General features: G+C 42.8%; 899 protein-coding genes, 1 tRNA gene, 2 other RNA genes, 8 pseudogenes, 6 riboswitches and 1 other annotated feature (2 of these 917 running past the window's edge). Of the genes and pseudogenes, 480 read left to right on the plus strand and 430 right to left on the minus strand.

Features of this window, described 5'->3' with window-relative positions; genetic code table 11:
• Positions 1 to 261, plus strand: partial view of an adenine deaminase gene (ade, locus tag NST22_RS07865; protein ID WP_003245362.1) — the final stretch only. The gene continues 1,473 nt to the left of window position 1, outside the view; the window shows 261 of its 1,734 coding nt (coding positions 1,474–1,734); the start codon falls outside the window, past its left edge; it ends in the stop codon at positions 259 to 261.
• A gap of 33 nt (positions 262 to 294) precedes the next feature.
• Here the strand turns inward: ade and rnjA are convergent, their stop codons facing one another.
• Both rnjA and rnpZA read right to left on the minus strand, forming a co-directional pair.
• Positions 295 to 1,962, minus strand: coding sequence for a ribonuclease J1 (gene rnjA / locus NST22_RS07870; RefSeq protein WP_003245660.1), 1,668 nt, complete (start codon positions 1,960 to 1,962; stop codon positions 295 to 297).
• A gap of 5 nt (positions 1,963 to 1,967) precedes the next feature.
• A complete protein-coding gene (gene rnpZA, locus NST22_RS07875) occupies positions 1,968 to 2,177 on the minus strand; it encodes an RNA polymerase subunit omega 1 (RefSeq protein WP_003222303.1) in 210 nt (69 codons plus the stop codon).
• Between the two features lie 385 nt (positions 2,178 to 2,562).
• Here rnpZA and NST22_RS07880 point away from each other — a divergent pair, with 385 nt between their 5' ends.
• A complete protein-coding gene (locus NST22_RS07880) occupies positions 2,563 to 3,336 on the plus strand; it encodes a Cof-type HAD-IIB family hydrolase (RefSeq protein ID WP_003245153.1) in 774 nt (257 codons plus the stop codon).
• Between the two features lie 35 nt (positions 3,337 to 3,371).
• On the opposite strand, the gene def (NST22_RS07885) is transcribed toward NST22_RS07880, so the two are convergent.
• A complete protein-coding gene (gene def, locus NST22_RS07885; RefSeq protein WP_003245474.1) occupies positions 3,372 to 3,926 on the minus strand; it encodes a peptide deformylase in 555 nt (184 codons plus the stop codon).
• A gap of 109 nt (positions 3,927 to 4,035) precedes the next feature.
• Positions 4,036 to 4,194, minus strand: a complete 159-nt coding sequence (locus NST22_RS07890; protein ID WP_003232317.1) for a YjcZ family sporulation protein — start codon at positions 4,192 to 4,194, stop codon at positions 4,036 to 4,038.
• 213 nt (positions 4,195 to 4,407) lie between these two features.
• On the opposite strand from NST22_RS07890, the gene NST22_RS07895 reads away from it, so the two are divergent.
• The 5 genes from NST22_RS07895 to lpdA (NST22_RS07915) all read left to right on the plus strand — a co-directional run bounded on the left by NST22_RS07895 (position 4,408) and on the right by lpdA (NST22_RS07915) (position 10,459).
• The gene (locus NST22_RS07895; RefSeq protein ID WP_009967146.1) at positions 4,408 to 5,079 is read left to right on the plus strand and encodes a YkyA family protein; all 672 of its coding nucleotides are present in this window, start codon (positions 4,408 to 4,410) and stop codon (positions 5,077 to 5,079) included.
• 423 nt (positions 5,080 to 5,502) lie between these two features.
• Positions 5,503 to 6,618: a pyruvate dehydrogenase (acetyl-transferring) E1 component subunit alpha gene (gene pdhA, locus NST22_RS07900; protein WP_003222294.1), complete on the plus strand. Its 1,116-nt coding sequence runs from the start codon at positions 5,503 to 5,505 to the stop codon at positions 6,616 to 6,618.
• A 3-nt stretch (positions 6,619 to 6,621) separates the two neighbouring features.
• A complete protein-coding gene (gene pdhB / locus NST22_RS07905) occupies positions 6,622 to 7,599 on the plus strand; it encodes a pyruvate dehydrogenase complex E1 component subunit beta (RefSeq protein WP_003232313.1) in 978 nt (325 codons plus the stop codon).
• Between the two features lie 114 nt (positions 7,600 to 7,713).
• The gene (pdhC, locus tag NST22_RS07910) at positions 7,714 to 9,042 is read left to right on the plus strand and encodes a pyruvate dehydrogenase complex dihydrolipoyllysine-residue acetyltransferase (RefSeq protein WP_003232311.1); all 1,329 of its coding nucleotides are present in this window, start codon (positions 7,714 to 7,716) and stop codon (positions 9,040 to 9,042) included.
• Positions 9,043 to 9,046: 4 nt separating this feature from the next.
• Positions 9,047 to 10,459 carry a dihydrolipoyl dehydrogenase gene (lpdA, locus tag NST22_RS07915; RefSeq protein ID WP_003232309.1) on the plus strand — a complete coding sequence of 471 codons (1,413 nt, stop codon included), beginning with the start codon at positions 9,047 to 9,049 and terminating at the stop codon, positions 10,457 to 10,459.
• A 44-nt stretch (positions 10,460 to 10,503) separates the two neighbouring features.
• Here the strand turns inward: lpdA (NST22_RS07915) and slp are convergent, their stop codons facing one another.
• Entirely contained in the window at positions 10,504 to 10,878 is a 375-nt protein-coding gene (gene slp, locus NST22_RS07920; RefSeq protein WP_003245672.1) for a peptidoglycan-associated lipoprotein Slp, read from the minus strand.
• A 418-nt stretch (positions 10,879 to 11,296) separates the two neighbouring features.
• Between slp and NST22_RS07925 the strand changes: the two genes are divergently transcribed.
• Positions 11,297 to 11,416 (plus strand): GapA-binding peptide SR1P, encoded by a 120-nt coding sequence (locus NST22_RS07925; RefSeq protein WP_003232305.1) that lies wholly within the window; start codon positions 11,297 to 11,299, stop codon positions 11,414 to 11,416.
• Positions 11,417 to 11,455: 39 nt separating this feature from the next.
• Here NST22_RS07925 and speA read toward each other — a convergent pair whose 3' ends face one another.
• The gene (gene speA, locus NST22_RS07930; protein ID WP_003244780.1) at positions 11,456 to 12,928 is read right to left on the minus strand and encodes an arginine decarboxylase; all 1,473 of its coding nucleotides are present in this window, start codon (positions 12,926 to 12,928) and stop codon (positions 11,456 to 11,458) included.
• A 184-nt stretch (positions 12,929 to 13,112) separates the two neighbouring features.
• Between speA and NST22_RS07935 the strand changes: the two genes are divergently transcribed.
• On the plus strand, positions 13,113 to 13,379 hold the full coding sequence (locus NST22_RS07935) for a UPF0223 family protein (RefSeq protein ID WP_003245382.1): 267 nt from the start codon (positions 13,113 to 13,115) through the stop codon (positions 13,377 to 13,379).
• 32 nt (positions 13,380 to 13,411) lie between these two features.
• Here the strand turns inward: NST22_RS07935 and NST22_RS07940 are convergent, their stop codons facing one another.
• Positions 13,412 to 14,050: a YktB family protein gene (locus NST22_RS07940; protein WP_003232300.1), complete on the minus strand. Its 639-nt coding sequence runs from the start codon at positions 14,048 to 14,050 to the stop codon at positions 13,412 to 13,414.
• A 239-nt stretch (positions 14,051 to 14,289) separates the two neighbouring features.
• On the opposite strand from NST22_RS07940, the gene NST22_RS07945 reads away from it, so the two are divergent.
• The 3 genes from NST22_RS07945 (at position 14,290) to NST22_RS07955 (ending at position 15,869) form a co-directional block, all read left to right on the plus strand.
• Complete coding sequence (locus tag NST22_RS07945) at positions 14,290 to 14,478, plus strand: hypothetical protein (RefSeq protein WP_009967148.1); 189 nt, start codon at positions 14,290 to 14,292, stop codon at positions 14,476 to 14,478.
• Positions 14,479 to 14,617: 139 nt separating this feature from the next.
• Positions 14,618 to 15,415, plus strand: a complete 798-nt coding sequence (gene suhB / locus NST22_RS07950) for an inositol-1-monophosphatase (protein WP_003232297.1) — start codon at positions 14,618 to 14,620, stop codon at positions 15,413 to 15,415.
• A gap of 25 nt (positions 15,416 to 15,440) precedes the next feature.
• Complete coding sequence (locus NST22_RS07955; RefSeq protein ID WP_003232296.1) at positions 15,441 to 15,869, plus strand: GNAT family N-acetyltransferase; 429 nt, start codon at positions 15,441 to 15,443, stop codon at positions 15,867 to 15,869.
• A 77-nt stretch (positions 15,870 to 15,946) separates the two neighbouring features.
• Here the strand turns inward: NST22_RS07955 and NST22_RS07960 are convergent, their stop codons facing one another.
• Positions 15,947 to 16,861: a class I SAM-dependent methyltransferase gene (locus NST22_RS07960; protein ID WP_003245561.1), complete on the minus strand. Its 915-nt coding sequence runs from the start codon at positions 16,859 to 16,861 to the stop codon at positions 15,947 to 15,949.
• Between the two features lie 351 nt (positions 16,862 to 17,212).
• Entirely contained in the window at positions 17,213 to 18,778 is a 1,566-nt protein-coding gene (gene nprE, locus NST22_RS07965) for a neutral metalloprotease NprE (RefSeq protein WP_003245026.1), read from the minus strand.
• Positions 18,779 to 19,062: 284 nt separating this feature from the next.
• On the opposite strand from nprE, the gene NST22_RS07970 reads away from it, so the two are divergent.
• The 4 genes from NST22_RS07970 to sigQ are packed head-to-tail and all read left to right on the plus strand — an operon-like array spanning position 19,063 to position 22,073.
• Positions 19,063 to 21,003 carry a hypothetical protein gene (locus tag NST22_RS07970; protein WP_010886503.1) on the plus strand — a complete coding sequence of 647 codons (1,941 nt, stop codon included), beginning with the start codon at positions 19,063 to 19,065 and terminating at the stop codon, positions 21,001 to 21,003.
• Positions 20,993 to 21,262, plus strand: a complete 270-nt coding sequence (locus NST22_RS07975) for a hypothetical protein (RefSeq protein ID WP_003232287.1) — start codon at positions 20,993 to 20,995, stop codon at positions 21,260 to 21,262. Before NST22_RS07970 ends, NST22_RS07975 begins: the two co-directional genes overlap by 11 nt.
• On the plus strand, positions 21,262 to 21,783 hold the full coding sequence (gene ylaC / locus NST22_RS07980) for an RNA polymerase sigma factor YlaC (RefSeq protein ID WP_003245485.1): 522 nt from the start codon (positions 21,262 to 21,264) through the stop codon (positions 21,781 to 21,783). Before NST22_RS07975 ends, ylaC begins: the two co-directional genes overlap by 1 nt.
• Positions 21,780 to 22,073: an anti-SigP sigma factor SigQ gene (gene sigQ / locus NST22_RS07985; protein WP_003232283.1), complete on the plus strand. Its 294-nt coding sequence runs from the start codon at positions 21,780 to 21,782 to the stop codon at positions 22,071 to 22,073. Before ylaC ends, sigQ begins: the two co-directional genes overlap by 4 nt.
• Positions 22,074 to 22,112: 39 nt before the next feature.
• On the opposite strand, the gene NST22_RS07990 is transcribed toward sigQ, so the two are convergent.
• Together NST22_RS07990 and NST22_RS07995 are read right to left on the minus strand one after the other, a co-directional pair.
• Complete coding sequence (locus NST22_RS07990) at positions 22,113 to 22,724, minus strand: hypothetical protein (protein WP_003232282.1); 612 nt, start codon at positions 22,722 to 22,724, stop codon at positions 22,113 to 22,115.
• A gap of 272 nt (positions 22,725 to 22,996) precedes the next feature.
• Positions 22,997 to 23,185, minus strand: coding sequence for a YlaF family protein (locus NST22_RS07995; protein WP_003245500.1), 189 nt, complete (start codon positions 23,183 to 23,185; stop codon positions 22,997 to 22,999).
• Positions 23,186 to 23,297: 112 nt separating this feature from the next.
• Between NST22_RS07995 and typA the strand changes: the two genes are divergently transcribed.
• Together typA and NST22_RS08005 are read left to right on the plus strand one after the other, a co-directional pair.
• Positions 23,298 to 25,136: a translational GTPase TypA gene (typA, locus tag NST22_RS08000; protein WP_003232278.1), complete on the plus strand. Its 1,839-nt coding sequence runs from the start codon at positions 23,298 to 23,300 to the stop codon at positions 25,134 to 25,136.
• A gap of 56 nt (positions 25,137 to 25,192) precedes the next feature.
• Positions 25,193 to 25,510, plus strand: coding sequence for a YlaH-like family protein (locus tag NST22_RS08005; protein ID WP_003232274.1), 318 nt, complete (start codon positions 25,193 to 25,195; stop codon positions 25,508 to 25,510).
• A 55-nt stretch (positions 25,511 to 25,565) separates the two neighbouring features.
• Here NST22_RS08005 and NST22_RS08010 read toward each other — a convergent pair whose 3' ends face one another.
• Positions 25,566 to 25,775 (minus strand): YlaI family protein, encoded by a 210-nt coding sequence (locus NST22_RS08010; protein ID WP_003232271.1) that lies wholly within the window; start codon positions 25,773 to 25,775, stop codon positions 25,566 to 25,568.
• An 82-nt stretch (positions 25,776 to 25,857) separates the two neighbouring features.
• Complete coding sequence (locus NST22_RS08015; RefSeq protein ID WP_003232269.1) at positions 25,858 to 26,487, minus strand: YhcN/YlaJ family sporulation lipoprotein; 630 nt, start codon at positions 26,485 to 26,487, stop codon at positions 25,858 to 25,860.
• 154 nt (positions 26,488 to 26,641) lie between these two features.
• Between NST22_RS08015 and NST22_RS08020 the strand changes: the two genes are divergently transcribed.
• A complete protein-coding gene (locus NST22_RS08020) occupies positions 26,642 to 27,970 on the plus strand; it encodes a PhoH family protein (protein WP_003245272.1) in 1,329 nt (442 codons plus the stop codon).
• A 3-nt stretch (positions 27,971 to 27,973) separates the two neighbouring features.
• Here NST22_RS08020 and NST22_RS08025 read toward each other — a convergent pair whose 3' ends face one another.
• Entirely contained in the window at positions 27,974 to 28,459 is a 486-nt protein-coding gene (locus NST22_RS08025) for a hypothetical protein (protein WP_003245279.1), read from the minus strand.
• 102 nt (positions 28,460 to 28,561) lie between these two features.
• Between NST22_RS08025 and glsA the strand changes: the two genes are divergently transcribed.
• The 4 genes from glsA (at position 28,562) to pyc (ending at position 34,808) form a co-directional block, all read left to right on the plus strand.
• Positions 28,562 to 29,491 (plus strand): glutaminase A, encoded by a 930-nt coding sequence (gene glsA, locus NST22_RS08030; RefSeq protein ID WP_003245206.1) that lies wholly within the window; start codon positions 28,562 to 28,564, stop codon positions 29,489 to 29,491.
• 97 nt (positions 29,492 to 29,588) lie between these two features.
• The gene (locus NST22_RS08035; RefSeq protein WP_003245286.1) at positions 29,589 to 29,870 is read left to right on the plus strand and encodes a YlaN family protein; all 282 of its coding nucleotides are present in this window, start codon (positions 29,589 to 29,591) and stop codon (positions 29,868 to 29,870) included.
• Between the two features lie 205 nt (positions 29,871 to 30,075).
• A complete protein-coding gene (gene ftsW / locus NST22_RS08040) occupies positions 30,076 to 31,287 on the plus strand; it encodes a cell division protein FtsW (protein WP_009967159.1) in 1,212 nt (403 codons plus the stop codon).
• Between the two features lie 74 nt (positions 31,288 to 31,361).
• Positions 31,362 to 34,808, plus strand: coding sequence for a pyruvate carboxylase (gene pyc / locus NST22_RS08045; RefSeq protein ID WP_003244778.1), 3,447 nt, complete (start codon positions 31,362 to 31,364; stop codon positions 34,806 to 34,808).
• Between the two features lie 402 nt (positions 34,809 to 35,210).
• On the opposite strand, the gene ctaA is transcribed toward pyc, so the two are convergent.
• Entirely contained in the window at positions 35,211 to 36,131 is a 921-nt protein-coding gene (ctaA, locus tag NST22_RS08050) for a heme A synthase CtaA (RefSeq protein WP_003245869.1), read from the minus strand.
• A 354-nt stretch (positions 36,132 to 36,485) separates the two neighbouring features.
• Here ctaA and cyoE point away from each other — a divergent pair, with 354 nt between their 5' ends.
• The 6 genes from cyoE (at position 36,486) to ctaG (ending at position 42,492) form a co-directional block, all read left to right on the plus strand.
• A complete protein-coding gene (gene cyoE / locus NST22_RS08055; protein ID WP_003232250.1) occupies positions 36,486 to 37,403 on the plus strand; it encodes a heme o synthase in 918 nt (305 codons plus the stop codon).
• A 239-nt stretch (positions 37,404 to 37,642) separates the two neighbouring features.
• Positions 37,643 to 38,713 carry a cytochrome c oxidase subunit II gene (gene coxB / locus NST22_RS08060; RefSeq protein WP_003232248.1) on the plus strand — a complete coding sequence of 357 codons (1,071 nt, stop codon included), beginning with the start codon at positions 37,643 to 37,645 and terminating at the stop codon, positions 38,711 to 38,713.
• Between the two features lie 32 nt (positions 38,714 to 38,745).
• Positions 38,746 to 40,614, plus strand: coding sequence for a cytochrome c oxidase subunit I (ctaD, locus tag NST22_RS08065; RefSeq protein ID WP_003232245.1), 1,869 nt, complete (start codon positions 38,746 to 38,748; stop codon positions 40,612 to 40,614).
• On the plus strand, positions 40,614 to 41,237 hold the full coding sequence (gene ctaE / locus NST22_RS08070) for a cytochrome c oxidase subunit III (RefSeq protein WP_003232244.1): 624 nt from the start codon (positions 40,614 to 40,616) through the stop codon (positions 41,235 to 41,237). Before ctaD ends, ctaE begins: the two co-directional genes overlap by 1 nt.
• 2 nt (positions 41,238 to 41,239) lie before the next feature.
• Positions 41,240 to 41,572 (plus strand): cytochrome c oxidase subunit IVB, encoded by a 333-nt coding sequence (gene ctaF, locus NST22_RS08075; RefSeq protein ID WP_003232242.1) that lies wholly within the window; start codon positions 41,240 to 41,242, stop codon positions 41,570 to 41,572.
• 26 nt (positions 41,573 to 41,598) lie between these two features.
• Positions 41,599 to 42,492 (plus strand): cytochrome c oxidase assembly factor CtaG, encoded by an 894-nt coding sequence (gene ctaG / locus NST22_RS08080; protein WP_003244967.1) that lies wholly within the window; start codon positions 41,599 to 41,601, stop codon positions 42,490 to 42,492.
• A 31-nt stretch (positions 42,493 to 42,523) separates the two neighbouring features.
• Here the strand turns inward: ctaG and NST22_RS08085 are convergent, their stop codons facing one another.
• Positions 42,524 to 42,886, minus strand: coding sequence for a YugN family protein (locus NST22_RS08085; RefSeq protein WP_003232238.1), 363 nt, complete (start codon positions 42,884 to 42,886; stop codon positions 42,524 to 42,526).
• A 139-nt stretch (positions 42,887 to 43,025) separates the two neighbouring features.
• Here NST22_RS08085 and NST22_RS08090 point away from each other — a divergent pair, with 139 nt between their 5' ends.
• The 8 genes from NST22_RS08090 to coaD all read left to right on the plus strand — a co-directional run bounded on the left by NST22_RS08090 (position 43,026) and on the right by coaD (position 47,740).
• Positions 43,026 to 43,472, plus strand: a complete 447-nt coding sequence (locus NST22_RS08090) for a CBS domain-containing protein (RefSeq protein ID WP_003221362.1) — start codon at positions 43,026 to 43,028, stop codon at positions 43,470 to 43,472.
• Between the two features lie 83 nt (positions 43,473 to 43,555).
• The gene (locus NST22_RS08095; protein ID WP_003245434.1) at positions 43,556 to 44,596 is read left to right on the plus strand and encodes a CAP domain-containing protein; all 1,041 of its coding nucleotides are present in this window, start codon (positions 43,556 to 43,558) and stop codon (positions 44,594 to 44,596) included.
• Positions 44,597 to 44,827: 231 nt separating this feature from the next.
• Positions 44,828 to 45,226 carry a YlbD family protein gene (locus NST22_RS08100; RefSeq protein WP_003232233.1) on the plus strand — a complete coding sequence of 133 codons (399 nt, stop codon included), beginning with the start codon at positions 44,828 to 44,830 and terminating at the stop codon, positions 45,224 to 45,226.
• A gap of 15 nt (positions 45,227 to 45,241) precedes the next feature.
• The gene (locus tag NST22_RS08105; RefSeq protein ID WP_003232231.1) at positions 45,242 to 45,481 is read left to right on the plus strand and encodes a YlbE-like family protein; all 240 of its coding nucleotides are present in this window, start codon (positions 45,242 to 45,244) and stop codon (positions 45,479 to 45,481) included.
• Positions 45,482 to 45,596: 115 nt separating this feature from the next.
• Positions 45,597 to 46,046: a regulatory iron-sulfur-containing complex subunit RicF gene (gene ricF / locus NST22_RS08110; protein ID WP_003221370.1), complete on the plus strand. Its 450-nt coding sequence runs from the start codon at positions 45,597 to 45,599 to the stop codon at positions 46,044 to 46,046.
• Positions 46,047 to 46,100: 54 nt separating this feature from the next.
• Positions 46,101 to 46,373, plus strand: a complete 273-nt coding sequence (locus NST22_RS08115; RefSeq protein ID WP_009967171.1) for a YlbG family protein — start codon at positions 46,101 to 46,103, stop codon at positions 46,371 to 46,373.
• 322 nt (positions 46,374 to 46,695) lie between these two features.
• Positions 46,696 to 47,250: a 16S rRNA (guanine(966)-N(2))-methyltransferase RsmD gene (gene rsmD, locus NST22_RS08120; RefSeq protein WP_003232227.1), complete on the plus strand. Its 555-nt coding sequence runs from the start codon at positions 46,696 to 46,698 to the stop codon at positions 47,248 to 47,250.
• Positions 47,251 to 47,254: 4 nt separating this feature from the next.
• Positions 47,255 to 47,740: a pantetheine-phosphate adenylyltransferase gene (coaD, locus tag NST22_RS08125; protein WP_003245283.1), complete on the plus strand. Its 486-nt coding sequence runs from the start codon at positions 47,255 to 47,257 to the stop codon at positions 47,738 to 47,740.
• A 10-nt stretch (positions 47,741 to 47,750) separates the two neighbouring features.
• Here the strand turns inward: coaD and spoVV are convergent, their stop codons facing one another.
• Complete coding sequence (gene spoVV, locus NST22_RS08130; RefSeq protein WP_003245492.1) at positions 47,751 to 48,977, minus strand: dipicolinic acid transporter SpoVV; 1,227 nt, start codon at positions 48,975 to 48,977, stop codon at positions 47,751 to 47,753.
• A gap of 180 nt (positions 48,978 to 49,157) precedes the next feature.
• Between spoVV and NST22_RS08135 the strand changes: the two genes are divergently transcribed.
• Together NST22_RS08135 and ddcP are read left to right on the plus strand one after the other, a co-directional pair.
• Positions 49,158 to 49,940 carry a patatin family protein gene (locus tag NST22_RS08135; RefSeq protein ID WP_003232221.1) on the plus strand — a complete coding sequence of 261 codons (783 nt, stop codon included), beginning with the start codon at positions 49,158 to 49,160 and terminating at the stop codon, positions 49,938 to 49,940.
• 1 nt (position 49,941) lies between these two features.
• Entirely contained in the window at positions 49,942 to 50,967 is a 1,026-nt protein-coding gene (ddcP, locus tag NST22_RS08140; protein ID WP_003245451.1) for a protease DdcP, read from the plus strand.
• Between the two features lie 16 nt (positions 50,968 to 50,983).
• On the opposite strand, the gene NST22_RS08145 is transcribed toward ddcP, so the two are convergent.
• Positions 50,984 to 52,231 carry a nucleotidyltransferase gene (locus NST22_RS08145; RefSeq protein ID WP_003244707.1) on the minus strand — a complete coding sequence of 416 codons (1,248 nt, stop codon included), beginning with the start codon at positions 52,229 to 52,231 and terminating at the stop codon, positions 50,984 to 50,986.
• Positions 52,228 to 52,413: a hypothetical protein gene (locus NST22_RS08150; protein ID WP_003232215.1), complete on the minus strand. Its 186-nt coding sequence runs from the start codon at positions 52,411 to 52,413 to the stop codon at positions 52,228 to 52,230. The genes NST22_RS08145 and NST22_RS08150 overlap by 4 nt, the downstream gene beginning before the upstream one ends.
• A 27-nt stretch (positions 52,414 to 52,440) precedes the next feature.
• Here NST22_RS08150 and NST22_RS08155 point away from each other — a divergent pair, with 27 nt between their 5' ends.
• The 3 genes from NST22_RS08155 (at position 52,441) to gerR (ending at position 53,887) form a co-directional block, all read left to right on the plus strand.
• Positions 52,441 to 52,959 carry a DUF177 domain-containing protein gene (locus NST22_RS08155; protein WP_003232214.1) on the plus strand — a complete coding sequence of 173 codons (519 nt, stop codon included), beginning with the start codon at positions 52,441 to 52,443 and terminating at the stop codon, positions 52,957 to 52,959.
• A 21-nt stretch (positions 52,960 to 52,980) separates the two neighbouring features.
• Positions 52,981 to 53,160 carry a 50S ribosomal protein L32 gene (gene rpmF / locus NST22_RS08160; RefSeq protein ID WP_003154457.1) on the plus strand — a complete coding sequence of 60 codons (180 nt, stop codon included), beginning with the start codon at positions 52,981 to 52,983 and terminating at the stop codon, positions 53,158 to 53,160.
• A 145-nt stretch (positions 53,161 to 53,305) separates the two neighbouring features.
• The gene (gene gerR / locus NST22_RS08165; RefSeq protein WP_003232210.1) at positions 53,306 to 53,887 is read left to right on the plus strand and encodes a sporulation specific transcriptional regulator GerR; all 582 of its coding nucleotides are present in this window, start codon (positions 53,306 to 53,308) and stop codon (positions 53,885 to 53,887) included.
• Between the two features lie 56 nt (positions 53,888 to 53,943).
• Here gerR and NST22_RS08170 read toward each other — a convergent pair whose 3' ends face one another.
• Positions 53,944 to 54,426, minus strand: a complete 483-nt coding sequence (locus tag NST22_RS08170; protein WP_003244940.1) for an N-acetyltransferase — start codon at positions 54,424 to 54,426, stop codon at positions 53,944 to 53,946.
• 159 nt (positions 54,427 to 54,585) lie between these two features.
• Here NST22_RS08170 and NST22_RS08175 point away from each other — a divergent pair, with 159 nt between their 5' ends.
• From NST22_RS08175 to sirC, 53 genes are all read left to right on the plus strand, one after another.
• Positions 54,586 to 55,482 (plus strand): 2-dehydropantoate 2-reductase, encoded by an 897-nt coding sequence (locus NST22_RS08175; protein WP_003232206.1) that lies wholly within the window; start codon positions 54,586 to 54,588, stop codon positions 55,480 to 55,482.
• Between the two features lie 70 nt (positions 55,483 to 55,552).
• On the plus strand, positions 55,553 to 57,172 hold the full coding sequence (bshC, locus tag NST22_RS08180; RefSeq protein WP_003245571.1) for a bacillithiol biosynthesis cysteine-adding enzyme BshC: 1,620 nt from the start codon (positions 55,553 to 55,555) through the stop codon (positions 57,170 to 57,172).
• Positions 57,173 to 57,297: 125 nt separating this feature from the next.
• Positions 57,298 to 57,729, plus strand: a complete 432-nt coding sequence (gene mraZ / locus NST22_RS08185; protein WP_003221402.1) for a division/cell wall cluster transcriptional repressor MraZ — start codon at positions 57,298 to 57,300, stop codon at positions 57,727 to 57,729.
• A 69-nt stretch (positions 57,730 to 57,798) separates the two neighbouring features.
• The gene (gene rsmH, locus NST22_RS08190; RefSeq protein WP_003245724.1) at positions 57,799 to 58,734 is read left to right on the plus strand and encodes a 16S rRNA (cytosine(1402)-N(4))-methyltransferase RsmH; all 936 of its coding nucleotides are present in this window, start codon (positions 57,799 to 57,801) and stop codon (positions 58,732 to 58,734) included.
• A gap of 39 nt (positions 58,735 to 58,773) precedes the next feature.
• Entirely contained in the window at positions 58,774 to 59,127 is a 354-nt protein-coding gene (gene ftsL / locus NST22_RS08195; protein ID WP_003232200.1) for a cell division protein FtsL, read from the plus strand.
• Positions 59,124 to 61,274, plus strand: coding sequence for a penicillin-binding protein 2B (pbpB, locus tag NST22_RS08200; RefSeq protein WP_009968930.1), 2,151 nt, complete (start codon positions 59,124 to 59,126; stop codon positions 61,272 to 61,274). Before ftsL ends, pbpB begins: the two co-directional genes overlap by 4 nt.
• Positions 61,275 to 61,390: 116 nt before the next feature.
• Positions 61,391 to 63,331, plus strand: a complete 1,941-nt coding sequence (locus tag NST22_RS08205; RefSeq protein WP_003245048.1) for a stage V sporulation protein D — start codon at positions 61,391 to 61,393, stop codon at positions 63,329 to 63,331.
• A 175-nt stretch (positions 63,332 to 63,506) separates the two neighbouring features.
• Positions 63,507 to 64,991, plus strand: coding sequence for a UDP-N-acetylmuramoyl-L-alanyl-D-glutamate--2,6-diaminopimelate ligase (locus NST22_RS08210; RefSeq protein WP_003245326.1), 1,485 nt, complete (start codon positions 63,507 to 63,509; stop codon positions 64,989 to 64,991).
• A 111-nt stretch (positions 64,992 to 65,102) separates the two neighbouring features.
• Positions 65,103 to 66,077, plus strand: a complete 975-nt coding sequence (mraY, locus tag NST22_RS08215; RefSeq protein ID WP_003232192.1) for a phospho-N-acetylmuramoyl-pentapeptide-transferase — start codon at positions 65,103 to 65,105, stop codon at positions 66,075 to 66,077.
• On the plus strand, positions 66,078 to 67,433 hold the full coding sequence (gene murD, locus NST22_RS08220; protein WP_003232189.1) for a UDP-N-acetylmuramoyl-L-alanine--D-glutamate ligase: 1,356 nt from the start codon (positions 66,078 to 66,080) through the stop codon (positions 67,431 to 67,433).
• A 60-nt stretch (positions 67,434 to 67,493) separates the two neighbouring features.
• Complete coding sequence (gene spoVE, locus NST22_RS08225; protein ID WP_003244810.1) at positions 67,494 to 68,594, plus strand: stage V sporulation protein E; 1,101 nt, start codon at positions 67,494 to 67,496, stop codon at positions 68,592 to 68,594.
• 122 nt (positions 68,595 to 68,716) lie between these two features.
• Positions 68,717 to 69,808 carry an undecaprenyldiphospho-muramoylpentapeptide beta-N-acetylglucosaminyltransferase gene (gene murG / locus NST22_RS08230; protein WP_003232184.1) on the plus strand — a complete coding sequence of 364 codons (1,092 nt, stop codon included), beginning with the start codon at positions 68,717 to 68,719 and terminating at the stop codon, positions 69,806 to 69,808.
• Between the two features lie 31 nt (positions 69,809 to 69,839).
• Entirely contained in the window at positions 69,840 to 70,751 is a 912-nt protein-coding gene (gene murB / locus NST22_RS08235) for a UDP-N-acetylmuramate dehydrogenase (protein ID WP_003232182.1), read from the plus strand.
• A gap of 129 nt (positions 70,752 to 70,880) precedes the next feature.
• Positions 70,881 to 71,672: a cell division protein DivIB gene (gene divIB / locus NST22_RS08240; RefSeq protein ID WP_003232178.1), complete on the plus strand. Its 792-nt coding sequence runs from the start codon at positions 70,881 to 70,883 to the stop codon at positions 71,670 to 71,672.
• Complete coding sequence (locus NST22_RS08245) at positions 71,669 to 72,364, plus strand: DUF881 domain-containing protein (RefSeq protein ID WP_003245024.1); 696 nt, start codon at positions 71,669 to 71,671, stop codon at positions 72,362 to 72,364. Before divIB ends, NST22_RS08245 begins: the two co-directional genes overlap by 4 nt.
• Positions 72,365 to 72,386: 22 nt before the next feature.
• Positions 72,387 to 73,094, plus strand: a complete 708-nt coding sequence (locus tag NST22_RS08250) for a DUF881 domain-containing protein (protein WP_009967184.1) — start codon at positions 72,387 to 72,389, stop codon at positions 73,092 to 73,094.
• Between the two features lie 17 nt (positions 73,095 to 73,111).
• On the plus strand, positions 73,112 to 73,477 hold the full coding sequence (locus NST22_RS08255) for a small basic family protein (protein ID WP_003238683.1): 366 nt from the start codon (positions 73,112 to 73,114) through the stop codon (positions 73,475 to 73,477).
• 173 nt (positions 73,478 to 73,650) lie between these two features.
• Positions 73,651 to 74,973: a cell division protein FtsA gene (gene ftsA, locus NST22_RS08260; RefSeq protein WP_003232169.1), complete on the plus strand. Its 1,323-nt coding sequence runs from the start codon at positions 73,651 to 73,653 to the stop codon at positions 74,971 to 74,973.
• A gap of 35 nt (positions 74,974 to 75,008) precedes the next feature.
• Entirely contained in the window at positions 75,009 to 76,157 is a 1,149-nt protein-coding gene (gene ftsZ, locus NST22_RS08265; RefSeq protein ID WP_003232167.1) for a cell division protein FtsZ, read from the plus strand.
• 302 nt (positions 76,158 to 76,459) lie between these two features.
• On the plus strand, positions 76,460 to 80,761 hold the full coding sequence (locus tag NST22_RS08270) for a bacillopeptidase F (protein ID WP_003245629.1): 4,302 nt from the start codon (positions 76,460 to 76,462) through the stop codon (positions 80,759 to 80,761).
• A gap of 194 nt (positions 80,762 to 80,955) precedes the next feature.
• Positions 80,956 to 81,885 carry a sigma-E processing peptidase SpoIIGA gene (gene spoIIGA / locus NST22_RS08275; RefSeq protein WP_003232163.1) on the plus strand — a complete coding sequence of 310 codons (930 nt, stop codon included), beginning with the start codon at positions 80,956 to 80,958 and terminating at the stop codon, positions 81,883 to 81,885.
• A gap of 62 nt (positions 81,886 to 81,947) precedes the next feature.
• Entirely contained in the window at positions 81,948 to 82,667 is a 720-nt protein-coding gene (gene sigE / locus NST22_RS08280) for an RNA polymerase sporulation sigma factor SigE (protein WP_003221446.1), read from the plus strand.
• 139 nt (positions 82,668 to 82,806) lie between these two features.
• Positions 82,807 to 83,589, plus strand: a complete 783-nt coding sequence (gene sigG / locus NST22_RS08285; protein WP_009967190.1) for an RNA polymerase sporulation sigma factor SigG — start codon at positions 82,807 to 82,809, stop codon at positions 83,587 to 83,589.
• 147 nt (positions 83,590 to 83,736) lie between these two features.
• A complete protein-coding gene (locus tag NST22_RS08290; RefSeq protein WP_003232156.1) occupies positions 83,737 to 84,531 on the plus strand; it encodes an ABC transporter ATP-binding protein in 795 nt (264 codons plus the stop codon).
• A 12-nt stretch (positions 84,532 to 84,543) separates the two neighbouring features.
• Positions 84,544 to 84,645, plus strand: a riboswitch (TPP riboswitch).
• An 87-nt stretch (positions 84,646 to 84,732) separates the two neighbouring features.
• A complete protein-coding gene (ylmB, locus tag NST22_RS08295; protein ID WP_003244730.1) occupies positions 84,733 to 86,013 on the plus strand; it encodes an N-formyl-4-amino-5-aminomethyl-2-methylpyrimidine deformylase in 1,281 nt (426 codons plus the stop codon).
• A gap of 82 nt (positions 86,014 to 86,095) precedes the next feature.
• A complete protein-coding gene (locus tag NST22_RS08300) occupies positions 86,096 to 86,341 on the plus strand; it encodes a YlmC/YmxH family sporulation protein (RefSeq protein ID WP_003232153.1) in 246 nt (81 codons plus the stop codon).
• 162 nt (positions 86,342 to 86,503) lie between these two features.
• On the plus strand, positions 86,504 to 87,340 hold the full coding sequence (gene pgeF, locus NST22_RS08305; protein ID WP_009967191.1) for a peptidoglycan editing factor PgeF: 837 nt from the start codon (positions 86,504 to 86,506) through the stop codon (positions 87,338 to 87,340).
• A gap of 6 nt (positions 87,341 to 87,346) precedes the next feature.
• Positions 87,347 to 88,039, plus strand: coding sequence for a YggS family pyridoxal phosphate-dependent enzyme (locus tag NST22_RS08310; RefSeq protein ID WP_003245324.1), 693 nt, complete (start codon positions 87,347 to 87,349; stop codon positions 88,037 to 88,039).
• A complete protein-coding gene (sepF, locus tag NST22_RS08315; protein ID WP_003244791.1) occupies positions 88,036 to 88,491 on the plus strand; it encodes a cell division protein SepF in 456 nt (151 codons plus the stop codon). Before NST22_RS08310 ends, sepF begins: the two co-directional genes overlap by 4 nt.
• Before the next feature lie 6 nt (positions 88,492 to 88,497).
• A complete protein-coding gene (locus NST22_RS08320) occupies positions 88,498 to 88,770 on the plus strand; it encodes a YggT family protein (protein ID WP_003221463.1) in 273 nt (90 codons plus the stop codon).
• Positions 88,771 to 88,830: 60 nt separating this feature from the next.
• Positions 88,831 to 89,604, plus strand: a complete 774-nt coding sequence (locus tag NST22_RS08325; protein WP_003232140.1) for an RNA-binding protein — start codon at positions 88,831 to 88,833, stop codon at positions 89,602 to 89,604.
• A gap of 93 nt (positions 89,605 to 89,697) precedes the next feature.
• Positions 89,698 to 90,192 carry a septum site-determining protein DivIVA gene (gene divIVA, locus NST22_RS08330; protein ID WP_003221468.1) on the plus strand — a complete coding sequence of 165 codons (495 nt, stop codon included), beginning with the start codon at positions 89,698 to 89,700 and terminating at the stop codon, positions 90,190 to 90,192.
• Between the two features lie 62 nt (positions 90,193 to 90,254).
• Positions 90,255 to 90,481: a binding site (T-box leader), on the plus strand.
• 52 nt (positions 90,482 to 90,533) lie between these two features.
• Positions 90,534 to 93,299 carry an isoleucine--tRNA ligase gene (gene ileS, locus NST22_RS08335; protein ID WP_003245512.1) on the plus strand — a complete coding sequence of 922 codons (2,766 nt, stop codon included), beginning with the start codon at positions 90,534 to 90,536 and terminating at the stop codon, positions 93,297 to 93,299.
• A 144-nt stretch (positions 93,300 to 93,443) separates the two neighbouring features.
• Positions 93,444 to 93,818, plus strand: coding sequence for a sporulation-related RNA polymerase-binding protein YlyA (ylyA, locus tag NST22_RS08340; protein WP_003245479.1), 375 nt, complete (start codon positions 93,444 to 93,446; stop codon positions 93,816 to 93,818).
• Positions 93,819 to 93,920: 102 nt separating this feature from the next.
• The gene (lspA, locus tag NST22_RS08345; protein ID WP_003245047.1) at positions 93,921 to 94,385 is read left to right on the plus strand and encodes a signal peptidase II; all 465 of its coding nucleotides are present in this window, start codon (positions 93,921 to 93,923) and stop codon (positions 94,383 to 94,385) included.
• Position 94,386: 1 nt separating this feature from the next.
• A complete protein-coding gene (locus NST22_RS08350; RefSeq protein WP_003245307.1) occupies positions 94,387 to 95,298 on the plus strand; it encodes an RluA family pseudouridine synthase in 912 nt (303 codons plus the stop codon).
• A 182-nt stretch (positions 95,299 to 95,480) separates the two neighbouring features.
• Entirely contained in the window at positions 95,481 to 96,026 is a 546-nt protein-coding gene (gene pyrR / locus NST22_RS08355) for a bifunctional pyrimidine operon transcriptional regulator/uracil phosphoribosyltransferase (protein ID WP_003232127.1), read from the plus strand.
• Positions 96,027 to 96,199: 173 nt separating this feature from the next.
• Positions 96,200 to 97,507, plus strand: a complete 1,308-nt coding sequence (gene pyrP, locus NST22_RS08360) for a uracil permease PyrP (RefSeq protein ID WP_003221479.1) — start codon at positions 96,200 to 96,202, stop codon at positions 97,505 to 97,507.
• A 145-nt stretch (positions 97,508 to 97,652) separates the two neighbouring features.
• Positions 97,653 to 98,567: an aspartate carbamoyltransferase catalytic subunit gene (locus tag NST22_RS08365; RefSeq protein ID WP_003245123.1), complete on the plus strand. Its 915-nt coding sequence runs from the start codon at positions 97,653 to 97,655 to the stop codon at positions 98,565 to 98,567.
• Positions 98,551 to 99,837 (plus strand): dihydroorotase, encoded by a 1,287-nt coding sequence (locus tag NST22_RS08370; protein WP_003245035.1) that lies wholly within the window; start codon positions 98,551 to 98,553, stop codon positions 99,835 to 99,837. Before NST22_RS08365 ends, NST22_RS08370 begins: the two co-directional genes overlap by 17 nt.
• Positions 99,834 to 100,928, plus strand: a complete 1,095-nt coding sequence (locus NST22_RS08375) for a carbamoyl phosphate synthase small subunit (protein ID WP_003232115.1) — start codon at positions 99,834 to 99,836, stop codon at positions 100,926 to 100,928. The genes NST22_RS08370 and NST22_RS08375 overlap by 4 nt, the downstream gene beginning before the upstream one ends.
• Complete coding sequence (gene carB / locus NST22_RS08380) at positions 100,913 to 104,128, plus strand: carbamoyl-phosphate synthase (glutamine-hydrolyzing) large subunit (RefSeq protein ID WP_003232113.1); 3,216 nt, start codon at positions 100,913 to 100,915, stop codon at positions 104,126 to 104,128. The genes NST22_RS08375 and carB overlap by 16 nt, the downstream gene beginning before the upstream one ends.
• The gene (gene pyrK / locus NST22_RS08385; RefSeq protein ID WP_003232111.1) at positions 104,125 to 104,895 is read left to right on the plus strand and encodes a dihydroorotate oxidase B electron transfer subunit; all 771 of its coding nucleotides are present in this window, start codon (positions 104,125 to 104,127) and stop codon (positions 104,893 to 104,895) included. Before carB ends, pyrK begins: the two co-directional genes overlap by 4 nt.
• Positions 104,895 to 105,830, plus strand: a complete 936-nt coding sequence (locus tag NST22_RS08390; RefSeq protein WP_003245610.1) for a dihydroorotate dehydrogenase — start codon at positions 104,895 to 104,897, stop codon at positions 105,828 to 105,830. The genes pyrK and NST22_RS08390 overlap by 1 nt, the downstream gene beginning before the upstream one ends.
• Complete coding sequence (gene pyrF / locus NST22_RS08395) at positions 105,799 to 106,518, plus strand: orotidine-5'-phosphate decarboxylase (protein WP_187002220.1); 720 nt, start codon at positions 105,799 to 105,801, stop codon at positions 106,516 to 106,518. Before NST22_RS08390 ends, pyrF begins: the two co-directional genes overlap by 32 nt.
• Positions 106,515 to 107,147 (plus strand): orotate phosphoribosyltransferase, encoded by a 633-nt coding sequence (pyrE, locus tag NST22_RS08400; RefSeq protein ID WP_003245090.1) that lies wholly within the window; start codon positions 106,515 to 106,517, stop codon positions 107,145 to 107,147. Before pyrF ends, pyrE begins: the two co-directional genes overlap by 4 nt.
• A gap of 144 nt (positions 107,148 to 107,291) precedes the next feature.
• A riboswitch (SAM riboswitch) is annotated at positions 107,292 to 107,397 on the plus strand.
• Positions 107,398 to 107,558: 161 nt separating this feature from the next.
• A complete protein-coding gene (locus tag NST22_RS08405) occupies positions 107,559 to 108,260 on the plus strand; it encodes a phosphoadenylyl-sulfate reductase (RefSeq protein WP_003232103.1) in 702 nt (233 codons plus the stop codon).
• A gap of 11 nt (positions 108,261 to 108,271) precedes the next feature.
• Positions 108,272 to 109,336: a sulfate permease gene (cysP, locus tag NST22_RS08410; RefSeq protein WP_003232101.1), complete on the plus strand. Its 1,065-nt coding sequence runs from the start codon at positions 108,272 to 108,274 to the stop codon at positions 109,334 to 109,336.
• A gap of 48 nt (positions 109,337 to 109,384) precedes the next feature.
• Positions 109,385 to 110,533 carry a sulfate adenylyltransferase gene (sat, locus tag NST22_RS08415; RefSeq protein ID WP_003245745.1) on the plus strand — a complete coding sequence of 383 codons (1,149 nt, stop codon included), beginning with the start codon at positions 109,385 to 109,387 and terminating at the stop codon, positions 110,531 to 110,533.
• A gap of 12 nt (positions 110,534 to 110,545) precedes the next feature.
• A complete protein-coding gene (gene cysC / locus NST22_RS08420; protein ID WP_003232097.1) occupies positions 110,546 to 111,139 on the plus strand; it encodes an adenylyl-sulfate kinase in 594 nt (197 codons plus the stop codon).
• Positions 111,140 to 111,237: 98 nt separating this feature from the next.
• Positions 111,238 to 112,011, plus strand: a complete 774-nt coding sequence (cobA, locus tag NST22_RS08425; protein ID WP_003232095.1) for a uroporphyrinogen-III C-methyltransferase — start codon at positions 111,238 to 111,240, stop codon at positions 112,009 to 112,011.
• 2 nt (positions 112,012 to 112,013) lie between these two features.
• On the plus strand, positions 112,014 to 112,799 hold the full coding sequence (gene sirB, locus NST22_RS08430; protein ID WP_003232093.1) for a sirohydrochlorin chelatase: 786 nt from the start codon (positions 112,014 to 112,016) through the stop codon (positions 112,797 to 112,799).
• Entirely contained in the window at positions 112,780 to 113,268 is a 489-nt protein-coding gene (gene sirC / locus NST22_RS08435; protein WP_003232091.1) for a precorrin-2 dehydrogenase, read from the plus strand. Before sirB ends, sirC begins: the two co-directional genes overlap by 20 nt.
• Positions 113,269 to 113,307: 39 nt before the next feature.
• On the opposite strand, the gene rqcH is transcribed toward sirC, so the two are convergent.
• Positions 113,308 to 115,020 carry a tRNA modification protein RqcH gene (gene rqcH / locus NST22_RS08440; RefSeq protein WP_003232089.1) on the minus strand — a complete coding sequence of 571 codons (1,713 nt, stop codon included), beginning with the start codon at positions 115,018 to 115,020 and terminating at the stop codon, positions 113,308 to 113,310.
• Between the two features lie 121 nt (positions 115,021 to 115,141).
• Between rqcH and NST22_RS08445 the strand changes: the two genes are divergently transcribed.
• The 17 genes from NST22_RS08445 (at position 115,142) to spoVM (ending at position 132,703) form a co-directional block, all read left to right on the plus strand.
• Positions 115,142 to 117,814 carry a calcium-translocating P-type ATPase, SERCA-type gene (locus tag NST22_RS08445; RefSeq protein ID WP_003232087.1) on the plus strand — a complete coding sequence of 891 codons (2,673 nt, stop codon included), beginning with the start codon at positions 115,142 to 115,144 and terminating at the stop codon, positions 117,812 to 117,814.
• A gap of 82 nt (positions 117,815 to 117,896) precedes the next feature.
• Positions 117,897 to 118,772 carry a YicC/YloC family endoribonuclease gene (locus tag NST22_RS08450; RefSeq protein ID WP_009967215.1) on the plus strand — a complete coding sequence of 292 codons (876 nt, stop codon included), beginning with the start codon at positions 117,897 to 117,899 and terminating at the stop codon, positions 118,770 to 118,772.
• A gap of 76 nt (positions 118,773 to 118,848) precedes the next feature.
• Complete coding sequence (gene remA, locus NST22_RS08455) at positions 118,849 to 119,118, plus strand: extracellular matrix/biofilm regulator RemA (protein WP_003154355.1); 270 nt, start codon at positions 118,849 to 118,851, stop codon at positions 119,116 to 119,118.
• Positions 119,119 to 119,125: 7 nt separating this feature from the next.
• Entirely contained in the window at positions 119,126 to 119,740 is a 615-nt protein-coding gene (gmk, locus tag NST22_RS08460) for a guanylate kinase (protein WP_003232083.1), read from the plus strand.
• Between the two features lie 3 nt (positions 119,741 to 119,743).
• The gene (gene rpoZ / locus NST22_RS08465; RefSeq protein ID WP_003221520.1) at positions 119,744 to 119,947 is read left to right on the plus strand and encodes a DNA-directed RNA polymerase subunit omega; all 204 of its coding nucleotides are present in this window, start codon (positions 119,744 to 119,746) and stop codon (positions 119,945 to 119,947) included.
• Between the two features lie 80 nt (positions 119,948 to 120,027).
• Positions 120,028 to 121,248 carry a bifunctional phosphopantothenoylcysteine decarboxylase/phosphopantothenate--cysteine ligase CoaBC gene (gene coaBC / locus NST22_RS08470; protein WP_009967219.1) on the plus strand — a complete coding sequence of 407 codons (1,221 nt, stop codon included), beginning with the start codon at positions 120,028 to 120,030 and terminating at the stop codon, positions 121,246 to 121,248.
• Positions 121,245 to 123,662, plus strand: coding sequence for a primosomal protein N' (gene priA / locus NST22_RS08475; RefSeq protein ID WP_003232079.1), 2,418 nt, complete (start codon positions 121,245 to 121,247; stop codon positions 123,660 to 123,662). Before coaBC ends, priA begins: the two co-directional genes overlap by 4 nt.
• Positions 123,663 to 123,688: 26 nt before the next feature.
• Positions 123,689 to 124,171, plus strand: coding sequence for a peptide deformylase (def, locus tag NST22_RS08480; RefSeq protein WP_003232077.1), 483 nt, complete (start codon positions 123,689 to 123,691; stop codon positions 124,169 to 124,171).
• 4 nt (positions 124,172 to 124,175) lie between these two features.
• Positions 124,176 to 125,129 (plus strand): methionyl-tRNA formyltransferase, encoded by a 954-nt coding sequence (fmt, locus tag NST22_RS08485; protein ID WP_003232070.1) that lies wholly within the window; start codon positions 124,176 to 124,178, stop codon positions 125,127 to 125,129.
• Positions 125,116 to 126,459 (plus strand): 16S rRNA (cytosine(967)-C(5))-methyltransferase RsmB, encoded by a 1,344-nt coding sequence (gene rsmB / locus NST22_RS08490; RefSeq protein WP_003232068.1) that lies wholly within the window; start codon positions 125,116 to 125,118, stop codon positions 126,457 to 126,459. The genes fmt and rsmB overlap by 14 nt, the downstream gene beginning before the upstream one ends.
• A gap of 3 nt (positions 126,460 to 126,462) precedes the next feature.
• Complete coding sequence (gene rlmN, locus NST22_RS08495; RefSeq protein ID WP_003232066.1) at positions 126,463 to 127,554, plus strand: 23S rRNA (adenine(2503)-C(2))-methyltransferase RlmN; 1,092 nt, start codon at positions 126,463 to 126,465, stop codon at positions 127,552 to 127,554.
• 6 nt (positions 127,555 to 127,560) lie between these two features.
• Entirely contained in the window at positions 127,561 to 128,325 is a 765-nt protein-coding gene (gene prpC / locus NST22_RS08500) for a protein-serine/threonine phosphatase PrpC (RefSeq protein ID WP_003232064.1), read from the plus strand.
• Positions 128,319 to 130,265 carry a serine/threonine protein kinase PrkC gene (gene prkC, locus NST22_RS08505; RefSeq protein ID WP_003232062.1) on the plus strand — a complete coding sequence of 649 codons (1,947 nt, stop codon included), beginning with the start codon at positions 128,319 to 128,321 and terminating at the stop codon, positions 130,263 to 130,265. The genes prpC and prkC overlap by 7 nt, the downstream gene beginning before the upstream one ends.
• Before the next feature lie 14 nt (positions 130,266 to 130,279).
• A complete protein-coding gene (gene rsgA / locus NST22_RS08510) occupies positions 130,280 to 131,176 on the plus strand; it encodes a ribosome small subunit-dependent GTPase A (RefSeq protein ID WP_003232060.1) in 897 nt (298 codons plus the stop codon).
• Positions 131,177 to 131,180: 4 nt separating this feature from the next.
• Positions 131,181 to 131,834 carry a ribulose-phosphate 3-epimerase gene (gene rpe, locus NST22_RS08515; protein WP_003232058.1) on the plus strand — a complete coding sequence of 218 codons (654 nt, stop codon included), beginning with the start codon at positions 131,181 to 131,183 and terminating at the stop codon, positions 131,832 to 131,834.
• Between the two features lie 72 nt (positions 131,835 to 131,906).
• Positions 131,907 to 132,551, plus strand: a complete 645-nt coding sequence (locus NST22_RS08520) for a thiamine diphosphokinase (RefSeq protein WP_003245470.1) — start codon at positions 131,907 to 131,909, stop codon at positions 132,549 to 132,551.
• A gap of 71 nt (positions 132,552 to 132,622) precedes the next feature.
• On the plus strand, positions 132,623 to 132,703 hold the full coding sequence (spoVM, locus tag NST22_RS08525) for a stage V sporulation protein SpoVM (RefSeq protein WP_003221545.1): 81 nt from the start codon (positions 132,623 to 132,625) through the stop codon (positions 132,701 to 132,703).
• Positions 132,704 to 132,775: 72 nt separating this feature from the next.
• On the opposite strand, the gene rpmB is transcribed toward spoVM, so the two are convergent.
• Positions 132,776 to 132,964, minus strand: coding sequence for a 50S ribosomal protein L28 (rpmB, locus tag NST22_RS08530; RefSeq protein ID WP_003221548.1), 189 nt, complete (start codon positions 132,962 to 132,964; stop codon positions 132,776 to 132,778).
• Between the two features lie 276 nt (positions 132,965 to 133,240).
• Here rpmB and NST22_RS08535 point away from each other — a divergent pair, with 276 nt between their 5' ends.
• From NST22_RS08535 to ftsY, 13 genes are all read left to right on the plus strand, one after another.
• Positions 133,241 to 133,603, plus strand: coding sequence for an Asp23/Gls24 family envelope stress response protein (locus tag NST22_RS08535; RefSeq protein ID WP_003232054.1), 363 nt, complete (start codon positions 133,241 to 133,243; stop codon positions 133,601 to 133,603).
• Positions 133,604 to 133,618: 15 nt separating this feature from the next.
• A complete protein-coding gene (locus NST22_RS08540) occupies positions 133,619 to 135,280 on the plus strand; it encodes a DAK2 domain-containing protein (protein WP_003245033.1) in 1,662 nt (553 codons plus the stop codon).
• 138 nt (positions 135,281 to 135,418) lie between these two features.
• Positions 135,419 to 136,081, plus strand: coding sequence for an L-serine ammonia-lyase, iron-sulfur-dependent subunit beta (sdaAB, locus tag NST22_RS08545; RefSeq protein ID WP_003232050.1), 663 nt, complete (start codon positions 135,419 to 135,421; stop codon positions 136,079 to 136,081).
• Positions 136,082 to 136,106: 25 nt separating this feature from the next.
• Positions 136,107 to 137,009: an L-serine ammonia-lyase, iron-sulfur-dependent, subunit alpha gene (gene sdaAA / locus NST22_RS08550; protein WP_003232049.1), complete on the plus strand. Its 903-nt coding sequence runs from the start codon at positions 136,107 to 136,109 to the stop codon at positions 137,007 to 137,009.
• Positions 136,987 to 139,035 carry an ATP-dependent DNA helicase RecG gene (gene recG, locus NST22_RS08555; RefSeq protein WP_003244692.1) on the plus strand — a complete coding sequence of 683 codons (2,049 nt, stop codon included), beginning with the start codon at positions 136,987 to 136,989 and terminating at the stop codon, positions 139,033 to 139,035. Before sdaAA ends, recG begins: the two co-directional genes overlap by 23 nt.
• A gap of 108 nt (positions 139,036 to 139,143) precedes the next feature.
• A complete protein-coding gene (fapR, locus tag NST22_RS08560; protein WP_003232044.1) occupies positions 139,144 to 139,710 on the plus strand; it encodes a transcription factor FapR in 567 nt (188 codons plus the stop codon).
• A 13-nt stretch (positions 139,711 to 139,723) separates the two neighbouring features.
• Complete coding sequence (gene plsX, locus NST22_RS08565; protein ID WP_003232041.1) at positions 139,724 to 140,725, plus strand: phosphate acyltransferase PlsX; 1,002 nt, start codon at positions 139,724 to 139,726, stop codon at positions 140,723 to 140,725.
• Positions 140,726 to 140,743: 18 nt separating this feature from the next.
• Positions 140,744 to 141,697 carry an ACP S-malonyltransferase gene (gene fabD, locus NST22_RS08570; protein WP_003245314.1) on the plus strand — a complete coding sequence of 318 codons (954 nt, stop codon included), beginning with the start codon at positions 140,744 to 140,746 and terminating at the stop codon, positions 141,695 to 141,697.
• The gene (gene fabG, locus NST22_RS08575) at positions 141,690 to 142,430 is read left to right on the plus strand and encodes a 3-oxoacyl-[acyl-carrier-protein] reductase (RefSeq protein ID WP_003232035.1); all 741 of its coding nucleotides are present in this window, start codon (positions 141,690 to 141,692) and stop codon (positions 142,428 to 142,430) included. Before fabD (NST22_RS08570) ends, fabG begins: the two co-directional genes overlap by 8 nt.
• Positions 142,431 to 142,513: 83 nt before the next feature.
• Entirely contained in the window at positions 142,514 to 142,747 is a 234-nt protein-coding gene (gene acpP / locus NST22_RS08580) for an acyl carrier protein (protein WP_003154310.1), read from the plus strand.
• A gap of 139 nt (positions 142,748 to 142,886) precedes the next feature.
• Positions 142,887 to 143,636, plus strand: a complete 750-nt coding sequence (gene rncS / locus NST22_RS08585; RefSeq protein ID WP_003232030.1) for a ribonuclease III — start codon at positions 142,887 to 142,889, stop codon at positions 143,634 to 143,636.
• 100 nt (positions 143,637 to 143,736) lie between these two features.
• Positions 143,737 to 147,297 carry a chromosome segregation protein SMC gene (gene smc, locus NST22_RS08590; protein WP_003232028.1) on the plus strand — a complete coding sequence of 1,187 codons (3,561 nt, stop codon included), beginning with the start codon at positions 143,737 to 143,739 and terminating at the stop codon, positions 147,295 to 147,297.
• Between the two features lie 19 nt (positions 147,298 to 147,316).
• Entirely contained in the window at positions 147,317 to 148,306 is a 990-nt protein-coding gene (ftsY, locus tag NST22_RS08595) for a signal recognition particle-docking protein FtsY (protein ID WP_003232026.1), read from the plus strand.
• Between the two features lie 36 nt (positions 148,307 to 148,342).
• Here ftsY and NST22_RS08600 read toward each other — a convergent pair whose 3' ends face one another.
• The gene (locus NST22_RS08600; protein ID WP_003245834.1) at positions 148,343 to 148,828 is read right to left on the minus strand and encodes an Ig-like domain-containing protein; all 486 of its coding nucleotides are present in this window, start codon (positions 148,826 to 148,828) and stop codon (positions 148,343 to 148,345) included.
• A 176-nt stretch (positions 148,829 to 149,004) separates the two neighbouring features.
• Here NST22_RS08600 and NST22_RS08605 point away from each other — a divergent pair, with 176 nt between their 5' ends.
• From NST22_RS08605 to mutL, 108 genes are all read left to right on the plus strand, one after another.
• Positions 149,005 to 149,337, plus strand: a complete 333-nt coding sequence (locus tag NST22_RS08605; protein ID WP_003238590.1) for a putative DNA-binding protein — start codon at positions 149,005 to 149,007, stop codon at positions 149,335 to 149,337.
• Between the two features lie 13 nt (positions 149,338 to 149,350).
• Entirely contained in the window at positions 149,351 to 150,691 is a 1,341-nt protein-coding gene (gene ffh / locus NST22_RS08610; RefSeq protein ID WP_003232020.1) for a signal recognition particle protein, read from the plus strand.
• 105 nt (positions 150,692 to 150,796) lie between these two features.
• Entirely contained in the window at positions 150,797 to 151,069 is a 273-nt protein-coding gene (gene rpsP / locus NST22_RS08615; RefSeq protein WP_003220815.1) for a 30S ribosomal protein S16, read from the plus strand.
• Entirely contained in the window at positions 151,069 to 151,314 is a 246-nt protein-coding gene (locus tag NST22_RS08620; protein WP_003232017.1) for a KH domain-containing protein, read from the plus strand. The genes rpsP and NST22_RS08620 overlap by 1 nt, the downstream gene beginning before the upstream one ends.
• A gap of 121 nt (positions 151,315 to 151,435) precedes the next feature.
• Positions 151,436 to 151,822, plus strand: coding sequence for a YlqD family protein (locus NST22_RS08625; RefSeq protein WP_003232015.1), 387 nt, complete (start codon positions 151,436 to 151,438; stop codon positions 151,820 to 151,822).
• A 4-nt stretch (positions 151,823 to 151,826) separates the two neighbouring features.
• The gene (gene rimM, locus NST22_RS08630; protein ID WP_003232013.1) at positions 151,827 to 152,351 is read left to right on the plus strand and encodes a ribosome maturation factor RimM; all 525 of its coding nucleotides are present in this window, start codon (positions 151,827 to 151,829) and stop codon (positions 152,349 to 152,351) included.
• Entirely contained in the window at positions 152,348 to 153,079 is a 732-nt protein-coding gene (trmD, locus tag NST22_RS08635) for a tRNA (guanosine(37)-N1)-methyltransferase TrmD (protein ID WP_003232011.1), read from the plus strand. Before rimM ends, trmD begins: the two co-directional genes overlap by 4 nt.
• Before the next feature lie 139 nt (positions 153,080 to 153,218).
• Complete coding sequence (gene rplS, locus NST22_RS08640; RefSeq protein WP_003220825.1) at positions 153,219 to 153,566, plus strand: 50S ribosomal protein L19; 348 nt, start codon at positions 153,219 to 153,221, stop codon at positions 153,564 to 153,566.
• A 142-nt stretch (positions 153,567 to 153,708) separates the two neighbouring features.
• The gene (ylqF, locus tag NST22_RS08645; RefSeq protein WP_009967235.1) at positions 153,709 to 154,557 is read left to right on the plus strand and encodes a ribosome biogenesis GTPase YlqF; all 849 of its coding nucleotides are present in this window, start codon (positions 153,709 to 153,711) and stop codon (positions 154,555 to 154,557) included.
• Between the two features lie 70 nt (positions 154,558 to 154,627).
• Positions 154,628 to 155,395, plus strand: a complete 768-nt coding sequence (rnhB, locus tag NST22_RS08650) for a ribonuclease HII (protein ID WP_003245658.1) — start codon at positions 154,628 to 154,630, stop codon at positions 155,393 to 155,395.
• A gap of 31 nt (positions 155,396 to 155,426) precedes the next feature.
• Positions 155,427 to 157,157 (plus strand): hypothetical protein, encoded by a 1,731-nt coding sequence (locus NST22_RS08655; protein ID WP_003245096.1) that lies wholly within the window; start codon positions 155,427 to 155,429, stop codon positions 157,155 to 157,157.
• On the plus strand, positions 157,154 to 157,435 hold the full coding sequence (locus NST22_RS08660; RefSeq protein WP_003232001.1) for a FlhB-like flagellar biosynthesis protein: 282 nt from the start codon (positions 157,154 to 157,156) through the stop codon (positions 157,433 to 157,435). The genes NST22_RS08655 and NST22_RS08660 overlap by 4 nt, the downstream gene beginning before the upstream one ends.
• Before the next feature lie 172 nt (positions 157,436 to 157,607).
• Entirely contained in the window at positions 157,608 to 158,765 is a 1,158-nt protein-coding gene (gene sucC, locus NST22_RS08665) for an ADP-forming succinate--CoA ligase subunit beta (RefSeq protein WP_003244732.1), read from the plus strand.
• A 28-nt stretch (positions 158,766 to 158,793) separates the two neighbouring features.
• Positions 158,794 to 159,696 (plus strand): succinate--CoA ligase subunit alpha, encoded by a 903-nt coding sequence (gene sucD, locus NST22_RS08670; protein WP_003238566.1) that lies wholly within the window; start codon positions 158,794 to 158,796, stop codon positions 159,694 to 159,696.
• Between the two features lie 60 nt (positions 159,697 to 159,756).
• Complete coding sequence (gene dprA / locus NST22_RS08675) at positions 159,757 to 160,650, plus strand: DNA-processing protein DprA (RefSeq protein ID WP_003245871.1); 894 nt, start codon at positions 159,757 to 159,759, stop codon at positions 160,648 to 160,650.
• 187 nt (positions 160,651 to 160,837) lie between these two features.
• Positions 160,838 to 162,913 (plus strand): type I DNA topoisomerase, encoded by a 2,076-nt coding sequence (topA, locus tag NST22_RS08680; protein WP_003245599.1) that lies wholly within the window; start codon positions 160,838 to 160,840, stop codon positions 162,911 to 162,913.
• Between the two features lie 75 nt (positions 162,914 to 162,988).
• Positions 162,989 to 164,296, plus strand: a complete 1,308-nt coding sequence (gene trmFO / locus NST22_RS08685; protein WP_003244725.1) for an FADH(2)-oxidizing methylenetetrahydrofolate--tRNA-(uracil(54)-C(5))-methyltransferase TrmFO — start codon at positions 162,989 to 162,991, stop codon at positions 164,294 to 164,296.
• Positions 164,297 to 164,363: 67 nt separating this feature from the next.
• Entirely contained in the window at positions 164,364 to 165,278 is a 915-nt protein-coding gene (gene xerC / locus NST22_RS08690; protein ID WP_003231988.1) for a tyrosine recombinase XerC, read from the plus strand.
• A 12-nt stretch (positions 165,279 to 165,290) separates the two neighbouring features.
• Positions 165,291 to 165,836, plus strand: a complete 546-nt coding sequence (clpQ, locus tag NST22_RS08695; RefSeq protein ID WP_003238555.1) for an ATP-dependent protease subunit ClpQ — start codon at positions 165,291 to 165,293, stop codon at positions 165,834 to 165,836.
• 7 nt (positions 165,837 to 165,843) lie between these two features.
• Positions 165,844 to 167,256, plus strand: a complete 1,413-nt coding sequence (gene hslU, locus NST22_RS08700; protein ID WP_256683486.1) for an HslU--HslV peptidase ATPase subunit — start codon at positions 165,844 to 165,846, stop codon at positions 167,254 to 167,256.
• Between the two features lie 39 nt (positions 167,257 to 167,295).
• A complete protein-coding gene (gene codY / locus NST22_RS08705; protein WP_003220850.1) occupies positions 167,296 to 168,075 on the plus strand; it encodes a GTP-sensing pleiotropic transcriptional regulator CodY in 780 nt (259 codons plus the stop codon).
• A gap of 379 nt (positions 168,076 to 168,454) precedes the next feature.
• Positions 168,455 to 168,844 (plus strand): flagellar basal body rod protein FlgB, encoded by a 390-nt coding sequence (gene flgB / locus NST22_RS08710; protein ID WP_003245656.1) that lies wholly within the window; start codon positions 168,455 to 168,457, stop codon positions 168,842 to 168,844.
• On the plus strand, positions 168,844 to 169,296 hold the full coding sequence (gene flgC, locus NST22_RS08715; RefSeq protein WP_003245521.1) for a flagellar basal body rod protein FlgC: 453 nt from the start codon (positions 168,844 to 168,846) through the stop codon (positions 169,294 to 169,296). The genes flgB and flgC overlap by 1 nt, the downstream gene beginning before the upstream one ends.
• A 10-nt stretch (positions 169,297 to 169,306) precedes the next feature.
• Positions 169,307 to 169,627, plus strand: coding sequence for a flagellar hook-basal body complex protein FliE (gene fliE / locus NST22_RS08720; protein ID WP_003238544.1), 321 nt, complete (start codon positions 169,307 to 169,309; stop codon positions 169,625 to 169,627).
• A gap of 45 nt (positions 169,628 to 169,672) precedes the next feature.
• Positions 169,673 to 171,283 carry a flagellar basal-body MS-ring/collar protein FliF gene (gene fliF, locus NST22_RS08725; RefSeq protein WP_010886506.1) on the plus strand — a complete coding sequence of 537 codons (1,611 nt, stop codon included), beginning with the start codon at positions 169,673 to 169,675 and terminating at the stop codon, positions 171,281 to 171,283.
• Between the two features lie 12 nt (positions 171,284 to 171,295).
• Positions 171,296 to 172,312 (plus strand): flagellar motor switch protein FliG, encoded by a 1,017-nt coding sequence (fliG, locus tag NST22_RS08730; protein ID WP_003231981.1) that lies wholly within the window; start codon positions 171,296 to 171,298, stop codon positions 172,310 to 172,312.
• A complete protein-coding gene (gene fliH, locus NST22_RS08735) occupies positions 172,305 to 173,057 on the plus strand; it encodes a flagellar assembly protein FliH (protein ID WP_003244804.1) in 753 nt (250 codons plus the stop codon). Before fliG ends, fliH begins: the two co-directional genes overlap by 8 nt.
• Positions 173,054 to 174,370, plus strand: a complete 1,317-nt coding sequence (gene fliI, locus NST22_RS08740) for a flagellar protein export ATPase FliI (protein ID WP_003244825.1) — start codon at positions 173,054 to 173,056, stop codon at positions 174,368 to 174,370. Before fliH ends, fliI begins: the two co-directional genes overlap by 4 nt.
• 2 nt (positions 174,371 to 174,372) lie before the next feature.
• The gene (gene fliJ / locus NST22_RS08745) at positions 174,373 to 174,816 is read left to right on the plus strand and encodes a flagellar export protein FliJ (protein WP_003231977.1); all 444 of its coding nucleotides are present in this window, start codon (positions 174,373 to 174,375) and stop codon (positions 174,814 to 174,816) included.
• An 11-nt stretch (positions 174,817 to 174,827) separates the two neighbouring features.
• The gene (locus tag NST22_RS08750) at positions 174,828 to 175,442 is read left to right on the plus strand and encodes a MotE family protein (RefSeq protein ID WP_003231975.1); all 615 of its coding nucleotides are present in this window, start codon (positions 174,828 to 174,830) and stop codon (positions 175,440 to 175,442) included.
• Positions 175,443 to 175,454: 12 nt separating this feature from the next.
• Positions 175,455 to 176,918, plus strand: coding sequence for a flagellar hook-length control protein FliK (locus NST22_RS08755; RefSeq protein WP_003231973.1), 1,464 nt, complete (start codon positions 175,455 to 175,457; stop codon positions 176,916 to 176,918).
• Positions 176,915 to 177,337, plus strand: a complete 423-nt coding sequence (flgD, locus tag NST22_RS08760; RefSeq protein ID WP_003231970.1) for a flagellar hook assembly protein FlgD — start codon at positions 176,915 to 176,917, stop codon at positions 177,335 to 177,337. The genes NST22_RS08755 and flgD overlap by 4 nt, the downstream gene beginning before the upstream one ends.
• Positions 177,338 to 177,358: 21 nt before the next feature.
• The gene (flgG, locus tag NST22_RS08765) at positions 177,359 to 178,153 is read left to right on the plus strand and encodes a flagellar basal body rod protein FlgG (protein WP_003231968.1); all 795 of its coding nucleotides are present in this window, start codon (positions 177,359 to 177,361) and stop codon (positions 178,151 to 178,153) included.
• A gap of 39 nt (positions 178,154 to 178,192) precedes the next feature.
• Positions 178,193 to 178,408, plus strand: coding sequence for a swarming motility protein SwrD (gene swrD / locus NST22_RS08770; RefSeq protein ID WP_003231966.1), 216 nt, complete (start codon positions 178,193 to 178,195; stop codon positions 178,406 to 178,408).
• The gene (gene fliL, locus NST22_RS08775) at positions 178,405 to 178,827 is read left to right on the plus strand and encodes a flagellar basal body-associated protein FliL (RefSeq protein WP_003231964.1); all 423 of its coding nucleotides are present in this window, start codon (positions 178,405 to 178,407) and stop codon (positions 178,825 to 178,827) included. The genes swrD and fliL overlap by 4 nt, the downstream gene beginning before the upstream one ends.
• Positions 178,828 to 178,860: 33 nt before the next feature.
• A complete protein-coding gene (gene fliM / locus NST22_RS08780; RefSeq protein ID WP_003220879.1) occupies positions 178,861 to 179,859 on the plus strand; it encodes a flagellar motor switch protein FliM in 999 nt (332 codons plus the stop codon).
• The gene (gene fliY, locus NST22_RS08785) at positions 179,849 to 180,985 is read left to right on the plus strand and encodes a flagellar motor switch phosphatase FliY (RefSeq protein ID WP_003231962.1); all 1,137 of its coding nucleotides are present in this window, start codon (positions 179,849 to 179,851) and stop codon (positions 180,983 to 180,985) included. Before fliM ends, fliY begins: the two co-directional genes overlap by 11 nt.
• Before the next feature lie 25 nt (positions 180,986 to 181,010).
• Entirely contained in the window at positions 181,011 to 181,373 is a 363-nt protein-coding gene (gene cheY, locus NST22_RS08790) for a chemotaxis protein CheY (RefSeq protein WP_003244957.1), read from the plus strand.
• A gap of 14 nt (positions 181,374 to 181,387) precedes the next feature.
• The gene (gene fliZ, locus NST22_RS08795; protein ID WP_003231958.1) at positions 181,388 to 182,047 is read left to right on the plus strand and encodes a flagella biosynthesis regulatory protein FliZ; all 660 of its coding nucleotides are present in this window, start codon (positions 181,388 to 181,390) and stop codon (positions 182,045 to 182,047) included.
• A complete protein-coding gene (gene fliP, locus NST22_RS08800) occupies positions 182,040 to 182,705 on the plus strand; it encodes a flagellar type III secretion system pore protein FliP (RefSeq protein WP_003245692.1) in 666 nt (221 codons plus the stop codon). Before fliZ ends, fliP begins: the two co-directional genes overlap by 8 nt.
• Positions 182,706 to 182,719: 14 nt before the next feature.
• Entirely contained in the window at positions 182,720 to 182,989 is a 270-nt protein-coding gene (gene fliQ / locus NST22_RS08805; protein ID WP_003220888.1) for a flagellar biosynthesis protein FliQ, read from the plus strand.
• 7 nt (positions 182,990 to 182,996) lie between these two features.
• A complete protein-coding gene (gene fliR, locus NST22_RS08810) occupies positions 182,997 to 183,776 on the plus strand; it encodes a flagellar biosynthetic protein FliR (RefSeq protein ID WP_003245510.1) in 780 nt (259 codons plus the stop codon).
• The gene (gene flhB / locus NST22_RS08815; protein ID WP_003231949.1) at positions 183,776 to 184,858 is read left to right on the plus strand and encodes a flagellar biosynthesis protein FlhB; all 1,083 of its coding nucleotides are present in this window, start codon (positions 183,776 to 183,778) and stop codon (positions 184,856 to 184,858) included. The genes fliR and flhB overlap by 1 nt, the downstream gene beginning before the upstream one ends.
• Positions 184,859 to 184,890: 32 nt before the next feature.
• A complete protein-coding gene (gene flhA / locus NST22_RS08820; RefSeq protein ID WP_003231947.1) occupies positions 184,891 to 186,924 on the plus strand; it encodes a flagellar biosynthesis protein FlhA in 2,034 nt (677 codons plus the stop codon).
• Positions 186,924 to 188,024 carry a flagellar biosynthesis protein FlhF gene (gene flhF / locus NST22_RS08825; protein ID WP_003231945.1) on the plus strand — a complete coding sequence of 367 codons (1,101 nt, stop codon included), beginning with the start codon at positions 186,924 to 186,926 and terminating at the stop codon, positions 188,022 to 188,024. The genes flhA and flhF overlap by 1 nt, the downstream gene beginning before the upstream one ends.
• Complete coding sequence (gene flhG, locus NST22_RS08830; protein ID WP_010886507.1) at positions 188,015 to 188,911, plus strand: flagellum location/number ATPase FlhG; 897 nt, start codon at positions 188,015 to 188,017, stop codon at positions 188,909 to 188,911. The genes flhF and flhG overlap by 10 nt, the downstream gene beginning before the upstream one ends.
• A 1-nt stretch (position 188,912) precedes the next feature.
• Positions 188,913 to 189,986 (plus strand): protein-glutamate O-methylesterase CheB, encoded by a 1,074-nt coding sequence (gene cheB, locus NST22_RS08835; RefSeq protein WP_003245823.1) that lies wholly within the window; start codon positions 188,913 to 188,915, stop codon positions 189,984 to 189,986.
• 5 nt (positions 189,987 to 189,991) lie between these two features.
• Positions 189,992 to 192,010 carry a chemotaxis protein CheA gene (cheA, locus tag NST22_RS08840; protein ID WP_003245734.1) on the plus strand — a complete coding sequence of 673 codons (2,019 nt, stop codon included), beginning with the start codon at positions 189,992 to 189,994 and terminating at the stop codon, positions 192,008 to 192,010.
• A 21-nt stretch (positions 192,011 to 192,031) separates the two neighbouring features.
• Positions 192,032 to 192,502, plus strand: a complete 471-nt coding sequence (cheW, locus tag NST22_RS08845; protein WP_003231938.1) for a chemotaxis protein CheW — start codon at positions 192,032 to 192,034, stop codon at positions 192,500 to 192,502.
• 18 nt (positions 192,503 to 192,520) lie between these two features.
• Positions 192,521 to 193,150, plus strand: coding sequence for a CheY-P phosphatase CheC (cheC, locus tag NST22_RS08850; protein ID WP_003231935.1), 630 nt, complete (start codon positions 192,521 to 192,523; stop codon positions 193,148 to 193,150).
• Positions 193,147 to 193,647 (plus strand): chemoreceptor glutamine deamidase CheD, encoded by a 501-nt coding sequence (gene cheD / locus NST22_RS08855; RefSeq protein ID WP_003244852.1) that lies wholly within the window; start codon positions 193,147 to 193,149, stop codon positions 193,645 to 193,647. The genes cheC and cheD overlap by 4 nt, the downstream gene beginning before the upstream one ends.
• Before the next feature lie 22 nt (positions 193,648 to 193,669).
• Positions 193,670 to 194,434, plus strand: a complete 765-nt coding sequence (gene sigD, locus NST22_RS08860; protein WP_003220911.1) for an RNA polymerase sigma-28 factor SigD — start codon at positions 193,670 to 193,672, stop codon at positions 194,432 to 194,434.
• Between the two features lie 28 nt (positions 194,435 to 194,462).
• A complete protein-coding gene (swrB, locus tag NST22_RS08865) occupies positions 194,463 to 194,966 on the plus strand; it encodes a swarming motility protein SwrB (protein WP_009967248.1) in 504 nt (167 codons plus the stop codon).
• A 143-nt stretch (positions 194,967 to 195,109) separates the two neighbouring features.
• Complete coding sequence (gene rpsB / locus NST22_RS08870; protein WP_003220918.1) at positions 195,110 to 195,850, plus strand: 30S ribosomal protein S2; 741 nt, start codon at positions 195,110 to 195,112, stop codon at positions 195,848 to 195,850.
• 101 nt (positions 195,851 to 195,951) lie between these two features.
• Positions 195,952 to 196,833, plus strand: a complete 882-nt coding sequence (gene tsf / locus NST22_RS08875) for a translation elongation factor Ts (protein ID WP_003231929.1) — start codon at positions 195,952 to 195,954, stop codon at positions 196,831 to 196,833.
• Between the two features lie 145 nt (positions 196,834 to 196,978).
• Positions 196,979 to 197,701, plus strand: a complete 723-nt coding sequence (gene pyrH, locus NST22_RS08880; RefSeq protein ID WP_003220923.1) for a UMP kinase — start codon at positions 196,979 to 196,981, stop codon at positions 197,699 to 197,701.
• Position 197,702: 1 nt separating this feature from the next.
• Positions 197,703 to 198,260, plus strand: a complete 558-nt coding sequence (gene frr, locus NST22_RS08885; RefSeq protein WP_003231927.1) for a ribosome recycling factor — start codon at positions 197,703 to 197,705, stop codon at positions 198,258 to 198,260.
• Positions 198,261 to 198,390: 130 nt separating this feature from the next.
• On the plus strand, positions 198,391 to 199,173 hold the full coding sequence (locus tag NST22_RS08890) for an isoprenyl transferase (protein ID WP_003231925.1): 783 nt from the start codon (positions 198,391 to 198,393) through the stop codon (positions 199,171 to 199,173).
• 3 nt (positions 199,174 to 199,176) lie between these two features.
• On the plus strand, positions 199,177 to 199,986 hold the full coding sequence (gene cdsA / locus NST22_RS08895; RefSeq protein WP_003231924.1) for a phosphatidate cytidylyltransferase: 810 nt from the start codon (positions 199,177 to 199,179) through the stop codon (positions 199,984 to 199,986).
• A gap of 61 nt (positions 199,987 to 200,047) precedes the next feature.
• A complete protein-coding gene (dxr, locus tag NST22_RS08900; protein WP_003245155.1) occupies positions 200,048 to 201,199 on the plus strand; it encodes a 1-deoxy-D-xylulose-5-phosphate reductoisomerase in 1,152 nt (383 codons plus the stop codon).
• Between the two features lie 6 nt (positions 201,200 to 201,205).
• On the plus strand, positions 201,206 to 202,474 hold the full coding sequence (rseP, locus tag NST22_RS08905) for an RIP metalloprotease RseP (protein ID WP_010886508.1): 1,269 nt from the start codon (positions 201,206 to 201,208) through the stop codon (positions 202,472 to 202,474).
• Positions 202,475 to 202,506: 32 nt separating this feature from the next.
• Positions 202,507 to 204,201: a proline--tRNA ligase gene (proS, locus tag NST22_RS08910; RefSeq protein WP_003231918.1), complete on the plus strand. Its 1,695-nt coding sequence runs from the start codon at positions 202,507 to 202,509 to the stop codon at positions 204,199 to 204,201.
• A gap of 108 nt (positions 204,202 to 204,309) precedes the next feature.
• Entirely contained in the window at positions 204,310 to 208,623 is a 4,314-nt protein-coding gene (locus NST22_RS08915; protein WP_003245843.1) for a PolC-type DNA polymerase III, read from the plus strand.
• Positions 208,624 to 208,952: 329 nt separating this feature from the next.
• Entirely contained in the window at positions 208,953 to 209,423 is a 471-nt protein-coding gene (gene rimP / locus NST22_RS08920) for a ribosome maturation factor RimP (RefSeq protein WP_003231915.1), read from the plus strand.
• Between the two features lie 34 nt (positions 209,424 to 209,457).
• Entirely contained in the window at positions 209,458 to 210,573 is a 1,116-nt protein-coding gene (gene nusA, locus NST22_RS08925; protein ID WP_003231912.1) for a transcription termination factor NusA, read from the plus strand.
• A 13-nt stretch (positions 210,574 to 210,586) separates the two neighbouring features.
• Positions 210,587 to 210,862 (plus strand): glucose-induced regulator RulR, encoded by a 276-nt coding sequence (gene rulR / locus NST22_RS08930; RefSeq protein ID WP_009967250.1) that lies wholly within the window; start codon positions 210,587 to 210,589, stop codon positions 210,860 to 210,862.
• A 1-nt stretch (position 210,863) separates the two neighbouring features.
• Positions 210,864 to 211,166: a YlxQ family RNA-binding protein gene (locus NST22_RS08935; protein ID WP_003220946.1), complete on the plus strand. Its 303-nt coding sequence runs from the start codon at positions 210,864 to 210,866 to the stop codon at positions 211,164 to 211,166.
• Positions 211,167 to 211,185: 19 nt separating this feature from the next.
• A complete protein-coding gene (gene infB, locus NST22_RS08940; protein ID WP_003231906.1) occupies positions 211,186 to 213,336 on the plus strand; it encodes a translation initiation factor IF-2 in 2,151 nt (716 codons plus the stop codon).
• Positions 213,333 to 213,611, plus strand: a complete 279-nt coding sequence (locus tag NST22_RS08945; RefSeq protein ID WP_003220950.1) for a DUF503 domain-containing protein — start codon at positions 213,333 to 213,335, stop codon at positions 213,609 to 213,611. Before infB ends, NST22_RS08945 begins: the two co-directional genes overlap by 4 nt.
• A 16-nt stretch (positions 213,612 to 213,627) precedes the next feature.
• A complete protein-coding gene (gene rbfA, locus NST22_RS08950) occupies positions 213,628 to 213,981 on the plus strand; it encodes a 30S ribosome-binding factor RbfA (RefSeq protein ID WP_009967251.1) in 354 nt (117 codons plus the stop codon).
• An 81-nt stretch (positions 213,982 to 214,062) separates the two neighbouring features.
• The gene (gene truB / locus NST22_RS08955; RefSeq protein ID WP_003244678.1) at positions 214,063 to 214,992 is read left to right on the plus strand and encodes a tRNA pseudouridine(55) synthase TruB; all 930 of its coding nucleotides are present in this window, start codon (positions 214,063 to 214,065) and stop codon (positions 214,990 to 214,992) included.
• Positions 214,993 to 215,010: 18 nt separating this feature from the next.
• Positions 215,011 to 215,961, plus strand: a complete 951-nt coding sequence (gene ribF, locus NST22_RS08960; protein ID WP_003245551.1) for a bifunctional riboflavin kinase/FAD synthetase — start codon at positions 215,011 to 215,013, stop codon at positions 215,959 to 215,961.
• A 156-nt stretch (positions 215,962 to 216,117) separates the two neighbouring features.
• Entirely contained in the window at positions 216,118 to 216,387 is a 270-nt protein-coding gene (gene rpsO / locus NST22_RS08965) for a 30S ribosomal protein S15 (protein WP_003220957.1), read from the plus strand.
• A gap of 172 nt (positions 216,388 to 216,559) precedes the next feature.
• Positions 216,560 to 218,677, plus strand: a complete 2,118-nt coding sequence (gene pnp / locus NST22_RS08970; RefSeq protein ID WP_003231897.1) for a polyribonucleotide nucleotidyltransferase — start codon at positions 216,560 to 216,562, stop codon at positions 218,675 to 218,677.
• Positions 218,678 to 218,793: 116 nt separating this feature from the next.
• On the plus strand, positions 218,794 to 219,753 hold the full coding sequence (locus NST22_RS08975; protein WP_003244721.1) for a polysaccharide deacetylase family protein: 960 nt from the start codon (positions 218,794 to 218,796) through the stop codon (positions 219,751 to 219,753).
• Positions 219,754 to 219,792: 39 nt separating this feature from the next.
• Entirely contained in the window at positions 219,793 to 221,022 is a 1,230-nt protein-coding gene (locus NST22_RS08980; RefSeq protein ID WP_003245717.1) for a pitrilysin family protein, read from the plus strand.
• A 77-nt stretch (positions 221,023 to 221,099) separates the two neighbouring features.
• Positions 221,100 to 221,357 carry a YlmC/YmxH family sporulation protein gene (locus tag NST22_RS08985; protein ID WP_003231890.1) on the plus strand — a complete coding sequence of 86 codons (258 nt, stop codon included), beginning with the start codon at positions 221,100 to 221,102 and terminating at the stop codon, positions 221,355 to 221,357.
• A gap of 185 nt (positions 221,358 to 221,542) precedes the next feature.
• The gene (dpaA, locus tag NST22_RS08990) at positions 221,543 to 222,436 is read left to right on the plus strand and encodes a dipicolinic acid synthetase subunit A (protein WP_003231888.1); all 894 of its coding nucleotides are present in this window, start codon (positions 221,543 to 221,545) and stop codon (positions 222,434 to 222,436) included.
• Positions 222,437 to 222,438: 2 nt separating this feature from the next.
• Positions 222,439 to 223,041 carry a dipicolinate synthase subunit B gene (gene dpaB, locus NST22_RS08995; RefSeq protein ID WP_003244650.1) on the plus strand — a complete coding sequence of 201 codons (603 nt, stop codon included), beginning with the start codon at positions 222,439 to 222,441 and terminating at the stop codon, positions 223,039 to 223,041.
• 125 nt (positions 223,042 to 223,166) lie between these two features.
• Positions 223,167 to 224,207, plus strand: a complete 1,041-nt coding sequence (gene asd, locus NST22_RS09000) for an aspartate-semialdehyde dehydrogenase (RefSeq protein ID WP_003244674.1) — start codon at positions 223,167 to 223,169, stop codon at positions 224,205 to 224,207.
• 91 nt (positions 224,208 to 224,298) lie between these two features.
• Positions 224,299 to 225,513 carry an aspartate kinase gene (gene dapG, locus NST22_RS09005; protein ID WP_003245524.1) on the plus strand — a complete coding sequence of 405 codons (1,215 nt, stop codon included), beginning with the start codon at positions 224,299 to 224,301 and terminating at the stop codon, positions 225,511 to 225,513.
• 30 nt (positions 225,514 to 225,543) lie between these two features.
• Complete coding sequence (gene dapA, locus NST22_RS09010) at positions 225,544 to 226,416, plus strand: 4-hydroxy-tetrahydrodipicolinate synthase (protein WP_003245816.1); 873 nt, start codon at positions 225,544 to 225,546, stop codon at positions 226,414 to 226,416.
• Between the two features lie 177 nt (positions 226,417 to 226,593).
• Positions 226,594 to 228,261: a ribonuclease J2 gene (gene rnjB, locus NST22_RS09015; protein WP_003231875.1), complete on the plus strand. Its 1,668-nt coding sequence runs from the start codon at positions 226,594 to 226,596 to the stop codon at positions 228,259 to 228,261.
• Positions 228,262 to 228,376: 115 nt separating this feature from the next.
• Positions 228,377 to 229,114, plus strand: a complete 738-nt coding sequence (gene tepA / locus NST22_RS09020) for a translocation-enhancing protein TepA (protein ID WP_003245712.1) — start codon at positions 228,377 to 228,379, stop codon at positions 229,112 to 229,114.
• The gene (gene tepJ / locus NST22_RS09025) at positions 229,111 to 229,323 is read left to right on the plus strand and encodes a TepA modulator TepJ (RefSeq protein WP_003231871.1); all 213 of its coding nucleotides are present in this window, start codon (positions 229,111 to 229,113) and stop codon (positions 229,321 to 229,323) included. Before tepA ends, tepJ begins: the two co-directional genes overlap by 4 nt.
• Positions 229,324 to 229,453: 130 nt before the next feature.
• A complete protein-coding gene (gene spoIIIE / locus NST22_RS09030) occupies positions 229,454 to 231,817 on the plus strand; it encodes a DNA translocase SpoIIIE (RefSeq protein WP_003245350.1) in 2,364 nt (787 codons plus the stop codon).
• 143 nt (positions 231,818 to 231,960) lie between these two features.
• Positions 231,961 to 232,686, plus strand: a complete 726-nt coding sequence (locus NST22_RS09035; protein ID WP_003245732.1) for a GntR family transcriptional regulator — start codon at positions 231,961 to 231,963, stop codon at positions 232,684 to 232,686.
• Positions 232,687 to 232,824: 138 nt separating this feature from the next.
• Positions 232,825 to 234,033, plus strand: a complete 1,209-nt coding sequence (bcbE, locus tag NST22_RS09040) for a bacillibactin exporter BcbE (RefSeq protein WP_010886509.1) — start codon at positions 232,825 to 232,827, stop codon at positions 234,031 to 234,033.
• A gap of 179 nt (positions 234,034 to 234,212) precedes the next feature.
• Positions 234,213 to 235,493, plus strand: a complete 1,281-nt coding sequence (locus NST22_RS09045) for a pitrilysin family protein (protein ID WP_003245064.1) — start codon at positions 234,213 to 234,215, stop codon at positions 235,491 to 235,493.
• Positions 235,490 to 236,776: a pitrilysin family protein gene (locus tag NST22_RS09050; RefSeq protein WP_003244823.1), complete on the plus strand. Its 1,287-nt coding sequence runs from the start codon at positions 235,490 to 235,492 to the stop codon at positions 236,774 to 236,776. Before NST22_RS09045 ends, NST22_RS09050 begins: the two co-directional genes overlap by 4 nt.
• Positions 236,777 to 236,830: 54 nt before the next feature.
• Positions 236,831 to 237,559, plus strand: a complete 729-nt coding sequence (gene efpI, locus NST22_RS09055; RefSeq protein ID WP_003244676.1) for an EF-P-5 aminopentanone reductase — start codon at positions 236,831 to 236,833, stop codon at positions 237,557 to 237,559.
• An 80-nt stretch (positions 237,560 to 237,639) separates the two neighbouring features.
• Positions 237,640 to 237,897, plus strand: a complete 258-nt coding sequence (locus NST22_RS09060; protein ID WP_003245199.1) for a DUF3243 domain-containing protein — start codon at positions 237,640 to 237,642, stop codon at positions 237,895 to 237,897.
• A gap of 129 nt (positions 237,898 to 238,026) precedes the next feature.
• Positions 238,027 to 238,818, plus strand: coding sequence for a YmfK family protein (locus NST22_RS09065; RefSeq protein ID WP_003220998.1), 792 nt, complete (start codon positions 238,027 to 238,029; stop codon positions 238,816 to 238,818).
• Between the two features lie 66 nt (positions 238,819 to 238,884).
• A complete protein-coding gene (gene rodZ, locus NST22_RS09070; RefSeq protein WP_010886511.1) occupies positions 238,885 to 239,751 on the plus strand; it encodes a cell shape determination protein RodZ in 867 nt (288 codons plus the stop codon).
• Positions 239,752 to 239,800: 49 nt separating this feature from the next.
• Entirely contained in the window at positions 239,801 to 240,382 is a 582-nt protein-coding gene (gene pgsA / locus NST22_RS09075) for a CDP-diacylglycerol--glycerol-3-phosphate 3-phosphatidyltransferase (RefSeq protein ID WP_003244753.1), read from the plus strand.
• Positions 240,383 to 240,399: 17 nt separating this feature from the next.
• A complete protein-coding gene (locus tag NST22_RS09080) occupies positions 240,400 to 241,650 on the plus strand; it encodes a competence/damage-inducible protein A (protein WP_003231847.1) in 1,251 nt (416 codons plus the stop codon).
• A gap of 172 nt (positions 241,651 to 241,822) precedes the next feature.
• Positions 241,823 to 242,869 (plus strand): recombinase RecA, encoded by a 1,047-nt coding sequence (gene recA, locus NST22_RS09085; protein ID WP_003245789.1) that lies wholly within the window; start codon positions 241,823 to 241,825, stop codon positions 242,867 to 242,869.
• Positions 242,870 to 243,036: 167 nt separating this feature from the next.
• Positions 243,037 to 244,212, plus strand: coding sequence for a serine hydrolase domain-containing protein (locus NST22_RS09090; RefSeq protein WP_003245877.1), 1,176 nt, complete (start codon positions 243,037 to 243,039; stop codon positions 244,210 to 244,212).
• Positions 244,213 to 244,487: 275 nt separating this feature from the next.
• Positions 244,488 to 246,050, plus strand: a complete 1,563-nt coding sequence (gene rny / locus NST22_RS09095; protein ID WP_003221010.1) for a ribonuclease Y — start codon at positions 244,488 to 244,490, stop codon at positions 246,048 to 246,050.
• 68 nt (positions 246,051 to 246,118) lie between these two features.
• The gene (gene ymdB / locus NST22_RS09100) at positions 246,119 to 246,913 is read left to right on the plus strand and encodes a 2',3'-cyclic-nucleotide 2'-phosphodiesterase (protein ID WP_003245138.1); all 795 of its coding nucleotides are present in this window, start codon (positions 246,119 to 246,121) and stop codon (positions 246,911 to 246,913) included.
• A gap of 199 nt (positions 246,914 to 247,112) precedes the next feature.
• Positions 247,113 to 247,373 carry a stage V sporulation protein SpoVS gene (gene spoVS, locus NST22_RS09105; RefSeq protein ID WP_003154135.1) on the plus strand — a complete coding sequence of 87 codons (261 nt, stop codon included), beginning with the start codon at positions 247,113 to 247,115 and terminating at the stop codon, positions 247,371 to 247,373.
• 265 nt (positions 247,374 to 247,638) lie between these two features.
• Complete coding sequence (tdh, locus tag NST22_RS09110; protein WP_003244880.1) at positions 247,639 to 248,682, plus strand: L-threonine 3-dehydrogenase; 1,044 nt, start codon at positions 247,639 to 247,641, stop codon at positions 248,680 to 248,682.
• Between the two features lie 12 nt (positions 248,683 to 248,694).
• On the plus strand, positions 248,695 to 249,873 hold the full coding sequence (locus NST22_RS09115) for a glycine C-acetyltransferase (protein WP_003231837.1): 1,179 nt from the start codon (positions 248,695 to 248,697) through the stop codon (positions 249,871 to 249,873).
• 147 nt (positions 249,874 to 250,020) lie between these two features.
• Positions 250,021 to 251,550, plus strand: a complete 1,530-nt coding sequence (miaB, locus tag NST22_RS09120) for a tRNA (N6-isopentenyl adenosine(37)-C2)-methylthiotransferase MiaB (RefSeq protein WP_003244831.1) — start codon at positions 250,021 to 250,023, stop codon at positions 251,548 to 251,550.
• Between the two features lies 1 nt (position 251,551).
• On the plus strand, positions 251,552 to 251,983 hold the full coding sequence (ricA, locus tag NST22_RS09125) for a regulatory iron-sulfur-containing complex subunit RicA (RefSeq protein WP_003231834.1): 432 nt from the start codon (positions 251,552 to 251,554) through the stop codon (positions 251,981 to 251,983).
• Positions 251,984 to 252,244: 261 nt separating this feature from the next.
• Positions 252,245 to 252,790 carry an outer spore coat protein CotE gene (gene cotE / locus NST22_RS09130; protein WP_003231833.1) on the plus strand — a complete coding sequence of 182 codons (546 nt, stop codon included), beginning with the start codon at positions 252,245 to 252,247 and terminating at the stop codon, positions 252,788 to 252,790.
• 132 nt (positions 252,791 to 252,922) lie between these two features.
• Positions 252,923 to 255,499: a DNA mismatch repair protein MutS gene (gene mutS, locus NST22_RS09135; protein WP_003244841.1), complete on the plus strand. Its 2,577-nt coding sequence runs from the start codon at positions 252,923 to 252,925 to the stop codon at positions 255,497 to 255,499.
• Between the two features lie 15 nt (positions 255,500 to 255,514).
• Entirely contained in the window at positions 255,515 to 257,398 is a 1,884-nt protein-coding gene (gene mutL, locus NST22_RS09140; RefSeq protein ID WP_003245099.1) for a DNA mismatch repair endonuclease MutL, read from the plus strand.
• A gap of 397 nt (positions 257,399 to 257,795) precedes the next feature.
• On the opposite strand, the gene NST22_RS09145 is transcribed toward mutL, so the two are convergent.
• Entirely contained in the window at positions 257,796 to 258,251 is a 456-nt protein-coding gene (locus NST22_RS09145) for a regulatory YrvL family protein (RefSeq protein ID WP_003231830.1), read from the minus strand.
• A 154-nt stretch (positions 258,252 to 258,405) separates the two neighbouring features.
• The gene (locus NST22_RS09150; RefSeq protein ID WP_003245720.1) at positions 258,406 to 258,963 is read right to left on the minus strand and encodes a hypothetical protein; all 558 of its coding nucleotides are present in this window, start codon (positions 258,961 to 258,963) and stop codon (positions 258,406 to 258,408) included.
• 120 nt (positions 258,964 to 259,083) lie between these two features.
• On the opposite strand from NST22_RS09150, the gene NST22_RS09155 reads away from it, so the two are divergent.
• From NST22_RS09155 to NST22_RS09230, 16 genes are all read left to right on the plus strand, one after another.
• Positions 259,084 to 259,701, plus strand: coding sequence for a TetR/AcrR family transcriptional regulator (locus tag NST22_RS09155; RefSeq protein ID WP_003231827.1), 618 nt, complete (start codon positions 259,084 to 259,086; stop codon positions 259,699 to 259,701).
• A gap of 189 nt (positions 259,702 to 259,890) precedes the next feature.
• Positions 259,891 to 260,568 carry an MBL fold metallo-hydrolase gene (locus NST22_RS09160; RefSeq protein ID WP_003231824.1) on the plus strand — a complete coding sequence of 226 codons (678 nt, stop codon included), beginning with the start codon at positions 259,891 to 259,893 and terminating at the stop codon, positions 260,566 to 260,568.
• A gap of 109 nt (positions 260,569 to 260,677) precedes the next feature.
• Positions 260,678 to 260,944, plus strand: a complete 267-nt coding sequence (locus tag NST22_RS09165; protein WP_019712693.1) for a hypothetical protein — start codon at positions 260,678 to 260,680, stop codon at positions 260,942 to 260,944.
• Positions 260,941 to 261,807, plus strand: coding sequence for an ACP S-malonyltransferase (fabD, locus tag NST22_RS09170; RefSeq protein ID WP_003231821.1), 867 nt, complete (start codon positions 260,941 to 260,943; stop codon positions 261,805 to 261,807). The genes NST22_RS09165 and fabD (NST22_RS09170) overlap by 4 nt, the downstream gene beginning before the upstream one ends.
• A 503-nt stretch (positions 261,808 to 262,310) precedes the next feature.
• A complete protein-coding gene (locus NST22_RS09175) occupies positions 262,311 to 263,285 on the plus strand; it encodes an acyltransferase domain-containing protein (RefSeq protein ID WP_003231814.1) in 975 nt (324 codons plus the stop codon).
• On the plus strand, positions 263,282 to 265,585 hold the full coding sequence (fabD, locus tag NST22_RS09180; protein ID WP_003231811.1) for an ACP S-malonyltransferase: 2,304 nt from the start codon (positions 263,282 to 263,284) through the stop codon (positions 265,583 to 265,585). The genes NST22_RS09175 and fabD (NST22_RS09180) overlap by 4 nt, the downstream gene beginning before the upstream one ends.
• A gap of 61 nt (positions 265,586 to 265,646) precedes the next feature.
• Positions 265,647 to 265,895, plus strand: coding sequence for an acyl carrier protein (locus NST22_RS09185; RefSeq protein ID WP_003231809.1), 249 nt, complete (start codon positions 265,647 to 265,649; stop codon positions 265,893 to 265,895).
• A complete protein-coding gene (gene pksF, locus NST22_RS09190; RefSeq protein ID WP_003245287.1) occupies positions 265,873 to 267,120 on the plus strand; it encodes a polyketide biosynthesis malonyl-ACP decarboxylase PksF in 1,248 nt (415 codons plus the stop codon). Before NST22_RS09185 ends, pksF begins: the two co-directional genes overlap by 23 nt.
• A complete protein-coding gene (gene pksG, locus NST22_RS09195; protein ID WP_003231805.1) occupies positions 267,121 to 268,383 on the plus strand; it encodes a polyketide biosynthesis 3-hydroxy-3-methylglutaryl-ACP synthase PksG in 1,263 nt (420 codons plus the stop codon).
• Positions 268,371 to 269,150: an enoyl-CoA hydratase/isomerase gene (locus NST22_RS09200; protein WP_010886512.1), complete on the plus strand. Its 780-nt coding sequence runs from the start codon at positions 268,371 to 268,373 to the stop codon at positions 269,148 to 269,150. The genes pksG and NST22_RS09200 overlap by 13 nt, the downstream gene beginning before the upstream one ends.
• A 39-nt stretch (positions 269,151 to 269,189) precedes the next feature.
• A complete protein-coding gene (locus tag NST22_RS09205) occupies positions 269,190 to 269,939 on the plus strand; it encodes a polyketide synthase (protein WP_003231800.1) in 750 nt (249 codons plus the stop codon).
• Between the two features lie 44 nt (positions 269,940 to 269,983).
• Complete coding sequence (pksJ, locus tag NST22_RS09210; RefSeq protein WP_003245563.1) at positions 269,984 to 285,115, plus strand: polyketide synthase PksJ; 15,132 nt, start codon at positions 269,984 to 269,986, stop codon at positions 285,113 to 285,115.
• Complete coding sequence (pksL, locus tag NST22_RS09215; RefSeq protein WP_080015524.1) at positions 285,099 to 298,715, plus strand: polyketide synthase PksL; 13,617 nt, start codon at positions 285,099 to 285,101, stop codon at positions 298,713 to 298,715. Before pksJ ends, pksL begins: the two co-directional genes overlap by 17 nt.
• Positions 298,716 to 298,730: 15 nt before the next feature.
• Positions 298,731 to 311,519, plus strand: a complete 12,789-nt coding sequence (gene pksM / locus NST22_RS09220; RefSeq protein WP_003245093.1) for a polyketide synthase PksM — start codon at positions 298,731 to 298,733, stop codon at positions 311,517 to 311,519.
• Between the two features lie 67 nt (positions 311,520 to 311,586).
• The gene (locus NST22_RS09225; RefSeq protein WP_010886514.1) at positions 311,587 to 328,053 is read left to right on the plus strand and encodes a non-ribosomal peptide synthetase; all 16,467 of its coding nucleotides are present in this window, start codon (positions 311,587 to 311,589) and stop codon (positions 328,051 to 328,053) included.
• A gap of 14 nt (positions 328,054 to 328,067) precedes the next feature.
• Complete coding sequence (locus NST22_RS09230) at positions 328,068 to 335,699, plus strand: beta-ketoacyl synthase N-terminal-like domain-containing protein (RefSeq protein WP_003245624.1); 7,632 nt, start codon at positions 328,068 to 328,070, stop codon at positions 335,697 to 335,699.
• A 44-nt stretch (positions 335,700 to 335,743) separates the two neighbouring features.
• On the opposite strand, the gene NST22_RS09235 is transcribed toward NST22_RS09230, so the two are convergent.
• The 4 genes from NST22_RS09235 to aprX all read right to left on the minus strand — a co-directional run bounded on the left by NST22_RS09235 (position 335,744) and on the right by aprX (position 339,890).
• Positions 335,744 to 336,961: a cytochrome P450 gene (locus tag NST22_RS09235; RefSeq protein ID WP_003244857.1), complete on the minus strand. Its 1,218-nt coding sequence runs from the start codon at positions 336,959 to 336,961 to the stop codon at positions 335,744 to 335,746.
• 230 nt (positions 336,962 to 337,191) lie between these two features.
• Positions 337,192 to 337,548, minus strand: a complete 357-nt coding sequence (locus NST22_RS09240) for a hypothetical protein (RefSeq protein WP_003245436.1) — start codon at positions 337,546 to 337,548, stop codon at positions 337,192 to 337,194.
• 78 nt (positions 337,549 to 337,626) lie between these two features.
• The gene (locus NST22_RS09245; RefSeq protein ID WP_003244800.1) at positions 337,627 to 338,451 is read right to left on the minus strand and encodes a hypothetical protein; all 825 of its coding nucleotides are present in this window, start codon (positions 338,449 to 338,451) and stop codon (positions 337,627 to 337,629) included.
• 110 nt (positions 338,452 to 338,561) lie between these two features.
• Positions 338,562 to 339,890 (minus strand): serine protease AprX, encoded by a 1,329-nt coding sequence (gene aprX, locus NST22_RS09250; RefSeq protein ID WP_009967303.1) that lies wholly within the window; start codon positions 339,888 to 339,890, stop codon positions 338,562 to 338,564.
• A gap of 224 nt (positions 339,891 to 340,114) precedes the next feature.
• Here aprX and NST22_RS09255 point away from each other — a divergent pair.
• The 3 genes and pseudogenes from NST22_RS09255 to NST22_RS09265 all read left to right on the plus strand — a co-directional run bounded on the left by NST22_RS09255 (position 340,115) and on the right by NST22_RS09265 (position 341,855).
• A pseudogene (locus NST22_RS09255) lies at positions 340,115 to 340,346 on the plus strand (hypothetical protein).
• 279 nt (positions 340,347 to 340,625) lie between these two features.
• Entirely contained in the window at positions 340,626 to 341,333 is a 708-nt protein-coding gene (locus tag NST22_RS09260) for a poly-gamma-glutamate hydrolase family protein (RefSeq protein ID WP_003245758.1), read from the plus strand.
• Between the two features lie 69 nt (positions 341,334 to 341,402).
• Entirely contained in the window at positions 341,403 to 341,855 is a 453-nt protein-coding gene (locus NST22_RS09265; protein WP_003245175.1) for an OsmC family protein, read from the plus strand.
• A 13-nt stretch (positions 341,856 to 341,868) separates the two neighbouring features.
• On the opposite strand, the gene ebrB is transcribed toward NST22_RS09265, so the two are convergent.
• The 3 genes from ebrB to NST22_RS09280 all read right to left on the minus strand — a co-directional run bounded on the left by ebrB (position 341,869) and on the right by NST22_RS09280 (position 342,965).
• Positions 341,869 to 342,222, minus strand: a complete 354-nt coding sequence (gene ebrB / locus NST22_RS09270) for a multidrug efflux SMR transporter subunit EbrB (protein ID WP_003245163.1) — start codon at positions 342,220 to 342,222, stop codon at positions 341,869 to 341,871.
• Positions 342,223 to 342,235: 13 nt separating this feature from the next.
• Entirely contained in the window at positions 342,236 to 342,553 is a 318-nt protein-coding gene (ebrA, locus tag NST22_RS09275) for a multidrug efflux SMR transporter subunit EbrA (RefSeq protein WP_009967307.1), read from the minus strand.
• Positions 342,554 to 342,689: 136 nt separating this feature from the next.
• On the minus strand, positions 342,690 to 342,965 hold the full coding sequence (locus NST22_RS09280) for a hypothetical protein (protein WP_003245252.1): 276 nt from the start codon (positions 342,963 to 342,965) through the stop codon (positions 342,690 to 342,692).
• 88 nt (positions 342,966 to 343,053) lie between these two features.
• On the opposite strand from NST22_RS09280, the gene NST22_RS09285 reads away from it, so the two are divergent.
• The 9 genes from NST22_RS09285 to NST22_RS09325 all read left to right on the plus strand — a co-directional run bounded on the left by NST22_RS09285 (position 343,054) and on the right by NST22_RS09325 (position 349,926).
• A complete protein-coding gene (locus NST22_RS09285) occupies positions 343,054 to 343,467 on the plus strand; it encodes a YmaF family protein (RefSeq protein ID WP_003231769.1) in 414 nt (137 codons plus the stop codon).
• A gap of 99 nt (positions 343,468 to 343,566) precedes the next feature.
• Positions 343,567 to 344,511, plus strand: a complete 945-nt coding sequence (gene miaA, locus NST22_RS09290; RefSeq protein ID WP_003245569.1) for a tRNA (adenosine(37)-N6)-dimethylallyltransferase MiaA — start codon at positions 343,567 to 343,569, stop codon at positions 344,509 to 344,511.
• A gap of 39 nt (positions 344,512 to 344,550) precedes the next feature.
• Complete coding sequence (hfq, locus tag NST22_RS09295; RefSeq protein WP_003221097.1) at positions 344,551 to 344,772, plus strand: RNA chaperone Hfq; 222 nt, start codon at positions 344,551 to 344,553, stop codon at positions 344,770 to 344,772.
• Between the two features lie 195 nt (positions 344,773 to 344,967).
• Entirely contained in the window at positions 344,968 to 345,240 is a 273-nt protein-coding gene (locus NST22_RS09300; protein WP_003245879.1) for a YmzC family protein, read from the plus strand.
• 81 nt (positions 345,241 to 345,321) lie between these two features.
• The gene (locus tag NST22_RS09305) at positions 345,322 to 345,552 is read left to right on the plus strand and encodes a hypothetical protein (protein ID WP_003245262.1); all 231 of its coding nucleotides are present in this window, start codon (positions 345,322 to 345,324) and stop codon (positions 345,550 to 345,552) included.
• Between the two features lie 242 nt (positions 345,553 to 345,794).
• Entirely contained in the window at positions 345,795 to 346,187 is a 393-nt protein-coding gene (gene nrdI, locus NST22_RS09310) for a class Ib ribonucleoside-diphosphate reductase assembly flavoprotein NrdI (RefSeq protein ID WP_003231758.1), read from the plus strand.
• The gene (nrdE, locus tag NST22_RS09315) at positions 346,147 to 348,249 is read left to right on the plus strand and encodes a class 1b ribonucleoside-diphosphate reductase subunit alpha (protein WP_003245700.1); all 2,103 of its coding nucleotides are present in this window, start codon (positions 346,147 to 346,149) and stop codon (positions 348,247 to 348,249) included. Before nrdI ends, nrdE begins: the two co-directional genes overlap by 41 nt.
• A 17-nt stretch (positions 348,250 to 348,266) precedes the next feature.
• A complete protein-coding gene (gene nrdF, locus NST22_RS09320; RefSeq protein ID WP_003231754.1) occupies positions 348,267 to 349,256 on the plus strand; it encodes a class 1b ribonucleoside-diphosphate reductase subunit beta in 990 nt (329 codons plus the stop codon).
• Between the two features lie 49 nt (positions 349,257 to 349,305).
• Complete coding sequence (locus NST22_RS09325) at positions 349,306 to 349,926, plus strand: hypothetical protein (RefSeq protein WP_003245105.1); 621 nt, start codon at positions 349,306 to 349,308, stop codon at positions 349,924 to 349,926.
• Between the two features lie 63 nt (positions 349,927 to 349,989).
• On the opposite strand, the gene cwlC is transcribed toward NST22_RS09325, so the two are convergent.
• Positions 349,990 to 350,757, minus strand: coding sequence for a sporulation-specific N-acetylmuramoyl-L-alanine amidase (cwlC, locus tag NST22_RS09330; RefSeq protein ID WP_003244862.1), 768 nt, complete (start codon positions 350,755 to 350,757; stop codon positions 349,990 to 349,992).
• Between the two features lie 623 nt (positions 350,758 to 351,380).
• Here cwlC and spoVK point away from each other — a divergent pair.
• The 5 genes from spoVK to glnA all read left to right on the plus strand — a co-directional run bounded on the left by spoVK (position 351,381) and on the right by glnA (position 356,937).
• Complete coding sequence (spoVK, locus tag NST22_RS09335) at positions 351,381 to 352,349, plus strand: stage V sporulation protein K (RefSeq protein WP_003231746.1); 969 nt, start codon at positions 351,381 to 351,383, stop codon at positions 352,347 to 352,349.
• Between the two features lie 132 nt (positions 352,350 to 352,481).
• Positions 352,482 to 353,744 carry a GTPase HflX gene (hflX, locus tag NST22_RS09340; RefSeq protein WP_003245432.1) on the plus strand — a complete coding sequence of 421 codons (1,263 nt, stop codon included), beginning with the start codon at positions 352,482 to 352,484 and terminating at the stop codon, positions 353,742 to 353,744.
• 17 nt (positions 353,745 to 353,761) lie between these two features.
• Positions 353,762 to 355,027 carry an aminotransferase class I/II-fold pyridoxal phosphate-dependent enzyme gene (locus NST22_RS09345; protein WP_003245218.1) on the plus strand — a complete coding sequence of 422 codons (1,266 nt, stop codon included), beginning with the start codon at positions 353,762 to 353,764 and terminating at the stop codon, positions 355,025 to 355,027.
• A 109-nt stretch (positions 355,028 to 355,136) separates the two neighbouring features.
• Positions 355,137 to 355,544, plus strand: a complete 408-nt coding sequence (gene glnR / locus NST22_RS09350; RefSeq protein WP_003238341.1) for a transcriptional repressor GlnR — start codon at positions 355,137 to 355,139, stop codon at positions 355,542 to 355,544.
• A gap of 58 nt (positions 355,545 to 355,602) precedes the next feature.
• Positions 355,603 to 356,937, plus strand: coding sequence for a type I glutamate--ammonia ligase (gene glnA, locus NST22_RS09355; protein WP_003231737.1), 1,335 nt, complete (start codon positions 355,603 to 355,605; stop codon positions 356,935 to 356,937).
• A 108-nt stretch (positions 356,938 to 357,045) separates the two neighbouring features.
• Here glnA and NST22_RS09360 read toward each other — a convergent pair whose 3' ends face one another.
• Genes NST22_RS09360 through NST22_RS09370 form a run of 3 tightly spaced genes read right to left on the minus strand, consistent with a single transcriptional unit; the run spans position 357,046 to position 359,090 of the window.
• A complete protein-coding gene (locus tag NST22_RS09360; protein WP_019712257.1) occupies positions 357,046 to 358,191 on the minus strand; it encodes a site-specific integrase in 1,146 nt (381 codons plus the stop codon).
• 52 nt (positions 358,192 to 358,243) lie between these two features.
• Complete coding sequence (locus NST22_RS09365; protein WP_019712256.1) at positions 358,244 to 358,711, minus strand: ImmA/IrrE family metallo-endopeptidase; 468 nt, start codon at positions 358,709 to 358,711, stop codon at positions 358,244 to 358,246.
• Between the two features lie 7 nt (positions 358,712 to 358,718).
• Positions 358,719 to 359,090 (minus strand): helix-turn-helix transcriptional regulator, encoded by a 372-nt coding sequence (locus NST22_RS09370; protein WP_019712255.1) that lies wholly within the window; start codon positions 359,088 to 359,090, stop codon positions 358,719 to 358,721.
• A 177-nt stretch (positions 359,091 to 359,267) separates the two neighbouring features.
• On the opposite strand from NST22_RS09370, the gene NST22_RS09375 reads away from it, so the two are divergent.
• The 11 genes from NST22_RS09375 (at position 359,268) to NST22_RS09425 (ending at position 365,084) form a co-directional block, all read left to right on the plus strand.
• Complete coding sequence (locus NST22_RS09375; protein WP_019712254.1) at positions 359,268 to 359,513, plus strand: helix-turn-helix transcriptional regulator; 246 nt, start codon at positions 359,268 to 359,270, stop codon at positions 359,511 to 359,513.
• A gap of 12 nt (positions 359,514 to 359,525) precedes the next feature.
• Entirely contained in the window at positions 359,526 to 359,795 is a 270-nt protein-coding gene (locus NST22_RS09380) for a hypothetical protein (protein WP_019712253.1), read from the plus strand.
• Between the two features lie 70 nt (positions 359,796 to 359,865).
• Positions 359,866 to 360,177, plus strand: coding sequence for a hypothetical protein (locus tag NST22_RS09385; RefSeq protein WP_019712252.1), 312 nt, complete (start codon positions 359,866 to 359,868; stop codon positions 360,175 to 360,177).
• Entirely contained in the window at positions 360,174 to 360,827 is a 654-nt protein-coding gene (locus NST22_RS09390; RefSeq protein WP_019712251.1) for a Rha family transcriptional regulator, read from the plus strand. Before NST22_RS09385 ends, NST22_RS09390 begins: the two co-directional genes overlap by 4 nt.
• Before the next feature lie 12 nt (positions 360,828 to 360,839).
• Positions 360,840 to 361,688 (plus strand): hypothetical protein, encoded by an 849-nt coding sequence (locus tag NST22_RS09395; protein WP_019712250.1) that lies wholly within the window; start codon positions 360,840 to 360,842, stop codon positions 361,686 to 361,688.
• A 128-nt stretch (positions 361,689 to 361,816) separates the two neighbouring features.
• A complete protein-coding gene (locus NST22_RS09400) occupies positions 361,817 to 362,221 on the plus strand; it encodes a DUF6809 family protein (protein ID WP_019712249.1) in 405 nt (134 codons plus the stop codon).
• Positions 362,222 to 362,233: 12 nt separating this feature from the next.
• Positions 362,234 to 363,007 carry a hypothetical protein gene (locus NST22_RS09405; RefSeq protein ID WP_019846960.1) on the plus strand — a complete coding sequence of 258 codons (774 nt, stop codon included), beginning with the start codon at positions 362,234 to 362,236 and terminating at the stop codon, positions 363,005 to 363,007.
• Positions 363,000 to 363,356, plus strand: a complete 357-nt coding sequence (locus NST22_RS09410; RefSeq protein ID WP_019846961.1) for a replicative helicase loader/inhibitor — start codon at positions 363,000 to 363,002, stop codon at positions 363,354 to 363,356. Before NST22_RS09405 ends, NST22_RS09410 begins: the two co-directional genes overlap by 8 nt.
• Positions 363,357 to 364,685: a replicative DNA helicase gene (dnaB, locus tag NST22_RS09415; protein ID WP_212033921.1), complete on the plus strand. Its 1,329-nt coding sequence runs from the start codon at positions 363,357 to 363,359 to the stop codon at positions 364,683 to 364,685.
• Positions 364,675 to 364,887 (plus strand): hypothetical protein, encoded by a 213-nt coding sequence (locus NST22_RS09420; protein ID WP_019712245.1) that lies wholly within the window; start codon positions 364,675 to 364,677, stop codon positions 364,885 to 364,887. The genes dnaB and NST22_RS09420 overlap by 11 nt, the downstream gene beginning before the upstream one ends.
• Entirely contained in the window at positions 364,884 to 365,084 is a 201-nt protein-coding gene (locus NST22_RS09425; protein WP_019712244.1) for an XtrA/YqaO family protein, read from the plus strand. Before NST22_RS09420 ends, NST22_RS09425 begins: the two co-directional genes overlap by 4 nt.
• A gap of 91 nt (positions 365,085 to 365,175) precedes the next feature.
• Here NST22_RS09425 and NST22_RS09430 read toward each other — a convergent pair whose 3' ends face one another.
• Entirely contained in the window at positions 365,176 to 365,445 is a 270-nt protein-coding gene (locus tag NST22_RS09430) for a hypothetical protein (RefSeq protein WP_019712243.1), read from the minus strand.
• Between the two features lie 193 nt (positions 365,446 to 365,638).
• Between NST22_RS09430 and NST22_RS09435 the strand changes: the two genes are divergently transcribed.
• The 30 genes from NST22_RS09435 (at position 365,639) to NST22_RS09580 (ending at position 393,414) form a co-directional block, all read left to right on the plus strand.
• Positions 365,639 to 366,094 carry an ArpU family phage packaging/lysis transcriptional regulator gene (locus NST22_RS09435; protein ID WP_020425113.1) on the plus strand — a complete coding sequence of 152 codons (456 nt, stop codon included), beginning with the start codon at positions 365,639 to 365,641 and terminating at the stop codon, positions 366,092 to 366,094.
• Between the two features lie 473 nt (positions 366,095 to 366,567).
• The gene (locus NST22_RS09440; RefSeq protein WP_019846963.1) at positions 366,568 to 366,897 is read left to right on the plus strand and encodes a hypothetical protein; all 330 of its coding nucleotides are present in this window, start codon (positions 366,568 to 366,570) and stop codon (positions 366,895 to 366,897) included.
• Between the two features lie 33 nt (positions 366,898 to 366,930).
• Positions 366,931 to 367,287, plus strand: coding sequence for a hypothetical protein (locus NST22_RS09445; RefSeq protein WP_019846843.1), 357 nt, complete (start codon positions 366,931 to 366,933; stop codon positions 367,285 to 367,287).
• Between the two features lie 31 nt (positions 367,288 to 367,318).
• Positions 367,319 to 368,323: a hypothetical protein gene (locus NST22_RS09450; protein WP_339232968.1), complete on the plus strand. Its 1,005-nt coding sequence runs from the start codon at positions 367,319 to 367,321 to the stop codon at positions 368,321 to 368,323.
• A 440-nt stretch (positions 368,324 to 368,763) separates the two neighbouring features.
• Positions 368,764 to 369,330 carry a cysteine hydrolase family protein gene (locus NST22_RS09455; RefSeq protein WP_019846965.1) on the plus strand — a complete coding sequence of 189 codons (567 nt, stop codon included), beginning with the start codon at positions 368,764 to 368,766 and terminating at the stop codon, positions 369,328 to 369,330.
• A gap of 259 nt (positions 369,331 to 369,589) precedes the next feature.
• On the plus strand, positions 369,590 to 370,660 hold the full coding sequence (locus NST22_RS09460; protein ID WP_019846966.1) for a hypothetical protein: 1,071 nt from the start codon (positions 369,590 to 369,592) through the stop codon (positions 370,658 to 370,660).
• Between the two features lie 130 nt (positions 370,661 to 370,790).
• Positions 370,791 to 370,976 carry a hypothetical protein gene (locus NST22_RS09465; RefSeq protein WP_019846967.1) on the plus strand — a complete coding sequence of 62 codons (186 nt, stop codon included), beginning with the start codon at positions 370,791 to 370,793 and terminating at the stop codon, positions 370,974 to 370,976.
• Positions 370,966 to 371,331 (plus strand): HNH endonuclease, encoded by a 366-nt coding sequence (locus NST22_RS09470; protein ID WP_019846968.1) that lies wholly within the window; start codon positions 370,966 to 370,968, stop codon positions 371,329 to 371,331. Before NST22_RS09465 ends, NST22_RS09470 begins: the two co-directional genes overlap by 11 nt.
• 228 nt (positions 371,332 to 371,559) lie before the next feature.
• Complete coding sequence (locus NST22_RS09475) at positions 371,560 to 372,075, plus strand: phage terminase small subunit P27 family (protein WP_019846969.1); 516 nt, start codon at positions 371,560 to 371,562, stop codon at positions 372,073 to 372,075.
• Complete coding sequence (locus tag NST22_RS09480; protein WP_212033851.1) at positions 372,072 to 373,781, plus strand: terminase TerL endonuclease subunit; 1,710 nt, start codon at positions 372,072 to 372,074, stop codon at positions 373,779 to 373,781. The genes NST22_RS09475 and NST22_RS09480 overlap by 4 nt, the downstream gene beginning before the upstream one ends.
• A 13-nt stretch (positions 373,782 to 373,794) precedes the next feature.
• A complete protein-coding gene (locus tag NST22_RS09485) occupies positions 373,795 to 373,968 on the plus strand; it encodes a hypothetical protein (RefSeq protein WP_019712670.1) in 174 nt (57 codons plus the stop codon).
• The gene (locus tag NST22_RS09490) at positions 373,969 to 375,249 is read left to right on the plus strand and encodes a phage portal protein (RefSeq protein ID WP_169037525.1); all 1,281 of its coding nucleotides are present in this window, start codon (positions 373,969 to 373,971) and stop codon (positions 375,247 to 375,249) included. It begins immediately after the preceding gene.
• A complete protein-coding gene (locus NST22_RS09495; protein ID WP_019260075.1) occupies positions 375,212 to 375,838 on the plus strand; it encodes an HK97 family phage prohead protease in 627 nt (208 codons plus the stop codon). The genes NST22_RS09490 and NST22_RS09495 overlap by 38 nt, the downstream gene beginning before the upstream one ends.
• A gap of 38 nt (positions 375,839 to 375,876) precedes the next feature.
• Positions 375,877 to 377,172 carry a phage major capsid protein gene (locus NST22_RS09500; protein WP_019846972.1) on the plus strand — a complete coding sequence of 432 codons (1,296 nt, stop codon included), beginning with the start codon at positions 375,877 to 375,879 and terminating at the stop codon, positions 377,170 to 377,172.
• Between the two features lie 22 nt (positions 377,173 to 377,194).
• Positions 377,195 to 377,647 (plus strand): collagen-like protein, encoded by a 453-nt coding sequence (locus tag NST22_RS09505; protein WP_019712666.1) that lies wholly within the window; start codon positions 377,195 to 377,197, stop codon positions 377,645 to 377,647.
• 17 nt (positions 377,648 to 377,664) lie between these two features.
• On the plus strand, positions 377,665 to 377,967 hold the full coding sequence (locus NST22_RS09510; protein WP_019846973.1) for a head-tail connector protein: 303 nt from the start codon (positions 377,665 to 377,667) through the stop codon (positions 377,965 to 377,967).
• A complete protein-coding gene (locus NST22_RS09515; RefSeq protein WP_019712664.1) occupies positions 377,957 to 378,271 on the plus strand; it encodes a phage head closure protein in 315 nt (104 codons plus the stop codon). The genes NST22_RS09510 and NST22_RS09515 overlap by 11 nt, the downstream gene beginning before the upstream one ends.
• A complete protein-coding gene (locus NST22_RS09520; protein WP_019846974.1) occupies positions 378,271 to 378,669 on the plus strand; it encodes an HK97-gp10 family putative phage morphogenesis protein in 399 nt (132 codons plus the stop codon). The genes NST22_RS09515 and NST22_RS09520 overlap by 1 nt, the downstream gene beginning before the upstream one ends.
• The gene (locus NST22_RS09525; protein ID WP_019712662.1) at positions 378,666 to 379,058 is read left to right on the plus strand and encodes a hypothetical protein; all 393 of its coding nucleotides are present in this window, start codon (positions 378,666 to 378,668) and stop codon (positions 379,056 to 379,058) included. The genes NST22_RS09520 and NST22_RS09525 overlap by 4 nt, the downstream gene beginning before the upstream one ends.
• Before the next feature lie 14 nt (positions 379,059 to 379,072).
• On the plus strand, positions 379,073 to 379,684 hold the full coding sequence (locus NST22_RS09530; RefSeq protein ID WP_019712661.1) for a major tail protein: 612 nt from the start codon (positions 379,073 to 379,075) through the stop codon (positions 379,682 to 379,684).
• A 64-nt stretch (positions 379,685 to 379,748) separates the two neighbouring features.
• Positions 379,749 to 380,126, plus strand: coding sequence for a hypothetical protein (locus NST22_RS09535; protein ID WP_019712660.1), 378 nt, complete (start codon positions 379,749 to 379,751; stop codon positions 380,124 to 380,126).
• Positions 380,127 to 380,326: 200 nt separating this feature from the next.
• Positions 380,327 to 384,814: a phage tail tape measure protein gene (locus tag NST22_RS09540; RefSeq protein ID WP_212033849.1), complete on the plus strand. Its 4,488-nt coding sequence runs from the start codon at positions 380,327 to 380,329 to the stop codon at positions 384,812 to 384,814.
• On the plus strand, positions 384,808 to 385,647 hold the full coding sequence (locus NST22_RS09545; protein ID WP_019712658.1) for a phage tail family protein: 840 nt from the start codon (positions 384,808 to 384,810) through the stop codon (positions 385,645 to 385,647). Before NST22_RS09540 ends, NST22_RS09545 begins: the two co-directional genes overlap by 7 nt.
• Positions 385,648 to 385,661: 14 nt before the next feature.
• Positions 385,662 to 387,365 (plus strand): phage tail spike protein, encoded by a 1,704-nt coding sequence (locus NST22_RS09550; RefSeq protein WP_212033847.1) that lies wholly within the window; start codon positions 385,662 to 385,664, stop codon positions 387,363 to 387,365.
• A gap of 51 nt (positions 387,366 to 387,416) precedes the next feature.
• Complete coding sequence (locus NST22_RS09555) at positions 387,417 to 389,984, plus strand: peptidase G2 autoproteolytic cleavage domain-containing protein (RefSeq protein ID WP_019712656.1); 2,568 nt, start codon at positions 387,417 to 387,419, stop codon at positions 389,982 to 389,984.
• A 12-nt stretch (positions 389,985 to 389,996) separates the two neighbouring features.
• Positions 389,997 to 391,385: a BppU family phage baseplate upper protein gene (locus tag NST22_RS09560; protein ID WP_019712655.1), complete on the plus strand. Its 1,389-nt coding sequence runs from the start codon at positions 389,997 to 389,999 to the stop codon at positions 391,383 to 391,385.
• Positions 391,382 to 391,744 carry a hypothetical protein gene (locus NST22_RS09565; RefSeq protein WP_019712654.1) on the plus strand — a complete coding sequence of 121 codons (363 nt, stop codon included), beginning with the start codon at positions 391,382 to 391,384 and terminating at the stop codon, positions 391,742 to 391,744. Before NST22_RS09560 ends, NST22_RS09565 begins: the two co-directional genes overlap by 4 nt.
• Complete coding sequence (locus NST22_RS09570) at positions 391,744 to 391,917, plus strand: XkdX family protein (protein ID WP_019712653.1); 174 nt, start codon at positions 391,744 to 391,746, stop codon at positions 391,915 to 391,917. The genes NST22_RS09565 and NST22_RS09570 overlap by 1 nt, the downstream gene beginning before the upstream one ends.
• Positions 391,918 to 391,970: 53 nt before the next feature.
• Positions 391,971 to 392,393, plus strand: a complete 423-nt coding sequence (locus tag NST22_RS09575; protein ID WP_019712652.1) for a holin family protein — start codon at positions 391,971 to 391,973, stop codon at positions 392,391 to 392,393.
• A gap of 43 nt (positions 392,394 to 392,436) precedes the next feature.
• On the plus strand, positions 392,437 to 393,414 hold the full coding sequence (locus NST22_RS09580; RefSeq protein WP_019712651.1) for an N-acetylmuramoyl-L-alanine amidase: 978 nt from the start codon (positions 392,437 to 392,439) through the stop codon (positions 393,412 to 393,414).
• A gap of 28 nt (positions 393,415 to 393,442) precedes the next feature.
• Here NST22_RS09580 and NST22_RS09585 read toward each other — a convergent pair whose 3' ends face one another.
• Together NST22_RS09585 and NST22_RS09590 are read right to left on the minus strand one after the other, a co-directional pair.
• Positions 393,443 to 393,859: an immunity 70 family protein gene (locus tag NST22_RS09585; RefSeq protein WP_019712650.1), complete on the minus strand. Its 417-nt coding sequence runs from the start codon at positions 393,857 to 393,859 to the stop codon at positions 393,443 to 393,445.
• An 11-nt stretch (positions 393,860 to 393,870) separates the two neighbouring features.
• Positions 393,871 to 395,490 carry a T7SS effector LXG polymorphic toxin gene (locus NST22_RS09590; protein WP_212033844.1) on the minus strand — a complete coding sequence of 540 codons (1,620 nt, stop codon included), beginning with the start codon at positions 395,488 to 395,490 and terminating at the stop codon, positions 393,871 to 393,873.
• Positions 395,491 to 395,827: 337 nt separating this feature from the next.
• Here NST22_RS09590 and NST22_RS09595 point away from each other — a divergent pair, with 337 nt between their 5' ends.
• The 3 genes from NST22_RS09595 (at position 395,828) to NST22_RS09605 (ending at position 397,389) form a co-directional block, all read left to right on the plus strand.
• Complete coding sequence (locus tag NST22_RS09595) at positions 395,828 to 396,943, plus strand: Rap family tetratricopeptide repeat protein (protein ID WP_019712648.1); 1,116 nt, start codon at positions 395,828 to 395,830, stop codon at positions 396,941 to 396,943.
• Positions 396,940 to 397,092, plus strand: a complete 153-nt coding sequence (locus NST22_RS09600; protein WP_019712647.1) for a PhrK family phosphatase-inhibitory pheromone — start codon at positions 396,940 to 396,942, stop codon at positions 397,090 to 397,092. Before NST22_RS09595 ends, NST22_RS09600 begins: the two co-directional genes overlap by 4 nt.
• A gap of 75 nt (positions 397,093 to 397,167) precedes the next feature.
• Positions 397,168 to 397,389, plus strand: coding sequence for a hypothetical protein (locus NST22_RS09605; RefSeq protein WP_019712646.1), 222 nt, complete (start codon positions 397,168 to 397,170; stop codon positions 397,387 to 397,389).
• 180 nt (positions 397,390 to 397,569) lie between these two features.
• On the opposite strand, the gene NST22_RS09610 is transcribed toward NST22_RS09605, so the two are convergent.
• Positions 397,570 to 397,722 carry a hypothetical protein gene (locus tag NST22_RS09610; RefSeq protein ID WP_019712644.1) on the minus strand — a complete coding sequence of 51 codons (153 nt, stop codon included), beginning with the start codon at positions 397,720 to 397,722 and terminating at the stop codon, positions 397,570 to 397,572.
• Between the two features lie 582 nt (positions 397,723 to 398,304).
• Here NST22_RS09610 and NST22_RS09615 point away from each other — a divergent pair.
• From NST22_RS09615 to NST22_RS09640, 6 genes are all read left to right on the plus strand, one after another.
• Complete coding sequence (locus tag NST22_RS09615; protein ID WP_009967315.1) at positions 398,305 to 398,595, plus strand: membrane protein; 291 nt, start codon at positions 398,305 to 398,307, stop codon at positions 398,593 to 398,595.
• Between the two features lie 245 nt (positions 398,596 to 398,840).
• Positions 398,841 to 399,185, plus strand: a complete 345-nt coding sequence (locus tag NST22_RS09620) for a hypothetical protein (protein WP_003244759.1) — start codon at positions 398,841 to 398,843, stop codon at positions 399,183 to 399,185.
• A gap of 130 nt (positions 399,186 to 399,315) precedes the next feature.
• A complete protein-coding gene (locus tag NST22_RS09625; RefSeq protein ID WP_003245594.1) occupies positions 399,316 to 399,567 on the plus strand; it encodes a hypothetical protein in 252 nt (83 codons plus the stop codon).
• 186 nt (positions 399,568 to 399,753) lie between these two features.
• Complete coding sequence (locus NST22_RS09630) at positions 399,754 to 400,188, plus strand: SMI1/KNR4 family protein (protein ID WP_003245860.1); 435 nt, start codon at positions 399,754 to 399,756, stop codon at positions 400,186 to 400,188.
• 69 nt (positions 400,189 to 400,257) lie between these two features.
• Positions 400,258 to 401,049 carry a hypothetical protein gene (locus tag NST22_RS09635; RefSeq protein ID WP_003245212.1) on the plus strand — a complete coding sequence of 264 codons (792 nt, stop codon included), beginning with the start codon at positions 400,258 to 400,260 and terminating at the stop codon, positions 401,047 to 401,049.
• Between the two features lie 334 nt (positions 401,050 to 401,383).
• On the plus strand, positions 401,384 to 401,896 hold the full coding sequence (locus tag NST22_RS09640; RefSeq protein WP_003245754.1) for a GNAT family protein: 513 nt from the start codon (positions 401,384 to 401,386) through the stop codon (positions 401,894 to 401,896).
• A gap of 175 nt (positions 401,897 to 402,071) precedes the next feature.
• Here the strand turns inward: NST22_RS09640 and NST22_RS09645 are convergent.
• Positions 402,072 to 402,302 (minus strand): annotated as a pseudogene (locus tag NST22_RS09645) (SOS response-associated peptidase family protein); the annotation flags it as partial.
• 153 nt (positions 402,303 to 402,455) lie between these two features.
• On the opposite strand from NST22_RS09645, the gene NST22_RS09650 reads away from it, so the two are divergent.
• From NST22_RS09650 to xynB, 7 genes are all read left to right on the plus strand, one after another.
• On the plus strand, positions 402,456 to 403,097 hold the full coding sequence (locus NST22_RS09650) for a DUF3885 domain-containing protein (protein ID WP_003245299.1): 642 nt from the start codon (positions 402,456 to 402,458) through the stop codon (positions 403,095 to 403,097).
• 88 nt (positions 403,098 to 403,185) lie between these two features.
• Positions 403,186 to 403,539: a hypothetical protein gene (locus NST22_RS09655; protein ID WP_003245740.1), complete on the plus strand. Its 354-nt coding sequence runs from the start codon at positions 403,186 to 403,188 to the stop codon at positions 403,537 to 403,539.
• Positions 403,540 to 403,582: 43 nt separating this feature from the next.
• Complete coding sequence (locus tag NST22_RS09660; protein WP_003245005.1) at positions 403,583 to 403,858, plus strand: hypothetical protein; 276 nt, start codon at positions 403,583 to 403,585, stop codon at positions 403,856 to 403,858.
• Between the two features lie 112 nt (positions 403,859 to 403,970).
• Positions 403,971 to 404,135, plus strand: coding sequence for a hypothetical protein (locus NST22_RS09665; protein WP_003245467.1), 165 nt, complete (start codon positions 403,971 to 403,973; stop codon positions 404,133 to 404,135).
• Positions 404,136 to 404,274: 139 nt separating this feature from the next.
• Positions 404,275 to 404,745: a hypothetical protein gene (locus NST22_RS09670; protein WP_003245403.1), complete on the plus strand. Its 471-nt coding sequence runs from the start codon at positions 404,275 to 404,277 to the stop codon at positions 404,743 to 404,745.
• 824 nt (positions 404,746 to 405,569) lie between these two features.
• Positions 405,570 to 406,961, plus strand: coding sequence for an MFS transporter (locus NST22_RS09675; protein WP_003245259.1), 1,392 nt, complete (start codon positions 405,570 to 405,572; stop codon positions 406,959 to 406,961).
• Positions 406,962 to 406,991: 30 nt separating this feature from the next.
• Entirely contained in the window at positions 406,992 to 408,593 is a 1,602-nt protein-coding gene (gene xynB / locus NST22_RS09680) for a xylan 1,4-beta-xylosidase (RefSeq protein ID WP_003245202.1), read from the plus strand.
• A 136-nt stretch (positions 408,594 to 408,729) separates the two neighbouring features.
• Here xynB and NST22_RS09685 read toward each other — a convergent pair whose 3' ends face one another.
• Entirely contained in the window at positions 408,730 to 409,884 is a 1,155-nt protein-coding gene (locus NST22_RS09685; protein WP_003244935.1) for a xylose repressor, read from the minus strand.
• Between the two features lie 241 nt (positions 409,885 to 410,125).
• Here NST22_RS09685 and xylA point away from each other — a divergent pair, with 241 nt between their 5' ends.
• The 3 genes and pseudogenes from xylA to NST22_RS09700 all read left to right on the plus strand — a co-directional run.
• A complete protein-coding gene (gene xylA / locus NST22_RS09690) occupies positions 410,126 to 411,463 on the plus strand; it encodes a xylose isomerase (protein WP_003245235.1) in 1,338 nt (445 codons plus the stop codon).
• Positions 411,464 to 411,613: 150 nt separating this feature from the next.
• Positions 411,614 to 413,113: a xylulokinase gene (gene xylB / locus NST22_RS09695; RefSeq protein ID WP_003245233.1), complete on the plus strand. Its 1,500-nt coding sequence runs from the start codon at positions 411,614 to 411,616 to the stop codon at positions 413,111 to 413,113.
• A 104-nt stretch (positions 413,114 to 413,217) separates the two neighbouring features.
• A pseudogene (locus NST22_RS09700) lies at positions 413,218 to 413,383 on the plus strand (glycoside hydrolase family 11 protein); the annotation flags it as partial.
• A gap of 212 nt (positions 413,384 to 413,595) precedes the next feature.
• Here NST22_RS09700 and yncB read toward each other — a convergent pair.
• On the minus strand, positions 413,596 to 414,231 hold the full coding sequence (gene yncB / locus NST22_RS09705) for an endonuclease YncB (protein ID WP_003245469.1): 636 nt from the start codon (positions 414,229 to 414,231) through the stop codon (positions 413,596 to 413,598).
• Positions 414,232 to 414,641: 410 nt separating this feature from the next.
• On the opposite strand from yncB, the gene NST22_RS09710 reads away from it, so the two are divergent.
• A complete protein-coding gene (locus tag NST22_RS09710) occupies positions 414,642 to 416,057 on the plus strand; it encodes a sugar porter family MFS transporter (RefSeq protein WP_010886516.1) in 1,416 nt (471 codons plus the stop codon).
• 101 nt (positions 416,058 to 416,158) lie between these two features.
• Here NST22_RS09710 and alr read toward each other — a convergent pair whose 3' ends face one another.
• Positions 416,159 to 417,343 (minus strand): alanine racemase, encoded by a 1,185-nt coding sequence (gene alr, locus NST22_RS09715; RefSeq protein ID WP_003244881.1) that lies wholly within the window; start codon positions 417,341 to 417,343, stop codon positions 416,159 to 416,161.
• Between the two features lie 463 nt (positions 417,344 to 417,806).
• Between alr and NST22_RS09720 the strand changes: the two genes are divergently transcribed.
• Together NST22_RS09720 and dutA are read left to right on the plus strand one after the other, a co-directional pair.
• The gene (locus NST22_RS09720; RefSeq protein ID WP_003245293.1) at positions 417,807 to 418,268 is read left to right on the plus strand and encodes a DUF2691 family protein; all 462 of its coding nucleotides are present in this window, start codon (positions 417,807 to 417,809) and stop codon (positions 418,266 to 418,268) included.
• Between the two features lie 29 nt (positions 418,269 to 418,297).
• The gene (gene dutA, locus NST22_RS09725) at positions 418,298 to 418,732 is read left to right on the plus strand and encodes a dUTP diphosphatase DutA (protein WP_003245820.1); all 435 of its coding nucleotides are present in this window, start codon (positions 418,298 to 418,300) and stop codon (positions 418,730 to 418,732) included.
• A 602-nt stretch (positions 418,733 to 419,334) separates the two neighbouring features.
• Here dutA and cotU read toward each other — a convergent pair.
• Positions 419,335 to 419,595, minus strand: coding sequence for a spore coat protein CotU (gene cotU / locus NST22_RS09730; RefSeq protein WP_003231648.1), 261 nt, complete (start codon positions 419,593 to 419,595; stop codon positions 419,335 to 419,337).
• Positions 419,596 to 419,998: 403 nt separating this feature from the next.
• On the opposite strand from cotU, the gene NST22_RS09735 reads away from it, so the two are divergent.
• Both NST22_RS09735 and NST22_RS09740 read left to right on the plus strand, forming a co-directional pair.
• A complete protein-coding gene (locus NST22_RS09735; protein ID WP_003231643.1) occupies positions 419,999 to 420,163 on the plus strand; it encodes a hypothetical protein in 165 nt (54 codons plus the stop codon).
• 273 nt (positions 420,164 to 420,436) lie between these two features.
• Positions 420,437 to 421,276 (plus strand): thymidylate synthase, encoded by an 840-nt coding sequence (locus tag NST22_RS09740; protein WP_003244896.1) that lies wholly within the window; start codon positions 420,437 to 420,439, stop codon positions 421,274 to 421,276.
• A gap of 122 nt (positions 421,277 to 421,398) precedes the next feature.
• Here the strand turns inward: NST22_RS09740 and NST22_RS09745 are convergent, their stop codons facing one another.
• From NST22_RS09745 to tatAC, 5 genes are all read right to left on the minus strand, one after another.
• Positions 421,399 to 421,686, minus strand: coding sequence for a hypothetical protein (locus NST22_RS09745; protein WP_119123060.1), 288 nt, complete (start codon positions 421,684 to 421,686; stop codon positions 421,399 to 421,401).
• A 42-nt stretch (positions 421,687 to 421,728) separates the two neighbouring features.
• A complete protein-coding gene (locus NST22_RS09750) occupies positions 421,729 to 422,451 on the minus strand; it encodes a YrpD family protein (protein ID WP_023592782.1) in 723 nt (240 codons plus the stop codon).
• 159 nt (positions 422,452 to 422,610) lie between these two features.
• Positions 422,611 to 422,967 carry a YoqO family protein gene (locus NST22_RS09755; RefSeq protein WP_003245181.1) on the minus strand — a complete coding sequence of 119 codons (357 nt, stop codon included), beginning with the start codon at positions 422,965 to 422,967 and terminating at the stop codon, positions 422,611 to 422,613.
• A gap of 245 nt (positions 422,968 to 423,212) precedes the next feature.
• Positions 423,213 to 423,413 carry a spore coat protein CotC gene (locus tag NST22_RS09760; protein ID WP_003231636.1) on the minus strand — a complete coding sequence of 67 codons (201 nt, stop codon included), beginning with the start codon at positions 423,411 to 423,413 and terminating at the stop codon, positions 423,213 to 423,215.
• Between the two features lie 174 nt (positions 423,414 to 423,587).
• The gene (gene tatAC / locus NST22_RS09765) at positions 423,588 to 423,776 is read right to left on the minus strand and encodes a twin-arginine translocase TatAC (RefSeq protein WP_003231634.1); all 189 of its coding nucleotides are present in this window, start codon (positions 423,774 to 423,776) and stop codon (positions 423,588 to 423,590) included.
• 78 nt (positions 423,777 to 423,854) lie between these two features.
• Here tatAC and NST22_RS09770 point away from each other — a divergent pair, with 78 nt between their 5' ends.
• Both NST22_RS09770 and NST22_RS09775 read left to right on the plus strand, forming a co-directional pair.
• Positions 423,855 to 423,992 (plus strand): hypothetical protein, encoded by a 138-nt coding sequence (locus NST22_RS09770; RefSeq protein WP_003231629.1) that lies wholly within the window; start codon positions 423,855 to 423,857, stop codon positions 423,990 to 423,992.
• 34 nt (positions 423,993 to 424,026) lie between these two features.
• On the plus strand, positions 424,027 to 424,425 hold the full coding sequence (locus tag NST22_RS09775; RefSeq protein WP_009967329.1) for a hypothetical protein: 399 nt from the start codon (positions 424,027 to 424,029) through the stop codon (positions 424,423 to 424,425).
• Between the two features lie 64 nt (positions 424,426 to 424,489).
• Here the strand turns inward: NST22_RS09775 and NST22_RS09780 are convergent, their stop codons facing one another.
• Positions 424,490 to 424,924, minus strand: coding sequence for an SRPBCC domain-containing protein (locus tag NST22_RS09780; RefSeq protein WP_003231627.1), 435 nt, complete (start codon positions 424,922 to 424,924; stop codon positions 424,490 to 424,492).
• 306 nt (positions 424,925 to 425,230) lie between these two features.
• Here NST22_RS09780 and NST22_RS09785 point away from each other — a divergent pair, with 306 nt between their 5' ends.
• The 9 genes from NST22_RS09785 (at position 425,231) to pghL (ending at position 434,197) form a co-directional block, all read left to right on the plus strand.
• Positions 425,231 to 425,419 carry a hypothetical protein gene (locus NST22_RS09785; RefSeq protein WP_003231626.1) on the plus strand — a complete coding sequence of 63 codons (189 nt, stop codon included), beginning with the start codon at positions 425,231 to 425,233 and terminating at the stop codon, positions 425,417 to 425,419.
• A gap of 292 nt (positions 425,420 to 425,711) precedes the next feature.
• Positions 425,712 to 427,274 (plus strand): spore germination protein, encoded by a 1,563-nt coding sequence (locus NST22_RS09790; RefSeq protein ID WP_003244930.1) that lies wholly within the window; start codon positions 425,712 to 425,714, stop codon positions 427,272 to 427,274.
• A 29-nt stretch (positions 427,275 to 427,303) separates the two neighbouring features.
• Positions 427,304 to 428,395, plus strand: a complete 1,092-nt coding sequence (locus NST22_RS09795) for a spore germination protein (RefSeq protein WP_003231622.1) — start codon at positions 427,304 to 427,306, stop codon at positions 428,393 to 428,395.
• Positions 428,385 to 429,599 carry a Ger(x)C family spore germination protein gene (locus tag NST22_RS09800; RefSeq protein WP_003245832.1) on the plus strand — a complete coding sequence of 405 codons (1,215 nt, stop codon included), beginning with the start codon at positions 428,385 to 428,387 and terminating at the stop codon, positions 429,597 to 429,599. The genes NST22_RS09795 and NST22_RS09800 overlap by 11 nt, the downstream gene beginning before the upstream one ends.
• A gap of 146 nt (positions 429,600 to 429,745) precedes the next feature.
• Positions 429,746 to 430,552, plus strand: a complete 807-nt coding sequence (locus tag NST22_RS09805; protein WP_003231618.1) for a hypothetical protein — start codon at positions 429,746 to 429,748, stop codon at positions 430,550 to 430,552.
• A 4-nt stretch (positions 430,553 to 430,556) separates the two neighbouring features.
• A complete protein-coding gene (locus NST22_RS09810) occupies positions 430,557 to 431,174 on the plus strand; it encodes a DUF4166 domain-containing protein (protein WP_003244960.1) in 618 nt (205 codons plus the stop codon).
• The gene (locus tag NST22_RS09815; RefSeq protein WP_003231612.1) at positions 431,171 to 432,811 is read left to right on the plus strand and encodes a YndJ family protein; all 1,641 of its coding nucleotides are present in this window, start codon (positions 431,171 to 431,173) and stop codon (positions 432,809 to 432,811) included. Before NST22_RS09810 ends, NST22_RS09815 begins: the two co-directional genes overlap by 4 nt.
• Positions 432,812 to 432,898: 87 nt before the next feature.
• Entirely contained in the window at positions 432,899 to 433,213 is a 315-nt protein-coding gene (locus NST22_RS09820; RefSeq protein ID WP_003245621.1) for a hypothetical protein, read from the plus strand.
• A gap of 225 nt (positions 433,214 to 433,438) precedes the next feature.
• The gene (pghL, locus tag NST22_RS09825) at positions 433,439 to 434,197 is read left to right on the plus strand and encodes a gamma-polyglutamate hydrolase PghL (protein WP_003245793.1); all 759 of its coding nucleotides are present in this window, start codon (positions 433,439 to 433,441) and stop codon (positions 434,195 to 434,197) included.
• A 26-nt stretch (positions 434,198 to 434,223) separates the two neighbouring features.
• Here pghL and NST22_RS09830 read toward each other — a convergent pair whose 3' ends face one another.
• The gene (locus NST22_RS09830) at positions 434,224 to 434,673 is read right to left on the minus strand and encodes a YndM family protein (RefSeq protein ID WP_003245454.1); all 450 of its coding nucleotides are present in this window, start codon (positions 434,671 to 434,673) and stop codon (positions 434,224 to 434,226) included.
• A gap of 207 nt (positions 434,674 to 434,880) precedes the next feature.
• On the opposite strand from NST22_RS09830, the gene fosM reads away from it, so the two are divergent.
• Together fosM and NST22_RS09840 are read left to right on the plus strand one after the other, a co-directional pair.
• A complete protein-coding gene (gene fosM, locus NST22_RS09835; RefSeq protein WP_003231604.1) occupies positions 434,881 to 435,315 on the plus strand; it encodes a FosM family fosfomycin resistance protein in 435 nt (144 codons plus the stop codon).
• Positions 435,224 to 435,520 carry a hypothetical protein gene (locus NST22_RS09840; protein ID WP_223257629.1) on the plus strand — a complete coding sequence of 99 codons (297 nt, stop codon included), beginning with the start codon at positions 435,224 to 435,226 and terminating at the stop codon, positions 435,518 to 435,520. Before fosM ends, NST22_RS09840 begins: the two co-directional genes overlap by 92 nt.
• Positions 435,521 to 435,856: 336 nt before the next feature.
• Here NST22_RS09840 and lexA read toward each other — a convergent pair whose 3' ends face one another.
• Positions 435,857 to 436,474 carry a transcriptional repressor LexA gene (gene lexA / locus NST22_RS09845; protein ID WP_003238209.1) on the minus strand — a complete coding sequence of 206 codons (618 nt, stop codon included), beginning with the start codon at positions 436,472 to 436,474 and terminating at the stop codon, positions 435,857 to 435,859.
• Positions 436,475 to 436,623: 149 nt separating this feature from the next.
• On the opposite strand from lexA, the gene yneA reads away from it, so the two are divergent.
• From yneA to NST22_RS09875, 6 genes are all read left to right on the plus strand, one after another.
• On the plus strand, positions 436,624 to 436,941 hold the full coding sequence (gene yneA / locus NST22_RS09850) for a cell division suppressor protein YneA (protein ID WP_003231598.1): 318 nt from the start codon (positions 436,624 to 436,626) through the stop codon (positions 436,939 to 436,941).
• An 18-nt stretch (positions 436,942 to 436,959) separates the two neighbouring features.
• Positions 436,960 to 437,613: a recombinase family protein gene (locus NST22_RS09855; RefSeq protein WP_003231596.1), complete on the plus strand. Its 654-nt coding sequence runs from the start codon at positions 436,960 to 436,962 to the stop codon at positions 437,611 to 437,613.
• Positions 437,614 to 437,676: 63 nt separating this feature from the next.
• On the plus strand, positions 437,677 to 437,910 hold the full coding sequence (locus NST22_RS09860) for a DUF896 domain-containing protein (RefSeq protein ID WP_003231595.1): 234 nt from the start codon (positions 437,677 to 437,679) through the stop codon (positions 437,908 to 437,910).
• A gap of 168 nt (positions 437,911 to 438,078) precedes the next feature.
• On the plus strand, positions 438,079 to 440,082 hold the full coding sequence (gene tkt / locus NST22_RS09865; protein ID WP_003245397.1) for a transketolase: 2,004 nt from the start codon (positions 438,079 to 438,081) through the stop codon (positions 440,080 to 440,082).
• A 152-nt stretch (positions 440,083 to 440,234) separates the two neighbouring features.
• Entirely contained in the window at positions 440,235 to 440,681 is a 447-nt protein-coding gene (gene sirA, locus NST22_RS09870; RefSeq protein ID WP_003231591.1) for a sporulation inhibitor of replication protein SirA, read from the plus strand.
• An 85-nt stretch (positions 440,682 to 440,766) separates the two neighbouring features.
• Positions 440,767 to 440,985 (plus strand): YneF family protein, encoded by a 219-nt coding sequence (locus NST22_RS09875; RefSeq protein ID WP_003221221.1) that lies wholly within the window; start codon positions 440,767 to 440,769, stop codon positions 440,983 to 440,985.
• Between the two features lie 73 nt (positions 440,986 to 441,058).
• Here the strand turns inward: NST22_RS09875 and ynzD are convergent, their stop codons facing one another.
• Entirely contained in the window at positions 441,059 to 441,232 is a 174-nt protein-coding gene (gene ynzD / locus NST22_RS09880; protein ID WP_010886518.1) for an aspartyl-phosphate phosphatase YnzD, read from the minus strand.
• Between the two features lie 219 nt (positions 441,233 to 441,451).
• Between ynzD and ccdA the strand changes: the two genes are divergently transcribed.
• From ccdA to NST22_RS09895, 3 genes are all read left to right on the plus strand, one after another.
• On the plus strand, positions 441,452 to 442,159 hold the full coding sequence (gene ccdA, locus NST22_RS09885) for a cytochrome c-type biogenesis protein CcdA (RefSeq protein ID WP_003231585.1): 708 nt from the start codon (positions 441,452 to 441,454) through the stop codon (positions 442,157 to 442,159).
• Between the two features lie 88 nt (positions 442,160 to 442,247).
• Positions 442,248 to 442,610 carry a response regulator gene (locus NST22_RS09890; RefSeq protein WP_003245707.1) on the plus strand — a complete coding sequence of 121 codons (363 nt, stop codon included), beginning with the start codon at positions 442,248 to 442,250 and terminating at the stop codon, positions 442,608 to 442,610.
• Positions 442,611 to 442,688: 78 nt separating this feature from the next.
• Positions 442,689 to 443,180, plus strand: coding sequence for a CcdC family protein (locus NST22_RS09895; RefSeq protein WP_010886519.1), 492 nt, complete (start codon positions 442,689 to 442,691; stop codon positions 443,178 to 443,180).
• Between the two features lie 30 nt (positions 443,181 to 443,210).
• On the opposite strand, the gene yneK is transcribed toward NST22_RS09895, so the two are convergent.
• The 4 genes from yneK to sspO form a co-directional block, all read right to left on the minus strand.
• Positions 443,211 to 443,639: a DynA interaction protein YneK gene (gene yneK, locus NST22_RS09900; protein WP_003231580.1), complete on the minus strand. Its 429-nt coding sequence runs from the start codon at positions 443,637 to 443,639 to the stop codon at positions 443,211 to 443,213.
• Between the two features lie 233 nt (positions 443,640 to 443,872).
• On the minus strand, positions 443,873 to 444,265 hold the full coding sequence (cotM, locus tag NST22_RS09905) for an outer spore coat protein CotM (RefSeq protein WP_010886520.1): 393 nt from the start codon (positions 444,263 to 444,265) through the stop codon (positions 443,873 to 443,875).
• Between the two features lie 80 nt (positions 444,266 to 444,345).
• Complete coding sequence (locus NST22_RS09910; protein ID WP_003221237.1) at positions 444,346 to 444,492, minus strand: small acid-soluble spore protein P; 147 nt, start codon at positions 444,490 to 444,492, stop codon at positions 444,346 to 444,348.
• Between the two features lie 31 nt (positions 444,493 to 444,523).
• A complete protein-coding gene (gene sspO / locus NST22_RS09915) occupies positions 444,524 to 444,670 on the minus strand; it encodes an acid-soluble spore protein SspO (RefSeq protein WP_003244839.1) in 147 nt (48 codons plus the stop codon).
• 227 nt (positions 444,671 to 444,897) lie between these two features.
• Here sspO and acnA point away from each other — a divergent pair, with 227 nt between their 5' ends.
• The 7 genes from acnA to NST22_RS09950 all read left to right on the plus strand — a co-directional run bounded on the left by acnA (position 444,898) and on the right by NST22_RS09950 (position 449,732).
• Entirely contained in the window at positions 444,898 to 447,627 is a 2,730-nt protein-coding gene (acnA, locus tag NST22_RS09920) for an aconitate hydratase AcnA (protein WP_003245728.1), read from the plus strand.
• A 71-nt stretch (positions 447,628 to 447,698) separates the two neighbouring features.
• Positions 447,699 to 448,211: a redoxin domain-containing protein gene (locus NST22_RS09925; protein ID WP_003244797.1), complete on the plus strand. Its 513-nt coding sequence runs from the start codon at positions 447,699 to 447,701 to the stop codon at positions 448,209 to 448,211.
• 80 nt (positions 448,212 to 448,291) lie between these two features.
• Positions 448,292 to 448,417, plus strand: a complete 126-nt coding sequence (locus NST22_RS09930; protein ID WP_003244964.1) for an FbpB family small basic protein — start codon at positions 448,292 to 448,294, stop codon at positions 448,415 to 448,417.
• Between the two features lie 64 nt (positions 448,418 to 448,481).
• Complete coding sequence (gene sspN, locus NST22_RS09935; RefSeq protein WP_003231569.1) at positions 448,482 to 448,628, plus strand: acid-soluble spore protein SspN; 147 nt, start codon at positions 448,482 to 448,484, stop codon at positions 448,626 to 448,628.
• Between the two features lie 36 nt (positions 448,629 to 448,664).
• A complete protein-coding gene (gene tlp, locus NST22_RS09940) occupies positions 448,665 to 448,916 on the plus strand; it encodes a small acid-soluble spore protein Tlp (RefSeq protein ID WP_003231568.1) in 252 nt (83 codons plus the stop codon).
• Positions 448,917 to 449,000: 84 nt separating this feature from the next.
• On the plus strand, positions 449,001 to 449,417 hold the full coding sequence (locus NST22_RS09945) for a YbgC/FadM family acyl-CoA thioesterase (RefSeq protein ID WP_003231566.1): 417 nt from the start codon (positions 449,001 to 449,003) through the stop codon (positions 449,415 to 449,417).
• A 15-nt stretch (positions 449,418 to 449,432) separates the two neighbouring features.
• Complete coding sequence (locus NST22_RS09950; RefSeq protein WP_003231564.1) at positions 449,433 to 449,732, plus strand: hypothetical protein; 300 nt, start codon at positions 449,433 to 449,435, stop codon at positions 449,730 to 449,732.
• A gap of 30 nt (positions 449,733 to 449,762) precedes the next feature.
• Here NST22_RS09950 and NST22_RS09955 read toward each other — a convergent pair whose 3' ends face one another.
• Both NST22_RS09955 and plsY read right to left on the minus strand, forming a co-directional pair.
• On the minus strand, positions 449,763 to 450,050 hold the full coding sequence (locus tag NST22_RS09955; protein ID WP_003231562.1) for a HesB/YadR/YfhF family protein: 288 nt from the start codon (positions 450,048 to 450,050) through the stop codon (positions 449,763 to 449,765).
• A gap of 87 nt (positions 450,051 to 450,137) precedes the next feature.
• Positions 450,138 to 450,719 (minus strand): glycerol-3-phosphate 1-O-acyltransferase PlsY, encoded by a 582-nt coding sequence (plsY, locus tag NST22_RS09960; protein ID WP_003231560.1) that lies wholly within the window; start codon positions 450,717 to 450,719, stop codon positions 450,138 to 450,140.
• A gap of 169 nt (positions 450,720 to 450,888) precedes the next feature.
• On the opposite strand from plsY, the gene NST22_RS09965 reads away from it, so the two are divergent.
• The 3 genes from NST22_RS09965 (at position 450,889) to parC (ending at position 456,086) form a co-directional block, all read left to right on the plus strand.
• A complete protein-coding gene (locus tag NST22_RS09965; RefSeq protein WP_003245606.1) occupies positions 450,889 to 451,296 on the plus strand; it encodes a CoA-binding protein in 408 nt (135 codons plus the stop codon).
• A gap of 398 nt (positions 451,297 to 451,694) precedes the next feature.
• The gene (gene parE, locus NST22_RS09970; protein ID WP_003231552.1) at positions 451,695 to 453,662 is read left to right on the plus strand and encodes a DNA topoisomerase IV subunit B; all 1,968 of its coding nucleotides are present in this window, start codon (positions 451,695 to 451,697) and stop codon (positions 453,660 to 453,662) included.
• Between the two features lie 3 nt (positions 453,663 to 453,665).
• Positions 453,666 to 456,086, plus strand: coding sequence for a DNA topoisomerase IV subunit A (gene parC / locus NST22_RS09975; protein ID WP_003231550.1), 2,421 nt, complete (start codon positions 453,666 to 453,668; stop codon positions 456,084 to 456,086).
• 46 nt (positions 456,087 to 456,132) lie between these two features.
• On the opposite strand, the gene NST22_RS09980 is transcribed toward parC, so the two are convergent.
• The gene (locus tag NST22_RS09980) at positions 456,133 to 456,258 is read right to left on the minus strand and encodes a hypothetical protein (RefSeq protein ID WP_003231548.1); all 126 of its coding nucleotides are present in this window, start codon (positions 456,256 to 456,258) and stop codon (positions 456,133 to 456,135) included.
• Positions 456,259 to 456,283: 25 nt separating this feature from the next.
• On the minus strand, positions 456,284 to 456,637 hold the full coding sequence (locus NST22_RS09985; RefSeq protein ID WP_003245190.1) for a hypothetical protein: 354 nt from the start codon (positions 456,635 to 456,637) through the stop codon (positions 456,284 to 456,286).
• Positions 456,638 to 457,142: 505 nt separating this feature from the next.
• Between NST22_RS09985 and NST22_RS09990 the strand changes: the two genes are divergently transcribed.
• The 3 genes from NST22_RS09990 to NST22_RS10000 all read left to right on the plus strand — a co-directional run bounded on the left by NST22_RS09990 (position 457,143) and on the right by NST22_RS10000 (position 460,673).
• Complete coding sequence (locus NST22_RS09990) at positions 457,143 to 458,540, plus strand: alanine/glycine:cation symporter family protein (RefSeq protein ID WP_003231542.1); 1,398 nt, start codon at positions 457,143 to 457,145, stop codon at positions 458,538 to 458,540.
• Positions 458,541 to 458,842: 302 nt separating this feature from the next.
• On the plus strand, positions 458,843 to 460,342 hold the full coding sequence (eglS, locus tag NST22_RS09995) for an endo-1,4-beta-glucanase EglS (protein WP_003231540.1): 1,500 nt from the start codon (positions 458,843 to 458,845) through the stop codon (positions 460,340 to 460,342).
• 67 nt (positions 460,343 to 460,409) lie between these two features.
• On the plus strand, positions 460,410 to 460,673 hold the full coding sequence (locus tag NST22_RS10000; protein ID WP_003231535.1) for a YnfE family protein: 264 nt from the start codon (positions 460,410 to 460,412) through the stop codon (positions 460,671 to 460,673).
• 258 nt (positions 460,674 to 460,931) lie between these two features.
• Here the strand turns inward: NST22_RS10000 and xynC are convergent, their stop codons facing one another.
• Both xynC and xynD read right to left on the minus strand, forming a co-directional pair.
• Positions 460,932 to 462,200 (minus strand): glucuronoarabinoxylan endo-1,4-beta-xylanase XynC, encoded by a 1,269-nt coding sequence (xynC, locus tag NST22_RS10005; protein ID WP_003231534.1) that lies wholly within the window; start codon positions 462,198 to 462,200, stop codon positions 460,932 to 460,934.
• 130 nt (positions 462,201 to 462,330) lie between these two features.
• The gene (xynD, locus tag NST22_RS10010; RefSeq protein ID WP_003245027.1) at positions 462,331 to 463,872 is read right to left on the minus strand and encodes an alpha-L-arabinofuranosidase; all 1,542 of its coding nucleotides are present in this window, start codon (positions 463,870 to 463,872) and stop codon (positions 462,331 to 462,333) included.
• Between the two features lie 594 nt (positions 463,873 to 464,466).
• Between xynD and NST22_RS10015 the strand changes: the two genes are divergently transcribed.
• From NST22_RS10015 to NST22_RS10025, 3 genes are all read left to right on the plus strand, one after another.
• Positions 464,467 to 464,913, plus strand: a complete 447-nt coding sequence (locus NST22_RS10015) for a GtrA family protein (RefSeq protein ID WP_003231531.1) — start codon at positions 464,467 to 464,469, stop codon at positions 464,911 to 464,913.
• A 6-nt stretch (positions 464,914 to 464,919) separates the two neighbouring features.
• Positions 464,920 to 465,813 carry a UTP--glucose-1-phosphate uridylyltransferase GalU gene (gene galU, locus NST22_RS10020; RefSeq protein WP_003245127.1) on the plus strand — a complete coding sequence of 298 codons (894 nt, stop codon included), beginning with the start codon at positions 464,920 to 464,922 and terminating at the stop codon, positions 465,811 to 465,813.
• Positions 465,814 to 465,885: 72 nt separating this feature from the next.
• Entirely contained in the window at positions 465,886 to 466,482 is a 597-nt protein-coding gene (locus tag NST22_RS10025) for a DedA family protein (protein ID WP_003231529.1), read from the plus strand.
• A gap of 48 nt (positions 466,483 to 466,530) precedes the next feature.
• Here the strand turns inward: NST22_RS10025 and nrnB are convergent, their stop codons facing one another.
• The 20 genes from nrnB to NST22_RS10125 all read right to left on the minus strand — a co-directional run bounded on the left by nrnB (position 466,531) and on the right by NST22_RS10125 (position 520,569).
• The gene (gene nrnB, locus NST22_RS10030; protein WP_003245472.1) at positions 466,531 to 467,730 is read right to left on the minus strand and encodes an oligoribonuclease NrnB; all 1,200 of its coding nucleotides are present in this window, start codon (positions 467,728 to 467,730) and stop codon (positions 466,531 to 466,533) included.
• Between the two features lie 169 nt (positions 467,731 to 467,899).
• Positions 467,900 to 469,435, minus strand: a complete 1,536-nt coding sequence (locus NST22_RS10035) for an acyl-CoA carboxylase subunit beta (RefSeq protein ID WP_003231527.1) — start codon at positions 469,433 to 469,435, stop codon at positions 467,900 to 467,902.
• 10 nt (positions 469,436 to 469,445) lie between these two features.
• A complete protein-coding gene (locus NST22_RS10040; RefSeq protein ID WP_003231526.1) occupies positions 469,446 to 470,228 on the minus strand; it encodes an enoyl-CoA hydratase in 783 nt (260 codons plus the stop codon).
• Between the two features lie 20 nt (positions 470,229 to 470,248).
• Entirely contained in the window at positions 470,249 to 471,148 is a 900-nt protein-coding gene (gene ldeG / locus NST22_RS10045; protein WP_003231525.1) for a hydroxymethylglutaryl-CoA lyase, read from the minus strand.
• 14 nt (positions 471,149 to 471,162) lie between these two features.
• A complete protein-coding gene (locus tag NST22_RS10050; RefSeq protein WP_003245519.1) occupies positions 471,163 to 471,384 on the minus strand; it encodes an acetyl-CoA carboxylase biotin carboxyl carrier protein subunit in 222 nt (73 codons plus the stop codon).
• 14 nt (positions 471,385 to 471,398) lie between these two features.
• A complete protein-coding gene (locus NST22_RS10055; protein WP_003231523.1) occupies positions 471,399 to 472,733 on the minus strand; it encodes an acetyl-CoA carboxylase biotin carboxylase subunit in 1,335 nt (444 codons plus the stop codon).
• 9 nt (positions 472,734 to 472,742) lie between these two features.
• Positions 472,743 to 474,392, minus strand: coding sequence for an AMP-binding protein (locus NST22_RS10060; RefSeq protein WP_003244755.1), 1,650 nt, complete (start codon positions 474,390 to 474,392; stop codon positions 472,743 to 472,745).
• A gap of 43 nt (positions 474,393 to 474,435) precedes the next feature.
• Positions 474,436 to 475,578 (minus strand): acyl-CoA dehydrogenase, encoded by a 1,143-nt coding sequence (locus NST22_RS10065; RefSeq protein WP_003245114.1) that lies wholly within the window; start codon positions 475,576 to 475,578, stop codon positions 474,436 to 474,438.
• A gap of 90 nt (positions 475,579 to 475,668) precedes the next feature.
• Entirely contained in the window at positions 475,669 to 475,974 is a 306-nt protein-coding gene (locus tag NST22_RS10070) for a DUF5367 family protein (protein ID WP_003245257.1), read from the minus strand.
• Complete coding sequence (locus tag NST22_RS10075) at positions 475,964 to 476,137, minus strand: hypothetical protein (RefSeq protein WP_009967352.1); 174 nt, start codon at positions 476,135 to 476,137, stop codon at positions 475,964 to 475,966. The genes NST22_RS10070 and NST22_RS10075 overlap by 11 nt, the downstream gene beginning before the upstream one ends.
• 107 nt (positions 476,138 to 476,244) lie before the next feature.
• On the minus strand, positions 476,245 to 477,777 hold the full coding sequence (locus NST22_RS10080; RefSeq protein WP_003231519.1) for a glycoside hydrolase family 10 protein: 1,533 nt from the start codon (positions 477,775 to 477,777) through the stop codon (positions 476,245 to 476,247).
• 135 nt (positions 477,778 to 477,912) lie between these two features.
• On the minus strand, positions 477,913 to 478,305 hold the full coding sequence (locus NST22_RS10085; RefSeq protein ID WP_003231518.1) for a DUF1360 domain-containing protein: 393 nt from the start codon (positions 478,303 to 478,305) through the stop codon (positions 477,913 to 477,915).
• A gap of 110 nt (positions 478,306 to 478,415) precedes the next feature.
• Positions 478,416 to 482,255: a plipastatin non-ribosomal peptide synthetase PpsE gene (gene ppsE / locus NST22_RS10090; protein ID WP_080015512.1), complete on the minus strand. Its 3,840-nt coding sequence runs from the start codon at positions 482,253 to 482,255 to the stop codon at positions 478,416 to 478,418.
• A gap of 7 nt (positions 482,256 to 482,262) precedes the next feature.
• Entirely contained in the window at positions 482,263 to 493,074 is a 10,812-nt protein-coding gene (gene ppsD / locus NST22_RS10095; protein WP_110109396.1) for a plipastatin non-ribosomal peptide synthetase PpsD, read from the minus strand.
• Between the two features lie 24 nt (positions 493,075 to 493,098).
• Entirely contained in the window at positions 493,099 to 500,766 is a 7,668-nt protein-coding gene (ppsC, locus tag NST22_RS10100) for a plipastatin non-ribosomal peptide synthetase PpsC (RefSeq protein WP_048217643.1), read from the minus strand.
• A 16-nt stretch (positions 500,767 to 500,782) separates the two neighbouring features.
• On the minus strand, positions 500,783 to 508,465 hold the full coding sequence (ppsB, locus tag NST22_RS10105; protein ID WP_019712401.1) for a plipastatin non-ribosomal peptide synthetase PpsB: 7,683 nt from the start codon (positions 508,463 to 508,465) through the stop codon (positions 500,783 to 500,785).
• A 24-nt stretch (positions 508,466 to 508,489) separates the two neighbouring features.
• The gene (gene ppsA / locus NST22_RS10110) at positions 508,490 to 516,175 is read right to left on the minus strand and encodes a plipastatin non-ribosomal peptide synthetase PpsA (protein WP_010886523.1); all 7,686 of its coding nucleotides are present in this window, start codon (positions 516,173 to 516,175) and stop codon (positions 508,490 to 508,492) included.
• Positions 516,176 to 516,557: 382 nt separating this feature from the next.
• Positions 516,558 to 518,033 carry a D-alanyl-D-alanine carboxypeptidase/D-alanyl-D-alanine-endopeptidase gene (dacB, locus tag NST22_RS10115; protein ID WP_004399303.1) on the minus strand — a complete coding sequence of 492 codons (1,476 nt, stop codon included), beginning with the start codon at positions 518,031 to 518,033 and terminating at the stop codon, positions 516,558 to 516,560.
• Positions 518,034 to 518,066: 33 nt separating this feature from the next.
• Positions 518,067 to 519,044 (minus strand): aldose 1-epimerase, encoded by a 978-nt coding sequence (gene galM / locus NST22_RS10120; protein WP_003231479.1) that lies wholly within the window; start codon positions 519,042 to 519,044, stop codon positions 518,067 to 518,069.
• Positions 519,045 to 519,177: 133 nt separating this feature from the next.
• The gene (locus tag NST22_RS10125; RefSeq protein ID WP_004399508.1) at positions 519,178 to 520,569 is read right to left on the minus strand and encodes an MATE family efflux transporter; all 1,392 of its coding nucleotides are present in this window, start codon (positions 520,567 to 520,569) and stop codon (positions 519,178 to 519,180) included.
• A gap of 284 nt (positions 520,570 to 520,853) precedes the next feature.
• Here NST22_RS10125 and iseA point away from each other — a divergent pair, with 284 nt between their 5' ends.
• Positions 520,854 to 521,399 carry a DL-endopeptidase inhibitor IseA gene (gene iseA, locus NST22_RS10130; RefSeq protein WP_004399558.1) on the plus strand — a complete coding sequence of 182 codons (546 nt, stop codon included), beginning with the start codon at positions 520,854 to 520,856 and terminating at the stop codon, positions 521,397 to 521,399.
• Positions 521,400 to 521,492: 93 nt separating this feature from the next.
• On the opposite strand, the gene NST22_RS10135 is transcribed toward iseA, so the two are convergent.
• The 3 genes from NST22_RS10135 to NST22_RS10145 form a co-directional block, all read right to left on the minus strand.
• A tRNA-Arg gene (locus NST22_RS10135) sits at positions 521,493 to 521,565 on the minus strand.
• Between the two features lie 52 nt (positions 521,566 to 521,617).
• Complete coding sequence (locus tag NST22_RS10140; protein ID WP_003231473.1) at positions 521,618 to 522,163, minus strand: site-specific integrase; 546 nt, start codon at positions 522,161 to 522,163, stop codon at positions 521,618 to 521,620.
• Between the two features lie 316 nt (positions 522,164 to 522,479).
• Positions 522,480 to 522,710 (minus strand): excisionase family DNA-binding protein, encoded by a 231-nt coding sequence (locus NST22_RS10145; RefSeq protein WP_003231472.1) that lies wholly within the window; start codon positions 522,708 to 522,710, stop codon positions 522,480 to 522,482.
• Between the two features lie 184 nt (positions 522,711 to 522,894).
• Here NST22_RS10145 and ggt point away from each other — a divergent pair, with 184 nt between their 5' ends.
• The gene (gene ggt / locus NST22_RS10150) at positions 522,895 to 524,658 is read left to right on the plus strand and encodes a gamma-glutamyltransferase (RefSeq protein WP_003231470.1); all 1,764 of its coding nucleotides are present in this window, start codon (positions 522,895 to 522,897) and stop codon (positions 524,656 to 524,658) included.
• A 100-nt stretch (positions 524,659 to 524,758) separates the two neighbouring features.
• On the opposite strand, the gene yofA is transcribed toward ggt, so the two are convergent.
• Positions 524,759 to 525,616, minus strand: coding sequence for a LysR family transcriptional regulator YofA (yofA, locus tag NST22_RS10155; RefSeq protein ID WP_003231468.1), 858 nt, complete (start codon positions 525,614 to 525,616; stop codon positions 524,759 to 524,761).
• Between the two features lie 127 nt (positions 525,617 to 525,743).
• Here yofA and NST22_RS10160 point away from each other — a divergent pair, with 127 nt between their 5' ends.
• Positions 525,744 to 526,733, plus strand: a complete 990-nt coding sequence (locus NST22_RS10160) for a zinc-binding dehydrogenase (protein WP_004399251.1) — start codon at positions 525,744 to 525,746, stop codon at positions 526,731 to 526,733.
• A 56-nt stretch (positions 526,734 to 526,789) separates the two neighbouring features.
• Here NST22_RS10160 and gltD read toward each other — a convergent pair whose 3' ends face one another.
• A complete protein-coding gene (gene gltD / locus NST22_RS10165) occupies positions 526,790 to 528,271 on the minus strand; it encodes a glutamate synthase small subunit (RefSeq protein WP_003231462.1) in 1,482 nt (493 codons plus the stop codon).
• Positions 528,272 to 528,287: 16 nt separating this feature from the next.
• A complete protein-coding gene (gene gltB, locus NST22_RS10170; protein WP_003231460.1) occupies positions 528,288 to 532,850 on the minus strand; it encodes a glutamate synthase large subunit in 4,563 nt (1,520 codons plus the stop codon).
• A gap of 146 nt (positions 532,851 to 532,996) precedes the next feature.
• Between gltB and gltC the strand changes: the two genes are divergently transcribed.
• Positions 532,997 to 533,899, plus strand: a complete 903-nt coding sequence (gene gltC / locus NST22_RS10175; protein ID WP_004399246.1) for a glutamate biosynthesis transcriptional regulator GltC — start codon at positions 532,997 to 532,999, stop codon at positions 533,897 to 533,899.
• Positions 533,900 to 533,950: 51 nt separating this feature from the next.
• Here the strand turns inward: gltC and proB are convergent, their stop codons facing one another.
• From proB to NST22_RS10195, 4 genes are all read right to left on the minus strand, one after another.
• Positions 533,951 to 535,066: a glutamate 5-kinase gene (gene proB / locus NST22_RS10180; RefSeq protein WP_003231456.1), complete on the minus strand. Its 1,116-nt coding sequence runs from the start codon at positions 535,064 to 535,066 to the stop codon at positions 533,951 to 533,953.
• Entirely contained in the window at positions 535,063 to 535,956 is an 894-nt protein-coding gene (proC, locus tag NST22_RS10185) for a pyrroline-5-carboxylate reductase (RefSeq protein ID WP_010886524.1), read from the minus strand. The genes proB and proC (NST22_RS10185) overlap by 4 nt, the downstream gene beginning before the upstream one ends.
• A 147-nt stretch (positions 535,957 to 536,103) precedes the next feature.
• A complete protein-coding gene (gene rtp, locus NST22_RS10190) occupies positions 536,104 to 536,472 on the minus strand; it encodes a replication termination protein (protein ID WP_003220337.1) in 369 nt (122 codons plus the stop codon).
• A gap of 299 nt (positions 536,473 to 536,771) precedes the next feature.
• On the minus strand, positions 536,772 to 537,488 hold the full coding sequence (locus tag NST22_RS10195) for a 3-ketoacyl-ACP reductase (RefSeq protein WP_004399223.1): 717 nt from the start codon (positions 537,486 to 537,488) through the stop codon (positions 536,772 to 536,774).
• Between the two features lie 150 nt (positions 537,489 to 537,638).
• Between NST22_RS10195 and NST22_RS10200 the strand changes: the two genes are divergently transcribed.
• The 3 genes from NST22_RS10200 (at position 537,639) to NST22_RS10210 (ending at position 539,362) form a co-directional block, all read left to right on the plus strand.
• The gene (locus tag NST22_RS10200) at positions 537,639 to 537,944 is read left to right on the plus strand and encodes a DUF948 domain-containing protein (RefSeq protein ID WP_009967371.1); all 306 of its coding nucleotides are present in this window, start codon (positions 537,639 to 537,641) and stop codon (positions 537,942 to 537,944) included.
• Positions 537,945 to 538,014: 70 nt separating this feature from the next.
• Complete coding sequence (locus tag NST22_RS10205; protein ID WP_003231443.1) at positions 538,015 to 538,785, plus strand: hypothetical protein; 771 nt, start codon at positions 538,015 to 538,017, stop codon at positions 538,783 to 538,785.
• A gap of 43 nt (positions 538,786 to 538,828) precedes the next feature.
• Positions 538,829 to 539,362: a GNAT family protein gene (locus NST22_RS10210; protein WP_003231441.1), complete on the plus strand. Its 534-nt coding sequence runs from the start codon at positions 538,829 to 538,831 to the stop codon at positions 539,360 to 539,362.
• Between the two features lie 78 nt (positions 539,363 to 539,440).
• On the opposite strand, the gene NST22_RS10215 is transcribed toward NST22_RS10210, so the two are convergent.
• The 3 genes from NST22_RS10215 to NST22_RS10225 all read right to left on the minus strand — a co-directional run bounded on the left by NST22_RS10215 (position 539,441) and on the right by NST22_RS10225 (position 543,294).
• Positions 539,441 to 540,685, minus strand: coding sequence for an MFS transporter (locus NST22_RS10215; RefSeq protein WP_003231439.1), 1,245 nt, complete (start codon positions 540,683 to 540,685; stop codon positions 539,441 to 539,443).
• Positions 540,686 to 540,778: 93 nt separating this feature from the next.
• Positions 540,779 to 542,242: an FGGY-family carbohydrate kinase gene (locus NST22_RS10220; RefSeq protein ID WP_004399436.1), complete on the minus strand. Its 1,464-nt coding sequence runs from the start codon at positions 542,240 to 542,242 to the stop codon at positions 540,779 to 540,781.
• Between the two features lie 17 nt (positions 542,243 to 542,259).
• The gene (locus NST22_RS10225; RefSeq protein ID WP_009967372.1) at positions 542,260 to 543,294 is read right to left on the minus strand and encodes a 2-hydroxyacid dehydrogenase; all 1,035 of its coding nucleotides are present in this window, start codon (positions 543,292 to 543,294) and stop codon (positions 542,260 to 542,262) included.
• Positions 543,295 to 543,377: 83 nt separating this feature from the next.
• Positions 543,378 to 543,469: riboswitch (SAM riboswitch) on the minus strand.
• Positions 543,470 to 543,617: 148 nt separating this feature from the next.
• On the opposite strand from NST22_RS10225, the gene NST22_RS10230 reads away from it, so the two are divergent.
• Complete coding sequence (locus NST22_RS10230) at positions 543,618 to 545,660, plus strand: molybdopterin oxidoreductase family protein (RefSeq protein WP_004399552.1); 2,043 nt, start codon at positions 543,618 to 543,620, stop codon at positions 545,658 to 545,660.
• Between the two features lie 66 nt (positions 545,661 to 545,726).
• Positions 545,727 to 546,020: a hypothetical protein gene (locus tag NST22_RS10235; protein ID WP_003231432.1), complete on the plus strand. Its 294-nt coding sequence runs from the start codon at positions 545,727 to 545,729 to the stop codon at positions 546,018 to 546,020.
• A gap of 372 nt (positions 546,021 to 546,392) precedes the next feature.
• Here NST22_RS10235 and NST22_RS10240 read toward each other — a convergent pair whose 3' ends face one another.
• Together NST22_RS10240 and NST22_RS10245 are read right to left on the minus strand one after the other, a co-directional pair.
• Positions 546,393 to 546,797 carry a UPF0715 family protein gene (locus NST22_RS10240; RefSeq protein ID WP_004399396.1) on the minus strand — a complete coding sequence of 135 codons (405 nt, stop codon included), beginning with the start codon at positions 546,795 to 546,797 and terminating at the stop codon, positions 546,393 to 546,395.
• An 85-nt stretch (positions 546,798 to 546,882) separates the two neighbouring features.
• On the minus strand, positions 546,883 to 547,002 hold the full coding sequence (locus NST22_RS10245; RefSeq protein WP_119123062.1) for a hypothetical protein: 120 nt from the start codon (positions 547,000 to 547,002) through the stop codon (positions 546,883 to 546,885).
• 69 nt (positions 547,003 to 547,071) lie between these two features.
• On the opposite strand from NST22_RS10245, the gene NST22_RS10250 reads away from it, so the two are divergent.
• Entirely contained in the window at positions 547,072 to 547,194 is a 123-nt protein-coding gene (locus NST22_RS10250; RefSeq protein WP_003241887.1) for a hypothetical protein, read from the plus strand.
• Between the two features lie 43 nt (positions 547,195 to 547,237).
• Entirely contained in the window at positions 547,238 to 547,531 is a 294-nt protein-coding gene (locus tag NST22_RS10255) for a YozQ family protein (RefSeq protein ID WP_003231427.1), read from the plus strand.
• Between the two features lie 115 nt (positions 547,532 to 547,646).
• Here the strand turns inward: NST22_RS10255 and NST22_RS10260 are convergent, their stop codons facing one another.
• The gene (locus NST22_RS10260; RefSeq protein WP_003231425.1) at positions 547,647 to 549,332 is read right to left on the minus strand and encodes a HAMP domain-containing methyl-accepting chemotaxis protein; all 1,686 of its coding nucleotides are present in this window, start codon (positions 549,330 to 549,332) and stop codon (positions 547,647 to 547,649) included.
• 324 nt (positions 549,333 to 549,656) lie between these two features.
• On the opposite strand from NST22_RS10260, the gene hpaB reads away from it, so the two are divergent.
• Positions 549,657 to 551,108 (plus strand): 4-hydroxyphenylacetate 3-monooxygenase, oxygenase component, encoded by a 1,452-nt coding sequence (gene hpaB / locus NST22_RS10265; RefSeq protein WP_003231423.1) that lies wholly within the window; start codon positions 549,657 to 549,659, stop codon positions 551,106 to 551,108.
• Positions 551,109 to 551,144: 36 nt separating this feature from the next.
• Here hpaB and exlX read toward each other — a convergent pair whose 3' ends face one another.
• Together exlX and NST22_RS10275 are read right to left on the minus strand one after the other, a co-directional pair.
• Positions 551,145 to 551,843 (minus strand): expansin ExlX, encoded by a 699-nt coding sequence (gene exlX, locus NST22_RS10270; protein WP_003231419.1) that lies wholly within the window; start codon positions 551,841 to 551,843, stop codon positions 551,145 to 551,147.
• 269 nt (positions 551,844 to 552,112) lie between these two features.
• Entirely contained in the window at positions 552,113 to 552,790 is a 678-nt protein-coding gene (locus tag NST22_RS10275; protein WP_004399503.1) for a YoaK family protein, read from the minus strand.
• Between the two features lie 172 nt (positions 552,791 to 552,962).
• On the opposite strand from NST22_RS10275, the gene NST22_RS10280 reads away from it, so the two are divergent.
• Together NST22_RS10280 and NST22_RS10285 are read left to right on the plus strand one after the other, a co-directional pair.
• Positions 552,963 to 554,000: a polysaccharide lyase family 1 protein gene (locus tag NST22_RS10280; protein ID WP_004399365.1), complete on the plus strand. Its 1,038-nt coding sequence runs from the start codon at positions 552,963 to 552,965 to the stop codon at positions 553,998 to 554,000.
• A 256-nt stretch (positions 554,001 to 554,256) separates the two neighbouring features.
• Positions 554,257 to 554,940, plus strand: a complete 684-nt coding sequence (locus NST22_RS10285) for an SOS response-associated peptidase (protein WP_004399422.1) — start codon at positions 554,257 to 554,259, stop codon at positions 554,938 to 554,940.
• A gap of 340 nt (positions 554,941 to 555,280) precedes the next feature.
• On the opposite strand, the gene NST22_RS10290 is transcribed toward NST22_RS10285, so the two are convergent.
• The 5 genes from NST22_RS10290 to NST22_RS10310 all read right to left on the minus strand — a co-directional run bounded on the left by NST22_RS10290 (position 555,281) and on the right by NST22_RS10310 (position 558,583).
• The gene (locus NST22_RS10290; RefSeq protein ID WP_004399414.1) at positions 555,281 to 555,586 is read right to left on the minus strand and encodes a membrane protein; all 306 of its coding nucleotides are present in this window, start codon (positions 555,584 to 555,586) and stop codon (positions 555,281 to 555,283) included.
• Between the two features lie 232 nt (positions 555,587 to 555,818).
• Positions 555,819 to 556,997 carry an oxalate decarboxylase gene (gene oxdD / locus NST22_RS10295; RefSeq protein WP_003231409.1) on the minus strand — a complete coding sequence of 393 codons (1,179 nt, stop codon included), beginning with the start codon at positions 556,995 to 556,997 and terminating at the stop codon, positions 555,819 to 555,821.
• A 122-nt stretch (positions 556,998 to 557,119) separates the two neighbouring features.
• Entirely contained in the window at positions 557,120 to 557,608 is a 489-nt protein-coding gene (locus tag NST22_RS10300) for a YdhH/YoaO family protein (protein WP_004399262.1), read from the minus strand.
• 24 nt (positions 557,609 to 557,632) lie between these two features.
• A complete protein-coding gene (locus NST22_RS10305) occupies positions 557,633 to 557,788 on the minus strand; it encodes a hypothetical protein (RefSeq protein ID WP_119123063.1) in 156 nt (51 codons plus the stop codon).
• 39 nt (positions 557,789 to 557,827) lie between these two features.
• Complete coding sequence (locus tag NST22_RS10310) at positions 557,828 to 558,583, minus strand: N-acetyltransferase (protein ID WP_003231406.1); 756 nt, start codon at positions 558,581 to 558,583, stop codon at positions 557,828 to 557,830.
• A gap of 307 nt (positions 558,584 to 558,890) precedes the next feature.
• On the opposite strand from NST22_RS10310, the gene NST22_RS10315 reads away from it, so the two are divergent.
• A complete protein-coding gene (locus tag NST22_RS10315; protein ID WP_009967392.1) occupies positions 558,891 to 559,247 on the plus strand; it encodes a hypothetical protein in 357 nt (118 codons plus the stop codon).
• Here the strand turns inward: NST22_RS10315 and NST22_RS10320 are convergent.
• From NST22_RS10320 to NST22_RS10330, 3 genes are all read right to left on the minus strand, one after another.
• A complete protein-coding gene (locus tag NST22_RS10320; protein WP_010886525.1) occupies positions 559,206 to 559,445 on the minus strand; it encodes a hypothetical protein in 240 nt (79 codons plus the stop codon). The genes NST22_RS10315 and NST22_RS10320 overlap by 42 nt on opposite strands.
• 102 nt (positions 559,446 to 559,547) lie before the next feature.
• Positions 559,548 to 560,045: a hypothetical protein gene (locus NST22_RS10325; protein ID WP_003231402.1), complete on the minus strand. Its 498-nt coding sequence runs from the start codon at positions 560,043 to 560,045 to the stop codon at positions 559,548 to 559,550.
• A gap of 100 nt (positions 560,046 to 560,145) precedes the next feature.
• A complete protein-coding gene (locus NST22_RS10330; protein WP_003231400.1) occupies positions 560,146 to 561,057 on the minus strand; it encodes a VanW family protein in 912 nt (303 codons plus the stop codon).
• 346 nt (positions 561,058 to 561,403) lie between these two features.
• On the opposite strand from NST22_RS10330, the gene NST22_RS10335 reads away from it, so the two are divergent.
• The 3 genes from NST22_RS10335 to NST22_RS10345 all read left to right on the plus strand — a co-directional run bounded on the left by NST22_RS10335 (position 561,404) and on the right by NST22_RS10345 (position 563,050).
• Entirely contained in the window at positions 561,404 to 561,886 is a 483-nt protein-coding gene (locus NST22_RS10335) for a DUF2975 domain-containing protein (RefSeq protein ID WP_004399412.1), read from the plus strand.
• 9 nt (positions 561,887 to 561,895) lie between these two features.
• Positions 561,896 to 562,150: a helix-turn-helix transcriptional regulator gene (locus NST22_RS10340; RefSeq protein ID WP_003231396.1), complete on the plus strand. Its 255-nt coding sequence runs from the start codon at positions 561,896 to 561,898 to the stop codon at positions 562,148 to 562,150.
• Positions 562,151 to 562,255: 105 nt separating this feature from the next.
• Positions 562,256 to 563,050, plus strand: coding sequence for a DUF817 domain-containing protein (locus NST22_RS10345; RefSeq protein ID WP_004399435.1), 795 nt, complete (start codon positions 562,256 to 562,258; stop codon positions 563,048 to 563,050).
• Positions 563,051 to 563,173: 123 nt separating this feature from the next.
• Here the strand turns inward: NST22_RS10345 and NST22_RS10350 are convergent, their stop codons facing one another.
• Positions 563,174 to 564,046, minus strand: a complete 873-nt coding sequence (locus tag NST22_RS10350; protein WP_004399248.1) for a LysR family transcriptional regulator — start codon at positions 564,044 to 564,046, stop codon at positions 563,174 to 563,176.
• Between the two features lie 100 nt (positions 564,047 to 564,146).
• Between NST22_RS10350 and NST22_RS10355 the strand changes: the two genes are divergently transcribed.
• The gene (locus NST22_RS10355; protein ID WP_004399570.1) at positions 564,147 to 565,025 is read left to right on the plus strand and encodes a DMT family transporter; all 879 of its coding nucleotides are present in this window, start codon (positions 564,147 to 564,149) and stop codon (positions 565,023 to 565,025) included.
• Positions 565,026 to 565,197: 172 nt separating this feature from the next.
• Here the strand turns inward: NST22_RS10355 and NST22_RS10360 are convergent, their stop codons facing one another.
• Positions 565,198 to 565,629 (minus strand): hypothetical protein, encoded by a 432-nt coding sequence (locus tag NST22_RS10360; RefSeq protein ID WP_004399438.1) that lies wholly within the window; start codon positions 565,627 to 565,629, stop codon positions 565,198 to 565,200.
• A 263-nt stretch (positions 565,630 to 565,892) separates the two neighbouring features.
• The gene (locus NST22_RS10365; RefSeq protein ID WP_003231388.1) at positions 565,893 to 566,525 is read right to left on the minus strand and encodes a type 1 glutamine amidotransferase family protein; all 633 of its coding nucleotides are present in this window, start codon (positions 566,523 to 566,525) and stop codon (positions 565,893 to 565,895) included.
• Between the two features lie 225 nt (positions 566,526 to 566,750).
• Between NST22_RS10365 and bla the strand changes: the two genes are divergently transcribed.
• Entirely contained in the window at positions 566,751 to 567,671 is a 921-nt protein-coding gene (gene bla / locus NST22_RS10370) for a class A beta-lactamase (RefSeq protein WP_003231385.1), read from the plus strand.
• A gap of 496 nt (positions 567,672 to 568,167) precedes the next feature.
• Here bla and NST22_RS10375 read toward each other — a convergent pair whose 3' ends face one another.
• Positions 568,168 to 568,530 (minus strand): DUF3221 domain-containing protein, encoded by a 363-nt coding sequence (locus NST22_RS10375; RefSeq protein WP_003231383.1) that lies wholly within the window; start codon positions 568,528 to 568,530, stop codon positions 568,168 to 568,170.
• Between the two features lie 376 nt (positions 568,531 to 568,906).
• On the opposite strand from NST22_RS10375, the gene NST22_RS10380 reads away from it, so the two are divergent.
• On the plus strand, positions 568,907 to 569,170 hold the full coding sequence (locus NST22_RS10380; protein WP_009967400.1) for a hypothetical protein: 264 nt from the start codon (positions 568,907 to 568,909) through the stop codon (positions 569,168 to 569,170).
• 376 nt (positions 569,171 to 569,546) lie between these two features.
• Here the strand turns inward: NST22_RS10380 and ppsA (NST22_RS10385) are convergent, their stop codons facing one another.
• From ppsA (NST22_RS10385) to NST22_RS10395, 3 genes are all read right to left on the minus strand, one after another.
• On the minus strand, positions 569,547 to 572,147 hold the full coding sequence (ppsA, locus tag NST22_RS10385) for a phosphoenolpyruvate synthase (RefSeq protein WP_003231379.1): 2,601 nt from the start codon (positions 572,145 to 572,147) through the stop codon (positions 569,547 to 569,549).
• Between the two features lie 669 nt (positions 572,148 to 572,816).
• Complete coding sequence (gene xynA / locus NST22_RS10390) at positions 572,817 to 573,458, minus strand: endo-1,4-beta-xylanase XynA (protein WP_003231377.1); 642 nt, start codon at positions 573,456 to 573,458, stop codon at positions 572,817 to 572,819.
• A gap of 627 nt (positions 573,459 to 574,085) precedes the next feature.
• Positions 574,086 to 574,325: a TM2 domain-containing protein gene (locus tag NST22_RS10395; RefSeq protein WP_003231362.1), complete on the minus strand. Its 240-nt coding sequence runs from the start codon at positions 574,323 to 574,325 to the stop codon at positions 574,086 to 574,088.
• Between the two features lie 170 nt (positions 574,326 to 574,495).
• Here NST22_RS10395 and NST22_RS10400 point away from each other — a divergent pair, with 170 nt between their 5' ends.
• Positions 574,496 to 574,834, plus strand: a complete 339-nt coding sequence (locus tag NST22_RS10400; RefSeq protein ID WP_009967401.1) for a helix-turn-helix transcriptional regulator — start codon at positions 574,496 to 574,498, stop codon at positions 574,832 to 574,834.
• 33 nt (positions 574,835 to 574,867) lie between these two features.
• Here NST22_RS10400 and NST22_RS10405 read toward each other — a convergent pair whose 3' ends face one another.
• On the minus strand, positions 574,868 to 575,224 hold the full coding sequence (locus NST22_RS10405) for a hypothetical protein (protein WP_004399488.1): 357 nt from the start codon (positions 575,222 to 575,224) through the stop codon (positions 574,868 to 574,870).
• A 46-nt stretch (positions 575,225 to 575,270) separates the two neighbouring features.
• Here NST22_RS10405 and NST22_RS10410 point away from each other — a divergent pair.
• The 4 genes and pseudogenes from NST22_RS10410 to NST22_RS10425 all read left to right on the plus strand — a co-directional run.
• A pseudogene (locus NST22_RS10410) lies at positions 575,271 to 575,402 on the plus strand (SAR2788 family putative toxin); the annotation flags it as partial.
• Positions 575,403 to 575,431: 29 nt separating this feature from the next.
• Positions 575,432 to 575,797, plus strand: a complete 366-nt coding sequence (locus tag NST22_RS10415) for a hypothetical protein (RefSeq protein ID WP_003231354.1) — start codon at positions 575,432 to 575,434, stop codon at positions 575,795 to 575,797.
• A 221-nt stretch (positions 575,798 to 576,018) separates the two neighbouring features.
• A complete protein-coding gene (locus tag NST22_RS10420; RefSeq protein ID WP_004399318.1) occupies positions 576,019 to 576,678 on the plus strand; it encodes an SOS response-associated peptidase in 660 nt (219 codons plus the stop codon).
• A gap of 69 nt (positions 576,679 to 576,747) precedes the next feature.
• Positions 576,748 to 576,840, plus strand: a pseudogene (locus tag NST22_RS10425) (ATP-dependent DNA ligase); the annotation flags it as partial.
• A 92-nt stretch (positions 576,841 to 576,932) separates the two neighbouring features.
• On the opposite strand, the gene NST22_RS10430 reads toward NST22_RS10425, so the two are convergent.
• Together NST22_RS10430 and NST22_RS10435 are read right to left on the minus strand one after the other, a co-directional pair.
• A complete protein-coding gene (locus tag NST22_RS10430) occupies positions 576,933 to 577,856 on the minus strand; it encodes a hypothetical protein (RefSeq protein ID WP_003231350.1) in 924 nt (307 codons plus the stop codon).
• Between the two features lie 52 nt (positions 577,857 to 577,908).
• On the minus strand, positions 577,909 to 578,082 hold the full coding sequence (locus tag NST22_RS10435; RefSeq protein WP_003231348.1) for a hypothetical protein: 174 nt from the start codon (positions 578,080 to 578,082) through the stop codon (positions 577,909 to 577,911).
• A 144-nt stretch (positions 578,083 to 578,226) separates the two neighbouring features.
• Between NST22_RS10435 and NST22_RS10440 the strand changes: the two genes are divergently transcribed.
• On the plus strand, positions 578,227 to 578,451 hold the full coding sequence (locus NST22_RS10440; RefSeq protein ID WP_009967407.1) for a hypothetical protein: 225 nt from the start codon (positions 578,227 to 578,229) through the stop codon (positions 578,449 to 578,451).
• A 3-nt stretch (positions 578,452 to 578,454) separates the two neighbouring features.
• Here NST22_RS10440 and NST22_RS10445 read toward each other — a convergent pair whose 3' ends face one another.
• Positions 578,455 to 578,910, minus strand: a complete 456-nt coding sequence (locus NST22_RS10445) for a hypothetical protein (RefSeq protein WP_003231345.1) — start codon at positions 578,908 to 578,910, stop codon at positions 578,455 to 578,457.
• Between the two features lie 124 nt (positions 578,911 to 579,034).
• Here NST22_RS10445 and NST22_RS10450 point away from each other — a divergent pair, with 124 nt between their 5' ends.
• The 4 genes and pseudogenes from NST22_RS10450 (at position 579,035) to phrK (ending at position 581,602) form a co-directional block, all read left to right on the plus strand.
• A complete protein-coding gene (locus tag NST22_RS10450; protein ID WP_010886526.1) occupies positions 579,035 to 579,295 on the plus strand; it encodes a hypothetical protein in 261 nt (86 codons plus the stop codon).
• A gap of 708 nt (positions 579,296 to 580,003) precedes the next feature.
• Positions 580,004 to 580,213, plus strand: a pseudogene (locus NST22_RS10455) (phage holin).
• Between the two features lie 154 nt (positions 580,214 to 580,367).
• Positions 580,368 to 581,483, plus strand: coding sequence for a response regulator aspartate phosphatase RapK (rapK, locus tag NST22_RS10460; protein WP_003231340.1), 1,116 nt, complete (start codon positions 580,368 to 580,370; stop codon positions 581,481 to 581,483).
• Positions 581,480 to 581,602 (plus strand): phosphatase RapK inhibitor PhrK, encoded by a 123-nt coding sequence (gene phrK, locus NST22_RS10465; protein ID WP_004399440.1) that lies wholly within the window; start codon positions 581,480 to 581,482, stop codon positions 581,600 to 581,602. The genes rapK and phrK overlap by 4 nt, the downstream gene beginning before the upstream one ends.
• Before the next feature lie 54 nt (positions 581,603 to 581,656).
• Here phrK and NST22_RS10470 read toward each other — a convergent pair.
• Together NST22_RS10470 and NST22_RS10475 are read right to left on the minus strand one after the other, a co-directional pair.
• Positions 581,657 to 582,765, minus strand: a pseudogene (locus NST22_RS10470) (Y-family DNA polymerase).
• On the minus strand, positions 582,758 to 583,051 hold the full coding sequence (locus NST22_RS10475) for a YolD-like family protein (RefSeq protein ID WP_003231333.1): 294 nt from the start codon (positions 583,049 to 583,051) through the stop codon (positions 582,758 to 582,760). The pseudogene NST22_RS10470 and the gene NST22_RS10475 overlap by 8 nt, the downstream one beginning before the upstream one ends.
• Positions 583,052 to 583,259: 208 nt before the next feature.
• On the opposite strand from NST22_RS10475, the gene NST22_RS10480 reads away from it, so the two are divergent.
• A complete protein-coding gene (locus NST22_RS10480) occupies positions 583,260 to 583,595 on the plus strand; it encodes a hypothetical protein (protein ID WP_009967409.1) in 336 nt (111 codons plus the stop codon).
• Between the two features lie 46 nt (positions 583,596 to 583,641).
• On the opposite strand, the gene NST22_RS10485 is transcribed toward NST22_RS10480, so the two are convergent.
• Positions 583,642 to 587,247, minus strand: coding sequence for a P-loop NTPase fold protein (locus NST22_RS10485; RefSeq protein ID WP_004399367.1), 3,606 nt, complete (start codon positions 587,245 to 587,247; stop codon positions 583,642 to 583,644).
• A gap of 232 nt (positions 587,248 to 587,479) precedes the next feature.
• Positions 587,480 to 587,812 carry a hypothetical protein gene (locus tag NST22_RS10490; RefSeq protein WP_026009814.1) on the minus strand — a complete coding sequence of 111 codons (333 nt, stop codon included), beginning with the start codon at positions 587,810 to 587,812 and terminating at the stop codon, positions 587,480 to 587,482.
• A 288-nt stretch (positions 587,813 to 588,100) separates the two neighbouring features.
• Here NST22_RS10490 and bsrE point away from each other — a divergent pair, with 288 nt between their 5' ends.
• Positions 588,101 to 588,193 carry a type I toxin-antitoxin system toxin BsrE gene (gene bsrE / locus NST22_RS10495; RefSeq protein ID WP_109789044.1) on the plus strand — a complete coding sequence of 31 codons (93 nt, stop codon included), beginning with the start codon at positions 588,101 to 588,103 and terminating at the stop codon, positions 588,191 to 588,193.
• 268 nt (positions 588,194 to 588,461) lie between these two features.
• On the opposite strand, the gene NST22_RS10500 is transcribed toward bsrE, so the two are convergent.
• The 4 genes from NST22_RS10500 to NST22_RS10515 all read right to left on the minus strand — a co-directional run bounded on the left by NST22_RS10500 (position 588,462) and on the right by NST22_RS10515 (position 592,433).
• A complete protein-coding gene (locus tag NST22_RS10500) occupies positions 588,462 to 589,304 on the minus strand; it encodes a hypothetical protein (protein WP_003231327.1) in 843 nt (280 codons plus the stop codon).
• A 199-nt stretch (positions 589,305 to 589,503) separates the two neighbouring features.
• The gene (yobK, locus tag NST22_RS10505) at positions 589,504 to 589,962 is read right to left on the minus strand and encodes a type VII secretion system immunity protein YobK (RefSeq protein WP_003231326.1); all 459 of its coding nucleotides are present in this window, start codon (positions 589,960 to 589,962) and stop codon (positions 589,504 to 589,506) included.
• A gap of 9 nt (positions 589,963 to 589,971) precedes the next feature.
• Positions 589,972 to 591,774 (minus strand): LXG family T7SS effector ribonuclease toxin YobL, encoded by a 1,803-nt coding sequence (gene yobL / locus NST22_RS10510; RefSeq protein ID WP_004399481.1) that lies wholly within the window; start codon positions 591,772 to 591,774, stop codon positions 589,972 to 589,974.
• A gap of 101 nt (positions 591,775 to 591,875) precedes the next feature.
• On the minus strand, positions 591,876 to 592,433 hold the full coding sequence (locus tag NST22_RS10515; RefSeq protein ID WP_004399321.1) for an SMI1/KNR4 family protein: 558 nt from the start codon (positions 592,431 to 592,433) through the stop codon (positions 591,876 to 591,878).
• A gap of 127 nt (positions 592,434 to 592,560) precedes the next feature.
• Between NST22_RS10515 and NST22_RS10520 the strand changes: the two genes are divergently transcribed.
• The gene (locus NST22_RS10520; RefSeq protein ID WP_004399325.1) at positions 592,561 to 593,997 is read left to right on the plus strand and encodes a flavin monoamine oxidase family protein; all 1,437 of its coding nucleotides are present in this window, start codon (positions 592,561 to 592,563) and stop codon (positions 593,995 to 593,997) included.
• A 426-nt stretch (positions 593,998 to 594,423) separates the two neighbouring features.
• The gene (locus tag NST22_RS10525; RefSeq protein ID WP_004399426.1) at positions 594,424 to 596,844 is read left to right on the plus strand and encodes a peptidase G2 autoproteolytic cleavage domain-containing protein; all 2,421 of its coding nucleotides are present in this window, start codon (positions 594,424 to 594,426) and stop codon (positions 596,842 to 596,844) included.
• Between the two features lie 587 nt (positions 596,845 to 597,431).
• Here the strand turns inward: NST22_RS10525 and csaA are convergent.
• The 7 genes from csaA to NST22_RS10560 all read right to left on the minus strand — a co-directional run bounded on the left by csaA (position 597,432) and on the right by NST22_RS10560 (position 602,226).
• Positions 597,432 to 597,764 (minus strand): chaperone CsaA, encoded by a 333-nt coding sequence (csaA, locus tag NST22_RS10530; protein WP_004399582.1) that lies wholly within the window; start codon positions 597,762 to 597,764, stop codon positions 597,432 to 597,434.
• Between the two features lie 64 nt (positions 597,765 to 597,828).
• Positions 597,829 to 598,554 (minus strand): helix-turn-helix domain-containing protein, encoded by a 726-nt coding sequence (locus NST22_RS10535; protein WP_010886529.1) that lies wholly within the window; start codon positions 598,552 to 598,554, stop codon positions 597,829 to 597,831.
• Positions 598,555 to 598,568: 14 nt separating this feature from the next.
• Positions 598,569 to 599,312 carry a GNAT family N-acetyltransferase gene (locus NST22_RS10540; RefSeq protein ID WP_003231298.1) on the minus strand — a complete coding sequence of 248 codons (744 nt, stop codon included), beginning with the start codon at positions 599,310 to 599,312 and terminating at the stop codon, positions 598,569 to 598,571.
• Between the two features lie 77 nt (positions 599,313 to 599,389).
• Positions 599,390 to 599,965, minus strand: a complete 576-nt coding sequence (locus tag NST22_RS10545; protein ID WP_004399277.1) for a TetR-like C-terminal domain-containing protein — start codon at positions 599,963 to 599,965, stop codon at positions 599,390 to 599,392.
• A 5-nt stretch (positions 599,966 to 599,970) separates the two neighbouring features.
• Positions 599,971 to 600,672 (minus strand): MBL fold metallo-hydrolase, encoded by a 702-nt coding sequence (locus NST22_RS10550; protein WP_003231294.1) that lies wholly within the window; start codon positions 600,670 to 600,672, stop codon positions 599,971 to 599,973.
• 76 nt (positions 600,673 to 600,748) lie between these two features.
• Complete coding sequence (locus NST22_RS10555) at positions 600,749 to 601,231, minus strand: GyrI-like domain-containing protein (RefSeq protein WP_003231292.1); 483 nt, start codon at positions 601,229 to 601,231, stop codon at positions 600,749 to 600,751.
• A gap of 53 nt (positions 601,232 to 601,284) precedes the next feature.
• Positions 601,285 to 602,226 (minus strand): YafY family protein, encoded by a 942-nt coding sequence (locus NST22_RS10560; RefSeq protein WP_003231290.1) that lies wholly within the window; start codon positions 602,224 to 602,226, stop codon positions 601,285 to 601,287.
• Positions 602,227 to 602,431: 205 nt separating this feature from the next.
• Here NST22_RS10560 and csk22 point away from each other — a divergent pair, with 205 nt between their 5' ends.
• Positions 602,432 to 602,977, plus strand: a complete 546-nt coding sequence (csk22, locus tag NST22_RS10565) for a mother cell-specific sporulation protein Csk22 (protein ID WP_004399253.1) — start codon at positions 602,432 to 602,434, stop codon at positions 602,975 to 602,977.
• A 26-nt stretch (positions 602,978 to 603,003) separates the two neighbouring features.
• On the opposite strand, the gene czrA is transcribed toward csk22, so the two are convergent.
• Positions 603,004 to 603,327: a Zn(II)-responsive metalloregulatory transcriptional repressor CzrA gene (gene czrA / locus NST22_RS10570; RefSeq protein WP_003231284.1), complete on the minus strand. Its 324-nt coding sequence runs from the start codon at positions 603,325 to 603,327 to the stop codon at positions 603,004 to 603,006.
• A 193-nt stretch (positions 603,328 to 603,520) separates the two neighbouring features.
• Here czrA and NST22_RS10575 point away from each other — a divergent pair, with 193 nt between their 5' ends.
• Complete coding sequence (locus NST22_RS10575) at positions 603,521 to 604,198, plus strand: lysozyme family protein (RefSeq protein ID WP_003231283.1); 678 nt, start codon at positions 603,521 to 603,523, stop codon at positions 604,196 to 604,198.
• 89 nt (positions 604,199 to 604,287) lie between these two features.
• Here the strand turns inward: NST22_RS10575 and NST22_RS10580 are convergent, their stop codons facing one another.
• Entirely contained in the window at positions 604,288 to 604,824 is a 537-nt protein-coding gene (locus NST22_RS10580) for a DUF420 domain-containing protein (protein WP_003231280.1), read from the minus strand.
• 136 nt (positions 604,825 to 604,960) lie between these two features.
• Positions 604,961 to 605,743, minus strand: coding sequence for a VLRF1 family aeRF1-type release factor (locus NST22_RS10585; protein WP_004399450.1), 783 nt, complete (start codon positions 605,741 to 605,743; stop codon positions 604,961 to 604,963).
• 170 nt (positions 605,744 to 605,913) lie between these two features.
• Here NST22_RS10585 and NST22_RS10590 point away from each other — a divergent pair, with 170 nt between their 5' ends.
• From NST22_RS10590 to desR, 5 genes are all read left to right on the plus strand, one after another.
• Positions 605,914 to 606,411: a GNAT family N-acetyltransferase gene (locus tag NST22_RS10590; RefSeq protein WP_004399390.1), complete on the plus strand. Its 498-nt coding sequence runs from the start codon at positions 605,914 to 605,916 to the stop codon at positions 606,409 to 606,411.
• A 63-nt stretch (positions 606,412 to 606,474) separates the two neighbouring features.
• Complete coding sequence (locus tag NST22_RS10595) at positions 606,475 to 607,452, plus strand: LD-carboxypeptidase (protein WP_004399250.1); 978 nt, start codon at positions 606,475 to 606,477, stop codon at positions 607,450 to 607,452.
• A gap of 161 nt (positions 607,453 to 607,613) precedes the next feature.
• Positions 607,614 to 608,672, plus strand: coding sequence for a fatty acid desaturase DesE (desE, locus tag NST22_RS10600; protein WP_004399588.1), 1,059 nt, complete (start codon positions 607,614 to 607,616; stop codon positions 608,670 to 608,672).
• A 119-nt stretch (positions 608,673 to 608,791) separates the two neighbouring features.
• On the plus strand, positions 608,792 to 609,904 hold the full coding sequence (desK, locus tag NST22_RS10605) for a two-component sensor histidine kinase DesK (RefSeq protein WP_003231271.1): 1,113 nt from the start codon (positions 608,792 to 608,794) through the stop codon (positions 609,902 to 609,904).
• An 18-nt stretch (positions 609,905 to 609,922) separates the two neighbouring features.
• On the plus strand, positions 609,923 to 610,522 hold the full coding sequence (gene desR, locus NST22_RS10610) for a two-component system response regulator DesR (protein WP_004399356.1): 600 nt from the start codon (positions 609,923 to 609,925) through the stop codon (positions 610,520 to 610,522).
• 594 nt (positions 610,523 to 611,116) lie between these two features.
• Here desR and NST22_RS10615 read toward each other — a convergent pair.
• From NST22_RS10615 to NST22_RS10640, 6 genes are all read right to left on the minus strand, one after another.
• On the minus strand, positions 611,117 to 611,980 hold the full coding sequence (locus NST22_RS10615) for a 3D domain-containing protein (RefSeq protein WP_003231267.1): 864 nt from the start codon (positions 611,978 to 611,980) through the stop codon (positions 611,117 to 611,119).
• Positions 611,981 to 612,227: 247 nt separating this feature from the next.
• Positions 612,228 to 614,003: a DNA helicase RecQ gene (gene recQ / locus NST22_RS10620; RefSeq protein ID WP_004399229.1), complete on the minus strand. Its 1,776-nt coding sequence runs from the start codon at positions 614,001 to 614,003 to the stop codon at positions 612,228 to 612,230.
• A gap of 141 nt (positions 614,004 to 614,144) precedes the next feature.
• A non-coding RNA gene (gene ssrS, locus NST22_RS10625) (6S RNA) lies at positions 614,145 to 614,331 on the minus strand.
• A 236-nt stretch (positions 614,332 to 614,567) separates the two neighbouring features.
• A complete protein-coding gene (azoJ, locus tag NST22_RS10630) occupies positions 614,568 to 615,194 on the minus strand; it encodes an FMN-dependent NADH-azoreductase AzoJ (RefSeq protein ID WP_003231260.1) in 627 nt (208 codons plus the stop codon).
• Between the two features lie 150 nt (positions 615,195 to 615,344).
• The gene (locus tag NST22_RS10635; RefSeq protein WP_003231259.1) at positions 615,345 to 615,836 is read right to left on the minus strand and encodes a TraR/DksA family transcriptional regulator; all 492 of its coding nucleotides are present in this window, start codon (positions 615,834 to 615,836) and stop codon (positions 615,345 to 615,347) included.
• 74 nt (positions 615,837 to 615,910) lie between these two features.
• Positions 615,911 to 616,243: a hypothetical protein gene (locus NST22_RS10640; RefSeq protein ID WP_003231257.1), complete on the minus strand. Its 333-nt coding sequence runs from the start codon at positions 616,241 to 616,243 to the stop codon at positions 615,911 to 615,913.
• A gap of 77 nt (positions 616,244 to 616,320) precedes the next feature.
• Between NST22_RS10640 and NST22_RS10645 the strand changes: the two genes are divergently transcribed.
• A complete protein-coding gene (locus NST22_RS10645) occupies positions 616,321 to 616,548 on the plus strand; it encodes a hypothetical protein (protein WP_004399329.1) in 228 nt (75 codons plus the stop codon).
• Here the strand turns inward: NST22_RS10645 and yocM are convergent.
• On the minus strand, positions 616,535 to 617,011 hold the full coding sequence (gene yocM / locus NST22_RS10650) for a salt stress-responsive protein YocM (RefSeq protein WP_003231255.1): 477 nt from the start codon (positions 617,009 to 617,011) through the stop codon (positions 616,535 to 616,537). The two genes, NST22_RS10645 and yocM, sit on opposite strands and share 14 nt — an antisense overlap.
• Before the next feature lie 66 nt (positions 617,012 to 617,077).
• Here yocM and NST22_RS10655 point away from each other — a divergent pair, with 66 nt between their 5' ends.
• On the plus strand, positions 617,078 to 617,341 hold the full coding sequence (locus NST22_RS10655; RefSeq protein WP_004399338.1) for a hypothetical protein: 264 nt from the start codon (positions 617,078 to 617,080) through the stop codon (positions 617,339 to 617,341).
• Between the two features lie 4 nt (positions 617,342 to 617,345).
• Positions 617,346 to 617,579, plus strand: coding sequence for a hypothetical protein (locus NST22_RS10660; protein ID WP_003231251.1), 234 nt, complete (start codon positions 617,346 to 617,348; stop codon positions 617,577 to 617,579).
• Between the two features lie 85 nt (positions 617,580 to 617,664).
• Here the strand turns inward: NST22_RS10660 and NST22_RS10665 are convergent, their stop codons facing one another.
• A complete protein-coding gene (locus tag NST22_RS10665) occupies positions 617,665 to 618,009 on the minus strand; it encodes a PH domain-containing protein (protein WP_003220141.1) in 345 nt (114 codons plus the stop codon).
• Between the two features lie 356 nt (positions 618,010 to 618,365).
• Positions 618,366 to 618,569 carry a DUF6501 family protein gene (locus NST22_RS10670; protein ID WP_003231245.1) on the minus strand — a complete coding sequence of 68 codons (204 nt, stop codon included), beginning with the start codon at positions 618,567 to 618,569 and terminating at the stop codon, positions 618,366 to 618,368.
• Positions 618,570 to 618,798: 229 nt separating this feature from the next.
• On the opposite strand from NST22_RS10670, the gene dhaS reads away from it, so the two are divergent.
• The 3 genes from dhaS to NST22_RS10685 all read left to right on the plus strand — a co-directional run bounded on the left by dhaS (position 618,799) and on the right by NST22_RS10685 (position 623,120).
• Positions 618,799 to 620,286 (plus strand): aldehyde dehydrogenase DhaS, encoded by a 1,488-nt coding sequence (gene dhaS / locus NST22_RS10675; protein ID WP_004399332.1) that lies wholly within the window; start codon positions 618,799 to 618,801, stop codon positions 620,284 to 620,286.
• A 100-nt stretch (positions 620,287 to 620,386) separates the two neighbouring features.
• On the plus strand, positions 620,387 to 622,285 hold the full coding sequence (gene sqhC / locus NST22_RS10680) for a sporulenol synthase (RefSeq protein ID WP_004399534.1): 1,899 nt from the start codon (positions 620,387 to 620,389) through the stop codon (positions 622,283 to 622,285).
• Positions 622,275 to 623,120 (plus strand): superoxide dismutase, encoded by an 846-nt coding sequence (locus NST22_RS10685; protein ID WP_004399227.1) that lies wholly within the window; start codon positions 622,275 to 622,277, stop codon positions 623,118 to 623,120. The genes sqhC and NST22_RS10685 overlap by 11 nt, the downstream gene beginning before the upstream one ends.
• A 32-nt stretch (positions 623,121 to 623,152) precedes the next feature.
• Here the strand turns inward: NST22_RS10685 and NST22_RS10690 are convergent, their stop codons facing one another.
• Positions 623,153 to 624,490, minus strand: a complete 1,338-nt coding sequence (locus NST22_RS10690; RefSeq protein WP_004399312.1) for a sodium-dependent transporter — start codon at positions 624,488 to 624,490, stop codon at positions 623,153 to 623,155.
• A 218-nt stretch (positions 624,491 to 624,708) separates the two neighbouring features.
• On the opposite strand from NST22_RS10690, the gene NST22_RS10695 reads away from it, so the two are divergent.
• The gene (locus tag NST22_RS10695) at positions 624,709 to 625,674 is read left to right on the plus strand and encodes a bile acid:sodium symporter family protein (protein ID WP_004399225.1); all 966 of its coding nucleotides are present in this window, start codon (positions 624,709 to 624,711) and stop codon (positions 625,672 to 625,674) included.
• A gap of 49 nt (positions 625,675 to 625,723) precedes the next feature.
• On the opposite strand, the gene odhB is transcribed toward NST22_RS10695, so the two are convergent.
• The 8 genes from odhB to cdaS all read right to left on the minus strand — a co-directional run bounded on the left by odhB (position 625,724) and on the right by cdaS (position 637,346).
• Positions 625,724 to 626,977, minus strand: a complete 1,254-nt coding sequence (gene odhB, locus NST22_RS10700) for a 2-oxoglutarate dehydrogenase complex dihydrolipoyllysine-residue succinyltransferase (protein WP_004399364.1) — start codon at positions 626,975 to 626,977, stop codon at positions 625,724 to 625,726.
• A 15-nt stretch (positions 626,978 to 626,992) separates the two neighbouring features.
• Positions 626,993 to 629,827 carry a 2-oxoglutarate dehydrogenase E1 component gene (gene sucA, locus NST22_RS10705; protein ID WP_004399330.1) on the minus strand — a complete coding sequence of 945 codons (2,835 nt, stop codon included), beginning with the start codon at positions 629,825 to 629,827 and terminating at the stop codon, positions 626,993 to 626,995.
• A 228-nt stretch (positions 629,828 to 630,055) separates the two neighbouring features.
• Positions 630,056 to 631,972 (minus strand): nitric oxide reductase activation protein NorD, encoded by a 1,917-nt coding sequence (locus NST22_RS10710; protein ID WP_004399326.1) that lies wholly within the window; start codon positions 631,970 to 631,972, stop codon positions 630,056 to 630,058.
• A 10-nt stretch (positions 631,973 to 631,982) separates the two neighbouring features.
• Positions 631,983 to 632,897 (minus strand): MoxR family ATPase, encoded by a 915-nt coding sequence (locus tag NST22_RS10715; protein ID WP_010886530.1) that lies wholly within the window; start codon positions 632,895 to 632,897, stop codon positions 631,983 to 631,985.
• A gap of 63 nt (positions 632,898 to 632,960) precedes the next feature.
• Positions 632,961 to 633,551, minus strand: coding sequence for a superoxide dismutase family protein (locus NST22_RS10720; protein ID WP_004399243.1), 591 nt, complete (start codon positions 633,549 to 633,551; stop codon positions 632,961 to 632,963).
• Positions 633,552 to 633,643: 92 nt separating this feature from the next.
• The gene (cwlS, locus tag NST22_RS10725) at positions 633,644 to 634,888 is read right to left on the minus strand and encodes a D-gamma-glutamyl-meso-diaminopimelic acid endopeptidase CwlS (protein WP_004399265.1); all 1,245 of its coding nucleotides are present in this window, start codon (positions 634,886 to 634,888) and stop codon (positions 633,644 to 633,646) included.
• Positions 634,889 to 635,269: 381 nt separating this feature from the next.
• Positions 635,270 to 636,487 carry a macrolide family glycosyltransferase gene (locus tag NST22_RS10730; protein WP_004399256.1) on the minus strand — a complete coding sequence of 406 codons (1,218 nt, stop codon included), beginning with the start codon at positions 636,485 to 636,487 and terminating at the stop codon, positions 635,270 to 635,272.
• A 235-nt stretch (positions 636,488 to 636,722) separates the two neighbouring features.
• Positions 636,723 to 637,346, minus strand: a complete 624-nt coding sequence (gene cdaS, locus NST22_RS10735) for a cyclic di-AMP synthase CdaS (protein ID WP_010886531.1) — start codon at positions 637,344 to 637,346, stop codon at positions 636,723 to 636,725.
• A 265-nt stretch (positions 637,347 to 637,611) separates the two neighbouring features.
• Here cdaS and NST22_RS10740 point away from each other — a divergent pair, with 265 nt between their 5' ends.
• Together NST22_RS10740 and rsbRC are read left to right on the plus strand one after the other, a co-directional pair.
• A complete protein-coding gene (locus tag NST22_RS10740) occupies positions 637,612 to 638,970 on the plus strand; it encodes an MATE family efflux transporter (RefSeq protein WP_003231218.1) in 1,359 nt (452 codons plus the stop codon).
• A gap of 15 nt (positions 638,971 to 638,985) precedes the next feature.
• A complete protein-coding gene (gene rsbRC / locus NST22_RS10745; RefSeq protein ID WP_003231216.1) occupies positions 638,986 to 639,834 on the plus strand; it encodes an RsbT co-antagonist RsbRC in 849 nt (282 codons plus the stop codon).
• 25 nt (positions 639,835 to 639,859) lie between these two features.
• Here the strand turns inward: rsbRC and bshB2 are convergent, their stop codons facing one another.
• The 4 genes from bshB2 to rarD all read right to left on the minus strand — a co-directional run bounded on the left by bshB2 (position 639,860) and on the right by rarD (position 642,141).
• Positions 639,860 to 640,525, minus strand: coding sequence for a bacillithiol biosynthesis deacetylase BshB2 (bshB2, locus tag NST22_RS10750; RefSeq protein ID WP_003231215.1), 666 nt, complete (start codon positions 640,523 to 640,525; stop codon positions 639,860 to 639,862).
• Between the two features lie 18 nt (positions 640,526 to 640,543).
• Positions 640,544 to 640,894 carry a YojF family protein gene (locus NST22_RS10755; RefSeq protein ID WP_003231213.1) on the minus strand — a complete coding sequence of 117 codons (351 nt, stop codon included), beginning with the start codon at positions 640,892 to 640,894 and terminating at the stop codon, positions 640,544 to 640,546.
• Entirely contained in the window at positions 640,891 to 641,169 is a 279-nt protein-coding gene (locus NST22_RS10760; RefSeq protein ID WP_003231211.1) for a hypothetical protein, read from the minus strand. The genes NST22_RS10755 and NST22_RS10760 overlap by 4 nt, the downstream gene beginning before the upstream one ends.
• Positions 641,170 to 641,244: 75 nt before the next feature.
• A complete protein-coding gene (rarD, locus tag NST22_RS10765) occupies positions 641,245 to 642,141 on the minus strand; it encodes an EamA family transporter RarD (protein ID WP_003231209.1) in 897 nt (298 codons plus the stop codon).
• Positions 642,142 to 642,239: 98 nt separating this feature from the next.
• On the opposite strand from rarD, the gene gerT reads away from it, so the two are divergent.
• Positions 642,240 to 642,713 (plus strand): spore germination protein GerT, encoded by a 474-nt coding sequence (gene gerT, locus NST22_RS10770; protein WP_003231207.1) that lies wholly within the window; start codon positions 642,240 to 642,242, stop codon positions 642,711 to 642,713.
• Between the two features lie 34 nt (positions 642,714 to 642,747).
• Here the strand turns inward: gerT and NST22_RS10775 are convergent, their stop codons facing one another.
• Both NST22_RS10775 and NST22_RS10780 read right to left on the minus strand, forming a co-directional pair.
• A complete protein-coding gene (locus tag NST22_RS10775; RefSeq protein ID WP_004399366.1) occupies positions 642,748 to 642,984 on the minus strand; it encodes a hypothetical protein in 237 nt (78 codons plus the stop codon).
• Between the two features lie 84 nt (positions 642,985 to 643,068).
• Complete coding sequence (locus NST22_RS10780) at positions 643,069 to 644,403, minus strand: gluconate:H+ symporter (protein ID WP_003231203.1); 1,335 nt, start codon at positions 644,401 to 644,403, stop codon at positions 643,069 to 643,071.
• Positions 644,404 to 644,767: 364 nt separating this feature from the next.
• On the opposite strand from NST22_RS10780, the gene NST22_RS10785 reads away from it, so the two are divergent.
• Positions 644,768 to 645,157, plus strand: coding sequence for a tautomerase family protein (locus NST22_RS10785; protein WP_003231200.1), 390 nt, complete (start codon positions 644,768 to 644,770; stop codon positions 645,155 to 645,157).
• 406 nt (positions 645,158 to 645,563) lie between these two features.
• Here the strand turns inward: NST22_RS10785 and yodB are convergent, their stop codons facing one another.
• Positions 645,564 to 645,902, minus strand: coding sequence for a transcriptional regulator YodB (yodB, locus tag NST22_RS10790; RefSeq protein ID WP_004399427.1), 339 nt, complete (start codon positions 645,900 to 645,902; stop codon positions 645,564 to 645,566).
• 129 nt (positions 645,903 to 646,031) lie between these two features.
• Here yodB and NST22_RS10795 point away from each other — a divergent pair, with 129 nt between their 5' ends.
• Entirely contained in the window at positions 646,032 to 646,640 is a 609-nt protein-coding gene (locus tag NST22_RS10795; protein ID WP_003231196.1) for a nitroreductase family protein, read from the plus strand.
• 42 nt (positions 646,641 to 646,682) lie between these two features.
• On the opposite strand, the gene NST22_RS10800 is transcribed toward NST22_RS10795, so the two are convergent.
• The gene (locus NST22_RS10800) at positions 646,683 to 647,285 is read right to left on the minus strand and encodes an alpha/beta hydrolase (protein ID WP_003231194.1); all 603 of its coding nucleotides are present in this window, start codon (positions 647,283 to 647,285) and stop codon (positions 646,683 to 646,685) included.
• A 15-nt stretch (positions 647,286 to 647,300) separates the two neighbouring features.
• Positions 647,301 to 648,212: a ring-cleaving dioxygenase gene (locus NST22_RS10805; protein ID WP_003231191.1), complete on the minus strand. Its 912-nt coding sequence runs from the start codon at positions 648,210 to 648,212 to the stop codon at positions 647,301 to 647,303.
• Between the two features lie 183 nt (positions 648,213 to 648,395).
• Between NST22_RS10805 and NST22_RS10810 the strand changes: the two genes are divergently transcribed.
• On the plus strand, positions 648,396 to 648,596 hold the full coding sequence (locus NST22_RS10810; RefSeq protein WP_003231189.1) for a DUF3311 domain-containing protein: 201 nt from the start codon (positions 648,396 to 648,398) through the stop codon (positions 648,594 to 648,596).
• Positions 648,596 to 650,086 carry a sodium:solute symporter gene (locus tag NST22_RS10815; RefSeq protein WP_004399269.1) on the plus strand — a complete coding sequence of 497 codons (1,491 nt, stop codon included), beginning with the start codon at positions 648,596 to 648,598 and terminating at the stop codon, positions 650,084 to 650,086. Before NST22_RS10810 ends, NST22_RS10815 begins: the two co-directional genes overlap by 1 nt.
• 34 nt (positions 650,087 to 650,120) lie before the next feature.
• Here the strand turns inward: NST22_RS10815 and ctpA are convergent, their stop codons facing one another.
• The gene (ctpA, locus tag NST22_RS10820) at positions 650,121 to 651,521 is read right to left on the minus strand and encodes a carboxy-terminal processing protease CtpA (protein WP_003231186.1); all 1,401 of its coding nucleotides are present in this window, start codon (positions 651,519 to 651,521) and stop codon (positions 650,121 to 650,123) included.
• Positions 651,522 to 651,673: 152 nt separating this feature from the next.
• On the opposite strand from ctpA, the gene NST22_RS10825 reads away from it, so the two are divergent.
• Positions 651,674 to 652,375, plus strand: a complete 702-nt coding sequence (locus NST22_RS10825) for a class I SAM-dependent methyltransferase (RefSeq protein WP_004399589.1) — start codon at positions 651,674 to 651,676, stop codon at positions 652,373 to 652,375.
• An 87-nt stretch (positions 652,376 to 652,462) separates the two neighbouring features.
• Positions 652,463 to 652,714, plus strand: a complete 252-nt coding sequence (locus NST22_RS10830) for a hypothetical protein (RefSeq protein ID WP_003231182.1) — start codon at positions 652,463 to 652,465, stop codon at positions 652,712 to 652,714.
• Positions 652,715 to 652,784: 70 nt separating this feature from the next.
• On the opposite strand, the gene ldcB is transcribed toward NST22_RS10830, so the two are convergent.
• Complete coding sequence (gene ldcB, locus NST22_RS10835) at positions 652,785 to 653,606, minus strand: LD-carboxypeptidase LdcB (protein ID WP_004399387.1); 822 nt, start codon at positions 653,604 to 653,606, stop codon at positions 652,785 to 652,787.
• Positions 653,607 to 653,688: 82 nt separating this feature from the next.
• The gene (gene deoD, locus NST22_RS10840; RefSeq protein WP_003231176.1) at positions 653,689 to 654,390 is read right to left on the minus strand and encodes a purine-nucleoside phosphorylase; all 702 of its coding nucleotides are present in this window, start codon (positions 654,388 to 654,390) and stop codon (positions 653,689 to 653,691) included.
• A gap of 201 nt (positions 654,391 to 654,591) precedes the next feature.
• On the opposite strand from deoD, the gene NST22_RS10845 reads away from it, so the two are divergent.
• On the plus strand, positions 654,592 to 654,717 hold the full coding sequence (locus NST22_RS10845) for a hypothetical protein (RefSeq protein ID WP_003231174.1): 126 nt from the start codon (positions 654,592 to 654,594) through the stop codon (positions 654,715 to 654,717).
• A 39-nt stretch (positions 654,718 to 654,756) separates the two neighbouring features.
• Here NST22_RS10845 and yodL read toward each other — a convergent pair whose 3' ends face one another.
• From yodL to NST22_RS10860, 3 genes are all read right to left on the minus strand, one after another.
• Positions 654,757 to 655,071 carry a shape determination protein YodL gene (gene yodL / locus NST22_RS10850; RefSeq protein ID WP_004399431.1) on the minus strand — a complete coding sequence of 105 codons (315 nt, stop codon included), beginning with the start codon at positions 655,069 to 655,071 and terminating at the stop codon, positions 654,757 to 654,759.
• 60 nt (positions 655,072 to 655,131) lie between these two features.
• Positions 655,132 to 655,743, minus strand: coding sequence for a phosphatidylglycerophosphatase PgpB (gene pgpB, locus NST22_RS10855; RefSeq protein WP_004399336.1), 612 nt, complete (start codon positions 655,741 to 655,743; stop codon positions 655,132 to 655,134).
• Positions 655,744 to 655,820: 77 nt separating this feature from the next.
• Positions 655,821 to 655,997 (minus strand): YozD family protein, encoded by a 177-nt coding sequence (locus NST22_RS10860; RefSeq protein WP_003231166.1) that lies wholly within the window; start codon positions 655,995 to 655,997, stop codon positions 655,821 to 655,823.
• A 118-nt stretch (positions 655,998 to 656,115) separates the two neighbouring features.
• On the opposite strand from NST22_RS10860, the gene NST22_RS10865 reads away from it, so the two are divergent.
• The gene (locus NST22_RS10865; RefSeq protein WP_003231164.1) at positions 656,116 to 656,259 is read left to right on the plus strand and encodes a hypothetical protein; all 144 of its coding nucleotides are present in this window, start codon (positions 656,116 to 656,118) and stop codon (positions 656,257 to 656,259) included.
• Here NST22_RS10865 and NST22_RS10870 read toward each other — a convergent pair.
• The 14 genes from NST22_RS10870 to cgeC all read right to left on the minus strand — a co-directional run bounded on the left by NST22_RS10870 (position 656,256) and on the right by cgeC (position 666,690).
• A complete protein-coding gene (locus NST22_RS10870) occupies positions 656,256 to 656,936 on the minus strand; it encodes a hypothetical protein (RefSeq protein WP_003231162.1) in 681 nt (226 codons plus the stop codon). The genes NST22_RS10865 and NST22_RS10870 overlap by 4 nt on opposite strands.
• Positions 656,937 to 657,086: 150 nt before the next feature.
• Complete coding sequence (locus NST22_RS10875) at positions 657,087 to 657,311, minus strand: YozE family protein (protein WP_003231160.1); 225 nt, start codon at positions 657,309 to 657,311, stop codon at positions 657,087 to 657,089.
• A gap of 86 nt (positions 657,312 to 657,397) precedes the next feature.
• Positions 657,398 to 657,676, minus strand: a complete 279-nt coding sequence (locus tag NST22_RS10880) for a YokU family protein (protein ID WP_004399539.1) — start codon at positions 657,674 to 657,676, stop codon at positions 657,398 to 657,400.
• Complete coding sequence (gene ablA, locus NST22_RS10885; RefSeq protein ID WP_004399420.1) at positions 657,673 to 659,088, minus strand: lysine 2,3-aminomutase; 1,416 nt, start codon at positions 659,086 to 659,088, stop codon at positions 657,673 to 657,675. Before ablA ends, NST22_RS10880 begins: the two co-directional genes overlap by 4 nt.
• Positions 659,089 to 659,116: 28 nt before the next feature.
• The gene (ablB, locus tag NST22_RS10890) at positions 659,117 to 659,944 is read right to left on the minus strand and encodes a putative beta-lysine N-acetyltransferase (protein WP_004399564.1); all 828 of its coding nucleotides are present in this window, start codon (positions 659,942 to 659,944) and stop codon (positions 659,117 to 659,119) included.
• The gene (locus NST22_RS10895; protein ID WP_010886532.1) at positions 659,922 to 661,232 is read right to left on the minus strand and encodes a peptidase; all 1,311 of its coding nucleotides are present in this window, start codon (positions 661,230 to 661,232) and stop codon (positions 659,922 to 659,924) included. Before NST22_RS10895 ends, ablB begins: the two co-directional genes overlap by 23 nt.
• An 8-nt stretch (positions 661,233 to 661,240) precedes the next feature.
• On the minus strand, positions 661,241 to 661,894 hold the full coding sequence (locus tag NST22_RS10900; RefSeq protein ID WP_004399417.1) for a 3-oxoacid CoA-transferase subunit B: 654 nt from the start codon (positions 661,892 to 661,894) through the stop codon (positions 661,241 to 661,243).
• Positions 661,879 to 662,568, minus strand: a complete 690-nt coding sequence (locus NST22_RS10905) for a CoA transferase subunit A (RefSeq protein WP_003230839.1) — start codon at positions 662,566 to 662,568, stop codon at positions 661,879 to 661,881. The genes NST22_RS10900 and NST22_RS10905 overlap by 16 nt, the downstream gene beginning before the upstream one ends.
• Before the next feature lie 6 nt (positions 662,569 to 662,574).
• Complete coding sequence (locus NST22_RS10910; RefSeq protein ID WP_003230836.1) at positions 662,575 to 663,909, minus strand: aspartate aminotransferase family protein; 1,335 nt, start codon at positions 663,907 to 663,909, stop codon at positions 662,575 to 662,577.
• A complete protein-coding gene (locus tag NST22_RS10915; protein ID WP_003230835.1) occupies positions 663,890 to 664,045 on the minus strand; it encodes a hypothetical protein in 156 nt (51 codons plus the stop codon). The genes NST22_RS10910 and NST22_RS10915 overlap by 20 nt, the downstream gene beginning before the upstream one ends.
• A complete protein-coding gene (gene yoyG / locus NST22_RS10920) occupies positions 664,039 to 664,152 on the minus strand; it encodes a YhzE/YjcZ family sporulation protein YoyG (RefSeq protein WP_003218179.1) in 114 nt (37 codons plus the stop codon). Before yoyG ends, NST22_RS10915 begins: the two co-directional genes overlap by 7 nt.
• A gap of 79 nt (positions 664,153 to 664,231) precedes the next feature.
• On the minus strand, positions 664,232 to 665,011 hold the full coding sequence (gene cgeE, locus NST22_RS10925; RefSeq protein WP_003230830.1) for a spore maturation N-acetyltransferase CgeE: 780 nt from the start codon (positions 665,009 to 665,011) through the stop codon (positions 664,232 to 664,234).
• A gap of 28 nt (positions 665,012 to 665,039) precedes the next feature.
• On the minus strand, positions 665,040 to 666,320 hold the full coding sequence (gene cgeD, locus NST22_RS10930) for a spore maturation glycosyltransferase CgeD (protein WP_003230828.1): 1,281 nt from the start codon (positions 666,318 to 666,320) through the stop codon (positions 665,040 to 665,042).
• 64 nt (positions 666,321 to 666,384) lie between these two features.
• Complete coding sequence (gene cgeC / locus NST22_RS10935; protein ID WP_003230826.1) at positions 666,385 to 666,690, minus strand: spore maturation protein CgeC; 306 nt, start codon at positions 666,688 to 666,690, stop codon at positions 666,385 to 666,387.
• Between the two features lie 204 nt (positions 666,691 to 666,894).
• Here cgeC and cgeA point away from each other — a divergent pair, with 204 nt between their 5' ends.
• Positions 666,895 to 667,296, plus strand: a complete 402-nt coding sequence (gene cgeA / locus NST22_RS10940) for a spore crust protein CgeA (RefSeq protein ID WP_003230824.1) — start codon at positions 666,895 to 666,897, stop codon at positions 667,294 to 667,296.
• Positions 667,297 to 667,302: 6 nt separating this feature from the next.
• Positions 667,303 to 668,256, plus strand: coding sequence for a spore maturation protein CgeB (gene cgeB, locus NST22_RS10945; RefSeq protein WP_004399421.1), 954 nt, complete (start codon positions 667,303 to 667,305; stop codon positions 668,254 to 668,256).
• A gap of 70 nt (positions 668,257 to 668,326) precedes the next feature.
• Here cgeB and NST22_RS10950 read toward each other — a convergent pair whose 3' ends face one another.
• Positions 668,327 to 669,475 (minus strand): phytase, encoded by a 1,149-nt coding sequence (locus tag NST22_RS10950; protein ID WP_003230820.1) that lies wholly within the window; start codon positions 669,473 to 669,475, stop codon positions 668,327 to 668,329.
• A 369-nt stretch (positions 669,476 to 669,844) separates the two neighbouring features.
• On the opposite strand from NST22_RS10950, the gene NST22_RS10955 reads away from it, so the two are divergent.
• A complete protein-coding gene (locus tag NST22_RS10955; RefSeq protein ID WP_003230816.1) occupies positions 669,845 to 670,870 on the plus strand; it encodes a nucleoside-diphosphate sugar epimerase/dehydratase in 1,026 nt (341 codons plus the stop codon).
• Positions 670,871 to 670,913: 43 nt separating this feature from the next.
• On the opposite strand, the gene msrB is transcribed toward NST22_RS10955, so the two are convergent.
• Together msrB and msrA are read right to left on the minus strand one after the other, a co-directional pair.
• Positions 670,914 to 671,345 carry a peptide-methionine (R)-S-oxide reductase MsrB gene (gene msrB, locus NST22_RS10960; RefSeq protein ID WP_003230813.1) on the minus strand — a complete coding sequence of 144 codons (432 nt, stop codon included), beginning with the start codon at positions 671,343 to 671,345 and terminating at the stop codon, positions 670,914 to 670,916.
• Positions 671,346 to 671,879: a peptide-methionine (S)-S-oxide reductase MsrA gene (msrA, locus tag NST22_RS10965; protein ID WP_003230812.1), complete on the minus strand. Its 534-nt coding sequence runs from the start codon at positions 671,877 to 671,879 to the stop codon at positions 671,346 to 671,348.
• 131 nt (positions 671,880 to 672,010) lie between these two features.
• Between msrA and NST22_RS10970 the strand changes: the two genes are divergently transcribed.
• Positions 672,011 to 672,436, plus strand: a complete 426-nt coding sequence (locus tag NST22_RS10970; RefSeq protein ID WP_004398634.1) for a MarR family transcriptional regulator — start codon at positions 672,011 to 672,013, stop codon at positions 672,434 to 672,436.
• 49 nt (positions 672,437 to 672,485) lie between these two features.
• On the opposite strand, the gene NST22_RS10975 is transcribed toward NST22_RS10970, so the two are convergent.
• The 7 genes from NST22_RS10975 to ilvA all read right to left on the minus strand — a co-directional run bounded on the left by NST22_RS10975 (position 672,486) and on the right by ilvA (position 677,854).
• Entirely contained in the window at positions 672,486 to 673,823 is a 1,338-nt protein-coding gene (locus NST22_RS10975; protein ID WP_004398532.1) for an MATE family efflux transporter, read from the minus strand.
• A gap of 71 nt (positions 673,824 to 673,894) precedes the next feature.
• The gene (ypmT, locus tag NST22_RS10980) at positions 673,895 to 674,089 is read right to left on the minus strand and encodes a protein YpmT (RefSeq protein WP_003230808.1); all 195 of its coding nucleotides are present in this window, start codon (positions 674,087 to 674,089) and stop codon (positions 673,895 to 673,897) included.
• A gap of 12 nt (positions 674,090 to 674,101) precedes the next feature.
• Positions 674,102 to 674,665, minus strand: a complete 564-nt coding sequence (locus tag NST22_RS10985) for a YpmS family protein (RefSeq protein WP_003230807.1) — start codon at positions 674,663 to 674,665, stop codon at positions 674,102 to 674,104.
• A gap of 9 nt (positions 674,666 to 674,674) precedes the next feature.
• Positions 674,675 to 675,442 (minus strand): SGNH/GDSL hydrolase family protein, encoded by a 768-nt coding sequence (locus tag NST22_RS10990; protein ID WP_003245956.1) that lies wholly within the window; start codon positions 675,440 to 675,442, stop codon positions 674,675 to 674,677.
• Positions 675,443 to 675,519: 77 nt separating this feature from the next.
• Positions 675,520 to 676,101: a cytochrome c oxidase assembly accessory protein ScuA gene (scuA, locus tag NST22_RS10995; RefSeq protein WP_003245947.1), complete on the minus strand. Its 582-nt coding sequence runs from the start codon at positions 676,099 to 676,101 to the stop codon at positions 675,520 to 675,522.
• Positions 676,102 to 676,248: 147 nt separating this feature from the next.
• Complete coding sequence (locus NST22_RS11000) at positions 676,249 to 676,500, minus strand: DUF2535 family protein (protein ID WP_004399020.1); 252 nt, start codon at positions 676,498 to 676,500, stop codon at positions 676,249 to 676,251.
• Between the two features lie 85 nt (positions 676,501 to 676,585).
• A complete protein-coding gene (ilvA, locus tag NST22_RS11005; RefSeq protein WP_003230803.1) occupies positions 676,586 to 677,854 on the minus strand; it encodes a threonine ammonia-lyase IlvA in 1,269 nt (422 codons plus the stop codon).
• A gap of 248 nt (positions 677,855 to 678,102) precedes the next feature.
• Between ilvA and NST22_RS11010 the strand changes: the two genes are divergently transcribed.
• Together NST22_RS11010 and NST22_RS11015 are read left to right on the plus strand one after the other, a co-directional pair.
• Positions 678,103 to 679,098 (plus strand): sigma-54-dependent transcriptional regulator, encoded by a 996-nt coding sequence (locus NST22_RS11010; RefSeq protein WP_004399025.1) that lies wholly within the window; start codon positions 678,103 to 678,105, stop codon positions 679,096 to 679,098.
• 20 nt (positions 679,099 to 679,118) lie between these two features.
• Positions 679,119 to 679,760: a hemolysin III family protein gene (locus NST22_RS11015; protein ID WP_004398522.1), complete on the plus strand. Its 642-nt coding sequence runs from the start codon at positions 679,119 to 679,121 to the stop codon at positions 679,758 to 679,760.
• Positions 679,761 to 679,798: 38 nt separating this feature from the next.
• Here NST22_RS11015 and NST22_RS11020 read toward each other — a convergent pair whose 3' ends face one another.
• The 11 genes from NST22_RS11020 to NST22_RS11070 all read right to left on the minus strand — a co-directional run bounded on the left by NST22_RS11020 (position 679,799) and on the right by NST22_RS11070 (position 688,852).
• The gene (locus NST22_RS11020) at positions 679,799 to 680,419 is read right to left on the minus strand and encodes a hypothetical protein (protein ID WP_004398497.1); all 621 of its coding nucleotides are present in this window, start codon (positions 680,417 to 680,419) and stop codon (positions 679,799 to 679,801) included.
• On the minus strand, positions 680,420 to 680,926 hold the full coding sequence (gene dfrA, locus NST22_RS11025) for a dihydrofolate reductase DfrA (RefSeq protein WP_003230799.1): 507 nt from the start codon (positions 680,924 to 680,926) through the stop codon (positions 680,420 to 680,422). It lies immediately after the preceding gene.
• On the minus strand, positions 680,923 to 681,717 hold the full coding sequence (locus NST22_RS11030) for a thymidylate synthase (RefSeq protein ID WP_004398587.1): 795 nt from the start codon (positions 681,715 to 681,717) through the stop codon (positions 680,923 to 680,925). The genes dfrA and NST22_RS11030 overlap by 4 nt, the downstream gene beginning before the upstream one ends.
• An 83-nt stretch (positions 681,718 to 681,800) precedes the next feature.
• The gene (locus tag NST22_RS11035) at positions 681,801 to 682,334 is read right to left on the minus strand and encodes a phosphatidylglycerophosphatase A (RefSeq protein ID WP_003230797.1); all 534 of its coding nucleotides are present in this window, start codon (positions 682,332 to 682,334) and stop codon (positions 681,801 to 681,803) included.
• Between the two features lie 17 nt (positions 682,335 to 682,351).
• Positions 682,352 to 682,963, minus strand: coding sequence for a YpjP family protein (locus NST22_RS11040; RefSeq protein WP_009967559.1), 612 nt, complete (start codon positions 682,961 to 682,963; stop codon positions 682,352 to 682,354).
• A 259-nt stretch (positions 682,964 to 683,222) separates the two neighbouring features.
• The gene (locus tag NST22_RS11045; RefSeq protein ID WP_003230795.1) at positions 683,223 to 683,996 is read right to left on the minus strand and encodes a class I SAM-dependent methyltransferase; all 774 of its coding nucleotides are present in this window, start codon (positions 683,994 to 683,996) and stop codon (positions 683,223 to 683,225) included.
• A gap of 41 nt (positions 683,997 to 684,037) precedes the next feature.
• On the minus strand, positions 684,038 to 684,472 hold the full coding sequence (gene brxA, locus NST22_RS11050) for a bacilliredoxin BrxA (RefSeq protein ID WP_003230794.1): 435 nt from the start codon (positions 684,470 to 684,472) through the stop codon (positions 684,038 to 684,040).
• Positions 684,473 to 684,578: 106 nt separating this feature from the next.
• Positions 684,579 to 686,255, minus strand: coding sequence for a dihydroxy-acid dehydratase (gene ilvD / locus NST22_RS11055; protein ID WP_009967560.1), 1,677 nt, complete (start codon positions 686,253 to 686,255; stop codon positions 684,579 to 684,581).
• Positions 686,256 to 686,543: 288 nt separating this feature from the next.
• The gene (locus tag NST22_RS11060) at positions 686,544 to 687,677 is read right to left on the minus strand and encodes a conserved virulence factor C family protein (protein ID WP_004398677.1); all 1,134 of its coding nucleotides are present in this window, start codon (positions 687,675 to 687,677) and stop codon (positions 686,544 to 686,546) included.
• 59 nt (positions 687,678 to 687,736) lie between these two features.
• A complete protein-coding gene (hdhQ, locus tag NST22_RS11065) occupies positions 687,737 to 688,354 on the minus strand; it encodes an Mn(2+)-dependent (deoxy)ribonucleoside pyrophosphohydrolase (protein ID WP_003230787.1) in 618 nt (205 codons plus the stop codon).
• Positions 688,355 to 688,369: 15 nt separating this feature from the next.
• The gene (locus tag NST22_RS11070; RefSeq protein ID WP_003230784.1) at positions 688,370 to 688,852 is read right to left on the minus strand and encodes a glutathione peroxidase; all 483 of its coding nucleotides are present in this window, start codon (positions 688,850 to 688,852) and stop codon (positions 688,370 to 688,372) included.
• A 342-nt stretch (positions 688,853 to 689,194) separates the two neighbouring features.
• On the opposite strand from NST22_RS11070, the gene metA reads away from it, so the two are divergent.
• From metA to cspD, 4 genes are all read left to right on the plus strand, one after another.
• Positions 689,195 to 690,100, plus strand: coding sequence for a homoserine O-succinyltransferase (metA, locus tag NST22_RS11075; protein ID WP_004398721.1), 906 nt, complete (start codon positions 689,195 to 689,197; stop codon positions 690,098 to 690,100).
• Positions 690,101 to 690,330: 230 nt separating this feature from the next.
• Complete coding sequence (locus NST22_RS11080) at positions 690,331 to 691,479, plus strand: diglucosyl diacylglycerol synthase (protein ID WP_003246153.1); 1,149 nt, start codon at positions 690,331 to 690,333, stop codon at positions 691,477 to 691,479.
• Positions 691,480 to 691,559: 80 nt separating this feature from the next.
• Complete coding sequence (locus tag NST22_RS11085) at positions 691,560 to 691,706, plus strand: hypothetical protein (RefSeq protein ID WP_119123067.1); 147 nt, start codon at positions 691,560 to 691,562, stop codon at positions 691,704 to 691,706.
• A 15-nt stretch (positions 691,707 to 691,721) separates the two neighbouring features.
• A complete protein-coding gene (cspD, locus tag NST22_RS11090; RefSeq protein WP_003230776.1) occupies positions 691,722 to 691,922 on the plus strand; it encodes a cold-shock protein CspD in 201 nt (66 codons plus the stop codon).
• Positions 691,923 to 691,973: 51 nt separating this feature from the next.
• Here the strand turns inward: cspD and degR are convergent, their stop codons facing one another.
• Positions 691,974 to 692,156 (minus strand): transcriptional regulator DegR, encoded by a 183-nt coding sequence (gene degR / locus NST22_RS11095; protein ID WP_003230774.1) that lies wholly within the window; start codon positions 692,154 to 692,156, stop codon positions 691,974 to 691,976.
• Between the two features lie 155 nt (positions 692,157 to 692,311).
• Between degR and NST22_RS11100 the strand changes: the two genes are divergently transcribed.
• Positions 692,312 to 692,581, plus strand: a complete 270-nt coding sequence (locus NST22_RS11100; protein WP_004398863.1) for a DUF2564 family protein — start codon at positions 692,312 to 692,314, stop codon at positions 692,579 to 692,581.
• Between the two features lie 27 nt (positions 692,582 to 692,608).
• Here the strand turns inward: NST22_RS11100 and NST22_RS11105 are convergent, their stop codons facing one another.
• Complete coding sequence (locus NST22_RS11105) at positions 692,609 to 692,791, minus strand: zinc-finger domain-containing protein (RefSeq protein ID WP_004399003.1); 183 nt, start codon at positions 692,789 to 692,791, stop codon at positions 692,609 to 692,611.
• The gene (locus NST22_RS11110; RefSeq protein WP_003230769.1) at positions 692,784 to 693,464 is read right to left on the minus strand and encodes a ribonuclease H family protein; all 681 of its coding nucleotides are present in this window, start codon (positions 693,462 to 693,464) and stop codon (positions 692,784 to 692,786) included. The genes NST22_RS11105 and NST22_RS11110 overlap by 8 nt, the downstream gene beginning before the upstream one ends.
• Positions 693,465 to 693,546: 82 nt before the next feature.
• Between NST22_RS11110 and NST22_RS11115 the strand changes: the two genes are divergently transcribed.
• Genes NST22_RS11115 through sspL form a run of 3 tightly spaced genes read left to right on the plus strand, consistent with a single transcriptional unit; the run spans position 693,547 to position 694,804 of the window.
• Positions 693,547 to 694,236, plus strand: a complete 690-nt coding sequence (locus NST22_RS11115) for a queuosine precursor transporter (RefSeq protein ID WP_003230767.1) — start codon at positions 693,547 to 693,549, stop codon at positions 694,234 to 694,236.
• Positions 694,236 to 694,634 (plus strand): reverse transcriptase-like protein, encoded by a 399-nt coding sequence (locus NST22_RS11120; protein ID WP_003230765.1) that lies wholly within the window; start codon positions 694,236 to 694,238, stop codon positions 694,632 to 694,634. Before NST22_RS11115 ends, NST22_RS11120 begins: the two co-directional genes overlap by 1 nt.
• Positions 694,635 to 694,675: 41 nt before the next feature.
• Positions 694,676 to 694,804, plus strand: coding sequence for a small, acid-soluble spore protein L (gene sspL, locus NST22_RS11125; protein ID WP_003218255.1), 129 nt, complete (start codon positions 694,676 to 694,678; stop codon positions 694,802 to 694,804).
• Positions 694,805 to 694,811: 7 nt separating this feature from the next.
• Here the strand turns inward: sspL and exnP are convergent, their stop codons facing one another.
• From exnP to kdgR, 14 genes are all read right to left on the minus strand, one after another.
• A complete protein-coding gene (gene exnP / locus NST22_RS11130) occupies positions 694,812 to 695,702 on the minus strand; it encodes a 5'-3' exonuclease ExnP (protein WP_003230763.1) in 891 nt (296 codons plus the stop codon).
• A 100-nt stretch (positions 695,703 to 695,802) separates the two neighbouring features.
• The gene (locus tag NST22_RS11135) at positions 695,803 to 695,949 is read right to left on the minus strand and encodes a hypothetical protein (RefSeq protein ID WP_003230761.1); all 147 of its coding nucleotides are present in this window, start codon (positions 695,947 to 695,949) and stop codon (positions 695,803 to 695,805) included.
• 74 nt (positions 695,950 to 696,023) lie between these two features.
• On the minus strand, positions 696,024 to 696,281 hold the full coding sequence (locus tag NST22_RS11140; protein ID WP_003230757.1) for a YpbS family protein: 258 nt from the start codon (positions 696,279 to 696,281) through the stop codon (positions 696,024 to 696,026).
• 64 nt (positions 696,282 to 696,345) lie between these two features.
• Positions 696,346 to 699,927: a dynamin GTPase gene (gene dynA / locus NST22_RS11145; protein WP_003230755.1), complete on the minus strand. Its 3,582-nt coding sequence runs from the start codon at positions 699,925 to 699,927 to the stop codon at positions 696,346 to 696,348.
• A gap of 175 nt (positions 699,928 to 700,102) precedes the next feature.
• Complete coding sequence (gene fbpC, locus NST22_RS11150) at positions 700,103 to 700,192, minus strand: Fur-regulated basic protein FbpC (protein WP_100069434.1); 90 nt, start codon at positions 700,190 to 700,192, stop codon at positions 700,103 to 700,105.
• 70 nt (positions 700,193 to 700,262) lie between these two features.
• Positions 700,263 to 700,769, minus strand: coding sequence for an alkylpyrone methyltransferase (bpsB, locus tag NST22_RS11155; RefSeq protein ID WP_004398552.1), 507 nt, complete (start codon positions 700,767 to 700,769; stop codon positions 700,263 to 700,265).
• Positions 700,770 to 700,772: 3 nt separating this feature from the next.
• Positions 700,773 to 701,870 carry a type III polyketide synthase BpsA gene (gene bpsA / locus NST22_RS11160; protein WP_003230750.1) on the minus strand — a complete coding sequence of 366 codons (1,098 nt, stop codon included), beginning with the start codon at positions 701,868 to 701,870 and terminating at the stop codon, positions 700,773 to 700,775.
• 73 nt (positions 701,871 to 701,943) lie between these two features.
• Entirely contained in the window at positions 701,944 to 703,260 is a 1,317-nt protein-coding gene (gene pbuX / locus NST22_RS11165) for a xanthine permease PbuX (protein ID WP_003230748.1), read from the minus strand.
• The gene (gene xpt / locus NST22_RS11170; protein WP_003230744.1) at positions 703,257 to 703,841 is read right to left on the minus strand and encodes a xanthine phosphoribosyltransferase; all 585 of its coding nucleotides are present in this window, start codon (positions 703,839 to 703,841) and stop codon (positions 703,257 to 703,259) included. The genes pbuX and xpt overlap by 4 nt, the downstream gene beginning before the upstream one ends.
• A gap of 89 nt (positions 703,842 to 703,930) precedes the next feature.
• A riboswitch (purine riboswitch) is annotated at positions 703,931 to 704,030 on the minus strand.
• A gap of 141 nt (positions 704,031 to 704,171) precedes the next feature.
• Positions 704,172 to 705,677 carry a carboxypeptidase gene (ypwA, locus tag NST22_RS11175; RefSeq protein WP_004398513.1) on the minus strand — a complete coding sequence of 502 codons (1,506 nt, stop codon included), beginning with the start codon at positions 705,675 to 705,677 and terminating at the stop codon, positions 704,172 to 704,174.
• 111 nt (positions 705,678 to 705,788) lie between these two features.
• Complete coding sequence (kdgT, locus tag NST22_RS11180; RefSeq protein WP_003230734.1) at positions 705,789 to 706,781, minus strand: 2-keto-3-deoxygluconate transporter; 993 nt, start codon at positions 706,779 to 706,781, stop codon at positions 705,789 to 705,791.
• Between the two features lie 44 nt (positions 706,782 to 706,825).
• Complete coding sequence (gene eda, locus NST22_RS11185) at positions 706,826 to 707,416, minus strand: bifunctional 4-hydroxy-2-oxoglutarate aldolase/2-dehydro-3-deoxy-phosphogluconate aldolase (protein ID WP_003230732.1); 591 nt, start codon at positions 707,414 to 707,416, stop codon at positions 706,826 to 706,828.
• A 1-nt stretch (position 707,417) separates the two neighbouring features.
• A complete protein-coding gene (gene kdgK / locus NST22_RS11190) occupies positions 707,418 to 708,392 on the minus strand; it encodes a 2-dehydro-3-deoxygluconokinase (protein WP_003230727.1) in 975 nt (324 codons plus the stop codon).
• A gap of 37 nt (positions 708,393 to 708,429) precedes the next feature.
• Positions 708,430 to 709,449, minus strand: a complete 1,020-nt coding sequence (kdgR, locus tag NST22_RS11195; protein WP_003230725.1) for a pectin utilization transcriptional regulator KdgR — start codon at positions 709,447 to 709,449, stop codon at positions 708,430 to 708,432.
• Positions 709,450 to 709,670: 221 nt separating this feature from the next.
• On the opposite strand from kdgR, the gene kduI reads away from it, so the two are divergent.
• Both kduI and kduD read left to right on the plus strand, forming a co-directional pair.
• Positions 709,671 to 710,498, plus strand: coding sequence for a 5-dehydro-4-deoxy-D-glucuronate isomerase (gene kduI, locus NST22_RS11200; protein ID WP_003230722.1), 828 nt, complete (start codon positions 709,671 to 709,673; stop codon positions 710,496 to 710,498).
• A 1-nt stretch (position 710,499) separates the two neighbouring features.
• Complete coding sequence (kduD, locus tag NST22_RS11205; protein ID WP_003230720.1) at positions 710,500 to 711,264, plus strand: 2-dehydro-3-deoxy-D-gluconate 5-dehydrogenase KduD; 765 nt, start codon at positions 710,500 to 710,502, stop codon at positions 711,262 to 711,264.
• A gap of 40 nt (positions 711,265 to 711,304) precedes the next feature.
• On the opposite strand, the gene NST22_RS11210 is transcribed toward kduD, so the two are convergent.
• Together NST22_RS11210 and NST22_RS11215 are read right to left on the minus strand one after the other, a co-directional pair.
• Positions 711,305 to 713,230: an ATP-dependent DNA helicase gene (locus tag NST22_RS11210; protein WP_003230718.1), complete on the minus strand. Its 1,926-nt coding sequence runs from the start codon at positions 713,228 to 713,230 to the stop codon at positions 711,305 to 711,307.
• A gap of 101 nt (positions 713,231 to 713,331) precedes the next feature.
• On the minus strand, positions 713,332 to 713,523 hold the full coding sequence (locus NST22_RS11215; RefSeq protein WP_003246090.1) for a hypothetical protein: 192 nt from the start codon (positions 713,521 to 713,523) through the stop codon (positions 713,332 to 713,334).
• Between the two features lie 163 nt (positions 713,524 to 713,686).
• Here NST22_RS11215 and NST22_RS11220 point away from each other — a divergent pair, with 163 nt between their 5' ends.
• Positions 713,687 to 713,839 carry a YpzG family protein gene (locus NST22_RS11220; RefSeq protein WP_010327933.1) on the plus strand — a complete coding sequence of 51 codons (153 nt, stop codon included), beginning with the start codon at positions 713,687 to 713,689 and terminating at the stop codon, positions 713,837 to 713,839.
• A 52-nt stretch (positions 713,840 to 713,891) separates the two neighbouring features.
• Here NST22_RS11220 and NST22_RS11225 read toward each other — a convergent pair whose 3' ends face one another.
• The 9 genes from NST22_RS11225 to NST22_RS11265 all read right to left on the minus strand — a co-directional run bounded on the left by NST22_RS11225 (position 713,892) and on the right by NST22_RS11265 (position 721,257).
• Positions 713,892 to 715,049 (minus strand): class I SAM-dependent RNA methyltransferase, encoded by a 1,158-nt coding sequence (locus NST22_RS11225; protein WP_009967571.1) that lies wholly within the window; start codon positions 715,047 to 715,049, stop codon positions 713,892 to 713,894.
• 101 nt (positions 715,050 to 715,150) lie between these two features.
• Positions 715,151 to 715,531, minus strand: an RNA gene (rnpB, locus tag NST22_RS11230) — RNase P RNA component class B.
• A gap of 65 nt (positions 715,532 to 715,596) precedes the next feature.
• Entirely contained in the window at positions 715,597 to 715,893 is a 297-nt protein-coding gene (gene gpsB / locus NST22_RS11235; RefSeq protein WP_003225629.1) for a cell division regulator GpsB, read from the minus strand.
• Positions 715,894 to 715,970: 77 nt separating this feature from the next.
• Complete coding sequence (locus tag NST22_RS11240) at positions 715,971 to 716,513, minus strand: DUF1273 domain-containing protein (protein WP_004398656.1); 543 nt, start codon at positions 716,511 to 716,513, stop codon at positions 715,971 to 715,973.
• An 88-nt stretch (positions 716,514 to 716,601) separates the two neighbouring features.
• The gene (gene cotD / locus NST22_RS11245; protein WP_010886551.1) at positions 716,602 to 716,829 is read right to left on the minus strand and encodes a spore coat protein CotD; all 228 of its coding nucleotides are present in this window, start codon (positions 716,827 to 716,829) and stop codon (positions 716,602 to 716,604) included.
• A gap of 83 nt (positions 716,830 to 716,912) precedes the next feature.
• On the minus strand, positions 716,913 to 717,041 hold the full coding sequence (locus tag NST22_RS11250) for a hypothetical protein (protein ID WP_003230707.1): 129 nt from the start codon (positions 717,039 to 717,041) through the stop codon (positions 716,913 to 716,915).
• A 100-nt stretch (positions 717,042 to 717,141) separates the two neighbouring features.
• Positions 717,142 to 718,383, minus strand: coding sequence for a metal-dependent exonucleaseMrfB (gene mrfB, locus NST22_RS11255; protein ID WP_004398813.1), 1,242 nt, complete (start codon positions 718,381 to 718,383; stop codon positions 717,142 to 717,144).
• A gap of 15 nt (positions 718,384 to 718,398) precedes the next feature.
• A complete protein-coding gene (mrfA, locus tag NST22_RS11260; RefSeq protein WP_003246149.1) occupies positions 718,399 to 720,648 on the minus strand; it encodes an ATP-dependent helicase MrfA in 2,250 nt (749 codons plus the stop codon).
• A 102-nt stretch (positions 720,649 to 720,750) separates the two neighbouring features.
• Positions 720,751 to 721,257, minus strand: coding sequence for a glucose PTS transporter subunit IIA (locus NST22_RS11265; RefSeq protein WP_009967573.1), 507 nt, complete (start codon positions 721,255 to 721,257; stop codon positions 720,751 to 720,753).
• Between the two features lie 137 nt (positions 721,258 to 721,394).
• Between NST22_RS11265 and NST22_RS11270 the strand changes: the two genes are divergently transcribed.
• Positions 721,395 to 721,814 (plus strand): Hsp20/alpha crystallin family protein, encoded by a 420-nt coding sequence (locus NST22_RS11270; RefSeq protein WP_004398640.1) that lies wholly within the window; start codon positions 721,395 to 721,397, stop codon positions 721,812 to 721,814.
• A gap of 20 nt (positions 721,815 to 721,834) precedes the next feature.
• Here NST22_RS11270 and NST22_RS11275 read toward each other — a convergent pair whose 3' ends face one another.
• On the minus strand, positions 721,835 to 722,212 hold the full coding sequence (locus tag NST22_RS11275; RefSeq protein ID WP_004398696.1) for a YppG family protein: 378 nt from the start codon (positions 722,210 to 722,212) through the stop codon (positions 721,835 to 721,837).
• Between the two features lie 187 nt (positions 722,213 to 722,399).
• On the opposite strand from NST22_RS11275, the gene NST22_RS11280 reads away from it, so the two are divergent.
• Entirely contained in the window at positions 722,400 to 722,588 is a 189-nt protein-coding gene (locus NST22_RS11280) for a YppF family protein (RefSeq protein ID WP_003230690.1), read from the plus strand.
• 38 nt (positions 722,589 to 722,626) lie between these two features.
• Here the strand turns inward: NST22_RS11280 and NST22_RS11285 are convergent, their stop codons facing one another.
• Both NST22_RS11285 and NST22_RS11290 read right to left on the minus strand, forming a co-directional pair.
• On the minus strand, positions 722,627 to 722,998 hold the full coding sequence (locus NST22_RS11285) for a YppE family protein (protein ID WP_003246080.1): 372 nt from the start codon (positions 722,996 to 722,998) through the stop codon (positions 722,627 to 722,629).
• Positions 722,999 to 723,043: 45 nt separating this feature from the next.
• A complete protein-coding gene (locus NST22_RS11290; RefSeq protein WP_004398488.1) occupies positions 723,044 to 723,289 on the minus strand; it encodes a YppD family protein in 246 nt (81 codons plus the stop codon).
• A 198-nt stretch (positions 723,290 to 723,487) separates the two neighbouring features.
• Here NST22_RS11290 and sspM point away from each other — a divergent pair, with 198 nt between their 5' ends.
• Entirely contained in the window at positions 723,488 to 723,592 is a 105-nt protein-coding gene (gene sspM / locus NST22_RS11295; protein ID WP_003225606.1) for an acid-soluble spore protein SspM, read from the plus strand.
• Between the two features lie 24 nt (positions 723,593 to 723,616).
• Here the strand turns inward: sspM and NST22_RS11300 are convergent, their stop codons facing one another.
• Entirely contained in the window at positions 723,617 to 724,579 is a 963-nt protein-coding gene (locus NST22_RS11300; RefSeq protein ID WP_004398707.1) for a DUF2515 domain-containing protein, read from the minus strand.
• Between the two features lie 40 nt (positions 724,580 to 724,619).
• On the opposite strand from NST22_RS11300, the gene recU reads away from it, so the two are divergent.
• Both recU and NST22_RS11310 read left to right on the plus strand, forming a co-directional pair.
• Positions 724,620 to 725,240, plus strand: a complete 621-nt coding sequence (gene recU, locus NST22_RS11305; RefSeq protein WP_004399067.1) for a Holliday junction resolvase RecU — start codon at positions 724,620 to 724,622, stop codon at positions 725,238 to 725,240.
• A gap of 21 nt (positions 725,241 to 725,261) precedes the next feature.
• Positions 725,262 to 728,006, plus strand: coding sequence for a PBP1A family penicillin-binding protein (locus NST22_RS11310; RefSeq protein ID WP_004398589.1), 2,745 nt, complete (start codon positions 725,262 to 725,264; stop codon positions 728,004 to 728,006).
• A 75-nt stretch (positions 728,007 to 728,081) separates the two neighbouring features.
• Here the strand turns inward: NST22_RS11310 and NST22_RS11315 are convergent, their stop codons facing one another.
• From NST22_RS11315 to NST22_RS11400, 18 genes are all read right to left on the minus strand, one after another.
• Positions 728,082 to 728,576, minus strand: a complete 495-nt coding sequence (locus NST22_RS11315) for a YpoC family protein (protein ID WP_009967579.1) — start codon at positions 728,574 to 728,576, stop codon at positions 728,082 to 728,084.
• A complete protein-coding gene (gene nth, locus NST22_RS11320) occupies positions 728,573 to 729,232 on the minus strand; it encodes an endonuclease III (RefSeq protein ID WP_009967580.1) in 660 nt (219 codons plus the stop codon). Before nth ends, NST22_RS11315 begins: the two co-directional genes overlap by 4 nt.
• Before the next feature lie 18 nt (positions 729,233 to 729,250).
• The gene (gene dnaD / locus NST22_RS11325) at positions 729,251 to 729,949 is read right to left on the minus strand and encodes a DNA replication protein DnaD (protein WP_004398499.1); all 699 of its coding nucleotides are present in this window, start codon (positions 729,947 to 729,949) and stop codon (positions 729,251 to 729,253) included.
• A 92-nt stretch (positions 729,950 to 730,041) separates the two neighbouring features.
• Complete coding sequence (gene asnS, locus NST22_RS11330) at positions 730,042 to 731,334, minus strand: asparagine--tRNA ligase (protein ID WP_004398777.1); 1,293 nt, start codon at positions 731,332 to 731,334, stop codon at positions 730,042 to 730,044.
• A gap of 143 nt (positions 731,335 to 731,477) precedes the next feature.
• On the minus strand, positions 731,478 to 732,659 hold the full coding sequence (gene aspB / locus NST22_RS11335; RefSeq protein ID WP_004398489.1) for an aspartate transaminase AspB: 1,182 nt from the start codon (positions 732,657 to 732,659) through the stop codon (positions 731,478 to 731,480).
• Positions 732,660 to 732,681: 22 nt separating this feature from the next.
• Positions 732,682 to 733,167: a cell wall elongation/penicillin-binding protein regulator TseB gene (tseB, locus tag NST22_RS11340; protein WP_003230665.1), complete on the minus strand. Its 486-nt coding sequence runs from the start codon at positions 733,165 to 733,167 to the stop codon at positions 732,682 to 732,684.
• Between the two features lie 8 nt (positions 733,168 to 733,175).
• Positions 733,176 to 733,346 (minus strand): YpmA family protein, encoded by a 171-nt coding sequence (locus NST22_RS11345; RefSeq protein WP_003225588.1) that lies wholly within the window; start codon positions 733,344 to 733,346, stop codon positions 733,176 to 733,178.
• 142 nt (positions 733,347 to 733,488) lie between these two features.
• Complete coding sequence (gene dinG, locus NST22_RS11350; protein WP_004398920.1) at positions 733,489 to 736,284, minus strand: ATP-dependent DNA helicase DinG; 2,796 nt, start codon at positions 736,282 to 736,284, stop codon at positions 733,489 to 733,491.
• Between the two features lie 125 nt (positions 736,285 to 736,409).
• Entirely contained in the window at positions 736,410 to 736,793 is a 384-nt protein-coding gene (gene panD, locus NST22_RS11355; RefSeq protein WP_003225586.1) for an aspartate 1-decarboxylase, read from the minus strand.
• A gap of 1 nt (position 736,794) precedes the next feature.
• On the minus strand, positions 736,795 to 737,655 hold the full coding sequence (gene panC, locus NST22_RS11360; protein ID WP_003230656.1) for a pantoate--beta-alanine ligase: 861 nt from the start codon (positions 737,653 to 737,655) through the stop codon (positions 736,795 to 736,797).
• Position 737,656: 1 nt separating this feature from the next.
• The gene (gene panB, locus NST22_RS11365; protein ID WP_003230652.1) at positions 737,657 to 738,490 is read right to left on the minus strand and encodes a 3-methyl-2-oxobutanoate hydroxymethyltransferase; all 834 of its coding nucleotides are present in this window, start codon (positions 738,488 to 738,490) and stop codon (positions 737,657 to 737,659) included.
• A gap of 245 nt (positions 738,491 to 738,735) precedes the next feature.
• Complete coding sequence (locus tag NST22_RS11370; RefSeq protein ID WP_003230650.1) at positions 738,736 to 739,713, minus strand: bifunctional biotin--[acetyl-CoA-carboxylase] synthetase/biotin operon repressor; 978 nt, start codon at positions 739,711 to 739,713, stop codon at positions 738,736 to 738,738.
• Positions 739,698 to 740,891, minus strand: coding sequence for a CCA tRNA nucleotidyltransferase (locus NST22_RS11375; protein WP_339232908.1), 1,194 nt, complete (start codon positions 740,889 to 740,891; stop codon positions 739,698 to 739,700). Before NST22_RS11375 ends, NST22_RS11370 begins: the two co-directional genes overlap by 16 nt.
• Before the next feature lie 4 nt (positions 740,892 to 740,895).
• Complete coding sequence (gene bshA, locus NST22_RS11380; RefSeq protein WP_003230645.1) at positions 740,896 to 742,029, minus strand: N-acetyl-alpha-D-glucosaminyl L-malate synthase BshA; 1,134 nt, start codon at positions 742,027 to 742,029, stop codon at positions 740,896 to 740,898.
• On the minus strand, positions 742,026 to 742,736 hold the full coding sequence (gene bshB1 / locus NST22_RS11385; protein WP_003230642.1) for a bacillithiol biosynthesis deacetylase BshB1: 711 nt from the start codon (positions 742,734 to 742,736) through the stop codon (positions 742,026 to 742,028). Before bshB1 ends, bshA begins: the two co-directional genes overlap by 4 nt.
• The gene (gene mgsA, locus NST22_RS11390; RefSeq protein ID WP_003230640.1) at positions 742,729 to 743,142 is read right to left on the minus strand and encodes a methylglyoxal synthase; all 414 of its coding nucleotides are present in this window, start codon (positions 743,140 to 743,142) and stop codon (positions 742,729 to 742,731) included. Before mgsA ends, bshB1 begins: the two co-directional genes overlap by 8 nt.
• A 15-nt stretch (positions 743,143 to 743,157) precedes the next feature.
• Positions 743,158 to 743,961, minus strand: a complete 804-nt coding sequence (gene dapB / locus NST22_RS11395) for a 4-hydroxy-tetrahydrodipicolinate reductase (RefSeq protein ID WP_003230638.1) — start codon at positions 743,959 to 743,961, stop codon at positions 743,158 to 743,160.
• Positions 743,962 to 743,972: 11 nt separating this feature from the next.
• On the minus strand, positions 743,973 to 744,308 hold the full coding sequence (locus tag NST22_RS11400; RefSeq protein ID WP_003230637.1) for a nucleotide pyrophosphohydrolase: 336 nt from the start codon (positions 744,306 to 744,308) through the stop codon (positions 743,973 to 743,975).
• A gap of 139 nt (positions 744,309 to 744,447) precedes the next feature.
• On the opposite strand from NST22_RS11400, the gene NST22_RS11405 reads away from it, so the two are divergent.
• Complete coding sequence (locus tag NST22_RS11405) at positions 744,448 to 745,320, plus strand: YitT family protein (protein WP_003230635.1); 873 nt, start codon at positions 744,448 to 744,450, stop codon at positions 745,318 to 745,320.
• 41 nt (positions 745,321 to 745,361) lie between these two features.
• Here NST22_RS11405 and ypjB read toward each other — a convergent pair whose 3' ends face one another.
• The 36 genes from ypjB to NST22_RS11585 form a co-directional block, all read right to left on the minus strand.
• Positions 745,362 to 746,156, minus strand: a complete 795-nt coding sequence (gene ypjB, locus NST22_RS11410) for a sporulation protein YpjB (protein ID WP_003230633.1) — start codon at positions 746,154 to 746,156, stop codon at positions 745,362 to 745,364.
• A 68-nt stretch (positions 746,157 to 746,224) separates the two neighbouring features.
• Positions 746,225 to 746,818, minus strand: a complete 594-nt coding sequence (locus NST22_RS11415) for a DUF1405 domain-containing protein (RefSeq protein ID WP_003230630.1) — start codon at positions 746,816 to 746,818, stop codon at positions 746,225 to 746,227.
• Between the two features lie 110 nt (positions 746,819 to 746,928).
• Positions 746,929 to 747,696, minus strand: coding sequence for a menaquinol-cytochrome c reductase cytochrome b/c subunit (locus tag NST22_RS11420; protein ID WP_003225562.1), 768 nt, complete (start codon positions 747,694 to 747,696; stop codon positions 746,929 to 746,931).
• 34 nt (positions 747,697 to 747,730) lie between these two features.
• Positions 747,731 to 748,405, minus strand: a complete 675-nt coding sequence (gene qcrB, locus NST22_RS11425; RefSeq protein ID WP_003225560.1) for a menaquinol-cytochrome c reductase cytochrome b subunit — start codon at positions 748,403 to 748,405, stop codon at positions 747,731 to 747,733.
• 1 nt (position 748,406) lies between these two features.
• Entirely contained in the window at positions 748,407 to 748,910 is a 504-nt protein-coding gene (locus tag NST22_RS11430; RefSeq protein WP_003230627.1) for a ubiquinol-cytochrome c reductase iron-sulfur subunit, read from the minus strand.
• A 142-nt stretch (positions 748,911 to 749,052) separates the two neighbouring features.
• Positions 749,053 to 749,499: a YpiF family protein gene (locus tag NST22_RS11435; protein ID WP_003246201.1), complete on the minus strand. Its 447-nt coding sequence runs from the start codon at positions 749,497 to 749,499 to the stop codon at positions 749,053 to 749,055.
• Positions 749,500 to 749,553: 54 nt separating this feature from the next.
• Positions 749,554 to 750,093, minus strand: a complete 540-nt coding sequence (locus NST22_RS11440) for a ReoY family proteolytic degradation factor (RefSeq protein WP_004399171.1) — start codon at positions 750,091 to 750,093, stop codon at positions 749,554 to 749,556.
• A 71-nt stretch (positions 750,094 to 750,164) separates the two neighbouring features.
• Positions 750,165 to 751,436: a tetratricopeptide repeat protein gene (locus NST22_RS11445; RefSeq protein ID WP_003230620.1), complete on the minus strand. Its 1,272-nt coding sequence runs from the start codon at positions 751,434 to 751,436 to the stop codon at positions 750,165 to 750,167.
• A 335-nt stretch (positions 751,437 to 751,771) separates the two neighbouring features.
• Positions 751,772 to 753,058 carry a 3-phosphoshikimate 1-carboxyvinyltransferase gene (gene aroA, locus NST22_RS11450; RefSeq protein ID WP_003246068.1) on the minus strand — a complete coding sequence of 429 codons (1,287 nt, stop codon included), beginning with the start codon at positions 753,056 to 753,058 and terminating at the stop codon, positions 751,772 to 751,774.
• A 10-nt stretch (positions 753,059 to 753,068) separates the two neighbouring features.
• Positions 753,069 to 754,184, minus strand: coding sequence for a prephenate dehydrogenase (locus NST22_RS11455; RefSeq protein WP_003230615.1), 1,116 nt, complete (start codon positions 754,182 to 754,184; stop codon positions 753,069 to 753,071).
• A 48-nt stretch (positions 754,185 to 754,232) separates the two neighbouring features.
• Positions 754,233 to 755,315, minus strand: a complete 1,083-nt coding sequence (hisC, locus tag NST22_RS11460; RefSeq protein ID WP_004399129.1) for a histidinol-phosphate transaminase — start codon at positions 755,313 to 755,315, stop codon at positions 754,233 to 754,235.
• A 10-nt stretch (positions 755,316 to 755,325) separates the two neighbouring features.
• Positions 755,326 to 756,129, minus strand: a complete 804-nt coding sequence (trpA, locus tag NST22_RS11465; protein WP_003230608.1) for a tryptophan synthase subunit alpha — start codon at positions 756,127 to 756,129, stop codon at positions 755,326 to 755,328.
• The gene (gene trpB, locus NST22_RS11470; protein ID WP_003230605.1) at positions 756,122 to 757,324 is read right to left on the minus strand and encodes a tryptophan synthase subunit beta; all 1,203 of its coding nucleotides are present in this window, start codon (positions 757,322 to 757,324) and stop codon (positions 756,122 to 756,124) included. Before trpB ends, trpA begins: the two co-directional genes overlap by 8 nt.
• Positions 757,305 to 757,952, minus strand: a complete 648-nt coding sequence (locus NST22_RS11475) for a phosphoribosylanthranilate isomerase (RefSeq protein ID WP_004398742.1) — start codon at positions 757,950 to 757,952, stop codon at positions 757,305 to 757,307. The genes trpB and NST22_RS11475 overlap by 20 nt, the downstream gene beginning before the upstream one ends.
• Before the next feature lie 4 nt (positions 757,953 to 757,956).
• Complete coding sequence (gene trpC, locus NST22_RS11480; protein ID WP_003230601.1) at positions 757,957 to 758,709, minus strand: indole-3-glycerol phosphate synthase TrpC; 753 nt, start codon at positions 758,707 to 758,709, stop codon at positions 757,957 to 757,959.
• A complete protein-coding gene (trpD, locus tag NST22_RS11485) occupies positions 758,702 to 759,718 on the minus strand; it encodes an anthranilate phosphoribosyltransferase (RefSeq protein ID WP_003245959.1) in 1,017 nt (338 codons plus the stop codon). Before trpD ends, trpC begins: the two co-directional genes overlap by 8 nt.
• Positions 759,690 to 761,237 carry an anthranilate synthase component I gene (gene trpE, locus NST22_RS11490; RefSeq protein ID WP_003246124.1) on the minus strand — a complete coding sequence of 516 codons (1,548 nt, stop codon included), beginning with the start codon at positions 761,235 to 761,237 and terminating at the stop codon, positions 759,690 to 759,692. The genes trpD and trpE overlap by 29 nt, the downstream gene beginning before the upstream one ends.
• Before the next feature lie 215 nt (positions 761,238 to 761,452).
• Complete coding sequence (aroH, locus tag NST22_RS11495) at positions 761,453 to 761,836, minus strand: chorismate mutase (RefSeq protein ID WP_004398675.1); 384 nt, start codon at positions 761,834 to 761,836, stop codon at positions 761,453 to 761,455.
• Positions 761,833 to 762,921: a 3-dehydroquinate synthase gene (gene aroB / locus NST22_RS11500; RefSeq protein ID WP_003230592.1), complete on the minus strand. Its 1,089-nt coding sequence runs from the start codon at positions 762,919 to 762,921 to the stop codon at positions 761,833 to 761,835. The genes aroH and aroB overlap by 4 nt, the downstream gene beginning before the upstream one ends.
• A complete protein-coding gene (gene aroC / locus NST22_RS11505) occupies positions 762,921 to 764,093 on the minus strand; it encodes a chorismate synthase (RefSeq protein WP_004398727.1) in 1,173 nt (390 codons plus the stop codon). The genes aroB and aroC overlap by 1 nt, the downstream gene beginning before the upstream one ends.
• A gap of 74 nt (positions 764,094 to 764,167) precedes the next feature.
• A complete protein-coding gene (gene cheR, locus NST22_RS11510; protein ID WP_003230589.1) occupies positions 764,168 to 764,938 on the minus strand; it encodes a protein-glutamate O-methyltransferase CheR in 771 nt (256 codons plus the stop codon).
• A 236-nt stretch (positions 764,939 to 765,174) separates the two neighbouring features.
• Entirely contained in the window at positions 765,175 to 765,624 is a 450-nt protein-coding gene (gene ndk, locus NST22_RS11515; protein ID WP_010886554.1) for a nucleoside-diphosphate kinase, read from the minus strand.
• 115 nt (positions 765,625 to 765,739) lie between these two features.
• Positions 765,740 to 766,702, minus strand: coding sequence for a heptaprenyl diphosphate synthase component II (gene hepT, locus NST22_RS11520; protein WP_003246013.1), 963 nt, complete (start codon positions 766,700 to 766,702; stop codon positions 765,740 to 765,742).
• Positions 766,703 to 766,727: 25 nt separating this feature from the next.
• A complete protein-coding gene (menG, locus tag NST22_RS11525; protein ID WP_003230580.1) occupies positions 766,728 to 767,429 on the minus strand; it encodes a demethylmenaquinone methyltransferase in 702 nt (233 codons plus the stop codon).
• Between the two features lie 6 nt (positions 767,430 to 767,435).
• Positions 767,436 to 768,191, minus strand: a complete 756-nt coding sequence (gene hepS / locus NST22_RS11530) for a heptaprenyl diphosphate synthase component 1 (RefSeq protein WP_004398550.1) — start codon at positions 768,189 to 768,191, stop codon at positions 767,436 to 767,438.
• Between the two features lie 163 nt (positions 768,192 to 768,354).
• Entirely contained in the window at positions 768,355 to 768,582 is a 228-nt protein-coding gene (gene mtrB, locus NST22_RS11535; RefSeq protein WP_003230576.1) for a trp RNA-binding attenuation protein MtrB, read from the minus strand.
• A gap of 21 nt (positions 768,583 to 768,603) precedes the next feature.
• Entirely contained in the window at positions 768,604 to 769,176 is a 573-nt protein-coding gene (gene folE, locus NST22_RS11540) for a GTP cyclohydrolase I FolE (RefSeq protein ID WP_003225516.1), read from the minus strand.
• A 187-nt stretch (positions 769,177 to 769,363) separates the two neighbouring features.
• Entirely contained in the window at positions 769,364 to 769,642 is a 279-nt protein-coding gene (gene hbs / locus NST22_RS11545; RefSeq protein WP_003153447.1) for a non-specific DNA-binding protein Hbs, read from the minus strand.
• A gap of 373 nt (positions 769,643 to 770,015) precedes the next feature.
• Positions 770,016 to 771,494: a stage IV sporulation protein A gene (gene spoIVA, locus NST22_RS11550; RefSeq protein ID WP_003230572.1), complete on the minus strand. Its 1,479-nt coding sequence runs from the start codon at positions 771,492 to 771,494 to the stop codon at positions 770,016 to 770,018.
• 180 nt (positions 771,495 to 771,674) lie between these two features.
• The gene (locus NST22_RS11555) at positions 771,675 to 772,409 is read right to left on the minus strand and encodes a hypothetical protein (protein WP_003230571.1); all 735 of its coding nucleotides are present in this window, start codon (positions 772,407 to 772,409) and stop codon (positions 771,675 to 771,677) included.
• A gap of 21 nt (positions 772,410 to 772,430) precedes the next feature.
• Positions 772,431 to 772,634, minus strand: coding sequence for a DUF2768 domain-containing protein (locus NST22_RS11560; protein ID WP_004399143.1), 204 nt, complete (start codon positions 772,632 to 772,634; stop codon positions 772,431 to 772,433).
• A gap of 337 nt (positions 772,635 to 772,971) precedes the next feature.
• Positions 772,972 to 774,009 (minus strand): NAD(P)H-dependent glycerol-3-phosphate dehydrogenase, encoded by a 1,038-nt coding sequence (locus NST22_RS11565; RefSeq protein ID WP_003230566.1) that lies wholly within the window; start codon positions 774,007 to 774,009, stop codon positions 772,972 to 772,974.
• 17 nt (positions 774,010 to 774,026) lie between these two features.
• On the minus strand, positions 774,027 to 775,337 hold the full coding sequence (gene engA, locus NST22_RS11570) for a ribosome-associated GTPase EngA (RefSeq protein ID WP_003230565.1): 1,311 nt from the start codon (positions 775,335 to 775,337) through the stop codon (positions 774,027 to 774,029).
• Between the two features lie 153 nt (positions 775,338 to 775,490).
• Complete coding sequence (locus tag NST22_RS11575; RefSeq protein ID WP_003230563.1) at positions 775,491 to 775,685, minus strand: hypothetical protein; 195 nt, start codon at positions 775,683 to 775,685, stop codon at positions 775,491 to 775,493.
• On the minus strand, positions 775,682 to 776,575 hold the full coding sequence (locus NST22_RS11580) for a YIEGIA family protein (RefSeq protein ID WP_003230562.1): 894 nt from the start codon (positions 776,573 to 776,575) through the stop codon (positions 775,682 to 775,684). Before NST22_RS11580 ends, NST22_RS11575 begins: the two co-directional genes overlap by 4 nt.
• Positions 776,572 to 777,171 (minus strand): hypothetical protein, encoded by a 600-nt coding sequence (locus tag NST22_RS11585; protein WP_003230560.1) that lies wholly within the window; start codon positions 777,169 to 777,171, stop codon positions 776,572 to 776,574. Before NST22_RS11585 ends, NST22_RS11580 begins: the two co-directional genes overlap by 4 nt.
• Positions 777,172 to 777,248: 77 nt before the next feature.
• Here NST22_RS11585 and NST22_RS11590 point away from each other — a divergent pair, with 77 nt between their 5' ends.
• A complete protein-coding gene (locus NST22_RS11590) occupies positions 777,249 to 777,380 on the plus strand; it encodes a YpzI family protein (protein ID WP_003225499.1) in 132 nt (43 codons plus the stop codon).
• A 42-nt stretch (positions 777,381 to 777,422) separates the two neighbouring features.
• On the opposite strand, the gene fni is transcribed toward NST22_RS11590, so the two are convergent.
• The 17 genes from fni to NST22_RS11675 form a co-directional block, all read right to left on the minus strand.
• Positions 777,423 to 778,472 (minus strand): type 2 isopentenyl-diphosphate Delta-isomerase, encoded by a 1,050-nt coding sequence (gene fni / locus NST22_RS11595; RefSeq protein ID WP_004399098.1) that lies wholly within the window; start codon positions 778,470 to 778,472, stop codon positions 777,423 to 777,425.
• Positions 778,473 to 778,484: 12 nt separating this feature from the next.
• Positions 778,485 to 779,633, minus strand: coding sequence for a 30S ribosomal protein S1 (gene rpsA, locus NST22_RS11600; RefSeq protein WP_003230556.1), 1,149 nt, complete (start codon positions 779,631 to 779,633; stop codon positions 778,485 to 778,487).
• A gap of 232 nt (positions 779,634 to 779,865) precedes the next feature.
• Positions 779,866 to 780,540, minus strand: a complete 675-nt coding sequence (gene cmk, locus NST22_RS11605; protein ID WP_003230555.1) for a (d)CMP kinase — start codon at positions 780,538 to 780,540, stop codon at positions 779,866 to 779,868.
• A gap of 78 nt (positions 780,541 to 780,618) precedes the next feature.
• Positions 780,619 to 780,795: a YpfB family protein gene (locus tag NST22_RS11610; RefSeq protein ID WP_003230553.1), complete on the minus strand. Its 177-nt coding sequence runs from the start codon at positions 780,793 to 780,795 to the stop codon at positions 780,619 to 780,621.
• 44 nt (positions 780,796 to 780,839) lie between these two features.
• Positions 780,840 to 781,493 (minus strand): cyclic di-GMP receptor DgrA, encoded by a 654-nt coding sequence (dgrA, locus tag NST22_RS11615; protein WP_003230551.1) that lies wholly within the window; start codon positions 781,491 to 781,493, stop codon positions 780,840 to 780,842.
• 92 nt (positions 781,494 to 781,585) lie between these two features.
• Positions 781,586 to 782,938, minus strand: a complete 1,353-nt coding sequence (gene ypeB / locus NST22_RS11620) for a germination protein YpeB (protein WP_003230547.1) — start codon at positions 782,936 to 782,938, stop codon at positions 781,586 to 781,588.
• Between the two features lie 34 nt (positions 782,939 to 782,972).
• Positions 782,973 to 783,890: a spore cortex-lytic enzyme gene (sleB, locus tag NST22_RS11625; protein WP_004398523.1), complete on the minus strand. Its 918-nt coding sequence runs from the start codon at positions 783,888 to 783,890 to the stop codon at positions 782,973 to 782,975.
• Positions 783,891 to 784,028: 138 nt separating this feature from the next.
• Positions 784,029 to 784,685: a glutamic-type intramembrane protease PrsW gene (prsW, locus tag NST22_RS11630; protein WP_003230542.1), complete on the minus strand. Its 657-nt coding sequence runs from the start codon at positions 784,683 to 784,685 to the stop codon at positions 784,029 to 784,031.
• Positions 784,686 to 784,804: 119 nt separating this feature from the next.
• Positions 784,805 to 785,779: a YpdA family putative bacillithiol disulfide reductase gene (locus NST22_RS11635; RefSeq protein WP_004399008.1), complete on the minus strand. Its 975-nt coding sequence runs from the start codon at positions 785,777 to 785,779 to the stop codon at positions 784,805 to 784,807.
• A 108-nt stretch (positions 785,780 to 785,887) separates the two neighbouring features.
• The gene (gene gudB, locus NST22_RS11640; protein WP_003230536.1) at positions 785,888 to 787,162 is read right to left on the minus strand and encodes an NAD-specific glutamate dehydrogenase; all 1,275 of its coding nucleotides are present in this window, start codon (positions 787,160 to 787,162) and stop codon (positions 785,888 to 785,890) included.
• A gap of 155 nt (positions 787,163 to 787,317) precedes the next feature.
• A complete protein-coding gene (locus NST22_RS11645; RefSeq protein ID WP_003230533.1) occupies positions 787,318 to 787,902 on the minus strand; it encodes a genetic competence negative regulator in 585 nt (194 codons plus the stop codon).
• A gap of 158 nt (positions 787,903 to 788,060) precedes the next feature.
• Entirely contained in the window at positions 788,061 to 788,840 is a 780-nt protein-coding gene (locus tag NST22_RS11650) for a metallophosphoesterase (RefSeq protein ID WP_003230532.1), read from the minus strand.
• An 85-nt stretch (positions 788,841 to 788,925) separates the two neighbouring features.
• A complete protein-coding gene (locus NST22_RS11655) occupies positions 788,926 to 789,369 on the minus strand; it encodes a YpbF family protein (RefSeq protein WP_003230531.1) in 444 nt (147 codons plus the stop codon).
• Positions 789,370 to 789,431: 62 nt separating this feature from the next.
• A complete protein-coding gene (locus tag NST22_RS11660) occupies positions 789,432 to 790,154 on the minus strand; it encodes a LysM peptidoglycan-binding domain-containing protein (RefSeq protein WP_004398603.1) in 723 nt (240 codons plus the stop codon).
• The gene (locus NST22_RS11665) at positions 790,105 to 790,707 is read right to left on the minus strand and encodes a CPBP family intramembrane glutamic endopeptidase (protein WP_003230529.1); all 603 of its coding nucleotides are present in this window, start codon (positions 790,705 to 790,707) and stop codon (positions 790,105 to 790,107) included. The genes NST22_RS11660 and NST22_RS11665 overlap by 50 nt, the downstream gene beginning before the upstream one ends.
• 26 nt (positions 790,708 to 790,733) lie before the next feature.
• A complete protein-coding gene (locus tag NST22_RS11670; RefSeq protein ID WP_003230528.1) occupies positions 790,734 to 792,224 on the minus strand; it encodes an ATP-dependent DNA helicase RecQ in 1,491 nt (496 codons plus the stop codon).
• Entirely contained in the window at positions 792,217 to 793,275 is a 1,059-nt protein-coding gene (locus tag NST22_RS11675; RefSeq protein ID WP_004398594.1) for a helix-turn-helix domain-containing protein, read from the minus strand. The genes NST22_RS11670 and NST22_RS11675 overlap by 8 nt, the downstream gene beginning before the upstream one ends.
• Positions 793,276 to 793,540: 265 nt before the next feature.
• Here NST22_RS11675 and NST22_RS11680 point away from each other — a divergent pair, with 265 nt between their 5' ends.
• Positions 793,541 to 793,789, plus strand: a complete 249-nt coding sequence (locus tag NST22_RS11680; RefSeq protein WP_003225461.1) for a ferredoxin — start codon at positions 793,541 to 793,543, stop codon at positions 793,787 to 793,789.
• Between the two features lie 39 nt (positions 793,790 to 793,828).
• Here the strand turns inward: NST22_RS11680 and fmnP are convergent, their stop codons facing one another.
• Positions 793,829 to 794,401, minus strand: a complete 573-nt coding sequence (gene fmnP / locus NST22_RS11685) for a riboflavin transporter FmnP (protein ID WP_004399159.1) — start codon at positions 794,399 to 794,401, stop codon at positions 793,829 to 793,831.
• A 153-nt stretch (positions 794,402 to 794,554) separates the two neighbouring features.
• Positions 794,555 to 794,689: riboswitch (FMN riboswitch) on the minus strand.
• Positions 794,690 to 794,897: 208 nt separating this feature from the next.
• Between fmnP and serA the strand changes: the two genes are divergently transcribed.
• Positions 794,898 to 796,475, plus strand: a complete 1,578-nt coding sequence (serA, locus tag NST22_RS11690) for a phosphoglycerate dehydrogenase (RefSeq protein ID WP_004398713.1) — start codon at positions 794,898 to 794,900, stop codon at positions 796,473 to 796,475.
• Positions 796,476 to 796,517: 42 nt separating this feature from the next.
• On the opposite strand, the gene aroD is transcribed toward serA, so the two are convergent.
• The 15 genes from aroD to scpA form a co-directional block, all read right to left on the minus strand.
• Complete coding sequence (aroD, locus tag NST22_RS11695; protein WP_003230523.1) at positions 796,518 to 797,285, minus strand: type I 3-dehydroquinate dehydratase; 768 nt, start codon at positions 797,283 to 797,285, stop codon at positions 796,518 to 796,520.
• Positions 797,286 to 797,396: 111 nt separating this feature from the next.
• Positions 797,397 to 798,503 carry an anti-sigma-X factor RsiX gene (gene rsiX, locus NST22_RS11700; protein ID WP_009967642.1) on the minus strand — a complete coding sequence of 369 codons (1,107 nt, stop codon included), beginning with the start codon at positions 798,501 to 798,503 and terminating at the stop codon, positions 797,397 to 797,399.
• Positions 798,439 to 799,023, minus strand: coding sequence for an RNA polymerase sigma factor SigX (gene sigX / locus NST22_RS11705; protein ID WP_003230521.1), 585 nt, complete (start codon positions 799,021 to 799,023; stop codon positions 798,439 to 798,441). Before sigX ends, rsiX begins: the two co-directional genes overlap by 65 nt.
• A 203-nt stretch (positions 799,024 to 799,226) precedes the next feature.
• On the minus strand, positions 799,227 to 800,996 hold the full coding sequence (resE, locus tag NST22_RS11710; RefSeq protein WP_003230520.1) for a sensor histidine kinase ResE: 1,770 nt from the start codon (positions 800,994 to 800,996) through the stop codon (positions 799,227 to 799,229).
• Complete coding sequence (gene resD / locus NST22_RS11715) at positions 800,993 to 801,715, minus strand: DNA-binding response regulator ResD (protein WP_003246107.1); 723 nt, start codon at positions 801,713 to 801,715, stop codon at positions 800,993 to 800,995. Before resD ends, resE begins: the two co-directional genes overlap by 4 nt.
• An 80-nt stretch (positions 801,716 to 801,795) precedes the next feature.
• Complete coding sequence (gene resC, locus NST22_RS11720) at positions 801,796 to 802,971, minus strand: cytochrome c biogenesis protein ResC (protein WP_004398799.1); 1,176 nt, start codon at positions 802,969 to 802,971, stop codon at positions 801,796 to 801,798.
• Between the two features lie 19 nt (positions 802,972 to 802,990).
• Positions 802,991 to 804,619 carry a cytochrome c biogenesis protein ResB gene (resB, locus tag NST22_RS11725; protein ID WP_003230515.1) on the minus strand — a complete coding sequence of 543 codons (1,629 nt, stop codon included), beginning with the start codon at positions 804,617 to 804,619 and terminating at the stop codon, positions 802,991 to 802,993.
• Positions 804,616 to 805,155, minus strand: a complete 540-nt coding sequence (resA, locus tag NST22_RS11730; protein ID WP_003230513.1) for a thiol-disulfide oxidoreductase ResA — start codon at positions 805,153 to 805,155, stop codon at positions 804,616 to 804,618. The genes resB and resA overlap by 4 nt, the downstream gene beginning before the upstream one ends.
• A gap of 94 nt (positions 805,156 to 805,249) precedes the next feature.
• Positions 805,250 to 805,984, minus strand: coding sequence for a 23S rRNA pseudouridine(2605) synthase RluB (rluB, locus tag NST22_RS11735; protein ID WP_004398815.1), 735 nt, complete (start codon positions 805,982 to 805,984; stop codon positions 805,250 to 805,252).
• A 91-nt stretch (positions 805,985 to 806,075) separates the two neighbouring features.
• Positions 806,076 to 806,612 (minus strand): spore maturation protein SpmB, encoded by a 537-nt coding sequence (gene spmB / locus NST22_RS11740; RefSeq protein WP_003230509.1) that lies wholly within the window; start codon positions 806,610 to 806,612, stop codon positions 806,076 to 806,078.
• Between the two features lie 4 nt (positions 806,613 to 806,616).
• Positions 806,617 to 807,207, minus strand: coding sequence for a spore maturation protein SpmA (gene spmA, locus NST22_RS11745; protein WP_004398980.1), 591 nt, complete (start codon positions 807,205 to 807,207; stop codon positions 806,617 to 806,619).
• A complete protein-coding gene (gene dacB, locus NST22_RS11750; protein WP_003230505.1) occupies positions 807,195 to 808,343 on the minus strand; it encodes a D-alanyl-D-alanine carboxypeptidase DacB in 1,149 nt (382 codons plus the stop codon). Before dacB (NST22_RS11750) ends, spmA begins: the two co-directional genes overlap by 13 nt.
• 122 nt (positions 808,344 to 808,465) lie before the next feature.
• Complete coding sequence (locus NST22_RS11755) at positions 808,466 to 809,005, minus strand: YpuI family protein (protein ID WP_004399065.1); 540 nt, start codon at positions 809,003 to 809,005, stop codon at positions 808,466 to 808,468.
• 54 nt (positions 809,006 to 809,059) lie between these two features.
• Positions 809,060 to 809,653 carry an SMC-Scp complex subunit ScpB gene (scpB, locus tag NST22_RS11760; RefSeq protein ID WP_003223904.1) on the minus strand — a complete coding sequence of 198 codons (594 nt, stop codon included), beginning with the start codon at positions 809,651 to 809,653 and terminating at the stop codon, positions 809,060 to 809,062.
• Positions 809,643 to 810,398, minus strand: a complete 756-nt coding sequence (gene scpA / locus NST22_RS11765) for a segregation/condensation protein A (RefSeq protein WP_003246108.1) — start codon at positions 810,396 to 810,398, stop codon at positions 809,643 to 809,645. The genes scpB and scpA overlap by 11 nt, the downstream gene beginning before the upstream one ends.
• A gap of 280 nt (positions 810,399 to 810,678) precedes the next feature.
• Here scpA and NST22_RS11770 point away from each other — a divergent pair, with 280 nt between their 5' ends.
• Positions 810,679 to 811,203 (plus strand): DUF309 domain-containing protein, encoded by a 525-nt coding sequence (locus NST22_RS11770; protein WP_003230498.1) that lies wholly within the window; start codon positions 810,679 to 810,681, stop codon positions 811,201 to 811,203.
• Positions 811,204 to 811,216: 13 nt separating this feature from the next.
• On the opposite strand, the gene ribT is transcribed toward NST22_RS11770, so the two are convergent.
• From ribT to lepB, 7 genes are all read right to left on the minus strand, one after another.
• Positions 811,217 to 811,591, minus strand: a complete 375-nt coding sequence (gene ribT / locus NST22_RS11775) for a GNAT family N-acetyltransferase RibT (protein ID WP_003223910.1) — start codon at positions 811,589 to 811,591, stop codon at positions 811,217 to 811,219.
• A 112-nt stretch (positions 811,592 to 811,703) separates the two neighbouring features.
• Positions 811,704 to 812,168: a 6,7-dimethyl-8-ribityllumazine synthase gene (gene ribH, locus NST22_RS11780; protein WP_003223915.1), complete on the minus strand. Its 465-nt coding sequence runs from the start codon at positions 812,166 to 812,168 to the stop codon at positions 811,704 to 811,706.
• A gap of 32 nt (positions 812,169 to 812,200) precedes the next feature.
• Entirely contained in the window at positions 812,201 to 813,397 is a 1,197-nt protein-coding gene (locus tag NST22_RS11785; RefSeq protein ID WP_004398484.1) for a bifunctional 3,4-dihydroxy-2-butanone-4-phosphate synthase/GTP cyclohydrolase II, read from the minus strand.
• Positions 813,398 to 813,411: 14 nt separating this feature from the next.
• Positions 813,412 to 814,059, minus strand: a complete 648-nt coding sequence (gene ribE / locus NST22_RS11790) for a riboflavin synthase subunit alpha (RefSeq protein ID WP_004398505.1) — start codon at positions 814,057 to 814,059, stop codon at positions 813,412 to 813,414.
• Positions 814,060 to 814,069: 10 nt separating this feature from the next.
• On the minus strand, positions 814,070 to 815,155 hold the full coding sequence (gene ribD / locus NST22_RS11795) for a bifunctional diaminohydroxyphosphoribosylaminopyrimidine deaminase/5-amino-6-(5-phosphoribosylamino)uracil reductase RibD (RefSeq protein ID WP_004398763.1): 1,086 nt from the start codon (positions 815,153 to 815,155) through the stop codon (positions 814,070 to 814,072).
• A 129-nt stretch (positions 815,156 to 815,284) separates the two neighbouring features.
• A riboswitch (FMN riboswitch) is annotated at positions 815,285 to 815,429 on the minus strand.
• Positions 815,430 to 815,548: 119 nt separating this feature from the next.
• A complete protein-coding gene (locus tag NST22_RS11800; protein ID WP_004398735.1) occupies positions 815,549 to 815,893 on the minus strand; it encodes a hypothetical protein in 345 nt (114 codons plus the stop codon).
• Between the two features lie 234 nt (positions 815,894 to 816,127).
• Positions 816,128 to 816,682 (minus strand): signal peptidase I, encoded by a 555-nt coding sequence (gene lepB / locus NST22_RS11805; protein WP_003246166.1) that lies wholly within the window; start codon positions 816,680 to 816,682, stop codon positions 816,128 to 816,130.
• A 266-nt stretch (positions 816,683 to 816,948) separates the two neighbouring features.
• Between lepB and NST22_RS11810 the strand changes: the two genes are divergently transcribed.
• Positions 816,949 to 817,185, plus strand: a complete 237-nt coding sequence (locus NST22_RS11810; protein WP_010886560.1) for a hypothetical protein — start codon at positions 816,949 to 816,951, stop codon at positions 817,183 to 817,185.
• Here the strand turns inward: NST22_RS11810 and NST22_RS11815 are convergent.
• Both NST22_RS11815 and NST22_RS11820 read right to left on the minus strand, forming a co-directional pair.
• On the minus strand, positions 817,128 to 817,334 hold the full coding sequence (locus NST22_RS11815) for a zinc ribbon domain-containing protein (protein WP_003223929.1): 207 nt from the start codon (positions 817,332 to 817,334) through the stop codon (positions 817,128 to 817,130). The genes NST22_RS11810 and NST22_RS11815 overlap by 58 nt on opposite strands.
• Positions 817,335 to 817,954: 620 nt before the next feature.
• Positions 817,955 to 818,158, minus strand: coding sequence for a hypothetical protein (locus NST22_RS11820; protein ID WP_004398590.1), 204 nt, complete (start codon positions 818,156 to 818,158; stop codon positions 817,955 to 817,957).
• A 665-nt stretch (positions 818,159 to 818,823) separates the two neighbouring features.
• On the opposite strand from NST22_RS11820, the gene NST22_RS11825 reads away from it, so the two are divergent.
• A complete protein-coding gene (locus tag NST22_RS11825; RefSeq protein ID WP_003230479.1) occupies positions 818,824 to 819,036 on the plus strand; it encodes a spore germination protein in 213 nt (70 codons plus the stop codon).
• 135 nt (positions 819,037 to 819,171) lie between these two features.
• Here the strand turns inward: NST22_RS11825 and NST22_RS11830 are convergent, their stop codons facing one another.
• Entirely contained in the window at positions 819,172 to 819,603 is a 432-nt protein-coding gene (locus NST22_RS11830) for a peptidylprolyl isomerase (protein WP_003223931.1), read from the minus strand.
• A 253-nt stretch (positions 819,604 to 819,856) separates the two neighbouring features.
• On the opposite strand from NST22_RS11830, the gene NST22_RS11835 reads away from it, so the two are divergent.
• Complete coding sequence (locus NST22_RS11835; protein ID WP_009967658.1) at positions 819,857 to 820,729, plus strand: DUF1002 domain-containing protein; 873 nt, start codon at positions 819,857 to 819,859, stop codon at positions 820,727 to 820,729.
• Positions 820,730 to 820,758: 29 nt separating this feature from the next.
• Here NST22_RS11835 and lysA read toward each other — a convergent pair whose 3' ends face one another.
• The 23 genes from lysA to ansA form a co-directional block, all read right to left on the minus strand.
• Complete coding sequence (gene lysA, locus NST22_RS11840; RefSeq protein WP_004398851.1) at positions 820,759 to 822,078, minus strand: diaminopimelate decarboxylase; 1,320 nt, start codon at positions 822,076 to 822,078, stop codon at positions 820,759 to 820,761.
• Positions 822,079 to 822,183: 105 nt separating this feature from the next.
• The gene (gene spoVAF / locus NST22_RS11845; RefSeq protein WP_003230471.1) at positions 822,184 to 823,665 is read right to left on the minus strand and encodes a spore germination protein SpoVAF; all 1,482 of its coding nucleotides are present in this window, start codon (positions 823,663 to 823,665) and stop codon (positions 822,184 to 822,186) included.
• Positions 823,616 to 824,227: a stage V sporulation protein SpoVABEA gene (gene spoVAEA, locus NST22_RS11850; protein ID WP_003230469.1), complete on the minus strand. Its 612-nt coding sequence runs from the start codon at positions 824,225 to 824,227 to the stop codon at positions 823,616 to 823,618. The genes spoVAF and spoVAEA overlap by 50 nt, the downstream gene beginning before the upstream one ends.
• 7 nt (positions 824,228 to 824,234) lie before the next feature.
• On the minus strand, positions 824,235 to 824,585 hold the full coding sequence (spoVAE, locus tag NST22_RS11855) for a stage V sporulation protein AE (RefSeq protein ID WP_003230467.1): 351 nt from the start codon (positions 824,583 to 824,585) through the stop codon (positions 824,235 to 824,237).
• A gap of 1 nt (position 824,586) precedes the next feature.
• A complete protein-coding gene (gene spoVAD, locus NST22_RS11860) occupies positions 824,587 to 825,603 on the minus strand; it encodes a stage V sporulation protein AD (protein WP_003230465.1) in 1,017 nt (338 codons plus the stop codon).
• Positions 825,604 to 825,615: 12 nt separating this feature from the next.
• Positions 825,616 to 826,068, minus strand: a complete 453-nt coding sequence (spoVAC, locus tag NST22_RS11865; protein WP_003223947.1) for a stage V sporulation protein AC — start codon at positions 826,066 to 826,068, stop codon at positions 825,616 to 825,618.
• Between the two features lie 12 nt (positions 826,069 to 826,080).
• Positions 826,081 to 826,506, minus strand: a complete 426-nt coding sequence (spoVAB, locus tag NST22_RS11870) for a stage V sporulation protein SpoVAB (RefSeq protein WP_003230463.1) — start codon at positions 826,504 to 826,506, stop codon at positions 826,081 to 826,083.
• Positions 826,496 to 827,116 carry a stage V sporulation protein SpoVAA gene (spoVAA, locus tag NST22_RS11875; protein WP_003246053.1) on the minus strand — a complete coding sequence of 207 codons (621 nt, stop codon included), beginning with the start codon at positions 827,114 to 827,116 and terminating at the stop codon, positions 826,496 to 826,498. Before spoVAA ends, spoVAB begins: the two co-directional genes overlap by 11 nt.
• 124 nt (positions 827,117 to 827,240) lie before the next feature.
• Positions 827,241 to 828,008 carry an RNA polymerase sporulation sigma factor SigF gene (gene sigF / locus NST22_RS11880; RefSeq protein ID WP_003230458.1) on the minus strand — a complete coding sequence of 256 codons (768 nt, stop codon included), beginning with the start codon at positions 828,006 to 828,008 and terminating at the stop codon, positions 827,241 to 827,243.
• 11 nt (positions 828,009 to 828,019) lie between these two features.
• Complete coding sequence (gene spoIIAB, locus NST22_RS11885; protein ID WP_003230452.1) at positions 828,020 to 828,460, minus strand: anti-sigma F factor; 441 nt, start codon at positions 828,458 to 828,460, stop codon at positions 828,020 to 828,022.
• The gene (gene spoIIAA / locus NST22_RS11890) at positions 828,457 to 828,810 is read right to left on the minus strand and encodes an anti-sigma F factor antagonist (RefSeq protein WP_004398633.1); all 354 of its coding nucleotides are present in this window, start codon (positions 828,808 to 828,810) and stop codon (positions 828,457 to 828,459) included. The genes spoIIAB and spoIIAA overlap by 4 nt, the downstream gene beginning before the upstream one ends.
• 95 nt (positions 828,811 to 828,905) lie before the next feature.
• Positions 828,906 to 830,075, minus strand: coding sequence for a D-alanyl-D-alanine carboxypeptidase DacF (gene dacF / locus NST22_RS11895; RefSeq protein ID WP_004398637.1), 1,170 nt, complete (start codon positions 830,073 to 830,075; stop codon positions 828,906 to 828,908).
• A gap of 154 nt (positions 830,076 to 830,229) precedes the next feature.
• Positions 830,230 to 831,045 carry a purine nucleoside phosphorylase I, inosine and guanosine-specific gene (locus tag NST22_RS11900; RefSeq protein WP_003230447.1) on the minus strand — a complete coding sequence of 272 codons (816 nt, stop codon included), beginning with the start codon at positions 831,043 to 831,045 and terminating at the stop codon, positions 830,230 to 830,232.
• Between the two features lie 12 nt (positions 831,046 to 831,057).
• Positions 831,058 to 832,242: a phosphopentomutase gene (deoB, locus tag NST22_RS11905; protein ID WP_003230444.1), complete on the minus strand. Its 1,185-nt coding sequence runs from the start codon at positions 832,240 to 832,242 to the stop codon at positions 831,058 to 831,060.
• Positions 832,243 to 832,402: 160 nt separating this feature from the next.
• Positions 832,403 to 833,293: a site-specific tyrosine recombinase XerD gene (gene xerD, locus NST22_RS11910; protein WP_004398985.1), complete on the minus strand. Its 891-nt coding sequence runs from the start codon at positions 833,291 to 833,293 to the stop codon at positions 832,403 to 832,405.
• Between the two features lie 7 nt (positions 833,294 to 833,300).
• The gene (locus NST22_RS11915) at positions 833,301 to 833,528 is read right to left on the minus strand and encodes a YqzK family protein (RefSeq protein WP_003230440.1); all 228 of its coding nucleotides are present in this window, start codon (positions 833,526 to 833,528) and stop codon (positions 833,301 to 833,303) included.
• A 124-nt stretch (positions 833,529 to 833,652) separates the two neighbouring features.
• Positions 833,653 to 834,102, minus strand: a complete 450-nt coding sequence (fur, locus tag NST22_RS11920) for a ferric iron uptake transcriptional regulator (protein WP_003223972.1) — start codon at positions 834,100 to 834,102, stop codon at positions 833,653 to 833,655.
• Between the two features lie 112 nt (positions 834,103 to 834,214).
• A complete protein-coding gene (spoIIM, locus tag NST22_RS11925; RefSeq protein WP_004398593.1) occupies positions 834,215 to 834,859 on the minus strand; it encodes a stage II sporulation protein M in 645 nt (214 codons plus the stop codon).
• Between the two features lie 100 nt (positions 834,860 to 834,959).
• Positions 834,960 to 835,175: a hypothetical protein gene (locus NST22_RS11930; protein ID WP_003246030.1), complete on the minus strand. Its 216-nt coding sequence runs from the start codon at positions 835,173 to 835,175 to the stop codon at positions 834,960 to 834,962.
• A 99-nt stretch (positions 835,176 to 835,274) separates the two neighbouring features.
• Positions 835,275 to 836,594 carry an NAD-dependent malic enzyme gene (locus NST22_RS11935; RefSeq protein WP_004398731.1) on the minus strand — a complete coding sequence of 440 codons (1,320 nt, stop codon included), beginning with the start codon at positions 836,592 to 836,594 and terminating at the stop codon, positions 835,275 to 835,277.
• A 17-nt stretch (positions 836,595 to 836,611) separates the two neighbouring features.
• Complete coding sequence (gene mleN / locus NST22_RS11940) at positions 836,612 to 838,018, minus strand: malate-H+/Na+-lactate antiporter MleN (protein WP_003230432.1); 1,407 nt, start codon at positions 838,016 to 838,018, stop codon at positions 836,612 to 836,614.
• Positions 838,019 to 838,158: 140 nt separating this feature from the next.
• Positions 838,159 to 839,586, minus strand: a complete 1,428-nt coding sequence (aspA, locus tag NST22_RS11945) for an aspartate ammonia-lyase (RefSeq protein ID WP_003230430.1) — start codon at positions 839,584 to 839,586, stop codon at positions 838,159 to 838,161.
• Between the two features lie 44 nt (positions 839,587 to 839,630).
• Positions 839,631 to 840,620, minus strand: a complete 990-nt coding sequence (ansA, locus tag NST22_RS11950; RefSeq protein WP_004399032.1) for an asparaginase — start codon at positions 840,618 to 840,620, stop codon at positions 839,631 to 839,633.
• Positions 840,621 to 840,801: 181 nt separating this feature from the next.
• Here ansA and ansR point away from each other — a divergent pair, with 181 nt between their 5' ends.
• On the plus strand, positions 840,802 to 841,152 hold the full coding sequence (gene ansR / locus NST22_RS11955; RefSeq protein ID WP_004399024.1) for an HTH-type transcriptional regulator AnsR: 351 nt from the start codon (positions 840,802 to 840,804) through the stop codon (positions 841,150 to 841,152).
• 8 nt (positions 841,153 to 841,160) lie between these two features.
• Here the strand turns inward: ansR and NST22_RS11960 are convergent, their stop codons facing one another.
• Both NST22_RS11960 and nudF read right to left on the minus strand, forming a co-directional pair.
• Positions 841,161 to 842,324: a TIGR00375 family protein gene (locus NST22_RS11960; protein WP_003246128.1), complete on the minus strand. Its 1,164-nt coding sequence runs from the start codon at positions 842,322 to 842,324 to the stop codon at positions 841,161 to 841,163.
• On the minus strand, positions 842,321 to 842,878 hold the full coding sequence (gene nudF / locus NST22_RS11965; protein ID WP_004398600.1) for an ADP-ribose pyrophosphatase: 558 nt from the start codon (positions 842,876 to 842,878) through the stop codon (positions 842,321 to 842,323). Before nudF ends, NST22_RS11960 begins: the two co-directional genes overlap by 4 nt.
• 74 nt (positions 842,879 to 842,952) lie before the next feature.
• Between nudF and mciZ the strand changes: the two genes are divergently transcribed.
• Both mciZ and NST22_RS11975 read left to right on the plus strand, forming a co-directional pair.
• Positions 842,953 to 843,075, plus strand: coding sequence for a Z-ring formation inhibitor MciZ (gene mciZ / locus NST22_RS11970; RefSeq protein WP_003230420.1), 123 nt, complete (start codon positions 842,953 to 842,955; stop codon positions 843,073 to 843,075).
• Between the two features lie 62 nt (positions 843,076 to 843,137).
• Entirely contained in the window at positions 843,138 to 844,058 is a 921-nt protein-coding gene (locus NST22_RS11975; protein WP_004398525.1) for an aldo/keto reductase, read from the plus strand.
• A gap of 31 nt (positions 844,059 to 844,089) precedes the next feature.
• On the opposite strand, the gene NST22_RS11980 is transcribed toward NST22_RS11975, so the two are convergent.
• Entirely contained in the window at positions 844,090 to 844,314 is a 225-nt protein-coding gene (locus NST22_RS11980; RefSeq protein ID WP_010886561.1) for a YqkE family protein, read from the minus strand.
• Between the two features lie 161 nt (positions 844,315 to 844,475).
• On the opposite strand from NST22_RS11980, the gene NST22_RS11985 reads away from it, so the two are divergent.
• Positions 844,476 to 845,393: an alpha/beta hydrolase gene (locus NST22_RS11985; protein ID WP_004398519.1), complete on the plus strand. Its 918-nt coding sequence runs from the start codon at positions 844,476 to 844,478 to the stop codon at positions 845,391 to 845,393.
• 39 nt (positions 845,394 to 845,432) lie between these two features.
• Here the strand turns inward: NST22_RS11985 and NST22_RS11990 are convergent, their stop codons facing one another.
• From NST22_RS11990 to NST22_RS12020, 7 genes are all read right to left on the minus strand, one after another.
• A complete protein-coding gene (locus NST22_RS11990; RefSeq protein ID WP_003230411.1) occupies positions 845,433 to 845,672 on the minus strand; it encodes a YqkC family protein in 240 nt (79 codons plus the stop codon).
• A gap of 12 nt (positions 845,673 to 845,684) precedes the next feature.
• The gene (locus NST22_RS11995; RefSeq protein ID WP_003226552.1) at positions 845,685 to 846,008 is read right to left on the minus strand and encodes an iron-sulfur cluster biosynthesis family protein; all 324 of its coding nucleotides are present in this window, start codon (positions 846,006 to 846,008) and stop codon (positions 845,685 to 845,687) included.
• Positions 846,005 to 847,036 carry a bifunctional GNAT family N-acetyltransferase/GrpB family protein gene (locus tag NST22_RS12000; RefSeq protein WP_004398771.1) on the minus strand — a complete coding sequence of 344 codons (1,032 nt, stop codon included), beginning with the start codon at positions 847,034 to 847,036 and terminating at the stop codon, positions 846,005 to 846,007. The genes NST22_RS11995 and NST22_RS12000 overlap by 4 nt, the downstream gene beginning before the upstream one ends.
• Positions 847,029 to 847,373 (minus strand): antibiotic biosynthesis monooxygenase, encoded by a 345-nt coding sequence (locus tag NST22_RS12005; RefSeq protein ID WP_003245961.1) that lies wholly within the window; start codon positions 847,371 to 847,373, stop codon positions 847,029 to 847,031. The genes NST22_RS12000 and NST22_RS12005 overlap by 8 nt, the downstream gene beginning before the upstream one ends.
• 9 nt (positions 847,374 to 847,382) lie before the next feature.
• Positions 847,383 to 847,853 carry a GNAT family N-acetyltransferase gene (locus tag NST22_RS12010; protein WP_004398668.1) on the minus strand — a complete coding sequence of 157 codons (471 nt, stop codon included), beginning with the start codon at positions 847,851 to 847,853 and terminating at the stop codon, positions 847,383 to 847,385.
• A gap of 185 nt (positions 847,854 to 848,038) precedes the next feature.
• Positions 848,039 to 848,377 carry a YolD-like family protein gene (locus NST22_RS12015; protein ID WP_004398477.1) on the minus strand — a complete coding sequence of 113 codons (339 nt, stop codon included), beginning with the start codon at positions 848,375 to 848,377 and terminating at the stop codon, positions 848,039 to 848,041.
• Entirely contained in the window at positions 848,374 to 849,612 is a 1,239-nt protein-coding gene (locus NST22_RS12020; RefSeq protein WP_010886562.1) for a DNA polymerase IV, read from the minus strand. The genes NST22_RS12015 and NST22_RS12020 overlap by 4 nt, the downstream gene beginning before the upstream one ends.
• Positions 849,613 to 849,777: 165 nt before the next feature.
• On the opposite strand from NST22_RS12020, the gene NST22_RS12025 reads away from it, so the two are divergent.
• From NST22_RS12025 to NST22_RS12035, 3 genes are all read left to right on the plus strand, one after another.
• Positions 849,778 to 849,984, plus strand: a complete 207-nt coding sequence (locus tag NST22_RS12025) for a YqzH family protein (protein WP_004398642.1) — start codon at positions 849,778 to 849,780, stop codon at positions 849,982 to 849,984.
• A 548-nt stretch (positions 849,985 to 850,532) separates the two neighbouring features.
• Positions 850,533 to 851,765, plus strand: coding sequence for an MFS transporter (locus tag NST22_RS12030; RefSeq protein ID WP_004398495.1), 1,233 nt, complete (start codon positions 850,533 to 850,535; stop codon positions 851,763 to 851,765).
• A 50-nt stretch (positions 851,766 to 851,815) separates the two neighbouring features.
• Positions 851,816 to 851,974 carry a hypothetical protein gene (locus tag NST22_RS12035; RefSeq protein ID WP_004398585.1) on the plus strand — a complete coding sequence of 53 codons (159 nt, stop codon included), beginning with the start codon at positions 851,816 to 851,818 and terminating at the stop codon, positions 851,972 to 851,974.
• Here NST22_RS12035 and NST22_RS12040 read toward each other — a convergent pair.
• The 5 genes from NST22_RS12040 to NST22_RS12060 all read right to left on the minus strand — a co-directional run bounded on the left by NST22_RS12040 (position 851,971) and on the right by NST22_RS12060 (position 856,558).
• Positions 851,971 to 852,357, minus strand: a complete 387-nt coding sequence (locus NST22_RS12040; protein WP_004398989.1) for a VOC family protein — start codon at positions 852,355 to 852,357, stop codon at positions 851,971 to 851,973. The genes NST22_RS12035 and NST22_RS12040 overlap by 4 nt on opposite strands.
• A gap of 3 nt (positions 852,358 to 852,360) precedes the next feature.
• Entirely contained in the window at positions 852,361 to 853,320 is a 960-nt protein-coding gene (gene coaA / locus NST22_RS12045) for a type I pantothenate kinase (protein WP_003245966.1), read from the minus strand.
• Between the two features lie 71 nt (positions 853,321 to 853,391).
• Positions 853,392 to 854,738, minus strand: a complete 1,347-nt coding sequence (gene dsdA, locus NST22_RS12050) for a D-serine ammonia-lyase (RefSeq protein WP_004399082.1) — start codon at positions 854,736 to 854,738, stop codon at positions 853,392 to 853,394.
• 75 nt (positions 854,739 to 854,813) lie between these two features.
• Positions 854,814 to 855,593 carry an SDR family oxidoreductase gene (locus tag NST22_RS12055; protein ID WP_004398795.1) on the minus strand — a complete coding sequence of 260 codons (780 nt, stop codon included), beginning with the start codon at positions 855,591 to 855,593 and terminating at the stop codon, positions 854,814 to 854,816.
• Between the two features lie 5 nt (positions 855,594 to 855,598).
• Positions 855,599 to 856,558 (minus strand): MBL fold metallo-hydrolase, encoded by a 960-nt coding sequence (locus tag NST22_RS12060; protein ID WP_004398688.1) that lies wholly within the window; start codon positions 856,556 to 856,558, stop codon positions 855,599 to 855,601.
• 404 nt (positions 856,559 to 856,962) lie between these two features.
• On the opposite strand from NST22_RS12060, the gene proC (NST22_RS12065) reads away from it, so the two are divergent.
• The gene (gene proC, locus NST22_RS12065; RefSeq protein ID WP_004398788.1) at positions 856,963 to 857,799 is read left to right on the plus strand and encodes a pyrroline-5-carboxylate reductase; all 837 of its coding nucleotides are present in this window, start codon (positions 856,963 to 856,965) and stop codon (positions 857,797 to 857,799) included.
• 40 nt (positions 857,800 to 857,839) lie between these two features.
• Here the strand turns inward: proC (NST22_RS12065) and NST22_RS12070 are convergent, their stop codons facing one another.
• Positions 857,840 to 859,483, minus strand: coding sequence for a M20/M25/M40 family metallo-hydrolase (locus NST22_RS12070; RefSeq protein ID WP_004398867.1), 1,644 nt, complete (start codon positions 859,481 to 859,483; stop codon positions 857,840 to 857,842).
• Positions 859,484 to 859,654: 171 nt separating this feature from the next.
• Here NST22_RS12070 and namA point away from each other — a divergent pair, with 171 nt between their 5' ends.
• Both namA and NST22_RS12080 read left to right on the plus strand, forming a co-directional pair.
• Positions 859,655 to 860,671 carry an NADPH dehydrogenase NamA gene (namA, locus tag NST22_RS12075; RefSeq protein ID WP_003230377.1) on the plus strand — a complete coding sequence of 339 codons (1,017 nt, stop codon included), beginning with the start codon at positions 859,655 to 859,657 and terminating at the stop codon, positions 860,669 to 860,671.
• A 109-nt stretch (positions 860,672 to 860,780) separates the two neighbouring features.
• A complete protein-coding gene (locus tag NST22_RS12080) occupies positions 860,781 to 861,542 on the plus strand; it encodes an alpha/beta hydrolase (protein WP_003230373.1) in 762 nt (253 codons plus the stop codon).
• A gap of 43 nt (positions 861,543 to 861,585) precedes the next feature.
• Here NST22_RS12080 and rpmG read toward each other — a convergent pair.
• Positions 861,586 to 861,736: pseudogene (rpmG, locus tag NST22_RS12085) on the minus strand (50S ribosomal protein L33).
• 81 nt (positions 861,737 to 861,817) lie between these two features.
• Positions 861,818 to 862,741: a ribonuclease Z gene (gene rnz / locus NST22_RS12090; protein WP_004398681.1), complete on the minus strand. Its 924-nt coding sequence runs from the start codon at positions 862,739 to 862,741 to the stop codon at positions 861,818 to 861,820.
• Between the two features lie 226 nt (positions 862,742 to 862,967).
• On the opposite strand from rnz, the gene zwf reads away from it, so the two are divergent.
• A complete protein-coding gene (gene zwf, locus NST22_RS12095; RefSeq protein ID WP_003246151.1) occupies positions 862,968 to 864,437 on the plus strand; it encodes a glucose-6-phosphate dehydrogenase in 1,470 nt (489 codons plus the stop codon).
• A gap of 122 nt (positions 864,438 to 864,559) precedes the next feature.
• Here zwf and gndA read toward each other — a convergent pair whose 3' ends face one another.
• Positions 864,560 to 865,969: an NADP-dependent phosphogluconate dehydrogenase gene (gndA, locus tag NST22_RS12100; RefSeq protein ID WP_003230365.1), complete on the minus strand. Its 1,410-nt coding sequence runs from the start codon at positions 865,967 to 865,969 to the stop codon at positions 864,560 to 864,562.
• Between the two features lie 109 nt (positions 865,970 to 866,078).
• Positions 866,079 to 867,323, minus strand: coding sequence for a DNA polymerase IV (locus tag NST22_RS12105; protein ID WP_004398755.1), 1,245 nt, complete (start codon positions 867,321 to 867,323; stop codon positions 866,079 to 866,081).
• Between the two features lie 72 nt (positions 867,324 to 867,395).
• Here NST22_RS12105 and mifM point away from each other — a divergent pair, with 72 nt between their 5' ends.
• The 3 genes from mifM (at position 867,396) to NST22_RS12120 (ending at position 869,449) form a co-directional block, all read left to right on the plus strand.
• On the plus strand, positions 867,396 to 867,683 hold the full coding sequence (gene mifM / locus NST22_RS12110) for a membrane protein insertion/folding monitor MifM (protein WP_010886563.1): 288 nt from the start codon (positions 867,396 to 867,398) through the stop codon (positions 867,681 to 867,683).
• Between the two features lie 30 nt (positions 867,684 to 867,713).
• Positions 867,714 to 868,541, plus strand: coding sequence for a membrane protein insertase YidC (locus tag NST22_RS12115; RefSeq protein WP_003230359.1), 828 nt, complete (start codon positions 867,714 to 867,716; stop codon positions 868,539 to 868,541).
• 179 nt (positions 868,542 to 868,720) lie between these two features.
• The gene (locus NST22_RS12120) at positions 868,721 to 869,449 is read left to right on the plus strand and encodes a DUF2071 domain-containing protein (RefSeq protein WP_004399111.1); all 729 of its coding nucleotides are present in this window, start codon (positions 868,721 to 868,723) and stop codon (positions 869,447 to 869,449) included.
• Between the two features lie 40 nt (positions 869,450 to 869,489).
• On the opposite strand, the gene NST22_RS12125 is transcribed toward NST22_RS12120, so the two are convergent.
• Genes NST22_RS12125 through mce form a run of 3 tightly spaced genes read right to left on the minus strand, consistent with a single transcriptional unit; the run spans position 869,490 to position 872,561 of the window.
• Positions 869,490 to 870,605, minus strand: a complete 1,116-nt coding sequence (locus NST22_RS12125) for a tripeptidase T (RefSeq protein ID WP_003230352.1) — start codon at positions 870,603 to 870,605, stop codon at positions 869,490 to 869,492.
• A gap of 17 nt (positions 870,606 to 870,622) precedes the next feature.
• Entirely contained in the window at positions 870,623 to 872,146 is a 1,524-nt protein-coding gene (locus tag NST22_RS12130) for an acyl-CoA carboxylase subunit beta (RefSeq protein ID WP_010886564.1), read from the minus strand.
• Positions 872,139 to 872,561: a methylmalonyl-CoA epimerase gene (gene mce / locus NST22_RS12135; RefSeq protein WP_004399095.1), complete on the minus strand. Its 423-nt coding sequence runs from the start codon at positions 872,559 to 872,561 to the stop codon at positions 872,139 to 872,141. The genes NST22_RS12130 and mce overlap by 8 nt, the downstream gene beginning before the upstream one ends.
• Before the next feature lie 89 nt (positions 872,562 to 872,650).
• Between mce and prli42 the strand changes: the two genes are divergently transcribed.
• Positions 872,651 to 872,743, plus strand: a complete 93-nt coding sequence (gene prli42, locus NST22_RS12140) for a stressosome-associated protein Prli42 (RefSeq protein ID WP_003226489.1) — start codon at positions 872,651 to 872,653, stop codon at positions 872,741 to 872,743.
• Positions 872,744 to 872,762: 19 nt separating this feature from the next.
• Here prli42 and NST22_RS12145 read toward each other — a convergent pair whose 3' ends face one another.
• The 6 genes from NST22_RS12145 to brxB form a co-directional block, all read right to left on the minus strand.
• Positions 872,763 to 873,293 (minus strand): L,D-transpeptidase, encoded by a 531-nt coding sequence (locus NST22_RS12145; protein WP_004398604.1) that lies wholly within the window; start codon positions 873,291 to 873,293, stop codon positions 872,763 to 872,765.
• A gap of 51 nt (positions 873,294 to 873,344) precedes the next feature.
• Positions 873,345 to 874,313, minus strand: coding sequence for an aromatic acid exporter family protein (locus tag NST22_RS12150; RefSeq protein WP_003246146.1), 969 nt, complete (start codon positions 874,311 to 874,313; stop codon positions 873,345 to 873,347).
• Between the two features lie 70 nt (positions 874,314 to 874,383).
• Complete coding sequence (artR, locus tag NST22_RS12155) at positions 874,384 to 875,106, minus strand: arginine ABC transporter ATP-binding protein ArtR (RefSeq protein ID WP_004398740.1); 723 nt, start codon at positions 875,104 to 875,106, stop codon at positions 874,384 to 874,386.
• Positions 875,099 to 875,758 carry an arginine ABC transporter permease ArtQ gene (gene artQ, locus NST22_RS12160; RefSeq protein ID WP_003230340.1) on the minus strand — a complete coding sequence of 220 codons (660 nt, stop codon included), beginning with the start codon at positions 875,756 to 875,758 and terminating at the stop codon, positions 875,099 to 875,101. Before artQ ends, artR begins: the two co-directional genes overlap by 8 nt.
• 80 nt (positions 875,759 to 875,838) lie before the next feature.
• A complete protein-coding gene (artP, locus tag NST22_RS12165; protein WP_004398706.1) occupies positions 875,839 to 876,606 on the minus strand; it encodes an arginine ABC transporter substrate-binding protein ArtP in 768 nt (255 codons plus the stop codon).
• A 267-nt stretch (positions 876,607 to 876,873) separates the two neighbouring features.
• Positions 876,874 to 877,311, minus strand: a complete 438-nt coding sequence (brxB, locus tag NST22_RS12170; protein ID WP_003226477.1) for a bacilliredoxin BrxB — start codon at positions 877,309 to 877,311, stop codon at positions 876,874 to 876,876.
• Between the two features lie 160 nt (positions 877,312 to 877,471).
• Between brxB and NST22_RS12175 the strand changes: the two genes are divergently transcribed.
• From NST22_RS12175 to bmrR, 3 genes are all read left to right on the plus strand, one after another.
• A complete protein-coding gene (locus NST22_RS12175; RefSeq protein WP_003230330.1) occupies positions 877,472 to 878,365 on the plus strand; it encodes a diacylglycerol kinase family lipid kinase in 894 nt (297 codons plus the stop codon).
• 100 nt (positions 878,366 to 878,465) lie between these two features.
• Complete coding sequence (gene bmr / locus NST22_RS12180) at positions 878,466 to 879,635, plus strand: multidrug efflux MFS transporter Bmr (protein WP_003230328.1); 1,170 nt, start codon at positions 878,466 to 878,468, stop codon at positions 879,633 to 879,635.
• Between the two features lie 72 nt (positions 879,636 to 879,707).
• Entirely contained in the window at positions 879,708 to 880,544 is an 837-nt protein-coding gene (gene bmrR, locus NST22_RS12185; protein WP_003230325.1) for a multidrug efflux transcriptional regulator BmrR, read from the plus strand.
• Positions 880,545 to 880,605: 61 nt separating this feature from the next.
• Here bmrR and bfmBB read toward each other — a convergent pair whose 3' ends face one another.
• The 8 genes from bfmBB to NST22_RS12225 all read right to left on the minus strand — a co-directional run bounded on the left by bfmBB (position 880,606) and on the right by NST22_RS12225 (position 890,677).
• Positions 880,606 to 881,880, minus strand: a complete 1,275-nt coding sequence (gene bfmBB, locus NST22_RS12190; RefSeq protein WP_003230323.1) for a branched-chain alpha-keto dehydrogenase complex dihydrolipoyllysine-residue (2-methylpropanoyl)transferase — start codon at positions 881,878 to 881,880, stop codon at positions 880,606 to 880,608.
• Between the two features lie 22 nt (positions 881,881 to 881,902).
• Positions 881,903 to 882,886 (minus strand): 3-methyl-2-oxobutanoate dehydrogenase subunit beta, encoded by a 984-nt coding sequence (bfmBAB, locus tag NST22_RS12195; protein ID WP_004398638.1) that lies wholly within the window; start codon positions 882,884 to 882,886, stop codon positions 881,903 to 881,905.
• 13 nt (positions 882,887 to 882,899) lie between these two features.
• Positions 882,900 to 883,892 carry a 3-methyl-2-oxobutanoate dehydrogenase subunit alpha gene (gene bfmBAA, locus NST22_RS12200; protein WP_004398565.1) on the minus strand — a complete coding sequence of 331 codons (993 nt, stop codon included), beginning with the start codon at positions 883,890 to 883,892 and terminating at the stop codon, positions 882,900 to 882,902.
• A 21-nt stretch (positions 883,893 to 883,913) separates the two neighbouring features.
• The gene (lpdA, locus tag NST22_RS12205; RefSeq protein ID WP_003230317.1) at positions 883,914 to 885,338 is read right to left on the minus strand and encodes a dihydrolipoyl dehydrogenase; all 1,425 of its coding nucleotides are present in this window, start codon (positions 885,336 to 885,338) and stop codon (positions 883,914 to 883,916) included.
• Positions 885,339 to 885,358: 20 nt separating this feature from the next.
• A complete protein-coding gene (buk, locus tag NST22_RS12210) occupies positions 885,359 to 886,450 on the minus strand; it encodes a butyrate kinase (protein WP_003230311.1) in 1,092 nt (363 codons plus the stop codon).
• Positions 886,451 to 886,468: 18 nt separating this feature from the next.
• Complete coding sequence (gene bcd, locus NST22_RS12215; protein ID WP_003230309.1) at positions 886,469 to 887,563, minus strand: branched-chain amino acid dehydrogenase; 1,095 nt, start codon at positions 887,561 to 887,563, stop codon at positions 886,469 to 886,471.
• A gap of 11 nt (positions 887,564 to 887,574) precedes the next feature.
• Positions 887,575 to 888,474: a phosphate butyryltransferase gene (gene yqiS / locus NST22_RS12220; protein WP_004398694.1), complete on the minus strand. Its 900-nt coding sequence runs from the start codon at positions 888,472 to 888,474 to the stop codon at positions 887,575 to 887,577.
• 124 nt (positions 888,475 to 888,598) lie between these two features.
• Complete coding sequence (locus NST22_RS12225) at positions 888,599 to 890,677, minus strand: sigma-54-dependent Fis family transcriptional regulator (RefSeq protein ID WP_004398669.1); 2,079 nt, start codon at positions 890,675 to 890,677, stop codon at positions 888,599 to 888,601.
• A 152-nt stretch (positions 890,678 to 890,829) separates the two neighbouring features.
• Here NST22_RS12225 and NST22_RS12230 point away from each other — a divergent pair, with 152 nt between their 5' ends.
• Positions 890,830 to 891,066 carry a DUF2627 domain-containing protein gene (locus NST22_RS12230; RefSeq protein WP_003230304.1) on the plus strand — a complete coding sequence of 79 codons (237 nt, stop codon included), beginning with the start codon at positions 890,830 to 890,832 and terminating at the stop codon, positions 891,064 to 891,066.
• Between the two features lie 41 nt (positions 891,067 to 891,107).
• Here NST22_RS12230 and prpB read toward each other — a convergent pair whose 3' ends face one another.
• The 9 genes from prpB to NST22_RS12275 all read right to left on the minus strand — a co-directional run bounded on the left by prpB (position 891,108) and on the right by NST22_RS12275 (position 899,717).
• Positions 891,108 to 892,013: a methylisocitrate lyase gene (gene prpB, locus NST22_RS12235; RefSeq protein WP_004398772.1), complete on the minus strand. Its 906-nt coding sequence runs from the start codon at positions 892,011 to 892,013 to the stop codon at positions 891,108 to 891,110.
• A gap of 17 nt (positions 892,014 to 892,030) precedes the next feature.
• Entirely contained in the window at positions 892,031 to 893,449 is a 1,419-nt protein-coding gene (locus tag NST22_RS12240; protein WP_004398686.1) for a bifunctional 2-methylcitrate dehydratase/aconitate hydratase, read from the minus strand.
• Positions 893,450 to 893,463: 14 nt separating this feature from the next.
• Complete coding sequence (gene mmgD, locus NST22_RS12245) at positions 893,464 to 894,582, minus strand: citrate synthase (RefSeq protein WP_003230298.1); 1,119 nt, start codon at positions 894,580 to 894,582, stop codon at positions 893,464 to 893,466.
• Between the two features lie 33 nt (positions 894,583 to 894,615).
• The gene (locus NST22_RS12250; RefSeq protein WP_003245999.1) at positions 894,616 to 895,755 is read right to left on the minus strand and encodes an Acyl-CoA dehydrogenase; all 1,140 of its coding nucleotides are present in this window, start codon (positions 895,753 to 895,755) and stop codon (positions 894,616 to 894,618) included.
• Between the two features lie 27 nt (positions 895,756 to 895,782).
• Positions 895,783 to 896,646 (minus strand): 3-hydroxybutyryl-CoA dehydrogenase, encoded by an 864-nt coding sequence (locus NST22_RS12255; RefSeq protein WP_003230294.1) that lies wholly within the window; start codon positions 896,644 to 896,646, stop codon positions 895,783 to 895,785.
• A gap of 24 nt (positions 896,647 to 896,670) precedes the next feature.
• Complete coding sequence (locus NST22_RS12260; protein WP_003230291.1) at positions 896,671 to 897,852, minus strand: acetyl-CoA C-acetyltransferase; 1,182 nt, start codon at positions 897,850 to 897,852, stop codon at positions 896,671 to 896,673.
• A 126-nt stretch (positions 897,853 to 897,978) separates the two neighbouring features.
• Entirely contained in the window at positions 897,979 to 898,710 is a 732-nt protein-coding gene (locus NST22_RS12265) for a glycerophosphodiester phosphodiesterase (RefSeq protein ID WP_003230288.1), read from the minus strand.
• 78 nt (positions 898,711 to 898,788) lie between these two features.
• Positions 898,789 to 899,409 carry an N-acetylmuramoyl-L-alanine amidase gene (locus NST22_RS12270; RefSeq protein ID WP_010886565.1) on the minus strand — a complete coding sequence of 207 codons (621 nt, stop codon included), beginning with the start codon at positions 899,407 to 899,409 and terminating at the stop codon, positions 898,789 to 898,791.
• Between the two features lie 14 nt (positions 899,410 to 899,423).
• Positions 899,424 to 899,717 carry a lipoprotein gene (locus tag NST22_RS12275; RefSeq protein ID WP_003230284.1) on the minus strand — a complete coding sequence of 98 codons (294 nt, stop codon included), beginning with the start codon at positions 899,715 to 899,717 and terminating at the stop codon, positions 899,424 to 899,426.
• 307 nt (positions 899,718 to 900,024) lie between these two features.
• On the opposite strand from NST22_RS12275, the gene NST22_RS12280 reads away from it, so the two are divergent.
• Together NST22_RS12280 and NST22_RS12285 are read left to right on the plus strand one after the other, a co-directional pair.
• Positions 900,025 to 900,177 carry a hypothetical protein gene (locus NST22_RS12280; RefSeq protein ID WP_003230276.1) on the plus strand — a complete coding sequence of 51 codons (153 nt, stop codon included), beginning with the start codon at positions 900,025 to 900,027 and terminating at the stop codon, positions 900,175 to 900,177.
• A 72-nt stretch (positions 900,178 to 900,249) separates the two neighbouring features.
• Positions 900,250 to 901,368, plus strand: a complete 1,119-nt coding sequence (locus tag NST22_RS12285; RefSeq protein ID WP_004398691.1) for an NADH-dependent flavin oxidoreductase — start codon at positions 900,250 to 900,252, stop codon at positions 901,366 to 901,368.
• A gap of 464 nt (positions 901,369 to 901,832) precedes the next feature.
• Here NST22_RS12285 and spo0A read toward each other — a convergent pair whose 3' ends face one another.
• The 25 genes from spo0A to papA all read right to left on the minus strand — a co-directional run.
• On the minus strand, positions 901,833 to 902,636 hold the full coding sequence (gene spo0A, locus NST22_RS12290; RefSeq protein ID WP_003226427.1) for a sporulation transcription factor Spo0A: 804 nt from the start codon (positions 902,634 to 902,636) through the stop codon (positions 901,833 to 901,835).
• A gap of 275 nt (positions 902,637 to 902,911) precedes the next feature.
• Positions 902,912 to 904,192: a SpoIVB peptidase gene (gene spoIVB / locus NST22_RS12295; RefSeq protein ID WP_004398697.1), complete on the minus strand. Its 1,281-nt coding sequence runs from the start codon at positions 904,190 to 904,192 to the stop codon at positions 902,912 to 902,914.
• Positions 904,193 to 904,366: 174 nt separating this feature from the next.
• On the minus strand, positions 904,367 to 906,097 hold the full coding sequence (gene recN / locus NST22_RS12300; RefSeq protein ID WP_003230267.1) for a DNA repair protein RecN: 1,731 nt from the start codon (positions 906,095 to 906,097) through the stop codon (positions 904,367 to 904,369).
• Positions 906,098 to 906,133: 36 nt separating this feature from the next.
• The gene (argR, locus tag NST22_RS12305) at positions 906,134 to 906,583 is read right to left on the minus strand and encodes an arginine repressor ArgR (protein WP_003230265.1); all 450 of its coding nucleotides are present in this window, start codon (positions 906,581 to 906,583) and stop codon (positions 906,134 to 906,136) included.
• A gap of 97 nt (positions 906,584 to 906,680) precedes the next feature.
• Positions 906,681 to 907,526, minus strand: coding sequence for a TlyA family RNA methyltransferase (locus NST22_RS12310; RefSeq protein ID WP_003230264.1), 846 nt, complete (start codon positions 907,524 to 907,526; stop codon positions 906,681 to 906,683).
• Complete coding sequence (gene dxs / locus NST22_RS12315) at positions 907,523 to 909,424, minus strand: 1-deoxy-D-xylulose-5-phosphate synthase (protein WP_003245985.1); 1,902 nt, start codon at positions 909,422 to 909,424, stop codon at positions 907,523 to 907,525. Before dxs ends, NST22_RS12310 begins: the two co-directional genes overlap by 4 nt.
• 174 nt (positions 909,425 to 909,598) lie before the next feature.
• On the minus strand, positions 909,599 to 910,489 hold the full coding sequence (locus NST22_RS12320) for a polyprenyl synthetase family protein (protein ID WP_003230262.1): 891 nt from the start codon (positions 910,487 to 910,489) through the stop codon (positions 909,599 to 909,601).
• Positions 910,479 to 910,733: an exodeoxyribonuclease VII small subunit gene (locus tag NST22_RS12325; protein ID WP_003226409.1), complete on the minus strand. Its 255-nt coding sequence runs from the start codon at positions 910,731 to 910,733 to the stop codon at positions 910,479 to 910,481. The genes NST22_RS12320 and NST22_RS12325 overlap by 11 nt, the downstream gene beginning before the upstream one ends.
• Entirely contained in the window at positions 910,730 to 912,076 is a 1,347-nt protein-coding gene (xseA, locus tag NST22_RS12330) for an exodeoxyribonuclease VII large subunit (protein WP_003246103.1), read from the minus strand. The genes NST22_RS12325 and xseA overlap by 4 nt, the downstream gene beginning before the upstream one ends.
• 137 nt (positions 912,077 to 912,213) lie before the next feature.
• The gene (folD, locus tag NST22_RS12335; RefSeq protein ID WP_003230259.1) at positions 912,214 to 913,065 is read right to left on the minus strand and encodes a bifunctional methylenetetrahydrofolate dehydrogenase/methenyltetrahydrofolate cyclohydrolase FolD; all 852 of its coding nucleotides are present in this window, start codon (positions 913,063 to 913,065) and stop codon (positions 912,214 to 912,216) included.
• A gap of 11 nt (positions 913,066 to 913,076) precedes the next feature.
• Positions 913,077 to 913,472: a transcription antitermination factor NusB gene (gene nusB, locus NST22_RS12340; RefSeq protein ID WP_003230256.1), complete on the minus strand. Its 396-nt coding sequence runs from the start codon at positions 913,470 to 913,472 to the stop codon at positions 913,077 to 913,079.
• Positions 913,473 to 913,735: 263 nt separating this feature from the next.
• Positions 913,736 to 914,143: a fatty acid biosynthesis protein YqhY gene (gene yqhY / locus NST22_RS12345; RefSeq protein WP_003230254.1), complete on the minus strand. Its 408-nt coding sequence runs from the start codon at positions 914,141 to 914,143 to the stop codon at positions 913,736 to 913,738.
• Positions 914,144 to 914,163: 20 nt separating this feature from the next.
• Positions 914,164 to 915,516 carry an acetyl-CoA carboxylase biotin carboxylase subunit gene (gene accC / locus NST22_RS12350; protein ID WP_003230253.1) on the minus strand — a complete coding sequence of 451 codons (1,353 nt, stop codon included), beginning with the start codon at positions 915,514 to 915,516 and terminating at the stop codon, positions 914,164 to 914,166.
• An 11-nt stretch (positions 915,517 to 915,527) separates the two neighbouring features.
• The gene (gene accB / locus NST22_RS12355) at positions 915,528 to 916,007 is read right to left on the minus strand and encodes an acetyl-CoA carboxylase biotin carboxyl carrier protein (RefSeq protein ID WP_003230252.1); all 480 of its coding nucleotides are present in this window, start codon (positions 916,005 to 916,007) and stop codon (positions 915,528 to 915,530) included.
• A 155-nt stretch (positions 916,008 to 916,162) separates the two neighbouring features.
• A complete protein-coding gene (spoIIIAH, locus tag NST22_RS12360) occupies positions 916,163 to 916,819 on the minus strand; it encodes a stage III sporulation ratchet engulfment protein SpoIIIAH (RefSeq protein ID WP_003230250.1) in 657 nt (218 codons plus the stop codon).
• Positions 916,820 to 917,509, minus strand: a complete 690-nt coding sequence (spoIIIAG, locus tag NST22_RS12365) for a stage III sporulation protein AG (protein ID WP_003230248.1) — start codon at positions 917,507 to 917,509, stop codon at positions 916,820 to 916,822.
• Positions 917,502 to 918,122, minus strand: a complete 621-nt coding sequence (gene spoIIIAF / locus NST22_RS12370) for a stage III sporulation protein AF (protein ID WP_003230233.1) — start codon at positions 918,120 to 918,122, stop codon at positions 917,502 to 917,504. Before spoIIIAF ends, spoIIIAG begins: the two co-directional genes overlap by 8 nt.
• A 13-nt stretch (positions 918,123 to 918,135) precedes the next feature.
• Positions 918,136 to 919,335, minus strand: coding sequence for a stage III sporulation protein AE (spoIIIAE, locus tag NST22_RS12375; RefSeq protein WP_003230230.1), 1,200 nt, complete (start codon positions 919,333 to 919,335; stop codon positions 918,136 to 918,138).
• An 18-nt stretch (positions 919,336 to 919,353) separates the two neighbouring features.
• The gene (spoIIIAD, locus tag NST22_RS12380; protein ID WP_003230228.1) at positions 919,354 to 919,755 is read right to left on the minus strand and encodes a stage III sporulation protein AD; all 402 of its coding nucleotides are present in this window, start codon (positions 919,753 to 919,755) and stop codon (positions 919,354 to 919,356) included.
• 6 nt (positions 919,756 to 919,761) lie between these two features.
• Positions 919,762 to 919,968, minus strand: coding sequence for a stage III sporulation protein AC (spoIIIAC, locus tag NST22_RS12385; RefSeq protein WP_003153142.1), 207 nt, complete (start codon positions 919,966 to 919,968; stop codon positions 919,762 to 919,764).
• A gap of 22 nt (positions 919,969 to 919,990) precedes the next feature.
• Complete coding sequence (gene spoIIIAB, locus NST22_RS12390; protein WP_003230227.1) at positions 919,991 to 920,506, minus strand: stage III sporulation protein SpoIIIAB; 516 nt, start codon at positions 920,504 to 920,506, stop codon at positions 919,991 to 919,993.
• The gene (gene spoIIIAA, locus NST22_RS12395; RefSeq protein WP_003230226.1) at positions 920,500 to 921,423 is read right to left on the minus strand and encodes a stage III sporulation protein AA; all 924 of its coding nucleotides are present in this window, start codon (positions 921,421 to 921,423) and stop codon (positions 920,500 to 920,502) included. The genes spoIIIAB and spoIIIAA overlap by 7 nt, the downstream gene beginning before the upstream one ends.
• Before the next feature lie 75 nt (positions 921,424 to 921,498).
• Positions 921,499 to 921,780 (minus strand): YqhV family protein, encoded by a 282-nt coding sequence (locus tag NST22_RS12400; RefSeq protein ID WP_004398639.1) that lies wholly within the window; start codon positions 921,778 to 921,780, stop codon positions 921,499 to 921,501.
• A gap of 144 nt (positions 921,781 to 921,924) precedes the next feature.
• On the minus strand, positions 921,925 to 922,482 hold the full coding sequence (gene efp, locus NST22_RS12405) for an elongation factor P (RefSeq protein WP_003226377.1): 558 nt from the start codon (positions 922,480 to 922,482) through the stop codon (positions 921,925 to 921,927).
• A gap of 24 nt (positions 922,483 to 922,506) precedes the next feature.
• Positions 922,507 to 922,746 carry the 3' portion of an aminopeptidase PapA gene (gene papA / locus NST22_RS12410; RefSeq protein WP_003230224.1) on the minus strand. It continues 822 nt past the right edge of the window, so 240 of the gene's 1,062 nt are visible here — the last part of the coding sequence; its start codon lies off the right edge, out of view; its stop codon occupies positions 922,507 to 922,509.

The raw sequence follows: 922,746 nt of genomic DNA on the forward strand, positions 1-922,746 counted from the left end.
GGATTAACAATTATAAAAAATGGGGAAGAGCTCCATTCAGTACCGCTGCCGATTGCAGGGTTATTATCCGACCAATCTGCAGAGCAAGTGAATCAAAGCTTGCTGACGCTTCATGATAAATTGTCGTTAATCGGTTTCACAGGCGGATTTAATCCATTTTTGACATTGTCGTTTTTAGCGTTGCCTGTCATTCCTGATATTAAAATGACGACTACGGGATTATTCGATGTAAAATCATTTCAACACATATCACTGCAATAAAAAGAGGCACTCCCTTAGGGAGTGCCTCTTTTTTTAAACCTCCATAATGATCGGCAGGATCATTGGACGGCGCTTTGTTTTTTCGTACAAGAAAGGTGCAAGCGTGTCTGTAATTTCGTTTTTGATTTCAGACCATTGAGTCGTTTTTCGTTCCATTACTTTTTGTAAGTGATTTGAAATGAGCTCTTGAGCGTCGTTGATCAAGTCACCAGATTCTCTCATGTACACAAATCCTCTGGAAATCAAATCAGGACCCGCTGAAATCTTGAAGTCGTCCATGTCAATGCTGACAACAACGATGACAAGTCCTTCTTCAGAGAGAATTCTGCGATCACGAAGTACGATATTGCCAATATCACCGATACCGCTTCCGTCAATGTACACTGAACCGGACGGGATTTTTCCTGCAACTGAAGCCTCATCGCCTTTAAGTGCTAATACTTCACCATTATCCATGATAAAGCAGTTTTCCTCTGGGATGCCACAATCTGTTGCAAGTTTGACATGCATCTTTTGCATTCTGTACTCACCGTGAATCGGCATGAAGAATTTAGGCTTGATTAAACGAAGCATCAGCTTCTGTTCTTCCTGTCCGCCGTGACCGGATGTATGGATATCGTTAAGAGGGCCGTGAATAACCTCAGCACCCGCACGATACAGCTGGTTGATTGTTCGACTCACGCTGATTGTGTTGCCTGGGATAGGGGATGAAGAAAATACGACTGTATCCCCAGGATTGATTGAAATTTGGCGGTGTGTGCCGTTTGCAATTCTTGATAACGCCGCCATTGGTTCCCCTTGGCTTCCTGTACATAAAATTGTTACTTTATTAGCAGGCATACGATTGATTTCGTTATGCTCAATAAACGTATTTTTAGGACAGTTAATATAACCGAGTGTCTGTCCAATTTCGATAGCCGATTCCATACTGCGTCCAAATACGGCAACTTTTCTTCCATTTTGTACAGCAGCTTCAATTACCTGCTGCAAGCGGTGAATATTCGACGCAAATGTGGCGAAGATAATTCGGCCGTCCACCTTGCGGAAAATGTCATGAATGCTTTCTCCTACACGGCGCTCAGACATGGTAAACTCCGGATTTTCACTGTTTGTGCTGTCTGAAAGAAGGCACAAAACGCCTTCTTTACCGATTTCGGCCATTTTCGTTAAGTTTGCCGGCTCGCCGACTGGAGTAAAGTCGAATTTGAAATCCCCAGTATGTACGATGTTTCCGGGCGGCGTTTTTACAACAATGCCGTAGGAATCCGGAATACTGTGTGTTGTTCTGAAGAATGACACAGCCGTTTTGCGGAACTTTACAATATCATCCTCGCCGATAATGTTCAGTTTCGTCTGTCTCAATAATCCATGCTCTTCAAGTTTATTCCGAAGTAAGCCGATCGCGAGTTTTCCGCCGTATACAGGAATATTCACTTGTCTGAGCAGGTATGGAATACCGCCGATGTGGTCTTCGTGCCCGTGGGTGATAAAAAGCCCTTTAATTTTATCTTCGTTTTTGACTAAATACGTATAATCAGGGATGACGTAGTCAATTCCGAGCAGTTCGTCCTCGGGAAACTTGATCCCCGCATCAATCAGTACAATTTCATCCTGGAATTGCACCGCGTACGTATTTTTACCGATTTCGCCCAAACCTCCGAGGGCGAAAACAGCAGTCTGATCATTTTTTACAAATTTCATACCGCTCATAACTCCAATACTTTAAAATTTTCGCTCTGTTGTTCATATTCTAAGAATGCACCATCAACAGGTGTAATAAACTCAATATTAAATTTCTTTTCTTTCAGCTTTGTTCTGACGTCACGCTCAGATACGCCTTCAATATAAAGTGAATCTGTCTTTTCCCGAACAGGTACTTCGTCAGCCTTCTCTTGATAAAATACCTTATAAATCATTCCAAATCTCTCCTTAAATGCCGTATGTTAGACTCGCTCATTCTATTATATTCGAAAACGGAATATAAGGAAAGCCTTGAGCAAAATAAGGATCTCTCAAAAAGTGAAAGATCCCTTGTCAGGCAATTGCTTTCTTACGGAGCATTCCGTTCCATTGTCTTCTGAGTTTCTTTCTTAATTTACGCAGCATTAGCCAGTCCCTCCTTTAATGAAAAATTTGTCCCAGAGTTCTTTTATACAAATAGTATACGGAGATTGAGGAAGACTTTTCGTGGTTATTAATGGAATTTAATATGATTTTTGAACGAAATTGTTTGCTGAATGACAATCTTTTTGTATGATGAGGGTGGGAATTGCAGACCAAGACGATAAAGGGGAAGTTGCGATGGATTCTAAATTAATCTTTTTTGATATTGACGGCACAATATATGATCATGATAAGAATATACCGGAAAGTACGAGAAAAACCGTGGCGGAGCTTCAGCGCCAAGGGCATCATGTGTTTATTGCCAGCGGCCGGTCTCCATTTTTGGTTAAGCCGATTTTGGAGGAGCTGGGCATCCACTCATTTATTTCCTACAATGGACAGTTTGTTGTCTTTGAAAATCAAGTGATTTATAAAAATCCGCTGCCTGAAAATGCAATCAGGCGATTATTAAAGCAGGCGGATGAAGGCAAGCATCCTGTTGTGTTTATGGCTGAGGACACGATGAAAGCGACTGTTGCGGATCACCCCCATGTTCTCGAGGGAATCGGCAGCCTTAAAACAGATTATCCAGAGACCGATGACCTTTTTTATGAAGGAAAAGAAATTTTTCAGCTTCTTTTATTTTGTCAGGATGAAGAAGAAAAAGCTTATGCCGCTTTTCCTGAGTTTGATCTAGTTCGCTGGCATGAGCTATCGACTGATGTTCTGCCGCACGGAGGTTCGAAGGCAGAAGGAATCAAAAAAGTGATTGAGCGTCTTCCGTTTGATATCGGCGATACATATGCTTTCGGCGACGGATTAAATGATTTGCAAATGATTGAATACGTTGGGACAGGCGTTGCTATGGGAAATGCTGTTCCCGAACTGAAAGAAATCGCGGACTTTGTAACAAAACCGGTGGACGAGGATGGAATTGCATACGCTGTCAAAGAATTGGGCCTTTTAAAATAAAGAAACGGCTGGCATTGTGCCAGCCGTTTTCTCTTTTAGCGCTCAATTGCGATTGCATTTTCAGGTTCTTTGAAAGGATTTTCCTTATCAATATGATCATAGAACATAACGCCGTTCAAATGATCGATCTCATGCTGAAACACAATAGCCGGAAATCCTTTTAAACGAATATCAATATTTTCGCCTTCTAGTGTTGTTCCTTTTACTCTGATGCGAGCATAGCGGGGAACATAACCGGGAATCGCTTCATCCACAGAGAGGCAGCCCTCGCCGCTTGTTAAGTAGCTTTTTTCAACTGAATGGCTGACGATCTTAGGATTAAACAGAGCATAGCTGTATAATTTACCGGAAGCATCTTCCGCATGAACGGCGATCATTCGTTTTTTGATATTAATTTGAGGAGCTGCGAGTCCTACGCCAGGGCGCAGCTTGTATTTTTCGGCTAATTCTGGATTTTGGCTGTTTTTAACAAATTCGATCATGTCGGCCAGCTGCTGTTTTTCTGCATCAGTTGGAGGCAGCTCAACAGGTTCGGCAGTCTCTCTGAGGGCTGGATGGCCGTCACGTACGATGTTTTCCATAGTAATCAAGAAACTTCACTCCTAAAGCTTAATATGTAAATTATATCGGATTTCTTCACAAAGGTGCAACGAAACGAATGACCAGCCGTATATGGCTGGTCAATTTCATGCTGTGTGGTTAGCAACAGCCTCCACCTAAATAAGCAGCTCCGACAATGATTAACAGAATGAATAAAACAACGATTAGCGCAAAGGTGCGGCCGTAGCCATATCCGCAGCCACCATATCCGTAACCACCATAACTGCAGCAGCCTCCGCCGTAACCATATCCATACATATTACATAACCTCCTCTTTTAATTACGCCAGAGCCTTTATAAGTAGGCATAGCGTCTAATATAACCTATGTAAAAACAAAAAAGTTGTATGGTCATCTGTCCTGATTTTTCACTTTTTTGATTTAATTTCAGTATTGCATTTATACAGCACGGCTATTGCCAAATGTCCCCATGGATTCTATAGTAGAAATTGTCAAGATTGGGGGATTTAACGTGAAAGACGCTATAAAACGGCGGCCTGGAATCAAGATCGGAGCTTTTTGTGCCATGGCACTGATATTAACAGGATGCATGGGACAGGACCCGGTTGATTCACTTCATCATTCATTAGAAAAAGCCGCGGAATCGGAAAAGCCGTTTCAAGAAGAACAAAACACACTCAAAGAATTAGAGGCCAAAGAAAATCAGCTTTACGATAGTGTTATGAAGCTCAATATGGATGATTATAAAAAAATTGTTGCTTTATCTAATAAGGCGCTTGAAAATGTCAGCAAGCGCGAAGAACACCTAAAGCTTGAAAATGACAGCATGAAAAAATCGGAAACAGAATTTGAGGAAGCAAAAACGTCAGCGGAACATATTAAGGAAAAAGACATAAAAGAAAAGGCCGATGCCGCAGCAAACCATATGGAGAAAAGATATACATCATATGGCACTATGTATAAAGAGTATAAAAAAGCGCTTGAGCTTAATAAAAAACTGTATATGCAGCTGAAAGACAAAGATTTGACAAGAGATGATCTGGATCAGCAGATCGATAAAGTCAATGCTTCTTATGAAAAGATCCTTAAATATAGCGGAGAATTTAATGAACAAACCGAAAAATATAATAAAGCCCGGGAAGATTTATATGATGCTGCAGGCTATCGTGTGAAAAAGAGCTGACTCGATCAGCTCTTTTTTTGAATGAAATGCGATTCGGATTTCGTTCAAAATTTTCATTTCTATTGTAGTACAGCATAGTAAGGTATACTAGTACAGTTTTGGGTGCGGTTGGCATCTGTTTTTTTGATGAAAATGTAAAGCGAATACATTTATTGAAAATCAGCGATGAAAACGATTGACGGTTCTTCTTTATTTGGTGTAAACTAATCCATGTTAAGCGGTGTTGTATTAGTTTTTTACAACTTCGAAATAATACAGTTCAAAGCAGAGTGTAACTATCCTACATAAAAGGTTTTGGCAAACTGGGGATCGGCTAAAATATAATACGACTTACTGCTGATACTTTAGGGTACCCTAAGTTTGTATGTATAAAAGGAATGCACGTCTAATGACTGTTTAAAAGAAAGGAAGAGGTGACTTAGTATGGCTGCAAAAACGAAAAAAGCTATCGTTGACAGTAAGAAGCAATTTGATGCCATTAAAAAGCAGTTCGAAACGTTCCAAATTTTAAATGAAAAGGGAGAAGTCGTGAATGAAGCGGCGATGCCTGATTTAACTGATGATCAATTAAAAGAGCTAATGCGCCGCATGGTATTTACGCGTGTGCTTGACCAACGCTCTATCTCATTAAACCGTCAAGGACGTCTCGGATTTTACGCTCCTACTGCGGGTCAAGAAGCTTCTCAGATTGCAACGCATTTCGCGCTTGAAAAAGAAGACTTTGTTCTTCCTGGATACCGTGATGTGCCTCAGTTAATTTGGCACGGCCTTCCATTATATCAAGCGTTTCTTTTCTCTCGCGGACATTTCAGAGGAAACCAAATGCCTGATGATGTGAATGCCCTTTCTCCACAAATCATTATCGGTGCTCAATACATTCAAACTGCCGGTGTTGCGCTAGGTCTTAAAAAACGCGGTAAGAAAGCTGTCGCAATCACTTACACTGGTGACGGCGGAGCTTCTCAAGGGGACTTCTACGAAGGAATTAACTTTGCCGGAGCTTATAAAGCACCTGCAATCTTCGTGGTGCAAAACAACCGTTACGCGATTTCAACTCCTGTTGAAAAACAATCTGCAGCTGAAACAATTGCACAAAAAGCTGTAGCTGCCGGTATTGTCGGCGTACAAGTAGACGGAATGGATCCGCTTGCTGTATACGCAGCAACTGCTGAAGCACGCGAGCGCGCAATCAACGGCGAAGGTCCAACACTAATTGAAACACTTACATTCCGTTATGGCCCGCACACAATGGCTGGTGACGATCCTACTAAATATCGTACAAAAGAAATCGAAAATGAGTGGGAACAAAAAGATCCGCTTGTACGTTTCCGTGCGTTCCTTGAAAACAAAGGCTTATGGTCTGAAGAAGAAGAAGCAAAAGTGATTGAGGATGCGAAAGAAGAAATTAAGCAAGCGATCAAAAAAGCTGATGCTGAACCGAAGCAAAAAGTAACTGATTTAATGAAAATCATGTACGAAAAAATGCCTCACAACCTTGAGGAGCAATTTGAAATTTATACACAGAAGGAGTCGAAGTAAGCCATGGCGCAAATGACAATGATTCAAGCAATCACGGATGCGTTACGCACAGAACTGAAAAATGACGAAAATGTCTTAGTTTTCGGAGAAGACGTTGGTGTAAACGGCGGCGTATTCCGTGCGACAGAAGGATTGCAAAAAGAATTCGGTGAAGACCGTGTGTTTGACACGCCACTTGCTGAATCTGGTATCGGCGGTCTTGCCCTTGGTTTAGGCTTAAACGGCTTCCGTCCGGTAATGGAAATCCAATTCTTCGGATTTGTTTATGAAGTAATGGATTCAGTTTCTGGCCAAATGGCTCGTATGCGCTACCGTTCTGGCGGACGCTGGACTTCACCTGTAACAATTCGTTCTCCATTCGGCGGCGGTGTTCATACTCCTGAACTTCACGCTGACAGCTTGGAAGGTCTTGTTGCACAACAGCCTGGTATCAAAGTTGTTATTCCATCAACTCCTTACGATGCCAAAGGACTTTTAATTTCTGCGATCAGAGACAATGATCCTGTTGTCTTCTTAGAGCATATGAAGCTTTACCGTTCTTTCCGTCAGGAAGTTCCTGAAGAAGAATACACAATTGAGCTTGGAAAAGCTGACGTGAAACGTGAAGGTACTGATCTTTCAATCATCACTTACGGCGCAATGGTTCATGAATCATTAAAAGCTGCTGATGAGCTTGAAAAAGACGGCATTTCTGCTGAAGTTGTCGACCTTCGTACAGTAAGCCCACTTGATATCGATACAATTATCGCCTCTGTAGAAAAAACAGGACGCGCGATTGTCGTTCAAGAGGCACAAAAACAAGCCGGTATTGCTGCAAACGTAGTAGCAGAAATTAATGACCGTGCGATCCTGAGCTTGGAAGCACCTGTACTTCGCGTTGCAGCGCCAGATACAGTATTTCCTTTCTCTCAAGCGGAGAGCGTATGGCTTCCAAACCATAAAGACGTTCTTGAAACAGCAAGAAAAGTGCTTGAATTTTAATCAAACTGCATAATCGAGAGGGAAGATGAACGTTTTCCCTCTATTATATATCTGTTTTCAATGCTTACGATGTAAACTTTAAAATTGCTTAATCAAACTAGGAGGTCGAGAACTGTGGCATTTGAATTTAAACTTCCAGATATCGGGGAAGGTATCCACGAAGGCGAAATCGTAAAATGGTTTGTCAAGCCTAACGACGAGGTAGACGAAGATGATGTACTGGCTGAAGTCCAAAATGATAAAGCAGTAGTAGAAATTCCTTCACCTGTTAAAGGAAAAGTATTAGAATTAAAAGTTGAAGAGGGAACGGTTGCAACTGTTGGACAAACGATTATTACGTTTGATGCACCTGGTTACGAAGATCTTCAATTTAAAGGCAGCGACGAGTCTGACGATGCGAAAACTGAAGCACAAGTTCAGTCAACTGCAGAAGCTGGACAAGACGTTGCGAAAGAAGAGCAAGCTCAAGAGCCTGCAAAAGCTACTGGCGCAGGACAGCAGGATCAAGCTGAAGTTGACCCGAACAAACGCGTGATCGCTATGCCTTCCGTACGTAAATATGCACGTGAAAAAGGTGTAGACATCCGTAAGGTTACTGGTTCAGGCAACAACGGACGTGTTGTAAAAGAAGATATCGACAGCTTTGTAAACGGAGGAGCGCAAGAAGCTGCACCGCAAGAAACAGCTGCACCACAAGAAACAGCTGCTAAACCGGCTGCTGCACCAGCTCCAGAGGGCGAATTCCCAGAAACACGCGAAAAAATGAGCGGTATCCGTAAAGCAATTGCAAAAGCGATGGTTAACTCTAAACACACTGCTCCTCACGTAACGTTAATGGACGAAGTGGACGTAACAAACCTTGTTGCACATCGTAAACAGTTCAAACAGGTTGCTGCTGATCAAGGAATCAAGCTGACTTACTTGCCTTACGTTGTAAAAGCTCTTACATCTGCACTGAAAAAATTCCCTGTTTTAAACACGTCAATTGACGATAAAACAGATGAAGTCATCCAAAAACATTACTTCAACATCGGTATCGCTGCTGACACTGAAAAAGGCTTGCTTGTACCGGTTGTGAAAAATGCAGATCGTAAATCTGTCTTTGAAATTTCTGATGAAATCAATGGCCTTGCAACAAAAGCTCGTGAAGGCAAGCTTGCTCCAGCTGAAATGAAAGGCGCATCTTGCACAATTACAAACATCGGTTCTGCCGGCGGACAATGGTTCACTCCGGTTATCAACCATCCAGAAGTTGCGATTCTTGGTATCGGACGCATTGCAGAAAAAGCGATTGTTCGTGATGGCGAAATCGTAGCAGCTCCAGTCTTAGCTCTTTCTCTCAGCTTCGACCACCGTATGATCGACGGAGCAACTGCGCAAAATGCATTAAATCACATCAAGCGTTTACTGAACGATCCACAATTAATTTTAATGGAGGCGTAATGTTATGGTAGTAGGAGATTTCCCTATTGAAACAGATACTCTTGTAATTGGTGCGGGACCTGGCGGCTATGTAGCTGCCATCCGCGCTGCACAGCTTGGACAAAAAGTAACAGTCGTTGAAAAAGCAACTCTTGGAGGCGTTTGTCTGAACGTTGGATGTATCCCTTCAAAAGCGCTGATCAATGCAGGTCACCGTTATGAGAATGCAAAACATTCTGATGACATGGGAATCACTGCTGAGAATGTAACAGTTGATTTCACAAAAGTTCAAGAATGGAAAGCTTCTGTTGTCAACAAGCTTACTGGCGGTGTAGCAGGTCTTCTTAAAGGCAACAAAGTAGATGTTGTAAAAGGTGAAGCTTACTTTGTAGACAGCAATTCAGTTCGTGTTATGGATGAGAACTCTGCTCAAACATACACGTTTAAAAACGCAATCATTGCTACTGGTTCTCGTCCTATCGAATTGCCAAACTTCAAATATAGTGAGCGTGTCCTGAATTCAACTGGCGCTTTGGCTCTTAAAGAAATTCCTAAAAAGCTCGTTGTTATCGGCGGCGGATACATCGGAACTGAACTTGGAACTGCGTATGCTAACTTCGGTACTGAACTTGTTATTCTTGAAGGCGGAGATGAAATTCTTCCTGGCTTCGAAAAACAAATGAGTTCTCTCGTTACACGCAGACTGAAGAAAAAAGGCAACGTTGAAATCCATACAAACGCGATGGCTAAAGGCGTTGAAGAAAGACCAGACGGCGTAACAGTTACTTTCGAAGTAAAAGGCGAAGAAAAAACTGTTGATGCTGATTACGTATTGATTACAGTAGGACGCCGTCCAAACACTGATGAGCTTGGTCTTGAGCAAGTCGGTATCGAAATGACGGACCGCGGTATCGTGAAAACTGACAAACAGTGCCGCACAAACGTACCTAACATTTATGCAATCGGTGATATCATCGAAGGACCGCCGCTTGCTCATAAAGCATCTTACGAAGGTAAAATCGCTGCAGAAGCTATCGCTGGAGAGCCTGCAGAAATCGATTACCTTGGTATTCCTGCGGTTGTTTTCTCTGAGCCTGAACTTGCATCAGTTGGTTACACTGAAGCACAGGCGAAAGAAGAAGGTCTTGACATTGTTGCTGCTAAATTCCCATTTGCAGCAAACGGCCGCGCGCTTTCTCTTAACGAAACAGACGGCTTCATGAAGCTGATCACTCGTAAAGAGGACGGTCTTGTGATCGGTGCGCAAATCGCCGGAGCAAGTGCTTCTGATATGATTTCTGAATTAAGCTTAGCGATTGAAGGCGGCATGACTGCTGAAGATATCGCAATGACAATTCACGCTCACCCAACATTGGGCGAAATCACAATGGAAGCTGCTGAAGTGGCAATCGGAAGTCCGATTCACATCGTAAAATAATTTTCATATCAAAAACAGCCCCGCTTTGAGCGAGGGCTGTTTTTTTATTTTGACAGCACATGCTGTAATGGTTTAATGATGTCTTCTTTCTTTTTCACACATCCCTCGATTTTCACCACGACATGGCGCTGATCAACAACCATAAGGGTAGGGACAGTTTCAATCTCATCTTCCCAGCCTTCTTTTTTATCATAGACCTTCATTTTATCTATTTGCTCGGGATAATCTTTTTCTAAATCAAGCAGTGCATCGTAATAAGGCGCTTCCTGGTCTATTTGGTTCTCATCAGAAAAAAACAGGATTTGTGTATGATGAATGTTGTCAATCCGGCTTTTTTTCATCGGATTGATGGTGGAAAGCGTACAGCCCGATAAAGCAAATACTATTATCAGCATGGGGAATACCGCGCGATATCGCATCTATCTTCTCCTCTGTATAAACAGTAGTTAACTAGCTTTAGTTTATCACGAGAGACGGCTTAATCTGCTTCTTGTTACCTAATTGTTATATAATTGAAACCGTTTTTAAAGTGAGATTACATATTATATCAATCGTTTAAAATAGCAACCTGGGGTATATTGAATTTTTTGCTGCATTCTTGGATGAAAGTTCAAGAAAACGTGCAATTACATTATGTGCTGTGGCATATATATCGAGTAAAGCTTCTGTATGAAGAAGATATTGTATGATGGAAAATGGAAAAACAAGGTGAATATGATGATATGAAATAAAATGTGTTATACAGTTTGTTGTTGACATTTTAAATGTGACATATTAATATAATAACAACAAAAGAAATTAAGCGTTTTCAAATTTCAAAGAAATGGGGAATAAGAGATGGGTACGATTGTTTGCCAAGATTGCAACGAAGCCATTCATTACTTTGAAGATGAGAAAGTGACAACATTATATGGAACTTGCTGCGGACAATGTCAATGTCCTGTTGATGAAGAGTAAAAAAAAGCATGCGGCTTAAAGCCGCATGCTTTTTATTTTTTATTGAATTGCTTTTTGTTCTTTGATGACCCGGATCATATGTAAAGTCGAGTCCTCAGGTCCTTGAACAGGGAGGCCTGCGTCAAGGTTTTTAAAAATGTAGCTGATGTTTTCTTCTGTAATAATTTCTCCTGGGATGAAGATTGGAATACCAGGCGGATATACCATGACAAATTCAGCAATAATCCGTCCGGATGCTTCTTTTAATGGGATGACTTCCGTATTTGCATAGAAAGCATCACGCGGAGTCATTGCCAATAAAGGTATTTCTGGAAGCAGAACCTCAGTTTGCTGATGTGTTACATCTTGTTCTGACATTTGCTGTGCGATCTCAGTTAAAGCCTCTACAAGCCGGTCTGCATCATTTTGGCTGTCACCAGGAGTGAAAATACACAAAATATTGTACAGATCAGAAAGCTCCACCTCAATATTAAAGGATTCACGAAGCCATTTTTCCACGTCATGTCCTGTCAGGCCAAGACTTTTCACAGAGATAATCAATTTTGTCGGATCATAGCTGTAAGCTGCTTTCGACCCAAGAATCTCAGAACCGACACAATAAATGCCTTCAATCTGATTGAGGCGATCTCTCGTCTGATTGGCAAGCTTGAGTGTTTCCTCAGCAAGCTGGCGGCCTTCTGTTGCAAGGCGTTTTCTGGCAACATCCAAAGAAGCGAGAAGCAAGTAAGAAGTTGACGTAGTTGTCAGCATGCTCAGGATGGATTGCACTCTGTCTTTAGATACAAGGCCTTCTCTCATGTTTAAAATAGAGCTTTGTGTCAGTGATCCGCCCAGCTTGTGTACACTTGTCGCTGCTATGTCCGCTCCTGCCTGCATAGCCGATAGCGGCAATTCGTCGTGAAAATGAATGTGAACGCCGTGTGCTTCATCCACAAGCACTGGCACATCAAACGAATGAGCGAGTTCTACGATGCTTTTTAAGTCGGCTGCAACACCGAAATATGTCGGGTTGATGACGAGAAGCCCTTTTGCATCCGGATGCTCGGTAAGCGCCCGTTTAGCAGATTCAAGTGTAATTCCGTGGGAGATGCCCAATTCATTGTCAATTTCAGGATGAATAAAAATTGGAACCGCTCCGGAAAATACAATAGCTGTCATAATTGATTTATGAACATTTCTTGGAATAATAATTTTATCACCAGGTCCGCAAACAGCCATTACCATTGTCATAATGGCGCCGCTTGTTCCTTGAACAGAAAAAAATGTATGATCCGCTCCAAATGCTTCAGCAGCCAGATCTTGTGCTTGTTTAATAATGCCTTTTGGCGCGTGCAGATCGTCTAATGGTTCAATATTAATCAAATCTATGCTTAACGCGTTTTCACCGATAAATTGTCTGAATTCTGGGTCCATTCCTGCCCCTTTTTTATGGCCGGGAATGTGGAATTGAACAGGCTGTCTGCTTGCATGCTTTTTCAGTCCTGTGTATAAGGGTGTTTCATGTTGCGACAATTGTTTTCCCACCTTTGTAATCATACCTATGCATAATAGTGTGTATTAAAATCAGTTTCTCAACCGTTTTTTAGACGTAAAACAAATGAATTATATTATGAACTTGAAAGAATGTAAAGAACAATTTATGATCAAATGAAGATGCTTTCTCTTAAGGGAAGTAAATCTACAAGGAGTGAAGAAAATGGAGTATCAATATCCGATGAATGAAGATTGGACAACCGAAGAAGCAGTGGATGTGATTGCATTTTTCCAGCAGGTTGAGCTTGCATATGAAAAAGGGGCGGATCGTGAAGAACTGCTTAAAGCTTACCGCCGTTTCAAGGAAATTGTACCGGGGAAGGCCGAAGAAAAAAAGCTATGCGGCGAGTTTGAGGAACAAAGTACATATTCTCCTTATCGCACGGTCAAACAGGCGAGAGAATCTGATCACGCGAAGATTAAGATGTAAGAAAAAGAGCCGGGGGATATCCCGGCTCTTTTTTATGCTTGTGTTACTTTTTGGGTGAGACGGTACAGAAAAGCAAGCTGTTTAAAGGCATCGTCGATACGCTGAAGGAATTCCTGGTTATTCATATTCAGCACTTCTTCTTTTTGGAGCTGGATGCCGCATAACAGCTCGGCTTTCTTTACAGTCTGCAAACGCTCAAACAGTGTCTTCAGCTGTTCCTTGTCCATTTCAGACTGTTTATGTACTCCCGGTTTTGTGTGATCTGCAGACCAAACGAAGCTGTCAGGGATATTTTTCGTAATGGTTTCTTGGTTCACTTCAAGCAATTTGCCGTATTCTTCTTTGATAGGGGATTCATAAATAATCGCGAACCATACAAAGACGTGGCTTTCCCATAAACCAATTTGGAAATGCGGCAGTTTTTTATAGCCTCTTTTGCTGTTTGCGAACGCCACCCAGCTGTCAGCCGGGGGATTGACGGATCTTCTTGCGTGCTTTGCCACATGCGGAAACATTTCATCTCCGGTTAAAGCTGATAAAGTTGGGGCAAAATGTTCGCCTAGAGCTGTAAGCTTCGGACGGACCGTCTCTTTTAATACTTCCATGCGCGCGTCTAAGCCTTCTATTGTAAATGTGTTAAAGTCTTCTTCAGTGAAACGCATTTGTGTCATGATTTTCCTCCTTCATGCTAAGTATACATATTTTATCACAGTTCATACGAGCTTCAAAAAGATTGAGCGCGTTTGAAGTAAGGAGAAATGTGGTAATAAACGAGTAGGTAAACACACAATTTTCAGAATCATGTTGCGCGTAAATAGAACAATCATACGATATAAGAAGTAATCATTGTTGAATGGCAAAATGGGATGCTTTTTTACAAACAAATGATCTCTGGAAGGGGCGAAAGACAATGAGGCAAGTTGTAAAAGAGGGATTTAAGGAAGAGAAAAACAATCGTGTTGCTGTCTGGAGACTAGAGGTTGATTATGAATTGGCAACCCTATATGAAGCAATGCAGAAAGAAAATGAAGAGCAGATTGAACAAAGCAAAAACAAACTTGAGCGACTTAGAAAAGAATGGATTCGTCTTAACGGGTAAAAAAGCGATAGTGAAAACGAACCGCATGAATGGTTCGTTTTTACGTGAGAAGGGATATTTTTCATTTTCCTTGCTTTTTCATTGCCGTTATCAGTATCCTATAAAATAAAAGGTCTACATAGAAGAGAGGTACGAACGAATGACAAATTGGACGGAAATCGATGAGATTGCAAAGAAATGGATAAGAGAAGCAGGCGCGAGAATTACACAATCCATGCATGAAAGCCTGACAATTGAAACGAAATCAAATCCGAATGATTTAGTCACCAATATTGACAAAGAAACCGAAAAGTTTTTCATTGATCGAATTCAAGAAACATTTCCGGGACATCGGATACTCGGTGAAGAGGGGCAAGGAGACAAAATCCACTCACTTGAGGGAGTCGTATGGATTATTGATCCGATTGATGGGACGATGAATTTTGTGCACCAGCAAAGAAATTTTGCGATTTCCATTGGGATTTTTGAAAACGGTGAAGGTAAAATCGGTTTAATTTATGATGTGGTGCACGATGAGTTGTATCACGCATTTAGCGGCAGAGGAGCTTATATGAATGAAACGAAGCTGGCTCCATTAAAAGAAACCGTCATTGAAGAAGCGATTCTTGCCATTAATGCAACATGGGTAACGGAAAACAGAAGAATTGATCAAAGTGTGTTAGCGCCACTTGTGAAAAGAGTCAGAGGCACACGCTCCTACGGTTCTGCCGCTTTAGAGCTGGCAAATGTCGCGGCAGGAAGAATAGATGCTTACATCACGATGCGGCTTGCGCCATGGGACTACGCAGCCGGCTGTGTGCTGTTAAATGAAGTAGGAGGCACCTATACGACCATTGAAGGAGAGCCGTTTACCTTTTTAGAAAACCACAGTGTGCTAGCCGGAAACCCATCTATACATAAAACGATATTTGAAGAGTATCTTCATGCTCGGAAGTAGGCCATTTGAGCAGGATGATCTCAGCTTGTTAGAAAAGCTCGCGGAGGCTCATCCTGTATGGAAAGAGGAGGAGTTTGGAGATAAAGATGCAGAAGACTATATCATTTCCTACTCCATGTACAACGGTTCATGGCTTGTATGGGAAAAAGACGGTATGCCTGTTGCCGTCAGCTACCATCTCGAGTGGTCTCCTTCAAACGGTAAGCCGTGGCTCGGAACGGTCCTGATTGACCCGGCTGAAGAAAAAAAGGGACATGCGAAGATGATCATTGAACAGATCAGCAAATTGCTTAGAGCGAAACATAAAGCGATGTTTGCGGGAGTTCCCATTGAGCGCAGGGAATGGATACTGTTTTTAAGCCAATGCGGCTTTGAACAGCTGAAAACGGAAAAAGATGAGAAAGGCAAATCATTTATGATCTTGGTGAAGCCTTTAGCAGAAGCTGCCGTATGATAATGGCAGCTTATTTGCTGCATGCGGGTTCAATAAAAAGCCTCTCAAACATTGAGAGGCTTCTGATGATTTGAAAATTATTTTTTTACCGCATGAATATAATGAATCGTTTCAAACGCTGACAAATTGTCTTTTCGATTACTAAAGAAAAGGTCATTGATGTCGTCTGGTGATAGATGTTCATAGATCAGTAAACCAGATGACTCTAACAGATGTTCAATCTCTTGATAAGTGAAACATGATTTCATCGGTTCCCCGCTTGCGGCAGCCATCTTCACCATATGTTCAACTCGATTCGACGTCCCTTTTGCTGTAAAAAGTGTTTCGTCCGCATAATCAAAAACAATAGAGCTTCCAGGCGGGACATGAGAAAATAAATTGCTGATCAAGCTTGCATTTTCTTCCCGTGTTACATAATAAGACACTCCGAGAAGGCTGAAGAATGTTTTTGTGTTTTTAAATCCTTCATCTAAGAGAGGATCATACGAAAACGTTTTGGTGAAATCCATAGGAACAAAATGAAGATGACCCGGAATTGTCAGATTTGCATCCTTCAGCTTATTTTTTTTCAATTGCTGTGTGGCCGGATGATCAACCTCGAAAACCTGTAAGCTGTTTTCTAATTCTGGATGCCGAAAGCAGAAAGTATCCAGTCCCGCTCCAAGAATGACATACTGTTTTGCCCCCAGGATTAATTCGTTGTGCAAGACTTTTTCACAATAAGAAGCACGTGCTAGGGGCGTTGGAGACAGCTGGATTTGTGCAACCCATTTTAATATTTTTTCAGGATCATTTTGAAGACGTTCGGCGATCTCTTTGTTGAAAAACGATATTTCTTGAATCATATTTTTACTGATGTCGATAAACTCTTTTTCGTTAATGAGATCTTTTGCGATAAAATCATCAAAAATAAGAGGTGTGTCATATCGGCTGTGATATGCACGGGCAAAAGCTGAAATTAGAGACGTTAAGCTGGACTCATTTTTCCTCATGAAATGATCCTCCACAAAAAATAAGATTCCCCTGGCCAGGAGAATCTTATTATACATACAAATATATTAATAGTAAATTTTAGCATAAATAAATTTTTTTGTCAATGTTTTTGCTCTTAACTGGACGCGCGATCCTTCACATAGCCACGTGACCTGTAGCAGAATTCGTCTATCAATTATGTGGACTGAATCATTAGCTTTTATAAAATGCGCACTTGCGGCTGCATCCCTCTTTATGCAAATCAGGAGCGGTTTTCTGTCTCATGGCAGCATCTTTTCGTCGTTTCAGCTGAGAGAGAAATCAAGATATGTAACAATAAAAGCCTGAGGGATCTCAGGCTTTTCCTAATATTACAATCCAACAGCATTCCAGGCTGCTTCAACTTTAGCGGCATCAGTTGAGCCGTAGAGGTCACGGGCAGACTGAATGAGAGCTGCCTTGGCATCTTTGAACGTGGAAGAAGGCGTGAGGTACGTTGTTAACGCACGGTAATAGATTTGCTGTGATTTAGATACACCAAGTTTTGTGATGGTGTTGTAAGCGGCTTTGTTTGGAATTCCGCTGTTTGTGTGTACACCGCCATAATCGCCTTCATCTGTGTTTGGAAGGTTTCGGTAATTGGCGTAATTGTCAGGCTGGTTGTATTTTGTAGGGTTGGACAGGCTGCGAAGAGCAGGCTGGCTGACCGTAATGTCTTCACCGATGTCCCAGTCTTCTGTATCGTTAAAATACCCGAATACGTCAGAGAAAGACTCGTTTAATGCACCTGGCTGATTTTCATAAATCAAGTTGGCTGTTTCTTGGGTGACGCCATGTGTCATTTCATGCGCTGTCACATCTAATGAGCCGGAAAGCGGAGAGAAGAATGAACCGTCGCCATCACCGTAAATCATCTGGTCTCCTGTCCATGCAGCGTTATTGTATTGAGTGCCGTAGTGAACGGAAGAAACGATTTTACTGCCTTTGTTATCATAGCTGTTTCGTTTAAAGTTTGAATAAAAATAATCGTACACTTTACCGAGGTTATAGTGTGCGTCAACGGCTGCCCGCTGTGATGAAGATGTAAATGTTTTCGTTGTGCTTGAGACAAGCGTGCCCGGAAGGCGGCTTTGTCTGTTTTGCAAATCATATGTGATGATTTGGGTGCCTGTTGGTTTTGAAAGATCTCTTAGAACATATTTTCCGCCTTCATAAGAGATGTTCAAAGGAACAGTTGCGCCCTTTAGCGTTGTTCCGCTTCCAGTGGCGGCGGCATGTTCTACTTTATTTTGCTGTTTTAAAATGCTGCCTGTTTCGGCGTCAACTAAGACTTCCCAGTTTGCAGGTTCAGGCTCGACATAGCGAATCGTCACGTCGTAAGCAAGACGATAGCTGCCGTCTTTTGTTTCTATCGCTTTTAATTCGGCTTTATTGCTGTTTTTGGCCGCTCCGTTAGAAACAGCGTCTGGTGATTTGCCGATAGCTTTGAAAGCGAGTGCCAGCGCTTTTTCAGAAGAGACTTTTTGGCTGTTATCTGTTTTTGCAGCAGATTGATTGTGTAATTCACCATTGACCGCATAGACATTATCGGATTTATCGACGTGAACGATCACTTGCGAATCTTTAATTGGCACTCCGTTAACGACAGGCGCATATCGAAAGTGCTTGTATCCAAGGGCATCAGTCGTGCTTTCAACAAGCTTCAGCCTTTTGGAAGGGTCACCTTTAAAAATGTTGCTGTTCTTTTTCAAAAACTGCTTGACAGCCTTGTCATTTGGTGCAGAGAGTTCTGATTGCGCAATCGCGTTTTTGGAGAGGAAATTTGTTTGATTCTCTTTAAGCTGATGACCTTCAGCAGCCTGAACACCTGGCAGGCTGATTGATAAACTCATAAACGAAGCAGCGACAGCAACAGACAATTTCTTACCTAAACCCACAATAAATCCCCCTTTTTGAAAATACTGAAAACTTTATATTGTTATATTAAACTAGCATTCTGGAATACTCAACAAAAACTAACATAACTAGACAAAATTGATAGTATTGTCCTGTGTTTGTTTTTGTTGAATAATATCAAGATGAGTCAAGTGTCATGTGGTGGTTCATTCAAGAGTTATGTTTTTTACATATCAAGGGGAAGATGAGATATTTTTGTTTCATCTTGAAACTTTTTGAAAAGTCCGCTGTCTAACCGAATGAGGCCTTAATAAGAAGTAAAGGATTGTTGTTCGTGTTGGAGTTATTCAGTCATTATGTATTGCATTTCGAACGTTATTTTATATTAAGCAGACAAAGCACCCTGCTGATTCAATGGTCAATTGTTGTTCTGGCGGGCTTATATCTTTTGGTGCATCATCCCAAAATAAACCGGCAGCGCACAATGTTCTTGGCGGGTGTTATATTGCGGATTGTGCTGCTGGCGGGAGTGTCTGTTGAACTTATTCACCAGGTGCAATCAACAAACTTCACCAGCGCTTACTTAAGAGAGGACGGAAAAGAACTGCTGCCGCTGCTGCATTTTTTGTTATACGGATATGTGCTGCTGACGGCTTTTCACTATATGCTGATGCCGCGTGATCATGGCGGAAAGGGTAAGTTTTATACGTTCGACCTTGCTGTTGTCAGTTTGCCGATCGTACAAATGATTTTTAGTTTCTTTTCGTATTGGAAGGAATACCCGGATGGGATGGAGCCGATTGCATTCGTGTTTCTGTTTTTCATCATCACTCTTCCCATTGCGTTGAATGTAGTGTTTTTCAAGCTGTATTGGAGAACGGATAAGATCTTACTAGGCTTATTTTATACGCTGATTATCGGACTGCTTGTCTTGCTGCTTGCGCCATATCCCAATCAAATCTCAAAAGATTATGGTGCAGTAATGCCATATACGATTTATTTGGCAATGGCGGGATTTTTGATGAGCTATCATCTGTTCCAAAAGTCAGGAAAGGTTTATGTGCGTGTGAATAAGTGGGTGACGATGGCTGTCATGGTGTTTTTTGTCCTGCTGTTAAATCCGATATATAACATAGGAACGGCTGCTTTCGCTGTATCAAAGCCAGCAAATGTCCATGATTCATTCAATTTTGTCGGGGAGCACATTTCATCAGAAAAAGCGGAACAGATACTAAAGTCATTTTTTCCTACGGATGAAACACTTTATTTGCACGATACAAACATGGATGTGCATTATTTCTACTCATTTGAAAGCAAAGGTTACAAAGCTGAGGTAGATGAAGTATCGCAGCTAATTCGTAATTATGAATACTTACAAAAAGCACATGGGAAAAAGCTAACGAATCAGGAGTACAAGCGAAAGTCCATCGCTTTCCTTGAGCGACACGGACGTGTGTTACATAAGGATCATATCGAAACAAAGGTATCTCAAGAAGACGGCCAGACAGTCGTACGTATTTACCTGAAAAATCAACTTCATAAAAAAGATCATGCTGATGATGGCGCGGTATTTTATTGGGAAAAGGAAACCTTAATGGGGTTTAGTGAAGATCCTTCGATTTATCAGCTTGACTCTCTTCTGCATGTTCATATAACGGAACAAGACATTCACGACAAAGTGGAACAAATGTTTACAGCGCTGAACATATCAAAACAGCCTTATCAGATCACTGATATTGAAAGCGACAGCCTGCTTGGAAGCATGGTGAGAGTTGAAACAAAAGTTGGAATTGTTTTGGAATTTGAGGGCGAATCAGGTTGTTTACATAGTCTTTCGCTTCCGATGAAAAAGAATATCTCAATGGCTAACAGCCGGCTGCAGCATCAGATATTATCGATCTTCGATGCTCGTGGATCAGAAAAGAAGAAAAAAAGCAGTCAGGGTGACATGGTGATGTATACTGATTCTTCTAAAACATATGAGTTTGTTGAAGCTCAAGGTCAGCTAAACGTTTATGTATACAGCGATACACCTGATCAGTCATTCCCCTATACGTATCGTAATGGAACATTGGCTTACGAAAAAGTAGCTTCTCTATATCAGGATGTCATTTACAAAAAGCGTATGCGTCCGATTATCGTTCAAAGAGGGGATGAACGGCATTATGCATGGCTGATCATTATTCAGCCGTTTGGTTCAAATCGCCATGATGCCTATGTAGTGGATGGAGAAACACAAGAGGTGAAAAGTCTTTATGAATCATAAAGAAAAAGAGTCTGTTTTTGTAGACTTATACGACCTGTATAAAGAAGGAGAGCTAGAGGATGAATCAATGGAATGGATGAAACAGCATGAATCCCTATTTCAAAAGAATGCGGAAGACTTAAAGAGTAAAACTTGTTTAAAGAGAAGTCCCGGTGCTGAAGAAGAAAGCCAAATCAGATATATGAAAGTATACCTGTCTTCCATGTATATCTGTTTCATTTTATTGGCCATTTGGATGACGGTGTGGTTTTATTTTTAATGAAGCATAGGGATTCCATTGAGGACTTGTATCGGCAGTATTATCAAGAAATTTTAAATTATTTATTCAGAAGGACTCATCATCTTGAAACAGCCAAGGACTTAGCGCAGGACACGTTTGTAAAAGCTCTTAACGGTCTGGCTTCGTTTAGGGGGCATTCTTCCATCAGAACATGGCTCTACACCATTGCGCATCATACCTTTATCAATTGGTACCGAAGGGATGTCAAATACCAATTTACTGAAATCAGCAAAAATGAAGGGTTAACGCAAACAACTTATGACCAGCCTGAACAGTATCTGTCACGGACGGTGAAAAGCGAAACACTGCGGCAGGAGCTCCTGAAGTTAAAAGATCAGCATCAATCCGTTTTGATTTTAAGAGAATTCCAAGAGCTTTCTTATGAAGAAATCGCTGAGATATTAGGATGGAGTCTTTCTAAGGTGAATACCACATTGCACCGGGCTAGATTAGAGCTAAAGAAAAACATGACGAAAAGTAGAGAGGAGGAGCGGATATGACCTGCTTTCTAGTAAGAGACCTGCTTCCTCTGTATCTTGAAGGTGATTGTAAAAGAGAAACGGAACACGTTATAGAAGAGCATTTAAAAATGTGCAGCAGCTGCAGAGACATGTATGACACGATGGCTGAGCCATTTGAATTGGAAAGCGAACAGGCCGTTGAGGAGGCTTATCTGCCGGAAGAAGAACTGCGTTTTAAACAGAGGTACTATGGATTACTGATCATGAAAGCTGCCTGCTGGTTTGGAGCGGCGGTTGCCATGATGCTGATCATCAAACTGCTGATATAAAAAAAGCGCTTGTCCGATTCCGGCAAGCGCTTTTTTACATTAAGCCTGGGGATGAATCATATCGTAAATAGCGGCAAGCTGTTCTTGTGACAGGGCACTGAAGAGTTTTTCATAAACGTCAGCTTGCAGTGGCGTTGCACCTGCTTGTAGCGCTGCGTCTTTATCATAGCTGTACACATCATCTTGTAGCACAATGGCTGCTTGAAGAATGTGAATCTTGAGAGAAACAGCGGAGAAAAATTGTTCAAGTGCAAGTGCTTCTTTTTCTGTGAAGCCAAGTTCAACTGCTTTTTCTGTATCAAATTTGTAATTTCCATCCTCGAGATACACACATTGTGAAACAATGCTGAAAAATTCTGATGTCGATTCCCAGAGTGTAGCAATTACCTGAGCCTCTTCTTTTGTCATTCCTAACTCGACAGCTTTTTCGCTGTCAAAATAATATACACCGTCTTGTTCGTATATACATTGATTTAATATATCAATGAATGTATTGAGATCTTCGTTAGTGCTCGCCTGATGCTGGAGTTGAACAGCAGTGTTATCAACCGGTGTTTTTGCGCTGGCTGCATCAGGACCGAACGTTAATAGAGCAGCTGAGGTCATTGCGGCAGTCGTTAACATAGCTTTTTTTACAAATGTTTTCTTCATGTTTCTTCTCTCCCTTTTATGAATTGTGCTACAAATTCCATTATAGGGAGTAGTTTCCGGTGGAGGAATAGGCGCTATGGTATTTTATGTGTATCGTTGCCGAACTACTTTTTGAAGGCTGCACGTGTGATCGTTAGAACGATTGTCTATGTATGAAGGCTGTTTTGCATCTTCCTGACTAAGAAACAGGGGAGATAAGGCTTAAAGAAATGAAAAACACCGCTTTCTTTGCGGTGTTTTTTGATTACAATGTCGCCGGCGGGGCAATGCTTTTAATCAAGCAAGCCTTGTTCGCGCATTTTCTTTTTTAATGTAAATCCGCCGCCCATGACAGCGCAAACAAGTACAATGCTGGCGATAATGCCTGCAGGGCTTTTTTCAGCGATAAAGACGCCGATCAGCATAATGCTGAAAACCGCTGCAAATGCAAATAATAGTAAAAGCCAATTCATTTTTTTCATAAATTCCATCCCCTTTTACGTCTTATATTAAGTTTACAGAAAAACGTGACGCTTTTAAAGAGGATGTGTGATATAATATGAAAGTTATCTAATTTTTTTAGGAGATGAAAAAGTGAAACTTCGAAATGATCTTCGCAACATCGCGATTATTGCCCACGTTGACCATGGGAAAACGACTCTAGTCGATCAGCTTTTACATCAGGCTGGTACGTTCCGTGCCAACGAACAGGTTGCTGAACGCGCAATGGACTCTAATGATCTTGAACGCGAACGCGGCATTACAATATTGGCGAAAAATACTGCGATTAACTATAAAGATACACGTATCAATATTTTGGACACCCCTGGACATGCAGACTTTGGGGGAGAAGTAGAACGGATTATGAAAATGGTTGACGGCGTAGTGCTTGTCGTTGACGCATATGAAGGCTGTATGCCTCAAACTCGTTTTGTTCTGAAAAAAGCTCTTGAGCAAAACCTGAACCCTGTTGTTGTTGTAAACAAAATTGACCGTGACTTTGCTCGTCCAGAGGAAGTTATCGATGAAGTTCTGGATCTGTTCATTGAGCTTGATGCCAATGAAGAGCAGCTCGAGTTCCCAGTGGTATATGCTTCCGCGATTAATGGAACAGCGAGTCTTGATCCGAAACAACAGGATGAAAACATGGAAGCTTTATATGAAACCATTATTAAGCATGTTCCGGCACCTGTTGATAATGCAGAGGAGCCGCTTCAATTCCAAGTTGCCCTTCTTGACTACAACGACTATGTAGGCCGTATCGGAATCGGACGCGTATTCCGCGGCACAATGAAAGTCGGACAGCAGGTTTCTCTTATGAAGCTTGACGGAACGGCAAAGTCATTCCGTGTTACAAAGATTTTTGGTTTCCAAGGCTTAAAGCGTGTGGAAATTGAAGAAGCAAAAGCGGGAGACCTCGTTGCGGTTTCCGGGATGGAAGATATCAACGTTGGTGAAACGGTATGTCCTGTAGACCATCAAGATCCGCTTCCGGTCCTTCGCATTGATGAGCCGACACTTCAAATGACATTTGTCGTGAATAACAGTCCGTTTGCAGGCCGTGAAGGCAAATATGTAACGGCCCGCAAAATCGAAGAGCGTCTTCAATCACAGCTTCAGACGGATGTGAGCTTGCGTGTTGAGCCAACAGCTTCTCCTGATGCTTGGGTTGTTTCAGGACGCGGTGAGCTGCACTTGTCAATTTTAATTGAAAATATGCGTCGTGAGGGCTATGAGCTTCAAGTGTCAAAACCTGAAGTTATTATCAAAGAAATCGACGGCGTACGCTGTGAGCCTGTTGAACGTGTGCAAATTGATGTTCCTGAAGAGCATACTGGCTCTGTAATGGAATCAATGGGTGCCCGCAAAGGCGAAATGGTTGATATGATCAACAACGGAAACGGCCAAGTCCGTCTCATCTTTACAGTTCCTTCCCGCGGATTGATCGGTTACTCTACAGAATTCCTATCATTAACACGCGGATTCGGTATTTTGAACCATACGTTTGACAGCTACCAGCCGATGCAGGCAGGCCAAGTCGGCGGACGCCGTCAAGGTGTACTTGTGTCAATGGAAAACGGAAAAGCAACATCATACGGTATTCAAGGAATTGAAGACCGCGGTGTCATCTTCGTTGAGCCGGGTACTGAAGTATACGAAGGAATGATCGTTGGAGAGCATAACCGTGACAACGACCTTGTTGTTAACGTCAGCAAAATGAAACAGCAAACAAACGTCCGTTCTGCGACAAAGGATCAGACAACTACAATTAAAAAAGCGCGCATCATGTCTCTTGAGGAGTCTCTAGAGTACTTAAACGAAGATGAATATTGTGAAGTAACACCTGAATCCATCCGTTTAAGAAAGAAGATCCTCAATAAGAACGAACGTGAAAAAGCAGCTAAAAAGAAAAAAACAGCAGGATTGTCTTAATCTCGTGCAGAATTTGAAAAGATAGAACCCGTACGTTTACAGGGGAGGGAATCTTTTTGAATGACGTAAGCGAACGCCTGTCGTTCTTCGCCGCTCTATATCAAGTAGACCGGCAGCCTGCGGCAGGCATGTGGCTGCTGTACGGCACGATTTTTGTGTTGGCCGTTATTGTATTTAAGCTTGGATTTGCTAAACGGCTTCCTGTATTAAAATCTGCAGTGGTGTATGTATTTTTGGCTTTGGGCTGCACTGTTTTGACTTTTTTAGGGGTGTTTTTGCCCGTGGCAGAAGGATTGGTCGTCGCTGCGCTGATTTTAATCATTTACAAAATCCGGCTGTATCAGTCGAAAAAAGGACAGTCTGCAAAATCATAAAAGACTCAGCTGAAAGCTGAGTCTTTTTTGTGTTCTGTATGGTTAAGCGGCCGCTTTATTTTTTGACTTTTTCTTTTTTCTGCTGTCCCGGGTGAAAAGTAAATTTTCCCGTTTTCAGCCGTTCCTCTGTTTTTTTGGCAATCCGATCGTGGCATTCCTGGCACATATATGTATGGATCGGGCGGTTTCGAAGCCGTTTCGCGATCAGGGTATCATCATCAATTGTTTCAATTTTATCGCAAATAGAACATTTGACCCTCATCATATCACCTCTTTCACTAACATGTATTATACCACGGATCAGAAGCTGTCCAAAATAAGAAAAAGCTAAAGCGCAAGGCTATAGCTTAGTCATTGTTGTTCTTTTTCATATGATGATCAGATTGATCGTTTTGTTCCTTCTCCATTTCCTGTTGCTGTTTTCTATTTAATTGGTCATTTTGCTGCTTTGTTTGCGGTTCATCTTCATTGTCAATCACATCGTTAGGCACTTCGGGAAGCACTCGGCCGACAATTGCAGCTAATTCATCCAGTATACCTGTTACCGGATGGCCCTCGCTGATTTCTCTGCTCATTTCGCGAAGGCGGCTGACCGTATCGGGATCAGCAATGACTACTGCGTTGGCGCCATATCGATCATTCTTTAGCGCCTGAGCTACAGAATATTTAATGGTTTCCACTTTGCTTCTGTCCAAAGTATCATCGACATCAATCCCAACAACAGCATAGCCTCCCAGCACAACGGCTGTTGCATCCTTGACGTCGGGGTTTTTTTCAGCAACGCTGACAAGATGCTTGGCAATATCCGTTCTTGTTCCATTGTCTTTTGTTTCTTGAGTTGTGTCCTTTACGTGAATCGGTTTAGTCTCCTGCTGTCTTGTTGATTCTTTTTCAACATTCTGGCCCTGTTTTCCTTGTTGATAGGCACAAGCGGACAGGATAAGTGTCAGCTGTATGATAATGAAAAGAATTCGCACTTGCGGGTTCCCTCCTTAAAATGCTTTCATTAATTTTATTGTTGAATTAACCTTCTATCTTTATGCACAAAAACATATATTTTAGCAGGCATTCACCTTTTTCATCAAAAGAGAAGCAGGAAGAACTTTGACCCTTATATCAGGAGGCTGAGACTTGAGTAAAATTTATGTGTTAGATACGAATGTGTTATTACAGGATCCTAACGCGATATTTTCTTTTGAAGAAAATGAGGTTGTCATCCCTGCTGTCGTTTTAGAAGAGGTTGATTCAAAAAAACGGTATATGGACGAAGTTGGGAGGAATGCAAGGCACGTATCTAAGCTAATCGATGCGCTAAGACAAAAGGGCAGGCTGCATGAGCATGTACCGCTTGACACCGGCGGCACACTGAGAATTGAACTGAATCATCGTTCGTTTCACCAGCTGCAAGAGATCTTTATTGAAAAGACGAACGATAATCGCATATTAGCCGTTGCGAAAAACTTAAGCCTCGAGGAAGAAACCAAGGAAAATGGCAGGCCGGTTATCCTTGTCAGTAAGGATGTACTGGTCAGGGTTAAAGCCGACGCAATCGGACTGCTTGCTGAAGATTTCTTGAATGACCGGGTTGTGGACAATGATGAAATGTACAGCGGCTATAAAGATTTATATATCAGCCAGCAGCTGTTCAGCTCTTTTTACGGGAAAAATCAAATTTCAGTAAACGATGTGAAACAGCATGCGTTTTATCCGAATCAGTTTGCTTTAATGAAGGATGAGCTAGGAGGGTCCTCCTCGGCAGTCGGAATTGCAGACAAAACCGGAACGGTATTAAAAAGACTCGTATTTGATGATGAACATATATGGGGAATCAGGCCGAAAAATGTACAGCAGACAATGGCATTAGAGCTTTTGCTGCGGGAAGATATTCCGCTTGTCACCCTGATCGGCAAAGCGGGAACCGGCAAAACGCTCTTAGCTTTGGCGGCAGGGCTATTACAGACAGAAGACTTGGGAATATATAAAAAGCTGGTCGTCGCAAGGCCGATTGTTCCTGTTGGCAAGGACATCGGGTATTTGCCAGGCGAAAAAGAGGAAAAGCTAAAGCCTTGGATGCAGCCGATTTTTGACAACTTAGAGTTTCTGTTTAATGCGAAAAAACCAGGGGAGCTTGATGCTATTTTGGCGGGAATTGGCTCAATTCAGGTAGAGGCGCTGACTTATATCAGAGGGAGAAGCATTCCAGATCAATTTATTATCATTGATGAAGCGCAAAATTTGACCAGGCATGAGGTGAAAACGTTGCTGACGAGAGTCGGTGAGGGCAGTAAAATTGTCTTAATGGGCGACCCTGAACAAATTGATCACCCATATTTAGACAGTCTGAACAATGGTTTGGCCTATGTGGTTGAGCGGTTTAAAGGACAACCCATCTCAGGCAGCGTGAAGCTGTTAAAAGGTGAGAGATCAGGTCTCGCCCAGCTTGCAGCTGATTTGCTGTAACACTTAAATGATTTCGATCTCTTTTACATCGGTAATCGGCTGTTTGTGATGAACCGGGTCTTCAAAGTAAATATGCACGGGGCCGCCTTCTTGAATCGGCTTGCCTGCCTCACTGAAATGGACAATACTGTTCAGAGCGGTTTCCAGAGAAACGGCGGCCTTTCCCGAACTTGTGACAAATACACATTGTGTCGCAGAGCTGTTCGGCTCAGCATTTTTCAGGACAGTCCCAAGTCTCATTGCGAAACTGCCGTTCATCAGTTTTTGCTTCTCATATTGCTTTTCCGTCTTTAATGTAGGCGGCGCGATTCGCCCCTCTCTGATGACGCGTTCCGGATCAAGGTCGGATTCATCCCCGGCTGATTGTAAATATGTGTCTTGACTGTCCCCTTTGCGGTCAAACGAAAATTTGCGATCATCAAAAATCCATACGCTTGGATCAATGGTAATTGGATATGTAACATTGCCTTTTACTTGGATAACGCTCATGATATGACCCCCTTCTCTCAAAATTATAAAAGTTTTCGCATGAATTGTCACTTTGTGTACAAATTATGTGTATTGAAATGCTGAGGGAACGAGGGTGTTTGCATGGTATGCCAGCATAATGATGAGCTTGAAGCCTTAGTGAAAAAGGCGAAAAAAGTAACGGACAAGGGGGAGGTAGCCAGCTATATTCCCGCCTTGGCAAAAGCTGATAAACACGACCTGTCAGTGGCGATTTATTATTCCAATAATGTTTGTCTGTCAGCAGGTGACGTAGAAAAAACATTTACGCTTCAAAGTATATCGAAAGTCCTTTCCCTTGCTTTGGTGTTAATGGAATACGGCAAAGATAAGGTCTTCAGTTATGTTGGACAGGAGCCGACCGGTGATCCGTTTAATTCAATTATCAAGCTCGAAACAGTGAATCCGAGCAAGCCGTTAAACCCTATGATTAATGCCGGGGCATTGGTAGTGACAAGTCTGATAAGGGGAAGAACGGTAAAAGAGAGACTTGATTATTTGCTTTCTTTTATCAGAAGGCTGACAAACAACCAAGAGATTACATACTGCCGGGAAGTGGCTGAATCTGAATACAGCACTTCAATGATTAATCGGGCGATGTGTTATTATATGAAGCAGTACGGCATTTTTGAAGATGATGTAGAGGCAGTAATGGATTTATATACGAAGCAATGCGCGATTGAGATGAACAGCTTGGATTTAGCGAAAATCGGATCTGTATTCGCATTGAACGGCAGACATCCAGAGACTGGGGAGCAGGTCATCTCAAAAGATGTCGCTAGAATTTGCAAAACGTTTATGGTGACGTGCGGAATGTACAATGCAAGCGGGGAATTCGCAATTAAGGTCGGAATTCCTGCGAAAAGCGGCGTATCCGGCGGGATAATGGGCATTTCGCCTTACGATTTCGGGATCGGCATATTCGGCCCCGCATTAGACGAAAAAGGGAACAGCATTGCAGGTGTAAAGCTTTTGGAAATAATGTCTGAGATGTACAGGCTGAGTATTTTTTAATTTATGTCATATGCTTAAATCCTCTTGCATTTTCTGTTGATACCCTTTATGATAAATAGAAGAATTAGGTACTCGCCTGGGGAACGGAGGGATACTTTTGGCTTCAGAGATGATAGTTGACCATCGGCAAAAAGCTTTTGAACTCTTAAAAGTGGACGCTGAGAAGATTTTGAAGCTGATCCGAGTACAAATGGATAACTTAACGATGCCTCAATGTCCTCTATATGAAGAGGTTTTAGATACTCAAATGTTCGGGCTTTCGAGGGAAATCGATTTTGCTGTCCGCCTGGGATTGGTTGATGAAAAAGACGGTAAAGACCTTTTATACACATTGGAGCGCGAATTGTCTGCTTTGCATGACGCGTTTACAGCTAAATAAATGATAAAACTCAAACTTATTAACAGTTTGGGTTTTTTTATAACCGCTATTTTTCTCTCATCTCATAAAAGACGGTCTTTTTTTACACATTCCTTCCGAATCGTATAGAGATTCTTCGTCTCGTTTGATAAATTGTAGTAAAATAAAAAAGATAAATACATAAAAACCATAGATAATGGAAGTTAGAAGCAGGGAAGAGGATGTTATGTTAAAAAAAATGCTAAAATCTTATGATTACTCACTGATATTCGCAATCGTTTTATTATGCGGATTCGGTTTAGTGATGGTATACAGCTCAAGCATGATTACGGCTGTCTCCCGGTATGGAGTAAGCAGTAATTTTTTCTTCATGCGGCAGCTGTTTGCTTTAATTGCGGGTGGCGCTCTATTTATTCTCATGGCGTTGTTTCCTTATAAAGCACTGGCCCATCAAAAGTTTCAGAAGGGGATACTGCTTGTATCTGTTCTTGCGCTTATCTCACTGTTTGTTTTCGGGCATGTTGCCGGAAACGCGCAGAGCTGGTTTAAAATCGGCGGAATGAGTATTCAGCCGGGGGAGTTTGTGAAACTGGTCGTGATTTTATACCTTGCAGCCGTATATGCAAAAAAACAAAGTTATATCGACCATCTGTTAACGGGAGTAGCCCCTCCGGTAGTCATGACGCTTATAATTTGTGGGTTAATTGCCATGCAGCCAGATTTCGGTACAGCCATGATTATAGGGTTAATTGCGACGTGCATGATCTTGTGCTCCGGCTTCAGCGGAAAGACGCTGGTGAGGCTTGTGATACTGGGCGGAATTGTTTTCATTTTAGTCAGCCCTATTATCTATTTGAATCAGGACAAAATTTTAACTGAAGGCCGTTTAGCGCGTTTTGAGAGTCTTGAAGACCCATTTAAGTATGCAAATTCATCAGGTTTGCAAGTGATCAATTCTTATTATGCGATCAGCTCAGGCGGCATTTTCGGCCTGGGGCTCGGTGAAAGTATCCAAAAATACGGATATCTGCCTGAATCACACACTGACTTTATTATGGCTGTCATTGCTGAAGAGCTCGGCATTTTTGGGGTATTGTTTGTGATTTTCTTATTGGGTTTTGTCGTCATAAAAGGTTTTTATATTGCCAGAAAATGCGAGGACCCGTTTGGAAGTCTTCTGGCGATCGGCATTTCAAGCATGATTGCCATCCAGTCGTTTATTAACCTTGGCGGTGTCAGCGGATTAATTCCGATTACAGGGGTTACGCTGCCATTTATCAGTTACGGGGGCTCTTCTTTGGTGCTGCTGCTGGGGAGTATGGGGATATTAGCGAATATCAGCATGTTTGTGAAATATTCAGAGAATAAGAAAAAGAAAGAGCCCTTGGCGCCGAAGGGAATGAAAAAGAAACAGCTCAAAAAAACTGTTTATCTGTAAAAAACAAGTGTGTACAGGGGAAGGATATTCCGCTATGATAGATTATATTCCATTCGGGTAAGGGGGAGAAAAGTTTGTCTCAGCAATCGATACAAAAAGTATTAGTAGCAAACAGGGGAGAAATTGCAATCCGAATATTCCGGGCGTGTACCGAGTTGAATATTCGTACAGTTGCGGTCTATTCAAAAGAAGATTCCGGTTCCTACCATCGGTACAAAGCGGATGAAGCATACTTGGTCGGTGAAGGGAAAAAACCGATTGATGCTTACCTGGATATTGAAGGTATCATTGATATTGCGAAAAGAAACAAAGTCGATGCAATTCATCCGGGATACGGTTTCTTATCTGAAAATATTCATTTTGCGAGACGATGTGAAGAAGAAGGCATCGTATTCATAGGGCCAAAATCCGAGCATCTCGATATGTTTGGTGACAAGGTAAAAGCGCGTGAGCAGGCAGAAAAAGCGGGAATCCCCGTGATTCCGGGAAGCGACGGTCCTGCCGAAACGCTTGAAGCCGTCGAACAATTTGGACAAGCTAACGGTTATCCGATCATCATTAAAGCCTCGCTTGGCGGCGGCGGCCGCGGTATGCGGATTGTCAGATCTGAAAGTGAAGTTAAAGAAGCATATGAGCGTGCTAAATCAGAGGCGAAAGCAGCCTTTGGCAATGATGAAGTTTATGTAGAAAAATTAATTGAGAATCCGAAACATATTGAGGTTCAGGTCATTGGAGACAAGCAGGGCAATGTCGTCCATCTTTTTGAGAGGGATTGCTCCGTTCAAAGACGCCATCAAAAAGTCATTGAAGTGGCGCCGAGTGTCTCGCTGTCACCTGAATTAAGGGACCAAATTTGTGAGGCTGCAGTTGCGCTTGCCAAAAATGTAAACTATATAAATGCGGGGACGGTCGAATTCCTTGTTGCAAACAACGAGTTCTACTTTATTGAAGTAAATCCTCGCGTACAAGTTGAACACACGATAACAGAAATGATTACTGGTGTCGATATTGTTCAAACTCAGATCCTTGTTGCCCAAGGGCACAGCCTTCACAGCAAAAAAGTAAATATTCCTGAGCAAAAGGACATTTTTACAATCGGCTATGCCATTCAGTCACGGGTTACGACTGAGGATCCGCAAAATGATTTCATGCCTGATACAGGAAAAATCATGGCTTACCGCTCAGGCGGCGGTTTTGGTGTCCGTCTTGATACCGGAAACAGCTTCCAGGGCGCCGTGATCACACCATACTATGATTCACTTCTCGTTAAGCTTTCAACTTGGGCTTTAACGTTTGAACAGGCAGCTGCCAAAATGGTGCGAAACCTTCAGGAGTTTAGAATCAGAGGCATAAAAACGAACATTCCGTTCCTTGAGAACGTTGCAAAGCATGAGAAGTTCCTGACAGGGCAATATGATACATCTTTCATTGATACAACGCCTGAATTATTTAATTTCCCTAAACAAAAAGACCGCGGAACGAAAATGCTCACTTACATCGGCAATGTGACAGTGAACGGCTTCCCTGGAATCGGGAAAAAAGAAAAACCGGCGTTTGACAAACCGTTAGGCGTAAAGGTAGACGTTGATCAGCAGCCTGCCAGAGGAACAAAGCAAATTCTCGATGAAAAAGGTGCAGAAGGGCTTGCAAATTGGGTTAAGGAGCAGAAATCTGTCCTTTTAACTGATACGACATTCAGGGATGCCCACCAATCGTTATTGGCAACTAGAATCAGATCGCATGATTTGAAAAAAATCGCAAATCCGACGGCTGCGTTATGGCCTGAACTATTCAGTATGGAAATGTGGGGAGGCGCGACCTTCGATGTAGCCTACCGATTCCTGAAAGAAGATCCGTGGAAACGTTTGGAAGATCTTCGCAAAGAAGTGCCGAATACCTTATTCCAGATGTTGCTTCGCTCATCAAATGCGGTCGGCTATACGAATTATCCGGACAATGTGATTAAAGAATTTGTGAAGCAATCAGCTCAATCCGGTATTGATGTGTTTCGTATTTTCGACAGCTTAAACTGGGTAAAAGGGATGACGTTAGCCATTGATGCTGTTAGGGATACCGGCAAAGTGGCAGAAGCTGCGATTTGTTATACGGGAGATATCCTTGACAAGAACCGGACGAAGTACGACCTTGCATATTATACATCGATGGCGAAGGAGCTTGAGGCGGCCGGAGCCCATATTCTCGGGATTAAAGATATGGCAGGGCTGTTAAAACCGCAGGCTGCATATGAGCTCGTTTCTGCGTTGAAAGAAACGATCGACATTCCGGTTCACCTTCATACGCATGATACGAGCGGAAACGGTATTTATATGTATGCGAAAGCTGTTGAAGCCGGCGTTGATATCATAGACGTGGCGGTCAGCTCAATGGCGGGATTAACGTCACAGCCTAGCGCGAGCGGATTTTATCATGCGATGGAAGGCAACGACCGCCGTCCGGAAATGAATGTCCAAGGCGTTGAATTGCTGTCCCAATATTGGGAGTCGGTGCGTAAATATTATAGTGAATTTGAAAGCGGAATGAAGTCTCCGCATACTGAAATTTATGAACACGAAATGCCAGGGGGCCAATACAGCAACCTGCAGCAGCAAGCCAAGGGAGTAGGCCTTGGCGACCGCTGGAACGAAGTCAAGGAAATGTACAGACGCGTGAACGATATGTTCGGTGACATCGTCAAGGTAACGCCTTCCTCAAAAGTAGTCGGAGATATGGCACTCTACATGGTGCAAAACAATCTGACTGAAAAAGACGTTTACGAAAAAGGTGAATCTTTAGATTTCCCTGATTCTGTCGTGGAGCTTTTTAAAGGAAATATCGGCCAGCCTCATGGCGGATTCCCAGAAAAACTGCAAAAGCTGATCTTAAAAGGGCAGGAGCCGATTACAGTCAGACCGGGCGAACTGCTTGAGCCGGTGTCATTTGAAGCGATCAAACAGGAATTTAAAGAGCAGCATAACTTGGAAATTTCAGATCAGGATGCTGTGGCATATGCCCTTTATCCTAAAGTCTTCACTGATTATGTGAAAACGACAGAAAGCTATGGAGACATCTCGGTATTAGATACACCGACATTCTTCTACGGTATGACATTAGGTGAAGAGATAGAAGTTGAAATTGAGCGCGGCAAAACGCTGATCGTTAAGCTGATTTCAATCGGTGAGCCTCAGCCTGATGCCACCCGCGTCGTTTATTTCGAACTCAACGGGCAGCCGCGTGAAGTAGTCATTAAAGATGAAAGCATTAAGTCTTCCGTTCAGGAAAGGCTGAAAGCAGACCGGACAAATCCAAGCCACATCGCAGCTTCCATGCCTGGAACAGTTATTAAGGTATTGGCTGAAGCAGGCACAAAAGTCAATAAAGGTGATCATTTGATGATTAATGAAGCGATGAAAATGGAAACAACGGTTCAGGCGCCTTTCTCAGGAACAATCAAGCAGGTTCATGTGAAAAATGGTGAGCCGATCCAAACGGGAGATCTGCTCCTTGAAATTGAAAAAGCATAAAAAACAAAGAGTGTATATCAATGATATACACTCTTGTTTTTTATATAGAAAATGTGGAGTGAAACAGATGGTTAGAAGAGATATAAGGGGACTTCAGAGATTATAGAGTACTGTCACAAGCCCAAAATAAAAAGAGGCTTATACAGCCAATATTTTAGATGCTTTGTAGTATGCCGTGCATATTTCTTTAAGCACTATCTGATTTAAAAGGCTTTAATACTTATGTTCGCGAGCTATAGATCCATATGAAATTTCTATAATCACGATGAGAAAGGGGACAGACCGAAGTGAGCCGCTCACTGATCATCAAGTTCGGCGAAGGCTGGCGATTGAAACGCATAAAGCGCCAAAAAACAAGACATAAAAAAGACCAAAGCCGCCTAAGGCTTTGGTCTTGAGTCCTTATGATTGCCTGGATTCATAACGGAAACGAGCAATCAATAATAAGAAGTAGCATAGAACGCCAAACAGACAGGCAATAAAGAACGAGTGGGCAAGTGCAAAGCCCAGAGCCAGTTCAGAGTATACGATCATAATACCGGACAGTGCCTGTAATGTAATGAAAATAAGACATGAGATCCATCCCCAAAAGATCTGTTTTTGATCTTTATAGGAAGTAATAGCATGAACAGCGGCAACAATAATCCATACAAATAAAAGTAAGGCTGCTGCTCTGTGGCCCATTTGCACCCATTCATGGAATTGGGTCGGAAGTCCATTGTTCAGCGGGCTGCACAGCGGCACATTAGGACATGCCAGACTTGATTCAGTGTGTCTTACATATGCGCCTGTATACACAACGATATAGGAATATATTAAAATTCCTATCATGTGAAATTGCATCTTTTTGCCGATTTGAAGCGGCTTAACCAGTGTTCTGACTGATTTATCAGCTTCAAATATGAGCAATGTTAAAATAAGCACTGAAGCAAAAGAAATTAATGAGATGCCGAAGTGAAGCGCCATAATCAGCGCGTTCGAACCGAATACGACAGCCAATGCGCCAAGCAATGCCTGAAGAAATAAAAAGATAATTGACATGATCGCGAGAAACGTTGTTTCACGAAAAATCGGCGTGATTTTTCTCCATGACCAAAACGCAAGGCTTAGCACAAGGATAATAGAGATTCCGCTTGCGAATCGGTGGCTCCATTCAATAATTGAAGCCGGATTCAGTTCAGGGAAAAAACGGCCGTGACACAGCGGCCACTGTCTGCCGCATCCTTGGCCGGAACCTGTTTTTGTAACGAGGGCACCCCCGATTAAAACAATTAGCATGACAAATGTCGTCAGAACACCGAGAGCTTTTAATGCTTTATTCATACAATATTCACCTTCTTAACATACTGCTGCAATTTTATATACGTTCCAAGTGTAAGCGAATATGTGTTTTGTGGCAATTCCCAGAGCCTTTTGTTCACAAAAATATAATAGAATGACGGCTTCTGGAAAATGTACACTTGATTATTCATGCCGGGTCTGATAGAAATAAGGTAAACGCAATGCCGATTTGGAGATTGCCTTCATCTTTGGTAAAATTCATAAAAAGTTCACAAATAAATTCCTGTTTGTCGTTTAATATTTAATAGGATGTTTTTTTACAAGATGTTATCTTGTATGATAGAGTTGCAGGTTATTTTATTCTCCTGCGTTAGGTTTGTAAGGGAGGTTTACGTTATGGCTAACTCCAGAATCTTAAATGATACAGCTATAGACGGACAAATTGAAGAAACAACGGCATGGAAAGATTTTCTGTCCCTTATTAAAATAGGGATCGTCAATTCTAACCTCATCACGACTTTCACTGGAATGTGGCTTGCACTGCATATATCCGGTTTAAGTTTTTTAGGCAATATAAACACCGTTCTTCTTACGTTAATCGGGTCTTCACTGATTATTGCGGGCTCCTGCGCGATCAATAACTGGTATGACCGGGACATTGACCATCTTATGGAGCGTACGAAAGTAAGACCGACGGTTACGGGTAAAATTCAGCCGAGTCAGGCGTTATGGTCTGGAATTTTGCTGGTTGCTTTAGGATTGATCATGCTGCTGATGACAACTGTCATGGCTGCTGTTATCGGTTTTATCGGAGTCTTTACGTATGTTGTATTGTACACAATGTGGACGAAACGCCGCTATACGATTAACACAGTAGTAGGAAGCGTTTCCGGTGCAGTGCCGCCGCTTATTGGATGGACGGCAGTGGAAGGGAATATCGGTGTCGTAGCATGGGTGTTATTCATGATTTTATTTATTTGGCAGATTCCTCACTTCTTAGCATTGGCTATTAAGAAAACTGAGGATTACAGAGCTGCAAATATTCCGATGCTTCCTGTCGTATACGGATTTGAAGTGACAAAAAGACAAATTATTGTGTGGGTTGCGTGCCTGATGCCGCTTCCGTTTTTCCTTGGTAGCCTGGGTCTTCCGATTGTCATTCTCGGCTTGCTGTTAAATATCGGCTGGCTGATTCTTGGCTTAATGGGATTCCGCTCCAAGAATATCATGAAGTGGGCAACGCAGATGTTCGTTTACTCGCTTAACTACATGACAATCTATTTCGTTGCCATGGTTGTCTTGACGCTTTTCTAAAAAATAGATATGATGCTTGTTTTATCGCTTCAAAATAAACGATGACAACTAGTAAATGCCGCCTTGACCTCTTGTTTAATCAGGCGGCTTTACTTTTATACATAGATGGCATTTTGAGTAAAAAAACTCATAATTTAAGAGAAGAGGAAATGTAAGTGCTTTATTGGTGATAGGTTGGATGGCGATAGATTTCGATCCGCTTTCCGCCTTTGTATTGACCAGAAAAGGGGTTGGGTGAAATGGTAAAGCATTGGCGTCTTATTTTATTATTAGCCTTAGTGCCGCTTCTATTAAGCGGATGTGGAAAACCTTTTTTATCCACGCTCAAGCCTGCTGGCGAGGTGGCTGATAAACAGTATGACCTGACAGTGCTCAGCACATTGATTATGGTGGTTGTTGTTGCAGTAGTATCTGTTATCTTCTTTTATGTGATTGTGAGATTCAGAAGATCACGGGTCGGTGAGAACACGATACCGAAACAGGTAGAGGGGAATAAATTTTTAGAAATCACATGGACCGTGATCCCGATTTTGCTGCTCATTATTCTTGTGATTCCTGTTGTATTATATACGCTGGAGCTAGCGGACACATCACCAATGGATAAAAAAGGCCGCAAAGCTGAGGATGCTCTTGTAGTCAATGTTAGGGCAAATTTATACTGGTGGGAGTTTGAGTACCCTGATTACGGCATTATCACAAGCCAGGAGCTGATTGTACCGACAGATCAGCGTGTATATTTTAATTTAAAAGCCTCTGATGTAAAACATTCCTTCTGGATTCCTTCAGTTGGAGGAAAACTTGATACGAATACGGATAATGAAAATAAGTTCTTCCTGACATTTGATTCAAAACGAAGCAAAGAGGCAGGAGATATGTTTTTTGGGAAGTGTGCAGAGCTTTGCGGCCCTTCACATGCGCTGATGGATTTTAAGGTGAAGACGATGTCTGCAAAAGAATTTCAGGGCTGGACAAAAGAAATGAAGAACTATAAGTCTACAGCAGAGAGCGATTTGGCTAAGCAGGGTGAAGAACTGTTTAAAGAGAAAAACTGCCTGAGCTGCCATGCGGTAGAGCCGAATGATAAGCGTGCAGAAGCCGCTAGAACGGCACCTAACTTGGCGACCTTCGGTGAAAGGACAAAAGTGGCAGGGGTGAAAGAGGCCAACAAAGAAAATGTGAAGGCTTGGCTGAAGGACCCTGACAGCATAAAGCCGGGGAACAAAATGACAGGCACATATCCAAAGCTCTCAGACAGCGAAACAAATGCGCTTTATGAATACTTAAAAGGCTTAAAAGCGGAAAGCAAGTAGGGAAGAAAGGGAGATATTGGGGGAGGTCACATATGTTGAATGCGCTTACAGAAAAGCGGACGCGCGGATCTATGCTTTGGGATTATTTGACGACGGTGGACCATAAAAAAATCGCAATTCTTTATTTAGTGGCAGGGGGATTCTTCTTTCTTGTCGGGGGAATTGAAGCGATGTTTATCAGAATTCAGCTTGCAAAGCCGGAAAATGCGTTTCTCAGTGCTCAAGCGTACAATGAAGTAATGACTATGCACGGAACGACGATGATCTTTCTGGCTGCGATGCCGCTCTTATTTGCCTTGATGAATGCGGTTGTGCCTTTGCAGATCGGGGCTCGGGACGTTTCGTTTCCATTTTTAAACGCGCTTGGTTTTTGGCTCTTCTTTTTCGGGGGCATTTTCTTAAATCTAAGCTGGTTTTTGGGCGGAGCGCCAGATGCGGGCTGGACATCATATGCCTCACTTTCGCTTCATTCTAAAGGGCACGGCATAGACTTTTTCGTCCTCGGACTCCAAATATCGGGGCTCGGGACGCTGATAGCCGGGATTAACTTTTTGGCCACGATTATCAACATGAGGGCTCCGGGCATGACGTATATGAGGCTGCCTTTGTTTACATGGACGACATTTGTGGCCTCGGCATTGATTTTGTTCGCGTTTCCGCCGCTTACGGTTGGATTGGCTCTCATGATGCTGGATCGGCTGTTCGGAACCAATTTCTTTAATCCGGAGCTTGGCGGAAATACGGTCATTTGGGAACATTTATTTTGGATCTTCGGCCACCCGGAGGTTTATATCCTAATTTTGCCTGCATTCGGTATTTTTTCTGAGGTCATCCCTGTGTTCGCCAGAAAGCGTTTGTTTGGCTATTCTTCAATGGTTTTTGCAATCGTGCTCATTGGCTTTCTGGGCTTTATGGTTTGGGTGCACCACATGTTCACGACTGGTCTCGGCCCGATTGCAAATGCGATTTTTGCGGTTGCAACAATGGCTATCGCGATTCCGACCGGGATTAAGATTTTTAACTGGCTGTTGACGATTTGGGGAGGAAATGTGAAGTATACAACCGCTATGCTGTATGCTGTCTCATTTATTCCATCCTTTGTGCTCGGCGGTGTGACGGGAGTCATGCTGGCAGCTGCTGCGGCTGATTATCAGTTTCATGATACGTATTTTGTGGTTGCGCACTTCCACTACGTCATTATTGGCGGCGTTGTATTCGGCCTTTTAGCCGGTGTTCATTTCTGGTGGCCGAAAATGTTCGGTAAAATTCTGCATGAAACGATGGGGAAAATTTCATTTGTATTGTTTTTTATCGGCTTTCACCTCACGTTTTTCATTCAGCATTTTGTCGGCTTAATGGGGATGCCGCGCCGGGTTTATACGTTTTTGCCAGGACAGGGTCTGGAAACCGGCAACTTGATCAGTACAATCGGGGCGTTTTTTATGGCGGCAGCTGTTATTCTTCTGCTGGTCAATGTCATATGGACATCGGTAAAAGGTGAATATGTAGGTGCTGATCCATGGCATGACGGACGTACGCTGGAATGGACCGTTTCTTCACCGCCGCCGGAGTATAACTTTAAACAGCTTCCTTTTGTCAGAGGACTTGATCCGCTTTGGATCGAGAAGCAGGCAGGGCACAAATCAATGACGCCGGCGGAACCGGTTGATGATATTCATATGCCAAACGGCTCAATCCTGCCGCTCATCATTTCCTTCGGCCTTTTTGTCGCAGCGTTCGGGCTGCTGTACAGAAGTGATTACGCTTGGGGCCTGCCGGTGATCTTTATCGGGCTCGGCATCACATTTATTACGATGCTGCTTCGTTCAGTAATTGATGATCACGGCTATCATATTCATAAAGAGGAACTGCCGAACGATGATAAAGGGGTGAAGGCATAATGCAAGTTCAAGAAAAATTCACCGCAGAAACCTTTCCAGCTTCTCCTGAAAAAGTAACCCTGGAAGGGAAAAATAAATTTTTAGGCTTTTGGCTTTTTCTTGGCGGAGAGACTGTTCTGTTTGCGTCTCTCTTCGCCACGTTTCTTGCGCTTCGGAATTCAAATGCCGGTGATCCGCCTACGACGGAAATGTTCGATGTGACACTTGTATTCATTGCCACAATGCTTCTATTAACGAGCAGTTTAACGAGTGTGTACGCGATGTACCACATGAAGAACTTTTCCTTCGGCAAGATGCAGCTTTGGCTGGGAATTACGATTTTATTGGGGGCGGGCTTTTTAGGACTGGAAATCTATGAGTTCAAGCATTACACCCATGAATTTGGCTTTACCATCACAAGCTCTGCCCTTGGTTCTGCGTTTTACACGCTTGTCGGTACACACGGCGCCCACGTGGCATTTGGGCTTATGTGGATCAGCACGCTTATGATCCGCAATGCCAAGAGAGGGCTGAATCTGTATACGGCGCCTAAGTTTTACGTTGCCAGCCTTTATTGGCACTTTATTGATGTCGTGTGGGTCTTCATCTTTACCGTTGTATATTTAATGGGGATGGTGGGATAAACATGGTCGATAAAAAAAGCAGAGGGCATATCAATAGCGACCTTGAATTTAAGAAAAAAAAGCATGCCCGGGAGATGAAATATCAAGTCCTGTCTTTTGGTTTAATGATCGGTCTTACGATTGTTGCATTTCTGACTGTGGCCACGGACGGTGTCGGCAGCTGGTTTACGATTCCTTTCATTATTTTGCTAGCTGCAATTCAAGTCATTTTTCAGCTGTATTATTTCATGCATATGAATCAGAAAGGGCATGAGGCGCCGGCACTGTTTTTGTATTCAGGGGTGTTTGTCGCGTTTATCACTGTGCTTGCGTTTGTGACAATTATATGGTGGTAATTTGAACAGCCGCCGGAGGTGAAGAAATGAATCAGTTGGAGATATTTGGGTTTCGCGCGATGTGGAGCCCTTATCTTTTTTGTATCCTGTTAGGCATTACGGCGCTTTATCTCTATTTTTACAGGCGAATGTCTTCAAAGCCGAATCGAATAACTGGTAAAGAGATGGTGTGCTTTCTGTCGGCGATGCTGTTTTTATATGCAGCCGAGGGAAGCCCGGTTGATCTGCTCGGACATATTATGTTCAGTGCGCATATGGTGCAGATGGCCGTCCTGTATTTGGTTGTCCCGCCGCTGTTAATCGCGGGGATTCCTGCATGGCTCTGGGAAAAAATCATTTTCAGGCCTTCAATCAAACCGGTTTTTTCCTTTTTTACGACGCCTTTAATTGCTTTGCTTTTGTTTAACGGCATTTTTTCTTTATATCATGTACCGCTTATATTTGATACTGTCAAAACAGATCCGTTTTACCATACATTAATCACTTGGCTTATCTTTGTGCTTGCGTTCTTCATGTGGTGGCCGCTTGTTCATAAGGTTGAGCGTCTACGGCAGCTCAGCGGCTTGATGAAGCTGGGTTATATTATGGCGGACGGTATGCTGCTCACACCTGCTTGCGCCTTGATCATGTTCAGCGGTGCACCGTTATACGCCACCTATACAGATCCGGCTTTATGGGCTGAGGCAATGAGGCTTTGCGTGCCAGCGGATATGATGGGGCAGGTCCCATTAACAGGGCCAGAGATGTTGAATACACTGCCTTTGTTAGAGGATCAGCAGCTCGGAGCAGTCATGATGAAAATCATTCAGGAAATTGTGTACGGTACTTTTTTGGCCGTTATTTTTTTCCAATGGGTGAAGAAAGAAAGGGAAAAGGACGGGCAGGAGGAGCCGCCGTATATTCAGCAGACGATATCATAAAAGGTACAGCGAAATATGCTGTACCTTTTCGTTACATTTGAACTGTTTTTAACATGTTGGCTATGTCCTGAATCAGTGCCTTGCTTTTTGTCACAACCTGTACGGGAAACTCTTCCGTTTCTCCATATTCTACTCCATGAGGGTAGTAATGCTTTCCTAGGAGAGGGGACATTAATTGAATCACGGCGCGCCCGCTTCCGACATCGCCTTCTGCCGCAATACCTTGTATCCGCAGGTAAAACGTACCCTCAATCGTCGAAAACTTCTTGTCATAGGTGACTCTCTCGTAATCCCATTGACCCGCTCTGATAAGACCTTTGCTTTCCATTAAGTCGTCTAGCCAGCTGAGCTCAGCCTTAACCCCTTCAAGTCCGCTTTCAGTAAACTTCAACACTGACCCCTCCTTATAAAAATTACCTTTCCTGACAATCATAGTATGAAAGCGTTAAACTTTCAATGAATCTTCTTCTTTTGAAAGTATGCAAAAATTAAATTTTGACGACAATAGCACTAGACTAAAGGAGGTTAAACGGATGACAAAAATAAAAGATCTGATGACAGCCGACTTGCAATATTGCACGGTATTAGATAATGTATATGAAGCTGCAGTAAAGATGAAGGACGCAAATGTAGGAGCGATACCGGTAGTTGATGAGGACGGGGAAACATTGGTCGGCATCGTAACCGACCGCGATCTCGTATTAAGAGGAATCGCCATCAAAAAACCGAACTCGCAAAAAATCACTGACGCGATGACTGAAAAACCTGTCAGTGTGGAGGAAGATGCTTCAGTCGATGAGGTTCTTCATTTGATGGCATCGCATCAGCTCAGAAGGATACCAGTTACAAAAAATAAAAAACTGACTGGAATTGTCACGCTTGGTGATCTTTCTTTATCTGAGCAAACGAATGAACGTGCCGGCAGCGCCTTATCGGATATTTCCGAAGGGGATAATAGAGAAGAAGGCTTTTTTCATTAACACATAAATCTTTGACATGTTAAATAGGCTGTATTGTAATGGGATGTAAACAAGAGATTGTGAATCGCCACGGGGGTGATAGATTGAAAAATATATTGAGAGCAATGGTTATCCTTTTGATTATCTGCGGAACCTATGTTCTGTTTATTCAATATGGATCTGTTCCTGAAAAGAAATCAAATGACAGCGAGCCTCAGGTGTCGAATGAGGAAGCGCAAAGCGGCAAACGAATACATATGCCGACTTCAGGGTTATTGTCCTTCATGGGCAAGCACGCCGATGAAGTAACGAAAAAGCTTGGGGAACCTGAACGTATTGACCCTTCGGCTTATGATTACGATTGGTGGGTATACAATCAAGGTAAGGATCAATATATCCAAATCGGGGTATTAAACAATAAAGTGGTCACATTATTCGCGTCGGGTAATGATATTAACGCCAAGCCTTTCAAAATTGGAGAATCAACTGGCGAAGTATTCAAGACCACCCAGGTGGCACCATTTGTGAATGTAGAGTATAAAGGAAATTCCTATCGGTTTGAATTTTCTGAAGAAGATATCAATACAAGACCGACTGTAAAGGTAGGAAAGATGTATGTCCAGCTGTATATGGACAAATTTGAGGGGAAGCTATCCAGCATCAGGGCGTTTGATGCGCAGACCTTTGTAAAGCAAAGACCTTATGAGGTAGTGTACCGCGGGGAATTAATTAAACCGAAAGCCGTTTCAGATGAGAAATGGAAAAAGATCCAAACAACGAGCGAAAAGCAAATCCTTGATTTGACGAATGTCATACGCGTTAAACATGGACTTGCGAAGCTTGAGTGGGATCAGCCAACGGCGGAAGTGGCATTTGGGCATAGTGAGGATATGAAGGAAAATAATTATTTCTCCCATGTCTCTAAAAAATACGGCTCGCTGAAAGACCGCTTAGAAGAAGGGCATGTTGATTTTCAGCAAGCGGGAGAAAATATCGCATACAATTATGTGGACGGTCCGGCTGCTGTAGAAGGCTGGCTGAATAGCGAAGGCCATCGAAAAGCGCTTCTGAATTCAGATTATACGCATCTTGGTGTCGGAGTAGACCGGAAATATTACACCCAAAACTTTATTAAGCGATGGTAATGAAAGCCGCGGACGAATGGTTCCCGGCTTTTTCTATTTCCATACAAGCTGGTCTGAATGAATGTGCTGATAGCTTACAGATAAGGCCGTTTCCCATCCCTTCAGTCAGGCTTTTTCACCAGTGTATAGGGATATCGCTAAAAATTCATTTGGGAATGAATATAGGCGAACACAATGCCCGACAAAACGATACATTGTAGTAGGTAACGATTTTCGGAGGGGGTGAGGATTGTGGCGAATCAACATGCCAATCATTCAATCAATGACTTTAAACAATTCGTCAAAAAGCATCCCAAGCTGATAAAAGAAGTGCGCAAAGAACAAAGAAGCTGGCAGGACGTATATGAAAATTGGGTCCTCTTCGGGGAGAGCGACCCGATTTGGGATCCATATCGGGAACCGGAAGAAGCTTCTGAAGCTGTGCCTGAAACACCGCAAAAAAATGATTTTGTCTCGAAAATGGTGACAGCGGTGAAAAAGATGGATGTCAATCAAATGAACGAACAAATCAATAAAATGAGCCAGTCGATCTCATCGTTGCAAAGCCTTCTTAATACATTTTCCGGAAGCGGACAGAAGCATTCTCAGCCAGGCTCTGGACAGCATCCTTTTTCTTTTCGAAAGGATTAAAAAAGGGGAGCTCATATGCGCAAAGAGGTTCAGGAATATATTTTAGCAAACGAAGAACGGAAACGATTCATCAGAGAACAGCCGATATGGTACCGCAGGCTTTCAAGAAAACCGGATGATCTGTCCTCCTTTCAGCTTGAAATGATGAATTTTTATGAAAAAACCATTCCGCATCGGGTGAATCAGTTTACGAACGGGATTCAAATGGCGCAAATGATGATGCAAATGTTTCAAGCGATGCGGACAAAAGATTAAAAGGCCCCGAAGAAGGGTCTTTTTTCATGCGGTCATAAGGTTTTGTTGGCGGCTGCGGTTAAGCATTTTCCAATTGGCTGGTTTCATGGTAAACTAACAACTGGAGGTGCATGTTATGTATGCGACGATGGAATCCGTGCGGCTTCAAAGTGAAGCTCAGCAGCTTGCCGAGATGATTCTGCAGTCGGAGACGGCTGAGAACTACCGCAATTGTTACAAGCGTCTCCAGGAAGATGAAGAGGCAGGTCGGATTATTCGTTCTTTTATCAAAATAAAAGAGCAGTATGAGGATGTACAGCGTTTTGGCAAATATCATCCTGACTATAGAGAAATATCCCGGAAAATGAGGGAGATCAAACGTGAGCTGGACCTGAACGATAAGGTGGCTGACTTCAAGAGAGCTGAAAATGAGCTCCAGTCCATTCTTGATGAGGTCAGCGTTGAGATTGGGACAGCTGTTTCGGAGCATGTGAAAGTTCCGACTGGGAACCCTTATTTTGACGGTTTGTCTTCATGCGGAGGCGGCTGCGGTTCAGGCGGAAGCTGCGGATGTAAAGTGTCCTGACGAGACTGGCCGTCTCGTCTTTTACATATAAGAGAAAACAGGCAGGTGATTGTATTGGAGAATAGGCGCCAGGGCATGGTTGTGTATCTGCACTCCCTAAAGCAGAGCAAAATGCTGAGGAAGTTCGGGAATGTGCACTATGTATCAAAACGATTAAAATATGTCGTACTGTACTGTGATATGGACCAAATTGAAAAAACAATGGACAAGATTGCGTCTTACTCATTTGTGAAAAAAGTGGAGCCTTCTTATAAACCGTTTTTAAAATTGGAATTCGAGTCAAAGCTTGATAAGGCAAAAGAATACGATTATAAAATCGGCATATAGCTATAAAAAAATCCCCGCAGGCATCTGCGGGGTCCTTCTATTCCTTAATATGTTAAGGAGAAGGCAAAGGGAGAGGAGAAACCGGAGGAAGAACTTATGGGGAAACGTAAGTCTTCTCCGCGGTTGGCAACAACATCCTCTAGATGCTGTTGCTTATAGTATGGACAAGGATCATGCTGCCTATACACCTGTTTATCAAGATTAGCGTTCATTGTTTGGAAGAATGCTTTATGTTAAGATAGGATTGATTTTTTTCTATGTACATAGCGGCGTCCGGCCGAATAAAGAAACAAAATAGCTTTTAGAAAAAGTGGTGTGGAACATGAGAGTAATTTCTGGATCAAAAAAAGGCCGTTCACTAAAGGCTGTAGCCGGAACATCAACAAGACCGACAACCGACAAAGTGAAGGAATCCATTTTCAATATGATCGGCCCTTATTTTGACGGGGGCAGGGGACTTGACTTATTCGCAGGGAGCGGAGGTCTTGGAATCGAAGCGCTTTCACGCGGGTTTGAGCATTGTATATTCGTTGACCGTGATTTTAAAGCGATTCAAACGGTAAAATCTAATTTGAAAACGCTGGAGCTTACAAAACATGCACAGGTATACCGCAATGATGCGGAACGTGCTTTGCACGCTGCTGCTAAAAGAGAAACCGGCTTTCGCGGAATTTTTCTCGATCCGCCGTATAAGGAACAAAAGCTGAAAGCACTTTTAACTTTGATTGACGAATATCAAATGCTGGAAGAAGACGGCTTTATCGTCGCTGAGCATGACAGAGAGGTCGAGCTTCCCGAAACCGTAGGAGATCTTGTGATGACAAGAAAAGAAACCTATGGGTTAACAGGTGTAGCGATTTATAAAAAGAGGGGGTAGTGAGGTGGCGAGTATAGCTGTCTGTCCCGGCAGTTTTGATCCTGTGACCTACGGGCATCTGGACATCATCAAACGCGGGGCGCATATTTTTGAACAAGTGTATGTATGTGTGCTGAATAATTCTTCAAAAAAGCCTTTGTTCAGTGTGGAAGAACGGTGTGAGCTTCTGAGAGAAGTCACAAAAGACATTCCGAACATAACAGTTGAAACATCGCAAGGCCTGTTAATTGATTATGCAAAAAGAAAAAATGCGAAAGCGATTTTAAGAGGCTTGAGAGCTGTATCTGATTTTGAATACGAGATGCAGGGGACATCAGTAAACCGGGTGCTTGATGAATCTATTGAGACGTTTTTTATGATGACAAACAATCAATATTCGTTTCTAAGTTCAAGCATCGTAAAAGAAGTGGCAAGATACAACGGCTCGGTATCAGAGTTTGTACCGCCGGAAGTAGAGTTGGCGCTTCAGCAAAAATTCAGACAAGGATGAGGGTTTTGACTCATCCTTTTTTTGTTCCGTTTGTCAGTCTGTAAGAAAAAATGATAATGTACGTAAACAGCGCGCATAGTGTGACAGCAGGTCCGATCTGCACAAGCAGATTCCAGCCGTTTATAAAGGCAGTTGACATGTCACTGCTGTTAAGAGATTTAAATACATACTGATACGGATCATGCCATGCTGTGTAAAGAGGTTTCCATAAAAGCATGACGAAGACAGCGGCATAAACGCCCTGCAGCAAACGTGCGATAAAGAATGGTTTAAATCTAATGTCGGTTTCCGATAAAATACCTGCCACCTGAGCTTGTACGGAAAAGCCGCTAAACCCAAGAATAAAGCTGACGATAATGGCTTTTTGCAGAAGAGAAACATCTGTCTCGCTGACAAGCTTGCTGCCTAATGTAATTTCAAACATCCCTGATAAAAGCGGAATGTCCAATTGAGTCGGAAGCTGAAACAAAGTCAGTGCTCCTTTTGTGAAAACAGACAAAACATCAGTCAGCTGGACCACTGACAACAGCCGATTGAAGACAGAAAATAAAATAATAAAGCCGCCTACCATAAGAAGCGTTTGAACAGAAGACGTCACGGCGTCGCCTAAAATTTTACCTAAGGGCCGTTTTTCTGCAAGTCTGGCGGTATGAAGAGCGTGTAAAGCATCTTTGACTGAAGGGAAAGGTATCGTTTTCTTTCTTCTGAGATGCTGCTCTTCCTTGCGGCCATAGGAGCGCATTGTTAAACCGACGGCAAGATTCCCCAAATAGTGTGCAGAAGCTAATAAAATGCCTAGTGATGCGTTTTGAAAGAAACCGACGGCAACAGCGCCGAAAATAAAGAGCGGGTTTGAAGAATTGGTAAACGACGCGAGCCGTTCTGCCTCTACTCTTGAAATCTGATTTTCCTGCCGCAGACGGGCAGTGAGTTTTGCGCCCGCTGGGTTTCCTGATGCCATTCCCATAGCAAGAACGAAGCCGCCGACACCCGGCACGCGAAAGATCGGCCGCATAAAAGGCTCAAGCAAAACACCGACAAACCGCACAATGCCAAAGCCGATTAAGAGTTCGGACAGAATAAAAAATGGCAGCAATGACGGAAACACAACCTCCCACCACATAGACAGCCCGGTTTTAGAGGCTTCGAATGAGGCCTGTGGATGTGAGATGACAGTCGCTGTTAAAAAAAGAAAAAACGAGGCAATCAAAAGTGTATTAATCTTCGACAAGTTCATTCTTACCTCCCCGATGCTAAAAATGCCCAATGACATGTATATCATGATAAAATAATGTATGATGTAAAACGGCCAAGCAGTACCTGTCCTCTTGATTCTTTGTACTAATATACGAGCATAGGGGTTCAGTTTAGACCATAGAATTCGGTATACAGGGAATTCAGGCAGGAGGTTAACGCTTTGGCCAAACCTAAAATCGGGTTAGCGTTAGGATCGGGAGGGGCCAGAGGGCTTGCTCATCTCGGTGTGCTTTCCAGTTTACATAAGCACCAAATTGAAGTGGATATGATTGCAGGAAGCAGCATGGGCGCTTTGGTGGGCAGTTTTTACGCCGCCGGACATGACGTGGCAACGATGAAAAAAGTAGCCAAAGCCTTTAAACGAAGGCTTTATGCTGATTATACGGTGCCGAAACTCGGTTTTTTAAAAGGTGACCGCGTCAGACAGCTTGTGCATGCTTATACATTCGGAAAACCGATTGAAGAGCTCCAAATCCCGCTGGGCATTGTTGCGTGTGATCTACAGACGGGAGAAAAGATTGTGTTCCGAAAAGGATCAGTGTCAGATGCAGTGAGGGCCAGCATCAGCATCCCGGGTATCTTTATTCCGCAGCGGCTGGACGGACGCCTTCTTGTAGACGGCGCGGTCGTCGATCGAATTCCGGTTTCTGTTGTGAAAGACATGGGAGCTGATATTATCATCGCTTCGGATGTTTCCAGGGTTCGAAAAACTGAAACAGCAGTGCATATTTTTGATGTGATTATGCAAAGTATGGATATACTGCAAAATGAATTAGTGCGGCATCAAACAATTGCCGCAGATATCATGATTCGCCCTTCCCTTGAAACATACAGCTCAAGCTCGTTTGCCAATATTGAAGAAATGATATCGGCAGGCGAAGAGGCGACAAACCGAATGATCAGCAAGATAAGAAAAGAAATAGAGAATTGGGAGGGCTCATAATTTGCTACGTAAAAAACATTTTAGCTGGATGCTCGTCATCCTCATACTGATCGCCGTTTTATCATTTATAAAACTTCCATACTATATTACAAAACCGGGAGAAGCGACAGAGCTTGCTTCATTGATAAAAGTGGAGGGAGGCTACCCGGAAAAAGGAAGTCTGTCCTTAATGACTGTTAAAGTGGGACCGGCTAATCCATTTACATATGTGTGGGCAAAGATGCACCCTTATTATGAAATTGTTCCTGATGAGAGCATTAAGGAGGAAGGCGAATCAGATAAGGAGTATATGAAAAGACAGCTCCAAATGATGAAAAGCTCGCAAGAAAATGCGGTTATAGCCGCCTATCAAAAGGCAGGAAAAAAAGTCAGCTATTCCTTTAACGGCATATACGCAAGCTCAGTTGTAGAAAACATGCCGGCAAAAGGGAAAATAGAAGTCGGTGATAAAATCATCAGCGCAGACGGCAAAAACTATCAGTCTGCTGAAAAGCTGATTGATTATATCAGCAGCAAAAAAGCGGGAGATAAAGTCACGTTAAAGATCGAAAGAGAAGAAAAAGAAAAGCGTGTCACCCTTACGTTAAAACAATTTCCTGATGAGCCGGATCGGGCAGGAATCGGAGTTTCGCTTTATACAGACAGAAACGTGAAGGTAGAGCCTGATATTGATTTTGAAATCGAAAATATTGGCGGCCCGTCAGCAGGGTTAATGATGTCCCTTGAAATCTATAATCAGCTGACAAAACCAGACGAAACAAAAGGCTACGATATTGCGGGAACAGGTACGATTGATGTTGACGGAAAAGTAGGCCCGATCGGCGGCATTGATCAAAAAGTCGTCGCCGCAGACAAAGCCGGAAAAGACATTTTCTTCGCGCCAAATCAAAACGGCGCCAGCAATTCCGATTATAAGAACGCAGTAAAAACAGCAAAAGATATTGATTCAAATATGAAGATTGTGCCTGTTGATACCATGCAGGATGCGATTGATTATTTGAATAAGCTGAAAGCGAAAAGCACCTGATTCTCAGGTGCTTTTTCTATACATTTAAAAAGTGTTGTTCATCTTCGTCATATCGAATCGGTGCATGTCCGTATTCCTGTAGGTCAAACTCAGTTCTCAGCGGCTCTTCTATCGGCAGGCTGTAAATCCTGCTTGCTTTTACGTCCAGATCGAGAGCTGGATGGGAGAAAGAGGACAGTTTGCTGACAAGCGGAACAGACAGTGCTTTTTTCTTTTCGGATAAATAAGCCTGTCCTTTTTTCGTCATGCCGAGAAGCCTGATATACGGCGCCTTATCGTTGTCAAGCAGCTTTTGCATATCCTGTTTTTTTGTTCTGGTTAAAATGTGTGTATTCATCCGCTGGAGCCTTGTCCACGTATAGCGTTTTGTTTTCAGCAGTTCCATAAATTCCTGATAGGAGCTGGATTTTCTGATCGAACGAATAATTCTGTGCTCTAAACCTTCCTCCACCTCGTATACTTGCTGTAATTCCCGTGCCGTTACAGTTGAAAGGCTGTATTTTAAGTAAGAAAAGTAGCTTTCAGGTGTATGCCACAATCCGAAAGATTTGCGGTAAGCTGCTAATTCACGTGCAGATGCAGCAGGGAGAAAACGAAGGCAGGCTTCGAGATTCTGGCCAATCATCGCTTTTCTAATGCTTGTGGCACTTGCTATATGGTTTTCGCCTTCAGGGAGATCGGCATCATGATAGTCCGAAGAGATTCGTGCCGTAGTATAAGGTTTCATAGGATATCCCCCGGTTAGAATCGAGGTCACATACTGGTATCCCAAAATGTTATTTGGTTTTGACAAGTCAAGTGCACTTTCAGTATGCAAAATGGAGCTGAAGGCGATAGCCGCCGCTGCTGGGTAACTGGCCCCCTTTTTAAGTTCTTCTTTAATTCGGTCATTCAATATATGTTTATGCTCATCAATAAGCTGTGCTGTTTCTAAAAAAGGCTTGATATCCCCATTTTCACTCCCGAAAAACAGCGCCTCACATTCAAGTTCGTTCAGGATGGAAACACTGCCGCGTGCAAAAATGTCTGCTTTTTGCACGGCATAAAGATAAGGCAGCTCAATGACAAGATCAACTCCGCTTTGCAGCGCCATTTTTGTTCGGGCCCATTTTGATACAACAGCGGGTTCCCCGCGCTGTAAAAAATGTCCGCTCATGACCGCGACAGCCGTGTCACATCCGGTTTGCAGCTTTGCTGTTTGGGCATGATAAAGGTGACCGTTATGAAAGGGATTATATTCAACCACCAATCCGACAGCTTTCATATTTTTTCCGCCTTTCTTGCTATGTTTAAAAACGTATGGTACATTTGCAAATGAAAACTCTTACGCCTTATTTTTGTTTTAAGTGTATGCATAGCATATTCCGCTGTCAACGATACTTCAATGGCAGCATTATGCTGTAAAGAAAAAATATTGACAAAAACAATCTTAAAAGCTATAATCATGTTTGTTGCTTTCCTGAGGTGATACAAATGAAATGGACGATTTATCAGCTGCATCAAATGCCAAAACAAAGTTTTGAGTTTGATGAAACAGTTGAGTTAAATGAGCTGACAAAGCTGAATTCTGACATTCGCCGCATTTCTCCCGTTCGGGTGAAGGGCAGAGCGGATATCAAATCCAAACAGGTTTCGTTTGATTTTACAATTTCAGGCGAAATGCTTTTGCCATGCTCAAGAACACTCGTTGATGTTCCGTATCCATTTGAAATTTCAACAAAAGAACTGTTTATATTTCATCACACGGATGATATAGAAGATGATGACGTTCACATTGTTGAGGACGATACTATCGACATAACTCCGATCGTGAAAGAAGAAATTCTTTTAGAAATCCCTATGCAAATCTTTTGTGAATCTGAACAAGAAAAAGGAGCTGCTCCTCAAGAAGGAAAGGATTGGCAAGTCATTTCGGAAGAAGACAAGAAGAATCAAGTTGATCCGAGACTTGCAGCCCTTGAAAAGCTCTTAAAACAAGATGATGAATCTTAACTCTTTAAGGAGGTGGGAATAATGGCTGTACCTTTTAGAAGAACTTCTAAAATGAAGAAAAGATTGCGCCGTACACATTTCAAACTTAATGTACCTGGTATGACAGAATGTCCGTCATGCGGAGAGATGAAGTTGTCTCACCGTGTATGCAAAGCATGCGGATCATACAACGGCAAAGACATAAATGTAAAAAGTAACTAATGAGAAAAGCGCAGGGTGAAAGCCCTGCGCTTTTTCTTTTTCTCTTCCTGTCAGCTTGCGGAAAATTTGTGAGTGCAAATAGTCTATCTAATCTATTACCGGCATATGTATGAGATAAATAAGCTGACATGGAGGGAGATTGAATTTGACCATTACAAGACAAGATGCTTGGACTCAGGATGAGGATTTGCTGCTGGCAGAAGTGGTGCTTCGTCATATTCGAGAGGGAGGAACACAGCTTTCAGCCTTTGAGGAGGTTGGAAGGGCGCTGACCAGAACCGCGGCAGCCTGTGGTTTCAGGTGGAACTCGTATGTGAGAAAACAATACCAGTCAGGTATAGAGCTTGCAAAAAAGCAAAGGAAAGAACTGAGAAAGCAAATCGGCGTTCATTCGGTCAATATGCCGAATTCCATGAAGCAGACTGCCTCGGCATCGTCAGAAGGAAAACGAGATTTGTCCATTCAGGATGTCATTCAATTTCTCGAACAATTCAAAGAAACACCGTCTGCACAAGAATTTCAGCTTGAAAGGGAAAAATTGAAGGAGCAAATCCAATCGCTGCAAAAAGAGCTTGAGGATTTGCGGAGTGAAAATCAGACATTGCGGAATCAGCTAGAGATGACAGAAGAGGATTACAAGGCACTGATCGATATCATGGATCGGGCCAGAAAAATGGTTGTTTCGAAGGAAGACGGAAGAATGAAAAAAGCGGCTCAAGAAACGTAAAGAAACGCCTGAAATGAACCGGCCCTATAGTAAGAATAGGCCGGTTGTTTTGATTTCTATGCAGACTCTCCCGGTGTCATTTCGCGATCCATATCAGGATGCCAGATGAGCGGGTTTTCCCCTTTGTCCCGCGCCATATCATACTTAACAGTTTTAAAGTTCATTTTGTTCCAAAATTCCGCTGATTTCATTCTCGGATTTGTCCGGATCGGCATTTTGAATGATTTTGCAAATTCAACCAAGGCTCTCCCGTATCCCCTGTTCTGGTAGCCCGGAAGAACCTCAAGCTTCCACAGCTCCAAATAATCCTGGCGGTTGTCAAAATAGGGATTCGATTTGCCGTTAACTTGATACAGACTCATTCGTGCTACAAGTTTATCGCCAAAATAAATCCCGTAAAAAGGCGAGGTGCTGTCATTTTCAATAATATTATCCTGAAGTTCTTCAAGCATTGAAAGCTCCTGAATGCCGTATTCTTTGAATTTCTTGAATTCTTCCAGCGTTTTATAGTTGATAAGCAGACGTTCTACCTTTGTCAAACAAATCTCCCCCTTTGTTGTTTCTACATATATTGTAAACGCTTTATTTAAAAAATCCAAATATTTAAACTTTAATTTTAAGCACATGGGATCTTTGAGAAGTAATTTCTTCTTACTTCTGCTATGATAATACGTAAATGCTAAATTGGGTGTGACATCATGAAAATTGGAATTATCGGCGGAGGCTCCGTTGGTCTTTTATGCGCCTATTATTTGTCACTTTATCACGACGTGACTGTTGTGACGAGGCGGCAAGAACAGGCTGCGGCCATTCAGTCTGAAGGAATCCGGCTTTATAAAGGCGGGGAGGAATTCAGGGCTGATTGCAGTGCGGACACGAGTATCAATTCGGACTTTGACCTGCTTGTCGTGACAGTGAAGCAGCATCAGCTTCAATCTGTTTTTTCGTCGCTTGAACGAATCGGGAAGACGAATATATTATTTTTGCAAAACGGCATGGGGCATATCCACGACCTAAAAGACTGGCACGTTGGCCATTCCATTTATGTTGGAATCGTTGAGCACGGAGCTGTAAGAAAATCGGATACAGCTGTTGATCATACAGGCCTAGGTGCGATAAAATGGAGCGCGTTCGACGATGCTGAACCAGACCGGCTGAACATCTTGTTTCAGCATAACCATTCGGATTTTCCGATTTATTATGAGACGGATTGGTACCGTCTGCTGACGGGCAAGCTGATTGTAAATGCGTGTATTAATCCTTTAACTGCGTTATTGCAAGTGAAAAATGGAGAACTGCTGACAACGCCAGCTTATCTGGCTTTTATGAAGCTGGTATTTCAGGAGGCATGCCGCATTTTAAAACTTGAAAATGAAGAAAAGGCTTGGGAGCGGGTTCAGGCCGTTTGTGGGCAAACGAAAGAGAATCGTTCATCAATGCTGGTTGACGTCATTGGAGGCCGGCAGACGGAAGCTGACGCCATTATCGGATACTTATTGAAGGAAGCAAGTCTTCAAGGTCTTGATGCCGTCCACCTAGAGTTTTTATATGGCAGCATCAAAGCATTGGAGCGAAATACAAACAAAGTCTTTTGAGCTTTTTCGGTAACATGCTATACTCATTTCGGATCACTAACTATTTATTGGAGAAAGGAAGTTCTAGAAGATGCAGCTAACTGAACTTTCCATCAAAAATCAGAATGTGTTTGTACAGCACTATATAGATGGCAAAGAAGAAATGTCTTCTTTTTTTGATTACAGTATTCATCATAAGGACATGTGGCGCGAAAGACTGGAAGACTTATCTTCCCGGTTTTTCGCAAGAGAGGAATTGGCGGCGTACTTAACCTCTTACCATAATAAATTCGGTTCAAGTGCGATGCAGTCTGCTATTGAGAAGCTGAAGGACCCGTCAAGTGCCGCTGTAGTCGGCGGACAGCAGGCAGGACTTTTAACAGGACCGCTTTACACCATACATAAAATCATTTCAATCATTGTTTTAGCAAAGCAACAAGAAAAGGAACTGCAAGTGCCTGTCATACCAATCTTCTGGGTGGCTGGAGAAGACCACGATTTGGATGAGATTAATTTTGTTCACACATCTGAAGAGAATGGGCCTGTGAAAAAAAAGCTGCCTCAGTCTTATTGGAAGAAATCATCAGCAGCGAGTACATCGCTTGATCAGGAAAAGTGTGCCGCGTGGATAGATGATGTTTTTGCCGCTTTTGAAGAAACAGACCATACGAATACACTTCTCGACAATGTGAAACGATGTTTAAGGGAATCTGTTACGTTTACTGACTTCTTTGAACTGCTGATCGCGGATTTGTTCCAAGAAGAGGGCTTAGTTTTATTAAATTCTGGGGATCCGGGGATTAAAAAGCTGGAAACGGCCATGTTCCAAAAGATTCTTCGAGAAAATGATGAACTCGCCCGGGCTGTATCAGATCAGCAGGCCTTCATGCGTCAAGCAGGCTACAAACCGATTATCGAGTCCGGAAAAGAGCAGGCGAATCTGTTTTATGAATACGAAGATGAGCGTTTTTTAATTGAAAAAGATAACGGCCGATTTGTCATCAAAGAGCTTGATCTAGGATGGACGAGGGATGAACTTCATACACATATGGAAGAACATCCAGAGCGTTTCAGCAACAATGTTGTAACGAGACCGTTAATGCAGGAATTTCTCATTCCGACTTTAGCATTTATTGCAGGGCCTGGGGAAATCAATTATTGGGGCGAGCTCAAACAGGCATTTGCGGTGATGGGCTTCAAAATGCCTCCTGTCATGCCAAGGCTGAACATTACGATACTTGAGCGGCATATTGAGAAAAAACTGGCTGAACGGAATATCTCATTACAAGACGCGATTGAGCGCGGAACGGAGAATCAAAGAGAGACATACTTCGAGCGCCAGATTCCGGAAGAGTTTACGGCGGTGATGGATCAGGCGAAAAGCCAAATTGAAGCGATTCACAAAACGGTCCGGCAGGAGGCGTTAAAGGTTGATCAAAGCTTGGAACCTTTACTTCTGAAAAATGCCGCTTTTATTCAGGATCAGCTTCAATTCTTAGAGCGCACGGTGATGAAGCGAATTGAAGAAAAAGAAGGCTACGTCTTGAAGGATTATGAAAGAATTCAAAATAGCATTAAGCCGCTTCTTGCGCCGCAAGAACGGATTTGGAATATCATGTATTATTTGAACAGGTACGGTCCAAAATTCTTCACGACATTCAAGAATCTGCCATTTTCTTTTCAAAATCAACATCAAGTTGTCAAACTTTGAAATAAAGTTTTAAAGAACCCTGACTAGTTCAGGGTTTTTTTTTATGGGTAAACAGTGTAAAATGAAGTTGTGGAGCGAAGTGGTGAATAGTGGTGAGTTAAGGAGAGAAAGTGGGGCAAGAGATCATGTTTATGGGTGAATATCAGCATACCATCGATGCGAAAGGCCGCATGATCGTACCCGCTAAATTCAGAGAAGGCCTAGGTGAGCAATTTGTGCTGACTAGAGGACTTGACCAATGTCTCTTCGGCTACCCTATGCACGAATGGAAACAAATTGAAGAAAAACTAAAAGCTCTTCCTCTCACAAAGAAAGATGCCCGCGCGTTTACCCGTTTCTTCTTTTCAGGGGCGACTGAATGCGAACTGGATAAGCAAGGCAGGGTAAATATCGCATCATCTCTATTGAATTACGCCAAACTGGAAAAAGAATGTGTTGTTATCGGGGTTTCTAATCGAATTGAATTGTGGAGTAAAGTAATTTGGGAACAATACACAGAAGAGCAAGAAGATTCATTTGCTGAAATTGCTGAAAACATGATTGGGTTTGATATATAATGATTCTTCGTGTATAACACTCTAAAAACAATTTCAATTCATCCTGATAAAAGGTGGGACCAACACAATATGTTTCAACACAAGACAGTACTTCTTCGTGAAACCGTAGACGGACTTAATATTAAACCAGACGGTACATATGTAGACTGCACACTCGGCGGAGCTGGGCATAGTACATACTTATTGCAGCAGTTATCCGAGAAGGGGCGTTTAATCGCTTTTGACCAAGATGATACGGCATTACAGCATGCTAAAGAAGTGTTGTCCGATTATAAAGGACAGCTCATTCTGATTAAAAGCAATTTCAGGTATTTAAAAGAATATTTGAATGAACAAGGCGTTACAGAAGTAGACGGCATTTTATTTGATTTAGGGGTGTCCTCTCCGCAGCTGGATACACCGGAGCGCGGATTCAGTTACCATCATGACGCACCGTTGGACATGAGGATGGACCAGTCGGCTACGCTTTCGGCGAAAGAAGTCGTTAATGAGTGGCGCTATGAGGATCTCGTCCGTATTTTCTTTAAATACGGAGAAGAGAAGTTCAGTAAACAGATCGCCAGAAAAATTGAGGAGGCAAGAATGAAGTCTCCTATTCAAACTACGGGCCAACTGGTCGATCTAATAAAAGACGCGATTCCCGCTCCAGCGAGAAGGAGCGGGGGACATCCCGCTAAACGCGTGTTTCAGGCAATCAGAATTGCCGTAAACGATGAACTTAGGGTGTTTGAAGAAGCTTTGGAGCAGGCAATTGAGGTTCTGAAGCCAGGGGGCAGGGTATCGGTCATTACCTTCCACTCGCTAGAAGACAGAATTTGCAAAACCACTTTTAAAGAAAAGTCGTCGCTTCCGGAACTTCCTCCGGGACTTCCTGTTATACCGGAAGAGTTTGAACCGGAGCTGAAGCTCATCACACGAAAACCGATTACGGCATCTCAAGAAGAGCTTGAAGAGAACAACCGGGCTCGTTCTGCCAAGCTTCGGATTGCTGAAAAAAGAAAATAACGAAACGCGAACGCAAAATTAAAAGGAGGTCATCAGCCTATGAGCAATTTAGCTTACCAACCAGAGAAACAGCAGCGGCATGCGATCAGTCCTGAGAAAAAAGTGATTGTCAAGAAAAGGGCTTCCATTACTCTCGGAGAAAAAGTGCTTCTTGTCCTCTTTGCTGCGGCGGTGCTCAGCGTATCGCTTTTGATCGTATCGAAGGCGTATGCGGCATATCAAACCAATATTGAGGTGCAAAAGCTTGAGGAGCAAATTTCATCCGAAAATAAGCAAATTGGTGACCTCGAAAAAAGCGTTGCTGATTTAAGCAAACCGCAGCGCATTATGGACATTGCGAAAAAGAACGGCTTGAATTTAAAAGATAAAAAAGTGAAAAACATACAGGAATGATTCAAATGCCAAAAAAGAATAAATTTATGAATAGAGGAGCAGCGATTCTAAGTATTTGTTTCGCTCTCTTTTTCTTTGTCATCCTGGGGAGAATGGCATATATTCAAATAACCGGAAAAGCGAACGGCGAAGTGCTTGCGACAAAAGCGACAGAGCAGCATGAAAAGAAACGGACCATCGAAGCGAGCCGCGGCTCGATTTTAGACCGAAAAGGAAAAGTCATTGCAGAGGACACAGCGACGTATAAACTGATTGCGATTCTCGATAAAAAAATGACCACTGATGTCAAGCATCCTCAGCATGTTGTAAACAAAGAAAAAACGGCGGAAGCATTGTCTAAAGTGATAAACTTGGACAAGGCCGACATCCTTGATATCTTAAATAAAGATGCAAAACAAGTCGAGTTTGGCTCAGCTGGCCGGGATATTACGTATTCACAAAAGCAAAAAATCGAAAAAATGAAACTCCCGGGCATTTCATTTTTACGGGATACAAAACGCTACTATCCAAACGGAGTATTTGCATCTAATCTAATCGGCTATGCCGAGGTTGATGAAGAAACAAATGAAATTTCCGGCGCGATGGGATTAGAAAAAGTGCTGGATAAGTATTTGAAGGAGCGGGACGGATATGTGACATATGAAAGCGACAAATCCGGCTGGGAGCTCCCGAACAGCAAAAATAAAATTACAGCGCCAAAAAATGGTGACAATGTATATTTAACCATTGACCAGAAAATTCAAACCTTTTTGGAAGACAGCATGACAAAAGTGGCGCAAAAGTATAATCCGAAAAAAATCATGGCCGCAGTCGTTGATCCGAAAACGGGCAAAGTCCTTGCCATGGGACAGCGCCCAAGCTTTGATCCGAACAAGCGCGATGTGACAAACTACTATAATGATTTGATTTCATATGCGTATGAACCCGGGTCCACGATGAAGATCTTTACACTCGCTGCTGCGATGCAGGAAAACGTGTTTAATGCGAACGAAAAATATAAATCAGGGACATTTGAAGTTGGCGGAGCACCTGTTAAGGATCACAATAACGGTGTAGGCTGGGGTCCGACAACATATCATGACGGCGTCCTAAGGTCGTCGAATGTCGCTTTTGCGAAACTGGCGAAAGAAAAGCTGGGATATGACCGCCTCAATCAATATTTGCACAAATTCAATTTTTACCAGAAAACAGGTATTGATTTGCCAGGAGAAGTCTCCAGCAAAATCAACTTTAAATATGAATTTGATAAGGCGTCAACTGCATATGGCCAAGCGTCTGCGGTCACACCAATTCAGCAGATTCAGGCCGCAACGGCAATTGCAAATGACGGTAAAATGATGAAACCTTATGTCATTGACCATATCGTTGACCCTGATAAAGATAAAACTATTTATCAAAATAAGCCGGAATCAGCCGGAACTCCAATTTCTGCAAGTACTGCGAAAAAGGTGCGGGATATATTAGGAGAAGTCGTTACATCGAAGATCGGAACAGGGCAAGCTTATAAAATCGAAGGTTTTGATGTTGCCGGGAAAACAGGTACTGCGCAAATAGCCGGTAAAGGCGGATATTTAGACGGCACAGATAACTATATCTTTTCGTTTATGGGTATGGCGCCAAAAGATGATCCTGAGCTTTTAATTTATGTTGCTGTACAGCAGCCGCAACTAAAAGCAGGACAAAGCAGTTCAGATCCAGTATCAGAAATCTTCAATCCAACAATGAAAAATAGCCTGCACTACCTAAACATCGAACCAACTGAAAAATCTGACTCAGATAAGGAAGAAACAAAAGCGCAGACAATGCCTGATTTAACAGATCAAACGGTAGCTGCTGCTCAAAAGAAAGCAAAAGAGGAGAATCTCACACCAATTGTCATCGGCAGTGATGTCGCTGTAAAAGAACAGTATCCGAAAGCGGATGAGGAAGTTCTCACCAATCAAAAGGTCTTCCTGAAAACGGGCGGCAAAATCAAAATGCCTGATATGACAGGCTGGTCGAGAAGAGAGGTTCTGCAGTACGGCGAGCTCGCGGGAATTCATATTGAAGTAAGCGGACAAGGCTACGCTGTCAGCCAAAGTGTTAAGAAAGACAAAGAAATCAAAGACAAAACCGTAATCAAGGTTAAGTTTAAAAATCCTGATTAAAAAGAAAGCCGTCGTTATGCAGGCTTTCTTTTTTTATGCCTTCAGAGGAGCATCGTTCTACCTGTCCAAATTCAGGCATAAAATGAAACAAGCCTAAATAAGGAGTGAACGGTCTCTTGCGCGTCTCGAATGTAACGGTTAGAAAACGTTTATTATTTGTTTTGCTTTTTGGCGTGATCGTGTTTCTGATCATTGATACAAGGCTGGGGTATGTTCAGTTTGTGATGGGCGAAAAACTGACTTCGCTAGCGAAAGATTCCTGGAGCCGGAACTTGCCGTTTGAGCCGGAGAGAGGCGAGATTCTGGATCGGAATGGTGTGAAGCTCGCAACAAATAAAAGTGCGCCGACCGTATTCGTCGTGCCGCGCCAAGTTCAGAATCCGATGAAAACGAGCAAGCAGCTTGCGGCGGTGCTCAATATGTCAGAAGAAAAAGTATATAAACATGTGACAAAAAAAGCGTCAATCGAAAAGATCACTCCTGAAGGGAGAAAAATTTCAAATGAGAAGGCGAAAGAAATCAAAGCGCTTGATTTAAAAGGTGTGTATGTTGCGGAGGACAGTATCCGTCATTACCCGTTCGGCAGCTTTTTATCTCATGTGCTTGGATTTGCAGGAATTGACAACCAAGGGCTCCTTGGACTTGAAGCCTATTACGACGATGATTTAAAAGGGGAAAAAGGTTCTGTTAAGTTTTATACAGATGCCAAGGGGAAGAAGATGCCTGATGAAGCGGATGACTATACGCCGCCTAAGGATGGGCTTGATATGAAGCTGACAGTTGATTCAAAGGTTCAGACGATAATGGAAAGAGAGCTTGATAACGCTGAGGCCAAATATCATCCGGACGGCATGATTGCCGTAGCCATGAATCCGAAAAACGGAGAAATTTTGGGGATGTCTAGCAGGCCTGACTTCGACCCTGCTGATTACCAATCTGTTGATCCGTCCGTCTACAATCGAAATCTGCCAGTATGGAGCACGTATGAACCGGGATCTACCTTTAAAATTATTACACTTGCAGCAGCCCTTGAAGAGCAAAAAGTAAATTTGAAACGGGATCAATTTTATGATAAAGGGCATGCTGAAGTGGACGGAGCGAGACTGCGGTGCTGGAAAAGAGGCGGGCACGGGCTGCAGACGTATCTGGAAGTTGTGCAGAACTCCTGCAACCCGGGGTTTGTTGAATTAGGCGAGCGCTTAGGAAAGGAAAAGCTTTTCAAATATATCAAAGACTTTGGTTTTGGACAAAAAACGGGGATTGATCTCCAAGGCGAGGGAACAGGCATCTTATTCCCGCTTGAGAGAGTGGGCCCGGTGGAGCAAGCAACTACGGCTTTCGGACAGGGAGTATCCGTCACGCCGATTCAGCAGGTTGCAGCAGTATCCGCCGCTGTAAACGGAGGAACGCTCTATACACCTTATATTGCAAAGGAATGGATCGATCCTGTTACGAAGAAAACGGTCAAAAAACAATCACCAATCGCAAAGAAACAAGTCATTTCTGAGGAAACATCCAAACAAATCCGCTATGCTCTAGAAAGCGTCGTCGCAGAAGGAACCGGCCGCAATGCATTTGTAGAAGGATATCGTGTCGGAGGAAAAACGGGAACTGCACAAAAGGTTAAAGATGGAAAATATCTTGAAAACAACCATATTGTATCATTTATCGGTTTCGCGCCAGCAGATGATCCGAGTCTAGTCGTCTACGTTGCGGTGGATAACCCGAAAGGCACGATTCAGTTTGGCGGAACGGTGGCAGCGCCTATTGTCGGAAATATTATGAGAGACAGTCTGCCGGAACTTGGTGTGAAGCCCCGGAAAAATCAAATCGAGAAAAAATACCAATGGAACGACACAAAAACAATAGAAGTTCCGAATGTTGTAGGGATGTCTGTCTCAGATCTTGAGTCACTATTGGTGAATCTCAATGTGGATGCTTCCGGGAAAGGGAGCAAAATCGTTAAACAATCGCCAGCTGCCGGAACGAAAGTAAAAGAAGGCTCAAAGATACGCGTGTATTTGACTGAAGAAGATGAAAAGGAGGCAGCCGATTGATTCGGGCTGCCTATTCTTTTATTGCAGAAAAAATGCTGATATCTTTCAAGATTAGCTGGATGTATCCTTTTATTTACGCTAAAATATGAACTGTATGCTTAAAATCATTACCACATCATTTGATGTGACTTCAATGATAAAAAGAACGAATTAGAATGTTGAGAGGTTTGATACGATGAAACTTACAAAGCTGCTTACATACTTAACAACCGAACCTTCTGTAAACGACTCACAAGACCCTGAAATAACTTCAATTGAGATGGACTCCAGGGAAGTAAAGAAAGGGAGTCTTTTTGTATGTGTAAAAGGGTATACGGTGGATGGCCACGATTTTGCGCAAAAAGCAGTAGAAAACGGTGCAGCGGCTATTGTGGCAGAAAGAGAGGTCGATGTGAATGTTCCTGTTATTATTGTCCGGCAGTCACTTCGCGCGCTCAGCGTTTTGTCTGATGCGTTTTACGGACAGCCGACGAAGAAGCTTCAGCTGATTGGGATAACAGGGACAAACGGCAAAACATCAACGACCCACATGGTCGATGAGATTCTGAAAAAAGCGGGAAAACGCACAGGCTTGATCGGTACAATGTACATGAAAATCGGAGACGAAACACTTCCTGTTAAAAACACGACTCCGGAAAGCGTCACGCTGCAGAAAACGTTTAAGAAAATGAATGACAAGCACGTTGACACTGCAATCATGGAGGTTTCTTCCCACGCTTTGTCTTTAGGACGCGTCCATGGCTGTGATTATGATATTGCCGTGTTTACGAATTTAACACAGGACCATCTGGACTATCATAAAACGATGGATGAGTACCGGCATGCAAAAAGCTTGCTCTTTTCCCAACTTGGCGGGGCTTTCAACCATGAACATCCAAAGCGTGCCGTCCTGAATGCTGACGATGAGGCGAGCGCTTATTTTGAAAAGGTAACAGCTGCGCATATCTCTACATACGGAATTAAAAACGATGCTGATGTGATGGCGAAGAACATCAGTATCACTGCACAGGGCACAAGCTTTGATCTCGTGACAAACAAAGGCACGAAGCACATCACGATGTCTCTCGTCGGACAATTTAATGTGTATAACGTGCTGGCCGCTGTTGCGACATGTATTGCAGCAGGCATACCGTTTGAAATCATCACTGAGGCTGTTGAAGAATTGCATGGTGTAAGAGGCCGTTTTGAATTGGTCAATCAGCAGCAGGAGTTTCCTGTCATTGTAGACTACGCGCACACACCGGACAGCCTTGAAAATGTGCTGGAGACATGCAGAGACATGACGGAAGGAAAGCTATTTGTCGTTGTCGGCTGCGGAGGAGACAGAGATAAGACGAAGCGCCCGAAAATGGCTAAAATTGCTGTGGAGCTGGCTGACGAGCCGATTTTCACGTCAGATAACCCGAGAAGCGAAGATCCTCGCGCGATTTTAAGAGATATGGAAGCCGGAGTAGAGAACGCATACTATCACAGTATTGCAAACCGCGAGCAGGCGATCTTTTTCGCAATTGCCAATGCCAAAAAAGGCGACGTTGTCCTCATTGCCGGAAAAGGACATGAAACCTATCAGCAGATCGGAAATGAAACTTTCGATTTTGATGATGCTGAAGTAGCGGCGAGAGCCATTGTTGAACTCAATAAGAATAAGACGAATTCATAGGAAAGAGATGTTACTGAATAATGGAGCTTGAAAAGATTTTTCATATGGAAAAAAATCATGAATATGATAACTACGTATGTCGTTTGAAAGAAACAGGAGGAGAAAAGGACAATGCTTGAGCAAGTCATTCTGTTTACAATTTTAATGGGGTTTTTAATTAGTGTTCTGCTCTCTCCGATTCTTATTCCGTTTTTAAGAAGATTAAAATTCGGCCAGAGTATTAGAGAAGAAGGACCGAAATCACATCAGAAAAAATCAGGGACACCGACAATGGGCGGGGTCATGATCATACTTTCTATCATAGTGACAACAATTGTTATGACACAGAAGTTTTCAGAAATAAGCCCCGAAATGGTGCTGCTTCTGTTTGTTACGCTAGGCTACGGTTTGCTTGGCTTTTTAGATGATTACATCAAGGTTGTCATGAAGCGCAATCTTGGATTGACATCAAAGCAAAAGCTGATCGGACAAATTATTATTGCGGTTGTATTTTACGCCGTGTATCATTACTACAATTTTGCGACGGATATTCGCATTCCTGGAACTGACTTATCATTTGATCTTGGCTGGGCTTACTTTATCCTTGTGCTCTTTATGCTAGTCGGCGGATCAAACGCAGTTAACCTGACTGACGGCCTTGACGGGTTATTATCCGGTACTGCGGCGATTGCCTTTGGCGCCTTTGCCATTCTGGCATGGAATCAGTCTCAATATGACGTAGCGATTTTCTCAGTTGCCGTTGTCGGTGCAGTTCTGGGCTTCCTTGTATTTAATGCTCATCCGGCCAAAGTTTTTATGGGAGATACGGGATCGCTTGCATTGGGAGGAGCCATCGTTACCATTGCCATTTTAACGAAATTAGAGATCCTGCTGGTTATCATCGGCGGTGTATTCGTTATCGAGACATTATCCGTTATTTTGCAGGTCATCAGCTTTAAAACGACAGGTAAACGAATCTTTAAAATGAGTCCGCTTCATCACCATTATGAGCTTGTCGGCTGGTCTGAATGGAGAGTAGTCGTGACGTTTTGGGCTGCGGGACTTTTGCTTGCCGTTTTAGGAATTTACATCGAGGTGTGGTTATAAGTGGAAAATGATCAATTTTTACAGAAACAGCATTTTTTAATCCTTGGGCTTGCGAAAAGCGGATATGCGGCGGCCTCCATTCTTCATGAAAAAGGCATTTATGTTGCAGTCAATGATCAAAAGCCTTTTGAAGAAAATGAACCGGCACAAAAGCTTTCTGAAAAAGGAATCGAAGTTGTTTGCGGAGAGCATCCAGTTTCTCTGTTCGATCAGCATCAAATCACGATTCTGATCAAAAACCCGGGAATTCCTTATGAAAATATCATGGTTCAGGAAGCAGAGAAACGAGGTATTCCGGTTTGGACGGAAATTGAGCTCGCTTACTACCTGACCAGCGCCAAGTTTATCGGGATTACCGGATCGAACGGTAAAACGACCACGACAACGCTAATTTACGAAATGCTCAAGGCTGACTCGCAAAAAGCACTGATTGCCGGAAACATCGGCACAGTCGCAAGTGAGGTTGCCTATCATGCTGATGGAGATGAATGGATCGTTACCGAACTGTCTTCGTTTCAGCTGATGGGAACACACGCTTTCAGACCGGAAATCAGCCTGATTTTAAATGTATTTGACGCCCATCTGGATTATCACCATACGCGCGAAAACTATGAAAAAGCGAAACAGAAAGTGTACCTTCATCAGACTGCTTCAGATAAAGCTATTGTCAACCAGGATGATGAAACCGTCGTGCGTCTTGCTGAAGCCGGAAAAGCCGAAATCGTCCCATTTTCAGTCAGCAAAACGCTTGAACAGGGCGCATATGTAAAAGACAGTATGATTATGTTTAACGGCGAAGCCATTCTTCCTCTGGAAGAGGTTGTACTGCCCGGTGCTCATAACCTGGAGAACATTTTAGCAGCTATTGCAGTTGTGAAAACGGCAGGAGCATCCAATGAGGCGGTTAAAAAGGTGCTGACAAGCTTTACTGGTGTGAAGCACCGCCTCCAATATGTCACAACTGTGAATGGCCGCAAATTTTATAACGACAGTAAAGCAACAAACATTCTGGCGACAAGCAAGGCGCTTTCAGCTTTTGATAAGCCGGTCATTCTGCTTGCGGGCGGACTGGATCGCGGAAATGGTTTTGATGACTTGAAACCTTATATGAAGCATGTCAAAGCAGTGCTTACATTTGGCCAGACGGCGCCAAAACTCGAGAAACTCGGCAATGAACTGGGAATACAACATGTCAAACGTGTCGATAATGTTGAACAAGCAGTATCTGCGGCGTTTGCGCTCTCAAATGAAGGAGATGTCATCCTGCTGTCACCCGCGTGTGCGAGCTGGGATCAATTCAAAACATTTGAAGAACGCGGTGACATGTTTATAGATGCCGTGCATATGCTTAAGTAAGGGCTTGTCTTGAAGTAAATCGGCAGCCCTAATGACTTTAAGCTTGGGGTGTCGATTGCTTTGACTACTAAAAAAACATCGCCTGATTTGTTATTGGTCATCATTACGTTATTATTATTAACAATCGGATTAATTATGGTGTACAGTGCGAGTGCGGTATGGGCGGATTATAAATTTGACGACTCATTCTTTTTCGCGAAACGGCAGCTTTTGTTTGCGGGAATCGGCGTCATTGCTATGTTTTTTATCATGAATGTTGATTATTGGACTTGGAGGACATGGTCCAAATTGCTGATGGTTATCTGCTTTTTCCTTCTGGTGCTTGTTTTGATACCGGGCGTCGGAATGGTGCGGAACGGTTCAAGAAGCTGGATCGGAGTCGGAGCATTCAGCATACAGCCTTCAGAGTTTATGAAGCTTGCGATGATTGCATTCCTTGCTAAATTTCTCTCTGAAAAACAAAAAAACATCACATCGTTCAGACGGGGGTTCGTCCCTGCACTTGGCATCGTGTTTTCAGCATTTTTGATTATCATGTGCCAGCCTGACCTCGGAACGGGGACAGTTATGGTCGGAACTTGTATTGTCATGATTTTTGTAGCCGGCGCACGGATCGCCCATTTCGTCTTTCTCGGGCTGATCGGCCTCAGCGGATTTGTCGGGCTCGTACTATCGGCTCCATATCGGATAAAGCGGATTACCTCATACTTAAATCCATGGGAAGACCCGCTCGGAAGCGGATTTCAGATCATTCAATCGCTTTATGCAGTGGGGCCCGGCGGGTTGTTCGGAATGGGGCTCGGACAAAGCAGACAGAAGTTCTTTTATCTGCCTGAGCCGCAAACAGACTTTATTTTCGCCATCTTGTCAGAGGAGCTGGGCTTTATCGGGGGAACACTTATTTTGCTCCTCTTCAGCGTCCTGCTGTGGAGAGGAATCAGAATTGCGCTTGGTGCGCCTGATCTGTACGGAAGCTTTGTCGCAGTCGGCATTATTTCAATGATTGCCATTCAAGTCATGATAAATATCGGCGTAGTCACGGGCCTGATTCCTGTAACAGGCATCACGCTCCCGTTTCTGAGCTACGGAGGCTCTTCATTGACTCTAATGCTGATGGCAGTTGGTGTGCTGCTGAATGTAAGCCGCTACTCGAGGTATTAACGAATGTATTTCCAAGCCTCCTGTCTAACATGAAGCTTGGAAACAATTGATGCGATAACCCTGTCCAACAAAACAGGGTTATCGTTATGTTATAGAGAAACTTAGACTGGGGGAAAAAAGAAATGCGAATTGCAATAAGCGGAGGCGGTACAGGGGGACATATTTATCCTGCTCTTGCTTTTATTAAAGAAGTGCAAAGACGTCATCCTAATGTGGAATTTTTATATATCGGAACAGAAAACGGGCTGGAGAAAAAAATTGTTGAGCGGGAGAATATACCGTTTCGTTCAATTGAAATTACAGGATTTAAAAGAAAATTGTCATTTGAAAATGTCAAGACTGTGATGCGTTTTCTGAAGGGCGTCAAAAAGAGTAAATCGTATTTAGCGGAATTTAAGCCCGATGCCGTAATTGGAACGGGCGGTTATGTATGTGGGCCGGTTGTCTATGCCGCTGCGAAAATGGGAATTCCGACTATTGTCCACGAACAAAACAGCCTGCCGGGCATCACGAATAAGTTTCTTTCAAAATATGTTAATAAAGTAGCGATTTGTTTTGAAGAAGCGAAATCACATTTTCCTAGCGAGAAAGTTGTATTTACGGGAAACCCGAGAGCCTCTGAAGTCGTCTCAATAAAGACGGGACGATCATTGGCTGAATTTGGGCTTTCTGAAGACAAAAAAACGGTCTTAATTTTCGGCGGAAGCCGAGGCGCTGCACCGATTAACCGCGCTGTCATTGACATGCAGGATGTGCTGAAAACAAGAGACTATCAAGTGCTGTATATCACCGGTGAAGTTCACTATGAAAAAGTAATGAATGAGCTGAAAAGCAAGGGTGCCGCTGATAATATGGTCACAAAGCCGTTTCTTCATCAAATGCCTGAGTATTTAAAGGCCATTGATGTCATTGTGGCCAGAGCCGGTGCGACAACGATTGCCGAAATTACTGCTCTCGGAATCCCAAGTGTTCTGATCCCAAGTCCATATGTGACAGCGAATCACCAGGAGGTCAATGCGAGGTCTCTTGGCCAGCATGATGCGGCGATTGTACTGAAAGAAACAGAGCTCAGCGGGGAGAAGCTGATTGAAGCGCTAGACCGGATTGTACTGAATGAGCAAACGTTAAAGGAAATGAGCGAACGAACAAAGTCACTCGGTGTTCCTGACGCGGCTGCCCGTTTATACAGCGTACTCGAGGAATTAAAAAAATAGTAGAAAAGCAAATGGAATGCGGAGGTTTACGATGGAGAAAGTGATACAGGAATTAAAAGAACGAGAAGTCGGCAAGGTTCTTGCAAATGAACCGCTCGCGAATCATACAACGATGAAAATCGGCGGACCTGCGGATGTATTGGTCATTCCAAGCAGTGTGGATGCTGTTAAAGACATCATGGACGTGATTAAAAAATATGATGTGAAGTGGACAGTCATCGGCCGCGGATCAAATCTTCTTGTTTTAGATGAAGGAATTAGAGGCGTAGTGATCAAGCTGGGGGCGGGTCTTGACCATTTGGAGCTTGAAGGGGAACAAGTAACAGTCGGAGGCGGTTATTCGGTGGTCCGCCTTGCTACATCATTGAGCAAAAAAGGCCTGTCCGGTTTGGAATTTGCTGCCGGCATTCCAGGATCAGTCGGCGGAGCGGTTTATATGAATGCCGGCGCTCACGGTTCTGATATGAGCGAGATCCTCGTCAAAGCGCATATTTTATTTGAAGACGGAACGATTGAGTGGCTGACAAATGAGCAGATGGATTTCAGCTACAGGACATCTGTACTGCAAAAGAAACGCCCGGGCGTTTGCCTTGAAGCTGTTTTGCAGCTTGAGCAGAAGGATAAGGAATCAATCGTTCAGCAAATGCAAAGCAATAAAGACTATAGAAAAAATACACAGCCGTATTCAAGCCCTTGTGCGGGAAGCATATTCAGAAATCCGCTTCCGAATCATGCCGGGAACCTTGTAGAAAAAGCAGGCTTGAAAGGATATCAAATCGGCGGTGCAAAGATATCGGAGATGCACGGAAACTTCATCGTCAATGCGGGGGGAGCATCAGCAAAAGATGTGCTTGATCTCATTGACCATGTGAAAAAGACAATCCGTGAAAAATACGAGATTGATATGCACACAGAGGTTGAAATCATCGGCGGAAATCGCTGATTCAAGTTCTGACTGAAGCTGTTCATATGATATACTGTAAGCAAACGACAAACGGCATCATAGTATGCCGTTTGTTTTGGAATAGACAGACTTTTAACAGCTGTTTCATTTGAATGAGGTGAACAGGCAATGAACCCGGGTCAAGACCGAGAAAAAATCGTTAACATTGAAGAGCGGATCCCTAAAATTAAAGAGCAGAGGAAACAAAAGGCAAACCGCCGTCTCATTTCATTTATTATGCTCTTTTTTATTATGGTGCTGATCATTGTGTACCTGCAAACACCAATCAGTAAAGTATCAACAATCTCTGTTACAGGGAATGAAAATGTATCAAAAAAGGAAATTATCGACCTTTCCGATATTAACAGCGGAGATACTGAGTTTTGGAGTTTGGACAAGCAAAAAACAGAAAAGAAGATTCAGCAAAATAAATTAGTGAAAAAAGCGGAGATCAGCAAATCGCTTCCTAATAAAATCAACATTGCAATCGAAGAATATAAAGCGATTGCTTATTTAGAAAAAGACGATGTGTACTATGAAGTGCTTGAAAACGGCTCAGTTCTGCCAAACGAAGTAACGCCGGATGATGCCGGACCGATTTTAGTGAATTGGACAAACGCGAAGAAGCGGTCTCAAATGGCCAAGCAGCTCGATGCGTTGTCAAATTCGTTAAAACAGTCGATTTCAGAAATTTATTATACGCCTGTAAAAATGGATGAAAACCGTATTAAGTTGTACATGAACGACGGTTATGTTGTTACGGCATCTATTAAAACGTTTGCAGACCGAATGAAGACGTATCCTTCTATCATCTCACAGCTAAGCAGCAATAAAAAAGGAATCATTCATTTAGAAGTTGCCACCTATTTTGAAGAGTTTGGGAAAAACGATAAAGCTGCTAAAAAGGAAGATGAAAATTGAGGGGCAAATCAGCAGTCCTTCTTTCCTTGATTATGCTTATCGCAGGTTTTTTGATTTCATTTTCTTTTCAAATGACAAAAGAAAACAACAAAAGCGCGGCTGAGACGGAAGAGTGGAAAAAAGAATATGCGCTGAGAGATGAACTGCTGAAACAAGAGAAAGAAAATAAGAAGTTTGAAAAAGAATTATATCAAAAGCAAAACAAAGTCCGCCAGGCGGAAAATAAGCTGAAGAAAGAGAAGTCGGAATACTATAATGTCCTCGAAGATACAGAAAAATACAGGATGTATATTGGGGAAGTCGGTGTGCAGGGAGAAGGCGTTGAGGTGACATTGGAAGATGCGTCATACATACCGGAAGGGGAGAATGTGAATAGTTACATCGTTCACGAAAGCCATATCTTCCAAGTAGTAAACGAACTGTATATCTCAGGAGCGGCAGCTGTCGCCGTTAATGGACAGCGTTTGACGCATGATTCGTATATCAAATGCAATGGTCCTGTGGTAACGGTAGACGGGGTGCAGCATCCCGCTCCGTTTACGGTATCCGCTATTGGAGATCCAGATGTCCTGCTGCCCTCGTTAAATATCGCTGGAGGCCTAATTGATCAGCTGTCAATGGATCATATTTCTGTGTCGGCAGAAAAAGAGAAAAACGTACAAATGAAACCGATTCTGAAAACGAAGGAATGACTGAAAAAGCGGGTGAAATAGATTGAAAATAAAGCGTTCCTTCATAAGCATCAGTGTTCTTATGGTCATCTTCGGCCTGATGATATCTGTTCAGTTTAATTCGTTAAAGCACCCCAAAGTCCGGGATACAAGAGATATGTGGGATATTAGGGAAGAGCTGACATCAGAGCAGAAGAAGCAGGAAAAGCTGCTGGCTGAAATAAACAAATATGACAAATTGCTGAATAGCTATTCGCAAACGAAAGAAATGACAAAAGAAACCGCGCTAAATAATACCTTGCAATCCTTAAAAAAAACAGCCGGCATGACCGATATAACAGGTAGCGGAATTGTCATTACGATTTCCCCGCTTTTTTCTGAAAGCTTAACAGGAGAGCCGATCGAAAATCCGCCTCCGGATTTGCTGAAAAAGCTGATAAATGAACTCAACTCCTACGGTGCAGAGCATATCTCGATTAATGAGCGAAGAGTTGTGAATCATACAGTCATCAGAGATATAAACGGCACTACAAAAATAGACGGATACGCCCTTGACGATTATCCTTTAACAGTAAAAGTGCTTGCCAAAGATCCGGACATGTTACACAGCAGAGTGAAGGGGTCAGGCCTTGAGGATCTTTTTGCATCTGAAAATTTAGCATTAAAAGCCGGTAAATCTGAAAGCAAACTAACATTAAAAGCATATGACAGACCACTGGACGTACAACAGCTGAAACTGCTTAAAGACTGAAAAGGAGGAGAATTGTCATGTGGCTGCCCGTGTTGGGACTGGTGCTCGGAATAGCGATTGGACTAATGACAAACTTAACGATACCGAGTGAATACTCAAACTATTTATCGCTTGCGGTGCTTGCCGCACTTGATACATTAATCGGCGGAATCAGGGCGCATTTACAAGGTACATATGATGAAATGGTATTTGTTTCCGGTTTCTTTTTTAATATTATATTGGCAATAAGTTTAGCTTTTCTGGGAGTCCATCTTGGTGTAGACTTGTATTTAGCAGGTATATTCGCATTTGGAGTCAGATTATTTCAGAATATAGCCGTTATCAGAAGAAATCTACTAACAAAGTGGACTCTTTCTAAAAAAAATAAAAAAAATGTGATATAAAAGAGGATATACATAGGATATAACGAATATTTTCAATAAACATAAAATGTGAAAAGCACATAAAAATATTCTGTTGTTATTTTTTGTTACACACTTGTAAAGCCACATTCATTGTATTGTTGTTCCGCAAATAATAGAATAGAAATGATCGAAATGTGAGGAGGTGCCATAGAATGAACAACAATGAACTTTACGTCAGTCTTGACATCGGTACGTCCAATACAAAAGTGATCGTCGGAGAAATGACAGATGATTCCCTTAATATTATCGGTGTGGGAAATGTACCGTCTGAAGGGTTGAAAAAAGGCTCAATCGTTGATATAGATGAGACCGTTCATTCTATAAGAAAAGCGTTTGACCAAGCTGAAAGAATGGTAGGTTTTCCGCTTAGAAAAGCTATTGTCGGCGTTAATGGAAATTATATCAATATTCAAGATACAAACGGTGTTGTAGCAGTTTCCAGTGAAAATAAAGAAATTCAGGTTGAAGATGTACGCCGTGTCATGGAGGCGGCACAGGTTGTTTCCGTACCGCATGAACAGCTGATTGTTGACGTCATTCCTAAACAGTTTATCGTAGATGGAAGAGATGAAATCACCGACCCGAAAAAAATGCTGGGTGTGCGTTTAGAAGTAGAGGGCACCTTGATCACCGGTTCAAAAACAATCTTACATAACTTACTCCGCTGCGTTGAAAGAGCTGGTATTGAAATAACTGATATTTGCCTTCAGCCGCTGGCAGCCGGTTCTGCTGCATTATCAAAGGACGAGAAAAACCTTGGTGTGGCTCTCATTGATATAGGGGGAGGGTCAACAACCATTGCCGTATTCCAGAACGGACATCTCACTTCTACCCGTGTCATTCCTCTCGGAGGCGAAAATATCACCAAAGATATCTCCATCGGATTGAGAACGTCAACAGAAGAAGCAGAACGCGTGAAAAAGCAATTTGGACATGCCTACTATGACGAAGCCTCGGAAGATGAAATATTTGAGGTAACCGTTATAGGCACCAATCAAAAACAAACATTTACACAGCAAGAAGCAGCGAATATCATTGAAGCGAGAGTAGAGGAAATTCTTGAAATTGTTTCAGAAGAGCTTCGCAGTATGGGAATTACCGATCTGCCGGGAGGCTTCGTGCTGACAGGAGGACAAGCAGCTATGCCGGGTGTCATGTCTTTGGCACAGGATGTGCTGCAAAACAATGTCAGAGTGGCAAGCCCGAATTATATCGGTGTAAGAGATCCTCAATATATGACGGGAGTGGGCCTGATCCAATTCGCCTGCCGGAATGCAAGAATCCAAGGCAGAAAAATAGGCTTTAAGATGCCTGAAGAAGCGATACAGGAAATCGCAGTCTCATCATCTGAGGAACAAGAGCAGCATCATCACCAAAATGAGGTGCAGCAGCGGCCAAAAGGAAAACAAAAAACACAAGCCGAACATAATAAACAGAGCAAAATGAAAAAACTATTAAGCATGTTTTGGGAATAGATAGATAGTCATTCGGCAGATTAGGAGGATTTAGCATGTTGGAGTTCGAAACAAACATAGACGGCTTAGCATCAATTAAAGTAATCGGAGTAGGAGGCGGCGGTAACAACGCCGTTAACCGAATGATTGAAAATGAAGTGCAAGGAGTAGAGTATATCGCGGTAAACACGGACGCTCAAGCTCTTAACCTGTCAAAAGCAGAAGTGAAAATGCAAATCGGCGCAAAGCTGACTAGAGGATTGGGAGCAGGTGCGAATCCGGAAGTCGGGAAAAAAGCCGCTGAAGAAAGCAAAGAGCAGATTGAAGAAGCACTTAAAGGTGCTGACATGGTATTCGTGACAGCTGGTATGGGCGGCGGAACAGGAACAGGTGCCGCACCGGTTATCGCACAAATCGCGAAAGACTTAGGCGCATTAACAGTCGGCGTTGTGACAAGACCGTTTACCTTCGAAGGACGCAAAAGACAGCTTCAGGCTGCAGGCGGAATCTCGGCAATGAAAGAAGCGGTGGATACACTGATCGTGATCCCGAACGACCGTATCCTTGAAATTGTTGATAAAAACACACCGATGCTTGAAGCATTCCGCGAAGCGGATAACGTACTTCGCCAAGGGGTTCAAGGTATTTCTGACTTGATTGCTACACCTGGTCTTATCAACCTTGACTTTGCTGATGTGAAAACAATCATGTCAAACAAAGGATCTGCTTTGATGGGTATCGGTATTGCTACTGGGGAAAATCGCGCGGCAGAGGCAGCAAAAAAAGCAATTTCCAGCCCGCTTCTTGAAGCGGCCATTGACGGTGCGCAAGGCGTCCTCATGAACATCACTGGAGGAACAAACCTCAGCCTATATGAGGTTCAGGAAGCAGCAGACATTGTCGCTTCGGCGTCTGATCAAGACGTAAACATGATTTTCGGTTCTGTTATTAATGAAAATCTAAAAGATGAGATTGTGGTGACAGTGATTGCAACCGGCTTTATCGAACAAGAGAAGGACGTGACGAAGCCTCAGCGTCCAAGCTTAAATCAAAGCATCAAAACACACAATCAAAGTGTTCCGAAGCGTGAGCCAAAACGTGAGGAACCTCAGCAGCAGAACACAGTAAGCCGTCATACTTCACAGCCGGCTGATGATACGCTTGACATCCCGACATTCTTAAGAAACCGTAATAAACGCGGCTAATGTAAAGGACAAAATCGTTTTCGATTTTGTCCTTTTTTGTTTTTCTCTTCACACTTTCCTTCTTATAAAGTCTTTTTCCCTATTGCTTCCTTCGCTTAGTAACAAAACAGATAATTAGACCCATTTATTTTTGTGACATTTTTATCATTTTCATATATATGGAAATTGAATGACATGAAACGACAATATCTGTAATTCAGATTGTCTACAGTTAATATACAGCGATGTTCTGACAAACCATTCATTATTAAAAGGAGGGACGACACTTTTTTTAAAAAGCATGTTGAAAAAGGGGGATGAAAATGAGGAAAAAAACGAAAAACAGACTCATCAGCTCTGTTTTAAGTACAGTTGTCATCAGTTCACTGCTGTTTCCGGGAGCAGCCGGGGCAAGCAGTAAAGTCACCTCACCTTCTGTTAAAAAGGAGCTTCAATCTGCGGAATCCATTCAAAACAAGATTTCGAGTTCATTAAAGAAAAGCTTTAAAAAGAAAGAAAAAACGACTTTTCTGATTAAATTTAAAGATCTGGCTAACCCAGAAAAAGCGGCAAAAGCGGCTGTTAAAAAAGCGAAATCGAAGAAGCTGTCTGCCGCTAAGACGGAATATCAAAAGCGTTCTGCTGTTGTGTCATCTTTAAAAGTCACAGCCGATGAATCCCAGCAAGATGTCCTAAAATACTTGAACACCCAGAAAGATAAAGGAAATGCAGACCAAATTCATTCTTATTATGTGGTGAACGGGATTGCTGTTCATGCCTCAAAAGAGGTTATGGAAAAAGTGGTGCAGTTTCCCGAAGTGGAAAAGGTGCTTCCTAATGAGAAACGGCAGCTTTTTAAGTCATCCTCCCCATTTAATATGAAAAAAGCACAGAAAGCTATTAAAGCAACTGACGGTGTGGAATGGAATGTAGACCAAATCGATGCCCCAAAAGCTTGGGCACTTGGATATGATGGAACTGGCACGGTTGTTGCGTCCATTGATACCGGGGTGGAATGGAATCATCCGGCATTAAAAGAGAAATATCGCGGATATAATCCGGAAAATCCTAATGAGCCTGAAAATGAAATGAACTGGTATGATGCCGTAGCAGGCGAGGCAAGCCCTTATGATGATTTGGCTCATGGAACCCACGTGACAGGCACGATGGTGGGCTCTGAACCTGATGGAACAAATCAAATCGGTGTAGCACCTGGCGCAAAATGGATTGCTGTTAAAGCGTTCTCTGAAGATGGCGGCACTGATGCTGACATTTTGGAAGCTGGTGAATGGGTTTTAGCACCAAAGGACGCGGAAGGAAATCCCCACCCGGAAATGGCTCCTGATGTTGTCAATAACTCATGGGGAGGGGGCTCTGGACTTGATGAATGGTACAGAGACATGGTCAATGCCTGGCGTGCGGCCGATATTTTCCCTGAGTTTTCAGCGGGGAATACGGATCTCTTTATTCCCGGCGGGCCTGGTTCTATCGCAAATCCGGCAAACTATCCAGAATCGTTTGCAACTGGAGCGACTGATATCAATAAAAAGCTCGCTGACTTTTCTCTTCAAGGGCCATCTCCATATGATGAAATAAAGCCGGAAATATCTGCACCGGGCGTTAATATTCGTTCATCCGTTCCCGGTCAGACATATGAGGATGGTTGGGACGGCACATCAATGGCAGGGCCGCATGTATCCGCTGTTGCTGCACTGCTGAAACAGGCGAATGCCTCACTTTCTGTTGATGAGATGGAGGATATATTAACCAGCACGGCTGAACCGCTCACGGATTCAACATTTCCTGATTCACCGAATAACGGATATGGCCATGGTCTGGTGAATGCTTTTGATGCTGTATCCGCTGTTACAGATGGATTAGGGAAAGCGGAAGGACAAGTTTCTGTAGAGGGGGATGACCAAGAGCCTCCTGTCTATCAGCATGAGAAAGTAACTGAAGCTTATGAAGGTGGCAGCCTACCACTGACTTTGACAGCTGAAGACAATGTGAGTGTGACATCTGTAAAGCTGTCCTACAAGCTTGATCAAGGTGAATGGACAGAAATAACGGCTAAACGAATCAGCGGTGATCATCTAAAAGGAACGTATCAGGCAGAGATCCCAGATATAAAAGGAACTAAACTAAGCTATAAGTGGATGATTCACGATTTTGGCGGTCATGTCGTTTCGTCTGACGTATACGATGTAACAGTGAAACCAAGCATCACGGCGGGATATAAGCAGGACTTTGAAACTGCACCCGGCGGCTGGGTTGCGAGCGGAACAAATAATAACTGGGAATGGGGAGTTCCGTCAACTGGCCCAAATACAGCAGCATCCGGAGAAAAAGTATATGGAACGAATTTGACAGGAAATTATGCCAACTCAGCAAACATGAACCTTGTTATGCCTCCTATTAAAGCACCTGATTCAGGAAGTCTGTTCCTTCAATTTAAAAGCTGGCACAATTTAGAGGATGATTTTGATTACGGCTACGTTTTTGTTCTTCCGGAAGGTGAAAAGAATTGGGAGCAGGCTGGTGTCTATAACGGAAAGACATCAAGCTGGACGGACGAAGAAATTGATTTATCGGCTTATAAAGGCCAAAACATTCAAGTGATGTTTAACCTTCAATCTGATGAAAGCATTGCAAAAGAGGGCTGGTATATTGATGATGTAGTGCTTTCTGACAAATCAGCCGGAAAAACAGTCAAAAAGAATAAGCTGGGCGTCGAAAAGCCGTCTGGAAAGCAAAAGAAAAAGCCAGTAAATCCGAAAAAGGCTAAGCCATCTGCAAACACAGCGGTAAAACATCAGAACAAGGCTATACAGCCTCAAGTTTTGCCGCTCAAGGCACAAGTCAGTGTAGTGGAAACAGGAAAATCAACATATTCAGATCAATCCACAGGGCAGTACACGCTGAAGCACAAAGCGGGAGACTATACGCTTATGGCAGAAGCATATGGTTATCAGTCGAAAACACAAAAAGTATCTTTAAAGACGGATCAGACGACACAAGCTAATTTTACGTTAGAAGAGATGAAGAAGGGCACATTAAAAGGCACGGTCATCAATAAAACGACAGGAGAGCCGGTAACAGGCGCTTCCGTTTATGTTGTAGAGGATGCTGCGGTGGAACCGGCTATGACAAACGACAAAGGTGAATATATGCTGGAGGCCTATGAAGGCGCTTATACGATTAAAGTCGCTGCACCGGGTTATTACAGTGATGAATTTTCCGTTGAGTTAAAAGGTGATGTTACAAAAGAAACTGCATTGAAGCCTTTCGTCGGTTATCCGGGTGAAATTGCATATGATGACGGAACAGCGGAGAATGCCAATTCCTATTTTGCTGCCGGTAACGGATGGGCGGTAAAAATGACGCTCGCTGACGGCAAGGACAAAGGCATGCTTACAGGAGGGCTGTTCAGATTCTGGGATACAGAGTTCCCTGATCCGGGCGGCACAGAGTTTAAGGTTGAGGTATACGATGCCACAGGAAAAGACGGAGCACCGGGCAAGAAAATTGCAGGGCCATTTAACGCGGAAGCTCTTCGCAATGGCGAGTGGACTAAGGTAGATCTCAGTTCAAAAGGGATTATGGTCGATAAAGATTTTTATCTCGTATATATCCAGTCGAAACCTGATCCGTATTCACCTGGATTGGCAATGGATGAAACCGGCCAGAATTCCGGCCGCAACTGGCAGTATATAGATGGAAAGTGGCAGCCAGGTGACAAAGCGGATGGCAACTATATGATTCGCGCATTAGTTGATTATGAAGCTGCTGTACCTGAGATTACTTCACCGACAGACAAATCATACACAAATAAGGATAGCGTCACTGTAAAAGGAAACGCTTCTCCTGGCACAACGGTACACATTTATAATGGAGAGAAAGAAGCAGGAGAAACGAAAGCTGCTGCGGATGGCACGTTCCATGCAGGCATCATACTCAACAAGGGTGAAAATGAGCTGACGGCAACTGCATCAACTGACAACGGAACAACAGATGCCTCCAGCCCAATCACGGTCACGCTTGATCAAGAAAAGCCTGAATTAACACTGGACAATCCAAAGGATGGCGGGAAAACAAATAAAGAAACGCTGACTGTCAAAGGGGCTGTATCCGATGACAATCTGAAAGACGTCAAGGTGAATGGCAAAAAAGCAACAGTAGCTGATGGTTCATACTCAGCCCGTATTCTTTTGGAAAATGGAAGAAATGAAATCAAGGTAATTGCTACAGACTTGGCAGGCAACAAAACGACGAAAAAGACAGTCATTGATGTGAACTTTGACAAGCCTGTCATTTCCGGCTTAATTCCGGGAGAGGATAAAAACTTAAAAGCCGGTGAATCTGTGAAAATCGCTTTCTCAAGCGCTGAGGATTTAGATGCAACGTTTACCATTCGTATGCCGCTGACCAATGCAAGAGCGAGTGTGCAAAATGCCACCGAACTCCCGTTAAGAGAAATCTCTCCGGGGAGATATGAAGGCTATTGGACTGCCACTTCTTCTATTAAAGCAAAAGGAGCAAAAGTAGAAGTGATCGTCCGAGATGATTATGGAAATGAAACAAGAAAAACTGCGAATGGAAAACTTAATATGAACACAGAAAATTAAGTGGAAAAAAAGCTGCCGTCATTGGCAGCTTTTTTTATATCCTCTCATTATACTTCCTCGACAAATTAAGCAGATTTCCCTGAAAAATTGTATTTTCCTCTCAACATTAATTGACAGACTTTCCCACAGAGCTTGCTTTATACTTATGAAGCAAGAAGGGGAACAGCGTGAGGCAAGAAAGAAAGGAGTCAGATGTGAAAATCTATTTAGATGTCATTTGGCTGTTAAACTTTTGTTTTGATGCACTTTTGCTTTTGCTCACGGCATTTATTTTAAAACGGCATGTAAAAAAAAGAAGACTGGTAGGCGGAGCGTTCATCGGTTCCAGTATTGTCCTTTTGATGTTTACTCCTTTTTCGCCGATTGTTGAACATCCGGCTGGGAAGCTAGCTTTTTCAGTTGTGATTGTGGTGGTGACATTTGGCTTTAAAAGATTTCGGTTTTTCTTTCAAAATTTGTTTTCCTTTTATTTTGCCACTTTTTTAATGGGGGGAGGAATTATCGGAGCCCATTCTTTGCTGCAGTCAAATTCTATTGTTCAAAACGGTGTCATGATTACCAATCAAACAGGGTTTGGAGACCCGATCAGCTGGTTGTTTATTGTTGGTGGCTTTCCAGCATTATGGTTTTTTTCTAAAAGAAGAATTGAAGATATTGAAACAAAAAACATTCAATATGAGGAACGAGTCAGCGTGCAGGCAGATTTGGGCAGCCAAACACTTCATGTCAGAGGCCTGATTGATTCCGGTAACCAGCTGTACGATCCTCTTACAAAAACACCGGTAATGATCATTTACATTGATAAACTGGAGCCGATTTTCGGAACAGCCGAAACGATGATCATTCGAAACACAGACCCATTGGAAGCCATCGAACAGCTCGATGATTCCTTTCGCTTTTTAGATAAAATGAGGTTGATTCCATACAGGGGAGTTGGTCAGCAAAATCAATTTTTATTATGCGTTAAACCGGATCACGTAACGATTATGACAAAAGAAGAAATGATTTCTGCAGATAAATGTTTAATCGGTATCAGCACAACAAAGCTGTCGGCAGATGGAGAGTTTGACGCGATTATTCATCCGAAAATGCTTTCGGGCAAGGCTGTCAAACACGTTTCATAATGTTCGCAAATGTCCGTTACTTATCATACTCAAACGGCGTGACATTTAGAAGGGAGAGGAAGATGAAAAAACTGAAATTACGGTTGACGCACCTCTGGTATAAGCTGCTGATGAAACTTGGGCTGAAAAGTGATGAAGTCTATTACATAGGCGGGAGTGAAGCCCTGCCGCCTCCATTATCTAAAGATGAGGAGCAGGTTTTGTTAATGAAGCTCCCAAACGGCGATCAGGCGGCGCGCGCCATTCTAATTGAACGCAATTTGCGTCTGGTCGTATATATCGCCCGTAAATTTGAAAATACGGGAATTAATATAGAGGATTTAATCAGCATCGGTACCATCGGTCTAATCAAAGCTGTTAATACATTTAATCCAGAAAAGAAAATCAAGCTTGCTACCTATGCCTCCCGGTGTATAGAAAATGAAATCCTGATGTATTTAAGAAGAAATAACAAAATCCGTTCAGAGGTTTCCTTTGATGAACCGCTTAATATTGATTGGGACGGCAATGAGCTTTTGCTTTCTGATGTGCTCGGCACTGACGATGACATCATCACTAAAGACATAGAAGCTAACGTCGATAAAAAGCTTTTGAAAAAAGCGCTTGAACAGCTTAATGAGAGAGAAAAGCAAATCATGGAGCTGCGGTTTGGGCTTGTCGGTGAAGAAGAAAAAACCCAAAAGGATGTAGCGGATATGATGGGGATTTCTCAGTCTTATATTTCGCGGCTTGAGAAAAGAATTATAAAAAGGTTGAGAAAAGAGTTCAACAAAATGGTGTAAAAAATTTTATGGTTAGAACCCCTTGATTTTACAGGGATTTCCTGATTTCGACAGTTTTTCGGTCTGAGTGCAGTGCATATTTTTCCCACCCAAGGAGATACTTAACGTTGTACAGCAGCTCCTGTAGGGAGGGAAAAAAGTGTCGAGAAATAAAGTCGAAATCTGCGGGGTGGATACCTCCAAATTACCAGTACTCAAGAATGAAGAGATGAGAAAGCTGTTTAGGCAGCTGCAGGATGAAGGCGATGATTCAGCAAGAGAAAAGCTTGTAAACGGGAACTTGCGTCTTGTCTTAAGTGTCATTCAACGATTTAATAACAGAGGGGAGTATGTTGATGACTTATTTCAAGTCGGCTGCATCGGACTAATGAAATCCATTGATAATTTTGACCTAAGCCACAATGTTAAGTTTTCAACATACGCTGTACCTATGATTATCGGAGAGATCCGCAGGTATTTACGTGATAATAACCCGATCCGTGTCTCAAGATCACTCCGGGACATCGCTTACAAGGCGCTTCAGGTAAGAGAGCGGTTAATCAGTGAGACAAGCAAGGAGCCGACTGCAGAAGACATCGCAAAAGTTCTTGAAGTACCGCATGAGGAAATTGTATTTGCGCTTGATGCCATTCAGGATCCGGTTTCTCTATTTGAACCGATCTATAACGACGGCGGAGACCCGATCTATGTGATGGACCAAATCAGTGATGAGCGTAATACAGATTCACAATGGATTGAAGAGCTGGCTTTAAAAGAGGGCATGAGAAGGCTGAACGATAGGGAAAAAATGATTTTGAGAAAGCGATTCTTCCAAGGGAAAACCCAAATGGAAGTCGCCGAGGAAATCGGAATTTCTCAAGCGCAGGTGTCCAGACTTGAAAAAGCGGCTATCAAACAAATGAATAAAAATATTCATCAATAATGAAAAGCCTTTAAAACGATGTTGTTTTAAAGGCTTTTCTATTGATTATGGATGGTTTACGTTTTGGAAAAAGTAAGGTATCCTAGTTCGTACAAAGTTTTATGAAAATTAAAACAATTATAAAAGGCAATAAAGAGGAGGACCACGATGATTTTGCAGCTTGACAATGTCTCACTAAAACGGAATGGGAAATGGATACTGAAAGATATTCATTGGAAGGTGGAAGAAAAGGAAAATTGGGTGCTTTACGGCCTAAATGGCGCCGGGAAGACAGCGCTGTTAAATATGCTTTGCTCATATTATTTTCCAACATCAGGCGAGATGCAGGTGCTCGGCCATGAATTTGGCAAAACAGAGCTTGGGGAAAAGCTCAGACGTAAAATTGGCCTCGTCTCAGCAGCTCTTCAGCAAAAATTGTATCCGGCAGATTCAGCTTTTGAAATTGCTTTGAGCGGAGCTTACGCTTCGATTGGGTTATATGAAACGCCAAGTAAGGAAACCAGGGAAAAAGCGATAGGTTTGTTAGAGGACTTGGGAGCAATTGAATATGCCGATCGCCGCTATGAAACCCTTTCTCAAGGGGAAAAACAAAGAGCATTGATTGCTAGAGCACTAATGGCCGATCCGGAGCTGCTGATACTGGATGAACCAGTCACAGGACTGGATTTTATTGCCCGGGAAAAGCTGTTAGATACGATTACATACATTGCAAACAAAGAAAATGCACCATCTATCCTTTATGTGACTCATCATGCTGAAGAAATTTTGCCTGTCTTTGATAAAGCCCTTTTATTAAAACAGGGAGAGGTTTTTGGATCCGGAGAAATAAAGGAAATGCTTACTGATCAAATACTTTCCGCTTTTTTTGATACGCCAATCCATGTATTATGGAATCAGGATCGGCCGTTTTTAACAAGAGCTGAGCCGATAACGAATGCCTGACAAATATATATAGATTCATCCTAGGGGTGCTTTGCGAAGCTGAGAGAGACTTTGTCTCAACCCTTTTGACCTGATCTGGATCATGCCAGCGGAGGGAAGCGGTGAAAAGCGGAGTACATCGGACTCCGTTTGTTTTTATTAAGCCGTTTCATCACATTTGAAACGGCTTTTTTGATTTTAAAGAATAGGAGCGGATTTACATTGGATCAACAAATATACTCTTTGCAAAAAAAAGTGGAAGAACATAAGGAGGAGCTTATTCAGCTTGCGAAAACGCTGATTTCTTATCAAACACCTGCTCCGCCTGCAAGAAATACAGAGGGCATTCAGTCTTGGATTGCGGGATATTTAAATGAATTGGGATTCTCGATCGACAAATGGGATGTGTACCCTGGAGATCCCAATGTTGTAGGGAAGCTAAAAGGAACAGATTCAGCAGATTATTATAGCCTGATTATCAATGGCCATGTAGATGTGGCAGAGGTAAAAGAGGATGAAGAATGGAAGCACGATCCGTTTCATCCCATTGAAAAAAACGGTCTCTTAATCGGGCGAGGCGCTTCCGATATGAAGGGCGGAATGGCTTGTGTGCTGTTTGCTGTCAAATTAATTCGTGAAGCAAGCATTGAACTTCCAGGTGATCTGATTCTGCAATCGGTTATTGGGGAGGAAGTTGGAGAGGCCGGCACACTTGAATGCTGCAAGAGGGGCTACCACGCTGATTTTGCAATTGTCGCGGATACGAGCGATATGCATATTCAAGGCCAAGGCGGTGTCATTACAGGCTGGATCGAAATCAAAAGCAGTCAAACATTTCATGATGGAACGAGACGGAATATGATTCATGCAGGCGGAGGAACATTCGGAGCAAGCGCAATTGAAAAAATGGCAAAAATCATTGCGGGGCTCGGTGAACTTGAGCGCCACTGGTCTATTATGAAAAGTTATCCCGGTTTTAAACCAGGCACAAATACGATTAACCCGGCAGTTATAGAAGGCGGCAGACATGCGGCTTTTATAGCGGACGAATGCCGGCTGTGGATCACAGTCCATTTTTATCCGAATGAAACCCATGACCAAGTGGCAGCGGAAATAGAAGATTACGTCAATCGGCTGAGTGACAGTGATATTTGGCTTAGGGAAAACCGCCCTGTATTCAAGTGGGGAGGCTCATCTATGATAGAAGACAGGGGAGAAATTTTTCCGGCATTGGAAGTTGACCCTGGCCACCCAGGCGTCTTAGCGCTAACTGCCTCTCATCAGAAAGTGAAACGGGAGTGTCCAATTATTGACGTTTCTCAATCAGTTACAGATGGCGGATGGCTGTATGATGCCGGTATTCCATGCGTAATATACGGTCCTGGAGATCTGCACAATGCACACTCTGTGAACGAGAAGGTATCGATTGAGCAGCTAGTAGAGTATACAAAAATTATACTCGATTTTATCATCAGCTGGTGCAGCCGGAAAAAAGAACAATGACATGAAAATTTCTTCTTGCTGACAAGGTTCAGCCTGCCCGTTCATATACTTGAACAAAAGGACGGAAAAAGGACGTGATGGAATGATCAGCATTTCAGAATTTCAGGTAAAGGATGTCGTCAATGTCTCAAACGGAAAAAAGCTGGGGAGTATTGGTGATATTGATATCAATGTGACCACTGGAAAAATTCAGGCGATCATACTCGGAGGAAATGGGAAAGTTCTCGGATTTTTTGGAAAAGAAGAGGAATTGGTCATTCCATGGCGAAATATAGTAAAAATCGGGGAAGATGTAATCTTAGTCCGATTAAGTGAACCACATGCATAAACCTGCTTGTCTGCCGCAGATTGGCAAATGCCGGAAGTCTCGATTCTTCCGGCACATTTCATTTAGAAATATGCAAATCGGCGCTCAACGAATGCAGTAAGATGTGGTAAAATAAGTGGGAAATTCCGCTTTTTTAAATGTTTGTCGAAAGGTTGGATCATCATGAATACATATCACCCATTCAGTCTTACCACACCCTCGACACTCATGATACAAGACTGGGCTCAAACGAATCAAAACAACAAAGAGGTCATTGCCGGATTTACGACAAAAAACGGCGGTGTCAGCCAAAAGCCTTTTGAATCGTTAAATACAGGATTGCACGTTCATGACAAAGATGCAGATGTAGTTAAAAATCGTGAATATATTGCCGATATGTTTAATACTGATTTGCAGTCTTGGGTATTCGCTGATCAGACACATGATAATCGCGTTCAGAAAGTGACGCAGAGGGATAGGGGAAAAGGCGCCCGTGAGTATCACACGGCTCTAAAAGCAACGGACGGGATCTATACAAATGAAAAAAATGTATTTTTAGCATTATGCTTTGCTGATTGTGTGCCTCTTTTCTTTTATGATCCGGTTAAGTCGCTTGTCGGAGTCGCCCATGCCGGGTGGAAAGGCACCGTCAAACAGATTGGCAGAGAAATGGTGAAGCAATGGACTGAGAAGGAAGGTTCAAATCCCTCAGATATTTACGCTGTTATTGGCCCGTCTATCAGCGGAGCATGCTATACGGTAGACGACCGCGTCATGGATGCTGTCCGCGCATTGCCGGTTTCAGCAGACCTTGCCGCCAATCAGACGGCAAAGGCACAATATCAGCTTGATCTGAAAGAGCTGAACCGTCTTATACTGATGGACAGCGGTTTGGCAAGTGAACAAATTTCTGTCAGCGGTTTATGCACGGAAAGCGAGCCGTCTCTTTTCTATTCTCATCGCCGCGATCAGGGGAAAACTGGACGGATGATGTCCTTTATCGGAATGAAGGAGGCATAAAAGATCTTGCGTGTTGTTGATAATTTACGACATATAAACGAACGAATAAACGAAGCATGTAACAGATCGGGCCGCAGCTCCGATGAAGTTACGGTTATTGCAGTCACAAAATATGTATCACCTGAAAGAGCACAGGAGGCAGTAGATGCTGGCATCACCTGCCTCGGAGAGAATCGGGATGCGGAACTGCTCCGCAAACAGGAATTGATGAAAGGGAATCCGGAATGGCATTTTATCGGCAGTCTGCAATCAAGAAAAGCAAAATCTGTCGTCAATTCGGTTTCCTATATCCATTCCCTAGACCGGCTCTCATTAGCGAAAGAAATTGAAAAACGGGCTGAAGGTACTGTACGATGCTTTGTGCAGGTCAATACCTCTCTTGAGCCTTCTAAACATGGCATGAAAAAAGAAGAAGTCATTCCATTCATACAGGAGCTTTCCGGTTTCGAACATATCCTTGTTGCCGGGCTGATGACAATGGCTCCGCTGACTGATGATCAAGATCAGATCAGAAGCTGTTTCAGGTCGCTGAGAGAACTCCGTGACCAGGTTCAGAAGCTGAACCAGCCGAACGCTCCGTGTACTGAACTGTCGATGGGCATGTCAAATGATTTTGAAATTGCAATTGAAGAAGGAGCTACTTATATTAGAATCGGCTCATCGTTAGTCGGAAATGAAACAGGGGGTGTACAGCAATGAGTATGAAAAATAAACTGAAAAACTTTTTCTCAATGGAAGATGAAGAATACGAATATGAATATATTGAGACAGAGCGGGAATCTCATGAGGAGCATGAGCAAAAAGAAAAGCCGGCTTACAACGGGAATAAACCTGCGGGCAAACAGAATGTAGTGAGCTTGCAAAGTGTTCAGAAATCCTCTAAAGTGGTGTTGAGTGAGCCGCGCGTTTATGCGGAGGCGCAGGAAATAGCCGACCATTTGAAGAACCGGCGGGCAGTTGTCGTCAATCTTCAGCGGATACAGCATGACCAGGCGAAGCGGATTGTTGACTTTTTAAGCGGAACCGTTTATGCCATTGGCGGCGATATTCAAAGAATCGGCTCAGATATTTTCCTCTGCACGCCTGACAACGTAGATGTATCAGGCACAATTTCTGAGCTCATATCTGAAGACGAACATCAGAGGTGGTAAAGCGAGATGATCCTTTATCAAGTTTTTTCGGTTTTAAGCTTATTAATCACAATATACTCATTTGCCCTGATCATATATATTTTTATGTCATGGGTGCCGAGTACGAGGGAAACAGCAGTCGGGCGTTTTTTGGCTTCGATTTGTGAACCATATCTCGAACCATTCAGAAAAATCATCCCTCCGATTGCAATGCTGGATATTTCACCAATCGTAGCAATACTTGTGCTTCGGTTTGCGACAACCGGCTTGTGGGGACTTTATCGCATGATTGCGTTTTAATGTGACAGTTTGATAGGGGCTTGGCAGCAGCCAAGCCTCTTTACATAGAAGGGAAAGACGATGAGCGATATATATCAGCACTTCAGAAAAGACGAGCGGGCCTTTATTGATCAAGCGCTCGAATGGAAAAGAATTGTCCAGGAGCAGTACCGGATGAAGCTGACCGACTTTTTAGATCCCCGAGAGCAGGTCATCCTCTCTGCTGTTACGGGACAGGCAGATGTCGGGCTTGCCTTTTCCGGCGGCTATGACAGAGCGGAGCGGAAACGGGCGATTCTGTTTCCAGAGTACATTACTCCGGAAGAATCAGATTTTGAACTGCAGGCGTTTAACGTCCGTTATGCTGACAAGTTTGTCTCAGTAGATCATCGTTCTCTGCTTGGTGCATTAATGGGCATAGGATTAAAGCGGCAAAAATTCGGTGACATCGTGTTTTCTGAGACAGCAGTGCAATTGATTGTCTCAGCCGATACCGCTGATTTTGTGGCTGCACAGCTGACCCAAGCAGGCAAAGCGGCGGTCAGCCTAGAGAAAATCGACTTGTCAGACCTTAACATTCCAGCAGTTGATGTCGAAATAAGAGATGACACGGTTTCTTCTTTAAGGCTTGACGCCGTCTGCGCCTCTATGAGCAGGCAATCCCGCCAGAAATCACAGACGCTTGTGAAAAACGGCCTTGTGAAAGTGAACTGGAAGGTGGTTGAAGATCCTTCATACATAGTCGCGGAAGGGGACATGCTGTCTATCAGAGGTTTTGGCCGGTGCAGCTTAACAAAAATCGAAGGAAAAACCAAAAAAGACAAATGGAGAGTTACGTTTGAACGACAAAAATAGTCGGTTTTTCAGTTTTTTTCTCCATCTGTGCGAAATTTGTTTTATAATGTGAACTAGATAACCGTACTGAAATGTAAAAATGGAGGTGGCATCATGCCATTAACGCCAAATGATATTCACAACAAGACGTTTACAAAAAGTTTTCGCGGATATGATGAAGATGAAGTAAATGAATTCCTAGCCCAAGTCAGAAAAGATTACGAAATTGTTCTCCGCAAGAAAACTGAGCTTGAAGCGAAAGTCAATGAGCTTGATGAAAGAATCGGACACTTTGCCAATATTGAGGAGACATTGAATAAATCAATTTTAGTTGCTCAAGAAGCGGCTGAAGACGTAAAACGCAATTCTCAAAAAGAAGCAAAGCTGATCGTTCGGGAAGCGGAGAAAAACGCTGATCGCATTATCAACGAATCGTTATCAAAATCAAGAAAAATTGCAATGGAAATTGAAGAGCTGAAAAAACAGTCTAAAGTGTTCAGAACACGTTTCCAAATGCTGATTGAAGCTCAGCTTGATCTTCTGAAAAATGACGATTGGGATCATCTCCTTGAGTATGAAGTCGACGCTGTATTTGAGGAAAAGGAATAAATTCTCTGATTATCTTGACATTTTCTTAGCTTGTCGAATATAATACGTTCATAAATTCAGATGAAAAAACGGTTGAAAGGGACAGTCATGTTTCCTTCAGGCCTTCATAGCGACCCGGAGATGGTGAGAGTCCGGGATGGCCGGAATCATGTAGATCAGCCCTTTAGTTTCCTTGCTGAACTCACAGTAGGTTAGGACGTTCATCACGTTACGATGCTCAAGAGGAAAAAGTGTATGCTTGCTTTTTCTAAAAGGGTGGTACCGCGAGATAAGCTTTCTCGTCCCTTATGGGATGAGAGGGCTTTTTTTATTTTCTGAAAAAATGCAGTGGAGGAATGAAAATGGATTTTAAAGACACGCTCTTAATGCCGAAAACAGATTTCCCGATGCGTGGAAATTTGCCAAACCGTGAGCCTGACATTCAAAAAAAATGGGAGGAAGAAGATATCTACCGTCTTGTTCAGGAACGGACGAAAGACCGCCCGAAATTTGTTTTACATGACGGACCTCCGTATGCAAACGGCGACATCCATATGGGCCATGCACTTAACAAGATTTTGAAAGACTTCATTGTCCGCTATAAATCAATGAGCGGCTACAACGCACCGTATGTGCCGGGCTGGGATACACACGGATTGCCAATTGAAACAGCTCTGACAAAAAACAAAAAGGTCAACCGCAAAGAAATGTCAGTAGCGGAATTCCGCAAACTATGCGAAGAGTACGCTTGGAAGCAAATCGAGGGACAGCGTGAGCAATTCAAACGTCTTGGTGTCCGCGGTGACTGGGAAAACCCATATGTGACATTAAAACCGGAATACGAAGCGCAGCAAATCCGCGTATTTGGTGAAATGGCAAAACGAGGCTACATTTACAAAGGCCTTAAACCGGTTAACTGGTCACCTTCAAGTGAGTCTGCTCTGGCTGAAGCCGAGATCGAATATCAAGATAAACGTTCAGCATCTATTTACGTCGCTTTTGGTGTAAAAGACGGAAAAGGCGTTCTTGAAAACGGCGAGCGCATCATCATTTGGACAACAACGCCGTGGACAATTCCGGCGAACCTCGGAATCTCAGTGCACCCTGATCTTGAGTACAGCGTGATTGCAGTAGGTGAAGACCGCTTTGTTGTAGCAAGTGCCTTAGTCGAAAATGTTGCATCGGCATGCGGATTTGATCAGTATGAAGTGACAAGAACGGTCAAAGGGAAAGACCTTGAGAACATTATCGCTGAACACCCGCTATATGGCAGAGACTCTCTCGTTATGCTTGGTGAACACGTAACAACTGATGCCGGAACAGGCTGTGTTCATACAGCGCCTGGACATGGGGAAGATGACTTTATCATCGGCCAAAAATACGGTTTAGATGTGCTTTGCCCGGTCGATGAAAAAGGTGTAATGACAAGCGAAGCTCCTGGCTTTGAAGGCATGTTCTATGATGATGCAAACAAAGCGATCACACAGCAGCTTGATGAAAAAGGCGCACTTGTGAAGCTTGAATTCATTACTCATTCTTATCCGCATGATTGGAGAACAAAAAAACCAACCATTTTCAGAGCAACAGCGCAATGGTTTGCGTCTATTAAAGATTTCAGATCAGACCTGCTGGATGCCATTAAAGAAACCAAATGGGTTCCTGAATGGGGCGAGCAGCGTTTGCACAACATGGTTCGGGACCGCGGAGACTGGTGTATTTCCAGACAGCGTGCGTGGGGTGTGCCGATTCCGGTATTTTACGCTGAAAACGGAGAACCGGTTATTACAGATGAAACCATTGAACATGTTTCTGAATTGTTCAGACAGCATGGATCAAACATTTGGTTTGAAAAAGAAGCAAAGGATCTTCTTCCGGAAGGCTTTACGCATCCTGGCAGCCCGAACGGCACATTTACAAAAGAACAGGATATCATGGATGTTTGGTTTGATTCAGGCTCTTCACATCAAGCAGTGCTTGAAGAACGTGATGACCTCGTTCGCCCGGCTGATCTATACCTAGAGGGATCTGACCAATATCGCGGCTGGTTTAACTCTTCTCTTTCTACAGCAGTAGCCGTAACAGGGAAAGCGCCGTATAAAGGTGTGCTCAGCCATGGGTTCGCACTGGATGGAGAAGGACGTAAGATGAGTAAATCAATCGGTAACGTTGTTGTTCCGGCTAAAGTCATGAAACAGCTTGGTGCCGACATCTTAAGATTATGGGTATCTTCAGTGGATTATCAGGCGGACGTTCGCGTGTCTGACGCCATTCTGAAGCAGGTTGCGGAAGTATATCGTAAAATCCGCAACACGTTCCGTTTCCTTCACGGCAACCTTTTCGATTTTGATCCAAAAACAAATGCGGTGGCTGTCGAAGATCTTCGCGAAGTGGATCAGTATATGCTGATTAAGCTGAACAAGCTGATTGATAAAGTGAAAAAAGCGTATGATGAGTACGAATTTGCGGTTGTGTATCACAGCATTCATAATTTCTGCACAATCGAATTGAGCTCATTCTACCTTGATTTTGCAAAAGATATTGTCTACATCGAGCATGCGGATCATCCGGATAGACGCAGCATGCAGACAGTATTCTACGAAACGCTTCTTGCATTAGTGAAGCTTTCAGCGCCTATCCTTCCACATACGGCAGACGAATTGTGGTCTCATTTAACATTTGTTGAAGAGCAGAGCGTTCAGTTGACCGATATGCCGGAAACAATCACGGTTCCAAACAGTGAAGCGACTGAAGAAAAATTTGACCGCTTTATGGCTCTTCGTGATGACGTGTTAAAAGCATTAGAAACTGCGCGAAATGAAAAAATTATCGGTAAATCTTTGGAAGCAAACCTGAAATTGTATCCAAACAAAGAAAACAAGGAGCTCTTGGCTTCCATAAAAGAAAACCTTTCTCAGCTGTTTATTGTGTCTGAACTGACAATCAGCGAAGAAAATGAAGCGCCGAACGATGCGCAAAGCTTTGCGACGGGTAAAATCGCTGTCGAGAAAGCGGAAGGCGAAATGTGTGAGAGATCTCGTGTGATTTCAAAAGATGTAGGGGCAAATCCGAAATATCCTACACTTTCATTACGCAACGCTGAAATCGTTGAAAAATACTATCAAAAATAATGCAAAAGAGCCCGGCGTAAAAGCCGGGCTTTTTTTGTGCCAAGAGTGACATCCTTTAGAACGAAAGGAAAAATCTTATGGGCTTTAGATCATCATTCACAGGCAACAATAAAGATACTACGTTAAGAGCAGGAGTTGTGAAGAATGAATGATCAACTGACCGCAATTTATACGGAACTTCTTCTGATGAAAGAAGAATTACAGTCGAGATTATTTGAGTATTCTTGCTTTCAGGTTTCTACAAGCCCGCAAGCAGCAATCAATCAAAAACAAAAAGCAACTCTGATCTATCATATTAAAGAAGAACTTCAAGACGTTCTCCTTGCATTGTCCAAAATCGAAAACGGCACATTCGGATACTGTGAAGAAACTGGGGCCCCCATTCCTCTTGCAAAGCTGGCAGTGCTGCCGACGGCCCGAACAGCAAACGATTTTCTTTATTCTGTCCAATTTGAGAAAAAAACGCTTCCGATATGGAAATCAACGGATATCGAATATGGTCAGGCACTGTATGAATAACAGTGTCTGTCCGGTTAATATGCCTGATATTTCTTTACTCCAGTGCTTTTTATTGATAAAATGCATAATGGATTAAAGTAACCGTAAACTGGAGGAACGTTTGTGCTGTATTATATGATTGCACTACTTATTATTGCAGCCGATCAATTGACAAAATGGCTAGTTGTTAAGAACATGGAACTTGGCCAAAGCATTCCGATCATTGATCAGGTATTCTATATCACCTCCCATCGCAATACGGGTGCTGCATGGGGGATATTAGCGGGTCAAATGTGGTTTTTCTACCTCATAACAACCGCTGTTATTATTGGTATTGTTTATTACATACAGCGTTATACAAAGGGACAAAGGCTTCTTGGCGTTGCCCTCGGACTTATGCTTGGCGGTGCCATCGGCAACTTTATCGATCGGGCTGTCAGACAGGAAGTTGTGGATTTTATCCATGTTATTATTGTCAATTACAATTACCCGATATTTAACATCGCGGACTCTTCACTATGTGTCGGCGTAATGCTTTTATTTATACAAATGCTGTTGGACAGCGGGAAAAAGAAAAAGGAGCAATAGCATGAATCAAATTGATATAACCGCTTCAGAAGAACAAAAAAGTGAGCGGATTGATAAATTTTTGGCATCGACTGAGAATGATTGGTCAAGAACCCAGGTTCAGCAATGGGTAAAAGACGGACAGGTTGTCGTGAACGGAAGCGCGGTGAAAGCGAATTATAAAATTCAGCCGGGTGATCAGGTGACCGTCACTGTACCTGAACCGGAAGCGCTCGACGTCCTGGCAGAGCCTATGGATCTGGATATTTATTATGAGGACCAGGATGTGCTGGTCGTCAACAAACCTCGCGGAATGGTTGTTCACCCAGCACCCGGGCATCTTACGGGCACACTTGTAAACGGTCTTATGGCTCATTGCACAGACCTTTCCGGAATAAATGGTGTGATGCGCCCGGGTATTGTTCACAGAATCGATAAGGACACGTCCGGTTTATTAATGGTGGCGAAAAATGATATGGCGCACGAGTCACTCGTAAACCAATTGGTCAACAAAACGGTCACGCGGAAATATACGGCGGTTGTCCACGGGCTTATTTCTCATGATGACGGCACAATTGACGCGCCGATCGGACGGGATAAAAAAGACCGTCAAAGCATGACTGTGACACGTGATGGCAAAAACGCTGTCACTCATTTTCATGTGCTTGAGCGTTTTCAGGATTTTACGTTAGTGGAGTGCCAGCTTGAAACAGGGAGAACCCATCAAATTCGTGTTCATATGAAATATATCGGATTCCCATTAGCAGGCGATCCGAAATACGGCCCAAGAAAAACAATCGACTTTAATGGCCAAGCGCTTCACGCGGGAGTTTTAGGTTTTGACCATCCACGAACAGGAGAATATGTCGAATTTGAAGCGCCGCTTCCCGAGGATATGGCAGAATTAATCGAAAACCTCAGAAAAAACGGTTGACAGAGGGTTTCTTTTCTGAAATAATAAACGAAGCTGAATAGATTCTTTAAAACAGTCCAGAGAGGCTGAGAAGGATAACGGATAGACGGGATGCGTGTATAGGCGCGCACCTTGTCCTAAAACCCCTCTATGCTCTGGCAGGAGGGGTTTTTTCTTCTATATGAACTGTGAGGTGTCACACATTGAATCAAAAAGCTGTCATTCTCGACGAACAGGCAATTAGACGGGCGCTGACCAGGATTGCTCACGAAATGATCGAACGCAATAAAGGAATGAATAACTGCATTCTTGTCGGCATTAAGACAAGAGGGATTTACCTGGCAAAACGCCTTGCGGAACGCATTGAACAGATTGAGGGAAATCCTGTTACAGTCGGTGAAATTGATATTACTCTTTACAGAGATGATCTTTCTAAAAAAACAAGCAACGATGAACCGCTTGTAAAAGGTGCAGATATTCCGGTAGATATTACAGATCAAAAAGTCATTCTCGTTGATGATGTTCTGTATACCGGAAGAACAGTCAGAGCAGGAATGGATGCGCTTGTTGATGTAGGCAGACCTTCCTCCATTCAGCTTGCAGTGCTTGTGGACAGAGGACACCGGGAGCTGCCGATCCGAGCGGATTATATCGGGAAAAACATCCCGACATCAAAGTCTGAAAAGGTTATGGTACAGCTTGATGAGGTAGACCAAAACGATCTCGTCGCCATTTATGAAAACGAATAATAGATCACCTTTTTAAGGGCAATCCAGAGAGGTTGCAAAGAGGTGCACAACAAAGGCCCAAAAAGTATTCGGCAGGTCTTTGTATGCCTCTTTGCGTAAAAAAGCAAAGAGGTTTTTTTATACAGTCATTGAGTCATCCTAAAATGAAAGTCAACAATCAGGGGGAAATCATCATGAGTAAGAAAAAAGTAAATTTAGGGGTCAGGGATGTCCCGACACCTTTCTCTTGGGTTTCATTCAGCCTTCAGCATTTGTTTGCCATGTTTGGCTCAACCATTTTGGTTCCGAAGCTCGTCGGAATGAGTCCTGCTGTGGCGTTGGTGACAAGCGGCATCGGAACACTGGCGTACCTTCTTATTACCAAAGGACAAATTCCGGCGTATCTCGGTTCATCCTTCGCCTTTATTTCTCCGATCATTCTGGTAAAAGCGACCGGCGGGCCGGGAGCGGCAATGGTTGGAGCGTTTCTTGCAGGGCTGGTGTACGGGCTGATTGCCTTATTGATTAGGCAGCTTGGAACAGGATGGCTGATGAAGATTCTCCCGCCTGTAGTCGTAGGGCCTGTTATTATCGTCATCGGGCTGGGACTGGCAAGCACTGCAGTAAACATGGCGATGTATGCTGATCCGAACGCGAGTGAGTTGGTCTACAGCTTAAAGCACTTTAGTGTCGCAGGAGTTACGCTGGCAATTACGATTATTTGTGCGATTTTCTTACGAGGGTTTTTAAGCCTGATTCCGGTTCTGATCGGAATCATCGGCGGATACCTGTTTGCCCTTACTCAAGGGATTGTCAACTTCCAGCCGGTGCTTGACGCGAAATGGTTTGCAGTGCCTGAATTTATCATTCCGTTCAAAGATTATTCACCGTCAGTTACGCTCGGCATCGCAGCCGCAATGGTTCCTGTCGCATTTGTCACAATGTCAGAGCATATCGGCCACCAAATGGTGCTGAGCAAGGTTGTCGGACAAGACTTCATTAAAAAGCCAGGTCTTCATCGCTCTATTATGGGTGACAGTGTGGCGACAATCCTCGCTTCCCTGATCGGCGGCCCTCCGACAACGACTTACGGAGAAAACATTGGCGTGCTGGCCATCACAAGAGTATTCAGCGTCTTTGTCATCGGGGGCGCGGCAGTGATTGCCCTTTGCTTCGGCTTTATCGGCAAAATTTCAGCGCTGATCAGTTCAGTGCCGTCAGCGGTCATGGGAGGCGTCTCCTTCCTGCTGTTCGGAATCATTGCTTCAAGCGGCCTGAGAATGCTGATTGACAACAAAATTGATTATGAAAACAACAGAAACCTCATTATTACATCAGTTATCCTTGTCATCGGTGTAGGAGGCGCTTTTATCCAAGTGTCTCAGGGCGGATTCCAAGTGTCAGGAATGGCGCTTGCCGCAATTGTCGGTGTCATCTTAAACCTGATTCTTCCGCAGGCGAAGGAAGAGCAGGCAGACACATCTGAACAACATCATATTTAAAACCTTTTAATGAAAGTCCAGAGAGGCTTGGAAGGGTTATGAAGAGAAGGAAGCTTCAATGCTGCCCTCTATTTAACCATACCCCGAGTCTATCTTAGACCGGGGTTTTTTTTCAGCCTTAAGTTGAAAAGAGAGGGGAAAGAACATGAAGCATTTAACGACGATGAGTGAACTTAGCACTGAGGAAATCAAAGATTTGCTTCAAACAGCACAAGAGCTCAAAAGCGGAAAAACAGACAATCAGCTTACAGGAAAGTTTGCAGCAAACCTGTTTTTCGAACCGAGCACGAGAACGCGGTTCAGCTTTGAGGTCGCAGAAAAAAAGCTGGGCATGAATGTGCTTAACCTTGATGGAACAAGCACAAGCGTGCAAAAAGGCGAAACCTTATATGACACGATCCGGACGCTTGAATCAATCGGTGTGGACGTCTGCGTCATCAGGCACAGTGAGGATGAGTATTATGAAGAGCTTGTCAGCCAGGTGAACATTCCGATTCTGAATGCGGGAGACGGGTGCGGCCAGCATCCAACACAATCACTGCTTGATTTAATGACGATTTATGAAGAGTTCAATACGTTTAAAGGGCTTACCGTCTCCATTCACGGCGACATCAAGCATAGCAGAGTGGCAAGGTCAAATGCGGAAGTGTTGACAAGATTGGGTGCCCGGGTCCTATTTTCCGGCCCTTCGGAATGGCAGGATGAAGAAAATACATTCGGCACGTATGTCTCAATGGATGAAGCAGTTGAGTCTTCCGATGTTGTCATGCTGCTGCGCATTCAAAATGAACGACATCAGTCCGCTGTCAGTCAGGAAGGCTATTTAAACAAATACGGCTTGACCGTAGAACGGGCTGAGCGTATGAAGCGGCATGCGATCATCATGCATCCTGCTCCGGTAAACAGAGGAGTGGAGATTGATGACAGCTTAGTAGAAAGCGAAAAATCAAGAATCTTCAAGCAAATGAAAAATGGCGTATTTATCAGAATGGCAGTGATACAGCGTGCCTTACAAACCAATGTGAAAAGAGGAGAAGCAGCGTATGTCATATCTCATTAAAAACGGCTGGATACTAAACGAAAATGGTGAAAAAACACAAGCGGATATCCGAGTGACTGGAGAAACCATCACCGCAATCGGCAAGCTTGATGCAACGGATAATGAAACGGTAATTGATGCAAAAGGTTTGCTCGTTTCACCTGGGTTTGTTGATCTCCACGTGCATTTCAGAGAGCCGGGCGGAGAGAAAAAAGAAACTATTGAAACCGGGGCAAAAGCAGCGGCGCGCGGCGGCTATACTACAGTAGCAGCAATGCCGAATACGCGGCCGGTTCCTGATACAAAGGAGCAGATGGAATGGGTGCAAAACAGAATTAAAGAAACATCATGCGTAAGAGTTCTTCCATATGCATCCATTACGATCAGACAAATCGGCGATGAAATGACAAACTTTGAAGCGTTAAAAGAAGCCGGGGCATTTGCTTTTACAGATGACGGCGTTGGTATACAGACAGCAGGAATGATGTATGAAGCGATGAAACGGGCAGCCGCAATTGACAAAGCGATTGTTGCACATTGCGAGGACAACTCCTTAATTTACGGAGGGAGCGTACATGAGGGGACATTCTCCAAAGCGAACGGGCTAAACGGCATTCCTTCTGTGTGTGAATCGGTTCATATTGCTCGCGATGTGCTGCTGGCTGAGGCGGCAAACTGCCATTATCATGTATGCCATATCAGCACAAAAGAATCTGTCAGAGTTGTACGCGATGCGAAAAAAGCGGGAATCAGAGTGACAGCAGAAGTATCGCCGCATCATTTGCTGCTTTGTGATGAGGACATCCCGGGGCTGGACACAAACTATAAAATGAATCCTCCGCTCCGCAGCCCAGAAGACAGAGCTGCTTTAATTGAAGGTCTTTTAGACGGAACAATTGATTTTATCGCAACAGACCATGCACCGCATACGGAAGAAGAGAAGAACACAGAAATGAAGCTGGCGCCATTCGGAATTGTCGGCTTAGAAACAGCATTCCCGCTTCTTTACACACACTTTGTCAAAAATGGCAGCTGGTCACTGAAGCAGCTGATTGACTACATGACAATCAAGCCATGCGAAGCGTTCGGTCTCCCATATGGAACATTACAAACGGGGCAAGCTGCGGACATTACGTTAATCGATTTAGAAAAAGAAGCAGTTATAGACAAAGAGACATTTTTATCAAAAGGAAAAAATACACCATTCAACGGCATCAGTTGCACCGGCTGGCCGGTCGCTACAATTGCGGCAGGGAAGCTTGCTTATGAAGAGGGGAGACTTGTCAAATGAAGAGACGATTAGTACTGGAAAACGGAGCGGTATTCGAGGGAGAAGCTTTCGGAAGCTTAGAACACAACATGGGAGAAGTCGTTTTTAATACTGGGATGACAGGCTATCAGGAAATTTTATCTGATCCTTCTTACTGCGGACAGATCGTAACATTAACATACCCGCTTATCGGAAATTACGGCATTAACCGTGATGATTTTGAATCCATTACCCCTTTTGTCAAAGGGCTGATCATCAAAGAATTATGTGAGCTGCCTTCCAACTGGCGTTCAGCATACACCTTAGACGAGTATTTAAAAATGAAAAACATTCCCGGACTCCAGGGAATTGATACAAGGAAGCTGACAAGAATGATCCGCACGGCAGGCGCGCTAAAAGGAACATTCGCTTCATCTGATGAAGATATCGAAGCAGTGCTGAAAAGACTGAACGAAACGGAATTGCCAAGAAATCAAGTATCCCAAGTATCAGCAAAAACAGCATATCCGAGCCCGGGAAGAGGCAAACGCATTGTCTTGGTTGACTTCGGCATGAAACACGGGATTCTAAGAGAGCTGAACAAACGGAAATGTGACGTCATCGTTGTGCCTTACAACATTACAGCGGAAGAGGTGCTTCAGCTGAAACCGGACGGTATCATGCTTTCTAACGGACCTGGAGACCCGAAGGATGTGCCTGAAGCGATTGAAATGATTAAAGGTGTTCTTGGAAAAGTGCCATTATTCGGAATATGTCTCGGCCACCAATTATTCGCGCTGGCGTGCGGGGCGAATACTGAAAAAATGAAATTCGGCCACAGGGGCTCAAACCACCCGGTAAAAGAGCTGGCTACAGGAAAAGTTGCCTTAACATCTCAAAACCATGGATATACAGTTTCGTCTATCAGTAAAACAGAACTGGAAGTGACGCATATCGCAATTAACGACGATACGATTGAAGGGCTGAAGCATAAAACATTGCCGGCATTTACGGTTCAATATCATCCCGAAGCCTCACCTGGTCCTGAGGATGCCAACCATCTATTTGACAGATTCATCGAAATGATCGAAACAACAGAGAAAGAAGGGGAAGCGGTATGCCAAAACGCGTAGACATTAACAAAATTTTAGTAATCGGATCTGGACCGATCATCATCGGCCAAGCAGCAGAATTTGACTATGCGGGAACACAAGCCTGTCTTGCTTTGAAAGAAGAAGGCTATGAAGTCATCCTTGTCAACTCAAACCCTGCAACGATCATGACAGATACAGAAATGGCTGACCGGGTTTACATCGAACCGCTCACACCTGAATTCCTGACACGAATCATCAGAAAAGAGCGCCCGGATGCCATTCTTCCTACACTCGGAGGCCAAACCGGTTTGAATCTTGCGGTTGAGCTTTCTGAAAGAGGCGTTTTGGCAGAATGCGGCGTCGAAGTGCTTGGCACGAAACTGTCTGCGATTCAGCAAGCTGAAGACCGTGACTTGTTCAGAACATTAATGAATGAACTGAATGAACCGGTGCCTGAAAGTGAGATTATCCACTCCCTTGAAGAAGCAGAAAAATTCGTCAGTCAAATTGGATTCCCTGTCATTGTCCGCCCGGCATATACATTAGGCGGAACAGGCGGAGGCATCTGCTCGAATGAAACAGAGCTAAAAGAAATCGTTGAGAACGGCTTGAAATTAAGCCCGGTACACCAATGTCTGCTTGAAAAAAGCATCGCCGGCTATAAAGAAATCGAGTATGAAGTCATGAGAGACAGCCAGGATCACGCCATTGTCGTTTGTAACATGGAAAACATTGATCCAGTTGGAATCCATACTGGAGACAGTATTGTTGTCGCGCCGAGCCAAACGCTCAGCGATCGCGAATATCAGCTCTTGCGGAATGTATCGTTAAAACTGATTCGCGCGCTTGGGATCGAAGGCGGATGTAATGTCCAGCTCGCCTTAGATCCAGACAGCTTCCAATATTACATTATTGAAGTAAATCCGCGTGTCAGCCGTTCATCTGCCCTTGCATCAAAAGCAACGGGGTACCCGATTGCAAAGCTCGCTGCTAAAATTGCAGTCGGACTTTCATTAGATGAAATGATGAACCCGGTGACAGGAAAAACATATGCAGCATTTGAACCTGCTCTTGACTATGTCGTATCCAAAATTCCGCGCTGGCCGTTTGATAAGTTTGAATCAGCAAACAGAAAGCTTGGCACGCAAATGAAAGCGACAGGTGAGGTCATGGCAATCGGCCGCACGCTTGAAGAGTCATTGCTGAAGGCAGTGCGATCACTGGAAGCGGATGTGTATCATCTTGAATTGAAGGACGCCGCTGACATTTCAGATGAGCTTCTTGAAAAGCGAATTAAAAAGGCCGGTGATGAACGCTTATTCTACTTAGCTGAAGCGTACAGAAGAGGCTACACGGTAGAAGACCTCCATGAATTTTCCGCTATCGATGTCTTCTTCTTGCATAAGCTGTTCGGAATCGTACAGTTTGAAAAAGAATTGAAGGCCAATGCGGGCGATACAGATGTGCTGAGACGGGCAAAAGAACTCGGCTTCTCTGATCAGTACATCAGCCGTGAATGGAAAATGAAAGAATCTGAGCTTTACAGCTTGAGAAAACAAGCGGGGATTGCGCCGGTATTCAAAATGGTAGATACATGCGCGGCGGAATTTGAGTCAGAAACGCCATACTTCTATAGCACATATGAAGAAGAAAATGAATCTGTCGTTACAGATAAGAAAAGTGTGATGGTGCTTGGTTCGGGTCCGATTCGAATCGGTCAGGGTGTCGAGTTCGACTATGCGACGGTTCACTCTGTATGGGCAATTAAACAAGCAGGCTATGAAGCCATTATTGTCAACAACAACCCGGAAACCGTTTCAACAGACTTCAGCATCTCAGACAAGCTGTATTTTGAACCGCTTACGATTGAAGATGTCATGCACATCATTGACCTCGAACAGCCAATGGGCGTTGTCGTACAATTTGGCGGACAAACTGCGATTAACCTTGCTGACGAGCTTTCTGCACGCGGAGTGAAAATCCTTGGAACTTCATTAGAAGATTTAGACCGTGCCGAAGACCGGGATAAATTTGAACAAGCGCTTGGAGAACTTGGTGTTCCTCAGCCGCTTGGCAAAACAGCGACATCAGTTAATCAGGCGGTAAGCATCGCAAGTGATATCGGTTATCCGGTACTGGTACGCCCTTCCTATGTACTTGGCGGCCGGGCGATGGAGATTGTTTACCATGAAGAGGAACTGCTTCATTACATGAAAAATGCAGTCAAAATCAATCCACAGCACCCTGTATTAATTGATAGATACTTGACCGGAAAAGAAATTGAAGTCGATGCAGTATCCGACGGTGAAACAGTCGTCATTCCGGGAATTATGGAGCACATTGAACGTGCGGGCGTTCACTCCGGAGACTCAATCGCTGTTTATCCGCCTCAGTCTCTCACAGAGGACATTAAGAAAAAAATTGAACAATACACGATCGCATTGGCTAAAGGGCTGAATATTGTCGGTTTGCTCAATATTCAATTCGTCTTGTCGCAAGGCGAGGTGTACGTGCTAGAAGTGAATCCGAGATCAAGCAGAACCGTACCGTTTTTAAGCAAAATTACGGGTATCCCAATGGCGAATCTCGCAACAAAAATCATTCTTGGTCAAAAGCTGGCTGCGTTTGGCTATACAGAGGGCCTTCAGCCTGAACAGCAAGGTGTATTTGTAAAAGCGCCGGTCTTCTCCTTTGCCAAGCTGAGAAGAGTGGATATTACGTTAGGGCCTGAAATGAAATCAACAGGTGAAGTCATGGGGAAAGATTCGACACTTGAAAAGGCGCTCTACAAAGCCTTGATCGCTTCAGGTATTCAAATCCCGAACTACGGTTCCGTGCTTTTAACAGTAGCTGATAAGGACAAAGAAGAAGGGCTTGCCATTGCTAAGCGGTTCCACGCGATCGGCTACAACATTTTAGCGACGGAAGGAACGGCAGGCTACCTGAAAGAAGCTTCCATTCCAGCGAAGGTCGTCGGAAAAATCGGTCAGGATGGCCCGAACTTGCTTGATGTCATCAGAAACGGAGAAGCGCAGTTTGTCATCAATACGCTGACAAAAGGAAAGCAGCCGGCAAGAGACGGTTTTAGAATCAGACGTGAATCAGTAGAAAATGGTGTTGCCTGCCTAACATCTTTAGATACGGCAGAGGCGATATTGCGAGTGCTGGAAAGCATGACATTCCGTGCTGATCAAATGCCGGCAGTCAACACAAATCAGGAGGCGGCAGTCACTATATGAAAAAAGCGTATTTGACAGTATGTTCTAACCAGCAAATTGCAGACCGGGTGTTTCAAATGGTTCTGAAAGGGGAGCTTGTCCAAGGGTTTACAACCCCTGGACAGTTCCTTCATCTTAAAGTGAGCGAAGCGGTTACGCCTCTTTTGAGAAGGCCGATCAGCATCGCAGACGTCAACTTTGAAAAAAATGAAGTCACCATCATTTATCGGGTAGATGGGGAAGGGACAAGACTCTTGTCACTGAAGCAGCAGGGAGAACTTGTGGATGTCCTCGGGCCTTTGGGAAATGGCTTTCCTGTTAATGAAGTTCAACCCGGAAAGACGGCTTTGCTGGTAGGAGGCGGAGTAGGTGTGCCGCCTCTCCAAGAGCTGTCGAAACGCTTGATTGAAAAAGGGGTAAATGTCATCCACGTTTTAGGATTCCAATCGGCAAAGGATGTTTTTTACGAGGAAGAATGCCGGCAGTACGGAGACACGTATGTGGCAACAGCTGACGGAAGCTACGGGGAAACCGGATTTGTCACAGATGTGATTAAACGGAAAAAGCTAGAGTTTGATATCCTCCTCAGCTGCGGGCCGACACCGATGCTCAAGGCGTTAAAACAGGAATATGCCCATAAAGAAGTATATCTGTCCATGGAGGAACGAATGGGCTGCGGAATCGGCGCATGCTTCGCGTGTGTGTGCCATACAAACGAAAGTGAGACATCCTATGTAAAAGTATGTCTCGACGGGCCTGTATTTAAAGCTCAGGAGGTGGCGCTGTAATGCTAGAGGTGAAATTGCCGGGACTTGATTTGAAAAACCCAATCATTCCTGCATCAGGCTGCTTCGGTTTTGGAAAAGAATTTTCACGTTTTTATGATTTGTCTTGTCTTGGAGCTATCATGATTAAGGCTACGACAAAGGAGCCGCGCTTTGGGAATCCGACGCCGCGGGTAGCTGAGACTGGTGCTGGAATGCTCAATGCGATCGGTCTCCAAAATCCGGGGCTGGATAGTGTGTTGCATCATGAGCTGCCGTGGCTTGAGCAGTTTGATACACCGATCATTGCCAATGTCGCAGGTTCTCAAGTCGATGATTATGTTGAAGTCGCAGAACATATCAGCAAAGCGCCTAATGTTCATGCTCTTGAATTGAATATTTCCTGCCCGAATGTGAAAACAGGCGGAATCGCTTTTGGCACGAATCCTGAAATGGCTGCCGATTTGACAAAAGCGGTGAAAGAGGTTTCGGATGTACCCGTTTATGTGAAGCTATCCCCGAACGTGGCTAATATCACAGAAATTGCATTAGCGATCGAGGAAGCGGGAGCGGACGGTCTTACGATGATCAACACACTAATCGGCATGAGACTCGATTTAAAAACCGGCAAACCGATATTAGCGAATAAAACAGGGGGACTTTCGGGCCCTGCTGTGAAGCCGGTTGCCATTCGCATGGTGTATGAAGTCAGCCAGATGGTCAACATCCCGATTATCGGAATGGGAGGCGTGCAAACGGCTGAAGATGCCCTGGAATTTCTTCTCGCGGGAGCAAGCGCAGTCGCTGTCGGAACAGCAAACTTTGTGAATCCTTTTGCATGTCCAGAGATTATTGAACAGCTCCCATCTGTTTTGCTCCAATACGGCTATCAATCAATTGAAGAATGCATCGGAAGGAGCTGGAATCATGAAAAACAACCTGCCCATCATCGCGCTTGATTTTGCGTCAGCTGAAGAAACACTTGCGTTCTTAGCGCCTTTTCAGCAAGAACCGTTATTTGTAAAGGTTGGGATGGAGCTTTTTTATCAAGAAGGGCCATCTATCGTGAAACAACTAAAAGAAAGAAACTGCGAGCTATTTTTAGATCTAAAGCTTCATGACATCCCGACTACTGTAAACAAAGCGATGAAGCGCCTTGCCAGTCTTGGAGTAGACCTCGTCAATGTTCATGCTGCCGGGGGCAAAAAAATGATGCAGGCAGCTCTCAAAGGCTTAGAAGAAGGTACGCCGGCTGGAAAAAAACGTCCGTCACTTATCGCGGTAACCCAGCTGACAAGCACATCTGAACAAATCATGAAAGATGAACTGCTGATCGAAAAGTCTCTGATTGATACGGTTGTGCACTACAGCAAACAGGCGGAAGAAAGCGGACTGGATGGAGTGGTCTGCTCTGTTCATGAAGCAAAAGCCATTTACCAAGCGGTGTCGCCTTCATTTCTGACTGTCACTCCGGGGATCAGAATGTCAGAGGACGCTGCGAATGACCAAGTTCGCGTAGCGACGCCTGCCATTGCAAGAGAGAAAGGTTCATCAGCGATTGTAGTAGGACGCTCGATTACAAAAGCGGAAGACCCGGTAAAAGCCTATAAGGCTGTCAGACTTGAATGGGAGGGAATCAAATCTTGAAACAAATCATCGCAAAACATCTATTAGACATCCAAGCTGTATTTTTACGCCCGAACGAGCCGTTCACATGGGCAAGCGGCATTTTATCACCGATCTACTGTGACAACCGCCTTACGCTATCTTTCCCAGAGGTCAGAAACGATGTTGCTTCAGGTATCAGCAAGCTTGTTAAAGAGCATTTTCCTGAAGCTGAAATGATTGCGGGAACAGCAACTGCCGGTATTCCTCATGCTGCTCTTGCGGCGGACCATTTGAATCTTCCGATGTGTTATGTGAGGAGCAAGCCGAAGGCGCACGGAAAAGGCAATCAGATTGAGGGAGCTGTGCAAGAAGGGCAAAAAACAGTCGTCATTGAAGACTTAATTTCCACAGGAGGCAGCGTGCTTGAAGCTTGTGCAGCTTTACAAGCGGCCGGCTGTGAAGTGCTTGGTGTCGTCTCAATCTTTACGTACGGACTTCCTAAAGCGGAGGAAGCCTTCGCAAAGGCAGAACTGCCATACTACTCATTAACCGATTATGATACGCTCACAGAGGTCGCGCTTGAAAACGGAAATATTCATTCAGATGATCTAAAAAAGCTGCAAACATGGAAACGAAATCCCGAGTCAAAAGATTGGTTTAAAAAATAAAAAATAAATTCAAATGATGTAAAGAGGCTTCAAAGCCTTGCTGTACTTGAAAACAGGCTGTGAGGCCTGTTTTTTTATTAATCCTATAAAAAAAGTCGGGTTGACTTATGTTAGAATTGTGCTAAAATTTACTACAAATCTAAAAACTTATCAAGAGCGGCTGAGGGACTGGACCTATGAAGCCCGGCAACCTGCATAGTTTGTAAGGTGCTACTTCCAGCAAAATGAATTCCATTTTGAAAGATAAGGGCTGCATGCTGTTCCTGTCTTTCTTTCCGCCGGATTGAAAGTTTTTTATTTTAAGAGGTAAAAAGGCTATCTGTATATCAGCAGCCGCGAATCACATTACATGGGAAAAGACAACCGGCAGAAAGCTACTGTTTGTTTGTCTCCGAAAGGAGGAAAGAAGAAATGTTAACGTATGATAATTGGGAAGAACCAACGATTACATTTCCGGAAGACGATCCTTATAAAGGAGCGCTGTCAGTTTTAAAATGGGCATACGGCCATTACGGCGATCAGCTTGTTTATGCCTGCAGTTTCGGAATTGAGGGAATCGTTCTGATTGACTTAATTTATAAAGTGAAAAAAGACGCAGAGATTGTGTTTCTTGATACAGGACTTCATTTTAAAGAAACCTATGAAACAATTGAACGAGTGAAAGAGCGTTATCCGGGTCTTAATATCATCCTGAAAAAACCAGATCTCACCCTTGAGGAACAAGCCGAAGAACATGGTGACAAACTATGGGAAAGAGAGCCGAATCAGTGCTGCTATCTTAGAAAGGTCGTTCCTTTAAGAGAGGCGCTTTCAGGACATCCAGCCTGGCTTTCCGGCCTGCGCCGTGATCAAGGGCCAAGCCGTGCCAATACGAATTTCTTAAACAAAGATGAAAAATTCAAGTCAGTAAAAGTTTGCCCGCTTATCCATTGGACTTGGAAAGACATTTGGAGATATACATCCCGGAATGAACTGGACTACAATCCGCTTCATGACCAAGGCTATCCAAGTATTGGCTGTGCGCCTTGCACTTCTCCCGCTTTTACAGCAGAAGATTTGCGCTCAGGCAGATGGAATGGTATGGCGAAAACAGAATGCGGACTGCATGAATAAGGAGCTGCAAAATGGAATTAGCCGCTATTTTATTTAGCTTGTTTTTCGCGATGAATATTGGTGCAAGCGGCGCTGCAGCTTCGATGGGGGTTGCTTACGGCTCCGGAGCCATCAAAAAGAAAACTTACGCTTTGATCCTATGCGCAGTCGGTGTCTTTGCCGGGGCGGTCATTGGCGGAGGCGAGGTTGTAAAAACAATCAGCTCCGGCATTATTCCTGAGCAGACGATTACACTGACGATTGTTTGCATCATTATTGGAGCTGCTGCCCTGTCGCTCTTTACTGCTAATCTGCTCGGCATTCCTTTGTCGACAAGTGAAGTAACAGTCGGCGCGGTTGTCGGCGTGGGAGTGGCTTATAAAGTATTGTTTGTGAACAATCTTCTGATCATTGTGTCATTTTGGGTTTTTGTCCCGCTGTTCGCTTTCGGCTTCACCTATTTCGTATCTAAGCTGTTTCGTTATTTTAAGATTGAAGTAAAATCTTCTAAAAAGCAAAAAATCCTCGGCATTGTTTTGTTAGTTGCCGGATTTTTCGAAGCATTCTCTGCCGGCATGAATAACGTGGCGAATGCTGTTGGCCCGTTAGTAGCTGCCGGTGTGCTTGATGTCGGAAAAGGAACCTTGTATGGAGGAGCTTTTGTTGCTCTTGGCGCACTGTTATTAGGCCGGCGAGTGCTAGAAACAAACGGGAAGAAAATTACGAGGTTCTCCAAAGGGGAAGGCATTCTCTTATCCGGTACAGGAGCGGGACTGGTGATCATCAGTTCTGTATTTGGGATGCCGGTGCCCTTGGCGCAAGTCACGTCATCGTCTATTATCGGAATAGGCATGGCGAAAAACGGTCCGAACGTGTTCCATAAACAAGTTGTTCAAACGATGCTGAAGGTATGGATCGTATCGCCGTTTTTATCTTTATCGATTTCTTATCTGCTTGTATCCTTGTTTTTAAAAGCAGATTATTATTCGATCTTTATCATGGTAAGTGTGCTTTTAGCGGCGGGCGGTGCCATCAGCCTGACAAAGGCCATTCGTAAAGAGAGACGCTCAGTCCACGAACAAGGCGGGGGAATCTGATCATTAATCTGAGTAATTTTATAAGTTAACTAGGAGGAGATGGATATTATGAGCTTAGCACCACACGGAGGAACATTAGTAAACAGAGTAGATGAATCATATGATGTGAGCGGCATTCAAAAAGAAATTGAACTTGATTTAATTTCTTTCGCGGATTTGGAATTGATCGGTATCGGTGCATACAGCCCGATTGAAGGTTTCTTTAATGAAAAAGATTACGTATCAGTGGTCGAAAACATGCGTCTTTCTTCCGGCGTTGTCTGGTCTCTTCCAATCACGCTTCCGGTCGATGCGCAAAAAGCAGCGGAACTGTCACTTGGTGAAACGGTAAAGTTAACGTATGAAGGAGAAACTTACGGCGTTATCCAAATCGAAGACCTGTACGTGCCTGACAAACAAAAAGAAGCTGTCAATGTGTACAAAACAGATGAACAGGAGCATCCTGGTGTTAAAAAGCTGTTCAGCCGCGGCAATACATATGTCGGCGGACCGATTACGTTGATTAAAAAAGCTTCAAAACAGTTCCCTGAATTTACATTTGAACCGTCAGAAACGAGACGCCAGTTTGCGGAAAAAGGCTGGGAAACCATTGTCGGTTTCCAAACAAGAAACCCTGTTCACAGAGCGCATGAATACATTCAAAAAACGGCTCTTGAAACAGTAGACGGCTTGTTCTTGAATCCGTTAGTAGGTGAAACAAAATCTGATGACATTCCAGCTGATGTACGGATGGAAAGCTACCAAGTGCTTCTTGATCATTATTACCCGAAAGATCGTGTTTTCCTTGGTGTCTTTTTAGCGGCGATGCGTTATGCAGGCCCGAGAGAAGCAATTTTCCACGCGCTTGTCAGAAAGAACTACGGCTGCACACATTTCATCGTCGGCCGTGATCATGCAGGTGTAGGCGACTATTACGGAACATACGAAGCACAGGAACTGTTTGACACATTTAAACCTGAAGAACTCGGAATTACACCGCTGAAATTTGAGCACAGCTTCTTCTGTAAAAAATGCGGAAATATGGGAACAGCAAAAACTTGCCCTCATGGCAGAGAGCATCACGTCATTTTATCAGGCACTAAGGTAAGAGGTATGCTGAGAGACGGTGTGCTGCCGCCTGCTGAATTCAGTCGAAAAGAAGTAGTAGAAGTGTTAATCAAAGGGATGAAGAAAAAAGAAGAAGTAGGCGTATCTTAAGGAGGACTGGCAGTGACAAATCGCGATATTGTATGGCATGAAGCCTCTATCACAAAAGAAGAGTATCAGCAAAAAAACAAGCATAAAAGCTCCATTCTCTGGCTGACAGGGTTAAGCGGCTCAGGCAAATCAACCATTGCCAACGCCGCTGCGAGAGAATTGTTTGAGCAAGGCTACCAAGTCATTGTGCTGGACGGGGATAATATCCGTCACGGCCTAAATAGGGATCTTGGTTTTTCTGATGAAGACCGAAAAGAAAACATCCGCCGGATCGGAGAGGTGGCGAAGCTTTTTGTTCAGCAGGGAACCATTGTGATTACTGCTTTTATCTCTCCTTTCCGCGAGGACAGACAACAGGTTCGCGAGCTTGTGGAAGCGGGCGAATTTAATGAAGTCTACATTAAATGCGACCTTGATATTTGTGAACAAAGAGATCCGAAAGGGCTTTACAAAAAAGCAAGAAACGGCGAGATTCCGTTCTTTACAGGAATTGATTCTCCTTATGAAGAACCGGAAGCTCCAGAGCTCGTTCTTGATTCAGGACAGCATGACCGTGAAGCGTGTAAAAATCAGCTGATCGAGTTTGTTAAACAAAAATTGAGCTGAATATGATCTGCTGCGTTCTTCTCAGATGCCGGAATGCAAGCGAGAACATCATCACAGCGAATCTTCTGGAAGAACTCGAATAGATCGGGGGAAATACGATGGGGAAAGTATATATTGTAGGAGCGGGTCCCGGTGACCCTGATCTGCTGACAATTAAAGCGCTGAAAGCCATTGAAAAAGCTGATGTCATCTTATATGACAGATTAGTAAATAAAGAGATTTTACAATATGCCAAAGAGCAAGCAGACCTGATCTACTGCGGGAAGCTTCCGGATTTTCATACGATGAAGCAGGAAACCATCAATCGATTTCTTGTGAAGTATGCGCAAAAAGGGAAAATGGTTGTCAGACTGAAAGGCGGAGACCCTTTTGTGTTCGGGAGAGGAGGGGAAGAAGCGGAATGCCTCTCTGAAAATGGAATTCCGTTTGAAATCATTCCCGGCATTACGTCTGGAATCGCGGCAGCCGCTTATGCCGGGATTCCTGTTACCCATCGGGATGCGGGCTCTAACGTCGCTTTTGTAACGGGTCACTATAAAAAAGAAGAAGATTTTGAGGAAAAGTGGAAAGCGCTGGCTACAGGAATTGATACACTTGTCATCTATATGGGTATCAAAAACGTGCAGCAGATTGAAAGAAAACTCCTTGAAAATGGCCGGGACGGTTCTACGCCAGCAGCCTTTATTCATTGGGGGACAACGGACAAGCAAAAATCTGTTTTTTGTACAGTTGACACCCTTTCAGAAACGGTGATAAAAGAAAACATTACAAATCCGAGTTTAATTGTCATTGGAAATGTTGTAAATTATCACTATAAGCTGGAATGGTTTGAATCTGAACTAAAAAAACAAGATTTAAGCGAGGCGTTGTAAAAATGAAACAAGCAATTTTATATGTCGGCCACGGCAGCCGGGTCAAAAAAGCGCAGCAAGAAGCCGCAGCCTTTTTGGAAGGATGCAAGGCCCACATCTCTGTGCCAGTACAAGAAATCAGCTTTTTAGAGCTTCAGGAGCCGACAATTGAGACAGGATTTGAAGCATGTGTGAAGCAAGGTGCCACTCATATCGCAGTGGTGCCTCTGCTTCTTTTAACAGCTGCGCATGCAAAACATGATATTCCGGAAGAAATTGTCCGTGTTGCATCTCGATATCCATCAGTCCGTATTTCATACGGAAAGCCGATCGGGATTGACGAAGAAGTAGTCAAGGCTGTATATCACCGAATGAAAGACATAGGTGTTCCGTATGAAAATGCCAGAGTGGTGCTCATCGGAAGGGGAAGTTCAGATCCAGACGTCAAAAGAGACGTAACCGGAATTGCTAATCTTCTTCAGGAAATGGTTCCAGTGAAGGAAGTCATTCCGTGCTTTTTGACAGCATGCGGCCCTAATTACAAAGAGGTTTTTTCAGAACTTGAAAAAGATGACGGCATAACAACCTTTATCGTTCCATATTTGCTTTTTACGGGTATGCTGATGAATGAAATCGAACGAGAGGTTCAGAAATTAAAAGCCCATAATCCGAACGTCTACCTCTCTTCCTATATCGGTTTTCATCCTCATGTGAAAAACGCATTTTTGAACCGTGTGAGAGAAACTGCGGCAAATTCTGAGGGACAATTTGATTTTGATGGAGGTTCATATGCTTCCGCTGCACATTAGCCTGGAAAAGAAGAAGGTTGTGATTGCGGGGGGCGGAAGCATCGCTCTCAGAAGGCTGAAAACGGTGATTTCTGAGGGAGCTGATATAACGCTTGTCAGTCCGGATGTGGAACCGGAAATCAAGCAAATGGCAGAAGAGCGGCGTATCAAATGGGAAAAACGGACAATTGAAAAAGAAGATTATCTCAATGCTTTCTTCATTATTGCTGCGACGGATAATGCGGCAGTGAACAAAGAAATTGCCCAATCCGCTTCGCCTTTTCAGCTTGTCAATTGTGTCAGTGACGCTGAGCTTGGCAATGTATATATGCCGAAAATCGTAAAAAGAGGGCATGTCACTGTGTCTGTTTCTACAAGCGGAGCCAGTCCAAAGCACACGAAAGAGCTTGCTGAAAACGTGGATAAGCTGATTGACGGCGATTTTGTTGCTGAAGTGAACAGGCTTTATCAGATGAGAAGAAAGAAATAAGCCAGAGCATACAAATGCTCTGGCTTTTCTTTATGCGGCTCAGCTTTTTTTGAGCTTGATGACAGTATCAGCATCAGGCGTGACAAAGACGGTATGCTGGCTGTCATAAGTGACGAAACCGGGTTTCGCGCCGTTTGGTTTTTTGACATGCCTGATTTTTGTATAATCTACAGGCACTGAACTTGAATCTTTAGCTTTTGAAAAATAAGCTGCAATTGTCGCGGCTTCCATGATTGTTTGCTCATCAGGTTCGCTGCTTCTGATCACAACGTGGGAGCCGGGAATGTCCTTCGTGTGAAGCCAGATATCGTCTCTGGCCGCCACTCTTGTCGTTAAATATTCATTTTGACGATTGTTCTTACCCACTAAAATTGTCAGCCCTGAGGTGGATTCATATGTTTCTAACACCGGATTGTGCGGTTTTTGCTTTTTCTGGCCTTTTTGCTGCTTAGGGCGTAAATATTTGCCCTCAACAAGCTCTTCCCTGATTTCGCTGATATCCCGGGGAGAAGCGGACGAAAGCTGCTGAATCAGCTGATCAAAATATTCGATCTCTTCCTGTGCCAGCCTGATTTGCTCCTCGACAACTGCGACCGAATTTTTCGCTTTCTGATACTTCGTGAAATAGGCCTGTGCGTTTTCAGAAGGCGTTTTGTTCGGGTTTAAAGGAATCGTGATTGTCGGGCTTTCTTCATCATAATAATTGATGACCTCAGCCTGTTTATCACCTTTTTTCAGCATATATAAATTAGCGGTTAAAAGCTCTCCGTAAAGCTGAAATTCCTTCGCGTTTTCCGAATACTCCAGGGTTTTCTCTAATTTTTTGATTTTGTTGGCATTCTTCTTCCGTTCGTTCACAACAAAACGCTCAAGATCCTGAGCCTGTTGCTTAACCCGGTCTCGTTCAGCTTTTCCGAAATAAAAACGGTCGAGCAGTTCGCTTAATGAATCAAAACGGCGCGCTTCGCCCTTTAGATGAGTCAGCTCCAGCAGATAAAAATATTCCTTTCCGTTTACAGTCGTAATGTTGGGAATGAAACGGTGCTCTTTCACTTCGGCAAACAGTGCCAGCAACGCTTTTGGCAGTGTGACTTTGTTGGCAAGGCCTGCTCTGTGAACCGCTTCTTTGGCGAAAAGCGGAGACACGCCTGAAAAGTGGTCGACAATTTGTTTATCAAGCCTTCCTTCTTGAAAGCTGAGGTGACGCAAAATATCATCTTCTGACGCCTCAAGAGGCGATATTTTGTCCTGAGCAGGCGGAAGCTTATAATCTTGGCCGGGCAGTACTGTACGGTAGCTGTTCATTGACGGTGATAAATGCTTAAGTCCGTCGATAATCACATTTTCTGCTGCGTCAGTCAAAATGATATTGCTGTGGCGGCCCATAATTTCTACATAAAGCTTTCGTACGGTTTCATCGCCAATTTCGTTTCGGCTTTTGATATGAAAAATCATAATGCGGTCTAAGCCCGCTTGTTCAATTTTCTCAATGAATCCGCCTTCGATATGCTTTCTCAGCAACATGCAAAACATTGGCGGTTCGCTTGGATTTTCATAAGCTTGTGCCGTGATATGCACCCGTGAATAGCTCGGATGTGCCGATAATAATAGTTTTTGGTTTTTTCCCTTGGCACGGATGTGGAAAATCACATCGTGCTTATATGGCTGATGGATTTTTGTAATTCGTCCGCCCATTATTTTCTCGTTAAGTTCGTGTGTCATTCCGTATGTAAACATGCCATCAAACGACATATGCAATACACCCTCTCATTCTTCCTGCATTCGATAATTATAGCATGAAATGGGACGAGTCAGAATAAGCATGCTTATAGAGTGATATCTCTATAAGAGAGCAGGGGAGTGGACGAGCGGAATGAAGTTTCATGAAATGGGACAAACAGATTTACTAGAGGCAACCAATACGTCCATGAAACAAGGATTAACAGAAAAAGAGGTAAAAAAACGCCTTGACAAGCATGGACCAAACGAGCTGCAAGAAGGGAAAAAAACTTCAGCGCTTCTCTTGTTTTTCGCGCAGTTCAAAGATTTTATGGTGCTTGTGCTTCTGGCGGCAACGTTAATCTCAGGATTTCTTGGTGAATATGTAGATGCGGTTGCGATTATTGCGATTGTGTTTGTGAATGGCATACTCGGTTTCTTTCAAGAAAGGCGTGCTGAGCAATCTCTTCAGGCTTTAAAAGAGCTTTCAACACCGCACGTCATGGCACTCAGGGAAGGAAGCTGGACAAAGATTCCTTCTAAGGAACTGGTGCCGGGTGATATTGTGAAATTTACGAGCGGGGACAGAATTGGCGCAGACGTTCGAATTGTTGAAGCGAGAAGCCTTGAAATAGAAGAATCAGCGCTAACCGGGGAATCAATCCCGGTTGTGAAGCATGCTGATAAATTGAAAAAACCGGATGTTTCACTCGGCGATATTACCAATATGGCATTTATGGGTACGATTGTGACCCGCGGCAGCGGTGTCGGGGTTGTCGTCGGGACAGGAATGAATACGGCTATGGGGAAAATTGCCGACATGCTTGAATCGGCAGGGACATTGTCAACCCCGCTGCAAAGAAGACTGGAGCAGCTCGGGAAGATTTTGATTGTTGTTGCATTGCTTCTGACCGTACTTGTCGTTGCTGTCGGTGTTATTCAGGGTCATGATCTGTACAGTATGTTTTTAGCAGGTGTCTCGTTAGCGGTAGCCGCTATTCCGGAGGGGCTGCCGGCGATTGTGACAGTGGCGCTTTCGCTTGGTGTACAGAGGATGATTAAACAAAAATCCATTGTTAGAAAGCTTCCTGCTGTTGAAACGCTTGGGTGTGCGTCTATCATTTGCTCAGATAAAACAGGGACAATGACCCAAAACAAAATGACAGTGACGCATGTCTGGTCCGGAGGGAAAACATGGAGAGTGGCAGGGGCCGGCTATGAACCGAAAGGAAGCTTCACACTAAACGAAAAAGAGATCAGTGTCAATGAACATAAGCCGCTTCAGCAGATGCTTCTGTTCGGAGCGCTTTGTAACAACTCCAATATTGAGAAAAGAGACGGCGAATATGTGCTTGACGGAGATCCGACAGAGGGAGCGCTGCTCACCGCGGCAAGAAAAGGCGGTTTTTCAAAGGAGTTTGTTGAATCTAATTACAGAGTGATTGAAGAATTTCCGTTTGATTCCGCACGGAAAATGATGACTGTCATCGTAGAGAATCAAGACAGAAAGCGCTATATCATTACAAAAGGTGCGCCGGATGTACTCATGCAGCGATCTTCCCGTATTTATTATGATGGCTCAGCGGCTCTTTTTTCAAATGAAAGAAAAGCAGAAACAGAGGCGGTATTAAGACATTTGGCATCACAGGCGCTCAGAACGATAGCGGTCGCCTACAGGCCGATAAAAGCAGGCGAAACACCGTCAATGGAGCAGGCGGAAAAAGATCTGACCATGCTTGGCCTTTCAGGTATCATTGATCCCCCGCGGCCGGAAGTCAGACAGGCGATTAAAGAATGCCGTGAAGCGGGAATTAAGACCGTCATGATTACAGGTGATCATGTAGAAACCGCTAAAGCGATAGCGAAAGACTTGCGCCTCCTTCCGAAAAGCGGCAAAATCATGGACGGCAAGATGCTGAATGAACTTTCTCAAGAAGAGCTTTCTCATGTGGTGGAGGATGTGTATGTATTTGCCCGCGTTTCCCCTGAACATAAACTAAAAATCGTAAAAGCCTATCAGGAGAACGGGCATATTGTGGCGATGACGGGAGACGGCGTCAATGATGCTCCTGCCATTAAACAGGCTGATATCGGCGTCTCTATGGGCATTACCGGGACAGATGTGGCCAAAGAAGCATCATCTCTTGTTCTCGTGGATGATAATTTTGCGACGATTAAATCAGCGATAAAAGAAGGCAGGAACATCTACGAAAATATCAGGAAGTTTATCAGATACCTGTTGGCGTCTAACGTCGGAGAAATCCTTGTCATGCTGTTTGCGATGCTGCTTGCCCTTCCTTTACCGCTGGTTCCGATTCAGATTTTGTGGGTCAACTTGGTGACGGACGGATTGCCGGCAATGGCGCTCGGCATGGATCAGCCGGAAGGAGACGTCATGAAGCGCAAGCCCCGTCATCCGAAAGAAGGGGTATTTGCCCGCAAGCTAGGATGGAAGGTCGTTTCCAGAGGATTTTTAATCGGAGTTGCCACTATTTTAGCGTTTATCATTGTGTACCACCGCAATCCGGAAAACTTGGCTTATGCCCAGACGATCGCGTTTGCCACATTGGTGCTCGCTCAGCTTATTCACGTGTTTGACTGCCGCAGCGAAACTTCTGTTTTCTCTAGAAATCCGTTTCAAAACCTGTATTTAATCGGCGCGGTATTGTCATCCATTTTGCTGATGCTTGTAGTAATCTACTATCCGCCGCTTCAGCCGATTTTCCATACTGTAGCCATCACGCCGGGGGACTGGATGCTCGTCATCGGTATGTCCGCCATCCCTACTTTTTTGCTGGCGGGGTCACTTTTAACAAGAAAAAAATAAATTCATATGATATAATCTTAGGGGTAATAGCGTGTCTATTGCCCTTTTATTATGAGAACAGGGAAGAATTGGGTGTTTTAAAATGATACGAAGTATGACAGGCTTCGGCAGTGCAAGCAAAACACAAGACGATCTCTCTGTAAGCGTTGAACTTAAATCTGTGAACTACAGATTTAAAGAAGTGAACGCTCGTTTGCCAAGGCCTTTGCTATATTTTGAAGATAAGCTGAAACAGACCATTCTGCAGCATATTCAGCGCGGAAGAATTGAGCTTTTCGTATCCGTTGACAGCGATATGCTTGTTGAGAAAAGGCTTGAAATTGATTGGCCGCTGCTCGATGAGTTTGTCGCAGCCGCGAGAGATATGAAGAAGCGGTATCAATTGTCTGCAGAGCCCGATGTAATGGATTTCTTTAAGCTTGATCATGTCGTCCAGGTTCATGAAGAACAGACGCAAAATGACAAGCTGGAGGCGTTGATCATCGATGCTGCAGAAGAAGCGGTAAAAGGTCTCTGTGAAATGCGTGAAAAAGAGGGGCTGCTCTTAGCGAAAGACTGCCTGATGCATATTGATCAGCTTGAAGAGCTGGTGAGAGAAACTGAATTGCTGGCTGCAGATGTCGTATCTCGTTACCGGGAACGGCTGTATGCCAGAATCAAAGAATGGACTGAAGACGTATTAGACGAGAGCCGGCTTGTAACAGAATGCGCTATTTTTGCAGACCGCTCTGATATCACTGAAGAGATTACAAGGCTGAAGAGCCACTTCGCCCAGTTTCGTGATATATTAGCTAGTGGCGGAGCTGTCGGGCGCAAACTCGACTTTCTTGTTCAGGAGCTCAATCGGGAAGCAAATACGATCGGCTCAAAAGCAAATGATCATCAGATCACAAAGCTTGTCGTTGAAATGAAAAGTTCTATTGAAAAAATAAAAGAACAAGTGCAAAATATAGAATAGTGACTGTGCGTATTGTTTACAGACGGTCTTACTAGGCTAAACTAGAGACGTCTATTTTACAGGGGGAACGTAGAAGATGACGATTAAACTGATTAATATCGGATTTGGCAATATCATCTCCGCCAATCGGATGATTTCGATTGTCAGCCCGGAGTCTGCGCCAATCAAACGGATGATTCAGGATGCAAGAGACCGCGGAATGCTAATTGACGCTACATACGGACGAAGAACCCGTGCAGTTGTCGTCATGGATAGTGATCACATTATCTTATCTGCCGTCCAGCCTGAGACAGTTGCACACAGACTTTCTGTTAAAGAAGAAATTATGGATGAAGGGCAGGGGTAATTGCCGCATGAAAGAAAGAGGGTTATTAATCGTTCTCTCAGGTCCCTCAGGAGTTGGTAAAGGAACGGTTCGACAAGCGATCTTTTCGCAGGAAGACACAAAATTTGAATATTCGATTTCAGTAACCACAAGAAGTCCAAGAGAGGGCGAAGTGAACGGAGTCGATTATTTTTTCAAAACAAGAGACGAATTCGAGCAAATGATTGCGGACAACAAGCTGCTTGAATGGGCAGAGTATGTCGGCAATTATTACGGCACGCCAGTCGATTATGTTGAACAGACGCTTCAAGATGGAAAAGACGTCTTTTTAGAAATTGAAGTTCAAGGGGCTCTTCAAGTGAGAAATGCTTTCCCGGAAGGCCTGTTTATTTTCCTTGCGCCTCCAAGCCTTTCTGAACTGAAAAACAGAATCGTGACACGAGGAACAGAAACAGACGCTCTGATTGAAAATCGAATGAAAGCCGCAAAAGCTGAGATCGAAATGATGGATGCTTATGACTATGTCGTTGAAAACGATAATGTCGAAACGGCTTGCGATAAAATCAAAGCAATCGTTCTTGCTGAACATTTGAAGCGTGAACGCGTTGCACCAAGATATAAGAAAATGCTGGAGGTTGAATAATCAATGTTAGATCCGTCAATTGATTCTTTAATGAATAAATTAGATTCAAAATATACGCTGGTGACTGTTTCTGCGAGACGTGCCCGTGAAATGCAAATCAAAAAAGACCAAATGATTGAACATACGATTTCACACAAATATGTAGGCAAAGCTTTAGAAGAAATTGATGCAGGCCTGCTTTCGTTTGAAAAGGAAGACCGCGAATAGTAGCACAAGTAGCAACCTATATCATGTAGGTTGTTATTTTTTTCCGTGCGGTTTTGTAAAGTGCAGAGGGGGAGAATTCATTGCTTAACAATCGAAATGTGTTACTTTGCGTGAGTGGAGGCATCGCTGTTTATAAAGCCTGTGCGTTAACGAGCAAGCTGGTTCAGGCAGGAGCAAATGTCAAAGTGATTATGACTGAATCCGCTTGCCGATTCGTTTCACCGCTGACATTTCAGGCATTGAGCCGCCACGAAGTCTATACAGATACATTTAAAGAACAAAATCCAAGCGTCATTTCTCATATTGATGCCGCAGACTGGGCCGACTTGATTATCGTAGCGCCGGCTACGGCTAATGTGATTGGAAAACTGGCAAACGGCATCGCTGATGATATGCTGACGACAACATTGTTGGCAGCAACGGCTCCCGTTTGGATCGCGCCGGCAATGAACGTTCATATGTATGACCACCCGGCAGTCAAACGAAACATTTCTGTTCTTTATCAGGACGGTTATTGTTTTATTGAGCCAAGTGAGGGCTATTTAGCATGCGGTTACGTAGGAAAAGGCAGATTGGAAGAGCCGGAAAACATCGTAAAGCTGGCCGAAAAACATTTTGCTGAAGAAACATCCGCTCCTTTAGAAGGCAAGCATGTGGTCATTACAGCCGGCCCAACGCGGGAAGCGATTGATCCTGTCCGGTTTTTTACCAATAAATCGACGGGCAAAATGGGCTACGCACTGGCGGAGGCTGCTGTTCAGCTCGGCGCACGGGTAATCTTAATTTCTGGGCCTGTTTCACTTGATCAGCCTAAAGGCCTTGCTGAGTTTATCCCTGTTCAATCGGCTGCGGATATGCGCGAAGCTGTGCTCTCTGTGTATGACGCAAGCGATATAGTCATTAAAACAGCTGCGGTAGCCGATTTTACGCCGAAAACAGTATTTGACCATAAAATGAAAAAACAAGACGGCGGCATGACCTTAGAACTGAAAAGAACAGTCGATATTTTGAAAGAATTGGGCGAGAAAAAGAAAGAGCAGATTTTGGTCGGATTTGCCGCCGAAACACAAGACATTGAACACTATGCACGTAAAAAGCTCGCCGCTAAAAACCTTGATTTGATTGTGGCAAATGATGTGAAAGCAAATGGGGCCGGTTTTGGTGCTGATACGAATATCGTGACAATCTTTTTCAAAGACGGGCATAAACGCGAACTCCCGATTATGTCTAAGCTCGATGTTTCTTTTGAAATCCTTCAGGAGATCGCAGCCCTCTCAAAACAAACCGGAGAGCGCTCATGAATTTTGCAGAAGTCATCGTTGATGTCAGCACCAAAAATATAGACAGGCCTTTTGATTATAAAATCCCAGACCATCTGAAGGGCATGATCAAAACGGGGATGCGGGTCATTGTTCCGTTTGGCCCCCGTAAGATTCAAGGGTTTGTGACAGCAGTCAAAGAAGCATCTGACCTATCGGGAAAATCTGTCAAGGAAGTAGAGGATTTATTAGATCTTACACCTGTTCTGACAGAGGAGCTTATGATTCTGTCATCATGGCTGTCAGACAAAACGCTGTCTTTTAAAATAACGGCGCTTCAAGCAATGCTGCCTGCCGCCTTAAAGGCGAAATATGAAAAAGAATTAAAAATTGCACACGGAGCCGATCTTCCGCCGCAAGTGGAACGGCTGTTTTCTGAAACAAAGACGCTGCTGTATTCAGATATACCCGATCATGAGACGCTGAAACTGATTCAAAGGCATGTTCAAAAAGGGGACATTGACGTGACGTATAAAGTCGCGCAAAAAACCAATAAAAAAATGGTCAGGCATATTCAGGCAAATGCGAGTAAAGAAGAGCTTGCTAAGCAGGCTGAGGGATTGTCCCGCCAAGCAGCAAAACAGCAGGCGATTCTTCACTTTCTCATCTCTGAGCCGGAAGGTGTGAAAATTCCTGCGGCGGAATTGTGCAAAAAAACGGACACGAGCTCTGCAACCATCAAAACCCTTATCCAAAAAGGGCTTTTGAAGGAAAGCTATGAAGAGGTTTACAGAGATCCCTATCAGGACAAAATGTTCAAAAAAACAGAGCCCCTGCCGCTGACAGACGAACAGAGGGCTGCCTTCGAGCCCATACGCGAGACATTGGACAGCGATGAGCATAAAGTGTTCCTCCTTCACGGCGTGACAGGAAGCGGAAAAACCGAAATTTATCTGCAATCAATTGAAAAAGTACTGGCGAAAGGAAAAGAAGCCATCGTCCTCGTACCGGAAATATCGCTGACGCCGCAAATGGTCAACCGCTTCAAGGGCCGCTTCGGCTCCCAGGTGGCAGTCATGCACAGCGGTTTATCCACAGGAGAAAAATATGACGAGTGGCGTAAAATCCACCGGAAGGAAGTACGGCTTGTCGTCGGTGCCAGATCCGCCATTTTTGCTCCGTTTGAAAATCTCGGAATGATAATCATCGATGAAGAGCACGAGTCTTCCTATAAACAGGAAGAAATGCCGCGCTATCATGCGAAAGAGGTGGCAATCAAGCGGGCTGAGCATCACAGCTGCCCGGTTGTATTAGGGAGTGCTACGCCGACATTAGAATCATATGCTAGAGCGCAAAAGGGCGTATACGAGCTTCTTTCACTGAAGCACCGTGTTAACCATCGGGTGATGCCCGAGGTTTCGCTTGTCGATATGAGAGAGGAGCTTAGAAACGGCAATCGCTCGATGTTTTCAGTTGAATTGATGGAAAAGCTTGAAGAAACGATTGCCAAGGGTGAGCAGGCGGTGCTGTTTTTAAATAAGAGGGGCTACTCTTCCTTTGTGATGTGCAGGGATTGCGGCTATGTCCCGCAATGCCCGCACTGCGACATTTCCATGACGTATCATCGTTACGGCCAAAGGCTGAAATGCCATTATTGCGGACATGAAGAGCCTGTTCCGCACACTTGTCCTGAATGCGCAAGCGAGCATATCCGCTTTTTCGGAACGGGAACACAGCGAGTGGAGGAAGAGCTGACAAAAGTGCTGCCAAGTGCGAGAGTGATTCGGATGGATGTTGACACGACATCACGGAAAGGCGCCCATGAAAAATTACTGTCAGCTTTCGGAGAAGGAAAAGCGGATATTCTTCTCGGAACGCAAATGATCGCGAAAGGGCTTGATTTTCCGAATGTCACGCTTGTCGGAGTGTTAAGTGCTGATACAACACTTCATATTCCTGATTTCAGATCGGCTGAAAAAACATTTCAGCTGTTAACGCAAGTCAGCGGCCGGGCAGGCAGGCATGAAAAGCCCGGCCATGTCATCATTCAAACGTATACACCGTCTCATTACAGTATCCAGCTGACGAAAACACACGATTATGAAACGTTCTATCAGCATGAAATGGCGCACAGGAGAGAGCAATCCTATCCGCCATACTACTATTTGGCTCTTGTGACTGTTTCTCATGAGGAAGTGGCGAAAGCAGCGGTTACAGCTGAAAAAATCGCTCATTTTTTGAAAGCAAACTGCGGAGCTGACACGAAAATTCTCGGACCAAGCGCGTCGCCGATAGCCAGGATCAAAGATAGATATCGCTATCAATGCGTGATAAAATACAAACAGGAAACCCAGTTATCCGCTTTATTGAAGAAGATACTGGAACATTATAAACGCGAAATTGAACAAAAACATGTAATGATTTCAATTGATATGAATCCTTATATGATGATGTAAGATCTCACGTCTTGGAGGGTAACAAATTGGCAGTAAAAAAGGTCGTCACACATCCTGCGGAGGTTTTGGAAACACCTGCGGAAACCGTGACTGTTTTTGATAAAAAGCTAAAAAAACTGCTTGATGATATGTACGACACCATGCTTGAAATGGATGGTGTCGGACTGGCAGCGCCGCAAATCGGCATTTTAAAAAGAGCGGCCGTCGTAGAAATCGGGGATGACAGAGGGAGAATTGATCTCGTTAATCCTGAAATTTTAGAAAAAAGCGGCGAGCAAACCGGAATTGAAGGATGCTTGAGCTTTCCTAACGTCTATGGTGATGTCACACGTGCCGATTATGTCAAAGTGCGTGCGTTTAACCGTCAGGGAAAACCGTTCATTCTGGAAGCGCGAGGCTTTTTAGCAAGAGCCGTGCAGCATGAAATGGACCACTTAGACGGTGTGCTGTTTACATCTAAAATAAGTAAATACTATACAGAAGATGAACTAGCGGATATGGAAGGATGATTTGATGACGAGAATCGTATTTATGGGAACGCCGGATTTTTCAGTTCCTGTTTTAAGAACCCTGATAGAGGACGGATATGAAGTAGTGGGGGTCGTCACACAGCCGGACCGTCCGAAGGGCAGAAAAAAAGTACTGACACCTCCTCCGGTAAAGGAAGAGGCATTGCGCCACGGCATCCCGGTTCTTCAGCCGGAAAAAGTCAGATTGACAGAAGAAATTGAAAAAGTGCTGGCATTAAAGCCTGACCTGATTGTAACGGCGGCATTCGGACAAATTTTGCCTAAAGAGCTTCTCGACAGTCCAAAATACGGCTGCATTAACGTTCACGCATCCCTTTTGCCGGAACTGCGCGGCGGTGCTCCGATCCATTATTCCATTCTGCAGGGAAAGAAGAAAACCGGGATTACCATTATGTATATGGTAGAAAAATTGGATGCGGGCGATATGATCTCAAAAGTGGAAGTGGACATTGAAGAAACCGACAATGTCGGAACACTGCACGATAAATTAAGCGTTGCTGGCGCGAAGCTATTGTCTGAAACGGTTCCAAACGTTATTGCCGGCAGCATATCACCTGAAAAGCAGGATGAAGAGAAAGCGACGTACGCGCCTAACATTAAAAGAGAGCAAGAGCTGCTCGACTGGTCCAGAACGGGCGAAGAGCTTTACAACCAGATCCGCGGCTTAAATCCATGGCCTGTTGCTTATACGACTCTAAACGGACAAAACTTGAAAATATGGGCGTCGAAAAAAATAGCGGCACCAACAACAGCTGAGCCCGGCACAGTCGTTGCAGTTGAAAAGGAAGGAATTATCGTTGCCACAGGTAACGAGACGGCTCTGTTATTAACCGAACTCCAGCCGGCAGGCAAAAAACGAATGAAAGGCGAAGACTTTGTGCGAGGCGCTCATGTTGAAGCCGGTGATGTGTTAGGAGTAAACAATGAAAAAAACTAGTGTTCGTGACATCGCCCTTGAGGCGCTGATCAAATTAGAACAAAACCAGGCATACAGCAACCTGCTGCTGAAATCGGTCATTAAATCAAATGAACTGAGTGATCAGAACAGAGGGCTTTTGACTGAACTTGTCTATGGTACATTACAAAATAAGATCGCGCTTGATTATATGCTTAAACCGTTTATCAATAAGCCTCAAAAGGTAAAGCCGTGGGTGATTCAGCTTCTTCGCCTATCCTTATATCAAATGGAGTATTTGGAGAAGATTCCAGACAGGGCAGCCATTCATGAAGCGGTTGAGATTGCTAAAATCCGCGGACACAAAGGCATTGCTTCATTTGTCAACGGCGTGCTCCGTTCTATTCAGCGCGAAGGTGTTCCATCCTTTGACGCGATCGAAGATCCTGTCCGCCGGCTGGCGACAGAAACAAGCCATCCGGAATGGCTTGTGAAAGAGTGGGCGGATGCGTATGGATTTGAAGCTGCGGAAAAGATTTGCCGCATCCATCTCATTCCGCCGAAACAGACGCTGCGTGTCAATCAAATGAAAGCAGACAGAGCTGAGCTGCTTGACCAAATGGCTGCTGAGGGAATCGAAGTTGAAAAAGGCGACCTCGCTGAAGATGCTGTGAAGCTCTTAAAGGGAACAATTGCCGGAACTCATTTCTTCCAAAACGGCGAAGTTTCTATCCAGGATGAGAGCTCCATGCTCGTCGCCCGCGCCCTTGATCCTAAGTCAGATGAAACAGTGCTTGACGCGTGTGCGGCGCCTGGCGGAAAGTCGGCTCATATCGCAGAATTAATGAAGAACAAGGGGAGCGTTACGTCGCTTGATCTTCACAAACATAAAGTGAAGCTGATCAAAGAAGCGGCAGATCGGCTTGGCCTGACAATCATTCATGCGGAAACAATGGATGCTAGAAAAGCGGGGGAAACGTTTGAAAACGAACAGTTTGACCGAATATTGGTCGATGCCCCGTGCTCAGGTTTCGGTGTTATCAGAAGAAAGCCGGACATGAAATACACGAAAAAACCTGACGACAGCGCCCGTCTAGCTGAAATCCAGCTGTCGATCTTGAGGGAAATCGCACCATTAGTAAAAAAAGGTGGCACTCTTGTCTACAGTACGTGTACAATGGACCGGACAGAAAATGATGAAGTAATACATGCGTTTATACAAGAACATCCTGATTTTGAACCCGATTTGTCTCTTGAAAAGCGGCTGCCTGAAAAGGTGAGACCCTTTGTTCGGGATGGAAGGCTTCAAATCCTTCCTCATTATTTCGGAACAGATGGTTTCTTTATTTGCAGCATGAGAAAGAAGGGATAAGCAATGGCAGAACTTAATAAAACAAAAGTAAGAAAAGAATTGCGGACAGAGCGTCCGTCTATTTATTCTTTTGAATTAGATGAAATCAAACAATGGCTGACAGACAATGGAGAGAAACCGTTCCGTGCAGCCCAGATCTTTGAATGGCTATATGAAAAACGCGTATCTTCTTTTGAAGATATGACAAACCTCTCAAAGGATCTGCGTGAGAAATTAAACACTCGCTTTGTGTTAACAACGCTGAAAACGGCTGTTAAACAAACCTCTCAAGACGGTACGATGAAGTTTTTGTTTGAGCTTCATGACGGTTATACCATCGAAACCGTTTTAATGAGACACGAGTATGGCAATTCTGTATGTGTAACGACACAAGTCGGCTGCCGTATTGGCTGCACATTCTGCGCGTCAACGCTTGGAGGCTTAAAACGAAACCTTGAAGCAGGGGAAATTGTCGCTCAAGTAGTCAAAGTGCAAAAAGCTCTTGATGAAACGGATGAACGCGTCAGCTCTGTCGTGATCATGGGAATCGGCGAACCTTTTGATAACTTTAACGAAATGCTCGCTTTCTTGAAAATCATTAACCATGACAAGGGCCTGAATATCGGTGCTCGCCATATTACGGTCTCTACGAGTGGAATCATCCCGAAAATTTACGAATTTGCTGATCAGCAAATGCAGATTAACTTTGCAATTTCTCTGCACGCGCCGAACACAGAAATCAGAAGCCGTTTGATGCCGATTAACAGAGCATATAAACTGCCTGATCTAATGGAAGCCGTTAAATATTATATTAATAAAACAGGACGCCGTATCAGCTTTGAATACGGGCTGTTCGGAGGCGTAAACGACCAGGTGGAACACGCCGAAGAGCTTGCCGACTTGCTGGAAGGAGTCAAATGCCACGTGAACTTGATTCCGGTAAACTACGTGCCTGAACGGGACTATGTGCGCACACCGCGTGATCAGATTTTTGCTTTTGAAAAAACGCTGAAATCCCGCGGAGTAAATGTCACAATCCGAAGAGAGCAAGGACATGACATTGACGCAGCCTGCGGTCAGCTTCGCGCGAAGGAGCGTCAAGACGAGACGAGGTGATGAGGGTTGTTAACAGCCTTAAAAACAGATACAGGAAAAATCCGCCAGCATAATGAAGATGATGCGGGGATATTCAAGGGGAAAGATGAATTTATATTAGCGGTTGTCGCTGATGGCATGGGCGGCCATCTTGCTGGAGATGTTGCGAGCAAGATGGCTGTGAAAGCCATGGGGGAGAAATGGAATGAAGCAGAGACGATTCCAACTGCGCCCTCGGAATGTGAAAAATGGCTCATTGAACAGATTCTATCGGTAAACAGCAAAATATACGATCACGCTCAAGCCCACGAAGAATGCCAAGGCATGGGGACGACGATTGTATGTGCACTTTTTACGGGGAAAACGGTTTCTGTTGCCCATATCGGAGACAGCAGATGCTATTTGCTTCAGGACGATGATTTCGTTCAAGTGACAGAAGACCATTCGCTTGTAAATGAACTGGTTCGCACTGGAGAGATTTCCAGAGAAGACGCTGAACATCATCCGCGAAAAAATGTGTTGACGAAGGCGCTTGGAACAGACCAGTTAGTCAGTATTGACACCCGTTCCTTTGATATAGAACCCGGAGACAAACTGCTTCTATGTTCTGACGGACTGACAAATAAAGTGGAAGGCACTGAGTTAAAAGACATCCTGCAAAGCGATTCAGCTCCTCAGGAAAAAGTAAACCTGCTTGTGGACAAAGCCAATCAGAATGGCGGAGAAGACAACATTACAGCAGTTTTGCTTGAGCTTGCTTTACAAGTTGAAGAGGGTGAAGATCAGTGCTAATCGGCAAGCGGATCAGCGGGCGTTACCAAATTCTCCGCGTCATAGGCGGCGGGGGAATGGCCAACGTGTATTTAGCTGAGGATATCATTCTAGACCGTGAAGTCGCAATTAAAATCCTGCGGTTTGACTATGCAAATGACAATGAATTTATCAGACGTTTCCGCAGAGAAGCCCAATCCGCATCAAGCCTCGATCACCCGAATATTGTCAGCATTTATGATTTGGGCGAGGAAGATGATATTTATTATATTGTCATGGAATACGTTGAAGGCATGACGCTTAAAGAATACATAACAGCAAATGGGCCGCTTCACCCTAAAGAAGCGCTGAACATCATGGAGCAAATTGTCTCAGCCATCGCTCATGCCCATCAAAACCAGATTGTTCACAGAGACATCAAGCCGCATAACATTTTGATTGATCATATGGGAAATATCAAAGTAACGGATTTTGGAATTGCGACGGCACTAAGTTCGACCACAATCACCCATACCAATTCAGTTCTGGGCTCGGTCCATTACTTATCACCTGAACAGGCCCGGGGCGGCTTAGCCACAAAAAAATCGGATATTTATGCGCTTGGAATCGTTCTATTTGAGCTTTTAACCGGCCGTATTCCGTTTGATGGAGAGTCAGCAGTCAGCATCGCCTTGAAGCATCTTCAAGCGGAAACTCCTTCGGCAAAAAGGTGGAATCCATCGGTCCCCCAAAGCGTTGAAAACATCATACTCAAGGCAACTGCCAAAGATCCTTTTCATCGCTACGAAACGGCTGAAGACATGGAAGCAGACATAAAAACAGCTTTTGATGCCGACAGACTCAATGAAAAGAGATTTACGATTCAAGAAGATGAAGAAATGACAAAAGCGATACCTATCATTAAAGATGAAGAACTTGCTAAAGCTGCTGGCGAAAAAGAAGCTGAAGTGACAACCGCACAAGAAAACAAAACAAAGAAGAACGGCAAAAGAAAAAAGTGGCCGTGGGTTTTGCTCACGATATGCCTCGTTTTTATCACAGCTGGAATTCTTGCTGTCACTGTTTTTCCGTCGCTTTTCATGCCTAAGGATGTCAAAATACCTGATGTCTCCGGAATGGAATACGAAAAAGCCGCAGGGCTCTTGGAAAAAGAAGGTTTACAGGTTGATTCCGAGGTGTTGGAAATCTCAGATGAAAAAATTGAAGAGGGCCTGATGGTAAAAACGGATCCTAAAGCGGATACCACAGTCAAAGAAGGCGCCACGGTCACCCTTTATAAGAGCACCGGAAAAGCAAAAACGGAGATCGGTGATGTGACAGGCCAAACGGTCGACCAAGCAAAAAAAGCGTTGAAGGACCAAGGGTTTAATCATGTAACAGTAAATGAAGTGAATGACGAGAAAAATGCGGGCACTGTCATTGACCAAAATCCTTCAGCAGGGACTGAGCTGGTCCCGAGTGAAGATCAAGTCAAACTTACAGTCAGTATCGGACCCGAAGACATTACGCTTAGAGACTTGAAAACCTACAGTAAAGAAGCAGCGTCTGGATATCTGGAAGACAACGGATTGAAGCTTGTAGAAAAAGAAGCATACTCAGATGATGTTCCAGAAGGACAGGTTGTCAAACAAAAACCAGCAGCAGGTACGGCAGTAAAGCCGGGAAACGAAGTTGAAGTGACATTCTCTCTCGGACCAGAGAAAAAACCTGCGAAAACAGTGAAAGAAAAGGTCAAGATCCCCTACGAACCAGAAAATGAAGGGGACGAGCTTCAAGTGCAAATCGCGGTTGACGATGCGGATCACAGCATCTCTGACACTTACGAAGAATTTAAGATAAAAGAGCCGACTGAACGAACGATCGAACTAAAGATTGAACCAGGCCAAAAAGGGTACTATCAAGTAATGGTAAACAATAAAGTTGTCAGCTACAAAACCATTGAGTATCCGAAAGATGAATAACAAGGAGGGAAAATATGCCTGAGGGCAAAATTATTAAGGCGCTAAGCGGCTTTTACTATGTACTGGATGAATCAGAGGATTCAGATAAAGTAATACAATGCAGAGGAAGAGGCATTTTCAGAAAAAACAAAATTACCCCTCTTGTCGGTGATTACGTTGTGTATCAAGCTGAAAATGACAAAGAAGGATATCTAATGGAAATTAAAGAAAGAACCAACGAGCTTATCAGGCCGCCAATTTGCAACGTTGATCAAGCGGTCCTTGTTTTCTCAGCGGTTCAGCCTTCTTTCAGCACGGCATTGCTCGACCGCTTCCTGGTTCTCGTTGAGGCCAATGATATTCAGCCGATTATATGCATTACTAAAATGGATCTGATTGAAGATCAAGATACAGAAGATACGATACAAGCCTATGCAGAAGACTATCGGAATATTGGTTATGACGTATACCTTACCTCCTCTAAGGACCAAGATAGTTTAGCGGACATCATCCCGCATTTTCAGGATAAAACAACGGTATTTGCCGGTCAGTCCGGTGTTGGGAAATCCTCGCTTCTCAACGCGATCAGTCCGGAGCTCGGATTAAGAACAAACGAGATTTCCGAGCATTTGGGCCGCGGGAAACACACAACCCGCCACGTGGAGCTGATTCACACGTCCGGAGGTTTGGTTGCAGATACACCGGGATTCAGCTCGCTTGAATTTACAGACATTGAGGAAGAAGAGCTGGGCTATACCTTCCCTGATATCAGAGAAAAAAGCTCTTCATGCAAATTTAGAGGCTGTTTACATCTGAAAGAGCCGAAATGTGCGGTGAAACAAGCTGTTGAAGACGGGGAATTAAAGCAGTATCGCTATGACCATTATGTTGAATTTATGACGGAGATTAAAGACAGAAAGCCGAGGTATTAGCATAATGATAAAGGTTGCACCATCTATTCTTTCCGCTGATTTTGCCGCTTTAGGCAATGAGATTAAAGATGTAGAAAAAGGCGGAGCCGATTGTATTCATATTGATGTTATGGACGGCCATTTTGTCCCGAATATCACAATCGGTCCGCTGATTGTAGAAGCGGTCCGGCCGGTAACGGATCTGCCGCTTGATGTCCATTTAATGATAGAAGAGCCGGATCGTTATATCCCGGCTTTTGCGAAAGCAGGCGCAGATATCCTGTCTGTGCATGCTGAGGCATGTCCGCACCTGCACCGTACCATCCAGCTCATTAAAGAGCAAGGAGTGAAGGCCGGAGTAGTTCTAAACCCGCATACCCCTGTACAAGTCATCGAACATGTTTTCGACGATCTTGATCTTGTTCTTTTAATGACGGTGAACCCGGGCTTCGGCGGGCAGAAATTTATTCATTCAGTCCTTCCTAAAATAAAAGAGGTTAAGCGAATGGCGGATGAAAAAGGAAAAAAAGATCTGTTAATTGAAGTAGACGGCGGCGTCAACAAAGAAACCGCTCCGCTCGTCATTGAAGCGGGCGCAAATTTACTCGTTGCCGGTTCAGCTGTTTATGGCCAGTCTGACCGCAAAAAAGCAATTTCTGAAATCAGAGGAAGTAAATAAGCAGCTTTAGAAAAGAGCTGGGCATACAATAGCCTAAGCTCTTTTTCCTGTATGCAGAGAAAGGAATCAGAGATGAAAACAATTAATATCGTTGCGGGAGGCCCGAAAAATCTCATTCCCGATCTAACCGGCTATACGGATGAACACACGCTTTGGATCGGTGTTGACAAAGGCACCGTCACTCTCTTAGATGCCGGGATCATTCCTGTTGAAGCCTTCGGAGATTTTGACAGCATAACGGAGCAAGAACGCCGGCGAATAGAAAAAGCCGCTCCCGCCCTTCATGTGTATCAAGCAGAAAAAGATCAAACAGATTTAGACCTCGCCCTTGATTGGGCGCTGGAAAAGCAGCCGGATATTATTCAGATTTTCGGCATTACAGGCGGCAGAGCTGATCATTTTTTAGGAAACATTCAGCTTCTGTATAAAGGTGTAAAAACGAACATAAAAATTAGGCTGATAGACAAACAAAATCATATTCAAATGTTCCCTCCTGGTGAATATGATATTGAGAAGGATGAAAATAAGCGATATATCTCCTTCATACCGTTTTCCGAAGACATACATGAGCTGACCCTGACCGGTTTTAAATATCCTCTAAATAATTGTCATATTACGCTCGGTTCAACACTATGTATTAGTAACGAACTCATTCATTCACGAGGTACTTTTTCGTTTGCAAAAGGCATATTAATAATGATAAGAAGCACGGATTAAGCATGTGCTTTCATTCAATTGCTGAAAACAATGAACAAGGCGGTTACGGGACGTTATAGGAGGGGACAAAAATGAAATTTTACACCATTAAATTGCCGAAGTTTTTAGGAGGAATTGTCCGGGCGATGCTGGGCTCATTTAGAAAAGATTAATGCCCAGGGGTTCAAAGCCCTCTTTCACCACATAAAAACGCCTGCCACATATCGGGGCAGGCGTTCATTTTGTTATACACGCTCAACTTTACCGGATTTCAAAGCTCGAGCAGATACATATACTTTTTTAGGTTTTCCGTTCACAAGGATACGAACCTTTTGAAGATTCGCGCCCCAAGTGCGCTTAGAAGCGTTCATTGCGTGAGAACGGTTATTCCCAGCTGTTGTTTTTTTACCTGTGATAACGCATTTACGTGCCATTTGTTTCCCTCCTCACTTGCACAAAACATCTACTTTTTAACATTCATATAATCTTAGATGCTTTCGATATGGATACTTTAAATAATTTACCACAGCTAAAAAACGTTTGCAACTATTGTTTCATCATCTTTCAAGAAAATTCACTTGACATCTTGCGGAAACAGCAGCGCTATAGTATATGTAGAGGTACGGCCAGCGATTATTGCCTGGTCTTTTCATAATGGAAACCATATAGTAGAATAGCTGTAACTCTATGCATTCGAAGGAGGAACTAGTGTGTCCATTGAATTAAGAACGAAGTACGGACAGATTGATATATCTAATGAAGTCATCGCGATGGTTGCAGGAGGCGCGGCGGTTGACTGTTACGGCATTGTCGGCATGGCCTCTAAAAACCAGATTAAAGACGGACTGACTGAAATCCTTCGGAAAGAGAATTTCAGCAGGGGTGTCCAAGTTCGCCAAGAAGGAGAACAGATACATATCGACATGTATATCATTGTCAGCTACGGCACGAAAATTTCTGAAGTGGCACATAATGTCCAAACAAAAGTAAAGTACACAGTAAATCAAACCATCGGACTGGCAGTGGATTCTGTCAATATTTATGTCCAAGGCGTACGAGTGACGAACCCGTAGTTAGGAGGAGTAGGATTGTCTATCAGAACATTAGACGGCAGAACCTTTGCCGAGATGATTCTTGCGGGAGCGCAGAATCTGTCTCAAAACGCCAGTGCAGTTGATGCACTGAACGTGTTCCCGGTGCCGGACGGTGATACGGGAACAAATATGAACCTGTCGATGACTTCCGGAGCAAGAGAAGTTGAACAAATGGATACGGATGATATCGGGAAGGTGGGCTCCGCGTTATCTAAAGGGCTGCTCATGGGAGCACGCGGAAATTCAGGAGTTATCCTATCCCAATTGTTCCGCGGATTTAGCAAAAACATTGAAACGAAAAAAGAAATTAATGCACTTGAGTTTGCCGCTGCGCTGCAAGCAGGTGTAGACATGGCGTATAAAGCTGTCATGAAACCTGTAGAGGGCACCATTTTAACAGTTGCAAAAGACGCTGCAAAAAAAGCAATGATCTTAGCAGAAAAAGAAACCGATATCACTGCGCTGATGACTGCAGTGACAGAAGAAGCAGAGGCGTCTTTAAACCGCACCCCTGAATTGCTACCTGTCCTAAAGGAAGTAGGAGTTGTCGATAGCGGGGGCAAAGGCCTGCTCTGTGTGTATGAAGGTTTCCTTGCTTCATTAAAAGGTGAAACTGTACCTCAGAAAGCAGTTCTTCCGTCACTTGACGACATGGTCAGCGCAGAGCATCACAAGAGCGCGCAAAGCATGATGAATACCGAAGATATTGAATTTGGATTCTGTACCGAAGTGATGGTTAGGCTTGATCAGACAAAAAGAGAGTTCGACGAAGGCACGTTCAGGCAAGACCTCAGCCAGTTCGGAGATTCTCTGCTTGTGATTGCGGATGAATCGCTGGCGAAGGTTCATATTCATGCTGAAGAGCCGGGAAACGTGTTAAACTACGCCCAGCATTACGGTGAATTGATCAAAATAAAAATAGAAAATATGAGAGAACAGCATACCTCTATCATCAGTCAAGAAAGCAAACCTGCAGACAACGAAACACCGCCGGCAAAACAGCCGTATGGCATTGTGACTGTAGCGATGGGAGAAGGAATTGCAGACCTATTTAAAAGCATTGGCGCTTCTGTTGTGATTGAAGGCGGCCAGACCATGAACCCAAGCACTGAGGATATTGTTGATGCCGTGAAGTCTGTAAATGCAGATACGGTATTTATCCTGCCTAACAACTCCAACATTATCATGGCTGCTAACCAAGCGGCCAGCGTAGTGGATGAACAGGTTTTTGTCATTCCTGCTAAAACGGTTCCGCAAGGGATGTCAGCTCTGCTGGCTTTTAACCCGGATCAAGAAGCTGAAGCGAACGAGGCCAATATGCTAAGCGCCATTCAGCAAGTAAAAAGCGGACAGGTGACGTTCTCAGTCAGAGATACTCATATTGACGGTAAAGACATTAAAAAAGGCGACTTTATGGGCATTCTGAATGGAACGATTATCGGCACTTCTGAAAATCAGCTGTCAGCCGCGAAAATGCTGCTGTCAGAAATGATCGGAGAAGATGATGAAATCGTGACCATTCTATATGGTGAGGATGCGTCTCAGGAAGAAGCTGAGCAGCTTGAAGCGTTTCTCAGTGAAAAGTACGAGGAGATTGAGGTTGAGATCCACAATGGGAAACAGCCTCTGTATTCGTATATAGTTTCAGCAGAATAGAAGGGCAATTTGCCCTTCTATTCTTATGTCTGCTTTTAAGTGCGGCAGCGCTGTAACGCGCCCGCTTGCCATTTTATATCTGATCAATTAGTCTAGAAGCAAAGCGCTAATAAGCTCTGGTTCATAAGGAGGAATAGCATGAAATACAGAAGCGTTTTTGATATTATCGGCCCGGTTATGATCGGTCCGTCCAGCTCTCATACAGCGGGAGCTGCTAGAATCGGGAGAGTGGCCAGAAGTTTATTTGGCAGAGAGCCTGAGCGCATCATTGTATCTTTTTACGGCTCGTTTGCGGAAACGTATAAGGGCCACGGCACAGATGTCGCGATTATCGGCGGATTGCTTGATTTTGATACATTCGATGAACGGATTAAAACCGCTATACAAATTGCAGAAGCTAAAGGAATTGATATAGAGTTTCGGGTAGAAGACGCAGTCCCGGTCCACCCGAACACAGCAAAAATCACCATTTCTGATGAAAAGGGTGAGCTGGAACTGACGGGTATTTCGATTGGCGGAGGAAAGATTGAAATCACAGAATTGAATGGTTTTGAGCTCCGGCTGTCAGGAAATCATCCGGCCATATTAGTTGTTCATAATGACAAGTTTGGCACAATTGCCGGTGTTGCCAATGTTCTGGCGAAATTTTCAATCAACGTAGGACATATGGAAGTAGCCCGGAAAGATATCGGCCAGCTTGCGCTGATGACAATAGAGGTCGATCAAAATATTGACGACCACATTCTCGACGAGCTGTCGAAGCTGCCGAATATTATTCAAGTGACAAAGATTGCTGACTAGCGAAAAGGGTCAGGAGGAGCCAGTTATGTTTCGTAATGTAAAAGAATTAATTGAGATTACTAAAGAAAAACAAATATTGATCTCTGATGTGATGATAGCTCAAGAGATGGAAGTAACAGAAAAAACAAAAGAGGACATTTTTCAGCAGATGGATCATAACCTGTCTGTTATGGAAGCGGCGGTTCAGAAAGGACTCGAGGGAGTTACGAGCCAAACGGGCTTAACAGGCGGAGATGCCGTTAAATTGCAGGCCTATATTCGATCAGGAAAAAGCCTGTCTGGCCCGCTGATTTTAGATGCTGTATCGAAAGCCGTTGCAACAAATGAAGTAAATGCAGCCATGGGAACCATCTGTGCGACACCGACTGCAGGTTCTGCCGGTGTGGTGCCCGGTACGTTATTTGCTGTAAAAGAAAAGCTGAATCCAACAAGAGAACAAATGATCCGCTTTTTGTTTACAGCCGGGGCTTTCGGATTTGTCGTGGCCAATAACGCAAGCATTTCCGGCGCCGCCGGAGGATGTCAGGCAGAGGTTGGATCAGCTTCAGGCATGGCGGCTGCGGCTATTGTTGAAATGGCAGGAGGAACACCCGAACAAAGCGCGGAAGCCATGGCCATTACATTAAAAAATATGCTAGGCCTCGTGTGCGACCCTGTTGCAGGGCTTGTTGAGGTGCCTTGCGTGAAACGGAATGCGATGGGCGCGTCAAATGCGATGATTGCTGCTGATATGGCATTGGCGGGCATTACAAGCCGTATTCCATGTGATGAGGTTATCGATGCCATGTATAAAATAGGCCAAACGATGCCAACTGCACTTAGAGAAACAGGCCAGGGCGGTTTAGCGGCAACACCGACAGGAAGAGAATTAGAGAAAAAAATTTTCGGAGGAGCGCTAGGTTCACGTGAAACAACATCAGCAAACTAGTATAGCTAACATTAAGGGTATTGGGCCGGAAACAGAAAAAACATTGAATGAACTCGGTATTTATGACATTTCTGATCTTCTGAATTATTTCCCTTATCGCTATGATGACTACGAGCTGAGGGATTTAGAAGAAGTAAAGCATGATGAAAGAGTCACAGTCGAAGGGAAGGTTCATTCAGAGCCTTCTCTTACCTATTACGGAAAAAAACGAAACAGGCTGACATTCAGGCTTCTGGTCGGCCACTATTTAATCACAGCCGTATGTTTTAACCGGCCTTATTTGAAGAAGAAGCTTTCGCTCGGCTCTGTGGTGACGGTTTCAGGTAAATGGGACAAGCACCGCCAAACCATCTCTGTTCAGGAGTTGAAAAACGGGCCGCATCAAGAAGACAAAAGCATTGAACCAGTGTATTCTGTGAAAGAAAATGTTACCGTCAAAATGATGAGGCGCTTTATTCAGCAGGCGCTGACCCAATATGCAGACTCACTTCCTGATCCTCTTCCGGAAAAGCTAAGAAAAAGCTATAAACTGCCTGACTATTATCAAGCGTTAAAAGCAATGCACCAGCCTGAAACAAGGGAAGCATTAAAGCTTGCCAGACGGCGGTTTGTTTATGAAGAATTTTTGTTGTTTCAGTTGAAAATGCAGGCGTTCCGAAAGGCGGAAAGAGAGCAGACACAAGGGATACGGCAGCGTTTTTCAAACGAAGAACTCATGAGATTTATCAAAAGCCTCCCGTTTCCCCTCACAAACGCCCAGTCACGCGTTCTTCGCGAAATAACAGCAGACATGTCTTCTCCATACAGAATGAACCGTCTTCTTCAAGGGGACGTTGGATCAGGAAAAACGGCAGTCGCCGCCATTGCACTGTATGCCGCGATCCTATCCGGATACCAAGGAGCGCTCATGGTGCCGACAGAAATTCTGGCCGAGCAGCATGCTGATTCGCTCGTTTCGCTATTTGAAAAATGGGACGTCAGCGTTGCTCTTTTGACAAGCTCTGTTAAAGGAAAGCGGCGAAAAGAACTGCTTGAGCGTCTTGCGGCGGGTGAGATTGATATTCTTGTAGGAACCCATGCTTTAATCCAAGACGAGGTGGAGTTTAAGGCGTTGAGTCTCGTTATTACTGATGAACAGCACAGATTTGGAGTTGAGCAGCGCAAAAAGCTTCGGAACAAAGGGCAGGATCCCGATGTTCTCTTTATGACAGCCACTCCAATCCCAAGAACATTAGCGATCACAGTATTCGGTGAAATGGATGTATCTGTCATTGATGAGATGCCGGCTGGACGAAAGCGAATTGAAACCTATTGGGTAAAACATGACATGCTTGATCGTATTTTGGCATTTGTCGAAAAAGAATTAAAGCAAGGCAGGCAGGCTTATATCATCTGTCCGCTGATTGAAGAATCAGATAAGCTTGATGTGCAAAACGCCATTGACGTGTACAATATGCTTTCTGATATTTTTCGGGGAAAATGGAATGTCGGCCTTATGCATGGAAAGCTGCATTCCGATGAAAAAGATCAGGTCATGAGAGAATTCAGCGCAAATCACTGTCAAATTCTCGTATCAACCACTGTTGTGGAGGTTGGCGTAAATGTTCCGAATGCAACAATTATGGTGATTTATGACGCCGACCGTTTCGGACTATCACAGCTTCACCAGCTGCGCGGCCGTGTTGGACGGGGTGAGCATCAATCTTTCTGTATTCTGATGGCTGATCCAAAATCAGAAACAGGGAAAGAACGGATGAGGATCATGTCGGAGACCAATGACGGTTTCGAGCTGTCTGAAAAGGATCTGGAACTGAGAGGTCCCGGTGATTTCTTCGGGAAAAAACAAAGCGGAATGCCGGAATTTAAAGTGGCGGACATGGTTCATGATTACAGAGCGCTTGAAACGGCAAGGCAGGATGCTGCGAATCTTGTGGCTTCTGACGCGTTCTGGAAGGAGCCGGAATACGCTGTGTTAAGAGATGAATTGCTGAAGAGCGGAGTAATGGACGGGGAAAAATTAAGCTGAGTATCAGAAGTTTTTGGTGTTCAGCCAGAAACAATCGTTGCATTCCAATCTATGAAATTATATACTACTATTAGTACCTAGTCTTAATTGTCCGGATGGTGTTTAGATATGAGAAGAAATAAGAGAGAACGCCAGGAATTACTTCAGCAGACGATTCAAGCAACCCCCTTTATTACAGATGAAGAACTAGCGGGTAAATTCGGGGTGAGCATCCAGACGATACGTTTGGACCGCTTAGAGCTTTCCATACCTGAACTGAGAGAAAGAATTAAGAACGTGGCAGAGAAAACACTTGAGGACGAAGTGAAGTCCCTGTCACTTGATGAAGTTATCGGAGAAATTATTGACCTTGAGCTGGATGATCAGGCGATATCCATTTTAGAAATAAAACAGGAGCACGTGTTCAGCCGGAATCAGATTGCGAGAGGACACCATTTATTTGCACAGGCGAATTCTTTGGCCGTTGCAGTCATTGATGACGAGCTGGCGCTGACTGCAAGTGCAGACATCCGCTTTACAAGACAGGTAAAGCAGGGTGAACGTGTCGTAGCAAAAGCGAAAGTGACGGCTGTCGAAAAAGAAAAAGGAAGAACGGTTGTCGAAGTGAACAGCTACGTTGGCGAAGAAATTGTTTTTTCTGGACGCTTTGACATGTATCGTTCAAAACATTCATAAAGGTGGAGCATGCATGAGAATAGCTGTAGATGCAATGGGAGGAGACCACGCTCCCAAAGCTGTTATTGACGGAGTTATAAAAGGTATAGAGGCATTTGATGATCTCCATATCACACTTGTCGGTGACAAAACAACGATAGAATCACATTTAACAACTACATCAGATCGCATCACGGTGCTGCACGCAGATGAAGTGATTGAGCCTACGGATGAACCGGTCCGTGCCGTGCGAAGAAAAAAGAACTCATCTATGGTTCTTATGGCGCAGGAGGTTGCGGAAAACAGAGCTGACGCCTGCATTTCAGCGGGAAATACCGGTGCATTAATGACAGCCGGTCTCTTTATTGTCGGGAGAATTAAAGGAATTGACCGTCCGGCGCTTGCTCCGACACTTCCGACTGTTTCGGGAGACGGATTTCTTCTCCTTGATGTCGGCGCCAATGTCGATGCCAAACCGGAGCACCTCGTTCAATATGCCATCATGGGTTCTGTTTATTCTCAGCAAGTGCGCGGTGTCACTTCACCGAGAGTCGGACTTTTAAATGTCGGAACAGAAGATAAAAAAGGAAACGAACTGACGAAGCAGACGTTTCAAATTTTAAAAGAAACAGCAAACATCAATTTTATCGGAAACGTGGAAGCGCGAGACCTTTTAGATGATGTGGCGGATGTTGTAGTAACAGACGGCTTTACCGGGAATGTTACACTCAAAACGCTGGAAGGCTCTGCGTTGTCAATTTTTAAAATGATGAGAGACGTAATGACGTCTACTTTGACATCCAAGCTTGCAGCAGCTGTGCTGAAACCAAAATTGAAAGAAATGAAAATGAAAATGGAGTATTCGAATTATGGCGGAGCAAGTCTTTTTGGCTTAAAAGCGCCTGTGATCAAGGCGCACGGCTCTTCAGATTCAAATGCTGTATTCCATGCGATTCGGCAAGCAAGAGAGATGGTCAGCCAAAATGTGGCTGCGCTCATTCAGGAAGAAGTGAAAGAAGAAAAAACAGATGAGTAGTCTGGAGGTTTTTACATCATGAGTAAGATTGCATTTTTATTCCCGGGTCAGGGATCACAATTTATCGGCATGGGAAAAGAGCTTTATGAGCAGGTGCCTGCTGCAAAGCGTCTGTTTGATGAAGCCGATGAAACGTTGGAAACAAAACTCAGCTCGCTTATTTTTGAGGGGGATGCTGAAGAATTAACACTTACATACAATGCGCAGCCTGCTTTGCTTACGACAAGCATCGCTGTTCTTGAGAAATTTAAAGAATCTGGCATTACACCTGATTTCACAGCAGGACACAGCCTTGGTGAATATTCTGCACTGGTTGCGGCTGGCGCTCTGTCTTTCAAAGATGCTGTTTATACTGTCAGAAAGCGCGGAGAGTTTATGAATGAAGCGGTGCCGGCTGGCGAAGGAGCAATGGCTGCGATTCTCGGCATGGATGCTGAAGCATTAAAGCAAGTAACCGATAAAGTCACAGAGGAAGGCAACCTTGTACAGCTTGCGAATCTCAACTGTCCTGGCCAAATCGTCATTTCCGGAACAGCTAAAGGGGTTGAGCTTGCATCTGAACTGGCAAAAGAGAACGGCGCAAAACGCGCAATTCCGCTTGAAGTAAGCGGTCCGTTCCATTCTGAACTGATGAAACCGGCTGCTGAAAAGCTGAAAGAGGTATTGGACGCCTGTGACATAAAAGACGCTGACGTTCCGGTCATCTCAAATGTTTCTGCTGACGTGATGACTGAAAAAGCAGATATCAAAGAAAAACTTATTGAGCAGCTTTACTCTCCGGTTCGTTTTGAGGAAAGCATTAACAAGCTGATCGCAGAGGGTGTTACGACTTTTATTGAAATCGGTCCCGGAAAAGTGCTTTCAGGCCTTGTGAAAAAAGTGAATAGACGGTTAAAAACAATTGCTGTATCAGATCCGGAAACGATCGAGCTGGCAATTCAAACGCTTAAGGAGGAGAATGATAATGCTTAATGATAAAACGGCTATTGTCACTGGCGCATCCCGCGGAATCGGCCGCTCAATCGCCCTTGATCTGGCAAAAAGCGGAGCAAATGTTGTCGTGAACTACTCCGGCAATGAAGCGAAAGCAAATGAAGTGGTAGATGAAATCAAATCAATGGGCAGAAAAGCAATTGCTGTAAAAGCGGATGTATCAAATCCCGAAGATGTACAAAACATGATAAAAGAAACATTGTCTGTTTTTTCTACGATTGACATTCTGGTTAATAATGCGGGAATTACAAGAGACAATCTCATCATGAGAATGAAAGAAGACGAATGGGATGACGTCATTAACATTAACCTGAAGGGTGTTTTCAACTGCACAAAAGCTGTTACAAGACAAATGATGAAACAGCGTTCAGGCCGCATTATTAACGTATCGTCTATCGTCGGCGTCAGCGGAAACCCTGGACAAGCCAACTACGTGGCTGCAAAAGCCGGCGTCATCGGTTTAACCAAATCTTCTGCTAAAGAGCTCGCCAGCCGAAATATTACGGTAAACGCAATAGCGCCAGGATTTATCTCAACTGATATGACAGATAAACTTGCAAAAGACGTTCAAGACGAAATGCTGAAACAAATTCCGCTCGCGCGCTTTGGTGAACCTAGCGATGTCAGCAGTGTTGTCACGTTCCTAGCTTCAGAGGGAGCTCGTTATATGACAGGCCAAACGCTTCATATTGACGGCGGAATGGTGATGTAAGTTTTTTCTCGAAAATTTCATCGTAGTTTCTCTAGTTTTTTAAAAACGAATCCACTATAATACTTGAGGGGAGGTGAATTGCTATGGCAGACACATTAGAGCGTGTAACGAAAATCATCGTAGATCGCCTTGGCGTTGATGAAGCAGACGTCAAACTTGAAGCTTCTTTCAAGGAAGACTTAGGTGCTGATTCCCTAGATGTAGTTGAGCTTGTTATGGAACTTGAAGACGAGTTTGATATGGAGATTTCTGACGAAGATGCTGAAAAGATTGCAACAGTCGGCGACGCTGTGAACTACATACAAAACCAGCAATAAGCTGATGCTAAAAGTCCCGCCGAAACGCGGGGCTTTAGCCCTTTATTCGTGCAGTTATTACAGCATGCCGCTTTTACGCGCGCTGTATCCGGTTTAGTCAGAGAAGCGCGGTGAACCTGATGTGCCTATGGAGGTTACTATGTCAAAACACTCACATTATAAAGATAAAAAAAAGTTCTATAAAAAAGTAGAACAATTTAAAGAGTTTCAAGAACGGATTTCGGTTCACTTTCAAAATGAAAAGCTTTTGTATCAAGCATTTACACATTCATCTTATGTGAATGAGCATCGGAAAAAGCCGTATGAAGATAATGAAAGGCTTGAATTTTTAGGTGACGCTGTTTTGGAACTGACGATCTCCAGATTCTTATTTGCCAAATACCCGGCTATGAGTGAAGGAGATTTGACGAAATTGAGAGCCGCAATTGTTTGCGAACCGTCTCTCGTTTCATTGGCTCACGAGCTGTCATTCGGCGATCTTGTCCTGTTGGGTAAAGGCGAGGAAATGACAGGCGGAAGAAAGCGTCCTGCTCTATTGGCGGATGTTTTTGAGGCATTTATCGGAGCCTTGTACCTTGACCAAGGATTAGAGCCGGTCGAAAGTTTCTTAAAAGTTTATGTGTTCCCTAAAATTAACGATGGTGCTTTTTCTCATGTGATGGATTTCAAAAGCCAGCTGCAGGAATACGTGCAGCGGGACGGCAAAGGCTCTCTGGAGTATAAAATCTCCAACGAAAAAGGACCTGCGCACAACCGTGAATTTGAAGCCATCGTATCTCTAAAAGGTGAACCACTCGGAGTCGGAAACGGCCGTTCAAAGAAAGAAGCCGAACAGCACGCTGCTCAGGAAGCTTTAGCTAAATTGCAAAAACACCATACGAAACAATAAAATCCCCCTTATGACTCAGGGGGATTTCAGTATGTATGCCGTCTTATTTGACCAATGTTTATGATAGAATTGAAATACTTATTACATAAGGAGGATCGCTATGTTCCTCAAACGTTTAGACGTTATAGGATTTAAATCATTTGCAGAACGGATTTCCGTAGACTTCGTTAAAGGCGTGACAGCAGTTGTCGGGCCGAACGGAAGCGGAAAAAGCAACATCACGGATGCCATTCGCTGGGTTCTCGGCGAACAATCGGCACGCTCTCTTCGCGGCGGAAAAATGGAAGACATCATTTTTGCTGGGAGTGATTCAAGAAAGCGATTAAATCTAGCTGAAGTTACGCTTACTCTTGATAATGATGATCATTTCTTGCCAATTGACTTCCACGAGGTGAGTGTCACAAGACGTGTGTACAGATCAGGTGAGAGTGAGTTTCTGATTAACAATCAGCCATGCCGCTTGAAAGATATTATTGATTTATTTATGGACTCTGGGCTTGGTAAAGAAGCATTTTCTATTATCAGCCAAGGGAAAGTGGAAGAGATCCTGAGCAGCAAAGCGGAGGATCGCCGCAGTATCTTTGAAGAAGCGGCCGGGGTGCTTAAATATAAAACGAGAAAGAAAAAAGCAGAAAATAAACTGTTTGAGACACAGGACAATCTAAATCGGGTAGAAGATATATTACATGAGCTTGAAGGACAGGTTGAACCTCTTAAAATTCAAGCTTCAATAGCGAAAGACTACCTTGAGAAAAAGAAAGAGCTGGAGCATGTTGAAATTGCGCTGACTGCCTATGATATCGAAGAGCTGCATGGTAAATGGTCGACTCTTAAAGAGAAAGTGCAGATGGCAAAAGAAGAAGAGCTTGCTGAATCGTCTGCTATTTCTGCGAAAGAAGCAAAGATTGAGGATACAAGGGACAAAATACAAGCGCTTGATGAGTCAGTAGATGAGCTCCAGCAAGTTTTACTGGTAACTAGTGAAGAGCTGGAAAAGCTTGAAGGCCGTAAAGAAGTCCTGAAAGAACGAAAGAAAAACGCTGTGCAAAACCAAGAACAGCTTGAAGAAGCCATCGTTCAGTTCCAGCAAAAAGAAACGGTTCTGAAAGAAGAGCTTTCGAAGCAGGAAGCTGTCTTCGAAACGCTTCAGGCTGAGGTGAAGCAGTTAAGGGCGCAAGTAAAAGAAAAACAGCAGGCTCTCAGTCTTCACAATGAAAATGTCGAAGAGAAAATCGAGCAGCTGAAAAGTGATTATTTTGAGCTGTTAAACAGCCAGGCTTCGATACGCAACGAACTCCAGCTTCTTGATGACCAGATGTCCCAATCCGCTGTCACATTGCAGAGACTTGCGGACAACAATGAAAAGCACCTGCAGGAACGGCATGATATTTCTGCGCGTAAAGCCGCATGTGAAACGGAATTTGCCCGAATTGAGCAGGAGATTCACAGTCAAGTCGGTGCATATCGTGATATGCAGACAAAATATGAGCAGAAAAAGCGCCAATACGAAAAAAATGAATCCGCTCTGTATCAGGCATACCAATACGTTCAGCAAGCGAGATCAAAAAAGGACATGCTTGAGACGATGCAGGGAGATTTCTCCGGCTTTTATCAAGGTGTTAAAGAAGTGCTGAAAGCGAAAGAGCGCCTTGGCGGAATTCGCGGAGCGGTTCTTGAGCTGATTTCTACAGAACAGAAGTATGAAACGGCCATTGAAATAGCGCTCGGCGCTTCTGCTCAACACGTCGTGACCGACGATGAACAATCTGCCCGCAAAGCGATTCAATATTTAAAGCAGAATTCCTTCGGCCGGGCGACGTTTCTGCCTCTTTCTGTTATTAGAGACCGCCAGCTTCAAAGCCGTGACGCGGAAACAGCCGCCCGGCATTCATCATTTCTCGGGGTTGCCAGTGAACTTGTCACATTTGATCCTGCGTATCGAAGCGTCATCCAGAATCTTCTTGGAACCGTTCTGATCACAGAGGACTTAAAGGGTGCAAACGAGCTTGCGAAGCTTCTCGGGCACCGGTACCGCATCGTAACCCTTGAGGGAGATGTTGTGAACCCCGGTGGTTCAATGACGGGCGGCGCGGTTAAAAAGAAAAATAACTCCCTCCTTGGAAGAAGCCGGGAGCTAGAAGATGTGACGAAACGGCTCGCTGAAATGGAAGAGAAAACGGCACTGCTTGAACAAGAGGTCAAAACCCTTAAGCACTCCATTCAGGATATGGAGAAAAAACTGGCTGACTTAAGAGAAACCGGGGAAGGCTTAAGGTTAAAGCAGCAGGATGTGAAAGGCCAGCTGTACGAACTTCAAGTTGCCGAGAAAAATATCAATACCCATTTAGAGCTCTATGATCAAGAAAAATCTGCTCTGTCAGAAAGCGATGAAGAGAGAAAAGTGCGCAAACGCAAGCTTGAAGAAGAGCTCTCTGCCGTATCTGAAAAGATGAAACAGCTTGAAGAGGACATAGACAGACTGACAAAACAAAAACAAACGCAATCCTCAACGAAAGAGTCTCTCTCCAACGAGCTGACTGAGCTGAAGATCGCAGCGGCCAAAAAAGAGCAGGCTTGCAAGGGGGAAGAGGACAACCTTGCCAGATTAAAGAAAGAGCTCACTGAAACAGAGCTTGCGTTAAAAGAAGCAAAAGAAGACTTAAGCTTCTTAACGTCAGAGATGTCATCTAGCACCAGCGGCGAAGAAAAGCTGGAAGAAGCAGCAAAACATAAATTGAATGACAAAACGAAAACGATCGAACTGATTGCATTAAGGCGCGATCAGCGCATCAAGCTTCAGCATGGGCTTGATACGTATGAGCGTGAGCTGAAAGAAATGAAACGCCTGTATAAACAAAAAACAACGCTCTTAAAAGACGAAGAAGTCAAACTTGGACGAATGGAAGTCGAGCTTGATAATTTACTCCAATACTTACGGGAGGAATACAGCTTGTCCTTTGAGGGGGCAAAAGAGAAATATCAGCTTGAAACTGATCCAGAGGAAGCCAGAAAGCGCGTGAAGCTGATTAAACTCGCAATTGAAGAGCTGGGTACCGTGAACCTCGGAAGCATAGATGAGTTTGAGAGGGTCAACGAACGGTACAAGTTTCTGTCGGAACAAAAAGAAGATTTAACAGAAGCGAAAAATACCTTGTTCCAAGTGATTGAAGAAATGGATGAAGAAATGACGAAGCGCTTTAACGACACATTCGTCCAAATCCGCTCACACTTTGATCAAGTTTTCCGCTCCTTATTCGGAGGAGGGCGAGCTGAACTGAGGCTCACCGATCCTAACGATCTGCTTCATTCAGGAGTCGAGATTATCGCTCAGCCGCCGGGGAAAAAGCTGCAAAACTTAAACCTCCTGTCAGGCGGAGAGCGTGCGCTTACTGCTATAGCGCTCTTATTCTCAATCCTAAAGGTTCGTCCAGTGCCGTTTTGCGTCCTTGACGAAGTAGAGGCTGCGCTCGACGAAGCGAATGTGTTCCGATTTGCGCAGTATTTAAAAAAATACAGCAGCGATACTCAGTTTATTGTGATTACCCACAGAAAAGGAACGATGGAGGAAGCGGATGTGCTTTATGGCGTAACCATGCAGGAATCCGGTGTTTCCAAGGTAATTTCAGTTAAGCTGGAAGAAACAAAAGAATTCGTTCAGTAACGAGGAAAGAGGTTAAAAGATGAGCTTTTTTAAAAAATTAAAAGAGAAAATCACAAAACAGACAGATTCCGTATCTGAAAAGTTTAAGGATGGCCTTGAAAAAACAAGAAACTCCTTTCAAAACAAAGTGAATGATCTTGTATCCCGTTACCGTAAAGTGGATGAGGATTTCTTCGAAGAGCTTGAAGAGGTTCTTATCAGCGCGGATGTCGGTTTTACAACCGTTATGGAATTAATAGATGAGCTGAAAAAAGAAGTCAAACGCAGAAATATTCAAGATCCAAAGGAAGTCCAGTCAGTGATTTCTGAGAAACTGGTCGAGATTTATAACAGCGGAGATGAGCAAATTTCAGAACTGAACATCCAGGATGGGCGTTTAAACGTAATCCTTCTGGTAGGTGTAAACGGCGTCGGGAAAACAACAACGATCGGAAAGCTTGCTCATAAAATGAAACAAGAAGGAAAATCTGTTGTACTTGCCGCCGGAGACACTTTTAGAGCGGGAGCCATTGAACAGCTGGAAGTATGGGGAGAGCGTACAGGAGTGCCTGTCATTAAGCAGACGGCAGGAAGCGATCCGGCGGCTGTCATCTACGATGCTGTTCATGCTGCGAAAGCAAGAAATGCCGATGTATTAATTTGTGATACGGCAGGGCGTCTCCAAAACAAAGTAAATCTCATGAAAGAGCTTGAAAAAGTAAAACGTGTTATCGAAAGAGAAGTTCCTGAAGCTCCGCATGAGGTGCTGCTTGCCCTTGATGCCACGACCGGCCAAAATGCAATGGCTCAGGCAAAAGAATTCTCTAAAGCAACAAATGTTACCGGCATTGCTTTAACGAAGCTTGACGGTACGGCAAAAGGCGGTATCGTCCTTGCGATTCGCAACGAGCTTCACATCCCGGTTAAACTAGTCGGTTTAGGAGAAAAAGTTGATGACCTTCAGGAATTTGATCCAGAATCCTATGTGTACGGACTCTTTTCAGATTTAGTGGAAAAAGCCGACGATTAAGAAAAAGGCCCCAACATCTTGGGGCCTTTTTCTTTTTTATCTTCTTACTTGATAGGCGAAATGATAAAGGCTGTTATCAGTGGATACCAGTCTTGACTCACCAGAAAAAACTCTGAATGGGATGATGTCATAGTAATGAACGGAAACAGATGTGTAATACGTATAGTAACCAGCAGCTGGCCCCAAATACATTGGAACCTCAAATGTTCCGTTTGCATCAGTCGTTCCTGAAGCAGTTTGTGTTGTGTTTCCGACCTTCGTGTCCGCTTCAAATCTTACGGGCGCGTTTGGCACTGGCTGTCCGTTTTGGTCGAGTAATTTGCCGCTTACTGTAATATTGTACTTGACTCGCCAATATTGACCTTGTCCGTAATTGATTTTACCGTATACCCCTCCATCTGTGCTGATATTTGTGATTGAGGCCTTATAAGGTGCCTCAGCAGCGTCTGCTTGCTGTGCCGGGAAACCTATTGTAAACAGGGCTGCCAGACATAACATAAACAATAAACCGATTTTTTTCATAAAAATCCTCCTTAAAATAGGGTTCATATACAATATCGGAATAAATTGGATGATATTTAGCGTATTTTGGAAAAGTTAATCGCCGCTTTGACAAGATAAAAACTTGACAGTGTCATTAAAACCGTGTAAACTAAGTTATCGTAAAGGGATTTGACTTAACAAAGGGGAGAGCTCAAATGTCACTCGAAAAGACAACGAGAATGAATTATCTGTTTGATTTTTATCAGTCGTTGTTGACGTCAAAACAGAAGAGCTATATGTCGCTTTATTATTTGGACGATTTCTCCCTAGGCGAAATAGCCGAAGAATATGAGGTTTCAAGACAAGCTGTTTATGATAACATCAAACGAACAGAAGCAATGCTTGAACAATATGAAGAAAAGCTGCTCCTTTTGAAAAAGTTTCAGGAGCGTAAAGAGATGTTTAATAAGCTGAAGGAGCTTGCTTCCGGTTCAAAAGAAGAGGAAGAAATTACAGCTCTGATTGAAGCGCTTGAGAAATTAGATTAGGAGGCGGCAAACTATGGCATTTGAAGGATTAGCCGACCGACTGCAGCAGACGATTTCTAAAATCCGCGGAAAAGGGAAAGTCAGCGAACAAGATGTAAAAGAGATGATGCGTGAGGTCCGTCTTGCGCTGCTTGAGGCTGACGTTAACTTTAAAGTAGTCAAGGATTTTGTCAAAAAAGTAAGTGAACGCGCTGTAGGCCAAGACGTCATGAAAAGTCTGACGCCCGGCCAGCAGGTCATTAAAGTTGTTCAAGAGGAACTGACTGAGCTGATGGGCGGCGAAGAGAGCAAAATCGCCGTCGCAAAAAGGCCGCCGACTGTTATTATGATGGTCGGTCTCCAAGGTGCCGGTAAAACGACAACAAGCGGTAAGCTTGCGAATCTGCTGCGCAAAAAGCATAATCGCAAACCGATGCTGGTTGCTGCCGATATTTACCGCCCAGCCGCAATTAAGCAGCTGGAAACACTCGGCAAACAGCTTGATATGCCTGTTTTCTCTCTTGGCGATCAGGTCAGTCCTGTAGAAATAGCTAAACAGGCTATTGAGAAAGCCAAGGAAGAACATTATGACTACGTCATTTTGGATACGGCAGGGCGCTTGCATATCGACCATGAACTGATGGATGAACTGACCAACGTCAAAGAAATCGCGAATCCGGAAGAAATTTTCCTGGTTGTCGATTCAATGACCGGTCAGGACGCTGTGAATGTTGCCAAAAGCTTTAATGAACAGCTCGGTTTAACCGGTGTTGTGTTGACTAAGCTGGATGGAGACACACGCGGCGGGGCTGCGCTTTCTATTCGCGCTGTCACAAACACGCCAATTAAGTTTGCAGGTTTGGGCGAAAAGCTTGATGCGTTAGAGCCGTTCCATCCTGAACGCATGGCATCAAGGATTCTCGGCATGGGCGACGTGCTGACATTGATTGAAAAAGCACAGGCCAGCGTTGATGAAGACAAAGCCAAAGAGCTGGAACAAAAAATGAGAACGATGAGCTTCACATTGGACGATTTTCTGGAGCAGCTCGGGCAAGTCAGAAACATGGGGCCGCTTGATGAGCTTCTGCAAATGATGCCGGGTGCAGGTAAAATGAAGGGCCTGAAAAACATCCAAGTTGATGAAAAACAGCTGAATCATGTGGAAGCAATCATCAAATCAATGACTGTTCTTGAAAAAGAACAGCCGGATATTATCAATGCCAGCCGGCGGAAGCGGATTGCAAAAGGAAGCGGGACATCCGTACAGGAAGTCAACCGTCTGCTTAAGCAGTTTGATGAAATGAAAAAAATGATGAAGCAGATGACAAACATGTCAAAAGGCAAGAAAAAAGGGTTTAAGCTACCTTTTATGTAATCGGTTATACATGATAAAACCGTTGTTAAGAAAAAACACTTTACAAACACTTTTATCATTGTTAATATACTATCTTGTTGAAATATTTTCGGAGGTGCTAGTAAAATGGCAGTAAAAATTCGTTTAAAACGTATGGGAGCAAAAAAATCTCCTTTCTATCGTATTGTTGTAGCAGATTCTCGTTCACCACGTGACGGCCGTTTCATCGAAACAGTCGGAACTTACAACCCGGTTGCAAAACCAGCGGAAGTAAAAATTGACGAAGAGCTTGCTCTTAAATGGCTTCAAACTGGAGCGAAACCATCTGATACAGTTCGCAACTTGTTCTCTAGCCAAGGAATCATGGAAAAATTCCACAACGCTAAACAAGGCAAGTAATGACTGATCAACACTTGGAAGATTTGATTGTCCACATTGTGACGCCGCTTGTTGATCATCCAGATGACATTCGCGTCATAAGAGAAGAAACCGATCAAAAGATTGCGCTGCGCTTATCTGTCCATAAGTCAGATACCGGTAAAGTTATCGGAAAGCAAGGCCGGACTGCAAAAGCGATTCGAACAGCTGTATTTGCAGCTGGCGTACAGTCTTCTAAGAAAGTTCAATTTGAAATATTTGACTAAAAGGGAGAGGGCCGGCACCTCCCCTTTTTTTACACGCAAAAAAAGGGTAAACTGATAGAAGCTTAGGCAAAATAGAAAAGCCTGGACGAGTAAAAGTTTTAAAAGCGGGGAGCTTGGTGCGATGCAAATTATTCACCGTGTAGCCGTTATGCAAGTCTTAACCGAGCGCAGTAAAGAAAAGCTTTTAGCTTCTTTTGCTGAGAAGAAACAAATGCTTGAACGAGAATGCAGCCAGCTCTATTTTCAGCTTAGAAAACATGAGAAAGAACAGCAAAACCCTAATATGATTGAACAATTTAAAAAGGCAATAGAAAAGCGAAAAGATGATATAAAAATCATTGATTTTCAAATTGCTCAAGTACATACATTGCCGCTTGGCAGTGAGTTGAAAGAAAAGGAAGTCGATGCGCTGCTGACGATTGAAGCCGGGGATGACTGGCATGAGAAAACAGCAGCGAACACCATCGTCATAAAAGACGGAAAAGTAATTGAAATTCGCCAGAGGTGATCATATGACAAAGCGATGGTTTAATGTAGGCAAAATCGTAAATACCCACGGAATCAAAGGCGAAGTGCGGGTGATTTCAAAAACAGATTTTGCCGAAGAACGATACAAGCCGGGAAACACGCTGTATTTGTTTATGGACGGCCGTAACGAACCAGTGGAGGTAACGGTAAACACACATAGACTGCATAAGCAATTTCATCTCCTGCAGTTTAAAGAAAGACAAAACCTAAATGAAGTAGAAGAGCTGAAAAACGCAATCATTAAAGTTCCTGAAGAAGAATTAGGAGAGCTGAATGAGGGTGAATTTTATTTCCACGAAATTATTGGGTGTGAAGTATTTACTGAAGAAGGCGAACTCATCGGAAAGGTCAAAGAAATTTTGACGCCTGGAGCCAATGACGTTTGGGTCATCGGACGAAAAGGAAAAAAAGACGCACTCATTCCTTACATTGAATCAGTGGTTAAACATATCGATGTCAGGGAAAAGAAAATTGAGATTGAACTCATGGAAGGGTTAATAGACGAATGAAAATCGATTTTTTGACGCTGTTTCCCGAAATGTTTGAAGGCGTGCTCGGCTCATCGATTCTTCAAAAAGCCCAGGAAAAAGATGCGGTGCAGTTTCAAGTCGTAAATTTCCGAGAGTACTCTGATAACAAGCACAATACTGTTGATGATTATCCTTATGGCGGCGGGGCAGGCATGGTTCTCAAGCCCCAGCCTGTTTTTGACGCGGTCGAGGACCTGACATCAAAGGCAGCCGCTGCTCCGCGTATTATCCTCGTATGCCCGCAAGGTGAGCGTTTTACCCAAAAAAAAGCCGAACAATTAGCTAAGGAAGAGCATTTGCTGTTCATTTGCGGCCACTATGAAGGCTATGATGAACGCATTCGCGAGCACTTGGTAACGGATGAAATATCAATTGGCGACTTTGTTCTGACGGGCGGTGAGCTCCCTGCAATGATGATCGCAGACAGTGTGGTCAGACTGCTTCCGGGTGTACTGGGTAAAGAGGCTTCCCATATTGAGGATTCCTTCAGCACCGGACTTTTAGAGCACCCGCATTATACAAGACCGGCAGATTACAAAGGTTTAAAAGTGCCTGAAACACTCTTGTCAGGAAACCATGCAAAAATTGAAGAATGGCGGAATAAAGAATCGATCAGAAGGACCTACCTAAGACGTCCGGATCTGTTGAAAGACTACCCGCTTACAGAGCAGCAAAGAAAGTGGATTTCTGAATGGGAAAAAGAATAGATTTTATTGCATAGGCTATGAAATTGTGATAAGATACTACTTGTGGCTTAAGCGGGCTTATCCGCTGCAAGCTTGAAAACGATGTTCCGCTGTGCCGGTTTTTGTGGCCAAGAGCATCTGTTGGAAGGAGTTGAAAACGATGCAAAAACTAATTGAAGATATCACAAAAGAACAGCTTCGTACTGATCTTCCTGCGTTCCGTCCTGGTGACACTTTACGTGTACACGTTAAAGTTGTTGAGGGTAACCGTGAGCGTATCCAGATCTTTGAAGGTGTTGTGATTAAGCGTCGTGGTGGTGGAATCAGCGAAACGTTCACAGTTCGTAAGATTTCTTACGGTGTTGGCGTTGAACGTACTTTCCCAGTACACACACCAAAAATCGCGAAAATCGAAGTTGTACGTTACGGTAAAGTACGCCGTGCTAAACTTTACTACCTGCGTGAACTTCGCGGAAAAGCGGCTCGTATTAAAGAGATCAGACGATAATGATAACGAACGAAAAGAGCTTGTTACCTGTAACAAGCTCTTTTTTTATACAGAATTTGAAAATGCCGGACAGGCATCGTAAAATACATAAAGGACAACAATGAATCATGCATACTGAAGATAAAGGCGGTGTTCGTGTCACATGACAATTCAATGGTTCCCGGGCCATATGGCAAAAGCAAGAAGGGAAGTAACCGAAAAATTAAAATTAATCGATATCGTATATGAATTGGTAGATGCCAGAATTCCAATGTCATCAAGAAACCCAATGATTGAAGATATTCTAAAAAACAAGCCGCGAATTATGCTGTTAAACAAGGCTGACAAAGCAGATGCGGCAGTTACACAGCAGTGGAAAGAGCACTTTGAGAACCAGGGGATCCGCTCTCTGTCTATTAATTCTGTAAATGGACAAGGGTTAAATCAAATTGTGCCTGCATCAAAAGAGATCCTCCAAGAAAAATTTGACCGGATGCGTGCGAAAGGTGTGAAGCCGAGAGCGATTCGCGCTTTGATTATCGGCATTCCAAACGTCGGAAAATCAACGCTCATCAACCGGCTTGCAAAGAAAAACATAGCAAAAACGGGAGACAGACCTGGTATTACGACTTCTCAACAGTGGGTCAAAGTTGGGAAAGAATTAGAGCTATTAGATACACCGGGAATTTTGTGGCCTAAATTTGAGGATGAGCTTGTCGGTTTGAGACTGGCAGTCACCGGGGCTATTAAAGACTCGATTATCAATTTGCAGGACGTGGCCGTGTTTGGTCTTCGTTTTCTCGAAGAACATTACCCAGAACGGCTTAAAGAGCGTTATGGCCTTGATGAGATCCCAGAGGACATTGCCGAGCTGTTTGATGCAATAGGTGAAAAGCGGGGCTGTCTCATGAGCGGTGGGCTCATCAACTACGATAAGACGACTGAAGTCATCATTCGCGATATTCGCACTGAAAAGTTCGGCAGGCTGTCATTTGAACAGCCGACGATGTAAAGGCGCGCAGAAATGCGGGTCTTTATTTTTTCTTGGCTGAACCGATACATACAGTAAGGGAGAAGAGAAAGTGAATACATTAACCGTAAAGGACATTAAAGACCGTTTGCAGGAAGTGAAGGATGCACAAGACCCATTTATTGCCCAATGCGAAAACGACCCGAGAAAAAGCGTTCAAACGCTTGTAGAGCAATGGCTTAAAAAGCAAGCGAAAGAAAAAGCGCTGAAAGAACAATGGGTGAATATGACTTCCTATGAAAGGCTGGCAAGAAACAAAGGATTTCGCTTGATTGCAGGTGTTGACGAGGTCGGCCGGGGGCCATTGGCAGGACCAGTTGTCGCCAGCGCAGTCATCCTTCCAGAGGAATGTGAAATACTTGGGCTGACAGACTCCAAAAAGCTTTCAGAGAAAAAACGCGAGGAATATTACGAGCTTATTATGAAGGAAGCACTGGCGGTCGGGATAGGAATTGTAGAAGCTACTGTGATTGATGAGATCAATATATATGAAGCTTCAAAAATGGCAATGGTGAAAGCGATACAGGATTTGTCGGATACACCTGATTATTTGCTTGTTGACGCAATGACACTTCCGCTCGACACGGCTCAGGCGTCAATTATAAAAGGCGATGCCAAAAGCGTGTCTATTGCGGCAGGTGCGTGTATCGCAAAAGTGACGAGGGACCGAATGATGAGCGCTTATGCCGAAACGTATCCCATGTACGGCTTTGAAAAAAATAAAGGCTATGGGACAAAAGAACATTTGGAAGCTCTCGCTGCATACGGCCCAACTGAATTGCACCGCAAAACTTTCGCTCCTGTTCAATCTTTCAGATAAATCACCATGGACAAGGAGGCACCTTTTTAAAATGAACATACGAAATGATGTGCAAAAGGCGCTGCAGCACCTTTTCGGGCGTACAGCCGTCCCGCAGGAAACATCAAAAGTAAACGAAGCGCTAAACGGGGAGAAGCGTCTCCTCTTAGGAAAAGTGCTTCGTTTACTAGGAGATCAGCATGCCCTGATCCAAGTCGGCAATCAAACTGTTCAGGGAAAACTTGAAACTCAGCTTCGTCCTCAGGCATACTATTGGTTTTCCTACGAAAAAAAAACGGCAGAGCAAACAGGCCGTCTTCAGGTCGTTCAAAGCTTTGATCAAAATCCTAAAACCATTCAGGATGCAGCTGGCAAACTTTTAAATGCTATTTCAGTGAAGACGTCAAACGCAGCTCTCATGATGACAGGAGCGATGCTGAAAAGCAAAACACCCGTAACAGAAAATGATATCAAAACAGCTGTCCGCTGGATGGACACGCTGCCTTCGCAAGACACAAAAAAAGCAGTTGAAACGGTTCTCTTCGCTTTAAAGCGTGATCTTCCCATTCACTCCGAGATTTTGAATGGTGTTCACGCTGTGAAATCGCCTGTTCCGTTGCATCAGCACGTATCCCAGCTGCTACAGGCAATCGACCAAAACCCTCAGCAGAGCCAAATGATGTCAAAGCTAAAGGAAGCAGTCACGGTGCTTTTAAATAGTGAAATCGATGTCCATGCAGAACGGCTGATTGATAAGCTTATTTCTTTAACCGACAATACGAAAGCACCTTCTCCGACGAATACAGCTGGAAGCAGGGAGCTTAGCACACCAGCTGGCTCCCCCGGAAAAGCCAGCCTGCCGATTGCAAATCACACAGCAGAACAGGGAAGCATACAAGAAGAGCCTGTTAAAACAGCAGCAGACATTCCAATTAAAGAAGCCCGCCAGCTGCTGGTGAAGCTGACGGAATCTGCTGAAAAAAACAGTCTCCAAATTGTGAAAGAAGCAGCAAATTGGATTAAAGCGGCTGCTTCATCGGGTGATAGTAAGTCACTTGCAGCTTCAGCTGTTTTACAGGCGGCACAAGTCACAGATCAGGAAGCCGAAGTCTTTTTAAAGGCTGTTCAGCAGACAGCACCCCATTTGGCGGATAAGGCAGATGTTCTTTCTTTCTTATCCAAAGTGAAAACGGCAATCGGCGCAAGGGACGAGGTTGCGTTCATTAAAGCGTTTGAACAAGGAAGCGCAGTCACATCTGGCGAAATGCAATCCATCAAGCTGGCTCTTTCTGCCTTAAGAGCATCGCATGAGGTAGCCGAACCAGTCAAACAAGAAGCCGATCAGCTTTTTCATAAATTAAATGGCCAGCTTTTCATGCAGCAGGACCATCCATCATACAGCCAAATTGTAATGTCATTTCCGATGTTTTCGAAGTCAGGGGTTCAGGACATGACTGTTCTGTTTAAAGGAAAGAAAGAAGCGGATGGAAAGCTTGATCCTTCCCATTGCCGCCTTTTGTTTTTGCTGCAGCTTGATACACTAAAAGAAACCGTCGTTGATTGCTTGGTACAGCAAAAAGTCATGACCATTACAATAGAGACTGATTTCGAGCTGCAGGCTGCGATCGATCCGATGGTGCCCGCGCTTAAACAGGGGCTAAAGGAAATGGGGTACAGCCTTTCAGGGGTAAACGCTAAAAAAAGGGTTCACACCGAAGAAAAGGCTTCAATCGATCAATATATAACAAGTATCAGTGATCAGGAAGTGGATGTGAAAATATGAAAGAGCAGACACCGATCAGAAAAGCTGTTGCTCTCCATTATGACGAACAAAAAGACAAGGCGCCGAGAGTGATTGCCACAGGGAAGGGCCATGTAGCTGACAACATTATAAAAGAAGCGAAAAAAGCAGGGGTCCCGATTCAAGAAGATCGGACCCTTGTCGAATTAATGCGCCATTTGACGGTAGATGATCAAATTCCTGAAGCTCTTTATGAAACGGTAGCCGAGATTTTTTCATTCATTTACAAATTGGACGAAAGCGTAAAAAACAAAAAATAGCTAAAATATTCCCCATCCTTCTTTGAAATTTATGTTTTTAATAAAGTAAAAGTTTGAATGTTTAGAAGGATTAAAAGATTTTGCATCGAACTGTAGACAATTCTTCCAGTATTATTATAGAATGAAAGCGCAGTCTATTTTAGTTTTGTTACATAAGTTAGGAGGATGGGAAATGAATATCCATGAGTACCAGGGAAAAGAAGTCCTCAGAAAATATGGGGTATCTGTTCCTGAAGGTAAAGTGGCTTTTACAGCAGAAGAAGCAGTTGAGAGTGCAAAGAGCTTATCCAGCTCGGTTTATGTCGTAAAGGCTCAAATTCATGCTGGCGGTCGAGGCAAAGCTGGTGGGGTAAAAATAGCAAAATCATTAGACGAAGTAAAAGCGTATGCCGAAGAACTATTAGGGAAGACCCTAGTTACACATCAGACGGGTCCGGACGGCCAAGTAATAAAACGCTTACTTATTGAAGAAGGCTGCGATATTAAAAAAGAATATTACATCGGTCTAGTGCTTGACCGCGCCACTTCAAGAATCGTTTTAATGGCTTCTGAAGAAGGCGGAACGGAAATTGAAGAGGTTGCGGAGAAAACACCAGAAAAAATCAAAAAAGCTGTCATTGATCCAGCTGTTGGCCTTCAAGGCTATCAAGCCAGAGAAATTGCATTCGCTATTAATATTCCAAAAGAGCTCGTGGGAAAAGCTGCTAAATTTATGCTTGGACTATATAAAGCGTTTGTTGAGAAAGACTGCTCAATCGCCGAAATCAATCCGCTTGTTGTGACTGGCGACGGAAATGTGATGGCGCTTGATGCAAAATTGAATTTTGACAGCAATGCGTTGTACCGACAAAAGGACATTATGGAATACAGAGATTTGGATGAAGAAGATCCGAAAGAAATTGAAGCGTCCAAATATGATCTAAGCTACATTTCCCTTGATGGAAATATCGGCTGTATGGTAAACGGCGCGGGACTTGCAATGTCTACGATGGATATTATCAAGCATTATGGAGGAGAACCGGCCAACTTCCTTGATGTGGGCGGCGGTGCAACCGCGGAAAAAGTCACGGAAGCATTTAAAATCATTCTTTCTGATCAAAACGTTAAAGGGATTTTTGTCAACATTTTCGGCGGCATTATGAAATGTGATGTCATCGCAGAAGGGGTTGTTGAAGCGACTAGACAAGTTGGTTTGACATTGCCGCTTGTCGTCCGTCTTGAAGGCACAAACGTGGATCTAGGGAAGAAAATCCTTAGTGAATCAGGATTAAACATTACATCTGCGGAATCAATGGCTGACGGCGCGCAGAAAATCGTATCCTTAGTTTAAGAAAGAATGAAAGGCAGGGGACCAAATAATGAGTGTTTTCATTAATAAAGATACAAGAGTTATTGTGCAAGGGATTACAGGTTCTACCGCTTTATTTCATACGAAGCAGATGCTTGAATACGGCACAAATATCGTTGGCGGTGTAACACCTGGAAAAGGCGGAACAGAAGCGGAAGGTGTTCCTGTATTTAATACAGTGGCTGAAGCAGTTCAAACAACCGGCGCTAACGCGTCTGTTATATATGTGCCCGCACCGTTTGCAGCTGATGCGATTATGGAAGCGGTAGATGCGGAGCTTGATCTCGTGATTTGTATCACAGAACATATCCCGGTTTTGGATATGGTGAAGGTCAAACGCTTCATGGAAGGCAAGAAAACGAGACTGATAGGGCCGAACTGTCCTGGTGTCATTACGCCTGAAGAATGTAAAATCGGCATTATGCCCGGATACATCCATAAAAAGGGTCATGTAGGCGTTGTATCACGTTCAGGAACATTAACATACGAAGCGGTGCACCAGCTCTCAGAAGCGGGTGTAGGGCAATCTACAGCTGTTGGAATCGGCGGCGACCCTGTAAATGGAACAAACTTTATTGACGTTTTAAAAGCGTTTAACGAAGATCCTGACACACACGCAGTCATCATGATTGGCGAAATCGGCGGTACGGCCGAAGAGGAAGCGGCAGAGTGGGTAAAAGCCAACATGACAAAACCGGTAGTCGGTTTTATTGGCGGTAAAACAGCACCTCCTGGGAAGCGCATGGGGCATGCAGGCGCCATTATTTCCGGCGGGAAAGGGACAGCTGATGAAAAAATCAAAACCCTTAATGCATGCGGAATCGAAGTTGCAGAGACACCTTCTGTCATGGGTGAAACCTTAATCAAGGTGCTGAAAGAGAAGAACTTGTTCGAAACTTGTAAAACGCATTAATAAAAAAGGGACAGCCGTCAAGGCTGTTCCTGCTTTTTCTAACAAAAGGAGGTCAATCTATTGGATCAGGCCGCTGTCTGCCTAACGATTTGCAGAATCAATCAATTATTATCCCCATCCCTTCTATTAAAATGGTGGAAAGCCGATCCGTCTATGTCGCTGACATCACCCGTGTTACAAACGGTTACTCGTGATCAAATAAAAGCAGCTGCATTAAAAAACGAAATAGAACAATTTTATCCAAAGCTCCCGCGTGTACTTGCTGCTTATCGTGAGCAAGGCATTAACACCATCCCTATTTCTTCAAAGCAATATCCTTTCTGGCTTAAAAGCATTTATGATCCCCCTGCCGTACTGTTTGCAAAAGGTGATATGACTCTTCTTTCGAAAGGGAGAAAAATTGGAATTGTAGGCACAAGAAATCCAACAGCTTATGGGAAACAAGTTGTCAATCATCTTACAAAAGAGATCTGTCGTAAAGGTTGGGTGATTGTCAGCGGACTGGCGTCTGGGATAGACGGAATGTCCCATGCTGCAAGTATTAAGGCGAAGGGGCGGACAATTGGCGTCATTGCAGGCGGATTTCAACACATTTATCCCCGAGAAAACCTTCAGTTAGCAGATCACATGGCTAAACACCATATCCTGCTGTCAGAGCACCCACCTGAAACTAAACCCCAAAAATGGCATTTCCCTATGAGAAACCGTATTATCAGCGGACTAAGTGAAGGCGTTATTGTCGTTCAGGGCAAAGAAAAAAGCGGTTCGCTGATTACTGCCTATCAAGCATTGGAACAAGGGAGAGAGGTATTTGCCGTACCCGGTTCATTGTTTGACCCTTACGCCGGAGGTCCTATAAAACTGATCCAGCAGGGGGCTAAAGCCATATGGTCAGCAGAGGATATTTTCGAGGAACTTCCTGAGAGAAACGTTCAATATACGGAACCCTTTTGAATTATCGTTTGACAAACGGTATTGTAATATTTAATAATAGTGAGGATTTAAAGTTGCATATTGTTTTCTATTTAATTAATGACGTTCATGATAAAGAATGAAATGTTGAAAGCCAAATAAAGACAGCTGCAAAAATAAAATTGAAATATCTTGAAAAGAGAGAGAACACCTCTTGAGGGGGATGAAAATGTCTGATTATCTAGTCATCGTGGAATCGCCCGCTAAGGCGAAAACGATTGAACGTTACTTAGGTAAAAAATATAAAGTAAAAGCATCAATGGGACATGTCCGGGATCTTCCAAAAAGTCAAATGGGAGTTGACATAGAACAGAATTTTGAACCGAAATATATTACCATTCGAGGTAAAGGCCCGGTATTAAAAGAGCTGAAAACGGCTGCGAAAAAAGCCAAAAAAGTGTATCTCGCAGCTGACCCCGACAGAGAAGGGGAAGCGATTGCATGGCATTTGGCACACAGTCTTGATTTAGATCTCAACTCAGACTGCCGTGTGGTGTTTAACGAAATTACAAAAGACGCTATTAAGGAATCGTTTAAGCATCCCCGCATGATCAATATGGATTTAGTGGATGCACAGCAAGCGAGACGTATTTTAGACAGGCTTGTCGGATATAAAATCAGTCCAATCTTATGGAAAAAAGTCAAAAAAGGGCTTAGCGCAGGACGCGTGCAATCCGTTGCCCTCCGTTTGATTATTGACCGTGAAAAAGAGATTAACGACTTTAAGCCTGAGGAATATTGGACAATTGACGGTACGTTCTTAAAAGGTCAAGAAACCTTTGAAGCGAGCTTTTTCGGGAAAAACGGCAAAAAACTTCCTTTAAATAGTGAAGCTGATGTAAAAGAGATTCTTTCTCAGCTCAAAGGGAATCAATATACAGTTGAAAAAGTAACCAAAAAGGAACGCAAACGTAATCCTGCTTTGCCTTTTACCACTTCTACCCTGCAGCAGGAAGCGGCTCGCAAGCTCAATTTCAGAGCGAAGAAAACGATGATGATTGCACAGCAATTATATGAAGGAATTGATTTAGGAAGAGAAGGAACGGTTGGTCTGATCACGTATATGAGAACGGATTCAACCCGTATTTCAAATACGGCTGTTGATGAAGCAGCTGCATTTATTGATCAGACATATGGAAAAGAGTTCCTAGGCGGAAAACGGAAGCCTGCGAAAAAGAATGAAAATGCCCAGGATGCCCACGAAGCAATTCGGCCGACATCAGTTCTTAGAAAACCAAGTGAATTAAAAGCAGTCCTCGGCAGAGACCAAATGAGACTGTATAAATTAATTTGGGAGCGTTTTGTTGCCAGCCAAATGGCACCGGCTGTTCTCGATACAATGAGTGTCGACCTGACAAACAACGGTTTGACATTTCGTGCAAATGGAAGTAAAGTCAAGTTTTCCGGGTTTATGAAGGTGTATGTTGAAGGAAAAGACGATCAAATGGAAGAAAAAGACCGGATGCTGCCTGACTTACAAGAAGGCGACACGGTATTATCAAAAGATATAGAACCTGAGCAGCATTTTACCCAGCCGCCTCCGCGATATACTGAGGCCCGGCTTGTTAAAACCCTTGAAGAACGCGGTATCGGCCGTCCATCCACATATGCTCCGACACTTGATACTATTCAGCGGCGCGGCTACGTGGCATTGGATAATAAACGTTTCGTTCCGACTGAATTAGGTCAGATCGTTCTTGACTTGATCATGGAGTTTTTCCCTGAGATCATTAACGTTGAGTTTACAGCTAAAATGGAGAGAGATCTTGATCATGTTGAAGAAGGAAATACCGAATGGGTCAAGATTATCGATAATTTCTACACCGATTTTGAAAAACGCGTCAAAAAAGCCGAATCGGAAATGAAGGAAGTTGAGATTGAACCAGAGTATGCTGGAGAGGATTGTGAATTGTGCAGTTCTCCAATGGTATATAAAATGGGACGGTACGGTAAATTCTTAGCTTGCTCCAACTTCCCTGACTGCCGGAACACGAAACCGATTGTGAAACAAATCGGTGTGAAGTGCCCGAGCTGCGGAGAAGGAAACATTGTTGAGCGAAAATCGAAAAAGAAACGGGTGTTTTACGGCTGTGACCGTTATCCGGACTGTGAATTCGTATCATGGGACAAACCAATTGAACGAAAATGCCCGAAATGCGGAAAAATGCTCGTCGAGAAAAAACTCAAAAAAGGTATACAAGTCCAATGCGTGGAATGCGATTATAAGGAAGAACCACAGAAGTAGCGGTGAGCAGGGTCTTGCTCACCTTCTTTGTGTGTTAAAAGAAGGCCTTGAATAATAAACTAGGAGATGTGAAAGATGAACCAACAAACAGTGAATGTAATCGGAGCCGGACTCGCAGGAAGTGAAGCAGCATGGCAGCTTGCCAAACGTGGGATTCAAGTCAAATTGTATGAAATGCGGCCAGTTAAACAAACGCCTGCGCATCATACAGATAAATTTGCTGAGCTTGTCTGCAGCAACTCTCTTCGCTCTAATACACTTGCTAACGCTGTCGGTGTATTAAAGGAAGAAATGCGTGCGCTTGATTCAGCCATTATCGCTGCGGCTGACGAATGTTCGGTGCCTGCCGGGGGCGCTCTTGCAGTAGACCGTCATGAATTTGCCGCAAGTGTGACAAATCGGGTGAAAAATCATCCAAACGTAACCGTTATTAATGAAGAAGTGACTGAAATTCCTGAAGGCCCTACTATCATCGCAACGGGTCCGTTAACATCTGAATCGCTGTCTGCCCAGCTGAAGGAGCTGACTGGAGAGGACTATTTATATTTTTATGACGCAGCGGCGCCAATTGTAGAAAAAGACAGCCTTGATATGGATAAAGTGTACCTGAAATCCCGTTATGATAAAGGTGAAGCAGCATATTTGAACTGCCCGATGACAGAAGAAGAGTTTGACCGTTTTCATGAAGCATTAACATCAGCAGAAACAGTGCCGTTAAAAGAATTTGAAAAAGAGATTTTCTTTGAAGGCTGCATGCCGATTGAAGTCATGGCAAAACGGGGTAAGAAAACAATGCTTTTCGGTCCGATGAAACCAGTTGGTCTAGAGCATCCTGTTACAGGAAAACGCCCTTATGCCGTCGTTCAGCTCAGACAGGATGATGCTGCGGGAACACTTTATAATATTGTAGGATTCCAGACACATTTAAAATGGGGAGACCAAAAGGAAGTTCTCAAGTTGATTCCAGGACTTGAAAATGTAGAAATCGTCAGATATGGCGTGATGCATAGAAACACATTTATTAACTCTCCAAGCCTGTTAAAGCCGACTTATCAATTTAAAAACCGCAGTGATCTGTTCTTTGCAGGCCAAATGACGGGAGTAGAAGGATATGTGGAATCAGCTGCCTCAGGACTTGTAGCAGGCATTAATGCGGCGAAGCTTGTATTGGGAGAAGAGCTTGTGATCTTCCCTCAGGAAACAGCAATTGGCAGTATGGCACATTATATTACAACAACAAACCAGAAGAACTTCCAGCCGATGAATGCAAACTTTGGGCTTTTGAAAGAATTGCCAGTTAAAATTAAAAATAAAAAAGAACGAAATGAACAATACGCGAACCGTGCGATTGAAACAATTCAAACAATTTCGAAAACAATATAGGTATTGATTGCAACCTGAGCGCGATTTGTGATACCATTTAAAAGCCCTTCCTGGGGAGGTATTAGGCATGGAGAATGTTAAGAATTTCGTAAAGTTATTCGTTGAATATTTACAAATTGAAAAAAATTATTCACAATATACTATTGTGAATTATGTGGATTCAATTGAAGAATTCGAGACTTTCCTGCGCGTTCAAGGTATAAATGGATTTGAAGAAGCTGCATATCAAGATACTAGGATTTTTTTGACAGAAGCCTATGAAAAAGGTTTATCGAGAAGAACAATAAGCAAAAAGATATCTGCATTAAGAAGCTTTTATAAGTTTCTGATGCGGGAAAAGCTTATTGAAGAAAATCCGTTTCAGCTTGTTCATCTGCCAAAACAGGAGAAACGGATACCGAAGTTTCTATATCAAAAAGAGCTTGAGGAGCTGTTTGAAGTTTCAGATATAAGCCAGCCGGCCGGAATGAGGGATCAAGCGCTGTTAGAGCTGCTCTATGCCACTGGAATGAGGGTCAGTGAATGCTGTTCCATAACTATTAACGACGTTGATTTATTTATGGACACTGTGCTTGTTCACGGTAAAGGCAAGAAGCAGCGCTATATCCCCTTTGGGTCTTATGCCCGCGAAGCGTTGAAGGTATACATGAATAGCGGAAGACAGTGCTTGCTGATGAAGGCAAAAGAACCTCATGATCTATTATTCGTAAATCAAAGAGGCGGACCGCTTACAGCCCGTGGCATCAGACATATTTTAAGCGGGCTTGTTCAAAAAGCGTCAAGCACTTTACATATCCATCCGCATATGCTTCGACATACGTTCGCCACGCATCTGTTAAATGAAGGAGCGGATTTGAGAAGCGTTCAAGAACTGCTCGGGCATTCCAATCTGTCTTCTACACAGATATACACGCACGTTTCGAAGGAAATGTTGAGAAACACATATATGTCTCACCATCCAAGAGCATTTAAGAAAAATTAAAGGAGGCCCTTTATGTCATCTTTTCATGCGACCACAATATTTGCCGTACAGCATAAAGGACGAAGCGCTATGTCCGGAGACGGCCAAGTAACATTTGGTCAGGCTGTTGTCATGAAACACACGGCACGGAAAGTGAGAAAACTGTTTAACGGCAAAGTTCTTGCTGGTTTTGCGGGATCTGTTGCAGACGCTTTCACTTTATTCGAAAAGTTTGAAGCTAAGCTTGAAGAATATAACGGCAACTTAAAACGGGCGGCTGTTGAGCTTGCAAAGGAATGGCGCAGTGATAAAGTGCTAAGAAAGCTCGAAGCCATGCTGATTGTTATGAATCAGGATACTTTGCTTCTCGTATCGGGAACAGGCGAGGTGATCGAACCAGATGACGGCATTCTCGCGATTGGATCAGGAGGCAATTACGCTTTGGCAGCGGGAAGAGCACTGAAAAAGCATGCCGGGGAAAGCATGTCTGCAAGTGAGATTGCCAGAGCCGCGTTAGAAACAGCAGGCGAAATTTGTGTTTACACGAACGATCAAATCATACTGGAAGAGCTTGAATAGAAAGGACTTGAGGCGCATGGAAAAAAAACCGTTAACTCCTAGACAGATTGTAGATCGGTTAGACCAATATATTGTCGGTCAGCAAAATGCGAAAAAAGCTGTCGCCGTGGCATTAAGAAACCGCTATAGAAGAAGTCTTCTGGATGAAAAGCTGAAGGACGAGGTCGTTCCGAAAAACATTTTAATGATGGGTCCTACCGGCGTCGGGAAAACTGAAATTGCCAGACGAATCGCTAAGCTTTCAGGTGCGCCATTTATCAAAATTGAAGCTACTAAATTTACCGAAGTCGGCTATGTAGGCAGAGATGTTGAATCAATGGTCAGAGATCTTGTGGAGACTTCTGTTCGGCTTATAAAAGAAGAGAAAATGAATGAAGTAAAGGAACAGGCAGAAGAAAATGCAAACAAACGCATTGTTCGTCTGTTAGTTCCTGGGAAGAAAAAACAATCTGGTGTTAAAAATCCGTTTGAAATGTTTTTTGGAGGCAGCCAGCCGAATGGTGAAGATGAGGCGGAGAGCCAGGAAGAAGCAAACATCGAAGAAAAAAGAAAACGAATGGCGCATCAGCTGGCTTTAGGAGAGCTCGAAGACTACTATGTAACAGTAGAAGTCGAAGAACAGCAGCCTTCTATGTTTGACATGCTGCAGGGCTCGGGTATGGAGCAGATGGGTATGAACATGCAGGATGCGCTGAGCGGATTAATGCCAAAGAAAAAGAAGCGGCGCAAAATGACAGTCAGAGAAGCCAGAAAAGTCCTGACGAATGAAGAAGCAAGCAAACTCATCGATATGGATGAAGTCGGCCAGGAAGCTGTTCAGAGAGCAGAAGAGAGCGGGATTATCTTTATCGATGAGATTGATAAAATCGCAAAGAACGGCGGTGCATCTTCTTCTGCCGATGTTTCAAGAGAAGGTGTTCAGCGGGATATCCTTCCGATTGTTGAAGGTTCTACCGTTGTCACAAAATATGGTTCTGTAAAAACAGACCATGTATTATTTATTGCAGCAGGAGCGTTTCATATGGCCAAACCGTCTGATTTGATTCCTGAGCTGCAGGGGCGTTTCCCGATTCGTGTAGAACTGAACAAACTCACGGTAGACGACTTCGTGAGAATTTTGGTTGAGCCGGATAATGCGCTGCTGAAACAATATCAGGCATTATTGCAGACAGAAGGTATATCTCTTGAATTTTCTGACGAAGCTATTCATAAGATTGCTGAAGTTGCTTATCATGTGAACCAGGACACAGATAATATCGGTGCGAGACGCCTTCATACAATACTTGAACGCCTATTAGAAGATTTGTCGTTTGAAGCTCCAGATGTAACGATGGAGAAAATAACGATTACACCACAGTATGTCGAAGAAAAGCTCGGAACGATAGCCAAAAACAAAGATTTAAGTCAATTTATATTGTGAAAAATTTAATATGAGGAATGTTTAGGAGGATTATTTATCATGGCTTTATTACAAAAAACAAGAATTATTAACTCCATGCTGCAAGCTGCGGCAGGGAAACCGGTAAACTTCAAGGAAATGGCGGAGACGCTGCGGGATGTAATTGATTCCAATATTTTCGTTGTAAGCCGCAGAGGGAAACTCCTTGGGTATTCAATTAACCAGCAAATTGAAAATGATCGTATGAAAAAAATGCTTGAGGATCGTCAATTCCCTGAAGAATATACGAAAAATCTGTTTAATGTCCCTGAAACATCTTCTAACTTGGATATTAATAGTGAATATACTGCTTTCCCTGTTGAGAACAGAGACCTGTTTCAAGCTGGTTTAACAACAATTGTGCCGATCATCGGAGGCGGGGAAAGATTAGGAACACTTATTCTTTCGCGTTTACAAGATCAATTCAATGACGATGACTTAATTCTAGCTGAATACGGCGCAACAGTTGTCGGAATGGAAATCCTAAGAGAAAAAGCAGAAGAAATTGAAGAGGAAGCAAGAAGCAAAGCTGTCGTACAAATGGCTATCAGCTCGCTTTCTTACAGTGAGCTTGAAGCAATTGAGCACATTTTTGAGGAGCTTGACGGAAATGAAGGTCTTCTTGTTGCAAGTAAAATTGCTGACCGTGTCGGCATTACCCGTTCTGTTATTGTGAACGCACTCAGAAAGCTGGAGAGCGCCGGTGTTATCGAGTCTAGATCATTAGGAATGAAAGGTACTTATATCAAGGTACTAAACAACAAATTCCTAATTGAATTAGAAAATCTAAAATCTCATTAATCACAAAAAGAACCCTTTTTGAGGGTTCTTTTTTTATTTCAAATAAAGGAAATCAATAAGCTTTATTTCCTGGGTTGAAAGTCTTTCTATGTAATAATTTTAATAAATTTTGCATTTTTCTTCAAAAAGTTTCAAAAATGCCGAAAAGAAAGGAGAAAAAACAGAAATTCTGCTATTTTCAGGCTTATATCAAGGCGAGAAATGTAGTTCTAACAATCTAGGACTTTATACCTAGTTGCAAAATAGATAATTGTGAGGACATTTTTTTACACGAACTTCATAGACTTTATGCCTGTTATTTCTTACAATAAGCATATAGTTTTACAATTCTCGACAAGGATATTGAGGGTGAAAAAAACTGAAATGGAGGTAAGTGGATTTGAGCTTATTTTCTGGAACGATACAAAATCTTGAAAATGCCTTGAGCAGAGCGGATATTAAGCAAAAAGTCATAACTAATAATATCGCCAATATAGATACACCGAACTATAAGGCAAAAAAAGTCTCTTTCCAAAATTTATTAGATCAAGAATCCTCGCGTCTTGAAGCGATAAAAACAGACTATCGTCATGTTGATTTTTCTGATACTGATTCGAATTATTCAATTGTTGCGAGCGGAGATACATCGTATCAGCAAAACGGAAACAATGTTGATGTTGACAAAGAGATGACAGAATTGGCGCAAAATCAAATCAACTATCAAGCTTTGGTTGAAAGAATGAACGGTAAATTTAATTCGCTGAAGACCGTATTAACAGGAGGAAAATGATGACAGCTTTTCATAGCTTAAATGTTTCAGCATCGGCTTTAACAGCTCAGCGAGTCAGAATGGACGTTGTATCATCTAACTTAGCAAATATGGATACGACAAGAGCTAAGCAGGTGAATGGAGAGTGGGTGCCTTACAGAAGAAAAATGGTTTCCCTTCAGTCAAAAGGTGAATCGTTCTCTTCCATTCTCAATTCTCAAATGAGCGGAAGCGGGAATGCTGGAAACGGTGTGAAGGTTTCAAAAATTACGGAGGATGATTCGGATTTTAATCTTGTCTATGATCCGACAGACCCTGATGCAAACGCTGAAGGATATGTACAAAAGCCTAATGTTGATCCATTAAAGGAAATGGTTGATCTTGTCAGCAGCACTAGATCATACGAGGCGAATGTCACGGCGATGAATGCCACAAAGGGAATGCTGATGAAGGCGTTAGAAATCGGAAAGTAGGTGAATGAATGTGATTAATGCAATTTCTCCTTTTCAGGTTCAAAATACTCAAAACACTCAAAATGCAACAAATCAAGTAAACAATAGCCAAAAAACAGATTCTTCAAATCAAACAAGCTTTTCGGAGCTTTTAAAAAACTCTATTAGTTCGTTAAATGAGTCCCAAGTAGCTTCTGACAACATGACTAATGCCTTGGCTGCAGGAAAAGATGTAAATCTTGATGAGGTCATGATCGCTGCTCAAAAAGCTAGCATCTCTCTAACTGCAGCAACAGAGTTCCGCAATAAAGCTGTGGAAGCTTATCAGGAGATTATGAGAATGCAAATGTAGGGGGTCTGACGATTTAGAGAAAGAGTGGAATGACCGGGGGTTAACATGAATCGTACTCTAATGCAAATGAAAAACAAAACGAGTGAGTTTTGGAAAAATAGATCTAAATTACAAAAGATTTTAATGGTTAGTGCTTTAGCGGCAATTATTATTATTGGAATTATTATTAGTGTTTTTGCTTCAAATTCTAAAATGGCGCCGCTGTACAAAGATTTGTCTGCCGAAGAAGCAGGACAAATCAAAGAAGAATTGGATGCAAAAAAAGTGCCAAACGAACTTTCGAATGGCGGTACAGTGATTAGTGTTCCGGAGGATCAGGTTGATTCTTTGAAAGTGCAGATGGCTGCAGAAGGACTTCCTAAAACGGGATCAATTGATTATTCGTTTTTTGGACAGAATGCCGGCTTTGGTTTGACAGACAATGAGTTTGATATGGTGAAAGTGAAAGCTACACAGACAGAACTGTCAAACTTGATCAATGAAATGGACGGTATTAAAAATTCAAAAGTAATGATTAATCTCCCGAAAGACGCTGTGTTTGTCGGTGAAGAGCAATCTGCAGCATCTGCATCAATCGTTTTGCAGATTCAACCGGGTTATACACTTGATCAAAGCCAAATCAACGGATTATATCATCTGGTATCTAAAAGCGTGCCAAACCTAAAAGAAGATAACATCGTCATCATGGACCAAAATTCTACATACTACGACAAATCAGACAGCGATGCAGGGTCCTACGCGGATAGTTATTCTTCTCAGCAAGGAATTAAGTCTCAAGTTGAAAAAGACATTCAAAAACATGTACAGTCACTGCTGGGTACGATGATGGGCCAAGATAAAGTCGTTGTCTCCGTTACAGCAGACATTGATTTCACAAAAGAAAATCGGACAGAAGACATTGTCGAACCTGTGGATAAAGAAAACATGGAAGGCATTGCAGTCAGCGCTGAAAAGGTATCTGAAACATATCAGGGCGACGGTGCAGCCAACGGCGGAACTGCCGGAACCGGCGAGGAAGATGTTACAAATTATAAGGCTGACGGTGAAAATACCGAAAGCGGGAACTACGAAAAAAACAGCAACAAAATCAATTACGAGGTTAACCGAATTCATAAAGAAATCGCTGAAAGTCCTTATAAGGTCAGAGATTTAGGGATTCAAGTAATGGTAGAGCCGCCTGATGCCAAAAACACTGCGTCGCTATCAACTGAAAGACAGGATGATATACAAAAAATCCTTTCAACTGTAGTCAGAACATCTTTGGATAAAGATGAAACGCAAAATCAGAATTTATCTGATGCTGATATCAATAATAAGATTGTTGTTTCCGTTCAGCCATTCGACGGAAAAGTCAATTTGGATACAAATACGGAAGAATCCTCAGGTATCCCGCTGTGGGCATATATTGTAGGCGGTGTTTTAATCGCAGCGATCATTGTTCTGATCATTATGCTTATCAGAAAGAAACGGGCGCAAGAGGATGAATTTGAGGAATATGAGTATGAGGTTCCTCAAGAACCAATCAATTTGCCTGATATCAACGAAGAGGAAAATGAAACAGCGGAATCAGTCAGACGAAAACAGCTTGAAAAGATGGCGAAAGACAAGCCGGAAGATTTTGCAAAACTGCTGAGAAGCTGGCTGGCCGAGGATTAGGAGGAATTAGAAATGGCGAGACGTGATCAAGATAAGCTTACAGGAAAACAAAAAGCAGCCATTCTCATGATTTCCTTGGGGTTAGATGTGTCAGCTTCTGTCTATAAGCACTTAACCGATGAAGAAATTGAAAGGCTTACTCTGGAAATATCAGGTGTTCGAAGCGTCGATCATCAAAAAAAGGATGAAATCATAGAAGAATTTCATAATATAGCCATTGCGCAAGATTATATTTCTCAAGGCGGTTTAAGCTATGCAAGACAAGTTCTGGAAAAGGCGCTTGGAGAGGATAAGGCGGAGAACATTCTAAACAGGCTGACTTCTTCTTTGCAGGTTAAACCATTTGATTTTGCCAGAAAAGCGGAGCCAGAACAAATTTTGAATTTTATCCAGCAAGAGCATCCGCAGACGATGGCGTTAATCTTGTCTTATTTAGATCCAGTGCAGGCCGGGCAAATTTTATCCGAGCTGAACCCTGAAGTGCAGGCTGAGGTTGCGAGAAGAATCGCGGTCATGGATAGAACGTCTCCAGAAATAATTAACGAGGTAGAACGGATTCTGGAACAAAAATTATCTTCTGCATTTACTCAGGATTATACACAAACAGGCGGAATTGAAGCTGTTGTGGAAGTGTTAAACGGGGTAGACAGAGGGACAGAGAAGACGATCTTGGATTCATTGGAAATTCAGGATCCCGATCTTGCTGAAGAGATTAAAAAGCGGATGTTTGTCTTCGAAGATATTGTCACACTTGATAACCGTGCAATTCAGAGAGTCATTCGCGATGTTGAGAACGACGATTTGCTCCTTTCATTAAAGGTTGCAAGCGAGGAAGTCAAAGAAATTGTGTTCAACAATATGTCACAGCGTATGGTTGAAACCTTCAAAGAAGAAATGGAGTTTATGGGCCCTGTACGTTTGAAAGATGTAGAAGAAGCTCAATCAAGAATTGTAAGCATCGTCAGAAAGCTTGAAGAAGCCGGTGAAATTGTAATAGCAAGAGGCGGAGGGGATGATATTATTGTCTAATATCATTAAACAAGAATCATCTATTTCTCCACAAAAGGAAAAAAGAAAACTTTCTATACAAGAGGTGCGTATTGATCATTCTCACCTTTTGCAGGCTGAAGAGAACCCGGAGGCGCTTATGGCCCGAGTGAAAGAGGAAGCTGACCGGATTTCTGAGCAGGCAAACAGTCATATAGAAAATATTCGCCGTCAAATTGAACAGGAGAAAAACGATTGGGCGGCTGAAAAACAGAAGCTTATTGAAGAAGCAAAAGCCGAGGGCTTTGAACAAGGAGTAGCGCTGGGCAAAGCTGAGGCAATGAAACAGTATGCAGAACTGATCGGCCAAGCAAACAGTATAACTGAAATGTCCAGAAAAGCTGTTGAGGACAAGCTTGAAGACGCTAATGAAGAAATCGTTGAGCTTGCCGTTGCCCTAGCAAAAAAAGTTTGGCAGCAAAAGTCTGATGATAAAGAGGCTTTCCTCCTGCTTGTACAACAGGTTATAAACGAAGTGAAGGAATATGACGATATATCAATTTATGTTGATCCATATTACTATGAGACAATCTTTCAGCAAAAAGATGAAATCCAGCAGCTTCTTTATAAAGAATGTCGGCTTGGCATATATGCTGATGAAAAAGCTCAAAAAGGAACCTGTTATATTGAAACTCCTTTTGGCAGGGTAGATGCGAGTGTTGACACACAATTGATGCAATTGAAAGATAAACTTCTGACAGCGCTGGAAGCAGGTGCAGCTGAATGAAGACACAGAGTCTGATAGATTGTATAGAAATGACAGACTCGTATAAACGGTACGGAAAAGTCAAGCGGGTAATCGGCTTGATGATTGAATCAAAAGGGCCAGCAAGCTCAATTGGTGACCTGTGCCTGATTTATGCAAAAGGACAGTCTGGGAAAGTCATTAAAGCTGAGGTAGTCGGCTTCCAGGAAGAAAATATTTTGCTTATGCCTTATTTAGAGGCTGCGAGCATTGCACCTGGCAGCATTGTAGAAGCTACTGGGGAATCACTTCGGGTTAAAGTTGGGACCGGACTGATCGGACAAGTCATCGATGCTTTTGGAGAACCGCTTGACGGAAAGCTTCTGCCGAAAGGGCTTTCGCCTGTATCAACGGAGCAATCACCGCCTAACCCGATGAAACGGCCGCCTATCCGTGAAAAGATGGGTGTTGGAGTCAGATCAATTGACAGCTTGCTGACAGTCGGTAAAGGCCAGCGGATTGGAATTTTTGCAGGAAGCGGTGTCGGAAAAAGCACCTTAATGGGGATGATCGCCAAGCAGACAGAGGCTGACTTAAACGTCATTGCACTTGTCGGAGAACGCGGACGAGAGGTTCGGGAGTTTATTGAAAAAGATCTGGGGAAAGAGGGGCTGAAACGATCGATTGTAGTCGTTGCCACCTCAGACCAGCCAGCATTAATGAGATTGAAAGCGGCATATACAGCGACTGCAATTGCCGAGTATTTCCGAGATAAAGGCCAAAATGTCATGTTTATGATGGATTCTGTTACAAGGGTGGCAATGGCGCAGCGAGAGATTGGACTGGCTGCAGGAGAGCCTCCGACGACAAAAGGCTATACACCTTCAGTGTTCGCTATTTTACCTCGTTTACTAGAACGAACAGGTGCAAACGAGCATGGAACCATTACGGCATTTTATACAGTGTTGGTAGATGGGGATGACATGAATGAGCCGATTGCCGATACCGTACGCGGAATTTTAGACGGGCATATTGTGTTGGACAGGGCGCTTGCCAATAAAGGCCAGTTTCCTGCAGTTAACGTACTAAAAAGCATCAGCAGGGTGATGTCAAACATTTCAACAAAACAGCATCTGGATGCGGCAAATAAATTCCGTGAACTTTTATCGACATATCAAAATTCGGAAGATCTCATTAATATCGGAGCTTACAAAAGAGGATCATCCAGAGAAATTGATGAAGCGATACAATTTTATCCGCAGCTTATTCAATTTTTAAAGCAGGGAACAGACGAACCGGCTTTATTGGAAGAAAGCATTGCTGCATTAACTAGTTTGACAGGAAATGAGGAATAAACGTGGCTTATCAATTTAGATTCCAAAAGCTGCTGGAACTAAAAGAAAATGAAAAAGACCAATCCTTATCCGAATATCAGCAATCAGTTTCTGAATTTGAAAACGTTGCTGAAAAATTATATGAGAATATGAGCAAAAAGGAATTGCTGGAACAAAATAAGGAAAAGAAATTAAAAAGCGGCATGAGTGTACAAGAAATGAGGCACTACCAACAATTTGTCTCAAATCTTGATAATACGATCTATCACTATCAAAAGCTTGTCATTATGAAAAGAAATCAAATGAATCAAAAACAAGAAATTTTGACAGAGAAAAACATTGAAGTGAAAAAGTTTGAAAAAATGCGTGAAAAACAGTTTAAAATGTTTGCTCTTGAAGATAAAGCTGCAGAAATGAAAGAAATGGACGATATTTCGATTAAGCAGTTTATGATTCAAGGCCATTAGGAGCGAATGTAATGTCCGGCAAAAAGAAAGAATCAGGTAAGTTCCGTTCGGTTTTGCTTATCATTATCCTCCCGCTGATGTTTCTATTAATCGCAGGGGGGATTGTTCTTTGGGCTGCTGGTATCAATGTCTTAAAGCCGATACAGGATGCTGCGGCAAAAACGCCGGTTCTTAAAGAATTGGTCCCTGAAACCGAAAATAAAAAAGGCGCAGCATCAAGTAAGGATAGCAGTAATACGGCAGCTCTGGAAAAGACCATTAAGGATCAAAAAAGTGAAATCAGTATATTGAATAAAGATTTAGAAACAAGTAAATCAGAAATCGACAGGCTCAATCAAAAGATCCGTTCACTTGAAAAGACGGCTGAGGATCAAAAAAAGTCATCAGAAGATCATACTGAAGGATCAGCAGACTCGAAAGCTTCTTCTGAAAATGACAAAGTGATCAGTGTGTACAAAAGCATGGACAGCGGAAAGGCTGCTAAAATTATTGCCCAATTAAAGGAGCAAGAAGCACTGAAAATATTGAATGGCCTAAGCAAAAAGCAGCTTGCTGACATATTGGCGAAAATGACTCCTGAGCAAGCAGCAACCTATACAGAAAAAATTGCTGCCAGCCAAGAATAGGGGGAATGAAAGGTGAAGCTGCTTGAATTAGCCGGACCTTTGCTGCAAACCACAACGGGTTCTGCCGCTAAAAACATGAAAAGTAGCCAGGGAGTTTTTCAAAACTGGCTTATGTCTGAGGCTGGATTGAAGGAACTTTCAGAACAAGGAAAGGGAACTCCTAATTCTGAAGATCAGCTTTTAGCAGATGCGCTTAAAAAGATCGGTGAATGGCTAAATGCAAGTCCTGAAGATCAAGACAAACAAAATGCGGATCTTTTGCAAACATTAAGCAAACTGACAGGGAAGCAATTGGATGCGAATGCTCTGCAAATGTTGCAAAATCTTTTGCAAGCAGTTGAATCAAAAATGTCAGGCGGGACGGATCAATTGCTCACAGAAACGGAGAAAATCTTTTCAGAAGCTAAAACGGCTCTGAGTGCCAATGATTCTGCTTCTGACATTAATGGAGCACTGAAGTCTGATAAAGAGCAATCAAATCAGGAAAATGAAGTATCCGAGCCTGCAAAAGAGCTTATCTATATCCAGATGTTCATTAGCCAGCTCGTAGAAGGGAATAAGCTGACTGATCTCGGGAATGGCAATGAAGCTCATGCCATTTACCAAAATGGAGATCAATTCCTTTCTGCATTAGAAAAGAAGGGTGTATCTCAACAACTAATTCAGGATCTTAAACAGCAAATATTCACTAAAGCTGAGTCAAGTTCAAAACTTTACTCGATGACAGCGTCAGAGCTGAAAAGTTTTCAAAGCTTAATGGATCAAATGTCTATGCTTCCTCAAAAAGGGACCAAAGAATGGAGTTTAGCTGAAAGCCAGCTGAAAGCCTTCTTGTTATCGAAATCATCCGAATCATCACAAGACTTTGGGAAGAGTGTTCTCACACCGCTCTCGCAGAGTTCATCCAGCAAAAATGCATCGGATGTTTCTGGAAGTATTCAGCCTGTAGATAGTAAATCAGGACTCCAAATGCTGTTTTCGGGGTATCGGGGCATAGGAGGAGTTCAAACACTTGATCTGCAGCAGATGTCATCTGATATACCAAATGCCGAAACAAAAACGGTGGCTGATCAAGTGATTAATGCGTGGAAGCAGATGAAATATACGCCTTTCGGCAGATCGACGGGAAGTTTCACTATTCGGCTGAACCCTGAACATTTAGGATTTGTCACAATCAAGCTGACAAATGAAAATGGAATGTTTCAGAGTAAAATCATAGCATCTAGCCAATCAGCAAAAGAATTGCTTGAACAGCATCTTCCTCAGCTGAAGCAATCATTGCCGAATATGGCCGTCCAAATTGACCGTTTTACTCTTCCGGTCCAAAGCGGGGATCAGCCGATATACGGCCAGCTTGCTGATGAACAGAAACAGCAGCAAGAGGGGCAGAGACAGCAAAGACAGAAAAAGCAATCAAATGATTTTGGCGATCTGCTCGATGAAGTGTCGATGGTTGAAATGGAGGAAGAAGAATGACTTCTATAAGTTCAGAATATAAACTGCCTGAAAAAACGAACACTGTGTCGACGAACAACAGCAGCTTGGGGAAAGACGAGTTTTTAAAAATATTAATGACTCAAGTTCAAAACCAAGATCCGCTTAACCCGATTGACGATAAAGAATTTATCAGCCAGATGGCGACTTTTTCAAGCTTGGAGCAAATGATGAATCTGAATACGACAATGACTCAATTCGTTGAAAACCAAGATCCGTTTACAACGTATGTTGATTGGATGGGAAAAGAAGTATCTTGGACTGATGGTAAAAGTGCAACAGATAAAACAGGCACAGTAAGCTCTGTTAAACATTTTAAAGGAAATTATTATCTCGTTCTTGATGATGGGACCGAGATCAGTCCTGCGAATGTCATGTCTGTGGGACAATCATCTAAATAAAAACATCTGGGGGAATATATTATGTTACGTTCACTTTATTCTGGAATCAGCGGTATGAAAAACTTTCAAACAAAGCTTGACGTAATCGGTAACAACATTGCCAACGTAAATACAGTAGGATTCAAAAAGAGCCGTGTGACCTTTAAAGATATGGTAAGCCAAACGATTGCCGGCGGTTCTGCTGCTGGTGCAACAATCGGCGGAACAAACTCTAAGCAAATCGGTTTAGGTTCATCATCTGGCACAATTGATACAATTCATTCAACAAGCGCGACACAAAGCACAGGAAGAACACTTGATTTAGCAATTGACGGCGACGGTTACTTCCGAATTGATACAGGTGACGGGACAGCTTATACAAGAGCAGGGAACTTCTATTTAGATAATACTGGAACACTGGTTACAGGTGATGGCTACCATGTACTAAATATGAATGGCGGAACAATTAAAATTCCTACTGATGCTCAAAGCTTTAGCATTGGTTCTGATGGAAAGGTGTCAATTGTTGATGCTGAGGGGAAAACACAAGACGGGGGACAAATCGGGATTGTTACTTTTGCCAACAGTGATGGATTGGATAAAATCGGAAGCAACCTATACCGTGAATCTTTAAACTCTGGAACGGCCAGTGCAGCGAACCAGCCTGGTGACGGCGGAACTGGTGCTCTTAAATCAGGATTTCTCGAAATGTCTAACGTCGATTTAACTGACGAATTTACTGAAATGATCGTAGCCCAGCGCGGATTCCAATCAAACTCAAAAATTATTACAACATCTGATGAAATCCTTCAAGAACTGGTTAACCTTAAACGTTAAGGAGGGAGGGGAGGCGAGTAATCGCTTCTCCGCTGTTTTATGATTAAAGTAACCCGTTTGAACGGGCAGCCCTTTACACTGAATGCGCTATTTATTGAACAGATTGAATGTTTTCCGGATACTACAATTACTCTGTCAAATGGTAAGAAGTTTGTAGTAAAAGAAGATGAAGAAGCTGTTCTGGAAAAGATCGCAGCTTTCTACCGAAAAATACAAATATTTGCAATGGATCAAGGAATAGAGGAACCGGAATGAAGAAAAAGTTAATGATCATATTACTAATTATTCTTATCGTAATTGGTGCTCTCGGGGCGGCGGCTTATTTTGTTTTAGGCGGAAAGTCCGAAAAAAGTGAAGCGAAAAAAAGTATTGATGAAATCGTTGCGTCTTCTGTTGATGTAGAAGAGATCACAACAAATTTAAAGTCTGATAACATTATCCGTCTTGCTATTAAACTTGAAACTGATTCTGATAAATCAAAAGAAGAACTTGAGAAACGTGATTTCCAAGTGAAAGACGCTGTTATATCACTGCTGGCTGATACGAATGCTGATCAGATTGAGGGAGACAAGGGAAAAGAAACCTTTAAGAAGGAACTAAAAGATAAAATAAATAGCTACCTCCAAGAAGGAAAAGTAGAAAAAGTGTATATTACCTCCTTTAATCTGCAATAAAGCATAATTTGACAGAATACGGAGGTGAGGAAAATGTCAGGAGAAGTTCTCTCCCAAAATGAAATAGATGCACTGCTCTCTGCAATATCAACTGGTGAAATGGACGCTGAAGAGCTGAAAAAAGAAGAAAAAGAGAAGAAAGTCAAGGTTTATGATTTCAAACGTGCGCTGCGGTTTTCTAAGGATCAGATCCGCAGTTTAACGAGAATTCATGACAATTTTGCAAGACTTCTTACCACTCATTTTTCTGCTCAGCTCAGAACCTATATTCACATATCTGTCAGTTCTGTTGATCAGGTTCCGTATGAGGAATTTATCAGATCGATTCCAAACATGACGATTCTGAATCTATTTGATGTTCATCCGATGGAAGGAAGAATTATGATGGAGGTCAACCCCACGATAGCTTATACGATGATGGATCGAGTCATGGGCGGGATTGGAATCAGTCATAACAAGGTTGACAGTTTGACAGAAATTGAAACAAAAATCATTTCTAATTTATTTGAAAATGCACTGGGTAATTATAAAGAAGCTTGGCAGTCAATTGCTGATATTGAACCGGAAATGACTGAGTTTGAAGTGAATCCGCAATTTGTTCAGATGGTATCTCCTAATGAAACAGTCGTGGTGATCTCGCTCAATACTCAAATTGGTGAAATCAGCGGTGTCATTAATCTCTGTATCCCGCATATTGTACTCGAGCCGCTCATACCGAAGCTTTCAGTCCACTATTGGATGCAATCAGACCGAAATGAGCCAAAGCCTGAGGAAACAAAGTCGCTTGAAAAACGTATCATGACAGCACAAATACCTGTCGTGGCCGAGCTCGGCACATCTGAACTGACGATAGAAGAGTTTTTAAGTTTAGAAGTCGGAGACTGCATAACTTTGGACAAATCAGTCACGGATCCTCTTACTGTATTGGTCGGAGATAAGCCGAAATTTTTAGGACAAGCCGGCCGGGTGAATCGAAAACAGGCAGTGCAAATTTTAGATCACGACATAAGAGGTGAACAAGATGGAGAATAATAGATTATCTCAAGATGAGATTGACGCGCTTCTTAACGGTACTGGCAGCACGCTTGATGAGCCAGAGATTCCGGAAGTAGATGACTTATCGGAAATGGAGCGTGATGCGATCGGTGAAATCGGTAATATTTCATTCGGCAGTTCTGCGACAGCACTGTCAACGCTTTTAAATCAAAAGGTCGATATTACGACTCCAAGCGTAACGGTCATTCCAAGAAGTAAAATCAGCGATGCGTTTCCTGAACCGTATGTAGCGATTGAAGTGAATTATACGGAGGGCTTCAGCGGAAGCAACCTGTTAGTCGTGGAACAAAGTGACGCGGCGATCATTGCGGACTTAATGATCGGGGGAGACGGAAAAGGTGCGGACCCTTCACTGGGTGAAATCCATTTAAGTGCGGTTCAAGAAGCAATGAACCAAATGATGGGATCGGCTGCCACATCAATGTCTACTGTATTCAGTAAAAAAATTGATATTTCACCTCCTCGGGTTGAATTGCTGGATGTTACTGAAGAAAAGGGTACAGACCGTATTCCTGATGATGAAATGCTGGTGAAAGTTTCTTTCAACTTAAAGGTGGGAGAATTAATAGACTCCAGCATTATGCAACTTTACCCATTGACATTTGCGAAAGATTTAATTTCAAGCCTTATGAACTCAGAAAGTGCAGAGGAAGAAGAAACGGTGCAGCCTGAAGTTACATACGAACAGCCGAAAGAGCCTGTGACGCCAGAGCCGCGTATTGAACCGAAGCAACAGCAGCAGCCGCCAAAAAGGCAGGGAACAGCAAAAAAAGCAGCGCCAGTTCAGGTTTCACCGGTGGAATTTTCCGCGTTTGATCCAAACGAAGCTGTACAAGCCCCTATTCATAATCTGGATATGCTTTTGGATATCCCGCTTTCGATTACTGTTGAGCTTGGCAGAACGAAGAGAAGCGTAAAAGAGATTTTAGAGCTTTCTGCCGGAAGTATTATCGAGCTTGATAAATTAGCCGGTGAGCCTGTAGATATTTTAGTTAATCAGCGTATCGTTGCCAAAGGCGAGGTCGTTGTCATTGAAGAAAACTTCGGAGTGAGAGTCACTGACATTTTAAGCCAGGCAGAGCGCATTAATAATTTAAAATAACGAAACACAAGGAGAGAGATAGATTATGGCACATAGAATTTTAATTGTAGATGACGCAGCATTTATGCGAATGATGATTAAAGATATTTTGGTTAAAAATGGTTTTGAAGTTGTGGCGGAAGCTGAAAATGGAGCACAAGCGGTAGAGAAATATAAAGAGCATTCACCTGACCTTGTTACTATGGATATCACGATGCCAGAAATGGATGGTATTACAGCATTAAAAGAAATTAAACAAATTGATGCGCAGGCAAGAATCATCATGTGTTCTGCTATGGGACAGCAATCAATGGTTATTGATGCCATTCAGGCCGGCGCTAAGGATTTCATTGTGAAACCTTTCCAGGCTGACCGTGTGCTTGAAGCAATCAACAAAACATTAAATTAAAGGGTGTACGACTGTTGAAAAAGAGTCAATATTTTATTGTTTTTATTTGTTTTTTCGTTTTATTCAGTGTACATCCGATTGCTGCTGCCGCGGCAGACTCTGATAATTCAACTGTAAACGAATGGTTTCAAAAGAAAGATGAAAAAACTGCAGATCAATCAGAGCAAAAGAAAGAAAAAACAACAAAAACTGCTGATGAGACGGAGGGAGCGGCTGCTCCTTCTGTCTCAGCTTTTGATTTTGTAAAGATGATTTTCGCTTTACTGTTTGTTATCGTGCTGATTTACGGGCTGGTTAAGCTCATGAACAAAAGAAATCGGCTCCTAAAGCCTTTTCAATATGTTGAAAATATTGGCGGCACATCGGTCGGTCAGAACAGATCCATACAATTGATCAAGGTCGGGAAAAGTGTGCTCGTCGTCGGTGTAGGAGAGACGATCCAGCTGCTGAAAGAAATTGAGGATGAAAAAGAGATTGAAGTCATTCTCAGTCAGCATGAAGAGGCAATGTCAAGCAAAATAGAGTGGCAAAAGTTTGTGAAGCCGCTTAAGAGTTCTGAACATCAGCCGCAGCAAAAACTGCCTTCATTTTCAAAAGCATTAAAAGAGCAACTTGAAGAGTTAAAACAAAACCGTTCTGAAGGAAAGAAGAAAGGCCCACGTCATCATGAATGAGTTTATAAATATTTTCAGTTCAAGCGATCCGGAAAACGTAAGTTCGACTGTTAAATTACTATTATTGTTAACTGTATTTTCAGTGGCGCCTGGAATATTGATTCTTATGACTTGTTTTACTCGCATCGTCATTGTTCTGTCATTTGTCAGAACTTCACTTGCGACGCAATCTATGCCCCCAAACCAGGTTCTAATCGGGCTTGCGCTGTTTTTAACATTTTTTATTATGGCTCCTACTTTTTCAGAAATTAATAAAGAAGCGCTGACCCCATTAATGGACAACAAAATCAGCTTGGATGAAGCGTATACGAAAGCTGAGGAACCGATTAAAGAATTTATGAGTAAACACACAAGGCAGAAGGATCTGGCGCTGTTTATGAATTACGCGAAAATGGATAAACCTGAATCATTAAAGGATATTCCGTTAACAACAATGGTTCCGGCTTTTGCCATATCGGAGCTTAAAACAGCATTTCAAATAGGTTTTATGATTTTTATCCCTTTTTTAATTATAGATATGGTAGTGGCGAGCGTCTTGATGTCAATGGGAATGATGATGCTGCCTCCAGTTATGATTTCTCTGCCCTTTAAAATATTACTTTTTGTTTTGGTAGACGGCTGGTATTTAATTGTGAAATCTTTGCTTCAGAGCTTTTAGGGTAGGTGCTAAACGTGAGTTCAGAATTTGTAATTTCTATGGCGGAAAAAGCCGTATACGTAACGCTGATGATCAGCGGGCCATTATTGGCTATTGCTTTACTGGTCGGTTTAATTGTCAGCATATTTCAGGCGACAACTCAAATCCAGGAACAGACTTTGGCGTTTATTCCGAAAATCGTGGCGGTTCTCCTGGCTCTCATTTTTTTTGGTCCGTGGATGCTGTCGACGATTCTTTCATTTACAACAGAGCTGTTTTCTAATTTAAATCGTTTTGCAGGGTAATGTAGAGATGAATTCAATTATTGACTTATTTCCTGCTTTTTTATTGGTTTTTATTAGAATCTCTGCTTTTTTTGTAACGATTCCGCTATTTGGACATCGAAATGTGCCAGCTGTTCATCGCATAGGTTTTGCTTTTTTTCTTGCGGTCATTTGTTTCAGCACCATTGATAAACCGCCCTCTTTGGAGATAGATGAGCACTATATGCTTTTGGCGTTTAAAGAAGCTTTGGTCGGCCTATGTCTGGGTTTAATTGCTTATATGATGATTGCCGCAGTGCAGATTGCCGGCTCGTTTATTGATTTTCAAATGGGATTTTCAATAGCAAACGTTATTGATCCGCAAACCGGTGCACAAAGTCCGTTGATTGGCCAGTTTATCTATACGATGGCACTTTTGTTTATGCTGAGTGTCAATGCCCACCATTTGTTGCTGGATGGTATTTACTACAGCTTTCAGTATATTTCAGTTGATCAGGCATTTCCGAATTTCGGCGATGAAAAGTTTGCCTATTTTATTGCGAAAAGCTTTAATGCAATGTTTATTATCGCTTTTCAAATGTCAGCGCCGGTTGTGGCCAGTTTGTTTCTAGTTGATTTAGCATTAGGTATCGTGGCTCGAACTGTTCCGCAGTTAAATGTATTTGTGGTCGGTCTGCCTTTAAAGATCGCTGTCAGTTTCATTATGCTCATTGTATGTATGTCCGTTATCTTCGTCGTTGTCCGGAATGTTTTCAGTTTAACGATTGAAACGATGCGGAATCTTTTAGCATTGGTCGGTGTTTCTTAATGAAGCTTAGAGTTGACCTGCAGTTTTTTGCGGGAGAGAAGACAGAAAAAGCCACTCCGAAAAAACGGAAGGATACGCGAAAAAAAGGGCAGGTAGCCAAAAGCTCGGATGTCAATACCGCCGTTTCTTTACTGGTAATATTCCTTTCGCTTATTGCAATTGGTCCGTATATGAGAGACAGGCTGCTGTCATTCATAGAAACATTTTATACCGAATCGCTCACAATGAAGCTCTCAGAATCAAATGTGCATACATTGTTTGTCAGCTTATTAAAGGATATGGGCATGATACTCGCACCGATCTTGCTTGTTGCTCTTGTTGCAGGAGTCGTAAGCAACTATATGCAGGTTGGGTTCTTGTTTTCTGCTGAAGTGATACAGCCTAAGCTTGAAAAACTGGATCCGATCAAAGGCTTTAAACGAATATACAGTATGAGGGCGATTGTAGAGCTGATTAAATCAATTTTGAAAATCGTAGTCGTCGGTTTTGCGGCTTTTGCTGTGCTTTGGCTGCATTATGGAGAAATTCTCCGGCTTCCTCTCCTGACACCCGAAGAGGCACTTTCTTTCGTTTCAAAACTCACTTTGTGGATGGGACTAAGCGGTGCAGGTGCATTGTTGATTCTTGCTGGTCTCGACTATTTATATCAGAGATTTGACTATGAGAAAAATATCAAAATGTCAAAACAAGATATAAAAGATGAGTACAAAAAATCTGAAGGAGACCCGATTATCAAGTCTAAAATTAAACAAAGACAGCGGGAAATGGCGATGAGGCGGATGATGCAGGAAGTTCCAAAAGCAGATGTCATTATCACAAACCCGACTCACTATGCGATTGCTTTGAAATATGATGAAGAAAAAATGGACGCACCTTATATTGTTGCAAAAGGCGTCGACCACCTTGCGTTAAAAATCAGGAAAATTGCTAAAGAGCATGATGTCATGATGGTAGAAAACAGACCGCTTGCCCGTGCGTTATATGATCAAGTGGAAATTGACCAGGCAGTGCCGGAAGAATTTTTTAAAGTTTTAGCAGAAATTCTGGCTTACGTATATAAAACAAAACAAAAAGTATATTGAATTTTTCGATTTAAAAGGAGAGAAAAAACAGCATGTCAACAAGAGATTTATCCGTTTTAATAAGTGTTGTCCTCATTGTGGCGATGCTGGTGATTCCATTTCCTCCATGGCTGTTAAGTATTTTGATCATTATTAATATTTCTCTTGCGTTGATCGTGCTTCTCACCACAATGAATATGCAGGAAGCGCTTCAGTTTTCGATTTTTCCGTCACTGTTGCTGCTTTTGACCCTATTTCGTTTGGGCTTGAACGTCTCAACTACCCGTTCAATTCTTTCACACGGTGAGGGAGGTAAAGTCGTCGAGACTTTCGGAAATTTCGTTGTCGGCGGAAATGTATTAGTTGGACTCGTTGTATTTATCATCCTTATTATTATTCAGTTTATCGTCATTACAAAAGGTGCTGAACGTGTTTCCGAGGTTGCAGCAAGGTTTACGCTGGACGCAATGCCGGGGAAGCAGATGAGTATTGATGCTGATTTAAACGCAGGGATGATTACCGAACAGGAAGCGAAGCATCGCCGCGAAAAAGTGGCAAGAGAAGCAGACTTTTATGGAGCAATGGACGGTGCCAGTAAATTTGTAAAAGGTGACGCCATTGCCGGAATCATCATTGTGATGATCAATATTATTTTCGGAATCGTGATCGGAATGCTTCAGCAGGGCATGTCCATTCAAGAAGCTGCTTCACACTTTACGATGCTGACTGTAGGGGATGGAATTGTTTCGCAAATCCCGGCACTGTTAATTTCTACGGCTACGGGTATTGTGGTCACAAGAGCTGCATCTGAAGGAAACTTAGGGCATGACATTACAGGCCAGCTGTTTGCGTATCCAAAGCTTTTATACGTCGCAGCAGCTACGATCATGCTTTTAGGTATTTTCACTCCGATCGGCATCCTTCTGACGGGGCCGCTTGCGGGATTGCTTGCTTTTGGCGCATATACACTATCTAAATCAGGTAAGGAAAAAGAAGAAGTGGATGAGATTCTTGAGGAAGAGGCTGAGGTGGACGAGCTTAAAAGCCCTGAAAGTGTTGTTCAGCTTCTGCATATAGATCCGATAGAATTTGAGTTTGGATATGGCCTGATACCGCTTGCTGATGCCAATCAAGGCGGTGATTTATTAGACCGAATTGTTATGATACGCCGTCAGTTGGCTTTGGAACTCGGGCTTGTCATTCCTGTCGTGCGAATCAGAGATAATATAGCGTTGCAGCCTAATGAATACCGATTGAAAATTAAAGGAAACGAAGTAGCAAAAGGCGAGCTGTTGCTTGATCATTATTTAGCGATGTCGCCTACTCCTGAGGACGATCTCATTGAAGGGATTGAAACAGTGGAGCCTTCATTCGGACTGCCGGCTAAATGGATTAGCGAAGCGGTAAAGGATGAAGCCGACATGCTTGGTTATACAGTAGTTGATCCTGCATCAGTCGTTTCAACGCATATTACGGAGAAAATTAAGCAGCATGCCCACGAATTGATCGGAAGGCAGGAGACAAAACAGCTGATCGATCACTTGAAAGAATCGTATCCAGTCCTGGTTGAAGAGGTTACGCCGAATCCATTGTCTGTCGGTGATATTCAGAAAGTGCTTGCTAAGCTTTTAAAAGAAAAAGTTTCAATTCGAAACTTAGTAACGATTTTTGAAACACTTGCTGACTATGGGAAATTAACAACAGATTCTGATCTCTTGACAGAGTATACAAGACAAGCGCTTGCTAAACAAATTACAGCCCAGTTTGCCAAAGAAAATGAAGTGTTGAAGGTTGTTACTTGTTCCGGCCGTGTAGAAAAAGCAATAGCAGACGGTGTGCAGCAGACGGAACACGGGAACTATTTATCACTTGAACCAGATATTTCAGAAAGTATAGTGCGCTCTGTCGCCAAAGAAGCTGAACAGCTCTCATTACGTCAGGAAACCGCGATTCTTCTTTGCTCGCCGCCTGTCAGAATGTATGTGAAGCAGCTTCTGGAACGGTACTTCCCTGATCTTCCGGTACTCTCTTATAACGAACTTGAGGCGAATGTTGAGGTACAAAGCATTGGAGTGGTGGATATTTAATGAAAATAAAAAAATTTACTGCTGCTTCAATGCAAGAAGCGGCACTTCTCATCAGAAAAGAGTTAGGTAATGAAGCGGTCATATTAAATTCGAAAAAAATTAAAAAGCGAAAATGGTTTGGCCTCGTCAACAAGCCTGCTGTTGAAGTAATCGCCGTATTGGATCAGGACTTTCTTGAGAAAAAAACGCCTCAGAAGGCAGCTGAACCGAAACAAACATTAAAAACTCCGGTCAGCAGTCCAAAAATAGAGGAGAGAACATATCCCCCTCAAATTCCGGCGCAACAGGAGCTAGGTGATTTTTCAGCATATCAATCTGTACTTCCTGAGCCGCTGCGAAAAGCAGAAAAGCTTTTGCAAGAAACAGGGATCAAAGAGTCTACGAAAACGAACACTCTGAAAAAATTGCTTCGCTTCTCTGTTGAAGCAGGCGGCTTGACTGAAGAAAATGTTGTCGGCAAACTTCAGGAAATACTATGCGATATGCTGCCCTCAGCAGACAAGTGGCAGGAGCCAATTCATTCAAAATATATCGTTCTCTTTGGTTCAACAGGGGCTGGTAAAACAACTACACTGGCTAAACTCGCAGCCATATCTATGCTTGAAAAACATAAAAAAATCGCTTTTATTACAACAGATACGTATCGTATTGCAGCTGTTGAACAGTTGAAAACATACGCTGAACTGCTGCAGGCTCCTCTGGAAGTTTGCTATACAAAAGAAGAATTTCAGCAGGCGAAGGAGCTATTTTCTGAGTATGATCATGTGTTTGTTGATACAGCTGGAAGAAACTTCAAAGACCCGCAATACATTGATGAACTGAAAGAAACGATTCCTTTTGAGAGCAGCATTCAGTCATTTCTTGTTTTATCCGCGACTGCAAAATATGAAGATATGAAGCATATTGTCAAACGGTTTTCATCCGTCCCTGTCAATCAGTATATTTTTACGAAAATAGATGAAACGACTTCCTTAGGTTCTGTATTTAATATACTGGCAGAATCAAAAATAGGTGTCGGGTTTATGACTAACGGCCAGAATGTGCCTGAGGATATACAGACTGTATCTCCACTTGGTTTTGTGAGGATGCTGTGCAGATGAACAGATATGACCAAGCAGCAACTTTACGGGCGAAAATGGAAAAACGTGAGCGCGTTCTGCCAATGGTTTATTCACAAAAAGCGAAGACACTTGCTGTCATCAGCGGCAAGGGCGGTGTCGGAAAATCCAATATTACCTTAAATATGGCACTTGCGCTGCAGGATAAAGGTAAGAAGGTGCTGCTCATCGACCTTGATATCGGGATGGGGAACATTGATATATTAATAGGAAATTCATCGTCTGCCACGATAATCGATGTTTTAACCGATCGTAAGCCTTTGCTGCAGTCATTATCCGTTGGCCCAAAGGGTTTGCGGTATATATCAGGGGGAACCGGTCTTGATGTGATGTTTCAGCTCGATCAGAGAAAATGGACGTTTTTTGCCAATGAACTTTCTCATGCATTAAGCCAGTTCGATTATGTGCTGTTTGACATGGGAGCAGGCTTATCAAAAGATCAACTGCCTTTTATTTTATCAGCAGAAGATATTTTGATTATTACAACTCCCGAGCCGACGGCCATTATGGACGCATACAGCGCTGTCAAGCACTTGGTTTTGACAGAAAATAAGCTTTCAATGAAGGTGGCTGTCAATCGGTGCCGTGACCAAAAGGAAGGGCTTGACGCTTTTGCCCGCCTCTCCCGTACAATTCATATGTTTTTGGATGTTCAGGTTCAGTTTGCCGGTTCCGTTTCTGACGATGTGATCGTGAGCAAAGCGGTTGTCGAACAGGTTCCTTTTTTCATAAAAAGCCCTCAGGCAAAAGCCAGCCGGTCAGTCCGTATTTTAGCGGACGCCTTGTTTGAAAGAGAAGAAACGAGACACAAAGAAGACAAACAGACATTTATTGAGAAATTATCTTCTTTTTTAATGAGGAGGGCTTAATTTGATTCGTGTGCTTGTAGTTGATGATTCAGCTTTTATGAGAAAAATGATAAGTGATTTTCTGACCGAAGAAAAGCAGATAGAAGTAATCGGAACTGCGAGAAACGGAGAAGAAGCGCTTAAGAAGATTGAATTATTAAAACCGGATGTTATTACTCTTGATGTTGAAATGCCGGTCATGAATGGGACAGATACGCTCCGCAAAATTATTGAGATTTATAACTTGCCGGTCATTATGGTGTCTAGCCAGACCGAGAAAGGTAAAGAATGCACAATTAATTGTTTGGAGATCGGTGCCTTTGACTTTATCACAAAGCCATCAGGCTCAATATCTCTGGATCTATACAAAATTAAAGAACAACTAGTTGAGCGTGTCGTCGCGGCAGGACTTTCCGGCAAGCGGAAACGTCCTGTTTCCCAGACAGTTCGGCCCGAACCTATTGTGCGTGCTGTCGTTAAGCCTGAATTAAGCAAACCGAAACCTGGCACGGGCAGACAAATTGTGTGTATCGGCACATCAACAGGCGGTCCACGGGCGTTACAAAAGGTGATACCGAAGCTCCCTAAGGATTTGAACGCACCAGTGGTTGTCGTTCAGCACATGCCTGAAGGGTTTACTGCTTCTTTGGCTGATCGGCTGAATCATTTATCTGACATTCAGGTAAAAGAAGCAAAAGATGGTGAAGCAGCTCTTAACGGCTGTGTTTACATAGCACCGGGCGGAAAAAACATATCCGTTATTAAAAACAGCGAAGGACTCCAGGTTGTGCTTGATAACCATGACACACCAAGCCGTCATAAACCATCTGCTGATTATTTATTCCGTTCTGTCGGGAAACTGACAGATTATGAAAAAGTAGCGGTTATCATGACCGGAATGGGCAGTGACGGCACTGCTGGACTAAAGGACATGCTAACAGCCGGCAATGTGAAAGCCATTGCGGAGTCTGAAGAATCTTGTGTCGTATACGGGATGCCAAAAGCTGCTGTTAAAGCGGGTCTCATTCATGAGATTAAACATGTGGAAGATATCGCAGCATCCATCACAAGCTGTGTGAAAAAAGAGAGGGTGTGATTCAAATGGATATGAATCAGTATTTAGATGTCTTTATTGATGAGAGTAAAGAACATTTACAAACATGTAATGAAAAGCTTCTTCTTTTAGAGAAAGACCCGACTGATCTTCAGCTCGTACATGATATATTCAGGGCTGCCCATACATTAAAAGGAATGAGCGCAACGATGGGCTACACGGATTTAGCACATCTTACCCATCTGCTTGAAAACGTGCTGGATGCAATCCGAAACGGAGACATGGAAGTCACCTCAGACTGGCTGGATATTTTGTTTGAAGCTCTGGATCACCTGGAAACAATGGTTCAGTCTATTATTGATGGCGGGGATGGTAAAAGAGATATCTCAGAAGTGAGTGCCAAGCTTGATGTGAATGGTGCGCACGCTGAATCCGCTGCCTCCGCTGAACCTGCAGAAGCACAGAGTTCAGCATCTGATTGGGAATATGATGAATTTGAACGCACAGTTATACAAGAAGCGGAGGAGCAAGGCTTCAAACGATATGAAATCAAGATTTCTCTGAACGAAAACTGTATGTTAAAAGCAGTTCGTGTCTATATGGTGTTTGAAAAACTAAATGAAGTCGGAGAAGTAGCCAAAACAATTCCAAGTGCTGAAGTGCTTGAAACAGAAGATTTTGGAACTGACTTTCAAGTTTGTTTCTTAACACATCAATCAGCGGAAGACATTGAACAATTAATCAATGGCGTGTCGGAAATTGAGCATGTTGAAGTCATTCAAGGGGCTCCTTTAACATCAGCTGAAAAGCCTGAAGAATCTAAGCAAGAAGATTCACCAGCAGCAGCTGTACCTGCGAAGCAGGAGAAACAAAAACAGCCTGCTAAAAACGATGAACAGGCGAAGCATTCAGCCGGCGGATCTAAAACAATTCGTGTCAACATTGACAGGCTTGATTCTTTAATGAACTTATTTGAAGAGCTTGTCATTGACCGCGGGCGTCTCGAGCAGATTGCGAAAGAGCTTGAGCATAATGAACTGACTGAAACGGTTGAACGAATGACGAGAATTTCCGGAGATTTGCAATCGATTATTCTGAATATGAGAATGGTCCCGGTTGAAACTGTTTTTAACAGATTCCCGAGAATGATTCGCCAGCTTCAGAAAGAGCTGAATAAAAAAATTGAACTCTCGATCATCGGTGCGGAAACTGAACTGGATCGTACAGTAATTGATGAAATCGGAGATCCACTCGTTCACTTGATCAGAAACAGTATTGACCATGGTATCGAGGCGCCGGAAACACGTTTGCAAAAGGGAAAACCGGAATCAGGAAAAGTTGTGCTTAAAGCTTATCACAGCGGCAACCATGTCTTTATCGAAGTAGAGGATGACGGCGCAGGCCTTAATCGAAAAAAAATTCTGGAAAAAGCGCTTGAGCGCGGGGTCATAACGGAAAAAGAAGCTGAAACCTTAGAAGACAACCAAATTTACGAATTGATTTTTGCTCCGGGGTTCTCAACTGCTGACCAAATTTCTGATATTTCCGGCCGCGGTGTAGGACTTGACGTTGTAAAAAACAAACTGGAGTCTCTTGGCGGTTCAGTCAGTGTGAAATCAGCCGAGGGTCAAGGCTCTCTATTCAGCATCCAGCTGCCGCTTACCTTGTCTATTATTTCAGTTCTGCTGATTAAGTTGGAAGAAGAGACATTTGCCATTCCGATTTCTTCAATCATTGAGACAGCAGTTATTGACAGAAAAGACATTTTGCAAACGCATGACCGTGAAGTGATTGACTTTAGAGGGCATATTGTCCCTGTCGTTTATTTAAAAGAAGAGTTTAAAATAGAAGATACAAGAAAAGATGCGGAACAGCTCCATATCATTGTCGTGAAAAAAGGCGACAAACCTACTGCATTTGTGGTGGACTCCTTTATTGGCCAGCAGGAAGTTGTGCTGAAATCACTCGGAGATTATTTAACAAACGTCTTTGCAATTTCCGGAGCTACTATTTTAGGAGACGGAGAAGTAGCGCTCATTATTGATTGTAATGCACTGATTATTTAACCATTCGAGGAGGTGTCTCACATGACTGCAGAAATTAAAACAGGCGAAAAAATGATAGTCTTTATGGTAAATGGCAAAGAATATGCCATTTCCGTCACTCAGGTGAAATCAATTGAAAAATGGCAAAAGCCAACGAGGGTACCTGGCGTCGAACCATATATTTGCGGGGTAATCAATTTACGCGGGGTGGTGACTCCGGTTATTGATTTAAGAAAACGCCTGAATTTGCCAGAGTATGAAATTACAGATGAAACACGAATTATCATTATTGCTTATCGTGATATTGAAGTCGGCTGGATTGTGGATGAAGCGAATGATGTGATTACCGTACACGAAAGTGAAATAGAATCTGCTCCAGAAGGCGTTCAGAAAGATACGGATGTGTCGATCGAACAGATTGTGAAACAAGAGAACAGACTCTTAAATATTATTGATGCGAACGCGGTTTTGGATAAAGAATCATCTCAGTCCGCTGTGCCCGATCAAGCTTAATCTTAAAGGGGTTATGACATGAGTATTTTTAATGGAATCAAAGAAGAGCAGATGGACATTTTGCGGGAAGTCGGCAATATAGGCGCCGGCCACTCCGCCTCTGCAATGGCCCAGCTGTTAAATAGAAAGATAGATATGGAAGTCCCATTTGCAAAGCTGCTGTCTTTTGATGAGCTTGTTGATTTTTTCGGCGGCGCCGATGTCCCGGTTGCCAGCATCTTTTTAAGAATGGAAGGCGATTTAACGGGTTCAATGTTCTTTATAATGCCTTTTTTTCAGGCGGAGCAGTTTATCAGAGAGCTGATTGGAAACCCCGATTTTGACATAGAGGACTTAGGTGAAGACCACATGAGCTCATCCGCTTTGCATGAACTGGGCAATATTTTAGCGGGGTCATATTTAACAGCTTTGGCGGATTTGACGAAACTCCAGCTCTATCCAAGTGTTCCTGAAGTCTCATTGGACATGTTCGGAGCTGTGATCAGCGAAGGGCTGATGGAGCTCAGTCAGGTTGGAGAACACGCCATTGTTGTCGACACGTCAATTTTTGACCAAAGCCATCAGCAGGAGCTGAAAGCGCATATGTTTATGCTGCCGGACTATGATTCATTTGAAAAGCTCTTTGTCGCCTTAGGTGCATCATTATGAGTACAACTGAGGCTGTTGTTATAAAGGTTGGGATTGCTGACGTGAAGATCGCCCGCTTCCCGGATACCATCCGGACCTCTGGTTTGGGCTCATGTGTGGGGCTGGTGCTTTATGATAAAGAAAAGCAAACGGCGGGTCTTGTTCATGTCATGCTTCCGGATTCGACGTTATCGAAAACTGCCGAGCTCAACCGGGCTAAGTACGCTGACACCGCCGTACAGACCACGATTGATATGCTGATAGAAGCGGGATGCCGGAAATTTGCATTAAAAGCAAAGCTGGCCGGCGGATCAGAGATGTTTAAATTTAAATCGACAAATGATTTGATGAAGATCGGACCGAGAAATGTATTAGCGATAAAAGAACAGCTGTCTTTATTTAATATTCCTATTATTAGTGAAGATACGGGCGGCTCAAGCGGCCGGACGATAGAATTTGAACCGAAGTCCTGCATGCTGCATATTCGAACTGTTAAACAAGGTGAAAAAACGATTTAATTAAGGTATTAGGGGGATAACAATGCAATCCTTGAATTATGAAGATCAGGTGCTTTGGACGCGCTGGAAAGAGTGGAAAGATCCTAAAGCCGGTGACGACTTAATGCGCCGTTACATGCCGCTTGTCACATATCATGTAGGCAGAATTTCTGTCGGACTGCCGAAATCAGTGCATAAAGACGATCTTATGAGCCTTGGTATGCTTGGTTTATATGATGCCCTTGAAAAATTTGACCCCAGCCGGGACTTAAAATTTGATACCTACGCCTCGTTTAGAATTCGCGGCGCAATCATAGACGGGCTTCGTAAAGAAGATTGGCTGCCCAGAACCTCGCGCGAAAAAACAAAAAAGGTTGAAGCAGCAATTGAAAAGCTTGAACAGCGGTATCTTCGGAATGTATCGCCCGCGGAAATTGCAGAGGAACTCGGAATGACGGTACAGGATGTCGTGTCAACAATGAATGAAGGTTTTTTTGCAAATCTGCTGTCAATTGATGAAAAGCTCCATGATCAAGATGACGGGGAAAACATTCAAGTCATGATCAGAGATGACAAAAATGTTCCGCCTGAAGAAAAGATTATGAAGGATGAACTGATTGCACAGCTTGCGGAAAAAATTCACGAACTCTCTGAAAAAGAACAGCTGGTTGTCAGTTTGTTCTACAAAGAGGAGTTGACACTGACAGAAATCGGACAAGTATTAAATCTTTCTACGTCCCGCATATCTCAGATCCATTCAAAGGCATTATTTAAATTAAAGAATCTGCTGGAAAAAGTGATACAATAATGAATTTCATGGTTAGCGAGTGAAAAACATGTCAACACTATTATGGCTTTTAAGCTTTATGCTCCACGGCGTTCTTCTGTACGCTGTCATTATCCTGTATACGAGGCTCGCTGCAGTGAAAGAAACAGAAAAACAGCAAAAACAGATACTTGAAGAGACGGAAAACACCTTGGCGGCATTTCTGCTTGAATTAAAAGAAGAAAATGAGAAACTGATAGAAAATAAAGCTTCATCTGCAAGTCAATCAGATGAAGAATCCCAAAAGTCAGGCCTTCAGACCTCTGAAACATATCAAGAGCGGGATCCAGTCCAAGAGGCAGAGAATCTTCCTGAACATATTGAAGGTCTGATTACAGAGGTTGACCGTCGGGAAGAGCTCGTAAACAGTGAGGTCCAATCATTTGAAGACCAGGTCATAGAATTATATGAACAGGGATATTCGGCAAGTCAAATTGCCCAGAAAATGAAGAGCGGAAAGACAGAAATCGAGCTATTTTTAAAATTTCGCTCCAAAGGTGTAAAGGATTCTTGATTGTCGGATAAAGCTGTGTTATATTATGTCTTGGTGTTAAATACACACGCTTAACGATTTATGCAGAGGGTGCTGCAGGCGGCAGTTCTGTACAAAAATGACCTAAGCGGAGGAAAAAAACCATTATATTAGGAGGAAATAACATGTCAGTCATTTCTATGAAGCAATTGCTTGAAGCTGGTGTTCACTTCGGTCACCAAACACGCCGTTGGAACCCAAAAATGAAGCGTTACATTTTCACGGAGCGTAACGGAATCTACATCATTGACCTTCAAAAAACAGTCAAAAAAGTAGAGGAAGCTTACAACTTCACTAAAAATCTTGCTGCTGAAGGCGGAAAAATCCTTTTCGTCGGAACAAAAAAACAAGCTCAAGATTCTGTTAAAGAAGAAGCTCAACGCTCTGGCATGTACTATGTCAACCAACGCTGGTTGGGCGGTACATTAACAAACTTCGAAACAATCCAAAAACGTATTAAACGTCTTAAAGACATTGAAAAAATGCAAGAAAACGGTACGTTTGATGTACTTCCTAAAAAAGAAGTCGTTCAATTGAAAAAAGAATTAGAGCGTCTTGAAAAATTCCTAGGCGGAATTAAAGATATGAAGGATCTTCCTGATGCATTATTCATCATCGATCCTCGCAAAGAGCGCATCGCTGTTGCGGAAGCTCGCAAATTAAACATCCCTATCATCGGTATCGTAGATACTAACTGTGATCCAGATGAAATCGATGTTGTTATCCCAGCGAACGATGACGCTATCCGCGCTGTTAAACTTCTAACTTCTAAAATGGCAGATGCAATCTTAGAAGCGAAGCAAGGCGAAGAAGAAGCGGAAGTTGCTGAAGAAACTGCACCAGAAACAGAAACAACAACTGCGTAACCTATTCAAAAGGTGATAAGAGGGACTGCCTTTTATCACCTTTTTTCAAGAAAAATGTGTAATATACATACTCTTGTTTAAACATATAAGGAGGAATACAAATGGCAATTACTGCACAGCAAGTAAAAGAACTGCGTGAAAAAACTGGCGCGGGCATGATGGATTGTAAAAAAGCGTTAACTGAAACTGACGGAGATATGGACAAAGCAATTGACCTTTTAAGAGAAAAAGGAATTGCAAAAGCAGCGAAAAAAGCTGACCGTATCGCAGCAGAAGGTTCTACTCTTATTAAAACTGACGGCAACAAAGGCGTTATCCTAGAAGTAAACTCTGAAACTGATTTCGTTGCGAAAAACGAAGGTTTTAAAGAGCTTCTTAACACTTTAGCTGACCACCTTCTTGCAAACACGCCAGCTGATGTTGAAGAAGCAATGGGCCAAAAAATGGAAAATGGCTCAACTGTTGAAGAGTACATCACAAGCGCAGTTGCTAAAATCGGTGAGAAAATCACTCTTCGCCGCTTTACAGTTCTTACAAAAGACGACAGCTCTGCATTCGGTGCGTACCTTCACATGGGCGGCCGCATCGGTGTATTAACTGTTCTCAACGGTACAACTGATGAAGAAACTGCGAAAGATATCGCAATGCACGTTGCTGCAGTTAACCCTCGTTACATTTCTCGTGATCAAGTATCTGAAGAAGAAACAAATCATGAGCGTCAAATCTTAACTCAGCAAGCCCTCCAAGAAGGCAAACCTGAAAACATCGTAGCGAAAATGGTTGAAGGCCGTCTGAACAAATTCTTCGAAGAAATTTGTCTATTAGACCAAGCGTTCGTTAAAAACCCAGATGAAAAAGTGAAACAAGTTATTGCAGCGAAAAACGCTACTGTTCAAACTTTTGTCCGCTATGAAGTTGGAGAAGGCATCGAAAAACGTCAAGAAAACTTTGCTGAAGAAGTAATGAACCAAGTGAAAAAATAATGGTGAAAAGATTTCGCGGCTAAGTCGCGTCTTTTCAGGCAGTATAGGGGACACATTTTGTGTTCCCTATTTTTAAAACTATATTTACAAACCTTTTTTTCTCTTGCATAATAGAAAACGGCAATGTTTACACTTGGAGGTTATCATGGAAAAACCAAAATACAAACGTATCGTATTAAAGCTTAGCGGGGAAGCATTGGCAGGAGAACAGGGAAATGGAATTAACCCGACTGTCATTCAATCCATTGCAAAGCAAGTGAAGGAAATCGCTGAGCTTGAAGTCGAAGTGGCTGTTGTTGTAGGCGGCGGCAACTTATGGCGCGGAAAAACAGGAAGTGACCTGGGCATGGACCGCGCGACTGCTGACTATATGGGAATGCTGGCGACAGTAATGAATTCGCTTGCTCTTCAAGACAGCTTGGAAACACTCGGAATCCAGTCCAGAGTGCAAACATCCATTGAAATGAGACAAGTTGCTGAACCGTACATAAGAAGAAAAGCGATACGCCACTTAGAGAAAAAACGTGTCGTTATTTTCGCTGCGGGCACAGGAAACCCATATTTCTCAACTGATACGACAGCTGCACTGCGGGCTGCTGAAATTGAGGCAGACGTTATTTTAATGGCTAAAAATAACGTTGACGGTGTGTATAATGCTGATCCTAGAAAAGATGAATCAGCTGTTAAGTATGAATCACTTTCTTATCTTGACGTTCTTAAAGACGGCCTGGAAGTCATGGATTCAACAGCTTCCTCTTTATGCATGGACAATGACATTCCGCTTATCGTCTTTTCTATTATGGAAGAAGGAAATATCAAACGTGCCGTTATCGGTGAATCAATCGGAACGATCGTGAGGGGGAAATAACGTGTCAAAAGAAGTATTAACTCAAACAAAAGAAAAAATGGAAAAAGCAATTGCTGCTTATCAGCGCGAATTGGCTACTGTACGCGCAGGCCGTGCAAATCCATCATTATTAGATAAAGTAACGGTTGAATATTACGGAGCGCAGACACCTTTAAATCAGTTGTCTTCTATTAACGTGCCTGAAGCTCGTATGCTCGTTATCACGCCATACGATAAAACAGCAATCGGTGATATCGAAAAAGCGATTTTAAAAGCTGATTTAGGTCTTACACCAACAAGTGACGGCAATATGATTCGAATTGCAATTCCGGCACTAACAGAAGAGAGACGGAAAGAATTAGTGAAAGTTGTAAAAAAATATGCTGAAGAAGCAAAAGTAGCTGTTCGTAACGTTCGCCGTGATGCTAACGATGATCTCAAAAAACTTGAGAAAAACGGAGACATTACTGAGGATGAACTGCGTGCTTCCACTGAAGACGTTCAAAAACTGACAGATGAATATGTGTCAAAAATTGACAGTGTCACAAAAGACAAAGAAAAAGAAATCATGGAAGTTTAATGAAAAACTATGTACAATAGATAATAGTGAAAAGACCCTCTCATGTTTACAGGGGGTTTTTTTGTTAATACTGTTGATTACATTGATTATCAGCAGGGAATGTAACCTTTTTGGGTGACGGAGGAATCTCATGCTCAACATACTCAAAAATTGGAAGAATCAGCAAACTGCGGCTTCCAACTTAGAACGTTATACAAAAGAAGACATACTTAAGGGAGAAATTCCCGAACACATCGCCATTATCATGGATGGAAATGGCCGTTGGGCTAAAAAACGCTCTCTTCCCAGAATTGCAGGCCACCATGAAGGGATGAAGGTGGTAAAAAGGACCACGAAGCTCGCAAACGAATTAGGTGTCAAAGTACTGACATTGTATGCATTTTCAACAGAAAACTGGAAAAGACCGAAAATGGAGGTCGATTTTTTAATGAAGCTTCCGGAAGAATTTTTGAATACGTATCTTCCAGAGCTTGTTGAGGAAAATGTACAGGTTCGGATCATTGGGGATGAAACGGCTTTGCCGGCGCACACATTACGTGCGATTGAAAAAGCTGTACAGGACACGGCGCAAAACGACGGAATGATCCTTAATTTTGCTCTTAACTATGGAGGCCGTACTGAAATTGTCAGTGCTGCAAAATCACTCGCGGAAAAAGTGAAGGAAGGCTCTTTGAATATTGAAGACATTGATGAATCGCTTTTTTCTACTTATTTGATGACTGAATCTTTGCAGGATCCTGAACTTTTAATTCGAACGAGCGGCGAGATAAGGCTGAGTAATTTTATGCTATGGCAGGTTGCCTACAGTGAATTTGTCTTTACTGACGTCTTGTGGCCTGACTTTAAAGAAGATCACTTCTTGCAGGCGTTAGGAGAGTTTCAGCAGAGAGGCCGGAGGTTTGGCGGAATTTAGAGGATGGTGGACATGAAACAAAGAATTTTGACAGGTGTTCTGGCAGCAATTGTATTTTTATTTTTGGTTATTGTCGGGAAATTGCCGTTCACCATATTAATTTATGCTATGGGCAGTGTGGCGCTTTTTGAACTTTTACGGATGAAAAAGCTGAAGCTGGTTTCACTGCCGGGTTTGATCGGTCTTTTATTATTGTGGATGTTCTTATTACCAAGCCAGTATTCGTTTTTTGAAGCGGACGGGATTTCCAAAATGGAAATCGCTTTATTTGCGGTACTGCTATTGCTGACTTACACAGTGTTGGTCAAGAACACCTTTACTTTTGATGAAGTCGGGTTTATTACGCTTGCAGCAATTTACATCGGAATGTGTTTTCATTATTTTATCGAAATCAGAAATCTTGACCAATACGGATTAACATACATTTTTTATGCGTGTGTTGTCATTTGGTCCACCGATTCCGGTGCCTATTTTGTCGGTAAATCGCTTGGGAAGCGGAAACTGTGGCCTGAAATCAGTCCGAATAAAACAGTGGAAGGGTTTGCAGGCGGAATTGTCATCGCACTTGTATTGGCGACGATTTTTCAGCTTGTTGCACAACTTCCGATCCCGTATATCTATCTGCTGTTGATCACGCTGTTTTTGTCTGTTTTTGGACAACTGGGAGATTTAGTGGAATCCGCCTTGAAAAGACATTACGATGTAAAGGATTCTGGGAATATTCTTCCCGGGCATGGCGGTATATTAGACCGTTTTGACAGTTTCTTGTTTGTCATGCCTTTCTTGTACTTTCTGCTTGCCCTTTTTTCATAAAAAAGTCTAATATGAATATGAGACTGATCATGCAGCAATAAGAATAGGAGTAGTGGCAACTTTGAAAAATATTTGTCTTTTAGGAGCAACAGGATCAATCGGCGAACAGACTCTTGATGTACTGCGTGCACATCAAGACCAATTTCAGCTGGTATCTATGTCGTTTGGCAGAAATATTGATAAGGCCGTTCCAATGATTGAGGTCTTTCAGCCGAAGTTTGTCTCTGTCGGTGATCTGGATACATATCATAAATTAAAACAAATGTCTTTTTCTTTTGAATGCCAAATCGGGCTGGGAGAAGAAGGACTGATAGAAGCAGCAGTGATGGAGGAGGTTGACATTGTTGTCAACGCTTTGCTTGGAAGCGTCGGTCTTATCCCGACATTAAAGGCAATTGAACAGAAAAAAACAATTGCGCTTGCAAATAAGGAAACTCTTGTCACTGCAGGGCATATAGTAAAAGAACATGCTAAGAAATATGATGTTCCGCTGCTGCCTGTTGACAGTGAGCATTCAGCCATTTTTCAAGCTCTTCAAGGCGAACAGGCTAAAAACATTGAACGCCTCATCATTACGGCATCCGGCGGAAGTTTTCGGGACAAGACGCGGGAGGAGCTCGAATCAGTAACGGTTGAAGATGCATTAAAACATCCAAACTGGTCAATGGGTGCAAAAATTACAATTGATTCGGCTACAATGATGAATAAGGGATTAGAGGTGATCGAGGCACACTGGCTTTTCGATATACCTTATGAACAAATTGATGTGGTTTTACATAAGGAGAGCATCATCCATTCAATGGTTGAGTTCCATGATAAAAGTGTGATCGCACAGCTCGGAACTCCGGATATGAGAGTCCCCATTCAATATGCGCTCACTTATCCTGACCGATTGCCATTACCAGATGCGAAAAGGCTTGAATTATGGGAAATCGGCAGCCTTCATTTTGAGAAAGCTGATTTTGACAGGTTCCGATGCTTACAATTTGCTTTTGAATCAGGTAAAATAGGAGGAACAATGCCGACAGTGCTAAATGCGGCAAACGAAGTAGCTGTCGCTGCCTTTTTAGCTGGCAAGATACCGTTTTTGGCTATTGAAGACTGTATCGAAAAGGCACTAACCCGCCATCAATTACTGAAAAAACCGAGCCTGGCGGACATTCAAGAAGTGGACAAAGATACCCGGGGATACGTCAATTCAATACTCACATAAGGTGGTATGTTCGTGAATACAGTTATAGCGTTTATCATTATTTTCGGAACGCTCGTTTTCTTCCATGAACTGGGCCATTTATTGCTAGCCCAAAGAGCGGGAATTCTCTGCCGTGAATTTGCGATCGGCTTCGGTCCAAAGATTTTTTCTTTCAAAAAAAATGAAACAGTTTATACGATCAGGCTGCTTCCGGTCGGCGGATTTGTTCGTATGGCCGGCGAAGATCCGGAAATGATTGAGGTGAAACCCGGATACACGGTCGGGCTTCTGTTTAATAAGGAAGATCAAGTTGAGAAAGTCATCATCAATCAAAAGGAAAAATATCCGGATGCTTTAGTCATTGAAGTGGAAACAGCGGATCTAGAGCATGACATGAAGATCACCGGTTATGAACAGGGGAAAGAGGACGAACTTTCCAGCTTTACTGTCAGCGAAACATCCTTTTTTATTGTAGACGGAGAAGAAGTGCAGATTGCGCCGTATAATCGCCAATTTGGTTCCAAACCTGTATGGCAGCGGATTAAAGCAATTGCTGCAGGGCCGATTATGAACTTTATTTTAGCTTACGTCATTTTAGTGATGCTTGGGCTGATTCAAGGCGTACCGTCAAATGAACCTATGCTCGGGCAGCTGACAGACAATGGACGGGCGGCTGAAGCAGGGCTAAAAGAAGGGGATTATATCCAAAGCATTAACGGAGAGAAAATGAGGTCTTGGACTGACATTGTCTCCGCTGTAAAAGAAAACCCGGAGAAAGAAATGGACGTTGCAGTAAAAAGAGATAACAAAACGCTTCATATTTCGGTGACTCCGGAAGCTGTTAAAGATGAGAACAAAAAAACAATCGGACGTTTCGGTTCCTATGCGCCGACTGAAAAAGGCGTACTCTCAGCGGTTGCTTACGGCGCGACATCAACAGTTGATGTCACCAAAGCCATTTTAACCAATCTGAGCAAATTAGTAACAGGCCAATTTAAACTCGATATGCTGTCAGGTCCTGTCGGCATATATGACATGACAGACCAAGTGGCGAAAACAGGGATCGTGAACTTATTTCAGTTTGCGGCGTTTTTAAGCATTAACCTTGGGATTGTCAACCTGCTTCCGATTCCGGCACTTGACGGAGGAAGACTGTTGTTTCTATTTATTGAAGCGATTCGGGGCAAACCGATTAACAGGGAAAAAGAAGCATTTGTTGTGTTTATCGGAGTAGCTTTCTTAATGCTTCTTATGCTGGTTGTCACATGGAACGATATCCAGCGGCTGTTTTTGTAAACGAAAAGTAAATCAATCAGAGGTGCGAAGAAATGAGACAAAGCTTGACGCTTATTCCTACGCTCCGTGAAGTTCCAGCTGATGCCGAAGCAAAAAGTCATCAGCTTCTTCTGAGAGCAGGATTTATCAGACAGAATACGAGCGGGGTATACAGCTATATGCCTCTTGCGTATAAGGTGATTCAAAACATTCAGCAGATTGTTCGAGAGGAAATGGAGAAAATTGATGCCGTAGAAATGCTCATGCCCGCATTGCAGCAGGCAGAGACATGGCAGGAATCAGGCAGATGGTATACGTATGGTCCCGAACTGATGAGACTAAAAGACCGTCATGGCCGTGAATTTGCTTTAGGGGCAACGCATGAAGAGGTTATCACTTCGCTTGTTCGCGATGAGGTTAAATCTTATAAGCGTCTCCCTCTGACTCTTTATCAAATTCAGTCTAAGTTCAGAGATGAAAAACGTCCTCGCTTCGGTTTGTTAAGAGGCCGCGAATTTATTATGAAGGATGCGTACTCTTTCCATGCATCTGCAGAGAGCCTGGATGAAACGTATCAAAAAATGTACGAGGCCTATTCTAATATTTTTGCCCGCTGCGGCATTAATGTAAGACCTGTTATCGCTGATTCAGGCGCAATGGGAGGAAAGGATACGCACGAATTTATGGCACTTTCTGCGATCGGAGAGGATACGATTGCGTATTCTGATGAATCACAGTACGCGGCTAATATCGAGATGGCTGAAGTTCTTCACCAGGAAGTTCCTTCAGATGAAGAGCCTAAAGCTCTAGAGAAGGTTCATACGCCTAACGTGAAAACAATCGAAGAACTGACTGCGTTCTTACAGGTTTCGGCTGAAGCGTGCATTAAGTCAGTATTGTTTAAAGCTGATGACCGTTTTGTCTTAGTGCTTGTAAGAGGGGATCATGAAGTTAACGATATTAAAGTGAAAAACTTGCTTCATGCAGAAGTTGTAGAGCTTGCTACACATGAAGAGGTCATTCAGCAGCTCGGAACAGAGCCAGGCTTTGTAGGCCCTGTCGGTATTCATCAGGATGTGGAAGTATATGCCGATCAAGCTGTGAAAGCAATGGTTAATGCTGTTGCCGGGGCAAATGAAGGAGATCATCATTATAAAAATGTCAATGTGAATCGTGACGCGCAAATTAAAGAATTTGCTGATCTTCGTTTTATTAAAGAAGGTGATCCTTCACCAGACGGCAAGGGAACGATCCGTTTTGCTGAGGGAATCGAAGTCGGACAAGTCTTTAAGCTCGGAACACGCTATTCAGAAGCGATGAATGCGACATATTTAGATGAAAACGGACGCGCGCAGCCAATGCTGATGGGCTGTTACGGAATCGGTGTGTCAAGAACGCTTTCTGCTATTGCTGAACAGCATCACGACGAAAAAGGCTTAATATGGCCAAAAAGCGTTGCGCCGTACGATCTTCATATTCTTGCTTTGAACATGAAAAACGATGGGCAAAGAGAGCTTGCTGAAAAGCTGTATGCCGATTTAAAAGCGGAAGGCTATGAAGTGCTCTATGATGACCGTGCTGAGCGTGCCGGCGTAAAATTCGCTGATTCAGATTTAATCGGCCTTCCAATCCGCATCACTGTCGGAAAACGAGCTGACGAAGGAATCGTCGAAGTGAAAATTCGTCAAACTGGTGAGTCAACTGAGATTTCAGTAGACGAATTATCTGCGTTTATCAGCAAGCAGTAATCACCATAACGATTTATCAAAAAACATGTTAAAATAGAAATAATAGAAGGTACCTCATTGCCTGAGGTACCTTCACTTATGATGTTTTTAGGGAGGGATACTGTCTTAATGGAACAGTTATCAGTAAACAGAAGGCAGTTTCAAATTCTTCTGCAGCAGATTAATATGACAGATGATACCTTCATGACATACTTTGAACATGGCGAGATTAAAAAGCTGACAATTCACAAAGCTTCTAAGTCTTGGCATTTTCATTTTCAATTTAAATCTTTGCTGCCTTTTCAAATATATGACACATTAACAACGAGGCTGACGCAATCGTTTGCCCACATAGCAAAAGTGACATCTTCAATTGAAGTTCAGGATGCCGAGGTCAGTGAAAGTATCGTTCAAGACTACTGGTCACGCTGCATTGAAGAACTGCAGGGCATTTCGCCGCCGATTATCAGTCTTTTAAACCAGCAAAAACCGAAGCTGAAGGGCAATAAACTGATTGTCAAAACCAAAACAGATACAGAAGCGGCTGCGCTAAAGAACAAATACAGTTCCATGATTCAAGCAGAATACCGTCAATTTGGCTTTCCGGATCTTCAGCTTGATGCTGAAATATTTGTATCCGAGCAAGAAGTTCAAAAGTTTCGGGAGCAAAAGCTTGCGGAAGACCAAGAGCGGGCTATGCAGGCCTTGATTGAAATGGAGAAGAAAGATAAAGAAAGTGATGAAGACCAAGCACCATCTGGTCCTCTTGTTATCGGTTATCAAATTAAAGATAACGAGGAAATCCGAACACTTGACAGCATCATGGACGAAGAACGGAGAATTACGGTCCAAGGTTATGTGTTTGATGTGGAGACGCGCGAGCTGAAGAGCGGGCGCACGCTGTGTATCTTCAAAATTACAGACTATACAAATAGTATTTTGATCAAAATGTTTGCACGTGAAAAAGAAGATGCGGCGCTGATGAAGTCTCTGAAAAAAGGAATGTGGGTAAAAGCACGCGGAAGCATTCAAAATGATACATTTGTCAGAGACCTTGTCATGATCGCAAATGACGTAAACGAAATAAAAGCAAAAACCCGTGAAGATTCAGCACCTGAAGGAGAAAAAAGAGTGGAATTGCATCTTCATTCCCCAATGAGCCAAATGGATGCTGTTACGGGTATCGGAAAGCTTGTCGAACAGGCGAAAAAATGGGGGCATGAGGCCATCGCTTTGACCGACCATGCTGTCGTTCAATCCTTCCCTGATGCGTATTCTGCGGCCAAAAAGCATGGAATTAAAATGATTTACGGGATGGAAGCGAATCTCGTGGATGATGGCGTGCCAATTGCTTATAATGCCGCACATCGTCTGCTCGAAGAAGAAACATATGTTGTTTTTGACGTTGAGACGACAGGATTGTCTGCTGTATACGATACCATTATTGAGCTGGCTGCAGTAAAAGTAAAAGGCGGAGAAATTATTGATAAATTTGAGGCGTTTGCGAACCCGCATCGTCCGCTTTCCGCCACAATCATAGAGCTGACAGGGATCACAGATGATATGCTACAAGACGCTCCGGATGTCGTAGATGTAATAAGAGATTTCAGAGAATGGATTGGCGATGATATTCTTGTCGCTCATAATGCAAGCTTTGATATGGGATTCTTAAATGTAGCCTATAAAAAACTTCTTGAAGTCGAAAAAGCTAAAAACCCAGTCATTGATACGCTTGAACTTGGACGTTTTCTCTATCCGGAATTTAAGAACCACCGGTTGAACACACTTTGTAAAAAGTTTGATATCGAGCTCACACAGCATCACCGTGCGATCTATGATACTGAGGCAACCGCTTATTTGCTTCTGAAAATGCTGAAAGACGCAGCTGAAAAAGGTATTCAGTACCATGATGAGTTGAATGAAAATATGGGTCAGTCCAATGCTTATCAAAGATCAAGACCGTATCATGCAACATTACTTGCCGTGAACAGCACGGGACTTAAAAATTTATTTAAGCTTGTGTCACTTTCTCATATTCATTATTTTTACAGAGTGCCGCGTATTCCGAGATCTCAGCTTGAGAAATACAGGGAAGGGCTTCTGATCGGTTCTGCTTGTGACAGGGGAGAGGTTTTTGAGGGAATGATGCAAAAATCGCCTGAAGAGGTGGAAGATATCGCGTCATTCTATGATTACCTTGAGGTTCAGCCGCCTGAAGTGTATCGTCACTTGCTGGAGCTTGAACTGGTCCGTGATGAAAAAGCGCTGAAAGAAATTATTGCGAATATCACGAAGCTGGGGGAAAAGCTTAATAAACCGGTTGTTGCTACGGGAAATGTTCATTACTTGAATGATGAGGATAAAATCTACAGAAAGATTTTAATATCCTCACAAGGCGGGGCAAATCCGCTGAATAGGCATGAACTGCCGAAAGTGCATTTCAGAACGACAGACGAAATGCTTGAAGCTTTTTCTTTCTTAGGTGAAGAAAAAGCGAAGGAGATCGTAGTCACCAATACCCAAAAGGTTGCTTCTTTAGTTGATGACATCAAGCCGATTAAAGATGATTTATATACGCCGAAAATCGAAGGCGCTGATGAAGAGATCAGAGAAATGAGCTATCAGCGTGCAAGAAGCATTTACGGGGAAGAGCTGCCTGAAATTGTCGAAGCGCGGATTGAAAAAGAGTTAAAGAGTATTATTGGCCACGGATTTGCTGTTATTTACTTGATCTCTCACAAACTTGTAAAACGTTCACTAGATGACGGGTATCTCGTTGGTTCCCGTGGTTCCGTAGGATCTTCATTAGTTGCGACACTTACTGAGATTACTGAGGTAAACCCGCTGCCGCCGCACTATGTTTGTCCTGAGTGCCAGCATTCTGAGTTCTTTAATGACGGTTCTGTCGGTTCTGGTTTTGACCTGCCTGACAAGACATGCCCTCATTGCGGAACGCCTTTGAAAAAAGACGGCCATGATATTCCATTTGAAACGTTCTTAGGATTTAAAGGGGACAAAGTACCTGATATCGATTTGAACTTCTCAGGGGAATATCAGCCGCAAGCACACAATTACACAAAAGTATTGTTCGGAGAAGACAATGTATATCGTGCGGGAACAATAGGCACGGTGGCAGAAAAAACAGCCTACGGTTATGTAAAAGGCTATGCCGGAGACAACAATCTTCATATGCGCGGTGCCGAAATAGATCGGCTCGTACAGGGATGCACAGGTGTAAAACGTACAACTGGACAGCACCCTGGCGGTATTATCGTAGTTCCGGATTATATGGATATTTATGATTTTTCACCGATCCAGTTCCCGGCAGATGCCACAGGTTCAGAGTGGAAAACGACTCATTTTGATTTCCACTCCATCCATGACAACCTGTTAAAACTTGATATTCTCGGACACGATGACCCGACTGTTATTCGGATGCTTCAAGACTTAAGCGGAATAGATCCGAAAACAATTCCGACGGATGATCCTGAAGTGATGAAGATCTTCCAGGGAACCGAATCACTCGGTGTGACTGAAGAACAGATTGGCTGTAAAACGGGCACTCTTGGAATTCCTGAATTCGGAACCCGATTTGTCCGGCAGATGCTTGAAGATACAAAGCCGACCACTTTTTCTGAGCTCGTTCAGATTTCAGGCTTGTCTCACGGAACTGATGTATGGCTTGGCAATGCACAGGAGCTCATCCACAATAATATTTGTGAGCTGAGTGAGGTTATCGGCTGCCGTGATGACATTATGGTTTATTTAATCTATCAAGGCCTTGAGCCGTCCCTTGCCTTTAAAATCATGGAATTCGTGCGTAAAGGAAAAGGATTAACGCCTGAATGGGAAGAAGAAATGAAAAATAACAATGTCCCAGACTGGTATATTGATTCCTGTAAAAAGATTAAATACATGTTCCCGAAAGCCCACGCCGCGGCATATGTCTTAATGGCAGTCCGCATTGCTTACTTTAAAGTGCATCATGCTCTTTTGTATTATGCGGCTTATTTTACCGTTCGTGCAGATGACTTTGATATTGATACAATGATCAAGGGCTCTACAGCAATCAGAGCGGTAATGGAGGATATAAACGCTAAAGGACTTGATGCTTCACCGAAGGAAAAGAACCTTCTGACTGTTTTAGAATTAGCGCTTGAGATGTGTGAGAGAGGCTATTCATTCCAAAAAGTCGATTTATATCGCTCCAGCGCCACAGAGTTTATTATTGACGGCAACAGTCTTATTCCGCCGTTTAACTCTATTCCAGGGTTAGGGACGAACGCTGCTTTGAACATTGTAAAAGCTCGCGAAGAAGGCGAATTCCTCTCAAAAGAAGATTTGCAAAAGAGAGGGAAAGTATCAAAAACGATTTTAGAGTACTTAGATCGCCATGGCTGTCTGGAGTCACTGCCTGATCAAAACCAATTGTCACTGTTCTAATATGGAAAGCAGAATTTCTCAGAAATTCTGCTTCTATGCATACATAAGCGCAAAAAGTGCCATCGTAATATTAGAGTTTCTGTCACTTGCTTAGGTATGAAGGTAAGCGTATATCCATTTGCAATAAAAATATGGTTATGGTATAGTTTTATTGGAAATGCTAACGATTACCGAGGCAAAGAGTGGGGAAACCCGCTCTTTTGTATTGAACAGGAGAATTTTGTCTCGACATGTTCATCGTTTACTTTTTAGCCCCTGCTCTTTTGAAGCAGGGTTTTTATGCAGAGTGACGAGACGAATATGAGATCGACAGCACAAGGAGGAAGAACATGAGCAAAAAAGTGACTGACACCGTTCAAGAAATGGCTCAGCCAATCGTAGACAGCCTTCAGCTGGAACTCGTTGACATTGAATTTGTCAAAGAGGGCCAAAGCTGGTTCCTTCGCGTGTTTATTGATTCCGATGACGGTGTGGATATTGAGGAATGTGCCAAAGTAAGCGAAGCTTTAAGCGAAAAGCTTGATGAGGCAGACCCAATCAGCCAAAATTACTTTCTTGAAGTCTCATCTCCAGGAGCTGAGCGTCCGCTAAAGAAAAAAGCCGATTTCGAAAAATCACTAGGAAAAAACGTATACATTAAGACGTATGAGCCTATTGACGGCGTAAAAGTGTTTGAAGGTGAACTGGCTGAATTTGATGGACAAACAGTGACAGTTGAGATCACGATCAAAACAAGAAAGAAACGGATCAATATTCCGTATGAAAAGATAGCTAATGCAAGATTAGCTGTTACATTCTAATGAATACAAATGTTTTAAGGGGGGAGACCGTTAAATGAGCAGTGAATTATTAGATGCTCTCACGATTCTTGAAAAAGAAAAAGGCATCAGTAAAGAAATTATCATCGAAGCAATCGAAGCTGCGTTAATTTCTGCTTATAAGCGGAATTTTAATCAAGCGCAAAATGTACGGGTGGATCTAAACCGTGAAACTGGCTCCATCCGTGTATTTGCAAGAAAAGATGTCGTTGACGAAGTATACGACCAGAGATTAGAAATCTCAATTGAAGAGGCACAGGGCATCCATCCGGAATATATGGTCGGCGATGTCGTCGAAATCGAAGTTACACCTAAGGATTTCGGGCGCATAGCTGCTCAAACAGCGAAGCAGGTCGTCACACAGCGTGTGCGCGAAGCTGAGCGCGGTGTGATTTATTCTGAATTTATCGACCGTGAAGAAGACATCATGACAGGGATCGTCCAGCGTCTGGACAATAAATTTATCTACGTGTCTTTAGGCAAAATAGAAGCCTTGCTGCCGGTTAATGAGCAAATGCCGAATGAAAGCTACAAGCCCCATGACCGCATTAAGGTATATATCACAAAAGTAGAAAAAACAACGAAGGGTCCGCAGATTTATGTGTCAAGAACACATCCAGGCCTGTTAAAGCGTTTGTTTGAAATTGAAGTGCCTGAAATTTATGATGGAACTGTCGAGCTAAAATCTGTTGCCAGAGAAGCCGGCGACCGTTCGAAAATTTCTGTTCGCACAGATGATCCTGACGTTGATCCTGTCGGTTCATGCGTAGGGCCTAAAGGCCAGCGTGTGCAAGCAATCGTCAATGAATTAAAAGGTGAAAAAATTGACATTGTCAACTGGTCCAGTGATCCTGTAGAATTTGTCGCGAATGCGCTCAGCCCTTCCAAAGTGCTTGATGTCATTGTTAATGAAGAAGAAAAAGCGACAACTGTTATTGTTCCTGATTACCAGCTGTCTCTGGCAATTGGAAAAAGAGGACAAAACGCACGCTTAGCTGCTAAACTGACAGGCTGGAAGATTGATATTAAGAGCGAAACGGACGCAAGAGAACTTGGAATCTATCCGAGAGAACTTGAAGAAGATGATGAGCCGCTCTTTACGGAGCCTGAAACTGCTGAATCGGATGAATAAGAGGTGACTTTAGGTGAATAAACACAAAAAGATCCCATTACGCAAATGTGTAGTGACTGGTGAAATGAAGCCTAAAAAGGAACTGATCCGAGTTGTACGGTCGAAAGAAGGCGAAATCTCAGTAGACCCGACCGGAAAAAAGAATGGGCGGGGTGCTTATTTAACGCTGGATAAAGAGTGCATCTTAGCAGCAAAAAAGAAAAACACTTTGCAAAATCAATTTCAATCACAAATCGATGACCAGATTTTCGATGAATTGCTGGAACTGGCGGAAAAGGTGAAAAAATAAAATGTCTGGAATGGAATGGTTTCCCTTGCTGGGTCTGGCCAATCGAGCTCGTAAGGTCGTGTCAGGCGAAGACTTGGTAATAAAAGAAATCAGGAATGCGCGTGCAAAGCTTGTCCTGCTTACAGAGGATGCATCATCTAACACAGCAAAAAAAGTAACTGACAAGTGCAATTATTATAAAGTCCCTTATAAAAAAGTCGAGAGTCGCGCGGTTCTTGGACGCTCTATCGGTAAAGAAGCCCGTGTCGTTGTCGCCGTCACTGACCAAGGTTTTGCGAATAAGCTGATCAGCTTGCTCGATTAATATTTTTGGGGGTGAACGAATGGCTAAAATGAGAGTATACGAATATGCAAAAGCGTTAAATGTTTCAAGTAAGGAAATTTTGACCGCACTGAAGAACATGGATTTAGAAGTGAATAATCACATGGCCATGCTTGAAGAAAAGGCCATTAAAAAGCTAGATGCCAAATATAAAAAAGGCGGCGCAGCTGCTAAATCTCAAAAGCCAGCAGAAACGAACAAAAACAAACAGCCACAAGGGGTTAATCAGCAATCAGCTGGAAATCAACCAAATAAAATTCGAGACGGAAAGAAGAATGACGTGCAGAATAATCAATTTAACAAAAACAAGAAGAATAACAACAACAAAAAAAATAAACGCAACAACAACAATAATAAAAACCAACATCAGCAAAAGCCTGTAAAGCCGAAAAAAGAGCTTCCTGAGAAAATTACATTCTCTGGCACTTTAACAGTTGGCGCACTTGCTGAAGAGCTTGGCAAAGAGCCTTCAGAACTCATTAAAAAGCTGATGCTTCTTGGCGTAATGGCAACCATTAACCAAGAGCTTGATAAAGACACAATCGAACTCATTGCATCAGAATATGGTGTTGAAACAGAAGAGGTCATTGTGCTTGAAGAAACAGAGCTGGAAAAATACGAAGAGCCTGATAATGAAGAGGATCTTGAAATTCGTCCTCCTGTCGTGACAATCATGGGCCACGTTGACCATGGGAAAACAACGCTTCTTGACAGCATCCGTAAAACAAAGGTTGTTGAAGGGGAAGCAGGCGGAATCACTCAGCATATCGGCGCTTATCAAATTGAAGAGAACGGCAAGAAAATCACGTTCTTGGATACACCGGGCCACGCCGCATTTACAACAATGCGCGCACGCGGTGCAGAAGTAACTGATATTACGATTCTTGTCGTAGCTGCCGATGACGGTGTCATGCCGCAAACAGTTGAAGCGATTAACCATGCAAAAGCAGCAGAGGTTCCAATCATCGTTGCTGTGAATAAAATAGATAAAGAATCCGCAAACCCTGACCGTGTAATGCAAGAACTGACGGAATACGGACTTGTCCCTGAAGCTTGGGGCGGAGAAACCATTTTTGTGCCGCTTTCCGCTTTAACTGGAAAAGGCATTGATGAGCTCGTTGAAATGATTTTGCTTGTCAGTGAGGTAGAGGAACTGAAAGCGAATCCGAATCGTCAGGCAAAAGGAACGGTTATTGAAGCTGAACTCGATAAAGGCAGAGGGTCAGTCGCGACGTTGCTCGTACAGACTGGAACACTGCATGTCGGTGATCCGATCGTAGTCGGCAATACATTTGGCCGTGTCCGTGCAATGGTCAACGACATTGGCCGCCGTGTGAAAACTGCCGGCCCGTCAACTCCGGTTGAAATTACCGGTTTGAATGATGTCCCTCAAGCGGGAGACCAATTCCTTGTCTTTAAGGATGAAAAAACAGCTCGTTCTGTCGGTGAAGCCCGTGCTTCGAAACAGCTTGAAGAGCAGCGCAGCGATAAAGCGAAGCTCAGTCTTGATGATTTATTTGAGCAAATTAAGCAAGGTGATGTAAAAGACATCAACCTCATCGTAAAAGCTGACGTTCAAGGATCTGCTGAAGCTTTAACGGCTGCACTTCAAAAAATTGAAGTAGAAGGCGTTAAAGTGAAAATCATCCATACAGGCGTTGGTGCGATTACTGAATCAGACATTATCTTGGCATCTGCTTCCAATGCAATTGTTATCGGGTTTAATGTGAGACCGGACGGAAATGCTAAGAGTACGGCTGAAGCTGAAAATGTAGATATTCGACTTCACCGTATCATTTACAAAGTAATCGACGAGATTGAAGCTGCCATGAAAGGTATGCTTGATCCTGAATATGAAGAAAAAGTAATTGGTCAAGTAGAAGTACGCCAAACATTCAAAGTATCTAAAATCGGTACAATTGCCGGCGGATATGTTACTGAAGGAACCATTACGCGCGACAGCGGCCTCCGTTTAATTCGTGACGGCGTCGTCATCTTTGAAGGCGAAGTAGATGTTCTGAAACGCTTTAAAGACGATGTGAAAGAAGTTTCACAAGGCTATGAATGTGGTATTACAATTAAGAAATACAATGACATTCGTGAAGGTGACATCCTTGAAGCGTTTGTCATGCAAGAAATTGAAAGAACGTGATCGGATTTGCGGAGTGTGAATGCATCATTTATGATGCAGGATCGCTAAAAGAAAAGCGTGCCGTTCTGAAGCGGATTTTAACCAGGGTTCAAAACAAGTTCAATGTTTCGATTTCGGAGATTGGCTATCAGGACACCTGGCAAAGAACCAGCTTCGGAATCGCCGCTGTTTCTTCCTCTCGCGTTCAAACAGAAAAAGAACTGCAGCGCGTCCTAGCGTTTATCGATTCTTTTCCTGAAATTGAACGGACGATCACTAGGACAGAGTGGTTTTAACTTAGAGGTGATTGAATTGAGTATGAGAGCAAACCGTGTCGGCGAGCAAATGAAAAAAGAACTCGGTGATATTATCAGCCGCAAGCTGAAAGACCCGAGAATTGGTTTTCTGACAGTAACGGATGTACGTGTATCAGGTGATTTGCAAATTGCAAAGGTGTATATCTCGGTTCTCGGTGACGAGAAAAAACGGGAAGAAGCGCTGAAAGGGCTGGCAAAAGCGAAAGGATTTATCCGATCCGAAATCGGCAGCCGCATCAGACTTCGAAAAACGCCTGAAATTGAATTTGAGTTCGATGAATCAATCGATTACGGGAATCGGATCGAAACACTGATTCACGAATTACATTCAGAGAAACCATCTGAATAAAAAAAGAGAGGATAGGCGTATATCGTCTGTCCTCTTTCTTCGTTTATAAGAAAAAAACTCAAAAGAAGGAGTGAAAGGCAAATGGTTAACGGAGTTCTCCTTTTACATAAACCTGTTGGCATGACATCGCACGACTGTGTCATGAAGATCCGAAAGCTGTTAAAAACAAAAAAAGTAGGACATACAGGAACGCTCGATCCGGAAGTATCAGGCGTGCTTCCGATTTGTGTAGGAAGAGCGACAAAAATAGTCGAATACTTAACTGAAAAATCTAAAACGTATGATGCAGAAATAACATTGGGCTTTTCAACCACAACAGAGGATCAAACCGGAGAAACGGTGGAAACAAAGCCTGTCAATCACGACATTGATAAAGCGGATGTAGAAAAGGTTTTAAACAGTTTAAAGGGGAAACAAGAACAAATTCCGCCCATGTATTCCGCTGTAAAAGTAAACGGCAAAAAATTATACGAATACGCAAGAGCAGGGATTGAAGTAGAACGTCCGAAACGTATGATAACCATTGAAGACATTGCCCTGACAACAGAGATTAAACATCATGGAGAAACCGCAAGCTTCCGGTTTACAGTGACTTGCTCCAAAGGGACCTATGTAAGGACGCTGGCGGTCATGATCGGAGAAAAGCTCGGATATCCGGCCCATATGTCTCATTTAATCCGTACGGCATCCGGAGATTTTTCTCTCGACGAATGCTTTACTTTTGATGAACTCGAAGCACAGGCCCAATCCGGAACCGTGGAAGAGCATACAGTTCCTATTGAACGTGCGCTCAATCATTTGCCGAAATGGATCATAAGTGATACATTAGCTAAGAAAGTAGAAAATGGGGCTTTGCTTGAGACGCCCGAGCAGTTTTCTGAAATGACAAGTGGAGACCGTATTGCCGTCTTTACTGAATCCGGAACCTGCTTGGCGATCTATTTCCCTCATCCTGCAAAAAAAGGGCTGTTAAAGCCGGCAAAAGTATTGATGCAAAAAAGCGAACAATAGAAAAAAGGTGACCGTTCTGTGAAGACGATACATATTACACATCCTCATCATTTAATAAAAGAGGAGCAGGCAAAATCAGTGATGGCGTTAGGTTATTTTGACGGCGTTCATCTCGGGCATCAAAAGGTAATCGGCACAGCGAAGCAAATAGCCGAAGAAAAAGGTCTGACATTAGCTGTGATGACCTTTCATCCCCATCCTTCTCACGTGTTGGGCAGAGATAAGGAACCAAAGGATCTGATTACGCCTCTTGAAGACAAAATAAACCAAATTGAACAATTAGGCACAGAAGTTCTGTATGTCGTTAAATTTAATGAAGTGTTTGCTTCTCTTTCTCCTAAGCAGTTTATAGACCAGTATATTATCGGCCTTAATGTGCAGCACGCAGTGGCAGGCTTTGACTTTACGTACGGCAAATACGGCAAGGGAACAATGAAGACCATGCCGGATGATTTAGACGGAAAAGCTGGGTGCACAATGGTAGAAAAATTAACGGAGCAGGATAAAAAAATCAGTTCTTCGTATATCCGTACCGCGCTTCAAAACGGAGATGTTGAATTGGCGAATGTCTTGCTTGGACAACCTTATTTTATTAAAGGAATTGTCATTCATGGTGATAAAAGAGGGCGGACCATCGGGTTTCCGACAGCGAATGTCGGTTTAAATAACAGCTATATCGTTCCGCCCACAGGTGTATATGCCGTAAAAGCGGAAGTGAACGGCGAAGTTTACAATGGCGTTTGCAATATTGGCTATAAGCCAACGTTTTATGAAAAGCGCCCTGAACAGCCTTCCATCGAGGTCAATCTGTTTGATTTCAATCAAGAGGTATATGGAGCCGCTATAAAAATCGAATGGTACAAACGGATTCGGAGCGAGCGGAAATTCAATGGCATCAAAGAATTAACTGAGCAAATTGAGAAAGATAAGCAGGAAGCCATCCGTTATTTCAGCAATTTGCGGAAATAACTTGCAACGCACGCAAATTTTATTCTAAAATATTTGCATATAGGCACGATTTTTAGTATGATAGTTTTCGTAGTCTTAAAACCATTGCTTGGCAATCCGAAGTCACCGACGGTTGCTAGGTAACTGGGGCTAAATATGATTTGGAGGTGAAACAGGATGGCAATTACTCAAGAGCGTAAAAACCAACTCATCAATGAGTTCAAAACACACGAATCTGATACTGGATCTCCAGAAGTTCAGATCGCTATCCTAACTGACTCAATTAACAACTTGAACGAGCATTTACGTACTCACAAGAAAGACCACCACTCACGTCGCGGTCTTCTTAAAATGGTAGGTAAGCGTCGTAATCTTCTTACGTATCTGCGTAATAAAGACGTAACTCGTTACCGTGAGTTAATTAACAAACTAGGCTTACGTCGATAATCGTAAAAAGCGGGAGGATTCCCGCTTTTTTATCGTATTAAAGCGAAATTTCTTATAACAAATCATTGAAATCCTTTTACATACTACTTTGACATTGATATGTTCAATTCATTTCGTTCATAATAGGAGTAATTGATTATTTCACACAACGAAGAGAGGAGTTCGTAATTGTATGGGACAAGAAAAACATGTCTTTACCATAGATTGGGCCGGAAGAACGCTTACCGTTGAAACCGGCCAGCTTGCCAAACAGGCAAATGGTGCTGTGATGATCCGCTACGGTGATACAGCAGTACTTAGTACAGCAACCGCTTCAAAAGAACCTAAACCGCTTGATTTCTTCCCTCTTACTGTAAACTATGAAGAAAGATTATATGCGGTAGGGAAAATTCCGGGCGGATTTATTAAAAGAGAAGGACGTCCAAGTGAAAAAGCGGTTCTTGCCAGCCGTTTAATTGACCGTCCGATCCGTCCTTTGTTTGCCGATGGATTCCGTAATGAAGTTCAAGTCATCAGCATTGTCATGAGTGTTGACCAAAACTGCTCTTCAGAAATGGCTGCCATGTTCGGTTCATCTCTTGCACTTTCTGTATCGGATATTCCGTTTGAAGGACCGATTGCAGGGGTTACTGTCGGACGCATTGATGATCAATTTATCATTAACCCGACAGTCGATCAGCTTGAAAAAAGCGATATCAATCTTGTCGTTGCCGGCACGAAAGATGCGATTAACATGGTAGAAGCGGGAGCGGACGAAGTTCCTGAGGAAATCATGCTTGAGGCCATTATGTTCGGCCATGAAGAGATTAAACGCCTGATTGCATTCCAAGAAGAAATTGTTGCAGCAGTCGGCAAAGAGAAATCTGAAATTAAGCTCTTTGAAATTGATGAAGAGCTTAATGAAAAAGTAAAAGCTTTGGCAGAAGAGGATCTGCTGAAAGCCATCCAAGTTCATGAAAAGCATGCCCGTGAAGATGCCATTAACGAAGTGAAGAACGCAGTTGTGGCAAAATTCGAGGATGAAGAACATGATGAAGACACAATCAAGCAAGTGAAGCAGATTTTATCCAAGCTTGTGAAAAATGAAGTTCGCCGCCTGATTACTGAAGAGAAAGTAAGACCGGACGGCCGCGGTGTCGATCAAATCCGTCCGCTCTCTTCAGAGGTTGGCCTCTTGCCAAGAACGCACGGTTCAGGTCTATTTACAAGGGGACAAACTCAGGCCCTCAGCGTATGTACGCTAGGTGCTCTGGGAGATGTGCAAATCCTTGACGGCTTAGGTGTCGAAGAGTCGAAACGGTTTATGCATCATTACAACTTCCCGCAATTCAGCGTTGGGGAAACAGGACCGATGCGCGGACCGGGACGTCGTGAAATCGGACACGGAGCACTGGGTGAGCGTGCGCTTGAGCCAGTTATTCCGTCTGAAAAAGACTTCCCTTATACTGTCCGTCTTGTTTCAGAAGTGCTTGAATCAAACGGTTCTACATCTCAAGCAAGCATTTGCGCAAGCACACTTGCAATGATGGATGCCGGTGTACCGATTAAAGCGCCAGTTGCTGGTATTGCGATGGGTCTTGTCAAATCAGGCGAACATTACACTGTCTTGACTGACATCCAAGGCATGGAAGACGCGCTCGGAGATATGGACTTTAAAGTAGCGGGAACTGAAAAAGGCGTAACGGCCCTGCAAATGGACATTAAAATTGAAGGCCTTTCCAGAGAGATTCTTGAAGAAGCGCTTCAGCAGGCGAAAAAGGGCAGAATGGAAATCCTCAACAGCATGCTTGCAACATTAAGCGAATCAAGAAAAGAGCTTTCTCGATATGCGCCTAAGATCTTAACAATGACCATTAATCCTGATAAAATCCGCGATGTCATCGGACCAAGCGGGAAACAAATCAATAAGATCATCGAAGAAACCGGTGTTAAAATTGATATTGAGCAGGACGGCACAATCTTTATTTCCTCTACAGATGAAAGCGGCAACCAAAAAGCGAAAAAAATCATCGAAGACCTTGTGAGAGAGGTTGAAGTCGGCCAACTTTACCTAGGTAAAGTGAAACGGATTGAAAAATTCGGGGCTTTCGTTGAAATTTTCAGCGGAAAAGACGGTTTGGTGCACATTTCAGAGCTTGCGCTTGAACGCGTAGGGAAAGTTGAAGATGTTGTGAAAATCGGAGACGAGATTCTTGTCAAAGTCACTGAAATTGATAAACAAGGACGAGTGAATTTATCCCGCAAAGCGGTGCTCCGTGAAGAGAAAGAAAAAGAAGAACAACAATCTTAAATGAAAACATAAAAGGAGCCTGGGAGACCCGGCTTCTTTATTTTGAAGCTTTTCAAAAGCAGGCGGGTTCTACCTTGTCCTTCTCCTTCATAATGTGAGGTGAGGGGGGACAGAACATGTACAAAAAATTTGTACCGTTTGCCGTTTTTTTATTTCTTTTTTTTGTCTCATTTGAGATGATGGAAAATCCGCATGCACTTGATTATATAGGGGCAATGAAAAAAGATACGGTGACTGTCACGGCGTCAAAAGACCCGTTATATGAAGAATTGCTTCAAAAAGCGCCGGAGTACGAAGTTAAGCCCCAGAATGCAAGAATTGATAAAGTGTGGAAAAGCATTCCAGGCTACAATGGATTAAAGGTCAATATTGAACAATCATATAAAAAAATGAAACAGCATGGTAAGTTTCGGGAAAAAGATTTGGTGTACAGTCAAGTAAAACCAAGTGTTCATCTTGAGTCACTTCAGCCTGAGCCTATTTATAAAGGAAATCCTGACAAACCGATGGTGGCTTTTTTAATCAATGTGGCATGGGGAAATGAGTATTTGGAAAAAATGCTTCCTATTCTGCAAAAGCACCAGGTTAAAGCTACGTTCTTTTTAGAAGGCAATTGGGTGAGAAACAATGTACAGCTCGCTAAGAAGATTGCAAAAGACGGACATGAAATCGGAAATCATTCATACAATCATCCGGATATGAGCAAACTGACTACAGGAAGAATTTCCGAGCAGCTCGACAAGACTAATGAACAAATAGAACAAACGATCGGCGTTAAGCCAAAGTGGTTCGCTCCGCCAAGCGGAAGTTTCAGAAAAGCGGTTATCGACATTGCAGCAGAGAAACAGATGGGAACAGTCATGTGGACAGTTGATACAATCGATTGGCAAAAGCCGGCTCCGTCTGTACTTCAGACGAGAGTGTTAAGCAAGATACATAATGGTGCCATGATTTTAATGCATCCGACTGACCCTACGGCGGAAAGTCTTGAAGCGCTGATTACACAGATAAAAGACAAAGGATATGCGCTTGGAACAGTCACTGAACTAATGGATGAAACAAGACTATTGAAGTAACAGATGAAGGCAGCTTGTCTTTGAATAGGAGGAACAAATTTGATTAAACGATATACGTGTCAAAATGGTGTAAGAATTGTGCTGGAAAATAACCCGACAGTCCGTTCTGTTGCGATCGGCGTATGGATCGGCACAGGTTCGAGACATGAAACGCCGGAGATAAACGGAATTTCTCACTTTTTAGAGCACATGTTCTTTAAAGGGACGAGCACAAAATCTGCACGCGAGATAGCAGAATCTTTTGATCGTATTGGCGGCCAGGTCAATGCGTTTACTTCAAAGGAATATACCTGCTACTATGCAAAGGTGCTTGACGAGCATGCGAATTACGCGCTGGACGTATTAGCAGATATGTTCTTTCATTCAACGTTTGATGAAAACGAGCTGAAAAAAGAGAAAAATGTAGTATATGAAGAAATTAAAATGTATGAAGATGCGCCGGACGACATTGTACATGATTTATTGAGCAAAGCCACTTACGGCAATCATTCTTTAGGCTACCCAATTTTAGGAACGGAAGAAACGCTTGCTTCCTTTAACGGTGACTCTCTCAGACAATACATGCATGATTATTATACGCCGGACCGAGTGGTGATTTCGGTAGCGGGCAATATATCTGACAGTTTTATCAAAGATGTAGAAAAATGGTTCGGGTCATACGAGGCGAAAGGCAAAGCGACAGGCCTTGAGAAGCCTGAGTTCCACACGGAAAAACTGACGAGAAAAAAAGAAACAGAGCAGGCTCATTTGTGCCTTGGATTTAAAGGCTTAGAGGTTGGCCATGAACGTATTTATGATTTAATCGTCCTCAACAATGTGCTCGGAGGCAGCATGAGCAGCCGGCTGTTCCAAGATGTGCGTGAAGATAAAGGACTTGCTTATTCTGTTTACAGCTATCACAGCTCATATGAGGACAGCGGAATGCTAACGATTTACGGCGGAACGGGTGCAAATCAGCTTCAGCAGCTGTCGGAAACAATTCAAGAAACCCTGGCCACATTAAAACGTGACGGCATTACCTCGAAAGAACTGGAAAACAGCAAAGAGCAAATGAAGGGAAGCTTAATGCTGAGCTTAGAAAGCACAAACAGCAAAATGAGCCGAAACGGAAAAAATGAACTGCTGCTCGGCAAACATAAAACATTAGATGAAATTATCAATGAATTAAACGCCGTGAACTTAGAGCGTGTTAATGGCCTTGCCAGACAATTGTTTACCGAAGACTATGCATTAGCACTTATCAGCCCTTCCGGCAATATGCCGTCTTAAAAAGGAAAGCCTGCCCCATAATGGAGCAGGCATTTTTTAATCCCTTTCATCATACATAGTACAAGGGGGTGACAGACATGCGGCTCAGTGAATTATCGGGAAAGGAAATTGTAGACATCAAAAGAGCTGAACGGCTCGGAGTGCTCGGCCAGACCGATTTGGAAATCAATGAACAGGATGGACAGATTACAGCACTCCTCATTCCCACAGTTAAGTGGTTTGGTTTGAGAAAGCAAGGTCATGACATTCGTGTCCCATGGCACCATATTCAAAAGATCGGTTCAGATATGATTATATTAGATGTACCTGAGGAAATGCCTCCTCGACAAGAGTAAATAGCCCAATTGACTGTGAAGCGGGCTCTAAAGAAAACATCTGAAACATCGGCTGCCGGAGCCGATGTTTTTTTATATGGAAAAAGCGCATCTTTTATATTCACCGGTATTTCCTTTTGATCATAAGATGAAGGGGAGCTTAACAACTAGAGATCCAGTATATACAAAGAAGGTGAACGTTTAGAATGTTAACCGGATTGAAAATTGCAGTTATCGGCGGTGACGCAAGACAGCTCGAAATTATAAGAAAGCTCACTGAACAGCAGGCTGACATCTATCTTGTCGGTTTTGACCAATTGGATCACGGTTTTACCGGGGCAGTAAAATGCAATATTGATGAAATTCCTTTTCAGCAAATAGACAGCATCATTCTTCCAGTATCCGCGACAACAGGAGAAGGTGTCGTATCGACTGTATTTTCGAATGAAGAAGTTGTGTTAAAACAGGACCATCTTGACAGAACGCCTGCACATTGTGTCATTTTCTCAGGAATTTCTAACGCCTATTTAGAAAACATTGCAGCTCAGGCAAAAAGAAAACTTGTTAAGCTGTTTGAGCGGGATGACATTGCGATATACAACTCTATTCCGACAGTAGAAGGAACGATCATGCTGGCTATTCAGCACACGGATTATACGATACACGGATCACAGGTGGCCGTTCTCGGTCTGGGGCGCACCGGGATGACGATTGCCCGTACATTTGCCGCGCTCGGGGCGAATGTAAAAGTGGGGGCAAGAAGTTCAGCGCATCTGGCACGTATCACTGAAATGGGGCTCGTTCCTTTTCATACCGATGAGCTGAAAGAGCATGTAAAAGATATAGATATTTGCATTAATACCATACCGAGTATGATTTTAAATCAAACGGTACTTTCTAGCATGACACCAAAAACCTTAATATTGGATCTGGCCTCACGTCCCGGGGGAACGGATTTTAAATATGCCGAGAAACAAGGGATTAAAGCACTTCTTGCTCCCGGGCTTCCAGGGATTGTCGCTCCTAAAACAGCTGGGCAAATCCTTGCAAACGTCTTGAGCAAGCTTTTGGCTGAAATACAAGCTGAGGAGGGGAAATAAGGATGTCGTCATTAAAAGGAAAAAGAATCGGGTTTGGGCTGACCGGGTCGCATTGCACATATGAAGCGGTTTTCCCGCAAATTGAGGAGTTGGTCAACGAAGGAGCTGAAGTCCGTCCGGTTGTCACATTTAATGTAAAATCTACAAATACCCGATTTGGAGAGGGCGCAGAATGGGTTAAAAAAATTGAAGACCTGACTGGATATGAGGCCATTGATTCGATTGTAAAGGCAGAACCTCTTGGGCCGAAGCTGCCCCTTGACTGCATGGTCATTGCGCCTTTAACAGGCAATTCAATGAGCAAGCTGGCAAATGCCATGACGGACAGCCCGGTGCTGATGGCGGCAAAAGCGACAATCCGGAACAATCGGCCTGTCGTTCTGGGTATCTCGACAAATGATGCTCTTGGTTTAAACGGAACAAATTTAATGAGGCTCATGTCAACAAAAAATATCTTTTTTATTCCATTCGGGCAAGATGATCCATTTAAAAAACCGAATTCAATGGTAGCCAAAATGGATCTGCTTCCGCAAACGATTGAAAAGGCACTCATGCACCAGCAGCTTCAGCCGATTCTAGTTGAGAATTATCAGGGAAATGACTAAATTTACAGAAAATCTTTCCCAAACTAAAAAATTCGGTCATCACCCGCATATTCTATGGTAAAATAAAACGTAAAATCATAGTCAAATCAATTCAATGAAGCTGATTGGCGGAAGGAGTTTTACAGATGGGAAGAGGTTTACACGTAGCTGTTGTCGGAGCGACAGGGGCTGTGGGACAACAAATGCTTAAAACACTTGAAGACAGAAACTTTGAAATGGACACACTTACATTGCTATCTTCAAAACGCTCTGCGGGGACAAAAGTCACGTTTAAAGGCCAAGAGCTGACTGTTCAGGAAGCTTCTCCTGAGAGCTTTGAAGGGGTAAATATTGCTTTGTTCAGCGCCGGCGGAAGCGTATCACAAGCATTGGCACCAGAAGCTGTAAAACGCGGCGCTATTGTTATAGATAATACGAGTGCGTTCCGCATGGATGAAAATACACCGCTTGTTGTGCCAGAAGTGAATGAGGCAGACTTGCATGAACACAACGGCATTATTGCCAATCCAAACTGCTCTACAATCCAAATGGTTGCGGCACTTGAACCGATCCGCAAAGCATATGGCTTAAACAAGGTCATCGTATCAACTTACCAGGCAGTATCAGGAGCGGGTAATGAAGCTGTAAAAGAGCTTTACAGCCAAACACAGGCGATTTTAAATAAAGAAGAAATAGAGCCTGAGATCATGCCTGTAAAAGGTGACAAAAAACACTATCAAATCGCCTTCAACGCGATTCCGCAAATCGATAAATTCCAAGATAACGGCTATACGTTTGAGGAAATGAAAATGATAAATGAAACGAAAAAAATCATGCACATGCCTGACCTTCAAGTAGCGGCTACATGTGTGAGACTGCCAATCCAAACTGGGCACTCAGAGTCCGTCTACATCGAAATAGACCGTGATGACGCTACAGTTGAAGATATTAAAAATCTATTGAAAGAAGCTCCGGGCGTGACACTTCAGGATGATCCAAGCCAGCAGCTTTATCCGATGCCTGCTGATGCTGTCGGCAAAAACGATGTGTTTGTAGGCCGCATCCGCAAAGACTTGGACAGAGCAAACGGTTTTCATTTATGGGTTGTTTCTGATAACCTATTAAAAGGCGCGGCATGGAACTCTGTTCAAATTGCAGAAAGCCTGAAAAAACTAAACCTCGTATAAAAGAGAGAATTTTCTAAAGACGAATAGAAGAGAGTAAGGCGCTATCAGCCTGCTCTCTTCTGTTACGTCCGAATAATTTGGAGTGAAAACAGTGAAGATAATTGTTCAAAAGTTCGGCGGAACATCAGTAAAAGATGATAAAGGCCGCAAACTGGCTTTAGGGCATATTAAAGAAGCAATCAGTGAAGGATATAAGGTTGTCGTTGTCGTTTCAGCGATGGGCCGAAAAGGGGACCCGTATGCAACAGATTCTTTGCTCGGGCTGCTTTACGGCGATCAGTCAGCGATTTCTCCTAGGGAGCAGGATTTGCTTTTATCTTGCGGAGAGACTATTTCCTCTGTCGTCTTTACAAGCATGCTGCTTGATAACGGTGTGAAAGCAGCTGCGCTGACAGGGGCTCAGGCTGGCTTTTTAACGAATGATCAGCATACTAATGCGAAAATCATTGAAATGAAACCGGAGCGTTTATTCAGTGTGCTCGCCAATCATGATGCGGTAGTCGTCGCAGGCTTCCAGGGCGCAACTGAAAAGGGTGATACAACAACAATCGGCAGAGGGGGCAGCGATACGTCTGCAGCCGCACTCGGAGCAGCTGTTGATGCGGAATACATCGATATTTTCACCGATGTAGAAGGCGTGATGACTGCTGACCCAAGAGTGGTAGAAAATGCAAAACCGCTTCCTGTTGTGACGTATACGGAAATCTGCAACCTGGCGTATCAGGGGGCCAAGGTCATTTCTCCGCGTGCTGTGGAAATCGCAATGCAGGCCAAGGTTCCGATCCGCGTCCGTTCGACTTATTCGAATGATAAAGGCACATTGGTGACATCACATCACTCTTCCAAGGTCGGCAGTGATGTTTTTGAAAGGCTGATTACGGGAATCGCCCATGTCAAAGATGTCACGCAGTTCAAAGTGCCTGCGAAAATCGGCCAGTATAACGTTCAGACTGAAGTGTTCAAGGCTATGGCAAACGCTGGAATCAGTGTCGATTTCTTTAACATTACACCTAGTGAAATCGTCTATACGGTAGCCGGAAATAAAACAGAAACAGCTCAGCGTATTTTAATGGATATGGGCTATGATCCAATGGTGACGAGAAACTGCGCGAAGGTATCGGCGGTCGGCGCGGGCATTATGGGTGTTCCCGGTGTTACGTCCAAAATTGTATCGGCTCTTTCAGAAAAAGAAATTCCGATCCTTCAGTCGGCTGACAGCCATACGACGATATGGGTGCTCGTCCATGAAGCGGATATGGTTCCTGCTGTAAACGCTTTGCATGAAGTGTTTGAACTTTCGAAGTAAATGTGATTGAATCATGATGAGGTGAATAAAATGAATTTCGGAAATGTGTCTACAGCGATGATTACACCCTTTGACAATAAAGGGAACGTAGACTTTCAAAAACTGTCTACACTGATTGATTACTTGTTGAAAAACGGAACGGATTCTTTAGTAGTAGCGGGAACAACTGGAGAATCTCCGACCCTTTCAACTGAAGAAAAAATTGCGCTTTTTGAATATACGGTAAAAGAAGTAAACGGACGGGTGCCCGTTATCGCTGGTACTGGGAGCAACAACACGAAAGATTCCATTAAGCTGACAAAAAAAGCTGAGGAAGCGGGCGTGGACGCTGTTATGCTTGTTACCCCGTATTACAATAAACCTTCTCAAGAAGGAATGTACCAGCATTTTAAAGCAATTGCGGCAGAGACATCTCTTCCGGTTATGCTCTATAATGTTCCTGGCCGTACGGTTGCTTCTCTTGCTCCTGAAACGACGATCCGTTTGGCGGCAGACATTCCGAATGTGGTTGCGATTAAAGAAGCGAGCGGAGACCTCGAAGCGATTACAAAAATTATTGCTGAAACACCTGAAGACTTCTATGTCTATTCAGGGGATGATGCTCTAACGCTTCCAATTCTTTCAGTTGGAGGTAGAGGAGTTGTGTCAGTGGCGAGCCATATTGCAGGCACTGATATGCAGCAAATGATCAAAAATTATACGAATGGGCAAACAGCTAATGCGGCACTGATTCATCAGAAACTGCTGCCGATTATGAAGGAACTGTTTAAAGCGCCTAATCCTGCTCCAGTCAAAACAGCGCTTCAGCTGAGAGGTCTTGATGTCGGTTCTGTGCGTCTGCCTCTAGTCCCATTAACTGAGGATGAACGTCTGAGCTTAAGCAGCACGATCAGCGAACTGTAAGAAAATTTCATACAGTGAAACAAACGCGGTCATTCTCACATTCAGCTGAGTTTGACCGTTTCTTTTACATATTGGTTTTCCCTAAACCTTCTGCTTTATCTTGTTTTCTAAATTTACTTTCAGTTATAATAGGAACAAGTGATGATGGACGGGTATGAGACTAGGAGGATATAGATTTTGAAAAAGAAAAATACAGAAAACGTTAGAATTATCGCCCTTGGCGGTGTCGGAGAGATTGGGAAGAACCTTTATGTCATTGAAATTGACTCAGACATATTTGTCGTTGATGCCGGCCTTATGCATCCAGAAAACGAAATGCTCGGTATTGATGTAGTGATTCCTGACATATCATATTTGATTGAACGGGCTGACCGCGTCAAGGCAATCTTTTTAACGCACGGGCACGATGAAAATATCGGCGGCGTTTTTTACTTATTAAACAAGCTGTCCGTTCCAGTGTACGGAACAAAACTGACGCTTGCACTGTTAAGAGAGAAATTAAAACAATACGGACATAACCGAAAAACTGATTTAAGAGAAATTCACTCCAAATCTGTCATTACATTTGAATCAACAAAGGTATCGTTCTTTAGAACGATTCACAGCATTCCTGATTCTGTAGGTGTGAGCTTTAAAACATCACTTGGATCTATTGTATGCACGGGAGACTTCAAATTTGACCAAACACCTGCACTTAATCAGACGTGCGACATTGGCGAGATCGCCAAGATCGGCAATAGCGGCGTGCTCGCTCTGCTTTCTGACAGTGCAAATGCGGAACGGCCGGGTTACACCCCTTCGGAAGCGGCTGTCAGCGGAGAAATTTCGGATGCGCTGTATAATTCACAGAACCGGGTGATTATTGCTGTTTTCGCATCCAATATTAACCGGATTCAGCAAGTCATTCATGCAGCGGCTCAAAATGGCAGAAAGATTGCCGTAGCCGGAAAAAATCTTCAATCTGTCCTGCAGCTGGCGAGAAAGTTAGGATATATTGAAGCAGATGATGAATTGTTTATTTCTGTACAGGATGTCAAAAAATATCCGAAGCGCGAAGTGGCCATTATTACAGCCGGAAGCCAAGGTGAACCATTAGCTGCTTTGACAAGAATGGCAAACAAAGCTCACAAACAGCTGAACATTGAAGAAGGGGATACGGTGGTCATTGCGTCAACTCCGATTCCCGGGCAGGAACTCATTTACTCTAAAACAGTAGATCTTCTTGCGAGAGCCGGTGCACAAGTCATCTTTGCCCAAAAGCGTGTTCATGTATCAGGCCACGGCTCACAAGAAGAGTTAAAGCTGATGATCAACCTGCTTAAACCAAAATATTTGATTCCTGTAAACGGCGAATACAGAATGCAAAAAGCTCATTCAAAAATCGCTGAAGAAACCGGCATGAAGCGCAGTGACATCTTCTTAATTGAAAAAGGCGACGTCGTTGAATTCCGCGGCCAAAACGTAAAAATTGGGGATAAAGTTCCTTACGGCAATATTTTAATTGATGGTTTAGGTGTCGGTGATATCGGCAATATCGTATTGAGAGACCGCCGCTTGCTTTCACAGGACGGAATTTTAATCGTTGTCATTACACTTGATAAACAAAAGAAACATCTTGTATCAGGACCAGAAATTATCACTCGCGGCTTTGTTTATGTAAGAGAGTCTGAAGGTCTTATCGTACAGGCTACTGAGCTTGTACGGTCCATCGTGACAGAAGCGACTGAAACATCAAATGTCGAATGGTCAACGCTGAAGCAGGCAATGCGGGATGCTTTGAACCAATTCCTTTATGAAAAAACGAAACGTAAACCGATGATCATCCCAATTATTATGGAAGTATAATGACTGACTAAAGACCGGAGCTGCTCCGGTCTTTATTTTTTGTCCTTCAAGCCGGGATTGAATGAAGTATCTTTGTTCATAATACAAAGAGAAACTCGGAAAGGATGAAAGCGAGATGGATCATCGTATGGAAAACACAGAAGAAGAGCGTCCTGAAAAAAATGATGCGAAGGACAGCATTATGAATAAAATACAGCAGCTTGGTGAAACGACGCTTCCGCAGCTGCCCCAAGATACAAATATTCATTGTCTGACCATTATCGGACAAATTGAAGGCCATGTTCAGCTTCCTCCGCAAAACAAAACAACAAAATATGAACATGTCATCCCGCAGATTGTGGCAATTGAACAAAATCCCAAAATTGAAGGCTTGCTGATCATATTAAATACTGTCGGAGGAGATGTTGAAGCTGGTCTTGCCATAGCGGAAATGCTTGCATCTTTATCGAAACCGACCGTTTCTATCGTGCTTGGCGGGGGGCATTCAATCGGCGTTCCGATTGCTGTATCCTGTGATTACAGCTATATCGCCGAAACAGCAACGATGACGATTCATCCAGTTAGGCTCACCGGGCTGGTCATCGGGGTGCCGCAAACGTTTGAATACCTGGATAAGATGCAAGAAAGAGTTGTTAAATTTGTGACAAGCCATTCCAATATAACCGAAGAGAAGTTTAAAGAGCTAATGTTTTCAAAAGGAAACTTAACACGCGATATCGGAACAAATGTAGTCGGTAAGGATGCAGTTAAATACGGATTGATCGATCACGCAGGCGGTGTCGGACAGGCAATCAATAAACTGAATGAGCTCATCGATGAAGCAAGGAAAGAAGAAGGACGGATGATTCAATGATTCTTTATACCGTGATGCCTCAGGAAATTGTGTTTGCAGAACAGAACCAAGAGACAAGCGCACATGAGCAAATTGAATATAAAGGTGTACCGCTTCTAGTCGAAATGAAAGGGAATGAAGCGGAAGTCATTCAAATCATGAGCACCAATCCAATGCATTTTCTGCATCCGGACATTTCACCGGGACAAAAGCTGAAATTAAACGTATAAGAATCCAACCCTTTTTTAAGGGCAAAATATGCTATAATAGGGGAATCCTACAGAAAAAACGCAGCCTGTAAACGGCTGCTTTCTTCATTATGTATGAACTTACATTTTTTAACGCAGTAAGGTGATGAGTGTGGCAAAGAAAAAACGAAAATCAAGAAAAAAACAGGCGAAACAGCTCAATATAAAATACGAGCTCAACGGATTGCTGTGTATAGCCATTTCAATTATCGCAATCTTGCAGCTGGGGGTAGTCGGGCAAACGTTTATCTATTTGTTCCGCTTTTTTGCTGGAGAGTGGTTTATTTTATGCTTGTTAGGTTTATTGGTGTTAGGAGTCTCACTGTTTTGGAAGAAAAAAACCCCAAGCCTTTTAACGAGACGAAAGGCCGGGTTGTACTGTATTATCGCAAGCATATTGCTGCTTTCTCACGTGCAGCTATTTAAAAATTTGACGCACAAAGGGTCTATTGAGTCTGCAAGCGTGGTGCGCAATACGTGGGAATTGTTTTTAATGGACATGAATGGCAGCTCTGCTTCACCTGATTTAGGCGGAGGGATGATCGGTGCGCTGCTGTTTGCGGCTTCACACTTTTTGTTTGCGTCGACTGGTTCTCAGATCATGGCAATTGTCATGATTTTGATCGGAATGATTTTAGTAACAGGACGCTCGCTGCAAGAAACGCTAAAAAAGTGGATGAGCCCGATTGGACGTTTTATAAAAGAACAATGGTTAGCATTTATTGATGACATGAAATCCTTCAAATCAAATATGCAGTCATCGAAAAAAACGAAAGCGCCGAGCAAAAAACAAAAACCGGCCCGCAAAAAACAGCAAATGGAACCGGAGCCTCCTGATGAAGAGGGGGATTATGAAACAGTATCGCCTCTTATTCATTCAGAGCCGATTATCTCAAGCTTTTCTGATCGTAATGAAGAGGAAGAGTCTCCAGTTATAGAAAAGCGCGCCGAACCTGTGTCGAAGCCGCTTCAGGACATCCAACCGGAGACAGGTGATCAGGAAACTGTTTCTGCTCCTCCTATGACCTTTACAGAGCTCGAAAATAAGGATTACGAGATGCCGTCACTGGATTTGCTGGCAGATCCGAAGCATACCGGCCAGCAGGCTGATAAAAAGAATATTTATGAAAATGCGAGAAAGCTTGAACGCACATTCCAAAGCTTTGGCGTAAAGGCGAAAGTCACACAGGTTCATCTCGGACCGGCCGTAACAAAATATGAAGTATATCCTGATGTCGGAGTGAAGGTTAGCAAAATTGTCAATTTAAGCGATGATTTAGCGCTTGCGCTTGCTGCGAAGGATATCAGGATCGAAGCGCCTATACCAGGCAAATCAGCAATCGGAATTGAAGTTCCAAACGCAGAAGTGGCAATGGTTTCGCTGAAAGAAGTGCTGGAGTCTAAATTGAATGACAGACCGGATGCGAAGCTGTTAATTGGACTCGGCCGCAATATTTCAGGTGAAGCTGTATTGGCTGAGTTAAACAAGATGCCCCACCTTTTGGTCGCAGGCGCAACCGGTAGCGGGAAAAGTGTCTGTGTCAACGGCATTATTACAAGTATTTTAATGCGGGCGAAACCGCATGAAGTGAAAATGATGATGATCGATCCTAAAATGGTAGAGCTAAATGTCTACAACGGGATTCCGCATTTGCTTGCTCCTGTTGTAACCGATCCGAAAAAAGCGTCGCAGGCTTTGAAAAAGGTTGTCAATGAAATGGAGCGGCGGTACGAATTATTTTCTCATACGGGTACAAGAAATATTGAAGGATACAATGATTATATAAAACGCGCCAACAATGAAGAAGGAGCGAAACAGCCAGAGCTGCCTTATATTGTTGTCATTGTGGACGAGCTAGCCGATCTCATGATGGTCGCTTCATCTGATGTGGAAGATTCGATTACGAGATTGTCCCAAATGGCGCGGGCTGCCGGCATCCATCTTATTATTGCGACACAGCGGCCATCGGTGGATGTTATCACAGGGGTGATCAAAGCGAACATTCCGTCACGAATCGCGTTCAGCGTATCTTCACAGACGGATTCAAGGACCATTCTTGACATGGGTGGCGCTGAGAAGCTTCTTGGCCGCGGCGATATGCTGTTTTTACCTGTAGGGGCTAACAAACCTGTCCGTGTGCAGGGAGCATTTTTGTCGGATGACGAAGTGGAGAAGGTCGTCGACCATGTGATTACACAGCAGAAAGCGCAATATCAAGAAGAAATGATTCCTGAGGAGACGACGGAAACTCATTCCGAGGTTACTGATGAACTTTATGATGAAGCTGTTGAATTAATCGTCGGCATGCAGACGGCATCTGTTTCAATGCTGCAAAGAAGATTCAGAATTGGCTATACGAGAGCGGCGCGCCTGATTGACGCAATGGAGGAACGCGGTGTTGTCGGACCGTATGAAGGCAGCAAACCTAGGGAAGTATTATTATCAAAAGAGAAATATGATGAGCTCTCTTCTTAATGAAGGGAGTTCCGCTTTCTATAGTTGTCAATAATGATATTATGTAAACTGATCACCTTTCTATTTATTTTTTCGACAAAACATGATATAGTTGTCCCAATTGTTCAATAATTTTTATCGAAAGTGGTTTACGGAGGGGAAACATGTCTACAAAAGCTGATAATCGGCACTTGTATTTGAAAGTAATTGAACGAATTAAAGAGGATATAAAAAATGGGATCTACACTGAGAAGGAAAAGCTGCCTTCTGAATTTGAGCTTTCCAAAAAGCTTGGTGTCAGCAGAGCGACGCTAAGAGAAGCCTTGCGGATACTGGAAGAAGAGCATGTGATTATCAGAAGGCATGGTGTAGGCACTTTTGTCCATTCTAAGCCGTTATTTCTTTCGGGTATTGAACAGCTGAACAGTGTAACCAAGATGATAGAACAGGCGAATATGACCCCTGGCACGATTTTTCTATCATCACAAGTGCTTATGCCGTCTGAAGATGATACGAAGAGATTTCACTTGGCAGAAGGGCAAGAACTTTTTTACCTTGAACGAGTCAGGACAGCTGACGGACAGCCGATTGTGTATTGTATAGACAAAATTCCGATGAATATTTTGCCGAATTCTTTTTCTCATCAGCAAGAATCTATGTTTGACCTGCTAGAGAAAAATTCAGGCTCCGTAATCAGCTATGCAGTAACTGATATAGAACCGATCGGCTATCACGATACCATTTCTCCAGTGCTTGAATGCGATCCGGAAACAGCTCTTTTGCTGTTAAAACAAACCCATTACGATCAGCACGATAAACCGGTGCTTTATTCTTTAAATTATTTTAGAGCGGATAAATTCAGATTTCATGTTTTGCGTAAACGATTCTAAAAACGGACGCCTGTATGTGTCTGTTTTTTTATTTGCACTGATTCATGTTTCTTTGTACATACTTTCATTCCGGTTAACGCAATATATAAGGGATGACAAGAAAGTGAATGGGTGAAAATGTTGAGAGAGAAAAATGGAATGAAAAATATTATTGCATTGTCTTCTGTCCCGCTTGTGATGACACTCGGGAACTCCATGCTGATTCCTGTTCTTCCGATGATGGAGAAAAAGCTGTCTGTGACTTCATTTCAAGTATCTTTAATCATTACTGTATATTCAGTAGTAGCAATTATTTGCATTCCGATTGCCGGATATTTGTCGGATCGTTTCGGGAGAAAAAAAATATTGCTTCCATGCCTCCTCATTGCAGGATTGGGGGGAGCCGTAGCTGCTTTTGCCTCGACCTATATGAAAAATCCTTATGCTATGATCTTGGCGGGGCGGGTTCTTCAAGGCATTGGTTCTGCAGGTGCCGCTCCGATTGTCATGCCGTTTATCGGCGACCTGTTTAAAGGAGACGATGAAAAGGTCAGCGCGGGTCTTGGCGATATTGAAACCGCCAACACGTCAGGGAAGGTACTGAGTCCCATACTTGGAGCCTTACTGGCTTCTTGGTATTGGTTTGTACCGTTTTGGTTTATTCCGTTTTTCTGTTTGATCAGCTTTTTGCTCGTATTGTTTTTGGTGGCCAAGCCTGAAGAAGATGAAGATGCGCCTGCTGTTTCTGAGTTTATTAAGAGTGTGAAGAAAATTTTTAAACAGGATGGTCGCTGGCTTTATACGGTCTTCATTATCGGGTGTGTCATTATGTTTTTGTTATTTGGCGTATTATTTTATTTATCAGATACGCTGGAGAACAAGTATGCTATTGACGGAGTAGCTAAAGGCGGATTACTGGCAATCCCACTTTTGTTTTTGTCAACCAGTTCTTTTATAGCTGGCAAAAAGATCGGTAAAGATAAAGGCCGAATGAAATTTTGCGTTGTTACAGGAATGATTCTGTTAACCCTTTCGTTTATTGCCTTGTGGTGGAACCACAGTTTTTATTTTTTATTTGTCTTTTTAAGCTTTGGCGGGATTGGGATTGGAATGGCTCTTCCTGCTTTAGATGCATTGATAACCGAAGGGATTGAAAGTGAACAATGCGGAACCATTTCCTCCTTTTACAATAGCATGCGCTTTATAGGAGTAGCTCTCGGTCCACCTGTTTTTGCTGCATTAATGTCTAATGCAAACTGGATTATTTTCATACTCTCGGCGTTTTGCAGCATCGTTTCTTTATTTTTAGTGCTCTTTACTGTAGATGCTAAAAAAAGTGAAGAAGAAAAAAACTTAGGGACGGTCTAGCCAGCCGTCTTTTTTTGCGCTTTCTTGCACAGTTTACAACTGTACCTATACAGCATGCGGAGGTTATTGTTTCCTTATAAATCCTACAGTTGCTATAATTACATGAAAGAGTGTTTCTGCGGATGCTGAAAATTGGTCATAATACATACTAATTAAGAAATGAACGAAGGAGGTTCCATATGTCATATGTTAATGAACTCAAATCAAAGCACGGCGGTTTAACCGCACACATTGTAAAAACAGAAAAATTCAAAACCGTCTCGCTTATTTTTAAGATGCTTGCGCCGCTGACAAAGGATCAAGTCACCAAAAGAGCGCTTCTCCCGCATGTGCTTCTTCGCGGAACGAAAAGCCATCCGAAAACCGCAGAATTGCGTTCATACTTGGATGAGCTGTACGGCACGTCAGTATCGGCTGATCTTACGAAAAAAGGAGAGCGGCATGTCATTACGTTCAGGCTTGAAATCCCGAATGAAAAATATTTAAAAGACCAAACGCCGCTTCTCGAGAAAGGGCTCCAGCTTCTCGCAGAACTCGTCTTTTCACCTGCTTTGGAGGGAGACGCTTTTCAGTCACAATATGTGGCTCAAGAAAAACGGACGCTTAAGCAAAGAATCCAAGCCGTCTATGATGATAAAATGCGTTATTCGAATTTAAGGCTGATACAGGAAATGTGCAAAAATGATCCTTACGCGCTTCATGTCAATGGTGAAATCGACGATGTCGATGACATTACGGCAGAGCAATTATACGAAACATACCAAAGCGCTATCCAAAAAGACCAGCTTGATCTATATGTTGTTGGCGACGTGGACAGTAACCAGGTACAATCGGCAATTGATAAGTATTTCAAAACAGAAGAGCGCACTCTTGGCATGATTGAAAACAATCACGCTGATGAAAAAGTTCAGCCAAAAGAAGTAATTGATGAAGAGGATGTCAAGCAAGGAAAACTGAATATCGGCTACCGCACCAGCATCACTTATACAGATCAGGATTATCCTGCTTTACAAGTGTTTAACGGATTGTTCGGCGGATTCTCTCATTCTAAACTTTTCATTAATGTTCGGGAAAAAGCCAGTCTTGCTTACTACGCGGCTTCGCGTATAGAAAGTTTTAAAGGCTTGTTAATGGTGATGTCAGGCATTGAAGTGAAAAATTTTGAACAGGCGGTTTCGATTATTGCTGAGCAATTCCAGGCAATGAAAAATGGCGATTTCAGTGAGCAGGATATAGCACAGACAAAGGCCGTTATTCGAAATCAAGTGCTGGAAACGATTGATACAGCATACGGTTTATCTGAGTTTTTATATCAGCAGGCCGCTGCTCAAGTCGAGATTCCTATCGAAGACTTTCTTGCCAATATTGAGAATGTCACAAAAGAGGATATCATTAAAGCCGGCGAAAAGATTCAGCTTGATACGACTTATTTCTTAAAAGGGACGGAGGGTGCATCTTGATCAAACCAATCGAATATGAACAGCTTCAGGAGACGCTGTATCATGAAAAAATGTCCAACGGCCTTGATGTTTACGTTTTGCCGAAAAAAGGCTTCAACAAGACATATGCGGTCTTTACAACAAAGTACGGCTCGATAGATAACCGGTTTGTCCCTTTAGGTAAAAACGAGATGGTTCACGTGCCGGACGGGATTGCTCACTTTCTTGAGCACAAGCTGTTTGAGAAAGCGGACGGAGACGTTTTTCAAGATTTCAGCAAACAGGGGGCTTCTGCCAATGCGTTTACGTCATTTACAAGAACGGCTTACCTTTTCTCAAGCACATCAAATGTTGAACGCAATTTAGAGACGCTTATCGATTTCGTACAGGACCCATATTTTACTGAAAAAACGGTTGAAAAGGAAAAAGGGATTATCGGGCAGGAGATTAATATGTACGACGATAACCCTGATTGGAGGCTTTACTTCGGGGTCATTGAAAACATGTACAAAGAGCATCCTGTCAGAATTGACATAGCGGGAACAGTGGAAAGCATTTCACATATTACAAAAGACCTTCTTTATGAATGCTATGAAACGTTTTATCACCCGAGTAACATGCTCCTTTTCATTGTCGGCCCTGTAGATCCTGAAGCGATTATTTCTCAGGTAAGAGAAAACCAGGGGAAAAAGCCGTATACTGATCAGCCGGAGATCAAACGAGAAGAAGTGAAAGAGCAAGAAGCGGTTTTCCGAAAAGAAAAAGAGATCAAAATGAACGTGCAGGGACCGAAATGCCTTGTTGGGCTGAAATCCAAAAATCCGTTTAAATTAGGCAAAGAGCTCTTAAAGCATGAACTTTCAATGAACTTATTGCTTGAAGCTCTTTTTGGCAAAAGCTCTGCCCAGTATGAATCACTTTATGAAAAAGGATATATTGACGAAACGTTCAGCTTTGATTTTACTGCTGAATATGGGTTCGGTTTTGCGGCGATCGGCGGAGATACGCCTGAGCCTGATCAATTGGCTGAAGACATTTCAAGCATGCTTTTGCGCGCCGGTGAACTGATTACTGCTGAAAAGATTGAACTTGCCAGAAAGAAAAAGATCGGCACATTCTTAAAAGCGCTGAATTCCCCTGAATACATCGCCAATCAATTTACCCGTTATGCGTTCTTGGATATGAGCCTGTTTGATGTTGTAACGGTACTCGAGCAGATTACCCTCGAGGATGTCCAGAACGTAATACAAGAGGAAATCGCTGCAGACAGACTGACTGTCTGCAAGGTTGTTCCTAAATCATAAACAAAACATCCCTCCAGTGTGAGGGGTGTTTTTCTGCGGAAAGAAGGAAAGAGGATGAACAAAACAGCACTAATCACCGGAGCAAGCGGCGGCATTGGCAAAAGCATCAGCGAAACCCTTGCAGCTAGAGGATACAATCTGCTGCTGCATTACAATACAAATCAAAACGCGGCAGCGGAGCTTGCTGAAAAACTAAGTCAGATGTTTGGCGTAAATGCGGAGATATTACAAGCTGACCTGTCCGCGCAAGATGGAGCAGATAAGCTGACAAGTTCAATTGTTCAGCCGATTGATGCGATTGTTTTAAACAGCGGACGAAGCCATTTTGGGCTGATTACGGATGTAGATAACGCAACGGTCCAGGAAATGGTTCAGCTTCATGTGGCGAGTCCGTATATGCTGACGAGAAACCTTCTGCCAGGCATGATTCGGAATAAATCGGGAGCGATTGTGGCTGTCAGCTCGATTTGGGGAGAGACTGGAGCATCCTGTGAAGTGTTGTACAGCATGGCAAAAGGAGCTCAGCATTCATTTGTAAAAGGATTGGCTAAGGAGCTGGCGCCAAGCGGAATCAGAGTAAACGCCGTAGCGCCGGGTGCAGTTGATACAAATATGATGAATCAATTTACCCCGGCTGAAAAAGAAGAGATCGCTGATGAGATTCCGATCGGCCGGCTGGCCCGGCCGCAAGAAATTGCGGATGCAACAGCTTTTCTCCTGTCTGAAAAAGCGTCATATATCACCGGCCAAATTCTGTCGGTGAATGGCGGCTGGCACTGCTGATCCGAAAATATTCGGTGTATAGTTTCTTTTGCGAAGGACACAATAATCTTGTAACTTCACATGAAATGGAGGAAACAAGCATGTCAGTATTAGAAAACTGGGATAGCTGGAAAAACTTCCTTGGCGACCGTCTGAACTATGCGCAAGATAAAGGTATGAGCCAGGATACGATTACAGATCTTGCGACAGAAATCGGCAGCTACTTGGCTAATGAAGTGGAATCTAAGAACGAGCAGGAAAAAGTGCTGGCAGATCTTTGGAGTGTAGCATCAAAAGATGAACAGCACGCCATTGCCAATATGATGGTTAAGCTTGTTGAAAATAACAGCACTCACTAGGAAGAGAGGGGATTTTTCCTCTCTTTTTTATGTTTTCCTCATCACAGCAACATTCTTCTTTCTAATTAGAGAAAAATGCTTTATGATAAAGGAAGGTAAAATTTTGCCACAATGAAGGGGGTATATCATTTGGCAAAGCTCGAATGGTATTTTGAATATGAAATTCAAGTGAACCGCCCCGGACTGCTCGGGGATATTTCATCTCTTCTTGGGATGCTTTCTATCAACATCGTAACGATAAACGGCGTCGATCTTTCCAGAAGGGGAATGCTCCTCAGGTGCCGCCATATAGATCAAATTAAACGATTAGAATCAATCTTAAAAACGATGGAAACAATTAAAGTAACGAAGCTTAGAGAACCGAGGCTTCGCGACCGTCTTGCCGTACGCCACGGCCGTTATATTCAACGGGATGCCGATGACAAGAAAACGTTCCGCTTTGAACGGGACGAGCTTGGCTTATTAGTCGATTTTATGGCCGAATTGTTCAAAAAAGAAGGCCATAAATTAATCGGAATCAGAGGTATGCCGCGTGTCGGGAAAACGGAATCGATTGTAGCCTCTAGTGTGTGTGCGAGCAAAAGGTGGCTGTTTGTGTCATCAACCTTGCTGAAGCAGACGATAAGAAGCCAGCTGATTGCCGATGAATACAGCACTGAAAATGTCTTTATCGTTGACGGAATTGTGTCAACACGAAGAGGGTCAGAACGCCATCTCCAGCTGGTCCGAGAAATCATGCGGCTGCCTGCAACAAAAGTGGTGGAGCATCCGGACATATTCGTTCAAAATACAGAGTATACACTAGATGACTTTGATTATATTATTGAACTGAGAAATGACCCTGATGAGGTTATTACATATGAACATGCCGAGGAACCCCAAATGTTTGATCAATCCGGGTTTTCAAGCTTTGATTTTTAAAATTGGAAGGTGTTTGTTGTGACTGAACTAGGAATCCGGCTCAAAGAAGCCAGAGAGGAAAAAGCAATGTCATTGGATGATCTCCAAGCGGCAACAAAGATTCAAAAAAGGTATTTAACCGCCTTGGAGGAAGGAAACTATGACATTATTCCGGGGAAGTTTTATGTTCGGGCATTCATCAAGCAATATGCAGAAGCCGTTGGGCTTGATGCGGATCAGCTGTTTGAGGAGCATAAAAAAGATATCCCTAATACGTATCATGATGATGTGTCTGAAAAGATCTCCGGCATGAATCTTCAAAAGGAAATGCCAAAGCCAGCATCTAAGGCGCTGGAGCTGCTGCCAACAATACTTGTTATTCTCGGCGTGATTGTCGTGATTGCCATTGTGTACGCGATCATTCAATTTGCCAATCACAAAAACAGTGATGATCACAATGCGGCATCAGAAAAAGCAATTACGCAAAGTGAGAGCAAGTACGAAATCCCTAAAGATTCAACGCTGAAAGAGAATCAAAATAACAGCTCTGAAAAAGAGACAGACACTAAAAAAGAAACGAAAGAAAACGAAGATAAGAAAAAAGAAAATGACAGTGAGAAGCTGGAGATTAAAGCTGCTGGCACTGAAGGATCGTTAACGACTTATGAAGTGTCCGGCGCTGATAAAATCGAGCTGGAACTGAAGGCATCAGACAGCTCCTGGATTAGAGTGCGCGATGAAAACAGCAGCTCTTTAAAAGAAGGAACGCTGAAAAAAGACGAAACCTATAAAAAAGACATAACTGATCAGAAACAAGTTGATATCCGCACCGGATATGCACCTAATCTGAAAATAAAAATCAACGGTAAGGTTCTTTCATATGAACTTGATCCGAAAAAAGTGATGGCACAAACCATAAAGATTGTAAATAAAAAGGAAGAAAAGTCATCTTAATTACCAGATGACTTTTCTTCACGTCCGAGTATGAAATTGGAGGGGCTTTATGTTTAACTTACCAAATAAAATCACACTAGCTAGAATCGCATTAATCCCAATCTTCATGATTATCATGCTGGCGCCGTTTGACTGGGGCAGGCTCGAAGTTGGAGACGAATCCATCCCGGTCGCACATTTGGCGGGGGCCATTCTATTTATTATTGCATCTACAACAGACTGGGTGGACGGGTATTATGCCCGAAAATTAAATCTCGTAACAAACTTCGGGAAATTTCTTGATCCGCTTGCGGACAAACTGCTCGTATCCGCAGCGTTAATTATCCTTGTTCAATTTGATCTCGCTCCAGCTTGGATGGTCATTGTGATTATCAGCAGGGAGTTTGCCGTGACAGGTTTAAGGCTTGTCTTAGCCGGAACAGGAGAAGTCGTAGCTGCTAACATGCTTGGTAAAATCAAAACCTGGGCACAGATTATTGCGGTATCTGCATTGCTTCTTCATAATCTTCCATTTGAACTTGTGTCATTCCCGTTTGCAGACTTGGCGCTGTGGGTAGCCGTCTTCTTTACTGTCGTCTCAGGCTGGGAATATTTCTCTAAAAATTGGGAAGCGTTAAAAACATCTAACTAAGAAAGAAGGACTTCGTCATGGAATTTCCAAAAAAAGCAGAAATAATTGCAGTCGGTTCAGAGTTGCTGCTTGGTCAAATCGCCAATACAAATGCTCAATTTATCAGCAAACAGCTCGCTGAAATCGGGGTCAACGTATTTTATCATACAGCGGTCGGAGATAACCCGGAGCGGCTGAAGCAGGTCATCCGCATTGCTGAAGAACGCTCTGACTTCATTATTTTTTCAGGAGGGCTTGGACCCACAAAAGATGATCTGACGAAAGAAACGATTGCAAATACGCTGGGACGTCCGCTTGTGTTAAATGATGAGGCATTCCAATCCATTGAGGACTATTTCAAACGAACAAAACGCACGATGTCACCTAATAACCGAAAACAGGCGCTTGTGATCGAAGGCTCTGACGTGCTGGCGAATCACTTTGGAATGGCCCCGGGAATGCTCACAGAGCATGAATCGCGCTATTATATGCTTCTTCCTGGACCGCCGAGCGAATTGCGTCCAATGTTTGAAAACGAGGCAAAGCCTCTTCTGCTGAAAAAGATGGGTTCAAATGAAAAAATTGTGTCAACTGTTCTTCGCTTTTTCGGTATCGGTGAATCTCAGCTTGAAGCCGATTTGGAAGATATTATTGATGCACAAACCAATCCGACAATTGCGCCTTTGGCGGCTGATGGAGAGGTGACGCTGCGTCTGACAGCCAAACACGCCGATGAAAAGGAAACAGAGCGTCTGTTAAAAGAAACAGAGGCCGTTATCTTAGAGCGTGTCGGTGAATTTTTCTATGGTTACGATGATACTTCTCTTGTAAAAGAGCTATCTATAGCATGTAAGGAAAAAGGCATAACAATTTCTGCGGCAGAAAGCTTTACCGGAGGGCTGTTTTCTGAATGGCTGACGGATCATAGCGGTGCCTCAAAATTATTTGCCGGGGGCGTTGTTTGCTATACAAACGACGTGAAGCAGAATGTGCTTGGTGTCAAGAAGGAAACATTAGATCGTTTTGGGGCGGTCAGCAAGGAGTGCGCATCCGAACTGGCTAAGGGTGTTCAAAAACTCACTGGCAGCGATATCGGCATTAGCTTTACTGGTGTAGCAGGACCTGATGCTCAAGAAGGGCATGAGCCTGGGCATGTGTTTATCGGCATTTCCGCAAATGGTAAAGAAGAGGTTCACGAGTTTCACTTTGCGGGCTCCAGAACGGGGATCAGAAAACGCGGCGCTAAATACGGCTGCCATTTAATCTTAAAGCTTTTAGAGCAAAAATAATATTTTCAGCACATTATCCTCCTAAGAAAACATGATTTCTCTGATACATTATGATATTTTGATAGGAATCACGCCAAGAAAAAATCCGAATATGCGTTCGCTTTTTTCTTGGCAAATCCCTTCAAACAGGGTATAGTATATGTAGTGGTAACATAAAGGAGGAAAAAATAGAATGAGTGATCGTCAGGCAGCCTTAGATATGGCTCTTAAACAAATAGAAAAACAGTTCGGCAAAGGTTCCATTATGAAACTGGGAGAAAAGACAGATACAAGAATTTCTACTGTACCAAGCGGCTCCCTCGCTCTTGATACAGCACTGGGAATTGGCGGATATCCTCGCGGACGGATTATTGAAGTATACGGTCCTGAAAGCTCAGGTAAAACAACTGTGGCGCTTCATGCGATTGCTGAAGTTCAGCAGCAGGGCGGACAAGCCGCGTTTATCGATGCGGAGCATGCGTTAGATCCGGTATACGCGCAAAAGCTCGGTGTTAACATCGAAGAGCTTTTACTGTCTCAGCCTGACACAGGCGAGCAGGCGCTTGAAATTGCGGAAGCATTGGTTCGAAGCGGGGCAGTTGACATTGTCGTTGTCGACTCTGTAGCCGCTCTCGTTCCGAAAGCGGAAATTGAAGGCGACATGGGAGATTCGCATGTCGGTTTACAAGCACGCTTAATGTCTCAAGCGCTTCGTAAGCTTTCAGGGGCCATTAACAAATCGAAGACAATCGCGATTTTCATTAACCAAATTCGTGAAAAAGTCGGTGTTATGTTCGGGAACCCGGAAACAACACCTGGCGGCCGTGCGTTGAAATTCTATTCTTCCGTGCGTCTTGAAGTGCGCCGTGCTGAACAGCTGAAACAAGGCAACGACGTAATGGGGAACAAAACGAAAATCAAAGTCGTGAAAAACAAGGTGGCTCCGCCGTTCCGTACAGCCGAGGTTGACATTATGTACGGAGAAGGCATTTCAAAAGAAGGCGAAATCATTGATCTAGGAACTGAACTTGATATCGTGCAAAAAAGCGGTTCATGGTACTCTTATGAAGAAGAGCGTCTTGGCCAAGGCCGTGAAAATGCAAAACAATTCCTGAAAGAAAATAAAGATATCATGCTGATGATCCAGGAGCAAATTCGCGAACATTACGGCTTGGATAATAACGGAGTAGTGCAGCAGCAAGCTGAAGAGACACAAGAAGAACTCGAATTTGAAGAATAAAAATAAAATAAGTTTCAAATGATACAAAAGGCTGAGTGAAAAACTCAGCTTTTTTGTATTTTGCAAAAAAATGATAAAAATATTGCTTTTTTTGACAACTTTTTTAGGGCTTTATTCGTCTAACAAAACGTGTGCAAAATGGAATTTATTTTGGGAGGAAAAAATGAATGACAAGCCCAACCCGCAGAAGAACTGCGAAACGCAGACGGAGAAAACTAAATAAAAGAGGAAAACTGTTGTTTGGTCTTTTAGCAGTGATGGTTTGCATTACGATTTGGAATGCTCTTCATCGAAATAGTGAAGAAAACGAACCATCTCAAGAAACTGCAGCGGTTTCAAATACCGATCAGAAAAAAGAGGTCAAAAAGAAAACTGCCAAAAAATCAGAGGAACAAATCAAAACAGTGGATCGAAACCAAAAAATCAGCAATTATTTAAAAGAGATCGGTTTCAGCGGAACAGCCATGATTGTCAGAAATGGAGAAATCGTAACAAATAAAGGTTTTGGCTATGCTGACCGTAAACACTACATTCAAAATAATCCATTGACATCTTTTTATGTCGGTTCATCACAAAAAGCGCTGATTGCAACTGCTATTTTGCAGCTTGAGGAAAAGGGGAAACTTCAGACAAGTGATCCGGTAAGCACGTATTTACCTCATTTTCCCAACGGACAAACGATTACTTTGAAGAATCTGCTTACACATACATCGGGGATAAACGGACATATTGAAGGAAACGGCGCCATTACTCCGGACGATTTAATAAAAGATATAGAACTTCAGGGAATCAAACGTCAGCCGGGCGTATGGGACTACAAGGATTCCAACTATTCTGTTCTTGCTTATATTATTGCTGAAGTAAGCGGTGAGCCCTATGAACAGTACATAAAGAATCATATTTTTAAACCTGCGGGAATGACGCATGCAGGCTTTTACAAAACATATGAAAAAGAACCTTATCCTGCCGTCGGGTATAAGATGGAGGGCAGCAAAACAGTTACACCGTATATACCTGATTTATCCCAGCTGTATGGAGCGGGTGATATTTATATGAGCGCTATAGATATGTACAAATTTGACCAAGCGCTGATAGACGGAAAACTGTATTCGCAAAAAAGCTATGAAAAGATGTTTACGCCAGGGAGCAGCTCCACATACGGCATGGGATTTTATGTTGCTCCCGGAAGCTATTCAAACCATGGTGTTATGCCGGGCTTCAATATCTTGAACAGCTTTAGCAAATCTGGGCAAACCATTGTTATTTTGTTCTCAAACATTCAAAATAATGCTAAATTGGGCCAAGTGAACAATAAAATATACCAGCTTCTAAATCAAGAATGATTGGCGATCTTCTTTTGGATGAATTGCATTCGGCACGTGAAAAGAAGACTGGCCTGCAAACGTTAAGATGGCAAGCTTGACAAGTATTTCCGACACATTTACAATGAAGTTGTAACATTTGTTTTTTTAACATGATTGTTAAACCATTTAAACTTGACAAGGGCGATGAACACACTCATTCCCTGTGAAGGTTCTGTATGTTGAGAAAACTAGACAATGTACATGCCGACACTTTTTAAGCAACAACCAAGTTCATAGCAAGAGGAGGTGAAAGTATGACCCCAATTATGATGGTTCTCATCTCCATTTTGCTGATTCTACTCGGTTTAGTTGTTGGCTACTTTGTTCGTAAAACCATTGCCGAAGCGAAAATTGCGGGCGCACGCGGTGCAGCCGAGCAAATTCTTGAAGATGCGAAGCGTGATGCTGAAGCACTGAAAAAAGAAGCTCTGCTTGAAGCAAAGGATGAAATCCACAAACTTCGAATAGATGCTGAACAGGAAGTTCGTGAAAGACGAAATGAGCTTCAAAAACAAGAAAACCGTTTACTCCAAAAGGAGGAAAACCTTGATCGCAAACATGAGGGAATTGATAAACGGGAAGCGATGTTGGAGAAGAAAGATCATTCTCTGAATGAACGACAACAACATATTGAAGAGATGGAAAGCAAAGTGGATGAGATGATTCGTATGCAGCAGTCTGAGTTGGAACGAATTTCGAGTCTGACTCGTGACGAAGCGAAACAAATCATTCTTGAGCGGGTTGAAAACGAGCTTTCACATGACATCGCCATCATGACAAAAGAAACTGAAAACCGTGCGAAAGAAGAGGCGGATAAGAAAGCGAAAAACATTCTTTCACTCGCCTTACAGCGCTGCGCAGCGGACCACGTTGCCGAAACAACGGTATCAGTTGTCAATCTTCCAAATGATGAGATGAAAGGACGTATCATCGGACGGGAAGGGCGTAACATTCGTACGCTTGAAACGCTGACAGGAATTGACCTGATTATTGATGATACGCCTGAAGCTGTCATTCTTTCCGGATTTGATCCGATCAGACGTGAGACAGCCAGAATTGCTCTTGATAAACTCGTTCAGGATGGCCGTATTCATCCGGCACGGATTGAAGAAATGGTTGAAAAATCTCGCCGCGAGGTCGATGACTATATTCGTGAGATGGGTGAGCAAACGACATTTGAGGTTGGCGTTCATGGCCTCCACCCAGATCTCATCAAGATCCTCGGCCGCTTAAAGTTCCGTACAAGCTACGGTCAAAATGTGCTTAAGCATTCCATGGAAGTCGCATTCTTGGCCGGTCTAATGGCATCGGAGCTTGGTGAAGACGCAAAGCTTGCTAAACGTGCGGGTCTTCTTCACGACATCGGGAAAGCAATTGACCATGAAGTAGAAGGAAGCCACGTTGAGATCGGGGTAGAGCTTGCGACCAAATATAAAGAGCACCCAGTCGTGATTAACAGTATTGCATCACACCACGGGGACGAGGAGCCGACTTCCATTATTGCTGTACTGGTAGCTGCAGCAGATGCGCTTTCCGCTGCAAGACCTGGCGCAAGAAGTGAGACGCTCGAGAATTATATTCGAAGACTTGAAAAACTTGAAGAAATTTCTGAGTCCTACGAAGGTGTTGAAAAATCATTTGCCATTCAGGCTGGACGCGAAGTGCGAATTATGGTGAAGCCGGATTCAATTAATGATCTTGAGGCTCATCGACTGGCGCGAGATATCCGCAAGCGAATTGAGGACGAGCTCGATTATCCAGGTCATATTAAGGTGACAGTAATCAGAGAGACTCGAGCCGTAGAGTATGCAAAATAAAGTGATGCGCTAAGCATCACTTTATTTTTTTGACGGCAAGGAATTTTCAAGAAGAAAGGATTTACAAAATGAGAATTTTATTTATCGGAGATGTTGTCGGTTCACCGGGCCGTGACATGGTCAAAGAATATGTACCAAAGCTAAAAACAAAATATAAGCCTCACTTTACCATTATTAATGGTGAAAACGCCGCACATGGAAAAGGCCTGACGGAAAAAATTTATCACAGCTTAATCCAGTCCGGCGCAGATGCAATCACAATGGGGAACCACACATGGGACAAAAAAGAAATATTTGATTTTATAGATGACGTTCCGAACTTGGTTCGCCCGGCAAACTTTCCTGAAGGAACACCGGGGAAAGGGATCACATATGTGAAAGCAAACGGCAAAGAACTAGCAGTCATTAATTTGCAGGGACGTACGTTTTTGCCGCCGCTTGATGACCCGTTTTTAAAAGCGGATGAATTGATCGCAGAAGCTGCGAAAAGAACACCGTACATTTTTATTGACTTTCATGCCGAAGCGACAAGTGAAAAGCTCGCACTTGGCTGGTACACGGATGGACGGGCATCGGCTGTAGTAGGAACTCATACACACGTGCAAACAGCGGATAACCGCATTTTGCCGAAGGGAACGGCATATATTACTGATGTGGGAATGACTGGCCCGTATGACGGTATACTGGGGATGGACAGAGAGACGATTATTAAGCGATTCAAAACGAACCTTCCAGTCCGGTTTACTGTCGCTGAAGGAAAAACAACGCTCAGCGGAGTTGTCATTGACATTGACGATCAAACGAAAAAAGCCGTGAAAATTGAGCGTATTTTAATCAACGATGATCACATGTTCTTTGAATAGTTGAACATATGGTTATTTTATAAAAATATTAAAAAGAAAAGCAGGAATATAGCAACTCCTTAGTGAATATAGTAAAAATGGAAGGTAGCCCGCTATTTTTGAAAAGCATTGTGGGGATGGCTTTTTGGATAGCAACATCTAATAATGATTGTTCTAATGAACACTCACTTATCCATTGTAAAACTAAGGGGGAGCAGAAATGGAAATCTTAAAAGTTTCAGCAAAATCGAGTCCAAATTCAGTGGCAGGTGCGCTTGCAGGCGTGTTGAGAGAGCGAGGAGCCGCCGAGATTCAAGCGATCGGAGCGGGTGCATTAAACCAGGCTGTAAAAGCTGTGGCGATTGCCAGGGGATTTGTGGCGCCAAGCGGCGTTGATTTGATTTGTATTCCGGCTTTTACAGATATTCAAATCGATGGGGAAGAAAGAACAGCGATTAAATTAATCGTGGAGCCTCGCTAAAAACAAATAAAGCATTCTCAACCTGTTTGCGTAATGCAAACAGGTTGTTTTTCATTTATTGTGATATTTTCTCCCGATAGTATTTTTAGCACATAAATGAGCGAATATACAAAATCAGAAATGAGCTAAAACGTTTCAAAAAAAATTTCCGCCCATTTTTCAAGACAGATACTTTTGTCCTTCTGGAAAAGACAGTTCTGTTTACGCTTATTCCATATCATGGTACAATCCGAATATAACAAGAATTTTTCAAGGAGGATTGTACATGCAGAGTGGAAAGATGAAAGCTCTAATGAAAAAGGACGGGGCGTTCGGTGCTGTGCTGACTGAAGTTCCCATTCCTGAGATTGATAAACATGAAGTCCTCATAAAAGTGAAAGCCGCTTCCATATGCGGCACGGATGTCCACATTTATAATTGGGATCAATGGGCACGTCAGAGAATCAAAACACCCTATGTTTTCGGCCATGAGTTCAGCGGCATCGTAGAGGGCGTGGGAGAGAATGTCAGCAGTGTAAAAGTGGGAGAGTATGTGTCTGCGGAAACACACATTGTCTGTGGTGAATGTGTCCCTTGCCTAACAGGAAAATCTCATGTGTGTACCAATACTGCTATAATCGGAGTGGACACGGCAGGCTGTTTTGCGGAGTATGTAAAAGTTCCAGCTGATAACATTTGGAGAAATCCCGCTGATATGGACCCGTCGATTGCTTCCATTCAAGAGCCTTTAGGAAATGCAGTTCATACCGTACTCGAGAGCCAGCCTGCAGGAGGAACGACTGCAGTCATTGGATGCGGACCGATTGGTCTTATGGCTGTTGCGGTTGCAAAAGCAGCAGGAGCTTCTCAGGTGATAGCGATTGATAAGAATGAATACAGGCTGAGGCTTGCAAAACAAATGGGAGCGACTTGTACTGTTTCTATTGAAAAAGAAGACCCGCTCAAAATTGTAAGCGCTTTAACGAGTGGAGAAGGAGCAGATCTTGTTTGTGAGATGTCGGGCCATCCCTCAGCGATTGCCCAAGGTCTTGCGATGGCTGCGAATGGCGGAAGATTTCATATTCTCAGCTTGCCGGAACATCCGGTGACAATTGATTTGACGAATAAAGTGGTATTTAAAGGGCTTACCATCCAAGGAATCACAGGAAGAAAAATGTTTTCAACATGGCGCCAGGTGTCTCAGTTGATCAGTTCAAACATGATCGATCTTGCACCTGTTATTACCCATCAGTTTCCATTAGAGGAGTTTGAAAAAGGTTTCGAACTGATGAGAAGCGGGCAGTGCGGAAAAGTAATTTTAATTCCATAAAGGGGGATAAACATGACGAAGGAATTTGAGTTTTTAAAAGCAGAGCTTAATAGTATGAAAGAAAACCATACATGGCAAGACATAAAACAGCTTGAATCTATGCAGGGCCCATCTGTCACAGTGAATCACCAAAAAGTCATTCAGCTATCTTCTAATAATTACCTCGGATTCACTTCACATCCTAGACTCATCAACGCCGCACAGGAGGCCGTTCAGCAGTATGGAGCCGGCACCGGATCAGTGAGAACGATTGCGGGTACATTTACAATGCATCAAGAGCTTGAGAAAAAGCTGGCAGCCTTTAAAAAAACGGAGGCGGCACTTGTATTCCAATCAGGCTTCACAACAAACCAAGGCGTACTTTCAAGTATTCTATCAAAAGAGGACATTGTCATCTCAGATGAATTGAACCATGCCTCTATTATTGACGGAATTCGACTGACAAAGGCGGATAAAAAGGTGTATCAGCACGTCAATATGAGTGATTTAGAGCGGGTGCTGAGAAAGTCAATGAATTATCGGATGCGTCTGATTGTGACAGACGGCGTATTTTCCATGGATGGCAACATAGCTCCTCTGCCTGATATTGTAGAGCTCGCTGAGAAATATGACGCATTTGTGATGGTGGATGACGCCCATGCATCCGGAGTACTTGGCGAAAACGGCAGGGGAACGGTGAATCACTTCGGTCTTGACGGCAGAGTGCATATTCAGGTCGGAACATTAAGCAAGGCAATCGGAGTGCTCGGCGGCTACGCTGCAGGTTCAAAGGTGCTGATCGATTATTTGCGCCATAAAGGCCGTCCATTTTTATTCAGCACATCTCATCCGCCGGCAGTCACTGCAGCTTGTATGGAAGCGATTGATGTCTTGCTTGAAGAGCCGGAGCATATGGAGCGCTTGTGGGAGAATACTGCCTATTTTAAAGCAATGCTTGTGAAAATGGGTCTGACTCTCACGAAGAGTGAAACGCCGATTCTTCCTATTTTAATAGGTGATGAAGGTGTGGCAAAGCAATTTTCAGATCAGCTCCTTTCTCGCGGTGTTTTTGCCCAAAGTATCGTTTTCCCGACTGTAGCAAAGGGAAAAGCCAGAATTCGCACGATTATAACAGCAGAGCACACCAAAGATGAACTGGATCAGGCGCTTGATGTCATCGAAAAGACGGCAAAGGAGCTCCAGCTATTGTAACAAGAGGAAGAGTTTACTCTTCCTCTTTTGATTCCTTATTGATTATTATTCTCAATGAGTGTACAATGATAGGTTGCCAGTTGTGCAGAGCTTCAATAACCTTTATACTGAAGGGTGGAAGTTTGGTTTGAAAGGAGAAAATATGACATGAATGAAAAACAAAAATTAGAGAGCGGACAAGTTCATCCATCGGACAAAAAATCCGAGAAGGATTACAGCAAGTACTTTGAAGCTGTTTACATTCCGCCTTCTTTAAAAGACGCGAAAAAACGAGGCAAGGAAGCCGTTACTTATCATAATGACTTTAAAATTTCTGAACAATTTAAAGGATTGGGAGACGGAAGAAAGTTCTATATCCGTACGTACGGCTGCCAAATGAATGAACACGATACAGAGGTTATGGCAGGGATCTTTATGGCGCTCGGTTACGAAGCGACAAACTCTGTTGACGATGCCAATGTCATTTTGTTAAATACATGTGCAATCCGTGAAAATGCTGAAAACAAGGTGTTTGGTGAGCTCGGGCACTTAAAAGCACTGAAAAAAAACAATCCCGATCTGATTTTAGGCGTGTGCGGCTGTATGTCCCAAGAGGAATCAGTCGTGAACCGTATTTTGAAAAAACATCCGTTTGTCGATATGATTTTCGGAACGCATAACATTCATCGCCTGCCGGAGCTTTTGTCAGAAGCATACCTTTCAAAAGAAATGGTTGTAGAAGTTTGGTCTAAGGAAGGGGACGTTATTGAAAACCTTCCAAAAGTCCGAAATGGAAAAATTAAGGGCTGGGTCAATATCATGTACGGCTGTGACAAATTCTGTACGTATTGCATTGTGCCTTACACACGCGGAAAAGAAAGAAGCCGCCGCCCTGAGGATATCATTCAGGAAGTGAGAAGGCTCGCAAGTGAAGGCTATAAGGAAATTACTCTGTTAGGCCAAAACGTAAACGCGTATGGAAAAGACTTTGAAGATATGACGTACGGACTTGGTGATTTGATGGATGAACTGAGAAAAATCGATATCCCGAGAATCCGTTTTACAACGAGTCATCCGCGCGACTTTGACGACCGCCTCATTGAAGTGCTGGCAAAAGGCGGAAATCTGCTTGATCACATTCATCTTCCGGTTCAATCAGGAAGCTCAGAAGTTCTCAAGCTGATGGCCCGCAAATATGACAGAGAGCGTTACATGGAGCTGGTGCGAAAAATTAAAGAAGCAATGCCAAACGCTTCTTTGACAACGGACATTATCGTCGGATTTCCAAATGAAACGGACGAACAGTTTGAAGAAACGCTTTCTCTATACCGTGAAGTGGAGTTTGACAGCGCCTATACGTTCATTTACTCTCCGCGTGAAGGCACTCCGGCTGCTAAGATGAAAGATAATGTACCGATGCGTGTGAAAAAAGAACGCCTGCAGCGTCTAAACGCACTGGTGAATGAAATTTCTGCTAAAAAAATGAAGGAATACGAAGGCAAGGTTGTCGAAGTATTAGTTGAGGGTGAAAGCAAAAATAACCCTGATATTCTTGCTGGCTATACTGAAAAAAGCAAGCTTGTCAATTTCAAAGGGCCGAAGGAAGCCATCGGCAAAATCGTCCGCGTGAAAATCCAGCAAGCGAAAACATGGTCGCTTGACGGAGAAATGGTAGGAGAAGCAATCGAGGTGAAATGAGATGACGCTCTACTCAAAAAAAGACATTGTGCAGCAGGCTCGAAACCTTGCAAAAATGATTTCTGAAACAGAAGAGGTTGATTTTTTCAAACGGGCTGAAGCGCAAATCAATGAGAATGACAAAGTGTCCACAATCGTTAATCAGATTAAAGCCCTGCAAAAGCAGGCTGTCAATCTGAAGCATTATGAAAAGCATGAAGCGCTCAAACAAGTAGAAGCAAAAATTGACGCGCTGCAAGAAGAGCTTGAAGAGATTCCTGTTATCCAGGAATTCAGAGACTCGCAAATGGAAGTAAATGACCTACTGCAGCTCGTTGCACACACCATTTCCAACCAAGTCACAAATGAAATCATCACATCAACCGGAGGCGACCTGCTGAAAGGGGAAACCGGTTCAAAGGTGAAGCATTCAAATAACAGCTGTTCTCTCTAAACACGGTGCCTTTACAGGCCCGTGTTTTTTTATCATTTGTGCGGTTAAAAATGAACTAAATAATCTATGTACCAAATGTTCAATTGGTTTTTCTGTGCTCAGCCGCGTATAAACTTTATCGCACTTATAAGTAAAGTTTCTAGGCACCCCTGCATACAATGGAACAGAAACTTTGTATTTTTATATTTTATTTATAAAAATGCACACTAGACAAATGCCCAGCATAAGATAACACGAAGAAGAACAAGGAGGCATGCCGGAATGTCTGAATACAGGGAAATTATTACGAAGGCAGTAGTAGCGAAAGGCCGAAAATTCACCCAATGCACCAACACCATCTCGCCTGAGAAAAAACCGAGCAGCATTTTGGGTGGTTGGATTATTAACCACAAGTATGACGCTGAAAAAATTGGAAAAACGGTAGAAATTGAAGGGTATTATGATATAAACGTATGGTACTCTTACGCGGACAACACAAAGACAGAGGTTGTCACAGAACGGGTAAAATATGTAGATGTCATTAAACTCAGATACAGAGACAATAATTACTTAGATGATGAGCATGAAGTGATTGCCAAAGTGCTTCAGCAGCCAAACTGCCTTGAAGTGACCATTTCGCCGAATGGAAATAAAATCGTTGTGCAGGCAGAAAGAGAATTTTTGGCGGAAGTGGTAGGGGAAACAAAGGTAGTTGTTGAGGTCAATCCTGACTGGGAAGAGGATGACGAGGAAGATTGGGAAGATGAGCTTGATGAAGAGCTTGAAGACATCAACCCGGAGTTTTTAGTGGGAGATCCTGAAGAATAAAAAAGGGACTAGGGGAGACAGTACCCCCAAGTCTCTTTTTTATATTGATATATCATTCTTTTATCACTTTTTGTTTATGTTATAATGAAGGTTGGAAAATAGAAACGTTGATACATAGTGAGGGATTAAACAATGGCCGGTTATACGCCTATGATACAGCAATATTTAAAAATAAAGGCAGAGCACCAGGATGCCTTTTTATTTTTTCGCCTGGGTGATTTTTATGAAATGTTTTTTGAGGACGCCAAAAAAGCGTCACAAGAGCTGGAAATTACGTTAACGAGCAGAGACGGCGGTGCGGCTGAAAAAATACCGATGTGCGGTGTGCCGTATCATTCTGCTTCCGCGTATATCGAACAGCTTATTAAAAAAGGATACAAAGTGGCGATCTGTGAACAGACGGAAGATCCGAAAGCCGCAAAGGGCGTTGTGAAAAGAGAAGTAGTTCAGCTGATTACGCCCGGAACTGTAATGGACGGCAAAGGCATCCATGAGTCGGAAAATAATTTTATCGCATCTGTTTCAGCCTGCTCGAACGGATACGGACTTGCTCTGTCTGATTTAACAACGGGAGAAAATTTGGCTGTTTTGATTGAACGGCTTGAAGACGTCATATCAGAAATTTATTCAGTCGGCGCACGGGAAATCGTGGTTTCAGGAAGCTTGGATGCCGATACAGTGGCACAGCTGAGAGAGCGGTGCGGTGCAACGATTTCAATTGAAGACGGAGAAACAGACGAACACGTAACGATCATTGAGCACTTAAATAATGAAGATATAACAAAAACATTTCTGCGCTTATATACGTATTTGAAAAGAACCCAAAAGCGCAGCCTTGATCATCTTCAGCCCGTGCAGGTGTATGAGCTTGAGGAAGCGATGAAAATTGACTTGTACTCAAAGCGTAATCTGGAGCTGACCGAAACGATTCGTTCGAAAAATAAAAAAGGCTCCCTTTTGTGGCTGCTGGATGAAACAAAAACGGCAATGGGAGGCCGGCTACTTAAACAGTGGATTGACCGGCCGCTTATCAGAGTCAATCAAATCGAAGAGCGCCAAGAAATGGTGGAAACATTAATGTCCCATTTCTTTGAACGGGAAGATCTGCGTGAACGTTTAAAAGAAGTATATGACTTAGAACGCCTTGCCGGCCGCGTTGCATTCGGAAATGTCAATGCCCGGGATTTGATTCAGCTGAAGGAATCGTTAAAGCAAGTGCCTGGCATCAAACAGCTGGTTGCTTCACTGGCTCATGACAAGGCCAAGGAACGTGCAAAGCGCATTGACCCTTGCGGGGATGTACTTGAACTGCTGGAAGAAGCGCTGTACGAAAACCCTCCTTTATCGGTAAAAGAAGGGAACCTGATTAAAGATGGTTATAATCAAAAGCTTGATGAATATCGTGATGCAAGCAGAAACGGAAAAGACTGGATTGCCCGCCTGGAACAGCAGGAGCGGGAATACACAGGCATTCGCTCTTTAAAGGTCGGCTTTAATAAAGTTTTCGGTTATTACATTGAAGTGACAAAAGCAAACTTGCATTTGCTTGAGGAAGGGCGTTATGAGCGGAAGCAGACGTTAACCAATGCAGAGCGCTACATTACACCTGAATTAAAAGAAAAAGAAGCGCTCATTTTAGAGGCGGAAAATAACATCTGTGAGCTGGAGTACGAGCTGTTTACCGAGCTGCGCGAGAAAGTGAAGCAGTATATTCCGCGGCTGCAGCAGCTTGCAAAACAGATGAGCGAGCTGGACGCACTGCAATGCTTTGCGACAATCAGTGAAAATCGCCACTACACGAAACCAGAGTTCTCTAAAGATGAAGTCGAAGTGATTGAAGGCAGACACCCGGTTGTTGAAAAAGTCATGGACAGCCAGGAATATGTCCCGAACAACTGTATGATGGGCGATAACAGACAAATGCTTCTCATTACAGGTCCAAACATGTCAGGGAAAAGCACGTATATGAGACAAATCGCGCTCATTTCCATTATGGCGCAAATCGGCTGCTTTGTACCCGCGAAAAAAGCGGTGCTCCCGATTTTCGATCAAATTTTTACGCGAATCGGCGCTGCAGATGATTTGATTTCCGGACAAAGTACATTTATGGTAGAAATGCTTGAAGCGAAAAATGCGATTGTCAATGCGACGAAAAACAGCCTCATTCTGTTTGATGAAATCGGGCGGGGAACGTCCACTTATGACGGCATGGCGCTGGCACAGGCGATTATTGAATATGTTCACGATCATATCGGCGCCAAGACGCTGTTCAGCACACACTATCACGAGCTGACCGTTCTTGAGGACAAGCTGCCCCAGCTGAAAAACGTTCATGTTCGCGCTGAAGAATATAACGGAACGGTTGTCTTTCTTCATCAAATTAAAGAAGGTGCGGCTGATAAAAGCTATGGTATCCATGTAGCTCAGCTTGCCGAACTGCCGGGAGATCTGATTGCGCGCGCTCAAGATATTTTAAAAGAGCTTGAGCATTCAGGAAACAAACCGGAAGTGCCGGTGCAGAAACCTCAGGTGAAAGAAGAGCCGGCACAGCTGTCCTTTTTTGACGAAGCGGAAAAGCCGGCTGAAACACCAAAGCTTTCAAAAAAAGAAAAGCAAGTGATCGATGCTTTCAAATCACTTAATATACTGGATATGACACCGCTTGAAGCGATGAATGAAATGTACAAGCTGCAAAAGAAATTACATTAAAACGGGGTGATGAATGTGGCAAAAGTCATCCAACTGTCAGATGAGCTTTCAAATAAAATAGCGGCGGGCGAGGTTGTGGAACGGCCCGCCTCAGTCGTCAAAGAATTGGTGGAAAATGCGATCGACGCTGACAGCACAGTCATTGAAATCGATATTGAGGAAGCAGGCCTTGCATCCATTCGGGTCTTGGATAACGGCGAAGGAATGGAGAATGAAGATTGCAAGCGAGCTTTCCGGCGCCACGCAACGAGTAAAATAAAAGATGAAAATGATTTATTCAGGGTGAGAACGCTCGGTTTCAGGGGAGAAGCCCTGCCGAGTATCGCGTCAGTCTCTCATCTGGAGATTACAACAAGCACTGGTGAAGGAGCTGGGACGAAGCTCGTCCTCCAAGGAGGAAACATCATTTCCGAATCGCGTTCCTCAAGCAGGAAGGGAACTGAAATTGTCGTTTCCAACCTGTTTTTTAACACACCGGCCCGTTTGAAATATATGAAAACCGTTCATACAGAGCTTGGAAACATTACAGATGTGGTTAACCGTATTGCTCTGGCGCATCCAGAGGTATCGATCCGCCTGCGCCATCATGGGAAAAACCTGCTTCAAACGAACGGAAACGGAGATGTGCGCCATGTACTGGCAGCGATTTACGGCACGGCTGTCGCCAAAAAAATGCTTCCGCTGCATGTGAGCTCCTTGGATTTTGAAGTAAAGGGATATATCGCCCTCCCAGAGATTACACGGGCGTCGAGAAACTATATGTCGTCTGTGGTCAATGGCCGTTACATTAAAAATTTCCCGCTCGTCAAAGCGGTTCATGAAGGCTATCATACGCTTCTGCCGATCGGACGCCATCCGATTACTTTTATAGAAATTACGATGGACCCGATTTTAGTCGATGTCAACGTGCATCCATCGAAGCTTGAGGTCCGGCTCAGCAAGGAAACAGAGCTTCATGACTTAATACGTGACGGAATTAAAGATGTGTTTAAACAGCAGCAGCTGATTCCTAGTGCCCAGGTCCCGAAAAAATCAGCACCTGCCATCAAAAATGAGCAGCAGTTTATAACCTTTGATGAAAAGCCTCCGGAAAAAAAAGTTCCGGAAAAATCGACTGCGCCATCTTATTCACCGATGAAGCTCAGCTCAGTCGTAAAAGAGCCGGTTGATGCGGAGGAAAAATTGCCCCCTCTCCAATTTGATGCTCCTCCTATCGTTGATCAGGAACAAACCCTTGAGGTGTCCGATGTTTCAGCAGAACAGCCTGAAACATTTGAGCAGGAATGCCATGAGGAACAGCCGCAGCCAGCGTCTGATCGGGTTCCAATTATGTACCCGATTGGCCAGATGCACGGGACTTATATATTGGCACAAAACGAAAACGGCCTATATATTATCGACCAGCACGCCGCCCAAGAACGTATTAAATATGAGTACTTCCGTGAAAAGGTGGGGGAGGTTGAGCCTGAGGTGCAGGAGATGATTGTACCGCTGACGTTCCACTACTCCACAAATGAGGCTTTGATTATTGAACAGCACAAACAAGAGCTCGAAAGCGTCGGTGTCTTTTTAGAGTCATTCGGCTCTAACAGTTACATCGTCCGCTGCCACCCAGCCTGGTTTCCAAAGGGAGAAGAAGCAGAGCTTATAGAAGAAATCATTCAGCAGGTGCTCGACTCCAAAAATATAGATATTAAAAAACTTCGCGAGGAAGCGGCGATTATGATGAGCTGCAAAGGCTCCATCAAAGCAAATCGCCACCTCAGAAACGACGAAATCAAAGCGCTTCTGGACGACCTCCGAAGCACATCAGACCCATTTACATGCCCGCACGGCCGCCCGATCATCATTCACCACTCGACATATGAGATGGAAAAGATGTTCAAACGCGTGATGTAGCGGGGGTGGTAGGCATTGATCCATTCTCTGAATGGATCAATGCTTTTTTTGTACTCCTTCGAGTGTCAGATTATAAGAAACGGTTGTAAACGTGTGAGCAGTGTTAACGCATTATACTTCATGGTTCCTCCGTATAACAAAATTTCCATTTACAGGCAATTGGGATTAATGTATATTTTGGGTGAGGGGGTGGAAACATATGGCATGTGGTCCGAAGATCATTATCTTTTTGGATGAACTTGATGATCCAAATGTGAGAATCATTTTAGAATGCAGAATTTAAATTACAACATTGTGTTTTGCTCCCTGTTCGTGTGAACAGGGAGATTTTTTCGTTTATATAACTGGTGATGTCCAAATATAGGGTGTTATGAATTTTCCATATCTGCCATCGGCTTTAAGCTGCTTCTCTATTAGGCTGGTTATCAAAAGCAAGTTCAATGATAGCCATGAAAGCTGATATCACAACAAGCAAGACATCTGGAATATAAATAGACTGCATAAAGTAATCTGCAAAACAGATCGTTATAAGATTGCTGATAAAATACAGTATAAAAGCAAAAAGTGCAGTCTTTTTCAATGAAAGTGATTTTGCCAAAATGATAGAGATAATCTTTGTGAGTGGGTCTATGATTAAACCTACAGCAAAGCAGGCTAAAATAAATAAAGCTAATGTTTGATTGGAAGCGTATGTGATGCCAAGTATGGAGAATAAGCCTTTCATCCCGAAGAAAAAGCCGCCGAAGATGACTGCAAGCGCGATGGCCGCGATAAAAGTAATAGATACAATTCCGATTAATTTTGATCTCAGGTTAAAATCTTTAGAGTGCTCGTTCTGTTCTTTTTGGTTCATGTATGACACTCCCTTCACCTGCTTACTCATACAAACAGCACCCTTGAATCAGCCCAAAATATCTATAAGTCTGTTTTCTGACGAAAATAGTATAGCATATTTTAACAAAACCAAAAAAGGCCCTTTCCACTGGGGAAGGGCCTTTTTCATCATGTTAACTCCTGAGATTCGCCGAAGCTTTCTCTTTTTTTGGCCAAATAAAATAGCTGGCTGTAATGAGAAAGTCAATGCCTATAATGACAGTCCACAGTTTAAGAATGCCGCTCAACGCCTCGGTTCGGGAAGAGTCATTGATAAAATAGATCATCCCTGCCAATAGTCCCGCACCAATTAAGTAGGCCAGCACATGTCTTAGCCAGCCTTTCGCACCGTGCTTGGCATGGTCCATTCCAAAACGTTTCAGCGGTTTTGTTCCTTTTTTTGTCACATAATATTGAAACTTTTCATCTGCCCATTGAATCATTTGTTTCCCATAAGCGATCGATATACCGATGTAAACAGCTGCAATCCCATGGGCTGCGGTCGCTGAGGCTCCGCGGTAAAGGTCCACACCAGTTGCCGCTAACAAGATCAAATCGATAACTGGAGTTAAGGCAAGGAATAGCAGTCCTAATGTATGTCGTTTGAATACGTAGCGTACAGCAAGCCCCAAAACAATGACAACCCAAAACGCAATTTCACAGAAAACAATCATCCATGCGATACCGTTCAATCCATTCCCCTCTTTTCAATACAGTTGTATTATTTAAATAATATGTTACCATCTTTGTTTTTGTAACACAACTGTATTATAAAAATTGCCCTCTCATTTTTTTCTTGTTACAATAAAGCTATGCCAAAACAAATTGACCATGAGAAAAGAAGAAAACAAATTGCAGAAGCAACGTGGCGCGTCATTTTAGAACGAGGGATGGAGGGAGCATCAGCCAGAAATATTGCAAAGGAAGCAGGATTGTCATTAGGTGCGCTGCGCCATTATTTCTCTACACAGGATGAATTGCTTGCTTTTGCAATGAAACTTGTCCAAGAAAAGGTAACGGACCGAATTAAGGACATTGCAGTGAGGGATTTGCTCCCTAAGGAAAAAGTGTTGCAAATTTTGCTTGAAATGGTCCCAACGAATGAAGAAACGATTAGAGAGATGGAGGTTTGGTTTGCTTTTACTGCTTACGCCAGACATAAAAAGGATATGTTTGATGCGAGTCATGACGGGATTTTCAGCGGCATGCGGAATCTGATTGCCTATTTAGATGAATCCGATTTACTGAAGCAGAATGCTGATAAAGACATTGAAGCTGAGAGACTTTACGCGCTTGTTGACGGCTTGGCTTTACATGCCATGCTTGACCCTGTGCGCGTGAATAAAGACCGAATCAAGCGGGTCATTATGCAGCATGTAGAGTCAATTTGCGTGGAAGATACACGTGAGACACAAAAACGACATCCTTAAGGCACTAGTGTGAAAAGCGATTCTTGTTGGGCATGCGTCCAAAAGAGTCGCTTTTTTATTTTCAAAGAACAAGGATCTCTGAAAAAAATGGAAAACAATCATGCTGTTTGGTAAAGTGGAATGAAAGACGGACTGAGGGGTGAACACTGGTCCATCGTTTAAGAACTTTACATGATAGGGATGGTATAAATGAATCTTACTTACAAGGTGCATCCAATTAAAACAAGGTATCAGGGCTGGACGAATTATTGCTATATCATTGAAGATATTGTAAGCAGATCTGCAATTGTTGTTGATCCCTCATGGGAATTGAGTAAGATAACCACTACACTTTCCGAACTCGAAGCGGAATTAAAGGCAGTCGCATTGACACACTCTCATTATGATCATGTAAATCTGGTAGACCCGCTGACGAAGATGTTTAACGCTCAAGTTTATATGTCGAAAAAAGAAATTGATTATTATCAATTCCGATGCAGAAATTTAATTAGCCTAGATGATCATCAGACGATCAGCATAGGAAACACAAGAGCACAGTGCCTTCTCACACCGGGGCATACAGCCGGCGGAATGTGTTATTTGTTTTCTGAGAGTATTTTTACCGGAGATACGGTGTTTACAGAAGGGTGCGGCATATGTGAGGATGATGGCAGCTCTGCGGAAGAGATGTTTGATAGCATTCAAAGAATAAAGTCGGAGGTTTCACCCCATGTACGGGTGTATCCTGGTCACTCATTTGGCAAATCGCCCGGCCATTCGATAAAGGATCTTTATCAGCATAATATTTACTTTCAAATTGATAAGAAAGAATATTTTGTGAAATTTCGCACTCGTAAAAACCAAAAAGGTATTTTTGATTTTAAATAATCCTTCTGAATCTATTATCCTATTTTTCTTCGAATATCTAAATGATTTTTATTTTCGAAAATGATTACATAGAAGGTGTTATTTATTTTGAAAACTCATTTGAAAGAAAATGAAGCGCATTATCATGATATGGCGCCCTATATGTAATCCGGGTCTTTTTTCTTATGTTCTGTTATATCTCCTGATCCTTTATTCCTCAATGGAAAAAAGCAGAAAAACAATGGAGCAAACTGTAGGAAAAATTAACTTGACGGATAATATTTACAGAGGTTACCATCAACATGAACATGCTACTATTTATCCGGTCATCACTATTATAAAATCATACAGAAGTGAAACACATCTACTAATCGGAAGGGTGGCTTTGAGAGAATGATCACATATGTTTTTCCAGGTCAGGGTTCACAAAAACAGGGAATGGGCAGCGGCCTATTCGATGAATTTAAAGAACTGACGGATCAGGCAGATGAGATCTTAGGATATTCTATCAAACGTCTTTGCCTGGAAAATCCTTATTCCAATTTAAACAAAACGCAATTTACTCAGCCGGCATTATATGTGGTAAACGCACTAAGCTATCTGAAAAAAATCAGGGATGAAGAAGTTAAACCTGACTTTGTCGCCGGGCACAGCTTGGGTGAATACAATGCGTTATTTGCAGCTGAAGCCTTTGATTTTGAGACAGGTTTACAGCTTGTCAGAAAAAGAGGCGAGCTGATGAGTCTGATAAGCAACGGCGGTATGGCAGCTGTTATGGGACTAAATGAAGAGCAGGTTGCAAAGGCTCTGAAAGAATATCATTTACATGATGTTGATATCGCTAATGTGAATGCCCCATATCAAATTGTAATTTCAGGAAAAAAAGATGAGATTGAAAAAGCCGCATCTCTTTTTGAAACGATGACTGAAGTTACAATGGTACTCCCCTTAAACGTAAGCGGCGCGTTTCATTCCAGATACATGAATAAAGCAAAAGAAGAATTCGAGGAGTTCCTTCATGCCTTTTATTTTTCGCCTCCGTCTATCCCGGTTATTTCTAATGTGTATGCCAAACCGTATACATACGAATTCATGAAACAGACGCTGGCTGATCAAATTAATCATTCAGTGAAATGGACTGACAGCATAAGCTACTTAATGAAAAAAGGCCATATGGAGTTTGAGGAGGTAGGGCCTGGAAATGTTTTAACTGGGTTAATTCATCGCATAAAGAAAGATGCGGAAGCAATGCCCCGCTAAAGCATTTGCCCCTATGGCCATGTATCTCATCAATCAGGTCTAAACACAGATTTCCTTTCATTTAAGGTATAAAGTTTTAAAGATTCAATCGTTCGATTGACACTGTTTCTAATTGAATAACTTTATATACTGTTACATAAAGAGGCTGATAAATTAAGTTAGACATTTGAACTATGTCAGCCGGTCTGTCAAACCATCGCTCCCACATCTAGATGGTCCATTTTTAAACCGCACCCACCAATCATAGAGTCGATGTTCTTTGCTGATCCTGTTATCATGTTACATCAATTTTGAGATATCAACATACATCTACGATCACGTCATAAATGAACCACATCCAGAGCACCAATAGCAATCCTTCCAAGTTGAATCTCCTTTACTTTTTCACATATGTCTTTTCCATTTATTAATTTCATTTCAATCGCTGCTATGTGCTTTAACAACATGCATGGAAATGAGAAATCCAATAGCCGTCATAAATATAAAAAAAGAAGGTTATACACATGAATGAACCGCTTGTTTTTATGTTTTCCGGGCAAGGTTCCCAATACTATCACATGGGGAAAGAACTATTTAAGGAAAATACCGTGTTTCGCCAATCAATGCTTGAAATGGATGCCATTGCAGCACGGCGAATCGGCACATCCATTGTTGAAGAAATCTACCATCCAGGTAAACGTGTGTCAGATCCGTTTGACAGTATTCTTTTTTCCCACCCCGCCATTTTTATGATTGAGTATTCCTTATATAAGGTTTTGGAAGACAGGGGAATTTATCCTGATTACGTATTGGGATCAAGTCTGGGAGAATTCGCAGCAGCGGCAGTTTCTGGTGTGTCAGACGCAGAGGATATGCTGGATTGCATACTTGAACAGGCTATTATCATCCAGAATTCCTGCGATAAAGGAAAAATGCTGGCCATTCTTGACAAACCGCAATTGCTGAATGATCATCCGCAACTGTTTGGAAATAGTGAACTCATTTCTATCAATTATGATTCGCACTTCGTCATTTCTGGTGAAGAAGATCATATAAGGAAGATTATGGAGGATTTAAAGGAGAAGCAGATTCTTTGCCAGCTGCTTCCTGTGTCCTATGCCTTTCATTCTTCGCTTATTGATCCGGCAGAGAGTGCCTATGCAGAATTTTTAAGATCAAAATCTTTTCAAAAACCGTCAATACCGATTGTATCGAGCTTAACGGGAAGCTGCCTTCACGTAATGGACGAGAATTTCTTTTGGAATGCGGTCAGAAAGCCAATGATGTTTCGTGAAGCGATTCGATATTTGGAAAGCCAGCATACATGCAAGTTTATCGATTTAGGGCCATCCGGCACCTTAGCTGCTTTTGTGAAACAGCTGATTCCGGGTGATTCAGCTGACCGTTGCTGCTCAATCATAACACCATTTCATCAGGAGCTGAAAAATCTGAATACGGTTGAGTATTTCCGTACACCAGAAAGGAAGTTTACAAGATGATTACATATGTCTTTCCAGGGCAAGGCTCCCAGCAAAAGGGGATGGGACAAGGGCTATTTGAACAGTATCAGCATTTGACAGATCAAGCAGATCAAATATTGGGCTATTCAATAGAGAAGCTATGTACCGAAAAATCATATCTGGATGTAAATCATACTGAATACACGCAGCCGGCTTTGTATGTTGTTAATGCACTCAGTTACTTGAAGAGAGTGGAGGAGACCGGCAGAAAACCTGATTTTGCGGCAGGACACAGCTTAGGAGAATACAATGCGCTGATGGCAGCCGGTGCATTTGATTTTGAAACCGGATTAAGGCTCGTCAAAAAAAGAGGAGAATTGATGGGACGAATTACAGGGGGCGGAATGGCTGCTGTGATCGGCCTGAGTAAGGAACAAGTTACAGCCGTTTTAGAAGAGCACCGTCTTTATGACATTGATGTGGCAAATGAAAATACGCCCCAGCAAATTGTGATTTCTGGCCCGAAAAAAGAGATTGAAAAAGCTCGGGCTGTTTTTGAAAACACCAAGGATGTAAAGCTGTTTCATCCATTAAATGTGAGCGGAGCTTTTCATTCCAGATATATGAATGAAGCCAAACAGGTATTTAAGCAATATATTGACTCATTCCAGTTTGCACCTTTGGCGATCCCGGTTATCTCCAATGTCTACGCAGAGCCATACCATCAAGACAGATTAAAAGATACATTATCTGAACAAATGGACAACACAGTGAAATGGACGGACAGCATTCGTTTTCTGATGGGAAGAGGAGAAATGGAGTTTGCAGAGATTGGGCCTGGAACTGTTTTAACCGGTCTCATTCATCGGATTAAAAATGAAGCTGAACCATTGACATATATACCGAAAAAGAACCCCGCGATCAGTGCGCATCTAAAGGAGCAACGCAATGTTCAAGCCGGGATTACGGCAGAATCTTTAGGAAGTGCTGAATTTAAACAAGATTATCATCTTACATATGCTTATCTTGCAGGAGGAATGTACCGCGGCATTGCTTCGAAAGAAATGGTAGTAAAGCTGTCAAGAGCGGGAATGATGGGGTTCTTTGGCACAGGAGGTCTGAGCCTGAAAGAGGTTGAAGATGCGATCCATGCTATACAAGGTGAATTAGGAAAAGGACAAGCCTACGGCATCAATCTGGTCCACAATATGAAACATACTGAATCAGAAGAAAAAATGATCGATCTTTTATTGAGGAATCAAGTGAGCATTGTGGAGGCTTCAGCATTTTTAAGTGTCACTCCTGTATTAGTAAGGTATCGCGCAAAAGGAGTGAAACGAAATCAAAATGGTGACGTTATATGCTCAAATCGTCTCATAGCAAAAATATCACGGCCGGAAGTTGCAGAATCATTTCTGAGTCCTGCGCCTGAGAATATGCTGCAAAAGCTTTTAGGAGAAAATAAAATCACTATGAACGAAGCTGAGTTGTTGCGGTGCATTCCGATGGCTGACGATATTTGTGTAGAAGCTGATTCAGGCGGTCATACAGATGGCGGTGTGGCATACAGCCTGATGCCGGCGATGACATCTTTAAGAGATGAAATGATGAAAAAATATCAATACCGGAAAAAAATAAGAGTTGGTGCAGCTGGAGGAATTGGAACACCTGAGGCAGCGATGGCGGCTTTTATGCTAGGGGCTGATTTTATTCTAACAGGCTCAATCAATCAATGTACGGTTGAGGCGGCAACAAGTGATAAAGTAAAGGATTTGCTTCAGCAGATGAATGTACAAGATACAGCCTATGCGCCTGCAGGTGATATGTTTGAATCGGGCAGTAAAGTGCAGGTGCTAAAGAAAGGCGTGTTCTTTCCCGCACGGGCAAACAAGTTATATGAACTGTATCAGCGGTATGGGTCTATACGTGAGCTGGATGCAAAGATGCTGGCCCAGCTTGAGGAGAAATACTTTAAACGCAGTATAGAAGACATATATAAAGATATTGCATTGCATTATCCCGCGGCAGACATTGAGAAGGCTGAACAAAACCCGAAGCATAAAATGGCTTTGATTTTCCGATGGTACTTCAGATACAGTTCAAAATTGGCAATCAGCGGAAGCGAACATTCGAAGGTCGATTATCAAATTCACTGCGGTCCCGCGCTGGGAGCCTTTAATCAATGGGTTAAAGGGTCGCAATTAGAAAATTGGCGAAACCGCCATGTGGATGAAATCGGGAAAAAATTAATGACAGAAACGGCAGTATTGCTTCATGAACGGATGCAATCGATGTATCAGCCGTCGCATGAAACAGACAACATAAAAATAAAAGTTTGAATATTATGAAAATATACCTATAAAAATCATTAAAATAATCCCTTGAAGGAGAGAGCGCATTATGGATAAACAGAGAATCTTTGAAGTATTAATCACCAATATTTGCGAGGTGCTTCCTGAATTAGACGGACACAGATTTGAGCCTGAAGATCAGTTAGTTGAGCTAGGAGCTGACTCTGTAGACAGAGCTGAAATTATCACGATGGTGCTAGAGGATTTATCGTTAAAAATCCCTCGCATTGAGCTATCCGGGGTGAAAAACATCGGTGAATTAGCTGAGGTGCTTTATGACAAAGTGCAATCTGCCTGAGGTGGTGGTGACCGGTGTAGGCGTTACGGCCTCTATCGGTCAAGGGAAAGAGGACTTTGCTTCCTCGCTGCTGTCCGGCAGACATGCCTTTGATGTCATGAAGCGTTCAGGCAGACAAAAAGACAGCCGGTTTATCGGAGCCGAAATTGCGTCATTGTCTTATCCTGACCGACTCTCTAAAAAAATGTTGCGAAAAGCATCATTCTCCAGCCGCGCTGCATTGGTAACTCTCACAGAGGCTTGGGAGGAGGCTGAATTGGACGATGCAGATTCCTCACGTATCGGACTGGTTGTTGGCGGATCAAATTTTCAACAGAGAGAAAACTTTGAAGTTTATGAAAGGTATCAAGACCGCTCCGGTTTTATTTCTCCGGCGTATGGTCTGTCTTTCATGGACAGCGATCTTTGCGGGATATGTACAGATCAGTTTGGCATCACGGGATTAGCATATACGGTGGGAGGAGCTTCGGCCAGCGGCCAGTTAGCAGTCATTCATGCGATTCAGCAAGTCCTGTCAGGCGAAGTTGATACTTGCATAGCACTTGGTGCTTTAATGGATCTTTCTTATATGGAATGCGAGGCGCTAAGGGCTTTAGGCGCTATGGGGACGGACAAATATGCTGATGAACCTGAAAATGCGTGCCGTCCCTTCGATCAAAACAGAGACGGGTTTATCTATGGAGAATCGTGCGGTGCATTGGTAATAGAACGAAAGGAGACGGCTTTACGAAGAGGTCTAAAACCTTATGCAGCATTGTCTGGCTGGTCAATCAAACTGGACGGAAACCGGAATCCTGATCCTTCATTAGAAGGAGAGATTCATGTCATCCAGAAGGCACTGGAGCGTGCCAGGCTTTTACCAGAAGATATTGATTATATTAATCCTCATGGAACAGGCTCTTTTATTGGAGATGAAATAGAATTAAAGGCGCTCCGTGCATGCCGGCTTTCCCATGCTTATATCAATGCAACAAAATCGATAACCGGACACGGGCTTAGTGCGGCGGGCATCGTAGAGATTATTTCTGTTTTGCTGCAAATGAAAAAATCTGCCCTGCATCCGAGCAGGAATTTGGATCATCCAATCGATGATTCCTTTCATTGGGTAAATGAGAAATCGATTTCATACCGCATCAAAAATGCGCTGAGCTTAAGCATGGGGTTTGGCGGAATGAACACCGCGGTTTGTATACAAAACATTGAGAAATGTGGAGGCGAATCATAAATGGTTTCAGCCGGAATAGAAGCGATGAATGTCTTTGGCGGAACGGCATACCTTGATGTCATGGAGCTGGCCAAATACAGACACTTAGATACTGCGAGATTTGAAAATTTATTAATGAAAGAAAAAGCGGTAGCACTGCCTTATGAAGATCCCGTGACCTTCGGAGTCAATGCAGCTAAGCCGATTATTGATGCTTTATCTGAAGCAGAGAAGGACCGGATTGAATTGCTGATCACTTGCTCTGAATCCGGGATCGACTTTGGGAAATCGTTAAGTACATATATCCATGAATATTTAGGTCTCAACCGCAACTGCCGTTTGTTTGAGGTTAAACAGGCGTGTTATTCAGGGACAGCGGGATTTCAGATGGCGGTGAATTTTATATTATCCCAGACTTCTCCGGGTGCCAAAGCACTGGTTATCGCCAGTGATATTTCACGTTTTTTAATCGCTGAGGGCGGAGACGCTTTAAGCGAAGATTGGTCTTATGCGGAACCGAGCGCCGGAGCGGGAGCGGTGGCCGTTTTAGTTGGCGAAAATCCCGAGGTGTTTCAAATAGATCCCGGAGCAAATGGTTATTACGGCTATGAAGTGATGGACACGTGCCGCCCCATTCCCGACAGTGAAGCGGGAGATTCTGATCTGTCTTTAATGTCATATTTGGATTGCTGCGAACAGACTTTTCTGGAATATCAAAAGCGTGTACCGGGTGCCAATTATCAGGACACGTTTCAATATCTTGCTTACCATACGCCCTTTGGCGGGATGGTGAAAGGTGCGCACCGGACAATGATGCGTAAGGTAGCGAAGGTGAAAACATCCGGGATTGAGACGGATTTTTTAACTCGGGTAAAACCAGGTTTAAACTACTGTCAACGGGTTGGAAATATTATGGGGGCAGCCTTGTTTCTGGCATTGGCCAGCACGATAGACCAAGGGAGATTTGATACGCCTAAACGAATTGGCTGTTTTTCCTACGGATCCGGCTGCTGTTCTGAATTTTACAGCGGAATTACAACTCCGCAAGGCCAGGAGCGTCAGCGAACATTTGGTATTGAGAAGCATTTGGATCGCCGGTATCAGCTCTCCATGGAAGAGTATGAGCTATTGTTTAAGGGGAGCGGGATGGTGCGGTTTGGGACGCGCAATGTAAAGCTGGACTTTGAGATGATACCGGGCATCATGCAGTCCACTCAAGAGAAGCCGCGCTTGTTTTTAGAAGAAATTTCTGAGTTTCATCGGAAGTACAGGTGGATCTCGTGACCTATCAAACGATAAAGGTCCGCTTTCAAGCATCGGTTTGCTATATTACCTTTCACCGTCCTGAAGCGAATAATACGATTAATGACACGCTGATAGAAGAATGCTTGCAAGTGTTAAACCAATGTGAAACATCAACGGTGACGGTTGTCGTTTTAGAGGGGCTTCCCGAGGTGTTTTGTTTCGGAGCGGATTTTCAAGAAATCTATCAGGAAATGAAAAGGGGCAGAAAACAGGCAAGCTCCCAAGAGCCTCTCTATGATTTGTGGATGAAATTGCAGACCGGCCCTTATGTCACGATTTCGCATGTCAGGGGAAAAGTGAATGCCGGCGGTCTTGGATTTGTATCTGCCACAGATATTGCCATTGCTGATCAGACGGCGTCATTCAGTCTCTCTGAGCTGCTATTCGGCCTGTACCCTGCTTGTGTTTTACCGTTTCTGATCCGCCGTATCGGCCGGCAGAAAGCGCATTATATGACGCTTATGACAAAGCCGATTTCCGTTCAGGAAGCCAGTGAATGGGGGTTAATAGATGCTTTTGATGCTGAAAGTGACGTGCTGCTGAGAAAGCATTTATTGCGTTTGCGGAGGCTGAATAAAAAAGGAATCGCACATTATAAACAGTTTATGAGCTCACTTGATCATCAAGTCAGTCGTGCGAAAGCCACCGCTTTAACTGCAAATCAAGACATGTTTTCTGATCCTCAAAACCAAATGGGAATCATCAGGTATGTTGAAACAGGACAATTCCCATGGGAGGATCAGTAACCGTTTAAAAATGACAATCAGAACCGTTAGGAGGACATCATGACGCATTCTGTTGTAGAGCTTATCGAAATTGAATCCGCCATTATTCAGGTAAAGATGCAAGATCGCACTCATAAAAACGCGTTTTCACAAGAACTTACAGACGATTTAATTCAAGCGTTTGAATACATACGGCAGAATCCCAAATACAAAGCGGTCATTTTGACAGGATATGATAATTATTTTGCTTCAGGAGGAACGCAAGAAGGACTGCTTCGAATTCAACAGGGATTGACCAAGTTCACTGATGACAATCTTTATTCTCTGGCGCTGGATTGCGAGATTCCAGTTATTGCGGCAATGCAGGGCCATGGAATTGGAGGCGGCTTTGTCATGGGGCTCTTTGCTGACATTGTCATTCTGAGCAGAGAAAGCGTGTATACGGCTAATTTTATGAAATACGGATTTACGCCTGGAATGGGCGCTACCTTTATCGTTCCTAAAAAACTGGGTTTCAGCCTGGCCCAGGAAATATTATTGAATGCGGGCAGCTACCGCGGAGCTGATCTTGAAAAAAGAGGGGTTCCTTTTAAGGTGCTGCCCCGTGCAGAAGTGTTAGATTATGCAGTGGAGCTGGCGCAAGAACTGGCGGAAAAGCCGAGAAACTCACTGGTTACACTGAAAGATCATTTGGTTGCCCCGCTTCGCGATCAGCTGCCGCGCGTCATTGAACAGGAATTGATGATGCATGAGAAAACATTTCATCATGAAGAAGTCAAAAGTAGAATCAAAGGTTTATATGGTAATTAACTGAAAATATATATAAATTTTGCAGGTGAAATGGAGGCAGCGTGATGAGAAATAATGATAATATCCGCATATTAACTAATCCTTCTGTCAGTCATGGGGAGCCTTTACATATATCTGAAAAGCAGCCGGCAACAATACCTGAAGTTTTATACAGAACGGCGACGGAGCTTGGGGATACAAAGGGAATCATTTATTTGCAGCCGGATGGAACTGAAGTTTACCAATCATACAGACGATTATGGGATGATGGATTGCGCATTGCGAAGGGGCTTCGCCAATCAGGCCTGAAAGCAAAACAAAGCGTGATTTTGCAGCTTGGTGACAATTCACAGCTTCTCCCTGCGTTCTGGGGGTGTGTGTTAACAGGGGTTGTTCCGGCTCCATTAGCCGTTCCGCCAACGTATGCTGAATCGAGCAGCGGCACTCAAAAGCTGAAAGACGCATGGACGCTTCTTGATAAGCCAGCGGTGATTACGGACCGGGGGATGCATCAGGAAATGCTCGATTGGGCAAAAGAACAAGGGCTTGAAGGGTTCAGGGCAATTATTGTAGAGGATCTGCTCAGCGCTGAAGCGGACACAGATTGGCATCAATCCAGTCCTGAAGACTTAGCGCTTTTATTGCTGACTTCAGGCAGTACGGGAACGCCCAAAGCAGTTATGCTTAATCATCGTAACATTATGAGCATGGTGAAAGGGATTATTCAAATGCAAGGCTTCACCAGAGAGGATATTACGTTTAACTGGATGCCGTTTGACCATGTCGGAGGGATCGGAATGCTGCATTTGCGGGATGTTTATCTTGGCTGTCAGGAAATTAACGTCTCAAGCGAAACGATCTTAATGGAGCCGTTGAAATGGCTGGATTGGATTGATCATTACCGAGCTTCTGTTACGTGGGCGCCGAATTTTGCGTTTGGTCTGGTTACTGATTTTGCAGAAGAAATAAAAGATAAGAAATGGGATCTGTCTTCAATGCGATACATGCTCAATGGCGGTGAAGCAATGGTAGCCAAGGTAGGGCGTAGAATACTTGAGCTTTTAGAACCACATGGACTGCCTGCTGACGCCATCCGACCTGCCTGGGGAATGTCCGAAACTTCATCGGGCGTTATTTTTTCTCATGAATTTACCCGGGCTGGAACAAGTGATGATGATCATTTTGTTGAAATAGGCTCTCCAATCCCCGGCTTCTCTATGAGAATTGTGAATGACCATAATGAATTGGTTGAAGAGGGTGAGATCGGCCGTTTTCAAGTCTCGGGTCTTTCTGTTACTAGCGGTTATTACCAGCGGCCTGATTTGAATGAGAGTGTGTTTACAGAAGACGGCTGGTTTGAAACCGGAGATCTTGGCTTTTTGCGAAACGGGCGCTTAACCATAACAGGCCGTACGAAAGATGCAATTATCATTAACGGCATTAATTATTACAGTCATGCAATTGAGTCTGCAGTTGAAGAATTACCTGAAATTGAAACTTCTTATACTGCTGCTTGCGCTGTCCGTCTGGGCCAGAATTCAACAGATCAGCTGGCTATCTTCTTTGTTACTTCCGCAAAATTAAATGATGAGCAGATGTCTCAGCTTCTTAGAAACATACAATCCCATGTCTCACAGGTGATCGGAGTCACCCCGGAATATTTGCTGCCTGTACAAAAAGAAGAGATTCCAAAAACGGCTATCGGAAAGATCCAGCGCACCCAGCTAAAAACTTCATTTGAAAATGGAGAGTTCGACCACTTGCTACATAAACCCAATCGGATGAACGATGCAGTCCAGGATGAGGGGATACAGCAAGCAGACCAGGTGAAAAGAGTAAGGGAAGAAATACAGAAGCATCTGCTCACCTGTTTGACTGAGGAGCTGCACGTTTCCCACGATTGGGTGGAGCCAAATGCAAATATCCAAAGTCTTGGTGTGAATTCTATCAAGATGATGAAGCTCATTCGATCGATCGAGAAAAACTATCATATCAAACTAACAGCTAGAGAGATACATCAATATCCTACAATTGAACGCTTAGCCAGCTATCTATCAGAACATGAAGACCTCAGCAGCTTGTCTGCTGACAAAAAGGGCACGGACACATATAAAACCGAACCGGAAAGGAGTCAGGCAACTTTTCAGCCTCTCTCTGAGGTTCAAAAAGGATTATGGACATTGCAAAAAATGTCACCCGAAAAAAGTGCATATCACGTACCTCTCTGTTTTAAATTTTCGTCAGGGCTTCACCATGAAACATTCCAGCAGGCTTTCGGCCTTGTATTGAATCAGCACCCAATCTTAAAGCACGTCATCCAAGAGAAAGACGGAGTGCCATTTCTTAAAAATGAGCCAGCACTTTCAATTGAAATCAAGACAGAAAATATCTCAAGTTTGAAAGAGTCTGATATTCCTGCTTTTCTTAGAAAGAAAGTAAAGGAACCGTATGTAAAGGAAAACAGCCCGTTAGTGCGTGTCATGAGCTTTTCCAGATCTGAACAAGAGCATTTTTTATTAGTTGTCATTCACCATTTGATTTTTGACGGAGTTTCGTCTGTCACATTTATACGCAGTCTGTTTGATACCTATCAGCTTCTTTTAAAAGGACAGCAGCCGGAAAAAGCTGTTTCTCCTGCCATTTATCATGATTTTGCGGCATGGGAGAAAAACATGCTTGCCGGCAAAGACGGTGTGAAGCACCGTACATATTGGCAGAAACAGCTATCGGGAACTTTGCCGAATCTTCAGCTGCCTAATGTCAGCGCAAGTTCAGTCGATTCTCAGTTTAGAGAGGATACATACACCAGGCGGTTGTCCAGCGGCTTCATGAATCAGGTCAGAACGTTTGCGAAAGAGCATTCTGTAAATGTCACGACGGTATTCTTAAGCTGCTATATGATGCTGCTTGGCCGTTACACAGGCCAAAAAGAACAGATCGTCGGCATGCCGGCCATGGTGAGGCCGGAAGAAAGATTTGATGATGCCATTGGACATTTTCTCAATATGCTCCCGATTCGGAGTGAGCTGAACCCGGCAGACACTTTTTCTAGCTTTATATCAAAATTGCAATTAACGATATTGGATGGGCTTGATCATGCAGCATATCCTTTTCCAAAAATGGTGAGGGATCTGAATATTCCTCGCAGTCAAGCAGGTTCACCGGTATTTCAAACCGCTTTTTTCTATCAGAATTTTCTTCAATCCGGAAGCTATCAAAGCTTGCTGAGCCGCTATGCTGACTTCTTTTCTGTCGATTTCGTTGAGTATATTCACCAAGAGGGCGAATACGAATTAGTATTTGAACTGTGGGAAACAGAAGAAAAAATGGAGCTGAACATCAAGTACAATACTGGGCTGTTTGATGCGGCTTCTATATCCGCCATGTTCGACCATTTTGTTTATGTAACAGAGCAGGCGATGTTGAATCCTTCTCAGCCTTTAAAAGAGTATTCTTTATTACCTGAGGCAGAGAAGCAGATGATTCTCAAAACATGGAACGCCACAGGAAAAACGTATCCATATATAACTTTTCATGAGTTGTTTGAGCAGCAGGCGAAAAAGACGCCTGATAGAGCGGCTGTCAGCTATGAAGGTCAAACATTGACGTATCGGGAGCTTGATGAGAAAAGCACACAGCTGGCCATTTATTTGCAGGCGCATGGAGTGGGTCCTGACCGTCTGGCGGGGATCTATGTGGATCGATCGCTGGACATGCTAGTGGGTTTATTAGCGATCCTCAAGGCTGGGGGAGCGTATGTGCCGCTAGACCCGTCCTATCCGGCTGAACGATTAGAATACATGCTTGAGGACAGTGAAGTTTTCATTACACTGACGACATCGGAATTAGTAAATACGTTGAGTTGGAACGGTGTCACAACAGCCCTTTTAGATCAAGATTGGGATGAAATTGCTCAAACAGCCTCTGATCGAAAAGTGCTTACACGCACTGTCACGCCAGAGAACTTGGCATATGTCATTTATACATCCGGCAGCACAGGAAAGCCAAAAGGTGTCATGATACCACATAAAGCTTTGACAAACTTTCTCGTTTCGATGGGGGAAACACCAGGTCTTACGGCAGAGGATAAAATGCTTGCTGTCACAACCTACTGTTTTGATATTGCAGCTCTGGAATTATTTTTGCCTTTAATAAAGGGCGCACACTGCTATATTTGTCAAACGGAGCATACAAAAGACGTTGAAAAACTGAAACGGGACATCCGCGCGATCAAACCGACAGTGATGCAGGCAACCCCCGCTACGTGGAAGATGCTCTTTTATTCAGGCTGGGAAAATGAAGAGAGCGTGAAAATTTTATGCGGTGGCGAAGCATTGCCTGAGACATTAAAACGATATTTCTTAGATACGGGCAGCGAAGCCTGGAATATGTTCGGGCCAACCGAAACAACTATCTGGTCAGCGGTTCAGCGCATTAACGTTGAATGCTCTCATGCCACGATAGGAAGGCCAATCGCCAATACACAAATCTATATTACGGATTCTCAGCTCGCGCCAGTGCCGGCAGGTGTTCCGGGTGAGCTGTGCATTGCAGGAGACGGTGTGGCGAAGGGCTACTACAAAAAGGAAGAATTAACGGATTCGAGATTCATTGACAACCCTTTTGAGCCTGGGTCTAAGCTTTATAGAACGGGAGACATGGCCCGTTGGCTTACGGGAGGGCGAATTGAATATATAGGCCGCATCGATAATCAAGTAAAAATCCGCGGATTCCGTATTGAACTTGGTGATATTGAAAGCAGGCTTAGTGAGCATCCCGGCATTCTGGAATGCGTTGTGGTCGCAGATATGGATAACCTAGCTGCCTATTATACAGCTAAACATGCAAATGCTTCTCTCACAGCGAGAGAGCTGCGTCATTTTGTGAAAAACGCTTTGCCTGCCTATATGGTGCCTTCTTATTTTATTCAGCTTGATCATATGCCGTTAACTCCGAACGGAAAGATAGATAGAAACAGCCTTAAGAATATCGATTTATCAGGGGAGCAGCTAAAGCAAAGGCAGACCTCTCCTAAGAACATTCAGGATACTGTTTTTACCATTTGGCAGGAAGTGCTGAAAACGAGTGACATTGAATGGGATGACGGATTTTTCGATGTGGGCGGGGATTCGCTTCTCGCGGTCACTGTGGCTGATCGTATCAAACATGAACTATCCTGTGAGTTTTCTGTCACAGACCTGTTTGAGTATTCAACGATTAAAAATATCAGCCAGTACATCACTGAACAGCGAATGGGCGATGCAAGTGACCATATACCGACAGACCCGGCAGCTCATATAGAAGATCAGTCTACCGAGATGAGTGATCTCCCGGACTATTATGACGATAGTGTGGCGATTATTGGCATATCGTGTGAATTTCCAGGGGCAAAAAATCATGATGAATTTTGGGAGAACCTCAGAGACGGCAAGGAAAGCATTGCGTTTTTCAATAAAGAAGAGCTTCAGCGCTTTGGCATTTCAAAGGAGATAGCGGAGAATGCCGACTATGTCCCTGCTAAAGCTTCAATTGATGGGAAAGACAGATTTGATCCAAGCTTCTTTCAAATCTCTCCTAAAGACGCTGAATTTATGGACCCTCAGCTTCGGATGCTGCTGACTCATTCATGGAAAGCAATAGAAGATGCCGGTTATGCTGCGAGGCAGATTCCGCAAACCAGTGTTTTTATGTCGGCAAGCAATAATTCTTATCGCGCGCTGCTGCCGTCAGATACAACAGAGAGCCTGGAGACGCCGGACGGCTATGTTTCGTGGGTGCTTGCACAGAGCGGGACGATTCCGACAATGATTTCTCATAAGCTCGGGCTGAGAGGGCCAAGCTATTTTGTCCATGCCAACTGCTCATCCTCTCTGATTGGATTGCATTCTGCCTATAAGAGCCTCCTGTCGGGTGAATCTGATTATGCTTTAGTTGGCGGTGCAACGCTGCATACCGAGTCAAATATCGGATATGTGCATCAGCCTGGGCTGAACTTTTCGAGTGATGGACATATTAAAGCTTTTGACGCTTCAGCTGACGGAATGATAGGCGGTGAGGGCGTTGCTGTTGTATTGCTGAAAAAAGCAGCTGATGCAGTAAAGGACGGGGATCATATCTATGCCTTGCTGAGAGGCATTGGTGTAAATAACGACGGCGCTGACAAAGTCGGCTTTTATGCTCCAAGCGTTAAAGGCCAGGCTGACGTGGTCCAACAGGTCATGAATCAAACGAAGGTACAGCCTGAATCCATCTGCTATGTAGAAGCACACGGGACCGGAACGAAGCTGGGGGACCCGATCGAGCTGGCGGCTTTAACAAACGTTTACAGGCAATATACAAATAAAACGCAATTTTGCGGCATTGGGTCGGTGAAAACCAATATCGGACATTTAGATACAGCCGCCGGTCTTGCGGGCTGCATTAAGGTTGTGATGAGTCTTTATCATCAAGAGCTTGCACCGAGTGTCAATTATAAGGAGCCGAATCCAAATACAGACTTAGCCAGCTCTCCTTTTTACGTCGTCGATCAAAAGAAAACGTTAAGCCGTGAGATCAAAACGCACAGGGCTGCACTTAGCTCGTTCGGGCTTGGCGGGACAAATACCCATGCCATTTTTGAACAATTCAAAAGGGATTCAGATAAGGGAAAGATAGACGGAACCTGCATCGTCCCGATCTCGGCGAAAAATAAAGAGAGGCTGCAAGAGTATGCAGAAGACATTCTGGCCTATTTAGAAAGAAGAGGGTTTGAGAACAGCCAGCTGCCTGATTTTGCGTATACCCTTCAGGTGGGGCGCGAAGCGATGGAGCATCGCGTTGTCTTTATTGCCGATCATGTAAATGAGTTAAAACAGAGGCTCACAGATTTTATCAATGGAAATACAGCGATTGAAGGCTGTTTTCAAGGAAGTAAGCACAATGCCAGAGAGGTTTCATGGCTGACGGAGGATGAGGACAGCGCTGAACTCATACGTAAGTGGATGGCCAAAGGAAAAGTAAACAAGCTTGCAGAAATGTGGAGCAAGGGAGCGCATATAGATTGGATGCAGCTTTACAAGGGAGAGCGCCCAAACAGAATGAGTCTGCCGACTTATCCATTTGCAAAGGAACGATACTGGCCGTCGCAGGATGACCGCAAACCGGTGGCGCAGATATCCGGAAATCAGACAGGGATCGGCTCTATTCATCCATTGCTTCATCAGAATACATCTGATTTTTCTGAACAGAAATTCAGTTCGGTTTTCACTGGTGACGAATTTTTCCTGAGAGACCATGTGGTAAGAGGAAAGCCTGTGCTTCCTGGTGTTGCGTACCTTGAAATGGCGTACGCGGCTATAAACCAGGCGGCAGGAAGTGAAATTGGCCAAGATGTCAGAATCAGATTGAATCATACAGTCTGGGTTCAGCCTGTTGTGGTTGACAGACATTCAGCTCAAGTGGATATCAGTCTCTTTCCTGAAGAAGATGGAAAAATCACCTTTGACATTTACAGTACACAGGAAGACGGGGACGACCCTGTTATTCATAGTCAAGGCAGTGCGGAGCTGGCATCTGCCGCCGAAACGCCAGTCGCAGATCTCACTGAAATGTCACGCCGTTGCGGCAAAGGAAAGATGTCGCCTGATCAATTTTACGAAGAAGGCAGAAGCAGAGGAATGTTCCATGGTCCGGCCTTTCAAGGAATTAAGAATGTGAATATAGGAAACAGAGAGGTTTTGGCGCAGCTGCAGCTTCCAGAAATCGTTTCTGGAACGAATGAACAGTTTGTGCTGCACCCAAGTATCATGGATTCCGCCTTGCAGACAGCAACAATATGCATCATGCAGGAATTGACGGATCAAAAGCTGATTTTGCCATTTGCGCTTGAGGAGCTTGAAGTGATCAAAGGGTGTTCTTCTTCTATGTGGGCTTATGCCCGCTTAAGTGACAGCGATCACTCCGGAGGGGTTGTTCAGAAAGCGGATATCGATGTCATTGACGAGAGTGGAACCGTATGTGTCAGGATCAAAGGATTTTCAACGAGAGTATTAGAAGGGGAGGTTCATACTTCAAAGCCTTCAACACGGCACGAACGCTTAATGCTTGAACCGGTGTGGGAAAAACAGAATGAAGAACGAGAGGACGAAGATCTTTCGTACACGGAGCATATCATTGTTCTCTTCGAAACTGAACGAAGTGTCACAGACAGCATTGCCTCCCACATGAAAGATGCCCGTGTGATTACTCTAAACGAAGCTGTAGGACATATTGCTGAACGTTATCAATGTTACATGCAGAACATTTTTGAACTCCTGCAAAGCAAGGTCCGTAAGCTTTCTGCAGGCCGTATCATCATTCAAGCGATTGTTCCGCTGGAAAAAGAGAAGCAATTGTTTGCCGGCGTTTCCGGTCTGTTTAAAACAGCAGAAATAGAGTTCAGCAAACTGACTGCTCAGGTCATCGAAATTGAGAAACCTGAAGAGATGATAGACCTTCACCTCAAGCTGAAAGACGACAGCCGGAGACCATTTGACAAACAGATTCGATATGAGGCTGGATACCGTTTTGTGAAAGGCTGGAGGGAAATGGTGCTTCCTTCAGCTGATACGCTTCACATGCCGTGGAGAGACGAGGGTGTTTATCTAATCACAGGCGGAGCAGGAAGCTTAGGCCTTCTGTTTGCAAAGGAAATTGCCAATCGAACTGGCCGGTCTACTATTGTGCTGACGGGACGATCTGTTTTAAGTGAGGATAAGGAAAACGAGCTGGAGGCTCTTCGAAGCATCGGAGCGGAGGTTGTCTATCGAGAGGCTGATGTAAGTGATCAGCATGCGGTTCGTCATCTTTTGGAGGAAATCAAAGAAAGATATGGCACTCTCAATGGAATTATTCACGGTGCAGGCAGCAGTAAAGATCGCTTCATCATTCATAAAACGAATGAAGAGTTTCAAGAAGTGTTGCAGCCAAAAGTGAGCGGGTTGTTACATGTAGACGAATGCAGCAAGGATTTCCCATTGGACTTTTTCATTTTCTTCTCTTCTGTTTCGGGATGTTTAGGAAACGCTGGACAAGCCGATTATGCGGCAGCCAATTCGTTTATGGATGCATTTGCTGAATACCGCCGTTCTCTTGCGGCATCAAAAAAGAGATTCGGCTCCACCATTTCCTTCAATTGGCCGTTATGGGAAGAAGGCGGTATGCAAGTCGGCGCTGAAGATGAAAAGAGAATGCTGAAAACGACGGGAATGGTCCCGATGCCGACAGATAGTGGCTTGAAAGCATTTTATCAAGGGATAGTATCTGATAAGCCGCAAGTTTTTGTGATGGAAGGACAGCTTCAGAAAATGAAGCAAAAACTGCTTTCCGCAGGATCGAAAGCCAAGCGGAACGATCAGAGAAAGGCGGATCAGGATCAAGGACAAACTAGAAAATTGGAAGCAGCCTTAATCCAAATGGTTGGCGCAATTTTGAAAGTAAACACTGACGATATCGATGTCAACACAGAGCTGAGTGAGTACGGATTCGACTCAGTTACATTCACTGTCTTTACAAACAAGATCAACGAAAAATTTCAATTGGAGCTAACACCGACCATATTCTTTGAATATGGCAGCGTCCAAAGCCTGGCTGAATATGTAGTTGCTGCGTATCAGGGCGAATGGAATCAAGATGCTACTGCTAAAGGCAAAGATGAAAGAACAAACTTAGTGCACAGTTTAAGCAGCCTGGAGGCATCATTAAGCAACATGGTCAGTGCAATTTTAAAAGTAAATAGTGAAGATATTGATGTCAATACAGAGCTGAGTGAATACGGATTTGATTCAGTTACATTTACGGTCTTTACAAACAAGATCAACGAAGAATTTCAGTTGGAGCTAACGCCGACCATTTTCTTTGAATATGGAAGCCTCCACAGCCTGGCTGAGTATTTGACCGTTGAACATGGTGACACCCTGGTTCAGGAGCGAGAAAAACCAGAGGGGCAGGAAGAGTTACAGACAAAATCTTCTGAAGCGCCGAAAATCACATCACGTAGAAAGCGCCGCTTTACACAGCCTATTATTGCAAAAGCAGAAAGAAACAAAAAGCAGGCTGCCGATTTTGAGCCGGTTGCAATTGTCGGCATCAGCGGCCGGTTCCCTGGCGCTATGGATATAGACGAATTTTGGAAAAACCTAGAAGAAGGAAAAGACAGCATCACAGAAGTTCCAAAAGATCGATGGGATTGGCGGGAGCATTATGGAAACCCAGACACTGACGTCAATAAAACCGACATCAAATGGGGTGGGTTTATTGATGGTGTCGCAGAGTTTGATCCGTTGTTTTTTGGTATTTCGCCGCGAGAAGCTGATTATGTAGACCCTCAGCAGCGCTTGTTAATGACATACGTGTGGAAGGCATTGGAAGATGCGGGTTGCTCGCCGCAAAGCCTTTCGGGTACAGGGACCGGTATCTTTATCGGTACGGGAAACACCGGTTATAAAGATCTATTCCATAGAGCGAATCTTCCAATTGAAGGCCATGCTGCTACAGGTCATATGATTCCTTCGGTAGGCCCGAATAGAATGAGTTATTTTTTAAATATTCATGGTCCGAGCGAGCCAGTAGAGACGGCTTGTTCCAGTTCTCTTGTAGCCATTCACCGTGCTGTGACTGCGATGCAAAACGGTGATTGTGAGATGGCGATCGCTGGAGGCGTGAATACGATCTTAACCGAGGAGGCGCATATTAGCTACAGCAAGGCGGGGATGCTCAGCACAGACGGCAGGTGTAAAACCTTCTCCGCCGATGCGAATGGCTATGTCAGAGGCGAAGGGGTCGGAATGGTCATGTTGAAAAAGCTGGAAGATGCCGAGCGCGACGGAAATCATATTTACGGCGTTATTCGGGGCACGGCGGAAAATCACGGCGGAAGAGCCAATACCCTGACATCGCCTAATCCGAAAGCACAAGCTGATTTGTTGGTGCGTGCATATCGCCAAGCAGACATAGATCCAAGCACTGTCACATATATCGAAGCACATGGAACAGGGACGGAATTGGGCGATCCGATTGAAATAAATGGGCTGAAAGCCGCGTTTAAGGAACTATCCAATATGAGAGGCGAGAGCCAGCCGGATGTTCCGGATCACCGTTGCGGCATCGGCTCAGTTAAAAGCAATATCGGTCATTTAGAGCTAGCAGCCGGTATTTCCGGTTTGATCAAGGTGCTTTTGCAAATGAAGCATAAAACGTTAGTGAAAAGCCTGCATTGCGAGACGCTTAATCCTTATCTTCAGCTGACTGACAGTCCGTTTTACATCGTTCAGGAAAAACAGGAATGGAAGTCTGTCACAGATCGTGACGGAAACGAGCTTCCGCGCCGTGCCGGAATCAGTTCGTTTGGGATTGGCGGAGTAAACGCGCATATTGTGATTGAAGAATATATGCCAAAAGCCAATTCAGAACACACGGCTACAGAACAGCCAAACGTAATTGTGCTGTCGGCTAAAAATAAAAGCAGGCTGATAGATCGTGCTTCGCAATTGCTTGAGGTGATTCGCAATAAAAAATATACTGATCAGGATTTGCACCGCATCGCTTACACCCTGCAGGTCGGGCGCGAAGAAATGGATGAGCGTCTGGCGTGTGTTGCGGGGACAATGCAGGAGCTTGAAGAGAAACTGCAGGCGTTTGTTGACGGTAAGGAAGAAACAGACGAATTTTTCCGGGGACAGTCTCATCGAAATAAAGAGACCCAGACTATTTTTACAGCAGATGAAGATATGGCGTTGGCACTTGATGCTTGGATCAGAAAAAGAAAATACGCCAAACTTGCTGATTTATGGGTCAAAGGGGTCTCAATCCAGTGGAACACATTATACGGAGAGACCAAACCGCGCCTGATCAGCCTCCCTTCATATCCGTTTGCGAAGGATCACTATTGGGTGCCGGCAAAGGAACATTCAGAAAGAGACAAAAAAGAACTGGTTAATGCGATTGAAGATCGCGCCGCATGCTTTTTGACGAAACAATGGAGTTTGAGTCCAATTGGATCAGCAGTGCCGGGGACAAGAACTGTTGCCATCCTGTGCTGTCAAGAGACAGCAGATTTAGCAGCAGAAGTGTCTTCGTATTTTCCGAATCATCTCTTAATAGATGTGAGCCGGATAGAAAATGATCAGTCAGACATTGATTGGAAAGAGTTTGACGGCCTAGTGGATGTCATCGGATGCGGTTGGGATGATGAGGGCCGGCTGGATTGGATTGAATGGGTGCAAAGACTGGTTGAATTCGGGCATAAAGAGGGGCTCAGGCTGCTTTGTGTGACGAAGGGGCTCGAATCGTTTCAAAACACATCTGTCCGGATGGCTGGCGCCTCACGGGCTGGGTTGTATCGAATGCTCCAATGCGAGTACAGCCATCTTATATCAAGGCATATGGATGCTGAGGAGGTTACTGATCATCGCCGTCTCGCGAAGTTGATCGCTGATGAGTTTTATTCCGATTCTTATGATGCGGAGGTTTGCTACAGGGATGGTTTACGGTATCAAGCTTTTCTAAAAGCTCATCCGGAAACAGGTAAGGCCACGGAACAGAGCGCGGTCTTCCCGAAAGATCATGTACTTCTCATTACAGGCGGCACACGAGGCATCGGACTATTATGCGCCCGTCATTTTGCAGAGTGCTATGGAGTGAAAAAACTGGTGCTGACCGGACGAGAACAGCTTCCTCCGCGAGAGGAGTGGGCTCGTTTTAAGACATCAAACACATCATTGGCAGAGAAAATCCAGGCAGTGCGGGAGCTGGAAGCGAAGGGTGTACAGGTGGAGATGCTGTCGCTGACGTTATCTGATGATGCTCAGGTTGAGCAAACGCTGCAACATATCAAGCGAACATTAGGACCGATTGGCGGTGTCATTCATTGTGCAGGTCTGACGGATATGGATACGCTGGCATTTATCCGAAAAACTTCGGATGATATCCAGCGGGTGCTGGAACCTAAGGTGTCAGGTCTTACAACGTTATATCGCCATGTGTGTAACGAGCCTTTACAGTTTTTTGTCTTATTTTCTTCTGTTTCAGCCATTATTCCGGAGCTTTCGGCGGGACAAGCTGACTATGCGATGGCCAATAGCTATATGGATTATTTTGCAGAAGCACATCAGAAACATGCGCCGATCATCAGTGTTCAGTGGCCGAACTGGAAAGAAACCGGTATGGGTGAAGTGACAAATCAAGCGTATCGGGACAGCGGCTTGTTGAGCATTACGAATTCAGAAGGCTTACGTTTTCTAGATCAAATTGTATCGAAAAAGTTCGGACCGGTTGTTCTCCCTGCAATGGCGAATCAAACAAACTGGGAGCCGGAACTGCTGATGAAGAGGAGGAAACCGCATGAGGGCGGTTTGCAGGAAGCTGCTTTACAGAGCCCGCCAGCCAGAGACATTGAAGAGGCCGATGAAGTTTCCAAATGTGATGGATTATTATCTGAAACACAGTCCTGGCTTATTGATCTGTTTACCGAAGAGCTGAGAATAGATCGTGAAGACTTCGAGATTGACGGGTTGTTTCAGGATTATGGCGTGGATTCGATCATTTTGGCACAGGTGCTCCAGCGTATAAACCGCAAATTAGAGGCAGCGCTCGATCCATCGATTCTATATGAATACCCGACAATTCAAAGGTTCGCAGATTGGCTGATCGGTTCTTATTCCGAAAGGCTGTCCGCTTTATTCGGAGGCAGGATATCGGATGCATCAGCACCTTTGGAGAACAAAATAGAGGCGGAGGCATCTGTTCCTGGGAAGGATCGAGCTCTTACACCTCAGATTCAGGCGCCAGCGATTTTGTCACCGGACTCTCATGCAGAAGGTATTGCCGTTGTCGGACTCTCTTGCCGATTCCCTGGGGCAGAGACATTGGAGTCATATTGGTCGTTACTATCCGAGGGGCGTTCGTCAATCGGCCCGATTCCGGCAGAGCGTTGGGGCTGTAAGACGCCATATTATGCCGGCGTGATTGATGGCGTCAGCTATTTTGATCCTGATTTCTTTTTGCTTCACGAAGAAGACGTAAGGGCGATGGATCCGCAAGCACTGCTCGTGTTGGAAGAGTGTCTGAAGCTCTTGTATCACGCCGGTTATACACCTGAGGAAATAAAGGGCAAGCCCGTCGGTGTTTATATCGGAGGCAGAAGCCAGCACAAACCTGATGAAGACAGCCTTGATCATGCCAAGAATCCGATCGTGACAGTCGGCCAAAATTATTTAGCCGCTAATCTTTCACAATTTTTTGATGTCCGCGGTCCAAGTGTTGTAGTTGACACTGCATGCTCGTCAGCTTTGGTCGGCATGAATATGGCCATTCAGGCGCTGCGTGGCGGAGATATTCAATCCGCCATAGTCGGCGGTGTCAGCTTGCTGAGCTCAGATGCGTCTCACAGGCTGTTTGACCGGCGCGGCATTTTAAGCAAGCATTCATCCTTCCATGTGTTTGATGAGCGTGCTGACGGAGTTGTGTTAGGTGAAGGCGTCGGAATGGTCATGCTAAAAACCGTAAAACAGGCACTGGAAGACGGAGATATCATATATGCTGTCGTCAAAGCGGCCTCGGTCAATAACGACGGAAGAACGGCGGGACCTGCAACACCTAATCTTGAGGCACAAAAGGAAGTCATGAAAGATGCGCTTTTCAAAAGCGGAAAAAAACCAGAGGACATCAGCTACCTTGAGGCAAACGGGTCAGGTTCAATCGTAACCGATCTCCTTGAGCTAAAAGCGATCCAATCAGTGTACCGTTCTGGGCACTCATCGCCTCTTTCTCTTGGCTCAATCAAGCCGAACATCGGGCATCCGCTATGTGCTGAAGGGATCGCCAGCTTCATTAAGGTTGTGCTGATGCTGAAAGAGCGCCGCTTTGTCCCATTTTTATCAGGTGAAAAAGAGATGGCGCATTTCGATCAACAGAAAGCGAACATCACGTTCAGCCGAGCCCTGGAAAAATGGACAGATTCGCAGCCTACTGCGGCTATTAACTGCTTTGCCGATGGGGGGACGAATGCCCATGTCATCGTAGAGGCGTGGGAAAAAGATGAAAAACACGCCATCAAGCGCAGTCCAATATCGCCTCCTCAATTAAAGAAACGAATGCTTTCGCCAGGCGAGCCAAAGCTGGAAGCGGAGACTTCAAAAATGACTGCGGCAAACATATGGGATACTTATGAGGTGGAGGTCTAACGTGAAAAAGATAACGAAACAACTCACATTATCGTTAAAAAATCCGTTTATTTATCACCATGTGGTTTACGGACAAAATGTCCTGCCGGGATTGGCTTATATCGATATAATCTACCAGATATTCAGAGAACACGGTTTCTCCTGCTCAGAGCTTCAGCTGCGGAATTTATCCATCTATCAGCCATTGACGGCGGAACAGGATGCAGTAATTGTTTTGAATATCCAATGCGCGGAGAAAAAAGAAGGACAGTGGCAAATCACAGCCAAGGGAATTGAAAAACGTGATGGGAAAGAAGCTTCAGAAGAAAAGCTCTATATGAAGGCTGACATGCACGCAGACTCCCCAGCCATATTTGAAGAAACACTGGATCTCAGTCAAATCAAAGCATCTGCACAGAACGTTGTTCAGCTTGATGATGTATATGAACAATGCAGACGTCAGGAATTGGTGCACAGCGAATATATGAAAGCAAAAGGCTGCATCTATGAAGAGGAAGACGGCGTCCTTCTTGAGCTTTCTCTCGGTTCGGAGGCCATGCTTCACGCAGAAGGCTTTATGTTTCACCCGACTCTCATAGACGGGAGCGGGGTGGGTGCCAATCATTTGCTCACATCTTTGCTTAAAGGAGAACAGAGGCTGTATTTGCCTCTGTTCTATGAATCCTTTTCCGCTTCTGCACTTTTGCAAACGGATTGCATGACAAGAATTAAGCGCTCCTCCGTCCGGCGGGAAAAAGAGCTGATTTATGTAACACTTGAATTTTTTAATGCGTCGGGAGAAAAAGTGGCTGAGTTGAAAAACTTTACAAGCAAATTGGTGCGAGAAGCGGAGCTGATTAGCGGAAAACATCAAGATGCACAGGAGACACAGATGACAAGAGCGGACACTGCTGAGCGTGATAAACCTGCTGACATGGTATCTTCTCCCGTTAATTCCTATAGTGAGGCTGAACAGTTCGTAAGCCAATTAATCGCAGAGAAAATCAATAAGCCGGTAGAACAAGTTGAAAAACAGGTCGGTTATTACCAAATGGGACTGAATTCATCGGGCTTGCTTGAGGTGGTAGAAACGATCAGTGATAAGATCGGTGAGAGCCTTTCGCCGACTCTTCTGTTTGAGCATACCACCATAGCGGAACTGTCAGCGTTTCTTGCCGAGGAATATGCTGAGCATTTTAGTGCCGCTGGTTCTCTTGGCCAGAATGAAAGAGCACGCGTTTCCGACAGCATAAACGACCATAAGACTGTTGAAGGCTCTCGTCCTGCACCTATTGAGGCAGCAGGCGATATTGCGATTATCGGCTTGGCGGGCAGGTATCCGAAGGCAGCCAATATTCATGAATTTTGGAACAATCTGAAAGAGGGTAAGGACTGCGTTAGTGAGATTCCTGAGTCGCGCTGGGATTGGCAGCGACTTGAAGGAATCACATCTCCTTCGGGTAAGGACATTTCCAAATGGGGAGGATTTATTGATGATCCCGACTGCTTCGATCCCCAATTTTTCAGAATCACGCCAAGAGAAGCGGAGACAATGGACCCTCAAGAGCGGCTGTTTTTAGAAACATGCTGGGAAACGATTGAAGATGCGGGCTATACGCCAAAGACGTTGGCCAAGCCTAAAGGACGAAATAAAAGGCAGCATGTAGGAGTTTTTGCAGGCGTCATGCACAAGGATTATACATTAGTCGGAGCTGAAGAAGCATCAGCAGAAAATGTGTTTCCTCTTTCGCTCAACTATGCGCAAATCGCCAACCGTGTTTCTTACTTTTGTAATTTCCACGGTCCGAGTATGGCTGTCGATACGGTATGTTCATCCTCTTTGACCGCAGTGCACTTGGCGTTGGAAAGCATACGTCACGGTGAGTGCGATGTTGCGTTAGCAGGCGGAGTGAACCTGTCTTTGCACCCGAATAAATATATGACATACGGGGTCTGGGATATGTTTTCCACTGACGGACACTGCCGTACGTTTGGAAAGGATGGAGACGGTTATGTGCCTGCAGAGGGTATAGGCGCGGTTTTATTAAAGCCTTTGCGCCAGGCAGAGGAAGACGGAGATCGCATTTATGCAGTTATTAAAGGAAGTGCTGTGAATCATGTGGGCACTGTAAGCGGCATTTCAGTGCCGAGCCCTGTTTCCCAAGCTGATCTGATTGAGACATGCTTGGAGAAAACGGGAATCGATCCGCGGACGATCAGTTATGTGGAAGCCCATGGAACCGGCACGTCCTTAGGAGATCCGATCGAAATACAGGGATTAGTGAAAGCGTTCCGCCAATATACGCAGGATCGGCAGTTCTGTTCAATCGGTTCTGTAAAGTCAAACATTGGGCACGCCGAATCCGCCGCGGGGATCAGCGGTTTAAGCAAGGTTGCTCTTCAGCTTCACCATCAAAAACTTGTGCCTTCTTTGCATTCGGAAGAACTGAATCCGTACGTTGATTTTGAAAAGTCTCCATTTTATGTACAGCATGAAACAGAAACGTGGAAGCAGCCTGTTATCAAGGAGAATGGGGAAGACGTCCCTTATCCGCGACGGGCGGGGATCAGTTCTTTTGGCGCAACAGGTTCAAACGCACATATTATCCTTGAGGAACATATTCCTCAAGCAGCGGAGCAGGACGTTTCTTTGTCCTCAGATTCTGACATATCCGCAGTTATTCCGCTTTCTGCCCGTAATCAAGAACGTCTCCGTGTATATGCAAAACGTCTCTTGGATTTTCTTCATGATGGGATTCAGATTAGAGATTTGGCGTATACATTGCAGGTAGGCCGTGAACCGATGGAAGAACGGGTTACTTTCTTAGCATCCGGAATTCAAGAATTAAGCGACCAATTGAAGGCTTTTATAGAAGGACGAAAAACCATTCAGCATTGCTGGAAGGGCCGCGTGTCAAGAGGAAGCGAACCATCGCGTCCCGCCGAATCGGTACATAAATTGCTGGAGCAAAGAAAACTCGATCAAATTGCGGAGCAGTGGGCGAACGGATCTGGGGTTGACTGGAAGCTGCTTTACGACGGAAACAAACCAAAGCGGATCAGCCTGCCGACTTACCCATTTGAGAGGGTGCGTTATTGGGTGCCGAAAGCGGAGAAAAAGACTGATCGTTTAAAGGAGGAGCGACACATCCTGCATCCTCTTCTGCATCAAAATGTGTCCGACATATCGGGTGTCCGCTTCCGTTCAGCGTTTACAGGACGTGAATTTTTCTTGAAGGATCATGTCATAAAGGGCGAACACGTTTTACCTGGCGCAGCTTTATTGGAGATGGTTCGGGCAGCTGTGGAAAGGGCAGCTGCGGATCAGTTCCCGACAGGATTCCGGCTCCGGAATATCGTCTGGGTCCGGCCGTTCGCCGTCACAGAACAGCAGAAAGATATAGATGTACGTCTATATCCTGAGGAGAATGGTGAGATTACATTTGAAATCTGCCGGGACCCTGAAAGCGCAGAGGAGTCGCCGATTGTATATGGGCAAGGGAGTGCAGTGCTTTGTGAGGCTGGTGAAAATCCGGTTATCAACATTGAAGAACTGAAGGCAAGCTATAATGGCCGGACGCTGTCACCTTTTGATTGCTACGAGGCTTATACAGAAATGGGTATTCATTATGGTGACAGCCACAGAGCGATCGACAGCCTATATGCCGGCGAAAACGGAGTTCTAGTGAAATTGACGATGCCTCCTGTAATCTCTAATACAGAAGACCATTATATTCTGCATCCGAGCATGATAGATTCGGCATTTCAAGCATCTATCGGTTTGAGGCTGGGAGGAGCTGCGAGTTTAGAAGACAGAAAGGCAATGCTGCCTTTTGCCATACAGGATGTCCAAATCTTCAAAGGCTGCGAGGCATCTATGTGGGCGCGGATCACATATAGCGAGGGCAGTACAGCTGGGGATCGTATGCAGAAGCTTGATATCGATTTATGCAATGAAGAGGGGCAGGTTTGCGTGCGATTGACGGGCTATTCTGCAAGAGTGTTAGAAACAGATCAAGAAGGTCCTTCTGAAGCGACTGACACGCTACTGTTCGAACATATTTGGGAAGAACGTGCTGCAGAGAGGCAAGAGCTCATAGAGTACGACACACATAAAGTCGTTGTCTGTGATGTTGGAGAACAAATGGAAAGCCTCCAAAATCATCTTGACTGTACAGTTCTGCAGCATGATACAGAGACAATTGATGAACGGTTTGAAGGTTATGCCATACAGTTATTTGAAGAAATCAAACAGCTAATGCACTCAAAAACAGGAGGACATACATTCATTCAAGTGGCGGTGCCTGCGTTGGACGAGCCTCAGCTATTAAGCGGCTTAACTGGATTGCTCAAAACGGCTGAACTGGAAAATCCAAAACTGACAGGACAGTTGATCGAAATAGAAACCGGGATGTCAGCTGGTGACCTATTCGAAATATTGGAGGAAAACAGACGCTATCCGCGTGACACGCATATCCGCCACTGGCAAGGGAAGCGATTTGTAAGCAAGTGGAAAGAAGTGTCTGGTGAGCACCTAAGTGCTGACATGCCATGGAAGGATAAAGGCGTGTATCTGATCACAGGCGGTGCGGGCGGTCTTGGATTCATCTTTGCAACTGAAATTGCAAACCAAACGAATGATGCGGTTGTGATCCTGACAGGACGCTCTCCGCTTGATGAAAGGAAGAAGAAGAAGCTTAAAGCCTTACAGAAACTTGGCATCCAAGCGATTTACAGACAAGCTGATCTGGCTGACAAACAAACGGTTGATGCCTTATTAAAAGAAACCCAAAACGTTTATGGAGACTTAGATGGCATCATTCACAGCGCCGGTTTAATAAAAGATAATTTCATTATAAAGAAAAAGAAAGAAGAGGTTCAAACCGTTCTTGCTCCAAAGGTAGCAGGACTGATTCACCTTGACGAAGCAACGAAAGATATTCCGCTCGATTTCTTTATCCTTTTTTCCTCAGGTGCCGGAGCAGTAGGAAGCGCGGGACAGGCTGATTACGCAATGGCCAATGCATTTATGAATGCATTCAGCGAATATCGCAATGGCCAAGCAGAGCTGCACAAGCGTTACGGAAAAACTCTTTCAGTGTGCTGGCCGCTGTGGAAAGACGGGGGCATGCAAATTGATGCGGAAACTGCAAGGATGCTGAAAAGAGAAACAGGCATGGTGGCCATGGAAACAGATCGTGGGATTCAGGCGCTATATCATGGCTGGACGTCAGGGAACCCGCAAGTGTTAGTTGCTTCCGGTGTTACTGATCGGATTCGTGCATTTTTACATGAAACGGGACATGGCAAAGGCCAATCTCACAATATCAAAAAAAGCAGTCTCAATCAGGAGGCAGAAAAAGCAGACATGATCGGGGAAATTGATGAAGAGATACTAAGAGAAAAAGCGGAGAACTATTTTAAACAGGTGCTTTCTTCGGTGATTAAGCTGCCAGCTGGCCAGATTGATGCTGAAGCTCCTCTCGAGGATTACGGGATCGATTCTATCATGATCATGCATGTAACGGGTCAATTAGAAAAAGTATTCGGATCTTTGTCCAAGACGCTGTTCTTTGAATACCAGGATATTCGGTCATTAACCCGGTATTTTATTGATTCCCGCAGAGAAAAACTGCTGGACATCTTGGGATTTGAAACGGGAAAACCTTCTGTTGAAAGAAAATCAGAACCTGAAAAACAAGAAATCCCAGTTATCCCAAGAAAGTCTGGATTTCTTCCTTTGCAAGATAAAGAGCAGAAGCAGGTAAGAGAGAAGGAAACGGAAGAAATTGCGATCATCGGTATCTCAGGTCGCTATCCGCAGGCAGACAACATTGATGAATTATGGGAAAAACTGAGGGACGGGCGAGACTGTATTACGGAAATTCCTGCAGACCGCTGGGATCACAGTCTTTATTATGACGAAGATAAAGACAAGCCTGGAAAAACCTACAGCAAGTGGGGCGGCTTCATGAAGGATGTAGACAAGTTTGACCCGCAGTTTTTCCATATTTCGCCGCGTGAGGCAAAATTAATGGACCCGCAAGAGCGTTTATTTTTGCAGTGCGTGTATGAAACGATGGAAGACGCAGGCTATACAAGAGAGCACCTCGGCCGTAAGCGTGATGCTGAGCTTGGCGGAAGCGTCGGTGTTTACGTCGGTGTCATGTACGAAGAATATCAGCTGTACGGGGCACAAGAGCAGGTGCGGGGAAGGTCTCTGGCTTTAACGGGAAATCCATCATCCATCGCGAACCGGGTATCTTATTATTTTGATTTTCACGGACCGAGTATTGCTTTAGACACCATGTGTTCTTCTTCTTTAACGGCTATCCACTTGGCCTGCCAAAGCCTGCAGCGCGGAGAATGTGAGGCGGCATTCGCGGGCGGCGTGAATGTGTCAATCCATCCAAATAAATATTTGATGCTCGGGCAGAACAAATTTATGTCCAGCAAAGGCCGATGTGAAAGCTTCGGACAGGGCGGAGACGGCTATGTGCCGGGGGAAGGCGTTGGAGCAGTGCTTTTGAAGCCATTGTCTAAAGCAGTTGAAGATGGTGATCACATTTATGGAATCATTAAGGGGACAGCCATCAACCACGGGGGAAAAACAAACGGGTACTCAGTGCCCAATCCGAATGCCCAAGCAGATGTCATCAAAAAGGCGTTTGTGGAAGCGAAGGTTGATCCGCGGACAGTCAGTTACATCGAAGCCCACGGCACGGGAACCTCTCTCGGTGATCCTATTGAAATCACAGGGCTGTCCAAAGTGTTTACGCAAGAAACCGATGACAAACAATTTTGTGCAATAGGGTCAGCCAAATCAAATATCGGGCACTGTGAGAGTGCGGCAGGTATTGCAGGAGTAACGAAGGTATTGCTCCAAATGAAATACAGGCAGCTTGCGCCTTCCCTGCATTCAAACGTGCTGAACCCGAATATTGATTTCCTTAACTCGCCGTTTAAAGTACAGCAAGAGCTAGAAGAGTGGAAGAGGCCGATCATCAGTGTCAATGGCAAAGACATCGAATTACCGAGAATCGCAGGAGTCTCTTCATTTGGTGCCGGGGGTGTGAACGCCCATATTTTAATAGAAGAGTATGCTCCGGAACCTGTGGAGGAACGTTTACCAGCGAGGAAACAGCCGGCTGTCATTGTGCTCTCAGCAAAAAATGAGGAAAGACTTCAGAAACGCGCGGAGCGATTGCTGCATGCCATTCGTGAACAAACATATGTTGAAGCAGATTTACACCGAATTGCCTATACGCTGCAAGTCGGCCGGGAAGCGATGAAAGAACGGCTGGCGTTCGTTGCGGAAACGATGCAAGAGCTTGAAGAAAAGCTGTATGAATGTATCTCCGGAACAGAAAATCGTGAATATGTCTATCGCGGACAAGTAAAGAGCAACAAAGAAGCCATTGCTGCTTTTGCTGCTGATGAGGATATGTCAAAAACAATTGAGGCATGGCTGCAAAAAGGAAAATATGCGAAGGTTTTAGACCTGTGGGTAAGAGGTTTGCGAATCGACTGGAGCACGCTATATCAGGATCAAAAACCGCGGCGCATCAGTTTACCTGCCTATCCTTTCGCAAGAGATCGCTATTGGATAGACGTAAATGCAAAGGCTGAGGAAAAAAGAACGGAGGAGCCATTCGCTCCAGTACAGCCCGTTATTCCGAAGCCGTCTGTAGACAGAGAAGCCAGTGGCAAGCCTGCCAATATTACGTTACAGCCTTTAATGACCAATCAGGATCGTTTAGAGCGTGTTCCATCAGATACAGAAACAGAGACGATCACGGCGGAAGCCTTGTGCGATGAACTGACAGCGGGCTTAGCGGAAGTGCTGTACATGGACCAAAACGAGATTGATCCAGACGAAGCATTCATAGATATCGGTATGGACTCGATTACCGGGCTCGAATGGATAAAAGCAATAAATAAACAGTATGGCACATCACTAAATGTCACAAAGGTATATGATTATCCGACAACACGTGATTTCGCTGTTTACTTAGCACACGAGTTAAGCACACAAGCTGGGGAGAAAAAACAAACGGAGACGTACACGCCGATCAGACAAAAAACAGTGGTACCTGCTGCTAAACCGGCTAATATATCTCTGCAGCCGTTAGAACATCATCAGCCAGTGCAAGAGGAAGCTGAAGAAACGATTCAATATGCAGCGGCAGAAATATCTGCATCAAGACAATATACTGTAGCAATTGAAACGCTGCATGAAAACTTGAGGGAAAGCATAGCAGACGTGTTATACATGGAGCCATACGAGGTGGATATTGACGAAGCGTTCATAGATATCGGAATGGACTCGATTACCGGACTCGAATGGATAAAAGCGGTGAACAAGCAATACGGAACGTCTTTTACGGTAACCAGAGTATATGATTATCCAACGATACGTGATTTTGCCGAAATGCTAAAGTCCGAGCTTGGAACTCATCTTGATAGAAAGATAGAGCATACTGACTCTTTCGAAGCAGCCCAGCAAAAGCCAGCAGCATCATCTCATCCAAAGCCGGCAGAACGGCCACTACAGCCTGTTCAACATCCAATAAAGAAAGAACATGAGAAGAAAACGGTTCCTGTTCTTCAAGACCGCCCGGAGGATGCGATAGCGATTGTCGGGATGTCGGGAAGATACCCGGGCGCTCGTAATGTAAGAGAGTACTGGGATAACCTGGTTCATGCGAGAAATGCCATTCGGGACATTCCAACATCACGGTGGGATGTTGACAAATACTATGATCCTGTCCTCAACAAAAAAGGGAAAGTCTATTGCAAATCAATGGGGATGCTTGATGATATTGAACATTTTGATCCGTTGTTTTTTAATATTCCGCCGTCAGAAGCTGAACTGATGGACCCGCAGCATCGAATCTTTTTGCAGGAAGGCTATAAAGCCTTTGAGGACGCTGGGTACAACGCCCGAACTTTAAATGAGAAAAAATGCGGTGTATATCTCGGCATTATGAGCAATGAATACGGGGTCATGCTGAATCGGCAGTCAAGAGCAAATGCCACCGGAAACAGCTTTGCGATCGCAGCGGCGCGTATTCCGTATTTTCTAAATTTAAAAGGGCCAGCGATTCCTATTGATACCGCATGTTCATCTTCATTGGTCGGCACTCATTTAGCGCGCCAGGCACTTATAAACAAAGAAATTGATATGGCGCTGGTCGGCGGGGTCAGCTTATACCTGACGCCGGAATCTTACATGAGTATGTGTGAGGCCGGCATGCTTTCACCTGATGGACAATGTAAAGCATTTGACAATGGCGCGAATGGTTTTGTGCCCGGCGAGGGTGCGGGTGCGCTGGTATTGAAAAGGCTGAAAGATGCGGAAGCGGACCGTGACCATATTTATGGCATCATCATTGGCTCGGGTATTAATCAGGACGGGAAAACAAACGGAATCACGGCACCGAGTGCGAAAAGCCAAATGGATCTGGAAAGAGACATATATGAAACATACGGCATACATCCTGAGAGTATCAGTTATGTCGAGATGCACGGCACAGGAACAAAACAAGGCGATCCAATTGAATTAGAAGCTCTGTCCACCGTATTTCAAGAAAAAACAGACAAAAAGCAGTTTTGCGCAATCGGTTCCGTCAAAAGCAATATTGGCCATACATCCGCGGCGGCAGGAGTAGCCGGGGTTCAAAAAGTGTTATTGTGCATGAATCATAAAACACTTGTGCCGACATTGAACTTCACGACACCGAATGAGCATTTTGAATTTGAGCATTCTCCTTTATACGTAAATACGGAGCTTAAGCCTTGGGAAACGGCTGATGGAAAACCGCGGAGAGCATGTGTGAGCTCCTTCGGATATAGCGGAACGAATGCCCATATTGTGATAGAGGAATATCAGCCTGAAAAGAGGAACGATCGATTAACAAAGCAGCACCGCTCAGCATTATTTGTACTCTCAGCGAAAAAAGAGAAGCAATTGAAGGCCTATGCGGAAGCAATGAAAGATTTCGTAACTTCCAATGAAGATATCGATCTGGAGGATATGGCATACACACTTCAGACGGGCCGGGAAGCAATGGATTATCGCATGGCGTTTTTGGCGGATTCGAGAGAAATGCTGATCAAAGCTTTAGATGATTATTTGGCTGAAATGCCGAACGGCAGCATATTTGCTGCTCACGTGAAAACGAAGAAGAGCGAAATCAAGCTGTTTGAAACGGATCATGATGCCAAAGCATTGCTGCAAACATGGATAGAGAAAAAAAGGCTGGAGAAAGTAGCAGAGCTATGGGTGAAAGGGCTGCAGATAGATTGGAACAAGCTTTATGGGGAATACACGCCTCGCCGAATCAGCCTGCCTGCTTATCCGTTCGCGGAAGAGTATTACTGGCTGCCAACTCAAGAAGGCGAACCCGAAACCATTGCTACAGCAATGCCTCAATTCGAACTGATGCCAAAGCGCTGCTTTCTGCGTAAACAGTGGCAGCCTTGTCCGATTGAACCGGCAGAAATGACGAATCAAACCGTCGCCATTTTGGCAAATGAGGAGACAATGGCATTAGCGGAAGAGCTTTCGGCGTATTTCTCGACATACCGTATATTTGACAGCCAAGAGCTGGATCGGGTATCTGCTGCTGACTATGAACACGTTGCTGGAGCAATCGATCTGATCGGGTGCGGAACGAGCCATGAGCATTCTATGGGCTGGATAAACTGGCTCCAAAAGCTGATCGAGCAAGGACGTGCAAGCAAGCATCATTTGACGGTCTTGGGTGTAACAAAGGGGCTGGAGGCCTACGCAAATGAGGGTGTTCTTTTGTCTGGTGCTTCACGGGCCGGTTTATACCGCATGCTTCAAAGTGAGTACAGCCATCTTACTTCAAGACATGCAGATATGGAATGCGAAGCCTCTCATGAGGAGCTGGCCAGACTGATTGCAGTTGAATATTATGCCAAGAGCACAGAATCAGAAGTCTGTTATCGAAACGGACAGCGATATCGCGCATATTTGACAGAGCAGCCAGCAGAAGCCGCTCTAAGTCATAAGCAAGTATCGTTTTCAACAGACAAAGTCCTGCTTATTACAGGCGGGACAAGAGGTCTCGGCTTGCTGTGTGCGCGGCATTTTGTGAAAACATACGGCGTTAAGCGGCTGGTCCTTATCGGCCGTGAAGAGCTTCCGCCGCGTGACCAGTGGAATTCGGTAAAAATTTCCTCGCTTGCCGAGAAAATAAAAGCCGTTCAAGAGCTAGAAGACATGGGTGCGCAAGTTCAGGTGCTGTCTCTGGATCTCACAGACAGGGTTGCTGTCGAACAGAGCCTGAAGACAATACACGAAACAATGGGGGCGATTGGCGGAGTCATCCATTGTGCCGGGATGGTGAACAAACAAAACCCGGCTTTTATCAGAAAATCACTAGAAGAGATCGGACAGGTGCTTGAACCGAAAGTCGAAGGTCTGCAAACGTTGTTTGACCTGCTTCAAGATGAACCATTGGCGTTTTTCACCTTGTTTTCATCAGTATCAGCGGCCATCCCTGCACTAGCAGCAGGACAAGCTGATTACGCGATGGCAAATGCTTTTATGGATTATTTTGCGGAGGCTCATCAAGATAAATGTCCCATTGTAAGCATTCAGTGGCCTAACTGGAAGGAGACCGGTTTAGGCGAGGTTCGAAGCAAAGCTTTAGAACAAACTGGATTGATCAGTTTGACAAACGACGAGGGATTACAGCTGCTTGACCAGATTCTATCAGACAGACAGTATGCTGTCGTGCTGCCGGCAGTACCAGATACAAACGTTTGGAAGCCGGATAAGCTGATGCAGCCGTCATTGCCTGTCGAAGCTCTCTCGCATCCTGAGACGAAAGAGCAAACCAGCACTCGCAACCTGTTCCCTGAAACAGTCGACTGGCTCGTAACTCTTTTTTCAGATGAACTGAAAATAGCTGCAGAAGACTTTGAAACGGATGAACCTTTCCAAGAATACGGAATCGACTCGATTATATTGGCCCAGCTGGTACAGCAGATGAACCAACAATTAAATGGAGATATTGATCCGTCAATCTTGTTTGAATACCCGACAATAGAATCCTTTGCACACTGGCTCATTTCGAAATATGACATATCAGCTGTTTTACAGCCATCTGTTCCTGAGAAACAGACACCTCTCAAGCCGCAATCAGCAATGAAACAGAAGCTGGTGCCAGAACAGCGGCCGCAACAGATAAGCCATGAAAAAACGGCACTTCTTGCTGAGGACATCGCTATCATCGGTCTTAGTTGCAGGTTCCCGGGAGCAGAAACCCTAGAGGAATACTGGGATTTAATACGTGATGGACGGTCTGCGATTGCGCCTGTTCCGCCTGAACGATTCGGGAACTCCAGCTCGAATTACGCGGGCCTCATTGATGAAATGAACCGATTTGATCATGATTTCTTCATGATGTCCGAAAGCGATGTCAGAGCGATGGACCCTCAAGCTTTGGCTGTATTGGAGGAAAGCTTGAAGCTATGGTATCACGCGGGTTATACAGAGAAAGAAGTGAAAGGCATGAGGGCTGGTGTTTATATAGGAGGCCGCAGCCAGCACAAGCCTGATCCGGCCAGTCTTTCAAAAGCAAAAAATCCGATAGTCGCTGGTGGACAAAACTATTTAGCGGCTAACATCTCACAATTTTTTGACTTGAAGGGACCGAGTATTGTCCTGGATACCGCTTGTTCCTCTGCACTGGTGGGGCTGAATATGGCCATTCAGGCTCTGCGAAGCGGAGATATTGAGGCAGCGGTTGTAGGCGGCGTCAGTTTGCTTGATGCTGATGCGCATCGAATGTTTCATGAGCGCGGACTTTTATGTGACAAACCGTCATTCCATATTTTTGATAAGCGGGCAGACGGTGTCATTTTAGGAGAAGGCGTGGGCATGGTTCTCGTCAAAACCGTCAACCAAGCGGTTGAAGACGGAGATTCCATATATGCAGTCATTAAAGCCGCTGCGATTAATAATGACGGAAGAACGGCAGGCCCATCATCTCCGAATCTCGAGGCACAAAAGGACGTCATGCTGTCAGCGCTTGAAAAAAGCGGCAAAAAGACTGAAGAGATCAGCTATCTCGAAGCGAACGGATCGGGGTCGGCAGTAACAGATTTACTTGAATTAAAGGCAATCCAGTCCATTTACCGTTCTGAATCAAAGGCTCCGTTAGGGCTGGGATCGGTGAAACCTAACATCGGCCATCCATTATGTGCAGAGGGAATTGCGAGCCTGATTAAAGTAGCTTTAATGCTGAAGCATAGACAATTGGTTCCGTTCCTGTCAGGTAATGAAAATATGCCGTATTTTGATATAGAAAAAACAGATTTGTATTTCAGCAGATCGCAAGCCGAGTGGAAGGAGACAACGCCGGCTGCGGCAATTAATTGTTTTGCAGATGGCGGAACGAACGCCCATCTCATTATAGAAGGTTGGAGAGACTCGGCTGAGCGTCCAATTAGAAGAAAACCTCTGCCTTTGCCGGAATTAAATAGGCAGCCCGTTTTAATCAAACCATCAGCTCAAAACGTGCAGAAAAAAGTGCATTCAGACACAGGGGCTTCTAAAGATATGTTTTGGAAAACTTTCAAATAAGAGAGGAGTGGGAAAATGATAACTGAACAACTGCACATTTCATTAAATAATCCAATCATGTCCAACCACAAGGTATATGGACAAGCGTTATTACCCGGCCTTGCTTATATAGATTTAATCTACCAAGTATTCCAGGAACATGGTTATGCATACCAAGAGCTTGAATTAAAAAACCTAACCATTTTTTACCCTTTGATCGCAGATGAGTCATATGACATTGCCCTGACCATTCACGTGTCTGAAAGAAAGGAAGGGACATGGTCCATCATCATCGACGGACAAAAACAGCATGGAGAATCACTATCTGACAAGAGACAATATGTGACTGCTGACATGCATCGTAAAGAGCAAACCGCTTTTGCCGAATCAATAGACCTTAATCAGTGGAAAAGTACAGCTGACAGGATTCTGAATTTAGATGAAATCTATGAACAATGCCGATCTCAAGAGTTAGTGCATACCGGCATGATGAAGGCGGAAGGACAGATTTATGAAGCCAAAGAGGGGGCTGTAATTGATTTAGCAGTCGGACAGGAAGCATTGCGTCATTCTGATGCTTTTCTGTTTCATCCGACGCTTATTGACGGCAGCGGCATAGGTTCAAGCTGCCTGATCTCAGATCAAACGATGTACCTGCCATTGTATTATGAATCGTTTTCTGCTTCAGAACGATTGCAAAAAGGATGTACAGCACGGATCCTCTCCTCATCTGTGCGCCAAAAGAAAGAACTCACTTATATGACGATTGAATATTTTAATTCAGCAGGACAAAAAGTGGCCGAGCTGAAACAATTTGCAGGCAAGTCTGTACGGAATATGTCAGCCTTTCATTCTGCAAAAGAAATTCAAGAAGAAAGAGCTGCTGTCTCTCAGAACATCAGTCGGGACTATCCCGCATTTGAAATGTATTTGCGTCAGCTGCTTGCTAAGCAGCTTGAAAGGCCGGCAGAACAAATGGATATCCACGCTGGGTACTATGAGCTTGGTCTGGATTCTTCGTCATTGCTTACCGTGGTTCAGGAAATTGGAGATAAGGTTGGGGCGGATCTTGCTCCGACACTGCTGTTTGAATTTACAACAATTGCAGAACTAGCTGCTCATCTTGCTGATCACTATTCAATTGGAGAGGCGGACGATGCTGTCCGCCAATCTCCTTCACCAATTGATGGTGTTACCTCTTCACCAGAGATCGGGGAGGACATAGCCATTATCGGAATGGCGGGACGCTATCCTAAGGCGAAAAATATACAGGAATTTTGGGAACAGCTTAAAGCGGGTACCGACTGCATCACAGAGATTCCAAACTCACGCTGGGAATGGAAAGAAAGCGATGGACTGGATTCACCTGCAGGCAAGCCGCTCTCGAAATGGGGCGGCTTTATCGAGGAGGCTGATTGCTTTGATCCTCAATTTTTCAGAATCTCTCCGCGTGAAGCGGAAATGATGGACCCTCAGGAACGCTTATTTTTAGAGACGTGCTGGGAAGCTATTGAAGATGCGGGTTATACACCAGAGACAATTGCTTCACCGCAGGGAGAAAATAAAAGACAGCATGTCGGTGTGTTTGCCGGCGTTATGCATAAGGACTATTCTCTTATAGGAGCTGAAGCTCTATCAGAACACAATCCATTTCCTTTATCGCTGAATTATGCGCAAATCGCCAACAGGGTCTCTTACTATTGTAATTTCCACGGCCCAAGCATGGCGGTGGACACGGTCTGCTCTTCCTCATTAACTGCGGTTCATCTGGCAATAGAGAGCATCCGGAATGGAGAATGCGAGGCCGCGCTTGCCGGAGGCGTCAATTTGTCACTGCATCCGGCTAAATATATCAGCTATGGCAGTGTAGGGATGCACTCAAGTGACGGCTATTGCCATACTTTCGGCAAAGGCGGGGATGGCTACGTATCTGGAGAAGGTGTCGGCACAGTATTGCTAAAACCGCTGCGAAAAGCTGAACAGGACGGTGACCGAATCTATGCTGTCATCAAAGGCAGTGCGATAAATCATGTAGGAAAAGTAAGCGGAATTACAGTACCGAGCCCGGTAGCTCAAGCTGATGTAATCGAAGCATGTCTAGAAAAAACAGGAATTGATCCGCGCACCATCAGCTATGTTGAAGCCCATGGCACTGGCACCTCATTGGGAGATCCGATTGAAGTACAGGGGTTAGTAAAAGCTTTCAGCCGCAATACGCAGGACAAGCAATTCTGTTCAATCGGTTCTGTGAAATCAAATATTGGCCATGCTGAAGCTGCAGCCGGCATTAGCGGCTTAACGAAGACTGTCCTGCAGCTGCATCATAAAACCTTGGTGCCGTCATTACATTCAGAAGAGCTGAATCCTTATTTGAAGCTTGATCAAACCCCATTTTTTGTCCAGCATGAAACAAAGGAATGGGAGCAGCCATCTTTTACAGAAAACGGGGTGGACGTCACATATCCCCGCCGTGCCGGTTTAAGTTCGTTTGGCGCTTCAGGATCAAATGCGCATCTTATTTTGGAAGAATATATTCCGGCAGAGAGCCATTCAGAGACGATTTTAACGAAAAATGAAGAAATAGTGATACCTTTGTCTGCGAGAAACAAAGATCGTCTGCAGGCTTACGCTCTTAAACTTCTTGATTTTCTTAGCGAGGACGTCAATCTTTTAGCGTTAGCTTATACCATGCAGGCAGGACGGGTTGAAATGGAGGAGCGTGCGGCCTTCATTGTAAAAGACATAAAAGATTTAACGGCTAAACTTCGGGCGTTTGCCAATGGCGAAGAAGAGATCGAGGGCTGCTGGACCGGACGAGCCAAGGAGAATCAGGAGGCGGCTGGGCTAGCATCGGTAAATGCGCTGAATAACAATTTGATAAGAGACAGTGAAATGATGGAAATGGCGAAAGCATGGGTTCAAGGAAAGCGGGTCACCTGGGACGACCTATACGGCGATCGCAAGCCGCTTAAGATCAGTGTTCCGACCTATCCGTTTGCAAGGGAGCGCTACTGGATCTCGGTTCCTGAAATGAAAACCAGCACTGTGAATCATATCTTACATCCGCTGGTGCACCGCAATACATCAGACTTTACTGAGCAGCGCTTTAGCTCTGTATTTACAGGCACGGAATTTTTCCTGTCAGATCATGTTGTACAGGGACAGAAAATTTTGCCGGGCGTTGCCTATTTAGAAATGGCAAGGGAAGCAGCGGAAAAAGCTGCAGGCGATCTGGACGGCGAACAAAGAGTGGTGTCGCTTAAAGACATTGTGTGGGTGCGTCCTATCACGATAGAAAGTGAACCAAAAGAAATACATATTGGCCTTTTTCCTGAGGATAACGGGGACATTTCCTTTGATATTTATAGCAGCTCTGAACATAAAGAAGAAGCCCTGACGATACACTGCCAAGGTCGCGCTGTCATTTCAGATGAAGCGGAGACTTCCATTTTAAACCTTTCATCAATACAGACAGAATGCAGCCTGGACACAGTGACGTCAGAACAATGCTATGCAGCGTTTCGAAAGATTGGGCTTGACTATGGCGAGGGCTATCAAGGGATTGAAAAAGTCTATGTCGGCAAAGATCAATTGCTTGCAAAAATCTCGTTACCCGCTTTTCTAAAAAACGACAAGCAGCATTTTGCGCTCCACCCGAGTTTGATGGATTCCGCGTTCCATGCCACAGTCGGTTTTATCGTTAGCTCAGTCAATGCCGCTGGACAAGCTCAGACGCTGTCTCTTCCATTTGCGTTACAGGAGGTTGATATTTTCAGCCCATGTCCAGAGAAGATATGGTCTTATATTCGATACAGTTCAGACAGTAAAGCGGAGAACAAAGTCAGAAAGTATGACATTGATTTATGTGATGAGAACGGACGTGTTTGTGTGCGAATGAAGGGTGCCTCGATGCGGGCACTTGATGGAGAGCAGCATTCAAAGCCGCAACTATTAACTGATTCTCAGCTGACCGGGCATACGGTGATGATCCCCGTCTGGGAACCAGTCTCTCTAGAAGCGGAGGATAATGCTTCGTTTGCTGGTAAAAGAGCTGTTTTATGCGGAGCTGCTGAAGCTGATCGGACTTTCATAAAGCATCATTATCCGCAAATTTCCTTTGTCGATATCCGCCCTGCAGATGACATTGAGGCAATAGCGGACAAACTGCAAGCGTACGGAAGCATTGACCATGTATTGTGGATTGCCCCGTCACACCGGGGAAGTATAGGTAGTGATGGACAAGAAGAAGCTGTTCTTCACTTATTTAAGCTTGTGAAAGCATGCCTGCAATTAGGCTATGGCGAGAAACAACTTGAATGGTCTCTTGTGACCGTCCAAGCGCAGCCGGTTACGCAACATGAGGCAGTACAACCCGCTCATGCAAGCATTCATGGGCTTGCCGGCACAATGGCAAAGGAATATCCACACTGGAAAATCCGTCTTCTCGATCTTGAAAAAGGCTGCACATGGCCGGTAAATCACATGTTTGCGCTCCCAGCTGACCGCCTTGGCCATGCTTGGGCCTATCGTAATCAGCAATGGCATCAGCAGCAATTGATCCCATATCGGTCCTCACTGTCAGGCGACACGCTATATCGGAAAGGCGGAGTCTATGTGGTCATCGGAGGAGCCGGGTATATCGGAGAGGCGTGGAGTGAGTACATGATCCGCCGCTACCAGGCGCAAATCGTTTGGATTGGGCGAAGTCAACTTAATGCTGCCATCCAGTCAAAAATAGACCGACTTTCGGCGCTTGGCCCTGAGCCTTTCTACATTGCAGCCGATGCAGCCGATAAGCATTCACTGCAGCAGGCTTATGAACAAGTGAAAAAACGTCATCCTCATATTCACGGGATTGTTCACTCTGCGATGGTTTTATTTGAGCAAAGCCTGGAAAAAATGAAGCCGGAAGAATTCACCGCTGGACTGGCGGCGAAGATCGATGTCAGTATTCGGATGGCCCAAGTGTTCCGCCAGGAGAATGTAGATTTTGTTTTATTCTTCTCTTCGCTTGTAGCCCATATCAAAAATGTGAAGCAAAGCCATTATGCCTCTGGCTGTACATTTGCAGATGCTTTTGCTCACCAGCTTTCTCAGAGCTGGGCATGCCCTGTAAAAGTCATGAACTGGGGATATTGGGGGAATAGTGAAGCGGCTGAGGATGAACATTATGTACAGCTCATGAATCAAATCGGCTTAGGTTTAATTGAGCCCGCGGAGGCTATGAAGGCGCTGGAAGCACTGCTTTCTGGGCCAGTCAGCCAAACAGCTTTCATTCATACGACAAAGCCTGTAGCAGTCGAAGGCGTGAATCAGAATGAATTCATCACTCTTTATCCAGAGCAACCTTCAGCAGATGCAGAGAGCCTGATGGAGCGTCTGCCGACTACGGGACGATTTCAAAGAGTGACACATGAAGAGCTTGATGATCTTCTTTACAGGCTGTTGTTAGGACAGCTGCAAACAGCCGAGCTGTTTGATGGTTATACATTATCGGTTGAACGTCTTCAACAATATAAGACTCGTGAATTTTATGGAAAATGGATTCGGCAAAGCAGCGAATTTCTCTTGCAGCATGGCTATCTTAAGAAAGTTGGAGATTCATTGGTGAGGAAGGACCAAGCAGAGGATATCGAGCTGCTTTGGCTAGAATGGAACGCGAAAAAAGAAAAGTGGCTTAAAGACAGCGAGACAAAGGCGATGGTTGTATTAGCAGAGGCCATGCTGCAAGCATTACCGGATATTTTGACAGGGAAAGTCCCTGCAACAGATATCATGTTCCCGCATTCCTCGATGGAACTGGTGGAAGGCATTTATAAGCATAACCAAGTGGCAGACTATTTTAATAAAGTGCTTGCCGATACATTATTAGCTTATCTGGATGAACGTCTGAAGCACGACCCTGAGGCATCGATTCGCATTATGGAAATAGGCGCAGGCACAGGCGGCACGAGTGCCGGAATCTTTGAAAAACTGAAACCATATCAAAAGCACATCAATGAATATTGCTATACAGATCTGTCTAAAGCATTTTTGCTGCATGCAGAAAAGGAATATGGGGCGGAAAATCCGTACCTGACATATCAGCTTTTTGATGTGGAAAAACCGATTGATCAGCAGGAATTTGAAGCGGGAGGCTATGATGTCGTCATTGCCGCTAATGTCCTTCACGCAACAAAAAATATCCGTCAAACACTGCGGCATACAAAAGCGGTAATGAAAAACAACGGAATGCTGCTGCTGAATGAAATGGCGGGAAACAGCCTGTTCCCTCACATCACCTTTGGTCTTTTGGAAGGCTGGTGGCTGTATGAAGATCCTGCAGTGCGGATTCCCGGCTGTCCAGGCTTACATCCTGACAGCTGGAAAGCGGCACTTGAAAGCGAAGGCTTTGAATCTGTCTTTTTCCCGGCCGAGGCGGCACATGATCTGAGTCACCAAATCGTCGCAGCCTCAAGCAACGGGCTGGTTCGACGTATGATGAAAAATGTGATCTTGCCGGAGAAGGTTGTTTCACAAGCGTCTAATCAGGAGCCAGCCTACATTCATACCATAGATTCAGAGGAAGCTGGACAATCGAAACATGCTCTCCTAAGAGAAAAAAGCACAGAATATATGAAAAAACTAATCGGGGAAACGTTGAAAATTCCTGCAGGAAAGATTGAGTCATCTGAACCTCTTGAAAAGTACGGTATTGATTCTATCGTTGTTGTCCAGCTGACGAATACATTGCGTAAAGAATTTGACCATGTAAGCAGCACTTTATTTTTCGAGTACCAGACCATTGACGCATTAGTGGAGCATTTCATCAAAACAAAAACAGAAGCTCTGATGAAATTAACAGGTCTTGACCGTCAAGTTCAACAACATACACCGGCCGAAAGCAGAACCCAATCTTCACAGAAACCTGATCAGGCCGCTAAAAGAACACGGCGCTTTCGCAAGCTTGGCTTCAGCGGGGAGAAAGAAACACCGACAAACACTCTTGCAAGCCGTGACGTTGCCGTTATCGGCATTTCTGGACGCTATCCTCAGGCGGAAACAGCAGAAGACTTTTGGAACAACCTAAAAGAAGGAAGAAATTGTATTGAGGAAATTCCGAAAGATCGCTGGGATTGGAAAGCTTATTACGATAAAGAAAAAGGAAAAGAAGGATCAATTTATACGAAATGGGGCGGATTTATCAAGGATATGGACAAGTTTGACCCATTATTCTTTCAGATTTCTCCGCTTGAGGCAGAAAGAATGGACCCTCAGGAGCGATTATTTCTGCAAACCGCTTATGCAAGTATTGAAGACGCGGGATACACGCCTGACTCGCTCTGTTCAAGCAGAAAAATCGGCGTCTTTGCCGGAGTCATGAACAAAAATTATCCGACTGGCTACGGCTATTGGTCTATCGCCAACAGAATATCCTATTTACTGAATTTCCAAGGCCCGAGTCTTGCAGTCGATACAGCCTGCTCATCCTCCCTGACAGCGATTCATTTAGCGCTGGAAAGCATCTATAGCGGATCGAGTGATTGTGCCATTGCCGGCGGTGTCAATTTAGTTGTCGACCCGGTTCACTATCAGAATTTATCTGTCATGAATATGCTCTCTGCTAGTGATACATGTAAATCATTCGGCGATGATGCAGATGGATTTGTCGACGGTGAAGGCGTAGGCGCCATTGTGTTAAAGCCGCTGCAGCAAGCAATAGCGGACGGTGACCATATTTACGGTGTGATAAAGGCAAGTGCCATTAATAGCGGAGGAAAAACAAATGGATACACGGTTCCAAATCCTCATGCACAGGCACAGGTGATTAAAGAAGCAATTGAGCGCGCCGACATTCCTGCCCGAACCATCAGTTATTTAGAGGCGCATGGAACAGGCACTGCATTAGGAGATCCGATTGAGATAGCGGGGTTAACAAAAGCATTCGAGAAAGATACGCAGGAGAAACAGTTTTGTGCGATCGGCTCCAGCAAATCAAATATCGGCCATTGTGAAAGTGCAGCCGGAATTGCAGGGCTGACAAAAATACTTTTTCAGTTTAAATATGGCCAAATTGCGCCATCATTGCATGCTCAGCGGTTGAATCCGAACATCGAGTTCAGCCATACGCCATTTGTCGTTCAGCAGCAACTTGGTGAATGGAAACGCCCGGTGATTGGCGGGCAAGAGGTGCCTAGGCGCGCTGGCTTGAGCAGTTTTGGCGCCGGAGGGTCCAATGCCCATATCATCCTGGAAGAATATATTCCAAGAACGGGGGCGCAAACGCCGAAAGACCATCCTCCAGCGCTGATTGTGCTGTCGGCCAAAAACATGGAACGTTTGCAAGAAAAAGCGGAACAGCTGCTTACAGCCATCAAACAAAAAAGGTACTGCGAAACAGACCTGATCAGGATCGCCTATACCTTGCAAACAGGCCGTGAAGCAATGGAGGAACGGCTGGCCTTTATAGCGGAATCACTAGAGGATCTTGAGAGAAAGCTGAACGATTTTATCGAAAACAAAGCAGACAGCCTGTATCTGGATCGCATCGATGATAACAAAAAAGCGTTAGCAGTCTTATCAGCGGATGAGGATACGGAAAAAATCATAGAAGCATGGATGAGCAAAGGGAAATACACGAAACTGCTGGATCTTTGGGTGAAAGGCTTGTCTTTCGACTGGGGCATGCTGTACGGCACCCAAACGCCTGTCCGGATCAGTCTTCCGGCATATCCATTTGCAAAAGAACGTTACTGGGCACCAGGCGCGGCAAAGGCCCCGGTGTCTATAGAACAGGATCATGATCAGCAAACAGAAGAACCTTTCAAGGTTATGACGTTTCAAGAAGTGTGGAAAGAAGAGCCGGCGACTCTCACATCGAAACGTATCAAAACGCTCATCTGTTTTCTGACTGAAAGAGAAAAGCAAAACGCATTTGCTTCAGCCCTGAAAAACGTTGATCAAGACACCAAGGTCATTTTTATATCACAGGGCGAAGTGTACAGCAAACAGTCTGAATATAGCTACCAGATTGTGCGGCAAGAACCCGTTACTTTTGAAAAGGCCTTCCAGAGCATTAAAGAAGAACTTGGAGAGCCAGATGCAATCCTCTATATGTGGCCTATGGAAGACAAGCGCTGTATAAAGGACCATTCCTGTATTGTTTACCTATTACAAGGTATGTCCGCAGCAAAGCTTCATCCTTCACGGCTGCTGCTGGCAGGATGTTTTGAAGATAGTCTTGACCGAAGTTATCTGGAATCATGGATTGGCTTCGAACGTTCACTCGGGCTTGTCCTTCCGCACACAAAAGTGACTGGAATCTTTCAGCCCGCGGAACAAGGATCGATGGATGATTGGACACGTAAAGTCTGGGCAGAATTACAGGCTTCAACTGAACAAACGGTTTTGTATCAGAATCTGAAACGATATGTAAATCACATTGAACAGACAACGATACAACCGGACAACAGCAAATTGAAGTCTGGCGGTACTTACCTGATTACAGGCGGTGTAGGAGGGCTTGGTTATTTATTTGCCAAGCATTTGGCCAAAAACTATGCCGCAAACCTGATTTTGACAGGGAGGTCGCCTTTTAATGATGAGAAGCAAAAGCAAATAAAAGAATTAAAGGATCTAGGCGGCGAAGCGATGTATGCAGAAGCAGATGTGTCTGATCCTATCGCAATGGGAGACTGCGTAAAAAGAGGGAAAGACCGATTCGGTGCCATCAACGGTGTTATTCATGCAGCCGGAATCGAGAGCGACTCTGCTATTTTTGACAAAAAGATCGAAAGCTTCCAGCGCATCATTGAACCGAAAATCAACGGCACGATAGCGCTTGATGAATGGCTTAAAAATGAAGACCTTGATTTTATGTGTTATTTTTCTTCTTCTTCTGCGGTTTTAGGGGATTTTGGATGTTGTGATTATGCGATTGGCAATAGGTTTCAGATGGCTTACGCACAATACAGAAATGAGCTGCATAACGGTAAAACGTTTGTCATCAACTGGCCTGTGTGGAAGGATGGCGGAATGAAGATCGGTGATGAGGAAACAACGGATATGTACCTGAAATCAAGCGGCCAACGCTTCCTAGAAGCCGAGGAAGGTATCCGTATGTTTGAGCACATCCTAGCTCAGCAGGATGCTCAGCATCTCGTGATAGCCGGTCAGCCCAGCCGTGTCAGCAGATTTTTAGGAATGACTGAACCAGCTATTCCAGAACCGGCCACTCAAGCCCCTCTAGCACAAGAAAACAAGGATGAGGTAAAAACACTAAGCATTGAAAAGCGTTTAGAACACGACTTGAAAGAGCATATTCACACATTGCTTAAGATTTCAAAGGACAAGCTGAATTTGAACAAAAATTGGGCCGACTTCGGATTTGATTCGATCTATTTGGCTAAATTCTCGAACGTGTTATCAAAGCATTTCAACATCGAAGTGACACCGGCTTTATTTTTCGGCTATTCAACTTTACAAGAATTGATCAGCTTTTTCTTAACCGATCATAAAGAGCTGATTGAAGCATTTTACCGGGATGATGCATCAGAGGCGCAAAAGCCCCCTGAAGCTTATGCAGTAATTCCTGTAGCTTTAGAACCAGAAGCCAGTAAAAAAAGCATTCGGCAGGTTCACGATGAGCCTATTGCCATTATCGGCATGAGCGGCAGGTTCCCTCAAGCTGATTCGGTCCATGAGCTGTGGGATAATCTGAAAAACGGTAAATCGTGTATCTCTGACATTCCGGGCGAACGCCGGGACTGGGGGAGAGCTAACAGAGATCCAGAAAAAGCAGTGCCAAGGTGGGGTGCATTTTTGAAGGACATAGACCGGTTTGATCCGCTGTTTTTTCAAATATCGCCTAAAGAAGCCGAAAGCATGGACCCGCGTCAGCGCATTTTTCTAGAGGAAGCATGGCACACGTTTGAAGACGCCGGCTATATGGGAGATCGGATAAAAGGAAAATCCTGCGGTGTTTATGTAGGTGTGGAAGAAGGGGAATATGCGCATCTAACCGGAGATACGGATTACATTAACGGAACACAAAACGCCACATTGTCTGCGAGAATCGCATACGCATTGGATTTAAAAGGGCCTAATATGGCTTTGACAGCAGCATGTTCATCTGGACTGGTGGCGATTCACCAGGCATGTTCAGCTCTGCGTCAGGGGGATTGTGAAATGGCTTTAGCGGGCGGCGTCAGCTTGAATATTTCTCACATGTCTTTTGAGGCGCTGACAAGGGCCGAAATGCTGTCTCCGAACGGACAATGCAAAGTGTTTGACCAGGATGCCAATGGTCTTGTGCCAGGTGAAGCGGTGGCTGCTGTTCTCTTGAAACCATTATCAAAGGCAATTGAAGATAAAGATCATATTTATGGCTGCATCAAGGCCAGCGGCGTGAATTACGATGGCAAAACCAACGGCATTACTGCGCCAAATCCTTTTAGCCAGGCAGAATTGATCGAAAACATTTATGAAAAAAATGAAATCAATCCGCTCGATATTCAATATGTGATGGCGCACAGTACCGGCTCGAATCTTGGTGATCCGCTTGAGGTCCAAGCGTTAACGAGCGTGTTCAGCAAATATACGAAGCAGAAGCAATTCTGTATGATCAGCTCAATTAAACCTTTAATCGGACATACATTTGCAGCGTCAGGAACGGTTGCTTTAATCAGTATGCTGATGGCTATGAAAAACCAGATCATTCCGGCCACTCATCACTGTGAATCGGAAAACCCGTATATTCCGTTTAAAGAAAGCCCATTTGTGCTTTGCAAAGAAAACCGTTCGTGGATCAAGAAAAATCAGAAGCCGAGGATGGGAACGATCAGCACGACTGGAATCAGCGGCACCAATGCACATGCAGTCATTGAAGAATACATTCCGGATGATCAGCCGTCCACACAGCGGCATCAAGGGTCACCGCAGATCTTTGTGATTTCAGCCCAAAATGACGATCGGCTTCAGGATGCTGCCTGCCGCATGATTGCGTATCTGGAGCAGAATCATAACCTTTCTTTACCTGATGTGGCATATACGCTTCAGGTTGGGAGAAAAGCCATGGAAGCAAGGCTCGCGATCGTTGCAAACAATCAGGAGCAATTGGTGCGAAAATTGAAGGAATATGTGGAAGCAATGAAGAATGGTGGGGTATCAGGCCAACAGAGATCCCTTTATACAGGATATACAGAAGGGATTTTAGAAGAACAAGATGAAGCAGTTCTGCAAGCTCTCGCAAAAGAAAGAAATTTGGAAAACATCGCGGAATGCTGGGTGAAAGGATATCAGATTCCTTGGGAACTCCTTCATGATGGCGATGACGTTCGGATGGTTTCTTTACCTGGTTATCCATTTGCAAGGGAACGGTATTGGATTTCGTCAGGCACTCAGCAATCAGAGGCCGTTAAACAGCATTCACAAGATATGAAAACAGAGATTGACGAGCCGAATGGCAAAACCCATATTCAAAAGATCATTGTTCAATTTTTAGCACGAGAATTGGGCATATCTGAGGATCGAATCAATTTCAAAAGAAACTTCCTGGATTATGGGATGGATTCAATTCTTGGCCGAAAATTGATGCGGCATATCGAAAAAACCACGCAGCTGAAGATGGCCGGCCGGGAAATCCTTGAATGTCAGACAGTCCAAGCTCTATCTGACCATTTGGCCTTAAAAGCGGAAAAACAAAATCATAGCGCAGCAGCACATCACATAAAGGGCACGTATACAGACGAGCAAATCATTGGATTGATGCAAGAGGTGGCGCTAGGGAAATTGGATTTTAAGAGTGTGCAAAACATCATAGAAGGGAGTAAATCGTATGAATCATAAAGAAATTCTCGATGCCTTCAGATCAGGAGAATTAACCATTTCTGAGGTGGAAGAACATCTTAAAGGCATGAAGCGGCAGTTGAAAAGCCCGCTTTCAGAAGGGCAAAAAGGGCTGTGGATGCTTCAAAAAATGTCTCCTGGGATGAGTGCATATAACATTCCTTTATGCTTTCGCTTCAGCAAACCAATACATGCAGAGACGTTCAAGAAAGCCCTTCTGTTTGTACAGAGACAATATCCGGTCTTAGCCAGTGTGATTCAAGAAGAAAATGGCATTCCATTTCAATCGGTTCAGTTATCAAAGGATCTTTATTTTGTGGAAGAGGATATATCAGCAATGAAATCAGCAGATATTATGCCTTTTCTAAAAGAAAAAGCAAAAGAACCTTTCCAGTTGGAAGCTGGTCCGTTATGGCGCACACACCTTTTTCATCGGTTAGAAGAATGCATTGTTCTTATAACAATTCACCATATCATATTTGATGGTGTGTCGATGCTGACATTGATATCGGCGCTATTCGAAGCGTATCAACAATTGCTGAATGGGATTGAACCCTTGCAGCAGCCATCAACAGCTGATTATTACGATTTTGTCGATTGGGAAAATCGAATGCTGACTGGCAGAGAAGGGGAAGAGCATCTCGCTTACTGGAAAGAACAGTTGTCTGGGAGTCTGCCAGTTCTTGATTTGCCTGCTGACCGTCCGCGGTCTTCAGCACGAAAATTTAAGGGGCAAGCTTATAAAAGCTTGCTCCCTCATCACCTGAGAAATCAAATTAAATCGTTTGCCCGCACCAATCATGTGAATGAATCGGTTGTGTTTCTCTCCATTTACAAAGTGCTGCTGCATCATTATACAAAACAAAAGGATATCATTGTTGGCGTTCCGACAATGGGTCGGCAAGAAGACAGATTTGAAACCCTAATCGGTTATTTTATCAATATGATGGCTGTTCGGAGCAAGAATATCGGATCTCAGCCATTAACAGCATTTATTCGGGAACTGCAGCTGACAGTGGCTGTCGGCCTGGATCATGCGGCGTTTCCGTTCCCTGCATTGGTAAGAGAGCTGAATGTAGACCGCTCGGCCGCGGATTCTCCGGTTTTTCAAACAGCTTTTCTGTACCAAAACTTTTTTCAGGCAACAGGCTTGCAAAAAGTGCTTGAACCGTATCAAACGCTTGGCATCGAATATATTGAAGACATTCGGCAAGAGGGTGAATTTGAGCTGGCGCTCGAAATATATGAGCAAGAAAATGAAACAGTGCTTCATCTTCTGTACAACCCTGATTTGTACGAACTGTCCTCCATTGAAAGCATGATGGAGAACTATATGAAGCTCGCGCAGCACATGATGGAGGACCCGTCTTTGCCGCTTGAAGCCTACTCTTTGCAATTAAATCAAGAACAAACTAGTTTGCTGGAACAATGGAATGCGACAGGGACAAACATCGCAAATGACAAGTGTATACATGAGGTGTTTGAGGAAAAAGCGAAACAAACCCCCGATGCGGTTGCTGTGATGTTTGAAGACAGATCACTTACATATAAAGAAGTAGATGAAAAAAGCACATCTGTGGCAGTCTACCTTCAACATCAGGGTGTTAGACCTGAACAGCCCGTTGGCATTTGTGCAGAGCGTTCGTTTGATATGATCATCGGAATTTTAGGAATACTGAAAGCTGGCGGAGCGTATGTGCCGTTAGATCCAAGTTTTCCGCAAGAACGATTAAAGTACATGCTCAAAGACAGTCAGGCATCCATTGTCCTCACCCAACCTAACGTTCATGATAGGATCAGCGGATTAACTGGCAGCCATGTAAAAGCGATCAATATCGAGTTAGCTTGCCGAAACGGTTATACAGACCAGCAAAGCAGCGGTTTAAAGCGGGAAGTAAAACCGGAACACCTCGCTTATATTATTTATACATCGGGAAGCACCGGAGAGCCTAAAGGGGTTATGGTAGAGCATCGGAGCATTATGAATACCCTGAATTTTCTTGAATCTCACTATCCTGTAACGGCTGAGGATGCATATTTATTGAAGACGAACTATGTGTTTGATGTATCGATCTCAGAATTATTCGGATGGTTTATTGGAGATGGCCGTCTAGTGATTCTTCCGCCTAATGGGGAGAAATCACCGCAGCTTTGCATGGATTATATTGAAACATATAAAGTGACTCACATTAATTTTGTGCCGGCCATGCTGCATGTTTTTTTAGAAATGGCGAAAGACAACAAGCGATTCACAGAGGACGGTCCGCTGAAGTATATGATGGTTGCAGGTGAAGCCTTCCCTAAAGTATTAGTGAAAAAGGCGGTATCGCTCTTTACAAACTGCCGTGTTGAAAATATATACGGACCGACGGAAGCCTCCATTTACGCTGCGTATTTCGGATGCGGAAAAGGAGATATCGCAAGTCACCATACACCGATTGGAAAGCCTGTTTCCAACACGAAAATTTATATTGTGGACCAGCATTTGAAGCCTGTCCCGATCGGAAAGCCAGGTGAGCTTTGCATCGCTGGAGCCGGCTTAGCAAGAGGCTACTTTAAAAAGCCGGGGCTTACGGCTGAAAAATTTATTGATAATCCCTTTGAATCAGGGACGAAGCTATATAAATCGGGTGATTCAGCAAGGTGGCTTCCTGACGGCAACATAGAATACTTGGGACGGATTGACAGCCAAGTCAAAATACGCGGTTTTCGCGTCGAGCTGGGCGCAATAGAAACAAAGCTGGGTGAATTTCCGGGCATTTTAGATCAGGCGGTAGTGGTGAAGCAGCTTGAGGGCCATCAACAGCTCGCTGCTTATTATACAGAGGAAAGCGGACATGCCTCTGCCAATCCAAAAGATTTGCGCCTTCATCTAAAATCGAGTCTGCCCGAATATATGATACCTTCACACTTTATCCGCTTAGATGAGCTTCCATTATCGCCCAGCGGAAAAGTGAACCGTAAAGAATTAGAAAAACGCGAGATCGTGTTCAACAGAAGGAAACCAAATCACTTGCAATTAACGGAAATAGAGGATCAGGTGCTGCGCATTTGGGAGGAAACGCTCAAGGTCAGCGGATTTGGGCCGGAAGACGGATTTTTCGATGCGGGCGGCGATTCGCTTCTGGCTGTAGCTGTGGCTGAACGAATCAAAAAAGAATTCGATTGTGAGTTTCATGTTACTGAGCTGTTTGAGTATTCCACGATCCGTGCAATCAGTGAATACATTTTGGAGATGAAAAACTCAGATCTAGCCGGGACACAAAATGAAGATGATCATGATGACAAAAAAGATGGAAAATACCCGAAACAGAAGATTCCCCCTTATTTTGACGACAGTGTTGCGATTGTGGGGATATCTTGCCAGTTCCCGGGTGCGAAAAATCATCATGACTTCTGGAACCACATCAAAGAAGGCAAAGAAAGCATACGATTCTTTTCTGAAGAAGAGCTTCGCGCAAATGGAGTTCCCGAAGAATTGATACAGCATCCTGACTATGTGCCTGTGCAATCTGTGATCGAAGGGAAAGACTTATTCGATCCCGGTTTCTTTCAAATCTCGCCAAAAGATGCTGAGTATATGGACCCTCAGCTTCGCCTCTTATTGCTGCACTCCTGGAAAGCGATTGAAGATGCAGGATATGTGGCTAAGGAGATTCCGGCAACAAGTGTATATATGTCTGCAAGCAGCAATTCATATAGAACGTTATTGCCGAAGGAGACAACAGAAGGACATGAATCACCGGATGGCTATGTCTCTTGGGTTTTAGCCCAAAGCGGAACCATTCCCACAATGATCTCACATAAGCTCGGATTAAAAGGGCCAAGCTATTTTGTTCATTCTAACTGTTCTTCATCACTAGTCGGTTTATATCAAGCATACAAAAGCCTGACATCGGGCGAATCACAATATGCGCTTGTCGGAGGCGCAACATTGCACGCACAATCAGCGATCGGCTACGTGCACCAAAACGGGTTGAATTTTTCAAGCGACGGGCATGTGAAGGCGTTCGATGCTTCGGCGGACGGAATGGCCGGAGGTGAAGGCGTAGCAGTCATCCTGCTGAAAAAAGCTGTGGATGCCGTAAAAGACGGAGACCATATTTATGCCATTATGCGCGGAATAGGCATCAATAATGATGGGGCAGAGAAGGCAGGCTTCTATGCGCCAAGTGTAAAAGGCCAAACAGAAGTGATACAGCATGTATTGGATACAACCAAGATCCATCCTGAAACGGTCAGTTATATTGAAGCGCACGGGACGGGAACGAAATTAGGCGATCCTATTGAAATGTCTGCTCTAAATAAAGTGTACAAGCAATACACCGACAAAACACAATTTTGCGGAATTGGTTCAGTGAAAACGAATATCGGCCATTTGGATACAGCTGCGGGGTTAGCCGGATGTATTAAAGTTGCGATGAGTTTATACCATAATGAACTTGCACCGACCATCAACTGTACGGAGCCGAATCCGGATATAAAGTTTGAAAGCTCTCCTTTTTATGTTGTCCGTGAACGAAAATCGTTAGAGAAACACGCAGGTGTCCATCGGGCGGCTCTGAGCTCATTCGGCCTTGGCGGAACTAACGCCCATGCAATATTTGAGCAATATGAAAACATTTCTGATGCAGGTGCCGAAAACGAAGGCAATCAGCCTTACATCATTCCTATATCAGCAAAAAATAGTGAACGGCTCCAAGTATACGCGAAGGAAATGCTGTCCTATATCAGTCAAGACGAGCAAAGGCATTTCTCTTTAAGAGATATTGCATATACCTTCCAAGTCGGCCGTGAAGCAATGGATAACAGGATCGTTTTTATAGTGAACGATCTGGAAGAGTGGAAACATCAGCTGGAAGCTTTTGTGACTGGAAAGCCGCTCGCAGAAGGCTGTATTCAAGGAGAAAAAACGAGAATGACATCCGCTGAACAGCTGCTTGGAAATGCTGAAGCAGATGATATGGCTTCATCGCGGATATCAAAAGAAGAATTGAGAAAGCTTGCCGAGATGTGGGCAAATGGCTTTCACGTTGAATGGCGCAGGCTCTATCCAAATATAAAGCCACGCCGCATCAGCTTGCCGACATACCCTTTTGCCGAAGAACGATACTGGCCTGAAAGCAGCACCGGCGCTATCACAACAATTGAACCATCTCGTTTGCATCCTTTGGTGCACCATAATACATCGGTTCTGTCAGAGCAGCGTTTCAGCTCCATTTTCACAGGACAAGAGTATTTTATTGCCGAGCATATCATTAAAGGCATGGCGATTTTGCCGGCGGCGGTCACGCTTGAAATGGCAAGAGCCGCTATAGAACAAGGAATTGGCGGATTGGAGGATCATGAAACTGGAATCAGGCTGAAAAATGTCGTGTGGGTTCGCCCGGTTGTAGCAGGAAGTGAGCCGGTTCAGGTAAATATCGGACTTTACGATGAAGATGGCGGACATATTGCTTATCGGATGTATGGTGATCCGGAATCCGCTGATGCAGAACCAGTTGTATATAACCAAGGTAAAGCGGAATTGATTCAGTTAAAGCGAGAAAAAGCACTGGATCTTTCTAAGATCAAGAAACAATGTGATCAAAGCAAAATGGATGCTGCCTCGTTTTATGAAGGGATGATCGGCGCCGATTACGGTCCAGGTTACAAGAGTGTAGAGGCCGTATATAAAGGCGACGGCCAGCTGCTTGCCAAATTATCACTGCCAGAATCTGTTGCACATACGTTGGGCGATTATGTTCTTCATCCAAGTGTAATGGACGGGGCGTTACAGGCGGCTGAATATTTGCAAAATGTCGTCAGAGCGGAACTTTCAGACACTGAAGACTTTAAGGCAGCACTGCCATTTGCACTGGAGGAACTTGAGGTTTTTCGTCAGTGCGTTTCTGACATGTGGGTTTATGTTCAATTCAACTCGAAAAACAAACCAGGAGATTTGATACAGAAAGTCGATATTCACCTATGTGATGAGCATGGCATGATCTGTGTGCGGCTGAAAGGATTTTCGACGAGAGTGATGGAGGCAGATATACAAACCGAACCATCAAAAATCAACGCTGAAACTTTATTGCTTCAGCCCGTTTGGCAAGAACAAAAGGCTGCTAACAGCTTAGCTGCAAAAAAATATGCAGAGCATCTCGTATTCCTATGTGAATATGATCATGAGACGAGAAAACAAATTGAAGCAGCCATCGAGGATGTCCATGTATACAGCCTGGAAGCAAGGCCTTCTTCAGTAGATGGGCGTTTCCATTCTTATACAGAACAAGTGTTTAAAAAGGTACAAGAGATCATTCGTACGAAACCGAAAGACGGCATTCTCGTTCAGATCGTGACCTCTGCCGAGGGAGAACAGCAATTGTTTTCAGGGTTGACAGGACTGCTGAAAACAGCTTGTCAGGAAAATGCCAAACTAACCGGCCAAATGATTGAAGTCAGCAGTGAAGAAAGTGGAGAAAGCATTGCTGGCAAACTGTTAGAAAATCAAATGAGCAGCGATTCATATGTCAAATATCAAAACGGGACACGGTATATTGCTGATTGGCGTGAAATCAAACAGGCAAAAGGAGACGGCAGCAAACCGTGGAAAGACAATGGCGTTTATCTCATTTCAGGAGGTGCCGGCGGACTAGGTCATATTTTTGCAAAGGAAATTGCGGAACAAACGAAAAATGCGACAGTCATTCTGGCGGGCCGCTCACCTCTTAGCGAAAGCAAAAGCAAAAAGCTGAAAGAGCTTCATAGCAAGGGGGCTGACATCACCTACCGGCAAACAGATGTTACCAATAAAATTGAAGTCTATCAGCTCATTGACGACATTCAAAAAAGATATGGCCGTCTGAACGGTATTCTTCATAGTGCCGGAATCATCAAGGACAGCTACCTGGTTAATAAACAGGCAAAAGATCTGCACGATGTACTGGCGCCTAAAGTAAAAGGGCTTGTTTATCTAGACGAAGCGAGTAAGGATTTGCCTTTAGACTTCTTTATTCTCTTTTCATCTCTTTCAGGAAGTTTAGGGAGCATTGGTCAGTCTGACTATGCGGCAGCCAATGTATTTATGGATATGTATGCAGGCTATCGAAATAGGCTTGCCGACCTCAGCCAGCGGCATGGGCAGACGCTTTCTGTAAACTGGCCTTTATGGAGAGATGGAGGCATGCAGGTCGATCAAGAAACTGAGAAAAGGCTTGTGCAACTTGCCGGTATTGTTCCTATGAGGGCGGAAAAAGGAATTCAGGCATTATATCAAGCACTTCATTCAGAGGCAAACCAAGTAATGGTGATCGAAGGCGATGTGCAGAAAATAAAACAAAACATGCTGGCCAAAAACGCCTCAGCACCTATGGAAAAGAAGGAAGCAGAACACATGACTGAACAAATAAATAGCATTGATGCAGACAGTTTGCTGGATAAAGTAAAGGCGATGTTAAAGCGAGAGATCGCCAAGCTGTTAAAGGTCAAGCTTGAAACGATTGACGATCATGCAGAGATGACGGTGTATGGTTTTGATTCTATCTCCATGACTGAATTCACCAACCATATCAATCGCGCCTATCAGTTAGAGCTGACGCCAACCGTATTTTTTGACCACCCGACGATTCATGCGTTTGGCAAGCATTTGTCAGAAGAATATCAATCGGTATTTGCGAAGACATTTGCTGTGCGCGCTGTATCGGCTCAGCTTCAGCCTGCTGCGAAACAGGAACAAGCCGTGCGTGCCAAAGCTAAAAGACGCAGAAAGCAGCAAGTCATGCTGCCAAACGCCATACAGAGTGATGCTGGGCCTGAGCCAATTGCCATTGTGGGCATAAGCGGGATTTTCCCTATGGCGAAAGACGTTGAGGCGTACTGGAACATCTTAAAAGAGGGCAAAGACTGCATGACGGAAATCCCGAAAGATCGCTGGGATTGGCGTGAATATGAAGGTGATCCGGCGAAGGAAGTCAATAAAACGAACGTGAAATGGGGCGGTTTTATTGACGGTATTGCAGATTTTGATCCATTATTCTTTGGCATTTCCCCGCGTGAAGCTGAACAAATGGAACCTCAGCAGCGCTTACTGCTGACTTACGCCTGGAAAGCGATCGAAGATGCAGGATATTCGGCGAAAAGGTTGTCAGGCACAAAAACCGGCGTCTTCATCGGAACGGGAAATACAGGATACAGCTCTCTTCTATCTAAAGCGAACTCGGCAATAGAAGGATCAGCGGCAGCCAATACGAGCCCATCGGTCGGTCCGAACCGGGTCAGTTATTTCCTTAATCTGCATGGGCCGAGCGAACCGGTTGATACAGCGTGCTCAAGTTCACTAGTGGCGATCCACCATGCCATCTCTTCAATTGAGGAAGGCACTTGTGACATGGCATTAGCCGGCGGTGTAAATACGATTATCCTTCCTGAGGTGTATATCAGCTTTGATAAGGCGGGAGCACTGAGCAAAGAAGGAAAATGCAAGACGTTTTCAAATCAAGCCGATGGTTTTGCACATGGGGAAGGTGCCGGCATACTGTTCCTGAAAAAATTAAAAGCGGCTGAAGAAGCGGGAGACCATATTTACGGAGTCATAAAAGGCAGTGCAATCAATCACGGCGGCCGTGCAGCCTCTTTAACGACTCCCAATCCGAAGGCGCAGGCAGATGTTATTCAGTCGGCATATCAAAAAGCGGGAATCGACCCGAAAACCGTGACCTACATTGAAGCCCACGGAACCGGAACGGAGCTTGGAGACCCGGTTGAAATTAACGGTTTGAAATCAGCTTTTAAAGCATTGGGTGTAAATGAAGGAGACACATCAGCCAATCCTTACTGCGGATTAGGGTCTGTAAAGACAAACATCGGCCACTTATCGCTGGCAGCCGGTGCAGCAGGAGTTATTAAAATATTATTGCAGCTTAAGCATAAAACCTTAGTGAAAAGTCTGCATTGCGAAAACGTGAATCCATACATTCAGCTGAAAAACAGTCCGTTCTATATCGTACGGGAAACGGAAGAATGGAAAGCGCTGAAAAATGAACAGGGAGAAGAGCTTCCTCGACGGGCAGGTGTCAGTTCATTTGGAATCGGCGGAGTAAACGCCCACGTGATTATCGAGGAATATATTCCGGAAGCATCCGATGAGAATATACCATCCATCGCGCCGGAACATCCGGGTATCTTCGTTTTATCGGCTAAAAATGAAGCGCGGCTAAAAGAACATGCACAGCAGCTGGCAGATGCGCTTGATAAGCAAACATATAGTGACGTAAATCTCGCCCGAATCGCTTATACACTGCAAGCCGGACGGGATGCGATGGAAGAACGTCTCGGGATTATTTCCGGTTCCATTGAGGATTTACAGAAAAAGTTAAAAGACTTTGCAGCGGAGAAAAGCGGTGTGGAGGATGTATTTAAAGGCAGGATTGATAAAGGCACACTCCAAATGCTGACAGAGGACGAAGAGATTCAAGAAGCCGTCGAGAAATGGATGGAACGGGGAAAGTATGCAAAATTGCTTGAATTATGGGTAAAAGGGCTTGATGTAGACTGGACGAAATTGTATGGCGAGAATCTGCCAAAGCGCATCAGCTTGCCGACGTATCCTTTCGCAAAAGACCGTTATTGGATCTCTGATCATATTGAAAAAAGCGGCAGCATTGATGCAAATCAAGCAGCCTCCCGCCTTGGCGGAGCCGTGCTGCATCCATTAATGCATCAAAACACATCCAATCTCTCGGAACAAAGGTTTAGCTCTATTTATACGGGAGAAGAGTTTTTCCTTGCTGATCATGTTGTGAAAGGCCAACGGATTTTGCCGGGAGTGGCTCATCTTGAATTGGCGCGGGCAGCTGTTGAGCAGGCCGCAGAGGTACAAGGTGTACCGCGCATCATGAAGCTAAAGAATGCGGTGTGGGTGCGGCCTATTGTTGTAGAGGATCAGCCGCAGCAAGTACACATTAGGCTTTTACCGGGAGAAAATGGTGAGATCTCTTATGAAATCTATGGTCATTCAGACGTTACTGGCGAACAGTCAATCGTCTACAGTCAAGGCAGCGCGGTATTGAATCCTGCTGAAAATTTGCCGGCGGTTGATTTGCAATCTCTGCGGGAGCAGTGTCAGGAAAGTCATTTCAGCGTAAACGAAGTATACGACACCTATCGAATGATTGGATTTGAATATGGTCCTGCTTATCGCGGAGTGAAAAAAATCTATACAGCTGAACAATTTGTTTTGGCAAAATTGTCATTGCATCCGTCAGCTGCAGATACGCTCAGCCAATACAAAATGCACCCTGGGCTGATGGATTCTGCTTTGCAGGCGTCAAGCATTTTGACAGGAGCCGGGGATAACCAGCTGACACTGCCTTTTGCGGTCCAGGAGCTTGAAGTCTTCGGAGCATGTTCGTCAGAAATGTGGGTATACGCAAGATACAGCCAAGGCAGCAAGGCAACTGATAAGGTGCAAAAGCGCGATATGGATATTTTAGATGAGAGCGGCAATGTTTGCGTACGGATGAAAGGATTATCTTTCAGAGCAGCAGAAGGCGGCTCTGGATCGGCGGAATCTGATCAAACGCTGGCAACCCTGATGTTTGAAGAAAAATGGGTGCCCAAGGATTTTAAAAAAGAAAGTCCTGAGCCTCATTACGAACGGCACATTGTCATGCTTTGCGACATGAATGGCCTCTCAAAAGATCGCATTGAATCAAGAATGACAGGAGCGGAATGCATCGTTTTGGAGTCATTCCGCGAAGGACTTGCAGAGAGGTTCCAAGATTATGCCGAACAAGCGCTTGAGACGGTCCAGGGTCTTCTCAAAAGCAGACCTCAGGGCAATGTTCTGATCCAGCTGCTTACCTCTGCACAAAGAAAGCAGTACTCATTCTCAGGGCTATCGGCGCTCCTTAAAACCGCCGGCCTGGAGAATAAAAAACTAATCGGCCAGACGATTGAAATCGATTCACATGAAAATGTTGAAAGTGTAATAGAAAAACTGAAAGAGAATAAAAGGCACACAGAAGATCAGCACATCAAATATGAAAAAGGCAAACGGTACATCAATGATCTGGATGAAATGCAAATAGATGATCGGGAAATAAGCATGCCGTGGAGAGATAAAGGTGTATACCTCATCACGGGCGGCGCAGGAGGACTTGGGTTTATTTTTGCAAAAGAGATTGCTCGCCAAGCCGAACAGCCTGTGCTCATTCTGACAGGCAGATCCGCGTTGAATGCGGATCAGCAGGCGGAGCTTAACGAACTTCAGCAATTAGGGGCTCGCGCAGAATACAGGCAGGTTGACGTGACACAAACGGAAGCAGCCTCCGAGCTTATCACAAGCATTACGTCTGATTACGAAGACTTGAATGGTGTCATTCACAGCGCTGGGCTGATTAAAGATAACTATCTTATGAGCAAAACCAATGAAGAGCTGACACAAGTTCTCGCTCCTAAGGTGAAAGGGCTTGTGAATGTGGATGAGGCAACCGAGCATCTTGCGTTAGATTTCTTTATCCTCTTTTCTTCAATATCAAGTGTTGCCGGCAGCGCGGGACAGGCCGATTATGCAATGGCTAATGCATTTATGGACAGTTATGCTGCTTATCGGAATGCGCTTGTAACCGCCATGTACAGGCACGGACAAACGTTGTCAATCAATTGGCCGCTCTGGAAAGAAGGCGGCATGCGCGCGAATAAAGAAATTGAAAACATGACGTTGAAAAACACAGGTGTGACTCCAATGCGGACCGAGACCGGCATTCAAGCGCTGTATAAAGGTTTGGCATTTGGCAAAGATCAAGTCATCGTCATGGAAGGATTCAAAGACATGATGAGGGAAAAGCTGACTCAAAAGCCGTCTTCTGATGATGTACCAATGAAAACAGTGCAAGTACGGGTGACATCTGAAGCAAGAATGGATCAAGGGAATATGTTTGACCACATTCAAGAAGTTTTAAAGCAAACAATCTCTCAATTGCTCAAAATCAAACCTGAAGAGATTGACCCGGACATGGAGTTTAATCAATATGGATTTGATTCGATTACGTTAACTGAATTCGCAAATACACTGAATGAGAAGTGCAAGCTGGATCTTACGCCTACGGTCTTCTTTGAGCACGCAACTGTTTATGCATTTGCAGGGTATCTGTCAGAAGAATATCCAAATGCTTTTACAGCTCAAACGCCTGCCAAAGCTGAGGTGCTGATGCAGCCTGTCGAACAGAATATAAAAAATATGACGTTTTCGACTGAAAACCGCTTTGTAAAACCTTCGGTAACACCAATGCAAAAGGAAGCTGATCACAAGCCTGAGCCTATTGCGATTGTGGGGATGAGCGGCGTTTTCCCAAAGGCAAAAGACGTTGAGGAATATTGGAAGAACCTGTCATCGGGCGCAGATTGTATTACAGAGGTTCCAAAAGACCGCTGGGATTGGCAGGAGTATTACGGAGACCCTCTGAAAGAAGCGAATAAAACAAACGTCAAATGGGGCGGTTTTATTGATGAAGTTGCTGACTTTGATCCATTGTTCTTCGGCATATCTCCGCTGGAGGCTGAGCAGATGGAGCCTCAGCAGCGCCTGTTAATGACCTATGCGTGGAAGGCGGTAGAAGAAGCGGGACACTCAGCGAGAAGCCTGGCAGGAACCAAAACGGGCATCTTCATCGGGACAGGAAACACAGGGTACAGTTCACTTCTGTCAAATGTAGACATCGAAGGCTCAGCGGCTGCGAATATGAGTCCTTCTGCAGGACCGAATAGAGTCAGTTATTTCCTGAACATTCATGGGCCGAGTGAACCGATCGACACTGCGTGCTCAAGCTCTTTGGTCGCCATTCATCATGCGGTTTGCGCCATTGAAAATGGAAACTGTGAAATGGCGATTGCGGGAGGGGTCAACACGGTCGTAACTCCGCAAGGCCATATCGCCTATGATAAAGCCGGGGCGCTGAGCAAAGAAGGAAGATGCAAAACATTTTCTGACAAAGCCGATGGATTCGCAGTCAGTGAAGGTGCCGGCATTCTCTTTCTGAAAAAGCTGACAGCGGCTGAACGAGACGGTGATCATATTTACGGTGTCATTAAAGGAAGTGCGGTAAACCACGGTGGCCGCGCAAATTCTCTAACGACTCCTAATCCGAAAGCTCAGGCGGATGTCGTAAAAACAGCATATGAAAAAGCGGGAATTGATCCAAGAACCGTAACTTATATTGAAGCGCATGGGACTGGAACAGAGCTGGGCGATCCAGTAGAAATCAACGGCTTAAAAGCGGCATTTAAAGAGCTGTATGAAAAAACGGGGGACCCGGCTGTTCATGGCAGCCATTGCGGACTTGGGTCAGCGAAAACAAACATCGGTCACTTATCACTGGCGGCCGGTGTGGCTGGTGTCATTAAAGTGTTATTGCAGCTCAAGCATAAAACGCTTGTCAAAAGTCTGTACAGTGAAACTGTTAATCCGTATATCAGACTGGATGACAGCCCGTTTTATATTGTGCAGGAATCGAGAGAGTGGCAGGCGCTTCGGGATGAAGCCGGCCGAGAGCTGCCGCGCCGCGCAGGTATCAGTTCGTTCGGGATAGGCGGCGTCAATGCCCACGTGGTCATTGAGGAATATATTCCGAAAGAAACAACCCATCCTGCAACAGCACCAGCCGTGACAGCACAGCACCCGGGCATCTTTATTTTGTCGGCAAAGGATGAAGATCGTCTGAAAGACCAAGCCCGGCAATTAGCAGACTTTATCAGCAAGCGATCTATCACTGCTCGTGACCTCACTGATATTGCTTATACACTCCAAGAGGGGCGTGATGCAATGGAGGAGAGATTAGGGATCATCGCTGTCTCGACTGGGGACTTGCTGGAAAAACTGAACCTCTTTATAGAAGGGGGCACCAATGCGAAGTACATGTACAGAGGCAGAGCAGAAAAAGGTATCGCACAAACATTGAGATCAGATGACGAAGTACAGAAAACGCTCAACAATAGCTGGGAGCCTCACATATATGAAAGACTGCTTGATTTATGGGTAAAAGGCATGGAAATAGGCTGGAGTAAACTGTATGACGGCAAACAGCCGAAACGCATCAGCCTCCCTACCTATCCATTTGCGAAAGAACGCTACTGGATAACGGATACGAAAGAGGAGGCAGCCGCCCATCAAACAGCTTTAAAAACAGTCGAATCAGCAGCTTTGCATCCATTGATACATGTCAACACATCTGATTTGTCAGAGCAGCGTTTCAGCTCGGCCTTTACAGGTGCTGAGTTCTTTTTCGCCGATCATAAGGTGAAGGGAAAACCGGTTATGCCGGGCGTGGCATATCTTGAGATGGTTCATGCTGCCGTTACAAGAGCAGTGAGAAGAACCGAAGATCAACAATCTGTTATTCACATCAAAAATGTTGTGTGGGTGCAGCCGATTGTGGCGGATGGCCAGCCTGTTCAAGTGGATATCAGTCTAAATCCCCAGCAGGACGGCGAGATTGCTTTTAACGTCTATACAGAGGCTGCACACAATGATCGAAAGATACATTGTCAAGGCAGTGCTTCAATCCGTGGGGCAGGAGACATTCCAGTCCAGGATATCAGCGCGCTTCAAGACCAATGCAGTTTAAGCACACTCTCACACGACCAGTGTTATGAATTGTTTAAGGCGATCGGCATTGACTACGGACCTGGTTTTCAAGGGATAGATCGGCTTTACATCGGCCGCAATCAAGCCTTGGCAGAGCTTTCTCTGCCTGCTGGTGTAACTCACACACTGAATGAATTCGTTCTTCATCCAAGTATGGCCGACTCTGCTTTACAAGCGTCGATCGGGCTAAAGCTGAATTCCGGTGACGAGCAGCTTTCTCTGCCTTTTGCGCTGCAAGAGCTAGAAATATTCAGCCCGTGTACAAATAAAATGTGGGTGTCTGTGACATCTCGTCCTAATGAGGACAAAATACAGAGACTGGATATTGATTTGTGTGATGAACAAGGCCGAGTGTGTGTAAGAATCAAGGGGATTACCTCAAGGCTGCTGGAAGAAGGCATACAACCGCCAGACGGGCCGACATCACTAGGAAACTCCAAAGCAACTCTTAACGGAGCGCTTCTTATGGCGCCGATATGGGATCGAGTGCAGCTGGAGAAGAGGAGCATTTCGCCTGCTGATGAGCGTGTTGTCATCCTCGGAGGGGATGACAACAGCAGAAAAGCTGTTCAAAGGGAGTTTCCGTTTGCCAAGGAGCTGTACATTGAGCCGAACGCATCAATTCATAGAATTACAGGCCAGCTTGAAGCACTCGGATCGTTTGACCACATCGTGTGGATGTCTCCTTCTCGTGTGACAGAGTGCGAAGTCGGCGATGAAATGATTGAAGCCCAAGATCAAGGCGTCATTCAAATGTATAGGCTCATTAAGGCAATGCTTTCTTTAGGCTATGGACAGAAGGAGATAAGCTGGACGATCGTGACGGTGAACACACAATATGTTGATCAGCATGATATTGTCGACCCGGTCGATGCCGGGGTGCACGGCCTGATCGGTTCAATGTCAAAAGAATATCCAAATTGGCAGACAAAGCTGATCGATGTTAAAAAATACGAAGACCTGCCGTTATCTCAACTCCTTTCCTTGCCTGCCGATCAAGAAGGGAATACGTGGGCCTATCGAAACAAGATTTGGCATAAGCTTCGTCTAATTCCAGTACACAACAATCAACCGGTGCACACGAAGTATAAGCACGGAGGTGTTTATGTTGTCATAGGCGGAGCTGGCGGTATTGGTGAGGCGTGGAGTGAATATATGATCAGAACATATCAGGCGCAGATCGTTTGGATTGGCAGAAGGAAAAAGGATGCAGCCATTCAAAGCAAGCTGGACAGATTTGCACGTCTAGGGCGAGCCCCGTATTACATTCAAGCAGATGCGGCTAACCGAGAGGAATTAGAACGCGCGTATGAAACAATGAAACAAACACATCGTGAAATCAACGGCATCATCCATTCTGCAATTGTCTTACAAGACCGAAGCCTGATGAATATGAGTGAGGAATGTTTCAGAAACGTTCTTGCTGCAAAGGTTGATGTAAGCGTGCGAATGGCTCAAGTTTTCCGGCATGAACCACTGGATTTTGTTTTGTTTTTCTCTTCCGTACAATCGTTTGCAAGAGCTTCCGGACAAAGCAATTACGCTGCGGGTTGCAGTTTTAAGGATGCTTTTGCACAGCGGCTTTCTCAAGTATGGCCTTGTACAGTAGCCGTGATGAATTGGAGTTATTGGGGAAGCATTGGTGTTGTTTCATCACCGGATTACCAAAAGAGAATGGCTCAGGCAGGCATAGGCTCAATTGAAGCCCCTGAAGCAATGGAAGCTTTGGAATTGCTGCTCGGGGGACCGCTGAAGCAGCTAGTAATGATGAAAATGGCAAACGAAACGAATGATGAAGCGGAACAGACAGAAGAAACGATTGAAGTGTACCCGGAAACTCACGGCTCCGCCATTCAAAAGCTGCGAAGCTATCACCCGGGTGACAACACAAAGATTCAACAACTGTTATAGGAGGGGAAACGCCAATGCTGAACACAGAAGACATTCTCTGTAAAATGCTTTTCGCACAATTACAGTCCATAGGGTTTTTCACAGAAAGTAAATCCCAGCCGGTATTGGAGAATTTCTATGGCAGATGGTTTGAAGAAAGCCAATCGATTTTAGAACGGCATCAATTTCTCAAGCGAACGGAGAACGGACATGTTCCAACACGCTCAATAGGCACCATGAGCGAGCTGTGGAAAGAATGGAATGAACAAAAATTTGACCTGCTTCAAGACAATAATATGAAAGCCATGGTGACATTGGTGGAGACAGCACTTAAAGCCTTGCCGGAGATTCTGACCGGCAAGGCGTCAGCCACCGATATCCTGTTTCCGAATTCATCTATGGATTTAGTAGAAGGGGTCTATAAAAACAATCAAGTCGCAGACTATTTTAATGATGTTCTTGCAGATACGTTAACAGCCTATCTGCAAGAACGTCTGAAGCAAGAGCCTGAGGCGAAGATTCGAATATTAGAAATCGGAGCCGGGACCGGCGGGACAAGCGCGGCTGTTTTTCAAAAATTGAAAGCATGGCAGACACATATAAAAGAATATTGTTATACAGATCTGTCTAAAGCTTTTTTAATGCATGCAGAAAATAAGTATGGTCCTGACAATCCATATTTGACATATAAACGATTTAATGTCGAGGAGCCGGCGTCTGAACAGCATATTGATGCGGGAGGCTACGACGCGGTCATCGCGGCAAATGTGCTTCATGCCACAAAAAATATCCGGCAGACATTGCGAAATGCAAAAGCAGTTTTGAAAAAAAACGGGCTGCTCCTTTTAAATGAAATAAGTAATCATAATATATATTCGCATTTGACGTTCGGCCTTTTAGAGGGCTGGTGGCTGTATGAGGATCCTGATCTCCGCATACCGGGCTGCCCGGGCCTGTATCCAGACACTTGGAAAATGGTGCTTGAGAGTGAAGGATTTCGCTATGTTTCCTTTATGGCTGAACAATCGCATCAACTCGGCCAGCAGATCATTGCCGCTGAAAGTAACGGAGTCGTCCGTCAAAAGAAGAGAACGGAGGCAGAAGAAGATCCAAGCCATATACAAATGAATGCTGAAATCGATCATTCACAGGAAAGCGATTCTCTCATCGAACAAACGGCACAATTTGTGAAGCATACGCTGGCAAAATCAATCAAACTATCACCAGAACGTATTCACGAAGATACGACATTTGAGAAGTATGGAATTGATTCGATTTTGCAGGTGAATTTCATTCGTGAATTAGAAAAAGTGACGGGAGAGCTTCCAAAAACCATTTTATTTGAACATAACAACACAAAAGAACTCGTCGAATATTTAGTAAAGGGGCATGAAAATAAGCTTCGGACAGCATTGTTAAAGGAAAAAACGAAGCCTGCAAAAAATGAAGCTCCACTTCAAACAGAGCGTACAGATCCTAATAAGCCATTTACTTTTCATACACGCCGCTTTGTTACAGAGCAGGAAGTCACGGAAACTCAGCTAGCAAATACCGAACCACTAAAAATAGAAAAGACAAGTAATTTGCAAGGAACACATTTTAATGATTCTAGTACAGAAGATATCGCAATAATCGGGGTAAGCGGGCGCTATCCGATGTCTAACAGTTTAGAAGAGCTTTGGGGGCATTTAATCGCCGGAGACAATTGTATTACAGAGGCACCGGAATCCAGATGGCGCACATCTTTATTGAAAACATTATCAAAAGATCCAAAAAAGCCGGCAAATAAGAAACGCTATGGCGGATTTTTACAAGATATAGAGGCATTTGACCATCAGCTTTTTGAGGTGGAGCAAAACCGGGTGATGGAAATGACACCGGAACTCCGTTTATGTTTAGAAACCGTCTGGGAAACGTTTGAGGACGGCGGCTATACGCGAACCCGGCTGGATAAATTGCGGGATGATGACGGAGTAGGTGTTTTTATAGGGAATATGTATAACCAGTATTTTTGGAATATCCCATCTTTAGAGCAGGCAGTCCTCAGCTCAAATGGGGGAGACTGGCACATTGCAAATCGCGTTTCCCACTTTTTTAACCTGACCGGACCGAGTATCGCTGTCAGCTCAGCATGCTCTAGTTCATTAAACGCCATACATCTTGCGTGTGAAAGCCTGAAATTGAAAAACTGCTCAATGGCGATTGCTGGAGGTGTCAATTTAACACTCGATCTCTCTAAATATGATTCTTTGGAGCGTGCCAATCTGCTGGGAAGCGGCAATCAAAGCAAAAGTTTTGGCACCGGAAACGGGCTTATTCCCGGGGAAGGCGTCGGAGCTGTCCTGTTAAAACCACTTTCGAAGGCGATGGAAGATCAGGATCATATTTACGCTGTGATCAAAAGCAGTTTTGCTAACCATAGCGGCGGAAGACAGATGTATACAGCTCCGGACCCGAAGCAGCAAGCAAAGTTAATTGTCAAGTCGATTCAGCAGTCGGGCATTGATCCAGAGACTATCGGCTATATTGAATCGGCGGCAAATGGTTCGGCGCTGGGCGATCCTATTGAAGTAATTGCCTTAACAAACGCGTTTCAACAATATACAAACAAGAAACAGTTTTGTGCGATAGGCTCTGTCAAATCCAATCTGGGGCATTTAGAGGCGGCTTCCGGTATTTCTCAGCTGACAAAAGTGCTGCTGCAGATGAAGAAAGGGACGCTGGTGCCGACAATTAACGCGATGCCTGTCAATCCAAATATTAAGCTGGAACACACGGCTTTCTATCTTCAGGAACAAACAGAGCCATGGCATCGCTTGAATGATCCTGAAACTGGAAAACAATTGCCGCGCAGAAGCATGATCAATTCCTTCGGAGCGGGGGGAGCCTATGCCAATCTTATTATAGAAGAATATATGGAGACGGCCCCTGAGAAAGAACATATCGCTCCCCGCCAGCAGGAATTCACTGCCGTTTTTTCAGCCAAAACAAAATGGAGCCTGCTTAGCTATCTAGAAAATATGCAATTGTTTTTAGAGAAGGAAGCTTCTCTGGATATTGAACCCGTTGTACAGGCTTTACACAGGAGAAACCATAATTTAGAGCATAGGACTGCATTTACAGTGGCATCGACTCAAGAGCTGATCGAAAAACTAAAGGTGTTCCGAACATCAAGAGAAAGCTCACTCCAGCAAGGCATCTATACATCATTCGATTTACAGCCATGTGCGGAATCAGCATCTAGGGATAGAGAAATAAACGCAGCAGAGCAATGGGCACAAGGGGCATTGATTGCTTTTAAAGAAGCTGATATAGGGAACCGAACAGGCTGGGTTCATCTGCCTCACTATGCATTTGACCATAATACATCATTTCATTTCGATGTATCGTCTATCAATGAGAAATCGTCAGATGTTGAAGACAATATCAATCAGCCGGTCATTCAAGATCAATTCACTTATGATGAGCCTTACGTTCAAGGACACGTCTTCAACAATGAACGGGTGCTTGTCGGTGCCACATATGGCAGTCTGGCCATTGAAGCATTTTTTAACCTGTTCCCTGAGGAAAACAGCGGCCGTATCAGCAAATTAAGTTATATCAGTCCAATTGTCATCAAACAAGGCGAGACCATTGAACTTCAGGCAAAGCCGCTGCAAAAAGATCAAGTCATAGAACTGCAAATCATGTATCGCGAGCCGTCCTCTGGTTTGTGGAAGCCTGCCGCAATCGGACAATGCGGAATCGGTTCTTTTGAGCCCAAAAAAGTCAATATCGAGAACGTTAAGCATTCATTAACTAAGCTTCATCACATCGATCAGATGTATAAAACCGGAAACGGTCCTGAATGGGGAGAGTTATTTAAGACAATTACTCATCTCTACAGAGATCACAAGTCTATACTGGCAAAAATTCGCCTGCCCCAAAGCGGGCTGGCAAACGGGCACCATTACACTGTAAGCCCATTGATGACAAACAGCGCGTACTTGGCTATCCTCAGTTTCTTAGAGCAGTTTGACATGACAGGCGGCTTCCTGCCGTTTGGAATCAATGATATCCAGTTTACAAAGCAAACGATAAAAGGGGATTGCTGGCTTTTGATTACATTGGTTAAGAATACAGGTGACATGTTGCTGTTTGATGTAGATGTGATCAATGAGTCGTCAGAAACAGTGCTGCACTACTCGGGCTACTCGCTTAAACAGCTTCGTATTTCGAATCAAAGAGGAAATCAAAATAAGGCCATCAAAGCCAGCAATCTGAAAGCTCGTATCAGAAGCTATGTAACAGATAAACTGGCAGTAAACATGGCCGATCCGTCAAAATTGTCAATTGCAAAAGCGCATATCATGGATTTTGGAATTGATTCTTCTCAATTGGTTGCACTGACAAGGGAGATGGAAGCAGAGACAAAGATCGAATTAAATCCGACTCTGTTTTTTGAATATCCGACTATTCAAGAGTTAATCGACTTTTTTGCGGACAAACATGAAGCATCTTTTGCTCAGCTGTTTGGTGAAGCTCATCAGCAGGAAGAACGCCCAGCTCAAATCGAAAACCAAATGAAACAGATTCCGGCATACGAGACGAACACGGATAAAACAATCGAACACGCGGCAGACGGCATAGCCATTATCGGCATGTCGGGACAGTTTCCGAAAGCAAACAGCGTAACGGAATTTTGGGATAACCTTGTCCAAGGAAAGAACTGTGTCTCTGAAGTGCCGAAAGAACGCTGGGACTGGCGCAAATATGCCGCAGCCGATAAGGAAGGGCAATCAAGCCTTCAATGGGGCGGTTTTATAGAAGGAATAGGTGAGTTTGATCCCCTGTTTTTTGGCATATCGCCTAAAGAAGCGGCGAATATGGACCCACAGGAGTTTCTGCTCTTGATACATGCATGGAAGGCGATGGAAGATGCAGGCTTAACAGGGCAGGTTTTATCCAGCCGCCCGACAGGAGTATTTGTCGCAGCCGGCAATACGGATACAGCTGTGGTTCCTTCCCTAATTCCAAACCGTATATCCTATGCACTTGATGTAAAAGGGCCAAGTGAATATTATGAAGCTGCCTGTTCCTCAGCTCTAGTGGCTTTGCACAGAGCTATACAATCCATTCGAAACGGCGAATGTGAGCAAGCCATTGTCGGGGCTGTGAATTTGCTGCTTTCACCAAAAGGCTTTATTGGCTTCGACTCAATGGGCTATTTGAGTGAGAAAGGGCAGGCCAAATCCTTTCAAGCAGATGCAAATGGCTTTGTCAGAAGTGAAGGAGCAGGAGTTCTCATCATTAAACCATTGCAAAAAGCCATTGAAGATTCTGATCATATTTATTCGGTTATTAAAGGTTCAGGTGTATCGCATGGCGGCAGGGGAATGTCACTTCACGCGCCAAATCCGGCCGGCATGAAGGATGCAATGCTGAAGGCTTATCAAGGAGCGCAAATTGATCCCAAAACGGTGACCTATATAGAAGCGCATGGGATCGCCTCTCCATTGGCAGACGCGATAGAAATAGAGGCGTTAAAGTCAGGCTGCAGTCAGCTCGAATTGGAACTTCCACAGGAAGTACGGGAGGAAGCGCCATGTTATATCAGCAGCTTAAAGCCGAGCATCGGACACGGTGAACTCGTCTCAGGCATGGCTGCTCTTATGAAGGTCAGCATGGCGATGAAGCATCAAACAATACCAGGCATATCCGGATTTTCGTCTTTGAATGACCAGGTGTCATTAAAGGGCACCCGTTTCCGAGTGACTGCCGAGAATCAGCAATGGAGGGATTTAAGTGACGATGCAGGCAAAAAAATTCCGCGCAGAGCGAGTATCAACAGCTATAGCTTTGGAGGCGTAAATGCGCACGTCATTTTAGAAGAATATATTCCTTTACCAAAACCACCGGTTAGTATGAGTGAGAATGGTGCCCACATTGTAGTTCTTTCTGCAAAGAATCAAGACAGGCTAAAAGCAATTGCTCAACAGCAGCTTGACTATGTGAATAAACAACAAGAACTGTCATTACAAGATTATGCTTATACACTTCAAACCGGCCGAGAGGAAATGGAAGACCGCCTGGCGCTCGTCGTCCGCAGTAAAGAAGAACTGGTAATCGGCTTGCAAGCCTGCTTAGCAGAAAAAGGCGATAAGCTGAAGAGTTCTGTACCTGTCTTTAGCGGAAATGCAGAAAATGGCTCGTCAGATCTCGAAGCCTTGCTGGATGGTCCATTAAGAGAAATGGTGATCGAGACTTTGTTGTCTGAAAACAACCTTGAAAAGATCGCGTTTTGCTGGACAAAAGGGGTGCAAATCCCATGGGAAAAGCTTTATCAAGGAAAAGGTGCCCGCAGAATACCGTTGCCAACCTATCCATTTGAAAAGAGAAGCTGCTGGAACGGCTTTCAAGCAGTAGAGAATACGCCTTCTGTTTCACAGGATGAGCGTATCAACAACAGCAGCGATCATCACATATTAGCAAATGTACTAGGGATGGCTCCGGATGAACTGCAGTTTCATAAGCCATTGCAGCAGTATGGATTTGATTCAATTTCTTGCATACAGTTATTACAGCAATTGCAATCAAAGGTGGACCCTCTCATTGTCTTGACGGAGCTTCAAGCATGCCATACTGTTCAGGACATGATGGACTTGATCGCAAAGAAACAGGAGGATACATCCTTACAAAATGATCAAGCTCGCACGTTTCCGGAATTAATACCGTTAAATGACGGCAAGCGGGGGCGCCCTGTCTTTTGGTTCCATGGCGGAGTAGGAGGAGTTGAAATCTATCAGCAATTTGCACAAAAGAGCCAGCGCCCTTTTTACGGCATTCAAGCCAGAGGATTCATGACTGATTCTGCTCCTTTGCACGGAATTGAACAAATGGCTTCCTATTATATAGAGATCATTCGATCCATACAGCCTGAAGGTCCTTATGATGTAGGCGGATATTCCTTAGGCGGGATGATTGCATATGAAGTCACTCGCCAGCTGCAAAGCCAAGGCCTTGCTGTCAAAAGCATGGTGATGATTGACTCCCCATATCGTTCTGAGACAAAAGAGAATGAGGCATCTATGAAAACGTCAATGCTGCAAACAATTAATACGATGCTGGCATCGATTGCGAAACGGGAAAAGTTTACGGATGTTCTCATCAGCCGTGAAGAGGTGGACATAAGCTTAGAGGATGAAGAATTCCTGTCTGAGTTGATTGACTTGGCAAAAGAACGAGGGCTAAACAAACCAGATAAACAAATACGTGCGCAGGCTCAGCAAATGATGAAAACACAGCGCGCCTATGATTTGGAGTCGTACACTGTTAAGCCTCTCCCTGATCCTGAGACGGTAAAATGTTATTATTTCCGCAACAAAAGCAGGTCTTTCTTTGGTGATTTAGACACTTATTTCACTTTATCAAATGAAAAAGAACCGTTTGATCAAGCTGCCTATTGGGAGGAATGGGAGCGGCAAATTCCTCATTTCCACCTGGTGGATGTCGATTCAAGCAACCACTTCATGATATTAACCGAACCGAAAGCGTCAACAGCCCTGTTAGAATTTTGCGAAAAGCTCTATTCAAACAGGGGAGTAGTGAATGCGAATTTCCTTAAGGCTTTCCGGAAGAAACATGAAGCGAGGGAAGAAAAAGAAACAGATGAATTGGTGAAGCGCTGAGAAAACACAAACGCCCCCTCTTTTAAAAGGGGGCGTTTTGAATGTTATTTTGAAAGTGAAACAGGGAGACTTTCTAATCCTCTTAAAAAGACATTTTTTCTCCATTGAATGTCATCAGGTGCAACCGCAAGTTCAATATCAGGAAATCTCTTCAAAAGTGCTTTAAATGCAATGTGGCCTTCCAGCCTGGCAAGAGGCGCTCCTAAGCAGAAATGAATGCCAAAACCAAAAGAAATATGTCTATTAGGCGACCGATTTATATTTAATATTTCGGGGTTCTCAAAAAAATTCGGGTCGCGATTGGCAGATCCGATGCCTATAAAAATCATGTCTCCTCTTTTGATCGAATGCCCCTTATATGTAAAGTCTTCGATGGCCCACCGATTTGCCATCATAACGACAGGTGAGGTGTATCGCAGCAATTCTTCAACCGCTGTAGCGATCATTTCAGGCTGCTGCTTGAGCTTCTCACATTCCTTCTTGTGCTGCAGCAATGCGAGGGTGCCTGAGCCGAGTAAGTTAACAGTTGTTTCAAGGCCGGCTACAACGAGCAAGAACAGCATCGAATAGAGCTCTTTTTCGCTTAACTTGCTGCCGTTTTCCTCAGCATGCACAAGTTTGCTGATTAAATCGTCTTTTGGCTTTATTCTTCTGTCATGGATCAGCTTAGCGATATAATCTTTAAATTCACGAAGGGCCTGATTTGTCAGCTCTCTATTACCTTCAGAGGTATCAACCATCGCATTGGTCCAGATTTGAAACTGTGACCGATCTTCTTTTGGGATTCCCATCAATTCAGATATAACAATAAAAGGCAAAGGGGAAGCGAAGGATTTCATGATATCCGCTTTATTTTCTTTTTCCATTTCATCTAAAAGCTGTTCAGCAATTTGTTCAATGCTGCCGCGCAGATTTTCAATGGTTCGGGGAGTAAATGCTTGATGAACAAGTGATCTCAGGCGGGTATGGTCAGGTGTGTCTTTTGCCAGCATATGATCGGATACAAAATCGATATCTTCACTAACGTTGAGCATTTTGATTTGTTCTTGGTTCATCACATTTTTTACGTCTCTTGTAATTCGATTGTCTTTTAAAAAGGCCATACAATCATCGTATCGGGTAATTAACCAGGCCGGATATGTGGCTCCGAACCGTTTTAATTCAAATCGGTGAATGGGCTCTTCCTCTCTAAATCGTCCTAAAACTGAAAAAGGATTGTGATGAAACTCTTTACCATGCGGATGAAACATCAATTTTTCCATTTGCATTCTCCTCGCCTAATAGGGTAAATAGATGAATCAAATTGCTGAATTAGTTTACAAAAAACAGAATGATTTGAAATGTAATCCTGTCTCTAAAACTATATATCTATCTTAGGCGTCATTCAATAGGGAGAAGAACGAAAAAAGTGAAAAAACGGCTCGATATAAAGCAGCGCCTTTGAACGAAAGCTCAAAGGCGCTACGCTGTATTATTTTGATGAAAGTGGCTGTCAGCTGTGCTGGATATCAATTGTATATACTGCACGATCTGTTACGACCTTCAATCCTTCGTTTTCTTGGTGAATATGAAGCTCACCTAATAAAGGAATCTCATAGGCATTTTGCGGAAGCGGTACGTTTCCGTCCTCAGTGAATGTTGTTCCTTCGCCTTCTAAAACAAGCTCTTCTTTCGCAACATAATCATCAGGATGATTCGTACTGCGTATAGCCACTTTTTGAAGGTGGAGAACAATCTGATCCAAGTCTGATATCTCTTCATCATGGGTCAATTCACCTTTTCTAATATCAAGCGTCTGGCCGACTTTTGATTCCAGCCATTGAGAAAGCTGTGTATTCGTGTGTGCCATCAATATTCCTCCTTTTGATCTACACGATACTATTCCCAATTGCTGCATCTTTTACACGGGAAAGAGCCGCCCCACTCTTTATGTATGAAACAGTTCGCTGTTGAGTGCCTTGATATAGCGTACGGCAGAACGCTGGACCGATTCGTCGGCATTTTCTTTGACAACTTTAGAGAAAGCATTGTAAAGCCGGTTGAATTGAAGCGGTTTTACTTTGGCTGCTATTTCTTCAACTTTGGAGGCGGGAAGGGGAATGAGATTTGGGTAGCTGTACATAAAGCTGACCCAGTTTCGATCCGCCGCAACCGTAATGATATCTCCGGTCAATAGACAGCCTTTCCCTTCATTGCCCTTGCTCCAATGCAAAACAGCACCGCCTTTAAAATGTCCGCCCAGTCGGTAAAGGTCCAGTCCCGGCTTCATATTGAGCGTTTCCCCTGACCAGAAGTGAATGTGATTGCTTGGCCTTGTCACCCATTCTTTATCATCCTCATGGATATAGATCGGCGCCTGAAACGCTTCAGCCCACTCAACCTGAGTAGAGTAATAATGTGGATGAGACAAGGCGATGGCTTGAATACCGCCTAATTCGTTGATTTGGTCAATTGTCTTTTGGTCAAGATATGTCATGCAATCCCACAGCACATTGAAGCCCTTATGCTGAATAAGATGGGCTGTTTGTCCAATCGCAAACTCTGGTTCAGTTTTGATGCTGTAAAGATGCTCTTCTTCCTTTTTAAGGATGTTTTGAAGGTTTCCTTTCTCACGCATGTCTTCAAGGGTTGTCCAAGTTTGTCCATCGGGATGAATATACTGTCTTTCATCCTCGCAAATCAGACACGAGTTGGGCGGATCTACAGTCTGTGCATGTTGCACACCGCATGTATTGCAGATATAATATGGCACTTTCTTCACTTCCTTCATCTATTTTCCATTATTTTACCTTATGATTATGAATATTCAAACGAAAAAACCGGCAGTTCTGCTGAGAGAGAATTGCCGGCTTTTGATGATGTTTATTGGCCGGGAACGGAATTTTCTGCGTTGACAGCGCCCGCTCCGTAGATATTCGGATCTTCATCTTTCCATTTGTCCGTGCCGTTTTTCAAAAGCTCTTTTACTTCATCAGGGGTAAGATCCGGGTTTTGCTGAAGAATTAAAGCTGCGATTCCTGCGCAAATCGGTGTTGCCATCGAGGTTCCTGACATTGTAAAGTACTGAGACCCTACACGGCTTGACTTTTGGAGCTTATCAATATAAGAATTCGGAGAGCGAAGGGAAATAATATTAACACCCGGCGCTAAAATATCGGGCTTTTCTTTCCCGTATACTGTCGGGCCGCGGCTTGAGAAGGAAGCGACAGTATCATCATCGCTGCTTGCAGTATTGTTATCGTCAAGCGCACCTACTGTAATCACCTTTTCGCTCACGCCCGGGCTTGCAATGGTCTGCGAATCAGGGCCTGAGTTTCCGGCAGCGACACAGACGACAATCCCTGCGCTCCACGCTTCCTCAACCGCTCTGACTAACGGATCTTCCTGTTCATGATCATATCTAAGGGCATCGCCCCCGAGCGACATGCTCATAATATCAATCGGTTCATCGGGGTTGTCCTCATTGTATTGAATACACCACTCAACACCCTCTATAATATCTGCTAACGTTCCTGAACCCTGCTTGTTTAATACCTTTACGCCGATGAGATTGGCTTCCGGTGCAGGTCCGCGGTATTGACCGGAAGAGGATGCACCGCTGCTTGCGACATCACCTGCACAGTGTGTGCCATGACCATTATCATCGTACGGCTCTGTTTTTTGATTGACCATGTCCGCGAATCCGATAATTCTTCCTTCTAGATCAGGATGCGGGTAGATTCCTGTATCGACAACAGCGACAGTAACACCTTTTCCTGTCAGGGTTTGCCCGTTTCTGACGACTTCCTTCGCATGGCTTGCTTCGGTTGCCGTGTCTAAAAGCGCTTTGACTTCGCGGTTTAAATACACTTTACGGATATTGCTGCATTCAGAGAGAAGGGAATGTAATGCTGAAGGAGTAACCTCGGCGCTGCAGCAGTTGATTTTGTTGAAGCGGCTTTTTAGCTTGCTGCGTTTTTCTTTTTGCAGCACCTCTCCAGCCATTTGAAAGCCGGTCTCGTGACAGCCTTCCTCAAATTCGATAATGACTGACATTTTTTTTCTGTTTTGCAATTTGGTTTCGAAAAATTTATGCAAGAAGCAAGGAGTCCATTTGAAGGGCTTGTAAAGTTGCAATACGGTTTCCCGTAACGGCCAATCTAGCTTGTGAGCATTTGCTCTCACCATTTGTACCATAGAGTACCCAAACATGTATTTTCCTCCTATTATAAGGTTCTCTGTATACTCTATGAACAGATGATAGGTTTGGTAAGTTTGTTTGTCCTCTGTAAGAGACAGACAAGAGTTTGTTTTTCTGAATCTTTCGCATTAGATACGATAGATTCAGAAGCTGAGGAAATCATTGGGGATTGAAAAAGAACGTTTGTTCGTATTATAATGTGATCATATCAAACTGGGAAGGGGAGAGCAACCGTATGAATTTCTACTTGCACCGATCTTTGGAAAGCCAAATGCCAATCAGCATTATATATGAAGAAAGACGGAACGATTAGTAAAAGAACGATTATTGTGAGACAGAAAAGCAAAACGAAAATCAAAGCATTTTGTTTTTCGAAACAACAGATCAGAACATTTTTATTGGACTCTATCCTCTCCTGTGATTTTGTGAGAACAAATAAGCAAAATCTCTATTCTGCAGGCCGGTAACAGCTGTCCGTCTCAGCAACCGGGCAGCCTGTTACTAAAACCCTCCTTAAACCTATATACATTTATTTGCCAAGTGAGGTTGTTCCTACCTTTTTTGTCTTTCCTCTCAACCTTTTTTCACTCTTATTTGAAATGAACCGCTAATAACCGTGACAATCAATTGATTTTTTGAAACCGGGAACTTTTTCACTGATGATATTGTGTATACAATGGTAAGATAAAACCTATTGGCTAAACCTCATATAATGAACCGCGCCATTCTTATGAAAGGAGTTAAACATGAGAAGATTTTTACTAAATGTCATATTAGTCTTAGCCATTGTCTTGTTCTTGAGATATGTTCATTACTCATTGGAACCAGAACCATCAAATCAGCCAGATACATATTCAAATTTCAGCAGCTTGGCAGAGAATGAGAGCCCAGCCGATTACGATATTTCATATAATGAGAAAAAAGGAAGCAAAGTCTTAATTATGTCTCCGCATGGCGGAAGAATTGAAGGCGGAGTAAGTGAGCTTGTGCGTTATTTCAATAATGAATACTCTACATACCTATTTGAAGGGTTGAAGTCCCATGATAACCAAACACTGCACATTACAAGCACCAACTTTGATGAGCCATTGGCAAAAAAGAAAATCAAGGAGCATCAATATGTGGTGGCTTTTCACGGATATAAAGGAGAGAACAAGAATACCCTTGTAGGGGGAACAGACCGAAAGCGGGCGAAAATGATTGTGAGAGCCCTTGAGCGGAGAGGGTTTTCCGCTGAGTTAGCGTCGTCTAAAAGCGGTCTTGCTGGATTGAATGCCGAAAACATTAATAACCAAGGGGAAACGGGGCTAAGTATCCAGCTGGAAATCAGCCGTGAGCAGAGAGAAGCATTTTTTGATGATTTTTATTATAAAAATAGAAAATACACAAAGAACAGTGAATTTTATGCTTATGTCAGTGCGATCAAAGGTGTCCTGGAAAAAGAGTATTCGTAACAAGCAGATCAGAAGACAAAATAAGAGAAGATCAGTAGACTGAAATAGGATAAAAAAGGAGGCAAAACAATGGCAGATCATCATTTTTATTTAAAAGCGAACTGGCCGGGTAACCGTAATGATGTCGGTACGATCGAAAGCGGAAACCTGATCACATCGATTTCCATTCCTAAAGAAATGGATGGCCCGGGAGAAGGGACCAACCCAGATGAAATGCTTCTCGGGGCGGCAGCGACCTGTTACATTATTACACTTGCAGCGATGATGGAGAGAAGCGGGCTGGAAAAAGAAGACTTACAGATGGAGTCAGAAGGCATTGTCAACGTTACAAAAGGAGTCTTTACATACAAAAAGATCATTCACCGTCCCTCTGTCGTGCTTAAACATGATGCTTCACAAGACGACGTCGCATTGGCGCACAAACTTTGTAAAAAAGCGGAGTCGTCATGCATGATTTCGCGTGCAATTCAAGGAAATGTCGAGCTGCAGCTTGAAGCCTCTGTGAAACTGGGTGGAGAATAAAGAAAACAGACGGTCACTCACAGGCCGTCTGTTTTTTATCTTCAGCGTGGGCTTTCGATTGATTTAGCACGACCACGCCTGCAATGACAAGCGTGAGACCGAATACACCTTTTAAACTGATGGTTTCGCCAAAAAGCAAAAACCCGACAATTGCTGTAAGCGCGGTACCAACGCCCGACCATGTTGCATACGCGCTTGATAAGTCAATTGTTTTTAAAGAAAAGCTTAGAAACGTAAAAGCAGAAAGAAATCCGACTATGACTCCGGCAATGGGCCAGGCTTGTGTAAATCCTTCTGAAAGCTTCAACATCGTGCTCCCAAACACTTCAGATACAATGGCGAGAGCCAAATAAAGCAATCCTCTCATCTTCATCACTCCTTTACGGCCAATTAAGTAACACGACCCCTGATAGTAATAAAAGAATCCCGATAAGCCCTTTGGCATTCAGATCTTCCTTGAACCATTTTACTCCGATCACTGTCGTCAGCACCGTGCCTGCCCCGCTCCAAGTCGCATAGGAGAGGCTCAGGGGAATATGGTTTAAAGTCAGGGACAGCATATAAAAGGCGAGGGAATAGCCAATAACGACCAAAGCACTTGGCTTCCACTTTTTGAAGCCATCAGATACTTTCAGCATGGCTGCTCCTATCGATTCCGAACATATGGCAATCGTGAGGAATATATATCCTATCAACATCATGAATTCTCCTCACTATATTTTTAGATTAGAAAAAAAACTTCAGCTAGAAAAATATTAGTGTATGCCTATGTATGAGTCAAGAGATTCATTTTCACACACTTAAAAAGACCCCTTTTTAAGGGGTCTTTTGCGTTTAATAATAAAAAGGGAACGGGGCATACGGATAATAGGGGTATCCGCCATACAAATAAGGATTAAATAAAGCGCTTCCTATAAGCCCGCCTGCAAGGCCGCCGATAAACGGTCCTCCAAAAAATCCGAATGGCCGGCCAAACCCATAACCAAATCCGGGTCTTCCAAACCCGTAACCGAACCCGAACGGTCTTCCAAACCCAAATGGTCTCCCGAATCCGAACGGCCTTCCAAATATTCTTGTATCTTCAGGGCTGAAATGCTCTAACTCGTTCATGTTTTCTTTCCTCCTGTAATAAAGTGTAGATGATGCAGTGTATTCACCCTGCCCGGATTTGATTGGGCGAATCGAGGAAAAGGAGGATGTGAACACATTGGGCCTGTATCAGTCTGACTGGTCAAAAGCACCGCCCCACGCACATGCTTATCATGTCAAAACAACGAGAGAACAGGGCCATTATCATCTCATCGAAGGGTTTACTCAGCCGGCAAACGGATCAAATACCGATCAGCATACACATTACTATACAGGGATCACTTCATTTGAAAACGGCCATTTTCATCGGTATTACGGAATCTCAGGACCGGCGATTCCCTTAGCAGATGGCACACATTATCATGAAATCGAAGAAACGACGTATCTGGCCTATAACGAGCCGATTGAGATCCAGTACGGAGGGGTTGTGTACGATCCCGGAGATGACAGAAGAAAAACGCATCGTCATACCCTGAAAGGAAAGACAAGGGAAATTGTCGGCAATGAGCCGCTCGGCTGGTAGAAGGATGTTTACCGATGCAAAAAAAGGGCAAAATGGATAGGTGGTTGTCCATGTTGAATGCTATAATGGGGGGAGATTTATAAAAGAGAGTGATACATATTGAATAATACGAAGCAGCCCGTTGTCATTTTAGTCGGACCGACGGCAGTGGGGAAAACCAATTTAAGTATTCAGCTAGCCAAATCCTTAAACGCGGAAATTATCAGCGGAGATTCGATGCAGATTTATAAAGGGATGGATATTGGAACAGCTAAAATTACCGAACAGGAGATGGAGGGAGTGCCCCATCATCTGATTGACATTTTAGATCCCCAAGACTCTTTCTCTACTGCCGATTATCAAAGCTTAGTAAGAAATAAAATCAGCGAGATTGCAAATAGAGGAAAGCTTCCGATGATTGTCGGCGGTACAGGGCTTTATATACAATCTGTGCTTTACGATTATACATTTACGGAAGAGGCAAATGATCCCGTGTTTCGAGAGAGCATGCAAATGGCTGCTGAGCGGGAAGGCGCTGACTTTCTTCATGCCAAACTTGCTGCAGCAGATCCCGAGGCAGCAGCTGCGATTCATCCGAATAATACAAGAAGAGTCATTCGCGCACTGGAAATTTTACATACGTCCGGAAAAACGATGTCCCAGCATTTGAAGGAACAAAAACGAGAACTTCTGTACAATGCAGTGTTAATTGGCCTGACAATGGATAGAGACACGCTTTACGAAAGAATTAATCAGCGGGTCGATTTGATGATGCAGTCAGGCCTTCTTCCGGAAGTGAAACGCTTATACGACAAGAACGTGAGAGACTGTCAATCAATACAGGCGATAGGCTATAAAGAGCTGTATGCATATTTTGACGGTTTTGTGACACTTTCCGATGCTGTCGAACAGCTAAAGCAGAACTCGAGGCGGTATGCGAAACGCCAGCTGACGTGGTTTCGCAACAAAATGCAGGTCACATGGTTCGATATGACACCGCCTGTTGATATGGAGCTGAAAAAAAAGGAAATTTTCACACATATAGCAGGAAAACTCGAACTTTAATCGAAACTGTATGATATAGAGAATCAAGGAGGACGAAACATGAAACCGATTAATATTCAGGATCAGTTTTTGAATCAAATCCGGAAAGAAAATACGTATGTCACTGTTTTTTTGCTGAACGGCTTTCAGTTGCGGGGCCAGGTGAAAGGCTTTGATAACTTTACCGTATTGTTGGAATCGGAAGGTAAGCAGCAGCTTATATATAAACATGCGATCTCAACGTTTGCGCCGCAAAAAAACGTCCAGCTTGAACTCGAATAGATCAAAAAATGCCATGTCAAGACATGAGGAAAGGCTGTCGGGGGTTCCCGGCGGCCATTTTTAACATGAATCCACTTTTGCTCCAAGCTTTTTGTGTAAGCTGACCATGCCAAGGCACGGTCTTTTTTTATGAGAACAACATACGGAAGTAAAAATGGTATATTATGTATAAAATGAATTTGGGAGTGATCGATCTTGTTTGAAAGTGAAGCAGAACTGAGACGAATCAGGATTGCACTTGTATGGATAGCTGTCTTTTTACTGTTCGGGGCGTGCGGGAATCAAGATACCATTATTGAAACAGACAACGGCAATTCAGACTATGAAACGCCTCAGCCCACCTCGTTTCCACTTGAACATAACCATTTTGGCGTTATGGAGGACGGCTATATCAAAATTTATGAGTATAATGAGTCCCGCAATGAGGTAAAGCTGAAGAAAGAATACGCGGATGATGAGCTTGAATAAAATTCACAAGCATTCGAATTTACAAAGCGGATGCCAGCCGCTAAACTAAATACAGACACAGATCAAACAGAGGGTGAAAACATGAAGCATAAAGTGATCGTGAATCATTGGGAAGAAATTTGCGAAGATGATTCTTGCTATGAATACGGAACAAGTATCATTGTGAACGGAAAAGAATTAATCAGAGAAGCGTCAATTATCACTGCTTTGAAGGCGGTTTTAGAAGAGATCGGCGCGGATGTTGAAATAGAAGAAACAGTAGAGAGCGAAAAATGCTGTGATAGCTTAAGAAAAAAAAATCTAGACTACTAAGCAGTTTTTTTTCATGTTATGATATACATCGGCTAAAAACGACACCCCGAGTAGGACGAGAGATGATTCTCGTTCTGCTCTCTTTTTTGGGCCCTAATGAGTCTGCCCGTTTGCCTGATTTGATCAAAATATGAATTTTTCATAAAAACGAATCTATATATTGTGTTTTTGCTAGAGGGTAGTATACTATATATAGTGTTAGTGATGAGAGATTCATATTTTTTGATAGGTCGTGATAAAACGTGGTACAAATCATATTTGATTCGAAAACAGGGAATGTTCAGCGGTTTGTGAATAAAACAGGCTTTCAGCAGATACGCAAGGTGGACGAAATGGACCACGTGGACACTCCGTTTGTTTTGGTCACCTACACGACAAACTTCGGCCAGGTACCGGCATCAACACAATCATTTCTCGAAAAATACGCCCATCTCTTATTGGGAGTCGCTGCGAGCGGCAACAAAGTATGGGGCGATAACTTTGCAAAAAGCGCCGATACCATTTCAAGACAATATCAGGTGCCGATCTTGCACAAATTTGAACTCAGCGGCACATCTAAAGACGTTGAATTGTTTACTCAGGAGGTAGAAAGAGTTGTCACAAAATCAAGTGCCAAAATGGATCCAGTTAAATAACGAAATCATGATCCAAAAAGATGGGAAATTCCAGTTTGATAAGGATAAAGAAGCTGTACATAGCTATTTTGTAGATTATATCAATCAAAACACAGTCTTCTTTCACAATTTAAAAGAGAAGCTGGATTATTTGGTTGAAAACCAATACTACGAAGAGGAATTCTTAAGCCTTTATTCTTTTGAAGACATTAAAGAAGTGTTTAAGACAGCTTACGCTAAGAAGTTTCGTTTTCCTTCCTTCATGAGTGCGTTTAAATTCTATAATGACTATGCTTTGAAAACGAATGACAAGAAAAAAATCCTCGAGCGTTATGAGGACCGGATCTCAATTGTTGCGCTGTTCTTCGCTAACGGCGACACTGAGAAAGCAAAAGAATATGTAAACCTGATGATCAATCAAGAATATCAGCCGAGCACACCGACATTTTTGAATGCCGGCAGAAAACGCCGCGGTGAACTTGTGAGCTGCTTCTTGCTCGAAGTTAATGATTCTTTAAATGACATTTCAAGAGCAATCGATATCTCCATGCAGCTTTCTAAGCTTGGTGGCGGGGTTTCTCTTAACCTGTCCAAGCTTCGCGCGAAAGGTGAAGCCATTAAAGATGTTGAGAATGCGACAAAAGGCGTTGTAGGCGTCATGAAGCTTCTTGATAACGCGTTCCGTTACGCTGACCAAATGGGACAAAGACAAGGCTCCGGCGCGGCGTATTTAAACATTTTCCACCGCGATATCAATGATTTTCTTGATACGAAAAAGATTTCTGCGGATGAAGATGTGCGTGTCAAAACGCTTTCGATCGGTGTTGTCATTCCGGATAAGTTCGTTGAGCTTGCACGCGAGGACAAAGCGGCTTATGTATTCTACCCGCACACGATTTATAAAGAGTACGGCCAGCACATGGATGAGATGGACATGAACGAAATGTACGACAAGTTTGTCGACAACCCTCGGGTGAAAAAGGAAAAAATCAACCCGCGGAAACTGCTTGAAAAATTGGCGATGCTTCGTTCTGAATCAGGCTATCCATACATCATGTTCCAAGATAACGTCAATAAAGTGCATGCGAATAACCATATTTCCAAGGTCAAATTTTCTAACCTTTGCTCTGAAGTGCTGCAGGCATCTCAAGTTTCTTCATACACAGACTATGATGAAGAAGATGAAATCGGTCTGGATATTTCCTGCAACCTGGGTTCGCTTAACATTCTCAATGTCATGGAGCATAAATCAATCGAAAAGACAGTCAAGCTTGCGACAGACTCTTTAACACACGTGTCTGAAACAACAGACATCCGTAATGCGCCTGCTGTAAGACGGGCAAACAAAGCGATGAAATCAATCGGCCTCGGTGCTATGAACCTTCACGGCTACCTTGCGCAAAACGGCATTGCGTATGAAAGTCCGGAAGCGCGTGACTTTGCAAACACGTTCTTTATGATGGTGAATTTCTACTCCATCCAGCGTTCTGCGGAAATCGCAAAAGAGAAGGGCGAAACGTTTGATCAATATGAAGGATCAACCTATGCGACAGGTGAATACTTCGACAAATACGTTTCAACTGATTTCTCACCGAAATACGAAAAAATCGCTAATCTGTTTGAAGGTATGCATATCCCGACGACAGAGGACTGGAAAAAGCTAAAAGCATTTGTCGCTGAACACGGTATGTATCACAGCTACAGATTATGCATTGCGCCGACAGGCTCTATCTCATACGTTCAATCAAGCACGGCGTCTGTTATGCCGATTATGGAACGGATTGAAGAACGAACATACGGCAACTCAAAAACGTACTACCCAATGCCTGGGCTTGCATCTAATAACTGGTTCTTCTATAAAGAAGCCTACGATATGGACATGTTCAAGGTTGTGGATATGATCGCCACTATCCAGCAGCACATTGATCAGGGAATCAGCTTTACATTGTTCTTAAAAGACACAATGACGACCCGAGATTTAAACCGAATCGATCTGTATGCACATCATAGAGGAATTAAAACCATTTACTATGCAAGAACGAAAGATACTGGGCAAGACAGCTGCCTTTCTTGTGTTGTTTGATTAAAGGAGAGTTTATAGTGACAAAAATTTATGACGCAGCAAACTGGTCAAAGCATGAAGACGATTTTACCCAAATGTTCTATAACCAAAACGTGAAACAGTTCTGGCTTCCGGAAGAGATTGCTTTAAACGGCGATCTCCTCACATGGAAGTACCTCGGAAAAAATGAGCAGGACACTTATATGAAGGTACTGGCCGGACTTACGCTTCTTGACACAGAGCAGGGGAATACGGGGATGCCGATCGTGGCTGAACACGTAGATGGCCACCAGCGGAAAGCGGTGCTGAACTTTATGGCGATGATGGAGAACGCTGTCCATGCGAAGTCGTACTCTAATATTTTCATGACCCTTGCACCGACTGAAACGATCAATGAAGTATTTGAATGGGTTAAACAAAATAAATATTTGCAGAAAAAAGCGCAAATGATTGTCGGGCTTTACAAAGCCATTCAAAAAGATGATGAAATTTCACTGTTCAAAGCCATGGTTGCTTCCGTCTATCTGGAAAGCTTCCTTTTCTACAGCGGTTTCTATTATCCGTTATATTTCTACGGACAAGGAAAACTGATGCAAAGCGGTGAGATCATTAACCTGATCCTTCGTGACGAAGCGATTCACGGCGTGTATGTCGGTCTCCTTGCTCAGGAAATTTATAATAAACAGACAGAAGAGAAAAAAGCAGAGCTTCGTGAATTTGCGATCGACCTCCTGAATCAGTTATATGAAAATGAGCTTGAGTATACAGAGGACTTGTACGATCAAGTCGGGCTCTCACATGATGTAAAGAAATTCATCCGCTATAATGCGAATAAAGCGCTGATGAACCTTGGATTTGATCCATACTTCGAAGAGGAAGACATTAATCCGATCGTTTTAAACGGATTAAACACAAAAACAAAATCGCATGACTTCTTCTCTATGAAGGGGAATGGCTATAAAAAAGCGACAGTTGAGCCGCTCAAAGATGATGACTTTTATTTTGAAGATGAAAAAGAGCAGATATAATATCTGCTCTTTTCGGCTTGAAGGTTCAAATGAGGAGGACGCAGTACCCATGGGAAAAATGGACGAAATGATTTTAGTTGCCCCGCGCGATGATGTGTTTAAAAAAGAAAGCTTAACCTTCCAGGGCGTGTACAGTGAAGATAGCAGAGTAGCAGAAATCATGGCTCAGATTGAAGCGGCCTATCGTGAAATGAGAAGAGGGGACGCAGAAGAAGATCCGCGTTTCAAGCAGCCGATACCTTATGTCGTCATTAAGCGTGAAGATGAAGTTTTTCTTTACGAGCGGCTGGCTGGCGGCGGTGAATCACGTCTGCACAACAAGCTTTCTCTCGGTTTTGGCGGCCATATGAACGCCATCGAAGGGGCAGCTTCATTTGCTGAAGTCTTAAAGCTGAACACAGACCGTGAGCTTGAGGAAGAACTGCAAATAAATGAAGAAGATAAACAGGCGATTGTCACACTGGGATTGATCAATGATGATGAAAACAGTGTTGGCAAAGTGCATATCGGTATTCTTTCTGCGCTTCAATTAAAGCCTGGCGCACAAGTGGAAGTGAAGGAGAAAGAACAAATTGCGGGTAAATGGATGAAAGTTTCTGAATTAAAACAGGATGATATCTACAACCGTCTGGAAACATGGTCACAGTTTGTTGTTGATATTCTTGAATAAAAAAACCCGGTTTCTCGCGATGAGGAGCCGGGTTTTTTTATGAGACGCTCGTCCCCGTCTCGGCTATGATTCTAGGATCACAATAGCGTCAAAGCCGGCATTTTTCGCTCTGGCAGCGAGGGTGTCTGCATTGTCTTTGGATGAAAATGCGCCAATCTGCACTTTGTATAATCCGTCCTTTAAAAGGACAATCGAGTCAAAACCTTTGGCTTCGGCATTACTTGCGAGCGAGTCGGCATTCGCTTTGACTTTAAATGCGCCGATTTGAACCTTATATAACCCTGAGCTGGAAGTCTTTTTAAGGTTAAAGGCTTGCTCCAGCCCGTTTGCATGTCCTCTCGCTAAGCTTTGAATAAAACTGCTCGTTTTCAGCTTATTTGCATCGGAAACGGTATCAATGAAGCCGTTCTCGGTCAAGAGGGCAGGCATTGCCGACTCCCTTAGGACGTGGAAGTTCGCTGTTTTTTTGCCGCGATCGGCAAAGTCGACAGCTTGTATCACTTCAGAGTGAATTGTCGATTGATAAGTCGTCGTCGGGGCTCCTACATCTGGATAAATATAGCTTTCAAAACCTGTGCCTCCCCCGGAATTAACGTGAATGGACAAAAAGAAATCTGCTCCCCAGTTATTTGCGGCATTTGTCCGGTCGTTTAAGCTGACATATTGGTCGCTTGTCCGGCTCAGCAGCAGAGAAACGCCTTCATATTCATTAGTTAATATCGTACGTAAGGCTAAAGCGATTTGCAGGGTTAACGTTTTCTCCTGAAGGCCATTACCTGTTGCGCCTGGATCAGACCCGCCATGGCCAGGATCAATAAAAATTTTAACCATTTTTCATCACCTCATTACAGGATATGAAAAAACACGGCTTCTGCTTGTACGATTATCATTCAACTGAAAAATGAGGAAATAACCCTTTCACATCCAGAAATTATTTCTCGGGAAAGCGCACAATTCAACATGAAGCGACAACAGATACGGTCCGACATGAAATCTGTGCATACGCCATATGTTTGTATGTACTATGGGTTCGGTTAACCTGCACTGATTCCTGCTGGTTTTAAGCTTTGCGTTCATATTAAATCAAGCATTTAAAACGTAAATTGATGAGGAAAGCTCCTTTCATTAAAGACACCGCTTTATAAATCGAAAAAAAGAAAAACACTTCAGGTATCTTAGGGCGGGTAATACGTTTCGTACAAAAATCAGCCCGTTGTATGAAAAAGAAATAATGAGAAAGAAGCTCACTATAATACTCTGACAAAATGATTAAAAACAAAATCTCATGGTTTGTCCACCCCATGTCCGTGAATACAATAAGAAATAAAGTATTTCTCGGGAAAGCGCAGGATTCCTTATTGTTCCCGAAAAAAGCAATTGTTTCGACACATGATAGGCGTTTGTCACAATCGGCATCCGCTTGAATATCATATAGAGAGAACAGAGAGGTGAAGATGTTGGAGCGCGCTGTGACTTATAAAAACAACGGACAGATCAACATTATTCTGAACGGGCAAAAGCAGGTGCTGACGAATGCTGAGGCAGAGGCGGAATATCAGGCTGCATTGCAAAAAAACGAAGCAAAGCACGGCATTTTGAAGGAAATCGAAAAAGAGATGAGCGCATTAGTTGGGATGGAGGAAATGAAACGCAACATCAAGGAAATATACGCCTGGATTTTTGTGAACCAAAAACGCGCGGAGCAAGGCTTGAAGGTTGGAAAGCAAGCGCTGCACATGATGTTTAAAGGAAATCCGGGAACGGGAAAAACGACGGTTGCACGGCTCATCGGCAAGCTGTTCTTTGAAATGAATGTCCTGTCAAAAGGCCACTTAATAGAAGCGGAGCGGGCTGACCTGGTCGGGGAGTATATCGGACACACCGCCCAAAAGACGAGAGATTTAATCAAAAAGTCATTAGGTGGCATTTTGTTTATAGACGAAGCCTACTCGCTGGCAAGAGGCGGCGAAAAGGACTTTGGGAAAGAAGCGATCGACACACTTGTAAAGCATATGGAAGACAAACAGCATGAGTTTATTTTGATACTCGCCGGATATTCACGGGAAATGGATCATTTTCTCTCGTTAAATCCCGGACTCCAATCAAGATTTCCCATCTCCATTGATTTTCCGGATTACTCTGTGACCCAGCTCATGGAGATTGCGAAACGAATGATCGATGAAAGGGAATACCAGCTCAGTCAAGAAGCGGAATGGAAATTGAAAGATTACTTAATGACAGTGAAAAGCACGACAAGTCCCATTAAATTCAGCAATGGACGTTTTGTCAGAAATGTGATCGAAAAATCGATCAGAGCACAAGCCATGAGGCTTTTAATGGGAGACCAATACTTAAAAAGCGACTTGATGACCATCAAAAGCCAAGATCTTTCCATTAAAGAAGAAGCATCTGGATCTGCATAGACCTCTCAGTTTTTGAGAGGTCTGTTTTTTGCTCGTATTTCCGCTTTTCAAAGCAATCGATTTGTGGTATACACATGCAGGGTTTGGTATGATAATACTACTGCCCAATATGCAAAAGAAAGGAACATCCATTTGAACGAACAAGAAACGATTCAGGAGAAAGCCATTTTAGTCGGATGTCAGCTGCCGCATATCACGGATGAGCATTTTGAAAATTCTATGGAAGAGCTAGCATCTCTGACGAAAACAGCAGACGGAAAAGTACTGACCAGCGTCACACAAAAACGGAACAGGGCTGACGCCGCTACATATATAGGAAAAGGGAAGGTAGAAGAGCTGAAGGCACTCGTGGAAGAGCTTGAAGCTGATCTCCTCATCTTTAATGATGAACTGTCGCCAAGTCAGCTGAAGTCATTGGCAACAGCAATTGAAGTGAAGATGATTGACCGCACGCAATTGATATTAGATATTTTTGCAAAGCGGGCGAGAACGAGAGAAGGCAAACTTCAAATTGAGCTGGCTCAGCTGCAATATGCACTGCCGCGTCTGACGGGACAAGGGATCAACCTTTCCCGGCAAGGCGGAGGAATTGGGGCAAGAGGTCCCGGGGAAACGAAACTGGAAACCGACCGCCGCCATATCAGAAATCGCATTCATGAAATCAACACACAGCTTTCCACTGTCATTCGCCATAGAAGCCGATACCGTGAAAGAAGAAAGAAAAACGGTGTGCTTCAAATTGCGCTTGTCGGCTATACAAACGCAGGGAAATCAACATGGTTCAACCGCCTGACGAGTGCTGACAGCTATGAAGAAGACCTCCTGTTTGCCACGCTGGACCCGATGACCAGAAAAATGGTCCTGCCAAGCGGCTACAGTGTTCTTCTTTCAGATACAGTAGGATTTATTCAGGATCTTCCGACGACATTGATTGCTGCATTCCGCTCAACGCTTGAGGAAGTAAAAGAAGCGGATTTAATTCTGCATTTAATTGATTCTTCAAATGAGGATTATGCGGGACATGAAAAAACAGTGCTTCGGCTGCTTGAGGAGCTTGAAGCAGATGATATCCCGATGCTGACGGCTTACAATAAACGTGATCAAAAACTGCCTGATTTTATACCGACCGCCGGAAGGGATCACATTATGGTCAGTGCGAAATTTGAGGACGACGCTGCAGCCTTTAAAGAAGCGATTCAGCGCTATTTGCGCCAAGAACTGTTAACGTCTTTTGAAGCACATGTGCCGGCAAGTGAAGGGAAGCTCCTTTCCAGAATCAAATCGGAAACGATGGTAGACCGCTTCTATTTTAATGAAGAAAATGAACAGTATGACATATCCGGCTATGTCCAAGAAGAGCAAAGTATCATCGGTGAATTAAAGAAGTATATGTAGGAAGGAAATATAAAGACATGTTTGACACATTAACACACGGAGAATTATTGAAGAAAACGGCAATGGAAGTGGAAGCGGACATTGCCGGCATTCATAAACAAATAGAAGAAATCAGCGAGCGAAATGAGTGGAGAGTGCTTCAAAGCTATAGAAAACACAAAGTAAGCGACACTCATTTCACGCCGTCTACTGGATACGGCTATGATGATATCGGAAGAGACACGCTTGAAAGCATATATGCGGATGTGTTTGGCGGAGAAGCGGGGCTTGTAAGGCCGCAAATCATTTCAGGCACACATGCCATCTCAATTGCTTTGTTCGGTGTCCTCAGACCGGGGGACGAGCTCCTTTATATCACGGGCAAGCCGTATGATACGCTAGAGGAAATTGTGGGCGTCAGGGGTGGAGAAAACGCTGGTTCGTTAAAGGATTTTCAAATCGGCTATAATGCGGTTGATCTGACGAAAGACGGAAAGATAGACTATGATGCAGTCGCCGCTGCGATCAATCCGAAGACAAAAGTAATCGGCATTCAGCGCTCAAAAGGATATGCGAATCGCCCTTCTTTCTTAATTAGTGAAATAAAAGAAATGATCCGTTTTGTAAAAGAAATCAATGAAAATCTGATCGTCTTTGTGGACAACTGTTACGGAGAATTTGTGGAAGAGCTTGAGCCTTGCCATGTCGGAGCCGACCTGATGGCGGGATCTCTCATTAAAAATCCCGGCGGCGGCCTTGCGAAAACAGGCGGCTACCTCGTCGGAAAAGCGAAATGGATTGAAGCTTGCTCATACCGTATGACGTCACCCGGCATCGGCAGAGAAGCGGGGGCATCTCTTTACTCGCTCCAAGAAATGTACCAAGGCTTCTTTTTGGCGCCTCACGTTGTGTCTCAAAGTTTAAAGGGAGCGGTGTTTACAGCGAGATTCCTTGAAAAACTCGGCTTCACTTCAAACCCGAAATGGGATGCGAAAAGAACGGATTTAATACAATCCGTTGAGTTTTCTGACAGAGAAAAGATGATTGCTTTTTGCCAGGCTATTCAATTTGCATCGCCAATCAATGCTCATGTGACGCCTTATCCAGCCTACATGCCTGGATACGAGGATGATGTCATTATGGCAGCAGGGACGTTTATTCAAGGAGCAAGCATCGAATTATCAGCTGATGGCCCTATCCGCCCGCCGTATGTAGCGTATGTTCAGGGAGGATTAACCTATTCGCATGTGAAGAATGCCATATGCAGTGCAGTGGATTCATTGATGCAAAAGCAATTAATTTAAATTTTTTAAAAATTTCTCTGGATTTGATGTTAAGAATCCTTACATCGTATTGACACATAATATAACATCACCTATAATGAAACTAAGTTAAGAAAAGGAGGAAATTGAGATGAGTGATAATATTCGCCGCTCAATGCCTTTATTTCCAATAGGAATTGTCATGCAGTTAACTGAGTTATCAGCAAGACAAATTCGATATTATGAGGAAAATGGACTGATATTTCCAGCCAGAAGTGAAGGAAATAGACGATTATTTTCATTTCATGATGTAGATAAACTGTTAGAAATCAAGCACCTGATAGAACAAGGTGTAAACATGGCAGGAATTAAACAGATTCTGGCGAAAGCCGAAGCCGAGCCAGAACAAAAACAAAACGAGAAGACGAAAAAACCAATGAAACATGATCTGTCCGATGACGAACTGAGACAGCTCCTGAAAAACGAGCTCATGCAAGCCGGCCGTTTTCAAAGAGGGAATACATTCCGTCAAGGCGACATGTCCCGCTTCTTTCATTAATCCGTTAGCAACTGTTTTGCTATATACATTTACCTTTTAAGAGGAGGAATTTTACCAAATGGCAAAGTACACTAGAGAAGATATCGAAAAATTAGTAAAAGAAGAAAACGTGAAGTATATCCGCCTTCAATTTACTGACATTCTTGGAACAATCAAGAATGTTGAGATTCCTGTAAGCCAGCTTGGAAAAGCGCTTGATAATAAAGTCATGTTTGACGGTTCTTCTATTGAGGGATTCGTTCGTATCGAAGAGTCAGACATGTACCTGTATCCAGATCTAAATACATTTGTTATCTTCCCATGGACAGCTGAAAAAGGTAAAGTAGCACGTTTCATCTGTGATATTTACAATCCGGATGGCACACCTTTTGAAGGTGACCCGCGAAACAACTTAAAACGGATTCTGAAAGAAATGGAAGACCTCGGCTTCAGTGATTTTAACCTTGGGCCTGAGCCTGAATTCTTCTTATTCAAATTGGACGAAAAAGGCGAGCCGACGCTTGAACTAAACGACAAAGGCGGATATTTCGACTTAGCTCCAACTGATTTAGGAGAAAACTGCCGCCGCGATATCGTACTTGAGCTTGAAGAGATGGGCTTTGAAATCGAAGCGTCTCACCACGAAGTAGCACCTGGTCAGCACGAAATCGACTTTAAATATGCTGGAGCAGTCCGCTCTTGTGATGACATCCAAACATTTAAACTAGTTGTCAAAACAATTGCCCGTAAACACGGCCTGCATGCGACATTTATGCCAAAACCATTGTTCGGTGTAAACGGTTCAGGTATGCACTGCAATCTATCACTCTTCAAAAATGGTGTTAACGCATTCTTTGACGAAAACGCAGATCTTCAGTTAAGTGAAACAGCGAAGCACTTCATTGCAGGTATCGTGAAGCACGCAACAAGCTTTACAGCAGTAACAAACCCGACAGTAAACTCTTACAAACGTCTTGTTCCTGGCTATGAAGCACCTTGTTATGTAGCATGGAGCGCGCAAAACAGAAGCCCGCTTATCCGTATCCCGGCTTCTCGCGGCATCAGCACACGTGTTGAAGTACGCAGTGTAGACCCAGCTGCAAACCCATACCTTGCACTTAGCGTATTGCTTGCTGCAGGATTAGACGGAATCAAAAACAAACTGGAAGCGCCGGCTCCAATCGACCGCAACATCTATGTGATGAGCAAAGAAGAGCGCATGGAAAACGGAATCGTTGACCTTCCAGCAACACTTGCGGAAGCACTAGAAGAATTCAAATCAAACGAAGTCATGGTCAAAGCGCTGGGCGAGCACCTATTCGAACACTTCATCGAAGCAAAAGAAATCGAATGGGATATGTTCCGTACACAAGTTCATCCTTGGGAGCGCGAACAATATATGTCTCAGTATTAATCTCTCAATCCCTTGGCACTATTGGTGTCAGGGGATTTTTTGATTATTTTACAATTTAATATAAATCACAGATCACCCACAAAACACCCACAAAAAATCAATAAAAAATTACTCCATAATTGTGGAGATATAATCTTCGTACTTATTCATTGAATCCCTATCAATCTTTTTGCTGATGTGTGAGTAAATATCTGACGTAACTTGAATACTTTTATGACCCAGTCGTTCTTGTACATATTTCATTGAAGCACCTGACTCAAGGAGCAAAACAGCATGTGTGTCACGAAGAGCATGAATAGGGAGTTTTTCTAGACCAGCTTTATTTAGTATTCGGACAAAAGCATTAAACAAGGACGATTTAGGTAAATGTGAACCATCTTTGCGAGTGAAGACTAAGTTAAGGTCATGGTTATAGATCTCATTAAGCTGAAGTTTATCTTCGTTTTGTCGTTTTCTAAGTTCGTGAAGTTCATTTATCAACCTTTGATCAATAGTAATAATACGTCTGGATGTATAAGTCTTAGGGTCGCCAAATAATTCATCTTTTGAAGCTGCTTTAAAATCTAGAGTTTTAGAAATTGAGATGGTTTTATTTTTTAAATCAATATCTGACCACTGTAAAGCAGCAGCCTCGCCTTTGCGCATGCCAGTATTTATGAGTGTTTTAAAGAAAATATAGTACATATAACCATATTCATATGCTACACGTAAAAAAAGAGGTATGTCATCGCTATTGATAAACTCCATATTGTATTCTCGTTTTTTATTTGTTTTAATTTCGATACCATAACAAGGATTTTTTTCGAGCTTTCCTAATATTACTGCTTTCTCCATCGCATTTCGCATTGTTCCATGGATAATTTCGATGGTTCGTTTACTATATTTTTGTTCGCAAAGGTGGTTGATAAATTTTTGGTAGAGGATTGGTTTTATGTCTTTAATATCAATGTCTTTGAAGTACGGAATGATATGATTATTTATATTTCGTTTATGTAATTCAAAAGTGTTTTTGCGCACTGATCCTAATTTATATTCTTTTAACCAGTCTTGCAGATAATTTTTAAGATAGTAGGGGTGATTATCCAATTCAAGATCATTAAAAATTCGTTTTTCTGTTTCAGCTGCAGCCAATTGAGCCTCTTTTTTTGTAGAAAAACCACGCTTGGACTTTTCTTTAAACTTTTGATTGATAGGATCTTTGTAACGAATTCTATATTCCCATGTTCCATTTGAATGTTTGCGAAAACTCGCCATAATTATGATCACCTCTAATAAGAATGTGTGTTCGATTTTTGTGTAAATTTTTTTACGCTTGAAAGGTTTCGAACATTTCGATCACCCCTAAGGGTTGAAAGCAAATTGTTAGTCCGTTTACCTCTTTAAAATAACCGTACTCTTCAATATATCTTTTAAGAGCTTCGTCCAAGAATTTTTCTGTTACATTAAGAAACTCAGCGAGTTCATAACGATTTTTTATACCTGCTTTATGGGCTTGAATAATTTTATTTAGTGGCACTAATTTTTTGTAAGCCCAATTTCTAGCTCTCAATTCTTGTTTTCTGTTTTGTACGGTTGACTGATCGAGTATTTGGCCAGCAGTTGTAAAGTGATGTCCTAATTCTTCAGCTAGAACCTCTCTTTTTTCTGTATTCGATAACTTTTTATTTATCCAAACAATTCCATCTGAATATAAACCTTTTATTCTTCGGCTGAGTTTCCTTTCGAATACTGTTACTGTATCTTCTGATTCAATTAAAAGGTTTTCATAACTCATTTATAGACTACTCCTGATTGTTTTTTCTTTTTGATTTTACAAATTCTTTAAAGCGACGAATCTCCTCGAGCTCTTCTTCAGTCCAATCTTCTCCATCGTGATGCGCAGCAATGGTCTCTACGTCTTCATGGATTTTAAATTTAAAAGGTTTGACCTGCATATCAGATATACCTACTAAATAATCGGAGGATACATTAAAGTAATCAGCAAGGATCCGTACAATTTCCATTTTTGGATCTGATTGTCCGTTTTCATACCGAGATATCATGCTTTTACTGATACTTGTCTCATATTTTTTATTTAATTCTAAGACCAATTCATTTATGCTTTGCTTGTTTTTATCACGTAAAGATTTCAACCTTTCACCAAATACATTCATTCTTTTATCTTCTCCTATTCGATATTCCTTGTATGGGAATATTTTATAATATGTGTTCCTTAAATGCAACATTTTATCCAAAAATGATTCCGCATTAGGAACATTTTTTGTTGACACAGAAAATAAAGTGTTTTATATTTGAGTTGTTCCTTAATCGGAACGGAAGGAGGCGGTGATTTGGAAACTAGAAATAGACAACCATACAATAAAATCAAAGCATACTTTGTAGAAAATGAAATTAAGCACAAAGACGTGGCCGCTTTATTAAAAGTGAAGCCTAACACTATTAGTAAAAAGTTAAATGGTTTTGGCGGGGACTTTTCTCTAGAAGATGCAAAAAAGATGCATTTTCATTTTGGCGTACCGATCGCCTATTTTTTTGAACCTGTTGTTCCTAAAAAGGAACGATGGCTTATATCATAAGGGAGTGATTCGGTGTTATCTGTTCAAGTAAATGAAGAACAAATTAAGCAGCTTTGTATTCAAAAAATTGAAGAGAAATTGAATGAGGCCAGAGATTCATACACCTTTTGGGATATGAAAGAGCTATGTAGACAAACAAATATGAGTCTGAATTTTATCAAGGAGACTTTCTTTTATGATGAAAGGTTTCCGAAATATCGTGTTGGAAAGAAATGGCTCTTCCCAGAGAAACAATGCAAAGAGTTTTTACTCAAATGGCTTTCAGAGCAACCAAGAAATTAAATGGAAATATCAACAGAACTATATTCAAACAGGAGTATTAAACTAATTTAAACGAAATGCAGGTGGGAAAATGAATGAAAGTTTGAAGTTGAATGACATTAAAATAATAAATCCGGAACCGGACTTAGATATTGAAGCATCTTACAATTTCATTGATTTTTTGTTCAATAGTGGACCGCTTTTCGCGTTTTCAAAAAATCCAAGTGATAATTCAGGCTTGAAGTTTGAAATAGCAAAAAAGACACAGCCGTTAAAAGGCCGTGTGATGCTTGAGTTTGTAAGCTCAGAAAAAGAATACTGCGTACATATGTGCGAAGCTGAGGAACAAGAAATAATTGAAGTTCGACACAGGGAAATGGAAAGAATGGAGGCTACAACATGAATAGCACTTTGAAATTAATTGAAACAAACGGGCAGTATCTCATTGATAGTCGGGATGTTGCTGAATATATAGACAAACGACACGACCATCTTTTGAGGGATATCAAGAAATATATTGATGTAATTTCAACCAACCCAAATTTGGGGGCGTTAGATTTCTTTGTTCCTTCGACTTATCAGGACAATAAAGGACAGGTAAGACCTCATTATCTTCTAACAAAAAAAGGCTGTGAAATGGTTGCAAATAAAATGACGGGTGAAAAGGGCGTGTTATTCACAGCTGAATACGTTACAAGATTTAATGAAATGGAGCACCACTTACAAACTGGTTATTCACAGTTAAGCCCACAGTTACAACACATGATCCGTCTTGAGCAAAAACAGAACGAGCAGGACAAACGCTTAGGCAGACTTGAAGACAATTTGAGTATCGACTCCTTTCAACAAAATGTTATCCAAAAGCAAATTAAAAAGCGTGTTTATGAAATACGTGATAGATACGATGACAGCCCAGAGGGGACACGTCGCCTATTTTCAAGTATTTACCGCAATTTTAGAGACGCTTTCGCAGTGCCTTCATACAGGGATTTAAGAAAGTTAGATTTTGAGGATGCTAAGGCATGGATTAAAACATGGCGGCCGTTAATTTAGGAGGATGAGAATATGAATAAATTTGAGTTTTATAGTCGTGTAAAAGCTTTAAAAGTAGAAGTGAATCATGTAACGAAGGAATTTCATGCTTTCATCAATGACACATACAAAGCCTTTTGGCGTGGTGTTGATCATATCGCGGAATCTAATTTGATGTATTTGTTTGTTGGCATGACTGCGGCGGATATTCCTGAAAAAGTGAGTCAAGACCTACGTAAATTTTTCAACGTAGATAAAATTATGTCTGTTTCAAAATATAGTCCATATAACGCCTTGGTGTGGATCAAACGATTACAGCGGGAAATGAATCGCAGAGAAATCACCGCTTCTAAATATCGCAAACGCTTGTGGTCTATTTTAGCCGAGCTTGAGGATTTAGAGGCAGCGAATGAATCTACAGGAAAAATGGGTGGAAATTCCATAGCTGAAATTAAGCAAGAAATTGAAAAAGCCGTTAAATTAAGTTCCTCTTATCCAGAAAGCCTTGAAAAGCATTTAGTCTTGTCAATGGGTTTCTGGAAAATGAAAAAGAATGATTTTTTATCTCTTCTCTCTATAGACCATAGCAAAGAAAGAGCGGCTGAAATTAGAAACACAATTGATAATATGCCGGATGTAATAGATTTTGAAAGGTTCATGCTTGAGGTGTTTGTGAAAAATATAGAGTCGCCAGATGATGATGTTTTCTTTGATATTTTCTATAGAGGTGTAATGGATCGAATCATAAGCGGGGAGATAGATACTTCAAAAATATTACACGAGGTTATTAAAGAACCGCTTCCGGTGTATAAAGCCGAAAAAGACGAATATGGCCGCATCACCTCAATAGAGAAGGATCGGCCAAATCTCACATTACTCTAAGATGCAAGAGTCTAAACATACGTCAAGAAAGAGTGTTGCAGCACTTTTTCTTGATTTATTCAGATAGACAATACCATGACTTAACGAAAATATCAATCTAATAAATCAAATGCGAGGAGAGTTCAATTATGAAATTAATGGGTACGCCTACTAAAATAGCTGCTATTGGTGAACAGATCGGGGCGGATATAAATAAAACGACTGTATGCGGTAAGTATTACGACGCTGGCATGGTTACTATGCTCAAATTGATAGCGACGAAGGCTTTACATGATCCATTAGACAGTGACAAAGAGAGTATTGAATGGTCACAAAAAACAACCAGAGCAAATGAACGAATGAATAAGCTTTATGCATTGTTAAGCGAGAAGCTGCCGACGGATTTAAAGCCGCTTTTGCAGGACTTTGACGAGGTTTATTCAACAAAAGCAGCATATGAAAGCGAGGATGCTTTTATATCAGGATTTATTGCCGGTTTCCGTTATCTCATGGGAGAAGTGGCTTATAGCGATGAATTGAATTTTTACAAGTAAAAGGTGATTTTAATGATTGGTTGGATAAAGCTTCATAGAAAAATACAAGATCACTGGATTTATCAGGAGAAAAGAAAGTTCTCAAGATATGAGGCTTGGCTTGATCTCCTGATGTTGGCCAACCATAAAGACAATAAAGTCCTTTTGGGTAATGAGCTGTTGCTTGTTGAAAAAGGCAGTTTCATCACTTCGGAACTCAAATTGATGGAGCGTTGGTCCTGGGGAAAAGGGAAGCTGAGAAGTTTTTTAGAAATGCTAGAATCGGACGGAATGATTATTAGAAAAACGGACCGCAAAAAAACCACCATAACCATATGTAATTACAGCGTTTATCACGATTCCGAAGAAACAAACAGACCACAAGCGGACCACGAACGGACTATGAACGGACTGTCAGCGGACACAAACAAGAATGATAAGAATGTAAAGAATGAAAAGAATATAAATACTTCTCGTCTCAAATATGAAATTTGCGACATGGAGAATGCGGAATTTTTGTTTGAAGAAATTCTCAAAAATAATCCCGATGCTAAAAAGCCAAATCTTGAAAGATGGGCAAATGAATTTAGGTTAATCCGAGAAAGAGATAAACGGACAGACAAACAAATCAAATACTTAATTAAGTGGTCACAACAGGACAGCTTTTGGAAAACCAATATCCTAAGTCCATCTAGCCTTCGAAAACAGTTTGATAGGCTTGTGACCAAGATTAAGAGCGATAAAGAACAGGAGACAGCAAAGAGACCTGTTGTACCTAAAGGAGAGGAGTTTAATTTGGATGATTAAAAAACAAACCTTTGAAATCATGTCTCTTATCAAACAATATTTTGATCACTTTGAGATTACACAAGAAAAGATTGATTCTTGGCATGAGCTTTTACAAGAAGCTGAATACGAGGAAGTACGCCGCAATCTAATCAACTTTTGCCGATTGAATAAGTTTCCGCCGAAGGTTGCAGACTTGTTGAATGCAAAGCCTGCAACAGTTGACCGGATGAATGCTATTCCCTCTGTAGAGGAAACAAAAGAGTATCTTGCGAAAATGGCTGCTCCTAACGAGCTAACAGATCAAGAGCGGGCATCCATAGAGAAATCAAAAGCAGAAATCAGACGAATGCTTGGGATTGGTGATTAAATGGACACGAACCAATTTTTATACAACATAGATGCGGAGCAGTCCTTTTTAGGGGCGCTCCTTTTAGAGCCTGAACTAATAAAAGACAGTCGGATTAAGCCGCTCCATTTATCGCAGTTCAAACATAGAAATCTATTAGCTGCGATGATTGAACTAGATTCTAAAGGCATCCCGATAGATTTGGTTGCAATCGTGGAGCAAGTAGGACGTGACAACTTAGGCAGCGTTGGCGGGCACAAATATTTATCCGACTTAACTGAGTCGGTGCCGACCACCGCCAATATTTCTTTTTACGAAAAGCTTATATTTGAGTATTGGCAAAAAAGAGAAATGAGCAAGATTGCCGAAGAAATTAAGCAAAATGCCGTTCATGAAGATGTGTCCACAACTATTCAAACTAGCATATCCAATTTAATGCGTTTAGAAGACGCCACAGGCGATGAAGAGGACGGGGTAATACAAAATGACCTATTAGACATTTACGAGGAGCTAGCGACCCCAAAAGGGGAAATTACCGGTATGCGAAGCGGCTTTGCAGAGCTTGACCGAATGACGTCAGGTTTTCAAAAGCAAGAATTGGTCATCATTGCCGCTCGGCCATCTGTCGGGAAAACTGCTTTTTGCTTAAACGTTGCGGCTAATTTTATGGGGAGTTCATTAAATCAATATAGCGGCGGCGCAGTAGGTATTTTCTCTCTTGAAATGTCACGTAAGCAGCTCTTAAAAAGAATGGCTTCAATTCTCGGAAATATCAATGCAGATGCGATGCGTACGGGAAATTTGACAGCGAATGACTGGAACAAGCTTTCACAAGCAAATGGCATTCTTGGTTCTGCTGATCTAAGAATATTTGACCGCCCAGGTGTCACAGTAAATGAAATATGGTCAAAGGCAAGGAAAATGAAACGGGAGTATGCTGGCAAAGATATCTTAATCATTATTGATTATTTGCAGCTGATTACAGGATCAGCAAAACATAGGGGGAACAGAACACAGGAAATAGGCGAAATAAGCCGCATGCTCAAGCATATGGCCCGAGAGTTAGACATTTGTGTGATTGCTCTTAGTCAGCTTTCAAGGGGCGTTGAACAGCGGCAGGATAAGCGCCCGATGATGTCTGATATTAGGGAATCAGGGCAAATTGAGCAGGACGCGGATGTCATAGGGTTTCTTTATCGGGACGATTATTATGACAAGGAAAGCGAAAGTAAAAACATCATCGAAATCATTATTGCAAAACAGAGAAACGGTCCTGTTGGTACTGTCTCACTGGCGTTCATTAAAGAATATGGATTGTTCTTAAATTTGGAGCGCAGATTTGACAGTTAGAGATTGGTATCGAGAAGCACTGCAGCATAATTACTATTCTCTTATTCTACTGATAGAGTTTTTGGTTTATGAGAAGAAAACCATAAGGCTGCAGGATCCGGAACAGGCGCTTAATTTTTATTTGCAGGAAAGATTTAAGGATAAAATGAACGCTTATTTGTTGGCATACGAGCAGCGGGTTAAAAGGAGGGAAACAGTTTGAGATTAATCAATTTAGATCATATAATTGAAAGAGATAAACTTGTCATAGACACGAAACAGCACGATTGTTTTGCGGTTATTCTATCCAATGGAGTTGCGAGGATGGTCCCGCTCCCCACATATGGGGAAACAAAAATCATTACAAACCAAGGCAAGGTCACCCGTGTTAAATGGGATGAAGGTGAATTGTTTAATTGAATACAGGTCCAAGACGGAAAACCTGCGGACACTGAACCTACAGCGCTAATGCTTTAGTTAAGTGTCCGTTGGCAGCTTCATTCTGTTAAATTTAAAGAGGGCGTGCATAAAGGGCTGTCCAAGTTCCGTCACTTGCTAGCCATGCATCTTTTAAGTACCATTTATAAGGGGCGAAGGGAAGTATGTTAGGGATAACATCACGGGATTTCCAGCCACCGACTTTCATAGTTTCTATGTCTTGCGCTGTTATTGCGTGATTGTTTGAACTTGAAACTTTAGGACTTTCAGCAAAAGCTGGTGATGCAGAAACTAGTAGAACTAGAGACAAGGCGGAACCAGTTAAAACTTTTTTTAATTTCATTTTGAAATCCTCCCTTTATTTTTTAATACAACTGTATTATCACACTGTTTGGGAACTTTGTCCAAGTAAATTAATGTTAATTTTTTGTGAACTAAATAATAGTCCAAGACGGAAAGCCTGCGGACACTGAACTTACAGCAATAACGCTGTTTGTTTGGTGTCCTTTTTTATTTTGAAATATCAGGAGGTAAATATGAATCAAATGATATTAAACCTGCCTCAGATTGACGAAGAAGCCACTAAAGCAAAAGCAGAGAAGTTGCTAGATCAATACCGGTTATATCTCTTACAGGTGCCAGATGATTTTTTACCAAAGGTTACACCCACTTATAGCATTGTTCCGCCGAGTATTACGAATGAATTTCATTCTTCGACAGAAGATGCAGCGTTAAAGCGTCTTGATTGGGAGATTCAGCGTGATAAATTCCTAAAAAGGATTCAAAGGGCTGTTAACAGGCTTACTCAAAGAGAACGGCAGATCATTGTCATGCTTTATATGCAGCCAGAAGAAATGTATGACTATGAAGTATATGGAGAAATGGACCTGAGCGCGCGTAGCTATTATCGTGCAAAAGCAAAAGCTCTCTATCGGCTGGCATTTGCTCTAAGGGAAGAGGTTTATAAAAGAGTGTTGCCAGTTAAAGAATGAATTCAAGACTTATCTATATGGATAAGTCTTTTTCTTTGAATTATCTCTTGAGCTCCTCAAAATAAACAGGTGTGTAATTCATTTTAGGGGTATGGCTTAAAAATAGAGAGGACAAGGGGTTGGCAGAGTTCGCCGAGTTGCACATAAAATATATGGGTAATTTTTGAATTGCGTGGATATGTATATAAGTGATGGTTAATTAATTCATATTTTTGAGAACTTGGGACGAAAATTCCTTGTGTGGATCACTGCTAGTGTACATATTATCTATTGCCTTTATGATGTAGCGGATATTGAAAAGGATGATATCAAGGAAAGCCCACTGGTTTAGGAGATAGGAAAAATGTATTTAGTGATTTATTAGCGAAAAAGTATAGGTGATTTTTCTCATTTTCTTTATCGAATAGTTAAGGTACACAAACACATAAAGTGTTTTATTAATAACATGTGTATTAATGAAAGGAGGGAGAAAGATGAACTTAGCTCAGGCGAAACTGATGGAAAACTTAAAAACATTAAATATGCAAAATGTAGTTGACCTGATTAATGATGGGGCAGACAAAGAAACTGTACTTGAAGCGTTTCTAGATAAGGTCATTGAAGAAGACGTAAACTTTAGAAGTAAATTTCAAAGTATGATGTTAATTTATAAAAATAAAGAAAATTTAGGGGAAAATTATTACTCAGCCATAAAACAAATCACTACAAGCGCTTTAACTAATTCGAAGTACGGCACAGCTTTCAAATTATTGTTGAAGAATTTGAATGTAGCCGAAAATGTAAAAGACTGTGGTTGTAACTAAGAAAAAATTTAATAAAAAAGGAGTGACAATAATATGGGTTTAAAAGATATAGAGGTAAATTGTGATAATACTCTTGTCCCTTCTACTCGTGATTTCTATGAATATATTTACCAGCCTTGTAATGGTACAGAAAGTATCTACTTTGAAGATTTAACTTGTAAAGAAGCGGAATACTCAGTGCAAATTTCGAGCTTTAGTTACCCACCGTGTGTAATGACAGCTATTATTGAATTTCACGACGGTAAAGTAGTTGAACGCGTTATTCCAGGAAGCACTACGTTTAGTTTTTTTTCAGAAGACTTAAAAAGAATCTCAATAAGAGGTGATGGAAGTTATACCGGTAGGTGTTCTGGATTATTGATATTAGAGGAGATCTTTTGTGTGAACTAATCTATTACTTTGGTGAAGAGGAAGGGTGATAATGATGGGGAAAACAGATATTAATGTGAACTGTAACAACGTTTATCCTTCTGAGCAAGGAGTCAGTTTTAATATTTATCAACCATGCAATGGAGTTAAACGTGTCTATTTCGAAGAATTTTCTTGTCCTGTTGGAGAATACCAGATTCAAATTGAAAGTTATACTTCTCCACCTTGCGTAATGTTTGTTATAGTTGAGTTTAAAAATGGGAAAGTAATTGAAAGACCTGTTAATCAAACGAGTGGTAGTTTTACTCTTGTGGCTAAGGAAGTCAAAAAGGTTTCAATTAAAGGTGAAGGGAATTACAGTGGATTCTGTTATGGAAGCGGTTCTGTTGTAAAGCTATTCCACTTTAAGTGTGATGATAAACCTTGTGACAAACACAAACACCATGATGATTGTGACTGGAAACACCATGACAAACACAAACACCATGATGATTGTGACTGGAAACACCATGACAAACACAAACACCATGATGATTGTGACTGGAAACACCATGACAAACACAAACACCATGATGATTGTGACTGGAAACACCATGACAAACACAAACACCATGATGATTGTGACTGGAAACACCATGATAAACACAAGCACCATGATGATTGTGACTGGAAACACGATGATAAACACAAACACCATGATGATTGTGACTGGAAACATCATGATGACTGTGACAAAGACAAAAAATCTGATAAGGATTTTAAAAGGAAATTACTACTAAATCTTCTAACCAATCTTGACATTAATGTGGACGTTGACTTGTTTAATAAAGGAAAAAAAGACAAAAAAGATCGTAATGATCATAAGCGCCATGATGATTGTGACTGGAAACATCATGATGATTGTGACTGGAAACATCATGATGACTGTGACAAAGACAAAAAATCTGATAAGGATTTTAAAAGGAAGTTACTACTAAATCTTCTAACCAATCTTGACATTAATGTGGACGTTGACTTGTTTAATAAAGGAAAAAAAGACAAAAAAGATCGTAAGTAAAATTTGAATTTGAACTAAGAATGGGAATGGCCGACTAAGTAAAGTTATTAAATATAATATATTATATTTAGATGATTTTAATCAAAGATGGAGACACCTGCTACAGTGAAATTTGTCCTTTGGTTGGTGTCCATTTTTTATTTGAACGGAGAGACACGGGGAAATTGGCAGGGAAATGGCGGCTTTAAAATCTTATATTAGTTGATGACATTATGAGAAGAGGTGCAACATATTTGCGCTTAGATCAAAAAGACATGTATTAAAGTAGGGCGCAACTAGATGGGATAAGGGAGGCTTTGCGGAAGGTAGTAATGGAAAAAACCAAGTTATAGCTCATCTGTTTATCAAAATGGATGAGCTTTTTTGTATAAGTAAATGTACAAAAGTGATATCTATATTTAAAATGTAATAATAAGAATAGCAGATAGGTGGTTTGTCTTGTGGATGAAAAGAAAAATGCTTTAATAATTGTAGATGTGCAAAAAGCCTTTGATGACAAAAAATGGGGAGAGCGAAATAACCCAGAGGCGGAAGAAAACATTAGAAAGATACTAAAATTTTGGAGAGAAAATGGATGGACGGTAATATACATACAGCATACTTCTGAAAATCCTAGTTCTGTATTTTATCCAAAGAATGAGGGGTTTGCTATAAAAGAAATAGTAAAACCTATTGGTGAAGAGGTGATTATAACCAAGAAAGTAAATAGTAGTTTTATTGGTACTAATTTAGAAGATTTCTTAAAATTAAATGGAATAACAACTGTAGTGATAACTGGTTTGACTACGCCTCACTGTGTATCAACAACTACAAGAATGAGTGGCAATTTAGGATTTGATACATACCTGATTTCTGATGCAACAGCAGCCTTTGGTATGAAGGATCAGAATGATACATATTATGATGCGAATACTATTCATAATGTATCTATAGCCACATTGCATGATGAGTTTGCCACAATATTAACAACAGAACAATTAATAAACCATTTTATAAAAATTCTCTAATTAAAATAATTTTGGCACAAATTTGGCACTTTAACGGCACACCATTTTGTTTTAAATAAGGTATTATGGTAATAGGTTATAAACCGACAGACGCTTTCCCAATCGGGAAGGCGTTTTTAATTGAATGTAGACTACAATTAACAATATAGATAGGTTCTTTTAGAACCTTTTCAATATAGCTTGATTTTTTGTCGCATTGAACATAATTTATAATTTACGTATAATGTTCCTTATAATTGACAGAATGGAGAAAATAGAAATGTCTAATTATGAGGATATGTTTTATGAGTACTATGAAAGCCTGGTAGATGATGTTGATTTATTAAATATAGACTTTTCAAAAGCACCATATATAAAGATTTTAGATGAAAGTATAAATATTAATTTAACTGTTAATCTTGAAGAGCTTGGTTTATGTGATGATAGATTAAATTATCATAAAATAAATAGATATGATTTTAAAGTTCTGAATAAGCGCTTAAATATATGGAGAAATAAGGGTTTTCATATTAATGATTATTGTGAGTTTTTCATTAATGATAGTTTTACTGACTTTGCCTTTAATATTAGAGAACATAATGTGAAAGTTGGTAGACCAAGTCGGATTTTTCAGTTTCTTTTCAATGATGTCTTAGGGTATAAAGGAGTTAGTGATGGATGGGATGATATTACAACCATTTCTATCAACAAAATAGATCTCGGCTCAATAGATACAATTATGGAACGAGCAATATTTGAGCTTAGTCATGCGGAAGATAGAACAACACAATTATATTATCCTGAAATTTATCATTTTACAGAACATCCTATAGTTATTGAGCCTTATCATGCAAATGATGAGGTTCTTATAAAAGATTATTCTAAAGGTGAATATGAGGAAGTTATAAGATTTTATAATGAAGGTCGTAGAAAAGAAGAGCCTTTATATTTCTATAGGGTCTTAGAATACTTTTTTTACATTAATTTAAAGAATCAAATATTTGATCATGTCGGAACTTATAATAAAGACGGAAATGAATATTTTTTCATGAAAAATATACAAAGCATTTTTACGAAAAAGGAGGAAACCCTTCTTACTCATTTATTAGAAAATCTAGAAATTGATCAGGATATTGAATTTGCCTATAAAGAAAACTTAATTAAAGAAAACAACAAAGGCATTTTTATTAAAGCTTTATATGAATTTAGAAATAGTATTGTACATTCAAAATTTGACTTTAGAACAACAATTAATTTCCCTGAGTATATCAATCGAAACGGAAGTTCTGATAATAGTTGGTTATATATCTTGGAGTCACTAGCGAAAAAATGTATAGGTAAGTTCTGTTAAAAGCATCCAGTGGGGTGCTTTTTTATATTCTCTGTAAACTGCTTCCGGTAAATCTCGGGGAGAACTATTGGCGGTTAACGACTTGAGTTCGGCGGCAGTTTAGAAAGAATATAAGGAGGGAACATCACGCATGAAACCATTAGGTGAGCTGGTAATCAACACTAATATTGAAATTGAAGGCGGTAAGAAACGTACTATGTCAACACGTGTGAGTGATCGGGATGTAGTGAGAATCAGTGCTGAAGAACTTGAGGAAGAAACTTGCAATGATTCAGTAACGAAAGAATCAATAAAGGATGAGGGTTATGCCCTTTAAGCCCCTAAGAATATGCGCCGCCCCTGGGTGCCCCAGCCTCACCCGTGGCCGGTACTGTGATGCACACCAGACACAGCAACAAGAAGAAACAAAACATTACAACAAACATTCAAGAAACAAAACAATAACAAGTTTTTATAAATCAACAGATTGGAAACGAACAAGACAACTTGCATTGATACGAGACAATTATCTCTGTCAGCATTGTTTGAAAGATCATTGTTTTACTCCGGCTGACATGGTGCATCACATTGTGGAAGTAAAGGAAGATTGGTCGAAAAGATTAGACTTGGACAACCTTGTAAGCCTGTGTAACACCTGTCACAACAAGGTTCACGGGAGTAAGGGCAAGTGACCCTACCCCCCTATCCAAATCTCTGGAAAGGAAACGTTTGGAGAACGGCGCCCCCTCTTCTGCAAACAAACACCGCTTTTCAAAGTTCCGGAAAAACAAAATACCCTCCCGGCGAAATTGCCGAGAGGGCTTGGTACGACTGGTTTTGTTGTTAATTCCATCGTATCACGATTGGTGAAAAAAACAAGCAAAAAATGCAACTTTTTTGATGTGAAATGAGGTGAGAACATGCCGAGACCTGCAAAATCCGCGACGCTTCAATTGATACAGGGCAACCCAAATAAAAAGAATACGGAAGAGCTGGCCGCCAGGGCTGAGCACGAGAAGAAAATGAAAATGCGATCCGATAATATAAAACCGCCAACGTGGTTGGATAAGGTCGGGAAAAAAGAATTCAAACGGGTTGCTGCTCTATTAACAGAAGTTGAAATCATCACGGAAGCGGACATCAGCATGTTGGCTGCCTATTGTAATGCATATTCGCAGTATGTATCAATTTCTAAAATCATTGAAGAAGACGGGATCATGGTCCATACAGAAGGAAAAGACAAAGACGGCAATCCAATAAAGCTTGTTGGTGAAGAACATCCTTTGTTAAAGCGGCAAAAGAATTATTTTGATCAAATGAAATCAGCAGCGAATGACTTTGGCCTTACACCGTCTGCTCGTGCAAAACTTGCTATCACCCGCACGCAAGAGGAGCGGGAAAAGACGGCTGCCGAAAAGGAGTTTAAAAACGTATGAAGACAATCAAACAGTTTCTCATTGATTACTCGCGCGAAGTGATATCGGGTGAGATTGTGGCGTGTGAAAAACACATTTGGGCCTGCGAGCGTTTTTTAAATGATGTGAGTCGGGAAGGCACAAGAGAGTTTCCTTATGTGTTTGATGATGAAAAAGCGCGCCGGTTCCTATACTGGATGACCCAGTTTAAACATACGAAAGGACCTCTGCAGGGGGAAAATATTGTACCTGAGCCTATTCAAATATTCATCTTTGGCAATGTGTACGGCTGGGTGCATAAAGATACCGGCTATCGCCGATTTAAAAAAGTCTATTGGCAGGTAGGTCGTAAAAACACCAAAACGCAGAGCCTGGCTTGTGTCGGTTCTTATGAAGCAATGGCAAACGATGAATATATGTCCGAGGTTTACATTGGCGCCACAAAAACGGAACAAGCAAAAATCTGCTGGAATGAAATTAAGGCGCAGATTATGCAAGCTGACCTTTTGAACAAGCCGGAGAAAAAATATCGAATTGCATATGGGAAAATCGAGCATCCAAAAACTCAATCTAAAATCGAGGCGCTTTCCAAGGATGCTGGCAAAACAGGGGATGGTTTTAACCCGCAATGTGGCATTATCGACGAATACCACGCTCATAAAACCTCAGAGATTTATGATGTCCTGGCTTCCGGTATGGCTGCCCGTGCTCAGCCATTGATGCTGATAATTACTACAGCCGGATTTGAATTGAATAATCCTGCTTATCGTGTTGAATATGATTACGTGTCTCGCATATTGGACCCGAATAAGGTGGAACAAAATGAACAGTACTTTGTGATGATCAATGAGCTTGATAAAGGTGATGACGTCAAAGACGAAAAGAACTGGATTAAAGCTAACCCGATTGTTGCGGCCAATGAGCATGGATTGAATTATTTGCGCGGAGAGTTGGAGGTCGCGCTTGCCGTCCCGGAGAAAATGCGGAATTTCATGACAAAGAACATGAACATCTGGGTTAACATGCGGGAGAACGGCTATATGGATATGCAAGCCTGGACAGATTGCGGTTCTGATAAAATCCCGGATTTGAAAAACCGAGAGTGCTATGTCGGCATTGACTTATCAAAAACAATTGATTTAACGGCAGCATCTTTTATTTTTCCGTTAGATGACGGCAGTTTTGCTGTAGAAAGTCACGGATTTATGCCGGAGGATACATTCCATGAAAGAATGAAGACAGATAACGTCCCTTATGATCTGTGGAAAAAAAGGGGATGGCTAACAACAACAGATGGTGCAGTTGTTGACTATGACTATATCAGGGCTTTCATCAAAAAAATGGAGAAACAAAATGGGTGGAAAATCAAGGAAATAGGTTATGATCCATACAACGCCACGCAGTTTGCTCAGCAAATGGAAGCGGATGGATACACAATGGTTGAAATACGGCAGGGCGTAGCCACGTTGTCCGAACCAACAAAAGATTTTAGAGCTAAAGTGAAGGCGAAAAAAATCATTCATCCTAAAAATGATTTGTTAACATGGGCGATGGGTAATGCGGTAACAAAAGTAGACGCCCAGGAGAATATCATGCTTGATAAATCCAAATCAACTCAGCGTATTGATCCGGCAGCAGCTTTAATTAATGCGTATGTGCGCGCTTCTCAGATTAATAATGAAGTTGATTTAAATGCTTATATTCAGTCAGCTTCTTTCTCTTTCTAAAGGTGGTGTATGAGTGAAGAAAATATTAAAGGGCTTTCTACTCTTTTTGAATGATTTTCTATTTATCATTGGAGCTGCTTTTATTCTGACTGCGGCATATCGCTTGAACGCAAACATCGGTCTTATTCTGACGGGTGTCTTTTTTATGTTTTATGCTGCGCTTTTAAGCAAGAAAAGGGGTGATTAATTGTTTTTAGAAGGATTGTTTTCAAAAAGATCAAACGAATCTGACCCCTGGAACCTTGCTGATCCACCAGAGTGGATAGTTGATATGTTTGGCGGGTCCAAAACAGCAAGCGGTGAGCGTGTAAGCGAAGCTACTGCACTGGTTCATCCTGATGTGTTTTCCTGTGTGAATGTCTTATCCGATGATATTGCTAAACTTTCGATTCATACATTCCAGAAGGTTAATGGAAATATCGAGAGCGGGATGCAGCATCCGATTGCTTCATTACTTTATCTTAAACCGAATCAATACATGACAGCTTTCACTTGGAAAAAGCTCATGATGACCCATGTTTGTACCTGGGGCAATGGATATTCGTATTTAAAGCCTGATAAAAATGGTTTTATTACTGATTTGCTACCGTTAAATCCGGCCAATACTCATCCCTATGTGGACCCGAATACAGGAATTTTGTGGTATGAAACCATCATTAATTCAAAAAGAGTGGAATTGTATGCTGACGAGGTCTTGCATTTTAAAGGTATGACTGAGGACGGGATTAACGGTAAAAGTCCAATAGGCGTTATAAGAGAGCAAGTCGGAGCTCAATCAGCTGCTACAAAATTTAACGCGAAGTTGTATAAGAATGATGCCACTCCCAGGGGTATTCTGAAAGTGCCTACCCTGTTAGAGGAAGGCGCGAAGGACCGAGCAAGGAGAGAATGGGACAGGGTAAATGCAGGGAGAAATATTGCCATTATTGATGCCGGGCTTGATTATCAATCAATTTCAATGCCATTGCAAGAGGCGCAATTTGTAGAATCAATGAAATTTAATAAAGCTCAGATTGCCTCTATTTTTAAAGTCCCTTTGCATAAGATCAATGAGCTCGATCGGGCGACGTTTAGCAATATCGAACACCAATCTATTGAATATGTAAAAAATACACTTCAGCCGTGGTTAGTATCGTTTGAACAAGAGTTCATTACTAAGCTGTTTACCGATGATGATATTAAAATGGGGTACTATACCAAATTTAATGTTAATAGCGAATTACGTGGTGATGCAAAATCAAGGGCTGAGTATTACGAAATTATGGAACGGATCAGCGGTTTGAATATTAATGAGATCCGAGCATTAGAAGAGAGAAATGCCATAGAAAATGGAGACCGTCATCTTGTTTCTCTCAATTACACGTTCTTAGATACGCTTGAGCAATATCAAATGAGTAAAGCAAAATCAGTTAAAGGGGGTGAAAACAAAAGTGAACAAGGAAGTACGTCATCTGACAACGAAAATTGAGTTGCGCTCTGCCGGTGAAGGCGAAGAGAAAAGGCATTTTATTGAGGGATACGCTTTGAAATTCGAAAAATGGTCCGAGCCGTTGGGAGGATGGTTTAAAGAAATCATCAGCCGGAACGCCCTGGATTCTACAGACCTTTCTAACGTAGTCGCGCTTTTTAATCATCGTCAGGATTATCCCTTAGCGAGAAATACCGTTTCTGAGGACGTAGGGAGGCTTGAGCTAGAAACAGATGCAATAGGTCTCAAGTTCCGTTTTATCCCTACAGACACGTCGTATGCGAAGGATTTAATGGTGAATGTTAGAAGCGGAGTCGTTAATCAGTGTTCTTTTGCTTTTTCTTTGGATCACAGAAATGGAGAGCCGGATGAGTGGCAGCATAATGATGAAGAAGGAGTTTATGAACGGCGAATCAATGCTATAGATAGAATCTTTGATATATCGCTAGTCACAACACCTGCATATAGCGATACGGAGGCTGTTGTTAGTGAACGAAGCTTGGCTAAAGTGGAGCAGTTGAAAGAAATGCGTGCTGCCCCAATTGAAAAATTAAAAATGGAGCTTGAACTTTTAGACCTGACAATTTAGGTCTATTTTTTATGTCCAAATTCAAGGAGGAAATACGAATGACAGTTGCTATGACGAAAAAAGAACGTGAATTGAGACAAAAATTCACACAGAAAAAACAAGAGGCATCCAATCTTTTAAATGAAGGGAAGTCCGAAGAAGCCCGCAGCATGCTTGATGAAGCCAAGGCGCTGCAAAAACAAATCGAGCTTATGTCAGAAGAGCGTGGCTTGGAACTGCCGGCATTGGGTGAAGAACGAAAATTTGTACCAGAATTCGAACGAAAGTCCGATGAAGAACCCGAACAGCGCGATATTTTAACTGCTACAAAAGAGTACCGGGATGCTTGGTTTAAAGTGCTGACCGGACGCAGCCATGACCTTGGTGAAGAAGAAAGAAGCATGATGCAGCGTGTCCTAAAAGAAAATCGTTCGTTGTCTTCTGGAAGTGACAAAGACGGGGGATACACAGTACCAGACGATATTTCAAAAGAGATTTTGAAATCAATCCAGGAGTTAAACTCTGTTAGGAACCTGGTTCGCGTTGTACCAAAAACTGCTCCGTCAGGGAGTTACACTGTCAGAAAAGGTGTAGCTGGAAAACTCTATAACACGGCCGAGAAAGAACAAATCAAAGAACTGAAAAACATGGAATTTGATCAAATCTGGTATAACGTGAAGAAATTCGCCGGATTTATGCCTGCGCCTAGCGAGCTCTTAAATGATTCATTTGTAAACTTTGTCCGCGAGATCGTGGACTGGCTTTCTGAGTCTGCTATCGTAACAGAAAATGATGAAATCTTTTACGGAGTAGGCGGCGAGAAGAACGTTGAAGGAATCATTTCTAGCGGGAAATTCAAATCAATCAAGGCACCTTCTCTCATCACTATTAAGTTCTTGCGGAAAGTCAAAAACCAGATTAAACGTGGGTACCGCAAAAACGCAAAATGGGTGATGAACACAGAAGCGTTTGAAACGCTGGCAAACATTGAGGACAAAAACGGCAGAGGTATTTTGGCTGAAGACCCTAGAAATGAAGACAATTTCCTTCTGTTCGGCCGTCCAGTTGAAGTCTATGACGAAATTGTTACTGACGAAAAGACACAAAAAACACACATTCTATTTGGTGATTTCAAACGTGGATACTTTATGTTCGATCGTCAAAAGTTCGAAATTAAGTCAACTGATGTGGGCGGGGATGCTTTCCTTACTGATCAAACATATTTCCGAGGTATTGAGCGTTTCGACGGGAAAGTTGTTGATCCAGAAGCTGCCGTCATCGTTACTGACCTTGTTGTCGGAGAAGAGGCACAAGTGGAAACACCATCGACTGAATCTGCGGACTTAGGTAAATAAAAAACGAAAGGATTGATTTAACATGGCAGATTTTTTAAATGAAAGTAACGGAGCAAAAACATCAGCAAGAGACAACGGATCAGGGGAACCGATTACGGATGTCTCTATCGCGGACAACAGCGAACAAAATCCTCTCTATGTAAAAGGCCTTCAAGGCGAACCCGGGCCTCAAGGCCCTAAAGGGGATACCGGTCCGCAGGGACCAAAGGGAGACAAAGGAGATACTGGTCCTCAAGGTCCAAAAGGAGATGCTGGCCCACAAGGTGAGCCAGGTCCCCAAGGTCCAAAGGGTGATCCAGCTGTTATCGGCGAAAAATCTATTGTACATGAAATGCTGGGAGAAAAATCAGTCCGCAGCATTAACATTGGAACGGGCAGCGTTATGATGGATCACTTAAATAGTGAAGTGAAAAACGTATTAGATGGGCTACAAAAACAAATTGATGAGCTGAAACCGAACACTTCTGCTGAATGAAAGACAGGTGATGTCGAGTGACAGAAGAAGAGAAAGTTGAATTAGAAAAGGCAAAAAAGTTCCTCCGGGTTGATGGTGATCTGGAGGATGATTTGATTTTAGACTTTATTGCATCAGCAAAAGAATACATTGCTTCGGCTACTGGTCTTACATTCCCGAATAAATCAGCCAGGGCGGCAATGTGTGTGAATGCATTCGTTGCTCACTGGTATGAAAATAGAGAAATTGCCGGGACAACTTCTAACTTGGACGGAGTGCTGACTACCATGATCAATCAGCTCAAATATACATTGCCGGAGGCTGCTCCTAATGTTGAATGACATGAGATATCGTATTCAATTTCAGAAAAAGAAGCCTGCTGGCCGCCTGCCTGTGGATGGAAAGGACAGCTGGCAAACGGTAATTGAATGCTGGGCTAAAGCTGAAGGTTTAAAAGGCCGAGAATATTATGCTGCGGCTGCGATCCAGAAGGAAAAGACAGTGGAATTTACAATTCGTCATCGCGAAGACATAGACGAGCATATGCGAATCATCTTTCGTGAAAAAGCTTATGAAATTGAGTCGATCTTGCCTAACTATTCGCGTCGGCACTTCATTACAATTAAAGCAAATGTGGTGAGCTGATGAATTTTGAACTGGAATTAAAGGGTTTTAAAGAACTGGAATCTACATTCGCAGACTTAGCCCGCAAGGACGAAAAAGTCCATAAAGCAACCGTAAAAGCAGGCGGTGCTGTATTGGCGGAAGTAATCAATGATAATGCTCCGCGGTCAGCTATTGGGGGTAAGCACCCTCACATAGATGAGGACATTATTGTAGGAAATAGGATAAAGCGAGATGAAGACGGAGAAATATATGCGGTTGTCGGCCCAACAAAGGACACTAAATTCCGTGTTCACTTGCCGGAGTTTGGGACCATTCATCAGGCAGCAAATCCTTTTATTCGAAACAGTATGATCCAGGCGAATGATAAGATGCTTGATGCTATGGAAAAGGTCGTAAAGGCGGGGTATAAGCTATGAGTCTTTTAAACCTCATTGAAAGATCAATGCAATTAAAGGACAAGATATTTGAAGCGCTGGAAACCCATCCGGCGCTTTTATTATTGATTGATCCTGCAAATATTTATGAACTGGCCGTACCAGAAGGGATTGAAAGTTCTCCTCCTTACATTGTGGTTCAGGAGATAGACTACAGGACAACTAAATGGGCTGATGGGAAGCCGATACAAGACAGCGCCGTTTATCAGATCGATGTGTACCACAATAGTTCATGTGATCCTATTTTTGCCCCTATTGTGGAAGTAATGGGCGGCATGGACTTTCAGACAACTGTCCCAATCAATGAATTTTTACAAAAAGAACGTCTTATTCGAAAAGGATATCGGTTCGAGGCGAACATTTTACTATAATTGGAGGTTTTAAGATGCCTGAATACAGTTCAGTTACAGGTTTAAAGAATGTGAAATTCGCACCCTTAAAAAAGGTGGGGGGATTTTTTGTTACCACGGAAATCCTTGACTACGAATTTGCAATCAATATGAAAGTTGAAACAGAAACATCCACAGAAAAACAATATGCGGATGACAAACTTGTCGATCTTGCAGTTTCAACTGGTTCAACTAAATTAGACATTGAAATGCGGGATCTGCCAATGGAGATTCTCTCTAAATTACTTGGAATTGAACAAGATGAAAACGGATTGTATTTGTTTAAGAAAAATATCATTCCTCCTTGGGTTGCTATGACGTTTCAAGGACCTAAAGCAAACGGCAAGTCCCGTCATGTGGGCTTGGTAAAAGGGAGGTTCTCTTTACCGGGTGATGAATGGAAAACAAAACAAGATAAAACGGATTTCCAAACGATCAAACTTTCAGCCGAATTCGTAGATAGAGAGCAGGACGATGTGTTTAAAATCGTTGCGGACGAAGATGGGGAGAAATTCGATCTAGATCATTTTTATAAGGCAGTTTTTGGGGATGCCTATCAAAATAAACAAGACACAGAGGAAAATGTAAGTGCTGATCTTGGGAAATAAAAGGGGAGCTGAAAAGCTTCTCTTTATTCAGATAAAATCTATTTAACGAAAAGGAGGAGTCATTATGGCTCAGAAACATATTTCTATCAAATTGTGGTTTGAAGATGAAAAAAAGTTTAAAACTTTTATTGCACCGCGAACAAATACTAAGACACTTCTTGAAGCGCTGAGATTAAATGCTGAAGCGGAAAAAACATCAGATAATCTTGAAAAGAGCATCAAAACATTGGAGAAACAAATCCAGTTTATTGTGAAAATCTTCCGTGACCAATTCACTTATGACGAGTTCACCGAAGGGCTACAATCATTTGAAGTGACAAAAGAAGTCAGCCGAATTCTCTCAGAGGTAGCTGGATACAAAGAAATTGAGGAAATGGATCAAGATTTTTTGCAGGAGAAGACGGAGAAGAATACACCTACGAACGAGGAATCCAGCAAATAAATGAAATTTATTCCACACTGCTTGAACAAGGGTGGAAAATGACTGAAATAGATAACATGGACATTTACCATTACTTAGAGGTTTTGGCTGAAAAGAATAAGCCGAAAATTAAGACGGTAACAATTGACCAAATCTTTTAGACAGGTGCTCACCTGTCTTTTTTTTGTTGAGTTTATGCCAGGAAAGCGGGGTGTTTACATATGGCTCAACCAATAGGAAATATGGTTGTTAAAGTAGGTCTTGACGATACAGGTTTTAATCGAGGTATTGAAGGCCTAAAAAGGCAAATGCGCCTGGCAAACTCAGAAATGAAGGCGGCCGGCAGTATTTATAAAAATACCGGTAACCAAACGAAACTCCTTCAGTCGCAAATGGAAGGCCTAAACAATAAATATAAGATTCAAGGCCGTTTAGTTCAAGAACACCGTCAGAGATATGATGAATTGGCGCGTCAAAAAGGAAAGGACAACCGCGAGACACAAATCCAAGCTCGGCGCTTAAATGATGCAATAGCTGTTCATCAAAATTTAGGAAGAGAACTGCAGCAAGTCAGCAAAGAATATGATACCTTGTCAGGAAACACTAGCCGGGCTGCAAGTGTTTTCTCTGTCTTTAAAAAGGATTCACAAGAAGTATCAAAAGAATTAAAGGCTGTCTATAATTCAGCGACTGAAACAGGGAAGGCGCTGACAGCTATAGGGGCGGTTGGAGCCCTTGGCATAGGTGCAACTGTTAAGGCTGCAGCCAGCTTTGAAAAGGAAATGAGCCGGGTTGCAGCGTTAGCAAATGCAACGGATGACCAAATGGCCGCGCTTACTGAAACTGCCCGTCATCTTGGGGCCGTAACACAATACACTGATGGGCAAGTAGCTGAAGGGATGCAGTATTTAGCGATGGCCGGTTATAAAACCAATCAAATCATTGGTGCAATGCCTGGTTTATTGGCAACTGCGGCAGCTGGACAAACCGATCTAGGTGTCACAGCTGATATTGTTTCAGACATCCTAACTGAGTTCCATATCAAAGCAGAAGACACAAACCGTGTTGCCGACGTTATGGCCTATACGTTTACCAATTCGAATGCTACTCTCCAAGAGATTGGGCAAACCATGAAATATGCGGCCCCGGCGGCAAAAACTGCGGGCGTAAGCATGGAAGAATTGGCCGCGGCAACCGGCATCATGGCGAACAGCGGAATTAAAGCTGATATGGCCGGAACGGCATTAAGGTCTACACTAACCCGTTTGGCTGCGCCTCCGAAGCCAGCAGCATCCGCAATTGAAGAGTTGGGGCTTAAAGTAACGGACTCAACCGGGAAAATGCGACCGTTAGCTGATATCATGGGACAAATCACCGAGAAAACGAAAGATTATACAGAGACGGAAAAAATCCGGATTGCCAAACAGCTTGCCGGCCAGCATGCTCTTTCAGGATTCATTACCTTAATGCACGCTGGAAAGGATAAACTCCAAGACTTTACAAAAGAATTGGAAAACAGCGGCGGCACAGCTGAGAAAATCGCTGATAAGCAAATGGACAACCTGGCCGGTTCATTTGAATATCTAAAGTCGGCCACAAATAACGCTGTTATTACACTTGGAAATCAATTTATCCCAGTGATACGTGCTACAACAGACGTTATTACAAGTGCTGTCACATGGTTTGATTCCTTGCCTTCTTCAGTCGCAAGCACAATTGCCATTACAGGTGCAGCGGTCACTGTGTTCTCGCTCTTGGGCGGTGCGTTCCTGCTCACATTAGGTTCTATTCCTAAAATGGCTGCAGGGTGGAATATGCTTCGCACAGCTGGTGCGTATTTAACTGGAAATGTGAACCGTGTTTCTACGAGTCTAACCGTTTATTCTGCTGAGGCGATTGCGGCCGGCACAGCTTCAAGAACAGCGGCAGCGGGGATGAGTGCCACTTCAACAGCTGCTGCAGTAGCATCCACAAGAATGGACCGTTTCCATCAAACCTCTGCACTTGCCACAACCAGGGTAGGCCGGCTTGAACAAACGACAACCAGAAGTGCAAGAGCGATGAGTGGCCTTAGCGGCGCTTCACGTGTGGCTGGTCTTGGCCTGAGCTTGTTTGGTGGACCAGTTGGAACGATCGCCGGACTCATCCTTTCTTTTGCTCCTGAACTGATCAAATTCGGTTCAGGGATCGTAAAAGCTGGAGTGAATGCAGTAAAAGGCGCTGGCGGGTTTATGCAGCTTGCGAAAAGTGGGTTCGGTCTTTTTAACATTCTAAAAAAAGGTGCCGGGATTGTCGGGCTTTTGCGCGGTGGGCTCAGTTTGCTTGGTGGTCCAATCGGAATAGCTGTTACTGGTGTCACCCTTTTAGCTGATGCAGGATTTAAGTATTACGACAACTTGAAGAAAAGGGTGCTGCCGGCGACTATCGACTTTGGCGATAAGGTTTCTGAATCCACTTCGAAAGCGATTAATGCTTATGAAGATATGAACACCAAAGTCGGTGCCAAGCTAAATTATTACTATTTAACAAACAAAAAGATCACGAAAAAAATTGCTGATAACATGTCCAGTGAGTATGAAAAGATGGGCCAAACCATTCTTGATGGCTATCAAAAGAGCACTGATAAATCTTTAAAAGTGTTAAGTGATTTTTATGCTTCCAATAAAGAAATGTCAGAAAAAGAGAAGACAGAAACATTACAGAATATCAAAGACAACAATAAGGACAAGCATAAAGAAATATCCGGGTATACCAAGCGCATCAAAAAGATTTGGGAAAATGCTGCTAAAGATCACCGAGATATTACAGATGACGAACGTAAGGAAATAGAACAGATTATTAAGAAAATGAATAGCCATGTTGAATCTGCTCTTACTAAAAGTAAAGAGGAGCAGACAATTATCGCCGGAAAATTAAAAGACAACAAAACTCAACTTTCTGCAAAAGAAGCAGCTGCCACAGTTAAAAACAGCAAAAAAGCAAAAGACAATGTGGTCAAGAATGCTGAAAAGCAATATAAAGAAGTAGTGAAAAACGCTGATCTAGAGTATTACGTCAAGGGTTCTATCACTAAAAAACAACATGATGATACAGTTAGCTCTGCGAAGAGTCAAAAAGATCAGGTTGTGAAACAGGCTGAAAAAACTCATAAAGGCGTTGTAAGTGAAGCGAAACTGCAGGCTGCCGGGCATTTAGAAGAAGTAGATTGGGAGACAGGGGAAGTGCTCGGAAAATGGGATACTTTTCTCGTTGATCTAGCAGGTGTTGTTAATAAAATTACCGGCGGAATCAATACTGTTCTTGAGTTCATGCACATTCCCACCATTCCTGAATGGAAGCCTAAAGGGTACAGCGGAAATTCTGAAATGCAGGTAGCGCCAGGCAGGGCCTATGCTAAAGGGACAGACTTTCACCCAGGCGGAAGGGCGTTAGTCGGTGAAGAAGGTTTTGAACTTGCTCATACACCAGGCATCGGAACGTATGTGGTTGGAATGGGCGGCCCGCAGGTTTGGGATCTACCGCGTGGTACATCGGTTCTCCCACACAGTCAGTCAAAAGAAGTTATGGCAACTGGTCTTCCTGGTTATGCAGGAGGTGTCGGGAGCTTCTTCAAAGACGCCCTTAATGGCTCCAAGAAGCTTGTGAAAGGAGCGATTTCAGCAGGGAAGGGCGTTGTCAATAAAGCGAAAGATGTTGCATCGGGTGCTATGGAAATGATCTTGAATGGCCCCGAGAAAATGATTAAGAACTTGTTTAAGGGCTTTATCCCTTTTAAGTCAGGCAAAGGTGTGGACTCATTAGGAACTGGAATCCTCCAAACATTGAAAAATGGGGCTGGTCAGTTTTTAAAAAGCATTCTTCCGGATGCCGGGCTTTTCACAGCAGATGCTTATAAGGGAGCGACAGGGTCTGCCCAGGTTCAAAAATGGGTAGCGGAAGCTGTTGGCATTGCGGGCGTACCATTCTCATGGGTTCCTGGCTTGATTACCATCGCAATGAAGGAGTCTGGTGGAAATCCCAATGCAATAAACCTTACTGACTCAAATGCAAGAGCCGGCCATCCTTCTCGGGGGCTGATGCAGACCATCCCGAGTACATTTTCATCCAATGCGTTTCCTGGACACAATAACATTTTGAATCCGGTAGATAACATTTTGGCTGCAATCAATTACATTAAAGGTCGCTATGGGGATATTTCCAATCACCCAGGATTGAAGTCAATGGCTCGCGGCGGCCCGTATGTGGGATACGCAAAAGGAGGGACTTCACCGGGGCGCGGCGGCTCTAAATGGGCGATTCTAAACGAACGGGGCTTTGATGAAACTACGATTACAACAGACCCGACGTATCGGGAACGCAACATCGGTTTATGGGCGCGTGTAGGCCGTGAGCTGGGTGTTCTTCCGTCACTTCAACAAGGGATGATTTCAAAGGCCCTTGTACTGCTTCAAAAAGCTTCAATGACTAAAGCCGAGGCAGCGCCGCAACCCAATGTGAATGTTGACATGAGCCGTGTGGTTGAGAATCAAGAGAAGCAAATTAGCATGATGAGCCAGCAAATAGATGCTCTTCAGCAAAACATTCAGCTTTTGCAGCAGCTTGTTTTGAAAGATAATCACACGTATATAGACGGAACTAGAGTTGATCAAACCAGTGCGGACCGATATAACAAAAAACGTTACAGAAACGGGGGTAAGCCTGCATGGTAAAACTGTTTATTGATTTCAATAACGGACTAGGGGAGCAGAGCCTTGACAGCTTACTCCCTCAATTTGAAGTATTAAGCTTTTTGCCGGAAGCTCCAAAGATTAATCGGGAAACAATTTCGATCCCTCGGCGGCACGGACTGATTTTGCCGCAACATCCACGAGATGTGACTTACGCGGAAAGAAAAATAGATGTTGAAATTTATTTGAATGCTCGCATACATGAGAATTTTTATATGTATCGGCATCAGCTTTATGCACTGCTGGTTAAGCCGTTCCCTTATTATATTTCTTCTGATCTTTTGCCGAATCGCCGTTTCTTAGTTACCTGTGATGGTAATTTCAGTATTTCAAAAGAGAAGGAGAAAACTTATAACGATTTTTCTGTTGAATTTACTAATATCACAGGCATGGCAGAGTCGAAATATACAACAAAAACGGCTCAGAATCTTAACGGTGAAAATTGGAATCACGGGATGAATCTCCGATCGGATGATAACTTGGACTATTATTTTAAGAACAAAAAACGATTCTCTGTTTTTAATGCAGGAGATGTGCAAATCAATCCACTTGATCATGACTATAACGTTATTTTGAAAGCTGCAGGCAAAAATATCACTTTAATCAATCATACAAATGGTGAGAAATTAACGATTGAGCAGGAAATCCAAAAGACACAAGAAGTCTCTTTCTTGAAACAGTACACCATAATCAATAACAAACCGATTAAAACATCTGGCCGTCTGCCGAGTCTTGAAATTGGATGGAATGAGTTTGAAGTTCAGAATACAAACGACTTCAACATTCAATTTGATACTCGGCTTTATTATTTGTAAGAGGTGGTGGTTTGGTGGCTAAAGAGGATTTCATAAAAGAAATAGCTGTCGATGCTCAAATCGTTTATAAAAATCATCATATCCTTGCATCGCTAATTATTGCGCAAGGGTGCCTTGAGAGCGCATGGGGAACAAGTGAACTTGCGACAAAAGGACACAACCTATTTGGCATGAAGGGCGAATATAACGGACAATATGTCACTATGATGACATGGGAAGTGATCAATGGTGAAAATGTTCAAGTGCCAGCGAAATTCAGGAAGTACCCTTCATGGAAAGAGTCGATTGAAGACCTGGCTAACTTGTATCTCAATGGTGTAAGTTGGGATAAGGACCATTACAGGGCAGTTGTCGGAGAAACGGATTATCAAAAAGCTACGGCTGCCCTCGTAAAAGCTGGATATGCAACTGATCCAAATTATGCAACAAAGCTCAACAGCATTATTTTCACATACAAATTAACCCAATATGATACAACTGAGGGGCTGCCCGATAATCCTGATGAACCAAATAATCCTGATCCGACCGTAGACCTGCCAAGTAAAGAGTTTGACGGAAAAGACATAACGCTAAATATGAGCCTTCCTAAAGATGTATATTTTCCTCAGTTACATGTCGCAAGTCAGGATGATACACAAGCTATTGAAGTTATCGGAGCTGATCCGGACTTATTAGACGATACGACAGGGAAAAAGGATATTGAATTTACGATCACGCGGACAGATGATAATGGCACCGAATATGACTTGCTTGTGAATGACAATATTCTTTATCTGGATGAGAAAAAATTCAATCATCAAAAGTATTTCATCACAGATATTGAGATTAACCAGGAAGGGATGCTCTCTAAAAAAGTAACAGCAAGCCACGTTTTTGTTGTAACGCTGAATAATCACTATGTAGAAGATACAATCAGTGGGACGTTTACCGTCAGGAAGATGCTTGATTTTGTTTTTAAAGGCACAAAATTAAGGTACATCTTTAAGGACAAAGAAAGTGAGTTCTCTAGCGTTGAACAGGAGAATTTTGGAGATAGATTCGGAAATGAGCTAATGGATGAAATTGTCGAAGACTATGGTTTGGAGCTGGACGTTGATAATTATAAAGTCTATGTTTATAAGAAAATGGGAAAGCGAATAAATCATACACTTGATACTCGTTATAATATGCCTGGTATCACAATCAAAACCTCTTCTCAAGGGTGCTCTACCAGAGCGAGGGGTTATGGTGCAATTAAAGAAAACAGCAGCACCGACAGCAAAAAAACGGAGTATGTTTTTGCCCCTGTATTGTACAAGCATCCAGATGAAGATAAATTTTTGATTGATGGTATGCCAAGATGGGCAGAACCATTGAGGGATGAAAAATATAAAAAAGAGTCCAGTATGTTGGCAGCTCTAAAAAAGTATGTTAACCCATATCCACAGACGGAAATAGAAGTGGATTATGAATATATCTACGAGCCGAAGCTTTTGAAGATACAAGAAGATTTTTGGAAGGGAGACACGCTTCACATATTGGCTGATACCTCATATGGTGTCACCTACGAAGATGATGTCCGGCTTTTGTCGATTCAATATAAGCCGTTGAATCCTTACGCAAAACCTACATTGACTTTTGCTAACTTCCGAAAGGATATACAAGATATCCGGATGGAACAAGAAAAAAGATTAAAAGACCAAAAACGCTACATGCAAAAACTCAGAATGATGATCTAAGGCACTCTTTCCAGAGTGTTTTTTGTTTTGTCCAGAAAGGAGAGTGATCTCATGGCATTCAGGTTAATTAAAGATTATGATACAACCCGAAATGCAAGATATATCGCACAGCAAAGAGCAGATACAGAAACTATAGAAGATGGGTTGAACAGTCTTGATGATGCGATTAAAACGCATAAAACGTCTCAAACAGCTCATACTTCCGATCAAATTACCCATCAAGGTTTTTCTCTCCGAACCTATATTGAAAGCCTTTATAATCGTATGCGTAATTTGATTCTTAATGCTGACGGAACAAATGTAAAAGAGGTCGTCGATGCCCGTGTTGATACTGACGGCAATATTGCGCCCTTATTAAAAGAACGGCTTGACCGTGATTATATGAGATTGAATAAGCGAATAAAACGTGTCGTACATGTGGATGATTATGGTGCAGCAGGGGATGGGGTAACAGACTGTTCCGAAGCGATTATGAAAGCCATGGGCAATGGTAAAGTGAAAATTAAACTGGGGCCAGGTGTCTATGTTGTTCGCGGTGTAAAGCTAAGAAGCAACGTCATCTTTGAGGGAGACGGAATGGATATTACCACTCTTATTCTTCATGATGAGACACCGTCAGATGAATGGGTAATTACGAACGCTGATCATCAGGGCGGTAACAAAAATATCGTAATTCGTGATATGACACTTGATTGGAATCGTGAACGGCAAAATGGAACCATGAAAGCCATGGGTGGAGTAAAATCCAGCTGCTTATTGTTAGCACAGGTAAAAAACGCTTGGGTTCAAAGAGTTCGAACTGTAAACCCGGCGTTGCATGGAATCGATATTTCCGCACCTACTTACGATATTTCGGATAGTGACTACACTAAAAACGGTTGTGACTCAATTTGGATTGATGGATGTATTTGTGAAGGATATGGAGACGATGGAATTACAACTCATTACAGCAAAAATATCTTCATCACAAACAATAGGTGTTTATATCCTTCTGGAACAGCCCATGCCCTTGGTAAAGCCAATTCAAATGGTATTGAAGTAGATGACGGCTCTAAAGACGTGTGGTTATTTAACAATTATACGGAAGGGAATGTCCGTGGGGTGGAAGTAAAGGCACATGCGAAGTGGCCGGCACCTTCTAATGTTCATGTTTACGGTCATCAATCATTCCGTGATGTGAGAGCGTATGACCTTCGTCATATCGGACATCATTATGCAAATGAGCCCTGGAGCGAAACAGCAAGAGATGTCACTTTAGTAGACTGTACAGCTAAGGAGCCGATATTCAATGATTTGTACGCTGGGCTAGAGCCGAAAGCGCTTGTGATTTCTGCTTATCAGCGTGTTACAGTACTGGGCTTTACAGCACTTGGTGATCCTACCTATGACTATAAAGGGACCCCAGTTATCGCCTTCCAGTATAAAAGCCGCAAGATTAACATTAATGGTTTGAACATTTCTGGATTTGCGAAGGCGGGTTCGGATGTCCGTATCTATGGCGGTGATCAAAGAACAGATGATGTTCGTATTTCAAATTTCACCATTCATGATTCAGCTCCAGAGGGGATTTCCATCGGCGGCGGAGTTTACTATGTCACTTTAATGAACGGTATTGCTCATACAAGAGGCGGCAGTATAGGAATTTCGTCACCAAACAACCAGGCTGATATAACAGCAGTACGGGCTGTTGGCTATACTAATGCGGCTGTTTTAGCAGGTCAAAAATATAGTTCGGTACCTACTAACATAAAAGGCGGCTTCCGGGCTGCTGCCAAATCGGGATCACCTCTAACGGATACAAGTGCAATCATAGCTGGATCGGGAACGATTATCGCGAAGGGCGAGCGGAATTTCATTGCTGGCGTTGCTGGTGGTGCAACGACGGAGGGTTCGCGGAACGGCGTAATGTTCTCATGGAATTCGCACACGACCGGAGACAGCGGATCAACTGGCGTTATGTTTTCGAAGAACGTAAAGAACAGCAAGGAATACACGCTTGCCTTGGGTCACGGCAACGGTAATCCGTCAGAAGCAAACAAAAAGATTGAGCTGGATGCGAAAAATGGAACTGTGCGTGCCACAAGCCGAATAGAAAGCGTCTCAGACCTTAAAGACTTCGCGGAATACTTTGAGTCAACTGACGGCCAGAAAATTGAAGCCTCCTACCTTGTAGCTTTGGAAGGTGAAAAGATTCGGAAAGCCGACGTTGGCGATAAGATTCTCGGTGTCGTATCGAAGACGGCCGGGCTTGTCCTCGGCGGTGCTGCTTTCGATTGGAAAGACCGGTACTTGAGGGATGAGTTTGGCGACATTATTTATCGAGAGGTTTATGACGGTGAACGGGTTATAACGGTTCCGGCGGAAAATCCAGACTATGATCCTTCAGAGGCTTATAAACCTCGTGAAGAGCGAGACGAGTGGCATGTCATCGGTCTAATTGGTCAGGTGTTTGTTCGTATTGATTCCACAGTCGGGGTAGGCGATAGCGTATCTGCTATTAATGGAGTAGCGACAAAATCTGAGTCCAATGGATACGGCTCTGTCATGAAAATTGAAATGCCATATGACGAAGAAAAAGGCTACGGAGTAGCAAAGATGATCGTTACACCGCAGCATTAAGGAGGATGAACCTTGATTTATAAAGACGCAAACGTTACTTATGATATCAATTCCCGCAGATCAGACGGGAGAGCAACAAACATCCAATTTATGACGCAAGACACGGGCAGCGCCAAGCTGTCCTTTTCTTTTACAAAAGACGGCGTCCCACTTCCATTGTCTGCGGTTGATGCGAAAATTGTTTTGCTTTATCCGGACGGCTCTTTCTATAAAAAGAGTCTTACTCTCATAGACAAAGTGAACGGAAAAGCAGAATACATTCTTTCTGATGAAGAATTGAAGCATCATGGCATTGTGAAGGCAGAATTAAAACTTTACTACACAAATGGTCAGGCTCTGGCAACTTCCTTTTTCACGTTTATGATATCGAAGACACTGGAAGATCAGAACATTGTCCCGGTTGCAGAATATTACATCGATGATGTGGAATCGTTCAGGGATCAAATTAGCCAAACTCTCGGTGAGATAAAAGCGAAGTTTGATGAATTTGAAAACATCGAAACCAAAGTCGGCGCTCAAGAAAAAGCCGATGTTGCCGAACTCAACGCTAAAGCTTACACGGACGTGCACGCGAATAATAAAACGATCCACATTACGGCAGACGAGAGAACGACATGGAACGCAAAGGAGACGACATCGGGATCGAAAAGTAAAGCTGATAAAGCGTTAGTTGACGCAAAAGCCTACACAGATGAACACGCTGCGGACAATGTTAAGCACATTACTGCAGCTGAGCGTACGAAATGGAATCGTGCTCAATTATCAAAAATTACCGCAGATCATGGTGGTGTGTCAATCGCCGCAAATGAAGGAGAGGACATACTCCAAAAAATAGTTGATCAGGGCCGGACAATGGGTACTTTCTACGCGCACGGAAAAGCGATTAATGCTCCTTCAACAGTTTCAACAAGAGGAATATTTCATCTTACAGGCCTTGCTTCTAATGGGAAAGGTATGTATGGATGGGTTTACGCTACAGATTACAAGAATAATGTCTTTACAAACTACTATGACGGCAGCACAACGTATTGGCAGGGGTGGAAACGATCATTAAACACAGATGACTTATTGTATTCATACGCTAACATCACTTTAAAGAATGGTGCAACAGCCGGAACACGGACACCTATTTATGCAAAATGGGGGCCTTTAACGTTATTACGTGGGCATGTGAAAACAGAACCAGAAATCATATTTGGCTCAATTCCTTCTACATATGCTCCAATCGGTGGGGCAGTTGTAACAGTTCCACTTAGCGGAACAGGTGGGACGGCCAACCTCATTGTATATGAAAACGGAGATTTAAAAATCAAATATCCAGACCCTACAGATTCAAGTAAGCTTGGCGGCGGATACTATATTGATGTCGTCATCGGGTTTCAAGAAGGAGGTACTGCATGATACAGGTTTATCGGTATGATGAGAACTTTATTTTTGTCGAGCCGGTTCCAATTGAAGAGCCGGGAGAGGATGGAAAGTATGTAATTCCTGAAAATTGCACAACAATTCAGCCTCCATCATTCATTAAACCTATGTTTCACCCCGAAGAGCAAAAATGGTCAGAAGTAGCAACTCAAGCAGAAAAAGATGAGATTTTAAAACAAGTTGAAAAAGGAAGAGTTCCGTCACCTTTAGATGAATTAAAGTTTCAAAACGCCCAAATCATGGTGCAGCTGGCTGAAGCCCAGAACTTGATAGAGTCTCAGTCGAAAATGATCGCGGACTTGTTATTAAGGCTGGCCGAAGGAGGGGAAGCGTAATGGATTGGTTTGCAAATGTGAAAACTATTTATGGATGGGGAAGACAGTATTACACAAATGCTGACGTCGCCCGTTTTGTTGTCTTAAATAGAATCACAGAAGAACAATATAAAGAAATTACTGGCTTGACCTATCCAGCCACTGAGCCAGTTGTCATAGATTTAGGAAGTTAACCAACACCCATTGAGGTGTTTTTATTTTGCCTCTAAGGAGGTGGTCGAAAGAAATGGAGGAAACGATTGTGTTTATTAATTTTGAAACGTTGGATTTAGCGAGAGTTTACCTATTTGGGGGTGTGAAGTACCTTGATTTACTGCTAGTTCTAAGCATTATCGACGTAATAACTGGTGTGATTAAGGCTTGGAAATTCAAAAAGCTGCGGAGCCGAAGCGCTTGGTTCGGTTATGTCCGAAAAATGCTCAGTTTTCTGGTGGTCATTGTGGCAAATATCGTAGATACAATCCTCAATCTGAACGGTGTCCTGACATTTGGAACCGTTCTTTTTTATATTGCCAATGAGGGGCTTTCCATTACGGAGAACCTTGCACAAATCGGCGTTAAGATTCCGGCTGCCATTACTGACCGGCTTCATGTAATCGAAAATGACAATGACCAAACAAATGAAAAGGATGAACAGGCTGCTGGGTAACCCAGCGGCTTTTTCTATATCAAAAATAAAGGAGAGAACACTTATGACAATCACAGTGAAAAAGAATCTTGTATCAGAAGCTAAATACGCTTTGAAATGCCCTAATCACATGGACGCTGAATACATCACCATCCACAATACAGCGAATGACGCGTCAGCTGCCAATGAAATCAGCTATATGATCGGAAATACTAGCTCGACAAGCTTTCATTTTGCCGTTGATGACAAAGAGGTTATTCAAGGGCTACCGTTAAATCGCAACGCATGGCACACAGGAGACGGCACCAACGGCACCGGGAACCGTAAGTCGATCGGTGTCGAAATTTGTTATAGTAAATCGGGAGGCGCTAAATACTACGCTGCTGAAAAATTGGCTATTAAATTTGTGGCGCAGCTGCTCAAAGAGCGCGGCTGGGGTATTGATCGTGTGCGCAAGCATCAAGATTGGAACGGCAAGTATTGCCCGCACCGTATTTTGTCGGGGGGCAGATGGGATGAGGTTAAGGCAGCCATTGAAGCAGAATTGAAGGAGCTGGGCGGGAAAGCATCTTCTAAATCGTCATCGTCTGCGCCTAAAGCTTCTGGGGGCACTTACACAGTCAAAAAAGGCGATACTCTTTCCGCAATTGCAAAAGAGCACGGGGTGAGTGTGGCAACCCTGCAAAGCTTGAACGGTATCAAAAACCCAAACATGATCAAGGTCGACCAAGTATTAAAGCTCACAGGCTCAAGCACTTCGACCCCTAAACCAAGCAGCAAAAAAACGTCATATGCGCTGCCCTCTGGTGTCATTAGAGTAACAAGCCCTATGCGAAAAGGGGATGACGTAAGGCGTATTCAAAATGCTCTGGCGTCTCTTTATTTTTATCCAGACAAAGGGGCGAAGAATAACGGCATTGACGGCGTGTATGGTCCGAAAACAGCAAACGCAGTCAAACGGTTCCAGCTGATGCACGGGCTATCTGCAGATGGTATCTACGGACCGAAAACAAAAGCAAAACTTGAAGTCCTATTAAAATAAAAAAGGCCCTTTAGTCAGGGCCTTTTTTTCAAATACTATCAATTAACACTTCTGAATTTGTTTTTTTCCCTTTTTCAAGCGCACTTTTTAAAATCTTTATAAAATCCTCCCCATCACTCGTAACAAAATAATTAGACAAGTCGGTGATTTCTTCACTTATGTTATCCCCCCATGGAGGCCTTTTGCTAACATCTTCAATATCCCAAATGACTTGTGAAGGGTTGTACTCTTTCAATTTCTCTTTTATATCTTCTAATTCTTCAAGGGCAGGATCAATGTTTTTGCTTTCAAGCTTTCCTTGATAAAGCTCATTTAATAAATGCGGATATTTCGATCCCCAACCATGCTCTTCTAAATGGTAGCTTACGGTTGAAAAAAATGAATGTAAGAAGTCTCCATGCCCAACTTGATACCAGTAATATTTAACCTTAAATCCTACAGCCAACGTGCTCACCTCTAATTGGTTTTGAATTTTATATCTGCTTTTCCGTTAGTCTTTTTCATTATCTTATCATATAAGTCGTCCATTATTTCTTCAGAAACTGACTGGCCCCTAATATCTATGACTACAGATTGTTTTGTATTATTAGGAAGGTCAGTGAGTCGTTTTTCAACTTGTTTTGAAACATTGTTTACTAACCTACTTCTCCCACTTGGTGTAGTAATCTTATAGTTTTTAACCTCTATACTATGCCCAGTTTTATAGAAGTCCGGACGGGAGCTGCCTTTCTTTCCATAAGGGACTTCTTTGCCATCTATAAATGACTTTTGTTCACTGTAATCAGGATAATCTTTTCCAACATCTTTTTCAGATTGTCGCCATGATGGTCTCTTAGGAATATCAGAATTTTTCACATTTAAGTTTTTGCTGACTCCACGCAAACCGAATCCGCCAAGCATCGATAACGCATGATTAAGGCTGTTTTGTCGTTGTTCATCAGAAATTTTATTCCCAAACATATCCCGGCCAGTTATTGCTTCGCTAAAACCGTTTGCAGATGCGAGACCGTAAAGTCCTTTGCTGGAGTTTTGAAGAGCGTGAAATGTCTTAGGCGTTTTATAGACATCAAGCGCTTTGTCTGCTTTGGAGATCGCTTTGCTAGTTGAATACACAGCTTTTACACCTTTGCCTAATTTACCTGCCCATCCCACAATGGGCACATAACCTGCTGCAGCCATTGCGCCAGTTGCTACACGTTGGCCCTCTGTCAACTTTTCACCGGTTACAGGATCAACGCCATCGGCGGCTCTTTTATAATCATAATATCCGGAGACTTCCCCTGTAAAATTACAAACAACATCCCACGTTTTTTCGTACCATGGCTTATTTGCAAGCTCCTCCTGTTCTTTTGCTATCATTCTTTGTTCGGCCTGCTGATCTTTAAAGGCGATATAATCAGTCGATTGTTTTTTTACATCCTCAATCATCTTGTGGACTTCACTGTCCCTATAAGCCTTGGCATTATAGTGGATGGGAGAGGCACTCTTGCCTGTTGTTGTTGCGTTTATGAGTGCTTGGTAATCAGCCTGAATCATTTGTTCATTTGCTTCTGATAAGGCATATTCTGACGTTAGGTTCTCATCGACTTCACTTATTTTCTCGACTGTATTTTTTCGTTTTTTCTCAGCAGAAGATAATTCAGTTTTAAAATCTTCCGTTGAAAAAACATCTAAGGGGAGGACATCGTGTATTTCATTTAATATGTCTTTGATGGCCTTTTTCTGTTCTGACATGATGGATTTTGATTTAGAATTAGCATTGGCCAACTCATGCTCTAGGAAGGATTCTTCTATGTAGGCATCTGATAAGCTGGCGTCTTCCAAGATACCAGGAATACTCGTTAAAAATGATATTTTCATCTCAATTAGATCAATCCATTGGTCAGCAATGCCGGCCTGATCTTCATAAAATGATTTGATGTTATTTGCACCTTTACCTGAAAACTCACTATCATCTAAATCAGCGACAGCTTTGAATGCTTTCTTTAATTTGATCATTTTACTTTTTAAATCTTTGTATTCTTTTGCACGGTTTTCAGCTTCGGAAAGCAGTGTTTTGGCTTCAAATACCTTCATGATCATATCCTTTCATATGGAATTTAACACAGGGATTTTACCATAGTTTAGGAGAGAGAAGCTGATAATAAATATGTAGTTACAAGAATGATTCGAATTACATAGGCACTATTAACTCAGTTGAATTCTGGCCGCATAGTATTAAGTTCGGCAGACTCATTTTTTAATGAGTTCTTCATTCTGAAAAATAGTAAAAATTACCCTAAAGGAAATTTGCGCCATAACGAAAAATAAATTGCGCTATGTCGAAAATTATTTCTATATATGACATAAAATGTTAAACGTGTGTTAACATTTGTTTGAGTATTTAGAATTTTGACGGAAAGAGGGGTTTATTATGAGTAAACTTGCTTCTGAGTATGTTGCTAATATCTTAAATGAGTGGTATATCGCTATAAAACAGCAAGATGTTGAGGCTGCCGAGAAATATTTTAAAGAGGTTAAAGCTCTGTTTGATGAAATGGTGGAAGATCAAGAGGTATTGATGTATTACTCTTTGCTTGAAGAGAGACATAAAATGATGATGTACCAAGTTAAAGGATCAGACTTCCCTAAGCATTCATATTTCAATAAAAGACACGCAAAAGAAATTCAAAAAACTGATCACATGATAGAGTATTATTTCTTTTTATTTGAAGCGTTATACGAATCATATAATCGAAACTTTGAGAATGCCATAAGCCTTTTTAAAATCGCAGAGAAAAAGTTATCTGTCATTCCGGATGAAATTGAAGCTGCTGAATTTTATTCTAAAGTGGCGTCAATGTACATGATGCTACGGCAAAGTATTGTTTCATTAAATTATATAAACAACGCTCTCAACATTTATAAAGGGAATGAAAATTACAAAAGAAAGTTTGCAACTGCATTGATGGTTGTTGGAACTAACTATACTGATCTAGGCCAGTTTGATAAAGCTGAAGAAGCCTATTTCCAAGCGATTAGAATTTCAAAAGAGCTTGGTGATAAATTTTTCGAAGCCCAAATCCATCACAATTTAAGTATTACATACTCAGCAGCAAATAGATCCCAAGACTGCCTTAATGCACTAAGAAAAGCAATCCGAAACAAAGAATGGAGACAATCAGTTTATTACATTAACTCTCTTTACATGGTCACAAAAGAGTTATTCCTCATGGGCCAAAAAGATAAGGCTGTATATTATTACAAAAAAGGACAGGAAAATTTAAACCAAAAAGAGAATAAAGTGTATGAGGCTAAAATAAACATCATTTATAAACTTCTTCAAGATAATCAAAACGAAACGATTGAGCATTGTTTGAGTTATATTCATTTCCTTCAAGAAAAGAATGACTTAGACAGTGTTCTTGATCTATCCTTGATTATCTCTCGGTACTGTGAGGAGAAAGAATGTTATAAGGATGCTCTTGAATTTTCTAAACGAGCTATTTTAGCCGAAAAGAAAATGAGGCAGTTGGAGGGAATAGGATGAAAAGATTAATACTTCGTGTGTCTGTTACAGCTATTATCTTAAGTGGATTAGCTGTTGGCACTAGTTTGATTACTCAACCTGACTTTCATTTTAGTGAAAAACCAGTTGGAACAGAAATACAAATTGCAGAAAGACCTGTTGGCACTTAATACAAGAACCCTGAAAAGGGTTTTTTATTGCGTGAGAACGTTTGTTCTGATATGGTGCATGTAGAGGTGAGATATATGAAAAAGTTATCAAAAGAGCTGGAAGAGGGATTAGAAAGAGTACCAAATTTGATTGAAGAGGTTTTGCAAATTTATGAACAGCATCAAGGAGAGCCGGAGAACAAACCAGGCGTTAGCTGTCCTTCGTGTCTTAATAAATCATCTGATTATGTGTGTAATTGGTATGGAAATAAACATGTTCATTTCATTTGTAAGTGCGGTTGTCAAGTCGACCAATAATAAAAAGGCCCTTCTCATATGAGAGAGCCTTTTTATTTATCCACCTACTCTTATTTCACGACCTAAGCCCATTCCTACAGGTGGGTCGATTTGATGGGTTCCTACTGGTAGCTCGCGTGCGATCATCATTTATCAACTCCTCTCTATAGATACATTACTTCATAATTTTCCAAATCCCTTTTATTTGAACAATTTTTTTAATAATTTATTTGTTGCTTTTCCGGCTGCACGGCGAGCCACTCTTTTTCCAAGTGTTCCGTTTTTGGCTGCGTTAACATCTCCAAGAAGCTTTGCCGATTTGTAAAGCGCAGATCTGATTTTATTTATATTCAATATTATCATTCCCTTTATATGTATATCTTTAGCTTACAATAAAAATCTAAAAATGAATAGATGTGGGCACCCACAAAGACACCCACAAAACACCCACAAATATAATATACTTGATGATTTCTTATTCGAAGAGAAATAACAAAACCTTCTTAATTCAACGTTTATCATGCACTATGACATTGAAATATTGCCTAGATTATATTCCGCACGCAAGTACATCCTTGGGAACGCGAACAGTATATGTCTCAGTATTAATATCTCAATCCCTTGGCACTAAAAGTGTCAGGGGATTTTTTATGTTAATAGGTAATAAATTATGGAGCGGCACTGCTAAAAAGCAGGGTCACTTTTAGTCTATGTCACTAATAATTCTATGTACTAAATTTTTAATTAGGGAAATAATTCCACGCTTAAGGAAGCAATACGCATAAATAATTCGACAAATTCTGTGATAATTCCATTGTTCAATACTTCTACCAGCAATAATAAGATGAGTAAGGTAGATGTTTATCATTGACATCATAACCAAATGAATCCATAATTACGTTGAAATCTAAATCAATTTTCAAAAAGGAGATTTCTATGAAAAAATTGACTATCTTCTCCGGGGGATTAGGAGCGGTTTTTTCTGTACTGGCTCAACTGTTTGCGGTTATAGATGACTCTTACACTTTGGGGAATTTATGGTTTTTAGGTGCTTTGGCGGGAATTATAACCATGCTTGCTTCAATCCAGACAAATAATAAACCAGTCTTCAGCATATTATTAATTGCTAGTTCAGTAATAGGTCTACTTGGAACTGGTCTTGTATACATCATACCAACACTGTTCAATATAATAATAATTTATAAATTTTCAAAAGTAAGCCAATAAGCCAATGGGAAAATTAAGGTTCTTTTTTTATTTAACATCCCTTTGACAAGGTCGGTGATAAATCGCAGAATGTTTATGCTTGCAACTAATCCACCAGCGGGGGCATCGGTGGGCATGATTATCTAACGCCATGTTTCTAGGATACCGGAATTGAAACATTTGCTGAGGCATTTCGTGAAGCTGATCACCAAATGACCATTTCCATAGAGGCACGTCTAAAGAAGCTATCATAGGAGGACAATACTGTGTGGAAAGCTTTAAGTCAATTACTCAAGAAACAGAAAAATCAAAGTCCAAGCGATGAAGATTATATACAGATTCCAGAATTAGAAGTAAAAGTTTTGGGGATGCTTCACAGTATCAATATAGACCTGGTTAATGTAATAGCCCAAGCAGAAAAGTCTAAGGAGTTTATAGGACAAATCGAAGGCATCTGGCATTCTATAGCAAATCAATTTTATTCACTCGCCCAAGGGTTTGAGAATGAGGATATCAATAAGCTTTCTGCGGATCTTGATCATGCTGCCGCCACTTGGGAAGCTGTTGCTAATAAAGCAAAAGAGTTTGTAACAAATTCATACCAAGGGTAAAAGAAAAATAAGGGCCTGAAAGGGCTCTTTTGCTTATAGTCATATTTCCCGTAAGTATTACTTTTTGGATTTAATAAATTTTAAAGCGTGTTTGTTTCACTGAATTCATAGTCAAAAGGGGAATGTTTTTATGCTTGGAATCAACGTTGAAAAATCAAATGAAAACTTAATTATCAATTGGCAGCTATCCAAAATTGAAATTCCAATCAAAGAAATCAATGATGTATTTCTTGATCCAAACTATGGGGGAGAGGAGAAAAGCGCAGTAAGGATTGGGTTTCCTTATGGCTCAACAGATAGGGTAGTAATTAAAACAGCACGTAACACTTACATTTTGTTCACCACTAATCCTGCTTTAATTATGAGTAAAATTGTTTCTTAATAAACAGTTTATGTCCCTTTTAAATTTATCTATTAATGTTCTGTGTGGTAAAATTTAGTGAGATGATTTAAGGAGGAGGAGCATTTATGGAAGAAATAAAAGTTAGTTCACATGACACTAGATGGTATTAAGAAAGCAGTTTCTAAATATGGTACATTCCCTATGTTTCATCATGGAGGATATGTCATGGAAGATGCTACTTTTCATTTCAAAGATCCTGCTAGTCCTCAAGAAATTAGCGATATAGAACAGAAGCTAGGTGTTACTTTCCCTAATGACTATAAAGAGTTTTTGTTACAGCACAATGGGATGGAAATGTTTGATGGGATTGAAATACTTAGCTTAGAGGGAATCATTGAATATAATGAGGTTCAAGATTTCCCAGAGGGATACGTTTTAATTGGATATCATTTTGATGGAAGATATGTCATAGACACAAACAAATCAAAAAATGGATTAGGCTATATGCTATATCTAGACTCAATTGATGATATTGAAGATGCGATTAACTTAGATTCTAATTTCGAGATATGGTTTGATATGCTAGTGTCTTTAAATGGAACGAAATATTGGGAAGTAAATCCGAATCTCCAAGAGTATTATAAACTGGTTTCAGAATAACACTTCGGCAAAAGAAAAAATTATGACTAATTTCAACAACCAAAGAAACTGCAATTTGAGGGAAGTATAATGACAATTTACGAGCAAATTAAGGATGCTTTGAAAAATAAGATCAATGAGTTGGTTTCACCTCAAGAAGTAAAGAAAACCCTTCAAGAAAAATACGGAACTAATCCGGATAGCATTATTTTATCAGATTATTGTTATAACCGGTATAATAAGGGGATTTCTTTTAATAAGCACCTCTTTGAATATATGAATAGAAGTTCTTACAAATACTTAGGTGAAAACTCTCTTTATACAGGACTTATTTTCAGAAAATCAAAAGGGGAAGATAAGGAAGTTATCGTAGGCGAATGGGTAAACGGTGTTAAATCACTCCGAGAAGCTTCTGTTACTAATAACCAAATAAATGATCAAGCCGAAATCATTAGTAAAGAACAACTTGTAAACCTTTATAATGAATATAACCAAATCCTGAGATATGAAATGAATGTATTGAACTGTAAGCCTACAGAATTGAGGCATTTAATTGGCAGAATCGGTGAATTCATTTGTGCAATCCAAACCAACGGCACTCTGGCACGTCAAACTAATCAGCATGGATTTGATGTTGTGAGTGATGGCAGACGGATTAGTGTAAAAACAACAGCTCAATCAAGTGGTTTTATTTCGATAAATAAAAATACATTTTATGATTTTGATGATTTTTTTGTAGTTCAATACGTAAATGATGATTTTAAAGTTATTTTCTTCGGCTCAAAGGAAGAAGTGCAAAAAATAAGCAGAATTTATGGAAGCCAATACGAAGTTGAAATTTCACTTCTTAAAAAGCTTAATAAGGAATACCAATTAAATTAAACAATCTTGTTGGTAACAAACATCCTCTTACTTATTGTAAGAGGATGTTTGTTTAATTCTTACATATTTTATCTTTGCAATCTGGCTTACGAGTTGCATCCACAGTAAATGATCTTACTTCGTCTTTAGTTTTGTCATAAATTCCCCATATTACCCCTCAGAGAAGGATAGGGGGATTATTTTGGAGAATCATATTCCATTGCTTGTTCACAGTCAGTAATCCTTGAGTTGTTCTAGCAAGAGGCAATATTGTTGAATAAGAATAGTTTTAAAGAGGTTATTGTTGTCTTCATATTGAAATAAAGATTAAGTATATTAGAGGGGAGTTGCTTTAATGCACATAACAACAAAAAGGTTATTGATACGTGAATTTGAATTCAAAGATTGGCAAGCAGTATATGAGTATACATCTGATAGTAATGTAATGAAGTATATACCTGAAGGGGTTTTTACTGAAGAAGATGCAAAGGCATTTGTAAATAAAAACAAAGGTGATAACGCTGAAAAATTCCCTGTCATACTAAGAGATGAAGACTGTCTTATAGGCCATATTGTTTTTTATAAGTATTTTGGTGAACATACATATGAAATTGGGTGGGTGTTTAATCCCAATTATCAAAATAAAGGGTATGCTTCTGAGGCAGCCCAAGCTATCTTGGAATATGGATTTAAAGAAATGAACTTACATAGGATTATAGCTACGTGTCAACCTGAGAATATTCCCTCATACCGAGTTATGAAGAAGATTGGAATGAGAAGAGAAGGCTTTTTTAAAAAATGTATTCCAAAAGGCAATGAATGGTGGGATGAATATTATTACGCTATTTTAGAGGAAGAGTGGAATTGAACTTTATTGAGTGCGGCAATACAAACAAATTATCACCCTCTACTTAGAACATATTAGTTAAATGAAGGTGATATATAAAGTGATATGACAGTGATTAAATGGGATTCAATGAGCTCCGGTGAATTGTTTTTAGGTGAGTTCACTAAGGATGATACCTGATACGCAGCCATACCATTCGAGCGTTAATCATTTTATAACTGATCTTTTCACTTTTGCCCACGGGGGAATAAGACCCTATTTAAGTTTGCCAGACGATTGTTTGATCCGTTGTTGATGATTGTCAGGATTTTTTGTGAAGGAATATCTTTATATAGTGGTTGATTATTCCCTTCTGGTAAAAATTGATCTATGTTGAATTGCTTAACATGTCATTGAACTCAGAGAATAAAGTGAACCTGCCACAGATGTTCATTATCTTTTAGGGGGTTCCAAAAAGACCGTATTCCTATCGATCGCTCAGAGTGAAAATGGTATACTAAAGTTACAATCACAGGAAGGAATTACAATTTTTTTAGATCTACATAAAATCATCTGATTAACCGAAAGTGAGAATGTGTGAATGAATTTAATAGGGTATATTGAGGAAAGGTTTCAAAACCTCGAATTAATTCCTAGCATCTATAATCAATGGGGCACAGGAATCCATTTTTGTCTTGGGGAAAATATCTATCAACTCAAAGCAAATGAAGAATTGAATTTAAAGATGTTTCGGATTGTATATGAACAAACCTCAATCATTTTTAATGAATTATTTGAACAAAATGATGACATATTCCTTGTGACGAATATGTATAAGCACAAAAAGAAAGAGAAATGTATAAGAAAATTAAAGGTGTATCAACCGTTTCTAAAATGTAAAAATCATTTGAATCAAATTATGGTGAAGACATATCCCTATCCTTTCGAAATCAATAAAGCTGAAGAATACGAGATGCAACAATTTTCCCTGTTATGCAAACCTCGAGACTTACGTGTAACTGAATTACTTAAAGCAGCCAGTAATGAGGATTTTCCACAAAAACCGAAATTCGGAGGTTACTCTATTGATTACCCTGATGTTTTCTTTGTGAACATTACAAAAGACATTATTTTCTTTATCTATGATGACCGCGGATGCGAAGTCATAGCTCATGATTTCAAACGAATACGTCCACTTTATGAAAAATATCACGACTGGGTAGAAGAGTATAAGTGCATGTAATACTTTTTTTAAAAACGATTTATCAGGAAAGGCAGAATTAGATTATGAGGGCCTTACATACAAGATGTAAACGGTTATTGAAACTAAGATGGTATTATGTGATGATGAGAGATCTGCATTTTTATTAGTACTTGATGAAAGATTAGTGGATTTTGATTCTCAAGGTGGAAACCATATTAGTGTTTATTTAGTTACTCACTTTGAGTTATCTGATCAATCGTATAAAGATGTATTAAGCTTTAATGATGATCTTTTGGGTATGGAGCATAACTGTTCGTATGCAATGGATATTCTAAGCGTTAAAGAGGAACTTGATTTCGATTTCCCATTTAATATGCTTGCAATAAAAAGCTATGTACAAGAATTAATAAAAATGTTAGGGATTGATATCACTCTGCCTGAAATGAAAGAAAGAGATTTTGACAAACTTTCTCAAAACTAAATAAAACTACTATTTTTAAAGAGAACGGAGACTTGCTTTCAATATGAATGTTAAAAAAGCTGCAGCTGTTTTTTCAATCACTATTCCAATTATCTCAGCCATCTTAATTATTAATTTTTTTACAGGATTTATGTCAATTCCATGGCAAGGAATGCCGGTGTTTTTTCCATTATTACTTTCTCCTATAGGAATCATTTTAGCGTTCGTTTCAATAAAGACAAATAAACGGTGTGCTGTATATGGGATTGTCTTAAATGCAATTATGTTTCCATTTCCTTTTTTCTGGTTTATCGGAGGGGCTTTGTTATTTGGAGTTTAAAATCCATTAGGCATTACGCTTATACATTGGTATTTTCGAGCTTGTCAAAAGAAGGAATAAAAAAACTTCAGAATTGCTTGGCTTTACTTTATGTTGAAAGGGGTCGAGTAAGGTGGATAGGAAAAAGGATGAAATACAAAGAAAATATAGGGAACAAATGAGGGAGAAGAAAGAACGAGAAAAAGAAGATGGCAGTTCACATACTTTTGAAATTGTTGTTGTGCTAGCCATTATCATTTTGATGTTTTTCTTTAATTCAGTTTTCAAGGCTTTTTAGATATTGTACAGATGACTTTCAGGATGTTTGAAAAAATAACCCTTTGAGATATATACCGCATGAAAGTATTGAAGGACTTATGAAAATTCAAGAGCCAGTTGAATCTTAATAATTAATCACCAAATAATGGGGATGTAAAATGAAGTTGTATAATGAATTTATCAATATAGCTAAAACGTTTAATAAAGAGTTAGATATAATTCCATTATTATATGGATCTTTAGGTCTTGAAAAGGTAACTGGGTTAGACTTTTCCCCAGAAGATATTGATCTCCTTATTCCTTTAATTTTTTTAGAGGAAAAGTGGGAAAAACTAAAAAAAGTGATGGAACTGCATGGATACAAAATGGTTGATTTACATGAGCATGAATTTAAGAAAACTAATACAAAAATAGGCATTTCTTACATTGAGGATTTAAAACCATTTGCAGATGTAGACTATAATAACCTAGAGATTTTTGAAGATGGCGGAGCGAAATATCATTTGCTAACGATTGATGATTACCTCAAGATTTATAAAAAGTCTTTATTAGATGGTTATAGAAGAAGGAAGAAGAATCATAAAGACCAAAGTAAAATTAACATATTGAATAAATTAATACGGAATTAATTTCTGTATTCCCTTTTGTTTCCAGTCTCAATTAAAATTTTTAAGATTAAAATAAGTTTGAAGGAAAAATCATAGTGTTTAACACAGCCATTAATCCTCAGACAGTCAAATAGCCATTTCTACTCCGGTTGAAAGCTTCTCTATTTTTGCTTCTTATTTATCTTTCCTGTATTGATATATGTATGTAGGGTTGGACTTATAACATAAACTATTCTGGCCATTCCGTTCTTTCAATTCATGACCGGGCTTGCCATCAGCATAAATCTAGGCTAACAGTCTCCATACATCCTGTGATCACCTTTATCAAACTCTTAAATGCAACTTACCACTAACCAATTCTTTATTTCGCATAGATCATCTTTGTCATGTGTTTACACAAGAATCTGTTTTGGACTGAGACACTGAATATAACAAAACAGTCAAAAATCAATATTTAATTCATTCTGTTTAAACTTTCTGAAAAAGATGTTGAAAAAGTCGAAAGGATTTTATAATATTAAGTCAAGTTAGTTTGTTTGATCAACAAACTAATGAAATGAACTTTCATTATCCACAAGATAAGATCTTACTAATATGGATGGAAGGGGGATAAGAGGGTCGATTTAATGGAGCTAAACAATATAAGAAACGAAAGAATGAGGCTTTTATCCTTTTCCAGGTATATAAGGTATGACGAAAAAAGATGAATTTTTTGCTTGCTGATCACCATATTTTTTTGCACTGTTTTGAAAGCGCTTTTATAAAAGTTTACTGACCGTAAATTCGAGAAATTGTTATACCGTTTCACACTGTTCCATATTAAAGGATCGAAAAGGGGAGAAATCATGCTCAGTGAAAATGTAAAGAAGATTAGCATGGTTGAAAAAGTTGGATATGCGTCTGGAGATTTTGCTTGTAATTTAATTTATGCAACAGTGTCTACGTATCTTTTGTTCTTCTATACAGATGTTTTTGGTTTATCGGCAGCAGCAGCCGGTACTATGTTTTTAGTGGTTAGAATAATCGACGCTCTCGCTGATCCTTTTATCGGAACAATAGTTGACAGAACGAACAGCAGATTTGGACGCTTTAGACCGTATCTTTTATTCGGAGCTTTTCCATTTGTCATACTGGCAATACTCTGTTTTACAACACCAGACTTTTCGGATATGGGGAAATTAATATATGCCTATATAACCTATGTTGGCTTGTCGCTTACATACACAACGATAAACGTTCCATATGGCGCGTTAACTTCTGCAATGACTAGAAATAATCAAGAAGTTGTTAGTATAACTTCTGTTCGCATGTTATTTGCGAATCTTGGGGGACTTGTCGTTGCATTTTTTGTTCCCTTACTGGCTGCTTATTTAAGCGATACTTCCGGCAACGAGTCTCTTGGCTGGCAACTAACCATGGGTATTTTGGGAATGATAGGCGGGTGCCTTTTAATCTTTTGTTTTAAAAGCACAAAAGAGCGGGTCACTCTTCAAAAATCCGAAGAGAAAATTAAATTTACGGATATATTTGAGCAGTTTCGTGTTAATCGTCCACTTGTTGTATTAAGTATTTTCTTTATTATTATTTTTGGAGTGAATTCCATCAGTAATTCGGTTGGCATTTACTACGTAACGTATAACTTAGAAAGAGAGGATTTGGTGAAGTGGTACGGTTTGATAGGAAGTTTACCCGCTTTGGTCATTTTACCGTTTATTCCAAGGCTTCATCAATTTTTGGGGAAAAAGAAATTACTAAACTATGCATTATTACTGAATATTATAGGCCTCTTAGCTTTACTGTTTGTTCCGCCAAGTAATGTTTACCTCATACTTGTCTGTCGATTAATCGCTGCTGCTGGAAGTCTCACTGCCGGGGGATATATGTGGGCGCTTATTCCTGAAACAATTGAATATGGAGAGTACAGGACTGGGAAAAGAATGGGTGGGCTCATTTACGCTATAATCGGATTTTTCTTTAAGTTTGGTATGGCCTTAGGAGGAGTTGTTCCGGGTCTGGTTCTTGATAAGTTTGGATATGTAGCAAATCAGGCACAAACCCCGGCGGCCTTAATGGGGATTTTAATTACAACAACCATTATTCCCGTGTTCTTGCTTGTTCTAGCTTTAATTGATATTAATTTCTATAACTTAGATGAGAAAAAATATAAAAACATGGTTCGAGAATTAGAGAATAGAGACAAAGTTTATTTGGATCATATTGATGATTTCAAGGCTTAAAAAAGAAAATAAACTGAGGAGGAGTCCCAAATGAAGATTACCAATCCCGTACTTAAAGGATTCAATCCCGATCCAAGTATTTGTAGAGCAGGAGAGGATTATTATATCGCTGTATCTACATTTGAGTGGTTTCCGGGAGTCCAGATACACCACTCAAAAGATTTAGTAAATTGGCACTTAGTTGCACATCCATTACAGAGAGTTTCACAATTAGACATGAAAGGAAACCCAAATTCAGGTGGAGTTTGGGCACCATGTTTAAGCTATAGTGATGGGAAGTTTTGGCTGATCTATACGGATGTTAAGGTAGTAGATGGCGCATGGAAAGATTGTCACAATTATTTAGTTACTTGTGAAACGATTAATGGTGATTGGAGTGAGCCGATTAAATTAAATAGCTCGGGGTTTGATGCTTCTTTGTTCCATGATACGGATGGAAAAAAGTATTTATTAAATATGTTATGGGATCACCGTATTGATCGGCACTCATTTGGAGGAATTGTTATACAGGAATATTCTGATAAAGAGCAAAAATTAATCGGTAAACCAAAAGTTATATTTGAAGGAACTGATAGAAAACTGACAGAAGCTCCGCATCTTTATCATATCGGGAACTATTATTATTTATTAACTGCAGAAGGAGGAACACGGTACGAACATGCTGCTACAATTGCTCGTTCTGCAAATATTGAGGGGCCATATGAAGTTCATCCCGATAATCCAATTTTAACGTCATGGCATGACCCAGGAAATCCATTGCAAAAATGTGGTCATGCATCCATTGTTCAAACACATACAGATGAGTGGTATTTAGCTCATTTAACGGGACGTCCTATTCATCCTGACGATGATTCAATTTTTCAGCAGAGAGGATACTGTCCTTTGGGCAGAGAAACAGCTATTCAAAAACTTTACTGGAAAGATGAATGGCCCTATGTAGTAGGTGGAAAAGAAGGAAGCTTGGAGGTAGATGCACCTTCTATACCCGAAACAATATTTGAAGCAACGTACCCGGAAGTTGATGAATTTGAGGATTCAACATTAAATATAAATTTTCAAACTTTAAGGATTCCATTCACGAATGAATTAGGTTCATTGACTCAAGCGCCAAATCATTTACGATTATTCGGTCATGAATCATTGACCTCGACATTTACTCAGGCATTTGTAGCCAGACGCTGGCAAAGTCTCCATTTTGAAGCCGAAACTGCTGTTGAGTTTTATCCGGAAAATTTTCAACAAGCCGCTGGGTTGGTGAATTACTACAATACAGAGAACTGGACGGCTCTTCAAGTCACGCATGATGAAGAACTTGGGCGCATTCTTGAATTAACAATATGTGACAACTTTTCTTTTTCACAGCCATTAAATAATAAAATTGTTATTCCTCGTGAAGTAAAGTATGTATATTTAAGAGTAAATATTGAAAAGGACAAATATTATTATTTCTATTCTTTTAACAAAGAAGATTGGCACAAAATTGACATTGCACTGGAATCGAAAAAATTATCAGATGATTATATCCGTGGGGGAGGATTCTTCACAGGGGCCTTTGTAGGGATGCAATGCCAAGATACCAGTGGTAATCATATTCCGGCCGACTTTAGATATTTTCGTTATAAAGAAAAATAATTTGCACATGAAAAAGGAGATTTCTATTTTAGAACTCCTTTTTCATATGAGAAGGTGCCATGTCACTATTGCTTCAGAAATACTCCTAGAATAAAAAAACTCATCTTTAAAGATGAGCTGTCCATTCCATAAAAAATTACATTGTAATCATGTCCAGAAAATGATCAATCACAATGGAGGACATTCCTAATGCCGGTGCATTCTGTCCTAAGGAAGATGGCAATAATTCATAGCTATTGCCTAATTGGGAATAAACCCTTGATGATACTTCACTTCTCATTGAATTTAAAACCATAGGATGCGATTCAATTATGCTATTTCTTAAAATTACGGCTTGTGGGTTGAAAGTATTTAGAATATTGGTAAGGCCTATTCCTAAATAGAATCCAAAATTTTGTAATGCATTTAAGGTTCCGATATCATTCAGATGGGCGAGGTTTATGATATCTTGATAGGACAGTTTTTTCTCTTTGGTCTGAAGAGATTTTAATAAAGCCTTCTCTGAAGCATACAATTCCCAGCATCCTCGGTTTCCGCAACTGCATTTAGGACCATTAAAGTCTATTGTCATATGTCCCATTTCTCCAGAGAAGCCGCTTACTCCTCTATATAAATGATTGTTGATAATAACACCGATCCCTATTCCTGTGCTGATACTTACGTAAATAATGTTATCGTGATTTTTTGCAGCTCCAAATACTTTTTCTCCATATGCGCCAGCATTTGCCTCATTTTCAATAAAAACAGGCACATTGTACTTCTCTTGTATCGAAGATTTTAAGTCAATATCTCTCCAGTTGGAGTTCGGAGTGAAAACAATTTTTTGATCTTTATCAATGAGTCCAGGCACGCAAATACCTATACCAATAAGCCCGTACGGAGATTGGGGCATTTGCGTAATAAAGTGATGAATCATATCAATCAAAATGTCTTTCGTTATTTCTGGAGAATTGGATTCCAAATGGCGGTATTGATCAAGAACGATTGTTCCTTCAAGGTCTGTTAAAATGCCATTAATATAATCCACACCAACATCTATTCCAACGGAGTATCCTGCCTTTTTATTAAAAACAAGCATGACAGGTCTTCTTCCGCCACTTGATTGTCCTTGACCTATTTCAAATACCATACTTTCTTTCATTAACGTGTTTACCTGTGATGAGACAGTTGATTTATTTAATCCAGTCATTTCAGATAATTTTGCTCTTGAAATAGGTGAATTTTTAAGGATTTCTTTTAATAATAACTTTTGATTTACTTTTTTGACAAAGGTTTGATCAGCGATATCCACTTCATCCACTCCATTTGTTTAATCTTTAAATTAAGTATCAACATAGTACATAGCGAATCTTCCCTTTATTATATCTAATGTGTTCATAAAAAACTAAAAAAAATATTGAAAATACTGACGAGGTTATATAAGATGAAAATAAGTTAGTTTGTTTAAACAACAAACTAATAGGTGATGTACTTACTATATGAAATAAAATGCATCTGTATTTGAATGAATTTATTTTTAAGGGGGAAATCACATGGCTCAATCTCATTCCAGTTCAATCAACTATTTTGGAAGCGCAAACAAAGTGGTTTACGAAGGGAAAGATTCGACTAATCCTTTAGCATTTAAATATTATAATCCTCAAGAAGTAATCGGCGGAAAAACGCTGAAAGAGCATTTGCGATTTTCTATTGCCTATTGGCATACATTTACTGCTGATGGTACAGACGTTTTTGGAGCAGCTACGATGCAAAGACCATGGGATCACTATAAAGGCATGGATCTAGCGAAGATGAGAGTAGAAGCAGCATTTGAGATGTTTGAAAAACTAGATGCACCATTCTTTGCTTTTCATGACCGGGATATTGCACCAGAAGGCAGTACGCTAAAAGAGACAAACCAAAATTTAGATATGATCATGGGCATGATTAAAGATTACATGAGAAATAGCGGCGTTAAGCTATTATGGAATACAGCAAACATGTTTACGAATCCCCGTTTCGTCCATGGTGCCGCGACTTCTTGCAATGCAGATGTGTTTGCGTATGCTGCAGCACAAGTGAAAAAAGGGTTAGAAACAGCAAAAGAGCTTGGCGCTGAGAACTATGTATTTTGGGGCGGCCGTGAAGGATATGAAACATTGTTAAATACCGATTTAAAATTTGAGCTTGATAATTTGGCTAGATTTATGCATATGGCAGTGGATTATGCGAAGGAAATCGGGTACACAGGGCAGTTTTTGATTGAGCCAAAACCAAAAGAGCCGACCACCCATCAATACGATACAGATGCAGCAACAACCATTGCCTTTTTGAAGCAATATGGCTTAGACAATCATTTTAAATTAAATCTTGAAGCCAATCATGCCACATTAGCCGGGCATACATTCGAACATGAATTACGCATGGCAAGAGTACATGGTCTGCTTGGCTCTGTTGACGCAAACCAGGGTCATCCTCTTTTAGGCTGGGACACGGATGAATTTCCGACGGATTTATATTCTACGACATTAGCAATGTACGAAATCCTGCAAAATGGCGGCCTTGGAAGCGGCGGATTAAACTTTGACGCGAAGGTCAGAAGATCTTCTTTCGAGCCTGATGATCTAATATATGCCCATATTGCAGGGATGGATGCATTTGCAAGAGGATTGAAAGTTGCCCACAAATTAATCGAAGATCGTGTGTTTGAAGATGTGATTCAACATCGTTACCGCAGCTTTACTGAAGGGATTGGTCTTGAAATTATAGAAGGAAGAGCTAATTTCCACACACTTGAGCAATATGCGCTAAATCATAAATCAATTAAAAACGAATCTGGAAGACAGGAGAAATTAAAAGCGATATTGAACCAATACATTTTAGAAGTATAACAGGATAAGCTCCAGATCCTGCTATCAATACCAAGTCACTGAATTACCCGTCATGATTCCTTTCCTATTGCTTGTTGTTATGACGGGTAACTTCTATAATTAGGATTTATTTAGAGTGAATGGTTTTTTAAAAGGGCAAGGAGTGAAAAAATGAAGTATGTCATTGGAATAGATCTTGGAACGAGTGCTGTTAAAACCATTTTAGTTAACCAAAACGGCAAGGTTTGTGCAGAAACGTCCAAAAGGTATCCGCTCATCCAAGAGAAGGCGGGATATAGTGAGCAAAATCCTGAAGACTGGGTTCAGCAAACAATTGAAGCATTGGCTGAATTGGTTTCTATATCCAATGTTCAAGCCAAGGATATTGACGGGATAAGCTATTCGGGACAAATGCATGGATTAGTACTGCTTGACCAAGATCGTCAGGTGTTACGTAATGCAATTCTTTGGAATGATACCAGAACAACGCCTCAATGTATAAGGATGACCGAGAAATTTGGCGATCATCTTCTTGACATCACAAAAAACCGTGTTTTAGAAGGGTTTACATTACCTAAAATGTTATGGGTAAAGGAACATGAACCTGAACTTTTTAAAAAAACTGCTGTGTTTTTGCTTCCGAAAGACTACGTGCGATTCCGTATGACCGGTGTCATTCACACCGAATACTCCGATGCAGCAGGAACTTTACTTTTACATATTACTCGCAAGGAGTGGAGCAATGATATTTGCAATCAAATTGGTATTTCTGCAGATATTTGTCCTCCGCTTGTTGAATCTCATGATTGTGTAGGATCGCTGCTTCCGCACGTTGCCGCGAAGACCGGGCTATTAGAAAAAACAAAAGTGTACGCTGGGGGAGCAGATAATGCTTGCGGCGCTATTGGAGCAGGTATCCTTTCTTCCGGAAAAACATTATGCAGTATTGGGACGTCAGGGGTCATACTTTCCTACGAAGAAGAAAAAGAAAGAGACTTTAAAGGGAAAGTCCACTTTTTTAATCATGGAAAAAAGGATTCTTTTTATACGATGGGCGTCACGCTCGCTGCAGGATACAGCTTGGACTGGTTTAAAAGAACGTTTGCACCAAACGAATCGTTTGAGCAATTATTGCAGGGGGTGGAAGCTATTCCGATAGGAGCCAATGGACTGCTATACACTCCTTATTTGGTTGGTGAAAGAACGCCGCATGCTGATTCTTCTATTCGGGGAAGCTTGATCGGAATGGATGGAGCCCATAATAGAAAGCATTTTTTGAGGGCAATAATGGAAGGTATCACATTCTCTTTACATGAATCAATTGAGCTATTCCGCGAAGCGGGAAAATCAGTTCATACTGTTGTTTCTATTGGTGGGGGAGCTAAAAATGATACGTGGCTGCAAATGCAAGCTGATATTTTCAATACGAGGGTAATTAAGTTAGAAAATGAACAAGGGCCAGCTATGGGGGCTGCAATGCTGGCTGCCTTTGGAAGCGGTTGGTTTGAATCACTTGAAGAATGTGCAGAGCAGTTCATTCGTGAGGCTGCTGCATTTTATCCAAAGGCGCAAAATGTTCAAAAATATAAAACACTATTTGATTTGTATAAGAACATTTACACTCACACAAAGGATCTCAATACAGCTTTGAAGAGCTTTCGAAAAAACTAATGATGTTATTGTCTGGAGATCAACCGAAGAACAATTAATGATCAATCATCATCAAAGGCCTTTGATAACATGGCTGCCTTCTTTTGAAAAGATGGTGAGAATAAGGTATCGCAACCTTTAAACAGTATTGGAGTATCCAGCAGACAAAACGAACGAGTGGAACCGTATTTTGTCAGCGAACACTTCAAGAAGTGGGGAAGCTTAGGAATGCCAATGGGTAAGATGTATGAAACCGCGCTAACGACGGTAGAGGGATCTCTTGATTTATGAAGAAATAGGAAGGATGTTAACACACAAATAACCCCTCACATTGACGTGAAGGGGTGTTTTTTATTGTTACTATACAGCGGAAATTTTACAGGCTAGTTGCATGATTTTAGCTTGTTAAGCAGAATGGAACTAGACTCTCCATCATCTCTTTCTCATTCTTTGGAAACTGCATTCTGCTAGGTTTGCTGCTTTTTTTAACAAACAGTGTTTTTCTATTTCACACAGCCATTAAATCCTCTGTTCGTCACATAACCGCTCTTACTCCAAATTGACAGTTTATCTGATTTTGCTTCTTGCTCATCTAGTCTGAATTGGTCTATGTATTTTGTGTTAGGCTCATATACATATGCTACTCTGGCCAATCCCTCTTTCAATAATGTCTCTTGAACAGATTTGCCGTCAACATAAACGTATGCTAACAGTCTTCCATACTTATCTCTGCGATCGCCTTTATCAAATTCCAGCTGTAGCTTACCGCTGTTGACCAATTCTTTATTTCGTTTCGACGCATCCTCACCGTATGGTTGAACACAAGAATTTGGTTTCTTCGTCTCAGGTGTATCAACGAGCAAGTAGCGAACTGTGTCTTTCTTTCCGTTGTAAATAACCTTAATCGTATCTCCATCTATTGCTCTATCTAATGTAACATTGACCAATTTCTTCTGATTTTTTGAATGAGGCGTGCCAGCCTTTTGTTCTGTCTGATTATATTCATTAGAGTGAGTATCTTGAGAGACTTGCTCCGTCCCATTAGAATCTGAATGGTTTTTGGCTGCGTGATTTGATCCGCAAGCTGCCAAAGTAATACTTAAAACGATTGCGATCATACTGATCAAAATCTTCTTCATATTGATTCCCTCTTTATCATTTTCTCTTTTCGCGATTAAACATCATCATTATAACGATATGGACATTTTTTGTGAATGGAAAACTTCAAGGGAACTTATAACACTCCAAATTGCCAATAGTTAACTTCACAACGAGATGATCAAAACATCACCATCACATAGCGGAAATAAATAATCCTGAAAATAATATTGACTGAAAATGCTTTTAGAATTATGATAATATGAGAAATGACAATAATGTGACAAAGACATTACTACAACATAACAACTAATAGCTTAGGTTTATTCTATTGGTTAAAAATGTAAACGGTTACAAATCCAGAGGCGAAAATCTAAGATAGAGATGACTTTAGTTTTGACTCAATATCCACACTGAAAGAGCTTATTAAGTATTCTTAAAGGCAGGGGAAATGGATATGAATGAACATCGAAATCGAAGGTTGAAATTAATAATGATTTCAGCAACTTTTGGAGGGCTTCTCTTTGGATATGACACCGGAGTTATAAATGGAGCTTTACCTTTTATGGCAAGGCCAGATCAGCTTGATTTAACACCTGTTACAGAAGGGCTTGTTACGAGTATTCTTTTATTAGGTGCCGCGTTTGGAGCGTTGTTATGCGGAAGATTGGCTGATCGATATGGCCGCCGTAAAATGATCCTTAATCTTTCCTTTTTATTTTTCCTGGCATCACTGGGAACAGCGTTAGCACCTAATGTTTTCATCATGGCGGTCTTTCGTTTTTTACTGGGGCTGGCTGTTGGAGGAGCCTCGGCGATGGTGCCGGCCTTTTTAGCAGAAATGGCACCGCATGAAAAGAGAGGGCGTATGGTAACCCAAAATGAACTAATGATTGTTGGCGGGCAATTTTTAGCATATGTTTTTAATGCGATCCTCGGTGTAACAATGGCAAATACGGGACATGTTTGGAGATACATGCTAGTCATTTGTGCTGTACCGGCTATCATGTTATTTGCCAGTATGCTTAAGGTACCAGAAAGCCCCCGATGGCTAATCTCCAAAGGCAAAAACAGTGAGGCGCTGCGAGTTCTTAAACAAATTCGAGAAGATAAACGTGCAGAAGCTGAATGTAGAGAAATTCAAGAAGCGGTAGAAAAAGATACAGCACTAGAAAAGGCATCACTCAAGGACTTTTCTACACCATGGCTGCGCCGTCTTTTATGGATTGGAATCGGTGTTGCCATCGTGAATCAAATTACAGGTGTGAACTCGATTATGTATTATGGCACACAAATCCTTAAAGAATCTGGTTTTGGTACAAAAGCGGCTTTAATCGCTAATATTGGAAATGGGCTGATATCAGTTATTGCAGTTATATTTGGGATTTGGCTGGTCGGAAAAGTGAGACGGCGTCCAATATTATTGATTGGTTTGGCAGGGACGACTACAGCGCTCCTATTGATTGCGATTTTCTCAATTGTGCTTGATGGATCTATGGCACTTCCTTATGTAGTGCTTTCTTTGACCGTTTTATTTCTTGCCTTTATGCAAGGGTGTGTAGGACCTGTGACTTGGCTTGTCATAGCGGAAATATTCCCTCAAAGGTTAAGAGGACTTGGTTCTGGGATAAGTGTTTTTTTCCTTTGGATATTAAACTTTGTGATCGGTTTTGCTTTCCCGATCTTGCTTAGCTCTGTAGGTTTGTCTTTTACATTCTTTATATTTGTGGCTTTAGGTGTATTGGCAATCGGTTTTGTGTACAAATTCATGCCGGAAACAAAAGGGCGTACACTTGAAGAATTAGAAGAGCATTTTCGTTCTCGACACGATCATAATACTCCTGAACAATCAGTTATTGAGGTATAAATATGTTGAAAATCTCTCTTCTTATAGGAGGGATTTTTTTAGTTTCAGAAAAAACAAAATCCCTCTGGTAGAGGGATTTTGATTCAGCATTTTAAGATGTTCTACACGTATAATACTGGAGTTGATACTTTAAAAATCTCGCCATCTCTTATATAAAAACGAGGGATGCGGCGGCTTAATGTAGACACGACTTCATAGTTAATCGTATTGAGCATTTCAGCCACTTCATCAACGGAAATCTCGGCTCCTTTTTGCTTACCGTAAATCACGACTTCATCTCCTTGTTTACCTTCACCGTTTTCTCCTAAACTGACCATGATCATATCCATTGTTACTCTTCCCGCCACTGGCACTCGTTTTCCGCGATGAAGAACAAACCCGCGATTGGAAAGGGCACGAGAATAGCCGTCAGCATAGCCAATCGGGAGTGTAGCAATTACTTCATTAGGTTCTGCGATGTATGTAGCACCATAGCTAACGGTTCGGGGTTCTGTCCGCATGGTTTTCACATAAGCGATGCGTGCCTTTAAACTTAACGCAGGTTCAAGCTTAACGAGATTTAGTTGTTTAATATAGGCTGAAGGATATAAACCATATAAGCCGATACCTAAACGGATCATATCAGCGCTAAATTCCGGAAATGCGATAGCTGCAGCCGTGTTGCACATATGCACGGTGGGCAGCTCAATCCCCTGTTTTTTTAAAAAGCTGAGAAAACTGATGAATTTTTCATGCTGCAGCTTTGTGAGTGTTGTGTCCGGTTCATCAGCTGTCGAAAAATGTGTGAAAATCCCTGTCCATCTGAGGAATTTACTTGCCTTTAAGGCTTTCACTACCTCTAAAAGTTCTTCCTTTGTGCGTACACCTAATCGTCCCATGCCGGTATCCACGTTAATATGAATGGCCAGCCGGTTAGCACTCGCTTCTTTTTCCAATATCTCGTTTGCTTCTTTCATCCAATCAACCTGAAATGCTGATAATGTTATATTCCAAGCTGCTGACTTCTTTACACAACTAAGGGATGTAAAACCAAGCACAAGGATAGGTGCTGTAATCCCAGCTTTACGTAAAACGATTCCTTCCTCCACACTGGCAACAGCGAGCTCACTCGCCCCGTGTTCCAGTGCATGGCGTGCCACTTCTATAGACCCGTGGCCATAACCGTTCGCTTTTACAACAGCCATAATTTTGCTCTTATGTGGAATATGACGGCGGATCGCTCGCAAATTCTTTTTAACGGCATCAAGATTGACTTCGATCCAAACTTCTCGGCAAAGCTTTATCATCAACGCTTCCTTCCTTCTTATGGATTATAAATACCACCTATTGCCGCAAGAATAAATGTTAATTGTTGGATGATTCGATCTTATTTTATTCAACTTTATTTGAAATCATTCAACAGCAAATCCATGTGATACGAGAAGGTGCCTATCAATGTTCGAATAATAGCAAGTACGGGATACATGAGGCTTGTAAGTGGGGTGTTAATGGATGCGGCGACCGAGGATTACAAAAATGATTATTTGTTTTGGGACATTTTTTTCTAAGGGTAGATGATAACGAGAAATCTAATCAGGAAATACTTACCGTTGTTATGAACATTGAAGAACCTTTTAAATGAGAAGGGCTGAGGAAATTCTGTAAAAGATAATCGGTTGAAAAGGCAGTCGATTCCTTGTTCCATAAACCTAACATCAGAGTATATAATTATACTCGTATTCACAAAAATCGTTTAAGTAAGGGGTATACATGAATAGGGGAGTTAGTTTTCAAATACCGAATGAATATGGAAATTTTCTATGGAGAATACTGCAGCCGGTAGAAATAGCTAATTATAGGTGGCAAACGAGTGGGGAATCTTATTTTGTTGTAGAAGGAGAGCTCGATGATGAGGAGCTTTTTCATGACTACGAAATTGTTGAGGGGGCAGTTTTTGAGCAACAATTAAAAACGAATCAGTACTATACCATTTTCGTTGAACTGAAAGCATTTCCATATGGAAAAATGGTTAATCAAGTCAATACATATGAAGAGTTTGCTGACAGTGATTGCGAACTTGTCCTTTTGATAGCAGATAATAGCTACGTTTCGATTTACTGTAAAAACAAAAATATCATTGAAAAACTTTACTTCAATGCTTTACAGCATGATTTTGAAGACGTTCAATTTATAACTGATGAAAATGACACAAGAACAAGCCTTACTGTATGATACTCAATAAAAATTAAAGGAGCTAGTACATGACAATGCAAATTAAAATCAAGTATCTAGATGAAACACAAACAAGAATCAGCAAAATTGAGCAGGGAGACTGGATTGATCTTCGGGCAGCTGAAGATGTAACAATCAAAAAAGATGAATTTAAGCTTGTCCCATTAGGTGTTGCAATGGAGCTGCCTGAAGGTTACGAAGCACATGTCGTCCCTCGTTCAAGTACATATAAGAACTTTGGCGTTATTCAAACAAATTCAATGGGTGTTATCGATGAGTCATATAAGGGAGACAACGATTTCTGGTTCTTTCCTGCTTATGCATTGCGTGATACTGAAATTAAGAAGGGTGATCGTATCTGCCAGTTTAGAATCATGAAGAAAATGCCGGCGGTTGAATTGGTTGAAGTCGAGCATTTGGGAAACGAGGATAGAGGAGGACTCGGTTCAACAGGTACGAAGTAAACAAAATAAATCCTTGGCTGTCTTCATGCTGTGTGATTGATCAATGGAGGTTTCAGCCAAGGTACATATAAATATTATGTATAAAATGAATATTTTAATACGAAGGATTTAATTAAAAACAAAGTTTAAAAAGGGAAGTTTTGAAAAAGTGAAATAGTAATAACTAAAGTCGATAAAGAACCTAAAGATGTCAAAGAAACAATTTTTCTGGTGCTTTGCTTTTTTGAAGGTTTACTTAGCTCGTGGATAACTGCCCCCCATAAAAGCATGGATGCTAAAATTATAATACTTATATACATAAAGATGCTCCTTTTATTATATTTACAGTTTTTACATTTTTATCGATTTTACCACATTTAGGATTGAGTTGTCGATGAAACAAGCATCTCTATAAAGAAATACTTTTATCTAAATTTTTATAAATAGGGGAAGGCAACTAAAAACTAGTAATGCCACTAATAATAAGCCAAGTTAAATGACTTGTGTTCATTAATAATTGAATTTTACAGCAGCCATGAGCACAAAAAAATCTGAGTTCGTCGATAAATATCATAAAAAAGCCCCCGGTATGTCGCCAGGGAATAAATAGACGTTTAAGAGATTTAGTGATGTTTTTTATATGATTCGACAAAATCATAATAATGATCATCGTCATCATAATACTTTTTTTCGTAATGATAATCGTGATCATCGTAATACTTTTTATCATGGTCATCATACTTTTTGTCGTAATCATAATGTTTTTTATCATGATCATAATACTTGTCGCAATCATAATGCTTCTTATCATTGTCGTAATACTTTTTGTAATATGTTTTTTTCCAAGTATAATACTCTTCTTTATATTTTTTATAATAACCCAATTAAATTCCTCCTTTATGTTATTCGAATTTAATTTATGAAGTTTAAATGATATGGTATGGTCAAATGAAATAAGAATAGTAAAAAGAGGCTGTTTAAAACACTTTCTGAAAAACAAAACGGATAGCTGTTTATGAAAATAAGAGCGAGAGAGAGCACTCAATCACTGTAAAATAATAGTAAAGTGTATAGAGAGATTAGTATACGTAAAAAGGGACTTTCTCATTGAAGAATATTTGAACGTTATGGTTAAGATTCAAGAGCTCTATGATGTGATTTTTCACACTGCTTTTGAAGGATTTAGAGTTAGACATCAAAAACAAACAGCAAAACCGGCTAGAAACAGATCATATAAGGAATGAACCGCTGCCAAATATCATAAAAAAGTTGTTAATGATCAAATGAATGAAATTAGAGAGAATTTATTTTAAAGAAAGCCCAATTGCACATGGACAAATGACAATTGATATTGAGGTAAAATACAATGCATTAAATCAGAAAAAGCTATTGGAGGATTTAATGTGTTTAGACAATTTCCAATTTGGTATACACAAACACCTGACTATTTGAATTTTTATGTACCGCAATATCAAACCATTTCGTATAATCCTCAACAATGTTATCAACGGTGTATGTACCAAACTGGCGGTAACTATGAGCTATGTGACAGACTATGTTATGGAGAAATACAGGTGTAAAAGAGGGGGATTAACTCCTCTTTAAACACACAGTGAGTGGAATAAGATCCTCACTTTATCTGCAAGTGCTTAGTATTTGCGATAATATTGCATTCGTAATAAATTATGCTTAGCAACTGAAAATGAAAGAAGGATATGAATAGTCATGACGCAATTCGATAAACAATACAATTCAATTATAAAGGATATTATCAATAATGGAATCTCAGACGAAGAGTTTGATGTAAGAACCAAGTGGGACTCAGATGGAACACCGGCACATACTCTAAGTGTAATCAGTAAGCAAATGAGATTCGACAACTCAGAGGTTCCGATTTTAACGACAAAAAAGGTTGCCTGGAAAACAGCCATTAAAGAGTTGCTCTGGATTTGGCAGCTGAAATCTAATGATGTTAATGATTTAAACATGATGGGCGTCCATATTTGGGATCAGTGGAAACAAGAAGACGGAACCATCGGACATGCATATGGATTTCAGCTGGGGAAGAAAAACAGAAGTCTAAATGGAGAAAAAGTGGATCAGGTAGACTATCTTCTTCATCAATTGAAGAACAATCCATCTTCACGCAGACACATTACAATGCTGTGGAATCCTGATGAATTAGACGCAATGGCCTTAACGCCATGTGTATACGAGACACAATGGTACGTTAAACATGGGAAACTCCACCTTGAGGTAAGAGCACGGAGCAATGATATGGCATTGGGAAATCCATTCAATGTATTCCAGTATAATGTGTTGCAGCGCATGATTGCTCAAGTGACTGGTTATGAGCTTGGTGAATATATCTTTAACATTGGGGATTGCCATGTGTACACACGTCATATAGACAATTTGAAAATTCAAATGGAAAGAGAACAGTTTGAAGCACCTGAACTATGGATCAATCCTGAAGTGAAAGATTTTTATGACTTTACCATTGATGATTTCAAGTTAATCAACTATAAACATGGGGACAAGCTTTTATTTGAGGTAGCGGTTTAATGCTGCCTTTTTATTGTGCAGTGAATAGATAGCAGGTATCCTAATTTCATTAAGCAATCTGGAAGATGAATAAAAATTGAAGGACAAACACGTATAATACATAAAAAAGATTAACTCTACAGTTAATCTTTTTTATTCAGAAGAAAATATCCTAACTTTGAAACTAAATACAAAGTAAAAGCAATCATTACAGTTCTAGATATTACAATTCCATGAATAGCTAGATCATATCCAGCAGGTATCAACGCATTTGTATTACACATAAAATATATAGATATTAGAAGTGCTACAATAACTAAAATCATTCCAAAAAGACTTGTTTTTTCATATTTCATACCAATTTCCACCCTTATTAAAGTTAGGTTTAAACAAAAGAGCTGAAGAAACGAACTATGACCAGTATGCTCCAAGGAAAACCGCCAGACAATGCTGGCGGCTTTTTGCTGCTTCGTTTATTTATTAACAGAGATCGTAACGTTATTTCCTGCAACTGAAACCTTTGCGAAATCCTGTGTATCTACCACAGGAGTGACGGCTTTATTGTCGATAGTGATGTTGTTAAAAGAGGTCGAAAAGGTTGCTTTGATCGCATCACGCTGGCTTTCATACGAAACAGCCGCGGTAGCAAGTGTTTTCCATTTTGAAATCGTGCCGATGTTGGTTCCTTGAATTTCTGTGATAATCCGTCCGGTGTAGCCGTCATTGTTCGTTCCCCAAAGGGTCATGCGCGTATTGCCGCTTAAATTTTTATAGATTGTCATTTGGACTGTGCTTCCAGGGCGGAAGCCTTTATTGTATGTGAATTTGTCTTTTCCTTCGATGTACGTTTCTTCATTTTTGGACCCAACCTTCATGAGGGGCTTCCAGACGTTGTATTGTTTGCTGTACTGAAGCCCGATATCGGCTTCAGTTCCGCTTGTTGCCCTAAAGCCAGAATAAATATAGGGAGTAGAGACCGAGTCGTTGTTTTTGACAGTTTCAGGAAGCACGATTTTAGCTGTAAAAACGGCGCCCGTACTGTTCAGGTAGACACGGCCGCCGATTCCGTTAGGCAGCTCGGATGCTGCTTTTGCGACTTGAGCGTCTGCCGCGGGTAAACCTGGTATACCTGATGAAAGGGTTCCGAAAAGAACTGCTGTTCCTACTGCACCTGCAATCAATACTTTTTTCACCAAAATTCCCCCTTTTGATAGTGGTTTCGCCATTTATTATACCTTATTTTGGAACTGGATTTACGTATATAAATCGACAAAATATTTCATTTTGAATGATGTAAGGTCGAAACGCTTCGCCAATCTGAAAGCTATATACCTTTATCAGAGGAAAGAATGAGATCACATTCGTTTTAACCGATTTGAAATTTTCCTCAAAATAAAAGTACAAATGCTTAAAGAAACGATTATTAAAAGAATGCCCGCTATCGTTTCCAAGCCTGTAAAAAAGAGGTGACGTTTCATCAATGTCTGTCCTTGTAAAATGATAAAAGCACAGATACCGACTAAGAAAAGAAAACAAATACTTAGGATTGCTAACGCTTTACGTGAGTATGTTTTCATTTCATCTTTAAAATACAGCAATACGAAAATAAAGCAGATAACATTGGCTATTGTTCTAATCACCTCAAAGCTTTTCATGACAACTGATATAAATAGACAAAGTAAAATGAGATAAAATACGATGTTTCTATACAAAAAACCTCTCCTTTTATGTAGGATCCTCAAAGAGTTTATAAAAGTTTCTTTGTAACTGCAATAAATTGAATGCGCTCACTTATGAACTAACTAAACTATGTACTAAATATTCACTATTCTTTTTCAGATTCAGTCACCAAGGTTTTCATAGAAAGGGAAGCTTCAGAAATATACATATAGTGCACAAACAAAAAAGACCCGGCAATAGCCGGGGGAAAGTAAAAACGAGGAGATGTTAATGGCGTTTAGTAGTGTTTTTTATGCTTTTTATACTCTACAACATAATCATAGTCTTTTTTATCGTGATCATAATATTTTTTATCATAGTCATCATATTTTTTGTCGTAATCACAGTCATAATCTTTTTTATCATATTCGTAATACTTCTTATAATACGTTTTTTTGACCGTATAATACTCTTCTTTGTATTTTTTGTAATAACCCATATATACTCCTCCTTTATTTTTACTACGCTTTATTATACGGCGAGTAGATTTTGCGGCTTGGACAGTTAAAATCATAGAAGGAAAAAAGGGCTGTCCAAATGATAGAAAAAGACAGATGACACAAAAACAAATCAAAATAAAGAGCCGATTTTTCATCGGCCCAAACGATTTATCCTACATTTGTTTGTCTTCTTTGTTTTCTGAGTCATTTTTTCTGATATCCTGAGTCAGTCCGCTTGTTGCTTGTTTAAATTCTGATAAGGCTTTTCCTGCTGCACGGCCAAGCGCCGGCAGTTTATCAGGCCCAAATACTAAAAAACCCACAAACAAAATAACGAGTATTTTTGTGAAGCTTAATTCCATATCCTTTTCCCCCTGATTGAAGTACAACCTTTTAAACAAATTATAAGAGATAGCAGTACAAATGGGAATGCATTTATTTTGAACATTTTAAAACCAGCACAAAGACGGATTCATAAAACGGCTGCTGCTGAATATAATGTCCAATGCCACCTGCCTAAGAAGCAGGAGGCAGGCTGGATCAATTATGTAGCTCTGCCGGAAATGATACAAACGTAGCGGCTATCATTGACATAGAGGAGTGGTGTAGCTGATGAGATTCACTAAGGTAGTTGGATTTTTGTCTGTTTTAGGGTTGGCTGCGGTTTTTCCATTAACGGCACAAGCAGAAAAAGCCGGAACTGCGGGGGCTGGAGAGTGGGATAAGTTGGGGACTTACACATATACTTACTCAAGTCCGACGGTATACTCGACCGGAGGAGATTTTAGAGTGTGCCTTTCAGGAAGCACTCCTTTTTCTGTTTCACTGCACTTATATGAGGATGATCCCGGTGACAATCCTGATGATTATGTAGGGGCAAACTATTTTTCACCCGGAGAATGCCACACCTTTGGCAGTATTGGAAAATTTGTAGATGGGAGCAATAACAAGGCCGAGTTCTTTGTTACCGATTACTCTGGTAAATCTAAAACTGTTACGTTTTATGATTGATGGACTCAAATTGTGAAGTATAACCCTTGGAAAAAAACAAAAAAGAGAGATACCTCTCTCTTTTTTATTCTTCGACAGCCTTACGAAGCCGTTCATTTACAATGCCAGTCCAGCCGCCATCCATCTTACCGCGAACGACGGAGCTTTTCTCGTTTGCTTTGCCGATCACTTCATTCGGCTCTTTCCAGCCGCTGTGAATAAGGGTAAACCCTGTCTTTTCCCCCAAGTCTTCTAATTGAAAGGTAACGACCCATCCTTCTGTATCCCATTCAAAAGAAAGTTCAGTTGGAGCTTGAACAGCCAAAACTTTACAAGGGGACGGCCCAAACGGCGATTGTAAGTGAAATTCTTGTCCTTCTTTGAGCTGAAAGTCATTGGGCATAAACCACTTGGCAATGCCTTCTGAAGTAGAGACTGTCTCCCAGACTTTCTGAATGGGAGCCTCCAGAGTAATGCTTTTTGTAATATCCGGTAATGCATTTTCGTTGTTTTGAGCCATTTCGTTTACCTCTTGACATATGATGTTTTTTCAATTCAATCATATAATAACTAATAAGATCATGTCCATAGCGTGCATTATTTATGCTAGAGCTGCTGTTGAACAGCGTGTCAGTCGCCAGTCTGATCTGTGAATGGGAGAATTCTGCATGCGCGAAAAAGAGAGAGAGGTGTATGTTGTCATTTCGTTCATTCTTGTTTGCAGCCGCAACTGTTATGTTTGAACTGGGATTCCTGTTCAGCCAATTTATTTTGCGATTTTTGTTTTAATAGTAAATGAGCCATTTTCTAAAACAGGAGGTTTTTTATGCTTGGAAAAATCAAAGCAGCCATTGATAATAGTCCAGGGAAGCCGGCCAGAATTTTAGTTAGTGAAAAAGCGTTTCAGCAATTAGAGGAAGAAATGCGCTTTGTTTACGTTTCCAAACCGAAAACGATAATGGGGATTCCTGTGGAAGTTTCAGATCAGGCAGAAAGCTTCAAGCTGGAATTTTAGTTTTCCCAGACTGCTAAAAGGCTCATTTTGTGTTAATTATGCAAAATGGTCAGGTTGATTTCTTTAAAAGCATGATGAAATGTTCATCATGCTTTTTTATTGAGAAAAAAGACGAACATAAAAAATAGGTATACGGGAAAAATAATCCTATTAGAGAGAGGGGAACTGACAGATGGATAACATGATATCAACACTTACTGACTGGAATGTGTGGTTTCAAGCGTTAGTAGTATTTCTCGTTCCATATGTAATCTATAAAGTGTTTACTTGGATTCATGTATAAGAAGGTGCAATGATGAGGTGGCGGAACAATCAGTACAAAACACAGAAGCAGCATAAATCAGATTATTCGACAGCTGAAAAGCAGGATCAGGATGTGTTAACCGGTAACATCGGATACGACTTAGAACATGTAAAAAGAAAAATAGGACATAACGGGGACGTTCATTTCCGTGAGCTTGAAATCACTCAATTACATGTGAAAGCGGCATTGATCTTTGTTGAAGGACTGTCTGATCAGGACTTGATTAATAAAGGACTATCAGTGTTAGTCATGAATCAACCTAATCAGGTAAGCGATGAAATTTCTCAATCCGGCAAAGGTATTTTAACTTCGAAACAGATAAAAAATCAAATCGTATCAATCGGTGATGTCATAGATTCAGAGAAAATCAGTGATATCGTGTTGAATGTTTTCATGGGTTCGACAGCGCTTCTCATCGATGGAATACCGCAGGCCTTTCTTCTGGGAACTGTAAAAAAACAAAATCGAAGTATCGAGGAGCCGCTTTCAGAAGCGCTTGTCAGAGGGCCGCGCACAGGCTTTACAGAAGAGTTGAGTACGAATACAGCTCTTTTGAGACAGCAAGGAAAAAATGATCAATTAACATTGCAGAGATTTGAAGTAGGAACACGATTAAAAAAGGATTTAATTATCGCTTATATGAATGACATTGCAGATCCAAAAGTAGTCGAGGAAGTAAGAAAAAGAGTGAGAGGGATTGAGATCGATCATTTGCCGGAGTCAGGCTACGTTGAACAGTTAATTGAGGATAATTATTTGAGCCCGTTCCCGCAAGTACAGAGTACAGAACGTCCTGATCGCGTCATAAGCGGATTAATGGAAGGAAGAGTAGCTATTCTGCTTGACGGCACTCCGTTTGCTTTGATTGTTCCAGTCACTTTCAGCATGATGCTTCAATCGCCTGAAGATTATTATGAACGGTGGTTCCCGAGCTCGCTCATCAGATTGCTGAGGTTCATCGCAGCAATGATAACGTTATTCGCACCCGCTTTATATATATCATTTATTTCTTTTCATCCTGGGTTAATTCCGACCAAGCTGGCGATTTCAATTTCCGGGACGCGCCAAGGTGTTCCGTTCCCATCTCTGATTGAAGCCTTATTTATGGAAGTCGCGATTGAAATTTTAAGAGAGGCGGGGCTTCGTTTGCCAAAACCAATTGGACCCGCAATAGGCATAGTTGGCGGATTAATCATCGGGGAAGCAGCTGTGCAGGCGGGGATTGTCAGTCCAATCATGGTCATTGTTGTTGCGCTCACAGCAATTTCTTCATTTGCCATCCCGCATTATAGCACAGGTATAGCACTTCGGATGCTTCGGTTTGGCGCGATGTTTTGTGCGGCGGTGTTTGGATTGTTTGGAGTCATTATGTATTATCTGCTGCTAAGCAGCCATGTCGTAAAGCTAAAGAGCTTTGGTGTGCCATACGCAAGTCCGGCAGTGCCCTATCACTTAAAAGATTGGAAAGACTTTGTTATCAGAATGCCTCTTTTAGTCATGAAGCGCCGGCCTAAAATGATGAATACAGATAATACAAAACGGGTGAAGTGATGAACTCGACAGGATGGTGATAAAGTCTCATGTTCAGCCCAACCAGTAAAATCACAACCGCTCAGGCAACGATTATCATCATTAATTATATGCTTGCTGCCGGAGTTCTTACGCTCCCTCGGACAGTAACAGAACAAACACAATCTCCTGATGGATGGATTTCAGTTTTATTAGGCGGGGTCCTAGCGGTAATAGCCGGGATGATTATAGCTAAATTAAGCCAGCAGTATCCTAAGGAGACCTTTTATGAATACTCCCGACATATTGTAGGAAAATGGCTCGGGCATCTGATCAGTATTGTTTTTATTACTTATTTTCTGGCACTCGGTGCATTTGAAGTCAGAGTCATGTCCGAAATCGTGGATTTTTTTCTCCTCGAAGGGACACCTTCTTGGGCCATCATTATGACAGTTCTTTGGATTGGGCTTTATTCAATTACACAAGGCCTAGATCCGATTGCACGGCTTTTTGAAATGATTTTTCCGATTACGGTCATCATCTTTTTAACGATAGCCCTCATGAGTTTAGGCATATTTGAGATCAACAATTTGCGCCCTGTATTAGGTGATGGAATCATGCCGGTTCTTAGAGGTGTAAAGACAACGAACCTTTCATTTACATGTTCAGAAATTATGTTCATTTTAGTAGCATTTATGAAAAAGCCGAAAAATGCGGTGAAAGCAGTTGTGATCGGGACAGGCGTTGTGACCAGTTTTTATATGATTACGATGATTATGGTCATCGGTGCACTATCAGTTGAGGGAGTTGTGACGAGAACATGGCCGGGGCTTGACCTGATGAGAAGTTTTGAAATACCTGGTTTAATATTTGAACGGTTTGAATCATTTCTGCTTGTGATTTGGATTATGCAGCTTTTTGCCACGTTTATTATCACTTTTTATGCAGCTTCCCTGGGAGTCTCACAAGTTTTTAAAAAGAAACCCCTTTCATGTATGTTTGGGCTGCTTCCTGTTATATATATCCTCTCTTGCATGCCGAAAAATGAAAATGACGTCTTTATATTGGGCGATACGGTCAGTCATATCGCTTTGTATATATTTGGCGCTTTGCCGATTTTGCTGTTAGTCATTTCGAAATGGAGGAAAAGAGGTGAAAAGTAAACTAAAACGTCAATTGCCTGCTATGGTCATAGTATGTCTGCTGATGATTTGCGTAACAGGATGCTGGAGCAGTCGGGAAATAGAAGATCTGGGTCTCACATTCGCTATCGCAATTGATAAAGGAAAAGAAACGAACACTGAAAAAGAGTTAAAAGAAGAGGGCGGGAGCTATCCGAAAAAAGACAACATTACGCTGACCTATCAATTTGTTAATGAAAAAGCGGCAGGCGCGGGCACAAGCGGGGGAGGCGGTAGCGGACAAGGAGCGCAAAAAGCGTACATTAATATAAGTGAAACAGGGGATTCATTACAGCAGATCGGAAGTGAGGTTGCATTAAGACGGGACCGAGAAGTGTTTAGCCCGCATTTAAAAGTTGTTGTCATGAGTGAAGATGTGCTGCACACATTTCCTATCGACGAAATGCTGGATCAATTTTTTCGTGATAATGAAATCAGGCTGAGCTGTCTTGTTTTATCTGCTAAAGGGGAAGCAAGAGACGCTCTCCAGCTGAAAGAGAACGGAGAAATTCCGGCATTTCGGCTGATTGGATTAGGTGAAAATGAACATAAAGTTTCCAGAATTCTTCCCCCTATGACACTCGCGAAACTAATTGGAAAACTGCATTCTGGCAGCAGCTTTTTACTGCAAAATGTGGTTGCGGCGAATGGAGCGGTCAAGTATTCCGGAGCAGCTGTAATCAACGGAAAATCGAAAAAAATGATAGGCACCTTAAATGAATATGAAACTGAGGGGATTACATGGATTAGAGGAGAAGGGAAAGGCGGAGTTGTCAAAAGTCATGATAAAAAGAGCCAACAGACGTTAGCGTACGATATCAATAAAATCAAAAGCAGAATTCAGCCAATCGTAAAAGGGAAAGATATTTCATTCCATGTCGATATTGAATCAGAAGGCGATTTGGTTGAAAACTGGAACACAAAAGAGGCGTTGGACACCCAGTTTATAGATCGTCTCGAAACGACTATTGAAAACGAGGTAAAGAAAATAGTTGGTCAGGTATTAAAAAAAATTCAGCATGATTATAAAGCAGATGTTGCGGGTTTTGATGAATCTTTTAGACTTACATATCCTCACTTATGGAAAAGGGTGAAAAATAACTGGGATGACACCTTCAGTAAAGCCGACATCACATACAGTGTGAACGTCACAATTACTCATTTCGGCACGGTTAAAACTCAGTAATGAATCCCAAGGAAGAGAAGGAAACCTCTCTTCTCTTTTTTATGCATTTATTAGGATAAAGATACTTTTTTTGGAGAGATATACACTTTTCAAATCGACCAATATGCTAATATAGGAATTGCTTGAAATAGAAGGGAGAAGGGGCTGTGAGGCAGAAACCGATTTATGTAGAAATCGAAATGAAATCTGATCTGGATACACTCTGGGAATATACACAAAACCCATCACTGCATAAGGAATGGGATCTCCGGTTTTCAAATATTACGTATTTGAATAGTCAGCCATGCGAAAAACAGAAGTTTCTTTACGAAACAAGGGTAGGCTTTGGATTAAAGGTGTCAGGTACAGGAGAAACCGTCGGTGTTTTCAACAAATGTTCATCTGAAAGGTCTTCTTCACTGGCTTTTGGCTCTGATCATCCATTATCTCTGATTCGGCATGGAAGCGGCTACTGGAAGTATATACAGAGAGAAAATGGGAAAATGACGTTTTTAACACAGTACCAATACAAAACAGCCTACGGACTGCTGGGAAGATGGATTGATCGTTTATTATTTCGGCCGCTGCTTGGCTGGGCGACTGCCTGGAGCTTTGATGCATTAAGGCTTTGGGTAGAGCAAAATAAACATCCGAAGCGCTTCATTCGATCTGCTATCATCTATGTGTTCATGTGTCTGTTTTTCAGCCTGTTTTGGTTCTATCAAGGCTTTGCAGGTGTTAAGACAAGCATATTGACAGGAACAGCGGAGATAGGCTTAGCTATTTTGTGGCTGCTTCCTTTAAAAAGAAAATGGATCATTCATGGTGTCCAGGCTTGTATTTTTGCTGGGTTTGCTTGTCTAGGTTCCGAAATATTCATGTGGGTTCTATTGAGTGTGTTTTCCGCTGCAAGCGGCGCTCTTAGCCTGCAGCTCCCCAGTGCCAGGCGCACAAAACGAAAGAGAAAGAAGTGACATTGTGAGTTCGATTTATGAAAAATCAATTATTAACTATCATTTGCTGCATCCCAAGCTGCAGAAACGGTACCAATTAGACGGGTCTCATACATTCAGCGGGACGGGAACGATGTCAGAAATAAGCGGAGGCTCTTTTCTGGTTAGAATGCTGTTAAAGCTGGGTGTTTTTTTCAGATGCTTCTTTTCAGAAAGAGGCAAAGACATTCCATTTACAATACAAAATAGAACTTGTCTTTTGAAATCGCAACATACAGGAATAGAATGGAATCGTACATTTTTCTTTAAAGGCAAAAAACGTTTCTTTGATGCGTTAATGATATATGACGAGAAAGAAAATAGAATACTTGATTTCTTCGGCAAACCTCATCTGCTGCTGTCTGTTTTGACGTTCGAGGCATCTCTTGACGGCTCTCTTACGATCACATCGGGAAAGCAATGGCTATTGATATGCGGAAAAAGAATCCCGCTGCCGAAATGGCTGACCGGTACATCCGAAGTTTGCGAAACGTTTGATGAAAAAAAGAATTGTTTCACCATTGAAGTGCATGTGCAAAATACAATTCTTGGCACTCTTTTCTTTTATAAGGGAACGTTTCAGGAGGAAGAGAGAGAATCATGAAACGAAATGGCATAGTCAGTGCGCTTTGTTTTATTGGATTTCTTGCAGCAGAAGCACCGGATATTTCAGTGGCAGAGGCACTCGTTTTGTTATCCATTCTATTTTTCGTGCCGGGAATTTTTCCTTTTGTTTTTCGTCAATCTCCGGTTCGTGCTGCTCAGTTTATGGAAAACGGGCTAATCCAGTGCTATCCTGTAGCCGCATTCTTTGCGGTGCTGGCTCTAGTGACGGAGGTTGGGGGTTTCGCACTTATCTGGTGGATGTACACAGTTTTTAATGCATTGTATGCGATCCTCCGCCTTTGGGAAACAAAGATACATAGAATCGAAGAGACATCAGTTTTGTTCGGTCTTATTTATTTGGCGGGAGGAGGATTTTGGTTTTTTGCTTATGCTGCCCATTTGCAGATCATGCAATTTGGCCCTCTCATCATTTTGCTGACTGCTGTCCACTTTCACTATTCTGCTTTTCTGATCCCGATCTTCAACGGTTTACTCGGCAGAACCATTAGAAAACATCGGATGTTGTACAGTTGGATAACATGGGTGATTTTGCTTTCGCCCCTTCTTATCGCACTGGGCATCACATATTCAAAAACACTTGATGTCATTGCGGTTAGCATTTATATGGCGGCGATTTATCTTCATGCATTTTTGGTGTTCACGGCAGCTTTTCGCACCAAGACGGGGACATTTCTTATTCGGCTTTCTTCCGCTGTTTTAATGATAACGATTGCTTTCTCGATGATTTATTCATTTGGTGTCTTTCGGCAAGAAGTTACATTGACCATCAATCAGATGATTTGGATTCACGGTTTTGTCAACGCGTTTGGTGTTATCTTGCCCGCTCTCATAGGGTGGAGAATAGAGGATGCGAAACCTTTTGATGCAGACAGTGTAAAGACATTCAGCCGTATCTACGGAAAAAGAAAGATTGGAGAAGAATTTTTAGCTAACATTCAAGCTGAAAATAACGCTCGGTACAGCGGACTTGTGGATGATATGGGCAGCCTGCGTTCAAAAGATTTTTCACCAGAAAAACTGGCGCCGCTCATTCTTTCGTTTTATGAACAAACCATCGAATACAATATTAAAGCAAAAGTAACATGGAGCACGTGGTTTCGGCCGCTTGCAATTATTTACGAATGGTTCAGCAGAAGAATCGGCCAAATACATCTTTCGACGAACCCTGACTGGTATAGGATGTACAGCAAGATAAAAGGTGTTCATTCGAAAAAAGACGGAAGGGAAAGAGTACGTGCCTGGATTAGAACAAATGAAAAAAACGAAACCATTTTTACCGCTCTTTATTCAGTGTATCGTTCAAATGGAGAGGGGTATATGAATATTTCTTTACCGCTTCCATTCAGCAGCATGACAGGTATTTTAAAACCATATCATCATCAGGAGAAGCTGGTTTTAACAAGCAGGCGGAGAAAAAGCAGAGCGGGGGATGAGGGGATTTATCTGCAAACAAGAGCGGGAACTTGTCCGCTTCCTTTATCTGAAACCTTTCTGATAGAAGCTGTACATGACAACAAATTAACCGCTGTTCATCATATGTGGCTGTTTGGAATAAAATTTCTAACTGTTCATTACAGCATTACACATATTAACCAGCCTATTGAAAGAACCTAACACAAAGAAGAAGCTTCGTCTGCCAGTTGTAATGAGATGAACTGTTTTAAAATTCTGCACCGCATCAAGACAGGAAAGGAAGGGTTTATGGTGTTTTATATCAGTTTATTTCTGATTCTTTGGCTGGCTGCTGGGTTTGCAGTGGGAATGAAACAAGTGTATGTCGATCAGCTGTTTGATAAAGCTGTGATCGAAAGACTGGAAAAAGAAGCGAATGATCATGGACATGCTGACCGGATGATCAAACAGCGCGTCCTTTATATTGCAGCAGTGACAGTAAGCGGGTTTATTTCTGTTTATTATGAAATGAAAACAATCCCGCAAAGGCGAAACATAAGAAAAATTGAAAAAAACATCATGAAATTAAATCAAGCAAAAAAACGAAGAATGAAGAGAAAATAAAAAGTGCACAGGCCAAAGGGCAGGTGCATTTTTGTTTTGTATGGAAAATGGGGGAGGTGGTGCCAGCTTACTTTTCATAAATTCAAAAATGAGAAGAACAGCGCCCGGGCTAATGGTATATAATATTGTGAATTTAACAAAAATTTAACAAGGAGGACGAGAGAATTCGTGCTAAAGCCTCAAAGAGACCTACATTCTGTTGATTTGGACTTAGAGGCGGAGTAGATGAAACCGGCCAAAGTATCCCTGCTCCGCCGTTTGCTCCATTCCTTGAAGCATGTTGATTGTAACATAGCCAAACGTTTTCCATCAACTATTAAAATTGTAAAATTATTGATGATTTTTATGGTGTTTACTCCGATTTCTTCAATTTATGCTGAAGATGTATATCAGAATTTTGAGGAATTAAAAAACAATGAAGATCCTTCTGATTATGGCGTTGTTACGAAAGAAACCGGAAGCCCTGTTCTTGTTTTAGCTATTCACGGAGGAGGTATTGAAGGCGGGACAAGTGAAGTAGCGAGAGAGCTCAGCAAAGAGTACTCGATGTATTTATTTGAAGGCTTAAAATCGGCAGGAAACTCAGTCCTGCACATTACGAGCACACACTTTGATGAACCTCGGGCCCTTAAAATGACGGGAAATCATGAATATGTCATTTCATTACACGGGTACGCAGAAGAAGATCAGCAGATCGAAGTCGGCGGTACAGATCGCGTAAGAGCGGCAGATTTAGTTGAGAAATTGCAGCATGCCGGTTTTCCTGCTGTATTGCTCAATATGGACCATCCGCATGCGGGCGTTAGTCCGAATAACATTGCAAATAAATCAAAAACAGGTTTAAGTATTCAGATAGAAATGAGCACAGGGTTTCGAAAGTCTTTGTTCGGCATCTTTTCTTTAAAAAGCAGAGCTGTTACTCAAAATGAGAGGTTTTATGAGTTTACAGAAGTGATGTTCCGTTTTCTCAAAAATAGCTACTGAAAAATAGGAGGCGATAAGACAGCCTCCTATTCCTTATGCTTCTCTTTCGTTTCGGGAAACAGCTCGTCCGCGGCTTCCGTTTGATACTGCAACGTGTTATCTCTCGCTGACAGTTCATTTCGGAAATTTTCATCAAGCACATTTTTCAGTAAATACCGATGAAAAAAGTATTCAAAAACAGTAAGACAGGCAGCGGAAAGGAGAGCCGCTCCAAATGGTGAGAAATCGTTTCTTGTTTGGGTTAAAACAAATACCCAAAGAATAACGAATGAAAGGCCAAAGTCAGCCAATGAAGCTGTAATATTGTTTGTTCTGGGTAAGACGAGCATGTCACCAGAAAGATAGGAAACAAAACCTAAGAAAAGTGCAATAAACATCACACTTAAAAAGGATGCGTGATAGACTCTGTCCAAAATCACATATAAAAGGGCGAGAGTGAAAGCAATCTTTGAAGCAAGCGCAATGATATGTTTCATTTGACCACCTAAATTGTTATTTTTTGAAGAAAATTCTTGGGCGTAAACAAATGATAAATAATGCAATTCAAAACCATTCATAATGGTCATGTTACTATTTTAAACAGTCCGTTTTTGTTTACACTGGTATTTTTTTCAGCTGTATGAAACTTTCTTATGAAAAAAGTCGTATATGTGGATGATCAGCTTTCAAGGGGGGAATGATTTGTGGAGATAAAAGGAATCAATCACTTGCTATTTTCAGTTTCGCATTTGGATACATCGATTGATTTTTATCAAAAAGTGTTTGGTGCAAAGCTTTTGGTAAAGGGAAGAACAACTGCATATTTTGATATGAACGGCATCTGGCTAGCGCTTAATGAAGAACCAGACATCCCGAGAAATGACATTAAGCTTTCTTATACCCATATTGCTTTTACAATTGAAGATCATGAATTTGAGGAGATGTCAGCTAAATTAAAAAGACTTCATGTCAATATTCTGCCTGGCAGAGAACGAGATGAACGCGATCGAAAATCAATTTATTTTACCGACCCTGACGGCCACAAATTTGAATTTCATACCGGAACCCTTCAAGACAGGCTTCGATATTACAAACAAGAAAAAACGCATATGCACTTTTATGATGAAACGGCCTTTTGATAGCACAACCATATTTCATATAAGGTTAAATTTAAAGAAGGGTGTTGGTGGAGACTTTATGTTTGGGGAAGGTTTCTACCCGACTTGTTCAACGATGCCATATCTTTTGAACTGCACAAGTGATTGGGTGAAGGTGAAATTGAAATACACATTACATTACATTTTATATGAAGAAAGCGAGCTGTTTTATCAAATGTTGAACTAATTAAACTATGTACTAAATTTTCAGTATATTTCAATTGCTTTGCCCCTTAATAAATATAAAACCGCATCCTTCCACGACCTAAAAAATGAAACGTTTTTAAGAAGATGGCGTCTAATATTCTAAATGTTCATATTTTGATAAAAGTTTCCTAAAGGAAAGAAAATTTCTTGACTTCAACAATCTTTTGGTGGATAATTATGGTGTAAACATGATGTTCTTTTTCCTCCTATTCGGGCTCGCACCCAAAAGTCAGGGCGAGCCTGCTTTTTTTGAACAACAAACCCCCTCTCCGTAAAGGAAGAGGGGGTTATTTTATGCATCTGATAGATCAATAGATTAATGGACGGTTCTGAACACGCCAATCACTTTCCCTAGAATGCTGACATTCTGCAAAATGATAGGTTCCATCGTTGGGTTCTCAGGCTGCAAGCGAATGTGGGTATCCTCTTTATAGAATCGTTTTACAGTTGCTTCATCATCTTCTGTCATCGCAACTACAATTTCCCCATTGTTCGCTGTGTTTTGCTGTTTAACGATGACATAGTCCTTATCGAGAATACCAGCATCTATCATACTGTCTCCCATAATCTCCAGCATAAATACATGCTCGTCTGGAGGAACCATGCGGTCAGGGAGCGGAAAATATTCTTCAATATTTTCTACTGCTGTAATAGGAGATCCCGCCGTGACTTTCCCGATGACCGGTACATTAACGACCTGGCTTTGCGGAATGTCTACTTCTTCATCAAGAATTTCTATTGCTCTTGGTTTTGTCGGATCTCGTCTGATCAGCCCTTTTGTTTCCAAACGGGCCAAATGGCCGTGGACAGTAGAACTGGACGCAAGCCCGACAGCCTCTCCGATCTCTCTCACGGAAGGCGGATATCCTTTTGATTTAACCTCTGCTTTAATAAAACGGAGGATATCAAGTTGCCTTTTTGATAGCTTCGTCATTTTTCGCACCTCAAAACGTCGATTTTAAGAAGATTATAGCATGATTTTCCTTACAGTACAAACATAGGTTCGAAAAAACAATTGACAGAAACGTTTGTTCGTATATACTGAAATTATAAAAATGCGAACAAACATTCCTGTTGGAGGTTATGATCATGAGTAAAGAATCTATTATTTTTGTCGGTCTGTTTACAGTGATTTTGAGCGCGGTTATCCTTATGCTGTCATATACAAGCAGCGGCCAAGAGCTTAATCAGTATGTTAAAATAGAAGTCCAGCAAGGCGACACACTCTGGTCAATTGCTGATCAGGTAGCCGATACAAAAAAGATAAACAAAAATGATTTTATTGAATGGGTAGCTGATAAAAATCAACTTCAAACCTCTGATATCCAGCCGGGTGATGAGTTAGTGATCCCATTGAAAAAGAAGCATCAGGATGCATATGAATTAGCAACTGTAAGATAGAGAGGAAAGAGAGATAAAATGAAAGCACTCATTTATGCCCGTGTAAGCACAAATAAAGAACAGCAGGAAACGTCATTAAAGCGGCAGGAGGAGGAGCTTACGGCCATTGCAGCGGAGAACGGCATGGAAGTGGTCAAAGTGATTTCAGAAAAAGCCAGCGGATATGAAATGGATCGGGATGGTGTATTTGAGCTGCTCGATGAGATTAAGAACGCTGATATTGATGTCATTTTGGTTCAGGATGAGACAAGGCTCGGACGGGGAAACGCAAAAATCGCACTGCTTCATTGTATTTATAGAGAAGGTGTGAAAGTCTATACAACGGCTCATAGAGGTGAACTGGAGTTATCGGAGGCTGACTCAATGGTCTTGGAAATCGTCAGCATTGTGGAAGAGTATCAGCGAAAGATTCACAACATGAAAATCAGACGGGGAATGAAACGTGCAGTAAAAAACGGTTTTAAACCGCAAAAAAACTTAAAAAACCAACATGGGAACAGTGGAAAAGAAAAAATAGAGGTGCCAATCTCAGAGATCGTCCGCCTGAGAGCGAATAAACTGACGTTTGCTGAAATCGCGGCTACCCTAAGAGGGTTTGGCTATGATGTCTCTAAAGCAACCGTTCACCGGCGTTTTCAGGAATACATAGAGAATGAAGAGACTGCAGAGTGAATCAGTTGTAAAACTTTTTTTGATCTAGTACTATATAGACAAAATGCAATAAAGGAGTTTAACATGATTTCAAACGCGAAAATTGCCAGAATTAATGAACTTGCTGCCAAAGCTAAAGCTGGCGTTATTACAGAAGAAGAAAAAGCCGAACAGCAAAAGCTCCGTCAAGAGTACTTGAAAGGTTTTCGTTCTTCTATGAAGAACACGTTAAAAAGTGTGAAAATCATTGACCCAGAAGGCAATGATGTTACACCAGAAAAGCTAAAAAGAGAACAAAGAAATAACAAACTTCACTAATATAAGAGGAATACGGCAATATCGTATTCCTCTTTTGCATATACTATAATCAAAACTCTTATGTGACAAAATTCAACAAGTTTCTCTCAAATTTAAGCTGAAACAGTTGAGAAAAAGTCGTCAGACATTTATGATGTAAGGGTACAACACATAAGGAAGGGGATTTTTATGGATACAATTGAAAAGAAATCAGTTGCTACCATTCGCACACTGTCAATAGACGCTATTGAAAAAGCAAATTCTGGTCACCCAGGGATGCCGATGGGAGCCGCTCCAATGGCATACACGCTGTGGACAAAATTTATGAACGTAAGTCCGGCAAACCCTGGCTGGTTTAACCGTGACCGTTTTGTTTTATCTGCTGGACACGGGTCAGCACTATTATACAGCATGCTTCATTTAAGCGGGTTTGATCTTAGTATTGAAGATCTTAAGGGATTCCGCCAGTGGGGCAGCAAAACACCAGGACATCCGGAATTCGGACATACTGCCGGTGTTGATGCTACAACAGGTCCGCTTGGCCAAGGAATTGCCATGGCAGTCGGTATGGCAATTGCTGAACGCCATTTAGCGGAAACATACAACCGCGATTCATTTAACGTAGTCGATCATTATACATACAGTATTTGCGGTGATGGTGATTTAATGGAAGGTATTTCTTCTGAAGCCGCTTCACTCGCAGGCCATCTTCAGCTTGGCCGTCTGATCGTACTATACGATTCTAATGACATCTCTCTTGATGGAGACCTCGACCGTTCATTCTCTGAAAACGTGAAACAGCGTTTTGAAGCAATGAATTGGGAAGTTCTTTATGTTGAGGATGGAAACAATATTGAAGAATTAACAGCGGCTATCGAAAAAGCACGCCAAAATGAAAAGAAACCTACATTAATTGAAGTGAAAACGACAATCGGATTCGGTTCACCTAACCGTGCCGGTACATCCGGTGTTCACGGTGCGCCGCTTGGTAAAGAAGAAAGCAAATTAACAAAAGAAGCTTACGCGTGGACATATGAAGAAGACTTCTACGTTCCGTCAGAAGTTTATGAGCATTTCGCTGTAGCTGTTAAAGAATCAGGTGAGAAAAAAGAACAAGAATGGAATGCTCAATTCGCTAAATATAAAGAAGTTTATCCTGAACTTGCTGAACAGCTTGAACTGGCAATCAAAGGAGAGCTTCCGAAGGACTGGGATCAAGAGGTTCCTGTGTATGAAAAAGGAAGCAGTTTGGCATCCCGTGCATCTTCCGGTGAAGTTCTCAACGGACTTGCGAAAAAAATTCCTTTCTTTGTCGGAGGTTCTGCTGACCTAGCGGGATCGAACAAAACGACTATTAAAAATGCCGGTGATTTTACAGCGGTTGATTACTCAGGCAAAAACTTCTGGTTTGGTGTACGTGAATTTGCGATGGGTGCGGCCTTAAACGGTATGGCGCTTCATGGCGGTCTTCGTGTATTCGGCGGAACTTTCTTTGTCTTCTCTGATTACCTGCGTCCTGCGATTCGCCTTGCAGCGTTAATGGGCCTTCCTGTGACATATGTCTTCACACATGACAGTATTGCGGTTGGTGAAGACGGTCCGACGCACGAGCCTGTTGAACAGCTTGCTTCACTCCGTGCGATGCCTAACCTTTCTTTGATCCGTCCAGCAGACGGCAATGAGACAGCAGCAGCATGGAAGCTTGCAGTGCAAAGCACTGACCACCCAACAGCGCTAGTGCTTACACGTCAAAACCTTCCTACCATCGATCAAACATCTGAAGAAGCATTGGCAGGAGTAGAAAAAGGTGCATATGTCGTTTCTAAATCTAAAAACGAAACACCTGACGCTCTTCTCATCGCTTCCGGATCAGAGGTAGGTCTTGCAATTGAAGCGCAGGCTGAATTGGCAAAAGAAAATATCGATGTTTCTGTTGTCAGCATGCCTTCAATGGACCGTTTTGAGAAACAATCTGATGAATACAAAAACGAAGTCCTTCCTGCAGATGTGAAAAAACGTCTTGCAATTGAAATGGGCTCATCATTTGGATGGGGCAAATACACGGGGCTTGAAGGTGACGTTCTCGGCATAGACCGATTCGGTGCATCTGCTCCTGGTGAAACCATCATTAACGAATACGGCTTCTCAGTTCCGAACGTAGTGAATCGAGTTAAGGCATTAATCAATAAGTAAGCTTTTGAAAGAGGATGAGTCAAATCATCCTCTTTTTCTTGTTTATCCGACAAAAATAGTATTGGCTGTTTAACAGTAATAGACAATTCTTTCTTTTCTTCTTTTGTATAATAGAGAGCAAATGAAATGCTGCTGGAAAAGGGGATGAAAAGATGGAACGTCACTACTATACGTACCTGATCAAAGAGGAATTTGCCAATCACTATTTCGGCCGGGAATCGGTTATGTTTGAGCTGTTTCAAGACTATCATTGGACAAGCCTTGAAAAGCAGCAGTATGAAATGACAGAGAAACAGATTCAATATATTACACAACCAATCCCGATTTTACATATGCATCAGCGGTTAAAAATGAATTTAAACAAGACGGATTACAGGCAGCTGGATTATATTTATAGAATAGCTTTGCCGAAAGCAAAAGGCCACGCGACGTTTATGATGAAGGAGCACATGATAGAAATTGTGGCTTCGGGAGATTACGAGGCAGAAACGATATTCTTTGAAGTGTTAAGAAAAGTAAGCCCTTGCTTTTTAGCAATGGATTTCAATTCGAAGCGTTACGGATGGCTAAATCCGGTGAAAGAAAGAAATTTTGTCTAAAACCGAAGAAAAAGAGATGTAAATGTTGTATAATAGCTTTTGGTTTAGTACACTTTAAACTAGACAACATGAAGGAGGAAATAAAATGACTTTATGGGTTGGCATCCTAGTGGGCGTTGTTGCATTGCTCATAGGTGTTGCACTCGGGTTTTTTATTGCTCGTAAATATATGATGAGCTACCTGAAAAAGAATCCGCCTATTAATGAACAAATGTTACGCATGATGATGATGCAAATGGGAATGAAACCTTCTCAAAAGAAAATCAATCAAATGATGAAAGCCATGAATAATCAAACGAAATAATACGTAAAGATTATGATATAGAGAAACATGGTTATAAAATAAAAAACCCTTATACGGGTTTTTTATTTTGCAATCATTCATCACCCGCTACTGCTCGAAGGCGCTGCTTTTGATATTGTATGAGAAGATGGTCAAGCTCCTGACTGAGCTCTATCGTAATATGAGATGTCATTCCGTTCGCCATGACAATTTGCAGCAGCTCTGCTCTTTTTTTTTCAATTTCTTTTAATAGATGCTCTCTAATCACAGGGATGTATCCTTTCATACATTAGATCTTCAAAGTGAATGTTTATATTATATCCATATTTATACTAATTTTCAAATGAGAAGGAGTATAATGTCTCAATGTCAAATTAAATTATATAAGTTTTTTCTGAAAATAGAAATCCTTCAAGTGAAAGTGTTAAAAAAATGAAATGATTTTGTCATAACTTGAAGGAATGTCAAATCATGAAGGGATGATGACATGGGAGACGTGAATTATTTTTTGACATTCGGAGCGGGGTTTTTATCCTTTATTTCGCCTTGCTGCCTGCCGCTTTACCCAGCTTTTTTGTCATATATTACAGGGGTCAGCATGGACGATGTAAAAACTGAAAAGCTGCTGCTGCAGAAAAGAAGCTTGTTTCATACTTTGTGTTTTTTGCTTGGCTTTTCAGTCATTTTTATTGCTTTAGGCTATGGAACATCTTTTATTGGCAGCCTGTTTAGGGATTATCACGATGCGATTCGGCAAATTGGCGCGTTGCTTATTATTTTGTTCGGTTTCATTACACTCGGTGTGTTCCGGCCTGAGGCTATGATGAAAGAGCGGAGAATCCATTTTAAGCATAAACCAAGCGGGTTTTTAGGGTCGGTCTTAATCGGAATGGCATTTGCAGCTGGATGGACACCATGTACCGGTCCGATATTAGCTGCTGTTATCACACTTGCAGGCACCAATCCGGGCTCAGCGGTGCCATACATGATGTTATATGTACTCGGTTTTGCGGTACCGTTTCTTTTATTGTCTTTTTTTATCACAAAGCTGAAGTGGATAAGGAAGAACCAGCTTTTCATTATGAAAGCTGGTGGCGTTTTGATGATTGTGATTGGTGTGCTGTTATTCTTTAATTGGATGAGCCTGATCATTATTTTGCTGTCAGATCTTTTTGGAGGCTTTACTGGTTTTTGACGGTAAATTACTTTCGTACTACTACTAATCCTTTTGTTTTTGGTACAATAAGACTATTATCTGTGGAAATCGATTGTTGGAGGGGAATATGACAAGAGTTTTAGTTGTAGACGACGCCAAGTTCATGAGAGTGAAAATCAGAGAGATCTTGGAAGAGGCAAATTACATAATCGCAGGCGAAGCGGCGGACGGTGAACAAGCAGCTGACCTGTATAAAAAACTGCGCCCGGACCTTGTGACAATGGATATTACAATGCCGGTGAAAAACGGCATAAAAGCGCTTCGTGATATCTTAACCTTTGATCCTAAAGCGAAGGTCATCATGTGCACCGCCATGCGCCAGCAAAGAATTGTAACGGAAGCAATTGAGCTGGGGGCAAAGGATTTTATTGTTAAGCCGTTTGAGGAAACAAAAGTGCTGGAAGCTGTAAGCCGCGTTATGGGACATTAAAGTCATTTCTTTTCAAAATGGTTTTTTTTATTGTTTTGGAGTATAGTATATAGTATCAACACTCCGAGAAACAAAGGAATGATAAGTATGATGATTATAGTTTCATCAATTATTGCTGTGTTAATGGCTGTAGCTGTGATGGTGGTCAGAATAAAGTCCTCTGACAAGCCTGTTTCACCAAAAAAAATCATTCTTCCGCCGATTTTTATGAGTACGGGAGCGTTAATGTTTTTATTTCCGGTATTTTGGGTAACTGGAGCAGAGTTTTTGGAAGCATTCACTTTAGGTGTGATTTTCTCTATTTTTCTAATCAAAACTTCTAAGTTCGAAATTAAAAATAATGAAATTTACATGAAACGCTCTAAAGCATTTGTTTTTATATTAGTCGGTCTTTTGGTGATCAGAATCGTGATGAAATCGATCTTGAGCACATCAATTGATTATGGTGCACTGAGCGGAATGTTTTGGATTCTGGCTTTCGGTATGATTGTGCCTTGGAGAATCGCCATGTATTTATCATATCGAAAACTTCATAACGAGCTGCAGTCATCTAATATTCAAATGAATTAAAAAACCTTTCCTCTTGTCAGGAAAGGTTTTTTATTTGAGAAGGGTCTGATAAGGTTCCAAATCGATTTTTTTGTCCCGCAGATGCCTTTTTAAGAAGGTATGGTCTCTTTTAGGAGTTGCGAGAATATAGCCTTTGATCATAAGTTGCTGATCAATCTTTGCTACCTTTTCTTTTAATGCAAGCTCACCGATTTTGCCTGCGATTTTAGCTTTTGCTGCATCTCTGAACAGCTCTGGCACGGGCGCAGTCAATTCATCTAGAAACTGTTTGTTTTCATCGTTCCATAAATGTCTGCTGTTTTCAATATAGTAATCCTGCCAATCAAGCTCTGATCTGCCGTCCTCTTTTGGTAAACGCTTTAAAAACTTTCGAAACATGAAAAAACCGCCGATTGATAATAAGACTACCATCATGATTACCCAAAACAGAATAAACCATAAAAACCATCCTTCCAGCATCAATCATTCCCCCTTATTCTAACCATATTGTATACGAAGAGAGATTAGAAGAACACAGTAAAAAAAGAATAGAAAAAAGTGATAGACGTCTAGTCAAAAGAGATAGTAGATCATATTCTATTGTATAGTGAATCTGCTATTTGGCCATGGGAGAGTCACTAGAGGGTATTTGACGATAAATGGACGGAAAAAAAGTCACTTTCATAATAGGGGATGAAAGTGACTTTTTATGTTTAGCTGAGAGGAAATTGAAGAGAAAAAGAAGAGCCATCTTCTGTTTCTTTATTGACGGCGACTGTGAGTATTTGATTTTCGCATTCGACTTGAATGTTTTTGTCATTAAAATAAAAAGGAAGCATCATTTGTTTTTCAAAAGTCTGTCCTGACGATTTGACAGTTAAGATGAACTCGCATCCAGAAAGGGTAACTGTTACTTGTGTAGGCTGTAAAAAAGTCAGATCCGCTTCTATAATATACTGCTGACTTGTTTCATATAAATCAATAGGCAATGTTTCGTCGTACCAGGCGAAGGGGTCTTCAAAAAATTGCCGAAGCCATTCATCCATACTATCGAAATCATTCGCATCGTTGCGTTTTGAATGGTTCATGGAAGCATTCCTCCACATATCAACCTTGCTTTACATCATATGCGGTGGATTATAAATGGGTGAACGCATAAAAAAACAGACACTAAGGTCTGCTTTTCTTACATATCATGGCTTGAGTTGTGCTTTTGTCTTGTATGGTTTCGGTTTTTTACTTTTTTGCTTCCGCTTAGAGGCTCGGGTTGGCCGGGATTGTGTCCTTTAGGGGCGTTTTTATGCATATCTTTACTTGTATTCTTATTGGTCATAAAATGAGAACCTCCTTAAAAGAGTTCGGTGTTATTGATTGGTTTTTCTTTTTTTGTTATTTTGGCGTTCTGCTTCAGTCAGTACAAGCTGGTCGTTTTCAATATAGCCGGCGCCTTTGCCTTGGCTTTTTGCGTCATTCATTCCGTTAATGACGTGATTCGCTTTTCTTTTGACCATCATTATCACCTCAATCATAATATGGCTTCTTTTATTGTGTTATATGAGAGAGCGTAAACAGTAAAAATTACCGGTACATTTTTCTCATAAGTCGAACTTATTGTATTTAATAAAAACATTGATATTTACTTATGTATGATTTTGTTTTAATATGAAATTGTGAGAAAATTGTGATGGAATGTAATGTTCATCTGAGAATGATCTGATCTGAAGGGGGATTTTGGAGAATGGCAAACGAGCAAAAAACTGCAGCAAAAGACGTTTTCCAAGCGAGAAAAACGTTTACTACAAATGGGAAAACATATCATTACTACTCTTTAAAAGCGTTAGAAGATTCAGGTATAGGAAAGGTTTCGAAGCTTCCTTATTCCATCAAAGTTCTTTTAGAATCAGTATTGCGTCAAGTTGACGGCTTCGTTATCAAAAAAGAACACGTGGAAAATTTGGCAAAATGGGGAACTGCCGAATTAAAGGATATCGACGTTCCGTTCAAACCGTCTCGTGTTATTTTACAAGACTTCACAGGGGTTCCGGCAGTAGTAGATCTGGCTTCACTGCGTAAAGCAATGGCAGCTGTCGGCGGAGATCCTGATAAAATCAACCCTGAAATTCCTGTTGATCTCGTTATCGATCACTCTGTACAGGTAGATAAAGCGGGTACAGAAGATGCATTAGCAGTAAATATGGACTTGGAATTCGAAAGAAATGCAGAGCGCTACAAATTTTTAAGCTGGGCAAAGAAAGCGTTTAACAATTATCAGGCAGTACCGCCTGCAACAGGTATTGTGCACCAGGTCAACCTTGAGTTCTTGGCAAGTGTTGTCCATGCCATTGAAGAAGACGGCGAGCTTGTAACGTATCCTGATACGCTTGTCGGAACAGACTCACACACAACAATGATTAACGGTATCGGTGTTCTCGGCTGGGGTGTCGGTGGAATTGAAGCTGAAGCGGGAATGCTTGGACAGCCTTCTTACTTCCCAGTTCCAGAGGTAATCGGCGCGAAACTTGTCGGCAAGCTTCCAAACGGAACAACAGCTACTGACTTGGCGTTAAAAGTAACACAAGTGCTGCGTGAAAAAGGCGTTGTCGGTAAATTTGTTGAATTCTTCGGACCGGGAATTGCTGAACTGCCGCTTGCAGATCGCGCAACAATTGCGAATATGGCTCCGGAATACGGTGCTACATGCGGATTCTTCCCAGTAGATGAAGAAGCGCTTAACTACCTGCGCCTGACTGGCCGTGATCCTGAACATATTGATGTTGTTGAAGCATACTGCAGAAGCAATGGCTTGTTCTACACTCCAGATGCGGAAGACCCTCAATTTACTGATGTGGTTGAAATTGACCTGTCTCAAATTGAAGCAAACTTATCGGGTCCAAAGCGTCCTCAGGATTTGATCCCGCTATCTGCTATGCAGGAAACGTTTAAAAAGCAATTAGTCAGCCCTGCAGGTAACCAAGGATTCGGTTTAAATGCTGAGGAAGAAAATAAAGAAATTAAGTTTAAACTCCTTAACGGCGAAGAAACAGTTATGAAAACGGGTGCGATCGCCATTGCTGCGATTACAAGCTGTACAAATACATCAAACCCATACGTGCTGATCGGCGCCGGACTGGTAGCGAAAAAAGCGGTTGAGTTAGGGCTTAAGGTGCCTAATTACGTGAAAACGTCACTTGCACCGGGTTCTAAAGTTGTTACAGGATATCTTGTGAATTCAGGCCTTCTTCCATACATGAAAGAGCTTGGCTTTAACCTCGTTGGGTACGGCTGTACAACATGTATCGGGAACTCAGGTCCGCTTTCACCGGAAATCGAAGAAGCGGTTGCGAAAAATGATCTTCTGATTACGTCTGTCCTTTCCGGAAACCGTAACTTTGAAGGACGTATTCACCCGCTTGTTAAAGGCAACTATCTTGCTTCACCGCCGCTTGTTGTGGCATATGCGCTGGCTGGAACGGTAAACATTAACTTAAAAACCGATCCAATCGGTGTGGGCAAGGATGGTCAAAACGTATACTTTAATGATATTTGGCCGTCAATGGACGAAATCAATGCACTTGTTAAGCAAACTGTTACGCCAGAGCTATTCCGCAAAGAGTATGAAACAGTATTTGATGACAACAAGCGCTGGAACGAAATTGAAACAACAGATGAAGCTTTATATAAATGGGATAACGATTCAACTTACATCCAAAACCCACCATTCTTTGAAGAGATGTCTGTTGAGCCAGGCAAGGTTGAGCCATTAAAAGGACTGCGTGTTGTCGGTAAATTCGGCGATTCAGTCACAACTGACCATATTTCTCCTGCGGGGGCAATCGGAAAAGATACGCCTGCCGGAAAGTATTTGCAAGAAAAAGGTGTTTCACCTCGTGACTTTAACTCCTACGGCTCCCGCCGTGGAAACCATGAAGTCATGATGAGAGGAACATTTGCCAACATTCGCATCAAAAACCAAATCGCACCGGGTACAGAAGGCGGATTTACGACGTACTGGCCGACTGGTGAAGTAACATCCATCTATGATGCATGCATGAAATACAAAGAAGATAAAACCGGTCTTGTCGTATTAGCAGGAAAAGACTATGGTATGGGATCTTCACGTGACTGGGCTGCAAAAGGAACAAACCTTCTCGGCATCAGAACGGTCATTGCAGAGAGCTTCGAAAGAATTCACAGAAGCAATCTTGTATTCATGGGTGTGCTGCCGCTTCAGTTTAAACAAGGTGAAAATGCGGATACACTCGGCTTAACGGGTAAAGAAGTCATCGAGGTAGATGTTGATGAAACAGTTCGTCCTCGTGACCTTGTGACTGTAAGAGCAATCAATGAAGACGGCAATGTAACAACTTTTGAAGCAGTCGTCCGCTTTGATAGTGAAGTTGAAATTGATTACTACCGCCATGGCGGCATCCTTCAAATGGTGCTTCGTGAAAAAATGAAGCAGTCCTGATGAATCAATAGGAAGAGAAGGCATTTCGCTTTCTCTTCTTTTTATGACACAATGTGCTGCGGAGGTGGCATATGCTGAAAAAATGGCTCGCAGGGATCCTGCTTATCATGCTAGTCGGTTATACGGGATGGAATTTATATCAAACATACAGCAAAAAAGAAGTCGGAATTCAAGAGGGGCAACAAGCACCTGATTTTTCTTTGAAAACGCTATCAGGAGAGAAAAGCTCTTTACAGGATGCAAAAGGCAAAAAAGTGCTGCTCAATTTTTGGGCAACTTGGTGTAAGCCGTGCCGTCAGGAAATGCCTGCGATGGAAAAGCTGCAAAAAGAGTACGCCGACAAACTTGCGGTTGTTGCGGTAAATTTCACTTCAGCTGAGAAAAGTGAGAAACAGGTCCGAGCGTTTGCTGATACTTATGACTTAACGTTCCCCATTCTGATTGATAAAAAAGGGATCAATGCTGACTATAACGTGATGTCATATCCAACGACATATATCTTAGATGAAAAAGGTGTTATCCAAGACATACATGTTGGCACCATGACAAAAAAAGAAATGGAACAAAAACTGGATCTTGATTAGATTCAGTTTTTTTTATACTCAAATATGCTTACAAGTTTTCAGAATTGGAAAAAATAAAAGAATATGCGGAGGTGAGAAGCGTGAAGAAGATGAGAAAACGTTCTTTTCATGAGCTCGTCATGGAAAACAAAAAAGAGCTGATGACCAATACAGAGTATTTAAATCAGCTTGAGGAAAAGCTTGAACAGCGATTTAAGCAAAAATAACCTTTAATTTGTATTCATGTTTACCCCTCCTTTTGAGAAACCTATCTGTTGAGGAGGGATAAACATGGGAAACAACAAGAAAAACGGTCAGCCTCAATATGCTCCAAGCCACTTGGGTACAAAGCCTGTAAAATATAAAGCCAATAAAGGGGAAAAAATGCATGATACTTCAGGACAGCGGCCGATTATCATGCAGACAAAAGGCGAGTAGCGAAAATTCGAGTTTATTTCTAGGAGGTACATCCGAATGACAAAGAACCAAAATCAATATCAGCAGCCTAATCCTGATGATCGTTCTGACAATGTGGAAAAATTGCAGGATATGGTTCAAAATACAATTGAAAATATAGAAGAAGCAGAAGCATCAATGGAGTTTGCTTCAGGAGAAGATAAACAGCGTATCAAAGAAAAAAATGCAAGGCGCGAACAGAGCATTGAAGCGTTTCGTAATGAAATACAGGACGAATCTGCAGCGAGACAAAACGGATACCGTTCTTAAAAAACCAGGGAAACCTGGTTTTTTTCTTTCTGATTTGATTATGGTAAAATGGGGCTAAATTGACGTTAAGGGAGCAGAGTAATCTTGCATGTATCAAAAAAAGAAATAGAAGTGCGTTATGCAGAAACAGATCAAATGGGGATTGTCTATCACGCAAATTATCTTGTGTGGATGGAGGTCGGCAGAACGGCCTTGATTAAGGACTTAGGCTTTTTATATAGTGATATGGAAAAAAAAGGCGTTCTGTCCCCAGTCGTTGATATCAATATTTCCTATAAAAAGCCGCTTCATTACGGAGAAACCGCGGTTGTACATACATGGATAGAGGACTATAACGGATTTAAAACCGTCTATGGTTACCACATTTATAATCCGGCCGGTGAGCTTTCCATCAAAGCCACCTCATCTCATATTTGTGTGGATAAAGAAAGCTTTAAGCCAATTCAATTCCGCAAAGCTTTTCCTGATTGGCACACAGCATATGAAAAGGCCAAAAAATAGGGAAGTGAACGGGATATGGCGTTTGGTGTGAAACGGGAGGAACTTAACCGGTGGAAACAAGCAGTGAAAAGAGGAGAAATCGCATTTTTAACACATTACTGGCTGGATGACCGATTTCCAGAAGCAAAGACCGTGACAAAAGCCGGCTGTGCAGACATTGATAAGCTGGTTCAGTGGGGAGCGGCGTACGGGTTAAAAAAAGAATGGATCCATAAGAAAAGTGAATTTCCCCACTTTGATCTGCTGGGGGAAACACAAAAATATATTTTGGAACAAGAAAACCTAACCGATCATCTTATACGATTTCATTTGTAAAAAAAGAACGCACATGAAGTGCGTTCTTTTTTATTGGTATTCAAAAACCGGTTCATCAGCGTCTTCTGAATAGCTGACGAGAAGGTCGTGGTTATCAAAGTACCATAAATCACTTTCTTCAATAAAGAAGGTAATGCCATCAGCTTCTGCAGTGACTCCAGCCTCTTGTGGGGCATCTTTCGCTACACCGAGAGAAAAACCCTTTTGAACGTTGCTGCAGCCTCCATAGCGGACGAAAAAGCGAACCTGGTCTCCGCTTTCCAAATCGAGTTCTTCTTTATACCAGTTCAATGCGTCTTCGTTAATTGTCATATTCATAACAGAACACCCCTTTGTTCTTCATTTGAATTTTCTCTATTATAAACGTATTAGGCTATTCTGTGTCAAAAGAGAAGTTTTTTAAGCTTATAACCATTTTACTTTAGGTTCTGTTTTATTGATAATTCGTTTAATGTTCGCTCGGTGTCTGTATATCACAAAAATAGTGAGCAGGGTAACGACAATCAATAAATACGTATCATGGACAAAGAAACTATATATAACAGTATAGATCCCTGTTAACATCGATGAGAGAGAAACAAATTTAGTCAAGTATAAAAAGATGAAGAATACCGCAACCATCGTGATAAATAACAGGGGTGCGTAAAATAGCAAAACGCCTCCTGATGTCGCCACGGCTTTACCGCCTTTAAATTTGGCGAAGATGGGAAACACGTGGCCTAAAACCGCAAAGACTCCTGCAAGAAGCGGGTGAATATCAACATGCATGAGAAAAGGCAATGCAGTTGCCAGTGTCCCTTTCAAAATATCTCCGGCTATGACGACCGAACCAGCTTTTACACCCAATGTACGGAATGCATTGGTAGCGCCTAAGTTGCCGCTTCCGTGCTCCCGAATATCAATTCCTTTGGCAAGCTTGCCCACAATTAAGCCAGATGGAATGCTGCCTATCAAGTAGGCCAAAATAATCAATAAAGCAATTAACATCTACATTTCTCCTTTTTCAAATTCCCTTCTTTTTATTTTAACATGAGATGTCATGATCTGATGATAAGTTTTTTTGTAAAGTTTGCTTACAAATCAAATCAAACATGCATCATATTTTGATTTCTCCTGTTTTGATCGTGTAAAATAAGTGAAAAAGGAGTGACACACGATGCAAAACCCTTCTAAAGCGGAAATTAAAGAGATTCTTCAAAGAAGCAAACGTATAGCGGTAGTAGGGCTTTCAGACCGTCCGGATAGAACGTCACATATGGTTTCAAAAGCAATGCAGGACGCGGGTTATGAAATTATCCCTGTGAACCCTACAATTGATGAGGCGCTAGGTGTCAAAGCCGTTTCATCTTTAAAAGAGATAGACGGTCCGATTGACATCGTAAATGTATTCCGGCGCTCAGAACAGCTTCCTGGAGTGGCGGAAGAGTTTTTAGAGACAGATGCGCCAGTATTTTGGGCACAGCAAGGGCTAGTTAATGAGGAAGCATACCAGATGCTAAAAGAAAAAGGCAGAACGGTTATCATGGATCTGTGCATAAAAGTGGCACACGCTGTAACAAAATAGGTGCAGAACTGCAAAAATCCTTGTAAATTCAAGGATTTTTGCTTTTTAATTTTAAGATATTGTTTGCGTATTACGGTGAAACAGATACAATAAAGCTTGAACAGCTTTTTTTGAATACCTTGTCCAGCTGGGTTTCGGCCGTTCGATTTGCGAAGGTCTGCTGCTTTATATATAATAAACAAACATACGTTCTCATAGTGTAAAAACAGCACTAGCCGATGTTTTGAGAAGAACTGATTCGTTAGCTCTATGTTGCGATTGCAAACATATTGGTTATAATGAGGAGTCCAAGGCAGTACTGGCTCGAGGCGAGGTTTATAAAAAATATCTTATATACAAATGATGTGTAACACTGAAAAGAGAAAGACAATGTTAGTTTTTGAAAGGGGTTTGTACGTTTGGCTAGAAAACAGCAATTTGATTACAACGAAGATGCCATACAGGTGCTCGAAGGCCTTGAGGCTGTCAGGAAAAGGCCGGGTATGTATATTGGCTCTACTGACGCGCGGGGTTTGCACCACTTGGTTTATGAAATTGTAGATAACTCTGTCGACGAGGTGCTTGCCGGCCATGGAGATCACATAATCGTCAAAATACATAAAGACAATAGTATTTCTGTACAGGATAGAGGCCGCGGCATGCCGACCGGAATGCATAAGCTCGGCAAACCAACCCCTGAAGTGATTTTAACGGTGCTTCATGCCGGAGGGAAATTCGGCCAAGGCGGCTATAAGACAAGCGGCGGGCTCCACGGAGTTGGTGCATCAGTCGTGAATGCTTTATCTGAATGGCTGACGGTTACCATTGAGCGGGACGGTTTTGTCTATCAGCAGCGATTTGAAAATGGAGGAAAACCGGTTACATCTCTCGAAAAGATCGGCAAAACAAAAAAGACGGGAACTCTTACACACTTTAAGCCAGATCCAACGATGTTCAGCACAACCACTTATAATTTTGAAACGCTCTCTGAGCGCTTAAGAGAGTCTGCGTTTTTGTTAAAAGGACTGAAAATTGAGCTGATTGATGAACGCAATGACCAGCGTGAGGTCTTTTATTATGAAAACGGCATAGAAGCGTTTGTTGCTTACTTAAATGAAGAAAAAGACGTCTTGTCTGAAGTGGTCTCGTTTGAGGGTGAGCATCATTCTATAGAAGTGGACTTTGCGTTCCAGTTTAACGATGGTTATTCTGAAAATATTTTGTCGTTTGTCAACAATGTCAGAACAAAAGACGGCGGGACGCATGAGTCAGGTGCAAAAACTGCGATGACGCGTGCTTTTAATGAATATGCGCGAAAAGTGGCTTTGCTGAAAGAAAAGGATAAGAACCTTGAAGGCACCGATATAAGGGAAGGGCTTTCAGCCATTATTTCTGTCCGCATTCCTGAGGAGCTTCTTCAATTTGAGGGACAAACAAAAGGAAAGCTCGGTACCAGTGAAGCAAGATCAGCGGTGGATGCGATTGTTTCAGAGCAGCTTGCTTACTTTTTAGAGGAAAATCGGGACACCGCAACGCTTCTTGTCAAAAAAGCAATCAAGGCGAGCCAGGCGCGCGAAGCGGCACGCAAAGCCCGTGAAGAAGCAAGAAGCGGCAAAAAACGAAAAAAATCAGAAGCGACTTTAAGCGGAAAGCTGACGCCTGCGGGTTCAAGAAACCCGGCAAAAAATGAATTGTATCTCGTTGAGGGAGATTCAGCAGGCGGGTCAGCCAAGCAGGGACGAGACCGCAGATTCCAGGCGGTTCTGCCTTTACGCGGTAAAGTCATTAATACAGAAAAAGCTAAGCTTGCTGATATCTTTAAAAATGAAGAGATCAATACGATCATTCATGCGATCGGCGGGGGAGTCGGGGCAGATTTCTCAATCGATGACATCAACTACGACAAAATCATCATTATGACCGATGCCGATACTGACGGCGCCCATATTCAAGTGCTGCTTCTTACCTTTTTCTATCGCTATATGAAACCGCTCATTGAGCATGGCAAGGTGTTCATTGCGCTGCCACCTTTATATAAGGTCAGTAAAGGAAGCGGGAAAAAGGAAATCATTGAATATGCATGGTCTGATGAAGAGATGGGGGATGTCCTGAAAAAAGTCGGCAAAGGCTATACCATTCAACGATATAAGGGTCTTGGAGAGATGAACGCAGACCAGCTGTGGGAAACGACGATGAATCCGGAGTCCCGCACACTTGTTAGGGTCAAAATTGACGATGCGGCACGTGTAGAGAGACGTGTGACGACGTTAATGGGAGACAAAGTAGAGCCGCGCAGAAAGTGGATTGAGAAAAACGTCGCTTTCGGCTTAGATGAAGAAAGCAATATTTTAGAAAATGAAAACTTATCGGTCGCTGAGGAGGTTTAATGATTGTCACAGCCAGAATTATTTCATGATTTACCATTAGAAGAGGTGATCGGCGACCGTTTTGGACGCTACAGTAAATATATTATTCAAGACAGGGCGCTGCCCGATGCGAGAGACGGATTAAAGCCGGTACAGCGCAGAATTCTGTATGCAATGCATACAGATGGAAACACGTTTGATAAAAACTTCAGAAAAGCGGCCAAAACGGTCGGTAACGTCATCGGTAACTATCATCCGCACGGTGACAGCTCGGTTTATGAAGCAATGGTGCGGATGAGCCAGGATTGGAAAGTTCGTAATGTGTTAATCGAAATGCATGGAAACAATGGAAGCATCGACGGAGATCCCCCGGCAGCCATGCGTTATACAGAGGCACGATTATCTCCGATAGCATCTGAGCTTCTTCGGGATATTGACAAAAACACGGTTGAATTTGTGCCGAACTTCGATGATACAAGCAAGGAGCCTGTCGTACTCCCGGCGATGTTTCCTAACCTATTGGTCAACGGATCTACCGGGATTTCAGCAGGATACGCGACCGACATTCCCCCTCATCATCTGGGAGAAGTCATTGATGCTGTCATTAAGCGTATTCAAATGCCTTCTTGCTCTGTTGACGAACTCATGGAAGTTATTAAAGGGCCTGATTTTCCGACAGGCGGTATTATTCAGGGCGTTGACGGGATAAGAAAAGCTTACGAAACCGGAAAAGGAAAAATCATTATCCGCGGAAAGGCTGAAATTGAAACAATCAGAGGCGGACGAGAACAAATTGTCATTACTGAAATTCCATTTGAAGTAAATAAAGCAAACCTTGTAAAAAAAATGGACGAGTTCCGTATTGATAAAAAGGTTGAAGGCATCTCAGAGGTTCGTGATGAAACGGATCGAACAGGGCTGAGAGTGGTCATTGAACTGAAAAAAGAAGCTGATGCCAAAGGCATTTTGAATTTCTTATATAAAAATACTGATTTGCAGATCACATATAACTTCAATATGGTGGCTATCCATAACCGCCGTCCGATGCTGATGAGCCTGCCGTCTATTTTGGATGCATATATCGGACACCAAAAGGAAGTTGTCACAAACCGGTCCGTTTACGAGCTTCAAAAAGCAAAAGACAGACATCATATCGTAGAAGGGCTCATGAAAGCTTTGTCTATTTTGGATGAAGTGATTGCAACAATCCGTTCTTCTAGCGATAAACGTGACGCTAAAAACAATTTGATCGCGAAATATGAATTTACAGAGCCTCAGGCTGAAGCCATCGTGTCATTGCAGCTATATCGTTTAACCAATACCGATATCACAGCGCTTAAGGAAGAGGCAGAAGAGCTCGGTAAAAAAATTGAAGAGCTCGAATCTATTCTGAGCAATGATAAAAAACTGCTAAAAGTGATTACAAACAGCTTAAAAGCACTGAAAAAGAAATATGCAGATACGAGACGCTCCGTGATTGAAGAAAAAATTGAAGAAATTAAAATCAATCTCGAAGTCATGGTTGCATCTGAGGATGTATATGTAACCGTTACGAAGGATGGTTACCTAAAACGGACGAGCCAGCGCTCATTTGCCGCTTCCAACGGTCAGGACTTCGGAATGAAAGATACGGACAGGATGCTGCATCAGTTTGAAATGAATACGACAGACGTGCTGCTGCTCTTTACGAACAAAGGAAGCTACATCTATTGTCCTGTTCACCAGCTGCCTGATATCAGATGGAAGGACATGGGCCAGCATTTTTCAAATCTAATCACTATTGACCGTGATGAAACGATTGTAAAGGCTATACCGATAAAAGAATTTGATCCGTCGGCATATCTTCTATTCTTTACGAAAAACGGTATGGTGAAAAAGACAGAGCTCACTCATTATAAAGCACAGCGTTATTCTAAGGCACTTGTAGCCTTAAATCTGAAGGGTGAAGATGAACTGATTGATGTACATGTAACAAATGGGGAAAGCCAGATCTTTATGGCCACTCACTTAGGGTATGGTCTATGGTTTGGAGAAGACGAAGTGAATGTAGTTGGCGCGCGTGCGGCAGGTGTCAAAGGGATTAACTTAAAAGAGGATGACTTTGTTGTCTCCGGTGAGATTCTTCAGCAATCTGATTCAATTGTCTTGTTCACACAGCGGGGAGCGGTTAAACGCATGAGTCTTTCTGAGTTCGAGAAGACATCCCGTGCAAAACGCGGTGTCGTAATGCTAAGGGAACTGAAAAAGAATCCTCACCGTGTTGTAGCACTGTTCGCTTGCGGTCTTGAACAGCGACTAATGGCAGAAACAGAAAAAGGCGACAGAAAAGAACTGCAGACAAAAGAGTTGCGGACAAACGACAGATACAGCAATGGCTCTTTCTTTTTTGATGAAGAGGAATCAGGCAAGGTTACAGCTGTTTGGCGCCTTCATACAGAACAATAATAAAAAACCCGCTCATACTATATGAGCGGGTTTCGTTTGTTTTTTATCAGCTTTCATGGTTGGTGAATAGATCTGTTACAGCATGAATGACTTCAATCCCCTGCCATACAAATAAATTCAGCGCTGTGAAAGAAAATAAGCCTAAAATCACCATTCTTAAGATAAACAACATGTTTAACAGCCTCCTCATATTTTCGTTACATAATCGGGTGATGTTGAACATGAAGTTTGCCGAAATAAGACGATTGATAAAATTTGGCCAGTATAAAGCTTTTTTTCCGCTGACGTCTGCGGGAGTATCCCGTACTTTTGCTTTCAGCGGTCAGCAGCAGAACAGCCATTGCCCATAAAGCGGTCAGCGTAAATGCCCCTGTGATGGATTTCTTCTCATCATCAGCATTTTGGCCGGCTTTCATCTCATGCATTTCCTGCTGGTCGGCTACGGCTTTATAATGATGGCCGATATCAAAGGCGTGGGGAATTGAGAACAAATGAAAACTGGCAATCGCCAAGAATAAGATGGATGCTTTCAATATCGTTACTTTTTTCAAATGATCTCCCCCTCCTTTAATATTACTGAATATTTTTATAATAATACCCCAATCCATCCTAAAAGTAAACCTGATTTATTAAATTTAAAAATAAATTTAACTTTGTTAAGTATATATCTTTTTGCTTATTTTTGAAAGAGAAAACTTCTTTTATTAGCGTATGTATACCCGGTTTATGGTGTGAATAAAAACATATTTTAAATGATATGTTGTTTAGGATTTATTACTTTATTTATGTGTAAATCAAAGAGAAAGGCAAGAGAATGGGAAGAAATGATTACATTGTTAATAGGGTACTCTTTTTTTAAAGCCAGTTTGCAAGGAATGTTTTTATTCGTAGGAAAATAATAGAGAAGGGGTCGACAGAGTAACATCTGGCTATGACAATATTCTTCTCGAAAAAACTTCCTAATTCGTCATATTGTGATATAATAAAACTCGTTATGTTAAAAAATCTAACATCAAAATCGAATTCGTATTGAATTGATGAAAACGGGAGGTAAATATGGAGTCTTTTTTCAATAGTTTGATTAATATTCCAAGTGATTTCATCTGGAAATACCTATTTTATATTTTAATAGGGCTTGGATTATTTTTTACCATACGTTTTGGTTTTATCCAATTCCGTTATTTTATTGAAATGTTCAGAATAGTAGGGGAGAAGCCGGAAGGAAATAAAGGTGTTTCATCTATGCAGGCATTCTTTATTTCGGCCGCATCCCGAGTCGGCACAGGGAATTTGACTGGTGTAGCCTTAGCAATTGCGACAGGCGGACCAGGCGCTGTATTTTGGATGTGGGTAGTGGCTGCAGTAGGCATGGCTTCAAGCTTTGTCGAAAGTACATTAGCACAGCTTTATAAGGTAAGAGACGGGGAGGATTTCCGCGGAGGGCCGGCCTACTATATTCAAAAGGGTCTTGGTGCCAGATGGCTTGGCATCGTTTTTGCAATCTTAATTACCGTCTCATTCGGCTTGATTTTTAACGCTGTTCAAACAAATACAATTGCTGGAGCATTGGATGGCGCATTCCATGTAAATAAAATAGTTGTAGCCATAGTTCTGGCGGTTTTAACTGCGTTTATCATTTTCGGCGGTTTAAAACGTGTTGTCGCTGTTTCACAGCTAATTGTGCCGGTTATGGCAGGCATTTATATTCTTATCGCTTTATTTGTTGTCATCACGAATATTACGGCTTTCCCTGGCGTTATCGCTACAATTGTTAAAAATGCTTTAGGTTTTGAACAAGTCGTCGGCGGCGGAATAGGCGGCATCATCGTTATCGGTGCGCAACGCGGACTTTTTTCAAACGAAGCAGGAATGGGGAGCGCACCAAACGCGGCTGCGACGGCTCATGTATCCCATCCGGCAAAGCAAGGCTTTATTCAAACATTAGGCGTATTTTTCGATACATTTATCATATGTACGTCCACAGCATTTATTATTTTGCTGTACAGTGTAACGCCAAAAGGCGACGGCATCCAAGTCACACAGGCTGCTCTTAACCATCACATTGGAGGCTGGGCGCCGACTTTCATCGCAGTCGCAATGTTCTTGTTTGCATTCAGTTCAGTTGTCGGCAACTATTATTATGGCGAGACAAACATTGAATTTATTAAAACAAGCAAAACATGGCTGAACATTTACCGTATCGCTGTTATTGCTATGGTTGTGTATGGATCTTTATCAGGCTTCCAAATCGTTTGGGATATGGCGGACCTCTTTATGGGTATCATGGCGCTGATCAACTTAATTGTGATTGCGCTGCTGTCAAACGTTGCTTACAAAGTGTATAAAGATTACGCGAAACAGCGTAAGCAAGGACTTGATCCTGTGTTTAAAGCGAAAAACATCCCAGGGCTGAAAAACGCTGAAACATGGGAAGATGAGAAACAAGAAGCATAATATAAATATAAAACAAAGCTGCATTCAATAGTTGAATGCAGCTTTTTCATTATTGGAAATAAATTTAATTTTTCGACTCGAATGAAAAATGACGTGTAAAGTCCCAATTCAGTCCAGTTTTCTTTGTTCTATATGTGTCATGTGTGTCTTATTCATTGGAGGTAGAGCAAATTGACAGGCTTTTAAACCTCCCCAAAACAAGAAATTAGGTTGATAGACAATCATGAGAAAGATTTTTACAATGAGTTCGTGCTCATAAGAAGTGTAGAGCCAAAATGATGCGAAGGAGGAAAAGATCAGATATGAAACGGTCAATCTCTATTTTTATTACGTGTTTATTGATTACGTTATTGACAATGGGCGGCATGATAGCTTCGCCGGCATCAGCAGCAGGGACAAAAACGCCAGTAGCCAAGAATGGCCAGCTTAGCATAAAAGGTACACAGCTCGTTAACCGAGACGGTAAAGCGGTACAGCTGAAGGGGATCAGTTCACACGGATTGCAATGGTATGGAGAATATGTCAATAAAGACAGCTTAAAATGGCTGAGAGATGATTGGGGTATCACCGTTTTCCGTGCAGCGATGTATACGGCAGATGGCGGTTATATTGACAACCCGTCCGTGAAAAATAAAGTAAAAGAAGCGGTTGAAGCGGCAAAAGAGCTTGGGATATATGTCATCATTGACTGGCATATCTTAAATGACGGTAATCCAAACCAAAATAAAGAGAAGGCAAAAGAATTCTTCAAGGAAATGTCAAGCCTTTACGGAAACACGCCAAACGTCATTTATGAAATTGCAAACGAACCAAACGGTGATGTGAACTGGAAGCGTGATATTAAACCATATGCGGAAGAAGTGATTTCAGTTATCCGCAAAAATGATCCAGACAACATCATCATTGTCGGAACCGGTACATGGAGCCAGGATGTGAATGATGCTGCCGATGACCAGCTAAAAGATGCAAACGTTATGTACGCACTTCATTTTTATGCCGGCACACACGGCCAATTTTTACGGGATAAAGCAAACTATGCACTCAGCAAAGGAGCACCTATTTTTGTGACAGAGTGGGGAACAAGCGACGCGTCTGGCAATGGCGGTGTATTCCTTGATCAATCGAGGGAATGGCTGAAATATCTCGACAGCAAGACCATTAGCTGGGTGAACTGGAATCTTTCTGATAAGCAGGAATCATCCTCAGCTTTAAAGCCGGGGGCATCTAAAACAGGCGGCTGGCGGTTGTCAGATTTATCTGCTTCAGGAACATTCGTTAGAGAAAACATTCTCGGCACCAAAGATTCGACGAAGGACATTCCTGAAACGCCATCAAAAGATAAACCCACACAGGAAAATGGTATTTCTGTACAGTACAGAGCAGGGGATGGGAGTATGAACAGCAACCAAATCCGTCCGCAGCTTCAAATAAAAAATAACGGCAATACCACGGTTGATTTAAAAGATGTCACTGCCCGTTACTGGTATAAAGCGAAAAACAAAGGCCAAAACTTTGACTGTGACTACGCGCAGATTGGATGCGGCAATGTGACACACAAGTTTGTGACGTTGCATAAACCAAAGCAAGGTGCAGATACCTATCTGGAACTTGGATTTAAAAACGGAACGTTGGCACCGGGAGCAAGCACAGGGAATATTCAGCTCCGTCTTCACAATGATGACTGGAGCAATTATGCACAAAGCGGCGATTATTCCTTTTTCAAATCAAATACGTTTAAAACAACGAAAAAAATCACATTATATGATCAAGGAAAACTGATTTGGGGAACAGAACCAAATTAGTTAAGCTTTTTTTTGGCGGACATCAGTAACGATGTCCGTTTTTATCATCTAATAGGAGGTTTGCGTTGTGGATGAAATACTGAAACAGTATATGGTGCTGTATAAAAAAATGAGTAATATGATAAATGGTCCCGACTATCCAGGTAAGGAAAAAGACATCCAGCATCAAAAAGATCAGATCGAAGTTTACGAAAAACAGCTGCAGCAAGGATTTTCTACAGATTATGACTATGATGTGTTTGCTGATTCTGTTATCAAATGCGCATATGGCGATATGACGCTGGAAGATTTAGAAGCCGTTTATTATGGATTGACAACACCATTTTTTTGATTTGTCATTCAGCAGTAAAATTTCAATTTCTGTCTCACTAACTTAAGTATACTTTGATATTGAGACAGAAATTTATTTATTTTGTTTACTTCCTAGAATATATATTATGTAAACTAGAAAAGATGAAGAATAAAGCTTTGCTGTTTTTATGTACATCCTTTCTTCTTCCTGTAATTCAGCAACAAAATAAAAAAGCGATTTCCCAATCGGAAAATCGCCAATTCAGACACTCTATTATTTATGTGTGTCTTTGTGCTCTTAACGATTTACAACAAATGTTGTCACGCTTTGAGCTGGAAGATGAGCCCAAAAATGATTGCCTGATACAGTGAGATTCGTTCCAGGTTGTAGATTGCTGCTGCTGCTCGTGATCCATCTAGATACGTTTGAAGCAGATCCATTCTGCAAAACAAAGTTTTGGTTGACTCCTGTGTTGCTTTTATTGATGGCAACAATAACGACCTTGTTGTCACCTTTATAGGCTGACACGTAAACGTTCGCATTAGGGTTTTTCGTTGCATCAATCCTTACATAGCCGGGACGCACAAACTTTGAGAAATGAGCCATATTGTAGCCGCGTTTGCTGATCGTACCATCTTCTTTCATAGGTCCATATGATCTTCGGATGTACCACCATACATAAGCTTGAAAGTCCCCCTCTACCATCGCATTGTGAATATGCTGTGAAACATCCAATGCCTCAGGCCATCGATCCGCCGAGTTGGTATCACTGTTTGGATAGTATACTTCCGTCATCCAAAGGTCCTTCCCCGCTCCTTTTTGTTTGAAAAGAGGATAAGGGAATTGGCTGACCTGGGTGCCGTACAGGTGAGTTCCGAGAATATCCATATTGGCAAGAGCCTGCGGATCGTTCAAGATCGGGTCCGACAAATTCTTCAAGTATTGAAATGACTCAGGCGCAATGACGCGGGCATTGATCGAGCCGGCGTTTTCTCTCATAAAGCGAAGTATTTCTTGCGGCGTCCACCACGTCCACTCGTGAGCGTAATCAGGCTCGTTTTGGACCGAAATCGCGTAAAGATTCACACCATTATTCTTCATGAAGGTAACAAAATCGTTAAGATGCTGCGCGTATGCTGCGTACTTGTTGTATTTCAGCCGTTTAGCCGATGTGTCACCATTCCGATTAAAGGTCTCAACCATATCACTTGGAGGATTCCAAGGAGAAGCAAAAACGATTGCTCCGTGTTTGACCGCACTCTTTGCAGTCTCCACCTCTTTATACCAATTATTTCGATTTTCATCTACATGAATTCTTAAGATTGAAAATCCTAACTGGTTCTGTCCATTGCCAAAAGCAGTTTCTCTTTGAGCTGCTGTAAGATCCCCAGCCCAAGCCGGATGATTCATCCCTCCAAAACCGCGAATCACTTGTTTCTCTGCAGATACATTAACTGTTACATCACTTGCTGCCAAAACTTCAGTAGCGCCTGGCCCTAACATGACTGACAGCATAGTGAAACATACTAATAGTACACAAATTGTTTTTTTTATGCGTGGAATCATTTATTCCTCTCCTTCGTCATGTGTCTTTTACGGTATTAAAAAATCTGCATGGCATATCCATAATGGCGGGCTGTTCCGGTGCTGGCCCGTACTTCACCCGCCTCGTTTTTAAGCGGTCCCATTACGAGTACTATCTTTGCGTAAACTGCCAGTAATCAAAATTAAACAAGTTTCCTGTACCTGTTCCGGTAAATACAAAGAATACTTTGTGCACACCGGTTGCCCCGCTTACCGCAGTTTCTATTTCCCTCCACGTTTGCGCTCCGCCTGTTGAAGGCACATTCAGAGTTCCAACAAGCTTACCGTCTGCACTGTCGAGGCGCACTTCTATTTTCCCGCCTAAAGTGGATGCTACATTTGCTTTAAATGACCTGGCACCGCCCGCTCCGAAGTCTGCATTTCCTACAGCAATCCAGTCTCCATTTTGAATGCTTGTTACATGCTGATTATTTACTGGCCCGCCGGGTGCTGTGGACTTCTCTGTCAAAATGCGTCCATTCCAAGCAAACGTTTCAGCTTCTACCCGGTTATATGGGTTTAAATTGGAAATTTGTGTTACACCTGCATAATTTGCCGCTACCTCTTGAATAGATCCATCTGCATTATGCACCAGCTTATTAATATGGGGAGAGCGGTATCCTTTGCCGGCCCCGAACAGAGCGGAACTGACAGTTTGCGCATGGTACACCACATACCACTCGTTTTTAAAATTGAAAACAGCATGATGGTTGTTTCCGCCACCTCCGAAAAATGCACCCGGATTTTTCAGGAAGTGCCCTCTATATGTAAAGGGACCCATGGGACTTGAACTGGTCATGTAGCCGATCTCACCCGGGGGTTTATCGGCCGGGTGCGTGCCGCCGAAATTGATGCAATAGGAGTAATAATATGTTCCGTTATACTTGTGCAATCCCGAATCTTCAAACATGAAAGGCGCATCAATTGTAGATGCACTTCCAACAACACTCGTCATATCAGGCCCCAATTTTATGACTCTAGCCGTTTTAGGATTGGCCCATTGTCCCTGCGTTGGATTTGAAACGCCAGGAACGCCTCCGCCGGCATACAGGTAACCGGTTCCGTCGTCATCTACAAATACTGCCGGATCAAAAAGCCATACAACACCAGACATTCCTGGCGTACTTGGCGTTACGAGCGGTTTTCCGATTGGGTCGGTCCATGGACCAATCGGGCTGTCTGCGGTGAGAACCCCGATACCTCCGCCGCTGTTTGCGAAATAAAGGAAGAATTTATCCTTGCCATTAATTTTTTTAACTGCGATTGACGGTGCCCATGACGCACCTGCCCATTTTGCAATTCCACGGCCTCCATTAGCTCCATTGGCACCTGCTACCGGAATGGCTCCGTGGTCTGTCCAGTTCACCATATCCGCTGAAGATATGACGAATACTCTATTCAAATTGGCAAATGAATTATCTTTAATTGTTCCGTTGCTATTATATTCATAGTCATCACTTGACATATAGATGTAGACTCTTCCGTTATAGGTCAGCGCAACCGGATCCGCTCCCAAATGATGGTCGATAAGCGGATTTGAATTCCCTATATGTTTTGCAATTGTAGTACTAGTGGCAGCATACGCAGACTTCCCAGATAAGCAGCTCAATAATAAAACTAGAATCCATAAACATACGCTACACTTTTTCCTCATCACTTCACATCCTCCTTTTTCCTTAAAATGGGGGATTTTCTTTTGGAATTTGATAACAACAGGTCACGAAGATTGCACGCATAAAGTAGCCGGAAGCTGTTTAGCAATGTTCCCAGTTGTTCTGAAAGCTCATCTTCATGTGTCTCCATTCTCTCTTTTCTTCGAGGAGATCGCACCACTCCTTCAAAATTGTTCAAAAAAACTTCCCCATTCCTAGCGACCATTGTCCAGAAAATAAAAAGACAGGATTGTTCATGGCCTCCCACTAATCACATTGAACGGAGATTACATCATTATCCAAGATATCCCTTTATCTAACATCCTACATCATTAAAAAAATTGTGTATAGAAACTTTTGGAGGAGTTAGTGTTCGATTCTACAAAGGAACTGGATACATTTATTCATTGATAAGATGGGGCTAACACTCCGTTTATATTTGTATGTTTTCAGACACAAAAAACAGCCGTTCAATGCGGCTGTTTTTTTCAAGAGTATAAGACTATTGAGCGGTATACCCGCTTTTTCATGTTTTGTTCATATTTTATTAATTGTTTATTCAACACTGTCCGCTATAGTAATCCATATCAACAAATATGACTGCCACTCGCATCTTTTATGAAGGGAGGTTCGTTACGCTGAAAGAAAAAATAAAGACATTAGGCCGTTTTTGCACCGTAGGCGTCGGCAATACGCTGATAGATTTTGGTGTCTTCTTTCTTCTTACCGCTTGTCATGTCTCTTATCTGCCGGCGCAGATCTGCTCCTATACTGCAGGTATCGTCAACAGCTATGTGTGGAACCGGAATTGGACGTTTTGTGTGAAACGTAAGGCTGACGGGAAAGAGATCGTGCGTTTTCTCATGATTAATATTGCCGCGTCAGGGATCACCTTTTTGCTGCTTTATTTGTTTCAAAATTGCGGCTGCTCGCTTTTGGTGAGTAAGCTCGCCGCCACTATCGGCGGAATGATGATGAATTTTATCGGAAACCGAATCTGGGTATTTGGAGATTCGCTGAAAAACATACAGGATCAGGAGTGAAGATGAATGAGAAAAAAAGTGAGAAAAGCGGTTATACCCGCAGCGGGTTTAGGAACGAGATTTCTGCCGGCGACAAAGGCGCAGCCTAAAGAAATGCTTCCAATCGTCGACAAACCAGCAATCCAATATATTGTAGAAGAGGCCGCAGAGTCAGGAATTGAAGATATACTGATTATTACAGGGAGAAACAAACGCTCGATTGAAGATCATTTTGATCGGTCGGCGGAATTGGAATTCAATCTCCGGGAAAAAGGCAAGACGGAGACACTTAAGGAAATGCAGCAGATTGCCGATTTGGCCAACATTCATTACATCCGCCAGAAAGAACCGCTCGGATTAGGCCATGCGGTGCTGTGTGCGGAGCATTTTATCGGAGATGAGCCTTTTGCTGTTCTCTTAGGTGATGATATTATGGTGTCTGAAACACCGGCTCTTCGGCAATTAATGGATGTATATGACGTTTATGGCACAGAGGTTGTCGGTGTACAGTCAGTTCTCCCTGAGGATGTCAGCAAATATGGTATTATAAATACATCAGGGTCTCAAGGGCATGTATATGAAGTGAACGATTTAGTGGAAAAGCCTTCTCCTGAAGAAGCACCTTCGGAAATCGCAGTAATGGGACGTTATGTGCTGAATTCTTCGATCTTCTCCGTTTTGAAGACAATTGGCAGAGGCGCGGGCAACGAAATTCAGCTGACAGATGCGCTTCGTGAGGTTTGCCGTAAGGAGCCGATCCATGCCCGGCTGCTGGAAGGAAATCGATATGACATTGGCGATAAGCTGGGCTGTTTTAAAGCGAGCACCGAAATCGGCTTAATGCGTCCCGAAATGAGATCTCAGCTTTTGGCCTATTTAGAAGATGTGATCAAACGGGAAACGAAAGAAATGCTGCGGTAAAAAAATTGTAACCATCTTGCTCGTCAATCAGTCATATAATAGTGAAAAAGATTAGGACAGGTTGTGAAGAATGTGGGCAGTTTGATAAGCGAAATTTTAACATGGCTGACGAACATGGGATATGCGGGTATTGCGATTGGGTTAATGATTGAAATCATTCCGAGTGAGATTGTATTAGCTTATGGCGGCTATATGGTATCGGAGGGCACGATTGGATTTATTGGCGCAATTATTGCGGGTGTTATCGGGGGCACCATTGCCCAGATCTTTATTTACTGGATCGGTCGCTATGGCGGCAGGCCATTTCTGGACAAATACGGGAAGTATTTATTGATTAAAAAGCATCATATCGATATGTCGGAAAACTGGTTTCAGAAATACGGCGCCGGAGTTGTCTTCTCGGCTCGTTTTATACCGGTTGTCAGACATGCCATATCCATTCCGGCAGGTATTGCCAGAATGCCTTTTCTCAAATTTGTGGTACTGACTGTGCTTGCTATCATTCCATGGTCTATCCTGTTTGTTTATTTAGGCATACAGCTAGGAAGCCAGTGGGATGATGTTGAGAATATAGCAGGCACTTATACAACACCGATTATGATATTGGCTGTTGTCGTGATAGCCCTTTATTTTGTGATTAAGAAACGTACAGCCATATTTAAACGATAGCTAGCGGATATGCATAGGGGTGACTGACGCTCCCCTATGCATATTTTTTTACTTGCGATGTTGATTTGCCAGCTTCAGATTCTCCGCTAAAAATGCGACAAACACTTCATCCCGCACGAGCGATGCGGCATAATTTCTCTTAATAAACCATTCTGCCTCTTCAAACGCTGCGAATGTTTCGTCTTGGGTTTCTCCGTTAATTTGAATATTCCATTCGTTGTCTAAAGGGAAAAGAAAAAATCTCATTTGTGCGCGATTTTCATATAATGATCCATTCGCAGATCCCTTTAGATTATAGATGTTACGGAAGGCATCCGGCCGTACAGGATCAATACGGAAAGCTTCAGCTACAAACAACTCGTATACTTCATCGGTTATTGAACAGCCGGACGCTTTTGCATGCCCTCCGCCGCCATATCGGCCGGCGATTTCTGACACATCGATGTAATCATGAATGGTGCGGAGACTGACTCGTTTTGACCCCATGCTCAAAATCGCAATGTAATCGAGGTGCGGGTTATCTTTCCCTAGCCTGTTCCCCAGCTCTGAATGGTACGATTCAGCGTGAACGATGCCTACACAGTGTTCGTGAACAAAGGTTTGTACCATTTCCCTTTTCTTTCTGCGGAGGTAGCGCTCGATTTTTTCGTCTTCTAAATCAAGCAGTTTTTCTTCAAAATCATCGAAGAAAAATTCGTCATGCGTGGAAAGGCGCTGGATCATTTTTGCTTCAAATTCATCGATTGACAGCAAAAAGAAAAGATCATTAAGCCGCTTCGCCTGTTTTTGATCGTACCGCTCCCACTCCCATGTATCGTATTGGCGGACGAGCTCTGTGAATTGATCTAAGGCGTTTGTCGGTTTCATGAAGCCATTTTCAATGAGATAGCCATATAAAAGCGATGTCGCGGATGTGAGCCTTCCATCATCGTATTCCACCTGGACAAATCCCCATTCATGCTCATTCAAATGAAGGGCTGTTTTATGATGGTCAATGAGCTTCACTTTGCCCCCTGCATGAACATACTCATTCAATCTCTCTTCGTTTTCTTCATTGACGGCGAGATCGGTGATGAATAACGCGTCCTGTCTGTTGCTCTCCTTCGCTTTTTCTAAAAAGTACTGCACCTGTGCGTTTAAGCCGTTGACAGAGTTATACCGGATCTCTACGTCTTTTCCGAACGCCAATTTTGCTACGATTCCGCATCCTACTCCGTCCAAGTCGTTATGTGAATATAAATGATACATAATGTAGGCCCCTTTTTATGATAAACTGACAATTGCCGCTAGAGGTGCGGCAGCCTTTATTTACTATTCTAAAAAACCAAGCGTTTTATGCAATGGTAATTAGTTGACATAATGTTGTTATTGTAAATATATAAAGGAGCGCTTTTTTTGCGCTCCTAAGTTCTTGCTTTTACACCGGATAAACCGGATGCTTTCGATTGGTAAATGTCATTTCCTTTGTCATGTATGCCTTGAGCCGTTTGGCCAGCTCATCACGCAGCGAATTGGCTGGGATAACAGCATCAATGATCATTTCTGAAGCCAGACGGTAGATATTGATGTCCTCTTTGTATTCCTCCCGTTTGCTGCTGATAAATGCGGCTCTCTCTTCTTCTGGCAGCTCGGCGATTTTTTTAGCGTAGACAGCGTTTACAGCGGCCTCAGGGCCCATGACGGCGATTTGGGCGGTTGGGAGCGCTAGACAGCAATCCGGTTCAAATGCCGGCCCTGCCATTGCATACAACCCCGCCCCGTAAGCTTTTCGGACAATGACAGAGAGTTTTGGAACAGTTGCCTCCGACATCGCAGAAATCATTTTCGCTCCGTGTCTGATAATCCCAGCCTGTTCTACTTTTGTGCCAATCATAAAACCGGGGATATCGGCTAAGAACAGCAATGGGATATGAAAAGCGTCACATAAGGTAATAAACTTAGCCGCTTTGTCTGCTGAATCGTGGAATAAGACGCCTCCTTTTACCTTCGGCTGGTTTGCAACAATGCCGACAGGCTGTCCGTGGATTCGTGCGAGGCCCGTCAATAATTCCGGTGCAAATAAGGCTTTGATCTCAAAAAATGAGTCTTCATCTATGACCCGCTCAATGAGCTCATGCATATCAAAAGGTGCGTTTTGATTTTGCGGAATGACGTCGGCAAGCGGAGTTTCGAAGTGTTTTGGCGGGCGTTTCTCATGAATGGGCGCTTTTTCTTGAAAATTTGCCGGAAAGTAAGACAAATAAGCCCGCACCAGCTGTATGGCTTCTTCTTCAGTTTCTGCAAGAATATCTCCGCAGCCGGAGATTGAGCAATGCATACGGGCGCCACCCATTTCTTCGAGAGACACTTTTTCTCCAATAACCATTTCCGCCATCCTTGGCGAACCTAAATACATGGAGGCGTTACCGTCTACCATAACGACGATATCACAGAAGGCCGGAATATAAGCGCCTCCTGCCGCAGATGGTCCGAAAAGCAGACAGATTTGCGGAATGCGTCCCGATAATTTGACTTGATTGTAAAAAATTCTTCCTGCACCGCGTCTCCCTGGAAAGACATTGATTTGGTCGGTAATTCGGGCGCCTGCCGAATCGACTAAATAAATGAGCGGACAGTTTAATTTTTCGGCGATTTCTTGAATTCTGATGATTTTTTCAACTGTTTTTGCTCCCCATGACCCCGCTTTCACTGTTGAATCATTCGCCATGACGCAAACGGTTTGGCCGCCGATTTTGCCGATAGCGGTTACAACTCCGTCAGCGGGAAGCCCGTCTGACATACATTCCGCAAAAAAAGCGTCTTCTAGCTCAATGTCATCGTCAAAGAGAAGGGAAAGCCGCTCTCTGACAAAGAGCTTGCCTTTTTCCCGATTGCTTTGATGATACTTTTCCGCTCCGCCTTTTCGAATCCGTTCAGCCCGTTCTGTTCGTTCCTTTTCATAATCCATCAGCATTGCCTCCCTTTTATATTCCCTTGTATACGGCCCGTCTTTTTTCTTGAAAGGCCTGAAGCCCTTCTCTCCTGTCTTTTGTCGGGATGGTTTGTTCATACGCTTTTTGTTCAATCGCAAGGCCTGTAGCAAGATCTGTCTCCAATCCTTTATTGATTGCAAATTTAGCCTGACGGACAGCGATCGGTCCGTTGGCAGAAATGGCTGCGGCCAGTTCCTCTGCTTTTGGCATAAGGTCACAAGGAGCCGTGACATGCTCTACAAGGCCGATTTCTTTTGCTTCGTGTGCGGTCACGCGTCTGCCTGTATAAATGAATTCTTTTGCTTTTCCTCTGCCAATCAGCCGGGGCAGCCTTTGGGTCCCTCCAGCGCCCGGGATAATAGCTAACCCTGTTTCCGGAAGTCCCAGCACAGCTGCTTCAGTTGCGATTCGAAGGTCGCATGCCAATGCCAATTCTAGTCCGCCGCCTAATGCGCTTCCATTTATCGCAGCTATGACCGGCTGCGGCAAGGCATCAAGTAAAGCCGCCGTTCTTTGAATGAGAGATACACTTTCCAGAACCTGATCTTCTTTCAGTTTTATCCGTTCCTTCAGGTCTGCCCCTGCACAAAACGCTTTTTCACCGGTGCCTGTGAGGATGACGCAACGGATGTTTGAGTTAAATTCAATTTCCTGGATAATCATTTGCAGGTTTCTAAGCATTTCCGCTGAAAGAGCATTTGCTGCCTGAGGCCTGTTTAAGGTGATCAACGCCATATGTTCATTTTTAACAGTAAAAAGAATAGAATCTCCCATTGTATGCGTCCTCCCTTTTATCAAGATGATTTAAACACCTGTAAATTTCTGCTCGGCAGCGGTTTGCCCATTTTTTCTTCAATCCATTTGGCCGCAGATAGCAGTTTTTCTAGCTTTACATTTGTTTTGATATCCATCTGTTCAAGCATGTACACGATATCCTCAGTTGCGGCGTTTCCTGATGAACCTGGCGCATATGGGCATCCCCCAAGCCCGCCTGCCGAGCCGTCGAACACCGTGATGCCCATTTGGAGTGCTGTGACCATGTTGGCCAGAGCGGTTCCTCTCGTATCATGAAAATGCAGGGCAATTTGATTAGCCGGGAATCGTGCCAAAAGAGCTTCAAGTACAGTTTCCACTTGGGCGGGATTAGCTGCTCCAATCGTATCTCCAAGCGACAGTTCAGAAATCCCAAATTCAAATAGAGCTTCTGAAAGGCGAATGACTTGTTCAATGGGGACATCTTTTTCGTACGGACAGCCGAAAACAGTCGAGAGGTAGGCTCTTGTTGTGAGGTTTGCTTTTTGTGCGTCGTTGTTTACTTGTTTGAGTATATGGAGGGATTCAGAAGTGGATTTATTGATGTTTTTTCTGTTGTGCGTCTCGCTGGCGGACATAAAAACGCAAGCCTCGTTAATGCCTCCTTCAAGTGCATTCTCCAGTCCTCTTTGATTCGGGACAAGTGCCGCGTACGTTACCCCTTTTTCTCGGTCGATGCCTTTTGCTACATCGATAGCATCTCGAAGCGCCGGAATCCATTTCGGGTGAACGAAGGATGTGATTTCAATATACGACAGCCCTGTCCGGGAAAGCTGGTTGATCCAGGTTATTTTATCCTCTGTTGCGATCCAAACGGGCTCGTTTTGTAAGCCATCACGCGGGCCGACTTCTTTGATTGTCACTTTTTTAGGATATGGCATGGTCTTCCTCCAAATTATTGAGTGGAATTGCTCAGTTCGAGCAGTACGTCTCCTTCATTTACAAAGTCGCCTTCCTTTTTTTTGACTTCTTTTACGATTCCGCTTCTATCTGCAACGATCGGGATTTCCATTTTCATCGATTCCAAAATGGCTACCTCCTGGCCCTTTTCGATTTGGTCGCCGGCTTTGACGTGGACTTTCCACAGGTTTCCTGCCATTTGTATGCTAACCGTCATGACAACTGCCTCCTTTATAGGTGCTGTTTCAAAAAGTCAGTCGTGACATCCCCTTCTTTAAATGCCTTTGTTGCCGCAGCCTGTATGAGGAGCGGAAGGTTTGTTTTGATTCCCTCTACACGATAGTCGCGAAGCGCTGTCTCTAGTTTTTCAATTGCTTCTGTTCTGGTTTGGCCTTTGACAATCATCTTAGCGATCATCGGGTCATAAAAAGGGGTAACGGTGCTGTCTTTTGCTACCGCACATTCGTGTCTGACTCCTTTTTGGTCAGGAAGTGAAAACGCAGTGATCGTACCTGGTGACGGGAAGAAGGTCTTGGGATCTTCCGCGTATATTCGAACCTCTATCGCATGCCCGTTCCGTTGGATGTCTTTTTGGGAGAATGTGAGTGTATGGCCCGCAGCAATCCGCAGCTGCTGCTCAACTAAGTCCAGGCCTGTTATTTCTTCAGTCACGGGGTGTTCAACTTGCAGTCTCGTATTCATTTCGAGGAAATAAAAATTTTGTTTCTGGTCAACTATAAATTCGATGGTGCCTGCGTTCGTATAGCCGATTGCCTTCGCTGCTTTTACCGCTGTTTGACCGATCTTCATTCTTAGTTCATCGTCTACAAATGGAGACGGTGCTTCTTCAATGACTTTTTGGTGGCGCCTCTGAACAGAGCAATCACGTTCAAACAGATGTACTGTATGGCCGTGTTGATCGGCCAAAAGCTGAACCTCGATGTGGCGCGCATGTTCAATAACTTTTTCTATATACATAGACCCGTCACCGAAAAAATCTGCTGCGCGCTTTTTGTTTCCCTCGTACGCTTTTTTTAATGCTTCTTCATTTTCAACACGCTGCATTCCGATGCCGCCTCCGCCCGCTGAAGCTTTCAGCATGACAGGATAGCCGATTTGACTTGCGGTGCGGCAGGCTGCCTCTATATCTCCGAGGGATTCAGAAACGCCCGGCACCACAGGGACACCTGCAGCCTCCATTGCTTTTCGCGCTTCAATTTTGCTGCCCATCTTTGCGATGATATCAGGGGAAGGTCCGATAAACACGATGTTTTCTTGCTTGCAGCGTTCAGCGAACCGGCTGTTTTCTGATAACAATCCATATCCCGGGTGGATCGCGTCGGCTTTTGCTTTTTTCGCCGTCTTTATGATTCTCTCTATATTTAAATAACTTTCACTGACTCTCGATTCCCCGATCAAATATGCCTCTGTAGCGGCTTTTGTATGGGGCGCGTCCTTGTCTGCTTCTGAATAAACAGCGACCGTTTTAATGCCGAGACGGCTGCATGTTCGGATAATTCTCATTGCAATTTCACCGCGGTTGGCGATCAGTACTTTTGTAAACATGATTTCACCTCATTGACTTGATGATAAGTTGAACATTTCAATCGTTTTTTCTCGCAGTTTATATTTTTGAATTTTGCCTGAGGCCGTCATCGGATAGTCATCCGTAAAAATAACATAACGCGGAATTTTGTGGCGGGCGATTTTCCCTTTGCAATAGGCTTTAAGCTCATCAGGTGAAACGCTTTTACCGTCTTTCAGTTTAATCCAGGCTGCAGCTTCCTCCCCGAATTTGGCGTCAGGCACACCAACCACCTGTACATCTAAAACAGCGGGATGCTGGTATAAAAATTCTTCAATTTCCCGCGGATAAATGTTCTCGCCGCCTCTGATGAGCATATCTTTTAATCTTCCGGTGATGCGGCAGTACCCGTCTTCATCCATGACAGCAAGATCTCCGGTAAACAGCCATCCGTCATGATTGATTGCTTTTCTGGTCGCATCTTTGTCTTTATAATAGCCTTTCATGACGTGATAGCCACGGGTGCACAGTTCTCCCTGCATGCCTCTTTGAACTTCTTGACATGTCCCGGGTTCTACAATTTTCACCTCAGTATGTGGCAGGGCACGGCCGGTTGTTTCGACTCTTCTTATGAAGGAATCATTTGCTCTCGTTTGTGTAATGACTGGCGAGGCTTCGGTTTGTCCATAGGCGATCGTAATGTCTTTCATGCCCATCCTTTCAATCACAGCTTTCATCACTTCACTTGGACAGGGAGAGCCGGCCATGATTCCTGTTCGGAGCGTCGATAGATCATATGCATCAAAATCCGGATGATGCAGCTCGGCGATAAACATGGTAGGCACACCATGGAGCACTGTGCATTTCTCTTTTTCTACCGTTTTAAGGACGGTAACGGGATCAAATTCTTGCACGGGTATCATGGCTGCCCCGACGGATACACATGCCAAAACCCCAAGGACGCATCCAAAGCAGTGAAAAAACGGAACAGGGATGCACATGCGGTCTTGAGAGGTTAAAGCCATACATTCAGCGATATTAGCAGCGTTATTGATGACATTGAAATGGGTCAGCATCACGCCTTTTGGAAACCCTGTCGTTCCTGATGTGTATTGCATATTAATCACATTGTCTTTATCCAGGCTGTTCATTCTCTCTTCAAGCTCAGCATCTGTCACTGTTTTCGCCAATATCTCTGTATCGTCCCAATGATACATGCCAGACAATCGTTTATTGCCAATATAGATCAGCGTTTTTAAAAAGGGATAGCGTTCAGATTTCAGTTGGCCGGGCTTTGCTTCTTGCAGTTCTGGAATTAAACTGTTCACGATGTCTGGATAAGAAGTGCCCCTGTATGAATCCATGATAATAAGCGCCGCGGCATCCGATTGCTTTAACAAGTAATCAAGCTCATGTGCTTGATAATTGGTATTGACGGTCACGAGCACGGCTCCGATCTTCGCAGTTGCGAACTGGACGGCAAGCCATTCAGAGATATTAGAAGCCCATATGGCGACGTGGTCTCCTTTTCCAATCCCCATCCGCATGAGACCTTTAGCGGTTTGACGGCACAGACTGTCAAATTGAGCGTACGTATAGCGGATATTTCGGTCTGGATACACAACAGCATCTCGATCGGGATACGCATCAGCTGTTTGTTCCAGCAGCCTGCCGATTGTGGAATGGATGAGTTCAGCCATTCATTGTTCCTCCTTTCTTAATGATAGGAAAGCGTTTACATTTTTATTTTAAAAGCTGTCTGGCGATCACGAGACGCTGAATTTCAGATGTGCCTTCACCGATTTCCATTAATTTTGCGTCCCGCAGCATCCGTTCCACCCCATACTCTTTCATATAGCCTGAACCTCCATGGATTTGAATGGCTTGATTGCAAGCTCTTGTCGCCATTTCAGATGCGAATAGCTTGGCGTACGCCGCTTCTTTGGTGAACGGGCGGTTATGATCTTTCAGCCAGGCGGCTTTTAACACCATTTGCCGTGCCAGATCAATTTCCATCGCCATGTCAGCAAGCTTAAATTGAATCGCTTGAAAGGAAGAAATCGGCTGTCCAAACTGCTTTCGCTCTTTCGCATATGCCAATGATGCGTCAAGGGCCGCTTGGGCAATGCCGACTGCAAGAGCAGCGATGGAGATTCGACCACCATCCAGCGTATATAGAAACTGTTTAAACCCTTTTGTTGGATCGCCAAGTAAGTTGGCCGCAGGCACTCTTACATCTTCAAGCAAGATTTCCGCTGTATTCGAACCGCGGACGCCCATTTTATCGTACGGGCTCGTAATCGTAAGTCCTGGTGTGTCAGTTGGCACGATTAATGCGGAGATGATGTTTTTTCCGTCTTTGTTTTTGCCTGTTACGGCGGTTACAATAACTGTGCGTGCGTAGCTTGCATTAGTGATCCAGCACTTTTCGCCGTTGATTACATACTCGTCACCATTTGAAATCGCTTTTGTTTGAGTGCCTCCTGCATCTGAGCCGGCATTTGGCTCCGTCAGGCCGAATGATCCGAGTGCTGTGCCTGAAGCCAGCGGCGTCAAATGCGTCTGTTTTTGCTCTTCTGTTCCGAAGTAGTAAAGAGGGCTTGCGCCTAGCGAGACCGCTGCAGCATAGCTTAATCCAGTACTGCCGCAGGCTTTGCCGACTTCTTCAACCGCTAAGGCATATGAAATCGTATCACCGCCAGATCCGCCGTATTCTTCTGGAAATGGAATACCCATCAGACCGAGTTCACCCATTTTTTTAAATGTTTGCATCGGGAACTCGCCTGTTTGATCTACATGTTCAGCGTGAGGAGCAATTTCTTTTTTCGCAAAATCTTTTACCATTTCACGCACCATTTGTTGTTCTTTTGTCAGCTCAAAATTCACATCGTTTCCTCCTTCACATCTTTGTAACATCCTATTAGGCGAGTTCTATAATCATTCCCTGACAAGAAAAGTCTGAAAATTAAAACTGAATCATTTTTTATGTGATAATATCAGCGGGATGAGCAAATACATGCAGTAGGCGCATACCATCCATATCGTAAACGCAATAACTTGGCCCTTTGATAAAGCCGGGAAGATGAGGGGAAGATTCCAAAGGGAAATCGTATCCATCAATAAACCGACCGCTGATCCCCATATACCTAGCTTGATCACCGCGAACTGTGATTGATCGAGTTTTTGATAGAGAAAGAACACAAGGCATAAAACAAGAGCAGTGCCCGCTCCCAAGAGAAGAAAGTTCGGCAAAAAGGCTTCTTCAGCCGGATCAGTCAACACAGCATCTCCGAACAGCACAAAAAATAATGTGGCACCTAACCAGACTAGAAATGAAAACGTAAAACACGTCCTGTACGTGTTTCTCTTCGATTTTATTTTTATTTAGTACTAGTTTCTCAGATTCCAATAATGGTAAATGTCCAAACACCGCCTCCATATTCATGTGAATCTCACCTTTGTTTTTTAAAAAATTCAGCGGTTTACCATCGTTTCCTGTCCCAAAATCACTTTTTAAAAAAAGACGACTTAGAAAGCCGTCCTTCTCATTTCTTATTTTGTTGTTCGTTTGGAAGCTTTGCTTTCGTTATGAAGCCGGTCTGCTGAAGTGACATAATACGTATATTTCTTGTTGGGATCTGCCGTGTTATCTAAGAAGGTTTGCTGCTCATGTGTTTTTCTTTGCGTTGCCAGCAATGTTCTCTGCTTTTTCCCTTCGGCTCTGTATATCGCATAATAGGCTGTTTCTTTCGTTTTTTGATTTGATGGGTGATCTTTAATCTGCAGAAGATTGCCGTTTTTGTCTTCGGTGACTTTCGTAAGCTTCGGTTTTTTTGGGGCGGTATTGTCAAGCCAAGGCATTTGCGGAACCAGTGCCGGCTTGCTGTAAAGATCGGTGCTGAGACTGTCTTTGATGCCAAGCGGATTTTTGTTGAGGTCCTTGAGGCTGAAATGCATGCTTCCTTTCACCAGTTCAAGCTGGCGGTTCAAAGTGATTTGCCGCACATATTCCTCAGGATCGGACCAAGGCGGATCAAAATTGTTATTGATTTTATATGCTGCCTGGCCAATATATAAGTGAACAGGCCTATTTTTGACTTCATTGCTCCACCAATCAGCCAGCACGTCGTAAGCCGCTGCGTTAAAGCCGATACTCCAATAAATTTGCGGAGCAATATAATCGATGTCGCCTTCTTGGATCCAATGCCTTGTGTCTGCATATAGATCGTCATAATTTCTGACGCCTGCTTTTGTATTCGATCCGGTCGGGTCATCTGCGGCGTTTCTCCATACTCCAAAGGGACTGATGCCGAATTTGACATACGGTTTTGCAGCTTTAATTGTTTGGTTGATTTGTTTGACAAGCTGGTTCACATTGTCCCGCCGCCAGTCATCGATATTAGAAAAAGCGTCTTTTCCGTATTGTTCGTACTGTGCTTGATCAGGAAATTCCTGTCCCGCTATTTTATAAGGGTAAAAATAATCATCCATATGAACAGCATCGATATCATAATGTTTTACGACTTCTTCAATGCCTTTGACGATAAAATCTCTCGCTTCTGGAATGCCTGGATGATAATACAGCTGGTTTCCATAGGCGGCAACCCAATCTGGATGTTTTCTTGCCGGGTGATCCTCAGACAATTTATTAAGATCTGTATGATTCATTGTAATACGGTAAGGATTAAACCACGCGTGAAATTCCAAATTTCGTTTATGGGTTTCTTCAATCATAAATGCAAGAGGATCATAGCCGGGGTCCTTCCCTTGGACACCGGTTAAGTATTCCGACCAAGGCCCGTAAGCTGACGGATAAAAGGCATCAGCCGTCGGTTTAATCTGAACGATAACGGCATTCATTCCCATTTTTTGCACATCGTCCAGCAGTTTGATATACTCCTGTTTTTGCTCTTTCACAGATAACCCTTTTTTGGACGGCCAATCAATATTTAATACGGAAGCAATCCATACGGCTCTCAGCTCCCTGTCAGACTGCGCATTGGCCATAAACGGAACGGAAATGACAAACGTTCCGATGATCAAGCTGACAAGGAAACGGACAATCGACTTTTGGCAAACCTTCATTCTGTTTCTTCTCCCCCATTACATCACTTTCACTATTCGCTATTACGGTATTCCCGGGCTATAAAAGGGTGATTAACAGAATGTCTATCTCACTAAATAAACGAAAAAAGTCCTAAAGCATGTTGTGAACCGCTTTTAGGACTTTTTATCATTCATCATGGTTTGCAGACTTTTTAACACATCAATAAGTTTTACGCCGACACCGACAGCCGTTTCAAGGATCGCTTGTGCTCCGGCAATGGCTAAAATAAAGATCAGCGGTATTGCAATACGAGGCAAAAAAAGATAGCCAAGTCCGATCAAGATGGCACACCAAACACCGGCACACCAGTAGCAATTGAGCATGTATCCAAAGTTAGAAGCCGGCACGCTTTTTTCATCTACATGCCCGTTTTGATCAACAATCCTTTTCTTTTTCATAAAAGGTTTTCGGATAAATTCTGTGATTTTGTCAAATACAATCAAATGTGTCAGCCTGTAACTGGCTAGAATCAGCATGATAAAAGTTAGAAAAGAAAGACGGTCCATTGAGAAGCCTCCAAGAAAAAGGATGATGTTATCATTCCCAAGTGTCCCTTATCCATTCTTGATACAAAAAGAAAGACGGACAGAGAATGGCCTCTGTCCGCTAATCCGCTTTATCGTTTGTGCAGTATTACTTGATTTGAAGTGATCTTTTCTAAAATGTCGAGGATGATGTCGGCATTCTTTTCAGCATATGTTCCTTCCAGCATGTCTTTATGAGCGCCAAAACCCGTGTACTCACTATAGTTTCCGCAGGCGCCTTCCCATTTCGTTAAGCCTGTATTCTTGCTGGTTTCGGGATGGATTCCAGCTTCGATGAAATGAATGCTTGCTTTGATGTGCCCTTCATTCAGCAATTGTGCCCAATATTCCTGATAGTTTCTTTTTTTCTTCATCACCTTTTCTCTGACTGCTTCAGGCAGATATGCTGCAGATTCGTCATTACCGGTATCGATAGGCAAAGGCTGTTCTTTTAGATAAGCGTCCACGATAATGAAGTCGCTGACTTCTAATCCTTTGCGCTCCATAGCCTGTGCCACTTCAAAAGCCAGGTTTCCGCCTGCAGAGTAGCCTAATAAAACGTATGGGCCCTCAGGCTGTATGTCCGTCATGCAATTAACATATTGTTCAATGCGGGTGTCTTGTTCAATAAAGTGAAACCCGTATACGGCTGCCTTCTCATTCAGCAATAAAGCAAGGTCTTTAAAATAAATGCCAAATCCCGATATCGGCGGGAAGCAGAAAAGATTTTGCGCGCCGTGCTGGTTCAGTTTGATCACATGCTGTTCATTTGCTGCTGTCAGCTGTTTAGAATAAAGTTTTTCGGCAAGCTGAGCGATTGTCGGATGTTCGAACAAGAAATCAATCGGTATGTCAATGTTCTGCTGATGTTTTAGTGTATGTATGACTTGCAGTGCTTTTAGTGAATGTCCGCCAATAGCAAAGAAGTCATCATCAATACTGATTGTGTTAACACCGAGGACTTGCTTCCAAATGTTCGCCAATTCTTCTTCAACCAAGTTTCTTGGCAATATGATGTTCTGTCGTTTGGCAGGCTTATTTTCTGGAATAGGCAGCGCGCTGCGGTCTATTTTTCCGTTTCCGGTAAGCGGCATCCGCTCCACACGCACCCAGTGCTGCGGGATCATATAGTCTGGAAGCACACGCGCCAAATCGGCGCGAAAATCCGTATCTGTTTTTTTGTGATCACCGACGTAATGAGTGTACAGCTGCGCCTCTCCATCTTTTTCTCTCAATGTCACTGCTGCTTCTTGAACGCCTTCCATTTCTAACAGGCGCGCTTCTATTTCGGCAGGCTCAATTCGTTTTCCGCGGATTTTCATTTGCCTGTCAATTCTGCTGATGTATTCTAAGTTTCCATCAGGCAGCCAGCGCGCCAAATCACCGGTACGGTATATTCTTTCTCCAGGCAAGAAAGGATGAGGAGAAAACACAGCATTTGTCAGATCTACTCTGTTCAAATAGCCTTTAGCGACTCCATCACCGCCAACACAAAGCTCGCCGGGAACGCCTATTGGCAAAAGACGTCCTTTTGTATCTAAGATGTAAGCGGTGCTATTACTGATTGGTTTTCCAATCGGAATCGGCCCCGCATAGTCTCTCTTCATTTCAAAAAAGGTTGAAAAAGTCGTGTTTTCCGTTGGCCCGTAAATATTATGAAGCGCGAGATCTGGACAGGCGTGTCTGACGGCATTCATCAGGGCAGGAGAGAGTGCTTCTCCTCCGACATATAACGTATGGAGTCCGCGAAACATGTCAGCTCGTACCTGTGCCAGCTGATTAAAAAGAGCTGTCGTTAAAAATAGCACTGTAATGTCATTTTCAAGCAAATACGCTCCAAACCGATCAGGTGTCAGCATTGTCGATTTATCAATGATATGAAGGCTTGCGCCATTTAAAAGTGCCCCGAACATTTCAAAGGTGACGGCGTCAAAGCTGATAGATCCAGTCATAATAAACCGGTCATCACCGGACGCAGACGTGTAATTGCTGTTTCTGACAAGGGACACGACATTGCGATTCGTGATCATGACCCCTTTCGGCCGGCCTGTTGATCCTGAGGTATACATGATGTACGCAAGATCATCCGGGCTGGAGCTGATATTAATAGGGATATCGTTCTCTTCCATCAATCCCTGCGCATCTGAAATGATACATGTTCCTGAGAACGCAGCGTTTTGCTCCAATCCCTTTTGAACAATCAGCATTTTTGCCTGCGTTTCCTCAAGCATAAAGCTGACTCGTTCAGGCGGAAGCTCCGCATCAAGCGGGAGGTATGCTCCCCCTGCTTTTAATACGGCAAGCACACTGATCATGAATTCGGGAGAATGTGCAGCCAATATTCCGGCTGTCTCGTTTTTCCGAAATCCCTTTTGAATTAACTCTCTGGCGAGCGCATTAGAGCGTTTATCAAGCTCTTTATACGAAATAGACATATTGCCATACACAAGTGCGGTATGGTCTGGCGTCTTTTCTGCTTGTTCGCGAAATAAATCGATAATTGTATGATTCTTTGGATACTCCGTTTTTGTATTGTTGAACTGTGTGACAATCTGCTCTTTTTCTGTTGCATCAAGAAAAGAAAAATCAGCAATTGGCATATGAGGGTGCTGTGCAGCTGTGCTAAGCGCTTGCGTAAATTGCCTCTTGATACAGCTGATCCAGGCAGCATCGTAAACGAATGCATTATAGCTGAACTTGATGACAAGCTCTTCGCCAGGAGCAACGACAAGATTAAAGTTATATCCTGATTGCTCGGATACTTGAACTTGATCGATTTGCAGCGGTGAATCGGTTTGATCAGCGGAATCGGCGATTTTCTGCTGTAACGGATAGTTTTCAAAGACGATAATGTGATCAATCAGTTCCTGTTTTAATGCGGTGTTTGCCTGAATATCAAATAAAGGCTGGCAGGTAAACGGCTCAGCTTCCAGCATTTCTTTCTGGCAGCGTATGAGCAGCTCGTGAAACGTTTCGTCTTGGTGTGTTTTAATTCGAATCGGTATGGTATTGATAAACAACCCTATCATTTGCTCCACGCCTGGGATTTCTGACGGTCTTCCTGATACAACTGCGCCAAACACAACGTCGTCTGTGCGGTTATATTGCTGCAGCATCACACCCCAGACTGCCTGAATAAGGGTAGCGAGCGTGACGCCGTGTTGTTTGGCAGTCTCTTTCAGCTTGTCTGTCAGTGGTTTATTTAATGAAAATATCAAATCTTCACGGTGATAACCTTCTTTTGTTTCTTTATCAGACACACGAGGCAGAGGTGATGGAGCGCTGTAGTTTTTTAAATAGGTATCCCAGTAGGCCGCTGCTTTTTCTTTGTCTCGGTTTGTCAGCCATGAAATATAGGTGCTGTACGGACGGACAGGGTCTAATGAAAGCGGTTTTCCTGCATGAATCGATTGATAAATTTGCATAAATTCCTGCATAACGATACCTAGGCACCATCCGTCCATTAAAATGTGATGGTGACTCCAGATACAGACATGCTCATCTTTAGCTGTTTTGAATAGAGAAATCCGCATCAGCATGTCTTTTTGCAGATCAAAGCCTTTTTGCTTGTCCTTCTCTTTAAAGCGTTCAATATACTCATTCTGGTCGTTTGTCGGCAGATGAGAAATGTCTTCGCTGTTCAAATGGAATTCACGTTCTGTCATCACGACTTGCCGAGGTCCCGACAAATGCGGGACGTGCGGCAAAAACACGGTTCTGAAAATATCATGGCGGTCGATAATGGCTTGAATGCTGCGCTGGAACCAGTCATAGCTGAGGCTTCCTTTAATGGTGAAGAGCGACTGCTCAACATACGCCCCCTCCTCTTTACGGAGGAAGGAATGAAACAGCATCCCTTCCTGCATATGACTCAGAGGATAAATGTTCTTGATTTTTTTAATGGTATTCATAGTGTCTGCACCTTTCTTCACGGATTCATTAGTGAAAACTGAGCATATCAGCGATCTCTTGCAGGGCGTCCTCGGTCAGTTCTTGATCATCAAAATCACTGATCGTCTTTTCTGTTTCGCTTTTGTTCTGGCAGTGTTCGATCAGCTGTAATAAAAATTGACGGCATGTTTCGCTAAGCTGTTCGATGGTTTTGCGCTGAAAGCGGGCATTGTCATAAGTCATATTGACAGTCAATTTTCCTTCTGCAGCGATTGCGCTGATATCCAGCGACTGTTCACGGTTCCATGTTGTGCTGATATCACCTCCGGCACCCAGCGGAGAGAATGAGAAGGCGTCCTCCTCAGGTACTTCAGCTGTGCGGCCGCTTTCAAATTGACCAAGATAATTAAAGCTGATTTCTGGTGCACCTGTGAAATTGATGTCTTTTTTGCCAGGCGGAGTCAAATATTTGATGACACCGTAGCCGAATCCTTTGTCAGGTACACGTCTCAGTGTATCTTTTGTTGTTTTTAGCACATGAACCATGCTTTCTTCCGAATCTGGCAAGTCTGCGTTCAGTTTAATCAATAACGGATAAATGGCGGTAAACCATCCAATCGTCCGGCTCACATCTATTCCTTTTAATACATCCTCTCGCCCGTGGCCCTCTAATGATAGTTTGAAGGCGGATTGATTGGTCCAATGGCGCAGCGCAAGAATGACAGAAGCGAGCAGCATGTCCTGCGTATCAGTGTTATATGCGCTGTTGGCGTCTTTTAAGAGTGCTGCTGTCTCTTTATCGTTTAAGGTAAACGAAATTGTGGACCGTTGTCCCTCGTGTGCTCTAGTTCCATCGATTTGATCAAAAGGCAATGCCTCTGTTTGATACTCTTCGGCTTCGCGCCAATACTTGAGCTGTTTCATTAGCTGCTGGCTTTCAGCGTAGTCAGAGAGCTTTTTCGCATACGCTTTAAACGAGCTTGTTTTAGGCGGCAGTTTGATATCCTCCCCGCCAGCAGCTTGGCGATACCCTAAAGCCAAATCTTCAAGCAGAACCCGCCATGAGATGCCGTCAACGACGAGGTGATGAGCAGATAAAAATAAGAAATCACCGTCAATTGTGTGGAAAAGACCGGCTTGCAGCAGCGGACCATTCTTCAAATCCATTTTCTGCTGAATATCAAGTACATGGCGCTTGATAAGAGGTTCATACGGTCTATTTCCATCAGTGCCGTCCGGAGCTGACAAATCAATCATCTGAAGGCCGTACAACGCGTCGTCCGAATGACTGAGCGGCCGATTATATTGATCCCACTTTCCTTGTTCATTCTGTGTAAACACCATTCGCAGCGCATCATGATGACACGTTATTGCTTTTAACGTTTTTCGCAGTGCGTCTTCTTGTACAGAGGTGCTTCGATGCAGCATTACGGACTGATTAAAATGGTGTTTTTCTTTTATATCTTGAGAAAGAAACCATTTTTGAACAGGCGACCATTGTACGTCTCCCTCAACCGCAGCTTGGCTGGAACTTGTATCTGAATCACGGATATAAGCTGCCAATTCTTGAATGGTCGGATGGCTAAACAAATCTTTCACTGCCATTTGCTTGCCTATCCGGTGAAGCCGCGCAGATACCTGTAACGCTTTGATTGAATCTCCGCCAAGTTCAAAGAACGAATCAGCTGTTCCGATCTTTTCTGCCCCCAGTACTTCTTTCCATATATCTGCCAGTATTTGTTCCATTTTGCTGGATGGCGGGAGGAATGGACGTTCACCTTCGTGGTTGTATACAGGTTTTGGAAGTGCTCCGCGATCCAGCTTGCCGTTTGGTGACAATGGAAGTGAGTCCAGTTTTTCAATAAACGCAGGGTGCATAAACACCGGCAGCTTGTTTTGTAATTCTGAGCGTACAGCATTTGTGCTCAACCCTGGTTTTGTCACCACATAAGCGCTTAATTCGGTTTGTCCTGACGCTGTTACATGAGCAACTACTGCGGCGTCTTTTACACCCTTTATACACCGGATGACCGATTCAATTTCTTTCGTTTCTACACGGTATCCTCTGATTTTGACTTGATCATCGATTCTTCCGAGATATTCGAGTGTACCGTCGGCCATCCATCTGGCGGCGTCTCCTGTTCGGTACATTCGTGCTTCGGGTTTAAATGGATTCTGCGTGAATGCTCTCTCTGTCAGTTCTGGAAGATTAACGTACCCTCTTGCAAGCCCTGTTCCTGCTATACAAAGCTCTCCCGCAACACCGATTGGCTGAAGCTGATGATTGCTATTTAAAATCAGCACTTGAGTTCCGTCAATCGGCTGGCCGATGCTTACGTATGCCTGCTTTTCCATATGTCTCATGACGGTAGTCGCCACGCTGTTTTCTGTCGGTCCATATTCGTTGGCGAGTTCGGTATGCGGACATATAGCTAAGCTGCGGGCGATCAATTCGCGGTCAGCCGCTTCTCCCGCCAGTGTGACGACTCTAAGCGTCTTTACATCTTCCGGCTGCACTACGTCCAAAAGCGCTCGATATAAAACAGGCACAATAATCATATGTGTAATCCGTTGACGAGACAGCTGATGCTTAATGGCCAGAATATCCTTCGCTTCCTCTTCATGAAGCAAAACGGCTTTTGCACCTGACAAAAGCGGTGTAAACATACTAGTTATAAAGCCGTCAAATGAGAAAGAAAAGAGCTGCAGAATGGTATCTGTCTCGTTGAATGCATAAGCGTTTCGCCGCCACTGAAGAGTGTTAGCAATCCCTTTATGCTCGACCATTACCCCTTTTGGACGGCCCGTCGTTCCTGAAGTATAAATGATATAAGCCAAATGATGGGCAGACGACATTTGCGGCAGCGGCGATTTGTCGTCTTCCTCTACGCTTTCTATCGTCAAGATCTCTCCTTCAAAGTCAGCAAGTACTCCCAGATCCGCTTCATTTATTGTCATCAGCAGTTTCGTTCCGCTGTCGCTGAGGATATAGCGTTTCCGTTCTTTCGGGTATTCAGGATCAATGGGAACGTAACAGCCTCCGGCTTTCCACACACCAAGTATGGATGCTATCATACTGAACGAACGATGCATCATGATGCCTACTGGTGTGTCCGGCTTAACACCTCGGCTGCGCAATGCACGTGCGATTCCATTGGACCACTCGTCAAGCTCCTGATAAGTGAGTGTTTTGTCTCCGCTGACAAGTGCAGAAGCTTTTGGTGTTCGTGCAGCTTGCTGCTCAAACAATTGACTGATTGTTTGAACTCCGTATTGATTCGCTTGCCCGGTGTTAAACTCATTAAGCAGCTGGTGCCGCTCTTCTTGGGTCAGGATGTCGATATGGTTGAGTGTCACCTTCGGGTTTTTGCCGATGATGCTAAGTACATTTGTTAAATGCGATGCCCAGCGTTCAATGGTGGTTTTCTCGAACAATGCGGTTGAATATTCAAAAAGGAAATGAATGTTTCCGTCGCCCTCAGATGCCTGTAGTGTCAAATCGAATTTAGAAACGAGATGAGAAACTTGTGCCGGCTTCATTTGCAAATCATGAAGATGCAATGGCTCGTAATCATTATTTTGAACAACTAACATCGCATCAAACACTGGGTTCCGGCTCATATCTCGTGTCAATTCAAGCTTATCGACAAGCTCTTCGAACGGGTAATTCTGGTGCTCAAAGGCTTCCAATGCTGTCTCACGCACTTCCTGCAAATACTGTACGAATGGCTTCCCGCCCTCCGGGCGCGTCCGAAGCGCCAGCGTGTTCACAAACATGCCGAGTATCGGCTCAAGATCCTTGTGCGGCCGGCCGGCGATTGGCGAGCCGACGATGATATCTTCCTGTCCGCTTAAGCGTGACAAGAACGCGGTGTAAGCCGCAAGGAGCACCATGTACAGTGTGCTTCCGTTTTCTCGTGCCAGCTTGTGAAGGCCTGATGCAACCTCTGGTTCCAGCGTAAATGAGACCTTGTCACCCGCGAAGCTTCGCACCGGCGGGCGGGCATGATCAGCGGGGAGATCCAGCACAGGCAGCTCGCCCTCGAGCTGCTTCAGCCAGTACGCCTCCTGCATTTTGTACGCGTCTCCTGTTTTGAATCCTTCTTGCCATACGGCATAATCTTTATATTGAATGCGCAGCGCCGGAAGCTTCCGATTATTGTACAGCTCGCCGAATTCTTGAATCAGAATGTTGACGGAAACACCGTCTGAAATGATGTGATGCATATCAACCAGCAATAGGTGCCGCTCATCTGATACCTTTACGATTTGGGCACGGAACAGCGGCGCTTGGCTGAGATCAAACGGTTTGATAAATGCGGCTGCGGCCTCCTGTTCGGTTCGTGCGCCGAGAACTGTAGTCTGTAACGTAAACGGCACCTCGTCATGGATGCGCTGCACCGGATCGCCTCCTTCGTCCTGTTCGAAGGAGGTTCGAAGCGACTCGTGGCGCTTGATCAGCTCTTGGAAAGCTCTGTCCATCCTTTCAGGGTTGAGCTTCCCTTCGAGCTCTAACACAGCCGGCATATTGTAGCCTGTCCCTCCGTCCTCCAGCTGCTGAAGGACATAAATCCGCTTTTGGGCAGAGGAAACCGGATAGGTTTCCTGTTTTTCAGCGGGCTTAATCGCTTCATATGGACTGTCCGTTCCTTCACGGATAACGGTAGCCAGTCCTTCTACCGTCGGATGGGCAAACACATCTTTTAGCGGCACCTGTACATCGAATTCTTTGGTGATCCGTGAGACAAGCGCCGTTGCTTTTAAGGAATGTCCCCCGCGGTCAAAAAAGTTGTCGTGAATCCCGACAGGGCCATTTTTCAGCACGTCCTCCCACAGCTGAGAAAGCTTCATCTCAGTCACGTTTCTCGGCGCCGTGTAGGTCTCCGCATCTGCCGCTCCGCCAGGAGCTGGCAGGGCGTTTCGGTCGAGCTTTCCGCTTGGCGTAACCGGCCACTGTTCCATCTCTATCATATAGGCTGGGACCATGTAGCCCGGCAACAGTCTCTCAAGCTGCGCTCGGACTTCGTTTCTTTGGAGCCCTTCTACATAAGCGCATAATTCCGGCTCCCCGCTGTCTGTCCGTACGGTAACGGCCGCCTCTCTTACACCTTCTATACTTCTTAGTGCCGCTTCAATTTCTCCCGGCTCAATCCGGTAGCCGCGGATTTTCACCTGATCATCCGTGCGCCCGAGGAATTCAACATTCCCGTCAGGGAGCCAGCGCGCCACATCCCCGGTTTTGTACATGCGTTCACCCGGGTAAAACGGGTCTTCAAGAAAACGCTCCTCCGTTAATGCCGGCCGATTCAAATAACCTCTGGCAACACCCGCTCCGGCTATGTACAGTTCGCCGATACATCCAACAGGCAGCATCCGCTGATTCTGATTCAGGAGATATAATCTGACATGATGAACAGGTTTTCCAATTGGGATCCGTTCAAGTTTTTCATGCGGCGGACAATCAAAGAATGCAGCTTCTACGGTTGCTTCCGTTGGCCCATAGGAATTGGTTATTGAAACATTTGGAAGCAACTCGTAAAATCGGGAGACAAGATGGGTCCCCAGCTGTTCTCCCCCAGAAAACACTCGCTTGAGTCTGTTTGTCTTAATCGGTACAGAGCGATATTTTATATGTTCTAAAAATGCATGGAGCATTGAAGGCACAAAATGCATAGCTGTGATCTTTTGTTCTTCTATGGCCTTCGCGATCACTTCAGGTTCTTTTTCGCCTCCCTGAGGAAGCAGATAAACAGAAGCTCCGGCATAAGGCCACCAAAACAGCTCCCATATTGAAGCATCGAATGAATATGATGTTTTGTGCATAATCATATCTGAATGCTTTAGCTGATAGCGGGACTGTAGGGAATTCAAAAAATTCACCGCTGATCGATGTTCAATTTCAACACCCTTAGGCATCCCGGTAGAGCCGGATGTATAGATGACATAGGCTAAAGATTGCGGGAGAACATCCACATTCGGATTGGACAAACGATGTGCCAGTCCGCTATTTGTCTGATTGAGATAGACAATCTCTCCTGTAAATTCCGGAACATGAAGGCCGGCAGACTGAAGCAGGAGAATGTTTGTACCGCTGTCCTCCAGCAGAAAGCTGATTCGTTCTTCCGGATAATCCGGGTCGATGGGCAGATAAGCGCCGCCAGCTTTAAGAATGCCATAAATGCCAAGCAGCATTTCAGGTGAACGCTTTCCTATAATGGCAACAGTCGTTTCGGGTTTTACCCCCCGTCCGATCAGCTCCCAGGCGATACGGTTAGCCTGTTCGTTCAATTCTTTATAGGTCATCACTCCATCTTCGAAGATAACGGCCGCCTGATCAGGCGTTTTTTCTGCCTGCTGTTCGAGTGCATAGTGGAGCGTTTGATTCATTGAATAGCCCGTCTCCTCAAACAGATGGCATGATTCAATGAAATCTCGCTCTTCTTCTTTTGTTAAGATTGGAATATTGTCCAATTCTGTTTCAGGACTGGCAGCTGTATGTTCCACAAGCGTGGTGAAAAGGCTGGCCCACCTTTGGATGGTTTCTTTCTCAAACAAAGCTGTACTGTATTCAAACTGACAGAAAAGCTCGGAATCATGCTCTGTAACGTATAGGGAAATATCAAATTTTGATATTGGGTGCTCCAAGTCGTTCCACTGAAGCTGTACATCATTCATTTTTAGCTTTTGCTGTTCCATATTCTGAAGGACTAGCGTTGTGTCAAACAAAGGATTCCGGCTCATTTCCCGCTGCACACCGAGTTTGTCCACAAGCTCTTCAAACGGGTAATCCTGATGCTCATACGCTTCTAGTGCCGTCTGTCTGACTTCTTTCAGAAATTCCTCAAATGTCTTATTACCCGCCGGGCGTGTGCGGAGAGCCAATGTATTGACGAACATCCCAAGAACAGCTTCAAGGTCGGCATGGGGCCGTCCGGCGATAGGTGAACCAATCACGATATCATCCTGACCGCTTAACCGAGACAAAAAGGCTGAATACAAAGCGAGAAGCGTCATATAAAGCGTGCTTCTGTTTTTATGGGCGAGCCGCTTTATGCGGGCCGTGATCTCTTTGTCCAATTGAAAGGTTACTTTCCCGCCTATGAATTGCCGTTCTGCCGGACGTCGTTTATCTGTTGGAAGCTCCAGTATAGGAAGGTCCCCGCTAAACTGCTGCTGCCAGTAAGTCTCCTGCTTTTGGTACGAGTCTCCCTTTTTAAATTTCTGTTGCCATACGGCGTAATCTTTATATTGGATCCGCAATGGCTTAAGCTGCCGGTTTGCATAAAGATCGGTAAATTCTCGGATTAGGAGCTGAACGGATACGCCATCTGAAATGATATGGTGCATATCCACCAGCAATACATGCTTCTCGTTTGACACTTCTATAAGGCCTGCTCTAAATAATGGCGCCTGGCTGAGATCAAAGGGACGGACAAATCCCTCGATAGTGGTCTCTTTACTTAACGTAAACGGCACTTCGGTGTGGATACGCTGAACCGGCTCGTCATCAGCTCCGGATACAAAGGAAGTTCGAAGCGGCTCATGCCGATTGATCAGTTCTTTACATACAGCAGACAGTTTGGCGACATCCAGTGCACCTTCCAGTTCTAAGACCGCAGGCATGTTATAGGCGACACCCTCATCAAGCTGTTGAAGCACATACATTCGTTTTTGGGCCGAAGATACAGGATATGTATCCCTTTCTTCTGCTGGTTCAATTGCTGCATACGGATTTTGTTCTGCCTCTCGAATGATTGAAGCTAATCCTTCAACAGTCGGATGGGCAAAGATGTCCTTTAGCGGAACTTGCACATGAAACTCCTTAGCGATCCGTGACATAAGCACTGTTGCTTTTAACGAGTGGCCGCCATGGTCAAAAAAGTTGTCTTGGATGCCTATATGGCCATTATTCAGTACATCTTCAAATAGTTGTGAAAGCTTTGCCTCTAACAGATTTCGAGGGGCGGTATATGGGTTTCCGCTGATTGAAGCATCTGGCTCCGGAAGTGCTGCGCGATCTACTTTTCCGTTTGGGGTAAGAGGTATGCTGTCAACCCATATCCATTTCGCCGGAATCATGTATTCTGGGAGCTCACTAGCCATATAACTGCGTAAATCTATTGCGTTCAGCTTTTGTACACTGCAATAGTAAGCGCATAATTCATGTTCACCGTTTTGATCTTGCCAGATGAGAATGGCAGCCTCACTAATGTCCGGATGATTCATTAGCGTGACTTCGATTTCTTGCGGCTCAATTCGATAACCTCTGATTTTCACTTGATTGTCTGCCCGTCCGATATATTCGATGTTGCCGTCTTCAAGCCGTCTGGCCAAATCACCTGTCCGGTACATGATCACATCAGGCTTGAATGGATCGGATGAAAATTTGTCGCTTGTCAGTTTATCGTGATTGACATATCCTCTGGCAACACTTGCGCCGGAAATATAGAGTTCGCCTGGTACGCCGCATGGCTGAAGCTGTTTTTGATGATTCAAAATATATAGATCAGTACAGCCTATCGGTTTACCGATTGGCGGAAGCTCAGGAATAGGGTCTCCAGGATGAATGGTATACGTAGATACCACATGAGTTTCTGAAGGTCCGTAATGATTGTGCAGGTGTATGCCGCGTTTACGCAACACATCTTGGAAAAGGTCTGAAATCATTAATTGTTCCCCGGCTGCGATCAGGTGTTTGACGCCATCAGGAAACGAGTTCGCAAGTTCTCGCTCGCTGAAAATCATTTTGATAAAAGCAGTTGGGAGAAACACAATATTCGTCTGATGCTTGTTTATAAATGCAAACAGCTGAGGCACATCTCTTTTTATGGCTTCTGGCACGATGTGCAGTGTGCCGCCTTTCAGAAGCGCAGAAAAAATTTCTTGATAGCAGACGTCGAAGGAAGGCGTCGCAAATTGCAGAACATCTGCTTCAAAGTCAATGCCGGAGTGAGTATATTCGAATTTCAGCAAGTTAGCCATGTTTCGATGCTCAAATTGAACACCCTTTGGTTTACCTGTTGTGCCTGATGTATAAATCATATACAGCAGATCGTCAGCATTGTTGACTGACTTTATGTTACTGCCGTCTACTTTGCTTTCGATATCTTCTGGATGAGTGATAATGTAATTGTCTTCTAACGATGAGGAAAGATGCGCTTGTGAAACAACATGCGAACAGCCGCAATCATGCAGAATATAACGGATTCTGTCAGCCGGGTAATGCGGATCAACCGGAACAATGGCGCCGCCTGCCTTTAAGATACCAAGAACACCTGTGATAAACGCCGCTGAGCGTTCCATCATAATCGCAACGGGTTCCTGTCTCACAACGCCTTTCATTCGTAAATGCCGTGCCAATCTGTTAGCCGCTTTATTCAGTTCTCTGTATGTTAATGAGCAGGCTTGATCAATTACAGCATAAGCATCTGGTGTCTTTTCCGCTTGCTTTTCAAACATGGCATGGATGGTTTCGTAAACTGGTGTTTGATCTGTGATTTCTCCAATCAGCTGCCGCTTTTCAGTATCTGTCGTGATATCGATTTCTTCAGGTGGAAGATTCGGATTATTTAAGATTTGTGATACAGCATTCAGAAGATGCTCTTTGACAGAGAGCACAAAAGACCGATCGTGCTGCTCCGCATCATAGTTCATTTTGATATGAATTTCTTCCCCTGGCGCCACCATAAGATAAAAGCTGTAGTTGGTTTCATCTGCGACAGTGAAATTATGAATCTGAAAAAGATCAGAAGCATGTTCCTGTTTGTTCAGCATTTGAATCTCTTGCTGCACCGGATAGTTTTCAAATACGAGAATATGATCAATCAGCCCTTGTTTAACAGCTGAGCGGGATTGAATCTCATATAAAGGGTGGTAGCTGTACGCTTCAGCGGCAAGACGGTCTTTTTGCATATCTTTTATAAGTTGAAGAAATGGCGTTTTTGCCCCCTGCACCCGAACCGGCATCGTATTAATGAAAAGACCTACCATATGTTCAATGCCTTCGATTTCTGCGGGTCTTCCTGAAATGACAGAACCGAATACGGCGTCATCGTTATTATTATATTTTTGTAGCAGAATGCCCCAAATGGTATGAAAAATCGTACTGAGTGTCACTTCTTCTCTTGCAGCAAGCTCTGAAAGCCTGCTGCTTTCTTCCTTAGAGAATGAAAATGTAACGTGTTCCTGCCTGCTTTTTCCCTTTGTTTTTTTCTGCTTCGGGAGCACGGTTTGCTGTTCGTGGCCGGAAAGATAATGGTCCCAATAAGAAACCGCCTGCTCTTTGTCTTGCTCCATCAGCCATTTGATATACTTTCCGTATGGCTGGACCGGCTCCAATGTTATAGGGGATGCATTTACATAAGATGCGTAAATATGCAGAAACTCCTTTAGCACAATGCTGAGGCACCAACCGTCCATCATGATGTGATGAAAGGTCCAAATACAAGTGTACTGGCTCTCTCCTGTTTGAATCAGAGCGATGCGCATGAGCACATCCTTTTGCAAATGAAACCCCCGGTCCCGGTCCTTTTCTTTCCATTGCTCGATAAACTGTGATTGCTCCGCCTCGTTTAAATGAGTAATGTCTTCTTCCAGTACGATGACATTTCGTTCTCTCAGAACAACCTGCTGGGGGGAGGAAACATTTTGGCTGATAAAAATCGTTCTGAAAATATCATGTCTTTCTACAAGAGCGTTGATGCTGTTATGAAAAAACTGCGGGTTGACTTTTCCTTCTATTGTAAAAGAAGCTTGCTCAACATACGCCTGTGAATCTTTTTGCAGGAGGGAATGGAAAAGCATCCCTTCCTGCATGTAAGACAGCGGATAAATATCCTGAATTGAATTCGCTTTTGTCATGTTCATGTCTCCTGTCACGATTTTCTACAATTCTTCCACCAAGCTGGTTATGCTGTCCAAGTCCTCTGCCGTTAATGATTGACTGCTGAAATCGCTCAGTGTCTTTTCTGCTTTCTGTTGACCGGCGCAGTGTTTCATAATGTCCAGCAAAAAGTGTTCAATCCTGTTAATAAGCTGTTCCATTGTGTTTCTGTGAAAGCGGGCTGGCGGATAACTAAGATTGAAATGGAGCTTTTTGTCTGCTGCCATTGCACTCATCTCGATGATTTGCTCGCGCTTCCATGTATGAGTGATATCCTTTCCGCTACCAAGGCTTGATGGGCGGAAGGTGTCCTGTCTTTCGATGTCGTTGAACTGGCCCAAATAGTTAAAGCTGATTTCAGGTGTTTTTGAAAACGTAATGCTTTTATTTTCAGGGTGTGTAAGGTATTTCAGCATACCGTAACCTACCCCTTTGTTTGGTATCCGGCCCAGTGTATCTTTAACGGTTTTTACTGAGGTTCCGAGCTCATCCCTATGATTTTCAAAGCTTATGAGGGCCGGGTACATGGATGTAAACCAGCCGACCGTCCTGCTTATATCTAACTCTGGCAGAATGTGTTCTCTCCCGTGTCCTTCCATAGCGATACGGAGCTTGCTTCCTCCTGTCCATTCACAAATCGCCAAGGATGCTGCGGTTAACAGAATATCTTGTGTATCTGTGCCATAGGCGTGATTGACGTTTTGCAGCAAGACGGCGGTGTCTGCTTCAGTCAGTGAAAAGCTTAATGAGTCCCTTTTGCTGAAGTCGATGTTCACATGATGCGGTATTTCATAGGGCAGTTCTGCGGCTTGCTGTTCTTCTACACTTCGCCAATACGCCTCTTCGCGAATCAGCTTACTGCTTTGGGCATATTCCTGTATGCGTCTTGCGTATTCCTGGTAGGAATCCGTTTTAGGCGGAAGCTGGATCGTCTGGCCTGCAGCAGCTTGTTGATATCCGGCTGACAAATCCTCCAGCAAAATCCGCCATGAGACACCATCAACGACAAGGTGATGGATCGCAAGGAACAAGTAATCTCCGGTCAGTGTTTTAAACAAAGCGGCGTGCAACAATGGTCCTTCCTGCAAATTGATGCTTTGCTGAAGATCGGCAACTTCTTGTTTGATTTTCGTCTCCCAGCCGCTTTCTGACTGTGAAAGATCAGAGATTCTTAAGCTGTATAGCTGTGACTCATGAATGCCTTGGTTGATTTGAATCCATCGCCTGTCATCGTTGCGATAAACCATCCGAAGCGCATCATGATGCTCCGCCAGTTTTTTCAAGGCTGGTCTAAGGGCGTTTTCAGACAAACGTCCAGAATGGAATAGCATGACAGACTGATTGAAATGGTGTCTTTCTTCAATATCTTGTGAAAAAAACCATTGCTGAACAGGCGTCCAAGGAACGTCACCCTGAATGGGTCCTTGCTCTATGATTCTCTCTGACTTACGGATAAATGGTGATAAGTCCTTTATCTTTGGATGACGGAATAAATCACTTACCTGCAAGCTTAGTCCATAGCGCCCAAGGCGTGCAGAAACTTGAAGGGCTTTGATTGAATCTCCGCCCAATTCAAAAAACGAATCCTCTATTCCGATCCTCTGGATGCCTAGAACCTCCTGCCAGATCAATGCCAGCTGCTCTTCAAGTTCGTTGCGTGGCGGGATGTATGTTTGTTTAGATGCGACATCTGGTTCAGGCAGTGCTTTCCGGTTCAATTTGCCGTTTGATGTGAGCGGAAGAGTCTCCATTTCAATGATATACGCCGGGATCATATAGTTTGGCAGCGAACGCGCGAGAAGAGAACGCACTTGTTCAGCATTCGTGCCTGCTTTTACGCTGATATAGCCAAACAGCTCTTTGCTCCCGGTCTGGGCTGTACGTGCTAACACTGCGGCTTCTTTGACCCCGTCTATTTGACGAAGTGCTGTTTCGATTTCACCCAGCTCCACCCGATAGCCTCTGACTTTTACTTGATCATCAATACGGCCAACGTACTCAATTGTGCCATCGGAAAGCCAGCGCGCCAGATCACCTGTGCGATACAGTCGATCGCCAGGTGCAAATGGATGTGGGACAAATTTCTCTTTCGTTAAATCAGGACGGCCCAAATATCCTCTGGCGACGCCATCTCCGCCGACACAAAGTTCACCGACAGCTCCGACCGGCTGCAGCACTCCCCATTGATTTAAGATAAAAGCGGTGGAATTACCAACCGGCCGCCCGATCGGAATGGAAAGTTCATATGTTTTTTGAATGTGAAGGCATGTCGAAAAAGTTGTATTTTCGGTAGGGCCATATCCATTCCATATAGATACTTCAGGGCAGACATTTCTGATTCGATTGACGTGGCTCGGCGACAAAGCTTCTCCGCCAATAATCAAATGTTTCAGCTGTGAAAATGTTTGTTCATTTTGCTCTGTCAAATGATTGAATAGAGAAGATGTCAGCCAAATCGTTGTGATTCCTTGATGTTCTATGTACCTCTTAAGCTGATGGGAATCGAGAAATGTTTGTTGATCGGACAGATGCAAAGCGGCACCATTTAGCAGCGGTCCGAAAATTTCAAATGACCCAACGTCGAAACCGATTGATGATGTCATCAGAAGGCGGTCTTCAGGTGTAAATGTAATATAATTGCTGTTTTTAACAAGACGAATTACACTTCGCTGCTCAATCATGACACCCTTTGGTTTACCGGTTGATCCAGAGGTATAAATGATATATGCAAGTGAATGGGGCCCTGCTGAAGATTCAACGTTCTTCGCCTCTCCTTGCTTTTGAATATCTTCGATTATGATTTGTTCACATTCAATGCCTAATAGCCGTTTTTCTGTTTTTTCAGATTGAAGGAGTAATGCTGCCCTGCTGTCAGACAGCATATAAGCTATGCGTTCAACAGGCAGATTAGAATCGATAGGCAGATAGGCTCCCCCGGCTTTTAGAATGCCCAGCATTCCTGCAATGAGTTCTGGTGTTCTGCCTGTCAACAAGGCTACAACACTATCAGGCCCTACGCCCTTTATCTGTAGAACTGAGGCAATTTGATTTGCCCAGCTGTTCAGGTCCTCGTAAGTGAATACTTGGGTGTCGCTGACAATTGCTACAGCATTAGGTGTTTGTTCTGCCTGCATTTCAAAGAGTCTGCTGATGGTTTCATTTCTTGGATAATCTATTTTTGTACGATTGAGCTCGTGGATAAGGTAATGGGCCTCATCCTCATTCAGGATATTTATTGTTCCGAGAGCGGCTTTGTTGTCTTTGATGATGGAGAGTAACATATTGTTGAAGTATTGAAGCCACTTTTCTATCGTTTTTTTCTTATATAAGTCAGTACTAAACTCCATTTGGAACGTCAGCAAACCGCGGGGCTGTTCCTGGGCATATAGGGTTAAATCAAATTTGGACGTTTGATGCCCATTGTTTGCTGCAGGTTTGAGACAAAGTTCATCCAGCTCCAACGATTCCTGATCCATATTTTGAAGAACAAACATTACGTCAAACAGCGGATTTCTGCTCATATCTCGTGTCAATTCAAGCTTATCAACAAGCTCTTCGAACGGGTAATCTTGGTGCTCAAAGGCTTCCATTGCTGTCTCGCGCACTTCCTGCAAGTACTGTACAAACGGCTTCCCGCCCTCCGGGCGCGTCCGAAGCGCCAGCGTGTTCACAAACATGCCGAGTATCGGCTCAAGATCCTTGTGCGGCCGGCCGGCAATTGGCGAGCCGACGATGATATCTTCCTGTCCGCTTAAGCGTGACAAGAACGCGGTGTAAGCTGCAAGGAGCACCATGTACAGTGTGCTTCCGTTTTCTCGTGCCAGCTTGTAAAGGCCTGATGTAACCTCTTGATCCAGCGTAAATGAGACCTTGTCACCCGCGAAGCTTCGCATCGGCGGGCGGGCATGATCAGCCGGAAGATCCAGCACAGGCAGCTCGCCCTCGAGCTGCTTCAGCCAGTACGCCCCCTGCGTTTTGTACGCGTCTCCTGTTTTGAATCCTTCTTGCCATACGGCATAATCTTTATATTGAATGCGCAGTGCCGGAAGCTTCCGATTATTGTACAGTTCGCCGAATTCCCGAATCAGAATGTTGACGGAAACACCGTCTGAAATGATGTGATGCATATCAACCAGCAACAGGTGCCGCTCATCTGATACCTTTACGATTTGGGCACGGAACAGCGGCGCTTGGCTGAGATCAAACGGTTTGATAAATGCGGCTGCGGCCTCCTCTTCGGTTCGTGCGCCGAGAACTGTAGTCTGTAACGTAAACGGCACCTCGTCATGGATGCGCTGCACCGGGTCGCCTCCTGCGTCCTGTTCGAAGGCGGTCCGAAGCGACTCGTGGCGCTTGATCAGCTCTTTGAAAGCTCTGTCCATCCTTTCAAGGTTGAGCTTCCCTTCGAGCTCTAACACAGCCGGCATATTGTAGCCTGTCCCTCCGTCCTCCAGCTGCTGAAGGACATAAATCCGCTTTTGGGCAGAGGAAACCGGATAGGTTTCCTGTTTTTCAGCGGGCTTAATCGCTTCATATGGACTGTCCGTTCCTTCACGGATAACGGTAGCCAGTCCTTCTACCGTCGGATGGGCAAACACATCTTTTAGCGGCACCTGTACATCGAATTCTTTGGCGATCCGTGAGACAAGCGCCGTTGCTTTTAAGGAATGTCCCCCGCGGTCAAAAAAGTTGTCGTGAATCCCGACAGGGCCATTTTTCAGCACGTCCTCCCACAGCTGAGAAAGCTTCATCTCAGTCACGTTTCTCGGCGCCGTGTAGGTCTCCGCATCTGCCGCTCCGCCAGGAGCTGGCAGGGCGTTTCGGTCGAGCTTTCCGCTTGGTGTAACCGGCCACTGTTCCATTTCTATCATATAGGCTGGGACCATGTAGCCCGGCAACAGTCTCTGAAGCTGTGCACGCACTTCGTTTCTTTGGAGCCCTTCTACATAAGCGCATAATTCCGGCTCGCCGCTGTCTGTCCGTACGGTAACGGCCGCCTCCCTTACGCCTTCTATGCTTCTTAGTGCCGCTTCAATCTCTCCCGGCTCAATCCGGTAGCCGCGGATTTTCACCTGATCATCCGTGCGCCCGAGGAATTCAACATTCCCGTCAGGGAGCCAGCGCGCCACATCCCCGGTTTTGTACATGCGTTCCCCCAGGTAAAACGGGTCTTCAAGAAAACGCTCCTCCGTTAATGCCGGCCGATTCAAATAACCTCTGGCAACACCCGCTCCGGCAATGTATAGTTCGCCGGCGACACCGGAAGGCTGTACGGCTAAATGCGGATCTAAAACATACAAACGCGCACCAGGTACGGGCTTCCCAATCGGAATCCGCAAACGGTCTCTGTCCCGTTCTGGATCTAACACGTAAAATGCCGCGTCTACCGTGGCTTCTGTCGGCCCGTAGCCATGGATTAATGATACCTGCGGCAATACAGAAGCAAAACGGGCTGCCGTACGCGGCGCAAGCGGTTCACCTCCGGCGAATACACGCTTTAGGCTTGTCCTGTCACTCAGCCTTTCGATTTCCGCTTGATCGAGAAAGCTGTTCAGCATAGCCGGAATAAAATGAGCCGTTGTCACGTTTTCCTGATGAATGGCTTGTACGATCAATGCGGAGTCTTTTTCCCAGCCGGGCGGAAGCAGATACGCCGAAGCACCGGAAAGAGCCCACCAAAACAGCTGCCACACAGACGCATCAAAGGAAAAAGAGGTTTTCACCATGACAATGTCATCTTCCGAAAGCCGAAACTGGTGCTGCATGCCGGTCAGAAAGGAAACAGCCTGGCGGTGCTCAACGGCCACTCCTTTCGGCTGCCCGGTAGAGCCCGATGTATAGATGACATAGGCGAGAGATCCGTCGCTAACAGAAGCAGACACATGACGTTTTACTTCTTCACACTCAAGAGATGTCATGTCCACTTCAAGCGTTTCGCCAGAAAAGTTTGGTGCGGAGCATCCCGGCTGTGTCAGCAAGAGCGATGCCCCGCTGTCTTTCAGCATGTAGCTCAGCCGCTCCTTTGGATACGCAGGATCAAGCGGCAAATACGCCCCTCCGGCCTTCAATACAGCAAGGACAGCGATCAGCATGTCAGGTGAGCGTTCAGACAGGACACCGACGATACTTTCGTTTGTGACGCCGCGTGCCGCAAGGTGCGCAGCCAGCCGGCTGGCGTACATATCAAGCTCAGCGTATGTCAGCGAACCGCCTGAAAAGCGAATGGCCAGCCGCTCCGGTGTGACTGCCGCCTGTCGTTCAAACAGCCCATGCAGGGTTGGGGCTTCAGGTGAAACAGATACTGTCCTGTTATTTTGAGAAACGATTTTCCGTGTTTTGTCCTCATCTAGCAACGTCATCTTTGACACAGGAAGAGATGGATCAGAGATGACGTCAGAGACCATGTGCAGCAAATAATCTTTTATTTCGGACATCATGCTTGGTTGATAAGCGCTGGTCTGAAAATGAATCCGAACGTACAAGGTACGGCCTGGGATCACTTTGACACTGCAACTATAATTGGTCACCTCTTCCATCTCAAAATCTTTGACGGAGAAATCAAATGACCCCGCTTGATTCAGCTCTTCGATCTCTTGCTGGGTAGGTGTATTTTCAAAGACGATAATATGATCGATCAACTCTTGCTTTAGAGCACTCTGCGCCTGAATATCATACAAGGGAAAGTAACTATAGGCTTCTGCCTCATTCATGTCCTTTTGCATTCTCCTGACTAGGTCAGAAAAAGACAGAGAATCACTTTGGGCTCGAATAGGAATGGTATTGATAAAAAGCCCGACCATGTTTTCCACATCTTTTAGCTCAGAAGGTCTGCCTGATATAACTGAACCGAACACAGCATCGCTGCTGCGATTGACCTTTTGAAGCATAATCCCCCATAAAGCTTGGAAAACAGTGTTTAGTGTCGCACCAGAAGCTGCTGCGATTTTCTGTAATTCGGCGGTTTCTTTTTCGGGAATGGCAAACGTGATCTGCTGTAGTGTCCCATTCGGAATTTGATCTGTTCTTTTCGGCAGGGGTGTAGATTTTTCGAAATGCTGAAGCCTCTTTTTCCAGTACTCAGCTGCTTCTTCACGATCTTGCTGCATCAGCCATTTAATATACGTCCCGTACGGCTGTACGGGAGGCAAATCAGGAAGCTGGCCTTTACCCAGCGCTTGATAAATATGGAGAAAGTCTTTAATGACGATGCCTAAACACCAGCCATCCATTAAAATATGATGGTGGCTCCAGATACAGACATAATGATCAGGCGCCCATTTTAAAATAGATATTCTCATCAGTACATCCGTTTGGAGATCAAAGCCTTTGGATTTGTCCTGCTCTTTGAATGCCTCGGTACAATGTTCTTTATCCCTTTCATTGAGATGGGAAATATCTTCAATATGAATAGGGCAATGACGTTGCTTGAGCACGACTTGACGAGGTTTGGCTACATTTTTATAGATGAATGCTGTTCGAAAGATATCGTACCTGTCAAAAACAGCATCCATACTTTTTTGGAAACGCTCCAAGTCAAGCTGTCCATGGATCGTAAAAGAAGCCTGTTCAAAATAAGCTCTCGACTGTTCATCATACAGTGAGTGAAAAAGCATCCCTTCCTGCATAAATGACAAAGGGTATATATCCTGTATTTCAGGTTGCTGCGGCATCAGTGAATCTCCTCTCCTATAGTTTGTTGACGGCTCCCATGATCTCACTCAATTCATCAAGCGTTAAGTCTTCATCAGTGAAATCAGATGCGCTCCACTCTTGGTTTTCTTTGCCGGTACAATGCTCAATGATGTTTTCCAGAGTCTGTTTAAAATGCCTGGAAAATGTTTGGATTGTTTTTTCCTCAAATTGAAACCTGTTATAGATGATGTGCATGTTCAGGCACCCCGAAGAAACGGCGCCGCTGATATCCAGTGCATAAGGACGCTCCCAGTTCGGGCTGATCTCATTTCCTGGCTTGATGTCAGACACCTCAAAGGCATTTGATTGAATATCCTGATCAAACTGGCCTAAATAATTAAAGCTGATTTCTGGGCTGTTTTTCTGAGAGCCCCATCTTTTGCTGATATATTTCAGCACGCCGTAGCCCGCGCCTTTATGCGGTATACGGTGCAGCATATCTTTTGTCTGTTTAATAAGGTGGCCCAGCCGCTCTTCTTTGTCCTTATGATCGGAATCTCTCATATCAAGCCACACAGGATAAATGGAGGTGAACCAGCCAACAGTTCTGCTAATATCGATGTCCTCAAGATATGATTCCCTTCCATGGCCCTCCATGCTGATTTTAAATTGGTTATTTCCCGTCCATTTCTGCAAAGCAAGACCTAAAGCTGTCAGAAGGATATCATTCATCTCCGTGCTGTAAGCTTTATGTGCAGCCGTTAATAGTAATTCTGTGTGATGGCGAGATAGCTCAAAATCAATCACTTCTGTATCTTTGAATGTGTTAGATGCTGCGTCATTGTCTTTTGGAATAGGCTGGATGTGACGGTTCTCGCACTCATCCCAGTACGCTGCTTCGCGCTGCACCTGGCGGCTTATAGAGTAGTCAGCTATTCTTTGTGAATACGTTAAATATGAATCTGTTTTTTGCGGCAGTTTAATAGATTCTCCTGAGACTGCCTGTTTGTAAGCTGTTGAAAAATCCTCAAACAAAATGCGCCAAGAAACCGCATCAACAACTAAGTGATGAATCGTTAGAAATAAATGGTCACCATTCTCGGTTCTAAACAATCCAGCGTGAAGTAAGGGGCCGGTTTCCAAACGAATATGTTCTTGCATCCGGCTGGCTGCTTCCTCAATCGTGTTCCGGGCTTCTGTTAGGCTATCCTTTACATCAAACAGTTCAAGTGCATATAGCTCCTCATCTGAAAGATCTATCCCTCTGTTTATCTGCACTTGCCTGCCATCTTCATGCCGGCATACGATTCTCAGTGCATCATGATGAGTCACAAGGCTTTTTAGTACTTTTCTAAGCGCAGCCTCATCAAATCGTTCAGCCCGGTAGATCATAACGGATTGGTTAAAATGATGGCTTTCCAGAGATTGCGAGAAAAACCACTGCTGGATAGGTGTCCAAGTAATCTCGCCTTCGACCGGGCCTTGGTCAATGGCGCGTACGTCTTTTCGAACCCGGGCGGACAGTTCACCAAGAGTCTGATGTTCAAACATCTCACGTACTGTCGTTTCAAATCCGCGCTGCTTCAGTCTGGCACAAACCTGCAGCGCTTTAATAGAGTCTCCGCCAAGCTTAAAGAAATTGGCGCTTACACCCAGCTCATCTACATTAAGAAGCTCTTCCCAAATTTCAGCCATCACCGTTTCAATCTCATTTCTAGGACTGATATCATCAGCTGTATAAGCTTGTTTTTCAGGCTCTGGCAGGGCTTTCTGATCGAGCTTTCCATTAACAGTCACCGGGATGCTGTCAATTTGTATCATACGGGCAGGCAGCATAAAGTCAGGCAAGGCGTTTTTTAGGTAAGTTCGGATGTCTGATATATTCGCAGCCTGTTGATCTTTTATCACCATATATGCATATATAGCTGTTTGCCCTTGCTCGTCTGCTCTGGTAATGACAGCCGCCTCTTTAATCATTGGATACTGAAGAAGTGCCGCTTGGATTTCGCCTAACTCAATACGGTGCCCTCTGACTTTCACCTGCTCATCAATGCGGCCTAAGTATTCCAGCTCGCCATTTGACAGGCGCTTAGCAAGATCTCCTGTTCGGTATAATCTGTCTCCCGGAAGATAAGGATTGGATACAAAACGGTCAGCGGTCAGCTCATCTCTGTTGAGATATCCCCGTGCCACACCTTCGCCGCCTATATACAGCTCCCCTGGAACTCCGGTCGGCTGCAGGTTCATATGGGCATCCATCACATGAGCCTGCAGAGTAGAAAGAGGCCGGCCGATATTGCTTTTATTTTTTGCAATGTCAGCTGAGGACAATTTTTTGAATGTTACATGGACCGTTGTTTCTGTAATACCGTACATATTAATCAAATCAGTATGAGGATATTTTTCATTCCAGCTTTGAAGCAATCCGGGCTGTAAGGCTTCGCCGCCAAAAATCACATAGCGGATGTTTAAATGATCTGTATGATTTTGGTCTTCAAGCATCAAGCCGTAAAAAGCAGTCGGGGTCTGATTGAGTACAGTGACGCGCTCTTTTTTTAACAATAATCGGAATGCTTGGGGGTCACGGGCTGTTTCTTTAGAGACCACGACTAATGTACTTCCGTTCAATAACGCACCGAACATCTCCCATACAGAGAAATCAAAGCAATAAGAATGAAATAACGTCCAGACGTCTTCATGGTTAAATTCAAAAGGCAGGTTTTGATGCTTCAAGAGACTGATCACATTGCGGTGCTCGACAATGACTCCCTTTGGCTGACCAGTCGTTCCAGATGTGTATATCACGTATGCGGGCTGATCCGTTACTATTTCTTCAATGTTTACATCAGCCGGAATTGAGTTGTTTTCACATTCATCGATATACAAAATATGCCCGGTGTAGTCTGCAGGTTTGTTTAGACCGCGCTCTGTCAGCAGCAGTTTTGCTCCGCTGTCATTGAGCATAAAGCTAATACGCTCCTTGGGATATTCAGGATCAATCGGCAAATAGGCCCCGCCAGCTTTTAAAATCGATAAAACGCCAATGATCATATCAGGTGACCGATCGAGCATCAGACCGACGATATCGCCAGTTCTGACCCCTTGTTTGATCAGCATAGCAGCTGCCCGCTCGGCTTTTTCATTCAGGTCTCGATACGTAAGCTGAGAATGGCCGCACACCACTGCGATATGCTCCGGATACTGAGCTACTTGCTTTTCAAATAAGCTTACTATGTTTTCATTTCTCGGATAAGCTGCATACTGCCCCATTTTTTCAAGGAGTAACCTACGCTCTGCAGCAGGAAGCAATTGCATGTTCGAAATTCTCATCTCAGTATCCGCCGTTACCCCTTTTACCAATTCAATAAAATAGGATGCCCACTGCGTAATGGTTTCTTCTTCAAAAAGAGCAGTGCTGTATTCAAAACGGCAGCGTATTCCACTCAGATGCTCCTCAGCATGTAATGTTAAATCGAATTTAGATATATCATGTTTAGGAGTGACAGACGAAATCGACAGACCAGGCACTTCGAACCGGAAATCTTCACTGCTTTGAAGCACAAGCATCGCATCGAACAGCGGGTTGCGATTTACCTCTCGATTTGTATCGAGCTTATCTGCCAGCTCCTCAAAAGGATAATCCTGATGCTCGTAAGCGGTCAGAGCCAGGTGGCGAATGTCATGCAAATAGGAGCTGAACGTTTTGTGGCCCTCGGGCTTGCTGCGCATCGCCAATGTATTGACGAACATTCCGATGACGCGCTCCAGATCAGCGTGCGGTCTTCCGGCAGCAGGCGAACCGACAACAATATCCTCTTGCCCGCTTAGCTTAGATAACAAAATAGAATAGACAGCCAGAAGAATCATATACAATGTTGTTCCCGTTTCAGCCATTAAACGGTGCAGTTCATCAGCCATGTCTTTATCAATGTTGACTTCAATTGTTCCACCCCTGAAATCAGGGAGACGCGGCCTTGTTTTATCAAGCGGTAATTCTAGTGTAGGAAGACTCCCGCCAAGCTGACCGAGCCAGTAGGCCTCCTGTTTTTTGTATAGCTCTTTCGGGTGCTTCTCTTGCTGCCAAACAGCAAAATCCTTATAATGCAGGTTTAAAGCTGGCAACTCTTTTCCGCAATATAAGTCAGTAAATTCTTGGACAAGAGTGCTCATCGAGACACCGTCGGCAATAATATGGTGCATATCGAGCAGCAAAAAGCCGCGATTATTGCCCATTGTAATGACACATGCTCTAAAAAGCGGACCGGATGATAGATAAAACGGTTTGATAAAGGTCTCGATTGCAGACTCAAGCATTTGTTCTGATTCCATTTCAAGCTCTTTTAGATCAAAAGCCATCTCTGGATAAATGATCTGCACAGGCTCGTCTCTGTCAAGCACAAAAACAGTCCGTAATGCTTCATGCCGATTCACAAGTTCTGTGAGAACGCTTCTCAACCGCTGGCGATTCAGATTTCCGCGTAATTCAAGTACAGCTGGCATGTTGTAGCCTGTGCTGTCATCTGCCAGCTGATGAAGAGCATATAATCGTTTTTGCGAGAAAGACAGCGGATAGACATCTCTTTGATCCGCAGGTTCAATCTGTGTAAAAGCGTGTTCTTTTAAGCTCATCAATTTGACCGCCATGCTTTCAACCGTCGGATAAGAAAACACCTCACTGAGCGGCAGCTCGACATTAAGCTTTTTATGTATTCTTGATACCAGTGCGGCCGCTTTTAAGGACTGTCCGCCTAACTGAAAGAAATCATCACGAATGCCGATGTGCTGTTTATTCAGCACATCTTCCCAAATATGTGCGAGATCAGCTTCGATTAAGGTTCGGGGCGCCATATATGTGACACTCGTATTGTTTTCTGGTTCAGGAAGCGCAAACCTGTCAAGCTTGCCGCTGGATGTTAATGGCATCTGGCTGATGTTGATAATACTTGCTGGGATCATATAGGACGGCAATGTCCCGGCAAGATGCTGATACAAATCTGGGAGGCTGTTTCCCTTTTCCGGAACGATATAAGCAACGAGCTCCTTTTCCTCAGCAGAAACATCACGGGCCAGTACCGCTGCTTCTTTTACCCCCGGTGCTTGTCGAAGAACTGTTTCAATCTCTCTCAGTTCAATACGATAACCCCTAATTTTCACTTGATCATCAAAACGTCCAATATATTCAATCGTTCCATCAGGCAAAAAGCGGCCTGCATCACCTGTTCGGTATAAACGCTCCCCTTCAAGGAATGGATGATCGGAGAATGCTTTCTGTGTCAGCTCTTGCTGTTTGTAGTATCCTCTCGCAAGACCCGCGCCGGAAATACACAGTTCACCCGCCGCGCCGATCGGCTGCATTTGATTTCCGTGCAAAACAAATACTTTTGTGTTTCTGATCGGGTGTCCGATCGTGATCCTCTCTTTTTTATTCAGATGCCGCAATATTGTTGTTGCCACACTGTTTTCTGTGGGCCCGTATTCATTTGCCAGTTCAGCAGAAGGACAAATTATTTGATTCAACTCAAGCAGATCAGGCGTGACCGCTTCACCCGCAAATGTCACAATACGAAGACTTTTTGCATCGTCAGCAGTCATCACTTCCAATAACACCCTGTACAGGGAAGGAACAATGATCATGTGGCTGACCTTATAACGGGCTATTTTTCGCTTAAGGGCCAGCACATCCTTCGCTTCGTCATCTGTTGTCAGCAGTACGCACGCACCAGATAAAAGCGGGGTAAATAAGCTCGTTACACAGCCGTCAAACACGTACGAAAACAAATGGAGGGATATATCCTGTTCGGTCATGCTATACTCTTCCCGTCTCCATTGCAATGTATTGGCAATACCGTGATGATCAACTAAAACCCCTTTAGGGCGCCCCGTCGTTCCCGACGTATAGATCAAGTAGGCTAGATCACCTGGCGGCATATTTGGCGCTTCTGTTTGGTAACTTTCTGTATGTTCTATCGTTATCGTATTTCCTTCATAGGACGGAGGGATCAAGGAAATAAGGTCTTCTTCTATCAGCAATTGAGCCGCTTGACTGTCCTTCAGAAGAAAAGAAAGACGTTCTGCTGGAAAATGTGGATCAAGCGGCATATAAGCGCCGCCTGCTTTCCAAATCCCAAGCAGAGCTGCAGGCATTTCCATTGACCGGCCCATCATTACAGCAACGATATCCCCAGATCCAACGCCTTTTTCTATCAGGGCGTGCGCAATCTGATTGGCTCTTACTTGTAACTGGCGATAGGTCCAGCACTCGTTTCCCATTTTCAATGCAGCAGCTTCAGGTGTTTTGTGAGCTTGTTCCTCAAACAATTGGGGTATCGTTTTGTTCACATAAGGACGCTCAGTTTCGTTAAACAATTGGATAACCTGTTGCTCCTCCGGCGGCACGATATTGATGTCACTGACGGCAACATCGGGATTTGTCAAAATGCAATCCAGTGCTTGCTTTAGATGCCCCTGAATCCTCAGCATCTCCTCCCGCTCGTAAACGTCTGCGTTGTAGCTGAATTTGATATAAAATGATTCTCCCGGAACGATAACGATATTAAAGTCGTAATTGGTTTGTTCCGACATTGAAATGTCACTCAGCTTCAGAGCGCCTTCGTCATTTTCACTCTCCACGCTTAATGCCTGATGAAGCTGTACAGGGTAATTTTCAAAAACAAAAATATGATCGATCAACCCTTGCTTCAATGGACTATGGTTTTGAATCTCATAAAGCGGATAATACCCATGCTGTTCAGATGATAAAATATCCTCCTGCACGGCTTTGACCAGCGAAGAAAATGTTATGCCTTCCGCAGATCGGATTCGCACTGGAACAGTATTGATAAACAAACCGACCATTGATTCAATCCCGTCAATCGCTGACGGGCGTCCCGAAATGACGGAGCCAAAAACGGCATCATCTGCAGCATTATATCGATGGAGCAGCACGCCCCAAATACTCATAAACAGCGTGTTTAATGTCACTCCCCAGTTTTGGGCAGCCTCTGTCAGTTTCTCAACCATATCCGGCGCTAATGAAAAGCTGACCTGGTCGGCTTTATAATTCCCGTCTGCCGTGCGGCGCTTTATTCGGGGAATAGAAGCAGTATTGCCGTACTCCTTCAAATATTCGCTCCAGTAGGCAGCAGTCTCTTCTTGATCTTGTTCTCCGAGCCATTCAATATAACGGCTGTACGGCACCGTGCTGCCAAGCTGTACAGGTGAGTTATTTTTGAGCGAATCATACATGCTGAAAAACTCTTTAAGAATAATGCCGAGACACCACCCATCCATGATGATATGGTGATGTGTCCAGACACATGTATATTGGCTGTCTCCTCTATCAAAAAGGGCAAGACGCATTAAAGGATCTTTTTGCAAATCAAATCCTTTTTCCCGATCCTTAGTCATAAAAGCATCAATCAGCGTCTGCTGTTCTTGATCAGCCAGGCGAGAAATATCTTCTCTATATACTGTCAATTCACGGTTTGATAGAACTACCTGCTGCGGACCTGTAAGATCTGGTACTTCTTTAATGAAAATCGTTCTGAAAATATCATATCTAGAAACAAGAAGGTTTAAGCTCTTTTGAAACGAGTCGACGCATAGATTCCCTGTGATCGTAAACGAGGTCTGTTCGATATATGCTTTCGAGCTGAAATCCATTAGTGAATGAAACAGCATTCCTTCCTGCATGTGCGATAACGGATAAATATCTTGAATTTGTGCCGATTGTGCCATCAATTCCACACACCTTTTCAAAAGTTAAAGATCTTTCACGAGATCTTCGATGCTAGATAATGCAGACAACGTTAATTCTTTATTGCTGAAATCGCTCAATGTTTTTTCGCGTGCTTTTTTCTGCGAACAATGCTCAATCGTCTCGATAAGATGCCTGTGAAAACGATCCATAAAGCACTCAATTGAGTGTTTGCTGAACACTTGGGTGTATACCGCTTTTACGTGAAGCCGTCCGTCCGTAATGAGAGCATTGATGTCCAGCTCATACTCTCGTTCTCTCTCACCCGCTATTTCGTAACGGGGCTGGTAATATGATAATTGAAACGTTTCAACTTCCTTCTCTTCGCTAAATTGACCGAGATAATTAAAGCTGACCTCAGGCTCTTTATGCCGCAGTTCTCCTATGTGTGTTAACAATCCGTATCCAGTTCCTTTGTTCGGTACTCTTCTCAGCATATCTTTTGTCGTCTTAATTCGGTATGCGAGCTGATCCTCGAAAGGCTCGGGAATACCCATGTCTAGCAGAATAGGATAAATGGAGGTAAACCATCCAACTGTCCTTGAAATATCAATGTTTGGCACATGCCCTTCTCTACCGTGTCCCTCAGTGCTGATCACGATTTGGTCATGCCCAGTCCATTCAGAAAGCGCCATTCCTAAAGCCGTAAGCAAAAGTTCGTTGGCATCAGTACCATAGGCTTGCTGGGTTTCAAACAGCAATTTTTCAGTCCAGTCCCCGGATAGTACAAACGCTGCTGCGTCGCTGTTCATTTGGAGTTTGTCTGGCACATTTTCTATGTCCTTAGGAAGAAAAGCAGTGTGAGCGTCTAAAATCGTTTGCCAATACGTTTTCTCTGAAAGCAATTGTTTACTTTCAGCTATTTGGGTAAGACCATCGGCGTAGGATAAATAAGAATCCGTTTTTGGCGGTAATTGGATTTCTTTCTTTTCTAAAGCCTGTTGATATGCTGCAGCTAAATCCTCAAGCAGAATTCTCCAAGAAACGCCATCTATCACAAGATGATGAAGTGCAATCAGCAAATGATCCCCTTCTGCCGTTTTAAACAAACCTGCTTGCAGTAAGGGCCCTTTTTCTACATTCATTTTGCTTTGAATGACGGTTTCCTCAGCGGCAAGTTTTTCATCAAGATGAGCCCTTTCCAGCGATGCTTTTGTCCAATCTGAAATATAAAGGCCAAACAGTTCATGATCCTTGTGATTGATTCCGCGATTAAACTGAATGACATGGCCGTTTTGGTCACGTTGGAAAATCATGCGAATGGCATCATGATGCTCGGTTATTTTACGCAGCGCTAGATGAAGCGCGTTAGCATTGAATCCTTTTTCACTGAAAAGCATGACGGACTGGTTGTAATGATAGTGAAAAGCATGTACCTGTCCGAAAAATCTTCGCTGAATCGGGGTGAGTTCAGCTTCACCTTCCGCAGGTCCCTGGTCCGCTTGAGATGCCAATGGTGTGATATGTCCGCATAGTTCCTGAATCGTTGAATAACGGAATAAGTCGCGTATTGTCATGCTCCAGCCTTCAGCTGCCAGACGTGCTGCCACTTGTAATGCTTTAATTGAGTCTCCGCCAAGCTCAAAAAAGGAATCGTGAATGCCGACTCGTGACATGCTCAGTACATCTTCCCATATATACGCCATCGTTTTTTGTAAGTCGTTAACTGGTGCGGTATATGGACGCGATAACACATTATTTGGAGCCGGCAAGGCATTTCTGTCCAGCTTTCCGTTTAGGGTCAGCGGCATGTTTACTAAAGGAATCAGATATGCAGGAATCATATACGCTGGCAGTTCCTTTGTTAAAGCAGCACGGAGAGCATTCGTATTGACGTCTGAAGGCACAATATATGCTGCCAAACCAGCCTGTCCATTTTTATCATGCTGAACGGCAACAGCAGCTTCTCTGACAAGCCCCGTTTGAAGCAGAACACTTTCAATTTCTTCTGTTTCAATTCTGTATCCATTTATCTTTACTTGATAATCCATTCGGCCAAGAAGCCGGATCGTTCCGTTTGGAAGCCAGCATGCTCGATCACCGGTTCTGTACAGCCTTTCTCCAGAGACAAATGGATTTTCTGTAAATTTCATTTGCGTTAAGTCAGGTTTATGATGATAGCCTTTCGCAACACCTGCCCCGCCGATGCACAGCTCGCCGGCAACACCGATCGGCTGAATTTGATCAGTCTGGCTGAGTACGTACATGTGTACATTCGGCAGCGGGCTGCCGATTGGTACGTTATCTCCCGTACACTCTCCACCCATACTGGTTTCATAGAAACTCGAATCAATGGTTGCCTCTGTGACACCATAGCTATTAATGATGCGCATGCTTTGGCCAAAGCGATCTGTCAATGTTTTGAAATCTTGAGCTTTCACCATGTCGGAACCAAGAATCAGTATGTCTAAGTCAGGAAGCTTGAACTGGTTACGGTATACATACTCCATCACCGGGATAATGAGAGCCGGTGTCGACTCCATCACCGTGATTCTCTGAGATTTAATGATTTTATATATTTCAGCAGGTTCCAGCCGTGTTTCATCTGGGCAAACGATTAGAGTCCCGCCGTTGGTCAATGTTCTCGCCAAATCTCCTGAGAAGACATCGAATGAAAAGCTCGCGATTTGAAGCAGTCTGACAGGCTTCCGATCCAGTTCATAAATTTGACGCCAAGCAAGAGCAGCATGAGTAAAGTTCTGATAGGTGACAATAACACCTTTAGGCGCACCCGTCGTTCCTGACGTATAAATGATATATACCGGCTCTTCAGGAGCAGGAGATAAGTTAAGGTTGCAGTTACTTTCTTCAAAAGAGCCCTCATCGTCAAGGAAGATGTGAGACATCTCAGATTCAGGCGAGTTCGAAATCAAATGCTTCAACTCTCTCTGTAAAAGAAGAATATCTGCCCCGCTATCACGAAGAATGTATTCAATACGAGCTTTTGGATAATGTGCATCGATTGGGATATACACTCCGCCAGCTTTCATCACTGCCAGAACTCCAACAATTGCATCGATGGACCGCTTGGCTAAAACAGCCACAGTTGGCTTCGGTCCTTTTCTGTTTTGCAATGTTCGTGCCAGACGATTGGCTCTTTCATTTAGAAGGCGATAGCTAATCTCTGTTTCGTTATCAATAACAGCTATATGTTCTGGATTTTCTTCAGCTTTCGCTTCAAATATGCGATGAAAAGGAATATCTTTTTGAGCAAATTCAACTTGAGTTTTGTTAAATTCAAAGACTATTTTTTGTTTTTCTTTATCACTAAGTATGTTTATTTGTGCAAGGCTTGTTTCAGGAGTTGAAAGTGCCTCATGCAGAAATTCGATAAAATGATCAGCCCAGCGTTCAATCGTAGCTTTCAGGAATACTTCTGTACTAAATTCCATTTCGCAGCAAATAGATCCACTTATTTCCGTAGCTATTAATGTGATATCAAATAAGGAAATGTGATGTGCGAAATTGGCAGGCCGGACTTTTATTTCTCTCAGATCTATGTCTTGTTTTTCCACATTTTGAAGGATAAACATCGCATCAAACACTGGGTTCCGGCTCATATCTCGTGTCAATTCAAGCTTATCGACAAGCTCTTCGAACGGGTAATCCTGGTGCTCAAAGGCTTCCAATGCTGTCTCACGCACTTCCTGCAAATACTGTACGAATGGCTTCCCGCCCTCCGGGCGCGTCCGAAGCGCCAGCGTGTTCACAAACATGCCGAGTATCGGCTCAAGATCCTTGTGCGGCCGGCCGGCAATTGGCGAGCCGACGATGATATCTTCCTGTCCGCTTAAGCGTGACAAGAACGCGGTGTAAGCCGCAAGAAGCACCATGTACAGTGTGCTTCCGTTTTCACGTGCCAGCTTGTGAAGGCCTGATGCAACCTCTTGATCCAGCGTAAATGAGACCTTGTCACCCGCGAAGCTTCGCACCGGCGGGCGGGCATGATCAGCCGGAAGATCCAGCACAGGCAGCTCGCCCTCGAGCTGCTTCAGCCAGTACGCCTCTTGCGTTTTGTACGCGTCTCCTGTTTTGAATCCTTCTCGCCATACGGCATAATCTTTATATTGAATGCGCAGTGCCGGAAGATTCCGATTATTGTACAGCTCGCCGAATTCCCGAATCAGAATGTTGACGGAAACACCGTCTGAAATGATGTGATGCATATCAACCAGCAACAGGTGCCGCTCATCTGATATCTTTACGATTTGGGCACGGAACAGCGGCGCTTGGCTGAGATCAAACGGTTTGATAAATGCGGCTGCGGCCTCCTGTTCGGTTCGTTCGCCGAGAACTGTAGTCTGTAACGTAAACGGCACCTCGTCATGGATGCGCTGCACCGGATCGCCTCCTGCGTCCTGTTCGAAGGAGGTCCGAAGCGACTCGTGGCGCTTGATCAGCTCTTTGAAAGCTCTCTCCATCCTTTCAGGGTTGAGCTTCCCTTCGAGCTCTAACACAGCCGGCATATTGTAGCCTGTCCCTCCGTCCTCCAGCTGCTGAAGGACATAAATCCGCTTTTGGGCAGAGGAAACCGGATAGGTTTCCTGTTTTTCAGCGGGCTTAATCGCTTCATATGGACTGTCCGTTCCTTCACGGATAACGGTAGCCAGTCCTTCTACTGTCGGATGGGCAAACACATCTTTTAGCGGCACCTGTACATCGAATTCTTTGGCGATCCGTGAGACAAGCGCCGTTGCTTTTAAGGAATGTCCCCCGCGGTCAAAAAAGTTGTCGTGAATCCCGACAGGGCCATTTTTCAGCACGTCCTCCCACAGCTGAGAAAGCTTCATCTCAGTCACGTTTCTCGGCGCCGTGTAGGTCTCCGCATCTGCCGCTCCGCCAGGAGCTGGCAGGGCGTTTCGGTCGAGCTTTCCGCTTGGCGTAACCGGCCACTGTTCCATCTCTATCATATAGGCTGGGACCATGTAGCCCGGCAACAGTCTCTCAAGCTGTGCACGCACTTCGTTTCTTTGGAGCCCTTCTACATAAGCGCATAATTCCGGCTCCCCGCTGTCTGTCCGTACGGTAACAGCCGCCTCTCTTACGCCTTCTATGCTTCTTAGTGCCGCTTCAATTTCTCCCGGCTCAATCCGGTAGCCGCGGATTTTTACCTGATCATCCGTGCGCCCGAGGAATTCAACATTCCCGTCAGGGAGCCAGCGCGCCACATCCCCGGTTTTGTACATGCGTTCCCCCGGGTAAAACGGGTCTTCAAGAAAACGCTCCTCCGTTAATGCCGGCCGATTCAAATAACCTCTGGCAACACCCGCTCCGGCAATGTACAGTTCGCCGGCGACACCGGAAGGCTGTACGGCTAAATGCGGATCTAAAACATACAAACGCGCACCAGGTACGGGCTTCCCAATCGGAATCCGCAAACGATCCCTGTCCCGTTCTGGATCCAATACGTAAAATGCCGCGTCTACCGTTGCTTCTGTCGGCCCGTAACCATGGATTAATGATACCTGCGGCAATACAGAAGCAAAACGGGCTGCCGTACGCGGCGCAAGCGGTTCACCTCCGGCGAATACACGCTTTAGGCTTGTCCTGTCACTCAGCCTTTCGATTTCCGCTTGATCGAGAAAGCTGTTCAGCATAGCCGGAATAAAATGAGCCGTTGTCACGTTTTCCTGATGAATGGCTTGTACGATCAATGCGGAGTCTTTCTCCCAGCCGGGCGGAAGCAGATACGCCGAAGCACCGGAAAGCGACCACCAAAACAGCTGCCACACAGACGCATCAAAGGAAAAAGAGGTTTTCACCATGACAATGTCATCTTCCGAAAGCGGAAACTGGTGCTGCATGCCGGTCAGAAAGGAAACAGCCTGACGGTGCTCAACGGCCACTCCTTTCGGCTGCCCGGTAGAGCCCGATGTATAGATGACATAGGCGAGAGATCCGCCGTCAGCAGGAGTAAACTCATGGTTTTCTGCTTTTTCGCTCGCAAGAGATGTCATGTCCACTTCAAGCGTTTCGCCAGAAAAGTTTGGTGCGGAGCATCCCGGCTGTGTCAGCAAGAGCGATGCCCCGCTGTCTTTCAGCATGTAGCTCAGCCGCTCCTTTGGATACGCAGGATCAAGCGGCAAATACGCCCCGCCGGCCTTCAATACAGCAAGGACAGCGATCAGCATGTCAGGTGAGCGTTCAGACAGGACACCGACGATACTTTCGTTTGTGACGCCGCGTGCCGCAAGGTGCGCAGCCAGCCGGCTGGCGTACATATCAAGCTCAGCGTATGTCAGCGAACCGCCTGAAAAGCGAATGGCCAGCCGCTCCGGTGTGAAAGCTGCCTGTCGCTCAAACAGCCCATGCAGGGTGAAAGCTTTAGGCGAAACAGCTTCCGTCTTGTTAAACTCATACAACAATTTTTGCTTTTCTCTTGTATTCGTCATATCTAATTCTCTTATAAAGCTGTGCGGATGTTTAAGGGCGTTTTCCAGTATGGTAAGCAGATGAGATTGTATTCGTTTAATATCCTCAAGAGAAAACAAGGTATTTTGATAGTCGAAATTTAATTGAATGGTTCCATTGTCTATCCGTTCTTGTATTTGAACTGAAAGTTCGTTCGCGGTGTATCCGCTGAAATAAAGCGCTGTTTCATAGTCAAAATCATCTGCATTGTGCCACTGAAGTGGCTGATACTGCATAGATATACCGATAAGGTTGTGTAAATCCTTCTGTTCATTTCTTAATTCATTTACAAGCAAATTATAAGGAAACCGTTGATGACGCATAACAGAAAGCTGTTCCCTGCCTATTGTGCGGACAAAGGAAAGAAAATCTGTGTCAGGATCAACCGTTATTCTGATTGGAAGGGAACTAACGAACATGCCGAGCATTTCTTTTTCAGCCTTTGAACCTCTGTTGCCATAGTAGGTGCCAATGGCAAGATCTTTTTTAGAAGTGATTCGGCTGATGCATATGTAAAATGAAGCCATAAATAAGGAAATGATATTGATCTTGTGTTCTTCGCAGAAGATTCGAATCGTTTGCTCTAGATCAGGTGAAAGAATGATGGTGTCTCTGGATGCAGATGTGCTCTGTTTTTGTAAGGACGTCTGGTCGGCTAACGAGTGGTATTCCAACGGGTGCTCAAAGGTTTGCGTCCAAAATAAACGGTCCTTTGCAAACCGTGGAGATTGTAGATATTGACTCTCTTTTTCGATGTAGCTCAAGTAAGAAGGTTCCGGCTGATCAGGTAAAGGATCTTTCTTTTTCATTTTTTGATAAAGATCTATAATTTGATTTCCCATCACATTTAAAGAGATTCCATCCATTATGATATGATGGAATTTCGCAAATAGCCAAACTTCATGAGAGTCAATTCTAAGGAGGTAAAATTGAAAAAGAGGCGAGTTGAACAGTTTAAATGGAATGCTCGCTTGATCCTGAATCCATTGCTCTATTTCTATCATTTCAACATTTGAAAAATCAATTATTCTAAGTGGATAATATTTATATTCAGTAAGGTGCAATCGAGGCTCAAGCTCTTCTCCTTCTAACAGCTGAAATCTAATGGCGTCGTTGCGGGAGATGGAATGATTCAGTGCTCCCTCCAGAGTATCAAGCTCAATATTGCCTTTAAATTTCACACAAGCTGTAAGATTGCAAATGCTGGTATCTGGCTCCAGCAGTTCGGTAAACCACACTCTCCTTTGGGCATGGGTTAAAGAATAAGTATGTTCGCTCAACGGATTCCCTCCAGTTCTCATAATAAGAGGATAAGAAAATGTAGAAAAAAGCAGAAAAATGACAATAAAAGAAATTATATGACTATATAATCCATATATGCACTATATTAACGGATATTTTTTAAAGTACAATAAAAAACATTAAATTTTTATAACATTTTTTTTGAATATAGTATTATTTCTTTATTTTTCGTTTCTTTTTTTATCAAATTTCCGGATATAAAGTGATAAAAGTATTGTTTTACATAAGGTCTTATACACTACTTTTTAATCGGACTAATTTTCTTTTGTGCATCATTCTTCTAATTGTTGGAAGGTTCGACAAAGCGTTATTACAGACATAAAAAAACCTGTTTTCTCTTGGAAAACAGGTCTCCCGCTATTATTGATTTGCCAAAATGACAGCGATTTGATCCTCAATATCTTTTCCATCCTCTTCATCAATCAATCCATTTAGAAGAATAGAGAAAACAAGTTTTTTTCCGCTCTTTGTTTCTGCGTACCCCGATAGAGAGCTTACCGTACTGAGCGATCCGGTTTTTGCTCTTACTTTTCCTTGTGCAGGAGTGCCTTTCATGCGGTTTCTCAGCGTTCCGCCCACCATTCTGTCAGGATTCCCCGCAACAGGTAAAGAATTTAGATAAGCCGAGAACCAACTCTGATCCTGAATGTCATATAACAGCTGTGAAAGTTGATCTGAGGATACAGCATCAATATGTGAGATTCCTGATCCGTCCCTTAAGACGAGTGATTTAGAATCAACACCAAATTCCGGAAGCGTACTGTTTAACACTTCGAGCCCCTTTTCCCAGCTCCCTTCTCCTTTTTTCACTTTCCCCATCTCTTTTACGAGCACTTCGGCATGTCCGTTATTACTTAATTTCATGAACGGCACAAAAAGTTTCGATAAAGGCATTGAGCGATGAGAGAGCAGCACATCTGAAGAACTAGGTGCTTCACCCGTCTTGATGTCCCCTTTCACAGTAATACCTTGTTTTTTTAGTGACTGCTTAAATAAATCTAAGGCATATCCGGCAGGCTCCCAGACAGAAATCCATTCCTTTGTCTTGTTTGCGTCAACCGGTACGCTCCCTTCAATTGTAATCGTGTTTGTTCCATGCTCTCTTTCGATTGTGAGGTCTTTCTCTGAACCGGCAGCAGTCGTTTTAGCATCGTTCTTTATCGTTATATAATCGGTTTTCGGAGAGACAGACACGGCAGGCTCTTCCCCTTCTTTTTGATTTGGGGTGACCTCAACAATCACAGTGCCTGCATCATAGTCTTCGTTTGGAGACGCTGTTAGAGCGGAGATTGGCGCGCCATAATATGTGTATTCATCGCTCCAAGGCATATCAGGTGATAATCGCATGTCATCATGCCACGTATCATCACCGATCAGATTGCCTTTAATTACTTTTACGCCGGAATGTTTCAATATCTCAGCCATTTTGTCAAAATCAGATGGTAAAAGTGTCGGATCGCCTTTCCCTTTCAAATAAAGGTTACCATTCAGCTTTTTCCCTTTCAGTGTTCCATCCGTCCGGACCTCGGTTGTAAAAGAATAGTTCTCGCCAAGGACAGAAAGTGCCGCGGCCGCTGTCAAAAGCTTTAGAGAAGAGGCAGGCCTCATTCGGGTGTCTCCTGAATGTTCATATAGAACAGCACCTGTTTCCGCAGAGCGAACGGTGATGCCGGCCATTGCGCCTTCGAGGGCAGGATGATCAGCTAAAATCTTATCGATCTGCCCGGAAAGTGCATCTTGTTTTTCAGCGGCAAGCGCAGCCTGATGCATATAAGGCACCGAAGCAACGACGAAAAGCAGTAAAACAGCAACATAAAGCTTTATGCTTTTTTTCATTAATTTCCCCGCCTCTCTGCGCTTCATCATTGGCTATTGATGATTCAGTTCAATGGTGATACTGCTTTTAGCTGTCGTTTCTTCTCCCGGCTCCAGCACTTGTAAACCAGTGAGTGACGAAGGTAAATCAAGATTCACTGCGTTTGTCACCCATGTGTAAGGTTCAGGGCATAAATACCCTTGTTTTCCGTCCGCATTGTATACAACCCAATGTTTAAACTGTTCATCTGCCTTATAAATAATGCTGATATGTGCATGCTGATGATAAATGACTGCCTGGTTTTCTCCGCCCCTCTTCTGATAAGAAGATAAAAAGACATCATCCAGGTGCTTGTGGCGCAAATCCATTCCTTCATGCAAAGCTTCTTTATACGGGACATCCATCAGCTTCCCGGTCGGCAGCAGGCGTTCATCCAACTCCCATTGCTGATCTGCTGTCAGGGAGAATAACGAGCTTTCTGCCGGAAACACAAATGTAGTATGATACCCAATTCCCCAAGGAAACGCTTCCTTTCCTTTGTTCATGACCGTCGCATGTTTAAATAGGGTATTCTCCTTGATCGTGTATGTCATCCGAACGACGGCATGGTGAGGAAATTGCTTATACACATGGGGGAGCTCAGAAAGATCAATTTCTGTTTCAACAATCACTTCTTCATCAGTTTTCTTCGCGGTCACTACGTTCCACTTTTCATGGTAAAGAAACCCATGAAGATGGTTGTGTTTATCCTTCTCGTTGATATCAAAATGATACGTTCTGCCCCGGAAACTGAATGTACCGTCACTTATGCGGTTAGGCGGGAACAGGATTGGAATGCCATACAATGTTGGTGTGTCGTGAAAACTTTCTGCTGTTTCCGGTTCACGCAAAAGCTGGACTTTTGTTGTTTTGTCCACGAGAGAAATGACGTTGCTCCCCCACTCAGGGACAACAATCATTTCTAGATGTTCGTTGCCCGCTTTGATGGCCGGCGTTCCCAAATACGTGATTTTCTCAATAAAGTTTGCCATGTTTACTCAACCTCTCCTTGATTCATTGCTAGTATAAGAATTCAATGTACTGTACCATATTTCCTCCATTTTATATTTTCCCCTATCAAATAAAAAAACACCGTTCAAACTTATGAACGGTGTGATTCGGAGGCTATTGGATGAGACGGGTGATTTGTTTCTTTTTCCAGACGAATTGATAATACCCATAAATCAACAGCAAGCTGACGGCAAACGCAGCTGGATAACCAACCCAGACGCCGAGTATTTCAAGCTTTGTATAGTGAGAAAGGACGAAAGCGACAGGCACCTCTACTCCCCAGATTGCAAAAATACTGATGACGGTCGGCCATAAAACCGTTCCGCTTGCCCGCATCGTTGCAGAAATAATTTGGGCATTTCCAAACAGCAAATAGCTCCACAATGTAATCATCAAAAGACGGTGCGCAATGTAAAGCGTCTCTTGCTCGGTTAAAAATAACGATAAAATCTGATGTGAAAAAACATAGATCAGAATGATCAGTACGCCGCCAATAATATAATTCAGCCAAATCCCCACGCGAATGACCTGCTTTAAACGGTCAAACTCGTTCGCTCCGATCGATTGCGCAGCGAAAATAGAAACCGCAATACCAAGGCTGACGGCCGGCATCTGTACATAGCTGGCCACCTGGTTGACCACTCCGTATGCAGCTGTTGCATTAGAGCCGTAATGATTGACGAATGAAATAACCGCTATCTCTGATAATGAGACAAGAATCATATTGATGCTTGCTGGGACCCCAAGACGCAGCAGAAGAACCAGCAGTTCCTTATCCATTTTCAAATAACGACGCACTGTTTTATCAAATTGCAGCGGGTGTTTTCGCTTTCGTAAATACACCATTAACACGAGAAAAGTCGCAATCGTGGAAATGACAGTTGCATATGCCGAGCCGTATATGCCCAGTTTCGGAAAACCAAACATGCCAAGGATTAAAACAGGCAAAAGCGCGATGTTGATGACCGTGCTCACAATCAGCGTATAAAACGGTGTCTTGGAATCTCCTGTTCCGCGCAAAAAGGTAGTATATGCAAAATATAAAAACATAAATGGCATAGCATAAAATAAAATACGTGCATAGTTAGCGCTGACATGAATGACATTTTCAGGTGTTCCCATTAAACGAAGGATATCCAGGGTGAAAATACTGCCGATAACGGCTAACACAACGCCTAATAAAAATGTAAACGTGAGCGTCGTCCCGACAACAGCCTTTAGCCGTTCCTCATTTTTCGCTCCGTAAGCTTGTCCGATCAGAATCGAACTTCCTGAACCGATCCCAATTGTAAATGAGATTAAAAGAAAAAATAACGGGAAAAAGGATGATACAGCTGCCACTGCATCAACACCGAGCCATCTGCCTACAGCCATCATCCCGACTAGCTGGCCGACTGATTGCAGCACATTGCTCAGCAGAAGCGGCACTAAAAAGAGTGACATCGACCGCCAAACTGATGGTTTGCTTTTCTTTTGAGTTACAAGAGGTTCTTGTGATGTTTCCATATTAAAGGACTCCTTTATTTGAAATCGTTTTTAAACATGCCCTCTTTTTGACAAAAACAGGATATGTAACATGTTATTATTCATCACTGCACATATGAAACCCTTCCCGATTCTTCTAATTTTACACATCTTTTTAGCTTATGAAGAATAAACTAGCAAGTAATGGCGTATTTTTTGTGAGTAAAAGAATAAAAAAATAATTTATGCAAAAGTATTGTAATCTATCCGTAATTATTGTAACATTTGTAACATAAGAGAAAGAGATTTTGAAGGAGAGAGCGATAATGAAAAAATGTCTTCTATTTCTAACAACCATTGCACTTATTCTGTCATTAAGCACAAATGCATTTGCGAAAAATACATCAGGCGATTTATCACAAAAACAAGCATTACAGTTGGCATTATCCGCTAGAGAACATTTTTGGAACACCATGAGCGGCCACAATCCGAAGGTGAAAAAAGCAGTTTGCCCATCAGGCACATTCGAGTATCAAAATCTTCAATATGTATACATGTGCAGCGATCTAGGCACTAAAGCAAAAGCGGTGAATTATTTAACTCCTATTTTTACAAAAACAGCAATCGAAAAAGGCTTTAAAGATTATCATTTCACTGTTTCAAAAGGAAAACTTGCTGTTCCAATCGGTGACGGAGACAATCTTTTGAATTGGAAAAAATCAACTGCTAAACTGATCTCTAAAAAAGGCAGCACAATCACATACGAATTTACCGTCCCTACATTAGACGGATCCCCTTCTGCAAAACGGAAAGTGACATTCGTGAAAGAAAATAAAAAATGGAAAGTCAATCAATTTGACGCAGTTATATAAGAAAAATGCCCGGTATAAGCGGGCGTTTTTTATTTGGTTTGCATAAAGAAAGACAACAGGCGAAAAGTGCCTGTTGTCTTTTTGTGAATATAACGCTCTAGGAGAGATTCGAACTCCCGACCTGCAGTTTAGGAAACTGCTGCACTATCCGCTGTGCTACTAGAGCTTTTGGTATTTATATAGTAGCTCTGATGATCAATATTTTCAAGCGATTTGTATTAAAGCCCTCCAAAAACCTTATATGCGGCTCTTGTTGTATCTTCATCAATACCGATATACCGCATTGTAATTGATGGTGATGAATGATTCAGTATTCTCTGCAGCTCGGCGATGTCTTTCGTTCGCTGATAAAAATGATAGCCAAACGTTTTCCGGAGTGTATGCGTCCCTATCTCCTCAAGTCCGCACGCCGCAGCGGCCTCTCTTAAAATTCTGTAGGCCTGAATGCGGGAAATCGGCTTCCTGGTGCGCACTGATTTAAAAAGATATTCGTTTTCCTTCATGTCTTTCGTATACTCGTATATTTCCTGTTTCAGCGATTCTAAAATAAGAATCTTTCTTTTCTTTTTCGTTTTGCTTTCAGTCGCCCATAAATGATCTTTATTTTGAACGTCCTTCACTTGCAGCGGCAGAATATCAGAAATGCGGAGCGCGCTGTTGATGCCGAAAATAAACAGAAAATAATCCCGCTTGTTTTTGTTAAGCAAATACTGTTTGACTTCTTGGATTTTCTCTAGACTGCGAATCGGCTGTACAATATGCATCAAAAAACTCCTTAAAAACCGTCATGTAACGTTTTGAGGTCTATGTTACTATTATAGCTGAAAAACGTTGAATGTCAAAGTGCAGCGGCGTTAATGTAACATAATATACATAGTGTTACATAAGCTTTTAAAAAAGCTTCTTAAAACCTTCACCCTATAAAATAAGCTTTAAAGCCTCTTATAAAGCTTTTAATCTCTTGGATACTTATCCCCCTACTAATCCTCAAAAATCCTCTTAAAACGAAATCTGACGCTCCCAATTTTCTGGAGCTTCCGCAAAAAAACATAAAAAAAAGACACAACTTCAAATTGTGTCCTAATCCTCATCCTTTACATCAATATCTTCCGGGATCGGTTCATTTAATATTTCCTGCACAAGTGCTTTGTAATTCTCCAGCTGTTCGAGATGCGTTTTGAACTGCTCTTTATAAATCAAAAATTGCTCTCCGTCATGAACGGCTCTGATTTTCCCTTCGAGCACCAGGCTTTTAATATAATCCTCTGAAAGATTTGTATATTCTGCTGTTTCTTCAATCGTTAAATACATATAGCAGTCCCTTCTTAATCCGTATGCTGATTCTAATATAGCACATGGCTCATATCAATATAATCAATTTTGCACAGAAAAACGGCATTATGCACTATATAATATACCATTTGTCACTTGTGAAAACGCTGTAATTTTTTTACGCTAAGATTGTAACAATACAGCTTCATATAGGAGGGAGAACATGAAAAGAACGTGGAACGTCTGTTTAACAGCTCTGCTTAGTGTTCTGTTAGTCGCTGGAAGTGTCCCTTTTCACGCGGAAGCTAAAAAACCGCCCAAAAGCTACGATGAGTACAAACAAGTAGATGTTGGAAAAGACGGCATGGTTGCGACCGCACATCCTCTTGCTTCTGAAATCGGTGCTGATGTGCTGAAAAAAGGAGGAAATGCTATTGACGCAGCGGTTGCCATTCAATTTGCACTCAATGTAACAGAGCCGATGATGTCAGGTATTGGCGGCGGCGGTTTTATGATGGTGTATGACGGAAAAACGAAGGATACAACGATAATCGACAGCCGTGAGCGTGCTCCAGCAGGCGCAACTCCTGATATGTTTCTGGACGAAAACGGCAAAGCAATTCCTTTCTCTGAACGTGTAACAAAAGGTACTGCCGTTGGTGTTCCAGGCACTCTGAAAGGGCTGGAAGAAGCCTTGGATAAATGGGGAACCCGTTCGATGAAGCAATTAATTACCCCTTCTATTAAACTCGCTGAAAAAGGCTTTCCGATTGATTCGGTGTTGGCAGAGGCCATTTCTGATTATCAGGAAAAGCTTTCACGGACTGCCGCAAAAGATGTATTTTTACCAAATGGCGAACCGCTTAAAGAAGGAGATACCCTTATTCAAAAGGATTTGGCTAAAACATTTAAGCTTATTCGCTCCAAAGGCACTGACGCTTTTTATAAAGGAAAATTCGCCAAGACGCTTTCTGACACTGTCCAGGATTTCGGCGGATCAATGACAGAAAAAGATTTAGAAAATTACGACATTACAATTGATGAACCGATTTGGGGAGATTATCAAGGCTATCAAATCGCTACTACTCCTCCTCCAAGCTCCGGCGGTATTTTCTTATTGCAAATGCTGAAAATCCTTGATCATTTTAACCTTTCACAATACGATGTCCGCTCATGGGAAAAATATCAGCTGCTTGCTGAAACGATGCATTTGTCATATGCCGACCGTGCGTCTTACGCAGGTGATCCCGAATTTGTAAATGTTCCTCTCAAAGGCCTGCTTCACCCCGATTATATTAAAGAACGCCAGCAATTAATCAACCTAGATCAAGTGAATAAAAAACCGAAAGCCGGTGACCCTTGGAAATACCAAGAAGGATCAGCAAACTATAAACAAGTTGAACAGCCGAAAGACAAAGTAGAAGGCCAAACAACCCACTTTACAGTTGCTGACCGTTGGGGAAATGTTGTTTCTTATACAACAACAATCGAACAGCTATTCGGAACGGGTATTATGGTCCCTGATTACGGTGTTATTTTAAACAATGAATTAACGGATTTTGATGCGATACCAGGCGGAGCTAACGAAGTACAGCCAAACAAACGGCCTTTAAGCAGCATGACCCCGACGATTTTATTTAAGGATGACAAGCCTGTCCTCACGGTTGGATCTCCTGGCGGGGCCACAATTATTTCATCCGTTTTGCAAACCATTCTCTACCACATTGAATATGGTATGGAATTAAAAGCAGCTGTTGAAGAGCCGAGAATTTACACAAACAGCATGAGCTCTTACCGTTACGAAGACGGAGTTCCTAAAGATGTCCTCAGCAAGCTAAACGGCATGGGCCACAAATTCGGCACAAGTCCGGTGGATATCGGAAACGTGCAAAGTATATCGATCGACCATGAAAACGGCACCTTTAAAGGTGTAGCTGATTCAAGCAGAAACGGCGCGGCGATCGGCATTAATTTAAAACGTAAATAAATAAAAAACTGTACTCGCTTCAAATGAGTACAGTTTTTTCATGCAGATCTTTAAAATAAAAACTGACAAACGTCTTTATTCTGCTAATGCACGTCTATCTTCATCTTTTCATTTCGTTTATCTCATCAAGAAATGTCTGAAACGCACTCGTAATAAAAAAGTCTTTCCTGTATATAAAGACGATCTCTAAGTCTTGATATGATGGTGGCAGCTGATGAATCCATACATTTGTACGATGCTCGGAGCCGTCAACAGCGGACTTTGGGAGCAGCGCCGTACCCATCCCGGCGGAAACACCTTTTATAATAGCCTCCAATGTGCCAAACTCTATGATTTTTTGATTGTGTATGCCTGCTTCCTCTAGTAATCTTTTGACCCTGTCACGATGAGAACAGCCAGCCCCAAAAAAGAGCATCGGCTGCTGAAGCATGTCTTCTGCCGTCCCTTCTCGTGATGAAATCAAAACTAATTCATCATGGGAGACATGGAGTTGTCTAACTGCAGCGTGTTCAACCGGCCCATATACAAAAGCGCCATCAACTTTATGATCAAGAACCTGTTGAATCAAATGATGCGTATCAGCTGTGTTCACTGATAAATCCACTTCAGGAAAACGCCTGAGGAAGGATGCTGCATGCTCAGGCAGATGCGTTACCGCCATTGTTTCCAGTGATCCGATCCGCAAAGGCCCTTTTGGTTGCCTGCTCATTCGGGTCGATTTTTCAGCTTGGTCTAACAGCGATAATACTTGATCTGCATATTGTAAAAGATTTTCTCCTGCAGCAGTCAGCTTCATTCCCCGATTCGTTCGATGAAAAAGCCTGATATTCAAATCTTCCTCAAGGTTATGCACTCTGGCTGTCACATTCGACTGAACATAATTCAGCATTTGGGCTGCTTTCGTTATGCTTCCTTCGCGAGCAACAGCCTGAAAAATCTTTAAATCTCCGCTTTCCACGCGCTCTCACCTGCTTGCTATGATGAAAAGTGATATTGGCTATCATATTTGTTCATTTTACTCGAAGAAAACCGCTATGTAAAATATGTAAAGATATGAAAATACAATTAATGAGGAGGCAGACAGCATGAAAGCTGTAATTCACAACGGAAAAGCCGGTCTTCTGGGGTTATCAGTTCAGGACGTTCCATCAACAAAGCCTGGATACGGAGAGGTAAAGGTTAAATTAAAATCTGCAGGCCTGAATCATCGTGACTTGTTTCTTATGAAAAACAAATCTGAACAAGATCCTCACATGATACTGGGTTCTGACGGCGCGGGTATCATCGAAGAGATTGGTGAAGGCGTGAAAAATGTTACTGTTCAGACAGAAGTAGTCATTTTCCCGACATTGAACTGGGATTTGACAGAAAATGTTCCACCTGTACCTGAGATTCTGGGAGGTCCTTCGGACGGAACACTTGCTGAATATGTGATCATTCCTTCACAAAATGCAATCAAAAAACCTGCTTATTTATCTTGGGAAGAAGCGGGCGTTTTACCTTTATCCGCTTTAACTGCATATCGGGCTCTGTTTACAAAGGGGCAATTAAAAAAAGGCGAGCATCTATTGATACCCGGCATCGGCAGCGGTGTAGCAACCTACGCTTTATTTATGGCTAAGGCGATTGGGGCAACAGTAAGCGTGACCTCCCGCAGTGAGGAGAAAAGAAAAAAGGCGCTGAAATTAGGTGCTGATTACGCATTTGACAGCTACAGCAATTGGGATGAGCAGTTGCAGGGAAAAAAGATAGATGTTGTTCTTGACAGCATAGGACCTGCCCTCTTTTCGGAATACTTCCGCCATGTAAAACCAAATGGCCGTATTGTCAGCTTTGGGGCAAGCTCAGGGGATAATCTCAGTTTTCCGGTGCGTTCTTTATTCTTTCCTCAGGTCAATGTTTTGGGAACCTCGATGGGAAGCGGTGAGGAATTTCAAGCTATGCTCGCTTTCATTGACAAACATAAGCTGCGGCCTGTAATTGACCGGATATATCCTTTAGAAAAAGCATGTGAAGCATATAAAAGAATGCAGGAAGGCAGACAGTTTGGAAACATCGGGATCGTAATGGAATAAAAAAAGAAACCGGCTGGCAGCCAGACCGGTTTCTCTTATATGATAATCCCCTTTATTTACGGAAGAACTGAACTCCCCATCAAATATCGATCCACTTCACGCGCCACTTCACGGCCTTCATTAATCGCCCATACGATTAAGCTTTGCCCTCTTCTTGCATCCCCTGCGGCGAATACACCATCGATATTTGTTTGATAATCCCCATATGCTGCACTGATTTTGTTATTTACTGAATTAACACCGAACTGTTTCAACAGCGGCTGTTCTGTGCCTTCAAAGCCGATAGCGATAAAGACAAGCTGAGCAGGCCATACTTTTTCCGTTCCAGGCAGCTCGCGGAACTCGTATTTTCCATGCTCATTTTTCACTTTTTCCATTTGGATGGTATGAAGCTCTTTCAGCTTTCCGTTTTTATCCGCGACCATTTTTGTCGTTTGAATGGAGTATTCTCTCGGATCTCTTCCGAATTTTGCTTCTGCTTCCTCGTATGCATATTCAAGCGTAAAGACGTGTGGCTGTTCAGGCCACATATTGTCATTCGTGCGGGCTGGCGGAAGTTTCGGGTGTTTGCCGAATTGGTGCACGCTTTTGGCTTTTTGACGCAGAGCGGTAGCCACACAGTCAGCTCCTGTATCTCCGCCTCCGATTACGATGACATCTTTCCCTTTGGCATCAATGAATTGCTTGTCTTTAAAATTAGAATCTAAATAGCTTTTTGTTGCAAGTGTGAGGTAGTCCATTGCGTAATGGACTCCTTTTGAGTCGCGTCCTTCGATTAAGAGGTCCCGCTGTTTTTGAGCGCCTGTGCATAAGATCACAGCATCAAATTGCTCCTTTAGCTCATCAGCTGTAATGTCAACACCGATTTCTGTGTTCGTGACAAAATCAATTCCCTCTTGCGTCAGCAATTTAATTCGGCGTTCTACAATGCCCTTCTCAAGCTTCATGTTTGGAATGCCGTATGTTAAAAGGCCGCCCGCTCTGTCTGCTCGTTCAAAAACAGTGACGGAATGTCCCGCTTGATTCAGCTGGTCAGCACTCGCCAGTCCGGCTGGGCCTGACCCGACGATGGCCACTTTTTTGCCTGTTCGTTTTTTTGGAATTCTAGGTTGAATCCAGCCGTTCTCAAATCCTTTATCGATAATGGTCCGCTCGATGTTTTTAATTGATACGGCCGGATCTGAAATCGCTAAAGTGCATGATCCTTCACAAGGAGCGGGGCATACCCGCCCTGTGAATTCAGGAAAGTTGTTTGTTTTCAACAGACGTTCCAATGCTTCCTTCCATCTGCCCCGGTAGACAAGATCATTCCATTCAGGAATTAAGTTGTAAATCGGACAGCCGGATGTAAATCCGTTAATGTCCGCACCGATCTGGCAAAACGGTGTACCGCAATCCATACACCGCGCCCCTTGCCGTTTCGATGCTTCTTCTGAAAAAGGAGCAGAATATTCTTTCCAATCCTTTAAGCGAGTGAGAGGGTCCCGCTCCGCAGGTTTTTCTCGTTTGATCTCCATAAATCCAGTTGGTTTCCCCATGTTCCTCTCCCCTTCCTTACTGTACTACCGCTTGTTTTTGTCCCGATGCTGCTGTATTCTGCTTTGGCTTCGTGTTGGCCTCAAAAGCGAACATGATGGCTTCTTCATCTGATAAACCTGCAGCTTTTTGCTCTTCGATGCTTGCGAGCATTTGTTTATAGTTTTTCGGAATGACTTTGACGAATTTTTTCACACTGTCTTCCCATTGATCTAGCAGATCTTCTGCTTTTTGGCTGTTTGTATACGCAGTATGTCTTTCAAGCATTGCTTTGATTTGCTGGATTTCTTTCTCATCCTCTAATGATTCAAATAAAATCATCTCAAGGTTGCATTTGCGTTTAAACGCTTTGACATCTTCGGTCAGTACATAAGCGATTCCGCCGGACATACCTGCCGCAAAGTTTTTGCCTACATCACCGAGAACGACAACGCTGCCGCCAGTCATGTATTCACAGCCGTGGTCGCCGATGCCTTCTACAACTACGTTCACACCGCTGTTTCGAACGGCAAAGCGTTCACCAGCACGCCCGTTAATATATGCTTCTCCGCTTGTCGCACCGTAAAAAGCCACGTTGCCGATAATGACATTGTCATCCGAAGCAGAGTTGAATCCTTCTGATGACTTGACGATGATTTTTCCGCCAGAAAGCCCTTTTCCGACGTAATCATTTGAGTCTCCGTCCAAATAAAGCGTCATCCCTTTAGGAACGAAAGCTCCAAAGCTTTGGCCGGCTGATCCGGTAAAGTGCAGCTTGATTGTATCTTCAGGAAGACCTTCTTCTCCGTAACGCTTTGAGATTTCACTGCCGGTTATCGTTCCGGCTACACGATTTGTATTATTGATTTCAATCGAAATATCAGCTTCTTTTCCAGATTCGATGGCTTCTTGTACGGCCGGGAGAATTGTTGTAATATCAAGTGATTGATCAATTTTATGATTTTGCGGCGATTGGAACGTCCGCACCCCTTCAGGCTGATAAAGAAGGGTAGACAAATCAAGCTGGCTTGCTTTCCAGTGCTCCTTTGCCCGTTCACTTACATGAAGTACATCAGTGCGGCCGATCATTTCATCAAATGTCTTGAAGCCTAACGCAGCCATGTACTCACGAACTTCTTCGGCAATGAACAGCATATAGTTCACAATATGGTCAGGATCTCCCATGAACTTTTTGCGAAGCTCTGGATTTTGTGTCGCTACACCGACAGGGCATGTATCCAAATGGCAGGCACGCATCATGACACAGCCGAGTACAACTAACGGAGCCGTTGCGAAACCAAATTCTTCGGCGCCGAGCAAGGCAGCCATCACAACGTCGCGGCCCGTCATGAGCTTTCCATCTGTTTCTAATACAACACGGTCACGAAGTCCGTTCAGCATTAGTGTTTGATGTGCTTCTGCAAGGCCAAGCTCCCACGGAAGCCCTGTATGTTTAATACTGGTTTTCGGAGAAGCGCCTGTACCTCCGTCATAGCCGCTGATCACAATGACATCTGCAGTCGCTTTGGCAACACCTGCAGCGATTGTTCCTACACCTGCTTTTGACACCAGCTTTACGCTGATTCTTGCGTCACGGTTGGCATTTTTCAAATCGTGGATCAGCTGGGCTAAATCCTCAATCGAATAAATGTCATGGTGTGGCGGAGGTGAGATTAATCCGACACCTGGCGTTGACCCACGGACATCGGCAACCCATGGATATACCTTGTTGCCAGGAAGCTGCCCGCCTTCACCCGGCTTAGCACCTTGAGCCATTTTAATCTGCAGCTCATCAGCATTGACGAGGTAATGGCTTTTGACACCAAACCGTCCGGATGCAATTTGTTTGATCGCACTTCTTCTATCATCGCCGTTCTCATCTGGAACAAAGCGTTTGGGATCTTCTCCGCCTTCACCGCTGTTGCTTTTTCCTCCAAGACGGTTCATTGCGATTGCTAAAGCTTCGTGCGCTTCCTTACTCAAGGACCCGAATGACATCGCACCCGTTTTAAAACGTTTGACAATCGATTCAGCGGATTCAACCTCCTCCAACTTCAAAGGCTTGCGGTTTCCGTCAAATGCGAACAAGTTCCGCAAAAATCCGATGCGTTCTTCATCAGCCGCTTTTGTATACTGTTTAAACAGATTGTAATCATTTCTGCGGCACGCCCATTGCAAAGTATGAATCGTTTTCGGATTAAACGCATGATGCTCTCCGCCATTTCTCCATTGGAAGTCACTTCCCGGTTCAAGCGTTTTGCTGTAATCATCCTGATACGCTTCCCGGTGGCGGCGCTGTGCCTCTTCTGCAATTGTTTGTAAATCGATGCCGCCTAGCTGTGATGCAGTACCTGAGAAATAGCGGTCGATCACATCGCGGCTGATTCCTACCGCCTCAAAGATTTGTGCGCCTCTGTAGCTTTGCACAGTTGAAATTCCCATCTTGGACATCACTTTTACGACGCCCTCAGTAATGCTTTTTCCATATTTGCTAACCGCTTCTTCATAGCTGATATCCAAACGGCCTTCATCAATTTCCTGCTTGTAGGTCGCATAAGCGAGATAAGGGTTAATCGCATCTGCGCCATAACCGATTAACGCTGCAAAGTGATGCACTTCACGTGCTTCTCCCGATTCCACAATAATGCTGACCTTCGTACGCAGCCCTTTGCGGATTAAGTGCTGGTGCAGTGCGCTTACTGCCAGAAGCGGCGGAATTGGTGTCAGTCGTTCGTTCATCTTTTTGTCTGATAAAATTAACAAACTTACGCCTTGGCTGATGGCTTTCTCTGCCTGTGTGAACATGTCCTTTAAACCGCGTTCAAGATCCTCTGAAAACAGCACATCAATTTTTTGGCTTTTTAAATCAGGATGAACAATCGTTTTCAATGCGTAAAACTGTTCATTGGATAAAACAGGTGTATACAGTTTAATCCGGCGAACATTTCGTTCACTTGGATGAAGAAGATCGCCTTCCGCACCGAGCCAAGTCATCGTTGAAGTGACAAGCTGCTCACGAATCGCGTCGATTGGCGGGTTCGTTACTTGTGCAAACAGCTGTTTAAAGTAGTTAAACAGCGATTGCGCTCGGTCAGAAAGTACAGCAAGCGGAGCGTCATTCCCCATTGAACCAAGGGGATCTTTGCCTTCTTTAATAACAGGAATTAGATACTTTTGGATATCCTCATATGTGTATCCGAATGCCTTCTGGCGAGTAAGAAGATCACTAAATTGTTCTTCTTCTCTTGACTCCGGATCAGGATTTACTTGTACAAGCTCTTCTTCAAGCCATTTTTGGTACGGATACTCAGTTGCAATTTGTGTTTTGACTTCCTCATCGGAGATAATACGGCCTTCTTCCAGGTCGATTAAAAGCATTTTCCCAGGCTCAAGGCGGTTTTTATATAAAACGTTCTCCTGTTCAACTTCAATAACGCCTACTTCAGATGAGAAAATAATATAATCATCTTTTGTGACATAATAACGGGCCGGACGGAGACCGTTCCGGTCAAGGATCGCCCCGATTTGTTTACCGTCAGTAAATGAAATAGCTGTCGGTCCGTCCCAAGGCTCCATCAGGGAGCTATGGTACTCGTAGAACGCCCTTTTTTCCTTGGACATATGCGTATTTTCCGTCCAAGGCTCTGGAATGAGCATCATTGCCGTATGTGCCGGTTTGCGTCCAGCCATCACAAAAAACTCAAATGCGTTATCCAAAATGGAAGAGTCACTGCCATCAGCATTGAGAATCGGCAAAATCTTGTTTAAGTCCTCACCGAAGCTTTCAGAAACAAATTGCTGCTCACGTGCTCTCATCCAGTTGATATTTCCGCGAAGGGTGTTAATTTCACCGTTGTGAACCAAATAGCGGTTAGGATGCGCTCTTTCCCATGTAGGGAATGTATTGGTACTGAAGCGTGAATGAACAAGCGCAAAAGCAGAAACGAATGCTTCGTCTTGCAGATCAGAATAAAATGCATCAACCTGTTCAGGTGTTAAAAGGCCTTTGTAAACAATGGTCTGGCTTGAAAGACTGGCAAAATAAAAATCAAGACCTTCCGTTACTCCCCAATTTTCAGCCTGTTTACGAATGACATACAATTTTCGTTCAAAAGATAAATTGTCCTTTAGATCAGAACTTGCGCCGATAAATACCTGACGGACAAACGGACAGCTTTTTTGCGCCACTGTTCCGATTTTTCCGACATTTACAGGTACAGTTCTCCATCCAAGAACGACTTGGCCTTCTTGTTCAATTAGTGCATTGATTTGCTTTTCAATTTTTTTTCTTTCATCTTCCTTCTGTGAGAAAAAGACCATTCCTACCCCGTAACGTTCTTTTTCTGGCAGATTGATGTTTTTGCACTCTTTTCTAAAGAAAGCATCAGGGATTTGAACCAGTAAGCCGGCTCCGTCTCCTGTATCCGGATCACTGCCTTGCCCTCCTCTATGGTCTAGCTGGCAAAGCATCTTAAGTCCTTGTTTGACAATGTCGTGAGTCTGCTTGCCCTTTAAGTGTGCATATAGGCCGATTCCGCATGCATCATGTTCAAATTCAGGACGGTAGAGACCTTGAGCTTTTGGCATTTGATTGTACGTCATAATTCCTCTCCCCCGATCAATTTCCGATAATACCGGTCATAAAATCTAACAACTCTATAATCATTGTAGGTTTTCAAAACGATATAAACAATATATAATTTAGATCAAAAGAATCTCAAAATGAGATAGATGGATGTGAGACAAACATGGAGCTGCGCCAACTGCGTTATTTTATGGAGGTGGCTGAAAGAGAACACGTTTCAGAAGCCGCTGATCATTTGCATGTGGCCCAATCAGCAATCAGCAGACAAATTGCCAATCTTGAAGAAGAATTAAATGTGACCTTATTTGAGCGTGAAGGGAGAAATATCAAACTCACGCCAATCGGAAAAGAATTTTTAATTCATGTGAAAACGGCGATGAAAGCCATTGATTATGCGAAAGAGCAAATTGATGAGTATCTTGACCCGCATCGCGGAACGGTAAAGATCGGCTTTCCTACAAGCCTCGCCAGCCAGCTTTTGCCGACTGTCATTTCAGCGTTTAAAGAAGAATATCCGCACGTCGAATTTTTGCTGCGCCAAGGCTCCTATAAGTTTCTGATTGAAGCTGTCAGAAACCGCGATATTGATCTGGCCTTATTAGGGCCGGTGCCGACGAATTTCTCTGACATAACGGGAAAAATATTATTTACTGAAAAAATTTACGCGCTTGTTCCATTAAATCATCCGCTTGCTAAACAAAAAACGGTTCATTTAATCGATTTGCGCAACGACCAATTTGTATTGTTCCCGGAAGGATTTGTACTTAGAGAGATGGCAATCGATACTTGCAAACAAGCAGGCTTTGCTCCTCTCGTTTCCACGGAGGGTGAGGATTTGGATGCGATCAAAGGGTTAGTGTCCGCAGGAATGGGCGTTACCCTTCTGCCTGAAAGTACTTTTGCTGAAACAACACCTCGTTTTACTGTGAAAATTCCAATTGAGTTCCCTCAAGTAAAACGGACTGTCGGAATCATTAAACCGAAAAATAGAGAGCTTGCGCCTTCCGCGAATGATTTTTATGAGTTTGTCATTCAATTTTTCTCTAAGCTGGAGCAGTATCAATAAAAAAAATGAACCCGAGCTTCTATATAGAAGCTTCGGGTTTTTTTCTGCAAATTAATTTACAGGTAAAGAAAAATCCACATGGCAAACAAATGCTTCTTGATCAATTAGAGCTCTATTTGTCAGTTCCTTTTTCTTTTCCGGTTCTTGAAGCTGTACAGAAGAGTAATTGACGATTCCAAGGCCGATTTCCGTCCCTTTTGAATCCATCAGCCGAACAACTGAACCGCTTTTGAATTTCCCTTTAATCTTCTGTACACCGTCTAGGTATAAACTCGATTGTCCGTTTGTTATTTTTCGTGAACAATCATCTGATAAAATCATTTCACCTTCCGGACCGGAATTAAAAGCGATCCATTGCTCCTTTTGATTCAACGGAAGCGTTCCTTCTGCTTCAAAATAGGTGCCTTCCGCCTGTTCATGAACGGCGTGGTATAAAATATCGCCAGCATCTGCCTGACCTAGGAAACCTTTAATGCCAGACGCCATTACGATTTTAAACGCATCAAGCTTAGAGCGCATGCCGCCGGTGCCAACGATGCTTCCAGTGTCACCTGCGCATGCTTCGATGTCAGGTGTTATTTCACTCACCCGCTGTATCTTTTTCGCTTCTGGATTTGTGCGCGGATTGCCGTCATATAATCCGTCTATATCTGATAAAATCACAAGCATATCTGCATCAATCAATCCTGCGACTTTTGCTGCGAGCGTATCATTGTCGCCAAACTTGAGCCGATTGACGGTAACTGTGTCATTTTCGTTTATGATCGGGATGATGCCGCGCTCGAGCAGTACATTCATTGTATTCCTGACATTGTTGTATCGATATTCATCAGAAAAATCGCTTCTCGTAATTAAAATTTGGGATGCGACATAGCCGTGTGCCAAAAACAGCTTTGAATAAGCCTCCATTAGCAATCCCTGGCCGATTGAAGCTGATGCTTGTTTTTCTGGAAGCTTCTCGGGCCTTTGGATAAATCCGAGCTTCCGATATCCCGCCGCCACTGCGCCTGAGGAAACCAAAATCACTTCATAACCGGCGTCTTTGAGTTTGACGACCTGGTCGACCAACGCTTCTAATTTTCGAATGCTGATTTCTCCATGAAGGCTTGTTAATGAACTGCTTCCAATCTTCACAACGACTCTTTTCATGCTTGTATCAGGCGTCACTTTATCACTCCTGATAGCGGCGCTGCAGTTTTTTCGATATCTTCGCTGATTTCCTTTGAACGCTTAGCCGCATGCTTTATTGCTTGAGAAATCGCTTCTCCGCCGCCGCTCTTTTTCAAGGCTTGCAGCCCCGCTGCTGTCGTTCCGTTCGGTGACGTGATATTATCTCTTAAGATCTCAGGATGTTCTCCTGTTTCCATGAGCATTTTTGCGGCACCTAAAAGTGTCTGTGCGCCGATGCTTCGAGATAACTGTTTATCGAGGCCCGCTTCCTCGCCTGTCTTTTCAATGAATTCCATTAAATAATAAAAATACGCGGGTCCGCTGCCTGCAATTCCGGTGAATATATCCATTTGATTTTCTTGGATTGTATAGACTTCGCCCATGCATCCGAGCAATGCTTCGGCCAGCTTCTTCAGGTCTTCCGACACATATTTGCCAAGGGCAATAGCTGTTGCAGAAGCGCCAATCATACTGGAAGTGTTGGGCATCACTCTGACAACCGGCTGTTCATTAAGCAATGATTGTTCAATAAAAGAGGTAGTTATGCCGGCAAGGACCGACAATATTAATTGATGGGGTTGAATACGTGATTTTAGTGATGACAGAGCGTTTTCGGCGTCTTTTGGCTTCATTGCCAAAATGAGCACATCCATGTCTTCAATACATAGTTGGTTCGGCAAGGCGCCTTTAATGCCATATTGAAGTTCAAGTTCAGTTAATCGCTCTGTATTGCTGCGGTTTGTAACGCAGATGTTTTGTTTCGGGATTTTGTTGGCTCGAACGATACCTGATATCATTCCTTCCGCCATAGATCCTGCTCCTATAAAGGCTACTTTCTTTTGATCAAAGATCGGTAACATCTCCTTTGTTCGCTTTTTTGTTCGCATTTTCACACGTTTAAAATGTTACCACGTGAGGAAATGATGTCAAGTTTGAAGGCCATTATTGATTTGTATTGTTTCTTTTCGACAAATATGTATAATGAAAAGCAGAAAACACCCGGTTCACACTGCTGCGCCGGGTGTTTGTTTCTATTAAAAATTATCTGAGAGAGCTTTTTCAATCAGTTTTTTACAGCGATCCAGCTCTACCTTCAGCTGTTTTTTATATAGCTTGGCAGCTTCGTAATCTTTAAATTGATAGAGGACGACTTCCTGGAGCTTAGCCCCTTCTTTTTTTACTTTAATTTGTTTTAGTATCCCGTCATCAAGAAGCTCATGCAAAGACCGGTATACTTCTGTATGATTTGGTTTAAAACCAATCTCTTTAAATTCAGACCGAAGTACTTCAAGCAGCTTTAACCCATAGAGTCTCTCTTGCTCTGTCATCGTTATCATATAAAGCTTCAAAAATGCGCGCTGTTTCACTAAAAAGCCTGTTGAACTCCTTTTTTCTTCTTTCATCATATGCACTCCTTCTTCTGTCACTGACAACACTATGTACTAAATATTCAATTTTCTTTTATTGTTTTCCTTCTTTATATTAAAGACTGATAGTCCAGTTATTTCATGTTTACTGATTATAGGTGTAGCGGAAAAAATAAATTTCGACTGAACATTTGGTACATAGTTTTCTTAGTTCTATTATAGCCTGCATTTACTGCTATCTTCAATTTAAACGATTGCCAGGGTTTACATATCTCATTTTACCGGTACGGATTTCATTCAAATAAAAAAACCTGTCGAAAGACAGGTTTTCATTTTTAAGGATTTGTTGACCATAATCCCGCTGTTTTGATGAAAATACGAGGATCTAATTTCAGTTGTGCCACCATGTACTCAGCAAGATCCTCAGGCTGCATAACTTTTTCAGGATTACCGTCTGTTAAGTTCAATTCGATAGACATATCACTAGCGACAGTGCTCGGCGTTAACGCGCTGACTCTGATATTATGTTTTCTCACTTCTTGCATAAGAGACTCTGTTAACCCGAGAACGGCAAATTTAGAAGCGCTGTAAGCACTTGTTACAGCAGCTCCTCTTTGGCCCGCTGTAGATGAAATATTAATGATGTCTCCGGCTTTGCGTTCGATCATTTCCGGAAGCACCGCGCGAGTGACATGGTACACACCCATTAGGTTGACTTGAATAATATTTTCCCACTCATCAGCTGACAGATCTAAGAAACCGCCAAATTTGCTGATGCCGGCATTATTAATGAGGATATCGATATCACCGAGCTGTTCCTTCACTTGAGCTACAGCTTGGTTAACCTGATCGGCATCTTTTACATCTGCAGCAGCAAATGCAGCTTTTACACCAAGCGCTTTGACTTCTTCAGCCACTTTTTCTACATTAGCGGAAGTCCGGCCAATTAACCCGATATTCACGCCTTCTTTGGCAAGCGCCAGAGCAGTAGCGCGGCCAATTCCTCTGCCTCCGCCTGTGATTAGTGCAGTTTTATGTTGTAAACTTTGCAATTGAAGCACCCTTTCTTTGTTTACATATGTACGATATCACATTATAAGTACAATACATCCAATACGCAAATCAAACGAACTGTGTAAATATCATTTCTTCTGATTAAAAAAACGGATACAGGGTAATGACATAAGAAAAGGAGTGAACATATGATTATAGTTTATATCAGTCTTGCAGTATTAGCAGTTTCTATTATCTTCTTAGGAGTTACCGTGATCCAAAACAAGAAAAAAATAGACCCCGCACTAAAGGAGCTTTCCTCTGTTACGCAGGCTATGCAAAAACAAATCGAAGGATTAAAAACAGAAACAGAGCTGCTGACGCAAAAACAAAAGAAGATTCAGCAGGATGTCCAAATAAAAAAATACACGCTTCAGCAGACCGCAGCTGAAGTGAAAGAAGTTCCCCAAGCAGTCAAAGAGGTGTGGCAGGCAGGACATTTTAATAGCAGATAAGGATGAATGAGATCCCGTTGTTACGATCAGAATGGACAAATGGGATCTCATTTTTCGAGGAGGCTTACACATGATTATAAACCGCAGCTGCTTAAAAGAGTTCGCAGAAAAAGTACATTTTCTTCCCTCTTCACTTACAAAGTCCGATTTACTTACTGATCCATTTCGTCTCCATCAAGAAAACGAACTTGGCATCTACTATTCACCTCATAATGAATTTATCAATCGGGATGCCTCGCTTGTGATTGCCGGGATCACGCCTGGTTTTTCCCAGATGAAGACAGCGTACGAAACAGCCGCCGAAAGCCTGCTGCAAGGCGGGACTCTTGAGCAAATGGCAGTAGACACAAAAATAGCAGCGGGTTTCTCCGGATCGATGAGACATAACCTTATTACCATGCTGGATTTATGCGGGCTGCCGCAAGCTTTTGGCATTCAAAGCGCCGCAAAGCTTTTTGGAGAATTACGGCATATGCTCCATACAACTTCCGTTATTAAATATCCTGTCTTTATCCAGCAAAAAAACTATACCGGATACAAACCGGCTATCACTCATTCTCCTATCCTAAGCACTTATGCTTTTGGGCACTTCCCTGCAGAGCTTAACCATGTGACGGGACCAGCTCTTCTCATTCCGTTAGGAAAAGCGGCCGAAACAGTGTGTGAAACATTGATCAGACAGCACAGCCTCCAGAATTTGATTTGCCTTAACGGCTTTCCCCATCCATCAGGCGCGAACGGCCATCGTTTGAAACAATTCAGCAAAAACAAAGAGCAACTAGAAAGACAAATTCGTTCCTTTGCTGCATTGGTTGATTTCGCTATAGAAAAGAGGAAATAAAAGGGATATGATAAACAAAAACACAAACGTGGGGAGTGGTTGAATGTTTCCTATATTAGAAACGGATCGGCTTATACTTAGGCAAATCACAGATCAGGATGCGGAAGCCATTTTTGCTTGTTTCTCAAACGATGAGGTGACACGCTATTATGGGCTTGAAAACATGGAATCTATAGAACAGGCCATTTCAATGATTCAAACGTTTGCTGCCCTCTATCAAGAAAAACGCGGTATACGGTGGGGAATTGAAAGACGGGACACTAAAGAACTGATCGGAACAATTGGCTTTCACGCTCTGGCCCAAAAGCATAGGCGCGCGGAAATCGGTTATGAAATCATCCCGGAGCATTGGCGAAACGGATTTGCATCAGAAGTCATTTCAAAGGTCGTATCTTACGGATTTTCTGCCCTTGGACTGTCGCGTATTGGCGCAGTTGTATTTACCGATAATGAAGCATCAAATCGTCTGCTTCTAAAAATGGGGTTTCAAAAAGAAGGCGTTTTAAGACAGTACATGTATCAAAATGGGACTCCATATGATACAAATGTGTACTCTATTGTGAAACCAAGAGAATGACGGTATTCTCTTGGTCTGTGCCACATCCCTTTTCCTTTAAAAAGATAAAAAGCGCCCCTCAAACAGGGCGCTTTCTAATTAAGATGCATATTGAGGAGATGTTTCCTCCTTAACTGCTTTTTCCTCAGGTATATGAATACATTTTGTCAAGACCGCACTTGCAAGGTAAAGGGCCGCAAAGATCCAGACGACACCTTGCGCGCCGACGAGACCGATGAACAGCCAAGCGAGTGCAGGGCCGACAAACGCTGATAAACCTGCAGCTAAATTCAATACAGACATGGCTGCCCCTTTATCTTTTCCTGCCACCGTCGGCACAATTGCACCAATCGGCACATAGCCTGCCAGCAAACCGCCCCAAATAAAGCCGATCACGCTGACAACCGCTAAACTTCCGCCGGAGAAAACAGGTGCGTAGTATAATAAGACGGTGAAAATGCCGCAGCCGACTCCGCCGAACCAAATAACAGTATTTTTCCAGCCGAATTTATCGCCGACAATACCGAAGATAAGGTTAAACACAATGTTCCCCAGGAAAATCGTTCCCCAAATTTGCAGCCACACATTGGTTGAAATTCCATGCTGGGCCATGTGCATCGGCAAAAAGACTGGAAAACCATATGTACCAATGCTGTTGATGATTCTGATGATTCCGCCTGTAAGCACGCGCGGATTTGTAAATAGAATCGTAACCCCTTTTAAAAGCTCCTCGGCTGTTTCTGATCTTTTTCTTTTCTTCTTTTCAAAACGGTCTTTATTGATAAACAATGCAAAGAATGCACCGAGACATACCCAGAAAATAGAGCTCCAAAGCGTATTCAAATAACCGAACGCTTTGATCGCGTAGCTTGAGTACCAAGCGCCGAACACAAACATGCCGAGGCAATATGCAATCCAAAACCAGCCGACAGCAGTGCTCAGTTTGCTTTGCGGTGTTCTGTAAATGACCCATGTCAAGAAAGAATAAGCAAAAAGCGGGTAACCTAACCCTTTTACGAAGTAAGTCACATACATCACTGGCAGGTTCAGCTGTTCAAATCCAAATACGATAAAAGCAGCTGTACCGATCACATAAAACAACAGCCCCATAAACATCGTTCGTTTTGCGCCAAATGCTTCGAGACATACACCCGAAAACCAGGAAGCTATGGCAAGCGCAATTCCGTATATACTAAAAATGGAAGCGGACTGCTGAACGGTGAGCCCGTTTTCGATCAAAAAAGGACTGAGCCAGCCTTGTTCAAGGCCATCTCCCATCATAAACAAAACAACCCCTAAAAATCCCCAGGCAAGCCGCTTCGGTATTCCTATTTTATCCAACATATCTGTCTCCTCCTTAGATGCTATTATTCATTACCGTATTACCTTATTAAAGTTGAAAATTAAATGATTCCTCAAAACAGCAGAAATTCCGTCTTAAATTAATACTTTGCTTTCTGATCCTGAAAAAAAGCGCTGTGTTTGCTTCCATTCCTCATATAAAGCCAATTCTATCTGACAGTCCTTCGGTTCGATCACCCGGACATTTGCTGACATCTCCTCCGTTAATTGAAAGGTTTCATTGCAAATGACTGCAGCACCGACGACAGATGCCTGATGATATCCCTCTTGGACATAGACCTTTTTTTGAAGAAGATCCGCGATATATTGAGTGAGCGCTTTGCTTTGGAATCCCCCTCCGCACACCCAAACATAATCACGTTCAAACGGAGTAACCTCTGTTAAAATGTCAAAGTTCCATTTGATTGAAAATGCGATCTCTTCTAGCGCTGCACGTACAAAATGTGCCCTCTTTAAATGTGCTGACAGCGGGGCATCAAAAAGAAAACCGCCTCTCGTTAACGCATTCTTTTCAGCCGATAAATAAGAGCCGAGAGCCGCTACACATGCATGGTCTTCTTTTGCAAGTGCAGAAATCTCCTCCTCCATTACTTCGTACGTTTCATTCGGATAAAAAATCTGTTTTAATTTTTGATAATTCAAGCCGGTAATTCCCGGATTCGTTTCCACAAGCCAATGCCCTTGATCCGTATGACAGTTCAACCAGGCTTTATGTTTTGTGTCGCCATGATCCTCAGTAATTTTGGTTATTGGCGTTGTTGTCCCTGATACAATGACAATGTCCTCAAGTCCAGCTCCGGTGCTTTTGACAGCCAGCTGTGTATCCCCGCCCCCTGCTATAACCTTAGCATTTATTGAAAGGCCTAATTCGGATGCATATTCATTTGCTATCGTTCCAATTGCTGTTCCCGCTCTTACAAGAGGCGGAAGGATAGATGGAGAAAAGCCGAAAATGTCGCACATCTCTTCTGACCAAGTGTTTTGCTTCACATCAAATAGCAGGGTTTCTGTTGCCTGTGATGGTTCATATGTTAATATTCCGCTCAGTTGGTACGTCACCCAATCACTGATGCTTGTAAAGCTTGCAGTCTTTTCCCATAAAGAGGGCTGGCGCTGTTTTAATCCATAAAGCTTGAGCGCAGAAAAAAGTGCAGTTGGCAGGCGGCCTGTGCTGCTGTATATCTCTTCCCAATCGGGAATGCCCGCCTCCCACTCTCGGCCGCGATTATCGATGTTCGGCAGCCCGAGAAAAGGATTGCCGTTTTGATCAATCAAAACAATCCCCTGTCTTTGGCTCGTCGATGTCAAACCAATGATGTCAATATCACACGAACGGGATAGCGCACGTTTTGCCAAATTCATCACCTGCTTCCACAGCACCTGAGGAGAAAAATAACGGCTGTCCGGGTAAAGCGTCTCTGTGGAATACTCGATGTCCTCCCGTTCAACTGTTAGAACACTGCCAGTTACACTCACGACCGCTACCCTCGCATTGCCTGTGCCAATATCAAAAACGAGATAGCCTTTTTGTTTTTTCATTCTGTTAGCCTCCTTTCTTATCCCCCTGTTTTCAGTGCGTCCTTGTTATACATTGTCTGAATATTAAGAGTTTTTTCACCCTTCCACTTTTTGAGGGCTTTATTCAGTATCGTCACGTGATGATCCTCCACTTCAAATGTTGCTCCAGCGAGATGCGGTGTTGCCAGAACATTAGGCAATGAAATCAATTCATAATCTGATTCCTCTGGAGGTTCATGATAAAAAACGTCTAGTATCGCACCGCTGATTTTATGTTCTTTTAATACAAATAAAAGATCTTCACGGTTTACAACAACTGCTCTTGAAGTATTAACGAAAATCGCACTCTCTTTCATCAGATCAAAATATTGCCGATCTATCAGTCCGAGTGTTTCCTCAGTGCGAGGCAGATGGACAGAAACGATATCGCTGTCTGAAAACACCGTTTTAAGAGATGCTTTTTCATACAACGGATGATCGTCTTGAATGTATGGATCGTAATATTTTATCTTACAGTCAAACGCAGTCAGCAGTTTTGCAATCCTTTGCCCGACTGCGCCGAACCCAATCATGCCAACCGTTTTTCCTGTTAGCTCATTTCCTTTAAATTTGACATAAGCCTGCAGGTAATCACTGTCCCACTCTCCATCCTTCAGCCACTGATTCGAGGCGCTGGTATGGCGCAGAAAGGAAATCACATTTCCAATAAACATTTCGGCAACGGCTTGTGCATTCCGCCCTGGTGTATAAAAAACAGGTATGCCCCTTTTTGAGGCAGCTGCCACATCCACATTTGAGGGCATTCCCCTGCAAACACCGACAAATGAAAGTTCGGGAACAGAAGCAAATACGCTGTCTGTTACCTGATCAAGTTCAGTAATCAAGCCTGTCGCATTTGTTGCTTTTAGCAGCTGAATGAGTTCATCCTCCCGATATGCCCTACCTTGTTCCTTCCAAGATTGATAAGCAACTGAGCCAAACAAGTTTTCAAGCTCTTTTCGTCCTTCTTCGTTGTACGGTGCTGTAACCAAAACCGTCATGCTGCAAAACATCCTTTTCATCGTATTTTTCATAAAAAAAATCTCTTTCCGAAGATGGAAAGAGATTCATATATAGGCGCGCTCTGTTACAGGCAGACGCCGGTATAAACCTTGCTTTCCTATCTTTCAAGCTAGCGCTTGCTGGAATTGGCACAATAATGTTGCCGAGGTTTCATAGGGCCAGTCCCTCCACCTCTCTGGATAGAAAATATTGAGTATGTAATTTTCAGAATGAAGAATACGTTTATCATAAAGAAGACTCAGATTGATGTCAATCTCTTTTTTTCAGAATTGACGTTATCATCGGAAATGTTATAATTCTTACAAAATATCTAACTAGAGAGAGGAACTGGGCCATGAGATCTTTTGCCACACAACAAAACGGCATTTTCAAATCCGTTTGCTCGCTGGACTGCCCGGATCAGTGCGGATTGTTAATACATAAAAAAGACGGGAAAATCGTAAAAGTGCAAGGAGACCCTGATCATCCTGTCACAGCTGGAAACATATGCAACAAAGTCCGGAATATGACGGAGCGCATCTATGATGAAAAGCGGCTGACTACACCGCTCAAACGAACAGGTGCGAAAGGCCAAGCGATATTTGAACCGATTTCCTGGAAAGAGGCAATCGATACGATCACCTCCCGCTGGAAACAGCTGATTGATGAAGAGGGAGCTGAAAGCATACTTCCTTACAGCTTTTACGGAAATATGGGGAAATTGACAGCTGAAGGAATGGACCGCCGCTTTTTTTACCGCATGGGGTCAAGCCAGCTTGAACGGACGATTTGCAGCAAAGCGGGATCTGAAGGCTATAAATATACAATGGGCATAAGCGCGGGAATCGATCCTGAGGAAACCGTTCATACAAAACTATTTATTTTTTGGGGAATCAACGCGGTCAGCACAAATATGCACCAAATTACGATCGCCCAAAAAGCGCGAAAAAAAGGTGCCAAAATTGTCGTGATCGATGTGCATAAAAATCAAACAGGACGTCTTGCAGATTGGTTTATCCCAATAAAACCGGGAACCGACAGTGCACTTGCTCTTGGCATCATGCACATTTTATTTAAAGAAAACCTTCATGATGAAGCATTTCTGTCCGAGTACACGGTTGGCTATGAAGAGCTCCGTGAACACGTGAAACAATATGATCCTGAAAAGGTATCGACGATCACCGGTGTCAGTACCGAAGATATTTACCGACTGGCAAAAATGTACGGGGAAACCTCCCCTTCTTTTATCAGAATCGGAAACGGACCCCAGCATCACGATAACGGGGGGATGATTGTAAGGACGATTGCCTGTCTTCCGGCGATCACCGGCCAATGGCTGCACACAGGGGGCGGCGCAATTAAGCATAACAGCGGAATTTTAGAATATAACACAAATGCCTTGCAGCGGCCCGACTTATTGAAAGGGCGCACCCCGAGGTCGTTTAATATGAATCAGCTTGGCAGGGTGCTTTTGGAAACAGACCCGCCGATTCGCTCTCTATTTATTTACGGAACGAACCCTGCCGTCGTCGCGCCCGAAGCAAACAAAGTCAGACAGGGCTTGCTGCGGGAAGACTTGTTTACTGTGGTTCATGATTTGTTTTTAACGGAAACGGCTGCATATGCGGACATTGTACTGCCTGCAACATCCGCTTTTGAAAATACTGATTTTTACACCTCCTACTGGCACCATTACATTCAGCTTCAGCAGCCGGTGATTGAGAGATATGGGGAAAGCAAGTCTAACACTGAGGTTTTCCGATTACTGGCTGAAGCCATGGGATTCACAGACCAGGAGCTTAAAGATTCAGATGAAGTATTAATCCGCCAGGCGCTTGACCATCCAGATAATCCGCATTTGGCAGAGATTGATTACGATTCACTTACTAAGCATTCATTTATGAAAGCGAAACGTGAAAAGCCGCTGTTTCCGGGCGAACTTCCAACGCCAAGCGGAAAAATAGAATTATATTCAGAAAAAATGAAACAAGACGGCTTCCCTGCTTTACCGACATATACACCTCTTGTAACCGATAATGAACATCCGTTTATGTATGTTCCGGGGCCAAACCATAATTTCTTAAACTCAACATTTTCCAATAATGAAAAACACATCAAGCTTGAAAAGACGCCAAAGCTCTTTATCAACACAAAAGATGCTGAAAAACACGGAATCGTTGATGGGGCACCTGTACGAATTTGGAACAGCCGGGGAGAATGCGAGCTGACCGCTGCAGTTGGAGAACAAGTGCTGCCAGGTGTCGTTGTCAGCCAAGGATTATGGGCGGATGAACAAGGAAAAAAACAGCTTGTAAACGCGCTAACCCCAGATCGCTTGTCCGATATGGGCGGCGGCGCCACCTTTTTTTCAGGCCGTGTACAGATTGAAAAGGTTTGAAAAATAATGAAACCCGGAGTATGCCAAGCCCGTATAACATAACATCGACATAATGGAGGCATACACATGGACGTTTTTTTAGGAATTGGTATTGCTTTGGCTGGATATTTTATCGGTGAAGGCTTAAAGCAGAGGAACCAAACCAAAGGTAATGAACAAAATGATATCTTCCTAATAAAAGAACGGGATATTTACTTTTACATTGGACTTTTTTTAGGAATAACAACGACTGAAGCAAAACAGTTAGCTGGAGACATGGCAGACCTGCCTTACATCGAAATAAACGGAAAAAAATATGTCCAGAAACATATGTTAAAAGATTGGACATTCACATTAGTTGAAAAACATCAGGGTGAATAAAACAAATCTGAGGAGAGCGAGATTCATTGTCACGCTCTCCTCTGTTTAGCTGTATGGATCCTGCCACCAAAACTTTGTGCTATAAGCGCTGATAAAACGATAAACCACCATCTATGTTCTTTCCTCAAACAACTCAAGATGCCCGTTCCACAACAATAGTTTTTATATTCCTTTGATGACGTGATGTTCTTGATGAACGTATGTATCGTAAAACACTTAGAAAACCTATTCGGTTTGAATGTGTGCTCTCATTATGCCCCCATACTGCGCCTTTATCCGCGGAGGATTTTTTTAAAAAAATATGAAACCTAAAGCTTTTAGATCCTGAATTTTTATTGAACCTCCATATTTCTCCGATTGGTAAAAATTAGCCTATACACCGGAAGCTGTACGTTTATAAAGGATCAGAGAATCCCATAACCAGTAAATCACTGCAGCCGCAATACTTAACATATAATAAAAGTACGATTGCAATGTCCATGCTATTGACGCAGGTTCATTGATAACAAAAAACAGGAAAGCTGCGATAAAAGCAACCACACTGTAAATCAATAGGTACATGACATTGAAAGTTCTCGCTTTTTTCTGCAACTTCATTTGGAGCGGAACAGCAAAAAGGCCATACACCACAAAACCGTATAATAAAGCAATTGCTGCCGTAAACAATGCAATTATCATATCGCCATACATAACGAAAGAATAAAACCCTAATAACAAACCAAATGTAAGGCTGGATAGCCCTAATGTCATTAAATAATATGATGCGATTTTTTTCATTTTTTCACCCCCCTTGTTTGATTTATTCACAGTGCTGTTAGTATAAATTCACAACCTTTGTATTTCTTTTATCGAGATGTCTTCCCTAACGTGCTATACGCAATGCGCTAATAAAAGGTTTCAAAAATGACGTTCTTTTATTAGATAATACGCTGGCTGAAAACGCCTCTCCTGATTGGCCAAAGCGCGAATGAAAAAAGTGCATGAATACCTGCCCAACAGACAGAATAAGAAGAGTTGATATTTCAACACTTTTCGTAAAGGGGTGAAACCAATGAGTAAGAAAGGTATTCAAAATTCAAGTATTGAACAAATAAGAAATGACCATGAGACTGAAACAGCTTTTAAAGCAGATGATCCTAAAAAACACGGTTCCGATCCTAAAAGAACGAAATAAGTTCTTACCCCCACTAAAATATCAATAATCTGGAGGAAGTAAAGTGACTCAAAAAAACGGTGCAGACAGACCTGATGATTATAAAAGATTTTCTTCATTAGACAAGGAATATGATTTTCAGCAATCTATACGCAGCAATACTGAGACAGAAAGTGTAAACACTGAAACACAAACTCATAACAAAGAAAACAAAAATGACACAACAGATGTTGCCGGGAAATACTTTGAGCCCTCAGATTATAAAGGAAGCACGCAATTAGAAAAAGGATTGGCTGAAACTCATGAACAGGTCAGCGATGACTATTTTGAAGGGACAATCGATCAAAATTTGGACTAGCCATACAAACGGAACTAACTTAAAAGAAGTCAGTTAACTCTGTTTTTAGAAACAACCACAGTAAAAGTAGCCAACCCCCACCGAATAAGATGGGGGTTGCACGTAAGTAGCCTGTTTAATATTTAAAACGATTAATGACGGTTTGAAGTTCTTCTGCCAACTGAGATAGAGATTCTGCGGCATAGGAGATTTCCCCCATTGAATGAAGCTGTTCCTGTGATGAATTTGCAACCGCTTCTGTATTTGCTGACGTTTCTTTTGTACCAGCAGCCAATGTATGAACTGTGTGCTGAATCACTTCAACGCCTGAAGTAAGCTGTTGAGTTGCTGCTGCAACTTCTTGTATTTGAGAAGTGACCTGTTCCACCAGGTTCAGTATTTCATTGAAATTTCCTGTTGTCTCTTGAGAAAGAACAATACCTGAGCTCACATTTTCTTGAACAACTTTAATATTATTTACCGTTTCTATCGATTCGTTTTGGATGGTCGCTACCACCGATTGGATGTGGTTTGCAGATTTATTTGTTTCATCCGCCAACTTCCGAACTTCTTCTGCCACCACAGCAAATCCTTTTCCTTGCTCTCCGGCTCTGGCCGCCTCGATCGCTGCATTTAGTGCCAACAAATTTGTCTGCTCTGAAATCGTCGTGATAAGCGAAGAGATATCGCTGATTTCTGCTGTGCTCGCTACCAATGTTTGCAATCCATTGCCGGCTGAATCTACAGATTTATCAATGAATTTCATCTGGTCTAACATCTTGTTGACGGACTTAGAGCCTATTTCAGCCTTGTCTCTCATCGAAGAAGAAAGATCCGCTATGTTCCCTGTATTTGAAGCGACTGATGATATACTGTCTAATAATTCAGTGATGGATTCTGCGCTCTTTTCTGTCATTGAGCTTTGCTTCACATTGCTGTCGGCAGCCATCTGCATGGCTCGTGAAATATGTTCAGATGTTGATTTCGATTCTTCCGCGCTTGCCGATAATTCTTCAGAGGAAGCGGCGACTTGTTCAGATGAGCTGCTGATCTGCTTCACAATTTGAGTTAATGAATGAGTAAAAGAATTAAAAGATTGGGCAAGCTGGCCAAATTCATCTTTATTTTTCACAATGACTTTTTTGGTTAAATCAGCCTCGCCGTGTGCAATTTCCTCCAGCTGCTTATTTATGCTTCTTAGTGGCACCATAATGGACTTTAACAGCATTATGCTTAGAACAATGCCTAATATTACTGATATCCCTGTGACAATGATAATGAGCGATTGACTCATTTTCCCATTGCCCTGTATTTCATCCTTTAGATCCTCTACCTCTTGATCCAGGCGATCAGACAGCTTATTGACAGCCGGAGCTACGCCTTCTTTTCTTATTGTTCTTTCTTCTCCAAAATGGATGGTTTCTGCTTTTTTAGGATTTGAAGAGTAGGCTGTTACTACTTGCTGATTCAAAGCTCTATACTGAGTAAAACTTGTCTTAATGTCTTCAATATTGGATTGATACTTCTCTTCATCAATCAAGTCATTAACCCGGTCAAGGCTCTTTAAGACATCGTCTGCTTTTCCCTTCATACCCTCGTCGTATTCTTTGTCTCTGGTAATCAAGAAGCCTCTTTCATCATTTGATAACCCGGTCAATTCATATTGGATGTGTTTTATCTCTTTTTGGAATTCCATTTTGTCTTTAAGTTCTTCATTCTTTTTCACAGTAGAAGAAATCATAAATACTGAGGAGCCTCCAATTCCAATAATTGAAACAACTAATATTGATATAATCCCCAGCAATTTTGTTTTCACTTTCATGTGTCGTTTTCCCTTTCCGCACAATGTAATGGCTGAAATAAAATATGTTCAAGCGCGTTTGAATCCAATTCGCTTACGCTCATGTCCATAATATCGACACGTGTTATCAAGTTTTATAGTGATATTCTTATATGAATAAGCAAATTCTTTACGTCTCTGAACTTACAGAAAAACCTTAAGTAAAATTTGCAGTCTTTTGCGGTATGTAAGTCACTCTTATTCGTTTTTCTAAAAAAGGCTTTTCCCACCTCAAATTGGCTGAACCGGCTGTTTTCTCGAAAATATAATACAATACGCAGCATAATATGAAGGAGCGAAACTTAAATGGGGATCATCAATGGTAAAGAATTCATTGACCGATTGAATAAACTAGAAAACGAAATATGGTATGATGGCGAAAAAATAAAGGGTAACATTTCTGAGCATCCTGCATTTAAAGGAATAATCAAAACAAAAAGCTCACTTTATGAATTGCAAACAAAGGATGAGTTAATACATGAAATGACTTATTGCCTTCCTGGAGATCATAATCGAATCGGCCTTTCCTATCTCCAGCCTAAAACAAAAAATGATTTGAAAAAAAGAAGGACCATGATTGAACATTGGGCTAGACATACTCATGGAATGATGGGGAGAAGTCCGGATTACATGAATACGGTTATGATGAGCTTTGCTTCGTCAGCGGAGCTTCTAAAAGATAAAGAGAATTGCTTTCCTGAACATATACTAGATATGTATGAACAAGCTGCTAAGCATGACCTTTCCTTTACCCATACATTCATTACTCCGCAAGTGAACCGGTCACAGTCCTATTTTGGGCTAAGTGAAAAACCGATATCTGCTAAAGTCATTGATAGAACCGAAAAAGGTTTAATGATTCATGGCGCACGACTGCTTGCCACACAAGGCGGGTTGACCGATGAAATCTTGGTTTTTTCAGCGCCTAAATTTTTCTTTGAAACAGATGAAGCTTATGCTTTTTCAATCCCTTCTAATACAAAAGGCGTAAAATTCATCACAAGAGAATCATTTGTATTAAGCGACTCTTCCTTTAATCATCCCTTAAGCTCAAGGTATGAAGAAATGGATTCAATTGTGGTTTTTGATCATGTGTTAGTGCCGTGGAATCGTGTGTTTTTTTACGATAATGTGGAAGCAGCTAAAGATTTTATGACAAAAAGCTCTTTTCATGCCTTTACCTTTCACCAGGTTGTCATTAGGCAAATGATAAAAATTGAATTTCTATTAGGTGTTGCACAGCTTCTTGTCGACACCATTAATGTTTCCGAATATCAGCACATCCAAGAAAAGCTCTCAGAAATCATTGTGGGATTGGAAACAATCAAAGCCCTCATTGACAAATCGGAAAATGATGCTCAGTTAGATGAATTCGGCTATATGCGCCCCTGTTTAATTCCTCTTCAAGTCATCAGTACGATCATTCCTAAGCTATATCCTCGATTTACTGAAATCATACAATTAATTGGAGCTAGCGGAATGGTGACACTGCCTACCGAAAATGCATTTGACTCAGAGATACGGGAAGATCTTGACCAATATCTTCAAGCAACCAATACAAATGCTGAAGAACGTGTGAAAATTTTCCGTTTGGCATGGGATTTAACAATGAGTTCATTCGGAACTAGACAAACTCACTACGAAAGATATTTTTTCGGAGATCCTATTCGGATTTCAAGCAGGCTGTATACCAGTTATCCAAAGCAGGAGCAGTTGAACATGATTAAAACATTTTTACATGCAGATACAGAACATTGAAAAAACAGCGGGAAAAGATCCGCTGTTTCGTATTTTTTATTCAGGAAACTGAACATGGCCCGGTACTGTATAGGCTTTGGACGTTCCGCTTTCAGGCAGCTTTGGAATGGTGTCTTTCACAACTTTTCCGCGGATGTCAGTCATTCTGACTTTGAGAGAGCCAGTACCTAAATTCGTACTCACAAAATGGTTATAGTCCATTTTCTCCATGTTGATCCACTTACCATCCTTTTCATATTCCATTTTCATAACAGGATACTTGTGATTTCTGACTTGGATTGCTGCCCACCACCTGCTGCTGCCTTCTTTGATCCGGTACGTGAAATTGCCGGTGATTGGGGCTTTGACAACACGCCATTTAATATTGATTTTTCCGTCTTTCATATTGCCGATTTTACGGAAGGCATTAGGTGACAGATCAAGAGCTCCCCGAGCGCCTTCGGGATAAAGATCAGTAACATATACGGTTGTTTTCCCTTTTGGCCCTTCAACTTCCAAATAAGAGCCGGCAAGTGCCGCTTTTACTCCTCCGTAATTGAGATCCGCCGGATTTATTGCAGTAATCTCCATATCGGAAGGAATGGGATCCAGCAGGAAAGCTCCTCCTGAATAGCCTGACCCTGTATACGTTGCATAACCTTCATGCAGGTCGTCATATGCTGCCGAAGCTTGCGGGGAAAAACAGAAGATCGTCAACAAAACCATACCAACAAATGCACTCATGATCTTTTTCATATTTGGTCCTCCTCAAACCAGACTTCAAATGAGAATCATTATCATTATAAGACTCAATCCATCTGGTTTGAAAGAGGAAATAGATTCATAGTTGATTTTAAGGCAAATTCACTATCATTCATATATCAAATGTAGGTACTTATGAAAAAGCCAATACAAATGAACGAATGTGCACTTCAGCCGAATGTCTTATTTTTCCCTCTCAAAATTCGCATTTCAATAACGAAATGAAACAGGCTGTTGGCCTGATAACAGCTATACAGGAAAAGCTATTTTTCCCCGCTCAGTTTCAACTTAGCTGTCATCATGATGCCAAAGATCAGCACAATCGGAACCCAAATAATGAAGTGATAAAAATCAGGCTCAGCCAGAGCAACAATAATAGCCCCTACACAATACAAAATAATAGCCAGTGCTCTTAACACAGTATCTCTTAAGAAAGTCTTCTTTTGCTTCTTAAAAAACAAACGGCCGGATATATCCTCTAAAAGAGAAGCCAAAGTGCCGGTCAACACAGTTGAAGAAATACCTGCAATCCCCAGTTTTTTTGCTGCTGTAGTTTGAATCCCCATAGAAATGCTCATGAGTATAATTAGAATGTGCACAGGAACAAATGCCCGGTAAAAAGAAAGACAAGCAAAGACAAACAAAATGAATGCTTCAAGTGCGAGGGCTTTTGTCACAGCAGAAGGCCAAAGGGTATTTTCCGCCTTTCCGACCATCAATGTAGCAATGATCACGCCGCATATAAATCCGATTAGCGCAGTCAAGGAATTAAAAACAGTGACCTGAATGGATTTGCCGATAGCTAACCCCAATAATACAATGTTTCCAGTCATATTAGCTGTGAACACATGTCCCAGGCTTAAATACCCGATTACATCCACGATTCCAGCTGTTAAACATAAAAGTGATAGCAAGGTGTTTCGATAAGCTGCTGCAGTCAACGGTGTATCAATCCTTTCTTCTATTTCAATTGTTAGTATGTCTTTTGGCGCAATCTCTATTTTTTAAGTAACCCAACATTAATTAGGAAGATAGAACCTATTATTCCTTTCCATTAACTGTAATAATAATCCCCGCAAGGAAATGATTAAAATTGAAAGGAAGCATATTGTGATGAAACGACTTTGTTTATGGTTCACCGTCTTTAGCTTGTTTTTGGTTCTCTTGCCTGGAAAAGCATTAGGTGCAGTCGATTTTCCGAATACCTCAACAAATGGCCTTTTAGGTTTTGCCGGAAATGCCAAAAATGAAAAAGGCATCTCTAAAACGGGCACAACGGGTGGAAAAAACGGGCAGATTGTTTACATTCAAAGCGTAAATGATTTAAAAACCCATCTAGGAGGATCCACTCCGAAAATTTTAGTGCTTCAAAATGATCTTTCCGCATCTGCGAAAACAACAGTTACCATTGGCTCAAATAAAACACTCGTGGGCTCTTACGCGAAAAAAACGCTGAAAAATATTTATTTAACAACTTCATCAGCTTCTGGAAATGTCATTTTTCAAAATTTAACGTTTGAACACAGTCCGCAGATTAACGGAAATAATGATATCCAGCTTTATTTAGATTCCGGTATGAACTATTGGATTGATCACGTCACATTCTCAGGTCATAGCTATAATGCAAGCGGAAGCGATTTGGACAAACTCGTGTATATCGGAAAATCCGCAGATTATATCACGATCAGCAACTCAAAATTTGCGAATCATAAATACGGTTTGATTTTAGGATACCCGGATGATTCTCAGCATCAATATGACGGCTACCCCCACATGACAATCGCCAATAATTATTTTGAGAACTTGTATGTTAGAGGCCCAGGTCTGATGAGATACGGTTACTTTCATGTTAAAAACAATTACAGCAATAATTTTAACCAGGCGATTACAATTGCTACAAAAGCAAAAATATATTCCGAATATAATTACTTTGGGAAAGGCAGTGAAAAAGGCGGCATCCTTGACGACAAGGGCACTGGTTATTTCAAAGACATAGGCAGCTATCCATCACTCAACAAGCAAACCTCTCCGCTGACTTCTTGGAATCCTGGGTCAAACTATAGCTATCGTGTCCAAACGCCGGAATATACAAAAGAATTTGTCACGAAATATGCCGGATCACAAAGTACAACTCTGGTATTTGGCTACTGATATAAAAGAGGCCCTGCGTTAAAAACGCTGTGCCTCTTTTTATACTATAGGCTATTTTTAAGCGATCCTTGTAATTCCATCAAGATCCAGCGTCGGTCAAACTAAAAAGCATATGTTCTTTTCCACAATAACTTCTTAACTGGCTTTCTTATTATACCAGTTTATCGCAAGTGAAAAGAAATCATTGTTCTGAACCTGTATTAAATGAACGATCGTCCCACAAACTACTTAAAAACCCCTAAAAAGGATGATGGATATGTGCGGCAGGTTTACTTTGTACTCTGCATTTGATGATATTATTGACCAGTTTGACATCGATCAATTTTTTCCTAAAGGTGAATACCAGCCAAGCTATAATGTCGCACCATCACAAAACATCCTTGCAATCATCAATGATGGATCAAATAATCGCTTAGGCAAGCTTAGATGGGGACTTATTCCACCTTGGGCAAAAGATGAAAAGATCGGTTATAAAATGATCAATGCTCGAGCCGAAACAATTACCGAGAAACCGGCCTTTCGAAGACCGCTTGTCAGCAAACGCTGCATCATACCAGCAGACAGTTTTTATGAATGGAAACGGCTTGATTCCAAAACCAAAATCCCAATGCGGATCAAATTGAAATCATCTGCTCTTTTTGCGTTTGCTGGCTTATATGAAAAGTGGAGCACACATCAAGGATACCCTCTTTATACCTGCACCATCATAACAACTGAGCCTAATGAGTTCATGAAAGATATACACGACCGAATGCCGGTTATATTGGCCCATGATCATGAAAAGGAGTGGCTTAACCCCAAAAATACAAGCCCTGATTATCTGCAAAGTTTGCTGCTGCCTTATGATGCTGATGACATGGAAGCATACCAGGTTTCATCATTAGTAAATTCACCCAAAAATAATTCAGCTGAGCTTCTTGATGCAGAAAATCATATGTAGTGATTGAAAAAATTCTCTAGCAAGAACTTGTCAAATAGCTTTGTTCCTTAGGTGCCAATCCCTCTAGTAATTATGAATATTTAGTACATAGATCAATTAGTTATCTTTAGCATCAGTTTGAAATAATTTTATTATGTAAACTTAAATAAGCAATGTTATTCCTTTCATATAAAATAGTTTACATTTTTATAAAATCGCTTCACTTTTCTATTTTGTCAGCAAAAAAACTGAACCACATTAAACTTATGAAACCTGCCGCACCTGTGGATTGCAAATATGATATAAGCCCATAGAGGTAAATCCATACACTTTCCCTCCTAAGAATTAAATGAAATTTCTTTCATCTTACATGAAGGTCTTCTTTCTTTTGTTTATCCAGTGTAATACTTAATAATATGTTGATGAATGCAGCTGGAAAATATATAAATCCCACTCCAAGAATGCCTAGTATCGTACTTAAACTTACTATGTAATTCTTTGTCATCGTTTGACTGTCAATCAATATTAGAAGTGAAATCAATCCAGCTAAAACACCTATAAACCAAGCATCGCCAACAGCATAAGAATCATCCAGCATCCCTAACCATCGCCCCAATATAGAGCTCCCAATGGCAGTCAAACTGGATAAAAATATGAGTGCTTTCATTTCTTCTCCTCCTTTAAAGCCAATCAAACTGGTAGAAATCGGCCATTGAATCCCCATTATCGAATGGTTACCATTTCATTTCCACATTAACATTTTAAAGCTCATTACAATACGATTCAAGCAGAAAAACCCTACATAACGTATATATAGGGATTTAATAAAACACAGGCCAAAATTCAGCTCTATCTACTTTAAAAAGATATGAAGGGCAGCTGTGTGATCTGTTACGTCTTTACGTACCGGGATATTTCACAACAGGCACTTTCTTCTTGCGCAGAGAATCAAGCATGACTGATCCAGCATTCAAGTTGCTTTGTACTAATTCTTTAGGCGTCAATGCCATCCACTGATTGAGTGACACATCTGCATAGCGGTTACTTTTGAACATTTCTAAAAACCATAATGTTTCTGTACCAGTGTTTTGTATATAGTGTCCGGCATTAGAAGGCACGTATCCAACGTCGCCTGCTCTATAATCAAATGTGCGGGCAGTCCCATTTCCGATAAATACCGTCATTCGTCCCTGTCCTGTTAGATAATATTGCCACTCATCGCTATTGGGATGCCAATGAAGCTCTCTCATCGCGCCAGGCTCAATCTGAACAAGTGCAGCGGCTATCGTTTTTGAAATTGGGAAGTTAGAAGAATCCACAATTCGTACACTCCCCCCTGGCATTTGAATTGGGGGTTGATTTAACAGCTCGTGTTTAAAGGTCATGGGGACTTTTCCATATGGTGACTGAATGTCTTCACTGGCGACTGATCCCGGCACATTCCCTTGGTAGATATAGACTTGCTCAGACGGAAGAGAGTTGAAAGCATTCTCCGGGACACCGAAATTTGCAGACAGAACATCTTTTGGTGTGTGTGCAAGCCAATCTGAAATGGTTAACGTTGAAAACTCAGAAAAGTTCCCATCATCGAAAACGAGCAGAAACTCGCAGTGTTCCAATCCCTGTATGGAATGCGGAATTCCTGCCGGGAAGTACCAAAGGTCGCCGGGACCAACATCAGCAATGAAATTTCGTCCGTCTTGGTCAACAGCGGTGATACGTGCCCGTCCCAAAAGCATATAAGCCCACTCCGCTTGCTTATGCCAATGAAGCTCGCGGACGCCTCCCGCAGTTAAGCTCATGTTTACACCTGCAATCGCAGTCGAAATCGGAAGCTGTCTTACGGTGATTTCTCTTGACCAGCCGCCGTGATCTAATTTCATGGGAGCGTCTGAGAATGAAAATCTCAAGTTAGGAATCATACCCTCATCTGTAACAGGCGGAACAAATATATTCGGATTTTGAATATCCCGTATTATATTTCGCGGGCCTGTATCAATAGCTCCAGCTCCATCACTTCGAATAGGCTGCGGCACGTTTCTGTCTTCATGATTGATTGGTTGTTGTTCCAACAGCATGCACCTCGTTTTAGAAATGAACAAGATTTTATTTCAGCCTATGCAGAATCTTAGATTGCTGTGCCTAGGAATCCGCAAATAAAAAAGTGACCACCAATGTGATCACAAATACATCAAATAAACTATTTTTTATACCATGGCTTCTTATGTAATTTGATTGCTTCTGTCTGTTTTTTCTGGCCTGTCCTCCACTCCACTTTTACTAATACATCATGACCTATCACTTCATCTTCAGGCATATAATCAAAGGTGGAAATATGGTCCTCCATGCGTCCCCCACCCGGCATTTCATCACCTGTGTACTCCGATAAGTCGTACTCATCTACGTTATCATCTTGATACTTTTCGCCATCTACATACAGAGTAATTCTTTCAACAACAGTCCACTTTTCTTCCTTCTTACTCCCCTGCCAATATAGATTTAGAAAATAATTGGGTCCAATTGAAGTTTTGTCTGATTTTTCAAGGTTAGACATCCACAGTCCGCTTTTCCCGCTGCCCTCATATTTCACTTTGTTCCCTGACACCATTACAAATAATGTGATGATGCAGATGATCAAGAATCCAGCAATGATCAATAGCCATTTCTTAATATTGTTCTTTTTTCTCATGTTTTTCCTCACTTTCCTAACTTTTTAGTAGGAAAATACGATCAAAATGTTACCGAAAAGAAAATAAGAAAGGGCTAATGATCTAACAGATGACTGTCTAAACTTTTGACTTAAATTAAAGTGCTTTCTAAAGACAAGATTAAAACGTATAACAGCTCTTAAATGCATTTTTTGTTTCATTGAGTCAAGAACCTTAAAATGGCTTTTTATTATTAAAAATCAAGCTAGTGTATTAAGTAACTTTTCAAATTTATTTATACTCATGATCTCGTGAGTCACAAATCTCCCATCAAAAAAAACGCTAAAAGTTGTCCAAATAGCTGGTGACTTTTGTGCCTCTTCTTTCGATGATAACTGAATTGACTGAAATTGAACCCCTTTCTTTTCAGTCAATTCCCGCAAATCATTTATCATGCCCACTGCAAACGGACACTGAGCTGTATAGTATATCGTAATCCCCTTTTCATTGATAGAATCACTTTTCACCTGGCTCTTAAATGCAGGAGAATCTGCAAGGCCATTCCAAGTCAAAGCCATTAATTGAAAATAAGGGGCAGCTTCATCTTGTAGAGTAAACCCCATATGCTCAAAGAAATGCTTATCACTTAAATAGGGCAGTTTTTTCTTGCCTGCGATATGGATAATGCCATCCATGCCGCACGCTTTCGCATCTGCTATACATTTGTCCAACAATCGTTTCGCATGACCGTTATTTTTATATCTGCCAGACACCCACAGACAATTAATGTACATAAAATTAGGCGCATTGATAGGCACCCATGCCTCATTCGCAGGTAGGTATTCAATAAAGACTTTTGCCCGTTCATGTAAGCGATAGAACACCAATCCTTCATCCATTCGAGCTTTGAGCCATCTCTTCTTTTCATTAACTGCATGCTCATATTGTTTCGTGCCTAATGCACAGCAAATATGATTGTCTTCAATATTGTCCTTTGTGATTTCAATGTAGCACATCTCCTCTTTCCCCCCTTTAACATAATTACATGGAATTCAACTTCACACTTTACATGCCTAATAGAATAAATACCCGTTCCAACTTAAATACTTTTTCTTTTCCATTTTGCCAATTAACTGTAAAACCCTTCTTTTATTCAGATATTATCTTGATTCCTATATCACCCATTTCAAATCCAAAGTGTGTTCATCTTTGAGGATTAGATGCACTGCTTATGCTATAAATACAGTACACGAAGTTTTTTATTTGAAGTAATATTTGTTACGGGACAGCAATAGTAAATAAGTGATAAAAGGGGAATTAAACTTGGTGGAAAAATGTTATTCTTGTTTAATTTGCGGATACAAAGGATTAATTCAAAATCCTTTGTATAAAGGCGAGTATCAAAAAACGTTTGACATTTGTCCATGTTGCGGTTTTGAATTTGGCTACAGTGAGGATCATGATGTGAGGTTAGGTTTTATTGTAACTCCTGATCATTTAATTGAGGCTGCATTTCAATTGTATCGCAAACAATGGCTTGAGAGCGGGATGGTAATTGCTCATCCGGAAGATATTCCAGAAGAATTGAAAAATGGCAATTGCTTAAAATTTGAAGTTTTGTTGAAACAATTGAAAAAACTAAATCTTGACATAGAAAATTTTGAAATTAGCGGTTTTTAATGATGAAACAGGTTGCACTTGTTTAGGTTTCACTGTCATTATCAGTAAAATGTTAAGTTGAAATGCGCAGTCAGTCACAAAGTCTCTATTCGTATTCAATAAAGACTTTGTGATCATCGACAAACATTTCACTCCCATCGGATAAAGTATCCAAAAGGCCTCCTCTGGTTCTTCTCTATAGTCATTAATCACAGTCACTTTGACATTTGACTCAGCTATGATTGGTTTTCCAACAATTTTTCGTTTTTTCCTCAGGCAAAGTAAGAGATCGAATCATCAAAGCCATTCCATCTTTACTGTCTAATTAACGCCATCTTCAGTGAATTTAAAGGTCTGTTTTAAATTGCGTCCTTCTTGCCCCTTCTGTGTCCAAATTATAACAACCTCTAATTCAGAGGCCTTATCTGCCAGCATAAAATGATTGAACTTCAGCGGTGAGCCATCATTTAAACTTTCAGCTAACATTTTAGAATCTTCTTTTGGTTTGACACAATTTTCATCGGGACATCCAAAAAGCGAAAACCTTGTGATTGAATTAGGGTCATTTCTATACAATTGCACATCCACTGTAGCTGCTTTTTCCCCTATATTTTTGACTTCCAAGGAATATACTTGATATTCTCCTTTATGAGGTCTCGTAAATTCCTTTACATTTTTTGCTTCACTTACTTTTACTGACCACTGGTCTGTTTTTTGTGTAATAGGCAACACCGTAAAAGTCAGGGCATGCGCTTTTGATTGGCAAAACGTAAATCCAACTGCTGTAAAAACAATTACAGAAAATAATACCCTTTTCACTTCATTTATCCCTCCTTCCTTTCACTGGCCGCTCCTTAAAGAATTGATTTTGAGCAATCTACAAGCTCTCTTAACCAAAACCTTACCTGAGGTTTTGTCTTTACTGCTCTGCATTTATTTCTTTCGGTATCCGAGAAGGAGCTTTGGGGATTTTTCTCAATCTGCTGTTAATCACATCAGAAGAGTATAGCGTAATAATCATACTTCCCCCATACCTTTTTGCCCGAATTAAGATTGGTTGGTTATATTGGTTTTGAAAGCGAAAGTCAGGACCTCCCCAGCTTACCGTCGCATCCCGTCCGGGCGGTACATATGGTACACTTCTAGTATGAGAATAGCGCTGAACGATCTGCAGTCCTGCACGATCTACTGCATTAAATAGAGTTGAGGACACCTGACAAATTCCTCCTCCTACACCTTCAGACAACTCCCCTTTTACAATAATGGGTGCACTTTTATATCCTTTGTTCCGAGTTCTCATTCCCACAACTTGGTTAAACGAAAACGTCTCATTAGGGAAAACAACGTGATTGTCGATTGCTTTTGCAGAAAGAGAAATATTGTGTGAACGGCTTTTATTGCTTGAGTTAAAATACGTCACGTACTGACCAAGCTGCTGCGTACTGATGTGAGCTAGCAGCTCGCTGTCAACTTTCGGATAAATGTTCATTTCCGGCACTTCTATCTTGGAGGGACCTTGCCCATAAAAATACGCATAAAACTTTTCCATAAACGCCTGTTGATACAGTTTGTAGCCAACCCTGCCCGGGACGATGCTTCCATGATCGTTAAGGACAGCATTTATCGGCTCACGGTACACTTTCTGATCAAGCTGTTTGATGAATTTACTGTATTTTTCATAGTCAACCATTGGAGTGCCGGGAAGAGGCATTGTAAAGTCTTCACGGTTAACAGTGGCAATCGTCCGTCCTTGCTGTGTGACCGTTAAACTGTCCTGCGGCTCACTCGGCTGAGCCAATAAAAAAAGACCAGTGATCAAAATTTGTATCATAAGTCGGTTTACCTCCCAATCATTAGTATGAACAGCCGCTTATCCTTTGATGTATTTCTTCCCATCGTTTGTTTGAATCTTTAGACGTTGATAAAAACCTTCATAAAAGAGCTTAGCTTTATGTTCACACCGATCCCTGAGCTCACTGAGGCACACGGTTCATTCAGTCGGCAAGTTTGAAGTAGTTCAGCATCTCCCAGTGATGAGGGATGCTTTTTTGTCTTGTCAAAAATGAAAAGGGTCTCCTATAACAACAAAAAATCAATCCATTTCAATATTTTTTTATTGAGAAACGATAAATTTTTTGTTACATTCAATTAGACAACAAATAAATGAGGTGCTTGTTATGAATCGAATGTCGACAATTTTTTTAAAGATAGCTTTGGTTCTTATTGGAATTCCAATTCTTGCTTTATGCATTTTTTTAGTGCCTAAGGTAGCCAACTATTCAGCAGAATTATTTCCAAATATCGCTTATATAAAATATCTCGTTTTCATCTATTTGTATGTAACGGCGATACCTTTTTACTTTGCTCTTTATCAAGCGTTCAAACTTTTAAGCTATATTGACAAAAACAAAGCTTTCTCGGGTTTGTCTGTAAGAGCTTTGAAGAATATAAAATATTGCGCAGTCACTATCAGTATCTTTTACGCAGCAGGCATGCCTGTCTTTTATCTGATGGCCGAGATAGACGACGCCCCGGGTATCATTGTGATCGGATTGGTTATTATTTTTGCTTCAATGGTGATTGCGGTCTTTGCTGCTGTTCTTCAAAAACTGTTAAAAGAAGCGATTGATATAAAATCAGAAAATGACTTAACGGTCTGAGGTGATGACATGGCGATTATTATCAACATTGATGTGATGCTTGCTAAGAGGAAAATGAGCGTAACAGAGCTTTCAGAGAGAGTTGGCATCACCATGGCTAATCTTTCGATATTAAAAAACGGAAAAGCAAAGGCTATTCGATTATCAACTTTAGAAGCGATTTGCAAGGCTTTAGAATGTCAGCCCGGGGATATATTGGAATACCGAAGTGATGAAGACACAGGATTCGTAAAGAAAAAATATGAAGGATCAACAGAAAAATAAAGTGATTGGCGGTGAGCTTATGGACATAAACTTATATCCATCTAGCTGCTATACTAAGCGTCCCTTTCATACACGAAGAACACAACTATGGAGGAGGCATACATCATGAGAGCCATAAAACAAATCGTCCATTTTGGCTGGGAACAAGCCCTTTCATGTTTGTTTCCTGCCGTTATTTTTGCCTCTTTGGCTATTACGCAAATCATCCCACTGCCCTTCTTGCCGCGGTATGACTGGCTGCTCATTATCTGCGTTCTCATGCAATTGTGGATGGTGCGTTCCGGTCTTGAGACACGGGATGAATTAAAAGTGATCACATTATTCCACCTTATTGGGCTTGCTCTGGAACTTTTTAAAGTCCATATGGGCTCCTGGTCTTATCCAGAAGAAGGATACTCCAAAATATTTGGAGTACCTTTGTATAGCGGCTTTATGTACGCAAGTGTAGCCAGTTATTTGTGCCAGGCATGGAGAAGGCTTAAGGTTGAACTGGTTAAGTGGCCGTCTTTTTTTGCAGTTGTTCCGCTTGCCGCAGCGATTTATTTGAATTTTTTCACCCACCATTTTTCTATAGACATTCGATGGTGGTTATCAGGGCTTGTCATCATTGTCTTTTGGCAAACATGGGTTACATACGAGGTGAATGGAGCTCGTTACCGTATGCCGCTCGCACTTTCTTTTATACTCATCGGATTTTTTATATGGATAGCGGAAAATATCGCTACGTTTTTTGGAGCTTGGAAATATCCAAACCAAATCGATACATGGAGTCTCGTACACCTTGGAAAGGTAAGTTCATGGCTCTTGCTAGTGATTGTTAGCTTTCTTATAGTAGCATCATTAAAACAAGTTAAGGAGCAGAGTCCCACAAAGGCAGAGATGGATGAATCTTTTTCTTAGCATACGCATACAAGCTCCCAAATAGAGTGAAAAGCAACGTTCAAATGGTTGCTTTTTTCTTTTATGTAACTCTGCCGGTGAGTATTCATCTTCTTCAAATTTCATCGCAACACGATAACTGATTCAGATTACAACTGCTTTCAACACTTTGACAAACTCATGCGCCGCCGGCGTTATCTCTTCAAATGAATGTGCGATGACGCCAATATCGCGTGTGACCCTAGGAAAGATGTCCTTTTTAATCAATTGATGCGGGACGGATGAAAGTGTAAAGTTTGAAATGATGCCGATACCCAAGTTATTTTTGACCATATTAATCAAGGTTTCGGCATTTTGCACAGTTAAGTTTTCCTTTAATTCGATGTTGTATTGCGAAAATGCGTTTGACATCGCGATTTCATGACCGCCTTTACAAAAAATGAGGTCATCTTGATATGTTTCAAGGTCGACATGCTTTTCAAGTTTTAATTCGTCACGCTGCGGCGGGATGACGGCCACCATATAGTCGTTACACAATAGCTGATTTTCAAACGGTTCAAATGGAGATGCTGCGATCCCGATATCAACCGTCCGATCTTCAACCCATCCTTTTATTTGGTCAGAGGTTCCTTCGATCAATTCTATGCGGATCAGCGGGTAGTTTGATCTGAATGCCGCAATCGCCTGTGGCATGATATTTGTTGAAACTGCAGGAAATGAACCAATTTTCACCTTCCCGTTTAACAGCTTGTTTTCCCGGTTGGCTACTTGATATATTTTGCTTTCAATTCCCTTCATTTGCCTCGCCAGCAGCAATATTTCTTTTCCGATGTCAGTCAGCATTAAACCATGATGTTTATCCCTGATCAATAATTTGAGCTGCAGTGAGCTCTCCAGGTTTTTTATCGCTTTACTTACCGCCGGCTGAGAGATGAACAATTCTTTTGCCGCTTCTGTAATATTTAATTTCTCCCCAACTTTTACAAATATGTGAAGATGGTTCATGTTCATAACCATTTGGTTATACCCCCAATAATAAAAATGTATTTCAGTTATACATAAATGTAACATATGATAGAAACCAGCACGATATTTTAACAAGAAAGGCGGCTTCATTATGGTAAAAGTTATGCTGGGAATCATATCTGTCACACTTATTTGGGGTTATACTTGGGTTGCGATGAAAGTAGGAATTCATGACATCCCCCCGCTTTTATTTTCGGGTTTGCGCCTGTTCATCGGAGCAGTTCCTTTATTTCTCATTCTCTTCATCCAAAGAAAAAAGCTTTCAATTCAAAAAGAACATCTCAAAAGCTATATCATCATGAGCCTGTTGATGGGGCTGGGCTATATGGGGATTTTGACGTATGGAATGCAGTTTGTCGATTCAGGGAAAACCTCTGTTTTGGTATATACAATGCCTATATTTGTTACGGTGATCAGCCATTTTTCATTAAACGAGAAAATGAATGTGTATAAAACGATGGGACTGGTCTGCGGCCTCTTCGGACTGTTATTTATATTTGGAAAGGAAATGCTCAATATCGATCAAAGCGCTTTATTTGGGGAGCTGTGCGTACTTGTGGCAGCGCTTAGCTGGGGAATCGCGAATGTGTTCAGCAAGCTACAATTCAAGCATATCGATATTATTCACATGAATGCCTGGCACCTTATGATGGGAGCCGTCATGTTATTGGTGTTTTCCTTTATATTTGAGGCGGTCCCTTCAGCCGAGTGGACATATCAGGCGGTGTGGTCATTGCTGTTTAATGGCTTGCTTTCCACCGGCTTTACCTTTGTCGTATGGTTTTGGGTGCTCAATCAAATCCAAGCGTCAAAAGCATCCATGGCATTAATGTTTGTTCCCGTATTGGCCCTATTCTTTGGATGGCTGCAATTGCACGAACAGATCACCATCAATATTATCCTCGGCGCACTGCTGATATGCTGCGGGATTTTTATGAATACATTTACATTTTCACGACGGAAAGTGTGAATGATATACATTTCCCCTGTCATTTGGGCTTCATGTGACAGGAGAAGACTATTACGAGAAAGTCTTCTAGAATCCTGACGACAGCCTATTAAACAATGAAAAAAGCTAATGTCTGCATGTAGACATTAGCTTGGCTGGCGTTTAGGCTGGTGAGAATCCAGATACTTTTTTATTACCATTCTGGCTGATCAAACTGAAAACCGTATAGACCTTTTACTTTAACATCTCCGCAATCTGGATCTTTTGTCAAAATCAAATAATGAGTCTTATAAGGCATCGTCTCAACTCGATCAGTTGCACTAAAATCAAAATGATCCCCCGAGAAGTTTTTTTCACTAACGGTTATTTCATATCCTGACAAAGTCATTCGCATGATTCTTGCGTTAATTGTACATCCTTCAGTATCGAAAATGGTGAATCTGTACCCAAAGTGAGATGTCCAATGGTTTGAATTTAGGTCATCAGACTTCATAAACCATTTTTCATTCTCTGTCATTGTAAAACTCACTTTCTCCTCATCTTTCACGATAACGGCCGAAGCTTCCCCTACATGGATAGTCAAAGCCAAAAGAAATGTAAAAGCTAACATCAACATCTTTTTCAAAAGAGTTCCTCCCGATATCTTTTACTTCAATATATTGGAAGGGTCTTTTCTGATCAAGACAGTCTTCTCCAAATGAATCTTTAGCACCATGAAATGAGCCTTAATAAGAACAGTTTTAACCCAAATCAACCTCTATTCGAAATAAGGCTTACCAATCTATATTCTTTTTAAAAGTTTCTGCATTTCTTTATTTAGCTCCTAGACACATATAAAAAATGCTCCTATAAGTTCAGGAGCACTACAAAAAACTGCTAAAGTGTTTTCTATCGATTTATTGTATTCATTAGCTCAAAGAAATATTCAGGCTTTTGAGTCTTATTTAGCTTATACCATGAACGCAATGTATCTGGTGCAAATACATCTAATTTTTTCAATACTTCTACCGCAAATTCCAGAGGAGCAATTCCTGATGCAGTAACCAAATTTTCATCAGATACTGCAGGCCCCTTTTCATAGAATGTTTCTCCTTTGTAATTAGGGCAGACCATATTCATATAGTCGAGGTCATTGCTTGTGTGCTTTCTCGAATTTAAGTATCCTTCATTCGCGAGGCCCAAGGTTGCCCCACAAATTGCAGCAATAGTCGTGCCGAGCTTTAAAGCGTCGCCAACTTTTTTCAAGATCGGCTGATGAATATCTTCTCCCCAAGTGTTTCCTCCGGGTAAAATGATAAGATCTTGACTCCCAAGAGTACATTCGTCAAGAGAAATATCTGGTTTTATGCTTAATCCTCCCAACGTAGTTATCATTTCTTTATTAACCCCTACTGTAACTACTTTTAAAGATGCTGCATCTTGTTTAAAGTATCTCCCTGAGTTTAGTTCCGCAATTAAATATCCATATTCCCAGTCTGACATTGTGTGAAATACGTAGAGATAAACTTTTCTCGTTTGCATCCAATAACACTCCAATCACAATTGATAAAGCTTTCTAATAGATGACTTTGCTGACAGTCATTGTCAGCTTTTTTGTTGATTCTATTCTTATGCCCTTGTTCTCCCAACTTATAAAAATATAAGATCAATTGATTCTATGTTTACTAGCGCAAAGGGGTTTGTTACACTAACTGTCATGGGAAACATTTCAAAGGTAATACAAAATCATTTGAATGAGGAGGCCTGATGAAGTTGAAAACTAAAGCGTCAATAAAATTCGGAATATGTGTTGGGCTTTTATGTTTAAGCATTACTGGTTTCACACCTTTTTTCAACTCAACACATGCCGAAGCAAAATCCATAGAAGACACAAACATGGCAAGCTGTATAACGAATAAAAAATTTGTTCAACTTGAGAAAAAATTTGATGCCAGGCTTGGTGTTTATGCAATTGATATAGGTTCAAACAAGACAATCGCCTATCGGCCGAATGAACGATTTGCTTACGCATCAACCTATAAAGTTCTAGCCGCAGCTGCTGTCCTGAAGAAAAACTCAATTGAAAAACTTAATGAAGTCATCCACTACAGCAAGGACGATCTTGTTACATATTCTCCAATCACAGAGAAACACCTAGATACAGGCATGAGCCTAAAAGAAATCTCGGAAGCGGCTATCCGTTACAGCGATAATACCGCTGGGAACATCTTGTTGCAACAGCTTGGCGGCCCTAAAGGTTTTGAAAAGTCACTGAAACAGATTGGGGATCATGTAACGAAAGCTAAACGATTCGAGACGGATCTAAACTCTGCGATTCCTGGTGATATTCGTGACACCAGCACCGCAAAAGCACTGGCAACCGATCTTAAAGCCTTCACTTTAGATAACACTCTCACGACTGACAAACGCATGATCTTAACCGATTGGATGCGAGGCAATGCTACTGGTGACGAACTGATTCGGGCAGGCGCTCCAATAGGATGGGAAGTCGGCGATAAATCCGGAGCCGGAAGTTACGGGACACGAAACGACATTGCTATCGTTTGGCCGCCAAACAGAGCTCCTATTGTTGTGGCAATTCTGTCAAACCGCTTTACGAAAGATGCTAATTATGATAATGCTCTTATCGCTGAGGCTGCAAAAGTCGTCCTTAACGATCTCAAATAATATGTTTAGCCTTTTGCCACAAAGGAAAAGACATTACTTTTTTAACTTCTACCGTTCATTTTTTGATGAACGGTTCTTTCATAAGACCTCTAGAATCATATATTTAAACACCACAAAATTAAACATTATTATAATTAACAGCAAGTTTTCATTTTATGGAACAAGTAAAGTTTGAATCTGACAAGAATTAAGACTAAGCACCCTAAAATCCGTTTTCTTTTCTTCCAAGAATATACTCCTTAGTGCAAGCCATTATAAAGATACAAGTGAACATACAATGCAGACAACTCTCTTAAGTCTCTTATTCTGTGACCAATTTGTAATACTCATGAATATCCGGACTCACTTCCAATATTTCGTCTCGTTCGAAGACACTAACATATCAAACCACTTGAATTAACATAACTGAACTTGATATTGGTCACTGGCAGTTTCAATGCAATAGAACAACATTTGTTGTCTCAGAGGTTATCTATATGAGAATTCAACAATTTTTTTATAATAATTCATATTTTTGTATCGTTGCACTTGGTGGATTTGACTCTTTTCGTGTATGGAACCACACTTTTATTTTTTCACCTCTTTTGAGATCATCTGTGTTATCAATCTCACTTAATCCTACAATTACTATGTTATTTTTAAACTTGTTCATAAGTTGTCCTTCAGAAAGATTGTAATCTTCTTTTCCTGGAGCTTTTGTATCGGTAATGAGAATTGCCCTTTCATTGTCTTTAAGCACGACATAGCCTACTAGGCTCTGCATCTTTGTTTCGTCTCCGTTTTGTTCATTTTTATTGCAGCCTGCAAGGAAAATAATGAGCATAATGAGCACTATCAAGCTTACTCCGATTTTAGGCATCTTTCTTCCTCCTCTTTAAACTCATCTTTAAAATAAACAACAGGATATCACCCAACCCATCTACTTCTTTTTGCAATTCATAACAGCAGCATACTCATTCTCCAATTCCTCAACCTTCTTTTTATTCTTTCTCAAATATTTGCATGTGGTAGCCCTCGATATTATCCGCTTACTCATTTTTGCGCTTTCAAATATATTATTGAAGGCCGCTTCTTTCTGGATTCCAGCATAAATATACTTATCCTTACTGTCGTTTACTATCGCAACTTCCATTAAAATCGAGATTTTTACTTTTTTTATGATCCATTATTCACTTCCAAAATAACTTCCAATTACAACATAATATATGTATAAATTGTAAATGGAGTTGATGTAATTGAAGATTAGGAAAATCTTATTGAGTTCTGCTTTATCCTTTGGCATGCTAATATCCGCGGTTCCCGCATTGGCTGCTGGCACTTCGTCTGAGGTTGCAGTAAAAAATGAAGAATATGATTATGACACTATATACCGCATTAGTCCTCTGCCAATGGACTTCCAGCCAACAATAGAATACAACGGTTATACTTATACGCTTACACGTCATTATTTTGATTACTCAATCGGGTTTTACACGGCTATTTATACAAAAGTTGTTTAAACTTATAAAGGAGCTTTTTAGCTCCTTTTTCTCTTGTTTTAAGCAAGGTATTTCTTTCTATGTGGTCCCCTATCAAATACAACATCAACATTCTCCAGTTCTCTTTGACACGAACAAAATCTAAAGTTTGGTTTTAAATGCTGGTAATAAAAAATTCACTTTAAAGAAGTGCCGCCCGCAAAATACGGCTTTTGTACACTACGCCAATTTTATATTGAAAAGCCAGACCTCCTCAAAGAGGTTCCAGCTTTTCTTAATGTGCTATCGATCTTCGTTAGTTCAACGGGAACTTTATCATTCGGTACAAATGCAGCCTCCCAACTTCTAGTTAGGGCTGATGGCGGAATATCTGACGGTTCTCTACACACATCAGACATTAGAAGATTTCAATGTAGCCTTCTGTACCATGAACGCGAATTCGTTGCCCATCTTTTATCAGCTTGGCAGCATTTTCAACGCCAACAACTGCAGGTAAGCCATATTCACGGGCTATAACAGCTCCATGGGTCATCAGCCCCCCAACTTCGGTGACTAGGCCTTTTATGGATACAAACAATGGTGTCCAGCTTGGATCGGTAAAGGAGGTAACTAATATATCTCCATCTTCTAAATCCGCATCTTCCATGTTTAAAATGACACGCGCTCGCCCCTCTATAACTCCGGAGGAAACAGGTAGACCTACAATCGCTCCGGCTGGGAGATTTTCTCGTTTATACTCACCTGTAACGATTTCACCATCAGACGTGATAACACGTGGTGGAGATAGTTTTTCATATAATGTGTACTCGTCTTTTCGTGTACTGATGATTTGATAATCCAGTTTATGTGTGCGCACGACTTCGTGAAGTTCTTCAAAAGTGAGATAGTATATATCTTCTTTTTCATGAATAACGCCCGCTTCTATGAGTTGTTCGGCTTCTTTCAGTAAAGCCTGCTTATAAACGAAGTATCGATTAACCATGCCGTATTTTGGATATTCCCTAAACCCGCTGAAATTCCGGATGATATCTATCGCTCGTTTTGTTTCTTTGGCTTTTTGTTCACCATCCGGTAATTGCTTCAATCGATCTAATAACTCTTGTTCTTTCTTCAAAGCTTCCTGTCGCCCTTGCTCAAATTTCCGATGGCCGACATTAGGCTCAAAATTTTTAATATTATTAAGAATCATTGGGACAAGTGTAGTTGGTTTTTCGCTCCATCGAGTTCTTGTGATATCAATCTCTCCGGTACATCGCATTCCGTATTTGCTGAGATAATCATAGATCGCGTCTCGGGTTTTGCTTCCGCCATCAAACTTAGCCAGTTCATCCAAAAAGTTATCATCTTTTACATGTTGTAAGTAATCAATTACCTCTGGATAAGGACGAATCACATCTGCGACGTCTAATAGCGCAAGACCCATTTCTGAAGTAATATTATGGGGTACAGATTGAGAAAGCGTATCTGCTGCGTTTTTTTCACCTAACCACTCGTTCATTTTTTCGTTAATCCATAATGAAGCATTCATAGCAGTTCGAATTAGAACCGAACTTTTTGGGTTAAATAAAATCTTCTTTAATTCCTGAATATCTTCCAGAATAAAACGAAATAAATCTGATCCTGATTTCGTTTGGATGTTTTGTTTTAACTCTTCTATCGATGTTTGACTGCTCTCAATCAAATCAGACACGATTGTCGGATCGTTTTCAACTTGAGCCGGCATATCTGCATTGCCTCTGCTGGGATTTGGTGCTGTTTTATCATTTGGTATCGACTTTATGAAATCTCGTCGCTTTATTATGGTCATAAGTGCGTCTTTTAAGAGCTGATCGTGCTGCCCCATGCCTTTTAAGAAAACTTCTCTGCTGTCAGGGGATGCCAGATGATGTGTGACATCAACAAATAGCCTTCCACCGGCTTTACGCATGGGTGCAACAGTCGTCAACAGAAAAAAAGACAATCCCAGTGGTTTTATGGGATCCGTCATCATTTGTTGATGACCAACAGAAATATAGACGTGATTTTCTTGGTCACTCGCTTCAGGGATGGGGAATAAAGTAGTGATTGGACGACTCTGTACAATATAAAAAGTATCGCGGGCCAAACACCATTCGATATCTTGCGGCTGGCCGAAATGAGCTTCGATCTGTCTTCCAATGCGTGCCAGCTGTAAAATTTGTTCATCAGTCAGTGTTTGAGCCTTTTGCTGATCAGAATCGATCTGCTGTGTTTCTGTTCCGCCTTCTTTTCGTCCGTAGATAGCCATTTTTTTAGTTGCTATTCTCTTATCGATGATTTGCCCATCCTGTACTTTAAAACAATCGGCAGATACCAAGCCAGAAACCAGTGCTTCACCAAGTCCAAAACCGGCATCGATGGATAACACCTTTCGGTTGGAGGTAATCGGATCAGCGGTAAATAAAATCCCCGAAGCCTGAGGGAAAACCATCCTTTGAACGATAACGGATAAATAGACTTGGCTGTGGTCAAATCCATTTTGCATACGGTAAATAACCGCGCGATCCGTAAATAGGGACGCCCAGCATTTACTGATATGCTGCAAGATTGCATCGACGCCGGTAATATTTAAATAGGTGTCTTGTTGACCGGCAAAAGAAGCATGTGGTAAATCCTCAGCAGTCGCACTAGAACGCACGGCATAGGCATGTTCCTCGCCAAACTGGGAGAGATATTGAGCCACTGCTTTCACAACATCGGAAGGAATGTCTACTTCCATAATGATTTGCCGAATCTTCCGGCTGATGTTACCAATCTGATCTCGGTCCTCAACTTTTAGCATGGTCAATTGATCCAACAACACTTGTAACGTTTCGTTTTGTTCGATGGCTTTTTGATATCCTACTGTTGTGACACAAAATCCTTCTGGTACTTGTATACCTTGAATTTTTGATAATTCCCCTAAATGTAACCCTTTTCCTCCAACGAGCGAAAGCTGTGTTTTTTCAATTTCATGTAAACCGAGAACCAAAGAACTCATTCTACATCTCCCCTTCAAAAAAAAATATTGACAAGAGCTTCCTAGCAGGATATAATAAAATTATAAGATGGATATCTATAACTTTTTAACTAGAAAGCGCACGTAGTGTGATTATATCACCGTGTCTGTTTTTGTGCAATATAAAAAGAACCTGGGAAATTTCACCAGGTTCTTTTCTTAATTTCCATAGCTAGTCGCATTAAAAAACTTGGTTTGAGCTGATTCAATCCTCTAAGGAAATCCTAAAGTTGGGTTCTTTTTGAACTTACTTGCTTTGTTCGTAGAGTCCCCATTCATAAATTGGACTTTTTGTTCTTAACAGTCCCACCTTTAACTAGTATAAAGTTATGAGGATCTGGTTAACTACTAGATATTTTTATTTTGAATAAGGCTTATGTTTGATAAAGAAGGGTTATGTAAAGGTGTCTGTTGTGAGCAAGCGCTGACTACAAAAAATTGATAGCATTCTCATTTAAATACCATTCTATTAACCTATAGGGAAAGTTTTAAAACCAGATGGAGAATACCCTACCTCCAGCAATTCCAAGGCCGTTCACCTAGTAGAAAACAACCTTTAACCATTACTAACGATTTTAATAATCATTGATTATAAAACTTCTCAAGGAACGATCAGCAGCCCGTTAGCTACCCCTGATTAAGGATGATCTGTTACCACACTGTTACGTTAGAACTTCCACTACTTTGATATCCTTCTGTCGCCATGACTTGGTAAGCCCAATTACTGCCCAGATTCATTCCATGGCTCTTCCATGCGTTCACATGATTGCTGAAAGTGATTGTAGCGTTGCTTCCGGTTGGTCTCTTCGACTGGCGAACACTCCAGTACTGCGTAAAAGTAGTGCGATCGCCATCAATGGAAGGTGCGTTATAACGTGTAGTTGTATATATGTCATATGTACCCCCATCACTTTTTACAGTACCTTTATACGTTCCAGTAGGTCTATAAGTACCCCATGAATCCACTACATAATATTCTATGAGAGGTGATCTCGTCCAACCATATAAAGTTAAATATCCATTGCCATTCGGCGCCCAAACTCCGGCATTATAGTTTATCGTCCTAAATGGCGAACCTGTAGTCCAACCTTTACCAACAACAAAATTTCCGGTATTAGACCAATTAACACTGTAATTCCCGCCAGACCCATTGACAGCGTTTACTATACCGCCCCCATCAGTCCAATTTTGCCAGTAGTCTGTGCTAGCTGCAGAGGCGGTTGCCGAAAACAAGCTAATACTCATTAAAGCTGCCGATAATCCAACTAAGAAATTCTTTTTAAACTTAAACATATGTTACCTCCTATAATATTTTTTCCGACTTTGAGGTAGCACTCGTATACATTTAAAACATTCTTAATTACTAACGCCAAAGCTTTTGATCGTCCCCTTCAGTATAATACCACGAATTCATGAGCAAATATTAAAAGTATTTGTAATTCAATTACAAATACCTAGAAACACATTATAAGTGGTCTTCTTCCACCATATCCTGATCCTTTTTTCGCAGGATCACAATTCTTGTTTCTAATTCAGATGGAGTAATATCTGCAATGAATTCCCATTGAACCATTTCAAATAAAGGAGATATACATTAGAGATTGTGAAATTATTGTAGCTGCCGCTTGTCTAATGAAGGGAAGCAAATTTATGAAGAATATGAAGAACTGAAGAAGAAAACAATTAAGGTTATACTAAGAAAGAACTGCTCAATTAAAATTATTGACCAAATTTGAGGATGATAGCTTAGATCAGTTTTACAAAGAAGTTGCAAGATTTTTATTTGAAAGGGCTCTGAAAAAGAAAAAAAAGAATTGACAATCAGGGTAACTGTGGGATGTAACCGAGCCTCCAATTCAAAATAAATATCTTTAACTTTCTTTTTTTATTTAAAGAGGGACTGTATATCCCTCTTTAAAATTAAGCTTTAGATTGCTGCTGAAAGTAATAAAAATTGTACTTTTGATCAAACCCTTCTTCGCTACCACAAAGAAAAATAATGAATTCAATAAATGCGATAATAGAGGGGATACCAGTCCAGCAAAACAAAATATATAGAATACCTTGTCCTACTCTTCCCAAATAAAACTTATGTATTCCCAGACCCCCGAAGAAAAATGCTAATAATGCCGCTACAATTTTGTTCTTCTTGCTTACCATGACTTCCTCCTAGTTCATTGCTACCATTTTTAAAGTAATGCTTTCACATTATAATGCATTTTCCGCCAGAAATCGTGAAAATTTTGAAATTCTTTTGAGATTTTTTATTTTATTGAGAAATGAAAGCTCATATAATTGAACTAGATGGTTTTGGGAGGCATTTATTCAAAATGTATTGCCAAAGATTACGGCAATTACGAAAGGCACACAAATTAACAATGGAACAGTTAGCTGAGAAAATTGGAATTGCAAAATCAAGTTACGGCGGGTATGAAGCTGAAAGCAAAAAACCACCATTGGACAAGTTGGTTATTTTAGCTAGACTATATGATGTTTCAGTTGATTACATACTTGGATTAACAGATGATCCTGATCCTAAAGTGGAAAGAAAAAATCTAAAAGAGTTTTTAGAAAAACCAGATATTCACTGGGATGGATATAAACTTACCCCTGAGATATTAGATCCTATACGGAAAATTTTGAAGTTGGTTACTGCAAACAACAATTAAAAAAGCCCTCATAAGGGCTTTTGCATAAAACAATTATTTCATTGAATTTTCTGGACTCATTTCAAGAAGTTTATTCATGATGATAGCTAAACTTTCACCAGCTTTTTGTAGCTTCTCACCTGCTTTTATCAGAGTAATTAAAGCACTTAAAAAGTCCACTAAGCTATTTTGATTTATTGCAACTGTTTCTTTATAAGCTTTGTAAGCTTCTTCAAACTGATCAAATTGCACACCTTTCATAGCAACAACAGCTAATTTATCTGAAATATTTCCATATGACTCTGTTAAACTAAAAAATCTTTTGACATTGATTAGTAAGGCAATGCACTTTAAATAATCGTGCCCCAGACCAATATGTAAATTGCCTGCAGCAAACAGCAAATCGTTCAAAACTGTGTACGGTTCACCATTCCTTGCAACTGTCTCAATCCCTTTGTATAAGTATAATAAAAAGACAAATGAATTTTTATCTGTGGAACGCTCAGGTAATAAGGACACTATAATAACTTACTTTAAGCCAAAACATCCAAATAAAAAGGCTGGTTATAATTATTATAAAAATCAATAGGAACTATAAATATATAAAGAGGGATTGCTATGCCAAAATTATATACATGTTTAATTTGCGGATATAAAGGATTAATTCAAAACCCATTAAACAATGATGGTGAGTATCAAAAAACATTTGATATCTGCCCTTGCTGTGATTTTGAATACGGCTACAGTGAAGATCATGACGTAAGCTTAGGTTTTATTGTAACTCCAGATTATTTAATTGACGCTGCAATTCAGTTATACCGAAAACAGTGGATTGAGAATGGAATGAAAACTGCAAATCCTGAAGATATTCCAGAAGAATTAAGAAACGGTGACTGCTTAAAATTCGAGGTGTTGTTAAAGCAATTGAATAGCCTAAATCTCGATACTGAAAACTTTGAAATCAAGGGATTTAATGGTTATTAAGCAGATCCAAGCCCCCATATGGGGGCGTTCTTATTATTGTACAGTCTATCAGAACTATTTATAGAAAAACTATTTAATGTATTGTATAAATATCACTGACCTTTTCTTTCTCCATTCAACTTCCTTAACCCTCAACTGTTTGCTGCTGCATCACATTCCTCCTTTTTGATTTTTGTGTATCAAGCCTGTACAATATTCAAAAACCCTAAAGGATGATGAACATGTGTGGCAAGTTCACTTTATTTTCTGAGTTTGATGACATCATTGAGCAATTCAACATAGATCAATTCTTACCTGAAGGTGAATATCACCCTAGCTATAATGTCGCTCCTTCACAAAACATCCTGACAATTATCAACGATGGATCTAATAACCGTCTGGGTAAACTTAGATGGGGTCTTATCCCTCCTTGTGCTAAAGACGAAAAGATCGGTTATAAAATGATTAATGCTCGTGCTGAAACATTGGCCGAGAAACCCAGCTTTCGAAAGCCGCTCGGAAGCAAACGTTGTATCATACCGGCTGACAGTTTTTATGAATGGAAACGCCTTGATCCAAAGACTAAGATTCCTATGCGGATTAAACTTAAATCGTCGAATCTCTTTGCTTTTGCCGGCTTATATGAAAAGTGGAACACGCTAGAAGGCAATCTGTTGTACACTTGCACAATCATCACAATAAAGCCTAGTGAGCTTATGGAAGACATTCATGATCGGATGCCAGTTATCCTAACTGATGAGAACAAAAAGGAATGGCTAAATCCTAAAAATACTGATCCTGATTATCTACAAAGCTTGTTGCTGCCTTATGATGCTGATGACATGGAAGCATATCAGGTATCTTCATTAGTGAATTCACCTGAGCTCATTGAATCCCATTAAGTACCACTGCCATATCGCTTTATATACCACCTCCTCTTAGCTAATATGTTCTAAGTAGGAGGTGGTATTTTGTTTGTATCTCCAATGCTATTGCATTCAATAAAAGAGCCTTTTGATGACGAGAGCTATATCACTGAGCTTAAATTATCAAGACTAAAATTAAAATAAGGGCTCATACATAGTTGATATATATAATATGTATTGAGACCTTTATTGAACAAACGCCCCGTTTGTTAAAGTGGAAATCTCTATAATTAATAGCCGACTTTTAAAAGTTCCAATCTAAAATTATCCTCTAAATCGGCTAGCTTCATTAACTTCTCCGATATACCTTTCCAATCTTTATTTACAGACATAGAATGACATATCCCAAACACCTTAGCCTGTTCAGTCTTCAACACTGATAAATGTGAATGCCTATCTTTAAAATACATTGCATAATCGTTGGCCCTTCTTGCACTTAATTGGAAAAGGAAGAATGTTGTATGCCTTATAGTATCAGCTGTAATAGGGGCATTTAATAATTGATCAGCATAAAAACAAATTGCTTCCCTTCCAATTAACCCTATATCCACTTTTTCGAATTTCCGATAAGTTCTCTTAAAATAATCAATTGCTCTCTCGTATATTTCGTTATTGTCTAATGTGACAACCTTTTTTGCTGTAGACCAATATTTATTGATTCCTTTCCTATACGGAATCCTTTCCGCCATCCAAGCCTTCTTAAATTGGTCCAGTGATAATGGAACAAATGGAAAGCCTGCTGGATCTTGCACATAAATATTTTCATTATCCATTTGGTACCCTAGAACATAATGGTCAGAACCATTTAAATTTTTATGATTCGGATGGTATGTTAGCTCCCCCATATCTAAAGGGCCTAGAATGACAGGGTTTTGTTTGATTTGCTGTTTTAATAACGGAAATGGGTCATCTAAGTCACTAGCTTGCTGATGTTCTTCTGCAGTAAATCCAAGGATGTTTAAAGCATAATTGATACCATCATCAGGATCTCTCATACTAAAATAAAGGTTTTTTTCATATTCTATCATGGCACCTAACCCAACACCAGTTAATATCTCTACAAGTTGAGGAGATACATTTTCTCCTATTGATGAAAGAAACATTGCAGTTGAATTTGAATAACAGTAATGGCCATTTCCTATATACACTAACATCACCTCCGGGTAGATAAGTTAACCTTACAATTTTGAAAATTGAAAATCCATATTAAATTGCTCCGTTCTCGTATTCATCATCTGGATCATTTTTATCAACAATAATGATCTTCTCGCCAATCTCCGTTTTACGATCGACCTCTACGTATTCGCGCTTGATGCTGCTAAGTGTTTCGTCAGCCAGTACGTGAATCATTACAGTTGAGTTCGCTTTAATTTCCGTCATTTACTGCACCCTTTATATTTTTTTTATGTTTTTTCAATTCTTTTTAGATTTTCATATTGGATTTCACTCTTTTAATTATAGAGGCGTGTCATACACATGCCATCTAAGAGAGATAGGACAATTTTGTCTTGGAGGTGAAAGCTAATGAATTTTCTTCTTGATCTTTTTACAAATTGGACTTTTGATAAAGTCCTGGATTATACACTAGCTGCTGTAATTTGGTCTGTATTTAAATCCAGATCAAAGCAGAATAAGTATCCAGGCTATTTCGAGAAAATACGCCGCTATAGAAATTTACATCCCCTTCTGCGATCGTTATCGATGCGTGTACTTTTATCGATAACGATCCATCCTTATATGTTTAGTTAAAAACTATCTTTTATTTAGACTTAATGGGATAAAATCTTCATTGTAAAACTCTTCCCACTCAGCAATTAAGTTTCTATAATAGTTTTGGTTAGAGTCGGTTGGCATAGATTCAATATTGTCAAAACCATTAATACCGACATCTAATTCTACTGTCACTAATCCTTGGTAAAACTTCTTATAATTCTTTTTAATTACTTTGAAAAATTCAACATCAAAGAAGTCTTCATATTCAGTTGCTCCACTCCAAGAATCATAAGAGGACTTAACACGATAATTAAAAAGAACCAAAACTAACTCATCTTTCACATCTTTTGATATTTGCTCCATTAATTGATTTAGTCCTTCACTGGCATTAAAATCTACAATGCTTAATCGGAAGTCAATCCAAGTAACAGCTTCATCTTTTAACCTTCCTTCTCCGTCTTCATTCACTTCAATTAATACATATCTGTCAGCCATAATTCCCTCCTAATTTATTTGTTTAAAATCACGATTTTAACTATTTATGATCCATTAGTCACTTCCAAAGCAACTTCCATTTAACTCATAATTAATATATAAAATGTAAATGGAGTTGATATATTTGAACCTTCGAAAAATTTTATTGAGTTCTGCTTTATCATTAGGTATGCTGGTATCTGCTGCTCCTGTCTTGGCAACAAGTTCTTCGTCTGAAGTGATAGTAAAAAGTGATGAATATGATTATGACACCATATATCAGCTTAGCCCCCTACCAAACTTCAAGCCTTCTATTGAATACAATGGATATACTTATACTCTCACACGTTATTATTTCGATTACTCAATTCAGTTTTATACGGCTATTTATACAAAAGTTGTTTAAACTTATAGGGAGCTTTTTTAGCTCCTTTTTCACCTTTTTAAGCAAGATATTTCTTTCTATGCGGTCTTTTATGTATGAAATCAAATGCTTTCCCTAATTCCTTCTCTTCTGTTACCGCTGAGTCCATATCTTATATTGCATCTAAGGTTTAGTCAGTCGAGATCATTGAATATATAGTACTTTACTCAGAACATTTTGCTTATTAAGGACATAATAAGTGTTCGTATTAATTTTTCCTGTTACGATAACGATCAAAAACAAAATAATTTATCTCATTTTAAGACAGAAGTTATTCTGCTTTTTCAAAAAAATATTCTTGATTTTCCCTTTTTTAGATGCATCCATAAAGCATTCGATCATAACCATTATATGTAACTGAAATGCAGGTATAAGAGTTATTATATAGGGATTACACTACCATTATCTGGGGGTGTATTAACATCCAAATACTCAAAAGCAAGAACAAATGTACCCATAGCACTTCCATTTCCACACCCTATCCAAATTTTCATTTTCCTAATTCCACATCAAAATCACCCTTTTTCACATCGTAATCACTATCGTAAAAGCCTATAGTATCAACGTTTTTCCTTCTTAAAATTTTCTTTTTTTATAAATATCTTCCCAAAACAACCACTTTCCCCTACTCCCGCTTATGTTTTACGATCGTTTACCCCCTATTTACTAATTAAAGTATCAAAAATTCTTATGTTTACTGTCTTTTTAGCTCATTATAAATTTTTACGATAAGCAATTGCCTTTGCTTTTGGATATGACTTGACTGTATTTGGTGACGATTTAACAGAGAAATTTAATGCTCTTCTGACTTTTTTAACTGCATTGGGCATTATTGTTGATCCAACAACTCAAGGTATTTCTGATAGTGAACAAGCAATGGATTATGATTCACCGAGATAAACCCCATACCCTTCTCTTGATTGAGGAGGGTATTTTTTTCGTTTTTTCAAATGAAAAAATTGCAGAAAACTTTACATCCTTTTACAATTTTTTCAATGACTATGTTATGATTGTTTTCGAGAGATTTTTGAAATTTTCAGAAAGAGGGGTTTAAATGAGTAAGATCGCTTCTGAAGTTGTCGCTACTACACTGAATGACTGGTACATTGCTATAAAAAAACAAAAGGTTGATGAATCAATAAAATATTATTCAGAGATAAAGAAACTTTTTGATGAAATGGAAGAAGATCAAGAAGTTCTTGCGTATTATAGTCTATTAGAAGAAAGACATAAAATGTTGCTGCATTCTTCACGAGGAGAGCCTTTACAAAAGCACACCTATTTTACTGAAGACAATCAAAACTTCATAACAAAAACAAATGATAAATTAGAATACAACTTTTATTTATTTGAAGCAATGTACGAGGCATACAACAAAAACTATGATCGAGCAATTAACCTATATGGATTAGCTGAGAAAAAGCTTGCAGAAATTCCAGATGAAATTGAAGCAGCTGAATTTTACTCTAAAGTCTCTTACTTATATACTCTTGTTAAACAAAGCATTGTGGCACAACATTATATAAAAAATGCAATTTCAATATATAAGCGACACCCTGATTATAAATGCAAACTAGCTACATCAACAATGATTGCAGCTGCAAACTATGCTGATATGAAACGATTTGAGGAAGCAGAACAATATTACTTAGAAGCAATTGATATTGCAAAAGAAACAAAAGATGAATTTTTAAAAGCTCAATTATTTCACAATCTTAGTATCGTTTATTCTGATTGGAACAAACCTGATAAATGCATTGAATCTCTTGAAAAAGCAATAGGAAATGAATCTTGGTTACATTCGATTTATTATATAAATTCTTTATTCATGATGATTAAAGAACTCTTTAAAATTGACGAAAAAATGAAAGCCATTAATTTTTACAATAAAGCACAGGAAAGACTCATATTAATGGAGAATAAAGTATACGAAGCCAAAATCAGCATCCTGTATAACCTTTATTGTGGGGAATTAAAAAATAATTTCAATAATTGTATTAGTAATATTGAGTTTTTAAAACAGCAAAATGAACTTGAAAGTGTAGATGAATTGTCCTACATAGCTGCAAAAAGGTTTGAATCAATAGGTGCTTTTGAAGAAGCAACGAGCTTTTTCAATGCGAAAATTTGGGCTGAACAGAAAATGAATCAGGTGGAGGGAATCTTATGAAAAAACTTGTGCTTTGCGTATCTATTTTAGCTGTGATTTTAAGTGGAGTAGCTTTAACGCAATTGAGTACAGATTCACCATCTAACATCCAGGTAGCTGAAAGGCCAGTCGGAGGTTAAAAAAGGTTGATTAATTAATTTAGCCCTACTCAAACATTTGAGTGGGCTTTTATTTTATGATTTATGTCCACCGGTCAGCCCTGCTCTGTGGAGCGCAGTACCTGCAAACGTAACTGAGATACTTCTCACTGTTTTTTGCCCGAGTAAAACTTATTAAAGAACATCAAGCAACACTTATAAATATCCATCGTGATATTTGTGGGAAAATCAATTGTTTTGGATCGATGAAAACCACCGCCAAGCTCATCTTTACTGTATCCAATTCCTAGACTTATTGTTCGACCAACTTTATTATATGTACGTGCCCTTCTTGCGACTTCCTCACAAATCTCCAAGAGCACAGCTTTAATCTCTTCTCTCTTTGTATAATCCCTAAACAAAATCTGACTCTTACCAAAACTAATCTGCCCCTGCATCAATGGAGCTCCTATTTCAGATAAATCAATTCCGTGAGCATGATAGTACAACTGGTTTCCCATTATTCCGAACTTCTTTTCAAGCAGCTCTAAAGGAAATTTAGCTAACTGACCTACAGTTGATATACCCATTCGATTCAGATTTCTTTCCATCCTCCCTCCTATCCCCCACATTTTAGACAAAGGTCGAACTTTCCAGAGTCTATTTGGCACATCTTCATATCTCCAACGTGCAATACCACTCTTTGTTTTCTTACTCTCCAGGTCAAGTGCAAGCTTACTAAGCAACATATTGTCACCAATTCCAACTGTGCACATCAAACCAAATTCTCTCCACATGCTGCTTTGGATTGCTTTGGCCATTTCTTCAGGATTCTCTTTTCCTGCATCTAAAAAAGATTAATCAATTGAATACGTGTGGACACATTTTTCAGGAACAAATCTGTAAAACAGCTTTGTAATCTCAGTTGAAACTCTGATGAAAAGCTTCATTTGTGGATTTACAATGTATATTCTTGGATCTTCAGGTATCTCAAATAGTCTCGATCCTGTTTTGATTCCAAAATCTTTTTTAAGTGCAGGAGATGCAGCTAACACTACACTTCCCTGTCTATCCGTATTCCCTACAACGGCAAGATAACATGTTAAAGGATTAAGCCCCATTGCTACAGCCGATACAGAAGCATAAAAGGATTTCATATCGACACAGAGTATATTCTCACGTGGAAATTGTGAGTAATCAGTCATTGTATATAACTCTTATGATGTTATTCATGTTGATATAAACTGTATTGTCGTTCTGGTCTTTTACGTGAAGCTTTTGTTGTTCAAAATTAATGTAATGTACTCTGCCGGTAACATTTTCAACAAATCCCTTGTTAAAGAGTTTGAATTTCAACTCTTTATTAAATTCCAATGCCTCAGAAACGAGAATATCCATCTCATCAATTTGTTTGTCATCTAAAGATGGCTTTTCAACTTTTGATCCATCAATCAAATCTTGTTTAAGCTGTATTAATTGTTCTAGCATCATTGATGTCCATTGATAGTTCCTCGATCCCTAAACATATCGACTCACTCCTTGATTGATCTAATATCAACAGAACAAACGTTCCTTATTCAATATAGATCAGAACAAAAGTTCGATGTAAATGTTGGTAATAAAATATAAAGGTCAATAATGATATCCGTAGTATTAATAAAGGAGAGATTCTTTTCGACGAGGGAGAGTGTGATGGTGAATGAAGAAGAGGTTAATTGGATTTTTGGTCTTAGTTCCTGCTTTGATTATGTGGGGTATAACTTTAATCGAATCAAACAAAAAGACCCCTGTAGAAGTTTTAGAAAGTGCTTGGGATGAATTTGGGTTATTTAGTTTTGAAATTGGAATAACAGATCCGGCAATTACAATAGGCATGGATCAAACCAAAAGTGAAGCAAAACTCCGTGAATATTTAAAAGATAATCTGTCTAGAGAAGCCAAGGAAAAATATAAGATTTATATATTCAAGGATGATACTGATAAGCTGGAGAAAGAGCATCAAGAATATTTGAAAGAAAATAATCTCAATAAGTAAAACGCCCAGCAATTAAAACTGGACGTTAAAAAACATTAGTTATTCTTTATTTTTTTTTAGTATTCACACGTAATCTCTCTCTATCTTCTTTAAAAGAGGATATGTAGTTTTTAGACTCTAATGCAGTCACCAACGCTTTATTAGTTCTATTATTTGAGATCTTTATTCGTCTGCCTTTTTCAGCAATTTCAGAGTAAGGTTCCCCTATTTTAGTTAAAAATTCAGTAATTGATTCATTATCAATATGCTTTATTTGTCCAGCTAGCAACGATAACCTAGTATCCAATGTTGTAGGTGATTCAAGCAAAAAGGTTAGTAGTTCATTGGTGATTTTCAGGTTATGCTCATTAATAAAATAAATTGTATCTTTAAGAATATCATTATTTCCATCTGTCAAACAGTTAGAATTTAAATGTTGTACAAATATTTCTTTGTTAAATTGAGAGAGCTCGTTGCTATCTATGAGTTGCTTTATATCATTGGCATCAAGGGAAAAATCACCTTGTTTATCAATAAACTCGTCAGGGTTTCTCAAAGCGAGTTGGATATGAAGTGTATCAAAATTTAATTTTAACTCTTTAAAATTTTCCGGTGTTAGAGATAACAAATCATTATCAATCAATAATTTTGCTCTTTTTTCACTAACATTTCCGAGCGGAAAGTAAATCCAACTTTGAATACTAGCAATTAACACTTCGAATGTTTCGTCTGTAATATCCCGACTATTAATGATTTCTTCTGAGATATCTTCTAAAATCGCTTCGTCAAATTTATCATCAAACGCCTCTATATTATTTTTAGAGAGCTCTTTTCTATTAACAGGATTGTTTAAGAAAGCTATTAAGAAATCAGGCATTTTTTTATTGTATTCTACATAAGAAGTAATAACGTTTGACCAGCATGCAACCATTTTATTTTCACGGATCACAATTGGCCATAACTCTTTAATCAATTCACCAATATCCGAGATGGCAAAAGTTTTTTTCATGATCATTGCATGCTTTACTCTCTTATCTAAATCCTCCCGATTTAATAACTCCAGAAAACTTTCCTCTGGTTCCTCAATCTCCTCAGTAAGTAAAACTTTTTCAACAAATATATCAATATTGTCATTTACGTAATTGATAACAGCCTGCTGATCAGAGTTTTTAACTGCAGCATACGTTATATTGGGAGCATCATTTAAAATAACTGATAAAGTTTTGATATTAATTTCGTATAGATTTCGTTGAACAACAAAGTCATATATTGTTTCAGAATTTAGCAAATGATCCAAACTTTTAAATTTAACTTGGAGTTTTAATAGTAGTTCTTTTATTTTCTCCTCATCAGATACTAAGCTGAGAAGATTTAAGTACTTGGATAATGTGAAAGACATGACCGACTCTTTATTCATTCGGATAATATCAGCTATATCAGCATATGTAAGTATATCTGACAAGTATTCCTCTTTTTTCTGTTGTGTATAATTGGATCTAAGTTCAATAAAACTCCAAAAATCATCCCATTTACTAGATATCGATTGGATAAAGGCAGCTTTATTTATTGCCCTTTCTTTAAAACCATCTATGAATGTAACAGATTCTTTACTTCCATTTGCAAGTCGCTCAATTATGCTATCATAATAATTACGGTATTCAGAATGATCCATTATATAGTTTAAGAGATGAAAATTAAGTACCTCTATTTGCTTAAATTCAGCACCAACTAATTTGCTCATTATTTTACCGATATTATCCAGCTCAAAGCTGTAAGGCAATGACTCGTGGTTTTTAATACTAAATACAAATTTAATATCGGAAAGACTTAAACTTTCTGGATAGAAGTAAGTGATGTAATGGTTATACATTTCATCAATATATCCATGACGTAGCAGGTAAACAAGTAATTTTTTCTCGTAAAGCTTATCAGAAAATACATCCTTTGAATTCATTTTTGTAATTAATACTTGTAAAGATTGCGCTCTTATTTCTTGCTTTTCTCTCTCTAATTCCAATAGTTCTTTCTTGAATTTTTGGATTTCATTTTTCTCTATAGCCTTGATGGCATCTTCTCTTTCAAAGTAGTTCGGTTTCCGACCAAAAACAGTTGCAATTTCTTTAATTGTCGCTGGACCATTTCTATTTCTTAAATAACAATAGATAGTATCCGCATTTTTTAACTTCTCAAAAAACCGATCTTTATTAGATGTATTGCCTCTAAATACCTCGCCATCTATATTAATATCATAATTAGAATTCAAATTTGATATTTCTAATTCGCTCAAGTATATAAAATTTAATTCAGCAATTGATTTTAAAGACTCAACTTCTATATTCGCTAATTTCCTCTCTAATTGTTGTATTTTAGCATTAATTAATTTTATTTGTTCCTCAATTATAAGTTGTTTTTTTTGAAAGATTTCATATACCAACCCTTTGTTATATTGTAATTTAGAAAAATCCACAGGATAAATATTTTTGTAGATTATCATTGCTAACATTTTGTTAGGATCAAGATCAATTGCACTTAGTTTTTGTTGGTATATAACAAATTCATTAAAAATATTCTTTAATACTCTCATGTCATCAATGTAAATTGTTACATCCTCTAAGAAATGAGTGTTTATCAAATCAGAATATGGTGAATGTTTTATTTTCTTTTTAAGTATGTCTCCTGAATTAGATGCATTAATAATTGGTATTACTGGGATAATAAAATCAAAAAATTTTGTGCGGTCTCTAGTTAACTTTTCAGTGTCTGCATCTCCAAAAATATCATCTTTTATCGCATATATAAAAACAACACGTCTATCTATTTGTTCTGAATTATTTATAAGTTCATTTAATTCTCTTAATCTTTCAAAAATACCTATATTATTAAAGCGATCTAAGTCCTCAAATATTACAACATTATACTTGGAGGCTTCAAAAAAATATAATATTTCATCTAAATATTTATCAAATATAGAAGAGTTTTCTTCCCCTGTATTTTTTTCTAACGTTGTATTAGCAATTGTAACCTTATTCAATTTTAAGTTGGCACGGACAAAATGATAAATTCTTTTATATGCGAGTAGAGGATATACTATAAAGAACAGTGCTAATAATATAGTCAGTCGTATTTGTTGCTGATCTTCAGTACCGAGACTCCTTGAAACTAACGTCTCAGCATATATTCCTTTAAGTGCATCAGGTTTAAAAAGGTAGATGCCAACTATAATAAATGCAAAAAAGAAAATCAAATTTATAATTATGCTCTTAGTCCTTATATGCTTAATTCTTTTAAACCTAGAAAAGGGAATGGTTCTATCGTGTACCCGGTATATCATTTGTTGCAAGATGCTTTTCTCTAACTTATTCTCCATATCATCCGTATCTGTGTTGAATGTAGCTAAGGATATATTTAAGAAACTATATTCCCTGCTGTATTGTTTTTGAAAGGTATTTAATATGCTACTTTTTCCAGACCCGTAGGGACCAGTTAGGGCGATATTTTTCACTTTTTTATTTTCTAACCCCCAACTTAGTGCTTTAGAATATTTTCCATCAGTGTCGACATCATTGCTAGGAGAAAGATCTTCAAAAAGGCTTTCTTCCTTAACATTAGGTTCTTTTAGTCTAATCAGAAGTTTCTCTAACCACTGCACAAATTTTTTTTTGATTTCCCCCAAAAAAAACAAATCCTTTCTAAACTTTCAGGTGTAATACGAATTAATAAAACTGGAGCAAAGAACTAAATAAATGAGTATGTAGCAATGACAAATCATTTCTCTTCCATCTAATATAGTCCTTTATCGCCAGTTGAAATTCACTATTAATTGTAACATGAAAGGGCATTAAAAGTTTCTGAAAAAAAGATGATCAATAAACAACACAGCGCCCAATTACAGGACTGTTTCATATTTAAATTGAATTTTTATAAGCATTAATTGCTTCATTTCGCAGCAGCATATTATCTTTGTTAACCATGCCTAAGTTGTAAGCTTTTTTGATAATATCTAATACCTGAGAATCTAACGCCGAAAGATTACCGCCTGGATTAAATCTTGATTTCCAATAATCTAAAGAATTATTTAGGTCAAGTGAGCTTTTTTTGTTCTCGGGTTTAACTACTTCATTTTTCTCAAGTGTTTCACAGAATTCACTAAAACCAATGGATCTACTGGGAGCTGAGTTATTTCCCCCGTATCCTTCTGTAGCCAAGCTGCAAAATGCTAAGAATTTTGGATCATAAATAAGATCGCTTCAGTTTACATTTACCACTGATAATCACAATCCTCTCAAAGCTTTTTATAATTGTAGCACCTTTTCCATTTTTACACATATTAAATATCGACAATCATTCAAATGATTTAATAATTGAATACAAAAAAGAACCTGCATTTTGCAAGTTCCTTTCACGTTGTCAATATATTGTGAATTTTTAACGACAAGGGCATTTATGTATAGTATGATATTTCCTGTACAGTAAGTTTTGCTCACTCGAGGGAGTCTTGCTCATCCCCTAATGAAAGGGGTGATGCTATGTCAACATTCCAGGCATTAATGCTAATGCTTGCAATCGGGTCGTTTATAATCGCCCTATTGACGTATATAGAAAAAATAGACCTCCCTTGAGCCTCAGAACCTGAAGGGATAGGCCTACCTAGAACCACATCGAGCAAGCCCTTTGATGGGCAACTTTTTGTACAGAGCCGGGGTGTTGGTAGCACCTCGGTCTTTTTTATTTTATGCATTTCTCATTAAAGAAATGCACTGTAATGTATTGTAAAACTGATTATAACACATTTTCCGTGAAATGCATTACAATAAACCTCAAGAGACTTGGAAAGCTTTTTTATTGTTTCTTGTAACGTTATAATGATCTAAAATAGCGCACAAGCCTTTATACATCTTCATCATTTCTTACTCTTCTAGCTCGTCTTTCAACATTCCAATTCCCAATCTTTCCCCAGACATTCTTGTTAGTCCATTTCCCTAGCTTAGTTTTATCAAACCATTCCTGAAACAAAGATATTTCATCTTTCCTTTGCATTGTATCTTTTAAAAGGAAATAATGTATTATCCAAAAGATATAAAGAGCTGAACAAGAAAGTCCAAAAATAAGTTTATTTACCTCTAACCAATTTCCTAAAACTTGTTCGCCTAAATATTTATCATATAGAAGGGGTATAAAAGCAAATGCTGAAGCACCGACAAAAAAAGCTAGAGTTTCTTTAAACCATCTAACAAAAACAAAAACAGCGCTTAAAATATAATTCGTTCTAAAAAGAACTTTATACCAATTATAATTCTTGTTTAGAGTAACAAATATACTTCTATATTCTTTATTAACTGCTTGATCTAACATTCTCATTTTATAAAATAATTTTTTCCTATTCTCGCTGTTCTTGTTTAAAATATACTCTCTGAAACAATCTTCTGTATTCAAAATTTGATCTATCAATAAGATGTTTCTAAGTTTTGATAGCTTCCCCTTTTTCCCACTATATTCTTCGAAAAATTTTTCTATAAGGACCATTTTATGGTTTTCATCTTCTTCATTCTTTATTTCTTTTAGGGAATAATACATAGGCTCTAAAATTTTTTCTAATGTTTCACCTGATTGAGAGTAGAATCGTTCTATACTTTTTTGTCTTTGATTGAATAGCAATGCAACTATACCCGTAATTACTGCAGTAAGAATACCATTTTGTTGTATCCAATTCCAAATATCTAATAACTCCAATTAAGCTTCTCCCCTTCTCTCTGAATTTACTTTTAATACGGGCTAAAATAAAAAAGGTTTCATATAAAACGGGACTAGAAAACTTCTGTCACTTTAATTATTTAATCCAATAAAATAAGCTCTCATTGCGAGAGCTTATTTTATTTAGATTGAGGATGTGCAACTCAAGCCTTCTATTGCGCTATAGCAATACTTTTGCTTAATCGTCCCAGTCTTCATCCTCATCCCAGTCATCTTTCGCTTCCTGAATCTTATTATAAAAAAATTCAATAAAGCTGTCTGCAACAGTATCTTGATAACCAATTACCCTATCCCATTCAACTACAGGGCATTCTCCGTCTTTCATTTTATTTGTATCTAGACAGTAAGCAAAGTAATCAACATCTTCAATAACCACAAGTCCATCAGTAAGGCCATAGTGTTCTTTATATTCATTAGTTCTATTTACAACTGATGCATGATCAAAGTTGTAGCCTAAAACCAAAACGCCGAATAAACCACCAGCACCGTATTTTTCTAAAAACCATTTATAACTGTTGGGGAGATCGCATTGGAGGTTTTCTTCAATGCGACCAATGTTTTCATGACTTGCACCTTCTGTAAATATAGCATTTTGTTTATTTTCATTAATAAAGTTCTCAACCTTCGAATAAATCATATAAACACCTCAATTCTCATTTTCAAATTGTTTCGCTCTCCATTTCCAATATCTCTTTCTAAAGCTCTCGTATTGTGCTTTTAAAACCTTATCATTTCTAAAACTTTCACCATCAGACTTAAGCTGATGAATGACATCACTATATTTTGTATGTAAGCTGTTCGGGATTTCAAGCATTGGGCCAGGTTCTTCTTGAATCAAGTGATGTAAATTAATCTGTGTACCGTCTTTTGCATAAGGGGCATTCCCGTTTTTCATTAGCTGAAGATTTGTAACACCGAATTCTGTTTTTTGATTAATATCAATATCTTTCATAGTATACACTCTACGGCTTACATCTTTAACTTTCCCCTTCGCCTTTACCTTCCCCTCTATTTCATATGCATCATACTTTTCTTTATTTAGCCAAGGAGGGCTTTTCTTTTGGCCAGTAAACGGTTTTCTTGTTCCATCCGGTATTTTCTTCGCATTAGTCAAAAGTTCATTCTTAAGGTTTTGGCTATCAACCACATTGTATGGCACGTTATCTGCTAGAGCAAGCTTATACTTAGGGTTGTAAGGCAGCAAATCTGGAATCTTAACGTCCTTGATTTTCTTACCTGCTTGACTTGCTTTATTTATTACCTTGCCCGCTGCATCTGCTTTGTTAATGGCTCCTGCACCTTTTGTACCAACAACAGCTACAGCCACTGAACCAATAGCATAGGTAACCCATCTTGATCTAGAATAGGCATCTCCATTCACCATATCCTTTTGATATGACTCTTCTATTGCTGCTGAAATGGCATCGTATGTTTTCACTGGATGCATAGCTGCATTACCCAGTGCTGAGAGTGTTTCTCCTGGATCGGTGATGAAGTCCCATATGCCGGTTACAGTGTCTTTTCCTACATCGTATAAACCAACTCCTACACCTTTTACGATATCCCAGGTGATTTCTCCTGCTCCTTCTAGCTGCTTCGCTTGTTCAATTTGCACTGCAAGCTGCACTTGAGTTGGCTCCAGATTCTCGTACCCTACTTTCTTAGCAATCTCTAAATATTCATCAGGGTCAGATACACCGTCATTAAGTTTTTTCTTTAATTCCTTGATTTCACGTTCCTTTGCTTCTTCTTTCTTCACACTTAAGTAAGCTTCAGAATGCTTTTCAATATCGCCTTTTTTCTTATGTATGTCACTTTCTCTGTACGCTTTAGCGTTATAGTGAATTGGTGTAGCGTTTTTTCCTTTGCCTGTTGATTCCTGCAGCTTTTTAAAGTCTTGCTGAATAAATTGTTCGTTTGGTTCTGTTTCAGCGTATTCTGTTTTTAAATCCTCATCAAGCTTGTTTAGCTTATCGATTGTTTTTTCACGTTTGTCATCTGCAGAAGAAAGTTTGTCTTTGAAGTCTTCTGTTGAGAATATTTCAAGGGGAAGGATATCATTGATGTTGTTTAATATGTCTTTCATTGCTTTTTTCTGTTCAGACATAATGGATTTTGATTTTGCATAAGCGTTAGCCAACTCGTGTTCTAGAAAGGATTCTTCTATGTAAGCATCAGACATCTTCGCATCTTCAAGTGTTGCAGACATGCTGCTTAAGAAAGCAATCTTCATATCGATAAGATCAATCCATTGGTCTGTTACGCCGACATGACCATGATAAAATGCTTTAATGTTGTCAGCACCCTTGCCTGAAAATTCACTGTCATCTAGGTTAGCTACTTCCTTAAACGCTTTTTTGAGCTTCACCATTTGCGACCTTAGTTCCTTATACTCTTTGGTTCTTTTATCCGCTTCAAAGAGTAATGAATCAGCCTCAAATACCTTCATATCATTCTCCTTCCTAGACTACTTCTATGTAAATTTTACCACAGTAATCTAATTGAATAACAGAAAAAGACAGCCAAAATGACTGTCTTATACATCACACACTATCTTGTTCTATAATAATTTTCTGCGGTATAGTAGCGCCAATCCCAAAAAGGTTCCCCATTGGCCAATATATACCGGTCTAAAAATTTTTCAAAGTTTAAATTTAATGGATTATATTCTAAACCACTTTCAAATATATAGAGATAGTTGGGATCACCTTGGTTCACTTTATCTTTATCGATCATTAAATGGCATTCTTCCAATAAGTAGCCAATTGGAATACCATTGATATCTTCAAACAAATCTTCATATTTTAACTCCTCTTCAATCTCTTCAAGGCTAAATAGCTGAAGTCCTCCACCTATATTCTCCCCATCAGAAAGAATCTCAAAAATTTTCGCACCGTTATGTAGTGTCATGAACTTCTGATAATCCTGTGGAAGGGTAAGCTGGTGTTTAGCCTCAAAGCTTTGAATGTCATTCAGGGTTGCTTTGTCCTGTGAAAAAGTAACAAGGAACTCCATGATATCACCTTCTGAACAAAACAATTTAATGGCTCCTTTTTCGTCTAAAAGACTTTTCAAGCCATTTACAGTCTTATGAACAAAGTTAGTCACATACATCACCCCTTTATTTCCTTTTAACAATAACCTTTCAAATTCCAAAAGATGTGAACAGATCGTGATAGGTGCTCTTTTCAGTGAATATAATGCAATAAATTCTAAAAAGAGGTGCCTCCAAAAATTGAATTCTCTAATGAATGATGACATGGTAAAGATCATTAGAAATGGCCTTAGCGCATCGCAGCATCCAAAGCACATTCTTGTTATAGGAGCTGGATTGTCCGGGCTTGTATCAGCATCTTTGTTGAAAAATGCCGGTCACAGAGTAACGATTCTCGAAGCGAGCGGCAGAGCGGGCGGCCGTGTCTGCACTTTGAGATCTCCCTTTAGTGATGATTTGTATTTCAACGCTGGCCCGATGCGCATACCGAATAACCATTCGTTAACCTTAGAATATATCAAAAAATTCAAATTGCCAACAAATGTATTTATCAACAGAACCCCGATGGACATCATTTATGCAAATGGAATCAAAACACGTCTCCAAGTTTTTGAACGAGCTCCTGGAATATTGAGATATCCAGTTGCACCAAATGAACAAGGGAAAACGTCTGAAGAGCTGATGCTTTCTTTACTGCAGCCTATTCTAAATTTTATCAATCAAAATCCAGCAAGAAATTGGCGGATTGTCGAAGAACAATACAAAAATCATTCGTTAAGCTCTTTTTTAAACACGTATTTTTCATATGGCGCGATCGATATGATCGGTGTACTTTTGGATATGGAAGCGTATATGGGGATGTCCCTTGTTGAAGTATTGCGGGAATCTATCTTTTTTTCATCCCCCGCTCACTTCTATGAGATAACTGGCGGTATGGATCTGCTGCCTCACGCGTTTCTTCCTCAATTAAAAACAAACATTCTATACCATCAAAAAATGATGAAAATGTCTCAGGGTGAAAATCGTGTTACGATCCATTGTCAGCATCAACAAACGGCAGAATTCACATCATTCACAGCTGATCTCGCTATTGTAACCATTCCTTTTTCAACATTGCGATTTGTAAAAGTCGAACCATACCATTCATTCTCTTACTATAAACGGAGGGCCATCCGTGAGCTAAACTATATCAGTGCAACAAAAATCGGCATAGAGTTTAAAAGCCGATTTTGGGAAAAAGCCGGTCAGCACGGCGGCAAATCTATTACTGATCTTCCGATTCGTTTTTCATATTATCCAAGCAGAAATATTGGAGCAAATGGACATGCTGTCATTCTGGCCAGCTATACATGGGCCGATGAGGCACTGATATGGGACAGTCTTTCAGAAGGAGAGCGAATCCAGTATACTTTACTGAATTTATCTGAAATCTATGGTGATATTGTGTGGTCTGAATTTGTGTCTGGCACTTCTTTTAGCTGGAGCCAGTACCCGTATTCTGCGGGAGGTTTTACAGCTTTCGAACCAGGACAAGAATTAGAGCTGTATCCCTATATTCCTGTCCCTGAGGGCAGAGTTCATTTCGCCGGAGAACACGCCTCACTCACTCATGCGTGGATGCAAGGCGCGATTGAATCTGGAATACGTGTTGCTTATGAGGTCAATCGCTTACCTTAGATCATGCTCACATCTTGTTAAAACTGGTTGATATAAAAAGAAGTGAAGAATTTATACTCCTTTGTTTAAAAGATTAATTCAAATATGGGATGTCTCAACATTCGGTTCTTTATTATCTTTATACACGTTTTGAATGCGGACCTCCCTTTTCTTCCATAATCATTAATAAATACCCAACCATAGGAAACGTTTTAATTAACCATCGGGCGAACTTTCTTTCACTGTATAACGATTCTTAATGTTGCTTTTTATCCTTTACTTGTCCTCTCTTTTTTTCATTGACTTACATTTCTTGAAAACCAGTATAAATCCTAAAGGAATTTTGTAACAAATACAGAATTGGAAAGAGAAGCGCCAAAAGAAATGCTAACTCCTTATCTCAAAGACAAAACTGCGCTTATATTAAAAGAAAGAGGTGTCTTTAGAATGGTTCATTTTAAAAACTGCCCTGATCCTTCTCTAAACGCCAATTCTCAGTCTCACCCCGAATTTTCATCCGAATTAGAACATATTAAGACAAGAATGCAAAACTTTATTAAGCACTCGGTTACAGACCAAAATATCGAAGTTACTGACGCAAGGGTGACGGCCGAAGGAGAGGTCACCTCTCTTTTAAAAGAACGTCTCGACAAGGAATATTATAGGCTTTTATCTAAAATCACCCGGGAAGTAAATGTGGCTGACTTCGGCGCTGTTCCAGATGGAAGAGACAATACTGAAGCTTTTCGAAAAGCAATCGGGAATGGCCGAGTCAAAGTACATGTTCCAGCGGGAGAATACCTCGTTCAAGGGATTAAACTTCCATCTTGGACAACAATTGTTGGACAAGGTAAAGGGATCACAGTGATTAAATTGCATGAAGACACTCCAGCGCATGAATGGGTGATTACAAATGATGATTATCAAAATGGAAATCGCAATATTTTTGTCCAAGGAATGTCATTAGACTGGAATCCAAGTAGACAATGCGGTGTGAGAAATCCAGGGGGACAGTTCTCCAGTTGTTTAACTTTTGCTAAGGTTGAATATGGGTGGATCAAAGATGTGGAAGCGATTAACGCAGGTCTTCATGGTATTGATATTACATCGCCAACGTATGACCATTTGCCTGATACCGATTGGACAAAAGACGGATCAAGATATATTTGGATCGATAACTGTGTGACATATGGTTCAGGAGACGACGGCATTACCACCCATTATAGCGAATACATCTTTATTTCAAACTGCCATTCAGGAAATCCGCGGGGAACAGAATTTGCTGAAGGTGTTTCAAACTCCAACGGAATAGAAATTGACGACGGCTCTAGGCATGTGTGGCTTTTGAATAACTTTACAAGCGGCAACATCCGCGGAGTTGAAGTAAAAGCCCATGAACTGTGGCCAGCCTCTCAAAACGTCCATATCATAGGCCATATTTCTTATCGCGATGTTCGTGCATTTGATCTTCGTCATATTGGTCACCATCAAATTACAGATCCTGAAAGCACAACAGCATACGATGTCACACTCATTGATTGTTCAGCAGTTGAACCAGTTTTCAACTCGCTTTACGATGCTGTGACCCCAAGAGCGCTGGTTATTTCGGCATATAAAAACGTTAATGTAAGCGGATTCACAGCGATTGGTGATCCAGACTATGATTATAAAGAAAACCCTGTCGTAGCCTTGCAATATCGCAGCCAAAATATAACCATTAATGGTATTAAAATTCGCGGTTTTAAAAAAGCCGGTGTTGATATTAATTTATCAGGCGGATCAAATAAAACTGATTATATTAAAATTTCAAATTTTGATATTTATAAATCTGCTCCAAAAGGAATTTCAATCGGTGGAGGCCTCTACAATGTCAATATTCTAAATGGAACGATGATTACTGACAATGGGACAGTTGCAATTCAGTCCCCCAATAATCAGGCCACAATTCTCGGTGTACAATCAGAAGGTTATAGTGTGGCAGCCTCAATCAAAGGCCAAACATACCAACAAGTTCCAATCAATTTGAAAGGAGGCATACAGCTTGCAACGACCTCTGGCTTTGCCGTTAACCAAACAAGCGCAGTTATAGCAGGTACCGGCGACATTACGGCCCGCGGAGAAAGAAATGCGGTCATTAGCTCTTCTGGAGGCTCCAGTACTGAAGGCTCTCGCGCATTAATCGCTTCTTCAAATAACGCACATATTAGAGGAAACCAAGCGTCAAGAACAATACTGTCTTCTGAAAATATTATACTTGAGGAACCATACACCGTGGCAGGAGGTCATCAATCAATAAAGTGGCTTCTTGACTCTGTTCGGGGAAACGGGACGTTTGCCGGTGCAATCAGTTCTTCTTTAGGTGGATATGGAGAGTATTTTGAGAGTTCAACTGGACAGTTAATCCATACTGGTACAATCGTGACTTTAAGAGGTGAAAAAATTGTGCCCGCGAATGTTGGAGATTATATGCTTGGCGTTATTTCAGAAACTTCAGCTTTCATTTCAGGAGCCTCCAGTTTCGTCTGGCAGGGCCGTTATTTGACAAATGAGTTCGGCGGATTTATTTATGAAACGGTGACTGATGAGGAAAGCGGTGAACTCATACGTGTTCCCAAACAAAATCCAGACTACGATACAGCGCTGGAGGCAAATTATCATTCACGGGCAGCAAGAGACGAATGGCACGTTGTAGGGTTGGTTGGCCAACATTATGTGCGTATTGACGAAACTGTCAATCAAGGAGATTATCTTACGGCACATAATGGAATAGGAACAAAAGCCACTGAAGGAAGCTGGAAAGTAATGAAAATAACCTCTGCTTACACATCAGAAAAAGGGTATGGTATCGCTCTAACCGTCATCAAATAGTGGATACGCCGACCAGTTCAATATATGTTTATCCAAATAATTAGATCTCTTTTCTAGGTTCTTTATTCCTTGTATGTTATTATCAATTTTCAATATCTACCAAAATACCCCTAATATACTATCGTAATTAACTTATATTATAATCAAAAAAATTTTGACAGCTGTTCCTTCTCGTTATTCATGAAAGTTGCTATTGAAATGAGTAAATGGATATCATATTAGACTTCTATAGCAAATACACCATATATATCCTTTAAGTATTTACAAATTGAAAATGTTTCATGAGGCTTATTAAAAGTATTGTTCTTTTATCATCTGTAAGTCGATACAAACTGCATTAAGATCACACCTAAATCTCACTGAGTTTTTTCTTACAAATAAAATGAAAACCCTTTCCATTCTAAATTCATTTCACCGTTACTAAAAGTAATCCTTGCATTCCTTCGCCCTCCATGCTATATTCATATAGCGATGAGCTGAATTGTGTAAGCCGATGTACATGCCTTTACGGCACACACGAATGTGGCGTGTGGTGCATCGCCTCAATACGCAAAGACGTTTGCCTTAGGCAAACGTCTTTTTTTGCGTTATCCGATTTTTGTGCCGTTTGGGACAGGCTGATCCGGCTGCAAAAGGACGACGTCGCCCTGGCCGGGTATGCCGCCGAGGACCAAGACTTCCGATTTAAATCCGGCGATCCGGCGGGGCGGAAAGTTCACGACTGCTATGACTTGCTTGTTGATGAGACCTTCCGGCTTGTAACGCTTCGTGATTTGTGCGCTCGATTGTTTTATGCCGATTTCAGTCCCAAAATCTATCACAAGCTTGATTGCCGGTACTCTTGCTTCAGGAAATTCTTCCGCTTTTACAATTGTTCCCGTTCTGATATCCAATTTCTCAAAGTCATCAATAACTGCCATATCAATAACTCCTTTTTCTCCTATTGTAAAGGAGATATACAATATTCTTTTAACTAAAGAGCCATCATTTTTTATCCGAATATAAGGTGTTTCGATACAGGCGGGGCGGCATTCCTGTGCTTTTCGTGAACCATCTTGTAAAAGAAGAAAGGTTTTGAAAGCCCAGCGCCTCGCTCACGACGGTAAGAGTTTCATTTCTCTCCATCAGCATTCTTTTTGCTTCCTCAAGGCGAAGGTCGGCAATATAGTTCTGCGGGGACTTCCCTGTCTGTTTTTTGAACCAGCTTGAATAGTAAGCTGGGTGATAATGCTCGATTTCTGCCAGCTTCTTAATCGTCAGCCGCTCAAATAAATGGCTGTGAATGTATGCAATTGAGGCATAGCTATGGGATTGAAGCTTTTCTTTTATGTATTGTACTAGCATATGAAGCGAGTTGGCTGTTCCGGCCTTTGCTTCCTCTGTCAGCAAGTACCTGATCGAAGACCAGAAAGGATCGAGGGCAGCTTCAATTCCTGATCCTGCACGATACTCATCAATTTTCATTGCATGAAGCGGAACATCCAGTACAAGACATTCATTTCTTCCGATAGAACGGAAGCGATGCTCGCACTGCGGCGGAATATATAAAAAATGATCCGGATTTAATTTCACCTGGCGCCCCTCAGTCTCAAGATCAATACTCCCTTCAAGCGGAAAAAGAAATTGGCTGTACGCGTGCTTATGTGAATGATATAGCCGTGTGTATGTCCGTTTTTCGCAAATTATCTCTTGAAGCGAGTCCATTAGCAAACCCCTTCCTTTGGTCATCTTTTAATCCGGTAATGGTGTTCCGATATAGGCGAAAAGCCGATTTTTCCATATAAAGAAACTGCCGCCAGATTTTCTTTCATCACTTGTAAAAACATGCGTTCCGCTCCGTTGTTTTTTGCCCATTCAGTCAACACCCTGATCACTTGGGTTCCTGCCCCTTTTCCTCTGTGCTCCTCAGCTACAACGATATTACTAAGTCCGCCATAACCATCAATGACAGAAACCGTGCCAAGCGCTGTCAGGCTTTCTTTGTCATACATCTTGAAAAAAGTTTTACACGGCGGCATGCGTTCGAATATGTGTTTGTAACCTTTGTGACGCTCGGGTGAAAACCCTTCTAATTGAATAAATTCATCTATCCAAACAGATGATGGCTCTTGTTCCCACTTGTATGTAAATCGGCTGTTGTCATTTGTTCGGCTCATAATTGACCGGCACAACGCTGTCATCTGGAAGCACTCGTCTACCTTTTCATAACGGCTGTCTGCCAATGCGTCATCAAGCCCTTTCGGTGATGCGTTGCTAATATGAAAACAAACAGGTAAGCCTAAACTTTGATAAAAAAGTTCGGCCTCTAGCTGAAAATCCCCTTCAGGCATATCCGCAGACGTCCATACGCTATTTGCCCTTTTGGTTACGCCAAAATTCGCTCTGAGAAGCCATTTCCCTATGCTTTTTTGAAAATAAGCCGGCCATGAAGCTGCCGCTAATCGTTCAATCTTGCGAATGTCATCCATTGCATAATGCCTCTCCCCTATGTATACTCCCTTGATATTATACAATATTCAGAAATATAAGACATCCATTTATTTGTTTACATAATATTTTTATTGTTTATTAATAATCCTGACAAAAATGTCCGAATTGAAAATGACAGGCTTTCTAAAATGTCCTCCTCACGTTCAAATGCTTCTTTTGCGATTAAAACAGTAAAGCCATGCAGCAGACTTCTGAGCCCCCTTGTCGCATGAATGGCAGTCTTTTCACTTGCATAGCCGTTTTCAATGAGCAGCTTCGTCACAAGACAGACAATTTGGTCAGAGACGATTTCCGTCCGTTTGTCGTGAACCTTAAGAAGAGCCGCTTCATAATATCCGGGATTTTCAATTGCAAAATCAACATATGCATGAGCTAAAGAAAGCATCGCGGAATCTCCCTTTCGTTCGGTTACGGAGTCCGCCATTTGATCAAAAAGCTTTGTCAGTCCTCTGACAGCAAGTTCTGCTCTGATCGCTTGCAGCCCGTTGATATGGTTATACAATGACGGGGGGCGAACATTCATTTTTTTAGAAAGTGCAGCAAGTGAGACACCATTTACCCCTTCCTGATCGGCAATCTCTGCTGCAGCGTCTACAATCATTTTTTGGGTCAAACCTATTCTCGGTGACATGCTCATCATCCTTTCTTTGCTTTTTGGATCGCCTGTCTCATCCGCTCTGAAGGTGATCGCAGGAATTTTCCATGTCCGACAGCGAGACAGGAAGGCGCCTTATCGGCGAGCAATTGTGCACTTTTGATGGCCTCCTCCTTATTCCATGTGGCGAAAGCGGGAAAAGGAAACGCCCATTTTATCTGACCTGATACAGCGATTCCTCCGCGCAACTGAAACGCATCTCCTGCTATTAAAGTGCCGTTTCTTGTATCAAGAAATGACATGCTGCCCGGTGTATGGCCCGGTGTTGGAATGGCAAGCAGAGAACCAATTGTTTCACCGCCCGTCAGCAGTTGGTGAGGCTTTGTTTGTATGTGTTTCGGAATACCTCCTTTTATAGGCGTCTGCGGCTCATCTTGCCGCAAAGATGTGTCACCTTGGAGCAAGAATGAATCCCGTTCCGAGATCATGACCTTTGCATGCGGAAATGTTTGTGCCAATGTATCCAGTGATCCGACATGGTCCCCATGTGCATGAGTCAGTAAAATATGCTGAAGCGGTTTTCCAAGCTGATTCACAGCTTGAATAATCCCTTTATAGCTGCCTGGCAGTGCGGCATCAATAAGGGTGACTTCGTTTTCTTCCTCTACTAAATAGCAATTAACCGGAAACAATGCTGGAAAAAAAGTCAGCTGCCAAACCGTTTGGTACTGAGTAATTCTCATCTTTTTATTCCTCCTAACAAAAACTAATGGTGTTAGTTTTATTATTAACTAACACCATTAGTTTTTCAAGAGTTTATTATTTTTTTATCGCTACATAAATGTTAACTTGTGCTCGCTGTGGCACTGCGGCATTTTGATCATACATCTCAAAGTCACCTGTAAACGTGCGCAGATGCCGCTTATCCCAAGTCCAAATTTCCTTCCACGTTTCAAGCACAATCTCTTCAATAGGACCGATTCTGGAAGTGAAAACGGCGTAAGCGGAAGCCGGCAAATCAATATTTTCATATGGTCCCGGAAGAATGTCGTCGTATTCCTGAAACGTTCCGACTGAAAACGTATAAAACCCATTCGTCTCTTGTTCATAATTCGAATATAAGGCAATAATGCTCTTGTCTTTTTCAGCCTGTGATAAAAGAGCGCTCATATCCTGCTTCCATAATTGATCCCACAGTGCCGGAATCCTCCTTTCTTCCGTCATTTCCAGTGCGTTGCTTGTCCGTTGTGATAGTCCGGCAAATCGTTTCAGGTCTAAGTGTGTTATATGTGAAAAGCCCATACGATCTCCTCCTTTTTTTAAGATTATAGACAAAGAAACCTGACAGCAGTGTGTCAGGTTTCATATATTTTTTGCATGTGATGAATGGTTTCTTTTACTTTATCCCTTATATGAAGAGGCTGCAGAACCTCAATATCCTTTCCGAACTGGAGCAAAAAACCGATCAGCCATTGATCTTCTGGAAGTGAAATCACCGCCTGGCAGATTTCATCTTCCTCACAACAGTGAAGGACATCATATCCGAACCATTCACCTATACGCTGACGTGCTGACGGCTGAACAAGAATAACCAATTCAGTTAAACGGTCCTTTTGGTACCAACTCTTATCCCATGGCAAAGTGTCCAGCTGAATGTCTTTTCTGATAAATGTCTGATGTAAGATGGCCAGATCTTTCATCCGGTTCAGTTTAAAAAAGCGAAAATCATTTCTTACCAGGCAGTAGGCATATAAATACCAGTGCCCCGCCTTGCAAACCAATGTATAAGGTTCAGTTTCCCGAAGTAGTGTTTCCCCGCTTGCGCTTGTATATGTAAAAGATATCGTTAACAACCGATCGATGGCAGCGCTGATTTTCTCGCGCAGCGTCTTTTGATCCTCAGTATGGCCCCAAGCCGTCATGTCAATAAACCATTTTTCTGTTTGGTGCTTAAATGCTTGAGTAGATTGCTCAGGTATAAGGTGTTTGATTTTTTGATAGGCTGTGCTGTGAGAAACGGGTTCATACATAGATGAAACGCTTTGCAAAGCGGAAGCAATTGCAAACAATTCCTCCTCCTTCAGCCACTCTCTTTCAAGCCGATACGTTTCCATGATGCCAATTCCGCCCCCGGAACCCTGTGAGGTCACAATCGGAATACCAGCCCTATTGATCGTCTCAATATCACGGTAAATTGTTCTGACAGATACTTCAAACAGCTCAGCAAGCTCTGCAGCCTGCACTTGTTTTTTGCTGATCAATAACACAACCATCGCTAACAAACGTTCCAGTTTCATTCTGCGCACCTTTTCTTCTTGTATTTTCCAACAAAACAATCATAACATTTTGATAAAGCTTGGGCATATCTATTATGCGGCGGAATACACCTCGCATATGCTATGAAAACAGGGGTTTCCCCTTCTTTTTTGTGTTCAGTATTTATTTCAGCTACTATTTCCGACCGGATAAGCATACACTTCTCAACGGAGGGGATTTCACATCATGCATCTTACACTTCAGAGCGTTTATCCTGCCATAATCATCATCTTTTTTCTGTATAAAAAAATTAAAAGGTCCATCGGATACCAGCCGCTGAAGCCCCGCTGGCTGTTCACCCGTATCATTCTTTTCTCGCTGTTTGCTTTTGGACTTTCAATCTTCAGCGCCATTCACCCTTTTTTATATGGATATCTCATTTTGGGCATTCTTGGCGGATGGCTCCTTGTCTTTTTCGCTAAGAAAAACATCTCTTTTGAAAAACGCAGAGGAAAGATCTATTTTCGGACTCATATTTGGGTAGAGGTGATTCTCTTAACTTTATTTCTATCAAGATTTCTGTATCGAGTGACGGAGCTTTATCTTACCTCACCTGATCTAAACCGCCTTGGATCATACAGTCAGTCAATCGGAACGGACCCTCTGACAATTGGCGTCTGTTTTCTGATAGCCGTTTATTATATCGGTTTTTCTTCTTTTATCATCAAGCTCAGCAGAAACGAACTTGAACAGCACGAATACAATAAAGAAAAAGACATCCTTGCCCGCTAACAGCGAGTTAAGCAAGGATGTCTTTTTCAATCATGCTGTGTATGATGGATCATTTGCTGAAGAACATCTAAAACATGTTCATCCTCCGGAGAGTAATAAATCGATGTTCCTTCTCTGCGCGATTTGACAAGCCGGAGATTTTTTAAAAATCTAAGCTGGTGGGACACAGTGGATTGCAGTAAATTCAGCTTTTCTGCAATTCCGTTTACTGCATGCTCACCTTGGGACAATAAATGGAGAATTCTGATTCGGGTAGGATCTGAAAGCGCTTTGAATGTTTGCGCGACTAGAAACAGCGTCTCCTCGTCCAGATCAGCAGCCGATTGTTCCGTTTCTCTAAATTCAGTCATATGTATCACCTTTCTTTATTCATAGTTTTATCTTATAACAAATGCGCTTGAGTGCAAACCAGCCTGCTTGTATTCCATTTCAATCTCATAGTTTAAATTTATGTTTCAAATCAGGTTTTTACTTGGTCTGATATACCCTCTTATGTCATAATAAAAAAGGTCATACTGCTCCAAACATTGAGGGTGAAACACAGTGAAGAAAAAGAGAAAAGGCTGTTTCGCTGCTGCGGGTTTTATGATGATTTTTGTCTTTGTCATCGCCTCTTTTTTATTGGTCCTGCTTTTTTTCAACCGGGATTTAATCAAAAAACTTCCGATCGATACGAAAACGATTGTTTTGGAACGTTTAACCGATTACAAACCCTTGGTGGAAGAAGAGCTTGAAAGCCAAGGACTCTCTAATTATACATCACTCATATTAGGCATGATGTATCAGGAGTCAAAAGGAAAAGGCAATGATCCCATGCAGTCCTCTGAATCTCTGGGGTTAAAACGCAATGAGATAACAGACCCTCAACTCAGTGTTAAACAAGGCATCAAGCAATTTACCCTCATGTACAAGACCGGTAAGGAAAAAGGCGTGGATTTGGATACCATTATTCAAAGCTACAACATGGGGGCAGGTTACATTGATTTTGTAGCTGAACATGGAGGAACGCATACTGAGGAATTGGCAAAACAATACTCCGAGCAGCAAGTCAAAAAAAATCCTGATCTGTATACTTGCGGGGGAAATGCGAAAAATTTCCGCTATCCGTATTGCTACGGTGATTATACGTATGCAGAAAAAGTAAAAGAAAAAACAAAAACTGTTGAAGAATCTTTGCAGGTTGCAACACTTGAAACCATGGAATCCAAGGCTCATGAATAAGAGTCTATCAATTTACTGACAAAAGCCCAAAAATGAATTTGGGCTTTTGCCATGTTTACACGTAAAAAAAGCCATACTGAGTATGGCTTTTAATAATACGGTGAAATCATCAAATATACAATAACGCCTGTAAGGCTTACATACAGCCATAGAGGCATTGTCCATCTCGCAATTTTTTTATGGCGCTCCACCTGCATGCTGAAGCCTCTGATCAGCGTAAACAGCGCAAGCGGCACAATAATTGCAGAAAGGCAGATATGTGTAATTAAAATAAAGAAATAAATCGGGCGCATAATACCTTCTCCGCCATAGAGCGTGTTTTCCGCAATCGAGTGGTACGTCACATAGCAAATCAAAAATAGTAATGTTGTTGTGAACGCAGCCAAAATAAAGCGTTTGTGAGCTTTGATATTTTTCTGTTTAATCATAATCAGCGCGGCCAATAAGAAGATAAACGTAAAGCTATTGAATATCGCATTCAGCATTGGCAAAATGTGAATATTCGCATGGCTGAACTGATCTAATTTAGGCATAAAAAACAGCACTGCGATTAAACCGTTAATCAGAACTGTCAGCGTAAGGACAATCCCCGTGTAATTTTTCGGTTTATTTTCTGTTTGGTTCATTTGGTGACCTCTCCTAATTTGTACTGGCTATCCAAATCGTATGCAAATTCAAAGAAGATGTCAACGGTTTCGATTGCTTCGTCAGAAATTAGACACACTTCAAAGGCCGGAGGCTATTAGCCCCGGCCTGTTAGGTTTACGCCTCTTTTATCAAATGTTCAATGACCTTATGTTCATTTTCATTCAGCAGGTTCTTTTGAATTTTCGAATGAATGGGTTTATTCATATGCTGATCCAAGATATCGGCCGTTTCTTTATCCCCGGCAATAACCATTCGTTCCCATCTTTTCGCGGCAGCTTTTTGATCAAGGCTGGCAGCCAGCCGCTTATACAGTCTCGATTGGTTCTCTGTTACATGTTCCCTCATCCGGTTCTCTTCAAATGGTGGCGCTTTGTCTACAGCGGAATGGCTATTCTTCCAAGACTCATTGATCATATCATACTCATAACGCTCCACCGCCTCAATTTTTCCTAAAACAGTTTCAATAATTTTCACTTCATGCTGCTGAGTTAAAATAAACGCCGTACTTGGGTATGTCTGGCGCAAACCCTTTAGCTGATCCAGGACAGCTGTTTCTTCCCAGTAAAATCTTGTATCTACAGGGACTTGAAGCTTAATAGGTTCCCATATGCCGCTGTCGGAAACAAAAAACACGAGACTGCGGGGCATGTCTTTTCCCATTGCATTCAAGTATTGATTCATTTTAGCCCTGATTCCATCCAGACACTTTTCCTCCTCTGGATCACTAGCTGCCAAATACTCTTTTAATCGGCTGAATCCTGACTTTAGGGCAATCTTCCATTCTCCCCCCTGCTGCTCTGGATCTCTCATGTCTGTATTGAGATACAGAGAGAGAATTTTATCCGGCGGTTCCAATTGGACATACTGTAATTTGTTAATCAATGAATCAATCGCCATTCCGATTCCTCCTTTTTCACAGGTTAGTTTTCTTTTTCCTCTCTTAAAAACGATCAAACCTGACTTTCCGCTAATTTCTAGTAATAATGGAATTGTTGTTTACAATACGCCTCTCTTCTAATACAATTGGTAACTGTGTTTCTAAGCTGTTTTTTGAAAGGAGTTTGATCTTGTTTACTGTTAAAGAAAAAAATCGTCAAGAGCTTGAGGAAGAACTAAATGATTTAGAATTTCAAATTTATCGCATGCAGGAGAATATGAAGGATTTATCTAAAGATGCCAAAGTGCTTGGTATTGATCAATCGAAACATGATGAGTGGATGATTGTTTCCTCGATTGATGATGGCCAAACATGCAAAATTATGCTAACTGATTGTAAAACGGCATACCGAGGAAAAGGCTGTTTTTCACTTGTAGCGTCTTACAAGGACGATGCCATTCATATAGGGGATATAAAAGGCCCTCCGAATCACGGGTTTGGCTCCATTTGCATGAAATATTTAAAAGATATTGCAAGAGACCATAATATACCGAAAGTCACCGGAGACATCGCCAAACGGGATTGGAATCATGTAGACCGGCTGATTCACTTTTATGAAAAACATCACTTCAAAGTATGTATCGATCATGATACCCAATCCGGCAGCATTAAGTGGGTTGATTTGTAAAAAAGTCTGGAAGAAAGAGCCAAGATATGCTGTAATGGTATAAAACCATTGATGGAGGGTTCTATGTACGCCTCAAAACTGAAAAAGGGAGACGAAATCCGGATCGTGTCTCCCGCGACCAGCATGTCTATATTATCAAATGAAGCAAAAATCCAAGCAAAAACGGCGTTAGAACGCTTAGGTTATCGGGTAACCATCGCTGAACACGCAAATGAATGTAACGAATTTGATTCATCCTCTATCGAGTCAAGAGTCCATGATCTGCACGCTGCCTTTTTTGATCCAGGCGTCAAAGCGATTTTAACGACACTCGGAGGGTTTAATTCAAATCAGCTGCTGCGTTATCTTGATTACGAGAAAATCAAACGACATCCAAAAATTCTGTGCGGTTATTCCGATATAACCGCTCTTTGCAACGCTATTTATCAAAAAACGGGTCTTGTTACGTATTCAGGTCCCCACTTCTCAACATTTGCAATGAAAAAAGGACTCGATTATACAGAGGAGTATTTTCTTTCTTGCTGCGCTTCAGACGATCCGTTTGAAATTCACCCCTCAAGTGAGTGGAGCGATGATCGCTGGTTTTTGGATCAAGAAAACAGGCGTTTTTATCCTAATAACGGCCCTGTTGTAATCCAAGAAGGTTATGCGGAAGGTACTTTAATTGGCGGAAACTTATGCACGCTTAATTTGCTGCAGGGAACGGAGTATTTTCCCGAAACAGAACATACTATTTTATTGATTGAAGATGATTATATGTCAGACATCCATATGTTTGACCGCGATCTGCAATCACTCATCCACCTCCCCGCTTTTTCACATGTAAAGGCGATTTTGATCGGCAGATTTCAGAAAGCATCAAACGTATCAATAGATCTTGTAAAAGCCATGATCGAAACAAAAAAAGAATTATCCGGCATCCCGATCATCGCAAATATAAATGCCGGACATACCTCGCCAATTGCCACGTTCCCTATAGGAGGAACATGCAGGATTGAAGCTATTTCGGGTACATCACGAATATGGATTGATAAACATTAATCAGCTTGTAAATTTTTTTACAAGCTTTTTTAGCGCAATCGGCTATGCATGCCGCACGAGACATGACAAATGTCATATAGGAGGCATGATGTGTGCTACTACAAAAGACTTCTCTCATTAGCGTATACTGAACCGAGACACACAATGAGAGGATACTTACTATGACTGAACAAACCATTGCACATAAACAAAAACAGCTGACAAAGCAAGTCGCTGCATTTGCTCAGCCTGAAACAAAAAACAGCCTGATTCAGCTTTTAAACACGTTTATCCCATTCTTCGGCCTATGGTTTCTTGCTTATCTCAGCCTCGATGTCTCCTATCTTCTTACGTTAGCATTAACGGTGATTGCCGCAGGTTTTCTGACAAGAATTTTTATCATCTTCCATGACTGCTGCCATCAATCTTTTTTCAAACAAAAACGCTATAACCACATTCTCGGTTTTCTGACAGGTGTCCTGACTTTATTCCCGTATCTTCAATGGCAGCACAGCCATTCGATTCATCATGCAACTAGCAGCAATCTGGATAAACGCGGAACAGGAGACATCTGGATGTTAACAGTAAACGAATATAAAGCTGCATCCAGACGAACAAAGCTTGCATACAGACTTTATAGAAACCCGTTTATCATGTTTATTCTCGGACCGATTTATGTTTTTCTGATCACGAACCGTTTTAACAAAAAAGGCGCAAGACGCAAGGAACGTGTAAACACATACCTTACGAATCTGGCAATTGTCGCGTTGGCTGCCGCTTGCTGTCTGATCTTTGGCTGGCAATCGTTTTTACTGGTGCAAGGCCCGATATTTCTGATTTCAGGTTCAATCGGTGTTTGGCTGTTTTATGTGCAGCATACCTTTGAAGATTCTTATTTTGAAGCGGATGAAAACTGGAGCTACGTTCAGGCTGCTGTTGAAGGCAGCTCATTTTATAAACTCCCGAAACTGCTTCAATGGCTAACAGGCAATATTGGTTACCACCACGTTCATCATTTGAGTCCAAAGGTGCCTAACTATAAGCTTGAAGTTGCTCATGAACATCACGAACCATTAAAAAACGTACCGACAATCACCTTAAAAACAAGCCTGCAATCACTTGCGTTCCGTCTATGGGATGAAGATAACAAACAGTTTGTGTCATTTCGGGCTATAAAACATATACCTGTAAGCCTTCCGCCTGATTCACCAGAAAAACAGAAGCTGCGGAAGAATGCCTGATGATAAAGGAGGTCTTCTAATATACTAGAAGGCTTCCTTTTTATTGTTGGAGGGTGCATTCTGGCTTTCACAATGATAAAGTTACAAGTAAGATGAAAAGCTGAAAATGAGGTAAGATCATGATTAAAAATCATTTTACATTTCAAAAACTAAACGGGATTACGCCCTATATATGGACGATATTTTTCATCCTCCCCTTCTACTTTATATGGAAATCATCATCTACATTTGTTATTATTGTCGGCATCATTTTGACGCTTTTATTTTTTTCGGTATATCGATTTGCTTTTGTCTCAAAAGGCTGGACCATTTATTTGTGGGGATTTTTATTAATTGGCATTTCAACCGCCTCCATTACTCTGTTCAGTTATATTTATTTTGCTTTCTTTATTGCTTATTTTATTGGAAACATTAAGGAACGCGTCCCTTTTCATATTTTATATTATGTCCATTTAATAAGCGCGGCCGTCGCAGCCAATTTCAGTCTCGTATTAAAAAAGGAATTCTTTCTGACACAAATTCCTTTTGTCGTTATTACCCTCATCAGCGCAATTTTATTGCCCTTCAGTATAAAAAGCCGCAAGGAGCGCGAACGACTTGAAGAAAAGCTCGAGGATGCAAATGAACGGATTGCAGAACTGGTAAAATTAGAAGAACGTCAGCGAATTGCCCGCGATCTCCATGATACGCTTGGGCAAAAGCTTTCTCTTATTGGTTTAAAAAGCGACTTAGCAAGAAAATTGATATACAAAGATCCCGAACAAGCAGCTCGTGAACTGAAAAGTGTTCAGCAAACAGCGCGAACTTCTTTAAATGAAGTAAGAAAAATCGTTTCCTCTATGAAGGGCATCCGGCTCAAGGATGAATTGATCAACATCAAACAAATTCTCGAAGCAGCTGACATTATGTTTATCTATGAAGAAGAGAAATGGCCCGAGAATATCTCATTGCTGAATGAAAACATTTTGAGCATGTGCTTAAAGGAAGCTGTCACAAATGTCGTCAAACACAGCCAGGCTAAAACTTGCCGAGTTGACATTCAGCAGCTCTGGAAGGAAGTTGTGATTACAGTGTCTGACGATGGAACATTCAAAGGAGAAGAAAATTCCTTTTCAAAAGGACATGGCTTACTCGGGATGAGAGAACGGCTTGAGTTTGCAAACGGAAGCCTTCACATCGATACCGAAAACGGGACCAAGCTTACCATGGCAATTCCTAATAATTCAAAATAAACATAAAGGATGGCTTATATGATTAGTATATTTATTGCAGAAGATCAGCAAATGCTGCTGGGCGCTTTAGGATCACTTCTAAACCTCGAAGACGATATGGAAGTCGTAGGCAAAGGTACAACCGGCCAAGATGCTGTTGATTTTGTCAAAAAACGCCAGCCTGATGTATGTATTATGGACATTGAAATGCCCGGAAAAACAGGGCTTGAAGCTGCTGAGGAGCTAAAAGATACAGGCTGCAAAATTATCATCTTAACCACCTTCGCCAGACCCGGTTACTTTCAGAGAGCTATTAAAGCTGGCGTTAAAGGCTATTTGTTAAAAGACAGTCCGAGTGAAGAGCTGGCCAACGCCATCCGTAGCGTCATGAACGGAAAACGCATCTATGCACCTGAACTGATGGAGGACTTATACAGCGAAGCTAACCCTCTTACAGATAGAGAAAAAGAAGTGCTCGAACTTGTGGCTGACGGTAAAAACACAAAAGAAATCGCTCAGGAACTCAGCATCAAAAGCGGGACGGTGCGGAATTATATCTCAATGATTCTAGAAAAGCTTGAAGTGAAAAATCGAATTGAAGCCATTACCCGGTCAAAAGAAAAAGGCTGGTTTAAATAAAAAAGGATCTTGGCATCTGCCAGGATCCTTTTTGTTAACCTGAAATTCCCGTTTGAGAACCTCGTCGCAACCAGAATTAAATTGATCCATATCCTCGCTCCTACGCCCGCTGAACGATTGTTTGGTTAACAGCCCAATAAAAGACTGGATTGAATGATATCCCTGTTAAAATGGTCGGCCATTGCACATCAGCAGAATTTCTGATATTGATTATATTGTATTTTCAGTATGACAAAGTTGTGCCACTTCGCTCCCGAAGCTGCCATGCCCAACTGCAAGAGCCTAATATCACAATAAAAAACCGTCTGAAATCAATCCGATTCCGTAAATGGTATCTGCTACATCCAACTGCTTATTATCTGCCAAAAACACCAGCTCGTTTCGCTGATCAAAGATAGTAACAACCAGCTATAAATGTCATGATGCCGAATGTCTCTGTAATGTGGAATCAATCTTTTAACCCGAGAGCCCCTGAATCGCACATAAAGAAAAACGGGACCACTTTCTTTTATCAGCATATGATATAAACAGCTCTAAGCAGAACAAAAAAAGACACAAGCCAAAAGCTTATGTCTTTTATCACAATCTATATTATTAGTTTAAGACTTTAACACTTACAGTTTTGACGCCCCAATTAGAAGCATCACTTTTACTTGGTACAAATACGTCGATTTTATTTCCTTTAATAGCGCCGCCAGTGTCTGCTGCTGTTGCTTCCCCGTAGCCTTCAACATAGACTTTAGAACCTAGCGGAATTACATTAGGATCAACCGCAATAACTTTCGCGTTCGGGTTCTTATTTAAGTCAATGCCTGTAGCTGTAACGCCGGAAATGCCGCCGTCGTTAGCAGTGTAAGCAGTAGCAGTAACTGTTAGTTCTTTTGAAGCTTCTTGATTATTTGTATTTGATTGAACAGCCTTCTCCTCTGTGTTAACAGAAGTTTCTGCCTCAGCCTTTGTTTCTTGTTTAGGTTGCTGTTGTACAGCTTCTTGTTTAGGTTGCTCTTTTTGCACAGCCTCTTGTTTTGGCGCAGCTTGAGGTGCGTTTGTTTGCGCATTCTCAGTAGCTGTGTTTGCTGCTGTTGCCTGACCTTTTACTGAAAGAGTTGATCCAGCATAGATCATGTCAGAGCTTAAGTTATTCCAAACTTTCAGGTTGTTGACTGTCGTGCCGAATTTTTGAGCAATCTTAGAAAGCGTATCTCCCGCTTTAATTGTATATTGCCCAGTCGTGGTTGTTTCTTCTGAAGAAATGGTCAGTTTTTCTCCTGCAATGATTTTATCAGAAGTTAACTTGTTCCATTCTTTTAAGTCCTTTAGGTTCACTCCATTTTTCTGAGAGATTCCCCAGAGCGTATCACCCTTTTGCACCGTAATTTCTTTTGCAGAAGCGTGAGCTCCGAATGCAGTTGTTGAAAGTGCAGCAACTGCCACAAAGGACATAATCGTCTTCTTCATAAGTAAATCCTCCCTTGTTAGCTTTTTATTGGCGGCTAACAGGTGATATCGTAACACACGTAAATGTCAAATCAATAACAAAAAGATATGATTTAGATTACAGTTCCTTTACATGAAGGATTTCTCTCTGATGGAAAGACTTGCTGAACCCTTGATATAATAGGCTTCGCAGGTCTTTTTATTTTGAGGCGAAACAGAGAAAATAAAATGTGTTTTTTATAGAAAAAAAGATTGTTTTTCTGTTTTTTTAGTCTGTCATCCTTGCATAAGCCTGTATTTCTTGTAAAAAAAGCCGGCCGTATTTTGCTCTTTTTTGTTCTCCGACTCCTTTTATAGACAAAAGTTCATCATCATTTACGGGCTGTTTTCCTGACATTTCTTTTAACGTTTGGTCAGAGAAAACAACAAATGGCGGAACACCCTGCTCAGCCGCAATTTCTTTCCGAACCATGCGCAATCGTTCAAATAGCTCGTCATTTTCAGTAATCGCTGCCGCTTTTAACGCTTCTTTTCTCGCTACTGATAATTCTCCTTTCAGCACATTCCTTCCTTTACTGCTGACAAAAAGAGTCGGAAACGTTCCGTCTGACATCCTGATGAAGTCGTCAGAAATAAGAAATTCGATAAAATCACTGATTTCGCCAACGGATTGGTGTTTTAATATCCCGTATGTTGAAAGGTCGGAAAAGCCGTTTTCAAGAACTTTTTTATTTTTGGAGCCGGCAAGCACCTGGGCAACCATCGTCTTGCCAAACCGTTCTTTCATGCGAATGATACAAGATAAGACCATTTGCGCCTCCCGCGTCACGTCATGGGCCGCTCTTGTATCGGTACAGTTTCCGCACTGTCCGCACGCATCAGGCTCCTTTTCTCCGAAATACATAAGGATAAAACGCTGCAGACAATCTTCCGTATGACAGTAGTCGACCATTTGTCTCAGCTTTTTTAAATCCTGCTTTTGTTTCTCTTCATGTTCTGATTGCTCAATTAAGAAGCGCTGCACCATAATATCCTGCGGTGAAAACAGGAGAACACATTCACTGGCAAGACCGTCCCGTCCAGCTCGTCCTGCCTCTTGATAATAGCTTTCCATATCTTTCGGGATTTGTGCATGCAGAACAAATCTGATATTTGATTTATCAATACCCATTCCAAAAGCAGAGGTTGCCACCATCACTTGAAGCTCATCATTAAGAAATCTTTCCTGCTGCTCTTTTCTCACATCATCAGCCAAACCTCCATGATACCGGCCTGCCCTGACCTGATTTCGTTTCAATCTCTCATATATCCGATCAGCTTCTTTTCTGGTCGCTGTATAGACAATTCCTGCTTCATGCCTGTTGTTTTGCACATATTCGTCTATAAACCGATCTTTATTTTCTCCTTTTACTACTTTAAAGGTTAAATTCTCTCGGGAAAATCCGGTATATACCGTGTTTTCTTTTTGAATATGCAGCTGTTTGCAAATATCATCATGAACCTCGGGTGTGGCTGTTGCTGTTAACGCCATGATGACAGGCTTGTCGTGTAATTCACGGAACAAGATTTCAATATTCCTGTAGCTTGGCCTGAAATCATGGCCCCATTGAGAAATACAATGCGCCTCGTCTATTGCGACCAAAGGAACATCTATGCCCTGCAAAATCCGGATAAACTCTATGGACGTTAGTCGCTCTGGTGTAATGTAAAAAAGCTTATAAGCCCCTTCTTTGAGTCCGTTCAGCCTCTCATATATTTCCTGATTGGATTGTGTGCTGTTAATGTAGGCGGCGTTAATCCCCGCTTCTTCTAACGCATCAACTTGATCCTTCATCAAGGAAATCAACGGTGAAATGACGATCGTCGTCCCTTCAAACATTAATGCCGGAATCTGATAGCAAATCGATTTGCCGCCTCCCGTCGGCATAATGCAGGCCGTATTTTGCCTCGCTTCCGTCACCAAGCGGATCGCTTCATCTTGGCCGCTCCGAAACTTCTCATAACCAAAATAATGAGCCAGAAGGGATTGGGCTCTATGTAACATAACGTGTAAACCTCGCTTTTCCTTGAATTTCTCCCATCATATCATAAAAAAGCGGCCTTCATTTCTTTCACACAAAAATGGAATATTCACTATACCAAACCTTTTTAGATAAAATAAAAAGCCATTTCCGAAAAGGAAATGGCTTTCGCTACGTCTTGCCGTATGCAAGTAAGAAAGTTTTAAACCACCACTCCTCAAAGTGGGTGTTTGCAGAAACGTTCCTGTCGTCCTCTGCAATGGAGGCATGACATTCCGGCTTCGATATAAAACTCCCTATTACAGCTTAAAGGTTAAAACTTAATTAACAATACGCACAAAGTAGCTTCTTTAATATAGTACACCATCAGGCGCTTTTAATCAAGAGGTCAGAACAATTGTTTAGAAAAACTTTTTCCAGTGAATAAAACTGTTTTTTCTCCAAAATACCTGACAATTCGACAAACAAAAAATATATTACAATAAAAAAAATAGCCTTTATTGCTAAAAGCGAATGATTATTTTCTTCTATATTAATGTGTATATACAAAAAGACTCCTATTTGTAACGATAGGAGTCTTGGCTTTATTAGAATTTTGCAGCAAGATCTTTTGCTTCTTGTAAACCTTTTTCAACGATTTCTTGCGCTTGATCAGGTGCTGCGTTATGTCCTTCGATGACAACTGTGTGCAAGTCTTGAACACCCCAGAAACCAAGAACTGTTTTCATGAAGTTTAATGACATTTCAAGTGCAGCCATTGGTCCTTCTGAGTAGACACCGCCGCGAGCGTTAAGAAGCGCAACTTTTTTGCCGCCCATTAAACCGACTGGTCCTTCTTGTGTGTATTTGAATGTAACGCCTGCGCGAGACAGATAATCAACATAAGTATGAAGCACTGCTGGCACTGTGAAGTTCCAAAGCGGGAATGCGAAAACAACTTTGTCAGCTTTTACAAACTGGTTCAGATATTTGTCAGCAATTGCTGCTTGTTTTTTCTCATCTTCTGTCATTTCCATTCCTTGACCTGCTTTAAATGTTCCGTTAATCATATCTCTGCCAAGGTAAGGAAGGTTTTCCTTATGAAGATCTAATTCAACCACTTCATCATTAGGGTTGTTTTCTTTATAAGCAGCTAAGAAAGCTTCGTAAAGTTTAGTTGAAACGCCTTCTTCAGCTGTACGGTCGCTTGATTTTACAAATAAAACTGTAGACATTTGTATTCCTCCCGGTAAACTTTTTATATTTACTTACAAATAGTATGTTACTTTCTTTTTTACGTAAAGTCAATCACTTTATTTTGAATATGAGATTTTTTTTCAAAAAAAAGCAAGTACATCTAATATCGGTGTACTTGCTTGGCATTTTTACTTCGAATCTTGTTCACGATCCAAGATTTCATACGTCTGCGAGCTTTTTTGATCAATTGTTTCTTTGTTGGATAAGTCTTTTACCTGTTCATGAAACTCTCTTTCATAAGAAGGAGCATCTGTCTCCAGATCATCCTCCACATCAGCTTGGGCCTCAACTGTCATTCTTGCATAAGGAACAGCTTCAAGTCTTTCGTAAGGAATCTCTTGGCCGGTTTTTTCACACACGCCATAAGTTCCGTCTTTCATCTTTTGTAATGCACGGTTGACCTCCTCTAACAGCTCCCGGTCAATCTCTTTCACTGTTTGGTCTGTCATCCGGTCTGTGACGAGCGTCCCGTGGTCTGCCATATGGTTGTCAACCCCATTGGAAAGCTCCCCCACTTCTTCCGTCATTGATTCTGTTTCCTTTTTCTCGCCAGACAATTCTTTTTGCATATCGAGCAATTTATGATAGAGATGCTGTGTTTGTTCTTTTGTCAGTGCCATGTATATCCTCTCCTTTCTATCCTGTTTCCCGTTTTGCCTTCTGTCAAACATGGAAACATCGATGGAAAGATGAGCTACTGCCTTTTTGAACGGATCGTGACCGCTGGCGTCGATGGTGCTTCGGGTTTTCGTTGGCACTTTTTGTCCTTCTCTTCTGGCGGTATATAATAGGTTGCGCCTATATTTAATCTGCCGCTCAGTTCATCAATGGTCAGCTCGCCGAATTCAAGATGATAGTCAACTTTTTCGACATTCAGCGTTTCAATATGTATATAGGTTTCTTCAGACTCTTGTTTGCTGCTTTGTTTTTGTTTCTCAATCACTGAGAGTCTTTCTTCACATTCACGCAGTTTGTCAAGTTCTGGTTTCAAGCAATGCCTGATCAGCGACCGGAACATTTTTTTCATGACATCACGACCCTTTGCATACTCCTCTTTCGTCTACATATATAATGAGGTATATCCCATAGAAAGGAGAGGTTTTCATGCTTCCGACTAACATCAATATTTCTCATCTCAAGACTAACTCGATAGGCACCGGCTCATCCCTTACCTTTGGTTCTGCGGAGTTAAGGAACAGGTGCTCTGCTATCAAAAGAAATAACGGTTTTGGGGAACAAAATGCAGATGGTATTGTTATGGTCATTCCGATTGAATCAATTGATGACCGTGATGTGTCAGATGCACTCAGTATGAAAATCAATCATCAATAACAATGGTTTTCGCTTGACCTTCGTCTTTTTGAATAGTGATGTATAGGATTCCGTCTTTAAAAATGGCATTCATCTTTCCATGAAGATGATCGGAAAGCGGAATTTTCTTTTCAAAACTTCCGTATTTCCCTTCTTTTTGGCGAAAGTCCTGTTCATTAAAATAGGAAAAGCGCTGCCCCTTCACCACTAAATAATCTCCGTACGATAATATGTGAACGTCTTGTTTACGGTAGCCTGGAAGATAAATTAAAAACTGCACTTCCGCAACGGTATCTACAATATCCATGCTCGGAAATGAAGCATCTCCTTTCCCTCGCTGATCTTGCTGCGCAAACGGAAACGGAGATTGGCCATTTGTCATAAAAGGGGTTTTTTGGTCTTCATCAAATACCTGTTTCCAAAAGTCACCGCCGTACATCTGCTGTGCGAATTCCATCCACTGCTTCATCTTTTCGAAATCCATTTGAAGCCCCCTGTCTTAACATACTTTATAACCGCCAGCATACAACTATAGAAAGGAGGTTTGCCTGTGGTTCAACCAACTCCGTATATCAATATTAATATTTTCATGCTGAAAATTAATTCCTTTGAAAATGCTTCAGCGGTTAACGTAGGACAAAATTTATTGGCAGAATGGCAAAATTCAGATAAAAAAAATCAAGGCTACGGACAGAATTTTGGAGATGCGAGCGGATTTATGGGCACGAGAAGCCATGTGGATGACAGAGACCAAATTGATTCTCCGGCCTCTTTTGAAAGTGAAGCGGTTAACTCCTCAATCAAAAGGAAGTGATGAGATGTTCTTTTCACCCTCCGTCGTAAATGTCGGCGGATTTAAAATCAATACGATGGATCGAGGTTCCTCTTTAACACTCGGTCCGTATCAGCAGGTCGATTACTTTTTATCAGCTAAAATAAATCAAGGGTTTGGAGAAGAAAATGGCGACTTTACTCCTCTTGTCGTGCCGATTTCAAATGTATTAGATGCAGATCTTGTTGATTCGAACTCAGCGAAAAACAGTGTGGTGTAATAAGAACAGGGCGCACATGCCCTGTTCTTGTTTTTATATATAAAAAAAGCCTAACCATTTTTTGAACGGCTGGCTCATCAAATATTCAGCTGCACAAATGCTTTGTCAGCACCGCCTGAACCTCGCTTAAATCGGTGTCTTTCGCAAATTCTAATTCGAAAGTTTTGCTTCTTGTCATCAATAAAAGCCCAGTGTCCGGATCAAACATTCCCGCTTCTTGGATGGCAAAGCTTTCAATTGTTTTATATGGAAGAAATACACGAACCTTCTTTTTAGAAAACATTTTATTGTCAAAGAAAATGATCCGCTTATTTGTAAAGCAAATTTGGTCCACTCGGAGCTTATAAATCGATTCTATTCTTTCCCCTTCAACGAGCAAAGCCTCAAGCTTCTTTGCGTCCGTTGATCTGCTAACAGAAAAAATACCCAATGAAGAACCCCTCTTTCTGCATTTATCTATTTGTTTTATCATTCACTACATAAAAATAAGTCCTTTATCCCTATATAAGAATACGACATAGAAGACATTTAAACCATTACGAACAGATTACATTTTTCAAATTTTTGATTTGTTTTTTGGCTTTTAAGCTGTTGTCATCAAGTAATACGCACATATAGAGAAAAAAGTTTCAATATTCAGCAATGTTTTTATAAAAAAGTGGTTTTTAATGATTTTTTTAATTTTGTTTTATATTTCCTGTTTTAACCACAAAAAAACCGCAGCTGAGCTGCGGTTTTATGTATCGACTGCTTTTAACAAAATCTGTTTGATGCTTCAAGGAAGCATTACATCTCTTCGAAGTATTCTTTATAATAGCCGCCGACTTTATTCGTATTGTCGACCACAAAGAGAAACTCCTCTGTTTCATTTTTTACTTCATATTCTTTTCCCGGCGTTAAAACGCGGTTTACGATATATTTTTTTGCGTTTGTCTGCACACACTTTACTTTTTTAATGGTTTCTTTTTCAAGCCAATTTTTATGAATCATGATGAAATCTCCTTTTCTTATCTATAAGCTTATTGTAGCTTTTTTCTTTTGTAAATTGCAATATCGGTTATTCATTGATTTTGCCTTGATTTCTATTATAGAATGTTTGTATACGCTTACGTTTGAAGCAACTATCACAGCTTATTTCTGCTATTCAATCCAGGAATCAATGTGCTATCACCAAGAATCTCAGAACAGACCATAAAAAATGACTGGAGGTTTGTTACGGATGAGTTCTTTAACGATGCAAGTGACGAAAAGGCTGGAGACATTTTTACAGGGAACAAAGAAGCTTTATATTGACGGAAAGTTTGTTCCGAGTGCCTCAGGGGCAACCTTTGACACTCCAAACCCGGCGACCGGCGAAACCTTGATGACGCTGTATGAAGCCCAGGCTGCGGATGTGGACAAAGCTGTTAAAGCTGCCCGGAAAGCCTTTGACCAAGGTGAATGGAGAACAATGTCTCCAGCTTCGAGAAGCAGACTGATGTATAAGCTGGCAGACTTAATGGAAGAGCATAAAACTGAGCTTGCTCAGCTTGAAACACTTGATAATGGGAAACCGATCAATGAAACGACTAATGGAGATATTCCGCTGGCTATTGAGCATATGCGCTATTACGCCGGCTGGTGTACAAAAATAACAGGACAGACGATTCCGGTTTCCGGCGCTTATTTTAATTATACGCGTCATGAGCCTGTCGGTGTCGTCGGCCAGATCATTCCATGGAATTTCCCGCTCCTGATGGCGATGTGGAAAATGGGCGCGGCACTTGCAACAGGCTGTACAATCGTCCTCAAACCGGCTGAACAAACACCGCTTTCAGCTCTTTATTTGGCAGAATTAATTGACCAAGCCGGTTTCCCTGCCGGTGTAATCAACATCATCCCAGGATTCGGTGAAGATGCGGGAGAAGCGCTGACGAACCACGAAGCGGTTGATAAAATTGCCTTTACCGGTTCCACTGAAATCGGAAAGAAAATCATGTCCACCGCAGCGAAAAGCATTAAGCGTGTGACATTGGAGCTGGGCGGAAAATCGCCTAATATTCTTCTGCCGGATGCGAATTTAAAAAAAGCCATCCCGGGCGCTTTAAACGGTGTGATGTTTAACCAGGGCCAAGTCTGCTGTGCGGGCTCACGTGTCTTCATTCATAAAGACCAATATGATGAAGTTGTTGATGAAATGGCATCCTATGCTGAGTCACTCCGCCAAGGAGCGGGACTTCATAAAGATACTCAAATCGGGCCTCTCGTAAGCAAGGAACAGCATGAGCGCGTTCTTTCCTATATTCAAAAAGGAAAAGATGAAGGAGCAAAAGCAGTGACCGGCGGAAGCTGTCCTTTTGAAGCAGGATATTTTGTCGCACCGACTGTGTTTGCGAATGTTGAAGACGAAATGACCATCGCAAAAGAAGAAATTTTCGGACCCGTGCTGACTGCAATTCCGTACGAAACAGTCGATGAAGTTATTGAACGGGCAAACCATTCAGAATATGGGCTTGCAGCCGGACTATGGACAGAGAACGTCAAGCAGGCTCACTATATCGCGGACCGACTTCAAGCCGGAACCGTTTGGGTCAACTGCTATAATGTGTTTGACGCGGCGTCTCCATTTGGCGGTTATAAACAGTCAGGACTCGGACGAGAAATGGGATCATATGCCTTGGATAATTACACAGAAGTCAAAAGTGTATGGGTAAACCTTGAAGACTAACATGTATGTTTAAAAAACTGCTGCCTGCCAGCAGTTTTTTTCTTTCTGTAATGGCAGTAAAAGACGCTGAATATATATGCTTCTGAAGGAGTTGAGCGTGATGGGCACACTTCAGGAGAAAGTGAGGCGTTTTCAAAAGAAAACCATTACCGAGTTAAGAGACAGGCAAAATGCTGATGGTTCATGGACATTTTGCTTTGAAGGACCAATCATGACAAATTCCTTTTTTATTTTGCTCCTTACCTCACTAGATGAAGGCGAAAATGAAAAAGAACTGATATCATCCCTTGCAGCCGGCATTCATGCAAAACAGCAGCCAGACGGCACATTTATCAACTATCCCGATGAAACGCGCGGAAATCTAACGGCTACCGTCCAAGGATATGTCGGGATGCTGGCTTCAGGATGTTTTCACAGAACTGAGCCGCACATGAAGAAAGCTGAACAATTTATCATCTCACATGGCGGTTTGAGACATGTTCATTTTATGACAAAATGGATGCTTGCCGCGAACGGGCTTTATCCTTGGCCTGCTTTGTATTTACCATTATCACTCATGGCGCTCCCCCCAACATTGCCGATTCATTTCTATCAGTTCAGCTCATATGCCCGTATTCATTTTGCTCCTATGGCTGTAACACTCAATCAGCGATTTGTCCTTATTAACCGCAATATTTCATCTCTTCACCATCTCGATCCGCACATGACAAAAAATCCTTTCACTTGGCTTCGGTCTGATGCTTTCGAAGAAAGAGATCTCACGTCTATTTTGTTACATTGGAAACGCGTTTTTCATGCACCATTTGCTTTTCAGCAGCTGGGCCTACAGACAGCTAAAACGTATATGCTGGACCGGATTGAAAAAGATGGAACATTATACAGCTATGCGAGCGCAACCATATATATGGTTTACAGCCTTCTGTCACTTGGTGTGTCACGCTATTCTCCTATTATCAGGAGGGCGATTACCGGCATTAAATCACTGGTGACTAAATGCAACGGGATTCCTTATCTGGAAAACTCTACTTCAACTGTTTGGGATACAGCTTTAATAAGCTATGCCCTTCAAAAAAATGGTGTGACCGAAACGGATGGCTCTGTTACAAAAGCAGCCGACTTTTTGCTAGAACGCCAGCATACCAAAATAGCAGATTGGTCTGTCAAAAATCCAAATTCAGTTCCTGGCGGCTGGGGGTTTTCAAACATTAATACAAATAACCCTGACTGTGACGACACTACAGCCGTTTTAAAGGCGATTCCCCGCAATCATTCTCCTGCAGCATGGGAGCGGGGGGTATCTTGGCTTTTATCGATGCAAAACAATGACGGCGGATTTTCTGCTTTCGAAAAAAATGTGAACCATCCACTGATCCGCCTTCTGCCGCTTGAATCCGCCGAGGACGCTGCAGTTGACCCTTCAACCGCCGACCTCACCGGACGTGTACTGCACTTTTTAGGCGAGAAAGTTGGCTTCACAGAAAAACATCAACATATTCAACGCGCAGTGAAGTGGCTTTTCGAACATCAGGAACAAAATGGGTCTTGGTACGGCAGATGGGGTGTTTGCTACATTTACGGCACTTGGGCTGCTCTTACTGGTATGCATGCATGCGGGGTTGACCGAAAGCATCCCGGTATACAAAAGGCTCTGCGTTGGCTCAAATCCATACAAAATGATGACGGAAGCTGGGGAGAATCCTGCAAAAGCGCCGAAATCAAAACATATGTACCGCTTCATAGAGGAACCATTGTACAAACGGCCTGGGCTTTAGACGCTTTGCTCACATATGAAAATTCCGAACATCCGTCTGTTGTGAAAGGCATGCAATACCTTACCGACAGCAGTTCGCATAGCGCCGATAGCCTCGCGTATCCAGCAGGGATCGGATTGCCGAAGCAATTTTATATTCGCTATCACAGTTATCCATATGTATTCTCTTTGCTGGCTGTCGGGAAGTATTTAGATTCTATTGAAAAGGAGACAGCAAATGAAACGTGAATCTTATCAAGCGGAGATGTTCAATTGGTGTGAAGCCCTGAAAGATCAGATTCAAAAGCGAGGTCAGCTTGACCAGTTTGAAGATCAAATCGACAAGATGATTGAGGCTCTGGAAGATGACCAAACAACAGAAGAAGATTGGTATAAACAGGCCGCTGCCCTTTATCGGGATATTACAGAATCAGATGATACAAGTGAAAGACGCGCTTATGTCCCTATAGGGAAACACGTGCTGCCAAAGCTTCCTTACAAATACTCCGCCTTAGAACCTTATATATCACGCGATATTATGATCCTTCATCATACAAAACATCATCAAAGCTATGTCGATGGCCTGAACAAAGCAGAATCAGAGCTTAAAAAAGCGAGAGCGACAAAGAATTATGACTTAATCACTCATTGGGAAAGAGAGCTTGCGTTCCATGGAGCAGGCCATTATTTGCATAGTATTTTTTGGTTTTCTATGCATCCAAACGGAAAACGGCGTCCTACAGGGGCATTGTTCCAAATGATAGACCTTTCATTTGGAAGCTATTCCGCTTTTAAAGAACATTTTACCCAGGCCTCTAAAAAAGTGGAAGGCGTCGGCTGGGCCATTCTGGTCTGGGCACCTCGATCAGGACGGCTGGAGATTTTAACGGCAGAAAAACACCAGCTCTTTAGCCAATGGGATGTGATCCCCCTTTTACCGCTTGACGTATGGGAGCATGCCTACTATTTGCAATACAAAAATGACCGGGCCAGCTATGTCGATCACTGGTGGAATGTCGTGGATTGGCGCGAGGCTGAAAAACGTTTTGAGCAGGCAAAAGAAGTCGTTTGGAAGCTCTATTAAAAAAAGCCCCCTTTCCTCGGGGGCTTCGTGTGTTAAAAAATACCTATCACATGCAAAAACACGATGATGATGGCAACAGGAGATAGATATCGAATGAGCAGCAGCCAAACCGCAAACCACTTTCGTTTGAGATTGGAACCGCTTTTCAGCTCGTCAAACAAATCCTGTTTCGGTATTTTTAGCGGAACAAAAATCGAAATCAGTAACGCACCTAACGGCATTAAAATATTGCTCACAAGATAGTCAGCCGCATCAAAAATAGACAGATGAAATATAGTGACGTCACTTAAGACACCGTATGATAATGCAGACGGCACACCGACAATAAAAATAGCAATACCGCCTAACCAAGCGAATCGTTTTCTCTTATTGATATCGCCTTTCGACAGTACTGCGACCAAAATTTCCAGCATTGAAAAAGCAGATGTCAATGCAGCAAATAAAAATAGAAGTAAAAATGCTAATAAAAAGATAATTCCGAACGGCATTTGATTAAACACAGTCGGCAGAACGTTAAATAACAGAACCGGGCCTTGGTCTGGCTTGAGGCCGAATGAAAATACAGCTGGAAAAATCGCAATTCCGGCCATTACAGCAACAAGCATGTTCATAACAGTTACAGATACAGCGGACTGTACCAGATTTTCCTGTTTCTCTAAATAAGCGCTATACGTTACCATGACAGATACACCGACACTTAATAAGAAAAAGGATTGTCCCATTGCATATAAAATGGTATTGGCATCAATTGCAGTTAAATCAGGCATGAGGAAAAATTTGATTCCTTCCATCGCGCCATCAAGTGTAACCGAACGCACCATTAAAATGATGAATAATAGAAAAAGCGCCGGCATTAATACTTGGCTTGCTTTTTCAATTCCGCTGCTTACCCCTTTTGCAACAACTAAAATTGTTACCACCATAAAGAGCAGCTGGCCTCCTACAGCCAAATAAGGATTTGAAATGGTACTTGCAAATATCGTATCAAAACCAGATGTTTGCGATAAACCGCCAGTGAAGCCTTTTATAATATAAATTAAAATCCATCCGCCTACGACACTGTAGAAAGATAGAAGAATAAAGCACGTCACCATGCCTAAATAACCGATCCAATGCCACTTCGTTCCTGGAGCAAGTGTTTTATAGGACTGAACGGCATCTTTCTGTGTTCTTCTGCCTATGATGAATTCACCTAACAATAAAGGCAGTCCGATTAAAACCGTAAATAAAATAAAAATAAGTAAAAATGCGCCTCCTCCGCTGGTTCCGGCAACATATGGGAATTTCCATATCGCACCAAGCCCGATAGCTGATCCTGCCGCGGCTAAAATAAAGCCGAGCTTCGAAGACCATTGATTTGCTTCCTTCACCGTATCACTCCTATTTGATCTAACCATTATAAAGGTTCATTGTAAGAATATCTTCCTATATAGTCAAGAACATTTTAATTAGTTTACATCATATATCTATAGACATCTGCCAAAAACTAATATTGAATTATTCAGAAAATTATTTATAATAAGAGAATGTTATGAAATTTGTAAGAATTTCTGCTGAAGTTCTTGATAAGTGTGTTAGGAGTGTTTTTATGGACATCATTAGAAAAATAAGCCATTTTGCAGGACAAACCTTTGGCATATGGGTCATTGTTTTTGCAGTGCTGGGATTTTCTTTCCCATCTTTATTTACGTGGATCAGTTCTTATATTACGATTTTTCTCGGCATTATCATGTTTGGGATGGGCCTTACACTGCAAGCCGATGATTTCAAAGAGCTGGTCAGAAAGCCTTGGCAAGTTATTATTGGAGTAATAGCTCAGTATACGATCATGCCGCTCGTTGCTTTCGGCCTCGCATTTGGGCTTCATCTTCCAGCTGAAATCGCAGTTGGTGTTATTCTTGTCGGCTGCTGTCCCGGGGGAACTGCATCTAATGTTATGACATTCTTAGCAAAAGGAAATACTGCCCTTTCTGTTGCGGTTACGACAATTTCTACCTTATTGGCACCTGTTGTAACACCGTTGTTGATTATGCTGTTTGCCAAAGAATGGCTTCCTGTCTCGCCGGGGTCTTTGTTTATCTCAATCTTACAGGCGGTTTTATTTCCGATCATTGCAGGTCTGATTGTCAAAATGTTTTTCAGAAAACAAGTGGCAAAAGCCGTACATGCCCTTCCGCTTGTTTCTGTCATTGGCATCGTTGCGATTGTCTCAGCTGTCGTCAGCGGCAATCGGGAAAATCTGCTTCAATCGGGGTTGCTCATTTTTTCAGTTGTTATCCTGCATAACGGTATCGGTTATTTACTGGGGTTTCTTTGTGCAAAGCTTTTAAAAATGGATTACCCGTCTCAAAAAGCGATTGCAATCGAAGTCGGCATGCAAAACTCCGGGCTTGGGGCTGCACTTGCCACGGCTCATTTCTCACCGCTATCTGCCGTACCAAGCGCAATATTCAGTGTGTGGCATAACCTTTCAGGTTCTATGCTTGCAACATATTGGTCAAAAAAAGTGAAAAAGAAGCAAGCTGGATCCAAAAGCAGCAATCTATCACTTTAAATATGCATCAAAAAGGGTACATCACTTTATCGTGATGTACCCTTTTTTATTATCCTTCTAATAAAAGCTGTTCAGGATCTTCCAGTAAATTTTTGATTGTCACGAGGAAACCAACCGCTTCTTTACCGTCTACAATTCGGTGATCATAAGATAAAGCGATATACATCATCGGACGGTTTTCGAAACGCTCTTCATCAATGGCTACAGGGCGCAGCTGAATCTTATGCATGCCCAGTATACCGACTTGCGGGCTGTTTAAAATTGGAGTTGACATCAATGAACCGAAAGTCCCTCCGTTTGTAATCGTGAAGGAGCCTCCCTGAAGCTCGCTAAGGGTTAATTTATTGTTTCTTGCTTTTTTCGCAAGCTCGCCGATCTCTTTTTCGATTCCTGCAAATGTCAGGCGATCCGCATCCCGTACAACCGGAACGACAAGACCTTCATCAGCAGCAACAGCGATTCCGATATCGTAGAATTTTTTAACGATCAACTCATCGCCTTGAATTTCTGCATTCAACAGCGGATATTTTTTCAATGCAGCCACGACCGCTTTCGTGAAGAAAGACATAAAGCCGAGCTTCACTTCATTTTGCTCAAAAAATTGATCTTTGCGGCGTTTTCTGAGATTCATGACAGCCGTCATGTCCACTTCATTAAATGTAGTCAGCATCGCTGATGTTTGCTGTACCTCTACAAGGCGTTTTGCAATCGTTTGTCTGCGGCGTGACATTTTTTGCACTTCAACAGGTTTGTCAAAGCTTTGCTGTGCTTTTTGAGCCTGAGGCTGCTGCTTTTGCTGAGGAGCCGGTTTTGATGCCGGTTTTTCGTACGCTTCGACATCCTGCTTGCGCACTCTTCCAAGCGGATCTCCAGTTGGAACTTGAGACAGGTCAATTCCTTTTTCTCTCGCAAGCTTACGGGCCGACGGAGAAGCGATCGTTCTTGATTTTGCTTCAGATTGTGCTTCCTCGCTCACCTCTTGTGCAGCTGGTTCAGCCTGTTTCTCTTCTTTTACGCTTTCCTTGCTTTCTGTTTTCTCTGTAGGAGCAGGGGCAGAACTTTCACCCGCGCCTTCTGAAATCGTACCGATAATTTCTCCGACCTGGACGGTATCACCCGAATCTTTCAATACCTCTTGAAGTACACCCGATTCTTCTGCTGTCAATTCAACATTCACTTTATCCGTTTCTAGTTCAAGCAGATATTCACCCTGTTCTACATAGTCACCAGGCTGCTTTAACCATTGGGCTATTGTTCCTTCTGAGATTGATTCTGCTAATTCAGGTACCTTAATTTCCGCCATTTTTTCATTTCCCCCTTAGTTTTTGCGAGTCAAGCTATCAGATACAATACGTTCCTGTTCTTTTTTATGAACTGTCGGATCTCCCTCTGCAGGGCTGGATCGTCTTCTTCGTCCAATATATTGAACGCTTACTCCCTCTGGTGCAATCTCTGTCAAATACGGGCTGATATAACCCCAAGCCCCCATGTTCTGCGGCTCTTCCTGCACCCAAACGATTTCTTTCAGGTTCGGAAGTTTTGCAAATAATTCTTTGACTCCTTTTGCCGGGAATGGATACAGCTGTTCGATTCTCGCAATGTGAAGCCACTCTTTACCGTCTTCTAACTTATTAAAATGATCGCTAATGTCTATAGACACTTTACCGCTGGATAATACAAGTCTGGTTACTTTTTCATAGTCATGAGAAAGTCCCGACTGTTCATAAACAGGCTGGAAGCGGCTTTCGCTGAGCTCCTGCACTTCCGACACCGTATTTGGGTTGCGAAGAAGGCTCTTCGGCGTCATAATGACGAGCGGTCTGATTTCTTCACGAAGCAGCATTTTAGCCTGTCTTCTTAAAATATGGAAATACTGTGCCGCGCTTGTCAGGTTGGCAACCGTCCAGTTGTTTTCCGCTGCAAGCTGCAGGAATCGCTCAATTCTTCCGCTTGAGTGCTCAGGCCCCTGTCCCTCGTAACCGTGCGGGAGCAGCATGACTAATCCGGATTTTTGGCCCCATTTCGCGCGTCCGGCAGAAATAAATTGGTCAAAATACACTTGAGCAGCGTTGGCAAAATCTCCGTACTGTGCTTCCCACAAAACAAGCGTTTCCGGTGAATGCACGTTATAGCCGTATTCAAAACCGAGAACCGATCCTTCAGACAGCGGGCTGTTATGAACAGCAAATGATGTGCTGCAGTCAGATAAGTGATGAAGCGGCACAAATTCTTTGCCCGTCTCACTGTCATGAAGCACAAGGTTTCTTTGGGCGAACGTTCCGCGCTCGGAATCCTGTCCTGTTAAACGAATCGGTGTTCCGTCTTTCAAAATTGAAGCAAACGCGAGTGATTCTGCCAAAGACCATTCCACTTTTCTGTCATCATCGAACGCCTTGGCGCGTCTTTCTAAAATGCGCTTTAGCTTGCCGAAAACATTAAATGACTCCGGCCAGTTGATCAATTCGCCATTCAGCTTGCGGAGCACATCAAAATCAATCGAAGTGTCCACATCTGGGAAACCGTTTGATACAGGCTCTGGAAGTTCAATTTCACAAGCAGTGTGTTCCTTTTTAGACGGAACTTTCTGATATGCATCCTCAATGCGCTTCGTTACCGATTTTTCGATGTTTTGAACGACTTCCTCGGTAACCACGCCTTCTTTTACCAGCTTTTCAGCGAAAATTTGTTTGACGGTCGGATGCTTTCTGACAGCATCATACAGCATTGGCTGAGTGGTTGACGGTTCATCCATTTCGTTGTGTCCATAGCGTCTGTACCCGATCAAATCAATCAGAAAATCCTTGTTGAATGTTTTTCGGTATTCGACCGCAAACTTAACAGCTGAAAGACAAGCTTCAGGATCGTCCGCATTCACGTGAACAATCGGAATTTCATAACCCTTGGCCAGGTCGCTGGCATATTTTGTCGATCTGGATTCAGCGCTTTCTGTTGTGAATCCGATCATGTTATTGGCGATAATATGAATCGCACCGCCTACTTGATACCCTTTTAAAGAGCTTAAATTCAATGTTTCAGCTACAATTCCTTCCCCAGGGAATGCAGCGTCTCCATGGATTAAAATGGCCAGCGATTTTGTTTCATCTTGTACCGGGTATCCGCTTTGTGTTCGCGTTTCCTGTGCCGCTCTTGTGCTGCCTTCAACAATCGGATTGATAAATTCCAAGTGGCTCGGGTTGTTCGCTAACGTAATGCGCGCTGATTTTGTTTCAGCGTCTTGAAGCTCCCGATTCGCCCCCAAATGGTATTTGACATCCCCCGTCCATCCGTAGCTGATTCCAATGGATCCCTCAGACGGTACAAGATCTTTGTTCGGCGCATGCTGGAATTCAGAGAAGATGATTTCATACGGTTTGCCGAGCACATGTGCCAAGACATTCAGGCGTCCCCTGTGCGCCATCCCGATGTTGACACTTGTCGTGCCTGATTTGACAGATTGTGCAATAATGTCATCAAGCACTGGAACAAGAGCGTCCAGACCCTCAATGGAAAAGCGCTTCTGCCCGACGAATGTGCGGTGCAAAAACTGCTCAAAGCCCTCTACTTCTGTCAATCTTTCCAGCACAGCTGACAGCTTTTCAGCTGAGTTCTTCTGGAACAGCTCGCCAGATTCAATCTTTCTTGTCAGCCACTCGCGCTCTTTGAAGTCATGCACATGGTCAAATTCAAAAGAGATGGTTCTTTTATACGTATTTCGTAAATACTGAATGGCTTCTAAACCGTTCGAAATGTTTTTAGGAGCGTCTTTGCAGATGACAGACGCAGGTATTGCTTTTATTTCCTCTTCTGTTAGCCCGTAATCGGATAATGGAAAAAGTTCGCTCTTTTTCTCATCCTTTCTGAGCGGATTGACGGAAGCGTTCAAATGGCCATAGGTTCGGATATCTTCTGCAAGTCTGACTGCGGATGCGATCTTTTGAATCAGATCGGCTGTAACACGTCCCTTTTCTTTTGTTCCCGAGGCCTCTTTTATATCGCTTGGCGGAGCACCGAGCTCGTCGAACATTTCCTTCAAATCCGGGTCAATGCTGTTCGGATCCTGGGTATACTGATCGTAAAGCTCCAGCGCATAGCCGAGGTTCGGACCGTAAAAATCTTCCCAATTCATTCGTTGTTTCATACTATTTTGAAACATTTGAATATTACCCCCAACTTAAATAATCAAGTGATTGATTCACTATCTTGAAATAACTTTCGAACGCTGTGTCCAAAATTATGTAATAAAAACGCTTCCAACGATATTTTACCACTGTTTGCAATTTGATTCTACCTTGATTGTTCACAAAATAGTAAAAAACCTTTATAAAAAACAAAAAATTTAATCATTCGAAAAAACAAACGCCAAAAAGCATAGGATTAAGGGCTATCCTATGCTTTTATGAAGCAGTTTTTTCAGCAGCGGATACAAAACATCCGGTAGCTGATCAACATCCGGGACAAATATACTGAATTTTCCGTACATATCCTGGATCGTCTTCATTTGCGATTCTTCTATTTCTGAGTTGGAGAGAAAAACATTTATCACTTCTATTCCTCTTTTTCGGGCTTCGATAACCGCCTCACTTGTATCAACGATCCCATTTTGTTCGTAGCCAAATGCGGCCGGCTCTCCATCTGAGAAAACAATTAAGAACTTTTGCGCCTCGCTGCGATGCAGCATTTTTTTCGTCATCTGCCTAATTGCGTACCCGTCACGGTTATCTTCTTCTGGCTCAAGCTGCATAATGGCCGGTCCAGAATCTTGTCTTAATGATGATTGGAAGGGAATAACCGTATTGAAATAGTTTGGCTGGCTTTTTTCGGTTGCATCATTTGTGTCCTCCCAAAAACCGACAATCTGATGCGGAACCGCTACCGATTTCAACGCTTCGTGAAACAGCACGATTCCTCGTTTTGTTTCGTCCATTTTGTCGAACATGCTGGCGGAACAATCGACCAGCAATGTAAAAACTGCGTCGATTTCTGAAGATGGTTCTTGCTTTTTGTAGAACAGGCGCGGATTTCGCTCAGTGAAGTAACGAAGAAGCTTATTGTTCAGTCTCCCGGCATGAAGGTCTGTTCTCGGCAATGTTTTTTTATGCTCCAGCGTTTTTTGAATCATTTGTTTCAAACGCTTTTGATACGATTCAATCGTTTTTGCCTGCTGTTTATAAGAAAGCTCTTCTTCACTGGTTGCCGGCTGCGGTTCTTTATAAATTGGAAATGCATATTTATTTTCTTTGCCGTCAGCCATACCCGCTCCGTTCGGCTGGTCTTTTTGGGACTCCAGCGCTTCCAGCTTGGAATAGTCTTTCCGTTTCGTTTGTCTGGCTGATCCTTGAACAGAGCCAAGGGCCTGATCTCCATCGTCGCCTTCCCTTGAAGCATCTTTTCCTAAATCTGATTTTGCGCCGTGTTCAATATCAAATTGAAGGAAGCTTTTAGACGGTGCTTCTGTTTCCCGGTGCCATGTCGGCATTTCTTCTTCATGGATATCCTCATCACCGTCTGATTGTTTTGGAAGCGTGATGTCATCACTCAGCTTCGGCGCTTTTTTCTCTTCTTCAAATAACGGCTGTTCTGCAGCTTTTGCGTAATCAAGCTCAGGCAAAAAGAAGTAGGTGTTCAACATGTCTTTATCGAGTACCTCTTCAAGTCCGTCCATGAGGTCCTCAACAATTTTCAGAACCTGCCGTGTCGAATCTGCTTCATACACACGCAAGAGCTGCTGCTCAATAAACGGGCGCATCAGATCGATATCTTCACGCATGGATGGAAGGGTCTCGAGCGGCGATTCCGCTGTGAGCTTGAAATAGATCGCGCAAAAGAGCGCATCGGTAAAAATGCTTCGTTCCAAATTTAAGGTCAGCTGGGTTGAGAAATGTTTTCTGTACATGTCTTTTCGCTTCGCAAATACATGTTTCGTACCCGGGCGCTCACGTTTGATGCATTCTTCGATCCTAATGTCTTCAAGCAGCATAAAGAGCTGCTTGGCAAAACTTTTAAACGTAAGATGGCGATGGATATCATTCAAAAAGTTCGCAAACTCATGCAGCGAGCTATATCTTGTTCCGACTGAACGCAGGTAGACGTCGCTTTTCAGACCCGCTTCCATGTCCTCAGCTGCCCTGTCTTTCCAAAAGTGGCTCATATAGATTTTCTTTTCAAATGGATTGTAATAGGACTGAACGCCATACTCCACTTCTACCGCTTCACTCTTGGTGAGTGTTTTGGCCAAATCAGTCAGCATCATAAATAAAAATGAATCAATCGTGCTGTCGTTAAATTTGATAAATTTCATCGCAGCCCCCTCATTCAAACAGAGTTTCTGCAATATTTCGGACAGCCGCTTTTTCCCGATCATCATCAAGCTTTTCTACAATTCCCCGCTCAATGGCACGACGCGGCGGAATATAAGCAGCTAAATCACATGTATCGATTAAAGCTCTGATGGATGCCGCTTCTTCAGACACCTGTCCGTTATTGGCCTGAACGATCAAGTCAGAGGAAAGCGTGATAAATCTGTCAATCAATTTCTCGTCTTTCAAGGCTGACTGAGACATGAGCACTTGTTTCAGCAGCTCGCCTTTAATATAAGGCACATCAATGATGACAAAACGGTTTTTCAACGCTTCATTCAGAGGAACAGTTCCGACATAGCCTTCATTGATGGCTGCAATGACTCCGAAACCGCTTTTAGCCCGTATGACCTCGCCTGTAAACGGATTTGTCATCATTTTTCTGTAATCTAATACACCGTTTAGAATAGGCAGTGTTTCCGGCTTCGCCATATTGATTTCATCTATATAAAGAAAATGGCCTTCCTTCATTGCCTTTGTAACAGGTCCTGAAACAAACTCGATTGTTGCCTGGCCAGATTGATTTTCAATCGTTTTATAACCGACCAATGCCTCAGCGTCCAAGTCGACTGAACAGTTGACGCTGTGCATCGGTTTATGAAAATAGCTGGACAATGTTTCTGCCAGCTTTGTTTTTCCTGAACCTGTAGGCCCTTTCAGCAGGACATTTTTCCCCATGGCTAATGCAATAATGGCGTCAAATAAAATGGCTTCATCCTCCGCCTCATAGCCTGATGTTCCTATAAGCGATTGAAACTCTGGGGAAATAGGCTGCTCTTTATATGATAAAAGCTTTTGTTGTATATCTTCCGGCAATGTTAAGTGCTGTAGTTGAGTTGTCATAGACAGATTCCCTTTCCTATTCATATTCCATTAACGAGTATACTAAAAAAGCCCCTGTATGCTCAATACAAAAGGGCCTGGATGATATTACTGCTTCTCGTTATTTCCCAAAAGGGCTCCGCAGACAATACGCGCACCGGAATTGCCGCTTGGGTTTGTCAGATAATCGTCCGCTTGTTCATGAATAATAAATGCACTTCCGTCCTCGTCGAGAATATTTAGTTTACTTCCTTTTTTCAGTGAAGTGTCAGGCGCATTCATTATGACATCTACCTTTCCATCAGCACCGACTTCAAGGTTCGGCAGATCTCCGGCATGATGCCCCATCGGATTATTAAAGCCGTGTTCTTTGTTCAGTGGATTAAAGGGACCGCCCGCTGATTCAAAATCCGGCCTGACACAAGAACCTTTCTCATAAATATGAAAACCGAGAGAAGCACCTGGACGCAGGCTGTTTGCGGAAATATGAATATCGAGGCCTTCATCATCTGATTCTTTGATCTCTATAAAACCGACTGCTTTCCCTTCACGATTGACCAGCTGGACATGATGACCAAACGCTGACGTTTCAACCACTTTTTTTTCCGGCACCCGGTTAGGAGGGTCTGGAGGTTTTTTTTGTCCGCATCCGGCAACTCCCAGTGCCGTCAGCATCATCAACAGCAAGAGACGGTGCATACTGTCTCCCCCTTGTTTTTTCTAACAGTGTGGTCAATCATTGTCTGGTATAAACAAAAAAGCCTATAAAAGGCTTTTTGTCATACTCATTTTTAAAAATAACTTCTTGCGCCCAAGTACCGCTGTTTCCAATACGAATTGCTGAGATTGGAAATGTCGACGCCCGATGAGCTTGCATGAATAAAATCACCGCCGCCTAGATAAATCCCCATGTGAGACGGGCCGGATTTATATGTGGTAAAGAAGACAAAGTCTCCTACTGACGGCTGGCTGACTTTCTGCATGACATTCCAATACCCTGCCGTACTCAATCTTGATATAGATGATACATTATTAATGAGGTAATAAATGAAGCCGCTGCAATCAAAACCGGCAGGCGTGTTTCCGCCCCATCGGTAAGGCACTCCGACATATTTTTTCGCTTCCGTTATCATTCTGTCAATCTTCGAACCTATTTGAATGTTTGACCCTGAGTTATCTTTTGGCTTTGTTGGCTTTGTCGGATTTGAAGGATTAGATTTTGATGCTCCCGAAATAGTCAGAACCTGCCCGATTTGCAACACATCCGATGATAAATTGTTTTTATCACGGATGCTTTGGACAGTGACTCCGAGCCGATTTGCAATTTTCCACAGCGAATCGCCTGCTTTTACCTTGTACGTCGTTGTTTTTGAGGGATTGGAGTTTGACGGCTTTTTGGAACCGCTGTTTCCGTTCTTAGGTGAACTGCTTCCTTTTATTTTGAGCACCTGTTTAGGATAAAGTGTATCTGATGTTAAGCCATTTAAGGTTTTTAATTCGGCTACAGTCATATTTAAGCTGTTTGCGATTTTCCACAGTGAGTCACCAAGCTTGACCGTATATGTACTTTTTGAAGAACCTGAAGAATTGGAACCGCTGTTTTTCTTTGATCCATTTGATCCGCTTGAACTGCTTGTCCCTTTGATCTTAAGCTTTTGCCCCGGACGAATCAGGTCACTGCTCAGGCTGTTTAAGCTTTTAAGCTCAGAAACACTCATTTTATGATTTTTAGCAATCATCCATAGGGAATCACCATATGCAACTGTGTATGTTGATGTTTTGCTTGAATTAGATGGGGATGTCGTGCTTTTTTTGCTGCTTTCAGGAACCTTAAGACTTTGTCCGACATAAAGCACCGTTGATTTCAATTTGTTTTCGGATTTCAGAGCTGATATTGTCGTATCATACTGGCGGGAAAGTTTCCAAAGAGAGTCACCGCTTTTTACTTTTATCGTTTTTGCTTCCGCGGGTGCTGCGGCCATCGACGACCCAACAACTGCAGAAACAGCCAAGCCGGCTACAATCTTCTTTTTCATTCATTCAACCTCCTAAACTGTTTTTTTGCAAAAACAGCTAGTATTTTGTTTCCAAAAATGGCACACAACTGTTTTATCGTCAATTTTTCAGCAAGTTAAACCCTTTTCAAACATTTGGCGCAGCATTTTCAGCATCGTTCGACCTTTAAACCTTCAAATAAACATCTAACATTTTACATAAGCACGATATGTTTTTCGAAAGTCTAAGGAACTATTTAAGCGAGGGTAAAAATGATGGTTTTCTATTGATGAACGAAGCAGTTTCTCCTCCTTTCTTGTCTATTTTTCTAATCAATTCTCTATCGGCGTGTCAAATCCCTTCCTCTGCATTCTTATGAAATGGCAAAAAGCCTGTTCTTTCGATAAGAACAGGCTTTTACACTATGCATTTGCTGATTGAGTTTTTTGTTTTACAGCTTCAAGAATGCTGTCGGCTGCTTTTTTAGAGCCGCCTGCCGCTTTCAGTGATTGTCCAATTTCTTTTGCCTTTTCAGCATACGAACGATTATTCATTACTTCTTGTATCGTCTCTTTCAGTAGGCTTTCAGACAATTCTTCCTTTTTAATTACTTTTCCTGCGCCGACTTTTTCTACCTGATCTGCGACAACAAATTGGTCGCCTCCCATCGGAATGACAACGAGCGGGGTTTCAAAATACAAACCTTCACTTGTGCTGTTCATTCCGCCGTGGGTCACAAATAAGCTGGCTCTTTTCAAGATCTCAAGCTGAGGGACATACGGGCGTACAATGAAATTCTCCGGAATGTCGTTTAACTCACTTGTTTTAATATGCTTGCCGATGGAAAGCACAACTTTACCGTCAAAGTCCTTACACACTTCAAGGCATTGATTAAAAAACTGCTTTTGATTATTAAAAATGGTTCCCATTGAAATAAACAGCACGTTTTCATTGTCAATCTGATCAAATGGGAAATCATTGTTTCCGGCTCTTTCTGTAATGGAAGGACCGACAAATACATATCGCTCGCCAAATTGCTCAGCCAGTGGCTGAAATCCCCTTGATGTAAAGACGATTGTCAAGTCACCATCAGCTAAAAAAACATCAAATGGCTTCTTGATCTCTGCTTGAAAATCAGCATTTAACGTTTCTGCAAGCTGCTGGTATGATTCATAATGAGGCGAATCTTCAAGTGATCCTTTCATGTACGCTCCCATCATTTCCTTCGCAAATTCCTCATTCATCGCAAAGGTTGTACACAATGAAAATCTTGGCAGCTTCAGCATGTTGGCAATGACTTTACCCGCGAGAAGATGGTGATCATATATGACATAATCATACGATTCATGTTTGACTTCCTCATAAATATGAGTCGCGATATCCTTACAGGCTTTCAAAAAAGCGCAGAGCATTTCTGTGAAATCTCTTTCTTCATCGCCGGTTGCGTTTTTCCCGAAGTAATCTCCTCTGAAATCATGATACTCACGAAACTCTATATCAAGAGCTGTGATTTTTTCTTTATATTCCTTCACTGCGTAGTACGTAATGTTTTCTCCCCGGGATTTCAGCTCCTTCATCACACCGATAGAGGGATTAATATGCCCTTCACCGGGGAAACCGATCATTAATACATTAGCCATGCGGCAGCACCCTTCCTTTGAGAATTTATGTAATATTTTATACGGTACTATAAATGCATAAACAGGTAAAGTATTTCACTTAATTAATATTCATCATATATAACTTTTCTACCAGTTTATATTCCCTGTCTTCAAGACAAAAAGCATTCAGCTTGAAGCGAATGCTTTAATAAAGATGCGAATTCAGTCATTTTGTCTCATGATAGGATTCTTAATCAGGCCCTTTTTATTATTTTTACGTTCTTGGTGAAATTAACGGATATAATACACCGTCTTTGGCAAACGACATCTTCCCTGTTTCCTCTGAAACCACGAGCACCAGTGCATCCGTATAGCCCGACATACCAAGAGCCGCCCGGTGCCGGGTTCCCAAATGGATATCCACTTCCTTCGTCGTCAGCGGGAGCACATTGGCTGCTGACACGAGTTTGTTTTCCCTCACTAATAAAGCGCCGTCATGAAGAGGGTTTCCGGGAAAAAAGATGCTTTCAATTAATGAAGAGCTGATCTCGGCGTGTAGGGAGGTGCCTTTTTGAATAAAACGTTCAACCGGGTCTGCTCTTTCAATCACAATTAAAGCTCCATGCTTATGTTCCGATAAGGCTTTAATCGCCTTGGCCAGCTCAATAAATGCCGGCGTAAATTCCTCAATGTATGATTGCAAATAAAAGGAGGATGCAATCCCCTGCATGTCCTGAAAAACGTGCCCCAAATCATCTAATTCACAAAGGAGACACTGGTCTTTTTCGTGAAGCGTTTTCAAGATTAGAGATGCATCACCTAATATTTGCTCTAAGTACACCTGTATTTTCCCCTTGAACGCATTTTCTGATATCTGCTCATAGCGCATAGCCTTCATCTCCTGTTTAAATTTCCAACTTTTCACGAATGCTTATCTTATTGATGCACATTCTATTGGTAAAGGAGGGATGTAAAGAATGGAAATCGAAAGAATCATTCAGTATATTTGCACCTTTTTAGGCGTGATTTCGCTTTCTTTTATTTATGCCCAAATGTTTAGAAAAACGAAACCGACAAAAAAAGAATAGGCCCGGCGTTCATTGCTTTTTATACATAAAATGTTATAATTTCTCTCGTTATGAAAAAGAAACGGAGATCAATGTATGAAAGAAACTCAAAACGCCCGGGAAAAAATCAAACAGCTCTTGCACATTTTAATACCGATATTCATTACCCAAGCGGGGCTTTCTCTGATCACTTTTCTAGATACTGTGATGTCAGGGAAAGTCAGCCCCGCTGATTTAGCTGGTGTCGCCATTGGCTCAAGCCTTTGGACCCCTGTTTACACAGGACTTGCAGGTATATTAATGGCGGTCACCCCGATTGTCGCTCAGTTATTAGGTGCAGAGAAAAAACAGAAGATTCCCTTTACTGTTTTACAAGCTGTATACGTGGCCGCGCTTCTTAGCATCGCCGTTTTAGTGATTGGATATGCTGCAGTTGACCTTATTCTTGGCCGATTGAACCTTGATATTCACGTGCATCAGATTGCTAAACACTTTTTAGGCTTTTTATCACTGGGAATTTTCCCTTTATTTGTTTACACCGTGTTGAGATCATTCATCGACTCATTAGGAAAAACGAGAGTCACCATGATGATTACACTCAGTTCTCTTCCAATCAATTTTGTATTGAATTATGTATTTATCTTCGGGAAGTTCGGAATGCCGGCACTTGGAGGTGTAGGCGCGGGACTGGCATCCGCGTTAACTTACTGGTGTATATGCATCATCAGTTTTTTCATTATTCATAAAAACGCACCGTTTTCTGAATACGGGATTTTTCTTACCATGTATAAGTTCTCTTGGAAAGCATGCAAAAATTTGCTCAAAATCGGGCTGCCTATTGGGTTCGCCGTGTTTTTTGAAACGAGCATTTTCGCAGCTGTCACGCTTCTCATGAGCCATTTTCATACAGTGACCATCGCGTCCCACCAGGCAGCCATGAATTTTGCGTCTCTTTTATATATGCTGCCGCTTAGCGTGTCCATGGCTCTAACAATTGTTGTCGGATTTGAAGCGGGTGCAGCCCGTTTTAAGGATGCACGCTCATATAGCTTAATCGGCATCATGATGGCGATCGGCTTTTCTTTGTTCACTGCCGCCTGTATCCTTTTATTCAGAGAGCAAATTGCGGGCATGTACACTTCTGACCCCGATGTGCTCCGGCTGACACAGCACTTTTTAATTTATGCGCTATTTTTTCAGCTTTCCGATGCTGTTGCCGCACCGATCCAGGGAGCACTCAGAGGGTACAAAGATGTGAACTATACGCTTGCGGCCGCTTTTGTCTCTTACTGGGTCATTGGCCTTCCGGTCGGTTATATGGTCGGTACGTTTACAAGCCTCGGTGCATTCGGCTATTGGATTGGATTAATAGCGGGACTCGCCGCCGGAGCAGTTGGGCTGTTTTTCAGGCTGGCAAAACTGCAAAAACGTTATTCGCAAAAACAACACATTTAAAAGAGGTGATCAATCATGGCAAAAAACAAAAAATTATTCGAGTATCTTTCCCAGCATGCGGAAACCATCAGTTCAACATGGTATGAAACAATCGAGGAGACTGATCCCAATTCCATTTATGCCTCAACAGACCCTGTTGTCATTCACAATTTAAAGAGCCAGAATCTTGCCTTTAACTATAAAATAAACCGTATTTTTATAGATGATGAGGACGTATACTTGCCTATACTGAAAGAATGGGCCTTTGAAGTCACACAGGATCAAGAGCATTTAAAAACTCCTATCCACTATATTATTCGGGAGTTTGTCAGAGTGAGAGATTTATATGTTTCTTATGTGAAAGAATTTGTCCATCTCAATCAGAATACTGTGAAAAGCGAAGAAGCCGAAGACCTGTATCACGCCCTTATAAAAGCGTTTGATCTTGTGATTCATATTTTTATAGAAGAAATGTACAAAAACACAAGCCTTCAGCTTCAGGCCCAAAAAGATATGATTACTGAATTGAGCGCTCCGGTCATCGTGCTGTTTCACAGCGTCGGACTGCTGCCTTTAATCGGAGATATTGATACAGTCCGCGCCAAGCTGATTATGGAAAACACACTGCATCAATGTGCGAAAAAAAAGGTGACACAACTGTATATTGATTTGTCAGGAGTAGCTGTGATTGATACGATGGTTGCCCATCAGCTGTTCAGTCTGATTGAGGCGCTTCGTTTAATCGGTGTTTCTTCAACTTTGTCTGGAATCCGTCCGGAAATCGCGCAAACAGCGGTTCAGCTAGGTTTGTCTTTCGAAGGTATTTCCTTGAGATCCACTCTCGCTTCAGCTATTGCATCGGACTTAAAATTAAAAAAGGTATAAGGCTTAAGGCCTTATACCTTTTTGATTAATCATTCCATTGATACGTCCAATATATTTCTTCTTCAAACCATGTTGCCATAACAGGTTCATTATTTTTCAATTTCTCTTCAAGCTCTCTGAGCATGCCTTCTGTTTGTGTGCGGTGAGCTCTTAACGCATTCATTTTAATATCAGCTACTTCTTTGATATCAAGTACGACATCAGCTTCGCCGAGAACCTCTTCTCTGTTGCGGGTAATGGCCATGCAGATTGTACGCGGACGGTCTTCTTTCTTTTTGCGGTATAATGCACGGATAACCGCTTCCCCGCATGCATCATGGTCAGGGTGCACACCGTGTCCGGGATAAAATGTGACAATTAAACTTGGTTTTACATCATCTATGATCTCTTCCATGATATCAGCTAAATACTCATCGTCTTCAAATTCGAGCGTTTTGTCACGGAGTCCAAGCATCCGAAGGTCATTGATATCCATTTCTTTGCAAGCGTTGATGAGCTCTTGTTTTCTTAGCAGCGGCAACGTTTCCCGATTCGCGAAAAATGGATCGCCCATATTTCTGCCCATTTCACCTAAAGTGGCGCAGGCATACGTAACGGGAATGTCTTTTTTTCTGTTTAAGGCAATGAGGCCTGCCACTCCATATGATTCATCATCAGGGTGAGGCAGGATTACTAGTACATGTTCTTTCATTATTATTCACCCTTTTCTTTAAACTGTGAACGGTTTTTCGCTGATTTGCAGAGAAATAGCCAGTTTACCGCCCGGCAGGTGTCCCGCCATTAATAAACGGTTTTCTTCATCTACCGTGTATTCAGTCAAGCCTTCAGCATAAATCCAGCCTTCTTCTGTTTTCAAGCCAACGCGGTAAGGCCCGTTGCCTTTGATTTTTGCCTGATGATAAGTGACTTTTGCATTGCGAATATACGCAACAACCGTCATGTTCTTTTCATTTAAGTGCGCTGAATAAGAACCTGTGGTGGTTTCTAAATGGATATATACAGGGCGGTCCGCATATCGTTCTAAAGATGCTTGCACATCTTCTTTTATGATCGCTTTCATGATTGCTCCCCTCTTTCTTCTTTTAAATACTCTGCACGTTCTGTATGTAATTTGACCAGCTGATATTTCACAGCCGGTTCGAGCTGTGAATTCACAATGCGCTGAATCGCGGCAAAATATTTTTCCAGCATCGGTTTTCGGAGTCTTGGATGTGTTCGTTTATCCAAGAGCTCAAGATCAATCGCCTCTGCTACCGCTTCTGCGTCATCATGTGCGAGAGATCGGTTATTCCAAAGTGAAGCATAGGCTTTCACTATCTCTTTATCATTGTCCATCGTCTTGCTCCTTTATGTCTTACATACATGAAATGATTATACATAATATATGCATCAGCTGAAAAGCCAAAGGCCTCAATGGCTTTTTGACGCCCGTTTCCACTTCACTTGTGAAAACGTAAACAAGAGCAGCGCAGCCCATATACAGCTGAATGTAAAAGCCTTCGAGCTTGAAAATGGCTCATGGTAAACAAACAGCCCGATCAGCAGGGTAATGGTCGGCGCAATATATTGTAAGATACCGACTTGATACAGTGGCAGCCGTTTCGCTCCTTCCGCAAACAATAAGAGCGGCAAAGCCGTAAACACACCGGCCAAAAAGAGAAGCAGCCACGTCCCTCCGCTTTCTGCACCCGCTGGCTGAACATGTCCGCTGAACAGCAAATACCCCAATGCAATGGGCATAATCATGAATGTTTCCAGCGTTAAACCGATGGCGCTCGGCAGGCTTGTTCTTTTTTTGCTTAACCCGTACAGCCCAAAGCTGAATGCGAGCAGAAGCGCAACATAAGGAATGGAGCCGTATTGGAACGCCGAGATGATGACACCGGCTGCCGCAATCGAAACGGCCACTAATTGCAGGCGATTCAGTTTTTCCTTTAAAAATAAAATCCCAAGGAGCACTGATACAAGCGGATTAATGTAATAGCCAAGACTAGCCTCAAGCAAAAAGCCATGGTTGACAGCCCATATGTATACAAACCAGTTGATCGAAATCAGGATAGAAGCAAGAAATAAAGAGAGGATCCCTCCGTTCTTTTTCAGAGAGCGCAACTCCTGCCATCCTATTTTCCATTGCCGCAAGAAAAAAAGTACGATACACATAAAAACAAAAGACCATATAATACGATGAGCCAAAATATCAAGAGCCGGCAGCTGTTCGAGAAGCTTCCAATAGAGCGGAAACAGGCCCCACATGATAAATGAAACGGCTGTGTAAATAACGCCTTTTTTTGTTTCTGCATGTTGCATTGATATCCCTGCCTTTCTTTAGAGCATCTTATATTATATCACGTGAAAGATCTGGTGGGCATATACTATTTTGTCCGTGAAGAAAGGATGTGAAGACAATGTTTGAGTGGAACAAGTACTTTCCTTTCCACAATCAATTTTCTAAAGAAGCATTAAAAAAAGCTGATCCGAAAGAAGTTGAAACGTATGTCAATCGTGTGATGGAAAGTGTGTTCGGCAGTGATTATGCGGCTCAATTTCCTTTCCGCGATCCTCTCCCCCAAAAAGAACATCCCGCCAAACCTGATGCAAAACCTGATGTCAAACCTGATATTGATATATTCGAAACAGCAGACCATGTGTTTGTAAAGGTGCCAATCAGCGAAGAATGGCTGGAACAAGTGAGAATCAAACACACATCTCACGAATTATGGTTGGAAAACCTCCCAAGAGCAGATCATCCGAAAAAAGTAAACCTTCCTTGTTTAGTCAAACGCAAAGGAACAAAAGCCGTCTATAAGGATGGCCTTCTGGAAGTCATGTTTCAAAAGCAGCAAGACTACAATATGTCCGAGGTAGAAATCATCCGATAAAAAACGGCCTGCAATCGATGCAGGCCGTTTTTTATTAATAGAAGCCGGGATATCCCCCGTATGGCACGCCGGCACCAAAACCGTACGGTCCGCCTCCATATCCATAAGGGCCAGGAGGATAGGCATAGGGACGAGAATAGTTAAACAGCGCACTCCCGAGAAAACCGCCTAATAAACCGCCGACTAGAGGAGCGCCAAACAAAAAAGGACTACGCGCCGGATATCCGGCTGGACCTGGGATTCCGCGTAAATACGAATGATGAGGGTACATGATTTTTTCCTCCTTTATGTCTGCCTATACGTAAAGTATTCAGCAAGGAAGAAAAACGATTGGGCTACGGACTGTCTATGATTGTTACATCACAAGCCCTGCCAATAACACACAGCCGAGCCCTGTAACCGAAAGAACTGTTGTAAGCAGCGTCCAGGTTTGAAATGTTTCTTTCATGCTCAAGCCGAAAAATTCCTTTACCATCCAAAATCCTGCATCATTTACATGACACGCAATGACACTGCCGGCTCCTGTTGCAAGCACCATTAACGCAGGGTTTACACTGCCAGCCTCCATAAGCGGAGCTGCCATTCCCGCTGTGGTAAGCGCAGCCACGGTAGCAGAGCCTAGACACAGACGCAGAACCGCGGCGATGGTCCATGCAACGAATAGCGGCGACATGTTTGTTTGACGGAAAAAATCAGCGACATAATCGCCGACTCCGCCGTCAATCAGCACCTGTTTAAACGCTCCTCCCCCTCCTATGATGAGCAGCATCATCGCAATTTGCGAAATTGATTCTGAAATAGATCTGCCGATTTCCTGCATAGATATTTTACGGGCATATCCCATCGTATAGAGTGCAAGCAACAGCGAAATGAGCATTGCCGTTCCCGGAGTGCCGATAAATTCTATAATGTCTTTTCCTTTTGAATGTTCACTCAATAATAAAGAAAAAATTGTTGCCATTGCCATAAAGATAACCGGGAATAAAGACGTGACAGCACTGATCGCAAAGCCCGGTGTTTCATCCAGCTGAAATTCTTTCCTTGGTCCTAACCCCGATAGGTTTCCATGCTTTTGATACGCACCAGGAAACCGTTTCATCGCAAATTTATTAAATAAAGGCCCGGCAATCACAGTTGTCGGAACAGCGATGATGATTCCAAAAAGCAGCACCTGGCCAATATGGGCACCATATGCAACTGAGATAGCAGTTGGAGCAGGATGCGGGGGCAAAAATCCGTGAGTAACATTTAAGGCGGCGGCCATCGGGATTCCCAGATACAGAAAAGGCATTTTTAATTCTTTAGCAATCGCGTAAACAATCGGTATCAACAGAACAAGACCGACTTCAAAAAATAGGGCAATCCCGATGATAAAAGAGGCAACCACAACCGCCGCCTGTATTCGTTTCCTCCCGAATTTGTCAATCAGCGTAATGGCGATCCGGTAGCCGCCCCCAGCATCTGAGACAAGCCTCCCAAGCATCGCGCCAAGTCCAAACACTAAAGCTAAATGCCCCAGCTGCCCGCCAATTCCAGTCTCAATTGAAAGAACAATTTTATTGATATCCATTCCAAGTCCGATGGCTACTAAAAATGAAACGACAATCAGTGAGACAAAGGTATTTAATTTTACTTTAATAATGAGAAATAACAGAATCAGCACTCCGACAGCTACAATTAAAATCGGCATGGTACCCCTCCAAAAGTGTTTTATATGATTCTCGCGACAATGTTTTGGCGCTTTTCATGCCTAGATGAACAGAAAGCGCTTTCATTAATAACTAAAAACGTCTTGGTTATATGATTGTTATCTTTTGATCAACTAATATGTTCATACTAATCTCCTAATCAATGACTGTCAATCGTTTTTATGAGCTTGTCTCGATTACCTACCGCCTAACCCAATGATTTATTAGTTATATGTTGATTAACTTTTGGTTATATGTTATGTTTTTTAAAGTTGACTGCCAATCATTATATCTCTCCATTGTCTGGAAGCAAATGAGACAATATGAGAACAGACGGATAACAACTTCATAAGAGGAGGAGTACACATGCCATTATTGCGTTTTGATGTAATTGAGGGCCGTGATGAAAAATCGCTGCAATTGTTATTAGATACTGCTCACCAAGCGATGGTTGAAGCATTTGGTGTTCCGGAAAGAGACCGTTATCAAATTGTCCATCAGCATCCCGCAAACGAGCTTATAATCCAGGATGCGGGATTAGGGTTTCAGAGAACCAAGGATATGGTCATCATTAGCATGACAAGCAAAGCAAGAACCGAAAGCCAAAAGGAAAAATTGTATGCTCTGCTTGCTGAAAGGCTAGAAAAAAAATGCGAAATTTCCCCTGACGACCTCATGGTATCTATTACTGAGAATGGTGACGCAGACTGGAGTTTCGGTCTCGGTGAGGCGCAATTTTTGAATGGAAAACTATAAGATTTCGTCTCCCCACAAAAAAAAGAAGAGAGAGCTCCAAAGAAGCTCTCTCTTTTTTCATAAATGCGGAAGTCATCAGTATAGAAGCATCCAGCAATACGAAAAACCTGGATCTCCTTTTATATCCGGTTTAAATGCCAATTGGAAGCTGACTGGGTTTTGGCTGAAAATATAAAATTTTGCTGATTTGCATAATAAGATACATCATAATCCCCATTTACAATAGGTTGGATGTTATAGCTTATTGATCATTTCCTATTTTATATATCCCCTTCATATGCACATGACATTTTTGCCAATCCGGAAATATCAGTCTGACAAATATAAAAAGTCATGTAAACGGGTGTGAACCGTACTTACATGACTCACCATGGAAACAAAGGCTCTTTTTCAGGTGCCGCTTTCCTTATTTCTCTTCTTCACACACTGTGTCACCAGGCTCGCAAAATTGATCGGCCCATGCCTGCATTTCTTGAAATACAGCTTGAAGCGCTGTTCCTTTTTCAGTCAGCGTGTAGATGACTTTGACCGGCGTTTCAGGGAGAACCTGCCGTTCGACAATCTCGTTTTGTTCAAGCTCCTTCAAGCGCTCTGCCAACATTTTTTGGCTGATCATCGGTATTGTTTCCGTTATCTCTTTAAACCGTTTCGGCCCATCCATTAGCACATGGATGATCAGACCGTTCCATCGTTTTCCCAGCAATGAGAATGCGGATTCCATTTTAGGGCACATCGTATTTCCCATAAGTCTTCATCCCTTCATCTATTGATTGACATGTATTCAATGATCCATTACAATAATCTTTCAAGTTACATTTAGTAAGCTTCTAACTTTTCTATTATCATACCACGTTTATCCGAAGGAGGAAACACTATGACGAATACTCTGGATGTTTTAAAAGCACGTGCATCTGTAAAGGAATATGATACAAATGCCCCGATCTCTAAGGAGGAGCTGACTGAGCTATTAGACCTTGCCACTAAAGCGCCTTCTGCTTGGAACCTTCAGCATTGGCATTTTACAGTATTCCACAGCGATGAATCAAAAGCGGAGCTTCTTCCTGTAGCGTATAATCAAAAACAAATCGTTGAGTCTTCTGCTGTTGTTGCCATTTTAGGCGATTTAAAGGCAAATGAAAACGGTGAAGAAGTTTATGCTGAATTAGCAAGCCAAGGCTATATTACGGATGAAATCAAACAAACATTGCTCGGCCAAATCAACGGTGCTTACCAAAGCGAGCAATTCGCACGTGATTCCGCTTTCTTAAATGCTTCTTTAGCTGCTATGCAGCTTATGATTGCCGCAAAAGCAAAAGGTTATGACACTTGCGCAATCGGCGGATTTAACAAAGAGCAGTTCCAAAAGCAATTTGATATCAGTGAGCGCTATGTTCCGGTTATGCTTATTTCAATCGGCAAAGCAGTGAAGCCTGCGCATCAAAGCAACCGTCTGCCGCTTTCAAAAGTATCAACTTGGCTGTAAGGATATGAAAAACCTTAGTCCGAAATCCGGACTAAGGTTTTTTTATACAATCGCCTCTTTGTACCATTCACGAGCCTGTTCAGCTTCATGCTGAGTCAGCTGATGGCCCCCGTCCTGCCAGTAAACGGAGGCTGATGCCCCGCTGTCACGCAAATAGCGGTAAAGCTCTTCTGATTCTTCCTTCGTGCAAAGAGGATCGTATTTCCCGGCACCGATAAAAACAGGGAGCCCCGCCATATCAGGCAGCTCGATACCCCGAATCGGAACCATTGGATGATGCAGAATAGCCCCTTTTAACACATCTTTATAATGAAAAAGCAGGCTTGCCGCAATGTTTGCGCCGTTTGAATAACCGACTGCAATCACTCGGCCGCGATTAAACTGATGCGTTTCTGCAGCCTCGTCGATAAAATCTTTCAATTCTCTTGTCCGCACCACAAGATCCTTTTCATCAAAAACTCCTTCACTCAGACGTTTGAAAAATCGCGGCATTCCATTTTCAAGCACCGATCCTCTGACACCAAGCAAATGGGCATCAGGGTCTATAAACCGCCCCAATGAAAGCAGATCGTGTTCATTACCACCCGTGCCATGCAACAGCAAAAGTACGTTGTCAGATGTTCCTTTCTCATAAATATGCTTCATTATAAATTCCCCCTTTTAAAGTTCAGGTAAAATGTCTGTAATTTGTTGTCTATGTTTCTCCAGCCATTCAGGCAGTTTTAAGGAAGTCCCTAGCTCAGCAAACGTTTCATCTGTCATAAAGCCCGGTTCATCTGTGGCAATTTCAAATAAGATACCGCCTTTCTCCCTAAAATAAACTGATGTAAAGTATTCCCTGTCGAGAATTTCTGACGAAGGCAGATGGTTTTCAGCAATAATCGGCAGCCATTTCGCCTGTTCCTTTTTCTTAGTCCGAAACGCTACATGGTGTACCGTACCATATCCTCCGACTCCTCTTTTTTCAGGATGTAAATGGACATCAATGACACCGCCGACCGCCGCTGAAGATGCCAGTCTGACAATCTGGTCTTCTTCGGCCACTTTGGTGTATCCAAAGCTTTCCGTTAACAATTGTATGGTCGCCTGCGGGTCGTAGGAATATAGCAGCACACCTTTCATTCCCGTAATTGCTTCATTTGTTGTGATCCCGTCAGGCGTCCACTCGCTTTTGCCGCTTTTCGCATCCTCCATGATCGCCAGCGGAAGGTCTTCTGTATCATCAAAAATAAGACCTTTTTCACCAAACAACGTTTTTTCCTCTAGGCTCAGCCCGCTTTTCTCAAGACGTTCCTTCCAAAAAGACAGGGAGCCTGAGGGAACTGAAAAGTACACCCGGCCCGCTTGGCCTTTTCCTACCGTTCCCTGTCCGCTTCCTTGGAACGGAAAAAAGGTCATTATTGTACCGGGATCTCCGTTTTGATTCCCAAAGTAAAAATGATACGTTCCGGGATCATCAAAGTTTACTGTTTTTTTAACGAGCCTGAGCCCAAGCACTTCTGTATAAAATCGCAAGTTTTCTTGCGGATCTCTGGCGAATGCTGTGACATGGTGCAATCCTTCTGTTTTCATTTTCTCACTCCTATTTATCTCGATTTCAAGATATTTATTATTTTAAACCTTTATTGAAAAGGATGCAAACCATGTGTTTTGATTAAATAATTGAAAAAATCATTTTTTTCTAATAATTATCTTGTGATCTTTTCTTACAACTGCTATTATAGTGAGCATTATCATGTTTCAGGAGGAAAGTAAATGGTTAAAAAAGCACTTATTGTTATTCTCATTCTTTTGCCATTCGTTCAGCTCGCGCTTTTGCCGCTTGTGAATCGAATAGAACCGATTATGTTCGGCCTGCCGTTTTTCCACTTTTGGCTGCTGCTGTGGATTATTGTTACGCCGTTATGCTCGTTTGGCATTTATCAGATGCAAAAAAAAGATGGAGGACTTGAATAATGCAAGGGAATCTGACTGCACTTCTCATTACTGCTATTATTGTTTTAACCGTTGTCTGTATCGGCTTTCTCGCCGGAAGAGACAAATCCTCACGTACTTCTGTGGAAGAATGGTCTGTCGGCGGCAGACGCTTCGGCGGTCTTCTCGTCTGGTTTTTAGTAGGCGCTGACCTTTATACGGCCTATACTTTCTTAGGGTTGACCAGTACTGCTTTTACAGGCGGAAGTGTTGCATTTTTCGCCATTCCTTATTCTGTGTTGGCCTACTTTATCGCCTACTTCTTCTTGCCAAAACTTTGGAAAGTTGCGAAAATTCATAAATTAACAACACTCGCGGATTATGCCCGGGAACGTTTTAACAGTAAGCTTTTGGCAAGCCTCGTTGCCATCGTTGGGGTACTCATGCTTATTCCGTACATATGCCTTCAGCTGAGCGGCATTCAAGACACGCTTCAGGTTGCCGGCACTGGCTATATTAACGTAAAATTCGTTGTGATCATTTCATTTATTCTTGTTGCTCTTTACACATTCTTCAGCGGGATTAAAGGGCCCACATATACAGCCATCATTAAGGACATTTTAGTATGGGTCATTATGCTGTTTATGGTGGTGTCCCTCCCTCTCATTCATTTTAACGGCTGGACGCCAATGATTGACACGTTAGTGAAGGAAGCGCCGCAAATGCTGACGATACCGTCAGAAGGGCCAAAAGGCATTCCTTGGTTTATCACAGCATCTATTGTTTCCGCTCTGGCACTTTTTATGTGGGCACATGCCGCTACAGGTGTTTTCACGGCGAAAAGCGCTGATGCAGTAAGAAAAAACAGCATGTTTTTGCCGCTTTATAATATCGTGTTAATTTTGGTTATTTTTCTTGGCTTTATCGCCTTTCTTGTTCTGCCGGAAGATACAAATCCAAGGCTGGCGCTGCTGCATTTGATTCAAACATCTTACGGCGGCGTGGCACAAGGCTTTGCATATGCCACTATCGCTCTTGCTTCATTAATACCTTGTTCCATTATGGCAATCGGCGCATCGAATTTATTCGCCAACAACCTATACCGGGATTTGATTCATCCGAATGTGTCGCAAAGCAAGCTGACTCTTGTCACACGTTCAATGGTGTTTGTTGTCATCGGTCTTGCGCTGCTGTTTGGAATGCTGTTCCCGACTGCCTTAGTGACACTTCAGCTATTAGGTGTATCCGGTATGGTGCAAATCTTCCCTGCGATTGCTGTCAGCCTGTTCTGGAAAAACCAAACGAAAGAAGCAACGGTTATCGGATTATTAGCCGGCCTAGCGGTAACGTTTATTGTGTATATCACTCAATCCGCACATGGCATTTATGAAGGATTCTGGGGATTGGCCGCCAACATGATCGCTGTGGTCATCCTGAATCCGCTGTTCGTTAAAAACGCGGGATCCAATCCTGTCATTGAAGGTTTATTTGGCAAAAAACAAGACGCTAATCCAAATCAAAAGGGCGCATAAAAAAACCATACGCGGCAGCCGCGTATGGTTTTTTTTACATTTCTTTTTTCAGTGTTTCAATTGCCTTTTCCATTTGCGTATCATTATCAGACAGCTTCTTTTGAAGTTCTATCATTAATTTCGTTGTTGTATCGCCAGTCAGTATGCCTGTTTCATTCAGCTTCTCTTTTTTCTGGAACTGTTTGACGACAGATACAAAATCCTGGTCATACATACTGTTAACCTTTACCTTGTAACCAAGTGCTTTGAGCATTTTCTGAGCCACTTTGACGTTTGTGCCTGTATCACCTGATTTGTACGTTTTATCTGCGTCCAAATACGGCAGCTTCGCGTAATCAGGCAGCTCTGCTTTCACTTGAGGCTTGATGCCTTTTTTGTGAATCCATTCGCCATCAGCAGTCAGCCATTTGGCAACTGTCAGTTTGACGGTAGAGCCATCATCATATTCTTTTGCCGTTTGTACTGTACCTTTGCCGAATGTCGTCTCGCCGATTAACGGTACGTTTGACGATTCATGAAGGGCAGCGGCCATAATTTCGGCTGCGCTTGCTGTACCGTCATTTACTAAAACGACGGTCGGCTTGGTCACTTTCCGTTCTTTTTCGGCCTTCATGACTTCTTTTGAACCGTTTTTGTATTCAACCTGCATGATGTTTTTCCCTTTATCAATGAACAGGTTGCTCATCGTAATCGCCTGTTCCATTAAGCCGCCCGGGTTGCCTCTCAAGTCTAAAATATAGCCTTTGGCGCCTTTTTTCTCTAAACTGTCAATCGCATCTGTCAGCTCTTTAGCTGTTGTTTCAGAGAAAGAAGTGATTTGAATTTCTCCGATGTTGTTGTCTTTCATCTCTGAATAGACAGTCTCTACAGGAATGGTATCGCGCTTAATGGAAAGATCGATATTCCCCACTCCCGCTCTGTTCAGTTCAAGCTTCACCTTTGTGCCCTTTTTGCCTCGGATTAAAGCGACGGCTTCATTTACATTCATGCCTTTTACGCTTTTTCCATTTACCTTAATGATTTGGTCCCTCGGTTTGATACCGGCTTTTTCAGCAGGTGAACCTTTAATTGGGGATACAATAAGGATTTCTCCGTCTTTCTCCTCTACTTGGGCTCCGATTCCTTCAAAAGATGCTGAAATCGTCTCGTCGAATGATTTCGCTTGCTCTTGATCCATATATGTAGAATACGGATCATCCAGTGATTGAATCATTCCTTTAATTGCTCCGTCTACTAATTTGTCATCATCTGTTTTTTGGTAATAATCACTTTTGATTTGCTCATACGCTTTATTTAATTTGTCGAACTTGCTGTCTCCTGTGCTTGCTGATTTTTGGCCCAGGATACTGGAATTGCCCGTAATAAATAAAGTAAGCGCCGAAGCGACAACTGCAGTGATCAGCACAATAAAAAACAGTTTTAATTGCCGTTTCAATTAAACACCACCTTTTTCTTCTTACATTATTATCATGGACGAATTCTTATTCGTCAACTCGGAGCAGAAATGAAAGAGAAACGCCCTTCTTTTGCTTTTCATAAACCTATGTCTTTATACGACATATGATAAGGAAAAAGGAGGATTCGATATTGAGCCGATATTTAGAAATGCTGTCCTTATTCGGTGTCGCAGGGGCGCACCCAGGCGGGCTGGCTTTTTCAAAAGCGGTCTTGCAAAAGGCTGCACCCTCTCCGGATCAGCCGATTCTTGATGCCGGATGCGGAACAGGGCAAACGGCGGCTTATTTAGGACATTTGCTGTATCCTGTAACAGTCGTTGATAAAGATCCTATTATGCTTGAGAAAGCGAAAAAAAGATTTGCGAATGAAGGGCTTGCCATCCCTGCATATCAGGCGGAGCTGGAACATCTCCCGTTTTCTTCTGAGTCCTTTTCCTGCGTCCTGTCAGAATCGGTCCTCAGTTTTTCACGCCTGACATCCTCTCTTCAAGAAATTTCAAGAGTTTTAAAACCCAGCGGGATGCTGATTGGTATCGAAGCTGCTTTAAAAAAACCAATGCCCCCTGCAGAAAAGAAGCAAATGATGGATTTTTACGGATTTACTTGCTTACATGAAGAAAGCGAATGGCATAAACTCCTAAGATCCTATGGCTTTCAAAAAACAGAAGCGATGTCACTTCTTCCGGAAGACATGGAATTTGAACCAACCACAGAAATGGATTTATCGCAAACGATTGATCCCATCTATTACGATACGCTTCAAACACATTATCAGCTCATGCAGTTATATAGTGAGTACATGGGTCATTGTATTTTTATCGCGTACAAGTAAAACGGCGTATCGCCCCCTGTTTTCGTCCAACCTTTTTTTCCTATCTATCATATGCTGATAGAAAGTCAGGATAGGAGGGGAACAATATTGGAGAGATATTATCATCTTTGCAAAAACCATCAAGGTAAAGTCGTCAGAATTACAGAGAGAGGCGGGAGAGTTCACGTCGGCAGAATTACCCGTGTAACAAGAGACAGAGTTTTTATAGCTCCGGTCGGCGGAGGGCCAAGAGGTTTCGGTTACGGATATTGGGGCGGTTATTGGGGATATGGAGCGGCTTACGGGATTTCCCTCGGTTTAATTGCAGGAGTGGCTCTGGCTGGTTTATTCTTCTGGTAAGCATAGAACAAATGCTAGATTCACCAGACACAATGAAGCCCGCTTATCTAGTGTAAGCGGGCTTTTCATTTTAAATTTTCTTCACTTTTTCAAAGTACTCTTCAAGCGTTAAATCATTATCTTGGATGACCTTTGCGGCTTTTTTGCCTACATAGCGCAGATGCCATGGCTCATATTCATATTTCGTGATATCTTCTTTATTTTTCGGATAGCGAATAATAAAGCCATATTTATAAGCATTGTCCTGCACCCATTTCCCGTCTGCCGTGCTTCCGAACGCTTCATTTAGCTCAAAGCCATTGCTCCGGCTCGAAATGTCCATCGCAAGGCCTGTTTGATGCTCGCTTTCACCCGGGTAAGCGACCGCTTCCTTTGCCTTCCTTTCCCCTTTTAGGCTTACTTCATTGTCAAAAATGACTTTCTGTCTGTCATACGAACGGTACCCTGAGACAGCTGCCAGTTCATAGCCTTCCTTTTTGGCAGCATCGAACATTGTTTTTAATGCGTCGGCCGCTTCTTTTCTGATGTAACGTTTTTGAATCTTTTCTTCAAAAGAAAACTCTACATCAGGTATGACAAGATCGCTAGGTTCATAGTTTCCGGGCAGTGCATATTGTTTATTGACAAGCGCGAGTATATTTTCTGGATTTTGAATGGTTTCCAGACCATCGACTTTTTTAATATCATTGAAATACTGGCTTTCCAATGAAAACTCACTGTTTTGAGTGTTTGATTTTTTGCTGTCAGCTGTTTTTTGTTCTGTTTGCTTTGTTTCTGCTGTGGTTTTCGTATCCTTTTGAGCATCTCCGTTCGACATGCTGCAGCCGGCTCCGACTATTGCCGTTACACTCAGAGCGGCAGCCAGTGAGAACCATTTACCGGACTTTTTCATATTACATTACCTTCCTTTTATCAATCGTTTCCGCATGCATAAAGAAGAGGCTGCCGGCACCCAGCACGCCTCTTGATATATTTTATTGTGATACGGAATGTAAAGCCACTTCTATCATATCATGAAATGTCGTTTGACGCTCTTCCGCTGTCGTTTCTTCTCCTGTTAATACGTGATCACTCACGGTGAGAATTGACAGGGCTTTTCTTCCGTGCTTCGCTGCTAATGTATACAATGCAGTTGTTTCCATTTCAACGCCAAGCACACCGTATTTTGCAAGTTTTTCAATTTGCGAATCGTCATTGTAGAACTGGTCAGCTGTAAATACGCTTCCTACAGTCACCGGCACACCTTTATCCTTTGCGGCATCATAGGCATTTTTTAAAAGCTCGAAATCTGCGCAAGGCGCAAAATCAACGCTTCCGAAAGCAACTCTGTTCATTTGTGAATCAGTTGAGGAGGTCATCGCCAAAATGACGTCTCGCACTTTGACATCTTTACGAATAGCGCCGCAGGAACCGACTCTTATTAGATTTTGCACATCGTAGCTTTGAATTAATTCATTCACATAAATTGAAATAGACGGAACTCCCATTCCCGTGCCTTGTACTGAGATTTTTTTACCTTTATATGTACCCGTAAATCCATACATGCCTCTGACTTCATTGTAGCATTCTACATTTTCAAGATACGTTTCTGCAATAAATTTTGCTCTGAGAGGATCTCCCGGCAAAAGCACAGTATCCGCAATTTGTCCTTTTTCAGCACCTATATGTACACTCATCTCATATCCTCCTGTAAATCTAAATTATCATCCAGCCCGTCCATTTTACAACGAATGTCATGATGAAACAAACTTCAGCATTGATTATAAAGGAATATATCGAAAAAAGAAATGTTCGAGGATCTGTTAGGCACTTCCTCAGAAAAACGGATAATCGGGGTGTTAATTTGAAAACCTAACCGCAGGAAGGAGGGGTGGGACATGGGTAAAAAACATCGTAACCGGATCACCGGCCAAAAAAAGAACAATCATATACCTGAAAAAGATATCATTGCAGCTGAAGAAGCACACGGGAAAGAATATTCCGCTGCCAAACGCAAGCCTTAAAACTGCAGAAAACTGCGGGTTTCCGCAGTTTTCTTTTCATTATGTCGTTTGTACAATCAGACGATTGATTTTCCTCCAGCCGGCGGGAAGCAGTTGATAATATGTTTTCCCTTTTCTGCCTTCATCAATCAGGATCACGTCCCCTGTGGCCATGAATCTTGCATCATAATCACTCGGAACAGTGTCGAATACATTAAACAAAGAGAATGCTCTTTTCAGCACGTCTTGATGATCGCTCCCGTTCAGTTCAGTTCGATAGACGGCTCTGTAGCCCTTTTTTTCGCCAAACCGGGGTGTCTGAAATATTGTCACGTCATAGGAACAAGACTTCTTTTTAAACACGGATAACATCATCAAGATCCCCTCCCTTTTATTTCTTTAACATATTGGCGTTTTTGCTGTGTTTTCCTCTCTCTATTTTTGTCGAAACCGCTTAATCTTTTCGTCAAAACCTTTTACTAGGAAAAACAGAAGCAAGCCGAGGCTAAAGCCTCCTAACACGTCTGTCACAAAATGAACCCCCAGATACACTCTGCTTATGCCGACTAAAACAGCAATTACACCGGCTATGATATATACCATTTTTTTATGCTTAGACAAAAACGGGAGATGTTTCACTAAAAAGTAAGCAATAACAGGATAGACACAAGCAGCATTCATGGAATGGCCGCTCGGAAAACTGAAGGATGATTCATGAACCAGCGGTGCAAAATCAGGCCTCACTCTTTCGATCCATTCTTTTAAGACTTTGTTTAACAGCCGATCTGTGCCGAATACTAAGAGCATCAACAGGCCGTCCCATGTTTTTCTGTAGAAAAACATGCCTGCTCCAATGATGACAATTAGAGGGAGCAGAAAAGAAGAAGCACCAAGATGCGTGATCCCCGTCATGACTTCATTAAGCCATGGCTGACGGATCAAAACAGCTGCCTTGCTTATTGCTTCATCTGCAGATTGAACAGCATTTGTATGAATGGCCGCAGCTAGAATTAAAAAGAAAAGAAACAAACTAACGGGCTTGTACAATTTTAACCACCTCAATTTTCACAGAAGTCATAGAACATGAATAATAAAACCGGAGCTGACCGCTCCGGTTTTAAGCCTCACTCATCTTCATCCAGCTCTTCATCTATCATACATTTTTCTATCAAATAATCAAAGGTAATATCAGCGATTTCAAACAGCTCATCCTCACTCGGTATGTAGCCCCGTCTTGCAAGCTCTCTGTAAAAAAATTCAGCGATTTCTTCCGTATCAATCACAAGATCTATTTCTTTCATCTCCGTACCGCCTCCTTTTTTATGTTTTATGAAAAAACAGGCTGAATTATACCCGGTGTTCTAAACAATTCTTTCAGTCATATATTGAATAAAAAACGAGCCATGGGAGGCTGACGCTATGATTGCTAAAATGATGGAAGCACTGGACGGAGAAAGATTTGATATCATAATGGAAAAAACGCTCAAAGGAATGACGCGTGTGATGATTTGGGGCTGTCTGCCATATTTTTTATATGTCTTGATCCGTATGTTCACAAATTAACTGAAATGCTCTTTTAAACTTTCCAAAACAAACATCATCATGTCTTTATATTCTTCATCCTGAAACATTTCGTACAGAATTTTGTAGTCATTATAAATATCCAGAAGCTCATCAACAATTGACACAGCAAGGATGTGAAGGGTATCTTGATCTTCATCACCGCCTTCAAACTGAAGAAGAGCAGACGATGCGATATCTTCGCCGATCTCATGGCCAGTTTCTCCGACATAATGGACAAACAACAGCTGATGCACAAACTGGTCCATTTCATATTTTCTAAGCACCAGCGTGAGATCCTCTTCCTCCGTTTCAAGCCACTCTCCATCCTTTAAACGGGTCAGCTCATAAATGATATCTTCCCAGCCATCTTCTAAATATCTCCAAATTTCTGTTCTATGGCCGATAATGCGAAAGAGTTCTTTTCCATAATCTTTAACATAAACAACGTCCCCAATAAGGAATTCATACTCAATATCAAGCTTCTCCATGTCGACAATGACACCCTCATAATCTTTATAAAGCTGAATAGATGATTCAAAGTATAAAACTTCGTTATGATTGACTTCATAAAGATAGTGTTTATCAATTTGGTGTACTTTTGTGATGGTGCCGACTGTTCCATACATAATGACGACTACGATATCCCCTACTTGGAATTTCGGTTTATTTTGCTTCATGGTGTCTCCCCCTCGCCGCAACATTTCTCATACGCTATCGTATGCCGGGTGAAGCCAATTCGCATGGGCATGAAAACCAAAGGAAATATCCAATTATGGTATGGGTATGGACATAAAAAAATCCGCAGTGATCTGCGGATGAAACAGCTATTATCTGCCGTGCACTTCAGACTCGTATTGATCCCAAGCTTCATCAAACGTCGCCATCGTGTGAAGGTAATCAGCATTCAGCTCCAAATATGAACTGATTTCATGATAATCGGTTGATGTTTTTGGAAAGCTGTGATCCTCATACGCCTGATTGGCAAATTCACTGATGCTGTCCTTCGGCTTAGGGTGTCTGTATTTCAATAAATAGTGATAAAAGGATTTCATGGGTTTCCCCTCCTGATGTCTGTCTTTTGTTGTTCTATTATACAGTTCAAGTGTAAAATTACAACAAAAGAATACTGAAACATGACTCAGGAGAAGTCAAAATAGTTGCGTTTCAAAATTCTTTCTGTCTCCATGAGCTGCTGATATGTCAGGCTTTCAGGCAGTTTTTTTGTTTGAATTAAAAGCAGCTGATCCTCAATCTCTTTAACCGTGTTTTCCTCTTGATAGGTCATACCGCAGGAAGAACATACCATGGCAGGGGTGTCTGTCAGTTCTATAGCCCTCGTTCCATCAGGGAGCTCCCAGTACACCGTGTTCCTGCCGGGCACCGCTTCGAGCTCGCCGCACCATTCGCATGTTTTCATGAAGAATCCCCTCCGCATTCAGTCTCTTTCTGTTTTTTCTGCTGCGCCAAAAATTTCTTTTCTTTGAGCTGATCTCTTTTCTCACGCCGATCTTTTAATGTTTCATGCTCCGGATTTGCGATGTATGCCTCTCTCCTTTTGATTCTGTCTACATTTTCAGGTGTAAACGAAACTTCTTTGTCAGCAAAAATGGCACTCAGCCCGATCGGCTCCTTTTTGTCAGCGGTTTCAGGGAAAACGGACTCAAAATAGGCGTCTGCCTGATTGGGGATATAATTCTCTGGTTCCGGATATGACGTAATCACACCTTCAAAATTTCTTAAGATCACTTTGTCAGGACTTTGTGACAGGACATAGTTTGGCTGCAGGGCGATTTTACCTCCTCCGCCTGGTGCGTCAACGACAAAGGTAGGAACCGCATAGCCTGAGGTATGACCTCTCAGCCCTTCAATGATCTCCAAACCTTTGGAAACAGGAGCTCTGAAATGCCCTATTCCTTCTGACAGATCACATTGGTAAATATAATAAGGACGGACTCTGATTTTTACCAAGTCATGCATGAGCTTTTTCATAATTGGAACCGAATCATTAATACCTGCTAATACGACAGCCTGATTTCCGACCGGCACTCCCGCGTTCACCAGCTTTTCACATGCCTCAACGGATTCTTCTGTCATTTCGATGCTTGTGTTAAAATGGGTGTTCAGCCAGACCGGATGATATTTTTTCAATATCTCGCACAGATGATCGGTAATGCGCTGCGGAAAGACGACGGGAGCTCTTGTTCCGATTCTGATGACTTCCAGATGCGGAATGCTGCGCAGCTCTTTTAAAATATATTCTAAAATTTGGTCGTTGATGAGCAGCCCATCACCGCCTGAAATTAAACAATCGCGGATTTCGGGTGTTTCCCGGATATAAGCAATTGCAGCATCAAGCTGTTTTTTGGGGACGCCCATTCCGATTTGTCCGGAAAAGCGCCTTCTTGTGCAGTAGCGGCAGTACATGGAACATTGATTCGTGACAAGAAACAGCACACGGTCGGGATAGCGGTGTGTCAGACCGGGTACCGGTGAATCTTCATCCTCATGAAGCGGGTCTTCCAGATCGTATTTTGTTTTGTGCATTTCTTCAGAAAGCGGCACAGACTGCATGCGTACCGGGCATCTCGGATTGTCGGGGTCCATTAAAGAAGCATAGTAAGGTGTAATATTTAAGGGGATCGTTTTGGTAGAAATTCTGACGCCTTCCTCTTCATCCTCGGTCAGATTAATGACTTTCTTTAAATCATCTAACGTTCTTACAGTGTGTGTCAGCTGCCAAAGCCAATCGTTCCATTTCTCTTCCGGAACGTCCTTCCATAACTCGATCTCCTTCCAATGCCGTTTCGGTTTATACCATTTGTTTTTCAAACGAACTCCTCCTCGCGCATATTTTGACTTACAGTTGCTTGCACCAAATATTCATGTTTTCAAGGCCTTCGGCTATAAAGCAATTATTGATCAGCCTTCCGCCATACTGATAACCTGAATGGTACAACACAGCATTCATCCCAAAAGACGAAGCACGGGCGAGAGAAAACACATGAACGATATCCTCTCCAGCCATTTCTTTTTCTAACGCCTCGATTAAAAAGCTTGTTAACGAATGGCCGCGATATTCCGGCAGCACAGCGCAATCGGTTATTTCTGCATGCCCAAGCTCTGGATTGATTTCTGCGCTTGCTGCGCTGATCAGGCGGTCATGATCAAGCATGATATAATACACCGTATTTGCATTCATCGTCTTTTCAATATAAGCGGGGTCAAATACCGGGGTTGGGTACGTGCGGAATACTTTTTTATACAGCATCGATAGCTGGTACATGTCGTTTGTTTCTGCTTTTCTCATCGTAAAAACGGGTGTACTGTCGTTGCGAAGACGGGGCGCTGTGCGATATATGGCTTCGATGATCTCCTGTTCCTCTGTATAAGAATCTGTTTGTCTCCGGCTTTCTGAAAGGTAACGTACCATGACACAAGCCGAATGGCCGAGATAATAGCCCTTTAGATAGCCCTCCGGCGCAAATAATTGTTTGGCAAGGATCGGCTCATCATGCTGCTTCGCATAGACAATGATTTTTTCTGCATTCTCTTCTTTTGCCGCTGCCACGATATCCGGCAGGGCCTTCTCAATGGCTCCGTCATAACGAACCACTCTGATTCGTTTATTAAAGCCGTCATGGTCCAAAACTGCTGTGACACCGCTACTCTTTATTGACTTGAGCATCCGCATCCTCCCCATCTGTATGAAGGCCGCACCAATCCATGACAAAAAGTGCAATAATTTTAGCAGATTCTATCATGGCTTCAACCTCAATGTATTCATTGGCCTGATGAGCCGTTTTTGTTTCCCCCGGCCCGAAAACGATCACTGGTGTATCTCCTGCATGGTACAAAAGCCCTCCATCCGTTCCCCACGGGGAAGCCTCAATAATCGGCTCTGTCTGTTTCATTTTTTGATAGGCTGATTGCAGCACAGAAATTAAAGGGTGATCATCAGGTAAATCATTCGGCAGCCATTGAGCGCCAAACCATTCGACTTGTACGGGATGGCGTTTAAACCATTCGTCATGGTATTCTAAATCCTTCAGCCAGTTTTCCAATTCAAGTTTTACAGCTTCTGGTTTCTCATGGGGAGCAATTCCGCATCTCCCTTCTATGACGACACGGTCTGCAACTGAAGATGGCCAGGCACCGCCTGAGATGGTGCCGATATTCACCGGTACCGGTATTGGGATATTGTCATACAGCGGATCTGAAATTCTCGCATTGCGGACTTTCTCCAGCTCTTGTATCGCTGTGATAACGTGCATGCTTTTTTCAATCGCGCTTACCCCTTCATAGCGTGTGCCCCCATGTGCGGATAATCCCTTCACAGTGATCCGAAACCACATCGAACCCTGCTGCTTAATAAATAGTTTCATATTCGTCGGTTCAGGAATCAGCGCCCCGTCAGCACGATAGCCTCTCATGATGGCGGAAAGTGTACCGGCGCCGCCGCACTCTTCATCTACAACACTCTGAAACAATACATCTCCCTTCAGTTTGACATCGCAGGCGTGCAGGGCTTCTAAAGCAAAAAGAAGGGCTGTATTGCCTCCCTTCATATCCGTTGAGCCGCGGCCGTATATTTTACCGTTTTCTTCGACAGCTTGATACGGTTCATACTTCCAATCCTTTACGCTTCCTTCAGGCACAACATCGATATGGCCGTTCAAAATCAGGGACCTGCCTCCGCCGGCTCCCGTTTTTTTAGCCACGATATTCGGGCTCTCATGAAAATCGGATCGGTTAGATTTAAAGTAGGGATGCTGTTTTAATTGCTTTATGCTTGGCTCCCATACATCAATGTCCATATGAAATTGCCGCAGCTTTTCAAGCACAACAGCTTGGGCGTTAAACTCTGACCCCAATGTGCTTTTTTCCCCAATCAGCCTTTTGAGAAGACGAATGGCTTTGGCCGAATGCTGATCAAGCCACTCGATTACTTTTCTTTCAATGTCTTGCATCCTCATTCCCCCTCTTAAGAAAAAGGCATATCTATTTTGATTTCAGCTTCTGTCAGCCTCGTCACCTCATCGATTGTCGAGCCATTCATCAGCTCTTTTAAAATGAAGTGATGGCTATCGACCTCAAGAACCGCTTTTTCGGTAATAATCAAATCTACACAGCCTGCAGCAGTTAATGGCAGCGTACATCTTTCTGTTAATTTAGGCCTTCCCTTTTGATCTGTATGACTCATGACGACAACCACTTTTTTCGCTTTTTGGGCAAGCTCCATCGCCCCGCCCATACCAGGCACCTTTTTTCCCGGAACAAGCCAATTTGCCAAATCTCCTGATTGGCTCACCTGCAGGGCGCCTAAAATCGTAATGTCAATTTTGCCTTTTCTGATCATCGCAAAAGACATGGTTGTATCAAAATAAGAAGCCCCTTTTACAGCGCGGACAGGATATCCCGCGGCGTTGCATAAATGCGCATCCTCTTCTCCCTTTTCGGGACTTTCTCCAATGCCAAGGACACCGTTTTCCGCTTGAAACATGACCTGCATGTCAGGCTTCAAAAAGTTCGGTACCAAGGAAGGGATACCGATACCGAGATTCACAATCATGCCCTGCTTAATTTCAGTAGCAGCGCGTTTTGCAATCTGTTCTCTTTCTGCTACTCCCAAGCCCATTTCCACTTCACTCCCTCGCTTCGTACAACCCCCTCAACAAAAACCCCCGGTGTGACAATCATTTCTTCAGAAATCTCCCCCATCGGAACGATACGCTCAGCTTCGGCAAAGGTTCTCCTGGCGGCCATTGCCATAAGCGGGTTCATATTGCGCGCGGTTTTGTCATACGTTAGATTGCCGAATTCATCTGCAATGTAAGCATTGATGAAAGCAAAATCAGCAGTCAGCGCCTCTTCAATCAAGTATCGTTTTCCCGCCACTGTTACGATGTCCTTTTTTTCGCAAACCATTTGATTATCAATGCCCACGTCGGTTAAAATACCGCCAAGCCCCGCTCCGCCGGCGCGAATCCGTTCCGCAAGCGTTCCCTGAGGTGAAAATTGAACCTCTAACGTCCCCTCTGTCATCTGTTTTCCGGCTACTGGATTGGAACCGATATGCGAGGCGATCAGGGTTTTGACCCGTTGATTAACAATAAGCGGGCCGATTCCGATATCCGGGAAACCGGCGTCATTGCAAATCACAGTCAAATCCGTTACACCGCTGTCCAATATCGCTTCAATCAATGAAGGAGGCGACCCGACTCCCCCAAAACCGCCAAACATCAGAACCGATCCATCCCGAACATCTGCAATTGCTGTGTCAATGCTGATTGCTTTTTGAAATGGCGCCATTTAATGTCAATCCTTTTTTAAGTTTTTTTCGACCGCTGCAACTGTTTCTGAAAAAATAGAGATAAGCTCTTCCATTTCACCGTCTGAAATAGTAAAAGGAGGAGCAATAATGACAGCATCTCCTTCTCCACTGTCTATTCCAGCTTTGGAAGGATAAACAATCAGCCCGCGTTTTTTCGCCTCGCTGACAATAAGCTGGGTTATCGCCTGCTCTGGCGGAAACACTTTCTTCGTTTTTTGGTCTGCCACAAATTCAATGCCTAATAGCAGTCCTTTTCCGCGCACCTCACCTATAATGCCGCTTTGAGATGCCGCCTCATCAAGCTTCTTCTTCAGCACAGCGCCCTTTTTTTCTGATTGTTTGATCAAGCCGTGCTTTAACACATATCGCAAAACTTCAAGAGCAGCTTTGGCTGAATAGGGATGTGCACTATATGTGTGACCGCTCATAATCACACCTGACCCTTGTTTTATGGTTTCAATAATAGAATCAGATACGACGGCAGCAGCAATAGGTGCATACCCCGCACCGAGTCCCTTCCCCAGTACAGCAATATCAGGTACGGTATCCCAATGCTCTGTCGCGAGCATCCTTCCTGTTCTCCCAAGCCCCGTCATCACTTCATCTGCAATAAAAAGCACATCGTGTGTGCGGCATACCTCACTTAATCTCTCATAATATCCCGGAGGCGGAGTAATCGCTGCTCCTGCAGCACCAATAATAGGCTCAGCCACAAAGCCGGCGATGAATTGGCTTCCGATTCTTTTAATCATGGTGTCCAGTTCATCAGCTGCAGTCTGAACAAAGTCTTCTTCCGTCTCGTGATTCAGCCGATAAATATGTGGAGCTGAGATAGCTGGATACCGCTCAATGAGATGGGTGAACCGGTATCTCCTTTCATAAAAACCAGACAATGAAAGCGCTCCCAAAGTTATTCCGTGGTAACTGCTCCATCGAGACAAAAAGATGGATTTTTGTGTTTGCTTTTTTTCCTGCCAATACTGAATGGCGATTTTCATAGCTGTTTCTATCGCTTCTGATCCGCTGTTGACAAAAAAAGACCAATTCACATCTCCGGGCAGCTCCTGTGCCAAGAGAGCGGCTAATTGCTCGGCGGGCTCACTCGTAAACTGTGAGCGGTAAGCAAAAGACACCTGATCAAGCTGTTCTTTCAGCTTCTCAGTCACATCACGAACTCCGTGGCCGATATTACATGTCACCGCACCTGACGAGCCGTCGAGATATTTTTTTCCGGTCTGATCATAAACATATGAACCCTTCGCATAACTGACAACCGGATAGGCCGAGCTAAGCTCTGGCTTAATCAAATAACTGCTCATGCTCCCACCTCAAAACCCCTTTTACCATATTGTATGAGTGTCCAAATGGCGGCATGACGTTCCCCGCAAAAACTTTTTCACATAAAAAGAGCCTTCCTAATAAGGAAGGCTCTTTTGAAATTTCAGCATCTAGCAAATAAAAGCGGCTCCAACAATAATTAATAAAATGAACAAGACAACAATTAACACAAATGTATTTGTCCCGCAGCCAAATCCGTAACCGTACCCAGAGTATCCATACATGCTGTTTTCATCCTTTCTTATCACGATATACGACATTTTATGCGGGCCAAGTCCCAAATGGTTTGTGCAAACGCCTATTTCATGTAAGGAAATAATGAAATACAGTATGCACCCGCTCATATTTTTTAAACGTCAGCTTTTCGTAAAACTGAGTTGCACCGTCAGTGCTTGCAGCCACTAAGTAGGCTGCTTCCATTCCTAGTGATTTGGCGATGGACAGCATTTCTTTCACTAAGATACTGCCGTAGCCCTTCCTTTGAAACTGATCTAAAATTGCCACTTCTTCGATTTTAGCCGTTTTCTCTTGATGATCGATAAACAGCTCGCCGCACCCAATGGGAACTTTCTGTGCCTGGTCGCTGTAACAAACAACAAGAATGATTATATCTGCTTCATAGAAAGGATATTTTCTTTTTAATTTTTGTTCAGCGATTGCTTCTCCAATATAAATGGAATCGTAAATTTTCATAATAGAAGATCCGTCGCTAAGACTTTTTGCCGTCCCCCATGCGGTTAAAGGATGTCCCATCTGCCCCTTCCAGTCACTAAGCTTCATGTCATATAGTAGCTCATCCTCGACGACAAAACCGCTTTTTACAAGTGACTGCTTCAAACCGAGCGGAAAAACATGCTGCGGCGACGCTTTTAAATGGAGATAATTCGCATCAAGCAGCTTTGGTACGGAGGGTAAAAAGTTAAGTAACCGCTCCAATGGAAACGTATCATGGAGCTGAACAAAGTTATGAGAAAAAATTTGCGGAAGCTGCGGATCTCTGTATACGCTGTAATGATCAAACGATGCCGATTCAGACGTTAACAATATATATTGATGTTCCGTTTTTGAATAATGTCCTGTCATGAACGTCTCCTTTTTATGACCTATACCTTTACTCTGTTGCAATATTCAATTTCTTTATAATCTCATCGTACACCGGATAAAACGGCTTTCCAATTGGAAATTGCTGAATATTTCGGAAAGAAGCGGAGATTGGCTTCTGATGTAAAAAAAACTTCCTTGTTACTTGTTCACTAATCGGGTGAAAGACGCCGTTTAGAAACAAAAACGGCTCGCGTTCGATGAAAAACAGACGTCGGCCAGGCGGATTTTTGATCAATTCAGATCGTTTCCACGTAATCGGCGGCCCTTCCGGAAGCGTCTCCATCTCTTCTTTTCCAATTGTCACTATGTCTTTTCTTTGAAATTGATAAAATTGAAACGCATACTGGTCCACAATTCGCCTTTTTTTTCCGGCTTCGATATAAAATATTGCAGGATGGTCAGCTTCCTTTACTAAAATATAATTCGGAATGTTTAAAATTTTGCCAATCCTATATTGGAATAAATATGGGTCTGGAACAGCGACAGTCCGATTTAGATACAAAAAACCCCACTTTTCTCCAACAGGATGCCTTACACCCTGATCAAAAAAATACACATTTTGATCTGAACCTTTTACAAAAGAGCCGTCAATCAAATCGGCGGGCAGAAACCGATATGCATTTTGAAATGAATCTGGGGTTTTATAGGTTGTGTCTAATACTTCATTTATCGGCAGAAATGGGGTAAAGTTGTTGAGTCTCGCCCAAAAAATTGCGTCGCCATGATTCCAATGCTTCATATCATCATCCCAGTAGCCTCCAAATTTATGGTGAATGAGATTAAGTAACGAACGGCGATGCATAACTGAGCAATGATCAACTTGAAAAGCGGCCTGATCAAGCACTGCATTGGCATTTCTGTAGAAATGTGAGATTTCCTCTCCCCTTTCGTTTACATGTACAACTTTTTGTTTTGAATAGACCGCCTGCGCTTCAGGCTTATGTGAAAACTCTTGCACCATACGGCTCAGCCGCTCAGGATGATAAACAGTGTCGTCAGTAAGATAGGAAATGTAATCGCCGTCTGCAAATGGGAGCGCACTGTTAATTAATGTGGCATAACGGGCTGTTTTTAATCGATCTGCAGGATGCACGAAACTGTTATGATATTGAATGCGCCGGTCATGGAGATACTTGTGAATCACCGCAGTTGTTTCTGCATTCGAATGATCATCCATGATAAAAAGCTCCCAAAGATCATGCGTTTGCTGTATCACGCTTTCGATCGCTTTTTGCAAATAATCGGGTTTGTTGTAACTTGTTAAAATAATAGACACTTTCTCTCCCATCTATACCGCCTCCCGCCGTCAAACATAAAAACGGCTCCGCAGCAAGCAGAGCCTCTGTCATCATTTAAAAAGCACCCCAGCTTACAACACTTGAGAGTGAAACATGAGATCTCGTGTTATTTAACGGGTTTTGGAAAATAACCAAATCAGTCAGAACTTCTTTTACGATGACATTTTGAAGTGTATCTCCGTTGATCAAATTGACTTTTGAAACCGGTACGCCCAGCTCTTTTGCAAAAACAAGCTGGCGTCTGAGGTCAGATGGATTTCCTTCAGAAGACGATTGACGTATCAGCAGAATCAGCAAAAGCAAAATAAAATGCAGATCATCTTGGTTTTCTTCTCGATCCACTTGTTTCTCTAAATCCAAATCATCCCTCTCCCTTATCCTTATCTCTGTTTCACAATATGTGCGACTTCGATTTATGGTATAGGCTATGTCCACTCCATTAAAAAATCAGCATTTTCCTTAAATAGATGAAAAATAGATCAGGTACGGCGTTCGACTCATACCAAATAACAGCCGGAAGAATATGAATAACGTGAGTTCACTATCGAATAGGAGGTGTGTGTAATGAGCTCTGAAAATGCACAGTTAAAAAAGGATTTAATTAAAGCCGTTTTAAGCCCTTTATTTCCAACTGCAACAGAAGGAGGAGAAAATATGGATAGTAATCTTAAAGCCTTGCTTGATGCTGCCATCGATCAAAAAGTAGATGAAAGTGAAACGGTTACGGCAGAATCTATTTTAGACCCTTCTCTTCCGGCAAGATGGATTTTTGCCAGAATTACGCCAGGCACTACAATCAGCATTGTGACTGATTCAGGTGACATGATCGGACCGGTTGTTTTCGTTGCTTTCGATCAGGTTCACGGGATCGTATTTGTAACACAGGAAAGCTCCGTCACTCCGGCAGGCCAAGCTACAACATTAATTGATGTAGACAAAGTAGAAAGCGTTACGTTCTTTTCATAACATCCGATGAAAGTCTTGTATATCCAGTCGGGATACGGAGGAATATACAGTTATTTTGATCGCTGGGCTGAAGAATGTTTTCAGAACACTCATACAGAGTATATGATTGCAGATAAACCTGAAGCAGAATCTTTGATGAAGATCGAAGCGTTTCAGCCGGATTTCACACTTATGATGGTTGGAGACCGCGTTCCTCACGACTGGCTGACCTGGTTAAAGGGTAAGGATATCCCCGTGTATGTTTGGCTGACCGAAGACCCATTTTATATGGATATCAGCCTTCAGGTAATTAAGCTTGCTGACGCCATATTAACGATAGAACAAAATGCAGCTCTCTACTATCAAGAGCTCGGCTACCAGAACGTCTATTATGTTCCGATACCAGTTAACCATCGGCTGTTTAAAAAAATGGGCACCGAACATTCCTATCATTCAAATCTGTTAATCATCGGCTATCCTTACCCTAATCGGGTTCAGCTTATGAAAGAAGCGGTCCATCTGCCATTCACGGTTCGGGTAATCGGCAAGGAATGGGGAAAATATCTGCCTAAAAAAGTGCTCAAACAGCCGCATATTGATGTCGTCAGCACATGGGTTCCACCCGAACAGGCCGTTCATTATTATAATGGGGCAGACATCGTAATTAATGCGCATCGTCCCTATCATTTTGCTTTCAACCAAAATACTATGCGCATCAAAAATGCCAGTTTTAATAACCGAACGTTTGATATCGCTGCATGCGAAGCATTTCAATTAACAGATTTACCCGCGGCGCATCCTTTTTCATCCATTATTTCTTATCACGGCATGAACGACTTTAAGGAAAAAGCCGCTTTCTATATCAACCACCCTGAAGAACGGCAAAAAGCTGCAGCAGCCAATTATAAAGAGACCGTACCCGCATTTACGTTTGATGAGCTTCCTGCAAAACTAAAAGCGATTCATCTGGCGCTTTCTTGAAAAATCGTTCATTGCTATGAACGATTTTTTTATTCATAGAAAAAAGCAGCTGCACAAGCTGCTTTCTATTCTAGCCGTCAGAACGGTCTTTCAGCTTCCTCGGATTTACCTGTTTATGAAGATCAGGCATTTCGCCGAGATGCTGTGCAATTTGTTCCCACGATACAATTTTGAAATTTTGATTGACGGCTTGTCCGTTATCAATATTTTCGCCGTCCTGCGCCACAAAAATCCCGTACGGATATTTTGGGCCAAGTCCGAAACCGAGAACATCAATACCATCCGTGTCACTAGTACCGTCTATCTTCTCGCCATCTGTAATCTCAAAGTTGGCTACATAGCGATTTTTCCCCTGCCGTTCATACATTGCATAGCTGTTATTTCCTTGACTTGAAGCCATGAGATATCCTTTGCCATTTGGTGCATAATAGATTGTCAGTCCTTCAATATCAGCTGTCAAATGATCTCCTGTCGCACGGTCAACAACCTGCCCCTTTGACCCTCCGCCGGGCTCAGCGTTAAATTTCCAGATGGCCTCATCTTCCTCTGCTATGTATAGGTTTCCGTACTCATCATCCGCAACAAGGCCTTCGGTCTGAGAATTCAACTTAAATTCACGCACCTTTTTCCCTGTTACATAACCCTTTCCACCATCAACAATTTCATACTGCTCAAATTCCCCTTGTTTGCCTGTCACTAATGCGTAAAATGCTCCTGTTTTCTGGCTGTGATACAAGCTGAATCCATAAACCTCAGAAATATTGGTGGAAATAGGATGGTTCGGATCTGTAATGCTTTTCAATTTTCCTTTATCCCCGTCTATTGCATATACTTCAATTGTATTTTTTCCTTCGGACCGGTTGGATGCGGCAGCAATATCAATTTTTTCGCCGTTCAATGGAAAATCATAGCGCAGATCGACATTATTGAGCTTGCCAAACTCATAAGAATGAAGCTGTTTTCCGTCTAAATCATACACAACGAGCCCTGACTTCTTATTTGTTGTAATCAACTTGCTTTTTTCCGGGTGTTTTTCATGAACCCAAATGGCCGGGTCATCTGCTGCATCATCGCCAGATGCGACCGGATCTGTCTCCGTGTGTGCAGTCACTTTGAAATGATGTTCCTCATTCACATAATGAGCCGACACCGAGGTTGCTGTCAGGCTAAGCAATAAACCCGCGGCAGTGCTTAGCAGCATTGTTTTTGGAACCTTCATTTGGTACCCTCCTCTTTTATCACTAACACTACTATTGTAAAATATATACAGGTGATTACCGTGAGGAAAATGAACCTTTTTTTATAGGGTTTCTGACTCATAAACAACTTATTCCCCAAAGAGGTGGTGAGATGACTTTGCCAGATTTACTTTTGCGGAGCGAAATAAAAATATGTTGAATATTTAGTACATTATTTATTTAGTTTTGTTTTTCCCTAGTTACGTCCGTTTTTCCATTTTCTATTAAAAAAGAACACTTTGTGACATGATCATTCCCCTAAATTTTGTTTTATTGGTTGCTTTCATTAATTCGATTACAAAGTTGAACATATGATGCATGGTAGAGAAACGAGAGTTGGAGGATAAGCCATGCCTAAACAGCAAACAGCAGAACTAAAACCATTTTTCCATAACAAAACAGTTTTAGTCACTGGCGGAACGGGTTCAATCGGGAGTCAAATTGTCAAACGCCTTTTGATGCTTACACCTAAACAGGTGATTGTATTCAGCAAAGACGACAGTAAACAGTATGTCATGAGCCAAAAGTATGCGGAGGATAAGCGGCTATTATTTGTACTTGGAGATGTACGCGATCACAGAAGGGTGAATCAGGTGATGAAAGGCGTCGATATCGTCTTTCACGCGGCTGCGCTGAAACAGGTTCCGACATGTGAGGACCATCCATTTGAAGCGATCCAGACCAATCTCATCGGCGGACAAAATGTGGTGGAAGCTGCCCTTTCACACCGAGTGCAGCATGTCATTAATATCAGTACAGATAAAGCTGTATCTCCTGTGAACACAATGGGTGCCACCAAGCTGTTATCTGAAAAGCTGTTTCATCAAGCAAACCGCCACGTCCAAAACAAAGGAACCTTGTTTTGTTCGGTCCGCTTTGGAAATGTTCTCGGTTCCAGAGGTTCGGTCATCCCCATATTATTTGAACAGATGATGGAGGGTGAACCTCTGACCATCACAGACAAAAACATGACCAGATTTTTCATGTCAATAGACGATGCAGCTACATTGACATTACAATCGGCTGCTATTACAAAAGGCGGAGAAACCTTTATTTTCAAAATGGAATCACTGAAACTTGAAGAACTGATTCATGGGTTTGAAGAATATGCATCGCAGCACGGGCTCCCGCGGCCGGCTGCAGTAGAAGTGGGCAAGCGTCCAGGTGAAAAGCTTCACGAAGAATTAACATCTCCACATGAAATTGAATCACTGTATGAATGGGGCAACCTTTATGCGATCCTTCCAGAGCCGGAAAAACATCCTGACTTTCGCAAAGTCAATCTGCCTGGGTATCAATCAGATCAAGCCCCGCTCATTACGAAAGAAAGAATTGCTCAGATTATTGAAGAATTGCATCAAGAGAAAAAGGCATAAAAACAAGCCTGTCTATCCATTAGGCAGGCCTGTTTTTAACAGTTTATTTATTAAAGAGATGCAGATAGCTTTCGTATCCTTCTTCTTTTAGCTTATGCTTCGGAACAAACCGCAGCGCTGCTGAATTTATGCAGTAACGAAGTCCGTTTGGCCCCGGTCCGTCATTAAATACGTGGCCAAGATGAGAATCAGCAGTTCGGCTTCTTACTTCTGTGCGAATCATGCCGTGGCTCGTGTCCAGTTTTTCTTCCACTTCTTCTTCAATCGGCTTTGTAAAGCTTGGCCAGCCGCATTGGGAATCAAATTTATCTTTGGATGTAAACAATGGCTTGCCTGACACAATGTCTACATACAACCCTTCTTCCTTATGATCCCAATATTCATTTTGAAATGGCGGCTCCGTGCCGTTATTTTGCGTTACTTCATATTGCATGCGATTTAATGACTTTATTTTTTCTTCTTTATTGTACGCCATTTATTTAGCCCCCCAATGCTCGCTGATAAATCCCGCTCGTCCGGAACCTGTCCGGTAGCGCTGATAATGTGCTGGATTCTTTTTATAAAAATGCTGATGGTAGCCTTCCGCTTCATAGAAAGGTTCAGCTTTTAAAATGTCCGTTACAATCGGATCTTTAAAGATGCCGCTTTCCGCCAGACGTTGCTTGGAAGCTTCCGCAAGCTCCTTTTGTTTATCATTATGATAAAAAATGGCTGCGCGATAGGAACTGCCGCGATCAGCAAATTGCCCTCCGGCATCTGTCGGATCGATTTGCTGCCAAAATAATTCAAGCAGTTTTTCATAAGGGAATACATCAGGATGAAACGTGATTTGAACGGCTTCACGATGTCCCGTCGTTTCACTGCACACCTCTTCGTACGTAGGGTTTTCAGTATGGCCGCCTGTATACCCGGACACCACTTTTTCAATTCCCGGCTGTTCGTCAAAAGGTTTAACCATACACCAAAAACAGCCTCCTGCAAATGTGGCGATTTCTTTTTTTTCAGACATACTGGTGCCTCCTTTGTTAATACGTGGTATTATTATATTATAGCATGTAAAAATAGAATGAAAATGATTCTGCTTTTCAATAAAATCTATAGGTTTTAAGCAATATGCTTATGTAATGGAGGTTCACAAATTTGAAAGTAAGAACACAGATGATGTACGATATGGAAACTTTACTCCGTAAAGTCTTTAAACAAATACGCAATGAAATCAATGAAATTTTAGATAAAGAGCTGTCGCGGAATGAATTCACCATTCTTCGAATCCTTAGTGAACAAGGGCCTAAAAAAGTCACTGAATTTGCGCCTATTTTAGAGGTATCGGCAAGCCACATTACGGCTGTGACCGATGCGCTGGTAGAAAAGGAATGGATTACGAGAATCAGATCGAAGGAAGACAGACGCATCATCCGCATTCATATCACTGAAGCGGGCGAAAAAGTCCTTCAGCACTTTAACGAGAAAAAAACGGAATATTTCTTTAAACGCTTTGACTGCTACACTGATGCTGAACTTGCCACGTTAATCGAGCTCTTCAGCAAACTTGATAAAAAACGGTGAAAAAAAGCACATACCGATATATAGGTATGTGCTTTTCGCAGTGCTTCACTTATTTTTCAGTAAACAGCTTCATTGCTTTCCAGCGGCCATATCTATAATACAAAAATGCCGCGCAGCTGCTAAATAAAAAACTCATTCCGATTCCAAGCCCGATTCCTTTTTGTCCAAGCCAAGCTGAAAATAGAGCTGTGAAAGGATACCTCAACACCCAAAACGAGATCAAATTTAATACCAGAACCTGCAGCATCGCTCCCGCGGCCCTGACGATTCCGTTCAGCACAAAATTAACCCCAATAAAAGGGTAGAAAAACGCGATCCACTTCAAATATTGTTCACCAAATGCGACCGCATCAGGCTCACTGATAAATAACCTTATGAGGTATTTACCAAATACCCAAATCATAACCGCAATCACCAGCATGCAGGAAATAACAGCTATCACACCTAGCCTTGCAATTGTTCCCACTCTTTTTTCGTTTCCGATTCCAATATTTTGCCCTGCCATACTATTGACGGCCGTACCGGCAGCCATTGCTGGAAGCGTGATGATGCTATCAAGCCGCTGCACCGCGCCAAAGCCTGATACCACGTGATCCCCGTATGAGTTAACAACACTCATAATCGCCATCATACCGCCTGTAATCACCATCATCTGCAGACCTGCCGGAATCCCGAGTTTCAAAATCAGCGCGGACTCTTCCCACTTGGGCATTCTCGGAATCGAGAATGGCACAAGCTTGTGTTTGATGACATAAAACAACCCATACAAAAACGCAATGCCCTGTGACAAAATCGTTGAATAAGCCGCTCCCGCTATTCCCATGCGGAACACAGAAATAAAGAGCGGCGCAAGCACTGTATTCAGTACAACAGCAAACGCAATAAACCGGAGAGGTGTCTTGCTGTCGCCCAGCGCACGAAGCACAGTACTGATAAAGTTATAACCAAACAAAAATAAAATGCCGATAAATTGAATCTGTAAATACGTCTCAGCAAGCGGTATCATTGACTCCGGCGTTTTTAGAAGACGCAGCAAAAGCTCTGAGAGAAAAAAACCGGCCGCGCCGAATCCGATGCTTAGGCCTGTTAATAAAACAACAAAAGCGTTAATATACGACGCCATTCCTTTTATATCATCTTTTCCTTTTTGCTGAGATAAAATGGTTAACGTCGCATTGTTAAGGCCCAAAATAAAAGACAGCACGGTCAAAACAATCGTGCTTGATACCGCGGCTGCCCCAAGGGCCTTTGCCCCCAGTAAATTGCCGATCCACAAGCTGTCTATAAATTGAAAGGAAACCTGCAATGCGTTTCCGAGCATAATAGGCATTGAAAACAGTACAAGCTGTTTCAGCACGTTCCCCTGTGTAAAATCGTATGCTTTCATCTTTTCTCCTTGTGTTCTCAAATTTTCTTCGGACCACACGAAAAAAGAGACGTTGTTTCATGTCTCTTTTTTCATGACTTATCGGTTTTTTTTCGGTCTCGCATACCGAATGTAAACACCATCACACTTAGGAACAAGGCACAATAGGAAACATTCAAATACATTTGATCCATATCTTCAGCAGCCAGATGATGATAAGCAAGCCAGCCGAAGTACAGGGAAAATGTAAAGGATAATAAACTGAAATACTGGTAAATCCGTTTCATTTTCAGTCACCTCTATTGTTTAGGATGGTAATAGGAAAACTCAATTTCATCTTTTTCTAAATTTATCTTATCCGCTTTGACATACATTCCATTCGTTAAAGGCATTTCTGACAAACGCACTTCAATGCTTTTATCTCCGGGGTGAACATGGACAAATGACGGCAATTCATAAAAGCTGTCCATATAATTTAACACAAAGCTAATTGGTATACTCAATTTCCCTAACGAAAATTTCGTGACATTCAGCTCTACATCACCGTTTTTTTTCACGGTCGGCTCAAAAGCGATAAACGCATCAATAGACGTGGAAAATGCCTTGATTTTCCCTGCGACATGAACATCATCATCAATCTCTACTTTATAATCAAGCTTGTTTGATGCTTTGTCGTTTAAATATGAGTTAACAAACGCAGCTAATGATTCTTTTGTGCTTGTCACTTGAAATCCATACTCGCTCTCAGATGCATCTTTCACCTGAGCCTGTTCCCCCGGAAGCAAAACAAGTGCCACAAACCCGGCGGCGAGGATAAAATTGATTGCAAGCAATATAAAAAACAGTCGCTTCCACTTATTCATGCTGTCACCCTACTCTTTCGGTAATCCTTCTTTTTTAATGGCTTGATAGACGCGCTTTGCGATAAGAGAATAACCCGTACCATTAGGATGAAAATCATCTTCCTCAGAAATTCGGCTGCTGTCACTTTTTTGATTAAACAAATCTTCGATATGGACGATTTTTGCATGTTTATCTTTTTTCAGCTCTTTTTCAGCAATATGGTTCCAATCCGTGACGACACCATTTATTTCATTTAGTTCTGATAATGTAAACGTAAACGGATTGTACATGCTGACATAAATCAGCTCAGCGTGATCATTCAGCTCGCGAATTTCAGAAATGATTTTTTCAAAGCGCTTTTCGTACGGTTTTTCCGCTTCCTGAAACGGTTCAACGGTTAATTGCAGAAAGTTTTGGCGAAGGATTTTCATCAAATCATTACCGCCAATTGTAAAAAAGACATAATCTGCGTCCTTTATGCCTTTTTGAACCTTTTTATCTTTTAGTTTTTCTAATAAATCATCCGAACGGTTCCCTTTTACAGCATAATTTTTCACGTCGACCGTTTTGACTTGTTTATCTGACCGGATAGAATCCGCCACCTTGCCGACATATCCCTTTCCGTCGGGATCTCCGACTCCTTCTGTCAGCGAATCTCCGACAGCCGCTATGACAATGTGTTCTTTTGTTTTCGTTTCATGGGCTTTTTGTTTTCCCTCAGATGATGTACGTATGCTCGTACACGCAGTAAGAAGCAAAATCAAACTGGCCATGATTGAAAAAATGCGCAGCTTCAATCTTGTTGCTCCTTCCCATTCTACTAGTGGAAAGTGTATCATGTTTTAGAAGATTTGCAAATGCCTAGTCTCTTAGCTTACTTGAGTGTACTGGCTGACTTCACATCGGAAATGATATCATCGTACGGTGTATTCTCCACTCCATTGTAATCTTTCAGCACCTTACCGTCCGGACCTACCAAATAAAAAGAAGATTGATGAATCACTTGGTCCTCTCCCTCCGGCTTCTTTACGATCGCTTTAAAGCTCTTAAGTGCGAACTCCTCAATCTCACTCTGGCTGTATCCCGTGAGAAAATCCCAGTTATCAAAAGATAATGGATAATTTGCGGCAAATTTCTTCAGCTGTTTCGGCTTATCGTTTTCTGGATCAACACTAAATGATATGATGCGGACATCTATATTTTCGGCTTTCAGTTTTTTTTGCAGATCGGTCATATGAGCGGTCATTGGCGGACATATAGTTTCACAATTGGTAAAAATAAAATCCGCCAGCCATACTTCTCCTTTTAAACTCTCTAAAGAAACGTTCTTGCCGTCTTGGTTTTGAAATGTAAAAGGCTCCACCTCGTAATTGAGCGGATCTTTAATCTGCTGTCCTCCGCATGCACACAAAAACAGAAAAATCAGCCCAGCCGTTAACCCCTTGATAACCTTCATGACATCCATCCTTTCCAGCCAGCATAAAAACGCTTTCTAAAACCGTCCTTACTGTCCCATGTTTGTATTCGATACTGAGCAAAAAAAATCCTGCATGCCTCCCCATTAACGATTACAAAGGAGGGCATGCAGGTAAAAAACGGCATGTTACGCGTTGTGCTTTAACACCTCTTGATGAAATACAGCCTGATAATCTGCCCACTTCATCCGCCGCTTCATATAATGTCGGAAAGAATACACTTTTGCCCTGCTGTTTGATGAAAACACTTCTTTTAAGTAGAATTGCAAATGGTGATGTAACATAAAGAAATAGTGCTCATCTTCCTTTAATACAGGTATTTCTGTCACTTTCACCTGAATCCCGTCACCGCGTTTGAACTCTAGGCTTTTGAGTAACAAGCTATCAATCCTCTTTTTTGTTTTTCTTCTATTATATATGATGCCAGCCGGGCTGTCTGTCATTTTGCGCGGTTGTGTAAAAAAATTAGATTAGCAAATGGAACAAGTCCTCATCCTTGTTCACCTCTACATAATGAAACGGTTTTTTGTTCATCCGTTCAATCAGCGGCCCATAATCGGCTTTGTTCTGCAGCTCGATGCCGACAAGAGCAGGTCCATTGCTTTTATTATTTTTCTTCGTATATTCAAACCTTGTAATGTCATCATTCGGCCCGAGGACTTCGTCAAGAAATTCGCGGAGCGCCCCCGCTCTTTGTGGAAAATTGACGATAAAATAATGCTGAAGGCCTTCAAAAATCAAGGAACGCTCCTTCATTTCCTGCATTCTTCCGATATCGTTATTGCCCCCGCTTACCACACACACCACGTTTTTCCCTTTAATTTGATCCTTGTACAAATCAAGCGCTGCGACAGAAAGAGCTCCAGCCGGTTCAGCAACAACCGCACATTCGTTATATAATTCAAGAATGGATGTACATACTTTTCCTTCAGGCACAAGGAGAATGTCATCAACGACAGTTTCCAGCGTCCGGAAGGTTTCCTCGCCAATTTTTTTAACAGCCGCCCCATCTACAAACTTATCAATTTTATCAAGTGTGACGACATGCCCAGCTTTGTTTGATTCAAAGTAGGATGCCGCTCCCGCCGGCTCAACAGCAATTACCTTTGTATCAGGAGACACGTTTTTCAAATATGTACCTACCCCAGAGAGAAGGCCGCCGCCTCCGACACTTGCAAAAAGAAAATGCGGTTCTGTATCAATGTCGTTTAAAATCTCGACTGCGAGCGTTCCCTGTCCGGCCATCACATCCGGATCATCGAACGGATGGATAAACGTCCGAGATTCCGCCTCACAGCATTCAGCAGCGCTTTTATACGCGTCGTCAAACGTATCGCCTGTCAAAATAATATCGATAAATCCTTTTCCGAATAGTTCAACTTGAGATACTTTTTGTCTCGGTGTAGTAGACGGCATAAAAATTTTCCCGTGAATGCCAAGATGTTTACACGAAAATGCCACACCTTGAGCGTGGTTTCCGGCACTTGCACACACAACTCCGTTCTCTGTCTGCTCGCTGGAAAGCTGTTTCATTTTATGATAAGCCCCTCTGAGCTTAAAAGATCTGACAACTTGCAAGTCTTCGCGTTTTAAATAGATATTGCATTCATATCTCTCAGAAAGTCTGTCATTCCTCTGCAAAGGTGTGTGAATGACAACGTCCTTTACGTTTTGGTGAGCCTTCAAAATGTCTTTCACTTGGATGAGAGAGTTTTCTTTAAGCAACGGTTTCATGTACAGATTCCTTTCTTGTTTTAAATCCCTATTTAATATGCCATTATAACATGAATATTCAAAAAATAAGACAATTATTTTTATTTAATAATTAAAAAAATACAGACTATGTCCACCACATCTTGTGGTAACTTCTGTTCAACCATTATCCTGCAGAGCCAAGAAAAAAGATGATCGTAAAATAAAGGGTGTTTTCAACCAAAAGGCATGATATAATGAAACCAATTAGAACCAAAAGGAGCCAATTGATGAATAGTGCACCAAAACTCAATACATTTCAACATCTAATCGGAGAACATCAAACTTTTCTGGAAGCGAAGCGAATCGCCAAGCAGTTCTCGTTATCGGAGCTTCCTGTCTTAATAACAGGAAAAATCGGAACAGGCAAAAATCACTTCGCACATGCCATACACTTGGAATCTTCGAGAAGCAATGAACCGTTTATAAGCGTCAATTGCAGCACCCATTCGGAAGAAACCCTTATTCATGAGCTTTTTGGCCCTAACGGAAACACAGGTGTTTTTCAAAAAGCGGTACGAGGAACCCTTTTTCTTGATGATGTATGGCGCATGCCTGCTTCTGTACAAGCTCAGCTGTTAAAAGCGCTTGATTCAGACACGGAGAAACCGCGAATGATCTGTGCTTCTGCAGACCGATCCGTGGAACATACATTCAGGCAAGACTTATTCTACAGACTGAACATTTTAACGCTCACACTGCCCGAATTATCGGAACGAAAAAGCGATATTCCGCTTTTGACACAGCATTTTCTCTCAAATTCTGGTCAGCAATTGTTAATCGATCCCTCCGTTTTTCCCGTGCTTGAGAAGCATGCATTTGAAGGCAATGTCAGGGAATTAAAAAACGCTGCAGATTATATGGCGGCAGTATCAAGCGGGGGAACGATTCAGCCATATGACCTGCCGCCGTATATTAGAGGCACGATAGACGGAAAAACGTCGAAGAAAAAAGCGAAACTGCTTACTTTAATGGAAAAAGCTGAGTTTTTGTTTATTTTGGAAACAATAAAAGTATTGAACGAAAAAGGAGAACCTGCCAGCAGACGGATCATTTCTGAACACAGCAAAAATACCCAAACCTCGTTAACTCCTCAGCAGGTCAGAAGCCGTCTCGACTATTTGGAGAAAAAAGATTATGTCACCAAAAGCCGCGGACGCGCAGGCACAAAAATTACCTTTGAGGGCTTGAGCTTTATAGAGACGTTAAAAAATCAAATGATCTAGCGATCGAAAGGAGAATGTACTTGTTTACAATCAAAGAAGAGATCGCCAATGCGATTACACACGGCATCGGTGTCCTCTTATCCATCCCAGCATTAGTGTTTCTAATCATATTTGCGGCTAATTACGGGTCTGCATGGGACATTGTCAGCTTTACAATATTCGGTGTCTCTATGCTGCTGTTATATTTGAGCTCCACCCTGCTTCACAGCATCACACATAAAAAAACGAAGGACATTTTGGAGATTATTGATCATAGCGCAATTTACGTACTCATCGCCGGAACCTACACGCCTTTTTTGCTTGGGCCGCTGAAAGGCACACTCGGCTTTACCCTGTTGGTTATCGTATGGTCACTTGCCCTAGGCGGAATCGTTTTTAAAATTTTCTTTGTGAAACGGTTTATCCTATTGTCAACCTTCGTGTATTTAGTCATGGGGTGGCTGATGATTATTGCAGTTAAACCTTTATATGCTTCACTGAGCGGAGCGGGATTCAGCCTCCTTTTTCTCGGCGGCATTTTATACTCTGTCGGAACCATCTTTTACATTTGGAAAAAGATCCCCTTCCATCACGCCATTTGGCACAGCTTTGTATTGGGCGGGAGCGCTGCCATGTTTTTCTGCGTGCTCTTCTATTGTGTAAAGGTGCCTTTCCTTTCGTAACAGTAACAGAAAAGCGCAGTCTTCACGACTGCGCTTTTTTATGCACGTAATTGTTTTTCATTGGCAGGTATATAAGCTTTTGAAAAGGACAATTCAATGTCTGCCGGTTTTAAGCGTTTAAAAAACGAGCCATTTTGCATGTTATCTGTTCCTTTCGTTTCCACCATCACCAACGGAAGATGATAGCGGGCCGCAAGTTCTACAGGATCAATAGAACCATCTAGTGAAAGAATCAGGCTTTGTCCCTTTTCCAGCTGTTTTGTCACATCTTCATATACCTTTTCTGAATCCCCGTCTGAAATCACATCCATCCGATCCAGCCATTGCCCGATAAAAGGCAAGCGGAACACTTTTGGGTTAGCGATAAAGCCGGCCGGTTCCTCAATATATCCAGCAATTAAGGCCAGTTCAGCCAAACGCAAACGGGGATGCACATACAAAACAGGACCGTGTGGTATTGGCTCTGGCTGATGGATCGTCACAACTGAACCGGAGATGCCGATACAGCCTTCTAAAAACGCCTTTGGCTGTTCGTACACAAGAGCCATCTGTTTTTTGTATGACAGACGGGGATCGAGCATTGTTTGATTAAATAATTGTTTCATATTTTTTAACAGCATATACACAATATAAACCACTAGAAGGCTGTAGCGAACCAATTAAAATCCTCCCGCTTTAGAAGAATTCTTTTTTTCATACATTAGAAATTCGTAATCATACGGGTTTTTTTCGTCTTTGGTCCCCTGCTCAGAAGAAACCAGCTTCCAATTGGATTCATCAAATTCAGGAAAGTGACGGTCACCCTCAAACTCGTGATGAATTTTCGTCATATACAGTCTGTCCGCATAAGGGAACAGGTCCGTATAGAGCTGAGCCCCTCCGATCACAAAGCATTCTTCAGGGCCTGAACAAATGTCCAGTACATCCTTTAATGAACTGACAACCGTGCATCCCTGAAATTCTGAATCCGGCGCTGAGGTAACGACAATATTTTTCCGATTTGGAAGCGGACGTCCGATCGATTCAAATGTTTTCCGGCCCATAATGATTGAATGGCCCGATGTTATTTTCTTAAAGTATGCAAGATCATTGGGCAAATGCCACGGCAAATCATTGTCTTTGCCGATAAGCCTGTTGGCATCCATCGCAAAAATGAATGAAATCATACGCTGACCGCCCCTTTTATATGAGGATGCGGATCATAATCCTCGATGATAAAGTCCTCAAATGCAAAGTTAAAAATAGAATCAACCTTTCTGGCGAAACGAAGCTGCGGAAGCGGTCTAACATCTCTTTCCAGCTGCAAATTGACTTGTTCAATATGATTTTGGTAAATATGAACATCACCAAACGTATGGATGAACTCGCCCGGTTCAAGCCCAGTCACATGAGCAATGATCATGGTTAGGAGGGCATAAGATGCAATATTAAACGGCACACCTAAGAAAACATCGGCAGAGCGCTGATACAGCTGACAGGACAGCTTGCCGTCAGACACATAGAATTGGAACAGGCAATGGCACGGCGGCAACGCCATTTTATCAATTTCACCAACATTCCAGGCGCTGACGATTAAGCGTCTGGAGTTCGGATTTGTTTTAATATCTTCAATAAGACGGGAAATTTGATCAATGGTTTCTCCATCAGCTCCCCGCCAAGAACGCCATTGGGAGCCATATACAGGTCCAAGTTCACCGTTTTCATCAGCCCACTCATTCCAGATTCGCACTCCGTTTTCCTGCAGATAGCGTACATTCGTATCTCCTTTTAAGAACCACAGCAGTTCATGCGCAATTGATTTAAAGTGGAGTTTTTTAGTGGTGAGCATCGGAAAGCCTTCCCGTAAATTAAATCTCATTTGATATCCGAAAGTGCTGATTGTTCCGGTCCCAGTCCGGTCTCCCTTTTTCTCACCATGCTCTAAAACATGTCTGCAGAAATCCTTATACTGTTTCATTTTTTTCATCCTTTAAAAGTAGTCTTCTAGTAGTGTAACACAATAAAAAATCATTTCTGAACCCAGAAATGATTTTTTTATAGTCAGCTGACGACAGGCTTTTCATCCTGTTCTTTTTCTTCATCTTGCAGATCCTGATGCGTATGTGCAATTCTGCTCGCCGCTGCTGCAGCAAGAGCTGCCACAATATCATCCAAAAAGGTGTGAATACCGTCTGGACTTTCATCAAGTTCCTTAATAATTCCAATCTTCTCTTTATCCAAATAACCGAAATTGGTCAAACCGATCGACCCGTACACATTAACGATTGAAAGCGGGATAATTTCATCTATGCCGTAAAGCGGTTCATCCGTTTCAACAAGGTGCTGCAGCGGTTCGGGGAGAAGTTTCTGTTCTGCAAGCTGATCGAGTGCAAGGCCTGTCAAAACAGCATGAATAATTTCACGTTTGTTCAGGACTTTTTCTACATTCTCCATGCAAACACTGAGCGGCAGATTTGGATTGTATTTTTCCTGAAGTTTTTGAACAATCCGTGCAATATCTTCTATCATAACGCCCCGTTTGTTCAGCATATCCTTTGTTATATCGACCATTTCATTCATTGTGTACTTTTTCATGTCTAATGGCATCTCCTTTAGGCACTCATCCAGTTGGGAGGCGTGTTGCGGTCCCAGTAAATGCTCCCAAGCTCATGATGTGATTGAAATCCATCTTCTGCTGTATGATAATGAAAATTAAACCAGTAGCCGTCATGAGGCGGGTGGTCTCTTCGCACATGGAATCTGAGAAGATCTTCTCCAGTTGTCCGATTGTAAACGTTGAAAATTTTTTCCGTTTTGCCCGCTGAAGGCATGCTTGAGATCACAACATCTTGGTACGCCTCATCATCTTGCAATGTCGCTAAATAATCACTAATCACATTTTCGATTTTTGGCAGGATCTCTTTCCGATAGTCATCCTCAATGACAGGAGCGATTCTGCTGCCGAATTTTAAAAAGGACTGATCCTCAGCGCTGTCAAGGAGCTGTTCCTTGTACGATTGAAAAAGCAGTTCAGGATCTCGCCTGTCATCCGACTCATCATCGTACAGGTCATGCTCATCATAAAAAGCGGTGTAATCATTCTGCTCAAGACTGCTCGGCTGTCCGGAAGGCTTGTCCGCCATAAGGGCAGCCGGAGGAGATACGAGCCCGAACGTTACAATGGTAAATAAAACCACAAGGGTCTTTCTCATCCACAATTTCATGACTGCTTATTCCTCTCTATTTTATTGTCATGTTTCTCTTATTTTAGCACATCCAAAACATGCAAGTCATGTACTATATGAAACTGATATGCAAATTAGGAGATTCGTTGCTATGCACTTTGTGTAAAAACGCTTACAATATTTCATGAAAGGAGGCTTTCCGCATGATTGACGCTCTGTTTGCCACAGTTTCACTCTTAACATTATTATACTTTGTCGTCATGGAGGTCACCGATTAACAGAAAGCCCGTGATATGAATCACGGGCTTGTTTGAATGACGCCATAATGGAACAGTGCTGTTTTTCTTTTCATGACGTTAAAACCAAACTGTTCAAACCGCGGGCTTTTCCAGTGGTCTTTTAGCACAACGCTTTTTCTGGCGACTCGTACCGCTTCATTGATACATCCTTCGTGCAAAACGGAATCCTCTGCCAAATCACGTAAAGGCGCGATGCCGTCAGAGGTTTCTACAGGTTCATGAAACATTGGATCGAAATAAACCACATCAACAGAGTTGTCAGGGAGCTGCTTGATGTGTTCAAAGCAATCACCATTCTTCACCTGGATTCTTCTCATCGCAGCTTGAAGCTCTTCTATACCCGTTTCCCATGAATGCAGCCCCGTCCTCACTAAAACAGACACAAGATGGTTTTTTTCAATCCCAACAACAGAACCCGTTTCGCCTACTGCCATACTTGCGATAATGGCATCTGACCCCAACCCGAGTGTGCAATCTAAAAACGTATCCCCTTCAGATAAGCCGGCAGCCCGAAGCATAGGTTCTTTCTCCCCCTGTAAGAAGCGTTTGGCTCTGAACATCGCTGTATTCGGATGAAAAAAGAATTTGGCACCTTGTTTCGTATACAGCTCAAACCGCTCTTTGCCGACCACAAGCAAATCACGTTCAGCTGATTTCAGCAGGTGCTCAACCGTTTGTTTATTCCGGCCGCAGTATGGCATATTTAGCTCTTTAGAAAGCTGCTTTGCAGTTTTTATGGTGTGTTCAGACGGTCTATAGCTTGTTGTTATCATCTTCTGTACTCCCAAAAAGAAAATGCCCGGAGAACGGGCATTTAGCAGTGCGCATCGAAGGCAGCAGTCAGATTTTTCATGATTTCTTCCATATCGTGTCCTTCAATTTCATGACGCGGAATAAAATGTACGACTTCTTTGCCTTTCAAAAGAGCCATTGATGGTGAAGAAGGCTCCTGGCCAGTAAAATACTCACGCATTTTCGCAGTAGCTTCTTTATCTTGGCCCGCAAATACAGTCACCGTATTGTCAGGTGTTTTGTCATTCTGGAGGACTGCCTGTGTAGCCGCAGGACGCGCAAGGCCTGCCGCGCAGCCGCATACAGAGTTAACGACTACAAGAGTTGTGCCCTCTGCCTTTTCCATAAAGTTTTCTACTTCTTCCGCTGTTGTTAACTCTTCAAAACCTGCTCCAGTCAGCTCGCGGCGCATCGGTACGACAAGCTGGCGCATGTATTCTTCATAAGCCATTGACATAAAAAAAGCCCCCTCTAGTATCCTTCATCTGAAGTAAAGGATACTATAGAGAGGGCCGGATTTCAAATGTTCACGCCTTAAAATAAAAGAAAGTGTCCCCAGCTATCTAGATTTTCATAATACCGCCGGTGTTGGCACTTGTCACAAGTTTAGAATAACGTGCCAGGTAGCCGGTTTTCACTTTCGGTTCAAAACCTTTCCAGTTCGCTTTTCGTTTTTCCCACTCTTCTTCTGGCACTTGTACATCCAAGATGCGTTTTTCAATATCAACGATAATATGGTCTCCGTTTTCAACAAAGGCAAGCGGCCCGCCCTCAGCGGCCTCAGGTGATACGTGGCCGATTGAGAGGCCACGGGAGGCTCCGGAAAAACGTCCGTCCGTAATCAATGCCACTTTTGGCCCGAGTCCCATTCCAACGATTTGGGATGTTGGCGCCAGCATTTCCGGCATGCCAGGTCCGCCTTTTGGCCCTTCGTATCTGATGATGACAACGTCGCCTTCTTTTACTTTTCGGTTGATAATGCCGTCAAGCGCCTCGTCCTGAGAATCGAATACGACAGCCGGCCCTTCGTGTCTTGTAATCCCATTCTGTACGCCGCCTGTTTTAATGATAGCGCCGTCCGGAGCTAGATTACCGAATAAAACAGCAAGGCCTCCCTTTTCAGTGAATGGTTGATCCAGCGGGTGAATGACGTCATAATCCTTTACTTCATGTCCGGCAATGGTTTCTCCAAGAGTTTTTCCTGTAACAGTCAGCGCATCTAAATGAAGCGCTCCTTCTTTCTTCGAAAGCTCATTCAGAGCCGCTGAAACGCCGCCCGCTTCGTGAAGATCTTCAATAAACACATCCGATGCAGGCGCCAGCTTAGCCAAGTGCGGCACGCGCTCAGCGACTTCGTTAATGCGTTCTAAAGAGTATTCAACGCCGGCTTCGTTTGCAAGGGCAAGGGTATGAAGAACGGTATTTGTAGAACCTCCGAGCGCCATATCGAGTGCAAACGCGTTATCAATCGCTTTTACTGTAACAATATCACGCGGTTTGATATCTTTGCGAATCGTTTCCATTAATTGCGCAGCCGATTTTCTCACAAACTCTTTGCGTTCCGGAGATGTTGCCAGAATGGTTCCATTACCCGGCAAAGCAAGACCAAGTGCTTCTGACAGACAGTTCATTGAGTTCGCCGTAAACATGCCTGAGCAAGACCCGCACGTTGGGCATCCGAACTGCTCTAGTTCTTGAAGCTCGTTTTCGTTGATTTTCCCTGCTTGGTAGGCGCCTACCCCTTCGAATACTGAGGAAAGGGAGATTTTTCGCCCGTCACTTGTTCTTCCTGCCGCCATCGGTCCGCCGCTGACAAAAATCGTCGGAATGTTGATGCGCATTGCCGCCATAAGCATTCCCGGTGTGATTTTGTCGCAGTTCGGAATACAGACCATTCCGTCAAACCAGTGTGCGGATACAACCGTTTCCACAGAGTCTGCGATAATTTCACGGCTTGGCAGCGAATATCTCATACCGATATGCCCCATTGCGATGCCATCATCTACCCCAATGGTATTAAATTCAAACGGAACGCCCCCTGCTTCTCTGATTGCTTCTTTTACGATTTTCCCAAACTCCTGCAAGTGAACATGACCGGGAACGATATCAATGTATGAATTACACACCGCAATAAACGGCTTGCCGAAATCCTCTTCTTTTACCCCTGCTGCACGAAGCAAACTGCGGTGCGGAGCTCTATCGATTCCTTGTGTGATCATATTACTGCGTAATTCTGCCATGGTGATCCTCCTAAATTCTTTCAATTGTTTGATTGGATTTTATTTTGACAATTTTCAGTTTATTTATGGGCTGTTTTTGCAAATAAGATAAATACAGGCCGCCCTCACCTTGTTTTGTTCTTTCGTGTTTTTATATTTATATAGCTTTCTTTCGATTTGAACCCTCCAACTATTAATATTGTTACTTACTATAAATAGTTTTCGGATATTTTTCAACAATATTCGAAATAATTTTTATAAAAAGTGAATTCACATAAAAAAGGTGCATGATCTGCACCTTTTTTATCTTTATTCGCCTTTTTTTCTGCTTTCCGTCATTTGTTTCCAAACAGAACCTTTTGCTTCTTCTCCATGCTCAATACGTTCAAGCGCCATTTTGACTTGAAGGCTGACCTCAAATTCGGGGTCATCTTCGGCAGCGCGCAAAGCTTCAATTGCACTTTCATCGCCGACTTCGTACAGGAACATGGCGGCACGCCAGCGAACAAGCTTGCTGGAGTCGCTTAATGACTTGATCATAGCAGGAATGGCTTGAGGATCGCCGATATCAGACAGGCAGTCTCCGGCCGTTCTTCTGACTGATACAGCTTTGTCCTCAAGTGCTTTATACAATAGAGGAAGAACATCAGGTGTTTCAATCATTCCTAAGTACACAACAGCCTGTCTTCTGATGGACACCTTTGGATCATCCAATGCCTTCTGTAAAACCGGGATATCCTCTTCTTTCGGATCCATCTGTTCCAAGTGTGCATAACGCTTTTTCCAGTCCTCATCATCCAGCATATCAAGCGTTACTTTATACGCTTTGCGCTGTACAGCTTGTTTTGCTTCGCCCTTTCCTTGAGCGGCTGCTTCAGTCAGTCGTTTCAGCCGTTCATCACTGTATGCCGCTTGAAGCTCTTCTGTCACATCATGGCCGATTTCATCAAAGTCACCGAATCTGACACCTTGTTCTTTCCAAGCCCGCTCAAACACAACATTGGAAGCTTCAGATCTAAGTTTTAAGATCGCCTGCTGAAAGCGTTCAGGTAAGCCGAAGCGTTCTTCCCGCTCTCCATCGGTTAATTTAACTTGCATAGGAATGCCGCTGAACATCTGCACAAAAACTTTTACCTCTCCAAAAGATTCTTGATCAGAACGATTTTCTTCTGCGCTTTCAGCACTTTCCATCCCAAATGCAGTGCGGACTTGCGGTAAAATGTCTTTCCAGTCGTATCTTGCATTCCGTTCAACAGCAAGAAAATCTGCGACGTGATATACCCCTTTAACTCCATCTATTTTAAGGATTTCCGCTATAACAAGCGGTGCGCCTTCTGCTTGCTCAGGTTTATAGTTATTGCTTTTGCCCGCCGGAAGCTCTTCCGTTAAGATGACTTTCATTGTATTCGGGCTTGGTGTAGGTTCAATTGATTTTATCTTCATGATCGTCCTCCTATAGCATATCTGTGACTTATTCTATCATAGTCGCTCCAAGCCTTCTATTACGACGTTTCGGCATCAATCCCGGGTATGTCTTTTTCTAATTGGCGGACAAATTGAAGCATAAAATTGTGTCTTTCTTCTGCCAGTTCCCGTGCAGTGTCTGTATTCATCATATCTTTCAGCCGCAGCAGCTTATGAAAAAAATGAGCGTAGGCGCTTTGCTCATCTCCATAAAGGCCATGCCCTTTTGCGCCCGCAAACATGAAAGCTCTCGCAATGCCGACAGCACCAATCGCATCAAGTCTGTCAGCATCCTGTACAGCTTTTCCTTCAATTGAGAGCGGCTCCTTCGCCAATTTCCCCCTGTCCCGAAAGGACATCCTTGTTATAATATGAATCACCCTGTCAGCATTCTCTTTTCCTACTCCGAAAAAAACGAGCTGATCATATACTTCGCTCACAGAAAGCCTGACCGTGTCAGGCAGCTTCACATCAATTAAATCATGAACCAAAGCCGCCGTTTCAACAATGAACAAATCCGCTTTTTCCTTTTCTCCAATATACGCTGCAAGATCTGCTACTCTTGATACATGATGCCAGTCATGTCCAGAGCTTTCGTCAGTCAGGATAGATTGAACCCATGTCCTGATTTGCTCTGCCTGCTTCAATTCCTTCACAAAAACACCCTCTTTTTATTGCTCTAATAGCTTCACGATATCGTCTTCCAACTCTTTCGGATTTGTATTTGGTGAATAACGGCCAACGATTTCTCCATTTCTATCCACTATAAATTTCGTGAAATTCCACTTGATCGCCTTAGTTCCCAGCATCCCTTTCGCATGTTCTGTCAAATACACAAACAGCGGGTGGGCGTTTTTCCCGTTTACATCCACTTTTGAAAACATAGGAAATGTAACACCGTAATTTGTTTCACAAAATTCCTGTATGTCAGCCTCTTCACCAGGCTCTTGGTTCATGAATTGATTGCAGGGGAACCCTAAGATCTCCAGCCCCTCCTGCTGATATGTATCATATAATTCCTGCAGCTGCTTCAATTGGGAAGTAAAACCGCACTTACTTGCTGTATTCACGATCATCAGTACCTTTCCCGCGAAAGGCTGAAGTGTCATGTCTTTCCCTGTGATTGTACGTACCTTCATATGATAAATAGACATGTAAGTCCCTCCTATGTCCTTGGTGCTGATTATTTTACCTTTTTTAAATCGCAATTCAAAATGTAAACATCAATTAAGAACTCATAAGAAACCTAACGATATGAGCGTCAGTTCATTATCAATTCATATGGCTCGTTTTTTATCTTATCATTCTATAAAACATTACAATTCCCTCTTACATCTTTGAAAATCATTTTACTGTGAAACCAAAAGGCGTGTCAGTGCGTTTTATTTAAAGAGTTTTCTGTTGTTTCCCCCTCAACACGTATAGATAGATTGAAAATTGGCGTGAAAATTCCTATAATGAAGAAAATTAAACGGGGAAATAATGGAGGTGGCACGTTGCCTATTAATATACCAACACACCTGCCGGCAAAACAGGTGCTTGAAAGTGAACATATATTTGTAATGGATGAAAGCAGAGCATTTCATCAGGATATCCGGCCGCAAAAAATTATTATATTAAATTTGATGCCGAAAAAAATCCAAACAGAGACTCAGCTTCTCAGATTGCTTGGAAATTCGCCTTTACAGGTTCATTTCACATTTTTAATCCCAAGCACACACACGCCGAAAAATACTGCGAGAGAACACCTTGACGAATTTTACACGACTTTTTCCAATATCCGTCACAAGAGGTTTGACGGCATGATTATCACCGGTGCGCCGATCGAGCATTTGGCGTTTGAAGAGGTTTCATATTGGGAAGAGCTCAAGGAAATCATGGAGTGGAGCAAAACAAATGTCACTTCAACCTTGCATATTTGCTGGGGTGCTCAAGCAGGTTTGTATTACCATTACGGTGTGGAAAAAATTCAAATGCCGAAAAAAATCTTCGGTGTGTTCGAACATACCGTTCTTTCAAAACACGAAAGATTGGTAAGAGGTTTTGACGAGCTATACTACGTGCCGCATTCCCGGCATACAGATATAAATATGGAACAGCTTCAAGCAGTGCCCGAGTTAAACATTCTTACCGCATCAAAGGAAGCCGGGGTTTGCTTAATTGTGTCTAAAGACGAAAAACAAGTCTTTTTGACAGGGCACCCTGAATATGATACAAATACGCTTCTTCAAGAGTATGAAAGAGATTTGGAACGAAACCTTTCTACTGTCGAGGCCCCTAAACATTATTTTGCAAAAGGCAGCAACGAGCCAGTGAATCGCTGGAAAGCGCATGCCACATTATTGTTTATGAATTGGCTGAATTATTACGTTTACCAAGAAACTCCTTATGAATGGGACTAATTTTTCTTTTTTTAGTGATACGCTGAGCAAAAAATATGATAAAATACATCTGATTCAGTCTGCGTATAACAAAAATTTAAAATACTGGAATCCAAATCATTTAAAATTAGCTTAACTTTTTCACTGCATTAATAATTCGATTATGTATTTGTGTTATGTTTATGTATAGACAATAACTCCTTACGATGCATGAAGCTTGCTTGTTGTTGATTACATTGAGGTGAATTTACTTGAATACCAATAAAAGAGTATTAATTTTGACTGCAAATTACGGAAATGGACATGTGCAGGTAGCCAAAACACTTTATGAACAATGTGTACGGCTCGGCTTTCAGCATGTAACAGTTTCTAATTTGTACCAAGAGTCAAATCCGATTGTTTCAGAGGTAACTCAATACCTTTATTTAAAAAGCTTCTCAATCGGGAAACAGTTTTATCGTTTGTTTTATTACGGAGTTGACAAAATCTATAATAAACGTAAATTCAATATTTACTTTAAAATGGGTAATAAAAGATTGGGCGAACTTGTCGATGAACATCAGCCCGATATTATTATTAATACATTTCCGATGATCGTCGTGCCGGAATACAGACGCCGAACTGGAAGAGTCATTCCTACCTTCAACGTTATGACTGATTTTTGTCTTCATAAAATTTGGGTTCACGAAAACGTGGATAAATATTATGTGGCGACAGATTACGTGAAGGAAAAACTGCTGGAGATCGGCACTCATCCAAGCAATGTAAAAATCACAGGAATTCCAATCAGGCCGCAATTTGAAGAATCCATGCCTGTTGGCCCGATATATAAAAAGTACAATCTTTCACCAAACAAAAAAGTGCTTCTGATCATGGCAGGTGCTCACGGTGTATTAAAGAACGTAAAAGAGCTGTGCGAAAACCTTGTCAAGGATGACCAAGTGCAAGTAGTTGTCGTGTGCGGGAAAAATACGGCTTTAAAAGAATCTTTGAGTGCGCTTGAAGCGGAAAATGGTGACAAATTAAAAGTTCTGGGCTATGTGGAGCGCATTGATGAGCTATTTCGGATCACAGATTGCATGATTACCAAGCCCGGCGGCATTACTTTGACAGAAGCCACAGCCATTGGAGTGCCTGTCATTCTGTACAAACCCGTGCCTGGCCAGGAAAAAGAAAATGCAAACTTCTTTGAAGACCGCGGAGCTGCCATCGTTGTGAACCGTCATGAAGAGATTCTCGAGTCAGTCACTTCCCTTCTTGCAGATGAAGATACCTTGCATCGCATGAAGAAAAACATTAAGGACCTTCATTTAGCAAACTCCTCTGAAGTGATTTTAGAGGATATCCTGAAGGAATCAGAAATGATGACCGCCAAACAAAAAGCCAAAGTGCTATCGTAATGGCGTACTTGAGAGCATACGAAAATCGTGTGCTCTTTTTATTTATATTCAGCCATCAATAAAAGCGGTTACATTTTTTTATGGAACTTGCCCTTCTTTTGAAAAATAAGCCGTTTCGCAACTTGACGGGTGCTCCCAGATGGTGTATAGTTGAACCATCATTTAACAATGAATCAAAGTTAGATGATGACAAAATTTTTTTTAGCACATGGGTGCTACAGTACTAGGAGGAATTAAGCAATATGCAAAACGGTAAAGTAAAATGGTTCAACAACGAAAAAGGATTCGGCTTCATTGAAGTTGAAGGCGGAGACGATGTATTTGTTCACTTCACAGCTATCGAAGGAGATGGATACAAATCATTAGAAGAAGGACAAGAAGTTTCTTTTGAAATTGTCGAAGGTAATCGTGGACCTCAAGCTTCTAATGTTGTAAAACTCTAAACTCAATACATGATGATGAGATGACAAATAGAGGAGAGGCATTCGCCTCTCCTATTTGATTTTCATCTGGATTTCAATCGCCAAAATGTTTTGTTTACACCTCTGTTCAATCTCTTCAACATACTTTTCCATTGATGGTTTTCCTTTTTTCGCGATATCGGCCAGTTCTTCTAAATCACTGTATATTTCTATAAATGTTTTGTGAAGGATCAACTTCAAGTCTTTATCATCCATAGCTGCGTTCCCCTTCTCTATCAAGATACCTCAAATAGTAAAACGGTCCTATTTATTCTGGTTCAATAGTTATATCGGCTTATTTTTATTTTCTTTTCTATTTTGGTACATAAATTTCAAAAAAACTCTGCAAAATAATGGCGGAGGTGTTTTTTGTGACTTCAGAATTTCATAATGAGGATCAGACCGGCTTTACGGATAAGCGGCAGCTGGAACTAGCGGTGGAAACAGCGCAGAAAACAACAGGAGCCGCGACGAGAGGCCAAAGCAAAACATTAGTCGACTCTGCATACCAAGCCATTGAGGATGCTAGAGAACTGTCACAATCTGAAGAGCTGGCAGCTCTCGATGATCCTGAATTTGTAAAGCAGCAACAGCAGCTGCTAGATGACAGCGAGCATCAGCTGGATGAATTCAAAGAATAAAAACCGCAGCTTCTGCGGTTTTTATTTTTAGTGATTGGTTAAGACATCTCCGTATTGTTTCAACTTTTCACCAACCGTACATTTATTGATACAAAATGAATGCGCATAAGTTTTGCCAAATTCTTTGCGAAACTGCTTCTTAATAAAACAGTCCTTGCAATATTCATCGTGCAGTTCTGTCAGTTCTTTAAAGATCATTTTCTTATCCAATATCGTCATCTCCGTTACGGTCTAATTTCGTGTGGCTTTCTACGAATTGATGGGATAGAATTTTTTTAGCGAGGCCGTCAGCTTCCTGATTGTCTTTTCGTTGTATTGTTTCGTAGGTTGGAGTAAGCTTCAGCGATTCAAGGAGTGCTTCTATTTTGTCCAGCCATTCATTATGAGATGGATCATAACAAGGCCAGCTGCCGTCAAGCTGATTCAGCACAACAAGCGAGTCCCCTTTGATTGTAATTGAATTTCTGCTTGCCCCAAGCTCTCTTACTTCTCTTATTGCTTCATAAAGCGCTGCGTATTCAGCTTCATTATTGGTTTTCAGCCGGAAGCTTTTATTTTTTCTCAAGCGATGCCGGGTTCCTCCCAATGAATAATAGATGACGATCCCGAGACCGGCCAGTTCGCTCTCTTTATCGAAACTGCCGTCAAAATAAACAGTAATGTCATCAGGCTCTTGAGCAAGCTCCTCTGTCAGCTTTTCCAATTCCTTCAGCGTCCAGCTGCCGCCTTTCTCGTCTTCGAACTCTAGCTCCTTCATGTATGGAAAACGGCCAAGTTCTCTGGCGAACGTACGTGCCTGCTGTGCTGTCAGCCAGTCTTCGCTAAAAAATGAGACGGATCCCGTTCCTTTTGCTTCTATTTTCAAATGCGGTCTGAGCTTCATTACAATCACCTTACCATTCATTAGTTGCCGGGCTTATGCTATAATCAAACCAATCTTACCCCGGAAAGGAAGCTTTTTCATCTTGTTTAATAATTCGTTTTGGATCTTTTTTGCGATCATTCATTTTATCATTGTTCTTTTATTTTATAAAGGATTTGGCAAAATGGGACTGTTTGTTTGGATCGGTTTTGCGACAGTCTGCGCCAACCTCCAAGTCGTCAAAACAGTCGAACTGTTTGGCTTAACAGCGACACTCGGGAATGTGATGTATGGCACAATCTTTTTTGCGACAGATGTGCTGAATGAAAAATACGGACCAGCTGAAGCCAGAAAAGCGGTATGGCTCGGATTCTCAACGCTCCTGACGCTGACATTTGTCATGCAGGGCGTGCTGCTTTTCGAACCGGCTTCCAGCGACATATCACAAACAGCGCTGGAAACGATCTTCGGATTCCTTCCGCGAGTTGCGTTAGGAAGTCTGCTTGCCTTTATCTTCAGCCAAACGCTGGATGTTTATGTATATTCGGCAATTAGAAGGATATTTCCTTCTGATCGGCTTTTATGGCTCAGAAACGGCGGCAGTACAGCAGTCAGCCAGTTGTTTGATACATTCATATTCACTGCAGTCGCCTTTCTCGGCATTTATCCGGCAGACGTGTGGCTTCATATTTTTATTTCTACATATTTGATTAAGTTTGCGGTATCTTTAATTTCATTGCCTTATGCCTATGCAGCCAAAAAAATGATACCTAATGATGAAAGGAGTTCATAATGCCTACAGAAATATATGTAGACGGCGCAAGCGCCGGTAATCCAGGGCCTTCCGGTATCGGCATTTTTATCAAACATGAGGGAAAAGCAGAATCTTTCTCTATTCCAATCGGAGTGCATACAAACCAGGAAGCGGAATTTCTTGCATTAATTGAAGGGATGAAGCTATGTGCAACGCGCGGGTATCAATCAGTTTCCTTTCGAACCGATTCAGATATTGTGGAACGCGCCACTGAGCTTGAAATGGTTAAAAATATAACGTTTCAACCGTTTGTAGAAGAGATCATCCGATTAAAAGCGGCATTCCCTCTTTTTTTCATCAAATGGATACCGGGCAAGCAAAACCAAAAAGCCGATCTTCTGGCAAAAGAAGCGATTCGGCTGAATGAAAAGAATTAAATCTTGATCATTGGTTCATCCTAATGGCGAGGTGAACTAACATGAAAAAGAAAGATAAAGGCCGGCTGACCGGCGGTGTTACTCCGCAAGGCGACCTGGAAGGCAATACACATAATGACCCTAAAACAGAGCTTGAGGAGAGAGCAAAAAAAAGCAATACAAAACGCTAGAGAGGATCTAAACGATCTCTCTAGCGTTCAGCTTTTCAAGCATACGCTCAATTCCTTTAATTTGGTGGCGGCGAAGCATGTCAGCCGCCTGCTCCATTTGCAAAGTAAATAAAGCGTCTTTCAGTGTGCAGGCCAGCGGCACTGAGCAATGGATTTCCGCAAGCTTCCTCGACATCTCCAAATCGCTTAAACCTTGCTGAATTTTTCCCTGCTGTCCTTTTGGAAGAAGAGAAAGATTTTCCAATAAACGGTCAATCGTTTCGTATTCACGAATCAGTTTGTAGGCTGTTTTTTCTCCAATGCCTTTGACTCCGGGATAGTTATCACTGGAATCACCCATAAGCGCTTTAATATCAATCAAAGCCTTCGGCATTACGCCTGTTTCTTCATAAAAAGTCTCTTTTGTATAGACTTTATAATTTCCGATTCCTTTTTGAAGCAAAGCAACGCTTACTTTATCCGTTAACAGCTGAAGTAAATCTCTGTCCCCTGTTACCACCGTAATGTCCGCTTCATTCGCAAATAAATCGGCAAGAGTACCGATACAGTCATCCGCTTCATAGCCGGCAAAGCCAATATTCATGATTCCAAGCTCTGCGGCTGCTTCCTTTGCCAAATCAAACTGCGGAATCAGCTCCACAGGCGGCGCGCTGCGGTTGGCCTTATAATCTTGGAACAAGTCATTTCGGTACGTTTTGCTCCCCATGTCCCAGCAGCAGACGACGTGTGTCGGCTGGAATGTTTCCACAGCTGTAATCAAATGCTTTAAAAAGCCGTTGACGCCGTTCGTCGGCACCCCGCTGTCATTTATCATAAAGTTGCGATGTACGGCCGTGGCAAAAAAGGCCCGGAATAAAAGAGCCATGCCGTCAACCAGCAATAGTTTATTATTATTCATCAAATAACTCCCTTTTCTTTCATTCCTTCTATTTTATCATAAAGCAGCCCAAAAATAAAAAACAGTATCTCTTTAATTAGAGATACTGTTTGAATATTTATCAATCGTTGTGTCTTTTGTTGCTGGCGATCAGCTTTTCAGCTTCGCGTCCTGCGTAAGAGTCAAAATGGGTTTGAAATCCGTTTTTCTTTTTGGCGTTGTTATTCGCCTGTGCATTTCTGTTTCCGAGCTTTGTTCTGCCCAACATGAATCCCCCCTTACGTCGGATGCATATAGTATATGCTTCCGGCAGGAGGTTCACTCGCGACAGGATCATCCAGCTTACATGCGGCTTACGTATTCTCTGACCATTTCTTTTGATACAAGCCGTCTTGTCGGGACGATGCCTTTTTTAGCGAGCTGATTCATTTGCTCGGTAATTTCATTAATTGCATCTGTAGTATAAGGCTCATCGTTTCTGCATTTAGCAACAGCTTCTTCAATCGCCAATTCACGCATATTTTCAAGACGCATAAATGCTTTGATATGCTCGTGCTGTTTTGATGAATGTGCTGAAATTGCTTTATGTACCTCTGACATTAATCGTTCATCTCGCTTTTTTCTATTTAGTCTATCATGACTTGAAATACAAGCCAACTGAATTTTACATTTTTATTGTATTGTCTGAATTTTTCCAGGAGATGCACGCCTGATACGCCATTTCAATCTCTTTCGCATGTTCCCCTTCCGCATATCCTCTTAAATATGTCTCTTTTTGATCCGTTATTTGCGCGATTGCTTTTTCACCCATATCTTCCTGTAAGCGTCTGAGGTGAGCAGTGTAATGAGATATCAGGCTTTCTTCTTCATTTTTTATCCATGCCTCTGTGATTTTCGTAAGTTTCATCCGTACAGCTTCGATAAAGGTCGCTTTTCCTTTCTGCTCAAAAAACTGCTTCGGTGATTTGATCTCTTTTAGTTCCTGCTCAAAAGCACGTTCTTCTATTTCCGGTTCAACTTCCTTCAACTGTATGCCGTTCGAATGCTGATCACCCGCATAAACGGAAAAATAACCGTCCTCGTTTAATGTTTTTTGAAAATGATCCAGCCATTCTTCATTGATATGCCGTTCGATGAAACCGCTCATGCGAACATCAAGCGTTTTGATTTCCTGAATATATTCAAATAGATATTCATGTAAGGCTGTTGTCATCGCTTTACTGACGTTCTTTTTCCAATCCCCGTTTTGCAGCCCGGGATGAAATGCCGATTTTAATAAATCATTTGCAAAATATGATAATCGCTGTGCAATGTGATATAGCTGCTCTCTTGTATCTTTTTTTACTTTTTCAATGATGGTTTTTGAGTTCCGCCGTTTCTCGATATCGGCCGCTGTCCGCTCAAATGACAGCATAAGGCACTGTTTCTGCGCTTCCTTCTCTTCTCGGGACTGATGCTGGGATTGGTGAAGCTGAAAAACAGTTTCGCATAGTTTGTCTGCCTCCGAACTGAGCTGCGCTGCTGACGCTTTTTTTACATCCACTTCGATAAACCGGTCTAAGTGTTTTCTTACTTTCGAGAACTGATTATAAAATGACTCCGGTTTTCCCACCAGTTCCTCCTTACTTGATACGGTAAAGAGCTGCGGCTCATAAACCCCTTCTTTTACAAGCTCTGCGCTGACATAATCGGTCACTGTTTCGAGCTCTGTTTTATCTTTTGCAAGGTCTGCAGCATTAATAATAAAAAACATTTTATCCATGCTGAGCGATTCTTTCACAAGTCCAAGCTTTCGCAAAAATGAACGGTCTCCTTTTGAAAAAGAGTGCTGATAATAAGTCATATAAAAAAATGCATCAGCATCTTTGATATATTGGAATGCCAGTTCTGTATGCCGTTTATTCATGCTGCTCGCGCCGGGTGTATCAACGATCGTAATCCCTTTTTCAGTGAGCGGGCATGTATAGTAGACCGTTACCTCTTTCACAGCACAGGCCGTTGTTTCCTCTGCTACATACGGCTTTAATTCAGAGAGCGGAATCGTTAATTTCTTCTGTTCCTGTATATACTGCTGATACTTCTCGTATGCAAGCAGGAAATTGCTGATCAATTTCACGTGTTCTTCCTGCAGCCTGTTTTTTTTGACTGCCTTTTCCCACTTCTCTGTGAAGGAACGGCCTGCCGGCTCCTTTGGTATTCCGGTGAGCTGCAAAATTTCAGCCGTTAAGTCATCCTCTGTCTTAAACACTACATTCGCTGTTTTGTTTAAGTTGCCATTGATTGGCTTTGTGATCTTGTTAATTGTCGCTGTGGTTGGCGTTGGTGAGGATGGCAGCACTCTTTCGCCGACAAGCGCATTGGCAAATGATGATTTCCCCGAGCTAAAGCCTCCAAAAAGAGCGAGTGTAAATTTCCGTTCCTCAAGCCTTTTCACCCTTTCACGAAACGCTGAAGTTTGCTTTAACAACATGCTGCATTCGCCTAAAATGTCAGACAAAGTGTAAAAGCGTTTGATTTGGTCTTGAAGCGGCATTTCTTGTTCCATTTTGATTTCTGATTTCGGCATCGGCTGCGCCGTCAGCTGGCTTCGGCCTTGTTTCTGCTCTGGAGCCGCCACTCTTGTTTTCTTCGATTTAAACCATTCTGTGTCTATATGCATTGGGCATGCGGACTCTTCTTCCCAAATGGCCCACAGGCGATCGGTTTTCTCTCGGGCATTATTCTCTAAACGTGCCTGTTCTTGAAGAAAGACAAGTTTTTCTGATTCTTGGACGAGCCGGTCGTTAATTGTTTGCACATCTTTGGAAACACGCTCTTTCACCATAGCGGAGAGCACCTTTATGATGTCTGCGGCTTCTCTTTTCGCCTCTTTCCGGATGAGCTCTGCCAAGTCTTTTGTATATTGCAATACATATTCAGAGGAAAAGGCTGCACCATGCTTGACCGCGTGTTCAATGATGCTTATATCAAGCGGTGTGCGATAGGCCTGAATCAGCTTTTCACTTTCAGCGGTATAGACATCAAATACCTTGGCGAGTTTATGAAGCGTGTCTATCATATGCCAATCCGCTTCGGCCTCTGTTCGTTTTGCCACATCAGAGAAAAAAGCATTCCGCCTTTTATCTCTTTCCTGTGCAGTTTTCGCTTTAGAAAAGAAAAAGCCGGTTTTAAAGGAAGGCTCTTGTGATTCTAAAAATGCAGCCGCCAATTCACGCATTTCAAAAGGCGTCAGGTTGGCGTTTTTTAAAATACGATTGATTTCTTCCTGCATCCTCTTCTCTGCCTCAGTCATTTGTTTTTCGGCCTCATCCAATTGATCACGCAGCGATTGGACCAGTCCAGTATGGATATTAAGCTGTTCAGCGAAACTCGGAGCGCCTGTTTCGTCTTTCTTCAGCATTTCCGTATGTTCCTTTAGCAGATTACGGACTTTTTGTTCGGTTAAAGCCTGCATATTGCTTTTTGATTGCTGTTCTATTCTGCTTAACTCTTCTCTCAGGGCCCCCATCTGATTGAACGGGTGATCCGGTTCTGTTACTGATGTAAAATAGAGCGCTTCCCTTGAAATCCCTTCATTGCAAAGCATCTCCTCTACCTGCGCTTGATAGTCTCCAAATTTCGTCTCCGTCTCATCATGGCGGTCAATTTGATTGACGATAAAATACACATTCGGAATGCTTTCTTTTATTGATCTGAGAAACTTTACATTTTCCTCAGCGTGCACGTGATTATAGTGAACGACGTAAAACAGCGCATCCGCTTGGTGAAGAATAGAAGCAGCCGATAGAAAATGCGCATCATCTGTTGAATCTATCCCTGGAGTATCAATATACGCAACCCCGGAATCGATCTCAGTATACCTGTCAAAAATTTCGACGCTTTCAATCTGTTCCCCGTCTTTACAATATTGCTGCACCTTGTCTTTCTGGTAAGTCCCTTCCAGCTCAGCACACGCTCCGTCTGTTGTATGAAGCCGAACTCGCTTTTCCCCGTTTCTGATCACAACAAGGTTAGCGCTTGTCGGAATCGGGCTTGTCGGCAAAATATTCTCCATTAACAGGCAGTTCAGCAGTGACGATTTCCCCGCTGAATAATGCCCGGTAAACGCGATATAAACCTCTTCATCAGCCGCTTTTTTCATGACCGCAGCCAGTTTAGCAGCCCTTTGTTCATCTTGATTCTCAATAAATTGCTTATAAAGTTCCCCGGTTTTATGCAAAAGCTCTTTTCTGTTTTGATCTGTCATAAGTCTGAACCCCTTTGTGCCGTTTCAATTGTGAACCTTTTTCGAAAGATCTGAATTCATTCCCTTTTCATTTTACACAAGAATAAACCAAATTTCTTTAGGAGAATAGAAAAAAGCCGCCATTACGGCAGCTTCTATAAAAGAAAATCTGCAACTTTTACAAGTTCCAGATTCATCAAACAGATTTATTAGAGATTCCTTTTAATACAAAACCAATTAATACACTATATGTACAAACCGCTCCAAGCAAAAACAGCATTGTCATTTGCTTCACCATCCTGATTGAGAATCTTTTTCAAACCCATTTTAACATGGTTGAGAATGATTTTCAATCGCTATTTTACGCTGTATTCCTGTAATGCTTTGTCTTCTGCGCGAATTCTGACGCTTAACAACACGGCATTGAAAATGGAAAACAGACACATGGTGACGTATGCTTGATAAAGCAGCGGAATCAGCAAAATTTCGAGGATAACAACGGCATAGTTTGGATGTTTCATCCATTTATATGGACCTTTTTTTACAAGCTCTACACCTGGAACAACAAGGATTTTCGTATTCCAATATGCTCCTAAGGAACAAAGCGCCCAATACCGTACGATCTGTACGCTTAAAATCACTGCAGCGATACCGAGCCACCAGCTGGACGGCTGTTTATTCATCAGCAGCACCTCGGCAATTAAGGACAGGAAAAAAAGGATATGCATCGTAATGATATACGGATAGTGGCTCTCGCCAAATTCAATTGCTCCTTGCTTCTTTACCTTTTGTTCGTTTTGCCTGGCCACTGCCATTTCTGCTGCTCTTTGAACAATGAGAATGGCGATCAACAACCAAAACATGAGTCAGGCCCCCTTTTCCCAGCTGAATAATAGCAACTCTGATGAGAAACCCGGCCCTAATGCGCCAATCAGTCCTCGTTCAGCTTCCTTTTTATGTCCGTTCTGCAGATGGTCTTTGATCACATACAAGATTGTGGCTGAAGACATATTTCCGTGCTTTTGCAAAATGCTTTGCGCAGATGAAAGCTTTTCTGACGACAGCCCGAGACTTTTGATGTATGCATCGATCACTTTTTTTCCGCCTGGATGCGCCAAAAAAACACTGATATCATGGAATGACAGCTTATGTTTGTCCAAAAAAATCTGTACATTTGTTTTGAGCCATTTTTCCACCAAGGTCGGAATGTCTCGTGAGAAAATGACTTTGAATCCTTGATCGGTAAAGTCCCAGCCCATGACATCTTCTGATTGTTTCATCAAAACAGATTGGGCGTCCATTATCTTCGGCGCAAGCTTCAGCTTTGACACCCTGCGGTCCGCCTTCTCTCCGCATAATAAAGCTGCGGCAATGCCGTCACCAAAAAGCGAGGTGCCGATCAGATTGCTTTTTGTTTTATCTTCCGGCTGGAATGTCAGGCTGCACAGCTCGGCAGAAATGACAAGCACAAAAGCCTCAGGATACGCTTTGCAGTATTCGGCTGCACGCGCAAGTCCGCTGGCTCCTCCTGCACAGCCAAGCCCCCAAATCGGAATCCGCTTCGTATATGGAGAAAACGGAAGTTCATTCATAAGCCGCGCCTCGATACTCGGTGTGGAAAGACCTGTACTGGAGACGAAAAAAACAGCTTCCACTTTCTCATAAGGAATGGCTTCTTGAAAAAATTCCGGATGAGAGAGGCACTCACGAACAGCCGCTCTGCTGTGTTTAAGTGTTTCTTCTATGTATATTTGATTTTTTTCTTCAAAGCTGTGCCCCTCTTTATACCATTCAATCGGCTTAACAAACTGTCTCGAATGGATTTGCCCGTTTTTAAAGGAGGATAACAGCCTGTCAATATCCTTAAAAGAATGCTGAAACATATAGCGGGCGAACTCGGCCGCTTTCTCTTGGTTTACATTATACGCAGGAAGACTTGTTCCAATGGATAAAATAAACGCCATGCGATCACCTCTTTGCATACATTGTGCCGCAACAATCTTTTTTATATGCAAAAAAAACTCCGCCGCGGCGGAGTTAGACTGCTGTTTTTTGTTCAGCGAGGTCAGCTTCTTGTTCTATTTTTTTAGCTTTAGAAAAAACGTTATATACAATATTTAAGACGACTGCAGTAAAGCTGCCCGCCACAATGCCATTCGTTGTAAGCAGCGTTAAGGCACTCGGAAGCTGTTTGAAAATATCCGGCACAACGGTCACACCGAGCCCCAATCCCACTGAGCAAGCAACAATCAGCAGATTTTCCTGTTTCGCAAAATCAATGCGGCTGAGCATTTTAATTCCGTAAGCAATCACCATTCCAAACATCGCCACCATTGCACCGCCCAAAACAGCGGATGGAATAATAGTCGTGAAAGCAGCGATCTTTGGAAACAGCCCAAATGCCATTAGGATCACACCTGTGACCACAATGACGGCATTTTTTTTGATCCCTGTGAGCTGAACAAGCCCGACATTTTGAGAGAATGCCGTGTAAGGAAAAGCGTTAAAAATACCGCCCAGAAGCACAGCCAGTCCTTCAGCTCGATAGCCTTTAGACAAATCTATCTCTGTCAAACGGCGGTTTGTCAGGTCACCTAAAGCAAAGTAAACACCAGTTGACTCCACAAGGCTGACAATTGCAACGATGGACATCGTAATGATAGGCGCTGCGTGAAAAGACGGCGCTCCGAAGTAAAATGGCTGAATCATTTGAACAACTGCCGCGTCCGAAACATTATCAAATTGAACTTTTCCCATAAAATATGCGATGAAGGTGCCAATCAAAATACCGATCAAAATCGAGACGGACTTGATAAAGCCTTTTGTAAAACGGTATAGAAGCACAATGATACTCAACACGGTAAAAGCAAGTGCAAGATTGGAGAGATCTCCGAAATCTGCACTTCCTTCTCCGCCGGCCATGTTATTCATGGCAACCGGCATCAGTGTAATACCGATAATCGTAACAACAGAGCCTGTCACGACCGGCGGAAAAAACGATACGAGCTTTCCAAAGAAAAATGAAATAAGAATGACAAGAATGCCTGAAGCGATAATGCTGCCGTAAACTGTTGAAACCCCATATTCAGATCCAATCGCTATCATCGGCGATACAGCTGTAAAGGTACAGCCAAGCACTACCGGAAGCCCGATCCCAAAAAATCGGTTGCTCCACACTTGCAGAAGTGTAGCCACACCGCACATAAAAATATCAATCGATACTAAGTAAGTCAGCTGCTCGACAGTCAGTCCCATTGCTTTTCCGACAATCAGAGGAACGACAATGGCGCCGGCATACATGGCAAGAACATGCTGAATCCCTAAAGACAGCGTTTTGCCGAATCCATTTCTCATGAATGAACCTCCTGTACGAAGGACACTTTTCCTTCTTCTAAAGACTGAATTCTTGCCAAAGATTCCACTCGGTAGCCCAGTTTTACAAGTTCATCTCTTCCCGGCTGAAATGACTTTTCAATAACAATGCCGATTCCCGCAATAGAAGCTCCCGCTTGCTTCACAATCGACACAAGCCCGTGCGCTGCCTGTCCATTTGCCAAAAAATCATCGATAATCAGCACATGATCCTGATCCGACAGGTGGGTCCCAGACACTGCGATTTGGCTTTCTGTTTGCTTCGTAAAGGAATAAACAGACGCTGTCAGCAAGTTGTCGGTGAGTGTTAACGATTTATGCTTTCTCGCGAAGACAACTGGCACACCCAGCTTCAAGCCCGTCATTACAGCGGGAGCGATACCTGATGATTCGATTGTCACAATTTTGGTAATACCGTCTTTTGCAAACCTAGACGCAAATTCATCACCAATTCTCTGCATAAGCAGCGGATCAATTTGGTGATTCAAAAAAGAATCCACTTTCAATACCTGATCAGATAATACGACGCCTTCTTCCTCTATTTTCCGTTTCAGTGCTTCCATCCTGTCTACCTCCGTTATGAGAATAAAAAAAGCATTGCCCGCTCAAATAAAGAGCAAGCAATGCTGATATCACAAAAAACCGTACACGTGCGGTTCCATTGCTCACCCATAGTCGGACATTTACGGTGCCCGGTAGAAACTTGCGTGCCATATCCACGCGATTATATGAGTGTTCCTATTATATTGTAATAAATTATATCAAGATTCTAATCTCTTGCATAGGCTGAAAATAAAAATTCCCGAACTTTAATTTTGTTTTTTTAGATATCATTCGTATTTCAAGGGGATTCGATATAAAAGAGTCTGACGACCGCGCCGCCAGGCTTTTGATTATAACAGATAGAGATTTGAATATTTGTTTGATAAATAATCAATTAAATAGCGAACATTCAGCTCTTCTCCTGTTGCATCTTTAATAATGTCTAACGGCTTTTTCCGTTTTCCGTGAATGTGCACCTTTTCCGTCAGCCATTGCTTTATCGGATGGAACTCTCCTCTTTCCAAGAGAGCGTCAAATTCAGGGAGATCCTCAAGCATTTTTTGTTTCAGCTGAGCCGCATACATGTAGCCGAGCGCATAGGATGGGAAGTAGCCGAAATCTCCACCTGCCCAATGGACGTCCTGTAAAATCCCCTCTGCGTCGGTCTGCGGTGTAATCCCTAAATAATCCTGGTATTTTTGATTCCAAAGCGACGGCAGATCTTCCACAGACACTTCATTGCTGAAAATCGCTTTTTCAATTTCATAACGGATGATGATATGAAGAGGATACGTCAATTCATCCGCTTCGACCCTGATAAATGAAGGTTTTGATTCATTGATTGCCCGGACAAAATCATCCAGGGAGATGTCCTTGAACTGTACAGGTGATGCCTCTTGAATCTTCTTATAGTACGGAGTCCAAAAATGCTTGTTGCGGCCGATAAAATTCTCGTAAAATAATGATTGCGATTCATGAATTCCCATCGATGCGCCGTCTGACAAGTTCGTGCCACTGAGTGCTTCATCAATATTTTGCTCGTAAATCGCGTGCCCGCACTCATGAATGGTCCCAAAGATCGCCGTCCGGAAATCTTTTTCATCATATCTCGTCGTGACCCGAACGTCTCCCCGATTCAGCGTAGTTGCAAACGGATGAACGGTTTCATCAAGTCTTCCGCCATCAAAATCGTAGCCAAGCTCCTGTAAAAAATACAGACTGAGCTCTTTTTGCTTTTCTTTCGGGAACGCTTTTGTAATAAAGCTTGTATCTGGTTTATTTCCGGAAGCTGTCACCTGTTTAACAAGAGGGATAATCGCTTCCTTCAGCTCAGCAAACAACTGATCAAGCACCTTTACCGTGACGCCGGGCTCAAACAAATCAAGCAATGCATCATAAGGATGCTCTTGATATCCCCAATACGTAATAAAACGTTTATTGAATTCAATCAGCTGTTCTAAATAAGGAGAAAACAAGCTGAAATCAGATTTTCCTTTCGCTTCCTCCCACGCTGTTTCTGCCTTTGAACACAGAATCACGTATTCTTTGTATTCAGCCTCAGGGATTTTCTTATTCTCTTCATACTCTTTTTTCGCCAGTTCCACTGCTTTTTTCGTATCTTCCGACAAGTCATCAAATCGTTCATACAGGACATCGATAAGCTCCTTCATTCGATCTGATGTTTGGATATTGAATATATCTGTTGAAAGCTGGCCGATACTTTCGGCACGATCCTCTGAGCCATTTTTCGGCGCGCCTGTTCTGGAGTCCCAGTGCATTAACGCAACTGCTTCGCTGTAATGTGAGATTCTTTTTAAAAGATCAAAAAATTCTTTTTCATATGTATGTATCTCCATATCCATTCCCTCCCTATTCTAGCCGTTCCATTACAGGCTAATGGAAGGGGGTATGAAAGTCAAATTGTTTGTATAAAAGGCTGCCGGTATGTTTTGTGGCAGCCTTTTTATTCAGTTGATCGTCATTTGATTTTTTGGCGGAGGTGTTCTCCGCTTTTTCTGCTTGATTTTTTTATCTACCCACACTGTTGCCAGCGGGGTTAAGAGCGAGGTGACAATAACGCTTGTCGCGATAATTGCAGTTGCCGACTCAGCAACTGGCGCAAATGAGGCATTCGCTTCCGCTAATGCATATGGCACGGCTACAGCCGCCCCTGCCGTAGAAGAAGCGGCCACTCCCGCGACACCATCTCCCCGCGCAATAAAACGATCAAGCAAAAACAAAGAACTGCCCGATAAAATGACGACAGAAACTCCGATAAAAATGCCGAGCAGCCCTGATTGGATCAGCATTCCAAAATTCAAGGTATTGCCGAGCGAAAAGGCGAAAAATGGAATGATCGCCGGCACAACCTTGCTGAATAAGTCTCTGAGATCATGATCCAGATTTCCAAGTATACATCCAAGTAAAAACGGGATGACTGTCGCTGCCAGCGTTTCCCATGGGAATGCGGCAAGTCCCGTCACACCAAACGTCACCATGGTCATAAAAGGACCAGATTCTGTACTGATAAAGGCGAAAGCGCCCGCATCCTCTTTTCTTCCCATGTGATTCATGAGCGCCAAATACAGTCCGCCGTTCGTTTCATTCATTACCGCGACAATTGCTAAAACAGAAAGGCCTGCAAAAAAGCCGGATTGTATGCCATCGTCAGGTATAAATTGCGCTGCGATCACGCCGAGCAGCGCCGCAAATCCGATCTTCCCCAATAATAACGTGATTCCTTTTCTTGCGATATAGCCTGAAGAACGAAAATCAATCGTTGCTCCTACGCAAAAGATAAAAACACCCAGTATCGGCAGCGTTCCGGTAATCAAAGCACCCGTAAACCCTCCAAAGAACTCCGCTGTTCCAGGCGCAAACGTGTTGAGCGCCGCTCCAAGAAATAGCGGAATAATCATCATTCCGCCAGGTACCCGTTCAATTGTCGCCTTGATTTTCATATTGTGGATTCTCCCATCCTCCGGTTATGAAAAAACAATTCCACTTACACTTGGAAAACAGCCTGCAAATCCTCTTTTGAACAGCTGCCCAACTGGCTGCCGACTCCGACGGCGCCAGCTCCGGCTCTAAGCCAATCAGGCACTTCAGACGGATGTATCCCGCCTGTCGGAATAAAGGTCACCTGCGGGAAAGGACCCGCTAAATTTTTCATAAACGGAATGCCAAACACACCGCTTGGGAACAGCTTTAATGTCGTAAAACCGAATGTCAGCGCTTCCATAATTTCGCTCGGAGTCAAGACGCCGGGGATATAATGTGTCTTTACAAAAGATAGATGTTCAGCAAGATCAGCTGAAAAACCCGGACTGACAATAAACTGCGCGCCAGCCTTAGCAGCTTCCCCAGCTTGCTGCGCGCTGATGACCGTACCCGCGCCAATTAAAATATCTTCCCTATTACGGAAGGATTCGATAATATCTGATGCCCCGGGGGTCGTATACGTCACTTCAACTGCACGAATCCCTTTATCTAATAAACTCTCAATCTGCTGACAGGCCTCCTGCTTATCCTTTGAACGAATGACTGCAATCAGCTTTGCTTCTTTCAGACGGTTTTCAACGACTTTGGACTCCATATTAATAATCCCCTTTCTTTTGGTGAACCGTTCTTTGAGCAGATAAAAAAGAAGCTAATTTCTCCCTGGTCGGCAAACCGTCCATATCCCCCGGTGCCTGCACTTGCAAAGCGCCAATCGCATTTCCCCTTTGCACCGCATCCTTGTACGACAAACCGTCTAGGATACCGCTGATTACACCGACTGCAAATCCGTCTCCGGCGCCGACCGTATCAACCACCCGGTCGACCCGGCAGCCTTCTAGAAATCCTTCACTTGTCCCCGTTTTAAAGTAAGCGCCTTCTTTTCCAAGTTTAATAGCAACAAAGCTGGCACCTTTTTTCAAATAATAGTCGGCAATGCCTTCAGGTGTTTTTTCTCCGGTCAATAGCTCTCCCTCTGCGATACCCGGGAAAAACCAGTCTGCAAGCCCAGCCAGATCATTGATTGTGTGTACCATTGTTGCTTGATCAGGCCAAAGCGAAGGTCTTACATTAGGGTCGAATGAAATGGTCTTCCCTGCGTTTCTCATGTCGTTCATGACATGATACGTGAAGTCTTTCATCTCGGCTGATAAAGCAGGCGGAATACCTGTCACATGCAAATGGCCTGCGCATTGAAAATAATCTCTCGGATATTCAGCTGTAGTTAATGTGCTTGCAGCTGAGTTTTTCCTATAGTAGGTAACTTGCGGGTCGCCTTCTTTCACTTTTGACTTCAGCAGCAGCCCGGTGGGATTTTCGTCCTGCGAGCGGATCACGCGGGACACATCCACTCCCTCTTTTTTAAGCTCTTGTAAAATAAACGTTCCGAGCTGATCATTGCCGACCTTGCTCATCCATCCCATTCGAAATCCGAGTCTGGCAAGGCCGCAGGCGACATTGCTTTCTGCTCCGGCAAGCCCTTTAGAAAAAGTGGATACTTCATGAAGGCCTCCATACTCATTTGCATAAAACATGGCCATTGATTCCCCGAATGTCACCGCATCAAGCTTCATCTCTTCCCAACCTCCTCTTAGTTGAGGGCACCTAGGATTAAAGTGACTTTCTCATGATGACTTTTGCCTCTAATTCAATGGTTTGAGGCGCTCCTTTGTCACCTTCAATCCTTTTTAATACACGTTCCATCGCCGTCCTGCCCATATCATGTGACGGCTGGGCGATCGTTGTAATGCCTGGACCGATCAGTTTGTACCACTCCGTATCATCGAATCCTGCAATCCCTATATCTTGAGGGATGCGCAGGCCAAGCTCTTCCATACAGCTGATGATTTTCAGCATAATCAAGCCATTCAAAGCCAGAATCGCTTTTTTTTGCTCCGGCATTTCCTTGTGAAAAGAACGAAGCTCCGCCTTAAGCTGCTCCTTGTCCTTTACGTCAATTTCATGCAATCTGACAAGCCCGTTCACATTTTGAACCGAAGCCATTTCCTGATACACAGCTGCTCTTTCTGCACGAGGGCTGATAGAGGAAATCGGTTCGGTAAACAGCGCGACATCAGTATACCCTTTGCTGTACACCTTCTGAAGAATCTCTTTTGTGATCCATCTGTTGTCAGTCGTTACGGTATCCAGTTTCAGATCCGGCAGTTTCCGGTCAATTAAGATTGTTGGAATTTGCTGTTCAGCAAAAGCGCGGAGTACATCCTTGTTTTCCCCTGTTGCGTTTAAAATCAAGCCCTCAACCGAATGGGCTTCTAGCTTTAAGAGCATTTCCCGCTCTTTTTCAGGACTGTTATCTGTGTTGCACACCATAATGCTGTATCCATATTGATCACAAACCTCTTCGACTCCCCTGAAAGCAGCGACCGAAAAAGGATTTGTAATGTCAGCCACAACAAATCCGATTAACTTGCTTTTTTTTATTTTCAAACCTTGTGCCATTTTACTCGGCCGATAATTCAATTCTGCGATTGCCTTTTTAATGTTTTTCACTTTTTCAGGAGAAATCGCGTCAATTTTTCCGTTAATATAGCGGGAAACTGTCGATTTCGAAACTCCTGCACATTCAGCTACGTCTTTGATGGTTGTATGGCCTGTTGTTTTCTTTTTCATTCAAGTGCTCCTGTATCTCATATATTTGAAACCGATTTCAAAACCGTTACAACAAAAGAATACCATAATTTTAAAATTTGGGAAGAGTTTTTTTAATAATATGTCAATTCATTATTTTTTCGTTGACTCTTTTCACTATTTATCCTAAAATTTTCTTTGAAACCGTTACCAAAATATTTTCATTCAAGTGATGCTGAAATCCTAACCAAGGGGGAAATATAATGGAAAATCGTTATTCTGTACATCCTGAACAAGTAAAACGCTTTACAACAGAGGAGCTTCGCAGTCATTTCTTAATGGATTCTTTATTTACAGAAAACAAACTTACGATGTATTACTCACATGAAGACCGGGTTGTCATCGGCGGAGCGGCTCCAGGGCAAAGTGAACTGAAGCTTGATGCAGGTGATTTTCTAAAAACAGACTTCTTTTTGGAACGGCGTGAAATCGGGATTATTAATGTCGGCCAGCCTGGTGCCGTTAGAGTCGGCGATGATGAATATGTGCTTCAAACAAAGGATTTTCTCTATATTGGAATGGGCAATCAGGATGTATCGTTTTCAAGCCTGAACGGGGAAAAAGCGAAGTTTTACTTCGTCTCCGCTTGCGCCCACAAAAGCTATCCGACACAAAAAGCCGCCCTATCTGAACTGACACCGGACCGCCTTGGTGATGATGCAGCGTCTAATGTCAGAAGTCTGTACAAAGTCATTCATCAGGATGGCATTAAAAGCTGTCAGCTGATGATGGGAATAACGATGTTAGATCAAAACAACAACTGGAATACCATGCCAGCACACGTTCATGACCGTCGGATGGAGGCTTATCTTTATCTGGATCTTGAAAAGGACTCAAAGGTATTTCATTTCATGGGCCAGCCGGACGAAACACGCCATCTTGTTGTTGGAAATGAGCAGGCTGTCCTTTCTCCCGCTTGGTCTATTCATTCTGGCGCAGGAACATCAAACTATAGCTTTGTGTGGGCGATGGCTGGAGAAAATTACACATTTACGGACATGGATCTCATTCCAATGGATGGGCTGAAATAAGATGGGTTATCTACATGACGCCTTTTCATTAAAAGGAAAAACAGCGCTGGTGACAGGCCCGGGAACAGGGATCGGTCAAGGAATAGCCAAAGCCCTAGCCGGGGCTGGCGCTGATATTATCGGCACATCACATACAAGCAGTCTGTCTGAAACACAGCAGCTTGTGGAACAGGAAGGCCGGATATTTACATCTTTTACATTGGACATGAGCAAGCCGGAAGCGATAAAGGATTCTGCAGCTGAGCTGTTTGAAAACAGGCAGATCGACATCCTTGTCAATAATGCCGGCATTATTCATCGGGAAAAAGCGGAAGATTTTCCAGAAGAGAACTGGCAGCACGTACTGAATGTCAATCTAAACAGCCTGTTTATTCTGACACAGCTTGCTGGCAGGCACATGCTGAAAAGAGGTCATGGAAAGATTATTAATATTGCCTCTCTCCTGTCTTTTCAAGGCGGCATCCTCGTTCCGGCTTACACCGCGAGCAAACACGCTGTTGCCGGTTTGACAAAATCATTTGCAAATGAGTGGGCAGCGTCAGGTATTCAGGTCAACGCAATCGCCCCAGGCTATATTTCTACTGCGAATACAAAGCCTATTCGGGATGACGAAAAGCGAAATGAGGACATTTTAAAGAGAATTCCTGCCGGCCGCTGGGGCCAAGCGGATGATATCGGGGGGACTGCAGTCTTTTTGGCATCACGTGCTTCAGATTATGTAAATGGACATATTTTAGCAGTTGATGGCGGCTGGCTATCCCGCTGACAAATAAAAAAGCTGACGAACGATCGTCAGCTTTTTTCCATTACATCATGTGCGGTTCAACAGGCAAGACCTTTTTGACCTCATCAATGATGCGTTCATTTTCTCCGCCAGCGTAAATGTGAATCGAGCCGCTGTCTTGATTCGAGCGAATCAGGCGCCCGATGCCCTGCCGTACACGTAACAACATATATGGCAGATCAACTTCTTCGAACGGATCTTTTTTCGCTCCGTTGCGCTTCGCTGTAAATACAGGATCGTGTGGCGGGAACGGTAATGACCAAATGGTAACATTCTTCAATGCGTCACCGGGAATGTCGAGTCCTTCCCATAAGTGAACTGAACAAAGTACTGTTTCTTCTTCCTCTTGGAATTTCTCTACTAAGCTGCTGATTTCCTCATCACCTTCGAAGAAAATTGGATACGGCAGCTCCCATGCCGCCGACAGCTCTTTAAACTCGTTTAATTCTTCAAAAGAAGGGAAAAGCACCAGCGTTCTTCCTTTGTATCGTTTGATTGTTTCAATCGTTTCAGCCGTTTTTTGTTCAGCGTCCATATCTGTTTTTGCGTATAGATTAATACTCATTTGCTCGTCATAATCATAAGGGGAATCAACAGTTAATGACAAATAATCATGAATCCCAAGACTGTCGGCAATATAATCAAACGAACCGCCTTCTGACAGCGTAGCAGAAGAAAAGATATAAGGAATTTTCTTAGAAAACACTTTTTCGCCAAGTACTTCTGCTACCGTTCTCGGCATCACGACAAAGGTTGATTCTGCTTCCTTTTTCTCCAGCCAGCTGATCGCATCCTTTTGATATAGAGATAATGAATACGCCATTTGTTCAACATATTCTTCCACTACTGACAGTTCGTATTGATCAATCGTATACATTTCAGACTCAAATACAAGTGCCTCACCGATTTTATCAAGTAAACGGCAAAGCTCGTCCGCCGCCTTTTTGACACGATGGTCATTTTTTATTTCTAAACGGTGTGAACCGGCTACTTCCTTTGATTCTTCAGAAAGAACATAGAAAAATTCGTCGTTTGCGAGAAGCGCATCTTCAATCAATTCTGCAAACTCTTCTCTGATGTCATTTTGCAGCAATCGTTCTAAAAACAATTCAAGAGTAGACTGCTTCACTCTATAGGTTAGCGCTTTTTGCGCAGCAAACTCTAACAAGTGCCCCTCATCAAATACAACTGCACTATGATCAGGCAAGAGCGGCAGCTGGCCCTCTCGTTTGCGTGATTCTTCCGTCCACACATGCTCCATATAAAAATCATGGGAACAAATGATTAAGTCCGTTGACTTGCGGTAGTAATCTCTGGAAAGTGTCAGACCGCATCTGTGTCTCATATCACAAGTCAGACAGTCCTGAAACGAGTCGTAGCTTACGTCAGACCACTCTTCATTCGATAGATTTGCGTACTGCTTACGGTCGCCATACGGATAAAAGCGCTGCATCGCCTGGGACTCGTGGACAAATGACGGTAACGACTCATAAAGATCCAGCCATTTATCATCATCAGAACGCTGCATTGTTTTTTCAAGCTTCTTCAAGCATAAATATTGCTCATGTGATTTTGACAGCCTTGTATCAATTTTCAGATCAAGATGCTCAGCCAGCTTAGAAATATCGCCCTCTTTTTTCACCAGCTGTTCAATTAATGTTTCATCCGCACAAGCGATGATGGCAGGTTTGCCGACATACCTTGCATAGCTGATTGCAAAAAGAAGATATACCAGCGTTTTCCCCGTTCCCACTCCAGCTTCGGCGAACATGACTTTTTTCTCTTTAAACGCCCGCTCCAGCTGAAAAGCCATAAATACTTGCTCGTCCCGAAGATCAAACCCTTTTTCGGGAAGGATATCGTAAAACACGTCACCAATCCAATTGTTCAATTCTTCATAAAAATTCTTTGTTTTCGTTAAAGAAAAAGGCAAACGTGATGTTGTCACCTAGTTCCAACCCCCAACTATTCGACATTCAGACCACCAATAATATCATTTTCCGCTGATGAATACAATAAAAAACTTGGCAATGCCAAGTTTTTTGCAGTTTACTTACGATTGATCACATGCGACGATAAAAAAGGATGGTCTGTTGAATAAATATGTTCTACCGCTTTTTCTAAATCAGTTTGCGCATGCGAAATCACAGACGGAGACGAATCAGTCCCGAGCTCCTTCAGCTCGTTTGCTGTTGCGTCAAGCGCCCTTTGAATAAGATTAAAATGTTCGCTGTTCAGCATGAGATCACCTCTGATGGAAATAATCATCATTGTATGCGAACTTTTCATTTTATATACATGCTTTACCGCATGTTATCACCGAAACATGCACAAACTACACTTGATATTCCGTCTCCGGATTATCCGTCTTATCAACAATATTCTATCAGGGAGTGATGTTGACATGAGTTATAGAAACCGATTAGATCAGCATTCTGAACTGTTTCATCACAATTGGACGCGGCCTAAACGTTCAAAGTCTCAAGTAAACGGTCACACTGAAATGTCCCAAACCAACATTATATTGAGAAGCAACGCGAAAGCTCACCGTTGGTAACGATAGAATAGGGCTGAAAGATGAAAGAAGACGCATGCAGAGCGTCTTCTTTTTATGCGTTTTCTGTTTTCTTGCGCTGCGGTCTTACTTTTGACCAGTATTGATAATAATCCGTTTTAATAAACCCGTTAAAGAGTTTTCGTTTCTTCGTTGCTTTTCTGCCATATGCTTCCTCAAAGTTTTCATTTGATGTCAGCATATACACAGACCAAGTATCAAGCGGCTCGAACGCCTGCCCCATTTCTTTGTACATCTGCTCAACGGCTTTTTTCTCGCCGAGACGCTCTCCATATGGCGGGTTGCCGACAATTACGCCAAATTCCAGATTTGTGGTAAAGTCTTTGACCTGCATCTGTTTGAACTGGATTAGATCTCCCAATCCTGCTTCCTCTGCATTTTCTTTTGCGATTTGAACCATGCGGTGGTCTATGTCGCTAGCGAAAATTGTAAGCGGCTGATCATAATTTGCCTTTTCTTCGACTTCAAGCCGCGCTTTGTTCCACAGATCTTTACCGATCCATTCCCAATCCTCTGATACAAAATCGCGGTTGAATCCCGGGGCGATGTTTTGGCCGATTAGCGCCGCTTCTATCGCGATTGTTCCGGAGCCGCAGAAAGGATCAACAAACGGGCGGTCAGGCGTCCAATTGGTTAATTGCACCAAAGCGGCAGCAAGTGTTTCTTTAATCGGCGCACCGCCCTGATCGACACGGTATCCTCGTTTGTGAAGGCCCGTCCCTGATGAGTCCAGTGTAATCAAAGCCTGATCTTTCAATAAAGATATTTCCACTTTATACTCAGCACCTGTTTCTTCAATCCAATCATTGGCTTTGCCGGACTGCAGCTTGAGCTTTTCGACAATTGCTTTTTTGACGATCCGCTGACAGTCAGGAACGCTTGCAAGTGTTGATTTTACCGATTTTCCGATGACAGGGAATTTCCCGTTTTCAGGTATAAATGAGCGCCAGTTAATCGCTTTCGTTTTTTCAAACAGTTCATCAAATGTTTTCGCTTTAAAAGAAGCAACCTGAACCTTTATGCGGTCGGCTGTTCTAAGCCAAAGGTTCGCACGGCAGATGGCAAGTGCATCACCTTCAAAAATAACTTTCCCGTTATCAACCTTGCATTCGTATCCTAAATCTCGTACTTCCTTTGCGACAACAGCTTCAATGCCCATCGGCGCCGTTGCAATTAGTGTATACTTCTTCATCGTATCACCCTGTCTTTTAAAACTTTTCTCTTTTTCAAGATAAAAGCTCTCCTTATACGGGAGAGCTTGTTTTCATCATTTTAAATGTAAGTGGTCTAACGTTCTGTAAGCCATGTTTTGTTCCATCGTACTGCAAACGGCTCATCACCTCGTACTCAGGCGGCAATCATCTATCTACAGAAAGCATTCTGTCCTTCTCTCCGTTGAATTCCGTTAAGAAGGTTCCCCTACCAAAATTTGGGTTTCTCGCTCGAGGGGTTTACCGCGTTCCACTCTCACCATTTCTAGTGAGACTTCGTCACTGTGGCACTTTCAAGGATACTCAGCCATATCCGAAGACGTAGGCTTTTTTCCTGCCGTCAGCCTCTAAAGACTGCCCTAGCTTATGACTTCGCTAGGCACGAACACTACGGGCATCTCAGCACCGTGCGAGCATGGACTTTCCTCTACAGATTCAAGATCTGCAGCGATTACCCGAACGTTAAGAACATGAATTATTATATAACAACTGATTACAATTTACAAGCGCCATTTTTTTCAAGCGTGATCAATCATAAAGCTTGCTGCCAAAAACGTGTTTTTCTAAGTTAGACAGCCGTTTTAAAATATCAAAGTTTGTTGTGTTAGATTGCACAGGCTGTTTTTTGCTGGCTTCTTCAAGCTGTTTTTTCAGCTGCAGATTTTCCTGCTGCAGTTCTTCAATTTCTTGATGGAAGGTTTCATAATCCTTAATAATCATATCTAAAAATTTGTCAACGTCTTCTTGCTTGTAGCCTCTAACGCCTGTTTTAAATTCTTTTTCCAAAATTTCTTTCGCAGAAAGCTTTACTTTATCAGCAAGCATCTTTTTCACCTCGTATCGTGAATCATCACATATATTTTTTCAGAAATCTGTACGGTTGTCAAATTTCTCTCTCATTGTTAGTAGCTGTCTTCCTCCACTGTCACTCTCAAGTCATCCATTGTAATAAAGTAGATGGGATAGCCATCCTGTTCGCGCCTTTTTTCCGCTGTCCCAAGCATATACTTAGGGGAGCCTTCCTTTTCCGGGTCATATAAAAGCAGAAGCCCGTCGGACTTATCAATGAAGAACTGATTTTTTTGTTTGAATTGAAGCGGGCTTTCATAAGGACGGTGAGTCAGGCTTGCTTCATAGTCTGCCTGAGCCAGAACTGCTTCATACTGTTCTTTATTCGGTTCTTTCCAGTTCTTTTCCTGCTCGTAAAATGGTGTGATGACAGCTACCTTTAAGTCAGGGTATTCCTCCTGCAAATCATATGCAGCTTCTGCCGCCCACAGCTCAACTCCAAGCTGGCCCGAAATTAAAATCCATTCTAATCCTTCATCCAAAAAAGCAATCAGCCGGTTTTTAATGGCTTTTTTTATGTAATACAGCGCCTTGTCATCCTGCTTAAATATCCCCAGTTCAAACGGTTTATAGCCCGTTATTGCCAATACTTTCATCATTTCACCTGCTTTAAAAAATGGGGCTCCCGTGGGCCCCATTTGTTGTGCTGCATTGTTTACACCATCAAGCTGCACGTTTTCCATACTAGTAGTCGCAGCAAGGTTTTCCTGCTTGAAAATGCTGATGCGTAGCCGGGTCAACATTTGAGAAAGTGTGTGGAAAGTAGTGAACGTGCTGAAAATGCTGGTGGTTTACGTTTGTTGTATGCTGTGGGTGAATGTGCGGCACGATAGTCTTCGAAAACGTATGGTGTTCACAGCAATGAGTAGGATGGACAATTGGCGCCATCATATGCGGTCTGCAGTGATGCATGATAAAATCCCCTTTCCATAAACTTTATTACAATACTAAGTTATGAAAAATAAGGGGTACATGTTCTGATGCAAAGACCTATTTTAAAAGTGTGCAATTAAGCTGTCTTTAAAGTTTGAAAACACAAAAGCAATCAAAAATACCACAACAAAGAACAAGTAAAAAACACCCTTATACATACCAACTCTCCCTTTAAAAATAACTAACGTCATTTTACAGGATTCGCCGCTATTCTACAACAAAATCAATGTGAATTCAGCAAAAAAAATTCATGGCGAAACAAGTCGTCTTTTGCGCTTTCCCGGGGAATATTTAAGAGGAATATTTCCTCTTTAGCCGGGCAATTCTCACATGCAGTTTTTCAGTTTCTTTCTCTGATAAGCATGCCGCATCGCTAAGCGATTGCTCTGCTACTTGCAATGCTTTTCCGAATTCTTTTTTCTTATGCTCAAAATATTTCGCGAGCTCTATTACAGCAGCGTATCTGCACTTCTGGTTTTGCGAGCGGGACAGCTTTTCCCAAAGCGGCACTGCTTCTTCCAAGCGGTTTTGTTTTTTGTACAGGAGCGATAAATCCAGCCGTGCACTGTCCTGGTCCTCAAACGATTTTTCTATAAGCCTTTCCAACTGCTTGATCGCTTGGTCCGTTTCTTTATGAGCCATAAACCATTTCGCCATAGCATAGGCTTCACTGTGTTCTTTTGGCGCATGTGATTCTGAAAGGATTTTTTTAGACATATGGATGTACAATGAAATGAGTGATAACACATCCATTTCATTATGATGCAGGACACCTTTTAAAAGATCCGGCTCTTGCGCCTTGATAAAATGAAAGTAAAGCATTGGCGCCAAGTAGCCCGGTGTGTCTTCTAGCCTGCGGATGCCGAGCTCCTCTTTTTCAACCGTGCCAAGAGATACACGGTCCATTTTGTGTTTCCACAGGCGTCTAGCTCCATGCAAAAGATCAAAGTGGCCAAACTCCGGAAGCTTCGGAAGTCTGTCACGGATCAAGGTGTGCCTTGTTTTCACCTGCGGCCAATCAAAGGCTTTGCCGTTGTAGGTCACAAGTGATGTAATGTCAACCTCGCTTAAAAAGCTTTGGTACAAGGCGACTTCGTTCCCCGGTTTGGGCAAAAGATGCTGTTTGACTGTCACTCGGTCTTCATATACTCTCGCATGCCCAAGCAAAAAAATGGTATTCCCAGCTCCACCCCCAAGACCGGTTGTTTCTGTATCAAAGAAAAAGAGGTTGTTTTTGTTATACCCTTTTGCTGACAATGTATGCGACAGGCCGCTTTGATTCCACAGTGTGATCACTTCCTCAAGCTCAGAAAAGCTGTATAACCCATGGCGGTGAGAAAGCGGATATTCTACTTCTCTGATGAGGCAATATTCATCTTCGAAGATGAAAGGCTTCATGCCAAAAGCCTCCCACTCTTCTAAAAACGGGATGTCATCAAAGTGGTTTTCTTGTTTGCCTGCTTCTATTTTTTGTTCTCCTTCGTCGAGCGCCATGTGCTTTTTCATCCGTTGGAGTTTCCCTTTTAATGACATATCCGGCCTCCCTCCTTACGACATTTGATCCAACAGCTGCAAAATTCTTTCCTTTGCTTTTATCCCTTCTATTTCCGTACCTATACAAGACGGACAGCCGTCATGACAAGGACAATGTGTAATCAGTTGTTTCGCCGCTTCATTAATGTCTGAAAAACGTTTAAAGACTTCCTCCGCCAAACCGATACCGCCCGGATAATGATCATATAAAAATATGGTTGGCAATCCGGTATGGGCTGCTTTAATTTGAGAAACAACATGAACATCATTTCGATCACACATGATATACACAGGGACAATATGCTGCAGCACATTCGAGATGCCAAGAAGCAGCTGTTCCAGTGTCTTTTCCCCGATGTCTTCATCCGCTGTTTTGATTTCGAGCCAAGCTGCACTTGTATGCAGTTCTTCTTCCGGCAAATGAATAGGTCCAGACCCAATATTTTCAAAAGTGGTCATTTTTATTTTTTTAAAAATGGTCGGCAGGGCATTGACAGTGACGTCTCCGTAGTGCAATGACGTACGGCTTTTTTCTTTCGTTTTATCGATTTCTAATACCTTCAGCTGAACTGCCAGGTTTGCATCCGTATAATATTCGACATCGACTTTTCTGACATACGCCTTTTTATGGTCCCAATCGAGCTTCTCAACTTGATACTGAACGCCTTCATGCAAATAAATCGCTTCATCATGCAAAAGCGTCATCGCACTAAAACGGTCCATTTCACCGATAATCCTTACATTTGCAATATCCGACTGATCAACTATAACGACATTTTCCTGGGAGGCGGAACGCAAACTGATGTTTGACGCAGGGAACGACTCACTTGCCCAATGGTACCGTTCGCCGTTGCGGTGAAGAACAGCCTCTTCCTGAAGATACTCAAGAATATCACTGACTTCCATGGCTCCAAATTCTTCATCAGCTCTAAAAGGAAGCTCATAAGCCGCACACTTTAAGTGGTCTACTAAAATAATCAAATTCTCCGGATTGATTCTTGCAGATTCCGGCGAACGATTAAAGAAATATTCAGGATGCCGCACAATATATTGGTCAATCGGTGTTGAATTGGCTACCATGATAATCAAAGATTCACCGTGTCTTCTGCCGGCTCGTCCCGCCTGCTGCCAAGCACTTGCAACACTTCCGGGATACCCCGTCATTACACACACTTGCAGCTGGCCGATATCAACACCAAGCTCTAAGGCATTCGTACTGACCACTCCTAAAATGTCGCCTTCTCTCAGTCCTCTTTCGATTTCTCTTCGCTCTTTCGGCAGATAGCCTCCCCGATAGCCTCTGATTGATTTTGTTCCAATCTCTTTTTTCACAAGCTCCTGAATATGGCTTAAAATAATTTCCACCCGAACTCTGCTTCTGGCAAAAACAATGGTCTGCACTTTGTTTTTAAGGAACTCTTTCGCCAGTTCATTCACTTCTGCGGTTGCGCTCCTTCTAATATTCAGCGGTTTGTTCACAATTGGCGGATTGTAAAACACAAAATGCTTGCGTCCGCTCGGTGCGCCGTTGTCATCGACCAGCCGCATCGGTTTGCCTGTCAGCTGCTCTCCCAATTCCTTTGGGTTGGCAATCGTTGCGGAAGTACAAATAAAAACTGGATCACTTCCATAAAACCGGCAGATCCGCTTCAGCCGCCGGATCACATTTGCCACATGGCTGCCGAACACACCTCGATACGTATGAAGCTCATCGATGACGATATACTTAAGGTTTTCAAACAAACTGACCCATTTCGTATGATGCGGTAGAATGGCAGAATGCAGCATATCGGGGTTTGTAATGACAATATGACCTGCTTTTCTCACCTTTTGTCTGATTGCCGGAGACGTATCCCCGTCATATGTAAAGCTTTTAATATCAATGCCCATTTCATCAATAATTTCATTTAGCTCGCTCTTTTGGTCTTGTGCCAGCGCTTTAGTCGGAAATAAATATAACGCCCGGTTTGTTTCATCTTGGGCGATGGACTGCAGGACTGGGAGGTTGTAGCATAACGTTTTTCCTGATGCTGTTGGCGTTACGGTAACGATGCTCTCTCCTTTTTGCACATATTGAAAAGCGGAATATTGGTGAGTATATAGTTCATCAATGCCCCTTTTCGAAAGGGCCGCTTTGATTCTCTCGTCTATACTTTCGGGCATAGGCCTTGTTTTTGCTTCCCGAGGCTCAATTTCATGCCAATTCACAACGTTTTCATTTCCTTTTAAATCAGAAATGAGTTCAGTCAGTGATTTCTTTTTCATTCTTTACACCTCTTTGTCAAGTACAGTTTACCGAATATTTGTTTGCATGGCTAGGTGCAAATTTTATACAGTTGAATAAAAAAAGCAAGGCATACGCCCTGCTTATTTCGCTTTTATTGTAAAGAGCTTTGATTCGCCTTTACGAGCAGCCTTTTCGCCTGCCGATACCATTGATCCTACAGCCTCACCATTCATTATAACGATTGGGATGACTGTGCTGCTCGCTTTTTCTTTTATTAATTCCAAATCACATGTAATCAGCGGGTCACCGACCTTCACTTTATCCCCTTCTTTAATGTGGGCAGTAAATCCTTCTCCGTTCATATTGACTGTCTCCAGCCCGACATGAATTAACAGCTCAATTCCCGAGCGAGTCCGAATGCCAACGGCGTGTTTGGTGTGGAAAATCTGAATGACTTCACCTTCAGCGGGAGAAACGATTTCACCGCTAGAAGGTTCCACCGCTATTCCTTCTCCCATCATTTTCTGTGAAAAAACAGGGTCCGGTACATCTGACAGGTCCATTACTGTACCGTCTGCCGGAGAATAAATAACCTCTTCTGTCACCTTTTCCTGAATTTTGCCCATTCCGAATAATTTTTTCAGCAATGTATTTTCTCCCTTCTCATTCACTTCAACCGTTATCCCTTCATTCACCACTATTTAACCACACTTTCAATTTTGCTTCAATTTATAACAACATCTGGCATAGACGCATAATCTGGTTAAAAAAGGCGGTGGCGATATTGGAATTCCATGATGACAAAAAGAACGAACTGCAAAAGAAAGAAGAAATCATAACGGAGGCAATCGACACTCTTTTTCAATCCTCAGCGTTCGGCAACCTTATAAACGGATTTCAGAACCTAATCAACTCGAGTTTAAAGGATGTGCAGACGACCATACATGTCAGAGAAAGAGATACTGGGCTGTATATCGATATTACCATTCCGGCGACGTTTCGAGATGGCGAGATCGTCGTTGATGTTAAATCGAGGTATCTCCATGTAACACTCCAAGAAAAACAGAAACACCAAAATGAGGCTACCTTTACAAGCATGACAAGAACGGTTCAGCTGCCTTATGAAGTTCGCCAAGAAGATATGGAAACGTCTTGGAACGAGCAGACAATGACACTTTTCTTTCCAAAAAATAAGCATGAATGAACGATTCATTCATGCTTCTATCATTTAAAAAAGCTGGTAAATCCCTTTATTAAAGATCCGACCTGATTCATTGCACTCATTACTTGACCTGTCGTATCCATCATTTTATTAAAATCAAATTGCCCATTGGCTTTTTTGAACTGCGACATAATGCTTTGAAATTGTGAAGGCTGCTGTTGATTAGGCCTTGGGATAGGATAAGGGTTAGAAAATACAGGCGGCTGCATAGGCATAGGCTGGATCGGAGCATAAGGCTGATAATAATCCTGCTGTCCATAATGCTGCTGAGGCAGTTGTTGCTCTAAATAACCGGGTGCAGCCTGCTGATAATATCCTTGCATATGCTGAGGATAATAATAGCCCATTTGCCGAGGATAGCTTCGAGAGCTCCCGTTCATTGCGATTCCCCCCTAAACACAACATATTTCTCTTCTATATATGTATGAATGACTTCTATTGTTTGTGTCACAAGTGATGATTAGCATTTGTCAAATTGTGTCGAAAGTTTAAATTTTTTAAAAACAGAAAAAAGTCGAATCATTATGGTACCATATTTTCAATACAGATGAGAGGGGATGCACCATAATGAACGTATCATACTTAAGCAAACGTTTTGCAGAAATGAAGAAATATGAAACAGACTGTATGAATAAACTGATGGACTTTGCCAAGTTCCTCTATATTCAAGGACATCTCAGCATAACTGAGTTTCGTAACAGTATGAAGGTTCTCGAAGCAAATGGAGCAGAAAGCCCGGCATATGAGATGAATTAACGTCCGGCCCCCTATAAAAACGAAAAGAAGACAGCCTTTTACCGGCTGTCTTCTCTTGCAATTTCATCCTTTACTGCGTGCAATGTATAAAGGACTGACTCAGTGATGTCCTTGAATCGTTTTTTATGAATATGATGAACATAAGATTGAAGGACCAATTCCAGGAAATTATCCTTTACGGCCTCAATTTGCTCTTTATGCACATATTTTGGCCGGCGGACTTTTATCAATTCAAGAGCACCCTCTGCCCAGCGAGCAGCCAGTTCATCATTCTCTTCAACTGCAGGCTTTATCGTCTCAAAAAAATCATAAGAATGATTACTGTTTTTTCCTTCCTGATACCGATCAGCGCCTTTTTCAGCAACTTCAATCATTTGCTCGGTCATTTCCAGCAAAGTTTGTGATAGCAATATCTTTCACCTCAATGCCTATCGTACCAAATTTCACTCACAAATTCAGCCGATGCGGTATACCTTCTCAAACGCATACCTGTGTTCAGGCGATTGATACAGCTCATTTATACAAATATGAAGATCTATGATTTCTTCTTCGAGCACACTTAGGCGATCGTTCTCCGTTTCCCGCATCTCAGCCTCTAATGCATTTACAGAATGATTCAGGCTTTGCTCAGCTCGCGTTAATTCATCTTCTATATCAGAAAGCATACGGAGAATATCTGTCTTGCATACATAACCGGACATTCGTGTACCTCCCTTTCCTTGTCTCTCCCGGTTAACATTCTTTGCTCTCAAGGCTCTTTCCTTCCTCATGACAAAACTAGAAGCAAATCGCCAAACAAACAGGTATTCCACGAAAAGCTGAAGTTTTCGACAAAAACACCCGCAAAAATTGTATGATCCTCCTCATTAATGCAAACGATACTTGTGAGGAGGTGCCGTATGAAAACAAGACCGAAAAAAGCCGGCCAGCAAAAAAAGACTGAATCAAAGGCAATCGATTCTTTAGATAAAAAATTAGGCGGCCCGAACCGCCCTTCTACGTAAGAAGCAAGGAATTTCCTTGCTTCTTTATTTTTTCAGCCACTGCTCCACCGCAAAAAGCGCATGAAGCTGGCGCTTTTTATGTAAATACCAGTCTGTCAATTCAATCTGCTTCGGCAATTCCTCGCGCCTAAAGAACGTTTTCTTTATCTTTCCATGAAACCAATCTGTTTTCGTTCCGTCTAATGAGTGGATTAACTCAGGGTAGCATGTCCTTAGCATAGGAGATGTTCTTTTTGTAATCCCGATCATCTTTTCCATATCAAAACGGGAACCTGTGTGCGGCACTGTGTGCAAAAAGTGATAAAAAGAGGAGAACAATTCTGGCTTGAACAGCAATTGAGACAGCTGCTTTCCCAGCCTTATCCTTTCCTCCGCCTTTGAAAAGCGTTTCACTGAAATGCCGTAAAAAAACCCATTTGAGGAAGGAAAAATAACGGTGTTAAAATGAAACCAGTCACTTAAATAAAAAGGAATCGTGTCAAAAACATTCTTTTTAAACGAAGGATTTTGTATAATAGGTGTTTGGATAGTGTTTTGTTCATTTATAATGAGGGCATACATTAGCCGCTCCGTATTTCGCTCATGCCAAAAACGGGTCCATTCTTCCGACATAAATTGTGAGACGCCAAACACATGCAGCAGATGAAACAGCGGTTTCCCAACTCTTTTTGACCAGTGGTATAAAAGAAGCTGCGGATAGGCATCCGAAAAAATAAGCCAGTTCGCTCTTTCATAGGCTAAAAAGAACCATTTTTGCTGTCTCTCACGGAGTCCAAGCTGAAACAGACTGCCTTTTAAGTCAGTCATTGACCAGCCGGCATTACGAGAAACGAAAGAAGCCAAAAGCGACCATTTGATTTCCGGATGACGGTCGTAAAATGCTTTATAAGCATTTGTTCTTGAAATGTTATCCGCGTTTTTCATTTTTGTCTGCCGCTCAATCCGGCTCAGAAGCTTTCTGATGGCCTGTTGTTCTTGCACGTTCATTCACTTCCGTCATGATTAGTTTAATAAGGAGGATGAGAAAGTGATTCGGTATCCTAATGGAAAAACATTTCAGCCGAAACATTCGGTTTCATCCCAAAACAGTCAGAAAAGGGCCCCGTCTTACAGTAATCGCGGAATGACCCTCGAAGATGACTTAAACGAAACGAATAAGTATTATCTGACAAACCAAATTGCCGTTATACACAAAAAGCCGACACCTGTTCAAATTGTAAATGTCCATTATCCAAAAAGAAGTGCCGCAGTGATTAAAGAAGCTTACTTTAAACAATCATCGACAACAGACTACAATGGGATTTACAAAGGGCGGTATATTGATTTTGAGGCGAAAGAAACGAAAAACAAGACCTCTTTCCCCCTGCAGAATTTTCATGACCATCAAATCGAGCATATGAAGCAGGTAAAGGCTCAAGACGGTATTTGTTTTGTTATTATATCCGCTTTCGACCAGGTTTATTTTTTGGAAGCCGATAAGCTGTTTTATTTCTGGGACAGAAAAGAAAAAAACGGCAGAAAATCAATTCGAAAAGATGAGTTGGAAGAAACAGCTTATCCGATTTCTCTTGGATACGCACCCAGAATTGATTATATTAGTATTATTGAACAGCTTTATTTTTCGCCATCATCTGGTGCGAAAGGTTGATTAACGAAAGGTTGAGATGTTATGTCAGATCAATTTAACAGCCGTGAAGCTCGACGAAAAGCGAACAGCAAATCGAGTCCTTCACCGAAAAAAGGCAAGAAACGAAAAAAGGGCGGATTGTTTAAAAAGACCCTTTTCACTTTACTCATTCTGTTTGTTTTAGGCGTAGTCGGCGGTGCTGTTACATTTGCCGTCATGGTTTCTGATGCGCCGTCCCTTGATGAAAGCAAATTGAAGACGCCTTATTCATCAACGATTTATGATAAAAATGGAAAAGAGATCGCCGAAGTCGGCGCCGAAAAACGGACCTACGTCTCGATAGATGAAATTCCCGATGTTGTAAAAGAAGCCTTTATCGCGACAGAAGACGCTCGTTTTTATGAGCACCACGGGATTGACCCTGTCCGTATCGGCGGTGCATTAGTTGCCAACTTTAAAGACGGCTTCGGGGCTGAAGGCGGAAGTACGATCACCCAGCAGGTCGTCAAAAACTCCCTTCTTTCACATCAGAAGACGTTGAAACGGAAGGTGCAGGAAGTATGGCTTTCGATTCAGCTGGAGCGCAATTACTCTAAAGATGAAATTTTAGAAATGTATTTAAACCGGATTTATTTTTCTCCTAGAGCATACGGAATCGGAAAAGCGGCGGAAGAATTTTTCGGCGTTACTGATTTAAGCAAATTGACTGTCGAACAGGCTGCGACGCTTGCAGGAATGCCGCAGAGCCCAACAGCGTACAACCCGGTCAAAAACCCGGATAAAGCGGAAAAACGACGGAACATCGTACTCAGTCTGATGAAAAAGCAAGGATTTATTTCTGATTCTCAATATAACAAAGCGAAAAAAGTGGCAGTGAAAGACGAAGGCGTCGTGTCACAGAAGGAATATGAAAAAGCAAGTACAAACAAATACAGCGCATTTGTTGAAGAGGTTATGAAGGAAATTGATGAAAAATCTGATGTCGATCCATCTGCTGACGGATTAAAGATCTATACGACATTAGATACAAAAGCACAAGATAAACTAGATGAATTAATGGACGGAGACACCGTCGGATTTACTGAAGGCATGCAGGGCGGTGTGACGCTTCTCGATACCAAAAACGGAGAAGTCCGAGCGATTGGTGCGGGACGCAATCAGCCTGTCGGAGGCTTTAACTATGCTACTCAAACTAAGGCACAGCCTGGTTCGACCATAAAACCGATTTTGGACTACGGACCAGTTATTGAAAATAAGAAATGGTCCACATACGAACAAATTGATGACTCAGCTTATACGTATTCTAACGGAAAACCGATTCGTGATTGGGACCGCAAATATCTAGGGCCTATCTCAATGCGTTACGCTCTGGCCCAATCAAGAAATATACCTGCTTTAAAAGCATTCCAGGCAGTCGGTAAAGATACTGCTGTAGACTTTGCAAATGGACTCGGGCTTGGTTTAACAAAAGATAATGTAACAGAGGCCTATTCTATTGGCGGTTTCGGTGGGAACGATGGTGTTTCTCCTCTGACAATGGCAGGTGCATACAGCGCGTTTGGAAATAACGGAACGTATAATGAACCGCATTTTGTAAAATCTATCGAATTTAACGATGGCACGAAGCTTGACTTAACACCAAAATCAAAATCAGCCATGAGTGATTATACTGCGTTTATGATTACAGATATGCTGAAAACAGCTGTGAAGACAGGTACTGGACAGCTTGCACAAGTACCTGGTGTAGAAGTTGCAGGAAAAACAGGAACGACTAACTTTGATGATAATGAAGTCAAAAGGTACAATATCGCTAGCGGTGGCGCCCGAGATTCTTGGTTCGTTGGCTACACACCGCAATATACAGCTGCCGTCTGGACGGGAATGGGAGAAAACGAGGCTGGAAAGAAATCACTTTCAGCTGAAGAGCAAAAAGTTGCAAAGCGCATCTTCGCCCAGCTCATCGCCGATGTCGATGACGGAAGCGGATCATTTGAGAAGCCTGACAGCGTAGTGGAAGCCACCGTAGAAAAAGGTTCTAATCCGGCAAAACTGGCAGGGCCAAATACGCCAAGCGATAAGAAGCTCACAGAGTACTTTGTTAAAGGCACAGCTCCTTCTACTGTTTCTAAAACATATGAGAAAGAAGAAAAAGAGGAAACAGCTAAACTGTCTGGTTTAAACGTGAAATACGATAAAGACAATCAATCTTTAACGTTAAGCTGGAATTACGACGGAGATGCGACCTTTGCTGTTAAGCAATCTGTTGACGGCGGCAGCTACTCGGAAATTCAAAACAGCTCTGCAAAAGAGGCAGTTATTTCGGGTGTGCAGCCAGGATCTGTATACAAATTCGAAGTAACAGCCGTCAGTGATGATGGCAAAAGTACAGCTTCCACATCTTATGAGGTGCCAAAAGCTGAAGACGATGAAGATAAAAAAGACCAGCAACAAACGGATGATGAAAAACAAGATGATGAGAAGACTCAGGATGATACACAAACTGATGATTCTCAAAAAGATGACGGTCAGACGGATCAAGATCAGACAGATGATTCAACAAACGATCAAGACAAAAAACAAGACAATACGAACACCAATCCGTCCGACAACAATAACCAAGACCAATCAAACGATAATGATAACGACAACAGTAACAACCAGGATACGTCGGATGGTGATTCGAACTCTGGTAAGAATGATTCAACAGGTTCTGACACGAATAAAAATAAAACAGACACATCTAATAAAACACAAACAAACTCATCATCCATTGAAAAAACAAATTAAACAAAAAAGCCGTCACCTTTGGGGTGATGGCTTTTTTGGTACACAATAAAAAACCTCCCGTTTTAACAGGAGGTTTTATCGATTCATCGCATGATATTTATAAAAATGCTTTTTCATTTCGGTAATCAGCTCATCAAGCTGAATAAAGCAATGGTATTGGGTCGGCTTAAGAAGAATAAATTCCACTCGTTCAGCCCAATTAATCGGCTTTGCGGGATATGATTTCTCCCTCAGTTCTTGCCAATCGAGCGATTTCACCGGCTCACCTGCTGTCCAATGTAACGAAGCCAGCAAACACACAATGCCCTTTAACATTTCGTTTTGGTCACATCTCGATTTTCGTGTTTGAAAGACTGGGAGAAGTGATGCTTTGATGTCATCCCACACTTCAAATAAAAGCGGAACGTATTTCCCGCTGTCCTCCCATGGCAAATCGCCTTGTAATTCCGTGCAGAAATCAAAATACACGGGATTGGTCTGCAAGGTTTTCTTCATATCCGAGGAACTCTTCTGGCCAAGACTGCGCAAGTATTGCTCATAGGAAGCCAACACTTCTTTTGCTTGCGTCATCGTTTCACCAGTCCTTTTTTATCCCTCTTCTGCCCTTCTCTGCACAAAGAAAGCAGCGGACACTCCGCACAGCGCGGAGATTGGGCTTTACAGTGATATCTGCCGAAGAAAATAAGCCGGTGATGCGTAACGGACCAATCTTCTTTGGGAACCTTGCGCATCAGCGTCTTTTCAACTTCCAGAACCGAGTCCTTCCACCGGCAAATGCCCAATCGTTTGCTGACTCTCTCCACATGGGTATCTACGGCTATGGCCGGCACGCCAAACGCAACGGATACCACTACGTTTGCGGTCTTTCTCCCGACCCCTGGCAGTTTGACAAGCTCATCGCGGTCTCTCGGCACTTCTCCGCCGTAATCTTCAATAATCATTTTACTCAGCTTTTGAATATTTTTCGCTTTATTACGATATAAACCGATTGATTTAATATCCTGCTGAAGCTCTTCCAGCGGAACAGCCAAATAGTCTTCCGGCCGTTTATATTTTTGGAATAATGTTTTGGTCACTCTGTTTACAAGTGCATCTGTACATTGCGCAGATAAAGCAACAGCCACCACTAATTCAAAAGGATTGGAATGAACCAGTTCACACTCCGCATGAGGAAACATGTCACCTATCTTGTCTAAACAGAATTCAATTTGTTTTAGATTTAACACGATTGTCACCTTTTCACTTTATTGTTCAAGCCAATTGTAAAAAGGAACCTGCCTTTTATACTCTTTTTGCGGTTCATTCTGCTTTGCTTGTACACGCCGGAATTTTTGGCTGTGTATTTTTGCCTGCTCCACAGTTTTAAGCCCATTTTTCTTCCATTCAAACAAAATCCGGTCAATGTAGCGGAAACTGAGTTTTCCTGATAGTACAGCCTCTTTTAACGCGTGTTTGATCAGTTGTGCGTCATGCTGATCCTGGTCCTGCCAGATCGCCAGCGTTTCACACTCCAAAGGCGATAACGGTCTTGCGAACTCTTCCTCAAAAATGGTATAAAGGCTTTTTTGTTCCCCTTCTGCTTTTCTTTCCTGTGTTTGATTCTGTGCAAGCTGAATATACTCGTACAGCTTGCCCCATAAAGGCTGAAGAGAATATTTCTCAAATTTGATGCCGTTTTGATCCTCGCATTCTTCAATAAACAGAAAGCCTTTTTGAATAAACATCCGCAATCTGTTTGTACATTCTTCAACAGAAATTGACATACCTTCCTGCAGCTGATTCGGTGTAGGAAAATATGATCCTTTTTCTAAATGCATTTTAATTTTTAACAGCAGAATAAGTTCTGTTTCATTAAGCCCAAGCTGTTTATAATGCGTGAGCAGAAGATTGGGGATGGTTGATGTTCCCTGCTCCTGCATATCAATAAATTGCTGTTTTTTCATCGTCACACCTCTTACTGTAAAGGATTGTGATTGCCCCTTTACTGTAAAAAGTCTCCCTTGCAGGAGACTCTTTTTTGTTTCATTTGAATGTATTACGGATACAGACGGTTTAACAGTCTTGGGAACGGAATCGTTTCACGAACGTGAGGCGCTCCGCTGATCCAAGCTACTGTCCGCTCTAATCCAAGGCCGAAGCCGGAATGAGGAACTGATCCATATTTTCTAAGTTCAGCATACCATTTATAAGCGTCAGAATCCAGTCCATGTTCTTTAAGACGCGATTCCAAAAGTTCCATATCGTGAATCCGTTCAGACCCGCCGATGATTTCTCCATAGCCTTCCGGCGCAATCAAGTCAGCGCAAAGCACAACGTCCTCACGGTCAGAAGCCGGCTGCATATAGAACGGTTTTAAGGACGTCGGATAGCGAGTGATGAATACCGGTTTGTCATAATGTTCAGCAATCGCTGTTTCATGAGGCGCTCCGAAATCATCTCCCCACTCGATATCGTCAAAGCCTTTTTCTTTCAGAAATTCAATCGCTTCATCATACGTAATTCTTGGGAACGGGGCTTTGATTTGCTCAAGTTTTGACGTGTCTCTTCCCAATGTGTTTAGTTCAATTTTGCAATTTTTAAGAACTGATTGCACGATGAAAGAAACGTAATTTTCCTGTACTTGAAGGTTTTCTTCAAATTCTACAAACGCCATTTCCGGTTCGATCATCCAGAATTCGATTAAGTGACGCTTTGTTTTAGACTTTTCCGCTCTGAATGTCGGTCCGAAAGAGAATACTTTTCCTAAAGCCATTGCCGCAGCTTCCATGTAGAGCTGTCCGCTTTGAGACAGATATGCATCTTCATCAAAGTACTTTGTCGCAAAGAGTTCTGTTGTTCCTTCAGGTGCGCTTCCAGTCAAAATCGGCGGATCCACTTTTACGAAGCCTTCGTTATTAAAGAATTCGTAAGTCGCGCGAATGATTTCATTACGGATTTTCATGATCGCATGCTGGCGCTTTGAACGCAGCCATAAATGTCTGTGATCCATCAAAAATTCCGTTCCGTGTTCTTTTGGTGTAATTGGATAATCGGTCGCTTCGTGAATGACTTCAATATCTGTCACAGCAAGTTCATATCCAAGCGGAGAACGCTCGTCCTCTTTGACAATCCCTTTTATATAGAGCGACGTTTCCTGCGTCACTGATTTAGCTGTTTGGAAAATGCTTTCTTCCACTTCCGCTTTTACTACGACACCCTGAATAAAACCGGTACCGTCCCGAAGCTGTAAAAACGCAATTTTCCCGCTTGAACGCTTATTAGCGACCCAAGCTCCGATCGTTACTTCCTCACCTACGTGCTTGTACACTTGGTTGATTGTTGTTTTCAACATATTTCCCTCCAAAACAAGAAAGACATTCGGAAGCTCATTGCCCCGCGAACTCTTTTATCATCACTTTATTATACCCGCTCTTAACTAACCGGGTCAATGCAGATAAAAAGCGGCTTTTCTGTCAGCCGCTTTTTGATCTGTTAGCTATGTTTTTCTACAAAACGCTTGATTCTTTCAATGGCTTCTTCAAGAAGATCTAACGATGTTGCATAAGAAAGACGGACATTCTCAGGAGAGCCAAATCCGGATCCTGGAACAATCGCAACTTTTTCCTCCTCGAGAAGCGCTTTAACAAATTCATCTACATCTTTGAAACCGCAAGATTGAGCTGCCTCTTTTGCATTTGGGAACAAGTAAAAAGCACCTTCCGGCTTCACGCAGCTGAACCCTGGGATTTCTATGAGCTTTGCATAGATCGTATTTAATCTATGTTCAAATGCTTCTCTCATTTCTTCCAATGGCTCAGAAGGCCCGTTATAAGCAGCAATCGCTCCGTATTGTGCGATTGATGTCGGGTTTGACGTGCTGTGGCTTGCAAGGTTCGTCATCGCTTTAATAATGTCTTCAGAGCCTGCCGCATAACCGATTCTCCAGCCTGTCATGCTGTGGGACTTCGATACGCCGTTTATAATGACCGTTTGCTCTTTCAGTCTGTCTGACAGCTGTGCAATGGAAACATGTTTCTTTCCGCCGTATGTAAGTTTTTCATAAATTTCATCTGACACAATCAAGATATCATGTTCAAGGCACACTTCACCGAGCGCAGATAGTTCTTCTTCCGTATACATGACACCAGTCGGGTTGCTTGGAGAGTTAATAACGATTGCTTTTGTTTTTTCCGTAATTGCATTTTTCAGCTGCTCAGGCGAAATTTTGAAGTGATTTTCCTCAAGCCCTTCTACATAAACAGGCTTTCCGCCAGCGAGTTTCACCTGCTCCGGGTAGCTTACCCAGTAAGGCGTTGGAATAATAACTTCATCTTCTTCATCCAAAATCACTTGGAAAAGGGTATACAGAGCATGTTTGGCACCAGTGCAGACAATAATTTGAGACGGTTTGTATTCAATATTCTGGTCGCGTTTAAATTTCTCTGCAATGCTGTTTTTCAGTTCAGCCAAACCACCGGAAGGCGTGTATTTCGTATGGCCCTCGTTCATCGAACGCACAGCGGCATCAATAATATGCTGCGGTGTATTGAAGTCAGGCTCGCCTGCTCCTAAGCCGATGACATCATGGCCTGCGGCTTTCAGTTCTTTCGCTTTCGCTGTGATTGCCAGTGTGGTTGATGGTGTTAATGCGGATACTCTTTTTGCCAGTTTCAACTTGAACTCCCCCTAATTCGTCTTAAGGCGTGATATTTTTGAGAATCTTTCCAGTTGTAAAGTCCACATAACTTAAACTGTATTGCCCTTCTTTGTCTAAGTACGTCACTTCCCAAAGCAGGACGTTTCCTTCTCTTGCCAGATGAACCTCTTTTTGCTTTGAAACCAGCCCTTCATCCTTTATGATTTTCGCCGCTTTGTCTTCAGAGATTCCCTCTTTCGCTTCTTTTGAGAGAATTTTTGCTTTTTTATCAGCAGGAACCCAGACATATAATGCAGTGCCTTTTTTATCCGTTCCCTTTACAACATAATATTTTTCTTTTCCGACAAATGTTTCGACTTGATCAACATGGGCGAGATCGGTTTCTTTTTTAGCTTCAGCAGCTGCTGCTTCGTGCCCCTCTTCCTTTTGTGCCATGGCTGATTTATAAATGCTTGCCGAGACAAGAAGTACTGCTAAAAAAATAATACCAAAAATGACGGTAAATATTAATGCTTTTTTTCTCATCTTCTCACCTACGTACGATAAATGGTAAAAACGGCTTGGTTTTTGTTTTCTTCATCCAGCGCAAGGCCGAACATCAGATTGTCTCTTTTCAGTGTACGATTCAATGTGTCCACAATTTTATACAGATCATCAGAATGCTCTACATTAATTGTTGAAAGAATTTCGATTTTACTTTCCATTTTTTCATCCTCCAGTTTGAACAAATATTGTTAGTCATACTCCATTTCAGGACACGCCATACTAGTATCACAGAGCGGGAAATCCGCTTTTAAATAAAACACCATCCTACTCCCACACCGCAAAAGCCGCTTTATGCGGCTTTTATTCTTTTTCCCCTGCAACATAAGCTTCAAGCTCGCTGTCAGTCATTTCGGATACTGAGGTTGTCGGCAAGGCATCAAGAAACAGCCGGCCGTAACCAGCGGTTTTAATCCGTCTGTCCAATATAATAATCGTTCCCTTGTCTCCCGCAGAACGCAGCAAGCGTCCGATTCCTTGCCTGAAGGTCAGCACAGCTTCCGGTAATGACACTGTTTGAAACGGATTCTTTCCTTTTTTGCGGGCAAGCTCACATTTTGCAGCATGAAGCGGGTGATCAGGGGACCGGAATGGGAGCCTCACGATCATTACTGTCGTCAGCTCATCACCAGGGAAATCAACGCCTTCCCAAAAATGATTTGTTCCGAGCAGGATCGCCTGATTGGATGTTTTAAAAGTCTTCATCAGTTTGCCGGGACTTCCGCCTGTAATCCCTTGTGCCAAGAGCTGAATGCCGGAAGCACTCATGTTATGCTTAAGCTCCTGGTGAACCTTTTTCAGCATATCATGGGATGTAAACAGCACAAGGATTTTAGGCTGTTTTTCCTTTGCCATCAGTTCGATATAACGGGCTGTATCCTGTATAAATTCAGGTTGCCCTGTATCCTGAATTGATTTCATTTCTTTTGGAATCATCACCTGCATACGCTCATCGTAAGAAAAGGGTGACTCAATTCTCATTGTCCGCGGGAAAAAGTCACTCAGTCCCAGTCGTTCAATCATAAATTGAAAAGAACCTTCGACTGTAAGAGTTGCAGATGTCAGCACCACACTATTTTTGCGCGCGAAAAACTGATCAGCCAGAAGTTCACCAGGTTCAAGAGGCTGTGCGTAAATGGCCACTGCATTTTTCGCACCCTTTGCATCTATTTCAATCCAAACCGCTTCATCGTCATCAGAGCCAAAGAAGAGCTTCTGCAACGTCTGACAGTAATGCTGCAAGCCTTTCATGCTTCTTTGGTATTCATCGGCTAAAAAGACGGTTTTGCTCTTCATGCCCTTCAAATGTTTTTCCATAAGGGATGACTGCGCCTCAAAAAGCTGCTGCAAATGTGTCAGCATGGAACAAAGCCTCTCCGCACCATCTGTTAAGATCGACCAGCTTTTATCCTGGCTTTCTTTGTTCACCTTAAACACTAGACGGTTTAAGTCTTCTTTAGGTTTTCTTCGTTTGACAAAAGAATGTACAGAGCTAAAGAAAGCATCACTTTCTGCTTGAACGTGCTGAAGCCACTCTTCCAATTCGAAAAATGAATCAACCGGCAGGCTGTTTCGCTGGAATAGCTGTCTCATCTTTTTTAGAAGTCCCTGCTCCTTCAGAGTGCCGATTCTGCTCAATTTCGTATGCAATTCTATGTACGTGGCTCTTTTCCCTAAATGTTCGCTTGCCGCACGTTCAAAATGGTGTGCTTCATCAATAATAAATGTGCCGCTTTCGGGAAGCCTTTTTTTATGGCTGCCTTCATCGGTCAGCAAAAGAGAATGATTGGTGATCACCAAATCGGAACGCATAGCAATCTGTTTGGCCCGCTCGTAAAAACCGATCACATGCTCACTGCGACTTCTTTTATAGGAGTCATCGTCATAAGCCAATCTGTCCCACAGCAATTTTCCGCCTGAAGGCAAATTCAGTTCCGCTACATCTCCTGTATTTGTCTCTGTCAGCCAAACAAGAAGCTGTGCCTTTGTCAGTACGGCATCATAATTATCATCTTCTTCATGAAGCACCTGCTCAAATTTATACAGGCATAAATAATGCGATTGCCCTTTTAAAATCGCCGCTGTTACCGGAAATGGAAACAGATCTTGGACAATCGGCAAATCCTTTGTGAGAATCTGCTGCTGTAAAAGCGTCGAATACGTGCTGATTATGACCGGCTTTTTTGATTTCTTGGCAAAAAGCGCAGCCGGAATAAGATAGCCAATCGTTTTTCCGATGCCTGGAGGAGCTTCAATCAGCGCATGCTCACGATTGGCAAACGCATCAGCCACCTCTCTCATCATCATCATTTGGCCGTCTCTTTTTTCATACCCAGGCATTAACTCTGACAGCGCTTTTTCATTTCCCGCTTCCCAGCTTTCGATCTCAAATGAGAAGTTCTCGTCCTCATTTATACGAACATCGATAGCTTCAGGTTCTCTGACAGAAAACGAAGAAAAGCGCGTATAGCCCGGTATCTCGGTATGTCTGTTTTCATTAATGAACATATCCAACAAATGCGTCAGATCACTGATGAAATGCTGCGAAAGCCTTCTTAACTGCTTTAATGTCGGATAAGGAAGCTGCCGCAGCTTTTCAAGGATTTCCAAAAAAATAAGCCCTGTCACTTCAGCATCGCTGTCAGCCCGGTGCGGCTGATCATGCCGCAGCTGAAGCTCCTCGCTTAATTCCGTCAGCTTATACCCTTCAAATCCCGGAAAAACAATGCGTGAGAGCTCGACAGTATCAAGCACTTCACAATCTGGGAGCTGAAAGCCCGCCTTATGTAGCTCATACTTGACAAATCCAAGGTCAAAATGGATATTGTGGGCGACAAAATAAGCGCCGTCAAGCAATTGGAATACTTCTTCAGCAACTGCTTCAAATGGCTGTTCATTCTCGACCATTTGATTAGAGATTCCAGTAAGCTGCTCAATAAAAGCAGGGATTGATTTATTTGGATTAATGTATTTTGAAAACCGCTCAGTAATTTGTCCATTTTCGATTACAACCGCTGCGATTTGTATGATTTTATCGCCTTTCTTCGGCGAATTCCCTGTTGTCTCTACATCTATAACAACGAACCGTTGCTTATTCATTAAAATGGACACCTCAATTCTTGCATACGACAAAAGTGTAACACGTTTTGTACGGAAATGGAGCGGCAAAACCGTTTTACTCTCAAAATCTTAAAAGAAAACCCCCGATAAAGGGGGCTTTTCTTCTACAAAATTGTACGGGCTGGTTCGTTCCCCAGCATTTGTTCAATTTTGTTTTGATCATTCAGAACAGCCACTTTCGGCTCATGGCTTGCCGCTTCTTGATCAGACATCATTTTGTAGGAAATAATAATGACCTTATCTCCTTCCTGCACAAGGCGTGCGGCTGCACCGTTTAAGCATATGACGCCGCTTCCCCGTTTACCAGGAATAATATACGTTTCAAGACGTGCTCCATTATTATTATTCACAATTTGTACTTTTTCATTAGGAAGCATTCCCACAGCATCAATGAGATCTTCATCAATTGTAATGCTTCCCACATAGTTCAGGTTTGCTTCCGTAACAGTTGCCCTGTGAAGTTTGCCGCTCATCATTGTTCGATACATATTATATTCTCTCCATTTCTCGAATATCAATAATGATATTATCTATTAAACGCGCTTTTGAAAAAGCAACTGCAACAGCGAGAATCATCTTTCCAGCAATTTCATTCACAGGCTCGAGTTCCGGATAGGAATAAAGCTCTACATAGTCTATGGTTCCGCTAGTCGTTTCAATGATATCTTTTGCAGCTTTTATCACCGCTTCAGGATCTCTTTCACCGGCTTGGACAAGTTCCGCACTTGTTTGAAGGGCCCGATACAGCTTAGGCGCTTCTTTTCTTTCCTCAGCTGTTAAGTATACATTGCGAGAGCTTTTGGCTAAGCCGTCTTCCTCTCTGACCGTATCGACAGGAACCAATTCAATATCCATGAAGAAGTCGCTGATTAACCCATCAACAACAGCTACCTGCTGCGCATCTTTTAAACCGAAATAGGCACGAGTCGGCTTGACTAGATTGAAAAGCTTCGTCAGTACGATCGCGACCCCGTCAAAATGTCCTTCTCTTGAGCGCCCGCATAACACGTCTGTGCGTCTTTCTACATGAATCGTGACATTCTTTTCACCGGGATACATATCATGAGCATCTGGCGTAAAAAGAATATCGACTCCGGCGTTTTCTGCAAGAGCTGCATCCCGCTCAATATCGCGCGGATATGCTTCAAAATCTTCATTAGGGCCGAATTGTGCAGGATTCACAAAAATACTCATAATAACGGCGTCGTTTTCTTGTCTTGCTTTGTCTGCTAAGGTTAAATGCCCCTCATGCAGAAACCCCATCGTCGGAACAAATCCGATTGACTTGCCCTCTGAATGGTATTGTTTTATGGCTTCTTTCAGCTGTGAAATATCAGTAATCTGTCTCATCTTATTTTCCCCCGTACAAGCCGTCAAGCACTGTCTGGTTCATTTGAAAGGAATGCTTTTGTTCAGGGAAAGCACGATGTCTTACATCCTGAACATATCCGCTGATTGCTGTTTCGATGGTTTCATCAATGCGCGTATATTGCTTTACAAATTTAGGTGTTCTCTCAACACCGTGGCCGATAATATCATGATAAACGAGAACTTGTCCGTCCGCTTTCACACCAGCCCCGATTCCAATGACCGGTATGCTTAGCGTCTCGGCAATTTTGGCTGTGAGTTCTGCCGGCACACATTCCAGCACAAGCATCATAGCTCCTGCTTCTTCGCATTTTATACTGTCTTCTATTAATTTTTTGGCGCTTTGTTCGTCTTTGCCCTGTACTTTATAGCCGCCCAGTACGCCGACTGACTGCGGTGTCAAACCTAAGTGACTGACTACTGGAATGCCTCCAAGCGTCAATGCGCGAATGGATTCAAACACGCCTTCTCCGCCCTCAAGCTTCAGTGCGTCAGCTCCGCTTTCCTGAACGATAGCCGCTGCATTTTTCAGCGTATCTTCCTTAGACAGGTGATAAGACATAAACGGCATATCTGTCACAATAAAGGTATTCGGCGCACCCCTTTTAACGGCTTTTGTATGATGGATCATGTCCGCAACTGTCACACCGACAGTTGAATCAAGGCCGAGGACGACCATTCCAAGTGAATCACCGACTAAAATCATGTCAACTCCCGCTTGTTCAGCAAGTTTAGCTGCCGGATAATCATAAGCGGTCAGCATGACAATCGGTTCTTCAGACTCCTTCATTTTTAGAAAATCCAGTTTTGTTTTCATGTTTTCTCCTCCTCATGTTTAGAGGAGATGATCTGCCGTTTTCTTCTGCAAGCCAAAAAACCTTCCGTTACAACGAGAAGGATTCTTCACTTTCTAAAGTTCGGCGAGTTTCATCCCTCTGTCCCAGTCCTTTTTTGGATCAAGGCAGACTGCTGCAATGTCTATCTATTTTAATAATAGGTGCAGTTCGCAGGCGATACTGCCCAATGGAAGTATACCAAAATCAACGGGCTTGTACCAACACATTAGCCCAATTCGATATCGGCAGAATAGATTTTTTTAATGCCTTCGTTCGTTTCTAAAAGCAGAACGCCTTCATCATCTATACCTAACGCCTTACCGTAAAAGGTTCCGTTTAACGTTCTGGCTCTCATATTAGTGCCAATACCGAGCGCATAGCTTTCCCATAAAAGCTTAATCGGCGTAAATCCGTGCGTCATATAATCCCGGTACCGTTTCTCAAAGCATAGTAAAATATGCTGGATGACGCCGGCCCGATCAATTTTTTCCCCAGCAGCTTGGCTGAGGCTTGTCGCGATGTCCTTCAATTCATCTGGAAAATCATTAGGCTGCTGGTTAACGTTAATGCCGATCCCAATGATCACTGAACGTACGCGGTCTTCTTCAGCCTGCATTTCCGTTAGGATACCGACTGTTTTTTTTCCGTTAATCAAAATATCATTTGGCCATTTAATATCCGTTTGGATGCCTGCTGCCTCTTCTATTCCCTGCACAACAGCTACTGCAGCAAGCAGAGTCAGCTGCGGTGTTTTTTGGAGCGGAATGTCAGGCCGCAAAATCAGGCTCATCCAAACACCGTTTCCTTCTTGAGAATGCCATACCCTAGACATTCGGCCCCTTCCGGCTGTTTGTTTGTCAGCCACCACAAGGGTGCCTTCCGGTGCGTTATTATTCGCGAGCTCATGAGCCGTTTTTTGCGTGCTTGAAAGAACGTCATGGTAAATAAGATGCTGGCCCATCACTTCCGTTTTTAATCCAAAACGAATTTCGCTTTCACTGAGTTTTCCGGGTTTTTTGATGAGCCGATATCCTTTTCTTCTAACGGCTTCTACTTCATAACCCTCTTTCCGAAGCTCTTCAATATGCTTCCACACAGCAGTTCTTGAACAGCCGAGAGCATCACTGATTTTTTGGCCGGAAATAAATTCATTGCCGGCCTGAGAAAATAATTCAATAAGGTCTTTTCTTAATGTTGACCGCATGTCTTCAGCCACTCCTCTATGTGTTTCTTTTGATTGGAGAGCTTCCCTGTCACAACAGCCTGCTCGATCCACTGTAATTCTTCTGACACCCATTTTCCGGCCGGCCGGTTTCGAAGCGCAAGCAAGTCCTTACCCGTGATATCAAGATCCTTAAGGCTTTTGATCGGCAGGTTTTGATAAGCGTACTGAATGTCCTTCAGTTTCTTTTCATCCAGTTTTTCGTTTTGCCGAAGCTGCGATATTTTGGCCGCTGAGAGCAGTGCTTTTTTCCCAGCTCTGTACATTGTCATTGCGTCAAGGCTCTGGCCAAACGTATCGACAATGTGAATGGCTTCCTTGATCACTTTTCCCGGGAGCTTCCAGGCTTTCAGGAAAAGGGGCGCGTCTTTCAAAACTATGCCAAGGTTAATTAAAAGAGCAGCCCAAAGCTCCTCACGGGATGTTAAAGAGAAGAATGGAAACTCACTCGTTGAAATCAGGTTTTCTCGTTTATGATAAAAACCAGGAAGCTCTTCATACAATCTCGTTTGAATGAGTGTTTGAAGCGCCTGGCGAGAAGCTCTTCCCTGCAGCAATTTCTCAAACTCTATAGTTTTTCGTTCGACTGAAACATGGGAGAGGAGTGATTTTTCTTTCGCAATGGCTTCTTCTGTTTCCGGTGAAAGCGTAAAGCCAAGCTGGCTCATAAAGCGTACGGCTCTCAGCATACGAAGCGCATCCTCTTGAAATCTATCCTCAGGCTTTCCAACGGTTCGAATCACTTTCTGATCAATATCTTTCTTGCCGCCAAAATAATCAAGCACCTTCCCGTCCGCTGTCATGGCCATCGCATTGATCGTTAAATCTCTGCGTTTTAGATCCTCTTCTAATGATGAGATAAATTGCACTTCTGACGGTCTTCTGAAATCAACATAATCAGATTCAGTCCGGAATGTCGTGACTTCATAGGTTTCATCCTCCCAGAGCACAATAATGGTCCCGTGCTCTTTGCCTACATCAACAGTCCGCTGAAACAGCCGTTCTACTTGATCAGGTGCCGCATCTGTCGCGATATCGACATCTCCGATCGTTCGTTTCATATAGCTGTCACGAACTGCGCCCCCGACAAAATAAGCCTGATGGCCCGCTTCGATTAAGATGCGGAGCACGGGAAGTGCTTTGATAAAAACTTTTTCCATGTGATCACTCCGGTTCTGCTAAATCGGCATAAATCTGTTCATACTGGCTGACAATTTTTTTAGAAGAAAATTCATTTTCAAGCATCTCTATTGCCGCCTTTGTAAAACGATTGCTTAGCTGTTCATCTTCTAAAATGCTCATCGCGCGGGCTGTTGCGGCCGTAACATCACCGACATCCACCAAAAATCCGCTCACATTGTTTTTTATAACCTCAGGGATACCGCCAATGTTTGTTCCAATACAAGGCACTCCGCAAGCCATCGCTTCAAGCAGGACAAGGCCAAAGCTTTCTTTTTCAGATAGCAGCAGCTTCAAATCGCTAATAGAATAAAGATCTTCAACACGGTCTTGATTTCCAAGCATTAAGACTTGGTCTTCCAAGCCATATTTTCTGATAAGCTCGCAGGCTGTCGATTTCTCCGGACCGTCTCCGACTAAAAGCAGCTTCGCTTTCGTTTTGCCAGCGATATTGCGGAACACACGGATGACATCCTGCACGCGTTTAACTTTTCTGAAGTTGGACACATGGATGACGACTTTTTCATCTGGTAAAATTCCATGTTTCTCTTTAATTGCCGCTGTGTTTTTCTTCAGATACACGCGCTCGTCTATAAAGTTATAAATCGTTTCAATTTTTTTCTCCGGTTTAATTAAATCGTATGTTTCAGCCGCAAGCGCTGAGGAGACGGCCGTCACCCTGTCTGATGACTCAATAGCAAAACGGATCAGATCTTTTAGAGACGGATCATAACCTAACACCGTGATATCCGTGCCATGCAAAGTGGTAACAATGCCGATATTGCGTTTCAGCATTTGTTTTGCAAGATAGGCGCAAACGGCATGCGGGAGAGCATAGTGAGCATGGATAATGTCTAAATTCTCCCGTTCCGCCACCTCAGCGATTTTGCTTGCCAATGTCAAATCATACGGAGGATACTTAAAAACAGCATATTGATTAACCTCAACTTCATGAAAATGAATATTGGGATGATATGTATTCAGTCTAAACGGAATGCTTGATGTGATGAAATGGATTTCATGTCCCTTTTCAGCAAGCTGCTTCCCCAGTTCTGTCGCAATGATACCTGAGCCTCCAACGCTCGGATAGCATGTGATTCCTATTTTTAGTTTTCTCATTGTTCGCCCCCAAGCACATCATGATCAAGCATCAGCATCCGTTTGGAAAAGAAACCTTCGGCATACTCCACGCCCGCTTCTTTACCGTAAAGCTTTTCTCTCGCTTCAACGATTTCAATATACCCATTCGTCAGAGGAGTAGAAACGGAATCCTTTGACGGGATAAACTGGCTTTTGTAGGCGTTGAGGCTTTGTTTCTTTGCCTCTATTGTATCCGAGATATCAATAACAAAATCCGGCTGATGAAAACCATTTATCATATAATAGTAAACCTTGCTGACTTTATGCGCCGGAAGGCTTTTTTCGTCTTTATATTTATGGATTCCGGCGGAAAAGATCGCTTCTTCCACCAGTGCAGCCGCATTGCCGTGATCCGGATGGCGATCCTTTTTATACGGCATAAAAACCGCTTTTGGCCGACAGATTCTGATGACAGTGACAATTGACCGAATTGCCTGATCACTCATTATTAGGCCGCGGTCTGGAAGCGTTAGCTGAATTCTTTTATCTGCGCCTAATATGCGGGCTGCTTCAGCTGCTTCTTCTTTACGCAAACTGACCGTACCGTTAGAAGAGAGTTCCGCTTCTGTCAAATCGCATATCATTACTTTTTTTTCCTGTTTGACAAACTTCGCTATTGTGCCGCCCATTCCGATCTCGACATCATCACTGTGGGCGCCAAAAGCAAGAACGTCAGCATTATACATTCGGCTCTTCTCCCCGAAGAAGGTCACGGAATTCGAAAACACCTTCATCAAGTGTGCGCACAAGAATTTCCGCAGTACCCATATTTGTGGCGAGCGGAATGGAATACACATCACATAAACGGATTAATGCCGAGACATCCGGTTCATGCGGCTGCGCGGTCAGCGGGTCGCGCAAAAAAATGACAAGATCGAGTGCATTGGCAGCGATCAGTGCACCGATTTGCTGGTCTCCCCCTAAAGGGCCGGATTGAAAACGTTCAATTTGAAGACCTGTCGCCTCATGAATTTTCAACCCTGTGGTTCCGGTTGCGTATAGATCATGATTCTTTAAAATATCCCGATAGGCAGTCGTAAATTGAACCATATCCTGTTTTTTCTTGTCATGCGCGATCAAAGCAATTTTCATTGTTTATCCCCCCGTCTAATCAATGATATTTTCTAAACCATACACAAGCTGATCAATCTTCATGACTTGTTCGACTGACAGTTTAACGCCTGACATGAAAGAAGCACGGTTATAAGAATCATGGCGTATCTGAAGCGTTTGGCCATCCATGCCGAACATGACCTCCTGATGCGCGATCAGTCCCGGAAGACGGACGCTGTGCAAGCGAATACCGTTTTGCTCCGCTCCTCTTGCTCCTGGGAGAATTTCTTTTTCATCCGGATGTCCTTGCTGCTTTTCTTTACGGACTTCTGAAATCATTTCCGCTGTTTTAAGCGCAGTTCCGCTTGGTGCGTCAAGCTTCTGGTCATGATGAAGCTCAATAATCTCAACATCCTCAAAATAGTTGGCAGCCATTTTTGAAAATTTCATCATCAGTATCGCACCGAGCGCAAAATTTGGCGCGATGATGGCTCCGATCCCTTTTTCTTCTGTTAAAGATGTGAGCTCTTTTAAATCAGCTTCTGAGAAACCGGTTGTTCCGACAACTGGACGGACTCCGTGCTCTAATGCAATTTTTGTATGTACTTTTCCGATTTCGGGCGTTGTTAAATCAATCAAGACATCCGGTTGTGTTTCTGTAAAACAGGCATGGATATCTGTGTAAATGAAAGCATCTGACTCAACAGGCATCACATCAGATAATTTTTGCTGATCGTATGTATGGTCTATGGCCCCTACAAGGTCAAAATGTGGTGTTCGTTCTGCCAATTTAACAGCTTCCTGCCCCATTCTTCCACGCGGTCCCGCAATGACTACTTTAATTGTTTCGTTTGACATCTTGATCTCCTCTACTTTCCTTCTTCTTTTCTGGTCCAGCGATCTTTATCTCTTGTATTAAATTTATGCATGACTCGGTCGTGGGCTTCCTCTAAAGAGATATCAAGAGAGTTGGCTAAACAAACCAATACAAATAGCACATCGCCCATTTCCTCTTCCATGCTTTTATCATCTTCAGTCGCTTTTTTTGGTTTTTCTCCATAACGGTGATTCACTTCTCTGGCAAGCTCGCCCAGTTCTTCAGTCAGCCTCGCCATCATGGCCAGCGGGCTGAAATATCCTTCTTTAAATTGGCCGATGTAACGGTCTACTTCAGCCTGTATGTCTTGCATTGTTTTATCACTCACTGAACGAAACCTCCTATCATCCTCTTACATGTTAGCTAATTCAGATACGTTTGACAAATGTTTAAGCACGTTTGCTGTTTTCTTTTTCATCCACTATAATATAAACGCTATCTAATGGAAGGAAAAGGGGTTTTGTGTGATGCTTGGAGAAATTAGATTAAAAAACATATTTTTTATTTTAATCGGAGCGGCAATTTTTTCATTTGGCTTGGTTCATTTCAATATGCAGAACAATCTGGCTGAGGGCGGTTTTACAGGTATTACACTTTTGCTTTATGCCCTTTTCCACATCAGCCCCTCTATATCGAACCTGGTGTTGAACATTCCGATTTTTTTTATTGGCTGGCGTTTGCTCGGCAGGACAATGTTTGTTTATACCCTTGTCGGCACTGTAGCCTTGTCTTTGTTCCTCAGCATCTTTCAGCGATATGAAATCCATATGCCCCTTCAGCACGACTTAGCGCTCGCCGCTTTATTTGCCGGCGTATTCATCGGAGCCGGACTGGGTATTATTTTTAAGTTCGGCGGTACGACAGGCGGTGTTGATATCATCGCACGTTTAGTGAATAAGTATTTTGGGATTCCGATGGGCAGAACGATGTTTGCTTTCGATGCCTGCGTCATCATTTTGTCTTTGCTTACTTATCTCTCCTATAAAGAAGCGATGTATACGCTGGTAGCTGTATTTGTAGCGGCAAGATTAATCGATTTTATTCAGGAAGGCGGATACGCTGCTAAAGGCGCTACGATCATCTCTTCGAAAAACGACCTGATTCAGAAAAAGATTCTTGAAGAAATGGAACGGGGCGTCACCATTTTGAAAGGACAAGGTTCCTACACAAAAGAGGATATAGATGTACTTTATTGTGTGGTGCCGAAAAATGAATTGGTGATGCTGAAAAGCGTGATTAACTCCATTGATCCCCATGCCTTTGTAGCGGTAAGCGATGTTCACGATGTGCTCGGAGAAGGATTTACGCTTGATGAAAATAAAAATCCGCTTCCGCGCTGACATGTAATAGAAAAAAGGCGGCTGACCGCCGCCCCTCATCCTTATTTAGGGTAGTCCCTTTTTTTCAGCTTGTTTTTTTCCGCCTTGTACTTTCTGTAACCGACATAGGTAAGAGCAGTAATGATGATACTGCCGGTTGTAATGATCACCCAGAGTAAAGACGGATCGGCATCATCCTCCTCCACCCTGTCAAACACATTTTTCAGGTCATGCTGAAGAAGGGAAAGCCGTTCAAGCTTCGTGCTCTCTGTCATTTGCTGAAATTCCTCTTGCTCAATAACATCTATATGTTTTCCGACTGTTTCAAGCTGATCCTCTGATACATCGATTGTAAGACTGGGGTAAATCAAGTCATATAAACTGATAAATTCATTCCATTTTTCATGAAAGCTTGTGCTTCCATTCTTTTGGACATCTCGCTTCAGTTCAGTAAAAGCTTCCATAATCGGTTTTTCCAGTGAGCCCCAAAGCGGGTCAGACCGATTGTCAACCGCATCCATCAGCATTCTGAACTGCGCGGCTGCTCTGAGTTTTTGTGTGTCTGATGTATCAGCTTGCTTTAAACTCCGAACCATATCATTATAGCCCAATGTGATTTGACGAATTTGGGCTCCCGTTAGCATGGGGTCTTGCTGTTTTTTCTCAGCGGATTTTAATGTTTTTTCAAAATACTCCAAGACTTGAAGCGCCTCTTCATATTTCGCCTGTCGGGTCATTTGAAAGACTGTATCGGATAAATCATTCAATTCCTCGAGGCTTCCCCGCTCTGCAGCCTTGGCATTTCCATTATAAAAAATAAGTGCAATCAACAAACAGATCGTCAGCTTTCGTTTCATGCAGGTCCCTCCCACTCTCTCTCCTTACAGAATATGAAGAAAGGGACAAGGATAGACCAACATTGTCTTTACATCAGCTCAAGCTTCGTTTGCTTTTTTGAGACCACAAGAAAGTAAGCAAGCGCGATTGAAAAGATACTTAGCCAAAATGTTCCGTATCCTATTTCAGTCATATAATCAGAAAGCATAGAGTATTGCGGCATCATATCAAACAAGTAGTCAATGACATCGTTATGCAGTGTCCAGACTGCAGCAATTGCAAGATGCCAAAATGAAAAACGAAAATACGGACTGTATAATACGCCTTGAACTGCCATTGCAAAATGCGAAGCAATTAGCATGTAGCCCTCCCACGGCAAGTCACCAGTTACTGCAAGCACAAGAAAATTCATAGCCACCGCCCATAGGCCATACTTTACGAGGGTAACTAGCGCAAGCGCCTCAAAGAACGGAGCATTCCGTTTCATGAGAAAGGCAAGCAGCACAAACAGAAAGAAAAACGTTGCTGTCGGACTGTCCGGAACAAAAATCAGGAAACGTGCCGGTGTCTCCAAAAGCTGCGGCAAGTACCAATAGTAGCCGTAAACCGTTCCCAGAAAATTAATGGCTAAGACAAGAATAAGCATCGGCCGCTGCCCTAATACATATTGAAACCATTTCACATCGAATCAACTCTCAGTCTGTAAAAATAATATGTCCAAATAAAAAAGCTGACGCCGGGTCAGCTTTTGATAATAAAAGTATATCCTTCCATTTGACAATTCACAATACGTTATTTTGCGGTTGTTTCAGAAATAAATTTTGCAAGTTCTTCGAGCTGCTTATCATTTCCTTTGAACACACCCGCCGGCATTTTGCCTTTCCCTTCTACAGCGATTTTTTTGATTTCATCCGGTTTCAGCCCGCTGTCAACCAATGAAGGCCCGGCCGCTCCTCCCTGAAGGTTATCCCCATGGCAAGAAATACAGCCCTGTTCCTTAAAAACCTTATATCCTTCTGCATTGGTGTCAATGTCGGCTTCTTTTGTAATTTTCCCCTGTTCTTCTGCCTTGGCCCAGTCATGAGTAGCAACTGACTGCCACGTCAAAAATACAGCAGCGGAAATGGCCAGAAGCATCATACCGACAGCGACCGGACGCTTCCACGGCCTTCTTTCTGTCCCTCTGTCTAGGAATGGAGCCAAAAGCAGGGCCCCAAAAGCGAGACCTGGCATAATCATGGCGCCGACCACTGTAAAGCTTCCGGCGGCGTATTCATACTTCAACAGCTGGTATAAGAAAAGAAAATACCAATCCGGCAGCGGAATATAACCAGTATCAGTCGGGTCCGCCATCCGCTCTAAAGGCGGCTGATGCACAATCGTCAAAACGAGAAAACCGATGAGAAAGACAGCTCCAACCATCCATTCCTTTAACAAGAAATTTGGCCAGAAAGCCTCTGTTTTACCCGGATACTCCGAATAATCCTTCGGTATATTCGGCTTTTTTTCAGCCGGTATCCTTGAGTCGCCTACAAATTTCATCCCTTTGCCCCGGTGCATGTCATCCCCTCCCTTTTATTCGCAGATCAAGAGTTTAAAGCGGTCCTGAAATCCCCTGCTTCCGGATCATAATAAAATGTGCAGCCATCAGCCCGAACAATGCGGCAGGAAGAAAAAATACATGGATCGCAAAAAACCTAGTCAGCGTTTGGGCGCCTACAATATCCGGATGCCCTGCAAGGAGCGTTTTAACTTGCGTTCCGATCAAAGGCGTGGCTTCGGCGATCTGCAGTCCGACTTTTGTTGCAAACAGAGCCTTCATATCCCAAGGAAGCAAGTAGCCTGTAAAGCCAAGACCGAGCATAACAAAAAAGATCAGCACACCGACAATCCAGTTCAGCTCGCGCGGTTTTTTATACGCGCCTTGGAAAAAGACCCTCAGCGTATGTAAAAACATCATCACAATGACCAGGCTCGCACCCCAGTGGTGCATCCCCCTGACAATCTGGCCGAATGCCACTTCATTTTGCAAATAATATACCGATTCCCAGGCATTTTTGATATCAGGCACATAATACATCGTTAAAAACATTCCAGATAATACTTGGATAACGGTTACAAAAAACGTCAGTCCCCCAAAGCAATACACAAACGCAGAGAAATGATGGGCGGGATTCACATGTTCCGGTACTTCGTGATCGGCAATATCCCTCCACATCGGTGTAATATCAAGCCGCTCGTCTACCCAGTCATAAATTTTGTTCAGCATGTCACCCTTCCCCCTTAGGCTTTGCTTTTCCAAGATACAGGAAGCCGTCTTTTACTTCTTGCTCATAATGATCAAGAGGCGCAAGCGGCGGCGTGCCAGGGACATTGGTGCCGTCCTTTTCATAGAGTCCGTAATGGCATGGACAAAAGAATTTATTCGGGTTTTTAGGATCACTATTCCAGTTCACCGTACACCCTAAATGCTTACAAATTGGCGAAAGTGCTACAATTTCATCCCCGTTTTTGAAGACCCAGGCTGATCTTGACTCTTCTGACTCATACCAGGCATCGACTTGATTAATTTTAAAATCAAAGCGCTGCGGCTCTTTTGTCAACTCATCAACGCTGACAACCTGAACCATATCCTGCTTCCCTGTCGATTTTAATACCGGGTCGAGTGCGAAGCGAACCATAGGCATGAGCATACTAGCCGCCATAAAACCTCCTACGCCTGTGAGCGTATAATTCAAAAATTGACGTCTGGATATATCATGTTTTCCGCCCATCTCTTCTCCCCCCTCTAAGTCACCCCTGCAAACTGACTAAAATAGAAAATATTGCAATAACTCTAGACACCCTCATAATATATGAATCTCTCAGCAAGGTCAATATAGCCAAAATATTGTTTATAAGGAAATGTAAGTGTTTTTATAAAGTGCTCCATAACTGTAACAAAACGTTCAAAATTTCAGCAGTGCGTTCATCCAATATTTTTCTTTTTAAAGAGTCATTTAAATGCTCTAATGGAACAGACGATGTAACAATCATTTTGCCTAACGCATCCTCAGCTCTCCAACTTTCGTCAGATGTGAGCAGGACAACATGCGGAAATTCCGTTATCAGCTCTTCCCGCAAATCCTTAAGCCCTTGAACGGTTATTTCATTTCTATCAACATATGTATAAGGCGGAAGTAAATATACCCGTCCCTTTAACTGCCTTTCAAGTTCTTCTGAGAGAAGCTGCGTAAACTCGCCTTTCTCCGCCGCCATTTTAAAATGGTTATTAACCCTTATGTTAATTAATGGTATGACAGCGGTATCAATGTAATCCTTAGCTTGTAAATAGTCCTTGGCATCAGTGATTCTCCACCTCATCGTTCTCCCCCTTTACGGCAACAAGCCTTGCAATTCACTGCAAGGCTGGTCATATTATGTGAGCTGATTTAATTGGCGCGATAATTGTTCAAATGCCTCTTTATCATGACGATCTAACGCGTCGTCAATGTCTTTTAATAATTTTTCTCTTTGGAATGTGGAAATAGCGTGCTCTAAAATCTGTTCCGCCAATCCCTGATCTTTTTTATTCTCAAAAAGGTTTTTCGGAATATGCGGGTTGGACTCCAGCACCGCCGCATATTCAGGTGAGCTGTAAGCCGAACGGAAATTAAGCTGGATAAACAAATCCTGCTGTTTATTTAATCTAATATCATGAAAAGATTTTTCCGCGTCGGTAGTCATGACATTCTCTTTATAGAACCGGAACGGAACTTCTTCAACACAATGTGTTGACATTATAATGCCTCTCGGGCAAAATTCAGCCTGCTCCACAAAATGAACCTTCTCCATGAGAGAATCATGGCTCATTAAGTAGTTCAAGATCCAAACGCACTCTCGGCGCTTTAACTGATAATGGTTTAAAAACCAACGGATAAAATCTTTTTTCTCATTGACAGAAACAGGGGTCTGCATGTAATTCCCTCCTCTATCGTTCGTATAATCTATATACTTATATGTTCCACATGAATGGTTAATATTCCTGCTTATCTAGAAAATTCATCCTCGATTCGCAAAATCGTTTCTTCAAGCTCTTCATTGGCTCCGTCCATTTCAAGAACCTTTTTCAAAAGCGGCAGCGCTTCTTTTTGAAGACCTTCTTCTAATAGGAAGCTTGCGTATTCATATAAGAAATCTCTATCCTCCCGGTAATGAAGATAGGCAGCCTCAAAGGATTGTTTTGCTTCCTCGTATTGCTCTAATTCAGTATATGCGCTTGCAAGATACCAATTGTATTTAGGATCTTCTTCACCGTAGCTTCGAACCTCTTGAATAAGATCAATGATCTGATCATAATCCTCTTCTTTGTGATACACGGCAAGAAGTGTATGAAGCGCCTCGACAAAGCCCGGATCAAGCGCAAGCGCCTCCTGAAGCAGCTTCTTCCCCTCTTCTGACTTCCCGATTTTCAAGGCCATTTTGGCGGCATAAAGGAAAAGTTCTTTGTTATATTCATCATATCTGATCCCCTCTTTTGCCGTTTTTAATGCCTCTTCATACATTCCTTCAGCTTCATAGCTTTTCGAGAGCGGCATATAAAGTGAAGTATAAGATGGATCAAGCTCCTTTAAATCAGACAGCTGCTTAATAGCTGTTTTCACAAGCCCCGCCTGTAAGGCTGTAAAACCATAGCCGAAAATCGTATTAGGATCAGGATTCTCATCGACAGCTTTCTCATACCATGGAATGGCATCCTCAAATTCACCTGAGGCACTTAACGATTCTGCCAGTCTTTGATGGACATTAACGCCCCCGATCTCACTCTGCTCCTCAGCCGTTGTTTTAAAATATTGAACCGCTTTTGCATAGGCTCCCTGAGCAAAGTAAAGTTCTCCCAGTGCAAAATCAATAACAGGTTCATTGTCCAGAATGGACTTTGCCTGGAAAAGCTTTTGTTCACTGACTTCGAATAACCCCTGCATCTGATAAAGATCCGCCATAAGCAGCAAACTTTCCGGATATGATGGATCTGTTTCCGGAATAGTCTCCAGCACAGCGAGGGCTTTTTCTTCTTCGTCAATATCTATTAAAAGTTCAGCGTAGAAATTCGTCAGTTCTGTTTCATTTGGATATAAATCATGTAGATCACTAATCAGTGAAATGGCTTTTTCTACATCGCCCCACTCGTAATAAAGCTGGGCTGCAATGGCTTTATCTTCATCATGCAGCTGTTTTTCAGCCTTCGAGAGCGTGTTGAGGCCTTTTTCTGTTTCACCTGCTTCAACTAATTTTATGGCTTCTTGAATCAATGTATTCAAATCGGACCGGTCCTTTCTTTTCCTATACAACATCAACCATACAAAAAAAGCTTTATTTGTTCGGGTTAATCTTATCATAATTCAGACGAATGCCCCCGGCAAATAAGATGCTTCTGTACGGAAGGGAATTATTGAGTCTTATTAGTTTACCAAAAGATCTTGAGATAGAAAATGAAAAAAGGAAGATCGCCCTCTGTACAGTAAAGCAGCTCTTTGACCTGCCGGCTTGTAAGTAAAGCACATCCCCCCTTTTCGTTTTTCTATCCGTTCTATAAGACAAGCTATGTTTTTTCGCCTCGAATTATGATCTGCATAAAAAATCCTGAAGTAAAACTTCAGGATTTTTTCGAAAGCTTATTTAAATGCTCGAAGAAGGTTGGATAAGAAACGTGAATGGCATCCGTGTGCTCGATTTCAATCGGCTCCTCCGTTATACAGGAAGCAATACCAAGCATCATTCCGATTCGATGATCTCCGTGGCTGGACACTGCAGCGCCGCCTTTCAACGTTTGTTTGCCATAAACCTTCATTCCATCTGCTGTCGGTTCAATTTCAGCACCCAGCTTGCGAAGCTCAGAAACAACAGTATCAATACGGTTTGTTTCTTTCACTTTTAGCTCTGCCGCGTCCTTAATAACGGTGGTTCCTTCCGCCTGAGTCGCAAGAAGCGCGATGATAGGGATCTCATCAATTAAACGCGGAATGATATCTCCTCCGATTTCAACTGCCTTTAGAGATGACGTTTCTATAATCAAATCTCCATAAGGCTCTGCACCGCTATCAGCAGATGGTTTGATTTCAAGTTTTGCCCCCATGTTTTGAAGGACATCAATAATACCTGTCCGAGTCGGATTTAAACCTACGTTTTTCAATACAATTCTGCTGTTTGGAACCATCGCGCCAGCAGCAAGGAAAAACGCGGCTGAAGAAATGTCTCCAGGAACAAAAATATCAGCAGCTGTCAGTTTCTGGCCACCAGCAATGGAAACACTCGTTTGATCTTCAGAAAGCTTAACGCCAAAAGCAGAAAGCATCCGCTCAGTGTGGTCCCGAGATTTATGGGGCTCTGTTACAGTTGTTGTGCCCTCAGCCTGTAATCCGGCCAGCAAAACAGCAGATTTAATTTGCGCGCTTGCAACAGGTGATACATAATCAATTCCTTTTAATGAAGCGCCGCTCACTGACAGCGGTGTAAACTCTCCGCCGGCTCTGCCGTCGATTTTAGCCCCCATTTTTTTCAAAGGCTCAGTCACACGCTTCATTGGGCGTTTCGCAATGCTCTCATCTCCGGCTACCGCGCTGTAAAAAGGACGGCCCGCCAATATTCCGAGCATCAGGCGAATCGTTGTACCTGAATTTCCGACATCTAAAAGGCTTTCTGGCTCTTTCAGGGCATCGATTCCTTTTCCGTGAATCACGACATCGCTGCTGCTTTGCTCAATGTGAACACCCATTTTTCTAAAGCAATCGATCGTGCTCAGACAATCTGCTCCCGGCAGAAAGTTTTTAACTGTTGTTGTGCCTGCCGCTAGCGCGCCAAACATAACAGAGCGGTGAGAAATGGATTTATCACCGGGAATATGTATTTCTCCATGTAAGGTCTGCACCTTATCTCGTTTCATTTTTTCCACCTCAATCAGCATAAAAAGTTTCATATTCCGCCCGGGCTTCAATGCATTGTTCTGCCCTTTTGCGGTCGTCATCAGACTGAAAACTGATCCTTAAAATCCCGTTAATATCCTCTCGTGTTTCGATAATGCGGATATTCGTGATACTGATGCGCTCCGCAGCTAAGATCGCTGTTATCTCGGATATTACACCCGGATGATCGGGTACATCCACATATAAATCATAAAATGCAGGTATCGCTCCCTTCTGCCGAAGCGGCAGCCCGTCGCGATAATCCTTGGCTGTTTTAAAATAACGAAATAGATTTTCCGCATCTTCTTGTTCTACATATGTACGGATCTTGTCAATTTCACGAATCCACTCATCAAAACGGTCTAAGATTTTATCTTTATTATGTAATAAAATATCCCGCCACATTGCCGGGCTGCTTGATGCAATCCTTGTAATATCTCTGAACCCGCCGGCAGCAAAACGCTTAACAAGCGGATACAGGTTTTCCGAATGATGGGTTTGGTGAACAAGGCTAGCTGCTACAATATGCGGAAAATGACTGATTACGCTTGTAACGCCATCATGCTCCTCTGGCGACATTTCCACAAAATGGGCATTCGTCCCCTTCAGCAGGTTTTTTAACTGTTCCACAGCTTGTTTGTCCGTTTTCTGGCCTGGCGTTAAAATATAAAATGCATTTTCAAACAGGAACTCCTTCGCAGCGGCCACTCCTGATTTATGTGAACCCGCCATCGGATGCCCTCCGACAAATTGATAGCGGCTAGGCAGCACTTGATCAGCGTAATCAACCACTTTTTGCTTTGTGCTTCCTACATCCGTAATCAAAAGCTCATGTTCAATTCCTGAATGAGCCAGCTCTTCAAGCATAACCAGTGTTTGTTCAACAGGTGTCGCAATGATTACTGTAGCTGCCTCTTTCACACCGCTAATAAACGAATCAGCACGATCGTCTATCACGCCTAATTTTAATGCCGCTACCGCCTGTTCATCAGAGATGTCGATTCCGATAATCCGTTTGCCGGGATGATTTTTTTTGATGGCTAGGGCAATCGAACCGCCTATCAATCCGAGACCGGCGAGCAATATTGTATCTTTCATTTGATTCATACGTCATCACCTGGTTTATAGACTAAAGAGGTGATATTTGATCACCTCTTATAAAATTTCAGCTAAAATGGCAAGTATTTCTTCATTTTGCTCTTTTGTTCCGATCGTAATCCGGAGTGATGTCGGGAAACCTAATGCGTTTCCTGACCGGACGATATAGCCTTTTTCCAGCAGAGCCTGAAACAGTTCATCAGCAGGACGTTTAAAGTCAATTAACACAAAATTTGTCTGTGAAGGGTAGCACTTTAAACCATGAGTTTTCGCAAAATCATAATACTGCTGAAGGCCTGCATTATTTTGCTCGACACAGGAAGCAATAAACGCTTGATCATCAAGTGCTGCAATCGCCGCAGCCTGGCCCAGACGGCTGGTATTAAACGGCTCTCTCGCCGGCTCAATCTGGCGAATCAGGTTCTCGTCAGCAATTCCGTATCCGACTCTGAGCGCTGCCAGACCGTATGCCTTTGAAAATGTGCGCAAAATCATCAAATTGGAATACTTGCTTAAGAGCGGCACGGTTTCCGGGTAATCCTCTGCTGTTACATATTCATAATATGCTTCGTCAAGAACGACAAGGACACGAGAAGGAACGCGCTCCAGAAATGCGAGTAATTCTCCTTCAGATGTATAAGTGCCAGTCGGATTATTCGGGCTGCATATCCAAACGACTTGTGTCTGTTCGTCGATGGCTTCTAACATGGCGTCTAAATCATGTGAGCCGTCGGGACGAAGTGCAATTTCACGTACTTCAGCACCTTCAATAACCGCATTATGTTTATATTGCGGAAAAGTGGGGGCAGCAGTAACCGTGTTTGTTTTATCGTTTAAAAATGCCCGGCAGATGATCTGTATGATTTCATCAGAACCGTTGCCGAAAATAAGTGATGTTTCGCTGACATTGAGGTGCTTACTGAGCCTTGTCCGCAAAGCGGCGCTATACCCGTCCGGGTAAAGGGCTAGCTGTTGAATCTCATGATGAAGCGCCTCTTTTGCAGCCTCTGAACAGCCGTAAGGATTCTCGTTTGAAGCAAGCTTCACAACTTTATCCAAGCCATATTCTGATTTCACTGCTTCAATCGGCTTTCCAGGCTGATAAGGCTTCAGCTGTTTTAAATGTTCTTTGATACGCAAATCAGTCACCTCATTTTAAACTGTACAAGCCGCTAAACGCCATTGCATAATCCTCAAACTCCTGCAGCGCCTGATTTCTCGTTTCAGCGCTGATGAGCCGGTCCTTTAATTCTTCTATTTTTCTGACGAGCGCACTTCCCACTACGACACCGTCACTAATTTCATTCATCTTTATGACCTGTTCACGGTTTGATATACCGAACCCTACAGCAACCGGAACAGTGCTGAGATTCTTCACAGTACGAATGAACGGGTACACGGATGAATTGAACTCATTGCGGACACCGGTCACACCCAGAGAAGATACACAGTAGACGAACCCCTCGGCTTGTTCAATAATGGTTTTCAAACGGCTTTCGCTTGTCGGCGCAACTAAAGAAATATACGTCACCTCATGGCTTTTACATTCCTCTTGAAGGCTGTTGCTTTCTTCTAATGGCAGATCCGGAACAAGCAGACCGTCAATATGATTTTCCCGCAGTAAAGCGAAAAAGTATTCTTTGTTCAATTGTAACACAGGATTATAATACGTAAAGAGGATAATCGGAATATTCACTCCGTTTTTTTTCATTTCTCCGCCTAATTCGATTGCCTTTACGATATTCATTCCTTGATCAAGCGCCCGCTTTGAAGCCCGCTGGATCACCGGACCGTCTGCAAGCGGGTCAGAGTATGCAACACCAAGCTCCAATGCTGTGGCGCCTGCTTTTTGGAGTGACTTCGCCAGTTCAATCGAAACCTCAGGAACTGGATCGCCCGCCGTAATAAACGGGATAAACAATTTTTCTGATGGTTGAAGATCCAATTTAAACATGGGCTTTCACCTCTTCTTCCAATACATTCATTAATGTGTTGACATCCTTGTCTCCCCGGCCTGATAAACAGACGAGAATGAGTTGACCGCGATCCATTCCTTTGGCGAGTTTGAATGCTTTCGCTAACGCATGGGCAGATTCGATTGCCGGCAAAATCCCCTCTTTTTCTGACAAAAGCTTTAATGCATCCACCGCTTCTTCATCGGTTATACTGTCATAAGTGACACGGCCGCTTTTATGCAAATATGCATGCTCCGGACCGATTCCAGGATAGTCGAGACCGGCTGAAATAGAGTAGGGCTCAATAATTTGCCCGAACTCATCCTGAATGAGATAAGTCAATGAACCGTGAATAACCCCTACGGTTCCTTTCGAAATAGTGGCGGCATGAAGAGGTGTATCAATTCCTTTTCCTGCTGCTTCAGCGCCGATCAGTTCAACATCTTCATTTAAAAATGCCTGAAACATACCCATCGCATTGCTTCCTCCGCCTACACATGCCACTACTTTATCAGGCATAGTGCCTTCAATACGTTTCAACTGATCCTTCGCTTCCTCTCCGATCATTTTTTGAAATTCACGGACCACTTGCGGATAAGGATGCGGGCCGACAACTGATCCAATCATATAAAAGTGATCCTCACAATGCTGAACCCAGTACCGGATCGCCTCATTTGTGGCATCCTTCAATGTTCCGTTTCCGCTTGTTACAGGCACTACCTCCGCTCCAAGAAGCTTCATGCGGAAAACGTTCAGAGACTGGCGGGCAACATCCTCTTCACCCATAAACACAGTACAGGAAAAGCCGAATTTGGCTGCAACTGTTGCAGCGGCAACACCATGCTGGCCGGCACCGGTTTCAGCAATGATTTTCGTTTTGCCCATTTTTTTAGCAAGCAGCGCTTGACCTAGCGCATTATTGATTTTATGAGAACCTGTATGGTTTAAATCTTCTCGTTTCAAATAGATTTTCGCGCCGCCTAAGTATTCAGTGACTCGATCAGCGTATGTTAATGCAGTCGGGCGTCCGGAATAGTCCTTTAACAGCTTATAATACTCTTCACGAAAAGCGGGATCATCCTTGATTTGTTTAAATGCTGTTTGTATTTCATCTAACGGCTGCATGAGTGTTTCCGGAACAAACTTTCCGCCAAAATCACCGTATCTGCCTATTTCATTCGGATATGGATACATATCGGTTCATCCTTTCTTCTAAAAGCCTCATCAGATTCTGATCTTTTTGTCCGTTTTTTTCAATTCCGCTGGCAAGGTCAATTCCTTCTGGCTGCCATTTCAATAGGCGTGTGATGCTATCCGGATTCACGCCGCCAGCGATAAAGCAGCGTTTACCAATAGCCGCCTGCTGATATTCCGGCACACATTCCCAAGAAAATGCAACACCAGTTCCGCCTCTAGACCCTTTTACAGATGAATCAATCACAAAGCCGTCAACATTATCTTTAAAGCGGGCTATTTCTTGAGTTGTGTTATCTTGATGGTGAAGCGCCTTCCATATTTCACAGCCTGTCAGCTTGCGAAGAGCAGCAGCATCCGCCGGTTTTTCATCACCGTGAAGCTGAATGACGTCGAGCTTCAAGCTCTTGGCAATACGTGACATCGTCTCTATTGATTCATTAACAAAAACACCTGCAACCTGTTTTTCGACACGAACTTGGTTCAGCCATTTTTTCACATCTTCCGGAGATACTTTTCGTTTGCTTTCAGCAAAAATAAATCCTAGGTAATCAGCCTGTGATTCCGCCGCAAGCTGCAAATCCTTTAGTGACCGAATACCGCAATATTTTAATGCCGGTTTCTTCACAACCTCACTCCCTAAACAAAGCATGGATTGCTTTACGCTGAGAAGTTTGTCTCATCAATGATTCACCGATAAGTACAGCTCGCGCCCCATGTTCATTGACAAATGTTAAATGTTCTAAAGAACCGATTCCGCTTTCGCTGACAAGCAAGGATTCTTTCGGAACGAGAGATGCGATTTGTTCTGTCTGCTTTACAGATGTTTCAAACGTTTTTAGGTTTCGATTATTTACGCCGAGAATGTCGGGTGTGAACACTTTCAATATTTGTTCTAGCGTTGATGCATCATGAACCTCCACTAACACGTCCATCCCCTTTTCACCTGCTTCAAGATATAATTCATGAAGGTGTAAGGGATCAAGCACCTCGCCGATTAACAATATGGCATCCGCTCCGATTCTTCTTGATTCCTCTACTTGAAGAGAATCAATAATAAAATCTTTTCTAAGTACAGGAATCGAAACAGCACGCTTTACGTCTGATAAATAGCTGTTTTCCCCTTGAAAAAACGGGGTGTCTGTTAAAACGGAAATCGCATCTGCCTTCGCAGCCTCATAGTCTTTTGCAATCTGCACAGGTACAAAATCCTCTTTAATAAGCCCTTTTGACGGCGATGCTTTCTTCACTTCGGCAATCAACCCGATAAACCGATTCGGGCTTGCCAGCGCCTCCTTAAATGAACGTTTCTCGAAAGGCTGCTCTACCGGCAGAACCAGTGTTTTCACTTCTTCTTTCTTTTGTTTGATGATTTTTTCAAGCATAGATCTCTTCCTCTTTCTGCTTTAGTCGTTCAAGCTGCGCGGCAGCGCCTCCGCTTGTAATCGTCTCTAACGCCAGCTCCGTTCCTTCCTTCAGTGAGGCGGTAATTCCCGCCGTGTAAATCGCAGCACCCGCATTAAAAGCCGTAATAGATAAAGCGGAACTGCTGCTTTTATTTTCAAAAATATTCTGAATGAGATAAGCGCTCTCTTTCGGAGACTGCACCTGTAAATCTTCAAGTCTGCCATTTGTGAAACCGAAATCTTCGGGTGAAACGGTATACTCCCGGCGCTCTCCGTCCTTTAATTCAATCACGTCGGTCGGTGCTGTAATTGAAAGCTCATCTAAACCGTCACGGCTTGATACAAACATAACGTGCTTCGGCTGAAACGTCTCCAGTGCGCTTGCCATCAGTCCAGCTTTTTCAACAGAATAGACCCCAATCACCTGACGCTTCGCCTGTAAAGGATTGCTGAGCGGCCCAAGCAGATTAAATACCGTTCTGAAACCTAGCTCTTTTCTAGTACCTGCTACATGTTTCATAGACGAATGGTAAAGCGGCGCAAAAAGAAATCCCATGTTGTTTGTTTCAATGCTGCTTTTGACCTTTTCGGGAGTGGTTTGAATAGAAACCTCTAGCTCCTCTAAAACATCAGCGCTTCCGCTTTTAGAAGAGACAGAGCGATTGCCATGCTTAGCGATTTTCGCACCAGCTGCCGAGGCAACAATTGCCGAGGCCGTTGAGATATTAAAAGTGGAAATACCGTCTCCCCCTGTTCCGCATGTATCAACAATATCAGGAAGTCCATCGACTGTAAGAGCGTGTGCCCGCATTGCCTTCACAAAACCCGCAAGCTCTTCTGGCGTCTCCCCCCGATGAGCAAGAATTGACAATATCCCCCCCATTTCAGAAGGAGTCATTTCCGCTGCCATCATCATATTCATCAGCGTTTCAGCCTCACCGGCAGTAAGGGTTTTTCCGTCAACGCACAATTGTAGAAATCTGTTCATCAGCTTTATCCTCCTTGCTATGAAACATGTCTTCTGCAATATGAATCGTTTTCAGCAGCGCACCGGCTTTATTACAGCTTTCTTCGTATTCGGCTTCCGGAACAGAATCAGCAACAATGCCAGCACCTGCCTGTATCGATGCAACACCGTTCTTTACACTCATCGTGCGAATCGTAATACAAGAGTCGATATTCCCGTCAAACCCAATGTAGGCAATACACCCTCCGTATGTCTCTCTCGGTGTTGGCTCGAGTTCTTGCAAAAGCTGCATGGCACGGATTTTGGGTGCGCCTGTTAAAGTCCCCGCCGGGAAAGCAGACATCAGTGCATCGACAGGATGAACCCCTTTTTTCAATCGGCCTGTAACCACCGAGATAATGTGCATGACATGTGAAAAGGAAACAATTTTTGTGAACTCCGGCACAGAAACAGAACCATACTCTGCTACTCTGCCGATATCGTTTCGGGCAAGATCAACGAGCATGTAATGCTCCGCTTTTTCTTTTTCATCCTTCATGAGCTCAACCTTCAGTCTCTCATCTTCAGCTTTGTCTGCACCGCGTTTTCTCGTACCGGCAATCGGATGGATTTCTAAGTGCCCGTCTTGAACGTGTATTAACCGTTCCGGAGAGCTGCCGACTATTTCTCTGTCTAGCAGTTTCATATAATACATATACGGCGAAGGATTGACGATCCTAAGCACTCGGTATAACTCAAAAGCATCTGCTTTTATCGGCACCTCAAATTTTTGTGATAAAACACCCTGGAAGATATCGCCTGCTTTTATATAGCTTTTGATTTTTTCTACATCAGCCATAAAAGCCGATTTTTCATAATTAGAAGATACTGTCTCAAAGCTGGGTGTCTTGTATGAATCAGCAGAAAGAAACAGCTCTTTTATGTTTTTTTGGTCCATCATTTTTTCAATGAGATTTTGAAGCTCCAGATGATTTTGATGGAATACATCCATTTTTTCGTTTTTTGTTTCCTCTCCAGTGAGCCTTGCATATTGGATAAAGTGGACGTTTTTGGTTTCATGATCATACGCAATTAATGTCCGGCAAACAAACAGCATACACTTTTCCATGTCTGTTTCTTTGGTATGCGAAGGAACAGAAGGCTCAATCAGCGGGATCATATCATAGCTTAAGTACCCGACAGCTCCGCCGACAAAAGGAATGCCAAGCTCAGGTGTTTTGATTTTGTATGTGGTATTCATCCAGTTCAGCACTTCTTTTAGTTCATTTCCTGTGTAAAGAGATTTGCTGTCCTGATCAGCGGCCGAAAAACGGCCCTGCTCTTCTTTAATTGTGAGAAATGGATTCAGGCCGATAAACGAATATCTGGACCAAGTGGATGTATCGTCCTTGCTTTCAAGAAGATACGTAATCTCCCTGTCAAGCTTCTCTATCATTTGAATGGGTGTCAGTGTATCGACTGTGAAGGTCTCCACAATCGGTATCGTGTGGTGGGACAAGCTGTCCTCTAAAAATGCGGAAATGTTTGATTGGAAATTCATTGCTCTCACTCCTTATGGCAAGGAGAATGAGAAGATGGCATGAGAGGATAAAATACTATATAACAAATAAACCCAAAAGAAAGACTTCTTTTGGGTAGAATAAACATAATGTCTCAGCTCAACTAAACTCATTCTCTGCTACCCTATTCTCTAACTCAACTCATTCTAATTGCTTTATACACACTCTTGTGTATTTCTAAGCTGTTCTTATCGTATTACAATTCAGTATTTTTTGTCAATGATAAATCGGGCCTCAATACGACAGCTTTTTCTAAATATACATGTCTGATCTGATCCTGAGGGACATCTGTCTGGACCGTCATCATGACTCTTATGCACTTTTTCAGACCGCCTGTTACGTCCATTTCCTGCATACATGTTACCGGTACATACTGCCATCCTGAAAGCTCGCGAACAGCTTTTGCCGGGAAAACAGCGTGCAAATCAGGTGTAGCCGACAGAAGCATTTGAACAACATCTTCCGGTTTTGTATGATTTTCTTCTATGATTTTCTCTAACAGCTGTTTAGTTTTTTGTAAAATTTCTTCTTCAGTATCCCGTTCAACTGTAGTTGCTCCGCGAATTCCGCGAATCATCATGATGTCTCCTCCAATCGCCATTTGTTCAGCCAGCTCTCAAGTTCATTTCTGGAAAATGTATGATCAGCAACTTTCCCTAATTCGTTGAGCACAATAAACTGAATCTTCCCGCCACGGGTTTTCTTATCATTCATCATACGGTTCAAGAGAACCGAAGTTTCCGTCTCTTTTCTGATTTGACTTGGATAACCCAGGCTTTTTAGCCAGCTGACCAAACGTTTTCTGTCCATTTCACAGCCTACAGTCTTTTCGCTTATATATAAAGCAAACTGCATTCCGAGGGCTACGGCATCACCGTGAGTGATCTGCCCATATCCATATTCCGCCTCAACGGCATGGCCGAGCGTATGCCCAAAGTTTAAGTAAGCTCTTATCCCCTCTTCTTTTTCATCCTGCTGAACGACAGACGCTTTAATTGAAATGCCTTTAAAAATCATGTCATTCAGCTGATCATTAGTGATATCACGCAGTGAGTGGATATTCAGCAGCTCCTCCAGAAACGCTCTGTCATAGATAAAAGCGTGTTTAATCACTTCTGCCATTCCGGACCTAAGCTCTTTTTCAGGCAGAGAACGCAGGAAATCTGTATCATAGAGCACGGCTTTCGGCTGATAAAACGCACCGATTAGATTTTTTCCAAGCGGATGGTTCACGGCTACTTTTCCTCCGACTGCGCTGTCATGCGCCAAGAGCGTCGTAGGCATTTGGATGAAATCAATGCCGCGCATAAAAGTGGCAGCCACAAAACCGGCAAGATCCCCTACAACACCGCCACCGAATGCGATGATGCATGAGGAGCGATCCATATGAAAACGAATCGCTTCACTCTGCAATTTTGTGTACATGTCCATGGATTTTGCCTGCTCTCCACTCGGTACCGTCACTTTTTTCACAGGCCATTTTTCTTGCAGCAAATGGAGCATTTCATCACCATACAGGCGGTCCACTTCTTCATCCGTGACAAACATAATCCTTGTTAAAGGCCTGTTTAAAGAGGTTAATAGTTCGCAAGCCTTTTTTCTGATACCTTGTCCGATAAAAACAGGATATGACGAGGAAGCAGTTTGAACATGCAGTGTCTTCATTAAAATTCCCTCGACAGTTTTCTCATATTCTCCACATTTTCTCTAATGCGGTCAATTTGATCTAATCCGAATTGTTCAACGACTGCGTTCGCAATTTCCCAAGCGACAGCCGCTTCAGCGACTACACTTGCCGCAGGAACAGCACAGCTGTCTGAACGTTCAATGCTGGCAGAAAACGGTTCTTTCGTTTCAATATCGACACTTTTCAGCGGTTTATACAAAGTCGGAATCGGCTTCATGACTCCGCGGACAACAATCGGCATCCCTGTCGTCATGCCGCCTTCCAGTCCGCCAAGTCTGTTAGTAGCACGGGTGTATCCTTTTTCCTCGTCCCAAATGATCTCGTCATGGACTTCGCTTCCATTTCGCCCTGCTGCCTCAAATCCGATGCCGAATTCCACACCTTTAAATGCGTTAATTGACAGAACAGCGGCAGCAAGCTTGCTATCCAGCTTGCGGTCATAATGGACATAGCTGCCCACGCCTACCGGCATTCCCTCGACAATGACTTCTACTATTCCGCCGATGGAATCTCCGTTTGCCTTTGCTTCATCAATGGCAGCCATCATTTTTTTGCCTGCCTCTTCATCGTAGCATCTGACAGGAGACTCTTCCGTTACACGCTGCAAGTCTTCAATTGACGTATACTCTGTTTTTTCAGCTTTAACAGCGCCAATTTGCAACACGTGGCCCGCCACCTTAATGCCAAGCTCAGAAAGAATCTTTTTAGCTACAGCCCCTGCCGCCACTCTGACAGTTGTTTCCCTTGCTGAAGAACGCTCAAGCACATTTCTCATATCACGATGATTATATTTAATTGCACCGTTTAAGTCAGCGTGCCCAGGTCTCGGTCTGGAAATCTGGCGCTTCATTTCCTTTTCTTCATCTTCTGTAATCGGAGCGGCGCCCATGATTTTTGTCCAATGCTTCCAATCGTTATTTTCAACTACGAGAGCAATTGGCGAACCGAGTGTACGTGCATGGCGCACCCCGCTCATAATTTTGGCCTGGTCTTTTTCGATCTGCATGCGGCGGCCGCGGCCGTGTCCTTTTTGGCGTCTGGCAAGCTCAAAATTGATATCTTCCTCCGTTATGTAAAGCCCGGCAGGTACACCCTCAATAATGGTTGTCAGTTGGGGGCCGTGTGATTCTCCGGCTGTTAAATATCTCATGACTTCTTCTCCCTTCATCGCATTAACGCTTTTAAGTAAGACTACTATAACATATTTTTCAGCAAAAAGTCAGTCTATCTTTTTTGATAAAAGAATGTATCGGCTGGGACTAGGCCAAATTTCTCGGGATTGAAGATTTGCTCGGTGCTGCCGACAAAAAGAACTCCATTCTTCTTCAAGCTATGTGCCATTTTTAAATACAGCTCTTCCTTCGCGCTTTCTGTAAAATAAATAAATACATTGCGGCACACGATTAAGTCAAAGTCTTGTTCATAACGATCCGCCAGCAAATTGTGCTTTTTGAATGTAATATTCTTTTTGATTTCCGTTTTCACTTCATAACTTCTATTTGCGTTTTGCGTAAAATAACGATCTTTCACAGATAGCGGCACTTCCTGTAAAGACCGCTCCTGATAAACGCCTTTTTTCGCTTTTTCCAATGCTTTTTCATCAATATCCGTCGCTAAAATCTGATAGCCCGGAAGACCTTTTTGCTGGTCCAAAAGCATGGCAAGCGTGTATGGCTCCTCCCCCGTTGAGCAGGCGGCACTCCAAATTTTTAAAGGCCTAGAGGTCTTGATTAACGGCAGAATTGCAGTCTCAAGAACTTCCCATCTTTTATAATTACGATAAAATTCTGAAACATTGATCGTCATTCTGTCCAATGTTTCATTTAAGAGAGCTTGATCCTTTTCCAATGCCGCAGCAAAGTCCTTAAAGCTTTGGAACCCCTTTTTCTCATAAAGTGACGTTAGCCTTCTCTTCATTTGTGCTTCTTTATATAGTGTTAAATCGACTCCGGTTAATTGTTTCCATTTCGTTGTAAATACGCTGTATGTATCCATCTCTACTCTCCCAGTCTCGCTGTCTTTTTGTCCTAGTATAGCTTGTTTTATCAGGAAATTGTATTGTTTCAATAAAAAAATCAGCTTTTCAGCTGATTTTAGATCGTTGGGAAAGGCAGAGGTCTGATGCACACTGCCATTCAACCCTTTATTCACTTTAATGTAAACCTTTACAAAACAGAACAAAAACCGGCGGCGTTATATGTTGCCGGCTCTGTTGCTTATTTTCACAATGATTAATAGATCCAGCCTGCCATAAGCTGCTGATATGATACTAATTCTTCATTCTTAAAGAAAATGTTAATCTCGCGTTCTGCACTTTCGAGAGAATCAGAGCCGTGGATGATGTTTTTTCCGACAAACATGCCATAATCCCCACGAATCGTACCAGGTAAAGCTTCTTTAGGGTTTGTTTTCCCGATCAGCTGTCTCGTCACTTCAATGACATTTTCGCCTTCCCACACCATTGCGAATACAGGTCCTGAAGTAATAAACTCAACGAGCTCTCCGAAGAAAGGCTTACCTTGATGTTCGGCGTAGTGTTTCTCAGCCATTTGTTCAGTCACTCTCATTAACTTGGCGCCAGCTAATTGTAAGCCCTTACGTTCGAATCTAGATAAAATGTCCCCAATGAGCTGACGTTGGACACCGTCTGGTTTCACCATGATAAAAGTCTTTTCCATCATATTCTCCACCCCATCATTATGTATGTATAGGCTTTCACACTGCACACCGAAATCGTAACATCTTTCTGATAATTAATCAATCCGGGGCGGAGAAATTTCTTAATATCTACAAAAATTAAAATTTTCTTTTACCGATATATTTTGCGATGGCTGCAAGAGACGAGCGTGCGCGCCCTCGAGGAAGCGTGTTTAATTTCTGAAAAGCTTTCTGCAGATACATTTCGCTTACTGCCATAGATGCTTCAATTGCATCTGTTTTTTTGATTTCTTCAATGATTGGTTCAAGCTGTTCCTGCGTTGTCTCACTGTTAATCAATTTAAGCTGGTTTTTTAATGCAGGATTTTTCAGGGCATACAGCACTGGCAATGTGACGTTTCCTTGAAGCAAATCTCCTCCTACGGGTTTACCCAGCTCTTCCTCAGTTGAAGTAAAATCAAGAATATCATCAATAATCTGATAAGACATGCCGACGTAATACCCAAACCAGTACAATGCCTTATGAATCTTCTCATCAGCTCCAGACGCAATGGCACCAAGCTGGCAGCTGACCGCGATCAAGAGAGCTGTTTTTCTTTTGATACGGCGGAGATACGTTCTGAGATTTTGTTCCATGTTGTATTTGTCTTTGATCTGCTCAATTTCCCCTAGACAAACTTCAACGATCGTCTGTGACAAAATCCTATGGGCTTTCGGTTCGTTAATTCTCGTCATCATTTCAAGAGATCCCGCAAGCATATAATCGCCTGTGTACATCGCAATACGATTGTCCCACTTTGCTTTGATTGTCGGTTTTCCTCGGCGAAGCTCTGCATCATCAATGACATCATCATGAACCAAAGATGCCATGTGAATCATTTCCAGAGTGACGGCGACATATTTAATCTTATTAATATCATAATCGCCAAACATGCCAGAAAGCAGCACGAAAACAGGCCGAATACGTTTCCCTCCGGCCTGCAGCAGGTGAAGACCTGCCTCGCTTAAAAGCGGGTAATCGGAACGTACGGTTTGTTCAAGTTCTCTTTCGATTACATCAATATCGTCATTTAAAAAAGAGTAGGCCATTTTAAATTTCATATCATTCACCCAAACATCTGTGTTTTCATTTCCATCCGATATGCGTGGCAGCGACTCCGCCAGTAAACGAATGATATTTAACATTTTTCAGGCCCGCCTCTTCAAACAGGCCTGCCAGTTCCTTCATTCCAGGGAAATCTCTGGCTGATTCTTGAAGCCAAGAATATTCTTTATAGCTCTTCGCAAACAGTTTCCCGAAAAACGGCATAATATACTTAAAGTACATAAAGTAAGCCTGTCTGAATCCGAACATTTCCGGCTGGGACGTTTCCAGACATACCACCTGCCCGCCCGGCTTCACTACACGTCTCATCTCTTTCAGTACAGTCAAGTAATCAGGGACATTGCGGAGTCCGAAGCCAATGGTGACATAATCAAATGTATCATCATCAAAAGGAAGCTCCATCGCATTTCCGTGCAGCAGTTCAATTTGGCTGAATCCGCCGTCTTTTACTTTCTGCTCGCCGACACTCAGCATATTTTCACTGAAATCCAAGCCCTTGATCTCGCCGCTTTTGCCTGCCGCTTTTGCAAGAGCGATCGTCCAGTCAGCCGTTCCGCAGCAGACATCAAGTGCTTTTGCGCCTTCCTTTACATTCATGATGCGCATCGTTTTGTCGCGCCATTTTTTATGCTGCTGAAAACTGATGACAGAGTTCATTTGGTCATAATTTTTATATATTTTTTCAAATACTCCGTGTACGCGCTGTTCTTTTGAGTCCTGCATAATGGTTTACCCTTCTTCCACTTTCTGATGATAGGTTTGATCTTGGCTGATTGTCTTCAGACGGTTTATTAAAATGTTCTGAATAGGTGAATTTAGAGGCAGAAGTGACTCAATGCTGTTTTTCGCTTTTTTAAAACAATCTTCTAATATCTCTTCTTTTGTTTTTCCCAGCTGTATAAAACTGCCGATCACATCCAGAAATGCATCATTTCCGTTCATAAGCCGCTTAAATACAAAAAAATCACTCGACAGCTTTTTCCAGCGCGGGAGGTTGAAGTGTTCCGCCACACGATGGAATAAAGCTGATTCAACGATGCCGACACTTTCGAAAAAATCGTTTTCGTCCTTGAAAGAACGGTCATACAGACGAATTTTATGTTCGTTGATTTCTTTAATGGCTGTAGCAAGCGTCCGAATCATGTAGATATCCTTCATTTCAGATAGTAAAGAGTAGTACAGCCCGCTGAAATAATCGCCCGCGAGAACAGTCAATTGGCGGTTTTTGTTTTCGTCTCGTTTTATGACTCTAGCTGTCGTCACTTCATCATGGGTATCAAGGGCGCTTTGTACAAGCATCGCTGTTACAATATAATTTTCTCTGTCGTTGTTTTTTATGTCGGCTTCTTCAAATAAAGCATGAAAAAGAAGAAGCTTATCCTCATCAATTTTCGGCGCAGAAATATGCTTCGCTAAATAAGGATGAGACAGCTTTTGTTTTAATTTCGTGTTCAGATTGGCTAAAGTTCCGTAGATGTCTTGCAAAAATATCACCCTTGTCCCCAAATTCACATTTATTTCTTAATCTATGTATGAGTTTTATCTTTTCATTCGCTTACGCAGGTATCATTATAGCATAAAAAAAAGAAATTGGCTGTATCCTCCCGCTGTTTGCGAGCATTTGCTTTTAACAGCGGGGACAGCCAGCTTATTTTTTTTCGCTTTTCATTTCTCCGTACGCGGTTTGAATCAGTGCCTCTCCTCTGACTTTAATGGCAGAAGTATGCTCTGTAAACTGAGCGATGATCACTTCTCCCTTGTCGAGTTTTTCGGAATGGTGAAACTTTGTGTCTGTTCCTCTTGTCAGGCCGATCACATTCACTCCGTCCTCAACGGCTTTAATGACGACAAAATCACTTGAATGCTTTTGGTTCATTTATAGCACCCTCTATCTTTATTAGTCCTGGCGTTTAATATGTTCCAATACTTCTGCACGGGCAGCGGCATCATCTTTAAAAACGCCTCTGACTGCTGAAGTCACAGTTTTCGCACCCGGTTTTCTTACACCGCGCATCGTCATGCACATGTGTTCCGCTTCAACCACTACCATTACGCCATGCGGATCAAGCGTTTCTACGATGCTTTCTGCAATTGTAGAAGTGATGCGTTCCTGAAGCTGCGGGCGCTTTGCAACGGCTTCAACGGCACGTGCCAGTTTGCTGAGTCCTGTGACCTTTCCGCCTCGCGGGATATATGCAACATGTGCTTTTCCATAAAAGGGAACAAGGTGATGCTCACACATAGAATGAAACGCTATATCTTTTACAAGAACAAGCTCCTCATGGTTTTCACCGAAGATAGTCTGGAAATGTTCTTTTGGATCTTCATTCAAGCCGGAGAATACTTCGGCATACATCTTTGCGACTCTTTTCGGAGTATCAAGAAGCCCTTCTCTATTCGGGTCTTCTCCGATCGCTTCTAAAATTTGACGAACAGCTTGTTCGATTTGCTCTTTATTAACTTCTTTCATGTTCTATGTCCTCCACCAATGAATACATTTAATTTCGATTCTAGCACATATGCCCCGCTAAAAGCAAAGTGAATGCCCTGTCAGGAAGCCCATGCTCTTGAAATATGAAAAGCCCCTTAGAAAGGGGCTTTTCTGTGAAGAAATAAAGTGTATGTAAGCTAGATGCATACACGATCTATATTCACAATTATTTTCCGGCAACTGCGTCTTTAAGCGCTTTACCTGGTTTGAAAGCAGGTACTTTGCTTGCTGGAATTTCGATTTCTTCACCTGTTTGAGGATTGCGTCCTTTACGTGCAGAACGTTCACGCACCTCGAAGTTACCAAAACCGATCAGTTGGATTTTATCACCGTTTTTAAGTGCATCTAAGATCGTATCAAAAACAGAGTCAACTGCTTTTGTAGCGTCTTTTTTAGACAATTCGCTTGCTTCTGCAACCGCATTGATAAGTTCTGTTTTGTTCATGCCTTTCACCTCCTCCCAAAAGGATACATTCAGTTCGTTTATTATCATTTCTTCACAGTTCAGTCTGATTCTAAACCTGTCTCAGAAAAAAATGAGAGCAAGTAAGAGAAAGACAATTAAACGGCTTTTTAAGAAAAACTGCACTCTGAGGAATGTTTGTCCAACAAAGTGAAGAATTTCTGTATGTAGAGTAACACATATAAAAAGCCATATCAAGCATTTTAAAGCGTCAATCCCTTGCTCGTCAAGGATTTAAGGTGATTTACCGAACGAATATTCCTTTTTTTCCTTTTTTCATCCTATTCCTTGATCCTTTTCCATTATTAAGAGCAAAGAAAAAAGACCTCCCATTCTATAAAGAGGTCTACCGGTATTACAGGATGATGGCGATTAAGCCGCCAGAGCCTTCGTTTATGATTCTTTCTAATGTTTCTTTTAATTTATACCGTGCGTTTTCAGGCATCAATGACAGCTTTGCCTGAATCCCTTCTCTCACAATTGAGCTCAGCGACCTTCCGAAGATATCGGAATTCCAGATGGAGAGCGGATCATCCTCAAAGTCCTGCATTAAATAGCGTACAAGCTCTTCACTTTGTTTTTCCGTTCCGATAATCGGGGCGAATTCGCTTTCGACATCTACTTTGATCATATGGATCGACGGAGCGACAGCTTTCAGCCTCACACCGAATCGCGAGCCCTGCCTTATAATTTCCGGCTCATCGAGACTCATATCAGCTAAAGCAGGCGCTGCAATGCCGTATCCCGTCTGTTTGACCATTTTTAAGGCATCAGACACTTGATCATATTCTGTTTTCGCATGGGCGAAGTCTTGCATGAGCTCAAGCAGATGGTCTCTTCCTCTGATTTCGACGCCCACAACTTCTTTTAGGATTTGATCATATAGATGATCAGGCGCGTACAAATCAATTTCTGCCACCCCTTGGCCCAGCTCAATTCCGGCTAATCCGGCACTTTCAATGAATTCAAACTCGCTGAATTGGCCGACAACCCTGTCTACGTCCCGGAGCCGTTTAATATCCTTAACCGTTTCCTTCACGGACTCCTGATAGCTTTCACGCAACCAATGGTTTTCTTTCAGCACCATTACCCAGCTTGGGAGATTGACATTCACTTCTAGCACCGGAAACTCGTAGAGGGCCTCTCTGAGCACACTCAGCACATCTGATTCCCGCATGCTCTCTACACTCATTGCCAATACCGGGATATCATATTTTTCGCTTAAATCCTGGCGCATGGCTTCCGTTTCCGGGTGATACGGCCTGACTGAGTTGATGACCATAATAAAAGGTTTGCCAACCTCTTTCAGCTCTTCAATGACTCTTTCTTCAGCCTCTATATAGTCACTTCTGGCGATATCTCCAATGGTGCCGTCTGTCGTAATGACAACTCCGATGGTCGAGTGTTCTTGAATGACTTTTCGTGTGCCGATTTCAGCAGCCTCATGAAATGGGATCGGTTCTTCGTACCAAGGCGTATTGATCATCCGCGGCCCGTTTTCATCTTCATATCCTTTAGCGCCGGGCACTGTGTAACCTACACAATCTACTAATCTTATATTCACATCGAGTCCGTCTGACACATGAACAGACATCGCCTGATTCGGAACAAATTTAGGCTCTGTAGTCATAATGGTTTTGCCGGCTGCGCTCTGCGGCAGTTCATCCTGCGCTCGGGCCCGGTCTGCTTCGTTACTGATATTCGGGAGCACCACAAGCTCCATAAATTTTTTAATGAACGTGGATTTTCCTGTACGGACAGCACCTACGACTCCTAAGTATATATCGCCTCCTGTTCGTTCAGCGATATCCTTGAAAATATCGACCTTTTCCAAGTGATCCCCTCCCGGACTTCCTATCCTTTTCAATTTTATTAAGCTCTTTCAATCAAACACAGGACACTATATGTGTATGACGTTGTCCTATTTGAATATGACATCTTTAGAAAATTTCTCATCCTCAATCTATTAATATAAAAAAACCTTTCTCCCTATTTGTATGCAAGGGAGAAAGGTTCATTCCTTTTTCATATCATTTTCTAAAAAAACAGGTTCCTGTTTGTCATTTACCGTATATTTTACAGAAAACGCGGGGACAAAGGGGGTTTCATGCCAAATCATATCCTGGATTTCAGTCCCGGGTTTAAACGTTTTTTTGCTTTTTTTGAGGCAAGAAGCCAGCTCAGTCCGGTAATCGGCATATATTTCTCCGTCTCCGTCAATCATAAGCGGCAAGGAATTCCCTGAGATTGGGCTTGTCACTGTAAGAGAGCTGCCATCCCCAAGCTTCTTCTCATCGAGTGTAAATAAATCACGAGATAGCACATCCTTGTAAGGCGGATATTGATGCTCCTGACGATACATTTGGATGCGCAATTTCACATCGCGAATTTTTTCTGCCATCTTTAGATCAATTAATTTAACAGTCGGATCGTTCTCTACGTCAACAAGCACGTATTGATAGTCTCCCCCGCTTTCAAATGCCGTACTTGGAGGTTCAGCTATGTATCTTGGCGCTAACCGGTTAAAGTCTATCGGATATTTTTGATATAGCGGTGTCGACATATCTTTGGTTTGAATAGGAAGCAGCCCTCCATTTGCCTTTTGAAATTCATCAACAGCAGATTGAACCTGCTTTAGCTGGTCTTGATAAGGAATGGCATGCACACTGCTTTTCCGTTCATTTGGATATAAACATCCGGATAAAAACACGACTGCCGCAAAAATGATTGCGCACTTCAGTTTACCCATACAGCACTTCCTTTTACAGCTTTATTCATTGACAGGGCCGCTAAAAACCACGACAAACACAATAATTCCAGATATGAGCATACACATGTATGCGAATGATGAAATCGCAATCTTCAAAAAACGGTTTTGGCACTTAAAGCGGCTTAAATAGATGGAAGCTACAGCCAGAAACATCAGACCCATGGACCCTAGAGCAAACCACATTTTCATCAATGCCAGATTCAATGACGTGCGCCTCCCCGATATGTAAGATATAAGCGTTATATTATATTTTAATATACAGCGCCGGAAAAGATCAACCAGATTTTCCATCCATTGATAGAACAAAAAAACTGAAGCAAAGAGGGGGACCTTCGCTTCAGTCAACTTGACTATATTCACCTGCACGTTTAAGAAACACTCTCTTGGACTTCGATGCTATAGTATGCGACTTGGCATACAGATGCATCCTCTATTGCCTAAATCGGCAAAATGTTTCAGGAGATCCCAAGACTTGGGTGTTCTTCTGTTTTTCGGGCTTTCGTTCAATTAAGATATGCGATTCACCATTTGATTGACACTTTTACTTCACTTGATTTTCAAACGTATTTACCAAATCCTCCATCTCGTGGGTTTTCCCTCTCGCCATTAAAGATTCAACAGCGGTTTCCACTTTTTGTCCGTTGAATAGGACCTGATGGAGAGCTTCTGTAATCGGCATTTTAACATCATATTTCTTCGAAAGCTGATAAGCCGCTTTCGTCGTGCGGACGCCTTCGACTACCATTCCCATCTCTTCAAGAACATCTTCAAGCTTGTACCCTTTTCCGAGCAAATTGCCCGCACGCCAGTTTCTGGAATGAACACTTGTGCACGTCACAATCAGATCGCCTACTCCTGTCAATCCAGAGAACGTCAAGGGATTTCCGCCCATTTTCGTTCCGAGTCTCGCGATTTCGGCAAGTCCGCGTGTAATCAAAGCAGCTTTGGCATTGTCACCGTACCCTAAACCATCTGTAATTCCTGCAGCAAGGGCAATAATATTTTTTAAAGCCCCTCCGATTTCAACTCCGATAATGTCAGGATTTGTGTACACCCGAAAATTGTGATTAATAAATAGATCCTGCACCTCTTCTGCTGCCCTCATGCTCTTTGAAGATGCAGTAACAGTTGTGGGGTGCCGCAGCCCTACTTCTTCCGCATGACTCGGGCCGGAAAGGACAACGATATCTTTTCTGACATCACTCGGGAGCTCAATTTCCATAATTTCAGAAATGCGCAGAAGTGAATCTGGCTCAATACCCTTGCTGACATGAACAAAGACTGCCTTTTTCGTTATAAAAGGGACAGCCTGTCTCAGCACTTCCCGAATTGCTTTTGTCGGGACCGCAACGATAATGACATCTGCGTCTGAAACAGCCTCTTTCATATCTGTTGTTCCTTTAATGGATGTAGACAGCTTAACATTCGGCAAATAATCTTTGTTTTCATGCAACTCATTAATTTGATGAATTAAATCTGCACGGTGAGCCCACACACACACTTCATTTCCATTATCAGTTAGAACTAAAGCCAGTGCTGTTCCCCAACTCCCCGCTCCAAGCATTGTGACTTTTTTCATGTTTGATTCACACCTTTTTATTTTCTAGCTCTTGCAAATATTTTGATTGGTGTCCCCTCAAAACCGAACGCGTCTCTGATTCGGTTTTCTAAAAACCGTTCGTATGAAAAATGCATCAGTTCCGGATCGTTTACAAACACAACGAAGCTTGGCGGCTTTACCGACACTTGAGTCGCATAGTAAATTTTCAAACGAGAACCGTTATGAGTCGGTGTCGGATTCATTGCCACAGCGTCCATGATGACATCATTTAAGACGTTTGTTTGAACTCGAAGTGAATGATTTTCACTAGCTTTGATAATCGCAGGCATCAGAGTATGGATCCGTTTTTTCGTTAAGGCAGACATAAATAGGATTGGCGCATAATCCAGAAATTGAAAATGATCGCGAATATTTTCTTCAAATTCTTTCATCGTGCTCTCATCTTTGTCAACAGCATCCCATTTGTTTACGACGATGACGACGGCCTTGCCCGCTTCGTGTGCATAACCGGCGATACGCTTGTCCTGTTCAATAATGCCTTCTTCGCCATCCAGCACAACCGCCACGACTTCTGAGCGGTCAATCGCTTTTAGCGCCCGCAGTACACTATACTTCTCAGTCGTTTCATAGACTTTCCCTTTTTTTCGCATACCTGCAGTATCGACAATGACAAACTCCTGCTGGTTGTAAGTAAATGACGTATCAACAGCATCTCTTGTCGTTCCAGCCACGTTGCTGACAATAACGCGTTCTTCGCCGAGCATCGCATTCACAAGTGAAGACTTTCCGACATTTGGACGTCCGATCAGACAGAATTGAATAACTTCTTCATTGTATTTCGTTTCAGGAATGTTTTTAAAATGCTCTGCAACGGCATCCAGTAAATCACCCAGTCCGAGTCCGTGTGTTCCCGAAATTGGATACGGCTCGCCAAAGCCTAGCGAATAAAAATCATAAATATTCGCTCTCATTTCTGTGTTATCCAGTTTATTAACCGCTAAAACAACAGGCTTTTTTGTGCGGTACAAAATTTTCGCCACTTCTTCATCAGCAGCTGTCACGCCTTCACGGCCGTTCACCATAAAAATAATCACGTCCGCTTCATCCATGGCGATTTCAGCTTGCTGGCGAATCTGCGCTAAAAACGGCTCATCACCGATATCAATACCGCCCGTATCAATCAAATTAAAATCATAATTCAGCCATTCAGCCGAGCTGTATATCCGATCCCTTGTCACGCCAGGGGTATCTTCTACTATTGAAATTCTTTCTCCCGCAATCCGGTTAAAGATTGTGGATTTTCCTACATTTGGTCTCCCGACAATGGCTACGACAGGTTTACCCATAGTACCCTTCCTTTCAATCCAGCCGCTTTCATTTTTACATAAATTTTCAACCGGTTATTAAAATCATTTCATTCACTTTTATGAAAAGAAACCCTTCAGAGGAAGGGCTTAACTCATTTATTATATCAGTTTTTACTGGGATCACAACTATTCTTAAAAATGTTTCACGATCAAATACACGTCATCTCCGATTCTGTGAGCTATTCCATCAAGGATCGCCTCAAGATTTTTAGCGAAAAGCTCCATCTCCTTTTGGTCATTGCAAAAAAAGACAGGTGCTCCCCCTGCAACCCGATTTCGATTTGTCGTGATTACAGACAAAATCACTTTCGTAAGAGATTCACTCATCCTATCACCTTATCCTGATTCTTGATAAATTCAGTCGGCATTCTAATCGCATTTTCCAGGGTTGGAACATTGCTAATAATTTGAACAGCCGTTTCGGGATGGTGAATTTGCGGGAGAACAAATACTGCCACTCTCCCATCATTTAAATCCCGTTTTGCAATTGGTGTCAAAGATGGCTCTCCTGAATCCCGATAAACCCCGAGCACATTGGAAACATCAAATAAAATGGCCTGACGCTGCCCTAAATTTGCTATCGTCGCTGCTGAATTAAAGTTTTTCGGCGTCAAAATAAAGCCCATGCCATGCTTTAAAATCAGTTCCTGTTTCTCTGGAAGCCCGATATTCATCATATAAATATTATCAACAAACAGTCCCGGACCGTCAAAGCGCGGCTTTATGTACTCGATATCTACAATATCCTTCAACACACTGCCCGACATAAACTTCATGGCCAGTAAAAAACAAACGACAGCCGCTATGACTGCAGCCCAGATGGATAAAAACACATACGCAGAGGTTGTCAAAAGCGCTGTAAAGATCACAATATAATTTCTGCTTTCAAACGCAATGGCAATCCCCTCAATATATGTGCTTCCCCTTGAGACAAGTTCATACGAATCCATTTGCGTCAATGTGTTCCGCTCCATGTTTCGGACATCTCTAAATTGCGTCGCTGCCAATGTTAAAAATGTGATGGCCGTAAATTCCTCCTGCAAAAGCGCCGGCATAATAATTGCACCTAAACCAGCCGCTATCAACCCCAGTGCGATGTGAATCACTTTCCCATGAACATAGGTCGGATACTGGCGGTAATCCGTTTTCAGCATATAAAGCCTTGTCGCAATTCCGGCAATGACCCCAGCAATAATCGGATAGATGTAATCACTCATGACATTTTGGTAGCTCCTTTGTTTGATCTTTTGCTTTTCTGACCAATCTGGCTTGCGAGGTGTTCGTATTTAGATATGCCAAACAGCAATATCATCCCCGCAGAACACGCATTCAGCCATTGAAAGCCGCCGACAGCCATAGCCCCGGCCAACTTCTGGATCACAAATGAATACACCAGTTCGCCTTGGCACATCCCTAGGACAAATAAGACAAGCTGCTTCTCAAAATTCCTTTCAACAGAAGCTGTTAAAAGCACTATTAATATAACAGCAGCCCACTCAGGTTTTATGATGAACCAAACCGGGTCATATAATGCAAAAAGATAAACAAACGCATACGCGGCAACAAGCGTCAGATAGACCATGATGTAACGAAAACGATACATTCCCAAATACCCGGCATAGACACATCCGCAAACGAAAAACATCAAATATGCAGCATTCAGGGAAAAATATAAAGCGATGTCATGTATGCTTAGAATAATATTAGTTAAAATAAAGACAGAGACGGCAATTCGTCTTTTCGTCTTTTCAAAAATAAATGTTGTCAGAACCCACAGAAACCACATTGACCAATAGTAATAAAATTGTTCCATTTTACTTCCTCCATATTCCCAGTATGGAGTTCAAGCACATTTTTTAAACAATCGATCTCACATTAAGGAGTATGATCATGGGAAAAGACAGACAAGAGAAAAAACTCAAAGCTTCAGGCAGAGTCGAATCAGATCGCGACCAGTCCATTCACTATGACGGAGCGACAAGCCTTGAACAAAACGGAAGATTCAAAAAGCGAAAATCATAATACAAAAAGCCCAAACCACATATGGTTTTGGGCTTTTATCATTTATCGCACACTATAGCTTGATGTATTGACCCCTCTCTCTGTGAGCCAATGATGGGTTTCACCTTTGATCACAAGGGGCGCCTTTTGTAAATCGGCAATTGTTCTGGCACCCAGCACGGTCATAATCAACTTTAATTCCTCAAGGATCAGCTGAATCTCCTCAAGCAGTCCTTCCTCACCGCTGTCAGTCAGCGCTTTTAAAAAATGCCCTGCCATTCCGGTGCAAGAGGCCCCCAGCGCAATTGCCTTTGCCACGTCAAGCGCATCTTGCAGACCGCCAGAGGCGATCATGGTGCTTGCAGGAAACTCAGAGCGGATTTCCGCCAAACTTGCAGCTGTCGAAATGCCCCACGAATTAAAAAAGGAGATTTGCCGCTGTCTTCGGAGATTTTCGATTTTCGAGAAATTTGTTCCCCCGTAACCGCCAATGTCAACAGCTGCAGCACCAGCTTCATACAGCTTTCCTGCTGATGCTTTGCTCATACCGAAGCCGACTTCTTTCACAATGACCGGTACACTGACCCGGCTGCAAATTTGTTCAATGCGTTTCAATGCGCCGCTAAAGCTTCTGTCCCCTTCAGGCATCACAATTTCCTGAATCACATTGAGGTGGATCTGCAGTGCGTTTGCTCCAATCATCTCAACGGCTTCCTTTGCCTGAGCAGCCGTTGCCTCGCTTCCCAGGTTGGCAAAAATCAGCCCGTTTGGGTTTTCCTTTCGAACAATTTCATAGGAAAGACGCTCTGATGGATCTTTTAATGCTGACATTTGCGATCCCACAGCAAGGGGAATTCCAGCCTGAGAAGCCGCTCGCGCAAGCGATTTATTAATCTCATATGTAAGTTTTCCGCCGCCGCCAGTCATTGCATTGATAAAAATCGGCGAACTGCTTGAAAGTTCGCCGATTTTTGTGGAAATATCTACTTGTTCTAATGCAAGATCGGGCAGACTGACGTGAACAAACGTAATATCATCAAGACCTGTTTCCCGCTTCTGGCCGATGGACAAGGCATGATTGATGTGTTGTCTTTTTCGTTCTGCTCGAGTCACGTTTATCACCAATTATTTTAGTTTATTCAGCTTATCTCCGATCAGATCTCCAAGCTGGAAGCCAGTGCTTGTTTCTTCCTTCGCTTGATATTGACGGTAATCTTCCTGGTCAGCTTTAGGCGTTTCTTCAAGTTCACGCATGCTTAATGAAATGCGCTCCTCATTTTCATTCACATCAAGAACCTTCACTTTTACAGTCTGTCCTTCTTCAAGGACTTCATGCGGCGTGCCGATGTGTTTATTGGAAATTTGAGAAATATGAACGAGACCTTCAACACCTGGAAGGATTTCAACAAAGGCACCGAAGCTTACAAGACGCTGTACAGTTCCTTCAAGCACATCGCCAGGCTTCACTTTTTCGCCGATTTGGTTCCAAGGTCCAGGCAGTGTATCTTTGATCGATAAAGAAATACGTTCATTATCACGGTCAACCGATAACACTTTCACTTTTACTTCTTGTCCCTCTTCAACAACGTCAGACGGCTTCTCTACATGAGAGTGGGAAAGCTGTGAAATGTGTACAAGTCCGTCGATGCCGCCAATATCAACAAACGCGCCAAAGTCAGTCAGGCGCTGTACTTTGCCATCAAGTACACTTCCAACTTCAAGAGACTGAAGAAGTTCTTGTTTTTTATTCGCTTGTTCACTTTCAACAACAGCACGGTGTGAAAGGATCACGCGGTTTTTATCACGGTCAAGCTCTACAACGAGCAGTGACAGTGTTTTTCCTTTATAGTCAGTGAAGTCTTCAACGAAATGTGCTTCAACAAGTGATGCCGGAATAAAACCGCGAACGCCGATATCAACGACAAGGCCGCCTTTCACGACATCTTTCACTTCAGCTTCAAACACTTCTTTTGTTTCAAATTTTTTCTCAAGGTCTTCCCAAGCGCGGTCTGCATCAACAGCACGTTTAGATAAAATCAAAGCATCGTCTTCCACTTTTGTTACTTTCAGGTCAAGCTCGTCGTCTACTTTAACAACATCCGATGCTTTCTCTACATGAAGACTTGATAATTCACTGATTGGAATAATACCGGATTGTTTGACATTGATAATTTCTACATCTACATGTTTGTCTTCTACCTTTGTCACAATCCCTTTAACTACATCTCCAACCTCTGGCACTTGAACATCAATTTGATTCATTTCCTCTGTCATTTGAATAACCTCCTTGGTCCAAACCTACACAGCTTAATTAAAACGGTTTGAAAGCTGAACATATAACATGCCCGCTTTTAGCCGAATATGTATTAAAGAATCATCCAAAAAAGTTTTTTGAATGATCAATAAAAAGTTTTATTAGTATTAACTTCTAATAAAAGGACAGGTTTGTCAAGCAATAACATTCTATCTTCGTTGAAAAATTCAAAAAAAGTGGCATTTGCCATCCTCAGCGGGACTTTTGCTCCACAGCCTCGAGGATTTTATCAGCTACCTCTTGAATGGAAAGCGATGTCGTGTCGATTTCAAGAGCGTCTTCTGCTTTACGCAGCGGAGATACTTCGCGCTCTGAATCAAGCTTGTCTCTTCTTGCAATTTCCTCAATTAATGTTTCGTAGTTGACATCAAAGCCTTTTTTCACATTTTCTTCATAACGGCGTTTCGCTCTCTCTTCCACAGATGCCAAAAGAAAGATTTTTACTTCTGCATTTGGCAGCACATGCGTCCCGATGTCACGACCATCCATGACGACGCCGCCTTTTTCCCCAAGCTGCTGCTGGCGTTTCACCATTTCTTCTCTGACACTTCTGTGCTTGGCCGCAATTGAAACTTGGTTGCTGATTTCATCTGTTCTGATCGCCTCAGTTACATCGGTGCCGTTTACAAACACTTTTTGTCCATCTTTTGTTGTAATCAGCTCAATGTCTGTCCGCTTTAGCAGCTCAGCCAGTTTTTCTTCATCTGTCAGATCAACGTTTTCCTGTAAAGCCGCGTACGTAATCGCCCGATACATCGCTCCTGTATCAATATATATGTACGATTTTTTCTCAGCCACAATTTTGGCAACGGTGCTTTTCCCCGCAGCTGCCGGGCCGTCGATTGCAATCGATAATTTCTTTTCCATAATTCCTCTCCTTGCTCTTTTCTCCTCTAAGGATTGTATCACGAACTTTATGAAAAAGGGTGAAAAATTGATGAATAATTAATGTTTGAAGGTTTCAATCCTATTGTTTTCCTCCATTTTATCCACCCCTTCATATTGAATCACTTTTGATACGTATGGTTCAATATGCTGATAGTGAAAAAGAAATTGGACACCAAGTAAAATGATGGCCTGAATGAACAATAATTTGATCAGCAGCCGTTCAAATGTTTTCATTGGAGCACCTCCATTACAAATAGTATGGAAGTGTTTGCCGATGTTTATTCCATTCGGGCCTTTCTTCTCTTATTTAACTGGCGCCTGATGCAGTATTGAAGCAAAGCCTGCTGGTCACCTGCTGCAATTTCTGAATACTCTAAAGTCATTTTTCGTTTTTCTGACTTGGGGTCATTAAAGATTCGTCTGACAACTGCTTCTGTTTCTATTTGACGTGTGTGCTCCTCTTCAGGAAGACGGATGATCAGGCGCAATGATTCCCCCGATTGAAAAGAAAGGCCATCAGCTAAAACCACGGCGATGCCGCCTGCACTGATGTTATAGGATAGTGTGCGGATCTCTTCTTCATTTCCCGGCTGAATTTGCACATCTAATACCGCATCAGTTCTTACATATTGGCGGCGCTGGATTCTTTTCATTTTTTCACGGGGAGGCATTTCAAGACAGATCATTTGAAGTTTGTCCTTCACTTTACCTTTTATACGGCTTATAAAGCGATAAGGAACTTCGTCTTTTCCCACAAACTCTACCGTTACTTCCATATCGTTATGTAAAATCACAGTTCGCCCTGTAACTACATCAACAGGATACGCGATCAAAAGTTCATTGTTTTCGATGCTGACCGCCTTGCTTTTTGCCTTTTTCAATTCATTTTCTTCTATATATTCTAAAAGTACATTTTCTCCAATCTCTATCATTGACTTCACTCTTTCGCATTCAATATACTCACGTTTTTATTAAAGCACGTAATGAAAAAAAGGAAAAGACATTTAGTCCTTTCCTCCTGTTTTTATAGGTCTTTATATATAGGTTCTGCATTTTTTAGTTTTTCAACCTTTTCTTCCGATCCGTCTTTGGCATTGATATACATTCTGAATGTGTCATTTTCAATTGTCCCAAGCATTTCGTAGCATAACACTTCTTGACCTAGTTCATTTGTAATCAAAGCGAGCCTTGTTTCTCTCACTTGTACATTTTTATTTAATTTAGACTTTGCCTCTGCTTCAGTAATTGCAGGCTTAGGTATGGTTCTTTTTCTGTGAGATGTGAGGAAGTCTCTTGCTGAAAAGCCGACAACCTCACCGTCATCCAAGGCCACTTTCATACGAATTGCCTCGGGGTACATCCGGACTTTATTTTCAACAGGAACATATGAAAATACACCGATTTTATCATATTGGGCACTTTCATCAATTTCCAAATCATCTGTTTCAAATCCGTTTTTCTTTAAAAATGCAAGCGCTCGGTTCGATCCGTCATTTAAACTGATTTTCTGATCTTTCACTTCTCTGTTTTGGATCAAGTATACCGGATGCCCGCCCTTCTTCGTAATATCCATATAAATCACTGCTTTATGGTCTGGGTCTTTCATGCTGATGCTATATACATCGCGATTTGTTTTTTTTCCGCTCTTTACCACTTTAATTGAATAATTGTCATCTGGGGCAAAGCGCTCAGCAATTTGTTTTGCTTCCTGTTCGGAAATTTGTTTTCCCTTCAGATGGCTGAAGCCTTTCTCTTCTTTTTTCGTACTGGTGAAACTCGGGCCAAGATCAGTGCCAGTGGAGAATGCACCAACATTTTTTTCGACTGTTTTAAAGCTGTTGATAATCGTATTATCACTTTGTTTTTCGTCAGAAGCCAGAGCCATTTCTACGTCCATCCAGCGAAGGTTTTTGCTCATGACAAGGTGCTGAACATGACGCAATTCATTTTGTATATCTTCGGACTGCTGATATAGCTTATTTAGTGATGTATACTCGTTTTTATCAAGCGGCTTTTGGTCCAAATCTCTGACTGACGTTTTATAGCTGAAATCGCCGATCTTTGATAATAGCTCTTCAGTTTTATTAAACGGCATTAATGTAAGCGGCAGCTGACTGACGCTGTTATGAGCTTCTGATGTAATCCTCCACACATCGATCAATGCAGGCGACAGTGATTTTTGGCTGTTCATGGCAAGTGTTGTTCCGATTTTATCATGAAGCTGATCCACCTGATAGGTAAGCTCATGAAACGCCCGCTGATAGTTATTTTCAGCATGAAGAAGAACTGCGTCTTTTTCCTGGTGTTCTTTGTATCCCCAGTAGCCTGTACCGACTATTGCAATACCAAGCACGGCGATTAAAATTCCTCTGATCATTTATCACACCTCTTTTTATGCTTTCTCATATCTGCTACTCACAGAAAATGTGTTTACCGATTCTTTTAATCTGCGGACGCCCCCAAATCCACGGACTTGTAGCCGTATCCGGATTAAAGTAGTAAAGTGCTTCCTCTGATGGGTCCCAGCCATTGATGGCATCCAGCACTGCTTCTCGTGCCGTTTCATTCGGCTGCATGTAAATTTGTCCGTCGGCTACTGCTGTGAAGGCAAGCGGCTCAAAAATAACCCCCGCTACTGAATTTGGAAATAACGGGCTGTTCAAACGGTTTAAAATGACTGCTGCAATAGCAACCTGCCCCTCGTACGGCTCGCCCCGGGCTTCGCCATAAACCGCTTGAGCAAGCAGCCTGATATCGTTGTTGGAAAATCCACCAGGCATGTTCGCTGCTACCGCATCCTGTTTTCTTGCTTTTGCTGGTGTATTGTTTTGCTGTTTATTCGCATTCGCTTTAGGCTTCTGCGTTGTTTTTTCCGCAGGCTGTTTCTGCCGTGCTTCTGCTTGTTGTCTTGCCTTTTGTGTTGCTGCTTTTGATGGTTTCGTCTGATACTTTAGCGGAATTTTTCCGTAATGCGTGAATGTATTCCCTTTATTGAGCTGTTCCATGACATATTCACGATAGTATTTTGATTTACATATTAAGGTTTGCTTTGTTTTAGCTCCTACAAGGCCGTCAACCTCTTTTAACCCGAATTGATCCTGAAAATTTCGAACTGCCCAGTACGTCCCCCATCCATAAACCCCGTCAATTTTTCCGTTATAATATCCGTTGTATTGAAGACGCGCCTGAAGCTCGACCACATCATCCCCTGTTGCCCCTCTTTGAATGACCTGATTCGAAAAGGCAGAGATCGTTTCAGTATTAATAAACGTCGTTATTGTAAAGGAAAAAAGGATGAGACATGCCATAATCGATCCTTTGGACTTCATCTTTTCAAGCCTCCTACTGCAAATTTTTAAGTGTAATCGTATTTTCTGTAACGAGGTTATTTTTATACACTCTTTCCTTGTTATCCCTCAGAACATAAAAACTGCACACAAAAAAGCCGCACGGTTGCTGTGCGGCTTCTATACTTGCATCATATTAACGGAACGGGCTTTTTTCGCTTTACGCAAACCAAACCACCATAAAAATACCATAAATGGAAGCATATAATAAATCCAATTGCTAAGCGCTGTTAGGATAAAATCATATGATCCATGCAAAAGGGATGGGACAACTAAAGAAAGAGTAAGCCACTTTACACGCGCCTTATCAGCGGAAAAACGGGCTTTTCCAAGGTAAAATCCCATTATAACGCCAATCAAGGCATGGCATGAAACAGGCAGCAGCGCCCTGACAAACGCATGCTCCACGCCGTGGCCAATTAAATAAAGAATATTTTCGAGGGTTGCAAAACCGAGTGATACACTTGCACCGTACACAATCCCGTCATAATGCTCATCAAAGTGGGCGTGCGGGTAAACACTGATCATCAGTATAAACCATTTTAATGATTCCTCCAAAAACCCCGAAGATAAAAAAGAAACGAAAAAGCTTCCGCCTCCTACATTCTCTTTTTCAAGTACATACTGGATAAACATGATGGGAAATACAAGAACAACCCCGAGAAAAAACGACCGTAGCACCATATGTACAGGTTCATTATCATACTGATCTTTTAAATAAAAATAACTTAATAACGCGATGCCGGGGGCAATTCCTGCAGAGATGATTGCAAACATCAGGCAACCTCTTTCCTTTATATTCCTACATCTATCCTACCATGTTGTTTAAAATTTTACATCTGTCTGCACTTAAAAAAACAAAAAGAGCATACGAATGCATCATATGCTCCTCATCTTTAATGGTTTTCTCTTTTGGCGATTTCCGCTGCGATATGCCCCCCGTGAAACCTGCCGTTTTCAATAAATATTTCATTTGCATTGTTTCCCGCAGCAATAACACCGGCAATAAAGACACCTTCAACGTTCGTTTCCATCGTTTCTTCGTTGAAAAATGGACGCCCTGTTTCTTTATCAATTTCAACACCAATTTTTTCAAGAAATTGATGATCGGGATGATAGCCTGTCATGGCAAATACAAAATCATTTTTAATGGTAATGAGTTCTTTCTCTCCGGAGCGAAACACAACTTCATTCTCGGTGATTTTTTCGACACAAGCTCCAAATTCCATACGGATTGTACCGTTTCTGACGAGAGCTTCAAATTCCGGCAGAATCCACGGCTTAATGCTCGGAGAATACTCATTGCCCCTATATAAAACTGTGACACGCGCCCCAGATTTCACGAGTTCAAGGGCGGCGTCCACGCTTGAATTTTTCCCGCCGATGACAACAACATCTTTATCAAAATACGGGTGGCCTTCTTTAAAATAATGAAATACTTTCGGCAAATCCTCACCGGGTACGCCCATATAGTTTGGATGATCATAATAGCCTGTGGCGATGATACAATATGGCGTCGTGTAGGTCTCTTTTGACGTCTCAATAACGAATGTGTTATTTTGCGTTTTCGTCACTTTACGCACCATTTCAAACGCATTAACACGGATGTTTTTCCGTTTAACGACTTCCCGGTAATACGATAAAGCCTGAATTCTGACAGGCTTCCTGTTCTCTGTAATAAATGCCACATCTCCGATTTCGAGCTTTTCACTTGAACTGAAAAAGGTTTGATGCGTCGGGTAATTGTAAATACTGTTAACGACATTGCCTTTTTCGATGACGAGGGCATCAATGCCAATTTGTTTTAGGTGAATGGCAGCAGATAGTCCACAAGGTCCTCCGCCTATAATAATTGCTTTTTCTTGAATCATTTCTGTCAACTCCTGCGATTGGCATTTCACTTCATATTTTCTATTTCCGAATAAAAAAATCTCCTATTTTATCATAGGAGATTTTTTATTTTTATGCAAATCATCAACTTATATCCAGCCTCTAAAACGCGAAGCTTCAGCCATTTTGCGAACGCCGACCATATATGCAGCGAGCCTCATGTCAATTCTTCGGTTGTTAGCCATTTCGTAAATATTGTTAAATGATTTGACCATCATTTTTTCTAATTTTTCTTCTACCTCTTCTTCACTCCAGTAGAAGCCTTGGTTATTCTGAACCCATTCAAAATAAGAAACTGTTACGCCACCGGCACTTGCCAGCACGTCTGGTACAAGCAGAATGTCCCGGTCTGAAAGAATTTTTGTTCCTTCAAGCGTTGTTGGTCCGTTCGCTGCTTCAACGACAATTTTAGCCCGGATATTATGGGCATTTTCTTCTGTAATTTGATTTTCAATCGCAGCAGGAACGAGAATATCACAATCCAGCTCCAGCAGCTCTTGGTTGGTAATGGTATCGTTGAAAAGCTTTGTTACGGTACCGAAGCTGTCGCGTCGGTCGAGTAAATAATCGATATCAAGGCCTTCCGGATCATAAAGTCCGCCATACGCATCTGAGATGCCGACAACTTTTGCCCCCGCATCATGCATAAATTTTGCCAAATAGCTTCCCGCGTTTCCGAAGCCTTGGACAACGACACGCGCACCTTTAATATCGATGCCTCTCTTCTTAGCCGCTTCTTTAATACAGATGGTAACACCTTTTGCTGTCGCAGATTCTCTCCCGTGAGATCCGCCAAGCACAAGCGGTTTGCCTGTAATAAATCCAGGCGAATTAAATTCATCAATTCTTGAATACTCATCCATCATCCAAGCCATGATTTGTGAGTTTGTAAATACATCCGGTGCCGGCACGTCTTTTGTCGGGCCGACAATTTGGCTGATCGCTCTGACATACCCTCTGCTCAGACGCTCCAGCTCTCTAAACGACATATCCCTTGGATCACAAACAATTCCGCCTTTACCACCGCCATATGGAAGATCAATTATGCCGCATTTTAAACTCATCCAAATTGAAAGCGCCTTCACCTCTTTTTCTGTTACGTTCGGGTGAAAACGTATCCCGCCTTTCGTTGGACCGACAGAGTCATTGTGCTGCGCACGATATCCTGTGAAAATCTTTACTGAACCGTCGTCCATACGAACAGGTATTTTTACCGTTAATAATCTCATCGGCTCTTTTAACAATTCGTATACCTCTTCGGGATATCCCAATTTTTCCAGAGCCTTATGTATTACGGTTTGGGTTGATTTTAATACATCAAGTTTGTCCTCTTCTGTATGACCGGTGTTTCGATCGGCTGCCATTTGAGTTAACCTCCTAGAATCTTCTGTTTCTCACATGCTCCCTTTCAGAGAATAGTATACACCTTCATATGATCTGTGCATAGAATAAACGTTATGTTTTTCCATGTTTTTTAACGAAAAAAAACTGCTGAAATCAGCAGTTTTCCGTTGCATTCTTATGAAAAATGAGTTTGTATCGTTTCTACGGCATTACCGTCCATAATGAGCTTACCATACTCTTGCAGGCGATAAATCGTTAAAGTTGTCGGATTGCCGTATTCAGCCAGAACCGCCACAACCCCTTCAGCCGTATGTGACCCTAGATCTTCAAGGCTTAAAAAGTACTGCCCGTCATAGTGGTAGACAGTTCCCCCTGTGATACCGATTCGCTGTAAGCTTTCTGAAAGCTGAATGATATCTTCAAAGGAATGGAATTGATATATGATGTCCGCGCTTTCATCAAGCTTGACTTGCATTTCGATGTAATCATCATCATACTCATCGTCTTCTGAATCGGCGTCTTGGTTCTTTGTTACAATCACGACCATCCCTTGTGCTTGGAGAGAATACACTTCCACTGCAATCGGTCCATTCGCTTCAAAGCCGAGCTCTGTATTTGCTTCATTCATCATATCTTTAAATAACTGGTGGACTTTAAATGAGTCCTTCCAGAGGTCTTCTTTTGTCAATCCCCGGTCTGTCAAATCATCGAGGGTTAAAAAGATTTTGATCTTATTATAATTCAGACGCTCAAGCCGCATAACGTTCCCTCCTGCCTCTACTTGCACACAAATCATATAACACATTATATGAGATGATGAGTCATAGGTTCTTAATTGTTATCAGTTTACACTGAGTTCACTAGTAAGACAAGCACAATGCAGTTTTTATTGCCATACGGATTTTTGCTTTTTAGAAGTTATTCTGGCCCGCAAAGAGTCACAATGTGAGTTTCAGGCTCAGCACCTAAACGAAGAGGCACTTTTGTCGTGCCGTAGCCGTTGCTGATCAGATATGCCGCGTTTTTAACAATACCTGTTTTCCCCAGTTCATAAGGACCGAATTTTCCAAACCTGATCTGGCCTCCATGGGTATGTCCGCTGAGTATCACATCAATACCGTCATCTTCATTGATTTGTTCATGAATCTCCGGATTATGGCAAACCAGAATATTCAGCTGGCTTTCATCAAGTTCTTTGATGGCTTCCTCATAATGATCCATCTCCATCCTGATATCATCAACCCCCGCAATCGCAATCGTATGCCCATTGTATGAAAACGGGACTGACTCATTTCTCAGAGTGATGACGCCGTGCGCTTTAAATATGGAATACAGCTTATGCTGCCTGACTTCATAATCATTATTCCCCCACACAAACACGATAGGGACCCCGAAATGTACGAGCCTTTTGATGTTTTCCTCGATTCTCGCACTGGGCACCCCGCCCTCAGCTAAATCACCGCCGATTATAACCAAGTGGGGGGCATGGCTTCGCGCTTTTTCTAAAAGGTCTTGATCGATGAGACGTTTGTGAATGTCTGAAATAAAAAAGATTGTCAGAGGCGGCTTGCCCTTCATCTTTGATAAAGGAAACGTATGTGTCTTCAAATGATTGCCTTTTGCTGTTGCATACATTTTTGCCGTCATTGCCGCTGCCGCAACAGTTAGTACACCGGCAATTTTCACTGATAGCTTCATAAAAAACTCTCCATTCTTTTTAGAACTTATCAATAAGACGGACAATAAAAAAAGACGTTTCTATCGTTTGAGAAAACGCCCCATTTTATTTACTTTCAAAATATAGATTAATGTCATATTTGTGCTTCATCATATGAAAAACAGACTCTCTCGCCTTCCATTTATCGGGCTGCGGCCAGAGATCAGTGCTTTTCTGAATAATTTCACATCTCAGTTTATGGAAATCAGTCTCGGATTTTTCTTCCTTTTTCTTGAAATAATATGAAGTGCAGTAGGCAAAAGCGGTTGCCAGCATCCAAAATAAATAAAAGGTATGGCTAAGTATTTCTTGAAGTATAAGCTGAGGCTCCGGGCTTTTGATCATGATCATAACACATAATAAGCCTAGGCAGATAAGTGAAGCCCATCGCCATCTGCGGCATTGTGCTGCATAATTTTCGAATTTTTGTTTTCGTTTTACCAGCGCTTGGAGCATCTGTTTGGTCGGCGCGTCTGTAAACTGATCCAGCTGATTCCATAAGGATTCCATACGCTTCACACCTTGTCCATTTTCATTGCTACAATATATGAACGTAAAATAAAAATAATACCCTATTCATCCATTAAAGGGATGTCCAAAACTTGTCCGGTGTAAACATCATTTCCATTCAGATGATTATATGCTCGAATTTTTTCTTCTCCTGTCCGGCTTTTATAATACTTCATGGAAATGCGGTATAGCGTTTCTTTCTTTTGGACGGTGTGCTTGACAACGCGATTCGGCACATTTTGAACTGGCTCAGCTGGCTGTTCTTGCTGTTGTACTGTTGATTGGGAAGAGGAAGCAGCCGCGGCGGTTGCTTCCTCCTTATTTGGCGAGTCTTCTTTTTCCGCTACAGCAGTCTGTTTCTTATCAGCAGCTGTTTGCTCTTTTGGCTTGGAATCTTCTGGCTCTTTTTTTGACTCCTTCTGCAGTGCGGTTTCTTTAGTGTCTGCGGTATCGTTTTTATCCTCTGATTTCGGGACAACCTCATATTTGCTTTGGCTGCTGTCAATAAAAACATCTTCATAATCGTCATGATTATCCGGGTGGCTCTTTAGATAAAATAAGGTGACTAAAACGATAACCGGCACAAATACAAATATTACTGCGAGTACTGTGAATAATGGCGTTTTTGTTTTGCCTTGCTTTTTTTTCTGTTCTCTTTGATTTTTTACAGATTGTCTTGTCGGAAGGCTTTCTCCATCATCGACATAATCGTCCGCCAATGCGGCGTTTTGATCTTCATAAAGATTCTGGGCTTTTCTTCTCTCTACTCTCGACATGTTCGTCATGTTTATCCCTCCTCACATGTTCAAAACGAATCTGACAGGCAAACACGGCATCAATGATAAAATGCGCCGTCATCGGAACAAATAAGTTGCCGGTCCATTCATACATCAGACCGAGCAAAAAGCTGATTGCTGTCACCATAATAAATAACAGCCATTTTGACAAATACCGAAAGTGCAGAGCGGCAAATATAAGGCTGGCCGTCCATAAACCGATATGAGTCTGCAGCACTCCTCTGAATAACATTTCTTCCGCGAAAGCAATCAGAAGCGTTAAAAATATAATATGAGGGATTGACCTCTTACTGAATATTTTTTTATTGATTCCGCCGTCATCATATAAATGAGACGGAAACCATTTCATTACTGCCATATCGGCTAAAATAACAATAACAGCTATAGAAACACCATACCAGATGATTCGCATATCGCGAATGTCCCAGAGCTTTAATACGTCCCGTACATCCTCAAAAAAGAACAGTCCTGCTGCAGCAGCGGCAAAGATGATGAGTAGCTGCGTCAAATATAACTGCTTCAGCATATCATGGTCAGTCATATGCTGAATATAATCTTTTTGCTGTTTCAGTTCAGCTCACCTACAGTCTGCAAGCTGAATATCCGGTGCAATTCCGAACTCCAGCTGTCTAATGGCGCCATTTTACTCCGTTCCCCTTTTTGTTCATACAAGGATAAATCAAAACCGCAATGTGAACAGCACGGGAGGTTTCCGTCATCAGGCTCGTATGATTCATCAAAGTAGGTTAACAGTGCCTGCCTTAAACAGCCGTCACGCTGAAGCAAAAATGATACACGGTGCATTTTTTCCAGCTTCAGCTCCATGCGATATGAAATTTCTTTCTTCATCAGTTCAACTGATGTTTTTCCCTGCATAAAGAGATGAATCATCATACGGGCCTGTGTCTCTCCGACGCCATACTGAAGTAATACGTCACGCAGCCTTCTCTCATCCCGCTCCTCCGTCTTCTCTAGCACACGGATTACGTCGGCGATTTCTTCAGCTGTGACACTCTCCATCTGGATAATTTGTTCCTGCAATTCAAAATCCCCTGGCGCCCGCAGCAAAATGCTGACACTCGGCTTTCCGTCGCGTCCCGCTCTGCCGATTTCCTGCATAAAAGCTTCTGCCGTCTGCGGGAGATGAAAATGAATCACATATCTGATATCAGGTTTATCGACACCCATTCCAAACGCATTCGTACAACATATCACATCAAGCTGGTTATGAATAAACTGCTGCTGAATTAAAATCCTGTCCCCTGACTCCAAACCGCCATGGTAAAAGTCGGCTCTGCTGCTCGTTTTGCTTTTAATTTCACCCGCTAATTCCTTAGCCCATTTCCGTGTTGGACAATAAACAATTCCCGGACCTTGCAGGTTTTCAACCAGCTGAATGACCCTATCTATTTTTTCGGCAGTATCCGCCGCATTTTCAACCCTCAGTGCGATGTTTGGGCGGTTGACTGAGTTGAGATGGCGTACAGCATGCTGCAGCTCCAGCAGGTTCATGACATCTTGCAGCGTTTCCTTTGTAGCCGTGGCGGTCAATGCCAGAACGGGTGGGTGTCCAAGTTTTTTTCTCAGCTGTCCGAGCTTTGAATAATCAGGCCTGAAGTCGTGTCCCCATTCAGAAATACAATGCGCTTCGTCAATAACAAATAGGCTAATCGGAACGCTTTTCAATTTTTCCAATACATATGGAGACTGTAAAGCTTCAGGAGACAAGTACAAAAATTTATATCGATGAATATGTTCTAAAACAAATTGTCTTTCCTGCCTGTTAAGCATGCTGTTCAAAGCTGCAGCACGCTTTTCCCCCCGGGCTTTGAGCTGCTGCACCTGATCCTCCATTAAAGAAAGCAGTGGAGAAACGATTAATACCATGCCATCAAGCATATAACCAGGCAGCTGGTAGCAAAGCGATTTCCCTCCCCCAGTCGGGAGCATTGCAATGGTATCCTTCCCGCTGAGTATGCTTTCAATAATGTCCTGCTGCCCTTTTTTAAAGGAAGTAAAACCAAAAAACTGATATAACGTTTGCTGTAATTTAGTCATATTGCTGCACCTGCTTTGTCAATGCCAGTCTGATTTGAAAGTAGCTGAACCGCTGTTCCAGCCCGTCGCGAATTTGTTTGATTTTATTCGTCCGCATCCGTTTGGCAAACTCTGCGATTTGAAGCTGGTCTTCTGCTGATACATAGTCATTAATCATAAACGCAGGCTCATGGAGAGAAATCTCGACAATGTGGTCTTCAATCGTCGCTGTTTTCAGCTTTCTGATTTCAGCAATTCGCTGTATCGGAAACCCTTGTTTGACCATCTGCCATGTTTTCCTCGTCGACTCTGTCAGGGCATTATCTAAGTGCACATCAGAAAGGAGATCCTTTAACAAAGCATCTTCACACTCCGGAAGAGAATGAATAAAATAATGTACCGAAGCCCAAAACATGATATAGACATACCATTCGTCTTCTTTCAGCGTATCAGCAAGCTGCCTGCTCGTATAACCGATCCGATGGTGCGAGGTTAAGGAGTAGACAAAAATTTGCGCTGCTTTGTTTTCAATCTTTTTCAAATGCGCCTCAAGCATGGCAAAAAGGCTTTTTGCCATCTCTATATGATCCGTATGCCGGGACAGGTATTTCTTTACCCAGTGAAGTGTCTTATGATCCTTTGTGACAGGGATATACTGCCTGCTCCCTTGCTGTTTATGGGATAGGACCTGCACAAGCAGCGAAAGCCTTTTCCAAAGCACGCCGGCAGCCTGCTGATAATGAGCGCCGTGACAATGAACGGGCCAAGGCCGCTCGCTAAGGGCATGTCTCAAAACTGCTGCGCCGCTGGCTGTCACTTTGTATGTATCTGATTCAGACATTGGCGCGAGATATGAATGCTTTTCAAGCTTGTCAAGCGACGCAGAAATATCGCTTCTCGAACATTTTGCCGCCATTCCAAAGTATTTTGCAGTCTGAAATAAGCCGGCATCTTGAATGGTCTGTGACGATCTCTTGCCTTTGAATAGGTGAAAAACAGCGCTTCCCGACCGTTCCCCGTTTATTTTGCAAAGACAATCGAGAACCATAATATCGAAGTAATTTAATGACAACCTATCCACCTACATTCTTCCTGACAAAAATCGTTGATTTGCTCTTTTTATTTTAACAGATTTCAAACAGAAATCGACGTTTAAAGTCATCATTAAGGGGGATGTTATGTAGATAACCCCTTATGTGATAAGCATTCTCAATCATTTTTCTGTTGAAATGTGGCAGCAACATCATTACAATAAGTAAGAGGAATAGGTGTTAAATTGATTAAATATAAAGATTGATCCATTTGTTCCACCAAGAACAATCTGGGAGGTTTTATTCATGGCAAAGTACACAATCGTAGACAAAGATACATGTATTGCATGCGGCGCTTGCGGAGCTGCTGCACCAGACATTTACGATTACGATGATGAAGGCATCGCGTTCGTAACGCTTGATGAAAACAAAGGTGTTGTCGAAGTTCCTGAGGTACTGGAAGAAGATATGATTGACGCATTTGAAGGATGCCCTACTGATTCCATCAAAGTGGCGGATGAGCCATTTGAAGGCGACCCGCTTAAATTTGAATAGAAGTAACTAAAAAAAGCTCCCGAACGGGAGCTTTTTTATTTAATGGATATGTGCACTTCGCTGCTGCTCAATCCATGGCTTAAGCTTGATAAAAATTAGTGAGAATACAACCGTAATTACAATACCTTTTATCATGTTAAACGGCAGGATACCTGCGACGACTGCTGTTTTTAGCGCGCTGTCGGATAATGCCGGTGAATGTAAAAACCACGTGTATGCCGGAAGAATCAGAACATAATTTAAAATACTCATTAAAATGGTCATCGCTGCAGTTCCCAAAAGCAGGCTGACAGCCAAGCCCTTTGCTGAGTTGAGTTTTTTAAATAAGAAAGCAGTCGGTAATATAAAGAGTGTTCCTGCAATAAAATTCGCAACTTGCCCTACAGGAACTCCGGCCATGCTTCCCTGAATGATATACTGAAGAACATTTTTTATCGCTTCTACGGCAATACCCGCCAAAGGTCCGTAAATCAGAATGGCAATAATTGCGGGAACGTCGCTAAAATCGATTTTTAAATAATCCGGAAGACCCGGAAACGGGAAATTTAACAGCATCAAAACAAATGCAATGCTGCTCAGCATGCTGACCACAACTAATTTTTTTACTTTCACTTCATTCTCTCCTTTTCGATCACATCTTACTCGAAAACGGAAAGGTTCTTTTCCAGCCAATAAAAAAACCGCTTCATATATAAAAGCGGGGTTTCGAAAATTAGGCTAGGCAAAGAAACGTTTGAAAAATTCAATTTCAAAACGCTTATGAACCTCCATCTTCTCCCATCCAGACTGTACTGTCGGCTCCGGAATCTCACCGAATCCTGCTGTAAAGACAGCTCGCGGGCTTAGAGCCATTGGCTCATCACCGCCGGTAGGGAATTTCACCCTGCCCCGAAGATTGATCATATGAAATTTAATTACATTATAAACGATAACTGGTTGGCTGTATAGAGAATTGCTTCAAATTAAATATATTACCTGCAAGCTGTCAGATCATTGATTTATTAGGCTTTACTTTTATCCTTTACTGCGTCAATACACGTTGACACTCTTTTGAGAATATGTTAAATTATCAGATATTTAGTTTGTCAATTTAGGAGGAAATCTAACGATGTTTCGAGTATTGGTCTCAGACAAAATGAGCAACGACGGTTTACAGCCACTTATTGAATCAGACTTTATTGAAATCGTTCAAAAAAACGTAGCAGATGCAGAAGATGAATTACATACTTTTGATGCTCTTTTGGTGCGAAGCGCGACAAAAGTAACAGAAGACCTTTTCAACAAAATGACTTCTTTAAAAATTGTCGGAAGAGCCGGTGTCGGTGTCGATAATATCGATATTGATGAGGCTACGAAACACGGGGTAATCGTGATCAATGCTCCGAACGGCAACACCATTTCGACAGCTGAGCATACATTTGCAATGATCTCTTCTTTAATGAGACACATTCCGCAGGCTAATATCTCAGTGAAATCCAGAGAGTGGAACCGCACAGCTTATGTCGGTTCAGAGCTTTATGGAAAAACGCTTGGTATTGTAGGATTAGGCCGAATCGGAAGTGAAATTGCACAGCGTGCGAGAGCGTTCGGTATGACTGTGCACGTTTTTGATCCTTTCTTAACGGAAGAAAGAGCGAAAAAAATCGGCGTAAACAGCCGTACATTTGAAGAAGTGCTTGAAAGTGCGGATATCATTACCGTTCACACGCCTTTAACAAAAGAAACAAAAGGCTTATTGAATAAAGAAACGATTGCAAAAACGAAAAAAGGCGTTCGCTTAATTAACTGTGCGCGAGGCGGAATTATCGATGAAGCAGCACTTCTCGAAGCTTTGGAAAACGGGCATGTTGCGGGAGCAGCGCTTGACGTTTTCGAAGTCGAACCGCCAGTTGACAACAAACTTGTTGATCATCCATTAGTCATTGCCACTCCTCACTTGGGAGCATCAACGAAAGAAGCACAGCTCAATGTCGCCGCCCAAGTGTCAGAAGAAGTTCTGCAGTTCGCAAAAGGCCTGCCTGTCATGTCAGCTATCAACCTGCCTGCCATGACAAAAGATGAATTTGCTAAAATTAAGCCTTACCATCAAATTGCAGGAAAAATTGGCAGCCTTGTATCACAGTGCATGAAAGAACCAGTACAGGATGTTGCCATTCAATATGAAGGCACAATTGCTAAACTTGAAACATCGTTCATTACAAAAGCCCTTCTGTCAGGCTTTTTAAAACCGCGCGTAGACTCTACTGTTAATGAGGTCAATGCCGGGGGTGTCGCAAAAGAACGCGGCATTAGCTTCAGTGAAAAAATTTCCTCTTCTGAATCTGGATACGATAACTGCATCAGCGTAAAAGTGACAGGAGACCGCAGCACCTTTACTGTAACGGCTACGTATATTCCTCATTTCGGAGAACGAATTGTCGAGATCAATGGATTTAATATTGATTTTTATCCGACTGGTCACTTGGTGTATATCCAGCATCAAGATACAACAGGTGTCATCGGCCGAGTAGGACGTATTCTCGGAGATAATGATATTAACATTGCAACTATGCAGGTTGGCCGTAAGGAAAAAGGCGGAGAAGCCATCATGATGCTTTCCTTTGACAGACATCTGGAAGATAAAATTGTGAAAGAACTAACAAATGTCCCTGATATTGTGTCTGTGAAGCTCATTGATCTGCCATAATTAAAAAAACTCAAGCTATATAGCTTGAGTTTTTTTATTGTTCTATCCCCGTGTGTTTTTATGCAAAATATCTAAGACACTCCTTAGCTCAGAAACAGGAATTTGGCCTGGTGCGGACGCCTCTTCTCCAGCTCCAAAAGTACAAGCCGATCCAAAAACCTCACCGCTCAGCCTGCTGATGAGCCCTGTTGCAGCCATTGACATTGTAATAATGGGGCGGTCTGCATATATTGTTTTCATTGTATACGTCGCATCAAGCAGTGTTAGGAGATCTCCAGTATCATTCGGCATGACAGCCATTTTTGGAATATGCGCGCCTAAGTCCTGCATTTTTCGAAGTCTGGAAATAATTTCATCTTTTACAGGTGTTTTTTCAAAGTCGTGATTTGACATCACCACATAGACGTTGTTTTCTTCCGCCAGCGATACTAACGCTTTTACATTTGCATCTCCTGAAAATAATTCGATGTCTATCAGATCGATGTCTTTTGTTTGGATTGCCGATTCCAGCAAAGCAAGATAGGAGCTTTCGTCCATCTCCATGCTCCCGCCCTCTTTGTGGGTTCTGAATGTAAATAGAAATAGCTTGTCTTCTAAAGATTTACGAAGCTTAGAAATGAGCTTTGTGACCGCTTCTCTGTCATTCGCTTTTTCAAATACGTCGACTCTCCATTCAACAATGTCCGGATTCAGTAATTTTACTGCCTCTGCTTCATTCAGAATTTGTTTTTCCGTCTTTCCCATCAGCGGAATGATGATTTTCGGCATCCCTTCCCCGATGGAAACTCCTTTAATCGTTAACACGTTCACTCGTCTCAAATCCTTTCAATCTTTACCTTGTTTTATTATACACGTACAACTTTTTTTTGAAAATTTCTATTATATGAATAGCAACTAAAAAAGAGCCTTAAAGGGCTCTTTTTAGTTTAAGGAAATCGGATTTGGAGCAGCTGGCACCGGAATTGCATCTGATATGTCATATTTGCCGATTTTTTTCGTTCTGGTTTCCGTAAAGGTCACTTCTGTGAAGCCAAACTCTTTTGCAGTCAAAAGTAGTCCCTCAATCATTAAAATACCGGCAATAGAATCATCAACTTCTGACTCCTTTGAAAAGCGGATATATAAGTGTTTCTGTTTCTTCGTTACAGATTGGACAGCACCCGCTTGAATAAGAGGTGTCGTATCTTCTTGGCTGCTCGATTCCATTTCCTTAATCGCTTCTTTTACTGTATCAAAAGAATGATTTGACGGAACGAGAAAGTCTTGTCCTTGTTTATTTTGGTACAAGTAGTAGGATCGTTTTGACTGTTTGGGAATCGAAATTTCCGTAAAAGTGCCATATGAGCCAATCCGAACCCCAGTCTCATTTTGATCCGATAAAAATTTGACTTTTTCATAAGGACTCCATTTTAAGGATTCTTTAAGCAATTTTTTTAACAGTGTATCATCTTTTATAGAAAATGCCGTAGCTGGCTGATGGACTCGTATACTTAATTCCTTCTGCTTTGGTTTTTCCTTTATTTCTACTTCATCTATGAAGGTTGGAATTGTAATGGCATGATCAAGGATGCCCAATTCACTACTTTCAAACAGCATATCCTGGATCGTTTGGTCTGCATTTGTTTTTTGAATGCTGACGGGTATGATTGCAGATGTATCGGCATCAGCAACCGCTACAGTGATGTAATTGTCTTGTTCCTTTTCAGGAACGACAAACGATGTCTGATCCAAGGACGATGCAGCTTTTGGGCTGTCTTCTGTCTCAGTTTTCGTTACTGCGTTCTCTTGGGACGCTTCTTTTTGTTGAGGCTGTGCCTGATCAAAGAAATGAGGAGAAATAATGAAGGCGATATAAACCGCAATTGCAGCGGCACACGCGGGGCCAATCCACCTGACAGCGGGCTTATTTTTACGCTTTGCCATCGTCAGCCGCTTGTAAATATCCTGAGGCGAACGATGGTCTTTAACTGCCGGAAGTTGACTTAACAACTCCTTTATCTGTTCTTCGTTCCATTCTGACTTCATCATCCATTAGCTCCTCCCTCAAAAGCTCCATATGTTTCCGAAGTACTTTGAGCCCTCTGTGTTGGGTCGTTTTTACTTTGCTTTCCGAGAAGCGCAGAGCCTTGGCTGTTTCCTGTATTGAATATCCCTGAATAAACCGCAAGATAATCACAGCTCTTTGATCGATTGTACATTGATCAAGCGCAGCATAAATTTCCCGGACATTTTCATGTTGAACCGCAAGTTCGTCCGGCAGCAATTGCTGATCCCTGACATCCTGTGTATCCCAGTCAAATGTACCGAGTATACGCTGTCTGATTGTTTGCTGTTTACGGAACCAGTCTATCGCAACATGGCGTGCGATAGACAAAAGCCATGTTTTTTCACTGCTTCTTCCTTCAAACGTATGATAAGAATTTAATACCCGGATATAAACCTCTTGAAGAAGGTCTTCTGTCTGGTTTTTATCCTTTACCATATAAAATAAAAATTGGTACAAATCTTGATGATATGTATCATATAATAATTGAAAGGTTTCTTCCATTTGAAACCCCTCCGTTCACTTTTTTGTCGTATGAATAGCTTGAAAAGTTACATTACAACTATATTACGAGTAACTGGAATTTGGAAGGGAATTTATATTAACATATCCTTAAATTTTATTAATGTTGGCTATTAAAAAAACACCCGCTCAGTCAGCGGGTGTTTCTTATGGAACAAGATTCTTCGGCAAATTCAGACTCGATTTTACCGTTTTGTCGGAATATAAAAAGAAAATGTTGTTCCTTTATCTATTCGGCTGTGCACAGTAATTGATCCGTTGTGGGCTTCCACGATATTTTTAACGATAGCCAGCCCTAACCCGGTTCCTGCTCTGCCCCTTGTCCGCGCTTTATCTGCCTTATAAAACCGCTCAAAGATAAATGGCAGATCTTCTTCCGGTATGCCAGACCCGGAGTCTTTGATATCAATTTTCAATCCATCCTTCACAGAATGGACTGAAATGGAGACACTGCCGCCGGCTGAAGTATGCCGCAGCGCGTTATCAATCAAATTGGTAAATACCTGCTCCATCTTGTCTTCATCAAACATAAATTCCTCTTCTGTGAGAGAAATGTCATGATCTAAAGCAATATTTTTTTCTTTCGCAACACCGGAAAACTTCCGAATGATCTTTTCTAAAAACTCATTCACATTGATTTTTTCATAATGTAAGCCTGTATGGCCTGATTCCATTCGGGCTAAATCAAGCAAATCATTAACTAAACGGCCCATTCGGAGCGATTCGTCATAAATGATTTGGGCAATTTCTTTCCGGTCTTCTTCAGAGCTTGCAATGTCATCGACAATTGCTTCACTGTATCCCTGAAGCATGGAGATCGGTGTTCTCAGCTCATGACTGACATTTGCGATAAAGTCCTCCCGCAGCTTATCAAGGCGGCGTTCTTCTGTCATGTCACGCAGTACGGCAACCGCTCCTCTGACGTGCGATTCCGCATAAAGCGGCGACATCAAAAGCACCCATGATCTGCCTTGAAGCGTCATCTCAATCATTTGTTCTTTTTCAGTGCTGACAGCGTTTTGAAACAGCTCTTTTGCTTCAGGCGGAAGATTGTCGCCTTCTTTGATATTCATGTTCTGTTCATAATACCAAGCCTGAAGAAAACGTTCAGCCGGCGGGTTGGTCACAAGAATCGTACCGTCAATATTAATGGTAATAACCCCGTCAGCCATACTGCTCAAAATGTTAGAAAGCTGCTCTTTTTCTTGATTGAGCGCATTGATATGAAAGTTAAGCTGCCGGCCCATTTGATTAAAAGCGGTCGCCAGTTCACCGATTTCATCCTGAGTTAAAATCGGGATTTTTGTATCGAACTTGCCCTTCGCCAAATCCTGCGCGCCTTCTCTCATTTTTCGGAGAGGGTACGTGACCCTGCTTGATAAAAAGAATGCGAAAAATGTGGTCAGCACAATCGCAATTCCAGCGGCAAGAAAAATATAGCGGGTCGTATGTTTTGTTGTATCTTTAACGGCAAGCAAAGACTGGGATAAAAAGACCATGCCTTTCTTTCCGTCTTTTTCATACGGGACACCTACAATCAGGCGTTCATTATCCGTGTCTGTATCGCTCAGTCCCGTCCGTTTGCTTACTTTTTTATGGTCTTTGAGAGCTTTATTTAAGTCTTTGTCATGCTGTATTTGCTCAACCGTAATAGACGACAGGCGATTTTTATCATTCGGAGAATACCAGTGGTTCTTCTCATCCTGGATGATGGCAATGCTTGTTAAGTTATCAGCGAGTTCCCAAGTGATTGACCTTGCCAGTGCCTGGTCCTCGTGATTTTCTAGGATGACAGCAACTTTATTCGCAAGCTGTGTTAAATCATTCTCAGCTTCTTCCACATGGTAGTTTTCAATAAACTCCAGCAAAAGAACCGTTAAAATGAACAATACGATCAAGACGAGTGAAAGGATCGTAAACCACAGCTTGCCTACTACGCTTTTCCAAAATTTCATTCAGCGCCGACCTCAAATTTATAACCTACACCCCATACGGTGACAATTTTTTTCGCAGCTTCCGGAGATACCTTGTTCAGCTTCTCTCTCAAGCGTTTGACGTGAGTGTCCACTGTCCGTAAATCACCAAAAAACTCATATTGCCACACTTCTTTCAGAAGCTTTTCCCGATCATACACCTTGTCAGGCGTTTTCGCTAAGAAATATAGAAGCTCATACTCTTTTGGCGTCAGGCTCACTTCTGTTCCATCAGCTGTTACGCGGTGAGCATCATGGTCTATTGACAGATGTGAAAACACGAGCACATTTTTCGTCGGTGTATTGGCATTGAAATAAGAGGTTTGGGATGCTCTTCTCAAAAGGGCCTTTACACGCAGCACGACTTCTCTCGGGCTGAACGGCTTAACAATATAATCATCTGTTCCCGCTTCAAACCCCTGCACCCGGTTTGCTTCTTCTCCTTTTGCGGTCAGCATAATAATGGGTGTCGCTTTTTTTTCACGAATTTGCCGGCACACTTCAATTCCATCAGTCCCCGGCATCATCAGATCAAGCAAAATTAAGTCATAATTGGCTTCAAGCCCTTTGGCAATGGCTTCATCACCATTTTCAGCTTCATCTATAGCATAATTTTCACGTTCAAGATACATTCTTAAAAGGCGGCGAATTCTGGCTTCGTCATCAACTACTAATATTTTTGTTTCGTTCGTTTGGTCCATGTTTTCCCCCTGCTTTCCTTCTGTTACTTTCATTTTATCAAATCGTGAGAAAGTTTGAGAACTGTGTCGCTTTCAAAGGACTATGCATAAGAATGAAGTCCGGCAAGCACAAGATTTACGAATATTAAATTAAACATAATAATAGCAAAACCGATTACGGCCAGCCATGCTGACTTCTCACCGTGCCAGCCTCTTGACAGTCTTAAATGCAAGTAAGCGGCATAGAACAAAAATGTGATCAGCGCCCATACTTCCTTAGGGTCCCAGCCCCAAAATCTGGTCCACGCGAGCTGAGCCCAAATCATTGCAAAGATCAGCGCGCCGAGTGTAAAGATCGGAAATCCGATTGATACGGCCCTGTACCCAACCTCATCCACCAGATCAAGATTGACGTTTTTCACCAGCGGATGTAATAGAGCGCTGATTCTTTTTCTGATGATCAGACGGAGAGCCCCATACAACACAAGACCTGCTCCAAATGACCAAATGACAGTGTTCACTTTTCTGCCTGAGAAAAGCGCGGGAAGATCAACAAGCGGTTCCATTCTTCCTTCGGTCAAAAGCTCTCCCTGATGCGGACCGACAAGCGCGGGCATTTCGTACACCATCACGCTTTTTTCTTTACTTTTGTCCACCCAGTTAAACTCCGCTTCATAGCCTGCAAGACGAAATGCCGATGTGATTGCAATAAAGGCGACGGTTGTGACCAGGATAAACATAATCGCTTCAAGCCAGAAGGTCTTTTTGCTTGGCTTTGTCTGGTCTACATGCTTCAAAAGAAAGATGACACCAGCGACAAAGCTGATGGCAAGTATAGCTTGCCCAAGCGCGGCCGTTGTTACGTGAATATACAGCCAGTTACTTTGGAGCGAAGGAATTAAAGGCGAGATATCTGTCGGAAACATGCTGGCGTAGGCAATCAGCAATAAAGCAATTGACAGCGTAAACAGGCCTAATGAAGGCAATCTATAGAGAAAATAAAGAATGATAAACGCCAAAACAAGCATCATGCCAAAAGCGGTGGTGAATTCAAACATATTGCTGACAGGCGCATGGCCGCTTGCAGCCCACCTTGTGATGAAATATCCTAGGTGGCAGAAAAAACCGACAATAGAAAGGGTGATTCCAATGTTGGCCCATCGGTTTGGCCTGCCCTTTTTATCTTTATTCCCGCGTATGGCCCCGCCGAAGATTGGGACAGCGATTAAATACACAAGAAAGGCCGCATAAAGAAAATTTCCGCTCAGCTCTGCCATGACATCACTCCCTTTTCGCCTATTTCTGTGTTTTGATTAATTCTTTTTGGTCCACCGGTTCAGTCAGTCCGGAATCAGCCAATATAAATGCTAAATCCTTCTTCAGGCCAAACCAGTTTTTATTGGTATGCCCTGCTACCATAACTGCACCGTCCTGTGAGTGCAGCCAAATTCTTCGATGCTGCCAGTACATACCTTGAATGACACCGATCATAAAAATGGCTCCGCCGACAGCAAGCACCCAGAGTGTCAGATCCTTTCTGACTGTAAGTCCAGTAATGTTTTTCGTTTCGACATGGTCAAATTTCAGCTTGTATTTATTATTGCCTGATCCTTCGATGGTTTCTTGGATGGCGACAAAGCTCTTTTCGCCTTTCGGTTTGTCCGGCGTTATGATATTAAAGACAAAAGCCGGATTGTTAGGGATCTTTGTTTTTGTGCTCGGCTCTCCGTCCTGATTAAAATAGAAGTCAGGCAGGTAGCTGGCGATTTCCACCTTGTAACCGTTACCAAGATCATAGACTGAATCTGGATCCAGAAGGTTGATCTTCAGGCTCCCAAAGGATTTTTTTGTTTTTTTATCAATCAGCTGGAACACCATTTGGTCAAGCTGATTCTCTTTGTAATCCACCTGGTAAACGGAAAAAGAATCAAAACGCAGCGGCTGATTGACACGGATGTCTTCTTCTGTTACTTTTTCCAGCTTCGGCTTCTCGCCATAAACAATTTTTCCTTCTCTCTTGTAGAGTACGGCATCAGTTTGAAAGTTCTTTGCCACTCTACCGTCCCCGACTCTGTCAATGGCATCTGCAAATACCTTTTTTTCCGTTTTGCTGTTATAGGTCTCTACGCTGAATTGATTGTTTTTCAAATAATATTTTCCGTCTGTACCCGGAATTGCTGCGGTTTCGCCTTCTCTGACCCAAAGCGTCTCATCGACGTACATGCCAGGCACAAATCTCAGCATCGCACCAATCAGAAAGATGATCAATCCAATGTGGTTGACATACGGGCCCCAGCGGGAAAAGCGTCCTTTTTCAGCAAGAATGCTGCCCTCTTTTTCTCTGATTCTATAATGTTTTTTCTTTAATAGAGTAACTATCTTTTCTTTCGATTCCCCGTTCAGTACAGTAACTGTTTCACTGAACAAGCGCTGCCTTCTTAAAAAGGCCGGGCTCCTTCTGACACCTTGGTTTTTTAACGCTCTATACAACGGAATGACCCGATCAAGGCTGCAAATCACGAGTGAAATGCCGATCGAGGCAATGAGCAGCAAATACCACCAAGAACCATATAAATGATGAAACCCGAGCAAATAATAAAGCTGGCCAAACGTGCCGTACTGCTCCTTGTAATAAGTATCAGCCTGTGCGCCCGGAGGCAGATAGGCTTCCTGGGGAAAAATGGTGCCGAACGCTGATGCGGCAAGGGTTATGACGATAAGCCATATTCCCACCTTAACCGAGGAAAAGAAATTCCAAATTTTGTCGATGATCGTTTTGTTATAGGTTTGCGAACGTCTTGCGCTTCCGTCATATCTCATATCAGCGAGCGGAGGTTGAGTTTCCTGAAGAGCTCTTCCGCACGATTCGCATAAAACGGTTCCGACCGGGTTTATATGTCCGCATTCACATTTGACTTGCTTCATCCCGAAGTCTCTCCGGGTTTTATGAGATTCATATAATCGTGTATCATGCTTTCTGTCATAGTGCCGGTCACCACCTTGACAACTTTTCCTTCCGGATTGATCAAAAAGGTTGTCGGAAGCGGAGATACGTCATAGGCATCAAGCACTTGGCGATCTGTATCCAGAACAACCGGGAAATTGACTCCGTAGGATTTCATAAAATTATGTACTGCTATCTTTGACTCCCCAACATTTACAGCGACAATTTCAACACCTTGGCTTTTAAAATGCTTATATTGGTTTGCCATATAAGGAAACTCTTTTTTGCACGGTTCACACCATGTACCCCAGAAATTCAAAAAAACACCTTTCCCTTTTAAGTCACTGAGCTCGATACGTTTCCCATTCGTATCCTCTAGGACAAAATTCGGTGCGTCGGACCCTTCGGATATACTCTCTTTGCCGGCAAATACAGCGTTGTAAATGGTATAGCCGAGTGCGCAGATTAAAACGAGAAGGATGCCGGTCCGAATGAATAAACGCCTTTTTTTCTTCATTGTCCACTGCCCCCTTCCCCCTATTGCAGATCCATTCAATTATATCATTGCACGTTCATTTCACATTTCTTACTTTTTGAAGGTTATGTGAAATTTAGAAAGCGTTTTTACCGTGATCCGCCAGTGCTCTGAGCCTTTTTACTTCGTGAGGCGTAAGCTCTCTGGCATCGCCCGTGTGCAGGCCTCGCAGGTTTAAAAACGCGTATTCCTCACGCTTCAGCTTGATTACCTCATGTCCGATCGCTTCAAACATGCGGCGCACCTGTCTGTTGCGTCCCTCATGGATCGTCAGCTGAATAATGCTTGTCTGCTTTTTCTTATCCAAAGACAGCAGCTTCGCTTTAGCAGGCGCTGTTTTGCCTTCCTCCAGCCTAATTCCGCGCTCCAGCTTTCTGAGCAGCTCTTTAGGCGGGATTCCTTTCACCTTCGCCACGTATGTTTTGTCTATTTCATACTTAGGATGCATTAGCTTATTGGCGAATTCGCCGTCATTGGTTAAAAGCAAAAGACCGCTCGTATCATAGTCCAGACGCCCAATCGGATAAATGCGCTGCGGAATATTTTTAAAAAAGTCCGTCACCACTTTGCGTCCTTTATCATCTTGCGCTGCGGAAATAACGCCTCTTGGTTTATATAAGAGAAAGTAAACCGGCTCTTCGCGTTCAACCTTTAACCCGTTTACCTCAATCTGATCAGAACCGGTGACCTTAACACCTAGCTCTGTTACTACTTTGCCATTCACCTTTACTTTTCCTTCTTTAATCAGCTCTTCTGCCTTTCTGCGCGACGCAACTCCGGCATGAGCAATCACTTTTTGCAGTCTTTCCATGTCTTTCACCTCAAGTATTATCTTACTTTTTTCAACCTTAACAAACAAGCTTTTTCAAATTCCTATGCCAAATCTAAAAAAAACGCCGTTTTCAGGCGCTCCCAAATAATAACGTAACGATGATGATAGATGCAACTACGCCGATTAAATCTGCAAGAAGTCCCACCTTTAATGCATCACCCATTTTTTTAATGCCGACTGCTCCGAAATACACAGTCAGTACGTAAAGCGTTGTATCTGTAGATCCCTGCATGACGGAAGCCAGCCTGCCGATAAAGGAATCGGGCCCGTATACTGCAATTAAATCGGTCGTCATTCCAAGTGCGGCCGTACCGGAGATCGGGCGGATCAGAGCAAGCGGCACTACTTCAGCAGGGATGCCGATAGCGGAGAAAGCCGGTTTTAAAAGATCCATTATAAAATCAAGCGCGCCTGATGATCTGAAAACAGTTATAGCGACAAGCATTCCGACTAAATAGGGGATAATGGAAAAGGCAATTTCTATCCCCTCTTTCCCGCCTTCGACAAACGATTCATATGTCGGAACCTTTTTGATCGTTCCATAAAGAAGAATTCCGGCAATAATGATTGGAATCATGGCTAAAGACAGCCAGTTGATGATTTCCATCCGCTCACCTTCCCTTCTTTTTGCGGCGGTAATAAAAATACCGATCAATGATAATGGCACCGATTCCGGAAATAAGCGTTGCCAAAATGCTTGGCCCGACGATATCTGTCGGCGTTTTGGAGGAATAAGCCATTCGGACAGCGATCACCGTTGTCGGGATGAGTGTGATGCAGGACGTATTAACAGCTAAAAAAGTAATCATCGACCGGCTTGCTTCCGATCGGTTTCCGTTCAGCTTTTTCATTTGTTCCATTGCTTTAATGCCAAGCGGAGTTGCTGCATTTCCGAGGCCGAAGAAATTCGCCATAAGATTAGATAAAATATAGCCCATCGCCGGGTGATCCGGCGGTATATCAGGGAACAGTTTAGATATAAAAGGTCTGCACATCCGGCTGAAAATATCCAAAAGCCCTGACTGCTCGGCGATTTTCATTAAGCCAAGCCAGAAAACAAGCACGCTCATCAATCCAAATGAGATCGTAATCGCTTCTTTCGCACCCTTAAACACGGCTTCATTTACATCTTGCAGAGTTCCGTTGCACATCGCAAAAACGAGTCCGATCACGGTTAAACTGACCCAAATTATATTGACCATTTTGCTCCGCCTGCCGCATTCAGAAAGATTGATTTAAACGTTTCAAAAAATTGTTTCTTCGGTTTTTGATGCCGCTCATTTTCATAATAGATCGGCACTTTTGCGATGGTTGCATCGTTGAACATGATCTCCATGTGCCCTACGATGTCAGGGATTTTCGAGGCATCTTTTTCCCATGCTTTTTTCGGCTTGAGCAGTGTGGTATTAATTTTTACATTTTCTTTTTCCTCTTCGGTCAGCAAATAGGTGATATCACGTTTGATAAAAGCCTTCGATTCATAAAATGTGCCTTTCAGCTTTGGAATATCCCCTTTTTTTGCAATTAAATAGGTTTGATAATGCTCAAACACATAGTTAAACATCTTCATATGGTCATCCCAATCATTAGGGTCATTAATGGTGACGGCTATCAGGTCAATGCCGTCCTTTGAAGCCGTAGAGACCAGTGTCCGTTTTGCAAGTTTTGTATAGCCTGTTTTTCCTCCTGTGCTGTACGGATAAAGCATGGTCAGCAGTTTGTTTTTGTTTTTCCATACGCTTTCCATCGTTTCCGCTTTGTATATTTTTGTGCCTGAAATCTTTTGATAGTCTTTCAGCTTCATAGCATACTTAGTTAAAATGGCCATGTCATAGGCTGTTGAATAATGATTTTCATGGTCGTCCAATCCGTGCGGGTTTTGAAAACGGGTGTTTTTCATACCAAGCTGCTCGGCTTTTTGATTCATCATATAAACAAACCCATCGAGGCTCCCACCGACATGCTCAGCAATCGCGACAGCGGCATCGTTTCCTGATCTTAGCATCAGGCCATACACAAGATCTTTCAGCTTCACTTTTTGACCTTCTGTTAAATAAATGGCGGAGCCTTCTGTTCTGACAGCATTTGCCGAAACCGTCACTGTTTGATCCATTTTGCCGGATTCGATGGCGAGGACGGCGGTCATAATTTTTGTGATGCTCGCGATCCGCCTTTTTTGATGCTCATCCTTGGCATATAACACTCTGCCTGACGCACCGTCAATAATGATCGCGCTTTTTGCACTGACATCTATAGCAGCATGTGCTGTATTCACATTTACGGTTGCAATAAGAAAAGAAATCATGATCACGAATACTGCTTTTTTGAAAATGCGCATGTTTGCTCACGTCCTTGTGGTGGTTTGTACAAGTTTATGCGCATGTCCATCAGTTATGAATAACAATTATATTTCTGGAAGCAAACATAAAAAAACTCTCCCTGAAAAAGGGAGAGTAAACGTTATCTGATTGGCGCCATGCTTGATCCGGACGCTTCGTAATGAGCCAGCTCTTCCCTCATCTTCAGAAAGGCCGCGCTCAACGGCAATAATAATTGCTCAAGCGACGCAGGAACAGCATGATAAAACTCAATTGCGCTGACCCCGGTATAAGACGCCCGGCTATTTTCACACCACGTGTCTTTTTTCGGCATAAAGAACTCTTCAATGCATTGGTGATACACATTATAAAGTGTTTTTTCCGCTCTGGCTTCCTGAAAAGGCTCCTGCATCAGGAGACGACGGCACGCTTCTGCGCCTCCTTCACAAAATACTGCCATTCTTCTCAGAGTGCTAAGCACATCACAGCAGTATCCTTTTTCAATAGGCAATTCAGCCTGTAAGGACTCAAGCGTCGTTTGATTTAGGTAATCGTTCACGGTATTGACAACCATTGATAAGAATTCGCCTGTTTTTTGAGTCTGCGCTCGCACAATCGAATGTCCCATTTCGTTTGGTATCTTCCCCTCATGTATTTGTCTCTCACATTTTGCTTCTTTCATGATAGCTTCTTCCTTATATCTTATGATGATGAAAAAGCGCGATTCATTAAACTTCTATTTTATATCTTCGAAGGTTTGGTTAAAGTTTTCAAAAAATAAATCTGCTTCTTCTTGAAGAACGTCTTCTTCCGCATTTTCAGGCAGCGGCGGAAGCTCGTCCAGCGTTTTCAGACCGAATTGTTCAAGAAAAGTCGGCGTAGTACCGTATAAAATGGCCCGCCCCGGACCATCGGCACGCCCTACTTCACACAATAGCGCCTTCGCGACAAGACTGTGTAAAATCCGCTCTGATTTTACTCCTCTGATTTCTTCAATTTCTGCTCTCGTAATTGGCTGTTTGTATGAAACAATGGCCAGTACTTCTAAAGATGCTTGAGAAAGGCCCTTTGACGGCACTTCAATCAGTTTTTTCAAGTAAGGCGCAAAGTCTTTTTTGGTAGAGAGCATGTACGTATCTGCATACTCAATAAGTTCAATCCCTCGTGTATCTCCGCGGTATTCGTCCGCCACATCCGCCATGATCGTGTTCAGTTCAGGCTCTTCGATTTCAAGCACTGTTAACAGCTGCTTTTTTGTAAGCCCTTCATCGCCTGCCGCATAAAGAAGGGCTTCCACAATAGCTTTCCAATTCACGATATCAAGCCCCATGAATGGATTCACTCCCCGTAATGTAAATATCTGAAAAATTGTGCTCCTGTTCAATGAGGACCAGCTGATTTTTCATCAGCTCAAGAACAGCTAGAAAGGTCACTACTAAATGTTCTTTTTGCTCATATGGAAACAGATCCATAAAGTTAATTCTCGTTCCTCTAGATTTCAAGCTGTGCACGATTTCGTTCATTCTGGCTTCGATTGGTATGTCCTGTCTTGTAATTGTTGTTTCCATCGGCCTGTTTATTTTTTTGCGTTTCAGCACTTTTTGAAAAGCTCCGATCATATCATAGACCGTGACAGAGAGCTTTTGCTCAGACTGTTTTACTTCTTTTGCATATTCACTCAAATCACTCGGCGGTTTCGTGAACGATTTTTGTCTTTCTTCTTCCCGTTCTTTTAAATCCTTCGCCGCATCTTTATATTTTCGGTACTCAATCAGCTTTTCAATCAGTTCCTCCCGCGGATCTTCTTCTTCAAGTAATTCATCTTCAAAAAGCTCCTCCTCTTGCTTCGGGAGCAGCATTCTGCTTTTAATGCTGAGCAGCGTGGCAGCCATAACCAAATACTCGCTGGCAATGTCGAGCTCAAGCACGCGCATCGTATGTACATATAATAAATATTGTTCAGTGATCTTCGCCACAGGTATATCATATATGTCAATTTCAAGACGATTGATTAAATGAAGCAGCAGGTCCAATGGGCCCTCAAACGTATCAATTTTCACTTGATATTCTTCCATCATCTCACCATTTTCAAGTATCACTCTCATTGCCGGAAAAACTGGCTACCCTATAGTATAAGCCACCAAAAAGCTCTCGTCCAATACTATTTCATATCCTGTTTTGAAGGAGTTTGTACAGAATATTCAAAACACAAGAGGTGTTTGCTCGGAGCGCAGAAGCGGGAGAAAAAGCCTTTGCTTCTGGTTTTCCTTTCTAAGAAGCACTAGAGGCCGGGCGTTCTTTTTTCCTTTTATCCCTTCTATGGTACACTAAAAGCACATTAAAGGAGGAAGCACCTTGTATCCGAAAGCTTATATAGATTATCTCGTTGAGTTTCATGCGACACGGGATTATTTTGAATGCCATGAAATATTAGAAGAATATTGGAAGGAAGATCCGCCAAAGAAACGAAAACGCTATTGGGTGGGCTTTATTCAGCTTGCAGTGGCTTTATATCATCACAGAAGGCAGAATACAGCCGGGGCAAAAAGACTGATGGCGAACAGCATCCGGATTCTTCAAGCAGAACACCGGGCAGTCGAAGACTTAGGGCTTGATCATGGCCGTTTGCTCGAACTTATGCAATCGGTTTACGAACAAATCGAAACCGTCTCTGCCTATAAAAGCATTATACTGCCAATCAAAGATGAGAAACTGGAGGAAGCATGCAGGATCGAATGCAGGAAAAAAAAGTATACATGGGGGCAGCCCAGTGCACTCAGCAACATATTTCTTATCGACAAACACCGTTTGCGGGATCGGACTGACGTCATCCGTGAACGTGAAAAAGAAATAGAACGCAGAAAAAAAAGCAGAGACTGATCACAGCCTCTGCTTAATTATTGTATGAAATGTCTTGATCCTGCTGACCTTGACAACGTTCGAAAAAGCTCTGCGTTAATTCATTTGGAACCAGTACTTGCGTTTTGAATAAATGCTTTAAAGCATCCATCATCTGTTTTCCGATTCCTTGATGGCGATGAGAAGGATTCACACTGATATGCCGGATCTCAACCTCAGAATCCTTTTTTTCGACTCCGATTGCTCCGACGATATCCTCGTCCTCTTTCCAAAGAAAGAGCTGGCGGTCTGTATCCGTTTCGTAGTCCTTAATTGTCTGCTGAAGCTGCTTAAGGTCTTTTTCATTCGGCATAAACGAAAGAAGCCCCATCGCAATCTTTTCAAACGATTTTTTATAACGAATTAACATAAAAACCCCTCTATATCCAAAATGTCCAGTCTGCTATTAACGGATACGAATAGGTGATCCGTTTTCTCACATTATATCATTTTCGCCATATTTTTAAACTGTTTTCAGCAAATTATTCAAATGAGCGGTTTAAATTTGCCATTTCAATGGCAGAAACAGCACAATCTACACCTTTGTTGCCCGCTTTTGTGCCGGCACGCTCGATAGCCTGTTCGATGTTTTCAGTTGTTACAATTCCAAAGATGACAGGTACACCAGTAGTGTTTGCTGCTTGCGCGATGCCTTTTGCAGCTTCATTGCAGACATAATCGTAATGTGTCGTTGCGCCTCTGATGACAGTGCCCAATGTGATAATAGCATCATATTTTTTTGTTTCCGCCATTTTTTTCGCAGCAAACGGTATTTCAAATGCGCCTGGAACCCAAGCCACATCAATGTCATTTGTGTCTACGCCATGTCTGAGCAGCGCATCTTCTGCTCCGCTCAGCAGCTTGCTCGTAATAAAATCATTAAATCTTCCTACTACGATTCCGATTTTAAGACCTGTACCAACTAAATTTCCTTGTATGATATTCATATGATTCCCATCCTTTTTTGTGATATTTGTGATTAGAAATGAAGTAAATGACCTAGCTTGTTCATTTTGGTTTGCAAATATTTTTTATTGTGTTCTTTCGCCTCCATTTGAAGCGGCACTCTTTCTGAAATACTGAGTCCGTAGCCTTCAAGGCCTGCGATTTTTCGCGGATTATTCGTCAAAAGCTTCATATTCCGGACACCGAGGTCGCGTAAAATTTGTGCTCCGATGCCATAGTTGCGAAGATCCGGCAAGAATCCAAGCGCCTCATTGGCTTCTACGGTGTCATAGCCTTGTTCCTGAAGCTTATAAGCTTTTAATTTATTGATTAAACCGATGCCTCGTCCTTCTTGGCGCAAGTACAGGAGCACTCCACGGCCTTCTGCGGCAATTTGGTTCAGCGCGGCGTGCAGCTGCGGTCCGCAATCACAGCGATGAGAGCCAAACACGTCACCTGTGAGACATTCTGAATGCACCCGGACCAATACCGGTTCTTCTCCGAACGGCACATCTCCCATCACAAATGCGACATGCTCTTTTCCATCTACCTCATTTGTGTATCCATAAACCTTAAATGTCCCAAAATCAGTAGGCAGCGTAATGTCAACTTCACGCTCGACAAGTGTTGTCAGATTGTAACGGTATTGAATCAAATCCTTAATGGTGATCATTTTTAATTGATGCTTTTTCGCAATTTCAATGAGCTCAGGCACTCTCGCCATCGTTCCGTCTTCATTCATAATTTCACAAATGACGCCGGCTCCTGGAGATCCGCAAGCTTCAGCAAGATCAACAGCAGCTTCTGTATGGCCCGCTCTTTTCAGGACACCTCCTTTTTTCGCAATCAGTGGAAAAATGTGCCCCGGACGCTGAAAATCAGATGGCACGGATTTGCTGTCCAGCAATGCTTGAACGGTAAAAGATCTTTCTTGAGCGCTGATACCTGTCTTCGTTTCACGATGGTCTATGCTTACGGTAAATGCAGTGTGGTGAGAGTCTGTATTATGCTCAACCATAGGGTGAAGATCAAGCCTGTCTGCGATTTCCTCACTGAGCGGCGTGCAGATCAGTCCTCTCCCATGTGTCGCCATAAAGTTAATGACTTCCGGCGTTGCATGCTCGGCAAGAGCCACAAAGTCTCCTTCATTTTCTCTGTCTTCATCATCTACAACGATGATGACTTCGCCTTTTTTTAAAGCGTCCAGTGCTTCTTCTATCGGATGAAACATGCAAATCTTCCTCTCTAAAAGCCGTTTTCGCTTAAGAAGGCTTTTGTAATGGTTTGTTGGGTCTTATTTTCATTGGCTTTATGCAAAAATCGATACATATATTTTCCGATCATATCGCATTCGATATTCACTTTAGAGCCGATCGTTTTTTCTGAAAAGATCGTTTCGCTGATCGTATGCGGTATTAAGGAGATCGTCACTGTGTCTTCTGTCAGGCCGAATATGGTTAAGCTCACGCCATCCACAGTAATTGATCCCTTTAAAACCAATGTTTTTGTTAATGACGGGTCCATTTTTAAATCATAGTAAACTGCGTTGCTTTTCTCTTCAATTCGTGTGATTTCCGCAGTTCCGTCGACATGGCCTGAGACGAAATGGCCTCCGAAACGGCCGTTTGCCGCCATCGCTCTTTCCAGATTTACTTTGCTTCCTTTTGTTAAATCATTCAGTGACGTAGCTTTGACTGTTTCAGGCATAACATCCACTGTGAATTGATTTTTTGTAAAATCAGTGACAGTCAGACAAATGCCGTTCACTGCAATGCTGTCGCCAAGATGAACATCCTCTAAAATCTTTGAGCATTTAATAGTTAAGGCCATTGCATGCCCTGCTTTTTTCATGGATTCGATTGTGCCTGTTTCTTCGATAATTCCTGTAAACATGGTCACCATCCTATTCCTTTGTCGGTTTTGCCGTCAGTTTGATATCACGGCCGATTTGGGTTATATCAGTGAATTGTAATAAGGGGACATCTTTCATTGATTGAAAACCTTCACCGGAGATTAAGCTGGGAGCATGCGTTCCTCCGATTAGTTTAGGGGCAAAATAGAAGATGATTTCTTGAAAACAGCCTTCTTTGACAAAGCTTCCGTGAACAGCTGAACCGCCTTCCACATACACCGACATGATGCCTTCTTCCGCTAGGATCTTCAAAACATCAGGAATTTGAATGCGCTCGGTTTCAAGTGTAAATATGTTCACTCCGAAAGCTGAAAGCCGTTTTTTCTTTTCCTCGTCTGCGCGTGCCGTCGTAAAAATCCATGTCGGCGCTATTTGATCGCAAATCACTTTAGCGTCCTCAGGAATCGAGAGTACGGTATCAAGTATGACCCGAACCGGCTGTTTTGTTACATTCGGCAGTCTGCAGGTTAAGCTCGGATTGTCGGCTTTCACTGTGCCAACTCCGACTAAAATGCTTTGGTGTGTTTTCCTGTATTGCTGAGCATCCTGTCTTGCAGCCTCTGACGTGATCCATTTGCTGTCACCCGTGCTGGTAGCTATCTTGCCGTCAAGGCTGGCAGCCGCTTTTAGCGTGACGTACGGAAGGCCTGTCCTCATAAAGTGCAGAAATTTTTCATTCAGCCTCTCCGCCTGGTCTGCCAGGATGCCTTCCCTTACCTCAATGCCAGCTTCTTTCATCATGCTGATCCCTCTTCCAGCCACAAGCGGATTAGGATCTCTCATCGCCACGAACACTCTTTTGATACCAGAGTTGATAATCAATTCTGCACATGGCGGTGTTTTTCCGTAATGGCTGCACGGTTCGAGTGTAACGTAAATGTCGGCACCCTCTGCATGTGCTCCAGCCATATGGATGGCATGAACTTCTGCATGAGCTTCACCATATTTTAAATGGGCGCCCATTCCGACAATTTGTCCGTCCTTTACGACAACAGCGCCGACGAGCGGATTGGATTCGGTCTGTCCTTCGCCCTGCTTCGCAAGATCTAAGGCCAGCTTCATATAATACTCTTCCATTTGTTTCCCTCCCCTCTTTTGTTATTTACCGTCAAAAAAGCCCCGAATTTATAAAAAATTCGGGGCTTTAGGTATTTTACGCAATAGGAAATAACACTATGCATTTTTAAACATTTTGCATAGCGGCTCATCATCCTTCTCCCATCCAGACTTTCACTGTCGGCTTCAGCTTAAACTGAATCCACCGCGTGCTTATGCACACGGGTCACGGGCTCTAAAGCAAATGTGCTTTACTACCGCCGGTCGGGATTTCCACCCTGCCCCGAAGGATACAATCTTTATTCATTTGTCCTTATTGGTTATTATAGCGATCCTTTTTAAAGTACGCAATGAAATAAACTTACAATTTGAGAAAAACAAAACATCACCCTTCGATCCGAAAGGTGATGTTTTTTAATCATTCACTTTTGCAACCTTGATTAATCCGTCGATCCGCTTTGATTTGCTGAAGTAAGCCTTAATCTTGTCACCTTCTTTTATATCAGATAAATCCTGATTTAATTTTTTTCCGTTGAAGATGATTTTCGTTCCGTTTTCTGCTACTCCATGATACTCTGAGCCGTCAATTTTCGTCACTTTATATTCCTGGATGGTGTATTCCTCTTCTTCCGAGGACAAGGTTTGTCCAATTGCTGTCGGAACATCCTTCAGCTCAATATCATTTATGTACATATAACCGCCTGCAAGTAAAAGCAAAAGCACTAACAGAATGGTAATCTTGGTTTTTATTCTTCCCATTTCTAAACCTCCAGCCAATATGAATCTATTCATTCATATGAGTTATTCCTTTTTTTCATGAATAAAAAACCGTAAATTCTCGTAAATTATTAATATAACGATGCATAACGGGAATATGTTTCACATTTCTGCAAAAATTTCTTTTCTATAGATATACGAATTTATGTTCTGTTTTTAGGGGATGACCGTAAAAAAGATATAAAAAAAGCAGCCCCAATGGGAAGCTGCTTGATCCTAATTTGTTTTGCGCATTTCGTTAAACGGGTAGAAAACAAACTTTGACGTACCCGCAATTTGTTTTTTCGTGAAGAGGCCAAGGCCGTTACGGCTGTCCATGGAATTGCGACGATTGTCACCCATCACAAAATACTTGTTATCAGGCACTTTAACCGGGCCGAAATCATCGGTCAAATGGTCAAAACCGTCCTGTTTCGCTCTCTTTTTATTAGCCGCCAAATAAGGTTCGTCCACCTTTTTCCCGTTGATATAGAGCTGGTCATTTTTCATCTCAACCGTATCGCCGGGAAGGCCGATAATACGTTTGACATAGTGAACATCATCTCCGTTTAACACGACGATGTCTCCTCTATCAAACTCGCCGATGTATTTGACTGTCATATTAACAAAAACCCTTTCACGGTTGTGAAGTGTAGGATACATAGAGTCACCATCAACGACATACGGCGCAAAAATAAAGTTGCGGATGAGCAAAGCAAGAACGACAGCAATCACAATTGCTTTTGCCCATTCTAATATTGACTTTTTCTTCGAAACATTTTCTGATTTCAACTGATTTCCTCCAATAAACAACGGTCTTCAATTTATGTTATCACGAATCGAAAAAAAATCCCATTAGGACCATTGAAGTGATTTTACAAACTGTTAATCTTCATCTTCTACCCACATCATGCCTATTTTTTCTTGTCGATCATAACTAGGCCTGAAAATATTGAAAGAAATGAATCGCATAATTCAGAAGCGATGGACTCAGAAGAAAGAGAGTTCTCATATGCAAAATCTTTAGATCGTATATAAAGCATGAGGTTACGGGCAGTTTGTTCATTTACTGCATTCCATTGATCTCCCAGTCCATGATACCCATGGCACTTGACAAAACAATTAACGTCATGAAGGTTACTGGAATGTTTGCGGCAACCTATTTCACAGGTGATAACCGCACCCCGTTTTTTGCTTTCATAATATGTTTAAAATCATTCAAGCTCGAAAACATGGATCAGCCTCCAAAAAATAAATCCAATATATTCCCGGCAGTTGAAGACTCTTTATTATAAAACTCTGAATATCCGCAGTTCTTACAGTAAACCACTAGAAATCGGTTATGCTGCACGTCAAACAGCTTTGATAATCCCGTGCCGGTTGTAGCTATTTCTTTTTGTCCGGCTTCAGTACTACCGCATTTTATACAGCCTTTGTTGTTCATATCGCGATCTCCTTTTCATTACATCACGTTTGTTTGATTTATTTTACTACAAAATATCAATCCCAATGACCCGTACTACTTTAAAGTTTACTTAATTTTGATTACATACTAATTGGGTTCGTTTCTCAGCTTGGTAAATCTTCTGGAGAAACGGAAAAGCTCCATGACCAAAACATTCAAACTCAGCCAAACACCGCCGAAGGCGTAACCCGCAGCAACATCACTCGGATACTGCTCATAAAGTACACACGGCTCAGCCCGATGAGGAATAAAACGATAATAAACAAAAAAATGCAACAGTTTGCAGACGCGTCTTGTGAGAATGACGAACAAAAAGATAAGCACAAAAACCAAAAATGACAAATGCCGTTAAAGTCTGTTCGCTCGGGAATGGATATAATACATGACTTTCCAAAGGAGCGTGAACAGGATGAAGGGAATGAAAGAGCCGTCTGATTCCCTCTTCATAAAGCTCCCCACCAATGACTAGGAAAAATAAGAAAGAGAGTTCGATTTTCCGATCTTGCCCTCTGAATACCGTCCAAAAAAAAGTTAGAACAATAACGGCTAACAGAACACCTCTCGACGCAAAAGCTTTCTGAATTGCAGCTGGGCCCAGTCTATACCCGATCCAATACGACATGCTCACTCCCACAGCTCCCCAATCCGGCCGCTAACATGCTTAGCACCCAGTTTAACTTTTCTTGAAACACGAGAACACCGGCAAACTCTCCCGGTCCAAGTAAAGCTAGAAGCTCTAACATCAAGACAATAAACAAGACGGCATATCCGTACTGTTCGAGCAACCCCGTCAAAACTTGCATGTGATTCTCCTTAAACTTTTTTGTTCTTTTATCATTCCCAATCCACTTTTTGTATAATCAGCACAATTTTATCTTCAGTCGTCCAACAACATTGTCTATGGCGGGATCTTCTCTCATACATTCTTTTTTGACATAGGAGGAGCAATAGCATGAAATGGGAGGAAACAAAAGATACGCAGGGAGTTTGCCAAAATTTTGGGCAGTTCGTTCTGCCACCGAGTCAGGTGTTTGTTTGCCCACCTCATCCCTTGTCAATTCCCCATTTTTCCCGTTTGAGGTTCGAAATGGTAAAGTATTTCACTTAGTTTCTTACATGAAGAGGTAAATTCTTTGCTCACCGAACTAGGATAGCGGCGTATGGCGATTTCTACATTGCATAACCACTGGTTATTTAGTGAGCCGTGAGCAATGTATATGCACTTTGAGTCAGCACAGGATGATCCTATTACATTCGCCAGAAAAGCAGCTGCCGCATTCAGAGTAGTTAAAAGAATAGACAGATATCTGGGCTTCCGGAAGCTTTAAAGGAGGCTCTTTTTTCGAGCATTTTTATAAATCAATAAAAACAGGCATCTCCTAAATATTTTTGCCGATAAGTTTACGCTAATCAACTCTAGCACTAATACATATAAAAAATAGAATGATATGAAAGGAGACTTGATAGTATGATTGATTATCCTATTAATATAAACAACGTTTCCGGGAACAGTGTAATTAACGTAGGCGGCGCTTTTATGATCAGGCCTTTAACTTTGTCCAAATCTGTGTTTGGCTCCGGAGGTTTAAACACAGGAATTGTCTTTGAAAATAACTTTGTAAGCAAAGCTAAAATGATTAATCATCAATTTACTGATCAAAACGTCACCAAAACTTTTTAATGTATTCAATACACGGGGGTCACTAACTAAACACCTGGTTTTGCCAACCGCCATCAGCATTCGGCGGTTTTTTATTGAACATTTTTGGCCAATAAAAAAAGCTTCCTCTCTAAGAGGAAGCCTTTTGCCTGCCGATTAGCCTTCTACACGAACTTCTTTCATGACATCGCCATTAGACATGTTTTTCGCGAATTCTAATCCGCTTGTTACTTTACCAAATACAGTGTGAACACCGTTCAAATGAGGCTGTGGCTCATGAACGATGAAAAATTGGCTGCCGCCAGTGTCTTTTCCGGCATGTGCCATAGAAAGTGCGCCCGCCTCATGTGTATGCGGGTTGCCTTCTGTTTCACATTTGATTGTGTATCCCGGACCGCCTGTACCAGTTCCGTGCGGGCATCCGCCTTGGCTGACGAAGCCAGGGATCACTCGGTGGAATGTAAGCCCGTCATAAAAGCCTTCGTTCGCAAGCTTTTCAAAGTTTGCAACAGTTCCAGGTGCAGCTTCAGGATAAAGTTCAAATTCAATTTTGTTCCCGTCTTCTAATAAAAAGTAACCTGTTTTCAATTGTATGCCTACTTTCTTTATTTTAATTTTCAAAGGAGATTATGTATAGGTTATAGCCTGTCTCTCCTTGTCGCGGCTATTATACCACACCTTTCGGGGGAAAACGAATCTCCCGAGCTTTACTAAAAAATAAAAATGAAACCTGAATCTCTTTATCTCCGTCTAACCTAACGGAACTGTATTTTTCATGATTCAGGTCCTCACAAAGCAGCACTATCCAGCTGCTTGTGAAATTGAAGGAGGTCAAACTGCTTTGAAGAAAATTTGGATTGGAATGCTGGCAGCGGCCGTTTTGCTGCTGATGGTTCCGAAGGTCAGTCTCGCGGATGCCGCAGTTGGAGATGTCATTGTAACACTGGGTGCTGATTTGTCAGAATCTGACAAACAAAAAGTGCTTGATGAAATGAATGTCCCTGATAATGCCACAACGGTAACCGTGACCAATAAGGAAGAACATGAATATTTAGGAAAATATATATCGAACGCGCAAATCGGATCGAGAGCGATTTCTTCATCGTCAATCACCATTGCCAAAAAAGGCTCCGGATTGAATGTTGAGACCCATAATATCAGCGGCATCACAGATGAAATGTACCTGAATGCACTGATGACAGCCGGTGTTAAAGATGCGAAGGTGTATGTTACAGCACCGTTTGAAGTATCCGGGACTGCCGCTTTAACTGGATTGATTAAGGCGTATGAAGTTTCTTCTGACGAAGCGATCTCGGAGGATGTTAAGCAGGTCGCCAACCAAGAGCTTGTCACGACATCAGAGCTTGGAGACAAAATCGGTAACGAAAATGCGGCAGCCCTGATTGCAAAAATCAAAGAAGAGTTTGCTAAAAACGGGGTGCCTGATAATAAAGCTGACATCGAAAAACAAGTGGATGACGCAGCTTCTGATTTAAACGTCACACTTACAGACAGCCAAAAGAATCAGCTTGTCTCCCTATTCAATAAGATGAAAAACGCTGACATTGACTGGGGACAGGTCAGTGACCAGCTAGATAAAGCGAAAGATAAGATTACGAAATTCATAGAATCAGATGAAGGCAAAAACTTCATCCAGAAAGTCATTGATTTCTTCGTATCTATCTGGAATGCGATTGTATCTATATTCAAATAAGAAAAGCGCCGAAAAATCGGCGCTTTCTTTTATTGCTTTACACCCGTTTTAAATGGCAGATCAAGTTTTACAATATCTTCGTATGTTTCTCGCTTCACGACTAAATGAGCCTCACCGTTTTCGACAAATACAACGGCGGGTCTCGGAATACGGTTATAATTGTTGGCCATGCTGTATCCATAAGCGCCTGTACAAAAAACGGCAAGAAGATCGCCTTCTTTTACTTCCGGCAGGTCAATATCCCAAATCAGCATATCTCCGCTTTCACAGCACTTTCCGGCAATTGATACCGTTTTGTCATGCGCTTCTCCGATCCTGTTGGCTGCCGCAGCTTCATATTTAGCTTGGTAAAGCGCAGGACGAATATTGTCGTTCATGCCTCCGTCTACAGCCACATATTGGCGGACACCCGGCACTTCTTTTTGAGAGCCAACCGTATAAAGAGTTGTGCCTGCGTCTCCCACGAGAGAACGGCCCGGTTCGATCCAAATTTCCGGAATGTCAAAACCGTAACGGGAAGCATTTTCTTTCACAGCTTCGATAATTTTTTCAACGTATTCAGTGGCATGAAGCGGTTCATCATCTTCCGTATAACGAATGCCGAAACCTCCTCCAAGATTCAGCACCTTGGATACAAATGAATATGAATCTCTCCATTCGTCTAGTTTTTTGAAGATTTTTTCCGCTGCTAACACAAAACCGGCCGTATCAAAGATTTGCGAGCCGATATGGCAATGGACACCCAGCAGCTGAATGTGTTCCGATTGTAATACTTGTTCAATGGCCCGTTCAGTTTGTCCGTTATGAAGATCGAAACCAAACTTTGAATCTTCCTGGCCCGTTGTAATGTAGTCATGCGTATGCGCTTCTACTCCGGGCGTGATCCGAAGAAGAACATCGATGGAGTGACCCGTTTCTTTACATAGGTCTTCAAGAAGCGCGATTTCATAGAAATTATCCACCACAATGCAGCCGATGCGGTGCTCAAGCGCCATCCGCAGTTCTTCCCTGCTCTTATTGTTTCCATGAAAGTGGATGCGTTCTGCCGGAAAGCCTGCTGCAACAGCCGTATATAGCTCTCCTCCGGATACGACATCTAAAGAAAGTCCCTCTTCCTCAGCGAGCTGAATCATTGCGACTGATGAGAATGCTTTGCTCGCATATGCCACCTGTGCTTTCAGCCCTGCAGAAATAAACGCCTGCTTAAAGCTTTTAGCACGCTCACGTATTAAAGCCACATCATATACGTAAAGAGGTGTACCATATTTCTCCGCTAAATAGAGAGCATCCACACCTCCGATTTCTAAATGACCATGTTGATTTTGTCTGCTTGTGCCGTGTAAGAACAATGTCATTCCCTCTTTCTCCGCTTATGGATGAAAGGACAGTTTTATGGACTGTCCCTTCATAATTAAGACATACATTATCATACTCTTCAGTCAGTTTCAATGCGATTATGAATTGGTAGGCTGCCTTAAGCGATTTTTGGGGTGAACGATGCTGGGTCTTACTTTTGCGCCAGGTTTCGCTGTGCGGACAAGAACCTGCCACAGCGCCTTTCCGTTAAAGGGAATCAGCGGCCATAAGTACGGTGTCTGAAGGGATTTGATGCTTGCCATGGCAATAATTAGCACTGTAAATCCGATGACGAGCCCTTTTATATGAAATAAAGCAACGAGTATCATGAGGACAAGACGGCTCATTTTGTTTGCCAAGCTTAATTCATAACTAGGCGTCGTAAAGGTTCCAATCGCCGCAAGTGAGACGTACAGAATCACCTCAGGAGAAAAAAGGCCGACCTCAATCGCAATCTGCCCGATCAGAACAGCGGCAATTAAACCCATTGCTGTCGATAAAGCCGTCGGTGTGTGAATGGCAGCCATTCTGAGAAACTCGATTCCTAAGTCAGCTAAAAATATCTGCAGGATGATCGGGATATGCGTATCTTTATTTAAACCGATAAATTTCATGTTGTCCGGGAGCAGATCAGGCTGAAGCACAAAGAGAAACCAGATCGGAAGAAATAAAGTAGAAGCAAGAATACCGAAAAATCTTACCCATCTTAAAAAGGTCCCGACTGAAGGCGCCTGCCTATATTCTTCAGCATGCTGCACATGGTGAAATAAAGTCGTCGGGGTAATGATCACACTCGGCGATGTGTCCACTATAATGATAACATGGCCTTCTAGAACATGATTTGCGGCCACATCCGGTCTTTCTGTATAGCGCACGAGCGGAAAAGGATTATAGCTTTGATTAACAATGAATTCCTCGACAGTTTTGTCTGCCATTGTTAATCCATCGACATCAATGGATGCAATTTCTTTTTCTACGATCTCAACCAGATCCGGATCAGCTATATCTTCTATATAACAAATGCTTAAATCCGTCTTTGACCGCTCACCAACTTTAGTCATCTTGACTCGAAGGCGTTCGTCTCTGATCCGCCTTCTGAGAAGGGCCGTATTGACGACGATATTTTCAACAAATCCGTCTCTGGCTCCCCTGACCACCTTTTCCGTATCAGGTTCTTCCGGGTTTCTGCCCGGATAGCTTCTGACATCAATTATAAATGCGAAGCCTGCACCTTCAACAATGACAGCGACGAGCCCGGACAGCACTTGGTCGGTGGTTTCATCCAAGGTTTTTACTTTTTCGACCTGGGCGTTAAGCAGCCTGTTTTCGACGATGTCGACCAGCTCATCAGGGTCTTCTTTCCGATTGTTAATGGCAACAAGCTCTCTCATTAAATGAATAATATAGGCTGTATCGCATAATCCATTTAGATAGTAAAGCTGGATCTCTTTATCTAAAATCGTGAGCTTGCGAACACCTACATCATAGCTCGTCCCCATCCCAACACGGTTTTTGAAATACTCTTCATTTTTAGCTGGATTCCGATAAACCCGAATTTTCTCTTCCTTGTGGTCCGGCATGATACCCGCTCCTTTCTAAAATAAACTCGACCGCTTTCATGGTGATTGGCGACCCTTTTGAGATATCGTCTTTTCTGCCCATTTTGCCGATATCCCCGATACCGACAATAAGCGGGAGATCAAGTTTATCAAGGCAATAGACTGTATCTCCACTCATTCTGTGGTCATCAAATTCCCTTTCCCCGACTTTATCGACGCCGTATTCAGTTATTTCTCCATTGCGGTCAATGCTTACATCGACCCTGGTCCATTCAGCCTGATGTGTTTTTGACGCGACCGCAATCACACCGAGCACTTCAATAGACGGATGGGTTGCGACATAGGTTAGAGCGGCTTCTCCCGGGCCCTCTCCTTGAAGGCCGGAGTCGTCAAACATGACAAATACAGGATCATACGGTGCTGAGGCGATCAGCTTGACAAGCTCGGCGCCGCTGCGGGTGGAAGGATTCCCTTTTGATTGTGAAATACATCGGCCTCCCACTTTGCTTGCGGCGTATTCAATTGTTTTAGCGGCATAAACATCCCCGTCTGTTACCAGTATGACCTTGCGTTTTGTCGTCATGTCGGCATTATCCTTTCGGTTTGAAAATAACAGCTACGATAAAGGCGAAAAGAATAGCGGCTGAGATACCGGCCGAGGTCAGCTCAAAAATCCCCATGCCGATTCCGATAAATCCGTGTATATGCGCCTGATGCATGGCGCCGTGCAGAAGACTGTGACCGAAGCTGACGATCGGAACGGTGGCGCCTCCTCCGGCAAATTCAATAAATTTATCGTAAATGCCGAAACCATCTAATATTGCACCGATTACAACAAATGATGTCATGACATGAGCTGGCGTCAATTTAAAAATATCCAAGAGCAGCTGGCCGACGATACAGATGGCCCCGCCGCAGACAAAAGCCAAAAGGTAGTCCATATTAAGATGCACCTCCTGCACGCTCAAATACAACCCCGTGGGCGATAGTCGGGATGGTTTCTTTTTGCTGGATCATCGTCGGGCTTAATAGCGCCCCGGTCGCCACGACAAATACACGGTTTAGTTTTCCTTCTCTCAGCTGCTTAAAAATATGAGAGTAGGTGACAACCGCTGAACAAGCACAGCCGCTCCCCCCGGCAAAGACCTGCTGATCCGGAGTGTAAATCAGAAGCCCGCAATCATCATGCTTTGTGCCGACTGGATATCCATCTTCTTTTAAAATGTCTTTTACGATTGGAGAACCGACGCCTGACAGGTCACCTGTCAGGATTAGATCATAGTCATCCGCTGTCCGGTTGAGATCTTTAAAGTGCTGCTTAATCGTATCAGCTGCAGCCGGAGCCATAGCCGATCCCATATCAAAAGGATCTGTAATTCCTAAATCAGAAACCTTCCCGACAGTCGCACTTGTGATTTGGATATCACCCGGTGTCTGACTGATGACAACTGCACCGCTTCCGGTTACAGTGGAGGTAGCAGTGTCCGGTTTTTGGCCTCCGTATTCTGTCGGATAGCGAAACTGTCTTTCCGCAGTTGCATTGTGACTGCTGGTGGCAGCGAGTGCCCTTTTGGCAAACCCTCCATCAACTAAGGCTGATGCGACAGCCACTGTTTCCATTGATGTTGAACAGGCGCCAAACATACAAAGAAATGGGATTTTCAAGTGTCTTGCCACATAGTTAGCCGTCACGTTTTGGTTCAGCAAGTCGCCTGCCAGCAATAGGTCAATATCATCTTTTGTCAGATTGTTTTTTTGAAGTGCAACATTAACAGCGTCTTCCATCAGCTGCCGTTCCGCCATTTCCCAGCTTTTTTGATTACAATGCATTTCGTCATAGGTTTTATCAAATAAAGAGCCAAGCGGTCCGTCTTTTTCCTTTGGTCCTGCTGCCGTTCCCGCTGAGTTGACAAATATGGGATGTTCAAATACCCAGGTTTGCTTTCCTGTTAATTTCATTTTCTTCTCCTCCTATGACATCAGTTTCTCAAAAGCAAACCGAATCATTCCAACGATGTATGCAGCTACAACTCCGAAAACAATAACATTTCCTGCCAGTTTAAACATATTTGTCGCTACTCCAAGCACTAATCCTTCGCTTTTATATTCAAGAGCCGCACTTGCCATACTGTTGGCAAAACCCGTGACAGGTACGGCTGAACCTGCGCCTGCGAATTGTCCGATTCTGTCATAGATTCCAAACCCTGTAAGCAGGGCAGAAATTAATATCAGCGTTGCAGCTGTTGGATTCCCCGCAGTTTTTTCATTGAAATCAAAAAAATGGATATAAAAATTTTGCAGACCTTGCCCGATTGCACAAATCAGTCCGCCCACTAAAAAGGCTTTTACACAGTTCCAGACGTAAGGCGGCTTAGGCTGATATGTTTTCACTTTTGATTTGTAATTTTCTTTTATGTTTGTCATCTTGAAACCTCCTTATGAATGGTCAATAAAGTACAGCCAGTGAAATAAAGATCCCGCGATTTTCCCAATCACGATGGCCATTAACAGAATAATGATTTTACTTCTGAGCCCGATTCGTTTCGCCAAAATCGGCAGGACATTTAAAACCTCTGTAAGAGCAGCCGCTAGCATCCCGACGAACAAACCTGCCAGAAGCCCGACCGGCACAGCTATCCATTTTGTTAGATAAAGATGATTCATATGAAGCGTCTCCCATCCCCCGCAAACCGCGCCAAGAATAACAGCCGCTTCATAAGCCTGAACAAATCTCATTGTTTTGGTGAGCTGCATCAGCCGCGGAATGATTCCCATTACGGTTAAAAAAGCAACGAAACCCGCCCCCACCGTTATGCCTCCGCCGAGCCCGACAAAAATGATGAACAATACACTAACGATCATGCAGATCCTTTATGGTTTCTTGATTCTCATGCATGGCCACATATTGATCGAGATCAAGCTGATAGTTAAACATCTCAACCTCCAGCGGGCTGGGCTCTTCATTTAGGCGCTTTTTAAATATGTGGTTAAAAAACACGATCATCCCCAGTCCCAAACCGATGCTGTATGGGATTTGAAGCAAATATGGATAGTCATTCCTCTCTCCGGTTATGATTTCATATAGTGCGATATGAACATCTCTCATGCTTACATCCTCATGAAAGTTCATGATGGCAAGACACGATCCAATAAACAGAAGCAGCCAGACACCGATAAATAGAACCGTTGATAAATTTCGCTTTCGATACTGAATTTCAACAATGGTTTCTGCTCCGCCTACGGTTTGAACATCAATTGTCGGGTCTTGTAAATGAATGGCTCTGAGGACTTGTATGATATCCAGAATTACGATATTTTTATCTTTTTCGCTCACCTGATAAAGCGGCATAGCCGAAAGTTTCTTTTTCAGCTGAAGCTGCCCTTCTATTTGCGCGGCATCTCCAACGGTAATAATATCCCCTGGATGTGCCAGCACTCGGTGGCGAAGCCGGATAAATATTCGTCGTTCCATCATTGATCACCATCTTTCGGTGGTTATATATGTAGTATGTGGTTCGATTTTGTTCTCATTCATCCGCTCGAAAAGACCATAAATTACCACGCTTTTGCACAAAAAAGCTAGCCTGCACTGCAGACTAGCCATCCGTATGATCCATTTGAACCTTGATCTGTTTTAATATTTTCTTTTCAAGCCTGGAAACCTGCACCTGAGAGATCCCGAGCCGCTCAGCCACCTCGGACTGTGTCTGGTCTTTATAATATCTGAGATAGACGATTAGTTTTTCCCTTTCCTCCAAATCGCTGATCGCTTCTTTCAGCGCAATTTTGTCAAACCATTTTTCTTCTGAGTTGTCAGCGATTTGATCAAGCAGGGTAATCGGATCTCCGTCATTTTCATAAACGGTTTCGTGAATCGAAGATGGAGCCCTTACCGCCTCTTGGGCCAGTACAACATCCTCAGCTTCAATCTCCAAATGGTCAGCGATCTCCTGCACCGTCGGCACTCTGCCCAGTGTTTTCGAAAGCTCATCCTTCGCGCGCCGGATTTTGTTTCCAAGCTCTTTTAATGACCGTGATACCTTTACGGTTCCGTCATCACGGATAAATCGTTGGATTTCTCCGATAATCATCGGCACTGCATACGTTGAAAAACGCACATCATAGGTTAAATCAAATTTGTCAACAGATTTTAACAGCCCGATGCAGCCGATCTGGAAGAGATCGTCAGGCTCATATCCTCTGTTTAAAAACCGCTGTACGACAGACCAAACAAGACGCATGTTTTTTTCTATGAGGAGGTCTCTTGCCTGCTGGTCGCCATTTTGGCTTTGTTTGATTAATTCCTTTACTTCATGATCCTTCAGCTGAGCGTTTTTGCCGTTTTTCTTAACCTCCACATCCATAACAAATCTCCTTAATTACAAAGCGCTTTGCTTTTTGATAAGTGCTTTGTTAAGCGAATCGTTGTTCCCATTTCAGGCGATGAATCGATACTGACATCATCCATGAAATTTTCCATAATGGTAAAGCCCATTCCAGAGCGCTCAAGCTCAGGCTTAGTCGTAAATAGAGGCTGACGGGCTTCTTCAAGATCTGTAATGCCTAAGCCTTCATCACGAATAGTCATATATACGACATGATCTTCCAGCGTCACTGAAATGTAAACTTTCCCTTCACAGTTCTCTTCATATCCATGGATAATCGCATTCGTGACAGCCTCTGACACGACTGTTTTGATTTCAGTCAGTTCATCCATTGTCGGGTCCAGCTGAGCTATAAATGAAGCAACTGTCACACGGGCGAACGATTCATTCTGACTGAGGGCAGAAAACTCAAGGTGCATTTCATTTTTCATGATGCCACCCCCAGTGTCAGGAGTGCCTGCTGTTCAGATTGTTCAAATCGGATAATTTTAAACAGACCCGACATATCAAACAATCGCTTCACCGCAGGAGAGATAGCGCAAACAACCATTTCTCCGCCAATTTGCTTAATTTGCTTGTATCTTCCTAAAATAACGCCAAGCCCCGAGCTGTCCATAAAGGAAAGGTCCTCCAAGTTCAGCACGATATGGCGAATATCATCCTTCTCCAATGATTGAGTCACTTTTTGCTTCAGGGTTTCAGCCGTATGGTGATCGAGTTCGCCTGTTAATCGAATACAAAGCACAGATTCTTTGACATTCATGTCAATTCCAAGGCTCATGCTCATTCCTCCTTGATATGATCGGATAATGAGTGTTTCGATTTCGACGGAATGAATTCCTTCACCGTGACAAAACTAGTGGTCATTCGGCATAATTACTTAAATTTTGTCCAGTCTCCCATCGTCCGCTTTAAGAATGTGATAAACCCGGCTTTCTTCATATCTTCTTTTGCAGCAACAGGACTTTCAGCGAGTACTTCTCCATCCTTTTTCAGAACAAGAGTGCCAAGCTCTTGGCCTTTTTGAATCGGAGCACTAATATTGTCCTTCATCTTGATTTCTTTTTTCACATCGTTCATATCCTCGCCTTTTTTCGTCAATATTGAAATCGGCTCAGATGTAGTGAGTTCGATAAATTTTTGTTTCCCTTTTTTGACCTTTACTTTTGCTACTGTTTGATTTCGTTTATATAAAGGATGCGTTTCATATTGGCTAAAGGCGAAGTCAAGCATTTTTGTCACTTGCGCGTTTCTTTCTTTAGGCGTGCTCGCTCCGAATACAACCGCTATGGCCCGCATGTTTCCTTTTTTAGCCGAAGCAGTCAGACAATATTTCGCTTCGCCTGTATAGCCTGTTTTTACGCCGTCTACACCAGGATAAAATTTGATAAGGCGATTTGTATTTACAAGCCAAAACTTTTTATCTGTATTTTCACGCAGATAATCTTCATACGTGCCGGTAAACTTCGTAATTGATTCGTATTTCAATAATTCCTTAGCCATGATTGCCATGTCATAAGCAGAGCTGTAGTGTCCTTCCTCGGTCAGTCCTGTTGGGTTTTTAAAGGATGTATTTTTCAATCCCAGCTCTTTTGCTTTTTTATTCATTTTCTTCACAAATTCTTCTTCAGAGCCGGAAATAAATTCAGCCATGGCGACGGAAGCGTCATTTCCCGAAGCGATTGCGATGCCTTTCAGCATTTCTTTGACAGTCATTTCTTCGCCGGGCTCAAGGAATATCTGTGAGCCGCCCATTGACGCCGCATGCTCGCTTGTACGGACCTTATCACTCATTTTGATTTTGCCTTTATCTAAAGCTTCCATAATCAAAAGCATCGTCATAATTTTCGTCATGCTTGCAGGCGCCAGTCTCTCATTGCTGTTCTTGTTGTAAAGCACTTTTCCCGTGTCACGTTCTATCAGCACCGCAGACTTCGCTTCATGAGCAAGCTCCGATGTACGTTTTCCGTCTTGTTTTGCAAATGCAGACGGTGCAAATGTAAGCAGCATTATACCAATCAACAAAGTGGATAAAAGACGTTTCATCTCAAAAGCCCTCCATTTCATAATCCTTTTTATTTTTTCCAAGCGTGATGGTTTTATACGCCACTGATGGAAAATGTTTCGAATTTTGGGCATAAAAAAAGACAGCTGTGTGATATCAGACACAGCTGTCTTTTGGTCCTGCATTGATTCATATTTATTCGTACTGAGCGACGATCGCTTTAACAAGCTTTAAGAATCCAGCTTTTACTTTTTCGGTCACTTCCATAACTTCATCGTGACTTAAAGGCTGATCCAGAATTCCGGCTGCCGCGTTAGAGATGCAGGAAATGCCAAGAACCCGCATTCCCGCATGATTCGCTACAATGACTTCCGGAACAGTAGACATGCCGACTGCATCAGAGCCCATCGTTCTTAAGAAACGGACTTCTGCCGGTGTTTCGTAAGAAGGTCCTGTCACAGCAGTGTACACGCCTTTTTGAATTGGGATATTAAGGTCTTTCGCAATCTTTTCAGCCAGGCTGGACAGATCTTTGTCATAGGCTGAAGACATATCTGGAAATCTGGCGCCGAAATCTGCTTCGTTTGGCCCGATTAACGGGTTTGTTCCCATAAAGTTGATATGATCGGTAATAATCATTAAATCTCCCGCACGGAATTCAGTGTTGACACCGCCTGCGGCATTTGTCACGATCAACGCTTCCACACCGAGCGCTTTCATCACGCGTACAGGGAATGTGACTTTCTCCATTGAGTAGCCTTCATAAAAATGAAAGCGGCCCTGCATTGCAATGACGGAAACTCCTTCAAGAGTGCCAAGCACAAGCTGTCCGGCATGCCCTTCAACAGTAGATACCGGGAATTCAGGTATATCTTCATATTTCAGCTTGACCGGATTTTCGATTTCGTCCGCCAAAATGCCAAGACCTGAGCCTAAAATAAGGCCGATCTTTGGAGATTCCGGCAGGTTTTGTTTAATAAAAGCGGCTGCGCGTTCAATTCTGTCCTTCAAGAAACAGTCCCCCTATTGTAATAAAGATAAAAAGCTTTTCCCGTATTTCGGTTTATTTGTTTGGAAATTATCAGCGATCGTTGCGCCAATATCGGCAAATGTATCTGCAAGCGGCAGCATTTGCGCTTTCTTATGTTTTTTGCTGTAAGCGAGAATCGGCACATACTCGCGTGTATGGTCAGTCCCATGATGAATCGGATCATTGCCGTGGTCGGCTGTAATAATTAACAGATCGTCTTCTCTCATTTTTTCAAACACTTCCGGAAGCCGCGCATCAAATTCTTCAAGCGCGCGTCCGTAGCCTTCAGGGTCACGGCGGTGTCCGAATAACGCGTCAAAATCAACAAGGTTCGCAAAGCTCAGACCCGTAAAATCTTCTCCCAGCGTATCGATCACCTTGTCCATTCCGTCCATATTAGAAACCGTTCTGCGTGAAGAAGTAATGCCTTCTCCGTCGTAAATATCAGAGATTTTACCGATTGAAATCACATCTAAGCCGCAGTCTTTCAATTCATTCATGACAGTGCGGTCAAACGGCTTCAGCGCATAATCATGGCGGTTTGGCGTCCGTTTGAATTGACCCGGCTCTCCGACGAACGGCCGTGCAATAATGCGGCCAACCATATATTTCGGATCAAGCGTCAGCTCTCTCGCCGTTTCGCAAATGCGATACAGCTCCTCAAGCGGCACAACCTCTTCGTGAGCGGCAATTTGCAGAACAGAGTCAGCAGACGTGTAAACAATTAAAGCCCCTGTCTCCATGTGCTCCTGGCCAAGCTCATCCAAAATCGCTGTGCCGGAAGCCGGCTTGTTTCCAATAATTTTGCGGCCAGATCTCTTTTCCAGCTCTTGAAGCAATTCATCAGGAAAGCCTTCCGGGAACACTTTAAACGGTTTATCAATGTATAAACCCATAATCTCCCAATGGCCGGTCATCGTATCTTTGCCGTTTGACGCTTCTTGCATTTTTCCATAATAGGCAAGCGGATGTTCTGTTTTTTCTACACCTTTGATATCTTCGATAAGACCAAGGCCGAGCTTTGCCATATTCGGCATATGTAATCCGTTCATATGCTCGGCAATATGACCGAGCGTATGAGCGCCTTCGTCATTAAAGTCAGCGGCATCCGGCGCTTCGCCGATTCCGACTGAGTCCATCACAATTAAAAACACACGATTATATTTGTATGCAGGCATCTTGAAAGCCTCCTTTTTTTCTATACGTCTATTGTATCGCTAAGAGGTCTGACAACTCAAGTATAAACCGTTTTCATTCCCGTTGACAATGTATTTGGAAATAATGAGAAACTTCAATATTTTCTGTCGCTCTAAACAAAAAAGCCGCAGCCACCTGCGGCTATGCTCGCGGATGAAACTGCTTGTACACATCCTTCAGCCTTGTTTTCGTCACATGCGTATAAATTTGCGTCGTGGATATATCCGCATGACCGAGCATTTCCTGCACCGCTCTTAAATCTGCCCCGTTCTCAAGCAGATGCGTCGCAAAGGAATGCCTGAGTGTATGCGGAGTCAGCTCTTTCTTAATGCCGGCTTCCAATGCGATTTTTTTCAGGTTCTTCCAAAATCCCTGGCGGCTGATCTGTTTGCCGTGATGATTTAAAAAGAGGGCGTCAGATACATTATTTTTTAACAGTTTTCCCCTGGCTTTTGTCATATATTCCTCAATGGCGGAAGCAGCGGCTTCACCGATTGGCACAATCCGTTCTTTTCTTCCTTTGCCGAAGCATCGGATAAACCCCATAGATAAATGAACATCAGCCGTTTTCAATTCAATCATTTCACTGACTCGTATGCCTGTCGCATAAAGCAGCTCCAGCATTGCTTTATCCCGATATCCGAAAGGGCTCGTCAGCTTAGGCGTGTCCAATAACCGCTCGACTTCATTGAGCGCGAGCACCTTCGGAAGCGCCCGTTCCGTCTTTTGTGTTTCGATATGAACGGAAGGGTCCTTATCCGTTACTTTTTCCCTGAGCAGAAATTGATGAAAAGAGCGAATGGATGCCAAATGCCGCGCCGATGTCTTGCCGGATTTCCCCGAGTCCTTCAAATGCTTTAAGTATTGGATAATATGTATGCGGGTAACGTGATTCCAATCTGTAACATGAAGGGTTTCTGTTAAGTAGAGAGAATAGCTTTTCAAGTCACGTTCATAGGATACGATCGTATTTTGAGAGAGCCCTCTCTCTACCATAACGTAGTGGATGAAATCCTTTATTTGATCTTTCACTCTTGATCTACTCCCCGTTTTGGTAAAAAAAGATCAACCGGTCGAACCATCCGCCTTTTTCATCCTGATCCATTTCAACAACTTTTACAGCGGAGCCTTCCGGTTTATCATACCGATGATAGTTTTCATACTCTTGATTCACCCATATCATAGCATAATAGAACAAAGCGGTAAAACCGGTAAACAGGATGAAAACTTTCAATGCATCGACAGCTGTTTTCAGGAATCTTCCCATGTCCTAATCGATCCTTTCCCTATGGTTCCAGTTATATAAACCATATGCCAAATCAGAAAGGTTTTATACATAGAAACAGCAAAAAACCCTTTCCCCATGAGAAAAGGTTCGCGCTCGGCACCGTCTATTCAGTTTCTTTTCCGTTACAGCGGTGGCAAATGCCGTGAAACGTCAATCTATGATCTTTAATCTTAAATTTCCAATCACGTTCAATGATTTCTTCCACGTCTTCAAGCAAATCTTCTTCAATTTCATCAACGGCTCCGCACTCCATGCACACCAAGTGGTGATGAAAGTGAGCTGCGCCCTCTTTCCGAAGGTCGTAACGGGACACACCGTCTCCAAAGTTAATTTTATCTACGACTTTTAATTCAGTTAATAATTCAAGCGTACGGTATACTGTAGCGAGACCGATCTCAGGAGATTTCTCTTTTACGAGGAGGTATACATCTTCTGCGCTTAAATGGTCTTCTTCGTTTTCAAGCAGCACTCTTACTGTCGCTTCACGCTGTGGCGTAAGTTTATAGCTGGATGAGTGCAGTTGTTTCTTAATACGATCAATACGGTTTTCCATGTCTTTCCCTCCTACGCCGCATTCCATGACTCATTATAACAAAATACGCGCAGAGTTCCAACTATAATTATTATAAACTGATAAATAAAATGGTTTTCTTTTAATAATGATTTTAAAAAAGTCTAGATGTAAGCTTTTCCATTAAAACAGGAGATAAGTATGCTTCAAAGAGAGATGAAATCAGCGCTAAAAACAGAATGACCAGCAGCACAAAGGCATACCGCCCGAACCATTGAATCGGCGCGTCATGCAGGCTTCGTTTCACGAACAGCTGTCTGATTAACTTTAAAGAAAACGCAATTGCACATGTGCCCATAATGAGATAAGCCGGAATCAGCAGCACATTTTGCGGCAAAACGGAGACAAATGATAGGAAAAACCCGCTTACTCCCATCTGATTGACTAGGAACCCGACAGTAAAGCCGACGACGATCCCTTTCAGAAAGATCATAATGAAAATAATCGGCATCCCAATGACGGAAATTCCCAGTATCCACATCAGGCCTAAATACTTTGCATTATGAAAGATACTTTGCCCAAACATATCAGCTGAACTTGCCTGTTTTCCATCCGAAAGCTGTCCAAAAAATTGACTTAAGTAGTAGTATAAATCTTCTTTCTGGCTGATGGTCATACTGTTGACAATAATCGCGCCAAAGATGACACCCATGAAAAACAGCACTGACACAAATATATAAAGAGAGAGATGATCTTTGACATGCCTGAGAAACATGTCCTTATAAGAGATTTTTCGCATACCGTTTCCTCCCGCCCGCTCTAGTGATTTGATTTAATAGATTGTATGAAAGAAACAGAAAAACATGCCCTTTTTCAAAAAGAAACAATAGAGATGAATGCTAGGCGGCTTTTTGGGGCACAAAAAAATCCTTATCATCAACTGCTGTATGATCATAAGGATTCTTATGCTTCCGTTTATTCAAAATCTCTTTTTTGCTTTTTGTCATTCTTCCATGTGTGCTGAAAGATGGTGTGCTGCCTCTTGATAATAAGACGTCACGTCCGCCGTTTCTCAATCGATGCCCCCGCTTCTTTTTCGCTTGGCTTTTTGCCATGTGATCACTCCCTTTTTTATTTTCATAGTAATGATAACAAAATTGAACAATGATAAGAAAAAAACAGCACCTGCTACGACAGGTGCTGTTTAGCTACATTTATTTCACTGCTGTAAGAGCTGCATGCTCGACAGCTGCTGCTACCGCATGATGGACTTTTGAATCAAGCGGCTGAGGGACAACATCACCTTGTTTAGTGCAAGCTGCGATGGCCTCTGCTGCTGCGACAAGCATATCATGATTAATCTCCGTGCTTTTTGCGTTAAGCGCTCCTCTAAAAATCCCTGGAAAACCGAGTACATTATTAACAGAACGCCCGTCAGCTGCATATGCGGCGCCAGCCTGCAGTGCGGCCTCCGGCTCAATTTCCGGCTTCGGATTCGATAAAGCCAGAATCACTTGACCAGAACGTACAAATGCCGGTTTTATTAAACCCGGAACGCCCGTTGTAGCAATGACAATATCACATGTTTCCATAAGCTCCTCAATACTGGAAACTGCCTGTCCGCCGTATTGTTCGAGACGGTTCATTGCTGACTCTGATTTGTCTGTTCCGTATACAGCATTCACACCATAAGCCATGAACATCCGGCAGATGGCCACGCCTGCTGCGCCAAGGCCGATTTGCCCCACTTTCGCTTCCTTCAGGTCAACCCCCGCACTCCTGCATGCCGAAATGGCAGCTGCCAGCGTCACTACAGCTGTACCATGCTGGTCATCGTGCATAACAGGGATGTTCAGCTCCTCTTTTAGGCGATCCTCGATTTCAAAACAATGCGGCGAACCGATATCCTCAAGAAGGATGCCGCTAAAGCCCGGAGAAATATGTTTTACTGTTTTGATGATTTCTTCAGGATCACTCGTATCAAGCAGTATCGGAATGCCGCTAATACCCGCCAGCTGATCAAATAAAGCAGCCTTTCCTTCCATGACAGGCATGCCAGCCACAGAGCCGATATTCCCAAGGCCTAAAATTGCGGTTCCATCCGTTACAATTGCAACAGAATTGCTGATCGTTGTATAAATAGAAGCTTTTTCAGGTTCTTTTTCGATCAGTCGGCACACGTCCGCAACACCTGGTGTGTAGACACGTCCCAGCTCTGCCAGTGAACGGATCGGCATTTTGCTTTTCATTTGGATTTTTCCGCCTTCATGTGCGGACAGGACTTCATCAGATACGGTGTGAAGCCTGATCCCTTCTCCGAGGGCCTGTACAGCCGCGATCACTTCCTGAAGCTGTTCTTCATTCTCCACTTGAACGGTAATATTCCGCATTGTGTAATTGGGTCCGACTTTTACCGTCTCCACTTCACCAATATCCCCGCCCAGAAGGCCGATGGCCGTAGCCACCCTTCCAAGATTTCCGGGAACCGAAGGCGTTTCGATCATCAGTGTCCGAATCATGTGTTTCGCTATCATTCAGTGATCCTCCCCTATTAGCCTAGTTTTTCGGCTTTAACTGTATTGTTTTTCGTATACCATATAAATTTTCCTGTATAACCATAGATAATTGCAAGACCTATTGCTACAAAACTGAGCCACATAAACGGCAGATAAGAGAAGGTAGAAACACCTAAAATACCAGCCATGTAAATCCCATTATCAGACCAAGGAACCATCCCCGAAGTCAATGTTCCCCCGACCTCTGAGTTACGTGATAACACTCTTCTGTCCAGATGTAAGCGATCATAGCTGTCTTCCATAATTTTCGGAGTCAAAATAAGAGATACATACATCGCACAGCCGAAGATGTTTGCTAAAAACGCTACGATCAGTGTAGACAATGTGACATTGCCGGCTGAAGTTAATTTCTTTTCAAACGTTGAAACAATGACTTTTAACACGCCGAGTTTCTCAAGCAGACCGCCAAAACCAAGGCCAAAGATGATGACGACGAGAGAATCAAGCATACCGACAATTCCACCGCGGTTTAACAAGCCGTTCAAAAATTCAACATCCGTTTTAATAGAGAAGCCGTTGTACGCAGTTGCAATCGCATGGGCAATATCCATTCCTTGGAAAACAACAGCCCAGATTGCACCGAGTAAAGCGCCAATTACGATAACTGGCATAGATGGCTTTTTCATCGCCAATAAGACTATGACGAGAACTGCCGGGATCAGCATCCAAATATGAATGTCAAACGTGTTTTGCAAAGATGATTTTAAGAATTCAACTTTATCAAGATCAATATTTTTCCCGCCGTACATAAATCCAACAACTGTAAAGAGTATAGCTGTAATGACATAAGCAGGTATTGATAAATAAAGCATTGCTCTCACGTGAGCCAATACATCGACTTTTGATAGTGAAGAAGCTAGAACTGTACTGTCAGACAGCGGAGACAGCTTGTCCCCAAAATAAGCACCTGAAAGAATAGCTCCCGCTACTAGAGGAAGCGGAATGCCTAACCCCTCTCCAATTGCGATCATGGCAATGCCGGCAGTTCCGACTGTTCCCCATGACGTTCCTGTTGCCACAGACATAATGGAACAAATAATTAACGTTGCCAGTAAAAAGATACTTGGGTGAATAAATTCCAGTCCGTAATAAATCAAAGTCGGCACAACGCCTCCGGCAATCCATGTTCCGATGAGCGCCCCAACTGAAACGAGAATCAGTACGGCTTCAAGGCCATTTGATATCCCATGTACAATCGCATTTTGTAAATCTTTATAAGAATAACCGAGTCTAATACCTAAAAGCATTGCAATAAACCATGAAACAAAAAGCGCCAGCTGTATCGGCAAGTCGAGAAAGACTGTAAACGATAGAACAAGTGCTAAAAATACTCCTAGTACAATAATAATTTCAAATAGTGTTGGCAATCTTACATCCTTCAAAAGAAGTCCCCCTTCATGTAAAAGCTAAAACGCTTTCAATATATAGTGCAACACGTATACTATACTTCCTCATCCCTATGTTGTAAACAGCTTATTCATCCGACTATTCGGAGATGAATAAGCTGTATTTTATACAAATTTTATTTTTCTAATAGTTCTTTCCCTGCGATACCTGGTTTGGTCATCTCATATGGGTTTAAAATAATATCCAATTCTTCTTCAGTCAGCACATCATGCTGCAGACAAAGATCCCGGACAGATTGCCCTGTCATAATTGCTTCCCTGGCAATTCTAGCTGCCGCTTCATACCCAAGATGCGGATTGACAGCTGTGATCACGCCTGCGCTTTTTTCTACGTATTGCTTCATACGCTTTTCGTTGGCTTCAATGCCTTTTAAGCAGTTGTCAGTGAACGAACGGAAGCCGTTGTTCATGATGCTGATGGATTGAAGCAAATTAAAGACAAGCACGGGCTCCATGACGTTCAACTCAAGCTGGCCGGCTTCTGAAGCAAGGCAGATTGTATTGTCATTTCCGATAACCTGGAACGCAATTTGGTTGATCAGCTCCGCCATAACCGGATTGACTTTCCCCGGCATAATAGATGAACCCGGCTGACGTGCAGGCAGAGAAATTTCCGCAAGTCCGGCGCGCGGTCCCGACGCCATTAAGCGCAGGTCGTTTGCGATCTTCGACATGTTCATCATGCAGACTTTTAATGAAGCTGATACCTCTGTATAGGCATCTGTATTTTGTGTCGCATCAACAAGATGATCAGCGCCGACAAGAGGAAGCCCGCTAATATCAGCAAGGTGCTTTACTACCTGTTTGATATATTCAGGATCAGCGTTCAGCCCTGTACCAACAGCAGTTGCGCCCATGTTGACTTCATACAGGTGCTGGCGCGATTGCTTGATTCGTTTGATATCACGCTCGAGAACACGGCTGTAAGCTTCGAATTCCTGGCCAAGACGGATCGGAACCGCATCTTGAAGGTGTGTCCGGCCCATTTTAATAACAGAGTCAAACTCCTGTGCTTTTTGCTTAAACACACTATGCATATCTTCCATTGTTTTCAGCAGTTTTTCTAAGAGCTTCAATGTGGAAATATGGATAGCAGTCGGGAACACATCGTTCGTAGACTGTGACATGTTCACATGTGTGTTTGGACTTAAATGGATATAATCTCCCTTTTTATGTCCCATGATTTCAAGCGCCCGGTTTCCGATAACCTCATTCGCGTTCATGTTCATAGAAGTTCCGGCACCGCCCTGAATCGGATCGACGATAAACTGATCGTGCCACTTGCCTTCCAGAATCTCGTCAGCGGCTTGTACGATAGCTTGGCCAATTCCTTCATACAGCCGTTTCACGTCCATGTTGGCAAGAGCCGCAGCTTTTTTCACAATCGCCAGTGCGTTAATCATTTCCTCATGGATTTTGTATCCTGTGATCGGAAAATTTTCAGAAGCACGGAGCGTCTGAATTCCGTAATAAACATCTGCTTCAATTTGTTTTTCCCCAAGGAAGTCTTTTTCCACGCGATATTCTTTTTGGCCGTTTAACATAATCTTTAACCTTCTTTCTCTTTGCTGGTTATCGTTTTTACATTTTACAGGACAACGTCATCAGCTATCGGCGTTTCCATAATTCTCTTGACGACAGGAAGATCCGAAGACTGACCTAGCGCCCACATCAATTTTGGCACAATTGCTTCTGTGTTCATATTTCTTGATCGGATAATTAAGTCTTGGTTGACTCTGCGGCCAACCTCGTAAATGCTCATGTCTTCGCCTTCTTCAAGACATTGAGTCGTAATGACGACGACAATGCCGCTTTCGATCAGTTCATTCACTTTTGACAAAATGTCTCTGCCTTCAAACGGCACTCCTCCGCTGCCATAACTCTCAATGACAATTCCTTTGTACATGCTTTTCAGGGCATCAAACATTTCGGGCTTTAAGCCTGGATGCAGCTTCAGCAGACATACATCTGTGCATAGTGAAGTGTCAACTGTGAAGGTGTCGTTCTCAGGTTCCGTTACTTGTTTGTTGTATTCGATCCCGTCTTCATTGATAAAAGCGATATATGGGTAATTGATGCTTTCAAATGCGTCGTAGCTTTTCGTTCTTAATTTGATCGCACGCGTTCCCTGAATGACTCTGCCGTCAAACACAACATAAACGCCGCCCACGCCTTCACAGGCAAATCGAATGGCATCTGTAATATTTTTTTTGGCATCGGTTTTTTGGAACGTGATCGGAATCTGCGAGCCGGTGATGACAATCGGCTTTTTGGCATGCTGCAGCATATACGATAGTGCGGCAGATGTATAGGCCATTGTATCTGTACCGTGAGTAATAACAAACCCGTCATAGGCATCATAATTTTCCTTAACGGCTTCTGCTATTTCCACCCAGTATTCAGGCTGCATATTGGTGCTGTCTATATTCATAAGCGACTGAGTTTCCATTGTGTAATCGTTATCAAGTTTTGATACGTAACTTAATAATTCATCAGCCTTGACTCCGGGAGCCAGCCCATTTTCCCCTTCAACTGAAGCAATCGTTCCCCCAGTTGTCAACATCAATAATTTTTTCATACCATGCACCTCTTCACTGTATCTAAAGATGGGTTGCGAGAAGGTATTCGCTTTTCGCATACTTTTAATGCAATTATAGACACGGAAAATAAAATACGCAAGACATTATTATTCAATTCGCGTACACTTCCTAATACCTATATGATATAATCAGCTCAAGGTGAAAAAGGAGCGGAAGTTCATGAATCTAGATCGTTTAACTGAATTGAGAAAAAAGAAAAATTGGTCGCTTCAATATACAGCTGACCTTCTCGGTATCGCAAAAAGCACATATGCCGGCTACGAGTCAGGCTACCGACGGCCTTCACTTGAAGCGCTTGCCATGCTGGCTGACCTCTTTGACACAACCTGCGATGAACTTTTAGGCCGCGAGAAACAAAAGCAGACTGCTCCTCAGGCCATAGAATTGGCCACGTGGAGCAGCCTCGACTTTACCATTTCTGTTGATGGCCAGCCGCTGAGTGAAGATGAAATCATCCAGCTGATTACCTTTATACGCACAAAAAGAAAAGTACAGGAGGAACTGAGTTAATCTTTAGCTCACGGTTTAATTTTACCGTAGGTTCCTCCTCCTCCGGCTTTCAATTCCAGTTTTCCGGATCTCGCTTTTACGATAAGCGCCGCGGTTTTCGGCGGGACAACGCGAGCCAAATCTTCTTCTGCAGCCTCATGAAGAACAGCCATTTCTGTTCCGAAGGCTTTTTTTAGTTTGTCCAGCGTTTTCGGGCCTACACCCGGAACAAATTGCAGCGGGATCTGATGTACATATCGCGGACGCGGGACGCGAACTTCAAGCTGATCACTCAATTCACGCAATCTATCGCTGACTCCCTTGGTAAATCTGGCTTTTCCGCAATTCGCGCACGCTGTTTCCCCGCTTACAGCAGGCTCTCCGCACGCTTCGCAAGCCGTCTGATAATATTTCCCCAATAACGGGTCCAAGCCATAATTTGCGATAATTTTCCTGTCATCTTGTCCCTTTAATGCAAGAGCAAATTCAGTAAAATCAGCTGACTGCACATATAATTCATTATATTCTCTGCCGATTTTCCCCAACGAATGCGCATCAGAATTTGTTAAAAAAGGATACGGATTCAATTGCGATACGTGTGATGCCATGTCTGTATCACAGCTTAATCCAAGCTCCACCGCGTCTATCATAGATGGATCAAAAACCTCAGTTAAGCTTGATTTAACCCCTTTTCCATATAAGCTTTTATGCGGCGTAAAGATATGGGCGGGGATAAACAGGCCGCCCATATCCTGCACTTTTTTTTGCAGGTTTAAGCCCGTTTCATAAATCCGCTGCGAGCTTAAATGAATATTTTTCAGCCGGGCTGACAGCCAGTTTGAAAACTGTTTCATATCAGCCAGCGTCGGCATAAATACGAGCACATGGATCGGTCCGCTGCAGGCTTCATCATAAATCTCCAGCTCGCTCCCCAATAAAAGAGTCGTGCTGCGATAACGGATTCCTCCCCCGTCAAGCTCGCGATATTTTCCAGATGAAATGCCTTCCTCAAGCTCTAGAATGACTTCCGGAGAATGACAGTCGATAATGCCGAGGAGTTCAATTCCTTTATGTTCACTGGCTTCAACCAAAATTCTGTCCAGCGTTAATGTTTTGGCGCCTGTTATTTTGACAGCCCTTCCTGTAAAGGTCCGGCCGATATGAATGTGCAAATCCGCGTAAATCTTTTTCATTTTTGTGCTTGGAGCGCTTCTTTCAGCTGAAGATACTGAATCGCGTAGGCTGTTTTAGCATCATATACTTCACGCGATTCAACCAGCTTTAGCGCATCTTCAAGCGTCACCTCCATCACTTCAACAAACTCGTCCTCATCAAGCTCCCGTTTTTCTTCAAGCACAGAAAGCTCCTCAGCAAGAAAAACGTGAACGATTTCATCTGCAAATCCGGGTGATGTATAAAACGCAGTTATTTTTGTCAGTTTTTTTGCTGTATAACCGGTTTCCTCTTCAAGTTCCCGAAGTGCCGTATACTCCGGCTCCTCACCTTTTTCAAGCTTACCGGCCGGAATTTCAACGATCGTCCGCTCAAGCGGCTTACGGAATTGTTTGACCATGATGATTTTCCCTTCATCTGTGACGGCTAGTACCGCTACAGCTCCAGGGTGTTTCACAATTTCACGTTTACTGGCTTTGCCGTTTGGCAGCTCTACATCCTCGACATAAAGATCAATGACTTTACCCGAAAAAATCTGTTCTTTGGCAATTGTTTTTTCTTCTAATGATTTCATTTCTTCATCTCCCGTTCTGTCTCTATATGATGCCCCATACATTTTATCATACTAGAGCAAAAGGGGGCTTCTTCGTGAAAGTGCACCGCATGCCAAAAGGTGTTGTCTTAGTCGGAAAAGCATGGGAAATTCGAGCGAAGTTAAAAGAGTATGGACGCACATTTCAATATGTGAAAGATTGGATCTCAAAGCCATAAAAGTTGAAACTTTAGCTCCTTTATATTACGGTCAATACAAAGCCTAAAAAAGGAGTGTGCACATGAGAAAGCGCAAATTGGGTACATCTGATTTAGACATTAGCGAAGTCGGACTCGGCTGTATGTCTCTTGGAACTGAAAAAAACAAAGCATTGTCCATTCTGGATGAAGCGATCGAGCTTGGCATCAACTATTTGGACACAGCGGATTTGTATGACCGGGGACGCAATGAAGAAATTGTCGGTGATGCGATCCAAAACAGACGCCATGATATTATTCTGGCAACAAAAGCGGGAAACCGTTGGGATGACGGAAGCGAGGGCTGGTATTGGGACCCTTCAAAAGCTTACATAAAAGAGGCGGTAAAAAAGAGCCTTACACGTCTGAAAACAGATTATATCGACCTTTATCAGCTCCACGGCGGCACGATAGAGGACAACATTGATGAAACGATTGAAGCGTTTGAGGAATTAAAACAAGAAGGTGTCATCCGCTACTACGGCATTTCTTCCATCCGCCCGAATGTGATTAAAGAATATGTAAAAAAATCAAACATCGTCAGCATTATGATGCAATTCAGCCTGTTTGACAGACGCCCTGAGGAATGGCTCCCGCTTTTAGAGGAACATCAAATCAGCGTAGTCGCCAGAGGTCCTGTTGCCAAAGGGCTCTTAACTGAAAAACCGCTTGATCAAGCTTCAGAAAGTATGAAACAAAACGGGTACTTGTCCTATTCATTCGAGGAACTGACAAATGCCCGTAAGGCAATGGAGGAAGTGGCTCCCGATCTTTCCATGACAGAAAAGTCGCTGCAGTATCTGCTAGCACAGCCGGCTGTCGCTTCAGTGATTACAGGCGCCAGTAAGATTGAGCAGTTACGGGAAAATATTCAGGCAGCAAATGCACGGCGTTTAACCGAAGAGGAAATCAAAGCGCTCCAATCTCATACGAAACAAGACATTTACAAAGCTCATCGCTCATAGCAGAAAAACCAGCACCTGTACGGGTGCTGGTTTATTTATATTGATGCCAATCCATTTGGCTTTCATTTAGGAGTTCTTCAAAGCTCTTATTTTTTTCGATCTCTTTTTTCTTTCTAATCTGTTCTGCTTTTTCTCTTTTCTGCCTCTTTTCATCCTCTTCCTTCAATTGGCTCTTCATCTCCATAAGCTTTGCTTTGATATCGGATTGAAGGCCGTCTTTTAGCTGGTGTTTGTCAATGGATTTTTGTTTTTTCATGCAGACTTCCCCCATGTTTTGTTTTGAAGCCAGTTTATCACGGAGCATATAAACTGAACAAGCAGACTCTCTTCTGATCACTTTCTCAGCGTAGCAGTGTTTAGGTATAATGATCTTAAACACGAATTGCCTATATATTTCGTTGAAAGGTGCTGTGACTTTTGAAGAAAATCCTTTTGGCCATTGGCGCGCTCGTAACAGCTGTCATCGCAATCGGAATTGTTTTTTCACATATGATTCTATTCATCAAGAAAAAAACGGATGAAGACATTATCAAAAGAGAGACAGACAACGGACATGATGTGTTTGAATCATTTGAACAAATGGAGAAAACCGCTTTTGTGATACCCTCCGCTTACGGGTACGACATAAAAGGATACCATGTCGCACCGCATGACACACCAAATACCATCATCATCTGCCACGGGGTGACGATGAATGTACTGAATTCTCTTAAGTATATGCATTTATTTCTAGATCTCGGCTGGAATGTGCTCATTTATGACCATCGCCGGCATGGCCAAAGCGGCGGAAAGACGACCAGCTACGGGTTTTACGAAAAGGATGATCTCAATAAGGTTGTCAGCTTGCTCAAAAACAAAACAAATCATCGCGGATTGATCGGAATTCATGGTGAGTCGATGGGGGCCGTGACCGCCCTGCTTTATGCTGGTGCACACTGCAGCGATGGCGCTGATTTTTATATTGCCGATTGTCCGTTCGCATGTTTTGATGAACAGCTTGCCTATCGGCTGAGAGCGGAATACAGGCTCCCGTCTTGGCCCCTGCTTCCTATCGCCGACTTCTTTTTGAAGCTGAGGGGAGGCTATCGCGCACGTGAAGTATCTCCGCTTGCTGTCATTGATAAAATTGAAAAGCCGGTCCTCTTTATTCACAGTAAGGATGATGACTACATTCCTGTTTCTTCAACCGAGCGGCTTTATGAAAAGAAACGCGGTCCGAAAGCGCTGTACATTGCCGAGAACGGTGAACACGCCATGTCATATACCAAAAATCGGCATACGTACCGAAAAACAGTGCAGGAGTTTTTAGACAACATGAATGATTCAACAGAATAAAAAAGCGAAAGGCCTCTTCGGCTCTTTCGCTTTTTTATGTTACAGAACGTCGGTAATGCCATCCATATTTTCTCTGATCCATTCAATCGCAAGATCTATCGTTGTAAACTCCTGCGTCTCGAAGGTCATTTCATCCTGCAATAGCCAGACATCTTTCTTGATGGACTCTGCTCCTCCGATTGACCAGTGAAGCAAGGTATAAGGATGGTTTTGATTCAGGAAGGATACCCACGTTTTATTTTGTGCTGTGTTCTTCATTGCCTTCAGCTTTTGTTCCACGTTTCGCGTCTCCTACTTTACTAATATGCTCATTCTGGGGCTGAGCATTTCAGCCGGGCTTTTCAGCGCCAATGTTTTGGCTTTTTCATTGTAATCGATCGTCATTTGATCGTCAAAAAACACTTTTTGCGACGATTGGATATACAGCGGAATGCCGTTCGTTTCCAGCTGCTCGCACTGTCCCGTTAATTCTTCTGCCAGCCAGATTGTCGGGACACCGCTTACCGCGCAGCCGCATCCTTCTGCATCGTAACGAAGCTGGGCTTTTTTTCCCGGGTTGGCGTCAAACGCCTGCTGCAGTGCCTGTTTTGCTGCATCTGTCACATGTATGTTCATAAGGTGAAACCCCCGTTTTCATCATTTTCGCTATTGTAGCATACAATACTGCCATTCGCATTGTTTCTGCCTTTTTTCCACCGCTTCGCATTTTCTTCTGCAGTCTTGATCCACTCATCTTTCCCTTGTATATACTGATTGATGCTGTCAGGGTGCTGGGCCGCCAGCTGTTTTTTGAGAACGGCGTATTCTTTCGCTATGTTTGGATGAGCTCTGAGATAATCTCTGAATAACAGATGCCTTTCAATAGCAGGGTTTCCCTGTTCGTACATATGGACATGATGAGTGCGTTTATTTCCGCCCTTTTGGAAATAACGCCTGCCCGCTATACCGTTCTCACCTTTTGGTGTATAGCCGTTGGCCTTCATTTGTTCATCAAATTGGCTCACGGCTTCAATGCTTCTGACTTCAATTAACATATCAATGATTGGCTTCGCTGCCATGTTAGGTATTGATGTGCTTCCGATGTGATGAATAGCGATAATCTCCGGCCCGAACACAAGTTTCAGCCGTTCTTTTTCTTCATCGAAACATTCTGCCCATTTTTCGTTGTAGAGAATGATCTCAACTTTTCTTTTCGGATACAAATGAAAGACCGACAGCAATAGACCCTGCGCTGCTTTGACGGTTTCTGCCTTTTGGAATCCGGCCTGTGTATAGAGTGACACAGCCGGGGTATTGTTCTCGGCTGTGACTACTTCGATTTTCTCAGCGTCTTCATTATGATCAATGACAAATTGCAGAAGCGCTCGTCCAATTCCTTTTCTGAAACCGTCAGGATGCACAACAAGCCTGCAAATGGTGAGATAATGCATGTTTTTCTCATATGAAATGACACCGATCAGCTTGCCGTTTTTCCGATATCCCGCAAACCGTTCATGGGATGCTTGAATATCCTTTACCTTCTCTTGTAAAGCGGGAATACCGTCAAAACCGATAATCTCTGTTTCCTTTATGTAGGCGGGGATCTGTACGGCTAAAATCTCACGCGCTATAGTGGCTTCCTTATGCTGGAGAAATTCAATCATTCGTGTTCTCCTGAAACAGCCGCTGTCTGTCGACTTTTGCGACGCGGACTGCATACGACTCGTACCAAACGCTTCTTCCTTTTTCTTTTGCTGCTTGATGTTCAGTGTGATGCCTCCAATGGTTAATTGCGTCCATACTGTCCCAATAGGAAACTGTGATGCCCCTTCCATCCGCTTCACGTACGCTTTCCACGCCTAAAAATCCAGGCTGATCCGCCGCAAGTGATACCATCCGCTCCGCTGTTTCTCCATATCCTGTGTCATTTTCGCTTTTGACAGAAGAAAAAATGACTGCATAGTAAGGAGGCTCAGGTGTTTTTGATAAAAAATCCATCATATTTCCCCCTCATATGTTTTTGACAAATAGTACCCTGTCTTGGCCCGGGCCATCATAGTTTGCAAACACTGAGATGCCATTTACCGTTTTGGTGCCCTTTTCAATATCAAACCCCAATTTTGTGTGATATGCGATTGATACCTTATTCACAGGTGAAGTGACACACTTCACCCGGGTGCAGCCCCTTTGTTTTACTGTTTCGATAAATACATCATACAATTGTTTCCCAATTTGCATTTTTCTGAAATCCGGATGCACACCGGAAAAATGAATGTACGCCGTTTCAGGATCGGATTGCGATTGAAATCCGATTAAAAATCCCGTCATGCTGTTATGTTCGGATGTAATAAAGCTTGTGTCCTGAAAATGCTCAAAAAATAGTCTCGGCAATTTTTCTTTCAGCTGTCTGCCGCCCCACCATTCATTCAGTACAGACGTTACCATTTCATAATCTGAAGACGTGATTGTTCGAATATCCATTACGATTTGATCTCCCTCCGTCTGGCAAAACGAATGTCAGCTCTTTTTCTCACAATATAAAAATTATATTTTGCCTGGCTGGAATTGTAAATGCCTTCTTTCCTGTATCATACGTTTCCAGACTGCCGAGGGAACAATGTTTGATCATTTTACGCCTATTTCTCCCCCAAACAGGAGGAGAGACTTTACAGCACAATATCAAGCACTTGATCAAGTTTCAGCTTATAAAGCTGATCCTCGTCTCCTTTTATCCATACTGCTTTTTCAAACTCTTCATACCGGCAGATTTTCCCGGTGCAGCAGACAATCTCACCGTCCTGAAAGCAGCTGACAGTGATATCCTGAGCAAACTCCATCGCGGCGCAAAGCGTTTGATTCATCTCTTCCAGCTTATCGGGGTCAAGGATCGGCTTTTGCAGCTTCTGTTTAAGTCGCTTTCTCTCCAGCAGGCTTTGCTTATGTTCCGGCAGAAACATCCTGCTCCCTTCCCACAGCAGGTTGCCCCTTTTTAAATGGTCGTTCATTTATAATGCCCCCCTATTTTAGCCGCACGTTCAAATGCCTGGCCTGCCGCTGTCAGTGACGCCGCCCTGATGATTGCTGTATCGCCGAATCGATTTTTAATGCCATCCATCACATAGCCTAGGCTCATTTTCTTTGCATAATCCTGAAATAAATTGAGCTGCCATATGTCATCAGATGAGAGCTGAGACAGATTGACACCGAGGCGGCGGACGGGTTTCCCGTCCCAAAATGTAAGAAACAGCCGTCGTACAGCCTCATATACATCCTGCGTAGAATTAGTCGGCTCTGCCAGCTTCACTTGCCGGTTGAAGCCCGTCGGCCAATCAAAATCAGCACCCCGGCAGCTCACTGACACTGTCTGCCCCATGACCCCGGCGTTTCGGCTTCGCCTGCACACCTCTTCACTCAGCTCAAGCAATACGACCTTGATTTCTTTGTCAAAGTGTTCGTAGTCTCTCGGGAGAGTCATTCCATGACCTATCGCCTTTTGCCCGTCCAGAGACGAAGTTGACACAGGGGAATAGTCGATTCCGTTTGCCGTCATCCACAGCACGTGGCCGTTAATGCCCCATTTCTTTTTTAAAAGATCGAGCGGAAAAGCCGCGAGCCCGCCGATCGTGCTGATGCCCATTCGATTTAAATGATGCTTCATGCGGCTCCCGACGCCAAACATGCTGCCCACCGGGAGCGGCCACATTTCGGTTTTCATATTTTCTTTCGTTAAGGTAAAAATACCGTTCTTATTCTTTTTGGCAAAATTGTCACACGCAATTTTGGCCAGCGCTTTGTTAGGGCCGATTCCGACCCGTGCATAAACGCCGATCTCCCGCATGATTCTGCCCTGAATGCTTTTCGCGATCTCCATCGGCGTCCCAAACAGCTTCTGGCTGCCTGTAATGTCCATGAACTGTTCATCGATGGAATACGGCTCCACAAGGTCTGTATACTCCTCGAGAATGGCCGTAATTTGCAGTGATACATCAATATACCGCTGCATACGCGGCCGGAGCACAACAGCCTCAGGACACTTTTCCTGCGCCTCCCACAGCCGTGAAGCATTCACCACACCCTTTTGTTTCGCCAGCGGGCAGGCAGCCAATACGACTCCGCCCCTTTTTTCAGGGTCACCCGAAACAATGACGGGCCTATTTTTCAAATGTGGATTTTCCGCTTTCTCTACAGATGCATAAAACGATTGCATGTCAACGAGAAAAATCACTTTTTCTTTCATCATACACACCTCTAAAAAGAACTTATGTTCGCTTTTCATTATATGCGAAAGTATGTTCGTTTTATACTGGTAAATGATTCTTGTCTGACAGAAAATATGATCCAAGGGTTTGAGAGAAGAAAAACATTTAGTAGAATAAAAGCGAAGCATAAGGATAGGAGAGTCATGATGGAGAAATTTGTCGAAAAAATGCTGGGACAGGCATTGCGGCAATACGGCAGAAACGTTGCTATAGATCCGTTAAGCCCGTATGAAAAACAAAGCCTGAAAGCGGCTCTACAAGAGAGACGGAATGAAGAACCAGATGAGGATTTGCATGCGCATATAGAAGATATCATTTATGACTATGTCACAAACCAAGGCCTGTTCTCTTAAACGCATGACTGTCAGTTCTTTCAGCCGCTGATGCGGCTTCCCTTTGAAAACACCGCCTGAAACAAATAAACAGTCTCAGGCTTACAGAAAAAAAGCAGGATTTTCTCACGCTCCATAGATTCATATGGCCTGGCGTAAAATTCCCCTCAATGCTCGCGCAAAACGGAATAAGCTGTCCATGATCACGCGTATACACTTTTTCGAAGAGATGTGCTCTCTTGTTCTGTCATGCGGTCCATGCCGGTTTTCAGCGTACATCTTGATCTCATAGCCGGTTTCACTGCCGATATGATCCACGTTCTGGCGGCTTAAACTAACACACCCTCACTGACCAATCGCTTTGCTTTTCATCGGACATCCCGTCATTTTCCTTCTTTCAAGATGTAAACTCCGTCAGCCACACGCATCCTCAACGCATAGTATATTGCCATCCATACAATCAGGCATACTACATGTCAATAACGAAATATTTTGAACGATCTATTGGAGAAGGAAATTTTTTCATATATGATAGAGAAAGATCATACATACAGGAGAGAATATAATTCATGAAGAAATGGAAAGATATCCACCCGATCAGCTGGACAATTATAATCGGAACCATTTTCGGCAGAATGGCAACATCGATGAGCATTCCTTTTTTAGCGATTTATTTGACAGCCGTCCAAGGCGCATCAGCTTCCTATGCAGGGCTGGTCATCGCCGCGAGCTCATCAGTCGGCATCCTCGCAAGCTTTTACGGCGGATATATCTCAGATAAATTCGGCAGAAAAAACATGATGCTTGTATCGATTTTCGGATGGATGCTGGTATTTGCAGGCTTTGCGGCAGCATCTAATCTCTGGGTGTTTTTTGTAGTAAACGCATTAAACGGTCTTTGCAAATCACTGTTTGAGCCCGCTTCAAAGGCCTTGTTGTCTGATATGACAGAAGAAAAAACGAGACTGCTAGTTTTTAATTTACGCTATGCGGCTATTAATATCGGCGTTGTCTTCGGACCTGTGCTTGGCCTATATTTCGGCTCATCGCAATCGACTACGCCCTTTTTGGTGCCTGCAGTCATTTACGGACTATACGGAATTGTGCTTGCCCTCCAATTTAAAAAACATCCATCCTTATCAGCACCAGCCCAGTCCCGAAATATGAGCGTGCGGGAAGCGTTTATGGTCACGCAAAAGGATTATCTTTTTACCATTGCTTTGGTCGGCATTACGCTATGCACCTTCGGCTACTCACAATTCAGTTCCACATTCCCTCAGTATATGGCGCAGAACCCCTTGATCGGCAATGGAACGAAGCTGTATGGGCTGATGCTGACATTAAACGCAATCGTTGTGTTGGCGACGCAATTTCCCATTGTCCATTTTGCAAAACGGTTTTCGCCGCTTTGTTCTCTGATGCTCGGTAATGTGATGGTTAGCATCAGCATGGCCATTTTCACCGTATCACACGGTGTTCCATCAATTGTGATGATTGTCATCACATTTACAATCGGCGAAGTGCTTTTATTCTCTATGATGGATTTGTATGTAGACCAGATTGCAAAACCAGGATTAAAAGGCACTTATTTCGGGGCAATCGGTTTTTCACAGCTCGGAAACGTCATCGGCCCTTGGGTCGGGGGGATATGTATAGACCTGTTTGGCGCTGGCCGGCCGATTTATATTTTTTCTGTCCTGAGCGGCATTACCCTGCTCGGCCTGCCATTTTTAGCGTTCGCCTATCGGCAAATGAAAATGGAGACCACAAAACACCGTTCCCGTCTGGAAAAGCCGCTTTAAATAAAAAACGGAAGAGAATGAATCTCTCCCGCAAACATGAGGTGAAGAACATGAATATAGGTGATGTGATGTTTCAGCTGTTTGTATTTATTATATTTGCCGCTGTCGTCTTTGCGGCTGTTACAGGCTTCAAGTATGCGAAAAACCGAAAAGCGCAGCTGGATCGCATTGAGAAAAAGCTGAACAGCCTGTCCGAAGATCACGATTAACAGCTTGGGGCAACGAGCTCTACCTTAATCCGGTCTGGATCCTCACAAAAGACTGCATAATGCCCGTCTCCTCCGGCAAAAGGATGCCTGTCTCGGTACAACACACGATAGCCTTTTGCCGTCAATTTTTCAGTCATCTGATCGACTTGAAGCTTGGATTCAGCATGAAATGCGAGATGGTTCAGACCGACTCGGCATCTATGGTATTCCGGCTCTAGAAATGGCTCTTTCGCCTGCACAATCACTAGGTAAAAACGATCTTTCTTCCAGCTGATGCCTGAGCTCCATTTTTGATACTCTTTATAACCAAGTTCTTTTAAGAACCAGCCCCAAAACCGCCTAGACGCCTCCAAATCAGAGACATACAGTTCAATATGATGCACATTTCATACCCTCCTTACCAACACTTCCTCGACCTTATGCCCGTCTCCCTTACGCAAAATGAGATCTGACCTGAATTTAGTTGGCAAAATATTTTCATATAAATTCGGCCGGTTGACACTCTCCCAAATCGAGGCTGCCATCTCGTCAGCCTCCTGATCGGACAAGTCTTTAAATTTATGAAAATATGAATCAGGATTTTGAAAAGCTGTTTCCCGAAGCAGGCGAAAACGCTCTAAATACCAAGTGAAAATCCGGCTTTCCTCCGCATCCACATAAATCGAAAAATCAAAGAAATCGGAAACAAAAATACGCGGGTTTTCCCGGTCATCCTCCAAGGTGGGCGACTGAAGAACATTAATGCCTTCAATAATCACAATATCCGCCTGTTCTACAACCTCGAACACACCTTCCTCGCGGTCATAGGTTAGATGGGAATACACCGGGGCCTTTACGCTGTCCTTTCCTGATTTTAAGTCATTCAAAAATTCGAGCAGCGCCTTTACATCATAGCTTTCAGGAAATCCTTTTCTTGACATCATATTTTTCTTTTTCAGCTCGGCAGTAGGAAATAAAAAACCATCTGTCGTGATAAGGCTCACTTTTGGACGGTCAGGCAAACGCGAAAGCAGCTTCTGCAAGATCCGCGCCGTCGTGCTTTTTCCGACTGCGACACTGCCGGCAATGCCGATAATAAACGGAATTTTGGCTGAATGTGGGTGCTTCAAAAAAACATTGACATGCTTATTGCGTTCAGCCGCAGACTTGACATGTAAATGAAGCAAGCGAACAAGCGGAATATAGATCGTCTCCACTTCTTCAACAGATAGATAATCATTCAATCCTTCCACAGCTTTTGCCTCTTCTTCAGATACAGCAATCGACAAATGCCCCCCAAAACCAGACCAAGACTCCCGATTGTGCTGTGTATATAAAGTATGTAGGTTAAGTTCTTTATTTTTCACTGTTTACACCTGACTCTCTGTAGGTTAAAACCCTTACAAAGATTGTAACGGAAAACCTTTTCACTGTCTGCTTATTTTTCATTTCGTTTTTTTAGCAAATCAGCACCGATTCGGTTATACGCAGCCATTTCATCTTTTGGAACCATGCTTCCTCCCGTTCCCCAGACGACATGTACGGCATGTTCCATCTTATATTTCTGAGCATAGCGCCTTCCCTCTTCTGTCGAAAAAAGCTGAACCGGCCCGAACATGCCAGCAAGAGCAGAGGGCTCTAAATATTTATCTTCAGATACAGCCAGCATATGAAGCAAAGTATAAAGCGTATTGTCCTCTACCGTATAACAGCCGCTCAGAAGCGGTTCAATCAGCTTGCCGACAAATCCTGACGGCCTCCCTACGGCAAGTCCGTCAGCAGCCGTCTGATTATCCAGGCCGATATCCTGGACGGAGATCTTCTCGTGAAGTCCTGAATAAAGCCCTAACAGCATACAAGGTGAATGAGTTGGTTCTGCGAAAAACACATGAACATCATCTCCGTATAAAAGCTTCAGCCCAAATGCTACACCGCCCGGTCCTCCGCCGACTCCGCACGGCAGATACACAAACAAGGGCGTCTCAAGACTTGGCTTTATATTCATACAGTCAAGCTGTGTTTTTAATCGGCTTGCAGCAACAGCATATCCTAAGAACAGCTGACGAGAATGTTCATCATCAATAAAATAACAGAATGGATCTTGTTCCGCCTGCCGTCTCCCTTCGTTCACCGCTTCACTGTAATCTGTTTCGTACTCCATAACAGTGACTCCCTTTTGGCGGAGGAGATCCTTTTTCCACTGCTTAGCATCGGCGGACATATGCACTGTCACGCGAAACCCGAGTGCCGCGCCGATGATGCCGATGCTTAAACCTAGATTTCCTGTCGAACCGACAGCAATCGAATAGCGGGAGAAAAACCCGGTAAACCGCTCTTCCTGTAAGATGCGGTAATCATCGGTTTCCTGAAGCATTCCTTCTTGAAGCGCGAGATTTTCAGCATACTTTAACACTTCATAAATCCCGCCCCTCGCTTTAATCGATCCTGAAATCGGAAGCTCATGGTCGCACTTTAAAAGCCATCTTCCGGGAAATGGCTGCTGATATGCCGCTTCCAGCTTTCCCTTCATATGCTGCACCTCAAAAAGCGGAGACTCGATGATTCCTTTAGCGCCTTTCGTCTCAGGAAACACCTCGGCAATGTAAGGTGCAAACCGCTGCATTCTTTTTTCCGCTTCCGCTATCTCGGTTGCCCACTCATCTGCACGGGGTAATGGCCCCTCTTTCTTGCCTGAATTTGCCCAGAATACAGGCTCTGCATCAATCAGTTTCTGAATAAACGGATCTTTAAGCAGAGCATGAAGGACTTCTGAATGAACTGACATTCAACAATCTCTCCCTTCCACTATCAAAAACTGCCCCGTGAGAAACAAGCCACTCCACCACAGGCAGTTCTATCATTATTTTTTCATGAGCGCGCGTCCTGCCAGCTTTTCTACAAGAGCTGGAAACAGCTGATACAGCTTAGTGCCGGCATTCATTAAACGCGGAAGATTGATCTCCCGCTTTTTCGTAAAAATTGCAGCTGTAATTTGAGCTGCCACGTCATCAGGATCAAGCATCCAGCGGCCGACATTTTTGGCGTAGTCCCCGCCTTTATCAGCAATGGAAAAAAAGTCCGTCTGAATCGGGCCCGGGTTGACTGTTGTCACATAAATGCCGGTTCCCGAAAGCTCCATCCGCAAAGCGTTTGAGTAACCTAACACGGCATGTTTGGTCGCGGAATACAGGCTAGACTTCGGTGTGGCGATTTTCCCCGCTTGAGAGGCGATATTGATGATATGTCCCTTTTTTTGCTCAAGCATTTGCGGAAGCACCGCTTTTGTACAGGCGATCAGGCCGAAGACATTCACATCAAACATCGCTTTCATGTCATCCAATGTAGAGTCTAAAACCGTTTCAAATATACCGAAGCCTGCATTGTTAATCAGTACATCAATCGAGCCGATCTGATCGCGGACCCGGGCGATATCCTCTAGGCGGCCGACATCCAGAGGAAAAATCTCACACTGTCCGCTCCATTCCTCGGTTATTTTCCTTTTGATTTCTATCAAACGATCCTCGCGTCTAGCCGACAGCAGGACATGGGCTCCTTCAGCCGCGCATAAGTATGCGATTCTTTCTCCAAGCCCTCCTGAAGCGCCGGTTATCCAAATCCTTTTTCCCGCTATATGTTTCACCCATTTCACCTCTTCATTGTTTTAAAGTATACGGTATTTCCTTCCCAATATGACGTGATGGCTTCTTCAGCCTCCAACACATCAAGGTGACCTGCCGTTTCTGACATCGTTAAAAACAATTCCTTTTCATATACAGCAGGAAAAAGCTGCTGACAGACCTGAAAAGCGGTCATCGGCTTTTCATCCAGCATGCGACGCACATCCTCCGTCCTGTTCCTCTGCTTGTCAAAACGCTTCTCAATCAGCGCTTGTACACTGGTGATAGGCTCGCCGTGACCAGGAAATACGATTGTTGGATCAAGTTGAGACAGCCTTCGCAATGACCGCTGATAATCCACTAAAGGCTTTGACCTGACGTCTCCCGCTTTCGGCGCTTCCAAAATCGGATTAGACGAGCTGTTTGCCAGCAGTAGATCGCCGCCAAGCATCCTTCCGCTTTTTTCATGGAACAGAACAATATGCGATTCAGCATGTCCAGGCATCTCCAACACAGACCAGCCCTCAAGCCCATCTATGCCCATACCTTCTCTGATTGATTTTGTCAGAGATCTCGTACAGGAAAATGCGTACGCTGATCGAATCAGCTTTTCCGCCTTCCCCGTATCAAATGGAACGCCTAATTCAGGCAGCAGCTTTTGAAAAAAACGTTTTTGCCAATCCATAAAGGCTTGATTTTGGCTGATATAAGGTTCGTTGAATGTATGCCCAATCACTTCGATTTCATCTGAAAAGACATCAAGCAAGCCTGCATGATCAGCATGATGGTGAGTCAGTACAACCTGCTCGATATCTGACAATTTCACATTTACAGCGGCAAGCTGCTCTTGTAAGGCTCTGGCAGCCTCTTTTGTATTCGGCCCGGCATCGATAAGTGTCAGCGCATCACCTTTTACGAGGTAAACGATAACATCGCCGACAGCAAACGGTGTCGGGACGCGGATCGCAATTACATCTTCAGTTGTCATCCTTTCGCTCCTTGTCTTCATTCATTATTCATATTTTAGCTTTTTCTCGGTCTTGTGTCATTATTGCAGAATGAGAACAAACCTTTTTGAAAAAGCTATTGACATTAGCTTGTCCGCCATTGCATAATGAACAACAAACTAAAACGAGAACCATTGGAACGCTATGACGAGGAATAGTATACAAGGCAATGGCCTAAGAGAGCGATACCCCCGGCTGAAAGGTGTTGCGGCCCGCTTGTTTGTAGAACCTGCCCTCAAGTCGCGGTTAGGAAAACCTAAACGTTTCCCGCGTTACGGGGATTTGAGCTGAGCACAATTTGTGCTAATGAGGGTGGTACCGCGAACCTTTTCGTCCTTTACGTGATGAAAAGGTTTTTTGTTGTTCTAATAGAAGGAGGATATCAATGAAAAAGATAGGATTTGTCGGCGCCGGGTCAATGGCAGAAGCAATGATCAACGGCATTTTGCAAAGCGGCATCACAAAACCAGAACATATCTATATTACAAATCGCTCAAATGACGAGCGTCTGATTGAATTAAAGGAAACGTACAGCGTGCGTCCATGCAGAGATAAAAATGAGTTTTTCACTCACACCGATATCATTATCCTCGCTTTCAAACCGAAAGACGCGGCGGAAAGCATCGACAGCATCCGGCCGTATATCAAGGACCAGCTTGTCATTTCAGTACTTGCAGGCCTTACCATCGAAACCATTCAGCATTATTTTGGCAGAAAGCTCGCGGTCATTCGCGTCATGCCTAATACATCAGCGGCAATCAGAAAATCAGCAACCGGATTTTCCGTAAGCACGGAAGCAAGCAAGAATGATATTATTGCCGCAAAAGCTCTATTGGAAACAATCGGTGATGCAACACTGGTTGAGGAGCGGCATCTTGACGCTGTCACTGCAATCGCAGGCAGCGGCCCGGCCTATGTGTATCGTTATATTGAGGCGATGGAAAAAGCAGCACAAAAAGTAGGATTAGATAAAGAAACGGCAAAAGCACTCATTTTGCAGACAATGGCAGGGGCAACAGATATGCTCCTCCAAAGCGGCAAACAGCCGGAAAAGCTGCGTAAAGAAATCACCAGTCCTGGGGGCACTACAGAGGCAGGTCTTCGCGCTTTACAGGACTCCCGCTTTGAAGAAGCAATTATTCACTGTATTGAAGAAACAGCTAAACGGAGCGCAGAAATCAAAGAACAGTTTGCCGGTGCCGCCTTAGAGAGACATTCTTAGATGTAAGGACAAAAACAGAAGGCACAGTGCCTTCTGTTTTTTATTTTTCCCGCAGCAGCTGGCCGGCAGATTCTGATTGCTTTAATAGCGCGGAGATCGTAAATGAAAGCAAATCGGGAAGCACTTCAAAGGAATAAGGCATATACAATCTTTCCGTCCATTTATGCGGGTCTTTACCAGCCGGACCGACATTTAAAACTGGGACATATAAAGCCTGATTTTTACCGCTTGGCAATGAATACCCTCTGTTAAAGAGCGGCATATTGCTTGTGTATGCATCAACCTCCTGTTTTTCCAGCTGAAGATAACTCAAGTCCGAAAGTCCGGGGAAGTACTGAACCTCCCGTAATGCAATGCCGTATCGCTCAGCCGCATAATGCTTTATCTGATCTGCTGTATTTCTGATCAATTGATCATCCTTTGAAGAAACAGCTGGATAAAGCGGCGGACTATAAAACAGAACGATGAGCGGCGCATCCTCCTTACAAAGCGAAGCAAGCTCAGAAACAATTTTCGTCGAAAAATCCCTGTCTCCAAGCTCCCCCCTGTTAGCAAAGGCATAATTTAGAGCCCGCTCTGTTTCCGAGATCCCCGCACGCTTTTTTGCACGCGAGACCAGCTCATCAAATGTCAAAACAGTGACGTCCCGCTCAATCGGCTGAAATGGCTCAAATTGTTGAAAATCCTGTGTTTTCTTCCGAACGTTCGACATGATTTCCTCCGCCGCCTGTTCTGCTGTTTTAAGCAGCATCTGATGCAGCTCACTAGCTGAGCGTTTCATTGACAGCACATTAAATAATGTGACGGCTGTATGCGGTGTCTGGACTGAATATGCCTCTTTCAAGTCCTTTTGCATTAAGTTTACCGGCGGCGGAGTGACCTCGCCATCAACCTTTTCGCAATAATCAGCATTCAGTTCAAGCAAACGGTTAATCTCAGATACCATTAAATTTGCGTTTAGACCTGAAAACGGCTCTCCAACATGTGTCTCAATCCCCTTGCAGAAAAAACCCGCAAGCACCTTGCCAATGCTTCCTGTATAAAAATATTGCTGCTGATCGCCGGGAAATTTTTCAAACATCGGTTCGGCATTCAGGCAAGCGGTTAATGTGATATCATGCTTTTTCTCCATCTCCTTCAATGCAGGAACCGCTTCAATCATGCCTCTTGAATTCACTTCCTCGTCCGGAACCGTTATCAACAGCAGATTGCCCTCAAAATGCCCGTTCATTGCCCTCTCCAGCATCGACAGTTGAATACAAAGCCCCGCTTTCATATCCATCGTCCCTCTTCCGAACAGCCAGTCTCCGCTTTCGGCATCTCTTCTCACACGTTCCGGGAGCAGCTCTTTTTTCTCTAAAAAGGAGCTCAAAAGCTCAGCAGGCTTGCAAGCCATATGTTTAAATTCGCCGTAATCTTCTATGTCAACGACATCAAAATGACTCAGCAGAAGCACTGTCTTTTTGACATTCTTCTTTTTGACTAGAGCCGTAAGAAAAGATCTGCCATCGTCCATCGGATGAAGTGTTACATCATCAGGGTGCTTTTGAAAATAGGGCTTGTCCTTCAAAATAAAATAAAGATACTCTGCAAGCGCTACCTCGCCCTTTGAACCGGTGATGCTTTCGTATTGCACAAGAGAAGTTAAAAGTGCCAGCAATTCGTCCTTCGTCTGCCAATTCATTGATTCCGCCCCTCCTATGAATAAAAATGCTTCTATACTGAAAAATAAACTGATTTCTCGTCTATTATACAGAAATGTTTGACAAAAGCGGTTCATTTGAGCAGTTTATATGACGGGAAAGAAATGACTTGATATAATCAATCTCTAAAAACCTTACGGGAGGCGAAAGAAATGGCCAGAAAATTATTTACACCTATTACAATTAAAGATATGACGTTAAAAAACCGCATTGTCATGTCGCCAATGTGCATGTATTCTTCTCATGAAAAGGACGGAAAATTAACACCGTTCCACATGGCACATTACATATCGCGCGCAATCGGCCAGGTCGGACTGATTATTGTAGAGGCGTCAGCGGTTAACCCTCAAGGACGAATCACTGACCAAGACTTAGGCATTTGGAGCGACGAGCATATTGAAGGCTTTGCAAAACTGACTGAGCAGGTCAAAGAACAAGGTTCAAAAATCGGCATTCAGCTTGCCCATGCCGGACGTAAAGCTGAGCTTGAAGGAGATATCTTCGCTCCATCGGCGATTGCGTTTGACGAACAATCAGCAACACCTGTAGAAATGTCAGCAGAAAAAGTAAAAGAAACGGTCCAGGAGTTCAAGCAAGCGGCTGCCCGCGCAAAAGAAGCCGGCTTTGATGTGATTGAAATTCATGCGGCGCACGGATATTTAATTCATGAATTTTTGTCTCCGCTTTCCAACCATCGAACAGATGAATATGGCGGCTCACCTGAAAACCGCTATCGTTTCTTGAGAGAGATCATTGATGAAGTCAAACAAGTATGGGACGGTCCTTTATTTGTCCGTGTATCTGCTTCTGACTACACTGATAAAGGCTTAGACATTGCCGATCACATCGGTTTTGCAAAATGGATGAAGGAGCAGGGTGTTGACTTAATTGACTGCAGCTCAGGCGCCCTTGTTCACGCAGACATTAACGTATTCCCTGGCTATCAGGTCAGCTTCGCTGAGAAAATCCGTGAACAGGCGGACATGGCTACTGGTGCCGTCGGCATGATTACAGACGGTTCAATGGCTGAAGAAATTCTGCAAAACGGACGTGCCGACCTCATCTTTATCGGCAGAGAGCTTTTGCGGGATCCATTTTTTGCAAGAACTGCTGCGAAACAGCTCAATACAGAGATTCCGGCCCCTGTTCAATACGAAAGAGGCTGGTAATGCCCATAAGAGATATCCTGTAGAGGATATCTCTTTTTTTATTTTTAGAGAAACGATCGGCTAAGGTTCTCCGTCTCCCTAGTAGAACCAATTAGAGGAGATGACTCCAATGAAATCAGCTTGGATGGAAAAGACATATACAATTGACGGATGTGCGTTTCATACACAGCACCGGAAAGGATCAAGCGGTGTAACGATTGTCTTTGAGGCCGGCTATGGTACTTCTTCTGAGACGTGGAAACCATTAATGGCGGACATTGATGATGAATTTGGCATTTTCACATATGATCGGGCAGGCATAGGAAAAAGCGGGCAAAGCAGAGCTAAACGAACAGCTGATCAACAAGTGAAAGAATTGGAGAGTTTGCTTAAAGCAGCTGATGTAAAACCTCCTTATTTGGCTGTTTCACACTCATACGGAGCTGTCATCACCGGTTTATGGGCCTGCAAAAACAAGCATGATATTATCGGCATGGTCCTTCTTGACCCAGCTTTAGGCGATTGCGCCAGCTTTACCTTTATACCCGAAGAAATGCACAAATCACATACGAGAAAGATGATGCTTGAGGGCACACATGCAGAGTTTTCAAAAAGTCTGCAGGAGCTCAAAAAGCGGCAAGTCCACTTAGGAAACATGCCTCTTCTTGTGTTGTCATCAGGAGAACGGACTGAGAAATTCGCTGCTGAACAGGAGTGGCAAAACTTGCACAGCAGCATATTGTCTCTATCTAACCAAAGCGGCTGGATTCAAGCTAAAAACAGCTCCCACAACATCCATCATGATGAACCTCATATCGTTCACTTGGCTATTTATGACGTATGGTGCGCAGCGTGCCAGCAGGCCGCTCCTCTTTACCAGGCAGTCAATTAACGTAAAAAAAGACCGGGCCGTAAGGGATTCCCGGTCTTTTATATTATTTTGTTTCACGGTGAAGGGTATATTTCTTTAAACGCGGTGAATATTTTTTCAGCTCCAAACGGTCTGGATTGGTGCGTTTATTTTTTGTTGTGATGTAATTTCGGTCTCCCGTTTCAGTGCAAAGCTAAAGTAACATTTACTCTCATAATTAACATCTCCTTATAAAACGTAATGATTACGTTTTATTATACAACGTCATCACAAATTGTCAAATAAGAGCTCCGCCTTCAGCCTCGCGGGACGTTTACCTCTAAGAAATCATATGCCGCCACGCTATTGGGGAAAACGTCAACCGCTTCTTTTTGAAGCTCCAAAGAAGCATCTCCCTGATATCTTGCGCTGATATGGGTTAAAATGAGCTGCTTCGCTCTTGCTTCTTTCGCTGTTACAGCCGCTTGTTCCGTTGTACTGTGATAATAATCATAAGCAAGTTTACGGTCTTCCTTAGCAAAGGTTGCTTCATGAACAAGCACATCACAATCCCTCGCAAGCTCTTTTAGTTTGTCACTTACTCTCGTATCACCGGAGAACACAACAGATCTTCCCTTTTTAGGAGGCTCCAGAAAATCATTCCCATTGATGATTCGTCCGTCTTCAAGCGTTACCGTTTCGCCTTTTTTGATTTTCTGATATACAGGTCCGGGCGGGATGTTCATTTCTTTTAATACGTCAGCCTTCAAGGAACCCGGTACGTCTTTTTCCTGCACACGGTACCCGAAGGCTTCCACTCCATGAATAACAGATACCGCTGTGACAATAAACTGATCGTCCTCAAACACGATTCCTTCTTCAATTTCCTGGATCGCAAGCGGATATGTCAAATGGGTTTTCGTGACGGCAAGGCTTGTTTCAATAAACGCCTTGATCCCTTTAGGTCCGTACACTGTCAGCTCGTCCTCTCCGCCTTGAAAGGAACGGCTCCCCAGAAGCCCCGGAAGTCCGTATACATGATCGCCGTGCATGTGTGTAATAAAGATTTTCTCTATTTTACGAGGTTTAATCGTTGTATGTAAAATTTGATGCTGTGTGGCTTCCCCGCAGTCAAAAAGCCATACCGAACGCCTTTCTTCAAGCAATTTTAATGCCACCGACGTTACATTTCTCGCCTTGGCGGGGATGCCGGCTCCCGTCCCTAAAAAAAGTAATTCCACGTTTCCTTCCTCCTACTAGAACCAGATACCTACAAGAATACAGGATCAAGCGGAAAATGTGAATCTTGCCTCTGAAAAGAACAATCCTTTCGTGCTAGAAACATTTTTTCAGCATTCTGCTTAAAAAAGGGCTTAAATGTTTGCTTTCGTTGAATTTTAGATTTAAAATGAAGGAAATATACGGGGTGTACTAAAATAAAGCTTCGAATAAAGTGAGGTACTTTTAGTGAAAACAAACCAACAACCAAAAGCAGTAATTGTCATATTCGGTGCAACTGGAGATTTAGCAAAACGAAAATTGTATCCGTCTATTCACCGTTTATATCAAAACGGACAAATCGGAGAAGAGTTTGCAGTGGTAGGAGTTGGAAGAAGACCTTGGTCTAATGAGGATCTTCGCCAAACTGTTAAAACATCCATTTCCTCATCTGCAGATAAGCATATAGATGATTTCACGTCTCATTTTTACTATCACCCGTTTGACGTGACAAACCCTGGTTCTTATCAAGAGCTAAACGTATTGCTTAACCAGCTGGAAGATACATATCAAATTCCTAACAACAGAATGTTCTACTTGGCAATGGCTCCTGAATTCTTCGGAACGATTGCAAAAACATTAAAATCAGAGGGTGTAACAGCTACAACCGGCTGGTCCCGCCTTGTCATCGAAAAACCGTTCGGCCATGATCTGCCAAGCGCACAGGCATTGAATAAAGAAATCCGCGAAGCATTTACGGAAGATCAAATTTACAGAATCGACCATTATCTAGGCAAACAAATGGTTCAGAACATTGAAGTGATTCGATTTGCCAATGCGATTTTCGAACCGCTTTGGACAAACCGCTACATTTCAAACATTCAAATCACATCTAGCGAATCACTAGGCGTTGAAGACCGCGCAAGATATTACGAAAAATCAGGCGCCCTTCGCGACATGGTGCAAAACCATATTATGCAGATGGTTGCCCTTCTTGCAATGGAGCCGCCTATCAAATTGAACACAGAAGAAATCCGCAGCGAGAAAGTGAAGGTGCTGAGAGCACTGCGTCCTATTGCAAAAGACGAAGTGGATGAATACTTTGTGCGCGGACAATATCATGCTGGTGAAATTGACGGTGTACCGGTTCCTGCTTATACAGATGAAGATAATGTCGCTCCTGACTCCAATACAGAAACCTTTGTTGCCGGCAAGCTCTTGATCGACAACTTCAGATGGGCTGGTGTTCCATTCTACATCAGAACCGGAAAACGAATGAAAGAAAAGTCCACAAAAATTGTCGTTCAATTTAAGGACATTCCGATGAACCTGTACTACGGTAATGAAAACAACATGAATCCGAACTTGCTTGTCATTCATATTCAGCCTGACGAAGGCATTACGCTTTACTTAAATGCTAAAAAGCTTGGCGGAGCAGCACACGCACAGCCAATCAAACTCGATTATTGCAGCAATTGCAATGACGAGTTGAACACCCCTGAAGCATATGAAAAACTAATTCACGACTGTCTTCTTGGCGATGCAACAAACTTTGCACACTGGGATGAAGTTGCCCTTTCTTGGAGCTTTGTCGACTCTATTTCTGAAACATGGGCAGCAAACAAAACCTTATCTCCTAACTACGAATCAGGCTCAATGGGACCGAAAGAATCTGATGATCTTTTGGTGAAAGACGGCTTACACTGGTGGAACATATAATAAGAAGAAAAAAGCCGAAAATGTTTACAAGCATTTTCGGCTTTTTTACGCTGAACAAAGGTATAACAATCTCCTTAATAACAAAACCCCCAAAGCTTAAGAGCTTCGGGGGTTTCTATTGATTACTTCATCCATTCAGTATGGAAGATGCCTTCTTTGTCAGTACGCTCATAAGTATGAGCGCCAAAGTAGTCGCGCTGTGCTTGGATTAAGTTTGCAGGCAGTACGGCTGTGCGGTAGCTGTCATAGTAGGCTAATGCGCTTGAGAATGATGGCACCGGCACACCTTGGGCAACTGCAAGTGAAATCACTTGGCGAAGCGCTCCTTGATAGCTTTCTACAATATTCTTGAAATAGCTGTCAAGAAGCAGGTTGTCAAGCTCAGGCTCGCGATCGTAAGCTTCTTTGATCTTCTGAAGGAATGCCGCGCGAATGATGCAACCACCGCGGAAGATCATAGCGATTTCACCATATTTCAGATCCCAGTTGTATTCTTCAGAAGCAGCTTTCATTTGGGCAAATCCTTGCGCGTATGAACAGATTTTACTCATGAACAACGCTTTTCTGACCGCTTCAATCAGCTCTTCTTTATTTTCTGTAACAGGCTTCACTTCTGGTCCTGAAAGAAGTCCGCTCGCTTTTACACGCTCTTCCTTCATAGCTGAGATAAAGCGTGCGAATACAGATTCAGTAATAATCGGAAGCGGAACGCCTAAGTCAAGTGCGCTTTGGCTTGTCCATTTTCCTGTTCCTTTTTGGCCTGCTTTATCAAGAATCACATCAACAAGCGGTTTGCCTGTTTCTTCGTCTTTTTTTGTGAAGATGTCAGCCGTAATCTCAATCAGGTAGCTATCAAGCTCACCTTTATTCCATTCAGCGAAAACTTCATGAAGCTCATCAGCAGAAAGGCCCAGCACCTGTTTCAGAATGAAATATGATTCAGAGATCAGCTGCATATCTCCGTATTCAATTCCGTTGTGCACCATTTTTACGTAATGGCCGGCGCCGTCCGGACCGATATATGTCGTACAAGGTTCTCCGTCAACTTTTGCAGAAATGGCTTCAAGAATCGGTTTTACAAGCTCATGTGCTTCTTTTTGTCCGCCAGGCATGATAGAAGGTCCTTTAAGCGCTCCTTCTTCTCCGCCGGAAACGCCTGTTCCGATAAAATGAATGCCGCTTTCAGCGAGTTCTTTGTTACGGCGCTGTGTATCTTTATAGTATGTATTACCGCCGTCAATTAAAATATCATCCTTCTCTAGATGAGGAAGAAGAGATTGAATTGTCGCATCTGTTGCAGTTCCCGCTTTAACCATTAATAAGATTTTGCGCGGTGTTTCCAAGGATTGGACAAATTCTTCAATGCTGTAAGTGCCAACAACATTTTTTCCTTTTGCCTCCTGTAAAAACTCCTCAGTTTTACTGCTTGATCTGTTGTAAACAGAAACAGAAAATCCCCGGCTTTCGATATTTAAAGCCAGATTTTTACCCATGACCGCAAGTCCGATAACGCCGATTTGTTGTTTTGACATATTCTAACGTCCCTTCTGCAAACGTTTAATCATTTTAAAATTTAAATTAAAATAAAATGATATTTATAATAAAGAAATTACCATACATTCACCCTTTTTTTCAAGCGATTCAGCTTTTCTTTTCATCTTGAAAAAAATCTTTATTAAAGCTTGTTCCCTTTGTTTTGCTCTCCTCTTTTTTTAACGTTGCCCCTTTTCTGATCAGTTTGGTACCGTACTTTTTATTCAGCTTTTCCATCATCTGCTGAATGGGCTCATCCTTCGCATCTTCATTAAAGCTGAACAAATCGAGCTGTTTATAGGCCTGCTCTTTTTCTACTAAATCCGTTCCGGTAATGCCAAGCAGCCTGACAGGATTTTTATTCCAATGTTTAAAAAAGAGGTGCTCCGCTTCTTTCAAAATGTCATTTTTTTGATCAATCGGGTTTCTCAGCGTAGTGCTTCTTGTGATGGTTCTCCAATCCGCATATCTAATCATAATAAAAAGCTTCGAAGCCATGACTTCCTTGCGCTGTAAACGGTCACTCACAGAAGCGGCAAGCTTTCTAAAAACGCCTAACAGCTCTTCTTCATCACTGGAATCATGGGAAAGTGTCGATGAGTTGCCGACGCTTTTAAATTCGTAAATGCGCTCCGGGTCAACCGGCGCATGGTGAATGCCATTTGCTTTATTTTTAAGGCGCGGACCGTTGATGCCAAGCAGGCGCTTCAGCGAGTGTTCATCAGCTGCAGCTAGCTCTCCGATTGTATGGATGCCGAGTCCCTTCAGTTTTTCCGCTGTCTTTTTGCCGACTCCGTGCATCTCTCCAACAGGAAGCGGCCACAGGATATCGGGCACTTGCCTCTTTCTTAAGATCGTAATTCCAAGCGGTTTTTTCATATCAGACGCCATCTTAGCGAGAAATTTATTCGGTGCAATCCCTATGCTTGACGGGAGCAGCAGCTCTTTTTGCAGCCTGCTTTGGATTTCTTTTGCCGTCTCTAGAGCGCGGCTGCTGTATGGTGTATCGGTCATGTCCATATAGCCTTCGTCGATGGAGACAGGCTCCACTAGGTCAGTATATTCACGAAGAATGGTAAACATCGCTCGTGAAGAGTTTCTATAGCGGTCAAAGTTCGGCGGAAGAACGATGAGCTCAGGACAATGGCGCTTCGCTTGCCAAACCGGCATCGTTGTTTTGACGCCGCGCGCTCTTGCTTCGTAGCTGCATGTTACCACAATGCCCTTTCGCTCCTTTACGTTTCCGGCAACTGCGACCGGCTTTCCCCGGAGAGCCGGATCATATGCCATTTCAACCGACGCATAAAAGCTATTCATATCAATATGGAAAATAATTCGGCTCTTTCCCGGCATAAACAAATCTCCTTTTCGGTCATTAGACAACAGCTTGTACATATAGTAAAATGAAGCTATTGAATGGATGTGATGACAATGTTTGTGGAATCGATAAATGACGTTTTATTCTTAGTCGATTTTTTCACAATTATTCTTCCTGCTCTAACGGCAATCGGGATTGCATTCCTCTTACGGGAGTGCCGTGCGGGCGAGCAATGGAAATCAAAACGAACAGATGAACATCAGACGGTCTTTCACATTAACCGAACAGACTTTCTTATTATTATATATCATCGCATTACAACTTGGATACGTAAAGTCTTCCGCATGAATTCGCCTGTGAACGATGAGGAAGACGCCGGTTCTCTTCTTTTATAAACCGCATTTATAAAAAGGAGGAGAACAAAATTGTTAAAAACATATCAAAAACTTTTGGCTATGGGTATCTTTTTGATCGTATTATGCTCGGGCAATGCTGCATTTGCAGCGACTAATCAGGTGGGAGGCCTCAGCAACGTAGGTTTTTTCCACGATTATTTAATCGAACCGTTTTCCGCTCTGCTTAAGGGTGTTGCCGGGCTGTTTCACGGAGAATACGGACTCTCTATTATCCTCGTAACCATTATTGTGCGTATAGTTGTATTGCCTTTGTTTGTCAATCAGTTCAAAAAACAGCGCATCTTCCAAGAGAAAATGGCCGTTATTAAACCTCAGGTTGACAGTATCCAGGTTAAGTTGAAAAAGACGAAGGACCCGGAAAAGCAAAAAGAGCTGCAAATGGAAATGATGAAGCTGTATCAGGAGCATAATATCAACCCGCTTGCGATGGGCTGTCTTCCAATGCTGATTCAGTCTCCGATTATGATTGGGCTTTATTACGCGATTCGCTCAACACCTGAAATTGCGTCACACTCGTTTCTATGGTTCAGTTTAGGGCAATCTGATATTCTCATGTCCCTTAGTGCAGGGATTATGTATTTTGTCCAAGCCTATATCGCTCAAAAACTGAGCGCGAAATATTCCGCTGTCCCGCAAAACCCTGCAGCGCAGCAATCCGCAAAATTGATGGTGTTCATCTTCCCTGTGATGATGACGATTTTCTCGCTTAATGTGCCGGCAGCCCTTCCGCTGTACTGGTTTACAAGCGGACTGTTTTTGACAGTGCAAAACATCGTCCTTCAGATGACGCATCATAAAAGTAAAAAAACAGCCGCTCTTACTGAGTCGGTGAAATAAAAAAGCAACCCCGTGCAAAAAGCCGGGGTTGTTTTTTGTTACTTGCAAAGTACCGCGCCAAACAGTCTTGTTTATCATGGCTGAAGCAGAAATGGCCATCCTAAAAAATAGCCGTATCGTTTAAAAAGAAGGAAATCGGGAATACCTTTACTCACCTCCAACCGAAAGGAGCCTATACGTTGACGGAACGCTTTCAGCAAAAAAATATTTCTGTACCTGATGGAATCTGGATCATGAGACAAACCTGGAATGATGTCTTATTTGCTCACTGGCCTGTTGATGTTTCTATCCTTCGCGCTTTGGTACCGTCCGTTTTAGAATTAGATACATATAACGGGCAAGCTTGGATCAGCATGCTTCCCTTTATGCTCACGAACCTGAGGGCGCGTTATCTCCCTGTCATTCCCGGTGCGCGTGCATTTCCTGAGCTTAACCTCCGCACCTATGTCACGTATAAAGGCAAGCCCGGCATTTATTTTTTTAGCTTAGATGCCGATCATCGTCTGGCGGTCCTTGGCGCTCGCACATTCTTTCATCTGCCTTATTTTTACGCGGATATGAAGTCCGAAAAAAACGGTGATGCCATTGACTATGTCAGCAAGCGGAAAAATGACAAAGAAGCAGCATTCCACGCCGCATACCGGCCAATTTCAGCGCCTTTTACAGCAGAAAAGGATTCGCTCGATTACTGGCTGACAGAACGATACAGGCTCTACACCACTTATCGCAATAAGCTCTATTACGAAGACATCCATCATCATCCGTGGCTGCTGCAAAACGCCGAAGCAGAAATTTCAGTCAATACGGTGACTGATGCTCACGGTATTACATTGCCGGAGTCAGACCCCTTGCTTCATTATGCTAAAAAACAGGATGTGTTATTTTGGCCGCTTAGGAAATGGAGCTAAAAAAACCCGATGCGGGAAATCGCACTCGGGTTTTCTTTTTTTATTTTGCCGCCTCTTCAATAATGGCAACAACCATTTCTGCCGTTTTAACGAGCTCTTCGATCGGCATTTTTTCATTTTTTGTATGGATTTGCTCATAACCGACAGCAAGATTGACCGTCGGGATGCCATGACCAGCGATTACGTTCGCGTCGCTTCCGCCGCCGCTCGTTTGCAGCTCGCTTGGACGTCCGATTTTAGCAGCCGCTTTTTTCGCGATTTCAACAACTTGGTCGCCGTCTTGATATTTAAAGCCCGGATACATAACCTCAATTTCGACTTCTGCGCGTCCGCCCATATCAGCAGCTGCCTCTTCAAAAGCAGCTTTCATTTTTTGAACCTGAGCTTCCATTTTCTCAGGAACTAAAGAGCGCGCTTCAGCAAGAATATGAACTTCGTCGCACACAATGTTTGTTTGTGTGCCGCCTTCAAACCGGCCGATATTAGCTGTTGTTTCTTCATCGATACGGCCCAATGGCATTTTTGAGATGGCTTTGCTAGCGATTGTAATCGCTGAAATGCCTTTTTCAGGTTCAACCCCGGCGTGAGCGGTTTTCCCGAAAATTGCCGCTCTTACCTTCGCCTGTGTCGGCGCGGCCACAATGATATTTCCGACTTTTCCGTCTGAATCAAGAGCATAGCCGTAGGATGCAGTGATCATAGAACGGTCAAGCGCCTTCGCTCCGATCAGACCCGATTCTTCCCCTACTGTGATGATGAATTCAATCGTGCCGTGTTCAATATTTTCTTCTTTCAGCACCTTAATCGCCTCAAACATTGCAGCCAATCCCGCTTTATCATCAGCACCTAAAATCGTCGTGCCGTCAGTTTTGACGTAACCGTTCTCTACAACTGGTTTTACGCCGTTTCCGGGTACAACTGTGTCCATATGAGATGTAAAATAGATCGTATCTGTTTGTTTTGTCCCTTTTAGCGTGCAAATCAGGTTACCGGCTCCGTGGCCCGTGATATCCATTGTATCGTCTTCTTTAACGTCCACACCTAAATCAGAAAATTTTCGTTTCAGCACTTTGCAGATTTCAGCTTCGTGCTTTGTTTCTGAGTCAATTTGGACAAGCTCTAAAAATTCTTCCAGCAGGCGTTTTTCATTCACCATTTGTAAGTCCCTCCATATTAAAGCGGTATGTTACCGTGCTTTTTTTTCGGTCTCTCTTCTGTCTTATGTGTAAGCATATGAAAAGCTTGAATCAGTCTTCCCCTTGATTCTTCCGGCAAAATGATGTCATCGACCATTCCACAAGCGGCCGCTTTGTATGGGCCGGCGTTTTGCTTTTTGTATTCAGCAGTTTTTTCGCGTTTCGTCTTTTGCGGGTCAGCTGAAGCTTTGATTTCCTTTTCATACAAAATCGATGCCGCACCTTCTGGACCCATCACTGCGATTTCAGCATTCGGCCATGCAAACACAAGGTCCGCTCCGATCGCTTTGCTGTTCATGGCCACATAGGCGCCGCCGTACGCTTTTCTAATGATGAGTGTGACTTTTGGGACAGTCGCTTCAGCATAAGCAAACAATAATTTTGCTCCATGCCTGATGATTCCGTTGTGCTCTTGCTGAATACCCGGCAGAAACCCCGGGACATCTTCGACAGTCAACAGCGGGATATCAAATGCGTCACAAAAACGGATGAACCTTGCTGCTTTATCAGCAGCGTCAATCGTCAGGCTTCCCGCCAGATGCTTCGGCTGGCTCGCCACGATGCCGATTGCTTTTTCACCCAGCCTTGCAAACCCAATGACAATGTTCTTCGCAAAAAATGGCTGAATCTCAAAAAAAGACTGCGGGTCAGCCAGCTCCCTAATCACCTTCCGAACATCATAAGGCTTTGTCGTATCAGCAGGGACAAGACGGTTTAATAACGGTCTGGACGCCTCTTTCTCTGGCTTCGGCTCTGTTGTCCGGCCATTCAGCGGCAAATAAGACAGTAGTTTTCTCACCCCTGTCAGAACCTCCTTCTCCGTATGCCCGGAAAAGTGGGCGTTTCCGCTGACGGCATTATGTATCCCCGCTCCGCCTAAGCTCTCCGCATCAACCTGTTCCCCTGTCACTTTTTCAATCACCTTCGGGCCGGTAATAAACATCCGGCCAGTCTGTTCAGCCATAAATATAAAATCTGTGAGTGCCGGAGAATATACAGCGCCTCCAGCGCACGGCCCTAAAATAACCGATATTTGCGGAATGACTCCGGAATATAAGACGTTTCGGTAAAATATGTGACCGTATCCATCTAATGATAACACACCCTCTTGAATTCTCGCACCACCTGAGTCATTCAGCCCGATAATCGGCGCCTTATTTTTTGCTGCCAGATCCATCAAAGCGCAGATTTTCCTGGCATGGGTTTCGCCAAGCGCCCCTCCGTACACTGTGAAGTCTTGCGCAAATACATAAACTGAGCGACCGTCAATTGTGCCGTACCCTGTCACGACCCCATCCCCTAACATGCGCTGTTCTCTTGTTAACACTTGACTTTCCATGAAGGGGTGTAATTCGATAAAGCTGTCCTGATCTAGAAGAAATATGATCCTTTCCCGAGCAGTGAGCTTGCCCTTTTGCCGCTGCTGAGCCAGCTTTTCCCGTCCTCCGCCTTCTTCTGCCTGCTTGCGTTTCGTGTAAAAATGATCCATGTGCTCATTCATGCTCATTGTGTTGGTCTCCTTTCGGTTCACAAAGCTCTACAAGAACACCGTTTGTTTCCCGAGGGGAAATAAACGCGATCTTTTTCCCGTTCGCTCCCTGTCTTGGAAACCTGTCAATCAATTGAACATGCTGATCAGACAATGCTTGAAGCTGTTCAGATAGGCAGTTGCACAAAAACGCAATATGATGCAGTCCCTGCCCTTTCTTCTCCAAAAATAAATGGACGGGGCTGTCAGCTGTCAACGGCTCTATCAGCTCAAGTTTGACGCTACCAGCTTGAAAAAAAGCAACATTCACCTTTTGCTCTTCAACCGTTTCTTGATGAAGAAATGCAAGCCCCAATACATTTTCATAAAAGCTTCTTGCATCTTTTATCGAAAAAACGGCTATCCCGATATGGTCAAGCCTGTTCATTTTCATCCCTGCTTTCGCTAATAGATATCGCTTGTCCGCCCATTCAAAACACGCTAAAATATAGACAGATTGTTTAAGGAGTGAAAATCATGTCTCAAAAACTGATGAAAAGCGTTTTGATCGTGATTTTGGGAGTTTTTATTCTTTCAACTGTACTCTCAGGAATCGTCATGTTTCTATAACGATAAAAAAGCAGGCGCCTTATTCAATGGGAATATCCTGCTTTTTTATCAGAGCTTTATGCTCGATGGCAATCTCCTCAAAAGAGCGGTTGTCGTCCGTGATCAGCACTCTCGTTCCTACTGGTATCGTTTGAAACAAATGAACAACCTCATCGTTATGCATACGTATACAGCCGTTAGACACAAATTTTCCTACTGATTCCTCTCGGTTTGTCCCATGAATTCCATAAATCCGCCCGTCCGTTCCTTTCGCGTCAAATCCGATCCATCTTGCCCCAAGCGGGTTATCAGGAGATCCCCCTTCAATATTTTTCTTTCTGTAGTAAGGATTTTCCGCTTTTACCGTTACCGAAAACTCTCCTTCAGGCGTCAAATCATCTGTTTTTCCAGTCGCCACACTATACACGCCTTCTACTTTGTTGTCGAGGATAACAGCAAGTTCATTTGTTCGCTTGTTGACAATAACATACGGATCACCCGGCAGCGGATTTTCGCCGAGCGGCCAAATCGGTGAAATCATCATGAAAATCGAACATAAGAAAAAACGCATAAGCTCCTCCTTTTTCATTAGGTTGACCAATGAAGGAAGAGCTCATGCGAATCATCCGAGTGATTTTTGCGCTTTTATTCCTTTAAAATAACTTTTAATCACTAAATATTGTTCCATTTCGCCGAGAAGATGGAAGAGAGCGGCCCTCGCTTCAAATTCCTCTCTAGTCGCAGGAAGCGGCATCTCCTCAAATTCTTTTCTCATGTCAGCAAGTCTTTTCAGAAATTTGTATGCTGTATTCCCAGGGTGTATCGCCTCCCGCAAATCATGAATAAATTCAGCGATCATTTTTCCCTGATCTACCGTGATGGAGATCGATGTCACTTTAGGGAGAAGGCGTTCGATAATTTCAAATTGCTTTTCTCTCATTTTAAAATAATGATAATGCAGATTTTCATAACGCAAAATGTGGTTTTGCACATCTCGATATGCCAGGTTTTTAGCCTCCGTAATGAGCTGGTGCGTTTCCGGAATTTCTTTTCCTGACCAATCTTGCTCACCAGTTAACAAATACCGTTCGATTTCTGCAAAAATGACAGCAAAGTTATCCTCTATCTTTTTGCGGTAGGCAATCAGTTTCCGGTCAAGACTAGGCATATACAAGTTCATCAATAGAGCGACGCCGATGCCAACCGTAATCAGCTGAACTTCATTCCAGATGAAAGTAGGCGTAATGCCGCCGGACATGTATAAATGAAGGATAATAACAGAACTGGTGACGATACCCTCGTTAATTTTTAACAGAACCGTTATCGGAATGAATATCAAAAGAAGCGCTCCGATCACAAACGGGTGGTAGCCAATAAGCTCGAAAAAGAGATAAGAAAAAGCAATTGCCAGACAGCATGCCGAAAAGCGGGCCCATGAGGCCTGAAGCGACCGTTTTTGTGTGATTTGTATGCACAAAATGGTGATGATTCCTGCTGATGCGAAGTTTTGCAAATGCAATAACTGGCTTATATAAATAGCCAAAGCTGTTCCAAGCGCGGTCTTTATTGTGCGGTAACCAATTTTAAACATGTCGGACTCCATTTCTATTTGTTTCTTCAATAAAAAAGAAGAGGCGGCCAGCCTTCTTCTTTTTTATATTCTATAATATTTTCTCTAAAAAGTCCTGCGCTCTTTTGGATTTTGGCGACATAAAAAATTCCTTCGGATTGCCGTCTTCGACAATCATTCCTTGGTCCATAAACAGCACACGGTCTGCCACTTCTTTTGCGAAGCCCATTTCATGTGTGACAATCACCATGGTCATGCCGGTTTCGACCAGCTCTTTCATCACCTGTAGCACTTCTTTGACCATCTCTGGATCAAGGGCGGAGGTCGGCTCGTCAAACAGCATGATGTCCGGATTCATCGCAAGAGCCCTGGCAATCGCGACACGCTGTTTTTGTCCGCCAGACAAACGGTTTGGATAGTCATTTCGCTTTTCAAACAAACCGACTTTGCGGAGCAGGTCCTCAGCTTTCTCCTGTGCAGCCTGTTTTGATTCTTTTTTTACATTGACAGGCGCGTACATGATGTTTTCGAGAACCGTTTTGTGCGGAAAGAGATGAAAATGCTGAAAAACCATCCCGATGTTTTCCCGGACCTTTAATGTGTTGGTTTTCGGCTTCGTAATCTCTGTGTCTTTTATTGTAATGGTTCCGCCGTTAGGCTTTTCCAACAGGTTTAAACAGCGTAAGAACGTTGATTTGCCTGAGCCTGAAGGACCGATCACGGCAACAACCTCACCCTCAGCGATTGTTGTTGAAATGTTTTTTAATACTTCGTGTTTCCCAAATGATTTTGACAGCTTTTCAACCTTAATCATTGGATTTCAGCTTCCTTTCTACAGCCTTGCCGATAAACGTTAAAATCAGGACAAGCACATAATAAATCAATCCCGCGATAATGAGCGGCTCAAGGTAATTGTAAGTGGCGGCGCCAGCTTGATATGCGCGTCTCATGACATCACCAAGCCCGATGACGGTGACGATCGCCGATTCTTTTGTTAACGTAATTAATTCATTCACAATTGCAGGTGATATATTTTTGAAGGCCTGCGGCAGCAGCAGATCCTTCATCATTTTTCCATACGGGACACCGAGTGCAACAGCAGCTTCTTTTTGCCCTTTATCAATGGCATTGATTCCGGCTCTGATAATTTCCGATACATAAGCGGCGGAATTCAAAGACAATGCGACAACCGCAGCCCAAAACTGGTCAATTTGAAATCCGAGCAGCTGAGGAAGGCCAAAATAGACAATCATAAGCTGCAGCACTAAAGGCGTGCCTCGGAACACTGATGTATAAAAATCAGCGATCCAGATAAACGGGCGGAATGTGCTGATCTTGCATAAGCTTAGCACAATACCGAGTATAAGTCCGATAATAGCAGATACAACAACAATTTTTAATGTAATTGCCAAGCCTTCTAATATAAAAGGAATTTGGGGGATCGTTGCTGAAAAATCCAAATTCATAGCCTTTGTCTCCTTTTCTTACAGGAAAAAAGTTTCCTATTCAATAAAAAGGCTCAACGAAAAAGTTGAGCCGCTTTTTTTTACTTCTCGCCAGTGAACCATTTTTTCTTCAATTTCTCAAGCTCTCCGTTATCTTCCATTTCCTTGAGCGCTTTATTGAATTTGTCTGTCAGTTCACTGTCCTTTCTGAAAGCAATTGCTGAACCGGCTTCTTCCGCTTTCGCATCAGGAATCACAAAGCCTTGCAGGTCATCATTTGATTTGAAATACCCTTCTGCAACAATGTCTTCAATAATCGCGGCATCGAAGCGGTCAGATTTGATTTCCTGCACCAAATCAGAAATTCTGTTGCGGTCTTCTGTTTTAAAACCATATTCCGGAGAAAGCTCTTTCCCCTTCTCTTCCTGAATAGAGCCAAGCTGAACGCCAACTGTTTTTCCTTTCAGGTCTTTCAAAGATTGAATGCCGCTGTCTTTTTTGCTGACAATCATATGGTTCGCTGTGTAATACACATCGGAAAAATCAACTTGTTTTTTACGCTCAGGCGTTGGTGTCATTCCTGACAGAACGAGATCCACCTGTTTTGATTTAAGCGCTGTAATTAAGCTGTTGAAGTCCATATCCTGCACTTCAATTTCATAGCCTGCCTTCTTTGCCAGAGCTTTTGCCAGCTCTACATCAAAGCCGACAATATTATCTCCTTCTTTATATTCAAACGGTTTGTAATCCGCCGAAGTACCCATAATTAATTTTTTCTTTCCGCTTTCTGAACCTGAATTGCTTGAGCCGCACGCAGTTAATGCAAAGGTGATGCAAGCAGCCACAAGTAATAAGAGCCATTTTTTCATGATCCATTTCCCCCGTATTCATTACTTTTGGTGTATTTGAATATTTATTCGTTAATTTGTATTTTAAACAGTTTCTCATTTTTATGCAATACTATTTTTAAAAATTATCTTTAGGCTTATCTTTCCAGTGATCTCTTCTGATATTACTAGATAAAAATTAAATCGCTGTACAATCCGATTGAATAATCCCTTAATATTTATTCATATATCCTTGGAAATTTATGCACAAAAAAACCCGGGCTGCTTTGAGCATCCGGGTTGTTCGTCTTATACTTCTTCACAATATTCTTCAAAGGCTTCCTGCAGCTTTGCCACTACAGCCATCGGCTCATGGCCTTCAATTTCATGACGCTCTACCATTTTCATGATCTTTCCGTCTTTCAAAATCGCAAAGGACGGAGAAGATGGTGGATAACCTTCAAAATAGTCACGCGCACGCGCTGTCGCTTCTTTATCCTGTCCGGCAAAAACGGTGACGAGCTGATCAGGTCTTTTATCATAGTGAACGGAATGGTAGGCTGCCGGTCTTGCAATTCCTCCGGCGCATCCGCAAACAGAGTTTACCATGACGAGCGTCGTTCCTTTTTTCGTAAGTGCCTCATCCACCTCTTCGGCTGTTTTAAGCTCGGTGTATCCGGCAGCTGTTATTTCTTGTCTCGCTTGGCGGACAATATCATTCATAAATAAATTAAAGTCCATGTTCAATGAAGACCTCTCCTTTTTCATCATCTGTTCTTATGATAGCAAGGAAACGTCCATATCGGCAAATGACTTTGCTTCGCCGTGCACTTTTTTTGCTCTTCGTTTACTGCTTACAGAAAAAGGGGATTATATAACCAGAAGTAAAATAAAGGAGCAGTTGTATATGAGCCACCGGAAAGCGTTACTGATTCATAACGGAAATGCCGGCAACAAAAATATAGAAAAAGCACTTGGTGCTGTGGTGCCGGTTTTATCTCACCATTTAGATGAGGTGATTATTAAACAGACAAAGAAAAAGGATGATGCGTATCATTTTTGCCGATCCATTGATGATTCTGTCGACACCGTCTTCATTCTCGGCGGCGACGGCACGATCCATCAATGCATAAATGCTATCAGCGCTCTAGAAAGAAAACCCGCTGTCGGAATTTTGCCCGGCGGCACGTGCAACGACTTTTCAAGAGTGCTTGGCATCCCTCAAAATCTTGCAAAGGCCGCGGAAGCACTTATGGCGGGAAAAAAAACCAGCGTAGACGTATGTCAGATGAATGACCGTTATTTTTTGAATTTCTGGGGGATCGGCTTAATTGCAGAAACGTCGAATCAAATCAACGAAACGGAAAAAGCATTATTGGGAAAAATCAGCTATTTTACAAGTGCCTTGCGAACCGTCTCATCTGCTGCATCGTTTCCGATGACATTAAAAATTGATGGAGAAGAAATTAAAGAAGAAGCCGTTATGCTGCTTGTGATGAATGGCCAATACATTGGAACGAATCGAATTCCTCTGCCCGATGCCAGTATTGAAGACGGCTTACTTGATGTTCTCATATGCCGCAATACCAACCTCACCGCGCTGCGGGAGCTGATGAGCATGGAACAAGGCTCAATTGATCGTTTTACTGGAGAGTTGTCCTATGTCCAGGCTTCCCGTATCGAGATTGAAACAGACACTGCCAAAAAGGCGGATATGGATGGAGAAGTTTATACACATACACCCGCAGTCATTCAGGTCCTGCCACAGCATATCGACATGCTTGTTCCCGCAAATGAATAACTGTCATAAGGCTTTAGAAAGATTTTGCAAATCCGTTGACTCTCCCCTAGGAGGAGGTCTTACAGTATAAGGGATACACACTTGAAAAAGGGGAAGTCATATGGAGAAGAAAAATATTACCTTAACTATATTATTAACCAATTTATTTATTGCTTTTTTGGGGATCGGGCTTGTGATTCCAGTAACGCCGACCATTATGAATGAATTGCATTTATCGGGGACCGCGGTCGGCTATATGGTTGCCTGCTTCGCTATTACACAGCTCATTGTCTCACCAATAGCCGGACGATGGGTTGATCGCTTCGGGCGCAAGATCATGATCGTAATCGGCCTGTTGTTCTTTAGTGTGTCGGAGTTTTTGTTCGGCATTGGAAAAACAGTTGAGATGTTATTTATCTCCCGTATGCTGGGCGGTATCAGCGCAGCCTTCATTATGCCCGGGGTCACGGCTTTTATTGCAGATATCACGACCATTAAAACACGGCCAAAAGCGCTCGGTTATATGTCAGCCGCTATTTCAACAGGATTTATTATCGGCCCCGGCATCGGGGGATTTTTAGCAGAAGTCCATTCCCGGCTGCCTTTTTTCTTTGCGGCAGCTTTTGCACTGTTAGCAGCCATTTTATCAATCCTCACGCTGCGCGAGCCGGAACGAAACCCTGAAAATCAGGAAATAAAAGGACAGAAGACAGGCTTTAAACGAATTTTTGCCCCCATGTATTTCATAGCTTTTCTCATTATCTTAATTTCGTCTTTTGGTTTAGCATCATTTGAATCTTTATTTGCATTATTCGTGGATCATAAATTCGGATTTACGGCCAGCGACATTGCCATTATGATTACAGGAGGAGCGATTGTTGGCGCCATTACGCAAGTCGTCTTATTCGACCGCTTCACAAGATGGTTTGGCGAAATTCATTTAATTCGGTACAGCTTAATTCTCTCGACGAGTCTGGTATTCTTGCTGACAACGGTACATTCATATGTTGCGATTCTGCTGGTGACAGTCACCGTATTTGTCGGATTTGATCTCATGCGGCCTGCGGTAACGACTTACCTGTCAAAGATTGCGGGAAATGAACAGGGGTTTGCCGGCGGTATGAATTCAATGTTTACAAGTATCGGCAATGTATTCGGGCCTATTATCGGCGGAATGCTGTTCGATATAGATGTAAACTATCCTTTCTACTTTGCAACGGTCACCTTAGCCATAGGGATTGCACTGACCATTGCTTGGAAAGCGCCTGCACATCTTAAAGCCAGCACGTGATAAGAAGCGCATTCTTTGTGTACTGCAAAGAATGCGCTTCTTCTTTATACTGATGATAGAAGGAGTGATGGCATGAAGGAATCGTATTACTCAATTGGGGAAGTATCAAAACTGGCAAACGTGTCGATAAAAGCGCTCCGTTATTACGATAAAATTGATTTATTTAAACCAGCCTACGTCGACCCGGATACCAGCTACCGCTATTATACAGATTCTCAGCTCATTCATCTGGATTTGATCAAATCATTGAAATATATCGGCACACCTTTAGAAGAGATGAAAAAAGCACAGGACTTAGAGATGGAAGAACTGTTTGCTTTTTATACAGAGCAGGAGAGGCAAATCAGGGAGAAATTAGACTTTTTATCAGCCCTGGAGCAAACCATTTCATTGGTGAAAAAGCGGATGAAACGGCAGATGGAATATCCCGCGCTCGGTGAGGTGTTTGTTTTAGATGAAGAAGAAATACGGATCATTCAGACAGAGGCAGAAGGAATCGGGCCTGAAAACGTGCTCAACGCCTCCTACAGCAAATTAAAAAAATTTATCGAGTCAGCAGATGGATTTACGAACAATAGCTACGGCGCTACTTTCTCTTTTCAGCCCTACACCAGCATTGATGAAATGACTTACCGTCATATTTTCACACCTGTATTGACGAATAAACAGATTTCATCAATTACGCCGGATATGGAAATCACAACGATCCCTAAAGGGAGGTATGCGTGTATCGCGTATAATTTTTCGCCTGAACATTATTTTCTCAACTTACAGAAGCTTATCAAATATATCGCGGACCGCCAATTAACAGTTGTCAGTGATGTATACGAGTTAATCATACCGATTCATTACTCCCCGAAAAAACAAGAAGAATATCGAGTCGAAATGAAAATACGGATCGCTGAATAATAAAGCATAGAAAAAGAGCATTTTTTGAAACAAAACTTCAAAAAATGCTCTTTTTGCTTATTTAGTAAACAGATGTCTTCTCGTCAATCGATTCTAAAATTTGTTTCACTCGTCCGAGGAATCGTCCGCACACGAGACCGTCAAGCACTCTGTGATCTAATGACAGGCACAGATTAACCATGTCTCTGACAGCAATCATGCCATTGTCCATGACAACCGGGCGTTTGACGATGGATTCTACTTGAAGAATCGCAGCCTGAGGGTAGTTGATAATGCCCATCGACTGAACAGACCCGAACGAACCTGTGTTGTTGACGGTAAACGTGCCTCCCTGCATGTCATCTGCAGTGAGTTTTCCGTCTCTTACTTTTTTAGCTAGGCCGGTAATGTCTTTCGCAATGCCTTTAATTGTTTTTTCATCAGCGTTTTTAATCACCGGAACAAATAAAGAATCCTCTGTGGCAACTGCAATTGAAATATTGATATCCTTTTTCTGAATAATTTTGTCCCCCGCCCACATGCTATTCATTTGCGGGAATTCTTTTAACGCCTGAGCGACCGCTTTTACAAAAAAGGCGAAGAACGTTAAATTAAAGCCTTCTGTCTTCTTAAAAGAATCTTTTATACTGTTGCGATATGCAACCATATTTGTGACGTCGACTTCCATCATCGTCCAAGCATGCGGAATTTCTGTTTTGCTTCGCTTCATATTGGAAGCAATTGCTTTTCTTACACCTGTGACAGGGATTTCTTTATCACCGGCTGCAGACGCAGGATATGACGTCTCTTCTTTTGGCTCAGGTTTTGATGCAGACTTCGGTGCAGGAGCTGCTGTTTTCAGCTCCTCAGGATTCTGTTCTTGCACGCCGCCTGTTTCAATTAAGCGCTGAATATCTTTTCGTGTGATGCGCCCGCCGGCACCAGTTCCTGTCACTTGATCGAGGTCAATGCCGTGCTCTCCGGCCAAACGGAGAACAGCTGGCGAGTAGCGCTTTTTATTGGGCTGATCGGCTGCTCCAGCACTTTTTGCAACAGGGTTCTCAGCGGCTTCTGATGCTGCTGGCTGTTCTTGTTTTTGTTCAGCCGGATTCGCGCCTTCTGTTTCAATTTTGCAAATCATTTCTCCGACTTGCAGGGTTTGGCCTTCTTCTCCCACAAGCTCTGTTATCGTACCAGTAAAAGAAGACGGAACCTCTGCATTTACCTTATCTGTCATGACTTCCGCGATCGGATCGTATTTGTTCACTTTATCACCGGGGGCGACAAGCCATTTGCTGATCGTCCCCTCTGTTACGCTTTCTCCAAGCTGCGGCATCGTCATTTGTTCAATTGCCATGATTGTATCCTCCCTTACGTCTTTAAAACTCCGCTAATTCTCTCATCGCCGCTTCCACTTTATCAGGGTTGACCATAAAGTATTTTTCCATTGTCGGCGCATAAGGCATAGCCGGAATATCAGGACCTGCAAGCCGTTTGATCGGCGCGTCTAAGTCGAACAGACAATGCTCGGATATAATTGCGGCTACTTCGCTCATGATGCTGCCTTCTTTTGTATCTTCTGTGACCAAAAGAACCTTTCCAGTTTTGGACGCAGCTTCGATGATGGCTTCTTTATCAAGCGGGTAAACTGTTCTTAAATCCACCACATGCGCTGAAATGCCATCTTTTTCGAGACGTTCTGCAGCTTGTAAGGCGAAGTGGACACACAGGCCGTATGTGATCACTGTGATGTCGTCGCCTTCCCTTTTTACGTCCGCCTTGCCGATTGGCAGGACATAATCATCAGCCGGAACCTCGCCCTTTATCAGACGGTATGCCCGCTTGTGCTCAAAAAACAGCACGGGGTCTTCGTCACGAACTGCGGCTTTTAAGAGCCCTTTCGCGTCATATGGTGTTGATGGCATGACAATTTTCAGTCCGGGCTGGTTGGCGAAAATTGCTTCGACTGATTGAGAATGATACAGGGCTCCGTGCACGCCTCCGCCGTATGGCGCTCTGACGACAATCGGACAGCTCCAGTCATTGTTGCTGCGGTAGCGGATTTTAGCCGCTTCAGAAATAATTTGGTTGACTGCCGGCATAATGAAATCAGCAAACTGCATTTCAGCAATCGGTCTCATTCCGTACATTGCCGCTCCGATACCGACTCCTGCGATTGCAGATTCAGCAAGCGGCGTATCCATAACGCGCTCTTCCCCAAATTGTTCATAGAGTCCCGCTGTCGCTTTAAACACACCGCCTTTTCTTCCTACATCTTCCCCAAGGACGAAAACGCGAGAATCTCGTTCCATTTCTTCTTTCATCGCCAAATTGATTGCATCAATATATGACATTACTGACATTTGTTCTTCCTCCCTACTTCGCATAAACATAATCAAGCGCTGACTCAGGAGCTGCATATGGGGCGTTCTCCGCTTCATCCGTCGCTTCATTTACGATTGCCATAATTTCATCCAGCATGGTTTGTTCTATCTCATCGGACAGCAGGCCTGTTTCCTTTAAGTAAGCTTGATAAGTAAGCAGGGGATCACTTTTTTTCGCTTCCTCTACTTCTTCACGGCCTCTGTAGCTGCTGTCATCGTCATCACTGGAATGTGGTGTAAGGCGGTAAGAAATCGTTTCAATTAATGTCGGGCCTTCTCCTCTGCGTGCCCTTTCGCGTGCTTCTTTAACCGCTTGATAAACTTCCAGCGGATCATTTCCATTCACAGTTACGCCAGGCATCCCATAGCCTATGGCACGGTCGGAAATGTTCTCACATGCGACTTGCTTATCGTAAGGCACTGAGATTGCGTATTTGTTGTTTTCACACATGAAAATAACCGGCAGCTTATGGACAGCGGCAAAGTTTGCCCCTTCATGGAAATCGCCTTGGTTTGAAGACCCTTCCCCGAATGTAACAAAGGCTGCGATATCCTTTTTCTCCATACGTCCCGCAAGCGCAATACCGACTGCGTGCGGCACTTGCGTTGTAACCGGAGATGATCCCGTCACAATGCGGTTTTTCTTTTGTCCGAAATGTCCCGGCATCTGGCGGCCTCCTGAGTTCGGATCTGCTGCTTTTGCAAACCCGGACATCATTAAGTCCTTTGCTGTCATGCCAAACGCGAGCACGACACCCATGTCTCTGTAGTACGGCAATACATAATCCATTTCACGGTCAAGTGCGAAAGCCGCTCCTACCTGTGCTGCTTCCTGTCCTTGACAAGAGATTACAAATGGAATTTTGCCAGAACGGTTTAACAGCCACATTCTTTCATCGATTTTTCTTGCTAACAGCATGGTTCTATACATATCAACGGCTTCCTGATCAGTCAGCCCTAGTGCTTGATGTCGGTTTGTACTCATTCAAGCCCCTCCTTTATGCTTTTAAAAATGAATGGCTTTGCCATCTGCGGCAAGCGCAGCTTCTCCAATTGCTTCAGAAAGCGTTGGATGCGGGTGAATCGTTTGCCCGACCTCCCACGGTGTTGCGTCCAGCACTTTGGCAAGACCCGCTTCAGAAATCATGTCGGTGACATGCGGGCCAATCATATGAACGCCGAGAATATCATCTGTATCTCGGTCAGCCACGATTTTGACAAAACCGTCGCTTTCACCGTATACAAGCGCTTTTCCAATCGCCATAAATGGGAACTTGCCGATTTTGACATTATGCCCGTTCGCCTTTGCTTCGTCTTCGGTTAAGCCGACACTGGCAGCTTCAGGGCTTGAGTAAATGCACTTCGGCACAAGCGTCGGATCAAGCGGATGCGGATTGAGACCTGCAAAATGCTCAACAGCAATAATTCCCTCATGTGAAGCAACGTGAGCTAACTGCAGGCCACCGATTACGTCTCCGATTGCATAAATATGAGATTCCTTCGTTTGGCAGCTTTCATTGACTGAAATCATGCCATTTTCAGTAACAATATCGGTGTTCTCTAGGCCGATGCCTTCGATATTTGCCTGTCTGCCGATGGAAACAAGCATTTTCTCAGCAGAATAGGTAACGGTTTCTCCGTCTTTTTCCGCTTGTATGCTGATATCGTCTGATGTTTTTGTCATTGTGTCAGGCAGCACTTTTGCCCCTGTTATGAACTGGATGCCTTTTTTCTTAAGAAGACTTTCCATTTCTTTTGAAATCTCTAGATCTTCAGTCGGCAATATGCGATCCGCGTATTCAATAACCGTTACCTTAACGCCAAAATCATGAAGCATAGACGCCCATTCGATACCGATAACCCCTCCGCCGACAATGATGATTGACTGTGGCAGCTCCTCCATTTGGAGCGCCTCATCTGAAGTCAGTACAGACTTACCGTCCACTTCAAGACCCGGAAGCATTCTCGGTCTTGATCCTGTTGCAATGATCACTTGTTTCGGGATCAGCATGTCATTTTCTTCGCCATTTCCCCGCTCAACAGAAATTGTTCCCGGCAGCGGAGAGAAGATTGACGGTCCAAGGATACGTCCATATCCGGTGTACACGTCAATTTTTCCTTTTTTCATTAAATGATTTACACCCGCTGCAAGCTTATCAACAACGGCTTGCTTACGCTGCTGCACTTTTTCAAAGTTGAGGGACACGCCAGCCGTTTCCACTCCGAATTGATCGGCTTCACGAGCTGTCCGGTATACCTCTGCGCTTCTAAGCAGCGCTTTACTCGGGATACAGCCTTTATGCAGACATGTTCCCCCGAGTTTTTCCTTTTCCACAACGGCTGTTTTTAAGCCGAGCTGAGCGGCTCTGATGGCCGCAACATAACCGCCGGTACCGCCGCCCAGAATGACTACGTCATACTCAGTTGCCATGGTGACTCACTCCTGTCTGTCTATTCAATACGATATTGTTTGGATTGCTCTTCGCCCTGCAATACTCTTAGCGCCCCTTGGGCAAGAGACTGCAGTTCATTTTCACCCGGATAAACTAAAACGTCTGAAATCCAATCTATGTATGATCTGATAGCAGAAACAAAGCTTTTTCCGTACGCAAGGCCTCCCGTCAGCACAATCGCTTCAACTTCGCCTTTTAACGCCGCGCTGGCTGCCCCGATTTCCTTTGCTACCTGATATGCCATGGCATCATAAATGAAGCGGGCTTTTTCATCGCCCCCTTGAATCATCTGTTCCACTTTTACTGCATCATTTGTACCGAGATAGCCTAAAAGTCCGCCGGTGCCAACAAGCTTTTTCATGATTTCTTCTTTTGTATATTCCCCTGAAAAACATAGATCAACAAGATCTCCCGCAGGCACTGTTCCTGCTCGTTCAGGACTGAATGGTCCCTCGCCGTGCAGGCCGTTATTGACATCCACCACTCGCCCGCGGTCATGGACGCCAATTGTAATACCTCCGCCCATATGGGTAATAATCATTTTCATGTTCTCATATCGTTTGCCAAGGGAGGCTGCCGCTTTACGAGCGACAGCTTTTTGGTTTAACGCATGGAAAATGCTTTTCCTTTCAATTTCAGGCATGCCTGAAACTTTCGCAAGCACTGACATTTCGTCTACGACAACAGGGTCGACGATATACGAAGGGATATTCAGGCCGTCAGCGATTTCCCGCGCGATAATGCCGCCGAGATTAGAAGCATGCTGACCGGCGTAGCCGCTTTTCAAATCCTCAATCATCTCATCATTCACTACGTAGGTCCCGCCTTCAATTGGCCGGAGAAGGCCGCCTCTTGCGCAGACTGCATCAAACTTTGAAATATTGATTCCCTGTTCATGAAGCGTTTCGAGAATATGGTTTTTACGAAATTCATACTGATCAATAATTCGGTCAAATCGCTGCAGCTCTTCTATGTTGTGTCTCAATGTTTTTTCAAAAATGCTTCTTTCGTTATGAAAAACACCGATTTTCGTTGAAGTTGAGCCTGGATTAATTGTGAGAATGCGTTTTTCGTCATGTAGCACTTTCATAACCTCCAGATCAATTTCTTAACGTCTGCTTAATACACTGTGGCCGTTTTGCAAAAACTGGCTTCTTGAGCGGCGCATGCGTTCAATCCGTTCCTCTGCTAAGCGGTCAGCCGCTAAATATGCAGGAATGCCGTCACGCTGAGAAATCTCAAGTACACGCTCGATATTGCCGTAAATGCCTTCAACTTTTTTCAATGCACGTTCTGCATTATAGCCGTAAAGCTCATCTGCCACGTTGATGACACCGCCCGCGTTAATCACGTAATCCGGTGCATAAACGATGCCCATTTCGTGAATTTGATCACCATGGCGTGTCTCTTTTAATTGGTTGTTAGCCGCACCTGCGATCACTTTCGCCTTCAGCTGTTTAATGGTGTCGTCGTTAATAGTCGCACCAAGGGCACACGGCGCATAAATATCGCAGTCTTGTGAATAAATGTCATCAGGATCTACCGCACGGGCGCCAAAATCTTCAACTGCACGCTGTACAGATTGTTTGTTGATATCCGTAACGATTAAGTTTGCTCCTTCTTCATGCAGGTGGCGGCAAAGGTTATAGGCTACGTTCCCAACACCCTGTACAGCAATGGTTTTTCCTTCAAGAGAGTCGGTTCCGAAAGCAGCTTTAGCTGCTGCCTTCATTCCTCTGTACACCCCGTACGCTGTGACTGGGGACGGATTTCCAGAAGAGCCGAAAGCAGGAGAAATCCCTGTGACATAGTCTGTCTCATCATGAATGATATCCATATCCTCGACCGTTGTGCCCACATCTTCAGCCGTGATGTATCTGCCATTCAGTCCTTGAATATAGCGGCCAAACGCGCGGAACATTTCCTCATTTTTGTCTTTGCGCGGATCGCCGATAATGACTGTTTTTCCGCCGCCAAGGTTTAAGCCTGCCGCCGCGTTCTTATAGGTCATGCCTCTTGCCAATCTGAGCGCATCTTCAATTGCCGCTTCTTCATTTTCATATGTCCACATTCTCGTTCCGCCAAGCGCCGGACCAAGCGTTGTATCATGAATGGCGATAATCGCTTTTAATCCAGATTGTTCATCCTGGCAGAATACCAATTGTTCGTAATCGTATTTCTCCATATATTTAAAAAGTTCCATGTTCGTTCCTCCTAATGTGTGTATTCTTCAGATGCGCATATTGCCAGCGCAATGGAATACAGTTTATTTTCAGCAGAGTCCGCTCTGCTTGTTAAAGCAATCGGTGCTTTTGCTCCTGTAATGACAGCCGCCACGCTGGCCTTGGCAAAATAAATCAGTGATTTATATAAAATATTGCCGGCCTCAATTGTTGGGACGAGAAGGATATCTGCGTTGCCCGCTACGTCTCCCGAAATTTTTTTCTGGGCCGCGGCAATTTGTGAAACTGCGTTATCCAAAGCAAGCGGTCCATCAACAATGCAGCCTTTGATCTGGCCCCTTTTGTACATTTGAGCTAGAGCAGCTGCATTCACGGTCGCTTCCATTTTAGGGTTCACCGTTTCGACCGCTGCAAGGGCAGCTGCTTTTGGCATATTGTTCCCCACTGCATGGGCCACATGAACGGCATTTTGCAAAATCTGCCGGAGCTCTTCCAGCGAAGGAGCAATATTCATTGCCGAATCTGTCACAAACATCAGCCGGTCAAAATCCGGTATATCGAAGACAGCCACGTGAGAAAGGACACTTGCTGACCGAAGCCCCTCCTGTCTGTTCAATACCGCTTTAAGCAAAACAGAAGTCGGCACATTGCCTTTCATTAAAACGTCCGCTGTTTTATGATGCACAGCACGAACCGCTAATTTCGCCGATTCCTCAGGAGTATTGGCATGGACGATTTCCACTTGATGCCCTTGCATGGATGATGTCAGCTCGTTCAGTTTTTTGCTGTCGCCCGTTAACAAGAAACGGGCGGATAGGTGCTCGGCTGCCAGCTTTACAGCCCGGATCACTTCCTCATCCTCAGCATGAGCAACCGCAATGGTCTTATTTTTGTGTATCGACGCTTTGCCGATTAAATCTTTCAGCTTCATCTGTTACCACCTTTCTTGTTTCGACTCCGCCTTTTATTATGCAAGTTCCATGCCAGCTCTTAAGGGTGCTGTCATACCAGGTATACCGAAACATTCGTGCAGATGTTTGCGTTTATTCTGCAAATTATTGCATGCCTTCATTTGCAAGGCCATATTTATCCATTTTGTAATATAAATTCCGAATGCTGACACCGAGAGCTTTTGCTGTTTTTGTCCGGTTAAAATGATGCTTTTCAAGCGTTTGCTGGATCAAATGCGCTTCAAATTTTTCTACTGCGACAGACAGCTTTTCGCCTTCAATATCCGGAAAATCAAAACCTGTTCCCTGATCTGTGTCATTTTCTTTTTGCTCAAGTTCGAATACAGGCAAGTGATCTTTTTCAATCCATTCCATATGCGGATTCAGAAAAATCATGGCTCGTCCAAGGACATTTTCAAGCTCCCGGACATTCCCAGGCCAATGGTAGGCAGATAAGGCGCGCAAGGCTTGCTGTGAGAGCCCTTTTACATTCCTGCCGTAATCCCGGTTGATCTTTTGGATAAGTCTGACGCTCAATGCTTCAATGTCCTCCAACCGCTGCCGCAAAGGCGGGATGGAGATCGGATAGCGATTGATCCGGTAATACAGGTCTTCCCGGAATGTTCCGTCCGCCATCGCCTTTTCAATATTTACATTTGTCGCCGCGATCACTCTGACGTTGACAGGGATCGCTTTCGTGCCGCCCACTCTGACGATTTCCTTTTCTTGAAGGACGCGTAGCAATTTGGCCTGCATATTTTGTGTCAGCTCACCGATTTCATCTAAGAAAATACTGCCGTTATTTGCTTCCTCAAATAAACCCTTTTTACCGCCGCGCTTCGCTCCTGAAAACGCACCATCCTCATAGCCGAACAATTCTGATTCGAGCAGGTTTTCAGAAAGGGCTGCACAATTCACGCGAATAAATTTATTGTATTTCCGGTCACTTTCGTTATGGATGGCATGGGCGAACAGTTCTTTTCCTGTTCCTGATTCCCCGCGCAGCAAGATGGTTGCCGGTGTTTTCGCACCGAGCTTCGCCTGCTCAAGCGCAACCAGCATTTGCTCGCTTTTGCCGATAATGTCGTCAAACGTGTATTTCGCTTCAAGCGTGCGAATAATTTGTCTGGCGCGATTAAGCTCCGCTGTCAGCATTTTAATTTCGGAAACATCGTGAATCACGCCGACGCTGCCTTTCAAAATCCCGTCCACAATCACCGGTGCTACATTAACGATCACTTCTTTTTCATTCGGGCCGACCTTCATTCTGACACCGCGGACAGGACGTCTTGTTTCAAGCACCTTTAAATGCATGCTTTCGCCTTCGGAAATATCAGTGTTTGCAGGCTTGCCGATGACTTCTTTTTCAGAAAGCCCCGTCATTTTCGTATACGCTTTATTGATTAGCAGGCCGATGCCGTTTTCATCAACGACAGAAATCGCCTCATCGGAGGATTGAATAATTGCCTCCAGCATCGTACGGACCTGCTTTAAGTTGGTCACTTCCTCTGCCAGCTCGACCGCATCAGTGATATCTTTAAACACACAAAGAGCCCCGAGCAGACGTCCGCCTTCATCAATAATCGGCAGTCTTGTGGTCACAATTTGCAAATGATCGCCTAACAGCTGCTTCTGGTTGTATTCAGGCACTCTTGTTTTTAAAATCCGCGGCATCTTAGTGCTCGGAATCACTTCTTTTATTGGGCGCCCAATGACTTCCTCACGTTTTTTTCCGACCATTTTTTCGGCCATATGGTTAAAGAGAATGATTTCTTCATTGATATCAATAAAAATCATTCCATCATGGGTGGAATTAAAAATTCTGTCATATTTATAGGTTTGCTCTTTTAGCATTTGAATCAGGTGCTGCTTTTCTTCCATCAGCTGAAAAACGATGTATGCCATTTTTCCCGGCATGACAATGGTATCTTCATGCTTTCTTTGAAGGAGCTCGTCAAACACGGCTTGATCGCCGGTAGTATGAATGACGATATCCGGTTTTTGTTGTATGTAAGGTTTCCAATCAGATGATACGGCAATCCCATACTGTTCTGCTTCTTTCAATCCCGGCGCCTCGGGGTCTTTGTCAACTACGGCAATGATATCTATGATGGCTGTTTTAATCAGAATATGTAATAACGCCGTTCCCCTTTTGCCGGCACCTACTATCAGTACCTTTTGCATCCCGATACCCCTTTGTATGAAAAAATTTGCACACCTATTTATTCCGTTGCAATAATTTGCACAACCCTATGTTACCACGTTTTCTTCTCTTGACAAAATATTTTTTCCGCTGGACAATAAAGGAAATGAAAAGATAAAGGGGTTTTCTGAAGATGAGCCGACTTCTTGCGCTTTTAATATTAGTCATCCCCGGGGCTATTTCTGCTTTAGGCATTAAACTGATGAGAGATACACTTTTCGGCCATACAATCAAGCCATTTTCAGCTCTTTGGCTCCAAGGGTTGTCAGGATTCATCTTTTTTGCGATCGGCCTCTATGTGCTGGCCGGGTTCATTTTATACAGAGACAGAAAACGCAATCAAGTCAGCCCGCGATTCAGAAAACGATAGCTGAAAAAAAGCCGGAGAATGCTCCGGCTTTTTTTGTTGCATTATTCGTCAGGCAAAACGGTCTTGGCAATCGTTTTGTCTAACGCTTCATAGTCATAATAAGAAATCGTATCGTACAGTTCTTTTCGTGTCTGCATATCATGAAGTCCTTCTTTTTGTGAGCCGTGCTCCTTCATCAAACCAAACATCCGCTCACAAGCTTTTGCCGCCGCTCGAAGCGAGGTGACAGGATATATCACCATGTGAAACCCCATATCTTCGAATTCATCGGCACGATAATATGGCGTTTTCCCAAATTCAGTCATATTCGCAAGGAGCGGAACGGGGATACGCTCAGCAAACTGGCGGAATTCATTCTCCGCCTGTAGCGCTTCCGGGAAAATTGCGTCCGCTCCCGCCTCAATGTAAGCCTCTGAACGTTTTATTGCGGCATCAAGCCCTTCCTGCGCCCTGGCATCAGTACGGGCAACAACAATAAGGGAGGGTGCCGCTTGTTTAATGGCTTTTATTTTTTGCGCCATTTCCTTTATCGGAACTAGCTGTTTGCCATTTAAATGTCCGCATTTTTTTGGGAGCTGCTGGTCTTCCATTTGAACGGCTGCTACCCTGGCTTCAAGCATCTCCCGGGCTGTTCGGGCGGCATTTAAGACACCGCCAAATCCCGTATCGATATCCACAAGCAAAGGCAGATCAGCTGCACGCACAAGATCTTTGGCCCGTTCAGCTATCTCTGCCGATGTGATGATCCCTAAATCAGGCAGCCCCCTGCTGGCTGTATAGGCAGCACCGGACAAATAAATAGCAGAAAAACCGGCTTCTTTCGCAAGCAAAGCGGCCATCCCGTCATGGGCGCCGGGAATTTGAAGAATGTCCGGTGCTGACATCAGCTTGCGGAAACGCCCGGCAAGCTCCTCTTGTGACGATTGCTTATTGACGATCCACGACATGAAACAAAATCCCCCTTTTACATGCAGAACATGTCTACGAATTCATTTACGCGCATCGTTTGTAATGTCTCATAGCTGGTACAGCGCTCATAAATGTGTTTGTGCTGTTTATCAGGAAAATGGGTTTTGAGATTGTCAGAAAACTTTTCCAGCAGTTTCGGCACTGCTTCCTCTCTTCGAAAACGATGGCCGAGGGGAAACTCACATTCCACCATTTCCGTGCTCGTTCCATCTTTAAAATGAACCTGAACGGCATTTGAGATGGAGCGTTTATCAGGCTTCAAATAATCCTCGGTATATGTTTTATTTTCAGTCACTTCCATTTTATCACGAAGTTTATCTATTCTCGGATCATTCGCTGTTTCAGCTTCATAATGCTGTGCGGTGATATCACCAAAAAGCAAACCGATTGCTGTAATGTATTGGAGGCAGTGATCACGGTCTGCCGGATTGTGGAGCGGGCCTTTTTTATCAATGATTCGGATAGCTGATTCATGCGTTCTGATGACAACTCGGTCAATCTCGTCAATCCGGTTCTTTACCTGCGGGTGAAGAATGACGGCGGACTCCGCCGCTGTCTGGGCGTGAAATTCCGCAGGATAAGACACTTTAAATAACACATTTTCCATGACATAAGCGTCGAGCGGACGGGCAAGCTTGATCTCTTTCTTATTGAATAAAACGTCTTGGAACCCCCAACCCGGTGCACTCAAGGCTGTCGGATAACCCATTTCCCCTTTTAACGACATCAGCGCCAAATGAACACCTCTGCTCGTTGCATCTCCTGCCGCCCATGATTTACGCGAGCCTGTATTCGGTGAATGGCGGTATGTCCTCAATGCTGCATTGTCAATCCATGCATTCGAAAGCGCATTTTTGATTTCTTCTCTTCCGCCGCCCAAAAGCTTTGCTGCAACAGCAGTTGTCGCAACTTTGACAAACAGCACATGGTCAAGGCCAACTCGATTTAAGCTGTTTTCTAACGCCAGCACACCTTGGATCTCGTGTGCTTTGATCATCATCTCAAGTACGTCGCGTACCGTTAACGGCTCTTTTCCTTCAGACAGCCTCACTCTTGATACATAATCAGCAGCGGCAAGGATTCCTCCCAAGTTATCGGATGGATGCCCCCACTCCGCCGCCAGCCACGTATCGTTGTAATCGAGCCAGCGAATCATGCAGCCAATATTAAACGCTGCCCTCACAGGATCGAGAACATATGACGTTCCCGGCACTTTGCTTCCATTCGGCACAGTCGTTCCTGGAACAATCGGGCCAAGCAGCTTTGTGCATTCCGGATACCGTAGCGCCAAGATTCCGCAGCCCAGGGTATCCAGCAATACATGCCCCGCTGTTGTATACGCTTCGGCACTAGTAATCTCTTTCTCAAGCACATAGTCTGTGATTTCTTCGATAACACGATCCGTTTTCGGCATTCTACCAGCTCCTTTCATGATTTTGTTTGATATCGCGGGCCCATGTAACTGACACGGGGACGGAAGAGCCGATTATTGGCATGCTGTTCGATCACATGGGCGCATAAACCGGACGTTCTCGCGCTGAAAAAGATCGGCGTATATAAAGGAATCGGTATGCCGAGCATCCAATACACTGGGGCAGCATAGTAATCCAAATTCGGGTAAAGCCCTTTTTCCTTCTCCATCAGCCGCTCACCCGCTTCGCACATCTCATATAAACGATGGTCACCGGCTTTATCGCATAATTGCTGCAGCGCCTCTTTCATCATGAGTGCTCTCGGGTCCATTTTTTTCATATACACCCGGTGGCCGAAGCCCATGATTTTTTCTTTTCTTTTCAGTTTTGTTTGCAAAAGCTGCTCAAAATCAGATGTCGTTTTTGCCTCCAAAAGCAAATACATCACAGCTTCGTTTGCTCCTCCGTGAAGATTCCCTTTCAGGGAAGCGACAGCCCCAGTCAAAGCCCCATAAAGATCTGAATGTGTAGATGCAATGACCCTGGCCGCAAAGGTTGAATTCGGCATCTCATGCTCACTGTACAGGACGAGCGACCGGTCAAAAATCTGTTCTTCCAATGAAGACGGCAATTTCCCTGTCATCATGTAGAGAAAATTCGCACTGTAGGATAGGGTTTGAAGCGGAAGAATCGGTTCTTTCTTATTAATGATCCTGTAGCTGGCAGCAGTGAGGGCAGGCATTTTCCCAAGAAGCTGATAGGCGCGTTCTTTGTTTGCGGAAGGAGACCGATCATCAATTTGCCGATCATAGCCAGCAAGTGCCGACAGGCCGGTACGCAGACCATCCATTGGATGAGTGTCCTCAGGGAGCAGCTCAAGCAGACGGAGATGATCAGCAGGCAGGCTTGAGGCACTGTTTATTTTACGTTCCAGCGTTTCCATTTCACTTTCTTCTGGCAGCCTGCCCTCCAGCAATAAATGGACAAGCTCCAGATAGCTTTTTGTTTCAGAAAGTTCTATTAAATCATAGCCTCTTATCAAAATCTGGCTGGACTGCGTGTCAAGATAAGAAATATGAGTTTCTGCCGCAATCACACCGTCCAACCCTGGAGAATAATGCTGTTTCTCCTCCATATCCTCAACCTCCGTTTTTGCGTTTTTTGTCTATCAGGTTCCGCCAAGCAAATACTTGGAAATAATCAGTCTTTGAATCTCGTTCGTCCCTTCATAAATTTGCGTCACCTTTGCATCGCGAAGCAGGCGCTCAACTGGATAATCCTTCATATAGCCATATCCCCCATAAATTTGAACGGCGTCTAACGCCGCCTTTACGGCTGCATCGGAAGCAAATTGTTTAGCCATAGACGCTTCTTTTCCACAGTTTAGGCCGCGGTTATGAAGGTCTGCAGCGTGGTAGACAAGATGTCTTGCCGCCTCAGCTCTAGTCGCCATATCAGCCAGCTTAAATGATATGCCTTGATTGGCTGCAATCGGCCTTCCAAATTGCACTCGCTGCTTCGCATAATCAACGGCATGCTCAAGAGCCGCCTCTGCAATTCCGAGGGCCTGTGCCGCAATGCCGATCCGGCCGACATTTAAATTCGCCATGGCAATGTGAAAGCCATCCCCCTCTTTGCCAAGCAAATTGGCTTCAGGCACTTCTGCATTATCAAAAATCAGTTCCGTAGTATTGGAGCCATAAAGCCCCAGCTTTCTTTCTTTTTTTCCAACGGTAAAACCGGGTGTGTTTTTTTCAACAATAAAAGCCGAAATCCCGTGCCTGCCTTGATCTGGAGCTGTTAAAGCAAATGTGATATAGATATCAGCTGCTCCGCCATTCGTTATGAATATTTTCGATCCGTTTAATAGGTATTTGCCGTTCTTTTTGATTGCTGTTGTGCGGAGGCTCCCGGCATCCGACCCCGAGTGAGGCTCCGTTAGTGCAAATGCGCCCAAATGGTCTCCTGACGCGAGATTTGGTATATATTTCATCTTCTGTTCTTCGTTGCCGAAATACAGAATCGGATTCGTGCCGACTGAGGTATGAACGGAGAGAATCACGCCGACAGCCGCGCTGATTCTAGAAATCTCATGAATTGCCAAAATATAAGAAACAACGTCCGCTCCAGCACCGCCGTATTGTTCCGGCACCGGTATTCCCATCAGTCCGTGTTTACCCATTTTTTTGATCAGCTGAAAGGGAAATTCGTCCGTTTTCTCCATGATTTCCGCAGCGGGAGCAATTTCTTTTCGTGCAAAATCACGCACCATTTTTCGCATCATGACTTGCTCTTGGGTTACATGCAACTCGGCCACCCCCGGATGGAATAGACTTCAGGAAGTCTTCTCCTCATAGTCATAAAAACCGCGTCCGCTCTTTTTGCCAAGCCAGCCTGCTTTGACATACTTGCGGAGCAGCGGGCAAGGACGGTATTTGGAATCGCCAAGGCCTGAGTGAAGGACTTCCATAATTGATAAACACGTATCCAGTCCGATAAAATCCGCTAATGCAAGCGGACCCATCGGATGATTCATGCCCAGCTTCATCACTTCATCTATTGCCTCCGGCTTCGCCACTCCCTCATACACGCAATAGATGGCTTCATTAATCATTGGAAGAAGCACACGGTTGGAAACAAACCCAGGAAAATCATTGACTTCTACCGCTGTTTTCCCCATCTTTTCCGCTAATGCCATAACATCTAAGGCCGTTTCTTCTGATGTAGCCAAGCCTCGAATCACTTCTACCAGCTTCATTACAGGGACGGGATTCATAAAATGCATGCCAATAACCCGTTGAGGCCGGTTTGTTACAGCAGCGATTTCTGTAATAGGCAAGGAAGATGTATTGCTGGCCAAAATCGTATGAGGCGGGCAAATGCGATCAAGTGTTTTAAACATCTCAGTTTTTGCCGCCATGTTTTCTGCGATAGCCTCAATCACAATGTCCGCATGCTCTGCCTCCTCAAGTGTTTGAGAAATCGAAATGCGGTTGATTACGCTCTTCACTTCCGTCTCGGTCCTTTTTCCTTTCTCAGCATCACGGGCCAGCTGTTTCTTCAGCCGTTTCAATCCTGCCTCCGCGGCCTCTGGATTCACATCATACATCCGCACATAAAAGCCCGCGTCGGCGGCTGTTTGAGCAATTCCGCTCCCCATCTGACCTGCGCCAGCTACCATGATTTGTTTGATTTCCATTCAAATCCCCTTTTTCATCATGTTTTAATGAACCTGCACTAAGACGGCGTCTCCCTGTGCTGCCCCGCTGCAAATAGCGGCAACGCCCAGACCCCCTCCCCGTCGCTTTAATTCATAAACAAGCGTCATGAGAATTCTCGCACCGCTCGCGCCGATCGGGTGGCCGAGCGCGATCGCACCGCCATTCACATTTACTTTTTCAAGATCGAAACCTACGATTTTTTCACATGTCAAAACAACTGAAGCAAAAGCTTCATTTACTTCAAACAAGTCAATATCTTGGACAGTTAAACCATTCTTTTTCAGGAGCTTGTTAATAGCAAACCCTGGCGCTGCCGCCAGCTCGTGCGCTGGCATTCCCGTAGTTGAAAAACCAAGAATTGTAGCCAGAGGCCGTTTGCCAAGCTCAGCAGCTTTTTCCTCAGACATCAGCACGAACGCGCCGGCTCCGTCATTGACTCCAGGAGCATTGCCGGCTGTGATAGAACCGTCACTTGCATAAATCGGAGCAAGTTTTGCGAGCTGATCCAGACTTGTGTCACGGCGAATCGCTTCATCTTTATCAACAACGTTTGGTTTTCCTTTTCGACCGATCCAGTTGACGGGAACAATTTCATCCTGAAACTTCCCTTCATCGGCGGCCTTAGCTGCCCTTGCATGACTTCTCAACGCCCATTCGTCCTGCTCTCTTCGTGAGATTGCATATTCCTTGGCAGCTGTATTTCCGTGAACAGCCATGTGCACCTCGTCAAATGCGCACGTTAATCCGTCATACACCATTAAGTCCCTAAGCTCGCCGTCCCCCATCCGTGCTCCCCAGCGCCCGGCGGGAACGGCATACGGAATATTGCTCATGCTTTCCATCCCCCCCGCAACAAGTATGTCCGCATCCTGCGCCCGAATCATTTGATCACATAAAGTGACAGCGCGAAGGCCGGAAGCACAGACTTTATTCAGTGTTTCTGACGGCACACTCCAAGGCATTCCCGCCAGACGGGCAGCTTGACGGGAAGGTATCTGCCCTGAGCCGGCCTGGACAACCATGCCCATGACGTTTCCTTCTACATCATCTCCAGAGACTCCAGCCTGTTGCAGCGCCTCCTTCATCACAATGCCCCCAAGCTCAGCAGCTTTCACCTCTTTCAAAACTCCGCCGAATTTGCCAAATGGAGTTCTTGCAGCACTTACAATGACTGTTTTCCTCATGGTTTCACCTCATTCAGAAGATAGACAGCGCTTACAATTTCTAGTTGTCTTCTATGAATGTATGCTTTGAAACGGGCATGAATGAATGAAAAAAGAAGGCTGCGTCAAACAGCCTCCTTCTAACAACTATTCATTTTTCAGCAATGCCGAAGCCTTTTCTGGAAAGTCGGTAAACATGCCGTCTGCTCCCGCTTCAATGAGACGCTTCATATCTTCCGGACGATTGACTGTATACGGCCTTACCTTAATCAAACCGTTCCTCATTTTCTTCAGTACTTCATCTGTGACCCCTGGGCTGTTTATCTTCGGGTGATAGCCGGAAGCCGGAATAGACGCGATATATCGATCTGCCTGATAAAGCACATCTGAAGTTAATACTGCCCGTTCGATATGCGGTGCAAGCCGGGCGCACAGCGCCAAGCTGTCATGATTAAACGTGGATAGGATGACTCTGTCCTCTACATTAAATCGCTTCACTGCCTCCAGCACTTTTTCTTCCATTCCCTCATAGCGGATCACGCTGTTTTTTAATTCAATGTTGATGAGAAAATCCTTTTTTACCGCCCACGAGAGCACATCTTCTAGCAGCGGCACTTTTATATCGCTGTACGCTTGATCGTGACCAGCGGCCGCATTCGCAGTCTTTACCTCATCATAGGCTGTATCCTTCACGAATCCTTTAAGTGATGTCGTGCGATTAAGTCTTTCATCATGAATTACAACAATGCGTCCGTCTTTCGTCAGCTGTACATCAAGCTCTATCCCATCCGCTCCGGCTTCAATTCCTTTTTCAAATGCAAGCATTGTATTTTCGGGAAATTGACCTGATGCCCCCCGGTGGGCAAAAATCTTTGTCATCGTTTCACCTCAAACCCTAAAGTTTTCTCCATTATACTTATTTTGTCGGCTCCACTCTAGGATTAAGGCTGTATCAATCTACTGATCATAATAAGAATCAATGCCATTGACAATCGCATCTGCGGCCTTTTGCTGGTATTCTTCACTTCCCAGCTTGTCCGCGTCAGAGCTGTTCGTGATAAACCCAAGCTCCGCCAACACACTTGGCATTTGTGAATATGTAATGACGTAAAAGTCTGATTCTTTCACGCCCCTGTCTCTCGTTTGTAAGGAAGAAACGAGCTGTGACTGAATATCGGATGCCAGACGCCGGCTGTTCTCCCCTTCATAATCAGATTGAAAATACGTTTCTGTTCCTGAAGCTGAAGCAACCCCTGAATTCACATGAATGCTGACAAAAAGGTCAGCCTGATTGGCACTTGCCTTAGCCACTCTTTCCTCCAAGGTCAGAAAATGATCGTCAGACCGGGATGCAACAGGATTGGCTCCCTCCTCTTTTAGTTTGTCTGTCACATGCTCTGAGACAGCCAAATTAATATCCTTTTCAAAGAGCCCGTTTCCGACCGCTCCACTGTCTTCACCGCCGTGTCCGGCATCAATATACACTGTTTTCCCTTCTATCGGCTCTGCTGCCTGTGCACAAGGCGCGAGCGTCAAAGCCAATCCGCACAGCGCCAAGCTCCTCCATAACATTCTCAACTTACTCCCTCCGGTCACGAGTTCTTTCGCAGCTGAATATCTTCCAGCTGTAAAGTTCCATTATCCTTCTTTGTATATTTCACCAGGACATGTGTCTGATCTGGCAGTGATTCACATTCATCACGTTTATCCTTCGGAACTTGTATCATGGTTTCTTCTCCATTAAGAGAAACCGCAATCGTATGAGGATCAGCCGAGCCAATGTATTTTCCCTCTTCGGTAAACCTCGGCACTGAGTCATCCGCACTTGCAACACTGCACCCCGAAAGAAAGAGCGCAGTAAACAGCAAAAGAACCGTTTGTTTCACATGACCACCTCTTCCTGATGTTTGGCTTTTATCTTTGACCAGAATGGAGAATTTGTAAAGACAACGCGAATGCAGGCGAGCAAGTTCCATGATTTTCAAAAGGGCTATACGACCCGATCATTTCCTGTTGTTAGAAAGATAACGAGCAGATTTGTCTATGAGGATGGCTCTAATTGAGGCGCCAATTAGAAAAAATTAGCGGAAAGAAGCAACTTTTTATTCATTTTAAAAAATTTGAGAATAGGGTGAGCAAATCGTTTGACGGGTGGGTCAGCCAAGCGTAACCTTTTAAAGGATATTTACTTTATTGAAAGAAGTTAAAGCCATGAAAAAATTCGTTCTGCTGCTGGCGGCAGCTGTCATCACATGCTCCATCGGCCACCAAATCAGTGGCGGCTACAAAGGCCCCGAAAAAGAGCGGCCAAAACATCACTCTGCACTCAAGATATTCAGTCGGTAAAGCAGATCAATTGCATTAATTTTTACATATAGGCTAGAATATGTGCGAATCCAAACGAAAGAAGATGATCAAATGAATCCTAAGTATAAGCCACTTTTTGAACCATTTACGTTTAAAAGCGGCGTTACAATCAACAACCGGATCGCAGTAGCACCGATGACTCATTACGCTTCTAATGAAGACGGTACAATATCTGAAGCGGAGCTCGACTACATCATCCCCCGTTCAAAAGAGATGGGAATGGTGATTACAGCCTGCGCAAATGTTACACCGGACGGAAAAGCATTCCCCGGGCAGCCGGCCATCCATGACGATTCCAACATTCCAGGTTTAAAAAAGTTAGCACAAGCCATTCAGGCACAAGGCGCTAAAGCTGTTGTACAAATTCATCACGGCGGTATTGAGTGCCCGTCTGAGCTCGTTCCTCAACAGGATGTTGTGGGGCCAAGTGACGTGTTTGATAACGGCAAACAAATTGCTCGCGCATTAACAGAAGAAGAAGTGGAAAACATTGTGAAGGCGTTTGGAGAAGCGACAAGACGCGCCATTGAAGCCGGCTTTGACGGTGTCGAAATTCACGGTGCAAACGGCTACTTAATTCAGCAGTTTTATTCTCCGAAAACCAACCAGCGCACGGATCGCTGGGGAGGAAGCGATGAAAAACGATTAGCCTTCCCGCTCGCTATTGTCGATGAAGTGAAAAAAGCCGCTTCAGAACATGCGAAGGGTGCATTCTTAGTCGGCTACCGCCTGTCTCCGGAAGAACCTGAGACACCGGGATTGACAATGACTGAAACTTATACGCTTGTTGATGCTTTAGGGGATAAAGAATTGGATTATCTTCATATCTCACTGATGGACGTGAACTCAAAAGCGCGCCGCGGTGCAGATCCGACTCGCACACGCATGGACTTATTGAATGAACGTGTCGGAAACAAAGTGCCGCTGATCGCCGTCGGTTCCATCCATTCCGCTGATGACGCGCTTGCCGTCATCGAAAACGGTATTCCACTGGTCGCTATGGGACGCGAAATTCTAGTTGACCCTAACTGGACGGTAAAAGTAAAAGAAGGCCGTGAAAAGCAAATCGAAACAGTGATCAAAGGCACAGATAAAGAAAAATATCATTTGCCTGAACCGCTATGGCAAGCAATTGTGAACACACAAGGCTGGGTGCCTTATAAAGATTAATGTGCAAAGACTGCCGAAACGATTCGGCAGTCTTTTTTCCCTTTATATAAATAGTTTGTGTACACATCTAAACAGCAAAAGAAAGAGCTCCCCACCAACTTCGAAAAGAAAATCCAGGAAAAACCCCTCACGCTTTCTTGCTTTTTTCTTTTTCATTCGTACGTCTCCTTTTTACATGAATACGCCTTACTTACGATTTTGCAGGAGAAAGGTTTCATTTTATAACGGACACATCTAGGGTCGATCATGCTTCGTGATCCTATAAGATGTATGAATGGACCAAGAGTGCAGGTAATACCGCCATTTGCTTTCCTTACTTTTCAAACCTATCCTTTACTATATGCGGATACTTAATATTCTTCTCCCATACTACAAATGTCCCCAAAACAAAACGCCTCCTATTTATCAGCGCAAACTAATAAATAAAAGACGTTTGATTTAATGACCACTTAATAAGCTCATGTTTAAGAAGCCTTATGCTCTAACCTCAGCTTATCCGCAACCATTGCAATGAATTCACTGTTGGTAGGTTTAGCTTTTGTCATGCTGACAGTATAACCAAACAACGAGGAAATGGAATCAATGTTTCCTCTGCTCCATGCCACTTCAATTGCATGGCGGATCGCTCTTTCTACACGGCTTGCGGTTGTGTTAAATTTTTTGGCGATGTCCGGATAGAGGACTTTTGTAATGCTGCCGAGCAATTCGATGTCATTGTATACCATTGAGATTGCTTCGCGCAGATAGAGATAGCCTTTAATATGGGCTGGGACGCCGATTTCATGGATAATGCTTGTGATGCTCGCGTCGAGATTTTTCTTCTTTGGTTCAGGCTGGCTGCTGCGTATAATACTGCTTTGCGATGATGGCGCACGATGCGTCACACTGCTGGCATTTCCGCTGACCTGGCGGATATGGCCGACAAGGTTTTCCATATCAAACGGTTTGAGAATAAAGTAGGACGCGCCTAAATCGACGGCCTTTTTCGTGACATCTTCCTGCCCAAAGGCTGTCAGCATAATGACATTCGGCTGTTTTTTCAGATCTGATTCCCTCAGCCTCTCTAAAACCGCAAGTCCGTCTAGATGCGGCATAATAATATCTAATACGAGCACATCGGGATCTTTTTCTTTAAACAGCGACAGGCATTCCTGTCCGTTATAAGCAACGCCGATCACTTCCATGTCTTCCTGTCCTTCTATATATTCACTTAACAGGCTTACCAGCTCTCGATTATCATCAGCAACACAAACTTTAATTTTCTCCACGTTTCTTCCTCCCCAAATGTAGTTAACAGGATTCACCCTTGCTACATGTTTACATTCGACAAAACCGCTATATACCCTCTAAAAAAATCATAATCACCAATATTAGTGGCATATCTTTGTTATTCTATGTTTTTCTCTGTTTTTCGACTAAAAATGAAATTTGACAAACAAGGAAACGTGAATTTGTCGAAAAATCTTCTTTTGTATATTTTACCGTATGTATTCTGAGAAGTGAAGAGGGATCAAAATAAAAAAACTGCCGGAAACTCCGGCAGTCAGCTTGCTTTTTCTTTTCCATAAATATCGATTCCTGCTTCTGACAGCATCCATTCAATATGAACACCGTAGCCGCTTGTCGGGTCATTTACAAATACATGGGTGACAGCACCGATCACTTTTCCATTTTGAATGATCGGGCTTCCGCTCATCCCCTGTACGATGCCTCCTGTTTCTTTCAACAGTCTTGGATCGGTAATTTTCAACACCATTCCTTTTGTCGCAGGGAATTTTTGCGGCGTTGTGCTGACGATTTCAATATCGAATTTTTCTACTTTGTCATCATCAATAACCGTTAAAATTTCAGCCGGCCCTTTTTTGACTTCGGTAGAAAACGCAACCGGCAATGCTTGATCTGATATGTTGTTTTGAATCGGCTGATGCAGTGTGCCGAAAATCCCAAACGGGCTGTTTCTGTTAATATCCCCGATCGTTTTGCGTTCTGAGGAAAATCGCGCCAGTTTTTCTCCCGGATTACCGCCTGTCCCTTTTTCAATTGATGTTACAGTGGATTTAACGATTTCTCCATTCTCCACTACAATTGGTTTCTTTGTGTCCATATCGGAAATCACGTGGCCAAGTGCTCCGTATTTTTTTGTTTTCGGTTCATAAAAGGTCATAGTGCCGATGCCAGCAGCAGAATCTCTGATATATAACCCGATTCTGTATTTGCCTTCTCCTTCATCCTTTTCTGGGATCAGCTTCGTTTTGATTTTCTGTTTATCACGTTTGATCAGTAAGTCTAAAGATTCACCAGTTTTCCCAGCCTTTTGAATAAATGGGGCTACATCATTCATTTTTTCAATTTTCTGTCCATTCATCTCAATAATGATGTCGCCCGCTTCAATTCCTGCCGTTTCTCCCGGAGATTTTTTGCCTTCACTTGTATTGATTTGATGAAATCCGACGACAAGAACACCGACGGAATGAAGTTTTACACCGATTGATTGTCCGCCAGGTATAACTTTTAAATCAGGAAGAACATGCACTTTTGTTTTTTTAATTGGAAATCCGGCAAGATCATATACCAATTCTGACTCACCTGATTTTTTGCCCGTCACCTTGATTTCATGCGGATCTTTCTTTACTGTAAACGCTTCTGAGGATTCTGATGTCTGAGCGTTTACCGATAAACTCGTTTCAATCGCTTGTGTTTGGGTTTCAAATACTCTCATTTGCGTTGGAATCAGTAAATATTCTTTTAGCGGTTTGCATAAACCTACACTTAATAACGAAACAAGGAGAATTAAACCTACTGCTTTTCTGATGTTATCGGGCATTCACTACTTCACTCTCCTCGCTCCTATCCCACACCTTCTTTATGACTTGCTGCTACATCATTTAATTTTGCCTTCTGACGGCTTATTTATAACTGTCATATGAAGAAAAACATTGGATATACTGATGAACGAATGGATGTGCACGAAAAAAATAAGCTGCGCTTCTCGCGCAGCTTACCCAGTTGTTTTGACTTGATCCGCTTGTTTTAAAAGTTCTTTCGCATGGCGTTTCGTTAAGTCGGTTACTTCGACACCTGCAATCATGCGCCCGATTTCCGCTACCTTTTCCTGCTTAGAGAGCGGCTTGACACGTGTCGTCGTTCTGCCGTCTTTTAACTCCTTCGCAATATAAAGATGCGTATCGGCCATGGCAGCCACCTGAGGCAGGTGTGTAATGCACAGCACTTGTGATCCTATTGACACCTTATGGATCTTCTCAGCAATTGCCTGTGCGACCCTGCCGCTTACACCGGTATCAACCTCGTCAAAAATGATCGATGTCACATCCTGTTGTGAGGAAAAAATGCTTTTTATGGCAAGCATCACCCGTGACAGCTCTCCACCTGAAGCGACTTTCGAAAGGGATTTCAGCGGCTCGCCTGTATTGGTTGAAATTAAAAACTTCACCAGGTCAATCCCTTGTTCAGTCAGCTGAACGGGCTGGCCGTTTACAAGCGGCGCCTCTTCATTGCGTGACGCTGTTCTGACCTTAAATTCCGTATCAAAAGTTGATTTTTCCATGTACAGGCTTTTTAATTCCCGATGAATCTCATCAGCCAGCTTTTTCGCCCATGTTTTTCGGATTTGTGACACATTTGCCGCTTCCACTGCGACATCTTTGCCGACGGAGTCAAGCTCCTTTTTCAAGCTTTGAAGGTGGCTGTCCCTGTTTTCAATTTGGTCAATCTCTTCTTCAATTTTAGAAGCATATTCCAAAATGTCTTCAACAGTGGCACCGTATTTTCGTTTCAGCTGTTTGATTTCATTAAGTCGCGTCTCAATATAGTTCAGGCGTTCCGGATCAAATTCAAGCTCATCCAGCATATTTCTCATCTGAAATGTGGCATCCTCAAGCAAATAGTAGGAGTTCGAAACACTTTCAGACATTTTTTTCAGCGGTTCGTTTATATCAGATATATCTTCAAGCTGCGCTGATGCCATTCCAACCCAGTCCAATCCGCCCTGCTCACTGCGAAGCGCGTTATATGCATTTTGCAGCGACTCATATATCTTCTCAAAGTTTGAAATTTGCTGGCGCTCTTCTTGGAGCTGTTCATCTTCGTTAAGCTCAAGCTTTGCCGATTCGATTTCTTCGAGCTGAAATTGAATAAGATCAAGACGATGGGCCATTTCCTGTTCGCTTTCAGAAAGCTGCTTAAGCTTTTTGAGCAGCTTCACATACCGCTGGTACCCTTCCTGATACGTTTTGAGCGCGCTTTCCACTTCGGCCCCGGCAAACTTGTCCAAAAGCTGGAGATGATTTTCGTCTTCCATTAACAGCTGGTTATCGTGCTGCCCGTGAATATCTAATAAAAGCCTGCCGATCTCTCTTAGTGAAGCAATCGTGACAAGCTTGCCATTGACACGGCAAACGCTTTTCCCGCTCGTGCTGATATCCCTTCTCATGACGATCATTTCGTCTGAAACGTCGATTCCCTGCTCAGCGCATACGCCTAAAACAGGATGGCCGCTCTCCAACAGAAACAGCCCTTCAAGTTCGGCTTTTGCTTCCCCATATCTAACAAATTCAGATGATCCGCGGCCTCCGACTAAAAGAGAAATGGCATCTATGATGATGGATTTGCCGGCTCCGGTTTCTCCTGTTAAAACCGTAAGCCCGCGTTCAAAAGAAACCGTCAGTTCCTCAATAATGGCAAAGTTTTTAATCGATAGTTCAGCTAACAAACAGCATTACACCTCTTATCTTTGTTAGATTTTCTGTTACAGCAGTTCAAGGAGCCTGTTTTTTACGCCTTCTGTATCTTCAGGAGTCCGGCAAATAATTAAAATCGTATCATCTCCGCAAATGGTCCCCATCATTTCATCCCAGTCCAAATTGTCCATCAGCGCCCCGATTGCCTGGGCATTGCCCGGCATCGTTTTCAGCACAATCATATGGCTTGCTGAGTCTATTTTCACAAATGCGTCCATCAATGCCCGCTTTAGCTTTGACAGCGGATTGAAACGCTGGTCCGCCGGAAGACTGTATTTGTAAGAACCATTATTTGTAGGCACTTTTACAAGGTGAAGTTCTTTAATATCCCGTGATACCGTGGCCTGCGTTACTTTGTATCCATCCTGCTTTAGCATGTCGACCAATTCATCCTGCGTTTCGATTTCATTGCTTGTAATGATCTCTCTGATTTTAATATGCCTCTGGCCTTTGTTCATGTAAGCACCTCTATTTCCAAGCTTATCTGTTCTTTTATGTTATATGATTCTCTGCACATTGTACATGAATGCAGAAAAAAGGAATAATAGCGCCCTATTATTCCGGTACATCTGCTTTTTTTTCTTTTAACGTCTTATGTGCTTCTTCTACAACGCGCATGATCTCTTCTTCCGGCAGTTCCTGGCCTTCCTGTCCCTCTCCCGGCCAATGCAAATGAAGGAGAAACTCAATATTTCCGTCTCCTCCCGTGATTGGAGAAAATGACAAGCCTTTACAGATATAGCCTTCAGCGGCAGAAAAACTGATCATTCGCTTGAGCACATCAGCATGCACTTTAGGATCTCTAACAATCCCTTTTTTGCCGACGGATTCCCGTCCCGCTTCAAACTGAGGCTTAACTAAAGCCATGCAGTCGCTGCCCGGTACGAGCAAAGTCCTTAGGACAGGCAGGATGAGCCGCAGTGAAATAAAGGACACATCAATTGTGGCAAACTCCGGCATGCCCTTTGTAAAGTCTGCCGGTGTTGCATAACGAAAGTTCGTCCGTTCCATCACGACGACCCGTTCATCCTGTCTAAGCTTCCATGCAAGCTGATTATAGCCTACATCCACAGCGTATGACTGTTTAGCTCCATTTTGCAAAGCGCAGTCCGTAAAACCGCCGGTGGAGGAGCCAATATCAATCATAATTTTATCTTTGACAGAGACGGGAAATTCCTTCAACGCTTTTTCGAGCTTTAAGCCGCCCCTGCTCACATACCTCAGCGGGTTTCCTTTGACAGTTAACGGAAGGTCGCGGTCAATTTTTTCTCCAGGCTTGTCCAAGCGGTTTTCGTTTGAATAGACGATCCCCGCCATAATGGCTCTTTTGGCTTTTTCACGCGTTTCCGCCAGCCCTCTTTCCACTAATAATACATCTAATCGTTCTTTCTTTGACGTCATGATCCAATTCCTTTGTGTGTCTTTGGTGGCATCAGTAATCTAATACGATTTGCCACCTGCTGTTTTGTCAGTCCAATTTCCTCAAGAAGCGCTGTTACACTTCCGTGTTCAATAAACCGATCAGGTATACCCATTCTGTCAATCGGAGTATGATATTCACCTTGATCATGAGCGAATTCTAAAATCGAGCTTCCGAAACCGCCTTCTAAGACCGCTTCTTCAATTGTTAAAATTGGCAAGCCTTCTTTTAGGATACTCTTCATCATCTTTTCATCAATCGGCTTAATAAAACGCGCATTCACAACGCGCACGGAAAGGCCTTCTTTCTGCAGCTCTTCGGCTGCTTCAATCGCCATTTCGATTGTTGTGCCGAATGTTAAGATGACAGCATCGTTCCCTGGACGCAGCACCTCCCACGTACCGATCGGAATCGTTTTCAACTGTTCATCCATTTTTACGCCGAGTCCGTTTCCGCGCGGAAAACGCATTGCTATCGGGCCTTCGTCATAGCTAAGTGCTGTATGAACCATGTGCTGGCCTTCATTTTCGTCTTTCGGCATCATTAAGACCATGTTTGGAATGTGGCGCATAAACGCAATATCAAACACGCCTTGATGTGTCTCTCCATCAGCGCCAACGAGTCCAGCACGGTCAATTCCAATAAACACATTAGCGTTTTGGCGGCAGATGTCATGAACAACTTGGTCATATGCCCTTTGCAGGAAGGTTGAGTAAATCGCCAAAAACGGCTTCATACCCTGCATTGCCATAGCTGCAGCCATTGTTGCGGCATGCTGTTCTGCGATTCCTACGTCGAACATCCGGTCAGGGAATTCCTTTGCGAAGCCTTCAAGCTTTGAACCGACAGGCATAGCCGGCGTAATGGCTACAATGCGTCCGTCCTCGCGCGCCATTCGCTGCACAGTTCCGCTGACAAGACCGCTCCACGAAGGAGCTGCGGCTTTCGGCTTTACAAAGTCACCGGTATTAATTTTATATGGTCCGGTACCATGCCATGTCCCAATCGTATCGGTCTCAGCCGGTTTGTACCCCTTCCCTTTTTTCGTAATGACGTGCAGAAGAACAGGGCCTTTCGTTTTTTTGGCGTATTGAAGATTCTCAATCAGCTCATGATAAGAATGTCCGTCCACTGGGCCCAAATACGTAAAACCGAGCTCCTCGAAAAACATTCCGGAGACGAGCATGTATTTCAGGCTGTCTTTGACCCGTTCCGCCGTGGCGGCAAGCTTGCCCCCAACTGCCGGAATCTTTTTAAATAAGTATTCAAGCTCATCTTTGACCCACTGGTATTTCCCCGCAGTGCGGAGCCGTCCGAGCATAGAGTGAATGGCACCGACGTTTGGCGCAATACTCATTTCATTATCATTAAGGATGACAATCATGTCTTTTTTCTCGTCGCCGATGTGGTTAAGGGCTTCGAGCGCCATACCGCCGGTCAGCGCGCCGTCACCAATGATCGGAATAATATATTCATCCGTTCCTTTAATATCACGGGCAGCTGCCATTCCCATCGCGCCTGACAGAGAAGTCGAGCTGTGCCCGGTTTCCCAAACATCGTGCTCGCTTTCACTCCGCTTTGGAAATCCGCAAAGCCCTTTGTACTGGCGAAGCGTCGCAAATTCTTTTCCGCGTCCTGTCAGCAGCTTATGGACATACGACTGATGGCCTACATCCCATAAAAATTTGTCTTTCGGGCTGTTAAATTCCTTATGCAGGGCAACAGTAAGCTCTACGACACCTAAGTTTGGGCCGATGTGGCCGCCGGAAGCGGATAAACTTGTAATTAAAAACTGACGGATTTCATCACTTAATTTCTCTAATTCATCAATGGACATGTTTTTTAAAAACGACGGGTCCTGTATTGATAAAAGATCCAAAGCGGATCAACTCACTTTCAGCATGAATTTCTGCAATGATACATGTCTTTTGCATGCCGAGCTGACAATAATCTCAGACATAAAAAAAGACAAACGCGCTTTTCCTTTTCATTTTTCATATAAACTGCTTACATTTTACCATACCTCGTGCAGCCGCTTCAAATTAGGATCGTTTTAGTGATCTCTTGCCGCAATTAAATCACAAAGCTCATATAAAAGGTCTTTTTGAAGAGAGAGTCCGCCGATCAATCGCTTCGCCTCTTTTATATGAACATCCAATTTATGTTTGGCCCCTTCCAATGAAAGAAGCGACGGGTATGTCGATTTGTCATTTGTGGTATCCGAGCCGACACGTTTGCCGATTTTCTCTTCACTGCCTTCTAAATCTAAAATATCGTCTCTGATTTGAAATCCGATTCCAATGTGGCTGCTGAAGGTACGCAGTGTTTCAATGTCTTCCTCAGGCGCATCAGCCAAAATAGCACCGGCGATTACACAAAAGCCAAGGAGCTTGGCAGTTTTCCGTTCATGAATGGATTCGAGCTCTTCAAGCGTGACTTGTCGGTTTTCCGCTTCCATATCAGCTACTTGCCCACCGACCATGCCTTCGGTGCCTGCCGCTGAAATCAGTTCATTCACAAGCCGCAGGCGCTTTTCTGCTGACACCTCGTCTGACACGTGGGAGGTAATCAGCTTAAAGCTTTCTGTGAGCAGCCCGTCACCCGCTAATACTGCCGTCGCTTCACCAAACACTTTATGGTTTGTCGGCTTCCCGCGGCGCAAATCGTCATCATCCATGCATGGAAGATCATCATGAATTAACGAATACGTGTGAATCATTTCGACAGCACAGCCCACCGGAATGCCGTCTTTTTCGCTTTTTCCATATGCATTTAAAACAGCCAGTACAATCAGAGGCCGCAACCGCTTTCCGCCGGCCTGTAGAGAATATAGCATAGATTTCTTTAATGAGTCCGGCATATCAAGCTTTTCTGTATAGACAGAAAGCTGATTTTCAATTGTTTTTTTCCGGTCCGCCAGAAAGCTCGTTAATTTATTTGTCACCTTCGTCTTCCTCCTGAACACTGAAAGGTGCCAGTTCGCCGTCTTCTTTTAAAATGAAGTCCATTTGCTTTTCGACTTTTTGCAGCTTTTCATGGCACATTTTTGACAGAGCCATGCCTTCTTGGAAATAGTTAATGGCTTGCTCTAGAGGCACATCTCCCTCTTCAAGCTTTGATACAATGCTCTCAAGCCCTTTCATCGCTTCTTCAAATGTCATGTTTTCATTTTTTTTCACGTCTGTCATTTTTCTTCCCCTCTCTTTTCTAATACTTCACAGGTCAGCACGCCATCCTTCAGCTTGATTTCAAGCCGGTCCTGCTCTTCTATTTGACTGACACTTTTAATGAGTTTATCTTCTTTATAAGCCAAGCTGTATCCTCTTTCCATCACTTGAAGAGGACTTAGTGCATTCAGCTTGCCAAGAACGGTTTGAAATTGGGAATGCAGCTGCTTCATTTGGATATTCATATTTTTTCTCAGCTGATTTGTTTGTTCCTGGTATCGTGTTCTCGCTTGTTTCAGCTGTTCATGAGGATGCAATGCCTCTAATCTGTACGTTTCACGCTCCAGCTGTCTGCTTTTCCGATCTAAAAGAGCGGTCAGCTGTGCTTGAAACTGCTGGTACGCGAGGTCAAACTGCTGCTCTTTTTGCGCATACAAACGCTTTGGAAAACGAAAGGCATAGGACGATTGCAGCGTTTGTATCCGTTCTTTTTTCTGGCCGAGATGCTGCTGCATTGCTCTTGTCATTCTGACTTCCGCTGTTTTTGTCCGTTCGATTAAATCAGTGGTATGAGGCACAGCAATCTCAGCTGCTCCTGTCGGCGTCGCAGCTCTGATATCGGCGACAAAATCACTAATCGTAAAATCCGTCTCATGTCCGACTGCCGATATAATCGGAATATTGGAAGCAAAGATGGCGCGTGCTACAATTTCTTCATTGAATGCCCACAGTTCTTCTATCGAACCGCCGCCTCTCCCGACAATTAATACGTCGCAAATCTCTTTTTCATTTGCCTCTTCAATGCGCGTAACGATGGATCTGCTCGCATTTTCACCTTGTACGAGCGCTGGAAGAACAATGACTTTTACAAGGGGATATCTTCTTTTTAGAGTTGTAATAACGTCTCTGACAGCGGCACCCGTTGGAGATGTCACAACCCCGATTGTGGCTGGAAATGCGGGGATTTGTTTTTTGTAGCGGTCGTCAAATAAACCTTCTCCGGCAAGCTTCTTTTTTAATTCTTCGTACGCTAAATAAAGCGCTCCAACCCCGTCAGGCTGCATTTCTTTGGCATATAATTGATAGTTTCCGCTCGGTTCATATACGGAAATTCCGCCTCTGACCAGCACTTTCATTCCGTTTTCAGGTTTAAAAGGCAGACGCTCGCTTTGTCTCGCGAACATCACCGACTGCATTCTTGCGTTTTCGTCTTTTAAAGTGAAATAAATATGCCCTCGTGTGTGTATCTTTACATTCGACAATTCGCCTTTAATCCAAATATTTTCAAGGTGAGGATCTACATCGAATTTTCGTTTTATATACTTTGTCAGCGCTGAGACGGTCACATACGCTGCTTCACCCATGTCTAAAAACTCCTCTCCTAAGCATTCCTGCACCATAACTAAAGAAAACCCGCCCTGGCTTTAGGAGCCTGAAGAAGCGGGTATCGTGCTCATATTCAAGGCGGGTAAACATTTCGCCTGTGAATATCTCCAATTATCTATGATAACGTACGTTTCGCAGATTTAACAGTATTATGCGCAAGCATCGTGATGGTCATCGGACCTACTCCGCCCGGAACCGGCGTTATGAAGGACGCTTTTTCCTTTGCCCCTTCAAATTCAACGTCTCCGCAAAGCTTTCCGTTTTCCAGACGGTTAACGCCGACGTCAATGACAACAGCGCCCTCTTTGATCTGGTCTGCACTGATGAAGTTGGCTCTGCCGACTGCCACCACCAGGATGTCCGCTTTTTTCGTATGTTCAGTAATATTTTCTGTTCTTGAATGACAGTAAGTAACCGTCGCGTTTTCATTTAATAAAAGCTGGCCGACAGGTTTGCCGACAATGTTGCTTCGGCCGACTACAACAACCTCTTTACCGGAAAGGTCAATATTGGTTTTCTTCAAAAGCTCAACAATTCCATGAGGCGTGCAAGGAAGAAACGTATCTTCGCCAAGCAGCATTTTCCCTACGTTTAACGGATGAAAACCGTCTACATCTTTATCAGGGGAGATACGTTCGATCACCGCTTTTTCAGAAATATGGTCTGGGAGCGGAAGCTGAACGAGAATGCCATGAAACTCAGGGTCTTGGTTATATTGATCAATAATGGAAAGCAGTTCAGCTTCTGTGAGGCTGCTGTCAAATTGATCGAGCTTGAAATTCATTCCCATTGTTTCTGCCGCTTTTTTCTTTCCTCGCACGTAAGAGTGAGAAGCAGGATCATCTCCAATCAAAATAACCGCCAGTCCGGGAGTGACGCCTTGCTTTTTAAGCTCTTCTACCTCTTTTGCCAATTGTTCGCGTTTTTCTCTAGCCGTTTCTTTTCCGTCGATGATTGTTGCAGTCATTTTCTTTCCTCCTATGATTGTTCAATATCAGATTTAATGTTAGAAAGAACCCCGTTTACAAACTTTGTCGCTTTGTCATCACCAAACCGTTTTGCCAGCTCAATCGCTTCGTTCATGGAGACATTCACCGGAATGTCTTCGGCATATGCCATTTCATATGCTGCCAGGCGCAAAATCGCACGGTCAACATTGGCAATCCGATCGAGCTTCCAATTCACCAGATGCTTGGAGATCATTTCATCCAGCTGGTCTTGGTGTTCCAATACCCCGTGTACAAGCTGTTCAAAGAAAGGATCTGTTTTTTCTTCATCCAGTGCGTGTTCTATGGCTTCATTCACTGCAATATCGCTGACATCAATTTGAAATAGTGCCTGCAAAGCTTTTTCTCTTGCTGTTCTTCTTTTCATTTTCTTTCTCCTTTGATCCTCTTTATCCGCTTGTCGTTAAGCCACAAAGAGATCATAACATATTTTTTTCGTATCCGCATATTGAAATCAAGGTTTTTTTACCCTATTACCGAATATTTTCACACACCTTAATATGATTATTCGGATTTCACGTTCATGAAGAAACTCGGCTATGTAAGCCGGCTTTCTTCATGCTTTGAAATAAAGGGTAACGTGTAAAAAAACCAAAGGGCCGCCCTCCCCTTGGTTTCGTGTTAAGCCATTTACATTTCTTCGTCGATTTGGACTTCTTGGGCTTTTGTGTCAAATTGAATGCCGACGATGTGAATATTGATCTCGTTAATCGAAAGAGACGTCATATTTAATAAGGTTTGACGAATGTTTTCCTGAACGGATGCTGCAACTTTCGGAATCGAAACGCCAAATGTAACGACACAGTATACATCGATCGTAATTCCGTCATCCGCCAGGTCGACTTTGACACCTTTGCCATGATTCACTTTGCCAAAGCGCTCAACGACGCCTGTCGCAAAGTTTCCGCGCATTTCGGCAACTCCATCAACTTCTGATGCTGCAATGCCGGCAATGACCTCAATGACCTCCGGTGCAATCTCAACCTTACCCAAATGCGTATCTTCGTGATCCATTTTAAGCAAGCTGTTGTCTTTCATTCAATTCACCTCCGTAAAAATTATGAGCCCATTACATCATATGTTTCTAAAAATTTCGTATTAAACTCTCCGCTCACAAATGTTTCGTGTTCAAGCAGTTTTAAATGGAAAGGGATTGTTGTCTCAATGCCTTCGATGACGAATTCGCTCAATGCGCGCTTCATGCGGGCAATCGCTTCATCTCTCGTTTTTCCGTATGTGATTACCTTTGCAATCATGCTGTCATAGTACGGTGGGATGGAATAGCCAGGGTACGCAGCTGAATCGACACGGACACCAAGACCGCCAGGAGGCAGGTACATTTTAATTTCACCAGGTGACGGCATGAAATTTTTGCTTGGGTTTTCTGCGTTGATTCGGCATTCGATGGCCCAGCCTTCAAATTCAACATCTTCTTGCTTGAGGCTCAGTTCCATTCCTGAAGCCACTTTGATTTGTTCCTTGATCAGGTCAGTTCCCGTCACCATTTCTGTGACTGGGTGCTCCACCTGGATTCTCGTGTTCATTTCCATGAAGTAATAGCGCTGTTCATTGTAGTCATAGATAAATTCAACTGTTCCAGCACCTGTATAGCCAACCGCTTTGGCAGCCTTTACCGCTGCATCTCCCATTTGCTCCCTGATTTCTGAATCAAGGGCAGGAGATGGTGATTCTTCCAAAAGCTTTTGCAGGCGTCTTTGGATCGAGCAGTCGCGTTCGCCCAAATGGATCGTATTTCCGTAGTTATCAGCAAGCACTTGGATCTCAACGTGGCGAAAATCTTCTATGTATTTTTCGATGTATACACCTGGATTCCCAAATGCAGTTGCCGCTTCCTGCTGTGTAATCTTAATGCCATTAATCAGTTCCTCTTCAGTGCGGGCAACCCTAATTCCTTTTCCGCCTCCGCCTGCGGTGGCTTTTATAATTACAGGATACCCAATTTCATTAGCAAGCGAAACCGCTTCTTCCACATTTTCTATAATTCCCTGTGAACCCGGTACGATTGGCACGCCGGCCTGTTTCATCGTTTCCCGCGCAACGTCTTTTGTTCCCATTTTTGAAATGGCGTCAGCGCTCGGGCCGACAAACGTGACATTCACTTCTTCACATAATTCAGCGAAATCAGCATTTTCAGCTAAAAATCCGTATCCCGGATGAATGGCGTCCGTGCCAGTCAGCTTTGCAACACTCACAATATTTGTAACGTTTAAATAGCTGTCTTTTGATGCTTTCGGTCCGATACAAAAAGCTTCATCGGCCATTTGAACATGAAGGGCATCTTTATCAGCTTCTGAATAAACAGCGACAGTCTCAATTCCGAGCTCTCTGCAGGCTCTGATGATTCTGACAGCAATTTCTCCTCTGTTGGCGATCAATAGCTTTTTAATCATGTTCAGTCTCCTTACTCCGCTTTTACAAGAAATAGAGGTTGTCCGTATTCGACCAGCTGGCCGTTTTCTACTAATACTTCAACGATTTCGCCTTTCACTTCTGCTTCGATTTCGTTGAAAAGCTTCATCGCTTCTACAATGCAGACAACTGTGTTTTCATTTACTTTTGAACCGGCTGTTACATACGGGCCAGCTTCCGGTGATGAAGAAGCATAAAATGTTCCTACCATTGGTGAAGTGATTTTATGCAGATTCTCATCTTGCTTTGGTGCTTCTTGGGCAGGTGCCGCTGCTTGCTGCGCTTGCGGCTGAACTGCCTGCGGAGCCTGTGCTTGTACAGGTGCTGCCGGTGCCTGCTGCATGACTTGAACCGTGCCTGCTTCGTGTTTTTTCAGTTTTAAGGATACACCTTCATTTTCATATACGAATTCGTCAATTGTAGACTCGTCAATTGCTTTAATCAGCTCGTGGATTTCTTTGATATTTAACATTCAATCGCACTCCTATGTATGAAATTTCTTTTTTTATAGGTTACTACTAAAAGTACATACTATGTTCATCTTACAGGAGCGGACTTTTGAATTCAACTCTAATATGACAGCAACGCAAAAAGCCCGCTTGTTTAGCGGGCTTTTTTCCCTCATTCTTATTTAGAGGGTTCAAATGTGACAGCGACATCTTTCATTGTTTTGATTTCTTTTGCCACAAGGTCTATAATGGCTGTCGCCTTCGATTTAGAGTGTTTGTCTGATTTGACTGTAATATTGATTTTATCTCCTTCAGCATTAACAAGCGCATCCTCGTAACCTTGTGTTTTAATCAGCGTTTCCAGCTGTTTTTCTGTTCCTTCCACTTCACTGAGAGCCGTCATTTTATCGTATGCTTCGCTTTTCTCCTTGGCTGTTGCATCATCGCTTGACACAATGGCATTCAGCTCTTCTCTTTCTTTGCTTCTGGCATCTTCTAAATCAAGACGGTACGTTGTAAACAAATCATCATCGGCTGTTTCCGTAACAACAGTTCCTTTTTCACTGGCTTCAGCGGATGTTTCCTTGTCTGCTGATGAATCTTTCGTTCCCTTTGTTCCATCTTCTTTTCCTTTTTCAGTTTCTGTACCGCTTTTTTCCTTCGTGTCTTGCTTGGCAGGCGCTTTTTCAGTTGCGACCTCTCCGCTGTCAGACGCGCTTTTTTCACTTTGCATCTGCACGGCGTTTTTGCTTTCCGGCGACATGATATAGTAGACGCTTAACACCACGACAAGACTGAGCATTGTTAATAGCCAAACGGTTTGTTTTTTAAGCATTTATGAATCCTCCTTTATTTTTTTAGGGGCAACCGCAACCCGGTGGCTTGGAACATCCAGGACCCGTGTCACCGCTTCGATAATGGTTTGTTTTATTTGAACGTTGTCCACTCCTTGAGCAACAACGAGTACACCGCGTATATCAGGTTTTTTCGTTTGGACGACGACAGGTGTTTCTTTATCGCCGTTTTTGATCATGACGATTTCTTCCTCCGATGATTGGTCTGTAACGCTTCTTTTTCCGCCTTCTTTGTCAGTTTCTTCAGTGGTTGTATTTTTGTTTGATTTGTTTTTTTCGTATACTTTCAGCGACGTTGCATCTACATTCACGACAACCGAGACATCGTCCACACCAATGATTGTTTCAAGAATTTCTTTCAGTTGATTTTCGTATTCTTTTTCATAGTCATCGATCGAGTCTTTAGGTTTATCAGATTTTGAGGCTTTAAACACTTCGGCTGTTTTCTCTTTGCTGTCTGCGGAATGTTGTGATGATACGGCCGTTATCGTTTTGGCGTTTTCAGTTTTCTCAGGTGAAGAAAACAGCTGGCTGACAAGCATAAAGGAAACTCCGAGAACAAAAACGAATAGAAAGTAATGATATTTGGTCAGCTTCGGCTTTTCGCCGTCCTTCGTTTGTCCCGGAAGAAACTGCTTTTTCAATACATTCCATAATCCGTTTTTATTCATTGCCGACACTCTCCCCGCCTTCCATATGAACCGTAATTTTCTCACTTCCGATTTCCCAAATGTCCGCGAGCTGCGTTTGTATCTGTTTGGCTTCTTTTTGTTCGGCTGCTTCTTTTGTTACGTATGCATGATCTGTATCAATGTGGACCGGCGCGACCGTTTGGACCGTTTTTTCAGAAGACGGGGCCATATACACGCTGATTGTTTTAATATCCTCTTCTGAATCTACCTTTTCTCCTGCCGTGAGTTTGATGCGGCCTACTTTATATTCATCATGACTGAATCTCTCCTCCGCTTTCTTTTTTAGTTGGACAGCCATTTCTTCTAGAATATATGCGCGCTGGGAAGCTTGTATTTCTATTTTTTTTGAATTGATTTGATTTTTTATGTCGGCAGACTCTGACTGCCCGTTTTTTGTGAGGTATTCAAAGATGACTTCGGGGTCTGTCTTGAAAAGTTTAAAAATCGGCGTAAGCATGACGACAATCAAGAGCAGGCTGACTACCATTTTTGCGTACTTTTGCATGCTGGAGCTCGGCAGCAGCATATCAATCACAATTGCAAATAGGATAAACAACACGATGGTGGTAAGCCATTCCGTTAAAAAACTCATTTGCCTGCCTCCTTCATTTCATCATCATCGTGAGGTTTCCGGCTGTGATTATGACAGTAAGGCTTAAAAAAAACATGAGAGACACAATGGCGAGAGCTGCAAAAATATAAATGACGCTTTTGCTGATGACGTCGAGGCAGGTGATGACGGGCCCGCCTCCTAGCGGCTGAAGAATCGCGGCTGCCAGCTTATAAATAAAAGCGAGGGAAAGCACTTTGATTGCCGGAAATGCCGCAATACAGATCAAAATAGCGACACCGAGAATCCCTACCGTATTTTTCAGCAGTAAAGAGGCGCTGATTACTGTATCTGTTGCGTCTGTAAACATTCGGCCAAGCACAGGAATAAAATTTCCGGTTATAAATTTAGCCGTCCTGAGCGTAATGCCGTCTGTCACTGCAGCTGACGCTCCCTGAACAGAGATGACGCCGAGAAAGATGGTAAGAAAAACAGCCAGTGCTCCGATGGCGATATTTCTGAGCAGGTTAGCCAGCTGCGTTACTTTGTATTGTTCAGTCATCGTGCTGACAATGCTCAGAATCGCTGATAAAAAAATCAGCGGCATGACGATATTCTGAATCAAGAGACCGCTCGTGTTCATCAGGAAGAGGATAACAGGATGAAAGAAGGCAGCAGATACAGCTCCGCCTGAGGAAGCCAAAAGCGCCAAGAGGAGCGGAATGAGCGCCAGGATAAAGCTGGTCATCGTCTGAATCGCCTCAGTTGCATAGTTAATTGCCACATGAAAGCTATTAAGCGCAAGGATAATCAGCACCATGTACACAATTGAGTAAGCGACCTTACTGACGGTGCTTTGCTGAAAAGCATTTTGCAAAAGCTGCAGAATGACGCAAAAAATCGTGAGCAAAATCAATGTGCCCAGCAGCTTTCCGTTGGCAAGCACTTCATGAAACAAATAAGAAAAGAGAGCTTTCAGCCATTCTTGCGGTGAGAATGATTTATCGCCATTGATAAACTCCATTAAGCTGCCTTTTTGGCTTTCCGGCAGCAGTCCGCCGTATTCTGTCATAATGTCATTCCAAAATTCCCCGATCTTATCTGTTTCAAGCGAGGCTGCTGTCCTTTCCGCTAATTGCTCGGCTGTTTCAGCATGGTCTTCCGTTTGTTCTGCATTACCAGCTGCTTGTACAATTTCTGCACGGCCTGCTATGATCAGCACGGCCAAAAGCAAAACCCATTGAAAGCGCTTCAATCTACCGCCTCCTTTCGGTTATGACATAGAAGGTATAAGTCCGAGAATCGTTTCGATAATGACGGTTAAAATAGGCACAGCCATTACGAGTATTAAAATTTTCCCCGCCAATTCTATTTTCGAGGCGATGGCTCCTTGACCGGCATCTTTTGTGAGCTGTGCCCCGAATTCAGCAATATAGGCGATTCCGATAATCTTTAAAATGGTTTCAACATAGACCATGTTGACATTTGCATTAATCGCAATTTTTTCTATCATTCGAATAATGTCGTAGATTTGGTCTACCAAATAAAGAAAAATGGCACATCCGGCAAAAACGACGATTAAAAACGCAAAAGTCGGCTTTTGTTCTTTTACAATTAAAGAAAGGAAGGTGGCGATCAGCCCTAAACCTACAATTTGAACAATGTCAATCTGCAAGCCCCCCTATCCTTGGAATAAAAACACAGCTTTTATCTTTTTAAATAGGTCATCTACAATCGTGGCGACCATAAATAAAATATAGATAAAACCTAACAGCGTCACCCACTGAGCATATTCTTTCTTGCCCATCTGATCCAATATCGTGTGTAAAAAAGCGACCACGATTCCCACTCCGGCGATTTGAAATATGACATTCACGTCTACTCCCATTTTATTTTTGCTCCCCTCACGTTTACATCAATAGAAGAATGAGTAACAAGCCCGCTAAAAAGCCCAAACTTTTTATCATCTTTTCGTTTTTCGCTTGCGCCTGCTCAGCATCCGCTTCTGAGGCTTCCAAATGTGTCAGCGCCAGCTTGATGTGCTTTTGCTGAGAGATTCGATCATGAATCCCAAGCGTCTCGCCAAACTGCTTCAGCACTTCGTATTCGCTTTTTTTCAAAGACAGGGTGTCCCATACCTTCTTTAAGCTTTGCTCCCACGCCGTTTTCGCGGAATCACTTCCCTTGTCCAGCTGATCACTGAATGCGGAAAAAAGAGTTGAAACAGGCTGTGCGAGCTGTTTGGCAATCTGCTGTGAAGCAGTATGAAGCGGTGTATGGCCGTACATGATTTCAGCCTCGAGGGATTGAAGCGCCGCACGCAGCTGGCGGATTTGCCGCGGCCGTTCTGTATAAATCTTCGCCATCTCAAAACCTGTCCATGTTGTCGCTACCACAATGAATACAGCGCCCAGCAGCTTCAGCATGTTTTCACGCCCGTCGTCCTAGACAGCACATTTCCGTCTTTGTCATAAATTTGGCTCACTGTGCCCGGCCCTTTTGCTCTTGATAATTCCAAATAGCGGTCAAAGGCTCTTTCTTCCCACAAACGCTTCAATGAAGGCCGCTTCATCAGGTCGGATATACTCCAGCCATGCGCCGATACGATTACTGAAACACCGGCATGCAGCGCCTCCAGAAGTGCATCTGTATCTTCCATACGCCCGATTTCATCGACAATCATCACCTCAGGGCTCATGGATCGAATCATCATCATCAGCCCTTCAGCTTTTGGACAGGCGTCTAACACGTCAATTCTCTGACCAAATTGATGCTGCGGAATACCGCGAAGACATCCGGCAATCTCTGACCGTTCATCGACGATCCCTGTCTTTACGGGCAGCATGTTTTTTTTGCCGGTGCTTGAGAGCCTCGCAAGGTCCCGGAGAAGTGTTGTTTTGCCGGTTTGGGGCGGTCCGATAATCAGCGTATTCAGCCAGCTGTTTTGATATAAGTATGGAAGCAGCGGCTCCGCAATCCCCAGCTTTTGCCGGGCAATTCGTATATTAAAAGATGCGATGTCACGGAGGCCTTTCACACCTCCGTTTTCCGTAATGACTCTGCCCGCCAGTCCGACTCTGTGGCCGCCTCTGATCGTGACATACCCTTTCTTCAGCTCTTCTTCAAGTGTATACATACTATAGTTGCTGAGCCGGCTCAGGATCAGATGGGCATCCTCGGCCGTGCCCGCATAGGACAAATAAACAGGTTGTCCTCTTCGAATCAATTCAACAGGGCGGTTGATCCGAATTCTGACTTCTTCGATTTCCAGCCATTGTTGTTCCGGTATTTCAGAAAGGGCGTTTTTCATGGATTCAGGGAGAACCTCAGCGATTTCATTCAACAGAGCCTCCTCCTTTCTACCGATTGGCTTCTTTAAAATGTATGATGTGAGGCAGACTTTATGACAAGCCTCTCTTTATTTATGAACACCCGCCAAAATCAAGACAACACCCGTAAAAATCAGAATCAGCTTTGCATACGAAAGCTGCCCGGCAATTTGGTAGATTCCGACAGTCATTGTAATGATAAAAATCAACGGACCGACAATAGCGAGAATGCTGTTAACCACAACCGCCTTCCGGACATCGTTGGTCACAAGCATGACAATTGCTGCCGTCAGCTCAATCATAGAGGATAAAACTCGTAATCCCGCCATTGTTAAAACAGTAGAATTGATATTTCCAAGTAAAAATTTCATAGCACTCTCCCAACCTCCCATTTTTTTATATGATATGCTCTAGCTTGCTGAAGTAGTCTTGTCATTTTCGTATAAAAGAAAGATTCTGTTTTTGGGCACAAAAAAAGCCTGCTCCCATTTGGGAACAGACTTCTTTTTTTCTTTCTATGCTCTTGAAACGTAAGAACCGTCTGATGTATTGACAACAAGTGTGTCGCCTTCATTCACAAAGAACGGCACGTTTACAACAAGCCCGGTTTCAGTTTTCGCAGGTTTTGTACCGCCTGACGCTGTATCACCTTTAATACCAGGTTCAGTTTCAACAACTTTCAGCTCAACTGTGTTTGGAAGTTCGATACCAAGTGTTTCATCCTGGTACATCATGATATGCACAGACATGTTTTCTAGCAGGTATTTTAATTCTTCTTCGATTTGAGTTGCGCTCAGTTCAAGCTGCTCATAAGAAGAAGTATCCATAAATACGTGCTGATCTCCGTTTGCATATAGATATTGCATTGTTTTGGTTTCGATTTGCGCTTTCGCTACTTTTTCACCAGCGCGGAATGTTTTTTCCTGAATCGCGCCAGTGCGAAGGTTGCGGAGTTTAGAGCGGACAAATGCCGCACCTTTTCCAGGTTTTACGTGCTGGAAGTCAACGACGCGCCAAATGCCGCCATCTACTTCAATTGTTAATCCTGTACGGAAATCGTTAACTGAAATCATGTTTAATGTCCTCCTATATTCCAATCACAAAATAATAAGTTCTTTTGGGGAATGGGTGATTGTCCGGTTGCCGTTTTCTGTAATCACGATGTCATCTTCAATGCGGACACCGCCTGTTTCTGGTATGTAAATGCCCGGCTCCACTGTGACCACCATACCCGGTTCAAGGATAGCTGAAGATCTGACGGATAATCCCGGCGATTCATGAACTTCCATGCCGAGCCCGTGCCCGGTTGAATGGCCGAAATAGTCACCGTAGCCTTT

Origin of the sequence: Bacillus sp. PS237 (genome assembly GCF_037963345.1) — a bacterium.
Lineage (GTDB): Bacteria > Bacillota > Bacilli > Bacillales > Bacillaceae > Bacillus > Bacillus subtilis.

What these genes read in the sequence shown, in the direction of transcription:
- rnjA (WP_003245660.1), bottom strand. Translation starts at nt 1,962, where the DNA reads ATGAAATTTGTAAAAAATGATCAGACTGCTGTTTTCGCCCTCGGAGGT.
- rnpZA (WP_003222303.1), bottom strand. Translation starts at nt 2,177, where the DNA reads ATGATTTATAAGGTATTTTATCAAGAGAAGGCTGACGAAGTACCTGTT.
- NST22_RS07880 (WP_003245153.1), top strand. Translation starts at nt 2,563, where the DNA reads ATGGATTCTAAATTAATCTTTTTTGATATTGACGGCACAATATATGAT.
- NST22_RS07890 (WP_003232317.1), bottom strand. Translation starts at nt 4,194, where the DNA reads ATGTATGGATATGGTTACGGCGGAGGCTGCTGCAGTTATGGTGGTTAC.
- pdhA (WP_003222294.1), top strand. Translation starts at nt 5,503, where the DNA reads ATGGCTGCAAAAACGAAAAAAGCTATCGTTGACAGTAAGAAGCAATTT.
- pdhB (WP_003232313.1), top strand. Translation starts at nt 6,622, where the DNA reads ATGGCGCAAATGACAATGATTCAAGCAATCACGGATGCGTTACGCACA.
- lpdA (WP_003232309.1), top strand. Translation starts at nt 9,047, where the DNA reads ATGGTAGTAGGAGATTTCCCTATTGAAACAGATACTCTTGTAATTGGT.
- slp (WP_003245672.1), bottom strand. Translation starts at nt 10,878, where the DNA reads ATGCGATATCGCGCGGTATTCCCCATGCTGATAATAGTATTTGCTTTA.
- NST22_RS07925 (WP_003232305.1), top strand. Translation starts at nt 11,297, where the DNA reads ATGGGTACGATTGTTTGCCAAGATTGCAACGAAGCCATTCATTACTTT.
- NST22_RS07935 (WP_003245382.1), top strand. Translation starts at nt 13,113, where the DNA reads ATGGAGTATCAATATCCGATGAATGAAGATTGGACAACCGAAGAAGCA.
- NST22_RS07940 (WP_003232300.1), bottom strand. Translation starts at nt 14,050, where the DNA reads ATGACACAAATGCGTTTCACTGAAGAAGACTTTAACACATTTACAATA.
- NST22_RS07945 (WP_009967148.1), top strand. Translation starts at nt 14,290, where the DNA reads ATGAGGCAAGTTGTAAAAGAGGGATTTAAGGAAGAGAAAAACAATCGT.
- suhB (WP_003232297.1), top strand. Translation starts at nt 14,618, where the DNA reads ATGACAAATTGGACGGAAATCGATGAGATTGCAAAGAAATGGATAAGA.
- NST22_RS07960 (WP_003245561.1), bottom strand. Translation starts at nt 16,861, where the DNA reads ATGAGGAAAAATGAGTCCAGCTTAACGTCTCTAATTTCAGCTTTTGCC.
- NST22_RS07975 (WP_003232287.1), top strand. Translation starts at nt 20,993, where the DNA reads ATGAATCATAAAGAAAAAGAGTCTGTTTTTGTAGACTTATACGACCTG.
- ylaC (WP_003245485.1), top strand. Translation starts at nt 21,262, where the DNA reads ATGAAGCATAGGGATTCCATTGAGGACTTGTATCGGCAGTATTATCAA.
- sigQ (WP_003232283.1), top strand. Translation starts at nt 21,780, where the DNA reads ATGACCTGCTTTCTAGTAAGAGACCTGCTTCCTCTGTATCTTGAAGGT.
- NST22_RS07990 (WP_003232282.1), bottom strand. Translation starts at nt 22,724, where the DNA reads ATGAAGAAAACATTTGTAAAAAAAGCTATGTTAACGACTGCCGCAATG.
- NST22_RS07995 (WP_003245500.1), bottom strand. Translation starts at nt 23,185, where the DNA reads ATGAAAAAAATGAATTGGCTTTTACTATTATTTGCATTTGCAGCGGTT.
- NST22_RS08010 (WP_003232271.1), bottom strand. Translation starts at nt 25,775, where the DNA reads ATGATGAGGGTCAAATGTTCTATTTGCGATAAAATTGAAACAATTGAT.
- NST22_RS08025 (WP_003245279.1), bottom strand. Translation starts at nt 28,459, where the DNA reads ATGAGCGTTATCCAAGTAAAAGGCAATGTTACATATCCAATTACCATT.
- glsA (WP_003245206.1), top strand. Translation starts at nt 28,562, where the DNA reads ATGGTATGCCAGCATAATGATGAGCTTGAAGCCTTAGTGAAAAAGGCG.
- ftsW (WP_009967159.1), top strand. Translation starts at nt 30,076, where the DNA reads ATGTTAAAAAAAATGCTAAAATCTTATGATTACTCACTGATATTCGCA.
- ctaA (WP_003245869.1), bottom strand. Translation starts at nt 36,131, where the DNA reads ATGAATAAAGCATTAAAAGCTCTCGGTGTTCTGACGACATTTGTCATG.
- cyoE (WP_003232250.1), top strand. Translation starts at nt 36,486, where the DNA reads ATGGCTAACTCCAGAATCTTAAATGATACAGCTATAGACGGACAAATT.
- coxB (WP_003232248.1), top strand. Translation starts at nt 37,643, where the DNA reads ATGGTAAAGCATTGGCGTCTTATTTTATTATTAGCCTTAGTGCCGCTT.
- ctaD (WP_003232245.1), top strand. Translation starts at nt 38,746, where the DNA reads ATGTTGAATGCGCTTACAGAAAAGCGGACGCGCGGATCTATGCTTTGG.
- ctaE (WP_003232244.1), top strand. Translation starts at nt 40,614, where the DNA reads ATGCAAGTTCAAGAAAAATTCACCGCAGAAACCTTTCCAGCTTCTCCT.
- ctaF (WP_003232242.1), top strand. Translation starts at nt 41,240, where the DNA reads ATGGTCGATAAAAAAAGCAGAGGGCATATCAATAGCGACCTTGAATTT.
- ctaG (WP_003244967.1), top strand. Translation starts at nt 41,599, where the DNA reads ATGAATCAGTTGGAGATATTTGGGTTTCGCGCGATGTGGAGCCCTTAT.
- NST22_RS08090 (WP_003221362.1), top strand. Translation starts at nt 43,026, where the DNA reads ATGACAAAAATAAAAGATCTGATGACAGCCGACTTGCAATATTGCACG.
- NST22_RS08105 (WP_003232231.1), top strand. Translation starts at nt 45,242, where the DNA reads ATGCGCAAAGAGGTTCAGGAATATATTTTAGCAAACGAAGAACGGAAA.
- ricF (WP_003221370.1), top strand. Translation starts at nt 45,597, where the DNA reads ATGTATGCGACGATGGAATCCGTGCGGCTTCAAAGTGAAGCTCAGCAG.
- rsmD (WP_003232227.1), top strand. Translation starts at nt 46,696, where the DNA reads ATGAGAGTAATTTCTGGATCAAAAAAAGGCCGTTCACTAAAGGCTGTA.
- spoVV (WP_003245492.1), bottom strand. Translation starts at nt 48,977, where the DNA reads ATGAACTTGTCGAAGATTAATACACTTTTGATTGCCTCGTTTTTTCTT.
- NST22_RS08145 (WP_003244707.1), bottom strand. Translation starts at nt 52,231, where the DNA reads ATGAAAGCTGTCGGATTGGTGGTTGAATATAATCCCTTTCATAACGGT.
- NST22_RS08150 (WP_003232215.1), bottom strand. Translation starts at nt 52,413, where the DNA reads ATGATTATAGCTTTTAAGATTGTTTTTGTCAATATTTTTTCTTTACAG.
- NST22_RS08155 (WP_003232214.1), top strand. Translation starts at nt 52,441, where the DNA reads ATGAAATGGACGATTTATCAGCTGCATCAAATGCCAAAACAAAGTTTT.
- rpmF (WP_003154457.1), top strand. Translation starts at nt 52,981, where the DNA reads ATGGCTGTACCTTTTAGAAGAACTTCTAAAATGAAGAAAAGATTGCGC.
- NST22_RS08175 (WP_003232206.1), top strand. Translation starts at nt 54,586, where the DNA reads ATGAAAATTGGAATTATCGGCGGAGGCTCCGTTGGTCTTTTATGCGCC.
- bshC (WP_003245571.1), top strand. Translation starts at nt 55,553, where the DNA reads ATGCAGCTAACTGAACTTTCCATCAAAAATCAGAATGTGTTTGTACAG.
- mraZ (WP_003221402.1), top strand. Translation starts at nt 57,298, where the DNA reads ATGTTTATGGGTGAATATCAGCATACCATCGATGCGAAAGGCCGCATG.
- rsmH (WP_003245724.1), top strand. Translation starts at nt 57,799, where the DNA reads ATGTTTCAACACAAGACAGTACTTCTTCGTGAAACCGTAGACGGACTT.
- ftsL (WP_003232200.1), top strand. Translation starts at nt 58,774, where the DNA reads ATGAGCAATTTAGCTTACCAACCAGAGAAACAGCAGCGGCATGCGATC.
- pbpB (WP_009968930.1), top strand. Translation starts at nt 59,124, where the DNA reads ATGATTCAAATGCCAAAAAAGAATAAATTTATGAATAGAGGAGCAGCG.
- NST22_RS08210 (WP_003245326.1), top strand. Translation starts at nt 63,507, where the DNA reads ATGAAACTTACAAAGCTGCTTACATACTTAACAACCGAACCTTCTGTA.
- mraY (WP_003232192.1), top strand. Translation starts at nt 65,103, where the DNA reads ATGCTTGAGCAAGTCATTCTGTTTACAATTTTAATGGGGTTTTTAATT.
- murG (WP_003232184.1), top strand. Translation starts at nt 68,717, where the DNA reads ATGCGAATTGCAATAAGCGGAGGCGGTACAGGGGGACATATTTATCCT.
- murB (WP_003232182.1), top strand. Translation starts at nt 69,840, where the DNA reads ATGGAGAAAGTGATACAGGAATTAAAAGAACGAGAAGTCGGCAAGGTT.
- divIB (WP_003232178.1), top strand. Translation starts at nt 70,881, where the DNA reads ATGAACCCGGGTCAAGACCGAGAAAAAATCGTTAACATTGAAGAGCGG.
- NST22_RS08255 (WP_003238683.1), top strand. Translation starts at nt 73,112, where the DNA reads ATGTGGCTGCCCGTGTTGGGACTGGTGCTCGGAATAGCGATTGGACTA.
- ftsA (WP_003232169.1), top strand. Translation starts at nt 73,651, where the DNA reads ATGAACAACAATGAACTTTACGTCAGTCTTGACATCGGTACGTCCAAT.
- ftsZ (WP_003232167.1), top strand. Translation starts at nt 75,009, where the DNA reads ATGTTGGAGTTCGAAACAAACATAGACGGCTTAGCATCAATTAAAGTA.
- NST22_RS08270 (WP_003245629.1), top strand. Translation starts at nt 76,460, where the DNA reads ATGAGGAAAAAAACGAAAAACAGACTCATCAGCTCTGTTTTAAGTACA.
- sigE (WP_003221446.1), top strand. Translation starts at nt 81,948, where the DNA reads ATGAAAAAACTGAAATTACGGTTGACGCACCTCTGGTATAAGCTGCTG.
- NST22_RS08290 (WP_003232156.1), top strand. Translation starts at nt 83,737, where the DNA reads ATGATTTTGCAGCTTGACAATGTCTCACTAAAACGGAATGGGAAATGG.
- NST22_RS08300 (WP_003232153.1), top strand. Translation starts at nt 86,096, where the DNA reads ATGATCAGCATTTCAGAATTTCAGGTAAAGGATGTCGTCAATGTCTCA.
- pgeF (WP_009967191.1), top strand. Translation starts at nt 86,504, where the DNA reads ATGAATACATATCACCCATTCAGTCTTACCACACCCTCGACACTCATG.
- sepF (WP_003244791.1), top strand. Translation starts at nt 88,036, where the DNA reads ATGAGTATGAAAAATAAACTGAAAAACTTTTTCTCAATGGAAGATGAA.
- NST22_RS08320 (WP_003221463.1), top strand. Translation starts at nt 88,498, where the DNA reads ATGATCCTTTATCAAGTTTTTTCGGTTTTAAGCTTATTAATCACAATA.
- NST22_RS08325 (WP_003232140.1), top strand. Translation starts at nt 88,831, where the DNA reads ATGAGCGATATATATCAGCACTTCAGAAAAGACGAGCGGGCCTTTATT.
- divIVA (WP_003221468.1), top strand. Translation starts at nt 89,698, where the DNA reads ATGCCATTAACGCCAAATGATATTCACAACAAGACGTTTACAAAAAGT.
- ileS (WP_003245512.1), top strand. Translation starts at nt 90,534, where the DNA reads ATGGATTTTAAAGACACGCTCTTAATGCCGAAAACAGATTTCCCGATG.
- ylyA (WP_003245479.1), top strand. Translation starts at nt 93,444, where the DNA reads ATGAATGATCAACTGACCGCAATTTATACGGAACTTCTTCTGATGAAA.
- NST22_RS08350 (WP_003245307.1), top strand. Translation starts at nt 94,387, where the DNA reads ATGAATCAAATTGATATAACCGCTTCAGAAGAACAAAAAAGTGAGCGG.
- pyrP (WP_003221479.1), top strand. Translation starts at nt 96,200, where the DNA reads ATGAGTAAGAAAAAAGTAAATTTAGGGGTCAGGGATGTCCCGACACCT.
- NST22_RS08365 (WP_003245123.1), top strand. Translation starts at nt 97,653, where the DNA reads ATGAAGCATTTAACGACGATGAGTGAACTTAGCACTGAGGAAATCAAA.
- NST22_RS08370 (WP_003245035.1), top strand. Translation starts at nt 98,551, where the DNA reads ATGTCATATCTCATTAAAAACGGCTGGATACTAAACGAAAATGGTGAA.
- NST22_RS08375 (WP_003232115.1), top strand. Translation starts at nt 99,834, where the DNA reads ATGAAGAGACGATTAGTACTGGAAAACGGAGCGGTATTCGAGGGAGAA.
- carB (WP_003232113.1), top strand. Translation starts at nt 100,913, where the DNA reads ATGCCAAAACGCGTAGACATTAACAAAATTTTAGTAATCGGATCTGGA.
- pyrK (WP_003232111.1), top strand. Translation starts at nt 104,125, where the DNA reads ATGAAAAAAGCGTATTTGACAGTATGTTCTAACCAGCAAATTGCAGAC.
- NST22_RS08390 (WP_003245610.1), top strand. Translation starts at nt 104,895, where the DNA reads ATGCTAGAGGTGAAATTGCCGGGACTTGATTTGAAAAACCCAATCATT.
- pyrF (WP_187002220.1), top strand. Translation starts at nt 105,799, where the DNA reads ATGAAAAACAACCTGCCCATCATCGCGCTTGATTTTGCGTCAGCTGAA.
- NST22_RS08405 (WP_003232103.1), top strand. Translation starts at nt 107,559, where the DNA reads ATGTTAACGTATGATAATTGGGAAGAACCAACGATTACATTTCCGGAA.
- cysP (WP_003232101.1), top strand. Translation starts at nt 108,272, where the DNA reads ATGGAATTAGCCGCTATTTTATTTAGCTTGTTTTTCGCGATGAATATT.
- sat (WP_003245745.1), top strand. Translation starts at nt 109,385, where the DNA reads ATGAGCTTAGCACCACACGGAGGAACATTAGTAAACAGAGTAGATGAA.
- cobA (WP_003232095.1), top strand. Translation starts at nt 111,238, where the DNA reads ATGGGGAAAGTATATATTGTAGGAGCGGGTCCCGGTGACCCTGATCTG.
- sirB (WP_003232093.1), top strand. Translation starts at nt 112,014, where the DNA reads ATGAAACAAGCAATTTTATATGTCGGCCACGGCAGCCGGGTCAAAAAA.
- sirC (WP_003232091.1), top strand. Translation starts at nt 112,780, where the DNA reads ATGCTTCCGCTGCACATTAGCCTGGAAAAGAAGAAGGTTGTGATTGCG.
- rqcH (WP_003232089.1), bottom strand. Translation starts at nt 115,020, where the DNA reads ATGTCGTTTGATGGCATGTTTACATACGGAATGACACACGAACTTAAC.
- NST22_RS08445 (WP_003232087.1), top strand. Translation starts at nt 115,142, where the DNA reads ATGAAGTTTCATGAAATGGGACAAACAGATTTACTAGAGGCAACCAAT.
- NST22_RS08450 (WP_009967215.1), top strand. Translation starts at nt 117,897, where the DNA reads ATGATACGAAGTATGACAGGCTTCGGCAGTGCAAGCAAAACACAAGAC.
- remA (WP_003154355.1), top strand. Translation starts at nt 118,849, where the DNA reads ATGACGATTAAACTGATTAATATCGGATTTGGCAATATCATCTCCGCC.
- gmk (WP_003232083.1), top strand. Translation starts at nt 119,126, where the DNA reads ATGAAAGAAAGAGGGTTATTAATCGTTCTCTCAGGTCCCTCAGGAGTT.
- rpoZ (WP_003221520.1), top strand. Translation starts at nt 119,744, where the DNA reads ATGTTAGATCCGTCAATTGATTCTTTAATGAATAAATTAGATTCAAAA.
- priA (WP_003232079.1), top strand. Translation starts at nt 121,245, where the DNA reads ATGAATTTTGCAGAAGTCATCGTTGATGTCAGCACCAAAAATATAGAC.
- fmt (WP_003232070.1), top strand. Translation starts at nt 124,176, where the DNA reads ATGACGAGAATCGTATTTATGGGAACGCCGGATTTTTCAGTTCCTGTT.
- rsmB (WP_003232068.1), top strand. Translation starts at nt 125,116, where the DNA reads ATGAAAAAAACTAGTGTTCGTGACATCGCCCTTGAGGCGCTGATCAAA.
- rlmN (WP_003232066.1), top strand. Translation starts at nt 126,463, where the DNA reads ATGGCAGAACTTAATAAAACAAAAGTAAGAAAAGAATTGCGGACAGAG.
- rsgA (WP_003232060.1), top strand. Translation starts at nt 130,280, where the DNA reads ATGCCTGAGGGCAAAATTATTAAGGCGCTAAGCGGCTTTTACTATGTA.
- rpe (WP_003232058.1), top strand. Translation starts at nt 131,181, where the DNA reads ATGATAAAGGTTGCACCATCTATTCTTTCCGCTGATTTTGCCGCTTTA.
- NST22_RS08520 (WP_003245470.1), top strand. Translation starts at nt 131,907, where the DNA reads ATGAAAACAATTAATATCGTTGCGGGAGGCCCGAAAAATCTCATTCCC.
- spoVM (WP_003221545.1), top strand. Translation starts at nt 132,623, where the DNA reads ATGAAATTTTACACCATTAAATTGCCGAAGTTTTTAGGAGGAATTGTC.
- rpmB (WP_003221548.1), bottom strand. Translation starts at nt 132,964, where the DNA reads ATGGCACGTAAATGCGTTATCACAGGTAAAAAAACAACAGCTGGGAAT.
- sdaAB (WP_003232050.1), top strand. Translation starts at nt 135,419, where the DNA reads ATGAAATACAGAAGCGTTTTTGATATTATCGGCCCGGTTATGATCGGT.
- sdaAA (WP_003232049.1), top strand. Translation starts at nt 136,107, where the DNA reads ATGTTTCGTAATGTAAAAGAATTAATTGAGATTACTAAAGAAAAACAA.
- fapR (WP_003232044.1), top strand. Translation starts at nt 139,144, where the DNA reads ATGAGAAGAAATAAGAGAGAACGCCAGGAATTACTTCAGCAGACGATT.
- plsX (WP_003232041.1), top strand. Translation starts at nt 139,724, where the DNA reads ATGAGAATAGCTGTAGATGCAATGGGAGGAGACCACGCTCCCAAAGCT.
- fabD (WP_003245314.1), top strand. Translation starts at nt 140,744, where the DNA reads ATGAGTAAGATTGCATTTTTATTCCCGGGTCAGGGATCACAATTTATC.
- fabG (WP_003232035.1), top strand. Translation starts at nt 141,690, where the DNA reads ATGCTTAATGATAAAACGGCTATTGTCACTGGCGCATCCCGCGGAATC.
- acpP (WP_003154310.1), top strand. Translation starts at nt 142,514, where the DNA reads ATGGCAGACACATTAGAGCGTGTAACGAAAATCATCGTAGATCGCCTT.
- rncS (WP_003232030.1), top strand. Translation starts at nt 142,887, where the DNA reads ATGTCAAAACACTCACATTATAAAGATAAAAAAAAGTTCTATAAAAAA.
- smc (WP_003232028.1), top strand. Translation starts at nt 143,737, where the DNA reads ATGTTCCTCAAACGTTTAGACGTTATAGGATTTAAATCATTTGCAGAA.
- ftsY (WP_003232026.1), top strand. Translation starts at nt 147,317, where the DNA reads ATGAGCTTTTTTAAAAAATTAAAAGAGAAAATCACAAAACAGACAGAT.
- NST22_RS08600 (WP_003245834.1), bottom strand. Translation starts at nt 148,828, where the DNA reads ATGAAAAAAATCGGTTTATTGTTTATGTTATGTCTGGCAGCCCTGTTT.
- NST22_RS08605 (WP_003238590.1), top strand. Translation starts at nt 149,005, where the DNA reads ATGTCACTCGAAAAGACAACGAGAATGAATTATCTGTTTGATTTTTAT.
- ffh (WP_003232020.1), top strand. Translation starts at nt 149,351, where the DNA reads ATGGCATTTGAAGGATTAGCCGACCGACTGCAGCAGACGATTTCTAAA.
- rpsP (WP_003220815.1), top strand. Translation starts at nt 150,797, where the DNA reads ATGGCAGTAAAAATTCGTTTAAAACGTATGGGAGCAAAAAAATCTCCT.
- NST22_RS08620 (WP_003232017.1), top strand. Translation starts at nt 151,069, where the DNA reads ATGACTGATCAACACTTGGAAGATTTGATTGTCCACATTGTGACGCCG.
- NST22_RS08625 (WP_003232015.1), top strand. Translation starts at nt 151,436, where the DNA reads ATGCAAATTATTCACCGTGTAGCCGTTATGCAAGTCTTAACCGAGCGC.
- rimM (WP_003232013.1), top strand. Translation starts at nt 151,827, where the DNA reads ATGACAAAGCGATGGTTTAATGTAGGCAAAATCGTAAATACCCACGGA.
- trmD (WP_003232011.1), top strand. Translation starts at nt 152,348, where the DNA reads ATGAAAATCGATTTTTTGACGCTGTTTCCCGAAATGTTTGAAGGCGTG.
- rplS (WP_003220825.1), top strand. Translation starts at nt 153,219, where the DNA reads ATGCAAAAACTAATTGAAGATATCACAAAAGAACAGCTTCGTACTGAT.
- ylqF (WP_009967235.1), top strand. Translation starts at nt 153,709, where the DNA reads ATGACAATTCAATGGTTCCCGGGCCATATGGCAAAAGCAAGAAGGGAA.
- NST22_RS08655 (WP_003245096.1), top strand. Translation starts at nt 155,427, where the DNA reads ATGAACATACGAAATGATGTGCAAAAGGCGCTGCAGCACCTTTTCGGG.
- NST22_RS08660 (WP_003232001.1), top strand. Translation starts at nt 157,154, where the DNA reads ATGAAAGAGCAGACACCGATCAGAAAAGCTGTTGCTCTCCATTATGAC.
- sucC (WP_003244732.1), top strand. Translation starts at nt 157,608, where the DNA reads ATGAATATCCATGAGTACCAGGGAAAAGAAGTCCTCAGAAAATATGGG.
- sucD (WP_003238566.1), top strand. Translation starts at nt 158,794, where the DNA reads ATGAGTGTTTTCATTAATAAAGATACAAGAGTTATTGTGCAAGGGATT.
- topA (WP_003245599.1), top strand. Translation starts at nt 160,838, where the DNA reads ATGTCTGATTATCTAGTCATCGTGGAATCGCCCGCTAAGGCGAAAACG.
- trmFO (WP_003244725.1), top strand. Translation starts at nt 162,989, where the DNA reads ATGAACCAACAAACAGTGAATGTAATCGGAGCCGGACTCGCAGGAAGT.
- xerC (WP_003231988.1), top strand. Translation starts at nt 164,364, where the DNA reads ATGGAGAATGTTAAGAATTTCGTAAAGTTATTCGTTGAATATTTACAA.
- clpQ (WP_003238555.1), top strand. Translation starts at nt 165,291, where the DNA reads ATGTCATCTTTTCATGCGACCACAATATTTGCCGTACAGCATAAAGGA.
- codY (WP_003220850.1), top strand. Translation starts at nt 167,296, where the DNA reads ATGGCTTTATTACAAAAAACAAGAATTATTAACTCCATGCTGCAAGCT.
- flgC (WP_003245521.1), top strand. Translation starts at nt 168,844, where the DNA reads ATGACAGCTTTTCATAGCTTAAATGTTTCAGCATCGGCTTTAACAGCT.
- fliF (WP_010886506.1), top strand. Translation starts at nt 169,673, where the DNA reads ATGAATCGTACTCTAATGCAAATGAAAAACAAAACGAGTGAGTTTTGG.
- fliG (WP_003231981.1), top strand. Translation starts at nt 171,296, where the DNA reads ATGGCGAGACGTGATCAAGATAAGCTTACAGGAAAACAAAAAGCAGCC.
- fliI (WP_003244825.1), top strand. Translation starts at nt 173,054, where the DNA reads ATGAAGACACAGAGTCTGATAGATTGTATAGAAATGACAGACTCGTAT.
- NST22_RS08750 (WP_003231975.1), top strand. Translation starts at nt 174,828, where the DNA reads ATGTCCGGCAAAAAGAAAGAATCAGGTAAGTTCCGTTCGGTTTTGCTT.
- flgD (WP_003231970.1), top strand. Translation starts at nt 176,915, where the DNA reads ATGACTTCTATAAGTTCAGAATATAAACTGCCTGAAAAAACGAACACT.
- flgG (WP_003231968.1), top strand. Translation starts at nt 177,359, where the DNA reads ATGTTACGTTCACTTTATTCTGGAATCAGCGGTATGAAAAACTTTCAA.
- swrD (WP_003231966.1), top strand. Translation starts at nt 178,193, where the DNA reads ATGATTAAAGTAACCCGTTTGAACGGGCAGCCCTTTACACTGAATGCG.
- fliL (WP_003231964.1), top strand. Translation starts at nt 178,405, where the DNA reads ATGAAGAAAAAGTTAATGATCATATTACTAATTATTCTTATCGTAATT.
- fliM (WP_003220879.1), top strand. Translation starts at nt 178,861, where the DNA reads ATGTCAGGAGAAGTTCTCTCCCAAAATGAAATAGATGCACTGCTCTCT.
- fliY (WP_003231962.1), top strand. Translation starts at nt 179,849, where the DNA reads ATGGAGAATAATAGATTATCTCAAGATGAGATTGACGCGCTTCTTAAC.
- cheY (WP_003244957.1), top strand. Translation starts at nt 181,011, where the DNA reads ATGGCACATAGAATTTTAATTGTAGATGACGCAGCATTTATGCGAATG.
- fliP (WP_003245692.1), top strand. Translation starts at nt 182,040, where the DNA reads ATGAATGAGTTTATAAATATTTTCAGTTCAAGCGATCCGGAAAACGTA.
- fliR (WP_003245510.1), top strand. Translation starts at nt 182,997, where the DNA reads ATGAATTCAATTATTGACTTATTTCCTGCTTTTTTATTGGTTTTTATT.
- flhB (WP_003231949.1), top strand. Translation starts at nt 183,776, where the DNA reads ATGAAGCTTAGAGTTGACCTGCAGTTTTTTGCGGGAGAGAAGACAGAA.
- flhA (WP_003231947.1), top strand. Translation starts at nt 184,891, where the DNA reads ATGTCAACAAGAGATTTATCCGTTTTAATAAGTGTTGTCCTCATTGTG.
- flhF (WP_003231945.1), top strand. Translation starts at nt 186,924, where the DNA reads ATGAAAATAAAAAAATTTACTGCTGCTTCAATGCAAGAAGCGGCACTT.
- cheA (WP_003245734.1), top strand. Translation starts at nt 189,992, where the DNA reads ATGGATATGAATCAGTATTTAGATGTCTTTATTGATGAGAGTAAAGAA.
- cheW (WP_003231938.1), top strand. Translation starts at nt 192,032, where the DNA reads ATGACTGCAGAAATTAAAACAGGCGAAAAAATGATAGTCTTTATGGTA.
- cheC (WP_003231935.1), top strand. Translation starts at nt 192,521, where the DNA reads ATGAGTATTTTTAATGGAATCAAAGAAGAGCAGATGGACATTTTGCGG.
- cheD (WP_003244852.1), top strand. Translation starts at nt 193,147, where the DNA reads ATGAGTACAACTGAGGCTGTTGTTATAAAGGTTGGGATTGCTGACGTG.
- sigD (WP_003220911.1), top strand. Translation starts at nt 193,670, where the DNA reads ATGCAATCCTTGAATTATGAAGATCAGGTGCTTTGGACGCGCTGGAAA.
- swrB (WP_009967248.1), top strand. Translation starts at nt 194,463, where the DNA reads ATGTCAACACTATTATGGCTTTTAAGCTTTATGCTCCACGGCGTTCTT.
- rpsB (WP_003220918.1), top strand. Translation starts at nt 195,110, where the DNA reads ATGTCAGTCATTTCTATGAAGCAATTGCTTGAAGCTGGTGTTCACTTC.
- tsf (WP_003231929.1), top strand. Translation starts at nt 195,952, where the DNA reads ATGGCAATTACTGCACAGCAAGTAAAAGAACTGCGTGAAAAAACTGGC.
- pyrH (WP_003220923.1), top strand. Translation starts at nt 196,979, where the DNA reads ATGGAAAAACCAAAATACAAACGTATCGTATTAAAGCTTAGCGGGGAA.
- NST22_RS08890 (WP_003231925.1), top strand. Translation starts at nt 198,391, where the DNA reads ATGCTCAACATACTCAAAAATTGGAAGAATCAGCAAACTGCGGCTTCC.
- cdsA (WP_003231924.1), top strand. Translation starts at nt 199,177, where the DNA reads ATGGTGGACATGAAACAAAGAATTTTGACAGGTGTTCTGGCAGCAATT.
- rseP (WP_010886508.1), top strand. Translation starts at nt 201,206, where the DNA reads ATGTTCGTGAATACAGTTATAGCGTTTATCATTATTTTCGGAACGCTC.
- proS (WP_003231918.1), top strand. Translation starts at nt 202,507, where the DNA reads ATGAGACAAAGCTTGACGCTTATTCCTACGCTCCGTGAAGTTCCAGCT.
- NST22_RS08915 (WP_003245843.1), top strand. Translation starts at nt 204,310, where the DNA reads ATGGAACAGTTATCAGTAAACAGAAGGCAGTTTCAAATTCTTCTGCAG.
- rimP (WP_003231915.1), top strand. Translation starts at nt 208,953, where the DNA reads ATGAGCAAAAAAGTGACTGACACCGTTCAAGAAATGGCTCAGCCAATC.
- nusA (WP_003231912.1), top strand. Translation starts at nt 209,458, where the DNA reads ATGAGCAGTGAATTATTAGATGCTCTCACGATTCTTGAAAAAGAAAAA.
- NST22_RS08935 (WP_003220946.1), top strand. Translation starts at nt 210,864, where the DNA reads ATGTCTGGAATGGAATGGTTTCCCTTGCTGGGTCTGGCCAATCGAGCT.
- infB (WP_003231906.1), top strand. Translation starts at nt 211,186, where the DNA reads ATGGCTAAAATGAGAGTATACGAATATGCAAAAGCGTTAAATGTTTCA.
- truB (WP_003244678.1), top strand. Translation starts at nt 214,063, where the DNA reads ATGGTTAACGGAGTTCTCCTTTTACATAAACCTGTTGGCATGACATCG.
- rpsO (WP_003220957.1), top strand. Translation starts at nt 216,118, where the DNA reads ATGGCAATTACTCAAGAGCGTAAAAACCAACTCATCAATGAGTTCAAA.
- pnp (WP_003231897.1), top strand. Translation starts at nt 216,560, where the DNA reads ATGGGACAAGAAAAACATGTCTTTACCATAGATTGGGCCGGAAGAACG.
- NST22_RS08975 (WP_003244721.1), top strand. Translation starts at nt 218,794, where the DNA reads ATGTACAAAAAATTTGTACCGTTTGCCGTTTTTTTATTTCTTTTTTTT.
- NST22_RS08985 (WP_003231890.1), top strand. Translation starts at nt 221,100, where the DNA reads ATGCGGCTCAGTGAATTATCGGGAAAGGAAATTGTAGACATCAAAAGA.
- dpaA (WP_003231888.1), top strand. Translation starts at nt 221,543, where the DNA reads ATGTTAACCGGATTGAAAATTGCAGTTATCGGCGGTGACGCAAGACAG.
- dpaB (WP_003244650.1), top strand. Translation starts at nt 222,439, where the DNA reads ATGTCGTCATTAAAAGGAAAAAGAATCGGGTTTGGGCTGACCGGGTCG.
- asd (WP_003244674.1), top strand. Translation starts at nt 223,167, where the DNA reads ATGGGAAGAGGTTTACACGTAGCTGTTGTCGGAGCGACAGGGGCTGTG.
- dapA (WP_003245816.1), top strand. Translation starts at nt 225,544, where the DNA reads ATGAATTTCGGAAATGTGTCTACAGCGATGATTACACCCTTTGACAAT.
- tepA (WP_003245712.1), top strand. Translation starts at nt 228,377, where the DNA reads ATGGATCATCGTATGGAAAACACAGAAGAAGAGCGTCCTGAAAAAAAT.
- tepJ (WP_003231871.1), top strand. Translation starts at nt 229,111, where the DNA reads ATGATTCTTTATACCGTGATGCCTCAGGAAATTGTGTTTGCAGAACAG.
- NST22_RS09035 (WP_003245732.1), top strand. Translation starts at nt 231,961, where the DNA reads ATGTCTACAAAAGCTGATAATCGGCACTTGTATTTGAAAGTAATTGAA.
- bcbE (WP_010886509.1), top strand. Translation starts at nt 232,825, where the DNA reads ATGAAAAATATTATTGCATTGTCTTCTGTCCCGCTTGTGATGACACTC.
- NST22_RS09045 (WP_003245064.1), top strand. Translation starts at nt 234,213, where the DNA reads ATGTCATATGTTAATGAACTCAAATCAAAGCACGGCGGTTTAACCGCA.
- efpI (WP_003244676.1), top strand. Translation starts at nt 236,831, where the DNA reads ATGAACAAAACAGCACTAATCACCGGAGCAAGCGGCGGCATTGGCAAA.
- NST22_RS09060 (WP_003245199.1), top strand. Translation starts at nt 237,640, where the DNA reads ATGTCAGTATTAGAAAACTGGGATAGCTGGAAAAACTTCCTTGGCGAC.
- rodZ (WP_010886511.1), top strand. Translation starts at nt 238,885, where the DNA reads ATGTCATTGGATGATCTCCAAGCGGCAACAAAGATTCAAAAAAGGTAT.
- pgsA (WP_003244753.1), top strand. Translation starts at nt 239,801, where the DNA reads ATGTTTAACTTACCAAATAAAATCACACTAGCTAGAATCGCATTAATC.
- NST22_RS09080 (WP_003231847.1), top strand. Translation starts at nt 240,400, where the DNA reads ATGGAATTTCCAAAAAAAGCAGAAATAATTGCAGTCGGTTCAGAGTTG.
- recA (WP_003245789.1), top strand. Translation starts at nt 241,823, where the DNA reads ATGAGTGATCGTCAGGCAGCCTTAGATATGGCTCTTAAACAAATAGAA.
- NST22_RS09090 (WP_003245877.1), top strand. Translation starts at nt 243,037, where the DNA reads ATGACAAGCCCAACCCGCAGAAGAACTGCGAAACGCAGACGGAGAAAA.
- rny (WP_003221010.1), top strand. Translation starts at nt 244,488, where the DNA reads ATGACCCCAATTATGATGGTTCTCATCTCCATTTTGCTGATTCTACTC.
- ymdB (WP_003245138.1), top strand. Translation starts at nt 246,119, where the DNA reads ATGAGAATTTTATTTATCGGAGATGTTGTCGGTTCACCGGGCCGTGAC.
- spoVS (WP_003154135.1), top strand. Translation starts at nt 247,113, where the DNA reads ATGGAAATCTTAAAAGTTTCAGCAAAATCGAGTCCAAATTCAGTGGCA.
- tdh (WP_003244880.1), top strand. Translation starts at nt 247,639, where the DNA reads ATGCAGAGTGGAAAGATGAAAGCTCTAATGAAAAAGGACGGGGCGTTC.
- NST22_RS09115 (WP_003231837.1), top strand. Translation starts at nt 248,695, where the DNA reads ATGACGAAGGAATTTGAGTTTTTAAAAGCAGAGCTTAATAGTATGAAA.
- miaB (WP_003244831.1), top strand. Translation starts at nt 250,021, where the DNA reads ATGAATGAAAAACAAAAATTAGAGAGCGGACAAGTTCATCCATCGGAC.
- ricA (WP_003231834.1), top strand. Translation starts at nt 251,552, where the DNA reads ATGACGCTCTACTCAAAAAAAGACATTGTGCAGCAGGCTCGAAACCTT.
- cotE (WP_003231833.1), top strand. Translation starts at nt 252,245, where the DNA reads ATGTCTGAATACAGGGAAATTATTACGAAGGCAGTAGTAGCGAAAGGC.
- mutS (WP_003244841.1), top strand. Translation starts at nt 252,923, where the DNA reads ATGGCCGGTTATACGCCTATGATACAGCAATATTTAAAAATAAAGGCA.
- NST22_RS09145 (WP_003231830.1), bottom strand. Translation starts at nt 258,251, where the DNA reads ATGAACCAAAAAGAACAGAACGAGCACTCTAAAGATTTTAACCTGAGA.
- NST22_RS09155 (WP_003231827.1), top strand. Translation starts at nt 259,084, where the DNA reads ATGCCAAAACAAATTGACCATGAGAAAAGAAGAAAACAAATTGCAGAA.
- NST22_RS09160 (WP_003231824.1), top strand. Translation starts at nt 259,891, where the DNA reads ATGAATCTTACTTACAAGGTGCATCCAATTAAAACAAGGTATCAGGGC.
- NST22_RS09165 (WP_019712693.1), top strand. Translation starts at nt 260,678, where the DNA reads ATGAAGCGCATTATCATGATATGGCGCCCTATATGTAATCCGGGTCTT.
- fabD (WP_003231821.1), top strand. Translation starts at nt 260,941, where the DNA reads ATGATCACATATGTTTTTCCAGGTCAGGGTTCACAAAAACAGGGAATG.
- NST22_RS09175 (WP_003231814.1), top strand. Translation starts at nt 262,311, where the DNA reads ATGAATGAACCGCTTGTTTTTATGTTTTCCGGGCAAGGTTCCCAATAC.
- fabD (WP_003231811.1), top strand. Translation starts at nt 263,282, where the DNA reads ATGATTACATATGTCTTTCCAGGGCAAGGCTCCCAGCAAAAGGGGATG.
- NST22_RS09185 (WP_003231809.1), top strand. Translation starts at nt 265,647, where the DNA reads ATGGATAAACAGAGAATCTTTGAAGTATTAATCACCAATATTTGCGAG.
- pksF (WP_003245287.1), top strand. Translation starts at nt 265,873, where the DNA reads ATGACAAAGTGCAATCTGCCTGAGGTGGTGGTGACCGGTGTAGGCGTT.
- pksG (WP_003231805.1), top strand. Translation starts at nt 267,121, where the DNA reads ATGGTTTCAGCCGGAATAGAAGCGATGAATGTCTTTGGCGGAACGGCA.
- NST22_RS09205 (WP_003231800.1), top strand. Translation starts at nt 269,190, where the DNA reads ATGACGCATTCTGTTGTAGAGCTTATCGAAATTGAATCCGCCATTATT.
- pksJ (WP_003245563.1), top strand. Translation starts at nt 269,984, where the DNA reads ATGAGAAATAATGATAATATCCGCATATTAACTAATCCTTCTGTCAGT.
- pksL (WP_080015524.1), top strand. Translation starts at nt 285,099, where the DNA reads ATGAGGTGGAGGTCTAACGTGAAAAAGATAACGAAACAACTCACATTA.
- pksM (WP_003245093.1), top strand. Translation starts at nt 298,731, where the DNA reads ATGATAACTGAACAACTGCACATTTCATTAAATAATCCAATCATGTCC.
- NST22_RS09225 (WP_010886514.1), top strand. Translation starts at nt 311,587, where the DNA reads ATGAAGCGGCAGTTGAAAAGCCCGCTTTCAGAAGGGCAAAAAGGGCTG.
- NST22_RS09230 (WP_003245624.1), top strand. Translation starts at nt 328,068, where the DNA reads ATGCTGAACACAGAAGACATTCTCTGTAAAATGCTTTTCGCACAATTA.
- NST22_RS09235 (WP_003244857.1), bottom strand. Translation starts at nt 336,961, where the DNA reads ATGGAAAAATTGATGTTTCATCCGCATGGTAAAGAGTTTCATCACAAT.
- NST22_RS09240 (WP_003245436.1), bottom strand. Translation starts at nt 337,548, where the DNA reads ATGGCACACACGAATACACAGCTTTCTCAATGGCTGGAATCAAAAGTC.
- aprX (WP_009967303.1), bottom strand. Translation starts at nt 339,890, where the DNA reads ATGTTTGGGTACTCTATGGTACAAATGGTGAGAGCAAATGCTCACAAG.
- NST22_RS09260 (WP_003245758.1), top strand. Translation starts at nt 340,626, where the DNA reads ATGAGAAGATTTTTACTAAATGTCATATTAGTCTTAGCCATTGTCTTG.
- NST22_RS09265 (WP_003245175.1), top strand. Translation starts at nt 341,403, where the DNA reads ATGGCAGATCATCATTTTTATTTAAAAGCGAACTGGCCGGGTAACCGT.
- ebrB (WP_003245163.1), bottom strand. Translation starts at nt 342,222, where the DNA reads ATGAGAGGATTGCTTTATTTGGCTCTCGCCATTGTATCTGAAGTGTTT.
- ebrA (WP_009967307.1), bottom strand. Translation starts at nt 342,553, where the DNA reads ATGTTGATAGGATATATATTCCTCACGATTGCCATATGTTCGGAATCG.
- NST22_RS09280 (WP_003245252.1), bottom strand. Translation starts at nt 342,965, where the DNA reads ATGAACGAGTTAGAGCATTTCAGCCCTGAAGATACAAGAATATTTGGA.
- hfq (WP_003221097.1), top strand. Translation starts at nt 344,551, where the DNA reads ATGAAACCGATTAATATTCAGGATCAGTTTTTGAATCAAATCCGGAAA.
- NST22_RS09305 (WP_003245262.1), top strand. Translation starts at nt 345,322, where the DNA reads ATGAAGCATAAAGTGATCGTGAATCATTGGGAAGAAATTTGCGAAGAT.
- NST22_RS09325 (WP_003245105.1), top strand. Translation starts at nt 349,306, where the DNA reads ATGGGAAAAATGGACGAAATGATTTTAGTTGCCCCGCGCGATGATGTG.
- cwlC (WP_003244862.1), bottom strand. Translation starts at nt 350,757, where the DNA reads ATGGTTAAAATTTTTATTGATCCTGGCCATGGCGGGTCTGATCCAGGC.
- spoVK (WP_003231746.1), top strand. Translation starts at nt 351,381, where the DNA reads ATGTTGGAGCGCGCTGTGACTTATAAAAACAACGGACAGATCAACATT.
- NST22_RS09345 (WP_003245218.1), top strand. Translation starts at nt 353,762, where the DNA reads ATGTTTGACACATTAACACACGGAGAATTATTGAAGAAAACGGCAATG.
- glnR (WP_003238341.1), top strand. Translation starts at nt 355,137, where the DNA reads ATGAGTGATAATATTCGCCGCTCAATGCCTTTATTTCCAATAGGAATT.
- glnA (WP_003231737.1), top strand. Translation starts at nt 355,603, where the DNA reads ATGGCAAAGTACACTAGAGAAGATATCGAAAAATTAGTAAAAGAAGAA.
- NST22_RS09360 (WP_019712257.1), bottom strand. Translation starts at nt 358,191, where the DNA reads ATGGCGAGTTTTCGCAAACATTCAAATGGAACATGGGAATATAGAATT.
- NST22_RS09365 (WP_019712256.1), bottom strand. Translation starts at nt 358,711, where the DNA reads ATGAGTTATGAAAACCTTTTAATTGAATCAGAAGATACAGTAACAGTA.
- NST22_RS09370 (WP_019712255.1), bottom strand. Translation starts at nt 359,090, where the DNA reads ATGAATGTATTTGGTGAAAGGTTGAAATCTTTACGTGATAAAAACAAG.
- NST22_RS09385 (WP_019712252.1), top strand. Translation starts at nt 359,866, where the DNA reads ATGAATGAAAGTTTGAAGTTGAATGACATTAAAATAATAAATCCGGAA.
- NST22_RS09390 (WP_019712251.1), top strand. Translation starts at nt 360,174, where the DNA reads ATGAATAGCACTTTGAAATTAATTGAAACAAACGGGCAGTATCTCATT.
- NST22_RS09395 (WP_019712250.1), top strand. Translation starts at nt 360,840, where the DNA reads ATGAATAAATTTGAGTTTTATAGTCGTGTAAAAGCTTTAAAAGTAGAA.
- NST22_RS09400 (WP_019712249.1), top strand. Translation starts at nt 361,817, where the DNA reads ATGAAATTAATGGGTACGCCTACTAAAATAGCTGCTATTGGTGAACAG.
- NST22_RS09405 (WP_019846960.1), top strand. Translation starts at nt 362,234, where the DNA reads ATGATTGGTTGGATAAAGCTTCATAGAAAAATACAAGATCACTGGATT.
- NST22_RS09410 (WP_019846961.1), top strand. Translation starts at nt 363,000, where the DNA reads ATGATTAAAAAACAAACCTTTGAAATCATGTCTCTTATCAAACAATAT.
- dnaB (WP_212033921.1), top strand. Translation starts at nt 363,357, where the DNA reads ATGGACACGAACCAATTTTTATACAACATAGATGCGGAGCAGTCCTTT.
- NST22_RS09430 (WP_019712243.1), bottom strand. Translation starts at nt 365,445, where the DNA reads ATGAAATTAAAAAAAGTTTTAACTGGTTCCGCCTTGTCTCTAGTTCTA.
- NST22_RS09435 (WP_020425113.1), top strand. Translation starts at nt 365,639, where the DNA reads ATGAATCAAATGATATTAAACCTGCCTCAGATTGACGAAGAAGCCACT.
- NST22_RS09440 (WP_019846963.1), top strand. Translation starts at nt 366,568, where the DNA reads ATGAACTTAGCTCAGGCGAAACTGATGGAAAACTTAAAAACATTAAAT.
- NST22_RS09445 (WP_019846843.1), top strand. Translation starts at nt 366,931, where the DNA reads ATGGGTTTAAAAGATATAGAGGTAAATTGTGATAATACTCTTGTCCCT.
- NST22_RS09450 (WP_339232968.1), top strand. Translation starts at nt 367,319, where the DNA reads ATGATGGGGAAAACAGATATTAATGTGAACTGTAACAACGTTTATCCT.
- NST22_RS09460 (WP_019846966.1), top strand. Translation starts at nt 369,590, where the DNA reads ATGTCTAATTATGAGGATATGTTTTATGAGTACTATGAAAGCCTGGTA.
- NST22_RS09465 (WP_019846967.1), top strand. Translation starts at nt 370,791, where the DNA reads ATGAAACCATTAGGTGAGCTGGTAATCAACACTAATATTGAAATTGAA.
- NST22_RS09470 (WP_019846968.1), top strand. Translation starts at nt 370,966, where the DNA reads ATGCCCTTTAAGCCCCTAAGAATATGCGCCGCCCCTGGGTGCCCCAGC.
- NST22_RS09475 (WP_019846969.1), top strand. Translation starts at nt 371,560, where the DNA reads ATGCCGAGACCTGCAAAATCCGCGACGCTTCAATTGATACAGGGCAAC.
- NST22_RS09480 (WP_212033851.1), top strand. Translation starts at nt 372,072, where the DNA reads ATGAAGACAATCAAACAGTTTCTCATTGATTACTCGCGCGAAGTGATA.
- NST22_RS09500 (WP_019846972.1), top strand. Translation starts at nt 375,877, where the DNA reads ATGACAGTTGCTATGACGAAAAAAGAACGTGAATTGAGACAAAAATTC.
- NST22_RS09505 (WP_019712666.1), top strand. Translation starts at nt 377,195, where the DNA reads ATGGCAGATTTTTTAAATGAAAGTAACGGAGCAAAAACATCAGCAAGA.
- NST22_RS09515 (WP_019712664.1), top strand. Translation starts at nt 377,957, where the DNA reads ATGTTGAATGACATGAGATATCGTATTCAATTTCAGAAAAAGAAGCCT.
- NST22_RS09520 (WP_019846974.1), top strand. Translation starts at nt 378,271, where the DNA reads ATGAATTTTGAACTGGAATTAAAGGGTTTTAAAGAACTGGAATCTACA.
- NST22_RS09525 (WP_019712662.1), top strand. Translation starts at nt 378,666, where the DNA reads ATGAGTCTTTTAAACCTCATTGAAAGATCAATGCAATTAAAGGACAAG.
- NST22_RS09530 (WP_019712661.1), top strand. Translation starts at nt 379,073, where the DNA reads ATGCCTGAATACAGTTCAGTTACAGGTTTAAAGAATGTGAAATTCGCA.
- NST22_RS09535 (WP_019712660.1), top strand. Translation starts at nt 379,749, where the DNA reads ATGGCTCAGAAACATATTTCTATCAAATTGTGGTTTGAAGATGAAAAA.
- NST22_RS09540 (WP_212033849.1), top strand. Translation starts at nt 380,327, where the DNA reads ATGGCTCAACCAATAGGAAATATGGTTGTTAAAGTAGGTCTTGACGAT.
- NST22_RS09545 (WP_019712658.1), top strand. Translation starts at nt 384,808, where the DNA reads ATGGTAAAACTGTTTATTGATTTCAATAACGGACTAGGGGAGCAGAGC.
- NST22_RS09555 (WP_019712656.1), top strand. Translation starts at nt 387,417, where the DNA reads ATGGCATTCAGGTTAATTAAAGATTATGATACAACCCGAAATGCAAGA.
- NST22_RS09565 (WP_019712654.1), top strand. Translation starts at nt 391,382, where the DNA reads ATGATACAGGTTTATCGGTATGATGAGAACTTTATTTTTGTCGAGCCG.
- NST22_RS09570 (WP_019712653.1), top strand. Translation starts at nt 391,744, where the DNA reads ATGGATTGGTTTGCAAATGTGAAAACTATTTATGGATGGGGAAGACAG.
- NST22_RS09575 (WP_019712652.1), top strand. Translation starts at nt 391,971, where the DNA reads ATGGAGGAAACGATTGTGTTTATTAATTTTGAAACGTTGGATTTAGCG.
- NST22_RS09580 (WP_019712651.1), top strand. Translation starts at nt 392,437, where the DNA reads ATGACAATCACAGTGAAAAAGAATCTTGTATCAGAAGCTAAATACGCT.
- NST22_RS09590 (WP_212033844.1), bottom strand. Translation starts at nt 395,490, where the DNA reads ATGAAGGTATTTGAAGCCAAAACACTGCTTTCCGAAGCTGAAAACCGT.
- NST22_RS09595 (WP_019712648.1), top strand. Translation starts at nt 395,828, where the DNA reads ATGAGTAAACTTGCTTCTGAGTATGTTGCTAATATCTTAAATGAGTGG.
- NST22_RS09600 (WP_019712647.1), top strand. Translation starts at nt 396,940, where the DNA reads ATGAAAAGATTAATACTTCGTGTGTCTGTTACAGCTATTATCTTAAGT.
- NST22_RS09605 (WP_019712646.1), top strand. Translation starts at nt 397,168, where the DNA reads ATGAAAAAGTTATCAAAAGAGCTGGAAGAGGGATTAGAAAGAGTACCA.
- NST22_RS09615 (WP_009967315.1), top strand. Translation starts at nt 398,305, where the DNA reads ATGAAAAAATTGACTATCTTCTCCGGGGGATTAGGAGCGGTTTTTTCT.
- NST22_RS09625 (WP_003245594.1), top strand. Translation starts at nt 399,316, where the DNA reads ATGCTTGGAATCAACGTTGAAAAATCAAATGAAAACTTAATTATCAAT.
- NST22_RS09630 (WP_003245860.1), top strand. Translation starts at nt 399,754, where the DNA reads ATGGAAGATGCTACTTTTCATTTCAAAGATCCTGCTAGTCCTCAAGAA.
- NST22_RS09635 (WP_003245212.1), top strand. Translation starts at nt 400,258, where the DNA reads ATGACAATTTACGAGCAAATTAAGGATGCTTTGAAAAATAAGATCAAT.
- NST22_RS09640 (WP_003245754.1), top strand. Translation starts at nt 401,384, where the DNA reads ATGCACATAACAACAAAAAGGTTATTGATACGTGAATTTGAATTCAAA.
- NST22_RS09650 (WP_003245299.1), top strand. Translation starts at nt 402,456, where the DNA reads ATGAATTTAATAGGGTATATTGAGGAAAGGTTTCAAAACCTCGAATTA.
- NST22_RS09655 (WP_003245740.1), top strand. Translation starts at nt 403,186, where the DNA reads ATGGTATTATGTGATGATGAGAGATCTGCATTTTTATTAGTACTTGAT.
- NST22_RS09660 (WP_003245005.1), top strand. Translation starts at nt 403,583, where the DNA reads ATGAATGTTAAAAAAGCTGCAGCTGTTTTTTCAATCACTATTCCAATT.
- NST22_RS09670 (WP_003245403.1), top strand. Translation starts at nt 404,275, where the DNA reads ATGAAGTTGTATAATGAATTTATCAATATAGCTAAAACGTTTAATAAA.
- NST22_RS09675 (WP_003245259.1), top strand. Translation starts at nt 405,570, where the DNA reads ATGCTCAGTGAAAATGTAAAGAAGATTAGCATGGTTGAAAAAGTTGGA.
- xynB (WP_003245202.1), top strand. Translation starts at nt 406,992, where the DNA reads ATGAAGATTACCAATCCCGTACTTAAAGGATTCAATCCCGATCCAAGT.
- xylA (WP_003245235.1), top strand. Translation starts at nt 410,126, where the DNA reads ATGGCTCAATCTCATTCCAGTTCAATCAACTATTTTGGAAGCGCAAAC.
- xylB (WP_003245233.1), top strand. Translation starts at nt 411,614, where the DNA reads ATGAAGTATGTCATTGGAATAGATCTTGGAACGAGTGCTGTTAAAACC.
- yncB (WP_003245469.1), bottom strand. Translation starts at nt 414,231, where the DNA reads ATGAAGAAGATTTTGATCAGTATGATCGCAATCGTTTTAAGTATTACT.
- NST22_RS09710 (WP_010886516.1), top strand. Translation starts at nt 414,642, where the DNA reads ATGGATATGAATGAACATCGAAATCGAAGGTTGAAATTAATAATGATT.
- alr (WP_003244881.1), bottom strand. Translation starts at nt 417,343, where the DNA reads ATGATAAAGCTTTGCCGAGAAGTTTGGATCGAAGTCAATCTTGATGCC.
- NST22_RS09720 (WP_003245293.1), top strand. Translation starts at nt 417,807, where the DNA reads ATGAATAGGGGAGTTAGTTTTCAAATACCGAATGAATATGGAAATTTT.
- dutA (WP_003245820.1), top strand. Translation starts at nt 418,298, where the DNA reads ATGACAATGCAAATTAAAATCAAGTATCTAGATGAAACACAAACAAGA.
- NST22_RS09735 (WP_003231643.1), top strand. Translation starts at nt 419,999, where the DNA reads ATGAAATTAGAGAGAATTTATTTTAAAGAAAGCCCAATTGCACATGGA.
- NST22_RS09740 (WP_003244896.1), top strand. Translation starts at nt 420,437, where the DNA reads ATGACGCAATTCGATAAACAATACAATTCAATTATAAAGGATATTATC.
- NST22_RS09760 (WP_003231636.1), bottom strand. Translation starts at nt 423,413, where the DNA reads ATGGGTTATTACAAAAAATACAAAGAAGAGTATTATACGGTCAAAAAA.
- tatAC (WP_003231634.1), bottom strand. Translation starts at nt 423,776, where the DNA reads ATGGAATTAAGCTTCACAAAAATACTCGTTATTTTGTTTGTGGGTTTT.
- NST22_RS09775 (WP_009967329.1), top strand. Translation starts at nt 424,027, where the DNA reads ATGAGATTCACTAAGGTAGTTGGATTTTTGTCTGTTTTAGGGTTGGCT.
- NST22_RS09780 (WP_003231627.1), bottom strand. Translation starts at nt 424,924, where the DNA reads ATGGCTCAAAACAACGAAAATGCATTACCGGATATTACAAAAAGCATT.
- NST22_RS09785 (WP_003231626.1), top strand. Translation starts at nt 425,231, where the DNA reads ATGCTTGGAAAAATCAAAGCAGCCATTGATAATAGTCCAGGGAAGCCG.
- NST22_RS09790 (WP_003244930.1), top strand. Translation starts at nt 425,712, where the DNA reads ATGATGAGGTGGCGGAACAATCAGTACAAAACACAGAAGCAGCATAAA.
- NST22_RS09795 (WP_003231622.1), top strand. Translation starts at nt 427,304, where the DNA reads ATGTTCAGCCCAACCAGTAAAATCACAACCGCTCAGGCAACGATTATC.
- NST22_RS09815 (WP_003231612.1), top strand. Translation starts at nt 431,171, where the DNA reads ATGAAACGAAATGGCATAGTCAGTGCGCTTTGTTTTATTGGATTTCTT.
- NST22_RS09820 (WP_003245621.1), top strand. Translation starts at nt 432,899, where the DNA reads ATGGTGTTTTATATCAGTTTATTTCTGATTCTTTGGCTGGCTGCTGGG.
- pghL (WP_003245793.1), top strand. Translation starts at nt 433,439, where the DNA reads ATGAAACCGGCCAAAGTATCCCTGCTCCGCCGTTTGCTCCATTCCTTG.
- NST22_RS09830 (WP_003245454.1), bottom strand. Translation starts at nt 434,673, where the DNA reads ATGAAACATATCATTGCGCTTGCTTCAAAGATTGCTTTCACTCTCGCC.
- lexA (WP_003238209.1), bottom strand. Translation starts at nt 436,474, where the DNA reads ATGACGAAGCTATCAAAAAGGCAACTTGATATCCTCCGTTTTATTAAA.
- yneA (WP_003231598.1), top strand. Translation starts at nt 436,624, where the DNA reads ATGATCATGAGTAAAGAATCTATTATTTTTGTCGGTCTGTTTACAGTG.
- NST22_RS09855 (WP_003231596.1), top strand. Translation starts at nt 436,960, where the DNA reads ATGAAAGCACTCATTTATGCCCGTGTAAGCACAAATAAAGAACAGCAG.
- NST22_RS09860 (WP_003231595.1), top strand. Translation starts at nt 437,677, where the DNA reads ATGATTTCAAACGCGAAAATTGCCAGAATTAATGAACTTGCTGCCAAA.
- tkt (WP_003245397.1), top strand. Translation starts at nt 438,079, where the DNA reads ATGGATACAATTGAAAAGAAATCAGTTGCTACCATTCGCACACTGTCA.
- sirA (WP_003231591.1), top strand. Translation starts at nt 440,235, where the DNA reads ATGGAACGTCACTACTATACGTACCTGATCAAAGAGGAATTTGCCAAT.
- NST22_RS09875 (WP_003221221.1), top strand. Translation starts at nt 440,767, where the DNA reads ATGACTTTATGGGTTGGCATCCTAGTGGGCGTTGTTGCATTGCTCATA.
- ccdA (WP_003231585.1), top strand. Translation starts at nt 441,452, where the DNA reads ATGGGAGACGTGAATTATTTTTTGACATTCGGAGCGGGGTTTTTATCC.
- NST22_RS09890 (WP_003245707.1), top strand. Translation starts at nt 442,248, where the DNA reads ATGACAAGAGTTTTAGTTGTAGACGACGCCAAGTTCATGAGAGTGAAA.
- NST22_RS09895 (WP_010886519.1), top strand. Translation starts at nt 442,689, where the DNA reads ATGATAAGTATGATGATTATAGTTTCATCAATTATTGCTGTGTTAATG.
- yneK (WP_003231580.1), bottom strand. Translation starts at nt 443,639, where the DNA reads ATGCTGGAAGGATGGTTTTTATGGTTTATTCTGTTTTGGGTAATCATG.
- cotM (WP_010886520.1), bottom strand. Translation starts at nt 444,265, where the DNA reads ATGTGGAGGAATGCTTCCATGAACCATTCAAAACGCAACGATGCGAAT.
- NST22_RS09910 (WP_003221237.1), bottom strand. Translation starts at nt 444,492, where the DNA reads ATGACCAATAAGAATACAAGTAAAGATATGCATAAAAACGCCCCTAAA.
- sspO (WP_003244839.1), bottom strand. Translation starts at nt 444,670, where the DNA reads ATGGTCAAAAGAAAAGCGAATCACGTCATTAACGGAATGAATGACGCA.
- acnA (WP_003245728.1), top strand. Translation starts at nt 444,898, where the DNA reads ATGGCAAACGAGCAAAAAACTGCAGCAAAAGACGTTTTCCAAGCGAGA.
- NST22_RS09925 (WP_003244797.1), top strand. Translation starts at nt 447,699, where the DNA reads ATGCTGAAAAAATGGCTCGCAGGGATCCTGCTTATCATGCTAGTCGGT.
- sspN (WP_003231569.1), top strand. Translation starts at nt 448,482, where the DNA reads ATGGGAAACAACAAGAAAAACGGTCAGCCTCAATATGCTCCAAGCCAC.
- tlp (WP_003231568.1), top strand. Translation starts at nt 448,665, where the DNA reads ATGACAAAGAACCAAAATCAATATCAGCAGCCTAATCCTGATGATCGT.
- NST22_RS09950 (WP_003231564.1), top strand. Translation starts at nt 449,433, where the DNA reads ATGGCGTTTGGTGTGAAACGGGAGGAACTTAACCGGTGGAAACAAGCA.
- NST22_RS09955 (WP_003231562.1), bottom strand. Translation starts at nt 450,050, where the DNA reads ATGAATATGACAATTAACGAAGACGCATTGAACTGGTATAAAGAAGAA.
- plsY (WP_003231560.1), bottom strand. Translation starts at nt 450,719, where the DNA reads ATGTTAATTGCTTTATTGATTATTTTGGCCTACTTGATAGGCAGCATT.
- NST22_RS09965 (WP_003245606.1), top strand. Translation starts at nt 450,889, where the DNA reads ATGCAAAACCCTTCTAAAGCGGAAATTAAAGAGATTCTTCAAAGAAGC.
- NST22_RS09980 (WP_003231548.1), bottom strand. Translation starts at nt 456,258, where the DNA reads ATGTTGTTTATCTTAAGAATGGTGATTTTAGGCTTATTTTCTTTCACA.
- NST22_RS09990 (WP_003231542.1), top strand. Translation starts at nt 457,143, where the DNA reads ATGGAGTCTTTTTTCAATAGTTTGATTAATATTCCAAGTGATTTCATC.
- eglS (WP_003231540.1), top strand. Translation starts at nt 458,843, where the DNA reads ATGAAACGGTCAATCTCTATTTTTATTACGTGTTTATTGATTACGTTA.
- xynC (WP_003231534.1), bottom strand. Translation starts at nt 462,200, where the DNA reads ATGATTCCACGCATAAAAAAAACAATTTGTGTACTATTAGTATGTTTC.
- xynD (WP_003245027.1), bottom strand. Translation starts at nt 463,872, where the DNA reads ATGAGGAAAAAGTGTAGCGTATGTTTATGGATTCTAGTTTTATTATTG.
- NST22_RS10015 (WP_003231531.1), top strand. Translation starts at nt 464,467, where the DNA reads ATGACTGCCACTCGCATCTTTTATGAAGGGAGGTTCGTTACGCTGAAA.
- galU (WP_003245127.1), top strand. Translation starts at nt 464,920, where the DNA reads ATGAGAAAAAAAGTGAGAAAAGCGGTTATACCCGCAGCGGGTTTAGGA.
- nrnB (WP_003245472.1), bottom strand. Translation starts at nt 467,730, where the DNA reads ATGTATCATTTATATTCACATAACGACTTGGACGGAGTAGGATGCGGA.
- NST22_RS10035 (WP_003231527.1), bottom strand. Translation starts at nt 469,435, where the DNA reads ATGCTGATGGATTATGAAAAGGAACGAACAGAACGGGCTGAACGGATT.
- NST22_RS10040 (WP_003231526.1), bottom strand. Translation starts at nt 470,228, where the DNA reads ATGGGAGATTCTATTCTTTTTACTGTTAAAAATGAACATATGGCGTTG.
- ldeG (WP_003231525.1), bottom strand. Translation starts at nt 471,148, where the DNA reads ATGCCATATCCTAAAAAAGTGACAATCAAAGAAGTCGGCCCGCGTGAT.
- NST22_RS10050 (WP_003245519.1), bottom strand. Translation starts at nt 471,384, where the DNA reads ATGACGGTTAGCATACAAATGGCAGGAAACCTGTGGAAAGTCCACGTC.
- NST22_RS10055 (WP_003231523.1), bottom strand. Translation starts at nt 472,733, where the DNA reads ATGTTTACAAAAGTACTGATCGCCAACCGCGGTGAAATTGCAATGAGA.
- NST22_RS10060 (WP_003244755.1), bottom strand. Translation starts at nt 474,392, where the DNA reads ATGGCTGAACTCATCCATTCCACAATCGGCAGGCTGCTGGAACAAACA.
- NST22_RS10075 (WP_009967352.1), bottom strand. Translation starts at nt 476,137, where the DNA reads ATGAATATGGAGGCGGTGTTTGGACATTTACCATTATTGGAATCTGAG.
- NST22_RS10080 (WP_003231519.1), bottom strand. Translation starts at nt 477,777, where the DNA reads ATGAAGGTTTGCCAAAAGTCGATTGTCCGTTTCCTTGTCAGCTTGATC.
- NST22_RS10085 (WP_003231518.1), bottom strand. Translation starts at nt 478,305, where the DNA reads ATGGACCGTCTTTCTTTTCTAACTTTTATCATGCTGATTCTAGCCAGT.
- ppsD (WP_110109396.1), bottom strand. Translation starts at nt 493,074, where the DNA reads ATGACAAAAGCGAATTCAATTCAGGATATTTATCCGCTGTCTTACATG.
- ppsC (WP_048217643.1), bottom strand. Translation starts at nt 500,766, where the DNA reads ATGCCGCAGCAACCTGAAATACAGGATATATACCCTTTGTCATTTATG.
- ppsB (WP_019712401.1), bottom strand. Translation starts at nt 508,465, where the DNA reads ATGGCACAATCGGCACAAATTCAAGATATTTATCCGTTATCGCACATG.
- dacB (WP_004399303.1), bottom strand. Translation starts at nt 518,033, where the DNA reads ATGAAAAAAAGCATAAAGCTTTATGTTGCTGTTTTACTGCTTTTCGTC.
- galM (WP_003231479.1), bottom strand. Translation starts at nt 519,044, where the DNA reads ATGGCAAACTTTATTGAGAAAATCACGTATTTGGGAACGCCGGCCATC.
- NST22_RS10125 (WP_004399508.1), bottom strand. Translation starts at nt 520,569, where the DNA reads ATGGAAACATCACAAGAACCTCTTGTAACTCAAAAGAAAAGCAAACCA.
- iseA (WP_004399558.1), top strand. Translation starts at nt 520,854, where the DNA reads ATGAAAAAATGTCTTCTATTTCTAACAACCATTGCACTTATTCTGTCA.
- NST22_RS10140 (WP_003231473.1), bottom strand. Translation starts at nt 522,163, where the DNA reads ATGCATATTGTACAGCCGATTCGCAGTCTAGAGAAAATCCAAGAAGTC.
- NST22_RS10145 (WP_003231472.1), bottom strand. Translation starts at nt 522,710, where the DNA reads ATGTATTTAACGATTGAAGAAACAGCAGAATATACAAATCTTTCAGAG.
- ggt (WP_003231470.1), top strand. Translation starts at nt 522,895, where the DNA reads ATGAAAAGAACGTGGAACGTCTGTTTAACAGCTCTGCTTAGTGTTCTG.
- NST22_RS10160 (WP_004399251.1), top strand. Translation starts at nt 525,744, where the DNA reads ATGAAAGCTGTAATTCACAACGGAAAAGCCGGTCTTCTGGGGTTATCA.
- gltD (WP_003231462.1), bottom strand. Translation starts at nt 528,271, where the DNA reads ATGGGGAAACCAACTGGATTTATGGAGATCAAACGAGAAAAACCTGCG.
- gltB (WP_003231460.1), bottom strand. Translation starts at nt 532,850, where the DNA reads ATGACGTACAATCAAATGCCAAAAGCTCAAGGTCTCTACCGTCCTGAA.
- gltC (WP_004399246.1), top strand. Translation starts at nt 532,997, where the DNA reads ATGGAGCTGCGCCAACTGCGTTATTTTATGGAGGTGGCTGAAAGAGAA.
- proC (WP_010886524.1), bottom strand. Translation starts at nt 535,956, where the DNA reads ATGCGAACAAAAAAGCGAACAAAGGAGATGTTACCGATCTTTGATCAA.
- rtp (WP_003220337.1), bottom strand. Translation starts at nt 536,472, where the DNA reads ATGAAAGAAGAAAAAAGGAGTTCAACAGGCTTTTTAGTGAAACAGCGC.
- NST22_RS10200 (WP_009967371.1), top strand. Translation starts at nt 537,639, where the DNA reads ATGATTATAGTTTATATCAGTCTTGCAGTATTAGCAGTTTCTATTATC.
- NST22_RS10205 (WP_003231443.1), top strand. Translation starts at nt 538,015, where the DNA reads ATGATTATAAACCGCAGCTGCTTAAAAGAGTTCGCAGAAAAAGTACAT.
- NST22_RS10210 (WP_003231441.1), top strand. Translation starts at nt 538,829, where the DNA reads ATGTTTCCTATATTAGAAACGGATCGGCTTATACTTAGGCAAATCACA.
- NST22_RS10215 (WP_003231439.1), bottom strand. Translation starts at nt 540,685, where the DNA reads ATGTTGGATAAAATAGGAATACCGAAGCGGCTTGCCTGGGGATTTTTA.
- NST22_RS10220 (WP_004399436.1), bottom strand. Translation starts at nt 542,242, where the DNA reads ATGAAAAAACAAAAAGGCTATCTCGTTTTTGATATTGGCACAGGCAAT.
- NST22_RS10225 (WP_009967372.1), bottom strand. Translation starts at nt 543,294, where the DNA reads ATGAAAAATACGATGAAAAGGATGTTTTGCAGCATGACGGTTTTGGTT.
- NST22_RS10230 (WP_004399552.1), top strand. Translation starts at nt 543,618, where the DNA reads ATGAGATCTTTTGCCACACAACAAAACGGCATTTTCAAATCCGTTTGC.
- NST22_RS10235 (WP_003231432.1), top strand. Translation starts at nt 545,727, where the DNA reads ATGGACGTTTTTTTAGGAATTGGTATTGCTTTGGCTGGATATTTTATC.
- NST22_RS10240 (WP_004399396.1), bottom strand. Translation starts at nt 546,797, where the DNA reads ATGAAAAAAATCGCATCATATTATTTAATGACATTAGGGCTATCCAGC.
- NST22_RS10245 (WP_119123062.1), bottom strand. Translation starts at nt 547,002, where the DNA reads ATGCACTTTTTTCATTCGCGCTTTGGCCAATCAGGAGAGGCGTTTTCA.
- NST22_RS10250 (WP_003241887.1), top strand. Translation starts at nt 547,072, where the DNA reads ATGAGTAAGAAAGGTATTCAAAATTCAAGTATTGAACAAATAAGAAAT.
- NST22_RS10260 (WP_003231425.1), bottom strand. Translation starts at nt 549,332, where the DNA reads ATGAAAGTGAAAACAAAATTGCTGGGGATTATATCAATATTAGTTGTT.
- hpaB (WP_003231423.1), top strand. Translation starts at nt 549,657, where the DNA reads ATGGGGATCATCAATGGTAAAGAATTCATTGACCGATTGAATAAACTA.
- exlX (WP_003231419.1), bottom strand. Translation starts at nt 551,843, where the DNA reads ATGAAAAAGATCATGAGTGCATTTGTTGGTATGGTTTTGTTGACGATC.
- NST22_RS10280 (WP_004399365.1), top strand. Translation starts at nt 552,963, where the DNA reads ATGAAACGACTTTGTTTATGGTTCACCGTCTTTAGCTTGTTTTTGGTT.
- NST22_RS10285 (WP_004399422.1), top strand. Translation starts at nt 554,257, where the DNA reads ATGTGCGGCAGGTTTACTTTGTACTCTGCATTTGATGATATTATTGAC.
- NST22_RS10290 (WP_004399414.1), bottom strand. Translation starts at nt 555,586, where the DNA reads ATGAAAGCACTCATATTTTTATCCAGTTTGACTGCCATTGGGAGCTCT.
- oxdD (WP_003231409.1), bottom strand. Translation starts at nt 556,997, where the DNA reads ATGCTGTTGGAACAACAACCAATCAATCATGAAGACAGAAACGTGCCG.
- NST22_RS10300 (WP_004399262.1), bottom strand. Translation starts at nt 557,608, where the DNA reads ATGAGAAAAAAGAACAATATTAAGAAATGGCTATTGATCATTGCTGGA.
- NST22_RS10305 (WP_119123063.1), bottom strand. Translation starts at nt 557,788, where the DNA reads ATGAAACAAAAAATGCATTTAAGAGCTGTTATACGTTTTAATCTTGTC.
- NST22_RS10310 (WP_003231406.1), bottom strand. Translation starts at nt 558,583, where the DNA reads ATGTGCTACATTGAAATCACAAAGGACAATATTGAAGACAATCATATT.
- NST22_RS10330 (WP_003231400.1), bottom strand. Translation starts at nt 561,057, where the DNA reads ATGATACAAATTTTGATCACTGGTCTTTTTTTATTGGCTCAGCCGAGT.
- NST22_RS10335 (WP_004399412.1), top strand. Translation starts at nt 561,404, where the DNA reads ATGAATCGAATGTCGACAATTTTTTTAAAGATAGCTTTGGTTCTTATT.
- NST22_RS10340 (WP_003231396.1), top strand. Translation starts at nt 561,896, where the DNA reads ATGGCGATTATTATCAACATTGATGTGATGCTTGCTAAGAGGAAAATG.
- NST22_RS10345 (WP_004399435.1), top strand. Translation starts at nt 562,256, where the DNA reads ATGAGAGCCATAAAACAAATCGTCCATTTTGGCTGGGAACAAGCCCTT.
- NST22_RS10350 (WP_004399248.1), bottom strand. Translation starts at nt 564,046, where the DNA reads ATGGTTATGAACATGAACCATCTTCACATATTTGTAAAAGTTGGGGAG.
- NST22_RS10355 (WP_004399570.1), top strand. Translation starts at nt 564,147, where the DNA reads ATGGTAAAAGTTATGCTGGGAATCATATCTGTCACACTTATTTGGGGT.
- NST22_RS10365 (WP_003231388.1), bottom strand. Translation starts at nt 566,525, where the DNA reads ATGCAAACGAGAAAAGTTTATCTCTACGTATTTCACACAATGTCAGAC.
- bla (WP_003231385.1), top strand. Translation starts at nt 566,751, where the DNA reads ATGAAGTTGAAAACTAAAGCGTCAATAAAATTCGGAATATGTGTTGGG.
- NST22_RS10375 (WP_003231383.1), bottom strand. Translation starts at nt 568,530, where the DNA reads ATGCCTAAAATCGGAGTAAGCTTGATAGTGCTCATTATGCTCATTATT.
- ppsA (WP_003231379.1), bottom strand. Translation starts at nt 572,147, where the DNA reads ATGAGTTCTTTGGTTCTCGGTTTACATGAAATTGAAAAAACACAGCTT.
- xynA (WP_003231377.1), bottom strand. Translation starts at nt 573,458, where the DNA reads ATGTTTAAGTTTAAAAAGAATTTCTTAGTTGGATTATCGGCAGCTTTA.
- NST22_RS10395 (WP_003231362.1), bottom strand. Translation starts at nt 574,325, where the DNA reads ATGGTAAGCAAGAAGAACAAAATTGTAGCGGCATTATTAGCATTTTTC.
- NST22_RS10400 (WP_009967401.1), top strand. Translation starts at nt 574,496, where the DNA reads ATGTATTGCCAAAGATTACGGCAATTACGAAAGGCACACAAATTAACA.
- NST22_RS10415 (WP_003231354.1), top strand. Translation starts at nt 575,432, where the DNA reads ATGCCAAAATTATATACATGTTTAATTTGCGGATATAAAGGATTAATT.
- NST22_RS10420 (WP_004399318.1), top strand. Translation starts at nt 576,019, where the DNA reads ATGTGTGGCAAGTTCACTTTATTTTCTGAGTTTGATGACATCATTGAG.
- NST22_RS10430 (WP_003231350.1), bottom strand. Translation starts at nt 577,856, where the DNA reads ATGTTAGTGTATATAGGAAATGGCCATTACTGTTATTCAAATTCAACT.
- NST22_RS10435 (WP_003231348.1), bottom strand. Translation starts at nt 578,082, where the DNA reads ATGACGGAAATTAAAGCGAACTCAACTGTAATGATTCACGTACTGGCT.
- NST22_RS10440 (WP_009967407.1), top strand. Translation starts at nt 578,227, where the DNA reads ATGAATTTTCTTCTTGATCTTTTTACAAATTGGACTTTTGATAAAGTC.
- NST22_RS10445 (WP_003231345.1), bottom strand. Translation starts at nt 578,910, where the DNA reads ATGGCTGACAGATATGTATTAATTGAAGTGAATGAAGACGGAGAAGGA.
- rapK (WP_003231340.1), top strand. Translation starts at nt 580,368, where the DNA reads ATGAGTAAGATCGCTTCTGAAGTTGTCGCTACTACACTGAATGACTGG.
- phrK (WP_004399440.1), top strand. Translation starts at nt 581,480, where the DNA reads ATGAAAAAACTTGTGCTTTGCGTATCTATTTTAGCTGTGATTTTAAGT.
- NST22_RS10475 (WP_003231333.1), bottom strand. Translation starts at nt 583,051, where the DNA reads ATGATGCTAGAACAATTAATACAGCTTAAACAAGATTTGATTGATGGA.
- NST22_RS10480 (WP_009967409.1), top strand. Translation starts at nt 583,260, where the DNA reads ATGAAGAAGAGGTTAATTGGATTTTTGGTCTTAGTTCCTGCTTTGATT.
- bsrE (WP_109789044.1), top strand. Translation starts at nt 588,101, where the DNA reads ATGTCAACATTCCAGGCATTAATGCTAATGCTTGCAATCGGGTCGTTT.
- yobK (WP_003231326.1), bottom strand. Translation starts at nt 589,962, where the DNA reads ATGATTTATTCGAAGGTTGAGAACTTTATTAATGAAAATAAACAAAAT.
- yobL (WP_004399481.1), bottom strand. Translation starts at nt 591,774, where the DNA reads ATGAAGGTATTTGAGGCTGATTCATTACTCTTTGAAGCGGATAAAAGA.
- NST22_RS10525 (WP_004399426.1), top strand. Translation starts at nt 594,424, where the DNA reads ATGGTTCATTTTAAAAACTGCCCTGATCCTTCTCTAAACGCCAATTCT.
- csaA (WP_004399582.1), bottom strand. Translation starts at nt 597,764, where the DNA reads ATGGCAGTTATTGATGACTTTGAGAAATTGGATATCAGAACGGGAACA.
- NST22_RS10540 (WP_003231298.1), bottom strand. Translation starts at nt 599,312, where the DNA reads ATGGATGACATTCGCAAGATTGAACGATTAGCGGCAGCTTCATGGCCG.
- NST22_RS10545 (WP_004399277.1), bottom strand. Translation starts at nt 599,965, where the DNA reads ATGTCACCGAGAATAGGTTTGACCCAAAAAATGATTGTAGACGCTGCA.
- NST22_RS10550 (WP_003231294.1), bottom strand. Translation starts at nt 600,672, where the DNA reads ATGAGAATTACTCAGTACCAAACGGTTTGGCAGCTGACTTTTTTTCCA.
- NST22_RS10555 (WP_003231292.1), bottom strand. Translation starts at nt 601,231, where the DNA reads ATGGGCTTTTCACATATAACACACTTAGACCTGAAACGATTTGCCGGA.
- NST22_RS10560 (WP_003231290.1), bottom strand. Translation starts at nt 602,226, where the DNA reads ATGAAACTGGAACGTTTGTTAGCGATGGTTGTGTTATTGATCAGCAAA.
- csk22 (WP_004399253.1), top strand. Translation starts at nt 602,432, where the DNA reads ATGCATCTTACACTTCAGAGCGTTTATCCTGCCATAATCATCATCTTT.
- czrA (WP_003231284.1), bottom strand. Translation starts at nt 603,327, where the DNA reads ATGACTGAATTTAGAGAAACGGAACAATCGGCTGCTGATCTGGACGAG.
- NST22_RS10580 (WP_003231280.1), bottom strand. Translation starts at nt 604,824, where the DNA reads ATGAACCAAACAGAAAATAAACCGAAAAATTACACGGGGATTGTCCTT.
- NST22_RS10585 (WP_004399450.1), bottom strand. Translation starts at nt 605,743, where the DNA reads ATGGCGATTGATTCATTGATTAACAAATTACAGTATGTCCAATTGGAA.
- NST22_RS10595 (WP_004399250.1), top strand. Translation starts at nt 606,475, where the DNA reads ATGTACGCCTCAAAACTGAAAAAGGGAGACGAAATCCGGATCGTGTCT.
- desE (WP_004399588.1), top strand. Translation starts at nt 607,614, where the DNA reads ATGACTGAACAAACCATTGCACATAAACAAAAACAGCTGACAAAGCAA.
- desK (WP_003231271.1), top strand. Translation starts at nt 608,792, where the DNA reads ATGATTAAAAATCATTTTACATTTCAAAAACTAAACGGGATTACGCCC.
- desR (WP_004399356.1), top strand. Translation starts at nt 609,923, where the DNA reads ATGATTAGTATATTTATTGCAGAAGATCAGCAAATGCTGCTGGGCGCT.
- NST22_RS10615 (WP_003231267.1), bottom strand. Translation starts at nt 611,980, where the DNA reads ATGAAGAAGACGATTATGTCCTTTGTGGCAGTTGCTGCACTTTCAACA.
- recQ (WP_004399229.1), bottom strand. Translation starts at nt 614,003, where the DNA reads ATGTTACATAGAGCCCAATCCCTTCTGGCTCATTATTTTGGTTATGAG.
- azoJ (WP_003231260.1), bottom strand. Translation starts at nt 615,194, where the DNA reads ATGTCTACAGTTTTATTTGTAAAATCAAGCGACCGTACAGCTGAAGAA.
- NST22_RS10635 (WP_003231259.1), bottom strand. Translation starts at nt 615,836, where the DNA reads ATGGCACTGACAAAAGAACAAACACAGCATCTCTATCATAAATTGCTC.
- NST22_RS10640 (WP_003231257.1), bottom strand. Translation starts at nt 616,243, where the DNA reads ATGAAAAAAATGTTCCGGTCGCTGATCAGGCATTGCTTGAAACCAGAA.
- NST22_RS10645 (WP_004399329.1), top strand. Translation starts at nt 616,321, where the DNA reads ATGCTTCCGACTAACATCAATATTTCTCATCTCAAGACTAACTCGATA.
- yocM (WP_003231255.1), bottom strand. Translation starts at nt 617,011, where the DNA reads ATGGATTTCGAAAAGATGAAGCAGTGGATGGAATTCGCACAGCAGATG.
- NST22_RS10660 (WP_003231251.1), top strand. Translation starts at nt 617,346, where the DNA reads ATGTTCTTTTCACCCTCCGTCGTAAATGTCGGCGGATTTAAAATCAAT.
- NST22_RS10670 (WP_003231245.1), bottom strand. Translation starts at nt 618,569, where the DNA reads ATGATTCATAAAAATTGGCTTGAAAAAGAAACCATTAAAAAAGTAAAG.
- dhaS (WP_004399332.1), top strand. Translation starts at nt 618,799, where the DNA reads ATGAGTTCTTTAACGATGCAAGTGACGAAAAGGCTGGAGACATTTTTA.
- sqhC (WP_004399534.1), top strand. Translation starts at nt 620,387, where the DNA reads ATGGGCACACTTCAGGAGAAAGTGAGGCGTTTTCAAAAGAAAACCATT.
- NST22_RS10685 (WP_004399227.1), top strand. Translation starts at nt 622,275, where the DNA reads ATGAAACGTGAATCTTATCAAGCGGAGATGTTCAATTGGTGTGAAGCC.
- NST22_RS10695 (WP_004399225.1), top strand. Translation starts at nt 624,709, where the DNA reads ATGGACATCATTAGAAAAATAAGCCATTTTGCAGGACAAACCTTTGGC.
- odhB (WP_004399364.1), bottom strand. Translation starts at nt 626,977, where the DNA reads ATGGCGGAAATTAAGGTACCTGAATTAGCAGAATCAATCTCAGAAGGA.
- sucA (WP_004399330.1), bottom strand. Translation starts at nt 629,827, where the DNA reads ATGTTTCAAAATAGTATGAAACAACGAATGAATTGGGAAGATTTTTAC.
- NST22_RS10710 (WP_004399326.1), bottom strand. Translation starts at nt 631,972, where the DNA reads ATGAAATTTATCAAATTTAACGACAGCACGATTGATTCATTTTTATTT.
- NST22_RS10715 (WP_010886530.1), bottom strand. Translation starts at nt 632,897, where the DNA reads ATGAATAGGAAAGGGAATCTGTCTATGACAACTCAACTACAGCACTTA.
- NST22_RS10720 (WP_004399243.1), bottom strand. Translation starts at nt 633,551, where the DNA reads ATGCACCGTCTCTTGCTGTTGATGATGCTGACGGCACTGGGAGTTGCC.
- cwlS (WP_004399265.1), bottom strand. Translation starts at nt 634,888, where the DNA reads ATGAAAAAGAAGATTGTAGCCGGCTTGGCTGTTTCTGCAGTTGTTGGG.
- NST22_RS10730 (WP_004399256.1), bottom strand. Translation starts at nt 636,487, where the DNA reads ATGGCTAATGTATTAATGATCGGTTTCCCCGGTGAAGGGCATATTAAT.
- cdaS (WP_010886531.1), bottom strand. Translation starts at nt 637,346, where the DNA reads ATGAAGGCTATGCGCTATGAGCAGATATCAGAAAATGCGTTCAAGGGG.
- NST22_RS10740 (WP_003231218.1), top strand. Translation starts at nt 637,612, where the DNA reads ATGAAAGAAACTCAAAACGCCCGGGAAAAAATCAAACAGCTCTTGCAC.
- rsbRC (WP_003231216.1), top strand. Translation starts at nt 638,986, where the DNA reads ATGGCAAAAAACAAAAAATTATTCGAGTATCTTTCCCAGCATGCGGAA.
- bshB2 (WP_003231215.1), bottom strand. Translation starts at nt 640,525, where the DNA reads ATGAAAGAACATGTACTAGTAATCCTGCCTCACCCTGATGATGAATCA.
- NST22_RS10755 (WP_003231213.1), bottom strand. Translation starts at nt 640,894, where the DNA reads ATGAAAGCGATCATAAAAGAAGATGTGCAAGCATCTTTAGAACGATAT.
- NST22_RS10760 (WP_003231211.1), bottom strand. Translation starts at nt 641,169, where the DNA reads ATGGACAATGATAAAGAGATAGTGAAAGCCTATGCTTCACTTTGGAAT.
- rarD (WP_003231209.1), bottom strand. Translation starts at nt 642,141, where the DNA reads ATGCAACATGCAGAAACAAAAAAAGGCGTTATTTACACAGCCGTTTCA.
- gerT (WP_003231207.1), top strand. Translation starts at nt 642,240, where the DNA reads ATGTTTGAGTGGAACAAGTACTTTCCTTTCCACAATCAATTTTCTAAA.
- NST22_RS10775 (WP_004399366.1), bottom strand. Translation starts at nt 642,984, where the DNA reads ATGTACCCTCATCATTCGTATTTACGCGGAATCCCAGGTCCAGCCGGA.
- NST22_RS10780 (WP_003231203.1), bottom strand. Translation starts at nt 644,403, where the DNA reads ATGCCGATTTTAATTGTAGCTGTCGGAGTGCTGATTCTGTTATTTCTC.
- NST22_RS10785 (WP_003231200.1), top strand. Translation starts at nt 644,768, where the DNA reads ATGCCATTATTGCGTTTTGATGTAATTGAGGGCCGTGATGAAAAATCG.
- yodB (WP_004399427.1), bottom strand. Translation starts at nt 645,902, where the DNA reads ATGGGAAATACGATGTGCCCTAAAATGGAATCCGCATTCTCATTGCTG.
- NST22_RS10795 (WP_003231196.1), top strand. Translation starts at nt 646,032, where the DNA reads ATGACGAATACTCTGGATGTTTTAAAAGCACGTGCATCTGTAAAGGAA.
- NST22_RS10800 (WP_003231194.1), bottom strand. Translation starts at nt 647,285, where the DNA reads ATGAAGCATATTTATGAGAAAGGAACATCTGACAACGTACTTTTGCTG.
- NST22_RS10805 (WP_003231191.1), bottom strand. Translation starts at nt 648,212, where the DNA reads ATGAAAACAGAAGGATTGCACCATGTCACAGCATTCGCCAGAGATCCG.
- NST22_RS10810 (WP_003231189.1), top strand. Translation starts at nt 648,396, where the DNA reads ATGGTTAAAAAAGCACTTATTGTTATTCTCATTCTTTTGCCATTCGTT.
- NST22_RS10815 (WP_004399269.1), top strand. Translation starts at nt 648,596, where the DNA reads ATGCAAGGGAATCTGACTGCACTTCTCATTACTGCTATTATTGTTTTA.
- ldcB (WP_004399387.1), bottom strand. Translation starts at nt 653,606, where the DNA reads ATGAAAAAGTCCGGTAAATGGTTCTCACTGGCTGCCGCTCTGAGTGTA.
- deoD (WP_003231176.1), bottom strand. Translation starts at nt 654,390, where the DNA reads ATGAGTGTACATATAGGTGCTGAAAAAGGACAAATTGCGGATACTGTG.
- NST22_RS10845 (WP_003231174.1), top strand. Translation starts at nt 654,592, where the DNA reads ATGGGTAAAAAACATCGTAACCGGATCACCGGCCAAAAAAAGAACAAT.
- yodL (WP_004399431.1), bottom strand. Translation starts at nt 655,071, where the DNA reads ATGATGTTATCCGTGTTTAAAAAGAAGTCTTGTTCCTATGACGTGACA.
- NST22_RS10860 (WP_003231166.1), bottom strand. Translation starts at nt 655,997, where the DNA reads ATGAAAGAAATAGATCTTGTGATTGATACGGAAGAAATCGCTGAATTT.
- NST22_RS10865 (WP_003231164.1), top strand. Translation starts at nt 656,116, where the DNA reads ATGATTGCTAAAATGATGGAAGCACTGGACGGAGAAAGATTTGATATC.
- NST22_RS10870 (WP_003231162.1), bottom strand. Translation starts at nt 656,936, where the DNA reads ATGAAGCAAAATAAACCGAAATTCCAAGTAGGGGATATCGTAGTCGTC.
- NST22_RS10875 (WP_003231160.1), bottom strand. Translation starts at nt 657,311, where the DNA reads ATGAAATCCTTTTATCACTATTTATTGAAATACAGACACCCTAAGCCG.
- NST22_RS10880 (WP_004399539.1), bottom strand. Translation starts at nt 657,676, where the DNA reads ATGAAAACATGCGAATGGTGCGGCGAGCTCGAAGCGGTGCCCGGCAGG.
- ablB (WP_004399564.1), bottom strand. Translation starts at nt 659,944, where the DNA reads ATGCTCAAGTCAATAAAGAGTAGCGGTGTCACAGCAGTTTTGGACCAT.
- NST22_RS10895 (WP_010886532.1), bottom strand. Translation starts at nt 661,232, where the DNA reads ATGAGGATGCAAGACATTGAAAGAAAAGTAATCGAGTGGCTTGATCAG.
- NST22_RS10900 (WP_004399417.1), bottom strand. Translation starts at nt 661,894, where the DNA reads ATGGGCTTGGGAGTAGCAGAAAGAGAACAGATTGCAAAACGCGCTGCT.
- NST22_RS10905 (WP_003230839.1), bottom strand. Translation starts at nt 662,568, where the DNA reads ATGGCGCCATTTCAAAAAGCAATCAGCATTGACACAGCAATTGCAGAT.
- NST22_RS10910 (WP_003230836.1), bottom strand. Translation starts at nt 663,909, where the DNA reads ATGAGCAGTTATTTGATTAAGCCAGAGCTTAGCTCGGCCTATCCGGTT.
- yoyG (WP_003218179.1), bottom strand. Translation starts at nt 664,152, where the DNA reads ATGTATGGATACTCTGGGTACGGTTACGGATTTGGCTGCGGGACAAAT.
- cgeE (WP_003230830.1), bottom strand. Translation starts at nt 665,011, where the DNA reads ATGACAGGACATTATTCAAAAACGGAACATCAATATATATTGTTAACG.
- cgeD (WP_003230828.1), bottom strand. Translation starts at nt 666,320, where the DNA reads ATGGGAGAGAAAGTGTCTATTATTTTAACAAGTTACAACAAACCCGAT.
- cgeA (WP_003230824.1), top strand. Translation starts at nt 666,895, where the DNA reads ATGAGCTCTGAAAATGCACAGTTAAAAAAGGATTTAATTAAAGCCGTT.
- cgeB (WP_004399421.1), top strand. Translation starts at nt 667,303, where the DNA reads ATGAAAGTCTTGTATATCCAGTCGGGATACGGAGGAATATACAGTTAT.
- NST22_RS10950 (WP_003230820.1), bottom strand. Translation starts at nt 669,475, where the DNA reads ATGAAGGTTCCAAAAACAATGCTGCTAAGCACTGCCGCGGGTTTATTG.
- NST22_RS10955 (WP_003230816.1), top strand. Translation starts at nt 669,845, where the DNA reads ATGCCTAAACAGCAAACAGCAGAACTAAAACCATTTTTCCATAACAAA.
- msrB (WP_003230813.1), bottom strand. Translation starts at nt 671,345, where the DNA reads ATGGCGTACAATAAAGAAGAAAAAATAAAGTCATTAAATCGCATGCAA.
- msrA (WP_003230812.1), bottom strand. Translation starts at nt 671,879, where the DNA reads ATGTCTGAAAAAAAAGAAATCGCCACATTTGCAGGAGGCTGTTTTTGG.
- NST22_RS10975 (WP_004398532.1), bottom strand. Translation starts at nt 673,823, where the DNA reads ATGAAAGCATACGATTTTACACAGGGGAACGTGCTGAAACAGCTTGTA.
- ypmT (WP_003230808.1), bottom strand. Translation starts at nt 674,089, where the DNA reads ATGAAACGGATTTACCAGTATTTCAGTTTATTATCCTTTACATTTTCC.
- NST22_RS10985 (WP_003230807.1), bottom strand. Translation starts at nt 674,665, where the DNA reads ATGAATAAGTGGAAGCGACTGTTTTTTATATTGCTTGCAATCAATTTT.
- scuA (WP_003245947.1), bottom strand. Translation starts at nt 676,101, where the DNA reads ATGAAGGTTATCAAGGGGTTAACGGCTGGGCTGATTTTTCTGTTTTTG.
- ilvA (WP_003230803.1), bottom strand. Translation starts at nt 677,854, where the DNA reads ATGAAACCGTTGCTTAAAGAAAACTCTCTCATCCAAGTGAAAGACATT.
- NST22_RS11010 (WP_004399025.1), top strand. Translation starts at nt 678,103, where the DNA reads ATGAATAGTGCACCAAAACTCAATACATTTCAACATCTAATCGGAGAA.
- dfrA (WP_003230799.1), bottom strand. Translation starts at nt 680,926, where the DNA reads ATGATTTCATTCATTTTTGCGATGGATGCCAACAGGCTTATCGGCAAA.
- NST22_RS11030 (WP_004398587.1), bottom strand. Translation starts at nt 681,717, where the DNA reads ATGAAACAGTATAAGGATTTCTGCAGACATGTTTTAGAGCATGGTGAG.
- NST22_RS11035 (WP_003230797.1), bottom strand. Translation starts at nt 682,334, where the DNA reads ATGAAAAAGTACACAATGAATGAAATGGTCGATATAACAAAGGATATG.
- NST22_RS11040 (WP_009967559.1), bottom strand. Translation starts at nt 682,963, where the DNA reads ATGAAATTGTGGATGAGAAAGACCCTTGTGGTTTTATTTACCATTGTA.
- NST22_RS11045 (WP_003230795.1), bottom strand. Translation starts at nt 683,996, where the DNA reads ATGATAACAACAAGCTATAGACCGTCTGAACACACCATAAAAACTGCA.
- brxA (WP_003230794.1), bottom strand. Translation starts at nt 684,472, where the DNA reads ATGTCAATGGCTTATGAAGAATACATGCGCCAGCTTGTCGTACCGATG.
- ilvD (WP_009967560.1), bottom strand. Translation starts at nt 686,255, where the DNA reads ATGGCAGAATTACGCAGTAATATGATCACACAAGGAATCGATAGAGCT.
- NST22_RS11060 (WP_004398677.1), bottom strand. Translation starts at nt 687,677, where the DNA reads ATGAAGATAAAATCAATTGAACCTACACCAAGCCCGAATACAATGAAA.
- NST22_RS11070 (WP_003230784.1), bottom strand. Translation starts at nt 688,852, where the DNA reads ATGTCTATTTATCATATGAAGGTACGTACAATCACAGGGAAAGACATG.
- NST22_RS11085 (WP_119123067.1), top strand. Translation starts at nt 691,560, where the DNA reads ATGGAACTTGCCCTTCTTTTGAAAAATAAGCCGTTTCGCAACTTGACG.
- cspD (WP_003230776.1), top strand. Translation starts at nt 691,722, where the DNA reads ATGCAAAACGGTAAAGTAAAATGGTTCAACAACGAAAAAGGATTCGGC.
- degR (WP_003230774.1), bottom strand. Translation starts at nt 692,156, where the DNA reads ATGGATGATAAAGACTTGAAGTTGATCCTTCACAAAACATTTATAGAA.
- NST22_RS11110 (WP_003230769.1), bottom strand. Translation starts at nt 693,464, where the DNA reads ATGAAGCTCAGACCGCATTTGAAAATAGAAGCAAAAGGAACGGGATCC.
- NST22_RS11120 (WP_003230765.1), top strand. Translation starts at nt 694,236, where the DNA reads ATGCCTACAGAAATATATGTAGACGGCGCAAGCGCCGGTAATCCAGGG.
- sspL (WP_003218255.1), top strand. Translation starts at nt 694,676, where the DNA reads ATGAAAAAGAAAGATAAAGGCCGGCTGACCGGCGGTGTTACTCCGCAA.
- exnP (WP_003230763.1), bottom strand. Translation starts at nt 695,702, where the DNA reads ATGAATAATAATAAACTATTGCTGGTTGACGGCATGGCTCTTTTATTC.
- NST22_RS11135 (WP_003230761.1), bottom strand. Translation starts at nt 695,949, where the DNA reads ATGTTGGGCAGAACAAAGCTCGGAAACAGAAATGCACAGGCGAATAAC.
- NST22_RS11140 (WP_003230757.1), bottom strand. Translation starts at nt 696,281, where the DNA reads ATGTCAGAGGTACATAAAGCAATTTCAGCACATTCATCAAAACAGCAC.
- dynA (WP_003230755.1), bottom strand. Translation starts at nt 699,927, where the DNA reads ATGACAGATCAAAACAGAAAAGAGCTTTTGCATAAAACCGGGGAACTT.
- fbpC (WP_100069434.1), bottom strand. Translation starts at nt 700,192, where the DNA reads ATGACAATGCTGTTTTTGCTTGGAGCGGTTTGTACATATAGTGTATTA.
- bpsB (WP_004398552.1), bottom strand. Translation starts at nt 700,769, where the DNA reads ATGTTTTGGTTGTTGATCGCCATTCTCATTGTTCAAAGAGCAGCAGAA.
- bpsA (WP_003230750.1), bottom strand. Translation starts at nt 701,870, where the DNA reads ATGGCGTTTATTTTATCCATTGGAACAAGTCTTCCTGCGTATAATGTA.
- pbuX (WP_003230748.1), bottom strand. Translation starts at nt 703,260, where the DNA reads ATGAGAAATGGATTCGGCAAAACGCTGTCTTTAGGGATTCAGCATGTT.
- xpt (WP_003230744.1), bottom strand. Translation starts at nt 703,841, where the DNA reads ATGGAAGCACTGAAACGGAAAATAGAGGAAGAAGGCGTCGTATTATCT.
- ypwA (WP_004398513.1), bottom strand. Translation starts at nt 705,677, where the DNA reads ATGGAGATACATACATATGAAAAAGAATTTTTTGATCTTTTAAAAAGA.
- kdgT (WP_003230734.1), bottom strand. Translation starts at nt 706,781, where the DNA reads ATGAAAATCAAGGCGACAATTGAACGGGTACCTGGCGGAATGATGATT.
- eda (WP_003230732.1), bottom strand. Translation starts at nt 707,416, where the DNA reads ATGGAGTCCAAAGTCGTTGAAAACCGTCTGAAAGAAGCAAAGCTGATT.
- kdgK (WP_003230727.1), bottom strand. Translation starts at nt 708,392, where the DNA reads ATGAAGCTTGATGCGGTGACATTCGGGGAATCAATGGCCATGTTTTAT.
- kdgR (WP_003230725.1), bottom strand. Translation starts at nt 709,449, where the DNA reads ATGAAAAAGAAAACAACAGGCCATACAACCATCAAAGACGTAGCTGAA.
- kduI (WP_003230722.1), top strand. Translation starts at nt 709,671, where the DNA reads ATGGAAAATCGTTATTCTGTACATCCTGAACAAGTAAAACGCTTTACA.
- kduD (WP_003230720.1), top strand. Translation starts at nt 710,500, where the DNA reads ATGGGTTATCTACATGACGCCTTTTCATTAAAAGGAAAAACAGCGCTG.
- NST22_RS11215 (WP_003246090.1), bottom strand. Translation starts at nt 713,523, where the DNA reads ATGCTGAACAGCGAACATTTTAATCTTATTCAAAGGGCGCTTGACGCA.
- NST22_RS11220 (WP_010327933.1), top strand. Translation starts at nt 713,687, where the DNA reads ATGAGTTATAGAAACCGATTAGATCAGCATTCTGAACTGTTTCATCAC.
- NST22_RS11225 (WP_009967571.1), bottom strand. Translation starts at nt 715,049, where the DNA reads ATGAAGAAGTATACACTAATTGCAACGGCGCCGATGGGCATTGAAGCT.
- gpsB (WP_003225629.1), bottom strand. Translation starts at nt 715,893, where the DNA reads ATGCTTGCTGATAAAGTAAAGCTTTCTGCGAAAGAAATTTTGGAAAAA.
- NST22_RS11240 (WP_004398656.1), bottom strand. Translation starts at nt 716,513, where the DNA reads ATGAAAGTATTGGCAATAACGGGCTATAAACCGTTTGAACTGGGGATA.
- cotD (WP_010886551.1), bottom strand. Translation starts at nt 716,829, where the DNA reads ATGCATCACTGCAGACCGCATATGATGGCGCCAATTGTCCATCCTACT.
- NST22_RS11250 (WP_003230707.1), bottom strand. Translation starts at nt 717,041, where the DNA reads ATGACGTTAGTTATTTTTAAAGGGAGAGTTGGTATGTATAAGGGTGTT.
- mrfB (WP_004398813.1), bottom strand. Translation starts at nt 718,383, where the DNA reads ATGTCATTAAAAGGGAAACTCCAACGGATGAAAAAGCACATGGCGCTC.
- mrfA (WP_003246149.1), bottom strand. Translation starts at nt 720,648, where the DNA reads ATGAAAAAGAAATCACTGACTGAACTCATTTCTGATTTAAAAGGAAAT.
- NST22_RS11275 (WP_004398696.1), bottom strand. Translation starts at nt 722,212, where the DNA reads ATGAACGGGAGCTCTCGAAGCTATCCTCGGCAAATGGGCTATTATTAT.
- NST22_RS11280 (WP_003230690.1), top strand. Translation starts at nt 722,400, where the DNA reads ATGAACGTATCATACTTAAGCAAACGTTTTGCAGAAATGAAGAAATAT.
- NST22_RS11290 (WP_004398488.1), bottom strand. Translation starts at nt 723,289, where the DNA reads ATGTCCGGTTATGTATGCAAGACAGATATTCTCCGTATGCTTTCTGAT.
- sspM (WP_003225606.1), top strand. Translation starts at nt 723,488, where the DNA reads ATGAAAACAAGACCGAAAAAAGCCGGCCAGCAAAAAAAGACTGAATCA.
- NST22_RS11300 (WP_004398707.1), bottom strand. Translation starts at nt 724,579, where the DNA reads ATGAACGTGCAAGAACAACAGGCCATCAGAAAGCTTCTGAGCCGGATT.
- NST22_RS11310 (WP_004398589.1), top strand. Translation starts at nt 725,262, where the DNA reads ATGTCAGATCAATTTAACAGCCGTGAAGCTCGACGAAAAGCGAACAGC.
- NST22_RS11315 (WP_009967579.1), bottom strand. Translation starts at nt 728,576, where the DNA reads ATGACGCAAGCAAAAGAAGTGTTGGCTTCCTATGAGCAATACTTGCGC.
- dnaD (WP_004398499.1), bottom strand. Translation starts at nt 729,949, where the DNA reads ATGAAAAAACAGCAATTTATTGATATGCAGGAGCAGGGAACATCAACC.
- tseB (WP_003230665.1), bottom strand. Translation starts at nt 733,167, where the DNA reads ATGAGAAAAAAAGCATTAATATTTACCGTCATTTTTGGTATTATTTTT.
- NST22_RS11345 (WP_003225588.1), bottom strand. Translation starts at nt 733,346, where the DNA reads ATGGAAAGTAAAATCGAAATTCTTTCAACAATTAATGTAGAGCATTCT.
- dinG (WP_004398920.1), bottom strand. Translation starts at nt 736,284, where the DNA reads ATGAATAAGCAACGGTTCGTTGTTATAGATGTAGAGACAACAGGGAAT.
- panD (WP_003225586.1), bottom strand. Translation starts at nt 736,793, where the DNA reads ATGTATCGAACAATGATGAGCGGCAAACTTCACAGGGCAACTGTTACG.
- panC (WP_003230656.1), bottom strand. Translation starts at nt 737,655, where the DNA reads ATGAGACAGATTACTGATATTTCACAGCTGAAAGAAGCCATAAAACAA.
- panB (WP_003230652.1), bottom strand. Translation starts at nt 738,490, where the DNA reads ATGAAAACAAAACTGGATTTTCTAAAAATGAAGGAGTCTGAAGAACCG.
- NST22_RS11370 (WP_003230650.1), bottom strand. Translation starts at nt 739,713, where the DNA reads ATGCGGTCAACATTAAGAAAAGACCTTATTGAATTATTTTCTCAGGCC.
- NST22_RS11375 (WP_339232908.1), bottom strand. Translation starts at nt 740,891, where the DNA reads ATGGAAAAAGTTTTTATCAAAGCACTTCCCGTGCTCCGCATCTTAATC.
- bshA (WP_003230645.1), bottom strand. Translation starts at nt 742,029, where the DNA reads ATGAGAAAACTAAAAATAGGAATCACATGCTATCCGAGCGTTGGAGGC.
- bshB1 (WP_003230642.1), bottom strand. Translation starts at nt 742,736, where the DNA reads ATGTATAATGCTGACGTTCTTGCTTTTGGCGCCCACAGTGATGATGTC.
- mgsA (WP_003230640.1), bottom strand. Translation starts at nt 743,142, where the DNA reads ATGAAAATTGCTTTGATCGCGCATGACAAGAAAAAACAGGATATGGTT.
- dapB (WP_003230638.1), bottom strand. Translation starts at nt 743,961, where the DNA reads ATGTCAAACGAAACAATTAAAGTAGTCATTGCGGGACCGCGTGGAAGA.
- NST22_RS11405 (WP_003230635.1), top strand. Translation starts at nt 744,448, where the DNA reads ATGCTTGGAGAAATTAGATTAAAAAACATATTTTTTATTTTAATCGGA.
- ypjB (WP_003230633.1), bottom strand. Translation starts at nt 746,156, where the DNA reads ATGAAACGAAAGCTGACGATCTGTTTGTTGATTGCACTTATTTTTTAT.
- NST22_RS11420 (WP_003225562.1), bottom strand. Translation starts at nt 747,696, where the DNA reads ATGCACCGGGGCAAAGGGATGAAATTTGTAGGCGACTCAAGGATACCG.
- qcrB (WP_003225560.1), bottom strand. Translation starts at nt 748,405, where the DNA reads ATGCTGAACAAAATTTATGACTGGGTAGACGAGCGGCTTGATATTACA.
- NST22_RS11430 (WP_003230627.1), bottom strand. Translation starts at nt 748,910, where the DNA reads ATGGGCGGAAAACATGATATATCCAGACGTCAATTTTTGAATTATACG.
- NST22_RS11435 (WP_003246201.1), bottom strand. Translation starts at nt 749,499, where the DNA reads ATGAGGTGGAGAATCACTGATGCCAAGGACTATTTACAAGCTAAGGAT.
- NST22_RS11440 (WP_004399171.1), bottom strand. Translation starts at nt 750,093, where the DNA reads ATGCAGACCCCTGTTTCTGTCAATGAGAAAAAAGATTTTATCCGTTGG.
- aroA (WP_003246068.1), bottom strand. Translation starts at nt 753,058, where the DNA reads ATGAAACGAGATAAGGTGCAGACCTTACATGGAGAAATACATATTCCC.
- NST22_RS11455 (WP_003230615.1), bottom strand. Translation starts at nt 754,184, where the DNA reads ATGAATCAAATGAAAGATACAATATTGCTCGCCGGTCTCGGATTGATA.
- trpA (WP_003230608.1), bottom strand. Translation starts at nt 756,129, where the DNA reads ATGTTTAAATTGGATCTTCAACCATCAGAAAAATTGTTTATCCCGTTT.
- trpB (WP_003230605.1), bottom strand. Translation starts at nt 757,324, where the DNA reads ATGTATCCATATCCGAATGAAATAGGCAGATACGGTGATTTTGGCGGA.
- trpC (WP_003230601.1), bottom strand. Translation starts at nt 758,709, where the DNA reads ATGCTTGAAAAAATCATCAAACAAAAGAAAGAAGAAGTGAAAACACTG.
- trpD (WP_003245959.1), bottom strand. Translation starts at nt 759,718, where the DNA reads ATGAACAGATTTCTACAATTGTGCGTTGACGGAAAAACCCTTACTGCC.
- trpE (WP_003246124.1), bottom strand. Translation starts at nt 761,237, where the DNA reads ATGAATTTCCAATCAAACATTTCCGCATTTTTAGAGGACAGCTTGTCC.
- aroH (WP_004398675.1), bottom strand. Translation starts at nt 761,836, where the DNA reads ATGATGATTCGCGGAATTCGCGGAGCAACTACAGTTGAACGGGATACT.
- aroB (WP_003230592.1), bottom strand. Translation starts at nt 762,921, where the DNA reads ATGAAGACACTGCATGTTCAAACTGCTTCCTCGTCATATCCTGTTTTT.
- aroC (WP_004398727.1), bottom strand. Translation starts at nt 764,093, where the DNA reads ATGAGATATTTAACAGCCGGAGAATCACACGGCCCCCAACTGACAACC.
- cheR (WP_003230589.1), bottom strand. Translation starts at nt 764,938, where the DNA reads ATGGATACATACAGCGTATTTACAACGAAATGGAAACAATTAACCGGA.
- ndk (WP_010886554.1), bottom strand. Translation starts at nt 765,624, where the DNA reads ATGATGGAAAAGACTTTTATCATGGTGAAACCAGACGGTGTCCAACGT.
- hepT (WP_003246013.1), bottom strand. Translation starts at nt 766,702, where the DNA reads ATGAAATTTAAAATGGCCTACTCTTTTTTAAATGACGATATTGATGTA.
- menG (WP_003230580.1), bottom strand. Translation starts at nt 767,429, where the DNA reads ATGCAGGACTCAAAAGAACAGCGCGTACACGGAGTATTTGAAAAAATA.
- mtrB (WP_003230576.1), bottom strand. Translation starts at nt 768,582, where the DNA reads ATGAACCAAAAGCATTCAAGTGATTTTGTCGTCATTAAAGCCGTTGAG.
- folE (WP_003225516.1), bottom strand. Translation starts at nt 769,176, where the DNA reads ATGAAAGAAGTTAATAAAGAGCAAATCGAACAAGCTGTTCGTCAAATT.
- hbs (WP_003153447.1), bottom strand. Translation starts at nt 769,642, where the DNA reads ATGAACAAAACAGAACTTATCAATGCGGTTGCAGAAGCAAGCGAATTG.
- NST22_RS11555 (WP_003230571.1), bottom strand. Translation starts at nt 772,409, where the DNA reads ATGGGTAAACTGAAGTGCGCAATCATTTTTGCGGCAGTCGTGTTTTTA.
- NST22_RS11565 (WP_003230566.1), bottom strand. Translation starts at nt 774,009, where the DNA reads ATGAAAAAAGTCACAATGCTTGGAGCGGGGAGTTGGGGAACAGCACTG.
- engA (WP_003230565.1), bottom strand. Translation starts at nt 775,337, where the DNA reads ATGGGTAAACCTGTCGTAGCCATTGTCGGGAGACCAAATGTAGGAAAA.
- NST22_RS11575 (WP_003230563.1), bottom strand. Translation starts at nt 775,685, where the DNA reads ATGAGTGAATCTCTTACGAAAGTGATTTTGTCTGTAATCACGACAAAT.
- NST22_RS11580 (WP_003230562.1), bottom strand. Translation starts at nt 776,575, where the DNA reads ATGAGTGATTACATCTATCCGATTATTGCTGGGGTCATTGCCGGAATT.
- NST22_RS11585 (WP_003230560.1), bottom strand. Translation starts at nt 777,171, where the DNA reads ATGGAACAATTTTATTACTATTGGTCAATGTGGTTTCTGTGGGTTCTG.
- NST22_RS11590 (WP_003225499.1), top strand. Translation starts at nt 777,249, where the DNA reads ATGGGAAAAGACAGACAAGAGAAAAAACTCAAAGCTTCAGGCAGAGTC.
- rpsA (WP_003230556.1), bottom strand. Translation starts at nt 779,633, where the DNA reads ATGACAGAGGAAATGAATCAAATTGATGTTCAAGTGCCAGAGGTTGGA.
- cmk (WP_003230555.1), bottom strand. Translation starts at nt 780,540, where the DNA reads ATGGAAAAGAAATTATCGATTGCAATCGACGGCCCGGCAGCTGCGGGG.
- NST22_RS11610 (WP_003230553.1), bottom strand. Translation starts at nt 780,795, where the DNA reads ATGAAAACATTTGAACGGCTGCTGATCAAATTATTGTTCATTCAGGCC.
- dgrA (WP_003230551.1), bottom strand. Translation starts at nt 781,493, where the DNA reads ATGATAGAGATTGGAGAAAATGTACTTTTAGAATATATAGAAGAAAAT.
- ypeB (WP_003230547.1), bottom strand. Translation starts at nt 782,938, where the DNA reads ATGATCAGAGGAATTTTAATCGCCGTGCTTGGTATTGCAATAGTCGGT.
- sleB (WP_004398523.1), bottom strand. Translation starts at nt 783,890, where the DNA reads ATGAAGTCCAAAGGATCGATTATGGCATGTCTCATCCTTTTTTCCTTT.
- prsW (WP_003230542.1), bottom strand. Translation starts at nt 784,685, where the DNA reads ATGTTTGCAATCATCTCTGCAGGAATTGCCCCCGGCATCGCGTTATTA.
- NST22_RS11635 (WP_004399008.1), bottom strand. Translation starts at nt 785,779, where the DNA reads ATGATTCAAGAAAAAGCAATTATTATAGGCGGAGGACCTTGTGGACTA.
- gudB (WP_003230536.1), bottom strand. Translation starts at nt 787,162, where the DNA reads ATGGCAGCCGATCGAAACACCGGTCATACAGAAGAGGACAAACTTGAT.
- NST22_RS11645 (WP_003230533.1), bottom strand. Translation starts at nt 787,902, where the DNA reads ATGCGGCTTGAGCGTCTGAATTATAATAAGATCAAAATCTTTTTAACC.
- NST22_RS11650 (WP_003230532.1), bottom strand. Translation starts at nt 788,840, where the DNA reads ATGAAGCTATCAGTGAAAATTGCCGGTGTACTAACTGTTGCGGCAGCG.
- NST22_RS11655 (WP_003230531.1), bottom strand. Translation starts at nt 789,369, where the DNA reads ATGGAATCCTTATGGAATCAGCTGGATCAGTTTACAGACGCGCCGACC.
- NST22_RS11660 (WP_004398603.1), bottom strand. Translation starts at nt 790,154, where the DNA reads ATGACGAACATGTCGAGAGTAGAGAGAAGAAAAGCCCAGAATCTTTAT.
- NST22_RS11665 (WP_003230529.1), bottom strand. Translation starts at nt 790,707, where the DNA reads ATGACTGACCATGATATGCTGAAGCAGTTATATTTGACGCAGCTACTC.
- NST22_RS11670 (WP_003230528.1), bottom strand. Translation starts at nt 792,224, where the DNA reads ATGACTAAATTACAGCAAACGTTATATCAGTTTTTTGGTTTTACTTCC.
- NST22_RS11680 (WP_003225461.1), top strand. Translation starts at nt 793,541, where the DNA reads ATGGCAAAGTACACAATCGTAGACAAAGATACATGTATTGCATGCGGC.
- serA (WP_004398713.1), top strand. Translation starts at nt 794,898, where the DNA reads ATGTTTCGAGTATTGGTCTCAGACAAAATGAGCAACGACGGTTTACAG.
- rsiX (WP_009967642.1), bottom strand. Translation starts at nt 798,503, where the DNA reads ATGATGAAGTCAGAATGGAACGAAGAACAGATAAAGGAGTTGTTAAGT.
- sigX (WP_003230521.1), bottom strand. Translation starts at nt 799,023, where the DNA reads ATGGAAGAAACCTTTCAATTATTATATGATACATATCATCAAGATTTG.
- resE (WP_003230520.1), bottom strand. Translation starts at nt 800,996, where the DNA reads ATGAAATTTTGGAAAAGCGTAGTAGGCAAGCTGTGGTTTACGATCCTT.
- resD (WP_003246107.1), bottom strand. Translation starts at nt 801,715, where the DNA reads ATGGACCAAACGAACGAAACAAAAATATTAGTAGTTGATGACGAAGCC.
- resC (WP_004398799.1), bottom strand. Translation starts at nt 802,971, where the DNA reads ATGGCAGAGCTGAGCGGAAATTTTCTTTATGCGGCCTTTCTTGTGTAT.
- resB (WP_003230515.1), bottom strand. Translation starts at nt 804,619, where the DNA reads ATGAAGCAAGTCAAATGTGAATGCGGACATATAAACCCGGTCGGAACC.
- resA (WP_003230513.1), bottom strand. Translation starts at nt 805,155, where the DNA reads ATGAAGAAAAAAAGGCGTTTATTCATTCGGACCGGCATCCTTCTCGTT.
- rluB (WP_004398815.1), bottom strand. Translation starts at nt 805,984, where the DNA reads ATGGAAAGACTGCAAAAAGTGATTGCTCATGCCGGAGTTGCGTCGCGC.
- spmB (WP_003230509.1), bottom strand. Translation starts at nt 806,612, where the DNA reads ATGGAAATCATCAACTGGCTGTCTTTAGCCATGATTCCAATCATTATT.
- spmA (WP_004398980.1), bottom strand. Translation starts at nt 807,207, where the DNA reads ATGGTCAATATAATTTGGGTCAGTTTAACCGTGATCGGACTCGTTTTT.
- dacB (WP_003230505.1), bottom strand. Translation starts at nt 808,343, where the DNA reads ATGCGCATTTTCAAAAAAGCAGTATTCGTGATCATGATTTCTTTTCTT.
- NST22_RS11755 (WP_004399065.1), bottom strand. Translation starts at nt 809,005, where the DNA reads ATGAAAGAAGCAAAATGTGAGAGACAAATACATGAGGGGAAGATACCA.
- scpB (WP_003223904.1), bottom strand. Translation starts at nt 809,653, where the DNA reads ATGGGGCTTGATATCGTGAATTGGAAAGCTATTGTGGAAGCCCTTCTT.
- scpA (WP_003246108.1), bottom strand. Translation starts at nt 810,398, where the DNA reads ATGGAAGAATATCAAGTGAAAATTGATACGTTTGAGGGCCCATTGGAC.
- ribT (WP_003223910.1), bottom strand. Translation starts at nt 811,591, where the DNA reads ATGTTAATTCGTTATAAAAAATCGTTTGAAAAGATTGCGATGGGGCTT.
- ribH (WP_003223915.1), bottom strand. Translation starts at nt 812,168, where the DNA reads ATGAATATCATACAAGGAAATTTAGTTGGTACAGGTCTTAAAATCGGA.
- NST22_RS11785 (WP_004398484.1), bottom strand. Translation starts at nt 813,397, where the DNA reads ATGTTTCATCCGATAGAAGAAGCACTGGACGCTTTAAAAAAAGGCGAA.
- ribE (WP_004398505.1), bottom strand. Translation starts at nt 814,059, where the DNA reads ATGTTTACAGGAATTATCGAAGAAACAGGCACAATCGAATCCATGAAA.
- ribD (WP_004398763.1), bottom strand. Translation starts at nt 815,155, where the DNA reads ATGGAAGAGTATTATATGAAGCTGGCCTTAGATCTTGCGAAGCAGGGC.
- NST22_RS11800 (WP_004398735.1), bottom strand. Translation starts at nt 815,893, where the DNA reads ATGGGAAGAATAAAAACCAAGATTACCATTCTGTTAGTGCTTTTGCTT.
- NST22_RS11815 (WP_003223929.1), bottom strand. Translation starts at nt 817,334, where the DNA reads ATGAACAACAAAGGCTGTATAAAATGCGGTAGTACTGAAGCCGGACAA.
- NST22_RS11820 (WP_004398590.1), bottom strand. Translation starts at nt 818,158, where the DNA reads ATGCAAGTTTTGACGGGGTTGCTCGAACAGTACGGATATGCCGTCTTG.
- NST22_RS11825 (WP_003230479.1), top strand. Translation starts at nt 818,824, where the DNA reads ATGATTGATTATCCTATTAATATAAACAACGTTTCCGGGAACAGTGTA.
- spoVAF (WP_003230471.1), bottom strand. Translation starts at nt 823,665, where the DNA reads ATGCCGGACCACAAGGAAGAGAAAATTCGGGTTTATCGGAATCCAGCT.
- spoVAEA (WP_003230469.1), bottom strand. Translation starts at nt 824,227, where the DNA reads ATGACGACAAAACGCAAGGTCATACTGGTAACAGACGGGGATGTTTAT.
- spoVAE (WP_003230467.1), bottom strand. Translation starts at nt 824,585, where the DNA reads ATGGACTACCTTTTGGCTTTTGTCTGCGGCGGGGCCATCTGTATCGTC.
- spoVAD (WP_003230465.1), bottom strand. Translation starts at nt 825,603, where the DNA reads ATGAAATTAACAGGAAAGCAAACCTGGGTATTTGAACATCCCATATTT.
- spoVAC (WP_003223947.1), bottom strand. Translation starts at nt 826,068, where the DNA reads ATGACAAACATAAAAGAAAATTACAAATCAAAAGTGAAAACATATCAG.
- spoVAB (WP_003230463.1), bottom strand. Translation starts at nt 826,506, where the DNA reads ATGATCGTTAGTGTATTGTTCATCATTTTTGTCGGGCTCGGCGGAGGC.
- spoVAA (WP_003246053.1), bottom strand. Translation starts at nt 827,116, where the DNA reads ATGGAACGACGAATATTTATCCGGCTTCGCCACCGAGTGCTGGCACAT.
- sigF (WP_003230458.1), bottom strand. Translation starts at nt 828,008, where the DNA reads ATGGATGTGGAGGTTAAGAAAAACGGCAAAAACGCTCAGCTGAAGGAT.
- spoIIAB (WP_003230452.1), bottom strand. Translation starts at nt 828,460, where the DNA reads ATGAAAAATGAAATGCACCTTGAGTTTTCTGCCCTCAGTCAGAATGAA.
- spoIIAA (WP_004398633.1), bottom strand. Translation starts at nt 828,810, where the DNA reads ATGAGCCTTGGAATTGACATGAATGTCAAAGAATCTGTGCTTTGTATT.
- dacF (WP_004398637.1), bottom strand. Translation starts at nt 830,075, where the DNA reads ATGAAACGTCTTTTATCCACTTTGTTGATTGGTATAATGCTGCTTACA.
- deoB (WP_003230444.1), bottom strand. Translation starts at nt 832,242, where the DNA reads ATGCCTGCATACAAATATAATCGTGTGTTTTTAATTGTGATGGACTCA.
- NST22_RS11915 (WP_003230440.1), bottom strand. Translation starts at nt 833,528, where the DNA reads ATGGGAAGATTCCTGAAAACAGCTGTCGATGCATTGAAAGTTTTCATC.
- fur (WP_003223972.1), bottom strand. Translation starts at nt 834,102, where the DNA reads ATGGAAAACCGTATTGATCGTATTAAGAAACAACTGCACTCATCCAGC.
- spoIIM (WP_004398593.1), bottom strand. Translation starts at nt 834,859, where the DNA reads ATGCGAAAAATCTCTTATAAGGACATGTTTCTCAGGCATGTCAAAGAT.
- NST22_RS11930 (WP_003246030.1), bottom strand. Translation starts at nt 835,175, where the DNA reads ATGGCAAAAAGCCAAGCGAAAAAGAAGCGGGGGCATCGATTGAGAAAC.
- NST22_RS11935 (WP_004398731.1), bottom strand. Translation starts at nt 836,594, where the DNA reads ATGATAGCGAAACACATGATTCGGACACTGATGATCGAAACGCCTTCG.
- aspA (WP_003230430.1), bottom strand. Translation starts at nt 839,586, where the DNA reads ATGTTAAACGGCCAAAAAGAATATCGCGTGGAAAAAGACTTCCTTGGG.
- ansA (WP_004399032.1), bottom strand. Translation starts at nt 840,620, where the DNA reads ATGAAAAAATTATTGATGTTGACAACTGGGGGAACGATTGCTTCAGTT.
- ansR (WP_004399024.1), top strand. Translation starts at nt 840,802, where the DNA reads ATGAATCTAGATCGTTTAACTGAATTGAGAAAAAAGAAAAATTGGTCG.
- NST22_RS11960 (WP_003246128.1), bottom strand. Translation starts at nt 842,324, where the DNA reads ATGAAAAAGATTTACGCGGATTTGCACATTCATATCGGCCGGACCTTT.
- nudF (WP_004398600.1), bottom strand. Translation starts at nt 842,878, where the DNA reads ATGAAATCATTAGAAGAAAAAACAATTGCCAAAGAACAGATTTTTTCG.
- NST22_RS11975 (WP_004398525.1), top strand. Translation starts at nt 843,138, where the DNA reads ATGAGAAAGCGCAAATTGGGTACATCTGATTTAGACATTAGCGAAGTC.
- NST22_RS11980 (WP_010886561.1), bottom strand. Translation starts at nt 844,314, where the DNA reads ATGAAAAAACAAAAATCCATTGACAAACACCAGCTAAAAGACGGCCTT.
- NST22_RS11995 (WP_003226552.1), bottom strand. Translation starts at nt 846,008, where the DNA reads ATGAACATACATGTGACAGATGCAGCAAAACAGGCACTGCAGCAGGCG.
- NST22_RS12000 (WP_004398771.1), bottom strand. Translation starts at nt 847,036, where the DNA reads ATGATTGAATTTCTCCAGCATAAGGAAGCCACTATAGCGCGTGAGATT.
- NST22_RS12005 (WP_003245961.1), bottom strand. Translation starts at nt 847,373, where the DNA reads ATGATGGATTTTTTATCAAAAACACCTGAGCCTCCTTACTATGCAGTC.
- NST22_RS12010 (WP_004398668.1), bottom strand. Translation starts at nt 847,853, where the DNA reads ATGGATATTCGAACAATCACGTCTTCAGATTATGAAATGGTAACGTCT.
- NST22_RS12015 (WP_004398477.1), bottom strand. Translation starts at nt 848,377, where the DNA reads ATGAACGACCATTTAAAAAGGGGCAACCTGCTGTGGGAAGGGAGCAGG.
- NST22_RS12020 (WP_010886562.1), bottom strand. Translation starts at nt 849,612, where the DNA reads ATGATGAAAGAAAAAGTGATTTTTCTCGTTGACATGCAATCGTTTTAT.
- NST22_RS12025 (WP_004398642.1), top strand. Translation starts at nt 849,778, where the DNA reads ATGGAGAAATTTGTCGAAAAAATGCTGGGACAGGCATTGCGGCAATAC.
- NST22_RS12030 (WP_004398495.1), top strand. Translation starts at nt 850,533, where the DNA reads ATGAAGAAATGGAAAGATATCCACCCGATCAGCTGGACAATTATAATC.
- NST22_RS12035 (WP_004398585.1), top strand. Translation starts at nt 851,816, where the DNA reads ATGAATATAGGTGATGTGATGTTTCAGCTGTTTGTATTTATTATATTT.
- dsdA (WP_004399082.1), bottom strand. Translation starts at nt 854,738, where the DNA reads ATGTCAGTTCATTCAGAAGTCCTTCATGCTCTGCTTAAAGATCCGTTT.
- NST22_RS12060 (WP_004398688.1), bottom strand. Translation starts at nt 856,558, where the DNA reads ATGACAACTGAAGATGTAATTGCGATCCGCGTCCCGACACCGTTTGCT.
- proC (WP_004398788.1), top strand. Translation starts at nt 856,963, where the DNA reads ATGAAAAAGATAGGATTTGTCGGCGCCGGGTCAATGGCAGAAGCAATG.
- NST22_RS12070 (WP_004398867.1), bottom strand. Translation starts at nt 859,483, where the DNA reads ATGAATTGGCAGACGAAGGACGAATTGCTGGCACTTTTAACTTCTCTT.
- namA (WP_003230377.1), top strand. Translation starts at nt 859,655, where the DNA reads ATGGCCAGAAAATTATTTACACCTATTACAATTAAAGATATGACGTTA.
- NST22_RS12080 (WP_003230373.1), top strand. Translation starts at nt 860,781, where the DNA reads ATGAAATCAGCTTGGATGGAAAAGACATATACAATTGACGGATGTGCG.
- gndA (WP_003230365.1), bottom strand. Translation starts at nt 865,969, where the DNA reads ATGTCAAAACAACAAATCGGCGTTATCGGACTTGCGGTCATGGGTAAA.
- NST22_RS12105 (WP_004398755.1), bottom strand. Translation starts at nt 867,323, where the DNA reads ATGCCGGGAAAGAGCCGAATTATTTTCCATATTGATATGAATAGCTTT.
- mifM (WP_010886563.1), top strand. Translation starts at nt 867,396, where the DNA reads ATGACAATGTTTGTGGAATCGATAAATGACGTTTTATTCTTAGTCGAT.
- NST22_RS12125 (WP_003230352.1), bottom strand. Translation starts at nt 870,605, where the DNA reads ATGGTGAATGAAAAACGCCTGCTGGAAGAATTTTTAGAGCTTGTCCAA.
- NST22_RS12130 (WP_010886564.1), bottom strand. Translation starts at nt 872,146, where the DNA reads ATGAATGAGCACATGGATCATTTTTACACGAAACGCAAGCAGGCAGAA.
- mce (WP_004399095.1), bottom strand. Translation starts at nt 872,561, where the DNA reads ATGAACAGGCTTGACCATATCGGGATAGCCGTTTTTTCGATAAAAGAT.
- prli42 (WP_003226489.1), top strand. Translation starts at nt 872,651, where the DNA reads ATGTCTCAAAAACTGATGAAAAGCGTTTTGATCGTGATTTTGGGAGTT.
- NST22_RS12145 (WP_004398604.1), bottom strand. Translation starts at nt 873,293, where the DNA reads ATGCGTTTTTTCTTATGTTCGATTTTCATGATGATTTCACCGATTTGG.
- NST22_RS12150 (WP_003246146.1), bottom strand. Translation starts at nt 874,313, where the DNA reads ATGTTTAAAATTGGTTACCGCACAATAAAGACCGCGCTTGGAACAGCT.
- artR (WP_004398740.1), bottom strand. Translation starts at nt 875,106, where the DNA reads ATGATTAAGGTTGAAAAGCTGTCAAAATCATTTGGGAAACACGAAGTA.
- artQ (WP_003230340.1), bottom strand. Translation starts at nt 875,758, where the DNA reads ATGAATTTGGATTTTTCAGCAACGATCCCCCAAATTCCTTTTATATTA.
- artP (WP_004398706.1), bottom strand. Translation starts at nt 876,606, where the DNA reads ATGAAAAAATGGCTCTTATTACTTGTGGCTGCTTGCATCACCTTTGCA.
- NST22_RS12175 (WP_003230330.1), top strand. Translation starts at nt 877,472, where the DNA reads ATGAGCCACCGGAAAGCGTTACTGATTCATAACGGAAATGCCGGCAAC.
- bmr (WP_003230328.1), top strand. Translation starts at nt 878,466, where the DNA reads ATGGAGAAGAAAAATATTACCTTAACTATATTATTAACCAATTTATTT.
- bmrR (WP_003230325.1), top strand. Translation starts at nt 879,708, where the DNA reads ATGAAGGAATCGTATTACTCAATTGGGGAAGTATCAAAACTGGCAAAC.
- bfmBB (WP_003230323.1), bottom strand. Translation starts at nt 881,880, where the DNA reads ATGGCAATTGAACAAATGACGATGCCGCAGCTTGGAGAAAGCGTAACA.
- bfmBAB (WP_004398638.1), bottom strand. Translation starts at nt 882,886, where the DNA reads ATGTCAGTAATGTCATATATTGATGCAATCAATTTGGCGATGAAAGAA.
- bfmBAA (WP_004398565.1), bottom strand. Translation starts at nt 883,892, where the DNA reads ATGAGTACAAACCGACATCAAGCACTAGGGCTGACTGATCAGGAAGCC.
- lpdA (WP_003230317.1), bottom strand. Translation starts at nt 885,338, where the DNA reads ATGGCAACTGAGTATGACGTAGTCATTCTGGGCGGCGGTACCGGCGGT.
- buk (WP_003230311.1), bottom strand. Translation starts at nt 886,450, where the DNA reads ATGAAAGTGCTACATGACGAAAAACGCATTCTCACAATTAATCCAGGC.
- bcd (WP_003230309.1), bottom strand. Translation starts at nt 887,563, where the DNA reads ATGGAACTTTTTAAATATATGGAGAAATACGATTACGAACAATTGGTA.
- yqiS (WP_004398694.1), bottom strand. Translation starts at nt 888,474, where the DNA reads ATGAAGCTGAAAGATTTAATCGGCAAAGCGTCGATACACAAAAATAAG.
- NST22_RS12225 (WP_004398669.1), bottom strand. Translation starts at nt 890,677, where the DNA reads ATGCAAAAGGTACTGATAGTAGGTGCCGGCAAAAGGGGAACGGCGTTA.
- NST22_RS12230 (WP_003230304.1), top strand. Translation starts at nt 890,830, where the DNA reads ATGAGCCGACTTCTTGCGCTTTTAATATTAGTCATCCCCGGGGCTATT.
- prpB (WP_004398772.1), bottom strand. Translation starts at nt 892,013, where the DNA reads ATGTCGTGGATCGTCAATAAGCAATCGTCACAAGAGGAGCTTGCCGGG.
- NST22_RS12240 (WP_004398686.1), bottom strand. Translation starts at nt 893,449, where the DNA reads ATGCCGAAAACGGATCGTGTTATCGAAGAAATCACAGACTATGTGCTT.
- mmgD (WP_003230298.1), bottom strand. Translation starts at nt 894,582, where the DNA reads ATGGAGGAGAAACAGCATTATTCTCCAGGGTTGGACGGTGTGATTGCG.
- NST22_RS12255 (WP_003230294.1), bottom strand. Translation starts at nt 896,646, where the DNA reads ATGGAAATCAAACAAATCATGGTAGCTGGCGCAGGTCAGATGGGGAGC.
- NST22_RS12260 (WP_003230291.1), bottom strand. Translation starts at nt 897,852, where the DNA reads ATGAGGAAAACAGTCATTGTAAGTGCTGCAAGAACTCCATTTGGCAAA.
- NST22_RS12265 (WP_003230288.1), bottom strand. Translation starts at nt 898,710, where the DNA reads ATGACAAAGATTTTTGCCCACCGGGGGGCATCAGGTCAATTTCCCGAA.
- NST22_RS12285 (WP_004398691.1), top strand. Translation starts at nt 900,250, where the DNA reads ATGAATCCTAAGTATAAGCCACTTTTTGAACCATTTACGTTTAAAAGC.
- spoIVB (WP_004398697.1), bottom strand. Translation starts at nt 904,192, where the DNA reads ATGCCCGATAACATCAGAAAAGCAGTAGGTTTAATTCTCCTTGTTTCG.
- argR (WP_003230265.1), bottom strand. Translation starts at nt 906,583, where the DNA reads ATGAACAAAGGCCAGAGGCATATTAAAATCAGAGAGATCATTACAAGC.
- NST22_RS12310 (WP_003230264.1), bottom strand. Translation starts at nt 907,526, where the DNA reads ATGACGTCAAAGAAAGAACGATTAGATGTATTATTAGTGGAAAGAGGG.
- NST22_RS12325 (WP_003226409.1), bottom strand. Translation starts at nt 910,733, where the DNA reads ATGACAGACGTGAAAAAAAATGAAAACATGACATTTGAAGAAGCGATG.
- xseA (WP_003246103.1), bottom strand. Translation starts at nt 912,076, where the DNA reads ATGGGTGAAGCAGCGTATGTGACCGTCTCAGCGCTGACAAAGTATATA.
- folD (WP_003230259.1), bottom strand. Translation starts at nt 913,065, where the DNA reads ATGACTGCAACAATCATCGACGGAAAAGAAACGGCTAGAGAAAAACGC.
- nusB (WP_003230256.1), bottom strand. Translation starts at nt 913,472, where the DNA reads ATGAAAAGAAGAACAGCAAGAGAAAAAGCTTTGCAGGCACTATTTCAA.
- yqhY (WP_003230254.1), bottom strand. Translation starts at nt 914,143, where the DNA reads ATGAAAGACAACAGCTTGCTTAAAATGGATCACGAAGATACGCATTTG.
- accC (WP_003230253.1), bottom strand. Translation starts at nt 915,516, where the DNA reads ATGATTAAAAAGCTATTGATCGCCAACAGAGGAGAAATTGCTGTCAGA.
- accB (WP_003230252.1), bottom strand. Translation starts at nt 916,007, where the DNA reads ATGTTAAATATCAAAGAAATCCACGAGCTGATTAAAGCAATTGACGAG.
- spoIIIAH (WP_003230250.1), bottom strand. Translation starts at nt 916,819, where the DNA reads ATGCTTAAAAAACAAACCGTTTGGCTATTAACAATGCTCAGTCTTGTC.
- spoIIIAG (WP_003230248.1), bottom strand. Translation starts at nt 917,509, where the DNA reads ATGAATAAAAACGGATTATGGAATGTATTGAAAAAGCAGTTTCTTCCG.
- spoIIIAF (WP_003230233.1), bottom strand. Translation starts at nt 918,122, where the DNA reads ATGAGTTTTTTAACGGAATGGCTTACCACCATCGTGTTGTTTATCCTA.
- spoIIIAC (WP_003153142.1), bottom strand. Translation starts at nt 919,968, where the DNA reads ATGGGAGTAGACGTGAATGTCATATTTCAAATCGCCGGAGTGGGAATC.
- spoIIIAB (WP_003230227.1), bottom strand. Translation starts at nt 920,506, where the DNA reads ATGCTGAAGCTGCTGGGCGCTGTATTCATTGTGGTAGCGACAACATGG.
- NST22_RS12400 (WP_004398639.1), bottom strand. Translation starts at nt 921,780, where the DNA reads ATGAAATTTTTACTTGGAAATATCAATTCTACTGTTTTAACAATGGCG.
- efp (WP_003226377.1), bottom strand. Translation starts at nt 922,482, where the DNA reads ATGATTTCAGTTAACGATTTCCGTACAGGATTAACAATTGAAGTAGAT.